The organism is Comamonas squillarum, from assembly GCF_025309455.1.
Lineage (GTDB): Bacteria > Pseudomonadota > Gammaproteobacteria > Burkholderiales > Burkholderiaceae_C > Comamonas > Comamonas squillarum.
In genome coordinates this window covers 4,017,828-4,940,573 of sequence record NZ_CP104377.1, presented here as the reverse complement: position 1 = coordinate 4,940,573, position 922,746 = coordinate 4,017,828, and the positions used below count along the sequence as shown (strand labels likewise).

Below are 922,746 nucleotides of genomic sequence, written 5' to 3'. Positions count from 1 at the left end.
GCAGCGCTTCTTCTTCGCTCAGGTGGCGCAGAAAATTCAGAATCAACTGCGCGCTGATGCCCCAGCGCTTTTCCGCATCCACGCAGGCCTTGTGCAGGCCCTGGATGACGCTCGCCATCGCCACGCCACGGGCGGTGTGCGTTTGCGGGTCAAAGAAGATCTCGGTGTGCACGACATTGTCGGCCACAGCCCGCTCCAGGTAGGCCATGGCCATGTCGTAGAAGTCCTGCTCGGTCAGCAAGACACTGGCGCCCGCGTAGTAGATATCGAGAAAGCTCTGCAGGTTGGTAAAGGCGTAAGCGGCGCGCAGGCTCTCGACATCGGCATAGGGCAAGGCCACGCCATTGCGCTGGGCCAGCGCAAAGATCAGCTCGGGCTCGAGCGAGCCTTCGATGTGCATATGCAGCTCGGCCTTGGGCATGGCACGCAGCAGGCCCGGCAGGCGGGCCGCTTCGATCTGGGGGACGGTGTACATCTCAACACACTCCAAAAGTGACGCCACTGGCCTTGAGGTAGCGGCGGTAGGCCACCGACATGCGGTCGGCCGGTGAGTTCAGCTCTGCCTTGGCATCGAGCGGCAGCGGCTTGGGCATCTGCGACTCCAGCACGGGCTGATCCTGGGTAAAGATCGTATGCTGAAACTGCTGCAGTTGCTCGTCCGAGCTGTCGAAATCCGCCACGGCCAGGCGGAACCAGACGCGGCTGCGCTCGGGCGTGACCGGGCAGACGAATAGGCCAATCGCCTCGCGCCAGCCCTGCTTGCTCGATCCGCTCTCGGGCACCTTGGTCAGCAAGGCGGTGTAGGGGGCGGTCACCTCGTAGCTGTAGTCCACTTCAGCCGGCTTGGTGGAGTGCAGGTTCGACTGGGGCTGGATCGCCTTGCAGCCGGTGGCCTTCACGCCCCGCTCGGTGGCTTCGACCTCGTAGTGGGACATCTCGGTTGCATCGCGGCTGCCCAGCCAGCCCTCGTGCACAAAGCCAAAGTGCGACATATCGAGAAAGTTCTCGATGATGCGCGGGGCGCTGGCCTCCACATCATAAGGGCCGCAGTTGAGCTTGCGCAGGCGCTCATCGGCTTCGGCCTCGAACACCGGCAGAGGCACGGGCGCCTGGCCTTCTGCCGCCGGCGCCAGCTGCACCCACACCAGGCCATGGGCCTCCTGCACGCCATAGGAGGCCACGCAGTGCTTGGCGGGCGGCACAAAGGCGGGCACGGCCGGCACCTTCACACACTGGCCGCCGCTGGCAAACTGCCAGCCGTGGTAGGGGCACTCCAGCTGGCCATCCTGCACGCGGCCCAGCGACAGGCGGGCGCCACGGTGCGGGCAGCGGTCGACAAAGGCCTGCACCTGGCCTAGCGCATCGCGCCACAGCACCAGCTCCTGGTCCAGCAGGCGCACCGGCAGCGGGGCATCCACCACCACATCAGACAAGGCAACCGGGTGCCATTGTTGGGCTTCGATCATCGGGGGAAATCTCTTGGTATAAATGACAAGGCTGCCCTGGGGCAGCCTTTGGTCGCAATGTTAGCACCGGAGCCAAAAGCACCGCTGCCACTCGCGTTTAGAACGGACATCGAACGCCGGGCGTCGAGCACCGGCGCAGCGCCCGCGCATCACTTGCCAGGAACCTGGCCTTCCACGCCCTTGATGTAGAAGCTGATGCCCTTGAGGAAGTCGTCGTCGGCGACCTTGTCGGCCGCCAGGATTTCCTTGCCATCCTGGCCCAGGATGGGGCCCTTCCAGATGCTGAACGTACCGTCCTTGAGGCCCTTCTTGACTTCTTCGACCTTGGCCTTGGTCTCGGCCGGCACATCGTCAGCCATGGACACCAGGTCGATCGTGCCTTCCTTCACGCCCCACCAGGTCTGGCGGCTGGTCCACTTGCCGTCCAGCGCGCTGCGGGTGGTGTCGATGTAGTACGGCGCCCAGTTGATGATGGCCGAGCCCAGGTGGGCCTTGGGGCCGTAGGCGGTCATGTCCGAATCCCAGCCAAAGGCGCGCTTGCCCTTTTCTTCAGCGGTCTTGAGCACGGCCGGCGAGTCGGTGTTCTGGAACAGAATGTCCGCGCCGCCATTGATCAGGCTGGTGGCCGCTTCGGTTTCCTTCGGAGGGCTGAACCATTCATTGACCCAGACCACCTTGGTGCTGATCTTGGGGTTGACGCTTTGCGCGCCCAGGGTGAAGCTGTTGATGTTGCGGATCACCTCGGGGATCGGCACCGAGCCCACCACGCCCAAGGTGTTGGACTTGGTCATCGAGCCGGCGATGATACCGGCGAGGTACGCGCCTTCGTAGGTGCGGCTGTCATAGGTGCTGACATTGCCGGCCACCTTGTAGCCGGTGGCGTGTTCCCATTTCACATCGGCAAACTCGGGCGCCAGCTTCTGGATCACGTCCATATAGCCAAAGGTGGTGCCAAACACCAGCTTGTTGCCCTGGGTGGCCATGTCACGCAGCACGCGCTCGGCGTCCGCGCCTTCGGGCACGCTTTCGACAAAGCTGGTCTGGATCTTGTCGCCAAATTCCTTCTCCAGCGCCTTGCGCGCCTGGTCATGTGCAAAGGTCCAGCCGCCGTCGCCCACCGGGCCCACGTAGGCAAAGGCGATCTTCAGCGGATCGGCCGCAGGGGCTGCGGCTGCCGGGGCAGCAGCGGGTGCAGGCGCTGGCGCCTCTTCCTTCTTGCTGCAACCCACGACGGCGGCAGCAGCCAGCGCGGAGAGCGCGGCCACCTTGATCAGCGAACGCTTACGGAAATCAGTCATCTGTGTGTCCTCGAATGTTGTTGGAATGCCGAGCTCTACAAGCCACCATGCCGGCCTGCAGCGGGTAGAACATCGCCCGGCCAATATATGCATAAATCGGGCCAGGTTCCAAGTGCCGCCCGGCCCGCCGCGCGGCACTGTTGTTTGTTTGCCAGCAGGCCCGGCCGGGCGCCCAAGTCCCGACCTGGCGCTGCAGCCGGCTTACTTGGCGCCGGGCACTGCGCCTTCGATGCCCTTGACATAGAAGTTGATGCCGCGCAGGAAGGCATCATCGCCCACCGTGCCGCTGGCCAGCACTTCCTGGCCCTTGTTGTCCACGATCGGGCCGGTCCAGACGGCGAAGCTGCCGTCCTTCATGCCTTGCTTGGCCTTTTCGACCTTGTCCTTGGCGTCCTGGGGCACCTGGTCGGCAATCTTGACCAGGTCCATCGCGCCTTCCTTCACACCCCACCAGAAGTTGCCCGACTGCCATTGGCCGGCCAAGGTGTCTTCGACCACCTTGCTGTAGTAAGGCGTCCAGTCGATCACGGCCGAGCCCAGGTGGGCCTTGGGTGCAAAAGCGCTCATGTCGCCGTCCTTGCCAAAGGCGTAGACGCCGCGCTCTTCGGCGGTCTTGAGGACGGCGGGCGAGTTGGTGTTCTGGTACATCACATCCACGCCGCCGTTGATCAGGCTGGTGGCCGCTTCCGACTCCTTGGGCGGTGCAAACCATTCGTTCACCCAGACCACCTTGGCCTGGATGCTGGGGTCGACACTTTGCGCGCCCAGCACAAAGCTGTTGATGTTGCGCACCACTTCCGGAATCGGCACCGAGGCGACCACACCGACGGTCTTGGTCTTGGTCATCGAGCCGGCCACGATACCGGCGAGGTAGGCGCCTTCAAAGGTCTTGGTGTCGTAGACCGCCACGTTGTCGGCCTGCTTGTAGCCGGTGGCGTGCTCGAACTTCACATCCTTGAGGTCGGCAGCGGCCTTCTGCACAAATTCCTGGTAGCCAAAGCTGGTCGCAAAAATGAGCTTGTTGCCCTGGCCTGCCATGTCGCGCAGCACGCGCTCGGCATCGGCCGACTCGGGCACGCTCTCGACCATCGAGGTCTCGATCTTGTCGCCAAACTTCTGTGCAATCGCTTTGCGTGCCAGCTCGTGCTGGAAGGTCCAGCCGCCGTCACCAATCGGGCTCACATACATGAAGCTGACCTTGAGCTTGTCGGCAGCAGGGGCGGCGGCAGCCGGCGCAGGAGCTGCCGGGGCGGCGGGCTCTTCCTTCTTGCCGCAGGCGGCCAGGGTCGCCAACGACAGGGCCGACAGGCCGATCAACTTGATCACGGAGCGCTTGCGCATGGTTTGCATGGATGAATCCTTGGTTTTTATAAAGAACGGACAAAAAGCGGGCCGCTGTTATTGTGATGGGCGCGTGCTGACACGCGCTTATGACCCGGGATAGAAAGGCTTGCCCAACGAGGCCGGCATATTGGCGCGAATCCAGGTTGGATTGCGCGAGATCAGCACCAGCACCACGATGGTGGCCAGGTAAGGCAGCATCGACAGCAGCTGGCTGGCCAGCTGCACGCCGCTGGCCTGCAGGTGGAACTGCAGCATGGTCACACCGCCAAACAGGTAGGCGCCCAGCAGCACCCGCGCGGGGCGCCAGGTGGCAAAGGTGGTCAGCGCCAGCGCAATCCAGCCCCGGCCCGAGACCATGCCCTCCACCCACAGCGGCGTATAGACGGTCGAGATATAGGCACCGGCCAGGCCACACATCGCGCCACCGAACACCACCGCCATCAGGCGGATGCGGCGCACCGGGTAGCCCAGCGCATGGGCAGATGTGGGCGATTCACCGACGGCGCGCAGCACGAGGCCTGCGCGCGTGCGGTAGAGGAACCACATCATCACCAGCACCAGCGCCATGGCGCCATATACCAGCGGGTGCAAGCTAAAGAGCGCCGGGCCCAAGAGCGGGATATCGGCCAGGCCCGGAATCGCGTACTTGGGCAGGCTGGGCAGCTTGGCCTGCACGTAGGACAGGCCGACAAAAGCCGAGAAACCGGCGCCAAACAGCGACAGTGCCAGGCCCGTGGCGTACTGGTTGGTGTTGAGCCAGATCACCAGCACGCCAAAGATGGCGGCCAACACGGCGCCAGCGAGCATGCCCGCGCCAAAGCCCAGCCAGGTGCTGCCGGTGTGGACGACGGTGGCAAAACCGGCAATCGCTGCGCACAGCATCATGCCCTCGGCGCCCAGGTTGACGATGCCGGCCTTCTCGTTGATCAGCAGGCCCAGTGCGGCGAGCGCCAACACGGTGCCAGCGCTCAGCGTGGCGCCCAACAGCAGTGCATAGGATTCCATCACAGGCCTCCTTTCACTGCGGCGCGCGATGCCACCCAACGCAGGCGGTAGACCACCAAGGTGTCGCAAGCCAGCAAGGTGAACAGCAGCAGCCCCTGGAAGACGCCGGTCAGGGCCTTGGGCAGGCCCAGGCGCGACTGCGCCAGCTCTCCGCCGATATAGAACATGCTCATAAGAATCGCGGAGAAAACCATGCCCACCGGGTGCAGGCGACCGACAAAGGCGACGATGATGGCCGCAAAGCCATAGCCGGCGGGCACATAGGGGGTGAGCTGGCCCAGGGGGCCGGCCACTTCCAGTGCGCCGGCCAGGCCGGCAGTGGCGCCCGAGATCATCAGCGCCGTCCACAAGGCCTTGCGCGACGAAAAGCCGGCATAGCGGGCCGCCGAGGGCGCCAGGCCCCCCACCTGCTGGGCCAGCCCGGCGCGGGTGCGGAACAGGTAGACCCACAGCAGCGCAGCACCGGCCAGCGCAATTAGCACGCCGATGTTCATGCGCATGCCTTGCACCAGTTTGGGGATTTGCGTGATTTTCTCGAAGCTCTTGGTCTGCGGAAAGTTGTAGCCCATCGGGTCTTTCCAGGGCCCGTAGACCAGGTAGCCCAGCACCAGCGTGGCGACATAGACCAGCATCAGGCTGACGAGGATCTCGTTGGCATTGAAGCGGTCGCGCAGCCAGGCCACGATGCCGGCCCAGACCATGCCGCCGAGCATGCCAGCCAGCAGGATGACGGGCACGATCCAGGGCCCGGTGTTCTTGTCAGCCAGCAAGGCCATACCGCCCGCGGCCACGGCGCCAATGACAAACTGGCCCTCGGCACCAATGTTCCAGACATTGGAGCGAAAGCAGACGGCCAGGCCCAGTGCAATCAGCAGCAGCGGCGTGGCCTTCATCGTCAGCTCGCCCAGCGCGTAGCCAGACTTGATCGGCTCCCAGAAAAAGGCCTGCAGGCCCTTGACCGGGTCCTTGCCCAGCAGCACAAACAGGCCCACGCCGATCAGCACGGTGATCAGCAAGGCCAGCACCGGCGAGCCAAAAGTCCAAAAGCGCGAGGCCTGGGGGCGTTGCTCTAGCTTAAGCATGGCGGCCCTCCTCGGCGAGAGCGGCAGCAGCGGCAGCCGGGGCGGCATTGCGGCCTTCCCAGAGGCCACTCATCCATTCGCCGATCAACTGCACCGAGGCATCGGCCCGCCCCACCGATGGCGACAGGCGGCCCTTGGCAATCACATGCAGGCGATCACTGATTTCAAACAATTCTTCCAACTCCTCACTGAGCACCAGCACGGCGCAGCCCGCATCGCGCAGCGCCAGGATCTCGCCGCGGATCTGCGCTGCCGCGCCCACATCCACCCCCCAGGTGGGCTGCGAGACGATCAGCAGGCGGGGCTGGGCATCGATTTCCCGGCCCACGATGAACTTTTGCAGGTTGCCGCCCGAGAGCGACTGCGCACTGGCCTGCGGGCCACCAGCCTTGACACCAAAGCGCGCGATGATGCCCCGCGCCATCTGGTCGAGCTGGCCCATGCGCAGCCAGCCGCCGGCGCCCAGCATCTCGTTGCGCGTCAACACCAGGTTGTGCGCCAGGCTCATGCTGGGCACGGCGCCCCGCCCCAGGCGTTCTTCGGGCACAAAATGCAGGCCCAGCGCGCGGCGCTGGCCCGGACCCATGCGCCCCATCGGCGTGGCATCCATCAGCACGGCCTGCGGCTCGGCGCGCATGTCTTCGCCCGAGAGCGCATAGAGCAGCTCCTTTTGGCCATTGCCCGAGACACCGGCAATCCCCACCACCTCGCCGGCCCGCACCTGCAGCGAAATGCCATCCAGGTCCACACCAAACGGGTCCTGCTTGGCCAGGCGCAGCTGCTGCACGCTCAGCACCGTGGCCCCTGCCTGGCTGGGGCGCAGCTTGAGCATCGGCGGCTCGGCGCCAATCATCATGCGCGACAGCGAGGCATTGCTTTGCTCACGCGGGTCGCACTCGCCGGTCACCTCGCCACCACGCAGCACCGTGCAGGCGGTGCACAGCGCGCGGATTTCATGGAGCTTGTGGCTGATATAGAGAATGCTGCAGCCCTCGGCGGCCAGCTTGCGCAGCACGACAAACAGCTTTTCCACCGCCTGGGGCGTGAGCACCGAGGTCGGCTCATCGAGGATCAGCACGCGGGGGCGGGTGAGCAGGCCGCGGATGATCTCCACCCGCTGCATCTCGCCCACCGACAGGCTGTGCACCGGCCGCTGCGGATCGATGTCCAGGCCATACTCGCTGGCCACCTCGGTGATGCGGGCGGTCACTTCCGCGAGCGACATCCGCTTGTTCTGACCCAGCCAGACGTTCTCGGCCACCGTCAAGGTGTCAAACAGGCTGAAATGCTGGAACACCATGCTGATGCCCAGCTGGCGTGCCTCCTGGGGGTTGCGGATCTGCACTGGCTGGCCGTCGACCAGGATCTGGCCCTCATCGGGTTTGACCGAGCCGTAGATGATCTTCATCAACGTGGACTTGCCCGCGCCGTTCTCGCCCAGCACGGCGTGGATTTCCCCGGCGCGTACAGTCAACGCTACTTTGTTATTGGCTACAACCGCTGGGTAGCGCTTGGTGATGCCGATCAGCTGTAACCGGGGCGCGGCCGCGCCATCGGTCGTCGGTGTCGGGGTCTGTTCTTTCATGGGCGGCAATTGTCCCTCAAATTGTTACCCGAGCGCGGGATAAAACGCGAAGATGCGCTCACTCACGGCGAATAGCCCGCCGGGCTTCGCAGCGAGAGCGCGGTTTTTTTCAGGCAGCTGCGCAGCCAGATGGCCGCATCAGAGGCATGGGTCCGGGCGTGCCACAGCAGGTAGTAATCGAGCGGCGGCAGCGCCAGCGGGCAGTCCAAAATGGCCAGCGCATGCGTGTCGACAAAGCGCTCACAGAACTGGCGCCCCGTGGTCAGCACAAGCAAGCTCGATGCCACCATGGCAGGAATGGCACTGAAGTGGGCGCAGCGCGCCATGATGCGCCGCTCCACCCCCAGTGCATCAAGCCGGGCGTCGATGATGCCGCGCGCGCCCGGGTGCGTGGCAGTGGGCGCAATATGCTCGGCCTGCAGCCAGGCCTCGACATCCCAGCCCCGCCGCACGGCCGGGTGGCGGCGGCTGACCAGGCTCACCACCTCATCGCTCATCAGGCTGGTCATGTGCAGGTCACCGGTGGGCTGCAGCCAGTTGCCCACCACCACATCGATATCGCCCTGGGCGAGCTGGGCGTGGTAGTGGGTTTCGGACGACAGCGGGTAGATCTCCACCACGCACAGCGGCGCCTCGGACTTGATGCGCGCGACCAGCGCGGGCAGGAACAGCGGATCGAAGTAATCACTCGCTGCAATGCGGAAAGTGCGGGTCGCCGTCTGCGGGTCAAAATCGCGGGCATCGCTGAACAGGCCTTCGGCAGCGCGCAGGATGGCAGCGGCCGGCTCGACCATGCGCTGGCCCTTGTCGGTGGGCATCATCGCCGCGCCCGAGCGCACCAGCAAAGGGTCGCCCACCAGGTCGCGCAGGCGCTTGAGTGCGGCCGACACCGCCGGCTGGTACATGCCCAGGCGCAAGGCCGCCCGCGAGACGCTGCGCTCGGTCAGCACCGTGTGCAGCACCCGGATCAGGTGCAGGTCAATCTTGTCAAACAGGGCTTGGTCGCGCATGCGGGTGTTTTGAATGAGGACATTCAAGCTTATCAGCCGGGGGCTGCAGCCTATCCCGGTTGTTACCCCAAGCTGTGGCGGATGTCCCTCAGCCCCTGGCCTTCAGGCCACCTTGGCCTCACGCCAGCAGGCCCGGTTGCCGCCCTGGCGCTTAGCGCTGTAGCTGGCCATGTCGGCGGCACGCACCACCTGCAGCGCATCGGAAAACGAGGCATCCATCTGAAGCAGACCGATGCTGACGGTGACCACAAAATGCTTGCTGCGCAGCTGGGGCTGCCAATTCTGCAGGGTGTCGCAGAGCTGGGCAGCCAGCTCATGGGCCTTTTCCGGGCTGCACTGGCGCAGCACCAGCGCAAACTTGTCGCCCGCCACCCGCGCCGCATAGCCCTGGAAAGGCTGCAGCAGCTGCAGCTGGCGCGCCACATGCTGCAGCACCAGATCGCCCTGTGCATGGCCGGCCAGTGCATTGATGGCCGACATATTGTCGACATTCACATAGAACAGCACCGGCGCGCTGGGCGAGGACTGGTCCAGCCCCTCGCGCCTAGCCTGCAGCAGGGCGGTCAGGTGCAGCAGCAAGGCCTCGTAGTTGGGCAGCAGGGTGAGCTTGTCCATGCGGCTGGGCGACTGCGCGGCCACGCGGGCCTGGCCGGCGCGCACAAAGCACCAGCGCAGATCCGGCCCCGCCTGCGCAATGTTCACCAGGTGCAGGCTGACCATGACCGGCGCGCCCGACTGGTGGCGCAGCACCACACTGGTCTCAGCGCTGCCCAGGCGCTCCAGATCCGGGGCCAGTTGCTCCCAGGCCTGGTCGAAGTCCTGGTCGGCCATCGCCAGCATGCGCACCGGCTGGCCTTGCAGGTCCTGGCGGCTGTAGCCCAGCAAATGGGCCAGCGCCTGGGAGACCTGTTGAATCTGATCGCGCTGCAGCAGCAAAAAGGAAAAACGCGCATGCGCGAGCACACTCTCGGCCAGTTGCTGCTGTTGGCGCAACTGCTCGGCCAGCGATTCGCGCTGCTGGCCCAGCTCTTGCAGGTGCATGCCCATGCGGTCAATCTCGTCGGGCGGCGGGCCGCTGGCAGGGTCGGCCACCTGGACCGGCCCCGAGGCCAGTGCCAGCACCGGGGTGGGTGCAGCGGGCAGCGGTGTCTGCGCCACCAATTGCTTGAAGCGCCGGCTGTGCGCCCACAGCCACAGGCAGGTCAGCGCTGCCAGGGCCACAGGCATGAGCAGCAGCCACCACCAGCTGCGCCACTGGCGCCCCCAGCTTTGCAGGCTCTGGTCATGGGGCATGACGCGCACCACCAGCCAGCGGGCCGCAGGCATCTGCGCGACGCTCACCAGGTTGGGCGCCAGCCACCAGGACTGCGCGGTCTGGGCGCCGCCACGGGCAGCGCGCTCCTGCCAGCGTTGCAGCACCGGGGCCAACAAGGCGTCATCTTCGGTCGTGCCCAGAATGCGCGTCGGGTCGGGGTGGGAGACCAGCACGCCCGCTGCCGTCATCAGCACCAGTTGTCCGCTGTCCGGCGGGGTGGCTGCCAGCGATACCGGCAACAGGCTCTGGGACTGCAGCCGCAGCACCCCGGCCATGGCGCCTTGCACTGCACCTTGCTTGTCGCGTAGCGCAATGCCCAGCGCAATGCTGGGCCCGCCGGACGCACTTTTGAAAGGTTCGGACACCAGGGGCTTGCCATCGACCATCACGCGGCGCAGCACATCGCGCTCGGCTGGCTCGACGGCCTCGTCGCCCTCGCCCGCATCGCGCACATGGCGCCTGAAGACCTGGGTGCCGCGCGCAAACACCAGGCTGTCAAAGTAGCGCGTGGCCGCCAGACCCTGCTCCAGCAGCGGGGGCGGCTGGGACGCGGGGCCTTGCACCCAGGGCGCAGCCGCTTCGGCAAGGGCCCCCAGCACCTTCTGGCTTTGCTCGAACTTGCTGCCCATCAGCCTGGCCAGCATCTCGGTCTCGTCGGCCTGCTGGGCCGACAGCTGGGTGATCACCGTCTGCTGGCTGGCATGGATCGCCAGCCACTGCACCAGCGCCGTGCCCAGCAGCACCATCAAGGGCACCACCACCCACAGGCGCCACAGCCAGGGACCGGCCGTATCGCGCAGGCCGTCGACCGGGGGTGGGGGATCTGGCTGCCAATGCACCTTCCTGTCATCCATGCCGCGCTACCTGACCTGCATGGCCCATGGCCTGCGGCAGCGAACGCCCGAGTCGGCCCGGCAATAGCAAATAACAGACTCTGGCATGCGGCGCCTCCTTTCAGCTGCGCACATGTTCGCTGTTTAGGTCCGGCGCCGGTATCGGGAAAAGACCGGACGGAGAAAACCCGGGTCACCGATGGGCTGGCCCATGCTGGGCAGGGCCCGATAGGGTTGGCTAGGACTTGGCGAGCTGGCGCAGCGACTCGGGCTGCGGCAGCCAGAGGTTCTTTCCCAGGCCGTCAAGCAGGCCCTGGTCGCGCAATTGGCGCAGCACGCGCGAGAGCGTCTCGGGCGCAATGCCCAGGTGCGCGGCAATCTGGCGTTTCGATTGTGCCAGTTGCACCCGCAGCCCCTGGTCGCCGGGCTCGGCATGCTGCAGCAGCCACTCGGCGCAGCGCGCCACAGCGTCCTGCGCCACCCGGCTGACTGCCAGCGCAGCCTGCTGGCAGTAGCCCTGGGCCATGCTGGCCACCAGGCCTTGGGCCTCGGCCGGCCACTGCAGCAGGTAACTGCGCAGCTGCACTACGGGCACCGCCCGCCATTGCACGGCGGTGCGCGCCACCATGTCCACCGCACAGGGCTGCTCGGCCAGTGCCGGCGCGGCATCGAGCCAGCAGGGCCCCTCCATGACCCCGAGGAGGTGGCGCATGCGGCCCTCTTCCTGCACCCCGAAGGCGACCGAGCCCCGCTCCAGGTACAGCACATCCAGCAAGTGCTGGTGGCGCTGGCGCAGCAAGGCACCGGCGCCGGCGCTGTGGGGGGCGAATTCATCCAGGCAGAGTAAGTCAGGCATGGGCCGCACTTTGCCCCGATTGACGCCTGCGCACATTGAGCTACATCAATCCTTGCCAGCGATCAGCCCCGCCACCACGGCAGCTTTCAGCCCTGATCCACCGTGCTCATCTGGCAACAGCGGCTAAGTCCATGCAAAAACCATATACCCCCAATATGCGGCGTACACGCCACACCTCGGGTCTTTACCAGCGGTTTTTTTAGCTTTTGGCACACATATTGCTCAGAGCGGTCGGCACTGACTTCACAATTCACCGCTATCACAAATTCACACGCTTGTAACAAAGGAATGCCATGAACAACAAACTGCTCGCCCTGGCCGTGATGGCCGTCTGCGCCTCCGCGGCGCAGGCCCAATCGTCGGTGACCGCCACCGGCTTGGTCGATATGTATATCGGCTCGATGAAAGCTCCTGGCGATGATGGCCGCACCTCCACGCTGGGCAGCGGTGGCATGACCACCTCCTGGTTCGGCTTCAAGGGCACGGAAGACCTGGGCGGCGGCCTCAAGGCCAGCTTTGTGCTGACCAGCTTCATGCGCGCAGACACCGGCACACCCGGCCGCTTCAACGGCGATATCTTCTGGTCGCGCGATGCGCTGGTGTCGCTGTCAGGCGATTTCGGCGCCGTCACCCTGGGCCGCACCGTGGCGCCCAACTTTGTGCCCACGATCTCGATGAACCCCTTTGGGGATTCCTTCACCTTCTCGCCGCTGGTGCTGCACCAAAACGTGTCGCTGTTCAACAAGAGCGGCTGGCAGAGCAGCAACCCCTCCGACACCGGCTGGGGCAACCAGGTGATCTACAGCACGCCCAAGGTCGGCGGCTTCAGCGGCAACCTGCACTACCAGTTTGGTGAACAGGCTGGCCAAGGCGGCAAGAACAACATCGGCCTGAACGCCACCTACGCGAGCGGCCCCTTTGCCATCACCGGCTTCTACGAAGACGTGGACCTGAGCAACCCCGTGTCCGTGGTGCTGCCCGAGAACCACCGCAACTGGATGCTGGGCACCAGCTATGACGCCGGTTTTGCCAAGGCCTACGCGACCTACGGCCAGACCACTGGCAAGGACACCGACTTCAAGATCAAGACCGCCAGCCTGGGCGCGACCGTGCCACTGGGCGCCACCAGCCGCATCCTCGCCGCCTGGGCCCACAGCAAGCTGCAAGACAGCGATTCCAAGCGTGATACCGTCTCGGTCGGCTACAACTACGACTTCTCCAAGCGCACCGATGGCTACGCGATCGTGATGTACGACAAGGTCAAGAACTTCGGCAACGGCACCAGCTTTGGTGTGGGCGTGCGCCACCGCTTCTAAACGGTTTCTGTAGCGATCTGTGCGGCCTTCGGGCCCACCACGCAAAACGCCAAGCATGTGTGCATGCTTGGCGTTTTTTCCTGCCGGTTCGGCAGACCCAGCACGTTGGCGCCGGATCGAAAGAAGTATTTACTTCTTCAGGCACTCGCTCATGAAGGCCTTGCGCTCGTCGCCCTTCTTGCCAGTGGCATCGACGTTGCAGGTCTTCATGCGTTCTTGCTGGCGCTTGCGGCCATCAGACAAGCAGCTGGACATGAACGCCTTGCGCTGATCGCCCTTGAGCTCCTTGGTCTTGGCCTCGGTGTTGCACGTACCCATCAGCTGCTGCTGGGCCGTGGGGGTCTTGTCGGCTGCCAGCGCAAACTGGGATGCCAGCGCGATGCTGGCAAGGACGATGAGTTTTTTCATGGTATGGGCTCTTATCTAAACTGCGCCGACGACCAGCGCAAGCGAATTTCTGCATATCTGGCCCGCCCTGTCAATGGGCAGATGATGAAGAAGCGCAAACTGCCTACGACGGCCTCACAAGCGCCCATGAAAAAACGGCCTGCGCGGCCGTTCTCAAGAGGGTTGGCAGGGACTGCGATTAGTCCACCAGACCCACATAGATGTTCTGCACGTCGTCATCGTTTTCCAGGCCGGCCAGGAAGGCTTGCACTTCCTCCTGCGCCTCGGCGGGCAGGCTGCCCATGCTGACGGGGTTCTTGGCCTTGTAGCCCAGCTTGGCCGACAGCACCTTGATGCCCTGGTCGGGCAAGGCCTTGCTGACGGTATCCAAATCCGAGGGCTCGGTGATGAACAGGGTCACGCCCTCTTCTTCGGCGGGCTCGAAATCCTGCGCGCCCGCTTCGATCGCGGCCAGCTCCACATCAGCGCCGTTCTCCGCTTCGCCTTCGACCATGCCCACATGGTCAAAATCCCAGGCCACGGCCGTGAGCTGGCCCTTGCGGAAGCACACGCGCATATTGGGCGCCGTGCGGTTGGGGTTGTCGGTCAGGCACTCGACCATCACCGGCACGCGGTGGGGTGCATAGCCTTCGAACAACACGGTCGAGTAGTTGACGGCATCGGCGCCAGCGCCCGAGCCCTTCTTGATCGCGCGCTCCAAGGTGTCCTTGGGCATCGAGGCCTTGCGGGCCGCTTCCACAGCCATGCGCAGGCGCGAATTGCTGGCCGGGTCACCCCCGCCTAAACGCGCCGCGACCGTGATTTCCTTGACCAGTTTGCCAAAGAGTTTTCCCTTGGCATCAGCGACCAGCGCCTTGCCCTTTGCTTTCCATTGCGCGCCCATGGCTGCGTTTTCCTAGTTGTTGGTTGGGCAGCAGCGGTCGCTGCTGGCAACAATGCCGGGCAAAGCCCAGATTGACAGGGCAAATTTATACACTGCCGCCCAAGGCTGTGCTGGCTATAAGGGGAAATTCTTGCCAAAAAACCTGGGGCATCGCAGCGGCCAGGCGACGCTGGGGCGACGGCGCAGCACGGGCTGCGCCTGCCGTTCAAAGGCACAATACCGCCATGCATGTTCTGCAGCGACTTTGGCGTTGGACCCAGGCCCAGCGCACCCCCCTGCTCTGGAGCCTGGGCGGCCTCGTGCTGTCCTTGGTACTGCTGGGCCTACCCGGCTTTGCCAGCTACGCGCCGGCCGAGCAGCTCTTTGTCTGGGCGGGCGATGGCGTGCTGCTCCAGGCCATCCATGGCGACAGCCTCTGGCCCATCCTGATCTCGGCGAGCTTTTTGCAGGCTTTGCTGATCACGCCGCTGCACTGCCTGCTGCGGCGCTGCTGGCCGGGCCTGTCGCGCTGGCCCCATGTGCTGGGCGTCGTGCTCGGGGTTTGGCTCCTCAGCATTGTCTGTACCAGCCTGATGCTGCTCGCAGCGGTCGATGCATAAAAGCTGCAGCCTGCCTACAATCACGGCGCCCGCGCCTTTTTCTCAGCCTTGACCTTGCTCGCCCCCATGCCCCACCCTCTCTCCCCCATTGGTGTTTTTGACAGCGGTATCGGCGGCCTGAGTGTGCTGCGCGCGCTGCGCGATGTGCTGCCCCATGAGCAGTTCGTCTATGTGGCCGACAGCGGCAATGCCCCTTATGGCGAGCGTGGCGACGCCTTTGTGCAGCAGCGCTGCGCCCACATCACGCAGCAGATGCGCGAGCGCCACGACATCAAGGCGCTGGTGATTGCCTGCAACACCGCCACCGCAGCGGCGATTGAGGGCCTGCGCGAGCAGCACCCGGGCCTGCCCATCATCGGGGTGGAGCCTGCCCTCAAGCCCGCCGCCCAGCACAGCCAGACCCATGTGGTGGGCGTGATCGCCACCCAGGGCACCGTCAGCAGCAGCCGCTTTGCCGCCCTGCAGACGGCGCATGCGGCCCAGACCCGCTTTGTGGTGCAGGCCTGCAATGGGCTGGCACGGGCGATTGAAGACAGCACCCGCCCCGGGCGTGATGCAGCCGCCGATGCCGCGCAAATCCAGGACCTGTGCCAGACCTACCTGGCCGCCATGGGCCGCTTTGGCGCGCAGCCCGGCCAGATCGACACCTTGGTGCTGGGCTGCACCCATTACATTTTTGCCACCGACACCTTGCGCGCGCTGGTGGGCGAGCAGGTGCAACTGCTCGACACGGCCAGGCCCGTGGCCCGCCGCACCTTCAGCCTGCTGCACGCCACCGGCATGCTGCGCAAGCCGGCGCAGGCGCCCAGCCTTGACGAGGCCTGCAGCCTGGTGACCACCGGCGAGCTGGCGGCGCTGCAATACGCCGCCGCGCAGTGGCTGGGGCTGCCGCCGCAGCGCTGCCAGGCCGCTGGCTGATCAGCGGGCGCCGTCCGCCGATTCAGCACCCAGCTGCCACAGCCGGTGGCCGCCCTGGTCCAGCCAGGTCAGGTACAGGCGCACCTCCAGCTCCAGTTGGTGGTAGGACGGCTCCATGTATTCGCACAGCTGGTAGAAGGCCTTGTTGTGGTCGGACTCGCGCAGGTGCGCGAGCTCATGCACGGCAATCATGCGCAAAAAGGCCTCGGGCGCATGCTTGAAGAGGCTGCCAATGCGGATCTCGTGGCGCGACTGGGTCTTGCCGCCATGGTTTTTGCCGCTGCGCACATGGATGCCCAGCGCCTGGTAGACCAGCTGCAGCTTGCTGTCATATACCACCTTGGCCAAGCCCGCGCTGTTGCGCATGTGCTCGCCCTTGAGGCCCATCACATAGGCATGCAAGGCCTTGTCCGAGCGCATCTGGTGCGGCTGCGGATGGCGCTGCAGCAGCCACTGGCCCAGCTGGCCCGATTGCACCAGGCTTGCGGCCTGCTGCTGTAAGCTGGCGGGGTAGGACTGCAAATAGGGAAGCGGGACAGGGCTGGACATGGCGCGAGCAAACAACAAAGGCAGCACAGCGGCTGCCTTGGGATAAACAACATGCGCTGCGCTTGGGGCGCGCGCAGCCTTATTTTCAGTGCAGGTGGCGCGGGCGGCGACCGCCGCCGCCGTGGCCACCACCAGGGCCGCCGGTGCCACCCGTGCCGCGAGGCGGCTTGCCGATCTCCAGTGAATCGACCAGCGCATCAAAGCGCTGGCTGAACAGCTTGTCGATCTCACCGACGACACCGACGAGTTCACCGGCATCGAAGTGGCGCTCCATCGTGCTCACGACGTCCTGCACCAGCATGTCGCGCTGCACCTGCATGATGGCCGCAGGCGTCGGGCCCACAAACAGCATCATGAAGTCATCGCGCGACTCGGCGCTGCGGTCCTGCTCCTCGTCGTCAAACTCGGCGTCATAGAAAGTGACCTCGATCGCCGCGCCCTGGTCGGCCAGCTCATTGAGGTTCATGCACATGTCGTCGAGCGACTGGCGAAAATCATCATCGCCGCGCACCGTCCAGCACATCTGCAGCATATGGTCCTTGGGCTCGAACAGAATGCCGGGCTCTTCCTCGTAAGCGCTCTCCGCGCCATCGACCAGGGACTTGGCGCCCGCATAGCCCCACAGCGGTTTCAAGGCCTCTTGCAGCTGGTCAAATCCGACATCGGCGCGCAGCAGCACTTGTCCGTGGACATGGATCTCAAAGGGTGGGTTGTAACTGGGCATGTTCTGTACCTTCCTAAATGGGGGCTGCCCGCTTGCGCTCGCCAACCCCACGCCTGATGACACGGCACACCGCATCGCTCTGCACAAGGCGCCAGCACAGCCACCGATGCGGGGCCAGGTTGGCGACTCTCCATGCGCCACCCACCCGAGCGGCGCAATATCTTCAATATCGGACATTGTGCCCGGTTTGTCGACCACAGACGAAGAAAAAGCCAGCAGGATGCCTGCTGGCTCGCGCACCGCATCCCGCACAGCACAGGCCGGGGATGCGAAACGGTCGTCGTCGCTGCCAGCATGTCTTCGCAATGCCCGGCCAGCGCCTGGGGCGCAGGCAATAAAAAACAACGGTTTGCAGGCGTTTTCTGCGAAACCGTTGCTCAGTAGTGCTTGGCGCCCAGGTATTTTAACAGGTCTGGCCCCGGACCTGTCCCGCAGGGTCAGTAGCCACCGCTGTGCCCGGCCTGGTGAGGCCAGGTCCGGCCCGGCCGGCTAAGGCCGGGCCAGCGATGTGTCCCCTCCTCAGTCGCCCGCCTGCACCATCTCGCCGTTCGGGTCGGTCACCCGCACCACGGTGATGGCCGGCGCATCCTCGGCGTCTCCCACAATGCCGGTGCTGGCGCCATAGAAGCCGGCCACAAAGCGGAAGGCTGGGGAGCCTGACGGGCCGGTGCAGCGGAAGTTGAACTGGCGCAGCACTTCAGCGACACAGACATAGCCCGAGGCCGCATCGATCACCGAGTTGGCATCGCGTGTCTGGAAGCGGAAGCTGCGGCTGGCTATCGCATCCGTTTGCGACAGCAGCACCCAGGATCCGCGCAGCGACTGGGCCGAGGCCTTGTTCACACCGTAGTAGAAGCGCTCGATCTGTACCGCTTGCTCACCGGGGAAGGCCAGCGTTCCCACCGATGGCGCGGTGAAGTGGATCGACCGGGTCAGACCAGCATCGGCCTTGAAGCTGGCAATCGCAGCCGGGCCACCAAAGTAGCGCCCACCCTGGTACTGCACCGTGGGCAGATCGGGGGTGTTGGGCTCTGGCGTGGTGGAGGCATCGTGCGCGCCCAGCAGGCTGTGGAAGGTCGCCTGTCCGTTGCTCTCATAGTCGTACACCGACATGAACAGCATATGGTCCTCGCTGGTCACAGGCTTTTGCAGCTCGATCGAAATCCCCCGACCCGGCAGACCCCGCAGCTCGCTGCTGACCACCCAGGTGCCCGACTCAAGGGCATAGCCCGGTGCGTAGTAGCTGGTGCGCACATTCTGGTTGTTCTGGCGGGTGTAGGCGGCACGAGCGATGCGGAAACCGACCAGGCGCCGGGCCTCGCCACCGCCCTCTTGCACGCTGCCACTGATCTGGTCCACGCCGCGCTGCAAGGACAGTGACACCACGGCACCGCCGCCTGCGCCGCCCGCCCGGTTGCCCGCGCAGTTGAACACCACACCGCTGCCGCTGTAGCTGCACTGCGCCACCACACGGCCGGACAAGGTGCCGCCAAAGCCATGCACGGTTGTTGCCGCTGTAGCGGGATAAGGCCAGGCCATCGCCGCAGCCGCCCATTCGCCACTCATGGGCACCTGTTCGCTCGTGCCAATATCGGCCCACCAGCTGCGCACCGGTTGGTTGCTGCTGTTGAACTCGACCATCGCCCAGCGATCGACAAAGGCCGGGTCGGAAAAGACGCCAGCTGGCGTGCCTTCATAGTCGTAGCGCTGCATCGCCTTGGTGGGCTCGCCTGGGAACTGGATCGTGCCGGTGTTGCGGCTGGTGAAGGTGATCACCACATTGCCGGGGCTGCCCGCCTCATGGCCGTCGCGTTGTTCGCTGCCAAAGAAGCGCCCGCCTTCGTAGAAATACAGCGGCGCGGTCACCGTGTTGTCGTGCAGGGTGCCCAGTGCTGTGTGGAAGGTCGGCGCACCCGAAGCACGGTAGTTGTAGACCTGCATGAACAGCACCCCATCCTGGATGTCGATGCCCATGCCGCGACCCGGCTCCCCATTGAGTTCGTCCTTGATGATCCAGGTGCCGCTCTGGGCTGCGATCAGACCGGCAGGCAGCTCGCCATTGGGGTCCGAGGTCTTGGCCACTTCGCGGCTGCTGCTGCCGGTATTGCTCGCTTCATCGGTCTGCGATGCCGTCACCGTGACCGGTCCCTTGGGCAAGGCGCCCACCTGCATGCCAGGCGCCGTCCAGGTGCCGTTGACGCAGGCCACCGTCACCTTGATGGATCCCACACTCACCGTGACTGCGCCGTCGCCGCTGGTGCAGGTACCCGCTGGGCTGTAGGCGTTCTGGTTCGAGGTATCAATGGTCGGCGCGGTGCTGATCGAGACCGCAGGCGCCGTCGTGTCCTTGACGGTGTTGAGCGTGCCGGAGATGACGGTGCCAGCCACTGTCTGCGAGGCCTTCACCACCACCGTGCCCTCAGGCAGGCTGCGCACATCGACAGCGCTCAAGCTCCAGTTGCCACCCGTGCAGGCCGCCGTGTTGCTGATGCTGCCAATGGCCACCGTCACCATGCCGCCAGCCGCACTGCAGGCGCCGGAGACGCCGCCATAGCTGGCCTGGTTGCTGCTGTTGATACGCGGCGCCACCACCACCGTGACGGCAGCTGCGCTGCTGTCCTTGCTGGTCGTGCGGCTGGCACTGCCGATGTTGCCGGCCGCATCGGTCTGCATCGCGGTTACCGTAACCGCGCCTGCAGGCAGACCACTGACATCCAGGCCCGAGGTGGACCAGATACCGCTGTTGCACACAGGCTGCGGCACAGCAGCCACGGTCCCCACGCGCACCGTGACCGCCGCCCCGTTTTCAGAACAGCTGCCCGCCACGCCATACGACGACTGGTTGGCCGCATTGATCACCGGTGCCGAGGTAATCGCCACCGCGGGGGCGGTCGCGTCCTTGCCGGTCACCAGGCTACCCGAGCCGGTCTGACCGCCCACCGTCTGCGAGGCCGTCACCGTGACCGATCCATCAGGCAAACCGCTCACATTGATGCCCGAGGCCGACCAGACACCGCCGCCGCACAGCGCCGATGCCGGGACCGATCCAACCATGACGGCCACCGCCTCACCATTGGCCGAACAGGTGCCCGACACCGTGTACGAGGCCTGGTTCGCTGCCGTGATCTGGGGCGCCGCAACGACGGCCACCACCGGCAACTGGGGTACCGAGCCCGTGCTCTTGGTGGTCGACTGGCTCGCCGAGCCAGGGGGCTGTCCGGACACCGTCTGTGTCGCGGTGATCGTCACCGTGCCATCGGGCAGGCCTTGTGCATTGACCGAGCCCGAATAGGTGCCGTCTGCTGCACAGAGCAGCGACTGGCTCACGCCTGCTGGGTTGGAGCTGATGGCCACATTGCCGCTGCCGGCACTGCAACTGCCGCTGATGGGCACCGACGCCTGGTTGCCCGCGTTGATCGGCGGCAGAGGATTCAGGGTCACCGTGGGCTTGCAATCGGGCATGGATGCGGTGGAGTTGCCCACGATCACCGAGGCGTTGAGCAAAGGCAGGGTCAAGGCCTTGGCCACCAACTCAATGCGCAGCGCGGTCACGCTCATGGAGGTGCCGCTTTGGCTTTGCTCATTGGTGTAGAGCTTGACACCCACCTCCGTGCCAATGGTTGGCACCCCGATCGTCAGGTTTACAAGACCATTGAGGCTTGCGCTGACTCCGCTGAGCGCGCCGGTTCCGCCGAGTATCTGGGCATCGCCCGAGCCTTGCGGCACGCCGTTGACGCAGGCCATACGGGCTTGAGAGCTGATGGTATTGGCACCCAGAGACAACCCCGCCAGCGTCAGGTTCAAACCGTCCACGGAGCTGTTGGATACCACGTTGTTCTGCGCCAGATTGCTTTGGGTGGAGGAGTTGATGACACCCGTGCCCACGCTCAGCAGATTGGCTCCGGCGGTCACGCCCACACTCGCTACAGAAACAGGCGTGTTGAAATCCGGTGGTGCACTTTTTTGGCCGGTATCCGCAAATGGGACTCCCAGCCCTGCCCCGAGCACATCGGCAGTGACCTGCAGGCCATAGGCCCGCCCGGATCCTGAGGATGCCGCCAGGGCGGAAGTGCTGCAGACGAAGGCCAGCCCTGCAAGCCCCCCGTACAGCAGACGGCGGATAGTTCTCTGTGCACCAATCGGGTTCATAGCGTCTCCTTCTGCACCGCCATAACGCCCGTTGGGGGTGATCCACTCAGACCCCACCAACCGGCCGAGGACAGGTGCTGCTGATTGCTCATACAAACACAACTACTCACAAGCGCAAAGGTACTGCGAATCTTTGGTAAACGGTAAATTATTTTATTGAGTACACTTATAAGCACAACCATCTCCCCCCAATAGCTGGTTACAACAGCCCCGGCTCTTACGGGCCGCACAGCACAGGGGGAGCAGACCTGTCCAATCCGCCCATGTCGGACCCCCCCTTGCTACTGCACTGCGGATTTACAGAGGAGAAATCGCGCATAAATGCATTTTTTTGCAAAGGTCGCTCGCAGCCCTCGCAGTCACCAAAGAGCCCCCCAATCACGGTGGGCCAGGTGCGGTGGAGAGGTACATAGCCCCCGGGAGCCGTCTCAACTCTGCTCCGTCTGACATATCTGACAGCGCCTTCTACCGTCAAATCAAGGCCTCGGCTTACAGCGGCGGTTACATCCTGGCATAGATTCGATGCCGATTTGGCAACAGCGCCATAGCCTTCAAACCTCAAGTAGATGCTTTATCTGGACCGCAACCCGGCTCAGTTGCCACCGCTGCGCCTTGGCCGGCCCGCGGTGGCTCATTGGCCTCAGTCGCCTGCCTGCACCATCTCGCCGTTCGGATCCGTCACCCGCATCACGGTGATGGCTGGGGCATCTTCGGCGTCTCCCACAATGCCGGAGCTGGCGCCATAGAAGCCTGCGACAAAACGGAAGGCCGGTGTGCCCGCAGGGCCAGTGCAGCGGAAGTTGTACTGGCGCAGCACTTCGGCGACACAGACATAGCCCGAGTCGGTATCGATGACCGAGTTCTCGTCGCGCTTTTGGAAGCGGAAGATCCGGCTTGGCATCGCATCCGTGGCAGACAGCACCGACCAGGATCCGCGCAGCGACTGGGCCGAGCCCTTGTTGACGCCATAGTAGAAACGCTCTATCTGCAACGGCTGCTCGCCGGGGAAGGCCAGCGTTCCCACCGAAGGCGCACTGAAGTGGATCGACTGGGTCGGTCCCGCTTCCGCCTTGAAGCGAGCACTCGCAGCCGGGCCACCAAAGTAACGCCCGCCCTGGTACTGCACTGTGGGCAGATCGGGGGTGTTGGGCTCTGGTGTGGTCGATGCGTCATGCGCGCCAAGCACACTGTGGAACGTCGCCTTGCCGTCGCTCTGGTAGTCGTACACCGACATGAACAACAGATGCTCCTCCTGGTTCAGCGGCTTTTGCAGCTCGATGGAAATACCGCGACCTGGCAGGCCCCGCAACTCGCTACTGACGACCCAGGTACCCGACTCAGGCAGGTAGCCTGGCGCGTAGTAGCTGGTGCGCACGCTCTGGTTGTCCTGCCAGGAGTAGGCAGCACGGGCCACGCGGAAGCCCACCAGGCGCCGGGTGTCTCCACCGCCCTCCTTCACCGTGCCGCTGAGCTGGTCAACACCACGCTGCATCGTCATCGCGATCACCGGCGCACCGTTAGCCCCCGCACGGTTGCCCGAGCAGTTGAACACCAGACCCCGGCCGCCGTAGCTGCATTGCGCCACCACATGGCCCGACAAGGTGCCGCCAAAGCCATGGACCGCCGTTGCCACGGTAGGTGGGTATGGCCAGCCCATCGCTGCTGCCGCCCAATCCTCGCTCATCGAGACCTGCTCGCTCGTGCCGATATCGGCCCACCAGCTGCGCACCGGTTGGTTGCTGCTGTTGAGCTCGACCATGGCCCAGCGGTCGACAAAGGCCGGATCGGAGAAGACACCAGCGGGCGTGCCCTCATAGTCAAAGCGGTGCATGGCCTTTACCGGCTCGCCCGGGAACTGGATCGTACCGGTGCTGCGGCTGGTGAAGGTGATGACCACATTGCCAGGGCTGCCGGCCGCATGGCCATCGCGTTGCTCGCTGCCAAAGTAGCGCCCGCCTTCGTAGAAGTACAGCGGAGCGGTCACTTTGTTGTCGCGCAAGGTGCCCAGTGCCGTGTGAAAGGTCGCCTCCCCCGACTGGCGGTAGTTGTAGACCTGCATGAACAGCACGCCGTCCTGGATGTCGATACCCATGCCGCGGCCTGGCTCGCCATTGAGCTCATCGCTGATGATCCAGGTACCGTTCTGGGGCGCAATCCGGGCAACGGGAGGCTCGGGCGGCTCGCCGCCAGAGCCCGTCGACTTCGAGACTTCGCGGGTGATGCTGCCCGTGTTGCCGGCTTGGTCCGTCTGCGATGCCGTCACGGCAACTGCTCCATCGGGCAGACCACGGACATCCATGCCAGGCGCCGTCCAACTGCCGTTGATGCAGGCTGCCGCAGCCTGGACAGTACCCACCTTCACCGTCATGGTGCCGTCACCCGAGGTGCAGCTGCCCGCAGGGCTGTATGCGCCCTGGTTGGACGTATCGATGCTCGGCGCCATGCCGATCGAGACGACGGGTGCCACGGTGTCCTTGACCGCATTCTGGGAACTGGAGACCACTGCACCATCCACCGTCTGCGAAGCCGTCACCATGACCGCACCATCAGGCAAGCCACGGACATCCAGCCCTGCCGTGGACCAGGTTCCGCCATTGCAAGGCACCGAGGCAGACAGGGAGCCGACCACGACGGTCACATTGCTGCCGCTGGCCGCGCAAGTGCCCGAGACGGTGTAGGACGCCTGGTTGGACAAGGAGATGGCTGGCGCCGAAGTGATGGCAAACACTGGCGTGCCGCCACCCGCACTCTTGCTGGTCACAAAACCACCGGTTCCCGTCTGGCCACCCGCTGTCTGTGCGACAGTCACCGTGACCGCGCCATCTGGCAAGCCGCTGACATCCAGTCCAGGTGTCGACCAAGTTCCACCACTGCACAGTGCTGTGGCAGAGATGGAACCGACCAGCACAATGACGTTGGTGCCATCGACCGAGCAGGTGCCCGATACGGTATAGGCAGTCTGGTTGGCCGCCGTGATCGCCGGCGCCGAGGTCACGGCCACGGCAGGCACTACTCCAGCCGCGTCCTTGCTGGTCACAAAACCGCCGGAGCCCGTCTGGCCTCCCGCCGTCTGCGCCACCGTCACCGTCACCGGTCCATTGGGCAAGCCGCTGACATCCAGACCCATAACGGACCAGCTGCCACCGCTGCACACGGCCGTCGCAGAGATGCTGCCAACCAGAACCGTCACATTGGTACCACCGACCGAGCAGGTGCCCGATACGGTATAGGACGACTGGTTGGCCGCTGTGATCGCAGGTGCCGAAGTAATCGCCACAGCAGGAATAGCCCCCGCCGCATCCTTGCTGGTCACAAAGCCGCCGGTGCCCGTCTGGCCACCCGCCGTCAGCGACACCGACACGGAGACCGGTCCATCAGCCAAGCCACTGACATCCATGGCCGGACTGGCCCAGATGCCGCCGGTGCAGACAGCGGACGCCGAGACGGAGCCCACCAGCACAGCCACATTGCCACCATCGGCCGAGCAGGTGCCCGAGACGGTATAGGCCGACTGGTTGGCCGCCGTGATGGCTGGCGCCGAGGTAATGGCCACCGCAGGTGAAGCGCCCGCCGAGTCCTTGGTGGTCACCAGGCTACCCGATCCCGTTTGGGCACCAGCGGTTTGCGAGGCCATGATGGTGACCGCGCCATCGGGCAAGCCGCTGACATCCACACCCGAGCTGGCCCAGATGCCCGCGTTGCACTGTGCCAATGCCGGGATCGATCCAATCAGCACCGTGACAGCAGCGCCATCTGCCGAGCAGGTGCCCGATACGCTATAGGCCGACTGGTTCGCCGCCGTGATCGCAGGTGCCGAGGTAATGGCCACCGCAGGTACCAGGCCAGCCGCATCCTTGCTGGTCGTCCAACCGCTGGAGCCGATCTGGCCACCCACCGTCTGAGACGCCGACACGGAGACCGGTCCATCGGCCAAGCCGCTGACATCGATGGCCGCAGTCGCCCAGATGCCGTTGTTGCAAGCCCCCGATGCGGTGAGGCCGCCTATCAGCACATCCACATCGGCGCCCTCCGCCGAGCAGGTACCCGAGACGGTATAGGCCGACTGGTTGGCTGCCGTGATCACAGGCGCCGAGGTGATTGCCACCACCGGTGCCACGCCTGCGGTGTCCTTGCTGGTGGCAAAGCTGCCCGTGCCCGTCTGGCCACCTGCCACTTGGGTCGCCGTCACCGCAACCGGCCCATCCGCCAGCCCACTGACGTCCATGCCCTCGGTCGCCCAGAGGCCACCCATGCACGGCGCCGTTGCAGACACCGAGCCGACCTGCACATCCACATTGCTGCCGCCCACCGAGCAAGTGCCCGAGACGGAGTACGCCGATGCATTGGCTGCCGTGATGGCAGGTGCCGACGTAATGGTCACCACGGGTGTAGCTACGCCAGTGCCCTTGTTGACCTGCACATTGGCCGACCCCACCAGGGTCCCCACCGTTTGCTGAGCCGTCACAGTGACCGTGCCGTCCTGCAAGCCACTGACATTCAACGCTGAGGTCATCCAACTGCCGCTGGTGCAGGGCACCGATGCGGACACCGAGCCGACCAGCACATCCACATTGGTACCGTTGACCGAGCAGGTTCCCGAGACGCTATAGGCCGACTGGTTGGCTGCCGTGATATCCGCAGCCGAGGTAATCGTCACCACGGGTTGGACACTACCTGTGCTCTTGTTGGTCACCAGGCTACCCGAGCCCAGCACACTGCCGACGGTCTGCGCCGCAGTTACGGTGACCGGTCCATCGGCCAGGCCAGTGACATCCAGACCAGCGGCGGACCAGTTGCCAGCCGCGCATGGCGCGCTTGCAGCCACCGAACCGACCTGAACCGCGACAGGGATGCCGTCGGCCGAGCAGCTGCCCGAGACGGTATACGAAGCCTGGTTGGCTGCGGTAATGGCGGGTGCCGAGCTGACGGTCACCACTGGGGCGGCGCCTGCCGTCTCCTTGCTGGTCACCAAGCTGCCCGATCCCGTTTGACCACTGGCAGTTTGCGAGGCCATGACGGTGACTGCTCCATCAGGCAAGGCAGTGACATCAACAGCTGCTGTGGACCAGATGCCCGCATTGCACACTGCCGACGCCGATACCGAGCCGACCAGGACCGCCACGTTGCTGCCGCCCACCGAGCAAGAGCCCGAGACGGTATAGGCTGCCTGGTTGGCCAACGTGATCGCAGGTGCCGACGTCACGCTCACCACGGGTACGATTCCGGCCGCATCCTTGGTGGTCACCAGGCTGCCCGTGCCGGTTTGTGTGCCCAGCGTTTGCGAAACTGTCACGGTGACCGGGCCATCGGGCAAGGCACTGACGTCCACGGCCGTGCTCGACCAGATACCGGCATTGCACTGCGCCGATGCAGGAACCGAGCCGATTTGAACAGCCACCGCTGCGCCATTGACTGAGCAGGTACCCGAGACGGTGTAAGCCGATTGGTTCGCTGCCGTGATCGGCGGTGCCGAGATCACACCCACGGCGGGCGCAGCTCCGGCAGAGTCCTTGCTGATCACCAGGCTGACTGTTCCCGTCTGGCCACCGGCGTCTTGCGAGGCCTGCACCGTAATCTGTCCATCAGCCAGCCCACTGACATTGATGGGCTCGGTGGCCCAGATGCCATCGCTGCAGGTTGCCGATGCGGGTATCGAGCCGACGAGTACCGTCACCACTTCACCATTGACCGAGCAGGTGCCCGAGACGGTATAGGCGGCCTCATTCAAGGCGGTGATTGCAGGTGCGGAGGTGATGACCACCACAGGAACAATCGCTGCAGTGGCCTTGGTGGTCTCCACGCTGTCCGACCCGGACAAGCCGCCAACGATTTGCTCCGCGGTCACGACGACCACCCCGTCAGGCAAGGCACTGACATTCAGACCCGACGCAGTCCAGGCTCCCGCGTCACAGGTCGCAGACGCTGGGACACTGCCGACCTGGACGGCGACACTGATGCCGCTCGCCGAGCAAGTGCCCGAGACCGTGTAGGACGCCTGGTTGGCCAGCGTAATGGCGGGAGCAGAGCCAATGGTCACCACAGGCGCAGTAGCGGCCGCAGTCTTGTTGACCACCACACTGGCCGATCCCGAGCCGCCACTCACGGTCTGCGAGGCGGTCACCGTCACCAATCCATCCGGCAAGCCACTGACATCCAGCGGAGCCGTGGTCCAACTGCTGCCGTCGCATGCCACCGATGCGGCGATGGATCCAACCTGAACCGCCACGTTGGTACCGGCCACCGAGCAGGTGCCCGAGACGGTGTAGGCCGCCTGGTTAGATACGGTAATGTCAGGTGGCAGGGTGATGGCCACCACGGGCACGATCCCCACCGGCTCCTTGTTGATCACCAGGCTCACCGATCCCGTTTGGCTACCCGCCGTTTGCGATGCCATGACCGTGACCGCGCCAGCGGGCAAGCCGCTCACGTCCATGCCAGCGGTAACCCAGGTACCGCTGCTGCAAGGCGCCGCTGCAGCGACCTGGCCCACCAGAACGGAGACATCCGTGCCGTTGACCGAGCAAGTGCCCGATACGACATAGGCCGACTGGTTGGCCGCCGTGATCGCCGCTGCCGAAGTGATGGACACCGACGGGGCAACGCCTGCCGTGTCCTTGGCGGTCACCAAACTGCCCGATCCCGTCAAACCACCGGCCGTTTGCGAGGCCGTCACCGTGACTGATCCATCGGGCAAACCACTGACATCCAGCCCTGCGCTGGTCCAGCTGCCGCCGCTGCATGGGGCCGAAGCCGCAACCGAGCCGACCAGTACCGCCACGTTGCTGCCATCCACCGTGCAGGTACCCGAGACGGTATAGGCAGACTGGTTGGCAGCCGTGATGGCCGGTGCCGAGCTGATGGCCACCACCGGCGCGATGCCGGCCGTGTCCTTGGCGGTCACCAGGCTGCCCGATCCGGTTTGGCCGTTCAGCGTCTGCGAAGCCGTCACCAGCACCATCTCATCGGGCAAGGCGCTGACATCCATCGCTGCGGTCGACCAGATGCCGCCGTTGCACACAGGCTGCGGCACCGCTGCAACGTCACCGACATGCACCGTTACCACCACGCCGTTTTCCGAGCAGGTGCCCGATACGGTATAGGCCGACTGGTTGGCCGCGGTGATCGCGGGCGCCGAGGTAATGGTGACCACCGGGGCGATTCCCTCGGAGTCCTTTCCAATCACCAAACTCCCCGAGCCCGTCAGGCCGCCCACCGTCTGCGCGGCAACGACCGAGACGGGTCCATTGGGCAAGCCACTGACATTGAGGCCTGCGGTGGACCAGATGCCGCCACTGCAGGGCGCCGAGCCAGCGACGGTGCCGACCAGCACATCAACACCCGTGCCGTTGACCGAGCAGGTGCCCGAGACGGTATAGGACAACTCGTTCGCTGCCGTGATCGCAGGCGCCGAGGTGATGCTCACCACAGGAGCGATGCCGGCCGAACTCTTGCTCGTCACCAGGCTGCCCGATCCCGTTTGGCCACCGACGGTTTGCGTGGCCGTGACCGTGACCGCGCCATCGGGCAAGCCACTGACATCCAGGCCTGCCGTGGCCCACACACCGCCGTCGCACAGTGCCGTGGCAGCGATGGAGCCGACCAGAACGGCCACGTTGCTGCCGTTGGCCGAGCAGGTGCCCGAAGCGACATAGGACGCCTGGTTGGAACCCGTGATGGCGGGAGCCGAGGTGACGGCCACGGAAGGAGCGACTCCCGCCGTGTCCTTGGCGATCACCAGCGTGCCCGATCCGATTTGGCCATTGGCGGTTTGCGAAGCGGTCACGGTGACCGCGCCATCCGGCAAAGCAGCGACATTCAGCGCCGGGGTGGTCCAGAGGCCGGCATCGCAGGTCGCCGATGCAGAGATGGAGCCGATCAGGACGTTGACGTTGGACCCGTTGACCGAGCAAGTGCCCGAGACGGTATAGGCTGCCTCGTTCAGCGCCGTGATGGCGGGTGCAGCGCTGATGGTCACCACCGGTGCGACACCCGCCGTGTCTTTGGCTGTCACCAGCGTGCCCGACCCCGTTTGCGCGCCTACCGTTTGCGAGGCGGAGACCAGCACCGGCCCATCTGCCAAGCCGCTGACATCGAGACCTGAGCTGGACCAGATGTTGCCCGTACAGGGCGCCGCAGCCGCCACGGAGCCGACCAGCACAGCGACATTCGTGCCATTGGCCGAGCAGGTGCCCGAGACGGTATAGGCGCCCTCATTGAGCGCCGTGATGGCGGGTGCCGAGCTAATGGTCACCACGGGGGCGTCCACCACCGTGTTCTTGCTGGTCTGCAGGCTGCCCGATCCCGTCTGGCCGCCCACCGTCTGCGACGCCGTCACCGTGACCGCGCCATCGAGCAGGCTACCGACATCCACCGCTGCGGTGGACCAGATGCCGCCGTTACAAGGCGCCGCAGCCGAGATGGAGCCGATCAGCACGGCCACGTTGGTGCCGCTGGCCGAACAGGTACCAGATACCGTGTAAGAGCTCTGGTTCACTGCCGTGATCGCGGGGGCCGAGGTCACCGCTACCACGGGCACGGCGCCCGTCACGTCCTTGCTGGTCACCAGGCTGGCCGATCCGGTTTGGCCGCCCAACGTTTGCGACGCCATGACCGTGACGGCCCCATTGGGCAAGCCACTGACATCCAGGCCGGCCGTGGACCAGCTGCCATTCGCACACAGCGCAGAGGCAGCGACCGAGCCCACCAGCACGGCCACGTTGCTGCCGTTGACCGAGCAGTTGCCCGAAACCGTATAGGCCGCCTGGTTGGCCAGCGTGATGGCGGGAGCCAGGCTGATGGTCACGACGGGGATAGCACCGGCCGAGTCCTTCGTGGTCCCCAGATTGCCCGATCCCGTTTGGTTACCAACGGTTTGCGACGCAGTGACCGTGACAGCCCCATTGGGCAAGGCCGTGACATCCAGGCCTGCGGCGGCCCAGATATTGCCAGTACAGGGCACCGTGGCATTGACAGTGTCGATGACGACGGAAACGTTGGTGCCGTTCACCGAACATGTGCCCGAGACGCTATAGGAGGCCTGGTTCGCTGCGGTGATCGCCGGTGCCGACGTAACGACCACCACGGGCAGAACCCCTGCGGCGTCCTTGCTGGTCGTCAAGCTGCCCGAGCCGAGCAGACCACTGACAGTTTGCGAGGCCATGACCGTGACCGCCCCATTGGGCACGGCTGTGACATTCAGGCCGGCGGCGGACCAGAGGCCGCCGCTGCACTGTGCCGATGCGGGCACTACCCCGACCAGGATGGAGACCGATGCACCATTGGCCGAGCAGGTGCCCGAGACGCTGTAGGACGCCTGGTTCGCTGCGGTGATAGGCGGCGCAGAGACGACCGTCACGACTGGCGGTTGCAAGACCGGGGCCGTGTTCTTGGTGGTGGACTGGCTCGACGAGCTGGTCGGCCCTGCGGGGCTCTGTGATGCCGTGAGCGTCACGGGACCATCGGCCAGCGCTGTGGTGTCCACCGAACCGGAATAGCTGCCAGTGGCAGAGCAAGGCAGCGACTGGCTCACGCCGGTGGGCGTAGAGCTGATGGCCACATTGCCACTGCCGGCGCTGCAGGTTCCGCTAACGGATATAGCCGCCTGGTTGCTGGTGGTAATCAACGGCAAGGGCGCCAGCGTGACCGTGGGCGCGCAATCGGACAGGGTTGCAGAGGAGTTGCCTACCACGACGGATGCACCGAGCAACCGCGCGCCCAGCGCAGAGGCGACCAGCTCCACACGCAGCGCATTGACGCTCAGTGTCTTGCCCTGGTTGCTCAGTATTTGCTCATTGGTGTGGAGGACGACCCCCACCATGGTTCCGAGCGTGGGCACGCCAATCGTCAGATTGGTTTGGGTATTTGCCGCCACACTCACCCCCACGAGCGATCCCGTCGCCCCGAGGATTTGTGCGCTGCCCTCTGGTTTGGGCACCCCGTTGTCGCACGACATCTTGGCTTGCGAACTGATGGTGTCAGCCCCCAGCGCCAGCCCCGCGAGCTTGAGGGCCAAGCCGTTGACGGAGGACGAAGACACCACACTGTTTTGCGCCAGCTTGCTTTGCGTGGCGGCGTTGAGCACGCCCGTACGCACGGTCAGCAAATTGCCTACGCCTGCAGCGACAGACGCACTGACGACCGAGGTGGGGGTATTGAAATCCGGTGGTGCCGTTTTCTGGCCGGTATCGGCAATCGGGACACCGAGTCCCACACCCACCACATCGGCGGTGACCTGCAGGCCATAGGCCCGGCCGGATCCGGCCGAGGCCGCCTGGACGGCGGAACTGCAGATGAGGGCCAGGCTCGCGAGCCCCCCGTAGAGCAGATGGCGGAGGGTCCTCTGCGCACCAATCGGGTTCATAGCGTCTCCTTGGGCACCAAGCCAGGACGCCAGGATGGGTGGGATAAACCCAGGCCATACCCCCCGGCGGTCGAGGACAGGTGCCGCTGATTACTCATGCAAACACAACGATTCACAAGGGCAACCGTACTGCGAACCTTTGGTAAATCTAAAATTAATTTATTGAAAGAATCTATAAGCGCAGCTAGTTCTGGTCTATAACCAAAGCGGGCTGCGCCAGCGGGTCAAACCGCCTGTGCGGGTTACCGCCCTCGCCCTCTTGAGCGACAGAATATGCCGTGCACTTCGGGTCTTTCTCCGCCAGAACTCAGAGGAGAAATATAGGATAAGTGCTCGTTTTTGTATGATTTTTTGTCGCGCAGACGTCAGACAAAAAAGCCCGCCAAAATGGCGGGCTGGGCAGAACCCCATCGCAAAATCACCAAGCGACTATTCATGCATTTTGACAACCTTGCCGGTGTCGTCCTGCATTTATTCAAGCATTTGACCTACAGCGATAGTTACATTCAGAAATATCGCTACTGACCGCCACGCACCATCGACAGGATCTTGGCGGTGTTCAGGCCGCTCGCAGTCTCCTGCATCTGCGCCTGGTAGCGCGACTGCAGCTGGCGGCCATCCTGCATCACATGCTGGTAGGCGTTCTTCAGCATGTCAGTCGACAGCTGGCGCCCGCCGGCGTAGTACTGGTTGGCGACATGGCCCAGCGCATAGGTGGAGGCAAAGCTCATGCCGCTGCTGACGGCCTGCCGGCCCAGGCCGCCGAGCAGGCCTTTGCCGGCCTTGCCCAGCAGGCCACCCAGCAGCTTGCGCCCCGCCTGCTCCAGGTACTGCGAGGTCAAGCCGACACCCAGCGCGCCCAGCAGGTCCTTGATGTGGCCCTTGTCCAGCTCGTAGCCATAGTTCTGCCCGATCTGGTAGACCAGGCGCATCTGCAGCGGAATGATCGCCAGCGTCGAGAGGTTCTCGGGCAGCAGCTCGATCGCACCGTTGAGAACCGAGGCCTTGAGGATCTTCTGGTCCATCGCCTCCACCGACAAGCTCGAAGGCCGGCGCTCGGCCTGCGCCGGCACCAGCGGGTCGGCCGCTGCCGGATGGGGCGCGGGCTCCGTCAGCGCCAGCGGGGTGTCGGGCAAGGCGGCGTTCAATGGCGCATCGACCAGGTTGCCGGCCAGCGCCTGCGCAGGCGGCGTGGCCAACGCTGCCGCTGCAGCCATCCCCGTCGCGGCAGCCACTGCAGGCGCTGCGGTAGGACCGGGCGCGGTGGGCGCCTGCCCTGCCGTACCAAAAGCCTCGCGCAGTTGCGCCAAAAAGGCCGCTTCCTTGGGGCTGGTGCTGCCATCGGCTTCGCAGACGCACAGCGCCATCTCATAGGCGAGCTGGCGCGCCTCGGTGGTCTGCAGTTGGGCCAGCACATCGCCCAATTGCACACGGCGCAGCAGCACATCCTGGTAGAGGTGGGGCAGGTTGATCTGCTGGTCGGCCGCCAGGCCCTCGGCCACCTGGCGGATCTGCTCGCGCTCGCGCTCGTGCTTCTCGCCATCGGCGAACGAGGCGAGCAGGCACAGGGTCAAAGTGGCACGAATTTCTTCAGTCGTCATGTATCAGGGCTCCGCGTTAAAAGTGCACAAAAGAACGCACTTGGAGCCCAGGGCGCGGCCCAGGTTCCGCTCCCTGGCTTGCCAGCGGCCACTCTGCGCTACCGTCCTACGCGATCGCCGCCGCCCACCTGCGCAATACCCGCCTGGGCCAACTCCTCGCGCAGCACCTGCAGCGCCTGCGCCTGGTGCAGCGCATCCATCTGCGCGTCGTGGTTGGCCACGCTGATGGCGGCCATGTGCGCGCTATGGGCGGTCTGGAACTCGATCGCCAGCCCCACGCCGGTGGCGCCCGAGGTGAGCAGGTTGACGCTGAGCGCATGGCCGCGTTTGCGCGTCTGGCGCACCATGTCCATCAGCCGCTCCTGGCTGATGCCGGCGGCCTCGTAGTCCAGCCGGCGGCGCTGGTAGATCTGCTCCAGCTCGGCATCGCGCAGGCTGGCGGCCAGCGCCAGGCTGGCCGTGCCCTGGCCCAGCAGGCGGATCTGCCCGGTCATCAGGCTGTGGGCATGCAGCACCGTGCTGCCCGGCTGCACATGCAGGCAGTGGGCAAAGTCGCCCACGCGGATGATCAGAAACACCGTGTCGCCGCTGCGCCGGGCCACGCTGACCATCACCGGGTGACAGACCTCGAAGATGGGCGGCTTGGCCATCGCCGCCAGCCCCGTCAGCATGGCTTCGACCCCCAAGCGGTAGCGGCCTGTGACCGCATCCTTGGCCGCATAGCCAGACTGGGCCAGCACCATCAGCAAGCGCCGTGCGGTCGAGCGGTCCAGCCCCGACTGCGCGGTCAATTCCGCAATCGACAGGCCTTGCACATGGTGGCGCGTGAGCAGCCGCAGCACCTTGACCAAGCGCGCAGGGCTTTGCGCCCCGGGAAAACCTGAGTTCATATCGTGAACATCCGTGCTGCCAGCTTTTGCCATCCCGGCACATCCCGTCTCATAGTTGCTCGGTACCTCTTGAGGTGCGCACAAGCTACGGCAGATCGCCGCTGCGCGCTGTCTCCCCCGTTATCTGGAAAACCCTATGAACGCCTACCGCCCTGTACATGCCCCGCACCTTGCCCCAGTTGTCGGCAGCGCCGGCTCGCCGCGCTGGACCCAGCGCCCCGCGCAATCGAACTGGGGCGACTTTGGCCCCGATGACCAGCTCGGCCGCCTGAACTACCTGACGGCGGACAAGGTCAAAGAAGCGGCGCAGGAGATACAGACCGGCGAGCGCTTTTGCCTGAGCCTGCCGCTGGACAAGCCCGGCGGCAATGCGCTCAACCCGCGCCGCCACCCGCCGATCATCAAGCCCTCGCGCCGCCCGCTGGGCCCAGGCCTGAACTTTGCGCTCTCGCGTGAGAACCCGAACTACACCGATGTGGTCAGCGACGACTATGCCGAGATTTACCTGCAGTACTCGACGCAGTGGGATGCGCTCTCGCACGTGGGCAGCCATTTCGACATCAATGGCGATGGCGTCGACGAGCTGGTCTACTACAACGGCTTCCAGGCCGGTATCGACATTCTGGCGCCCGATGACCTGCCGGACATGGGCGGCCAGTCCCGCGCCAAGGCGCTGGGTGTGGAGCGCCTGGCCGAGCAGGCCATCCAGGGCCGGGGCGTGCTGGTCAACCTGCGCCGCCACTTTGGCGACGGCCACACGCTCGTCTCGGGCAAGATGCTCAAGGAGGTGCTCAAGGCCGATGGCATCGAGGTGACCCGTGGCGACATCGTCGCGCTCTACACCGGCTTTAGCGAGCTGCTGCTCGCCTGCGATGGCCCGCCGAAGTCCGATATGCCCGAGACCGTCGGCGCGGTGCTCGACGGGCGTGATCCCGAGCTGCAGCAGTGGATCATCGACAGCCACATCACCACCTTGGTGGCCGACAACTACGGCATCGAATCGGTGCCCGGCCGGCCCGTCGATGGCAACTGCGCCTTTTTGCCACTGCATGAGCTGTGCCTGTTCAAGCTCGGCATGCCGTTTGGCGAGCTGTGGTACCTGCACCCGCTGGCGCAGTGGCTGCAGGCCCATGGCCGCTACCGCTTCATGCTCACGGCCCCTGCGTTGCGCCTGCCCGGCGCCGTGGGCTCGCCCGTCACCCCCGTGGCCACCGTCTAAAGGCCGACCTATGACCTCCCAAACTATGGCCAGCGCGCCCCCCAGCGCGCGGGCCAACGATGTGCGCAGCCTGCTGGCGCTGGGCGCGGACGATGCGCCCGCGCTGCAGTTTGGCGCCAGCACCCACAGCTATGCCCAGCTGCGCAGCCAGGTGCAGCAATGCGCCCACGGCCTGCGCCAGCAAGGCCTGGTGGCCGGCGATGTGCTGGGCCTGTGGCTGCCCAACACGCCCCACTGGCTGCTGCTGCACCTGGCCTGCGCCCAGTTGGGCATCACCAGCTTGAGCCTCAACCTCAAGCTGGGCGTCAAGGAGATCAGCCGCTTTATCGACCGCTCCGGCTGCAAGGCGCTGGCCTTTGACCGAGCCACCGCCAATGCGCTGGCCGTGATGAATGGCGCAGCCGCGAGTGCTGCCAGCCTGCTGCCCGGCAATAGCCTGGAGCAAATTCTGGCGCAGCAAGGCGGCAGCCTGCAGTGCCTGATCGATGCCAGCCTGAGCCCGGCTACCGCTGCCTCTGCCCCGCTGCAGGCCGGTGGCGGCGTGCTGCAGATCCAGCCCTGGCAGGCGCTGATGGCCGCAGCCGCAACAACGCCGCACAGCAGCAACTGCCAGGGCGCGCAGACCTGCATCATCCTGTCGTCCTCGGGCACCACCAGCCAGCCCAAGCTCATCGTGCACCGCCAGGCCAGCGTGGCCCAGCATGCACAGGATGTGGCACCCGGCTTTGGCATCGACAGCGGCTGCCGCAGCCTGCTGGCGCTGCCGCTGTGCGGGGCCTTTGGCTACACGGCGGCGATGGCCACCTTGGCAGCTGGCGCGTGCCTGGTGCTGCACGAGGTATTCGATACCGCACGTGCAGCGGCCTGCCTGCAGCGCGAGCCCATCACCCATATGTTTGGCACCAACGACATGGTCGACAAACTCATCGCCGAGCTGCCCTCGGGCTGGCAGCCGCAGGCGCTGCGCTTTTTTGGCCATGCCAATTTTGTGCCCGGGCTCGATGCGCTGCCCGCCCGTGCCTTGCAGTACGGCATACCGATGGTCGGCTGCTTTGGCATGAGCGAGACCTTTGCGCTGTTTGCCCACCAGGACCCGGCGGCGCCTCTGCCCCGGCGCGCCCAGTCCGGCGGTTTTCCGGTCTGCCCGCAGGCACGGGTGCGCGTGCGCAATCTGGAGACCGGCGCCATCGCCGAGGCGCAAGAGCCCGGTGAGCTGGAGTTCTACAGCCCCACCTTGATGCAGCAGTACCTGCACGACGCGCAGGCGACGCAGCAGGCCTTTACCGATGACGGCTTCCTGCGCTCGGGTGATCTGGGCTACCTCAATGGCGATGGCGGCTTCACGCATATCTCGCGCCTGGGCGATGTGCTGCGCATCGGCGGCTTTTTGGTCAACCCGGCCGAGATTGAGGAGTCGGTGATGGCGCTTTGCGGCGCCAGCGCATGCCAGGTGGTCGCGGTCAATGCCTCGGGCAGCTCGCGCCCGGTGGCCTTTGTGCTGGATCCCCGGGACAACGCCGACCAACGCTGGGACGAGGAGGCGATCAAGGCCCAGCTGCAGCAGCAGATTGCGCGCTACAAGGTGCCCATCCGTATCTTCCGGGTCGAGACCTTTCCCTACACCATGGGGCCCAATGGCAAGAAGGTCAAACGCAACGAGCTGCGCGACCTGGCCCACAGCCTGCTCGCCCAGGAGGCCAGCGCATGAAACACAGCTGGACCCTGGCCGAGACGCCATTTTTTGACGAGCGGCATGCCGAGGTCATCGCCCGGCTCAACGACTGGATCAGCCACAACCGTGCGCGCCTGGCCGATGAAACCCCGCACGACCTGCAGGCCGAATGCGCCCACTGGCTGCACAGCCTCGCCCAGCATGGCCTGCTGGAATATGCGGCGCCGGCAATGGCCGATGGTCTGCCGCCTGCGGTGGACCTGCGCGCCATCTGCCTGGTGCGCGAATGCCTGGGCTACTACGCGCCGCTGGCCGATTTTGTCTTCAGCATGCAGGGCATCGGCAGTGCTGCGCTATGGCAAAAGGGTGATGCGCAGCTGGTGGCGCCCTATGTGCAGGCCTGCAGCCAGGGCCGCAAGGTGGCAGCGTTTGCGCTGACCGAGCCCGATGGCGGCTCGGACGTGGCCGCTACCAAGACACGGGCGGTGCTGCAGGGCGACCACTACCTGCTCGATGGCGCCAAGTCCTATATCTCCAACGGCGGCATCGCCGACTTCTATGTGGTCATCGCCCGCACCGAAGAGGCCAGGGGTGCAAGCGGCCTGTCGGCCTTGCTGGTCGATGCCGACACCCCGGGCCTCCACATCCACCGCGCCATCGACATCATCGCGCCCCACCCGCTCGCCGAGATCCATTTTGACGCGTGCAAAGTGCCTGCGGGCCGCCTGCTGGGCCAGCCGGGCGAAGGCTTCAAGGTGGCGATGGGCGTGCTCGATATCTTCCGCAGCTCGGTGGGGGCCGCCGCGCTGGGCATGGGCCAGCGCGCGCTCGATGAGACCCTGGCGCGGGTCAGCCAGCGCCAGCTCTATGGCCAGGCGATGGCCGAGATGCAGACAGTGCAGCACAAGCTGGCCGATATGGCGACGCAGCTGGAAGCCGCACGCCTGCTGGTGCACAAGGCCGCCTGGCTGCGCGATGTGCGTCAGCGCCGCATCAGCACCGAGGCGGCGATGGCCAAGATGCAGGGCACCGAGGCCGCCTTCCAGGTGGTCGATGCCGCCGTGCAGCTTTGGGGCGGCATGGGCATCACCTGCGGCAGCGTGGTCGAGCGCCTCTACCGCGAAGTGCGCCCTATGCGCATCTACGAAGGCGCGACCGAAGTGCAAAAGACCATCATCGGTCGACAACTATTGAAAGGCCAGGCATGACAGACAGCTCCCGCCAACCCCGGGTATTGGTGACCGGCGCCAGCCGGGGCATTGGCCGCGCCACGATGCGCTACCTCGCCGACAAGGGCTACCAGACGATTGGCCTGGCCCGCAGCATCCCCGCCGACGCGCGGCCCGATGAGCAGTTCATCGCCTGTGACCTGATGGACCTGGAAGGCACGCGGGCGCTGGTCAGCGACCTGGCCGCGCAGGCGCCCTTCTATGGCCTGGTCAACAACGCGGCGCTCGCCCACACCACCGACCTGGCCCACACCAGCGTAGCCGACATGAACGAGGCCATGGCGCTGAACGTGAACGCCTGCCTGGTCTGCATGCAGGCGCTGCTGCCGGGCATGCGCCAGGCGCGCGCGGGCCGGGTCGTCAATATCTCCTCGCGCGCAGCGCTGGGCAAGCCCAACCGCACCGCCTACAGCGCCACCAAGGCCGCCGTCATCGGCATGAGCCGCACCTGGGCGCTGGAGCTGGCCCCGGACCAGATAACGGTCAATGTGATTGCCCCCGGGCCCGTCGCCACCGAGCTGTTCAAGACCGCCAGTCCGCCCGGCGCGCCGCAGACCGAGGCGTTGCTCGCCGCCGTGCCGCTACAGCGGGTGTCCGAGCCGGTGGAGATCGCCCATGCCATCGACTTCTTGCTGCACCCGCTGGCCGGCTACATCACCGGCCAGACCTTACACATCGACGGAGGGCTCACGATCAGCGCAACCCGGCTATAGCTTTCTCAAAAGGGGCCTCTGGGCACGGCAACACCACAAAAAGGACACGGAGACAATGCCATGAACGACCAACTTTCCCCAACCCAAACACCCGCCAACCGGGACCGGCGACGCTGGCTGCTGCGCAATGCAGCCTGGGGCGCAGCCAGCCTGCTGGCCGGCCAGCACGCCTGGGCGCAGAGCCCCTACCCGTCGCGCCCGGTGCGGTTGGTCGTGCCCTTTGCCGCCGGCGGCGCCACCGATGTGCTCGGCCGCCTGCTGGCCAAGGCGCTGGAGCCGGGCCTGGGCCAGCCGGTGGTGGTCGACAACAAGGTGGGCGCAGCCGGCGCCATCGGCGCGACCCAGGTGGCCCATGCCGAACCCGATGGCTACAACGTGCTGATGGGCGGCGTGGGCACCAATATCGTGCTCGAGCACACGATGCCCGACCTGGGCTACCGGCCGCAGCGCGACTTTGCGGCGGTGGCCTCGATCTGCAATGTGGACTATGTGCTCGTGGTGGCGCAAGACAGCCCCTACCAGACCCTGGGCGAGCTGCTGGCCGATGCGAAGAAGACACCGGGCAAGCTGCGCTATATGTCCACCGGGCCGCTGGGCCCGCTGCATGTGGCGATGGAGTACCTGGGCAAGCTCAGTGGCGCGCAAATGATCCATGCGCCCTACAAGGGCGAGGCCCCGGCCCTGCCGGACCTGCTGCAGCAGCGCGTGGACATGGGCATGATGACGGCGCTCTTTACCCGCCCCCAGGTGCAGTCGGGCAAGCTGCGCGTGCTGGCCACCTTGAGCGCGCAGCGCATGGCTTCCTGGCCCGAGATCCCCACCGTCGCCGAGCTGGGCTACCCCGGCTATGCCGCGCCGATCTGGAACGGCTTTTTTGTGCCGCGCAAGACCAGTGCCCAGGTTGTAGAGCGCCTGGGCCGCACCACCGTGGCCCAGCTGCAGGCGCCTGAGCTCAAGAACCTGCTGGAAAAGCAAGGCGTCTCGGTCACCGCCCAGGGCCCTGAGGCCTATGAAAAATTCTTGCAGGCCGAGCGCCTGCGCTGGCAGCACATGATCCGCGAATCCCAGGTACTGACAACAAGCTGAACAGGAGACACCACCATGATGCGTATTTCTCACCTCCCCGCGCTGCGCGCACCCGTCAAACCGCTGGGCCTGGCCGCAGCGCTGCTGTGCCTATCATTGAGCGCCATCGCGCAATCGGGCCCGCCGGTGCGCATCGGCCTGATCGTTGACCAGTCGGGCGTCTACTCGGCCATCACCGGCAAGGGCAGCATCACCGCTGCCCAGATGGCGCTCGATGAGGCCGGCGGCCAGGTGCTGGGCCGCAAGGTCGAGCTGCTGACCTTTGACCACCAGAGCAAGGCCGACTCGGCAGCGGCCAAGGCGCGCGAATGGTATGACAACGGCGTCGACGCGATCCAGGACGTGGGCGGCTCCGCGGCCGCGCTCGCGGTGCTCAACATCGCCAAGGAAAAAGGCAAGGTGCTGGTGATGAGCGGCCCGGCCAGCGACCGCATCACCGGTGACATGTGTGGCCCCACCGTCGCGCACTGGGCCTACAACTCGTACGCGCTGGCCAATACCGTGGGCAAGGCGGCGGCCGAGAAGATCGGCAAGCAGTGGTACTTTCTGACAGCCGACTACTCGGGCGGCTATGACATCGTCAAGGCCACCACCCAGGCCATTGCCACCGTGGGCGGCAAGGTGATCGGCGAGACCCGGCACCCGCTCAATGGCTCGGACTTTTCATCGGCCGTGGTGCAGGCCCAGGCCAGCAAGGCCGATGTGATCGGCCTGGCCAACTTCGGCAATGACCTGGTCAACTCGATCAAGGCTGCGCGCGAATTCGGCATCACCCCCGAGAGCAAGCAAAAGCTCGCCTCGCTGCTGATGTACATCAACGATGTGCATTCGGTGGGCCTGCGCACTGCGCAGGGCATGCTGCTGTCCGAGGCCTTCTACTGGGACATGAATGACGAGACGCGCGCGTTCTCGAAGAAGTACTTCGCCAAGGTCAACGCCATGCCCAATATGAGCCAGATGGGCGCCTACTCTTCGGTCAAGCACTACCTGAAGGCCGTCGAGGCGGCCGGCAGCACGGACGCCAAGGCGGTGATGGCCAAGATGCGCGAGATGCCCATCAACGATGTCTTCACCAAGAACGGCCGTCTGCGCGAGGACGGCATGATGGTGCACGACATGTACTTGTTCCAGGTCAAGTCGCCGCAGGAGTCCAAGGCACCTTGGGACTACTACAAGGTCATCAGCACGGTGCCGGCCGACAAGGCCTTCCTGCCGCTGTCCGAATCGGCCTGCCCGCTGGTCAAGAAGTAGGCGGCAGCATCATGGCCCACAGCGAAACCCAGAACCAGCTTTTCAGCCCACTGCAGCTGCGCGATGTGGTGATCAAGAACCGCATCGTGGCCGCCCCCATGTGGCAGTACCAGGGCCGCCACGGGCAGGTGCAGGACTGGCATCTGATGCACCTGGGGCGCCTGGCCGCCGGCGGCAGCGGCCTGGTGTTCCAGGAAGGCACCGGTGTGGAGCGGCGCGGCTGCGGCACCTTGGGCGATATAGGGCTGTGGCAGGACGACATGGTCGCGCCCTTGCAGCGCATCGTGCAGCTGATGCGCGACTGCGGCACCACGCCGGGCATCCAGCTGATGCATGCCGGCCGAAAGGCCCGGCAGCTGACACCCGCGCAGGGCCGGGGGCCCCTGCCCTACCAGCCGGACATCGCCGACTGGGATGCCTGGATGCCGATGGGCCCAAGCGCCATCCCCGCAGGCAAGGGCCTCGAAACGCCGCTGCCCATGTCGCTGCAGCAGATCCAGCAGGTGGTGGAGGCCTTTGCCGCTGCGGCCCGCCGCGCCGCGCAGGCGGGCTACCAGGTGCTGGAGCTGCATGCCGGCCATGGCTACCTGCTGCACAGCTTTTTGTCACCACTGGCCAACCAGCGCGGCGATGCCTGGGGCGGCAGCCTGGACAACCGCTGCCGGCTGCTGCTGACCGTCGTCGATGCGGTGCGCGCCGTGTGGCCAGCAGCCCTGCCCCTCTTTGTGCGCCTGTCCTGCACCGACGGCGCGCCCGGGGGCTGGACGCTGGAGGACAGCATCGCGCTGGTCAAACGCCTGCTGCCGTTGGGTGTCGATGTGATCGACTGCTCCTCGGGCGGCATTGCCGGCTCGCCGCTGCGCAGCGGCCAATCTGCCAGCTATGGTTACCAGGTCGAACTGGCCTCAGCCATCCAGGCTGCCACCGGCGCGCGCACGATGGCCGTGGGCCTGATCGTGCATGCGCAGCAGGCCGAGGCCATTTTGCGCAACGGCGACGCGGACCTGGTGGCGCTGGCACGTGAGCTGATTTACAACCCGAACTGGCCGATGGATGCGGCGCAAAAGCTGCAGGATGCGCAGGACTTCCAGATGCTGACAAAGAACGAGGCATTCTGGCTGGAGCGGCGCAAGGCGACCACACCAGATCTGCAGCCCTCCACCTTTGTGCGCTGAGGGCGTTGGCGGCGCCGGCTTGCGCAATGCCACAATGCGGCGATGCGCCTGTCCTCCACCGCCCTCTCCTTGGCATTGCTTGCGCTACTGGCCAGCGCCGGTTGCAAGCAAATCCCCTATGCGCCGCTGCCCGCCCCGCCGACCGGCATCCGCTATGAGCCCGGTGCCAACAGCGCCGGCATTGCCCGCATGTCGGAATCTGAGCTGCTGCGCCAAAAGCGCCTGGCGCAGGCGGGCGACAAACGCGCCGCCCTCAATGTCTACCAGCACCTGCGTTCCGTAGACAACGATGACGCCCAGGCGCGGGACTGGCTGGTTCTGGCTGCGGACCTGGGCGATGGCGCCGCCGCCTACAACCTGGCGCAAATCGCCATCTACACCCATGACGCGGCCGGCGCACGGTTCTGGGCCCAACGGTCCAAGGCCGCGGGCTATGCGAACGCGGACGCGCTGCTGCAATCGCTGGAGGAGCAAGACTAATGCGCTCAGCGGCTTGCCACCGGCGGCAGCCGGGCCAGCTCGGCCGTGAGGGCCCGCACATCGGCCAGCGCACGGCTCTTGTCTGCCGGTGCCGCACTGCCGGCTGAACCGCCCAGCGCCTGCGAGAAGCCCTGCAGCACCTGCTGGGCCTTTTTCAGCTCGGTCTCCAGGATCAGGCGGCGCTCGTCCTGGCCAAAATCTGCGCCTTCACGCGGGCGCGGGCCTTGCGACGGGGTGAGCGCTGGGGCGGGTGCGGATGCGGCCGTGCGCAAGGTGCGGCGTGCTGGCGGTGCAGCGGCGGCTGCGGCCTTGCAGCCGGGTCCGGCGGCAGCGGCACCGCCCAGAATGTATTCAACGCCCTTGCTCTTGCACACCGTCTGCGCCCAGGCCGGGGCGCCGCCCAGTGCTACCAGCAGCAGCGCGGCCGCAGCAGCCAGTGACCTATCAAGGCGCCGCATCGAATGGATTGGGAACATTCTCCACCCCCATCGGATTGGCCCAGATCGCGGGGCAGAAAGCATTGCGCAGGCCCACCACATCCTTGAGGCCATCCATGGCTGCATTGCCCACATGGGCGGTCACCCACTGCGCTCCGTTGCGGATATTACCGACCAGATCCGGCACCAGGGTGGCGTAGTCGCCCAGCCCACTGTTGCCGTCGGCCACGTCCCATTTGAAGCTGGCATTGAGGTCCGAGGTATCGCGCGCCGGCCCAAAGGCATAGAACGGATGCCAGTACAGCGAGGACTGCATGCCCACCGAGGCTTCCTGCGTGAGCGGAAAGCGGTCGCTCGCCAGAAAGAAGGCATCGATGGCCGAGAGGTCAGTGGCTTCGGCACCGAGCACATCGTCGCCGGTGGTCAGCACCGAGCCGATGTGCTTGGAGACATAGCGGTAGCCCTGCATGGCCTTGATGATGATGGGCCCGGCAATCGGCACGCTGAGCTTGTAGCCATAGTGCACGCGCAGGTGCAGGATATTGGTCTCGCCCAAGGTCTTGTTGGAGACCGCGCCGCGCAGCCGCGTGTCTTCCAGGTTCGGGGTGTCGCCGTTGTAGGTGTCGGTGGCACCCGTGCGGGCATCGCGCTCATAAGGCAGCGGCTTGCGGTAGCGCAGGCTGTCGTTGGGGATGCGCACGATGCCGCGCGACTCGCCATAGTTCTCCACCATGGCCCAATCCAAAAAGGTGTTCTGCGTGGGGTTGACGTACTCGATACAGCTGCCCTGGATCAGGTCGGTGTTGGTATTGACCCAGCCCTTGAGCAGGCCAGAGACGCTGGACTCTGCCACATAGAGCGGCATCATGCCACGCACAAAGCCCTGCCAGACGCTGCCCTTGGTGAGCGCCGATTTGACATTGCCCAGGCTCACATCGGCCAGCATGCCCTTCTTGGCCAGCGGAATGCGCAGGTCATAGGGCAGCGGCAGCGCATTGTTGAGCGAGCCCACGCGCGCGGCCTCGTTGGCGGCGTACTGTAAGGTGAGCCTGGCGCGGTAGATCAGCGCAAACTGGATCAGCGACAGCGTGAACACCAGTACCACCGGCAGCGCGATCAAGGTCTCGGTCATCGACACCCCGCGTTGCCGCGCTGGCTTGGCTTTCTTCAAGAACATGGCAAAGCTCCTTCAACACAGTTGCAGCCGCTGGCCCGGCGCCAGGCCCAGGCGCGCGGCCTCGCCGCTGCGCAGCTCCAGCACGCGCTTGGCACCCCGGCACCAGGCCATGCGCCAAGGCGCCAGGCCCGCGCTGATGCGCAGCACCTGCTGCTGCGCATCGACAAACACCACATCGATCGCATAGCGCATGAAGCAGGTGTGCACGGCCGCGCAGCGATCAAACGCCAGCGCCTCGCCGCTGGCCGGCGGCGGGCGAAAAATCAGGCCAAAGGCGCGCTCGGAAAAGCGCCGGGCCAGCTGTACTTTGACTGCGGGCATGCCCGGCCCTTTCATTTCAAGGTCTGGTACATCTGCACCGCGAGTGGAAAAAAGATCACCATGAAGGTGACCGGAAAGATAAAGATCACCAGCGGGCCGAGCATCTTTACGGGCGCTTCCATCGCCAGCTTCTCGGCGTGCTGAAAGCGCTCGGTACGGCGCTGCTCGGAGATGGCGACCAGGGTATCGGTGACGCTGGCACCCAGCGATTCGGCCTGCGTCAGGTTGGAGACCAGGCCGCGCACATGCTTGTTGTCCATGCGCTCGGCCATGGCGTTGAACGCATCCATCCGGCTCATGCCGGTGCGCATCTCGCGCAGCAGGCGCTCAAGCTCCTCATGCATCGCACCGCTGGGGCCTTTTTGCACCGCCTGCGAGATCGCGGCCGTCAAACCCAGCCCCGCCTGGCAGCACAGGGTGATCAGGTCGAGGTAGCCGGGCAAGGTGCGCAGCACTTCCTTGTCGCGGCGCTTCTTGCGGTCATTGACCCAGATCGCCGGCAGCATCCAGCCCAGCAGCAGGCCTGCCAGGCAGGCCAGGCGCACCCACTGGCCATCGATCTTCAGCGCCATCGCAGCGCCGGTGAAGGCCAGCCCCACCAATGCCATCGAGATCACACGCACGGCGATGATCTCCTCGGCCTTGAGTACATACTCCAGGCCAGCCAGCTGCAGCTTGCGCTTCCAGCGCAGCAGGCTGGAGGTGGGCGCAATCTCCGAGACATGGAACTGCAGCACGTTGACCGCTGGCCAGATGAGGCGAATGCCCCAGGGCAGCGGGTCCATGTGCTCGCGCACCGATGGCCGGGCCTTGCGCACGATGGCGACGAAGTACAGCAAGATGATGCCGGCCATCACAGCGGATAGAAAAATGGCGGCAAGCAGAATGGCGTTTTTCATGGCTCAGATGTCGATGGCGACAATTTTCTTGATGGACATATAGCCCAAGGTGAGCATCACGACCATCACGGCCAGCACCCCCCAGCCGATGGGCGTGACAAACAGCAGGTGCATGGTCGGCTGCATCAGGTACAGAATGCCGCCCAGCACCACCGGGAACATGGTCATCACCAGGCCCTGGATGCGGCCCTGGGCCGTGAGCGCCTTGATGCGTCCCTCCAGCATCGCTTTCTTGCGCAGGGTCTCGGCCAGCAGCTGCAGGGGCTCCGACAGGTTGCCGCCCACTTCCTTGGCCACGCGCAAGGCCACCACCACCAGCAGAAAATCCGGAATCTGGATGCGCCGCGACATGTTCTGCACCGCGTCGTCAAACGACAGGCCAATGCGCTGCTCCTTGAGCACGATCGCGAACTCATCGCCCAGCGGGCCTTTTTGGTCACGCACCAGAATCTGCAGCGCCACCGACAGCGCACTGCCCGCGCGCAATGCGCTGGCAATGAAGAGCAAGGCGTCGGGCAGCTCGGCCTCGATGCGCTCGCGCCGCTTCTTGCGCTGCCAGGCAAACCAGCGCGCTGGCAGAAAGTACACGGCGCCGCAGACCACCACCACCAGCAACCAGTTGCGCGCAATCAGGTAGGTGATGATGCCGGCCACGACCACCATGGCCACATGGCCGGTCGCCAGGGTCAGCGCCTTTTGCGCATGGAACTCCGAGATGCCCAGAATCCGGAGGCCACGGCCGCGCAGGTAGACATTGGACTTGTCGCGCCACTCCCCCATGCGGCTGTAGACCAGCCAGCCCGAGAGCACCACAAAGCCGGCGGCGGCCAGCAAAAAGCCGAGGAACTGCCAGTTCTTCATGCCGGCTCTCCCTGGAAGAACAATTCCTCCATGTTCACCGGCACGCCGTGCTCAACCAGCTTGGCAACAAAGTCCGGGATCACCCCGGTCGCCTCAAAGCGGCCCTGGGTGCGGAACTCGGCATCCAGCCCGGTCTTGCGGAAGACAAAAATATCCTGCATCTGGATCACGCCATCGGTGCAGTTGAGCACCTCGGTGATCTGGGTGATCTTGCGGCTGCCGCAGGGAAAGCGGGTGAGCTGCACCATCAGGTGGATGGCCGAGGCGATCTGCTCGCGGATCGCGGTAACAGGGATGTTCATGCCCGCCATGGTCACCAGCACCTCCATACGGGCTGCCGCATCGCGCGGCGAGTTCGCGTGCAAGGTGGTGAGCGAGCCATCGTGGCCGGTGTTCATCGCCTGCAGCATGTCCAGCGCCTCGCCGCTTCGGCACTCACCGACGACGATGCGGTCCGGGCGCATCCGCAGCGAGTTCTTGACCAGGTCGCGGATCGACACCGCGCCCTTGCCTTCGACGTTGGCCGGGCGTGCTTCGAGCGATACCAGGTTGGGCTGGTTCAGCGAGAGTTCGGCGGCATCCTCCACCGTCAGGATGCGCTCGTCGTTGGGGATGAAGTTGGACATCATGTTCAGCAAGGTGGTCTTGCCGGTGCCGGTACCGCCCGAGACCACGATGTTGAGCTTGTTCTCGACCGCCAGCTGCAGGAAATCGACCATGGCCTGCGAGATCGACTGGTACTGCACCATGCCCTCGGCGCCCATGCGCTTCTTCGGAAACTTACGGATGGTGATGCTGGGGCCGCGAATCGCCAGCGGCGGGATGATGGCGTTCACCCGCGAGCCGTCTTTGAGGCGTGCATCGACCATTGGCGAGCTCTCGTCAATACGCCGGCCCAGCGGCGTCACGATGCGCTCGATGGCGCCATTGACCGCCAGATCGCTGGTGAAGGACACATCGGTGCGCTCCAGCCGGCCGCGCCGCTCGATCCAGATCTCGTCAAAACGGTTGACCATCACTTCGGTCACCGAATCGTCCTGCAGCAGCACTTCCAGTGGGCCCAGGCCAATGGCTTCGTCGAGCAGCTGCTGGCTCAGCTCGGCGCGGTCAATGGTCTCGGGCAGGTTGGGCGTGTCGCGGATGATCTCGGCAATCAGCGCGCGCACGTTGGAGCGCAGCTCATCGTCCTTCATCTTGATGGTGTCGATGCGGCGCGCTTCCAATTGCTCGAGCAACTGGCGGTGCAGCAGGCGGCGCCACTGCAGCATCGGGTCCTCGGGGCGCGGCTCGTTGCGCGTGGGGCGTTGGTGCTCCAGCGCGGGCTGCGCTGTCTGGCCCGGGCTGTGCGCTTCTTCGCGCTGCCCGCCCAGTTTGTCATCGAGCACAACGATGATCGAATGCCCGCCGACCACCACTTCCTCGCCCCCTCGGCAGGGGCCATAGCGGGTCACGCGCTCGTTGTTGACCCAGGTGCCAAACAGGCTCCCCCGGTCTTCGATGAAGACGTCGCCGTCATGCAGCATCACCACCGCATGGTCGCGCGCCACGTTCCAGCCGGTCAGGTGCAAGGAGCGGTCGCTGGATTTGCCGATGGTGAAGGTCTCGGCGCCGAGCTCGAACTCCTGCGCCTTCTGCCGGGGCGAATTGACTAGTAACTTATGCACGGTCTTCTCCGGGATCAGCGGCCGCAGCCATCAGTTGTGCGAATAGCTCTCGGGGTCCAGACCCCGCTCGGGCAGGGGCGGCTCGGCCTTTTTGGAGTTGCGGTAGAGGTCTTCGGTCAGGTCGGTAAAGCCGTTGGAGATCTGCTCTTCCATCTGCTGCGTGCGCTCCAGGCGGGGGCGCGAATCGCGCGCGGTCACCACACGCGGGGTGATGAACACCACGGTCTCGATCTGGGTGTCGCTGTCGTTGTTGTTCTTGAAGGCCCAGCCCAGTACCGGCACATTGCGCAGGCCCGGCAGGCCATCAGTGGCGCGCGAGGACTGGCGGCTGAGCAGGCCCGAGAGGATGATGGTGTCGCCGTCATCGACATTGAACTCGCTCTCGGTGCGGCGCGTCAGCAGCCCCGGGATGCCATCGACCGAGACCGACTGGTCGATGTTGCTGACCTCGGCCAGGATCGAGCCGGAGATATTGCCCGCGCCATCGGCCATCGGCTTGACATGCAGGCGCAGGCCATAGGGCTTGTAGTTGACCGATCCGGTGCCCAGCGCGCTCATCGCGGGCAAGGGGATTTCACCGCCCGAGAGGAAGCGCGCTTCGCCCCCGCTGCGGGTGGTGAGCTTGGGCGATGCCAACAGCATCGCATTGCCGCGCTGCACCTGCAAGTTGATGGCCGAGGTCAGCGCCGTGCTCAGGCCAAAGTAGTAGCGCGCCTTGCGCCGGCGCTGGTCCAAAAAGCCCTGGCCGTAGCCGCTGTCCATGTTCAGAAAGGGCGAGTTCTCCGGCAGGATGCGGTAGCCGCCGTTGGAGGCGATATCGGAGAACAGGCCAAAGTTGAAGCCACCACCCGTGGTGTCCCACTTCATGCCCAGGTCGTCCAGCGCCGAGCGCGAGAACTCGACAATGCGCACATCCATCTCGATCATGCGGTCCACACGCAGGCGCTCGGAGGTGGCGAAGGACACCACGGCCGGGCCGTACATGCGCGCAATCTCCCGCAGCCGCGAGACCGCCGCCGGGTCAAGGTTGGCGCCATCAAGGATGATCTTCTCGCCCACGCGGGAGACGCTCACACCGGTGATACCGGCGGTCAGCATCGATATCTCACTTTCGATGCGGTCCAGATCGACCACATTGACGCGCGCCTTGAGGCTGCTGACCTGGCCGTCCTTGCGCCAGATATGGACCGTGCTTTCGCCGGCGTCCAGCGCCGTCAGCAGCAGGCTCTTCTGGTCCACCACCCGCGCCTCCATCACCTTGCCGTTGCCGACGGCCACCCGCACGACGTCGCGCAGCTCGATCAAGGTCATCTGCCCCACATAGAGCGACAGCGACGTGGGCAGGTGCTTGATGACCAAGGGCTGCACACCGCCGATGCCCGATATATCGGAGGCGGGCTGGGTGTTGACGCTGACAGTGGGCAAGGTGCGAAAGCCCGGCGATGCGGAAGGCGCCGCGCCCCCCTCGGTATCGCGGGCGAAATCACTGCCATCGCCGTCACGCTGCTCGGCCTCGGCCTGCAGCGACGCGCGCTGCGCGGCGCGAAGCATATCGCCCAGTGCGCCGCCCGCAGTGGGCGAGCTGGTGCCCGTGGAGGCCTGCGCGGCCAGCAACGGGGCCATGGGCAAGGCCAGGGCGAGCGCAACGCAGGCCCTTGCCCCCAAGGTCGGGACGGCTGGGCGGGGACGAGGCATACAGATCATCGAGGAATTCATGGTCTACCAACTCTATGGAGCGAATGGCGCAGCGTGGCCGGGGAAGAATGCAGGACGGGGTGGGAATCAGTAGGAGCCGGTGACGGCAGGCGCCTGGGGCGCGGGCACCGTAGCGCCAGGCACGGCCGCGGCGCCCAGCAAGGCCGCCAGCGGGGTTTGCATCTGGGTCTTGACCCCGCCACCGCCCACGATGTACTCGACCATCGCCGGTGCGCGGGTGGGCGCTGCGCGCACGACGGGCTGCTGGGGACGGAAGCTGTCGATATAGCTGGCCAGCTGCTGGGCGTTGGTGCCGGTGTCGAGCTTCTGGCGGTCATCGGCATTGCGCAGGGCCGCAACGATCTTGCCGAGCTTTTGCGCCAGGATGAGGCGCTGGGCATCGACGGGCGGCAGCCCCACGGTCACCGTGGTGTAGCTGCGCTGTCGGTAGGGATCGACGGTGTTGGCAATGTCGGGGCGCTTGCGCAGCTCGGAGAACTGCTCGGAGGTGATCTGGCCGGTGGCACGCACGACCACGTCCTGCAACAGCGGCACGACGATGGCGTCTTCGGCCTGGGTGCCGCCATCCTTGTCGGCGATGAACAGAAAGTCGATATGGTCGCCCGCGCGCAGCATGCCCGAGATGGTGCTGACCTCATCGACCGGAATGGTCACGGCGCGCACGCCCGCTTCGAGCTCTTCGGAGAACAGCTTGCGTGGCGTGACAAAAAAGTTGGCCAGCAACGGCTTGCCGGCACTGATGTCCACCGACAGCTGGCGGCCCAGAAAGCCGTCGATCATGTCCGGCGTCAGCACATCGGCATGCACATAGGCCGAGGGCACGCTGCGCTTGGCCACCATCTCGGGCAAGAGCGCGGTGCCGGCGGGAATGTTCTGGATCGGCACCACCACATCGGTGCGCAGTCGCTCGGCTTCGGACTCCAGGTTGGCCTGAATCTCGGCCTCGGAGGTCTTAAGGTAGTACCAGCCCAGGCCCGCGGCCACCACACCCAGGGTGATGGCGGCGATCAGCGGGGCGGCACGGCGCGAGCCATTGGCCAGCCGTGAGAAACGATTCGGTTTGGGAGAGTTTGGGGTCACCATGGCAAAGAGATCGTGTAGGAATAGGAAGCCCAGGCTGCGCGAAAGGCATCAATCAGCAGCTGAAACAAAGACTTGTCGGCACCCGGCATCGGTGCAAAAAAAACGGCGGCCAGCACGCCGGCGACGATCACGTACTCGGTCATGAGCTGCCCGGATTGCCGGCTGGCGCGAGGAACAGGGGTGAGGTGCTTGGGTATCGGCATAGAGGGACGCGGCTAGGCCTGCGGCAAGGTGTTGCTGATGACGATGGAGCAACCCACGCCGTTGTGAGCGATGGCGATCACCGCCTCCTGCCCGCCACGCCGCAGCACCACCTGGGCGCGCGTACCGCCCTTGATGGTCTTGCGGCTCAGCACCGTCCAGCCCGCCACCAGCGCCTGCTCGCGGATGTAGAGCTCATTGGCCTCGACGCTCAAGGTATTGCCCCAGACACTGGTGCGGTTGACCCGGTCTGCATCGAACGAAAAGGTGTCGGAGAACTCATCGCTGCCGATCGGCACGGCCAGGTGGCTGCGGCGCTGCAGCTGGTCGCTGACCAGTTGCGGCACCGCGCCGTGCAGCCAGGCCGAGGAGATGCGCACCTGCTGCTTGCCGCTGGGCAGGGGCCGGAACTCCACCGTGATGCGGAAATTACCGTCACGCGCGCCGAGGATCGGAATGCCGTCGAGCGTGGTCTCTGAAAAATCGGCCTTGCCGCCCAGCCATTCCTCGTAGAAGCGCTGGGCCTTACGGGTGTCGCCATCGACATCGAAGGCCTGGATCTGCATCGGAATCTTGTTCTGCACGATCAGCTCGGCCACCCAGTAGGGCGACAGGTTCTTCTCGGGAAACAGGATGGCCGGCCAGGCAATGGCGCTGGCGGGTGCAGCGCGCGCTGCCAGCGGCATCGCGGCAGCCAGCGCGGTCAACAGCAACCAGGCCAATGGGCCCCACAGCCCTGCTGGCCGGCGGGCTGCCAGCGCTCCCCGTGTGCGCCGGTGCAACAGCATCATCGTCATGGCAAGGTGTTGACGACCGGCGGCGGCGGGAACGCGCGGTAGAAGCGGAAGCAGTCCTTGCCGTCGGGCTTCTCCAACGGCCCGCACTCATGCGCGCCCGGGTTGTCGTTGTAGGTGTCGTCGGCCGGCACCTTCTGCAGCCACTCGTAGCGATCCAGCGGTACCGACTTCTCCTGCGCATCGCCTGGCGCCAGGCCCATGGTGAGCAGGTTGTGGTCGAAGGTGGGCCAGAGCCACTTGAGCGTGCTGCCCAGCTGCCCCAGTGGCGCGCGGAAATCCTGGTACTCGGGCCGGTCCAGCAGCTTCATCGGCACCAGGCCCTGGATCTTGGATTCCTCGCGGTTGGTGCCGCCGGCGCTCCAGGGCTCGGACAGCATGGTCACATGGTCCTTGATCTGCAGCTTGAGCGGCAGCGGCGTGTCGTTCTTGTGCAAGGCCGACTCCACCTTGCCAAATTCGGTTGGGAAGCGCTCGGCAGAAAAACCGGCACCTCGCTCCAGCGCCACCTCGGTGCGCATATAGCCTTGGGTGACAAAGCGGAACTTGGCGATCGACTCGCCCTTGGCCAGGTTCTGCACCTCTCCGACCTTGGAGAAGATGGTGTCCATGAAGGCGGCGACCGAAGGCAGCGGCGCGGCCGTGGTCTTGGCCGTGAGCGACTCGTTGAAGTCGGGCATACGCGCCTGGCCCGACGTGAACTCGGACACGGTCTCGCCATGCACGCCGGTGTCGGTGTCCTGCGCCGGATCACGGAACACATGGCGGCGCAAGTCATTGCTCAGCTCGGCATCGGACTTGCGGATGGACCCGCTCGCGCCCTTGTACTGGTCGGCCGACATGACCTCGGTCTCCGTCGCTGCAGGAAACCAGACCGAGCGCTGCCAGGCATTGAGCTTGGCCGCTGCGGTAACCTGCATGCGTGCCTGGCCGTAGTCGGCGATCAAGGGGATAGCCGCCATCAGCAATGCCGCAAAACCGCTGATCAAGGTCACCTCGACCAGCGCACTGCCCTGCTGCGCGCGGCGCCGGGCACGGCGGCGCAGGGTCTTCATCGGGGGAGTCTGGGACATCATTGCGCCGCATCCTGGTTGTCGGGCTCACCGCCCCCGAAAAGGCCGTCCGACCCGCCCAGGGCCGAGCCAGCCACGGCCACGCCACGCGCCCAGATGGAGGGCTCGACATGGTGGACCTGCCAGTAAGGGGAGAAAAGGTTCTTGTGCTCGATATAGCCGCCGGTAAAGCCGACCTTGATCGTGCGCCCGGCAATCTGCAGCGACTTGTACTGGTCCTTGGTCATGTCGCGGCGCTGCCAGCGGTCCTGTGGCCGCTTGAAATACAGCTGGGCCGACGACAGCGCACTCATGTCGCCACCAAACATGCGGTCGCGAAGACCGATGCTGTAGTCATCCTTGGCATAGCCAAAGCCCGCCTGCTCGCCGGTGCGCACATCACTGCCCCGGCGTGCCACCATCACCGAGATGGTGGGTCCCTTGTCGGTCAGGCTGCCCCACTTGCGTGGGTTGATGCTGGTCATCGACAGGTCGCCATACCACTTGTCCTGGTCCCGGCCCTTGAGCGTGCGCAGCTGGCGCACATCCCAGTAGCGGGGCAAGGAGAAATTCTTGGTGACCAGGCCAATGTCGGTGCGCGGCTTGTACTTGTAGGCCGAGTTGAACTGCAGCACGGCATAAGGCACCAGCAAATTGTTGCCATCGCGGTCACGGCCTGCGGCGTAGATGGCACTGTCGGACAGGCCGTCTGAGGTCAGCTTGCCGTAGTTGCGCTTTTCATCGCTTTGGTATTCGGGGTCGACATTGCGCGGCTTGAAGTTCTTGTCATAGGAGCGCAAGGCCAGGCGGTTGCCGGACCAGCCCTTGTCCGCATAGCCGGAGCCGCCCGTGGCAGCGGCCGCGCCCAGCCCGAAGTCGCCGACAAAGCGCTCGCCCAGCAGCACCCCGGCGCCGAAAATGTTTACCGAATCAGCAGATTGCCAGCGGATGCGGCCACGCTCAGCGGCCAGGTCCGAGCCCTGGGTGGCGACCAGCTCGGTGCCGCCCTTCCAGGACACCGTGCCCTTGAGCAGCTCCTGCATGGCGGTTGCAATCGGACCGCTGGAGAGGTCAAAGCTCGAGCCATCGTTCTGCATACCGCTGATGCCCTGACCGATCAGGCCCGGGAAAATGCGCCGGTCCTTGGTGAAATCATCGCGCGTCGCCTGGGCTGCATGGGCAAAGCGCATCGCATCAAAAAAATCGTCGTCGTCGTTGCGGCGGTCCGACGTGGTGCTGTAGAGCTTGATGAAGTTGAGAAACTCCAGCGACGAGCTGGCAATCAGCGGTGCATTGGCCGCCACCGGCAAATAGGCCTTGTCGTCGTTGTCGTTGAGCACATCCTTGGCGACAACGATGGCCTCGGGAATGCTGACGCCCGTGGTGGCCGCCTGGGCCAGCGAAATGGCGGTGTTGAGCACCCGCAGTGCATCGACCATGATCTGGAACGGCCGGGCCGAAGGCTCGATCGCCTTGGCGATGTTGTTGGCCTGGCGCTGGTACTTGGCCGCGGCCTGCACATTGCGGCCCCACTTGACCAGGTAATTGATGGCGCTGATGAAGTCATAACGCGCAGCCGCTGCCGATGCCTGGGCCAGGTTCCACACGCCCTTCTGGCCTTCGATCTCCACCCGCGCCACTTGTATATTGGCCGCCGTGCTGACCACCATGCCAATCGATGTCTGAAAGCTGGCCAGCATCGCCACGCCTGCTTCATTCGCGGCCATGGCCCGATTGGTATAGGCCAGAAAATTCAATTGCCGCGCAAATACCGTGGATGCGCTATAGGTCATCGCATCGGCATTGTTTTGCAGCTTCATTTTGTCTCGCGCAACAATGGCCGTGTTATAGACCAAGAATATGCTGAGACAAACCACCGGAATCATGGCCAACAAATAGACAATCACCTGCCCTTTTTGTACGCGATCTCCAGACCGATACGAAGATGGTTTATGCATGATGGCCACTGTTATGTAATTCGTTGAATTCCGGAGGCCCTCCCTCCCATGGATAAGCTCAAGCCATTATCTCAACCCCGCACACCCCAGGGTATGCACTGCATATGCGGCACACCGTCACAGACCCTGGCAGCGCAAGGAAATACCAGGTGCCTGCGACTTGGCAGCAAGGTTTCGGGGTTGCGATAGCGGCTCTTACTTGGCGCCGTCGTTACCGCCTTCGGTATAGGTCGACATATTCATATTCTTCTGGGCATTGGTCAGCGCCTTACCCGAAGCAGCCTGTGCAGCAGTAATACCTTCCTTGCCCGACTCACCGCCCACTTCCTTGGCCATACCTGCGACCTGGCTGCGAACGGTTTGGCCAAAAAAGCTGAAAGCGGCAATCGCGGCAATCGCAATCAGGCCCAAGATAATGATGTATTCCGTCATACCCTGGCCGCGCGATTTGCGCTGGGCGACAGGCTTGGCAATAGTTGCACTATGGGAATTGGTGTGATTTGTCATAGTCAAGGCTAGCTCCTCATTCATGGATCATTCAGATGAAAATTCAGTGATTTCAGAAACCATGCCATGCGACCGCGCAGCGCAATTACTGAACGGCGCAATGGTATCTATCTGTTTTGCCCATGTACATGCCATTTTCATTAAAATGTTAACAAAGTGTTTCTGATCCTAAATAGACTGAATAAGCTTATTTGTCAAAATTTATTTGTTGCTAGATGAAATTTTTCAACTGTCATATTGATGACATCCATGGGTTATTGAACAATCCTAGGCAGAGATGCACAGATTTCACAATAATTTCATATAAATCATGACCCAAAGCAGCCAACCCACCACCCGTCCCATAACTACACAACATAAATATGCAATCGATATTCGATACCGTCCCAGAATAACTTGCCATAAGTAGCGAGTAATCATTTCATCTGTCCAATAAATATGCAGCATTAATTGCTGCCCCAATACATAGCGGGCGACGGAGAAAACACAATGGAAAAAGGAAGACCGAAATCAGGGATTACGCTGAGTGCGCGGGAACGCGAGCAACTCGAAGACCTGGCCAGCAACCCCGACCAGCACGGCCACATCGCCACCCGCGCCAAAATCATCTTGCGCAGCGTGGAAGGCGACAGCAACGTCACCATCGCCAACAGCATGGCGCTGAGCCAGGCAACCGTCGGCAAGTGGCGCCGACGCTTTGCGAGCCACCGCGTGGTGGGCCTGTATGACAGCATGCGCCCGGGCAAACCCCGCACCATTGATGAGCGCCAGCTGCAAGCCATCGCCGCCAGCGCCAAAGCAGCGCTGGTGTCCGCAGACACGCCCCAGGGCAGCGTGCGCGCGCTGGCCGCACGCACGGGCATGTCCAAAAGCAGCGTGGCCCGCTATCTGCAGCTGCTGGGAAAAACCAAGTCCCGCCCCCACTTTGCGCTGTTCAGCGACCCGCTCCTCATGGAGCAGTTGCAGGCACCTGCAGCGCTCTACCTGAGCGGCAGCGACAAGGCCCTGGTCATTTGCCTGGACACCAAGAGCCCGCTGAGCCTGCCCGCTGCGCCCGCAGAAGCCAGCGAGCCCCAGCGCATCTCCGGCAACGAGGGCTGCCAGCACCCGCTATCGGCCGCACTCTGCCAGGCACTCAGCACCGCCTGCAAAAGCCCGGCCCTGCAGTGCAAGCCGCGCCTGCGGCACCAGGAGTTTCTGGTTTTTCTGCGCGAGGTCGACGCCATGCTGCCGCCCCATATGGATGTGCACTGCATCCTGGACACCAGCGCGCTGAGCCAGCACCCCAGCATCAAAGCCTGGCTGGGCATGCGCCCGCACTGGTGCACCCATGGCTGCGGTGACTATGCCGCCTGGCACCAGGAACTGGGCCGCTTTCTGCGCCGGCTGGGCGACCAGCGCAGCGCCACCATGCCCGCCCAGGAACTCGCCCAGTGGCTGCAATCGGTCGACGCGCTGGCCCGCCAGCAAAGCCCGCACCGCAGGCCCTTTCGGTGGATGGGGCCGCTGCATATGCTCGAAGGGACAGACTTGACAGAGCACCAGGAGAGACAGACTGGCGCAGTGAAACAAAGCCCGCAAGACCGCTGAACAACAAGCGCAGGCCAGGCCTCTACCTGTTGTGCAGCGGCGGCAGGGCACTGGCATCTGCTGTCTACCAACGCCTACAGAATCTGCCCTGGGTTGGCCGTCATGGCCCCGCGATACCAGCCACTACGATCTGGCCGGATGTCGAATGAATACAACAAATCTATCCCGTCTCACACGCCTCTGGACGGTCTGCTGTCCGAGCGCACCATCCGCATACTGGCCAAAAATGGCGTGGATTCGGTCGAAGCCGTCAGACAAGCCTATCCGCTGGGCTTGCTCAGAATGCATGGCATAGGCATGCTGCGGTTGCGCAGGATCGAGATGGCGCTCTTCCCCGGCCAGCGCTATGAGCCCGGTTTTGCCGCGCCGGCGATCCGGTATGCCTACGACTCATCATTGAATGGCAAGCTGCCGCTGGTAACGGTGCGCGCACTCGCCCGCGCAGGCATCAAGACGCCCGAGCAGCTGCGCGAGGCCTATCCCCGCCAATTGTTGAAGATTCGCACGATTGGCACTGGAACGCTGCGAGAGATTGAGCGGGTGTTCTTTCCAGAGCAGCGGTCCACGCCGAAGGAAGACCGTTAGCGCGTCGGTGAATGCAGACCATGGTCGGTCGGTTGAATTCATGGTGCTGCCATGTCAGCACTGCGCCAGGCTTGCAGAGGGTCTGTCCGCGCAGGGCGCCAACGACCAAGAAGCCATCAGAACGGTGGTGCCCCGAGCCGGGATCGAACCGGCACGCCACTTTCGCGGCACGGGATTTTAAGTCCCGGGTGTCTACCAATTTCACCATCGGGGCACGCAGCCTGCCATTCTAGCTGCTCCCGCTGCGCTGTTGGAGCAAGACAGGCATGGATCGTGGCTCTGGGCAACGCTGCAGTTCAATGAAGGCTATGGGGGGGTGGCGCTTTGCGACGCGCCAGGCAGATCCGCCCTACTCCCATGCGGACATGCGGGCACTACCGAGGGCGTAAAACGTGAAAGAGACGGGATGACGATGCAGAGGCTGCGCGACCCGTTGGCAGAGGCAGCAGCACGCCCCGCAACGCAAAAACCGGCGCCGAAAAAGCAAAAAGAGCCCTGAGGCTCTTTTCGCAATGTGTTGGAGCGGGAAAACGGGTTCGAACCGTCGACCTATACCTTGGCAAGGTATCGCTCTACCAACTGAGCTATTCCCGCAAAAACCAGCATGAACGGATCCACACCAGCTTTGAAAACTGGAGCGGGAAAACGGGTTCGAACCGTCGACCTATACCTTGGCAAGGTATCGCTCTACCAACTGAGCTATTCCCGCAAAAACTAGCATGAACGGATCCACACCAGCTTTGAAAACTGGAGCGGGAAAACGGGTTCGAACCGTCGACCTATACCTTGGCAAGGTATCGCTCTACCAACTGAGCTATTCCCGCATACATTGTTCGTTTCACCACGAACCCAAAACGTACTGACAAGCATGTCCTGGAGGCGCGAACCAGAGTCGAACTGGTCTAACCGGATTTGCAATCCGGGGCATAACCGCTTTGCTATCGCGCCATGGATTGTTGCCATGCTGAAACCATCAACACAGCCAATTTGGAGCGGGAAAACGGGTTCGAACCGTCGACCTATACCTTGGCAAGGTATCGCTCTACCAACTGAGCTATTCCCGCGTATCCGCTTTACCGGAAGTCCGCTATTATATACCGGGCTCCGCGATGGTATGCATTGTAACGCATATTTTTTGGTCTTTTTGGCAAACCGGCCCGTTTTTGATGACGGGCCGGTTTTCCGTGCAGACCAGTAGCCGATCTAGTGCTTGACGGCACGCGAGCGGCGCGCAGGTGCCGCCTTGGCGGCCGTTGCCGCAACGGCCACAGCAGGCACCACGGGCACCGGCTCGGCGGCAGGCACATCGCTGTCACTCAACGGTGTGGGAGTGACTTCCAGCGCCACTTCCAGCACCTTGTCGATCCAGCGCACCGGCACGATCTCCAGACCGCTCTTGACGTTGTCGGGGATCTCGGCCAAGTCCTTGACATTCTCTTCCGGGATCATCACGGTCTTGATACCGCCACGCAGCGCGGCCAGCAGCTTTTCCTTCAGGCCACCAATGGCGGTGACTTCACCGCGCAAGGTAATCTCGCCGGTCATCGCCACATCGGCACGCACGGGGATACCGGTCAGCACCGACACCAGCGCCGTCGTCATCGCCGCACCAGCGCTGGGGCCATCCTTGGGGGTGGCGCCATCGGGCACGTGGATGTGGATGTCGCGCTTTTCGAACACGTCATCGCGGATACCCAGCGAACGGGCCCGGCTGCGCACCACGGTGCGGGCCGCTTCGACCGATTCCTTCATCACATCGCCCAGCGAGCCTGTGCGGTTGATGACGCCCTTGCCGGGCATGGCAGCCGCTTCAATGGTCAGCAGATCGCCGCCCACCTCGGTCCATGCCAGGCCCACGACCTGACCGACCTGGTTCTTCTGCTCGGCATGGCCGTAGCTGAACTTGCGCACACCCAGGTAGTCGGGCAGGTTGTCGGCCGTCACCTGCACCGGTGCCTGCGCCTTGCCCAGCTGGATGTTCTTGACCACCTTGCGGCAGATCTTGGACAGCTCACGCTCGAGCGAACGCACACCGGCTTCGCGGGTGTAGTAGCGCACGATGTCGCGCACGGCGTCCTCGCGCAGCTCCAGTTCACCGGCCTTGACGCCGTTGTTCTCGATCTGCTTGGGCAGCAGGTAGCGCATCGCGATATTGGTCTTCTCGTCCTCGGTGTAACCGGCCAGGCGGATCACTTCCATCCGGTCCAGCAAGGCTGGCGGTATGTTCATCGAGTTCGAGGTAGCGACAAACATCACATCGCTGAGGTCGAAATCGACCTCTACATAGTGGTCGCCAAACTTGCTGTTCTGCTCGGGGTCGAGCACTTCCAGCAAGGCGCTCGAAGGATCGCCCCGGAAGTCCATGCCCAGCTTGTCGATTTCGTCGAGCAGGAACAGTGGATTGCGCGTGCCGACCTTGGACAGGTTCTGCAGCACCTTGCCGGGCATCGCGCCGATGTAGGTGCGGCGGTGACCGCGGATCTCGGCCTCGTCGCGCATGCCGCCCAGCGCCATGCGCACATACTTGCGCCCGGTCGCCTTGGCAATCGACTGGCCCAGCGAGGTCTTGCCCACGCCAGGCGGGCCGACCAGGCACAGAATCGGTGCCTTGACCTTGTCCACGCGCTGCTGCACCGCGAGGTACTCAAGAATGCGGTCCTTGACCTTGTCGAGGCCATAGTGGTCTTCGTTAAGCACATCCTCGGCGATGACCAGGTCCTTCTTGACCTTGGTCTTCTTGCCCCAGGGCAGATTCACCAGCGTCTCAATGTAGTTGCGCACCACCGAGGCCTCGGCCGACATCGGCGACATCAGCTTGAGCTTCTTGAGCTCGCCCTCGGCCTTCTTGCGCGCATCCTGCGTCATCTTGGCGAGCTTGATCTTCTTTTCCAGGTCTTCCAGGTCGGCGCCGTCTTCGCCCTCGCCCAGTTCCTTCTGGATCGCCTTGACCTGCTCGTTGAGGTAGAAGTCGCGCTGGCTCTTTTCCATCTGCTTTTTGACGCGGCCACGGATCTTCTTGTCGACATTGAGGATGTCGACCTCGCGCTCAAGCTGGTCGTACAGGTTTTCCAGGCGGTCCTGCACCTTTTGCAGCTCCAGCACGGCCTGCTTGTTCTCGAGCTTGAGCGGCAGGTGGGCGGCGATGGTGTCAGCCAGGCGGCCTGCGTCATCGATGCCGGAGATGGAGGTCAGGATCTCGGATGGGATCTTCTTGTTGAGCTTGACGTACTGGTCAAACTGCTGCATCACGGCGCGGCGCAAGGCCTCGATCTCGCTGGCCTTGTCGGCGCTGTCGCCGGGCTCCACGGGCTCGATCTGCGCGGTGAAGTAGTCCTCGCCTTCGGCGATTTCCTGCACCTGGGCACGCTGCACGCCTTCGACCAGCACCTTGACGGTGCCATCGGGCAGCTTGAGCATCTGCAAAATCGTCGAGACGCAGCCAACGCTGAACATGTCGTTGACGGTGGGATCGTCCTTGGCCGCCGTCTTCTGGGCCACCAGCATGATCTTGCGGTCGCCTTCCATCGCCGTCTCCAGCGCCTTGATGCTCTTGGGGCGGCCTACGAACAGCGGAATCACCATGTGCGGAAACACGACCACGTCCCGCAGCGGGAGCATGGGCAATTCCAGGGGGTGGGAGGATTGGGTTTGGTTGTCGGACATGAAAATCCTTTTGAAACTTCTACGAAGATGATCCGTAAAAGCGATATTTCAACCCTTGGCCATCAAAAACCAGGGGCCAGGGCGGGTGCAGGCCAGAAAGACACCCTCAAACCCTTTGGATACAGCCCGGCAGCGCCGGGCGATCCTGGTAAACACAGAGGGCAGAGTCCAAGCGGCCTCTGCCATCGGGCCCATCAGGCCTTCTTGGCCGCTTCCCGGTACACCAGGAGGGGCGGCTTGCCTTCGTTGATCGTCGCTTCTTCGACCACGACCTTGGCCACGTTGTCGGTGGTGGGCAGGTCAAACATGGTGGTCATCAGCGATTGCTCCAGAATCGAGCGCAGCCCCCGGGCACCGGTCTTGCGGGCCAGCGCCTTCTTCGCAATCGCGGTCAGTGCGTCCGGGCGTACTTCCAGCTCCACGCCTTCCATGCCCAGCAGCTTGTTGTACTGCTTGACCAGCGCATTCTTGGGCTGGGTCAGGATCTGCACCAGCGCGTCTTCCGACAGCTCGGCCAGCGCCGTGACCACGGGCAGACGCCCCACCAGCTCGGGGATGATGCCGAACTTGATCAGGTCTTCGGGCTCGATATCGCGGAAGGCCTCGGAGATGGAGCGCTGCTGCTTGCTCTTGACGGTGGCACCAAAACCGATGCCCGAGGCCTCGGAGCGGTTCTCGATGACCTTCTCCAGACCAGCAAAGGCGCCGCCGCAGATGAACAGGATATTGGTTGTGTCGACCTGCAGGAAATCCTGGTTCGGGTGCTTGCGCCCGCCCTGAGGCGGGATCGAGGCCATCGTGCCTTCGATCAGCTTGAGCAGCGCCTGCTGCACGCCTTCGCCCGATACGTCGCGGGTGATCGAGGGGTTGTCCGCCTTGCGGGTGATCTTGTCGATTTCGTCGATGTAGACGATACCGCGCTGGGCACGCTCGACATCGTAGTTGCAGCTTTGCAGCAGCTTTTGCACGATGTTCTCGACGTCCTCGCCGACATAGCCCGCTTCCGTCAACGTGGTGGCGTCCGCCATCACAAAGGGCACGTTCAGCTGGCGAGCGAGGGTCTGGGCGAGCAAGGTTTTGCCCGAGCCGGTGGGGCCGATCAGCAAGATATTGCTCTTGGCCAGCTCCACATCGTCCTTGCCGGCCTTGTCCTTGTGCGCCAGGCGCTTGTAGTGGTTGTACACCGCCACGGCCAGGGTGCGTTTGGCGGGATCCTGACCGATGACATAGTTGTCCAGGGTGGCCTTGATCTCGGCCGGTGTCGGCAGATCATTGCCCTTGGCCTTCTCGCCCGCCTTGCCTTCTGCCGCCACTTCGTCGCGCACGATGTCATTGCACAGGTTGATGCACTCATCGCAGATGAACACGGACGGTCCGGCAATGAGTTTCTTCACCTCGTGCTGACTCTTGCCGCAGAAGGAGCAGTACAGGGTTTTTTCGCTGGATGAGCCTTTTTTCTCGGCCATGGGGGCAATGCCTTCAATCGAATCTATGTGGAAACAATGATAACCAACTACAAAGCGGCCTCAACCGGTAGGGTTGGGGCCGCTTATCCGGAAAAGCCTACTTATGGGCGCTTTTCTACCACAGTATCGACCAAACCGTATTCCTGGGCTTCTGGCGCCGTCATGAAGTAATCGCGCTCGGTATCGGCCTTGACCTTGTCATAAGGCTGACCGGTGCGGTCTGCCAGGATGCGGTTCATCTGCTCCTTGGTGCGAATGATGTCGCGGGCATGGATTTCGATGTCCGTGGCCTGGCCGCGGGCACCGCCCAGCACCTGGTGGATCATGATCTTGGAGTTGGGCAGCGAGTAGCGCTTGCCCTTCTCGCCAGCGGCCAGCAGGAAAGCGCCCATGCTGGCAGCAAAGCCCAGGCACATGGTCGAGACCTGCGGCTTGATGAACTGCATGGTGTCATAGATGGCCATGCCAGCGGTCACGCTGCCGCCTGGCGAGTTGATGTAGAGCGAAATCTCCTTGTCGGGGTTTTCGCTTTCCAGGAACAGCAGCTGGGCCACCACGAGGTTGGCGGTCTGGTCGTTGACTTCACCGACCAGAAAAATCACGCGGTCCTTGAGCAGACGCGAGTAAATGTCAAACGAGCGCTCACCACGGCCCGATTGCTCGATCACCATCGGGATCAAACCCAAGTTCTGAATATCTTGTGCGCTCATTACATCTCCGTTCAGGATTGGTGGAAGCTAGCGTCAATGCACTGTGACTGCGCTAACTGTACCCCAATAAAATGGGGCCTGCGCCCAAAAGCACAAGCCCCTGTTTTGTAGCTGGCGGCAGCGCTGGCGGCCATGGCCGCCCGGCGCGCGTCCTATCAGCCTTGCTGGCCCATCAGTTCGTCGAAGGACACGGTCTTGTCGCTGACCTTGGCCTTGCCCAGCACGAATTCGGTCACGTTGTTTTCGATCACAACGGCTTCGACTTCGGCCAGACGCTGGCGGTCGCCAAAGTACCAACGCACGACGTCTTCTGGCTTCTCGTAGCTCGATGCCAGCTCGTCGATGTGGGCCTTGATCTGCTCAGGCGTGGCTTCCAGCTTGTTGGCCTTGACCAGCTCGGCCACCACCAGGCCCAGACGCACGCGGCGCTCGGCTTGGGGCAGGAACACGTCAGCAGGGATTTCCGCCTTTTCAGCGTCCTTGATGCCGCGTTGCTTGAGCTCTTCACGGGCGCCTTCGAGCAGACGGCCGACTTCGGCGTCGATGCTGGCCTTGGGCAGGTCCAGCTCAGCCTTGGACACCAGGGCTTCCATCACGGCTTGCTTGTTGCGCGACTGAACGCGGAACTTGACTTCACGCTCCAGGTTCTTCTTGATGTCAGCGCGCAGGCCTTCGACGGAGCCGTCAGCAATGCCCAGGGACTTGGCCAGTGCTTCGTTCACTTCGGGCAGGTTGGCCGCTTCCACCTTCTTGACGGTCACCAGGAAGTCGGCGGTCTTGCCAGCCACTTCCTTGCCGTGGTAGTCCTCAGGGAATGCCAGGGGGAAAGTCTTGGATTCGCCGGTCTTCATGCCGCGCACGGCGTCTTCGAATTCCTTGAGCATCTGGCCTTCGCCGATCAGGAACTGGAAGGCTTCAGCCTTGCCGCCAGCGAAGGGTTCGCCGTCGATCTTGCCTTCGAAGTCCACGGTCACGCGGTCGCCGTCCACGGCAGCCGTATCGGCTGGGCGCTGGGCGAAGGTGCGACGCTGCTTGCGCAGGATGTCGATGGTCTTTTCGATAGCAGCGTCATCCACGTCGGCAGCCAGCTTCTCGACTTCGGCGGAAGCCAGGTCACCGATCTTGACTTCGGGGAACACTTCGAACACGGCGTCAAATGCCAGCTCACCCTCAGGTGCGCCTTCTTTTTCAGTGATCTTGGGCTGACCGGCCACGCGCAGCTCGGCTTCGTTGGCGGCCTTGGCAAAAGCCTCGCCGACCTTCTCGTTGAGCACTTCGTACTGCACGGAATAGCCATAGCGCTGTGCCACCACGTTCATCGGCACCTTGCCTGGACGGAAGCCGTCCATCTTCACGGTGCGGGCCAGGCGCTTGAGGCGGCTGTCCACTTCGGTTTGCACGGATGCGAGAGGCAAGCTCAGCGAAATTTTGCGCTCGAGCTTTTCAAGGGTTTCAACATTCACTGCCATGGTTAATCCTAGTTAGGCACGAACCCTTCCGGCCACGGTGTGCAAACGCCATTGAAGCCAGCCTGCAAGCGGCAAAGCTTGCGTCCGATGCGAGGACTGTCCGTGTCACATCGGGGATGGCATCAACGGGGATTGGCACCGTTTTACAACCTGGGGTCCCAGTAGATAGGCGACTGGCCCTAAGCCCAGCACACCCAAAAATCAAACGATGACAGCGCATTCAGTAGCAAGCAACACCAGGCGTGACGTGGCAAAAACCAGCGTTGTCACGAAAGCGGTGCAGCGCAAGGCGCCATCGACCGAAACCGAACATTATATATAAAGCCAGCTCTTTTCCTGGCTGCCAATACCGTCTTGCTGCAGGGTCAGAACCCGGATGCCGGCAGCCGCTGGCGCCAAACACCAACAAAAAAGCCGAATCTCCAGCAGGAAATTCGGCTCATATTCAGCAAAAAATCAGACGGTGCTTATACCTTCTGCTATCAAATTTTGGTGCGCGGGGGGGGACTCGAACCCCCACACCATTGCTGGCGTCAGGACCTAAACCTGGTGCGTCTACCAATTTCGCCACCCGCGCGGTTGCGGCTGCAGCCAGCTTGTGAGCCAACCCGCCTGTTTTTAGGTCAATCCAAGATTCTAATGCAAGGCATGGGCATTTTCAGCAAGACCGGCCGAAAACCGTCCATGTTGCAAGGGCCCGGCCGCCTCTGGCCGGCCTCTGCCACACCGGGTTCAAACCGCTGCCGACAGTGGCACCTCGCTGTGCTCCTTTTTCACGCGGAACCAGGCCGCATACATCGCCGGCAGCGCCAGCAAGGTCAGCACCGTCGCAACGACCAGGCCGCCCATGATGGCTACGGCCATCGGCCCCCAGAAAATGCTGCGCGACAGCGGAATCATCGCCAGCACGGCAGCCGCAGCGGTCAGCGCAATCGGGCGCAGCCGGTGGGTGGCGGCCTCGACAATCGCATCCCAGGTCGACAGGCCCGCCGCATGGTTGGCCTCAATCTGGTCGATCAGGATCACCGAGTTGCGCTGGATCATGCCCATCAGTGCGATCACGCCCAGCAAGGCGACAAAGCCAAAGGGCCGGTTGAGCAGCAGCAATGCCGCCGTCACGCCCGCAATGCCCAGGAAACCGGTGATATAGACCAGCACCGAGCGGCTAAAGCTGTGCAGCTGCAGCATCAGCAGGGTGAAGACGATGAACACCATGATCGGCATGCCCGCCATGATGGAGTCCGAGCCCTTGGCGCTTTCTTCCACCGCACCGGCAATCTCGATGCGGTATTGGTTGAGGCCCTTGTCGGCCCAGCCCTGCTGCAGCTTTTGCAGATCGGGCCAGAGCTTTTGCGTCACCGTCGGGCCTTGCAGGCCGGCGGCCACATCGCCTTGCACGGTGATCGCATACTCCCGGCCCTGGCGCCAGAGAATACCCGGCTCCCAGACAAAGCTGGGCTTGGCAATCTGCGACAGCAAGATGGCCTGGCCGCTGCTCGAGGCCACATAGGCATTGCCCACGTCGGTGACGGCCTGGCGCTCGTCCACCGGCTGGCGCAGCACCATGTCGATCAGCTTGTCGCCTTCGCGGAACTGCCCGATGGTATTGCCCGACAGCTGGGTGCGCGTGGCCTGGGCAATGCTCTGGTTGCTCACACCCAGCGCACGCGCCTTGCTCTGGTCCACCTCCAGGCGCAGCACCTTGATGGACTCGTTCCAGTTGTCGTTGACGCCGCGCATATCGGGCGATGCCTCCAGCTTGGCGCGCACCTCGCTGGCGAGCGTGCGCAGCAGCTTGGGGTCCTGGCCCATCACGCGGAACTGCACCGGGTAGGGCACCGGCGGGCCGCTGGGCAGCAGCTTGACGCGGGCCCGCACCTCCGGGAACTCCTGGGCCAGCAAGGTCGGCAGCCGCTTCATCAGGCGGTCGCGGTCGGCCAGGTTGTGGGGCAGCAGGATCAGCTGCGACACATTGGACTGCGGGAAGATCTGGTCCAGCGGCAGGTAAAAGCGCGGCACGCCCGAGCCGATCCAGGAGGTGACCGACTCGATGCCGTCCTGCCCCTGCATGCGCTGCTCGATGCGCCGTGTCACCTCTTCGTTGGCGGCCATGCTCGAGCCCTCGGGCAGCCAGACATCCATCAGGATCTCGGTGCGGTTGGAGTCGGGGAAGAACTGCTGCTGGACCCGGCTCATGCCAAACAGACCCAGCGCAAACACCAGCACGGTGGCGCCAATCGTCAGCCAGCGGTGCTCCACGCACCAGGAGACGGTGCGGCGGAAGCGGTTGTAGAAGGGAGTGTCGAACATCGCATGCTCGCCGCCCTCACCACCCTCACTCTCTTGCGGCGCATGCCTGGGCTTCTTCAGGAACACCGTGCCCAGGTAGGGCACAAAGTAGACCGAGGCCACCCAGCTGATGACCAGCGCAATCACCGTCACCGCAAAGATCGCAAAGGTGTACTCGCCGGTGGTGGACTTGGCGATGCCAATGGGCATAAAGCCCGCCGCCGTGATCAAGGTGCCTGTCAGCATCGGCTTGGCGGTGATGTCATAGGCGGCGGTGGCCGCGCTCAGCTTGTCATAGCCCTCTTCCATCTTGCGCACCATCATCTCGACGGCAATGATGGCGTCGTCCACCAACAGGCCCAGCGCAATGATCAGCGAGCCCAGCGAGACCTTGTGCAGGCCAATGCCCCAGTACCACATCGCCAGGAAGGTGGCGCAGAGCACCAGCGGAATGGTGATACCCACCACCAGCCCGGGGCGCGGGTCCAGCGTGATGCGGCGCCACAGCGGGTCCTTGCCCTTGCGTATATGCATGCCCAGGCTCACAAAGCTCACGGCCAGCACAATCACCACCGCCTCGATCAGCACGCGCACAAACTCGTTGACCGAGGTGGACACGGCCTTGGGCTGGTCCTGCACGTTCTCCAGACTCAGGCCGGCCGGCAGGGTGGGCGCAATCTTGTCCACCGCCTCATGCAGGTGCTTGCCCAGTGCAATCACATCGCCACCCTTGCGCATCGAGATGCCCAGGGCCACCGTGGGCTGGCCCTGGAAATGCACCTTGGTCTTGGCCGGGTCCAGGTAGCTGCGGTAGATGTCGGCGATATCGCCCAGCTTGAGCTGGTTGCCGTTGGGCCCCCGGATCGGCATGGCCTTGACGTCGTCCAACTGGCGGAACTCGCCCGTCACCTCGACCTGCACCCGGTCGGCGCCGGCCTGCACCTCGCCACCGCTTTGCACCGCGTTTTGCTGGCCGAGCTGGGCGATGACCTGGTTCATGTCCAGCCCCAGCTGGGCCAGCTTGCTGCGCGAGATCTCGATATAGAGCTTCTCATCCTGCACGCCAAAGAGTTCGACCTTGGCCACGTCCTTGACCCGCAGCAGGCTCTGGCGCACGCTGTCGGCATATTCCTTGAGCTCGGCGTAGCTGTAGCCCTCGCCCTGCAGCGCATAGATCACGCCATAGACATCGCCAAAGTCATCGTTGTAGAAGGGGCCGAGCACACCCTGGGGCAAGCTGGCGCGCATATCGCCCACCTTTTTGCGCACCGCCAGCCAGGTTTGCGGCACATCCTGTGGGCGCGTGTCTTCGCGCAGGTTCAGGATGACCAGCATCTCGCCGGGCTTGGAGTAGCTGACGATCTTGTCGGCATTGGGCACGTCCTGCAAGGTGCGTTCGACCTTGTCGGTCACCTGCTCGGCCATCTGCTGGGCCGTGGCGCCCGGCCATGCGGCCGAGACCACCATCGCGCGGAAGGTGAACGGCGGGTCTTCATCCTGACCCAGCTGAAAATACGCACCGATGCCCAGCACCAGCAGCATGATGAGCAGGTAGCGCGTCAGCGGCACATGCTGCAGCGCCCAGCGCGAGAGGTTGAAGCCCTTGCTGCTGCTGTGCTTCTCGCCATCGGGCTCGGGGGCCGAAGCGGACGTTGCAGCGCCTTGCGGCGTGTTCGGAGGTGTTTGCATGGCCACCTCTTACTGCTTGGCGGCAGGAGCCGCAGCATCCGCAGCGGCGGGCGCATTGACCACTGGTGCATCGGCCTGGGTTTGCGCAGGCGCAGCAGCCGCATACTTGGACTGGAACACCGTCACCTTCTGCCCGGCATTGAGCACATGCACGCCGGCAATCACCACCTGCTGCCCCGCGTGCAGACCGCTTTGGATCACGGCGTCATTGCCGTCCATGCGCGCCACCGCCACTGCCTGGGGCTGCACGGTGGAGCTGGCCGGGTCAAACACCCAGACCTGGCTGCTGCCGGCCTTGTCCCACAGCGCCGACAACGGCAGCTTGATCACATCGCTCGCCTTGTCCGCGCCGGCAGCGCGCTCGGGCGGCAGCACGGTCACGGTGGCGCCCAGCTTGGGCAGCACATCATTGGGCGCCGCATCCAGCGAGGCCTTGACCTGGTAGGTGCGCGTGGCAGCATCGGCGCTGGCGGCCACTTCGCGGATATGGGCGCCCAGCGACTGCTCCTCAGGCCAGACCTTGACCTGCACCGGCTGGCCGGGCTTGAGATGGGCAATGCGGTCTTCGGGCACGGCAAACACGGCATCGCGCGCACCATCCTTGGCCACACGCAGCACCGGGGTGCCGGCAGACACGACCTGGCCGGGCTCCACATTCACGGCGGTCACGACGCCCGCCACATCGGACACCAGGCGGGTATAGGCCGTCTGGTTGCTTTGGCTGGCCGCATTGGCCTTGGCCTGGTCGAGCTGGGCCTGGGCCGATTTCAGCGCTGCCGCATGGCGCTCCATCTCCGCGGCGCTGATGAAGTTCTTGTCACGCAGTTCCTTGAAGCGGCGGTAGTTGGCCGCCTCCAGGTCCCGCTGCGTGGTCGCCGCCTGCACCTGGGCCTGCGCGCCTTGCGCGGCCAGCGCGTAATCGGCGCCATCGAGCTGCGCCAGCAACTGCCCGGGCTTGATGGCCTGACCCAGCTCCACGTTGCGGCTGAGCACCTTGCCCGCCACCCGAAAGCCCAGCTGCGCCTCGGTGCGGGCGCGGATATCGCCGGCAAACGCCGTCTGCGCCTGCAAGGGCGCCGCCCCCACCGTTTGCAGCTTGACCGCCCGGATCGGCTCGGGCGGGGATTCCTGGCGTGAACAGGCCGTCAATGTGGCCACGGTAGCAATAGACAGCAGCAGCACTGCGGCACGTGCGCTGGGCGCTCGAAGAGGTAGGGACATGGTGTGCAATCGGGCGTTAAGCGGCCAAGAAGACCCTGGCCCGGCAGATAAAAAGGGGAGAGACGCAGCAAGGACCCTCTGCAAAACACCCCGGAGGAGCGCTATGCAGAGGATCCTTAATGACCAAACGGTCACTAATTTAGACAGTTCGATGTCGGCTGTCAATGCTTGCCTGTGGTCAGCGCGGTATGCGCTAGCATCGGCGCTGTGAAAGATTCCACGCCCTCCCCTTCTGCGACCGCCGCCACGCCCGCTGTGACCACGCCCGTCACCCACTACGAGAATTTTCCGGTGGCCTCCTGGCTGTGCCCACCGGCGCTGCGCCCGCCCATTGCGGCCATCTACCACTTTGCGCGCACGGCCGATGACATTGCCGACGAGGGCGATGCCGATGCCCCCGCCCGCCTGGCCGAGCTGCAGGCCTACCGCGATGCGCTCGCCCATATCGCCCAGGGCCAACCGCCGCTCGCGCGCTGGCAGGCCGTGTTCGCGCCGCTGCAGGCGGCCATCGTGCAGTGGCAGCTGCCGGTGGCGCTGCTCGATGACCTGATCAGCGCCTTCATGCAGGACATCGACAAAACCGCCCAAGGCGCGCGCTATGCCGACCGCAGCGAGCTGCTCGACTACTGCCGCCGCTCGGCCAACCCAGTGGGCCGCTTGCTGCTGCATCTGTATGGCGTGAACGATGCCCCGTCCCTCGCTCAGAGCGATGCCATCTGCAGCGCGCTGCAGCTGATCAACTTCTGGCAGGACCTGGGGGTCGATATTCCGCGCGGCCGCTACTACCTCAATGATGCCGACTGCCAGGCCGCCGGCATCAGCGCCGCCGCGATGCAGCAGCGCCAGGACAGCCCGGCGCTGCGCCAGTTGGTGATGGACCAGGCCGCCTGGGCGCGCCGCCTGATGGAAGAAGGCGCGCCGCTGGTGCACCGCGTGCCCGGCCGCGCCGGCTGGGAGCTGCGCCTGGTGGTGCAAGGGGGCTTGCGCATTCTGGACAAGGTGGAAGCCCTGCAAGGCCAGAGCCTGTGGCAGCGCCGCACCATTGGCAAGGGCGATGTGCCGCTGATGCTGTGGCGCGCCTGGCGCATGTGAGCCGCTGTTCGCCCGCTATTCGCCCCCTTGCCGCCCCCACAAAAAAAGGCCGAATCCTGCGATCCGGCCTAAAGGGGTTATGGGAACCCCCGAGGAGAGTGTTTACGGGCCTTGCGGCCAGGCGGCCAGGCGGCTCAGGGCTCAGCCATCCTTGGCCCACGTGGGCAATACGTTGGTCATGGTCTAGCCTTTCTCAACTTTCTTAACCCAGCTGCACCGGCACAAAAATCTTCTGGCCATTGCGCTCGATCAGCAACGCCACCGACTTGTCGGACTGGGCGACCTGCTTGCGCAGATCCTCAATCCCTTTCACCGCCGCGCCATTGACGGACAGCACCACGTCACCGGGCTGCACACCGGCGAGCGCCGCAGGCCCGGCCGCTTGCTCGACGATCAAGCCCTGCTGGCTGCCGCTGGCCTGCTTTTCCTGGGGCGTCAGCTCGCGCAGCGCCAGGCCCAGCTTGCCCTTGCCGACCTTCTCGTTGCCGGCCACCTGCTCGCCCTTGCTGACATTGCCGCCCAGGGTGGCTTGCAAGGTCGTGGCCTTGCCGCCGCGCCAGACCTGCAGCTCGGCCTGGGTGCCGGGGCGCGCTGTGGCAATGGCTGCAGGCAGGTCGTTGGACGAGACAATCGCCTGGCCGTTGTAGCCGGTGATCACATCGCCGGGCTGCAGGCCGGCCTTGTCGGCGGGGCCGCCCTTTTCCACACTGGCAACCAAGGCGCCTTCGGGCTTGGGCAGCTTGAAGGAATCGGCAAAGGCCTGGTTGACCTCCTGGATCACGACACCCAGGCGCGCATGGTCGACCTTGCCGTGCGAGACGATCTGGTCCTTGATGTTGACCGCCAGGTCGATCGGGATCGCAAAGGACAGGCCCTGGTAGCCACCACTCTTGCTGTAGATCTGCGAGTTGATGCCCACCACCTCGCCCCGCGCATTGATCAGCGGCCCGCCGGAGTTGCCGGGGTTGATCGCCACATCGGTCTGGATAAAGGGCACCGAGCTGTCATCGGGCAGCGCACGGCCCTTGGCACTGACAACACCGGCGGTCACCGAGTTCTCAAAGCCAAAGGGCGAGCCAATGGCCAGCACCCATTCGCCTTGCTGGATGGCCTTGGAGTCACCGATCTTGGCGACTGGCAGATCCTTGGCATCGATCTTGATCACCGCGATATCGGTCTTGGGGTCCGAGCCCAGCACCTTGGCCTTGAACTCGCGCCGGTCGGTGAGCTTGACCGTTACCGTCTTGGCCCCCTTGACCACGTGGGCATTGGTCAGGATGGTGCCATCGGGGCTGATGATAAAGCCCGACCCCTCGCCGGCCATCGGCACCTCTTGCGGCACCTGGCGGCCAAAGCCGCGCGGCATGCCTTGCTGGGGCACGCCAAAGCCGAACTGGCGGAAGAACTGCAGCATCGGGTCATTGGGGTCGATCTGCTGGCCCCGGTTGGCCGAGGGTGCGGCATCGGCATCATCGCCGTCGTCCTCATCGTCCGAGACCTTGCGCGTGCCGCGCACACTGATATTGACCACCGCAGGCCCGGCCTGCTGGGTGATGGCGCTGAAATTGGGCAGGCTCACCATGGGCGCGGCCGCCGGGGCGGACTGGGCGATGACCGCAGGCGCGCCTTGGGCATGGGCGCTCCACTGCACATGCTGCAGCGCAGAGGCACCCACGCCGCCCAACACCCCTGCCGTCAGCAAGGCAGCCACCAGTTTGCGCGAACCGAGTTGAAAAGAAGGAACAGACATTTTGTACTCCTGAATACCACTTGCATGAGGTCGATGGAGCTAATGTGCCTGCCCAGACTTAGAAGAAACTTAGACGCGCCTCACTTTCGGCCTCAGGACTTTTGGTAGGGGAAATACGGCGGTGCCTCGCCAATGGCCAGCATATCGACCTCCAGCAATGCCAGCCCGGGTTGCCTCGCCAGCTGCGCCACGGCCTCTGCCAAGCCATGGGCCTCACTGAGCTTGCGGTAGGCGATGCCCGCCGACTGGGCCAGCAACGCAAAGTCCGGCGGCGCCAGATCGCCATAGACGCGCCGGCCGCCAAAGTTCGCATCCTGCATGTGCTTGATGACGCCGTAACCGGCGTCGTTCATGACGATGAACAGCATGTCCAGCGCTTCCTGCATGGCGGTCCACAGCTCGCAGACATTCATCATGAAGCCGGCATCACCGCTCAGCACCACGGTCTTGGCGCCACGAGCGGCAAAGGCCGCGCCGATGCCCAGCGGCAGGCCCTGGCCAATGCCTGCGCCCACCGGGTGCATCGCATCGCGCGGGCCATAGACCTCGAACAAACGGTTGCCCCAGGTGGAGTTGGCGACGGTGATATCGCGCGCCCAGACGGCGTTGCGCGGCAGCTGGCTTCGGAGCTGCTCGGCAAAGCCGGCATAGGGGCCCAGGGTGCGGGCAAAGGCCTGGCGGGCACGCTGCTTCATCTCGGCAAATTGCGCGCGGTAGCCGGGCTCGGCCTGGTAATTGCCCAGCGCCGCGACCAGGCGCTCCAAGACATCGCGGGCATCACCACAGACAAACTGCGCGCAGTCATAGCTGCGCCCTTCGGCCGCGGGGTCCAGGTCGATCTGCACCCGTTGGCCGGGCAAGGCCAGGCTTTGGTCCACGGTCTCCTGGCCGCGCAGCCGCGAGCCCACCACGAGCATCAGGTCCACGGTCTTGTAGAAGTCAATCACCTCCGGCGCGCCGGTGCCGTTGAGGCCGCCCAGATTGCAAGGGTGGTCCTCGGGCACGATGCCGCGCCCGGCCCAGCTCGATGCCATGCCAAAGCCCCTGTCCAGCAGCTGCTGCAGCGCTGCGCCGCCATCGATGGCGCCGCGCCCCACCCAGAGCATGGGCCGCCGCGCAGCCCGCACGCGCTCGGCCAGCTGCGCGATATCGGCATCGCTGGCCCGGGGGCGCGCAGGCAGGGTCGGCAGCGCCAGGCTGGTGTCCGCATCGGCCTGCGGGATGGGCTGCTTTTGCACATCGATCGGAATCTCGATGCTGACCGGCCCCATCGGCGCCGTCAGCGCCTCGCTGGCCGCCTGCTGCAAGATGCGCAGCGCGTCTTCAGCCCGCTCAATGCGGTAGCTGGCCTTGCAGACCGATTGCAGCATGCCCAGCTGGTCGCGCACATTGTGGGTGGCGCCGGTATCGCGCCCCAAGAACTTGCGCGGCACCTGGCCGGTGATATGCAAAAGCGGGCTGGAGGCAAACGAGGCCTCCAGCAAGCCCGACACGGTATTGGCCGCGCCCGGCCCGGTGCTGGAGACCAGCACGCCCAGCTTGCCGCTGCGGCGGGCATAGCCATCGGCCATATGCGCCGCGCCCATCTCGCCGCGCGTCATCACCACACGGATGCCGCCCTGGCGCGCGATGCCGTCCATGATCGGTATGTTGTGCACGGAGATGATGCCAAAGACCAGCTCGGTACCGATGGCGTGCAGGAACTGGGCGACCAGGTCGCCGATATTGAAGGTGTGGGGCATAGTGGTTTTATTGGCTGGCCTGAACGTCCGGGGCCAATGGCTTGAAGAAGGCGTAGTCGCTGGCAATGCGTTTTTTCAGATCAGCGGTACTGACCGGGTCGATGGCATAGCCCGAGCGCTCCATGTCGGCGACAAAGCGGGCATCGGCCAGGATTTTCTGGTTGGCCTGGGCCAGCGCCTCGACCACCTCGGGCGCGGTCTTGGCCGGTGCCAAGAGGCCGATCCAGCCCTCGAAATTGAAGTCGGGATAGCCGCACTCGGCCATCGTCGGCGTCTGGGGCAACTGCGGGTTGCGCTGCGGCGATGTCAGTGCCAGCGCGCGCACGCTGCCGCCCTGCACCTGCGTGACAGCCGTCGTGTTCAGATCGAACAGGATGGAGACGCGGTTGGCCATCAGCTCGGCCATGGCCGGCGCATTGCCCTTGAAAGGCACATGCGTCATCGTGATGCCCGCGTACTTGGCCAGCAGCACGCCCGAGAGGTGGTTGGACGAGCCATTGCCCGCCGAGGCATAGCTCAGCTGGCCCGGCTGGTCCTTGCCAAAGGCCACCAGCTCCTGCAGCGACTTGAACGGCGACTGCGCGCCCACCAGCAGCACATTCGTGTACTTGACGACCGAGCCGATGGGCAAGAAATCGGCCACCGGGTCAAAGCTGGTGCTGGTCACCGCCGGCGTGATGCTGATCGTGGGGCTGGCCACAAAGTACAGGGTGTAGCCATTGGGCGCTGCGTTTTTGACCGCATGGGCGGCCAGGGTGCCGCTCGCGCCCGCCTTGTTCTCGACAATCACGCTCTGGCCCAGAAGCTCGGAGAGCTTTTGCCCGTACTGGCGCGCCACGATATCGACCGAGCCACCCGGTGAATAGCCCACCACCAGCTTGATGGGCTGCTCCGGATAGGCCTTGGGCTGGGCCTGCGCTGCAGCGCCCCACACCCCCAACAGCGCTGCACTGAGCGCGATGTTCCATGGGTTCATGCCGGTCTCCTAAGTTTACGCTCCTTTATCCCTTAGGTACCGACAGCCCCCTCCCCCTGCTAACCCTAGAAGTTCGCAGATTGAATAAGCTGATATTTACAACGAATCAGTTGCGCCGTGTGGGCTTAGAAAATCACCCGCACCCGCAGGCCACCCAAGCTGGGAGATGCATCCAGCAGCAACTGCGCACCATGTTGGCGCGCCACCGCGCTGACAATGGCCAGCCCCAGCCCGCTGCCATGCGCGGTGGTGCCGGGCACGCGGTAGAAGCGGTCCAGAACCCGCTCGCGCTCTTCGGGAGCGATACCGGGCCCGCTGTCTTCAACGCTGAGCACGCGCTGGCACTCGGCATCGGCGTACCAGCGGCACAGCACTTGGCCACCAGCGGGGGTGTAGCGCAGCGCGTTTTCCAGCAGATTGCGCAGCAGCAGGCCCAGCGCATCGGCCTGGCCCTGCACGGGCTCCAGGGTGTCGTCCAGCTGGTGCTGCAAGGTCAAGCCGGCTTGCTGGGCCAGCGGTTGCAGTTCATCGACCGCCATCTCGCATAGCGCAGCGACCGCAACCGGCTGCGCAGGCGCCGCCTGCATCTGCCCGGCCTCCTGGCGGGCCAGGTGCAGCAACTGCTCGACCATGCGCGTGGCCCGGTCGATGCCGGCCATCACCCGCTCGCTGGCCACGCGCCGCGCGGCATCATCGGGCGCGCGGGCGAGGCCTTGCACCTGCAGCCGCAAGGCCGCCAGCGGTGTGCGCAGCTCATGGGCAGCATCGCCTACAAAGCGCTGCAGCGCATCAAAGGCCGCCTGCAAGCGCGCCAGCAGCAGGTTCATCTCCTGCACCAGGGGCTGCACTTCCAGCGGCAGGTCGGCATCGGCCAGCGGCGAGAGGTCATCAGCCTGGCGCGCCGCCAGTTGCGCGCGGGTGCGCGCCAACGGCGCCAAGGTATGGGCCACCACCCACCACACCACCAGCATGATCAGCGGGGCCAACAGCAGCACCGGCACGATGGAGCGCAAGGCCACATTGCCCGCCATCTGGCCGCGCGATGCCGCTTCTTGCGCCACCTGGATCACCTGGGTCGGCGTCTGCAGCGCATAGATGCGAAAGGCCACGCCGTGCGCCCGCGCATCGCTGAAACCCAGCACGGCGACCTGCGGCAGCAGGCGCGAGTTGCTGGAGCGGTAGAGCATGATGCCGTCGGCGCGCCAGATCTGCACAATCATGTCCTGCGCCTTGGCCTGCGGATCGGCCAGCGCGTCCGACGCGACCTCGGACGCGAGCCCGGCCGACAGCGCCAGCGCAATGCGCTGCATCTGCACATCGAACAGCGCCTCGGTCTCCGCCCGCGCCGTGCGGTAGATGCTGACAGCCTGCAGGCCCGCGGCCACCACCACAACGGCCAGCAGCGCCCAGATCAGCCGCGCGCGCAGCGAAAAAGGCCGCCCGGCCCGCAGCGCATGGCTCAAGGCGCCACCCCGCTTGGCAGCGACTCGACCGGCACCAGGTAGCCCAGGCCGCGCACATTCTGGATCAGATCGGCGCCGAGCTTTTTGCGCACGCCGTGGATATAGACCTCGACGGCATTGCTGCTGATGTCATCGCGCCAGGAATAAAGCTTTTCTTCCAGCTGTGCGCGCGAGAGCACGCGGCCGGGCCGGGCGATCAAGGGCTCGAGCACCGCCCACTCACGGGCCGACAGCTGCACCGGCTGGCCGGCCACAAAGGCCTCGCGCGAGGCGGGCACCAGGCGCACTTGGCCCCAGCAGTACTCGGGCTCGGCCCGGCCGCTGGCGCGGCGCAGCAGCGCGCGGATGCGCGCCAGCAGCTCATCGAGGTCATAGGGTTTGATGATGTAGTCGTCGGCACCGGCATCGAGCCCCGCGACGCGCTCTGCAATGGCATCGCGCGCGGTGGCCACCAGCACGGGGATGCGGACCTGGCGCGCGCGCATCTCGCGCAGCACCTGTAGTCCATCCACCCTGGGCAGGCCCAGGTCCAGCAGCACCAAGTCGTAGCCGGCAGTCGCCAGCGCCGTCTGCGCCATCGCCCCGTCCTTGACCCAATCGACCGCCCAGGATTCGGCACGCAGTGCATCGAGCACCACTTCGCCAATCATCTGATCATCTTCTACCAGGAGTATGCGCATGGCAGCATTATGCAAGCGGCCCATCACGCGATGGCTGACAGACCCAGAAGGAAAACGGGCTGAACCCCTCAATGGTGCTCAGCCCGTACCCGCTAGATCCAATACAGAAAGATCCGCCACAGGCACCCCGTCAATCGTGGTGCCTGCAGCGTCCCTCCACACATGCCGCCGTCAGTGTGGGATCCCGGACTTGTTGTTGGCTTTGGTCCTGGTGCCCGGGCGGCATGCATCTCCCCTTGTGCTCAATGGCGACAGCGATTATATGGAGAGCGACATGTCAATACCCAACAACTATTGCAACAAAAGACTTCGATCCGCCGTCCCGCCGCACCCTGCCTTTCCGCCATATGGAAAAAGATCTTTGAATTTATTTATAATTTTTCCCTTTTATTCGCACCCCAGCCACTCCGGCAGGCATTGTCAACAAAGCTGTGCAAGCACTCACCCCCGCCATCGTGGCAGTGCAGCACGCCTTGTCCAGGCATGTAGAGGAGCCCGGCAAGGCGCCGTGATGACTTGCATCTCTGTCGCTGGGGTACTCTTCCCGGGCATCCGGCCCATGGGACAATACGGCGCTTATGACCACGCCCCAGCAGTATGTTCAAAACAAGGCCGCAGCCTCCGGCAGCAGCTTTTACTATGCCTTCCTCTTCCTGCCCAAAGACCGGCGTGCAGCGATCACCGCCTTCTACGCCTTTTGCAGAGAGGTCGACGATGTGGTCGACGAGGTAAGCGACCCGGGCGTGGCAGCGACCAAGCTGGCCTGGTGGCAGAGCGAAGTGCGCAAGAGCTTTGCCGGCCAGCCCAGCCACCCGGTCATGCAGGCACTGATGCCCCATGCCAGCGCCTTCTCCATCCAGGCCGAGCACCTGCTGGCGGTGATCGAAGGCTGCCAGATGGACCTGGAGCAAACCCGCTATCTGGATTTTCCCGGCCTGCAGCGCTACTGCCACCTGGTGGCAGGCGTGGTGGGCGAGGTGGCAGCCCGCATCTTTGGCCAGACCAGCCCGCAAACCACGCAGTACGCCCACAAGTTGGGCCTGGCGTTCCAGCTCACCAACATCATTCGCGATGTGGGCGAGGACGCGATGCGCGGCCGCATCTACCTGCCCGTCAATGAGCTCCAGCAGTTCGATGTCAAGGCGCATGAGGTGCTCAACCGCAAGTACTCGGACCGGTTCGAAGCGCTGATGCGCTTTCAGGCCCAGCGCGCCCACCAGCTCTATGACGAGGCGCTGGCCCTGCTGCCGCAGGCCGATTACCGCGCGCAAAAGCCCGGGCTGATGATGGCCAGCATCTACCGCACCTTGCTGCGCGAGATCGAGCAGGACAAGTTCCAGGTGCTGCACCAGCGCGTGAGCCTGACTCCCCTGCGCAAGCTCTGGCTGGCCTGGCGCATGCAAGCGCTGGGCCGCATGTAAGTGGACCGCAGCCAACGTATCGCCGTGATCGGCGGCGGCTGGGCCGGCATGGCCGCTGCCGTCGAGCTCGCTGCGGTCAGCGCCCACCAGGTGACGGTCTGGGAATCCTCCGCCCACTGGGGCGGCCGCGCGCGCGGTCTGGCCTTGGCCTTGCCCGGCGGCGACGAGATCACCGTCGACAACGGCCAGCACATTCTGATTGGTGCCTACACCGCCTGCCGCGCGCTGATGGAGCGGGTGGGTGTCAGCACCGATGCGTCCTTTATCAAGCGACCACTGGCCATGCGCTACCCCGACGGCCGGGGCATTCAGTTTCCCGATACCACCCCGCCCTGGGATGCGCTGATCGGCATTGCCACGGCCAGGGGCTGGTCGCTGATCGAACGCCTGCAACTGCTGCGCCGCGCCGCCGCCTGGCAACGCCAGGGTTTTCGCTGCGCACCGCAGGCCAGCGTGGCCGATCTCTGCGCCGGTCTGCCCCAGCGCCTGCTCGCAGAGTTCTTTGACCCGCTGTGCATCTCGGCGCTGAACACGCCCCTGCACGAAGCCAGCGGCCAGGTCTTTCTGCGCGTGCTGCAAGACAGCCTGTTTGCCACCCACAAAGGCTCGCATTTCTGGCTACCGCTGGTGGACCTTGGCAGGCTCTTCCCCGATGCTGCCGCCAGCTGGCTGCAAGCCCGGGGCCATGACTGCCACCTGAGCGGTCGGGTGCAACAGCTGGCCAGGTCCGAGTCCGGCTGGCGGGTCAACGGCCAGCGTTATGACCAGATTCTGCTGGCCTGCCCGGCCTGGGAGGCCGCGCGCCTGGTGCAAGCGGCCTTTGCCGATCCGTCAGCGCCCGAGCAGGCAGAGGCTCAGGCCTGGGCCGACGACGCCCAGCGCCTGGCACACACCGCCATTGCCACCGTCTACGCCTGGAACCCGGCCCCCAACGCCCAGGGCCACAGCCTGACTGCGCCCTGGCTGGCGCTAAAGAGCAGCCCTTTGCAGCCCGCGCAGTTTGTGTTCGACCGCGCCCAGCTGGGTGACCCGGCGGGCCTGCTGGCCTTTGTCATCAGTACTAGCGAGGGCGACCGCGCCGAGATCGAGCAGCAGGTCATCGCCCAGGCACAGGCCCAGTTGGGCCTGGCCTTGCAGCCCCTCAAAACCATTGTGGAAAAGCGCGCCACCTTTGCCTGCACGCCTGGGCTGCAGCGCCCTGGCATGGCCATTGCACCCGGTCTGCTGGCCTGCGGCGACTATATCGACGGGCCCTACCCCGCGACCTTGGAAGGCGCCGTGCGCAGCGGCATTGCCGCCGCCCACGCGCTGGCCTGACCCTTCCTCAAGCAGCGCCTTCTGGCTGGCGCCAGGGCGCGCCCTGCGCAAAATGCGCCATCACCCAGTCGCGCAAGGCGCTGGATGCGGCACTGCGCCACTGGCTGGAAGGCCGCACCAGGTAAATGCCGGCATCGGCCTGCAGCTGCCACTGCGGCAGCACCTCCTGCAGATGGCCCGCTGCCACCTCGGGGCCCAGCAACCAGTCGCCGCCCGCAATGATGCCCAGCCCTTGGCGCGCGGCGACCAGCAAGGCCTCGTTGTCATTGCTCACCATGCTGGCGCGGATGCTGACCGTGCAGGATTCCCCCGCGCGCGAGAACTGCCACTGCGGGTAGCTGCGCAGCCCGGTAAAACCCAGGCAGCGGTGGCTGGCCAGGTCCTGCGGCGTTTGCGGCCAGCCTTGCGCTGCCAGATAGCTGGGCGCGGCGCAGACCAGGCGCCGGTGGTCACACAGCCGGGTCGCCACCAGGCTGCTGTCGGCCAGCGAGCCGATGCGGATCGCCGCATCAAAACGCTCCCCGATGATGTCGACAAAGCGCTCGGCATACTCCACATCCAGCACCACCTGCGGGTGGGCCTTGGCAAACCCCGCCACCATGGGGCTGAGCCAGCGCCGCCCCATGCTGGCCGGCAGCGACAGCCGCAGCGATCCGCGCACCACCGCCGCGGCCTCGCTGGCCTGGCGCTGGGCCTGTTCCAGCAAGGCCATGGCCTCGCGCACCTGGGCCACAAAATGCTGGCCCTCACTGGTAAACCGCAGTTGGCGCGTGGACCGCTCCAGCAGCCGAATCCCCAGCCGCGCCTCCAGCGCACTCAGCCGGCGCGACAGCACCGTCGGGTGGCGCTGCAGCTGCGCGGCCGCTGCGACAAACGAGCCGGCATCGAACACCGCCAGCAAGGCGCTGAGTTCATCGGCATGTTGGCTGTCGAGCAAGGGCATGGTGGCTGGCGGAGTGGTTGGTGTCCGCACTATAGGCGAAGACGCGGTGGCGGCCCTTGCCTGGGCGGCCATGCCGCCATCCAAGCCGCCTGGCGTCAAGGCAGCAGCACCACCGCCCCCTGTGTCTGCCCCGCGTCCAGATCGGCATGGGCGGCAGCCACGTCGGCGAGCGCATAGCGGCGCCCAATGGCCGGTTGGAGGATGCCTTGCGCCACTGCCTGCAGCACGGCAGCGGCGCGCTGCTGGTACTCGGCCGCCGAGGCAGTGTGCGCGGCCAGTGAGGGGCGGGTGATGTAGAGCGAGCCCTTGGCGTTGAGCGTGGCCATCTCGACGGCGGGCGGCGCGCCGGTGGTGGCGCCAAAGGACACCATCAGGCCCCGGGGGCGCAGGCAGTCCAGCGATGCGGCAAACGACAGCTTGCCCAGGCCGTCATAGACCACATCGGCCATGCGCCCGGCAGTGGTCTCGCGCAGCTGGGCGGCCAGGGTCTGGGGATCGAACACCAGCGCCTGGTCGCAACCGGCAGCCAGCGCCCGCGCCTGGCTTTGCGCTTTGGAGACCACGCCGATGACGGTGGCGCCCAGGTGCTTGGCCCAGGAGGCCATCAACTGGCCTACACCGCCCGATGCGCCATAGAGCAGCACAACGGTGCCCGGGCCGACCGCATAGGTGCTCGTCAGCAGGTACTGCGCGGTAATGCCTTTGAACAGCACGGCGGCGGCCTGCTCAGCGCTGATGCCGCCAGGCAGCTTGACCAGGCGCTCGGCCGGGTAGAGGCGCTCGCTGGCATAGGCGCCCAAGGGGCCGGTGGCATAGGCCACCCGGTCGCCCACCGCCAACTGGCTCACCCCGGCGCCCAGCGCCAGCACGGTGCCCGCGCCCTCCAGCCCCAGGCCCGATGGCAGCGAGATGGGCGCCACGCCCTTGCGCTGCAGCGCATCGAGCGGGTTCACGCCCACCGCCTCCTGCGCGAGCAGGACCTCCCCCGGGCCGGGCGCGGCCACATCCAGCTGCTGTATTTGCATGCATTCCGGGCCACCGGCTGCGGTCAAACGAATCACTTGCGCCATCTATCACTCCTTGCGGTTTAGTCGATGGCGCAAGCTTAGAGCCTGCATGGCAATATATAAATAGCGCAGCATGCAGTTGATAGCTGCAGTGGGTGCAGCAATCACCGCCGTGGCGCTACCGAGCTGTCAGGCAGCGCGCCGCCCCAGCAGATCACACAGCTCGGTCAGATTGCGCACCAGCGCCTGGGGCGGGGGGCTGCTCAAGGGCCAGCGCAAGGCCAGGCCTGCTTCGCTGCGCTGGTGGTGGTCCAGCTCCTGGCGCTGCACCCAGGCGGCCTGCATGCCGCAGGCCAGCGCGCCTTGCACATCCAGCTCGGCGTCGTCGCCCACATGCAAAAAGGCCGGCAGATCGATACCTGCGCGCTCGGCAGCAGCGGCAAAAATGCGCGGATCGGGCTTGGCCACCCCCACCTCGCGCGCGCTGGTGCTGGCCACAAACCAGGGCGACAGGCCCACCAGGTCCAGCTGCGCATTGCCGTTGGAGACGGCGACCAGCGGGTAGCGCGAGGAGAGCCAAACCAGCGCATCCTCGACTTCGGCAAACCAGGTCACGCGGTTGCGGGCCGCAAAGAACTGGGCAAAAACGGCCTCGACCAGCGCTTCATCGCCACCGCTTTGCTGCAGCGCGCGGCGGATGAACTGCTGGCGGAAATGCGTCATGTCATGCGCCAGGTGTACAAAGTCATCGCGCACCGACTGGCGGATGCGCTGGGCCTCGGCCGGGTCCTGCAGCAGCGCCGCAGTGGCAGGGGCATGGTCCAGCAAAAATGCGTGCTGTGCCGCCTCGGCCGCCTTCAAGGTGGGCAGCACGGGCCAGAGGGTGTCATCCAGGTCAAGGCTGATGGCACGGATTCGGGAGAGATCGAGCATGGCCCCCAGCATAGCGGATCGCGGCCGCCTGGCGCGCCGCAGCCGTCCGCAGCCCGACAAGCGCGCGCGGGCCCGCTGCGCCCAGGGGTATGCACCGGGGCCGGCCGCCAAGCTGCGACAATCCTAGCCATGGTTTCACGCTTTCGACCCGAGCCCCTTGGCCAACCCCTCCCTGACCGAACCGGCATCCTGCTGTGCAACCTGGGCACACCCGATGCGCCCACCACAGCGGCCACGCGCCGCTACCTGGCCGAGTTTCTGAGCGACCAGCGCGTCGTCGAGATCCCGCCGCTGGTCTGGAAGCCGATACTGCATGGCGTCATTTTGCGCACCCGGCCGGCCAAGTCGGCCGCCAAGTACCGCAGCATCTGGATGCCCGAGGGCTCGCCGCTGGCCGTCTGGACCGACAAGCAGGCCAAACTGCTGCGCGGCAGCCTGGGCGAAGCGGGCCACCAGGTGCTGGTGCGGCCGGCGATGCGCTATGGCAACCCCTCGATTGCCCGCCAGCTCGATGCCTTCAAGGCCGAGGGCGTGCGCCGTGTGCTGGTGCTGCCGCTGTACCCGCAGTACTCGGCCACCACCACGGCCAGCGTGGTCGATGCGGTCAACGCCTGGTGCGCCAGCGCGCGCGACATCCCCGAGATCCGCTTTGTGCGCAGCTACCAGCGCGACCCGGGCTATATCCAGGCGCTCGCGCAGAGCGTGCGCAAGCAGTGGCAGATGGATGGCCGCGCGCCCAAGCTGGTGATGAGCTTCCACGGCATTCCTGAGCGCAATGTGCGCCTGGGCGACCCCTACCAGCAGCAATCGCAGGAGACGGCCCGCCTGCTGGCCGCCGAGCTAGGCCTGGCCGAGAGCGAGTACCTGCTGACCTTCCAGTCGCGCTTTGGCAAGGCCAAATGGCTGGAGCCCTATACCGAGCCCAGCCTGATCGCGCTGGCCCAGCAAGGCCTGCGCCATGTGCAGGTGATGTGCCCGGGCTTTCCCGCCGATTGCCTGGAGACGCTCGAGGAGATCAACCAGGAGGTGCGCGAAGCCTTTGTCCATGCAGGCGGCCAGCAGTTCGACTACATTGCCTGCTTGAACGACCAGCCCCGCTGGATCCAGGCGCTGCGCGAGCTGGCCCTGCAGCACCTGCAAGGCTGGGACACCAGCGCCCCGCCGCCCCATCCGCGCTGAGCGGCCCACCCGCACAACACCCGCCCACGCTGCCCGAGACCGTAGCCTATGACCCTCCTCACCCCTTACCGGCCCGAGCAGCGCGAGCGCGTGCTGGCCCTGTCCCTGCACGAGGCGCAGCAGCCCTATGTCGCGCCAATGGCCCAGACGCTGGCCGAGCTCCACCCACGGCTCAGCGCCCACCTGATCGGCCATGGCGAGCAGATCGCCGGCTTTTTCCTGATCGACCAGGACTACGCGCAGCGCTACCCCTTTGCCTCGGCGGACAGCGTGGGCCTGCGCAGCTTCTTTGTCGACCAGCGCTTTCAGGGCATGGGCCTGGCCAAGCGCAGCCTGCAGGCGCTGCCCGCCTACCTGCAGGCGCAAGGCATGGCCGCCACAGCCGTGTTCCTGACGGTGAACTGCAAGAACGCCGCCGCCATCCCGCTGTACCGCCAGTGCGGTTTTGCAGACACCGGCGAGCTGTACCTGGGCGGCGGCTACGGCCCACAGCACATCATGCGGCTGGCGCTGTAACGCAGCGCTTTCGCCTTGCCCAGACAGCCACATTGACCCACCACAAGGCCCCTGCCGCCCCGCGCGCCTGTGGCCCTCCAAAAAAAGATTCCCTTGTCCGACACGCCATTGACCCCTTCCCCACCTGCCGCCTCCTTGCTCTGCGCCGAGCTGCTGCAGGCCCACGAGCTGCGCCTGCGCATTGACCCGGCCCAACTCGGCTTTGCCAGCACGGCCGAACTGGTGCAGGAGCCCTTCTCCTGGATCGGCCAGCAGCGCGCGCAGGCGGCGGCCGAGTTTGGCCTGGCGATGGACCCGCCCGACTACCACCTGTTTGTGCTGGGCGAAGAAGGCAGCGGCCGCACATCGCTGCTGCGCCAGGCCATGCAGGCCGAGGCACAGCGCCGCCCCGCCGCGCAGGACATCGCCTTTGTGCACAACTTTGCCGTGCCCGAGCGTCCCCAGGCGCTGCGCCTGCCCGCCGGCCAGGGCCGCAGCCTGCGCCGCCGCATCGAGGCCATGGTGGACAAGCTGCCCGAGCAGCTCGACAAGGCCGTGCAGCAAGCGCAGCACCGCAGCCAGATCGAGCAGCTCTACAACCAGGCCCGCCAGGCCGAAGAGGCCGCTTTTGGCACGCTGCACGACTGGGCCCAGGGCTCCGGGCTGCGCATCCGCCGTGAAGAGGGCCAGCTGGTGGTGGAGAGCCAGGACAGCGGCCCTGCCGGCCCAGGGGATGCCGGATGCCCGGACGCCGGACAGCCCGCTGCCGATGCGCCTGCCGCGTTGACTGCCGCAGAGCGGCTGCAGCAGCCGTCCGCCGCTGACGCCGATCAGCTGCCGCCAGCGCTGCAAAGCGACTCTCAGCGCCCAGCCGACACCGAGGCCGACCCGGCCCTGCTGCTGTCGCCTGGCGACGGCGCAGAGCAAGAAGGCGAGGATGGCGCAGAGGCCCCCAGTGCCACGGCACCTGCCGATGACCTGGAATACCAGCTGCGTGTGCAGCTGGCGCAGTTCCGCGGCCTGGTGCGGCAGGCACAGATGGCGCGCGATGCGGCGCTCAACCTGTTCTACCAATCGCTGGCCACGCCGCTGTGGCAGGCTGCATCCGCGCAGGTGCTCGATGGCCTGACGCCCAGCGCCGAGCATGGGGCCACCTTGCAGCGCTGGCTGTCGCAGATGCAGGCCGAGTGGCTCAAGAACATGGCGCTGTGGGTGCCGGGCAGCATTGCGCAAGACGCCGATGCGCTGCTCGACCAGACCGACAGCATCGAGGGCGAAGGCGAAAGCCAGGACGCACGCGACGATGCCCGCGCCCTGCTGGAGGCCAAGCGCAAGGCGCTGCGCGCGCTCAGCCAGCTCAACCTGATCGTGGACCACCATGGCGAGGCCCATGCCCCTGTGGTGCTGGAGGACCAGCCCAGCCTGCGCAACCTGTTTGGCACCATCGACCCGCCGGAAGACGACGAGCGCCGCAGCGATTTCTCCTGCATCCGCGCGGGCAGCGTGCTGCGCGCCGACGGCGGCTTCTTGATGCTGCACCTGCGCGATCTGCTGGGCGACGAAGACAGCTGGCAGGCCTTGCGCCGGGTGCTGCGCACGCGCCAGCTGCGCATTGAGGATGCGCATGCCGCGCAAGGCCCCAGCAGCAGCGGCGCGATGCTGCCCGAGCTCTTGGCGCTGAACTTCAAGCTGGTGCTGGTCGGCTCCGAAGAGGCCTACTACCAGCTGCAGGAGAGCGACCCGGACATGGCCCGGCGCTTTCGCGTCAAGGTCGATTTTGCCGACCAGTTCCAGGCCTCGCTCGCCACCTACCGCGCCACTGCGGCGCTGATGGCGCAGCGCTGCAAGCTCTACCAGATGCCGCACTGCGACGCCGGCGCAGTCGCCCGGCTGCTGGAGCAATCCCACCGGGAGGCCGATGACCAGCAGCGCCAAAGCGGCCGCTTGAACCAGCTCGAAGCCCTGCTGCTGGAGAGCGCCCAGCGCGCCCGGCAATCCGGCCAGCCATCGGGCCAGCACCGCCTGGTGCAGGCCGCCGATGTGGAGGCCGCCTTGGCCGCCCAGCGCCTGCGCCACAACGCGATGGAGCAGGACCTGCATGCCGCCATCACCGACGGCGAGCACCTGATCTCGTTTGCCGGCAGCCAGGTCGGCCAGATCAATGGGCTCTCGCAGATCGACACCGGTGACCACCGTTTTGGCCTGCCGGTGCGCATCAGCGCGCTCACCCATGCCGGCCAGGAAGGGGTGATGAACATCGAGCGCGAGGTGGCCATGTCCGGCCCCATCCACGACAAGGGCGTGCTGATTTTGCAGGGCTATCTGACGGCCTTGTTTGGCCACCTGGCCCCGCTGGCGCTCAATGCCTCGGTGGTGTTCGAGCAGGAATACAGCGGTGTCGAGGGCGACTCTGCCAGCTGCGCCGAGCTCTACGCGCTGCTGTCATCGCTGTCGGGCATGCCGCTGCGCCAGAGCATCGGGGTGACCGGCGCGCTCAACCAGCATGGCGAGGTGCTGCCGGTGGGCGGCCTCAATGAAAAGATCGAAGGCTGGTTTGACCTTTGCGCCGCGCAGGGCCTGGACGGCAGCCATGGGGTGCTGATCCCGGCGCGCAACCAGCGCCACCTGATGCTGGCCGAGCGCGTGGTGCAGGCCGTCGAGGCCGGGCAGTTCCATGTCTACACGGCCGAGCATGTGGGCCAGGGCCTGGCCTTGCTGACGGGCCAGTGCGAGCTGCCCGCCAACGCCGCGCACGCGGTGGAAGAAGCACAGCGCCTGCCGATCGCCGTGCTACAGGCGGCCGAGGCGACCTTGCTGCAGTACCGCCTGGCCTGCCAGCGTGCCGATGCGGCGCGGCCCCGTGCCCAACGGGCGCGCCAACGGCAAATGCCCAAGCCCGTCAAGCGCCCGCCGCTGGATTGAGCGCTGGGTCGTTCAGGCTTCGTCCGGGACGGGCAGGTCCTGTGACGACGCTGCCGCCAGCTGCAGGCGCAGCTGGGCGTTTTCCAGCTCCAGCGCCTGCACGCGGGCGCGCAAGTCGCTGATCTGCTGCTGGGCCTTGTCCAGCGCAGCATCTACCGCCTCGGCGCCATGCGCGGCCGAGGGGGCGCTGGCCGGCTCGGCGGACTCGGGCGCCTCTTCCTTGGGCTTGCGCTTGGCTTCGCGCACATGTTTGACCACCTGCTTCAAGCCATCCTTGCCGCCTTGGGCAGCGGCCTGCTGCTCTTCGTGCGGCAGGGTCGCGACCACGGCCGCGGCGTTGATGGAGATATCGCCGGCCTTCAAAGCCTCGACCAGCGCAGGCGCGGCGCTTTTCTGGATCTTCTCGATTTGCGCAACCTGGCTGCTCGACAAGCGCGCCGCCTTGGCAATCGCCTCGCGCGTGGCTACTTTTTCCAGCTCGGCCGCATCGACCGGCGAGAACGCATCATCGGCATTGCTGACGGCTGGCGCCTCGCCTTCGGCCTGTTGCGCGGGCACCGGGTGGGCCTTCTCCAGCTTGCGGTGCTCCAGAATCTCGCGCTTGCGCAGTGCCAGCACGCCACGCTGAAAATCGGAGACGCTGCGGCGCCCCAGGTGCTGGTCAATCATCCACAGGTAGACATCCTGCATCGACTGGAACTGGGTGTTCTGCACCGTGTTGAAAGGCAGGCCATGCTTTTGGCAGATGCCGTAGCGGTTGTGGCCATCGACCAGTACATTGCCCCAGAGCACCAGCGCATCGCGGCAGCCTTCGGCCAGAATGCTGCGCTCCAGCGAGGCATGCTCGTCCGGGGTCAGTGGGTCGATGTAGGCCTTGAGTTCTTCGTTGACAACAATATCCATAATGCAGAGCGGCGGCAGGGTGCCGCCGCTGGTAATCCTTAAAAAAGCTTGCGCCGATTGTAGAAGTGCGCAAAAGTGGCAGCCGCTTGACAAGGATTTGACAGCCATGAACAAGACCGAACTGCAGGCATTGATCGCCGTACTCCAAGCCCGCTTTGAGGCCCACTCCGCCCGCCACCCGTCGCTGGACTGGGCCCTGGTGCTACAGCGCCTGGACAAGAACACGGCCGCCCACCAGGCGCTGGCCCAGATGGAGGCGACCGGCGGCGAGCCCGACGTGATCTTGCAGGACAGCGCCAGCGGCCAGCTGCTGTTTGCCGATTGCGCCGCCGAAAGCCCCACGGGGCGGCGCAGCCTGTGCTTTGACGAAGAGGCGCTGGCCGCGCGCAAGGAAAACAAACCCGCAGGCAGTGCGCAGGGCATGGCCGATGCAATGGGTGTGCAGCTGCTGGACGAGGCGCAGTACCGCCATCTGCAGACCCTGGGCGCGTTTGACGGCAAGACCTCCAGCTGGCTGGCCACGCCTGACGAGATGCGGCGCCTGGGTGGCGCGCTGTTTGGCGACCGGCGCTATGAGCGCGTGTTCACCTACCACAATGGCGTGCAGTCCTATTACGCGGCGCGCGGCTTTCGCGCCGGCCTGTGGGTCTAACACAGGCAGGGGTTGGTGCAGCACCATCCATATTCCCTGGGAGCATATAACCTTACCGCCATATATTCAATCCGCGCATAGCATGCTTGCAGACCGCAATCGCGGGACAATAGGCCCATTGATTTGCCCCCACACGCTATTGCCATGACAACCTTTCGCCAGCTGGCTGTGGCCAGCGCCCTGTTTGCCAGCAGTTGGCTCACGGCAGCCCATGCCGCCCAGCCCCTTTTGAGCCCGGCCGAGTTGGCCAGCGCCCAGCAACGCGCAGCCGCGCCTGTCGTCATCGATATCCGCGAGCCCAAGCTCTATACCGAAGGCCATATTCCCGGCGCACTCAACGCGCCCTATGGCAAGTGGCGCGGCCCGGCCACCAACCCCGGTGAGCTGCCCGATCTGCCCAAGCTCACGGCCTTGGTGCAGTCGCTGGGCCTGACCCCTGCCACGCATGCCGTCGTGGTATCGACCGGCGCCGATGCCACCGATTTTGGTGCGATGGCGCGTGTCTACTGGAGCCTGAAGGTGCTGGGCTTGAAGGACCTGTCCATCGTCAACGGTGGCATGAAGACCTGGGTGGCCGAGGGCCAACCCGTCAGCACCGAGACGCCCCAGGTGCAGGCCAGCAGCTACCAGCCCGTGCTGGACGAGAGCCTGATCGCCACGCGCGACCAGGTGCGCTCACATGTCGACCTGAGCAATGCCGCGCTGGTCGATTCCCGCCCCGATGCGTTCTACCAGGGCAAGACCCGCGCGCCAGCGGCCAAGCTCTCGGGCACCCTGCCCGGCGCGCAACAGCTCGATTTCAACCAGTGGTTTGTCAAGGGCACGGCCCAGTTTGTGGACCCGGCCACCGCCCGGCAGATTGCGCAGAAGGTCAGCCGCAAGGACGGCCAGGACACCGTCGCCTTCTGCAATACCGGCCACTGGGCCGCTACCGACTGGTTTGGCCTGAGCGAGATGGCTGGCCTGCCCAATGTCAAGCTGTATGCCGGCTCGATGGTGGACTGGACCCAGCAGCCCGACGCCCCGGCGATGGAGAACCAGCCCGGCCGCGCCGAATCGCTGGCCTATGACGCCAAGCAATGGTGGCAGCGCAAGTTCAAATAAGCCGGACCCGGTTCTTTGGCTGCCAGCACTTCTGCAGAAGCGCTGGCAGCTTTTTGTTGTATTGACTCTCAACGGTGATCGTGATGAAACGACTTCCCCTGTCGATCCTGATGGCGGCCTTTTTTGGCTGGCTGCTGTGGTCGGTATCGCTGCGCCAGGCGGCGCTGTTCCTGGTCGGCATCGGCCTGGGTGCCATCCTGGCTGGCCAGCGCTTTGGCTTTACCACCGGCTGGCGCATGCTGGTCGAGGACAAGGACCCGCGCGGCGTGTTTGGCCAGCTGCTGCTGCTGGCACTGGCGGCTGCCATGGCCATGCCGCTGCTGGGCCACTACCCGGAGCTGACGGCCGCGCTGGGCCCGCCCAGCATCAGCCTGCTGGTGGGTGCCTTTGTATTTGGCCTGTGCATGCAGATTGCTGACGGCTGCGGCAGCGGCACCTTGTACAAGGCCGGTATGGGCATCCCGATGAACACGGCCATCCTGCCGATGTTTGCGATTGGCAGCTTCTTAGGGTCGCTGCACCTGGGCTGGTGGCTGGACCTGGGCCGCATGCCGGCAGTCGGCCTGGTCAGCACCTGGGGCTGGCTGCCGGCCCTGCTCGCCACCTTGGCGGCGCTGGCCGTCATCGGCTTTGCGGTCAAGGCCTATTGCGCCAAGGCCCATGCCGCGCAGCAGCGCAGCATGCCCGGCCTGTGGCAGCGCAAGTGGGTGATGGGCGCCATTGGCCTGGCCATCTTCGCCACCTTGAACCTGGTGATTGCCGGCCAGCCCTGGGGCGTGGTCTATGGCTTTGGCCTCTGGGCCGCCAAGGTGGCCAATGGCGCTGGCATCGTGGACCTGGCGGGCAACTGGTTCTGGAGCCAGCCGGGCAATGCCCAGCGCCTGCACGAGACCGTGCTGCTGGACATCACCAGCATCACCAACATCGGCATTCTGGCCGGTGCGCTGTGGATTGCTGCGGGCAAGCCGGCTGCTGCCAAGGCGCTGACCGGCACGCAGTGGCTGGTGGCCCTGGTCGCCGGCCTGGTGCTGGGCTACAGCTCGCGCCTGGCCTTTGGCTGCAATGTGGGCGCGATGCTGTCTGGCATCAGCACCGGCAGCATCCATGGCTGGATCTGGGTGCCGCTCGCCTTTGCCGGCACGATCTTCGGGCTGCGCATTCGCCGCCATTTTGGTTTTTAAGCGCGAGGAGCCGCACATGAACACCACCCTTTTGCGCAGCAGCTTCTGGCTGCTGCTGGTCGCCTTCATCGCCTGGGATTACGTCCACAGCCAGCCCGTGGACCTGCGCTACGAGGCGCCGCTGATCGCCGCGGGCTCGGGCCAGCATGCCAGCGGCGGCCACTGCTCGATGCCCGACTGAGCACGCCCGCGCGCGTCATGGCTTTGTCATGAAACAGTCACGGTAGCTGCCAAAAATACGGGGTTTGGCGCGGGGCATCCGCCCGTCCCCGGAGTGCTATCTTGACTGAACCCCTGCCGCGCACGCCTGATACGGCCCCGCTGGTCTCCCCCCATGACAACAGCGGCCTGATCTGGGGCTATGCCTTTGACGGCCAGGGCCCCGCCACGGCGCTGACCGCCGAGCAAGCGCAGGCCTGGCTGGCCGCACCGCCCAGCAGCACCGGCTTTGTCTGGCTGCATTTCAACCTCTCGCATGCCCACTGCCTGCGCTGGCTGCAGCAGTATGCGGCGCTCGATGAGCAGTACTTTGAGGCGCTGCGCGATGGCCTGGCCTCAACCCGTATCGAGCGCATGGATGACGCGCTGCTGGCCGTCATCAACGACATCGATTTCGACTTCCAGTTCGAATCCAGCGATATCCACACGATGTGGATCCAGGCCTCGCCCCAGTGGGTGATATCGGCCCGGGCCCACCCGCTGCGCTCGGTCGATGCGCTGCGCCAGCAGATTCGCCAGGGCGACACGCCCGGCTCCAGCCCCCAGCTGCTCGAACGCCTGCTGCGCGCCCAGGCCGATGTGCTGGTGCGCATCGTGCGCGATGTGACCCAGCGCGTCGACCAGATCGAGGACACCATGCTGGGCGGGCGCACGCGCATGCAGCCGCGCCAGCTGGGTGCGCTGCGCCGCCTGCTGGTGCGCTTGAAGCGCCTGCTCGCGCCCGAGCCCTCGGCGATGTTCCGCCTGCTGCAGATGCCCCCGCAGTGGATGCTGGACGAAGACCTGCATGCGCTGCGCGCGGCCAGCGAAGAGTTCTCCGTTTTTCTGCGCGACATGCAGTCGCTCGAAGAGCGCATCAAGCTGCTGCAAGAAGAGATTGCCGCCGGCATCAACGAAGACACCAACCGCTCGCTCTACACGCTGACGATGATCACCGTGCTGGCCCTGCCGGTGAACATGATGGCCGGCCTGTTCGGCATGAATGTGGGCGGCATCCCGCTCAGCCAGGACCCGCTGGGCTTTTGGCTGCTGGTGGGGGTGATCGTGCTGTTCTCGCTGATCGCGGCCTGGTGGCTGCGCAGCAAGCGCCGCAACCCGCCGGCCTGAGAAGCTGTTCAGCGTCTGCAAAAAGACATTGAAAACCCATCACTGATTATTTTTTTGTAAAATAGAAGGCTTGGGTGTCGTCACATAGGGTGTAGCGGCAGGTTGTTAGCGAAGGTCGGGCCGCCTCGCTGGAACCCTGTTGCCTGCACCGTTTGGCCTGCGGGGCGCTGACACCCCCCGTGCGCGCCCAATGGCCTGCAAACGGCTGCATGCTTCGCATCGGAGCACACCATGTTTGCCATCGAGCATCTGGCAGCTGGCATTTTTGCCATCGCGCTGGCCCACACCTTTCTTGCCAAGCAGTTCGAGCGCCTGTCGCACCGCTACCCGCGCCATGCGGGCGTCTTCCATCTGCTGGGCGAGGTCGAGATCGTCTTCGGTTTCTGGGCCATGGTGCTGATCGGCGTCATGGCGTTTGCCAGCGGGCCGGCCCAGGCGGTGGATTACGCCGAATCGCGCAACTACACCGAGCCCCTGTTTGTCTTTGTCGTCATGGTCATGGCCGCCTCCCGCCCCATCGTGATGACGGTGCAGCGCACCCTGGCGGCGCTGGCCCGCGCCACGCCGCTGCCCACGGCCCTGAGCCTGGCCTGGCTGGGCCTGGCCGCCGTGCCGCTGATGGGCTCGCTGATCACCGAGCCGGCCGCGATGACCATTGCCGCACTGACCCTGGCGCCGCTGGTGTTCACCCCTCTGATGCCCACCCGCCTCAAGTACCTGGCGCTGGGTGTGCTCTTCGTCAATATCTCCATTGGCGGCACGCTCACCTCCTACGCAGCGCCGCCGGTGCTGATGGTCGCTGCGACCTGGGGCTGGGACAGCGCCTTCATGCTGAGCCACTTTGGCTGGAAAGCGGTGATTGCCGTCTTGATCAACGCCAGCATTGCGACCTGGTGCATGCGCGGCCATCTGACGGCAGCACCGCAAAGCGGCGATGCGCAAGCGTCCATGCCGCTGGGCGTGGTGGCCGTGCATGCGGCCTTGCTGGCGGCCGTGGTGGTGCTGGCCCACCATCCGGTGCTGTTCCTGGGCGTATTTCTGCTGTTTCTGGGCTACACCCATGCCTATGCCAGGTACCAAAGCCCGCTGATCCTCAAGGAGGCGCTGCTGGTGGGCTTTTTCCTGGCGGGCCTGGTGGTGCTGGGCGGCCTGCAAAGCTGGTGGCTGCAGCCACTGGTGGCCAGCATGGTGCCGCTCGCGCTGTTCTTTGGTGCGCTGGGGCTGACCGCCATCACCGACAACGCCGCCCTCACCTACCTGGGCTCGCAGATCGAAGGCATGAGCGATGCGGCCAAGTACATGCTGATGGCCGGTGCCGTCGCCGGCGGGGGCCTGACGGTGATCGCCAATGCGCCCAACCCTGCCGGTGTGGCGCTGCTCAAGCACGGCTTCAGCAACGCAACCATCAGCATTGGCGGCCTGCTGCTGGGCGCCTTGCTGCCGACGGCCATTGCGGCGCTGGCCTTCCTCTGCTTATAAAGCTCGGCTTATAAGGCCGGGGCAGCGCTCTTGCCATGCACCTGGTAGCCCGCATCGATCCAGGCATCGATGCCGCCCAGCAGCGGCCGCACCCGCTGGATGCCCGCGCGGCGCAGCAGCTGGGCAATACGGGCTGCCGAGACCTCATTGGGGCAGGCGCAGTACACGATCACCGCAGCGTCGGGATCGATGGCCGGCAGCCGCGCCCCCCTGGCATGCGGGTCATAGGAATGCGCCCCGGGAATATGCGATGCCTCGAACGCGGTGCCGGCACGCACATCAAGGATGACAGGCAGATCGCCGCCGCCCAGCATGTCATTGAGTTCGTCGACCGTGAGCCGCTCCATGCGCAGCGAACGGATCACCTGGCGCCGGCTCCACCAGCGGCGCGCGATAAAAATGGCAAACGCCAGCCCCAGCAGCAGCAAGCCCCACTGGCCCAGTTGCGCGAGCACCGCCAACAGGTCCTCGACCGTGGAACTGAACAGCCCCCCCAGCAGCACGGCCGAGCCCACCCACAGCAGCGCGCCTATTCCATCGAACAGCACAAAACGGGCGGGCGTCGTGCCCACGGCCCCGGCCAGCGCACTGGCAATCGATGCAAAGCCGGGCACAAACTTGGCAATCAGCAGCGACTTGGCACCCCAGCGGCCATAGAGCGATTCGGTGTTCTGCACGCAGGAATCGGGCGAGAGCGAGACCTTGCACACCCTGGCAAGCACACGCCGGCCATAGCGCCGCCCCATGGCATACCAGACGCTATCGGCGATCAGCGCCGCCAGCACGGCCACTGCAATCAGCAGCAACTGCTGCGCCAGCGAATGGCCATGGATGGCGCCGGTCACCATCAGCACCGGATAGGCAGGAATGGGCGCGCCCAATTGCTCGATCAGCACATTGAGAAAGACGATGCCAATGCCGTATTCGCGCACCAGGGCGACAATCAGATCCATGGAGACAAGCCGTTCATATGCTGCAGGCGCAGCGACAGTTTTTGATGCATGGATGGTAGGCCATGCAATAGCTGCTGCCTAGCCCGCAAATGGGCAATACAGTGTTGCAGCTTTAGAACGCTCGCGCAGCGAACGCCATAAAAAAGGCACCCCGCAGGGTGCCAAGAGAAGGATGCATTGCCAGCGCCGGGCATCAGGCCGCTGCAGCCTGCAGCGCCTTTTTGTGGCCCATCCACTTCAGAACCCGGGGAACGATCAGCACCGCCAGCACGATGATGATCAGAGTCAGTGACATGGGGCGCTGCAGGAAGATGGTCCAGCTGCCCTCGCCAATGGCGACCGCGTTGCGCATCTGAGCCTCGGCCAACGGCCCCAGGATCATGCCGACGACCACCGGCGCGGTAGGGAAGTCAAACCGCCGCATCACCACGCCCAGCACGCCAATGCCCAGCAGCAGGAACAGATCGAAGGTGCTCTGGCGCATGCCGTAGGCCCCAACGGTGGCGAAGATCAGAATGCCGGCGTACAGCTGCGGCTTGGGGATCTTGAGCAGCTTGACCCACATGCCCACCATCGGCAGGTTCAGCACCAGCAGCATCACATTACCGATGTAGAGCGAGGCAATCAGCGCCCACACCAGCGTGGCCGAGCTGGTAAAGAGCTGCGGGCCGGGGTTGATGCCGTAGTTCTGGAATGCGCCCAGCAGCACGGCCGTGGTGTTGCTGGTGGGAATGCCCAGGGTCAGCAGCGGAATCAGCGCCGCCGTCACCGTCGCATTGTTGGCGGCCTCGGGGCCGGCCACGCCTTCGATGGCGCCGCTCGTGCCGAACTCGGCCTTGTCGTCGCCCTTGGCCAGCTTCTTCTCGGCCGCATAGCTCAGAAAGGTCGGGATCTCGGTGCCACCTGCAGGGATGCAGCCAAAGGGCGTGCCGATGACCGTGCCACGGATCCAGGCGGGCACCGAGCGCTTCCAGTCGCGGCGTGTCATGTGCACGCGGCCCATGGTGTTTTGCGTATCGCGGGTCTTGGCCTCATAGAGCGCAAAGTACAGCACCTCGGCCACGGCGAACAGGCCGACGGCCACCAGCACGATGTCGATGCCGTCGAGCAGCTCGGGCTTGCCCATTGTGTAGCGCGCCGCACCGGTGATCTGGTCCATGCCGATGCAACCCACGGCCAGGCCCAGGAACAGGGCGGTCAGACCGCGCAGGCTGCTCTTGCCCAACACCGCGCTCACTGTGGTGAAGGCCAGCACCATCAGCATGAAATACTCGGGCGGGCCCAGGCGCACGGCAAACTCGGCCACGGTGGGCGCAAACAGGGTCACGACCACGGTCGCAATCGTGCCGGCCACAAAGGAGCCGATGGCCGAGGTCGCGAGCGCCGCACCGGCGCGCCCGCTCTTGGCCATCTTGTTGCCCTCCATCGCGGTCACCATGCTCGCTGTCTCTCCCGGGGTGTTGAGCAGGATCGAGGTGGTCGAGCCGCCATACATGGCGCCGTAGTAGATGCCGGCAAAGAAGATCATCGAGGCGGTCACCTCGACCTTGGCAGTGATGGGCAGCAGCATGGCCACCGCCACCGCAGGGCCAATGCCCGGCAGCACGCCAACCGCCGTGCCCAGGGCGCAGCCCACCAGCGCCCAGAGCAGGTTCACCGGCGTGGCCGCCGTCATGAAGCCTTGAATCAGTGCATTGAAAATTTCCATCACAGCCACCCTGTCTCGGTCAGTCCAGGCAAGTTGATTGCCAGGAATTGGGTAAAGGCCCAGAACACGGGCGCAGAAATCAGCAGGCCGGTGACCAGGTCCTTGCCCATGGTCTTGAACGAGCCCGCCTGCGTTTGGCCGGTGGCGCGGCGCAGTCCTTGCGTGGCCAGCACATAGCACAAGGTGCAGCTGAGAATGAAGCCCAAGGTGGTGATCAGCGCCGCGCTGCTCAGCAGCCCCGCGCACACCCAGGTGAGCGCGCCCCAGTCACCATGCTGGGCGCCATCGGGGGCATCGAGGTGGTGAAAACCGCCGGTCAGGGCCTCCCAGCACAGCCAGATGCCGCACAGGCCCAGCACGCTGGCCGACAGCCAGGGCAGAAAATCCGGCCCCACGCCGCTGTAGCCCGCCTGCGAGGGGATGTGCAAAGCACCCCAGGACAACAGGCCGGCGATGACCAAGACCGCTATGCCGACCAGCAGCTGCGAGGTGGTACGCGGCGTGTGCGCATGCTCGAAAGCCTCTGGCGCAGGCGCGGCTGCGCCGTTGGCGGCCGGCTCCGAAGAATCTGCGGTGTTGCTCATATCGAAACTCCTGAAAAAGATGACCGTGGCGCCCCTCCGCCCTGCGGGCGGCAACAGCCCAGCCGGGCACCGGGCCAGGCCGGTTCCTCGGGCGGGTTGCTATAGAGAGCGCAACGCGCGCGGCATGGCCGCCAGGGGCCATGCCTGCTGCGCTTAGACCATGCCTGCGCGGGTCATGGTGTCCTTGAGATTGGCGAACTCTGCCGTGACGAACTGGCTGAAGGCGTCGCCGGCAAGCCAGGCCGAGGTCCAGTCGTTCTTCTTCATCGACTCGGCCCAGCTGGCGCTCTTGGTGGCTTTTTCCAGCATCGCAATCAGCTGCGCGCGCTGGTCGGCCGAGATGCCGGGCGCGCCATAGACGCCGCGCCAGTTGCCGATTTCCACATCGATGCCCTGCTCCTTGAGCGTGGGCACGGTCGAGCCTTCAAGGCGCTGGGCCGAGGTGACCGCGATCGGGCGCATCTTGCCGGTGGCGATGTACTCGGCAAACTCGCTAAAGCCGCTGCCCCCGACGGTGACATTGCCACCCAGCACCGCAGCAATCGCCTCGCCGCCGCCCCGGAAGGCGACATAGTTGATCTTGGCTGGATCGACACCCACGGCGCGGGCAATCATTGCCGCAGCAATGTGCTCGGTGGAGCCGCGCGAGCCGCCGCCCCATTTGATCGAGCCGGGGTCCTTCTTGAGCTGGGCGACCACTTCGCCCATGGTCTTGTAGGGCGAGTTGGCAGGCAGCACAAAGACGTTGTATTCGCTGGTCAGGCGCGCCAGCGGGGTGGCCTGGTTCAGGTCCACCGGCGGCTTGCCGGTGATGATGCCGCCCAGCATGACCGCGCCCATCACCATCATCGCGTTGGGATCGCCCTTGCTGCCATTGACGAACTGCGCCAGGCCGATGGCGCCTGCCGCGCCGCCCTTGTTGTCATAGGTGACGGAGCCAGCCACGCCGGCATCCTGCAGCGCCTTGCCCAGCGCGCGGCCAGTCGTATCCCAGCCGCCGCCAGGGTTGGCGGGCAGCAGCATCTTGACATTGGTGGCGGCCAAGGCGTGCAGGGGCAAGCTGCCGGCAGCAGCCAGAGCGAGCATGGATTTGAGGAACGCATCACGGCGCATGGTTGTCTCCTGATCGTGTTGTTAGTGCTTGCATCATCGCTGCGCTAGCTGTCAAATGGCTGTCAGCCAGGCCGTCCGAAGCTAGGGAAAACACCGAGCCCGGAGGCGCTGGCGAATTGGTGCACACTCCCGCCATGCACCTCTTGCTGATCGAAGACGACTCCACCATGCAGACCACCTTGCAGCGCACCTTGCGCCGGCGGGGCATGGAGGTCACGCCCATCACCGATGGCGGTGCAGCGCTGCCGGCCTGGCGCAAGCTCGAGCCCGATGTGGTGGTGCTGGACCTGAGCCTGCCGACAATGGACGGGCTGGAGATCATCGCCCAGGCGCGCAGCGAAGGCCTGGCCGCCCCCACCTTGATCCTGACGGCACGCGGCACCGTCGGCGACCGCATTCTGGGCCTGAACTCAGGCGCCGATGACTACCTGGCCAAGCCCTTTGACCTGGACGAGCTCGAAGCCCGTATCCGCGCGCTGGTGCGGCGCGCGCAGCCACTGGTGGCCGAACCCGCCGCGCCGGCCGCGCCCCCCTCCGGCATGGCGCTGCGCTATGACAAGGCCTCCGAATCGTTTTACTGGCGCGGCACGCTGTTTGAGCTGACGCCACGCGAAGTGGCATTTCTGCGCGTGCTGAGCCAACCTATGGGCCAGGCCGTGACCAAGGAGCGTTTGTTCAGCGCCGTCTTTGCCGGCGAGAGCGATGTGCAGCTCGAAGCGGTGGAAGTGGTGGCCTACCGCCTGCGCAAAAAGCTGGCGCCCACGCATATGCAACTGATGACCTTGCGCGGCCTGGGCTACCTGCTCAAGCCCGGTGCCGCCGATGGCGCCTGACACCGGCAAGGCCAGCGGCCGATCCCAGGCGCCGCGCATACGCTCGCTGCGCCGCAATCTGCTGCTGGGCATCCTGCTGCCGGTGGTGGTCTTCATCATCTACAACACCAGCAGCCTCTACCGCCAGTCGCTGCAGGCCATCAATACCGCTTACGACCGCAGCCTGCTCGCTTCAGCCAAGGTAATTGGTGAGCAGCTGACCGTGGCCGGTTATGACGACCTGGCGATTGTCGACTCGGCCGTGCCCTATTCGGCGCTGGAGGCCTTCGAGGCCGATAACCAGTCGCGGCTGTTCTACCGCGTCTCCAACATGAGCGGCGAGCTCATCGGCGGCTTTGCCGAGCTGCCCATCTGGCGCGGGCGCATCGCCCAGCAGCCGCCCTATGCCGCACTGGTCGATTTCTACAATGCCGAGTTCCGGGGCATGCCGGTGCGCATGGCCGCCCTGCTGCAGCCGGTGGCCAGCGCCACCGGCAGGGGCATGGCCCTGATCCAGGTGGCAGAGACGCTGGAGATCCGCGAATCGCTGGCGCGCGACATTCTCTGGGGCACGCTGGTGCAGCAGGCCTTGCTGTTTGGCTGCATTGCCGCCGTGGTGGTAGTCGTGGTGCGGCGCGCGACCTTGCCCATCCTGCAGCTGAGCGACCAGCTCAATGCGCGCAGCGACCATGCCTTGCAGCCCCTCAAAACCCCGGCGGCCACGCCCTCGGAAGTGCTGCCGCTGGTCGATGCGACCAATCGCGTGATGGCGCGGCTCTCGCACCTGGTGCAGCACCAAAAGCGCTTTGTGCGCGACGCCTCGCACCAGCTGCGCACGCCGCTGGCGGTGCTCAAGGTACAGGTGCAGTCGGCCCAGCGTGGTGATGTGGAGCCCGAGCAGGCGCTGCGCGAGATTGCCGCCACCGTGGACCGCGCCACCTTGCTGGCCAACCAGATGCTGTCGCTCGCCAAGGTCGAGCAGCTGCACCAGTCCGAGCACCCCCAGACCGCCCACCTGACGGCCATCGTGCGCGACATGGTGATTGAGCTGTCGCCGCTGCTGGCCGACAAGAACCTGCAGTTCGAGCTGCAAAGCGACGAGGTGCTGCTGGCAGCCCATCCCTGGATGCTGCGCGAGCTGGTGCGCAACCTTTTGCACAATGCGATCCAGCATTCGCCGCCCGACGCACCACTGCTGCTGCAGCTGGTGCAGCAAGGCCCGGCAGCCACCTTGCGCATCAGCGACTGGGGCCCAGGCGTCAGCGCCGAGATGCAGGCGCGCCTGACCGAGCCATTTGTCAGCGGCAACCTGCGCGACGGCTCGGGCCTGGGCCTGGCGATCTGCCACTCCATCGTCACCGCGCTGGGCGCGCGCCTGTCCTTGCACAACCGCCTGCACCAGGGGCTTGTCCAAGGTTTCGATGCTGTAGTAGAGTTCAAACCGAATGTCCAACCACCCGCCGAAGATGGCCCACACTGAGACCGAACAGACTCCCACGATGCGCATCGACAAATGGCTGTGGTGCGCCCGCTTTTACAAAACCCGCGCGATTGCCGTCGAGGCCATCCACAAGGGCCATGTGAAGGTCAATGGCACGGTGGCCAAACCCTCCAAGGAAGTGCGCGCGCAGGACACCGTCGAGCTGCTGCAGGCGCAGACACCGCGCACCGTAGCCGTGCTGGGCATGGCGGCGACACGCGGCCCGGCCCCGGTGGCCCAGCAGATGTACGAGGAAACAGCCGACAGCATCCGCCAGCGCGAAGTGCTCAGCGAGCAGCGCCGCCTGGCGCCCGAGCCCGCCAACAGCCTGCAAGCCGGCCGCCCCACCAAGAAAGACCGCCGCGACATGCAGGAGCTGCGCAGCTGGAACGACCGCTGGAGCGCGCAATAAGCGTCTGCATGCGCAGCATGCGGTGACCTGCGCTGCAGATCAGCGCCAGCAATCGGCCGTGCTGCTGCCCTGCGCCAGCTGCAGATTGCCTTGCCGGCCGTCCTGGGTCAGCGTGTAGTTGCCGCAGCGGTCCTGCTGCTGCGCCCCGGGCCGGCGCGTGGCCACCAGGGTATAGCGCGCAGCACTGTTGCCTTGGGCAAAGCCGATGGTGTAGCGCTTGTCGGGCAGGTCCTGCCAGCTAAGCTGGGTGGGCAGCTCCAGCGGATAGACGCCGTTGGCCGTCGCGGCACGCTCCAGCCATTGCGCGGCCTGAAAAAGCCCCGTGCGGGCCTCAGTGCGGTGGCCCCGGCGCAAATATTCGCTGTAGCTGGGCCAGGCCACCGCACTCAGGATGCCGATGATGGCCAGCACCACCATCAGCTCCACCAAGGTCCAACCTGCGCGCGCCGTAAAAAGGTGTTTTCGCATGGTTCCCCCTTTCATCGCGCTTGGCGCCAGGTGGGCCGTATTGGCACTTCGGGCAGGTCGCGCAGCGATTCGCCATCGATGCGGATGCGCTGCTGGCCCACGTCATCGCGCACGCGGAGCATCGAATGCGCGCCCGCGCCCAGTGACATGCGCGAGGCCTGGCCATCGGCCTGCGGATCAAAGAGCCCATCGCCATCGGTATCGAGCAGCTGCAGGCGCGGCCGCAGGCCATCGATGCTATTGAGCAGGCTGAAAAACTGACGTTGCGCTGTGCCTGGCCCGGGCTCGCAACGCTCATCGCCGGGTTCGCCCTGGGCGCCATGGCTGGCATGCGCCGGCACTTCGCTGATCACCGCCAGCAGGTTGCTGCCGCTGTAAAAGCGCAGCGGCTGCAGCAGGCGCTCGCCTGCCTCGGGCAAATCCATAAACCAGCCCCGGTGGCGGTTCCAATCCAGCGCATCGGCGCCTTCGCTTTCGTCGGTGCGCCAGAACATGCGGCGGTCGCTGCTGCGGGCCTGAACAGGATTGGGGTGGATACGGCGCTGCAGCAGCTGGCTGTGCGCCACTGGCCCGGGCAGATCGGCATCGCTGCCCAGCGCCGACTGGCAATCCGCATCGGCCGCCGACGCGCAGACCGCCACCCGCTCGCCGCGCTCGCCCACGCGCTTGTAGCGGGTGGTATCGAGCACCGCATAGAGGCTCTGCACGCGGTCGTCTTGCGGATCCTGGCGGCTGGCATTGCGGCCGGTGCCAAAGGCGACCACCAAGCCACCGACAGGCACCTGGCGCTGGCCGCCCGCCTGCTGCAGCGTGCGCAGACGGTCATTGCTGCGCACCAAGGGCGCCGTGCTGATGGGTTGGCGCCATGTGCGCTGGCCAGGCGCGCTGCGCGCGCCGCCCCGGGCTTGGTAGAGTGGCACGCCGGCAGTGCCATGGTTGCTGGTCGTTGCCGCCAGTGCACCCCACTGCGCCACACCCCATTGCGTGTCATCGTCCGAGCTGATCAGAAACTTCCAGAGATTGCCCTGGTTGTCACCGGCATAGACCACATCGGGGCGGCCGTCGCCATTGATGTCGACCAGGCGCGGGGCAGACAAGCCGTTGTCCTCCAGCTGGCTGCAATGCGCCTGGGGCGGCGTTTGCTGCCTGCAGGCCTGCGCCGATGCATTGCCCGTCGCCACCAAGCGCAGCAGCTCACGCCCGCCATCGAGGTACTGGATCAACAGCACCGGGCGGCCATTGGCGCTGTTGTAGCCATTGCCCAGCACCAGCGCCCAGCGGCCATTGTTCAGTTGTGCGATCTGCGTTGTGCGCTGCGGGTCGATGTCATCGCGGGACGGGCTGGCGGTGATATGGCCGATATCGGCAAAGGCCTCGGCCAGCTGTGTGCAAGCCTGCAGCGCGGCGCCCGTCTCCGCATCGCAGCGCGGCGCAGATTCCGTCGCATTCCAGCTGCGGTCCATCAGCACCAACTCTGCCGCCTGCCCCTCGGCAAAGGCCGTCTCCGGTTCAGTGACATCAAGCACAAAATAGCCCTTGCCCCCGGCGCCCAGGGTGCCGGCCAGCAAGCTGCGCCAGCGCGGGCTGCTGGCGCTGCCCAGGTTGGCGTCACCCGCCAGCGGCGAGCCATCGACAAAATAGCGGTGCTGGCCATCGTAGGCCGGGCTGGTCAAGCCCTGCAGGCTGGGGATCACGCCCCGGGGCACATAGGCTATTTTTTCCTCGCCCGTATGGGCCGAGAAGCCGTGCAGCATGCCGTCATTGCCGCCGACATAGAGCATGGGCAGGCGGTTTTGGTGGCGCAGCACAAAGTCCAGATAGCTCGCCTCGTGGTAGCGGGCCGAAGGCTTGCCCAGGTACCAGATCTGCGAATGCACGATATCGCCTTGGCGCGAATGCCGGTTGCGCAGGTTACCGCCATGCTGCACTTCATGGCGGCGCTCTCCACGCAGGTAGTGGAGGCGCTGCTCGCCGCTGGCCTGGCCTTGCGCGCTATCGGCAGGGCCTTGCAGGGCCTGCTTGTGCGCCGCACTCAAGTAGATGTCATCTGCCGCCCAGCGAAAAGGCACGCCGCGCTGCTGCACATCGCCCCAAGTCAGCACCAGGCGCTGCTGCCAGGCGATGGCATCGAGCTTGTCAGCCGTTGTCTGCCCACGCCAGCCGAGCGCCGGCTGCAAGCGGCCATTGCTGCCCATGGCCTGGGCCTGGATGGCGCCGGACCAGGCCCGGCCCGGGTCATAGCTGGCGCTGAACAGCAAGGCATCCTGGGCAATCGCCTGGCTGGCGCTGGCGGCACCAGTGCTGGCCGTGACTGCGCCTGGGCCGGCCGCACCTTTGCCGGCCGCACCGCCTGCCTGCTGGGCCTGTATCTCGCTGAAAATACTGCGCAACGCATGGGCCACATCCTGCCCATGCGTTGCGGCATAAAAGCGGCCCCGCCCATTGAGCGCCGCATGCCACAAATCCAGCGCACGCACGCCCTCGCCCTGCGCCTGCATATCGGGCCAGCGGACGTCGCCGCTGGCCAGCGCGGCAAAGCTGCCGTCATAGCCCAATGGCAGTTGCTGCGTGGGCGCCAGAATCTGCTGCGCACCCGGCCAGGTGCTGGCATCCAGGCCAATGCCGACCGTGTAGGTCTGCAGATGGGGCCAGCTGGCGGGGTTGTAGCGCGGGTTCCAGTAGCGCTCCAGCACGGCATTCCGGCCGCTTCCATCCCCAAAACGCTCCCGGGGCGGTGCCTGGCGGTAACCGGCGTCAGGCGCCAGACTGCCGCTCAGGCCTGCCCGCTGCAAAGGGTCGGCCCAGCTGCGAAACGCCCAGTCCGCCAAGGTGCTTGGAACCGCATCGCTGTAGAGCTGGGTGGCAGCCCTTTGCGCGGCGCTGCCACTGCCGTAGACCTGGCCGTCGGGCAAGGTTCTGGCGCGGGTGTGGTCGTCTTGCGCACCGCCGCTGGCCGGGCCAGCCCAGCGGCTGCCCGCCAGCACAATGTGGTAGTTGCGGCGGCAGCCCAGGTAGGTGCTGCTGGCCGCAGTGACAGCGCCCGGTTGGCTGGCCCAGGGCCCTTGCGGGCCGAGCGGCCGGCGCAGGTAGGCATCGGCCTGGCCGAGCAGGTGGTGCAGGTCACTGCGGTGGCCGGTGCGGAGCGAATCGGCAAAGGCCAGAAAATGCTGACGATGGCGGCCCTGCAGCGCCTGCATGCCATTGGTGGCCAAACGCGGGCTGTTGACCGTGCTGGCCCCGGGCCTGCGCCGCTGGCCCTGCACCATGCCACCGGGCCCGCCACCAGGCGCAGCGCCATGGTTCCACATCGCCTGCCAGGCCAGGCGGATGGTGCCATCGGGCAGTTGCTGTCCATCGCCCAGCACCTCCTTGAGGGCATGGCGCAGCACGGCGATGCGCTGCGCCCGCGCATCCCAGCGGCCGTCGCCACCCGGCGCCGTGATGCTGGCGACTCCAGGCTCGGCGCTGCCCATGCGGCGCTGCATCGCAGCCGAGTCATCGATGGAGACAATGATATTGGGCGCAACAAAGACGCTGGCACCACCGGCAGGCGCGGTAGCCAGCTCCAAGGGCCAGGCAGCAGCGGGCAGCAGCGCCAGGCTGACCAGTGCGGCCTGCCGCTGGCTTGGGGGTTTGCGGTGTGCAACGATGCTTGCTCTGGTGCCATCCATATCTGCCTCTCAATCTTTGCGCCTGGGACGTGCGTAGCTTTGCTCCAGCACCACCAAGGTGTCCGGCTTTCTGCCAAAGGCCGCCGCGGTGATGCGGTAGACCACATGCGGCGTCAGCCCGGCAAGTTCCAGCTGGTGGGCCGGCGCATTGCTGATGAGCCCGGGCTTGCTGTCGGTATAGGGGATGACTTCGATCCAGTACCAGCCGCCGGTGTCGGGCGCGCTCCTGTCCGCCAGGATGGGATGGGCCGGGTGGTCTGCATCGCCCAGCTGCGCGCCGGTGTACTGGCCATAGCGCGCGCCGGTGCCGGCCCGCATCAGCGCAAACAGGTCCTGCTCGCCCGCGCGACGGACTGCTGTGCCCGCTGCCGGCGCATTCCAGATATCCTGGCGGCCGACCCGCTTGGCACAGAGCGCGTCGATGCAGCGCTGCGGCTGGGCGCTGAGCTGGGCCAAAAACACCGGCACGTCGGCGTTCTCCAACGGCACACGGGTGGTGCCGCCGCTGCGGCACACCTGGGCCGAGGCACCCTGGGGCAGGCCGCCATAGGCACAGGGCCGGCCATCGGCCCGTTCGCCACGGATATCCAGTTCGGCATCAAGCAGCAAGGCCTCTGCCGCCTCGAACGCCCGCTGGTAATCGGCATCGTTGCCGGCCACCAACTCGCCATACCAGGCCGTGCGCGCCGACCACAGGACCAGCAGCATCGACAACATGCCAAAGACCAGCACCGTCAGCAAGGCTGCGCCCCGGGCGCGGTGACGGCCATGGCAATAGCGAGCGTGGCGGGGCCTTGTCATAGGCTGCCCTGGCTGCGCAGCTGGAACAGGTTGCGAAAGCTGCGGTGCATGCGCCCTTGGCGCGCGCCGGGCAGGTCGGCCAGCTCCACCCATTCACCGTCGCAACCGGTGTAGCCGCTGCCGGCAGGCAGTGGGCCAGCTTGGCGGCCAAATAGCACCAGGCAGACCTCGACCGCAACAACCTGCGACCAATCGCCGCTTGCCTGCTGCGCATTGACGTACTGCAGCTGCGGCTGCGCCGCGCCCGCCGCCTGCATGCGCAAATAACGCAGGCGAAAGGCCGCGACGTTGTCCACCAAGGGCTGCGGCGATGCAGCGGTATCGTTGCCACCACAGCGCAGCACCTGACCACGCAGGCTAAAGCGCGATTCCAGCCGCAGATCGGGGCTGGCGTCCACAGGCCCGCCCAGGCAGTTGCGCGCTTGCGCAGCCAGGCCGGCCTGGGCAAAGACAGGCTGCTTGTAGCGCCGCAAGCCGGCCGCCAGGCTGCTATCGCTGCCCCGCAAGGCATCGGCGCGCGGCGCATAGCCGCGGGCGCTGCCAACCGCCGGGGCTGCCGTCTCAAAAGCTGCTGGCGTCAACGCGGCGCTGAGCGTGGGGTCCGCACCTGCGGGCAGCTGCAGGTTCAGGTACAGGCTGCCCGATGGGCGCAATTGCTGGCCGATGACGCGCAAGGCATAACTGGCCTGCTGCTGCAGATGGCTGGCTTCGCTCACGGTGCCTGCCAGGCTGCGCGAAGTCAGCAAGGCGACGCTGGCCGCGGCCACCACCAGCAGGCCCAGCGCCAGGCCCACCATCAGCTCGACCAGGCTAAAGCCATGCTGTCCGCGATCCATGGCGCGGCGCCGCGTGCCGATCAGATCGAAGGCCCATGCGGAATGACGCTGGTCCAGCATATCAAGTCCCTCCGCAGTGGTAGTGCACGGCGCTGCCCATGCGCTCTGCCGTGCAGCGTGCGTTCAAGGCCAGGTACTGCAGGTGGCAGCTGTAGCGCAGACCGCCATCGCCATCCTGGCAGACTACCTCGCCGCCGCGTTCCTCCACTGCATCTGCGCCCCCTCCCTCGCCCACTCGGCGGGTGGCATCGACCAAGTCCCAGTACAGCGCCGGATCGGAGGCACCCAAGGGGGCATGCGTACTGTCACGCCAGCGGACCATCACGCCCAGCTGGCGCCGGTTGGCGCCCACCGCTTCGCCGGGCGCCAGAAAAATCCGGGACTGCCCCAGTGGCAAACTGCGCGCCACCTGCAGGCGCCATTGCGCCAACTCATGCTGGGCCAGCTCGGCGGCGCTGCAAGCCTGCGCACTGCAGGACCTGGGCGGCGCTGCCGCTGCATGCTGCCAATCGCTCAGATAGTGCTCCAACTGGTCCCAGGCATGGGGGTTGGCGCGTATGCGCTCGCCCAGATCTTCGATCAAACGAATGGCCTGCACACGCCGGGTGCTGGTCTGCACATCGGCGAGCGTGCGCAGCTGCATGGCCAGCATCGCCAACACGCCCAACACCAGCACCACCATGGCCACCAGTGACTCCAGCAAGCTGATGCCACGTGAGAATGAGGCCTGCGGGTGGGTGGGCACGAAGATGGGCATCGCCTAGATCCTGGGGCTGCAAGTGGGGCCGTCCACAACTCGCACACGCCCACCCCGGCTGGTGCACAGGCCCTTGGTGGCTGGGTGCTCCAGCGTTTTTCCCTCGGGGAGCAGCGCAAAGGCAAAACCGGCCACCGGCATGCCCCAGCGGTCAAAGCGGATACCTTCACCCAGGCTGTTGCGCTGCACCTGCAGGCCCGGCGGCGTTTCAAAGCGCTGCACTATTGGTGCATCGTCGGCGCACTGCTGCTGGCCCAGCGCATGCACACAGACCTGCCATCCGCAGCTCCAGTCACTGCTGGTGGCTTGTGCCCGGCAATGCCCGCTGCCGGCAATCCTCTGCAAGGCCACAAGGCCACTGCGCTTGATGGCTTCGGAGCGCGCCAGAAATACCGCAGAATGCATGGCCTCGAGCGACTGCCGCACGCGCCAGCGCTGCAGCAGCCCGCTCGCACTGGGCACGGCCAGGCTCGCGATAATGGCCAGCACGCTGACCACTACCATCAGCTCGACCGCGGTCAACCCGCTGTGCCGGCGCCCGCGTTGATGCTTCAATAAATTAATTAAAACTATTGAATTCATGTGATTGATTATTTACGCTTTACACGGCGGCGTAAAGTCTTTTTTCGATTTAAAAATTAAATGCGCTGGGGCTGACAGCAGTGCCAATGCAGAGCCGGCGCGGTGTTGCGCCGATAATCATCGAGCAGGGCTGACCCTCCATGCCCTGCCCCTCCGTACCAGCCCTATTGCGACCAAGCTCCATGACTGATCCACACCTGCAAACCGCGCTGGAACTGGCTGCCAGCGCCCTGTTCATTACCTCCCCCAATCCCCGCGTAGGGTGCGTGCTGGTCGCCGCAGACGGCCAGGTGATCGGCCAGGGCCACACCCAGCGCGCGGGTGGGCCGCACGCAGAAATAATGGCCTTGCGCGATGCGGCCGCCCGCGGCCACAGCACCGCAGGCGCGACCGCCTATGTCACCCTGGAGCCCTGTGCACACCAGGGCCGCACGGGGCCTTGCTGCGATGCGCTGGCCGCCGCCGGCATTGCCAAAGTGGTGGGCGCCATCACCGATCCGAACCCGCTGGTCGCGGGCATGGGTTTTGCGCGTCTGCGCGCAGCGGGGGTGGAGGTCGTGGTCTGCGCGCCCGAGGACGGCGGCGAGGCTTCGCGCGAACTCAACATCGGCTTTTTCAGCCGCATGGTGCGCAAGCAACCCTGGGTGCGGCTCAAGGCCGCCATGTCGCTCGATGGCGCCACCGCCTTGCCCGATGGCAGCAGCCAGTGGATCACCGGCGAAGCAGCCCGGGCCGATGGCCACCACTGGCGCGCCAGGGCCTGCGCCATCCTGACGGGCGTGGGCACCGTGCTGGCCGATGATCCGGCGCTGGATGTGCGCTATGTGCAGACGCCTCGGCAACCGCGCCTGGTGGTGCTGGACAGCCAGCTGCGCACCCCCCCGCAGGCCCGCATTTTTGCCGCAGAGCGCGAAGTGCTGGTCTACACCCACAGCGAAGACAGCGCGCGCCAGGCGGCGCTGCAAGCCGTGGGCGCCACCATCGTGCGCCTACCGCCTCCACACGCCGCAGGCCCTGCCCACCGCATCGACCTGGCCGCCCTGATGCAAGACCTGGGCCAACGGGAAGTCAACGAGCTGCATGTCGAAGCGGGCGGCATCTTGAATGGCGCGCTGCTGCAGGCAGGCCTCGTCGACGAGTGCCTGCTCTACCTGGCGCCCAAGCTGCTCGGCCAGGGCCTGCCCGCGTTTGCCGGCATGGCGCTGCAAAAGCTAGATCAGGCGCCCGCCTTGGATATTCGCTCGATCGAGCCCTTGGGCGCCGACCTGCGCGTGCTCGCCCGGATCCAGGGCCATGGGGCTTTCTGATTCAAGCGCATTAGAGCCTCTCACACGACCCAGCAAACCGAAGGTTTGCGGTTGAGACGAGGCGCCAAGCCGCAGGCAGTGCAGGCGTACGACAAGGCTTGGTGCGGCCGGCCAGGTAACGACGTATCAAGGGTGGTGTTAGGGGCTCTTGGCGTAGCCCAGGCAGGCGCCCGCATTGGGCAGCCCCTTGCATTCGCGCAGCAGCCGGCGGTCGCGCTCGGCCAGGGTTTCGGCACTGCTGCGCTGGCGTTTGACCTTGACTCTGGCCGGCTTCTTGGCCGCCTGCGTGGCCTCGGTCTTTTTCTTGCGCGCGGCCCAGGCGTTCTCGGGCGGCATGGCCATGGCCGCCAGCAGCAGCACCAGTGTGGAAAAGCGCAGTGATCGCAGCATAAGCAGGCCTCCTATTGGCTATCGATGCAATATCTTCGAATGTTTTCAGCAATCCTAGCGGCAGGCCTGCAGCAACGGCCCAGGCACAAACCCTGTTGAGCAGCCACCCCGCTTGCTGCAGCGTTGCTGCGCCACGACGCAGGAGCAGCATCTGGCTGTACGACAGCACCGCCAAAGCAGCCACGCGGCCACCGCAAGGGCTTGCGCTCACGCACAATAGCGCCAGCCCACTGATTGAACCTGCCGCCATGCCGACTGCTTTGCCAACCTCTGCCCTGTCTCCATTACGCCCCCCTGAGACAACATCCTGGCCCAAGCTGCGGCGCGGGCTGGTGATGGTGTGTGCGGCCGTGCTGCTCGCCGGCTGCGCCAGCAAGCTGCCCACCCAGGTCGACAGGCCGGTCTCATCGGCCCAGCCGCCAGCGGCCAGCAGCCCGCTGGTGCAGATCAGCCAGCAGCGCCAAAAGGCCGAGAGCAAGGCGGGCCCCGGGGTGTCGGGCTTCGAGATACTGGCCGGTGCGCAAGCCGCTTACGGCGCACGCCTGGCGCTGGTGCAAGGCGCCAAGCACACGCTGGATGTGCAGTACTACGCCATCCATGCCGATGCCAGCACCGCGCGCCTGCTCGAAAGCGTCGTGAATGCCGCGCGCCGGGGCGTGCGCGTGCGCGTGCTGCTCGACGACTTCCATGGCACCGGGCGCAACGCCCAGGTGATGCGCCTGGCCTTTGAGCCCAATATCGAGATGCGCATGTTCAACCCGCTGCCCGGTGACCGCGACTCGCCGATCAGCCGCATGTGGAACGCGGCCACCGATTTCCAGCGCGCGCAGCAGCGCATGCACAACAAGCTGTTTTTGGCCGACAATGTGATGGGCATCATGGGCGGGCGCAACCTGGGTGATGCCTATTTCGACAACGACGAGAGCTCCAACTTCCTGGACACCGATGTGCTCGTCATGGGACCCGCGGTGCAGGACTTGTCGAGCAGCTTTGACAGCTACTGGAACAACGAGCGCGCCTATCCGGTGCAGTCGCTGATCAGCAAAAAGACCTTGGAAGATATGCAGCAGGCCTACCAGGCCCGCCCCGGCAAAGGGGGCGATGACGATACGACGAATGCGGCATCCGAGCCCGCTGCCCGCAGCGCCAGCAGCGGCGGCGCGCTGCCCTCGCCGCCCGATGGCGAGCCCCGCCCGGGCGGCGCCATCTCCGACGAGCAGCGCGAGCGCGCCTGGGACATGCAGCCAGTGGACCTCCAGACCGTCCCGCTGGTCTGGGCCCATTCGGTGGTGATGGCCGATGCGCCCAGCAAGATACCGGCGGTCGATTCCGACGGCCAGACCAACGCGCTGAGCGCCGCGCCCGGCGTGCTGGACAACAAGCGCCTGGCGCAGCTGCGAGCGCTGGCTGAAACCCGCAACCCTGGCCACAGCCCCAGTGCCGATTCGGTGGTGGACGGCCTTGTGCAGCTGCTAGGTTATGCCAAAAAGGATTTGCTGATCGTCTCGCCTTACTTTGTCCCCGGCGAATCGATGCGCCAGGCGTTCAAGGATGCCGTGCAGCGCGGGGTGCGCGTGCGCATTCTGACCAACTCGCTGTCGTCCAACGACGCGCCCATTGCCCATATCGGCTACGCCCGCCACCGCGAGAACCTGTTGCGCGATGGCGTGGAGCTGTATGAGCTGGTCAGCGACGAGAGCGATCTGCGCGCCGCCTTTGGCCTGGGCAGCGGCCAGAACAGTTTTCGCGAAGGGCGGCGTGTGATGCTGCACAGCAAGGTGCTGGTGCTCGATGGCCAGTTGCTGGTGGTGGGGTCGATGAACCTGGACCAGCGCTCCAAGCTGCAAAATACCGAAATCGCCGTGCTGGTGCGCAGCCGCAAGCTCTCGGGGCAGGCTGCCGGCATGATCGAGAAGGGGCTGGAGAGCGCCGCCTGGCATGTGGTGCTCAAAGACGGCAAGCTGCTGTGGCAGGCGCCGCAGAACACGCGGCTCAAGGACCAGACCACCGAGCCCGATGCCAGCTTGCCGCTGCGGCTGATGCTCAAGATCATCAGCCCCTTTACGCCCGACTCTCTGCTTTAAGCGCGGTTTTAAGCGGTCACGCCCACCAGCGTTTGCTGCTGGAGCTCGTCCAGCCACAGGGTGATCGCTGCCTGGTCGGTCATCACCCGCACATGCTGGTAGGCGTCCTCGGCCTCGGGGAAGGCCCGGCGCATGAGGTTCAGCCACTGCTTCAAGCGGCCAGCGCGCTGGCGCGGCTCCAGGTCCTCGCAGACCAGCTGCCAAAAGCGCAGCAAGGCGGGCACCAGATCCGGCCATTGCACATCGCGCATGCCGGCGGGCAGCGGCAGGCCATCACGCTCGGCCACCGCTTTGCGGATGCGCCAGGCCAGGCCCGGATCGGCCACAATGCCGCGGCCGAGCATCAGATCCTGGCATCCGGATTCGGCCTGGCAGCGCAAGGCATCCTCCACGGTCCAGATCTCGCCATTGGCCACGACGGGGATGCTGACTGCCTCGCGAATCCGCGCAATCTGGTCCCAGTAGGCAGGCGGGCGGTAGCCATCGAGCTTGGTGCGGCCATGCACGACCAGCTCGCAGGCGCCTGCCTCCTGCATCGCCAACGCGCAGTCCAGCATCAATGCCCGGTCGTTGAAGCCCAGGCGCATCTTGGCCGACACCGGCATGGCGGCGGGCACGGCACCGCGCACCGCGCTGACCACCGCATGGATGGCGACCGGGTCCTGCAGCAAGGCGGCGCCGCCGCCATGGCGGTTGACCACCTTGGCCGGGCAGCCAAAGTTCAAATCGATCCCCTCGGGCGACAGCGCCGCCAGCTGCACCGCATTGGCCGCCATGCTGGCGGCATCACTGCCCAGCAGCTGGGCGCGCACCGGGGTGCCAGCTGCCGTGCAGCTACCGTTGCGCAACTCCGGCATGGTGCGCAGGTAGACCTTGTCGGGCAGCAAGCTGCCGGTGATGCGGATGAACTCCGAGACGCAGCGGTCGGCGCCGCCAATGCTGGTGAGCACATCGCGCAGCACAAAATCGAGCAGGCCCTCCATGGGCGCGAGCAACAAGCGCATGTGGGCCCCGTTCAGACCATCGGGCCGATCACCAGGCCACCTGCAGGCGCCACAGCGTGGTCATCTCGGCCGCGCGGGCCTGGTGCAGCGGGTTGGCCGCATCCTGGGCCTTGGCGTGGCGCGGGCGGATCTGGTTCTTGCCCACCACCTGCAAGCCGGCCTCGGCGATCCAGCTGAGCAGCTCCTCGCGGCTGCGCAGTCCCAGGTGCTCGGCAAAGTCGGACAGGATCAGCCAGGCCTCGCCACCGGGCACCAGGTGGGCGGGCACCCCGGCCAGAAAGCCGCGCAGCATGCGGCTGCCTTCGTCATACACGGCGCGCTCCACGGGCGCGCTGGGCTTGGCCGGCACCCAGGGCGGGTTGCAGACCACCAGCGCGGCCTTGCCCTCCGGGAACAGATCGGTCTGCGCCAGCTCCACGCGCTGGTCCACGCCCAGGCGCTGCAGGTTCTCCTTGGCACAGGCCAGGGCACGCGGGTCGGTATCGGTGGCCAGCACCTTCTGGATGCCGCGGCGCGCCAGCACCGCTGCGATCACGCCGGTACCGGTGCCGATGTCATAGGCCAACGACTGCTTGGCCAGCGCGGTGGGCAACGGTGCCTGGGCAATCAGGTCGACATACTCGCCGCGCACTGGCGAGAACACGCCGTAGTGCGGGTGGATGCGGTCATAGGCCTTGGGCGCAAGCTTGGCCAGCGCGGGAATTTCCACGCCTTTTTTGCGCCACTCATGCGCGCCCACCAGGGCCTGCAGCTCGCGCAGGGACACCACCTGGGGCAGGTCGCCTGCGGGCTCGCCCCAGGCATCCACACAAGCGGCCTGCACCTGCGGCGCGCGACGCAGGCTGATTGCATACTGCGGGTCCAGCTCGATCAGCACCATCGATAGCACACGGGCGCGCTGCGCCTGCAGGTGGCGCTGCTGGTGGAAGGGCAAAGCCACTTGGGGGGTGGGCATGCCGGTGGCACTGGCTGCGGCAGGCTTTTTCTTGGCCTTGCGCTCGCCGGTCTTGTCCAGACGGCGGGCCAGCGACTGCAGCAGCATGCGGGCATTTTGAAAGTCACCGCGCCACAAGAGCGCCGAGCCCTCGCAGGCCAGGCGGTAGGCCACATCGGCGGGCATGGTGTCATCGGCCAGCACCACACGGGCAGTAGGCCCAGTGCCGCGCTCGCAGCGCCAGCGGGCGCTGCGGGGCTCGCCGCCTTCCTCCCAGTGGATGGTGGGAAAACTCTCTGGCTGGGCAGTGGTCATACAAATGCTTTCTGGGGCAGAGCGGCAAGGCGCCAGCTGCCAAGGGGGAAAAACAAAGAGGCCGTCCAAGACGGCCTCTTGAGAGCAAGGCTGCCCCGCCCTGCCAACGCAGGGCCGGTGCATGCCCGGCCAGCAAGGATCAGCGGTTCATCAAGGAGCGCTGCATGCGCACTTCTTCGATCTTGATGGCACCCACCGTCGCCGTCTTGGCGGTCGACATCTCGCGCTTGAAACCGGCAGACTCGTGGAAACGCAGTGCGCGCTCATTGCGCAGCGGCACCCAGGCGGTCACCGAGGTGCAGCCTTCTTCGGACAGGCCATCACGCGCGGCATCCCACAGCGCCACGCCTACGCCCTGGTCCCAGTGGGTAGGCGCAGCATAGATCGCCCAGATCTCACCGGTCGTGGGGCGGGTCTTGGCATCGCGCGAGCGGTCAAAACCGATGAAACCGACGATCTTGTCGTTTTCAACGGCCACTTGCACCTGCGGCTCACAGTATTCGATGGCTTCGCGCCAGTAAGCCTGGCGCTTTTCGACGGAAGAGATGGACTTCAGTTGGTCATCGGGCAAAACACCGCGATAGCTCTCCACCGAAGCGGCGGCATGGATTTGGGCAATGGCTTTGGCATCACGGAGAGTTGCGGGACGAACCTGGATAGTTTCAGACATGGATAACCGAAAACAAAAATCAATGAATTAACCAAAAAGCACGTATATCTCGTCGTACACTGCGACCATCACGCCCGGCCGGGTGTCAAGTGGGGATGGAGCACCCTGAGGCTCAACATCCACCCACCTGCAACACACCATGGCTCACGCAGCATCAGCAGGCAACAAGGCACTGTTGAAGGCTTTTTTAAGGGCATATGGAAGAGTCAGCGCGTGAACAGCGCGCTAGAGAGTATGGTGCGCGAAAGCCCGCCATTGTCTCACTCCTGACATCATTTGGGTAGCCCCACAATAGGCTTGTAGGTCAATTTGTGCAGGGGTTTGCAAATGACTGCATTTGCGCTAGGCGTTTACCCGAAGTACACCCCTGCTTATAAATCAAGGTCTTAGCGCATGAAGCTGCGAGCCAACCACCGCATCAGCCCATCAAAGCGCCGGCCATAAGGCGGATAGAGCCAGGCCGCACCCGACCAGCTGCCTTGACGCAGCACAGGCTTGGCATGAGAAAAGCGCATGAATCCATGGTAGCCATGCAGTGCGCCCCATCCGCTCTTGCCCCAGCCACCAAACGGCAGGGCCCCATGGGCAAACTGCAGCAGGCAGTCATTCATGCACATGCCAGCAGCCCGCACGCGCTGCGCCACATCGCGGCCCTGGCGGCGGTCCTGGCCAAACCAGTACAGCGCCAGCGGTATCTCGCCGTGGTTGATGGCCGCAATCGCCTCCTCGCGGTCGTCGTACTGCAGCACCGGCAGCACCGGGCCAAAGATTTCCTCTTGCATCAGCTGCATCTGCGCGCCCACGCCCAGCACCAGCGCCGGCACCAGCTGGCGGCTGATGCCATCACCGATACGGCTTTGGGAGACCTCCGCGCCGCCGCCTTGCAGCCGAATCACCTGGGCGCCGGCCTGCTCGGCCTGGGCCAGCATGCCCAGCAGCCGGCTGGCATGGGCGGCATGGATGACCGAGGTGTAATCGGGGTTGCCCTGCAGCTGTGGGTACATGCGTTGCACGGCCTGGGTATAGGCCTCGACAAAGGCGGCAGCGCTGCTGCGTGGCAGCAGCACATAGTCGGGCGCAATGCAGGTCTGGCCCGCATTGAGCAGCTTGGCATGGGCAATCTTGCTGGCCGCGTCCTGGATATCGCAGCTTTGCTCCAGCAGGCAGGGCGATTTGCCGCCCAGCTCCAAGGTGGTGGGCACCAGCTGGTTGGCAGCGGCCAGCGCCACCTTGCGGCCAGTGGCGGCCGAGCCGGTGAACAGCAGGTGGTCCAGCGGCAAAGCCGCCAGCTCGGCCGAAGCGCCGGCGTCTCCCGCCAGCAGCGCCACCTCGTCATCTGCGAAATAGCTGGGCAGCAGCTGGGCGAGCAGCGCCATAGTCTGCGGGGTGTACTCGCTGGGTTTGATGATCACACGGTTGCCCGCAGCCAGCGCGCTGACCAGCGGCCCCAAGGACAGCAACAGGGGATAGTTCCAGGGAGCGATCACCCCGATGACGCCCAACGGCATCGCCTGCACCCAGGCGCGCGCAGGCCACAAATGCCAGGGCGTGGCCTCAGGCCGGGGCGCTGCCCAGCGCCGCAGAGCGCCCAGCGCCTGGCGCAGCTGGCTGTGCAGCGGCAGCAATTCCGTCAAGGTCGTCACCCGCGCCGAGCGCTGGCCAAAATCGGCCTGCACGCTGGCGCACAGCCGCGCCTCGTTGTCCTGCAGCAGCTTTTGCAGCCGCAGCAAGCGCTCGCGCCGCAGCAGCAGCGGCGTATCGGCCTGCGCGCGGCTGGCCGCGCGCATGGCCTCAAAACGGCTGTGCAACTCGCTCACATCCATAGCATGGCCCCATAAAAAAACCCGGTCTGCATCAGGCACAACCGGGCTTTGTACACAAGGCAGGCCGCAGCCTGCATCAGGTCAGTCAGTGTTGTGAACGGATTTCACGAGGCTCCACATCCGTCACATCAATCACGGAAGCACGCATGCCCGAGGGGCTGGCGGCCGATTCAGCAGCGCGTGCGCCCTTGTTGGCAGACCAGCGCGCCGTGCTGCGGTAGACCGTGGTCCAGCCCGACGCGGGGTTCATCTTGAACGCAAAAGGCGCCACAGGTTTGCCGGTGACTTTGGCCCAGAGCAGGCGCACAGCCCAGAGCATGGCAGCGATTGCGGCCACCACCATCAGGCTGACAAAAAACACCAGACCAGCCAGCACCATCGCAATTCGCAAAGTCCAGCTCACCACAGTTGCCAACAACTCGTTCAACGCACTTCCTTTCATCGCTGTATGACAGCGCTTGTTACCCATGTTATGCCGATGGCAGGCTTTTTCAAGCCCCTTGCACTGTCAACAAGCATATCGCAGCGTAAAGATGGTGGGCCATGCATGGTTATGCACCACCCACCGCTGCGTGCATTACTGCACCTCGGCCTTGCCAAAATGGAACTCGCCCGGTGCCTGCACCGGATCCACTGTCACCGGGATACGGCTCTTGGGCGGGTAGACGCCTTCGAGCAGCAGACGCGACAGCGGGTTCTCGATGCGCTGCTGGATCGCCCGCTTGAGCGGCCGCGCACCAAACACGGGATCAAAGCCCACCTTGGCCAGCTCGGCCATGGCCGCATCGGACACCTGCAGGTGCAGGTCCATCTTCGCCAAGCGGTTTTCGAGCTGGTGCAGCTGAATGCGTGCAATCGACTCGATGTGCTGGGCATCCAGAGCGTGGAACACCACGGTTTCATCGATGCGGTTGAGGAATTCGGGCCGGAAATGGTTTTTCAGTTCCCCCCAGACCGCGTCTTTTACATCCTCATACGATTCGCCGACCATCGCCTGGATCAGTTGCGAGCCGATATTGCTGGTCATCACGATCACAGTGTTCTTGAAGTCCACCGTGCGCCCCTGGCCATCGGTCAGGCGACCGTCGTCGAGCACCTGCAGCAGGATGTTGAACACATCGGGGTGGGCTTTTTCCACCTCGTCGAGCAAGATCACGCTGTAGGGCTTGCGGCGCACGGCCTCGGTCAGGTAACCGCCCTCGTCATAGCCCACGTAGCCTGGAGGCGCACCAATGAGGCGCGAGACCGAGTGCTTCTCCATGAACTCGCTCATGTCGATGCGGATCAGGTGGTCTTCGCTGTCAAACAAAAAGCCCGCCAGCGCCTTGCACAGCTCGGTCTTGCCCACGCCCGTGGGGCCCAGGAACAGGAAGGAGCCGGTGGGCCGGTTCGGATCGGACAGGCCCGAGCGCGAGCGGCGGATGGCGTTGGACACCGCAGAGATCGCCTCATCCTGGCCGACCACACGCTCGTGGAGCTTGTCTTCCATGCGCAAGAGCTTGTCACGCTCGCCCTGCATCATCTTGGAGACCGGAATGCCCGTGGCGCGGCTGACCACCTCGGCAATCTCTTCGGCGCCCACTTGCGTGCGCAGCAGTTTGTGGCCCTTGTCCTTGGCCCCTTCGCTTTTCTCGTCGGCCTGCACTTCGGCCAGCTGCTTCTCCAGGGCGGGCAGCTTGCCGTACTGCAACTCGGCGACCTTGTTGAAGTCACCGCTGCGCGTGGCTTCCTGGATCTGGAAGCGCACCTGGTCGAGCTCCTTGCGCAGCTGCTCCGAGCCCATCGCGTCGGCCTTCTCGGCCTTCCAGATCTCTTCCATGTCGGCGTATTCACGCTCGATCTTGGACAGGTCCTCTTCGATCAGCGACAGGCGCTTTTGCGAGGCCTCGTCCTTTTCCTTCTTCATCGCCTCGCGCTCGATCTTGAGCTGGATCATGCGGCGCTCAAGCTTGTCCATCACCTCGGGCTTAGAGTCGATCTCAATCTTGATCTTGGCAGCCGCCTCGTCGATCAGGTCGATGGCCTTGTCAGGCAGGAAGCGGTCGGTGATATAGCGCGCCGACAGCTCGGCCGCAGCCACAATCGCCGGGTCGGTGATGTCCACGCCATGGTGGGCTTCGTACTTTTCCTGCAGGCCGCGCAGGATCGCAATGGTGTCTTCCACCGAGGGCTCGTTGACCAGCACCTTCTGGAAGCGCCGCTCCAGCGCCGCATCCTTTTCGATGTACTTGCGGTACTCGTCCAAGGTGGTCGCGCCAATGCAGTGCAGCTCGCCGCGCGACAGCGCGGGCTTGAGCATATTGCCCGCATCCATCGCGCCATCGGCCTTGCCAGCGCCGACCATGGTGTGGATTTCGTCAATGAAGAGGATCACCCGGCCCTCTTCCTGCGCCACTTCCTTGAGCACGGATTTGAGGCGCTCTTCAAAGTCTCCCCGGTACTTGGCACCAGCGAGCAGGCCGGCCATATCCAGCACCAGCACTTTCTTGTCGCGCAAGGTGTCGGGCACTTCGCCTGCGACGATACGCTGGGCCAGGCCTTCGACGATGGCTGTCTTGCCCACGCCAGGCTCACCGATCAGCACAGGGTTGTTCTTGCTGCGGCGCTGCAGCACCTGGATGGTGCGGCGGATCTCGTCATCGCGGCCAATGACCGGGTCGAGCTTGCCCAGCTTGGCGCGCTCGGTCAGGTCCAGCGTGTATTTCTTCAAGGCTTCGCGCTGGCTTTCGCCGTCAGCGCTGTCCATGGATTGGCCGCCGCGCACGGCGTCAATCGCCGCCTCCAGCGCCTTGCGGCTGAGGCCACCCTCTTTGACGATACGGCCGGCCTCACCTTTGTCATCGGTGAGGGCGAGCAAGAACAGCTCGCTGGCATAGAACTGGTCGCCGCGCTTGATGGCTTCCTTCTCGGTGGCCTGCAGCATGCGCTGCAGATCGGGCCCCACCGTCACCTGGTCCTGGCCTTGCACCTGCGGCAGGCGCTTGATCGCGTGTTCTGCCGCCGTGCTCATCGCCGTGGCATTGGCGCCTGCGCGCGCCAGCAGCGATTTGGGGCCATCGGGCTGGCGCAGCATGGCTGCCAGCACATGGACCGGGTCGATATAGGCGTTGTCATTGCCCAGGGCCAACGATTGGGCGTCGGCCAGCGCTTCTTGAAATTTGGTTGTCAGTTTGTCGATTCGCATGAATGTTCCCCACTCAACAATTGTTACTGGGGAATATTTTGCGCTGGACGCCGTATTTTCAAGAACCTCGCCGCACATATAGCTTCTGTCGGCCCACGTCGCCAAGTGCTGTGCGCCGCCTCCTACGCCCTGCGGACATCGCAGCGAGGCGGCCACGCTCCCCGCACCCATTGCAGCAGCTATAGGGCTGAGAAAGCTTGCGCCCGGTCAATGCCGCTGCAATGGGGCCCGTTTTTTAGCTCTGGTGCTGGGGCAGGCCCCAGCGCGCCATCGCCGCTTCGTCGCTGACGCGGGCATCGACCCAGCGCGCGCCTTGGGGCGTGTCTTCTTTCTTCCAGAATGGCGCTTCGGTCTTGAGGTAGTCCATCAAGAACTCGCAGGCCTGGAAGCTCTCGCCCCGGTGCGCCGAGGAGACGGCGACCAGCACAATCTGGTCGCCAGGCGCGAGCAGCCCCACGCGGTGGATGATGCGGGCGCCAAAAATGTCAAAACGCTGGCTGGCGGCCTCAACCATCTGGGCGATCGATTTTTCCGTCATGCCCGGGTAGTGCTCCAGCTCCATCGTCGCCACCTCGCTGCCCGCATTGCGGTCGCGCACCGTGCCGACAAAGCTGCAGACCGCGCCGATGCGGCCATCGGCGGCGCGCAGCAGGCGCAGCTCCTCGCTCACATCAAAGTCAGCGGTCTGGACGGCGATATGGGTGTGCAGCATGGCGGTATCTCGGCGAAAAAAGCATCAAGGCCGAAGCCTAGCATGCCCACCGGGCCCTGCCACAAACCATGGCAGGCCACCCCAGCTTCGCGATTGCGGCACACTGGTGGCCCTCTGCAAGCTTTGGGCTGCTGGAATGCCCACGCTCCACCGGCTGCCCGCACGCTTGCAGGACCTGTTTTCTCTTTGGATGCTTTCCATGCCCAGTCAGACCCTGAATGCCCACGGCTTCCTGCTCTACCCCAATCCGCGCAACCAGCACCGCATTGTGTTTGAGCACCACGTGTTCGTGCCCTACCCTTACGCGATCATCGACATCCCGGCGATGGACCTGGTCGGCAAGACCAGCGTTTATGCCGCCTGCCGCGAGAGCGACCGGAAAATGGGCCAGGTCGTGACCTTTGAGTTGGAAGAAGATGTGGCCCGCTTTGAAAAGCGCTTTGCGCCCTGAACGCGCACCTCACCTGATGGATACCCATGCAAGACGGCAGCCAAATCTTTGTCCCTGATTCCTTCATCGCCCTGTTCCAGGGCCGCAACCAGCGCCTGCGCCAGCCGCTCGCTGACATCGCCCAGCGCTATGAGCTGTGCGAAGACCTGGCGCAGATGCTGGTCGAGCAGGCGCAGATCCTCTACCACCAAAGTGCGCCCTCCGAGAGCGCCATCCTGCAGACCATCTACAGCGGCCTGCAGGCGCCAGACGCGGGCGTCAGCGCGGAGGAAGCGCGCTGGGTGGTGCTGCGCCTGGCCGAACTGCTGGAATGGAAAGCGCCCGAGCTACTGCTGCCCAACCCCGCAGAAGATGGCGCTGCTTAAGGATTCCTAACCGCCAGTCACCGGCGGAAAAAACGCCACCTCGGCCCCCGCCTCCAGCACCGCGCTGTCGTCGCTGAGCACCTGGTTGACGGCGGTGCGCACCGCGCGCCCCCGCGCCAGGCAGCTGGCATAGGGCTCGCCGCGCGCGAGCAGGGCCTCGCGCAGCTCTGCGACGGTGCCGGCCTCGGTGGCAAAGGCCTCGCTGCCGCTACCAATGGCCTCGCGGATACTTGCAAAATAGCGCAGTTGCAAAGTCTTCATCGTCATCTCCTCGCCCTCCTCAGCCCAGCAGCTGGGCAAAGGGCACAAAGCGCACGGTATCGCCCTGCGCAATGGTCTGGCCGGGCGGGTTGTCGACCAGGCCATCGGCCCAGACGGCCGAGGTCAGCACGCCCGAGCCCTGATTGGCAAAACGGTCCAGCCCGCCTTGCGCATTGACGCGCACGCGCAAGAATTCGCGGCGCTTGTCGGCTCGCGGCCAGTCAAAATCGGCACGCATATCGATCGCCTGCGGCGCCAGCGCCTGCACGCCTTGCAGCCGCAGCAGAAAAGGCCGCACCAAAAGCGCAAAGGTCACAAAGCTGGACACCGGATTGCCTGGCAGGCCGATGAAATGGGCCTGGCCCACGCGCCCATAGGCAAAGGGCTTGCCCGGCTTGACGGCAATCGCCCACAGGTCAAGCCTGCCCAAGGCCTGCACGGCCGCCTTGACGTGGTCTTCCTCACCCACCGACACACCACCACTCGTCAGTACCAGGTCGCTGTGCTGCGCGGCGGTCTGCAGCGCAGCGACGGTGGCCTCGTAGCTGTCGGGCACGATGCCCAGGTCGCGTACCTCGCAGCCCAGGCGCTGGAGCATGGCGCGCAAAAAGAAGCGGTTGCTGTTGTAGATGCTGCCCAAGGGCAGGTCCTGGGGCGCCACGTCGCCGGGCATGACCAGCTCGTCACCGGTGGAGAACAAGGCCACGCGCGGGCGCCGGGCCAGTGGCAGGCGGGCGCAGCCCATGCTGGCAGCCAGGCCCAGCTCGGCCGGGCCCAGGCGCGTGCCGGCCGTCAACACCGTGCTGCCCAACTGCATGTCTTCGCCGCTTTTGCGGATGTTCTGCCCGGCTTGGACGGCCGTGTTGATCTGCACCCGGCCATCGTCCAGCACGGTGCATTCTTCCTGCATCACCACCGCATCGGCGCCCGCAGGCACCGCTGCCCCGGTAAAGATGCGGGCGGCGGTGCCGGCAGCTAGCGGCTCGCCGATGCTGCCCGCTGGAATGCGCTGGCTAACCGGCAGGGCCAGTGCGGGCCCGCTCAGGTCGGCCGCGCGCAGCGCATAACCGTCCATCGCGCTGTTGTCGAAAGGCGGCACCTGCAAGGCAGCGACCAGGTCCTGCGCCAGCACGCGGCCGTCAGCATCAAAGGTGTCCAGCAGCTCATGGCCCGCCAGCGGCTGGGCATGGGCCAGCAGCTCGGCCAGGGCGGCATCGAGGGATTTCAGGGGGGGACGGGGCTGGCTGTTCATCTCAATCATTCCTTTGGTTATCGGCCGCCTGCAATCGGGCCGACCATCGCAACGGCCCGCTCACCCGGCGGTATCGGTTGCAAATACACAAGGCGGGGTATAGGCAAAGCGGGCGCTGTGCACCAGCAGCCACTGCGCCACGGCAGCGGGTGCATCGCGGGGCAGCTGCGGCAGGGCGGTGGCGGGCAGCAGCTGGCGGGCGGGTGACAGCACCACGGCCTGCACGGCCGCATCCTGCGGATAAAGCGGTGCCTTGCCGTTGGCCTCTGGCGCATTGGCCAGCACCTCCAGCTTGGGCAGGTCGCAGTCCTTGAAGCCCTCCACCAGCACCCAGTCCACCCGGCTGTCGAGCTGGGCGATCAGCGCATGCACATCGGGCTCCTGCGTCTTTGGCAGCTCGCGCATCAGCACCACGCGCTGGTCGGAGGCAGCCAGCACCTCAAAGGCGCCGGCCTGGCGGTGGCGCCAGGTGTCCTTGCCAGGGGTGTCGATGTCAAAGCGGTGATGGGTATGCTTGATGACCGACACCTGCTGGCCGCGCGCGATCAGCACGGGGATGACCTGCTCGATCAAGGTCGTCTTGCCACTGCCCGAATAGCCTGCAAAACACACGACCTGCATACCCGCCTCCTTGATGATTCCACGGCCCGCCAAGGCACCCAGACACGCGGCGGTAGCGGCAGCTTAGCCGGCTCAGCGGCAGTGGTCCTTGATATAGGTCTTGACCTGGTCCACATCGGCGGGCATCACCACCACACGCTTGGGCAGGTCTTCGATGCCGTCAAACTTGGCCGGGCGCTCGGGTGTGCGGCCCAGCGCCTCTTCAATGGTGGCGGCAAACTTGATCGGCAAGGCCGTCTCCAGCACGATCATCGGCTCGGCACCCAGGTGCTCGCGTGCCACCTTCACGCCATCGGCGGTATGGGTGTCGATCATCTGGCCCAGGCGCAGGAAGGTGTCCTGGATCGTGGCCAGGCGGTCGGCATGCGTGCTCTTGCCGCTGACAAAGCCGTAGCGGCCGGCCGCATCCTGGAAGGCCGGATCAGCCTGCAGGTCAAAGCGGCCCTCTTGGGCCACGCCTTGCGCAAACAGCTGTTGCAGGCGGGCGCCATCGCGGCCGACCAGGTCGAACACAAAGCGCTCGAAGTTGCTGGCCTTGGAGATGTCCATCGAGGGGCTCGAGGTCTCGAAGGTGTGGGCAGCGCCGCGCACCTGATAGACACCGGTGCGGAAGAATTCGTCCAGCACATCGTTTTCGTTGGTTGCCACCACCAGCTTGGCAATCGGCAGGCCCATCTGGCGCGCCACATGGCCGGCGCAGACATTGCCGAAGTTGCCGCTGGGCACCGTGAAGCTCACCTTCTCGCTGTTCTGGCTGGTGGCCTGCAGGTAGCCGGCAAAGTAGTAGACCACCTGGGCCAGCAGACGAGCCCAGTTGATGGAGTTGACGGTGCCGATCTTGTACTGCGCCTTGAAGGCGTGGTCATTGCTGACCGCCTTGACGATGTCCTGGCAGTCGTCAAACACGCCTTCGATGGCGATGTTGTGGATGTTCTCGTCTTGCAGGCTGAACATCTGCGCCTGCTGGAAGGGGCTCATACGGCCGTGCGGGCTGGTCATGAACACACGCACACCCTTTTTGCCGCGCATCGCGTATTCGGCCGCGCTGCCGGTGTCGCCGCTGGTGGCACCCAGAATATTGAGCTCTTCGCCGCGGCGCGCCAGTTCGTACTCGAACAGGTTGCCCAGCAGCTGCATCGCCATGTCCTTGAAGGCCAAGGTGGGACCATTGGAGAGCGCCTCGATCATCAGCGGGCCTTCGAGCTGGCGCACTGGAACAATCGCCGCCGTGCCGAACACCGCCTCGGTGTAGGTCTTGTTGCACAGCGCGCGCAGGTCCTCGGCGGGGATGTCGTCGATGTACAGCGACAGGATCTCGAACGCCAGCGCGGCATAGCCCTTGCTCTTGAGCGTCTCGCGCAGCGCCGTCAGCTTGGCATCGTCAATCTGCGGGTACTGCACCGGCATGTACAGACCGCCATCGGGCGCCAGGCCCTCGAGCAAAATGTCGCAAAAACGTTTTTGTTCGGCATGGCCGCGCGTGGAGAGATACAGCATGGAGGGTGCGAAATAAGTGGACACAGCCCGCGCACGGGCAAGGAGCAACTGCTTATTATCCTGCAGTCGCCAGTACTGGCACAGCTTGCGCAGGAATGTGGGGCGCAGCAGCCAGCAGCAGCGGCCAGGCTGCGACACCGATGGCAGCCGCTGGCATAAAAAAGCCCCGGACTGGGTCCGAGGCCTGGCTGGGTTGTGGAGCAGCCGTTAGACCTGCTCTCCCATGCGCGCCAGTTCCTGGCGGGCGTAGTAGGCGCGCCACTGGTTCAGCACCAGCTCGGCAAAGGCCTGGTTCTTCATCTTCTTGACACCCTTGAGCATCACGACCACACGCTGCTTTTTCTTCTGGAACTGGGCGCGGCGCTTGCCCACGCCCATTGCGGGCGGCTGCACACCGGGCTCCAGGGCCATGATGACGGTGAGCATGTGGTTGGCCTGGTTGAACTCGAAATCATCGATCGCCGACCAGGGCAGCAGCTCCTGCGCATTGAAGAGGCGCAGGCCCGCGGGCTGCAGCACCATCGCCGGGCTTTGGCTGTCGCGCCAGAACAGCCACGCCACCCATACGCAGACAAGACCACCGGCCAGCACACCTGCACCGACCGCCATGTGCAGACCCGCCATGAACAAGGCCACCGCGCCGCCAAAGCAGGCCAGGGCCAGAAAGCCGAACAAGCCCACCATGAAGGCCGAGCGCTCATGGATCACCGTCTCGGGCGCAGCCAGCGCCGCGATCTCGCGCAGCTCGGCCAGCTTGGCACTGCGGTTGGCCGCGGCTGCGCTGCTGAGCTCGTTTTGCAAGGCGGCATTCAGATCGGCGACCGGGGCCGGTGCGACCGCCCCGGCCAGGGTGCGGCTGCCGGCAGCGGGCGCGCCCTGCTCCAGGCCAAACTCCTGCAGCAGCTGGCTGCCCTGGGCATCCATCGCCCGGGCCAGCAGCTCGGGGCTGACGGGTACACCCAGCGCAGCGAGGCGCTCGGCCAGCTCGGGGTGGGTGTCGGTCGGGTGGGCCTGGCGCTGGTCCAGGTGCTCGCTCGGGTCGGCCATGCCCTTGGCAGCGACCAGCTGGCGCACATGGCCCAGCACGCCGCCTGCGACCGTCTCGCCCCGGTCCCAGTTGGCCTGCAGCGCCTCATCCACCAGCGGGGCCAGCGCGCTGATGCGCAGCAAGGACGACGCAACGGCCTGTGGGCTCACGACCTGCGCGCCCACCGCATCGGCGGCCAGCTCGCGCTTGCGGCTCCAGTAGCGCACCGCTTCGTGGAAGCTGTCCAAGAACATCTCGCCAAACAAGGTGGCTGGCCGGCGCAGGATGTCCATCCAGGAGCCCTCATGGCGCTCACCGCCGCTGATGGCCACCAGGTGGTGGAGGGTGGCGCTGTAGATCGGTGAGAAGCGCTGGCTGTAGAGCGTGTCCTCGCCGATGAAGTGGCCCAGCTCGTGGCCGATCACCGCAGCGACCTCGCCTGCATTGAGAAAGGCCATATAGGGCAAGGGCAGGTACAGCACCCGCCCCTGGGGCAGCAAGGCGCCACTGGCCAGCTGCACCGGGTGCTCGGTCACAAAAAAGCCTTCGTTCAGGCCCACGACCAGCGCATCGGGCATACCGGCGCCCGTCTTGGCGGCCACGCGGTCCACAAAGGCCCAGAGTTCGGGCGCCTGCGGGCGGCTGACGGTCTGCCCCATCACCTCAATGGGCGCGTTCTCCAGCGGCTTGCGCGATGCCTTCCAGACATCGATCAGCACCTTGCAGCCCGAGTACAGCAGGAACAGCGCCAGGCCGCCGAGGATGAACATCAGCTTCATGTCGCCCTTGCTGTAGTTGCGGTGGCGCAGGATGGGCATCATCTCGTAGACCAGCAGCGGGATGGCCGCACCGAACAGCAGCAGCACCATGACCACCATATAGGTCGGCAACAGCTTGCGGCCCTTCTGAAAGGTCGCGAGCAGCTGCTCGCGCGATTGCAGGGCCTTGGCGCCCATGCCGCGCTGGTACACCACCCCCAGCGCCGACCACAGCAGTGCCAGCACGCTGAAGGCGATGGTGCAGCCCGCCAGCACCGGCTGCAAGTTACGGGTGGTGACATTCAGACCCTGGTTTTGCAGGTCCTGGATGGCCATCAGGTACTCGTTTTTGACCTTCCAGACCGGGTATTCCTTGCCCTCGCTGTCCCGCACCGTCGCACGGCGGCCGGGCTTTTCGGCCTCGATCGCCTCGAGCTGGCGCACCACCTGCTGGTACTGGGCGATCTGCGCGCCCACATCCGAGACCGGCGTATCTGCCCGCGACCATTGCCAGATGCCAATGGCCAGCATCAGCAGCGGAATCCCAAACAACACCCCCCAGCGCTTGGCCAGCGCCAGCCATTTCTTGTCGGTGTCCGACATAGTGCAACTCCCCGTCTTTGTTATCGATCTGCAGCCCCCGGGGGCGCTGCATTTGTGAGCGGCCATTATTTAGAAAAATAATGACGTGAACAAATACCCACAAGTAACAGAATGATGCGGATGTGTTCGCAGCCGTTGGGCCCAAAAAGGCAAAACCGCCTGGGCCGAATCGGCCACAGGCGGTTGGGTAGGCGGCAGGCGCCGGGCGGTGCGACCTGCGGCCGCAGCGGCTCTAGCGCTCGGCTTAGTTCAGCTCTTCCTTGCGGATACGGGTGATCGGCGCCAGCACGGTGGGCAGGCCCTGGATTTCGGCGAGCGCCTTGTCCATATCGCCTTCGCGCGTGTCGTGCGTGAGGATGATCAGGTCGGTCTGGGTCGAGCCTTCGCCACCGACTTCGTCGGCTTCGCGCTGCAGCACCGCATCGATGCTGATGCCGGCGCCCGCCAGCAGACCGGTGACCTTGGCCAGCACGCCAGCCTCATCGGCCACGCGCATGCGCAGGTAGTAGCTGGTGGTGATATCGGCCATCGGCAGCACGGGCAGCTCCTGCCCCGCTTCGCGCAAGGTGCTGCTCTGGAAGGCCAGTGGCGGCACGCGGTGGGCCACATCGGCGCCTTCGAGGCGGGCAATGTCGACCAGGTCGGCGATCACGGCCGAGGCGGTGGGCTCGGAGCCTGCACCCTTGCCGTAGTACAGGGTCGTGCCCACGGCATCGCCATGCACCACCACGGCATTCATCGCGCCTTCCACATTGGCGATCAGGCGCTTGGTGGGCACCAACGAGGGGTGCACCCGCAGCTCGATGCCCTTGTCGGTGCGCTTGGTGATGCCCAGGAGCTTGATGCGGTAGCCCAGCTGCTCGGCATAGCGGATATCGACCGACGACAGCTTGGTGATGCCCTCGACATAGGCCTTGTCGAACTGCACCGGCACGCCAAAGGCGATGGCGCTCATCAAGGTGACCTTGTGGGCGGCGTCCACGCCTTCGATGTCAAAGGTCGGGTCGGCTTCGGCGTAGCCCAGGCGCTGCGCCTCTTTGAGCACCACGTCAAAGTCCAGGCCCTTGTCGCGCATCTCGGAGAGGATGAAGTTGGTGGTGCCGTTGATGATGCCGGCAATCCACTGGATCTGGTTGGCGGTCAGGCCTTCGCGCAGCGCCTTGATGATCGGGATGCCACCGGCCACGGCCGCTTCGTAGGCCACCATCACGCCCTTGTCGGCCGCTGCCTTGAAAATCTCCGAGCCATGCACGGCCAGCAAGGCCTTGTTGGCCGTCACCACATGCTTGCCCGCGGCAATGGCCTCCAGCACCAGGGCCTTGGCAATGCCGTAACCACCGATCAACTCGATGACCACATCGATGTCGGGATTGGCGATCACCTCGCGCGCGTCCTTGACAACGACGGCCTGGTCACCCACCACCGAACGGGCACGGGCTTCGTCCAGATCGGCCACCATGGTCACGGCAATATCACGGCCAGCGCGGCGGCGAATCTCGTCATGGTTACGTTGCAACACGTTGAAGACACCACTACCGACGGTGCCGATGCCCAACAAGCCTACTTGGATCGGTTTCATAAATTCTCTTGGATACGTTGAATAACCAACCAGGCGCCCAGCCGGACGCCTGTTGTTGTCAGATAGGAAAAGCGGCGACTCAGGCAGCGGATTTTTCTGCCTTGGTCTTGACCAGCTTGATATCGGCCTTATGGGCTTGCGCAAGCTGCTCGGTTCCGTGGCGAAGGCGGTACTTGGCCAGGAAGGCGGCCAGGCGGTTGATCGCTTCGCGCAGGTCCGCCTCATGGGGCAGGAACACAATGCGGAAATGGTCAGGCCGTGGCCAGTTGAAGCCGGTGCCCTGGACCAGCATCACGCGGGTCTCCTTGAGCACCTGCAGGAAGAATTCCTGGTCGTCCTCGATCGGGTAGACCGCAGGGTCGAGCTTGGGGAACATGTAGAGCGCGCCCTGGGGCTTGACGCAGCTGACACCGGGGATGGCATTGATCAGCTCCCAGGCCAGGTCACGCTGTTTGCGCAGGCGCCCGCCCTCTTGCACCAGCTCGTCAATGCTCTGGTGGCCGCCCAGCGCGGTCTGCACGGCCCACTGGCCGGGCACATTGGCGCACAGGCGCATGTTCGAGAGCATGTTCAAGCCCTCGATATAGTCGGCAGCGCCACTCTTGTCGCCAGAGATCACCATCCAGCCTGCGCGGTAGCCGCAGCTGCGGTAGGCCTTGGAGAGCGAATTGAAGGTGATGGTCAGCACATCCTGCGACAGCGAAGCCATCGGCGTGTGCTTGGCGTCGTCATACAGCACCTTGTCATAGACCTCATCGGCAAAGATGACCAAGCCATGCTCACGCGCGATCTGCACGATGTCACGCAGCAGTGCGTCGGAATACAGCGCACCGGTGGGGTTGTTGGGGTTGATGACCACGATGCCCTTGGTGCGGGGCGTGATCTTGGCGCGGATGTCCGCCAGGTTGGGCATCCAGCCGTTTTCCTCGTCGCATAGGTAGTGCACCGGGGTGCCGCCCGACAGACTGGTGGCGGCCGTCCACAGCGGGTAGTCGGGGGCCGGCAGCAGCATTTCGTCGCCGGTATCGAGCAGCGCATTGGTGGCCAGGCTGATCAGCTCGGAGGCGCCATTGCCCAGGTAGATGTCGTCCAGACCCACGCCCTTGATGCCCAGGCGCTGGGTTTCGTGCATCACCGCCTTGCGCGCGGCAAAGATGCCCTTGCTGTCGGAGTAGCCTGCCGAGTTGGGCAGGTTGCGGATCATGTCCTGCTGCACCTCTTCAGGGGCATCGAAGCCGAACACCGCCAGGTTGCCGATGTTGAGCTTGGTGATCTTCTGTCCTTCGTCCTCCATCCGCTTCGCCGCGTCCATGATCGGCCCTCGAATGTCGTAACACACATTGGCCAGCTTGGCGGATTTTTGAATCGTCTTCATGACAGAAACCACTACCTCTGAAAACACGGGATTGCAGCCGGCTGGCAACCATGCCAATACCTCGAACCCACAACCCAACTAGGTGAAAACTATAATTTGACCACAGATCCTTGCGTTGATCGCCCTGTAGTGGCTCCCAGTGCCTGCGGCACCGGGCCCTGCCCTGTCCTTGCCCCGTTTGCCGAAAGCCCGCGCCATGAAGTTCCAGCCAGATAAATCCGACACCTTGACCATCACAGGCTATGGCCCGGGCTGGCTGGCCGTGGACCAGCAGTCCTACGCATACAGCCTGGTGGTCGGCTCCAACGGTACCTTGCAGCGCTGGGATTGCGCGCGCTTCGAAGACCTGGGGCCCGCCCATTTCGCCCAGCTGGCGGAGGCCGATGTTGAAACGGTCATTTTCGGCAGTGGCAATCGGTTACGTTTTCCTTCGCCGGCCTGGCTCGCTCCGCTGATTGCAAAACGTATCGGCTTCGAGACCATGGATACGCCCGCTGCATGCCGTACCTACAACGTATTGGCTGGTGAAGGACGCAAGGTCTTGCTGGCTGTGCTGCTGGAGGCTCCTGCGCTATAACCACAATCGATAGCCTGTGTTTATCAGTGGGGCTCGATAAATATTTCGATTCGGGTTAAAATACTCGCTTGCGGCCGCGGGCCTGAATAACAACTAGATGAATACTTTGATTCCTGCGGCCTTTTTGCGATTACTCCGGAGAAAATAGAGAGCTATGGCTGTTGTTGTCAACAAACCCTTGCCAGAATTTGAAGCACAAGCGACGGGAGGCCTGAAGGTCTCCAATGCGTCGCATCAGGGGCAAATTCTGGTGCTGTACTTCTACCCCAAGGATAACACCCCCGGTTGTACCACCGAAGCCATGCAGTTCCGCGACAAGTACGCGGATTTTGTCAAGGCTGGTGCAGCCGTCTTCGGCGTGTCGCGCGACAACATGAAGTCGCACGACGACTTCAAGGAAAAGCTCGAACTGCCCTTCGAGCTGATCGCTGATACCGAAGAGAAGCTGTGCCACATGTTCGGCGTCGTCAAGAACAAGATCATGTACGGCAAGAAGGTCAAGGGCATCGAGCGCTCGACCTTCCTGGTCGGCCCTGATGGCATCTTGGTGCAAGAATGGCGCGGCCTGAAGGTGCTGGGCCATGTCGAAGAAGTGCTCAAGGCCGTCAAGTCGATGAAGGCTGCGCAAAAGAAGGCTGCCTAAGCCGCTGCGCCAGGCGGCGACCGTGCGGCGGCGCGCGATCTGCGGATGCGCGCCGTTGCTGTTTCCGTCTTTCTGGGCCGACACCGCGATCCATGACTGCGATTGCTGGTTTCGGGACGCCCAGAATGTGCATAATGGGCTCCATATGTATGTGAGTCCGGATTGTTCTGTCATTCCCCATGAAAAAGGCTGTCTTGCTTGCGAGATGGCCTTTTTTGCATCCGGGGTGGCAGGCGTTCGGAGTGAGTTCGCCCATTTGGCGAGTGTTTAGATAAAGGCCCCGAGCTCCATGCCCTTGCCTCCCGCACCTACCCGCCGTGGCAGCCAGCTATCCGCTGGTGACTTTTCCGCCAAGACCAACACCCCATCCCGTGCATCCGCGGCCGCTGCGCGCGATGAACAAGACAACGATCTTCTAGACCTGGACACGGCGCCCGCCACCGTGGCCGCAAGCCCTGCGCCGCGCCGTGGCACGCAAGCCGCTGCCGCGCCCAGGACCAGCAGCCGCAGCAAGAAAGCGGCGGCCGCCCCTGCTCCCGTGCAAGCCCCAGCGCCCGTGGCCGCAAGCGCCAAGGCGCCAGCAGCAGCCAAGCCTGCGCAACCGGCCCGCAGCCCTGCCGTGGCCGAAGCCAGCCCGGTGCTGGCTAGCAAACCTGCCAAGGCCACCAAGCCGCGCAGCGACAAGGCCAAGCTCTTTGTGCTCGACACCAATGTGCTGCTGCATGACCCCAGCAGCCTGTTCCGCTTTGAAGAGCACGACATCTACCTGCCGATGATCGTGCTCGAAGAGCTCGACGGCCACAAGAAGGGCATGACCGAAGTGGCCCGCAACGGCCGGCAGGCCAGCCGCACGCTCGACGCGCTGGTGGCCAGCCAGGAAGCGCACCTGGCCCAGGGCATTCGCCTCGATGCCACCGGCCAGAAGGGCGCCAGCGGCTGCCTGTTCTTCCAGACCGAGCCGCTGAACTACCAGCTGCCCCAGAGCCTGCCCCAGGGCAAGGCCGACAACCAGATCCTGGGCGTGGTCGAGGCCCTGCGCCAGCGCCACCCTGACCGGCCCGTCGTGCTGGTGTCCAAGGACATCAACATGCGCGTCAAGGCGCGCGCACTGGGCCTGGAGGCCGAGGACTACCAGAACGACAAGACGCTGGAAGACGGCGACCTGCTCTACACCGGCATGCTGCAGCTGCCGCTGGATTTCTGGGCCAAGGTCGGCAAGAAGGTCGAGAGCTGGCAGTCGGGTGCGTCCACCTGCTACCGCATCAGCGGCGCCATCACCCAGCAGCTGCACATCAATCAGTTCGTCTTCTACGAGGCACCGGGCGAGAACAGCCTGTTTGCCCGCGTGATCGAGATCCGCGACAAGACCGCCGTGCTCGAGACGCTGAAGGACTACGGCCACCAGAAGAACAATGTGTGGGGCGTGACCACGCGCAACCGTGAGCAGAACTTCGCGATGAACCTGCTGATGGACCCGGATGTGGACTTTGTCACCCTGGCTGGTACGGCAGGCACCGGCAAGACCTTGATGGCCTTGGCCGCCGGTCTGAACCAGGTGCTCGACGAGCGCCGCTACACCGAGATCATCATGACCCGCGCCACCGTGAGCGTAGGCGAGGACATCGGTTTTCTGCCCGGCACCGAAGAAGAGAAGATGGGCCCCTGGATGGGCGCGCTGGATGACAACCTGGAGTTCCTGGCCAAGGGCGACGGCGGCAACCCCGGTGAATGGGGGCGCTCTGCCACCAATGACCTGATCCGCAGCCGCATCAAGATCAAGAGCATGAACTTCATGCGCGGCCGCACCTTCCTGAACAAGTACGTGATCATCGACGAGGCGCAGAACCTGACCCCCAAGCAGATGAAGACCCTGATCACCCGTGCCGGCCCCGGCACCAAGATCATCTGCATGGGCAACCTGGCCCAGATCGACACGCCCTACCTGACCGAAGGCTCTTCGGGCCTGACCTATGTGGTGGACCGCTTCAAGGGCTGGCCACACAGCGGCCACATCACGCTGGCACGCGGTGAGCGCTCGCGCCTGGCCGACTTTGCCAGCGATGTGCTGTAAACCACTTTAGGTTGCAGCGGGGGCTTTGTAGCCGCTGCCAACGCGCCTAAGCACAAAAGGCACCGAGTCTCCACTCGGTGCCTTTTTTTCGTGCCTTCAGCCTGCGTTTAAACGCCGGTGCCGCGGATCTGGTCCAGGCTGCGCGCCGGCGTGATCGCCTGCGGATCGAGCTTGCAGTGCAGGATCACCGGCAGCTGGTGCTGTTCCGCCCAGCTGCGCATGGCAGCGAGCGCGGGCGCAAAGTCTTCGGTCTTCTCGACCAGGGCGGCATTGCCGCCGAAGGCCTTGGCATAGGCGACAAAGTCGGGGTTGCGCAGCTCGGTGGCGCTGACCCGATGGGGGTAGTCGCGCTCCTGGTGCATGCGGATGGTGCCGTACATGCCGTTGTCGATCAGCAGCACGATGACCGGCAACTGGTACTGCACGGCGGTCGCAAACTCTTGGCCATGCATCAGAAAGTCGCCATCGCCGGCAATGCAGACGACGCTGCGCCGCTTGTCCAGGCGCTTGGCGCCCACGGCGGCCGGCAAGCCATAGCCCATGCTGCCGCTGGTGGGAGCGAGCTGGCTGCCGTAGTGCGTAAACGGCCAGAAGCGGTGCACCCAGGTGGCAAAGTTGCCCGCGCCATTGCACCAGACCGTGTCGGCCGGCAGCACCTCGCGCAGATGGGCCATCAGCTGGCCCATCTGCAGCGCGCCAGGCACCTGGATGGGCGCAGGATTGCTCCATGCCAGGTAGTCGGCATGGGCCTGCTGCACCAGCGCCTGGCGCTCGGCGCGCGGCGCGGCGGCAGGCTGGCGTGCCAGGGCTGCGCAAAAGGAGTCGGGCGCCGCCACCACCGCCTGGTCAGCCTGGTAGACCCGGCCCAGTTCATCGGGATCCGGATGCACATGGATGAGCCGCTGGCCGCTGCTGGCCGGAATGCCCAAGAGGCTGTAGCCCTGCGATGGCACCTCGGACATGCGACCGCCCAGCAGCACGACCAGATCCGCCTGCTTGATGCGCTCGATCAGCTTGGGGTTCACGCCCAGGCCCACATCGCCGGCATAGTTGCCGTGGTGGGCGGGGAACACCATCTGGCGGCGGAAGGAGCAAGCCACCGGCACGGCATGGGCGGCGGCAAAGGCGGCGATATCCGCATGGGCCTGCGCAGTCCAGCGCGAGCCACCGGCAATGATGATGGGGTTTTGCGCGGCGGCCAGCTGGGCCACGACGGCAGCCACATCGGCATCGGCCGCATGGGCGGGCGCAGGCTGGTAGCGGCGCGCATCGGGCACGCTGACGGTGTCGCGCAGCATGTCTTCGGGCAGCGCAATCACCACCGGGCCGGGGCGGCCGCTGGTGGCCACGGCAAAGGCACGGGCAATGGTCTCGGGGATGCGCGCCGCATCATCGATCTCGGTCGCCCACTTGACCATGCTGCCAAACACCGCGCGGTAGTCCAGCTCCTGGAAGGCCTCGCGGCCGCGCGCCGAGCGCTCGATCTGGCCGACGAAGAGGATCATCGGCGTGGAGTCCTGCATCGCAATGTGCAAGCCGGCCGAGGCATTGGTAGCACCTGGCCCGCGCGTGACCATGCAGATCCCCGGCTGGCCCGTGAGCTTGCCCTGGGCTTCGGCCATCATCGCGGCGCCGCCCTCCTGGCGGCAGATCGTCGTCTCGATGGGCGCGTCATAGAGCGCATCGAGCACCGCCAGAAAGCTCTCGCCCGGCACCGTGAAAATCTGCTGCACGCCGTGCACCAGCAGCTGGTCCACCACCAGCTGGCCACCGGTGCGTGTTGCTTGCTTGTCTGCCATGTCTTGTCTCCTTGGTCTTGTCATCGATGCGCCAGAAGCGGGGCATTGGACCCGATCTGGCCTGGCTACACATTGCGCCAGCGCAGCAAATGGCTGCGCAGCGCCACAAATAACGGCAGCATCGGATGCAACAAGGGCTGGCCTGCAACGGTGGCAGGCCAGCCCTTGGCAGATGCTGGTGGGGTTGGAGACAGGAGCGCCAAGCCCCTGTCTGGGTGGGAAGCCGCATGGGGCACCCGCATATCAGTGGCCTGCGCTGGCAGCACACACCGGGCGGCGCAGTGGCCGCCCCGGTGGCGAAACCTGCAGGCCCGGGCAGCGGGCAGCATGCCCACGGCGCCAGCCTGCGGCTGCCCACTCATCACACGTCAAAGCGCACGCCTTGCGCCAGTGGCAGCGCGCCACTGTAGTTGATGGTGTTGGTGGCGCGGCGCATATAGCCTTTCCAGGCGTCCGAGCCCGATTCACGGCCGCCTCCCGTTTCCTTCTCGCCACCAAAGGCGCCACCGATTTCCGCGCCCGAGGTGCCGATATTGACGTTGGCAATACCGCAGTCGCTGCCGGCGGGCGACATGAAGCGCTCTGCATCGCGCAGGTCACTGGTGAAGATGGCGGACGACAGGCCCTGGGGCACCGCATTCTGCACCGCGATCGCGTCGTCGGCGCTGCCTTCGTAGGTGACGATGTAGAGGATGGGCGCAAAGGTTTCGTGCTCCATCACCTTGGTCTGCGCAGGCATCTTCACCAGAGCCGGGCGCACATAGTAGGCGTCCTGGCCCAGGTCTTCGCGCTCGCGCTGGCCGCCGATGACGGTGCCGCCCTCGTCCTTGGCCTGGGCCAGTGCGGCCTGCATGCCGTCGAACGAGGCCTTGTCGATCAGCGGACCCACCAAAGTGCCGTCGGTCAGCGGGTCACCCACGGTAACGCTGCCGTAGATCTTTTCCAGGCGTGTCACCAGCTGGTCGGCCACCGACTTGTGCACGATCAGGCGGCGCAAGGTGGTGCAACGCTGGCCGGCAGTACCGACGGCTGCAAAGGTGATGGCGCGGGCGGCCAGCTCCAGGTCGGCCGACGGCGTGACGATCATCGCGTTGTTGCCACCCAGCTCCAGGATGGAGCGGCCAAAGCGCTCGGCCACCTTGACGCCGACCTGGCGGCCCATGCGGGTCGAACCGGTGGCGCTGACCACGGGCACCAGCGGGCTGTCCACCAGCACTTCGCCCACTTCACGGGCGCCAATCAGCAGCTGGGCCAGGCCCGCTGGCACGGCGCCGGGTTGCTCCTGGTTGAAGGCAGCCATCGTCTGCTCCAGCAGGTGCTGGCAGGCCACGGCCGTCAGCGGGGTCTTCTCGGAAGGCTTCCACACCACCGCGTCGCCGCAGACCAGCGCCAAAGCGCTGTTCCAGCACCAGACGGCCACGGGGAAGTTGAAGGCCGAGATGATGCCCACGACGCCCATCGGGTGCCAGGTTTCCATCATGCGGTGGCCGGGGCGCTCGCTGGCAATCGTCAGGCCATGGAGCTGGCGCGACAGGCCAACGGCAAAGTCGCAGATATCGATCATTTCCTGGACTTCGCCCAGGCCTTCGGAGGTGATCTTGCCCGCTTCAATCGACACCAAGGCGCCGAGTGCTGCCTTGTGCTGGCGCAGGGTCTGGCCAAAGCGGCGCACCAACTCGCCACGCACGGGGGCGGGCACGGTGCGCCACTGCAGGTAGGCCTGGTGGGCAGCGGCAATCGCCTCTTGCGCCTGCTGCGCGCTGTGGGCCTTCAACACGGCCAGGGTGGCGCCGTCGGCGGGCGAGCGGCTGGTGATGTCCTGGCCTGCCAGGGGCTGGAGGTCGAGCGCAAGCGCCTTGAGAATTTCGTTCAAACGTTGGGTGGATTGCGTCATCGCTCGTCTTTCCTATTCACTATCACAACAGAAACTGTCCGGCCCTCTGTGCGGGCCCGGACCATGATGGGGGGGTGCTGCCATCGCAGCTTAAAGCGCTGCGCGCCCGGACACGGGCACAGCACTTTGTACACCCTGCCCGTGACAGGGCTGCACAGGGCCCGCCTGCGGCAGTGCGGGGCGGGGGCAGAAGCACCAAACTTAAAAATACTATGTGAACTATCAGGAACAACAAAATGAGAAAATGGTGAGACATAGTGCGTTTTTTGAACAAAGTCCCCACCCATGCGCAACGCGATTCCCAATATCGGCCTGTTGATGGCTTTTGAAGCCTCGGCCCGGCACGGCAATTTCTCCCGCGCTGCCAATGAGTTAGCGTTGACCGCCAGTGCCGTCAGCCGCCATGTCGCGGCGCTGGAGGACCGGCTGGGGGTGCCGCTTTTTGTACGCCACAAACGCCGCGTCATGCTGACCGATGCGGGTAAACGATATGCGCAGCGTGTGCGTGTGCACCTCAACGGCCTGGAGCGCGATACGCAAGAGATCGCCAACAGCCGCGCCCAGGGCTATGCCATCCACCTGGCCGTCGTCTCCAGCTTTGCCACGCAGTGGCTGGTGCCCCGGCTGCCGGCCTTTGCGCAGCTGCACCCGGACATCCATGTGCACCTGTCGGTGCGCTCCGAGCCTTTTGCGTTCGAGGAAAGCGGTTTTGACGGTGCCATCTATTCGGGCGACGGCCTCTGGTCCAAGACCCAGGGGCAGCGCATTGCCCGCGATGGCGCCTGCATCCCCGTTTGCAGCTCGGCCTTTGCAGCGCAGCATGCGCTGGCCACGCAGGAGGACTGGCAGCCGCTGGTGCACATCGGGCTGGAGAGCCGGCCCGCTGCCTGGCGCGACTGGTACAACGGCCTGGGCTGGGACTACTCGGTGCAGGCCTCGCGCGGGCCGCGCTATGAGCTGTTCTCGATGGTCATCATGGCCGCCGCCGCCGGCCTGGGCGTGGGCCTGGTGCCCGAGGTGCTGGTGCAACCGGCGCTTGATGCGGGCCAGCTGATCCCCGCCCATACCCAGACCTTGCCGGGCACGCAGAGCTACTGGTTCAGCTACCCCACCTACCGCGAGCCCTCGGCCGCACTGCAGGCTTTTGAGCAATGGGTGCTCCAGCAAAGCCAGGGGCAGCAGGACTGAGCCCCACCCCAGCCTGCCCGGCGCTGGCGTGCATCAATAGTCGTCGCCGCCCACCGCCAGATTTTCAAAGCGGGTCTGGTTCTTCTGGAAGAACAGCTTGACCGTGCCGGTCGGGCCGTTACGCTGCTTGCCGATGATGACCTCGGCCACGTTGGGTTCATTGCTCTCCTTGTTGTAGTAGTCATCGCGGTAGATGAACATGATGATGTCCGCATCCTGCTCGATGGCGCCCGATTCGCGCAGGTCGGACATCATCGGGCGCTTGTCGGTACGCTGCTCGACCGAGCGGTTGAGCTGCGACAGCGCAATCACCGGGCATTGCAGCTCCTTGGCCAGCATCTTCAATCCGCGCGAGATTTCACCGAGCTCCGTCGCCCGGTTGTCCGAGCTGGCGGCCGAGCCCGAGCCGCTCATCAGCTGCAGGTAGTCGACCACGATCAGGCCAAGCTTGCCGCACTGGCGGGCCAGGCGGCGCGAGTTGGCGCGCAGCTCCGACGGCGTCAGGCCCGGGGTCTCATCGATGTGCAGCGAGACCGTGCGCAGCCGCTCGATCGCCTCGGACAGGCGCGGCCACTCCTCATCGGTCAGCTTGCCGGTACGCAGATTGCCCTGGTTGACCCGGCCGATCGAGCCGACGATACGCACCGCCAATTGGGCGGCACCCATTTCCATTGAGAAGATGGCTACCGGCAGGCCTTCATTGAGCGCCACATGCTCGGCAATGTTCACCGCGAACGAGGTCTTGCCCATCGAGGGGCGCGCGGCCAGCACCACCAGGTCACCGGCCTGCAGGCCGCTGGTCATGCGGTCCAGGTCGGCAAAGCCGGTGGGCACACCGGTCACATCGACCGGGTTGTCCGCCATCTCCTGCACCCGGTCGAGCAGATCCACGACCAGGTTGTCCAGCGACTGGAAGCCCTGCTTCATGCGCGAGCCCTCTTCGCCAATGGCAAAGATCTTCTGCTCGGCTTCGTCCAGAATGCGGTCCACCGTCTTGCCCTGCTGGTTGAAGGCATTGGTAGCGATCTCGTCGCTGGCGGTGACCAGCTTGCGCAGGATCGAGCGCTCGCGCACGATTTCGCCATAGCGGCGGATATTGGTGGCGCTGGGCACATACTGGGCCAGCTGGTTCAGGTAGGCCAGTCCGCCCACCTCTTCGGCCTTGCCGATGCTTTGCAGGTGCTCATAGACCGTGATCACATCGGCGGGCTTGCCGGCATTGATCATGCTGGCCATGGCCGCGAAGATCAGCTTGTGCTCATGGCGGTAGAAGTTGTCTTCGGCCAGCACATCGCCCACCCGGTCCCAGGCGTTGTTGTCCAGCAGCAGCCCCCCCAGCACGCTGGACTCCGACTCGATCGAATGCGGCGGAATGCGCAGCTGCGCCACCTGCTTGTCGGGGGTGATGAAGGCAGTGTCATCCAGGGGGGGAAAGGTCTCTGACATGGGAAATCCAAATGAGCAAACGCTGGCCCGGCAGCCAGCAATCCGCAAGAATAGCGCAGATGCCGCGCAAGGCTGGCAGCGACAAACAAAACCCGCATCCCGGAAACGCTGCGGCCGGGAACGAAAAAGCCGCCCGAGGGCGGCTTGTCAACGCAGAGCGTAGGAATTAAACGTGTTCGCCGTAGACGGACACATTCACTTCCACCACCACGTCGGTGTGCAGAGCCACTTCCACAGCGGTCTCGCTCACGGTCTTGATAGGACCGTTGGGCAGACGCACTTGCGACTTGACCACTTGGAAGCCCATCTTGCCCAGTTCATCAGCGATGTCGTGGTTGGTGACGGAGCCGAACAGACGGCCATCCACACCTGCCTTTTGGGTCAGCTTCACGGTCTGGCCGGACAGCTTCTCGCCTTGTGCTTGGGCAGCAGCCAGCTTTTCAGCAGCAGCCTTTTCCAGCTCAGCGCGCTTGGCTTCGAATTCAGCCTTGGCAGCTTCGGTAGCGCGGCGTGCGCGGCCCGAAGGGATCAGGAAGTTACGTGCGTAGCCGTCCTTGACCTTCACGATTTCACCCAGGTTGCCCAGGTTCACGACCTTGTCGAGCAGAATGATTTGCATGTTCGTGCTCCTTAGATCTTGTGTTGGTCAGAGTAAGGAACCATGGCCAGGAAGCGAGCGCGCTTGATGGCAGTGTTCAGCTGACGTTGGTAGATGGCGCGGGTGCCGGTCAGACGAGCGGGAATGATCTTGCCGTTTTCAGCAACGAAGTCACGCAGGGTGTCGACATCCTTGTAGTCGATTTCTTCGACGCCAGCCACGGTGAAGCGGCAGAAACGCTTGCGCTTGAACAGCAGCGACTGGGTGTTGCGCTTTGGGCGCTTGTCTTTGTTGAATTTCTTGAACGTGGCCATTTTCGGACCTCTCAATAAGTATCTTGTTGAATATCCTGGATGTGCAGAACCAGCGATTTGCTGTTGCGCGGTGTGGCCAAAAAGCCCTGGAATGTCCAGGTGCTCCCTACAGCCTGCCGAGCGATTCGCTCTGCCAGTGCACCAAAGGCAATCGCCTTGAGCACGGCATTGACTTGTCGGGGTTGGTCTGCTTCGGTCTGGGTGGAGCGGTGCTCCAGCACAACATCTACAGCAGGTAGCCCAGCCGGCGTGTATCGCAAAATCTTGATTTCAGCGATGACGGCGGTGACAAGTACGCGGTTCTCCACCTCCTGTGTGATTAACGCTCTGCAGCGGCGTGCTCAGCCTGGTTGGCCTTGCGCGCTTCTTCGCGTTCCACGGTCTTCATCATGGCCGAAGGAGCGGTGTCAGCCTTCTTCTTCTGCACAGTCAGTTGGCGCAGCACAGCGTCGTTGAACTTGAACGCGTGTTCCAGTTCAGCCATCACAGCCTGGTCGGCTTCGATATTCAGGCACAGATAGTGGGCCTTGGCCAGCTTGTTGATCATGTAGGCCAGTTGACGGCGGCCCCAGTCTTCAACGCGGTGGATCTTACCGCCGCCGGCGGTAATCATGCCTTTGTAACGCTCCAGCATAGCTGGAACTTGTTCGCTCTGATCGGGGTGGATCAGCAGCACGATCTCATAGTGACGCATGCAAACTCCTTGTGGATTGCGCCACCCGCTAGTGCACTTGATTGCAAATACAGCGCGGTGTGGCAAGGGAAACCAACGATTATACAAACCAATTCAAAAACCGTCAAACATGGTTTATAAACACGGGCCGCTGCAGACGCCTCGGCGTGCATCTTCCCAAGCGGAAATGCCAAATAAGCCCCTTGAAAAGCAAGGAAATGCCCCCAGGTGCGGCGACAAGAGTCCTTTTTGTTAACGAAATACGAACAGCACCATGTCAGACAACCTCCACCCCGAAGGCCAAAACCCCATGTCCGCCGAAGAGCTGGAAGCCGCTGCCGCTGCCAACCAGTCGCAACTGGAAGCAGAGCTGGCGGAGTTGAAGGCCAAGAATGCCGAGCTCGCCGACCAGTACCTGCGCGCCAAGGCAGAAGTTGAAAACGCGCGCCGCCGCGCCGATGACGAAGTGGCCAAGGCCCGCAAGTTCGGCGTCGAGAGCTTTGCCGAGAGCCTGCTGCCGGTGATCGACAGCCTCGATGCCGCGCTGGCGATCCAGAACGCCAGCCCCGAGCAACTGCGCGAAGGCTCGGACGCCACCTTGCGCCAGCTCGTCTCCGCACTGGAGCGCAACAAGGTGGTCGCGATCAACCCGGCTGCCGGCGACAAGTTCGACCCCCACCACCACCAGGCGATCTCGGCCGTGCCTGCGGCGCAGGACCCCAATACCGTGGTCGCCGTGCTGCAAAAGGGCTATGCCATTGCCGAGCGCGTGCTGCGCCCGGCGCTGGTGACCGTTGCGGCACCACAATAAAACGCAGCTCCCGGCTTTTTTGCGCTGCGCACTTGAACAACGGCCAAAAAGCCACAGATAACAGTCAATCAGGGCGGCTGAGCCGCCCCAACAAATACAGGAGTAGAGAAATGGGAAAGATTATCGGTATTGATTTGGGCACGACCAACAGCTGCGTGGCCGTGATGGAAGGCAACACCACCCGCGTGATCGAAAACAGCGAAGGTGCACGCACCACGCCTTCGATCGTTGCATACCAGGAAGACGGCGAAATCCTGGTGGGCGCTTCTGCCAAGCGCCAGGCCGTCACCAACCCCAAGAACACGATCTACGCTGCCAAGCGCCTGATCGGCCGCAAGTTTGACGAGAAGGAAGTGCAAAAGGACATCGACCTGATGCCTTTCCAGATCGTCAAGGCTGACAACGGCGACGCCTGGGTGCAAGTGCGTGACCAGAAGCTGGCCCCGCCACAGATCTCCGCAGAAGTGCTGCGCAAGATGAAGAAGACCGCCGAGGACTTCCTGGGCGAGCCCGTGACCGAAGCGGTGATCACCGTGCCTGCGTACTTCAACGACGCACAGCGCCAGGCCACCAAGGACGCTGGCCGTATCGCCGGTCTGGAAGTCAAGCGCATCATCAACGAACCGACCGCTGCAGCCCTGGCCTTCGGCCTGGACAAGGGCGGCAAGGGTGACCGAAAGATCGCCGTGTATGACCTGGGCGGCGGCACCTTTGACGTGTCCATCATCGAAATTGCCGATGTGGACGGCGAAAAGCAGTTCGAAGTGCTGTCGACCAATGGCGACACCTTCCTGGGCGGCGAAGACTTCGACCAACGCGTGATCGAATACATCATTGCCGAGTTCAAGAAAGAGCAAGGCGTGGACCTGTCCAAGGATGTGCTGGCGCTGCAACGCCTCAAGGAAGCGGCTGAAAAGGCCAAGATCGAGCTGTCGAGCTCGGCAGCGACCGACATCAACCTGCCCTACATCACCGCTGACGCTTCGGGCCCCAAACACCTGAACATCAAGCTCACCCGCGCCAAGCTCGAGAGCCTGGTCGACGAGCTGATCGAGCGCACCATCGCCCCTTGCCGCACCGCGATCAAGGACGCAGGCATCGCTGTGTCCGACATCGACGACGTGATTCTGGTGGGCGGCATGAGCCGTATGCCCAAGGTGCAAGAGAAGGTCAAGGAATTCTTCGGCAAGGACCCACGCAAGGACGTGAACCCTGACGAAGCCGTGGCCGTGGGCGCTGCCGTGCAAGGCCAGGTGCTGGGCGGTGACCGCTCCGACGTGCTGCTGCTGGATGTGACGCCTCTGTCCCTGGGTATCGAAACCCTGGGCGGCGTGATGACCAAGATGATCACGAAGAACACCACGATCCCGACCAAGTTCGCGCAGACCTACTCGACCGCCGAGGACAACCAGCCTGCCGTGACCATCAAGGTGTTCCAGGGTGAGCGTGAAATCGCCAGCGCCAACAAGCTGCTGGGCGAGTTCAACCTCGAAGGCATTCCAGCCGCACCCCGTGGCACGCCACAGATCGAGGTGACCTTCGACATCGATGCCAACGGTATCTTGAACGTCTCTGCCAAGGACAAGGGCACCGGCAAGGAAAACAAGATCACCATCAAGGCCAGCTCCGGTCTGTCCGAGGACGAGATCCAGAAGATGGTCAAGGACGCCGAGCTGAACGCTGCCGACGACAAGAAGAAGCTCGAGCTGGTGCAGGCCCGCAACCAAGGCGAAGCCGCTGTCCACAGCGTCAAGAAGAGCCTGGGCGAGCATGGCGACAAGCTCGATGCTGCTGAGAAGTCGGCCATCGACACTGCGGTCCAAGCGCTGGAAGAAGCACTGAAGACCGAGGACAAGGACGCGATCGAAGCCAAGACCACGGCCTTGATGACCGCCAGCCAGAAGCTGGGCGAGAAGGTGTATGCCGACGCCCAGGCTGCACAGGCCGGAGCCGCCGGTGCAGCAGCTGGCGCGGCCGGCGCCGCGGCAGCCGATGACAATGTCGTCGACGCCGAAGTCAAGGAAGTCAAGAAGGACTAATCGCCTTCCGACTGGCCCACGCACCCATGCCGGAGTTCGCATTGCCGCACTCCGGCATGGCTTTTCTACAGAGTCGCTCTTTCTTCTGTAGCACGTAGCTCCGGTCAGTGGGCTGCAGGCCCAGTCTCCCTTTCACGCAAGCATCCAAAGGCACACGATGACATCTACTACAGCACCTGCGAGCGACGCACTGCATGTTGCAGAGCTCAGCCGTGTCAACCAGAAGATCACCGATGGCGCAGCAGACCTGCCCGCCGTCACGCTCAAGGACGGCAGCCGGGTGCAGACCGGCACCGTGGCCACCATGCTCTACAACATCGCGCTCTACAATGCCGGCGAGCGCGGCGCTGTTGAACAAGAGCTGAAGATGGCGATTCCCACCTTGTTCAAGGTGGGCTTGTTTGAGTTATTTCCACCGCAGCAATGGATTGACGGCGACAATCCCGGCCGCAGCTTTGTGGGCACCCATGCCTGGGCGTACCTGAACGCCGCTGGTTGAACCCCCACAGAATTCAAGAACACCATGTCCAAACGTGATTACTACGAAGTCCTTGGCCTGAGCAAATCCGCCACGGAAGTCGAAATCAAGACGGCCTACCGCAAGATGGCCATGAAGTACCACCCCGACCGCAACCAGGGCGACAAGGCCAAGGAAGCGGAAGAGAAGTTCAAGGAGTGCAAAGAAGCCTACGAAATGCTCTCCGACAGCCAAAAGCGTGGCGCCTACGACCAGTACGGCCACGCCGGGGTCGATCCCAATATGCGCTCGGGCATGGGCGGCGAGGGCTTTGGTGGTTTTGCCGAATCGTTTGGCGACATCTTTGGCGAGATGTTTGGCGGTGGGCGCCGTGGCGGCGGTGGCCCCCAGGTCTACCGGGGCAACGACCTGTCCTACGCGATGGACATCAGCCTTGAAGAGGCAGCCGCAGGCAAGAACGCGCAGATCAAGATTCCTTCGTGGGACGAGTGCGATACCTGCCATGGCAACGGCGCCAAGCCCGGCACCCAGGTCAAGACCTGCAGCACCTGCCACGGCAGCGGCCAGGTGCAGATGCGCCAGGGCTTTTTCGCAGTGCAGCAGACCTGCCCGCACTGCCGGGGCACCGGCAAGATCATCCCCGAGCCCTGCACCAGCTGCCACGGCCAGGGCCGCACCAAGTCGCAAAAGACCTTGGAAGTGAGCATCCCTGCCGGCATCGACGACGGCATGCGCATCCGCTCCACCGGTGACGGCGAGCCTGGCCAAAATGGCGGCCCGCCCGGCGATCTGTATATCGAGATCCGCGTGCGCAAGCATGAGGTGTTCGAGCGCGATGGCGATGACCTGCACTGCGAAGTGCCGGTCAGCATGGTCACCGCTGCCTTGGGCGGCGAGATCGAAGTGCCTACGCTCAGTGGCAAGGCTGCGATTGACATCCCCGAAGGCACCCAGACCGGCAAGCAGTTCCGCCTGCGCGGCAAGGGCATCAAGGGCGTGCGCGCCAGCTACCCTGGTGACTTGTATGTGCACATCGTCGTCGAGACCCCCGTCAAGCTCACCGAGCACCAGCGCAAGCTGCTCAAGGAACTCGATGAATCGCTGAAAAAGGGCGGCGCCAAGCACACACCCAACAACCAGTCCTGGGCCGACCGTCTGAAGAACCTGTTCACCTGATAGAAAGAAACGCCGCATCCATCCGATGCGGCGCCTCCTTCCTTCGCCAAGCCTAGCCAAGCACCAGCCTCGCTGGTGCTTTTTTCATGGCCGCTGCGCTTGTCAGTCTTGCTTTTCTGCCTGGTTTGCACGCTGCGCCCGCGCGGCGCTGCGGCGCATCCAGCGCCGGATGGCGAAGCGCAGCGGCAGCAGCACCACCAGCGCGAGCGCCAGCAGCCAGGGCAGCGACTGCGCCGCAGTCAGAATCAGCGACTGCACGCTGCGGGTCAGGCCATCCCAGCTGCGCTGCCAGGTTTGCTGCCAGGGGCTGTAGGTGCCGCTGACAATGGCGCGCGTGGGCTGGAAGCGCATCTGCACGAACTGCTTGGCGGTATCGCGATGCAGCAGCGCGCGGTGCGTGTTGGACGCATCGATCTCGGCCTGCACTTGGGAGAGCGTGTCGCGGATGGCCATCAGGTCCTGCAGGCTGCGTTTGACATTCTTCTCCAGCATCAGCGCGCGCAGGCTGTCGCGGTATTCCGTGCGGTTCTTGATTTGTGCCTCCACATCGACCACCTCATAGGTCTTGTCCTCGGTCGTGGTCTGGTGGTTGAGCACGCGGGCCCCAGCGCCCAGCGACGCGGTCAGCGCAGCAAAGTCCTGAGGGCTGACCCGCATCGCCAGCATAGCCTCGGCCGCCGACTGCGGGGTTTCGCGGCGCAGCTGCGAGCCCTCGACATAGCAGTCCAGCCGCTCGCAACGCGCCTTGACCTCCTCCCACAGCTCGGCCAGATCGGCCGCCGGCGTCTCCACCTGGATGCGGTGGCTGATCGCCAAGAAGCGCTCGCTGGGCGCGGCCGCCCCGCCCTGGCCCATGGCCATATCGGCAGCGGGCGCTGCCTCCATCGTCGCCATCTTGGCCATGGAGCGGGCCGCCATAGGCGCTACCGGCGCGGGCGCAGCCGGGGTGGCCATGTGGGCCTCGGCCGTCGATGCGCCCTGCCCGGCATCTGGCGAGCAGCCGGCCAGCAGGGCCGCCACCGCGATGGCAACGGCCGCCAGGCCACCAGGACGCGCATTGAACAGGCCAACAGAAGGGGAGCGAGAAAACATGGGTGATTCCGTTTCTAGAGCATCGCTGCTTGCGATGTCTGCTCAATCGCGGTGAGACTGCCCAATGGGGTGATGCCTTTACAAAAACGAACACATTCAGCGCAGATTTGTGAAGGCCGTTGTTGGCGCAAGCGGCTACGTTTTCATGCAAATGACACATCAGCCATCGCCATCCGCGATACCAAACGCGATATTTGGCGATAAAATGGCTGCTGATTTCTAAAAACACGATACCTCCCCCGCCATGAAAAGCTCAGAGCGCAGTTTTGCGCGCCGCATTGACCTGACCTCGCTCCAGCTGTTTGTGGCGGTGTGCGAGCTGGGCAGCATTGGCCGGGCGGCGGAGCGGGAGTTCATCGCGGCCTCGGCCGTCAGCAAGCGCCTGTCCGACCTGGAAACGGCCGTCGACACCCAGCTGCTGTACCGCCACAGCCGGGGTGTGACGTTAACGCCAGCGGGAGAGAGCCTGCTGCACCATGCCCGCAATGTGCTGTTCGGGCTGGAGCGCATGCAAGGCGAATTGAGCGAATACGCCGATGGCGTGCGCGGCCATGTGCGCATCCATGCCAATATTTCGGCGATCGTGCAGTTTCTGCCCGAGGACCTGGGCAGCTTTGCCCGTTCGCACAGCCAGATCAAGATCGACCTGCAGGAGCACCTCAGTGCGCAGGTGATCCAGGCGGTGCACGAAGGCACGGCCGACCTGGGCATCTGCAACCCCGATGCCGTTGCCAACACCGCCGAGCTCGATCTGCAGTCGCGCCCCTACCGCAGCGACCACCTGATGCTGGTGGTGCCGCTGGACCATGCACTGGCCCAGCGCAACAGCATCAGTTTTGAAGAAGCGCTGGAATGGGACATTGTCGGCCTGCAATCGGGTAGCAGCATCAGCCAGGCCATGCGCACCGCATCGGCCCAGCTGCGCCGGCCGCTGCGCCAGCGCATCCAGGTCACGAGCCTGGACGCCATGTGCCGCATGATCGACAACGGCCTGGGCATCGGCCTGCTGCCCGACCGCGCCTTTGCGCTGATGCATGGCGTGGGCAACCTGCGCGGCATCCGCTTGGCCGACGCCTGGGCGCAGCGCGAGCTGCGGCTGATGGCGCGTGATTTTGAGGCGCTGCCGGTCACCGCCCGCCTGCTGGTCGAGCACCTGAGCCCCCGGTCTGCCAATGAGGACCAGGCCACCGACCAGCAGGACGCGGACCTGGCCGTGCACCTGCAGACCTTTGCGCATCTTTGATATCCAGCATTTAGCCCCTTGATGAGACCCTTGACCCAAAGAGAACCACGATGACCGGACGCACCCTCTACGACAAGATTTTTGACGAGCACACCATCCACACCGAAGAGGATGGCACCGCCGTGCTGTATATCGACCGCCATCTGGTGCACGAAGTCACCAGCCCTCAGGCGTTTGAAGGTCTGCGCATGGCGGGCCGCAAGCTCTGGCGCGTGAGCTCCGTGGTCGCCACCGCCGACCACAACACCCCCACCACCGGTTGGGAACGCGGCTATGACGGCATCGAGGACCCGATCAGCAAGGAGCAGATCGTCACCTTGAATGACAACATCGGCGAATTCGGCGCCGCCGCCTTCTTCCCCTTCATGGACAAGGGCCAGGGCATCGTCCACGTGATGGGCCCCGAGCAAGGCGCCACCCTGCCCGGCATGACCGTGGTCTGCGGCGACAGCCACACCAGCACCCATGGCGCCTTTGGCGCGCTGGCCCACGGCATCGGCACCTCCGAGGTCGAGCACGTGATGGCCACGCAGACGCTGCTGGCCAAGAAGGCCAAGAACATGCTGATCAAGGTGGATGGCAAGGTGGCCCCGGGCGTGACCGCCAAGGACATCGTGCTGGCCATCATCGGCCGCATCGGCACCGCAGGCGGCACCGGCTACACCATCGAGTTTGCCGGCTCGGCCATCCGCGACCTGTCCATCGAAGGCCGCATGACGGTCTGCAATATGGCCATTGAAGCCGGCGCCCGCGCAGGGCTCGTCGCGGTGGACAGCAAGACCATCGACTACGTCAAGGGCCGCCCGCTGGCGCCTACCGGCGTCGAATGGGACCAGGCCGTCAGCTACTGGAAGACCTTGCACTCCGACGTCGATGCCAAGTTCGACACCGTGGTCACCCTGCGCGCCGAAGACATCGTTCCCCAGGTCACCTGGGGCACCAGCCCCGAGATGGTGCTGGGTGTCGATGCCACCGTGCCCGATCCGGACAAGGAAAAGGACCCGAACAAGCGCGGCGCCATCGAACGCGCGCTGACCTATATGAACCTGGAGCCAGGCAAGCCGATCAACGACATCTTCGTCGACAAGGTGTTCATCGGCAGCTGCACCAACAGCCGCATCGAAGACATGCGTGAAGCCGCTGCCGTGGTCAAGAAACTGGGCCAGAAAGTGGCCAAGAATGTGAAGCTGGCGATGGTGGTTCCGGGCTCGGGTCTGGTCAAGGCCCAGGCCGAGGCCGAGGGCCTGGACCAGATCTTCACCGCCGCCGGCTTTGAGTGGCGCGAGCCCGGATGCTCGATGTGCCTGGCGATGAACGCCGACCGCCTCGAGCCCGGTGAGCGCTGCGCATCGACCAGCAACCGCAACTTCGAAGGCCGCCAGGGCGCCGGGGGCCGCACCCATCTGGTCAGCCCCGCGATGGCTGCAGCCGCTGCCGTGCACGGCCACTTTGTGGACATCCGCCGTTTTGCATGACCCCAGGAGCTATGCGATGAAAAACCGTTTTGCCTTCTTCACCATCGCGCTCGCCGCGCTGCTGTCGGGCTGCAACACTGTCCACGGCATTGGCCAGGACGTGCAGGGGGCGGGCAACGCCATCTCGCGCGCAGCACGCTAACCCCATCCCATACACCGCTGGCCACGCTCAGCCCATGAACGTGGCCAGCCCAAAGGCTTGAACATGCAAAAATTCACCATCCACACCGGCCTCGTGGCACCCATGGACCGCGAGAACGTCGACACCGACGCCATCATCCCCAAGCAGTTCCTCAAGTCGATCAAGAAGACCGGCTTTGGCGTCAACGCCTTTGACGAATGGCGCTACCTGGACCAGCCCGGCCAGCCAGGCGTGCCCGAGTCCGCCCGCAAGCCCAACCCGGACTTTGTGCTCAACCAGCAGCGCTACCAGGGCGCCAGCATCCTGATTGCCCGCAAGAACTTTGGCTGCGGCTCCAGCCGCGAGCACGCGCCCTGGGCGCTGGACCAGTTTGGCTTCCGCGCCATTCTCGCCCCCAGCTTTGCCGATATCTTCTTCAACAACTGCTTCAAGAACGGCCTGCTGCCCATCGTGCTGCCCGAGGCCACGATCGACATGCTGTTCAACGAAGTCGCGGTGCATCCCGGCTACAGCCTGACCATCGACCTGGACCAGCAGGTCATCCTGCGCCCCGGTGGCGAAACCATCCCTTTCGATGTGATCGCCTTTCGCAAGTACTGCCTGCTCAACGGCTTTGATGACATTGGCTTGACGCTGCGCCACAAGGACAAGATCCAGGCCTATGAAGCCAACCGCCTGGCCACCAAGCCCTGGCTGGCACACAGCCTGGTGCAAGCCTAGGCCTGAGCGCCGCGCGCATCCCTTTCACGCCATCCCCGCTGCGCCCCCCCGGGCGCAGCCCTGCCATCCTGACTGAGAAAAAACCATGAAAATCGCTGTATTGCCCGGAGACGGCATTGGTCCAGAAATCGTTGCAGAAGCCGTGAAGGTGCTCGACGCCCTGAAGCTCGACCTGCACCTGCAAAGCGCACCTGTCGGTGGCGCCGCCTATGAGGCCTCCGGCCACCCGCTGCCACCCGCCACGCTGGAGCTTGCCAAGGCATCGGACGCGATCCTGTTTGGCGCCGTGGGCGACTGGAAGTACGACACGCTCGAGCGCGCGCTGCGCCCCGAGCAGGCGATCCTGGGCCTGCGCAAGGCGCTGGGCCTGTTTGCCAACTTCCGCCCCGCGATCTGCTACAAGGAGCTGACCCACGCCTCCAGCTTGAAGCCCGAGCTGGTGTCCGGCCTCGACATCCTGATCATCCGCGAGCTGACCGGCGATATCTATTTCGGCCAGCCGCGCGGCCGCCGCAGCGCACCGGACGGTCACTTCCCCGGCGCCGAAGAAGCCTTCGACACGATGCGCTACACCCGCCCCGAGATCGAGCGCATCGGCCATGTCGCCTTTCAGGCCGCGCAAAAGCGCAGCAAGCGCGTGACCAGCGTGGACAAGGCCAATGTGCTGGAAACCTTCCAGCTGTGGAAGGACGTGATGACCGACGTGGGCAAGCAGTACCCTGATGTGCAGTTGGACCACATGTATGTGGACAACGCCGCGATGCAGCTGGTCAAGGAACCCAAGCGTTTTGACGTGGTCGTCACCGGCAATATGTTTGGCGACATCCTGAGCGACGAAGCCTCGATGCTGACCGGCTCGATCGGCATGCTGCCCTCGGCCAGCCTCAACGACAAGAAGCAAGGCCTGTACGAACCCAGCCACGGCTCGGCACCGGACATCGCCGGCAAGGGTGTTGCCAACCCGCTGGCCACCATCCTGTCGGCGGCGATGATGCTGCGCTTTAGCCTGGGCCAGGAAGCCGCTGCCCAGAAGATCGAAGCGGCTGTGCAAAAGGTGCTGGCCCAGGGCCTGCGCACGCCAGACATCTACAGCGAAGGCACGACCAAGGTCGGCACGCAGCAAATGGGTGATGCCGTGGTGGCGGCACTGTAATCAAGCGACCTCACAAGTCTCCAAGAGCGACCTGCGGGTCGCTTTTTTGCGCCTGCAGATCGATAAATCGCTGGTACTGCGCAAGCAAGCACCCCGTTTCAACAACAAAACGACGACAGAAGCACGGCGCTCTTTCTACTTTAGTCATTTCGACGAAATAAAAAACCATAAATGGTCGAAAAATAGTTTTTAATATCGTATATGCATGCGCTTCGATGCGCCAGCACTCGAAATTTATAAAAATTTCTGCACAGGTTTTAAAATTTGGCGCTAGAATAGCTTCCTATGTCTGCGCACTGCCCTATTTCTTGGCTGAACCCCATCACCCCCATTGAGGCGGGTATGGCTGCGCGCGCATACACATTCACAACCACCACGAAGATTACCGGCTGATCCAGCCTGGTTCGTCGTGCGCCTCCCCCTGGCCGACGAGCCAGGCCCTCAGCCCCACGTGGTATTTCCTTTAGGTACACAAGGGCGTTTTATGAGCAAGCAATTGGTAGGTTTGGTGGGCTGGCGCGGCATGGTCGGCTCGGTGTTGATGGACCGCATGCAGGCAGAAGGTGACTTCGCGCTGATCGAGCCGGTGTTTTTCTCGACCTCCAACGCAGGCGGCAAGGCCCCGGCGATGGCGACCGTGCACACCCAGCTCAAGGATGCCAATGACATTGCCGAGCTGTCCAAGTGCGACATCATCATCACCTGCCAAGGCGGCGACTACACCAAGGAAGTCTTCCCCCAGATCCGTGCTGCCGGCTGGAATGGCCACTGGATCGATGCCGCCTCTTCGCTGCGCATGCAGGACGACGCCGTCATCGTGCTCGACCCCGTCAATGACGCGCTGATCCAGCGCAAGCTGGCCGCTGGCGGCAAGAACTGGATTGGCGGCAACTGCACCAACTCCATCTTGCTGATGGGCCTGTCGGGCCTGTTCAACGCCGGTCTGGTCGAATGGGTCTCGTCGATGACCTACCAGGCCGCGTCCGGCGGCGGCGCCAACCACATGCGCGAACTGCTCAAGGGCATGGGCGTGGTGCACGCTGCCGTGGCCGATGAGCTGGCTACGCCCGCATCGGCCATTTTGGAGATCGACCGCAAGGTCGCCCAAACCATCCGCAGCGATGTGCCCACCGAATTCTTTGGCGCCCCCTTGGCCGGCGGCCTGATCCCCTGGATCGATGCCCAGCTGGACAACGGCCAGTCCAAGGAAGAGTGGAAGGGCCAGGCCGAGGTCAACAAGATCCTGGGCACCGATGCCACCATCCCCGTCGACGGCCTGTGCGTGCGCATTGGCGCGATGCGCTGCCACAGCCTGGCGCTGACGCTGAAGCTCAACAAGGACCTGCCGCTGGCCGAGATCGAAGCACTGATCAAGGGCGGCAACGACTGGGTCAAGTGGGTGCCCAACGAGCGCGCCGTGACCGTCCAGGAACTGACCCCGGCTGCCGTGACCGGTGGCCTGGAAGTGGCCGTCGGCCGGGTGCGCAAGCTGAACATGGGCCCCGAGTACGTCTCGGCCTTCGTGATCGGTGACCAGCTGCTGTGGGGCGCTGCCGAGCCGCTGCGCCGCATGCTGCGCATCCTGCTGGCCGCTTGATGCCCGCCTGATTCGTCAGCAGCCCAACCATCCCACCTTCCGGATCTGCTCCCAGCAGCTGGAAGGTGTTTTTCATAGTGCGTTGGCGCAGGCCTCAGGCACGGCGCTGCTCGGCACCCGCCTTCTGGAGAGTTGCTCCGGAACAACAATCGAACAGGCCGGAGCGAGCCCAAGCACCCTATCAAATGAGATGCCCATTCCTTAACTTGTCACCCCAACACATTACTGTTAAGGTTCTTTTTACTGATAATTACCGATTTCGCGTCTTAGGGGGAGGGCTTTCTCATGGGTACAAAAACAACCCCGCGCGCTTCTACTATTCAATCAAATAGCACTATGCATCGCTGGAAAATCACTGCGCTTGCCGCCGCCATGGCAGCCTTTGGCCTGTACACAGGGGAAGCATCAGCGCTCGCGCTGGGCAAGATCAATGTGAAATCCGCGCTGGGCGAGCCCCTGCGCGCGGAAATCGAAGTTCCGCAGATCACCGACGCCGAAGCCGATACCTTGCAGGTCAAGACGGCCTCGTCGGCCGTCTTCCGCACCCAGGGCATGGACTACTCGGGCACGGCCAGCGCCGTGCGCGCCCAGCTGCAGCGCCGCGCCAATGGCACAGCCGTGATCGTGCTGACCACGCAGCGGCCGGTCAACGACCCCTTTGTCGACTATGTGATCGACGCCAACTGGAATTCCGGCCAAGTCGTGCGCAGCTACACCATGCTGTTCGACCCGCCCAACCTGCGCAAGCCCGAACCCGCCGTCACGGTGGCCCCACAGCTGAGCGCAGCCGCCGCCCCAGCAGCGCGCCCACCGGCGCCACCTGTGCGCGTGATCGAAGAACCCCTGGCATCGGCCACGCCAGCGCCTGCCCCGGCCACCCGCAGTGCTGCAGCACCACGCCCTGCACCAGCACCACGCGCCAACATTCCGCCCAGCGCCAGCAACAACAGCGGTGGCGACACCGTGCGCACCCAACGGGGTGACACGCTGGGCCGCATCGCCGCGCAGAACAAGCCCGCTGATATCTCGCTCGACCAGATGCTCATCGCCGTGATGCAGAGCAACCCGCACGCCTTTGTCGGTGGCAACGTCAACCGCATGAAGGCAGGTGTCACGCTGACCATGCCGACGGCCGAGCAGGCCCGCGCGGTATCGCCCCGCCAGGCGCGCCAGATGGTGGCCGCACAAAGCCGCGACTTCAACAGCTACCGCAGCCAGCTCGCGGCCAAGGCCGCGCCCGCCCAGGTCGCCACCGATACGCGCGCTGCCAGCGGCAAGGTCGAGGCCTCGGTGGACGACAAGAAGCCCCAGAGCGTGGCACCGGACCAGCTCAAGCTGAGCAAGGAAGCGGCCAAGGGCACGAAGTCGGCCGAAGCCAGCGTCGCCAGCGCCCAGCAGGCCAATGCGGTCCAGGAGCGCAGCTCCGAGCTGAACAAGAACATCGAAGAGCTCAACAAGCTCAAGCAAGCCGCTGCGGGCACCGCAGCCTCGGCGGCATCCGCGGGCGTCCCGGCAGACGCCAAGCCTGCCGCTACGGCCACCGTTGCTGCCACGGGCAATGGGCCTGCAGCCGCTGCACCTGGTGCTACGCCGGCGCCTGCTGCAGGCACGACTGCACCTGCTGCACCCGCAACGCCTGCGGCAACGGCCCCAGCACCGGCAGCAGCCCCCGCTACCGCGCCCGCCGCAGCGCCTGCTGCTGGCACCGGTGACAGCGCTGCGCCTGCAGCAGCGCCCGCTCCTGCCCCGGCACCCAAACCCAAGCCCACTCCAGCTCCCGCGCCGGTCGAAGAGCCCAGCTTTGTCGATGAGCTGCTGGGCAACCCTCTGATGCCCGTGGCTGGCGGCCTGGTCATCCTCGCGCTGCTCGGCGGCCTGTGGTACCGCAACAAAAAACGCAACGAAGGCGTTAACGCCGCGACCGACTCGGTGCTCGAGAGCAGCCTGGCCCAGGACTCGTTCTTTGGCGCCAGCGGTGGCCAGCACATCGACACCTCGGTGAGCGCGATGACCACCGGCAACTCCTCGCTGGCCTACACCCCCAGCCAGCTCGATGCCGGAGATGTCGATCCGGTGGCCGAAGCCGATGTCTACCTGGCCTACGGCCGTGACCTGCAGGCCGAGGAAATCCTCAAGGAAGCGCTGCGCACCAGCCCAACCCGCAGCGCGCTGCATGCCAAGCTGGCCGAGATCTACGCCAAGCGCAAGGACCGCCTGGCGCTGGAGAGCATCGCCAAGGATGCCCGCCAGCTGACCGGTGGCACCGGCCCCGACTGGTTGCGCATCGCCGCGCTGGGCCAGGAGCTGGACGCGGCCAACCCGATCTACCAGAACAGCACCGCTGCGGTGCCTTCTGCGGCCGAGATCGCCACGCCTGCCGCGCTGGCCGCCGCCGCCGCTGCTGCGCGCGCCGAGCCGATTCCATTCGAGAACACGCTACCGCCCACGACGATGGCGGCCTCCAGCCCTGCCAGCGCATTCAGCCCCTCCACCGGTCTGGATTTCGCGATGAGCAGCCAGCTGACCGAGACCCCGGATGCCGCCTCGCAGTTCCAGGCACCGGCAGCGCCCGCCACCCCGGTGGCCGCGCCACCTGCGCCGGCCGCTGATGCGGGCCTGGCTTTCGAAGCGCTGGCGCCTGCCGCAGGCAAGCCCGCACTGTCGATGGAAGACTTTGACCGCCAGCTGGCCGAAGCGCTGAGCATTCCGTCCGAGCTCTCGCCCAGTGCCAACCACAGCGCCGCGCAGAGCCTGGAGACCCAGCCTGGCTCGCTAGACTTCCAGCTGAGCGACTTCGACAGCCAAAGCACGGCGCAGATGCCTATCGGCGACAAGACCATGCCGACGATGGACTTTGACATGACCTCGCTGTCGCTGGACCTGCCCAGCAGTGGCGAGCCCGACCACACCCATCCGGTCACCCTGGCCGATGACATGGCCGGTCTGGAGATCGATGACAGCGATCCGCTGGCCACCAAGCTGACCCTGGCCCAGGAATTCCTGGCCATCGGCGACAAGGAAGGCGCGCGCTCGCTGGCCGAAGAAGTCATGGCCGAGTCGTCCAGCGCCACGGTCAAGGCCCAGGCCCAGCGCCTGCTGGACCAAAGCCGCTAACCCGCAGCCGCTCCTTGGCACCAGCCCCGCTCTGCGGGGCTTTTTCATGGCCGGGTGGGCCGGCAGCCTTATGATGGCGCCATGCGAATCGCCCTGGGCATCACCTACAACGGACAGGCCTACCAGGGCTGGCAAAGCCAGCCCAGCGGCAACACTGTCCAAGACCATCTTGAAGCGGCGCTGAGCCGCTTTGCCGCCTCCCCCCTCTCCACCATTTGCGCTGGCCGCACCGATGCCGGTGTGCACGGCCTCATGCAGGTGGTGCATTTCGACGCCCCTGTCGAGCGTACTGAAGCCTCCTGGGTGCGGGGCACCAACACCTTCTTGCCCAAGGACATAGCCGTGCAATGGGCGCGCAGCGTGCCCGATGCCTTCCACAGCCGCGCCTGCGCCACATCACGCCGCTATGGCTATGCCTTGCTGCAGTCGCCGGTGCGCCCCAGCGTGGAGCATGGCAGGGTCGGCTGGGTGTTCCAGCCGCTGGATCTGCAGGCCATGGAGCGCGCGGTGCAGTATCTGCTGGGCGAGCATGATTTCTCCTCGTTCCGCGCCGCCGGCTGCCAGGCCAAGTCGCCCGTCAAGACCTTGTATGCGATCAATATTGGCCGCAGCGCCCAGCGCGCCAGTGCCTCGCGCGATGGCGTGCCGTCCTGCTACTGGCGCTTTGATTTCCAGGGCAGCGCCTTCCTGCACCACATGATCCGCAACATCATGGGCTGCCTGGTCGTGATTGGCCAGGGCACCAAGCCGCCAGAGTGGATGCAAGAGGTGCTCGACGCGCGCAGCCGCGAGACCGCCGCCCCCACCTTCTCGCCCGATGGCCTGTACTTTCTGGGCCCGCAGTACGATGCGCACTGGGGCCTGCCCAGCGAGGCCATATCGTTTGACTGGTTTGCCTGAACAAGGAGCTCCATTGACCGCCATGCAAGCAACTGCGGGCCGCACCCGCATCAAGATCTGTGGCCTGACCCGCGAACAGGATGTGGACGCGGCCGTGGCCGCCGGCGCCGATGCCATCGGCTTTGTGCTCTACCCCGCCAGCCCCCGGGCCGTGACCGCCGAGCGCGCCGCTGAGCTGGCTCGCCGCCTGCCCGCCTTCGTCACCCCCGTGCTGCTGTTTGTCAACGAGACCCCGGCCCAGGTAATGGCTGCCTGCGCCCGCGTGCCCGGCGCCATCGCCCAGTTCCATGGCGACGAGAGCCCGGAGCAATGCCTGGCGTCGACGGGCGGCGGCGAGCGCAGCTTTTTGCGCGCCGCACGCATACCCCTTGGCGACGCTGCGGTGCAGTTCGACCTCGTAGAATATGCCCATCGATATTCACACGCCAAGGCCATCCTGCTCGACGCCCATGTCGAGGGGTTCGGCGGCGGCGGCAAAGCATTCAATTGGTCACTGCTTCCAACAAACGTAGCCTCTCATCTCGTTTTGTCTGGTGGACTCACGCCTGCAAACGTGACCGATGGCATTGTGCAAGTCAGACCGCGCTGCATCTCGCTCGCGGTGGATGTGAGCTCCGGCGTTGAGATGACTGGTGCCGATGGCAAACCCATCAAGGGCACCAAGGACGCCGAAAAAATCCAACAGTTTGTCGCTGCCGTGCGTGCCGCTGACACACTACTTGCCAAGAATCCCTTCCATGTTTGAATACCAGCAACCCGATACCGCGGGCCATTTCGGCCCCTATGGCGGCAGCTTTGCCAGCGAAACCCTGACCCACGCCCTGGTCGAGCTGCGCGAGGCCTATGACAAGTACCAGAATGATCCGGAGTTCCTGCGTGAATTCCAGTACGAGCTGGCCCACTATGTCGGCCGCCCCTCGCCCGTCTACCACGCAGCGCGCATGTCGCGCGAGATGGGTGGCGCGCAGATCTACCTCAAGCGCGAGGACCTCAACCACACCGGCGCCCACAAGATCAACAATGTGATCGGCCAGGCCATGCTCGCCAAGCGCATGGGCAAGCCGCGCATCATTGCCGAGACCGGCGCCGGCCAGCACGGCGTGGCGACGGCCACCATCTGCGCCCGCTATGGCCTCGAATGCGTGGTCTACATGGGCAGCGAAGACGTGCGCCGCCAAAGCCCGAACGTCTACCGCATGAAGCTCTTGGGCGCCACCGTGGTGCCGGTCGAGTCGGGCAGCAAGACCTTGAAGGACGCTCTCAACGAAGCGATGCGCGACTGGGTGGCCAATGTGGACAACACCTTCTACATCATCGGCACCGTCGCTGGCCCCCACCCCTACCCGATGATGGTGCGCGATTTCCAGAGCGTGATCGGCAACGAGTGCCTGACCCAGATGCCGGCGCTGTTCAAGGAACAGAACATGGCTGCCGAGCAGCCCGATGCCGTGATCGCCTGCGTGGGTGGCGGCAGCAACGCGATGGGCATCTTCTACCCCTATATCCCCTATGAGAACACGCGCCTGATCGGCGTGGAAGCGGCCGGTGAAGGCCTGGACAGCGGCAAGCACTCGGCGTCGCTGCAGCGCGGCTCGTCTGGCGTGCTGCATGGCAACCGCACCTTCATCCTGCAGGACGACAACGGCCAGATCACCGAAACCCATTCGATCAGTGCAGGTCTCGACTATCCCGGCGTGGGCCCCGAGCACGCCTGGTTGCAGGAAATCGGCCGCGCCCAGTATGTCGGCATCACCGACCAGGAGGCGCTTGACGCCTTCCACTACCTGTGCCATACCGAGGGCATCATCCCGGCGCTGGAGTCGAGCCATGCGGTGGCCTATGCGATGAAGCTGGCCAAGACCATGCGCGCCGACCAGTCCATCCTCGTGAGCCTGTCAGGCCGGGGCGACAAGGACATTGGCACGGTGGCCGACCTCTCGGGCGTCGACTTTTATGCCCAACCCTCCAGCCGCGGCGTGGCCGTCAAGGGAAGCTACACCAAATGAGCCGTATCGCCGCAACTTTTGACCAGCTGAAACTGGCCGGCCGCAAGGCCTTGATCCCCTATGTCACTGCCGGCTTTCCGTTTGCCGACATCACGCCTGCGCTGATGCATGGCATGGTCGATGCCGGCGCCAATGTGATCGAGCTGGGCGTGCCCTTCTCGGACCCGATGGCCGATGGCATCGTCATCCAGAAGGCCGGAGAAAAAGCCCTGTCGCTGGGCATCGGCATGAAGCAGGTGCTGGCCATGGTGGCCGAGTTCCGCGTCAAGGACAACACCACCCCTGTGGTGCTGATGGGCTACGCCAACCCGGTCGAGCGCTATGACCAGCTGCATGGCAAGGGCGCCTTTGTGCGCGATGCCGCTGCCGCCGGAGTCGATGGCCTGCTGGTGGTAGACTACCCGCCCGAAGAATGCGAAGCCTTTGCGGCCGATCTGCGTGCGCATGGCATGGACCTCATCTTCCTGCTGGCGCCCACCTCCACGCAAGAGCGCATGCAGCAGGTGGCGCGCGTGGCCAGTGGCTATGTGTACTACGTCTCGCTCAAGGGCGTCACCGGTGCGGGCACGCTCGATACCGGCGCCGTCGAGGCGATGCTGCCGCTGATCCGCCAGCATGTGCACATCCCTGTGGGCGTGGGCTTTGGCATTCGCGATGCGCAGACGGCCCAGGCCATCGGCAAGGTGGCCGATGCCGTGGTGATCGGCACCCGCATCATCCAGCTGATCGAAAACCAGCCGCACGAGAAAGTCGTGGCGCTGGTCTCCGATTTTTTGCGTGGCATCCGCAAGGCGCTTGACGCATAATGCGCCTCCTGGGCTGCGCCGTGCGCAGCCCCTTGAGTGCGAGAGCAAAGGAAAACAACCATGTCCTGGCTAGAGAAACTGTTACCCGCCAAGATCCAGCACACCGACCCGGCCGAGCGTCGCCAGATGCCCGAAGGTCTGTGGATCAAGTGCCCTGCATGCGAAGCCGTGCTGTACAAGGCCGACCTGGAGCACAACTTCAATGTCTGCCCCAAGTGCAGCCACCACCACCGCATGTCGGCGCGCGCGCGCCTGAACCAGTTCCTCGACGCCGAAGGCCGCTACGAGATTGGCCAGGAAGTGCTGCCCGTCGATGCGCTGAAGTTCAAGGACAGCCGCAAGTACCCCGAGCGCCTCAAGGAAGCGCTGGAAAACACCGGCGAGACCGATGCACTGGTCGTCATGGGTGGCTCGGTCAAGAGCATCAACCTGGTGGTCGCCTGCTTCGAGTTTGAATTCATGGGCGGCTCGATGGGCTCGGTCGTTGGCGAGCGCTTTGTGCGCGGCGTTGAAACCGCCATCGAGCAAAAGGTGCCGTTTGTGTGCTTTACCGCCACCGGCGGCGCGCGCATGCAGGAGGGCCTGCTCAGCCTGATGCAGATGGCCAAGACCAATGCCGCGCTGACCCGATTTGCCAAGAAGGGCCTGCCCTACATCAGCGTGCTGACCGACCCGACGATGGGCGGCGTGTCTGCCGGTTTTGCCTTCATGGGCGATATCGTCATGGCCGAGCCCAAGGCGCTGATCGGCTTTGCCGGCCCGCGCGTGATCGAGAACACCGTGCGCGTCAAGCTGCCAGAGGGCTTCCAGCGCGCCGAGTTCCTGCAGCAAAAGGGTGGCGTGGACATGATTGTCGACCGCCGCGAGCTGCGCGACCGCATTGCCAGCAGCCTGGCCATGCTGCAGCGCCTGCCCGCTGACGCGGTGGCCTGATCGGCCCGGCGCGGCCCAGTGGCCCCGCTTGGGGCGCTAAACACCCACAAAAAAACCGCCTCTGGCGGTTTTTCTGCGTCTGGGCTCCGGCCCCACTACCGTATCACACCGCCATCAACAGGCGCGACTGCAGGTGGGCCAGCATGATGGAGATGATCTGCAAGCCCACGAGCAGCACGATGGGCGACAGATCGACCCCGCCAATGAGCGGAATGACCTTGCGCAAGGGGCGCAGCAGCGGCGCGGTGAGCTGGTGGAACACGGCATTCATCACTGCATTGCCCGAGGACAGCCAGGACAGCACGGCGTGCACCAGGGTCACCACCACCATCGTGGAGATGGCGATATTGGCCACGCCAATGGTGGCGACCACCAGCACCGACAGCAGTGATGCCAGGCCGCCCGAGACCAGCCACAGCAGCACAAACTGGACCACCTGCACCAGCCAGGCACCCAGGATGCTGGCCCAGTCGCCACCGGGCAGCCCCTTGGTGATCCTGCGCAAGGGCAGCACCATCCAGCTGGTCAGCGCCAGCACCAGCTGCCCCAGCGGGTTGTTGAAGGAGATGCGCTGGTACTGCATGTACCAACGCAGCAGGCATGCGCCGGTCAGCAGACCGCCTGCAATATTGAGCAGCAGGGACAGGATTTGAAAAAGCATCGGTGTTTCCAGTCGGGATCGGTCCCGATTGCGCAAAATTTGCTATTGAATTTGCTATTAAAAATGAAGCTGACAGGCCCATTGCAAAGGGCTTGAAGCAGTTATTCTAGGCTCGCAGTGTGCGCCAGTGGCCGCAAATCCCCCTGGCGGCCAGGGACGAAAAGCGGTGCAGCAGTCGGACACTACGGCAATTGCCGGCAAGGGGTGCGCTAAAAATCTTAAAATGACAGGTTTTGGCCGTTTACCAGCGCAATGCTGGCCTCTTCATGTCTGAAAACCACACCACTCCCGAGACCGCGCCGGTTGCGCACGACGAAAACCAACTGATTGCCGAGCGCCGTGAAAAACTCAAAGCCCTGCGCGAAGCACAGCGCCAAGGCAAAGGTGTGGCTTTCCCCAATGACTTCAAGCCCGCCGACCGCGCTGCCGACCTGATTGCGGCCCATGCCGAAAAAGACGCCGCTGACCTGGACGCGGCTGCGCTGACCGTCAGCGTCGGCGGCCGCATGATGCTCAAGCGCGTGATGGGCAAGGCCAGCTTTGCCACCGTGCAGGATGCCACCGGCCGCATCCAGCTCTACGTCACCCGCGATGCGGTGGGCGAAGAGCTGTACGCAGATTTCAAGAAGTGGGATCTGGGCGACATCATCGGTGCCGAAGGCCAGCTGATGAAGACCAAGACCGGCGAGCTGTCGATCAAGGTGACCCAGATCCGCATGCTCACCAAGAGCCTGCGCCCCATGCCCGACAAGTTCCACGGCATGGCCGATCTGGAGCAGAAGGTGCGCCAGCGCTATGTCGACCTGATGACCGACGAAGAGGCCCGCAAGCGCTTTGTGGCCCGCTCCAAGGCGGTCTCCGGCATCCGCGAGTTCATGGTCGAGCACGGCTTCCTCGAAGTGGAAACCCCCATGCTGCACCCCATCCCCGGTGGTGCCAATGCCAAGCCCTTCATCACCCACCACAATGCGCTGGACCAGGAGATGTACCTGCGCATTGCGCCTGAGCTCTACCTCAAGCGCCTGATCGTGGGCGGCTTCGAGCGCGTGTTCGAGATCAACCGCAACTTCCGCAACGAAGGGGTGTCGGTGCGCCACAACCCCGAGTTCACGATGATGGAGTTCTACGCGGCCTACTGGAACTACCGCGATCTGATGGACTACACCGAAGCGCTGATCCGCGACGCGGCGATGAAGGCCGTGGGCACCCTGGAGCTGACCTATGGCGGCAAGCCGGTGGACCTGAGCAAGCCTTTCGAGCGCCTGACGATTACCGAAGCCATCGTCAAGTACACCGATGCCGGCGAGAACGTGGGCAACCGCGAATGGCTCACCAATGCCTTGAAGAAGCTGGGCATGAAGGAGGAGAAAGACAAGCTGGCTGGCCGCACGCTGGCCAGCCTGCAGGTGCTGTACTTCGAGGAAGTGGTCGAGGACAAGCTCTGGAACCCCACCTTCATCATGGAGCACCCGACCGAGATCAGCCCGCTGGCCCGCGCCAACGATGACCGCCCCGAAGTGACGGAGCGCTTTGAGCTCTACATCACCGGACGCGAGTTCGGCAACGGCTTCTCGGAGCTCAACGACGCCGAAGACCAGGCCGCGCGATTCAACGCGCAGGTCGCTGCCAAGGATGGCGGCGATGACGAAGCCATGTATTACGACCACGACTTTGTGCGTGCGCTCGAGTACGGCATGCCGCCCACCGGCGGCTGCGGCATCGGTATCGACCGCTTCATGATGCTGCTGACCGACAGCGCCAGCATCCGCGACATCATCCTGTTCCCCGCGCTGCGCCGGGAGCAATAAGGCGCCCCGCAGGCCCCCGGCCTGCCAGCAGCGCCCAGCGGCACAGGTTCTGCCCAGAGCCTGTGCCGCTTTTTCATGGCCAGCCGCCGCCGATATACTGGCCTGCATGCAGATACCTCGCTACTGGGCGCAAGCGCGCCTGCGCCATGAAACCAGCGCCCGCCATGGCGCCACCGTCCAGCGCTGGGGCTGGTCCGACCAGAGCCCCGATGCCGCGCAAGCCCACGCGCAGCAGCGCGCCCAGGCCGCGCTCGACCAGGTGCTCAGCGCCCCGCAGGCGCGCAACCTCGATGCCCGCTTTCAGCGCATGGAGCGGCTCGGCGAATACGGACTGAACGACCAGACCCCCATCCGCGAAGAGATTCTGGGCCAGCGCGGCCGGGCGGTGATGACGCGCAACAGCTACGGCGCGCACTGCCTCAACACCCCCGATGTCGCCATTGCCGACATGGACTTCCCGCCGCAGCCAAAGCCCCCCAGCGCGGCACCACTGCTGATCGCGGCTTTCTTTGCGCTGGCGGCCTGCTTTGTCATCTTTGCGCAGGGCGGCGCGCTGCCCGCAATGGTGGTGCTGGCAGGCACGGTGGTGGTGATGGCGCTGTGGCTCCGGCGCTTGCTGAATGCGCGGCAGAAGCAGGCCGGCAGCGCCGATCCCCGGCAGCTGGCGCTGGAGCGGGTCACCGCCTTCAGCCAGCAGCACCCCGACTGGGGTCTGCGCGTCTACAGCACACCCAAGGGCCTGCGCATCATCGTCACCCATGAGGCCATGGCGCCCAGCGACAGCGCAGTGCAGGACCTGTTCTCTGCGTTGCAGGTCGATCCGATCTACCAGCGCCTGTGCCTGCAGCAGCAGTGCTTTCGTGCCCGCGTCACCGGCAAGCCCTGGCGCATGGGCATGTCCGGCCCCAGCCCGCAGGTGCGGCGCTGGCCGGTCGCGGCCAACCAGCTGGCAGCGCGCGCAGACTGGACGCATGTCTACGACAAGCAAGCGGCGCAGTACAGCGCCTGCCGCTTCGTTGCGCAGCTGGGCCAGGCCCGCATTGCGATGGATATCCAGGCGCTGGTCGATTGGCATGACGAGGCCTGCCGGGCCGAAGAAAGCCAGCTGCCGCTGGCCTGAACGCGGCCCCAACGCGGCCCCTCGTCGCCGATAATCGGCGCATCCACCACCACGGGCTGCTTTGCACCCGCTGCGCTCCCGACGCCTGCCATGAACCGACTCAAACTCCTGATCCCTGACTGGGCCACCGAATGGGTGGACATCATCGTGCCGGCGATGCAGATCACCTTGATCCTGCTGCTGGCCATCACGCTCAACTATGTCACCCGCAAGCTCATCACCCGCGTGGCCCAGCACTACCACTGGCCGCTGGAACTGGCCGTGCCGATCAAGGGCCTGGTGCGCTGGCTCATCATTGGCGGCACCTGCCTGTTGATTCTGGAGCGCCTGGGAGTGAGCGCCACCGTGCTGTGGACGGCGTTCTCGGGCTTTGCCGCCGTTGGCGCTGTGGCCTTCTTCGCCGCCTGGAGCGTGCTGTCCAACTTCTTCTGTGCGGTGCTGATCTTCACCGTGCGGCCCTACCGGCTGGGCGACTACATCGAGGTGCTCGATGGCCTGGACAAGCCCGGGGCCAAGGGCCGCGTGGTCGATATCAACATGCTCTACACCACCATCGAAGACTTCGCAGCCGACCGCAGCCAGAGCGTGGTGCTGCAGATTCCTAACACCCATATCTTCCAAAAGGTGGTGCGCCGCTGGACCGATGATCCGCCACCGCAGCAGCCCCCTGAAGCCAGCCCCGCTGTGCCAGCCGATAGGCCGGCCGCTCCCTGATACAGCCCCCGTGAGGCGCCCACCAAGCGCTGTCAGCGCCAGCCTACCGCTACTTACATCTTCGGCCCACGGCAGCTACCGGGCCCCCTGCTTAAGATGAACCATCACATGACAACAGGAGGTTTTCGATGCTTAAGTGGGCCATTATTTTTGCGGTGATCTCGTTGCTGGCCGGCGTTTTCGGCTTTACCGGTGTTGCCTCGGGCGCGGCGGGTATTGCGAAGATCCTGTTCTTCATCTTCATTGCCATCACGGTGATCTTCCTGGTGATTGCCCTGTTGGGTGTGGGCGCCGTCGCCTGACCTGTGCATTAACCACATGACACTGACAAATGCCTGCCTTGTGCAGGCATTTTTTTGGCCCATCGCAGCTGGAGAGCTGAAGGCGATCCAGGCTAGCGCGTGACGGAACCTGGCACTACCGCACGCTGCGCCGGATCGAGCTGCCAGCGCCCGCGATGGAAGGCCTGCACACTGTCGCGGTGGGCGACCGACACCAGCGATCCACCACGCTCACGTACCAGCTGCACCAGCTGCGCATAGACCTCGGCTTCGGTCGCCTGGTCCAGCGCGCTGGTGGCCTCATCAGCAAACACCCAGGCCGGGCGTTTGAGCAGCACCCGTGCAATCGCCAGGCGCTGCTGCTCGCCCCCGGAGAGCACGGCGTTCCAGGCGGCAACCTCATCGAGCCGCTCCATGAGCGGCGCCAACTGCGCTGCACGCAAGGCTGCCTGCAGCTGGCCATCGCCATAGTCGCTAGCAGGCTGCGGGTAGGCCAAGGCTTGGCGCAGGCTGCCATCGGGAAAATAAGGGCGCTGCGCGATGAACATGCTGTCCAGCGGCCGCTGCACCCGGCCGCGCGCAAACGGCCAGATGCCGGCCAGGCTGCGCAGCAGGGTCGACTTGCCGCTGCCCGAGCGGCCGCTGATCAGCACATCCTGGCCGGCGGCCAGTTGCAAGGCCGCATCCTCGATCACCACCCGGCCCCCCGGCAGCGCCACCTGCAGGCCCTGGGTTTGCAGATGGTCGGCCGCTTCCAGCGACGGGCCCTGGGCTTGGGCCTGGGCGCGCAGACCGGCCTCAAAGCTGGCCAGACGCCGCGTGGTAGCGCGCCAGGCGGCTATATCGCTGTAGTTGTTGACGATCCAGCTGAGCGAGTCCTGCACCTGGTTGAAGGCTGAGGCAATCTGCATCAGCTGGCCCAGCTGGATGGCGCCGCTGAAAAAGCGCGGCGCCGCAATGATGAAGGGAAACACCACGGCGGCCTGGCCAAAGAAATTGGTGAACCAGGCAAGCTTTTTTTGCTGCCGGATCAGCTGCAGGTAGTTGCCCAGCACATCGCCAAAGCGCAGGCGCAACTGCGCGCCCTCCACCCGCTCGCCCCCGTCCATCGCAATGGCCTCGGCATGCTCACGCACCCGGACCATGTGGTGGCGGTAGTCGGCCTCCAGGCGCTGCTGCGCGATATTGAGGCCCACCTGGGGCTTGCCCAGCCAAAGCGATAGGGCGCTGCCCACGAGGCAATACACGACGGCCATCCAGACCATAAAGCCGGGAATATGCAGGCTGCCGCCACCCAGCACAGCAGGCAGGCTGAGATCCATCGCCGCGCTCAGCCCCCAGAGGATGCCGACAAAGCTGACAAAGGTGACCAGGGCGTTCAACAGCCCCATGCTGAGCGCCACGGTATAACTGCTAAACAGGTTGATGTCTTCCTGGATGCGCTGGTCGGGGTTGTCCGGCATCTGCTCGCTGCTGCTGTAGCGGCCCAGCTCCATGCGGTAGAAGGCCTTGTGGGCCAGCCAGCGGCCTTGCAGGTGCTCGGTGAGCCAGCGCCGCCAGTGCCACTGCAGCAGCTGGGTGAGGTAGAACTTGTAGACCGCAATGACGATGTAGACCAGCGCCAACCACAAAAAGCGCCAGAGCTGGTGCCAGAACACATCGGCCTGCTTGTTTTGCAGCGCGTCGTAGAACACCCGGTTCCAGCTGTTGATCTGCACCAGCATGAACACCGCTGCCAGGTTGAGCGCGACGATGGCGGCCAGCAGGCCCCAGGCGCGGAGCTTTTCCTCGGAGACAAAATAGGGCCGCGTCAGCGTCAGGGCCTCGCGGCCGGCCAGCGCCACGCGGCGCAAGGGGTTGTGAAGGGGCATATGCTCTCAGCCATCTAGGGGATAAGAGCAATCTAGAGGACGGGGCTGAGGCGAGGCTTAAACCGCTGCCGCAGCCAGCAATGCGGGCGGCCCTCCCCGGGTGACCCTACCCGGGCAGCCCTCCCCGGGTGGCCCTACCCGGGCAGCCCAGCAGGTCCAGCGCGTCCTGGTAGGCGGGTTGGCGCATCAGCTCATCCCAGGGCTGGGGGACGGTCTCGGGCAGCAGCGCCAGGCGGCGCGATTCCGAATCCTCGTCGGGCTGCCAGCGGCCGCTGCGCAACGCGTCGTCCATGCCATCGAGCAGCTCATCGACATGGGCGCCCAGGCCCAGGCTCTGGTTGCACAGCAGCACCATGTCGCAGCCGGCGGACAAGGCGGCCAGCGCGGCCTCGGTGTAGCTGATCAAGCTCCCATTGATGCGGCGCGCGCCTTCCATGCTCAGGTCGTCGCTGAAGATCGCGCCGTCATAGCGCAGGCGCGTACGCAGCACATCCTTGAGCCATTTCTCGCTAAAGCCGGCCGGGCGCTTGTCCACCTTGGGGTAGATGACATGGGCGGGCATCACGGCCGTCAGCACGCTGCTCAGCCACGGGTAAGGCGCGGCATCCTCGGCCAGGATGGCAGTCAGGCTGCGCCCATCGACGGGAATATCCACATGCGAATCGGCTTTCACAAAGCCGTGGCCGGGGAAATGCTTGCCGCAGTTGCCCATGCCCGCCTGCAGCAGGCCATGCATGAGGCTCTTGGCCAGCATCGCCACCACGCGCGGGTCGCGGTGAAAGCTGCGGTCACCGATCACCGAGCTTTCGCCATAGTCCAGATCCAGCACCGGGGTAAAGCTGAAATCCACCGCGCAGGCGCGCAGCTCGGCACCCAGCACATAGCCCGCTGCAGTGGCGGCATTCATCGCGCGCATCGCGCCGCTGCCCATGCGGTGTTGGCGGCCCTGGCCGTCGTCCATCCACATCTGGCCAAAATGGCGCATCGATGGCAGGTGCGTGAAGCCATCGGTACGGAAGCGCTGCACGCGCCCGCCCTCATGGTCCACACAAATGAGCAAATCGGGCTTGATGGCCTTGATTTGCGCGCACAGCTGCACCAGCGCCGAGCGGCTCTCCCAGTTGCGGGCAAACAGGATGACGCCCCCCACCAGCGGGTGGGCCAGGCGGGCGCGGTCGGCATCGGTCAGGGCCTTGCCGGCGATATCAATGATCAGAGGAGCGTGCATGGGAGGGATGCGGACAATTCAAAAACGGGCCCTGGCAGGGCCCGGGGAGCGGGAATCAGAGCTTTTCGACGACGCAAAAGCTCGCGGCATAGTCGACCTCGTCGGTCACGGTGATATGGGCCGTCAGCCCTTGCGCCTCGAACCAGGCGGCCAGCTCGCCATGCAGCCGGATGCCCGGCTTGCCGCTGGGCAGGTTGATGACCTCGCAGTTGCGCCAGGTCATCGGCATGCGCATACCCAGGCCCACGGCCTTGCTGAAGGCCTCCTTGGCCGAAAAGCGGGTGGCCATGTAGCGCACGCCCCGGTCAGGCCAGCGCTCGCTGCGGCGGCGCCAGACGGCCAGCTCGCCCTCGGCCAGCACCTTGTGGGCAAAGCGCTCGCCCTGGCGCTCCAACGTAGCGCGGATGCGGCGGATATCGCAGATGTCGGTGCCAATACCGTAGATCATGCTGTCACAGACCTGGGCGTGCGGTTACAGCAGCACGCCATCGGCGCGGGCATCGAGCGAGCGGCGGTAGGCACGCACGGCTTCGGCGTAGCCCATCTCCAGCGCATCGGTGACAAAGGCGTGGCCAATCGACACTTCCAGCACCTGGGGCACATGGGTCACAAAGGGGGTGAGGTTGCGCAGGCTCAGGTCATGGCCGGCATTGACGCCCAGGCCCACAGCCTGCGCCGCCTTGGCCGCGGCCACGTAGCGCGCCAATTGCACACTTTGCTCCGGCGTGCCAAAGGCGGCCGCATAGGGCTCGGTGTAGAGCTCGACCCGGTCGGCGCCCACCGCCTTGGCAGCGGCCATCTGCTCGGGGATCGGGTCCATGAACAGGCTCACGCGCACACCCAGTGCCTTGCACTCGTCCACCAGCGGCTTGAGGCGCTCGGCGTCTTGCGGAAAGTTCCAGCCATGGTCGCTGGTGAACTGGTCCTCGCCATCGGGCACAAAGGTGGCCTGGTGCGGGCGGTACTGGCGCACGTAGGTCATCAGATTTTGGAAAGGATTGCCTTCGATGTTGTACTCGCGCTTGACCGGCCAGGTGGCGATCACATCGGCCAGCCGCTCCACATCGCCCGGGCGGATATGGCGCTCGTCCGGCCGCGGGTGCACGGTGATCCCCTGCGCGCCCGCTTCCAGGCACAGACGTGCCGCACGCGTCACGCTGGGGATGTCCAGGTGGCGGGTGTTACGCACCAGTGCCACCTTGTTGAGGTTGATAGACAGGGCAGTTTTCACGGGGGTAGTCATAGTGATTGGATATCCATCATCAACTGGCGCGTACGCAATACCGGCTGACCACAATGGTGTTGCAGCAGCGTACGCAACTGAACTTTTAACTCTGCGGCGCACAACACGCAAGCCCTGAGCACTGCGGGATAGGGGTTTGCAGCGGACAGCGCTTGCTCCAAGCCCTCCCATTGTGCACCGCTGAGCCCCGCCCTGTCCTGCCCATGGGCCTCGCGCAGGCCGGCGTCGGGCACCAGCACATAGCGGGTGGCGGGCTGGAGCGGCTGCAGCGACAGGGTTTGCGCCGCCAGCGATGGCAGTAGCCCCAGCTCGCGCAGCAGCAGCAGCTCAAAGGCGCGCAGCACGGGCTCGAGCACCTCGCCATGGTCGGTGGCCAGCACCCGCACCACACCGGCATAGATGTCGAACAGGTTGGCAAACGGGTCTTCGCGCGCCAGCAGCCGCATCAGCAGCTCATTGAGGTACAGGCCCGAGAGCAGGCCCGCGCCCACCGGCATCGTGTGGCCGCCTACCCACTCGGCGCTTTTGAGCGTATGGATGTCCGAGGCCCCCTCGCCCGCGATGCCCCAGGACAGGCGCAGCGGCTGCAAGGCCAGCAGCACCGGCCTAAAGTTGGACGTGGGTTTTTTAACGCCCTTGGCGACCAGGGCTACGCGTCCCCGGTGCCGGGTAAAGCATTCCAGCACCAGGCTGGATTCACTCCAGTCATACCGGTGCAGGATGTAGGCCGGTTCTTCATTGACGCGCTTGACAGCCATGGCTCAGGGGGTGCAGTACGTGACCCCGTTGGGGCCAGAGAAGAGATCGGGTATCACGCACTGGGCGCCGACCGGGCACAGCAGGCGGTGCGCCGGTATGCGCCAGGCTTGCGCTTATTCGTAGCCGAAGGACTTGACCCGGGCCTCGTCATCGGCCCAGCCGGACTTGACCTTGACCCAGACTTCCAGGAACACCTTGGCGCCCAGCAGCTTTTCGAGCTCCTGGCGTGCCTCGGTGCTGATGCGCTTGAGCTTCTCGCCCTTCTCGCCAATCACCATGGCCTTGTGGCCATCACGTTCGACAACGATGGTCGCTGCAATGCGCATGAAGCGGCCATGCGTCTTGCTGGGCTCCTCGTCGAACTTGTCGATGACAACGGTCGAGGTGTAGGGCAGCTCATCACCGGTGAAGCGAAAGAGCTTCTCGCGCACGGTCTCGGACGCCAGGAACTTCTCGCTGCGGTCGGTCAGCTCTTCAGGACCGTAGAACCAGGCCTGCTCGGGCAGGTACTTTTCGCAGATGCCGAACAGGCGCTCGATATCGCCCTTGTTCTTGGCCGACATCGGCACGAATTCGGCAAAGGGGTGGCGCTCCTGCATGTCGCGCAGCCAGGGCGCAATCTCGTGGCGGCGGTGCACGGTGTCGAGCTTGTTGGCGATCAGCAAGGTGGGAATGCCGGGCTTGAACAGCGACAGCACCTTGGCGTCGGCCAAGGTGAAGCTGCCCGCCTCCACGACAAACAGGATCAGGTCCACATCGCCGATGGCGCCCATCACCGTCTTGTTGAGCGACTTGTTCAAGGCGCGCGAGTGGCGGGTCTGAAAGCCCGGCGTATCGACAAACACGAACTGGGTGTTGTCCTTTGTGCGGATACCGGTGATGCGGTGGCGTGTGGTCTGCGCCTTGCGCGAGGTGATCGAGATCTTCTGGCCGACCAGGGCATTCATCAACGTGGACTTGCCCACATTGGGCTTGCCGACGATGGCAATCAGACCGCAGCGCTGCGGGCCGGTGGGCGCGGCAGGCGCCTCGGCCTGGTCGGCATCGGGGGCGCTGACGCGTGCCACAGTCGCGCCGGGCTTGGCGGCCGCGAGCATCGCATCCAGGTCAGAGAGGGTCTGGCCCGAAGGCAACAGCTCTGCAGGGTCTTGGCCAGCAGCGCTTGGAGATAGGGGTTTTTTCGAGGTCATAAAAAGCTTAGCGATGCTGGGTCTGCAGTTGTTGCAACATGATGGCGGCTGCCGCCTGCTCGGCCGCACGGCGCGATGCGCCAGCGCCTTCGCTGCGGGCCTGAAAGGCCGGCACCACACAGTCGACATGGAAGGTCTGCGCATGCGCAGCCCCGGTTGTGCCGGTCACCACATACTCCGGCACCGATTTCTTGCGTGCCTGCAGCCACTCCTGCAGCGCCGTCTTGGCATCCTTGGATGCGGCGGGCATGTGCTGCGAGATTTCGACACGCTCATAGAGATGATGCACGATCGCCTCGGCCCGCGTGTAGCCGGCATCCAAGTAAACCGCTCCAATAATCGCCTCGACCGCATCGGCGAGTATCGAGGGGCGCTCACGCCCCCCCGATTTAGACTCCCCTTCGCCCAGGCGCAGCACCTTGGCCAGCTGCAGACGCAGCGCAATCTGGTGCAAGGTGTCTTGCTTGACCAGGTTGGCGCGCATGCGCGAGAGCTCGCCCTCCGGGGTGCCCTTGAGCTTCTGGAACAGCATCGTCGATACCGCCAGGCCCAGCACCGAGTCGCCCAGAAACTCCAGGCGCTCATTGTGATCCGCACAAAAACTACGGTGCGTTACCGCTCGCTGCAGCAACGCACCGTTCGCAAAAGAATACTGCAGGCGTTCCTGCAATCGACTGAGTTCTGATTCCACCTACTTCACACTATCGTTAAAACGGAAGACCAGAAAGGCTGGCCCGTACAAGGGGATGTCCCGCTCGTAGCTGTAGGACACCACAATCTTGCCGTCCGTGTCTTTGGTCACTTCCAAATCCTTGGCATTGACCGAGGTCATGTCATCAATCGCCTGCGAGCGCTCATAGATGGCGCGCACTTCCTGCACCGTCGTGCCCTGGCGGGCAGCCTTGACGGCGGCCTTCTTGATGTTCATGTTCTCGATCACGATCGGGACTGCCTTGCTGCCCACAATGGCCAGGGCCACGATGATGAAACCCCAGAGCACCACACCGATGAACGACATGCCGCGCTGGCGCTGCCGGGGTGCTTGTTTCATAGCCTGCATAGTCAATCCCTCTTAGAAAACTTTTTTAGTTAAACGGTCCGATACGCTTGATGTTACCGAAATTCATCCAGACAAAGAAGGCCCGGCCGACAATATTGGCATCCGGCACAAAGCCCCAGTAACGGGAATCCAACGAGTTGTCGCGGTTGTCACCCATCATGAAGTAATGGCCTTCGGGCACCTTGCAGGTCACGCCCTCGACGCTGTAGCGGCAGTTGTCCTTGTACTTGAAATCCGTCACGCCCTGCACGAAGTTGGGCACGTCCGGGTTGATGATGGAGCGGTGCGGCTTGTCGCCCAGCTGCTCTTCAATCTGCTTGAAGTAGCGCATCGCATCCTGCTCGAAGTAATCGGGCTGGTTGGTCGTCGGCACCGCCTTGCCATTGATGGTCAGGCGCTTGTTGATGTAGGACACCTCGTCACCGGGCACACCCACCACACGCTTGATGTAGTCCATGCTCGGCTGCGGGGGGTAGCGGAACACCATCACATCGCCGCGCTTGGGCGCCGTGCCTTCGGTGATCTTCTTGTTGATCACCGGCAGGCGCACCCCATAGGTGAACTTGTTGACCAGGATGAGGTCGCCCACCTGCAAGGTGGGAATCATCGAGCCCGACGGAATCTTGAAGGGCTCAAACAGGAAAGAGCGCAGGATGAAGACCACCGCGATCACCGGAAAGAGGCCCGCGGTCCAATCCAGCCACCAGGGCTGCATCAACAGGCGCGCCTTGCCTTCTTGCACATCGTCGCCGTCAACCTTGTCGATGCCCTGGGCATCGAGCTGGCGGCGCCGCTCGGCCGCCGAGACCTCGAGCTGGGCAGCGGCCGCCTGGCGCCGGGGGAAGAAGTAAAAGCGCTCTGCCAGCCAGTAGGCGCCGGTGATCACCGTGGCCAAAAACAGCAGCAGTGCAAAATTGCCTTCAATGGCGCCGCTGTACCAGGCGCCCATATAGGCCACAAAAGCGGCCAGAATCAGTGTTGTCAGGAGTTGCATAGCGTTGTTCTTGGCTTCTTCTCTTCTTAATCGTCCACTTGCAAAATCGCCAGGAACGCCTCTTGGGGCACTTCCACCGAGCCGATCTGCTTCATGCGCTTCTTGCCGGCCTTCTGCTTTTCCAGCAGCTTGCGCTTACGCGTGATGTCGCCACCATAGCACTTGGCCAGCACGTTCTTGCGCATGGCCTTGACCGTTTCGCGGGCGATGATGTTGGCACCAATCGCCGCCTGGATCGCCACGTCGAACATCTGGCGGCTGATGATTTCGCGCATCTTGGCCACCACGGCGCGGCCACGGTAGACCGACTGCGAGCGGTGCACGATGATGGACAGCGCGTCCACCTTCTCGCCGTTGAGCAGAATGTCGACCTTGACCACGTCGGAGGCCCGGTATTCCTTGAACTCGTAGTCCATCGAGGCATAGCCACGCGAGACCGATTTGAGCTTGTCAAAGAAGTCCAGCACGATCTCGCCCAGTGGCATCTCATAGGTCAGCATCACCTGGCGGCCGTGGTAGGCCATGTCCATCTGCACACCACGCTTCTGGTTGGCCAGGGTCATCACCGGGCCGACATAGTCCTGGGGCATGTAGAGATGCACGGTCACGATGGGTTCGCGCACCTCTTCGAGACGGCCGGCATCTGGCATCTTCGAGGGGTTTTCCACATCGACGAGTTCGCCATCGGCCTTGAGCACCTGGTAGACCACGCTGGGCGCGGTGGTGATCAGGTCCTGGTCGAACTCGCGCTCGAGACGCTCCTGCACGATTTCCATGTGCAGCAGGCCCAGGAAGCCGCAGCGAAAGCCAAAGCCCAGCGCCTGCGAGACTTCGGGCTCGTAGTGCAGCGCCGCATCATTGAGCTGGAGTTTTTCCAGCGCATCACGCAGCTGGTCGTACTCGGACGCTTCGGTCGGGTACAGGCCGGCAAACACCTGGGACTTGACTTCCTTGAAGCCCGGCAGCGGCGCGCTGGCCGGGCCCAGGTTGTTGGGCAGCTTCTTTTCCAGGGTGATGGTGTCGCCCACCTTGGCGGCCTTCAACTCCTTGATGCCGGCAATGATGTAACCCACCTCGCCGGCCCTGAGCACATCGCGCGACTCGTTGGCGGGCGTGAACACGCCCAGGCTGTTGGCCTCATAGGCCGCGCCGGTGGCCATCATCTTGAAACGCTCATTCTTCTTGAGCTGGCCGTCGACCACGCGCACCAGCATCACGACGCCCACATAGGGGTCAAACCAGCTGTCCACGATCATCGCGCGCAGGGGTGCCTCGGGCTCGCCCTTGGGTGGCGGCACCTTGGCCACCACGGCTTCCAGAATTTCTTCAATGCCCATGCCGGTCTTGGCCGAGCAGGGAATCGCATCGCTCGCATCAATGCCGATCACATCCTCGATCTCGGCCTTGGCATTGTCCGGGTCTGCATTGGGCAGATCCATCTTGTTGAGCACGGCAAACACTTCCACGCCCAGGTCCAGCGCGGTGTAGCAGTTGGCCACTGTCTGCGCTTCGACGCCTTGGGAGGCATCGACCACCAGCAGCGCGCCTTCGCAGGCCGACAACGAGCGCGAGACTTCATAGGAGAAGTCCACGTGGCCGGGGGTATCGATCAGGTTGAGGTTATAGACTTTGCCGTCCTTGGCCTTGTACTGCAAGGCCGCCGTCTGCGCCTTGATCGTGATGCCGCGCTCTTTCTCGATGTCCATCGAGTCCAGCACCTGTGCCTCCATGTCGCGCTCAGCCAGGCCTCCGCAATACTGGATCAGGCGGTCCGCCAAGGTCGACTTGCCATGGTCAATATGGGCAATGATGGAAAAATTACGAATGTGCTGCATTAACAAACAACGGAAAAAGGCCTGGAATCTGGCGCGCACGCCAAAGGGGCTGGAGATTCCAGCCAAAACACGCATTGTAGGCAAAAAGCAATGCACCCCGGCGGGGATGGCTCGATCCCGCCAGGGTGCCACTCGATGCGACCTATTCCGCCTTCATCAGTGCCACTGCATCTCGCCCTTGGCCACCTTGGCGCTCAGCGCCAGGCTTTCGAGGCCGCCCAGGTTGGGGAAGCGCTGCTTCATCGCCGCTTCCAGCGCCGCGCCATCCTTGGCCTTGGCCGTTTCTTCGTCAAAGGCGCGGATGTAGTCAGCGGTGAAGTCCAGCGCCGCCGTGCCAGCGGGCATCACGCCGGCAAAGTGGCCGGGGATCACGACCTCCGGGTTCAATGCCTTGATGCGCGCCAGCATCGCCAGCCAGTCGCTGTGCGACTGCGGCGTCTGGGTATCGGCCATCCAGACATGCTCACCGGCCAGCACCGGGATGCCACCGGCCACGGTCTTGATCGACGGAATCCACACCACGGTGCGGTCCGGTGTCGGGCCATCGAGGCCGATCAGCTGCAAGGCCTGGCCATCCACCTGCAGGCTGTCGCCTTGCAGCGGCTGGGGCACCACCAGCTGCTTGGGCGCGTTCTCACCCAGCTGCGGCCCCCAGACCTTGAGCTTGGCGTCCTTGGTGGCCTCGATATGGGCAATGGTCTGCGGTGTGGCCACAATCCTGGCCTCGGGGAACGCGGCCTGCAGGGTGTCCAGACCAAAGTAGAAGTCCGGGTCGCCATGGCTGATATAGATGGTTGTCAGGCGCTTGCCGGTGGCCTTGATCTTGTCGGCCAGCTTGCGCGCCTGCTCGGCCGAGAACTGCGCATCGATCAGCAGCACCTCGCTCTTGCCCTGCACCAGCACCGAGGACACGGCAAAGATCGCCTGCTCGCCCGGGTTGAAGACCTCGGTGGTCAGCGCAACTTGCTGGGTGTCGGCCGGCGCGGGGGCTGCCGGCGCACTGGCGGCTGGCGCAGCAGGCGCCGATGCCGTGCTGCTGCGCTCACAGCCGGCCAACAGGGCAGCGGCCAGTGCGCAGGCCGACAGCGTGTAGTAGCGTTGTTTCATGGTCGTGTTTGCTTTCAAAAGAGAAGTGAAAAAAGGTGGGCGCAGGCGAGGCTGCACCCCAGGGATTCAGACATCGGCAGCGATGCGCTCTGCAATAGCTTGCGCAATCGCCGCCTGCAGTTTTTCCAGCTCCCGGGCCAGACTCTCGCGCTGGCGAAAGCGCTTTCCCGCGCGCTCATACCAGTTCTCGGCGTCTTCCAGATCGCCTTCTTGCAAATGCACGATGCCATGCAGCCAGGCGGCCATGAGGCCGGAGTAGCGCTGCACACCATCGTGGGCGGCATGCCAGTCGCCCGCTTGCAACCGGGCCGCCAGCACTTGCAGCTGGCGCAGTTCGTCGGCGCTGTACATGGCCGTCATGGCTGCATGGCTTGCAGCATGGGGGCGCTGTCCACCACCTGCTCCATGCGGATGATCTGGCCATCGCGCAGCTGGTACAGGTGCGAAAAGCTCGCCACCATGGCCTTGCCGCTGGCGCGGTGCGTGCCGGTGTAGCGGCCAAAAGCGGCGACCCGGTCGCCATCGGCCAGGTAGGTATGCACCTGAGCGCTGAACACCGCCCAGTCGCTGCCAATCCGCGCAAATACGCCCTCCACGATCTGCGCCGCGCCAACATACTGGCCCGCATAGGGCGAGCCTGCAGCCTCGATCCACAGCACCTCGGGCGCGAGCGCGGCCATCAAATGGCGGGCGTTGTCCTCGGGGCTGCCTTCATAGGTGGCAGCAATGGTGTCCAGGTTGCTGGTGGTCATACAGTCTCCGTACAGGTTCAGGCGGCCAGCCATTGCGCCACAAAGGCTTCGGGGTTGGAAAAAGCGGTGCTTGCGTTGAGCAGCTGGCGCTGGCCATCGCGCTCCAGCACAAAGCTGGGCACGCCTTGGGCGCCCAGCTCGCGCATCAGCTGCCGGGCCTGCGCCACGCGTGCGCTGTTGGCTTGCAGCAAAGCGGCATCGGGCTGCGCCAGCCGGGCGGCCGCGTCATCCAGGCCCAGGCCGCGCAGCAACTCCAGCAACACGGCGATGGCGGTGTTGTCCAGCCCATCGACATAGCGCGCATGCTGGATCGCCTTGAGCGCCTCGGCCTCGCGCTGCGGCGCGGTCAGGTGCACGGCAGTGAGCGCCACCGTGGCCGGGCCACTGTCAAACATCTGCTGGGGCTTGTCCAGCACCTCGCTGCGGTAGCGCTGGCTAAAGGGCTGGCCGGTCAGGCGCTCGATACGCTGGTCATTGCTCCAGGCGTAGGCCGCAAAGGCCTCATCCATGGGGCGGGCACCTTCGCCCGAGAAAAGGCCGCTGGGCAGCAGCTGCAGCTGCTCGCCACTGCGCTGCACCAGGGTTTCCAGCAGCGGGCCCGCGCCATAGCACCAGCCGCACAGGGGGTCAAAAAGGTAGTACAGACGTTTCATATCTATTCCATATCGGATGCAATGCCGCCATAGTAGGTGGTTTGGATTGACAAATAAATAGATATCAAATAGATAATTCGTATGCAAAAAGCAAACAATGTGAACGATACCAGCCTTGGCCACTTCTCCAACCTCAAGCGCCTGGCCTATTTCAGTGCGGTGGTCGAGACCGGCAGCTTCACGGCCGCCGCCGAGCGCCTGGGCATCACCAAGGCCGTGGTCAGCCAGCAGGTGGCCCGGCTGGAGGCGGACTTCCGCACCAGTCTGCTCACCCGCAGCACGCGCAAGGTGGCCCCCACCGATGCGGGCCAGGCCTTCTACCAGCGCTGCGCACTGATCCTCAAGGAAGCCGCAGACGCCTTTGATGAACTGTCACAGTCGGCCCAGGCACCCTCGGGCACCTTGCGGCTGACAGCACCGCTCGACTACGGCATCGCGGCCATCGTGCCGGCGATCACCGCGTTCTGCCGCCGCTACTCGCAGTGCAAGGTCGATGCGTCGCTCAGCGACCAGTCGCTGGACCTGATGGACGGCCAGGTGGAGCTGGCCATCCGCGTGGGCTGGCTCACCGAGCTGCATCTGCAGGCGCGCCAGATCGGCAGCTTTCGCCAGCTGCTGGTGGCCGCACCTGCCTGGCGCAGCCAGCTGTCCGGCATCCAGGAGCCCCAGCAGTTGCGCGCCCTGCCCTTTGTTGCCAACACGGCGCTGCGCGAACCGCTGCACTGGAGCTTTTCGCGCAGCGCGCTGGAGCGCCAGAATGTCAATATGCCCTCGGTGCTGTCGCTCAACGCCACGATGGCCGTGCGCGAGGCAGTGCGCCACGGCGCGGGCCTGTCGGTGCTGCCCGACTATGCGGTGGCGGACGACCTGCACAGCGGCCGGCTGCTGCAGGTGCTGCCCGACTGGAAGCTGCCCTCGGGCGGCATCCATGCGGTGTTCCCTGCCGCGCGCTTTCGCCCAGTCAAGGTGCGTGCCTTTGTCGAACTGCTGCAAGAGCAGCTGGCGCAGCAAGAGACCCATGACGAAGGCCCCCACACTCCGAAAAATGGGCCGTCCGCTGCACCCCATTGAGGAGCTGGGTACGATCGATCGATCACGCCTGCGGCACCGGGCCGCAGTGCAACCCCGCTTGACAGGAGACCCCAGCATGGCAGCAGCAGTAGAACGTGGCGAGATCGGCCAGTACCGTGGCGTAAAGATAGAACTTGTCACGGTGGACGCCACCGGGGCGCAGGTCGACCTCTCCTGCGCCTGCATGTTCACGCATGAAGTGGACCACCAGCCCCTGGCAGGCGGCCTGGCCAACCTCGATGCCGCCCTGGGCGGCCAGCTGGCCCAGGCCCGGCGCGATGGCGCCTTCCGCGCCCAGCCGCTCGAGACGCTGCTCATCACCCCGCCTGCGGGCGCCGCGCAAGCCGCTGCCATCTTGGTCATCGGCATGGGCCACCCCGAAGACTGGAGCCCGGCGACCAGCGCAGCGGCCGTGGCCTGCGCACTGCGCGTCGGCCAGTTGCGCAATGCCCGCAGCATTGCGATCGCGCCCAGCATTCTGGACACCGGCATCCACTCCGATGAAGACGTCAACGGCCCCATGCTGCATGGCTTCAAGACCCAGCTCGATGCGCTGCACCAGCTGCACAGCCTGGGGCTGGCGCCCGCGCCTGCGATCGGGCACTGGGTGTTTGACACCGGTGCCGCCCACTACCCGCACAAGCTGCAGCAGTACCAGCAAGCGTTTGCATCCATGATGGGCTGAGGGTCTGCCAAACCGCAGCCTTGACCGCTGCGGCATGCGGCCTACAATGGGCCGCTTCTTTACCTGTGCGAGGTCTTCTACCCATGCGCCATTGATGCTGCCGTCTTGTTGACGGCCCCACGTCCCGCCCCTTGATGGCAGCGGCTGCCCTGTCCAACGGGTGCCAAGGCTGCAAGGCTCACCAGCCATGGCTCGGGGATGTTCGGCATCGATGACATCGCACGGGTATGACAGACACACATTTGGCGCTGCATGGCGTCTCCTATTCGCTGCCGCAAGGCCGGCCGCTTTTCTCCGATCTCCACGCCCGTTTTGACCGCCAGCACACCGCGCTGGTCGGCCGCAATGGCGTGGGCAAAACGGTGCTGGCACGGCTGCTGGCCGGCGAGCTCGAGGCGACGCGTGGCCGCATCAGCCGCGCAGGCCGCATCCACTACCTGGCGCAGAACCTGCTGGTGCAGCACCCCGGCCAGAGCATTGCCGCGCTGGCTGGGCTGGCGCCTGCACTGGCGGCCTTGCAGCGCATCGAGCAAGGCAGCAGCGACCCGCAGGACTTTGCCCTGGTGGCCGAGCGCTGGGATCTGCGCCAGCAGTTCCAGACCCTGCTGCAAGACAGCGGCTTGCCCGCGCTGCCCGCAGAGACCCCGGCCAGCGCATTGAGCGGCGGCCAGGCGATGCGCTTGGCGCTCTTGGGCGCGCAACGGGCCCAGGCCGATTTTCTGATTCTGGACGAGCCCAGCAACCACCTCGATGCCGCGGGCCGCGCCGCACTGGCGCAGCGCCTGCGGCATTGGCCCGGCGGCCTGCTGCTGATCAGCCATGACCGGCGCCTGCTCGCGCAGATGGAGACGATTGCCGAGCTGAGCAGCCAGGGACTGCAGCTGTACAGCGGCTCCTTTGGCGGCTACCAGCAGGCCCAGCAGCAGCGCACGCAACTGGCGGCGGATGCGCTGGCCCGCAGCAAGCAGGAGCGCAAACGCGGCGAGCAGGCGCTGCGCGCGCAGCAAGAGCGGCAGGAGCGAAGGCAGGCCAGAGGCGCAAAAGAGGGCAAGCAAGCCAACCAGGCCAAGATCCTGCTGGGCGGCGCCAAGCAGCGCGCCCAGGCATCGTCAGGCAAACTGCTGACCCAGCATGCCACTGCCCGCGAGGCGCTGAACGCCCGCGTCAGCGAAGCGGCCCAGGCCATCGACTGGCAGGCCGGCCCCATCCACTGGCAGCTGCCGCCCGAGGCCTTTGATCGGTGCCGCAGCAGCGATGCCATCGTTGCCGAGCTGCAGGCGCTGCAGTCACCGCGCCTGCCCGGCGCGCAGCCCCTGAACCTGCAGCTGCGCGCGGGCCAGCGCCTGGCCATCACAGGGCCCAATGGCAGCGGCAAAAGCAGCCTGCTGCAGATCCTCGCCGGCCAGTTGGCCCCCAGCGCCGGACAGCGGCAAGTGCATGTGCCCTGGGCCATGCTGGACCAGCAGCAAAGCGGGCTGGACCCGGCGCAAAGCCTGCTCGCCCAGCTGCAGCAAAGCAACTGCCAGACACCGGAAGGCGTGCTGCGCATGCGCCTGGCGCAGCTGGGGCTCGATGCGCGCTGCATTCTGCAGCCCAGCGGCCAGCTGAGCGGTGGCGAACGGCTCAAAGCTGCGATGGCCTGCGCGCTGTACCGCGATGCGCCCGCGCAGCTCCTGCTGCTGGACGAACCGGACAACCACCTGGACCTGTCCGCACTGCAAGCGCTGGAGGACATGCTGCGCAGCTACCCGGGCTGCCTGGTTGTTGTCTCGCACGATGAGGCGCTGCTTGATGCGCTGGCGCTGACGCACCGGTTGGCGCTCGATAGCGACCGCTGGCAGATGGCGCCATGGAGAAACGATGCACCCATTTAGCCACCACCTGGTGGTACCCGGAAGTTCTCGCTGATGCGCTGCTCGGCGCGCTGGCACAGATCCAGCCAGCGGCGCCAGCGCCTGGCCAGCCAGCCGAGCGGCAGCTGGGCAGCTATAGGTGGCGGCTGCTGGAGCGTGGAATCGGGGAGTGGTCGAGGGTTTTGCATGGACACCGATGCTCGGCGCCGGCCAGACTTCTGTAAAGTTGAATTTCCTATGCATTCACTTCAGAAAAACTGATGCGAAACCTCAACCTCGACCAGGTGCAAACCCTGGTCGCCATCGCCGACCTGGGCACCTTTGCCGCAGCCGCGCAAGCGCTGCACCTGTCGCCACCGGCGATCAGCCTGCATATCAAGGAGCTGGAGGCGCGCATGGACACGGCCCTGCTGCTGCGCGGCCGGCGCCAGGCGGTGCTCACGGCAGCGGGCGAAGTGCTGGTGGCCCAGGGCCGCCAACTGCTCGACGCCAGCGATGAGCTGATCGACCTGGTGCAGCGCCGCGCCAGTGGCCGCGAAGGCCTGGTCAAGGTGGGCGTCTCGGCAGGGGTAAGCACACGCCTCTTGCCGATGATGCTCGAGCAACTCAGCCAGCGCAGCCCGGGCGTCGAGGTCAAGCTCGAAGCGGTGGGCTCGGCCGATGCGATGCAGCGCCTGCGCGCGGGATCGCTCGATGTGGCGATTGTGGCCAGCCCCCAGCCCAGCAGCGCCGAGATTGTGCTCACGCCCTGGCGCAATGACCCGATGGTGGTGCTGCTGCCCGCGGCCTGGAAGGCGCCCAAGCGAGTGACGCCGGACTGGTTGGCGGACAAGCGCTGGGCCTCGTTTGCGCCGGCCACGCAAATGCATGGGCTGATTGCCGGCTGGTTCGGCCAGGCAGGCCACCACCCCCGGCCATTTCTCACGCTCAGCTACCCCGGCGCCCTCAAAAGCCTGGCAGCGGCCAGCCAAAGTGCGGTGATCCTGCCGCTCGAAGAGGTGGAAGACCAGCTGCACCTGCCTGGCGTGCAGGTGCGCCAGCTCTGGCCCCGGCTGATGCGCCCCATGGCCGTGGCCCACCGCCGCGATGGCAGCCACAACCCGGCAGCCGCTGCAGTGCTGGAGGTGCTGGCCGCTTTTGCACTACCCCGCTGATGTCCTGTGTTTGACAGGGGGCAGCACCTCACGCCTGCCATCATGGCTGCATACCAACAAGGAGACATGCATGGCAGACAAGATCGGTTTTATCGGCCTGGGCCGCATGGGCAAGCCCATGGCCGCCAACCTCGTCAAAAAGGGTTTTGCACTGGTTGTGCATGACCTGAACCCGACAGCGGTCAAGGACCTGGTCGCGATGGGCGCGCAAAGCGCCGGCGTGGCCGAGCTGGCCCGCGACTGCAGCATCATCGTCACCATGCTGCCCTCGTCGGTGGAGGTGGAACAGACGGCGCTGGGCGATGGCGGCATCTTTGCGCATGCCCAGCCCGGCAGCATTCTGATGGACATGAGCACCATCGACCCGCTGGCCACCGACCGGCTGGCCCAGCAGGCCGCTGCCAAGGGCCTGACGATGGTGGATGCGCCCGTGGGCCGCCTGGCCGAGCATGCCGACCGGGGCGAGTCGCTCTTCATGGTGGGCGCGAGCGACGCCGATCTGGCCCGCGTGCAGCCCTTGCTCGACGCCATGGGCACCACCACGCACCACTGCGGCCCGGTGGGCACGGGCGGGCGCACCAAGCTGGTCAACAACTACCTGGCTGTCACCCTGACTCAGGTGAATGCCGAGGCGTTGGCGCTGTCGCAGCGCTTTGGCCTCGATATCACCAAGACCTTGCAGGTGCTGCTGGGCACCTCGGCCACCAATGGCCAGCTGCGCATGAACTTTGCCAACAAGGTGCTGCAGGGTGACACCACGCCGGGCTTCACGATCGACCTGGCCCACAAGGACATGTCGCTGGTCGTCGCTGCCGCCCATGCCAGCAAGGTGCCCATGCCGGTGGCCGCGGCCGTGCACGAGTCCTACAGCCTGGCCCGCGCCAGCCAGCATGGCGGTCTCGATTTTTCAGGCATGGCCGATGTGCTCTGCGGCCTGGCCGGCATTGACAAGCCGCGCGTACCCAAGGGATGGACACCGGGCTAAGGCGCCCACCCAGGAGGCGGTAATGTCAGCCTCCGTCCTATGGCCGCAGCCGCGCAAACGGGGTACAAAGGCTGCTGCTCCACCATCCGCAGCCTTGCCCATGTCCGCTCCCATCCCTGCCCATATCGCGTCGCTTTGGCGCAATAACGACAAGATTGCCGCCATCAAGCGCCTGCGCGAAGAAACCGGCATGGGCCTGGCAGAAGCCAAGCATGTGCTGGAATCACAGCTGGATGGCGGCGACGGCCATGAGCCGCCACGCGAGGGTGCCGCGCTGCGAACTGCCATCGAGACGGCATTGGCCCGGGGCGACAAGATCGTCGCCATCAAGCTGCTGCGGGATGCGACCGGCATCGGCTTGAAGGACGCCAAGGACCGCATTGAATCGGGCGACCCGCAGCAATGGCTGGTCGAGGCCCATTTGCCCCACACCCCCAGCCACCCAGCGCCCGCGCCCGCAGGTACCGCAGCCTGGATGGCCCCCGGCCATGAACCCGGCCGGGTGCAAAGCTCGGGCGCCTGGACGGCCGTATTCGTGGTGGTGCTGGCCCTGGTGCTGGCGGGCTGGTACTTCTGGCGCGCCTGATCGGCCCAGCACGCCAGCTTCTGAATCAGCGCAGAAAGTCCGCTGCGCTGTGCCGCTCGGGCATCGGCGAGCTACCGCGCACCTTGTTGACCCGCTGGCCGCGTTGCACCGCAGGGCGCTGCGCGATCTCATCGGTCCAGCGGCGCACATGCTGGTAGGACTCGACATCCAGGAACTCGGCCGCGTTGTAGACCTCGTTGTTCAGCAGCGCGCCATACCAGGGCCAGGCGGCCATGTCGGCAATGCTGTAATCCTGCCCAGCAATAAAGCGCTGCTCGGCCAGTTGGCGGTTGAGCACATCGAGCTGGCGCTTGACCTCCATCGCATAGCGGTTGATCGGGTAGGCCATCTTCTCTGGCGCATAGGCATAGAAGTGGCCAAAGCCGCCGCCCAGAAAGGCCGCACTGCCCACCTGCCAGAACAGCCAGTTCAGCACCTCGGTGCGGGCTGCGCCCTCCTTGGGCAGGAACTGGCCAAACTTCTCGGCCAGGTGCAGCAGGATGGAGCCCGACTCGAACACGCGTACAGGCGTGCTGCCGCTGCGGTCGAGCAGCGCGGGGATCTTGGAGTTGGGGTTGACCTCGACAAAGCCGCTGCCAAATTGGTCGCCTTCGCCGATATTGATCAGCCAGGCGTCGTACTCGGCCTCGGCAATGCCCAGCTCCAGCAGCTCTTCGAGCATGATCGTCACCTTGACGCCATTGGGCGTGCCCAGCGAATACAGCTGCAAGGGGTGCTTGCCCACCGGCAGCAGCTTGTCATGCGTGGCGCCCGCTTCGGGGCGGTTGATATGGGCGAATGCGCCCCCATTGCCTTTGTCCCAAGTCCAGACCTTGGGCGGTTGGTAGGCTTGATCCGACATGCTTTACCTCAGCTTTCTGTGTAGGGCTGGGGCCCACCGCTGCGGCCCGGCGGGGTGCGGGCGCAAGTGCGGTAAGGCCACCTGCTGCCGATCATAGAGAGGAGCCCAGCGCGCTGCAGCAGTGCCGAAAAAGACCACAACGCAGGTTGCGGCCCCTTGACGCCATCTTGATGCCAGCCCACGCAGTCTAGATATGCGCTCAATGCCAGGCTTTCTACAGTGGAGGCCTCTCCACCCAGGGCTTGACCTGCAAGCCAGCCTCCATGAAACCTGTCGCCATCCTCCAGCATGAAACCTCGCAGGGCCCAGGCGTGCTGCTCGCGCATTTGCAGCAGCACGGCATCCCCTATGCATTGATCAGGCCCTGCAACGAGGGCATCGCAGCCATGCGCGCGCGTGATTACCGCGGCATCATTGTGCTGGGCAGCAACCATTGCGCCAATGAGCAGCTGCGCTGGATCGAGCAGGAGCGCTGCCTGTTGCAAAGCGCCCTGGCGGCGGACGTGCCCGTGCTCGGCCACTGCTTTGGCGCGCAGATGCTGGCCCGTGCGATGGGCGCGCGCGTCTGGCGCAACCCCTGCGCCAACATCGGCTGGGGTCGCGTCTGGGTCACGCCCCAAGCCCAAGAACAGATGGACTTGCCCGCCGAGGCCACCATCTTCAACTGGCACTACGACAGCTTTGAGATTCCGCCAGGCGCAAGCCGCAGCATGTACGGCCGCCACTGCCTGAACAAGGGCTTTGTGCATGGACGCCATTGGGCCTTCCAAGGCCATCTGGAGGTCACCGCGCAAAGCGTGCGCGACTGGTGCGATGAAGGTGCGCCCGAGTTGCGCAGCGCAGCTGGCCCCGCCGTGCAAAGCCGGGCGCAGATCCTGGCGCAATTGCCCCAGCACATCCGCCAGTTGCACCAGATTGCCGCGCGCAGCTACAGCGCCTGGACGGCACAACTGCCGCGCCCGCGCCTGTTTTATATGCCGGTGTGGGGAGAGGCGCGCCTGGCGCTGGCATAAGCCGGCACCCACAAAAAAGCCGGGGCATTGCTGCACCGGCTTTGGACGAGGGAAAGCCTAAAATGCTTAGACCTTCAGCACGGCCACGCCGCCCAGGTAAGGTTGCAGCGCTTCTGGCACCGTCACCGAGCCGTCAGCATTCTGGTAGTTCTCCAGCACGGCCACCAGGGTGCGGCCCACGGCCAGGCCCGAGCCGTTCAAGGTGTGGACCAGCTCATTCTTGCCTTGCGCGTTCTTGAAGCGGGCCTGCATGCGACGGGCCTGGAAGGCTTCGCAGTTGCTCACCGAGCTGATTTCGCGGTAGGTGTTCTGCGCGGGCAGCCAGACTTCCAGGTCATAGGTCTTGGCAGCGCCAAAACCCATGTCGCCGGTCGACAGCGCCAGCACGCGGTACGGCAGGCCCAGGCGCTGCAGCACGTCTTCGGCATGGCGCGTCATCTCTTCGAGCGCCTCGTAGCTCTTGTCCGGATGCACCACCTGCACCATCTCGACCTTGTCGAACTGGTGCTGGCGGATCAGACCACGCGTGTCGCGGCCGGCCGAGCCCGCTTCCGAGCGGAAGCAAGGGCTGTGCGCCGTCAGCTTGATGGGCAGCTGGTCTTCGCTCAGCACTTCGTCCCGCACCAGATTGGTGAGCGGCACTTCCGAGGTCGGGATCAGGTAGAGCGCCGCAGTATCGGGCACCGGCTCGGCATCCTGGCCGCCCTTGTTGGCGGCAAACAGGTCCTGCTCGAACTTGGGCAGCTGGCCCGTGCCCTTGAGCGAGTCGCTGTTGACGATGTAGGGCACATAGCACTCGGTGTAGCCGTGCTGCTCGGTCTGCAGGTCAATCATGAACTGCGCCAGCGCACGGTGCAGGCGGGCGATCGGACCCTTCATCACCGTAAAGCGCGAGCCGGTCAGCTTGACGCCAGCCTCAAAGTCCAGGCCCAGCGGCATGCCGACATCGACATGGTCCTTGATCTCGAAATCAAAGCTGCGCGGCGTGCCCCAGCGGCGCACTTCGACGTTGGCCGACTCGTCCTCGCCCACCGGCACGCTCTCGTGCGGCAGGTTGGGCACGGCCACCAGCATGGCCTGCAGCTCGGCCTGCAGTTCATCCAGGCGCGTGGCCGACTGTTCCAGCTCGGTCTTCATCGCGGCCACATCGGCCTTGGCCGCTTCGGCCGCGTCCTTCTCGCCCTTGCCCATCAGCATGCCAATTTGCTTGGACAGCTGGTTGCGCTTGGCCTGCAGCTCTTCGGTGCGGGTCTGGATGGTCTTGCGCTCGGCCTCCAAGGCCTTGAAGGCTTCGACATTCAAAAACGCCTGGGGGCTCTTGCGGGTCTGCAAACGGGCGATGACCGAGTCCAGGTCTTTGCGTAGCAACAAAATATCAAGCATGAATTACCTCTTGGGGTGGGGCAGCGCCTAGGCCTGCCCAATGAAAGGGGGTGGGGGTGGGCACTGCCCACCGCGATCAACGGGAGTGGACGAGCCGCCAGGCCACCAGGCCTCGTTCAGCGACCCGTCTCCGGAGATCGTGCAGAAATCTCCAGCCCGCCGACATCGATTTTCAGGCCCTTGGGCAGCGGGAACTTCACGGTCTCTTCGATGCCATCCATCTTGCGCACCGAGGTCGCGCCCAGCACCTTGATGCGCTCGATCACCTGCTTGACCAGCACCTCGGGGGCCGAGGCGCCTGCCGTCAGGCCCACGCGGGCGATGCCGTCAAACCATTCGGGTTGGAGCTCGTCAGCGTTGTCCACCATATAGCCCGGCGTGCCCAACTTGACGGCCAGCTCGCGCAGGCGGTTGCTGTTGGAGCTGGTGGGGCTGCCCACGACGATCACCAGGTCCACCTGGCTGCTCATCACCTTGACGGCATCCTGGCGGTTCTGCGTCGCATAGCAAATGTCCTGCTGCTTGGGCTCGCGGATCTGCGGAAAGCGCAGCTTGACGGCAGCCGTGATCTCGGCGGCATCGTCCACGCTCAACGTGGTCTGGGTCACCACCGCCAGTTTGTCGGTCTGGCTGGGGTGGACATGGGCCACATCACCCACCTCTTCGACCAGGTGGATGCCTTCGGACAGCTGGCCCATCGTGCCTTCGACCTCGGGGTGGCCCTTGTGGCCGATCATGATGAACTCATAGCCCTCTTTGGCCAGCTTGGCCACTTCCACATGGACTTTGGTCACCAGCGGGCAGGTGGCGTCGAAAATGCTAAAGCCTCGGCGCTCGGCCTCCAGCTGCACGGCCTTGCTCACGCCATGGGCCGAGAAGATCAAGGTGGCGCCGGGCGGCACGTCATCGAGCTCTTCGATGAAGATCGCGCCCTTGGCCTTGAGGTCGTTGACCACATAGGTGTTGTGCACAATCTCGTGGCGCACATAGATGGGCGCGCCAAATTTCTCGATCGCACGCTCGACGATCTCGATCGCCCGATCCACGCCCGCACAAAAGCCGCGCGGCTCGGCCAATACGATTTCCTGGGGCCGCAACATGCTCAGAGCACCCCGATCAGCTGGACTTCAAAGGTCACCGGCTGGCTGGCCAGCGGGTGGTTGAAGTCAAATTGCACTGCGCCATCGTCGCGCACCTGCATCGCCACACCGGCATAGGTGCTGGCACCATCGGGGGTGGGGAACTGCACCACATCGCCCAGGGTGTACTGCTCCATCGGATCGCCCAGCTCATTGAGCAGGCGGCGCGCCACCCACTGCACCATGTCCGGGTTGCGCTCGCCAAAGGCTTCGCCGGCGGGAACGTGGAAGGTCGCATGCGTGCCCTCGGGCAGACCCAGCAGCAGGTTCTCGACCGACGGCGACAGCTCACCCATGCCCAGCGACAGGGTCGCGGGTTTGCCTTCAAAGGTGTTGATCACATCGCCCGCCGGGCCAGCCAGGCGGTAGTGCAAGGTCAGAAACGATCCGGGTTGTACCACTGGCGCATCGGCAGGCAGCGGCGTCACGGGGGCCATCGGAGTAGTCATGCAAATCCCTATAAACTGGGGTGTATTGTAGGTTGTAGGGTGAAACCCCTGCATGCAACCTGCATCAAAAGATCCCAGGCAGAGCCCGCGCCCCAGGCAGTGGTTTTGCCCGGTCCCCAGGCCACCGGCCGACAGCGAACCTCCAGGAGTGCCTATGAACACCCATCTTTGCTGCCTTGCCCCTGCCGCTGCCCGCGCTTGCGCAAGGCATGCACGGCCCCTGCCCTGCCCGTCTCGCGCCCAGCCGCTGCCGGGCCAGCTGCACTGAGAGGACGCCATGCCCCTCAAAGACATCCCTACCGACTGCCAGCCGCGCGAGAAACTGCTCGCCAAGGGCGCCGGCGCGCTGACCGATGCCGAGCTGCTGGCCATCTTGCTGCGCACCGGCATGGCCGGCAAGAGCGTGCTGCAATGGGCCGCTGAACTGCTGGCCCCGCGCCAGCCCGATGCCCCAGGCAGCTTTGGCGGCATCAACGGCCTGCTGCAGGCCAGCAGCGCCGAGCTCGCACAGGTCAAGGGCCTGGGCCCGGCCAAGCGCGCCGAGCTGATCGCGGTGCTGGAGCTGGCCCGCCGCGCGATGGCCCAGCAATTGCAGCAGCGCAGCCTGCTTGGCAGTGCCTCCACTGTCAAAGCCTATGTGCAGTTGCACCTGGCGCACAAGCACCATGAGGTGTTTGCCGTGCTGTTTCTCGACAGCCAGCACCAGCTGATTGCGCTGGAGGAATTGTTTCGCGGCACCCTGGGCCAGGCCAGCGTCTATCCGCGCGAAGTGGTCGTGCGGGCCCTGCACCACCACGCTGCAGCGGTGATCTTGGCGCACAATCACCCCAGCGGCCAGGTCACGCCCAGCCAGGCGGACCAGCAACTCACGCAGAGCTTGCAGGCCGCCTTGTCCCTGGTCGATGTGCGTGTGCTGGACCATATTATTGTTGGGCCCGGAGCAGCACTGTCGATGGCCGAGGAAGGTGAGATGTGAGTAAGCAGGACAAAACCGGCAGCGTGGCATCGCTGCGGGAGCTCAAGCAGCTGCGCAAGGCGCTGACGGCCTTGCAGGCCGAGCAGGCAGCCCAGCGCCAGCTGCAAGAAGCCGCCCGCCAGCAGGCGCTGCGCCAGAGCGAGCGCGACCGCCAGCTGTTTCGCCAGACCGTAGGCGCCGTGCGCCCGCTGCCCAGCAGCGGCCAGATCAGCGCCGAAACGCCCCCGCCCGACCCGCTACCGCTGCAGCACTGGGCCGACGAGCAGCGTGTGCTGCTCGAAGCGATGAGCGATGAGTTCGACGCCAGCACCCTGCTCGACACCGACGACCAGCTGAGCTTTCGGCGCAAGGGCATTGGCCGCGATGTGGTCCACAAGCTGCGCGCCGGGCACTGGACCATCCAGCGCCAGATCGACCTGCATGGCCTGCGCACCGACGAGGCGCGTCAGGCGCTGGGCAGCTTTATCCGTCAATCGCAGCGCCAGGGGCTGCGCTGCGTGCGCGTGGTGCATGGCAAGGGCCTGGGCTCACCCGGGCGCATGCCGGTGCTCAAAGGCCGGGTGCACAGCTGGCTGGTGCAGAAAAACGAGGTGCTGGCCTTTGTACAGGCGCGCCCGGCCGATGGTGGCGCCGGCGCCCTGGTGGTGCTGCTGCGTGCCGCATCGATGGCGGCCAGCGCCGTCAATGTGGCCGATGCGCTGCTGCAGATGCAGGCACTGGCCCAGCAGGCAGCGGCCGTGCCGGCACCCGACCCGGTGGCCCAGCAGGTCGCATCCTGGGCGGCGCAGTACCGCAGTGACAAGCCCAAGCGCTGATTGACAGGCCTTAAGAAGCCCCGGGCTTGCCCTGCGGCAAGGGAGCGCTGAAAGGGTTTACCCAGCGCTGGTCCGGGTCCTGCAGCGGCAGCGCCTCGCGCGCTTCGTCTTCGCCATAGATGCGGGCGATCCGCGCTTCCAGGCTGGGGTGGCTGGCCAGCCAGCGCGCGCCGCCCAGGTGCCAGAAGTCATGCATCTCTTCGATGCTGTGCACCTCCAGCAGCAGCATGTGCTCCACAAGCGGCGAATAGGCCCCGGCTGCGCCGCCACGGGGCTGCAGGGCATCGGCCTGCAACGGGTAGTCCTGCTGCCACAGCGCCTTGCGCAGCACGCGGCCCAGCCCATCGGGATTGCGGGTCCACTGCACGGCGCGGGCATCGGCCAGGTATTCGCGCTGGCGCGATACGGCAGCCTTGAGCGCCTGCGCCGCCAACCAGCCCAGCCAGCCCACGGCCATCAGCGGCCGGCCAAACAGCGACACGCCGCGCTCGACCCAGTCGCGCCCATAGTTGAACAGCATCTCCAGCCCGAACACATAGCCGGCCAACTCCATGTTGAGCCGCGTATCGCCCTCGTGCAGATGGGACAGCTCATGCGCTACCACGCCCTTGAGCTCATCGCGGCTGAGGTATTCCAGCGCGCCCATGGACACCACGATCACCGCATCCTCGGCCTCCCAGGCAGCGGCAAAGGCATTGAGCGAGCGGTCGCGTGGCAGCACCATGGCCTGGGGCCGCTGGGCACCGGCGGCAATGCACAGCTCATCGACAATGTTCTGGTACTGCTGCTCGGCATGAGACACCGATGGGCGCAGTTCGCGCGCGCCCAGCTGCCTAGCCAGGTGCAGGCCGCCCTGGCGCAGATTGCTGCGCTTGATCCAGGCGCCGCCCAGCACCATCAGGCTGACGATGCCGATATTGGTGGCCAGAAAGCCGGCCGGGTAATGCACTGCGACCTGTTCCAGCCGCAGTTGGCTGAAGAGCACTGCGACCAGCGCCGGCGTCCAGAACACCAGCGCCAGCACCAGGTGCACGCCCACCGCAATGCCCAGCACCAGCAGCGCAAAAGCGGCCACCAGGCCCCAGGTGCGGCGCCGTGCGCTGGCTTGGAAATCCCAGAAGTTCATGGCTGCGCCGCTGCAGGCTCACCGCGCAGCGCGTGGCCATGGTCGCGGGCTGCGGCCTTCATCGGCTCAGAACTGCACGCGGACGGTGTCGCGCTCCTGGGCATTTTGCGTGGACTGCAGCATCGGCATCGCATGAAAGCCCAGCATCGAGGCCACCACAATCGCCGGGAAGGCGCGCGAAGCGTTGTTGAACGCCAGCACCTGGTCGTTATAGGCCTGGCGCGCATAGCCAATGCGGTTTTCGGTGCTGCCCAGCTCTTCGCTGAGCGAGCGCATCGTGTCATCGGCCTTGAGGTCCGGGTAGCTCTCGGTCAGCACCATCAAGCGGCCCAGGGCACCGCCCAGCGCCCCTTCCGCGGCCACCATGGCGTCCGCCACCTCGGGTTTACCAGGGGCTGCGCGCAGCGCACTGGCTGCAGCCTGCGCCTGGCCGCGCGCGCGGATCACGGCCTCCAAGGTCTGGGACTCGTGCTCCAGGTATTTCTTGGCCACCGCCACCAGGTTGGGCACCAGGTCGTAGCGGCGCTTGAGCTGCACATCGATTTGCGCCAAGGCATTGCTGGTGCGGTTGCGCAAGGCCATCAAGCGGTTGTAGACCAGCACGCCCCAGACCAGCAAGGCAGCAACCACCGCCGAGACCACCATCAAATTGGTATTCATAACCCTCATCCACCCTCATCGTTTTTAGTGGCTTGATTATGGGCCAAAGCGCTGCGGCGCCCCCATAGGGAATGCAAACCAGCGTGGACGTTGCATTTTGCGAACCTGGTGCATGACAGAAGTCAAGAAATCAGGTAATGGGCGGCAAGCCTCCCGCCGCAGACGGGGCGCTGCACAGAATGCCTGCGCAACCCACCAGCGGCTCGGGCTGGAGTCAGCGGTTGCGCATCCAGTCCGCAGTCTGGAAAAAGCTCTGGCCCAGGCGGCTGCGCAGTTTCTCATCGACGCCGACATCGCCCATCGCCTGGTCCATGCAGGCCAGCCACTGGTCGCGCTCCAGAATGCCGATCGAAAACGGCATATGGCGCATGCGCAGGCGCGGGTGGCCAAAGCGCTGCTGGTAATGGTCAGGGCCGCCCAGCCAGCCGCAGAGAAACCAGAACAGCTTGTCGCGCGCATCCTGCAAAGTGCTGCCATGGGCGTCACGCAACTCCTTGTAGCCGGGCTCCAGGTCCATCAGGTCATAGAAGCGGTCCACCAGCGCCCGCACCTGGCCCTCGCCGCCTATCCAGTCAAAAGGGGTGTCAAACGGGGGCTTTTCTTCGATGTGCATAGAGGGCTCTCAGGGTACGCAGGGGCAGAGGATCAGGCAGCGGGCGCTGCGCCTGCACAGCGCCCACGGTCCTGCCACCCGCGATATTACCGCTCTATGGCGCGGCATTCACACCGCTTCGCGCAAGGTCACGACGACCGGGCGGCGCAGCACCTCGCGCAGGCCCCACCAGCCGGTCACCAGCGCCAGCAAGGCGCCACAGGCGCCGCCAGCGAGCGGCACCCACCAGCGCGGCACCCAGGCAAAGTCAAACACAAACTGGGCCAGCGCCCAGCCAATGGCCATGGCCACCACGCTGGCCAGCACACCGGCGAGCAGGCCCACACCGGCCAGCTCGGCGCGCTGCACCTGCTGGAGCAACTGGCTGCGCGCGCCCACGGCCCGCATGATCGCGTACTCGCGGGCGCGCTCCTCGCGCGTGGCGGTGATCGCGGCAAACAGCACCACCAGGCCCGCGGCCAAGGTAAAGCCAAACAGGAACTCCACCGCGCGGATCACCTGGTTGAGCACCTGCTGGAGCTGGGCGACCGTGGCGCGCAGGTCCACATTGGTGATGTTGGGAAACTCGCGCACCAGGCCATTGTCAAAGCCCGCCGTATCGGGCGCGCGGTAGGCGGCCAGGTAGGTGACGGCCACATCGTTCATCTGCGCGACCGGGTACATGACAAAGAAATTCGCGCGCATCGAGCCCCAGTCCACCTTGCGCAGGCTGGTGATCGTGCTCTCGTGCTGCACGCCGCCCATGTCAAACAGCAGGCGGTCGCCCATCTTCAGGCCCAGCGTCTGGGCAATGCCCTCTTCGACACTGACGCCCCCCGCCTCGCCTGGGGTCCACTGGCCCTGCACGATCTGGTTGTGCTCCTGCAGCACATCGCTGTGGGAGATATTGAACTCGCGGTCGACCAGGCGCTTGGCGCGGTCTTCGCTGTAGTCGCCCGGCCCCACATCCTTGCCATTGATCTGGATGAGGCGGCCGCGAACCATCGGGTACCAGTCCCATTTGTCGATGCCGGCCTGGCGCAGGCGCTGCTGGAAGGCATCGGCCTGGTCGGGCAGGATGTTGATGACAAAGCGGTTCATCGCATCGGGCGGCGTGGTCTGGCGCCAGGTCTGGATCAGGTCGGTGCGCAGCAGCACCAGCAGCACCAGCGCCATCAGGCCCACCGCCAGGCTGCTGACCTGCACCACGGCAAACCAGGGCCGGGCGGCGACCTGGCGCGTGGCCAGCAGCAACCAGCGCGGCGCCGTGCGCTCATTGACCATGCGCCGCAGCAGCGTGATGGCCGCAGCACTCAAGAGGCCAAACACCACGATCGCCATCGCAAAACCGCCCACCGCAATACCACCAAGCTTGGCATCCCCGCTGACCAGCAGCAGCATCGCCGCAAAGCCCAGTACCCCCAGCAGCAGCACCGAGGCCGAGGCCGGGCGCAGCGCACCCAGATCACGGCGCAGCACGCGCAGCGGCGGCACCTGGGCCAGCTGCAGCACAGGGGGCAGGCCAAAGGCCAGCAGCAAGGTCATGCCCATGCCCACGCCCAGCACCAGGGGCCAGCCGCTGGCAGCGGGCAAGGTGACGGCCAGCAGGCCGGCCATCAGCCAGACAAACAAATAGTGCATCGCATAGCCCAGCGCCACGCCCAGCAGGCTGGCGGCCAGACCGATGATGACAAACTCGACCACATAGGCGCCGGAAATGGCGCGCTGGGCCAGGCCCAGCACGCGCAGCAATGCCGCGCCATTGAGGTGGGCGCTGGCAAAGGTGCGGGCGGCCAAGGCCACGGCCACCGCCGACAGCAGCGCGGCCAGCAAGGCCACCAGGTTCAGGAACTTCTGCGCGCGCTCGAGGGTTTGCTCCATCTCGGGCCGGCCGCTTTGCAGCGACTCGATGCGCACGCCATGGCTGTGGGGCTGGGCCACTTCGGTCTCGGACCATTGCAAAAACTGCGCCGCTGCAGCGGGCTCACCGGCGACGGCAAAGCGGTAGAGCAAGCGGCTGGCCGGCTGCACCAGGCCGGTCGCGGCCAGGTCGCTCCAGTCCAGCATCACGCGCGGAGAAAAGCCCAGAAAGCCGGCGCCCCGGTCCGGCTCGATCGTCAGCACGCGGCCAATGGTGAAGCGCTTGTCGCCCAGCCACAGCACCGAGCCGGTCTTGAGGCCCAGCGCCTCGATCAGGCTCGGGTCCACCCAGACTTCGCCGCGCGCTGGAATGTCGCGGGTCGGCGCATCGGGCTGGCCGGCAGCGGCGGCCGTGCGCAGACTGCCGCGCAGCGGATAACCGGCCTGCACCGCCTTGAGGCCCACCAGGCGCGATTCACCGCCATCGGCATCGTCCGAGCGCGCCATCGTCGGGAAGGTGACTGTCGTCACGCCCTGCAAACCCAGCGACCGGGCCTTGTCGGCAAAGGCCGCTGGCGTGCTGTTGTCGCTCACCACCACGACGTCGCCGCCCAGCAGCTGGCTGGCATCGCGCTGCAGCCCCGCTTGGAGGCGGTCCGAGAAAAAGCTCACCGAGGTCAGCGCGGCCACCGCCAGCGCCACCGCAACCAACAAAAGCCGCAGCTCACCGGCACGCCAGTCGCGCAGCAATTGGCGCCAGCCCAACGCAAAAAAGTTGTGTTTCATGCAGCAAACATAACTGATGCGCGTTTACCCCCAGCCCTTGCCGGATTTCCCCGCAGCCCGGCGGCCGCCACCGCCACCGCCACCAAGGGGCATGCTGCAAGCAGAGTCAAAGTGGCAAAAGCGCTTCCCCGAAGCACCACTGCCTACGCTGGCACAACACCTACCCTGCCCCCTGCAGACCCGTGCCAGCAGATTTTGTAGACGCACCCTACCGGCCCCATTGAAAGAGATCATCCCCAAGCAGTCGATTGCGAGTTACGATATGAAACAACAATCTCCCAACGAGCCATCCTATGAATGCCTTGATTTCACAATTGGGCCAGACGTTTGCTAAAGCTCGCAGTCTGGAGGAGCTGACGCGCCCCCTGCTGGAGATGCTGCAAAAAGTCACCAGTCTGGAATCCACCTACCTCACACGCATTGACCTGGGCCAGCGTGTCCAGCAGGTGCTGTTCGCGCGCAATACCCAAAGCCTGCAGATTCCCGAGAACCTGAGCGTGCCTTGGGAAGACACCTTGTGCAAACGCGCCATCGATGAGAACTGCCTCTACACCGACGATGTCAGCCACCTCTGGGGCGACTCGCAGGCCGCGCAGGCGCTGGGCATCCAGACCTATGCCAGCACGCCGGTGCACCTGTCCGATGGCATGCTCTACGGCACCCTGTGCGGCGCCAGTGCATCGCGCAAACCGCTGCTGCCCGAGACACGGGATGTGATGCGCCTGTTTGCCCAGTTCCTGGGCCAGCAGGTCGAGCGCGAGCAGCTGCTCGTGCAGATCCAGGTGCAAAACGAAGAGCTGCAGCGCCTGGCGCGCACCGATGCGCTGACCGGCCTGCCCAACCGCCGCGCACTGATCGAGCAGCTCGACCAGCTGCAGGCCATTGCCCGCCGCCAGGAGCGCTATGTGCTCGTGGGCATGATCGACATGGATGGCTTCAAGGCCATCAACGACGGCTATGGCCATGAAGCGGGCGACCGCTTCTTGCAGCTGCTGTCCGAGCAGATGCGCCAGGCGATGCGCGGCTCGGACCTGATCGCCCGCCAGGGCGGCGATGAGTTCGTTTTTGCCGGGCTGGGCCCCCACCTGCATGAGCCAATTGCGCCGGCTTTGAGCGAGACACAGGCGCGCCTGTTTGCCAGCACCCGGGCCGAGTCGCTGTGCCTGGGCCAGGGCGTGAGCCTGAACTACACCGGCGCCAGTGTGGGCCTGGTGGCCGTCACGCCGGGCACCCATGCCGATACCGCGTTGCAGCAGGCCGATCTGGCCATGTACCAGACCAAGCAGGCGCGTAAAGCCCGCCATCCGGTCGCCGCTTGATCCAACGCCTCAGCAAACCCTGAGGCGGCGATCAAGCCTCGCCGATCTGCGCCGCAGCCGCTGCGCCGGCCGCCGTCAGCGCCAGCATCCAGCGCCCATCCACCGCCTGGGCAAGCACCCAGGCAGGCTGCTGGGCCTGCTCCAACAGCAGGTTGAGCATCGCCAGCTCGCGCAGCAGGCTGCTGGCAGGGGCATCCAGGCGCTTGGCGATGCGCACCAGCGGTACCGCCTGCCCGGTGCGGGCCTGCTCTTGCGCCAAAGCCGTCAGCAGATGCTGCGCCAGCGGCGAGAGGGCCGGGGCGGTGCTCAACGTCCCCATCACTGCGGTGCTTGTCCGGGCTCGAGCACCACGGGGATCGATTTGGAGGTGGGCGTGCCGGCATGGGCCGCCACGGCCGACAGCGGCACCAGCGGATTGGTCTCCGGGTAGTAGGCAGCCAGGTTACCGCGCGGAATGTCATAGGCCACCAGCTTGAAGCCCTCGACACAGCGCTGCTGGCCATCGTCCCAAACGGTGCGGATATTCACCCAGTCCCCATCGGCCAGGCCCAGCGCGCGGATGTCATCGGCATGGATGAACACCACCCGGCGCTGGCCAAACACGCCCCGGTAGCGGTCATCCATGCCATAGATCGTCGTGTTGTACTGGTCGTGCGAGCGGGTGGTCAGCAAGGTAAACACCTGCTGGTCACGCAGCCGCACACGCGCCCGGTGCGTGGGGGTATCGACCGGCACCGCATGGGCGTGGAAGCTGGCCTTGCCGCTGGCCGTGGCCCAGATGCGCTCGCTGGCGGTGTTGCGCAGCCGAAAGCCACCGGGCACGGCCACCCGCTGATTGAAGTCGGCAAAATCGGGGAAGACCTTGGCGATCTCGTCGCGGATCAGCGCGTAGTCGGCGGCCAGCGCCAGCCAGTCCACCCGGCTGCGCGCGCCCAAGGTGGCATGGGCCAGGCGCGCCACAATCGCCGGCTCGGACAGCAGATGGGCCGAGGCGGGCGGGTTCATGCCCATCGACAGGTGCACCATGCTCATCGAATCCTCGACCGTCACGCCCTGGGGCTGGCCGTTTTGCAGATCGATCTCGGTGCGGCCCAGGCAGGGCAGCAGCAAGGCCTCGCGGCCATGGACCACATGGCTGCGGTTGAGCTTGGTGGTGACCTGCACGGTCAGCGCGCAGCGCTGCAGGCCTTTCCAGGTTTCATAGGTATCGGGCGTGGCGGCGGCAAAATTGCCCCCAAGCGCAAAAAACACCTGGGCCTGGCCATCGCGCATGCTGGCAATGGCGTCCACCGTGTCCATGCCGTGGGCGCGGGGCGGCGCAAAGCCATAGACCTCCTGCAGCCGGTCGAGCAAGGCCGCCGGCGGCTTTTCCCAAATGCCCATGCTGCGGTCGCCCTGCACATTGCTGTGGCCGCGCACCGGGCACGGCCCCGCTCCTGGCCGGCCGATATGGCCGCGCAGCAGCAGCAGGTTCAAAATCATCTGGATGGTGGCCACCGAATGCGCATGCTGGGTAATGCCCATGCCCCAGCAGGCAATCACCTTGTCCGCGCCCAGGTAGACATCAGCCGCCGCCCGCATCTGCGCTTCGCTCAGGCCCGATTCCTGCACCAGCAGCGCCCAGTCTTCAGCCTGCAGGCTTTGCGCCATCGTCTCAAAACCGGTGGTGTGCACGGCGATAAACGCATGGTCGAGCACGCCGCCCCGCGCCGCCTCCTGCTCCAGCACATGCTTGAGCATGCCACGCAGCGCTGCCAGATCGCCGCCCACACGCAGCTGAAAATAGTGCGTGCTGATGGGGCTGGAGCCCAGGGTCGCCATCTCCAGCTTGTCCTGCGGATCGGCAAAGCGCTCCAGCCCACGCTCGCGCAAGGGGTTGAAGCTGACAATGCGCGCGCCGCGCTTGTGCGCCTCGCGCAATTCGCCCAGCATGCGCGGGTGGTTGGTGCCCGGGTTCTGGCCAAAGATGAAGATCGCATCGGCCTGTTCAAAATCGTCCAGGGTCACCGTGCCCTTGCCCACGCCGATCTGCTCGCGCATCGCCGAGCCACTGGGCTCGTGGCACATGTTCGAGCAATCGGGGAAATTGTTGGTGCCGTATTCGCGCACAAACAGCTGGTAGAGAAAAGCCGCCTCGTTGCTCGCCCTACCGGAGGTGTAGAACACCGCCTGGTCCGGGCTGGGCAGCGCATTCAGGTGCTGGGCAATCAGCGCAAAGGCATCGTCCCAGGCAATGGGCAGGTAGTGGTCGCTGGCCGCGTCATAGACCATCGGATGCGTCAGCCGGCCCTGGTCCTCCAACCAAAAGTCGCTGTGCTGGGCCAGCTCGCGCACGCTGTAGCGGGCAAACAGCTCGGGGCCCGCACGCCGGGCCGTGGCCTCGGCGGCGACGGCCTTGACGCCGTTCTCACAGAACTCGAAGGTCGAGGCATGGTTGCGGTCGGGCCAGGCGCAGCCCGGGCAGTCAAAGCCATCGGGCTGGTTGGCCGACAGCAGCGTCTTGGCACCCTTGAGCGCAATGTCGTGGTGCAGCAGCGTGTTCTTGACACTGTTCAAAGCGCCCCAGCCACCGGCTGGGCCTTTGTAGAAGGCGATTTTCTGTTCTTGCATGGCAGGGACTGGTTAGAACGCGGCTGCGTAGAGATCGTGAACACGTTCTCAGCCCTGCATTTCAACCCGCTGCCCGCTGGCCGTCAAATTCAATGCGGCAATGCCGGCATTCGACAAACTATGGCTGGGGTGGCGGCGCAGTTGCCAAGGCCTGCAAAGCCCCGGCATGCTGCAGGCATTGCTGCTGCCATTCATCCAACGCCATCAGTGCGCGCGCCGCCTCCATAGCGGGCATCGCCTGCTGGGATTGCTGGTAGAGAAAGGCCACCTCGCTCACGACCACCGGCTCGGCCAGCGGCCAGGCGCGCAGACCTGGTGTATGGCGCACGGTCGCCAGCACGGCGCCGGGCACGATGCTGGCCATCTGGCCCTCGCCCACCGCCTGCAGCAAGGCCTGGACCGAGTTGGTCTCCATCGCCGCCTGCACCAGCACGCCGACGGCCAAAAAGCTGCGCTCCACAATCTGGCGGTTGTGCATATCGGGGGTCAGCAGGCACAGCGGCTGCTGCGCAGCCTGCACCCAGGTGAGGGGCTCGGCCGCATGCAGGGTATCGGCCACGCAGGCGCGTGCTGGCGCGGACTGCAGCAGGTAGTAGTGCTCCTGGTACTGGGGCGCGCAGTGGGTGCGCGGGCGGCGGATGCGGTCGCTGTAGCCCAGCGCCAGGTCCAGGCTCAGCTCTTCGAGGCCGCGCTCGATGTCGGGCGAGCTCATCGCATGCAGCGCCGGCACCAGGCCCGGGTGCTGCTGGCGCAGCAGACTGGCAAAGCGCAGCAGCATTGGCATGGCCGTGGGCACGGCCGCCATGCGCAGCTGCCCTTGCAACTGCCCCGCCTGGGCCGAGAGGCGCTGGCGCAGGCGCGCCTCGCTTTGCAGCATCTCCAGCCCGGTTTGCAGTACCTGCTCGCCCTCGGGCGTAAAGCCGGCAAACACCCGGCCCCGGCGCACGATGGCCACGCCAAACTCGGCCTCCAGCGCGCGCAGCGCATTGGACAGCGCCGGCTGGGTGATGTGGCAGGCTTGGGCTGCCCGCGCGAAATGGCCATGCGCATGGAGCGCGGCCAGGTAGCGCATGGCAGCGAGCAGGTTCATCAGGTGTTGCTGCTCACGGAGATCGTCGGGAACTTCGACGAGAAATCCTTGGCCTGCTGCGCAATCTTGACCGCAATGCTGCGCGCCACCTGCCGGTAGATGGCGGCCACTTCGCTGTCGGGCGCGGCCACCACGGTGGGAGTGCCGCTGTCGGCCTGCTCGCGGATCTGCATCGACAGCGGCAGCGCGCCCAGGTAGTCCAGCTTGTAATCGGCTGCCATGTGCTTGCCGCCATCGGCGCCAAAGATATGCTCCACATGGCCGCAGTTCGTGCAGACATGCATGGCCATGTTCTCGATCACGCCAAGGATGGGCACGCCCACCTTCTCGAACATCTTGATGCCCTTGCGCGCGTCGAGCAAGGCAATGTCCTGCGGCGTTGTGACGATCACCGCACCGGTCAACGGCACGCGCTGGCTCAAGGTCAGCTGGATGTCACCGGTGCCCGGTGGCATGTCGATCAGCAGGTAGTCGAGCCCCGCCCAGTTGGTCTGGCGCAGCATTTGCTCGAGCGCCTGCACGGCCATCGGCCCGCGCCAGATCATCGCCTGGTCCTGGTCGACCAAGAGGCCGATCGACATCACCTGCACGCCATGGTTGAGCTTGGGCTCCATGGTCTTGCCATCGCTGCTCTCGGGCTTGCCGTCCACGCCCATCATCATGGTCTGGCTGGGGCCGTAGATATCGGCGTCCAGCACGCCCACGCTGGCGCCCTCGGCCGCCAGGGCCAGCGCCAGGTTGGCGGTGGTAGTGCTCTTGCCCACGCCGCCCTTGCCCGATGCCACCGCAATGATGTTCTTGACGCCCGGTATCAGCGGCACACCGCGCTGCACCGCATGCGAGATCACCTTGTTGCTGATGCTCACCGAGACGTTGTCCACGCCCGGCACCGTCTTGGCAGCGGCCACGAACTGGCTGCGCAGCTGCGGCACCAGGCTTTTGGCTGGATAGCCCATCTCCACCTCAAAGGCGACGTCGCCACCGTTGATCTGGAGGTTGCGCACGGCACGCGTGCTGACAAAATCTTTGCCCGTATGCGGGTCTTGAACACTGGCCAGCGCGGCCAGTATCGTTGGTTCGGTCACTGTCATCGTGTTTTCTATTCCTGAGACAGCAATAAGTCTAGCGAACCGCGCTTGCCCTTGCGAACCAGCGACAATCTGGGCTTTTGCCCCTGCACCTCTTGAAAGACCTGCACCCGTGAAACTGAAAATGGCCGAGAACTCCGTGTTTGCAATCTTGCTGCGCTCGTCGTGGTGGATCAGTGTGGTGGTCGGAGCCATCATCGTGGTGCTGTGCCTGGCGCTGCTGCCCAAGGACATCCGCTTTGTCGGCGCTGCCGGCAGCCTGCCTTTCCTCGTGATCGGCGCCATGGCCGCCAAGCGCCAGTGGAGCCAGCCCAGCGCTGCGGCCACCGAGGCGCTGCTCGCGCAAGCTGGCGCCATGTCCAGCCGCGATCTGCAGGCCTGGCTCAGCCGCGCCTGGCAGGCCGAGGGCTACGCTGTCACCCCCGTGCAGCAAGGCGCGGCCGATCTGCAGCTGGCGCGCAACGGCCAGACGACCCTGGTGCAGACCAAGCGCAGCAAGGCCGGCGTGCACGGCATCGAGCCGCTGCGCGCGCTGCATGACGCGGCCAGCCAGGCCGGCGCCGCCAGCGTCTATGTGCTGCTGCAAGGCGAGCTAAGCGACAATGCCCGCCTGTTTGCCCGTGACCAAAAAATCGTGCTGCTGCAGAACCTGGAGCTGGCGACCTTGCTGAAAAAGGGCGCGGCGCGCTGATGCTGCACCGCCTGCGCCCGCAGTAGCGATTGAGCGACAGGGCCGCTTGGCGACGGCCTGCAGTTTCGGCTATGGTGCAGGCCATGTCGCCCGCTCTGCACTACAGCCCCCATTCCGCCGCCACCGCCATCGTGCTCTCCGGCGGCGGCGCGCGTGCCGCCTACCAGGTGGGAGTGCTGCAGGCGCTCTCGCGCCTGCGCCAGAACGCCGGGGCCGACCATGAACCAACGCCCTTTCCCATCGCGGTTGGCACCTCGGCCGGCGCGATCAATGCCGCAGGTCTTGCCTGCGGCGCTGACCATTTCGACCTGGCCGTGCAGCGCCTCTCGCGGGTGTGGCGCAATTTCTCCACCAGCCAGGTCTACCGTGCCGATGCCTTTGGCGTGATGCGCAGCGGCGCGCGCTGGCTGAGCCTGTTGACGCTGGGCTGGGCGCTGACGCGCTGGCACCATAGCAAACCGCGCTCGCTGCTGGACAACGCGCCGCTCCTGGAGCTGCTCAAGGCCGAGCTGCCGCTGGAGAAAATCCCGCACCTGCTGCACAGCGGCAAGCTGTCGGCGCTGGCGATCACCGCATCGAGCTACACCACAGGCGAGCACATCACCTTCTATGAAGCCGGCCCGCATGTGCCCGCCTGGTCGCGCACGCAGCGCCGCGCCATCCAGGACCGCATCAGCCACCAGCACCTGATGGCCTCCTCGTCCATCCCCTTCATCTTTGCGCCCGCCGAGCTGATGCTGCGCGGCCAGTACAACTACCTGGGCGATGGTGCGATGCGCCAGACCGCGCCGCTCGCCCCAGCCGTGCACCTGGGCGCCCAGCGCATCGTTGTCGTCGGCGTCGGCCGCTCACACGAGGTGCTGAACCTGCCCCAGGGCGAACACCCGCCGTACCCCTCGCTCGCGCAGGTGGCCGGCCACGCGCTGTCCACCATCTTTCTCGATGCGCTGTCGGTCGATGTGGAGCGGGCCCAGCGCATCAACCACACCTTGAGCCTGATCCCCGAGGCCGAGCGCGCCCGCAGTGCCTTGCGTCCGCTGGACCTGCTGGTAATCACGCCGTCGCAGTCGCTGGACGCTTTGGCGCTGGCCCACCTGCAAGAGCTCCCTACGCCGGTGCGCACGCTGCTGGGCGCGATGGGCGTGTCCATGCACAGCCAGAACGTGGGCAGCGCAGCACTGGCCAGCTATTTGCTGTTCGAGCCGGGCTACACCCGGGCACTGATGGCGCTGGGCCGAGCCGACACCATGGCCCAGCGCGACGAGGTCTGTGCCTTTTTTGGCTGGGGCAGCCGCCCCACCGGCCCCGCCAAACCCCTGGTCGCGCCAGCTGGCCCCGTAAGCGCCTAGAATTGCTCGGTTCTGGAGCGCCCGCGGGCGCGAGGGCTGGCCGCGCGCCGCCCTGCCTGTGACCAGAATCCGCAACGGCCGCTGGCCTGCGTCCTCTCTGTGATTAGAAAGTTCCGCAACCCTATGTCTCAACGAAAGATTTTCGTCACCACCGCCCTGCCGTATGCGAACGGCAACTTCCACATCGGCCACATCATGGAGTACATCCAGGCCGATACCTGGGTGCGTGCGCAGCGAATGCAGGGCAATGCGGTCAACTTTGTCGGTGCTGATGACGCCCATGGCGCGCCCATCATGATTGCCGCCGAAAAAGCCGGCAAGACGCCCCAGCAGTTTGTGGCCGACATCGCCGCCGGCCGCAAGCAGTACCTCGACGGCTTCCACATCGGTTTTGACAACTGGAGCAATACCGACAGCCCCGAGAACCACGAGCTGTCCAAGCAGATCTATCTGGACCTGAAAAAAGCCGGCTTTATCGAGACGCGCACCATCGAGCAGTTCTTCGACCCCGAGAAGAACATGTTCCTGCCTGACCGCTTCATCAAGGGCGAATGCCCGCGCTGCCACGCCAAGGACCAGTACGGCGACAACTGCGAGGTCTGCAGCTCGGTGTATGCGCCCACCGATCTGATCAACCCCTACTCGGCGCTGTCTGGTGCCAAGCCGGTGATGAAGAGCTCGGAGCATTTCTTCTTCAAGCTGTCCGACCCGCGCGCGGTCGAGTTCCTGACCAGCTGGACCCAGGACGGCCAGCATGTGCAGCCCGAGGTGGCCGCCAAGATCAAGGAATGGTTTGGCGTGCGCACCAACCCCGATGGCTCGACCAGCGAAGGCCTGGACGACTGGGACATCTCGCGCGATGCGCCCTACTTCGGCATCGAGATCCCCGATGCACCGGGCAAGTACTTCTACGTCTGGCTCGATGCGCCCGTGGGCTACCTGGCGTCGCTCAAGAACCTGCTGGCCCAGCGCGGCGAAGACTACGACGCCTACATGGCCGACCCGGCGCTCGAGCAGTACCACTTCATCGGCAAGGACATCATCACCTTCCACACCCTGTTCTGGCCGGCGATGCTGAAGTTCAGCGGCCGCAAGACCCCGACCAAGATCTGCGTGCATGGCTTCCTGACGGTGAACAACGGCGAGAAGATGAGCAAGAGCCGGGGCACGGGCCTGGACCCACTCAAGTACCTGGCCCTCAAGATGAACCCCGAGTGGCTGCGCTACTACCTGGGCGCCAAGCTCAATGGCAAGAACGAGGACATCGACTTCACTGCCGAAGACTTCATGCTGCGCGTCAACTCCGACCTGATCGGCAAGTACGTGAACATCGCCTCGCGCGCCGCTGGCTTTATCAGCAAACGCTTTGAAGGCCGCCTGGGCGAAGTGAGCGCTGATGGCCAGGAGCTGCTGGCCGTGCTGCGCGCGCAAAAGGAGGCGATTGTGGCCGCCTACGAGGTGCGCGACACCGCCCGCGCCGCGCGCGAGATCATGCTGCTGTGCGACAAGGTCAACAGCTATGTCGATGCCAACAAGCCCTGGGAGCTGGCCAAGAAGGACGACATGCAGGCGCGCCTGCACGACGTGTGCACGGTCTGCATCGAGGCCTTTCGCATCCTGACCATCTACCTCAAGCCGATGCTGCCGGGCGTCGCCGCCGAAGTGGCGAACTTCCTGATCGTGCCGCCCGAGCAATTTGGCGACGTAGACAAGGCGCTGGGCGCCGGCCACCAGATTGGCATCTACCAGCATTTGATGCAACGCGTGGACCCCTTGCAGCTCGAGGCGCTGTTCGAGACCCCTGCCAGCCAGGAAAAGGCCGCCGCCGCTGCAGCGCCTGCCAAGGCCAAGAAGGCAGACAAAAAAGCCGAGGCCGTGGTGGACCCGAACGCCCCCGGCGGCGAGCCATTGGCCGAGACCATCGGCATTGACGACTTTGCCCGCATCGACCTGCGCATCGCCAAGATTGTCGAATGCAAGGCCGTCGAAGGCTCGACCAAGCTGCTGCAGCTGACCCTGGATGTCGGCGAAAAGGGCGATGACGGCCAGCCGAAGATGCGCAATGTGTTCAGCGGCATCAGCAGCATGTACACGCCAGAGCAGCTGCAAGGCAAGCTCACCGTGCTGGTGGCCAACCTGGCGCCGCGCAAGATGAAGTTCGGCATCTCCGAAGGCATGGTGCTGGCCGCCAGCCACGCCGATGAGAAGGCCCACCCCGGCATCTATGTGCTCGAGCCCTTCCCCGGCGCGCTGCCCGGCATGCGCATCCATTGATCTGCATGGCTGCTGACCGCCCCCGCTGCAAGCCCCTGCGCTCCCTAGCCGCAGGGGCTTTTTACTGCATCTGCGCATCGCTGCTGGGCGGCTGCAGCGTGGTGACCGTGGGCGCCGCTGCCGTCAGCGTGACCGCCACTGCCGTGGGGCTGGCGGCCGATGCAGCTGTGGGCACGGCCAAGGTGGTGGGCAAAGGCGTCGGCAAGGCCTATGACATGGCCACCGGCGAGGAGCAGGACAACAGCGGCATCACCGTGCGCTACCGGGAGCCCAAGCCGGGCGAGACCTTCCCGCCGCAGCAGCAGGCCCAGCCGCTGCCAGCACCCACACAGCCAGCGCCACCGGCCATGCCCCCAGAAAGAGCCATCCCCAGCGGGCCCTGAATGGCGCGGGCTCAGGCCGGGTCAGTTACCGGCATAGCGCCCGGGCCGGTGGCTGATCCACAGGAACACGCTCATCACGATGGCGGCCAGCACCGAGTACGCCACGCGCTCGAGGGGCACGACCCACAGCGCCAGCAGCACGACCGTGCAGTCGATGACCATCTGCACCTTGCCGGCGCGGATGCCATAGCGGTCCTGCAGGTAGAGCGACACGATGGTGGCGCCGCCCAGGCTGGAGCGGTGGCGCGCCAGGAAGAGGCAACCGGTGCCCATCAACAGGCCTCCGGCAATCGCGGCATACAGCGGGTTGAGGTAATCGATATGGATAAAGCGCGGCCCGATATCGACCAGCAGCGCCAGCAGCGCCACCGAGACAAAGGTCTTGATCGTGAACTCCGGCCCCATGCGCGTCCAGGCGAACCAGTAAAAGGGCAGATTGATCGCAAAGAAAATCGCGCCAAACGGCAGGCCTGTGGCGTAGTGCAGCAAGAACGCCAAGCCTGCCGTGCTGCCCGTCAGCAGCCCGGCCTGCGCAAACAGCCCCAGGGTGATCGAGACAAACAGCGAGCCGGTGAACAGCGCCTGTGCATCTTCAAAGCGGCCATGGCGCAGCGCAGGGCCAAGCGACGCGGGCGCAGCGGCGACAGGGCCAGGCAGGGCCGTGGGGCCATCAGGGCGGGATAGCGGTGAGGACATGTCGGGTTGACAGCAAGTTTCATGCCCGCACAAGGGTGGTGCGCGGGGCTGCCTGGCATGGGTAATGCTAGGTATAAACCCGAATTTTAAAGAGTTTCAGCCCGTTACGGTTAGGCATATCCGCAACAGTTCAGGGCCCTTCAGTGCAAATGAAGGCAGCGCTCAGCGGCTATTCACCACCTGGGTGCTGTTGCTGCGCAGCACCTTGCCCTGGGCGTCAAACACCACGGTGAACAGCATCTTGGTGCTGGGCGGGTCGATCCAGCCCCAGTCCCATTCGGCCTCGTTCTTCAGCGGATAGCTGGTGCGCTTGGCCGGCTGGCCCAGCAGGCGGCGGATCTGCTGCTGATCCATGCCCGGCTGCACCTTGGCAAAGTAGGCAGGGGCCAGCACCTGGCGCAGCGCGCTCATCTTGCCGTCGGTGCCAATGGTGATCATGTAGTTCTGCGCACCGGCGGGCTGGCGCGTGTACTCCAGCGTGTGCGAGCCATCGGCCTCGTCCCAGATCTGGTTGGGCTCACCAAAGCGGTCGCGCACGTCCTGCTCGGTGGAGACGTGCTCTTCCAGTTCCTTGATGCGCTGCTGGTCGCAGCCCGCCAAAAACACGGAAACGGCCAGCGCAGAGGTGGCGATTGCAAGCTTGGTGAAGAAGGACATGGTCAGGTTCGGTAGAATCCAGGCACAAGAGGTAAATATACGCTATGTCTTTCTTCCGCCGCCCCGACTACCAATCCGACACCACCCAGTTCCTGCTCAAGCTCAAGGCCGACAAGCCCGAGCTGGAACAAGGCCAGCGCGAAGGCCGTGCCCTGCTCTGGGACAAGGATCTGGACCGCCAGCAGCAAGCCGAGTACCAAACCGCACGTGTGGCGCAAAAGCCCTACGTGTACCAAACCAACCACGATTGATCGCCCTGCCCGCTGCCGGCCGCCTGGCCCGCAGCGGCTTTCGATCCCGCATAGCCCCCGCGCATGGCAACACCCGGCAACCTGACCCAGGCTGAGGACGACGTGCGCCCCGCCGCTGGGGCTGCCGCCATGCCCGAGGTGGTGGATCAGGTCGCGCTCGCGCGGCTCTACGGCGAGCCGCTGTTTGCCATGCCCACCGACCTGTACATCCCGCCCGATGCGCTGGAGGTGTTCCTGGAGGCGTTTGAAGGCCCGCTGGACTTGCTGCTCTACCTGATCCGCAAGCAGAACTTCAACATCCTCGACATCCCGATGCTGAGCGTCACCCGCCAGTACCTGAGCTATGTCGACGAGATCCGCAGCCGCAACCTGGAGCTGGCCGCCGAGTACCTGCTGATGGCCGCGATGCTGATCGAGATCAAGTCGCGCATGCTGCTGCCGCCCAAAAAGCAGGCCGAGGGCGAAGAGGCCGAAGACCCGCGTGCCGAGTTGGTGCGCCGCCTGCTGGAGTACGAGCAGATGAAGCTCGCCGCCCAGGGCCTGGGTGCCGTGCCGCAGTATGGGCGCGACTTCATCAAGGCCCAGGTCTTTATCGAGCAGGCGCTGCAGCCGCGCTTTCCCGATGTGGAGATGTCCGAGCTGCAAGAGGCCTGGCGCGACATCCTCAAACGCGCCAAGCTGGTGCAGACCCACAAGATCACCCGCGAGGAGCTCTCGGTGCGCGAGTACATGAGCGCGATCCTCAAGCGACTGCAAGGGCGGCGCTTTGTTGAGTTCGAGGACATCTTCGAGCCGGAAAAAGGCAGCACCGTGCTGGTGGTGACCTTCATCGCGCTGCTGGAGCTGGCCAAGGAAACGCTGATCGAGATCACCCAGGCAGAAGCCTTTGCGCCCATCTATGTGCGGCTGTCCTATACGCCCGTCTAGCACGGCGGGATCGGACCGAGCCGCTGCCCAAGCCCCTTTTCACTGCCCTTTATTCCATCGGAGACACACCATGCCGCATCTCGTCATCGAATACACCAGCAACCTGGAGAACTTCCCCGAGGCCCATCTGCTCGATGCCCTCAACGCCGCCGTCATCGCCAGCGGCCAGGTGCAAAACGAGCAGGACCTCAAGAGCCGCACCGTGCGCACCGAGCAGTTCGTCATTGGCGCCGACCCCACCGCCCTGCGCGGCTTTGTGCATGCCGAGCTGCGCCTGCTGGCCGGCCGCACGCCCGAGGCCAAGCGTGACCTGTCCGACCGCATCGGCGCGGTGCTGCGCGAGTTCACGCCCCACCCCGAAGGCATGCTGGTGCAGCTGAGCGTGGACATTGTCGACATGGACCGGGGCGCGTACTACAAGGGCACGCTGTAAGCAGCCTTCAGGGGCCGCGAGCTTCGCGGCACCGCCAATACAAAGGCCTGCCGTCTCTCTGAAGACGGCAGGCCTTATTCATGCAGAGGCGGTGCCAGGCAGCCGCCTACGCAGGGGTCAGTGCTCCAGAGGCATCTGGCCCTTGTTTTCCTTCTCTATGCGGATCTTGCGCATCACACCATCGGTGGCCTCGGTGACGGAAAACTGCCAGCCATCGATCACCACCACATCGCCTTGCTGGGGCAGCGCGCCGTTGAACTCGGTGAGCAACCCGCCCAAGGTGGTGAAGGCATCGGCCGACGACACCAACTCACTGGAGCCCAGCAGCTGCTGCACCATGTGCACATCGGCCGCGCCGCTGGCAATCCACGTGTCGGGCTCCCCGTCCACCGCCTGGATCGTGAAGCTCTCGTCCTCGTCGGGAAACTCGCCGGCAATCGCCTCGAGCACATCGACGGGCGTCACCACGCCGCTCATCACATGGAACTCGTTGATCACGATGACCATATGGCCCTTGGACTGGCGCAGGTCGTTGATCAGCGCGATGACGCCAGCCCCCTCGGGCACCATCAGCGGCTTGCGGATGGTGGCCGGCTGGATGGCGCCATGCCGCATCAGGTCCATCAGCATGTCCTTGGCGCGCGCCACCCCCTGGAGCTGGTCCACATGGCCCAGGCACACCGGCAAATGGCTGTGCGGATTGTCAGCGAGCGAGCGCTGGATGGCCTCGGCATCGTCATCCAAATCAACCCAGTCCACGTCCGAGACTGGCGTCATGATCGAGCGCACCTTGCGGTCTGCCAGCGCCAGCACGCCGCTCACCATGATGCGCTCTTCGGGCGCAAAGGTCAGCTCGGCCTCGGCGGCGGCCGGGTCGTCCTGCGCATGCTCGGCCTGGGCATTGCCACTGCGCCCGGCCATCAGCGACAACACCTTGAGGGCCGTGCGCTCGCGCAGCGGCACGCGCTGCTCATGGCGGATCGCGTTGCGCGAGGACACCTGGTTGAAGGTCTCGATCAGGATCGAGAAACCAATGGCGGCGTACAGATAGCCCTTGGGCACATGGAAGCCCAGGCCTTCGGCCACCAGGCTGAAGCCGATCATCAGCAGGAAGCTCAGGCAGAGAATGACGATGGTCGGGTGCGCATTGACAAAGCGGGTCAGCGGCTTGGAGGCAAACAGCATCACACCGATCGAGATGATGACCGCTGCCATCATCACGCCCAGGTTGTTGACCATGCCCACGGCCGTGATTACCGCGTCGAGCGAGAAGACCGCATCGAGCACCACGATCTGCGCGACCACGGCCGAGAAGCTGGCGTAGACCGTGCTGCTGGACTTGCTCATGCTCACGCCTTCCATGCGCTCATGCAGCTCCGTCGTGGCCTTGAACAGCAGGAACAAACCGCCCAGCAGCAAGATCAGGTCGCGCCCCGAAAAACTGAGCGGCCCGACGGAAAACAGCGGTTGCGTGAGCGTGACCAGCCAGGAGATGGCGGTGAGCAGCCCCAGGCGCATCACCAGGGCCAGCGACAGGCCGATGACACGCGCCTTGTCCCGCTGGTGGGGCGGCAGCTTGTCGGCCAGGATCGCGATAAAGATGAGATTGTCGATGCCCAGAACGATCTCCAGCACCACCAAGGTGAGAAGACCAATCCATATCTGCGGGTCGGAGAGCAGCTCGATCATGCGGCGCTCCCTTCAACGGGCAGAGACACCGTCAGCGGTGTACTGGGGCTAGAACGAAAGAACAGCGACAGCGTGGTCGCACACGGGAGAGGCTCAGGGTCCGGGTTGTCGGGCATAAAATCCGAAGGGTTGCTAAACAGCCTCCATGGTAGCGTGCGGCAAAAAAACCTTGGGCCTCTGGCCCATTCGTCACGGTGGCGACATGCTGTGATTCTGCAGGCACCGGCCTTTTTGCCGGGCTCAGCCAGCCATTCCGGCCTGCGGCCACACCGGCGCCTCACCCAACACCCGAGCCGGAATCCAGCCGCGCAGGCTGTTGAGAAAAGCCCAGGCTTGCACACGCGGCGCATCGCTCAGTGTCACCACCGCTTCCACCACCTGACCCGCCTCCAGCGCCAGGCGGCGCCCTACACCGGGCAACAAGCCGCAATGCAGCGCGGGGGTGACCCAGCGGCCATCGAGTTGCATGGCGATATTGCCCCGGGTGGTCTCGGTGATCTCGTCAGCCTCGTTCCACAGCAGGGTGTCGAACACGCTGCTGTCCTGCGGCGCCCAGCGCTCATAGTGCGCGCGGCGGCTGGTCTTGAAGCGCACAAACTCGCCATGCGCCTCGGCCAGTGGCACAGGCGCCCATTGCAGCACCACCTGCGCGGGCGATGGCGGGCATGCAAAGGCTTCGGCCTGGAAAGTGCCCTGGGCATCAAGCAGCAAGCGCAGGCGCCACAGGCCTTGCGGGTGGGATGCAGCCAGCGCGTCCAAAGCCGCTTGCGCGGCCACCGCATCCCAGCGGTAGCCAAAATGCGCGGCCGCAGCGGCCATGCGCTCCAGGTGCAGCGCGGCATGGCGCAGCTGGCCACCGTCCAGCGCCAAGGTCTCGATCAGGCTAAAGGGCATGCTGGCCCGCTCCAGAAAAGCGCGCTTGTGCATCCATTCGCGCCACTCACCGTCGGCCGTCGCATCGGCAGTGATGCCGCTGCCAATACCGCATTGCAGTTGCGTGCCGCGCAAGGCCACGGTGCGGATCGGTACATTGAAAGTAGCGCGTATGCCCTCTGCGCCATCGGAGCGCACCACGCCCAGCGCGCCACAGTACCAGCCGCGTGGCTCCGTCTCCAACACAGCAATCGCCTGCATCGCCGCCCGCTTGGGCGCGCCGGTGACCGAGCCACAGGGAAACAAGGCCTGCAGCACATCGACCAGGCCGGTGCCCTGGGGCAGGCGGGCACGCACGTCCGAGGTCATCTGCCAGACGGTGGGAAGGGCCTGCAGCGCAAACAGCTGGGGTACCTGCACACTGCCCAGCTCGGCGATGCGCGCCAGATCATTGCGCAGCAGGTCGACCACCATCACGTTCTCGGCGCGCTCCTTGGCCGATGCGCGCAAGGCCTGGGCCTGGGCCTCGTCCTGCGCGGGGCTGGCGCCCCGTGCGGCGGTACCCTTCATCGGGCGGGTGAGGATGTCGCCTGCGCCCGCCTCCGGCTGATGCCAGTCGAAAAACAGCTCGGGCGACACCGACAGCAGTTGCTCCTCACCCCGGTCGATATGCAGCGCATAGCCACCGGGCTGGGCCTGCTGCAGCGCGGCAAACAGCGCGGCGCCGTCCACATCGCCGCCGCCAGGCAAGGCGCTATCGCCTTGCAGCTGCTGGGTGTAGTTGATCTGGTAATAAGCGCCGTCGCGGATATCGGCATGGATGCGTGCCATCTGCATATCGAACTGCGGGCGGGCGAGCGTGCTGCGCCATTGCACCTGCACGGCAGGCGTCTGTGCCTCAGGCAGCTGCGCGATGTCAGCAGCTGGCGCATCCCACACCGCAAACCAGGCCAGGGGCTCGCCGCTGAGCGCTGCCTGTGTGGGCAAATAGGGGTTCAGCGCGGTGGCGGCCTCATAGCGCAGACCACCGACGCAGCAGGCCCCGGCGCGCGCGGCCTGCTCCACAGCATCCAGCAAGGCGCGCAACGATGGCGCATCCTGCGCCTCCAGCACGCGGTCGGGACCCGTCAGGCTCAGGCGCAGGCGCTCCCGTTCGCCAGACAAAGGCTGGCCCATGTCGATGCGGGCAGAAAAGGGCTTGTGCGCTGTCATAGGGGCGCCAGCATAGCTGCCTGGCCTTGTCCTTGCAGCACAATAGCCATCTTGTCCGCTTCTCACGCCACACCTGTGCCCTCCGCCCCGCGCCGCGCCCAATGCCCCAACTGCCTGCGTCCGCTAAGCGCCTGCATCTGCGCGCTGGCGCAGCCGGTGCAGGCTGCCACCCAGGTGCTGATCCTGCAACACCCGCTGGAGCTGCAAGAGGCCAAGGGCACCGCGCGCCTGCTGCACCTGTGCCTGCCGGGCAGCCAGCTGGTAGTGGGCGAGGCCTTTGACCCAGTGCAGCTGCAGCAATGGCTGCATGGCCCCTGGCCGGGCGCGCAGGCACCGCAGCAAACGCTGCTGCTCTACCCCCAGACGCCCGACCAGCCCGCCGCCTTGAGCACGGCGGCGGGCAGCGATGCGCCAGCAGGCATTCGGCGCCTGGTACTGATCGATGGCACCTGGCGCAAAAGCCGCAAGATGCTTTACGCCAACCCGCTGCTGGCCCAGTTGCCCCGCCTGGCGCTGACGGACACCGGGCCGGCCGGCTACCGCATCCGCAAGGCGCCGCGCGCGGGCCAATTGTCGACCCTGGAGGCCGCCGCGCTGGCGCTGCAGCAGCTGGAGGCCTGGCCCGGTGGCGCGCCGCCGCTGCAGGCGCTGCAGCAGTCCTTTGACGGGCTGATCGCACAATACGAACGCCTGCGCACGGCACACTGAGCGATTGGCGCCCTGGCGACAATGCGCCCGCCTGCGCCCCCGTGGGTGAACGCGCACTCGGACATACTCCAGACCAAGCTGTTTTTTTATCTCTGACGGAGCCCTTGCATGAAGTTCTCGACCCTCACCCTGCTCAGCGCTGCGCTGTGCGCCGCCGGCCTGGCACAGGCCGCTGCCCCCTCGGATGCCAGCGTGCAAAAGGCCAGCAGCGCCAGCCTGCGCGAATGGATCGAGGTGCTGGCGCTGCCCAATGACTCGAATGTGGCGGCCGACATCGAGAAGAATGCGCAGTGGTTCAAGGCGGCGCTGGACAAGCGCGGCTTCCAGACCCAGCTGCTCCCCAACCAGGGCAAGCCCATGGTGCTGGCCACCCTGCCGCCCGTGCCCGGCGCCACCAAGACGGTGCTGTTCTACGCCCATATGGATGGCCAGGCGGTGACGCCGGCCGAATGGCAGCAGGAGAGCCCCTGGAAGCCGGTGCTCAAGGAACGCCAGGCCGATGGATCCTGGAAAGAGATTGCGCTCGACCAGCTCTACGGCGCCGAGCCCAACCCCGAGTGGCGTGTGTTTGGCCGCTCCTCGTCCGATGACAAGGCCCCCATCATCATGCTGATGGCCGCCCTCGATGCGCTGAAGCAGCAGGGCCTGGCGCCCAGCACCAATATCAAGATCCTGCTCGACTCCGAAGAGGAAAAGGGCTCGCCATCGCTGGGCGGTGTCATCAATGCGAACCTGGATGCCTTGAAGGCCGATGCACTGCTGGTGCTCGATGGCCCCATGCATGCCAGCAACCGCCCGACCCTGGTATTTGGCAACCGGGGCGTGGCCCAGGCCACCTTGACCATCTATGGCCCGAGCCAGGATCTGCACAGCGGCCACTATGGCAACTATGCCGCCAACCCCGCGTTCACGATGGCGCAGCTGCTCGCCTCGATGAAGGCGCCCGATGGCCGCGTGCTCGTCAAGGGCTACTACGACGGCATCCGCTTTGATGCCCCCACCCAGGCCGTGATGCAGGCCGTGCCCGATGACGAAGTCGCGCTGCGCAAGCGCCTGGGCATTGCCCAGGCCGAGAAGGTGGGCAACAACTACCAGGAGTCGATGCAGTACCCCTCGCTCAATGTACGCGGCCTGCAAAGCGCCGATGTAGGCGCCAAGGCCCGCACCGTGGTGCCCGCCCAGGCGATTGCCGAGCTGGACCTGCGCACGGTCCCCGAGACCCCACCCGAGCGCCTGCTGCAGCTGCTCAAGACCCATATCGAAGGCCAGGGCTTTACCTTGATCGAGGGCGAGCCCAGCGCCGAGCAGCGCGCCCAACACCCCAAGCTCGCCAGCCTGAAGATGGGCGGCGTGTCGGCCTCGTCCAGCGCCGTGCGCACCGATCTGAACGCTCCCATTGGCGACTGGCTGCGCCAAGGCATGCAGCAGGCATGGGGCCAGGCCCCTGTGCAGATCCGCATGATGGGCGGCACGGTCCCCACCGGCGCAGCGGTGCAGGCGCTCAAGGTGCCCTTTGTGATCGTGCCCATGGTCAATGCCGACAACAACCAGCACAGCAAGAACGAGAACATGCGCCTGGGCAACTACTTCGATGGCGTCAAGAGCCTGGCGTCCATCCTGAGCCAGCCCTGGAAATAAGCACAAAAAAAGGCCCCCCAAGTGCATGGGGGGCCTGCGGTACCGGGCCGGGCCGGGGCGCTCAGCCCAGCTCAATCCAGCTCAACCCCGCTCTGATCAGCGCTGGGCCGGCACGCCATCCTTCCATTGCGGCCAGTCCTTGACGACGGTGTCGACAAAGACGCCGCCGACGGCCGCCACATTGGCCACCGTCTCGGCAAAGCCGCCCGCGGTTTCGCCGGGCTTGGGGTCCAGGTGGGCCTGGGTGGTTTCCTGCGGGTTGCCCTGGTCAAAATTGACCGAGCCGCGCAGGCTCAGAACGCGGTCCGTGCCATGGCTGCGCTTCAAGACCAGCGCAATGGCGGCGGCCTCCATCTCGGTGGCGACATAGTCGTCCGCACCGTAGAGCTTGGCAATGTACTGCGCCTCTTGGGACAGGCCAGGGCCGTGGAAGAAGGTGTCGCCCGTCATGTGCGTGCCCACATGCACGCTGGGCGCCTTGCGCGCGGCCGCATCGGGGTAGCGCAAGCGGTAGCGCTGGGCTGCGTCGCTGTCCTGCAACGGCACGGCGCGGCTCATCGCATAGGCGGCCTGGGTCAGGGCCGGGTTCAGCGCAAAGCGGCGGTAGTCTTCATAGCCCTTGCGTGGCATGAACACTGGCGCACCGGCCTGGCCCTCTTCGGGCGCCCAGCGGTGGCCCAAGTCGTAGTCAACCAGCCAGCTGCCCCAGGTCACATCGCCAATGGTGCCGCGCGAAGGCGGGGTGCCGGCCACGCCGCTGATCACATAGTAGGCTCGGTCAAAATTGAACTGCGGGTTCAGCACGATGGCCTGCATCGATGCCGAGGCATTGACCTTGCCCATGCCCAGCACACTGCCGCAAACCCCATCGGCATTGCAGAACACCGGCCCCAGCGCGCCGGGCACCTGGATAGGCCGGGCATCGCGGAAATAGCGCTCATACCAGTGCTGGAACTCACCGGCCCGGTCACCGGTGTTGGCACCGATCTCGAACATGGCCGCGACAAACACCTTGACCTGGACCGGCGGCGCGGCCTGCGCGGTCTGGGCCGCGCTGCGGCCGGTGCTGGCGCAGCCGGACAGCAGCGCCAGCAGCAAGGCGCTGGCGCACAGCGGACGGGCGAGAGAGCGAAGCGGGGCACGGGACATGGGGCATTTCTCCTGGGTCAGATCACCGGCCTATCACTGCGGCCCGGCATGCTGCGCATTGTAGGCCGGCAGGCTGGCTGCAGCCTGGGCCAGCGCGGTCAGCAAGGCATCGACTTCGGGGACCGCTGCCCGGTGCAGCGGCAGCAGCACCTGGGTGCGGAACGGAATCGAAAAAGCCAGCGGCCGCTGCACCAGGCCCTGGCCCATGCAGGCCTGCGCGGTGAAGGGGTTCACGATCGCCAGGCCCAGACCGTTTTGCACCATCGCGCATACCGCCACTGCGCTGTGCGTCTCCAGCAGCATCTGCCGGCCCACGCCGGCATCGGCAAACACCTGGTCGATCTGGATGCGGTAAGGATCGCCCTCGGCCAGGCTGATAAAGGCCTGGCCCGCGAAGTCGGCGGGCTGCAGCCGCTTCTTGCGCGCCAGCGGGTGGCCTGCGGGCAGCACGGCCACCTCATCGACCGCCGGCAGCGCCACCGCGCGCGTGCCCGCTGGCGCCTCGCCCTGCTCGGTCAGCCCCAGGTCATAGCGCTGGGCAGCCATCCACTGCTGCAACAGCGGCGCCTCCTGGGTGGCAACACTGACCGCCACCGGCCCTTGCGCCTGCTGCATGCGCGCCAGCGCCGCCGGCAGCAGCGCATGGCTGAGCGCAGGCATGCTCAGCACACTGATACGCGCCGCCTGTGGGCGCGACAGGGCCACTGCCCGGTCAATCACCCGGTCGAGCCCCTGCCAGCTGCGCTGCACCTCTTCCCATAGCGCCAAGGCGCGTGCATTGGGCCGCAGCCTGCCTTGCACCCGCTCAAACAGCGGGTAGCCCAGCAGCTGCTCCATGCGGGCCAGATCGCGGCTCACCGTCGGCTGGGAGCTGAACAGCAGTCCCGCCGCGCCGGTCACGCCCCCGGCCAGCATGACGGCGCGGAACACCTCGATATGGCGGTGCTGCAGCCGCGGCGCTGAGGGGCTGGGCTCCGGATGGAGATCGGAAGCGGATGGGACCGGGGCTGGCGGACGGGGCATGGCGGCTGGGCAACTCGAGAAAGACATATCCATTATGAATGACATCCCGATAAATAAGCATTAGACCAAATACCCTGCCCCAGGCACACTGGCAAGCTGTTTTTCCGATTCCACGCCTTCCGGCACACCGACTATGAGCAACCCCTTCTCCCCCGATCTGCTGTGGCAGCTGGCCGATGACTTCAACACCCCGCTGTGGGTCTATGACGCGGCCACCATCAGCCAACGCATCGCCGAGCTCCAGGCATTCGACACGGTGCGCTTTGCGCAAAAGGCCTGCTCCAACATCCATGTGCTGCAGCTGATGCGGGCGCAAGGCGTCAAGGTCGATGCGGTCTCGCGCGGCGAAGTGCTGCGCGCGCTGGAAGCCGGCTACCAGGGCGGTTTTGGCGAGCCCTCCGACATCGTGTTCACCGCCGATGTGATGGACGAGGCCACGTTGGCCACCGTGGTCGAGCACCAGATCCCCGTCAATGCCGGCTCCATCGACATGCTGCACCAGCTGGGCCAGGCCTCGCCCGGCCATGCGGTCTGGCTGCGCATCAACCCCGGCTTTGGCCATGGCCACAGCAACAAGACCAATACCGGCGGCGAGCACAGCAAGCACGGCATCTGGCACAGCGACCTGACGATGGCGCTGGCGGTGATCGCCGAGCGCGGCCTGCAGCTGGTGGGCCTGCACATGCACATCGGCTCGGGCGTGGACTACGGCCACCTGCAAGAGGTCTGCGGCGCGATGGTGCAGCTGGTCGAGCGCACCCACGCCGCCGGCCACCGCCTGCAGGCCATCTCGGCCGGCGGCGGTCTGTCCATCCCCTACAAGGACGGTGACGCCACCATCGACACCCAGCACTACTTTGGCCTCTGGGATGCGGCGCGCAAGCAGGCCGAGGCGCTGGTGGGCCACCACCTGGGCCTGGAGCTTGAACCCGGCCGCTACCTGGTGGCTGAATCGGGCGTGCTGCTGGGCACGGTGCGCGCGACCAAGGATGCCGGCAGCAACCACTTTGTGCTGGTCGATACCGGCTTCAACGAGCTGATGCGCCCGGCGATGTACGGCAGCTACCACGCGATGCATGTGCAGCGCCGTGGCGCCGGCGTGCTGCCTGTGCAGCGCGAGGCCGTTGTCGCCGGTCCGCTGTGCGAATCCGGTGATGTCTTCACCCAGGGCGAGGCCGGCGTGGTGCTGCCCCGTCCGCTGGGTGATGCGCAGGTGGGCGATCTGCTGGTGATCCACGACACCGGCGCCTACGGCGCCTCGATGTCCAGCAACTACAACAGCCGCCCACTGGCCGCCGAGGTGCTGGTCGACAACGGCCAGGCGCGCCTTATCCGCCGCCGCCAGACGGTCGAAGAGCTGCTGGCGCTGGAGCTGGGCCTCTGATCAGCGCGGGGCCGCGTGCCATGGCGCCATTGCCGCGTCCAGGCGCGGGGACTGCATGGCCCCGACATTGCAGCGCGACCAGCGCGAGGTCGCGCTGCTGTCCAGGCTGAACACCCGGCCCGGCGCCATCGTCACCTGCCGGGCCCGCAGTTGCTCGGCCAGTTGCGCGGAATCCTCGCAGCCGGGAAAGGCCGCCCACAGATACAGAGACTGCTCGCTGCGCGCAAACACCTCGCAGCCCTGGCGGTCCATCCAGGCCAGCGCCTGCGCCGTGGCCTGGCCCAGGCGCCCGCGCAGCCGCACCAGGTGCCGCTCGTACTGGCCTTCGCGCAGCATCACATCGACCATGCGCTCGCAGTACTCCGAACCACTCACGTGGATGAGGCTGCGCAGATCGGCCAGGTCACTGGTCAGATCGGGGTGGCAGGCGATAAAGCCCACCCGCAGCGCAGCCGAGAACGACTTGGAAAAACTGCCGATGTAGATCGTGCGCGCCAGCTGGTCCAGCACCGACAGGCGTGTGGCCGAAGTTGGTTTGAAATCAGCCAGCGGGTCGTTTTCGACGATCAGCATCTGCTGCTGGCCGGCCAGCTGCAAGATGCGCCAGGCCTTGGCGGCGCTCAGGTCCGAGCCCGTGGGGTTGTGCGCCAGCGACTGGGTAAAGAAGAGGCGCGGGCGCTCGTTCTGCAGCAGCCGCTCCAGCGCCAGCACATCCGGGCCATCGGCCTGGCGCGGCACACCCAGCACGCGCGCGCCGGCCAGCTTGAGCTTGCCAAACAGCAGGTAGTAGCCCGGGTCGTCCACCAGCACCGTCGTGCCCGGCGTCACCCAGTGGCGGATGACCAGGTCCAGCGCGTCATTGGCCCCCTGCGTCAGCAGCAGCTGCTGGGGCGTCACCGCCAGGCCGAACATGCCCAGCTTGCGCACCAGGCTGTCCCGCAACGGCGCATAGCCCAGGCGGCTGCCGTAGCGGAACAGCGCGCCCAGCCCCGTACGCACCACTTGGTGGTGGTAACGGTCCAGGCGCATATCGGCCAGCCAGTCCACCGGCGGGAAACCATCACCCAACGCCAGCGCATCGGGCTGGGTCTTGAGCTGCTCGCGCATCAGCCAGACCACATCCATCGCGCGCTGCAGCGGGGCGCTGTCTTCGGCCGCAGGCACGGCTGCCACCGGGCGCTGGGCCAGCACATAAAAGCCCGATCCCCGCCGCGCCTCGACCAGGCCGCGCGAGACCAGCAGCTCAAAGGCCGCCACCACGGTGTTCTTGGCATAGCCATGCAGCTGCGCCAACGCGCGCAGTGACGGCAGCTTGTCACCCGCGCGCAGCACGCCATCGGCCATCTGCCGGCCCAGCATCGCGGCCAGCTTTTCTGCAATCGAGGCCTTGCGGCCAGAGGCTGGGGGCATGGGCGCTCCTTGGGGAAGACCAGGCGCCGATGCTGCAATGCAGCAGCACTGTCCCGGCAAACTGTACCTGTCTAGAAGGGTACAGTTTAGGTAGATTGGTGGCTCTGCGTTTCGCATTCCTCAAAAAATCACCAGGAGACACCGATGGCCACCGATTCCCGTCTGCCGCAGTTCCGCGCCCTCAGCCCCGCCCAGCGCTGGGATGTCATCGCCAAGGCCTGCCAGCTGAGCGCCGAAGACCACGCGCTGCTGGCCCAGCCAGGGGCCCTCCCCACGAACGTGGCCGACGGCATGATCGAAAACGTGATCGGCACCTTTGAGCTGCCGATGGGCGTGGCCAGCAATTTCCAGATCAATGGCCGCGATGTGCTGGTGCCGCTGGCGGTCGAAGAACCCTCGATCATCGCGGCGGCCTCGTACATGGCCAAGCTGGCACGCGAGGACGGAGGGTTTCAGACCTCCAGCACCCAGCCGCTGATGCGCGCCCAGGTGCAGATAGTCGGCATCCAGGACCCCTATGGCGTGCGGCTGGCGCTGTACCAGGCGCGCGAGCAGATCCTGGCGCTGGCCAACAGCCGCGACAAGGTGCTGATCGGCCTGGGCGGCGGCTGCAAGGACATCGAGGTGCATGTCTTCCCCGACTCACCCCGGGGCCCCATGGTGGTCATGCATCTGATCGTCGATGTGCGCGATGCGATGGGCGCCAACACCGTCAACACCATGGCCGAATCGGTCTCGCCGCTGGTCGAGCAGATCACCGGCGGCGCGGTGCGGCTGCGCATTCTGTCCAACCTGGCCGATCTGCGCCTGGCCCGCGCCCGCGTGCGCCTGACGCCCAAGACGCTGGCGACTGCCGAGCGCAGCGGCGAAGAAATCATCGAGGGCGTGCTCGATGCCTACACCTTTGCCGCCATCGACCCCTACCGCGCCGCCACCCACAACAAGGGCATCATGAACGGCATCGACCCGGTCATCGTCGCCACCGGCAACGACTGGCGTGCGGTGGAGGCCGGCGCCCATGCCTATGCCAGCCGCAACGGGCGCTACACCTCGCTGACCACCTGGGAGAAAGACGGCAGCGGCGCGCTGGTGGGCACCATCGAGCTGCCCATGCCCGTGGGCCTGGTGGGCGGCGCGACCAAGACGCATCCGCTGGCGCGCCTGGCGCTGAAGATCATGGATGTGACATCGGCCCAGGAGCTGGGCGAGATTGCCGCGGCCGTCGGCCTGGCGCAAAACCTGGGCGCGCTGCGGGCGCTGGCCACCGAAGGCATCCAGCGCGGCCACATGGCCTTGCATGCCCGCAATATCGCGCTGGTGGCCGGGGCCGTGGGTGCCGAGGTCGACCAGGTCGCCAAGCGCCTGGCCGCCGAGCACGATGTGCGCACCGACCGCGCGCTGGAGGTGCTGGCCGAACTGCGCGCGCGCTGAATCGGGCTGCGGTCCCGCCGGTCACCAAGTTGACTGCGGCCGCGCCCGCAGCCCCCCTGGCGCACAGGGCTTGCGGTACGCTGGGAGCCTTTGCGCATTGCTGCGCACCGCCAGGAGATTTCCATGTCATCGCAAACAGCCCAGCCCGTCGTCGGCCTGATCGGGGTCGGCCTGATGGGCCACGGCATCGCCCGCAATGTCGCCGCCAAAGGCTTTCAACTCTATGTGCTGGAGCATCCTGGGAACCAGCCGCTGACCGAGCTGCTCAGCCTGGGCACACGCACCTGCCAAAGCCCGGCCGAACTGGCCAGCCACTGCGATGTGGTGATCCTCTGCGTGACTGGCTCGCCCCAGGTCGAAGCCGTGCTGACTGGCGAGCAAGGCCTGCTGTCGGCACTGCGCCCCGGCACCGTGGTGATCGATTGCTCGACAGCCGTGCCCGCATCGACGGTGCGCATGGCCCAGGCCGTGCAGGCTGCGGGCGGCAAGTTCATCGATGCACCGATGACCAAGACCTCCAAGCAGGCGCATGACGGCCAGCTCAATCTGCTCGTCGGTGGCGATGCGGCCGTGCTGGCCCAGGTGCAACCGGTGCTGGCCACCTTCACCAGCCAGGTCACCCATGTCGGTGCACTGGGCGACGGACACCGCATGAAGCTGCTGCACAACTTTGTCTCGGTGGGCCAGATGAGCCTGCTGGCCGAGGCCACCGCCTGCGCGCGCAAGCAGGGCATGGACATGCAGGCCTTCCACAGCGTACTGGCTGCGGGCGGCGGCGCGGGCGTGGCGCTGGACCGGCTGCAGTCCTATATCCTGGCCGATGACCCCTCGGGCATTGCGTTCTCGATCTCCAACGCCGCCAAGGATTTGAGCTACTACGCCACGATGGCCCACGATGCGCAGGCGCCCAGCCTGATTGCCGATGCGGCTGCGACCACCTTGCAGGACCAGGTCCAGGCCCGGCATGGCGATGCCATGCTGCCGGCCTTGATCGGTCTGCTGGCCAAGGCCTGAAGCGCGTTGTTCAGGGCCCCGCTTATTCAGCGCGGGGCTCGCGCCCCATCAACGCCTGCACCACATCGGGGGCTGACAGGCTGCCGTCGAGCAAGGCCACGACGGCGGCCGTGATCGGCATCTCCACGCCCAGCTTCTGGGCGCGCTGCAGCACCGTGCGGGCGCTGTAGACGCCTTCGGCCACATGGCCGAGCGACTGCACCGCCTGCTCCAGGCTCTGGCCCTGCGCCAGCAACAGGCCGATCTTGCGGTTGCGCGACAGGTCGCCCGTCGCCGTCAGCACCAGATCGCCCAGGCCCGACAACCCCATGAAGGTATCGGTCTGCGCGCCCAGCGCCACACCCAGACGTGTCATCTCGGCCAGGCCGCGCGTCACCAGCGCGGCGCGGGCATTCAGCCCCAGGTGCAGGCCATCACACAAGCCTGTGGCAATGGCCAGCACGTTCTTGACGGCGCCGCCCACTTCGACCCCGCTGATGTCCTCATTGGCATAGACGCGCAGGTTGTCGCCATGGAAGGCCGCGACCAGCGCATCGCGCACATCGCCATGGCGGCTGGCCGCCACCAGGGCCGTGGGCTGGTGCTGGGCCACTTCCTGCGCAAAGCTTGGGCCGCTCAGCACGCCGGCGTGCAGCGCGGGCGCCACCTGGGCGCAGACCTCGTTGCCCAGCAGCCCATGGCTGCCGGCAGGGGCATCGGCGGGCACGGCTTCAAAACCCTTGCTGAGCCAGGCCACCGGCACCTGGCAGTCGCGCAGCATCGTGAGGCCGCCGCGCAGTGCCGCCATCGGCGTGCCCAGCACGATCAATTCAGCCTGGGCCACCAGGGGCTGCAGATCGCCGCTCGTCACCTCCAAGGCATCGGGCAAGCGGATGCCTGGCAAATAGCGCTGGTTCTCACGGCTGGTTTGCAACTGGCCCGCCTGCTGCGCATCGCGCGCCCACAGCTGCACGCGGTGGCGTGCGGCAGCATGCATGGCCAAAGCCGTTCCCCAGGCACCGGCGCCAATCACCAAGATCTTCATAGCCACAACCCCTTCTTACATCAACTCAAACGGTGGCGCTGCCTGCAGCTGCTTACCCAGCAGATACAACAAAGGCCTTGCAACCGAGACTGCAAGGCCCTTGCGTTGGCAGCAAGCGATTACTGGGCCAGTGCGGCACCTGCGCCAGCGCCATTGGCCTGGGCTTGTTGCTGTTCGTACATGGCCTGGAAGTTGATTTCCGCCAGGTGCACAGGCGGGAAGCCGGCGCGGGTCACGATGTCTGCCACGTTGCCGCGCAGGTAAGGGTAGACGATCTGTGGGCAAGCCACGCCGATCACGGCCCCCATCTGGTCGTCAGGGATGCCACGGATCTCGAAAATACCGGCTTGCTTGGCTTCCACCAGGAACACGGTCTTGTCTTCGATCTTGGTCTGCACGGTGGCGGTGACCGCCACTTCGAAAATGCCATCGGCCACCGGGGTGGCTTCCACGCCCAGCTGGATGTCCACGCTCGGCTGGGTTTGCTCCAGCAAGATAGCTGGCGAGTTGGGCTGTTCCAGCGACGCGTCCTTCAGGTACACGCGTTGAATTTGGAACACGGGATTTTCTTGATCCGCCATGGTTGTCTGTCTTTCGCTAGAAAAAGGAATGGAGTGCAGCTGCGATGCCGCCCGGTGTGTGCGCCCCTCGCATGCAGCCTGCCATTATGCAATGGCAAAGTGTCAGCATGGAAAAGCCCGGGCGCCCGCCGGCCAGTGAAGGGATGCGCGGGCTCAGGCTTGGAGCAAGGGGGTCAGCTCGCCGCGCTGGTCCAGCGCAATCAGGTCATCGCAGCCGCCGACATGGGTCTCGCCAATGAAGATCTGCGGCACGGTGCGGCGGCCGGTCGTCTCCATCATTACCGCACGCTGGGCCGGATCGGTGTCGATGCGGATTTCTTCAATCTGCTCCACGCCTTTGGCTTTGAGCACTTGCTTGGCGCGAATGCAGTAGGGGCAGACGGCGGTGGTATACATCTTTACAGCTTGCATCGGAGTGTCCTGCGGCGGCGGCCTGCACAAGGCCGCCAGCTCTGTAGTGGGTGTCTAAAGCCAGTATCTGGGGCCATGAACCCCAAAAATCAAGCCTTCTTGAGCGGCATGCTGGCAGCGCGCCAGCCCTTCATGCCACCGGCCAGGGCCTGCACATTGGTGTAGCCCAGCTTCTTGGCCACGGCCACGGCACGCTGCGAGCGCTGGCCCTGTGCGCAAACGAGAATCAGCGGCAAGGCCTTGTTCTTGACGACCGAGGGCAGTTGCGCTTCGAGCTGGTCCAGCGGCACATTCTTGGCATTGGCGATATGGCCGGCGCCGAATTCCTGCGCGTCCGACACATCCACCACCACGGCTTTTTCGCGGTTGATCAGTGCCACGGCGTTGGCGGGGCTGAGCGTGCCGCCTCCCATGTTCTTCATGGCGGGCATCATCAGCATCGCGCCCGAGCCCAGTACCAGCACGATCAGATACCAGTTGTCGATCAGAAAGTTCACACAAGTCCCTTGTCAAAAAATGCTCAAACAGCCGCACATTCTAAAAGGGCCACCATGCCGCTGCGCGGCAAAAGCCTTTAGCACCACCCCCAACGCGCACCAGGCGCTGCCTGGCAAGCTCTGCAAGCGCCCTGGGATTTAAGCCTGCCTCTACAATCGGCGCCATTGTGAATGCGGCGGGCTGCCCAGGCCCCTCTAGCGCCACCCGCCAGCGACACGCACCGATTTTTGACTATCGCACGAGGATTGCATGTACAAGCTTGTCCTGATTCGCCATGGTGAATCGACCTGGAACCTGGAAAACCGCTTCACCGGCTGGACCGATGTGGACCTGACCGACACCGGCGTGGCGCAAGCCAAGCAGGCTGGCCAGTTGCTCAAGGCCGAGGGCTATGACTTCGATGTGGCCTACACCAGCGTGCTCAAGCGCGCCATCCGTACGCTGTGGCACACCCTGGACGAGATGGACCGCACCTGGCTGCCGGTGCAAAAGTGCTGGCAGCTCAACGAGCGCCACTATGGCGCGCTGCAAGGCCTGAACAAGGCCGAAACCGCCAAGAAGTTTGGCGATGAGCAGGTGCTGGTCTGGCGCCGCAGCTATGACACCCCGCCGCCCGCGCTGGAGTCTACCGATCCACGCAGCGAGAAAACCGACCGCCGCTACGCCGGTGCTGCCAACCAGGTGCCGCTGACCGAATGCCTCAAGGACACGGTCGAGCGCGTCGTGCCGTTCTGGAACGAAGCCATTGCGCCAGCCATCCAGCGCGGCGAGCGGGTGGTGATCGCCGCCCACGGCAACTCCATCCGCGCGCTGATCAAGTACCTCGATGGCGTCTCCGACAGCGACATCGTGAACCTGAACATCCCCAACGGCATCCCGCTGGTCTATGAGCTGGACGCCAGCTTGAAGCCGCTGCGCCACTACTACCTGGGTGACGCCGAAGCTGCCGCCAAGGCCGCTGCTGCAGTCGCCTCCCAGGGCAAGGCCTGATCCGACGGGCAGCCCACCCAAGGGCGGCCCCGTAGGCCCCGCCGGGAACTACTGGCCATGCCTGGAGTCCGAGCCAGGCAGCGTCGGTGCGGTAGACAGGCGGGGCACGCAGCCCCCATCGCGGCAAAAAATGCCAGCGCCGCCGAACCAGATCGGGCCCCCGCCCTGATCGGCAGGCGCGCAGAAGTTCTTGGTGTCAGCCGATGCCGCTTGCCCGCGCCAGCGGGCGGCCGGCGAAAGTAAATACTTGTCTTAGCACCCGAAAACCGCTGCTGCGCCGCACCAGCGCAGGCGCTTGGGTGTATATTGGCACGCTATAGAAAGTTGCGAGCATATGGGCCAAAAATTGAAGATTGCCGGTTGGGTTTCACTGGGCGTGGTCGCCGGCGCGCTCACCACTGTGTCTTTGCAGACGGTCGCAAGGGGCGTGATGTCGCCCATGCCACTGGAAGAAATCCAGCAGCTGTCGGCGGTGTTCGGCCTGATCAAGACCGACTATGTCGAGCCGGCCGATGACAAAAAGCTGATCACCGATGCCATCTCGGGCATGGTCTCCGGGCTCGATCCCCACTCGCAGTACTTCGACAAGAAGTCTTTCCGCGAGTTTCAGGAAGGCACCAGCGGCAAGTTCGTCGGCGTCGGCATCGAGATTACCCAGGAAGACGGGCTGATCCGCATCGTCTCGCCCATCGAAGGCTCACCGGCGGACCTGGCCGGCCTCAAGACCAACGACCTGATCACCAAGATCGATGACACGGCGGTCAAGGGCCTGTCGCTCAACGATGCGGTCAAGCGCATGCGCGGCGAGCCCAACACCAAGGTGGTGCTGACGATTCTGCGCAAGGACGAGAGCCGCAGCTTCCCCGTCACGATCACCCGCACCGAGATCAAGACCCAGTCGGTCAAGGCCAAGATGATCGAGCCGGGCTACGGCTGGGTGCGCGTCTCGCAGTTCCAGGAACGCACGGTCGACGACTTCGTGCGCAAGGTCGATGACCTGTACAAACAGGACCCGAACTTGAAGGGCCTGGTGCTGGACCTGCGCAATGACCCCGGTGGCCTTCTGGATGCGGCCGTGGCCATCTCGGCGGCCTTCCTGCAGCCCAATGTGACCGTGGTGACCACCGATGGCCAATTGGCCGAGAGCAAGGCGATCTTCCGCGCATCGCCCGAGTTCTACGCGCGCCGCGGCAGTGACCCGATCAAGTCGCTGCCCGCTGCCATCAAGAACATTCCGCTGGTGGTGCTGGTCAACGAAGGTTCGGCATCGGCCTCCGAGATCGTCTCGGGCGCGCTGCAGGACCACAAGCGTGCCACCATCATGGGCGCCCAGACCTTTGGCAAGGGCTCGGTGCAGACCGTGCGCCCCCTCGGTCCGGACACCGGCATCAAGCTGACCACGGCGCGCTACTACACGCCAAGCGGCAAGTCGATCCAGGCCAAGGGCATCGTGCCCGACATCATGGTCGACGAGTCGGCCGAAGGCGATTTGTTTGCCGCGCTGCGCACCCGCGAAGCGGATCTGGAAAAGCACCTCTCCAGCGGCCAAGGCCCCGAAGTCAAGGACGAAGCCCGCGAGAAGGCCCGTGAAGCGGCGCTCAAGCGCCTGGACGAAGAGAGCAAGAAGCCCGCCTCCGAGCGCCGTCCGCCCGAGTTCGGCTCGGACAAGGACTTCCAGCTGCAGCAGGCCTTGCACCAGCTCAAGGGTGAGCCCGTGCAGGTGAGCCAGACCAAGACCGAGCGCCCGGCCGAGAAAAAGGACGAGGAAAAGACCAGCACGAGCGACAAGCCCGCAGAGTCCACCACGGACGACACCAAGCTGCCGCCCGCTAGCGAGCCCAAGAAGTAAAGCCGTCAAGCTGTAGCGCCCAACCTTCGTTGCGCTGCGTCAAAAGGCCGCAAGCAGAGTTCCTGCTGCGGCCTTTGTTTTTTCCGACAATAAGCCCATGAACGACGAGCAACTTTTGCGCTACTCCCGCCATATCTTTCTGGATGAGGTCGGCATCGAAGGCCAGGAGGCCATCCTCGCCGCCCATGCGGTGGTGATTGGCGCGGGCGGCCTGGGCAGCCCGGCAGCGATGTACCTGGCCTCGGCCGGCGTGGGCCGCATCACCTTGGTCGATGACGACACGGTGGACCTGACCAATTTGCAGCGCCAGATTGCCCATACGACCGAGCGCGTGGGCCAGGCCAAGGTCAGCTCCTGCGCAGCCAGCCTGCAGGCCATCAATCCGCATGTCCAGATCCATACGGTGCAGCAGCGGGTCGATGCCAAGCGGCTGCAGACCTTGGTGGGCGATGCCAGCGTGGTGCTGGACTGCACCGACAACTACCGCACGCGCCAGGCCATCAATGCCGCCTGCGTGGCGCTGGCCAAGCCTTTGGTCAGCGGCGCGGCCATCCGCTTTGATGGCCAGATCAGCGTGTTTGACAGGCGCCACAAAGGCGCTGCCTGCTATGCCTGCCTGTTCTCGCCCGAAGAGCAGTTCGAGGAAGCCAGCTGCTCGACAATGGGGGTATTTGCACCCTTGGTGGGCATTATCGGTACGATGCAGGCTGCAGAAGCGCTCAAACTCATTGCCGGCATTGGCCGCAGCCTCGATGGGCGTCTGATGATGCTCGAGCTCAAGGACATGGAATGGAGCACGATGCGGGTCAGCCGCAACCCGCAATGCCCCGTCTGCGGTGAGCAACACCTTTGATATCTCAGCTTATTATTTGTTTTATGTATACAATAATAGACAAACAATAAACCTACGAGGCCTTGTCCTACTTAGGCCATCCTTTCAGACCGATGGCGTGCCTACGGCTTGTTGCTATCATTGTTACGGTAAGACACACCCGTGTAGCCGTATATGCATCGCCGTTTGAAAACTTATTTGGTTGAAGACAACAAGACCATCCGCGACAACCTGATAGCCACGTTGGAAGACCTGGCCCAGGTGGAGACCGTGGGGCATGCCAGCACCGAATCTGACGCCACCAGCTGGCTCAGCAACCCTTCGACCGACTGGGATCTGGCGGTGGTCGATATCTTCTTGCTCGAAGGCAGTGGCCTGGGTGTTCTGGAAAAGCTCCAGGAACGCGCGCCACACCAGCATCTGGTCATCCTCAGCAACTACGCCACACCCAGTATGCGCGAGCGCTGCGCCCAGCTTGGCGCCAACCGGGTTTTCGACAAATCCGAAGACATCGATGCGCTGATCGACTACTGCGTGGAGCGTACATCCCAGCTGCAGTGAGGCCACCATGAGGCCCACCATTTGGCCCTGCAGACAACCACAAAAAAGCGGCCCAAATGGGCCGCTGGTTTTGCACGGCGCTGCGCGCTCAGTCGATCAGCCCGTTTTTCAGCGCGTAGTAGGTCAGGTCGCTGTTCGATGCCAGGCCCATCTTCTCCATCAAACGCGTGCGGTAGGTGCTCACGGTCTTGACGCTGAGCGAGAGCTGGTCGGCAATATTGCCGGCCGTCTCACCCTTGGCCAGCTTCAAGAACACCTGAAATTCGCGCTCCGAGAGCTGCTCGTGCGGGGGCGCATCCTCTTTGCGATGCAGCTGCTGGGCCAGCAGATCGGCCACTGCCGGCGTCAGGTAGCGCTTGCCCAGCGAAATCGTGCGCAGCGCCTCCACAATCTCGGATGGGTCGCACTCCTTGTTGAGGTAGCCGCTGGCGCCTTGGCGGATCAGGTTGATCGCATAATGGGCCTCGGGGTAGCCGCTCAGGATCAGAATGCCCATGTCGGGCGCCTTGGCGCGCAGCATGGCCAGCGCATCAATACCGCTTTGGCCGGGCATGGACAGGTCCATGATCAACACGTCGATCTCTTCCTTGCGCACCAGGTCAATGGCTTCACGGCCGTTGGCCGCCTCTCCTACGACGCGCAGATCGACATGCTCGGCCAAAAATTGCTTGAGGCCCGAGCGCACAATCGCGTGGTCATCGACGATACCAACTTTAATCATATATCCCCTCATGCAGCGCAGACTGCAGCACCGGCCCCATGCTGGCGCTGCCCGAAGTTTGCTCTATTATCACTCGCATAAACCAAAAACCATCAAAAAAGGAAGCTCCATGCGTTGGTCTCGCTTGCGCAAATGGGCCATCAGTTTGCCAGCCGCCTTTTTGGCCGCTGCCGTGCTGATCGGCATCAACGAAGCTGGTTACTACCGCTCGCACGATTCGCTGCAGAACCTCACGGTCACCTACCAGACGCGCACCACGCTGGACAAGCTGATGCAGCAGGTCGTGGATGCAGAAACCCATGCGCGCGGCTATCTGCTCAGTGGCGAAGACAGCAATCTGACGGCCTACCAGCAGGCCTGCACCAACGTCAACAACGCGGTCGATGAGCTGCGCGCCATCTACAGCGTCTTCCCCGAGGACCTGCAGACCTCGTCGATGCTTGGCCGTGAAGTGGCCAAACGCCTGACCCAGATGGATACGGGCATTGCACTGCGGCGCGAGGGCCTGGAAGAGGCCTGGCGTTTCCTGGTCAAAAGCCCGGAAGCCAAGGCCACGATGGACAGCATGCGCAGGCTCAGCAACGAGCTGGTGATCCACAGCAACGAGCGGCGCATGCACAACGAGGCCGAGATTCTCAAGTCCCTGACCCTCGCACGCCTGGGCATTGCCATCGTCAGTATCGTGGGCCTGCTCGCGTTCTACCTGTACCTGCGCCAATCCAACCGCCTTACCGGCCTGATGCTGCGCGAGCAGCGCATGCTCGAGGACGAGCGCGATCAGCTCGAAAAGCAGGTGCGCCAGCGCACCGCCACCTTGGGCGAATTGGCCACCCACTTGCAGCAGGTGCGCGAAGACGAACGCGCCCATCTGGCGCGCGAGCTGCACGACGAGCTGGGCGCCTTGCTGACCACGGCCAAGCTCGATGTGGCGCGCCTCAAATCCAAGATCGACATGGCAGCGCCCGATGTGCAAGAGCGCATCAAGCACCTGATCGAGACCCTCAACAGCGGCATCGCGCTCAAGCGCCGCATCATCGAAAACCTGCGCCCCTCATCGCTGTCCAACCTGGGCCTGACCGCCTCGCTGGAGATCCTGGCCAAGGAGTTTTCCGAAAGCAGCAATGTGGCCGTCGAGCTGAGTCTGGAGCAGATCAATGTGCCCGAAGCCATGCAGCTGAGCATCTACCGCCTGATCCAGGAGTCGCTCACCAATATCGGCAAGTACGCGCAGGCGCGCAATGTGCTCATCAGCCTGCAAAGCCACCCCAAGCATGTGTTCGTGCAGGTGCGCGATGACGGCGTCGGCTTCAACCCCAGCCAGGCCCACCCCAACTCGCACGGCCTGGCGGGCATGCGCCACCGTATCGAGGCCAGTGGCGGCCGGCTGCACATCGCCTCTGCCCCGCAGCAAGGCACCACCATCTCGGCCAATCTGCCGCAGAACTAAGGGCCCGGGCTGCGGCCAGCAGCCTGGCGTCCTCTCCCCTCCCTCCCCATCCGCACAGCAGTCCACCAAACACCGCGCGAAAGCCACGCGCGGTGCCCTTGCTGCACCCCTGCAAACCGCGTCTTCGCCGCCGCGCATCCACACATCGCGGGAGCTGTCCTACACCTGTTCTTCGCACCTACTGGCAAGGCTGCATGCGGGCAGCGGCCAGAATGCAGTCATTGCTCGCACCTTCTTGCACAGCAAACAACATGAGGAAAAAAATATGCTGCATTACGCTGTTGTCTTCCTGGTCATCGCACTGATTGCGGCCGTCTTCGGCTTCGGTGGTATTGCGGCCAGTGCGGTCGGCATTGCCAAGATCTTGTTTGTGATTTTCATCGTGCTCGCTGTCGCATCGTTCCTGATGGGATTGTTGAAGAAGTAGCGCTTTGACAACCCTTGAACCTGTGCTCACCACACGATACATTTATCCGGTACGCGCAGGTCAACGTACACTGCAAGATCTTCATTGAACATCATAGAAAGAGGCTATTTCATGGATACCGAAAAAATTGCCAAGGACGCTGTGGACAAGGTAGAAGACACCGCCAACGACGTGCTCGATGGCGCTGAAAAGGCGGTGGGCCACACGCGCCGTGCCGTGAAGTCCGCGGCCAACAAGGCCGAGCGTGCGATCGATGAATACGGCCATGAAAAGAACCATTCCATCGATCACATTGCCTCCCGTGCACAGGACTGGGCAGAGCGCGGCATTGGCCTCGCCGCTGACTCCTCGCACCGTGCCCGTGAGCAGTTCTACCGTGCCCAAGAGCGTGCCAACGAGTACGTCTCTGACCAGCCGGGCAAGTCGATGGCGATTGCCATGGCAGCAGGTGCCGCATTGGCAACCCTGGTCATCATGGCGACCCGCCGTCGCGACTGATTTTCAAGCATCTATCGGCATATAACGGATAAGTGCGGTGCAGATGCCGATCGATTTTCAAGCACCCTAACAACACTTTGCGAGGAAACAAAAAATGAAACTCTCCCGTACTATCGCTATCGCTGCTTTTGCTGGTGCAACCCTGGTGATAGCCACTGGCTGCTCCGTGGCTCGCAAGCAAGAAACCGTGGGTGAATACATCGATGGCTCCGCTGTGACCACCGCTGTCAAGGCCAAGCTGGCTGAAGACAAGGAAACCTCGGCCAGCTCCATCAATGTCAAGACCATGGACGGCGGCATTGTTCAGCTGTCCGGCTTTGCCAAGTCGCAAATGGAAAAGGACCGTGCCGGTCAGATCGCTCGTGGCGTCAAGGGCGTGACCGAAGTGCGCAACAGCCTGATCGTCAAGCAATAAGCGGCGCGAGCCTGGCTCGCCAAAAAACCAGCTGGTGCATGCCGGCTGGTTTTTTTTCGCATATACACCCGTCCGTGTCCGACTTGAAGGCCATGGTCAATTGACCGGCGATGCGTTAAGCTTGGCCGATGCGCCTTTTCCACTGCGACCAATGCGGTCACCTGGTATTTTTTGAAAGCGTGCACTGCGTCAACTGCGGCGCAACGCTGGCCTACCTGCCGGACTGCGACGATGTCGGGGCCATGGCAGCCGTGAACACCGATGGCACGGCATCTGCAGACGGCGGGCCAGCCGCTTTGTGGCAACGCATTCCCTCCAAGGCGACGCACAGCAGCCAGCGCTACCGCATGTGTGCCAACCGCGACCAATACCAAGCCTGCAATTTTGCGATCCCTGCTGACGAGCCCAACAGGCTGTGCAGCTCTTGCCGCCAGACGCTGGTGCTGCCCGATCTCTCTGTCAGCGGCAACACCTTGCGCTGGCAAAAGCTGGAGAACGCCAAGCGGCGGCTGTACGTTACGTTGGCGCGCCTGGGGCTGCACCCCGATCAGCCGAACTGGACGCCCCACTACCAGTTTCTCGCCGATGTGCCCGACCAGCCGGTGATCACCGGCCATTCCAACGGGCTCATCACCATCAACATCGCAGAGGCCGACGATGACGAGCGCGTGCGCCGCCGCGTGGCCCTGCACGAGCCCTATCGCACCTTGCTGGGCCATCTGCGCCATGAGTCGGGTCATTTCTTCTGGGACAAGCTGGTGCGCGATGGCGGCGAGCTCGACAGCTTTCGCCAGCTCTTTGGCGATGAGCGCCAAAGCTATCCGCAAGCGCTGCAAGACTACTATGCCAACCCGCCGGGTTACTCGCAGTGGAGTGCGCAATTCGTCAGCGCCTATGCGAGCGCACACCCGTGGGAAGACTGGGCCGAATCCTGGGCCCACTACCTGCACATGGTCGACATGCTGGAGACCGCAGCCAGCTACCAAACCGATTTGACGATGGCCGAAGGCCGCCCCTCGGTCACCATCAGCGACCCCTTTGTCCAGCCGCCCCCCCGCTTTGAAGACATGGTGGCGCAGTGGGTGCCGGTGACCTTGCTGCTCAACAGCCTCAACCGCAGCTTGGGCCAGCAGGACGCCTATCCTTTTGCGCTATCGGCCGGGGCGCTGCAAAAGCTGCGCTATGTGCATGACATTGTGCGGCGGCCCCACCCGCTCGAGAGTGGTCGCCCCCCTGTCATGCACCAGCACTGAGCGGGTTGCGCGCGGCCATCAGGCCTCTTCGGCCCGGCGCTGCGCCACCTTGCGCTGCAGCTCCTGCGCGACATAGGGCGAGACAAACTTGTCGACCTCACCGCTGAGCATCGCAATCTCGCGCACAAAAGTGCTGCTGATGAACTGGTAGCGGGTGCTGGGCGTCAGGAACACGGCTTCCACATCGGGCATCAGCGAGCGGTTCATGCCAGCGAGCTGGAACTCGTAGTCAAAGTCGGTGACTGCGCGCAGGCCGCGCACAATCGCATTGCCGCCTTGCGCGACGACAAAATCACGCAGCAGGCCCGAGTAGCTCTCCACCCGCACGCTGGGGTAGTGCTTGACCGCTTCGCGCGCCATGTCCATGCGCTCCTTGAGCGAGAACATGGTCTTCTTGTGGTGGCCTTCGGCCACGGCCACAATCACATTGCCAAACAGCTGGTAAGCCCTGCGCACCACGTCTTCGTGGCCCAGGGTCATGGGGTCAAAGGTGCCTGGGTAGATGGCCAGTGTCATGTCTGTCTCCTGCAAAGCATCATCGTTGTGCCAGTCTCCTGGCACATTGCAGCGCAGCATAAACCATTTCTGCCACCACCCTGCCAGCGGGCAGGCATTCCCGTTCAGCCGGCTGCGTCCTCAGCCCTCTTGAGCAAGTGCGCATGCACGGCGCCCGCCTTCAGGTAGCGGTGGCGCACCAGGCCCAGCTCGGCCAGGGCCTCGTCGCTCCAGGCTTGGGGCGCTTCGAGGTAGATAAAGCCCTGCGCCGTCACCGCCGCCTGCGCCGCCTTGAGCGCTGGCACAAACAGCTGGCCGGAGAATGGTGGATCGAGGAATATCAGATCCCAGTGCGCGGTGTAGGCCTGCAGCGCAGCCAGCGCATCGCCCCGGCTCACCTCCACCTGCGTGGCACCCAGCTTCTGCGCCAGCTGCTTGATCTGCGCGGCCAGCTGCACATCGGACTCGACCATGCGCACCTGGGTCGCGTTGCGCGATGCAGCCTCCAGCCCCAGCGCGCCGGTGCCCGCAAAGGCATCGAGGCAGCGCCAGCCAGCCAGGTCCTGGCCCAGCCAGTTGAACAAGGTCTCGCGCACGCGGTCGGGCGTGGGCCGCAGATCGGGGCGGGTCAGCACCGCCAGCTTGGTGCGGCGCCATTGGCCGCCAATGATGCGGATCTCTCCGGCAGCGGACGCTGCCACGCGGGCGGCATTGCCCGAGTTTCCGGTAGTGCCGCGCTTGCGGGCGGGCGCCGCGTCAGGCGCGGCGTCGGCCGCAGCGGCTGCCTTTTGCACCAGGGCGCGCAGCGCGCCCTCGCTTTTGATGGCACTGCGTCCCATTATGGTTTTGCTCCCAAGACCACGGTAACTTGCTTGTCGGGCTGCACCATGCGCGCCATGGCCTTGCGCACATCGTCGGCGCTGAGGGCTTCGACCCGGTCCGTCCAGTGGTCCAGGTAGTCCAGAGGCAGTCCATTCCAGGCGATATTGGTCACATTGCCCAAGAGCTTGGCATTGCTGTCCACGCGCAGCGCAAAGCCCCCAATCAGGTTGTCCTTGGCATCGCGCAGTTCCTCGGCGGTGGGGCCCTTGGCGATGAAATCGCTCAGCACCTCGCGCGTCACCTTGAGCGCCTCGGCTGCCTGGTCAGGCCGGGTCTGCAAACCGATCTGGAAGGCACCGGCATCCAGCCCCGGGTTGAACGACGAGTACACGCCATACACCAGGCCGCGCTTTTCGCGCACCTCTTCCATCAGGCGCGACGCGAATCCGCCGCCGCCCAGAATATGGTTGCCCACCAGCACGGCCAGAAAATCCGGGTCGGCGCGGCGGATGCCGGGCTGGCCCAGCAGCACCTGGGCCTGGGCCGAGTCAAACGCGATCTGGATGTCATCGGCCTTGGCCAGCGGCTGCACGGCCGGCACCTCAGCGGGGGCCGCGCACTGCGCCTTGGGCGTGGCCGGCACCTGGGCCAGCAGGCGCTTGACCAGCGCATCGGCCTGGGCCTTGTCCAGCGCGCCCACCAGCGTCACCTTGGCGCGGCAGGCGTCGACCGAGCGCGCCAGGTACTGCTGCATCACCGCCGGGCTGATCCGGGCCAGGGTCTCTTCAGTGGCACGCTGCCCGTAAGGGTGGCTGCCAAACACGGCCTGGTTGAAGGCGCGGCCCGCCACCACCGCAGGGCGGGTATTGCCCTCCTTGATCGCGGCATTCCAGCGCTCGCGCTCGCGCTGCCAGACGGCATCGTCATAGCTGGGCTGGGCCATCTGGCGGGCCGCCAGGTCAGCGGCGCGGCCCAGCAGGCTGCCATCGGTCAGCGAGCGCAAGGAGAAGGTCAGCGCATCGCTGCTGGCGCCGGCGCCAAAGCTGGCACCCAGATCGGCCCAGGCTTCGCCGACCGCGTTCTCGTCAAGCGCAGGCGCACTGCCCTGCGCCTTGACGCCCTTGGAGGCCATCATGGCCGCGGCGCTCGCCAGGCCTGCCTGGTCCGCCGGGTCGCGCCGGCTGCCGGCATCAAAGTTCAGCTGCACATCCACCATCGGGATCGTGGGGCTGTTGACCAGCCAGACCTGGGCGCCGCTGTCCTGGGTCCAGTGCTCAATGGGCAGCAAGGCCCAGGCCGAATGGCAGGCCAGCAAGGCGGCTGCGCCGCCGACCAGTGTTTTGCAAAAAGAGGTTCGCATGGGTATCTCTGCTAGCCAGGGCCCGCTGCCATCTGCGGCAGGTCCTGGTAAAAACAATCGTTGGCGGGTGCGTCAAACAGTGCATCCGCCACGGGGTTTGGTCAGTGCACCGCCCCGTCCTTGGTCGCGGCACCGCTACGCTTTTGCGCGGCGCGGTCGGCATCGGTCAGCGGCTGGGGTACCAGGGTCGCCACTGTCATCTGGTCATCGCCAAAATAGCGCGCAGCCACCGACTGCACCTGCGCGGCTGTCACCGTTTTCATCAGCGCCAGCAGCTTGTCATTGGCATCGAGCGGCAAGCCCAGCACCCAGTTGGAGCCCAGGTCATTGGCCTGGCCAAAGACCGAGTCGCGCTCATACACGGTAGAGGCCTGCCACTGGGTGCGCACCCGCTCCAGCTCGGCCTCGCCCACGCCTTCCTTGGCAACGCGGGCCACCTCGGCACGCAAAGCCGCCTCCACGTCCTTGGCGGTCTTGCCTTGCGATGGCACGCCGCCCAGCAAGAAGGTGGAAGGCCCCCGGTTGACCACGCTGGCACCGCTGAAGGTGGCGTCAGCCACGCGGCCGGGGCCCTGGGTCAGCTGGCGGTCCAGGCGCGCGCCGTCATAGCCACTGAGCACAGAGCCCAGCATCAACAGCGCCATCGCATCCTTGTCGCTGTCCTTGGGCTCGACCAGGTTGCGCAGGTCGGGCACCTTGAAGCTCATCACCACATAGGCCTGCTCGGCAGGCGCCTTGTAGTCGAGCCGGCGCTCGCCCTTTTGCAGTGGCTCGGGCCGGGGCTTGCGCTCCGGCAAGGCACGCGCTGGAATGCTGCCGTAGTATTTCTCGGCCAGCGCAAGCACCTTGTCCACATCCACATCGCCAGCGACCACCACCACCGCGTTCTCCGGCACATACCAGGCCTTGTGGAAGGCGCGGGCATCATCGGGGTGCATGGAGTCGAGGTCGCCCATCCAGCCAATCACCGGGCGGTGGTAGGGCGAGGCCTGCCAGGTCGCAGCGTTGAGCTGCTCCATCAGGCTGGCGCGCGGGTTGTCGTCGGTGCGCATGCGCCGCTCTTCCTTGATGACCTCGATCTCTTTCTTGAACTCGCTGTCGGGCCACTGGTTGTTGGCAAAGCGGTCTGACTCCAGGCGCATCACCTCTTCGAGCTTGCCCGACGGAATCTGCTGGTAGTAGCCGGTGTAGTCGCGGTTGGTAAAGGCATTGTCCTGCCCGCCGAGCGCTGCGACCTTGCGCGAAAAATCGCCGGGCGCTACGGTGGCCGTGCCCTTGAACATCATGTGCTCGAGCGCATGGGCCAGGCCCGAGCGGCCGTCGACCTCGTCCATCGAGCCCACGCGCACCCAGACCATGTGCACCGCCGTGGGCGCGCGCTTGTCAGGCTGTACGATCAGGTCCATGCCATTGGACAGTTTGAACTGCTGGGCCCCAGCAGAATTGGAGGCGATGGCAGTGGTGGGCATAGGCGATGCGGCCCAGGCTGGAGAAGCCCCAGCGCCCAGGGAGGCCATCAAGGCCAGCAAAATGGTGGAACGTTTCATAAAATAGGCTGATTCTACGTAGCGCACAATGTTCAGTTTTTTCAAGAAAAAATCTCCCGCTGCCGACGCAGCCCCCAGCCCTTCCGCCGCCGAGCCAGCGCCTGCGCCCGCTCCAGCGGCCGATGTCCCGCCGCCCGCACCCCAGGTGCCCAGCGCGCCGCTGACCCCGATCCGCCCTGTGGCTGCCGAGCCCACCAAGACGGGCTGGCTGCGTGGCCTGGGCATGGGCGGCAAGGCCGCAGCCCCGGCACCCACGGCTGCAGAAACGGTCACGAAAAACCCAGTTACACAAGCTCCGCAGGCTCCGGTAGCTCCTATCACTATAGCATCCGAGCCCGCCAGCAGCCGCGACAGCTGGATGAACCGCTTGAAGAGCGGTTTGCGCAAAACCGGCTCGAGCATTGCCACGGTCTTCACCGGCACCAAGATCGACGAGCAGCTCTACGAAGAGCTCGAAGAGGCGCTGCTGATGGCCGATACCGGCGTCAAGGCAACCCAGCATCTGCTCAAAGACCTCAAGCAGCGCGTCAAGGACAGCAAGACCACCGACCCCGCCGCTGTCAAGGACCTGCTGGCCAGCGCGCTGGCAGATCTGCTCGCGCCACTGGAAAAGCCACTGGTCATTGGCGAGCACAGCCCCACGGTCATCATGGTGGCTGGCGTCAACGGCGCTGGCAAGACCACCTCGATCGGCAAGCTGACCAAGCACCTGGCCGATGCCGGCCAGAGCGTGCTGCTGGCAGCGGCCGACACCTTCCGCGCTGCGGCGCGTGAGCAGCTGGGCGTCTGGGCCACCCGCAACACCGTCGAGATCATCAGCCAGGAAGGCGGCGACCCCGCGGCCGTCAGCTTTGATGCGGTGACCGCCGGCAAGGCCCGGGGCAAGGATGTCGTGCTGGTGGATACCGCCGGGCGCCTGCCCACGCAGCTGCACCTGATGGAAGAGCTCAAGAAGATCAAACGCGTCGTCACCAAGGCCGATGGCAGCGCGCCGCACGAGGTGCTGCTGGTCATTGATGGCAACACCGGCCAGAACGCGCTCAACCAGGTGCGCGCCTTTGACGATGCACTGCAGCTGACCGGCCTGATCGTCACCAAGCTCGACGGCACGGCCAAGGGCGGCGTGCTGGCCGCCATCGCGCAGGAGCGCCCCATCCCTGTGTACTTCATCGGTGTGGGTGAAAAGGTCGAAGACCTCGAGACCTTCAGCGCCAAGGAATTTGCCCAGGCGCTGCTCGCCTGATCGCCCAGCAGCCCCATCGCAGTTCCAAGCCCTGCCCTCTGGCGCAGGGCTTTTTTGCGCCCGCGTCATTGTAGTTTCATGCAATCTTGTTATTTTTTGCACTTCCTGGTGACGACATGCATTCACCACATCGGCCTTGACGGCAGGAGGTTTCATGAAAATAGCAAGCTTGCGGCAGCTGTGTGCCGCCGGGCTCTGGGCAGTCAGCGGACTGGCCCTGGCCCAAACGGTGGTCTTTAGCGAGAATTTCAATGCGGCGGGCGCCGATGCACCCAGCGGCCTGGGCACGACCGGGCCAGCTGGCTGGACAATGCGCCTAGAGAATGCCGAGACAGTGGCCACCAGTGGCCGCTCCACCGCCGCCAAACTGCCCTGGCTGGGCTGGAAGTTTGTCACGCCCGCCTACTGGACCGCCCAGGTCTCGGGCGGCGATCGCGCCAAGCTGACAAAGGCCAGCGGCAAGATCGCGGTGGCCGAATCCGATGGCCTGCGGCCCAACAGCGGTCTGTTCTTCAACACCGTGATGGAAAGCCCCAGCATTGCGGTGCTGGGCGGCGGCAGCTACGCGTTGGGCTTTCTCAACCATTTCCAGATGGGCTCGACCAAGAAGGAGAGCATCAAGGTCGAGGCCGTGTTTGATGACAGCTCCGTGCAGACCCTGCTGCATGAGACCAGTGCCTCGCGCCTGAACCAGACCGAGAGCCTGGCCTTCAGTACCCCGGCCGGCGCCAAAAAAGTCAGCCTGCGCTTTAGCTACCTGAACACCGACAACAACTGGTACTGGGGCCTCGATGATGTGGTGCTGACGCAAACCAGCAGCGAACCACCCAAGCCCTTTGACCCCGCCAAGCTGCCCAGCACTGCCAACGCGCCCGCGCTGACCGTGGGCCCCACCTTGCAGAACCCCGGCCCCGACCACATGGCGGTGATGCTGGAGACCAGCGAACCGGCCCCCACCATCTGGTGGCGCCTGGCCGGCAGCAGCGGGCCTTACACCTTGGCGCCCGCCATCAACCCGGTGGGTGACTTTGCTGACAGCAGCATATTTTTTGCCGATATTGCCGGCCTGCAATCGAACACGCTCTATGAGTACGCGGTGGTCACCGGCACCAGTGCAGCGCCCAAGCTGGCCGGCCCCTTCCAGTTCAAGACCTGGCCGCGCGAGGGCGATGGCGTTGCCAGCGCCAAGTTCGCCGTGGTCTCGGACACCCAGGATGGCCTGGCCAACCGCCTCAAGAACATCACCCTGGGCGTGATCAACAACGACTGCGCGGGCTCTGCTGCCCAGTGCGCGCAGAGCCTGGCCGGCTTCATGGTGCCCGGCGACCTGGTCGGATCGGGCGGTACGCGCAGCAACTGGAAAGACCAGTTCTTCGGCCCGCTCGCCGCCATCACGGCCTATGTGCCGCTGATCCCCTCGCCCGGCAACCACGAGTACTTTGGCGGCGAGCAGGCCAGCGCCGGCAGCGAGAAAAGCTGGGCCAAGACCTACCGCAAGTACTTCAACCGCATGCCCGCCAATGGCTCTCAAAAGCACCCGCTGCACTGGTACCAGCTGGACTACCTGGGCATGCGCATTGTCGGCAGCGATTTCAACCCCGCCTCGGCCATGCACAACACCGGCGGCTGGACCGGCTACGACAACGGCCGCGGGCTCTTTCGCGCCGACTACATGCAAGAGCACCTGAACTGGTTTACCGGCCTGATGGCCCAGACCCGTGTGGACAAGAAGCCCTATATGGTGCTGCTCAACCACCACCCTTGCCTGAGCGAAAAATGGCGCCAAGGCGAGGTGATGGCCACCTGCGATTTCATCGCCCAGATGGAAGACTATGGCCGCACGACCGGCGCCATCACCGCCAACTTGAACGGCCATGTGCACTTCTACGAGCGCGGCAATTCGATGAACAGCCGCCACCTCTGGCTGAATGTGGCTTCGGGCAGCGGCGCGCTCGAAGGCGCCAAGCAAAGCGATGACAGCGACCTGGACGTCATCGCCAACACCAAGCTCAGCTTTGGCTACGGCACCTTGGAAGCCAGCTTTGGCAGCGCCACCCCGGCTTTGACCTGGAAGCGCTACGACCTGGGTGCGTCCACCACCAGCAGCACGCCCGACGACAGCATCGCGATCACCAGCCAGGCCTGGTCCTTCCAGCCGGAGCTGGTCCAGGCCAAGCTCGGCCAGGTCGACCCGGCCAGCCTGAAGCTCGCCTACCGCACAGGCGCAGGCCCGGCGCTCTATGAGGCGCAATGGCAGGTCTCCAAGGACCCGCAGTTTGCCGCCGGCCAACCGGTCTACGACGTCTGGGGCAACGACACCCGCAGCGAGAACTGGACCTACCTGAATGGTGTGCGCGTCAACACGCAAAAGGATGCCGATATTGCGACCTTGCCGCTGGGCTACCTGCTGGCCAACCCCCAGCGCGTCTACCCGAATGTGGATGCGGGCACGGAGCGCGGCAAGCTCACCAGCGCCATCATTGCCGGCGGCAACAGCCTGCGTGACCGCTGGAGCTGCGGCTACAAGTGGGATGAAGACGGTGACAGCGGCGCTGAGCGCCAGGGCGGCCGCCAGTGCTATGCGCAGCTGGCCAAGGCCGATGGCAGCAAGGGCTCGGCCTGGGACCCCTTCCAGGGCCAGGCCCCGCAGGTGCTGCAGCTGGGCCAGGATGAGCGCTGGTACTGGCGGGTGCGCGTGCGCGATACGCACCTCAACTGGTCCGACTGGAGCGCCACCGGCTCCTTCGAGCTGGGCCACCCTGCGCCTGAGCCCGAGCCACCGGTGCAGGACCTCATCGACACCCAGCTGCCCACGCCCGGCGGCAACCTGCCCGCGATGGCCCTGAACATCCAGGCCGCCACCCGCTGCGACCAGTCCAACGCCAGCGTCAGCGCAGTGCCTGCCGACCTGCTGCCCGCCGGCCTGAAAGCCGCCACCGGTCTGCTGTCCTTCACGCTGTCGGGCTGCGCCCATGAAGGCTTCAGCGCCCAGGTCCGCTTGGAGGTGCCCGCCGACCTGCCCGCCAACAGCCGCGTGATGAAGGTGCATACCGCAGCAGACGGCAAGCGCCAGGTCAGCGAGATCGCCGGCGCCAGCATGGCCGGCGGCGTGGTCCGCTATACCGTGACCGACGGCGGCCCGCTCGACGAAGACGGCCTGGTCAACGGCGCCATCGTCGATCCGGTGCTGGTCGCCGTGCCTGCCGATGTGGTGGTGCCGCCATCGCAAGCGGCAACGCCCGTGCCCACCAACCAGCCGCTGGCCCTGCTGCTGGTGTCGATGCTGCTGATGGCAGGCGCTGCGCTCGCACGTCGTCAACGCTGATTGGCAGCCTCCGGGCCCTCTGCACCACCTTCTGCCCTTGGGCATGGGTCATGCAGGGGGCCTTTTTGATTACACACGGCCGTCCAGGCCGCTACTGCAAAATAGCGCAGGCCGCGCTGCCGGACTGCCCTTGAAGGAAACGCATCCATGCTGCAAGAAGACCGCTTTGTCCGCATCCAGTCGCTGCTCGCCTCGATCGACCGGCTCAGCACCGAAAGACTCATCCAGGACATGCAGGTCTCCCGCGAAACGGTGCGCCAGGATTTGCTGGCGCTCGAATCCATGGGCCTGGTGCGGCGCGTGCATGGCGGCGTCGCCCGCGTCACGCAAGACGAGCCCCCTTTTGTGCAACGCCAGGCGCTGCGCGTGGCCGAGAAGCGCGCGATCGCCAAGGCGGCGGTCAAGCGTCTGCAACCGGGCCAGATGGTGTTTATCGATGCCGGCACCACCACGGCCATCCTGGCCGAAGAGCTCAGCCTGATCAGCCGCCTGGTCGTGGTCACCAACTCCATCACCGTGGCCCTCAAGCTCGCTGGCACCCAGGCGCCCGCTGGCACGGCGAACCGCATGCGCGTGGTGCTGCTGGGCGGCGATACCAACCCCGAGATCCCCTGCACCTATGGCGAGGTCACCCTCAATGAGATCCGCCGCTACCGCGCCGATGTCACGCTGCTCTCGCCGGTGGGCATCAGCGCGCAGGATGGCGTGACCTTTGGCAACGAGCATGAAGCGAGCCTGGCCAGCGCCATGGCCGAGCAGTCTTCGTCCATGCTGGTGCTGGCCGACTACAGCAAGATAGGACTGCGCAGCCGCTACGCCGTCGCCTGCCCACCCACCCAGCAGACGCTGATCACCAATGCCCACCCCGCCAACACCGAGGCCTTGGCAGCGCTCGGCGCCCAGGGCGTGGCTGTGCTGCCCGTCTGATAAGGCTGACCAGACGCCGTAGCCCTTCACACCTGCAGCGCAGAGCCCACTTCCGCCGCGACCCAGGCCGCATAGGCGGGGCTGGCCGCGCTCTCACCCCAGAGCCACTGCGGCAGCGCATAGGGGTGCAGCGGCAGCAGCAAACGCTGCAAGGCCAGCAGGCTGGGGGGCGTGGTCTTCCAGGTAATGCGCCATTCATCGGTCTGCTGCAACTGACCGTCCCACCAGTAGTGCGAATGGATTTTCTCGACCTGGGCGCAGGCCGCCAGGCGGGCCTTCACGCCCGCCTGGGCCAGCGCCTGGGCCGCCGTTTCACTGTCCACCGTCGTGCTGGCCCATGCCACCAGGTAGTGGCCGGCCGGGCCGGGGTTCATGGCCAAGGGATGCATTATTCAACTCCATGATTTTTATCAAACACGCTGCATTTGAAAGGCTGCTTGACAGCACCCCAACCACTGAGAATATATCCAGATTTTTAGTCGCCAGTATGGAACTTATCCACAGACTGCCCACTCCAACTGCCCTGAAAGCGGAAACGGGTGTCAGACAGCGCCCCGCCAGCCGCTATGGTCGCGATAAAGAAATGTGAATAGCATCAAAATCAGGAGCAAGCTATTCTTTATCTACGCCAATCCTCGCCGTTCTTAGTCAGAACTTAAACCCGAGATTACCGCACTGCAGCATGGGAACTCCCACAGCATCAAGGGACTCCTACCGGTGTTACTATGTATCGCATAGACGAAAGGACTTCTAGCGTGACAACTCATTCTGGAGCCGCCACCATTTCTACCGCATTGGCTCCTGCAAACCCATGGTCGTTGGTGCCACCCCTGGGCAATCTGGACGCGTACATCACTGCGGTCAACCGCATCCCCATGCTCACCCCCGAGGAAGAGCTGGGCTATGCAAAGAAACTCAAGGAAAACGGTGATGTAGAGGCCGCCGGCCGCCTGGTGCTCTCGCACCTGCGCCTGGTGGTATCCATTGCCCGCCAGTACATGGGCTACGGCTTGCCGCACGGCGATCTGATCCAGGAAGGCAACGTCGGTCTGATGAAGGCCGTCAAGCGCTTTGACCCGGACCAGGGCGTACGTCTGGTCAGCTACGCCATGCACTGGATCAAGGCCGAGATCCACGAATACATTCTGAAGAACTGGCGCATGGTCAAGGTGGCCACCACCAAGAGCCAGCGCAAGCTGTTCTTCAACCTGCGCTCGATGAAGCAGGGCTTCAAGGCCGAAGCGGGCATGGAAGACGGCGCGATGCAGCGCGAGACGCTCTCCGAGAGCGAAATCGACGCGATGGCCGCGCACCTGAATGTCAAGCGCGAAGACGTGATCGAGATGGAAACCCGCTTGTCGGGCGGCGATGTGCTGCTCGATCCGAGCCCCTCCGATGACGGCGAGCAGGCCTATGGCCCGATCGCTTATCTGGCAGACGCCTCGCATGAGCCCACCGCGATGATCGAGTCGCGCCAGCGCGACTACCTGGCCACCGATGGCATTCAGGAAGCCTTGGCCACCCTGGACGAGCGCAGCCGCCACATTGTGGAAGAGCGCTGGCTCAAGGTGAACGACGATGGCTCGGGCGGCATGACCTTGCACGACCTGGCCGCTGTCTACGGCGTCAGCGCCGAGCGGATTCGCCAGATCGAATCGGCAGCGATGAAGAAGATGCGCAAGGCCTTGGCCGAATACGCTTAAGCCGTATTGCAACGATCTGCTATCGCAGCACACATCCATATCGCAATTGGCGATAATCAAAGCGCACATGCCTCCGGCCTGTGCGCTTTTTTTATGGCCCGTATGAGCCCGGCGGACGTACAGACGGATAAACCTCCACCCATGCGGGCAGCCATGCGAATCTGGAGCTTTTATGCATTTTTCCCTGTCCCGCCGCTGCCTGGTGGCAGCCACTTTGGCCACCCTCGCCAGCACCGGCGCCCTGGCTGCGGACAACTGGCCGAGTAAACCCCTGCACCTGATCGTGGGCTTCCCGGCAGGATCCTCGCCTGACCTGACCGCCCGCGCGCTGGCCGAGCCGCTGGAAAAGGCCCTGGGCCAACCGATCATCGTCGAGAACAAGGTCGGGGCTGGCGGCAACATCGCCGCCGAATACGTGGCGCGCGCCACCGACGGCTACACCTTCAGCGTGATGATCAACGGCAATATGACGATTGCCAAGCTGCTCAACCCCGCGATCCGCTACGACCCGCTGACCGATCTGCAGCCTGTCGGCCTGATTGGCGTGGCCCCGCTGGTGCTGGTCGCCCCGGCCAAGGCCCCGGAGGGCAAGGCCTTTTTCGAGGCCGCCAGCCAGGCGGGCAGCAGCTGGAGCTATGGCTCACCTGGCGTGGGCACCATCGGCCACCTGGGCATGGAGCTGCTCAAGAGCCGTGCCAAGATCAAGCCCGAGCACATCCCCTACCCCGGCTACCCGCAGGTATTTAACGGCATCCAGGGCGGCGATCTGCAGCTCTCGATGCTGCCACCAGCACTGGCGATGAACCAGATCCAGGCCGGCAAGCTGCGCGGCATTGGCGTGAGCTCGGCCGCCCGCAGCCCGCTGGCTCCCGGCCTGCCCAGCCTCAAGGAGCTGGGTATTGCCAACTACGACATGGAAATCTGGAACGCCGTGGCCGCCCCCAAGGCCATGCCCAAGGCCCATGTCGACAAGCTCGCTGCGGCCGTCGGCGAGATCGTGCGCAGCCCCGAGATGCGCCAAAAGCTCGCCCTGCAGGGCTGGCAGGCGGTGGGCAGCTCGCCCGAAGGCCTGAAAAACCGCATTGATGCCGATGTGAAGGCGCTGGGCGCCATCATCAAAGAGCAGAACATCCGCGCGCAATGACGGCCGCCCAAGTCTTCTCCGACCTCAGCGCCTGGCAGGTGATGGCTTGGGGCCTGGCATTTTTCAGTGTCCTGTATGTGGCGGGTGGCCTGGGCATGACGGCGCTCACCGGCTTTCTACAACGACGCGGCATCGGCCAGGTGCTCGATACCCGGCCGCTCAAGCCCGACCAGTTGCGGCGCGAGTGGCGCCAGTCTTTCCATTCGATCCTGGTGTTTGGCCTGGGCATGGTCGTGCCCTGGGGCTTCGTGCAGTTGGGCTGGGCGCATTTTGCAGTGGCGCCCAGCGGCTGGCAAATCGCCATCGAGATCTGGGTGCTGCTGATCTGGAACGATGTGCATTTCTGGATCAACCACCGCCTGCTGCACACGCGCTGGTTCAAGCGCTTCCATGGCGACCACCACCGCTCGGTCGTCGTCACGCCTTGGTCGACCTACAGCTTTCACCCCATCGAGGCGATGATGTTGGGCAATGTGATCCTGCTGCCGATGGTGCTGCATGACTTTGCCTTCTGGTCGCTGGCCTCGGTGCCGGTGTTCAGCATCTTCCTGAACGCCGTAGGCCATGCCAATTACGACTTCTTCCCGCGCGTAGGGCCCCGCCACCCGCTGGCTGCCAGCCGCCGCCACCACCTGCACCATGCCCGGCCCGCCGGCAACTATGGCTTTGCACTGGCCTTTATGGACCGCCTGATGCGCAGCGAAGCAGACCCGCTGCCCCCGCGCCCTCCACGCCCGGCCCCAGGCCGCCCCGCTGCTTGACCCGGTTGGCATGACCCGCGACGACAGCCCGCCCCTGCCCGCCACCGCCTCCCGCACACTGCCCCGGCTGCGCCACTGGCGTGACTGGCAATCGCTGCTCTACATGCTGGCCCTGCCGCTGATCGCCACCTGGCAGTGGCAGCATGGCCTGGTCTGGTGGCTCTATCTGGTCCAGCTATTTTTGACCTTGGGCATCGGCGTCATCCACCACAACCACACGCACCTGCGCATGTGGACGGGGCCCCGCAGCCGCTGGGCCAACCGCGCCACCGACTATGCGCTGACGTTGCTGCAGGGCCACCCTACCTTTGTGTTCTGGCCCGCCCATGTGGCCAACCACCACCGCTACAAGCATGGCGAGCAGGACATCGCCCGCACCTACCGCTTTGGCGGTGACAGCAACCACCTATGGGGCTACCTGCTCCACCCGCTGCAGGCGGCCTGGGTGCTGTACCCGCTGTTCATCCGCTGGCTGGCGGGGCTGCGCCGGCGCCAGCCCGGCGCCTTTCGCTACTGCATGGGCCAGTACGCACTGTGGCTGGGCAACTGGGCGGGGCTGCTGGCGCTGGATTGGAAAAAGGCGCTGGTCTTTGTCATCCTGCCCCAGCTCCATGGCCTGCACTGGCTGCTGGCCACCAACTACCTGCAGCATGCACATGCCGATGGCCGCAAGTCCCCAAAGTCCAAAAACGATACCGACGGTGGCATGCTGAACTACGCGCGCAATTTTGAAGGCTGGGTCAACCCGCTGCTCTTTAATATTGGCCTGCACACCGCCCACCATGAATGCCCGCATGCCCACTGGTCCGCGTTGACCCGTTTGCATGCTGAAGAATACCGACACCGGGTCCACCCGGCGCTCAATGAGGCAGGCCTGTTGCCCTATATGGCACGGGTCTTTGTTGGAGGGATGGTTTGCCGATCGGCCCGCAGCCGGTCGCTGATGCCGCCTATGGAGAAAAAGTAGTCATCTATGCCAGTCGCTTATTCGCAGGTCTATATCGAATCCGCCGGTCACTTCATGCCCGGCGCCCCCATTGCCAACGACGGCATGGATGCCTATGTCGCACCACTCAACCGCCTGTCCGAACGCATCAAGCGCCGCATCCTGGCGGAAAACGGCATCCAGCAGCGCCACTACGCGATTGCGCCCGATGGCAGCACCCGCTACAGCAATGCGCAAATGGCCAAGGGCGCCATCGAAGCGGCCCTGGCGCAGGCCGCGCGGCCGCTGGCCGACATTGGCTTTCTGGCCAGCGGGTCCTCTGGCGGCGACGCGCTGATGCCCGGCTTTGCCAGCATGATCCAGGGCGAGATGGCCGCCCCGCCGATGGAGCTGCTCAGCGTGCAGGGCGTCTGCGCGGCCAGCGTGGGTGCGCTGCAAAGCGCGGCGCTGGCGGTGGAGCACGGCACGCATGCCCATGCGCTGGCGGTGGCCAGCGAGATGCCCTCGCGCCTTTTCAAGCGCTCGCGCTACGCGGGCCAGGACTACAACACCGATTTCGATGCGCACTTTTTGCGCTGGATGCTGAGCGATGGCGCCGGCGCCGTGCTGCTGGGCCAGGGCGCCGCGTTGCCCCAGCGCCCCGACCTGCGCCTCAAACTGCGCTGGACCCACCAGCGCAGCTTTGCCGGCGACTACCCGGTGTGCATGCAGCTGGGCCTCACGCATGACCGCCAGCGCAGCCACCTCGATTTCCCCTCCTGGGCCGAGGCCGAGGCCGCAGGCGCGCTGTCCCTGCGCCAGGACATCCGCCTGCTGCCCCACCTCTTCGATGTCTGCATCCACGAGTACGCCCGCATCGCCCACCAGGGCTGGCTGCCCGAGCGCGGCATTGACCATTTTCTGTGCCACTACTCGTCCGAGAAATTCATTCCCGTCGTCGATGAGCTGCTGAACAAGGCGCAGCTGTCGATCCCGCGGGAGCGCTGGTGGAGCAACCTGGCCTGGCGCGGCAATACCGGCGCGGCCTCGATTTTTGTGATGATCGCCGAATACCTGCAGACCCAGCATGAGCGCTTGAAACCCGGCGACACCATGCTGTGCTTTGTGCCCGAGTCCGGCCGCTTTACCGCTGGCTATATGCTGCTGGAGGTGGAGCGCAGCACGCCTGCTGGCACGTCTGCCACCAGCGCCAGCACCCCGGCCCAACGCGCGCCCCAGGCCGCAGCCGCTGCAGAAAGCGCGCTGATCGCCCCGCCCCATGATCCGGCCGCAGCCCCAGCGGGCCTGGCGCCCTTGCTGACCGAGCTGGCCAGCATCTGGCATGACTACCGCTCCCAGGTCTGGCGCACGCCGCTGGTGCACCGCATCCACAGCGGCCAGATCCAGCAGGCCGACTATGTGCGCTGGATGAGCCAATGGGTGCCGCAGGTGCGCGAAGGCAGCCTGTGGATGCGCGAAGGTGCCACCTCGCTCACAGGGGCCTATGCCGAGCTGGCTGCGCTGATGGGCGTGCATGCCAGCGAGGAGCAGAACGACTTCAAGATCCTGCACCAGGACTACTTGAATGCCGGGGGCACCGAAACCGACATCCAGCAGCTGCGCCGCAACCCCGGCGGCGAGGCGCTCAACAGCTACCTGCACAGCCTGGCAGCCACTCCCAACCCGATTGGCCTCCTGGGCGCCATCTACATCATTGAAGGTACGGGCCAGCGCATCGTTCCCAGCCTGCTGCCGCTGTTGCGCCAGCACCTGGCGCTGGGCCCAGAGTGCTTCCGCTTTCTGGAGTACCACGGCGCCAATGACGAAGACCACCTGGAGCGCTGGCTGCTGGCGGTGCAGATGGTGATGGCGCTGGACGAGACCGGCACCGCCGCAGCAGCGATTGCCGCGACCGCACGCCATACCTCTGCGCTCTACCTGATGCAGTTCCGGCACATTCTGGAAGCCACGGCCTCGGAGCGCGCACGATGACCGATTTTCGGGACATCCCCCACGACGAGCGCGACCCCAACCCCTGGCTCGCGCTCTACCTGGACGACAGCACGCCGCTGCCCGACCATGTCAAGGCCGCCTGGCTCAAGGATTCGAGCAGCCGCTCGCGCCAGTTTCTGTTGCCCTTCATCCGGCCGCTTGCGCGCATCAGCATCATTCTGATCCAGGTGCTCAAGGTGCTGCTGCCCAAGCGCTGGGCGCATTCCAAGCTGCTGCACCGCACCCTGGCCTTCAGCATGAACCGCTTTGTCTCGCCCGAGGCGAACTGGCTCATCATGCGCCACTTCCACCTGGGCTCGCAGATCCTGAGCTTTATCGGCGCCAATGCGCCCACGCCCGTGCCCACCAAGCCGCTGGCCCCGATGGAGATCGATGACATCAAGGACGAGCTGTTCCTGAAGCACGACCTGAACCTGTTCAACTTTGTCATCCGGCTCAACACCACGCTGCGCAGCCACGGCCAGCACATGGGCCCGGTGGCCGAGCCCGACTTTGGCATGCTCTGTGACCCGCCGCTGCAGCTGGCCGCGATGCCCCATGGCCGGCTGAACATTCTCGATCTGCAAAGCGCCATCGAGGTCTACACGCCGGTCTACCAGCTACTGCTGACCGACAACGACTTCTGGCGCGCCAGCAACTCGCTGCAGCTCGATGAAACCGTTGCCATCTATGCGGCCAAGATCCTGTCCTCGCCCGAGCACCTGGTGATGCTCAACAACAAGCACCCGCTGGTACCCCTGTCCACCCTGCGCGCCGGCCACCGCCTGGTGCTTCATGGCCTGTCCACCGAGATGCTGCACTGCCTGCTGATGCGCATGGCGACCGGCGAGACCCCACTGCCCAGCCGCGAAATCGCCAAGACCCGGCAGGCAGCCGGCCGGCCTGCGCAGGCCGGCTGATCCATACCGACCACAGCATTCGATGCAGACTCCGCCCCCAGAACACCCCATCCGCAACCCGCCCTGGCACCCCTGCGGCGCGGGCCATGTCGCCGTCTATGGCACCTTGCGTGCCGGGGGCGTCAACGACATTGCCCGGCTGCAGCCTGGCATCAGCTGCCTGGGCCGCAGCTTGCTGACCGGCACCTTGTTTGACCTGGGCTGGTACCCGGGCCTGCAGTTGCAGGGCAGCGGCCTGGTGCTCGCCGAGGTCTACCCCTTGAACGATGCGCTGGAGCAGGCGATGGACCGCATCGAAGGCATCTGGCCCCAGGATGTGGGCGAGTACACCAAGCGCGTGCTGACCCTGGATGTGAAACTAGCCGATGGCGAACAGCAGCCGCTGGAGGCACTCGTGTACGAGGCCCTGCCCCCGGCCTTGCAAGGCCGCACACAGATCAGCGCGCAGGACTGGCTGGCCTGGATTGCAGAGCAGGGACGCGATCACCCCCATACGGCTTTTAGCCTCAATACGCCCCAGAGCTGATGCCCTCGGTACGGCAACTCAGCCCAGCAGCAATCCCTGCTTTTCGATAAAGGCCACCACCTCATCGAGGCCATCGAGCGTCTTCAGGTTGGTCATCACAAAGGGTTTGGTGCCCTTGGGGCCGCTGCGCATGCGTTCGGTGTCGCTGCGCATCACCTCCAGGTTGGCGCCGACATAGGGGGCGAGATCGGTCTTGTTGATCACAAACAGATCGCTCTTGGTGATGCCGGGGCCGCCCTTGCGCGGAATCTTCTCGCCGGCCGCCACATCGATCACATAGATCGTCAGGTCCGACAGCTCGGGGCTGAAGGTGGCAGCCAGGTTGTCGCCGCCCGATTCGATAAACACGATATCGGCATCGGGAAACTGGCCCAGCATGCGGTCGATGGCTTCGAGGTTGATGGAGGCATCTTCGCGGATCGCCGTGTGCGGGCAGCCGCCCGTCTCCACCCCCATGATGCGCTCGGCTGGCAGCGCGCCGCTGACGGTCAGCAGGCGCTGGTCTTCCTTGGTGTAGATGTCGTTGGTGATGGCGATCAGGTCCCATTTGTCGCGCATGGCCTTGCACAGCATCTCCAAGATGGTGGTCTTGCCCGAGCCCACGGGCCCGCCGATACCAACGCGCAGCGGAGGCAGCTTTTTGCTGCGGTGGGGGATGTGGTGCAGTGCAGTGCTCATGATCGAAAAAGCCGTGAGTATTGGTGTTCATGCCGGGCCGAAAGAATGGCCAGCATCGGGGAAAAAGCCTGGCGCTGGTCATCGCCCAGCACCAGCGCATGCTCGGCCGCCGCCGGTATCGCCTCTGCCAGCCGCGCCAGAATGCGCTGGCCGGCACTCTGGCCCAGCGGCACGGATTTGATCGCTGCCTGCACCATGTTCTCGGCCCAGCCAAAGGCATAGGCGAGCAGCGCATCGCGCGCGCCTGCGCCTGCCAGGTGCGCGGCCAGCGCAAAGGCCAGCGGGTAGCTTGCATCCTGGCCAGCCAGCCAGGCCACCCGGGCCAGCGCTTCGCCATCATCGGCATAGCGGTTCTGCAACCAGGCCACCAGCGAGCGCCCCATCTGCTCGGTCTGCAGGCGCAGCTCGCTGCTCTCGCGCGTCTGCAGAACCCAGGCGTTGAGGGCCACCAGGCACGCACGCTCATCGCTGTGCCAGGCCTGCATGGCCTGGGCCAGCACCGCCATATCGCACCGGGCCTGGCTGAGCTGCAGCTGCTCGGCAATCCAGTCGGCCGCCTGCGCCTCGTTGCCCACCAGCGCGGCATTCACGCCCGCCTCCAGCCCCTCCGAATAGGAGAAGCCGCCGATCGGCAAAGCCGGCGAAGCCAGCCACATCAGCTGCAAAAAGCTGGCGGGTGAGAGGGTGAGGAGCGGCGTGCTCATCCGAGGTGGTGCGGATGCGGATGCGGATGGGCATGGCCATGCCCATGGTCATGGCTGTGCCCATGGCCATGCCCATGGTGGCTGTGGCCATCGTTGGTGACATGCCCGCCATAGGCGCCGCCTTCCGGCTCAAAAGGCAGTTCCGCCTCGACCACGGTCATATGCATGCTGCGCAGCATGTCGGCCAGCACATGGTCGGGTTCGATCTTGAGGTGGTCGGGCTGCAGCTCGATGGGCACATGGCGGTTGCCCAGGTGGTAGGCGGCGCGCATCAGGTCAAAAGCCGAGTCATGCTGCGCGCAAGCGCTGATATGCAGCACTTTCTGCGGCGCGGCCACCACCTGGATCACCGAGCCGTCCTCGGCCACCAGCACATCGCCTCCGCGCACGGCCTGACCGCGTGGCAGAAAAATCGCCAGCGCACGGCCGCTGCTGTCGGTGGCCGAAAAGCGCGATTTCTGGCGCACATCCCAGTCCAGCTCGACAAAGCTCGCGCGCTTGCGCAGGGCCGGTGCCAGGCCCTGGCCAGCGGGCAGGCATTTGGAGACTTGCAGCATCGCCCCGTCCGTCATGGCAGCTCCAGGCGCATAAAGCAGCTGTTCGGATCGGGCTGGTAGCTGCCAAACGGTGCGCAGGGGACAAAGCCATTGCGCGCGTAAAAACGGCGCGCCGGCGCAAAAAAGGCCTCGGTACCCGTCTCCAGGCTGATGCGCGTGGCCCCCTGCGCCCGGGCCTGGGCCAGCACATGGTCCAGCACCTGCTGGGCAGCACCTGAGCCGCGTTGCGCCGCCTCCACCCGCATCGATTTGAGCTCCAGGTGGCCGGCATCCAGGGTCTTGAGCGCGCAGGTGGCGACCAAGGCCTTGGGCTCCTGCGCAGCGGTCCAGCCGGTCCACAGCTGCAGCCCGGGCGCGCGCAGCTGCGCGGGGTCGAGCGCATGCACGCTCTCGGGCGGCGAGATACGGCGCATATCGCTCAGGTGCGCTTCCAAAAAGGCCAGCACGCGCGCGTCGGTCACGGGGTCCAGCTTGAAAATCAATGGGCTTGCCATGGGTCCTTACCGGTTCAAAACAGAAAATAACGCTGGGCCATCGGCAGGCTGCTCGCTGGCTCGCAGGTCAGCAGCTGGCCATCGGCGCGCACCGCATAGGTCTGGGCATCGACCTCCATGTGCGGCGCCAGGTCGTTGTGCACCATGTGCTGCTTTTGCAAGCCGCGTATGCCTTTGACAGCCGACAAGGTCTTGGCTAGGCCAAAGCGCTGGCCAATGCCGGCAGCCAAGCCCGCTTGCGAGACAAAGGTCAGTGAGGTCCTGGCAATCGCCCCGCCAAAGGCGCCAAACATCGGGCGGTAGTGCACCGGCTGGGGTGTCGGGATCGAGGCATTGGGGTCACCCATGGCCGCCATCGCGATAAAGCCGCCCTTGAGAATGCAGCTGGGTTTGACGCCAAAGAAGGCCGGCTTCCAGATGACGATATCGGCCCACTTGCCCACTTCGAGGCTGCCCACCTCATGGCTGATGCCATGGGCAATGGCCGGGTTGATCGTGTACTTGGCGATGTAGCGCTTGATGCGGAAGTTGTCATGCCGCTCGCTGTCGCCGGGCAAGGCGCCGCGCTGGAGCTTCATCTTGTGCGCCGTCTGCCAGGTGCGCAGGATCACCTCACCCACCCGGCCCATGGCCTGGCTGTCGGAGCTGAACATGCTGATGGCGCCAATGTCGTGCAGGATATCCTCGGCCGCAATGGTTTCCTTGCGGATGCGGCTTTCAGCAAAGGCCAGGTCCTCGGCAATCCCGGCATCAAGGTGGTGGCAGACCATCAGCATGTCCACATGCTCATCCAAGGTGTTGATCGTGTAGGGCCGCGTCGGGTTGGTCGAGCTGGGCAGCACATTGGCCTCGCCCACCACTTTCAAGATATCGGGCGCATGGCCGCCGCCCGCCCCTTCGGTGTGGAAGGTGTGGATGGTGCGGCCCTTGAACGCGGCCACCGTGTCTTCGACAAAGCCGCTTTCGTTGAGCGTATCGGTATGGATCGCCACCTGGGTGTCGGTGAGCTCGGCCACATCCAGGCAGTTGTCGATGGCCGCCGGCGTGCTGCCCCAGTCCTCGTGCAGCTTGAGGCCAATCGCGCCGGCATCGATCTGCTCATGCAGGGCCAGCGGCAGGCTGGCATTGCCCTTGCCCAGAAAGCCCAGGTTCATCGGGAAGGCATCGGCCGCCTGCAGCATGCGCTCCATGTTCCAGGCGCCGGGCGTGCAGGTGGTCGCAAAGGTGCCGGTGGCCGGGCCGGTGCCGCCACCAATCATCGTCGTCACGCCGCTGGTCAGCGCCTCTTCGATCTGCTGGGGCGCGATGAAGTGGATGTGCGTGTCGATGCCGCCAGCGGTCACGACCATGCCTTCGCAGCTGATGATCTCGGTGCCCGGGCCAATGATGATGTCCACACCCGGCTGCGTGTCCGGGTTACCGGCCTTGCCAATCGCGGCAATGCGGCCGGCCTTCAGGCCAATGTCCGCCTTGACGATGCCCCAGTGGTCGATGATCAGCGCATTGGTCAGCACCGTGTCCATCGCGCCCTGCGCACTGCTGCGCTGGCTTTGCGCCATGCCATCACGGATGGTCTTGCCACCGCCAAACTTCACCTCTTCGCCGTAGCCGCCCGCACGCAGGGTGAAGTCCTGCTCCACCTGCACGACCAGTTCGGTATCGGCCAGGCGCAGGCGGTCACCCACCGTGGGCCCATAGGTCTCTGCGTATGCGCGTCTGTCCATTGTTGCCATCAGAACCATCCTGTCTTAGAACGCTGGCACAGCATGCCGGGCTTCATTCCAGCGCCCCTTGCACCAGGCCGCGAAAACCGTAGATCTGCCGCTCGCCGCCAACATCCACCAGCTCCACCGTGCGCTGCTGGCCGGGCTCAAAGCGCACCGCCATGCCGCTGGCAATATGCAGTCGCATGCCGTGCGCCGCCTGGCGGTCGAAGCTCAGGCCGGCATTGGTCTCGGCAAAGTGGTAGTGCGACCCTACCTGGATGGGCCGGTCGCTCGCGTTGTGTACCACCAGCGTGGTGGTACGGCGCCCGGGGTTCAGCGTGTGTTCGCCCTCGTCCAGCAGCAGTTCACCTGGGATCATGGTGCCGCTCCTCGTCAGGCCAGGCGCGTCAGCATGGCCGCGCCCAAGACCGCGGTGGCCCCGCCCGCCAGCTTGGCCAGCCAGCGGTGGCGCTGCATGAGGGCCTTGCCCAGCACCATGCCGCCCACATGCAACAAGGCCGAGCCCAGCGCCATGCCCGCCAGCGCGCCCGCCGATGCCAGCGCAGAATCGGCCGCCAGCTCAAAGCCGTGGGCCGCGCCATGGAAAAACGCAAACACCCCGGCCAGCGCAGCGGCCAGCACCCAGGGCATCTGCTTTTGCACCGCCACCAGCAGGCCCAGCACCAGCACCGATGCGGCAATCATCGGCTCCACGCCGGGCACCCACAGACCGGCAAAACCTGCCAGCGCCCCCGCCACCAGCAGGGCCACAAAGGCGGCCGGTGCGCGCCAGGCGGGCGTCACCGTCAGCGCACTCCAGGCGCCCACGGCCAACATCGCGGCCATATGGTCGGCGCCAGTAAACGGATGGGCAAAGGCATGGCCAAAGCTGCTCAAAAAGCCATGGTGGCCGCCACCATCGGCGCCCACATGGGCCATGGCTGACAGCGGCAAAGCCGCAGCGGCGGTGGCCAGCGCGGCAGAGAATTTCTTGAAGTTCATAGTGGTCGAGTGCGCGAGAAAAATGGGAGGTTCAGACAATGGGCTCATGCACGGTGACGAGCTTGGTGCCATCGGGAAAGGTCGCCTCGATCTGGATATCGGCAATCATCTCGGGAATGCCCTCCATCACGTCGGCGCGCGTGAGCACCGTGCGGCCGGCGCTCATCAGTTGGGCAACGGTCTTGCCATCGCGCGCGCCCTCCATCACAAAGGCGCTGATCAGCGCCACCGCCTCGGGGTAGTTCAGCTTGAGCCCCCGGGCCAGGCGCCGCTCGGCCAGCAAGGCGGCGGTAAAGATCAGCAGCTTGTCTTTTTCGCGAGGTGTCAGTTCCATACCTAGTGCAAAGCAAGGCACATGCCAAGGGGCTACAACGGCTGGGCATGCACGCTTTCCGTGCCGCCACCCGCCCGCCTTGCACCACATGCATGCACAGCAGCCGCGCATGCACCAATTCGGCACAGACCACACCCCAGAGCAGTGCAGTTCCTGGCACGTGGCTTGCAAAAGCCCACGCATGTCTTTCGTCCCCCTGCTCCCGCTCCCGATCCCGGCCCTTGCGCCCTGCTGCCCGCCAGGCACCCACCGCCCGCCGCAGCCATGAGCTGGCATGCCCAACTAGACCTGCGCTACGGCCAGCAAGCCGGCAAGACGTCGGTGCAGTTCAGCCACGATGGCCCGCTGCGCATTCTCAAAAGCCTCTACCCCGAAGGCCCGGGCATTTGCCACAACGTGCTGGTGCACCCGCCCGGCGGCCTGGTGGGTGGCGATATGCTGGATATCTCGGTCGAGGTGGCGGCAGGCGCCCATGCGCTCGTCACCACGCCGGGCGCAACGCGCTTTTACAAGAGCAATGGCCAGCCGGCCTTGCAGCGCACCCGCCTCAAACTGCAGGCCGGCGCCCGGCTGGAATGGTTGCCGCTGGAAGCCGTTGCCTACAACGCCTGCGATGCGGCCAATGAGCTGCAGATGGAACTGGCACCGGATGCAGAGCTGCTGACCTGGGACATCACCGCGCTGGGCCTGCCGCTGGCGGGTCAGCCCTTTACCCAGGGCGTGTTTTCGCAGCACATCGCATGGCCGGGGCATTTTCTGGAACGCGGCCGTATCCGGGCCGATGATGGGCTGCTGCTCAACGCACAGCTGGGCCTGGCGGGCCAGCGCTGCCTGGGGAGTTTGATCTACGCCAGCGGCTCGCCCATCAACCGCGCGCAACGCGAAGCGCTGCTGGAGAGCACCCAGCAGCTGCTGGACGCAGGCCCAGCGGGGTTGATGGCCGGGGTGACCGCGCCGAACGAGCATATGCTGGTGCTGCGTGGCCTGGCGCCCGTGGTGGAGCCGGCGATGCAGCTGTGGAAGACGGTCTGGGGCCACTGGCGCAGCAGCCTCTGGGGCCTGCCGGCGCAGCGGCCGCGTATCTGGTCGATGTGAGTGCAGCGCTTGCCCAGCGCTGTTAAGCGTGTAAGCGCTTAAGCGCCGTCGATCAGCTGCTCGATATCTTTGGCCAGCGTTTCAACGGGGGTGCCATAGCGGCTGTACAAGCGCAGGCGCCCTTGCGGGTCAAAGATGTAGTCGCCAGCGGTATGGTCCATCGTGTAGCTGCCCGGGGTCTGGCCCTCGACCCGCTTGTAGTAGACCTTGAAGTCCTTGGCCATCTTGGCCGTTTCCTCGTCGCTGCCGCGCAGCGCCAGAAAGCTGGGGTCAAAGTTGGCGAGGTAGGCCTGCAAGATTTCGGGCGTGTCGCGCGATGGATCGACCGAGGCGAAGATCACCTGCAGCTTGTCACCCTTTGCGCCGAGCTTTTGCTTGACGGCGGCCAGGTCGCCCAAAGTGGTCGGGCAGACATCGGGGCACTGGGTAAAGCCAAAGAACACCAGCACGACCTTGCCCTTGAAGTCGGCCATGCTGCGGCGCTGGCCATGCTGGTCGGGCATGGAGAAATCCTGCCCATACTCCTTGCTGCCCGTCAGGTCGATGGCGTTGAAATCGGCCTTGGATTTGCAGGCGGTGAGGACACCGGCGGCCGAGGCCAGCATGGCCGAGCCCGCCAGCCAGCGAAGGGCATTGCGCTTGTTCATTGCAGATTTACCAGCTCACATAGTGGTCCACCAGCAGCGCCACAAACAGCAGGCTGAGGTAGACCAGCGAAAAACGGAAAGTCTTGCGCGCCAGCGCGTCGGAGTAATTGCGCCACAGCGCAAAGGCATAGCCAAAGAACCCGGCACCCAGCACGACTGCGGCCACCAGGTAGATCCAGGAGCTCATCTGGATGATGAAGGGCAGCAGGCCGGCGGCAAACAAGACCACGGTGTAGAGCAAGACCTGCACGCGGGTGTAATAGTTCCCATGCGTGACCGGCAGCATCGGCAGGCCGGACTTGCGGTAGTCCTCGACCCGGTACAGCGCCAGTGCCCAGAAGTGCGGCGGCGTCCACAGGAAGATGATCAAAAACAGCAGCAGCGCCTGGGGCGAGACATCGCCGGTCATCGCGGACCAGCCCAGCACGGGGGGCATCGCGCCCGATGCGCCACCGATCACGATGTTCTGCGGTGTCAGCGGCTTGAGGATCACCGTGTAGATGACGGCATAACCGACAAAGGTCGCAAAGGTCAGCCACATCGTGATGGCGTTGATCCAGACGATCAGAATGGCCGAGCCGGCGATGCACAGCCCGGCAGAAAACATCAGGGTCTGCAGGTTGGACAGCTCACCGCGCGCTGTGGGGCGCCAGGCGGTGCGCTTCATGCGCGCATCGATGCTTTGCTCGACCAGGCAATTGAAGGCGGCAGCGGCCCCCGCCACCAGCCAGATGCCCACACACGCGACGGCCATGCGCAGCAGCTCGGCGCCGGTGGGCACACCGGGCACGGCCAGCACCATGCCGATCAGTGCGCAAAACACAATCAGCTGCACCACCTTGGGTTTGGTCAATGCATAGAACTGCGCAAAGCGGTTCGGCATTGGCGTTGCGGCAAGTTCGGTCATCGGGGCACTCAGTCTTTGTTCCATACAGCGTCATCAACTCGCAGCACTGCGGGCAGGTTCAGGGCCCGCAGTACACCAGATCCAGGTCAGCACCACCATGATGGCGGCAGCGCCCCCGGTGTGCAAAACGGCCGCCAGCATCGGCCAGTCCAGCACCACATTCGACAGTCCCGTGGCAAATTGCAGCAGCGTCAGGCCCACCAGCCAGCGGCGCTGCTGCCGCAGCAGCGGCACCGTGCGCAGGGCCCAGCCCAGCCACAGCAAGGCGGCAATCACCAGGTAGGCAAACAGCCGGTGCATGTAGTGGATGGCCACCAGCGCTTCATAGCTGATATGCGCACCGTCGGCCAGAAAGCCCAGCGGGCGCCAGATCTGGAACCCGTCAAAGTTCATCGCCGGCCACCAGGCGCCATTGCACATGGGAAAGCTGGTGCAGGCCAGCACCGCATAGTTGGTACTGACCCAGCCACCCAGGGTCACCTGTGCAAACACCAGCAGCGCCGTGACCGCCACCAGGCCGCGCAACAGGCTCGGCACTGGGACTAACCCTAGATTATCGGCAAATTGCGTGTGGCGCGTTGCCTGCACGGTTAATAGCATCAAGAGCACGGTGCCGCCCAGCAGGTGCAAGGTGACAATCGCCGGGAACAGCTTCATCGTCACCGTCAGCGCGCCAAAGGCCCCCTGGATCAGCACCCAGACCAGGGTGACCGTCGGCCACCAGGGGCTGATCGGCTGCGGCCCGCCGCGTTTGCGCTGCAACCAGGCACTGGCCGTCAGCACAATGATGAGGCCGCCCACCGCAGTGGCCAGGTAGCGGTGGATCATCTCCACCCAGGCCTTGCCATGGGTCACCGGGCCGGTCGGCATCGCCTCCTGCGCGGCAGAGATCTCGGCATGCGCGCCAATCGGGCTGGCATTGCCGTAGCAACCGGGCCAATCCGGGCAGCCCAGGCCCGAATCAGTCAGGCGCGTGAACGCGCCAAACATCACCAGGTCAAAGGACAGGAACAGGGTCAGAACCGCGAGCACCTGCAGGCGCTTGAGCGGCGTGGCACCGCGGTGGCGCCACCAAATCCAGACGATGGGGCCCAGCGCAATGATGGCCCCGGTCAGCAACACACGCGCCAGCGGCGCGAAATCATATAAATCCTGCGATGTCATGCTAGCTATCCACTACCGCCCTTCCTTGTCCCAACTCGACGACGCACGCAGCAGCCGCTCCAGATCCTTGCGCGCCTTGGCCGCATCGGAGCGGCTGAGCTGGGCGGGAAAACGCATCATCCAGTGGCCCAGCGGGTCCACCACGTACAAATGTTCGCCCAACTGCTGGCCGGCCGCCGGCTGCAGCCACTGGGCCACCAGCGCCTGGGGCACCCGCAGCACGGTGGCCTGGTCCAGTGCCGTGCGCAAGGCTGGCGGCGGCTCGCCGTCATCGGTCACCAGCCAGACCCAGTCCAGCCGGTCCTTCTCACGGCCCAGGCTCTCGCGCAGCTGGCGCTGCAGGTAGAGGTTGTTCTGGCAGACCTCGTCGCAGGCCGCGCCCGAGGCACTCAGCAGCAACCACTGGCCCTTGAGGCTTTGCAGCTCAAAGGGCTGGCCGTCCAGGGTCTTGACCTGCGCGGCCGGAATCGTCGGCTGCTGGCCCACCAGCTCGCCAAAATTGCGCCGCCCTTCGGGACGGATCACGTAGTAGGTGAAGTAGGACGCGATCACCGGCGCCGCACAGACCAGCAGCACCAGCAGCATCTTGAGGCGGCCACTGCGCGAGCGCTCGGCCTCCTCCAGTGCGGCTTCCGCCTGCTCGGCAGGCGGCAGGCCATGCACGGTCAGGCCCAGCAGCGCCTCGTCAGCGGGCGGCGGCGCCTGGGTGGCTGCGGCGTCGAAGGACACGTCGGACAATTTGGAACCAGACATAGAGGATCGCAATCAGGCTACACAGACCAAACCATTGAAATGCATAACCATAATGCTTTTCCACGCCGCTGCCTACTACGGGCCAGTCGCGCAGCAGGCCCTCACTGGCCGGCCCGGTCTGCACCACGGTCAGTGCTGCCAAGGGCAGTCCGGTCTCCTGCGCGTAAGCATCGGTGTCGAGATTCTGCCGGATTCGGGAAACCCCTGGCTGCGCGGCGGACGTCTGCAGCTCCAAAAGGCGCGCCGGCTGGCCCGCCACCCGGCCCTGCAATTGCACGGTACCGCCAGGCGTTTGCACCTGCGGCAGCGCCAGGCGGTCTTCAAAATTGCGGGGCGCCCAGCCCCGCTGCACCAGCACGGTCTGCGGCTGGCCTGGCGCTACCGAGCCGGCCAGGCGCAGCGGTGTCAGCACATAAAAACCGGGGCGCGCCTGCATCTGGCGGTTGTCCAGGTAGACCGAGTACTGTGGCAGCCATTCGCCTCGCAGCACCACCTGGCGGTGCTGCAGGCTGGAACGCTCGGCCTCATTCATGGGTTGCAACAGGCTGGCCCCGTCCAGCGCCGGCAGGGCTGCACGCGCATCGAGCTGGGCCTGGTAGGCCAGCTTCTCATCGGCGCGGCGCAGCTGCCAGAACCCCAGCGAGGCGGTCAGCAGCATCGAGGCTGCTGCCGCAACGGTCATCAGCACAAAACGCAGCTGGGCGCGGCGCTCCGTAGGGGTCTTGGGGATGGAGGAGGAAGCAGAAGGCGCGGGCATACGCTGCTTATACCCGGTGCAGAGCGCGGCAGCCAGCAGCACGCTGGCCACAATGCTGCGAGGAGAGGCTATTGGGGTGCAGGCCGATAGCGCCCCGTCTGGCGCTGCCGCACAATGGGTTTGTTGCGCCGGGCGCCAGAGGGCCGTTCGAAGCGACTCGCAGCGCACTCCAAGAACACCGAGACCACCCTGAGGACAGCACCATGCATCTGCTCATCGCACTCGCCTTTGTCGTGATACTGGCCTGCCTGGCAGCGGCCGGGATTTTCATGCTGCGCGGCAACCAGTCCGGCGCCGGCAGCAAGCGCATGGCCTGGGCGCTGACCTTGCGCATTGCGCTGTCGGTGCTGGTGTTTGCCGGCATCTTGCTGGCCTGGAAGCTGGGCTACCTGCAGCCCCATGGCATACCGCTGGGGGCTTGAGGCCCTCGGCAGCACCCCCACCCCAACTACATCCAGTACACGAGGATATAGAGGCCCAGCCAGACCACATCGACAAAGTGCCAGTACCAGGCAGCACCCTCAAAGCCAAAGTGCTTCTTGGCGGTGAAATGGCCTTTTTGCAGCCGCAAGGTGATGACCAGCAGCATCAGCATGCCGATGAACACATGCAAGCCGTGGAAGCCCGTCAGCATGTAGAAGGTGGAACCGTAGGTGCCGGAGTTGAGCTTGAGGTTGAGCTCGGTGTAGAGGTGGAAGTACTCATAGCCCTGCACACAGAGGAAGACGATGCCCAGCACCACGGTCATCCACATGAAGCGGATGCATTTGCTGCGCTGGTCGGCCTGCAAGGCATGGTGGGCAATGGTCAAGGTAACGCCCGAGGTCAGCAGCAGCGCGGTATTGATGGTGGGAAGCCAGAAGGGCCCCACGGTCTGGAACGGCTCGACGATGCCCGCTGGCGAGGCGGTCGCGCCCATTTCCACGCTGGGCCACACGGCCTTGAAGTCGGGCCAGAGAATGGCATTGTCCAGGCTGCCCAGCGCCGGCAGCGAATGGGCACGCGCCCACCACAGCGCGGTGAAGAAGGCGCCAAAGAACATCACCTCCGAGAAGATGAACCAGCTCATGCTCCAGCGGTAGGACAGGTCGATGCGGTGGCTGTAGAGGCCCTGCTCGCTTTCGCGGATCGCATCGCCAAACCACTGGTACAGCACACACAGCCACCAGGCAATGCCGACAAAGAGCAGGTACATGCCCCAGGTGTGGCCATTGACCCAGTTGCCGGCGCCGGCAATGACAAAGCCCAGGCCAATGGCCGCCATCACCGGGTGGCGGGACTCGGCCGGAACATAGTAGTACGGTGTGGTGCCATGGGAAGTCGCACTCATCGCTGCTCCTGGTATTTCGTTTATTGATTCATTCTTCCGCTATGCCAATACTGGCATCAAACCAACCATTGCACCAGGGCCATCAACCCCAGCACAAACAGGAAGATCGCCACCAAACCCACGGCGATCACCTGCAGTGGCGTGATCTGCACGCCATCCTCTTGCCATTCCGAACCCTTGCGCACGCCCAAAAACGACCAGGCCACGGCCTTGACCGTGCGCCAGAGATTGCCCTTGCGCGGCGGTTGCGGGCCGGGCGCGCTGGCCATCAGGATGCCCCTGCCGGTGCGCCAGCACCCTGCACCGCAGGCGCCAGCACCGCCGTCGATGCAGGTGCCGCCGGGATGCGGCCACCGACCTCAAAGAAGGTGTAGGACAAGGTGATCGTCGTCACATCCTTGGACAGCTTGGGGTCGATCACAAAGGCCACCGGCCATTCCTTGCGCTCGCCCGGCTCCAAGGTGTACTGGTTGAAGCAAAAGCACTCGAGCTTGTTGAAATACGGTGCGGCCTGCTTGGGCGCATAGCTGGGAATCGCCTGGGCCGACATGCGGTGGTCCTGCTCGTTGCGGAACTCGTACATCACCGTGCTCAGCGCGCCGGGGTGCACCTGCATCGTGCGCACCGCCGGCTTGAAGCTCCAGGGCCCGCGCGCATTCGCGTCGAACTCGACGGTGATAGTGCGGCTCTCGTCGACCTGGCTGTTGAGCTTGACGTTTTTGCCGGCCGTGCCGTTGCCGGGCACATCGCGCTCAGTCAGCGCCAGGATGTTGATGCCGGTGACCTCGCAGATGCGCTTGTACAGCGGGATCAGCGCGTAGCCGAAGGCAAACATGCCAAAGGCGACCACGGCCAGCTTGCCCACCATCTTCGCGTTGTCTGCGTGTCTGCTCACCTGCTGCTCCCTGTGCTGCTAGAGCACCGTCATTTTTACGAGAAATCCGATGAAGAACGCCAGCGCGATCGACGCCAGAATCCATGCCAGTCGCCGGTTGGCCTTGCGCTGCGCCGGCGTGATCATCCAATCACCTTGGTCGCAGTGGCGTCCAGCTTGGGCGGGGTCTCAAAGGTGTGGAATGGCGCGGGCGATGGCACCTCCCACTCCAGACCCTCGGCACCTTCCCAGGGCTTTTGCGGAGCCTTCTCGCCGCGGTGGCGCATGCCGGGCCAGACCACAAAGGCGAAGAAATACACCTGCATCAGACCAAAGCCGAAGGCGCCGATCGAGGCGATCATGTTGAAGTCGGCAAACTGCATCGGGTAGTCGGCATAGCGGCGTGGCATGCCGGCCAGACCCAGAAAGTGCATCGGGAAAAAGGTGATGTTGAAGAAGATCAGCGAGCCCCAGAAGTGGATGCGGCCGCGCGACTCCGAATACATCACGCCTGTCCACTTGGGCGCCCAGTAGTAGTAGCCAGCGAACATCGAGAACAGCGAACCGGCCACCAGCACATAGTGGAAGTGCGCCACCACGTAGTAGGTGTCCTGCAGCTGGATGTCGATGGGCGCCATCGACAGGATCAGGCCGGTGAAGCCCCCCATCGTGAACACAAAGATAAAGCCCACCGAGAACAGCATCGGCGTCTCGAAGGTCATCGAGCCGCGCCACATCGTCGCCACCCAGTTGAAGATCTTCACCGCTGTGGGCACCGAGATCAGCATGGTTGCGTACATGAAGAACAGCTGGCCGGTCACCGGCATGCCGGTGGTGAACATATGGTGCGCCCAGACGATAAAGGACAGGATCGCAATCGCTGCCACCGCATAGACCATCGAGGCATAGCCAAACAGCTTCTTGCGGCTGAAGGCCGGCACGATCTGGCTGATGATGCCAAAGGCCGGCAAGATCATGATGTAGACCTCGGGGTGGCCGAAGAACCAGAAGATATGCTGGTACATCACTGGATCACCACCGCCTGCGGGGTTGAAGAAGCTGGTGCCGAAGTGGCGGTCGGTCAGGGTCATTGTGATTGCGCCAGCGAGCACCGGCATCACGGCAATCAGCAAGTAGGCGGTGATCAGCCAGGTCCAGGCGAACATCGGCATCTTCATCAAGGTCATGCCTGGCGCGCGCATGTTCAAAATAGTGACGATGATGTTGATCGAGCCCATGATGGACGAGGCGCCCATGATGTGCATCGCAAAAATGCTGGTGTCCATCGACGGACCCATTTGCAGGGTCAATGGCGCGTACAAGGTCCAGCCCGCAGCGGGCGCGCCGCCGGGCATGAAGAACGAGCCCACCAGCATCAGGCCGGCCGGGATCATCAGCCAGAAGCTGAAGTTGTTCATGCGCGCAAAGGCCATGTCGCTCGCGCCAATCTGCAGCGGCAGCATCCAGTTCGCAAAGCCGACAAAGGCCGGCATGATCGCGCCAAACACCATGATCAGCCCGTGCATCGTCGTCAGCTGGTTGAACAGCTCGGGGTTGACCAGCTGCAGCCCGGGCTGGAACAGCTCGGCACGGATCAGCAGCGCCAGCACGCCACCCACCATCAGCATGGTGAACGAGAACAGCAGGTAGAGCGTACCGATGTCCTTGTGGTTGGTGGCAAACACCCAGCGCCGCCAGCCCGTGGGCGCACCATGGTGGTGGTCGTCATGGGCATGGTCGGCGTGGCCGTGGTCGCTATGGCTGGGGTCTGTGGGGAGAACAGCGCTCATAAATCTTGACTCCGATGGCTCTTCTAGGGCTTGCACGCCTTAGGGTGCAGCAACAATATCGACACGGCGCGCCTGGCTGTCAGCGCCCTCACCTGCGGTTATGGTCTGCGGCTTGCGCATCTCGATACGCGCCTCTGCCACGCCTTGGGCCACCAGCAGCTCGGCCACGGCCTGGGCGCGCTTCTTGGCCAGCTCGGCATTCTGGTCGGCATTGCCGGTGCCATCGACAAAACCGGACAACGCCACCTTGCCGCTTTGGCCGGCCAGCGCGGCGGCGGCTTTCTTCACGGCATCCTGGGCCTGGCTGTCGAGCTCGCTCTTGCCGCTGGCAAACAGCACCTGGGAGATCGGCGCCTCTGCGGTGGCCGATGCCGATGCCGATGCCGATGCCGATGCCGCAGCAGGCGCGGCAGGCGCAGCGGTTGCAGCAGCGGTTGCAGCAGCGGTTGCAGCAGTGGCGGCAGCAGCGCCGGCATCAGACGCCGCAGCGGGGGCTGCAGCCGGCACAGCACCTGCTGAGCCTCCGCCTTCCGGGAATTTGCCGGTACGTGCCGCGACAAACTGGGCCGGTTGCACCATGGTGCCGGTCTTGTTGCTCCAGTGGTTCTTGGTAAAGGTGACGACCGCTGCCAGGTCGGTATCGCTCAGCTGCTTCCAGGACGGCATGGCGCCATTGGCGCGGCCTTCGAGCACCGTGTGCATCATGTCGGCCGTGGCGCCCAGCACCACCGGGCTGCCATCCAAGGCCTTGATGGGGCCGGCCCCCTTGCCATTGGCCTGGTGGCAGGCGGCGCAGTTGGCGGCATAGACCTTCTCGCCCCGGGCCACCAGCGCGGCCAGCTCCCAGACCTTGTTGGGGTCATCGGCCTGCGCGGCCAGCAGTTTCTTTTGCTCGGCGACCCATGCGGAGTAATCGCTGGCCGACAGCACCTTCACATGGATGGGCATGTAGGCATGCTCCTTGCCGCACAGCTCGGCGCACTGGCCATAGTAGTCGCCGGTTTTCTCGGCGCGGAACCAGGTGTCGCGCACAAAGCCGGGGATCGCATCCTGCTTGATGCCAAAGGCCGGCACCATGAAGGAGTGGATCACATCGGCAGCGGTGGTGATGATGCGCACCTTCTTGTCGACGGGCACGACCAAAGGTTTGTCGACGCGCAGCAGGTAGTCATTGGGCGCCTTGGAGACATCGCCGCTGTTGGACATCGCGCGCTGGCCGCTGTCCAGCGTAGAGATAAAGCTCAGGCCCTCGCCTTCGCCGGTCAGGTAGTCGTAGCCCCATTTCCACTGGTAGCCAGTCACCTTCACCGTCAGGTCGGCATTGGTGGTGTCCTTTTGTGCGACCAGCACCTTGGTCGCCGGCAAGGCCATCAGGATCACTATGATGAAGGGCAGCACCGTCCAGGTGACCTCGACCGTGACCGATTCATGGAAGGTGGCGGGCACCGCCCCCTTGGATTTGCGGTGCTTCCAGATGGAATAGAACATCACCGCGAACACACCGACAAAGATGATGGTGCAGATCCAGAGCATCATCCAGTGCAGCGTGTGCTGCTCCTGGGCAATTCGGGTGACGGGAGGCGCCAGGTTCATCTGCCCAACGGCCGGGCCGCCGGGAAGACTTTGCACCGCATGTGCTGCCGAGGTGAGGCCAGATGCCACCAGCAGCAGCCAAGAAGCCAGCTTATGAGAATCACTTTTCATAGTTGTCACTTACTTCTCATCTTCTCATCGTTATGTAGGGCAGGCTGGGGTGTCCTGTGGGGGGAAGACATCCAGCCGCGTGGTGCAGACACCGCCGGGTGCATCTCCGCTTGCACCCATGCCACTTGGTCATTACAGCGAGCATGGCCGCAACCGCGCAAGATTGCAACCCATGCAATCCCGGGATCATAGGAGATTGACAACAGCAGCTGTCCACCACTGGACAGCGCGCCCATATGTTAGGTGGTTTGCTGAATCACCCAATCGCTTGCGCACAACACATCAGCAGAGCCGGCAGCGGCCCCAGCCATCAGGCGCCACCTGGGCGCCCCTGGCGCAGCATCTGCTGCATGTCCTGTACGCTGATGCTGCTCTCGCCCTGCACTTTCATGCGCGGCGTGGGCTTGAAGGCATGGCCGTAGATGATCTCGAACGAGACCACCAGGCGCCCCTGCTCCTGGGCATCGGCCAGCTTGGCCGTCAGCAGGGCATCGAGCTGGTTGCGCCACTGGCGGCCACGCAGGCCGCCAAAGCGGGCCGGGTGCAGGTTGCGGCCCAGCTCGCGCAGCTCGGCGCGCAACTGGGCGGCGCCTGAGTACGACAGGGTGATGCGCTCCATGTCCATCACCGGCTCGGCAAAGCCGGCCTGCACCAGCATATCGCCCCAGTCGTGCATATCGGTAAACTCATGGCTGGCAGCGGGCCAGCCCTGGCTGGCATAGGCCGCACGCAGCTCCTTGAGCGTATCGGGCCCGAAGCAGGAAAACATCACAAAACCGTTGACCGCCAGGCTCTGGTGCCAGGTCTGCAGCAGCTGCTGGGGGTTGGGATGCTGGTGCAGCGCCATATTGGCCCAGAGCATCTGCACACTTCCGGGCGCCGGCAGGCCCCAGTGCAGCTTGGCCTGGCGCCAGCGGCTCAGCGCCCACCAGGGCTTGTCCAGCTGGCTGCGCAGCAGCGCGGCATGGGCCGGGCGGCTTTCCACGATATGGATATCGGCCGCCGGGTAGCGCTCTGCCACCTGCTGGTGCGCCTCCAGCCCGCCGTATACGGGCTCCCAGCTGCACCAGGCCTCGGGCTTTTGCACGATCCACTGCAGCCGGTCCTGCATGCGACGGCCCACCTCTTCGTGCAGCCAGGGGCTGTGCGCAGGCGCGCGCCGCTGCCAGGCATGGGCGGCGTTGGGGTCGATCGACGGAGGTGCGGTAAATTCAGCCATGGGGGAACACCTGCGCTTTGGCGCGCAGATTATTGATTGGTATTAAAGCGATGACAGCAGCCACACCCGAGAAACACCGGCCCAGCCTGTGGCAGCGTGCGGCCCAGGTGCTGGGCCACTGGCCCAGCCAGTGCCTGGTCTGCCGCAGCTGGCCCAGTGACTGGATCTGCACGGCCTGCGCCAGCGTCTGCTGGCAGCCGGGTCTGCGCCGCTGCAGCCGCTGCGCACTGCCGCTGCCGGCCAGCACCGAGGTCTGCGCCGGCTGCCTGCGCGATGCGCCGCTGTTGCAGCGCTGCCATGCCGCCGTGGACTATAGCCCGCCTTGGGATGCCCTGGTGCTGCGGCTCAAATTTCACCAGCAGCTGGCATGGGCAAACCGCATGGCGCAGTTGCTGCTGCACACGCCGGGGGTGCTGGCCAGTCTGCAGCAGGCCAGCGTCATCCTGCCCGTGCCGCTGTTTGCTGCCCGCATGCGCGAGCGCGGCTACAACCAGGCACTGCTGCTGGCCAAGGCACTGCGCCGCCAGGCCCCTGTCTCGCTGCGACTGGCAACCGTGCAGCCGCGCTACCTGCAGCGGCTGGTGGACACGCCCGCCCAGGCCGGCCTGGGGCGCGCTGCCCGGCTGCGCAACCTGCGCCATGCCTTTGCGCTGCGCCCGGGCCTGCAAGCGCAGGATCTGGGTGCGTGCCCATTGCTGATCGATGATGTGATGACCACCGGCGCCACCTTGGGCGCGGTGGCGCAGCTGCTGCAGGCGCAAGGCGCGCCAGCGGTGCAGGCGCTGGTGTTTGCCAGAACGCCGGCGCCCGGCCAATAGCGCAGCGGTCCACCCTTGTTTGGCGGGGCCGCTACACTGGCGCCCTTGTTTTTGCGCATTTGCCATGTTCAACGTCGTCCTGGTCGAACCCGAAATCCCTCCCAACACCGGTAATGTGATCCGCCTGTGTGCCAATACCGGCAGCCGCTTGCACCTGATCGAGCCGCTGGGCTTTTCGATGGAAGACCGCTTGATGCGCCGCGCCGGCCTGGACTACCACGAGTACGCCGCCACCCAGCGCCATGCCCATTGGGACGCCTTTATCGAACGCATGCAGCCTGCCGCCGACCGCATGTTTGCGATGACCACCCATGGCAGCAGCCCGGCGTTTGATGTGCGCTTTCAGCCCGGCGACTGGCTGGTGTTTGGCTGTGAAACCCGGGGCTTGCCGGTGGCGCTGCGCGAGGGTTTTCCCACCAGCCAGCGCGTGCGCCTGCCGATGGTGGCGGGCCAGCGCAGCCTGAACTTGTCCAATGCGGTGGCGGTGACGGTGTTCGAGGCCTGGCGCCAGAATGGCTTTGCGATGCCGGACGGCACGCCAGCGCAGTAACTACCCACCTGCCCCACAACCTCAGCGGGGCATGTCTGAGAACCTGTTCAAAGTCTCTACGCAGCCGCGTTGGAGTGCAATCGGGATGAGTTCGAAGGGATGGAACGCAGCTTGCACCGGGGTGCAAGCAAGGGCCAGCGCGAAGAAATCGCCCGATTTCACTCCAACCCGTAGGGACAGTGGCTTTGCGAGCGGTCTGCTTCGTTGCAGCGCTTGCCAATAGCTGGCTATTGGCTGCGCGCTGTGCCTCGCATCCCATCTCGCAAAGACACTGTCGCGGCGCGAGGAGACTTTAAACAGGTTCTTAGGCTCAAGCCGCGCTTTGCGAGCGCTTGACGAAAAACAGGCCCATGCCCACCAGCATCAGCAGTCCGCCAAACACCTTGTTCTGGATACGCATGGCGCGGCTGTCGCGCAGCAGGCGGCGCAGCACGCTGGCGCTGCCCGCGTAGCCATGCATCACCACGGTGTCGACGGCCAAGGTGGTGGCCGCCAGAATCAGCAACTGCAGCCACAGCGGCCGCTCGGAGGTCATGAACTGGGGCAGCACCGCCACCATGAAGATGATGCCCTTGGGGTTGGTGGCATTGGTCAAAAAGCCGCTCAGCGCCCGCTTTTGCCAGCTGCCGCTGGCGGGCTGCTCGGCCTGGGTGTCCATGATGCCGCCCTTGGCGCGCCACTGGGAAAAGCCGATATAGATCAGGTAGCAGGCCCCGACGATCTTGACGACATTGAAAGCCGTCTCCGAAGCGATCAACAGCGAGCCGACACCGGCCCCGGCAATCAGCAGGATCAGGAGCAGGCCCAATTGCAGGCCCAGGATGGTGGCGCTGGTCTTGCGCACGCCGTACGAGAGCCCGTGGCTCATTGACAACACGGCGCCCGATCCGGGAGATACGGCAATGATGCAAGCCGCAACGAGATACGCCATCCAAGTATGCAAATCCATGGTCCATCCTGAGGCAGCAGAGCCGTCTGCCACCAACGCAGCCCCTGCGGGGCAAAGCGGCGATTATCGCGCGGCCCGGCCAGGCCCGTGGGCGCCGCTGCCATTGCCGAGCATCCACACATCCCTTTTTGATAGCTAAGGCGGCAATACCCACCTGCGCCAACCGCAAAACATTGCAATAAATTACCGTGACCCGGCAAATAAAAGTAATCTGTGCACCGCAACGACAAAACACCGATAACAAAACGCAAGCATGGAACACGCTCCCGCCTGGCTTACCTATACCTTTCTCTACCTGGCCGCAGCCGTCATCGCGGTGCCGATCTCCCGCGCGCTGGGCCTGGGCACCATCATCGGCTACCTGGTCGCGGGCATCATCATCGGCCCCAGCGGCCTGCAGCTGGTCAGCAATGTGCAGGACATCCTGCATTTCTCCGAATTCGGCGTCGTGCTGATGCTGTTCCTGATCGGGCTGGAGCTGCAGCCCAGCCGCTTGTGGAGCATGCGCCGGCCCATCTTCGGCGTGGGCACCGCCCAGGTGCTGCTGTGCACCGCCGGGCTCTTTGCAGCGGGCCTGGCTTTTGGCTATGACTGGCATCTGGCGCTGATTGCCGCGCTGGGCCTGGCGCTGTCATCGACCGCGATCGCACTGCAAAGCATTGCCGAGCGCAACCTGATGTCCACCACCAGCGGCAAGACCAGCTTTGCGATTTTGCTGTTTCAGGACGTGGCCGCCATCCCGATCCTGGCCATGATTCCGCTGCTGGCCGTGGGCCACCAGGCGGCGCAGAACGACGGCAACATCCTGCTGGAGATCGGCAAGACCCTGGCCATCATCGTGGCCGTGATTCTGGTGGGCCGCTACCTGCTGCGCCCGGTGCTGCGCTGGATTGCGCAAAGCGAGTCGCGCGAGATATCGACCGCCACCGCCTTGCTGCTGGTCGTGGGCATTGCCTTTTTGATGCTGCAGATTGGCCTGTCGATGGCGCTGGGCGCCTTTCTCGCCGGTGTGCTGCTGGCCGACAGCGAGTTCCGCGCCGAGCTCGAGACCGATATCGAGCCCTTCAAGGGCCTGCTGCTGGGCCTGTTCTTTATCGCGGTGGGCATGAGCATCGATTTCGCGGTCATCGTGCAGGCGCCGCTCACCATGCTGGTGCTGGTGCTGATGTTCCTGCTGATCAAGTCCGTGGTCATCTATGGGCTGGCCAAGCTGCTGCGCATGCCGGTGCAGGAGCGCCCGCTGTTTACCCTGCTGCTGGCCCAAGGCGGCGAGTTCGCCTTTGTGGTGTTCAGCGCGGCTCAAGCGCAGCGCATCTTGACGCCCCAGCAGTCGTCCCTGCTGATCGGCTCAGTCGCCATCTCGATGGTGGCCACGCCGCTCATCGTGGCGGCGATGGACCGCTGGCTGATGCCCCGCTTTGCCAACCTGGCCAAGGGCGACGATGTGCCGCCTGAGCTGAGTGAGCAGCAGGAGGCCACCGTGCTGATCGCCGGCTTTGGCCGCTACGGCCAGATCGTCACCCGCGTGCTGCTGAGCCAGGGCATCAAGGCGGTGATCCTCGACCACAGCGTGGAGATGCTGGAAGTGGCGCAGAACTTTGGCTACCGGGTGTTCTACGGCGATGCCACGCGCCAGGACCTGCTGCGTATTGCCGGCGCCGAGAAGGCCGAAGTCATGGTGATTGCGGTCGACGACGAGCTGCAGACCAACCAGATCGTGCGCCTGGTGCAGCAGCATTTTCCGCACCTCAAGATCGTCGCCCGGGCCAAGGACGTGGCGCACTGGTATGCGCTGCGCGACATGGGCGTGCACCATGTCGACCGCGAGGTGTTTGACTCCAGCCTGCAGACGGCCGAGAAGGCGCTGGAGCTGATGGGCTACAGCGCCGAAGACGCCCAGTACGTGGTGACGGTGTTCCGCGCGCACAACATCGAGCTGTCGGACAAGATGTACGAACACCACCATGACCGCGAAACCATGCTGGCTGTTGCCAAGCAGGGACGTGAGCAACTGGTCGAGCAAATGGCGCGCGAGCGGCAGGAAAGGCAAGAGCAGGTGCAGGAAGCCAAGGACGCGCCAAGCAGCCCCTACCCGCCGCCGCCTGAAGACCCGCACAGCCAGATCTGAGCGCCGGCCATCCCTCCACCGCCTTAACCACAGCCCAGCGTCGCTGCCAAGCGCATGCTACGCTATGCGCCCTATGTTCAACCCCTCCCAAGCCGATGTCCGGCGATTTTTCTGCGCCGCCTATGCCAAGCACCAGGCGGGCCAGCCCATGGAGGCCATCGAAACCCTGGCCAGCCTGTGGATCGATGAGCACCCGAAATACCGCGAAGACCTGAGCGATGTAGACGCGGCCATTGCCCGCAACTACGACCTCACGCCGGAAAAGACCAATCCCTTCCTGCACCTGTCGATGCACCTGTCGATCAGCGAGCAGTGCAGCATTGACCAGCCGCGCGGCATTCGCCAGGCGGTGGAGCTGCTGGCCAAGCGCCTCGGCTCCTTGCACGACGCCCACCATGTGGCCATGGAATGCCTGGGCACGATGCTGTGGGAGAGCCAGCGCTCGGGCCGCCCACCGGACGGCAATGCCTATGTGGCGGCCGTGCAGCGCCAGGCCACCAAAGACTGAGCGGCCAACGACTGGCCAGACTCAGGTATCAGTTGGACGCCTGTTTGCTGCGAAAACGCGACTCGGGCACGATTTGCAGCGGGCCATCCAGGCTGCCAATGTAGTTGGCCAGCGCCTTCATCTCGGCGTGGGTCAGCTGCTTGGCCATGCCCACCATGATCGGGTGGTTGCGGCCGATGCGGGCGTTTTTCTCGATGGTGTAGGACTTGAGTGCCGCGTAAAGGTAGTCAGGGTGCTGACCGCCGAGCTTGGCGTACGAGGGATCGAGCGGCTTGGAGAAGTTGTCGCCATGGCAGCTCACGCAGGTGCCCTTTTTCAGCAGTTCGGCCACCTCGGCGCTGGGCACCTTGGACGGTTTATCCGCCAGCTGGGTCGCGCCCACCGTGTGCTGCGCGTAGTAGGCGGCCAGATCGGCAATATCTTGCTCGCTCAGCGAATCGGCAATGGCGCGCATCGTCGGATGTTTGCGGTCGCCCTTCTTGTAGGCATGCAAGGCAGCGTCGATGTATTTTTCGCTCTGGCCCGAAATCTTGGGCACCTGGTAGACCTCGGGGAAGCTGGCCTTGTAGCCCACAATGCCGTGGCAGCCGATGCACATCGCCACCTTGCCCTCAGCCGCCTTGGCATTGCCCTTGATCTCCTGCGCGCAGACTGCGCCGGTCGCTGAGGCGACAAGCAAGGCAAATATCGTGGTCCATCTTTTATTCATTGTGCGCACAATCGTGTGGTTCAGGCCGCCGCAGTGATGCGGAGATCTGGGTTTATAGTCAACGCTGTACTGGCCCCGTCATCACGATTCTGCATCCACTTCCATGAAATTCCAAGGCACACAGAACTACGTCGCGACCAATGACCTCATGCTGGCGGTCAATGCGGCAATTACCCTTCAAAGACCGCTTCTCGTCAAGGGGGAACCAGGGACAGGGAAAACCATGCTGGCGGAGGAGGTTGCACAGGCGCTAGGCATGCCGCTGCTGCAGTGGCATATCAAGTCCACCACCAAGGCCCAGCAGGGTTTGTATGAGTACGATGCGGTCAGTCGTCTGCGTGACAGCCAGCTCGCCGACCCCGAGAGCGCAGCCCGCGTCAAGGACATCAACAACTACATCCTCAAAGGCGTGCTGTGGCAGGCCTTCACGGCCGACGCGCCGGTGGCGCTGCTGATCGACGAGATCGACAAGGCGGATATCGAATTCCCCAATGACCTCTTGCGCGAAATCGATCGCATGGAGTTCTACTGCTACGAGACGCGCCAGATGATCCGCGCCAAGCACCGCCCGCTGGTGGTCATCACCTCGAACAACGAAAAGGAGCTGCCGGACGCTTTCCTGCGCCGCTGCTTTTTCCACTACATCAAGTTCCCTGATGCCGAGACCATGCAGCAGATCGTGGCCGTGCACTTTCCTGCGCTCAAGCAGGAGCTGCTGTCGGCGGCGATGAAGGTGTTCTTTGACATCCGCAACCTGCCTGGCCTGAAGAAAAAGCCCTCCACCAGCGAGCTGATCGACTGGCTCAAACTGCTGGTGGCCGAGGACATTCCGCCCGAAGTGCTGCAGACGGCCGACCAGAAAATCGCCATCCCGCCGCTGGTGGGCGCGTTGCTGAAAAACGAGCAGGATGTGAGCCTGTTTGAAAAGCTGGTGTTCATGAACCAGCGCAACCGCTAAAACCGCCATGGCAACGCCACAGCAACTGCTGATCGAAGGGCTGAGCGACGCAGCCGGTTTTCTCGCCGGCGCGCTGCTGGGCTGGGGCATTGGCGCACTGCTGGGCTGGCAGCTGTTCTCCGAAGGCTATGGCGCCAGCAGCATCGCCGCCATTGCGCTGGTGGGCCTGGGCGGCGGCGCCGGCCTGCAACTGGCCCGGCGCTGGCGCATCCGCCGCAACAACCACACTGAATAGGACGAGGCAATGGCCTTTGTAGAACCCACCGAACTGCGCGCCCTTGGCGTGCTGCTGACCCCGCTGACCTTGGCGCATGAGGCGGGCCTGCGCGCCGCCGCGCAAGACGGTGAGCTGTGGAACATCCGCGTCACCTCGGTGCCCGAGCCCGAGAACACCCGCGCCTACATCGAGCAGGCACTGGCGATGCGCGAAGCGGGCAGCCGCATGCCCTTTGCGGTGGTGGACGAGGCCAGCGGCCAGCTGCTGGGCACCAGCAGCTACCACGACATCGTGCCGGCGCTCAAACGCGTGGAGATTGGCTACACCTGGTACGCCCGCAGCGTGCAGCGCAGCCATGTCAACACCACCTGCAAGCTGCTGCTGCTGACCCATGCCTTTGAGACGCTGGGCGCCGCCGTCGTGGGCTGGCGCACCGACAACTACAACTTTGCCAGCCAGCGGGCGATTGAGCGCCTGGGCGCCAAGAAGGACGGCGTCATCCGCCACCATGCACCGCGCCGCGATGGCACCGTGCGCGACACCGTGCTCTACAGCATGCTCGCCGGTGAATGGCCCGAGGCCAAGGCGCAGCTGCTTTACCTGCTGAACCAGCCGCGCTGAGATTAAAGAAACGGCTGATTTAAGCCGTCTGCAGGTTCAGCACGCCCAGGTACTGCTCCGGCAGAATCTGGCGCAGATGGGTTTTGACATTGTCGGCATAGCCGGTGTTGGTCATCTGCTCGAGGAAGGTGACCATGTCCACCAGGCCCAGGAGCAGCTCTGTCTCGTCGCTGGCCTGCTGCACCCGCACGGCAAGCGCCATTGCATCGGCACTGCGCTGCATCTGCAAAATCCCCACCGCATACATCTTGCAGCCCGCCAGCGAGCGTTTGCTGCCCTGGCTGGCTCGCGTTTGCTCGACATACACGGGCGCGGCAGCCGGGCTGGGTGCCACCTGCACTGGCGCAGGCACGGGCGCAGGTGCTGCGACGGGAGGCGGTGGCAGTGGCGGTGCGGGAGGCGGAGGTGGTGGAGCGGGTGGCTGCTGCATCGCCAGATAACCTGCCGTGACCAAGGCATCGAGCACGCTGCCAGCGCTGTCCCCGACCCAACGCGCGATCTCTTGACGCGAGCGGTTGCCATCGCACAAGATCAGAATCTGGCGCTCCTGCACGGACAGGCTGCCGCGGTCACGCAACGCCTGGCGTGCCTTGTCCGTTTTGATCATCACCATGACAGCTTGCCTTTTGAGTACCCGTTAGACTGGAGAGGCTAGCGCCAAACTGTTACGGATTGTTTACAAGACCATGTTGATAGACTTTTTCTACACCTTGCGCGCGGCCAAGTTGCCAGTGTCGGTCAAGGAGCTGCTCACCTTGCTCGAAGCCCTGGACAAGGGCCTGGCCGGGCCCCGCTCCGAGGACGCCTGGAGCCTGGACGATTTTTATTTTCTGGCCCGGCTATGCCTGGTCAAGGATGAAAAGCTGTTCGACAAGTTCGACCAGGCCTTTGGCGCCTACTTCAAGGGCATGGAGATGCTCACCGACTGGAAGAAGGAGCTGCCCGAGGACTGGCTCAAGCAGGTGCTGGAAAAAGAGCTCAGCGCCGAGCAAAAGGCTGCCATCGAGGCGATGGGCTGGGACGAGCTGATGGAGACGCTCAAAAAACGCCTGGAAGAGCAAAAAGGCCGGCACGAAGGCGGCAACAAATGGATTGGCACCAACGGCACCAGCCCCTTTGGCCATGGTGGCTATAACCCGGCAGGCGTGCGCATTGGCGGCCCGGGCAAGAGCCGCAGCGCCGTCAAGGTCTGGGAGCAGCGCGCCTACCGCGATTACGACGACACCAAGGAGCTGGGCACCCGCAATATCAAGGTGGCACTGCGCCGCCTGCGCCGCTTTGCCCGTGAAGGTAATGAACTGGAGCTGGACCTGCCAGACACCATCCGCGCGACCGCCGCCAATGCCGGCTACCTCGATATCAAGATGGTGCCCGAGCGCCATAACCATGTGAAGGTACTGCTGCTGATGGATGTGGGCGGCACCATGGACGACCATATTCAACGCGTCGAGGAATTATTCAGCGCCGTCAAAAGCGAGTTCAAGCACCTCGAGTTTTATTATTTTCACAATTGCGTCTACGACTATATGTGGAAGAACAATAAACGCCGCTACGCTGAGAAATTCCCCACCTGGGACATCATCAGAAAATATAACAAAGATTACAAACTCATCTTTGTGGGCGATGCCACAATGAGTCCATACGAAGTCCTACAAGCCGGGGGCTCTGTTGAGTACAACAATGAGGAACCTGGGGCCGAGTGGCTGAAGCGATTGACCCATGCCTTTCCGAAACACGCCTGGATCAATCCGGAGCCGCAAGGCGTGTGGCAATATCGCCAAAGCATCAGCCTGATACAACAACTCGTAGGCGATCGTATGTTCCCTCTGTCACTCAAAGGGCTGGAGGACACCATGCGCTTGCTGTCAAAGTGACCATGCGACACCGTCTGACAACGCCGGTTCTGCCGGCGTTTTTTATTCTTACTGCTGCCCTGCTCGCAGGCTGCAGCAGCACTCCCAAGGCCGATGACGCGGACGACTCTGCGACGCATGCCAGCAGTGAGCCCGCGTTTGATATCACCGTCAAGGCCCCCAAGAAGGTGCGCGAATACCTGGAGCAGTATGTGGAGCTCAAGCGCTACCGCAACTTTCCCGGCCTGCAAATGACGGAGATGACGCGCCTGCTGGGCGGCGCCGATGAAGATGTGCGTGAGCTGATGGGCACCTTGGGCTACTTCAGCCCCGAGATCAAGATCGATGCCTATGACACCGGAGCGGCTCCCGCCGACAGCGGCATATCGGCAGAAAACAGCCAGGCGCGCCCGCAGCTGGTCATCGAGGTCGAACCCGGCCCGCAGACCAAGGTGACCGAGGTGGAACTGGACTACAGCGGCGAAGTGACCCAGGAGAAGAACTTTCCCGCACGCCGCGCGCGCTTTGAGCGCAACTGGGATCTGCAGCCCGGCGAGGGCTTTACCCAGAAAGAATGGAGCAGCGCCAAGTCCGAGGGCCTGCGCAGCCTGCAGCGCAACCGCTACCCCACGGCCAAGATCAGCAACAGCCAGGCCAATATCGATGGTGATACCAACGAGGCCAAGCTCTCGGTGGGCTACGACAGCGGCCCGCTCTACAAGTTTGGTCCGCTGCGCATCGAAGGCGCCGAGCGCTACGACGCCCAAGGCATAGCCCGCATTGCGCGCCTGCCCAGCGGCCAGAACTACAGTGAGGCCGACATGCTCGACGCCCAGACCCGGCTGGCGGGCAGCGGCTACTACGACTCGGTGTTTCTGACGCTGGACACCGACACCGCCAACCCCAAGGAAGCACCGGTGATCGCCCAGGTGCGCGAGGCCAAGATGCAAAAGGTGGTGTTCGGTATCGGTATGTCCACCGACACCGGGCCGCGCCTGAGCCTGGACCACACGCACAACAAGATGCCCTGGCTGGGCTGGCGGGCGGTGAGCAAGTTCTCTTTCGAGCGTGACAAGAAGCTGCTGTCCACCGAATGGACCGATCTGCCCAAGGAAAGTGGCTGGGCCTACTTTGGCGCGGGCGAGGTCAAGCGCGAGCTCAATGGCGACTTCACCGTCAACTCCATGCAGCTGCGCGGCGGCCACAAAAAAAGCAGCGACCATATCGACCGCAGCGCGTTCTTGCAGTACGACTTTTCGTCGGTGCAGGGCCAGGAAAAGATTCCGTCCAGTAGCGCCCTGAGCGTCAACTACGGCTGGACGGGCCGCTATTTCAACAACAACACCGACCCCACGCGCGGCTACGGCATTGCCGCCGAGCTGGGCGCGGGCTACACCATCACGCCGGACCGCGACCCCTTTGTGCGCAGCCTGCTGCGCTGGCAAGGCTTTGTGCCGGCAGGCAAGGTCACCGCACCCAACGGCAGCTCGCGCAGCGCCCGCATTGCGCTGCGGGCCGAAGGCGGCGCCATCCTGGCCAAGGACTCTGCGGTGATCCCGGCCACCCAGCTGTTCATCACCGGTGGTGACACCACCGTGCGCGGCTACGGCTACAAGAAGATCGGCACCCGCGTGGCCGATGACCAGGTCTATGGCGGCCGCTACATGTATGTGGGCAGTGTCGAGTACCAGCGCCCCCTGGTGCGCAATGGCGAGATCAGCGCCTGGGAATCGGCCGTGTTTGCCGATGTGGGCTCGGTCGCCGACAAGGCCGGTGATCTGTCGCCCTACTGGGGCATTGGCACGGGCCTGCGCTGGCGCAGCCCCGTGGGCGCGCTGCAGGCCGATGTGGCCTATGGCTTGAAAGACGAACGCTTCCGCTTGCATTTGCGTCTGGGATACAGCTTCTAAAACATGGCAGATACACACGCAACCGCACCCACCGCCAGCGCAGCGCAGCCGGCGGCGTCGCCGCCCAGCGGCCCTTCCTCCCCAAAAAAGCGCAGCGGCCTGTGGCGCGCCGCGCGCGCACTGCTGTGGTTGTTCATTGCCCTCATCGTGCTGCTGGCCGCCCTCGTGGGCGGCGCCTGGTGGTGGAGCGGGCAGAACGACTCGCTCGCCCGCACTATCACCCTGGCCCAGCGCTTTTTGCCGGCCGACATGCAGCTGCAAGCCCAGGATGTACAAGGTAGCCTGCGCGGCGGCGGCAGCATTGGCCAGCTGCAGTGGAGCAATCCGTCGATCAGCGTACAGGTGGACCAAGCCACCATTGGCTGGAGCCTGGACAAGATTTGGGACCGCGAGCTACGCCTGGCGCCCATCCATATCGCCAAGGTCACCCTCACCCCTTCGGGCATCGACAAGCCCAAGGAACCCAGCCAGCCACTGGAGCAGTTGCCCCTGCCTCTGCGCGTGCTGGAGGTGCCCTTCTCGGTGGACGAGATCGTCTGGGCTGCGCCCAAGCCCATCACCGTCACGCAACTGCAGGGCCACTACCGCTATGCCGCTGACAAGCACCAACTGCAGATCGACAAGGTCGAGGCCTTCAACAGCCGCCTGCAGCTCAAAGCCGATGTGGATGCACTGGCGCCCATGCAGATCGCTGCCGATCTGAAAGCCCAGCTGGACCAGCCAGCCACCGACACCCTGCCCGCCATCCTGGCCGATGCCGGTGTGCAGGTGACCGGCACCTTGTCCGGCCTGGATGCCGCCTTGCGCGTGCAGGCCCAGGTCAAGCCGCAGTTTGAAGCAGTGGCCGCCAAGCCTGCCGCTGCCGATGCACCGGCACCCACCGCCGCCCGCAAAAAGACGGCCGCCAAGGCGCCATCGGCGCAAGAGAAAGCCGCCAAGGCCCAGGCCGCCCGCTCCGCCCAGGCGCTGGCGGGCGCCGCGCCGATGCAGGCCGATGTCGATGCCACCGTCTACCCCTGGCGCCCCTGGCCGCTGGGCCCCGCGCAAGCCCAGCTGCAAAGCGTCAACCTGGCTGCCTTTTTGCCCAGCCTGCCCACCACCTTGCTCAATGGCCAGTTGGCAGTGACGGAGGCGGCCGCTGATCTGCTCAGCAGCACCCATACCGCCCATCCAGCGCCGGCGCTGGTGGATGCGCCGGTGGACCCCATGGCCTCCAGCAGCGCAGCACCAGCAGATTCCGACACCTCAGATACCAAGCCCGCCGCGCCCCCTGCGCTGCTGCCGGTGCCGCTCGATATCCAGATCGACCTCAGCAACGCCCTGCCCGGCCCTATCAACCACCAGCACCTGCCCGTTAGCGCCGTGCAGACCCATGCGCTGTTTGATGGCCAGCGTGTTGATGTGCTAGGCGGCAGCCAGGTGCAACTGGGCAGCGGCAGCCTGAGTGCCCAAGGCCACTACCGCCTGGCGGACCACCATGCCGGTATCCAGGCGGCATTGCGGGCGATCAACCCCGCACTGGTCGACACCCGCATCGACAGTGCACCGCTGTCCGGCAGCCTGTCGGCCCGGTCGCAAAACGACGCCATTGTGTTTGACGCCAACATCACGTCCGAACGCCGCACGCCGGCCAAGGCCACCGCAGCGAGCACCAGCTTGCCGATCGACCGCGTGATCGCCAAGGGCCAGTGGAAGGCGCCCGAGCTGCAGCTGCAAAGCGCGCAGATCGATGCGCTGGGCGCGCATATCAGCGCCAAGCAGGTGACGGCCAACATCGACCAGCGCGGCGGCGCCGGTGAATTGTCGGTGCAGGCGCCCGGCGCCAACCTGGATGCCAAGGCCCAGGCCGCGCCCCAGCAAGGCCAGGGCACTATCGCATTGCGCCTGAGCAGCGCCGAGCAACTGCTGCAATGGCTGCGCAAGCTGCCCGGCATGGCCCAGGCGTTGCCCGAGGGCATGCTGGCCCAGGGCAGCCTCGACGCCAAGCTACGCTTTAGCGGCGGCTATGGCGATGCGCTGCGCCAGCTGCAGCAAGCGGGGCTGCTGGCCCAGCTGCCTGCGGACATTCCCACAGGCGGCCAGCCCTTTGCGCTCGATGCCAACATCAGCACCCCGCAGCTGAGCGTGCGCACCAGCGCCGATGCCGCTGACCTGTGGCAGCTGCGCGATACCGAGCTGGCGCTGGTCGGCAACCTCAAAAAAGTGCAGCTTGATCTGCGCGCCCAAGCCCAGCACGGCGAGCAGCAGATGGCCGCCCAGCTCAGCCTGGCCGCCAACAGCACGGCGGCCAAACAGTGGAGCGGCGCCTTGAGCAAGCTGCAAGCGCGCGCCACGCTGCCGCCCAACAAGGCGCCCTGGCAGCTGCAGCTGCAGCAGCCGCTGGACTTCAAACTGCAGCTGCCTGCCGGCAACCAACCGCTGCGCGCCAGCACCGGCGCCAGCCAGTTGCAGCTGACCGGGCCCGAGCCCGGCACGGTCACCCTGCAATGGAACCCCTTGCAGTTCAGCCAGGGCGCCGACCAGGCCGTGCAGCTGCAAAGCACCGGCAGCCTGCAAGGCCTGCCCCTGCGCTGGATCCGTGCTTTCCAAAAGCCCGACCCCAGCCAGGCGCAAAAGCACAGCCCTTTTGACTCTGACCTGGTGGTCCAGGGCCGCTGGGATGTCAACACACAAAACGGCCTCAACGCCAAGGTCGAGATCGAGCGCGCCAGCGGCGATCTGCAGCTGCACACCCAGGGCAGCGCGCCCACAAACGTCACCTTCCACTCGAGCGGCAAGGAAGGCGCGGTCTCCAAGGCCTTCTCGGCCGAAGGCCAGACGATCATCGCCCGCATCCGCACCGCCAAGGTCGAGCTAACCGTGCAGGACCGCCAAGTGCGCAGCCGCGTGCAATGGGATTCGGTCAACGCCGGCCAGCTCACGGCCGATGTGCAAACCGCGCTGCAGTACGATGGCAAGAACTACCTGGGCGCCACCGTGGCCCCCGATGCACCGCTGTCCGGCAACGTGCAGGCCCAAATGCCTGACCTGGGCATCTGGGCCAGCTTTGCCCCACCGGGCTGGCGCGTGGCCGGCAGCCTGGCGGCCAATGTGCAGCTGGCGGGCAACCTGCAAGACCCACGCTGGAGCGGCACCATCACCGCAGACAAGATGCATATCCAGTCGCAACTGGATGGCGTGGACCTGCGCAACGGCAGCCTGCGCGCCCAGCTTAACGGCAATACGCTGGAGCTGCAAAGCCTGCACTTTGACGGCGGCGAAGGCAGCCGCGCGCGCATTGCCGGCTACAGCGGCAACCTGACGGCCGCGCCCACCAGCGGCGGCACGCTCGATGCCACCGGCACCATCAGCTGGACCATGCCGCAAAACGGCGCCGCGCCCGATATCCGCATGGACATCCGCACCCAGGCCAAGGCGCTGCAGGTGCTGGTGCGCGCCGACCGCCAGGTCAGCGTCTCGGGCCAGGTGCGCAGCCAGCTGCAGCAGGGCCAGCTCAGCATCACTGGCGACCTGAAGGTGGACCGCGCCAGCATCATGCTGGCCGATGAATCCTCGCCCAAGCTGGGCAGCGATGTGGTGGTCAGCACCAAGGCCAGCCGCGCAGCCGCCGCAGAAAAAGCCAAGCAAGAAGCGGCCAAGGCCGCGCAGGCCAAGCTCGATGCCCCCGCCGGTCGGGTCGAGCCCGCCAAGCCGCTGATCCTGAATATCAAGCTGGACATGGGCCGTGACTTTGCGCTGCAAGGCTATGGAATCACCACGCGCCTCACTGGCACACTCAATGTGCAAAGCAGCGGCAGCGCCGGCATCGGCATGCCGCGCATCACCGGCGTCATCAGCACCGAAGAAGGCCGCTACCGCGCCTGGGGCCAGGTGCTGAATGTGGAAACCGGCCTGATCCGCTTCAACGGCCTCTACAACAACCCCTCACTCGATATTCTGGCGCTGCGCCCCAATATCGCCGTCAAGGCCGGCGTGCAGGTCAGCGGCTCGGCGCAGGCGCCGCGCGTGAGCCTGTATTCCAACCCGGAGATGCCCGATGCGGAAAAGATCTCTTGGGTGGTCATGGGCCGTGATCCTGGCCAAGGTGGCGCCAGCAGTGCGCTGATACAGCAGGCCGCACTGGCTTTGCTGAGCGGAGGCTCGGGCGAGAGCGTGACCGGCAATATCGCCAAGAGCCTGGGCTTTGACGAGATCGGCATTGGCGGCACCGACCGCGATTCCGCCAGCCTGTCCGTCGGCAAGCGCCTGTCGCAAGACCTGTACGTGACCTACGAAGCGGGCCTGGCCGGCACCTTGGGTGCGCTGTACATCTTCTACGACTTCACACGCAACCTGCAGCTGCGCGGCTCAGCCGGTACGACCAGCGCGCTGGACCTGATCTATACCTTGCGCTATGACTGATGGAGCCCATGAGCGCGTGCCATGCGCGATGTGACCTATGACAGGCCCCTGCAGTTGCCAAACGGCGGGGGCCTGTTTGCCAGGGGTTCCGCAGACGTTAGGCTCAGCGTTGCGCTGGCAGCGTAGGCATCAATCCATGCCCATATCGAAGAATCCAGCACCGGACCACGGCGCAACGCCCGGCGCATCGCGCTGGCTCCTCACTCTGGCGGCCATGCGCTCTGGGAGCTGGGACAGTACCTTGGGGAAAGCTCTGCAGTAGGCCGTTTGCACGCCTGCCATCTCAGCGAGCTGCCGATAGCTGATCCAGGAACCCTCCGGCACCGCGCAGGCCACGTGTTGAACCCTCTCCTGCCACTGGTCGCTAAAGGCTGGCCCCTTGGCTCGGCACAGCGATACCCCGGCACCACGGCGAATGGTTCCGCCTCTCAACACGCGAGCGAGCATGCCTCTGTCTCGGCCGATCGAAGCCAGCGTCCCCGAGCACCTGCGCTCCAGCAACCGGCAAGGTTCACAGAGGAAGGTGATCGCGATGACGACCTCGCTGCCCATGCGCAACAGATCACCGGAGGCCAGCTCGCTGGTGGAGAAATCCACCCGTATATTCTCTCGGAGCGAGCCTTCCGCCAAGCCCCAGCGCTGGTAGGCATCGGTGCCGGCGACGAGCAACTGCCGGGGGGATAACGAGGAAGCATGCCGGTCGCCAGCCAGCCCATAGCCGTCCAGCGCCCGGACTTCGGCCACGGAACGGGGTTCAGGCTCGTCACCCATCCTGACGTAAAGCGCCTGCAGCGTACCCATGGGCTGCCAGCTGTCTTGGAGATCGGCCAAGGAGGGAAGTGGGAGGGGATGAACGGGGAACATGTGCTGCCATTTTGCACTTCCCATGCTGGGAATGGCCAGCGGTGCAGAGACGCTCTCGCGGCAGGCGGCGCTGAGCCCCTGCGCCCCAACCATGTCGAAACGGAAGGCACCAGCGTCGTGAGGTCGCAGATTGGCTTGGGAGCTTTGCAAGTCCTCTACAATACACCGCTGTCCCTCTCCGTAGTTCAATGGATAGAACGAGTGCCTCCTAAGCGCTAGATACAGGTTCGATTCCTGTCGGGGAGGCCACTTTTTCTTAATAAAATCAAGTGGCTCTCTTTTTCAAAAGTCCTTCGGGGACATTGCGGGGACATGAACCGCCGATTTCCGTCTAATTTTGCTGGCTCCTTTTGGAGCCTTTTTTCGTTCTGACGGGCACTATTTGCGCCGCTTTCCCCCGGCCCCAGCGCCAGGCTATCGCCGCTCTGGTGCGGCTCCAGAGCGAGGCGCCTGCCGCCCCAACCCGGCGAGCCCCCCACCCTTCGCCGGGATGACCCCGCTGGCAGCGCGATTCGTGCATCGCCCCCTGGCCTTTGCAGAGTTAGAGCTTCATGTGGCTGGGAGACAACGGGGGTCTCGGCGGGAATGGCCGGCATGGAGCATGCAGGCGGCGCAACTCTATGGCCGAGGTGTACTGTTTTGAGGCTATCGGACGCCGGCTATCGACCCACTGCAGTCCTTGCCGATACTCAATAGCAGTCGTTAAAACATTACGGGCTGCGCTGCTCGTTCAAGGCGCTCTCCGTGGAGGACGAGCAACCCGCGAAGCTGGGCGCGGTGAGTTGACTGGCCAAGAGGAGGGATGTGATCTGGGCCTTGGAGCACCTATGTGCGGGCTGCCTGCTGTTGCGCATACATGAAGTCGAGCACCGCAGGAATGAAAATCTCATCAGGTACGCGCTCACTTGCCGGCTCGCAGCTTCTAAACATCTTGTAAATTGCCTTGATGAAGAGTCCCGTGAAGCCGTGATGGTACGTGCTCATGTAACTCACTGCCTCAGCCCCCGCACGCTCTTGAAATTCAAGTGACGAATCAGTTTGCTGCTGAACTGACGCGAAGAAGGCGTTCGCATGGTCGCGGGCTTCTTTAGGGGCTACTCCCTGAAGGTACAGAGCAGTCATAGCAGCAAGCCTGGCATACGCATACGCCATCTGAACTTGCTTCGAAGAAGCCATGATGTGATGAGCGTTCTTGCCCAGGTCGTCGTTGATGTCCCAAAAACAGAAGCCGGTCTGCGTACTTTTCTGAACCACGTCGGTAAGTGTCGGTCCGCTCTTAATCGCCTTTTTCTCCCGGAAAAGCTTCTTGGACTCTGTTGCAGCATACGCGGCCCTAGCCTCGTTCAATATTTGACTGAATGGTGCAGAGGGCTTGATTGAGAACGACCACGGCCCTTGGGGGCTCAAGCCATTTCCGAAGAAATGGTTTTCGTCCTCGAAAGGATTCTTGCCCACTGGCCATGGTGCGAGCGGGCCTTGTTGGCCCGTGTGGCTCATACGGATAACGCCGTGGAACATTCCATCCCTAATTACCGCAACAAGTTCGTCGCCGCTATCGGAGTCCTGCACTGTGAAGCCGTTCGGCTCTATCGTGTAGTTCTTTCGCCCGGCCGACGCATGAACTTCCTCCCGTCCAAATAAATGCGAGAATCGGCCAAATTCGAAGTGCTTCATGACCTCAACATCGATTGCTACTCTGAAGCGTGCTGTCAATGCTTGTTCGGGCATGAGTTGCATCGCGTAGTTTGTGATATGGTTATGAGCCTCATTCACCTCTGGAGCGTCACGCTCCAGCGCGCCTCTGTAGTGTTCCTCAGGGATGCCACTTTCGCTTGCCATTCGCTGCGACTGTTCATTCCCTCTGCTTGCACCGTCAAGTTCTTGGAGCAGGAATTGGTACGCCGATGCTCTACTTGGCAGCTTCGCAATTACGTCCTGTGCTACGACGTTCACGGCTTCATCAAACCCGTGGTCTGCAATGAGTTGCTGCACCTTCGTGCGCTTGCTGCGAAAAATATTGAACATGGCGTGCGTATTACGTGAGTGAAGAGAATTGCAGCGCACCGTACGCCGCGTCGGCAGTATAAATGTGGAGTACTTCAAAATCTCATCCGCACCAGCGCTGGTGCGACTGCCCGAAAAGCGGCACCTTTAACGCCTGCTCCAGGCACCACTAATGAAAGCCACTGCGAAGTGGGTGCGGGAACGTAGAACGATAAGACCCACATGTCCACGGACAGGATCATGGACGTGGGGTTGGCGATCGGGAGAAACTGAAGCATGCGGTACGCGCGCTAGCAGAGCGAGTAGCTGAGGGAGCCGCCTATGCTGCTGAGTCACAGCAAAACCGTGAGCGCTTGGCGCTTCTTCGTCCGCCACCTCGCGACTTCTGCTACTGGCCGTTAGCCGCCTGATGTTGATTTCCGTGACCTCCAGTGTAGGCGGGAAAAAGCAACATGGGGGTGTCGGGTCAGGCTCGACAGTGCCGGTTTGCGATTGTGCGCACACTGCCGGTTTCAGCCAACCCAGCAAAACCTCAGTGCGTCAACCCAGAACAGGGCTTTGTCAATTTAAAACTGGTGTTTGTCAACCTTCACCCCCAGAACTGCCCGTGCAACAGCTTCAGCCGGGACGCCAGCGTTTCGGGATCGTGCTGCATGTGCAGGACAGGGGTTGTGCCAATGCTCACATGCTCATACCAAATGTGGAATGCGCGGGCTTTGGGCAGCATCTGAGCGGTGTCCCTGATCGCTCCAGCGATTGAGCTGGCGGTGAAACTCAAGGCCTCTGAATACTCATTCATGACCCTGGCCAGATACTGACCGGGCGCGCTTTTTTCGATGTGCAGGCTCTGGATCATTTGTTACTCCGGATTGGATCAACGGAGCTTATTTTCTCCACCGCCACGGTGCTGGCTGTAGGCCAAATCCAATGGATCCACAGCCCCTTCATCCAGGCCAGCGCATAGAGCACACTGACTGCGAAAATTCCCTATTGCTCGGACTTCCAAGAGCCGTAGAACCAGAACGGCTGGCCCGGCATGCGAAGATGCACGCCCAGCGCGGGAAGCTCTCAGCGCGGGCTTGCGACAGCCAAGCGGCACTTGTACCTAGCACCGCGATGGCAACCTGATCGATCTGCATAGGGTCATCCTTATCACTGGATAAAATACAGTTTAGCCAAGGTGCAATGGCCCCCAAACAAAAAATAGCCTCGCCAGTGCCGTAGTGGCGCCGGGGAGGCTATTTCTATTTTTGGCTGCAGGCCTGGTTGCCGCAGCCACCGTTCAACCACGCTATAAGCAGATCACGGGTGCTATTGCAACTGGCTGACTTTGCTCAAAACCTGGTTAGTAGGAGGCTACATAAGTAGGTTGGAAGGTGTAACCTCTAATGCAATTGCAGGCGAATGAATAATACAAATTGGAACACTCAGTTGAGGGAACACAATCCTCCAAATTTACGTAAAAGATCAGTTGTTTAAGATTGATGATTTCGTGTTGATTGTGCGTAAACGCGTAAGAACAAAGTTAGTGATTTATGCCCTCAAGATTTCTTCGGCCAATGCGCCAGCTGCTGTGTGTTATGTTTTTTGCAGCAATCGGTTCCATCCAGCCAGTCAAAGCGCAAACGCTCGCCTTCTTAGATCAGCTGCAATTCTGCACTGTGGGATTGAACCGCGCATCTCCCATGGCAACTGGTTTCCGCCCCGCGAACATGTTCTACCCTCGTGCTGAGCCAGCGGCAGAGTATGGACAGCCGACATGCGGAGGCACCTGGGCGTTCGATGGCGCTTCCTACCTTGTCACACCACATGGAGCCACTGTGTTTCCAGGTGGCGCATTAAAGCGGCTTGGCTAAACGAAGCCTCTTTTGACAGTGTTACGGCTACGTCTCGCGCCAGAGGTGAGATGCGCCGCAACATGTCTGGGTTGACTGTGGGCCAAATATATCGGGTGACAGCAGATGATTGGCAGGACGACTCTCCTGGCGACACGGCACCAGGTCTAGATTTTGGACCTTCCACGGCCACGCTTGCTATCCTGACGACAACGTTGCTCGCTCCATTTCGGCGATGGTTTTTGCCAAGAGTGCCTCGCTCTTGATGCGCTTGTACGAGGCAGGAACTGCACCTGGTCGCACAGCGCGGCTACTTCGGCGTCTCGTCGCTTAAGGTCGCCTCCGAGGCTTGCGACCACACCGAGGCCTTCTGCAAGCTGTCGGTCGAGGGCTGCGGCTTTATCTGCAAGATCGCCGCGGGCAGCGGCGTCGGCTTGGGCTTGCGCGCGATAAGTGGCGGCTCGACTGTCGGTGTTGCGGTGCAGGCGCTCAGCACGCGCAAGCCCAGCACGCTCATCAAAATCAACGCCTGTCTTGAGGTTCGCCAGGAGCCATGACTGTCCTCGTCAAAGACATGCTGGAGAATTTCGATTTTTCCGGCATACATGCGCTGGCATCGCGGGGTGTCGAGAATGCAACGCATCCATAGACAGCGATAGAACACCTGCTTCGGTCTACCCAGCCAAGTCATGGCTCAAATGGCGTCAGACTTCATCGAAATAAGCCGGTTAGGTGTGAAGGTTCAATAGGTTGTATCCGGTGTTCATCCGGGTTGGATTTGAGAGACTGGAAGTCGCCAAACACCCAACCCACTCAGGACAGCCAACCGGATGAACACTCATAAGCATGCCCGACTTACCTTTGCCCGGAGACTGGAGATGGTCAAACAGATGACCTTGCAAGGCCTGGATGCCTCTCAGGCCGGAGCCCTTCAAGGCGTCACCGCACAGACCGCTCGCAAGTGGCTGGGCCGCTACCTCTGGGGCGGCGAAGCAGCCCTGGCCGATGCTTCCTCCAGGCCCATTTGCTCTCCCAAAGCCATCTGCGAGTCCAAGGCCTTACTCATTGTTGAGCTACGCAAACGCCGCATGCTGCAGTCGCGCATTGCCAGCTACGCAGGCGTCTCGGCGTCCACCGTGAGCCGGGTATTGGCCCGTGCGGGCCTGTCTCGACTCAGCGATCTGCAGCCGTCCGAGCCCGTGGTTCGCTATGAGCACGATGCGCCTGGAGACATGCTGCACATCGATACCAAGAAGCTCGGGCGCATCGTTCGGCCCAGCCACCGCGTCACAGGCAATCGGCGCGATTCGGTCGATGGTGCGGGATGGGAGACACTGTTCGTGGCCATTGACGACCACGCACGCATTGCCTTTACCGCTATGCATCCGGACGAGAAAACGCCGCAAGCCGTCGCCTTTCTGCGCAACGCCGTGGCGTACTACGCGGGGCTTGGAGTGAGCATCAAACGCCTGCTGACGGACAACGGTGCGGCATTTCGCTCAAGGGAGTTCGCTGCGGCCTGCAACGCCTTGGGCGTGCAGCACAAGTTCACCAGGCCGTACCGGCCACAGACCAACGGCAAGGCCGAGCGATTCATCCAATCGGCGCTGCGCGAGTGGGCCTATGGTTGGACATACCAGAATTCAGCTGAGCGAGCACAAGCCTTACATCGCTGGCAGCATTACTACAACTGGCACAGGCCTCACAGCGGCATTGGTCGAATTACCCCGATGGCCAGGCTCAAATCTGCAAACAACCTCTTGACAGTTCACAGTTAGGGCCCGCAAAAGCAACCCTCAAGTGCTGCGCTGCACATCGTCCATTTGAACTGCCATTGGGGTTGGTGAATCGGTCTGGACAGCGTTCATCCAGCGACTGCTCCTGGCCAACCGGCGACTGTCGCAGACAGACCCATTGCCATGGCTCTAGACCCATCATCAGGGCCCGAACCGCGAGCGCATAGCACGGAGGCAGCCTCGCGCACTGCCCTGCCGCGCTCATCGCATGCGGCCGCCTGCCACAAGCCGTGGTCGGCGCCACACCACAAGCCCCATCAAGGCCGCCAGCACCGCCAGCGCAAAGCCTCCGAGACCAGGCACGGGGGTGGGGTTGCTGGGATTCGTAGGGTTGGTCGGCGTCGTGACCTGCGGGGCAACCGCCGCGCTCGATGCATTGTTGCCCGCCGCTGCATCGCCCCCGCCATTGCTGTCATTGTCAGCACCAGCCCCGCCCACGACCGTGATGCTGGCGTTGCCGGCCATTGTAAAGCTCAGGGTGCAGCTGAGCGTGCCATTGGGCGGCAGATCAGCGGGCGCACTGCAGACAGGCGTGGGGCTGCCGGGCAAGCTGGCGGCGTTGGGGATGGCGCAAAAAGCCTGCAGTGCAGCGGCGCTGCCGGCATTGGTACAGGTGGTTGTGCAGCTGACAGCCGCACCGGCCGCTGCCGTGCCCGGGGTGCATACCGTGGTGCTGAGCATATCGGTCACAGCGCGCAGCGCAAACAGATTGCCACTCGATCCATCGGGCGGCACGCTGATCGCAATGCTTTGCACACCCGTGCTACCCGCCACGCTGGTGTTGAGCGCGCCTGGCGCGCCACTCTCTCCGGTCGTGCCCTGTTGGGTATAGGCCATCTGGTAACCAGCGGGCGGCGTCGTCGTGATGGCGCAGTCTGCACCGGTCGGTACATTCTCAAAACTGAAGCTGCCATCGGCTGCCGCATCCACCGGGCCTGCGCTGTAATCCGGCCCGGTGCACAGCAAAGACACGGCCACGGCCATACCGGCATCCAGGCCGTTGCCATCGTCTTGCGTGTTGGCGGGGTCGCTACCCTCTGCATATACCCGGCCCGAGACATTGGCCACCTGGGTCAGGTTCATCATGAAGGGGATCGCGTTGACCATGTTCTCCTGCGTGGTAAAGCCGATGCAGCCGTCCTCCGCGCCTGCCGCCTCGCAAATCTCCGGATCCAGCGGAATGGCTGCAGGCTCAGGGAAAAAGCTGAAAGTAAACTCCTGGCCGTTCATCACCACGGTGCGGTTGACCGAACCGTCGAGCACCCAGATGTCGCTGCAGGGCACGCCGCCTGGCACCACACAGAGGGTCGGGTCGCTGCCGTTAGGAGTTTCAGAGAACTTGATGGTGTAGATGAAGTTCTCATAGGTGTAGGGATCACTGCTGCCTTTGGCTCTCAGACCGAGCGTGGTACTGATCGTGGCACTGGCCAAGGTGGCATAGCTTGAAGCCACGATATTGTTGGTATGGGTGTAGACATTGGCATATTGCGCGGCGCCATTGGCCACCAAGGTACCCGTCTGCTCACTGGCTGAGACACCGATACCACTGCGCCCGGTCCCAGCAGGCCCGCTGGGACATGCTCCCCAGGTGATATCAGTGGGTAAGACCAGTTCGCAGCCATTGGCGGAACCTGGGCCCGCGCCATTGAATGTGGTGGCACCCGTAGTCGTCACAAACCGGGCCGAGACGGTGTAGTCCCATTCCACCGGCGCGGCAGTGGCGCTGCCCATGAACAAGGCGCCAAGCAAACCCAGGACGGTGACGCTTATGCTTCGATGCAACATATTGAACCCCTCAACGAACTTTTGATATTCATTTTTCAACAACGAAAAATGAATCAAGAAAATCTACATGCAATGTAGCGGGTTCGCCATCAAGATATGTTAATTTTTAAAAATTACATTCAGAAACACAACGCATCAAACGAAATAATGGAGGATTGAAAGAAATCTCAATAAATCCAAAAAATATTTAAATTAAGCAAAGATGCAGTTTGAAACCATCTGCTAGATTTCTCCCTGTTTTGCGGTTCGCATATACACGATAGATGTAAGTTATGCTAGATAATATTCAATTGATTTAGTTTATCTTACAGGTGCATATGGGATATTTTTCAATGGGGATGGAGTTTTCAAGATGAGATTAATTCACAGACAGGCTGCTCTTTTTGCAGTGTCGCTTGCAGGGCTGACGGCTGCTGCTGGCGTACAGGCTGCGACATTGGCTTGTGGTGCGCCCTTACGCATTCACACCGCTAAGGCGACCTGGTCAACGGATGCCCAATACGTACCTCCTCCAAGCGGCACCGCCACAGGTGCAGCAGCCATTGTGGACGACTACAAATGGCGCGGCTGGTTTGATAAAACGACAGCGGTGCATACCAGCGGAGCAGGCGATCTTGCCGGCACTCCGCTCCAAGGGGATTGGATTTCTTTTGGCGATGCCGAGTATCCGGCGGGTGCAGGGGCTACTACGGGTAACGGACCTTATCCGGCAGTGAATGCGCGCGGTGTGGTGGCAAATGGTGCCTGGGTTGAAAACAGAATTACTTTCTACTACAACGAGCCTATCACCATTCCCAGCAATATCAAGCTTTCCAGTATCAAGATCATCGGTAGTGGCGGAGTAGATGACAGCTCGGAATTTGTTGTTCGCCCCGCTAGCCCGCCTTCTGGCAGCACGACCTGGTTGCAGATGCAGAATCTGGGAATGAGTTATGGTTCTCCAGGAACTATTAATCTGGACGGTAATGACAACGGTCTGGGTTTCTATTATGGAGACAACACCATCGGTTTTGTGGTGTATAACACTGCATCGACCACCGCCAGTTCTGGAAATCCAACTGGCCTCATTGCAGATTTTGAAATCACGGCCGATTGCCAGGATGAGCCTCCCGCCCAGCCCGCCACCATTCTGGCTTGCCCCGCCGGCAGCCAAGCTGGTGATGAAGTCCGTGTTGGCCCATTCACCACCAACGCCAGAGACTGGAAATGGACGCAGCGCATGAATGCGGCAGGAACCGCCCTGGAGAACGTCGAGCAGCCTTTGTTTGACAGCTACCGGTATCGCAGCTATTTCGATCCAGCATCGCTGGCAACGGCTACCGACGCCCGCTGGATCAGCCCGGGAACGACAAACCCTGCGAGCAGCGACATTCCTGGTGTGCCTTACCCAGTGGCTACCGGCCAGTCACGCGGCATCCAGGACGGCTCCACGTTCGTGATGAACCAGCCTGTCAATATTGGCAGCAATGTCGATTTGGCCAGCATCAAGCTCACCGGGCGGTTTGCCTTTGATGACTATGGAAGCTCCGTCTATGTGAAGCCTGCAGCTGGTGCGGAATCTGCTGCGGGACCCGTGTATCTGCCCAATGGCTACGGTGCATTCTCGACCTATACAACGTCCGCAGCGCTTGGTTTTGCACGCGGCAATAACACCGTGGGCTTCCGCCTGGATGGCGGTCAAAAAACCAACGATTGCGCCGGCGGCACTTGTGCGTTGGGTGCCATTGCTGACTTCTATGTCACCGCAGCCTGCACGGGTGAGCCTCCAAGTGCCGACCTGTCCATCACCAACGCCAGTGCCGCGACCAGCGTAGCACCTGGTGCAACGGTGACCTACACTGTCACCGCCAGCAATGCCGGCCCGGTGGAAGCCACGGGCGCCACGGTCACCAACACCCTGCCTGCCGCATTGACAGATGCCGCCTGGACCTGTGTGGGCGCAGGCGGCGGCACCTGCAGTGCATCGGGCAGCGGCAATATCAGCGACACGGTCAACCTGCCCGTCGGCGCCAGCGTGACCTACACCGTCACCGCCAAGGTCGCTGCAAATGCCACCGGTTCGCTGGCCAGTACGGCAAGCATCGCGGCTCCAGCGGGCATGGATGACCCCACTCCGGCCAACAACAGTGCAACCGCCAACAGCGTTATCGCCACCCCTGGCTCTGCCACCCCAGTCCCCGCATTGGACCTGGCTGGCTTGGCACTGCTGGGCGGATTGAGTGCCGGTATCGGTGCCTTGGCACTGCGCCGCCGCCAACGCAGCCAGTGAGGGCTAGAAGTCTCAGGGCCTGAAGACTTAGCGAGTTACTACTGATCGCCTCCAGCTGGAGGCGATTTTTTTTATTCCAAGACCTTTCGACAATGCAATACCAACAGCCGACTCGGCCATTGCTGACAGGCCGCCCCCACAAACCGGTATGACGAGCGGCATTTGCCAAGACATTGACCAAGCGCTTTAGCCAGACAAGACACCGCCCTCTTTGGGCTGCCTCTGCACAAGCCTCACCAAGCGCGACGGACACCGATCGGGTTAAAACGCTCAACGCGCCCCTTAAAGGCGAACCGGAGGTATTGCCGAGAAAGACATGGGATTGGATCGTCCGAGAGCACGTTCAGACCATGGCGGGGAGTTGTGCAGAAGTTCCCTAGGCTCACAGCCTATATCACATCCCTGCCGTGAACCGGTATTCGGCACGCATCACGCAGCGGACCATCCATCTGCCTCAAAAAATAGCTGGATAACCCCATTCCCGCTGCACTGTTAAACCGTACCGCCCCATCATTCGCACCCGCTTGGTTGAAAAGGGGTATTGACAATGGCCAATCCCAAGTTATCTACAAAAATTAAAAAAATCAAAGGGAATTAAATAAAAACAAAGAAAATGGATAAAAAGCAAAGGTTTTGAATTTGCACACCATCCGATTTGAAACAGCTCACAAAAAAAAATGCTACCCATGTCCACCTGCGCCTTGACCATGATTTAGGTGTGTGGCATTGTAAACAGCGTGACCGAGTGAATAGAAGGGCATAGAATTCCGCTATCGTGATCCTTCCATCATTCAAAGCCAAGAGAACTTGCATTTTTGTTTTATTACTGCATTTGCTTCAATTCAGTAAAGGGTGAATATGACCGATTCTAAAAAAATGCCGCCTGGCTCAGCCTTTCCAGCATTTTCGTCGCCACTGACGAATTCTCCCGACCTTAAAAAGACATTCAAGCAGCTGCTTATCTCGGCCGCTTTGCTATTACCAGCCGTATCGATGGCACAAGTCGCCTGCGATAGCCGGCTTTTTCTGTCGCAAAACGCACCGACCTCGTTAAACAGCGTGTCTACGGATACCAATCCGATGGTGTTTACCGGCATTGGGGGGGCTTCTGCGGTTTCCTACAATGCCTTGGGCTATTCCCCCACCGATGGCCAAATCTATGCCATGCGCACCGATGCCAATGGCAATAATCTGCTGAGCGTCAACCAGAGCACTGGCGCTGTCACCGTTGTGGGCGCTGTGACGGGGCTGCCAGCGAGTCCCGCTTACAACTCGGGCACGGTGGGCAGCGATGGCACCTACTATGTCAAACCCTTTGGCAACACCTCGGTGATTTATGCCATTGATACGAGCGCACTGACGGCTACCACCATCACCTTGGATACGGCATTCACGGCCTCGGACATCGCCTGGGTCGGTGGCGCTTCCGGGGGCTTGTATTCAGTGTCTGACGCAGGCCAGCTCTATGCCATCGATGTGGGTACTGGAGCCGTCTCGGCCATGGGTACGCCAGACGGCACCGGTGGTGTGCTTGGCGCGCAATTCGGTGCCACCAACGGCATGTTTGGCTCGGCCAACAATGGCAGCGGTTTTTACCAGATCAACCTGCTCACCGGCGTCAAAACGCTCATTGCCGGCTCGCCCGGATCGGGCACCAACGATGGCGCCAACTGCCCGAATGCGCCCATCCGGTTTCCTGCGGATTTGAGCATCACCAAAACCAACGGCCAAACCACCTATGTGCCGGGCACCAATGTCGTCTACACCATTACCGTGCGCAACAACGGTCCGTTCACCGCCGTCGGCGCCAAGGTGACGGATGTATTGCCCAGCGGCATCAGCACCGCCAACTGGTCCTGCAGCGCTTCGGCCGGTGGAAGCTGCACCGCCAGTGGCGCAGGCGGCATTGATGACACCATCAATCTGGCGGTGAATGCGACCGCGACCTATACGCTGACGATGGCCATCCCAGCCAGTTTCACGGGCAATCTGGTGAACACCGCCACAGTCGAAGCCGATGGCTCCAGCGCCAGCGCAGTCAATACCAATCCCGACCCGGACCCCTCCAACGACACGGCAACGGACACCGATACCCCTGCCACCGTTCCCCCCGTTGCGGCACCTACCCCGGTACCCACGATGACCGCGCTGGGCCTGCTCGTGCTGTCTCCATTGATGGGTTTGGCGGGCTTGATGGCCATGTCTCGTCGCCGCAAGGTCTGACCTCCGCATACGGACGTACACGCTGAGCCCAGCTGCGACAAAAGAGCTTCGTAAGTGCCTTATTGGCCCCAGCGAGGCTCTTTTTTTTGGAGCTCGTGCAGCGGAAAGCTTCAAGGCCTTCGATCACGCAGCAACACCCCTGAGGGATTCTCTGCATCACCCTCGCTCAATGGGCCGGCCTTCTCCCATGCTTTCACTGGAAAAACATGAAGAATCCAATACTCGCAAAGTTAGCAACCGTGGCCTGCTTCGGGGTTGCGGGCCATGCCATGGCCGCAGATTGCGTCAATGGCGTCAATGCGGCGGGCACCTGCACGGTGCCTGCAGGGGTAACCCACATCAGCTTTGAGGCCTGGGGTGGCGGCGGTGGTGGGGGCTCGAATGACCAGGGCTGGAACGGCATCGCAGGGGGCGGCAGCGGTGGCGGCGGCGGGGCTTATTGCAAAGCCCGTCTTGCAGTGACTGCAGGCAACGAGCTGCTGGTCATCGTCGCTGCCGGCGGCACGCCTGGCTTGGTCAACAGCGCAGATTGGACAGCCACCGGAACGCACAGCACGGGAGGCGGGTTCTCTGCAGTGACGGGGCCCGGTGTGGTCGGTGTGACTGCCAATGGCGGCGGCGGTGGCGGCGGCAGCACCGTGGACCTCAACTATTACGATGGCGCACGCGGCTTACCGGGGGAAGGTGCGACCGCAATCCGTGGCGGCACCGGTGGTGCTGGAGGTGCCAATTTCCTGGGGCGCCCTGGCGGCCTGGGCGGAGGCGGAGGCGCTGGCTCCATCGGAGGCTCGGGTGGCGCAGGTGGCAATGGCGCCAATGGAGTGGACGGAAGTAGCGCACCTGATTGGGATGGCAGCTGGGAAGGGCCCGGCATACCCGGAGGAAATGGGACGGACGGCGGCAATGGCGGGGATGGCGGTAACGGCGGCGACGGTGCCATAGCTGGGATAGGCGGCGCTGGCGGACAGGCGGGCTACGAAGGCCATGGTGGAAACGGTGGCTCGGGCTCTCCCGGCTATGGGTACGGAAACATAGGTACCAATGGCGTACCTGGAGTGCCCGGCATGCCGGGAGCAGACGGCCTGATCCTGACAGGCCCATTGGCCGTGGCAGCATGCGAAGGAGAAAGCATCGCAGGCGCCAATGGATCGGGGGCAAGCGGCGGCGCTGCCGGAGGACTCAACGTCGGGGCCGGCGCTGGCGGCGACGGTGGGCAACCGGGGCAGGCCGGTATGGTCCGCATGACTTTTGTCGTGGAGCCGGATCCACCGACAACGCCCGTGGAGCCCACCCCCGTGCCCACGATGACAGCCTGGGGCCTGCTCGCGCTCTCGCCCATCATGGGTCTGGCTGGCTTCTTGGGATTCTCGAGGCGCCGCAAGGTCTAGGAACCCTTTGCAACACAGTCTGCTGTGGTCTAAACGCAGGCGCGGGTGAGGCAAAGGATCCCAAGGTATGAAGAGCTTTCCCGCTGGCTTTTTACGCTGGTTTGCGCAGCTCCATGGCTGAGCAACCCCTCCCCCGGCGCCCATCATCCAGCGGCCGTCAATGCACCACCATGGCCAAGAGCACCGCACACAGCAAGGCGATATAGACCTTGGCATGGATACGGTCCGGGATCTTGCCAATCCAGCGCGACGCCAGCCGGATGCCCAACCAGGAGCCCGCCACCAGCACCAGGCAGGCGCGCACATCGATGTAGCCCAGATGCCATGCGCCCAACGGCGCCGTGTTGGACGCCAGCAGCGCGTAGGTGGCGGTGCCCACAATGGCCATCGGCAATGACAGCGGATTGGCTGCAGCGGTAGCGGCCGTCATGCTGGCGCCGCGCCGGCGCATCAGCGGGACGGTCATGACACTGCCGCCGACTCCCAGGCAGGCGGCGATTGCGCCGATAAAAAGCCCCAGCGCAGCGGCCGCTGGCTTGGCCAGAGGGCGCATCCGGCTGCTGCGCTCTTGGGTAAAACCGGGCCGCAGCAGGCTGTCGAGAATCGTCAACGCGAGATAGCCGACAAACGCCCAGCGGATCCAGCCGCCGCTCAGCACCAGCGCAGCCATCGCCCCAGGGATGGCCCCGAGCGCCACATAGCCCAGCAGCGGCCGCACCTGGCCCCAGGGCACCGTGCCGGCCCGGTGGTGCCGCCAGCTGGCCAGCCCGGCGCCAAAGACCATCACACAGGTGGATGTGGCCACCGCGATGTGCATGGCGGCAAGCCCCAGCGCACTGTCTGCGCCATACACCCCCACCAGCACCGCATACAGCACCGGAACGACGACAAAGCCGCCACCAAAACCAAACAGCACGGTGGTCACACCAGCCAGAACCCCAAAACACAGCAGCAGCAAATACATGGACAAGGACCATCAACGGTTGCAAAGCGCCACGATAGAGCGCCAGGCTGCGGCTGACTTTCGATTAAAAGCCAAGCATCCTTGCATTTAGGCCAAAATCGGGCGATGCACAACATCCCTCTCGCATCGGTAGATGCCGTGGCCCGGCCGCTCCTGGCCATCAGCACCGACTATGCACCCGGCACCCTGCTGGACACCCACAGCCACCGGCGCGCGCAGGTGCTGTACGGCATGAGCGGCCTGATGGAGGTGGAAACGGACGATGGTGCCTGGGTGATCCCGCCGTTTAGCGGTGTCTGGATTCCCGCTGGCAAGCCCCACCGGGTGCGCATGCAGGGCGTGAGCACACGCAGCCTGTATATCGAGCCCGCTGCTGCGCCCCGCCAAGGCCTGCATTGCGAAGCGCTGGTGGTCAGCGCGCTGCTGCACCAGCTGCTGCTGGCCTCGATCACGATGGAGGCGCTGTATGACGAACAAGGGCGGGACGGCGCCTTGGCCCAGTTGCTGATGCACGAAGTGCGCCAGGCACCCACTATGCCCTTGTTCGCGCCGATCCCGCAGGACCTGCTGCTGGCTGCGCGGTGCAAGGCCTTCTTGAAGGCGCCACAGATCCGGGCCGCGCCTGAGGCATGGGCTGCTCAGTTGCACAAAAGCCTGCGCAGCTTTAACCGGCATTTTCGGCAGCAGACCGGCATGAGTTTTGGCGCCTGGCGGCAGCAAGCCTGCTTGCTCGCGGCCCTGCCCCGCCTGGCGGGCGGTCAGTCGGTCACCCAGGTCGCTCTTGATCTGGGCTATGACAGCCCCAGCGCCTTCTCGACCATGTTTCGCAAGCGCTTGGGCAGGGCGCCCAGTGGCTTTATGCGGGCCGCGTCATCTGGCAACGAAAATCCGCCGGGCACCGCCCAGTGACAGCAGAACGCCTGCGGCCTGCGACACAATATCGCGGGCTACAAATTCGATAACACCCCATGAATAAAACCGTCCTCGCCTCGCTCGGCCTTCTGCTGCTGGCACACGCCACCTGCTCACAGGCAGACAACAGCAATGGCAAAAATATCTTTGTGCAGCGCTGCGCCATGTGCCATGGCGCTGACCTCCAAGGCAGCGGGCCGCTGGCGCGCAAAAGCAACCCGCCCACACCCGATCTCACCACGGCAGCTTTCAAAAAGCGCCTGCACGATTACCCCGGTGTCATCGTCTCACCGGTGGTGCTCCGGCCCAACGGCGATCTGATTCCGAAAACCTTGCGCGAGAACGGCGTCAAGCTGCCAGCCTTTGCCTGGCGGGTGAAGGATTTGCGGGACTTGAACGAGTACATGGGCGCCGAGATCGCGAAAAGGCGCTAACGCAGACACGACCTGAAGTTCATAGCTTTCCGCTCGGTGGACGCGGTTTGTGCCCCGGTACGGGCCATATCTTGCTGCATGGGCGCCTGCAGCGAGCCATGTTGTAGGCCCGCGCAATGCAGAATGCGAAAAGAGCCGCCACTCGGTCTTGCGGACCTTGGAAGCTCCCAGCTTGCCGTTAACCTACGCGGTGCGCTTGCTGCTTCGGCCCCTGCCCACCACCCCTAAGAGCAACGACAGGCACACCAAGCCCCATGCGCCCAGTGTTGGCACTGGAGCAGGGGCAGCCTGCGCGGAAATGGTGATCGTATAGCTCTGCGTCACGCTGTTGACGGCAGCCTTGGTCGCGCTAGCCAAGCTGATGGCCGTGCTATCCGACACCGTGACACTAAAGGTACTGATCTGGGTCTTTGTGGGTGTGCCTGTGATCGCTCCCGTTGTCAGATCCAGGCTCAAGCCCTCTGGCAGTTCACCATCGAGCACCAGGTGGTAGGGCGCCACGCCCCCTGAAACCCCAATACTGGCGGTGTACGTCTTGCCGACTTGACCATTGGGCAAGCTGGGGTTGACGGTCAGATCCAGTGGATCAATGACGAGCGTGATATTTGTGCTCTTGTCCCGGTTCGCACTGTCAACCACCGAAATGGTGACCTGCGCAGTGGTCGCCTCCGACGGCACACCACTGATAACTCCCGTCTCGGCGCCGATGCTCAACCCTGCCGGCAACCCGCTGGCCGACCAGGTATAAGGAGCAGTCCCCCCACCTGCAGTCATCGTGCTGCTATAGGCCACGCCGATCTTGCCGGCGGGCAAACTCGCCGGTGAAATCGCCAACACCACCAGGGGATAGCCACGCCAGGCCGCACCGGCTTGGTCTACGACCCAAAAGCGACCATTGGCAAAACTGAAGCTGAAATGGGAATCAAAAGAGGTGCCCGCACCCGCCAGGGAAGTCTGGCCAACCCGCTGCCCCGAAGCATCCCAAGCCGATACAACGCCCTGGGAATAGGTAAACCAGTAACTCCCCGATGCACTGATGCCTCGGTTTTGGGGATACTCGTTCTCGCCCGGTTGGGTGCCAAAGCCAACCAAGGCAACGCTGCCCAACGGACTACCCGCGAGGCTCCAACGATAGACGTTTCCTTCTACCAGTGCAATGTATTCGTTGCCGGCGCCGTTCAGCACCACCCCCACCTGCTGCTCCGTCAGATCCGTCAGAGTGACAAGTGGTGCAAATGTGCCGGCAGCCGCCTGCTGGTAAATAGTCGCGTCGTTGAATTGCCTCGCGTACAGGTTTGCGCCTTGCGTGAACACCGACCGAAAGTCCAGTCCGGAGGCAAACTTGGCGACCAGTGCACCGGCACTGCTGTACTGCGCCAGCCGTTCGCCACTTGCGCTGCCGCCTGAAGAAGACCAGTAATGGCTACCGTCATACGCCAGCGTCATCGAGGTGCTGGCCAGTTCGTCTTTGAATGACAGGTCAGAGCTCAGCGTGCCATTGGTAAAAATGCCTGTTTGGGCGAAGCTGCTGGTGGCGGCTACTGCCGCAATGACCAAAGGAAACAGAAGGCGTTTTATGTACATAAATGTTTCTCTGTAATGAGCACCCGCAATGTAACAAAAAACAAGCTATGTGGAAATACTTTTAATAGTTGCTGTTAAACAGCCACTGAGCGACAGGCACCTTTGCTGCAGTTCAGCGCGCGGGCTGCCGCTGCCGCCTCCCAAAAGGTTTGTTCGCTGCACGCTCAGCGCGGTGGCGTACATTGCGCCCCACTTCATACCTGGATCGCGGCGCGTTGTGCCGACCAGCGCATCCGAAGCGCGATGGGAGTCAGGGACTGAATGACGCATGTCAGGCTTCCTTTACATACACATCCGTTTTCGCCCCAAAAACCTGAGCGTTATGGTCACGGGTTGGAAGGCGGCCTGACTGGCCACAGTCGAATTGACTAGACTGGCACCCTCACTCCATGAGGGCGCAATGCAGCAAGAACCCGATTTCGTACAGAACCTGAGGCAAGAATTCGGGGATGGATGGCGCTGGGTGGAGCGTTGCATTGTGCTGGCCTACGCTGCGGCAGCGGGCCTGTGCGTGGTCGGTTTCACGATGGTGGCCGAGAAGGCCTTTGACTGGTTCATGCACATCTACCACTCGCAAGGTGGCTGGGCGGTGCTGGTCTGGACTCCGTGCCTGACAGCAGCCATTGTGTGGGCCACACGCCGCTGGGCGCCTGGCGCTGCGGGCTCGGGCATTCCACAGGTCATGGCCGCGCAAGAGACGGCGCTCAACGACCTGCAGCGCAGCCGCTTTGTCTCGCTGTGGTTGTCTGCCTGCAAGATTGCGCTGGCTGGCCTGGGGTTTCTGGCGGGGCTGTCGATTGGCCGCGAGGGGCCGTCCGTGCAGGTGGCCGCCGGCGTCATGCACCATGCCAAGCGCTGGTTTGGTCCGCGCTCAGGCATTACCAGCCATGCGCTGCTGGTGGCAGGCGGTGCAGCGGGCATTGCAGCCGCCTTCAATGCGCCGCTGGCAGGGATCGTTTTCGCCATTGAGGAGCTGTCCCGCAAGCTGGAATCTCGCGCCAGCGGCCTGATCATTGCCGCCATCGTGCTGGCCGGTCTGATGGGCGTTTCCGCATTTGGCAACCTGAACTATTTTGGGCGCATCCAGGTGCCCAGCCTCAACTGGCACGCACTGCTGCCCGGCATCTGTGTGGCCTTGAGCTGCGGCGTATTGGGGGGCCTGTTTGCCAAGCTCATGGCCGCGTCCCTGACCGGCGCGCCAGAGCGCCTCAACCGCCTGCGCGCGCAGTATCCCATCCGCTTTGCAGCTGCTGGCGGCTTGCTGATTGCCGTCATCGGCCTGTCCACCAGCGGCGCCACCTTTGGCGCCGGTTCGGAAGAAGTCAAGCACATGCTGGCGGGAGAGGCCGAGTTGCCTGCGCTGTATGTGACGCTCAAATTCATCGCCACCTGGCTGTCTGCCTGGGTGGGCGTGCCTGGCGGGATCTTCGCGCCCTCGCTGTCGATTGGCGCAGGTGTGGGCCACAACGTCTCGCTGATGCTGGGCAGCGACATCGCCCCCGCGTTGATTGCGATGGGCATGGCCGCTTTCCTGGCCGCCGTCACACAAGCCCCGCTCACGGCCTTCATCATCGTGATGGAGATGGTCGATGGGCACTCGATGGTGCTGAGTCTGATGGCCGCCGCGATGCTGGCCAGCCTGGTCTCACGCATGATCGCCAGGCCGCTGTATGAGACGCTGGCCAACTACATGCTCAGCCAGGTGCAGAGCGCAGCGCCCACGCCAGCGGAGCAGGCCGTGCAAAAGCCAGCCGCTTCATCCTGATCATCCAGATCGCCCTGGCCCAGGTCCGTAGGTAGCGCTGTCCATCCCGGTGGCGCCATTGCCACTGCCGCGCTCCAGCGTCACTGTGACCCGCGCCAGGTCATGCACAGGTGCCAGCTGCGCTTTGTATTGCGCGAGCGCCTGGGGTTATGGGCTGCGCACAGCCACGATGGCCGCACATCGCTTTGGCCCGATCAGCGGCTGACACCGCTAGAGCGGGCTGGCGGCCTGCCAAACAATGGGACGGACGGCGCAGCCCCAAGGTCACACCTACGGCCATCTTCGTGATGGCCACCTGCTCAAGCAGCATCCTCAGTGAGCACGCGCGGGCTCTATCGATGAGCAACCGGTTCAGGGCCTTATTCATACCCACGGTCAGACAATTATTAAACAACCATTATTAATTGTTTTGGTTTATCTTGCCATTGAATAAAAGCTGCGTTGATTGTGAACAATATGAATTTCCATCGCTATTTACACCTTCGCCCGCCAAAAAATACAAATAACAAACTTCTTTAAATAAAACCAAAGATGCCTGTATGGTATTGCGTTGTACAGTTCCAACTGTAAGTTTTGTTTTGCCGCCAAGCCCTTAAGAGACATGAACCCATAACTTTCTGCACATTCATGTCAAATATATGGGTCTTGACCTATTAGCCAGCAGTTATCAGGCAATTATCTCCACCGGGTTATCTGCTTGTGCAGCCATAAAGGCAGCCCCATACCCTGCCGCATTGAATGAATGGTGGGTATTTTTCTCAACCGAGGCAGATTTTCGCCTCCCCTAGAGAATGGAATTGAATCATGCGACAACAAATGCTGACCCTTGCTGCAGCGCTTGCGATGGCGGTGCCTGGCTTGTCCAGCGCCGCGTTCGTTTCTGGCCCGGTGAATTACAACTTCAGTTCGATCTATTCCGGGACCTCGGAGAACCTCACATACGATGCCGACGGGGCGCTGTATAGCGATGAGCCAGTACTGCTGATTTGCATTGACCATTCCACACAACCGCCTTTTGCCAACGCCGCCACACCCGTCCCTCAAGCCCAATTTGACACGGAAGCGGGCGCCAGCGCCATCAAGGGCGCCTCAGGAGCGGCGGGCGAGGCGGCGATCTACTGGCTGCTCGACCAGTACTACCTCAGCTATTACAAGAATGGGAGCGTGGAGCAGCGGCGAGCCCTCCAGTATGCACTGTGGGAGCTTGGCAACGACTACGACGGAAGCGCCGCCAGCATCAACATCAGTGCAGGCGCATCCCGTCCTGCTTCAGAGAACGTCATTGAGTATGGCGGCTCGGACCAAGCCGCATTTGTAAGCGCGTACAACTCCTTGTACGACGCCATGAAGGCCAGTCTGCCGACGCTGCGTACCTCCTACCGGTCCGGCACCTACACGATGGACCTGTTTCGCAATCGCGATCCTGCCTACCAGCACATGGTGGCCTTGATCGAACGCGCACCACCGAACACCGTACCGATTGCCGAGCCGACGATCACCGGCACCTCGCAGGTCGGCTCCACCGTGACCGGCAGCTACACCTATGCGGACAACAACAACGACGTTGAAAACCCCAGCGGTACCACCTACCAGTTTGTGACCAGCGCCAGTCCCAGCATCAGCAGCTCCAGCGACGGCACGGTAGTGGCGAGCGGAACCACCGGAGGTGCAAGCCAGACGCCCACCTACACCTTGCAGCCAGCGGACCAGGATAAAAATATCTTTTTCTGCGTCAGGCCAGATGCACAAACCGGCGCAACCCCCGGGCTGGAGGTCTGCACTACCGCGCTGGGCCCGGTGACCGAGCTGCCACCCAATGTGGTGCCCACGGCCGTCCCGTCGATCACCGGCACACCCCAGGTCGGCTCCACCGTGACCGGCAGCTACACCTATGCGGACAACAACAGCGACGTTGAAAACCCCAGCGGCACCACCTACCAGTTTGTGACCAGCCCCAACCCCAGCATCAGCAGCTCCAGCGACGGCACAGTAGTAGCGAGCGGCACCACCGGGGGGGCAGGCCAGACGCCTACCTATACCCTGCAAGCCGCAGACCTGAACCAATATGTCTTCTTCTGCGTCAAGCCTGCCGCGCAAACCGGTGCAAGCCCTGGGCTGGAGGTGTGCACCAGCCCTGTAGGGCCGGTCACCACCCGCGTGGTGCAGCAGGCGCCTACACCGGTGCCAGGCTTGGGCCCCTGGGCGCTCATGGGCTTGACACCGCTGATCGCCCTGCTGGGGATCCGGCGCCAGCGCAAGCACATCGGCTAAATACCATCGCCGATCACGGATAGCCACCGCAAGGTGGCTTTTTCATGTCCACGCATGCTGGGCAGATGTGCCGGCGGCTGGCTCAGCCCGCATGTTCCTTTGCGGGTAGTTTCTGGTCGGGCGCAGGCACCTTGACCCAAAGACCACCAAGGCAAAAGCGCCGGAGCTGTGTTGCACAGCACACGGCGCTCTGCGCGACATGATCGACCTTAAGCAGTGGCCTTCGGATACACAAACTGGGGCAGGCCCTGCAAGGTCTCCTTGCTCGCATCGGGGAGCAGCAAGCCGTACTTGCCCACTTTGAAACGCGAGAACTCAATGGCGACATCGTAGGTGCCCAGGCCCATAAAGCCGCCAATGCCGACAATGGCAAAAATAAGATTGTCTTCCTTGCCGACGATCACATCATCCACGGTACCAATTTCCTGGCCGTTGGTATCGTGCACCGGCTCGCCGATGAACTCTTTCCTGACGCTCCAACCCGTTGCCAGAACCTCAGCCCCCCGGGGCGAGATCGCAAAAGGTGTATGGATGGTGACTGTTTCTTGGTTATCCATAGATCCACCACAAAAATTGATGCAGGCTCAAACTGTAGCAATCTTTACGTGCACTGGTGCCCTCGCCAGGCCAACTCTCAGCAAAAAGGCGTGGCGTCTGACAATAGCGTCTAACACAGCTTCAACGCCCATGAAATCCCCAGAATACGGGATAGTAAATACTTGCAAATGCGATACATTTGTTTGCATTCCACACACATGGAGATTGCGATGAAAACATTGCTGTGCGCCGGCGCCCTGGCCCTGGCCATCGGGGGCTTTGCCTCGGCCGCGAATGCAGCGTTGGTGCAGTGGACCCTGACAGACGTGAAGTTTGTCGATGGCGGCACCGCCTCTGGCTCCTATGTGTTTGATGCCACCACCCAGACCTTTAGCGCCATCAATGTGACCGCCACGGGCACGGAGGGCATACCGGCTGCCAGCTTCAGCAATACCTGCGATGGCTCCAACTGCGACGCCTACCTGCCCGACCCGGCACAAAACATGATCTTTGTGCCTGCTGACACCAGCGATCTGACGGGCAAGCAAGTCATTTTGCTGGACCTGCAAAGCCCGATGACGGATGCCGGTGGCACGATTGCGATCAAGCCGCCTGAAGCAGAAGCGGCAGTCACGGTGGCACTACGGAACAAGGCCTTTTCCACCTTCTGCCCCGATGCCACCTGTTCAGGCCCAGGCGCCATGCGATTTATCGCCTCGGGTGAGGTGGTCGGTCGTGCGGTGGTAGTGCCTGCCGTGGCTCCCACACCGGTGCCCACCCTGCCCCCATGGAGCCTGGCCTTGCTGTCGCTGGTGCTGGCACCCATCGCCTGGATGCAGCAACGCCGCCAACGCGCAGTGGCAAAGCCAGCGCGGCGCTGAGCCAGGCACGGTCCCCGGCTACTGCAACGGGGATAGCCTGGGGCGCTTAGCCGGCGTTGCGGCTGGATTCAAACAGGAACCAGGTGCGGCGCTCGGTCTCGTCAATCCAGTTTTCCAGCAGGCTGGACGAGGCAATATCGCGGTGCTCGTCGGTCACGTTGTGGGCTTCGCGCAGGCGGGCGGCGAGCTGCTGGTTGTCCTCACGCAGCTCGGCCAGCATATCGAGCGGATCGACATAGTCGGCATCGTTGTCGCTGATGCGCTGCAGGCGCGCGATGTGGCCAATGGAGCGCAAGGTCGTGCCGCCCACTTTGCGGATGCGCTCGGCAATCGCGTCGGTCATCGCATAGAGCTGGTCGGCCTGTTCATCGAGCAGCAGGTGGTAGTCACGGAAGTGCGGGCCGCTCATGTGCCAGTGGAAATTCTTGGTCTTCAGGTAGAGCGCAAACACATCGGCCAGGATGCCGTTGAGGGCCGCGCTGATGTCCTTGGTGGCCCCGGCATCCAGATCGCTGGGCGTTGCCAGCGGGGCCTTGCGGCGGGCTTTGATATCCGTTTTCGTGCTGCGTTCAGATTTGGCCATGGTGTACCTTTCAAACAAGCATTGAAGACAAACGAAGCGAGAGCGAGTGGCGCCAGCGGCCAGTATCTGGCCCGATGATGGCAGCCAGATGGCGGCGCGCATGTTGTTCAGCTCTCTTATTCAGAGAGCCACTAGCTTCATACCAAAGCAGAGAAAACCCTGTCAGCCAATGCCGACGATAGGGGGCTAGGCACGCCCATGCTTGACACAGATCAGCGATCGAAGCCCGGCGCGCTGCGGTAAGGGTTCTGAAAGATCGCCTCGACCGGCAGCTCAAACACCACGCTGATGCGGTAGGCCAGGTCCAGCGACGGGTCGTGCTTGCCCGTCTCCAGCGCGTTGACGGCCTGGCGCGATACCCCCAGGCGCTGCGCCAGATCGGCCTGGGTCCATTGGGCCTGGGCGCGCAGCGTACGCAGATGGTTGTCCATCTCAGCTGCGCAGCCGCATTACGCCAGTGACGAGCCCCCAGACCAGCCAGAACAGCGGCACCACCAGCCAGGCCGGTGCATGGGGCGCTGCGGCATAGCTCTCGCCAAAGCCCCAGACGCTGCACAGTATCAGCACCAGGCCGCAGGCGATCACCACGCTGCGGACGGCCTGCGCGCGCTGGTACTCGTCCGCTGCCTGTATCCACTGCAAGGACGCACGCAGCTGCGCGGCAATCGGCAGCGCAACGGCCAGCGCCAGCAGCCAGGCCGCGGGCGTGCCAAGGATGGCATCAAAAACGCCCACGATGACCAGCGCATGGAGGGCGCAGTACAGGCCCATCCACAGCGCTGTGCGGAGGAAGTAGGCGCGCATGCTGGGGCTGGGGTAAGGGGGAGGAGGAGCGTTATGCATGGTCAGGATAAAGCGAGATGTAAAGTAAACCTGACTTTAGCAAATGTCAGGTTTACTTGTCAATGGCTGCCTGCATCGCAGACCACACCTTCGGTGCAGCCGCAAGCCACGCCCACCCCACCCTCCACCGTTGACAAGGCCACTGCAGGCAGCCTGCCCGCACCGGAGCAGCAGCAAAATGCCACAACTCTGTGGACAATTATCAAAAGGCATCCCTGGGCAGCGTTGGTAACAGACGCGGACAATTCGATTTGGAATAATAAAAAATCAATTGAATTCTTGGATGCCATTTACGATGTTTTTCCGGTCCACACCACAGCCCCAAGCCTGGCTTGCCAGCTCGCTGCTGGCGACAGCCATGGCCGTCTGTGCCCTGCCGGCGCAAGCCCAGAGCCCCGTCACCATCGACTGCAGCCCCAACTCGCTGGCGCAGCTCAACACCGGCCAGCCCAGTGCATCCAACCCAGCCATCGACGGACGTTGGCGCTTCCAGTACCTGGCGGCCTACGCGGGCAGCTCGCCTGCCAACTGGGGCAGTTTTGGTGATGCAGCCATCGTCACCAGCCGCAACGCGAGCTGGACCAGCACGCCAGCCAACAGCAGCACCGCGCAGTGGATTGGCCTCAATGCCTGGGGCGGCCAGCCCTACATCGATGGCGCCAACTTTGGCAATATCGATGGGCTGTTCCAGGTGCAGTTCAACCTCGACCCCAGCGTGTCTCTGGGTAGCTTTCAGCCCTCGATGACCTACAGCGCCGACAACTCGGTGGTGGATATCTTCATCAACGGCCAATCGCAGCTGGCACGCGGTGCGGGAACCTGGGGTCTGCCCCAAGCGGGCAGCGCCAACCAGTTTGGCTACAACGGCTTTGGCAGCTCTCGCTGGCTCACCATTGCGATGGCCTCGCCCGATTGGCAGGCAGGGGCCAACACCATCACGGTCTATGTCAAAAGCGGCAACCCCGCCATGGGCTTTGCCGCCGCCATCGCAGGGGCCAATGCCTGTACCGCCAATGAGGCGCCCAGCGCCATCCCTGCCGTCAATGGCCAGCCCGAGGTCGGCCAGACGCTGACCGGCAGCTACAGCTATGCCGACACCGAAACCGACCCTGAAGATGGCAGCACGGCAGGTACGCGCTACCAATGGGTGCGCAGTGCCAATGCCGACCTGACCCAGGCGGCCCAGGGTACGGTGCTGCAGTCAGGCAACACGATGGGCGCATCGGGCACGGTGACCTACACCACGCAAGCGGCCGACGACAAGGCCTATCTGTACTACTGCGTCACCCCCGTGGCCCAGCGTGGCACCCTGGTGGGTGCCGAGGTCTGCAGTGCCGCCTTTGGGCCGATCAAGACCACGACGCCGCCGCAACCGGCCACGCCCAAGGCAGTTCCGCTGCTCGATATCTGGGCCTTGCTCGGTCTGTCGGGCCTGGTTGCCGGATGGGGCCTGGCGCGTGCACGCAAACGACCGCAGGCCTGATGCCAGCCACCTGCGGGTGGCTTTGTGGTGGCGCTGGCGCTGCGTTGCGCCTCAGAGCTGAAAGGCGACTGCGCGCACCAGCCCCTCCCCTACATCGCGCCACCAGCCAGGGGCGCGGTAGGCGTAGGGGGAGCTTTGCGCCATCTGCTGCTCAGACCACTGCTGCAGCCAGGCGATGTCGGGGGCGCTGTAGAAGGCGGTCATCGCCTCGTAGTTCAAGAACAGGCTGCGCCCGTCGAGGTTGGCCGATCCGCACAGCCCCATGCGGTCGTCCACCACCACCACCTTGGCATGCACCATGTGGGGGGAGCAAAATACCTCTGCCCCCGCCAGCACCAAGGCGCGCAACGCGCGCTCGCGCGCCCAGTCGGCCAGGCGGTGGTTGGAGCGCTGGGGCACCACCACGCGCAGGTGCACGCCGCGCCGGCAGGCCAGGCACCAGGCTTCGATCAGCGCGTCATCGGGCACAAAATACGGGCTCACCAAGGTGATGGAGGTCTGCGCATGGAAGGCGCTGGCCAGGTAGAGCGCATGCAAGGTGTCGTCGGCATGGTCGGGCCCGCTGGGCAGCCACTGCGCCCAGGCCTGGTCCCCGCCACCCAGCGCCATCGCCGGCGACAGCCACACCGGGCGGCGCCGCCCTCGGGCTGCACGCCAGTCCGCCTCGAACTGCGCCGTCACCACACCGGCCAAGGCCCCTTGCACGTTGAAGCTCAGGTCCACCCAGGCCGGGTGCCCGGCGCTGCTGGGCAAAAAATACTCATCGGCCAGATTGCGCCCACCGCTCCAGACATGCACGCCATCGGCCACGGCCAGCTTGCGGTGGTTGCGCAGGTTGCTGCCGCCGCGAATGGGCTGGAGCATCGGCACCATGAAACGGCGCACCAGCACGCCCGAGCGCCGCAACTGGCGCAGCCGCGACGGCAGCAGGCGCCAGCAGCCCACGCCATCGAGCAGCAAGCGCACCCTGACGCCGCGCGCCGCTGCCTGCTGCAGCGCCGTGCCAATCTGGCGCCCCACCACATCGTCGGCAAACACATAGGTGCACAGGTCCAGATTGCGCTGGGCCTGCTCGATCAGACGCAGCAACTGCTGCAGGGCCTGCAAACCATCCTGGTGAAACACCACCTTGGCATTGGGCTGGGCGGCATCGAGCTCCATGCTCGCCAGCAGCTGGCCGGCCCAGGCCGGCACCAGCTTGGGCACGCTGCTGCGGCGCTGCCCGCTGTTGGGGATGACCGCATGCGCCGGGGGCCGCACCGCCTTGCGCGGCCCGAACACCAGAAACAGCGGCAAAAAGAGATAGGGAAAGGTGACCATGCCCAGCACCCAGCCAATGGCCGATGCCGGGTGGCGGCGCTGGTGGCCGGCGCGTGTGACCAGCGTGTAGACCAAAAGCGCCACCATCACCGCAATCGTGTGGCCCAGGCCGGACAGGACGGTCACGCGCAGCATCTGCTAGCCCCCGTCTGCTGGTGCAGGGCTGCGGCTTGGCAGGCAGGTGGCCGGGCCCATCAGAGCAGATCGAGCACCCGCTCGGGCGGGCGGCACAAACGGGCGCCCTTGGCGCTCACCACAATCGGCCGGTTGAGGAGCTCGGGGTGGGCGGCAATCTGCGCGATCAGCTCGGCATCGCTCAGGCCTTCGAGGCCCAGGTCCAGTTCCTGGTAAATGGCTTCCTTGCTACGCATCACCTCGCGCACTGGCAAACCCAGTTGGGCGATCAGCGCCGCCAGATGGGCGGCATCGAGCTGGGCATGGAGGTAGTCAACAACCCGGGGCTGGATGCCGCGCGCCTCAATCAGCGCCAGCGCGCCGCGCGAATTGCTGCAGCGCGGGTTGTGGTAGATGGTGATCGTGTCTTCTGGGGCCATGGCCCCGATCTTATTACAGAGAGGCTTCGAGCTCGGGCATGATGATGCGCGCCTTGGTCAGCGCCATGCCCAGATTGGCAGTGCGTCGGCAGACCAGCACGGCCACATACTCGGGGTTGGTCTTGCCGCGCATGAAGATGTGGATCAGGTTGTCGCTGTTGACGATGATCTCCTGGAAGTAGTGGTGGCCGTCGTCCTGCAGGCCACGCGACTTCTTGAACATGCGCTCGATCATCGAGACATTGGGGCCGTTGAAAAGGTCGGCCGTTGCAGCGGCCACCAGGTCGATCACCTCGCGCGGGTGCGAATCCACCGTGCGAATGGCCAGCAGCATGCCGGTGGCCACGTCGACATAGCCGGCAGCCAGGCATTCAGGCACAAAGGTGGCGACTTTCTGTAAAACGGTATCCATGGACATGAGTTGTGTTCCTTCAAAGTGGGTAGGTCAAGGGCCGACGCCAAACGGCGATCAGCCCATTTTTTCCAGCAGCATTTCCTCGTACGCCAGCAGCGCTCTCTCCTGCTGCTCGGACTGCACGTACTGCGGCTCGATCTCGCGCACACGGCGCAGCGCTTCTTCGGCGGTGACGCCTTCAAATACCAGCCAGGCGGCCAGCACGGTGCCGGTGCGGCCCAGGCCTGCCAGGCAGTGCACGGCCAGCACGTCACCGGCCAGCAGCAGGCGTTTCATCTTGAGCATCAGCATCTGCAGCTGCGACACCGAGGGCGGCTCGCGGTCATGCACGGGCAGATGCACATTGCGCAGGCCGTTGCGCGCCAGCGCCGCCTGGTCGATGTCGTTTTCGGTGAGCGACACCAGCACGGTGATGCCGCAGCGCTTCAAGGCCTGCATGTCCACATCGGTGTCGTTGACCACCCCTGGCAGCGGCGTGCCCGCCAGCTTGCCGGGCACCAGCCAGGCAAAGCCGCGCGGCCCGCGTGCGCCAGGCACAAAATGTTCGGCCGCCAGCACCGGATTGGCCAGCACCAGATCGGGCAATACCGCGCGCTGGCTTTGGCGTGCGGCCTGCGCAGCGGTGGGCGCCGGCGCGGCAACAGTGACAGGGGCTGGCTCGGCCTGCATGGCCTCTTGCACCGTTCGCTGCGGGGCCACCACCGCGCAGCTGCCGCTGCGCACAAACTGCTGGCCGGCGGGTGAATAAGGCGCAGAGAAAAAGCGCTCGGCGCGGCTCGTCTCCTGCACCGCGCCGCCGGCCAGCAGCAGCACATGGTCGGCCACGCGCTGGGCGTGGCGCTGGTTGTGGGTCACCAGCAGCACGGCGCGCTCCTGGGAAATGCGCTTGAGCAGCTCCAGCAGCAGGTAGCTGTCGTAGTCCTGCAGGTCGGCGGTGGGCTCGTCACACATCAGCAGCGCAGGCTCGGCCGCGGCCTCGCGCAAGATGGCAATGGCGCGCTGGTGCATTGCCGACAGCTCGATCGTCGTGCGCGCCAGCAGCGGCTGGATATCGGCAAAGCCCATGCGCTCCAGATAGGCCTCGCACCAGGCACGCCGGTCCAGGCCGGAGCGCGGATGGCTGTGTTGCAGCAGTTCGGTCAGCGAATCGAGCACGCTCGATTGCATCAGGCGCACATGCTGGCGCACCAGCTGGGGCCGGTGCGTGCCTGCCAGCGGCTGGCCGGCATAGCGCAGCTGCCCCCATTGCACAAAGCGCGGGTTCTCGTCATTGAGACCGGCCAGGCTGCGCAGCGCGGTGGACTTGCCCCCGCCCACCGGCCCCATAAGGGCTGTCACGGCGCAGGGCGCAATCTGCAGTTGCAAGCCGGAGAGGATGACCTTGTCGCCATAGGCCACGCCCCAGTTGTCTGTTTCCAGAACGGGTGTTGGTGTTTGCACGCGATGGGAGCCGCTGGGCGGCAGTGGGAGGTGGACAGGGAGCCAAGCCGGGCACGACCTCAGCGCGCCTGCCATCCGACCGAGCGGATGGTGACCATCCCGGTGATTCAAAAAACGAAACACCAATAGTCAATTAATGTTTCAAAAATGAAGTTTAGGGGGAAACCCGAAGTGATTGTTTGATCCAGATCAAATGCGATATAGGTCCGCTATGGATCCGGCGAGAACACCACAGAATTGCCAATTATTGCGGCCACAGCGCGCTGTGGGTCGACAGCACATGGCAAGCGTATAGCCGGACCTGCCCGCTGCGTCAACAGACAGGCAAAGACCCAGGAGCCGAGGACTCTCAGCGCGCAGCCGAGCTGCGCATGGTGCGGATCAGCAAGATGACCGGCACCAGCCCCACCAGCACCAGTGCCAGCGATGGCAGCGCCGCCTCTCCCAGGCGCTCATCGCGTGCCAGCTGGTAGGCGACGACGGCCAAGGTGTCGCTGTTGAAGGGCCGCAGCACCATCGTCGCGGGCAGCTCCTTCATCACATCGACAAACACCAGCAAGGCAGCGGTCAAGGCCGAGCGGCGCAGCAGCGGACCATGCACGCGGGCCAGCAGGCCGGCGCTGCCCACGCCCAGCATGCGCGCCGATTCATCGAGGCTCTTGGGAATGCGGGTGTAGCCGCTTTGCAAGGCCTGCAGCGCAATGGCGGTAAAGCGCACCAGGTAGGCCCAGATGATGCCGGTCGAGGTGGCGGTGATCAGCGCCGGAAAGCCCCATTGCGGAAACGCCTGCTGCACCCAGCCAACGGGCAGCAGCAAGCCCACCACAATCACCGCGCCAGGCACCGCATAGCCCAGGCTGATAAGGCCCACGGTGCTGCGTGTGACCCAGTCCTGGCTGCGGCGTGCAGCGTAGGCGGCCAGCATCGCAATGGCCACCGCCAGCACGGCGGTGATGGCGCCAAAGCGGATGCTGTTGCCCGCCCACTGCACAAAGCGGTCCAGCGGAATCACCGACCAATCGGCCGCCAGAGGCCGCAGCATGAACAGGACCGGCAGCACAAAGCCCAGCAGCACCGGCAGACCACAGACCAGCCAGGCAGCCAGGCAGCGCGCGCCTTGCAGGCGGTAGGGCTGGGCCTCGGCCGATGAGGCGCGCCCCACCCCGCTGGTGACAAAGCGCATGCGCCGCTGCGCGCGCAGCTCCAGCTGCAGCACCACCAGCACCAGGACCAGCAGCATCGTGGCCAGCTGGGCGGCAGCACTGCGGTTTTCCATCGCCAACCAGGCCTTGTAGATGCCGGTGGTAAAGGTCTGGATGCCAAAGTAGCTCACCACGCCAAAATCGGCCAGGGTCTCCATCATCACCAGCGCCACCCCGGCCACCACGGCAGGTCGCGCCATCGGCAAGGCCACCGTCCAGATGCGGCGCGGCATCGACGCGCCCAGCAGGCGCGCGGCCTCCATCAGGTGCGCGGCGCGCTCGCTCAGCGCCGTGCGCGCCAGCAGGTAGACATAGGGGTAGAGCGAGACCACAAACACCAGCACGGCGCCGCCCAGCGACCGCACCTCCGGCAGCAAGCGCCCTTCCCAGCCAAAGCTGGCACGCATCCACACCTGCAGCGGCCCGCTGAACTGCAGAAAGTCGGTATAGGCATAGGCCGTCACGTAGGCCGGCATCGCCAGCGGCAGCAGCAGCAGCCACTCCAGGGTCTTGCGGCCGCGAAAATCGAACAAGGTCACAGCCGCCGCGCACAAGCTGCCCAGCACCGCCGCGCCCAGCGCCACCATCAGGCCCAGCGCCACCGTTGTGCGGATATAGCCGGGCAGCACCGTGGCAAACATCTCCCGCACCACGGCAAAGGCATCGGCGTCATTGCCCGCCCCGGGCAGCCAGGCGCTAAAGACCGTGAGCACTGGCAACACCAACACCAGGGCAATGGCTACGAGCAGCAGCTGACGACGGAAGCGGGCAAGGTTTTGCAAATGCGAATCACTGACGGGCCAAAAGCTGGCGATTCTACCTGCGCCCTTGCGAAGGATCCTCTGCATAAATCCCTGCCATGGCCTGAACGCGGTCTCGGGCGATCCGCTGCGTTGTCTCCCTTGTCAATAGCTTCGGCTATTCACTGCGAAAGACGCCTTGCGGCTCATCCCGATCCGCGTCCATTCCATCGGGCGAGGGTTATGCAAAGCATCCTTATGCCCTTGCCATTGGGCGGCCCTCTACAATGCCGCCATGTTTCTTGAGGTCTCCCAACTGAATGTGCGCTACGCCGGGCGCCCCCAGCCTGCCGTGGCGCAGGTGTCCTTGCAGCTGCAAGCTGGCGATATCGGGGTGCTGATTGGTCCCTCGGGCTGCGGCAAGACCACCTTGCTGCGCGCCGTGGCCGGGCTGGAGCCCATCAGCGGCGGCGAGATCCGGCTGCAAGGCCAGGTGGTCAGCAGCACCAGCACCAGCCTGCCGCCTGAGAAGCGCCGCATCGGCATGGTGTTCCAGGACTACGCCCTCTTCCCGCATTTGAGCGTCGGCAAGAATGTGGCCTTTGGCATCCACCAGCGGCCCAAGGCCGAGCAACAAGCGCGCGTGCAAGAGGTGCTGCGCCTGGTGGGGCTGGAGAACAGCGCTGCGCGCTACCCGCATGAGCTCTCGGGCGGCCAGCAGCAACGCGTGGCGCTGGCCCGGGCGCTGGCACCCGAGCCGCAGCTGATGCTGCTCGATGAACCCTTCTCCAACCTCGATGTGGATCTGCGCGAGCGCCTGGCCCATGAGCTGCGCGACATCCTCAAGGCCGCACGGGCGACCGCCCTCTTCGTCACCCATGACCAGCTCGAAGCCTTTGCCATTGGCGACCAGATCGGCGTGATGGAAAGCGGCCATCTGCACCAATGGGCCGATGCCACGACCCTGTTCCAAAAGCCGGCGAGCCGCTTTGTGGCCAACTTTATTGGCCATGGCAGCCTGCTGCCGGCCAGCCCGCTGCCTTCTGCACAGGGCTGGCAGCTGGACACCCCCCTCGGTTCCATTGCCACGCCTGAGGCCCCAGAGGCCTGCGATGTGCTGCTGCGCGCCAGCGAGGTGGTGTTTGACCCGGCATCGCCCTACCGGGCAACCCTGCTGCGCAAGTCGTTTCGGGGATCGCAGTTTTTGTACACCTTGCAGCTGCCCAGCCAGCAGCTGGTCTACGCCCAGGTCTCCAGCCAGCTGCAGCATGCGCTGGGCGAGAGCATTGGCCTGCGCGCCCAGCCCGAGCACCTGGTCTGCTTTGCGCCCGAGCACTGAGAACCTGTTCAATGACTCAAGCCCCGTTACGCGCGGGTCTCAAGCCCAACAAATCTCGTCCGTATCAGCGCTGCACCTGGCGCAACTGGTCCACTGCCGCCTGCAGCTCGGCCGACCAGTCGCGCCGGTTGCGGCCTGCGCTGCTTTGCGGCTCGCCATAGTTGAGCTGGGCCACCAGCGGCGGGGCCGTCACCGTGCGCCAGATGGAGCCCAGCAGGCTCTCATCGCCGACATAGCTGGGGGCGCTGCTCATGCGGCCGCTGTGCTTGTCGTAAAAGCACAGGCCCAGCGGCAGCACCGGGGCCTCAGCGGCAATCGCCGATTGCAGCAGGTTCGCATGGAAGGGTAGCAGCTGCTGGCCATCACCGGTGGTGCCTTCGGGAAACACGGCGACCATATCGCCGTTGCGCATGGCCTCTTCCATGCGGCTGACGGTGCGCATCGCATCGCGCCGGGAGTTGCGCTCGATGAACAAGGTGCCCGCAGCGCTGGCGAGCCCGCCAATCACCGGCCAGGCCTTGACGTCGGACTTGGAGACAAAGCGGCAGTGCCGGGCCGCATGGATGGCCGGAATATCGAGCCAGGACAGGTGGTTGGCAACAATCAGCAAGGGGCCCTGCTGGGGCACGGCGCCCAGCACGCGCAGCTCGATGCCGCAAAGCTGCATGAGCTTGCCGGCCCAGCGCTCCACCGCGCGGTTGCGCTCCTCATGGCCCATGCGGCCAAATTTCAGCCAGATCGTGATGACCCCGGTGGTGATATGCCCGCCCATGCGCGCAAGACGCCACAGGCCGATGAGGGAGCGAGTCAGTACGGGCATGGAGGGTCTATAGCGGCTCAGTTCGGGTGGCCCACGTCAGGCACATCCAGACTGCGCATGAACTGTTCAAGAATGATGCAGGCCGAGGCCGCATCGGCGTCGCGCGCGCCGTTGGCCAGCGCTTCGGTGGTGCTGTAGCGCTCGTCCACCTCGAACACCAGCAGGCCAAAGCGCCCCCGCAGCTGGCGCGCAAAACGCAGCGCCAGCGCCGTGTTCTCATGGGCGGCGCCATCGGGGTGAAAGGGAATGCCGACCACCAGCGCATCGGGCTGCCACTGCGCAATCAGGCTCTCCATCGGGGTAAAGCGGGCTTTTCCTTCGGCATGGATCGTCGGCAGCGGCCGGGCCGTGCCCAGCATGCGGGTGCCAAAGGCAGCGCCGGTGCGCTTCATGCCAAAGTCAAAGGCGATAAAGCTTTGCATGCGCGCAGCCTCGGCCAGCAAAGGCTTGGTGGCCGCGTCCGTCATGCGCGGCCTGCGGCGGCAGACAGGGCCCAGGGCTGCACACCCAGCAGCGCCAGCGCGGTGTCATAGCGCTCGGCCACAGGGGTGTCAAAAATCACGCCGGCATCGGCATGCACCGTGAGCCAGGCGTTTTCGGTGATCTCCGACTCCAGCTGGCCTTCGCCCCAGGTCGAATAACCCAGCGAGACCAGCACCCGGTGCGGGCCGGCGCCGGTGGACAGCGCTTCGAGCACATCGCGCGAGGTGGTCATCTCCAGCCCGCCGGGAATGGTCAGGGTCGCCGAGTACGCCGACTCATCGACGGCGCCCGACTCGATCACGATCCGATCGTGCAGCACAAAGCCGCGCTCGGTGTGCACCGGGCCGCCCTGGAACACGGGCTCGAGCTCCAGGTCCTCACGGCGCAGCGGCAGGTCGACCTTGTCAAACAGCTTGCCCATCGTGATGTCCGAGGGCTTGTTGATGATGATGCCCAGCGCGCCTTTTTCGCTGTGCTCACACACATAGACCACGCTGCGGCCAAACATCTCGTCTTGCATGCCAGGCATCGCAATCAGAAAGTGGTGGGTGAGGTTCATGGTCCCGGAAGTGTCAGTCTCAGCGCTCATGGGAACCATTGTACGGGCAGGCTGCCGCCCTTTTGTCTGCACAGCCCTCTGCATGCGCTGCCTGGCGCGCATAAAAAAAGGGCTGCCCGCAGGCAGCCCTTCTGGCAGGAGCCCTCCACCCGATCAGTGCAGCGTGCCGGCGTCGGCCGCCTTGATCTCGTGGTCCAGCACGCACTGGCGTACCAGCGACAGCAGCACCTCGTCGGCATAGGGCTTGCCCAGGTAGTGGTCCACGCCCAGGCTGGCGGCGTGCTCGCGGTGCTTGTCGGCAATGCGCGAGGTGATCATCACCACCGGCAGGTCGTTCATCGCCGCATCGGCACGGATCTCGCGCACCAGCTCGAAGCCGTCCATGCGCGGCATCTCGATGTCCGACAGCACCATGACCGGGCGCTCTTCGCGCAGACGGTCCAGTGCCTGCAGGCCATCGGCAGCCAGTGCCACCCGGTAGCCTTCGCGCTGCAGCAGGCGCTGCGTCACGCGGCGCACGGTGATGGAGTCGTCGACCACCAGCACCAACGGCGTCTGCACCACTTGCTCGGCCAGCTCGCGCACCGGTGCCTTGGCCACCTCGGGGTGCACGGCCGCCTGGGCAATGCGCTCGGCGATCTGATCGCCATAGACGGTGTACAAAGCCACCGGGTTGTAGATCAGCACAATCGCGCCCGATGCCAGCACCGACATGCCTGCCAGGCCTGGCAAACGCGCCAGCTGCGGGCCCAGGTTCTTGACCACGACTTCCTGGTTGCCCAGCACTTCATCGACGTGGACCGCCACCCGCTTGGTCGCTGAGCGCAGGATCACCACCGCACTGGTCTTCTCCGGCTCCTCGTTGCTGCGCAGGTTGCCCTGCAGCAGCGCGCCGGCAAAGTAGAACGGCAGCGCCTGCTCGTTGTCGGTGTAGATACTGTTGGCATGGGCCTGCTCGATCAGGGCCTTGGGCACGCGTCGCACATACTCCACCAGGTTGGCCGGCACGCCGAACTTGATGTCGCCCGCTCGCATCATCACCACCTGGGTGACGGCGGTGGTCAGCGGCATCACCATCTGGAAGCGCGTGCCCTTGCCCGTCTCCGAGGTGGTCACGATGTGGCCACCCAGCGACTGGATCTCGGTGCGCACCACGTCCATGCCGATACCCCGGCCCGACAGCTCGGACACCTCGGAGGCGGTGGAGAAGCCGGGCGCAAAAATCAGCTGCGCGGCCTGGTCCACATCGAGCGGCTCGTCGGCCGTGATCAGGCCCGACTGCACCGCCTTGCGGCGAATGGCATCGAGCTGCAGGCCGGCGCCGTCGTCGTGGATGGACACGGCGATATCGTTGCCTTCCTGGCGCACATCGATGGCGATGGTGCCCACCGGCTGCTTGCCCTGGGCCTTGCGCTCCTCGGGTGATTCAATACCGTGGGCCACGCTGTTGCGCAGCAAGTGCTCGAACGCCGGGGTCACCCGGTCCAGAACGCCGCGGTCGATCTCGATCGAGGCGCCGGTGATGTCGAGCTTGACCTGCTTGCCCAGCTCCTTGGAGATCTGGCGCACGATCGCATACAGGCGCTCGGAGATGGAGTCGAACTCCACCATGCGCGTGCGCAGCAGGTCGCGCTGCAGCTCACGGGCTTGGCGGCCCTGGGCAATCAGATCGTCTTCGGCGCCTTCGGCCGTACGCTGCAGATTGCGCTGCACGGTGCCCACGTCGTTGACCGACTCGGCCATCATGCGGGTGAGTTCCTGCACGCGGGTGAAGCGGTCGAACTCCAGCGGGTCAAAGCCCGAGTCCGAATCCTTTGCCAGCGCCATGCGCGACTGCATCTGCGACTCGGCCTGCATCTCCACATCGCGCAGCAAGGTGCGCAAGCGCTCCAGGTTGCTCGACATGTCCTTGATGGACGAGCGGATGTTGCTCAGGCGCATATCGAGGCGCGAGCGTGCAATCAGCACCTCGCCTGCCTCGTTGACCAGGCGGTCGAGCAGCTGCGAGCGCACACGCACCGACTGGCCGGCCGCGGCGCGCACCGGCGCCATGCGCAGCATCAGCGGCTTGTGCTGGACACCAGCGCCTGCGTCGGCCGTATCTGCCGCATGCGCAGCCTGCTCGGCACCAGCGCTTTCCTGGGCAGCTGGCGTGCTGGCGGCCACTTCAGCCACCACTTCACCCATCTCGGTCGCGGGTGGTACCTGCTGGGGCAAGGCGCCTTCTGCCAGCACCTGGTTGCCACGCTCTTGCAGGCCGACAAACTCGTGCTGCAGGCCGTCATAGCGCGCCAGCAGAATCTCGATGTCCTGGCTGGTCAGGTTTTCCGTGCCAATGTCCTCGACCTCGGACTCCATGCGGTGCGACATCTCGCCCAGGCGCATCGCGCCCGCCAGCCGTGCACTGCCCTTGAGGGTGTGCAGATGACGCAGCACTTCGCCGCGCGGGGGCAGGTACTGCGCGTCGGCCGACCATTCCCGCAAGGCCGCGCCTAGCTTGGGCAGCAACTCCTGCGCTTCTTCCTCGAAGATCAGGAACAGGTCCGGGTCGATGACGTCGACCACTTCGATCGCATCGTCGTTGCGCAGCTCCAGCATATCGGGCAAGGCGGCTGAGGATACCGCTGCAGGCGCAAACGTGCGCACCGGCTCGGCCGCCGCAGGTGCGTGCTCGCGCAGCTCGGCCAGGCCCGAGGGCTCGGCGTCGAACTCGGCCATGCCGTAAGGAGGATGCAGCTGCGAGTTGACTTCCTGGTTGGCGATATCGACCAGGTCCTGCACAACGATCTCGCTGGCAGGTTTGACAAAACCGGCTGCCAGTTGGTGCAGCAGCTTGCGAATCTCCGAGCCCGCCGCCTGACAGGTATTGAGCCAGGAGACCTCCGGGTTGGAGAAGTTGTGGATATGGGAGAGCGCATGCTCGAGCGCGCGTGCCAGCTCAGACAGCGAGCCAAAGCCCACCGTGGACGAGCTGCCCGCCAGCGAATGGGCATAGGCAATCGCATCTTCGGGGAAGTTGCGGTTGGGCGCCTGGGCCCAGGCGTACAGCACCTTCTCCAGGTTGTGCGACCAGTTCTCCGCCTCTGCCAGGTAGACATTGAAGAGCGCGGTACTGACACCCAGCACATTGGCCACCTCGGCAGGCTCCTCGTTGTCCGCCACGGCCGGGGCTGTCGGGGCGGCATCCGGCGCCAGCGCTTCTACCAAAGCCTCTGGCTGCACAGGCACTTCGGGTGCTTCCTGCGCTGCAGCCACTTCGGCAGGGGCTTTCGGTTCGGCGGGTGCTTCCAGCTCGGCGACGGCTTCGGGCTGCAGCACCGCCTCAGGCTCCGGCACAGCGGCAGGGGCCAGCGCTTCGCCCAGGCTTTCTGCCGCGGTGTCCACGTGCTGCGCTTGCTCGGGCTGTGCAACGAGCGGGGTTTCCACCGCGCCCGTGGCCACTGCAGGCAGCACCAGGTCGGCGGGCACTTCCAGCAAGGTCTGGGGCTCGGCCACAGGTTCTTCGGGCAGCGCTTCCAGCTCGGGCAGCATGGTGTCTGCAAACTCTATGGAGTCGAAAGCGGTGGAGACAGGCTGCGCGGGGGGCGCAGATGACTCAGGGGCAAGGGGCAGCTCCGTCAAATCCAGCGAAGGCAGCTCCAGCGGCAAGCGGGTCGGTGCGGGATCGAGCTTGGCTGCCTCGTCCTCGGCCACAAACTCCAGGCCGGCGTCCATCGAGACAAAGTCCAGCGCGCTGTCATGGGGCTGCAGCGACTCGGGCGCTTGCACAGGGGCAGTCTTGGCCTCGGCACTGGCCATGGCCTGCGCGAACTCGGAGAAGTCCACTTCCTCGGCGCTTTCGGGCGCCATGGCCAGCGGCACCAGACCCGAAGGCGTGATGAGTTCCGGCGCGGGCGCCAGTGCAGCGGGTGGATTGAGCTCCAGGTCGATGCCGTCAAGCGGCCATACCAGCGCGGGCGTTGCCTCGGCCTGGGCCACAAGCGCGGGGGCATCGTCCTCCACCGGCAGCTCCAGCTCGGCCAGGGCCTGGGCAGTCTCTACCGCGTCAGGGGCATCAGGGGCATCGGCCTCCAGCGCCATTTGCTGCGTATCGTGGGGCCATTCCTCGGCCTCGGGGGCCTGGCCTGGCTCGGCGGGCACCACCAGTGGCAGGTGCAGGCCATCGATGCGCATGGCATCGGCCGAGATGCGGAAGATCTCGGGGTTCCAGGTGGACTGGCGCTGCGCGCCAATGTCCTCGGCCCAGCGGCCAAAGCCGGTCAGTGCCTCGGCGCTCAGCGCCAGCAGCGGCGCATTGGCCGGCTTGTGCTCGGCCAGCCAGCTGTTGAGCACCTGCTCCATCGACCAGGCGGCATCGCCATACTGGACCAGCCCGACCATGCGCGAGCTGCCCTTGAGCGTGTGGAAGGCGCGGCGCAGGGTCGTCAGCGCCTCGGCATCGGCCGCGTTACGGCGCAAGGACTGCAGCGCCTGGCCGCCGGTCTGCACGACCGACTGGGCCTCTTCCAAAAAGATCTCCAGCAGCTCTTCGTCCAGCGATTCATCCGATGCCTCTGGCTGTGCTGCAGCGACCACCACCGGCGCGGGCGCCGGCGCTGGTGCATGCACCGGCGTGGGCGCAAAAAACTGCAGATCGGGCGCGAGCACCGCAGGCGCCTTGGGCGCCGGAGCAGGGCTGGCATCGAACAGCGGCGCCGGAATGGTGGGCGCAAAGTAGACGGAATCGTCTTCCGGCTCTTCAGGCACCGCAGGCGCTGCGACCGGCGCTGCTGCCACAGGCACAGGGGCAGGTGCGACATCGCCGGCCTTTTGCGTGCCCATCACAATGCGCAGCTCGCCGCTGGTCGCATCAAACACAAAGAGCTTGCGCGCCAAGGTGCGCTGGTAGCCCAGCATGTCGAGCAGGAAGCCCAGCGCGCCCAGGCTGTTGCCCAGCTTTTCGAACACGACTGGCTTGTCATCGTCGGCCACCTGGCCGGCCGCGAGCTGGTCCACCACGGTGCGCAGGTGCTGCGTGGCAGCAACGGCCTGGTCCAGGCCCAGCACCGACAGCACGCCGCGCATCTGCGACAGCGAACCGGTGACGGTGCCCAGCATCGAGACATCGTCGGGGTTGCGGAAATACTGGTCCAGGTGCTTTTCGGCCTCGGCCAAGGTGGAGTGCAGTTCATCGACCACGCTGCCCATGGTCTGGTGGTCGCTGACGCGGCGGTACAGCTCCTCGACCCAGGTCTCCAGCGGCTCGGGTGGCTGGTCGGCCAGCACATGGTCCAGGCGCTGCGCCAGGCGGTCGGCGCGCTCGCGCATCAGCGCGGGCTTGACATCGAGCGACTCCAGATTGGCCTGCAGGTACAGCACGGCCGTGGCCACTTCCATGGCCATCGGCGTCGACGGTGGCGTGCTGGTACTCACCAGCCGCTCGGTGACGCGGCCCAGCGCTGCACCCAGCTCGTCGGCACCGATATGCAGCTTGTGCAGCGATTCGCGGATCAGGTGGAACTGGTCGGCCACCGGCTTGATCTTGTAGCGGTCGCCATCGGCAAGCGACGACCACAGCTCGGCAGCGGACTCCAGGCGCTTGCGCGCCTGCGCCAGCACGGCCGGGTCATACTGGCCAAAGCGCTCCTGGCCGTAGTTGACGCCTTGCAGTGCTTCCGTCTGCAGGCTGACGCGCACCGCTTGGAGCACCGCCGCCTTGGCCTCATCGGGGCCCTGGGCCACGGCACAGAAGAAATTCAGCTCATGCTGCAGGCCCTGGTCCACATCGCTGCCACCCTTGGCGTGCGCTGCGAACTGCATGATGACCCGCGACGCCGAGCGCTTCACATAGAGGTCGGGGTCGAGCAACTTGTACGCGAGCGCGTCAAAGAAGCCTGCGGCCACCTTCCAAAACAGCTTCAGGGGTTTTTGCGTCTGGCCCTGGGCCAGGCCCAGGCAGACGGCTGTCAAATCCTGCGCGGCGCGGCTGTCGGCAGACTTGATGATCTGCAGCATGTCCGAGTCCAGGCGCTCACGCGCGCTGCGGTCCAGCGGCAGCGCGGCCACGGCCGGGGTCAGCGGCTCCTGCTGCGCTTGGTCGCCATGCCACAGGTCTGCCGGGTGGACGCGCTCCACGCCGGCAAAGGCCTGCATCTCTTTGTACTGCGGAAACAAGGCCACAAAGGAGACGTTGCGGCCCTTGAGCACATGGCTCAGGTACTCCAGCAGCGCAAACGAGGTCTTCTCCATCAGCGCCACCGATTTCTCGGTGCACAGATGGGGCTTGGCCGCAAAGCGCTGCGCGGCCACCTCCATCAAACCCACCAGCTCGGCGGCCTGGTCGACACCCACCATTTGCAAGGCACCCTTGACCTGGTGCAGGTACTGCTTGGCCACGCGGATACCGGTGGTGTCGATAGCCTCCAGATCCGATACCTTGGCCGCTTCCACATCCCGGCTGTAGCGAAGCAATGCCTTGACCGTGGATTCCAATGACCGGCGTACCTCGTCATTGATCCACGCCAATGGCCCGAGATCCCTCTCTTCTGTTGGCTGTGCGTTTTCCGCTTTATTTTCAATAGCTATAGACATGCAACAGTCCCCGATTGCGGGTCAAAATTAAACAGCAGGCATGGGGTCAGGCAATCTTGAACCGAGACACCGACTGGCGCAGCTCCTCGGCCATTTGCGACAGCTCACGCACCTGCTGCGCCGTGGTACGGGTGCCATCACTGGTCTGCTCCGTCACCGCAAAAATATGCTGGATATTCTCCGCCACATCATTGGCCTGAACGGCTTCATCGGACGCGGAACGCGAAATCTGTTGAATCAGATCTGCCAGCTCACGCGACACACGGTCAATCTCCGCCAGTGCCGTACCGGCGCTGTCTGACAGACGGGCCCCTTCCACCACACCCTGGGTCGAGCGTTCCATAGCGGCCACCGCGTCCTGGGTGTCGGTCTGAATCGCCTTCACCAGCACCGAGATCTGGCGCGTTGCATCCGCAGAGCGTTCAGCCAGGCGCTGCACTTCTTCGGCCACCACCGAGAAGCCGCGACCGGCTTCACCTGCGGACGCAGCCTGAATGGCCGCGTTCAACGCCAGCACGTTGGTCTGTTCGGTAATGTCCGAGATCAGGTCGGTAATTTCACCAATCTCTTGCGAGGACTCGCCCAGGCGCTTGATACGCTTGGAGGTGTCCTGGATCTGGTCACGGATAGAGTTCATACCACCGATCGCGTTTTCCACGGCCTGCAGACCGGACTCGGCAGCCATCAGCGATTTGCGCGCCACCGAGGCCGATTCCTGCGCCTGCGAGGACACGAGGTTAATACGGGTTGCCATGTCCAAAATGGACTTGCCGGTTTCGCGAATCTCGCGCAGCTGCTCGGTCGAGGCGGCCAGCAGTTCGGTCGAGGTGGCATCCACCGTCGACGTGGTTTGCGCCACGCGGGTCGCCGTGTTCTGCACGCTGCCCACCAGCATGCGCAGCTCTTCCACCGTGTAGTTCACCGAGTCGGCAATCGCGCCGGTGATGTCCTCGGTCACGGTCGCTTCCTGGGTCAGATCCCCTTCAGCGACGGACTGCAACTCGTTCATCAGGCGCAAAATAGCCGCCTGGTTGGCGTCGTTGAGGCGCTTGGCCTCCTGCTCCTGGCGGGTTGCTTCTTGCTGCAGCGATTCGGCAGAGCGGCGGCGGTTCAAGCTGTCTGCCAGCTGCAGACGCACCAGGCCCCAGACACCCAGGCCCACCAGCAAGGCGGCCAGCACAATGCCCACCAGGTACAGCCAGACGCGGTCGGACCAGCTGTTTAGATCTGCCTGCAACACTTCCAGGCCCTTGCGCAGCGGATCGCTGGCCGACTGGATCGAGACTTCGGCCTCACGGGCCTCCGAGATGCCCTTGAGGTTGCTCAGCACCGAGGAGCCGTCCTTCAAGGTGATGTCGTACTGGGTCGACAGCTCCAGCAGCTTGTCGCGCACGGCGCCGTCACGGGCGGGGCTCAGGCGCAGCTCGGCACTGCCGTTGAGCAGGCCGGCGACGATTTCCTTGAAGGTGTTCAAGTCCTTGCCCAGCAGGAACACCGCTTCGGCATTGGCACCGGAGGCGCTTTGGAAGTCGTTGGCCGACTTGCCGATACGCTGGGTCAGCATGGCCAGCTGGCTGGCGGCGGCAATTTCAGCGGTCGGTGCTGCTTGCTGCAGCTTCAGGCTCACCACCGCCTCGCTCAGCTCCAGCAGGGTCTGGGTGTTCTTGTGAATCGCCTGCAAGTCCTTGTTCATCGCGACCAGCGAGGCCTTTTGCTTGACCACGGCATCGCTCTTGCTTGCGGTACGGTCAGAGGCTTCCACCAGCGGCGCCAGCACATCGGCGTAGGAGCTGCCCAGCGCCTTGATGGCCGGGTCGTCCGAGCCCATGTTCAGGCCGTCGATGTTCTTTTTCAGAATCGACGAGGCTTCTGCCACTTCGGCAAACGCCTGCTCGTTACCGTTGACGGCCTGGCCCACCGATTTGGCCAGACGCTGCGACTGGGTCAGAGCCTGGCCGGTCGCGGCCAGCTGGCCACCAGTGGTGCGCGACTGCAAAATCGCCCACACCGCCAGGCCAAAGAACACCACCAGACCGACGACCACGATGGTCAGCAAGGTCTTCTGGTGCTTGGCAGCCGGCGCGGCGCCCAGAATGGGCAAGGTCACCAGGTCTTCGCTGGCGGTATCGCCTTCGACCAGCTGGGCCATGTAGTCATCCTGCACCGCAGCGCCCGAGGCGCTTGCCGCCGTCTTGGCGGGCGGCACGCCGTCACCGGTCGAGCCTTCGGAGAGCATTACCTGGTCACCATCTGGGAAGATGCTGACACCTGGGTCTGCCACGTCTTCTTTGCGTTTGAATAATTTGTTGAACATACAAATACCGAAAAGGATGAAGCCGCGGAAGCCCCGCACTAAACCGTGATATCGAGAAAATCGGGCGCATTGGCCAGCAGCTGCAGGTTGAGTTCCTGCCACTGCTCGCCATTGGCGGATAGGTACAACGCACCAAAAAATTCCGGCGCATCGGCCGGTTTGTCTTTGGATTGCGAAAAATCATTGCTGCCGCGCAAGCCTTCGAGCTGCTCGACAAACAGTGCGGCATTGACGCCCATCATGGGATTGAGCGCGACCACCGAGGCCCCGGCAAACACCTGCTCACTGCGCGCGACGGGCAGGCCCAGCATGCGGGCCAAATCCACCACCGTCAACAAAATACCCCGAATGCTGGTCACGCCGAGCATCCAGGGTTTGGTGTAGGGTACAGGCTCCACCCCGCTCCAGCCCAGCACTTCGCCAGACTGGCTCAAAGGCAGCAGAAAGTTCTTGCCACTGATCTTGACGGCCAACCACGAGGCACCTACTGCGGTCTGGTTGCGTGCCTGGCTCAGACGATCGGCCAGCCGGGTTTGCAGCTCTCGCAAGTCTTCGCGCTGTGCCATGCCTTATCCCAGTGCCTCGATCTTGGCCTTGAGTTCGGCCGGATCCACCGGTTTGGTCACATAGCCACGCGCGCCCTGGCGCATGCCCCAGACCCGGTCGGTTTCCTGGTTCTTGCTGGTGCACATGATGATCGGGATATCCGCATACTCGGGGCTGCGGGTGATCAGACGGGTCAGCTGAAAACCGTTCTGTCCGGGCATCACCACGTCCATCAGAATCAGGTCAGGGCGGTCTTCCGACAGGCGCAGCATCGCCTCGTCCGAGTTTTGCGCAGTGCGCACCACCATACCCTGGCGTACAAGCAGATCGCTCAAAAACATCAATTCAGTTTTTGAGTCATCAACGATAAGAACTTTTTGAATAGGCACGACCCCTCCTTAACGCTCGGCAACGAAACGTCCGACGGTTTCCAGTAATTGATCTTTGGTAAATGGCTTGGTGAGGTAGTCTTCACACCCCACCATTCGTCCCCGGGCCTTGTCAAAGACGCCGTCCTTGGACGACAGCATGACCACGGGTGTCGATGCAAAAGCATCATTGCGCTTGACGATGGCGCAGGTTTGGTAGCCGTCCAGTTTTGGCATCAGGATGTCGCAAAACACCATGTCCGGCTTGAAATCGTTGATTTTGGAGAGGGCGTCGAAGCCGTCTTCGGCAAGCAGCACCTCATAGCCGCCCTGCTTGAGAAAAATCTCAGCACTTCTGCGAATGGTATTGCTATCGTCGACCACCAATACCTTGAAGTTGTCTGCGGAAACTGTCACCGGCCACCCTCCTCATTGCATGTCATGAAATGTGAATGCACGCGGCAGCCAAGGCTGACAAAGCCCCTCCCACCCGTTTGCATTGAACACATACGCCCTATGGCAATTTTTCTTTCGACGAATCCGCATGTGCTGGAGATGCATTTTGCACCACAGCGCGTACACTGCATCCGTCGTCCCTGCTCCTAATTTTGAAAAGCTTACAGAGGCTTTACATAGAATGCAACGATTGTAGCTTTTCAACACAGATTTAACGGTGATTCCCGTACCAATGTGCCTTATCTCGTTGACCTATGACATCCTCCTTGACAAACCAGCCAGAATCCAGCCCGAGTGAGAGCACGTTGGCCGCCACGATCGATACCGCCAGTATCCTGTGCATCAACGCCAATGACCCCAGTGGCGCAGGCGGCACCAATGCCGATGCGCTGGCCGTGGCCTCCATGGGCGGCCACCCCTGCACCGTGGTCACCGGTGCCTTGATCCGTGACACCCTCGACACCATCGACTTTTATCCGCTCTCTGATGATGCGGTACAACAACAGGCGCAGACCATATTGCAGGATATTCCCATCCGCGCGATCAAATTGGGCTTCCTGGGCTCGATCGAAAACATCAGGGTGTGTGCAGAAGTAACGAACGACTACCCGGATGTTCCGGTGGTGGCCTATGTGGCCGGCATGGCCTGGTGGGACAGCGAACTGATCGACGACTACCTGGACGCCTACCAAGAGCTGCTGCTGCCCCAGGTGACCGTACTGGTGGGTGCCTATGGCCTGCTGTGGCGCTGGCTTTTGCCCGATCGCACTTCCGAGCACCGCCCCAGCCCCCGTGACATTGCCAAAGCCGCCGCCGACCACGGCGTGCCCTTTGTGCTGGTCACCGGCATCCCCGCCCACGACCAGCATGTGGAAAACGTCCTCGCCTCGGCCGACACCATCTACGGCAGCGGCGAGTTCGAACTGTTCGAGACCGAATACATCGGTGCGGGCGACACCTTGAGCGCCGCCCTCACCGCCTTGCTGGCCACCGAGGTGCCCCTGAGCGACGCCACCGCCGAAGCGATGACCTACCTGGACAAGTGCCTCGAAGGCGGCCTGCGCCCCGGCATGGGCAAGACTGTGCCCGACCGCCTCTTCTGGGTGCATGCCGATGACGAAGACGAAGAAGAAGACGAGAGCGAAGCGGCCGATGAGGGTGGCGGTATCGATACCCGCCCGCTCTAAAACCTGTTCAAAAGCCTGCGCATTCCAGTGCAGTGAATACCGGTTTGACAGCCCCAAGCGCCCGCTTGGCCGACAATCCAAGGCCAGTGTAGATGTGAGCCCCTTATGACGATCGATAAAAACGCCCAGTTGTTTGAACGTGCCCGCCAGGTGATCCCCGGTGGCGTGAACTCGCCCGTGCGGGCCTTCAATGCGGTGGGCGGCACGCCGGCCTTCATTGCCCGCGCCCAGGGCGCGCACCTGTTCGATGCCAATGACAAGCAGTATGTGGACTACATCGGCTCCTGGGGGCCGATGATTTTGGGCCATGGCCACCCGCAGGTGCTGAGCGCCGTGCAGGCCGCGCTGCTCGAAGGCTTCTCCTTCGGCGCGCCAACCGAGCGCGAGATCGCGCTGTCCGAAGCCATCTTGAAGCTGATGCCCTCGATGGACATGGTGCGCCTGGTCAGCTCCGGCACCGAAGCGGGCATGAGCGCGATCCGCCTGGCGCGCGGCTTTACCGGCCGCAACAAAATCATCAAGTTCAACGGCTGCTACCACGGCCACGCCGATGCGCTGCTGGTCAAGGCCGGCTCGGGCCTGGCGACCTTTGGCGCCTCGTCCTCGGCCGGTGTGCCCAGCCATGTGGTGCAGGACACCATAGTGCTGGAGTACAACGACATCGGCCAGTTGGAAGAGGCCTTTGCCAAGTACGACGACCAGATCGCCTGCGTGATCATGGAGCCCATTGCCGGCAACATGAACTTTGTGCGCGCCAGCACCGCGTTTACCCGCCGCATCAGCGAGCTGACCAAGGAACATGGCGCGCTGCTGATCTACGACGAGGTGATGACCGGTTTCCGCGTGGCCCTGGGCAGCGCGCAGAGCCTGTATGCGCAGCAGATCACCGGCTTCCAACCCGACATTACGGTCCTGGGCAAGGTGATTGGCGGCGGCATGCCGATGGCCGCCTTTGGCGCGCGCCGCGAGATCATGGAAAAGCTCTCGCCGCTGGGCCCGGTCTACCAGGCCGGCACCTTGTCGGGCAACCCCATTGCCACCGCCTGCGGTCTGCAGACCCTGGCGCTGATCAGCCAGCCGGGCTTCCATGAAGCGCTGCATGCCAAGACCGGCCAGCTGATGGCCGGCCTCAAGGCCGAGGCCGATGCCGCCGGCATCCCCTTCAGCGTGGACCACCAGGGCGGCCTGTTCGGCTTCTTCCTGCTGCCCGAGCTGCCCAGCCACTACGAGGCAGTGATGAAGAGCGACAAGCCGCTGTTCAACAAGTTCTTCCACGGCATGCTCGCGCGCGGCCACTACTTTGCGCCGGCACTGTACGAGGCCGGCTTTGTCAGCAGCGCGCACACCGATGCCGACATCGAAGCCACCATCGACGCGGCCCGCGAAGTCTTCAAGACCTTGTAAGCCACGTCCCCCTCCTCTGCCAGCGCTTCTGGCGGGCATAAAAAAAACCTCGGCATGCCGAGGTTTTTTTGTGGTCTGTCGCAGGCGATCAGTCGTCGCTGCCACCCAGTTGCATGATCAGACGCAGCACATACCAGAACAGCAGCGCCACCGATGCGAACAGGTGCAGGGCCGCGCCAGCGGGGCGGTCTGCGGGGTAGTGGCGCATGATCTGCGAGGTGTCATACAGCACGCAAGCGCCGGCAAACAGCACCATCGCGCCGGAGAACCAGATGCCCAGCTTGAAGCCGAACACGACACCGGCCAGGATGATGCCGATCGCCACCAGGCCGCCGATCTTCAAGAAGCCGCCCAGGAAGGAGAAGTCCTTCTTGCTGGTAAAAGCGGTGAAGGTCAGGCCCGCGACCAGTGCCAGGGTGGCGATCGATGCCGCCTGGATGGAGCCCGGCGCAATGATGCTGGCCATCGCCAGCATCGGCGCGAAAATGAGCGACTCGGCGAACACAAAGCCACCCAGCGCCAGGTACTGCACGCCGGTGCTTTCCGAATTGTCCGCCGCGTTAGTGGCGAGCCAGCCCACCACCATGAACGCGCCCATCACCGCAAGCCAGCCCCATTTGCTGACACCCAGCATCTTGAGCATCGCAAACGATGCGCCGCTGGCGTAGAGGCCAAACGACAGCACGGCAAAAGCCAAGATGGCTACGGCCAGATGGCTGTAGGCCGCCTTGATGAATTGGCCACGGCTGTTTGCCTCGGCCAGGCCTCCGCCGTGTCCGGCGTATTCGGGAAAGTTCATGCGTCCTCCTTCAGGTCTATGTCGGAGCAGTATCGCAGATTTGCTTTACAAAGCTGGGCCTTTCCAGGCCCTGCCTACGGGCATTGCCGCCGGGCATAAAAAAGCCCGCAGTCACAGCGGGCTCAAGAGCGTGGGTGCAGCAGGCCATCAAGGCGGGCTGGCAGCGGGCGTCTTGGCGGGGCTGAGCGCCATCAGCCAGCCGGCCATCAGCTCGGCCTGCTCCTGCGTGATCTGCGGGTGGCGCGGCATCACGATGCGGCCCCACTCACCCACACTGCCTTCGCGGATCTTGCCGGCCAGGTAGGGCACGGCGTCGTCACGGCCCGCATAGCGCTTGGCGATATTGCGAAAGCCGGGGCCCACCACATCAAGCTCCATCGTGTGGCAGCGCATGCAGTCGCTGCTGCGGGTGACCAGCTCACGCCCCTTTTGCAGCTGCGGGCTGGCCTCGATCAGGCGGTCAGCGGCCGTCACCTCGGGCTTGGGCCGGATGATCAGCCGCCCGATATTGAACATGCCCAGGCCCACCACCAGCGCAAATGCCACGATCAGCACGCCCAGCCAGCGCGAGCGGCGCGGGGCTTCGGTCTCTGAATCGGGATGGAGGTGCGGGTCTGGTTGCTGCGAATCGCTCATGCTGGAATCGGCCCGGGGGCCAGCGCTGGAAACGGGCGGGCGAACGCGCAGGTTCGCGGCCCTGGGTGAAAAGCGGCAGCGCCCTCACAGGCGCCGCCCGTGCCATCAATGGCGGAAGTGGCGCACGCCGGTGAACACCATGGCCACGCCGCGCTCGTTGGCGGCGTCGATCACTTCCTGGTCGCGCATTGAGCCACCAGGCTGGGCCACGCAGCTGGCGCCGGCATCGACCACCACATCCAGGCCATCACGGAAGGGGAAGAAGGCATCTGACGCCACAACGGTGTTCTGCAGCGACAACTTGGCCGCTTCCGCCTTGATCGACGCGATACGGGCCGAATCCAGGCGCGACATCTGGCCCGCGCCCACGCCCATGGTCATGCCGTTCTTGCAGAACACGATGGCATTGGACTTGACGAACTTGGCCACCTTCCAGGCAAACAGCAGGTCCTGCAGTTCTTGCGGGGTTGGCTGCTTGACGGTCACGACCTTCAGATCCGCCAGTTGCAGCTCGTGGTTGTCGGCCGATTGCAGCAGGATGCCCGAGCCCACGCGCTTGGATTCAATGGCGTTGCGGCCCTGCTCCCAGTCGGTGTTGCCGCCAGCGGGCAGTGCGATCTTCATCAGGCGCACATTGACCTTGGACTTGAAGATCTCCAGCGCCTCGGCGCTGAAGTCCGGGGCCATCAGCACTTCGACGAACTGCTTGGACACGGCTTCGGCTGCAGCCTTGTCGACGGCGCGGTTGAAGGCGATGATGCCGCCAAAAGCGCTGGTCGGGTCGGTCTGGAAGGCCTTGGAGTACGCTTCGAACGCATCGGCACCCACGGCCACGCCGCAGGGGTTGGCGTGCTTGACGATCACACAAGCGGGCACTTCGAAGCTCTTGACACATTCCCAGGCGGCATCGGCATCGGCGATGTTGTTGTAGCTCAGCTCCTTGCCTTGCAGTTGCACGCCCGTGGCCAGCGAGCCGGGTGCGGGGTACAGATCGCGGTACCAGGCCGCTTGCTGGTGGCTGTTTTCGCCATAGCGCAGGTCCTGGATCTTGATGAACTGGCTGTTGCTCTGGCCGGGGAAGGCGGAGCGCTCGGGCACGTATTCTTCCGACAGCTTTTCGTCTTCGAAGGTAACCGACGACAGGTAGTTGCTGATCGCGCCATCGTACTGGCTGATGCGGTTGAAAGCGGCAACCGACAGTGCAAAGCGAAGTTGGTTGCTCAGCTTGCCGCCGGCCTTCAGCTCGGCGAGCACCGCGTCGTACTGGTCGGCGGCGGTGATCACGCCCACATCCTTCCAGTTCTTGGCAGCGGAGCGCACCATCGCCGGGCCACCAATGTCGATGTTCTCGATGGCATCGGCCAAGGTGCAGCCGGCCTTGGCAACGGTCGCTTCAAAGGGGTAGAGGTTCACCACCAGCAGGTCGATGGTCTCGATGCCGTGTTCCTTGAGCGCAGCCATGTGCTCGGGCAGGTCGCGGCGGGCCAGCAGGCCGCCGTGCACCATGGGGTGCAGGGTCTTGACGCGGCCGTCGAGCATTTCGGGGAAGCGGGTGACCTCGGCCACTTCGGTCACGGGCAGGCCCTTGTCGGCCAGCAGCTTGGCGGTGCCGCCGGTGGACAGCAGTTGCACACCCAGCGCATGCAGGGCCTGGGCAAACTCGACAATACCGGTTTTGTCGGAAACGGAAATCAGGGCTTTCATGTCAATCACTTCAAAGATAGAAACAGGCTTGTGCCGCATGCGCAGCGGGCGCAAGCAGCACTGAAATCAGGGCGCGAGTCAGAGCATCTTGTGCTCGACCAGCTTCTTGCGCAGCGTGTTGCGGTTCAGGCCCAGCCATTCGGCGGCCCGCGACTGGTTGTTGTCGGCGTGGTTCATCACCACCTCCAGCATCGGGCGCTCCACCATGCGCACCACCATCTCGTACACGCGGTCCGGCACCTCGCCTTCCAGATCCTGAAAATAGGTCTGCAGGCTGTCCCGCACGGACTGCTCAATCGTCGTCTTACTCATACAAAGTCATCACTCATTGTTGTTGCTTGGGCCATCGCACTCCCGCTGGCCTCTGGTGCTGGTGCCATGCCAGGCAGCCGGTCCATCTGTTGCCCCAGGGCTAACAGGTAATCGGCTACGGCCTGCCATTGCGCCGCACTGTTGTCAATCACATTCATCTCGCGCCGAAACGCATCGCCCCCCGGCAGATCGCGCACATACCAGGCGATGTGCTTGCGCGCCGAGCGCACGCCCGTGCTCTCGCCGTACAGCGCATAGTGGTCCTGCAGGTGCTCGAGCAGATGGCGGCGCAGCTCGGCCACCAAGGGGGGCGCGAGCAGCTCGCCGGTCTGCAGAAAATGCACGATCTCGCGAAAAATCCAGGGGCGGCCCTGGGCCGCCCGTCCCACCATCACCGCGTCCGCACCAGTGAAGGCCAGCACATCACGTGCCTTGGCCGGGCTGGTGATATCGCCATTGGCAACCACCGGCACCGACACCGCATGCTTGACGGCACGGATCGTGTCGTACTCGGCCAGGCCCCGGTAGCCCTGCTCGCGCGTGCGGCCATGCACGGTAAGCATTTGGATGCCCGCCTGCTCGAACTGGCGCGCCAGCTGCACGGCATTCTTGTGGTCATCGCTCCAGCCGGTGCGCATCTTCAAGGTCACCGGCACGCCATGGGGGGCGGCAGCCGCCACCACGGCTGCAGCAATCTCGACGGCCAGCGGCTCGTTTTGCATCAGCGCCGAGCCGGCCCATTTGTTGCAGACCTTCTTGGCCGGGCAACCCATGTTGATGTCGATGATCTGCGCGCCGCGCTCAATGTTGTAGACCGCCGCCTCCGCCATCATCGGCGCGTCGGTTCCTGCGATCTGCACGGAGATCGGGCCGGGCTCGCCGGCATGGTTGGCGCGGCGGCTGGTCTTGAGGCTGTCCCACAAGTCCTTGCGGCTGGTCACCATCTCGCTGACCGCATACCCCGCCCCCAGCGCCTTGCACAGCTGGCGAAAAGGCCGGTCCGTCACGCCCGCCATGGGCGCCACAAACACGTTGTTGGCCAGAGTATAGGGACCGATGCGAACGGACATGGAATGCAAAAAGCGAGCACTTCGCCACCGAAGTGCTGGTTGTTGTGGTGAGGGGAAGGGGCAGATTGTACTGCTTAAAAAAGTAGCAAACATCCAATCTACCCGCTTGACATTTGGGAATGCCCAAAAAATGGGCGACGGGACGCCCGCTGGCCAGGTCCCAACAACGCACTTGGCGGCCGCAGTGGGCGCTCCAGCGCCGCTGCCGCAAGCGCTTGTCCAGATGGGATTTTTCGGCCTCTTGGCTGACACGGCAGCGGCCCGCAGCGCCGCTGACGGGCGCCCCCCAGCCGCTACACTGGCAGCCATGGAAGCTTGGATTCAACAGTTGCTGACATGGCTGGCCCTGCCGCAGTTCGGGCTCAGCACGGTCTTTATCGTGGCCCTGATCTCGGCCACCTTGCTGCCGCTGGGCTCCGAGCCCGCTGTGGCCGGCCTGCTACACCTGAACCCCGATCTGTTCTGGCAGGCCATCTTGGTGGCTACCGCCGGCAATACCCTGGGCGGCGCCATCAGCTGGTGGACCGGCGCGCTGGCCCGCACCGCCTGGTACAAGGCCCGCAGCCTGCGTAAGGTTGGGCTTGACCTCGCCGACCCCAGCCAGCCCCCTGCGCCACCCAACAAGCAAAGCCGCCACCAGCGCATGGCCCGCATCTGGCTGCGCAAGTTTGGCGCCAAGGCCTGCCTGCTCAGCTGGCTGCCCATCGTCGGTGATCCGCTCTGCGCTGTGGCCGGCTGGCTGCGCCTGCCGTTCTGGCCCTGCGTGTTCTATATGGCGGTGGGCAAGTTTTTGCGCTATCTGGTGATGACGGCCACCATTTTGCATTTCTGGCCCTCGTGAAGTCGCGCTGAGGCTGGTGCCCACCTCTGCCGCACTAATCCACCCGCAGGCCCAGCTGCTGCGCCACGGCCGCATAGCGGTCGATGTCGCTGGCGATCACCCGCCCAAACTCGGCCGCACTTTGTTGCATCGGCGTGTAGCCTTGCTCGCGCAGCCACTGCTGCATCGCAGGCTCGGCCAGAATCTGCGCCAGCTCCGCATGCATGTGCTGCACGACGGCATCACTGGTGGCGGCAGGCGCCAACAGACCATGCCACTGCTCCACGCTGAAGCCGGCACTGCCCTGCTCGGCCACAGTGGCAACCTGGGGCCACTGCGCCAGGCGCTGGGGCGCGGTGATGGCAATGGCGCGCACGCGGCCCGCCTCGATCAGTGGCGCAGCGCTGCTGGCGGTGACCATGCCCATGGCGACCTGGCCGGCGGCCACGGCGGTGATGGCCGGCCCGCAGCCCTTGTAGGGCACATGCTGCAAATGCAGCTGCGCGGCCTGGGCCAGCATTTCGCCGGCCAGGTGCTGTGGCGTGCCATTGCCGCAAGAGGCAAACGGCAGTTGCAGCTGCTGCGCCGAAGCGCGTACATCGGTCAGGTTGTGCAGCTCACTGGCCTGCGGCACCACCAGCACCGACGCGATCGTGCCCACATTGAACACGGCCTTGAAATCCTGGCGCGGGTCAAAATCGAGCTGGCGGTAGACGGCGGGGTTGATCGCGAACGAGCTGTTCACCATCAGCCAGCTGCTGCCATCGCCCGGGGCCTGTGCCACATGGCGCGCGCCAATATTGCCGCTGGCCCCGGGGCGGTTTTCCACCACCACGGTCTGGCCGATACGCTGCTGCAAGGCGGCGCCCAGTTTGCGCGCGAGCAGGTCGGTGCCGCCGCCGGGCGGAAAGGTCACGACGATGGTGATGAGCTTGTCAAAGCGGGCCGCCGCCATGCTGCTGCCGCCCAGCCACAGGCCAGCTGCAATGCAGGCCACAGTGGCGCTTGCGACCCACCACCAGGAAAAGCGTTGGAAAACTCGGGGCATCACAGGCCTCCTTCCAGGTTATGCCAGGTGTTCGGGTAATAGAGGGCCAGCTCAGGCATCCAGGCCAATATCGAGCACCTTGGCGCTGTGCGTGAGCCATCCCACTGCGATCTGGTCCACCCCGGTGGCGGCCACCTGGGGCGCCGTCTCGGGCGTGATGCGGCCCGAGGCCTCGGTCACCGCCTTGCCCCGGCACATGGCCACCGCCGTGCGCAGGGTCTCCAGGTCCATGTTGTCCAGCAGCACCACGTCCACCCCGAGCTGCAATGCGGCATCGAGCTGCGCGAGCGTGTCCACCTCGAGCTCGATCTTGACCATATGGCCGACGCCCGCCCGGGCGCGGCCCACGGCGGTGGCCACATCGCCAGCCAGCGCAATGTGGTTGTCCTTGATCAGCACGGCGTCATCCAGGCCAAAGCGGTGGTTGCTGCCGCCACCCACGCGCACGGCATACTTTTGCAGCGCGCGCAGGCCCGGCATGGTCTTGCGCGTGCAGGTCACCCGCGTGCCATAGGGCTGGATGGCCTGGGCAATCGCATAGGTGGCGCTGGCCACGCCGCTCAGGTGGCAGAGGTAGTTCAGCGCCGTGCGCTCGGCCGTCAGGATCGCCCGGCTCTTGCCATGGATGCGGGCGATCTCCATGCCCGGCGCCAGCACCGTGCCGTCGCCGCACAGCGGCTCAAACACGACGCCGCTGTCGAGCAGATGGAACGCCAGCCGCGCCAGATCCAGCCCCGCCAGCACCCCCGCTTGCCGCGCCACCAGGCGCAGGCTGTCCCTGGCGTCAGCTGGCACTATCGTGTCAGTCGTCAGGTCACCGGCGCGGCCCAGGTCTTCGAGCAGCGCCATGCGCACCAGCGGCTCCAGCATCACATCGGGCAGAGGAGGAACGGGCAGCGCAGCCGTTTGATTAATGCTCATTTTGAGTATTTATGGAGTAAAAAAAGGGGCGCACCAGCCTTGTACCAGTCGCACGGGTATTTATGCTAAACCTGAGCATAAATACTGTCAAGCGCTGAAGCCCTGGGACCTGTCACCTGCGCTCAGGCCTTCAAAAAGGGGTTGGGGTACTCAGCCGCGTGCCAGCGGCAGCTTGTTGCCTGCCACTGCCCGCTCCACCAGCACATTGCGGCGGAAGCGAAACAGCTTGGCGGGGCGGCCTGCGCCCTGGCTGCTGATCTCGCCGGTGTCTTCGACCAGTGCCTGCTGCTCGATCAGGCGGCGAAAATTCTGCTTGTGCAGGCTGCGCCCGGCCAGCGCTTCCACCGCCTGCTGCAGCTGCAGCAGCGAGAAACTGTCGGCCATCAGCTCGAACACCACCGGGCGGTACTTGATCTTGGCCCGCAGCCGCGCCATGCCAGTAGCCAGAATGCGGCGGTGGTCATTGCGCATCGCCGTGCCCAGCAAAGTCTGGCCTTGGGGGGCCGCCATGCCATCGCGCCAGGCCTCAGCCACGAGGCCCGCTTCAAACAGCAGCTCGTAGCGCTGCAGCACCAGCTCTTCGTTCCAATCGCTGCCTTCGAGGCCAAAGCTCACACAGGCCCGCTCCCAGCGCGCGCTGGCTGCCGCCTTGTCCGCCGCCTGCTCACTCCAAGCCTGCAAGGCAGGCGCAATGCGCTGGCCCAGCATCGCCGGCGCGCCGCTGCGCCAGTCCTCCCAAGGGAAATAGCGGTACCAGTCCTGCCAGCCCCGCTGGGCCTGGCCGGCATCGTCCAACTCGCGCGTCAATGCTAGGTAGCTGATGGAGATCGCCCGCATGCCCAGCTCCTGCGAGCGGTCGCGGTCGGCAAAGGTGTAGAGCTGCTCTACAAAGCCCAGCGGGTGGTGGGTCTGCGTCTCCACCCAGGCGCGCAGGCTGGCCTGCAGCGAGCGGTGGTTGGCGGTAAAAGGCCCGGCCGGCAGCGTCTCGCCCGCTTGCGTGGTCAATATGCGCGGCTGCCCGCCCGTCACCGCCACCAGCACCGCCACCAGATCGGCCTGCACCGAATGCTGCTCGCGCTCGGCGGCGTTTTGCGCAAGGGGCGCATCCGCAGCAGTGGTTTTTGTGATCGCGGCAGGTGGGGTCACCGAAGGGGGGCTTTCAAGAATCGATGGACGGGGCGGCGCTTGCAGTGACCGCCAACATGGCGCTACGTCGCAAGCAGCGGCTATCTTATAACGGCTTGCAGCGTTGCTCTGCCATCGCGCTGCCCCATGCGCATGAGCGCAGTGCAGCACGAAAAAGCCCGCTGACCTGCAGCGGGCTTGGGGGTTCTGACGGCCAGCACGCAGCGAATGCCTGCGGGCAGTGTTGTTGCCGAAACGGTCAGACGTTGAAGAGGAAGTTCAGCACATCGCCATCCTTGACGATGTATTCCTTGCCTTCGGCGCGCATCTTGCCCGCTTCCTTGGCGCCTTGCTCACCCTTGTACTGGATGTAGTCATCAAAGGCGATGGTCTGGGCACGGATAAAGCCGCGCTCGAAGTCGCCGTGGATGACGCCAGCGGCCTGGGGTGCGGTGGCGCCCACGGGCACCGTCCAGGCGCGCACTTCCTTCACACCGGCGGTGAAGTAGGTTTGCAGACCCAGCAGCGAGAAGCCGGCGCGGATCAGGCGGTTGAGGCCAGGCTCTTCCAGGCCCATTTCCTGCAGGAACATGTCGCGGTCTTCGTCGCCCATCTCGGACATTTCTGCCTCGATCTTGGCGCAGATGGCGACCACGGGCGCGCCTTGCGCTTGGGCATAGGCCTTGAGGCTGTCGAGCAGCGGGTTGTTCTCGAAGCCGTCTTCGCTGACGTTGCCGACAAACATCGCGGGCTTGGCGGTGATCAGGCAGAACTGCTTGAGCAGCGGCGCGTCTTCCTTGGACACGGGCACGATGCGGGCGGGCTTGCCCTCGTCGAGCACGGCCTGGATGGGGGTCAGCAGCGAGACCAGCTTGGCCGCTTCCTTGTCGTTGCCCGACTTGGCCGCCTTGCTGTAGCGGTTCAGCGCTTTTTCGACGGTGGCCAGGTCGGCCAGGCACAGCTCGGTCTGGATGACTTCGATATCGGCAATCGGGTCGACCTTGTTGGCCACGTGGATCACGTTCGGGTCTTCGAAGCAGCGCACGACGTTGACGATGGCGTCGGTCTCGCGGATGTGGGCCAGGAACTGGTTGCCCAGGCCTTCGCCCTTGGAGGCGCCTGCCACCAGGCCGGCGATGTCGACAAACTCCACGATGGCCGGAACAACGCGCTCGGGCTCGACGATCTTGGACAGCTGGTCCAGGCGCGGATCGGGCACTTCCACCACGCCGGTATTGGGTTCGATCGTGCAGAAAGGATAGTTTTCGGCGGCAATCCCTGCCTTGGTCAACGCATTAAAAAGGGTGGACTTGCCAACATTGGGCAAACCGACGATGCCGCATTTGAGGCTCATGGCAGTGCTTTCTCTATTCTTTCGGACAAACCCGGCATTTTAAGCCGACTGCATGGCAATCGCGAATCCAGGCGTATTTCAACGGAAAGCCTCAATCAAACTGTAAGGCACCGCCGACCGCATCACCCACCCGCAATATCCCGCCCGTGCCTGCCGGCACATAGGCATTCATACCAAAGGTGACGGCGCCGTCCAGGCGCTCATCGTGGCGGTAGGTCTGCAAGGTGTCGGTCACGCTGGTGCCGCTCGCAGCGGTGGCCGGGTCGATATCGGGGATCGGGCAGCGTGCGCAGGGCTTGACCAGCGGCAGATCGGCCCATTGCTGGCTGCCCGGGCCGCCCTGCTGCACCGACAGGCTCTCGATGCGGTCTTCGTCATGCGACTGAAAGCCTTCGACAATGATATTGGCGCGAAAGCGCTCAGCCACCACCGGCGCGTCGCCCGCCTGGCGCAGGCGCTCATTGAGCTCATTGACGGAGGCCTGGCTGACCACCAGCACCGGAAAGCCATCGGCAAACTGCGTGGGCGCATCGGCCCCGCCTGTCCACTTCTTGCTCGCCAGCCGCAGCGCCTGCGGCGCCATGCGCACCAAAGTGCATTCGGTCTGCAGGAACGCGCTGAACCAGGCATTGACCGCATCGGGCGCCTGCAGGCCCGTCACCTGGTCGTCCCAGACGCGCACCGCCCGCTCGGGGCCGCTAAAGGCCATGTCCACCTGGAGCGGGTCCATGCCCGGCGCGGTGACCGTCATCACGCCATCGGCAATGGCCGGCTGCACCAGCACCATGCGGGCGATTTCGCGCTGCGAGATGAATTCGCCCCGACCATCGACGAGCATGAAGGCCCGGTCATGCTCCAGGCCTGTGGCCAACAGGCGTGCGCTTTGCACGGCGATACCGGCACAGGATTTGATGGGAAAAACCCACAATTGGCCAATATGGCCGGTGACATCAAAAAAATCGCTATTTGCCATGCTGCTCTGCGCCTGGGTTGATACGGGGCAAAGCACACTGTAACTATAAAAAGGCCGCCCTGCATCCAGGGACCGCCTGCTGAGCGCCAAACGGCGACCAGACCCCTGCGCCAAGTCGTACAGGCGCGCTGCACTGCCACGGTGCCCCACTACAATAGATCGCTTATGGCTTCAGAATTCGACGTTTGTATCCGTGGCGCGGGCATTGTGGGCCGCAGCTTGGCATTGTTGCTGGCGCGCGAGCGCATGCGCGTGGCGCTGGTGGACACGGCGCCTGCACCCAGCAACAGCGGCCACGGCGATGTGCGCGCCTATGCGCTCAACCAGCTCTCGCGCGAGGTGCTGCAGTCGGTGCGCAGCTGGCCCGAGGCCCAGCACGCCACGCCGGTAACCCGCATGGATGTCTATGGCGACCAGGGCGGCGAGGTGCATTTTGATGCGGCTCAGCAGCATACCCAGGCGCTGAACTGGATCGTCGATGTGCCGGCGCTGGAAGCGCAACTGGCCGCTGCCGTGCGCTACCAGCCGATGGTCGAGACGGTAGGCAGCCCGGTCGATGCCGCCCTGACAGTGGTCTGCGAGGGCAAGCACAGCCGCACCCGCGAAGAATTTGGCGTGGAGTTTGCCACGATCCCCTACCACCAGACAGCCGTCGCCACCCGCCTGCGCTGCGAGCGCCCGCATGGCCAGGCCGCGCGCCAGTGGTTTTCTGCAGCCGGCGACATTCTGGCCTTTTTGCCGCTGGGCGGCCCGGACGGCCATGAGGTGGCCGTCGTCTGGTCGCTGCCGGTCAGCCAGGTCGAAGGCGTCAAGGCGCTCGACGATGCCGGCCTGGCGATGGCGTTGGAATCGGCCAGCCAGGGCATGCTGGGCCAGCTCACTGTTTGCGCCGAGCGCGCCGCCTGGCCGCTGCAGCAGTCGGTGGCGCGCCAGTGGTGCGGCGCCATGCCGGGTAGCGCCCTGCAAGACAGCGCCCGCGCCCAAAGCTGGGTGCTGGCCGGCGACAGTGCCCATGCCGTGCACCCCCTGGCCGGCCAGGGCCTGAACCTGGGCATGGCCGACATCGCCGCGCTGGCCCGCCTGCTGACCAGCGAAGATGCGCGCTGGCGCCGCCTGTCGGACCTGCGCCTGCTGCGCCGCTATGAGCGCGAGCGCAAGGCACGCCTGGCCCCCATCGGCTTGGCGATGGACAGCATTCAACAATTGTTTACCAGGCCCGAGACGCCTTTGCAAAGCCTGAGAAACTGGGGCATGCGCGGCTTTGAGAGCAGCGGCCCGCTGAAATCCTGGGTCACCCGCCAGGCCATGGGAGTGAACTTTTAGCGCCCATCTGGTACAAAGCTGTGCTCGGCCTGAAGCCGCTTGCAGGTAGCAAAATGTTAATAGTTGCGAGGGCTTAGCGCTGGCCCGGGCCTGAGGGGTCCCGGGGCACATGCTTGCTTCGAAGACAGACGTCGGAGTGCGGTCAAGCGGCTTGTAGGCACTGGTATCTGCCAGTGCCTGGGCTTTTCACCATCAAGATTCAAAAAAAGGTTTCTCATGCGAATTCTCTCTACCGTATTGGCCAGTGCTGCCATCGCGGCCAGTTTCTCCGCCAGTGCACAAGAAGACGCGATCCGCAAGGCGCTGGCAGAGCGTATCCCCCAGCTGCAAAAGATTGACGAAGTCAGCGCCACGCCGATGCAGGGCCTCTATGAAGTGCGCGTGGGCACCGACCTGTTCTACAGCGATGCCAAGGGCAACTACCTGATCCAGGGCGAGCTGATCGACACCCAGGCACACCGCAACCTGACCGAAGACCGCATGAACAAGCTGACGGCAGTGGACTTCAACAGCCTGAACCTGAAGGACGCGATCAAGACCGTCAAGGGCAATGGCTCGCGCAAGATTGCCGTCTTTGAAGACCCCAACTGCGGCTACTGCAAGCGCTTCGAGAAGGACCTGCAAAACGTCAAGGACGTGACGGTCTACACCTTCCTCTACCCGATCCTGAGCCCCGACTCGGTCGAGAAGTCGCGCAACATCTGGTGCGCCAAGGACCCGGCCAAGGAATGGGCCAGCCACATGCTCAAGGGCACCGATGCCCCCGCCGCCGCATCGAGCTGCGACGTGACGGCGCTGCAGCGCAATATGGAATTTGGCCGCAAGTACAAGATCACCGGCACGCCGACGATCTTCTTTGCCGATGGCTCGCGCGTTCCCGGCGCAATCGGCTCGGACGACCTGGAAAAGCGCCTCAAGGCCGTCAAGTAAGCCAGGCAGCTTGCTGCCCGCATTCCATCAGGCCCTTCGGGGCCTTTTTTGTGCCCGCTGAATTCCTGGGTCGGCACGCGCCCATGCAATTGGGGCTACGCTTGCGGGCTATGACCCAAAGCGCAGCCGCCACGGCACCCCATGCCATCCAGTACACCATCACGCCCATCGATCTGCACGCCCACCTCTACCAGGTCGTGCTCAATATCCCCCGGCCCAAGGCGATGCAGACCGTGTCGCTGCCGGTCTGGATCCCGGGCAGCTACCTGGTGCGTGAGTTCTCCAAATCGCTGCAGGGCCTGAGCGCCAGCCAAAGCGCGCAGCTGGTCGATATCCAGCAGCAGAACAAGAACACCTGGGTGGTGGACTGCAGCGCAGCGGAACCGCTGACCCTGAGCTACCAGATCTGCGCCTATGACAGCTCGGTGCGCACTGCCTGGCTCGACAGCCAGCGCGGCTTTTTCAACGGCACCAGTGTATTTTTGCGTGTGCATGGCAGCGAGGCCCTGCTGCAGGTGCTGCACATCGAGCCGCCGGCCCAGCAGCCCCATTGGCAGGTGGCCACCGGCCTCCTGGCCGCGCAGACCAACCCCCAAGGCTTTGGCCGCTACCATGCCAGCAGCTATGACGAGCTGGTGGACTGCCCGGTGGAGATGGGGCCATTCTGGAGCGCCGAGTTCAGCGCGCACGGCGTGGCGCACCGCTTTGTGGTGGCCGGCGCACCGCCCAGTTTTGATGGCGCACGCCTCATTGCCGATACGCAAAAGATCTGCGAGACCGAAATCCGCCTCTGGCACCCCCGGGGCAGGCCGCCTTTCGAGCGCTATGTGTTCATGCTCAACGCCATGGACGACAACTACGGCGGCCTCGAGCACAAGAACTCCACCGCCCTGATCTGCAGCCGGCGCGACCTCCCCCGCAAGGGCGAGGCCCAGGCCAGCAGCGGTTACATCACCTTGCTGGGTCTCATCAGCCACGAGTATTTCCACACCTGGAACGTCAAGCGCCTGCGCCCGATGGAGCTGGCCAGCTACGACTACGAACGCGAGAACTACACCGAGCTGCTGTGGTTCTTCGAGGGCTTTACCAGCTACTACGACGACCTGGTCCTGCGCCGCGCCGGCCTGCTGGACAACAGCCAGTACCTCAAGCTGCTCAACAAGACCTTGAACCAGGTGCTGCAGACGCCGGGCCGCCATCTGCAAAGCGTGGCCGAGGCGAGCTATGACGCCTGGGTCAAGTACTACCGCCAGGACGAGAACACGCCCAACGCCACCGTCAGCTACTACACCAAGGGCTCGCTGGTGGCCCTGTGCCTGGACCTGAGCCTGCGCCGCGCAGGCCACAGCGGGCTTGATGGGGTGATGCGGGCACTGTACCGGCGCTGCAAGGCCGGCCCGATGCGCGAGCAGGACCTGCTCGATGTGCTGCACGAGCTGACGGACCGCAGCTGGGCCGCCGACATCAGCGCCTGGGTGCATGGCAAGCTCGATCTGCCCGTGGCCGCCCTGCTCCAGGCCCATGGCGTCGATTGCCAGCCCGACAAGCCCCAGATCGCCCAGCAGCTGGGCCTGCGCGTGGCCGAGGGCGCTGCGGGCATCAGCATCAAGGTGGTGCTGCGCGGCGGCGCGGCCGAGGCCGCCGGCATGATGGCGGGCGACGAATGGATCGGCATCGAGCCGCTGCAGGCCAGTGCCCAGAGCGGCGGTTGGCGCCTGCACAAGCTCGACGACCTGCTGCTCTACGCCGGGGATGCCCAGCAGGTGCTGGCCCTGGTAGCCCGGGACAAGCGCCTGCTGCGCCTGCCGCTGGCCTTGCCAGCCCGCGCAGACGCCGCCCCTGCAAAAGGCCGCAAGAAAGCCCCAAAAACTGCCAGCCAGAGCGACACCGTCACCTTGGCTGTCACCGATGCGAATCTGGTCAATCTCTGGCTGGACGGGCGTTGATCGCGGGCAGTGACCCGCCCACCTGCACCCAAAAAGCGCCATCTTGCGCAGCTCGCTACGCCGCAACAGCCCGCTTGGTGTAGGATGCCTGTCGACCATGCGGGCGCCAGCAGGCCGCTGCTGCCCCACAACCCAAGGAGATAGACCGTGGCCTATGAAATGATCGAAGTGCGCGTCGAAGCCGAGAAAGTGGGCATCATCACGCTCAACCGCCCCAAGGCGCTGAACGCGCTCAACGACCAGCTGATGAACGAGCTGGGTGAGGCGCTCAAGGCCTTTGACGCCGACAAGAACATTGGCTGCATGATCATCACCGGCAGCGAAAAGGCCTTTGCCGCGGGCGCCGACATTGGCGCCATGGCCAAGTACAGCTTTGCCGATGCCTATGGCGGCGACTACATCACCCGCAACTGGGAAGCGATCCGCAGCATCCGCAAGCCCGTCATTGCCGCCGTCAGCGGCTACGCACTGGGTGGCGGCTGCGAGCTGGCCATGATGTGCGACTTCATCATCGCCGCCGACAACGCCCGCTTTGGCCAGCCCGAGATCAAGCTGGGCGTCATCCCCGGCGCCGGCGGCACGCAGCGCCTGCCCCGCGCCGTGGGCAAGGCCAAGGCCATGGACCTGGCCCTCACCGGCCGCATGATGAACGCCGACGAGGCCGAGCGTGCCAGCCTGGTCAGCCGCGTGGTGCCCGTGGACAAGCTGATGGAAGAGGCGCTGGGCGCGGCCATCATCATCAGCGGCTTCTCGCAGCTGGCCGTGATGGCCGCCAAGGAATCGGTGAACCGCGCGTTCGAGGGCAGCCTCAACGACGGCGTGATGTTCGAGCGGCGCCTGTTCCACGCGCTGTTCGCGACCAATGACCAGAAAGAAGGCATGGACGCCTTCGTCAACAAGCGCCCGGCCCAGTTCAGCAACAGCTGATCAGGCGCTACGGTGCCATTGGTGCAGGGGCCATGGTCCTTGCCAGCACCCGCCACGCAAAATGACTGTTTTTGACAAAACCTGGCGACATTGATCGCCGAGCCAAATTTTCGGTATATAATTTCGTTCTGCCGGTCGTATAGCTCAGTTGGTTAGAGCGCAGCATTCATAATGCTGATGTCGTAGGTTCAAGTCCCACTACGACCACCAGGTTTCAAGCCGCAGTGATTGCATGATCACTGCGGCTTTTCTCTTTGGCGCATCCGTTTTGATGGCTGCAAGTCGCGCCGAAAAAGTCGCAGCCAGCAGCCGGTACGCCGCCCATCCGCCCCTACAATGGAGTCTGCCGGTCGTATAGCTCAGTTGGTTAGAGCGCAGCATTCATAATGCTGATGTCGTAGGTTCAAGTCCCACTACGACCACCACATCCCACCGCAGTGCCTGCCACAGGCCCTGCGGTTTTTTTATGCCCACAGGGGCACAATAGCCCCATGCAAGACCTGTTCAGCCCCGCCGCCAACGATGACCAGACGCACTGGGAGCGCATTGCCATTGGCCGCCAGGCCTGTGTGCTGCGCGGCTTTGCGCTGCGCTGGGAGGATGACTTGCTGCGCCAGGTGCAGGCCATCGTGCAGCAGGCGCCGTTTCGCCATTTGCGCACCCCCGGCGGGCGCCCTATGCAGGTGGCGATGAGCAACTGCGGCGCATTTGGCTGGTACAGCGACCAGCACGGCTACCGCTACAGCGCCACCGACCCCTTGAGCGGCCAGCCCTGGCCCGCCATGCCACCCGCCTTCGCAGCGCTGGCCGCCCAGGCGGCGCAGGCAGCCGAGCTGCCGCCTTTTGCCCCCAATGCCTGCCTGATCAACCGCTACAGCGTCGGCACCCGCCTGACCCTGCACCAGGACGAAGGTGATGCCCGCCACCCGATCGTGTCGGTATCGCTGGGCCTGCCCGCCATCTTTTTGTGGGGTGGTGATGCCCGCGCCGATGCCACGCAAAAGCTGCCGCTGCAGCATGGCGATGTGGTGGTCTGGGGTGGCGTGGACCGCATGCGCTACCACGGGGTGATGCCGGTCAAGGATGGGGTGAGCGCTGTGGCGCATCCGCTGCTCGATGGCCAAAGAATCAACCTGACCTTCCGCCGCGCAAGCTAGACCGCTGGCTCAGGGGCCGCGCCACCCAGCTCCTGCGACAGGCAATCGATAAAGCTGCGCACCTTGGGCGCCAGGTAGCGCCGGCTGGTGTAGATCGCATACAGGGTCACCGTCAGCGCCTCCCACTGGGGCAGCACCCGCTGCAGCTGGCCGCTGCGCAGGTCGTCCTCCACCAACCAGGATGGCAAAAAGCCCAGGCCCATGCCGGCGCGCACCGCATGCAGGCTGAGGTTGGAATCATCGGACAGCAGGGCCGGCTGCAGGTGCAGCGGCGCGCTGCGTGCGCCGGGCTGGCTCAGCTGCAAGGGGCTGAGCGATACATAGCTGGGCAACACGGCAGGGTGCTGGGCGAGGTCGGCAGGCTGCTGGGGCGGGCCAGCCTGCCCCAGGTAAGCGGGGCTGGCCACCAGGTAGAACGGCACCTGGCACAGCGGGCGGGCAATCAGATGCGGGGCGGGGTCGGACGAGGCGCGCATGGCCATGTCATAGCCGGCGGTGGCCAGGTCGATCTTGTGGTTGTCCAGGTGGATATCGACCAGCACCTGCGGATAACGGGCGCGGTAGCGCGCCAGGATGCGCGCCATCTGCGGGGTAGCGCACCAGACCGGCGCGCTGATCTTGAGCTGACCGCTGGGGGCCTGGTGGTGCTGGCCGATCTCCTGGGCGGCAGCGTCCAGCATCTCCAACGCCAGGCTGCTTTGCGCATACCAGCGCTGGCCCGCCTCGGTCAGGCTGACATGGCGGCTGCTGCGGTTGAGCAGGCGCGCACCCAGGCGCTGCTCGAGCTGGGCCACATGCTTGCTGACCATCGGGGCCGAGATGCCCAGGCGCTCGCCAGCCTGCGCAAAGCTGCCGTTATCCACCACCGCCTGGAATACCTGCATGCTGGTGAGCTGGTCCATAGTTTCTTAGTAGGAAATCAATTGCTGCATTTTAGCTACTTGGTTTCCTTTTAGGCAGCTACTACATTGGAGACAAGGAGTTTTCCATATGACCACGACGACGACCACCACCCCCGTCAGCACCAGCAGCAGCCGCCTGCCCGTCTATTTCATCTCGCACGGCGGCGGCCCCTGGCCATGGATGCCCGAGATGCACGACCACTATGCGCAGCTGGCCGCGTCGCTGGCCGATATGCCGCGCCAGATCGGCCGCACACCGCGCGCGATCCTGATGGTGTCGGCCCACTGGGAGGCCGATACGTTTACGGTGCAGTCCACGCCCCAGCCCGGCATAATTTATGACTACGGCGGTTTTCCGGCCCATACCTACCAGATCCACTACCGCTCGCCCGGATCGCCTGCGCTGGCCGAGCGGGTCGCTGGCCTGTTGGCCCAGGCCGGCATTGCGGTGCAGCAGGACGCCGAGCGCGGCTATGACCACGGCATGTTCTCACCGATGGCCGCGATCTACCCCGAGGCCCATGTGCCGGTGGTGCAGCTGTCGCTGCGCCGGGGCCTGGACCCGGCCGAGCACCTGGCGCTGGGCCGGGCGCTGGCCGCCTTGCGCGATGAGGACGTGCTGATCATCGGCAGCGGCTTGTCGTACCACAACCTGCGTGCCTTTGGGCCCCAGGCGCGCGTGCCCTCCAAAGCCTTTGACGACTGGCTGGCCGAGACCATGCTGCAGGCGGACAGCGCCCGCCGCAGCCAGCGCCTGCTGGACTGGGAAGACGCCCCCGCCGCACGCATTGCGCACCCGCGCGAAGAGCATCTGCTGCCGCTGATGGTGGCGGTCGGCGCCGCCGAGGCTGACCGCGCCGTGCGTGTGTACCATGAAGACAACTTCATGGGCGGGCTCGCCGTGTCGAGCTACCGGCTGGATGCCGCCTAAGCGCTGCTGAGGGCGGGATGCTGGCTCCCTGTCCAAAAAAGTTGCACCATACAACCAAAAAGTTGTATATTGCAACCAAATACTGGAGAGACGCATGGCAGCCGCTACCGACACCCCCTTGGTCAACGACATCCGCAGCGCTTCCCGCGCCATGGTGCGGGAGCTGGGCTTTATGGCGAGCACCTTGGCGGGTACGCCCTATTCGGCCTCAGCCGTCCATGCGCTGCTGGAAATCGATACGCATGGCCAGGTCACCGCCGCCCAGTTGGCAGAGTATCTGGGGCTGGACAAATCCAGCGTCAGCCGCATGCTCGCCAAGCTTATCGCCAACGGCGAGCTGCAAGAAGAGCCCTGCGCAGACGATGCCCGCGCCAAGCAGTTGCTGCTAACGGCCCAAGGCCAACGCACCGTCGCAGGCATCCACGCCTACGGCCAGACCCAGGTGCGCAGTGCGCTGGCGCAGCTCAACCCCTCGCTGCAGCAGTCCGTGGCGCAGGGCTTGATGGCCTATGCCCAGGCCTTGCAGGCGCACCGGCTGGGCAGCGCGGCGGGCCAGGACAGCGCTGCCACCTTGGCCACGAGCAGTATCCAGATCCACAGCGGCTACCGGCCCGGCGTCATCGGCCGCGTGACCGAGATGCATGCCGTGTTCTATGCCCGGCACTGGGGCTTTGGCGCCTTCTTTGAAAGCAAGGTGGCCTCGGGCCTTGCCGAATTCAGCGGCCGCCTGGGCGAGCCCTGCAACCAGATCTGGACGGCGGTGCACAACGAGCGCATCGTCGGCTCCGTCGCGATTGACGGTCAGGACCTGGGCAACAACCAGGCGCATCTGCGCTGGTTCATTCTGGATGATGGCTGCCGCGGTGGCGGCGTGGGCCGCCAGCTGCTGACGCAGGCCCTCGCCTTTTGCGACCAGCGCGGCTTTGCCAGCACCGAGCTCTGGACCTTCCAGGGGCTGGATGCGGCACGCAAGCTCTATGAATCGCTGGGCTTTGCCTTGGTGCATGAAGAGACCGGCCAGCAATGGGGCTCGGCCGTGGTCGAGCAGCAGTTCAGCCGCCGCCGGCACGGCGCCTAGGTGCGCGATGCAGGCGCACCAGCCAGCGCTGTGGGCGGCCGCTACCACCGGCATGCTGGTGGGCGCGGCCATGGTCTCCACCAGTGCGCTGTCATCGGCTGCCTCGCCAGCCAGCCTGGCGTTTTTGCGCTATGCCATCGGGCTGGCGATCCTCGCGGGCCCTGCGCTGCTTGCCACCTGGCCGCGCTACCGCGCCCGCGATGCGCTGGCCATTGCCTTGCTTGGCGTGGCGCAGTTTGCGCTGCTGATCCTGCTGCTCAACCATGCACTGGCGCGCCTGCCCGCCTCCACCTGCGCACTGGTGTTCGCCACCATGCCGCTCTTTACCTGGTGCCTGGCGGCGCTGTCGGGGCGCGAGCCTTTGGGCCGCCGCCGGCTGGCGGGCCTGGCACTGGCCGTCGGCGGCGTCGCCGTGCTGCTGCTCGGCAGTGCGCGCGCTGCCAGCGGCGGGGGTGGCGCAGGCAGCCTGGGCCTGCTGGGCGGCAGCGGCATGGCGGCCTTGCTCGCCGCAACGCTGGTGGGTGCGGCCACCAGCATTCTCTACGGTCCCTATATGCGGCGCTACCCGGCGCTGCCCACCTGCGGCCTGGCCATGGCGGCATCGGTGCTGTTTTTGGCGCTCTACTGCAGCTGGCAGGGTCAGCCGCTGTGGCCGGTGTTTTCTGCCACGCAGTGGGGCCATATGGTCTTTGTCGGGCTGTCGAGCGGCCTGGGCTACTTTTGCCTGCTGTGGGCGCTGGGCCGGCTGCAGGCATCGCTGGTGATTGCCTTCCAGGCGCTGGGCCCTGTCACTGCGGCCCTGCTGGAGCTGGCCTTGCACCAGCGCCTGCCATCGCCTGCGCTGCTGGCCGCCCTGGTCCTGGTGCTGGCGGGCCTGGTCGTGAGCACCCAGGCAGCCGCGCGCTAAGCCCGGCCTTGGCGCCCTCAAGCTGCAGCCTTGCCCCAGTGCTGGACTGTGGCACCGCCAGTGTTTGTAGAATGCGGCCTCCAGCCCCTGGATATACACCATGAACCGCTGCACCAAACCCCACACATCCCACCACCATCGCCTGCGACGCACGGCCCGCGCCAGCCTTGCGGCCCTTGCGCTGGCACTGGGCGGCATCAGTGCCCTGCCCAGCCTGGCCCAGACCGCCACCTTTGCCCCGTTCCAAGGCCCCGTCCGCGCCTTTCCTCCACAGGCCCTGCGTGGCAACCTGGTGGTCACCAGCACCAGCCAGGCCACGATCGATGGCCAGACCGTGGGCCTCGCTCCCGCCTTCAAGCTCTACAACCCGCGCAACACCACGATACGCCCCGGCACCGTGCTCAACGAGCGGCTGACGGTGAACTATGTGATCGAGAAAACCAGCGGGCGTGTGCATGCCGCCTGGATCTTGAACAGCGAAGAAGCCGCCCTCAAGCGCGACCGCGCCGACAACGGCTTTTGGAGCGGACTCTTTAAATAACGCGCCCCAGCGCCGCCGCATGGCCTGACCGCACCGGTCAAGCCCGGCTCGGCGCCCGCGCATCGACACCCATCAGCAGCAGTGCGCCCGCCGGGCGCCTGGCTTGTTGCCGTATTGCTGTATTCACCCAGGCCTGCGATGGCAGCCCCGGGCCCCCACGAGATTTGCACCATGTCCAAAAAAGTATTTATCAAAACCTTCGGCTGCCAGATGAACGAGTACGACTCGGACAAGATGGCCGATGTGCTGGGCGCCGCCCAGGGCTATGAACCCACGCAGGACATGGACGAGGCCGACCTGATCCTGTTCAATACCTGTTCGGTGCGCGAGAAGGCGCAAGAAAAAGTGTTCTCCGACCTGGGCCGCATCAAGCACCTGAAGGAAAAAGGCGTGCTGATCGGCGTGGGCGGTTGCGTGGCCAGCCAGGAAGGCGCCGAGATCATCAAGCGCGCGCCCTATGTGGATGTGGTGTTTGGCCCCCAGACTCTGCACCGCCTGCCCGAGCTGCTCAATGCCCGCGCGGCCAAGGCCAAACCGCAGGTCGATATCTCCTTCCCCGAGATCGAGAAGTTCGACCACCTGCCCCCTGCCCGCGTCGAAGGTGCATCGGCCTTTGTGTCGATCATGGAAGGCTGCTCCAAGTACTGCAGCTACTGCGTCGTGCCCTACACCCGGGGGGAAGAAGTGAGCCGCCCGTTTGAGGACGTGCTGGTCGAGGTCGCAGGCCTGGCCGCGCAAGGCGTGAAGGAAATCACCTTGCTGGGCCAGAACGTGAATGCCTACCTGGGCAAGATGGGCGCCACGGCCGAGATTGCCGACTTTGCGCTGCTGCTCGAATACGTGGCCGAGATCCCCGGCATCGAGCGCATCCGCTACACCACCAGCCACCCCAATGAGTTCACGCCGCGCCTGATCGAGGCCTATGCCAAGATCCCCAAGCTGGTCTCGCACCTGCACCTGCCGGTGCAGCACGGCAGCGACAAGATCCTGATGGCGATGAAGCGCGGCTACACCGCCATGGAGTACAAGAGCACGGTGCGCAAGCTGCGCGCCATTCGCCCCGATCTGGCGATGAGCAGCGACTTCATCGTCGGCTTCCCCGGTGAGACCGAAGAAGACTTCCAGAAGATGATGAAGCTCATCGATGACGTGCGCTTTGACAACTCGTTCAGCTTTATCTTCAGCCCGCGCCCCGGCACCCCCGCTGCCAACCTGCCCGATGACACGCCTTACGAGGTCAAGCTGCGCCGCCTGCAGGATCTGCAAGCTGTCATCAACCACAACATCAAGACCATCAGCGAAGAGCGCCTGGGCACCGTCCAGCGCCTGCTGGTGGAGGGCAAGTCCAAGCGCGACAACGGCGAGCTGATGGGCCGCACCGAGTGCAACCGCGTGGTCAACTTCCCCGGCCAGGAGCGGCTGATTGGCCAGATGGTCGATGTGCGCATTACCGAGACGATGACCTATACGCTGCGCGGCGAAGTGCTGATCACCCATTGAGGCATAGAGCCGGTCTGCTGATGCCGCGCTGGTCAGCCGCAGCAAACACGGTGAAAATAGCCCTCTGCCCTGCTTTTGTGGCCCGCAAAGGCCATATCTGCCTTGGGGCCCGTTAGCATGCAGGGGGCGCATGAGGGATGCGCCATCACCAGAAAGGCATCATCACCATGGCATCCGTGTCCGACCCGTCCACCGCACTGCGCAGCGAGGCGCTTGACGCCTTTCTGGACCATGTTGATGCCCTCTTCAACACCGAGGACGAGACGCAGGAGTGGCCTGACCGCCAGGCCGCTGCCGCCCAGCAGCTCGCATCGCGCGCGCTGGAGCCCGAAGACCTGGACCAGCTGCGCCGCCTCTACCGGCTGTGGAGCATGGCCGGCCAGCCCGCCCAGGCCCTGGCCGCCGTGCAGCAGCACCAGGCCCGCCTGCTGCAGGAGCTGACCGCCGACGCCCAGCGCGACGCCGCCGTCACGATGGCGATGCTGCAAGCCGATGCCGCCGAGGATGTGCCCGACCTCCCCCCCGAACAGTACCGCGCGGTAATCGCGCAGGCCATGGCTGCCGTGGACCAGGCCGGTGACCTGGGCGATCCGGACCGCGCCTGGCGCCATCTGGCCCACCATGCCCACCAGGCCCAGGCGCTGGACCTGCAAGAGCAGATCACCCGCAAGCAGCACCACTACAAAAGCCAGCAGGCCGACCGCGCCCATCTGCGCGCCTGGGACGATGCGATGCTGGCCACGCGCCTGGGCCGCATCGAAGCGGCCAGGGGCAACAGCGCTGCAGCCCGCGACCTGGGCCACTACGCACTGCAAAAACTCCAGCGCGCCGAAGCGGGCCAGGACATCGACACCGATGACTGGCTGCTGCTGGGCGAGGACATCATTGCGCTGGCCCCGGATGCGCTGGCCCAGCACAGCGAGCTGACGCTGGCGAGCCTGCCCAGCACCGCCTCGCCCGCCGCCTGGCGCGATACCCGCGCCCAGCTCGCGCGCCTGGCTGCTGGCAGCCTGCACCAGCAAGGCGCGCTCGATGCCGCGATCAGCAAAGGCCAGGAAGGCCGCTTTGCGCTGGTGCGCGACAGCGACGACCGCAGCAGTGCCTTGCTGATCGACTGGCTGGTGCAGGCAGCGCGCCTGCCCGAGGCGGCCCACATGTGCTTTGAGAGTACCCTGCACAGCCGCCCCGGATCGCGCGAAGCTGCCTGCCGCCAGGCATTGGCCCACCTGGGTGAGCCGGGCGGTGCGCCGTACTGGGCGCTGACCCTGATGGCCGCAGCCCAGGACGAGGACCTGGCCGAATTCCTGCCTGCCGACATGGACGCCGAGCAGGCCTTTGCCCACTACAGCGCGCTGGTGCAGCAGCAGTCGCTGAACCACCCGATGTGGCGACTGCTGCAGGGCAACCATCTGTTTGAACAGCAGGACTATGCGCAGGCCTTGCCGCTCTTGGAAACCCTGGCCGAGCGCCCCCAGTACGCCAATGGCGAACTCGCCTACCGCCTGTTTGTCTGCCGCGCCCGCGTGGCGGGCCTCGCCAGCGCGCTGCAGTCGCCCTATATCCGCTGCGACAGCGGCAGCTGGTGCTATGCGATGGGCGTGCAGCTGGATGACGACGAAGAGCTGATGAAGGCCATTGGCGGTGAAGGTGACGAGCTGCCCGCCGACTGGCCCTACGACGAGCTGCTGCGCTGGATCAAGCACTACTACGAGACTGGCCAGGCCCGCTTCGAGCACTGGTTTGCCACTGGCCAGGGCAGCTACAAGGATGGCAACCTGCACGACTACTCAATGCTGTGCAACAACCTGGCCATCAAGTACCGCTACAACGACGAGAACTACGACGGCGCGCTGGCCCTGCATGCCAAAGGCATTGCGACCAGCCCCTTTGCCGAGCACTACAACGGCATCGTCTCGACCCATATCGACAGCGACAACTACGCGCAGCTTATCGGCGCCGCCGAGCAGCTGTGGCACTACAGCCAGGACAATGGCTACAGCCGACACAGCCCCTGCGACTACTTCCCCAAGGTGGCCTACGCGCTCTACCAGCAAGACCGCAATGTGGAAAACAGCATCTGGCTGGAGCGCCTGGACGAGTGGTGGAGCCAGCTGGACGAAGACGAGCAGCGCAGCGAGCGCTATGACTACCTGCGCAGCCTGCTCAACCAGCTCGACTACTACTCGGCTACGCATGGCGCCGAGGTGCTGCCGCGCCTCCAAGCGCTGCTGCCCGAGCTGGAGCAGCGCCAGAACCCCTACCTGCTGCGCCGCGCGGGCGACGCGATGCAGACTTCGGGCACAGACCAGCAGGCCTTGCAGATCTACCAGCAGGCGCTGGCCTGCGCGCCTGCCGATGACGCGGCCGAGCGCGAGAAGCTGCAGACCACGATCGACAAGCTCCATGCCCAGCTGATCACCGCTGCGCCTGGCGCGGGCGACAGGCCCTGGTGGAAGTTCTGGTAAGCCCGTTCATGCGCTCAAGCACGGTGTACCTGGCGCGCAATGTGGTCAACGCGCCCGAGCTCAAGGCCCGCATCATCGCGCGCAGCCGCGAGCGCGGCGACACGCCCGAGATCGCCGCCTGGCTGCAGAACCATTTCTACCGCTACCTGGTGGGCAATCTTCAGTCGCCGCCCGAGGCCGTTCAGGCCATCCCCACGACCGAGGCACTGCAGCAGCGCTATGCCGCCGGTGCGCCGGCCTGGGCGCTCGCGTTGCTGGCGCGCAAACCCGGGCCTGAGGCTGCGCCGGCAGACACGGCGCTGTGGTGGATCAGCCCTGCCCATCAGAGTGTCCTGGCACTGGAGCGCCAGCTGCTGGAGTTCTTGCAGTCGCGCCAGGGCACCTCGCTGGAGGGCAAGCTCGCCCGCATCAACTGCCCGCAGGCGCTGGAGCGCTGGGCGCAGGAGCACCAGGCTTTCGAGGCCCAGCAACTGGCCGGTTGGCGCCAGCACCAGCCCCATGCGGTGCAGACGGTTTGGCAAGGTAGCCAGGGCGCATTTGTCGAGCTGCTGCCCGGCAGCGGCGTGCTGCGCGAAGAGATGGCCTACGAGAGCCAGATGATGCGCCACTGCCTGGGCCAGTTTGCCAACCGCCGCCAGCTCAGCGGCGGCTATGGCGAGCACTATGCCGAGGGTTGCGAGCAAGGCCGCATGCGCATCTTCAGCTACCGCACCGGCCAGGGCCAGCCGCGCATCACCATCAATGCCTGGCTGCAGCCCGATGGGCGCCTGCGCATCGACCAGATCAAGGGCAAGCAAAACCGCCCGCCGGTGGACCGCTACCGCGCTGACGTCATTGCCTTTTTGAACCAGCTGAACACCAGCGAGGACACGCCAGACGATGCACTGGGCATGCGCCTGCTGCGCACCACCGGTGCCCAGGCGGGCTGGCATGCGGTGGAGAGCTTGCTCAGCGAGGCCGAGCAGTTGCAGCTGTGGCAGCGCCAGCCCAGGCTGCTGGCCCATGTGCCCCAGACCTCACCACTGGTGCAATGGCTGGCAGCCGCGCACGACAGCAGCCTGCTGGCCGGCCAGCAGCTGCCCCCTGCGCTGGCCTACAGCCTGGCGCAAGCGGGCAGGGCGCCCGCCAACATGCCGCCGGGCATGCAGCCGGAGGCACAGCGATGATCCAGATCGTGGTGGCAGCGATCGGGCTGTGGCTGGTGTGGCAATGCGTGCAGGCCTTTCGCCGCCAATGGGGCAGCCAGGCGCCTGCGCCCTCGGGCCCCCTGGGGCACTACCGGCTCACGCCCGAGCAGAACTGGGCACTGGCGCTCGCCCACCCGATGGCCTTCCATGCCCTCAAGGATGGTTTTGCCGACAGCGCCATGCCCGCGCCCACCAGCAGCCTGGCGGCATCCTTGCGGCCCATGGCCTTGCATGCCTTTGGCCTGCGCACCGACCTGGACGATGCCAAGGTGCGCGAGCAGTTGCCCGAGCGCATGCGCACGCGCTGGTGGTGCCTGGATGTGGAGCGGCTGCAGGCGGGGGATGACGCCCGCGCCGCGATGGCCTTTGCCTGCGTCCGGACTGCCTTTTTTGTGCGTACCGCCGCCATGCTGGGCTGGCTCAGCGCCGAGCATCAGTGGCAGCTGCTGCAGCTCAATGCCGCGCGCGCCCGCGATTGCTTTGGCAGCTGGCAGGAGCTGGGCACCGCCTATGTCCAGGGCCGGGCGCAATGGGTAGCCAAGGGCCGCTCGGACGCGCTGGGCCGCAGCCTGGACCCGGAGGAGTTGCAGCAATGGCTGCAGGATGCCTCGCATCCCTGGAGTGCCTATGCCTGGCGCTGACCCCGCCTTTGCCGCCGTTTTGGGCGCGCTGCCTCTTGTTTTATTCAGCCGATGAATATTCTCATGCGTCAAAAATCGTGCGTGCCTCGGTGAAGCGGCGTGAGAAATAGGGATTGTCCAGGCTCACCGTCTTGACCACGCCGCCGCTCGACGGCGCATGGACAAACTGGTTGTTGCCGGCATAAATGCCCATGTGCGAGTAGCGCCCGCCCATGGTGTTGAAGAACACAAAATCGCCGCGCTGCAGGTCGCGCCGGTCGATCTCGGCGCTCACGCCCGCCCACTGCGCCGTGGTGCGGGGCAAGCGGCGCGTGGTGATGCCCTGGATCGCGTACTGGATCAGACCGCTGCAGTCAAAGCCGCCTTCGGGCGTATTGCCGCCATAGGTGTAGGGCGTGTTGACCACCAGCATGACCCGTGCATAGAGCGCCTCGCGCAGCTCGCCGCTCAAGCCCAGGTTGACGGGTACCACGCCGGTGTCCACCCGGGGCGAGGACCCCGCGCCACCTGCCGTGCGCTGGCCACTCTCTCGCCGGGCGCTGCGCGGCGGCGACGAGCCGCAGCCCGCCAGCAATGCCGATGCCGATGCCGACAGCGCCCAGAGCAAAAAGGGACGGCGCGCAGCCGCGTCTTCGTGGTCCATGGTCTCCCCCTTAGATTCAGGCCGCAAAAAATTCATAAAGCATATTATTCACAATTTCATGCAAGTTTGTGAAATGTATTGGTATTTCTCGCTGACAGATGGTCCCACTCGTATTTTTACCAATTTGTCAAACGTGATGAATACCCGGAATGCCCAACTATTCTGCTTTCAGAGGGAGAAGACTACAATTTGTGTCGTAAGCATAGAAAACAAGCATCCTTCATTGAAAGGACACCCCATGGTGCAATTCTCCAGACGCCAGTTCATGAAAGTGACTGGTTCGACTCTGGCGGGTTCCAGCCTGGCAGTGATGGGCTTCTCGCCCGCCACTGCGCTTGCCGGAGTCCGTCAGTACAAGCTGGTCGGCAGCACAGTGACACGGCAAACCTGCACGTATTGCTCTGTTGGCTGCGGCATTTTGATGTACTCGCTGGGCGATGGCGGCAAGAACGCCAAACTCTCGGTGATCCACGTCGAAGGCGATCCCGACCACCCCGTCAACCGCGGCACCCTGTGCCCCAAGGGCGCATCGCTGCTGGACATCGTCCACAGCCCCAACCGCCTGCTCTACCCCGAATACCGCGCGCCCGGCTCCAATGAGTGGAAGCGCCTGTCCTGGGATGAGGCCCTGACCCGCATTACCAAGCTGCTCAAGGACGATCGCGACGCGAACTTCCTCGAGAAGACCGATGATGGCCTGACGGTGAACCGTTGGACCTCGACCGGCATGCTGGCCGCCTCGGCCTCCAGCAACGAAGCCGGTTACATCACCTACAAAGTGGCCCGCTCTTGGGGCATGTTGGCGTTCGATAACCAAGCCCGTGTCTGACACGGCCCGACGGTGGCAGGTCTTGCCCCGACGTTTGGCCGTGGAGCGATGACGAACCATTGGGTCGACATCAAGAACGCGGACGTTATTTTGATCATGGGCGGCAATGCCGCTGAAGCCCACCCTTGCGGCTTCAAATGGGTGACCGAGGCGAAGGAGCACAACAAGGCTCACTTCATGGTGGTCGACCCGCGCTTCAACCGCTCGGCATCGGTGGCAGATTTCTACGCCCCTATCCGCTCCGGCTCGGACATTGTTTTCCTCGGCGGTGTGATCAACTACCTGCTGACGAACGACAAGATCCACCACGAGTACGTGCGCAACTACACCGACTTCACGTTCATCGTGCGGGAAGACTTTGCGTTCGACGAAGGCATCTTCTCGGGCTACAACCCGGAAAAGCGCACCTACGACAAGGCCAGCTGGGACTACGAGCTGGGCGAGGACGGTTACGTCAAGACCGACCCGAGCCTGCAGCACCCGCGCTGCGTCTACCAATGGCTCAAGCGCCACTACGCCAGCTACACGCCTGAGAAGGTGGAGAGCGTCTGCGGCACGCCCCAGGCCAAGTTCCTGCATGTCTGCGAAAAGCTCGCATCGACGGCACAAGCGGGCCGCGCGGCAACCATCCTGTATGCCCTCGGCTGGACCCAGCACTCGATCGGCGCGCAGATCCTGCGCACCGGCGCCATGGTGCAGCTGCTCTTGGGCAATATCGGTGTCGCCGGTGGTGGCATGAACGCCTTGCGCGGTCACTCCAACATCCAGGGGCTGACCGACCTGGGCCTGCTGTCCAACGCACTGCCCGGCTACCTGACGCTGGCCAACCAAGGGGAGCAGGACTACCAGAAGTACATCGACGCGCGCACGCAAAAACCTTTGCGTGCCAACCAGATGAGCTACTGGCAGAACTACCCCAAGTTCCACGTCAGCCTGATGAAGGCTTTCTGGGGACCGGCTGCAACCAAGGACAACAACTGGGCCTATGACTACCTGCCCAAGCTCGACAAGCAGTACGACATGCTGCAGATTTTCGAGCTGATGAACGAAGGCAAGGTCAACGGCTACATCGCCCAGGGCTTCAACCCGCTGGCGGCGCTGTCCAACAAGAGCCGTGTGCGCAACGGGCTGGCCAAGCTCAAGTTCCTGGTCGTGATGGACCCGCTGGCCACCGAGACCTCGGAGTTCTGGAAGAACTACGGCGAGTACAACGACATCGATACCGCATCGGTGCAGACCGAGGTGTTCCGCCTGCCCACCACCTGCTTCGCAGAAGAAGATGGCGCCGTCGTGAGCTCCTCGCGTGTGCTGCAGTGGCACTGGAAGGCCTCCGAGCCCCCAGGCGAGGCCAAGACCGACATCGCGATCATGTCGGCGCTGCACCTGCGCATGAAGGCGGCCTACCAAAAGGACGGCGGCAAGTTCCCCGATCCGATCCAGAACCTGTGGTGGCCATATGCACAGCCCGCGCACCCTTCGTCCGAAGAGATTGCCAAGGAGTACAACGGCCGCGCACTGACCGACCTGACGGCGCCCGATGGCAAGGTGCTGCGCCCTGCCGGCCAGCAGCTGTCCGGCTTTGGCGAGCTGCGTGACGACGGCTCCACGATGAGTGGCTGCTGGATCTGGACGGGCAGCTGGACCGAGGCGGGCAACCAGATGGGCCGCCGCGACAACAGCGACCCGACCGGCATCGGCAACACGCTGAACTGGGCCTGGGCCTGGCCGGCCAACCGCCGCGTGCTGTACAACCGCGCATCGGCGGATCTGGAAGGCAAGCCTTTCAACCCCAACCGCACCTTGGTCAAGTGGAATGGCTCGACCTGGGGCGGCGCGGACGTGCCCGACTACGGCCCGACCATCAAGCCCGAGACCGGCACCGGCCCGTTCATCATGAACCCCGAAGGGGTGGCACGCTTCTTTGCCCGCAAGGGCATGAACGAAGGCCCGTTCCCGACGCACTACGAGGCATTCGACAACCCGCTGGGCTACAACCCGATGTACCCGAAGAACGACAAGGCGGTCAGCAACCCGGCCGCCCGCGTCTTCCCGGCCATCTGGGAGACCTTCGGCAAGGCAGACGAATTCCCGCATGTGGGCACGACCTACCGCCTGACGGAGCACTTCCACTATTGGACCAAGCACGCGCTGCTCAACTCCATCATCCAGCCCGAGCAGTTCGTCGAGATCGGCGAGGCGCTGGCCAAGGAGATCGGCATCGCGACGGGCGCGATGGTCAAGGTCAGCTCCAAGCGTGGCTACATCAAGGCCGCTGCGGTGGTGACCAAGCGCATCAAGCCCATGCAGATCGAAGGCAAGACGGTGCACCACGTGGGTATCCCTATCCACTGGGGCTTCAAGGGCCTGACCAAGCCTGGCTTCCTCGCCAACACCCTCACCCCGTTTGTGGGTGATGGCAACAGCAACACGCCAGAGTTCAAGACCTTCCTCGTGAAGGTTGAGAAGATCTAAGGAGCAGCGATGTCATCTCTTCAATCATTGGATATCAAGCGCCGCTCCGCCACCACCACCCCATCGCCCAGCGTGCGCAGCCCGCATGGCGGTGAGGTGGCCAAGCTGATCGATGTCTCCAAGTGCATCGGCTGCAAGGCCTGCCAGACCGCCTGCATGGAGTGGAACGATCTGCGTGACGATGTGGGCACGGCAGCGGCCGGGGTGTACGACAACCCGACCGACCTGACGGCCAACTCCTGGACGGTGATGCGGTTTTCCGAGTACGAAAACGAAGCCACCGGCAACCTCGAATGGCTGATCCGCAAGGACGGCTGCATGCACTGCGAAGACCCGGGCTGCCTCAAGGCCTGTCCCTCTCCCGGTGCGATCTTGCAGTACACCAACGGCATCGTGGATTTCCAGGAGGAAAACTGCGTGGGCTGCGGCTACTGCGTGACCGGCTGCCCGTTCAACATTCCGCGCATCTCCAAAAAGGACCACAAGGCCTACAAGTGCACGCTGTGTTCGGACCGCGTGGCCGTGGGCCAGGAGCCCGCCTGCGTCAAGACCTGCCCGACCGGCGCGATCATGTTTGGCACCAAGACCGCCATGCAAGAGCGTGCCGAGGAGCGCATTGTCGACCTGAAGGAGCGCGGCTTTGACAAGGCTGGCCTCTACGATCCGCAAGGCGTGGGCGGCACCCACGTGATGTATGTGCTGCACCATGGCGACAAGCCCTCGCTCTACCACGGCCTGCCCGATGATCCATCGATCAGCCCCATGGTGAGCCTGTGGAAGGGTGTGGCCAAGCCGCTGGCGCTGGCAGCGCTGGGCGTGGCCGCTGTCGGCAGCTTCTTCCACTACATCACCAAGGGCCCGATCGAAGTGCCCGAGGAGCTGGAAGAGGAAGAGGCCGCCAAGGCGCGCGCGGACAAGGGCGCCGACCACCACGAGGAGTCTGGACGATGAAAAGCAAGACCCGTGATCTCCAACGCTACACCGCTGGCGAACGCGTCAACCACTGGGTGGTCGCGATCAGCTTTGTGCTGCTGGCCTTGTCGGGCCTAGCGTTCTTCCACCCCTCGTTCTTCTTCATGACGAACCTGTTCGGTGGCGGCCCCTGGACCCGCATTCTGCATCCCTACATCGGTCTGGTGATGACCGTCGGCTTCGTGCTGATGTTCTTCCGCTTCTGGCAGCTCAACATCATCCGCAAGAACGATGTCGAGTGGCTCAGGAATGTGCCCGCGCTGGTCAACGGCGAGCACGAGAAGATGCCACCGGTGGACAAGTACAACGGCGGCCAGAAAGTGCTGTTCTGGATGCTGGTGGTGTGCATGGCGGGCCTGTTGGTGACCGGCGTGCTGATGTGGCGCGCCTGGTGGAACCTGCCGGTGAACGTGGTGCGCGCTGCGGCGCTGCTGCATGCGCTGTCGGCCTTCGGCCTGATCGGTCTGATCATCGCCCACATCTACGCGGCCATCTGGACCCAGGGCACGATCCGCGCGATGACGCGCGGCACGGTGACCCGCGCCTGGGCGCGCTTTCACCACCCGCTGTGGTACCGCCGCATGACGGGTGACACGGCGGACCTGGACAAGCCCGCCAGCCACAAGCACGGCGCCTGATGCGCCCCCTGGGCATGCCCCGGCGAGCAGCCCAGCGCTGCGCCGGGCCAGGCCCTCCCTGCTCCCCAACGCCGATAGCCCCGCCAGGTCTATCGGCGTTGATTTTTGAGAAAATCCCCGTATGCAACGCATTCTTCAACCCGGTGAGATCGAGTCGCTCGACCACACCAGTTTTCCACGCGTGCTGCTGCCCAATACCAGCAGTCTTTTCCTCGACCGTGCGCAGCGTATTCGCCAACTGGCCGACGGCAACCCGATTGCAGACTACCTGCTGTTCATCGCCAAGCTGGTGGATGCCCAGCACAAAGCAGCCCAGGGCCTGCAGGTGGCTGCCCCCGATGCAGCGGCCATCGCCCAGGCTCAGCAGTACTCGTCGCCGCTCTTGCCGGCCGCTGACCACCTGGACCCCATCTGGCACCAGGTGCTGGACGGCATGCTCGCCCAGTTGGCCAGTGCCGATGGCCTGCCCGAGGCCTTGCAGCCGCTGATTGGCGAGCTGCAGCGCTGCAACACCGACGACCGCAATGCGCTGGCCAAGCGCCTGCTGACCAAGGAGCTGGCCGCGCGCGATGTGGGCCTGGCACCTTTTGTCATGGCGGCCTTGCAAGTGGTGTTTGCCACCCGCGCCAGCCAGCTGCGCCTGGCCGACATCCCCTTCACCGACCCGGCCACCATCTGCCCGGTCTGCGCCAGCGAGCCGGTCGCCGGCGTGGTACGCATTGGCGGCAAGATGGCCGGCCACCGCTACCTGCACTGCGGCTGCTGCGCCACCGAATGGCATATGGTGCGCGTCAAATGCAGCCACTGCGAATCGACCAAGGGCGTGCGCTACCAGGGCCTGGAAGGTGGCAAGGATGTGGTGCTGGCCGAAACCTGCACCGAATGCGGCAGCTACCGCAAGCTGGTCAACCAGGAAAAAGACCCGCTGGCCGAGCCGCTGGCCGATGACCTGGCCAGCCTGATGCTGGACCTCTTGATGAGCGAGCAGACCGCGTTCTCGCGCGCCAGCGGCAACCCGCTGCTGTTTGTCGCCGTGGCCGAGCCGCAAGCGGCCGATGCCGATGGCAGCGTGCCCGATCTGCACTGAGCGCGTGCCGAGCACCTGAACGTTTTGGCACCATGCCATACTGGACGATGGCGCTGCCCGCTGCAGCCCATCGTTTTTTTGTTTCAGCCCTTGTTTGAGCTTGTTTGCCCATGAACGCACCGTCCCACCTGCCCTCTGTTGACAAGCTGCTGCAGCACCCGCGCACCGCTGCGCTGGTGGACAGCTATGGCAAGACCCAGTGCACGCAGGCCATCCGCGCAGCGCTGGGCGAGGCGCGCAGCCGCTGGCTGGCAGAGGCGGGCAGCAACGCAGAGGGTGCCGATGCCTTGCTGGACGCTGCCGAGCAAAAGCTCCAGCAGCTGTTTGCGCCGCGCCTCAAGGCGGTCTACAACCTGACCGGCACGGTGCTGCACACCAACCTGGGCCGCGCGCTGCTGCCGCAAGAGGCTATTGACGCGGTGGTGCAGGCGCTGGCGACCCCCAGCAATCTCGAATACGACCTGGCCGACGGCGGCCGGGGCGACCGCGATGACCTTGTCGAAGACCTGGTCTGCCGCCTCACTGGCGCCGAAGCCGCCACCATCGTCAACAACAATGCGGCAGCCGTGCTGCTGGTGCTGTCCACCTTGGCACGCGACAAGGAAGTGGTGGTCTCCCGCGGCGAGCTGGTCGAGATTGGCGGCGCCTTCCGCATCCCCGATGTGATGACGCGCGCCGGCGCCCGCCTGGTGGAGGTAGGCACCACCAACCGCACCCATGAGAGAGACTACGAGGCCGCGCTGGGCGAGCACAGCGCTGCGCTGATGAAGGTGCACTGCAGCAACTACGCGATCAGCGGCTTTACCAAGTCGGTGGCCGAAGCCGATGTGGCGCGCATCGCCCATGCGCGCCAGCTGCCGCTGATCGTGGACCTGGGCAGCGGCACCTTGGTCGACATGCGCGACTGGGGCCTGCCCTATGAGGTGACGGTGCGCGAGACCATCGAGGCTGGCGCCGATGTCGTGACCTTCAGCGGCGACAAGCTGCTGGGCGGCCCGCAGGCGGGCATCATCGTCGGTAGCAAGGCCTTGATCGCCCAGATCAAGAAGAACCCGCTCAAGCGCGCACTGCGCGTGGGCAAGCTCACCCTGGCTGCGCTCGAGCCGACCTTGCGCCTCTATCTGCACCCGGAAAAACTGGCCGAGCGCCTGACCACCTTGCGCCTGTTCACCCGCCCGGCCGCTGCCATGGAGCAGCAAGCGATCGCGCTGCAGGCGCCACTGCAAAGCTTGCTGGGGCCGGACTATCGGGTGGAGCACGCCGCGATGACCAGCCAGATCGGCAGCGGCGCATTGCCCGTCGAGAGCCTGCCCAGCCACGGCCTGGTCGTGCGCCCCCAAGAGCGCAAACGCGCCGGGCGCCTGCTGCTGCAGCTCGAAGCCGCGCTGCGCCAGCTGCCGCGCCCGGTGATCGGCCGGCTGCGCGACGATGCGCTCTGGCTGGATCTGCGCTGCCTCGAAGCCGCTGACCAGGCCGACTTTGCCGCCAATCTGCAGCAGCTGGCCCTGGGCAGCACCCCAGCGGACGGTCAGGCATGATCATCGGCACCGCAGGCCATATCGACCATGGCAAGACCACCCTGGTGCGCGCGCTCACCGGCGTGGAGACCGACCGCCTGAAGGAAGAAAAGGCGCGCGGCATCTCGATCGAGCTGGGCTACGCCTACACCCCGCTGGCCAATGGCGATGTGCTGGGCATCATCGATGTGCCCGGCCATGAGAAATTTGTGCACACGATGGCCGCCGGCGCCGTCGGCATCGACCATGCCTTGCTGGTGGTGGCTGCCGATGACGGCGTGATGCCCCAGACCCTGGAGCATCTGGAAATTTTGCAGCTGCTGGGCATCCGCCAGGGCACGGTGGCGCTCACCAAGGTCGACCGCGTACCCCGCGACCGCATCGATGAGGTGCGGGACGAGATCACCGCCATCCTGGCCCGCAGCAATCTGGCCGATGCGCCCGTCTTTGAAACCGCAGCCGCGCTGCCCGATGACCCGGGCGTGCGGGCGCTGCGCCAGCACCTGCACCAGCAGGCCCAGGCCATGCCCCAGCGCGCCAACAGCGGGCTGTTCCGCCTGGCAGTGGACCGGGTCTTCAGCCTGCCCGGCCAGGGCACGGTGGTGACCGGCACCGTCTTCAATGGCCAGGTGGCCGTGGGCGACAGCCTCGTGCATTCGGCCAGCGGCGCGCCCGTACGCGTGCGCAGCATCCATGTGCAGAACCAGGCGAGCGAGCACGGCCTGGCCGGCCAGCGCTGCGCGCTGAACCTGGCAGGCATTGCCAAGGAGGCCATCACGCGCGGCGACTGGATCATGGACGCGCGCCTGCGCCAACCCACCCAGCGTATCGATGTGCGCCTGCATCTGCTCGCCGATGCAGCGCCGCTGGCGCAGTGGTCGGCTGTGCACCTGCACCTGGGCACCATGCGCTGCACCGGCCATATCGCCTTGCTGCAAGATGGCGACCTGGCCCCGGGCACCGAAGCGCTGGCCCAGCTGGTGCTGGATGCCCCCGCCCTGGTGCTGCCGGGTGACCGCGTCATCGTGCGCAATGCCCAGGCCAGCCGTACCATTGCCGGCGCCATGGTGCTCGATCCCTATGCGCCCGCCCGCAAGCGCCGCAGCGACAGCCGCATGGCCTACCTGGCCGCCTTGGCGCACTGGATTGATACCGCCGACACCGGTCCGCTGCTGGCCGAAGCCCCGCTGGGCCTGGCCCGCTCACTACTGGTACGGCTGACTGGCACGGCGACACCGGTCGTGGCCGAGCACTGCACCCACCTGCCGCTGCCCGATGGCGATGCGCTGCTGGTAGACAGCCAGGCCTGGCAGACGTTGCAAGACCAGCTGCTGCAGGCGCTGCACCGCTTTCATGAAGTCGCCCCCGATGAGCACGGCATCAACGCAGCCCGGCTGCGCCGCATGGCCCTGCCCGCGCTGCAGCATGGCCCGCACGATGCGCTCTACCACGGCCTGCTCGATGCGCTGATCGCCGCCGGCCAGATCGCCAGCAGCGGCGCCTGGCTGCACCTGCCCGGCCACCAGGTGCAGCTGAGCGAGGCCGAGCAGGCCCTCGCCCAGCGCTTGATGCCAGCGATCACCGAAGGCCGCTTTGACCCGCCCTGGGTGCGCGACCTGGCCCGCGACCATGGCGCCGGGGAGGAGCTGGTGCGCCAGCTGCTCAAAAAGCTCTCGCGCCAGGGCCTCGTGTTCCAGGTGGTCAAGGACCTCTTCTATGCCGCCCCCTCCATGGATGCGCTGGCGGCACTCACCGCAGAGCTTGCCCAGCAGGCCGAGCGCGGCGAAGTGCAGGCCCATGCCTTCCGCGATGCCACGGCCCTGGGCCGCAAGCGCGCCATCCAGATCCTGGAGTTCTTCGACCGCGTGGGCTATACCCGCCGCGTGCGCGATACGCATGTGCTGCGCCCGGGTGTGCGCTGGCAGGCGGGCGCAACCTCGTAAGCCACCCAAGGGTCTGCGGCAGCGCCAGCCGCAGGCGCCACGCAGAGCCGCTACAATCGGCCATCTTGCCCAACACGCACGTGTTGCAGGGAAGGCAATCGTGCCCGGTGGCGCGGCCGGGCTTCAAACCCGGTGAGGGGTGTCAGCCACTCCTGGGTTGGTTCGACTCCAGCTGTCTTCCGCCATCTCGGTCTCCGTACAGGTGGTATGCGCTCAGTCAGGTAGCGCTCTTCTGATCCCCCGCTTATGAGCACTGCAGCGCATGGCTCCTAGTCCTGATGCTTGCGCCGGGAATTTCTCAAATCCAAGGCAAGTTTTCTGGCTTCATGCACCTTAGGGACGCATTCCTCCGCAATAGCTACCCACGGCTCCACCGTCAAAAGACGCCTTGCGTCTTATCTCCATCCGCATCCAACCCGCATGGCGAGGGCTATGCAAAGGACCCTCTGCAAATGCGTTATCGCAACTGTTGATTTTTGTAGAGTGGTTGAAGAACAGGCTGGGCAGGGACAGTGGGGTGCAACCAGTGGTTGATTTTTTGGCGGCAAAACATGTAGACCGGCCGCTCCACCCAGTGGTAGTAAGCGGCTGACACCAGTAGCAATGCAACGAGGACACCAACGACAATCAAAAGCTGCACCTGGCTATGCCAGCTGTGCCAAGGCAATAGCGTCAACATCATGCTGAATACCAGGATATGCAGCAAATAGATGGCGTAAGAATAGTCACCAAATTTTGCCAGCGCCAGTGCGATCTGGCTGCGCGGAGAGGGCAGCTTCAACGCCATGCCTACGATCGCCATTGCTGCGCCGCCCATCAATACTGCGCGCTCAGGCCAATAGTGAAAATTGGCCAAACCATAGGGATAATCTTCAAAATGGGGCATGAAATAGACAATCAAGGCAATCCATGCTGCAGCCAGCAAGGCCCAAAACTTCCATGATGCGCGCGAAGGGCGTTGCAGGTACTGGTAGAGGAAGTAGCCCATGAAAAATTCTGCCACAAGGGGAGCCACATAAAAGAGCCGAATCCAGTTTTGCTCGATGCCTCCATCTGCGGCAGAGCGATGCGCCAACAAGTAGAGGTTGAGCACAACGAGTGCCGCAAACAGAGTTTTAATAAAGCGCTGGCGATGCCATTTCGGAAACAACAAGACCAGTGACAAGACCACGTAAAAATACAGCTCAAACATCAGTGACCAGATGGCAATACTGACAAGGCCTGCAAGATCGGAAAAGTAGAGAAAAAAGATGCTTGCAGCTGAATGTGGGGATCGAGTTGCTGCGTTAGTTTTAAGTAAATGACATAGAGCAGCATGGCCGGCCACCAGCCTGTATAGATTCTTGAAAATCTAGCCAGCAAAAATGCAGTGGCAGTGCGTGGCCCATGGCCCATATTTTTGGTGGAATGCGCCATGATCACGCCACTGATGACGAAGAAAACATCCACCCCGGCATAGCCAAAGTTGATGACAGCAGCCACCAAAGGTGTCGCATCCGAAAAAATACCGAGTATTGCACCATGAAAAACTACTACCCAGAGGGCTGCCATCAGCCGGAGTATTTGTATCTGTTTAATCATTTCACGGTTTTACATGGGGATGTGAGGACCGACGCGTAGGCGGCACCAGAGGCCGGGACCAGGCGATGGCCGGGTGCTCGATAAAGACCCAGGAAGCCAGCGCCAGCATCAACACGATGACCAGCGCCACGACGATATATATATCGGTTTGGAAATCCCATGCCTTTGACTGATCTCGGTGATGGCCTGCTGCACCAGGAATGCATAAATGTGGATGCCGTAGGACAGATCTTGGTCCAGCCGAATGCGGGTCAAAGGCTTCCAATAGGCAAGCAGAAAAACGGCACAGGGCAAGCAAAGGAAGACACTGCCCTGAACGATCGCCAGGGTGGTGCTGGTACAAGCAATGACAAAGCCCACCAGCATTGGCGGTACCAGCCATAGCCTGCGGTCCACCGGGATGTAGTTAAAAGCGGCTCCTGCGAAGAACATCGTGGCGAATTGCCAGAAATCTCGCCAGCTGATCGCGCCCTCATCCAGCGCGGGGATTTTCACCAACAGAAAAGCAGCGGCCGACACGGCCACTACTAGCACAAGAATCCGGCGAGAGAGCCCTAGCGTCATGCCGAATAAAACCAGCAGCACATACATCAAGACCTCGTACTTGATCGTCCACAACGAGCCGTTTACCGCGTTCTGAATTGGATTGTGCGCAAACACCCCGGGGAGGTCATTGAGTGTCGCAAGGCCTGTTCCATAGTTGACAAACAGCCCCCAGGTCTGCCCCGAAGACAGAAAGCTTTTCAGGTCCAGCGTCGTCATGAGCCCACCAATGACAAACACGGATACGAAGGCTGCCGCCAGCAGCCCAGGGAAAATTCTCAGCGCCCGTTTGATGCCAAACGCAGTCCATTGCGCCGTTCGGCTCCAGCTTTGGACATTGAGATAGCCGCTGATGAAGAAAAAGACATAGACCGACAGCGAGCCCATGCTGTAGGTATTGTTGAAAAATGGGGTGATCTGCAGGTCGTAGAAGAGCGAGCCATGGGCCCAGAAAACGCCCAGGGCCGCCATCAGTCGCAGCAGGTCAAAGTTATTCTCTCGCATACCCCTGCCTCAATAGGATCCCGCAGAAAAATCCGAGAGCATACCCGATGCGACACGGGTCAGCGCTTCCCTGACGACTATCGATGCTCGGCTTTTAAGCTGTCTGGTTGCCACAGCCAAGGTGGCACTGAATTCATCGGAGCCACTTTTGGCCCCATCGGCGAGTGCTGCCGCTTTGCCCCTCACGCGCAATGCAGCATGGCGCACGCCTGCCCGCCAAATGCCGATAATGGTGGGCCGCCATGGGCGGCACCGCTTTTCTCGCCAGTCTGTTAGCCCTGAGGATGCCCGTATGAATGCCCCTACCGCCACCCTGCCCACCTCGCCACGCCTGACCTCGCTGTCGCATGGCGGCGGCTGCGGCTGCAAGATTGCCCCTGGGGTGCTGGCCGATCTGATGAGCCGCAGTGCGGTGCCCAAGCAGTTCTATGCACAGCTGCTGGTGGGCACCGAGACAGCGGATGACGCGGCGGTCTACCAGATCAATGACACGCAGGCGATTGTTGCGACCACCGATTTCTTCATGCCTATCGTCGATGATCCCTATGACTTTGGCCGCATTGCTGCGACCAATGCGCTGTCGGACATTTACGCGATGGGCGGCACGCCGCTGATGGCGCTTGCCATTGTCGGCATGCCGATCAATGTGCTGCCCCACGACGTCATTGCCAAGATTCTGGAAGGCGGCGAGGCCGTCTGCCGCGATGCCGGCATTCCGCTGGCCGGCGGCCACTCGATCGACTCGGTCGAGCCCATTTATGGCCTGGTCGGCATCGGTATCGTCAACCCAGCGCAGCTCAAGCGCAACCGCGATGCCCAGGCGGGCGATGTGCTGATCCTGGGCAAGGCCATCGGCGTGGGCATCCAGTCCGCGGCCTTGAAAAAAGGCCTGCTCAGCGACAGTGACTACGCCAGCATGGTGCGCACCACCACCCAGCTCAACCGGCCTGGCGCTGCTCTGGCGCAACTGGCCGATGTGCATGCGCTGACCGATGTCACTGGCTTTGGCCTGCTGGGCCATACCCTGGAACTGGCACGCGGCGCGCAGCTCACAGCCGTGATCGACAGCCAGGCGCTGCCGCTACTGCCTGGCGTCCTCGATCTTGCCAAGCAAGGCGTGGTGACCGGCGCATCGGGCCGCAACTGGGCGTCCTACGGCCATGATGTGGCAATGGGCGCGCAAGTGCCCGATGCGATGCGCAGCCTGCTGACCGACCCGCAGACCTCCGGCGGCCTGCTGGTCTCCTGCGCGCCGGAGGCTGCCGGTCAGGTGCTCGAACTCTTCAAAGCACAGGGCTTTGCCGATGCCTGCGTAGTCGGCCATATGCAGGCCGGCGAGGCGCAGGTCGTGGTGTCGTAACACCGCAGCGCCTGGATGCAAAAACGCCTGCTGGATGCAGGCGTTGTGGTTGGGGCCGCGATAAAGCCGGTATGGGCTTAGAACCTGTTCAATGTCTCCTCGCGCCGCGACAGTGTCTTTGCGAGATGGGATGCGAGGGCGCCCAGCCGCGCAATACCGCAGCAATAGCCATGCTATTGCGAGGATTTGCAACGACGCAGACCGCCCCTGCCCGGGCGGCCCTCGCCGGGCGCCCCTTCCCGGGTAGCGCAAAGCCACTGTCACTATGGGTTGGCGTGAAATCGGGCGATTTCTTCGCGCTGGCCCTTGCTTGCACCCCGGTGCAAGCTGCGCTCCACCCCTTCGAACTCATCCCGATTGCACTCCAACGCGGCTGCGTAGAGACTTTGAACAGGTTCTTAGAACGGCAGCTTGGGCATGCCGCCGCCCATCATGCCCTTCATGCCGCCCATCTTCTTCATCATCTTCATCAGGCCGCCGCCCTTCATCTTCTTCATCATCTGCTGCATCTGGCCAAACTCGTTGAGCAGGCGGTTGACCTCTTGCACCTGCACGCCAGCGCCAGCGGCAATGCGCTTCTTGCGCGTGGCCTTGATGAATTCGGGCTTGGCGCGCTCATAGGGGGTCATCGAGCAGATGATGCCTTCCTTGCGGCGCACTTCGCGCTCGGCCTTGTCCATGTCGACCTTGCCAGCCTTGCCCGCCAGCTCCGAGGGCAGTTTGTCCATCAGGGTCGACAGGCCCCCCATCTGCTTCATCTGCTGGAGCTGGCCCAGGAAGTCGTTCAGATCAAAGCCGTCGCCGGACTTGATCTTCTCGGCCATCTTCTGGGCCGCCTCCATGTCCACGCCCTTGGAGACCTGCTCGACCAGGGCCACGATATCGCCCATGCCCAGCACGCGCTGCGCATGGCGCTCGGCGTCGAACACTTCCAGGCCGTCGAGTTTTTCGGACACACCGGCAAACTTGATGGGCGCGCCGGTGATCTGGCGCACCGACAGCGCCGCACCGCCGCGCGAGTCGCCGTCTAGCTTGGTCAGCACGATACCGGTGAGCGGCAGTGCCTCCTTGAAGGCCTTGGCAGTGTTGATCGCGTCTTGGCCCTGCATCGCATCGACGACAAACAAGGTCTCGACCGGTTTCAAGGCCGCATGCAATTGCTGGATTTCGGTCATCAGCACTTCGTCGATGGCCAGGCGCCCGGCGGTATCGACCAGGAGCACATCAAAGTAGTGCTTCTTGGCGTAATCGAGCGCCGCGTTGGCAATATCCAACGGCTTTTGGTCGGGTGTGCTGGGGAACCATTCCGCGCCCGCCTGCTGGGTCACAGTCTTGAGCTGCTCGATAGCGGCGGGGCGGTAGACGTCACCCGAGACGGTCAGCACCTTTTTCTTGCGCCGCTCGATCAGGTGCTTGGCCAGCTTGGCCGTGGTGGTCGTCTTACCGGCACCTTGCAGGCCGGCCATCAGGATCACCGCAGGCGGCTGGGCCTGCAAGTTGATGTCGGCCACGCCCTCGCCCATCGTGGCGGCCAGCTCCTTGTTGACGATCGACACCAGGGTCTGGCCCGGCTTGAGGCTGCCCAGAACCTCCTGGCCCAGCGCTTTTTCCTTGACGCGGGCAATGAAGTCACGCACCACGGGCAAGGCCACATCCGCCTCCAAGAGGGCCATGCGCACTTCACGCAGCATGTCCTGGACGTTGGATTCGGTGATACGGGCCTGGCCACGCATTTCCTTGACGAGGCGCGAGAGTTTATCGGTCAGTGCGGAAGCCATAGGGTGGAGTCTTGAGTAATCGTGGCAAAGGAGGCGCCCAGGTGTAGCCGCTAGCCGGAGCCCGGGCTAAAAACGGCTGGCGCCAGGGGCTGTAAGCCACAGCCCTGCAAACCTTTGATTCTACCCGCTCGCCCCAAAACTGACGCGGGACCAGGGCTGGCAGCTCTCCCGCCAGCGCAAGAAACTATGGCCCGCTTCCTACAATAGGTAAATGTTTGCCCGTAAAGCGCCAAACGAATTTAGCCTTTGAGGCTGCGCAAATGCCTGCCCGAAGCCGCGACAATGCACCCGCGGCCTGGGCGTGCCCGCGCTTGCATGGCCTCCCGCAATGCCAAAGCCCTGCCCGCCACCCTGAGGTGGCGCTTTCTTTGACCAGGATCACCGATGCCAGATACGCCGTATCGCCACTTGCTAGACCATTTCTCGGACGCCTTCTTTGTGACCGATACGCAAGGCCGGATCCTGGATGTCAATAGCCAGGCCTACCGGGAGATGGGCTACAGCCTGGCAGAGCTGATGGCCCTGAACGTGGCCGATTTTGCGCTGGACTACACCCGCGATGAATTGCTGGCCCTGTGGCAGAAAATGGAGCCCGGTGAACACACCGTGGCCACCAATACGCACCAGCGCAAGGATGGCTCCTGCTTCCCCGTGGAGGTGCACATCACCTGCCAGCTGGTCGAGGGCGAGAAGCGCTTTTTCACCATCTCCCACGACATCACCGAGCGCGTGCGCCGCGACCAGGAAATTCAGCTGCTCAACGCCGCGCTCGAGCAGCAGGTCGAGAAAAGCACCCAGCAGTGGCGCCATTCCACCCATCTGCTCGATGCAGTGATGCGCGGCACCTCGGACATCGTCTTTGTCAAGGACAGGCAGGGCCGCTATGTGTTTGCCAACCCTGCGGCCGAGGCCATCACAAAGATGCCGCCCGGGGGACTGATTGGCAAGACCGACGCCGAAATCCTTGGCGGACACAACAATTTTGCCGAGGACGATGCCGCCGTTTATCGGAGCAGCACGCCCGTGGTGTCGGAGTCGCACGCACTGATCGATGGGCGCCGGCTCAGCTTCCAGTCCATCAAGAGCCAGTACCGCAACGAGAACGGTGAGGTCATCGGCCTTCTGGGTATTTCGCGTGACATGACGCAGATGCGCGAGTCGGAAAACCAGCTGCGCCAAAGTTATGACTCGCTGCGCCGCGCCGAGCGGCTCTCGCGCATCGGCAGCTGGACGCTGGACCTGGCCAGCGGTGAGATCGAGGCCTCGGAGATGATGTACGAGATGAATGGCCTGGACCCGCAGGGGCCGAAGCTGACCCAGGACAACATAGCCCACATGATGCCGCCGCAGGACTATGCCAAGGTGACTGCGGCCATTGCGCAATGCGCCCAGACCGGCCAGCCCTACCGGCTTGATGTGACCCACTACACGCCCGATGGCGGCCAGTTCCCGGCCAGCATCCTGGGCCAGGCGGACTATGACAGCAGTGGCCGCATCGTCAGCCTCAGCGGCACGCTGCAGGATCTGTCCGAGCGTGAACAGGCGCGCCAGCGGCTGGAAGCTCTGGCCGACAACCTCCCCAGTGGCGCGATCTACCGCGTTGAAGGCTCAGCCACGACCTTGCGCATGAGTTACATCAGCGCCGGTATTGAAAAGCTCATCGGTGTGAGCGCGCAGGCCATCATGGCCAACAACGATGCCTATATCAAAACCATCCATCCGGCAGATCTGGCGATGTACCGGCAGCACCAGCGCGAAGCGCTGGAGCGCCTGAGCCTGTTTGACTGCAGCTTCCGCATCATCCGCCCTGATGGCGGACTGCGCTGGCTGCGCTGTCGCTCGGCACCCAGCCGCCAGGAAGCGGGCACGATCTGGGACGGCATCATGCTTGACATCACCCGCGAGCGCGAGGCAGAGCTGGCGCTGCAAAAAGCCAAGGAGATGGCCGAAGCGGCCGAGCGCGCCAAGTCCGAGTTCCTGGCCACGATGAGCCACGAGATCCGCACGCCGATGAACACCGTCATCGGCATGACGCGCCTGATCCAGCAGACCCCGCTGCTGCCCAAGCAGCGCAACTACTTAGAGAAGGTGGAGCTGTCGGCCAACGCACTGCTGTCGGTGATCAATGACATCCTGGATTTCTCCAAGATCGAGGCGGGCATGCTGACCCTGGAGAACGTGGAGTTCGCGCTGGACGATGTGCTCGAGACCGTCTCGGCCGTCACCACCTTGCGCGCCGAGGAAAAGGGCATCGAGGTGGTCTACTCGGTCGCGCCCGATGTGCCCCGGCAGCTGAGCGGCGACCCGCTGCGCCTGAGCCAGGTGCTCAACAACCTGGTGAGCAATGCCATCAAGTTCACCCACCTGGGCGAGGTGGTCATCAGCATCCAGACCACCGAGACCGCCGGCAACCGCCCCGTGGCCCCTGGCAAGATCGGGCTGGAGGTCACCGTCAAGGACACGGGCATCGGCATGAGCCCGGCGCAGATGAGCCAGCTGTTTCGCCCCTTCTCGCAGGCCGACAGCCAGACCACGCGGCGCTATGGCGGCTCGGGTCTGGGCCTGGCCATCTGCCAGCGCCTGGTGGGCCAGATGGGCGGTGAGCTCAAGGTCGAGAGCAGCCCGGGACTGGGCAGCACCTTCTACTTCTCGGTGCAGTTGCACCCCGCGCAACTCAAGCAGGCGCCCAAGCCGGCCCGCTACCACGGCACGCCGGTCGACCGCGTGCTGATCGTCGACGACAACGCCAGCGCACGCGACATCCTCGCCGAGATGGTGCGCGGCTTTGGCATGCGCGCCGACACGGTGGATTCCGGCGAGCAAGCCCTCTTCGATCTGCAGCTCGCCTCACGCGTAGGCACGCCCTATGGCCTGGTGCTGATGGACTGGCGCATGCCCGGCATGGACGGGCTGGAGGTGGCGCGCCGCATCCGCGAGGAAGAGCATCTCTCGGCCACCCCGGCAGTGCTGATGGTGACTGCCTACGGCCGTGACGAGGTCATGCGCAGGTCCGAGGAGCTGCGTCTGCAAGGCCTGCTGATCAAGCCGGTGACACAGTCCGTGCTGTTCAATGCCATTTTGGAAGCGCTGCAGTCGCAAGGCAGCAGCATCTCGCGGCGCGCACTGCCCGGTGCCTCGGGCCCACCGCAGGTGGTTCACAGCAACCCGATCCAGCTCTATCCCCAGCTGCATGGCAAAAATGTGCTCGTCGTCGATGACAATGCCCTCAACCGCGAGGTGGCCGCCGACTTCCTCAGCCTCGTGGGCGTGCAGGTGAGCCTGGCCACCAATGGCGCCGAAGCGCTCAGCATGCTCGAGCACCACCATTTCGACGCCGTGCTGATGGACGTGCACATGCCGCAGATGGATGGGTTGGACGCCACCCGCGCGCTGCGCCAGCTGCCCCATCTGCAGCAACTGCCGGTGATTGCGCTGACCGCACAGGCCCGCGTCGAAGACCGCAGCGCCATTGAAGAGGCGGGCATGAATGCCCACCTGACCAAGCCCATTGATGAGCGCAAGCTGTACGAAACGCTGAGCGAATGGATCGCAGGCCCTGGCAACAGTGCCGAAGCACTGGATGCACCCGAGTCCGAATTTTTGCGCGACGAGGCCCGCGTGGCAGCCACGCCCGGCATCAACCACGCCAAGATGCTGCAGCGCTTCCACGGCAATGCCGAGCGGGTCGACCGGGTGCTGGCCGGCTTTTACCGCGACTTTGCCGATGCCCCCCAGACCCTGGTGCTGCATGTGCAGCAGTCGGCCTGGGAGCCGCTGTCCATGCTCGCCCATTCGCTCAAGGGGGCACTGGGCTACCTCGATGCCACCTCCCTGGTACAGGCGGCCGAAACCATCGAGAACCAGGCCCGGGAGTGGATGCAGGCCCCACCGCCCGCCCCCCAGCCCCAGCGCCTGCTGCATACCGAGACGGCCGAGTTTGCCGCCCAGTTGCAGACGCTGCTGCAAGGCCTGGCCACGCGCCAGCCTGCACCAGCCCCGCCGAGCGCAGCGCTGGACGCGCCGCCTGCGGCCAACCCGCCTGCCGCTGCCACCAGCCTGCGCCAGGACCTCAAGCACCTCAAGCGCCTGGTGGCTGACGGCGACTATGCGGCTGTCAGCGAGCTCGAGCGGATGCTCTTGGCCAGCCCGGCGGCGCGCTGGACGCCGCTGCTCCAGCAGATCCTGCAGCATGTGGAAGACCTGGACGGCGACGCCGCGCTGGCGGCGATCGAGCGGCTCGAACACATACTGCCCTGACCATCTGGCTGCCAGCCCCCTTGAGACCCCTTACCATCGCACCATGCAAGCTGAGCCCGATAACGACCAACCCACCATCCTGATTGTGGATGACGAGCGCGTCAACCGCTCCATGCTCGCCGAGTTGCTCGGCCAGCAGTACCGCGTGCTGCTGGCCAAGGACGGCCCCAGTGCGCTCACGATCGCCGCGCGCGAATCGCACCGCCTGCTGCTGGTGCTGCTCGATGTCAGCATGCCCGGCATGAATGGCTACGAGGTGCTGACCCAGCTGAGAAAACAGGAGGCGACGGCCGGCATTGCGATCATCTTCATCACCGGCCAGAGCGATGCCGCGGCCGAAGAGTATGGCCTGCGCCTGGGCGCGGCCGACTATGTCTCCAAGCCCATCCGCCCGGCAGTGGTGAGTGTGCGGGTACGCAACCAGATCGACCTGGCGCTGCAGCGCCAAGCCTTGCAGCGCCTCGCGCAGGTCGACGGCCTGACCAACCTGGCCAACCGCCGGCATTTTGATGACATGCTGCAGCGCAGCCAGCGCCTGTGCCTGCGCAGGCACGACCCGCTGGGCCTGGCGCTGATCGATATCGACCACTTCAAGCTGTACAACGACCACTACGGCCATGTGCAAGGTGATGAGGCGCTCAAGCAAGTAGCAGGTACGCTGGCGCGCCATGCCCGCCGCCCTTATGACCTGGCCGCCCGCTTTGGCGGTGAGGAGTTTGCACTGATCCTGCCCGGCCACGCCGATGCCGTGGCCGTGGTGGAGCGCTTTCGCCAGGAAGTGCAGAAGATGGCGATTGCCCATGCGGCCTCCACCACGGCGCCTGAGCTGACGGTGAGCTGCGGGGTGCTGACCATCCACTGCGGCCAGACCGACGGCCTGGAGGACTGCCTGCGCCGGGCCGATGAACTGCTGTACGAGGCCAAGACCAGCGGCCGCAACCGGGTCTGCGCGACCAGCATCGGCCTGTAGCGCACCCCAGGAAGCCTCTGCGGCCTATTGCCGGCAATAGCCAGCAGATGGCGAGGCGCTAGCGCCCGCGCAGACCACACAGGCCTTTCGCCGCCGCTATGATAGCGGGCATGCTCTCTCCCGCCTTTGCCGCAGCCAGCACCAGCCCCATCGGCTGGGCACTGGCCATTGCTGCAGCTATTGCCTACGCCATTCCCGCACTTGCGGCCCGACGCCTGCAGGAGCCCAGCGCGCGGCTGGGCTTGCGCGCGGCCTGGGCCTTGCACCTGGCGGCCATCGCCTGGAGCCTGATCGGTGACATGCCCCACTTCGGCTTTGCGCCGGCGCTGTCCGTCACCGCCTGGCTGGTGCTGACGGTGTATGTGGTCGAGCAGCAGCTCTACCCGCAGCTGCGCTCACGCTGGCCACTGTCGGCCATGGGTTGCATCGCGGTCCTGCTGGCCGGCGTCTACCCCGGCAGCCCTTTGCATGTGAATGCCTCGCCCTGGCTGCCGCTGCACCTGGCGCTGGGCATTGCCTCCTATGGCCTGTTTGCCGCAGCCGTCGTGCATGCCGCACTGATGACCCGGGCCGAGCGCCAGATGCGCCAGGATGGCAGCCACGACGGCGGCCTGCCGCTGCTGGCGCTGGAGCGCCTGACCTTCCGCTTTGTCACGGCCGGCTTCATCCTGCTGTCCGCAACCTTGCTGGCCGGCTGGTGGTTTGGCGAGGCGCTGTACGGCAAGGCCTGGGTCTGGAACCACAAGTCGGTGTTCTCGCTGCTCGCCTGGTTGACCTTTGCCGTGCTGCTGGTGGGCCGCAAGCGCTTTGGCTGGCGCGGGCAGCGCGCCGTCAACATGCTCTATGTGGGCGCCACCTTGCTGCTGCTGGCCTACGTGGGCTCGCGCTTTGTCCTTGAAGTCATCTTGAAACACTGAGCTGCCATGAAGTATTTGCTGGTATTGCTGGTGCTGGCCGTGGGCTGGCACATGTGGCGCAGCCAACGGGTCAAGAACGCGCCGCCGCCACCGCCCAAAAAAGGCCTGGGCAAGCCTGAGCCCATGGTGCACTGCGCGCACTGCGGCGTGCACCTGCCGCAGTCCGATGCCATCGGCTACCAGGGCGCGCATTACTGCTCGCAAGCCCATCTCGCCCAGGCGCTGCCGCCTGGCCAGCGCTAGGCTTTGGGCATCGCCACGATGGCCGCGCTGGCGTTGATGGAAACCCCCTTCAAGCGCCTGTGGCGCGGCTACCTGGTGGCCCGCGTCTTCGTGGCCCTGCTGCTGGCTCTGGGGGCCATGGCCATCACGCCGGCGCAATCGGGCCCCTTGCTGTCGCAGCTGGCGCTGCTGGGCGCCTATGGCATCTCGGCCATGCTGTATGCCGCGCTCAGCCACCAGCCGCCACCGCAGCGCCGCGTCTACGCCTGGCTGCCCACGATCGGCATGGATCTGCTGCTGATCTCGCTGCTGGAAGTGACCAAAACCGGCACCTACACCTTGACGCCGATGTTCGGCCTGGCGGTGCTGTTTGCCGGGACCCTGGGTGGCTGGCTGGTGACCTTGGGCAGCTGCGCCTATATCACGATTTTCCTGATTGTCGAGTCGCTGAGTTTTCGCCTGTCGGTGTTTGACCCCGATGGCACGCAGAACACCGTGCAGGCCGGGCTCGCCGGAGCGGCCTATTTTCTGGTGGGCATTCTCGTGCGGCTGCTCGCCTCGCGGGTGGAGCGCGAGACCTTGCAGGGCCTGCGCAATGCCGCTGCGGCCAACCAGCAAGAGCAAATCAATGCGCTCATCTTGCAGAACCTGCCCGATGGCGTGCTGGTGGCCGATCAGGCCTTGCAGGTGCGTATTGCCAACCCGGCCGCCATGACCTTGCTGGGTCACCCTCACCTGCCACTGGCGCTGGCGCAGCTGCCCGCCTGGCGCGGTGTGGTCGAGCAGGTCACCCAGACCTTTGCAGAGCAAAAGCCCTTCTCGCAAGACCTGGCGCTGACCGCGCCGCAGATGGCCCCCATTGGCCTGCATGTGCGCACCTGGCTGACCCACCCGCTGCCCACCTTCGGCAACATTGGCAGCCATGACAATGACCCGCTGTGCCTGGTGTTCTTGCATGACCTGCGTGAGATAGAGGCGCGGCTGCGCACCGAGAAAATGGCGGCAATGGGGCGTATGTCCGCGGCCGTGGCCCATGAAATCCGCAACCCGCTGACGGCCATCACCCAGGCCAATGCGCTGCTCGATGAGGAGCTGACCGACCCGGGCCAGAAGCGCCTGACCTACATGGTCGAGCAAAATGCCCAGCGCCTGGGCCGCATTGCCGAAGATATTCTGGACATTGCCCGCGTACATAACCAGATCCAGCCCGGCGATGGCGACTCCATTGCCCTCAATGAGACCGTGCTGCACATCTGCCATGACTGGATGGCGCTGGCCCCCGCCGCCCACACCGTGGCGCTGTCGCTCAGTGCCGAGGACAGCCTGGTGGCCTTTGATACCGGACACCTGCGCCAGCTGCTCTACAACCTGCTCAACAACGGCCAGCGCTACCGCCGGGACTGTGCAGACTCCTTGCGTGTCAGCACGCACAGCAGCCTGACGGGCACCACCACCTTGGTCGTGTGGAGCGATGGCGCGCCCATCGAGCCGACCATCGAAAAGCATCTGTTCGAGCCCTTCTTCTCCTCCGAGAGCCGATCGAGCGGCCTGGGCCTGTACATCTGCCGCGAGCTGTGCACCCGCCATGGCGCTATGATCCGCTATGAAAGGCAGAGCGCAGCGCTGCCCGAGCTGGCACAGGGCAATGCCTTCATAGTGCAGTTTCGCCGGGCCGCCAGCCCCGCGCATCCCCAGCAGACTGATTTGATCCACCAGGCATGAGTTTTGAAAACACCACTGTTCTGGTCGTGGACGATGAGCCCGACCTCAGAACCCTTTATGAGCTGACCTTGCTGCGCGAAGGCTACCGGGTCTACACGGCCGGCTCGGTGCAGGAAGCGCGCGCCCAGCTGCAGCAGCGCCGCTTCGAGATTCTGATCACCGACATGCGCCTGCCCGATGGCCTGGGCATGGAGCTGCTGCAGGACCTGCGCAGCCAGGGCCGCAGCGAGCGCGCCATCGTCATGACCGCCTATGGCTCGGCCGACAATGCCGTCGCGGCCCTGCGCGAAGGCGCGTTTGACTACCTGACCAAGCCGGTGGACCTCAAGCAGTTTCGCCAGGTGGTGGCGTCCGCCTGCCAGGGGCTGCAGGATGCCGCTGCGCTGGCCCCGGCGCAGTCCGCTTTTCAAGCGGCGCCGCAGCCCGGCACGCCCACCCGGCCTGCCCCCCCGGCCCAGCGCGAATTGATCGGCCCGTCGCTGGTGATGCAGCAGGTGCGCGAGCGCATTGCCAAGGTGGCCGGCAGCATGGCGCCCATTTTGGTGCGCGGCGAATCGGGCACCGGCAAGGAGCTGGTGGCCCAGTCCTTGCACCGCAACAGCCAGCGGGCCAGCGGGCCGATGGTGGCCGTCAACTGCGGCGCCATCCCCGAGAACCTGCTCGAAGCGGAGTTCTTTGGTGCCCGCAAAGGCGCCTACACCGGCGCGAACCAGGACCGCGAAGGCTTTTTCCAGGCAGCCCATGGTGGCACCCTCTTCCTCGATGAAATCGGCGAGCTGCCGCTGTCGATGCAGGCCAAGCTCTTGCGTGCGATCCAGGAGCGCAAGGTGCGGCCCCTGGGCTCGCAACAGGAAGAAGCGGTCGATGTGCGCATCGTCAGTGCCACCCACCGCGACCTGGCGGCCGACGTGCAGACCGGGCGCTTTCGCCAGGACTTGTACTACCGGCTCAACGTCATTGACATCTTCATCCCGCCGCTGCGCGAGCGCCGCGAAGATGTGCCTGCGCTGTGCCAGGCGCTGCTCGAGCGCATCGCCAGCGAGAGCGGCCAGCCGGTGCCCCAGCTCAGCGCCCAGGCGCTGCACACCTTGGCAGGCCATGCACTGCCGGGCAATGTGCGCGAGCTGGAAAACCTGTTGCTGCGCTCGGTCGCCTTGAGCGATGGCGCGTTTCTGGATGTGGAGCCGGCCCGGGCCGATGCCGCGCATCCGGCGCCCGTGCACAGCCAGGCTGCAGAGCCGGCCCCTGCCTATGAGCAGCCCACGCCCGCGCCAAAGGCCGCAGCCGTCGCGCCTCAGCGCCTCCACGGCTTTGCGCCGCCACAGGATCTGCCCGCCGATCTGCAGGCCTGGCTCGATGGCATCGAGCGCGACATCCTCGTGCGCGCGCTGCAGGAGTTTGGCTTTAACCGCACCGCAGCGGCCAACCGCCTGGGCATCAGCCTGCGCCAGATCCGCTACCGCATGGAGCGGCTGCAGATCCATGACCCCAGCGATGGGGTGCAGCCCTAGGGGCCCAACGCCATGCCCCAAGATCTGCCCGAGACGCCGCCCGGCGCCCCCGCTCCCCACGCTGCCACCGCGCCGCAAGCTGCGCTCTGGCAAAAAGGCTGGCTGCGCACGGCCATGCACTGCCCCTCGCCCAATTACAGTCCCCGGCCCGAGGGGGCATGCATCGATCTGGTGGTCGTCCACTCGATCAGCCTGCCGCCGGGCATCTACGGCACGGGGGATGTGCAGCGGCTCTTTACCAACCAGCTCGACTGGGATGCGCACCCCTACTTCCAGAGCATCCGGGGCCTGCAGGTGTCCTCGCATTTCTTCATCACGCGCCAAGGCGTGGTGTGGCAGTTTGTCAGCGCCGACCAGCGCGCCTGGCATGCCGGCCAGTCGTTCTGGCGCGGCCGGCCGCGCTGCAATGACGACTCCATCGGCATCGAGCTCGAAGGCCTGGAGGGCGAGACTTTCGAGCCCGCCCAGTACCACAGTCTGGTGCAGCTGTGCCAGCAGATCCGCGCCCAGTATGCGATCGCCTATATCGCCGGCCACGAACACATTGCGCCAGGCCGCAAGAACGACCCGGGCCCAGGATTTTTGTGGCCCCAGCTGCAGCAGGATCTGGCCTGGCCGGCATCCATGTTTCCTGCCTCACTGCATCTCTGAGAGCCAGCAACACCCCCCTTGATCGTCGTTGCCCCACCTTGCCCTACGCTTGTACGGCCTGCGGCGGTGTGCCTCGTTCCAACCGCAAACCGTTGGTTTGCTGGCCCGTATTGGCAGCTCTAAATCAGGCTATAGGCCAACCCTCTAAACAGCCTGCATTTTTCACGCATCCGCATGCAGCTGATGGCATGCGCACTTCAAAAACACAGCAATTTCCCCACATCTGAAAAATTTTTTTTCAGATGCAATGCCTAAGTTTTACGCAGGCTCTGCAACGCAGATGGCGCAGAAACACACGCACAGTGGTGGTTTGCAGGCGCAAACCACGACGCCATGCGCAGTAGCCGCCGTTTTGCTGCGCAGCATGGTCATCGGCACTACACACAAACCATGCATTGCGCCATACACTACAGGTAGTGTCCAGCGCTTAATAAAACACTATATGTAGTGTGAGGTGGTATCCAGCGGCTCAGTGATACCGGCATGCACAGCGCTGTTTCTCCGGCTTTTCACGCACCACAGAGAGGACATCATGAGCGCTGCTTCGCTTTCCGAGCAACGAGCCGCACCGGCCGCCAGCTCGCGCACCCTGGATGGATTTACCGTACTGCCGGACTACCAGATCATGCGGCGCAACGGAGCAGTCGTCCCTTTCGAGCCCCCCAAGATCACCACCGCCATCATGAAAGCGTTCCTGGCCGTGCATGGCAGCCAGGGCTCGGCATCGGCCAGTGTGCGCGAAGTGGTCGAGAACCTGACCCACACGGTGGTGCGCGCGCTGATGCGCTCGCGCCCGGGCGGCGGCACTTTCCATATCGAAGATGTGCAGGACCAGGTCGAGCTGGGCCTGATGCGCGGCGGCAACCATGAGGTGGCACGCGCCTATGTGCTGTACCGCGAGCGCCGCAACCAGGAGCGTGCCCAGCTCCAGGCCCAGCACACGCCGGCCCATGCCAGCTTGCATGTGCAGGACCGGGGCCAGCAGGTGGTGCTTGATGTCAAAAAACTCCATGACCGCATTGCCGCAGCCTGCCAGGGCCTGGGCCAGGACGTCGACCCCGCGCCCATCCTCAGCGAGACCCTGCGCAACCTCTATGACGGCGTCCACATGGACGAGGTGTTCAAGGCCTCCATTCTGGCTGCCCGCACCTTGATCGAAAAGGACCCGGACTACAGCTTTGTCACCGCGCGCCTGCTGCTGCACACCATCACGCGCGAAGTGATCGGCCAGGACGTCAGCAGTGCCGATATGGGCGCGGCCTACCGCAGCTACTTCCCCGGCTTTGTCGCGCAAGGGGTTGAGCACGAACTGCTCGCCCCCGAGATGCTGGACTTTGACCTGCACCGGCTGGCCGCCGCTCTCCAGCCCGAGCGTGATCTGCAGTTTGACTACCTGGGTCTGCAGACCCTGTACGACCGCTATTTTTTGCATGTACGCCAGCAGCGCATCGAGTTGCCCCAGGCCTTCTTCATGCGCGTGGCCATGGGCCTGGCGCTGAAGGAGGACGACCGCAATGCACGCGCCATCGCGTTCTATGACCTGCTCTCGTCCTTTGACTTCATGTCATCCACGCCCACCCTGTTCAACAGCGGCACCCTGCGCTCGCAGCTGTCGTCGTGTTACCTGACCACGGTGGCCGATGACCTGGGCGGCATCTACGATGCGATCCGCGAAAACGCCTTGCTGTCCAAGTTTGCCGGCGGTCTGGGCAATGACTGGACGCCGGTGCGTGCAATGGGCGCCCGCATCAAGGGCACCAATGGCGAGTCGCAAGGCGTGGTGCCCTTTCTCAAGGTGGTCAACGACACGGCCGTGGCCGTCAACCAGGGCGGCAAACGCAAGGGCGCCGTCTGCGCCTACCTGGAGACCTGGCATCTGGACATCGAGGAGTTTCTGGAGCTGCGCAAGAACACCGGCGATGACCGCCGCCGCACCCACGACATGAACACCGCCCACTGGATCCCCGATCTGTTCATGCAACGGGTCATGGAAAAAGGCATGTGGACCTTGTTCTCCCCCTCCGATGTGCCCGATCTGCATGACCGCTTTGGCCAGGATTTCGAGCGTGCCTATACCGCCTACGAAGCCCAGGCGGCCAGCGGCGCGCTGGCGCTGAGCAAGACCGTGCCCGCGGTCGATCTGTGGCGCAAGATGCTGTCGATGCTGTTCGAGACCGGCCACCCCTGGATCACCTTCAAGGATGCCTGCAACCTGCGCTCCCCACAGCAGCATGCCGGCGTCGTGCACTCGTCCAACCTCTGCACCGAGATCACGCTCAACACCAGCGACACGGAAACCGCCGTCTGCAACCTGGGCTCGGTCAACCTGGCACGCCACCTGAAGGACGACGGCCAAGGCGGCCTGGCGCTTGACCATGACAAGCTCAAGCGCACGATCGCCACGGCCATGCGCATGCTCGACAACGTCATCGACATCAACTACTACGCGGTGGGCAAGGCACGCGACTCCAACCTGCGCCACCGCCCGGTGGGCCTGGGCATCATGGCCTTTCAGGACAGCCTCTACCAATTGCACATCCCCTACGCCAGCGATGCGGCCGTGCAGTTTGCCGACACCTCGATGGAAGCCGTCTGCTACTACGCCTACTGGGCATCGACCGAGCTGGCGCGCGAGCGCGGCGTCTACAGCAGCTACCCCGGCTCGCTCTGGAGCCAAGGCATCTTGCCGCTGGACACACTGGACCTGCTCGCCCAGGCGCGCGGCCAGGCCGGCTATGTGCAGGTCGACCGCAGCATGCGCCTGGACTGGGAGGCGCTGCGCCGCAAGATCGCGCAGGACGGCATGCGCAACTCCAACTGCGTGGCCATTGCGCCCACCGCCACCATCTCCAACATCGTCGGTGTCGATGCCTCGATCGAGCCCTCGTTTGGCAACCTCTCGGTCAAGTCCAACCTCTCGGGCGAGTTCACCGTCATCAACCAGTACCTGGTGCGCGACCTCAAAGCGCTGGGCCTGTGGGACGATGTGATGGTCATGGACCTCAAGCATTTCGATGGCTCGCTGCGCCCCATCGACCGCGTGCCCCACGCACTCAAGGCCCTGTATGCGACAGCCTTTGAGGTCGACCCCGTCTGGTTGGTGGAAGCGGCCTCCCGGCGCCAGAAATGGATAGACCAGGCGCAAAGCCTCAATATCTATATGGCAGGGGCCTCGGGCAAGAAGCTCGACGATGCCTACAAGCTCGCCTGGGTGCGTGGCCTCAAGACCACCTACTACCTGCGCACCACCAGCGCCACGCAGGCCGAGAAATCCACCATCCAAAGCCGCGTGCTCAATGCCGTGCCCAGCAGCTATGCGTCGCCCGTCGCCCAGGCTGTCGCCCACGCCGCCGCTGCTGCATCGCAGTCCGCCGCGCCCGGCACCGACATCCGCTTTTGCGCCATCGATGACCCCGGCTGCGAAGCCTGCCAGTAAGAGCTGCTAACCGTCTGAACCTGGCCGCAGCCGCGGCCCCCACCAGGAGCATTCATTCATGTTGAGCTTTGAAGAAGATTCGATGGACGCGCTGGCCACACCAGCCGCGCCGGCCACCTCTGCGGCCTCGCCCTCTGCATCGCCTGCCGCATCCCCAGCCGCCACATTCAAGCGCGTCCATGCCGCCGACAAGCGAATCATCAACGCCAAGACCGATGTCAACCAGCTGGTGCCCTTCAAATACAAATGGGCCTGGGAGAAATACCTGGCCACCTGCGCCAACCACTGGATGCCTCAAGAAGTAAACATGACGCGCGACATCGCGCTGTGGAAATCGCCCCATGGCCTGACCGAGGACGAGCGCCGCATCGTCAAGCGCAACCTGGGCTTTTTCGTCACCGCCGATTCGCTGGCCGCCAACAACATTGTGCTGGGCACCTACCGCCACATCACTGCGCCGGAGTGCCGCCAGTTTCTGCTGCGCCAGGCCTTTGAAGAAGCCATCCACACGCATGCCTACCAGTACATCGTGGAGTCGCTGGGCTTGGATGAGGCCGAGATCTTCAACGCCTACAACGAGGTTCCCTCGATCCGCAACAAGGATGCGTTTCTGATCCCCTTCATCGAGGCGATCATGGACCCCCACTTCCAGACCGGCACGCCGCAGACCGACCAGACCTTGCTCAAAAGCCTGATCGTTTTTGCCTGCCTGATGGAGGGCCTGTTCTTCTATGTCGGCTTCACGCAGATCCTGGCGCTGGGCCGCCAGAACAAGATGACGGGCGCAGCCGAGCAGTACCAGTACATCCTGCGCGACGAGTCCATGCACTGCAACTTCGGCATCGACCTGATCAACCAGCTCAAGCTGGAGAACCCGCAGCTGTGGACCAGCGCGTTCAAGGACGAGATCAAGGCCTTGTTTATTCAGGCAGTCGAACTTGAATACCAATACGCCGAAGACACGATGCCAAGAGGTGTGCTGGGCATGAACGCATCGATGTTCAAAGGCTACCTGCGCTACATCGCCAACCGCCGCGCAACGCAGATCGGCCTGGATGCTTTGTACCCCAACGAGGACAACCCTTTCCCGTGGATGAGCGAGATGATCGACCTGAAAAAGGAGCGAAATTTCTTCGAGACACGGGTCATCGAATACCAGTCCGGTGGCGCGCTTTCCTGGGATTGACGCCGACCTTGATGTGCAAACCTCGTCAGAATGTGGTTTTCCTGAGAGAAAACTGTGAAATTTGGCGTCTTTATTGAGGTTTGCACTATGCCAGTTGCTAGCAGCTGATGCACAATTCAGTTTGCTATCAAAACTTCGTGTCGAATTCAATCAGGCATGAAGTCTGCTTTCTAAATTGACCGAAGGAGAAGAGCATGGCAACGTCCAAAGCAAGCAAGAAAACTGCTGACACCAAGGCAACTGCCAAGAAGGCAGTTGCAACCAAGGCAGCCGCCCCCAAGGCAGCTGCAAAGCCCAAGGCCGCTGCCAAGCCAGCCGCCACAAAGGCAGCGGCAAAGCCTGCTGCCAAGGCCGTCGCCAAAAAGGCCGCTGCTAAGCCAGCCGCCAAGAAAGCCGCCGCCAAGCCCGCAACCAAATCCACAGCAGCTGCCAAGACTGCCGTGAAGAAGGCCGCTGCTCCAGCTAAGAAGGCTGCAGCTCCTGCGAAGAAGGCTGCCGCTCCTGCGAAGAAGGCTACCGCTCCTGCCAAGAAGGCTGCCGCTCCTGCGAAGAAGGCCGCAGCTCCCGCCAAGAAGGCCGCAGCTCCTGCCAAGAAGGCCGCTGCTCCTGCCAAGAAGGCCGCTGCTCCTGCCAAGAAGGCCGCTGCTCCTGCCAAGAAGGCCGCTGCTCCTGCCAAGAGGGCTGCTGCTCCAGCCAAGAAGGCTGCAGCTCCAGCCAAGAAGGCCGCTGCTCCTGCCAAGAAGGCTGCTGCTCCTGCGAAGAAGGCTGCTGCTCCTGCGAAGAAGGCCGCTGCTCCCGCGAAGAAGGCCGCAGCTCCAGCCAAGAAGGCCGCAGCTCCCGCCAAGAAGGCCGCTGCTCCTGCGAAGAAGGCTGCTGCTCCTGCCAAGGCTCCAGCACCCGCCAAGACGGCCGCTGCTCCTGCCAAGGTTCCAGCACCCGCGAAGAAGGCTGCTCCCGCCAAGAAGGCTGCTGCTCCTGCCAAGGCCCCAGCAGCTGCGCCTGCTGCTGCAGAGCCTGTCAAGACCGTGCTCAGCACCAATGCGGCATGGCCTTTCCCAACCAACAGCCGCCCACAATAATTACCCCAAGCCGGGCAGCATGCCCGGGTGCCGCAAGGCACCACTTGGTATCCAAGGCAACGCACAATGCGTTGCCTTTTTTTATGCCTGGTGTCCGCTGCTTGGTGCGCACAAAAAAGCCAATGACGCCGCAACAACCGCTCCCAGTTGCCACGGTCCAGAGCGCGCATCGTTGCCCACGCCTTCGATGGATGCGTCATCCAAGCCGGCTCGGTGAGCAAGGCAGCAGACGGGTCTGCCAGACAGTCCACCAGGACAGCGTCACAGCGCGAGGAGATCGCCCGCGACCAGCAGGTTCTTCATGCAGCCGCGCCATCGGCGATCGCAAATGCCAGACAATACAGGCTCATGAATGATGCCCTTCCCACACCGCCAGCGCTCTCGCAGGCAGCCACTGCAGAGATGGCACGCAAACCCAGTGCGGCCCGTCTGCGCAAGATTGACCTGATCCTGGGCTCGGCAGAGCGGCATTTCGCATTGCTGGGTTTTGAAGGTGCTCCGCTGGAGCAGATCGCGCAGGATGCCGGCTTTAGCCGCCACAACCTGCTGTACTACTACCCCAGCAAGGAGGCGCTGTACCAGGCCGTGCTGGCATCGGTGATCGACGACTGGCTGGGCCATATGACAGGCCTGTCCAAGGACGGCGACCCGGCCCAGCAGATCCGCCAGTACATCCGCGAGAAGTTCGAATTTGCACGCACCCGCCCTTATGGCAGCCAGCTGTTCACCAAGGAGATGATTGCTGGCGCGCCCTTTGCCGCCTCGGCCGTGCGCGAGCGCATCGCCCCGTTGCTGGCAGCCAATGTGGCAGCGTTTGCGCATTGGGCCGAACAAGGCCTGATTGCGCCCGTCAATTTCCAGCACCTGATGTTCAGCATCTGGGCCATCACCCAAGGCTATGTCGACCAGCAAACCCAGTTTGCGCTGCTGCAAAACAAGGCCGCGCTGGACGCGGGTGACTTCGCCCAGGCCGAGGCCTTGCTGGTGCAGATGCTGTCGGCCACGCTCAAGATCGAGCTGCCGGACTGACCCGGGGCATGCCGCCTCCAGGCCGATGAATGGAAGTTCCAGCTGCGGTGATCTGGCCCGGGCCCCCGTGCGGGCTTCGCAGCATGGGTGCGCTGCGCGGGATCGGCTGCCGCCATGAGATGCACCTCTTTCAATAGCAGCATCTTCAGTCCCCACCAGCGCTTTCGTGATTCTTGCGCAGAGGTATCGTGATCGGGCAGTGCCCCTGGATCGATTTTTTAGCCCCCGCAGTCTTGAACTGTCATCAAATGACCTTATTATTAGCACTCGAAGGGGTAGAGTGCTAAAACCACCACTTCTCAGACATTTTTGCGTATTTGGCGCGGCATCTGCCGGGCCATCTTTCATCAAAACCTGGTATTGATATTGAAGGAGTTGTTATGAACCTGCGTCCTCTGCACGATCGCGTGATCGTTAAGCGTCTGGAAAACGAAACCAAGACCGCTTCGGGCATCTACATCCCCGACAACGCTGCTGAAAAGCCCGACCAAGGCGAAGTGCTGGCCGTCGGCCCAGGCAAGAAGAACGACAAGGGCGAGTCCATCACCCTGGGTGTGAAGGTCGGCGACCGCGTGCTGTTCGGCAAGTACTCTGGCCAATCGGTCAAGGTGGACGGCAATGAACTGCTGGTGATGAAGGAAGAAGACCTCTTCGCCGTCGTCGAGAAATAAAGCTACTGCGCAGGCGCCAGGCGTCGTTGCGCGGTGCTCGCAATCCTCACGTACCCAAGTACGTTCCGGTTGCTGCGATCCGTGCGCCTAGCCTGACACCTGCTCGCTACGCTTTCTCTCCCGAGCATTCATTCTCATTTCAAGTTTTCAAGTATTTAGGAGCCAAAAATGGCAGCAAAAGACGTAGTATTCGGCGGTGAAGCACGTGCACGCATGGTTGAAGGCGTGAACATTCTGGCTAACGCCGTCAAAGTGACCCTGGGCCCCAAGGGCCGCAACGTGGTGCTCGAGCGTTCGTTCGGCGCCCCTACCGTGACCAAGGACGGTGTGTCCGTGGCCAAGGAAGTGGAACTCAAGGACAAGCTGCAGAACATGGGCGCTCAGCTCGTGAAGGAAGTGGCCTCCAAGACCAATGACATCGCTGGTGACGGCACCACGACCGCTACCGTGCTGGCCCAAGCCATCGTGCGCGAAGGCTCCAAGTACGTGGCCGCTGGTCTGAACCCGATGGATCTGAAGCGCGGCATCGACAAGGCTGTCGCCGCCCTGGTGGAAGAGCTCAAGAAGCAATCCAAGGCCACCACCACCTCCAAGGAAATCGCCCAAGTCGGCTCGATCTCCGCCAACTCCGACGAATCCGTGGGCAAGATCATTGCTGACGCGATGGACAAGGTCGGCAAGGAAGGCGTGATTACCGTGGAAGAAGGCAAGTCGCTGGACAACGAACTCGACGTCGTTGAAGGCATGCAGTTCGACCGCGGCTACCTGTCGCCCTACTTCATCAACAACCCAGAAAAGCAAGCCGCTATTTTGGACAACCCCTTCGTGCTGCTGTTCGACAAGAAGATCAGCAACATCCGTGACCTGCTGCCTACGCTCGAAGCTGTGGCCAAGGCCGGCCGTCCTCTGCTGATCATTGCAGAAGACGTCGAAGGCGAAGCACTGGCAACGCTGGTGGTCAACACCATCCGTGGCATCCTGAAGGTCGTGGCTGTGAAGGCTCCAGGCTTTGGCGATCGTCGCAAGGCCATGCTGGAAGACATCGCCATCCTGACCGGCGGCAAGGTGATCGCTGAAGAAGTGGGCCTGTCGCTGGAAAAGGTGACCCTGGAAGACCTGGGCCAAGCCCAACGCGTCGAAATCGGCAAGGAAAACACCACCATCATCGACGGTGCTGGCCAAGCTGCTGAAATCGAAGCCCGCGTCAAGCAAATCCGCGCTCAGATCGAAGAAGCCACGTCCGACTACGACCGTGAAAAGCTGCAAGAGCGCGTGGCCAAGCTGGCCGGCGGTGTTGCCGTGATCAAGGTGGGCGCTGCCACCGAAGTCGAAATGAAGGAAAAGAAGGCCCGCGTGGAAGACGCCCTGCACGCGACCCGCGCTGCAGTGGAAGAAGGCATCGTGGCCGGTGGTGGCGTGGCGCTGCTGCGCGCCAAGCAATCCGTGGGCGCGCTGGCTACCGGCAATGCCGAGCAAGACGCTGGTATCAAGCTGGTGATGAAGGCCATCGAAGCGCCTCTGCGCGAAATCGTGTCCAACGCTGGTGGCGAGCCATCGGTGGTGGTCGATGCCGTGCTCAAGGGCACGGGCAACTTCGGCTTCAACGCTGCCAACGACACCTACGGCGACATGCTGGAAATGGGTATCCTGGACCCAACGAAGGTGACCCGCACCGCACTGCAAAACGCTGCGTCCGTGGCTTCGCTGCTGCTGACCACCGAGTGCATGATCGCTGAAGCCCCCAAGGCTGAATCCGCTCCTGCCATGCCCGACATGGGCGGCATGGGTGGTATGGGCGGCATGGGCATGTAATTGCCCCGGCTGTCATAGCGCACCATCAAGCCTGCAAGACCCCTTGCGGGCTTGGTGCCAGACACCAAAAAACCCGGCACCGTCAAGGTGGCCGGGTTTTTTTATGGCTTGTGCCTCAGGCTCACAGCGCCTTGCGGTTGGACTGCTGCAGCGCGGTGGAGACCCGCCGCGCAGCCTCTCACCGGCTCAACGGCCTGCGCGCTCCAGCATCGCATGCAGCAGCACATTGCAGCCGGCCGTGATGTGCTCGGGCTTGGCGTCTTCGATCTCGTTGTGCGATATGCCATCCTTGCAGGGGATGAAGATCATGCCCGCTGGCGCCAGGCGCGCCATGTAGACGGCATCATGGCCCGCGCCCGAGACGGCATCCATGTGGGAGTAACCCAGCATCTGCGCGCCGCGCCGCACCGCATCGATGCAATCGGGGTTGAAAGGTTGCGCGGTGTAGCTGGACACCAGATCGATCTTGATCGTCAGCCCCGTCTCCTGGCTGATGCGCGCGGCCACCGCGCGAATATCCTGGTCCATGGCCTCGCAGTCGGCGTCGGTGGCATTGCGCAGGTCGATGCTGAATTTCACCTCGCCCGGAATCACATTGCGGCTGTTGGGATGCACATGCACCATGCCGACCGTGCCGCGCCCGTGCGGCGGGTGGCGGTGCGCGCAGGCCACCACCTCCTGCATCACCCGGGTGGCAACTTGCAGCGCATCCTTGCGCAGCGCCATCGGCGTGGGGCCGGCATGCGCTTCCATGCCGGTGACGGTGCAGTCATACCAGCGGATGCCCAGCACCCCGGTCACCACGCCAATCGTCTTGTCATGGTCCTCCAGCACCGGGCCCTGCTCGATATGGGTTTCAAAGTAGTAGCCGATAGGGTGGTCGCCGGGCTCCTGCGGGCCGATGTAGCCGATGCGCGCAAGCTCGTCCTTGACGCTTTTGCCGTCGGTGTCTTTGGCCGCATAGGCATGCTCCAGGCTGAAGGCCTTGGCAAACACGCCTGAGCCCATCATCACCGGCACAAAGCGCGAGCCCTCCTCGTTGGTCCAGAACGCCACCTCAATGGGCGCCTCGGTCTCAATGCCATGGTCATTGAGCGTGCGCACCACCTCGATGCCGGCGAGCACGCCATAGTTGCCGTCGAACTTGCCGCCCGTGGGCTGGGTGTCGATATGGCTGCCGGTCATGATCGGCGGCAGGCTGTTGTTGCGCCCTGGGCGGCGCATAAAGCCATTGCCGATCTTGTCGATGGTGACCGTCATACCCGCCTCCTGGGCCCAGCGTGTCACCAGGTCGCGCCCCTGGCGGTCCAGGTCGGTCAGGGCCAGGCGGCACACGCCGCCTTTGGCGGTGGCACCAATCTGGGCCAGCTCCATCAGCGATGCCCAGAGCCGGTCGCCATTGATGCGCAGCTGGCTGGTATCGGTCTTCACTTTCGTGTCCATGCTTGGTCTCCTTGTTTCATTGCGCGCGGGCCACGGCCGTGGGCGCCGTCTCTTGCGCCCGCTTTTGCACTGCCTGGAAGTTGGGGCCGAAGGCCGGCCGCTTGAAATACTGGCCTGCGCCCTTCTCGGCGCGCAGGTCGCCGTTCGCATACACCACGCGGCCCCGGCTGATGGTGTGGCTGGGCAGGCCTGTCACCTGCCGGCCTTCAAAGATGTTGAAATCACCCTTGGAGTGCTGGGTCTTGGCCGACAAGGTCTTGGTCGCCTTCGGATCCCAGAGCACCACATCGGCATCGGCGCCCACGCCGACAAAGCCCTTGCGCGGGTACACATTGAAGAGCTTGGCCGTATTGGCCGAGGTGATCGCAACAAACTCGCTGGGCGTCAGGCGCCCGGTGTTCACCCCGGCATCCCAGACCACGGCCATGCGCTCTTCGACGCCTCCGGTGCCATTGGGCGTCTTGGCAAAATTGTCCTTGCCCACGGCCTTTTGCTCGGCGCAGAAGGTGCAGTGGTCCGTCGCCGTGGTGTGCAGATGCCCGGCCTGCAGGCCGCGCCACAGCGCCTCCTGGTGTTCCTTGGGGCGGAACGGCGGGCTCATCACATAGGCAGCGGCCGTCGCGTAATCAGGATGGCGGTAGACGCTGTCGTCAATCGTCAAATGGCCGGCCAGCACCTCGCCGTAGACGCGCTGGCCGCGCGCCCGGGCACGGGCAATGGCGTCGGCCGCCTCGATGCAGCTCACATGCACCACATAGATGGGTACGCCCAGCACATCGGCAATCGCAATCGCCCGGTTGGCGGCCTCGGCCTCCACCATCGGCGGGCGCGACAGCGGATGGCCTTCCGGTCCGGTGATGCCCATGCGCGCCACCTCCTGCTGCAGCAGGTAGACCAGCTCGCCGTTTTCGGCATGCACGGTGGGCATGGCACCCAGCTCCAGCGCGCGCCGGAAGCTGTTGACCAGGGTTTCGTCATCGCACATGATGGCGTTCTTGTAGGCCATGAAGTGCTTGAAGCTGTTGATGCCCTCGTCGCGCACCAGCACGCCCATGTCCTCGCGCACCTGCTCACTCCACCAGGTCACCGCCACATGGAAGGAGTAGTCGGCCGCCGACTTCTCAGCCCAGCCGCGCCACTTGCGGTAGGCGTCCATCAGCGGCTCCTGCGGCGCGGGAATCACAAAGTCGATGATGCTGGTGGTGCCACCGGCCAGGCCCGCGGCAGTGCCGGTGAAGAAGTCATCAGCGGTGACCGTGCCCATGAAGGGCAGCTGCATATGGGTGTGCGGATCGATACCACCGGGCATCACATACTGGCCGCTGGCATCCAGCGTTTCGGTGCCGGCCGGTGCTTGGGCCGCAGCCCCTTCACCGACGGCCACAATCCTGCCGTCCACCAGCAGCACATCGGCGCGCTCTTCACGGTCCGCATTCACGACGGTACCACCACGGATCAGAAGGGGGTGGCTGGCTGTGCTCATCATGTCTCTCCTTGGTTCAAATCACAAAAACGGCGGCTGCTGCGCTCAAGCGCGCCGCAGCATGGCCTGCGACGCCACCACATGGCTGGCCATGCCGATGCGGTACACCACACCGGCAATGAACAGACCGATGAACCAGGCATAAGCGTACAGGTCCTTGAAGATCGCTGCCACATCGGGGAAGCTGGCAGGAAACGCGGCATTGAGAAAGCCCGGAATATTGGGCGCCACGCCGCAGGCAAATGCGGCAACAGCCACCCAGTTCCAGCCGCCGGAATAGCTGTATTTGCCGCCCTCGCGGTAGAGCTCGTCCACATCGAGTTGGGTGCGGCGGATCAGGAAGTAATCGACCATCAAGATCCCGGCAATCGGGCCGAGCAGTGCCGAGTAGCCGATCAGCCAGGTGAAGATATAGCCCTGGGTGGACTCCAGAATCTTCCAGGGCATCATCAGGATGGCAATCGCCACGGTGATGTAGCCGCCGGTGCGGTAGCTGATGCGTTGGGGGTTCAGCGCAGAAAAGTCGTAGGCGGGGCCCACCAGGTTGGCCGCCAGATTGACGCTCACCGTATCGACCAGCAGCACGATGAGGGCGATGAGCACTGCAGCGCCGGTCATGCGCGCGGCCACATCCACGGGGTCCCACAGCGCCTTGCCATAGATGACCACGGTGGCCGAGGTGACGATCACCGCCAGGGCCGCCAGCAGGCCCATGGGCACCGGCAGGCCAATGGCCTGGCCCACGATCTGGTCCCGCTGCGAGCGGGCAAAGCGGGTGAAGTCGGGGATGTTCAGCGCCAAGGTGGCCCAAAAACCAATCATGGCCGTGAGCGACGGCCAGAAGGTGCCCCAGAACTGGCCGGCCTTGGCTTCGCCAGCCGCAAAGGCCGACGGCTTGCTCAAGATCGGACCAAAGCCGCCCGCCTTGTCATACACCCACCACAGCAGCACAAAGCAGATCACGATCTTGGCCGGCGCCGTATAGGTCTCGAGCTTGCGGATGGACTCGATGCCATGCACCACAAAGTAGAACTGGATGGCCCAGAAGACCAGGAAGCAGACCAACTGCGCCACATTGATGCCCAGCCAGGAGATCTTCTCGCTCTCGAGCGGATGGCCCAGGATCACCCCGAGCAAGGTATAGATCATCAGGCCGCCAAACCAGGTCTGGATGCCATACCAGCCGCAGGCCACCAGCGCGCGCAGCACTGCAGGCAGCTTGGCGCCCCGGGTGCCGAAGGAGGCGCGGGCCAGCACCGCATAGGGGATGCCGTATTTGGCGCCCGCATGCCCGATCAGCAGCATCGGCACCAGCACAATCAGGTTGGCCAGAAACACCGTCATGACCGCCTGGAACGCCGACATGCCGCCTTCGACCAGACTGGCGGCCAAGGTGTAGGCCGGAATGCACATCACCATGCCTATCCACAACGCCGTGAAGTGGTACCAGGTCCACGTTCGCTGCGAGGCTTGCGTGGGTGCGAGGTCGTCGTTCCAAAGGCCACCGGCTTCGCTGCCGGCGGCACCCCTTGCTTGCGCGTCATGGGACATTGCTCACTCCTTGAGAGGTGTTATCGATAGGTTCTAAGCGTCCAAATCCAAAGTCTTGGTTTCCATCCTGTAGCACATCGGGTCATGCAAAAAGCGCGCCACCACAACGGATGGCGCGCTCGCCGCTCAAGGGGAGATCTGCGCGTCCACCCGTGACGGGTTGTTGGGGTGGGTGGTCCAGTTCGCATACTCGCCGGTGACGGTCTTGCCGGTACGCGCATCCACCTCGCCGGGCTGCAGACTGCGCATCGAAATCGTGTCGGGCACCGGGCAGATCGACACGCAGAGGTTGCAGCCCACGCACTCGGCCTCGTTCACCTCAAAACGGCGCTCACCGGCCGCACCCTTTTGGTAGAAGATGGCCTGGTGCGAGGTGTCTTCGCAGACCACATGGCAGCGCCCGCACTGGATGCAGCTGTCCTGGTCGATCACGGCCTTGTCGATGTGGTTGAGGTTCAGGTCCTTCCAGTCCCTGACGGTGGGCACGGCGCGGCCCTGGAAGTCTTCGATGGTCTTGAAGCCATGCGCGTCCATGTAATGCGACAGGCCATCGCACATGTCCTGCACGATCTTGAAGCCATAGACCATCGCAGCGGTGCAGACCTGCACCGTGCCGCAGCCCAGCGCAATGTATTCGGCCGCATCCTTCCAGGTGGTGATGCCGCCAATGCCGGAGATCGGCAGGCCAGCGGTTTGCGGATCTCGGGCGATCTCGGCCACCATATTCTGCGCAATCGGCTTGACTGCCGGGCCGCAGTAGCCGCCGTGCGAGCCCTTGCCATCGGTGCTGGGGTGCATCACCAAGGTGTCCAGGTTCACGCCCATCACCGAGTTGATGGTGTTGATCAGCGACACCGCATCCGCCCCGCCCGCCTTGGCCGCGCGCGCCGGAAAGCGCACATCGGTGATGTTGGGCGTGAGCTTCACAATCACCGGCAGCCGGCTGTAGTGCTTGCACCATTCGGTGACCATCTGGATGTACTCGGGCACCTGACCCACCGCAGCGCCCATGCCGCGCTCGCTCATGCCGTGCGGGCAGCCAAAGTTCAGCTCAATGCCATCGGCACCCGTGTCCTCCACCATCGGCAGGATGCGCTTCCAGCTCTCTTCGACGCAGGGCACCATCAGCGACGCAATCAGCGCGCGATCGGGCCAGGCCCGCTTCACCCGGGTCATCTCCTCCAGGTTGATCTGCAAGGGGCGGTCGGTGATCAGCTCGATATTGTTCAGGCCCATGACCCGCCGGTCCTGCGACATCAAGGTGGAGTAACGCGGCCCGTTGACGTTGACCACATGCGGGTCCTCGCCCAGCGTCTTCCAGACCACACCGCCCCAGCCCGCCTCGTAGGCGCGGGTGACGTTGATCTCCTTGTCGGTCGGCGGCGCAGAGGCCAGCCAGAAAGGGTTGGGGCTGCGGATGCCCAGAAAATTGCTGCGAATATCGGCCATGGCGACTCCTAGGTTCGGTGGAAAGAGGGCTGGGCGTGCGCTTAGGCGCTGACACCCACTTCGCGCATCAACATGCGGTGCATGGCCGCTGCGGCGCGTTTGCCGTGCTCCACGGCTTCCACCGTCAGGTCTCGGCCGCCCCAGCGGCAGTCGCCTCCCGCCCAGACCCGCTCCAGGCTGGTCTGGCCATCTTCGTCCGTCTCGATTCGCCCGGCCTTGAGGGCGATACGTGCGCCGGCGGGCTCGGCGATATAGCTCTGGCCGATGGCCTTGAGCACCATGTCGGCCGCCAGCACCTCGGTCTCGCCGGTGGTTTGCAGCTTGCCATCGACCTGCTGCGTGGCCGCCAGGCGGATGCCGCTGACGGCACCGTTGTCCACCAGCACTTCCTGCGGCGCCGCCCACAGCCGGATCGTCACGCCATGGGTCTGCGCCCATTGCTGCTCCACCGCGGAGGCCGACATCGCATCCTGACCACGCCGGTAGACGATGGTGACTTCCTGGGCACCCAGCAGGCGCGCTTGGACGGCCGCGTCCACGGCCGTCATGCCCCCGCCAATCACCACCACACGCCGGCCTACCGGCACCGTGGATTTGTCGGGCGCCTGGCGGATATCGGCAATGAAATCGACCGCATTGCGCAGGCCCTGGGCGGCGGGCTCGGCAATACCCAGGTCATTGACCCCTGCCAGGCCCAGGCCCAGAAACACCGCATCATGGCTGGCCAGCAGGCTGTCCACGCTAAAGTCTCGGCCCAGCCGCTGGTTGTTGCGCGGGGCAATGCCACCCACCGACAGCAGCCAGTCAATTTCCCGCTGCGCAAAATCATCGGTGGTCTTGTAGCTGGCCAGGCCGTACTCATTCAGGCCGCCGAGCTTGGGTTTGGCATCAAGCAGGCTGACATCATGGCCCTGCAAGGCCAGCAGGTGCGCACAGGCGAGCCCGGCCGGACCAGCGCCCACAACGGCCACCTTCTTGCCGGTGGGCTCGGCGCGTTGGAACAGCGGCGCGCCGCCCGCTGCCATGAAGCGGTCGGTGGCATAGCGCTGCAGCGCGCCAATTTCCACCGGCTTGTCCTCATGGGTGTTGCGCACGCAGGCCTGCTCGCACAGCACCTCGGTCGGGCACACCCGGGCGCACATGCCGCCCAGCGGGTTCGATTCGAGAATGGTCTTGGCCGCGCCCCGGATGTTGTCCTGCGCAATGCGGGCAATGAAACTGGGCACATCGATGCTGGTCGGGCAGGCGGTGGCGCAGGGCGCGTCGTAGCAGTAGTAACAGCGCTCGGCTTCGATCGATGCCTGCGCCCATGTCAGCGGCGGGTGCGCATCCGAGAAATTTTCAGCGTATTGGTCCGCGCCAAGCCGTCCTGCGCGCACACCGCATCCTGTGGGTCCGTTCATGACTCATCCTCCTCGACTGGGTTACCAGCGCGAGTGCGAACGGCTCCATCACCATGCCGCCTGCGACCGCGCCACTGCCTCTACAACAAGTCCGGCCAATGGCATGGCTGCGCCATCCATTCACCGCCAAAGCTGCACCAACCAGGGAGGGTTCATCAGGCCCTCATCGTGGGTGTTTGATCTGTCCTGTGCTGCTGTTGCCGCAGCACTTAGGGAACCATTAAATGCCCGATTAAAGTTTTACGCACTGGTAAAAACACTAGGCATACGCTACGACTGACGCTTCAGTCCGGCCACGAGGCGGGGCTGGCCTGGCGCGAACCTGGCGTTCTGGGCTTTTGCGAAAGTGCGCAAAGCTGGCCTGCCATGAAGGGGCGATCCATCGGCGCATGCGCCGATCTGCCAGGCGCCATCACCCGCGCAGCAAGCAGTGCCAGCGGAAGATCTGCATGCAGCTGGCGGTGCAAATCCAGTCCCTTGGGATAAGCGTGCGCCATCCCCCTCCAAGCCCAGCGGCATTGGTGGAGCGGGGCCAGCAATCAGCGATAATGATAACAATTCCCATTTGCGTATATGGCAGGACTGCGTTCCTGGCCACGGCGACGGCGTCCACCGGTTGCGAAGTCCCCTCTTTCCCTTTTTGCAACGGCCGCCTGGTGTTTGAGCGCTACTACCGCGAACTGCTGAACTTTCTGTCCCGATCGGTACAGGACCGCGACACGGCGGCCGATCTGGCCCAGGAGAGCTATGCCCGCGTGCTGGCGGCCCAGCAGACCGGCCAGGCCGTGCATGACCCGCGCGCGCTGCTCTACCGCACCGCCCGCAACCTGGTCATCGACCAGCACCGGCGCAGCAGCATTCGCGCCGAGCTGGAGACCGCAGCGCCCGCAGCCGGCGATGAGCCGGCGCTGGAGCACCTGCCGGGCCCGCGCACCCTGGAGCCCGAGACCATCCTGGCCTCGCGCGAAGGTCTGGCGGCCCTGGTCGCCACCATCGACCAATTGCCCCCTCGCTGCCGCGAAGCCTTTATGCTCTACAAGTTCGACGGCCTGAGCTATGCCCAGATCGCCGAGCACATGGGCATCTCCACCCGCACGGTCGAGATGCAGCTGCAAATCGCGATGGAGGCCTGCTGGCGTTGCCAGGACCGGCTCGACGGTGCTGCACATGCCCGCCATGGACGCGCCCGCACCAGACGCGCCAAGCCATGAGCCGCCCATGCCCGCCTCCGACTCCAGAATTGACCACGAGATGAACGCATCGCCCCTGCCACCAGAGAACACCGCCGGCCTGCGCCAGCAGGTGCTGGACTGGTTTGTCCGGCGCCAGCGCGAGAGCTGGAGCACGGCGGAAGAGCAGGCCTTGCAGCAGTGGCTGGCGGCCGATGCCGCGCACCGCGCCGCCTATGTGCAGTGGGAGCAGCACTGGCGCGCGATCGATGCCATGCCCGCCGATGCCATCGCCCAGTTGCGCCGCAACCTGGCGCATGACAAGGCGCTGCCAAGCGCCACGGCCGCTGCTGCCCCCACGCCGCGCCCGGCCGCAGCAGCGTCTGCGCCTGCGCCTGCCGCAGCCCTGCCAGCCTTGCGCCGCCGCTGGCTGTTGCCATCGCTGGGCATGGCCGCTGCGATCGTGATGACCAGCGGCACGGGCCTGCTGGCCTGGCAGCACTGGCAGGCGCAACCCGTGTTCAAGCAGGCCTATGCCTCGCAGCGCGGCCAGCAACTGCAGGTACAGCTGCCCGATGGCAGCGAGCTGCGCCTCGATACCGCCACCCGGCTGGAGGTGGCCTACTACCGCGACCGCCGCGAAGTGCTGCTGCACGAAGGCCAGGCCCTGTTCAGCGTGCAGGCCGCTCCGCAGCGCCCTTTCCATGTGCTGAGCGGCCCGGTCGGCATCACCGTGGTGGGCACCCGGTTTTCGGTGCGCTTTACACCGGGTCTGGCTGGCAGCGATGGCGTGCGCGTGGCCGTCGAAGAAGGCAAGGTGCGCGTGGTACGCCGCGATGGCGCGCCCGGCCCCGCGCTAGCGCAGCTCCCTGAAGCCCAGACCTTGGTGGCCGGCCAGCAGATCAGCGCCAACCCCGAAGGTGGCCTGAGCCCCATCCAAGCGGTCGCCGCCGAAGGCATTGCCGCCTGGCGCGAGCATCGCATCAGCTTTGTCAACACGCCGCTTGCGCAGGCGCTGGCCGAGTTTGAGCGCTACGGCAGCACGGGCCTGACGATCAGCGATCCGGCCGTGGCCGCGCTGCGCCTGAGCGGCACCTTTGACCCCAGCGATATCCAGACCTTGCGCAAGGTGCTGCCCCATGCGCTACCGGTGCGGTTGCAGCAGGTGGCGGGCGGACTGGAAATACGCGCGCTGCGTTGACGTCGCCAAGCCCCAGAAAATTTTTAATATTTTTCGCGCTGACTACCGTATTTCTCGCAACTCGTGCGTCTACCTCAGTAGGAATGATTTGCATTGACTACTTTGAGGACCTCCATGTCGTACCCCCTTCTGCGTCCCGCTCCGCTGGCTTTGGCCATGGCCCTGGCCTTGGGCTCCGTAGCAGCCCATGCGCAAAGCGCCGCGCTGCCGACCACCCCACTGGCCTTCAGCATCCAGGCCCAGCCGCTGGCCGAGGCGCTCAATGACTGGGCGCGGCAAACGCGCATCCAGCTGATTGCCCAGCAAGGCCTGGTCGCCGGTAAGCGGGCACCGGCCATCGTCGGCACCTTGACGCCCAACCAGGCGCTGGACCGCCTGCTGGCCGGCACCGGCCTGGTGGCCACGGTGGAAGGCCAGGCGGTGGTGATCAAGGCCGCCTCAATGGGGGAGGAAGGCGCGACCCTGGCGACCGTCACCGTGACGGCCGATGCCCAGCGCGATGGCGCCACCGAAGGCACGGGCAGCTATACCCAGCGCGGCCCCAGCGCCACCGCCACGGGCTTGAGCCTGAGCCTGCGCGAAACCCCGCAGTCGGTCAGCGTGATGACGCGGCAGCGCATGGACGACTTCAAGCTCGACACCCTGACCGATGTGATGGAGCAGACCCCGGGCATCGGCACCTACCGCCAGGGCAATGCCACTGATTTCCAGGCGCGCGGCACTTCGGTCAACCTGCAGACCGATGGCATGGCCCAAGTGCGCAGTGGCTGGTACTACCTGACCAGCACCCTGTTCTCGCTCGACGACATGGCCGAGATCGACCACATCGATGTGCTCAAGGGCTCGTCGGGCCTGGTGGTTGGCAAGGGCGAATACGGCGCCACCGTCAACATGGTGCGCAAGCGCCCCACACGGACCTTCCAGGCCAGCGTGCAGGCGAGCGCCGGCAGCTGGGACAGCTACCGCGCGCAGGCCGATATCGGCGGCCCGCTCAACGAAGCGGGCACCCTGCGTGGCCGCCTGGTCGCCTCAGCCACCGATGCGGGCAGCTTTCGCGACCATGAAGACAGCAGAAGCAAGATGCTGTTCGGCACCTTGGAAGCGGACCTCAGCCCGGACACCTTGTTGAATGTCGGCTTTACCTACCGCCAGCGTGCGGCCAACGGCATCGGCACCACCCAACCCATCCAGGGCTACACCCGCGCCGGTGTCAAAACGCCCGACCGTCCGCGTTCGTTCAACACCGGCGCGCCCTGGGGCGGTTATGACCAGAACGCGCTCAACCTCTTCGGCAGCCTGGAGCAGCGCCTGGGCAATGGCTGGTCCACCAGCCTCAAGTTCTCGCACCAGCAGGTGCGCATGGATGACATGTTTGCCGGCTACCTCTACGACCAGGACCGGCTGAACTATGGCCGCTGGCTGGACATGCGCAACGACAACTGGACCGTGAACCTGGACATCAAGGGCCCGTTCAGTCTGCTGGGCCGCCAGCATGAGCTGCTCGCCGGCATCGGTATCTCGCGCTTCCAAAGCAGCGTCAAGCTGCCGTTGAACGCGCTGACCCTGCTGCCGCTCGATGGCCTGGGCACCAGCTACGACCAGGGCGGCGCCTACCTGCCCGAGCCCGACACCAGCAGCTGGACCTATGGCAACAACCGCTTCAGCCAAAAACAGCGCTACGCCTATGCAGCTGGCCGCTTTCAGCTCAGCGATCCGCTGCAGCTGATTGCCGGCTTGCGCGTGACCAAGTTCGAGGAGCGCGACATCACCCCCTACTGGTGGAACTACGACATGAACGAGAGCGCGGTCTACACGCCCTACGCCGGTCTGGTCTACGACTTCCACCCCAACATGTCGGCCTACGCCAGCTACGCCAGCATCTTCCAGCCCCAGACCTCGCAGGACGAGCAGGGCCGCACCCTCAAGCCCGAAGAAGGCAACACCTATGAGGTCGGCATCAAGGGCGAGTTCTTTGACAAGCGCCTCAACGCCAGCATCAGCCACTACTGGATCAAGACCAAGAATACCGCCGAGGAAACCGGTGGCCTCACCCCTGGTGGCGACACCGCCTACCGCTCCGTCGCCTCTGCCACCCGCCACGGCTGGGAGCTGGAGCTGTCGGGCGAGCTGGCGCGCGGCTGGCAGGCCCAGGGCAGCCTGGTGCGGCAAAACAGCTCGCTGAGCAACACCAGCCAGTACCCCGAGTACCAGTTCAAGCTGGGCAGCACCTACCGCTTTGACGAAGGCGCGCTGCGTGGCCTGACCGTCGGTGCCTCCACCCGCTGGCAGGACAAGACCTCCGTCAGCAACAGCGCTGCTACCCTGGAACAAAGCAGCTACGCGGTGCTGGACCTGATGGCCCGCTACCAGGTCGACAAGCAACTGTCCTTCAGCCTGAACGTCAACAACGCGCTGGACAAGCACTACAAAGCGGGTGTGAACAACTTCAGCGCCATTGGCCTGTACTACACCTGGGGAGCGCCGCGCAGCGTGAATGTGGGCATGCGTTACGACTTCTAAGCGGTCACCATAGCGGTACCTGGGCCGGGTGGCCAACCATTGCGCCCATCTTGGTGACAAATGCCACAGCCCACATTCTGTGGGCTCTGGCGCGATGGTGTGCCATGGTTTTCGAAGGCGATGTCAGCGACCGAGGTACGGCTTACAGGCGGCTCCCTGGCTCAGCCAGTATCTGCAAGCCTGGGCTTGTCTTGGCAGGCAACGTGCGCCGCAACACGGTGCCCGTCCGACTTCCTTGGTAAGCACCCTGCTCGTAGGCGATGGCGCCATTGACAATGACACAGTCGATGCCGACAGCGGGCTGTTTCGGATCGTCATAGGTAGCGGTATCACGCACGGCCTGGGGATCAAACACGCACAGGTCTGCGTAATGGCCTTCGACCAACACACCTCGCTTTTCGATACCAAAGACCTGGGCAGTGAGGCCCGTCATTTTCCAGACGGCGGTCTCCAGCGGGAACAGGCCCAGATCACGGCTGTAGTGCCCCAGCACGCGGGGGAAGGTACCCCACAGGCGCGGGTGCGGTCGCTCGTTGGAGGGCACGCCATCTGAGCCAATCATGGTGGGAGCAAACTGCAAAATGCGCTGCACATCACCCTCATCCATGTTGAAATAAATGGCGCTGGCCGGTTGCAGGCGGTTGGAGGCTTCGGCGCGAGACACCTGCCAGTCCCTGGCGATGTCGCCCAGCTCCTTGCCTTGCAGTTCGGGATGAGGTCCGCTGTCGGCTATCACGATCTTGCCGGACAAGCGCTCTTCCTGCAGGTGCAGCATGGTGGAGCTGGCGTGGTAGGGATAGCAATCAAGTGCCACGCACTGGCAGTGCATGGCCGCTTCGATCTGCGGCAATGTCTGCGCCGAATTCCCCCAGTTGGCCTGACCCTGCAGCTTGTGGTGCGAAATGACGACGGCGGCCTGCGCGTGCTGTCCAATCTGCAAGGTCTCATCAATCGACTGCTGGCTGTGCACAGCCTCGTCACGCATATGACTCACATACAGCGCGCCAAATTCGGCCAAGGGTTGGGCTACATCGCACACCTCTTGCATGGTCGCAGCTGCAGCGGGCGGGTAATAGGTGCCCGATGACAGCCCCACTGCTCCAGCCACCAGCGCCTCACGCAGCAATGCCCGCATTTGAACAATTTCTTCCGCAGTGGCCGCCCGGTTCAGGTCTGCCATTGCCAACACCCGCAGGTTGGTATGGCCCACCAGCGGAATCACATGCACCGCAGGCGGTGATGTGCGCAGCGTCTGCACATAGGCTTGAAAGGTCGTGAACCGCATGGCAGCATCGCTGAGCAGGTTCAGCGGCGCGGGCATCGGCGAATCCGGGTAGAGCGGCGCAGCGCTAATACCGCAGTTGCCGGTCACCACTGCCGTCACCCCTTGTGAGAGCTTGCACTCCATCTGCGGCTGCAGCAGCAGCGCCTGGTCGTCATGCGAGTGCGCATCAATAAAGCCGGGTGCCACTATCTTGCCGTTGGCGTCGATAACCCGATGGGCGGTGGCTGAGGACAGGTCACCCATGGCGGCAATCATCGTGCCTCGAATGCCTACATCGGCTCTGTAGCGGGGGCAGTTACTGCCGTCGATGACCACACCGCCTCGGATTACCACATCAAATGCCTGCGTCATATCTTGCTTGCTCGCCCAAAGATGCTTGCTCGCCCAAAGAGGATGGATGGATTCCCTGCACCAACGGAATGCAGTAGACAGGCGCGACCTCATTCCACCTTGGCACCACTTGCTTTCACCACGGCCCCCCATTGCGCACGCTCTGAGTCGGCCAGCGCCCCGAAATCCTCAGGAGCCCCCGCCAGCGGGATGTAGGCCATCTTTTCCAGCTGCGCCCTGATCTCGGGCATCTGGAGCACTTGGTTCAATGCCGTGTTCAGCCGCGTCAGCACCTTCTGCGGTGTGCCCGGTGGTACCAGCAACCCTCCCCATGCGTTCATTACAAATCCCTGGACACCCGCTTCCTGCATAGTCGGTATGTCTGGATACTGGGGGGAGCGCTCGGCGCTTGTCACGGCTAACGCGCGTACTTTGCCCGCTTGCAGCTGCGGCGCAGCGGTAACGATGTTTTCAAAGTAAAACTGCAAAGTGCCACCGACCAAATCGTTCAGTGCCTGAGGTGAGCCCTTGTACGGGACGTGCACTGCCGATTGCAGCCCCCTCTTGGTTTTGAACCACTCCGCGCCCAGATGGCTGGTGGTACCAATGCCGCCGGACCCATAATGCACCGGCGCATCCGAGCTGTTGATATAGGTCACCAGTTCCGTCACCGATGTGGCGGGCACCAGGTTGTTGACCAGCAAGAAACTGCTGGTCGTGGCAATGCCCCCAACCGGCACCAGGCTGCGCGGGTCATAGGGCAGCCTGCTGAACAGAAACTCATTGGTTGTCAACGTCGCATTGTTGCCGTAGCCAAGCGTGTAACCATCGGGCGCCGCGTTGGCGAGCGCCTGCATGCCGATATTGCCCCCCGCCCCACCCTTGTTCTCGATCACCACCGGCTTGCCCAACTGCAGCGACAGCGCATTGCCGACCAAGCGAACCAATACATCGGGGCTGCTGCCAGCCACGCTGGGCACAATGATCTTGATGGGTTTATCAGGGTAGGCCGCGTGCGCGCTATAAGCCAGCAAGCCCGCAGCGACCATCAGCGAACGACGTGAAAACAGTGCAGCAGCCATGGCGTTTCTCCAGAAGATCGGAGTACAGGCGAAAGAACAGGCTGGTATGCCGACCGATCCCTCACACGCCCCCGGTTGAGCCTTGAGTCCTGCACGGCATAGCGTCCAAGACAGTGCCATTCTGCTCGGCATTCTTGCCAAAATCTCCTGAATTAACAGCAACATACCAAAGCAACATCTGCGGAATGCAGAAACGCATGGCTGACAGCCTCAGCGCCAAGCACAAAACGTCAATAAGAAAGCCCGTCAGCTTCGATGCCAACGGGCTCGGGTGCTATGGCTTGCCTAGCGATTAGCCGGCTTTATCAAATGCTTCTGCCAGCCTATCGACCGCCTGCTCAATCTGCGCCACATCGGGCGCGGCAAATGACAGGCGCATCGAATGCAGATGGGCGTTGTCGGCATAAAAGGCTTTGCCCGGCACAAAGATCACGTTGGCGGCGACGGCGGCATCAAACAGCTTTTGCGGATCGATGCGGGCATCAAACGTCAACCAGACAAACATGCCGCCAGCGGGCTGCACAAACTGCACCAGGTCACCCAGGCGCGCCTTCAGGCCCTGGGTCAAGGCCAGCATGCGGCGCTGGTATTCAGCGCAGGCCTTGGCGACGGCCTGGCCATAGCGGCCCGACTGCAGGTAGCTGGCGGCCACGGCTTGCGCCAGCGGCGAGGTGCAGAGGTCATTGGTCTGCTTGGCCACCGTGCAGCGGCGCAGCACGGCCGGGTCGGCCACCATCCAGCCCACGCGCAGGCCGGGGGCCACGGTCTTGGACAGGCTCGACAGGTAGACCACCGGGTTCTCAGCCTCGCCCACTTGCTGCTGGGCTGCGGCATAGACGGGGGCTGGGCGGGCGTCGGTGAAGGCCAGCTCGCCGTAAGGATCGTCCTCGACCACGACAAAGCCATACTGCAGCGCCAGCTGCACCAGGCGCTCGCGGCGCTGTTGTGTCAGCAAGGTGCCGCAGGGGTTGGAGAAGTTGGGCACGGTGTAGAGCAGCTTGGGGCGCTCGGCCACCGGCAGCGCAGCCAGCATGGCGGCCAGCGCTTCGACATCCAGGCCATCGCCGTCGACCGGCGTGCTCAGCATCCTGGCGCCCGCCTGGCGCAGCGCCGCAAGGGTGGCGGGGTAAGCCGGGGTCTCCACGCAGACGGCATCGCCGGGCTGAATCAGCACGCGCAGCAGCAGGTCAAAGCCCTGTTGCGAGCCGGTGGTCACCAGCATGTCGGCCGCTGTGCAGCGGATGCCCCGGGCCTGGCACTGGGCTGCCAGCTGCTCGCGCAGCGCGGGCGAGCCTTCGGTGGCGCCGTACTGCAGCGCGGTGGCGCCGGTGGTCATCGCCTGCGCGGCCGCCGCTGCCAGGCCTTCCTGGTCAAACAGGCTGGGCGAGGGATAGCCACCCGCCAGCGAGATCATGCCCGGGCGGCTCAGGTAGGGAAACAGCTCGCGGATGGGCGAGCCCTGGGGGTTGGCGAATGCGGGAGTGAATTGAAAAAAGGACATGGCCTTGTCTCGCTGGGTTGTCTCTGGTTGTTGTTGGCCATGTCTGCCAACGCAGGCATGGCCAGGGTCTTAGTTTTTGGCCGTGCCCAAATCCACGGTGCCGCAAAGGTGCTGGGGGTCTAGCCGGTCGCGCCAGCCATCGGCCCATTGCTGTAGCAGCGGCGGCGTAAAGCGTTGGTAATAGGCCAGGTTGTGGGGGCCCACGCCATGCTCGGCGCTGTAGCTGCCCGCAAAGTCCTGCACCACCATGCCATAGATGGCATCACGCAGGCGCTGCACCACGGCCGGGTCGTACTGTTCGGGGGCATCCTTGCGCCAGATGACGTTGAAGTGCACACCGCCATCGGCGATATGGCCAAAGTCCACCACCGTGAGGAAGGGGTAGTCGCGCGCCACCAGTTCGCGGCCTTTGCGGCAGAACTCCATGATGCGCGAGCGCGGCACCGACACATCAAACGCAATGGGCTTGCCCAGCGCCCGCGCGCCTTCGCTGATGCTATGGCGCAGGTGCCACAGCTCGGTGGCATTGCCCAAGGCTGCGTTGACGATGGTCGACTCGAACTGGTCTTCCAAGAAGCTGTTGAGCGCCTCTTGCAGATCCAGCTGGCTGTATTTGGCAGCGGCATTGGCCTCCAGCTCGACCAGGATGGCGAACTCGGGCGCATCGTCGGGCGCAAAGGGGTTGCGCAGGTTGGGCACATGGTCAATGGCCGCCTGCATCGCGTTGCCCGAGATGCCTTCAAACGCGGCAAGCCAATCGCCCAGGTCGCGCTCAAAGGCCTGCAGCAGCTCCATCACCGCCTCGTCCGAGGCCGGAACCACCAGCGCCGTGGCGCGCTGCGCCGGGCGGGCATGCACCTGGAGGGTGGCCTGCGTCACGATGGCGCCGGCCCCAGAGCCGCCGACAAACAGCTGCTTCCAGTCCACGCCGGTATTGTTCTTGCGCAGCGCGCGGCCCAGCTCCACCACCTCGCCGGGCGGGTCCATCAGCACCACTTGCAGCGCCATCAGGTTGGAGCGCACATCGCCGTAGCGGATCAGGCGCGTACCGCCGGTGTTGGTGGCCACCATGCCGCCGATCGAGGGGTTGGCCCCCAGGTCGATCGGGAACCAGAGGCCATGGGCTTCGAGCTGCTCGTTGAGCTCTTGCAGGGTGACGCCGGCATCGACCACAACGCTGCGGTTGGCCACATCGACCGCGCAGTGGCTGCGCAGGCGCGAGAGGCTCAGCACCAGCTGGCTGCCGCTCATGTCCGGCGTGCTGGCGCCCACCATGCCGGTGTTGGCGCCTTGGGGCAGCAGCGCAATGCCGCGCTCGGCGCACAGCCGCACGACGGCCTGCACCTGTGCCACATCGGCGGGGCGCACCACCAGGCGCGCACGGCCCTGGCCGTAGCGCGCGCCTTCTTCATAGGCGGCCATATCGGCGCCTTGCAGCACCCCGACTTCGCCCACAATCGCGTGCAGCGCGCTCAGCAGTTCGCTGTTGTCGCGGATGTCCAGGTCAGAGGCGGCCATCGCTCAGGCCACGCTTTCTGCCACGTCGGCTTGTGCCAGGGCCTGGCGCACCGCTTGCAAGGATGCATCCTGCATCGCCTGGTACAGCGCGATCTCGTCATGCACCTGGGCGCCCAGGTCGGCCTCGAAGGCCTGCTGGGCCTGGTTGGCCTCGTAGTGCTTTTGCTCTTCGCCGCCCAGGTTGGACTGGAAGATACCGGCCGCGCTCACCGGCAGAAAGTCTTCGTACACGATGGGCTCGGCACGCACCACGCCATCGGCAATCAGGGTCTCGATATCGGCCGAGGCATCGCCCACCGGCTGCTGCAGCACATAGCGGTAAAAGGCCAGGCCTTGCTGGCGCATGGCGTCATGGCTGTCGGGGAAGGCGGCGAACGATGACTCCAGGCGGTCCTGGTAGTTGGCGCTGGCGCTGCCGGCATTGCCCATGCTGCGCACATTGGCCAACAGGCTGTCATACAGCGCGCGGCCCTTGCGGGTCAGGGCCACGCCGCGCTGCTCGATCTCGCCAAAGCGGGCGGTGTGCGTGCCCTGGTCGCCGCTGCCGGGGAAGTTCACGCGCTCCTGCAGCGCCTTGAAGCTGGTCTGGCGCAGCAGGATCGGGCAGGCGCGGCGGGGTGGGCCTTCGACCACCTCCTTGGCATCCATGCCATGGGCGGGCATGCCCAGCTGGGCGGCGTCGATATCCAGGGTGCGCGGCGTCAGGTGGTTGATGTGCGGGCCCTTGAAGCAGACCACATCGGCCACCAGGCGGTGCGCCTTGTGCAGCTTGTCGTAGGTGGCGGCATCCACGGTCGCCTCGCTGTGCCAGCGGAAGGTCTCCAGCGCTTCGCGCACGAACTCGTCGGCCTCTGCATCGCTCAGGCCACCAGCGGCTTCGCACTGGGCGATCAGCGCCAGCGCGCGTTCGGTAAAGATCTGGCGGCGGGCCAGAATCTCCGCGGCTTGCGCGCGCAGCGCTTCATCGGCGAGCAGGTCCAGGCGCAGCAGCGAGGTGAACACGCGAAAAGGGTTGCGGTTGAGCGAGCTGCCCAAGACCGGCCGGAAGGCGGTGGAGTGCACCGGCACGCCCGCCACCGACAGGTCGTAGTAGCCCACGGCCTCCATGCCCATCACGGCAAACAGGCGGCGCAGGGTGGACAGCTCTTCCTTGGTGCCCACGCGGATGGCGCCATGGCGCTCCACATCCAGGCGGTCCAGCTCGTCGGCCTGCGCCATTGCATTGGCCAGTGCGGGCTGGGCCTTGAGCACTTCAGCATTGACCTGGGCCACCAGCGCCATCAAGTTGCCGTATTGCGGCACTTCGTCGCGGTACATATCGGACATGGCGCGGGAGAAGCGCGAACGAACCTCATCGGGGTGCACAAAGTGGGTCATCGTGGGTACCAGATCAATAGCTACTAAAACGGGAAAACCGGGCCTTGGCGGCCGGCCAAAAAGCGGCTGGGCACCAAGACAACACTGCGCGTCATGCTAGGCAGAGCCTTGTGCCAGGTCAAACGACAATAGCGCGGCAAATTATTCCAATTACGCACAACATGGCGGGGGCCGGTGCCTGCGATGAAAAATGCGATGTTTGGCGCAGCCATCGCTGCCTGATAGGCGCGGCCTGCGGGCATAAAAAACCCAGCCGGGGCTGGGTGGGGTGCAGGGTGCAAGCGCGCGGCTTACTGGTCCGCGTAGGCTTCCAGTGGCTTGTCGTTGGGCTCTTGCAGCAGCTTCTTCAGGGTATCGCTCATCGGCAGGTTCAGCGCCTGGCCCTTGGGCGGGATGGGTTGCATGAACCACTTGTCATAGACCTTGGCCAGCTCGCCGGACTTCATCATCTTGGTCAGGCTGTCGTCCACGGCCTTCTTGAAGGCCGGATCGTCCTTGCGGAACAGCAGCGCAATGGGCTCCGACCCCAGCGCCTCGCCGACGATCTTGTAGCCAGCCGGGTTGGCCGAGTTCGCGATCACACCAGCGAGCAGGTTGTCGTCGAGCACAAAGGCGTCAGCGCGGCCTGATTCGAGCAGCATGAAGCTCTCGAAATGGTCCTTGCCCAAGGTGGTGGGCAGGTTGATGCTGTTGTCCTTGGCGAACTTGCGCAGCAGCTGCACGGCGGTGGTACCGGCCGAGGCCGCCACCGTCTTGCCATCGAGCTGCTTGACGCTGGTGATGTTCGAATCGGCACGGACGGCTGCGCGCACCTGGCTCACATAGGTGGTCACGGCAAAAGCCACTTGCTTTTGGCGGCTCAGGTTGTTGGTGGTGGGGCCGCAGCCAATGTCCACGGTGCCGTTTTGCACCAGCGGCATCGTGTTCTGCGCCGTCAGCGCCATGTATTCGATCTTGGCCTTGGGCGCGATTTCCTTGAGCACGCGCTCGCACAGCTCAACGTGGTAGCCGCCAAAGGTCTGGTTGGAGCCAATCGCATAGGCCATCGGGGCCGAGCTCTCGCGCACGCCCACCACCACCTTGCCAGTGCTGTTGATCTTGTCAAAGGTGCTTTGCGCAAACGCCGCGCCGCCTGCGGCAAAAGCCACCGCCGCAGCCACCATCTTGATGCTGAATGTCATTGTGTACTCCTTGGAATGAACGAACGGGTATCCCGGCACCGGGCCAAGATGCCTCACCAGCTTTGCGATTGCGCTGGTCTTGGTGCGCTGCACATGCGCTTTAAAACAAAAAGGATGCGCCGGTTTTGCGCCAGCGCATCCAGCCTCCGAGTATTCCAGAGAGTCGCGCCAATCCCTAGCGCGTATTTAGAAGCATGTGTTGCTGTTTTGGAAACACCGTGCTGCACTGCCGTATCTCCACACGGCAGTGCCTGGCGAGCAGCGTCAGGGCGCCAGCCGGCTCACCAGCGCCACGGTCGAGGGATCCACGCCCTGCCAGTCACCCTGGTCGCGGCGCGCAAACAGGTCCTTGGCCAGTTGCTTGCCCAGCTCCACGCCCCACTGGTCAAAGCTGTTGATGCCCCAAAGGGCACCGCTGACAAACACGCGGTGCTCGTACAAAGCAATCAGCGCGCCCAGCGAGGTGGGGGTGAGCTTGTCCATCAGCAAGAAGCTGCTGGGGCGGTTGCCCGGGCAGTACTTGGGGCCTTGCTCTTCGGTGCGCCCCACCAGCAGCGCCTGCGCCTGCGCAATCGCATTGATCACCAGGTTGTTCTGGTGGCTGGCCAGGTTCTTGCCGCCCTCGCGCGCGGCGATGAACTCCACCGGGATCACATCGCGGCCCTGGTGGATCATCTGGAAAAAGGCGTGCTGGCCATTGGTGCCGGGCTCGCCCCAGACCACCGGCGACGTTGCATAGGGCAGCGGCTGGTTGTCTACATCCCGGCCCTTGCCGTTGCTCTCCATCTCCAGCTGCTGCAAATAGGCCGACAGCCGGCGCAGACCATGGCTGTAGGGCGCTACACAGCGTGTGGCAAAGCCGTGGAAGTTGCGGTACCAGACATCGAGCAGGCCCAGGCGCACCGGCAGGTTCTGCGCCAGCGGCGCGGTCTTGAAGTGCACATCCATGTCATGCGCGCCCTGCAGCAGCGCACGGAAGGACTCGGCCCCCACCGCAATCGCAATCGGCAGGCCGATCACCGACCACAGCGAATAGCGCCCGCCGACCCAGTCCCAGAAACCCAGCGTGGTGTCGATGCCAAAGGCAGCGGCCGCCTCGGTGTTGGTGGTCAGCGCCCAGAAGTGCTTGGAGATCGACAGCGCGGCGCTGCGGTCCTCGCTGCCGCCTTGCGCAATGAACCAGTCGCGCGCCGAATGCGCGTTGACCATGGTCTCCAGGGTCGTGAAAGACTTGGATGCGACCAGGAACAAGGTGCTCTCGGGCCGGGTCTGCGCCAGCACATGGCCCAGCTCATGCCCGTCCACATTCGAGACAAAGTGGAAGCGCTTGCCGGCAATGCGCCAGTCCTCCAGCGCATTGACCACCATGGCCGGGCCCAGGTCCGAGCCACCAATGCCGATGTTGACGATGTCGGTGATCTGCGGGTTGGCACGCACCTGCTCGGCCAACGCCAGCATCTGGGTCAGGCTGCTGTGCACATCGGCCAGCGCCGCATGCACCTCGGCGGAGCTGCCCGGTAGCCAGTTCTCCAGGCCCTGGGCGGGCTGGCGCAGCAGCCAGTGCATGGCGGCGCGGCCTTCGGAGGCATTGACCTCTGCCCCAGCAAACATCGCATCGCGCGCCTTCTCCAGGTCACAGTCGCGCGCCAGCTGCAGCAAAAGCTGCTGGCTGTGGCGGTCGATCAGGTTCTTGGACAGGTCGGCAAACAGATGGGGCGCTTGCTGGCTGAACTGGTCCAGTCGGGACGCATCGTCGGCAAAGGCCGCGCGCAGGTCCTGGCCTCGGCCCTCAGCGTCGTAGTATTTTTGCAGTTCTTGCCACGCGGGGGTTTCATCGCAGCGCTTGCGCTGTGTCGCACATTCTCGGTTCATAGGGCAGTGTAAATGGCTGCACGGGGCTGCCAGGCGGGCTGGCAGCCACCCGATCAGGCCGATTGCAACAACTTGTCGAGCTTGATGGCATCGGCGACAAAAGCGCGGATGCCTTCGGCCAGCTTTTCGGTGGCCATCGCGTCTTCGTTCAGTGCAAAGCGAAAGCCCGCCTCGTCATACTGCACATGCTCCAGCGACAGCGCCTTGGCCGCTTCGGCGTTCAGCGCGGGCTGCAGCGGTGCGTCAGCGGCGGCCAACTGGGCCAGCAGCTCGGGCGAGATGGTCAGCAGATCGCAGCCCGCCAGCGCGGTGACCTGGCCGATATTGCGGAAGCTCGCGCCCATCACTTCGGTCGTGATGCCGAAATGCTTGTAGTAATCGAATATGGCCTTGACCGATTTCACACCCGGGTCGTTGGCACCGGCCATCGCAGCTTCGTCCCAGTTGCTGCCAGCCTGCTTTTTGTACCAGTCGTAGATACGGCCGACAAACGGCGAGATCAGCTGCACCTGGGCCTGGCCGCAGGCGATGGCCTGGCACTGGGCGAACAGCAAGGTCAGGTTGGTGTGGATGCCCTGCGCTTCCAGCGCCTTGGCCGCCTGGATGCCTTCCCAGGTGGAGGCGATCTTGATCAGCACGCGGTCGATGTGCACGCCCTCGGCCTCGTACAGCGCGATGATGCGCTGGGCACGGGCCACTGTCGCGTCTGTGTCGAATGACAGGCGGGCATCGACCTCGGTCGACACACGGCCCGGGATGATGGACAGGATCTCGGCGCCAAAGCGCACCAGCAGGCGGTCCATCACCTCATCGAGCGGCTTGCCGCGGAACTTTTGCACGGTCTCCGTCAGCAGCGGCGCGTATTCGGCCTTCTGCACAGCCTTGAGGATCAGGGACGGGTTGGTCGTCGCGTCTTGCGGCTGGAACTGCGCCAGCTGGTGAAAGTCACCGGTATCTGCCACCACCGTGGTCAGCGCTTTGAGTGCATCGAGTTGGTTCATGGTCTGCTCTTGGTCCATATCCGGTTAGCCGTGCTTGTCTGCCCCTACGCGTTGCAGCCAACACGGGGGGCGCTCAAGCTTAACCGAACTTATGTGCGGTTGAGGGGTGGATGCATTCTACGTCTTCTCCCCGAACATGAAACTGAGTTACATTAATCCCTGCCTTGATGTTCAGGAAGTTTCATGCGTTTTGATCTGGTTTTATTTGGCGGCACCGGCGATCTGGCCTGGCGCAAATTGCTGCCCGCGCTGTTTCAATCTTTCCGCCACGGCAGCCTGCCTGCGGGCGGGCGCATCATCGGCGTGGGCCGAGGGGCAATGAGTGACGACGAGTACCGCGCGCTGATCGCCCAGCGGCTGGCCGAGGTCGAGGCCGACAAGCGGCCCAGCGACGCGGAATTTGCCCGCTTTGCCCAGCACCTGCACTACCTGCGCATGGACCTGTCGCAACCGGCCGACTATGCCGCGCTGCGCGAGCTGCTGCAGGCGCGCGATGCCGACACCGTCGTGATGTACCTGGCTACCGCTCCCTCGCTGTTCACCACCGTTTGCGAGCAGCTGGGCGCAGCGGGCCTGGCCACCGAGCGCACCCGCGTGGTGCTGGAAAAGCCGCTGGGCCATGACCTGCCCTCGAACCGCGCGATCAATGCAGCGGTGCGCGAGGTGTTTTCCGAGGCGCAGATCTTCCGCATCGACCACTACCTGGGCAAGCCCTCGGTCCAGAACCTGCTGGCGCTGCGCTTTGGCAATGCCATCTTCGAGCCCCTGTGGCGGCGCGAGAACATTGCCAGCATCGAGATTACGATGGCCGAGCAGCTGGGCGTGGAAAAGCGCGGCGAGTTCTACGAAAGTACCGGCGCGCTGCGCGACATGGTGCAAAACCATGCGCTGCAGCTGCTGTGCGCGATTGGCATGGAGCCACCCATCAGCGCTGACGCCGATGCGATCCGCAATGAAAAGCTCAAGGTGCTGCAGTCACTCAAGCGCTGGACACCGGAGACGGTGAGCCGCGACGTGGTGCGCGGCCAGTACGCGGCAGGCCAGATTGCCGGCAAGCCGGTGCCGGGCTACCGCCAGGAAGAAGGCGTCTCGCCCACCAGCCAGACCGAGACCTTTGTCGCGCTGCGCACCGAGATCAGCAACTGGCGCTGGGCCGGTGTGCCCTTTTTCATCCGCACCGGCAAGCGCCTGGCCGGGCGCGAGGCCTCGATCGTCGTTCATTTCCGCCAGGTGCCCCATGCCATCTACCGCACGCCGCTGGGCGCGGCCAATCGCCTCACCATCCACCTGCAGCCCAAGGATGGCCTGACCCTGCAGCTGATGGCTGCTGCGCAAAGCCAGGCCGATACCGGCGGTGTGCAGACCTTGTCGCCCGCCGCGCTGGATCTGGACTTTGACCAGCGCTTTGGCACCGAGCGCGTGGGCGCCTACGAGCGCCTGCTGCTCGACGTGATCGCTGGGCGCCTGAACCTGTTTGTGCGTGCCGACGAGCAGGAGGCCGCTTGGCAGTGGGTGGAGCCGATTCTGGAGACCTGGCAGCAGGCCAATGCCCGCGGCGAAAGCCCGCGCCCCTATGTGGCCGGACATTGGGGCCCGGGCGCTGCCAGCGCACTGGTCGCGCGCGACGGCCACAGCTGGATGGAAGAGTTTTGAGCACCGCTACCACCCACAAGGGATCCCCATGCTAGACCGCATCACCGCTTCTCTCCCCTCGCTGGCACCGGCCGAGCAGCGCGTGGCCCGCCTGGTGCTGGCCGACCCGCGCGCCTTTGCCTCGCGCCCGGTGCGCGAGCTGGCCGAGCTCGCCCATGTCAGCAAGCCCACCGTGGTGCGCTTTTGCCGCAGCATGGGCTATGACGGCCTGGCCGATTTCAAGCTCAAGCTCGCTGGCAGCGTCAGCGAAGGCGTGCCTTTTATCCACCGCAGTGTCGATGCCGATGACAAGACCAGCGATGTGCTGGTCAAGGTGGTGGACAACTCGGTCGCGGCCTTTCTGGCCTACCGCAATGCTGCCAGCACCACGGCGCTGGAGGCCGCGTCCAGCGCCATCGTGGCGACCTGGCAGGCGGGCAAGCGCATCGAGTTCTATGGCGTGGGCAATTCCGGCATCGTCGCGCAGGATGGGCAGCACAAGTTTTTCCGCCTGGGCGTTACCAGTTTGGCGACCAGCGACGGCCATATGCAGGTGATGAGCGCCACCATGCTGGGTGCGGGCGACTGCGCTATCGTTATCTCCAACTCCGGCCGCACGCGCGACCTGATGGATGCCACCGACATTGCCAAGCGCAATGGCGCCACGACGATTGTCATCACCGCCAGCGGCTCGCCGCTGGCACGCGCGGCCAATATCCACCTGGCCGCCGACCACCCCGAAGGCTATGACCGCTACAGCCCCATGGTTTCGCGCCTGCTGCACCTCTTGATTCTCGATGTGCTGGCCACCAGCGTGGCGCTGCGCATCGGCGAGCCGCTGCAGCCGGTGCTGCAGCAGATGAAGGACAACCTGCACGCCAAGCGCTATACCTGACGGCGTTTTTGCCTGGCCGGAACGAAAAATGGGGCAGCCTAGGCTGCCCCTTCGTCATGCGGCGTCAGTGTTTAACGCACATCCACAAAGCTCTTGGTGCTGTACAGGTCGGTGGACAGGCGCTTGAGCGCTGGCAGACCGGTGGTGGCATCCTTGGGCTGCGATTCGATGTAGTTGAAGAACACATCGGCATCGAGCACGCCGATATCGAGGCGGCGCGCTGCTGGCACCGAGGCCAAGGTCTTGTAGCCGTCACCGCCGTTGGCGTTGAAGCTCAGCACAAAGAGGCGATAGGTCTTGCCCTGGTCCAGCGCAGTCCATTGGCCGCTGGTGGTGTCGCGCACTTCGATGCCGGTGACACGGCTGCCAAAGGCGGCCTTGGCATTTACATCAAAGCGCATGCCGCCGGTGTAGGGGTAAGGGCCCGTCGAGCCGCCTGCGCCGTAGACAGCTTCCAGGCCGTCTTCAAGCATGCCCTTGACTTCCGCGCCGGTCACATCCAGGCGGAACAGCATGTTGCCAAACGGCAGCACCTGGATCGCATTGGCCGCGGTCACTTCACCATTGAGCGGAATGCGCACGCCACCGCCGCTTTGCAGCGAGATGTCGGCACCGCCGTAGTGCGCGTTGGCCACTTCCAGGTAGGACTGGGCCACCAGCTGCTGGATATCGCCACCGCGCAGGCTGACGCTGCCTTCGGCATTGCAGGCCGCGCTGGAGCGGCTGTAGTCGGTGCTGCCTTCGCCGCCCGGCACCCGGCGCGAGCACAGCTCTTGCGGGGCATAGGCCACCTTGGTCACGTTGAAGCTGGCGACCTTTTCGGTGAAAGGCTTGAGCACGGCGGCCGCCTGGGCGGACGGCGCCGTGATGCGCAGGAAGCCGGCGGCGTTCACGCTGCTGATGATGGACGTGCGCTGCGCTTCGGTCGCGGCAGTGCCGGCGATCTTGAAGTCATCGCCGATCAGCACATGGGGCGTGCCTTCGCACTGGCTGACCACGCCGTCCTTGTCGAACTTGACCTTGAGCTCACCGACGACCTGCGAGTATTCCCAGGCCTGCACGATACAGACGGGCTTGCCGTCGAGGTCGGTGGTGTTGGTGGGGTAGGCGCCGCCTGGCGTGCCCACGCCGATGGTCTTCATCGCGTCAGGGCCCAGCAGGGTGTGCGAGTCGCCGCCGACGATCACGTCCACACCGCGCAGCTTTTTGGCGAGGGCACGGTCGTTGTCGTAGCCGATGTGGCTGAGCAGCACAATGCGCTTGACGCCTTGGGCCTGCAGCTTGTCGATTTCGCGCTGGGCCACCACGGCTTCGTCTTCGAACAAGGTGTCCTTGTCCGGGCTGGACGAGGCCTTGGTCTTTTGCGCAATGGTCAGGCCGACGATACCGATCTTCTGGCCGCCACGCTCGACCACGGTGGAGGGCGAGACCATGTTCGGTGCGCGGCTGGGGTTCAGCGCCGAGCTGGCACCGAACTGCACGTTCGCGCTCAGCACCGGGGTCGTGCATTTGCCGCTCTTGAGGCGATCGAGGATGCCCTTGAGGCCCGTGTCGCCCTTGTCGAACTCGTGGTTGCCCAAGGTGTAGGCATCAAAGCACACGGTGTTGAGCATGGCCATGTCGGCCTCGCCATCGGCACCTGCGCGGTTGAAGTACAAGGTACCGGTCACCGCATCACCGGCGTGCAGCTTGAGCACATGGGTCGACTGCGCAGCGATCGCTTCGATGGCGGCCGTCACGCGGGGGAAACCTGCGGCGTCCACGGTGACGGCCGTGGTCTTGCCGTCCACCGGCAACTGCAGCGTCGCCGTCTTGCTGGCCAAGGTGGAATGGTGGTCGTTGATGTGCAGGATCGTCAGCACATCGTCTTTTTCGCTGTCGTTGTCGCTGGAGCCGCCTCCACCGCAAGCCACCAACACGGCGGCTGCCACGCCGCACACGGTCCAAACCATCACCTGACGTGCACCCTCTCGCACTGACAATGCAACCATTTCTGCTCTCTCCGTTTTGACAAAGAGCTCTATGGTTTGTCCGCCAGATGACGCAGGTGTGACTTTCTGTAATAGCCAAGGGGCTTGTCAAGGCATCCGCTCCAAGAAAAAACCGGCGTCCAGGACGCCGGTTGGGAGGGCTGCCCGCGCACAGCGCAGGCGGTCGCCAGTGCATCACACAACGGGGATGCGCCCCTCTTGCACCGCATGGCAGGCCACCTTCACGCCGCCATCGTCGAGCAGCTGTGGACGCTCGCTGCGGCAGCGTTCATTGGCCAGCGGGCAGCGCGGGTTGAAAGCGCAGCCGGTCGGAGGGTTCAGTGGATTGGGCACCTCGCCCTGCACGGGGGTGCGCGCCTTGCCGGTGTCGTGCATCTTCGGGATGGCATCGAGCAGCATGCGCGTGTAGGGGTGGCGCGGCTTGGCAAACAGGGTTTGCTTATCGGCCAGCTCTACCAGCCTACCCAGATACATGACCCCCACCTGGTCGCTGACATGGCGCACGACGGCCAGGTTGTGCGAGATGAACAGGTAGGTCAGACCGCGCTTTTTCTGCAGGTCCTTCATGATGTTGAGCACCTGGGCCTGCACCGACACATCGAGCGCCGAGGTGGGCTCGTCGCAGACCAGGAACTCCGGCTCGGTCGCCAGTGCGCGGGCGATGGAGATGCGCTGGCGCTGCCCGCCCGAGAACTGGTGCGGGTACTTGATCATGTCCATCGGCGCCAGGCCCACCTGCACCAGCAGCTCGGCCACGCGCGCCTTGAGCTGCTCGGTGTTGGTGATCAGGCCATGCTCCTTGAGCGGCTCGCCAATGATCTGCTCGACCGACCAGCGCGGGTTCAGGCTGGCATAGGGATCCTGGAAGATCATCTGCACGCGGCGGCGCATCGCACGCGCATTCGGGTCGCGGAATGCGGCATGCGCGTCCTGGCCATCGAAGGTGAAGGTGCCGCGCGTGGGGCCGTACAGGCCCACCAACAGGCGCGCCACCGTGCTCTTGCCGCAGCCGGACTCGCCCACCAAGGCCAGGGTCTTGCCCTTTTCTATGTCAAAGCTCACGCCATCGACGGCGCGCAGCAGGCTGCGCGGCTTGCGCTCCAGCACCCGGTTGAGCCAGGGCGCCGACACATCAAAGGTCTTGGCCAGGTCACGCGCCTGCACCAGGGGCTGCTTGTCGCCCGCGCCTTGCAGCGCTGCTGTGTCCTTGTTCGTCATGGTTGCCATCTCGCTCATACCGTGTCCTCGGTGGCAGCCACTTGGGGCTGGTAATCGGCTGCATGCAGCCAGCAGGCGGCCTGGGTGGCGCCCGCGGCCATCAGCTCGGGGCGCTGCTCCATGCAGCGGTCAAACACCTGGGGGCAGCGCGGGTTGAAGGCGCAGCCCTTGGGGATGGCATTGAGCCGAGGCATCGCGCCGTCGATCTGGTTCAGGCGCTCACGGTCGGCTTCCATATCGGGGATGGACGCCATCAGGCCCCGGGTATAGGGGTGCGCGGGGTGGTTGATCACCTCATGCACCGGGCCGATTTCCGCAACACGGCCGGCGTACATCACCGCGACCCGGTCACAGGTCTCGGCAATCACGCCCATGTCATGGGTGATCAGCATCACCGCCGCACCCCGGGTGCGGCAGATGTTCTTGAGCAGGCTGATGATCTGCGCCTGGATCGATACGTCGAGCGCCGTCGTGGGCTCGTCGGCCACGATCAGCTTGGGCTCGGCCGCCAGGGCCAGCGCAATCACCACGCGCTGGCGCATGCCGCCGGAGAACTGGTGCGGAAAGTGGTCAATCCGCTCTTCGGCTGCCGGAATGCCGGTGTCCTTGAGCAGTTCGATCGCGCGCTGGCGCGCCTCCGAGGCCGAGAGCTTGAGGTGGGTCTGGATGGTCTCGATCAGCTGGCGCCCCACGGTGTAGAGCGGGTTCAGCGACGTGAGCGGGTCCTGGAAGATCGCGCCAATGCGGCGGCCCCGGATATGGCGCATCTTGTCGGCGGACAGGTTGTCGATGCGTTCGCCTTCGAGCACGATCTCGCCCGAGGCCACATGGCCTGGCGGCTCGAGCAGGCCGATGATGGACGCGCCCGTCAGCGACTTGCCCGCGCCCGATTCACCGACCACGCCCAGGATCTCGCCGGGGGCGATGGAAAAGGAGATGTTGTCCAGCGCCCGCAGCACACCATGGCGATTGGGAAACTCGACCACCAGATTTTTAACTTCCAACAATGACATCGTGGTTGTTCCTTGTTCGTCTTGTGTCCGCACCATCAACGCAGGCGCGGGTTGAGCGCATCGCGCAGCCAGTCGCCCAGCAGGTTGACCGACAGCGCGATCAGCACCAGCATCAGGCCCGGGAAGATCGTGATCCACCATTCGCCGGAGAACAGGTAGTCATTGCCCACGCGGATCAGGGTGCCCAGCGAGGGCGACGTGGGCGGCGCGCCCACGCCGAGGAAAGACAGGGTCGCCTCGGTGATGATGGCTGTGGCCACCTGGATGGTGGCCAGCACCATGACCGGGCCCAGCACATTGGGCAGCACATGCTTGACCATGATGCGCAGCGGCGCCACGCCGGTGACGCGGGCGGCCTGCACATATTCCTTGTTGCGCTCGACCATCGTCGAGCCGCGCACCGTGCGTGCGTACTGCACCCAGCCGGTGAGCGAGATCGAGATGATCAGCACGCCAAAGGCCAGCGATTCATTGGCATTGGGAAACACCGCGCGGCCCACACCGGCGATCAGCAAGGCGACCAGGATGGCCGGGAAGGACAGCATCACATCGCACAGGCGCATCAGCACCGAATCGATCCAGCCACCCTTGAAGCCAGCCAGCAGGCCCAGACCCACCCCGACGACCACGGACAGGGCCACTGAGGCCAGTCCCACGATCAGCGAAATGCGCGCGCCATACATCAGCGCCGACAGAATGTCGCGGCCCTGGTCATCGGTGCCCAGGATGTACTTCCAGCCGCCCTCTTCGCTCCACACCGGCGGGATGCGCGCATCGCTCAGCTCCAGCGTGGTCAGGTCAAAGGGGTTGTGCGGCGCCACCCAGCCGGCAAACAGCGCGCAAAACACGCAGACCGCCGCAATGAGGGCGGCCACGATGGCTGTGGGCGAATTGCGAAAGCTGTAGCCCACATCGCTGTCCATCCAGCGCCTGATTCGGTTTTTCATCGTCATCTTCTCTCTCTAGTCGCCAGCCGCTGCAGCGCAGCGGCCCGGGGCATTTACTTCTTCACGGTCATCCACTTGAAGGGCATGAAGCCATCGGCCATCTGCACCAGCTCGACGTTCTTGCTGACACCCCAGTTCATGAACTGCTGGTGCAGCGGCAGGTAGCCCACATCGTCGGCCACGGTCTGCAGCGCCTCATGGATCGCCTGGTTGCGCTTGGTGGTGTCGGTCTCCGACTGCACCTGGCGGGTCAAGGCATCGACCTTGGGATTGCAGTAGTTGCCGTAGTTGAACGCGCCAGCACCCTTGCCGTCATTGCAGTTCATCAAGGCCAGCAGCGGGTTGTGGGCGTCGTAGGTCGACGGCGTCCAGCCCAGGATGTAGAAGGCCGTTTCATGGCGCATGATGCGCGGGAAATAGGTGCCCTTGGTCTCGGCATTGAGCTGCACCTTGACGCCGATCTTGGCCAGGTTGGCCGATACCGCCTGGCAGATGCGGCTGTCGTTGATATAGCGGTCGTTAGAGCAGTTCAAGGTCAGCGAGAAACCATCGGGGTAGCCCGCTTCGCTCAGCAGTTTCTTGGCCGCAGCCGGGTCGTAGGGCAGGCGCTTGATGTCGTCGGTGTAGCCGTTGACGCCCTTGCCGATCAAGGTGGCCAGATTGCCCGAGGCCCCGCGCATCACCTGTTTGTGCAGGCCCTCGATATCGATGGCCTGGTAGAAGGCCTGGCGCACGCGCTTGTCCTTGAACGGGTTCTTGCCCTTGACGCTGGAGTTCAGCAGCTCATCGCGCTTTTGGTCCATGCCCATGAAGATGGCGCGCAGCTCAGGCCCGGACACCACACGGGTGCCGCCGGTATTGGCGACACGGTCCAGATCCTGCACCGGCACCGGGTCGATCACATCGACCTGGCCCGACAGCAGCGCGGCCACACGGGTCGCATCATTGGCCACTGGCGTGTAGACCACTTCCTGCACATTGCCTTCGACCTTGTCCCAGTAGTTGGCGCTGCGGTTGAAGACGGTGCGCACATTGGGCTGGCGCTCGCGCACGCGGTAGGGGCCGGTGCCATTGGCCTTGAACGAGGCGGTGTTCTCGATGCCCTTGCGGCGGTCCACCGGGTTGACGGCATTGTTGGCCTCGGACCAGGCCTTGCTCATGATGTAGACCTGCGAGATCATGCTCGGCAGGATCGGGGCCGGGTCCTTGGTCTCGATGTCCACCGTGTAGTCATCGACCTTGCGCGTCTCCTTGATGGGGTTGGTGTAGGACTTCATGTCCGAGCCTTCGAGCTGCGTGCGCATCATCGAGAACACCACATCATCGGCGGTGAACGGCGTGCCATCATGGAACTGCACGCCCTTGCGCAAGGTAAAGCGCCAGACGGTCGGTGAGGTCTGCTCCCACTTGGTGGCCAGCACCGGGCGCAGGCTCAGGTCCTTGTTGCGGCCGGCCAGCGGCTCGTAGACATTGCCGGTCACACTCAGCTGCACCGTCTCATTGAAGGAATGCGGATCCATGGACAGGGCGTCGCCCTGGGAACCGATGCGCACCGTCTGCGCGCCGGCGCAAACATAGGCGGCCGCCAACATCGATACCAACAAGGTCTTGCTCATCGTGTGTTTCATCGTTTTCCCCTTTTCTGAAGTCCGGCCCGCAAGGGCCGGGTGCGGAGGCTTTAGCCCAAAGCAAGTGGCATGCCACGCTCGACAATGCCGGCGTGCAGCGCCGCACCCAGCGGCAGCACATCGTCATTGAAGTCGTAGCGGTTGTTGTGCAGCGGAATGATGTCGTCACCGACGGCCTGGCCCAGGCGCAGATAGGCCCCGGGCTTTTGCTGCAGCATGAAGGAGAAATCCTCAGCGCCCATGCTCGGGTCCATGTTGCGCACCACCAGGGCTTCGCCCACCAGGTCAGAGGCCACATCGCCGGCAAACACCGCTTCTTCGGCCGTGTTGATCGTCGCCGGGTAGGAGCGCTCGTACTGCAGCTGCGCGTTCACGCCAAAGGCCAGGCCCAGCGCCTGGCACAGCTCGCCCAGGCGGCGCTCGACCATGTTCTGCACATCGGGGTTGAAGGTGCGCACCGTGCCCACCAAGGTCGACGAGCCCGGCGTGACGCTGAACGCAGCCAGGTCCCCCGACTGCAGCGCGCAGATGCTGATGACGGCCGAGTCGATGGCACGCACATTGCGCGAGACGATGGACTGGATCGCCGTAATCAGGTGTGCCGACGCCAGCACCACATCATTGGTCTGGTAAGGATGGGCGCCGTGGCCGCCCTTGCCCGTGATATTGATCTGGATGCGGTCGGCCGCGGCCATCATCGCGCCGGGGTTGATGCCGATCATGCCCTGGCGCATCGCAGGCCAGTTGTGCATCGCATAGACCGAATCGACCGGGAAGCGCTCGAACAGGCCATCCTGGATCATCTCGCGCGCGCCGGCATAGCCCTCCTCGCCGGGCTGGAAGATCAGCACGGCGGTGCCGTCAAAATTGCGCGTCTCGGCCAGATAGCGCGCCGCGCCCACCAGCATCGCAGTGTGGCCATCATGGCCGCAGGCATGCATCAGCCCCTGCTTGCCCGAGCGCCAGCTGCAGTTGCCCTGCTCGGTGATCGGCAGTGCATCCATATCGGCGCGCAGGCCGATCATGCGGCCGCTGCCGTGCTTGTGGCCACGGATCACACCGACCACGCCGGTCTTGCCGATGCCCTGGTGGATCTCATCAACACCACACAGGCGCAAGGCCTCGCTCACGCGAGCAGCGGTGTATTTTTCTTCGAAACCCAGCTCCGGATTGGCATGCAGGTCACGGCGGAAGGCCGTCAGCTCCGGATGGATCTGGGCCAGGTGAGAAAAGGCGCGCGAGCTCGCGCTATAAGGCAGACGTGGCATCTCAGTGCCCTCCCGATTTTTCGACGCGCAGGCGCGGGTCGACAGCGAAATACAACAGATCGACCACCAGGTTGATCACCACAAAAATCAGCGCAATCAGGCACAGGTAGGCGGCCATGACCGGGATATCGGCAAAGGTCACCGCCTGGATGAACAGCAGGCCCATGCCCGGCCACTGGAACACCGTCTCGGTGATGATGGCAAAGGCAATCAGGCCTCCCAGCTGCAGACCGGTGATGGTCATCACCGGCACCAGCGTGTTCTTGAGGGCATGGCCAAAGTAGATCGTGCGGTTGCTCAGGCCCCGAGCCTTGGCAAACTTGATGTAGTCGGTGCGCAGCACCTCCAGCATCTCGGCGCGCACCAGGCGCATGATCAACGTGAGCTGGAACACGGCCAAGGTGATGGCCGGCAAGATGATGTGGTGCCAGCCCTTGGCGCTCAGCAAGCCGGTGCTCCAAAAGCCCAGCTGCATCGTCGTGCCACGGCCAAAGCTCGGGAACCAGCCCAGGTGCACCGAGAAGATCAAAATCAGCAAGATACCGATCAGGAAGGTAGGCAGGGACACACCCAGCAGCGACAAGGTCATGAACACCTGGCTCATGAAGCTGCCGCGCCGCAGCGCGGCATACACGCCCATCGGCACACCGATGACCAAGGCCAGCAACGCAGCCACCATAGCCAGCTCAAAGGTCGCCGGGAAGCGCTCGGCAATCAGGGACGAGACCTTGGCACCCTGGCGCAGGCTGATGCCGAATTCGCCCTGGGCAGCATTGAGCAAAAAGTGCCAGAACTGCACGAAAAACGGTTTGTCCAGCCCCAGCGCACTGCGCAACTCGGCAATCTGCTGTGGGGTGGCATCCTGGCCCAGCAAGAAGGTGACCGGGTCACCCACATACTGGAACAACATGAAGGAAATGAACGCCACGGCGATCATCACGATCACCGCCTGTATCAATCGGCGCAATATGAATGCAAACATGGCTGACTCTCATCGTGACAAACAGAGGGAAGGTGCCCTAGGAACTCTCTGCAAAACCCAGTTGGTGAGGGTTCTGCAGAGCGTTCCTGGCACCCGTGTTGTCTGCCTATTCTTCTTTCGCTTTTTATGAAATGGCCGGCTGCCGCATCGGGCAGCCGGCCTGCGCACCGCTCGCCGTTGGTTAACGGACCGTCACCAGTTTGATGTCCACCCGGTTGTCTGCGCGGTGCACCAGGTCGATGTTCTTCTTCATCGCCCAGGGGATCACCTGGTCATACAGCGGCAGGTGCGAGACCGTGTCGTTGGACAGCTGCAAACCCTCGGTCAGCATGCGGGTGCGCACGGGCTGGTCGGTTTCCGTTTTCACGCGGTCCACCAGATAATCCATGCGCTCGTTGCTGTAGCGGCCGACATTGTAGTTTCCGTCGCCGCCCTTGCCGACGGTGCGCACCAGTGACTGCAGGCTGTAGAGCGAATCGAAAGTCGGCACACCCCAGCCGAGCATGTAGATGCTCGCTTCGTTGCGCTGGATCATCGGGAAGTAGGTGACCATTGGCAAGGTGCGCAGCTTGGCCTTGACCCCGATCTTGGCCCACATCGCGGTGACCGCCTGGCAGATCGCCTCGTCGCTGATATAGCGGTTGTTGGGGCAGGCAAAGTCGACCTCGAAGCCATCGGGGTAGCCCGCTTGCGTGAGCAGCTTCTTGGCGGCGTCCTGGTCATAGGGCAGGCGCTGGCCCACGGTCTCGGTCCAGCCATTGACCTGGGGCGCCACCAGGGTGCCAGTGGGCTTGCCCAGGCCGCGCAGGATGGTCTTGGTGATCGCCTGGATGTCGATGGACTGGTAGAGCGCCTGGCGCACCTTCTGGTCCTTGAGCGGGTTCTTGCCCTTGACGCTGGAGCCGGGCAGCTCGTCACGGAACTGGTCCATGCCAAAGAAAATTGTGCGGTTCTCCAAGCCTTCAAGGATCTTCAGGTCCGGGCTGGCGCGCAGGCGGTTCAAGTCTTGCGGCGTTGGATCGAGCACCATGTCCACTTCACCGGACAGCAGCGCCGCCATGCGGGTCGGCGCCGATTTGATCGGGGTGTAGGTGATCGAAGTCACATTGCCCGGCATCTGGCCCCACCAGTTGGGGTTCTTCTTGAGCACCATGCGCACATCGGGCTGCCAGGACTCCAGAATGAACGGGCCGGTGCCCATCGCATTGCGGTGGGCAAAATTCTCGTCGGACTTCTTGATGTCCATCGGCTCGGTGGACTTGTTCTTCTCCGACCAGGCCTTGCTCATCATGCGCAGCTCGGTCATCTGGCGCAGCAGCACGGGATTGGGGTCCACCATGAAGATATCGATGGTGCCATCATCGACCTTGACGACCTTCTCGATGCCCTGGACAAAGGGGCCGTAGTTCGAGGTCTTGGCCATCGCACGGGTGATCGAGAACACCGCATCATCGGCGGTGAAGTTCGAGCCATCCTGGAACTTCACACCCTGGCGCAATGAAAAGCGCATCTGTTTGGGGGTGACTTCCTTCCACGAGGTAGCCAGCAGCGGCTCGACCGCAAAGGTCTTGCTGTTGTAGGTGACCAGGGTCTCGTAGACATAGGGATGAATGGCGTTGTGCAGGCCATTGTTTTGCGCATGGATATCCCAGCTGGCAACGTCGGCCTGGCTGGCCCACTTGAAGGGCTTGGCCTGGGCCACGCCAGCTGACAAAACGGTGGCTACCGCTATCGCAACCAGAGCAAGAGAAGGCTGTTTCATAAGTCCTCGCAGAATAGTAGTGCTTCACTATGCCGCAAGGAATCGATCTTCCGCATGGTGCTTCCCCCAGGGCGGGGATATTCCCGAGTCGCGTTTATTTCTGTTAGGTGACCGGCAAAAGCAGGTGTTTTGTCGGGCAAAACACGGCTTCATCTGCTAATTATGAAAACGCGCTGCCTGCCAGACCACGCCTGCCCTTCCATTCCCACATGTCAAAAAAGCGATACAGGCGCATCTTGGCGGCTACCAGCGCCGATACAGCATGCGGTATGTATCAAGCCTGCCACAAGCCAGCGCCGCAGCGCTCCTGCCGCATCGGCAGGAAAGCACAACGGGTCTCGCGCTTCCCACGGCGTGGGGCTTCAAGATGGGACCTTTGACAGGCTGATAACACGAGCGGGCGCAGCCGCTGTCGCCGCTGCAGTGACCCCATCTACCCAGAACAAGGCCGAGCGCCTGGACAGGGCAGCGGCGAGCAGGCATAAAAAAAGCCCGTCTTTCGACGGGCTTTTTGCTTTTCAGATTGAGTAGCTAGGAAACCCTAGCCATTCATTAGAAAGCGTGACGCACACCAACGGTGATAGCGTTTTGGTTCTTGCCGGCGCGGGCTGGGTCGATGCCCAGGCCGTTAGCCGACAGGCTCATGGTTTCGCTCTTCTGGTTCTTCAGGAAAGCGTAGGTGCCGTACAGAGCGGTGCGCTTCGACAGGTTGTGGACATAGCCCAGCGACAGCTGGTGAGCCTTGCCTTCGATTTCCTTGTTGTCGTAGTAGTTGTAAGCCAGACGGGCTTCGCCAGCAGCGCCGACAGCAGCGGTTGCGCCCAGACCAGCGGACTGGAACTTAGCCTTGCTGCCACCACCCACTGGGGTGCTTTGCACTTGACGGATCAGACCCGACAGCTTGAAAGCGCCGAAGTTGTAAGCAGCGCCCAGACCCAGACCTTGAGCCTTTTCGAAGCTGGCGGTAGGATCGTTTTGCTGGTCGTAAGCAATACCGGCGCTCAGAGGGCCGTTGTTGTAACCAGCGGACACGCCGATGTAACGCTTAGCGGAGCTGTCGCCAGCGGTTTCGCCGAAGCCGTAGTTCACGCCAGCGGTGAAGCCGGACATGTTAGGGGTGTAGTACGAAACCATGTTGCCCACGCGAACTGGGTCGCCGAAGCCGTAGGTGCCGTTGCCGAAGCTGAAGTTTTGGCCGATACCGACTTGGCCGAACACGTCGTAGCCAGACACGGTGTTGTAAGCTGCGGTCAGTTCGCGACCCAGACGCACTTCACCGAAGTTGCCCATCAGGGACACGGTGGAACGACGCTTGAACTCGAAGCCAGGACCTGCAGCGCCGCCGCCGGAAGCGGTACCGCTGTCGTTCTGGATTGCGCCTTCCAGCCAGAAACCAGCCTTCAGACCGCCACCCAGATCTTCCACGCCGCGGAAGCCCAGACGGCTGGTGGCGTTACCGGAGTTGGTCAGACCGTAGTTGCTTTCGCCACCGCTGGTCTTAGCGTAGGTCACGCCAGCATCAACGATACCGAACAGGGTCACGGAAGATTGAGCCATTGCGGCGCCGGAAGCGGCCAGCACTGCCAAGGCAACAAGAGATTTTTTCATTGCGAGTTACTCCAAGGTTTAACAGACGGCGCTGGTACGGGGGGGTTGATGTCAGCCTCACGGTTCTGCACAACTTCTACCTGCTCCCGCGCCAACCTCCTAGTGTGGAAGTTCTCTCTATTTCAACAGACCGCAGGCGGTTGCGCAAACAAATTCCCCCACTTGAGGACCTATTCGCTGTAAATCGTTGCTTGAGTGCAACGTTTAACGAATGTCAGCCGCCGTCCAATTTTTCGACAAAAATTTGCTGCAAAACAAGCCCCTCCAGAGGAGATTCGCCATGTTTGCAGCGGGGTGTATTCTACTGGTTAGCATGGCACCCTATGCAAGATCGACTCCTTTGCGCAGCAGATACTGCGCTGCGCACCCTGTTTGCCACGCCCCGTGCGGCCAACCCCTCGCCCGCTGCGGGCATCGATGAGGCGGACCTCAGCCCTGAGGAGAAGAAGCTCTCCGCTTCTTATATGCGGGTCAACCACGTGGGCGAAGTCTGCGCGCAGGCGCTCTACACCGCCCAGGCCATGGTCACGCGCGACGAGCATCTGCGCGAGCACCTGTTGGAAGCGGCCCAGGAGGAGATGGACCACCTGGCCTGGACCCACCAGCGCCTGCAGGATTTGGGCGAACGCCCCAGCCTGCTTAACCCACTGTGGTTTGCCGGCGCTTTTGTGATTGGCACTGTGGCCGCCAAGGTCAGCGACCGCGCCAGCCTGGGCTTTGTCGAGGAGACGGAAAACCAGGTGTCCTTGCACCTGCAGTCCCACCTGGACCTGTTGCCAGCACACGACGCACCATCGCGGGCTGTCGTCAGCCAGATGAAAGCCGACGAGGAGCGCCACGCGGCCGCTGCGGTGGACGCCGGCGCCTTGCCCGTGCCCCTGCCCGCCCGGATGCTGATGAAGATCGCCTCCAAAGTGATGACCGTGACGGCGCACCATATATAGAGATAGAGAGATAGATAGGGCCCGGACGGGGACCCCATGCAAAGGCTGTCTCAGAGGTGGCCTGCAAAAGCACTCAATCGAGCCAGTGAGGCCGCTGCGCCAGCAGCCAGGCATGCACATGGGCGAGCAAGGCCATCGCATTGCTCCGGCAGCTGCCTACCGCCGCCTGGGAGACCAAGTCTCCCGAATAGTCCGTCAAATTGCGCTGTTTGCGCAAGGCATCCAGCGGCCATATCTTCTCGCTGGGCCACTGCACGGTGAGCGCAAGCGTCTGGATGGCGGTCTGGTGGTGGCCGGGCTTGCTCTTCAGTGTGCGGTAGCCATTGGCCATCAGGCCCAGCATGGCCAACTGCATGATGGCCTTGTAGGCGGCATCAAACTGGTTTTCTTCACTTAAGCCGGCAATGTGCGCATCGGCAATATTGCGGTCAGGCGCAGCCAGCAAAGACTGCACTTGCTGCGTTGGGCTCCACGGTCTCAAGACTGATGCCGACTAAGTTTTGCAAGCTCATCGTCACCCCCCATCACAAAGATCTTGGGCTTGGACAGCACATCGCGCATGAACGCCGCCTGGGCGCGCGCCGCGAACTCTTGCTGGCCCAGTACCTGCGGATTGATCTCCCGGCCCAGCTCCGCTTGCAGCGGCCACAGCACATGCACCGCCTCGTCAAAGCCTAGTGTACCGACCAGCATCAGGTCAATGTCGCTGCCCGCAGTCTCTTGCCCGCGCGCCACAGAGCCATAGATAAAGGCCACATCGATCTTGTCGGCGACAGGTGCCAGGGCGGTCGCGAAGACATCTGCCACGCCTGATGTCTTGCGCAAAATACGGGCCAGCTCTGTATAAACGGGGCAGCTCCAGTCTGCGCGGTACAGCTGTTGGTTGCCCCGTTTTTCTCATTGCAACAGGCCCGCCGATGTCAGCTTGCCAAGCTCTCTGGTGATGGTGCCTGCCGGCAGCCCCGTGCGCCTGGCAATTTCTCGCCCGTGCAGCTGTGCATCAGGGTGCAGCAGCAGCAACCCCAGGACACGTCGCCGGTACTCCGGCAGCAACAAGGCAATCAGAGATTGATTCATATAAGGCGTCAATTGTCGCCTTTTTTGCATCGAACTTCCAGTCAGGTTGACATCCCGCACAATGGCCACCTGGGCATTGCGGGAGGTCTACGCCCGTGCTTAGGCTTCCACCAGGTCAAACCCCGTGGTGATCTCGGCCGTCTTGCTCAGCATGATGCTGGCCGAGCAGTATTTCTCATGGCTCATCGCGATCGCGCGCTCCACCGCCGCTGCGGGGATGCCCTTGCCGGTGACGGTGAACTGCATATGGATCTTGGTGAAGACCTTGGGTTCGGTGTCGGCGCGCTCAGCCTTCAGCGCCACAGTGCAGTTTTTCACATCGTGGCGGCCGCGCTTGAGGATCAGCACCACATCATAGGCGGTGCAGCCGCCGGTGCCGGCCAGCAGCAGCTCCATCGGGCGGGCGGCGAGATTCTGGCCGCCGTTGGCAGGATTGGCCGCATCAGGCGCGCCATCCATGGCCACCACGTGGCCGCTGCCCGTTTCTGCGACAAAGCCCATTCCCGAGCGGGCGCCGCTCGCGCCCGTCCACGTTACCGTGCATTCCATTGCAAGACTCCAAAAATCAAACGCCACCAGTGTGGCAGATCTGCCCTCTCCCCTGCCACTTGTTGCTGTCTATCAACAGCATTGGGAAAAAAAATGGTTGCGGGCATTATTTTGCTGCAACGCAGCAGAAACATCGCTATACTTGGACTCATCTGCTGCTCCACAGCCAGGCGAAAGCCCCCACTGCGGGATGCAGCTTGCAAGTTGTCTCCTCCACCTCTCAAATGGTGGTTTCAAGCCCCTGATTCACATCAGGGGCTTTTTTTCTGCCCGGCGCCGGCGCAATTCCACCGCCGGTCCGCTCCAGTGAATGCCAGCGGTTATAGTGCATCGGTCTCTCGATCACCTGATGTTCGCCACCCCGCCCATGCCGCCACCCGCGCATGCCCTGCTGGCTGGCACATCAACCAGGCGCGCCATCCGCATGCGCTACCTTCTCGTTGCCTCCTTTCTCTAGCGTGCATCCCTATGCCCTCCAAGACTGCAGCCGCGCTGACGCCGGCCGATTACCTGAAGAAAATCCTCACTGCGCGTGTCTATGACGTGGCCATTGAATCCAGCCTGGACTCGGCCAAGAACCTCAGCCGCCGCCTGCACAACAAGGTGCTGCTCAAGCGCGAAGACCAGCAGCCGGTGTTCAGCTTCAAGCTGCGCGGCGCCTACAACAAGATGGCCCACCTGACGGCCGAGCAGCTCAAGGCCGGCGTGATCTGTGCATCGGCTGGCAACCATGCCCAGGGTGTCGCGCTGTCGGCCAGCCGCATGGGCACCCGCGCCGTGATCGTGATGCCCACCACCACGCCGCAGCTCAAGATCGATGCCGTCAAGGGCCTGGGGGGCGAGGTGGTGCTGGCCGGCGAGAGCTTCAGCGATGCCTATGAGCACTCGCTCAAGCTGCAAAAGGAACAGAACCTCACCTTTGTCCACCCCTTTGATGACCCGGACGTGATCGCCGGCCAGGGCACGATTGCGATGGAGATCATGCGCCAGGTGCAGAAAATCGGCTCATCGCCGCTGAACGCGGTCTTTGTCGCGATTGGTGGCGGCGGCCTGATTGCAGGTGTTGCCAACTACATCAAGGCAGTGCGGCCCGAGATCAAGGTCATCGGCGTGCAGATGAACGACTCGGACGCGATGATCCAGTCGGCCCGCGAAGGCAAGCGCGTGGCACTGAACGATGTGGGCCTGTTTGCCGATGGCACGGCCGTCAAGCTGGTGGGCGAGGAGACCTTCCGCGTCGCCCATGGCCTGGTCGATGAATACATCACCGTCGACACCGATGCCGTCTGCGCCGCGATCAAGGATATCTTTGTCGACACCCGCTCCATCGTCGAGCCCTCGGGCGCGCTGGCCGTGGCCGGTATCAAGCAATACGTTGCCAAGAACAAGACCAAGGGCGAGACCTATGCCGCCATCCTGAGCGGCGCCAACATGAACTTCGACCGCCTGCGCTTTGTCGCCGAGCGGGCTGATGTGGGCGAGGAAAAGGAAGCGCTGTTTGCCGTGACCATCCCCGAAGAGCGCGGCAGCTTCAAGCGTTTTTGCGAAGTCATCGGCAACCTGCCCGGTGGCGCACGCAGCGTGACCGAGTTCAACTACCGCATCAGCGATGACCGGCGCGCCCATGTCTTTGTCGGCATCTCGACCAACAGCAAGGGTGAGTCGGAAAAAATCTGCCGCAACTTCCAGAAGAACGGCTTTGAAGCGCTGGATTTGACCTTTGACGAGCTGGCCAAGGAGCATGTGCGCCACATGGTGGGCGGGCGCTCGCAGCTCGCGCAGGACGAGCGCCTGCTGCGCTTTATCTTCCCCGAGCGGCCCGGCGCGCTTTTCAAGTTCCTGAGCCTGATGGCGCCGAACTGGAACATCTCGCTGTTCCACTACCGCAACCAGGGCGCGGACTACGGCCGCATCCTCGTGGGCATGCAGGTGCCCCAGGAAGACTCTCACAGCTTTGAGCAGTTCTTGAACAACCTGGGCTACCCCTGGATCGAAGAGACCCAGAACCCGGCCTACAAGCTGTTCCTGCAGGCTTAACGCCAAACGGGCCCAGCCGCAGCATGCAAGCCTTGCGCCATTTTCTGCTCGCGGTGCAGTTTTTCACCCGCATCCCGGTCACTGGCAAGCTGGGCGACTGGGTGGGTTACAGCCCCGAGATGCTGCGCGCCAGCGCCGGCCACTTCCCGGGCGTGGGCTGGATCGTGGGCCTGGTGGCCGCCGGGGTGCTCGCCGCTGGCAGCCTGCTGCTGCCAGCTGGCAACGCCTACAGCCCGCTGGTCGCCGCCGTGCTCAGCACCTTGGCCACCGTGCTGCTCACCGGCTGCTTCCATGAGGATGGCTTGAGCGATGTGGTCGATGGCCTGGGCGGCAGCCACGAGCGCCAGCGCGCGCTGGAGATCATGAAGGACTCGCGCATCGGCGCCTATGGCGCGATGGCGATGGTGCTGGCCGTTCTCAGCAAGACGGCTCTTGTCGCGCTGCTGGCCAGTCACAGCCTGGCGCTGGCGATGGCGACCTTGGTCACAGCCCATGTCATCGCCCGGCTCTGGCCGATGTTTGTTGTGCGCAGCCTGCCCCATGTGGGCGACAACGCCTCATCGAAAAGCAAGCCTTTGGCTGCCTTTATCAGCCGCCAAGGCCTGGCCTGCTGCGTAGCCTGGTCCTTGCCCGCTGCCCTGCTGCTGGGCCTCGCCCAAGGCTGGGTGGTTCTGCTGCTGGCTCTGGTGCTCAGCGCCGCCGCTGCGCTGTGGATGCGCCAGTGGCTGCAGCGCCGCCTGCAAGGCTTTACCGGTGATGGCCTGGGCGCTGCCGAGCAGGTCAGCGAGATGGCGTTCTACCTGGGCGCGGCGCTGTCGCTGGGCCCCGCAGGCCTGTGGTTAGCCAAGGCTGTGGCATGAGCGCACTGTGGCTGCAGCGCCATGCCCAGCCCCTGGTGGCGCCGGGCATCTGCTACGGCCGCACCAACATGGCCGCCGATGACAAGGCCACCGCTGCCGCCGCACTGGCCCTGCAAAGTGCCTGGGCGGCTGAGGCACTGCCGGCCGGCACCGTCTGGCATTCGCCACTGCAGCGCTGCAGCCAGCTGGCCACCGCCTTGCAGGCGCAGGCACCAGCATTCGCGCTGCGCGCCTGCGACGATCTGGCAGAAATGGACTTTGGCGCCTGGGAAGGCCAGCGCTGGGACGACATCGCCCGCGAAGAGATGCAGGCCTGGACGGCCGACTTTATGGCCTATGCACCAGGCGGTGGTGAGGCGCTGGCCACGATGATGGCGCGCGTGGCGCGTGCGCTGGATGCCGCGCGCCAACAGGCGCTGGACACCGGCCAGCCCGTGCTGTGGATCAGCCACGCAGGTGTTGCGCAATGCGCGCATTGGCTGCTGACCCGGGGCCAAAGGCTACCGCTGGCCAAGGACTGGCCCTCGGTCAAGCTCACGTATGGGGAATGGCTCCGATTGCCGCTGTTCGGCGAACTGTGAGCGCTATTTCAGGCCCTCAACAAACTTTTACGTAAAGCCTAGGCAATCAGTCGCGCAGGGAACCCGTGCTGCGGTCCACATTGGCCGCAGCCGCGGGCACTGGCGCGGGTGCAGCAGCTTGCGGGGCTGCAAGCACAGCATTTGGAGCATTGGCCGGGATCGGCGCAGCCACCGCATCCACTGGGCGCAAGGCCGGCAGGTTGATCGTGACGGCTGCCGGGCCATCGACACCGGCGCCCAGGCTCACGGCACGGGGCGCATCGCTGCGCAAGGCCTGCAGCACCAGGCCATCGGCCACGACCGTGCCCACGCGGAACACCTTGGCAGGCTGGTCATCCACGGCGATGACGGCCGCGCCGCCACCGCTGTCCTTGCCCACCATCACGCCCAGCAGGCGCCAGCGGGTGGGGGCAGCCGGGGCTGCAACGGGCGCGCCATCCTGCACACCAAAGAGCCGCGCCATCGCAGCGCCATCGACCTGTACCTGGGCGGGGCCACCGGCCTGCGGTGCCGACAGCACCTGGCGTGGCGCCGACAGCTTGAGCCCCCAGAACACCGCCAACGCCGCAGCGCCAGCCCACAAAAGGCCGGCCGCCAGCCGAGGAGACCAGGGGTTGCGTGATAGTGTCACCATTCGCAGATTATGATGCAGCCAGATGTCAGTTTCACCACTTTGACCCCCTTTGACCTGAGAGCATGATGTTTTCCTTCCGCCCGCAGTCGGCTGCACGCCGCATCCAAGCCAATATCCAGCGCGGCTTTACCCTGATCGAGCTGATGGTGGTGCTGGTCATCATCGGCGTGCTGGCCGCGCTGATCGTGCCCAATGTGATTGGCGCTGCCGACGAAGCGCGCGTGACCGCAGCGCGCACCGACATCACCAACATCAGTGGTGCGCTCAAGCGCTACCGCCTGGACAACCAGCGCTACCCCACCGCCGAGCAGGGCCTGGCCGCGCTGATCAACCGCCCCAGCAGCGGCCCCGCGCCGATGAACTGGAAGCCCTATCTGGAAAAGCTGCCCAATGACCCCTGGGGCCACCCCTACCAGTACCTGAACCCCGGCGTCAAAGGCGAAGTCGATGTGATGAGCTTTGGCGCCGATGGCCAGGCCGGTGGTGAAGGCAACAATGCCGACATCGGCAGCTGGCAATAAGCGGCAATAAGCCCGCCTGATCGCTGCTTTCTGCCTTTTCCCGCTGCCCCGCTCTCCGGCCCCATGCCCTGCGCCCTTGCCCACCCCTTCCAGCCGCGCCGCCAGCGCGGCTTTACCTTGATGGAGCTGCTGGTCGTCATCACCTTGATGGCGCTGGCCAGCGCCGGCGTGGTGTTTGCGATAGGTGACAACAGCCAGGACCAGCTCCAGCGCGAAGGCCAGCGCCTGGCCGCCCAGCTCGAAGCCGCGCGTGCCCAGTCCCGCGCCAGTGGCCAGCCGGTGCGCTGGCGGGCCGACAGCCAGGGCTTTGTCATCGAAGGCCTGCAAGGCGGCACCCGCCAGGGCGCCTGGCTGCACCCGCCGGTGGCGGTGCGCAGCAGTGGCGATATCATCCTGGGGCCCGAGGCACTGATCGGCCCGCAGACGGTGGTGCTGGCCTACCCCAGTCGCAACGCGGGCAGCATTGCAGTGGCCACCGATGGTGTGCGCCCGTTTGAACTACAGGCCCCCTGAACCCTTTCCCGACCAGCCCCGCGTGTCCAGCAAGCCCTCTCCCCATTCCGGCTTCACCCTGATAGAGGTGCTGGTCGCGCTCGCCATTGTCGCCATCGCCTTGCTCGCCGGCGGCAAGGCGATGAACGCGCTGACCCAGACGGCAGGGCGGCAAAGCGATGTGATGCTCGCGCAGATCTGCGCCGAAAACCAGCTGATCGCCGCGCGCCTGTCGCAACAGCTGCCGGGCCTGGGCACGACCAGCGTGGCCTGCGATCAGGCCGGCCGCATGTTCGATGTGCGCGTGGGTGTGTTTGCCACGCCCAACCCGGATTTCCGCCGCATCGATGCCCATGTGTTCTCCGGCGGCGCGCCCTTGCTGCGCCTGAGCACCATCGTGGGGAGGTACTGATGCAGCGCTTCCCCCGTTGTAGCCAGCCACGCAGCCAGGGCTTTACCTTGATCGAGCTGCTGATCGCGATTTCCATTCTGGCGGTGATGACCATCGCCAGCTGGCGCGGCATCGATGGCATGGTGCGCGCCCAGCAGCAGGCCCGTGATTACAGCGAAGAGGTGATGGTGGTGCAGGCGGCGCTGTCGCAGTGGAACACCGACCTCAATGGCATCGAGCGCGTCGCAGCCACCACCCCGATCGACTGGGATGGCCGCGTGCTGCGCCTGACGCGCCGCAGCAGCGATATCAATGAACAAGGCCTGCGCGTGGTCAGTTGGGCCCAGCGCCGCCTGGGCAACCGCGACTACTGGGTGCGCTGGCAGTCGGCCCCCGTGCGTGATCTGCAGCAGTGGCAGCAGGCCTGGGACATGGCCGCGCATGCGGTCACCAACAGCGCGCTGACCAACAACGCCGATGGCGGCCCGCAGCAAACGGTGCTGATGCCCATCAGCGGCTGGCAGCTGCTGTATTTCCGGGGCAACAGCTGGAGCAATCCGCTGTCCAGCCAGGGCGCCAATCCCCAGGCCGATGCCAATAACCCCACGACGGTGGCGCTGCCCGACGGCATCCGCCTGCGTCTGGAGCTGCCCGCGCCCGGTGCGCTCTCCGGGGTCATCACCAACGACTGGGTCAACCCCATCGTGTCGGGCAACAAATCATGAAGCGGCTCCGCATTCCCCGCCGTGGCCAGCGCGGCGCAGCGCTGCTGGCGGCCATGCTCACCGTCACCCTGGTGGCCACGATTGCCGCCAGCGCCGTCTGGCAGCAGTGGCGCAATCTGGAGGTCGAAGGCGCCGAGCGCACCCGCGTGCAGGCCGCCTGGCTGCTGCTGGGCGGGCTGGATTTCTCGCGCCAGGTGCTGCGCCAGGATGCGCGTGTGGGCGGCCCCGATTCGCTCTCCGAGCCCTGGTCGGTGCCGCTGGCCGAAGCGCGCCTGTCCACCTTCTTGCAGGCCTCCAACAACCAGAGCAATGCCGACGACAGCAGCATCGATGCGGCCCAGGCGTTTTTGTCGGGTGCGATTGTCGATGCCCAGGCGCGGCTCAATATCCGCAACCTGGTCTCCAACAACCAGATCAACAGCGTCGCGCTGCGCCAGTTCCAGCGCCTGTTCGAGCGCCTGGGCCTGCCCGGCGCCGAACTGACCGTCCTCAGCCAGCAGGCACTGGCCGCGCTGCGCACCGAGGGGAAGGCGGCCAATGCGCCGCTGCTGCCGCGCACCTACAAGGAGCTGGCCTGGTGGGGCCTGTCGCCGTCCACCCTGACCCAGCTGGAGCCCTATGTGGTGCTGCTGCCCCAGGAGAGCAAGGTCAACGTCAACACCGCCTCGGCCACCGTGATCTGGGCCGCTGTCGAGGGCATGGATTTTGCAACTGCCCAGCAGATCGCCCAGCTGCGCCTTAACAAGGCTTTCGAGAGCAGCGCCGAGCTGCAGCAGCGCTTTAGCAGCAACACCGCGCTCAACAATGCCAACGCAGTGCTCGATGTCAAATCGGTGTATTTCGAGGTCTGGGCGCGGCTGCGCTTTGACGACCTGGTGGTGCAGGAGAAATCCCTGGTCTACCGCCAGGGGCTGAATGTAACAACCGTGGTGCGTGAGCGTGGTGCCGCACTGGCCACCAGCCTGATGGGCGATGGCAGCGCCAACCCGGTGGCGGCGCGCTAACAGGAACATGATGACAAACGTATTGCAGTTTGGTGAAGCCGGGCCCTCTACAATGCAGCGCACAACACGCTCATGAGTACATTACTGATTTCACTGCCGCTGGCCTCGGGGCCAGATACAGGGCCCAGCTCGGCCTGGAGCTACAGCTATGCCCTGTCGCCCGATGGCGTGACCATCGGCCAGCAAGGCAGCACCACCGCCGGCCTGCTGCCCCAGCCCGGCCGCGCCGGTGAAGTGGTGGCCGTGGTGCCCGCGGCCATGCTGTCGTGGCAACGGGTCAGCCTGCCCCAGGGCGTCGGCCCGGGCTCGCCCCGGCTGCGAGCGGTGCTCGAAGGTCTCTTGGAAGAGCGCCTGCTCGACGACCCCGCCCAACTGCACTTTGCCTTGCAACCCGACACCCGTGCCGCCGGCCAGGGCGAGCCGATCTGGATCGCCTGCTGCCCGCGCCAGTGGCTGCGCGAGCACCTGCAGGCGCTCGAAGCCGCAGGCCGCGCCGTGGCCCGCGTGGTGCCCAGCCATGCCCCGGGCGAGCCCGCACCTGATGGCGCGCAGATCCTGGTCACCGGCAGCCCCGAGCTGGCGCAGGCCGTGGTCTATGGCACGGACAGCGCCGACGCGGTGCTGGTGCTGCCAGTCTCGCGCGAAAGCGCAGCGCTGCTGCCCCCGCTCGGGCCCGACAGCATCGTCCATGCCGAGCCGGCCGTGGTCAGCACCGCCGAGCACTGGCTTCAACGCCCGGTACAGCTCTACAGCCCGGCGCAAACCATGCGCGATGCCGCGCGCAGCGACTGGGACCTGGCGCAGCTCGAATTTGCCAACAGTGGACGCAACCGCCTGCAGCGGCGCCTGGGCAGCGGCCTCAATGATGTGCTCCATACCCCCGCCTGGCGCCCGGCGCGCTGGGCCCTGCTGGCCCTGGTCGTGCTCAGCTTGGTGGGCGCCAATATCTGGGCGTGGCAAGAGCGCCAGCAGCTGCAGGCCAAGGCCGCACTGGTGCGCAGCAGCTTGACGCAGGCCTTCCCCAAGGTGCAGGTGGTCGTCGATGCGCCCGTGCAGATGGCGCGCGAAGTCGCCAACCTGCGCCAGGCCTCGGGTGGCTTGTCGCCATCGGACGCCGAGCCGCTGCTGGCCGCCGCCGGCCAGGCGCTGGCCAGCCTGCCCGCAGGCACGGTGCCCAGCACGGTCGAATACAGTGGCGGCGAGCTGCGCCTGCGCGGCCTGCCCACCGATGGCTTTGATGCCTTCAGCCAGAAACTGCAAGCCCAGGGCCTGCAGGCCCAGATGCAAAACGACCAGTGGATCATCCGCGCGCAGGCCCAGCCATGAAGAAAAATTCCTCCCGACCGTCGGCATCTGCAGCGGCTTCGTCCCCCGCAGCCCAATTGCTGCGCCAACGCTGGCGCGCGCTGGATGCGCGTGAGCGCCGGGGCGTCAGCCTGGCCGCTGCCCTGGTGCTGATGGCGCTCTTGTGGTGGCTGGCGATTGCGCCGGTACTGCAGACCTGGCGCAGCGCGCCCGCCGCGCATGCCCAGCTCGACCAGCAACTCGCCCGCATGCAAGCCTTGCAGGCCGAAGCGCGCCAGCTGCAATCGGCCACCACGGTGACCACCACGCAAGCGCGCCAGCAGCTCGAAGCCTCGCTCACGCAGCAGCTGGGCACCAGCGCCAAACTGGCCGTGCTCGGCGAGCGCGTGACCGTCACCTTGAGCCGCGCCTCGGCCGCATCCACCCAGCGCTGGCTGGGCCAGGTGCGTGCCAATGCGCATGCGATTGCCACCGAGCTGCGCCTGACCCGCGATGAGCCGGCCAAGGGCGCAGGCCCGGCTGCCGCGCCCACCTGGTCGGGCAATATCGTCTTGCAGTTGCCGGCCCAATAAGCGGCACACAGCGCATGGCCCGGCAACACTCGAACCCCACCCTGCCCCACGGCAGCGCCCGTGCGCCCTGGCGCTGGGCCGCCGTGGGCGCCTGCACCGGCGGCCTGGCCGCCCTGCTGCTGTTTGCGCCCGCACACTGGTTGGCGCAGGGCCTGGCCTGGGCCAGCCAGGGTCAGCTGCAGCTGCGCGAGCCGCGTGGCACCGTCTGGAACGGTTCAGCCCAATGGGTATTTACTGGTGGCCAGGCCAGCCGTGACCAGATGGCCCTGCCCGGCCGGGTGGACTGGGCACTGCGCCCCAGCCTGCGCGGCCTCAACATGCGCTGGAATGCCAGCTGCTGCATGGCCGCGCCGATGCCCATCCGCATCCAGCCCCACTGGGGTGGCGCCAAGGTGCAGCTGGGCGCCCATGAAAGCCGCTGGCCGGCATCGCTGCTGGTGGGCCTGGGCACGCCCTGGAACACCATCCAGCCCCAGGGCCAGCTGCTGCTCAAGACCCGTGAGCTGTCGCTGGCACTCAACGCCGGGCGCCTGCAGGTCGAGGGCGGCGCCGATCTCGATGTGATGGCGGTGACCTCACGCCTGTCCACGATACAGCCGCTGGGCAGCTACCGCCTGCAACTGCAAGGCGGTGACAGCACCAGCTTGCAGCTGTCCACCTTGGACGGCGCGCTCCAGCTCAAAGGCCAGGGCCAATGGGTGGGCCAGCGCCTGCGTTTTCAGGGAGAAGCCTGGGCTGCCGAAGGGCGCGAGGCGGCTCTTGCGAATCTATTGACTATGATTGGGCAGCGCAGCGGAAGCCGCGTGCTGCTCTCGGTTGGCTGAACATATGATGCAATACCACTCTCCCATTTATCGATTTGCGCTGCACTCCATCGCAGCGAGCGTCCTTCTAATGGGCGGCAACGGCGCGGCGCTGGCGCAGACAGCCATCAACACCGGCACGGCCAGCATTCGCGCCGGCGAGCCGGTGACGCTGAACTTCGCCAACGCCGACATCGAGTCCATCGCGCGCACCATGGCCACCATCACCGGCAAGAGCGTGGTGGTCGATCCGCGCATCAAGGGCACGATGAACCTGGTGACCGACCGGCCCGTCTCGCCCCAGGCCGCGTTCGAGCAGTTCCTGGCAGCGCTGCGCCTGCAGAACTACACCGTGGTCGAGGCCGCAGGCCTGTACAAGGTGGTGCCCGAGGCCGATGCCAAGCTGCAAGGCGGCACGGTGCGCATCACCCAGGGCGGCGCGGGCGGCCAGGTGCCCGGTGGCGGCCAGATCGTCACCCAGATCTTCAAGCTCAACTTCGAGAGCGCCAACAACCTGGTGCCGGTGCTGCGCCCGCTGATCAGCCCCAACAACACCATCAATGTGAACCCGGGCAACAACTCCCTGGTCATCACCGACTACGCCGACAACCTGCAGCGCCTCTCGCGCATCATCGCGTCGATGGATGTGGCCAACGCCAGCGATGTCGAAGTGGTGCAGCTCGAACACGCGGTCGCTACCGACATCGTGCCCATGCTGCAGCGCCTGCTGGAAGGCGGCCAGACCGTGTCTGCCAGCGGCAGCGCCACCGCCGGTGCAGCCCCCGGCGCCGCGCAGACCGACAATGCCTACCGCACCTCGGTGCTGGCCGACCCGCGCACCAACAGCATCTTGCTGCGCGCAGCCAACCCGGCGCGCCTGTCGCAGGCCAAGATGCTGATCGGCAAGCTCGACAGCCCCAGCCGTGGCGGCAATGCCTCGGGCAACATCCATGTGGTCTACCTGCGCAATGCCGATGCCACCGCGCTGGCCACCACCTTGCGCGCGGCCCTCGCCGGCCAGGACGGCAACAGCGCCAGCCCCGCCACCAACCTGTCGAGCAGCGGCAGCAGCGGGGGCCTGAGCAGCAACACGCGCAGCGGCGCCACGTCGCTGGGCGGCAGCACCAGCGGCACGCTGGGCAACAGCGCCAGCAGCAGCAGTGCGGGCGGCCTGGGCTCGGGCGCACGCCTGGGCACCGGCACCTCGCTGGGCACCTCGGGGGAGAGCGGCAGCGCCACCGGCGGCATCATCCAGGCCGACACGGCCACCAATTCACTGATCATCACCGCGCCCGAGCCGCTGTACCGCCAGATCCGCTCGGTCATCGACCAGCTCGACAGCCGCCGCGCCCAGGTGCTGGTCGAGAGCCTGATCGTCGAAGTCAGCGCCGAGAAGGCCGCGCAGTTTGGCGTGCAGTGGCAAAGCCTGCTGGGCCAGGGCAACAATGTTGTCGGCGTCATCGGCAACAACTTCACCGTGGGCGGGGCCAACCTGTTCAACCTGGCCGCCGGCATTGCCAACAACACCTACAGCACCCTGCCCAGCGCCGGCATGAACGCCGGTATCGCCTTCAAGCACAACGGCGAGTATGTGCTGGGCGCGCTGGCCAACCTGCTGCAGTCCAATGCCGATGGCAATGTGCTGGCCACCCCCAACCTGCTCACCCTGGACAACCAGGAAGCGCAGATCCTGGTCGGCCAGAATGTGCCCTTTGTCACCGGCTCCTACGCCAACAGCACCGGCAGCAGCACCGTCAACCCCTTCACCACGGTGGAGCGCAAGGATGTGGGCCTGACCCTGCGCGTGCGCCCGCAGATCAATGCCAATGGCACCGTCAAGCTGACGATCTACCAGGAGACGTCTGACGTGCTCGCCGGCACGACCACCAATGCCAACGGCCCCACCACCAACAAGCGCTCGATCGAATCGACCGTGCTGGTGGACGATGGCTCGGTCATCGTCATTGGCGGCCTGCTGCAGGACCAGTACTCCGGCTCGGTGCAGAAGGTGCCTTACCTGGGCGATATCCCCGGCATTGGCGCGCTATTCCGCAGCGACACCCGCTCGCGCAAGAAGACCAACCTGATGGTCTTCCTGCGCCCCGTGGTGATGCGCGATGCCGCCGCCACCCAGCAGGTCAGCATGGACCGCTACGAGCTGATGCGCGGCGCCCAGATCGCCGCCCAGCCCGAGCAAAGCACCCGCGTGCCGATCAATGAGTCGTCGATCATCACGCCGCTGGCCCAGCAGACCTCCGGCCTGCCGCTGGGTGCGTCCGAGACGCCGGTGATCGAATCGCGCCCCCTGACCGTGACGCCGCAAGGCATGCGCTTCGAGCCCTGATAGCGCCCACAGAGACCCGAAGCCATGCGCCACCCCCTGCCCTATGCCTTTGCGCGCAGCAGCCAGCTGCTGCTCGAAGAAGATGCCGGCCAGCACCTGCTGTGGCACGGCGCCCAGCCCCAGGGCTCGGCGCTGTCCGAGGTGCTGCGCAAGTACCCCGTGCAGCACCTGGCCCAGCTGGGCGATGCCGAGCTGGCCCAGCGCATCAGCGCTGCCTACTCGCACAGCGAATCGAATGCCGCCACCGTGATCAGCGAGGTCGAAGAAGGCACCGACCTCTCGCGCATGATGCAGGACATCCCTGCCGTCGAGGACTTGCTCGAATCGGCGGGCGACGCGCCCATCATCCGCATGCTCAACGCCCTGCTCACCCAGGCCGCACGCGACGGCGCCTCGGACATCCACATCGAGCCCTATGAGCGCCACTCCAGCGTGCGCTTTCGCATCGATGGCTCGCTGCGCGAAGTGGTGCAACCCCACCGCGCCTTGCATGCGGCGCTGATCTCGCGCCTCAAGATCATGGCCGATCTGGACATCTCGGAAAAACGCCTGCCCCAGGACGGCCGCATCAGCCTGCGCCTGGGCACCCGCGCCATTGATGTGCGCGTCTCCACCCTGCCCAGCGCCCATGGCGAGCGCGCCGTGCTGCGTTTGCTCGACAAGAGCGAATCCAAGCTCAGCCTGGGCTCGGTCGGCATGCAGGGCGAAACCCTGCGGCGCTTTGAAAAACTGGTGGCCCAGCCGCACGGCATCGTGCTGGTGACCGGCCCCACCGGCTCGGGCAAGACCACCACCTTGTATGCGGCGCTGAGCGGCCTCGACGCCAGCCAGGGCAACATCATGACGGTGGAAGACCCGATCGAGTACGAGCTCTCGGGCATCGGCCAGACCCAGGTCAACCCCAAGATCGACCTGACCTTTGCCAAAGCGCTACGGGCCATCCTGCGCCAGGACCCGGACATCATCATGATTGGCGAAATCCGCGACTTCGAGACCGCGCAGATCGCCATCCAGGCCTCGCTCACCGGTCACCTGGTGCTCGCCACCCTGCACACCAACGATGCGACCAGCGCCATCACGCGCCTGACCGACATGGGCGTCGAGCCCTTTCTGCTGTCCTCGTCGCTGCTGGGCGTGCTGGCCCAGCGCCTGGTGCGCCGCATCGACGACAGCGACCCCAGCGGCTACCGGGGCCGCACCGGCATCTTCGAGCTGCTGGTGGTGGACGAGGCCATCCGCGCCCAGATCCACGCCCAGGCGCCGGAAACCGAAATCCGCAACCAGGCGATGGCCGCCGGCATGCACCTGATGCGCGAGGATGGCGAGCGCTTGGTGCGCGAAGGCATCACCAGTGCAGAAGAGGTCGTGCGCGTCACCCGCGATTAACCAAAATTCGCCGAATACCCCGTAGGCGCCGCCCACGCCAACGGGTATTGGCGATTTGACACAATCGCCCCATGTTGGAATCGCTCAATACCCTCGTCGCGCCCTACGGCGGCATGTTGTTTCTCTGGCTCACCGTGCTGGCCATCGCCAGCCTGGCAGCGCTGCGCCATTTTCAGCCGCGCATGTCCACCGCACAGCTGCGCCGGCTGATGCGCATCGCCGGCCTGATGGCGCTGGTGATCTCCTGGTTTGCGATGCAGCAAGGCGAGCGCTACCTGGCGACCGCGCTGCTGGTGCTGCTCTGGGGGATTCTGGTGGGCATCAGCTGCGCGCGGGCGATTCGGCAGCGTTGAATTCAGGCTCCTTGTACAAGGGGCCGGTCGGGCAAGAACAAGGCTCCGACCTTCGCATTTCCCCCATACCCACAGTCAGCAAAGGATATTTGCCTAGGCAAGAATGTCCGCATGACTGAGACAAAAACACCCCCCGCGCTTTCGATGTTGGACCTGGTGGCTGTGCGCGAAGGCGGCACCGTTGCCCAGGCTTTGCAACTGGCCGTGCGCACGGCGCAGCATGTCGAGTCGCTCGGCTTTACGCGCTACTGGATGGCCGAACACCACAATATGCCGGGCATTGCCAGCTCGTCCACGGCCGTGCTGATCGGCCATGTGGCGGGCGCCACCCGGCACATCCGTGTGGGTTCGGGCGGCATCATGCTGCCCAACCATGCCCCCTTGGTGGTGGCCGAGGCCTTTGGCACCTTGGCCGAGCTCTACCCGGGCCGTATCGACCTGGGCCTGGGCCGCGCGCCCGGCACCGATGGCATGACGATGCGGGCACTGCGCCGTGACCGGGTCGAGACCGAAGAAGACTTTCCCCGCGATGTGATGGAGCTGCAGCGCCTGCTGGGCCCCACCCAACCCGGGCAAAAGTTGGTAGCCACGCCGGGTGCTGGCACCAACGTGCCGCTGTGGCTGCTGGGCTCGAGCCTGTTCTCGGCCCAGCTGGCCGCGCACCTGGGCCTGCCCTATGCCTTTGCCTCGCACTTTGCGCCGCGCATGCTGCAGCAGGCGGTGCAGCTGTACCGCGACCTGTTCAAGCCCTCGGCCACGCTGGACAAGCCCTATGTGATCGTCGGCGCGCCGGTGATTGCAGCGCCTACCGACAGCGAGGCCGAGTTCCTTGCCAGCAGCACCTACCAGCGCGTGCTGGGCATTGTGACGGGCAAGCGCGGCCTGCTGCCGCCACCGGTCGAAGGCTTTATGGAGGGCCTGAACATGGCCGAGCGCCAGGCGATCGAAGGCTTTTTGGCGGTGGCCTCCATCGGCGGGCCCGAGCGTGTGCAGCAGCGCCTCAAGGTGCTGGCCCAGCACACCGGGGCCGACGAGCTGATGCTGGTCTGCGATATCTATGATGGCGATTTGCGTCTGCGCTCGCTCGATATTGCGGCGCAAGCCCTGCGGGCCGGCTACGCAGCCTAACCACGGCCATTACTGCGGGATCAGCACCCTTTTTTCAGCAAAAGCGACGCCGATCCCGTCCCACCCAGGCTATGCTTGCGCCATGTCTGTCTCCTATAGAACCACCCTGCCAGCAGCGCTGACGGCCTGCAGCTTGCTGGCCGGCTGCATGCAGCAGCCCCCCGACGATCCCCCAGCTCCCACGCCCCAGGCCCAGGAGGCCGCACCGGCCGTGGCCCCGCCTGCCGTAGCCGCGCAGCCCCAGACCAGCGCCCGCAGCGAAGACCCGGCCTTGGCCGCGCATATGCAAACGCCCGAGTTCCGCCGCGAATACCGCAGCAAGCAGGAGCAATTGCAGACCGAGGCCGAGGTGCAGGAAAGCGCTCCCTGGCTGGGCAGCACCGGCTTGTCGGACGCCCAGGAGCGCTCCGTGCCCCGCTATGTGCGCATGGAGCTGGGCCAGTCGCTCGCCAGCGCCGACCCGGTGCGTGCCGAGGATCTGCAGTACGTCGGCCAGTTTGCCGAGTTGGATGGCACCGTCTACTACTGGCGCATTCCCGACAAGGCCCATGCCCATGGCGACACCCATGCCGGCCCGGCCTATGTCTATATCCGCAAGGATGCGGCGGGCGTGTTCTACACCGACTGGGGCAACCGCACGCCGCCGGGCTAGATCGCGCAGCTGTACAGCCGTGGCCGGGAATAACGTCTATTCCACCTGCGCGCGCTGCCTGCTTTCATAATGGCCAGCGGAGACCTACCGCATGAGCCACATTCCACCACCAGCGCTGGCCGATCCCCGGCGCGATCCCCAGCAGTTTCTTCTGGACCTGTACCAGCGCGCGGTACAGCGCGCCCAGCCGCTGCACAGCATGGCGCAGTACCTGCCGCCACCGCCCAAAGGCCGCACCGTGGTGCTGGGCGCCGGCAAGGCCGGCGGCTCGATGGCGCAGGCGCTCGAAGCCCTCTGGCCGCAGGACGCACCACTGTCCGGCCTGGTCGTCACCCGCTACGGCCATATTCCGCCCCGCCCCCCTGGGCTGGCCCAGCGCCTGGAGGTGGTCGAAGCCGCCCACCCCGTGCCCGATGCCGCCGGCCTGGCGGCGGCCGAACGCATACTGGCGCTGACCCAGGGCCTGACCGCCGATGACCTGGTGCTCTGCCTGATCTCAGGCGGCGGCTCGGCCCTGCTGACCCTGCCAGCCGACGGCATGGACCTGCAGGACAAGCAGCGCATCAACCAGGCCTTGCTGGAGAGCGGCGCCGCCATTGGCGAGATGAACTGTGTGCGCAAGCACCTCTCGCGCATCAAGGGCGGGCGCCTAGCTGCTGCCTGCTACCCCGCCAAGCTGGTGACCTTGACTATCAGCGATGTGCCCGGCGACGATCCCTCGGTCATCGCCAGCGGCCCCACGGTGCCCGATGCCTCGACCTGCGCCGAGGCGCTGGCGATTCTGAACCGCTACCAGATCGCGTTGCCCGAGCGCCTGCGCGCCGCGCTGGAGGATGGCTCGCTGGAAACCCCCAAGCCCGGCGATCCGCGCTTTGCCGGCCATGAAGTGCACCTGATCGCCACGCCCCAGCAATCGCTGGATGCCGCAGCCGCCGCCGCACGCACGGCCGGTATCGCCGCCCATGTGCTGTCGGACGAGATCGAGGGCGAGTCGCGCGAGATTGGCAAGATGCATGCGGCGCTGGCACGTGCCGTGGCCCGCCACGGCAGCCCCTTTGCCAAGCCCTGCGTCATCCTCTCCGGGGGCGAGACCACGGTCACCATCCGCCCGCGCCAGCCCGGTGCTGCCAAGGGGCGCGGTGGGCGCGCTGGCGAGTTCTGCATGGGCCTGGCGCAGGCCCTGCAAGGCCAGGGCGGTGTCTGGGCGCTGGCGGCCGATACCGATGGCATCGATGGCGTCGAAGACAATGCCGGCGCGCGCCTGGCGCCCGATACGCTGCAGCGCGCGGCGGCGCTGCAGCTGCGCCTGAGCGACCATCTGGACCGCAACGATGCCTATGGCTTTTTCGAGGCGCTGGGCGACCTGGTGGTGACCGGCCCCACGCACACCAACGTCAACGATTTTCGCGCCATTTTGATCCTGTAATGCGGGCGGCCAAGCTTGGCAGGCCCTCTGCGCCTAGCCGCCCTGGGGCAAGTTCTCCCACCAAGCGGCATCAAAGCTGCCCTGCAAGAACGCGATAAAGGACTGCACCTTTTGCGGCACCAGGCGCGGCGAGGGGTAGACGGCGTGGATCTCCTGCTCGGGCAGGCGGCAGGTCTTGAGCACCTCGACCACGCGGCCCGCCTTGAGCGACTCATGCGCCACATAGCGCGGCAGTGCGGCCACGCCCATGTGCGAGCGCGCAGCGGCCAGCAGGGCCGAGAGGTTGTTGGAGCGCAGCCGGCCCGTGACCGGCACGGAGACGGACTCGCCGCTGGCATTGCGCAGCCGCCAGACATCATTGCCCTGCACGCTGCTGTAGATCAGCGCCGAGTGCTCTTTCAAATCCGATGGCCGGCGCGGCGTGCTGTGCTTGCGCAGGTAAGCGGGCGAGGCCACCAGCACCCAGGGATTGACGCCCAGCATGCGCGCACCCAGCGATGAATCGGCCAGCTTGCCCAGGCGCAGCGCCACATCAATGCCCTGGGCCACCAGGTCGGTGTAGCGGTCTTCAAAGCTCAGGTCCACCTGCACCTGCGGGTTGTGTTGCATGAATTCCATCGCCAGCGGAATCAGCACGCGGCGCCCAAACGCGACCGAGCTGCCAATGCGCAGCTGGCCCTGCACCTGCGTTTGCCGCACCTGCACCACATTATCGGCATCGGCCACATCGCTCACGATGCGCTTGCATTTCTCGTAGTACAGCGCGCCCGCTTCGGTCAGGCTCACGCCCCGCGTATTGCGGTTGAGCAAGCGCACTTTGAGCCGCGCCTCCATCGCTGCCACCTGCTTGGTCACCGTGGGCTGGGTCGATGAAAACTCCTGCGCCACCTTGGTGAAACTGCCCGTTTCCACCACGCGCACAAACATGTGCATGGCATCGAGTCGGTCCATGGTTGTGTCTCCTGGGATTGCTGCGGCCTGGCATGCCGCTCGTCACACGCTGGGCGCTTTTTGAACAGGTTTGCAGCGCCTCTGCGCCCGATGATGCGGCATGCTGCGCCGTGCCGTCCATTCCTGGGTGGAATAAATTTTATGGCCCGCCTGCGCCTTCCGGCAAACGCCTGCCTTCCCTACAGTCGATCCCAGCTGTAAAGGAGACCCCATGGCCAAAATGAAAGCGATCGAAGCCGCAGTCCGCGTGCTGGAAAAAGAAGGTGTGAGCGTCGCATTCGGCGTTCCTGGCGCTGCCATCAACCCGCTGTACGCGGCGATGAAGGCGCATGGCGGCATCGGCCATATCCTGGCCCGCCATGTCGAAGGCGCCAGCCACATGGCCGAGGGTTATACCCGCGCCGTGGCGGGCAATATAGGGGTCTGCATCGGCACCAGCGGGCCGGCCGGCACCGACATGATCACGGGCCTGTACTCGGCCAGCGCCGACTCGATCCCGATCCTGTGCATCACCGGCCAGGCGCCGCGCGCGCGCCTGCACAAGGAAGACTTCCAGGCCGTGGACATTGCCTCCATCGCCAAGACTGTGACCAAATGGGCCACCACCGTGCTGGAGCCCGCCCAGGTGCCCGGTGCCTTCCAGCAGGCCTTCCATTTGATGCGCTCGGGCCGCCCCGGCCCGGTGCTGATTGACCTGCCCATCGATGTGCAGCTGGCCGAGATCGAGTTCGACATCGACACCTACGAGCCCTTGCCCGTCTACAAACCTGCCGCCACGCGCAAGCAGGCCGAAAAGGCTATCGCCATGCTCAATGCGGCCGAGCGCCCGCTGATCGTCAGCGGCGGCGGCGTCATCAACGCCGATGCGGCGGACTTGCTGGTGGAGCTGGCCGAGATCCTCAATCTGCCGGTGATCCCCACCTTGATGGGCTGGGGCAGCATCCCCGATGACCACCGCTTGATGGCTGGCATGTGCGGCCTGCAGACCAGCCACCGCTATGGCAACGCCAGCATGCTGGCCTCGGATTTTGTGCTGGGCATTGGCAACCGCTGGGCCAACCGCCATACCGGCTCGGTCGATGTCTACACCCGGGGCCGCCAATTCATCCATGTCGATATCGAGCCCACGCAGATTGGCCGCGTGTTTGCGCCCGATTACGGCATCGTCTCGGATGCCAAGGCCGCGCTGGAGCAGTTCATCGCTGTCGCCAAGGACTGGAAGGCCGCTGGCAAGCTGCGCGATCGCAGCGCCTGGGTCGCCGACTGCCAGGGCCGCAAGAACAGCATCGACTACCTGCGCAAGACCCACTTCGACAACGTGCCGATGAAGCCCCAGCGCGTCTACCAGTGCATGAACCAGAGCTTGGACCGCGACACCACCTATGTCTCCACCATCGGCCTGTCGCAGATCGCCGGGGCGCAGTTTCTGCATGTCTACAAACCGCGCAACTGGATCAACTGCGGCCAGGCCGGCCCCTTGGGCTGGACCACCCCGGCCGCGCTGGGCGTGCGCGTGGCCGATCCGCAGCGCAAGATCGTCGCGTTGTCGGGCGACTACGACTTCCAGTTCATGATCGAGGAGCTGGCCGTGGGCGCGCAGTTCAAGCTGCCCTATATCCATGTGCTGGTCAACAACAGCTACCTGGGCCTGATCCGCCAGGCGCAGCGCGCCTTCAGCATCGACTACTGCGTGCAGCTGGCCTTTGACAACATCAACATGGAGCCCGACGAGGCCGCACGCGGCTATGGCGTGGACCATGTGAAGGTTGTCGAAGGCCTGGGCTGCAAGGCCATCCGCGTACACCGCCCCGAAGACTTTGCCCCCGCGATGCAGCAGGCCGAGGCCTGGATGGCCGAGCACCGCACGCCGGTCGTCATCGAATGCATCTTGGAGCGGGTGACCAATATCGCGATGGGCACCGAGATCGACAACGTCATTGAGTTCGAGGACCTGGCCAGCGGCAAGGCCGATGCGCCCAGCGCCCTTGCGCTGCTGGATTGATGCACCCCTCGTTTTTTCACCGGAGTTTTGCCATGCCCCGTTTTGCTGCCAACCTCAGCATGCTGTTTACCGAAGTGCCGTTTCTCGACCGCTTTGAGCGCGCCGCCCAGGCCGGTTTTGAGGCCGTGGAGTTTCTGTTTCCCTATGCCCATACGGTTGAAGAGATCCAGCAGCGGCTCGATGCCACGGGCCTGCAGATTGTGTTGCACAACCTGCCTGCGGGCGACTGGGAGGCGGGCGAGCGCGGTATCGCCTGCGATCCCCGGCGGGTGGACGAGTTCCGCGCCGGCGTCGCCCAGGCCGTCACCTATGCGCATGCACTGGGCGTGCCCCAGCTCAATTGCCTGGCCGGCAAAGCGCCCGCCGATGTGGATGCTGCCACCCTGCGCCGCACCCTGGTCGACAACCTGCGCTTTGCCGCAGCGGCGCTGAAGCTGGCCAAGCTGCGCCTGCTGGTTGAGCCCATCAATACCTTTGATATTCCCGGCTTTTACCTGAACCGCACCGACCAGGCGCTGGCCATTCTGAATGAGGTGGGCGCCGCCAATGCCTTTGTGCAGTACGACATCTACCATGCCCAGCGCACGGAAGGCGAGCTGGCCGCCACCTTGCACAAGCACCTGGCGCGCATCGGCCATGTGCAGCTGGCCGACAACCCGGGCCGCCACGAGCCGGGCACGGGCGAGATCCACTACCCCTTCCTGTTCGCGCACCTGGACCGCATCGGCTACAGCGGCTGGGTGGGCTGCGAATACAAGCCCGCGCAGGGCACCGAGGCGGGCCTGCACTGGCTGCAGACCGTGGCGGGCCAGAAGCGCGCGACGGCTACCGCGTGATCGCGGCCCGAAACCCACACCTCTTTCCATAAAAACCAAGGAGATTTCTGCATGCATGCAACGCCACTCAAACTGGGCTTTATCGGCCTGGGCATCATGGGCGCGCCCATGTGCAGCCACCTGATTGCCGCCGGACACCAGCTGTTCATCAACACGCGTGGCAAGGTGCCGGCCCCCATCGCAGAGAGCAGCGCCACCCAATGCACATCGGTGCGCGGCGTGGCCGAGCGGGCCGATATCGTCTTTGTGATGGTGCCCGACACCCCCGACGTCGAGCAGGTGCTGTTTGCCCCCGATGGCCTGGCCGCCGGCCTCAAGGGCAGCAGCGGCAAGATCGTGGTCGATATGTCGTCGATCTCGCCGGTCGCTACGAAGGACTTTGCCAAACGCATCAGCGCGCTGGGCGCGCAGTACCTGGATGCGCCGGTATCGGGCGGCGAAGTGGGGGCCAAGAATGCGACGCTGTCCATCATGGTCGGCGGGCCGGAGGCGGCGTTTGAACGGGTGAAACCGCTGTTCGAGACGCTGGGCAAGAACATCACCCTGGTCGGCGGCCATGGCGACGGCCAGACCGCCAAGGTGGCCAACCAGATCATCGTCGCGCTGAACATCGAGGCAGTGGCTGAGGCGCTGCTGTTTGCATCGCGTGCCGGTGCCGACCCAGCGCGGGTGCGCCAGGCGCTATTGGGCGGTTTTGCCTCGTCCAAGATTCTCGAAGTGCATGCCGAGCGCATGATCAATCGCACGTTTGATCCCGGTTTTCGCATCGCGCTGCACCAAAAGGACCTGAACCTGGCGCTGGCCAGCGCGCGCCAGCTGGGGGTGGCGCTGCCCAACACCGCCCAGGCGCAGCAGCTGTTCAACAGCTGCGTGGCCCATGGCGGCGCGGGCTGGGACCATTCCGGCCTGGTGCGCGCGCTGGAGATCCAGGCCAATTTCGAGATCGGGCAAAAAGCGCCAGCCTGAGTCTATGGCAGGCCTGGCAGACCGGCTATGCTTGCGCGATGTCCCGCCCTGCCCGTCTGCTCCGCCTGCTCGATCTGTTGCGCCGCGCCCGCCAGCCCCAAACTGGCCCGGCGCTGGCCCTGACTTTGGAAGTGAGCCTGCGCACCCTCTACCGCGATATCGCCAGCCTGCGCGAGCAAGGCGCGGCCATCGAGGGTGATCCAGGCATTGGCTTTGAGATGCGGCCTGGCTTTTTGCTGCCGCCCTTGATGTTCAACGCCGATGAGCTCGAAGCCCTGCTGCTGGGCGCGCGCTGGGCCAGCCTGCAGGCCGACCCGCAGCTGGCCAGTGCGGCGAGCGCCGCGATGGACCGCATCCGCAGCGCCCTGCCGCTGGAGCTGCGCATCGCAGTCGACACCAGCGGCCTGATGGTCCCCAACATGCAGCCCAGCCCCCCGCCCGAGCACTGGCAGACCGGGCTGCGCCGCGCGATCCGTGCCGAGCACAAGGTGGTGCTGCACTATGAGGACCAGCACGGCCGCCTGACCGAGCGCCTGGTCTGGCCCTTTGCGATGGCCTATTTCGACCGCAGCCGGGTGGTCTCTGCCTGGTGCGAGCTGCGCCAGGGCTTTCGCCACTTTCGCGCCGACCGGGTGCATGCGATGCAGGAGCTGCAGGAGCGCTACCCGCAAAGCCGGCATAGCCTGATCCAGCAGTGGTTGGCAGAGACCGGCTATACGCTGGACGGCTGGTCCTAAGCGCTGATCTGCGGCTTGATGCCAGCTGCTGACAGTTTCTGTCAGCCTCCCTGCCTAACCTACGGGCATGGCGATTTTGCCAGTCACCCGAAGGACCAAGACATGACCCCCCACAACGCCCCGCTGCGCTTTTTCTACCACCCCCAGTCCCGCGCCCGCATGGTGCGCTGGATGCTCGAGGAGTGCGATGCCGTCTACGAGCCGGTGCGGCTGGAGTTTGGCGGCACGATGAAGTCGCCCGACTACCTGGCGCTCAACCCCATGGGCAAGGTACCGGCACTGCAGCATGGCAACACCATGGTGACCGAGACGGGCGCCATCCTCGCCTACCTGGCCGATCTTTATCCCGAGAAAAAGCTGGCACCGGCGCTGGGCAGCGCCGAGCGCGGCAGCTACTACCGCTGGCTGTTCTTGGTGGCGGGCCCGGTCGAGGCGGTGTCCACCGCCAAGGCCGAAGGCTGGCTGCAGAACCAGACCGAGCGCCAGGCACTGTCGGCCGGCTATGGCCGTTTTGACGATGTGCTGCGCAGCCTGCAGCTGGCGGTGTCCGGCAAGCGCTATGCCTGTGGCGACCACTTCACCGCCGCCGACCTGTACCTGGCCAGCTATATCGGCTGGAGCATGCACGAAGGCACCCTGCCCAGCCTGCCCGAGTTCCAGGACTACGCGCTGCCGCTGCTGCAGCGCCCCTCTGCCCAGCGCGCCGATGCGCTCGATGGCCCCGCAGAGATGCCCGCCGCAGCCGCTGCCTGATCGGGCCACTGCCATCTGCATGCCATGGGGATCAGGCACAATAGCCCGGGGTGGCCATGGAGCCACCTTGTTTTATCCACCTGCCCCATGCCCGCTTTTTCGTACGAAGTTCTAGACGCCCAGGGCCAGACCCGCAAGGGCATGATCGAAGCCGACAGCGCCAAGGCCGCGCGCAGCCTGCTGCGTGCCCAGGCCATGGTGCCCTTGGCGGTCGAGCCGCTGGGCGATGTCGACGACAGCGGTGCCAGCATGGTGCGCAGCCGGCGTGCGGTCTTCAATGCCACGGGCCTGGCGGTCTGGACGCGCCAACTCGCCGGCCTCATCAGCTCGGGCCTGCCGCTCGAGCGCGCGCTGACCGCGCTGATGGAAGAGATCGACAGCGAGCCCCAGCGCCAGCTGGTGGCCAGCCTGCGCGCCGAAGTCAATGGCGGCTCCACCTTTGCCAAGTCGCTGGCCCTCTACCCCCGTGATTTTTCGCAGATATACCGCGCCGTGATCGATGCGGGCGAGCACAGCGGCCACCTCGACCAGGTGCTGTCGCGGCTGGCCGATGATTTGGAAGAGCGCGACCAGCTCAAGAACAGCCTCATCGGTGCCTCGCTCTACCCGGCCATCGTCACCTGCTTTGCCTTTGTCGTGGTGATGGTGCTGATGAGCTATGTGGTGCCCCAGGTGGCCGAGGTGTTCTCGGGCACCAAGCATGCGCTGCCGCTGCTCACCCGCATCATGCTGGGCTTTAGCGATCTGATCCGCCACTGGTGGTGGTTGGGCGCGGGCCTGGCGGTTGTCGGCACCGTGCTGCTGCGCCTGTCGCTGCGCCAGCCCGCCTTTCGCCAGCGCTTTGATGCCGGCTGGCTGCAGCTGCCGTTCGTCGGCAAGCTCTCGCGCAACTACAACGCCGCCCGCTTTGCCTCGACCCTGGCCATGCTCAGCAATGCCGGCGTGCCCATCTTGAAGGCGCTGCAGGCCGCTGCGCAGACCGTCTCCAACCAGGCGATGCGCCAGGATGCCATCGATGCGCTGGACCAGGTGCGCGAGGGCGCGCCGCTCGCCTCGGCCCTGGCGCAGAAAAAGCGCTTCCCCGCGCTGCTGTCGATGTTTGCCCGCCTGGGCGAGCAGACCGGCGAGTTGCCGCAGATGCTGCAGCGCGTGGCCAACCAGCTGGCTGGCGATGTCAAGCGCCGCGCGATGCGCCTGGCCACCATCCTGGAGCCGCTGCTGATCGTCGGCATGGGCATCATTGTCGGCATCATCGTGATGGCGGTGCTGATGCCGATCATCCAGCTCAACCAGTTTGTGCGTTAAGCCACCGGTCTGACCCCGCTTGGCTCTGCCAAGGCCAGCGGGGCCCCCTTTAGAGTCGCTAACACGACCCAGCAAACCGCAGGTTTGCGGTTGAGACTAGGCGTCCTGCCGCAGGCAGTACAGTAGTACGACAAGGCAGGGCAACGACGTATCAAGGGTTGTGTTAGCGACTCTTACTCGGCGTGGATCTTGTTGGCCTTGACCACATCGCCCCAGAGCTTGTACTGCGCGCGCGTCATCGCGTCGAGCTGCTCGGGCGTGCCGCCGCCAGGCTGGTCACCGCGCTCCTGAAAGCTGCGGATCACCGCAGGTTCCTTCAGCACCGTGTTGATGGCAGCGTTGAGCTTTTGCACCACCTCAGGGCGGGTGCCGGGCGGGCCGTACATGCCGATGAAGGAGATGATCTCGAAATCCTTCAGGCCCACTTCGGCGGGGGTCGGCACATCGGGGAGCGAGGCCACGCGGCTGCTGCTGGTGACCAGGATGGGGCGCACCTTGCCGGACTTGATATACGGATCAAACACCGAGGTCGCATCAAACATGGCCTCGATGCGGCCGGCCATCAGGTCGATCACGGCAGGGCCACTGCCCTTGTAGGGCACATGGTTCATCGCCGGGCTGCCCAGGCGCTCGCGCATCAGCTCGGTAGTCACATGCACCAGCGAGCCGGCACCGGGCGTGCCATAGTCCACGCCCTTGCCAGCCTTGGCGCGCTCCTTGACCAGGGCCGCAAACTGCGCAAAGTCCTTGACAGGCGACGAGGTGGGCACCACCAGCACCAGTGGCGACTGCAGCAAGATGCCCACGGGCACAAACTTGGTCGGGTCCACAATGCCCAAGGTCGGGAAGACGTGCGGGGTCACCGTCATCGAGCCATTGCCCACCAGCATGCGGTAGCCATCGGGGGCTGAGCGCATGATGTCGGCCGAGCCCAGGTTGCCGTTGACGCCGGCCTTGTTCTCGATGACCACGCCCTGGCCCAGATTGGCCGCCAGGCTGTTGCTGAGCACACGGGCGGCAAAATCGGTCTGCCCCCCTGGCGGAAAGCCCACCATCAGGGTGACCGGCTTGGTCGGGTAGGCGGTCTGCGCCAGCGCCGGGGCGCCCGCGCCGATCAAGCTGGCGCCCAGCGCCAGACCCAGGGTCAGTTTGCGACGCAGCATGGCGTGCGATAGTTGAACGGTCGTCATTGTTATGTCTCCTTGGTGTGAAATCAGACTGCAGCAGGCACTGCGCTGTCTTGCTGCTCGGGCGAGAACTTGTCCACCGCCTCCCACAGGCCATTGATATAGACGGCGCCCAGCGCCCGGTCGTAAAGGCCATAGCCGGGCTTGCCGGTTTCGCCCCAGATCATGCGGCCGTGGTCCGGGCGCACATAGCCTGCAAAGCCCACATCGTGGTAGGCCTTGACGATGGCCGCGATATCGAGCGAGCCACAGGTCGAGAGGTGCGCGGTTTCTTCAAAGTCGCCCTCGGGCGATACCTTGACATTGCGGATATGCGCAAAGTGGATGCGGCCGCGCCCGCCAAACTCGCGCACCAGCGCCTCGACATTGTTCTGCGGGCCAGCGCCCAGCGAGCCCGAGCACAAGGTCAGGCCATTGGCGGGGCTGTCGATCAGGTCGACGATGCGGGCGAGGTCATCGCGGTTCTTGACGATGCGCGGCAGGCCAAAGATCGGGCGCGGTGGGTCATCGGGGTGGATGGCCATCTTGATGCCGCATTCCTCGGCCACCGGGATGACGGCCTGCAGAAAATAAGCCAGGTTCTGCCAGAGCTGCTCGGCATCGACCTGGCGGTAGGCCTGCAGCAGGCCTTGCAGCTCATCGCTGCGGTAGCTGCTGTCCCAGCCGGGTAGCGAGATGCCTTTTTCCGCATCGATGCTGTCGGCCTGGCGGCTGTCAAAGGCCAGGCAGGTGGAGCCATCGGGCAGCTGCTTGGCCAGCTCGGTGCGCGTCCAGTCAAACACTGGCATGAAGTTGTAGCAAACCACCTGCACACCGGCGGCGGCCAGATGGCGCAGGGTTTGCTGGTAATTGGCGATCAGCTGGTCGCGGCTGTCGCGGCCGAGCTTGATGTCCTCGTGCACCGGCACCGATTCCACCAGCTCAAAAGCCAGGCCAGCGTCTTCAATCTGCTGCTTGAGCGCCTCGATCTTGGCCAGCGGCCAGACGGCGCCCACCGGCTCGTCGTAGATCGCCGAGACGATATGCGTGACCCCGGGGATCTGGCGGATATAGGCCAGGGACACGGGGTCTGCGCTGCCAAACCAACGAAACGACATCTTCATGAAAAACCTTTTGCTGCAATCAAAAATCTGGTTAGACCAATTCTACAAACTGGCTAGACCATTTAGATTGATGGTTTACCACTATGTCCGGTATTTGCCGCGTTGGGGCCGGACGGCGGCTTACACTGCTGCTGGCCCTTCCGGTTTTGTCGGACCGGCCGATGAACGGAATACGGAATACGCGCAAGATGCCCAACAAGCTGGTCCCGACGGTTGACGACGACAGCCGCACCACCGGTGTCAGGTCCTACCAGGACCTCGCCAGAAAAATCCTGGAAGAAACTGCCACAGACAGCGCGGCGGCCGACCAGCGCCTGCCCTCGGAGCGCACCCTGGCCGATATGTTTGGCGTCAGCCGCACTGCCGTGCGCGAGGCCATCATTGCGCTGGAGGTGCAAGGCCTCGTCGAGGTGCGCCTGGGCTCGGGCATCTACCTGCAGCCCACGGGTGCCAGCGGCCCCAGCCGCCTGCCCGCCTTTGATGTGCCCACGGGCCCCGGCCCGCTGGAAACCCTGCGCGCCCGCGTGCTGGTCGAGGCCGAGATTGCCGCAGCCGCTGCCAGCGAGCGCCGCGATGCCGACCTGGACCGCATGCTCGACGCCCTTGCCACCATGCGCCTGCAGCTGGCCGACAAGGACGCCTACGACGCGGCCGACCGGCGTTTTCACCTTGCCATTGCCGAGGCCACCGGCAACCGCGTGCTGCAGCACATGGTGGAGGCCATGTGGGACAACGCCCGCCAGGACCCGCGCTGGGACAAGATCGAGCAGCATTTCCACTCCGAGCAGCTGCGCGAGGCCAGCCTCAAGGACCACCAGGCCATCTTTGCCGCGATTGCCGAGCGCCAGCCCGCGCAGGCGCGCCAGGCGATGCAGCAGCATCTGGGGCGGGTGATCTCGCAGTTCTCCCAGGCCTGGTATTGAGAGGGACTAATACAGCCCTTGATACGTCGTTGCCTGGCCGGCCGCGCCAAGCCTTGTCGTACTTTCAGTACTGCCTGCGGCTTCACGCGTCGTTGGGAGCGCCTAGCTTCAACCGCCAACCTTGGGTTGGCTGGGCCGTATTAGCCCCTGGAGAAAGTACCTCTGTTGATTGGGAAGACTGCGCTATATTGGCCCTCAGTTCAGCAACAAGGACGGCCATGGCTGCCACTCTCGAAAACAAGCTGGTGGTCGCGATCTCGTCGCGGGCGCTGTTCAACTTTGAAGAAGAAAACCGGGTTTTCGAGCAGGACAAGGACCAGGCCTATGCCCGGCTGCAGCTGCAGCGGCTGGAGACCCCCGCGCCACCCGGGGTGGCGTTCTCGCTGGTGCGCAAGCTGCTGGCTTTCAACAGCGGCACGGCACAGAAGGTCGAGGTGGTGCTGCTCTCGCGCAATGACCCGGTCAGCGGCATGCGGGTGTTCCGCAGCTGCAAGGCCCATGGGCTCCATTCCATCCAGCGGGGCGTGTTCACCCAGGGGCGCGATCCTTTTCGCTACCTCAAGCCGCTGGGCGCGCATTTGTTCCTCTCGGCCAATGCCACCGATGTGCAGCAGGCGCTGCAGCTGGGCTTTCCGGCCGCACGTGTGCTGACCGAATCGGCCCAGGCGCAGGACGGCAACCCCGATGAAGTGCGCATTGCCTTTGACGGCGATGCCGTGCTGTTCTCGGACGAGGCCGAGCGTGTCTTCCAGGCCCAGGGGCTGGATGCGTTCCAGCGCCATGAGATCGAGCATGCCACCCGTCCGCTGCCCGATGGCCCCTTCAAGCCGCTGCTGGCGGCGCTCCACCGGCTGCAGCAAGATACGCAAAGCCAGATGCGCATCCGCACCGCGCTGGTCACCGCCCGCAGCGCCCCCGCGCATGAGCGCGCCATCCGCACCCTGATGGACTGGAACATCGGCGTTGATGAAACCATGTTCTTGGGCGGCCTGGCCAAGGGCGAATTTCTGCGCGAGTTCGAGCCCGATTTCTTCTTTGACGACCAGACGGGCCATGCCACCAGCGCGGCGGCCCATGTGCCGGCCGGCCATGTCAGCAGCGGCATCTCCAACCTCTGATCCGCTCTAGCCACCGCAGACGCAAAAAAGCCGCTGGCTCCTGATCGAGACAGCGGCTTTGGCGTTCAGGCCTGGGTTTTCAGAGGCTTAGAACTGCTTGATAAAGCCCAGAGAAATTGCACGGCCCTGCAGCGGCGCCGCGTTCTTGATGAACGAGGTGTGGACGTACGCCAGCTTGTTGGTCAGGTTGTCCAGCTTCAGGTAAATCTGCCATGGCGTGCCATCGCTGGAGGTCTGGTGGTAGCTCACGCGCCAGTTCAGCATGCCGTAGCCTGGGGTCTCGGTCTCGTAATCGGCCACCTTGTTCTGGCGCTTGACCAGCTGCCACTGCGCTTCGCTCCTCCAGTTGGCCCATTTGCCGGCCACGCGCAAGCCTACGCGGGCGGGAGCCAGGCGCGGGATCTTGCTGCCGTCTTCGAGCTTGGCATGCACCAGGTCACCGGTGGCGCCCACCGTCCAGTTCGCATTGATGCGGTGCTGGATCTGGCCCTCTAGACCGGTGAAGGTGGCGGTCTGCTGCGCATACTGCAGCAGCTGCAGGCCTTCATGCTCATCGACGGTGCGGCCATAGATGTAATTGTTCACGCGGTTGCGGTAGACATTGACCGAGTAGGTCGTGTCGCCCGCAGTGCGCGCAATGCCGATGTCGATATTGCCCGAGCGCTCCTTGCGCAGGTCGGGGTTGCCCAGCTCATAGGTCGAGGTGGCCATGTGCAGGCCGCGTGCATACAGCTCTTCGGCCGTGGGCAGGCGGCTGGCCGAGGTGACATGGGCGCTCAGGCGGTAACCCGGCATAAAGCGCCAGCTGCCGCCCAGCGACACCGAATTGCCCTTGTGCTTGCGCACCAGGCCGTCGTCGTTGGCGTAGACGCTTTGCCAGTCGTGGCGCAGTGCGGCCTCGACACCAAAGTCACCAAAGCGGCGCTCTTCGAGCAGGTAGACGCCCTGGCTTTGCGTGCGGGTCGGCTGCACATAGGCTTCCTCACCGGTGGCGCTGAAGCGGCGCTGCGCGGCCTCAAAGCCGACCAGACCGGTCCAGCCGGCAATCGGTTCATGCAGCACATCGACACGCATGTCATGCGCGCGGTTCTTGAAGCTGGTGGAGATCTCGCCACCCTCGATCTCGTCGTGGTGGTAGCGCGTCACGCCGCCGCGCACACGGATGGCCGACACGCCGGCAAACGGCTGGCGCCACTCGGAGCGCAGGTCATAGCGCTCGCTGTGCATGTCCACCACCGGCACGCCTTCTTCCTCATGGTCATGGTCGTGGTCATGGTCGTCATCCCCATGGTCATGGCCATCATGGCCGCCGCAGTGCAGGTGCAGGCCGTGGGTGTGGCAGCCTTCAAAGCTGTGGTTGTGGCCGGGCAGGCCGTAGCGTGCCTGGGTGCGGGTGTAGGCCAGGCCCACATAGCCGCTGTCGCCTATCCAGGACAGGCCAATGCTGCCGCCGGCATTGCGCGCGCGGCTGCCATCCACCTTGTTGCCCAGGCCCCAGCCGCTGCCCACGCGGTAGTCATCGGCATTGCGGGCCATGCCCTCCACATGCAGGGCAAAGGGGCCCGAACCAGCCGTCAGCGACAAAGCCGTCGCCGCGTCGTTGGCGCCCGTGCCGGCACGTACTTCGACCTGGCCTTCATAGCCCTTCTCGGGCACCTTGGTGGGGATCTTGTTGTCCAGCACATTGACCACGCCGCCAATCGCACCGGCGCCATAGATCAGTGCCGAGGGGCCGCGCAGCACCTCAATCTGCGTGGCCAGCATGGGCTCACTCACCACGGCATGGTCGGGGCTGATCGTCGAGGCATCCTGGATCACCGCGCCATCGTTCAGCACCTTGACCCGCGCACCATCCATGCCGCGAATCACCGGGCGGCTGGCACCGGCACCAAAGTGCGTGGCCTGGATGCCGGGCTCATTGGCCAGGGTCTCGCCCAGGCTGGCACCGCGTTTTTGCACCAGCTCATCGCCTTGCAGCACCGTCACCGGCGTGGTCATGTCGTCGACCGTCCGGTTGGTGCCGCTGGCCGATACCGTCACCTCGGGCAAGGTGGTGGTGTTTGTGGCCGTTGCCGGCGTGCTGCCCTCGGCGTTTTGCGCCAGCGCGGCGCTGCCCAGCAGCAGGCCGATCACGGCGGCTGCGACCGGGCGCAGATCCCGCGCCTGTGGCTTCAAAATTGCTGTGCGCGCCACCAGCGGCTGCGCCTGTTGTGCATGGAAACCCATGGTCTACCCCTCGAAAAGCACATGCATCCAGCGCATGTGCGCGCGCAGCCCAGCACTGCTGGCTGAACCGGCCCGGCGCAGTGGCGCCGGGCAGCTGCGCGAAAAAACAAGACAGACCGGCCTGCGCTGCCCTGCACCATCAAAGGTCAAGGGCTAAGGGGCCGTGTCACTGGAACGAAGAGGGGGAGAGAGAGGGAGGGCCGCGCGCAAAGAACAGCGCCGGGCTTTGGCGCAGCAAGATGGCCAGCACGGTGGGTGCCGCTTCCTGCGCCGCCGCGAGCAACGGAGCCTGCAGCGCATCGCAGAGCAGGCCAGCTCCCAGCGCCATGTGCGAGAAGCCCTGGCAGTCGGCCTCGGAATGCTTGCCAAACAGGTCATGCGCACCATGGCCGGGGCTGACCACGGTATCGCTGCCGTCACGCTCGCCAGCCGATGCCGTGGCCGCAGCCGTCTGCAGCGCGCGGGCATGGAGGTGGCTGATGTCATGGACCTTGCCCAAGAGCGGCAGGCACAGCTGCGCAAAACACAGCCAGCACAGCAGCGCCATCGCCCAGCCACGCAGCGGCCTCGGCGCATGCGCCGAGACAGACAGGGGGTGGAGAGCGCGCAGGGAAGACACAGGCCGGGCAGACAATCAAACCAGTGGCCGCGCAGACGACGGCCACTATTGCAAATGAATTGCATTATGCCTGTAAATGCCAGGCAAAGCAGCACCGAAAGGGACAAGGCCCGCAAAAAGGCAAGGGCCCGCAATTCCAGGCCCCGCACTGCAGCTTGCGGTAGAGGCTGCTTACAAAAAGCGCTCCAGCAGCTTGCGCGACGCCTTGTCGAGGCGGTTGGTATCGGGCAGGCGGTAGTGCACGCCATCGGCCGAGGTGATCAGCAGGTTCTGGCGGCCATGCAGCTTGCGGATGTCTTCTTCGGCCTTCAAGGTCATGTGGACAGGGCCCCGGTCGGTCTCCAGGGTCCAGATGCTGGGGACTGAGAAGGTCGAGACGCTGACGATGCGCTCGATCAGCGGCTGGAACTCGCGCGCGGCCAGGTCTTCGTTGAGCAGTGCGCGGGCCGCCGGGTCCACCGCGTCCATGTCAGCGATCCACAGCACCTCCTTGCCGTCTTCGCCGACCAGGGAGATGCCCAGCGATGGGGCCGACAGCGGAAAGGCGCGCACCGGGTTGACCTGGTGGGGCCTGCCGTCCTTGTCCAGAACCAGGCGGCCAAAGGGATTGCGGCTGAGCGCCAGCGGAGAGGAAATGGTTGTCATGAAAGGGCTTTCCTGGGCTGCTGATCAGCGGTTGTCATCGGACCCGTCCACATGGGACTTGGGCAGGGGCTGCATGTCATAGGTCACGCCCGCAGCGCGCGCGGTGACCACGCCAGCGGCTTCGGCATCTTCCTCGGCGCGGCGCGCCTGCGCCATGTACAGGCGCCAGTAGGCGCCCTCTTGGGCCATCAGCGTGTCATGCGATCCGACTTCGACAATCTCGCCACGGTCCATCACCACCAGGCGGTCGGCCTTGCGCAGGGTCGACAGGCGGTGGGCAATCGCAATCGTCGTGCGGCCTTGCACCAGGTTGTCCAGCGCACGCTGGATTTCCTTTTCGGTCTCGGTATCCACCGCCGAGGTCGCCTCGTCCAGGATCAGGATGCGCGGGTCGATCAGCAGTGCACGTGCAATCGAGATACGCTGGCGCTCACCGCCGGACAGGCCCTGGCCACGCTCGCCAACCAGCGAGTCATAGCCATGGGGCAGGCGCAGGATGAACTCATGCGCATGGGCGGCGCGCGCTGCGGCGACGATCTCTTCGCGCGTCGCATCGGGCTTGCCGTAGGCAATGTTCTCGGCAATGGTGCCAAAGAACAGGAAGGGCTCCTGCAGCACCAGGCCGATATTGCTGCGGTAGTCAGACACGGCGATGCGGCGCACATCGACGCCATCGAGCTGGATCGAGCCGTCGGTCACGTCGTAGAAGCGGCTGATCAGGTTGACCAGGGTGCTTTTGCCCGAGCCGCTGTGGCCCACCAGGCCAATCATCTCGCCGGGGCGGATCTGCAGGTTCAGGTCCTTGATGACGGTGCGGCTGCCATAGCGGAAACCGACGTTCTCCATCGTGATGGCGCCCTGCACCTTGCCCAGCTTGACCGGGTTGACCGGGTCGGGCACGTTGCTGACATGGTCGAGGATGTCGAAGATGCGCTTGGCGCCGGCAGCGGCCTTTTGCGTGACCGACACAATGCGGCTCATCGAATCGAGACGCGTGTAGAAGCGGCCGATGTAGGCGATAAAGGCGGTCAGCACACCGACAGTGATCGAGCCACCGGCCACCAGGTAGATACCAAAGGCCCAGACGATCAAGAGGCCGATTTCGGTCAGCAAGGTGACCGTGGGGGTGAACAGCGACCAGGTCTTGTTGACGCGGTCATTGGCTTCGAGGTTGACCTGGTTGGCAGCGGCAAAGCGGTCGGCCTCGCGCTGCTCCTGCGCAAAGGCCTTGACGACGCGGATACCGGGAATCGTGTCAGCCAGCACATTGGTCACTTCGGACCAGACGCGGTCGATCTTCTCGAAACCGGTGCGCAGCTTGTCGCGCACCGTGTGGATCATCCAGGCGATAAAGGGCAGCGGCACCAGGGTCACCAGGGCCAGCCAGGGGTTGATCGAGAACAGGATCGCCGAGGTCATCACGATCATCAGCACATCGGTCGCGAAATCCAGCGCGTTGAGCGAGAGAAACAGGTTGATGCGGTCGGTTTCGGCGCCGATACGGGCCATCAGGTCACCGGTGCGTTTGCTGCCGTAAAAATCGAGCGAGAGCTTGAGCAGGTGGTTGTAGGTGGTGGTGCGCAGGTTGGCGCCAATGCGCTCGGAGACGCGTGCCAGCACAAAGGTACGCGCCCAGCCCAGCAGCCAGGCGATCAGTGCCGAGACCAGCAGCGCGCCCAGGTAGAAACGCACGAGGCCGGCATCGATCTTCTCGCCGTTCTGGAACGGGATCAGGATCTTGTCCATCAGCGGAATCGTCAGGTACGGCGCCACCAGCTGGGCAGCCGTGGTGCAGAGCGTCAGGACGAAACCCAACAACAATTGCATTTTGTAGGGTTTGGCAAAGCGCCACAGGCGCAGCAGCACCCAGCTCGAGGTCGGTGCATTCTGCTGGCGGGCGCAGGCCGGGCATTCTTCGCTGTCGGGGGGCAGCACGCTGCCGCAGACCGGGCACAGCGAGCGCTCGTCCTCGGCCACTTGGTAGGCCTCGTTGCGCAGCAAGCGCTCACGTTGGCGCTCGAACTGCTGCATCAGGCCCAGCACCGCCGTCTGGTGGCTCAAGGTGATGCGCCACAGGCCCAGGCGCTGCGCGCTGTCATGGAGCTCCAGGCTGCCTACGCCGCCATGGTCAAAAAAACGCAGACTCAAATCGGGCGATAGCGCCCACTCACTCCACTGTTGGGCATCGGGATCAAAGGCCAGAAGGCGTTCAGAAGTCAGTACCACCTGGCCGCTGCCGAAGCGCAAATCCGAGGTCAGGTCAACGGGAGTGACGGCAAGCACGTTTTCCAGGGTGTTGAGCTTGGCTCGCAATTGGGTTCCTAGCGGACCCGCAAAGAATGCTGACGCGTCCGCGGAATGAAGATGTTGCATATGGCGTTTTTTCTCTCCGCACGGGGCGGTGGCAGTGGTCCGGTGAACAACCGCATATTATTGTGGCGAACGGCGGCATGGGTCGCCCCGCCCTCATCTGTCTTTAACGTCTGACAGCCCCAATAGGCTGACAGCGATTAATCTGCCTCATTTGGGCGCACAATGCTTTCCCATCTACGGCGATTCCCCCCGGAATTGTTACTTATGTTTATCCGTTGATCGATATGGCGAAATTCAATACCATCCAACTCTTGCGCACCACGTTTTTGCGCGGCCCCAGCGTCTGGACTTACCGCCCCGTACTGGAGGTCTGGCTGGACCTTGGAGAGTTGGAGGACTATCCCTCGAACAAGATCCCCGGGCTGAACGAGCGTCTCACCACCTGGCTGCCCGACCTGATCGAGCACACCTGCGGCGTCGGTGAACGCGGCGGTTTCATCCAGCGCCTCGAAGGCGGCACCTGGATGGGCCATGTGATGGAGCACGTGATCATCGAGCTGCTCAACCTGGCGGGCATGCCGGCCGAATTTGGCCAGACGCGCGAGATCTCCAAGCGCGGCGTCTACCGCATGGTGTTCCGCTGCCCCGAAGAGGCCGTGGCCCGCGTCGCGCTGGAGCATGGCCACCAGCTGCTGATGGCCGCGATCAACGACGAGCCCTACGACATCAAGCCGGCGGTCCATGCGATCAAGACGGCGATCAATGACCGCTACCTCGGCCCCTCGACCGGCTGCATCGTCGATGCCGCCAGCGAGCGCCGCATTCCCCATATCCGCCTCAACGATGGCAACCTGGTGCAGCTGGGCTATGGCGCTGCGCAGCGCCGTATCTGGACGGCCGAGTCAGACCAGACCAGCGCGATTGCCGAAGGCATTGCCCAGGACAAGGATTTCACCAAGCGCCTGCTGACCGCCTGCGGCGTGCCGGTGCCCGAAGGCCAGATCGTGGCCACCGCCGAAGAAGCCTGGGAAGTGGCCCAGGAAATCGGCTTCCCCGTCACCGTCAAGCCGTCTGACGGCAATCATGCCCGGGGCGTGACCCTGGAGCTGTCGCAAGAGGCCGATATCAAGGCCGCGTTTGCGCTGGCCCAGCCCGAAGGCTCGGATGTCATCGTCGAGAAGTTCATCGACGGCGTCGAGCACCGACTGCTGGTGGTGGGCGACAAGGTGGTCGCGGCCACCAAGGGTGAGACCGTCAGCGTCTACGGCAATGGCAAGGCCACCTTGCGCGAGCTGGTGGCTGTGCTCAACGAAGACCCCCGCCGAGGCCCCGAGCAGGAGTACCCGCTCGACTGGATCAAGCTCGAAGCCGGCGCCGTCAAGCTCGAACTCAACCGCCAGCATGTCACGCCCGATTCGGTCATTCCGCAAGGCCAGGGCGTGCTGCTGCAACGCAATGGCAACATGGCCATCGACTGCCTTGATGACGTGCACCCGGATGTGGCCTACTACGCGGTGCTGGCGGCCAAGATCGTCGGCCTGGACATCGCCGGCATGGACATGATCCTGAAGGACGTCTCCCAGCCGATGCAAGGCCAGGGCGCGATTCTCGAAGTCAACGCTGGCCCGGGCCTGTTGATGCACCTCAAGCCCACCAGCGGCGCGCCGCGCCCGGTCGGCATGGCCATTGCCGACCACCTCTTCCCGCGCGAAGAAGGTGCCGGCGCGGGCCGTATCCCGATCGTCGGCATTGTCGGCACGCAGAACAATGCGTTCATCGCGCGCCTCGTAGGCTGGCTGCTGCAGCTGTCGGGCAAGCTCACCGGCGTGGCCAGCGACGAGGGCATGTTCCTGTCCAACCGCCAGACCCAGAAGACCAATACCGCCAACTGGGCCGGCGCCCATCGCCTGCTGACCAACCGCCTGGCGCAGGCTGCGGTGATCCAGACGACGGCCCGTTCCATCCTGGAAGAAGGCCTGGCCTACGACCGCTGCCTGGTCGGTGTGGTGACCGATATGCAAGGCTTTGAGAGCCTGGCGGACCACGATGTGCTCGAAGCCGGCCAGATGCGCCGCGTGATGCGCACCCAGATCGATGTGGTGCTGAGCGATGGCGCCGGCGTGCTCAATGCCGACCTGCCCGAAGTGGCTGACCTGGCCGAGCTGTGCGACGGCGAAGTGGTGCTGTACACCACCGATGCGAACAACGAAGCCGTGGCCACCCACCGCGCCAACACCGAAGCCCAGCACGAAGGCGGCCGCGCCGTTCTCATCAAGGGCAACAATGTGGTGCTGGCCACCGGCGCGCAAGAGCGCGTGCTGGGAACCCTCGATGCGCTGAGCCTGCCGGGTGGCAAGAAGCCCGACACCTCGGCCCTGCTTGCCGCCATCGCCACGGCCTGGGCGCTGGATATCACCCCCGATCTGATCGGCGCCGGTATCAAGACCTTCGAGTACAACGCCTGATACGCCGGACACGGCTCTCCACGACGACAAGCATGCACGGCCCGCTGATTCAGCGGGCCCTCCATCTGAAAGAAACACTATGCAGCTCTCCCGCACCCGTGCCTTGCGTGGCCCCAACCTCTGGACCCGCAGCACCGCCATCGAGACCATCGTGCGCTGTGAAGACAGCGAACAGCGCTACAGCACCATCCCTGGTTTTGAAGAAAAACTGCGTGCGCGCTTCCCCAATATCGCCCCGCTTCAGCCCCATGGCGCCGACCAGGCGCTGTCGCTCGCGCATGTGCTCGAAATCGCCGCGCTGTCGCTGCAGGCGCAGGCCGGCTGCCCGGTCACCTTCAGCCGCACCCATGTAACCACTGAGCCCGGCACCTACCAGGTTGTCGTCGAATACACCGAAGAAGCGGTGGGCAAGCTGGCGATGGAAAAGGCCGAAGCGCTGATCCAGGCCACCTTGAACGACAGCCCCTTCGATGCCGACGCCGCCATTGCGGCGCTGCGCGAGTTGGATGAAGACGAGCGCATCGGTCCCTCGACCGGCGCCATCGTCGATGCCGCTGTCGCTCGGGGCATCCCGTTTCGCCGTTTGACCAGCGGCTCGCTGGTGCAGCTGGGCTGGGGCTCCAAGGCGCGCCGCTTCCAGGCGGCCGAGATCGACTCGACCAGCGCCGTGGCCGAATCCATTGCGCAGGACAAGGACCTGACCAAGCGCCTGCTGCATGCCGCCGGCGTGCCCGTGCCCATGGGCCGCCCCGTGGCCGATGTGGAAGAGGCCTGGCGAGTGGCGCTGGAAGTGGGCCTGCCCGTCGTGGTCAAGCCCCAGGACGGCAACCAGGGCAAGGGCGTGGTGGTCAACATCACCACCCGCGAAGGCCTGGAAGCGGCCTACAAGACGGCCAGCGAATTTGGCGACGAGATCATGGTCGAGCGCTTTTTGCCCGGCCACGACTTCCGCCTGCTGGTGGTGGGCGGCCAACTGGTCGCCGCGGCCCGCCGCGAGCCGCCCCAGGTGCTGGGCGACGGCCAGCACACCATCCGCGAGCTGGTGAACCTGGTCAACCAGGACCCGCGCCGGGGCACCGGCCACGGCACGGCGCTCACCAAGATCCGCCTCGATGACATCGCCATCGCCCGCATTGCCAGCGAAGGCATGACCCCCGACAGCGTGCCCGGCCAGGGCCAGCGCGTGGTGCTGCGCAACAATGCCAACCTGTCCACTGGCGGCAGCGCCACCGATGTGACCGATGACGTGCACCCCGAAATTGCCGCCCGCGCGATCGAAGCGGCCCAGACCATTGGCCTGCACATCTGCGGCGTGGACGTGGTTTGCGAGACCATGCTCAAGCCGCTCGAAGAGCAAAGTGGCGGCATTGTCGAAGTCAACGCCGCCCCTGGCCTGCGCATGCACCTGGCGCCTTCGTTCGGCAAGCCGCGCCATGTCGGCGTGCCGATGGTTGACGAGATGTTCAGCGCCGGCAACGACGGCCGCATCCCGCTCGTCGCCGTGACCGGCACCAATGGCAAGACCACGACCACCCGCGTCATCGCCCATCTGTTCACCTCGCACGGCTGGCGCACCGCGATGACCAACACCGATGGCGTCTACGTCAACGGCCGCCAGATCGACAGCGGCGACTGCTCGGGCCCGCGCAGCGCGCGCAACGCCCTGGCCCACCCCGAGACCGATGCGGCCGTGCTCGAATGCGCACGCGGCGGCATTCTGCGCGAAGGCCTGGGTTTTGACCGCTGCCAGGTGGCCGTGGTCACCAACGTCGGCGAAGGCGACCACCTGGGTCTGAACTTCATCACCACCAAGGAAGATGTGGGGGTCTTGAAGCGCGTGATCGTGCAGAACGTCGCCCCCACTGGCTACGCCGTGCTCAACGCCGCCGACCCGCTGGTCGCCGCGATGGCCCATGTCTGCCCCGGCAAGGTGATCTTCTTTGCCGCTGACCGTCACCACCCCGTGATGGCCACGCACCGCGCCCAAGGCAGCCGCGTGGTGTATGTCGATGGCGACAGCATCGTGGCCGCCGAAGGCTCCTGGCGCGAGTCGATCCCGCTGCGCGAGATCCCGATCACCCGCAATGGCGCGATCACCTTCCAGGTCGAGAACGTCATGGCCTCGATTGGCGCCGCCTGGGCCGCCGGCCTGCCCTGGCAGACCATCCGCCGAGGCCTCGCCGGCTTTGTCAATGACAGCGACAACGCCCCGGGCCGCTTCAATGTGATGGACTACCGCGGTGCGACGATCATTGCCGACTATGGCCACAACCCGGATGCCATCCGCGCGCTGATCCAGGCCGTGGAAGCCATGCCCGCCAACAAGCGCAGCGTGGTCATCAGCGGCGCCGGCGACCGCCGCGACGAAGACATCCGCGTGCAGACCGAGATGCTGGGCGAGGCCTTTGACGATGTGATCCTCTACCAGGATGCCGCCCAGCGCGGCCGCGCCGACGGCGAAGTCATCGCGCTGCTGCGCCAGGGCCTGCAAGGCGCCAGCCGCACCAGCTACGTGACCGATATCCACGGCGAGTTCATCGCCATCGACCACGCGCTCGCACGCCTGCAACCGGGCGACCTCTGCCTGGTGCTGGTCGACCAGGTCGAAGAAGCGCTCGAGCACCTGCAGCGCCACGTGGCCCAAGCCGCCGCTCAGGCCTGATCCGGACCCCGCATGCACCGGCCAGCGCGCCGGTGCAGCCCTCTCTTCTTTTTCGGACGCCCTCCATGCTGATCACCTCTTCCTGGCGCCGCACCCTCGCCGCCGCAGGCTGCCTGGCCGCCACCGCCGCCTGGGCCCAACCGGACACCATCGGCTCGGTGGACACGGTGTTCAAGTTCATCGGCCCCGACCACAAGATCGTTGTCGAGGCCTATGACGACCCTTTGGTCAAGGGCGTGACCTGCTATGTCTCCCGCGCCCGCACGGGCGGCGTCAAGGGCGCACTGGGCCTGGCAGAAGACCGCTCCGAAGCCTCGATTGCCTGTGTGCAGGCCGGGCCGATCAGTATCGACAAGCCTTTGAAGCAGCAAGAGGAGGTGTTCAGCGAGCGCACTTCGCTGCTGTTCAAGCGGTTGCGGGTGGTGCGCATGGTGGATGCGGCGCGCAATACCTTGGTGTACATGACGTATTCGGACAAGGTCATTGAGGGCTCGCCGCAGAACAGTGTGACGGCGGTGGCGGTGCCTGCTTCTACGGTTATTCCGGTCAAGTGACCGGTACCTGAACTGCGCTTCTTGATTTGCGCTTTTCTGCTGGCTGTTAACAGTGCCTATTAATGGGCGCTGTTTACTACTGATGTAGGGCTGCTGGCCGGGTCTCGCCCCGGCGGGCGAGGTACTTTTCTTGCCCAGCCAAGAAAAGTACCCAAAAGAAGGCTGCCCCACTCCCAGCGACCCCGAACACTTCGCCAAGCGAAGTGCCCGGGGCAACCTGCGGGGACCAGAGCATGGGCTGTGCGGCCGAACTCACTACGCGCCAAGGCGCTCCGTTCAAACAGCGGCCGCAAGTCAGTTCACGAAGTTTGGCTGCTCTTCGGCAGCCAAACCACCCCATGCTCTGATCTCCTCGGCGCTGCGAGAGGGGACAAGCAGGCGCCCAATACCCAACAGCCTGCAAGAGCCGCGCCCCAAAAAAGTCCAAAGAAGCTGTCCCGCCCCACCCCTTTTGCATGCGCCTGGGGCGTGGTGTTTGCGGGGTGGCACTGGCACCGCAGAGTGCCAGTGCATCGTCAACTAGCTTGCCGCGTCTGTTCGAACGGAGCGCTTTCAGCGCGTAGTGAGTTTCGCGGCACACCCCGCAAACGCCACGGCACAGGTTGCCCTTCGCAAAGCGAAGGGTCGCAAGCAGCAGGGGCGCCTTTGCTTTGGTTACTTTCATTTGGCGCCAAATGAAAGTGACTGCGCCGCCGGGCGCACATCCCGGCCAGCAGCCCTACGCAGTAGTAAACAAAACCAATAAACCAGCACAACGGCCAGCCAACCAGACAAAGACAGCATCCCCTCCACCACCCAAAGACGCTATCCCAAATACCCCTTTTGCATGCGCCTGGGGCGTGGTGTTTGTGGGGTGGCGCTGGCACCGCAGAGTGCCAGCGCTTCGTCAACTAGCTTGCCGCGTCTGTTCGAACGGAGCGCCTTGGCGCGTAGAGAGTTTCGCGGCACACCCCACAAATGCCACGACACAGGTTGCCCTTCGCAACGCGAAGGGTCGCAAGCAGCAGGGGCGCCTTTGCTTTGGTTACTTTCATTTGGCGCCAAATGAAAGTGACTGCGCCGCCGGGCGCATATCCCGGCCAACTGCCCTACGCAGTAGTAAATAACACCAATAAACAATCACCACCCAAAAACAACGGTGAGACCAACCAAGACAGAGCCTAAAGCTCACGCAATTCCCGCCGCAACACTGGACTCGCCAAGTCATCCAACCGCCGAAAGGCTGCCCTCACATACGCCAAGTCACGATCGGATGCGCCAAATTGCTCAAACTTCTCCAGCGAAGCGCGTGTAGCCACCCACACATGGTGCATCGCCTCAACGGCTTCAGCACGCGAGTTATGGAAGGCCGACCATTGCGACAAGGCGTTGTCCAGGGTGGCTACCCGGCCTTCGTCCCCCACCGACAGATGCAGATAGCGCGTATGGGCCACCGTATTCATCGGCAGCACATCGTACAAAGGGCTCAGCCGCCAGCCCTTGGCTGCCACGTCGTAGATGAAGGCATGATTGCGCAGATGGTCATCGTTGTTATTGGCGATGATGTTGAACACCATGCGCTGGAAAATTTCCTTCACATCGCGGTCGATGAATGGCATGGCCACCTGCCTGCGGATGGCCTGGCAGATGTCCGCATACGAGCTGTTGGGCGCATCGTGCTCGTGCAACCCCATCAGCGTCAACGCAGAACAATAGGCAATCCGGCCTTCTTCGCGCTTGCCTCCGGCCGTCGGGGTTTGGGGGTCATAGGCCCAGCTTTCCTCCCCTTCGGCCAACACCTGTCCCGGCTCTGCCCAGTAGCGGTCAAAGCGGCGGATCAACAAGATACGTTGGCTGCCGATATCAAGCAGCTTGACCGGAGGGACGCGCAGGCCAGCGGCCCGCGCCAGCTCCAAGGCTCCGGCTTCCAGCACGGCATTGCAGGCCTTGTCGCCCTTGGAGGGGAACTTGGCCAACCAGAGAACACCCTGTTCATCGCGGATCGTCGCTTTCGGGCGCGCACCACCGGCAGACCCAAGCCCGTTGAAATAATGAAAGAATGCCTCGGGCACGGGCTCGTCGTTTTCTATGCGATCGGCGACATCCAACAGACGCTCCAGGTCCACCACCCCATAAGCCTCATCGCTCTCCGGGGAGTTGACCGCCAGCCGTACATCCAGCGCGCCAACACGGTTGCTGCCAGCCTCCAGCAGATAAGCCACTTCCGGGAGCGTACCGCTGCGAAGCTTGTTCTCAATTACGCGTCGGCCCCAGGCATCGGGTGCGGCATCGCGTATGCCACCGAACTCCGCCAGCCCAGGCAACACATGGCGCTGCTGGCCGCCTTGCTCGCCAGCCAACGGCAACGCAACAGGGTCCACTTCGATCGCGTTGTGGCGTTTCACATATTTCTTGCCGTAGGCAAAGGTGGGGCTGCGGTCCTCCGCAAGGTTCTCCAGCATGCCGGCGGGCACGAACGCATTCTGTTGGCGAACGCCCGCGCCTGCGACATGCGCGAACACTGCGACTTGTTCAGGCGGGTGCGCGTATTTGCTGCGCTTAGAAATCGTAGGCATCGGTCTTCTCCGTTTTTCCACGACGGGCGCTTGGGGCTCCTTTGCCTCTGGGCGTTGCTGGTGTCGGTGACGGCGGTGGTTGCCCTTCATGGACTTGGTTGCGTCTGGGCATGCGTACGCGCTTGCCGAGCAAGTCCGCCTGCATGTTCTTCATGGCGGCGATGTCGTCGGTGAGCAGCGCCAACAAGGAAGTGCGCGGTGAAATTGCATCCAAGTACCGCAGCAACTGGCTCAAGGTGCGACTCTCGTCCCCGGCTTCAATCAGCACCGCCGTGGAGCGCGACAGACCTGCCCGTGCTGCTGCCTCCGCCTGGGTGATGCGCATGGCCATACGCAGTGCGTGCAGCTTTTTGCCGAGCATGGATGCTTCGCTGAGCCTGTCTTTGGAGGTCCGGGTGGTTTCGTCGTATTTCATGGCATCGCCTCTGAGTGCCGCAATGGGCCGCTTGCATGAAGTCGCTCATTTAATGTTTTTAATAACAGTCGCTATTTTAAGTTAGGACTGAATTTAACAACAATAAATCGGGTGCTTGCCCCTTTAAGAAGAGGTAGTTTATGTACGTAATTTCAGTCTTACATTTATTTAAGGACTGTTATTGAATACATTTCAACCATTGACCGAAAGTGCACCTGGTGCTGGTGGTCGTTTTGAATAGCGCTTATTTATTGGCGCTTTTACTACTGCGTAGGGCTGCTGGCCGGATTTCGCCCGGCGGGCGAGACCCGGCCAGCTGCCCTACGCCAGTAGTAACCAGAGCCAATAAACAAGCGCTGCCGAAAAACAAAAAATCAAGCCTGCCGCTCAAGAGGCTCAACCAACCCTTGCCACAACAGACTGGCATCCGCCAACCCAGCCACCCGACCAATCACCATCATGCAAGGACTCCCCAACCCACTCCCCTGCAAACAACTCACCAAACAAGACAAGGACGTCAACACCGCCCGCTGACTCGGCAAACTGGCGTTCTGCACCAAGGCCACCGCCGTATCCGGCGCCAGGCCACCGGCCAGCAAGCCCGCTTCGATCAAAGGAGCTGCCGCCACCCCCATGTACACCACCAAGCTAAGAGACATCGCCTCTGCCGTCGCCCCCAGCTGCCGCCAATCCAGAGGCGCGCCACCGGGCTTGGCATGGCCGGTCACAAAGACCACGCCGTGGGCATAGTCGCGGTGGGTCAGCGGCACACCCAGGCTGGTGGCGGCAGCCAGGCCCGAGGTGATGCCGTTGATGACTTCCACCTGCACGCCCTGGGCCTGCAGGTGCGCGACCTCCTCACCGCCCCGGCCAAAGATAAAGGGGTCGCCCCCTTTGAGGCGCACCACCGTCTCGCCCTGGCGGGCGGCCATCACCATCAGCTTTTCGATAAAAGCCTGCGAGGTGCTGGCCCGGCCGCCGCGCTTGCCCACATAGATGGTGCGGGTGGCAGCCGGTGCCAGCGCCACGATGTCGGCGGAGACCAGGTCATCCACCAGCAGCAAGGTGGCCGCCTGGATCGCGCGCCAGGCGCGCAGCGTCAGCAGCTCGGGGTCGCCGGGGCCGGCTCCTACCAGGTAGCAGCGGCCGGCGACAAAGGGAGTGGTGGCAATGGCATGCATGGCAAGACCTTTCAAGAGCATCAAACAGAAGGCGCCAATGCGGCTGGGGCCACGCGCTGCACCAGCTGCTTGAGTTGGGGAATGCAGGAGCCGCAGCGTGTGCCGCAGCCCAGCGTGTTTTTGAGCTGCAGCAGGCGCTGCTCCGGCGCGCCATCCATCGTGGCCAGGGCCTCGCCAATGGCGGCCTCGTCCACATTCATGCAGGCGCAGACCTGGCGCGCACGGGTCGGCAAAGCAGCTGGCGCCTGGCTGCCCGAGGCCAACAGCAGGCGGCCAAAGCTGCGCGTGGGTTGCTCATCGCGCAGCACTGGCGCCAGCCACTGGCCGGCACTGGCATCGCCGCAGAGCAAAAAGGCCTGCAGCACCGGCTCGCCCGCCTGCTCGCCCATGGCGATGGCGCGGCTGCACTGGCGCTGCGCATCAGCATAGCGCAGGGTCTGCGGGCCATCGAGCTGCAGCAGCTGCTGCAAACGCGCCAGCAAGGCCGCCGGCGGCGCCTGGCGCGCAGCAGCGCGGAACTGCACGCCATTGCGCCCCTGACCGGCAGCGCCATCGAGCGGCACGGCCCGGCCAAACAGCACGCTGCTGGCAAAGTCAAACTCGCCCATCAAGGCCGCCAGCGCCTGGCGCGTGGCCAGCACCTGGCGGTCATCGAGCCAGGCCATGCCCAGGCACTGCCAGGGCAGCTCGGCTTTTTCCAGTTGCACCGCCACATGCTTCAACTCGGGCTGCTTGGAGCGCGGGCAGCGCTCGGGTGTGGTCAGTGCATTCACCCCTGCCAGGCGCTGGCCGTCCACCGTGCTGCCGCTCAGGTGCATGCTGCCCCAGTGCATCGGCAGATTCAGCTGCGCGGGCTGCAGGCCGGCATCGGCTTGCACCGGCACCACCAGGCTGCCGTAGCGGCTGTGCAGCTGCACCAGGTCGCCGTCTTGCAGCTGCAGCCGGCGCATGTCCTGCGGGTGGGCCTGCACGCTGGGCTCGCTGGCCTGAGCAAACAGGCGGCCGAGCTGACCGGTGCGGCTCATGCCATGCCACTGGTCACGCAGCCGGCTCGTGTTGAGGCTGAAGGGAAACTGCGCATCGCGCGGCACCGCCACCGGCTTCCAGGGCTGGGCATCAAAGCGCGCGCGGCCATCGCCGGTGGCAAACCGGCCATCGCTGTAGAGGCGCTGGCGCCCTTGGGCCGCGCCGCTGGGCAGCGGCCACTGCTGCGGGCCTTGCGCTTCCAGCAGCGCCCAGCTCAGGCCCGTGATGTCCAGGTCGCGCCCGCGCGTGCTGTCGCGGTGCTCCATCCAGATGGCTTCGCAGCCGCGCTCGGCCTGCTCGGTGTCATAGGCAAACAGGCTGGGGCGGCCAGGGCGCAGATGGCGCTCGAGCCGCTGGGCCAGCTGCACGCCAATCTGCCAGTCATGCCGCGCCTGGCCGGGCGCGGCCACCGCAGCGCGCACCCGCGATATGCGGCGATCGCTGTTGGTGACCGTGCCCAGTTTCTCGCCCCAGGTGGTGGCGGGCAGCAGCCAGTCGGCGTAGGCCGTCGTCTCGGTCTGGGCAAAGGCCTCCTGCACCACCACCAGCTCGGCCCGCTCCAGCGCACGGCGCACCATGGCCTGCTCGGGCAGGCTTTGCGCCGGGTTGGTGCAGGCAATCCACAAGGCCTTGATCTGGCCATCGGCTGCGGCCTCGAACATTTCCAGCGCCGATTTGCCTGGCAGCGCCGGCACCGCATCCACGCCCCAGTGCTGGGCCACCTCGGCCCGGTGCTGCGGGTTGGCCATGTCGCGGTGGGCGCTGAGCAGGTTGGACAGGCCGCCCACCTCGCGCCCGCCCATCGCATTGGGCTGGCCGGTCAAGGACAAGGGGCCGGCGCCGGGCTTGCCGATCTGGCCGGTGGCCAGGTGCAGGTTGATCAGCGCCGCATTGTTGGCCGTGCCGCTGCTGCTTTGGTTGAGCCCCTGGCAGTACAGGCTGAGCGTGGGCTGGCGCTCGCTATTGCTGCCCGGCGCATCGGCCCCGCCCCAGGCCAACCATTGGGCGGCCAGGTAGAGATCTGCCAGCGCCAGGCCGCAGACCTGGGCCACGCATTCCGGCGTCGCTTCGCGCACGATCGCATGCAGCTGCGCAAAGCCGCTGGTGTGCGCATCGACAAAGGCCGCATCAGTCCAGCCCTCGGCCAGCATGATGTGCAACAGGCCGTGGCAGAGCATCACATCGCTGCCCGGCTGCAAGGCCAGGTGCAGATCGGCCAGCTCGGCGGTCTCGGTGCGGCGCGGGTCAACAACGATGATCTTGCGCTCGGGATGGCGCGCCTTGGCCTCTTCCACGCGCCGGAACAGGATCGGGTGCGCCCAGGCCATATTGCTGCCGCTGATGAACAGGCAGCCGGCCAGGTCGATGTCTTCGTAGCAGGCCGGTGGCGCATCCGCGCCCAGGGTGGCCTTGTAGCCGGCCACCGCACTGCTCATGCACAGGCGCGAGTTGGTGTCCAGGTTGTTGGTGCCCAGCAAGCCTTTGACCAGCTTGTTGAACACATAGTAGTCCTCGGTCAGCAACTGGCCGCTCAGGTAAAAGCCCAGCGCATCGGGGCCATGGTCGGCGCGGATCTGCAGCAGCTGGGCGGCCAGGCTGTCCAGCGCCGTGTCCCAGCTGCGGGCCTCGGGTGCGGCGCGGCGCTGCAGGCGCTGCATCGGCTGCAGCAAGCGGCTTTGCCGCGCCAGCGCGGGCGCTGCCGTCAGGTGCAGGCTGCTGCCCTTGGTGCAGAGCTTGCCCAGGTTGGCAGGGTGCGCCGGGTCGCCGCGCACGGCGGTGATCTGCTGGCCGTCGGACGTGATGATCACGCCGCAGCCCACGCCGCAATAGGGACAGGTCGATCGGGTCTCTTGCATGGGCGGCTCCGTCCGGTGGGGCAGCCTTAAGCGGCCACGGTGGATGGCGACGGGCTGCAACTGGAGGCGGCAGAACCGCAGCGCCCCAGGCCCACCGGCCCTGCCAGCGGCCGGGTCTGCGCTAGCGCATGCCCGGCCAGCTCATCGGCGCGCAGCTGTACCGCGCTGCCCTCCAGCCGTACCGCAAAGCGTGGGGTGCAGCCCTCATCGGGGGCAGCGGCCTCGCCGGTGGCCAGTGCAATCGTCCAGTTGTGCAAGGGGCAGGCCACGCTGCTGCCAAACACCAGGCCTTGCGACAAGGGCCCGCCCTTGTGCGGGCAGCGGTCGAGCAGCGCAAACACCTCGCCGCTGGCGGTGCGGAATACCGCCACATCCAGGCCCTGGGCGCGGGCGACGCGGCGGGCGCCCAGCACCGGAATCTCATCGATGGCGCAGATGGTGATCCATTCATTCATGTCGGTCTCCTGGCGGCGCGGCATCATGCGCCGGCGGTGGTGAGGGGTGAGGAAAGGGCTGGCAGCGCAGGCGTAGCCTGTAGTGCGGGCAGCACCGGCAGCGGCTGGAACTGGCGCAGATCCACGGCCGCCTTGTCGGTCTCGAACCAGGGGTCGGGCTCGCCGTCGAGCGCCTGCTGCAGCTGGGCCCACAGTGCCTGGCGGCTAGCGGCATCATCCAGAATGCGGCGCTTGACATGGTCGAGCCCCACGCGGCTCACGTAGTGAACCGTGCGCTCCAGGTACCAGCCCTCCAGCCGGTACAGCTGCATAAAGGCGCCGGTGTACTCCAGCACTTCCTCGGCGGTCTTGAGCTTGGTGAGAAAGTGCGCCACCTCGGTCTTGATGCCGCCGTTCCCCGCGATGTACATCTCCCAGCCCGAATCCACGCCGATGATGCCGACATCCTTGATGCCCGATTCGGCGCAGTTGCGCGGGCAGCCGCTGACGGCAAACTTCACCTTGTGGGGCGCATACATGCGCCACATCGCGCGTTCGAGGTCCTTGCCCATCTGCGTGCTGTCCTGCGTGCCCATGCGGCACCATTCGCTGCCCACACAGGTCTTGACGGTGCGCAGCGCCTTGGCATAGGCATGGCCGCAGGGCATGCCTATGTCGTTCCACACCCCTTGCAGGTCTTCCTTTTTCACGCCCAGCAGGTCAATGCGCTGGCCGCCGGTCACCTTCACGGTGGGGATCTGGTACTTGTCCACCACATCGGCAATGCGGCGCAGCTCGGCAGCAGTGGTCTCTCCGCCCCACATGCGCGGGATCACGCTGTAGGTGCCGTCCTTTTGGATATTGGCGTGGCTGCGCTCGTTGATAAAGCGGCTTTGCGGGTCGTCGCGCGCCTCCTTGGGCCAGGTGCTGATCAGGTAGTAGTTGATGGCCGGGCGGCAGCTGGCGCAGCCATTGGGTGTCTTCCATTCCATAACGCGGAAGACGCTGTCGGTCGTCAGCAGCCGTTGCTCGCGGATCGCATCGCGCACCGCCTGGTGGCCGTGCTCGCTACAGCCGCACATGGGCTTGGTCTTGGGCGATGCCGAATAGTCGCCACCGACGGTGAACATGATGATCTGCTCGACCAGGCCGGTGCAGGAGCCGCAGCTGGCGCTGGCCTTGGTGTGCTTGCGCACCTCGTCCAGGGTGAACAGGCCCTTGTCCTTGATGGCCTTGCAGATGGCGCCCTTGCTCACGCCATTGCAGCCGCAGACCTCGTCGCCATCGGCCAGTGCGGCGGCCTTGTTCTGGCCCTGGTGGCCGGCATCGCCCAGGTTGGATTCGCCAAACATCAGCTTGTCGCGGATATCGGCCACGCTGCGCCCTTCGCGCAGCAGCTTGAAGTACCAGCTGCCATCGACCGTATCGCCATACAGGCACGCGCCCACCAGCCGGTCTTCCTTGATCACCAGCTTTTTGTAGACGCCCGAGTAGGGGTCGCTCAGCACGATCTGCTCGGTGCCCTCCCCACCCTGGAAATCCCCGGCCGAGAACAGGTCAATGCCGGTAACCTTGAGCTTGGTGGAGGTGAGCGATCCTTGGTAGCGGCCGATGCCCATCTCGGCCAGGTGGTTGGCCAGCACCTTGCCCTGCTCAAACAGCGGTGCCACCAGGCCATAGGCAATGCCCCGGTGCGCGGCGCACTCGCCCACCGCATAGATGCGCGGGTCGGTGATGGTCTGCATGGTGTCGCTGACGACAATGCCCCGGTTCACATGCAGGTGCATGGCTTCGGCCAACGCCGTGTTGGGGCGGATGCCGACGGCCATCACCACCAGGTCCGCCTCGATCTCGCGGCCATCGGCAAAGCGCAGCGCACGCACCCGGCCTTCGGCATTGCCCAGCAGCTCCTGCGTCTGCGCCTGCATGAAGAACTGCATACCCCGCTCGATCAGCGATTTCTTCAGCAGCTGCCCGGCCTGGTCATCCAACTGCCGCTCCATCAGCCACTCGCCGGCATGCACCACTGCCACCTGCATGCCGCGCTTCATCAGGCCATTGGCCGCCTCCAGCCCCAGCAGGCCGCCGCCAATGACCACCGCATGGCGCCAGTGCTGGGCCGCATCGATCATCGCCTGGGTATCGGCAATATCGCGGTAGGCCAGCACGCCCTGCAGATCCTTGCCGGCAATGGGCAGCATGAAGGGGTTGGAGCCTGTTGCCAGAATCAGCCGGTCGTAGTCGGCCGTCACCGCCTCACCAACGGCATTGCGGGCATGCACCACGCGGCGGGCGCGGTCCACCGCATGCACCGTGCAGCCGGCATGCAGGCGCACGCCATGCGTCTCGTACCAGCGCCAGTCGTTGAGCACGATGTCGTCCAAGGTCTGCTCGCCCGCCAGCACCGGCGACAGCAGGATGCGGTTGTAGTTGGGGTGGGGCTCTGCGCCAAATACCGTTATCTCGTACAGATCCGGCGCCAGCGCCAGCAGCTCTTCGAGCGCACGCACACCCGCCATACCGTTGCCAACCATGACCAACTTGATTTTTTTCATAGCGTTTCCCGTGGGCAGCACAAAAAAAAGACGTCTAGGCGCCGCATGCCAGGCATGCGCGCATAGACGTCTTTGTCTTTGGACGGCAGCGCCACTGTGCACCGCCACCCGGTGGCCGCCATGGCCACGCCAAGGACTATGCAAGTTCCATACCAAGTTGACATGCGGGGAGCGCCCAGCAGCCGAACTCAGCGCTGCACATTTTTTGTGCGGCTCGGGCGCCGCCTCGCCTCATTTGCGTGCACAAAAAAGGCGCTCCATATGGAGCGCCTGTTGCTAGCGAAGTAGGCTTTATCAGGCCACCTTCACCACATGGGCCTGGCGGGTGTAGAGAAAGTCGATCACCGCCTTGCGGCAGGCCTGGTACTGCGCATCCTCGGCCAAGGCGACCCGGTTGCGCGGGCGGGCCAAGGGCACCGGCAGCACCTCGCCAATCGTCGCAGCAGGACCATTGGTCATCATCACGATCTTGTCGGACAGCAGCACGGCTTCGTCCACATCATGGGTCACCATCACCACGGTGCTGCGCGTGCGCGCAACGATCTCCAGCAGCTCGTCCTGCAGCTTGGCGCGGGTCAAGGCATCGAGGGCGCCAAAGGGCTCGTCCATCAAGAGCACCTGCGGCTCCATCGACAGCGCCCGGGCAATGCCCACGCGCTGCTTCATGCCGCCCGATATCTCGCCGGGGCGCTTGTGCGCTGCATGGGTGAGGCCCACCAGTGCCAGCGCGGCATCGGTACGCGCAGCCAACTGGGCCTTGCGCTCACGCCCGCCAAACACCCGCTCCACCGCCAGGTGCACATTGGCCCAGCAGGTGAGCCAGGGCAGCAGCGAATGGTTCTGGAACACCACGGCACGTTGCGGCCCCGGCCCCTTGATCTCGCGGTTGGCGCAGAGCAAGGTGCCTTCGCTGGGGCTGGTGAGGCCGGCAATCAGGTTCAGCAAGGTCGATTTGCCGCAGCCCGAGTGGCCGATCAGGCTGACAAACTCGCCCTGGGCAATCTCCAGGTTGATGCCCTGCAGCGCCTGGAACAGGCCCTTGGCGGTCTTGAAGCTTTGCGCCACCTGCTGGATCTCGATGTACTTGCCCTGGGGCGTCGCGGGAATGTTGGGCGTATTGGGCGTCATGCCTTGACCTCCTCAAAAGTGAATGCCGAGGCCAGGCGGATCAGCGCCCATTCCAGCAGCAGGCCGACCAGGCCGATGACAAAGATCGCAATGATGATGTTCTTGACATTGAGGTTGTTCCACTCGTCCCAGACCCAGAAGCCAATGCCCACGCCACCGGTCAGCATCTCGGCAGCGACGATCACCAGCCAGGCGGTGCCGACTGCCAGGCGCACGCCCGTCAGCATATAGGGCAGCACGGCGGGGAAGAGGATGGTCGTGGCAATCTTCCATTCGCTCAGGTTCAGCACCCGCGCCACATTCATATAGTCCTGCGGCACGCGCTGCACGCCCACCGCCGTGTTGATCACCATCGGCCAGATCGAGCAGATAAAGATGGTCCAGATTGCCGCCGGGTTCGCGCCCTTGAACACCAGCAGGCCAATGGGCAGCCAGGCCAGCGGCGACACCGGGCGCAGCAGGCTGATCACCGGGTTGAACATGCGCGAGAGAAAGTCAAAGCGGCCAATGACAAAGCCCAGCGGAATGCCGACCAGTGCCGCCAGCCCAAAGCCGATGCTCACCCGCTGCAGCGAGGCCAGCACATTCCAGCCCACGCCCTGGTCATTGGGGCCGTTGCGGTAGAAGGGATCGCGGAAGATCTCCTGCGCCTGGGCCCAGGTCTCCTGCGGGCCCGGAATGCCGGGGTTGCCCTGGGCGACGATGGACCACAGCACCAGCAGCAGGCCAAAGCCCATTACCGGCGGCAGCAGGCTTTGCACCAGCGCGCCAAAGCGCTGCTGCCAAAGGGCAGCCATATCGCGCTTGGCGGCGGCAGGCACGGCAGGCGTGGCAGCAGCAGGCTGGCTGCCCGCTACCACCGGCAAACTCCGCGCCATGTGCTCATGGATGGACAACACCTTGCGCTCGGCCGGGGCCGGCGTGGGCAGGGGCGAAACACTCTCTCGCAATGCAGCGGGCATGGGGCTCTCCTTGTCAGGCTTTGATCGCAAAGCTGTCGGCGTATTTGGCGGGGTCCGAACCATCCCAGACCTTGCCGTCGATCAGCGGGCTGCTGCGCATGTCCGACTTGGGCACGGCGATCTTCAGCTGCGCAGCCGCTTCCTTGTACAGGGCGGTCTGGTTGATCTTCTTGGCCACAGCCAGGTAGTCGGGGTGGCTCTTGAGCAAACCCCAGCGCTTGTGCTGGGTCAGGAACCACATGCCATCGGACAGGTAGGGGTAGCTGGCCTCGCCCTCGGCAAAAAACTTCATGTGGTTGGGGTCGTCCCAGGTCTTGCCCAGGCCATTTTGGTAGCGGCCCAGAATGCGCTGGTTGATGGCATCGACGCTGGTGTTCACATAGGCCTTTCCGGCAATGGTCTCGGCCATCTTCTGCTTGTTCTGCAGGCTGGCATCGATCCAGCGGCCCGCCTCCAGAATTGCCATGGTCACCGCGCGCGCGGTGTTGGGGTGGCGGCTGACAAAGTCCTGTGTGCAACCCAGCACCTTTTCCGGGTGGTCGCGCCAGATGTCCTGGGTAGTGACGGCCGTGATGCCGATGCCATCCATGATCGCGCGGTGGCCCCAGGGCTCGCCCACGCAAAAGCCGTCCATATTGCCCACACGCATATTGGCCACCATCTGCGGCGGCGGCACGGTGATCACTTTCGCATCCTTGAGCGGGTGGATGCCCGCGCTCGCCAGCCAGTAGTACAGCCACATCGCATGGGTGCCGGTCGGAAAGGTCTGCGCAAAGGTGTATTCGCGCTTTTCCGCGCCCATCAGCTTGGCCAGTGACGCCGCATCGACGGCGCCCTTGTCGGCCAGCTTCTTGGACAGGGTGATCGCCTGGCCATTGCGGTTGAGCGTCATCAGCACCGCCATGTCCTTTTGCGGGCTGCCCACGCCCAGCTGCACGCCATAGACCAGGCCATAGAGCACATGGGCAAAGTCCAGGTCGCCATTGACCAGCTTGTCGCGCACGCCGGCCCAGCTCGCTTCCTTGGTCGGCGTGATCTTGACGCCGTACTTCTGGTCCAGGCCCAGCACCGAGGCCATCACCACGCTGGCGCAGTCGGTCAGCGGGATAAAGCCGATATTGACCTCTTTTTTCTCCGGCGCATCCGAGCCGGCGGCCCAGACGCCCTGGTGGCCCAGCGCGCTGTAGACAAAGGTGGCTGCCGCTGCCTGGGCGCCATGGCGCAAGAACTGACGGCGGCCGGCCAGCGGCGAAGAAGCGGGCGAAGCCTCTGCCGCCGGGGCGGTGTCAGGGGTGGGGCGTATCGTCATTCTTGTCAAACTCCATCGAAGGCGTTGCAGATTCCAAAAACAAAAAACGGCGTCCTTTCGCTGAGGGCTTGCACCATCAGGAAAGGGACGCCGTTGTCCCGAAATAACTCGCGATTACCGGAAACAGGCCGCCTTTGGCCTGGTTGGGAAGATCAATGCATATTCCATGCCAATTCAAAAATTGCAGTGCTTCCCTCTGAAGAGCCAACCTGGGCCGGCGCTGCACACCGGCCCGGATCCCTGCAATGGTGCATTGCAGCAGCCTGCGGGCCAACGGCTGCCATGCTTTGGTGCGCGGGCGGAAAGCTGCTAGCGCTCAGCTGCAGCAGGGCCTGCGGGCGCTGCAGGGGCTTGGGGCACCAAGGCCGCCATCGCCAGCACGGCCTCGGCCACCTCCAGCATGCGCTTGTTCTGGTTCATCGCCGTCTGGCGCAGCAGCTGGTAGGCATCGCTCTCGCTGAGCTGGTGCTGGGCCATCAGCAGACCCTTGGCGCGCTCCAGGGTCTTGCGCTCGTGCAGCGCAGTGCGCGCCTCCTGGATCTGGCTCTGCATGGTCTGCAGCCGCTGCGATTGCTGCTGCACCAGCGACAGGATATCGCGCCCCAGCGCCGGCGCGCCCACGGCATCGAGCGACCAGGTATCGGGCGGTGCCGAGGCCTCAAAAAAGGCCATGCCGGCTTCGCTGCCCTCAGCGCCCTCTGCGCCCTCTTGGGCAGGTTCAGCGCCCGGTGGCAACGCCTGCAAGGCCGCCAGCGCTTGTTCCTGCGCCTGCAGCTTGTGCAGGCACAGCACCTGCAGCTCCTGCGCGACCAAGGTCTCCACCCCATGCAAGGCATCGAGCCGGTGGCTGCAGGCGGCAAACCAGTCGGCGCTCCAGCTGCGGCTCAGGCTCGATCCGCTCGCGGTATGGGCCACGCGGCGCATGCGCTCCACCGCCGCCATGTCGGTGTCGCCCGCCATATGGGCCTGCCACAGCACCAGCACGCGCGGCGTGGCCAGGCTGGCAAACACCTCAAAACAGCGCTCCTGCGACTCGATCAAATGCAGCCACTGCGCCCGGGCACTGGGCTGCAGCTGGCCTGAGGCAAAGGCGCTGGTGCCGCAGGCGCGCTCCTGCCCGGCCAGCTCCTTGCCCTGCATCAGGTGAAACAGGGCCACCAGCATGCGCGATATCTCGGGCTCATTGGCGCTGTCGGCCGCCTCAAACACGACGGACAGACAGCCGGCAATCAGGCGCGCAAAGGCGTCGGTACAGGCGGAGGGCGTGAGCCGCCCGGCCTGCACCTGGGCGCGCAGCGCAGGCAGCGCCGCCACGCCTTGCAAGGTATAGGCAATCGCATTGCACAGCCGCGCGCCGCTGCCGCCGGAGGGGTGTGGGCCCAGGCGATCGAGCTCATCGCGCACGTGGGCGATCTGCGCATCCGCCAGCAGGCGCTGGGGCGCCAGCAGCTCGGCGCCCTGCGCGCCGCCGCTGGCCAGCACCATGTTCGACAGCCCGCGCTCCTTTTGCAGCGCATGCACCAGCGAGGACATCGCTACCACCAGCGAGCAGGCCTTACCCAGCTGCTCCAGCGCGGCCATCTCATGCTGGCGAGCAGCGACCAGAAAATGCAGGGAAGACTTCATAAACGCGCACCACCGATGTTGAGCGCTCTACCCAGCAGGTTTCATGCCATGCCAGCCGGAGGCCTGCCCCAGCGCCGCTCAGCGCAGCATGCTGGACATGGCCGAGAGGCAATTGGTCATGCGCACCGCCGATTCGATGTCCGGCGCGCTAAAACGTACCGTGCGGCCATCGACCCGCTCCAGCGTCGGCCACTGGCAGAACAGATCGGCCATGCCGGGCGAGGTGGCGACAATCTGCACCTGCACCGGGCTGGCGGTGTGCAGTGGCTGGCAGCGCCCGCGCCCGGCCAGGCCCTGCTCCACCCCGGCGCGGATGGCTTTTTGCGCCTGCTCAGGCGAGAGGCTGATGCCGCTGCCCTGGCCGGTGGCGCGCTTGGTTTGTACAAACACCGCCTGCGGGAAGATCGCCTGGTTCTCCTCGCGCAGCACATCATCGCCAGCCAGCATCACCACCGGCGCGCCATAGGCGCCTGCCAAGGCGCCGTAAAGGCTGGCCTCGCTGGCCTCCTGCCCATTGATATGGATGCTGGCAAACGCAAAGCTGTTGATCGTGTGGGCCAGAATGCCCCGGCCCTGCGCGCGTGAGTGGTAGCCGACCATGCAGACCGCTTCCACCCCCAGCTCCACGCCAGCGACCATGCTCAGGTAGCGCGGTTTGCCCTGGATGACCTGGGCGCGCGCATCGAGCAGATCGGGCGGCATATTGCGAAAGCCGCCATGCGAGTCATTGACATAGACCTCGAGCGCGCCAGCGGCAAAAGCGCCTTCGACGGCGGCATTGGCCTCCTGGGCCATCAGGCGGCGCGCGCGCTCATACTCGGGGTTGCCCGCTCGCACCTGCTCGGGGTGGTAGACACCGGCCACGCCTTCGATATCGACAGAAATCAGTACTTTCATCGCCTCAGTCCTTGCACAGTTCTTGCAGACCCCAACGCTGGTGGCCGTCACGCCCTTGCACGCTCTGCGCATGCCACAGCGCATTCAAAATCGATTGCTCCACCGCATCCGCCGCCGCGCGGAACAGCGGGTCGAGCTGCGCCTCATGCAGCATCGCCAGCGCCGGCATCGGCGCGGCCGCATCGGCCGGCACGGTGTAGGCGGTCGAGAACGCCAGCGCAATATCGCCGCTGCCGTGGCCGTAGCAGGATCCCGTATTGGCCAGGCCGGCAGCGGCACGCCGCGCCACGCGGCTGAGCTGGCGGCTGTCCAGCGGCGCATCGGTGGCCAGCAGCATGATGATGCTGCCTTTGTCGACGCCATCGCCCGCTGCGCTGCCAGCTGGTATGCCCGCCGCCAGCTTGGCCTGCAGACGCCGCTCCAGCGCCGCGCCCACCGCCTGGCCGCCCCAGCGCAGATCGGCCAGCTTGCCCATATTGGCCAGCACCAGCGCGCCCACGGTATAGCGCTGCTCGCCCAGTGTGACCAGGCGCGATGCGCTGCCGATGCCGCCCTTGAGCTGAAAGCTCGACATGCCCCGGCCCGCGCCCACCGCGCCCTGCACTACTTCGGGTGAGGCTCTGTCCAGCGCCGCCTGGTAGTGTTCCGGCCCCACTGCCATGCGCTGGATATCGCTCAGGTAACCGTCATTGCATTCCAGCACCAGCGCATTCACCGTCGGCAGGCTGCGGCCGCATTCGGGGTTGGCGGCAATGCACTGCGCAATCTGCGCCTGCACCACGGCCGAGACGCCAAAGGTGTTGGTCAGCGCAATCGGCGTTTCAATCTGGCCCAGCTCGGCCAGTTGCACCAGGCCGGCGCTTTTGCCAAAGCCATTGATAACGGCCAGGCCCGCTGGCAATTTGTGCATAAAGGGGTTGTCCAGCGGCGGTATCAGCACGGTTACCCCTGTCTGCAGATCGCCATCGGCCACCGTGCAGTGCCCCAGGCGCAGGCCCGCCACATCGGTGATCGCATTGCGCGGGCCCGCAGGCAGCAGGCCGACCACGGGCAGTTGCTGGCAGGCGGCCAGCGGCGCCGAGTCTTGGGGTTCAGTCAATGTGCGCTCCCGAGTCCTGCACCACCTGCTTCCAGTAGGCCAGCTCGGCCGGCAGGCTGGCCTTGAAGCTCTGCGGCGTGGACACCACCGATTCGGCGCCCAAGGTCTTCAGGCGCTCGGTCATCACCGGCGTGGCCAGCACCTTGGTGATGGCGGCATGCAGGCGCACGACGACGGTCTCGGGCGTGCCGGCCGGCGCAAACAGCCCATACCAGCTGGTAACAGCCAGGCCCTTGCCCAGTGGCACGATCTCGGGCGCGAGCTGCGTGGGCTTGTCCGAGGCCACGCCCAGCACCCGCAGCTTGCCGCTGCTGACAAAGGGCATCACGCCGGGAAAGCTGCCAAAGGTCATCGGCAGCTGGCCGGCCACCACATCGGTGGCAGCGGCCGAGGCGCCCTTGTAGGGCACATGCAGCAGGTCCACACCCTTTTGCTTTTTCAGCATCTCGCCCAGCAAATGGTTCAAGGTGCCATTGCCGGCCGATGCGTACTCGACCTTGCCGGGGTGCTGCTTGGCATAGGCCACCAGTTCGTCCAGGTTCTTGGCCGGAAAATTCGGGTTCACCACCAGCAAATACGGGGCGACTGCCAGCTGCATCACCGGCGTGAAATCCTTGATCGGGTCAAACGGCACCGAGCTGTAGAGCGCCGGGTTGATCGTGTAGGCGCTTTGCGCGGTCACCAAAAAGGTGTAGCCATCGGCCGCGCTGCGCGCCACCTGGCTGGTGCCCACATTGCCATTGGCCCCTGCCCGGTTCTCCACAATCACCGGCTGCCCCAGCGACTGGCCCAGGCCCTGCGCAATCGCGCGGGCAATCACATCATTGGCACCGCCGGGCGCCTGGGGCACCACAAAGGTGATGGGCTTGCTCGGCCAGTTGGCGGTGCTGGCCTGTGCCCAGGCCTGGGGAGCGCCCACCGCTGCCCATGCCAGCGCAGCCGTTGCCGCCAGCAGCACACGCCGTTTGCCTGCGGTGCCGGCACGCCATGCGCCCTGCGCTTTGTGGTGATGGGGGTTTTGTTGTTGCATGGCCGGGGCACTCCTTGGATTGGCTTTGTCGGTAAATGGCGACATTGTTGCATTGCGCAGCCGGCCCGCTGCGCACTGGGCCCTGGCTATCGCCAACCAAGAGCCCATCCTGCTCGGATGGCGAAGGCCAGCCGCGCCCGCCCTACTGCGGCGGCCTGGCGACAAAGGCCTGCTTGCTGCTGCCGTCAAAACCGGCATTGGCATAAAAGCGCAGGGTCGCCTCTTCCTTGCTGCCGGTCATCAGCATCACCTTGTAGCAGTGCTGGGCCCAGGCCCGGTCCAGCACCGCATGCAGCAAGGCCTTGCCGTAGCCGCGTTGGCGATGGCCGCCATCGGTGACCACATTCTCGATCAGCCCATAAGGGCGGCAGCCGCGCGTGAGGTTGGGAATCACGACGAGCAGGCAGCTGCTGACCAGCTGTGCATCGACAAAACCACCCAAATAGTGGTTGCGTGGGTCTTCCAGCAAGCCTTGCCAAATGGCCTGCACTTGGTCCTGCGCTGGCAGCGCCTCATCCTGCGGATGAAGATGGGTGTAGAGCTGCAGCAGCGCCGTCAGGTCAGACAGGGCCAGCGGACGAATGACCAAGGGGGAAGAAGGATGGGACATCACAAAGGCTCAGAAATGGGAGGCGATGCTGCATCCTAAGCGCTTTCCCGGCTAGGCCTACAGCAGCACCAACCCCGGCGGCAGGCTGTCGCCCAGGCTGCGCTGCTGGTCTTCGGCATCCATCTCCACCACCTGGCTCACCATCGTGATCCAGCGCTCGGGCGCGCCGCTACTGCGCATCTTGTCCAGCACGTCCGAGCGCAGCGCATCGGGCAGATCGCGGGCGCGGTCGCCGGTCATGCGCGCCATCTGCAGCGCAGCAAACATGGCGGTCTCGTTGCGGCGCCAGTCCTGGGCCAGCGTGGCCTGCACAAATTCCTGGGCTGCGGCAGGCGGCATCACCAAGTGCGCATTGGCGGCCATTGGCTGGCGGGCGGCCAGGCGGCCAATGGCCCACCAGGTCTGCACGGTTTCGCCCTCGCGCTTCAAGCGCTGCAGCATCCACTGGCCCATCTCCTGGCGGTACTGCCAGGGGACAGCCTCCATCGCGGCAAACAGGCGCAGCATGTCGTCATAGCTGCCATGGCTACTCTTGCCGCCACTGCCATCGGCGCGCTTGCGGGCGGTTTGCTGCACGGCCTTTTGCATGTGGCCGGCCACATCTTCGAGCAGCTCCATCTGCTGCGCTTCATTCAGCCCGGCAGCAACGCGGCGCCAGAACACCCACCATTCCGTCCAGTTGCCCGGCTCCTTGCCATGGCCCAGGCCTTGCGGGTACAGCGCCCAGACCTGCTCCACGCGCCAGGCATCGAGCTGCGCGCCCAGGCCCGGGCGCAGGCACCAGCCGGCCAGGTTCAGCCAGGCGCGCTCATGCTCGGGTGTGCGGCGGCGGCGCTTGGCACGCGCCAGCAGCGCATCAAACATGGCCCGCAGCAGGGCCAGGTCCCAGCTCGTGCGCGGGCCCAAGAGCCGCTCCAGCACCAGGCGCAGCTGGCGTACTTCCTTGGCGTCCACCGCCTGCGCCTGGTTGCCAAAAATGCGGTCGATCTGCGCAATCGCCTGCTCCCGGCGCGCGCTGGCCCGTGCATCGTCGGCACTGTCATTGGTGGCTGCGCTGTCATCCGCTGCCTGCACGGCGCCGCGCAGGCTGAGTGGCAGCAGCCAGGATTGGCGGGGGTCATCGACGGCCAGGCAGCGCACCTCCAAGGTGCCGACTTCGGTCATGCTGGCTTGCAGCTGCACCTCGATCTGGCTCTTGTTCTGGCCTTCGGGCGCGGGCAGCACGGTGGCGAGCGGTGGCAGCTCTACCCAACCCTCCCCCTGCAACGCTGCCAGCTGCCCGGCCTGGGCCGGCAGGCTGGGCAGGCTGTTGGCCAGCAGGTCAAAGCGCACCGCCTGGCCCAGCTTGAGCGCAAAGCGCCGGCCCGACAGAACGATTCGCACGCCTTCCTGCGTGCCGCGTGGCAGCAGGCACAGACCCTGGGGCGCTGCGCCTTGGGCACCGGGCAGCAGCAGCCAGTAGCTGCGGGCCGATCCGCCACCAATCTGCGGCAAACGGCTGCGCAGGCTGGCCGCAGGCGGCGCTGCTGCATCGTCAGTTGCGGGCATTGCTACAGCTGGCTCAGGCTCGGGCGCAAAACGGGTCAGGCCATAGGCGGCCGCGCCCCGGGCCACGGCCCAATCCGGGTGCGGGTTGTGCAGCACGCGCACCGGCGCGCCGCGCCAGGCTGACAACTGCTGCGTCAGCCGCTCCACCACCGCATGCGCATGGAACACGCCGCCATTGAGCAGCACGGTATCGGGCAGCGCCTGCGCCGCGCCACTGCTCGCATGCTGCGCCAAGAACTGCGCGAGGTGCCGGGTGATGGCCGCATCGGCCGGATAGGGCAGGCCAAAGCCGCGCAAGGCGCCCTGGCGTTTGCCGGGCACCGCGCTGCGCTCGGCCAGCGGCAAAAATCCTTCAACCACCCATTGCTGCACCTGGGCGCGGCTCAGGTGGGCGGTCTTGCTTTGCGCCAGCAGCCGGCTGCCGCCGCCCAGCAGGGTCACCGCCACCTGCTCGGGCGCATCGGCGGCCAGCAACTGCTCCTTGGCGATGCGGCAGCGATGCACCAGCTGCGCAAAACGGGCAGCGGGCAGGCGCTGGCCCTCGGGTGCAAACTGGGGTTCGAGCTGATGCGCCAGGGCCAGGTCCATGTTGTCGCCGCCCAGCATCAGGTGCTCGCCCACGGCAGTGCGCGTCAGGCTGGGCAGGCCGCCATCGGCAGCGGACTCGACCTGGATCAAGGTCAGGTCGGTCGTGCCTCCACCCACATCGACCACCAGCACCAACCGGCTGTCCGCCAGCCGTGCGGCCAGCTGCTCCCCCTGCAGCACCAGCCAGTCGTGGAAAGCGGCCTTGGGCTCTTCGAGCAAATGCACCTGGGGCAGGCCCGCCAGCTGGGCGGCCTCCAGGGTCAGCGCACGCGCGCCCTCGTCAAACGAGGCCGGCACCGTCAGCACCACGATCTGCGCGTCCAGCGGCGCCTCTGGATGCGCCTGCTCCCAGGCCGCCTTGACATGGGCCAGGTAGGAGGCCGATGCCGCTAGCGGCGATATCTTGGCGACCTCGTCACCCGCGCCCCAGGGCAGGATGGCCGCGCTGCGGTCCACCCCCGTGTGCGACAGCCAGCTTTTGGCGCTCGCCACCAGGCGGTTGGGCACTGCTGTGCCCAAATCCCGGGCCCAGCGCCCCACCACTGCGGGCGCTGCATCGCTCGCGCCTTGTGGCGGCCAGGGCTGCTGCCAGGCATCACCCAGCTCGCCGGCTGCCGCCTGGTAGCGCACCGAGGGCAATAGCGTTTGGGCCTGTATCTCCCCCGCGCTGCTGCGCTGGGGAATGGTCAGCAGCGCAATCTCGTCCCCCGTCCCCGTCAGTGGTGCATAGGCCACCACCGTGTGGCTGGTGCCCAGATCAATACCAATGACATAAGAGGGAGACGAAGAATTCATAAACGGCCAAGCGAGACGGCAACACCCGGCAAAGGCCTGCCGGGTAGGCGAATCGTAACAATTCTTGCAAAGACCTGGGGGGCCTCTGCAGAACCCTGACTTATGGGATGGGCGCGGATCGGGATGTGCCGCCACGGGGGCCGCGCAGGGAGAGGCGGAGATCAGTGCGGTGAAGGCTGATGGCGTGGGGGCTCAATCCCCGTAGCCCTATGGGTTGCTTCTGACGGTCTCTGAACGATCCGATGCTGCCGCTCAGCCTATTCCGTAGCTGGAATTCGACTTATCCCGAAATAGGATTGTGGAAATGGCATTGATTTAAGGACGCTTGAAAAGAATAGTCATTTCAGCCAGCGGAACTTTGTAGCCACAAGCTTTAAAAAAGTGCTTCGCCTCACCCAGGGCTTTGATATAAATTGGCACGCCCGGCCATTGCTTTTCGACTACCTCAAGCATCGCCCGCCCAACTCCATGACCCTGAAACTGGTTGTGTACGATCAATACACCGAGCATGGTGCTAAAAGCTCCGTCGCTGAAAGCAGACAAATATCCGATGAGCAGTCCTGAAGTTTCACGAGCATGAACAACCAAGGGGTATGCAGCATTGGAGACAACGAACAATTTGCTGTCCTCTTCGCTTCCCCAACCAACAGAGCGAGCGATTTGCGCATACTCTTCAGCAGTGACGTCTTTATTTGTTGAGACACGAAAATCAAAAGAATCATTCATATCTTGAATGCAAGCTGAGTGGCTAGGCCAAATATCAACGCACGCAGATGAGCATGATCTCCAGCGGAAAACGCTTGCGTTTGATCACTGGCTTGAGGGTTTCTGGCGTGGGCTGTGCGCAGGATTTCATCACATCATCCGACCAGTCGTGGCTTACTGCGACATAACCATGACGCCTTCCTAGTAGGAGCTCGTTACTGTGGAAGTAAACAAATGATTGAACGGCAGCAACTGGCCGGATGCACCCGTGCCCGCAACGCTTGGCCTCATTCCCCTTTTGGCACAATTAACGCCTCTTGGAGCTGCTCCATCCGCATATGGCTGGGTCCATAGGCTCAAGCTCGGTAGCGAGTGCGGCATAAGCAGTGGCGCGATGCATGTGTGGTGGAAGTGTCCGTTTGTGGCCCAGATGCAGCCTGGGGCAGGTTTCTAGTCGTGCTACTTCTTCATGAGGAACGCTGCAACCAGGGCGTTCGCGTGCCCATGACCGATCTGGTGCTGGGTCTTGAGGCAATTGACCAGCTCCATGTGCTTCAACGGACCCGCATTCTGAAGAATCTCCATCCAATGCGTTATTGGCTTGGCGTAGGTCTTTTCGATGGAAGGAAAGTAAGAGGCAGGTCCTTTTACCTTGGATGTCTCGGCCATGGAGTGCTCCTTTGAAGGGTGAGGATAGTGTCCCCGTGCAATGCCTAGTTCGGCATTCTGACTGAGTTGCGGGCCCCTGCCTAGATAACGAAGTTTGGCCAGTTTCTGCCGCAGGGGCGAAGAGCCGCTCCTGGCTGGCCGTAGACACGCTGAGCGTCTATTCGGCCACCCTTTCCGCTTAAATTTTCACCATGTGCACAGTCCGTGGGGAATGCGCTGAAAACGGTTGCGCGAGGGTCCGCGCATCATCGGGTGTTTTATCCTTGTGATGTGCACCAGGAACCATGCAGCAGGAGTTCGACCCGGCACCGACAGCAAGGCACCGTTCCCAATCCATAGCCAGCCATTGGCAAGCCAGACGGGCAACGCAGCCGCCCGCCCATCCCGCATCATCCCCCTCAAGCGGCCACCGCCAGTGCGCTCAGCGCCTCCGCCAAAAAGCGCTCCGTCGTCCACGCCTCGCGCACCAGCACCTGGCGCGCCGTGGCCGTCACCGCAGCCGCATACCCCGCGCGCAACTGCGCAAACTCGCCATGCAGCTGGGCGATAAAGGGGTCGGGCGCCGCTGCAGCCCTGAACCTGCGCGGCAGCGGTGATCGGCCGGCCCTGCAGACGCGATGTGATCTCGGCCACACGCAGCGCGCTGGGCTGGTGAGAGAGCAGTAACAGCCGACCGATGCCAACGAGGGCCTGCCTATCGCAAGTCAAGCAAGACAAGCAAGGCAAAAAATGCGCTGCCTATTCAGCGCTTGCGTTGTGACCGCATCCACCACATTTGCCATGCGGCTCCCACCACAAAAATCGCCAGCCAAGCGAGCACCGTGCCGCGCACCAAAAGCGATTCAGGGCCTGAGGCCAGGGGATGGCTGACCGGCAGACGCGTCAAGGTTTCGCCGATGGCAGGCACCAGCAGCAGAAAGAAGCTGAACGAAAACCCGAACTGCGACAGGTAAGGAGCCAGGCGAGGGAACAGCGGCAGCTGCCGGATGAGCAATGACCCGCCGATCACCAACAGCGCCAGAATGCCCAAGGCATGGCCGGCGTTGAATCCTCCGGTGCTGGACAGACCGAACGCCGTCAGCACCGACAGCAGCAAGCCGACCAGGTACAGCTGACCCGAGCGCTTGGCCGGCTCAATGGCGCGGTAGCGGATAAAACTGTACAAGCCGACAGCGAGCGGCAGCACACTGATGGCGGTATGGAAGGCGCCAAGCGTGGAGATGGGATGAGGCATGGGGTGGTCTTTCTAAAAACAACCGACTAGTTGATTGGTTATATGGGTAAAAAATAGAGGGCCCGACACCCTGGGTGATCGGGCCATTCTTCAAACGGCCAGCCGATGTATCGCCGCGCGCACGATCGTCTGGAAAGCATCGGGATCACCCAAGGCGCGGGCCGTCAGCATGGCGCCGTGCACGGTGGACATCAAGGCGAGCGCTTCTACCGGCGCATTCGCTTCTGGCTTGAACTGCGCTTTGGCCTGGCCTCGCGAGATCACCGCTGCCAGCCACTCGGTCAGATCCTGGAAATAGCCGCGCACTTCCGCCGCTATGTCTGACGGGATCATCGGCGCTTCCGCGGCCAGCATCGCGCAGATGCACATCGTCGATGAACCGTCGCGTATGCAGCGCGCCCAGTAATCGACATAAGCGCTCAATTGGGCTTGTGGGTCATCGCCCAAATGCTGCTGCATCGCTGCCAAGCCCTCCACAGATTGCTGCCGATGCCGTTGAACCACCGTCAACACAAGATCCGCCTTGCTGGGGAAGTGGTGGTGGATGCTGGCCTTTCCTATCCCTACCTTTTCAGAGAGATCCGCATAGCTGAAGCCGTTATAGCCGCCAGCGGCCAGCAATTGGCGGGCATGTTCTGCCAATTCAGTGGCGCGGGGGGAGAGTTCAACAGTCATCGGGTGGGCAGCTAGCGCTTTCAAAGATGAGCCATTCTACTAGTTGATCGGTTAGCGTCAAGCCTCTTTGGCTGTTGGCCGAGCCACGCTGTCGCAGCAGCCCTAGCTCACACAGAAGCGCGTAAAAGCCGTTCGGACAAGGCAGAAAAGCGCACGCTGGGCAGCAGAAAGCAGAGCGCCTCCGGGTCCGCATCCAGCCTCTGCAGCACAGGGCAGTCCAGGGTTTGCGTGTCCAGCAGCAAGGGCTGCACCGAGGCGACATCCACCGACAAGTCAATTGTGGCCAAGGCCGACCTGCCAGGGGCGCCCTCCACTGTTGGCACCTCCACCACCGCAGCGTCCTGGGAGGCCAAGCGAACGATCGCATCCGACCAGCCACTGAACATCCCGGACCAGGGAGGCGACAAAACGGCCTCCCCTGCCCTCACCGCCCTCGCCGCCAATCTTGGCGCGCTGCCATCGCCGGGCGCGATGTCGACAATGGCCTCATCAGCGTTCACGCGCAAATCAAAGCTTGCTGGCCAATGGGATGGCAAGGCATCACTGAACAGGCGCGTCCCGGCCACGTGAGCGAGGCTGTCCATCACGTTGTAGACAAAGGCGACGGTGGGAATGGGCGGCGCATCAGCCAGCGGCTCCGCCAAGTACAGGCGCCAGTTGCTCTGCAACGGCGAAGGCATAACGCGCCTCAGGGGCCCCATCCACCGAGGACCAAAATGGCCATGCCGATAGGTCAGCACCGTAAGAGGCGTGCGGCCTTGGTAAGACCAGAGGCGCGCGCCCGGTGGGGCAAACGGTGCGGCCAGGGCTTCGTCCACCAGCCATGTCATGTAGACCACATCCACCACATCGCTGTCCAAGGTCATGAAGGGCAGACGAGACATAAGGGCTCGCCGATAGCTGGCAAAGCGACGCGAATTGAGCAACTTGGCCAGGCCATTGCCAAACCTGCCGTTGTACGGGTGTGTGTAGAGGTGATGCATGGAAGCGGTAGTCAGCAGCGCTGGCTGGCACCGTTGCGCGGTGATGGCTAAAGGCCGGTTCTGGCCGAAAGCGCCATATTAGCGCCAGCAGCCCGTCACCATGCGACTCCCGCCACGATGGAGCAACCTAGGGACCGGCTGCTAAGCAAGTCTGTCGCCGCGACACAACCGGCCACGGCTGCTATCACTTGAGAGGTCATTGCACCCGTTTCGGATCCCCGCGTACAAAGTCCAGCACCGTCGGCAGTACCGGGGCTAGCCAGTCCAGCGGCCGGGCCAGGGCGGCGACGGTCGTCACGTGGCTGAGGTGGTCAAAGATCCGTATATCCACGTCGGTACCGGCAGCCCGTAAGCGGTTTGCCAGGCCGACGGTGTTGCGCTGCGTGTCCACCACCTTGTCGTTGCGTGCGGCCAGCAGCAGGGTGCGGGGGGCCTTGGCGTCGGCGTAGAAGATGGGCTGGGAATCGGCCGGGGTGTGCGGCCAGTTAAAAGCCACCTGCACCTTGGGGTCCACAATCGGCAAAAAGTCGTAGGGCCCGGCCAGCCCAATCCAGCCCGCAAGCCGATCGGGAGTCAGGCCCAGAGGCGTCAGCCAACGCGGGTCCAGCGCCAGCATCGCTGCGTTGTAGGCCCCAGCCGAATGGCCCATCACCATCACCCGCGAAGGGTCGCCACCCAGGCTGGCGGCGTGCGCGAAAGTCCACTGCAGCGCCAAGGCGCAATCGCCCAGAAAGCCCTCGTACTGCACCTGGGGGCTCAGCCGGTAGTCAGCTACTACAGCGATGATGCCGTTGGCAGCCAGCGCTTCGCCGACAAACCGGTACTCGGCCCGCTCGCCACTCGTCCAGTTGCCGCCGTAAAAAAACAGCACCACCGGTGCATGGCCGGGCGACGTGCCTGTCGCTGGCTGGTACACATCCAGCAGATGCCTCGGATCGGGCCCATAGCGCACGCCTGTGGGGCCGTGGTAGGTGTCATGTGCCACCAAGTGGTCCAGTACTTGGGCACCAGAACACCCGGACAGCAGCGCTGCGATGGCGGAACCGATGCCGAGGAGGCTCAGACGGCGACTCATGGGGGTGGAAAGTTTAGAAGAAATGGGCATGTGCGCTATACGCCGCTATACGTCTTTTGGATTCATTCCCTAAAGTGTGCGGAACGCCCTGCCAGGGGCAGATGTTTCAAGCAGTCATTTCCCGTAGTCTGCGTTGAAGCTAGGTTCTACGCCTTTCAGCCGTCATCGGAAACCTATGTAGGCCGAATGACTGCTTTGGAAGGGGTTGAAGTGGTGCTGTCGACCCAATACGCACGCTCGTCGATTTAGGCTCCCAATGACAGGAAACTGAGACGAGCGGACAGAGAGCCCAACTTTTGTCACCAAGTCTGAAGTGAGCTGGCGACCGTACCGGGTTAAGTGCCTGTCGCGGCTAAAAGTCGACGCTTGACACCTAGTCGTCTTCGGCAAAAGTCGAATACTTTTACTAAAAATTACGCTCGCATAGAATGGAAACATTTGACCACTAACCCGCGCTTGACCGCATAACCGATAAAAACCTCTCGGAGAATGAGTATGTCCAAGTCTCTAGTCGAATTGAAACGTTTCTTGACTAAATCGGCTCCGGCTATGTCTGAAAACGAGAAAAGGCTGGCCAACCTGATTTTGGAGGGATTTGACGAAATCGCTGCGGTTGGAACGGCTGGAGGACGACGCGGAAAAGTGTTGGCGAAATTGATCGTCGAAAAGGGGAACGCAGCTCTTCCCGCACTAGAAATTGTGGCCGACGAAGCAACTGCAAAGGAGGGAGAGGTCGTTCGGCTTATCAAAGTAGAAGTCGAGCATTTTCGTGGTTTTTCCGAGAAGCACACTTTTGAATTCAAAAACCCGTACACGTTCATCTACGGGCCAAACGGGACGGGGAAGTCAAGCCTATGCGAGGCGCTTGAATACGGACTGCTTGGCTCGATCCACGAAGCAGACTCCAAGCGGATCCCCGTCGCGGACTACATCAGGAACGCAGCATCGAGGAAGTCTTCGCAACCTGTTCTGTTCGGAGACACAGCGAAGGAGAAGGGGGTCGTAGTGAGAGCAGATCCCCGAAGTTTCGAATTCTGCTTCATCGAGAAGAACCGAATCGACGGATTCGCGCGGGTGGCAGCCAATACTCCGGCCGCCCAGCAGGCACGGTTGGCGGCGCTGTTTGGTTTAGAAGAGTTCAACGGCTTCGCAACGCAGTTCAACGAGAGTCTTGACCCTTACCTGGACTGCGTCGGAAAAAAGGGGAAGGATATCGCGGACCTAGCGAAGGGCATTGCCGGACACAAGTCGATCCTCGAAGGCCTACCAGTGAAAACCCAAGCCGCCGAAACGCGAGTAGCCGCACTTCTCGCAAAATATTCGGATTGCAAGGATATTGAGGAAATCAAGGTAACTCTAACCGGCTCTGAAGGTAACGGGGGCAAGCAAAAGGCGAATAACACCGAAATCGGCCGCCTACAAAACCTTAAAACGGCCGCTGATCCTGGGACGGACGGCATCCTAACTGACGCAGAAGGACTGCTACGGCTTATCAAAGAGAAGGTGGAATCAGAAGAGTTCCTCGGTCAATACAAGGACCAACTCTCCCTTCGGGACCTTTATGGTGCGATTCTGGGGAACCGTGAAAGGTTCGAGAACGAGTGTCCCGCGTGCGCCTCTGAGCTCTACCGCGACGGTCGACTCGCAGTTCCCGTCGATCCGTACGATAACGCGGCGGAAAAGCTGAAGCAATTCGATGCAGCCCTTAGGGCCGAAAGTCGGATCAAGGAAATCCGAGGGACCCTCAACCTTGGATGGCGGGACTTGCTTTCGAAAATCGTCAAGCTTCCAGCTTCCGCCGCGGCTGTCGGGTTTGTCGGAGCGCTTGAGGTTGGCTCGTTCAGCGCCGACGCGTCCAACTCCAAGGAGGCGGCAGGCATCGAAGCCTTCCTCCGAGCCGTGCCGGCAAAGCGCGAGCTCCTTCAGGCCCTGAAAGACGCGACCACGACCCATAACGAAAAGATCGAACAATCCAAGGCCGCGATCATTAAGCTCGAGGACGAAAACCTTGCGATCTCCAGGGACCTCGCGGAGATCGTGACCATCTCGACTCTTGTCGCTGCAAATGCGAAGAGCGAAGCGGACGCGACTCAGGCTATTGAGAAGTTCAACCGGGAGAACGAGGAGCTAATCAAGGAGGCGGAAGCCGAGAAACCGGGAGTCGCAAGAAACCTGAGATACAGCATCGCTTACGACTCTTTCCGCGCGAAGCTCCTCGCCTACAACGCCGAATTGCCCTTGGCTTTGGCCGCAGATCTTAATGAGAAAACTCTTAAGTTCTACAACGAGATCAACAAGAATGACCACCCTTCCGACAGGCTCAAGTCCCTGAGGCTACCGACGGCCGCTGGGGAGAAAATAGCGATTGAGTTCGAGAACGGGGATAGGTGCGACGCGCTTCAGGTTCTTAGCGAAGGTCACATTAGGTGCCTCGGGCTCGCGATCCTGCTGGCTAAGATTACTAGGGACTCCCTCCCGTTCCTGATATTTGACGATGTCGTGAACTCTATCGACGACGAGCATCGAGGCGCGATCATCGACCTTATCTTGAATCCAGAGGAGCTCGGCAATAGGCAACTCATCGTCACGACCCACGGTGAGGATTTCGTAAAGCGCCTCGAGAACGCCGTGCCGATGAAGAAGTACAAGGAAACGGTGACCCGAATCGACTTCCTTCAGCCGCTCGCAGCAAAGAAGATCACCGTAAAGCTCGATTCTCCTCGCCACTACCTTGTTGTGGCGAACGGAAGCTACGAAGAAGGACGCGTGCGCGACTCACTGAGTTACGTCCGAAAGGCCTTTGAAGAAGAACTCAACCGTCTCTGGAAAAAGATCTCAAATAAAGGGCTGTCTGCGCAGATAAGTGTTGGCATGAGGGGGCCTGGAGACCCGGACCTCATGAGCCTGGCGATTGGGCTCCACAAGTTTCTCGGCAGGAAGGACGTCGCTGTGTTCCAAGAAACCATGCCCCACCTGGGTGAGATGATTGGACTCGGCCAGAAGTACCCAATCGAGTGGAACTGCATGAACAAGGGCACCCATGAAGAGGAACGAAAGGAAGAGTTCGACGCCGTGGTTGTTCGGCGCATGCTCGAAACCGTCGTCAAGCTTGATGAGGCGATCGAGGCTCCGGAGGCCTGAGGCGGCCTCCGGACCAAGGACATGCTTGCCAAGCACCCCTAAATCCAAAGTAGAAGCCTAGCGCAGACGCATGCCGAACTGGATATAGGGAAATGAACGCGTCACTCCTACAGCTTCAGCTGCACACAAGCCGTACAACAAGGTTTTGCAACAGGAGACTGTGATGACCACCACCGCCAACCCTTATCAGGCCTGTATTGATGCATGCAACGCCTGCGTGATTGCGTGCAACGAATGCTTTGCAGGCTGCCTCAAAGAGGACGATCCTAAAATGATGGCACGCTGCATGGCGCTGGATGTCGATTGCGCAGCCATCTGCTCGCTCGCCGTGGGTGCCATGGCACGCAATAGCGAAATGGCGAAACACTTCTGCAGGCTATGCAGCGAGATCTGCCTCGCCTGCGCGAACGAGTGCGCCCATCACCAGCATGACCATTGCGTGCGATGTGCAGAAGCCTGCAGGGCCTGTTCCAAGGCCTGCTTGGCAATGGTCAACTGACAAGGCGGCGCCAGATGCCAAGCAGGTCTGCACCTGCCCGCTGATTGAACAGCATCCCCACAAGTTGGATATCCGTCCAACCGATGGGGTGACGTTAATGCACACCGGGCACTGCCGGCTCACTGCGCTCCCCCTCAAGCCGTCACAGCCAAAGCCCCCAGTTCCTCCCCCAAAAAACCCTCCACCGTCCGCGCCTCCCGCCCCAGCACCTGCCCCACCGTCGCAGTCACCGCAGCCGCATGCCCCGCGCGCATCAGCGCAAAAAACTCGCCATGCACCTGCGCAATAAACGGGTCGACAGCCGCTGCTGATACGGGAGCGGCAGCGGTAATGGACCGGCCCAACAGGCGCGATGCGATCTCGGCCAGTTTTTGTGGGCGCAGCGCCTGGCTGCCGGTCAATACCCAGGGGCCGGGCGCGCCCAGGCGCTGCTGGGCGGCTTCGGGGTTCAGCAGCCCCTCCACGGCCACATCGGCAATATCGCGGGCATCGATATAGGAGACACCTGCGCCCAGGTGCTGGGAGCGGAGCACATCGCCGCTGCGCAGGTCAGCCGCAATGCGCGACAGGCCCACCTGCATCCAGGCGTTGGGGCGCAGCACAACATGGGAGATGCCGCTGGCCTGTAGGCCCTGTTCGATGCGGCCGTGGGCATCGCCGGACAGCGAATGGCCAGGCGGCTCAATGGTCCAGTCCGAGCCGGAGAGCTTGACGATGTGCTGCACATCGGCAGCGCGCGCGGCTTCGACCACACGTAGTTGCTGCTCGGCCAGTGCCGGGCTGATCGGGGAGAGCAGGAAGAGACGCTCAATGCCGACGAGGGCCTGGCCCAAGGCGGCCGCATCCTCAAAACTGCCCTGCGCTATCTCGACGGTATCGCCCCACAGCGCCTGCGCAGTAGCGGCATGGCGCACGAACACCCGGGGCCGTGCTTGCCGGGCCAGCAGGCGCGGCACCAGCAGCTGGCCCAGGCGGCCGCTCGCGCCGCAGACCAGCACGCGGGGGTGCGGGTGCGCAGTCATGCCCGCAGCGCCTCTGGCTGCGCCGCGCTTTGCGCAGGCGCATTCTCGGCCAGCAAACGGTTCAGCGGCCGGGCATCGACCCAGTCGGTGACCGAGAAATCGGCCGGCAAAAAGCCCCATTCCAGCAAGAAGTCCTTGAAGTAGCCGATCGCATCGACCAGCTCGGGCTCCAGGCTGATGCCCAGGTGCTGGTGCAGATCAGCGCCATTGGAGGCCAGGATGGCCTCTTCGCTGGTGGCGATCTCGCGGGCCACAAAGCGCAGGGTCTCGTCGGGATGGGCCTGGGCCCAGCGGCCGGCGCGCTGCACCACGCGCAGCAGCGCCAGCACCAGGTCCGGACGCTGGTCGGCCAGTGCGGCGTCCACCGTCAAGGTGCGCGGTGTGCCATTGTTGATGCGCACGCGCGGGTCGGGGTGGCGGCCAAATTCGCTCACCAGCTGCGCGCCAATCAGGTTGGCCACCAAGAGTCCCTCGGCGCCTTTGACAAAGATCGCATCGACCTCGCCGCGCACCAGGGCATCGGCCTCGCGGAAATACGGGTGGCGGCGGCGCAGCCCAAACATGCTGGGCGTGCCATGCTGCTGGATCACCGACTCCTCGATCACCAGATCGACCAGCTGCACATCGCTGTGCTGCAGGCCCACCAGCGACAGGCCCGAGACCAGGCCCTTGAGGGCGGTGGCGCGGTGGAAGTCGATCAGGTCATTGACGCGCTGGGGCACGCCAAAGCGCTTGCCCGCCAGGTCCTCGGGCTTGTCGATGCCCCGGCCCGGCAAGGTCACCAGCGCCTGGAACTCGTCCGTCCAGGTAATGGCGACCAGGCGTGTATCGCTGCCCTTGGCGCGCGCCCAGATCGGCGGAATATTGCCGCCCTGGCGGAAGGACCAGGGCAGGCGGTGGTCGAAATGGCTCTCGCGCACACTGCGGTCCTTGGAGTCAAAGATGGACTCGACCCCAATGCCCAGCGCCGCAAAGGCCTGTTGCAGCCAGCCGTGTTGCGCGGCAATGCCCAGTGGCGACGGCACCGGGCAGCGGGTGTACCAAAGGGAGCTGGGTTGTTGACCTTGTACGTTCGATGTTTCGGAAAGGCTTGTCATCGGTTTCTCCTTGGGGGAACGGGATCAGGACGCGGCCAGCCAGACGCCGGCCAGGTTGCCGGCCACGCCGTCTGCGCCCACGGTGTGGTTGCGCACGCGTTTGTCGGCAATGGTGTAGATGTCGGGGGCGACCAGGGTGATGTCGGGCAGGTCGGTAGCGATGTGTTTCTGGAACTCGGCCACCTCGCGGATGCGCTGGGCCTCGTTCATCTCGACGGCGGCGGACTCCAGCAGGCGGTCCACCTCAGGGCTGGCGTAGTGCGAGCCGTTGGAGAATGGCAGCCCGCGCTGAAAGCTCTTGGACCAGTACAGGCGCTGGATTCCCACCGTCGGGTCAAAGGTGTTGCTCATCGCGCTCACATGCAGGTCAAAGGCGCGGTCGGTGTAGATGCGCTTGATGTAGGTGGCAAAGTCCTGGCTGTTGATCTGCACATCGATGCCGATGCGCCCCAAGGCCTGCTTGAGGAAGTCACCCGTGCGCTGGCCGCCCTCGTTGGGGATGGGGGTCAGGTTCAAGCGCGCGCGCCACTGGCCGCCGGCCTTGCCGCGCGTGAGGCCCGCGTCGTCCAGCAGCTTCTCGGCACGCTTGAGGTCATAGGGCAGCACCGGCAGATCGGGCACATAGAACTTTTTCAGCGCCGGGTGCACCGGCCCGGTGGTCAGCTTGCCCTGGCCGTACCAGGCCACCTTGAGCAGGTTCTCGCGCTGCAGCGCGTGGGCAATGGCCTGGCGCACGCGCAGGTCCTTGAGCAGCTCGCTCTCCAGGTTGAACTCCAGCCGGTAGACGCTGTTGATGTACTCGTAGCCCCGCGTCTCGAACTGCAGGCCCGGCTTGGCGCGCAGGCGCTCCACCTCGGCAAAAGGCACCGGCGAGCTGGGCGCAATCTGCACCTGGCCGCTTTCGATGGCCGCCGTGCGCGCGGCGGCATCGGGGATAAAGCGCACCACCAGGCGGTCGATATAGGGCTTGTCGCCATCCCAGTAATGGGGGTTGCGCTCGTAGATCACATGGCTGCCGCGTACCCATTCCTTGAACACAAAGGGGCCCGTGCCCACCGGCGCATTGTTGGACGGGTTGGTATCGGCCCGGCCGCTGGAATAGAGGTGCTTGGGCACGATGGGCGACTCTGAGGCCGCCAGTGCCGTGATCAGGTAGGGGATGGGGCGGCTCAGCTGCAGCACCACGGTGTGCGCGTCGGGCGCCTGCACCTCCGCCACGCCCGCAAAGGTGGCGCGGCCCCGGGGGTGGAACTCCTTGAGCAAGGCAATCGAGTGCACCACATCGGCCGAGGTAAAAGGCTTGCCGTCATGCCATTTGACGCCCTGGCGCAGCTGAAAGCGGTAGACCAGGCCATCGGGGCTGATCGACCAGGCAACAGCCAGCTGCGGCTGCGGGTTGAGGTTGAAGTCATAGGTCAGCAGCCCCTCGGTGACCTTGCCCGAGATCGTCACCGACGAGCCGGCGGTGTGCGCAATCGTCGTCAGGGTTGGCGGCTCGGGAAAGAGCAGCAGGTTCAGGGTGCCGCCTTTTTGCGGCTTGTCCTGCGCCCAGGCCAGGCTGGGAACTGCCGTGCCGATGCCGGAGGCAGCAGCGGCCAGCATAAAGTGGCGGCGCGTGGCGAGCGAGAAATCGGAATCAATAGACATGCGAGGTACCAAGGGTAAAAACAGGGCGGCGCTCAGGCAGCGGCCTGGTGCCGTTGCAAGGCCGCGCGGCCGGTGTTGCTGCGGATCAGGCTGTTGGCCGGTGAATGGATCTGGCTGCACAGCACATTGCGCAGATGGCGCTCCAGCGGATTGCGCCGCGCCAGGCCGTGGTTACCGGCCAGCTCCAGCGCCAGCTGCACCACGCGCAGCGCGTTGTCCACCGCCACATGCTTGGCCACGGCAACCAGGCCATCGGGGGCCGTGCCGCTGTCGTAGGCGCGGGCATGGCTGTCCAGCAGCCAGTCGCTGGTCTGCAGCAATACCTCGATCTCGCCAAACTTTTCCTGCACAGTGGCGAGCGACGCCAGGTTGGCACCGCCCAGCGCGCTGGGGCGGCGCTGGTTCAAAAAAGCGCCCAGCCAGTCGCGGGCTGAGCGCGCCGCGCCGTCATAGACCGTTGCCACCAGGCTGAAGTACCAGGCAATGCCATGGGCCTCGCGCTGCAGGCCCAGGCTGGCTGGGCGCAGGCCGACCGCATGGTGGTCGGGCACCCAGGCGCCGTCGAGCACCAGGTCCTGGCTTGCGGTAGCGCGCATGCCCAGCGGGTTCCAGGTATCGACCAGGCGCGCACCGGCCGTGCCTCGGGGCAGCACAAAACTGCCCAGGCGCGGCTCGGGCTCATCAGTCACCGCCAGCACGCTGATCCAGGCCAGCAGCGGGCCGCCGGTCACATAGACCTTGTGGCCGCTCAGCTGCCAGCCACCGGCCACGCGCCTGGCCCGCGCCGCTGGCAGGCCGCCGTGCGAGGGGGAGCCCAGCTCCGGCTCCACCTGGGCGGCGTTGAGCAAGGCGGGGCCTTGCAGGCTGGCTGCGATCAGCTCGTCCGCCAGCGCTGGCGGCCACTCGCCCTGCCCCGCGCGCTGCGAGCGGGCAATCGCCGCATGGTTGCTGTAGTGCATCGCCAAAATCAAAGCGACTGCCGGGTCGCCCTGGGCAATGGCTCCCACCACTGCACGCGCGCTGGCCAGGCCGGCGCCATGGCCACCGGCCTCGCGGGCAATGGTCAGCCGCAGCAAGTCGGCCTGGTGCAGCAGCGCAAACTGCGGCGCCGGTGCAGCGCCGCTGGCATCATGCGCCTCCGCCAGTGCGGCCAGCTCGCCGATCAGCGCCTGGGCGCGGGCCAGCAAGCTGGCCTCGTCCAGCGCCGGGCCTGGGGCGGTGGTGGCCGTGTCCAATGGCGGCTGCAGCACTTGCAGCACGGCGCTCATGCATCCCCCTGCGCATAGCGGGGCGGCACCACAAAGCCGCCCTGGGCCTGCTCCCAGGCATGGGCAAAGGCAATCGTGGTGCGGTCTTCCAGATAGGGGCCGACCACCTGGGCGCTGATCGGCAGGCCGTCATCGTCCAGCCCGACCGGAAAGCTGGTCGCAGGCAGGCCTGGCAGCACCGGCAAACCGGCCCAGTAAAACAGCTCGCGAAAGCCGATCTCGCGCACCCCATCGGCATAGGCCACGGGAAAGCGGCGCTCCTCCTTGTGGCCCTGCTGCTGGTGCGCAAAAGTGGGCGTCGGTGCCACGGGGGTCAGCACCACGTCATAGTCCTGGAACAGCTGCTCCCACTGGTGGCTCAGCGCATGGCGGTGCTCGTTGTCCTGCAGCCAGGTGGCATGGGGCAGGCTGGGCGCGCGCAGCAAGGCGGCCTCGGCGCTGCGGTCGTCGGGCTCCAGCTCGGCCAGGCGCTGCTGCTGCGCCTCGGTCAACGGGGCCGCGTTAGCCACCGACGAGCCCAGCAGGCTGCGGTAGGTGCGGTGCTGCTCGCTCAGATCAGGGCGCTGCGCAGGCGGCAGATCGCGCCACTGCGTGGTCTGCACGCCCTGGGCCTGCAAGGCGCTGACGACGCGCGCGATCACCAGCTGCTCGGACAGGCTCGCCTCCTGGCCCGGCCAGGCATCCAGCACCAGCACCCGAAAATCCTGCAGCCGCTGGTGGCGCGGTGGCGGCAGACTCGCCTGCCAGCCCTTGGCCTGCAGCGGATCAAGGTTAAGCAGCTGCTCCAGCGCCAGCTCCAGGTCGAGCGCAGTGCGCGCCAGCGGCCCGGCCACCGACAGATCACGCGCGCTAAAGCGCCCTTGCGGCGCGCCGGTGCCGCGCATCGAGATCAGCCCATAGCTGGTCTTGTGGCCAAACACGCCGTTGAAGTGCGCGGGGATGCGCACCGACCCACCAATATCCGTGCCCAGCTCCAGCGCGACAAAGCCGGCCGCCACGGCCGCCGCGCTGCCGCCCGATGAGCCGCCCGGTGTGCGCTGCAGATCCCAGGGGTTGCTGCTGCTGCCGTACACGGCGTTGTAGCTTTGCAGATCGCTCAGCGCCAGCGGCACATTGCTCTTGCCGATCAGCACCGCCCCCGCCGCGCGCAAGGCCGCGACTGCCGGCGCATCCTGCCGGGCGATATTGCTGCGGTAGTCCGGGTTGCCCACGGTGGTGGGCAGGCCGGCGACATCAAAGTTCTCCTTCACCGTGATCGGCAGGCCCAGCAATGGCTTGCGCTCGCCCCGCTGCAAGGCGGCGTCTGCCGCCTGGGCATCGCGCCGGGCTTGCTCTATCGCCCGCACCGGGATCGCATTGAGCTCGCCATCATGGCGTTCGATGCGGGCCAGCGCCTGCTCCAGCAGCTCGACCGCGCTGACGCGGCCATCGGCCAGCGCTTGCAACTGCGCACGGGCGCTGGCAAAGGCCAGGCTGGCGGCAATGCCGGGCGACGCTACTGCGCTCTCGCTCAGGGTGGTTTCGTTGGGAAAGTCGATGGTCGTCGTCATTTGCTAGCCTCCAGCCACAGGTCAGAAAAATCTCCAGACGTCAGGTCAATGCTGTTGTTGAGCCCATGCACCCGCGTGCTGTGTACCCGCAGCGCAGAGGGCACGGTGGCGATCGGGTAGACGGGGAGATCACGGCCAACGATCTGCTGAATCTCGCGGAACTGCGCGGCACGCTTGGCCTCGTCGACCTCGACAGCGGCCTGGCGGAACAGGTTGTCGACCTGTGGGTTGTTGTAATGCGAGGCGTTGATCCAGATCAGCGGGTTCTTGATGCCGTCGGACCAGTAGATGCGCTGCACGCCGACCGATGGATCAAACAAGCGGCCCAGGCCATTGAGGTTCAGGTCAAACTCACGCGCGGTGTAGGCGCGCTTCAAAAAGGTGGGCAGGTCGCCGTCCAGAATGTCCACCTTGATGCCCACGCGGTTGAGCGCCGAGCGCAGGTACTCGGCAGTCTGTTTGAACTGCGCGCCCGGGATGTAGGTGAGCTTGAGCGCAAAGCGTTGGCCATTGGCCTGGCGCGGGTAGCCGGCGCTGTCGAGCAGCTGGTTGGCGCGGGCCACATCAAAGCCGTAGTTGAACTCGCTGTCGTCGTAGTAGGCGCCCAGCACCTTGGGGATGGGCGAGTTCACCAGCTCGGCCTGCTTGTAGTAGACGTTGTTGACGATGAAATTGCGGTCCACCGCATGGGCAATCGCATGGCGCACCTGGGGCTTGGACAGCACCGGGTTCTCGACGTTGAACTCCAGGAAGGAGGCATTGTTCAGGAACGCGTCATAGCTGGCGTCAAGCTTGAGCGTGGGCTTTTGCAGCAAGCGGCCCAGGTCGGCCAAGGCCAGGTTCTGCGCCACATCGGCCTCGCCGGTTTCGATGGCGGCCGAGATGGCAGCAGGGTCACGTACAAAGCGGATCACCACCCGGTCCACATGGGGCACACCCGGGCGCCAGTAGTGGGGGTTGCGCTTGAGGATCACATGGCTGCCACGCACCCACTGCTCAAAGATGAAGGGGCCCGTGCCCACTGGCGCATTGGCGTTGGGGCTGCCCAGCGGGTCGCCATCGCCATAGCGGTGCGCCGGCACGATGGGCAGCTCGGCCGATGACAGCGACTTGAGCAAAAACGGCGCGGGCTTGGACAGCACCAGCACCGCCGTGTGCGCATCGGGCGTATCGACCCGCTCCAGGTTCTGCAAGGTGATACGGCCGCGCGGGCCGAGCTTCTTCTGGGTCAGGAAGGAATAGCGCACATCGGCCGAGCTGAAGTCGCGCCCATCATGGAACTTGACGCCCTCGCGCAGCTTGAAGCGGTACTGCAGGCCATCGGGGCTGACCGTCCAGGATGTTGCCAGCAAGGGCTGGGGCTGGAACTTGGCGTCATAACGCAGCAGGCCTTCGGTGATCTTGGCGCTGACATCGCGGTTGTCGGTCTTGGTGTCGAGAAAGGACACCAGCGAGGTCGGCTCTTGCGCGACCACGGACGTGACGGTGCCGCCCTTGACGGGCGTGGCCGGCGCCTGGGCGTTGGCAGCCCCAAAGCTGCTGGCAGCCAGCAGGCCCCAGGCCAGGTTTTTGTAGAGAGTTCGCATGGGCAATGGTCCAGGAGAAAAGGCGCAGACAAGGCGCGGGTAGCACGCAAAAGCGCAAAGTAAAAACGGGAGGGACGGAGAAAGTCTGTGGATAAGTGCGGTGCACAGTGCAGTGCAGCGCAGGTGCTGCGGCTAGAAGCGCAGACCCGCCTGCTTCATCAGCGGCAAAATGCGGTCGCCAAAAAACTCCAGATCCGGCTTGAAGTCGAAGAAGCTCAGCTGCAGCCCATCGATGCCGGCGCGCTTGAGCTGCACAAACTGCTCGACCACCTGCTCGGGCGTGCCGATCACTTCGATATTGCCGCCGATGGCGCGGCGCTTGGGGGCATCAAGGGCGGTGCGGCCGCGCCAGGCATGGGCATCGCTCTTCAAGCTGCTAAAGCCCTCGGGCGTGCGCTGGTCCTGGTGGGCGACGATGGCATCGTGGTAGGCCCAGGTCTCAGCCTCGGTATCGCGGCTGATGACCATGGGGTTGAGCAAGGTGCGCACCGTGCGGCCGGCATTGCGCGCCTCTTGCTTGACGCGGGCGGCATGGGCGGGCAGCACCTCGATGGCTCGGGCAAAGTCCGATGCGCCGGGACTGGTGATAAAGACCAGGTCCGAATGCCTGGCTGCAAAGGCAATGCCGGCGTCCGAGCCGGTGGCATTGACCAGCGCGGGCCGGCCAAAGCGCGGCTTGGGGCTGACAAAACCGCCGCCCAGCTTCCAGGGCGAGATGCCTTCAAACGAGTAGTTCTCGTCGTAAGACCACAGGCGCTGCACCACCTCGATGAACTCCGAGGCCAGGTCATAGCGACGGTCATGCTCGATCTGGTCCCAGCCAAACATCCTGTGCTCCACCTCGCGGTGGCCGGTGACGATATTGATGCCCCAGCGCCCGCCCGAGATATGGTCCAGCGTAGCCCCCCACTTGGCCAGGTGCAGCGGGTGCAACGGGCCGTAGAGCACATGGATGGTCGAGATCAGCATGATGCGCCTCGTGACCGAGGTCAGCGCCGCCGTGGTGGCAAAGGAGTCCAGCGCATCGCCATTGAACACCCCGCCATAGCCGCCCTTGGGCAGCCACTGCGACAGCGCAAACACCAGATCGAAGCCGAGGTTCTCGGCCTTCAGCACCAGGTCCTTGTTGTAGTCAAAGCGCCAGTCGGTGCTGCGCGGCAAGGTGGAGGCACTCCAGCCTCCTGCCTGGATCGGCAGAAACAGGCCCAGCAGAATCGGCTGCGCAAAAGCCTGCGACAGGGGGCTGTCCGGAAAATCCAGCGGTGAGGCGAATGTCTCTCTATCAGCGAGTTTTTCCAGCGGTATTGCAGAGTTCATGGGGCGGCCAAGGTTGTCAATACAAAGGAAGCCGAACCAGCCTTGAGATAACCAGCTATTCAGCATCCGCATTGGCTTGAATAATCCCATGAATCACCACCCCGCTCTTGCGCCGATTTTGCATTTGCATATTTAAAAATCAGCCATTGGCGCAGGCATACAAACAGAGCCGCAGGCGCAATGCCAGCGCTCTGCACAGCCTCCATCCGCGCTTATAGCTTGCGAAAATATGCAGCAAGCCAAACAAAATATGCCGTCTCAGGTGCGAATCACCACAAAAAACTTTGGCGAGCAGCCACCAACCGATAAAAATCAGATACCGATATTTGTTATTTAATTTACGCCTTTTGATATATGAAATGGCATGCTGCAAATACCGTTGATAACGCAGGAACGCTCCTATCATGCACAGGTCACCTCCCGATGAATAATGCGCATGAATACCACCCCACGTTTATTGCGATCGCTCTGGTTCAATGCCAAATATGCAGTGCCAACGGTGCTGGGCGTCGCGATTTTGAACTTTTTGCTGCTGCAGCTCACGCCCGGTGATGCGGCCGATGTGATGGCCGGCGAATCGGGGGCCGCGACGGCCGAGACCCTGGCGGCGCTGCGCTCGCGCTTTGGGCTGGACCTGAGCGTGCTCGAACAATTGCAGGCCTACCTGGGCAACCTGGCGCATTTCAGCCTGGGCTTCTCCCCGCGCTACAACATGCCGGTGATGGAGCTGATCGGCCAGCGCCTGCCCAGCACCTTGCTGCTGATGGGGCTGGCGCTGGCGATTGCGCTGAGCCTGGGCATTGCGCTGGGCACGGCCATGGCCTACTTTGCCGGCCGCCTGCCCGACCGCCTGCTGTCCGTGCTGTCGCTGCTGTTCTATTCGGTGCCGGGCTTTTGGACCGGGCTGATGCTGATCGTGCTGTTCTCGGTCAAGCTTGGCTGGCTGCCCAGTGGTGGCTCGGCCAGCATTGGCTCCGAGCTGAGCGGCCTGGCCGCTGTGCTCGACCAGCTGCGCTACATGGTGCTGCCGGCCACGTCGCTCGCACTCTTTTATGTGGCGATCTATGCCCGCCTCACCCGCGCGGCGATGCTGGAGGTGCAGTCGCAGGACTTTGTGCGCACCGCGGCGGCCAAAGGCCTCTCGCCCTGGCGCATCACCGTGCGCCATGTGCTGCGCAATGCGCTGCTGCCGGTCACCACGATGGCCGGCATGCACCTGGGCGGCATGCTCGGCGGCGCGGTCGTCGTCGAGACCGTCTACAGCTGGCCCGGCCTCGGGCGCCTGGCCTTTGAGGCCGTGCTCAGCCGCGATTTCAGCGTGCTGATGGGTGTGCTGTTTCTCTCTTCGCTGCTCGTGATCGCCGCCAATGTGCTGGTCGATCTGCTGCATGCCTGGCTGGATCCCCGAATCGAGGTGCGTTGATGTCTTTGTCTTCCTCTACCCAGGCGCTGCCGATCCCCCCGGCCGCCGCCCACCCGCTGGCGGCCGCACAAGCGGCGCACAGTACCACCAGCAACGCCGAGCCCGATGCCGCGCCCTGGCCGAATCTGCATGCGCCCGATGCGGTGCGCACCAGCACCAGTGCCGCCAACGCCGGCAGTGGCAGCCAGGGCTACCGCGCGCTGCGCGTTTTCCTGCGCAACCCCACGGCCATGCTGGGCTGTGGCTTTTTGCTGGCCGTGCTGCTGCTGGCGCTGACAGCGCCCTGGCTCTTCCCCGGTGACCCGCTGGACATGGTGGCCCAGCCCTTTCTCTGGCCCGGCCAGGATGGGACCTATTTGCTCGGCACCGATTCGATGGGCCGTGATGTGGCCGCCGGCATTGCCCATGGCGCGCGGGTGTCGCTGTTGGTGGGCGTGTCGGCTACCTTGATCGGGCTGAGCCTGGGCATTGGCATTGGCGCCGTCAGCGGCTACTTTGGCGGCTGGGTCGATGACTTGCTGCAGCGCGTGGTGGTACTGTTCCAGACGATTCCCAGCTTTATCTTGCTGGTGGTGCTGGTGGCGATTGCCCAGCCTGCGATCAGCACCATCGTCGTCGCGATTGGCCTGGTGACCTGGCCCACGGTGGCACGCCTGGTGCGGGCCGAGTTCCGCGCGCTGCGCCACAAGGAGTTTGTGCTGGCCGCCCGCGCGCTGGGCTACTCGCACAGCCGCATCATCCTGCGTGAGATGCTGCCCAATGCGCTGCCGCCCATCATCGTCACCTCATCGGTGATGGTGGCCTCGGCCATCTTGCTGGAATCAGCCCTGTCCTTCATGGGCATGGGCGACCCGAACGTCGTCAGCTGGGGCAGCATGATCGGCATGGGGCGCGACCTGCTGCGCACGGCCTGGTACCTGACTGCGGCTCCGGGCCTGGCCATCGTGTTTGCCGTGCTCGCCTTCAACCTGATTGGCGATGGCTTGAACGACGCCCTCAACCCCCGTCTGTCGCAGGAGCGCTGAATGTCCGAAACCTCTTTGTTGGATGTGCGCGGGCTGAGCATCCGCTTTCCGCAGCTCGATCCGGTGCGTGGGCTGAGCTTTTCGGTACAGGCTGGCGAAACCCTGGCCATCGTCGGCGAGTCCGGCTCGGGCAAATCGCTCACCGCCCTCGCGCTGATGCGCCTGCTGCCACGCGCGGCCCGCATTGCGCAGGGCGAGATCCGCTTCAACGGCCAGAACCTGCTGGACCTGAGCGAGCCGGCGATGCGCCAGCTGCGCGGGCGCGAGATCGGCATGATCTTCCAGGAGCCAATGACGTCGCTCAACCCGGTCTACACCATTGGCTGGCAGATTGCCGAGGTGCTGCGCCAGCACGAGGGCCTGAGCGCCAAGGCCGCGCGGCTGCGCGCCATCGAGCTGCTCGATACCGTGCGCATCCCCGATCCGCAGCGCAGGGTCGATGATTTTCCGCACCAGCTCTCGGGCGGCATGCGCCAGCGCGTGATGATTGCGATGGCCATTGCCTGCCGCCCGCGCCTGCTGATCGCCGACGAGCCCACCACCGCACTCGATGTGACCATCCAGGCCCAGGTGCTGGACCTGCTCGACCGGCTGCGCAAGGACTTGTCGATGGGCCTGATCCTGATCACCCACGACCTGGGTGTGGTCTCGCAATGGGCCGACCGCGTGGTGGTGATGTATGCCGGCCGCGAGGTCGAGCAGGCCCGCCCTGGCCCACTGTTTGACGAGCCCCTGCACCCCTACACCCAGGGCCTGCTGGCGGCATCGCCCCGGCTGCAGCCCGGCGCGCATTACCTCGATGGCCCGCTCACCGAGATTCGCGGCAGCATCACCTCGGCCATTGGCCAGACCGGCTGCGCCTTTGCGCCGCGCTGCCCGCGCGCCCAGGCCTATTGCCACAGCGTTGTGCCGCCCTTGCAAGTAGCAGGCCCCCAGCGCCTGAGCGCCTGCCCCATCACCCTGCCTGCGTCTGCGCGCAGCGCCCACCTTGCCTAGGACCGCCATGAGCCTGCTGACTGTCAGCGATCTTCAGACCCATTTCAAACTGCCCAAGGGCGTGCTGCGCGCCGTCGATGGCGTGTCGTTCCACATTGCCAAGGGCGAGACCGTCGGCCTGGTCGGCGAGTCGGGCTGCGGCAAATCCACCCTGGGCCGCAGCCTGCTGCGGCTGGAGACGCCCACCGCCGGCCAGGTGGCGCTCGACGGCGAAGATATTCTGCCCTTGCAAGGCGCGCGGCTGCGCAGCCTGCGCAAGCGCATGCAGATGATCTTCCAGGACCCGTTCGCCTCGCTCAACCCGCGCCACAGCATCGGCACGATCTTGGAGACCCCTTTGCAGGTGCATGGCCTGGGCGACCGCGCCCAGCGCCGCCGCCAGGTCGAGCGCCTGCTCGACCGCGTGGGCCTGCCGCGCAACGCGCTGGGCCGCTACCCGCATGAGTTCTCCGGCGGGCAGCGCCAGCGCCTGGGCATTGCCCGCGCGCTGATGCTGCAGCCCGATCTGGTGGTCTGCGACGAGCCGGTCTCGGCGCTGGACCTGTCGATCCAGGCGCAGATCCTGAACCTGCTCGTTGAGATGAAGCGCGAGTTCGGCCTGTCCTACCTGTTCATCTCGCATGACCTGTCGGTCGTGCAGTACTTTGCCGACCGGGTGCTGGTGATGTACCTGGGCCGCATCGTCGAGAGCGCCGACCGCCGCAGCCTCTGGAGCAGCCCGCGCCACCCCTACACCCAGGCGCTGCTCGATGCCGTGCCTGACCCCACCCGCCACCGCCAGGCCGCCCCGTTGGGCGGCGACCTGCCCAGCCCGCAGAACCTGCCCACGGGCTGCCGCTTTCATCCGCGCTGCCCGCGCGCCACGGCGCTGTGCACTGCGCAGGAACCGCTGCTCAGCGACGGCGGCAATGGCCACCTGGTGGCCTGCCACCATCCGCAGCTGCCACCGGCCTCTGGCACGCAGACCTCCGTGATTTCCTTTCACTAACCCTTCGTTTTTTCTTTTGCCATGACCTACCGTTATCTCGGCCGCAGCGGCCTCAAAGTCTCCCGCCTGGCACTGGGCACCATGATGTTTGGCGGCCCGACCGACGAGCAGACCGCGCACGCCATCATCGCCAAGGGCAAGTCCCAGGGCATCAACTTCATCGACACGGCCGACGTCTACCAAAAGGGCCTGACCGAGCAGGTGGTGGGCCGTGCGCTGGCCAAGGACCGCCATGACTGGGTGCTGGCCACCAAGTTTGGCAACCCGCTGGGTGAGGGCCCGAACCGGCGCGGCACCTCGCGCAAATGGATCATCGAGTCGGTCGACAACAGCCTGCGCCGCCTGGGCACCGACTACATCGACCTGCTCTACTTTCACCGCGCCGATTTTGATGCGCCGCTGGGCGAGGCGGTGCGCGCGATTGGCGACCTGGTGCGCGCGGGCAAGCTGCGCTACTTTGGGCTGTCCAACTTTCGCGGCTGGCGCATTGCCGAGGTGGCGCACCTCGCGGACGCCGAAGGCATTGACCGGCCCATTGCCAGCCAGCCGCTCTACAACATCGTCAACCGCACGGCCGAGGCCGAGCAGCTGCCCGCTGCCGCCGCCTATGGCCTGGGCGTGGTCTCGTACAGCCCGCTGGCCCGGGGCGTGCTGACGGCCAAGTACCCGAATGTGGAAGCGGCCGAGCCCGGCTCGCGCGCCGCGCGGCTGGACAAGCGCATGCTCGAGACCGAGTGGCGCCCCGAGTCCATCGACATTGCCGCCGAGATCAAAACGCACACCGACGCGCGTGGCATCAGCCCGGTGGACTTTGCGCTGGCCTGGGTGCTGAACAACCGCCTGGTGACCGCCGCCATCGCCGGCCCGCGCACGCCCGAGCAATGGGATGGCTATATCCGCGCGCTGGACTACCAGTTCACCGCCGATGACGAGGCCCTGGTCAACCGCCTGGTGGCTGCCGGCCACCCCTCGACCCTGGGCTTTACCGACCCCGGCCACCCGGTCGAAGGCCGGGTGCCTTATGTGGCAGCTACGCAGGCCCCCGCGCCAGCGGCCGCCTAACCCAACAGGTCCACCGCCATGAATGCCTCGGTTCCCCCCCTGCGCTCCCGCCACCCCAGCCGCGATGACCTGCTGGCCCGCCTGCCCCAGCTGGCCGCCGATATTGGCCAAGGCGCCGCGCAGCGCGAGCTGCTGCGCGAGCCGCCCTGGGCGGCCTTTGACCTGCTGCGCGCATCGGGCCTGGGCGGCCTGCGCATTGGCCGCGAACAGGGCGGGCCGGGCGGGTCAGTGGCCGATGTGGTCGAGGTGGTCAGCACCCTGGCCGCAGCGGATTCCAACGTGGCCCATGCGCTGCGCACCCACTTCAACACCACCGAGCTGCTGCGGCTGGAGACCAAGCCCTCGGCGCTGGCCCAGCGCCAGAACGCCTGGGCCCTGCAGGGCAAGCTGTTTGGCGGTGCCTTTACCGAGCTGGGCACGGCACGCGCCGGCATCAGCACCTCCACCCTGCTGCGCGAGGGCCTGCACCACCGCTTGAATGGCAAGAAGTACTACGCCACCGGCACGGCCTATGCGGATTACTTCAACGTCTTTGCCACCAATGACGAGGGCCAGGGCGTCAATGCCGTGATCCCCGTGCAGCGCGAAGGCGTGCGGGTGCTCGACGACTGGGATGGCATGGGCCAGCGGCTGACCGCCAGCGGCAGCCTGGAGCTGAACAACGTGCTGGTCTATGACGACGAAATCAGCCCCGGCGCCCGCAACCACCTGGCCGGCCGCCATGCCTCTGCGCTGCGCCAGCTGATCCTCGTGGCGACTGCCGCCGGCATTGTGCGCAATATCCTAGCCGATGCACGCTACTATGTGCTGCAGCTGGGCAGGCCCGCGATGCACAGCCCCGCCGAGCGCTCACGCGACGACCATTTTGTGCAGGCCGTCATCGGCGAGCTGGCGGCCGCCAGCTATGCGATCGATGCCTTGATCGCCGCCAACGCCCGCCAACTGGACCAGGGCGCCTATGCCATCGTGCACGCGCCGCAAAGCGCGGACGATGTCGTGCTGCAAGGGGCTCTGGCCACCGCCCAGACCCAGCTGGTCGTCAGCCGCCTGGCGCTGAATGCCGGCGAGCGCCTGTTTGAAGTGGGCGGCGCCTCCGCCACCTCGCGCCAGCTGAACCTAGACCGGCATTGGCGCAACCTGCGCACCATCTTTAGCCACAACCCGCTGCTGCACAAGACCCGGGTGGTGGGGGACTATGTGCTCAATGGCACGCGGACGCATTTGGAGGAAGGGCGGGTGTTTTGAGGGCGGCCACCGGCGAGCAAGACCGCAGGCATGCCCCAGCCGACGCACAAATCAAACACTCCATAAACAAACCGAATGACTTTATTAAAGTTCACATTTTTTAGAGTCGTTTGGGGAGCAACGCTCTAGCGTAATTAAATTGTTGCGGTTATCTTGTAGAAATTACTTATTCAGTATATTTATTACAAATACGCCATGCACCTCGCTTCCGAATCCGCGACTTCGCATCTGAACTTGTCCCGCTCCGTTACGCCTTTGGGCAAGGCTGCCCTCCATGGCAGCTTGCTCGCAGGGTTGTTTGCAGCACCTCAGATAGCGCTGGCCTGCCCAGCCAACCTCAGCGCATCGACTTACACCACGCAGGCTTCGGACAATGGTCTGACCTGCGTCTACACCGCAGACCCCATGGCCGTTACCGTCAATGGATGGCTGGCCACCGGTTTGGTGCAAATCACTGGCAACACCACCGTCAATGGCGTGCTGACCGTCACCGACACCAACGGCGACAACAGCCGGGGCATCCTGTTGTCTGGTGCTGGGAATGGCGCTTTTTTGAAGGACGTCACGATCAACAAACCCAGCGGTGCCAACAATGCCGCTGGGATTGAGAAAGCCGGCTCCGGCGTGGTCACCTTCCAGGGCAATGTCACGGTCAGTTCCAACACCGGAGCGCCTTCGGCCAGAATCAACACCCGCGATGGAGTGCGCAACAACGCAGGCACGGCCAACTACCAAAAAGACCTCAGCATCACCAGCCAAGGCGGCACCCGCTCGGGCCTGTATGTGGGCGCGGGCACGGTCACGGTGGGCGGTAATCTCACGCTCGATTTCCAATCCACCTACTACGCCGGCTACAGCTACGCACCGCTATGGAGCCAGGGCGGCACCACCACCGTAACAGGTACCACCACGGTCAACACGGCAGCCGCCTCGGGCCTCACGCCAGGCGTCGTGGTGACGAATTCCCAAGTCACCCTGAATGGCGCTACCAGCGTGACGGTGGCAGGCACAGGTGCTGCAGCCGTGGATATCCGCATCGGCGGCGTTGCCGGGTGGCCGCTGGCGGGCAACACCATCACCGCATCGGGTGCCGCAGGCATTGGCCTGCAACTGCGCAGCAATGGCAGCTTTAGCGCAGGCTCGGGCCTTGTCGTCAACGCGCAGGGCAGCTCTTTCAACTACCTCTCGGCCAGCGGAAGTACCAGCCTGGATGCAGTCACCGCCACGACGGCCCCGGTGGTCTGGAACGCCGATGCCACCAGCACGGCCACCTACACCGGCAACGAAGGCCACTACAAGGGCAGCAGCCAGTTGGCGAGCGGCGGTCAGCTGACCTTGAACCTGAACCGCGCCGCCTTGTGGGAGGCCACCGCCGCCTCGTCCTTTACGGTGCTGAACCTGCAAAGCGATGCGCTGCTCGATGCCTCCTTGCTGCCCAGCCTGGCAGCCACGGGCAACCTGAGCAATGCCGGGGGCATCGTGTCGCTCGCTCGCAGCGATGCCAGCCCCAACAACACCCTGGCCTTGGCGGGTACCTACACCGCCAATGGCGGCAGCCTGGTGCTCAACACCGTGCTCAACGATGGCTCCACCTCGGTGAGTGATGTGCTGCAGGTGAATGCGACAGCGGCAGGTGGCAGCCCCACCCTGCTCTCGGTGCTGCCCGATGCGGCCAGCGCGCCGGCCTTCACCACCGGCAAAGGCATTTTGGTGGTGCGCGTGACCGGCGGCGCAGCCAGCTCGGCGGCCAGTGTCTTTGCGCTGCCAGACGGTTTCCTGGACGCCGGCGGCATCCGCTATGAACTGGTGCGTGACGCAGACGATGGCAACTGGTACCTGCGCTCTGTCGCCGCTGCGCAGCTGACCGTGAACAAGGTGGTCACCGGGCCTGCAGGCGCGGCGCCCTTTGCCGGTGAGATTCCGTTTACCGTGAGCTGCACCGGCCCGGCAACGTCCTTCAGCGGCAGCCTGGTCGTGGCGGCCAACCAGGGCAGCGCTGCCCCCATCACCATCCAGCAAGGCAGCGCCTGCACGGTGGCCGAAGGCGCGCTGCCCACTGCCCCTGCGGGCTACCGTTGGGCCGAACCCAGCTACACGCAGCCTGCGGCCATTGCCGCTGGTGCCAACACTGCGACCATTACCAACACCTTGGTCTCTAACGCCACCCCCACCGATGCCGGGACGCTCAAGCAAGTGCCGACCCTGGGCACCTGGGCCGTCAGCGCGCTGTCGCTCACCATGGCACTGCTGGGCCTGGGCCGCATGCGCCGACGCACGACCTGATCGCGCTGCCTTGCTGCGGCCAGACGCAAAAATGCCACCTCCTGGTGGCATTTTTTTTGGGCGGTGCTGCGTTGGCCAGCCTAGTTCAATTTACTGCTCCGCCGCCGCCTGCGCCCGCACATCAAACTCCACCTTCCAGCGCTCGCTGCCGCCCACGGGCACGGCGTTGAGTTCCAGCGTGCCGATATCGGTCACGCGGGCATGCAGGGTGACGGGCACGACCTCGCCATTGGCGCGGCCTTCGGCGGGCAAGTTCAGCTCGATCTCCTGCAGCTCCAGCAGCTCCTCGGGGCCCCAGAAGTCGAGCATGGTGCCAACGGTGTCGCTGCGGCGCACGCTGGAGCCAAAGAAGCGCATGCGCACCGGCTCGCCCACGACGAGGCCAAACTCCTGCGTATCGAGGGCTGCCTCGCTGCCCTCTTCCATGCCAAACGGTGCCAGGCACAGCGCAGACATCGGTGGTTCCATGCCGGGGATCGCCGGCATGTTGGACTCGACGCCGACATAGTAGGACTGTGCGGTGCCGCCGCGGATGCGCACACCCCGGCCTTCGCGCACATGGCCGTAGTAGGCAGCGCCACGGGCGACAGCCAGGTCCAGGTTGGCGCCATCCAGCAGACGTGCGGGGGCGGCGCCTTCGGCGGCCAGCCAGCTGTTCAGCACCTGGGTGATGCGCTGCTCGATCTGCGGGGCCTTGAGCACGCCGCCGTTGAACAGGATCGCGGTGGGGTGCAAAAAGCTCGCGCCTTCGGGCTGGGTGCCCTGCAGGCCATCGATCTGCTCGGTCACACCGGCCTGGCGCGACAGGAAGGCGGCCAGGTGGCGGGTGACGGCGGCGTCTTGCGCATAGGGCAGGCCCAGCTGCGTCAGCGCGCCACGCGCGCGGCTGATGGGCTTGTCGCTGACAGCCACTTGCGGGAAGAAGCCTTCGACCAGGGTGGCCAGCACTTCGCTGCGGGTCACCTCGGTGCGGATGCTGCCGCCGATCAGCTTGCTGCCCCGGCTGGGCACCACCACGGGCACTGACTCAAGGGCTGCATCGGACAGCAGCTGCTCCTTGGCGGCGCGGCAGCCATGGGCCAACGCGCGGGTTTGCCAGGCGTCGAGCTGCTTGCCTTCTTGCGCCAGCTTTCGCGCTACGGCATAGGCCAGGGCCAGGTCCATGTTGTCGCCGCCCAGCAAGATGTGCTCGCCCACGGCCACGCGCTGCAAGGCCAGGTTGCCATCGCGCTCGAGTACCGCAATCAAGGACAGGTCGGTGGTGCCACCGCCCACGTCGACGACGAGGATCACATCGCCGCTTTGCACCTGCTTGCGCCAGTCGCCGCCGCTCGCCTGGATCCAGCTGTAGAGCGCGGCTTGCGGCTCTTCGAGCAAGCTGAGCTTCTGGAAGCCGGCCGCCTTGCAGGCCTCGGCCGTCAGCTCGCGCGCGGCCGGGTCAAAGGATGCGGGGATGGTGACGGTGATGTCCTGCGCATCAAAAGGTGCCTCAGGGTGGGCCTGCTCCCAGGCCCAGCGCAGGTGCGACAGGTAGCGGATCGAGGCCGTCAGTGGCGAGACGCGGTGCACCTCGGCCGGGGCATCGGCCGGCAGCAGCGGGCTGCGGCGGTCCACACCGGGGTGGCACAGCCAGCTCTTGGCGCTGGAGACCAGGCGGATCGGAGTGGCCGCGCCGCGTGCGCGGGCAAACTCGCCGACGACAAAATCCTGCTGCGCGCCCCAGGGCAGCGCCATATCGGCGGCGCTCAGCTCGCTCTCATGGGGCAGGTACAAGAACGACGGCAGCAAAGGCCGCGCCTCGATGCTGGCGGGCGCCGTGAGCTGGGGAATGGCCAGCACATGCTGGACCAGGTTCTCGCCATCGCTGGCGCTTTTGTCCACATAGGACAGCGCGCAGTGCGTGGTCCCCAGGTCGATACCGATGCTGAATTGGGCAGGTGTTTGCATGGTTTAGAGCTCCACCTCGGCCTGGGCCAGCACCTTGGCTGCTGCCGTGTCGGTCAGCTGCGGCAGCTTGACCTCGGTCACCTGCCAACCCCGGTGGCCCAGGGTGCCGCTGAACGGGGCCTGGCCCACCACATGGCCGGTCAGGCGCACGGCAGCGGCATCAAAGCCGGCCTGCAAGGTGATGCGGCTGCCTTCGGCCTCAGCACGCACAGGGGCCAGCGCGAAATGCTCGCGCAGCACCTTGCGGCAGCCTTCATGCACCACGCGGGCGGCGGCGCCAATCTCGGCATCGGTGTAGGGCGCCACGTCTTCCTGGATAAAGTCCACAAAGCGGGCCTCGCGCTGGAGCAGACCCAGCAACTGCAGTGCCGCAGTCTCAGTGGGCAGCTGGACGGTTTTTTCGACGACCTTCTCGACCAGCTTTTCCACCGGTACTTCGACCCGCTTCTCTACCGTCTTCTCGACAATTTTCTCGACCGGCACTTCGATGCGGACTTCAACGATCTTCTCGACCGGCACTTCAACGCGCACTTCCTGCGGAGGCACATCGGCCGCCAGGCGCTCACCGCCACGCACGCGCTGCACATCGGCGGCCAGGCGGCCATTGCCCAGAATGGCGAAGAAGCTGCCGATCGCAATGGCGATGCGGCTGAAAAAAGATGGGGGGGTGTTGTTCATGGAGGCACCAACAGACACCCGCCAAGGCGCGGGGGCTGCGGGGCCAGGGCCGGGGCAGCTGCAGAGCGCAGGCGGGTGGTTTTAAAAAATGGGGGTTTGCGGCAGGCGCTGGGGACAGCCGCTATAGCTGGCGGCCAGCCCGCAAAATCGGGGATTTTACCGGCTGGCCCTATGCCCCCGCGCTATGCACCAGCAAGCCGGGAGCGCCGGCGGGGCGGGGTGAGTACTCAGAACTGGTAGCTGACGTTGACGCCGCTTGCCCAGTTACGTCCCATCGCGCTTTCAAAATAGCGCTGGTTGCCGTCATTGACGATGACCGAGCCGATGTAGTTCTTGTCGAACACATTGTTGACGCGTGCAAAGGCGGCCAAGGTCCAGCGCGGGGCGATCTGCGCGCGGTAGCCCAGGCTGAGCGCGGTGGTGGCGTAACCCGGGGCGGCCTGGGTGTTGGCATCGTTGGCCTGCACATTGGAGCTGGCCTGCACACCCATGCCGACGGTCCAGGCAGGGGCAAAGCGCCAGTCGGCACCCAGGAAGGCGTTGTGGCGTGCCAGGCCGGGCAGGCGCTGGCCGGCGGTGCCGCTGCCCGACTCCTCGCGAAAGCGCGCATCCAGCCAGGTGTAGGCGGCGCGCAGCTGCCAGTCACGCATCAGATCCAGCTGGGCCGACAGCTCCAGCCCCTGGCGCCGGGTCTTGCCGGTATTGCGGTAGGTGGTGCGGCCACCAGCGCTCTGGTCGGTCACGATCTCGTCACTGCTGTGCGACTGGAACAGCGCCGCACTCCAGAGCCCGCGCAGCGCATCGCCACGCAGCTGCTGGCGGTAGCCCAGCTCCCACTGCGTGCTGCTGGTGGGCCGCAGATCGGTGTTCAGGCCCGAGCCGCTGTTGCGGTAAGACATCTCGGTGATGCTCGGCGTCTCAAAGCCCCGGCCCACGCTGGCGTAGATGGTCTGCTGCGGGCTGAGCTGGTAGGAGAGCGAGGCAACAGGCAGCAGCTTGCTGTGGCGGCTGCTGCCACTGTCGTCGCCATTGCCGGGGGTGATGTAGTAGTCGTCCGAGCTGAAGCGCACGCGGCTATAGCGCAGGCCGGTGTCCAGGCTCCAGCGCGGGGCCAGCTGCCAGCGCGCCTGCACAAAGGGATCAGTGCTGCTGACCTTGTTTTTCTCATCGCGGCGCAGCTGGCCGCGCAGGCCATAGGTGTCGCCGATAAAGTTCTCGTAGCCCTGGCGGTTTTCGGTCATCTGCTGCAGATCCAGCCCCGCGCTCAGCTGCAGCGGCACGATGGTGTCGAACTCGCCCACCCAGACCAGGCGGGCGCCCGCATAGTCGCGCGCCATGTCGATCACGCCGCCGGCGTGGCCCGGCGCCAGCTGCGGCGCCTTGGGGATGGACTGGTACTGCAGCATGCTACGGTGGCCGTAGTAGGCCGACAGGCTCAGGCTTTGGCGGGCGTTGATGCGCAGGTCATAGGTGGCGCCCAGCTGCTGCTGCTCCAGCGATTTGCGCGTGTTGTACTGCTCGGCCACGCTGCTGGCTTGGCGCGGATTGGCCTGCCACTGCGCCATGGTCAGGCCCTGCGGGTCCTGCGCATCGCCCCGGGTGTGGTTGGCCACCAGGGTCAGCTTGTCGTCATGCGCCAGCGGAATCACCAGCTTGGCATTGAGCAGGTTGCGGTCGGCCGCGCTGTGCTCGCGGTAGCCATCGGTCATGAAGCGGCTGGTGCTCAGCACATAGCCCATGCCGCCTTCCGTCTGGCCGCTGGCCTTCAGGCTGTAGCGCTGCTGGCCATCGCTGCCCACGCTCACGCCGGTCTCCAGCTTCAGCTGGCCTTGCGGGTCTTCGGTGTAAAAGCTCAGCACGCCCCCCGAGGCATTGCCGTACAGCGCCGAATACGGGCCGCGCAGCACCTCCACCCGCTCCAGGCTGGAGATATCGACATTCGAGGTCTGGCCCTGGCCATCAGGCATGGTCGCGGGGATGCCGTCGACATACAGGCGCACGCCGCGCACGCCAAAGGTGGAGCGCGCGCCATAACCGCGCACGCTCAGCTGCAAGTCCTGGGCGTAGTTGTTGCGGTTGTTCAGGGTCAGGCCCGGCACGCTGCCCAGCGCTTCGGACAGGTTCACCTGCATCTGCCGATCCTGCAGCTCGCGGCCTTCCACCACATTGGCCGATGCCGGCAGTTGCAGCAGATCGGCGGTGCCGACCGCCGAGCGCACCGACACGGTCGGCAAGGTGGCTTCGGCAGCGGGGGTTTCAGCGGTGGAAGGTGTTGCTGGTGCGGTCTGCGCAGCGGCGGACAGGGCGCACAGCAGCGCAGCGGCCCCGGCCACAGGGCGCAGGGGCGAGAGAGAAAAGGCTTGGATCGGCATAGAGGCCGCTATTTTCTTACAGCGTCTCAAGCTATGGGAAATTTGGTACATAAACCCCTGCTCTCCTCTGAGAAACCCCACACTACCACCGCTGCGGCTGCCACCAGCTGGGCAGCAGCGCGCGCACCTGGGCGCGGTGAAAGCGGTCATCGATCAGCACCACCACGCCCCGGTCGTCCTCACTGCGAATCACCCGCCCGGCCGCCTGCACCACCTTGCGCAGCCCCGGGTAGAGGTAGGTGTAGTCATAGGCCTTGGCGGCGCCAAATCGCTGGGCCATGGCCTGCTGCATATGCGTGTTGACGGGGTTGACCTGGGGCAGGCCCAGGGTGGCAATAAAGGCGCCAATCAGCCGGTTGCCCGGCAGGTCCACCCCTTCCGAAAACGCCCCGCCCAGCACGGCCAGACCAATGCCCTGCCCGGCCTCGTCAAAGCGCGCCAAAAAGGCGGCGCGCCCGGCATCGTCCATGGCCGAGGTCTGGCAGAACAGCGGCAGCTGCGGCTGCAGGCGCTGCATGCATTCGGCCGCGCGCTGCAAATAATCAAAGCTGCTGAAAAAGCACAGGTAGTTGCCCGGCTGGCGGGCAAACTGCGCCGCCACCACTTCGGCAATCGGCACGAGCGACTGCGCCCGGTCCTGGTAGCGGGTGGAGATATGGCCCGCAATCTGCACCTGCAACTGTGCGGCCAGGAAGGGCGAGGGCACATCGACCCACTGCGTGGCAGGTGGCAGGCCCAGAAGATCCTGGTAGAAGGCCTGCGGCCCCAGGGTGCCGGAGAACAGCACCGTGGCGCAGGCGGCGCTATGGCGCGCGGCCAGGTGCGGCGCGGGCACGACATTGCGGATGCAGAGCGTGGACATCGGCCCCCGCCGGCCGGCAGATGCACTGCCCCATAGGCTGATATCAAACAGCGCATGCGGCCCCAGCTGCTCGGCCAGGTTCAGCCAGGACAGCGCCTCCAGGTAAAAGCCCAGCACCGCGTCGCCCGGCAGCATGGGGCTGTCGCCTTGGGCCTGGGCAATGGCCGCCACGGCGCGCTGCACGGCACCCAGAAGGCCGGGCGGCAGCTCGGCGTAGACCTGGTAGTCCTGCCCGCCCTCGTGCTGGGCCTTGTTCAGCGCGTTCCATTGCCGGTTCAAGGCATCCAGCGATTTCTTGACCGGGCCGGCCGCCGCCTTGCGCGCCGCCGCCAAGGTGTGCTGCGGCAGCTCGGCCGTGTACATGCGGCGCGCGCGTTCGAGCAGGTTGTGGGCCTCGTCCACCAGCACGCCCACCTTCCACTGGTGGGCCTGGGTCAGCGCATACAGCATCGCGGCGCTGTCGTAAAAGTAGTGGTAGTCGCCCACAACCACATCGCTCCAGCGCGCCAGCTCCTGGGTCAGGTAATAGGGGCAGACCTGGTGCTGCAGCGCCAGCGTACGTACCTTGTCGGGCGTCAGCATCGGCTCTTGCGCCAGGGCCTGGGCGCGGGCGGCGGGCAGGCGGTCGTAAAAGCCCTGGGCCAGCGGGCAGGATTCGCCATGGCAGGCCTTGTCCGGGTGCTCGCAGCTTTTGTCGCGCGCCTGCAGGTCGACCACGCGCAGCGGCACCGCGCCCGTCTGGCCCTGCAGCGCCGTCTGCAACAGGCCCAGCGCATGCAAGGCCAGCCGGTGGCCTGTGGTCTTGGCGGTCAGAAAAAACAGCTTGTCCAACCCCTCTTGCGCACTGGCCTTGAGCATGGGGAAGATGGTGGCCACGGTCTTGCCAATGCCGGTGGGCGCCTGCGCCATCAAACAGCTGCCGCCGCCCGCCTGCAAGCCCGCCTGGGCCGTGCGGTACACCGCCACCGACAGCGCCCGCTGCCCGGTGCGGAACTGCGCAAACGGAAAGCGCAGCGCCGCCAGCGCCGCATCCCGCGCGCTGCGGTGCGCGGCCTCGCTGCGCGCCCAGTCCAAAAACAAGCGGCACTGCTGCTCAAAAAATGCCTGCAGCTCGGCGGCGCTGTACGGCTCGGCCAGCACCGTCTCCTGCTGCGTGCCCACGTTGAAATAGACCAGCGCCACCTTCAAGCGGGGCAGGCCCCGCTCCAGGCACAGCAGATGGCCGTAGACCTTGGCCTGCGCCCAGTGCAAGGCGCGGTGGTTGTCGCGCACGCTGTCGATCTGGCCCCGGTAGGTCTTGATTTCTTCGAGCTGACCCAGAGCCGGGTCAAAGCCATCGGCGCGGCCGCGTACCTGCAGGTCTTCAAAGCTGCCTGCCAGGCGCAGTTCTGCCTCATAGCCGGCGCCCCGGCGGGCACGCACCAGGCCATGGCCTTCGATGCCTTCGAGCGCCGATGGCGCAGGCGTAAAGCGCAAATCCAGGTCGCCCGCGCGGGCGGTGAACTCGCACAAGGCGCGCACCGCCACGGTGTAGCTCATGCGCCCGCCTCGCGCCACTGCACATGGCAGACGCCCACGGGTATGCCATGGGCGGCGCAGTACTCCAGCCAGCGGATCTGGTTGTCCTGCAGCTTGTCGCCCGGGCCTTTGACCTCCACCAGCTGGTAGCGCCGCTCTTGCGGCCAAAAGCGCACCAGGTCCGGAAAGCCCGTGCGGTTGGCCTGCAGATTGCCGAGCAGGCGCTGGAACAGAAGTTGGAGGTGGGCCGCCGGTATGCAGGCCAGTGCATGGTCCAGCAGCGCCTGCGTCAACGTGCCCCAATACACAAAGGGCGATTGCAGGCCAGCCTTGTCGGCAAAGCGCTGGCGGATTACCTCGGCATAGCTGCCGTCGTCCAAGGTCGCCAGACAAGCCTCAAACAGCGCCGCACGCCGCGCAACAAAATCGGGCGCATAGACATCGGCCGGCCCCGCCTGGAACGGATGAAAAAACGCCCCTGGCAAAGGCGCAAAAATCGCCGGCCAGCACAGCAGGCCAAACAGCGAGTTGACCAGCGCGTTCTCGACATAAAACACCGGCGCATCGTCGCGGTGCCAGTGGTCGCGCAAGGCGTATTCCACAGGCATCAGGCGCAGGCCTTCGGTGACCTCGGCGGTGTTCATGGCCTCGCCAGCGCGCAAGGCGGCCTCCAACGCTGCGGCATCGCTCAGCGCATCCATCGCCGCCAGATCGTGTTGCATGCGTGGCATGCGCAGCACCCGGTCCAGCGCCACATCCTCACGCAGCTGCGCCACCTCGGGTTTGAGCGCGCGGCGGCTGGCGCTGCGCTGGCCCAGGTGGCGGCGCAAGCGCGGCAGCATGCGGGCCAGGCGCTGGCTTTCCTCATCGCTCTCGGGCTGCTGCGCAGCGGCGCTGGCCAAGGCCAGGGCCTCGTCAAAGCGCTCCATGCGTTCGAGCACGCGCATGCGGCGGTGGCGTGCGCCCGGGTAGGGGCTGGCAGCATAGGCCTGCTCGGCCAGCGCCCAGCTTTGGCTGCGCTCACAGGCCTGGCCCAGGCGCAGCAGCACCTTGGCATGGCGCTGCTGCAGCCAGGGGTTGGCACTGCGCCAGGTGGTCAACGCGTCCATCAGCGCCTGGCGGTCTTCGTCCTCATCCACCGCCTGGCGCCACTGCTGCAGCTGGCGGTAGCCCTGCACATCGGCGCGGGTCTGGAAGGCGCGCGACTGCGCATCAAAGGCCACCGTCTCGTATTTGAAGATGCCCAGGTCGGCCAGCACAAACTCTGACCAGTCCTGGTGCAGATTGCCAAAGAACATCAGGCGCAGGCCCTCGGCCAGCTCGCCGACGGTGACGCGCCAGGCGGCATGTTCGGCCTGCGGATGCCAGCGGTGGTAGGGCTGCAGCTGCCCTTGGGCTTCTTGCTCGGTACCTGGATCAGACTGCTGAGCCCATTGCGCAAGTTGGGCCAGCATGTCCGCCTTGCGCAGCGAGCGCGCCAAGCCGGCATTGGCAAAGATCTGCAGCAGCTCGGGCTTGGTGTGCAGCGCAAACAGCTCGGCCAACGCCATATCGGCATCGGCATCGATCCAGCCCAGTGCCAGCAAGGGCTGCGCGGCGGCATGTACATCGGGAATCTCGTCGTAGACCAGCTTGTCCGCGCGGAACCAGGGCCCGCGCCGCATCAGCATGCGCACCATCAGCGCCTGCGACGGCATGGGGGCCTGGGCAAAGTCCGCCAGAAACTGCTGCTCCTGCGCGTCCAGCACATCGCCATAGCGCTGCCCCAGCCACTGCAGCGCGCGCTCGAAGTTGTGCAGGTAGTAGTAGCGGTGGGGGGCCAGCATGGGGGTCGGATGCGGTGTGGGTGAGTGATAGCCGATCTGTATTTTTATACAGCTATTTTAACTTTGCCGCCATGTCCCCTTCTGGCCGTCAGGCTCGCGCAGCCGATTGCACTATTCCACTGCTTGCAGGCAGGCCATATACAAATGAGTTTGCGAATAGAAACGATTCTCATTTATTATGTTTTTATTTGACGCTGCCTTGATGCCGAGCAAAGTGTTTTCCGTTTATCCCGTGGAGGCGAGCCAACCGTGCCAAACCCAGACAGTGACATCCATCCGTTGGTGCAGGAGCACGGTGTGATGCTGCGCCACTATGCTGCACTGCAAGCGCGCTGCACGGCCCAGGTCGATGCACTGCGCGCGGAAGTCGAGGCGCTGCGCGCCCAGGTCACCCAGCTGCGGGCTCAGGTCATCATGCGCGACAGCGCCCTCATCTGGGAGCGCGAAGACCGCCTGGTGCACCTGTCGGCCATCGCCAACCGGGCGGCCGTCACGGCCGTGCGCCGCTGTGTGGACCCGGCCGCGACGATGGAAGTGGCCGCCGTGCCCCCGCCACCACCCGATGCCTATCTGCAAGAGCTGGGCCAGCATGCCACCAACCTGGTGATCTGCCAGACCGGCTGCATCAGCCACGGCGGCTACTGGCGCGAGCATGACCAGTGCAAGCGCCTGGGCAGCACCTGCCTGCTGGAAGACCCCCAGGGCTTTGTCCCCACCGAAACCGCCAAGGCCTCGCACGCCTGGGTGATGACGGCGGCCAGCGTGCCCGCCAAGGAGCTGCCATGAGCTCGCGTTTTCCGTCCTCCGTATCGGGCCCGCTGCTGCTGCGCGAATGGGAGCGCCTGACCCAGACCGGCGTGGAAGCCAGCCGCGACAACCGCCCTGAGCAAGCGCTGGCCTGGCATGAGCATGCGCTGCGCGTGGCGCACCAGCTGTTCCACGATGCACCGGCCGGCGTCTGCGCCGATGATCGCCTGGCTGCCTTTGTGGTCGCGCACCTGAACCTGGCCGACTGCTTCAACACCTTGAGCCAGCCGATATCGGCCGGCGAGTGCATCAACTGCGCCCACCACCAGCTGCTGGCCTTGACGCGTGACGACCATGCCAGCGCCGATCTGCGATCGGCCGCCTGCAAGCACCTGCACCACACCTTTGCCGCATTGACCGAGCACCACAACCGCTGCGCCGCCCGCGAGCGCGAGGATGCGATGGAGCGGCAGGCCCACAGCGTTCCCATGCCTTCGGGCAACCCGCCGCCGGGCACGCTGCTGCACTGACAGCCGCCGCACCGGCATTGACCTCCCTGTTCTCCACTCAACAACTGACACACGATATGTCCTACACCCTGCCCAAGCTGGCCTATGCCTACGATGCCCTGGAGCCCAATATTGACGCCCAGACGATGGAGATCCACTACAGCAAGCACCACCAGACCTATGTGAACAACCTCAATGCGGCGGTTGAAGGCACGGAGTTTGCCAACCTGCCCGTCGAAGCGCTGGTGGCCCAGGTGGAATCGCTGCCCGAGAAGCTGCGCCTGCCCGTGCGCAACAACGGCGGCGGCCACGCCAACCACAGCCTGTTCTGGGAAGTGATGTCGCCCAGCGGCGGGGGCCTGCCCCAAGGCGATGTGGCCCGGGCCATCGATGCCGACCTGGGTGGCTTTGACGCGTTCAAGGACGCGTTCACCAAGGCGGCACTGAGCCGTTTTGGCAGCGGCTGGGCCTGGCTGACAGTGACGCCTGCAGGCAAGCTGGCGGTGGAGAGCAGCGCCAACCAGGACTCGCCACTGATGAAGGGCATTGGCTCGGGCAACACCCCCATCCTGGGCCTGGATGTGTGGGAGCACGCTTACTACCTGAAGTACCAAAACCGCCGCCCTGAATACATTGCCGCTTTCTACAATGTGGTGGACTGGGGCGTCGTTGCCCGCAAGTACGCCGCTGCACTGGGCAAGTAAGTCACTCCCTTCTTCGAGCACGCGAGCACGCACATGACCCCAGGCAACCAACCGATGGAAATGGACAACCAGCCCGACCCGCGCGATGACGCATCGCGCAGCACCGCCAGCCCTGCGCCCAAACCGGCGCTCAAGCTGCAAACCCGCATCGGTCTGCTGATCTGTGCCCTGGGGGTATTTGCGCTGGCCGCACTGATCTGGGATGGCTTGAAAAACCAGCCCTCGGTGCGCAACGCGTTGCTGGGCGGCTGCATGGCCGCCCTCGCCACTGCCTTGGGCACCTTGCCCGTGCTGCTGGCCCAACGCCCATCTGAACGCACACGGGACACTCTTTTTGGATTTGGCGCCGGCGTGATGCTGGCTGCCTGCGCGTTCTCGCTGGTCATCCCCGCATTGGATGCCGCACGCGCCTCCAACCTGATGGGCGGCAGCGCCTGGGCTGCCGGCGGCGTGGTTGGCACCTCCATCCTGCTGGGCGGCCTGGCCCTGCTGGCCATGGACCGCCTGCTGCCCCACGAACATTTCATCAAAGGCCGCGAAGGCGCCAGCGCCCAGCAGCTGCGCCGCACCTGGCTCTTTGTGTTTGCAATCATCCTGCACAACCTGCCAGAAGGCCTGGCCATTGGCGTGGGCTACGCCGGCAATGAAGGCATGCGCGCCAATGCGCTGGCCATCGGCATCTCTATCCAGGATGTGCCCGAAGGCTTTGTCGTTGCCGCCGCGCTGCTGGCCGTCGGCTACAGCCGAGGCTTCTCCGTCCTGCTGGGCATTGCCTCCGGCCTGGTCGAACCCCTGGGCGCCGTCGCCGGCGCCGCCATCATCGGCAGCTCCGCCCTGCTCCTGCCCTGGGGCCTGGGCTTCGCCGCCGGCGCCATGCTCTTCGTCATCAGCCACGAAATCATCCCGGAATCGCACCGCAAGGGGCATGAGTTTTTTGCGACTACGGGGTTGATGGTGGGGTTTGTTTTGATGATGGTGTTGGATACGGCGCTGGGGTGAGGGGGTAGCGGGCGCGTTAGAGATACGCGTCAATACTGCACGCGGCGAGCTAAATGGCCCAGCGGATTTAGGGAAGATTGCTAACTCGCTGCGGTTGCAGCTAAGCCCGTCTGATATTTGAAGAGGCGCAACTCATGCTTGGCCCTAGATCGCTTATGCAGCAGTTCCTCAATGTCCAACACCCCAATATCAACACCATAGATGTCGTTCAGGTTGGTTGAAAGATCCTCAGCGACGAACACTTCGTCGAGATCGAAGATACCAATCGCTTCGAAATGTGTTCGATCGCCGGGCCCTTCGTGGTTCGCATCGCTCAAGCCAGGGAGCATGTCCAAAGCGCGGCTGTATGCCGCCTCTGGGTCGCCGGCTGCGAACATATGCAATGCGAGAAAGTGATGTTCTTCACTGCGAAGAACCTCGTACGGTGGTTGATTGTTCAACCAAAGGTTTTCCTCCTTTATGAGGAAGTGAGCCACATACAAAGGCATAAGTGAGGTGCTTTCAAGGGAGAAGGTTTACGGCGAATTTACGCTCCAATCGAGGAGAGCCTCTATCTCTGCTCCTTAACAGGAAAGAACAGGCAAAGGCACCAGATACACCGGGCTATCTGACTTTCTCCACGCTCGCTCGCACACGCAGTTTTCCGCAACCCAACGCTGCGTAGTCTGCCCCCTTTTAGCTTCGGCTTCTCGTCTTCTTGCTAGCTGCGAATAGGTTGCTATCCCGTCTTTCGAGGTATTCCGCAAGGACCTCCAACGGTGGCACACCAAGCGCCTCCGCGAACTCCACCAATTCCACAGCATCAATGCGCCGCTCGCCACGCTCGCACTTGGACACAAAAGTCTGCGTGTTACCAAGACGCTGTGCCAGCTCCACTTGCGACACGCCCATACGCTTGCGCGTGGCAGTGAGAACGGACAGTAAGAGCTGGTAGTTGGGATTGTGGGTGGAGCGGTACATGGTGGATGGACATGAAACTGCTCACAAGTTAAAGTCCGTTCTGGAATAGTCTGAAATGGACTATTTCTGCAACCAAACCGCCCTCTGAATGCTTGCAAGCACGCCACCCGAGCGTCCGCATTTATGCATCAACCTGAAAGGATTTATTGCTATGGAGCACGAGCACAAGCTCCTTGTCGTGACCGATGAAGTCGTCAGTCAAACTTCCTTGGGTGAAGGCCTTATCGAAGCTGAAGTGCTTGATCCCTCTGGTTCCGGAGTGGATGAGCAGGATGATGCTCGCATGCACCAACAAGCGCTGCGACGGTTCAGGCCTACACAGCTATGGATCTGTCTGCTGTTTTTCTTTGAAGGGGTCTTGGGAGTGTTTGTTGTTGGCTGGCCGGCGCTGATTCTTTGCATTCTGGGAATCTTGTATATGGCATGGGTGGCCAAGCGGTCTAATGCGCCAGCAAGTGAGGACATGAATCGAGGGCGCATGTATGGCGGAGATGCAAGACTGCCGACCACCCGATGGCGACCATAACGCCTAGTCAAATTGATAGACCGCATCCAGCCTAAAACAGCGATCAATGGCTGAGCACTGCCATCAGAAGCTCGATACCAACTTCGATGCAACGTCTACCCCTTTGAAGATCTCCCGGCCTCCGCCAACCCGAACTCCAAGAATTGCCGTTTACGATTCATCGGCTCTCTGCACCCCACCCCAATCCCCCCACAACCCCAAAGCTTATTTGCGAATGATTCTCAATTGATCATATACTGCACCCATGGCGTAGCAATTGCGGCTACTCCAAGGTTCATCGTGGGGCGACTTACCGGAACTGTCCGGAAGTCGTTTTTGCCAGCCAATGGTTCACACTAGCCACGCATTTTTTTGCGATGAACACCGGCTTCGATAGCGCCATTGCAGCGCAGCGATCCAGTCTCTGAAAACGCCTTTGCTCTGCCCTGCCAATGTTTGGCAAGCCAGCACCACCAGACCTTCTGTCTACCCTCCCCTGATCTCTCTCTATCTACACACATGCTGAGGGCATGTTTTTTTACGTCTGCACAGTGCCTCGCGTTGACGGCATCTGCGCGCTTCAAACCGGGCCAACCCAACAAAAAGCCCAGACGCCCCCTGCCAACGGCAGCAGCAATCTGGGCTCACTCACATCACCCACCGCAGCGGCAAGCGCTGCAGCGGGCTAGCTACTAACTTAATTAAAAATCCACCGACGCCGACAGCGCAAACGTACGCGGCGCGCCCAGCGCCAGGCTGGACAGCTGGGGCATGCCCCAGTACGACTTGTTGGTCGCGTTCAGAACAGATGCCCGCAAGGTGACTGGTTTGTCGGCCACCTTGGTGATGTAGCGGGCGCCCAGGTCATAGGTGGTGCGGCCGGCGGCCCAGAGGCTGTTGTCGGCGCTGATGTACTGGCGGGACACGGCGGTGGCGTTGGCGCTGAGGGCCAGGCCTTGCACGCCAGGAACATCCCACTCCGCACCCAGCTTGCCTTGCCACTTGGGGATGCCGGTGGCGAGCTTGCCTTGGTTGACGCCACCAGCGGTTTGCGTCAGCTTCGGGGCAGTGTAGGCCACGCCGCCCATCAGGCGCAGGCCGTGCATGGCGCTGCCGAAGAAGCTCCACTCAATGCCTCGGTTGCGCTGCTCACCGCCGAACGAGAAGACGTTGGTCACAGGGTCGGTATAGCTGCTGGGCCGGGTGATTTCGAACAGGCTGACGGTGTGGGCGAAGTCGCCCAGGCCGAGCTTCAGGCCCATCTCCTTTTGCTTGCTCTTGCAGGGCGCAAACACTTCGCCGGCGTTGGCGGCGGTCATCGGTGCGGTGGCGCCCTGGCTCAGTCCTTCGATGTAGTTGGCGTAGAGCGAGAGGTTGTCGCTGGCCTTGACCAGCAGCGCAGCGGCGGGCGAGGTGGCGCTTTCGTCATAGCGCGAGGTACGCGCGCCCGAGGTGATGTTGTAGCTGTCGCTGACCACCTGCTGGCGGCGCACGCCCAAGGTGAGCTGCACGCGGTCTTGCGCCATCGATGTGGGGCGCGACAAAGTCGGCAGCCGGGCCCCATACCGGGTTGTAGAGGTTGGTGGTCCAGTCGGCGCCGGGCACACGATAGACAGCCCGCCCCAACGCGAAACGCAATAGGAACAATAGTTAGTTTAATAATACTAAACTAATAAATTACCGTACATCTTTTACAGCTATCGCAGCAGCGGTTTGGCTGACAATGGCCTGGCACCTGGAGAGAACATGGACCCTGAGAAAAAAGCAGCCCCGCGCGGGCGCCCGCGCCTGATCACGCAAGAGCGCATCGCCGATGCAGGTATCGAGATGGGCTTGCCCAACATCACCTTTGTGGGCGTGGCCAGCGCGCTGGGCGTGACGCATATGGCGCTGTACAAGCATGTGCCCAGCCTGGCCGAGCTCAAGCACATGGTGGCCGAGGAGATTTTTCGGCGCTGGGAGTTTTCTCTGCCCAAGGTGGGCGAACAAGAGGGCCTGCAGAACTACCTGGTCCGCTTCAGCGATTCGGTGCGCCAGTTCGCCAAGACCTACCCGGGCGTGACGCCCTATGTGATCCGCAGGCTGGTCGCCACCCCGGCGATGCTCGAGAAGATCGATACCCACCAGGAAGAAGTGGCGCAGGCCTACCGCATTGGCAAAGAGCAGTCGCGCTGGCTGCTGGCGACCATCGCCTTCCACGGCCTGGCCGCTGCCGATTCGGTGTACTCGGCCGCGCGCCAGGAGAGCGTGGTGCCCACCAGCTACGAGGCTGAGACCGCCGAGATGGAAGGTGATCTGGCCCAGGGCATGCATGCGCTGATCGCCGGCGCGCTGCTGCAGCTGCAGCTCGATCCGCAGCTGCAGCCCTGACGCTCTCGGGTCTGCCCCAGGCGCCCTCTGCCATGCGCCCCGCTACAGTCTGAACGCCGGCCCTGCTGACCCGCTGCATGGTCAGCCTTGGCCATGACTACGGCTCGCCTTCCAAAAAACGCCTTGTGCCTCATCGCTATCCGCTTCCATGCCATGGGCGCGAGCTCTGCAGCCACTAGCTAGTTGCTAGCCCGCAGCACCAGCAGCACTCACTCTCCCTGAAAACATCCACACCCTGGCCACTTTGGCAGGGCGGGCGCAGCCTTGCGCCTGCTTTTTTTGGCGGTCTCGATAAATATTTTCAAAAATATGTCAGGAATCGATCAGGTCGAACGACTTCATCAACGTGGCAGCGCTGTGCTGTGCACTTTCAACCTTTCATCACAGGAACGACACCATGAACATCAAGACCCTCACCACCTTGGCCGCCGCTGTCCTCGCCACCTCCGCCTGGGCCGCTGGCAGCCAGGACAGCAAATGCGGCGCAGGCAGCTGCGGCAAGAAGGAATCGAGCACCAAGGACGCCAACTGCTCCAAGAAGGATGGCGGCTGCTCGAAGAAGGACGGCGGTTGCTCCAAGAAGGACGGCGGCTGCTCCAAGAAGGATGGCGCGGGTACCCACTGACCCACTCCGTAACACACCACACAACACCAGGGTGAGCCTCCACGCTCACCCGCCCCCACCACAGAAAGGGTTCCAACCATGTCGACCACTACCAAGATCACTACCCGTCTTCTTCTGGCCGCCAGCCTGGCCTTTGCCGGCAGCGCCCAGGCCATGAGCACCGCCCCCGTGGGCAACGGCTCGGACTACCCGGCTTATGCCCCCTCCAACAGCAGCCTCAGCCGCGACCAGGTCCGGATGCAGTTCACCCAGGCCCGCATGGACGGCACGTTGCGTTTCGACGGCAATTTTGATGCGCCGCAGTTCAAAACCCAGCAACCCGGCATGGGCTTGAGCCGTGCCCAGGTCATCGAGGCCGCTTCCCAGGCCCGCATGGCCGGCACCTTGCCACAGGGTGACAGCTTTGGAGAGTAACGTTGGATGCGGGTTGGCCAAGCGCCAACTCGTGCCTCCACAGAAATGAGGACACCACATGATTGGCCTTGGCTTTCGACGTGAAATGCTCGACTGGGACATGTCCGCCGTGCATGCCGACTTCTTTGAGGTCGCACCCGAGAACTGGGTGCGCCGGGATCTGGCGCCGCTGCAGGCGCTGATCGACTCGGGACGCCCGGTCAACCTGCATGGCGTGGCCCTCAATCTGGGCGGCGCCGCACCACTGGACAGGTCCTTTCTGCGCGATCTGCGCCAGCTGATTGATGACCTGGGCACCCCGCTGTACTCCGACCACCTGGCCGCCAGCGGCGACAGCTTCCAGCTCTATGACCTGTTTGCCGTGCCTTTTACCGAGTCACATGCGCGCCGGGTGGCCGACCGCATCCGCGTCGTGCAAGATGCATTGGGCATGCGCATCGCGGTCGAGAACACGACCTGGTACACCAATGTGGGCGCGATGCCCGAAGCGGATTTTCTCGGCATGGTCCTCGACCAGGCGGACTGCCATCTGCTGCTGGACCTGAACAACCTGTCGGTCAACCACAAGAACCATGGCGGCCCCAGCCCGAGCGAATTCGTGCAAGGCCTGGACATGGGCCGCGTGAGCTACATGCATGTGGCGGGCCATGAGTTCGATGCGCGCTTTGACCTGTTCATGGACACGCACAGCCAGCCGGTGGAAGCACACACCCAGCAGCTCGCACGCAGCCTTGCCGAGCGCCATGGCACCCCCGTGCTGCTGGAATGGGACAACGATGTCCCCGGTATGGAGGTCATCAACCAGGAGCTGGCATGTCTGCGCACTTCTACGACTATGTAAGAGGTCTGTCCGACCAGGTGCCTGCGGGTTACAGCGACAACGGCATGCGTGCCTACCGCCACCTGGTCCACCTGGGCGCCAGCCAGATGGTGGAGGCGCATTTTCCGGAACTGCGCGAGCAACTGGGCGACGAGGCCTGGCGGGAATTGATCACCGCCTTTGTGCGCGACTCGCGCTGGAGCTCGCCCTACTATGGAGATATGAAAGATGCATTCCTTGAATTCATTGCACGTGAAAGCACGCGAGAAGATTGATGGCCTGGGTCTGCTGCTGCTGCGCCTGTGGGTGGGGCAGGAGTTTGTGCTGGCGGGTTTTCGTAAACTGTCATCGGGCTGGGAGGCACCGGCCTGGTTTGCAGGCCTGGACTTTCCCATTCCGGTGAGCTGGCTGCCTGCCAGCCTCAACTGGGGCATTGCAGGGCTTGCCGAGCTGGTGCTGGGCGTGGCGCTGATCATCGGGCTGGCATCGCGCATTGCCGCGCTGGGGCTGATCTTCATCACCTATGTGGCGGTGTACAGCGTGCATTTCGACCTGGGCTGGGCCGGTTGGAACCAGATCGACAGCGATGACGGCCTGGGCTTCAAGGTGCCCTTGATGCTGGGCATCATGCTGGTCGCCATTGTCAGCCAGGGGGCGGGCCGCTGGTCCCTGGACCGTTGTTGCCATCGATAAGCCAAGGAGTGTATGCACACCATCGCAGCAGAGATCACCGTCCAATGGCGCAGCGCCATGCTGCGCTTTGCAATGCTGCACCTGCCCTCGCGTGAAGAGGCTGAGGATGCCGTGCAAGATACCTTGGCGGCGCTGCTGCAGCTGGACCGCAGCAGCTTTGACGCCGCCCAGGCCAAGAGCTACCTGTTTGGCATTTTGCGCAACAAGATCAGCGACCGGTTGCGACAGAAATACCGCGCGCCCGTGAGCTATGACGAGGCTTTCCAGGACGACCTCGACCAAGTCCTGTTTGACAAGCGGGGCCATTGGGTTGAGGGCGTTGCGCCCACTACCTGGGTCAACCCCCAGCAGCAGCTGCAAAACGACCAGTTCTTCATCGTCGTCGACCTGTGTGTGCACAAGCTGCCGGCCAAGCCAGCGCGGGTGTTTTCCATGAAGGAGTTTCTGGAATGCGAGGCCGAGGAGATTTGCAGCACCTTGGGCATCACCAAGGCCGATTACTGGCAGTGCATGAGCCGCGCGCGCAAGCAGCTGCAGCTGTGCCTGCACCAAAACTGGTTTGACAAAGAGACTGCTTCATGAAATGCCGTGAATACATTTTTCAACTTACCTCCGGGCAAATGGAAGAGGCCGGCACGGCCGGCAAAATCGCCGCCTGGCAGCACCGCATGATCTGCTTTCGCTGCCGCGCCTTTACGCGCAATGACCAGGCGCTGCAAGACATGCTCAAGGGCTACAGCGAGCATCTGCAAACGCCACCGAACCCGCCCGCCAAGCCCTCCTCGGAGAATTAAGGCCCGGACAGGATCGCCGGGGCACCGTCCCAACGACGGGTTGCCCCGAAGCGCACAGCCTCATCACCCTGGAGATCACGATCACGACCCATGACTGTACATAAATACAGTGATAGATGAAAATGCCATTTTTGCCAGGACACTGCCATGGACCACATCGCCACCGGACGCTTTGACATCAAGCTGCAACCCGAAGGCCTCAGCTCTGTTGCCGAGGCCACCGGCCTGGGCCGGCTCTCACTCGACAAGCAATTCAGCGGCGACCTGCAGGCGACCAGCCAGGGCGAGATGCTGTCGTTCCGCAGCACGACCGCCGGCTCGGCCGGTTATGTGGCGATGGAGCACGTGCAAGGCAGCCTGCATGGCCGCAGCGGCAGCTTTGTGCTGCAGCACAGCGCCAGCATGGCGCAGGGCGAGTCCACGCAAAGCATCAGCGTCGTACCCGATTCGGCCACCGATGCACTGCAGGGCCTGCGCGGCAGCATGCAGATCACGATCGACAACGGCCAGCATTCCTACCGCTTTGTGTACCAGCTGCCTGAGGCTTGACGAGCCCCCAGCACCTTCGGCGACTGAAAAGTCCCAGGCCTGCAATCGCATGCAGGCCCGGGACTTTTTGCATGGGGCATCGTGGCCATGTTCCGAATACGTAGCCGCCCCGTAGAATCCAGATCCAATCTGTGCAGCTCCCTGGCGACCCCGCTGGTGGGTTCTCCACTTCAGCGCCCCATCCGCGCCCCGCGCAAAAGGCATGACATGACCCATGGATTCCGCGACAGCGCCGATGGCCTCCGTTACGAGGAGCACATCAGCTGGCCGATGCGGCTGTTTGTCGCGGTGATGGGCCTGGCGATGTTTCTGATCCCGGTACCCTTTGTCCAGCATGGCCACTGGGGCCTGCCCTGGTGGCAACTGCTGCTGCTGGCCGCCTGCATCACGGCGCCGGTGGTGCTGGGGGTGTTCTTTCTTTGCCTGGCATGCGGGCGCTGCTTGCGGCTGCATTTTGACCAGCGCCAGCACTGCCTGGTGCGACATGGGCGCCTGCCGCTGCGCCCGCGTGCCATTCCCTATGCTGATATCGAGCCGCCCAGCGTGCTGGAGCGCAGTGCCGAAGATGGGCCCTACTATGTCGTGCGCCTGCGTGTACGGGGCGAGCGCGCCATGCACCTGAGCAGCTTTGGCCTGCAGGCAGAGGCCCAGGCCTGGTGCCAGCGCATCGCGGACGAGCTCCAGCAGCGATAGCGCAGACGGCCACAAAAAAGGACTCTGCAGCGCCAGCACAGGCTGGCACTGCAAAGTCCAGGGCTGCAGAGTGGGCTGCAGCATGGCAGATCTTGGCGGATCTGCCTTAGGAACGCGGTCCTTGGTTTAGAAGGTGGCCTTCAGGTTCAGACGCACGGTCCGGGGCTCGCCATAGATGGCGCCCGAGTAGAAGCCGTACTGGCGGTAGTAGGTCTTGTCGAACAGGTGGGAGATGTTCAGGGTGGCGACCAGGTCCTTGTTGATCTCATAGCGCGCCATCGCATGGAACAAGGTGTAGGCCTTCAGGTCGATATTGACATTGGCGCCTTCGGTCGGGTGGCTGGTGCCGGTGGCGACCTGGTGCATCTTGCTCTGTGCCGTGAGGCCCGTGCCCAGGGTCAGCTTGTTCCAGCTGCCGGGCAGGCGGTAGCTGGTGTTCAGGCGCAGCAGGTGCTTGGGATCATCCTCTGCGCCGGTGGCGTTGGGGTTGTTCACCGACAGATAGGTGTAGCCGCCATAGACGTTCCAGCTTGGCGTGATGCGGCCGGAGAAGTCCAGCTCAAAGCCCTTGGTGGTCAAGCCCGATGCGCCGTTGAGATAGGTGGTCACGCCCTCGTCGCCGGTCACTTAGAGCGGGTCGCCGTTAGCATCACGCGCAATCGTTGCCACATCCTTTTGCTGGTTGCGGAACACCGCCAGCGAGCCATCGAACTGGCCATCGAGCCATTCGCCCTTGACGCCCACTTCCATCGCGGTGCCGGACTTGGGATCGAGATACGTGCCATCGACGCGGCGCTGCGACTGGGCTTCGAACACATCGGTGTAGCTGGCGTAGAGCGAGTAGTTGCGATTCAGGTCATAGACGGCGCCCAGATAGGGCGTGACCTGGTGGCTGAAGTCCGAGGTGACGACGCCGTTGGAGAAGTTGCGCTGCCAGCTCAGGCGCGCGCCGACGATGACCGACAGCGGATCGGTGATGCTCAGGCGCGTGGCCGCATAGCTGCCATAGGTCTTGATGCGCGTGACGGTGTCCTTGCCGTTGCGGGCGGTGGTCACTTCGCCAATGCCTTGGCCCGTGCGGATAAATTCGCGCCAGTCACCGATCGCAAAGCCGTTGCTGATGCCGTTCATGCAGGCCACCGACTGGCCGGCGCTGTTGAAGCAGTCCAGGCCATAGGCGGTCGATGTGTTGTCGTTGTAGTTCGCGCCCATCATGAACTGGTGGCGCCGGCCCAGCGCCTCAAAGGGGCCGTTGAGCGTCCACTGCAGGTACTTGGTGGTGGTGTTGCTGGTGCTGCTGGCGGTGCGCTGGGTGGTGACCCCACTGCTGCGCATGGGCCAGGCCGCGCAGGCGCTGGAGCGCGATGTGGTCGCCGCGCCGCGCATGGACGAGGACGGCCCACGCGAAGTACGCCAGGCCGCGCATGCCTTGAACCGCATGCAGCAGCGCATTGCCGCCAACCTGACCGAGCGCACGCATTTTCTGGCCGCCGTATCGCATGATCTGCGCACGCCCATCACGCGCATGCGGCTGCGCCTGGAGCTGCTGGACAGCGCCGACCTGGACAATGGCAAGCAAAAGCTGCGCGGCGACTTGAGCTGCATGCAAGGCCTGATCGACAGCACCTTGGGCTTTATCCAGGCGCGGGAGCACCAGGGCCCGCTGCAGCAGATTCACCTGGATGCACTGGCCCGCAGCATCTGCCAGGACCGGCAGGAGCTGGGCCAGCCCGTCGATATCCGCGGCCACATCCGCGCGCCGGTGATGGGCCAGCCTCTGAGCCTGCGACGCGCGCTGGACAACCTGATCGACAACGCGCTGCGCTATGCCGGCAGCGCCAGCTTGGTGCTCGATGAAGATGAGGACCTTGCCCAGGTCTGCGTGGAGGACCGGGGCCCGGGCATGCGCCCGCGCAGCTCGAGCGCATGCGCCAGCCTTTTGAGCGCGGGGACGCATCACGCAACCAGAATACGGGTGGCCACGGCCTGGGCCTGAGCATTGTCGATGCCATTGCGCAGGCGCATGGCGGCGTGCTGTTGCTGCACAGCCGCGAACCGCAGGGCCTGTCGGCCTGCATGCGCATCCGCAAAAACAGGGTCAGCGCACGGTGATGGGCCTGGGGCATCTTGCTGGCCAAGGGTCCGCCACCACCATCGAGCGCGCTCGCCATCAGCGAGGGCGGCTAGGCCTTCCGGTCAGAGAATATCCAAGGTCTTGACCGCTTGGGCAAAGCGCTCCAGCGCCTCATAGGTATCTGCCTGGGCCAGCGCCGAGATGTTCAAACCGGTGCTGTCGATATCGCCATCCGCATAACCCATCACCCAGTTGGGAAAGCGCCGCTCGGGGCCGGACAGCCCCGAATCGATGACCCGGAAATCGGAATGCCGGGGGTCTGCCTGCAGATGGGATTCCAGCACCAGCATGGCCTCGGGCGCGCCCTCCACATACTGTGCAAACCAGTCGCCATCAAACACCAGCACGCCGGTGATGCCATGGATGGCATTCATCTCACGTGCCTGCTTGACGATGCGCCCCACCTCGGTGGGTCCATAGCCGGCAGCCAGCCTGCTGGTGTAGAGAAGGGATCGGAGAAAAGAAGGCATGGCTGCACTTTCGCTGTCAATATGTATGCAATGTACTGCTTGCCTCGGCGGGTGAGTGCCGGCTGAGGTCTTTTTTCTGCTCCAGAGCCTGGCAGCGATAGCAGGCACTTGCTATCACCGCACAAAACCAGCCCCTGATGGCCATCGCAGATGGTGCATCAGGGGCTGGTGACAACGCCTTCGCAGGCGCAGCATCAACGTGAATTATTGGCCAAATTTGCGCTTGGCATCGGTCACGCAGGCATCCTTGGCATCACCGGCCATGGCATCGCAGCGTTCCTTGGCAGCCTTGTAGTCGGCTTCACGCGACTTGTCGGCAGCGTCCTTGCGCGCATCGGCCACATCCGATGGATTGGACGATGGCTTGGCGCTCACCTCAGCGACCTTGGCGGCTTCCAAAGCCTTCACATGGGCTGCCTTGGCTTCCTTCTGGCAGACGTCCTTGGTGTTGCCCGTGGCGTCGTCGCACTTTTCCTTGGCCACATCGTACTCGGCATCTGCCTTGGCCTTGGCCAGGTCGTGACGGTGGCTTTCGGTAGGTTCTGCACGGTGCTTCAGGTCAGCCATGGCAACCTTCTTTTGGCCATCAGCCTGCTTCTTGCAGACATCCTTGGCATTGCCCTTCATGGGCTTGCACTGGTCGCTGGCCGCCTTGTGCTCGGCTTCAATGCGGTCCTTCTCGACCTTTTGCTCGGCAGAGGTCATGGCGAAAACGCCACCGGAGAAGAAAGCGGCTGCACACAGGGCGGCGATGGTAGGTTGGAGCTTCATGGTTTTTTCCTTGGATCGTTATGGTGAAAGAGCTGACTATTTTTTGGGCCTATCAATGAAGCGCAAAAAATAGTCTCCTGGCATGTCATTCATGCAATACCGCCACAATGGCTGCGTTGCTGGCCTCAATGGCGTGAATGAATTATCAGCAGCCCCAACCGCGCAGGCTGTGGGTGGCAGGACGGACACATGGTCAGATTTCACCTACCGCCCAAACGAGCGGCTCCAAGCCGTTGGCAGCGATAGGGCGGGCGAGAAAACCCTGGCAAAATCTGCCGCTGCCCACGGCACCTCGGCACAAGGGCGTCAGGCGCTGAGAGGGTCTGCAACAGAGATGCTCCGCCTATGGAAAACACCGCAATGACTACCGAGCACCCCCTCCCCTGGGTGGCAGAACACCTGCTTGCCGCGCTGCAAGGCGAATGGCGTTTTTCCCGCAGCCTGCAAGATCTGGTGACCCGCAACCCCATTGGCACCGTGCAGGGCCAGGCGCGCTTCACGCCCGAAGGGGCGAGCGCGGCCCACTACACCGAGAGCGGCCAGATGGTGCTGCAAAGCGGCGGCTCGTTTCGCGCCAGCGGCAGCTATTTCTTCAGCCAGCAAGGGGCCCATTTGTGCATCTATTTCGATGCCCAGCAGCAGCGCCTTTTTCACCGGCTGCATCCTGCCGTCGACCAGGACGGGCAGCTGAGCGCCAGCAGCTCGCACCTGTGTATTGCGGACCGCTATGACAGCAGTTACGAGTTCCTGCGCAGCGGCGGCTTTGTCATCGAGCACCAGGTGCGTGGGCCGCACAAGTCCTACCGCAGCTATACCTTGTATGAGCGGCTGGCGGGCGCCCCGACCACCAGCAGCACAGCGATCTGAGACGTCTGGGAGGCAGCCTAGACCAGCGGATTAAAAGTCCGTTGATCCAAGAACCTGTTCAATGTCTCCTCGCGCCGCGACAGTGTCTTTGCGGGATGGGATGCGAGGGGGCGCTTAGCCGCGCAGTGCTTGCCAATAGCCCGCTATTGGCAAGCACTGCAACGCCGCAGACCGCCCCTGCCCGGGCGGCCCTAGTCGGGCACCCCTTGCCGGGCGCCCACAAAGCCACTGTCCCTACGGGTTGGAGTGAAATCGGGCGATTTCTGCGCGCTGGCTCTTGCTTGCACCCCGGTGCAAGCTGCGTTCCATCCCTTCGAACTCATCCCGATTGCACTCCAACACGGCTGCGTAGAGACTGTGAACAGGTTCTAAACACTGCCCCCTCAACAACGCATCAACTGCCCTGCTCATCCTCTGAGCTGCCTGCGCCGCCTTCCAGCACCGCCAGCAACGCCGACAGATGCGTATTGAGCGCCGCCAGGCTTGCTGCGGGCAAGGGCTGCAGCAGCGCACGTTCCTTGTCCACATGGGCGGTAACGGCGGCATCAATGAGCTTGAGGCCGGGCTTGGTCAGCTGCACCAGCATGCTGCGCGCATCTTGCGCATGGGGCACCCGCTCGATCCAGCCATTGGCTTCCAGGCGCTTGAGCCGGTGGGTCATGGTGCCCGAGGTCACCATCAAGGTGGAAAACAGCTCGGTGGGGCTGAGCCGGTAAGGCGCGCCCGAGCGCCGCAGCGCGGCCAGCATATCGAACTCCCAAAAGCTCAGGCCGAACTGCGCAAAGTTCACATCCAGACTTTGCTCGATCAGTGCGGAACAGCGCTTGATGCGGCCAATCGGACCCATCGGGCTGGCATCCAGATCGGGCCGCTCGCGCGCCCATTGCGCCAGGATCGCGTCCACGGCATCACCCGCAGAGGACAAAGGTTTTTTTAGCATTTGTCTTGATATCAAGATATTTAAAGGTTAGCATTCATTTTATCTTGATTTGAAGATAAAACCTATGCAAACCCTCCCACGCCCTTCCCGCTGGCAAGACATCGCCCTCACCGCGCTGGCCCCTATGGTCTGGGGCTCCACCTATATCGTGACCTCGGAGCTGCTGCCACCCCACCGCCCTTTCACCGCCGCGCTGATCCGGGTGCTGCCCGCTGGCCTGCTGCTGGTACTGGCCATGCGCCGGCTGCCCGCGCAGCAGCACTGGCTGCGCCTGCTGATCCTGAGTGCGCTCAATATCGGCGCCTTCCAGGCGCTGCTGTTTGTGGCGGCCTACCGTCTGCCCGGTGGCCTGGCCGCCGTGCTGGGCGCCATCCAGCCGCTGATGGTGATGGCGCTGGCCTGGTGGGCCGACGGAAAATCCCCCGCCCGCAGCACCTTGGCGGCGGCCGTGGCCGGGGTGCTGGGCATGGCGCTGCTGCTGGTATCGCCGCAAACGGTGTTCGAGCCCATCGGCATTGCCGCGGCCTTCTTGGGCGCCGCCTGCATGGCCAGCGGGGTCTGGCTCACGCGCCGTTGGCAGCTGGACTTGCCGGTGATGGCGCTCACCGGCTGGCAGCTGCTGCTGGGTGGCCTGATGCTTGCACCGCTGGCCTGGTGGCTGGATGCACCGCTGCCGTCGCTCAGCGCTGCACAAGGGCTGGCCTATGCCTATCTGTGCCTGGCAGGCGCGCTGCTGGCCTATGCGCTGTGGTTTCGCGGCATTGCACGCTTGCCCACCGTGGCCGTCGCATCGCTGGGCCTGCTCAGCCCCCTCACCGCCGTCGTGCTGGGCTGGGCGCTGCTGGGCCAATCGATGACCGGCATGGCGCTGGCCGGCCTGGTGGTGGTGCTGGTCAGCGTGCTGGCCGTGCAGTGGACGGCGGCGCCTTCTCGCTGATGCCGACCTGCCCGTTTTTTCACCCCTTAGCCACTCAACCTGACCATGACCAATCCCGTACAACAAGCCATTGAAAGCCGCGTCTCCGTCCACCGTTATGTCGATGGCCCGCCGCTCGGTGAGGCCCGCATCCAGGCCTTGATCGCACAGGCAACGCGTGCCCCGTCGCCCTATAACATGCAGAACTGGCGCTTTATCGCCGTGCGCTCTGACCGGCTTCTCAACAGACGTGAGCAGCCAAGGTGACTGGGCAAACCCCTGGAAGGTCGGAGAATCGTTGTAATAAATAACGACATCTTTTCTATGCCAGGCATGACCCTAAAAGCGCTGCGTTTGCAGCCAGCCGCCCCACAGCAACAGCGCGGTGATGCATAGCTACCTGCTTTGGGCGACGCCTACCTTGGTGGTGGCGCTGGCCATTGCCTTTCTGAAGTGGAACGCGAGCCGGGCGGCGCTGCTGGGTCTGGCGCTGACGGTGCCCATTGCGTTTTTCAGCGGACCCATTCCGTTTTCCATCGACAAGCTCGGTGAGTCGCTCATGCGGGGGGCCTGGATTGGCGGGACCATCGCGCCCTATATTCTGGGCGGCCTGCTTTTTTGGCGCGTTGCGCCCAGCAAACATGCGCTCGGCGGCGCTGAAGCTCCCTCTGCGGGTCTCGACCCCCATGCGCGCCGCAGAAGGCTTTTCTTTGCCTGCTTTTTGGTCGGCCCTTTTGCCGAGTCTGCGACTGGGTTTGGCGTCGGAATGGTGGGCACGGTGATGATGCTGCGCCACCTGGCCCTGGCGCCTCGCCACCTGATGGTGTTTGCCTTGCTCAGCCAGACCTTCATTCCCTGGGGTGCAATGAGCAGCGGCACGCTGCTGGGTGCAGCCTACCTGCGGGTGTCGCCCACGGACCTGGCCCTGTATTCAGCCGTTCCTGTCGCGACCTTGATGCTGCTGTGGCTCACCCTGTTCTGGGTCACTTTGCACCAAGGCAAAGAGCACATGTCGCTCCGCGAGTGCGCGCGGGAGTTGCTCTGGGTGGCGGCAAGCCTGGTGAGCCTCGTTGCCTGCACCTACTTGCTGGGTCCGGAGACCGCACTACTTGCCGCCTTCAGCCTGCTCATCATTCTTCGCTACCTGGTGGATGAGCGCCCCAATGGGCAGCAAGTTCGCCAACGTGCCATCGCCTGCCTGCCCTATGGTCTGATCATTGGATGGCTGGCCGCGACCAGGCTCCTACCCAGCCTCAGAGAATGCCTGTCGACGCTGCTATGGTTCCGGCCCTTTCCCGACCTGCCCACCTTGCTGCCGCTGATGCATTCCGGCCTGTGGTTCCTGGTGGCCGCGCTGTTGACGGCGGCTTCGCGCAAGCGCACGCATACGCTCAAGGCCGAGGTCGCAGCCTCCTGGTCCACCGGCAAGCAGGCTGTGCGGACAGTACTTCTCTTTGCGATGATGGCGGAAATGCTCAATAAATCGGGCATCGCCCAAGGTCTGGCCAATGGCCTCTTTGCCGCGTGGGGGCGGGATGCGGTGATGCTCACCCCTGCACTGGCTGGCGCGCTGGGCATCATTGCCAACACCGGAAACGCTGGCAACAGCCTGCTGCTGCCACCGCTGTCCACGCTCGCGTCGCAGGCCGGCATCAGCCTGCTGGCCACGGGCGCGGTGGTGCATGTGTCCGGGCTCGCGTTGGGCTTTTTCTCACCGGTGCGCATGTCGATTGCGGCCAGGCTCAGTCATGGGGCTTCAGAGGAGCGGTCGGTCTACCTGTTCCTGCTGCCGTTTGCGCTGACGGCATTCGCGGTGATGACCTGTTTTGCCTGGCTCAGTACCTGGCACAGCTAGCACCGGCCCACCGCAGCCGCTTCAGTAGCCAGGGAGATGGGTACCGAGGCCGGCTAGCCTGGCCCCTGCCACTCGACAAATTCCACCCTTTGGGATTCACACAAGCGGTTCAGCGCAGCGACGCCCAGCAAAAAGTGCGCCTCCTTCTCATGCGCAGCCAAAGCCTGGCGGTCGGTCCATGCCTCAAAGAGATAGACCAGCTCCTTGCCCACCGCCACGTCGTAGCGCAGGCAGCCAGCTTCTTGCCGGCTGGCCTGCGCCAGCGTCGTGAGCGTCGAGACGACATCCGGCAAACAGCCCGCGCGCGGCTGCAGCGTGACGATCAGGTTCACCGGTTCCGTCAAACCAGGCCTCCTTGGGTGCGCTGAGCAAACCATGCAGGCATGTCTTAGAACCTGTTCAAAGGCTCTACGCAGCCGCGTTGGAGTGCAATCGGGATGAGTTCGAAGGGATGGTCCGCAGCTTGCACCGGGGTGCAAGCAAGGGCCAGCGCGCAGAAATCGCCCGATTTCACTCCAACCCGCAGGGACAGTGGCTTTGCGCTGCCCGGGAAGGGGCGCCCGGCGAGGGCCACCCGGGCAGGGGCGGTCTGCGTCGTTGCAAATCCTCGCAATAGCTGGGCTATTGCTGCGGTATTGCGCGGCTGGGCGCCCCCCCTAGCATCCCATCTCGCAAAGACACTGTCGCGGCGCGAGGAGACTTTGAACAGGTTCTTACTCCACCGTGACCGACTTGGCCAGATTGCGCGGCTTGTCCACATCGGTGCCGCGTGCCACGGCCGTGTGGTAGGACAGCAGCTGCAGCGGCACCACATGCAGGATGGGGCTGAGCACGCCGTAGTGCTCTGGCATGCGGATCACGTGCATGCCTTCGGCATTCTCGATATTGGTGTGGGCATCGGCCAGCACATAGAGCACGCCGCCGCGCGCGCGCACTTCCTGCATATTGCTTTTCAGCTTTTCCAGCAGCTCGTCGTTGGGGGCGACAGTGACGACGGGCATCTCGCTGTCCACCAGCGCCAGCGGGCCGTGCTTGAGCTCGCCGGCCGGGTAGGCCTCGGCGTGGATGTAGCTGATTTCCTTGAGCTTGAGCGCGCCTTCCAGCGCGATCGGGTAGTGGATGCCACGGCCCAGGAAGAGCGCGTTTTCCTTGCGCGCAAAGTCCTCGGCCCAGCTCACCACCTGGGGTTCGAGCGCCAGCACGGCTTGCAGGGCAAGCGGCAGGTGGCGCATTTTTTCCAGGTAGGCGTCGGACTGGGCTTCGGTGATGTGGCCCTTGCTCTGGCCCAGGGCCAGGGTCAGCAGGAACAGGCCCGCCAGCTGGGTGGTAAAGGCTTTGGTTGAGGCCACGCCGATCTCCATGCCCGCACGGGTGATGTAGCTCAGCTTGCACTCGCGCACCATGGCGCTGGTGGCCACATTGCAGATGGTCAGAGTGTTGGTCATGCCCAGGCCCTGGGCATGGCGCAGTGCTGCCAGCGTATCGGCCGTCTCGCCCGATTGGCTGATGGTGACGACCAGCGCCCGGGGGTTGGGCACGCTCTTGCGGTAGCGGTATTCGCTGGCCACTTCCACATTGCAGCGGATGCCCGCCAGGCCTTCGATCCAGTACTTGGCGGTGCAGCCGCTGTAGTAGCTGGTGCCGCAGGCCAGGATCAGCACCTCGTCGATCTCCTTGAACACGCGCCAGGCGGCATCGCCCTCCACGCCATCAAACAGCTCGGGCACCACGCTTTGCACGCCTTCGAGCGTATCGGCAATCGCGCGCGGCTGCTCGAAGATCTCTTTTTGCATGTAGTGGCGGTAGGGGCCCAGCTCCACCGCGCCGCTGTGCGCATGCACGGTCTTGACGGGGCGGTCGGCCGCCTCCAGCGTCTTGCCGTTGTGGTCCACCACCCAGTAGCGGCCAATCTGCAGGTCGACCATGTCGCCTTCAGCCAGGTAGACGATCTGGTCGGTCACACCAGCCAGCGCCATTGCATCGCTGGCCAGGAAGTTCTCGTTGTTGCCCACGCCCAGGATCAGCGGCGAGCCAGCCCGGGCGCCGACCACGCGGTGGGGCTCGTCCTTGTGCATGACAGCAATCGCATAGGCGCCGCGCAGGGACTTGATGGCCTGCTGCAAGGCCGTGAACAGGTCACCGTCGTAGTGGCTGTCCACCAGGTGGGCGATCACTTCGGTATCGGTCTGGCTCAGGAACTGGTAGCCCTTGGCCTGCAGCTCGGCGCGCAGCGCTTCGTGGTTCTCGATGATGCCGTTGTGCACCAGGGCCACGCGGCCGACGGCCTGCACATCGGCCACGCCCGGGCCTGCGCTGAAATGCGGGTGGGCGTTGTGCACGGCGGGCGCACCATGCGTGGCCCAGCGCGTATGGGCGATGCCTGTGGCGCCCTGCACCTGCTCGCTGGCCACCTGCTCCATCAGTTCAGCCACGCGGGCCGTGCTGCGGGCGCGGCGCAGGCCTGCCGGCTGGCGGCCATCAAGGCTCGCCTCATGCACGGCCACGCCGCAGGAGTCATAACCGCGGTACTCCAGCCGCTGCAGACCTTGCACCAGCACCGGGACGATATTGCGCGTAGAGACTGCACCAACAATGCCGCACATAGTGTTCACTCCTTGATCAACAATGGCTGCAGTGTAGACAGGTCAGCATTTAATTTTCTTTTCATTTTTGCGAGATTTTGAAATAATATTTCTTATTAAATATCTATTGAAATAAAATTTCAAAATGAATGAGAATTTGAATGATTTCACACTGGATATCATCGACCTGCAGCTGCTCGATGCCTTGCAAAAGGATGCCTCGGTGAGCAACCACGCGCTGGCCGACAAGGTGCATGTCTCGCCCCCCACCTGCCTGCGGCGCATCAAGCGCCTGCGCGAGATGGGCCTGATCGCCGCCGAGGTGGCCCTGCTCTCGCACGATGTGCTGGCCAAGGTGCAGGGCTTTGGCCTGTTCGCGCTGGTCGAGGTCAGCCTGGATCGCCAGGGCTCCGAAGAGCTCGATGCCTTTGAGGCCGCCGTGGTGCAGAACGACCAGGTGCAGCAATGCTGGCGGGTCAGCCCGGGGCCGGACTTTGTGCTGGTGGTCTACGCCCATGACATGCCCGGCTACCTGGCGCTGACGCAAAAGCTCTTCACCTCGCAGAGCAATGTGCGCAATGTAAAAACCTACTTCGCCACCAAGCGCAGCAAGTTCATCACCCGCATCCCCTTGCCCAAGGGGCCGCACCTGTCGCACCACGGCTAACGCCCTTACCGCGGGGTTGCGGCTCCGGCTCCTGCTCCTGCTCCGGCGCCCTCTGGAGCCCTGCGATTACCCGCTTGGTAAAAACGGGCATTGCGCCACAGCCTTGCCACCCGGCCCGCTGCAGCCACGATGCATGGCCGCGATGTGCATGACCACTCTCAGGCAGTCGTTGTGGACGAAAACATTCAACAAATGTAATAAGCCCGGACTGGCTTGTCTTGGCGATAGTCCGGCCTCATACTTGCACCGTGAGTATCAAACAGTAACATTGCGAGGCCATCCTGCGCAGACTGTGACTCACTGGGTAAGAGAGGCAATACATGGTGCATATCAAAATGGACAGCACCCAGCAGCGCAGTGACTGGGGCCGCATTGTTTTCCTGGCGTCCTGTGCGCTCGCTGCCGCAGGCGCGCTGTGGCAGCGCAATGCCTCCTGGCCCGTCGGGCTGGCCGTGGCGCTGCCGCTGCTGGCCTGGCCCCTGCTGGCCCGCTGGCGCACCCGGCGCACCGGTGGGTCGGACGTCAACGATGTCATCCTCAGCTTTGTCGACGGCCTGGTCATTGGCGTCTGGGTGGCGCTGGTGCATTTCCACCTGCTGACCAGTGCCATCATGCTGATGGTGCTGGTGCACTGCACCTACGCCATGCAAAGCGTTCGCCATGCCATGCTGGCCGTGGTCGGCGCCATTGCAGGCCTGGCCGTCACCGGTCTGCTCACCTCGTTCGAGGTCCAGCACCACACCAGCACCTACACCATTGTCGGCAGCCTGCTGGCCGTCGCCCTGTATTTGGCCATGCAAGGCATTGCCACCGGCCACTTGCTGCGCAGCCTGGCCCACAAAGAACAGATGCTGATGGTGATGCGCCGCGTCGATGCGATGACCGGCTTTTTTGGCCGCATGTACTGGCAGGATCTGGCGACCCGTTTGTTCGCCTATGCCAAGCAAAAAGACATTCCGGCGTTCCTGATCGTCGTGGATGTAGATAACTTCCGCGAGCTCAACAGCCGCCATGGCGAGACCGCTGGCGACGAGGTCATCATTGCCGTGGCCAACACCTTGCGCACCTGCGTGCGCCCGGGCGATGCCACCTGCCGCTTTGGCGGCGACTCGTTTGCCGTGCTGCTGTCGGGTGTGAACCTGGACATCGCCAACCAGATTGCCGACCGCATCCACAGCCAGGCGCTCAACCGCCGTCTGCGCGACTGGCCCGATGTGCAGATCAGCGTCAGCATCGGCATTGCCAGCCTGGCCAAGTACCACCAGTCGGTGGACGACTGGATTGTGCAGGCCGAAGCGGCATTGGAACAGGCCCGGGGCGCCCCGCGCATGTACGGCAGCTATGCCGAGCTGGAACCGATCTCGGCGGCGCACCTGGCCGAGCTGGCCAGCATGCCCGGCCCTGGAGCAGCCGCAGGCGCTTGACCGCAGCCCTCATCCCATAGCGCCGGGCATAGTGGATCCCGGGTCCACGCCAGACGCCTGTGCGGACATGCTCAGGCGCACTGGGGCTCAAGACTTCTTCTGTGGCCGCGCCCAATTGGCAATGCTGACCTGCTTGCCGCGCGCCACGCTCAAGGCGCCCGGCGGCGTGCTCTTGGTAATGGTGGAGCCGCCGCCCACGGTGCCACCGGCGCCAATAGTGACCGGGGCCACCAGCACACAGTTGCTGCCCACATGCACATCGGCCTCGATCACGGTGCGGTGCTTGTTGGCGCCGTCATAGTTGGCGGTGATGCTGCCCGCGCCGTAGTTGACCCGCTCGCCCACCTCGGCATCACCCAGGTAGGCCAGGTGGTTGGCCTTGGCACCATCGGCCAGGCGCGAGTTCTTGACCTCGACAAAATTGCCGATGTGCACCTGCTTGCCCAGTTGGGCACCCGGGCGCAGGCGGGCAAAGGGCCCGACCAGCGCGCCCTCGCCCACCTGGGCGCCCGTAGCCTCGCCGTCGATATGCGTAAACGGGTGGATCACCGCATCGGCCGCGATCTCGGCATTGCTGATATGGCAGTAGGCGCCAATGCGCGCGCCATCGCCAATGCGCACCTGGCCGCCAAAGATGCAGCCCACATCGATCTCGACATCCTGGCCGCAGATGAGCTGCGCCTTGCCGCCGCGCGCATCGTCGCGCAGGTCAAAACGGGCCGGGTCGGCCATGCGCACACCCTGGGCCATCAGCGCCTGGGCCTGGCGCATCTGGTGGGCACGCTCCAGCTCGGCCAGCTGCTGGGGGCTGTTGATGCCGGCCACCTGCAGCACATCGGCAATGCAATGGCCTTCCACCGCCACGCCGTCGGCAACGGCCATCGCCACAACGTCGGTCAGGTAGTACTCGCCCTGGGCGTTGTGGTTGTTCAGCTGGGCCAGCCAGGGCTTGAGCCAGCGCAGCGGCACGGCCATGATGCCGCTGTAAACCTCTGTGATCGCACGCTCGTCCGCATTCGCATCCTTTTGCTCGACGATGCGCTGCACCGTGCCCTCGGCATTGCGCACAATGCGGCCATAGCCTGTGGGGTCGGGCATGTTGACGGTGAGCAGGGCCATGCGGTCGCTGCCCGCGGCATTGAGCAGGCCTTGCAAGGTGTCCGCCTGCGTCAGCGGCACATCGCCGGACAGCACAATCGCCATGCCCTCATCGGCCAGCAACGGCACCGCCTGCTGCACCGCGTGGCCCGTGCCCAGTTGCGGCTCCTGGCGCGCAAAGGCCAGCTGGCTGATGCCGGCGCTGCTCTGGCCGATGGCCGCCTCCACCTGGTCAGCACCATGGCCGGTGATCACCACCGCCGAGCGGGCCTGCAGCTGGGCAGCGGTATCGAGCACATGCTGCAGCAGCGCGCGCCCGGCCAGCTTCTGCAACACCTTGGGGTGGCGGCTTTTCATGCGCGTGCCCTTGCCAGCGGCCATGATGATGATGTCGAGTGGAGCGGTCATGGTGAATCAGCGAGGCGGCGCCGGGCACCGCCTCTAATAGACAAAACCCTGTGATTATCGCGCGCTCTACAGGCTTTCAGCTTCCGCAGCAGCCACTGTCTTTGGGCAAAAAAACAGCCTGCGCAAGGCAGACTGTTGTGGGCAAGTGTTCGAATGAGGGACTTAGACAGCCCAGCAAACCGAAGGTTTGCAGTTGAGACGAGGCGTTCAGCCGCAGGCAGTACAAACGTACGACAAGGCTGGACAACGACGTATCAAGGGCTGTGTCAGTCACTCTATATGTTGTAGAGCATGCTGCCGTCGGTCTTACCCCATTGGAAGCGCGTGAACCAGCGTGCGGGCTGCTCATCCAGGTTGGGCTGGCCGCCCTGGTTCTTGGGGAAGTGGTAGACCAGCGCGTCCTGGCGCTTGCTCTCGATAACGACCGATTGGCCGGCTTTGAGCACGACCGTGTGACCGGCGTGCAGCACCAGGTCACCGGCTTGCAGGCTGGCTTCATTGCTCAGCCCCAGACCCAGGGTGACCCAGGCGGTGCCTTCGGAGATGCGCAGCACGACGTCGCGCTGGGGCACAAAGCTGACGGCCTTGCCGGTGGGCAGAATGCGCATCTCGGCAGCGGCCGAGGCAGCGCGGCTGGCACGCGCAGGGCGCGCAGCGATGGAGCCAGCAGACAGAACATGAGATGCAGACATTGCCATGGTGATTTCCTTTGCAGGGCCCTGGTGTCGTTGCGATCCTAGGGTTTACCCGATATGCGTATCTTGCGCCTTGGCGGCGCCTGCGTCCAATGAATAAAAGAGGGCCGATCGATGCAGCCACAGCATTAATGGTTTACCCTAGGTTTTTGGCTTTCCGCAGCTCCAAGGCCACACCAAGCCAGCGGCAGCTATCGAAGCAGGAGCATGATGGTTGGCCTGCCTCGGGGATACACCCTGGCGCAGTGTGTACTTCTTGCTACAGTGCCTCCACCATGCCAGACCTGCCTCTGCCGCCTTCCCTGCTCCGCACCCGGCCCATCGCCGTGGGCCATCTGCGTGCTTTTCTGGCGGTAGCTCGCTACCTGAACTTTCGCGCCGCCGCCGAGGAGTTGGCATTGACCCAGTCGGCCGTCAGCCGCCAGATCCAGGCGCTGGAAGACGAGGTCGGCATTGCGCTGTTTTTGCGCCATACCCGCGCGGTGGAGCTAACCAGCGCCGGCGCCCAGCTGCAGCGCGCCGTGTCGCCGGCCATCGAGCGCATCGACTCTGCCGTGCGCCTGATCCGCCAGACCAGCGGCCGCAAGAGTGTGGCCATCACCACCTGGGCCAGCTTTGCCTCGATGTGGCTGATCCCGCGCATGGAGGCCTTCCAGCGCGACAACCCCGAGATCGACATCCGCATCGATGCCACCGACAACGTGCTTGACCTCGAAACCTCGGATGTGGACCTGGCGCTGCGCTACAGCCTGCCCCAGCATGCCAGCAACGGCGCCCAGCGTTTGTTTGGCGAGCAACTGGCCGTCGTTGCCAGCCCCTGGTTGCTGCAAAGCCACCCGCGCATCCACCAGCCCGCCGATGTGGCCCGCCACACCTTGATCGAGGCAGGCGACGCCCACCGCCTGCAGCACCTGGACTGGCTGACCTGGGAGCGCTGGCTGGAGCTGCATGGCTGCGGCAATCTGCAACCCAAACGCTGGCTGTATCTGAACTACGCGCACCAGATCGCGCAGGCCGCCCTGACCGGCCAGGGCCTGGCGCTGGCACGCATGCCGCTGGTGGCTGATGCACTGGCCAATGGCGACCTGGTCGAGGTGCTGCCCGAATACCGCATGGATTCACCACTGGCCTACTGGCTGATCATTGGCCCGCGCAGCCAGCAACGCCCCGAGGTGACGGCCTTTTGCGCCTGGCTGCAGCTGCAGGCCGCCGCTACCCGCACCGCCATCGGGGATACCACCGGCAGCTGATTGCCGCTTGAATCACACGCACGCTGATACGCCTGTCCTCTCAGCCCCGGCCAATTCACTATTAGACAAGCCTGAGCCCCCTCCCTACAGTCAAAGCGGCGGCCTGCGCGCTCCACACCCGCAGGCCGCCATCGATAACGACACAAGGAGACAGCCATGTTCAACCCTCGCTTTGGCCGCCGGCAGGCGCTGGCGCTGTGTGCGGCGCTGCTCGCGGGCGCCGCCAGCCCGGCGCTGCAGGCCCAGGACTTTCCCAGCAAGCCCATCAAATTCATCGTGCCCTTTGGGCCGGGCAGCGGCACCGATACGTCGGCGCGCTACTACGCCAAAAAGCTGCAGCAGCTCAGCGGCCAGCCGGTGGTGGTGGAGAACCGGCCCGGCGGCAATGGCTTTATTGCGGTCAAGCAGGCCTTGTCTGCTCCGGCCGATGGCTACACCGTCTTTATTGGCAGCAACTCCACCTTGGCGGTGAACACGGCGCTGTTCAAGGAGCTGCCCTATGACCCGCAAAAGGACTTTGCGCCGCTGACGATGATGATGCGCGCGCCGGCCATTGTCGTGGCGCCGGGGGATGCCGATACCAAGCAGCTCAAGGATTTGGTGGCCAAGGCCCAGGCCAGCCCGGGCAAGATCAACTTTGGCGCGGGCTCGGCCGGCTACCAGCTGATGGGTGAGCTGTTCAACGATGTGGCCAAGGTGCAGACCGTGCATGTGCCCTTCAAGGGCGCGGGCGAAGTGGCCACCGCCGTGGCCGGCCACACGGTGGACTACGCCTTTGCCGAGGCCACCTCGGTGCAGGAGCTGATCAAGGCCGGGCGGCTGACGGGCCTGGCCGTCGCCTCCGACAGCCGCGTGGCCGCCCTGCCCAACGTGCCCACCGCCCGCGAAGCGGGCCTGCCGGGCATCGAGGCCTACACCTGGGTGGGCGCGATGGTCAACAGCAAGACGCCGGCGGACACCAGCGCCAAGCTGGCGGGCTGGTTCATGCAGATTGCGACCGAGCCCGAAACCCAGCAGTTCTATGCCAACCTGGGCGCCACGGCGATGAGCGGCGGCCCGGCGCAGATGCGCCAGTTCCAGGCCGATGAGATTGCGCTGTGGAAGCGCATTGCGACCCAGGCCAAGATTGAGCTGCAGTAAGGCTGCAGGCCCGCCTGGTTCAAAGCGATCCAGCGCGCGGCCCGCGCACCCGTACACCCGGCTGCTCAGCGGCTGGTGCTGGTCGTCAGCCTCCCAGGGTCCAGGTCTTCCTTGCGGGCTGGCGCGTGGCAGCAGCTGTCAAAAAGAGGCGTTCAGAAAAAAGAGCCGCTCCCCAACGAAGGGGAGCGGCTCTTTGATCGATCAGCCAGCTTGGCCAGACCAGCCCGGTAAAGCCAGCTTTAGGCGGGAACGGCGGTAGCTTTAGGCCAAGGTCACGCGGGCAAACTTGCGCTTGCCCACTTGCACGACAAAGGTGCCGGCAGGCAGCTTCAGGCCCTTGTCTTCGATCACCACGCCATCCACACGCACACCGCCGCCGTCGATCAGGCGGTTGGCTTCGCTGGTCGATGGTGCCAGGTTGGCCTGCTTGAGCAGCGCGCCAATGCCCAGCGGCGCGCCGCTGAGCGCCACTTCGGGGATGTCGTCCGGAATTCCGCCCTTGCTGCGGTTGATGAAATCCTGCTCGGCCGCATCGGCTGCAGCCGCGCTGTGGAAGCGCGCAGTGATTTCCTTGGCCAGCAGCACCTTGGCGTCCTTGGGGTTGCGGCCGCCTTCGATCTCCAACTTGAGCGCGGCGATTTCGGGCAGGCCCATGAAGGACAGCAACGTGAACCAGTCCCACATCAGGTCGTCCGAGATCGACAGCACCTTGGCAAACATGGTGTTGGCGTCTTCGGTGATGCCGATGTAGTTGTTCTTGGACTTGGACATCTTGTGCACGCCGTCCAGGCCCACCAAAAGCGGCATGGTGAGCACGCACTGCGATTCCTGGCCATATTCGGCCTGCAGGTGGCGGCCCATCATCAGGTTGAACTTCTGGTCGGTGCCGCCCAGCTCCAGGTCGCTCTTGAGCGCCACCGAGTCATAGCCCTGCAGCAGCGGGTAGAGGAACTCGTGCAGGCTGATGGAGCTGCCTTCGTTGAAACGGGTGTGGAAGTCGTTGCGCTCCATCATGCGCGCCACGGTGTACTTGGCCGACAGCTCGATCATGCCGCGCGCGCCCAGCTTGTCGCACCACTCGCTGTTGTAGCGCAGCTCGGTCTTGCTCGGGTCGAGCACCTTGTAGGCCTGCTCGCGGTAGGTCTCGGCGTTCACCTGGATCTGCGCAGCCGTCAGCGGCGGCCGGGTGCTGTTGCGGCCCGAGGGGTCGCCAATCAGGGTGGTGAAATCGCCGATCAGGAAGATCACGGTATGGCCCAGGTCCTGCAACTGGCGCATCTTGTTGAGCACCACGGTGTGGCCAATGTGGATGTCCGGGGCCGTGGGATCCAGGCCCAGCTTGATGCGCAGGGGCACGCCCGTCGCCTCGGATTTGGCCAGTTTTTTGACCCATTCCTCCTGTGGCAGCAGCTCATCCACCCCACGCAGACTTACCTGCAAAGCCTCTTGCACACGGTCGGTAACAGGGTAAGTTGTAACAGTCGATTGATTCATATGGGGTTTCTCAGGTTGCCAGCAAAGCCGAGGGCGTTATACTGCGTCCCTTGCGTTGCAGCGTTTTATTCTAGCCGCGTCTGTCAGACGATGTCCCAAGGGGACTTCATCCAGACCCGCGAACGCTGTTCATGAATTTTTTTGTGCCATCTTGTTAAAAAACACCCTACCGCGCCTGCAGACGCGGTTTGTTTTGGCTCCGACTACGCAGCCGGCAAGACGGCCATCCATAACCGGGATGGAACATTGAACAACGGATTCATCACCGCTGGCAGCCTCGTCATTCGCCAGCTGGTCAATACCGCCCAAGCACACCCCAAGCGTCTCGCTGCTGCCCTCGCCGTCATGTTGATGACCGGTGGCGGCGCCGCTTTTGCCGTGGCTGAGCTGGGCCCCAATCCGTCCGACATGCCTGTGCAGACCGTGGAATACCCCGTCGAGTCGCTGGCTTCGGACATTTCGATCGCAGACCTGGTCGACGGACCAGGTTTTTCTTTGTACCGCACCGACGAGGTGCGCAGCAACGACACGCCCGAATCCCTGCTGCGCCGCCTGGGCGTGGCGGACCCGGCTGCAGCGGCCTTCATCCGCAGCAATGCCAAGGCGCGCAGCGCCATCATCGGCAAAGCTGGCCGCCAGATCACCGCCGAGACCACCCAAAGCCATGAGCTGACCACCCTCACGGTGCGCTGGGCCGGTGACAGCAGCGATGTGTTCCAGCGCTTTAGCATCCGCAAGGCCGATGGCAAGTTCGACACCCTGACCGAATTCCTGCCGCTGACCCATGGCACGCGCCTGTCGGGCGGCATCATCCGCAGCTCGCTGTACGCGGCCACCGATGCGGCCAGCCTGCCCGACAACGTCTCGAACCAGATGGTCGAGGTGTTTGCCGACAAGATCGATTTTCGCCGTGCGCTGCGCGCCGGTGACCGCTTCTCGCTGGTCTACGAAACGCTGGAAGCCGATGGCGAGGTGCTGGGCACCGGGCGCCTGCTGAGCGCCGAGTTCCGCAACAATGGCAAGACCCATGAGGCGCTGTGGTTCCAGGACTCGCCCAAGGACAAGGGCGCCTATTACAACTTCGCCGGTGAAAGCGGTGAGCGCAGCTACATCAGCTCGCCGGTCAAGTACACCCGCGTCTCCAGCGCCTTTGCCATGCGCGTGCACCCCATCCACAAGACCTGGTCGGCCCACAAGGGCACCGACCTGGCGGCCCCGCAAGGCACGCCCGTGCGCACCGTGGGCGATGGCCTGGTCACCTTTGCCGGCGTGCAAAACGGCTACGGCAATGTGATCTACATCGACCACGGCAACAAGCACGAAACCGTCTACGCCCATTTGAGCCGCATCGCCGTCAAGCAAGGCGCGCGCGTGGGTAAGGGCGACGAGATCGGTGCCGTCGGCCAGACCGGCTGGGCCACCGGACCGCACCTGCATTTTGAGTTCCGCGTCGCTGGGGAGCAGCGTGACCCGCTGGCCATGGTCGCCGAGAGCGAAACCAGCAAACCGATCAGCCGCCAGGCCCGCGCCAAGTTTGACAACCTGGCCAACAGCATGCGCCTGGCGCTGAACGACCAGATGCTGATGCTCGAGACCAGCGCCAACCAGTAAGCTGCTACGCCCGTCCGCCGGTAAGCAGCACGTAACAACTGCTGCCACCGCCCCCAGGCCCTCACAATCTTGGTATTGTTGGGGCCTTTGCTTTTGCAACCTTGAAGACAATGACTGAACGCTTTATGGGCCTGATGTCCGGCACCTCGCTGGACGGGGTGGATGGGGTGATTGCCCAGTGGCAGGACGGCCGCATGGAGGTACTGCAGTACGCCAGCACCGGCTTTGCCCCCGAGCTGCGGGCCGAGCTGCTGGCGCTCAACAGCGCTGGCGAGCAGGAGCTGCACCGCGCAGCACTCGCGGGCAACGCGCTGGCACGCAGCTATGCGCAGGTGGTCGATCGGCTGCTGGCGCGCAGTGGCTTGCAGCCGAGCGACATCACGGCCATTGGCGCCCACGGCCAGACCGTGCGCCACCAGCCCGGCCTCTGGGATGGCACTGGCTATACCTTGCAGCTCAACAACCCTGCGCTGCTGGCCGAGCTGAGCGGCATTGCCGTGGTGGCCGATTTCCGCAGCCGCGATGTGGCCGCTGGCGGCCAGGGCGCACCGCTGGTGCCCGCCTTTCACCACAGTGTGTTTGGCGGTGGCGAAGCGGGAGGCAGTCTGCGCTGGGTGCTCAATATCGGCGGCATCTCCAACATCAGCCGCCTCGACGGCGATGACATCCGCGGCTGGGACTGCGGCCCGGGCAATGCGCTGATGGACCACTGGTGCCAGCTGAACACCGGCAACCCCTATGACGACGGCGGCCACTGGGCGGCCAGCGGCCAGGTGATTCCAGATTTGCTGGCAGCCTTCATGGAAGAGCCTTTTTTCCAGCTGCCACCGCCCAAGAGCACCGGGCGCGACCTGTTCAACCCCGCCTGGCTGGCCCCGTTGCTCGAGCGCCATGCGCCCGGTGCGGCCCCTGCCGATGTGCAGGCCAGCCTGACCGCCTTCACCGCGCTGGCGATTGCGCAGGACATGCAGCGCCATGGCGCAGCCGAGGGCCAGACCTTGATCGTCTGCGGCGGCGGCGCGCTGAACCAGCACCTGCTGCAACGCCTGGCCGATCTGCTGCCCGGCATCGCGGTGGACAGTTCGGCCGCACATGGCCTGCCCCCGCAGCAGGTCGAGGCCAGCGCCTTTGCCTGGCTGGCCCGCCAATGCTGGCAGCGCCTGCCGGGCAATCTGCCGGCGGTGACCGGTGCACGCGGGCCCCGGGTGCTGGGCGCAATCTACCCGCGTTGAGCGGCTAAGGATTGACGCTCAAGCATCCCCGCCATCGGGCGCCGGCTTGACCGGCTCATCCTTGTCGAGCTGGCTGAACACCAAGGTAGCGGCCAAGGTCATCAAAGCCACGGTCAAAAAGGTGGCGTGGATGGCGCGCAGCGACTTGTCCGGGTCGGTGATCCAGCGATCGGCATAGCCCGACAGCAGCGCGCCAGCCAGCGCCACACCAATGCCCATGGCCAGCATCTGCACCATCGACAAGAGGCTGTTGCCACTGCTGGCAAATTCGCCGTCCAGGTCTTTCAAGGTGACCGAGTTCATCGCCGAGAACTGCATGGAGTTGAAGCCGCCAAATACAAACAGCTGCAGCAGCAGCAACCAGGGCGGCTGCTGGGCGCTGGTCAATGCAAAGCTCGCCAGCATGAAGGCGACCATCACCGAGTTGACCTGCAGCACGCGGCGGTAGCCAAAGTGCTGCACCGTCTGCACCGCAAAGCGCTTGACCAGCATGCTGCCCATGACGGTGGCCAGCATCATCATGCCGGCGTTCATCGGTGCCATGCCCAGGCCCACCTGCAGCAGCAGTGGAATCAGAAACGGCGCAGCCCCCGTGCCAAAGCGGGCAAACAGATTGCCCAGCAGGCCCACGCGCAGCGAGCGCACGCGGAACAGCATCGGCGGAAACAGCGGCTCGGGCACGCGCAGCGCATGCATCCAGTAGCTCGCCAGGCTGGCCAGGCCAAAGACCATCAGCACCACCACCATCGCCATGCCCAGGCCCATGCCGGACATGCCATCCAGGGCCACCGAAATGGCGACCATGCCAAACGACAGCAGCGCATAGCCCAGGCCATCGAACTTGCGCGGCACCGACCAGGTGGTCTCGGGCATCCAGCGGCGCGCGGCCCAGACGCCAAAGAGGCCCACGGGCACATTGATCCAGAAGATCCAGTTCCAGGTCGCCACCTCCACCAGCCAGCCACCCAGGGTCGGGCCCAGCAAGGGGCCGATCTGGCCGGGAATGGCGATAAAGCTCATCGCGCGGATGAAATCGCCCTTGGGGTGGCTGCGCAGCACCGCCAGGCGCCCCACGGGCAGCATCATCGCCCCACCCACGCCTTGCACCACGCGCGCGGCAATCAAAAAGCCCAGGCTGGGCGAGAGCGCGCACAGCACCGAGCCCAGTACAAACAGCGCAATCGCCCACATGAAGACGCGGCGCGTGCCAAAGCGGTCGGCGATCCAGCCCGATGCAGGAATCAGCATCGCCGTGGTCAGCGAGTAGGCGACGATCACCGACTGCATCTTCAGCGGGCTTTGGCCCAGCGAATGGGCCATGGCCGGCAGCGCAATGTTCAGGATCGTGGCGTCGAGCGACTGCAGAAAAAAGGCAATCGCCACCAGCCAGAGCAGGCGCTCCTTGTGGGGCGCAACGGGGCGGGGGGTCAGTTCAGCGGACATGGACAAAACAAAAGCCGCTGGTCAACAGCGGCTTGTGGCAAGGTGGTGGACCAGAAGGCAAGCACAGGAGCAATGCCTTCCATCACAGACTGCGCGGCTTATACCGAGAAGCTCGATCCGCAACCGCAGGTGGTCGTGGCGTTCGGGTTCTTGATCACGAACTGCGCGCCCTGCAGGTCTTCCTTGTAATCGATCTCGGCGCCCAGCAGGTACTGGTAGCTCATCGCATCGATCAGCAGCGACACGCCATTCTTGGTCATGGTCGTGTCGTCGTCGTTGGCAATCTCGTCAAAGGTAAAGCCATACTGGAAGCCCGAGCAGCCGCCGCCTTGCACGAACACGCGCAGCTTCAGATCCGGATTGCCTTCTTCGGCAATCAGATCGGCCACCTTCGCCGCTGCACTGTCGGTAAAGACAATCGGGGTGGGCATTTCCGTCATGGTGTTTTCAGCAACTTCGCTCATGGGAGACGACTCCTGTCTTATTTGATGTACTGCAAAGGATGGTACTCCAATCGCATGTTTCTCGCAGCCTGCGAGCGGGGTGACGCCAATTGCAGTGTGGGAATAGCCAAGCCGTAGCGAGCAGCCATAAAAAAACCGCCCCGAGGGGCGGTTCTTGGCAAGTAGCCAGCAATTAACGCTTGGAGAACTGCTTTGCGCGGCGTGCAGAGTGCAGACCGACCTTCTTACGCTCGACTTCACGTGCGTCACGGGTCACGAAGCCAGCTTGGCTCAGTTGCGACTTCAGTGCTGCATCGTAATCGATCAGAGCGCGGGTGATGCCGTGGCGGGTGGCACCGGCTTGGCCGGATTCACCGCCGCCGTGCACGTTGACCTGGATGTCGAAGGTTTCGACATTGCCGGTCAGCACCAGAGGCTGCTTTGCAATCATGATCGAGGTTTCGCGGCCGAAGTATTGTTGAATGTCCTTGCCATTCACAACAATCTTGCCGGAGCCCTTCTTCAGAAACACACGGGCGACGCTGGATTTGCGACGGCCGGTGCCATTGTTCCAATCACCAATCATCTCGGGACTCCTTAGATTTCCAGCACTTTAGGCTGTTGGGCGGTGTGAGGATGCTCATCACCACCGTAGACCTTCAGCTTCTTGATCATGGCGTAGCCCAGAGGACCCTTGGGCAGCATGCCCTTGACAGCCTTTTCGAGAGCACGGCCAGGGAACTTCACTTGCATGTCGCGGAAGTTGGTGGCAGTGATGCCGCCTGGGAAGCCCGAATGACGGTAGTACACCTTGTCCGTGTTCTTGGTACCAGTGACCTTGATCTTGGAGGCGTTGATGATGACGATGTAGTCACCGGTGTCAACGTGAGGTGTGTAAATGGCTTTGTGTTTGCCGCGCAGACGGAGTGCCACTTCGCTGGCGACACGTCCGAGCACCTTATCGGTGGCGTCAATCACAAACCACTCGTGTTGCACCTCAGCGGGTTTTGCGCTGAATGTAGACATGAGTTTTCTCTTTCAATAGAGGGTTTGGCGAATCCTTTTCCGCGGTCGGTGCTTCTTCTAGACGCAACTCTCGTCACGCAGGAAGCCTCTTAGGCGGTACTCCCTCACATGCGGCGCGTAAGCACTGCACACAAAGTCCTCGCCGCGGGATTCATAAAAATCGCTGCGAAGCTCTCCATTATAAAAGTTTTTCGGCAAGACGTAAAGTGCCTCCTTACTTCCCACCAATGGACTCGGTTCAGGCATATTTTCGGTGTTTTTGGGGCTTGTAGCAGCTGCTGCATGCCCCTTTGGCGCCGTAGCACAGCGCTTGTCGCTACCATTGGCGCCCTATGTTCAGTTACCGCCACGCCTTCCATGCCGGCAATCACGCCGATGTGCTCAAGCACACCATCCTGATTGCCTCCCTGCAATACATGACGCAAAAAGAGGCGGCATTGGTTGCACTGGACACCCATGCCGGGGCGGGTCTGTACCGCCTGGACGGCGACTACGCCACCACCAGCGCCGAGGCCGACGAGGGCATTCGCCGCCTCGAAGGTGCCAAGGACCTGTGCCCCATGCTGCAGGACTATGTGGACATGGTCAAAGCCTTCAACACCAGCAACACCTACAAGGTCTACCCGGGCTCGCCCTTTATCGCGCAGCGCCTGCTGGGCGACCGCGACAAGCTCAAGCTGTTTGAGCTGCACCCCACCGACTGCCGCTCGCTGAGTGGCAATATCGCGCAGCTGAAGGCCGGCCGCCAGGTCCAGGTGCTGCTGGAAGACGGCTTTGAGGGCGTGAAGAAATTTCTGCCCCCGCCATCGCGCCGCGCCTTTTTGTTGTGCGACCCCAGCTACGAGATGAAGACCGACTACGGCCGTGTGCTCGACATGGTGGCCGACAGCATGCAGCGCTTTCCCACCGGCACCTATGCGGTCTGGTACCCGATCATTCCGCGCCAGGAAGCCCATGACCTGCCGCGCCGCCTCAAGACCCTGGCCAACAAGTTTGGCAAGAGCTGGCTCAATGCCGAGCTGACGGTCAAGAACAGCAAGATCACCACCGCCATGCGCCAGGGCGAAGAAAAGCGCCCCGGTCTGCCCGCCAGCGGCATGTTCCTGATCAACCCGCCGTTCACCCTGAAGGACCAGCTCAAGGTGGCCCTGCCCCAGATGGCCGAGCTGCTGCAGCAGGACAGCAATGCCGGCTATGTGCTGGAGAGCGGCGGCAAGTAAGCAGCGCAGGCGGGAAAGACAACGCCGCCCGGGTCAACCCCGGACAGAAAAACGCAGGCCATCGACAAAGATGGGCCTGCGTTTTTGCTTTTGTGTGCTGCGGTTTTACTTTTTGCGCCGTGCTGCGGGTGCGGCCTTGGCAGGCTTGGCCCGGGCCTTGGCGGCGGGTACCACGGCCCGCACGCGGCCAGGGTGCGCCGCGGCCTTGGCCGCCTGGTGACTGCGGGGCGCGGCATCACCGGCCAGTGCCCCGCTGCCGCGCCGCCCGGCCAGCACAAATGAGGGGCAGTCGTCGTCATCGTCATCCAGGGTCCACAGCTCCACCGGCTTGATGCCCAGGCCCAGCATGCCCAGCTCCTGGGCCGCGCCCTGGCTCAGGTCGATGATGCGGTCGCCGGCATAAGGGCCCCGGTCATTGATGCGCACCACCACGGCCTTGCCGGTGACCATGCTGCGCACGCAGACCTGGGTGCCAAAAGGCAGGGTCTTGTGGGCTGCCGTCAGGCCTTCCTTGTCAAAGCGCTCGCCATTGGCCGTCTTGCGGCCATGGAACTGGCCGCCATACCAGGAGGCCATGCCTTGCTGGTCGGCCGAGCGGTAAGGGTCTTGCTTGAGGGCGGGAGGAATATCGGGCACATCCCAAGGGCGCGAGAGCCCATCGATGCTGCTGAGCGGCGCCGACGGCGGCAGCACCAGGCCCAGGCCACGGCGCTCACCGGACAGCGCGGCCAGCTCTTCAGGCGCGGTGGAGGTGATGGCCGACTCGGCGGCCGAGCGCTCGGGGGCTGTGAATGCGGCTTCGGGATGCACAGGGCCTTGCGCTGTGCTCTGCGTCACGCCATCGGGCGCCGTGCCATCGGGCGCAGCGCCGTCGCTGTCGCTGGGCACATGCACGCAGCCACCGGCGAGCGCGGCCAGGCTGACAGCGGCCAGCCAGCCTCGGCATCGCGATCGTGTGGATGAGGGCAACAGCAACTCCTGGTCTTTCCGCGTTCGGCACATTCGGGGCCACCGCGCTGCAAGACCACAGCGCTGTTGGCTACAGCCCCAGCCGGTCGCAGATCGCCAGTGTGGCTGCGCTTTGGTTCATGGTGTAGAAGTGCAGGCCGACGGCACCACGGCGGCGCAGGTCCTCGCACATCTGGGTCACCACATCCAGGCCAAAGGCGCGGATGCTGGCAACATCATCTCCATAGCCTTGCAGTCGCAGACGAATCCAGCGCGGGATCTCGGCACCGCAGGCATCCGAAAAGCGCATCAGCTGCGTCGATCCGGTGATCGGCATAATACCCGGGATGACCGGCAGGTCTACCCCGCGTTTTTGTAAATCTTCTTGAAATCTGCAAAAGGCATCGGCGTTGAAGAAGTACTGCGTGATGGCCGAATCGGCACCGGCTTTCACCTTGGCCAGAAAGGCCTGCAGGTCCGCTTCAGGGTTGCGCGCCTGCGGGTGCATCTCCGGGTAGGCGGCCACTTCGATGTGGAAATCCTGGCCGAATTCGTCGCGGATAAACGTCACCAGATCGCTGGCGTAGTGAAACTCGCCACCCAGGCCATAGCCACTGGGCAAGTCGCCGCGCAAGGCCACCAGGCGCTTGACGCCCATGTCCTTGAGCTGCTGCAGCTGCGCACGTACCGTCTGCTTGGTCGCGCCCACGCAGGAGAAGTGCGATGCCGCATCCACGCCCTCATCAAGGATGGCCTTGACCACGCCAAAGGTGCCCTCTTGCGTGGAGCCGCCGGCCCCATAGGTCACCGAGCAGAACTGGGGCTTGCGCGCATACAGCGCCTGGCGCACCACACGCAGCTTGTCAGCGCCTTCGGGCGTCTTGGGCGGGAAAAATTCAAAACTGATGGGAAAGGTCATGGCCGTCTTCCAGGTCGTCAATACTCAGCGCTCGTTGCGTTTTTTCTGCTTGCTGCGTGCCGGGCCGGGCTGGCCAAAGCTGGCCGCTTCTGGGTCCACATACAGCTCCTGCAGATCGCGCTTGGCACGCATATCGGCCCGCGATGGGCGCTTGGCTGCGGCCTTCTTCGCTGGCGCGGCAGGCGCGGCAGGGGCCTCATCGCTGGCATCGGCTGCCGCAGGCGCAGGCAGCTTCACCACGGCGCCTTGCTGGGCATGCACAAAGAACTCATGGTTGCCGTCACCGCCATCGATGACCGAATCCAGCCATTGCTTGACCTCCAGGCCCAGCTCGGCGAGGCAGGCGCGGATGCGCTGTTCCACCTCGGCGTACAAGGCCTTGTCGCGCACAATGCCGCCCTTGCCTATCTGGCCGGGCTGCAGCTCGAACTGGGGCTTGACCAGCATCAGCAGCTGGCCGCCGGGCTTGAGCACGCTCACCACCGCTGGCAGCACGAGGGTCAGCGAGATAAAGGACAGATCGCCGGTGACAAAGTCAAACTCGGGGCGGATATCGACGTTCTCGGTGCCGGCGCGGCGGCGGCGCTCGACCGGAGCCGTGCCTTCTGCCTTGGCGCGCTGCTTGGCATTGCGCTCTGCCTTGAAGTCCTCGATCTCCTGCTCTTTGGCGTCCTGGCTGTCGTCGTATTCCTCATCGATCTGGCCGCCATTGCGCATCCAGGCATAAGGGGCCACCGGCTGGGTGTCGTTGTCCTCTTCTTCCAAGACGATCTCGGTCAAAGCCAGATCGCAGGCCGCCTGCAAGGACTCGGGCGTCAGCGCGCGGGCATTGAAGCCCTCGACACAGACCACGCGCGCATCGGCGCGCAGGCGCTCGTGCAGCTGGCCCGTGCCGACATCGACACCGATCACCTGCTGGGCACCGGCCTGCAGCAGGCAGTCGGTAAAGCCACCGGTGCTCTGGCCCACGTCCAGGCAGCGCAGGTCCCGGACCACCAGGCCGGTCGCCACCAGCGCGCCTTCGAGCTTCAAGCCGCCGCGCGAGATGTACTTGGCTTCCGAGTCATCGAGCAGCTCCACCTGGGCGCCTCCTGGAATCTCGTCCCCGTTCTTGGCCACCTTGATCCAGGGGGCCAGCGAGGTGGTGCGCCATTGCACACCCGCAGCAATCAGGCGCTGCGCCTGCGAGCGGGTCGACGCCAGGCCCGTTTCCACCAAAAACACATCTGCGCGCATGCGCGTTCCTTCAATCAAAACGACCGGCTGGCCCGCCCAAGCGGAGCAGCCCGTCTTCACAACAAATGCCCAACAGGGCTGCAGCGCCTAGCGGCACACAACGGTGTCACCAGGCGCTGGGATTACCGCTCAATTTAATAACGGTAGGTTTCAGGCTTGTAAGGGCCTTCCTTCTTCACGCCGATGTAGTCCGCTTGCGCCTGGGTCAGCTCGGTCAGCTGGGCGCCGACCTTCTTCAGGTGCAGGCGTGCGACCTTCTCGTCCAGCACTTTGGGCAGCACATAGACCTTGCCCACTTCGTAGGCGTCGGGGCGGGTGAACAGCTCGATCTGCGCCAGCGTCTGGTTGGCAAAGGAGTTGGACATCACAAAGCTGGGGTGGCCGGTGGCGCAACCCAGGTTCACCAGGCGGCCCTTGGCCAGCAGGATGATCTTCTTGCCATCGGGGAAGGTGATGTGGTCGACTTGCGGCTTGATCTCTTCCCACTCGTACTTTTCGATCGATGCGACATCGATTTCGTTGTCGAAGTGGCCGATGTTGCAGACGATGGCCTCGTCCTTCATCGCGACCATGTGCTCGTGGCGGATGATGTCCTTGTTGCCAGTGGTGGTCACGAAGATATCGCACTTGTCAGCGGCGTACTCCATGGTCACGACCTTGTAGCCTTCCATCGCCGCTTGCAGGGCATTGATCGGGTCGATCTCGGTCACCCAGACTTGCGCGCGCAGCGCAGTCAGCGCCTGGGCGCAGCCCTTGCCCACGTCACCGTAGCCAGCGACCACGGCCACTTTGCCGGCGATCATCACATCGGTGGCGCGCTTGATGCCGTCCACCAGCGATTCGCGGCAGCCGTAGAGGTTGTCGAACTTGGACTTGGTCACCGAGTCGTTGACGTTGATCGCGCGGAACAGCAGCGAGCCGTTGGCCGACATTTCGTTCAGGCGGTGCACGCCAGTAGTGGTCTCTTCGGTCACGCCCAGGATCTGGGCCGACTTGCGGCTGTACCAAGTCGGATCGACGGCCAGCTTGGCCTTGATCGCGGCAAACACAATCTTCTCTTCTTCGCTGCCGGGGTTGGCCAGCACGGAGATGTCCTTCTCGGCCTTCTTGCCCAGGTGCATCAGCATGGTGGCATCGCCGCCGTCGTCCAGGATCATGTTCGGGCCTTCGCCTTCGGTGCCCTTGGCGCCGAATTCAAAGATCGCGTGGGTGTAGTCCCAGTAGTCCTTGAGCGACTCGCCCTTGATCGCGTACACGGGCACGCCGGTCTCGGCGATGGCCGCTGCTGCGTGGTCCTGGGTCGAGAAGATGTTGCACGAGGCCCAGCGCACTTGGGCGCCCAGCGCCGTCAGCGTCTCGATCAGCACGGCGGTCTGGATGGTCATGTGCAGCGAGCCGGTGATGCGCGCGCCCTTCAAGGGCTGGGCAGCGGCGAACTCTTCACGCACGGCCATCAGGCCAGGCATTTCGGTTTCGGCGATCTTGATTTCCTTGCGGCCCCAAGCGGCCAGGGAAATATCGGTAATCGCGGAGTCAGCGGGATTGAAGCGAACAGCAGCGTTCATGGTTTTCTCCAAAAATTGAATGAAAAACCACGTTCCGCGGAAGAAGGGAAGAACCATCTCACCGCACAGAAAGCGTGGGTGAGCGTCGTTGCGAGATGAAATCCGAGCCTCACGCCCCATGGTGGTCTGGCGCCTGGCCAGACTGGGAAACGCTGCAACGCTCCTCGGATGGAACGCGATTATAAGGGCATCAGCCCTGTAACCCCACCAGACGGTAGCCCACTTGCAGCTCGGTAAGCAGGTGCCGGGGCTGGGCCGGCTCGGCCTCGATCTTCTGGCGCAGGTTGGCCATGTGCACGCGCAGGTAGTGCGGCCGGTCCAGGTACTCCGGCCCCCAGACCTGCAGCAACAGCTGGCGGTGCGTCAGCACCCGGCCCTGGCCGGCGATCAGCGCCGCCAGCAGCCGGAACTCGATCGGCGTCAGGTGTACGGCAGCGCCCGCCTGGCGCACCTCGTGCGTTGCCAGGTCCACCTCCACATCGCCAAAGTGCACCGTACTGCCAGGCTGCTCGCCGCCACTGCGCTGGCTGCGGCGCAGCATCACGCGCAGGCGCGCCAGCAGCTCGGGCACGCCAAAGGGTTTGCTCAGGTAGTCGTCAGCGCCCGCATCGAGCGCCGCCACTTTCTCGTCCTCCTGGTCGCGGGCCGAGAGCACCAGCACCGGCAGGCCGCTCCAGCCGCGCAGCTCGGTGATCAGCGTCTTGCCATCGGCATCGGGCAGGCCCAGGTCCAGCACCAGCGCATCGGGCTGGCGGCTGGCCGCCTCAATCAGGCCACGCCTTGCGCTGTCGGCCTCAAAGACCTGCCAGCCTTCGTCCTCCATGGCCAGACGCACAAAGCGGCGGATATGCGGATCATCGTCCACCAAGAGGATGCGGGGGGCAGCAAGCGTCATGCGCCCGATTGTGACAAAAAACCGGGGTGGTTTGTGCCTGCTGGCCGGCAGCAAGCGGGCACTTCGCTACACTTCAGCACCCCGGCATTGCGACTGCGCTGCCGCCTGCTCCATGTTTGCCACCCCACCCTCCCCCCTTCCACAGACCCAAGGCTGGTGTCCTGGCGCCTGGCAGCCCATGGCCTCTGGCGATGGGCTGGTGGTGCGGGTGCGCCCACCGCTGGGCAGGCTGTCGGCCGGGCAGGCGCTGCGCTTGGCCGAGCTGGCCAGCGAGCATGGCGCCGGCCTGCTGGAGCTGACCAGCCGCGCCAATATCCAGCTGCGCGGCGTCGCCCCTGCGGGGCATGGCGCGCTGCTGGCGGCCCTGGCCGCGCAGGGCCTGCTCGATGGCGATGCCCGCCAGGAGCAGCTGCGCAACCTGGTCATCGACCCGCTGTGCCAGCCCGGTGACGGCGTACTCGCACTGGCCGAGGCCTTGCAGCAGGCGCTGCTGGCCGATACCGCGCTGGAAGGCCTGCCTGCCAAATTTGGCGTCTCGCTGGCCAGCGGCCGCCATGGCGGCCTCGCCGAGGTCGCGGCGGATGTGCAATTGGTTCGCGATGGCGCCCAAGGCTGGCTGCTGCAGGTGCCCGGCTACCCCATCGCCTGGCGGGCAGACAACGCCATCCTCAGCGTGCAAGCCGCCCTGACACTGGCCCGCTGGTGTGCGGCGCAGGCATGCGCGCGGCGTGCAGCCGGCGAACACCCCGGCCGCCTGCCCCAGCTGCTGCGCCAGGCCCAAGCCCATACAGGCGCGCTGCCACCGCTGGCCTTGCCCGCTGGCCTGCACGAAGCGCCCCCATACCTGGCCGCAGCGAGCCAGCCAAAACCGGGCTGGCAGTGCGGTCTTGGCCTGTTGGTGGCCGCGCCGCTGGGCCGGGTTGCTGCCAGTGCGCTGGCGCGCCTGGCGCGCAGCGGCATCACGGGCCTGCGGCTCACACCCTGGCGCATGCTGCTGGTCGAAGGCCTTGCGCCCCAGGGCATGCCAGGGGCGGGCTTGACCGACCACGACCACTGGATCTGCGACGCGCAAGATGCGCGGCTGCGCGTCTCGGCCTGCAGCGGCGCGCCCGGTTGCCGCCAAGCCCTGGCGCCCACGCAGGATCTAGCGCTCGCCCTGGCCCCCCATGTGCCCGAGGGCGCGCACCTGCATGTCTCGGGCTGCAGCAAAGGCTGCGCACGCCAGCTGCCCGCCACTGTCACCTTGGTGGCCCAAGCGGGCGGCGATGGGCCCGTCTATGGGCGCGGCCGCCATGCCACGGCCCAGGCCGTCCCCGATTCCCGCTGGAGCGCGCGCAGTCTGCGCGACAATCCCGGGCTGTTGTTTGAAGAAATGTAATGGTTCATACCTACGAAACCAATGGCGCCGAGATCTACCGGCAGTCCTTCGCCACGATCCGCCGCGAGGCCGATCTGCAGCGCTTCACCCCCGGTGAGGAGCGCGTGGCGGTGCGCATGATCCATGCCGCCGGCATGGTCGAGCTGGCCGCGCATGTGCAGTTTTCCGCCGGCGCAGTCGCGGCAGGCCAGCGCGCGCTGGAGGCCGGCGCGCCCGTGCTCTGCGATGTGCGCATGGTCAGCGAAGGCATTACCCGCTCGCGCCTGCCCGCCGGCAACCCGGTGATCTGCACCTTGCACGAGCCCGCTGTGGCCGAGCTGGCGCAGCAAATGAACAATACCCGCAGCGCTGCGGCGCTGGAGCTGTGGCGCCCGCACCTGGCCGGTGCCGTGGTGGCCATCGGCAATGCGCCGACCGCCCTCTTTCACTTGCTCAACATGCTGCAGGACCCGAGCTGCCCCCGCCCTGCGGCCATCATCGGCTTCCCGGTCGGCTTTATCGGCGCGGCCGAGTCCAAAGAGGCGCTGATGCAGGACCTGCCGGTGCCGGCGATGATCGTGCGCGGGCGCCTGGGCGGCTCGGCGATGACCGTGGCCGCCGTCAATGCCATGGCCAGCCATGTTGAATAAGACCAGCGTCGCCACAACGGGCATCATCTGCGTGGGCCTGGGCCCGGGCGATCCCGAACTGATGAGCATCAAGGCCGACCGCCTGGTGCGCGGCGCCCGCCATGTGGCCTTTTTCCGCAAAAAAGGCCGGCCCGGCAAGGCGCGCCAGCTGGTCGAAGGCATGCTCAGCGGCCAGGCCGCCGAGTACCCGATGGAGTACCCGGTGACCACCGAAATCCCGGTGGACAGCCCCGCCTATGTGCAGCAGCTGGCGCAGTTTTACGACGACTGGTGCCTGCGCCTGGCCGAACTGGCCCGGCAGGAACAGGTCATCGTGCTCTGCGAGGGCGATCCCTTTCTCTACGGCTCCTTCATGCACCTCTACACCCGGCTGCGTGCGCGCGGCGATGTGGACCTGCAGGTGGTGCCCGGCATCCCCGGCATGGTGGGCTGCTGGCATGCCACCGGTGAGCCCATCACCTGGGGCGACGATGTGCTGAGCGTGATGACCGGCACCTTGTCCGAAGACGAGCTGGTGCGACGCATGGACACGGCCGACGCGCTGGTGGTGATGAAGGTGGGCCGCAACCTGCCGCGCATCCGCCGCGCGCTCGCCCGCGCGGGCCGCGCCGATGCCGCCTGGCTGGTGCAAAACGGCACCACCGACCAGCAGCTGGTCGCCCGCCTCAGTGACGTGGGCGACGAAGTCTGCCCCTATTTCGCGATCGTGCTGGTGCACGGCCAGGGCCGCCGCCCGGAGGCCGCATGGTAAGCAGCGGCCAACTGACCATTGCCGGCCTGGGCCCGGGCGACCTGGACCAGATCACGCCTGCGGTACTGCAGGCCTTGCTGGCCGCCGACGATGTCGTGGGCTACTTCCCCTATGTGGCGCGGGCGCAGGCCTTGGTGGCGCAGAGCGCAGCCGCTGGCAGCCGCGAGCCGCAATGGCTCGCCTCGGACAACCGGGTGGAGCTCGACCGCGCCCGGCAGGCGCTGGAGTTGGCCGCCCAAGGCCGGCAGGTCGTGGTAGTGTCGTCTGGTGACCCGGGCGTGTTCGCAATGGCATCGGCGGTGTTTGAAGCCATCGAAAGCGCTGAGGGACCACAAGCGCAGGACTGGCTGGCACTGGACGTGCAGGTCTTGCCTGGCGTTACCGCGATGCTCGCCGCTGCCGCCCGCGCAGGCGCGCCGCTGGGCCATGATTTTTGCTGCATCAATCTGTCGGACAACCTCAAGCCCTGGCCGGTGATTGCCCGCCGGGTGGAACTGGCGGCCGAAGCCGATTTTGCGATGGCCTTCTACAACCCGCGCTCGCACAGCCGGCCCGAAGGCTTCAACCGCCTGTTGGCCTTGCTGCGCCAGCATTGCGAGCCCGAGCGTCTGCTGATTTTTGCCCGCGCCGTCTCCACGCCCGAGGAATCGCTGCAGGTCTGCAGCCTCGCCGATGCCCAGCCCGAGATGGCCGACATGCGCACCGTCGTGCTGGTGGGCAACCGCCTCACCCGCCGCGTGGGCCGCTACACCTACACGCCGCGCTACTACGGCGCAGTGGATGGCAACGCGCCATGACGCAGCCAATGCAGCACATCCGCAACGCTTTCCGTGCGCGGCCGCAAGGGCAGCACCGGGCGCTGCACCATTACGACCGGCAAGCCCAGCGCACGGGCGGCATCGATCTTGCCGCGCGTGGCGGCGCCACCGGCATTCTTGGCCACCAGCCAGGCGATGCGCTGCTGCTGCAGCAAGGCCAGGTCGTCCTGCATGCCAAAAGGGCCCCGGCCCAGCACCACGGTGTGCCGGGGCAGCGGCAAGCTGCCGGGCACAGGTGCATCAACCAGGCGCAGCAGGTAGTGGTGCTTCGGGTTGGGGGCAAAGGCATCGAGCTGTTTGCGCCCCACGGCCAGAAACACCCGGCTGGGCGCCTGGGGCAGTGCGCTGGCGGCATCGGCCATGCTGGCCACTTCCGTCCAGCGGTCGCCGGGCTGCGCCTGCCAGGGCGCGCGCTCCAGCGCCAGCAAGGGCGTGCCGGTGGCGGCGCAGGCCGCGCAGGCATGGCGGCTCATCTGCGCGGCAAAGGGGTGGGTGGCATCCACCACATGGCTGATGCCCTGGGCGCGGATAAAGGCGGCGAGGCCTTCGGGCCCGCCAAAGCCGCCGCTGCGCGTGGGCAGGGGCTGGGCCAGGGGTTGCTGGGTGACGCCGGCATACGAGAAGCAGGCGCGCACACCCGCCTGGTGCAGGGCCTGGGCCAACTCGCTGGCGCCGCTGGTGCCGCCCAGCAGGAGAACATGCGTCATGGCTGATCCGTGGTTGACATTGATAGGGTTGAACGAGGATGGATTGTCAGGCCTGAGCGCTGCGGCCAAAGACGCATTGGACCAGGCCGAGCTGGTATTTGGCGGCCCCCGCCATCTGCAGCTGGCCGCCATCGATGCACGCGGCCGCCCCTGGCCCCAGCCTTTTGATCTGGCCCCGGTGCTGGCCGCGCGCGGCCGGCCGGTGGTGGTGCTCGCCTCGGGCGACCCCTTCTGGTATGGCGTGGGCGGCAGCCTGGCGGCGCACTTGTCGCCTGAGGAATGGCGCTGCCATGCCCAAACCTCGACATTTTCACTGGTCGCCGCCCGCCTGGGCTGGCGGCTGGAAGCCTGCGACTGCGTGGGTCTGCATGCCAGCCCGATTGCGCAGCTGCTGCCCCGCCTGGCCCCTGGCCGCCAGCTGATCACCTTGCTGCGCGATGGCGCGGCCGTCGTGCAGTTGGCCGATTGGCTCAGCCACGAAGGCTGGGGCCAAAGCCCCTTGTGGGTGATGGAAGCGGTGGGCGGCCCGCGCGAGCGCTGCCGCATGCTGCGCGCCGATGCGGCCGCCGCTGCGCTGCAGGCTGAGCCTGCGCAGGCACCCGTGACCGTGGCCTTTATCGCCCAGGGCGGCCCCGCCTTGCCGACCGTGCCCGGCAGGCCCGACGACTGGTATGCCCACGACGGCCAGATCACCAAGGCGCCTGCGCGTGCGCTGACCCTGGCCACGCTGGCCCCCCGGCGCGGGGAGCGGCTCTGGGACATTGGCGGCGGCTCCGGCTCGGTCGCCGTCGAATGGTGCCTGGCCGGTGGCCTGGCCACCAGCATTGAGCAGCATGCCACGCGCGTGGCCAATATCCGCAGCAATGCCGAGCGCTTTGGCCTGCAGGCCCGCATGCAGGTGGTGCACGGCCTGGCGCCAGAAGCTTTGCAAGACCTGCCGGCGCCGCAAGCGGTGTTTGTCGGCGGCGGTTTTGATGCGGCGCTGTTTGCGGCATTGCGCGCCCACATGCCGCCAGGCTGCCGCCTGGTGGTGAATGCCGTGACCCTGGAAACCCAGGCGCTGTTGGTGCAGCTGCATGGCGAGCTGGGCGGCCAGCTGCTGCAGCTGGAGCTGTCCAGCGCGGCAGCACTGGGCCGCATGCGCAGCTGGAAGGCGGCGCGCCCGCTGGTGCAGTGGAGCTGGCAGGCATGACGCAAGCAGCGCCCCACCGCTGTGTGGTGCTGGGGCTGGGTTTGCGTGCGCAGGCCCAGGCCGCCGACCTGCAGGCGCTGTGGCTGCAGGCCCAGCAGCAGCAGCCTGCGCTGGCCGAATTTTGCGCAGTGGCGGTGCTGCAAGGCAAGGAGCAGCGGCCCGCGCTGCAGCAGTGGGCCGCGCAGCTGCCTTTTGCGGTGGCGATGGTGGCGGTGGCGCAAGAGGCCCTGCCCGCGCAGCCGGTGGTCACGCAGTCGCCGCGCCTCTTGGCGCGTTACGGCACCGGCAGCGTGGCCGAGGCCGTGGCCCTGTCTGCGGCCGCACCCGCGCCCCGCTTGCTGCTGGCCCGCCTGGTCGCCGGCGATGGCAGTGCCACCCTGGCCGCCGCGCTGCGCGAGCGTGGCACCACCCCCTATTGTTGTCTGGCAGCGGGCCTGCCCCCGGCTGATCCACAAACCCAAGGAGTTACGGCATGACCGTGCATTTCATCGGCGCCGGCCCCGGCGCTGCCGACCTGATCACCGTGCGCGGCCGCGATCGGATGGCCAGTTGCCCCGTCTGCCTGTATGCGGGCTCGCTGATCCCGCGCGAGCTGCTGGCCCATTGCCCGCCGGGCGCGCGCATCGTCAACACCGCATCGATGAGCCTGGACGAGATCGTCGAAGAGATCCGCGCCGCCGATGCGCAGGGCCAGGATGTGGCACGCCTGCATTCGGGCGACCTGTCGGTCTGGTCGGCCATGGGCGAGCAGCTGCGCCGCCTGCGCGCGCTGGGCATTGCCTACAGCGTGACGCCGGGCGTGCCCTCGTTTGCGGCGGCTGCCGCCACCCTGGGCGCCGAATTGACCTTGCCAGGCCTGTGCCAGTCGGTAGTGCTGACGCGTACCTCCGGCCGCGCCACTGCGATGCCCGAGGGCGAGCAGTTGGCCGCCTTTGCCGCCACGGGCGCGGTGCTGGCGATCCATTTGTCCATCCATGTGGCCGAGAAAGTGCAAAGCGAGCTGCTGCCGCACTATGGCGCCGACTGCCCGGCTGCCATCGTCTGGCGCGCCAGCTGGCCCGATGAAACCGTTGTGCGTACCACCGTGGGCCAACTGGCCCAGGCGGTGGCCACCAGCATGGAGCGCACCGCCATCATCCTGGTGGGCCGCAGCATCAGCGCCGAGGACTTTGGCGAAAGCCGCCTCTACGCCACCGACTACGACCGCCGCTACCGGCCCCAGGGCACGGAGCCGCGCTTTCCGGCGCCCGCCGCTGCGGTGGATACCGCCACCGACCGGCCGCTCACCTCAAACCCAATCAGCGCTGAAGGCCAGGCATGAGCAGCAGCTTGCCGCCGGTCGCGCTGAGCCTGATCGGCATTGGCACCGGCAACCCCGACCACCTGACGCGCCAGGCCATCGCCGCGATGAATGCTGCCGACCTGCTGCTGCTGCCCCACAAGGGCGAGGACAAGGCCGAGCTGGCGGCCCTGCGCCAGTCGCTGTGCGATGCCGTGCTGCAGCAGCCCGCGCCGCAGACCGATGGCTTTGACATGCCCGAGCGCCGCAGCCAGGGCGATGACTACCTGAACCAGGTCGACGAATGGCATGCGGCCATCACCCTGCGCTGGCAGGCCGCGATTGCGCAGGCGCTGGAGAGCGGCTTGAAGCCGCGTGCGGGTAACGGCGTGCTGCAGGTGGCCCTGCTGGTCTGGGGCGATCCATCGCTCTACGACAGCACCTTGCGCATTGCCGCGCGCATGCAGCCGGCACCGCTGCAAGTCACGGTCATCGCCGGCATCACCTCGATGCAGGCGCTCACCGCCGCGCACGCGATCGCCGTTAATGACATTGGCCAGCCCTTTACCGTCACCACCGGCCGCCAGCTGCGCGAGCAAGGCTGGCCGGCCGGCGTGGACACGCTGGTGGTGATGCTGGACGGCCAGTGCAGCTTTCGCAGCCTGCCGGCGGCGCAGGCCCGCGATGTCTACATTTGGTGGGGCGCCTACCTGGGCATGGCCCAGCAGTGCCTGGCGCATGGCCCGCTGGCCGAGGCGGCCGAGCGCATTGTGGCCGCCCGCGCCGCAGCACGCGCCCAGCATGGCTGGATCATGGATATCTACTTGCTGCGCCGCATACCCATCAATCCAGCGCCGGCTGAGGCAACACCGGCAGCGCCACGCTGAACACGGCCCCCGGCCCAGGCTCGGCCGCAGCGGCATCCAGATGGCCACCATGGGCTTGCACAATGCGCTGGGCCAGTGCCAGGCCCAGGCCAATGCCGGAGATGCTGGACTCGGCATGGCCCCGGCTGAAAGGAGCAAACAGCTGCTCGGGCGCCAGGTGCGCGGGCAGTCCCGGCCCGCTGTCCTGCACGCGCAAGAGCAGCTGGTCGCGCTCGACCTGCGCCGTCACCCGCACGGCGGTGCCCACGGGGGTGTATTTGCTGGCGTTGTCCAGCAGGTTGACGAGCACCCGCTCCATCATCGCCGCATCGATCCACAGCAGCGGTAAGTCGGCCGGCAGCTGCAGCTGCACCGGGTGATCGGCCAGGCGGCCGCCGAGCTGGCGCAAGGCACTGCCCACCAGTTCATCGACAGGGATCCAGGCGCGCTGCAGGTGCACACCGTCCTGCTGCAGCCGGGCCATGGCCAGCAGGTTGTCCACCAGCTGCTGCAAGGCCTGGGCCTGGTTGCGAATCTGCAGCAGCATGTCTTGCGCCGGGCCCGGCGGCGCATGCGGCAGGCCGGCCTGGGCGGCACCCAGGATGCTGGTGAGCGGCGTGCGCAAATCATGCGATACCGACGACAGCAAGGTGTTGCGCATGCGCTCGCCCTCCATCGCCACCTGGGTCTGCTGGGCCACCTCGACAAAATGCACGCGCTCTAGCGCCAGCGCAATCTGGCTGGCGCAGGCATCCAGCAGGCGCCGCTCCTCGGGCACGCGCAAGCGCTCGGGTGTGCGCAGCTGCAGCACCAGCACGCCGCGCGCCCGCACCGGCGCCATCAGCGGCACATACAGCGCGTCCGACGCGGCCAGGGTGTCCGTACCCCGGCCCGCCATCTGGCTGTGCTCCATGCTCCAGCGGCCCACGCTGGCATCAATCGCCGCCTCGCTACCGGGCGCCACATGCAGCTGCTCTTGTGCATCGGGCAGCAGCAGGCCGGTGCGCGCATCGAACACGCCCGAGACCGTCGTCAGCGCCGTCTGCACCACCTGCGCCTGTGTGAGCGCCCCCGACAGATCACGGGCCAGGCGCGCCAGCGCGCCCGCGCGCCGCTCGCGCTCGGCCGCCACCCGCGCCTCATGGCGCAGCCTGGCCATCAGCTGGCCGCAGACCAGGGCCACGCCCAGCATCAGGCAGAAGGTGAAGATGTACTGCGTGTCGTTCACGCCGAAGGAGTTGCGCGGCGGCACAAAGCAAAAATCAAACAGCAGCACCGACAAGAGCGCCGCCCAGGCGCCCGGCCCCCGGCCCCAGCGCAAGGCCGACAGCACGACCACCAGCAAAAACAGCATCACCACATTGGCCGGGTCAAACACCTGCAGCAAAGCTTGCGCCAGCAGCGCCGCCGCGCCGCAGGCCAGGCTGGCGCCCAGGTAGCCGCGCCAGGGCCAGGGCGCCTCGCGCGCCGGCGCGGGTTCTGGCCGGTTGCGCGGCCGGGGCACGGACAGCAGCAGCACGTCCAGGCCCGGGTCCAGCCGCGCAATCTGCTCGGGCAGGCCCGACGGCGCCCAGGGCCACCAGCGCATCGCCGTTGGCGGCACGCGGGCGAGCACCAGGTGGCTGGCATTGCGCTCGCGCGCAAAATCGACCAGCGCCGCGGCGACCTGGGCGCCGGGTATCGTTGCGGTATCGGCCCCCAGGCGCGCGGCCAGCGCCAAGGTTTTGAGCACGGCCTGCTGCGACTGCGCCGAGCGGTGCTGGCGCGCGGGCGCATCCACATAGACCACCATCCAGTCGGCCTCCAGCCGCCGGGCCAGGCGCGCTACCTGGCGCACGAGCGCGTCGTCCCCCGCCTGGCCGCCTACTGCAACCAGCAGGCGCTCGCGCGTGGGCCAGACATCACCGATGGAGCGCTCGCGCCGGTAGTCGCGCATGTCCTCATCGACCCGGTCGGCCGTACGGCGCAGCGCCAGCTCGCGCAGGGCCAGCAAATTGCCCAGGCGGAAGAAATGGTGCGAGGCCCGCTCGGCCTGCTCCAGCGGGTAGATCTTGCCGGCCTTGAGGCGCTTGAGCAGTTCCTCGGGCGGCAGGTCAACGACGATGACCTCGCTGGCATCGTCAAAGATGTGGTCGGGCACGGTCTCATGCACCTGGATGCCGACAATGCCGCCCACCACATCGTTGAGGCTCTCCAGATGCTGCACATTGAGCGTGGTCCAGACATCGATGCCGGCATCGAGCAGCTCCTGCACATCCTGCCAGCGCTTGGGGTGGCGCGAGCCGGGCGCATTGCTGTGGGCCAGCTCGTCGAGCAGCAGCACCTGCGGGTGGCGCGCCAGCGCGGCATCCAGGTCAAAGGCCTCGCGCTGGCGGCCCTGGTGGGGCAACAGGCGGCGCGGCAGCAGCTCCAGGCCATGGAGCTGTTGCACGGTCTCGGCCCGGCCATGGGTCTCCACCAGGCCCACCAGCACCTGGCGGCCGGCCTGGCGCTCGCGCTGCGCCGCTGCCAGCATCGCATAGGTCTTGCCCACCCCGGCATTGGAGCCAAAGTAGATGCGCAGCTTGCCGCGGGCCGCTTGCTGCTGGTCGGCCTTGAGCTGGGCGACCAGTGCGTCCGGGTCGGGCCTGGCTGCAGGTACGCTGGGGGTGTTGCTGGGGTTGGGCATGGTGGCGCTATTGTGGGCCAAGCCCTTAGACCAAGCCAGTGGCGGTCAGCAGCATGTCGATCAGCTTGATGCCGGCAAACGGCACCAGCAAACCGCCCAGACCGTAGACCAGCAGATTGCGGCGCAGCAACGCAGCCGCGCCCACCGCCCGGTAGCGCACGCCACGCAAGGCCAGCGGCACCAGCGCGATGATGATCAGCGCGTTGAAGATGACAGCGCTCAGAATCGCTGAATCGGCGCTGTGCAAGCCCATGATGTTGAGCGAGGCCAGCTGCGGGTAGGTGGCGACAAAGGCAGCCGGGATGATCGCAAAGTACTTGGCCACATCGTTGGCAATGCTGAAGGTGGTGAGCGCGCCGCGCGTCATCAGCATCTGCTTGCCGGTCTCCACCACCTCGATGAGCTTGGTGGGGTTGCTGTCCAGGTCGACCATGTTGGCAGCTTCCTTGGCCGCTTGCGTGCCACTGTTCATCGCGACCGCCACATCGGCCTGGGCCAGCGCGGGCGCATCGTTGGTGCCGTCTCCCGTCATGGCCACCAGGCGGCCAGCGGCCTGGTGGCTGCGGATCAGCTGCAGTTTGTCCTCGGGCCGGGCCTCGGCCAGGTAGTCGTCCACCCCCGCCTCGGCGGCAATGGCAGCAGCGGTCAGCGGGTTGTCGCCGGTCACCATCACGGTCTGGATGCCCATGCGGCGCAGCTGTGCAAAACGCTCGCGCATGCCGGGTTTGACAACGTCCTTGAGCTCGATCACGCCCAGCACCCGCGCGCCATCGGCGACGACCAGCGGCGTGCTGCCCTTGCGCGAGACGCTCTCCACCGCCAGCTGCACCGCCTGCGGAAACTGCCCGCCCAGCGCCTCGACATGGCGGCGCAGCGCATCGGCCGCGCCCTTGCGCAGGCTGCGCTGGCCTTGGGCTGTGGCGATGTCCAGGCCGCTCATGCGGGTCTGGGCGGTAAACGGCACCGGCTGGGCCTGGGCGGGATCGAGAGCCGCGGGGCTCAGCCCATGGCGCTCCTGGGCCAGCGCCACCACACTGCGGCCTTCCGGGGTGTCGTCGGCCAGTGACGAGAGCTGGGCGGCCTCGGCTAGCTGCGTGGCGCTCACGCCAGGCGCTGGTAAAAATTCGCTCGCCTGGCGGTTGCCCAAGGTGATGGTGCCAGTTTTGTCCAGCAGCAGCACATCCACGTCACCGGCGGCCTCCACCGCGCGGCCCGAGGTGGCAATCACATTGGCCTGCATCATGCGCCCCATGCCGGCCACGCCAATCGCAGACAGCAGGCCGCCGATGGTGGTGGGGATGAGGCAGACCAGCAGCGCCACCAACACGGCCACGCTGACGGCGCTGCCACTGCCCGATTGCGCCACGGCAAACACCGAGAACGGCCAGAGCGTGACGATGACCATCAGGAACACCAGGGTGAGCCCCACCAGCAGGATGCCCAGTGCCAGCTCGTTGGGCGTCTTCTGGCGCTTGGCCGATTCGACCATCGAGATCATGCGGTCCAGAAACGACTCGCCCGGGTTCACCGTGACCTCGACCACCAGCCAGTCGGACAGCACACGCGTGCCACCGGTCACCGACGAGAAATCGCCACCGGCCTCGCGCACCACCGGGGCCGATTCGCCGGTGATGGCACTCTCATCGACCGAGGCCACGCCTTCGACCACGGTGCCATCGAGCGCAATCACATCGCCCGCTTCCACCAGCAAGAACGTGCCCTTGGTCAGGCTGCTGGCGGGCTGGGCCGTCCAGGCGGCACCATGCTGCGCTTGCTGCAGCACCTTGGCGACGGTGTCGCGCTTCATGCCGCGCAGGCTGGCCGCTTGCGCGCGGCTGCGCCCTTCGGCCAGCGCCTCGGCAAAGTTGGCAAACAGCACGGTGAACCAGAGCCAACCGGCAATGGCCAACGTAAACCCGCTGTTGCCCTGTGCCGTCAGCAGATTCTGCAGCCACAGCAGACTGGTGAGCCAGGCGCCCAGGTAGACCACAAACATCACCGGATTGGTCCATTGCAGGCGGGGCGAGAGCTTGCGCAGCGCATCCCAGGCGGCGGCCTGCAGCAGCGCCAGATCACCCAGTCCGGCCGAGGCCGTCAGTTTTTTCGTGTTCATGGTTGGCTCCGGGTAGGCAGCGCATCGAGCGCCATATTGAGCGCCAGGACGTTCACGCGCGGCTCACCGAGCAAGTAGCCGGTGCGCTGCTGCGTGGCCTGGTCCAGCAACTGCTGCACCTGGGCGGGGGGCAACTGCCGCTCGCGCGCCACACGGGCCAGTTGCAAGTTGGCATTGGCCACCGAGATATGCGGATCCAGGCCCGATGCCGAGGCGGTTACCGCATCGACCGGCACGGCGGCATCGGCAGCCAGGCCATTGGTCGTGCGGTACTGCGCCACACGTTCGGCCACGCTATCGGCCAGCCCCTGGCTGCTGGCGCCCTGGTTGCTGGCGCCAGACAGGCCCGCGTTATAGGGCGCAGCGATGCTGGCACCCTCCTGATTGGGGTCAGGCGCCGTCGTGGCGCTGGGCCGGCCATGGAAGTAGCGGGCGCTGTCAAAGTACTGGCCGATCAGGGCCGAGCCCACGATCTGCCCATCGCGCAGCACCAGCGAGCCATTGGCGGCATGGGGCAGCAGCGCCTGGGCGACGCCGGTCGTGGCCAGCGGGTAGGCCACGCCGCACAGCAGCAGCACCAGCACGGCGGCGCGGGCACTGCTGCCCAAAGTGCGGCCAAAAGTGCGGCCCCAGCCTGCGTCGGCGGGGGCGGCGGCCTGCTGCGCGCTGGGCGTAGGCAGGCGTTTATCGGAATCAAGGCTTGTCATGTTTTTCTCCTGCGGGCACGGCCTGGCCGTGCCCCGGTTCGCGTCAAATCAGTTGGGATGTCAGGTCAAAGAGAGGGGGCTCAGGGGTAGAGCTGCCCAGCCAGCATCTGCAGGTGTTCGACCACCGGCCCCAGCGCCAGCGCTGGCAAAAAGGTGAGCCCGCCGACCACCAGCACCACAAACACCAGCAATCCGGTGAACAGCGGCGTGGCGGTGGGGAAGGTGCCGGCTCCGGCGGGCACACTGGCCTTGCTGGCCATGCTGCCGGCGACAGCCAGCAGCGGCAGCAGGGTCAGGTAGCGCCCCATCAGCATTGCCAGGCCCAAGGTGGTGTTGAAGAAGGGCGTGTTGGCATTGAGGCCGGCAAAGGCCGAGCCGTTGTTGGCGGTGGCCGAGGCATAGGCGTAGAGAATTTCCGAAAAGCCATGCGGGCCCCGGTTGTTCAGGCTGTCGGCCGCGCCCGGCCAGAGCATGGCCAGCGCCGTCCAGCCCAAAAGGCAGGCCGGGTGCGCCAGCACCGACAGCATCACCAGCTTCATCTCGCGCACCTCGATCTTCTTGCCCAGGAACTCTGGCGTGCGCCCGATCATCATGCCGGCCAGGAACACCGTCAGGATGGCGTACTGCAGCAGGTTGATGAGGCCAACGCCATCGCCGCCAAACACGCAGTTGAGCATCATCAGCGCCAGCGGTGTGATGCTGCCCAGCGGCGTGAGCGAGTCATGCATGGCATTGACCGAGCCGGTGGTGGCAGCCGTGGTGGTGGTGACAAACAAGGCGGTATCGGTAATGCCAAAGCGCAGCTCCTTGCCCTCCATATTGCCGCCCGCTTGCGTGGTGCTCCACTGCTGGTCGGCACCGGCGCGGGCCAGCAGGGCGCTGCCGTTTTGCTCGCCTGTCCAGACCAGCGCCAGAAAGCCCAGGAAGATGATCAGGCTGGCGCCAAAGAACACCCAGCCCTGGCGGCGCTTGAGCAGCATCGATCCCAGCGCATAGGTCATGCCCGCCGGGATCAGCAGCATCGCCAGGATGTGCAGCATATTGGTGAGCGGCGTGGGGTTCTCAAAAGGATGGGCCGCATTCATGCTGAAAAATCCGCCCCCGTTCGTCCCCAGGTGCTTGATGCTCTCCAGACTCGCGACCGGCCCCATCAGCAGCTGCTGCGTGCGGCCGCCATCGATGGTATGGGCCAACACCTCGGTGCCCAGGGTCTGCGGCACGCCCTGCCAGACATAGACCAGCGCCAGCAGCAGTGACAGCGGCAGCAGCACACGCCAGAGCATGCGCACAAAATCTACCCAGTAGTTGCCAATGTCCTGGCTGCCCGCGCGGGCCAGCCCACGCACAAAGCCGGCAGCCGCAGCCAGGCCGGCGGCGGAGCCTGCAAACATCAGTCCGGTGATCACGACCATCTGCGTGGCATTGCTCAGGCTGCTCTCGCCCGCATAGGCCTGCCAGTTGGTGTTGGTGATGAAGGAGGCTGCGGTATTGAACGCCAGATCCGGCGTCTGCGCAGCGTTCTGCAGCGGATTGAGCGGCAGGCTGCCCTGCAGCCGCAACAGCAGGTAGCCCAGCAGCATCAGCAGGCCATTGCTCATCACCAGCACCGCGCCGTAGCGCTGCCAGCCCATGCGCTCTTGCGGATCCACGCCCATGGCGGCGTAGGTCCAGCGCTCCAACCGGCTGTCGTGCGCGCTGGTAAAGCAGCGTGCCAGCCACCATCCCATAGGGATGGTGAGCAGCACCAGCACCGCCACAAAGGCGGCATATTCGATCCAGACTAAACCCATGTCAGCCCCCGCTCAGATGCGCACCAAGGCGCGAACAAAGCCCAGCAGGCCGACAAAGCAGGCCAGCGTGAGCCCGACAAATACGAGGTCTTGCAGCATGTACATGGCCCTCTCCCCTTTTTTCAGAATTTTTCGGGCCGCAACAGCGCGTAACCCAGATAGACAAACAGCGCAGCACTGACCAGCGCGGCCAGCACCTCCACTCCATGGAACAACATCGCTCTCTCCTCTTGCGCCGCCGGGCCGCCCAATGCGGAGCGGCGGCGCGGTGGTGTTGCGCAGGCAAAACGCCTGCCGTAGAGCCAATGTAGGTTTGCGCGCATCAAGCAGGCGCTGAGAATGCGCGGGGGGATATCAAGATGGCATCAAGATGGTGTTGCGCAAAGGCAATGGCGACCCGACAGGGCCATGTATAGTGGTGCCGCGCTCTCATCCGCCCCCCACCTATGCAGCCTTCCATGCCCCATCGCAGCAACTCTTTTGACATTCTTCGAATCTGCGCGGCGCTGGCGGTGATCTTTTGCCACCACTACTACATCAGCGGCCGTGAGGGCCCTGCCTGGATGAATGTGGGCATGATCGGCGGCGTGGCCGTGATGACGTTCTTCACAATCAGCGGCTACCTGGTCACCACCAGCTGGCTGCGTGAGCCGCATGTCGTCAAGTTCTGCGCCAAGCGCCTGCTGCGCCTGTGGCCGGGCATGATGGCTGCCGTCGTGCTGAATATCTATGTCTTTGGCGTGGCATTTACCGATCTGCCCGCACGCAGCTTCTTGACCCATGGGCAGACCTTGGAGTACTTCAAGAACCTGCTGCTCTACCGCGCCTACGTCAACCTGCCCGAGGTGTTTTCCAGCAATCCGCTGAGCAACTTGATGAACGGGCCGCTGTGGACCATTCCGATCGAGACCATGTGCTATGCCGCTTTGGCGGTTGCAGGGTTGGTAGGCGTTTTCCGCTACCGCTGGCTGGCCAGCCTGGTGCTGGTGGCCTACATCCTGCTGTTCATTGCGCGCTACAACGCCGACTTCACTGGCACGATGATGCATTGGTGGGAGTACCCGGCCTACTTTGCCTGCGGCGCGCTGATCGCGCTGCACCGGGATCGCTTTTTGGCCCATGGCGCTGCCATCACGTTCGGGCTGATTCCGGTGGCCCTGTTTTTCTGGCTGACGGGCTTACAGCATACGTCGGGCCTGGTGGTGCTGCCGGCTTTGCTGATCTTTCTGGGCAGCTGCAGTTCCAGCTTTTCAGGTGGAGTCAGCCGCCTGGGTGATCCCTCCTACGGGGTCTACCTCTCAGGCTGCCCGATCGCGCAGGCAGTGTTTGCCGTCTCGCCGGGCATGGACTTCTATGCCAGCATGGGGCTGTCGATGCTGCTGTCCATGCTGCTGGGCTATGCGCTGTGGCATTTGATCGAGTCGCCCGCGTTGCGCCTGAAGCGCTATCTGTAGCCCGCCCCCCCCAAGCCCGGGTAAAACGCTTTCCGTTAAAATGCCCGCAGTCCCAGCCAGCACCTGCTGGCTTTGTTTTTTGGCAGCCCAGTCCCGGGTCTGCGCCCTTTGCTCTTCCGTACTGTGTCCTACGCTCCCGAAACCCAACGCCGCCGCACCTTTGCGATCATCTCCCACCCGGACGCGGGTAAGACCACCCTGACCGAAAAGCTGCTGCTGTTCTCCGGTGCGATCCAGATCGCAGGAGCGGTGAAGGGCCGCAAGGCCTCGCGCCACGCCACCTCGGACTGGATGGAGATTGAAAAGCAGCGTGGTATTTCGGTGGCCTCGTCGGTAATGCAGATGAGCTACCGCGACCATGTCATCAACCTGCTCGACACCCCCGGCCACAAGGACTTCTCGGAAGACACCTACCGGGTGCTCACCGCCGTGGACTCGGCATTGATGGTGATTGATGCGGCCAACGGTGTGGAATCGCAGACCCGCCGCCTGATCGAGGTCTGCCGCCAGCGCGATACGCCCATCATCACCTTCGTCAACAAGATGGACCGCGAAGTGCGCGATCCGCTGGACATCATGGACGAGGTCGAGCGCGAGCTGGGCATGCCCTGCTGCCCCATCACCTGGCCCGTCGGCCAAGGCAAGAGCTTTGGCGGCATCATCAACCTGCTGACCCAAAGCATGACCGTGTTCGCGCCAGGCAGCGACCGCGGCCCCAAGGACTTTGAAGTCATCCCGCTGAGCGAGGCCGACAAGCTGCGCAGCCGCTTTGGCCAGGCCTTTGACGATGCGCTCGACTCGATGGAACTCGCCCAGGGCGCCTCTGCCGAATGGAACCATGCGGATTTCCTGGCCGGCAAGCTGACCCCCGTGTTCTTCGGCTCCGGTGTGAACAACTTCGGTGTGATGGAAGTCCTGGACGCGGTGGTGGACATGTCGCCACCGCCCGGCCCGCGCATCGCCTACACCGAGGTCAACCGCAATCGCGAAGAAAAAACCATCCATCCGGAAGACAGCAGCTTCTCGGGCGTGGTGTTCAAGGTGCAGGCCAATATGGACAGCAACCACCGCGACCGCATCGCCTTTGTGCGCGTGGCCTCGGGCAAGTACACCCCCGGCATGAAGATGAAGGTGCAGCGCACCGCCAAGGAACTGCGCCCCACCAGCGTGGTGACCTTCATGAGCCAGCGCCGCGAAGCCGTGGACGAGGCCTATGCCGGCGACATCATCGGCTTTACCACGCACGGCGGCGTGCAGCTGGGCGACACCATCACCGATGGGCCCAACCTGCAGTTCACCGGCCTGCCATTCTTCGCGCCAGAAATGTTCATGACCGTGGTGCTGAAGAACCCGCTGCGCACCAAGCAGCTGCAGCAAGGCCTGATGCAGCTGGGCGAAGAAGGCGCCATCCAGGTCTTCAAGCCCGATGCCGGCGGCAATATGCTGCTGGGCGCCGTGGGCCAGCTGCAGTTTGAAGTGGTGCAGCACCGCCTGAAGACCGAGTACGACTGCGAAGTCCGCCTGGAAGGCTGCCAGTACACCGGCGCCCGCTGGATCACCGCCGACACCCCCGCCGAGCTGCGGGAGTTTGAACACGCCTACCCGCTGCGCCTGGCGCATGATGCCGCCAATACCCTGGCCTATCTGTGCACCAGCCCGTATGACGTGCGCCTGGCGCAAGAGCGTTTTCCGAAGATCCACTTCCATCCGCTGCGCGAGCATGCGGGGTTGGAATTGCAGACCTCCTGATCGCGCCGGTACCAGATACCGATGGCCTACCGCCACGCCAGCCCCCAACTGCCTTTGCAAGCCTATGTCACCCGGCATAGCGACTTGCAGGCCTTGGAGGGTGGCCGACGGGTGACGAGAAGCCTGCCCCGATCAGGATGGCGCTGATCGGCTTTGTCCTTGGCCAGTACGCGCAGCTGCTGGTTTTCATAACTGCCTGCTGGGGGATTGGCACCCTGCTCTGGCCCGCCTCCGATCTGCCCACACGGCAGCCTTTGCGCATCGCGCTGGGTATGGGTTTGGTCATTTGTGCGCTGCAGGGGCTGGCCATTGCAGGCTTGCTCAACACCGCATCGGTGCTGCTCGTCATCGGCTGCGGGCTGGTGGCTGCTGCGCTGCAAATCCGTCAGATGGCCTGGCCCCGGCTTGCACCGGGATGGCCGCTGCTGCTCTTGCTGCTGGCCACGTTGCCAACCTTGTTCGCCCCGCTGCGCCCGCCCCTGGCCTGGGATGCGCTGATGTACCACCTGCCCCATGCGCGGGAGTGGGCGTTGACCGGACATCTGGGTGTGCACGAATGGCTGCGCTACCCCTGGTTCCCCTACAACTTTGACCTGCTGTTTGCCGCCGCGCTGGTGTTGGGCAACGATGTGCTGCCCCAGCTGATCCATGCGAGCACTGGCTGGGTAACAGGCTGGTTGCTCTACCGGCTGGCTATGCAATACCTGCCTGCGCCTGCTGGCGCCGCAGCTGCTCTTGCCACCGTGACCTGGCTGGTCACCAGCCGCAGCCACTACAGCGCCGCCTATGTGGACATGGCCGTGGCCATGTTTTTGACCGCTGCTTTCACCGCCATGCAGGTCAGCATCCGGCCCGCTGGCCGACGAGCAGTATGGCTGGCGGCATTTCTGCTAGGCGTAGCCGCTGGCAGCAAATACCAGGTGCTGGGGCTGCTGCCGCTGTTTGGTGCTGCGCTGCTGTGGCGCCACCGCATGCAAGGCCCTGGCTGGCGCATCCGCAGCGAATGGGACACCTGGCTGGTTACAGCCCTGTGCTTTGCGCTGCCATGTCTGTACTGGTATGCCCGCAACGCCTTGCTCACAGGCGATCCCTTCAACCCGCTCGGCGGGCGCCTGCTTGGCTTTACGGATTGGAATCTGGGCGACTACCTTTGGCAGCTGCAGGACCTGCGCAACCATGCGGCTTGGCCGCATTGGGCACTGTGGCCAGCCTTGGCCGCACCGCTGCTGCCGTCTCTGCGACGCGTTCCGGCGCTGCGCGCTGCCTGGCTGGTGGCGGCCTATATGGCGTTGGTCTGGCTGCTGAGCTCGCGCTACCCGCGCTACTTGTTGCCCGCCTATCCCCTGCTCAGTTTGCTGTCGGCTGCGGTATGCATTCAGCTACTGCGGCAACTGCCTGCCAAGCTGTATCGGGCACTGGCGACCATGTTGGTAGGACTGCTTGTACTGGCGTTGGGGTTCATGGGCGCACGCAGCATCGCCAAATCCTGGCCTTTGATCGCTTCGACTCCGGGCGCACGCGATACCGTCCTGCAGCAGCAAGTTGCCGGCTACCAGATCTGGCGCTACCTGAAAGAACACCCTGAGGCCAAGCTGTACCAGATGAACCTGGAAGACAGCCTCTACTATGCACCGCGCCCCACCTGGGGCGATGTGTTTGGACCGTGGCGCTACCGCGACTACCAACACCTCGGTGCCCAGCTGCTGCATCATAAACTCAAGTCTGAGGGCTTCACTGCCTTGGTAATACACACAGGTCGGGCGCCGACTGTGGCGCAGCAATCTGCATTTCTGCAATATTTTGAATTAATGCTGGTCGATGACGAGGTCAGCCTGTATCGTTTGAGGCCTTAGCTAAGGGAGGGCAGTACTGCATCTCTTTGGCGTTTGTGAGGCTTGGAGCCAAACACGCATTGGCATATCGAAAGATGATATTGATTAAATGCATTGATCCAGCAATAACATGCACGACGCCTTTGCCCCATGGCCGTTTTCCCTCCTTACTCCCTGCCATTTTCTGGAGCAGGCTTTGCAGGTTAACTTTCTGGCTCAGGCACAATGCGGCAGCCGTGTGAATGATTAAAAATAATTTCTGACATGACCGAATTTCCATCCCGCCTTTACCGCAACCAGCGTATCGCCGTCATCCTCCCTTGCCACAACGAAGAGCTGACGGTGCGCCCGGTGGTGGAAGGCTTTCGGCAAGCGTTGCCGGAGGCGGAGATCTACATCTTCAACAACCTCTCGACGGACCGCACCGCAGAGATCGCTGTTGAAGTGGGCGCACATCTGCGCAATGTCCATCTCAAGGGCAAAGGCAATGTCGTGCGCCGCATGTTTGCCGATGTGGATGCCGATATCTATGTGATGGCCGATGGCGATGCCACCTACCACGCACCATCGGCCCGCAAGCTCATCGACATGCTGATTGACCAGCAGCTGGACATGGTGGTGGGTGCGCGCGTCGAGGCTGAGCCCGAGCCCGGCGACACAGGTATCACCTACCGTCCCGGCCATCGCTGGGGCAACAAGCTGTTGACGGGTACGGTGCAGCAGATCTTTGGTGGCAGCTTTCGCGACATGCTCTCGGGCTACCGGGTGTTTTCGCGCCGTTATGTCAAATCCTTCCCCGCGCATTCACACGGCTTTGAGATCGAGACCGAGCTCAACGTTCATGCGCTGGAGCTGCGCATGCCTTGCACCGAGGTCGATACGCCGTATGGCGCCCGGCCCGAAGGTTCGGCCAGCAAGCTGTCCACCTACCGCGACGGCTGGCGCATCCTCAAGACCATCGGCCGCCTGGTGGTCAGCGAAAAACCTTTGCAGTTTTTTGGTTGGCTAGGCGCCGTCCTCGCGGTGGTAGCCATTGCATTGGCCATCCCCATCGTGATGGAGTACAGCCACACGGGCATGGTGCGGCGCTTCCCGACCTTGGGCCTGGTGTCCGCCATGGTAGTGTGCGGTGGTGTGTCCTTTGTCACCGGACTGATCCTGCAAGCCATTACCTTGACGCGGCGCGAGATCAAGCAGATTGCATATCTGGCTTCTGTGGCCAACACGCCGAGCAAGTGATGCGGTTCAAGATCAAGCGCTCGGTGCTGTGGTTCCTGATTGCCGGCTCGCTCGCCTTTGTCGTTGATGTCGTGGTGTTGACCTTGCTGCGAGATGTACTGGGGGTGTACGCAGCACGGGCCGTATCGTTCTGGCTCGCGGCCACCACCACCTGGCTGATCAACCGCAATATCTCCTTTGCGGGACGCAGCGCCTCCGGGAGCGTGCTGACCGAGTACCTGCGCTATCTGGGCCTGATGCTGGGCGGGGGCGCAGTCAACTTGGCGGTGTACTCGTTGCTGGCCTGGATCTTTCCCCAAGGCCCGCTGTGGCTGATGCTGTATGTGGCTGCGGGAACCTTGGTCGCAATGACGGTGAATTACCTGAGCATGACCCGGTTGTTGTACCGCCAGCGTACGGAAAACTGAGCCGTATCGGCACTGCAATTTTTCATGCCCACTGCGGCATGAATATATACCGCACTTGGCTGCATCCATTGTCAAGGTGCAGATAGTCCTCGATATGGAATACGGGGTGACCTAGGGCTCATGCCCCTAGACCACATCTATCGATCTAGCAGAAAACTGGAGCATAAAATGAAAACCATACGATTTAGATATCTACTAGTATTAATTTTCCTGCTGGCTGGCATTGTGTACGTTGGCAAAACTTGGTCTCCTTCCGCCTATGGCTATTTTTTGAAATACCATCTTGGCTATGAAGAGATTAAACCTGATTTTGGACAATCTAGACAAGTACGCAGTGATGAATGGGCCGTGGTCACCCCTTTGACCCAGGCAACAGTCAATAATAATTTCGAACGCTACAACAAAACATCGTTGTACGAGGAAGACCTGCGCATCAACTACGGTTTACCCATTGCAGATTGGGGCATCATTTTCAAACCCACCATGTGGCTGTATGGGTTTGTCAATCCGGCCTATGCTTACTCACTCCATTGGTTTGCTATCTTCGCGCTATTCATTGCTGGGTATGCATTTCTCTTCAAAAAATTCGGCGCCAGTGACAAGGTGGCTGTACTGCTTTCATTTGGCCTCTACTTCACGGGATTCAGCCAATTCTGGTGGAATGAAAAAGGTCCTCTGGTCGCACTTTTCCCCTGGGTCATCATCCCCTTTTTCTTGAAGATAAAGCCAATCTGGCAACTTTCTCTTTTTTATTACGCTGCTGTCTCCTGGCTGTTGACGAATCTCTACCCTCCAGTACAGATATCTCTGGCCTTTGTTGGCTTCATCATATTGATTTTACTGCTCCCCAAGCTCTTCAAGTTTCCAAACCTGGTCTATCTTCTGATATTTGCAGCACTTGCAGCCGCTACCGCAGCGCTCTACCAGTATGACTATCTCAAAGAGACGAGTGCGACTCTGTATCCTGGTGGACGACATATAACGGGTGGAGGTGTGCCAACCCGTTTTTGGCTATCCTGGTTCTTTCCTGCGATCAATTTCTCCTGGAGCTATAAAGACCTTGTAGGCATGAACATGTCCGAAATCGGAACGGTAGGCATGTATTACTACATTTCCGTTTTATGCTTATTGAACTACAAAAACTTCCATAGCCTTTGGAATGATGGAACCCATCGCAAAATTTTTATAGGCCTGAGCATTGCGCTCTTTATGCAGTGCGCCTGGATGTTTCTACCCATTCCGGCCAATATCGGAATAATCTTGCTATGGGACAATGTCCAGCCCCTCAGAATGCAATTTGCAAGCGGCGTCATACTCACACTCCTAGTATTTTATACCGCAAACATTGTAGGCATTGTCTTTTCTTGGCAACGCCTTTTGGCAATCCTTATTATTGCTGCTTGTGGCTGGTTCTTCTTCAAATACTCCGTCGCTCCAAAACGCTGGGAGGATTTGGCCTTTTTACCCATGATTGCAGTAGCATACCTAGTAGTTAAAAATAAAACACAGCATGCCAACACAGCCATTCTCATGACATCGGTGATATTTGGAGCACTGTTCTTCGGCAGATTCAATCCATTACAGTCGGCATGGCCTATATTCAATCTCAAAGACAATAAAATTATTGAGTACCTGCGCGAGCAGGAAAAATCCAACAACAACCTTTTGGTCGCCATGGATTTACCCGGCGCTACCGCCAATGGTTTGGGCTTTCGCTCTTTGAGCCACGTTACGCCTGTACCGCACCTTGATTTTTGGAAAAAGCACTTTCCTGAGCTTCCTGAAAAGGAATTCAACTATATTTTCAATAGGTATTCACATATCAATCCCTATCCGGCGTTGGAACCATCGCTTCGGCAGGCTGATTCGCTGGAAGTCCCCTACCGTCGTTTTGCCAAAGTGAACAACGCGTTGGCTATTGAAAACTACGCCTCGGACCTCAAAAAGCAGGGGCTCTATAATTTGGAGAAAACATATTCTAATGCCGTTGTTTTCAATGGATGGGGAGGGTGGCAGGGTGAATTGGCATCACGCAGTATGGAAATCATGGTGAAACCTACTCCTGCACAGCCGATTGAATGGGTGACCATGACTCGAGCCGACTTGCCTATCAACACTGGTAATTTAATCTCAGTATTTAACGGCTTTAGACTAACCATTCCGGGAAATTCAGGGAATATGCCCCGCTGCATGACCCTGATTACGGTTGATCAAAAGACAGGCGATCGGCTGCTCATGGAAAATCCTGCTTCTCTGCCTTATTGCAAGCCAGCCGCTAAGTGATCGCCGAAGCTCAGCCTCACTGTCGCATCCCGGATGATTGCGTAGATAAAAATCGCTATCCGCTGTTCATGGCGCGCTATGTTTTGCGACCGATCTGCTTGAGCCTGTAAGCCATCACCTTTACGCGGCGCGAGATCAAGCAGTTTGCTATTGGGCTTCTGTGACCAACACACCGAGCAAGTGATGCGAAGATCAAACGCTCGGTGCTCTGGTTCCTGATTGCCGGCTCGCTCGCCTTTGTGGTTGATGTCGTGCGAGATGTGCTGGGGGTGTATGCAGCACGGGCCGTATCGTTCTGGCTCGCGGCCACTACCACCTGGCTGATCAACCGCAATATCTCCTTTGCGGGACGCAACACCAGCGGCAGCCTGCTGACCGAGTACCTGCGCTATCTGGGGCTGATGCTGGGCGGCGGTGCTGTCAACATTGCGGTCTATTCGTTGCTGGCCTGGACCTTTCCCCAAGGCCCGTTGTGGCTGATTCTGTAGGTGGCTACGGGCATCTTGTTCGCGATGACAGTGAATTACCTGAGCATGACCCGGCTGTTGTACCGCCAGAGCCAAGAGCACTGATGCAGGCTGGGCAGCCATAACGCCAATGCGTGCGGCATGCAGGCTGTGAAACAATTAGAAAACTCTAGAGAATATGGAACGCATAGAACCGCAGCGCCTGCACAAGGCCAACAATTTTGACGCATTGCGCCTAGTGGCCGCTTTCGCCGTGTTGTTCAGCCACCATTACCCGGTGACCGCTACCGTGCCGCCCAGCTGGATGAATGTGGCAATGATTGGCGGCGTAGCTGTCATGGCTTTCTTTGTCATCAGCGGCTACCTGGTGACGATCAGCTGGTTTTCCCAACCGCGCCTGTGGGCGTTTTGCGCCAAGCGAGCGCTGCGTATCTGGCCTGCCTTAGCCACCGTGGTGCTGTTGGCGATGCTGGTGCTGGGCCCCAGCATTACCACCCTGCCGCTACGCGAGTACTTCTGCCATCCCATGACCTGGAACTACCTGCACAACCTACTGCTTGATATTCGCTTTAACCTGCCTGATGTTTTTGCAGCCAATACTTATCCCAACACCGTCAACGGTTCCCTGTGGACCATTCCCATGGAGGTGAGTTGCTATGCCGCACTGGCGGCAGCCGGAACTTTGGGCTTGTTGCGCTGGCGTTGGGTATGGGCTTGCTGCTGCCTGGCCTACCTGCTGTGGTTCCTGACCCAGATGACCATGGACCTGCGGGGCGTCATGACCCACTGGTGGGAGTTTCCTGCCTATTTTGTCTTTGGGTCGCTGATCGCCACGGTCAACGGCTGGTTTCTGCGCCATCGCTTCGCTTGCTGCACTGCTGCCTGTGCTGCCGGCGGGCTATTGTGGGCTTTCGGCTTTGCCTATTCGGCGTTGCTGCTGTTTCTGCCCGCTGTTCTTGTGGGGGTGGGCACCCTGTCCTGGCCAGTGCTTCGCCACGCAGGAGGCTGGGGTGATGTATCGTACGGGGTTTATCTGTACGCCTTTCCCATCCAGCAAACGGTTCGCCATCTCTGGCCCGAACTCGGTTTTTCCAGCAGTCTGGTGCTGGTGGCCACACTGACCTTGCTGGCCGGCTGGCTGTCCTGGCAGCTGGTAGAAGCGCCCACCCTTCGCCTCAAACGTTTTTTACGCTGACCTCTCGCTGTTCCCCTCTCTATGCTAGCTCTGACCCAATGGCAGCCGACTGCCCCCATCCTCGGCCTGCTGACCGATATCGACGACACCCTGACAACAGAGGGCGCCGTCCCTGACAACGTGGTGCAGGCCATCGCTGCCCTCAAGGCCCAGGGACTGGCGGTGATTCCCATCACCGGCCGCCCAGTGGGCTGGAGCGAGCCTTTTGCTGCCGCCTGGCCGGTCGACGCGATCGTGGCGGAGAACGGTGCCGTGGCGCTGCGCCGCAATGCCAGCGGCGGGCTGGACAAGCTCTACCAGCAGGACGAGGCCACGCGCATGGCCAACTTTGCCAAGATGCAGGCAGTGCTCACGCAGATCGAGCAAACGGTGCCGGGGGCGCAGCGCGCCACCGATTCGGCCGGGCGCGAATGCGATATCGCCGTGGACCACAGCGAGTTCACGCAAATGCCGCAGACCGATATCGACCGCTGCGTGGCGCTCATGCAGGCGGCCGGCATGAACGCCACCGTCAGCTCCATCCACATCAATGGCTGGTTTGGCGGGCACAACAAGCTCGAAGGCGCGCGCTGGATCGTCAAGACCTTGTTTGGGCGCAATCTCGACGCGGAAATCGGCCAGTGGTGCTATATCGGCGACTCCACCAACGACCAGCTGATGTTCCAGCACTTCGACAACAGCTTTGGCGTGGCCAATATCGCGCGCTTTGTGCCCCAGCTGCAGCACCTGCCGCGCTATGTGACGCGCGGCGAGCGCGGCGCTGGCTTTATCGAGCTGGCCGAGCGCATCTGCGCGCTGAAGTAAGCGCCTCGCCTACAAACTGATCGCTCCTCCACTGCAAAAACGCCCACGGCACTTCAGGTGCAGCGGGCGTTTTGCCGTGCAGAACGCGCGAAAGCGTGGTCTGTCTCAGGGCTTGAAGTCGAATTGCTGCTGCAGGATGACCTTCATCGGCTGGTTGTTCTTCATCGCGGGGCGGTACTTCCACTGGCGTACCGCGCGCTCCACCTCGGTGGCCATATCGCGGGAGGTGGTGGTCAAGGTCTTCACATCGCTGACGGCGCCATCGGTGTTGACGACGAACTGCACGCGCACGCTGGCCGGTTGTGGCTGGGCGCCTGCGGGGTAGGGGAAGCGGGGCGATGCACCGGTCAACAGCTGGGGCGCCGAGTCGCAGGCATTGCCTGCGCAGCCGGCCGCTGCAGGGGCCGCGTTGGCGGCAGGGGCCGTGGTCGCAGCAGCGCCAGCATCAGGCGTGGGAGCCGGCGCATTGGTAGCGCACCCTGCCAGCAGTGCGGCAAGAACGGTGACAACGGCAGAACTGGTACGGATCAATGGCATGGTCTGAAGCTTCCAAAAGTCTCATGGTGGTGCGGCCCAGGCCGCCCTGGCGTGCACAGGGCGTGGCGCAACAACGCTGCCCGCGCGGCAAACCCCATGTTTTACCACGGGCCTGCGGCTCTATTGTGGAGAAATCCGGTACATGCCCGCCCCAGCATGTCGAAATTGCCGTGCGCGACTACGCACACCGGCATGAACGGTTAGGATTTACAGCTGTTCGCCCGCAGCCATCCATCGGCTGCCCGCGACGGCCCGACCACTGGATACCTCCAAGACACGCAAGGAAAAATGGCAATGACCACTGCATATCCGGATACCCGACTGCTGATCAACAACGAATGGTGCGATGCCTCCGACGGCAAGACCATCGATGTGGTGAACCCCGCCACGGGCAAGCCCATCGGCAAGGTGGCCCACGCTACCAAGAAAGACATGGACCGTGCACTGGAAGCCGCCCAGGCGGGTTTCCTGGTCTGGCGTGCCACCCCCGCGATCGAGCGCGCCAACATCATGCGCCGTGCCGCTGGCCTGCTGCGTGAGCGCGCCGAGCAGATCGGCCGCCTGCTGACCCAGGAGCAAGGCAAGCCCTTTGCCGAAGCCAAGGGTGAAGTGCTGGCTGGCGCCGGCATCATCGAGTGGTTTGCCGATGAAGGTCTGCGCGTCTATGGCCGCATCGTGCCCGCCCGCGTGCCCAATGTGCAGCAGCTGGTGATCAAGGAGCCGGTCGGCCCCATCGCCGCATTCACGCCCTGGAACTTCCCTGTCAACCAGGTGGTGCGCAAGTTGGGCGCGGCACTGGGCACCGGTTGCTCCTTCCTGGTGAAGGCCCCAGAAGAAACCCCCGCCTCGCCTGCTGCGCTGCTGCAGTGCTTTGTCGATGCCGGCCTACCCAAGGGCGTGCTGGGTCTGCTGTTTGGCTCGCCTTCGGAGATCTCCGAGTACCTGATCCCGCACCCGATCATCCGCAAGGTGACCTTCACCGGCTCGACCGTGGTGGGCAAGCAGCTGGCCGCGCTGGCCGGCGCCCACATGAAGCGCGTGACCATGGAGCTGGGCGGCCATGCCCCGGTGATCGTCGCCGACGACGCCGATGTGGAACTGGCCGTCAAGGCCACGGCAGCTGCCAAGTTCCGCAATGCCGGCCAGGTCTGCATCTCGCCCACCCGTTTCCTGGTGCACCGCGATGTGAAGGACGCCTTTGTCAGCGCCTTCGTCAAGCATGCCGAAAGCCTGAAGCTGGGTGATGGCCTGACGGACGGCACCACCCTGGGCCCGCTGGCCAATGCCCGCCGCCTGACCGCCATGGCCCAGGTCGTCGAAGACGCCGCTGCCAAGGGCGCCAAGGTTGCCACCGGTGGCGCACGTGTAGGCAGCGAAGGCAACTTCTTCGCGCCCACCATCCTGGCCGATGTGCCGATGAACGCCTCGGTGTTCAACGACGAGCCCTTTGGCCCGATCGCCGCGATCCGCACCTTCGACAAGCTTGAAGACGCGATCACCGAAGCCAACCGCCTGCCCTTTGGCCTGGCAGCTTACGCCTACACCCGTTCGTACAAGAACGTGCAGCTGCTGTCCAACCAGATCGAAGCGGGCATGGTCTGGATCAACCAGGCGGCCACGCCAACGGCCGAGTTCCCCTTTGGCGGTGTGAAGGACTCCGGCTACGGCAGCGAAGGCGGCCCCGAAGCCATGGAGGCTTACCTGAACTCCAAGGCCGTGTCGATCACTGCAGTCTAAAGATCGTCCCAAGGCCTGTGCGCAGGCCTTGGGTACAAAAAAAGCAAGTCTGCGGACTTGCTTTTTTCTTGGGCTCAAACATCAGGCCGCAGCCGATTCAGGATGCTGCATCCGCCTCGCGCTCGCGCCGGCTGGGCAGGCCAAAGGCGATGGCGCCCAGCGCGCCCTGCACCAGCGCATACACGCCATAGATCAGCCCCACGCCGACTGCCAAGGCCGCTGGCACGCCAAAGGGCGCCAAGGCCGCGGCACTGGCCGCTTCACGCGTGCCCCAGCCGCCCACGCTGACCGGCAAGGCCGCCATCAGAAAAATGGGCGCCATCGCAAAGGCCCAGGCGGCCAGGTCGAGATGAATGCCCAGCGCCAGCCCGCCCAGCGCCAGGGCAGCGGCAGACAGCAGTTGCACCAGCGCAGAAGAGCCCGCCTGTACCAGCATCTGGCGGTTGAAGTCCGGCCGCGCAGCGGCCTGCAGCAAGGGCTGCAACCAGCCCGGCAGGCTGGCCGCCTGGCGCCGGCCCAGCCACCACAGCAGCAGCCAGGGCAGAGCGATCCAGACGATGGTGCCCAGCAGCATCAAAGCCTGCAGCGCCGCTGGAGAAATATGCAGTACGGGCGCCAAGGCGTTGGCGGAGAGCGCCGCGCCGATGGCACCGATGGCGCAGAGCATCCACAGGCCGCTGAAACGGTCCAGTAGGACCGACAGCGAAGCGGCGGCCTTGCCCTGGCCACTGCGCTGCAGCACCACGGCGCGGTAGACATCGCCACCCACCACAGCGCCGGGCAGCAGCGCATTGAGGCCAATGGCCTGGAAATACCAGCGCAGCGCATCGGGCCAGTGCATCGGCGCGCCCAGCCACTGCGCCAGCGCGCGCCAGCGCCAGGCAGAGACCACGTTCGATGCGATGGCCGCCGCCAGCCCCGCCAGCAGCCAGCGCCCATCGGCCGCACGCAGCCGGGCCCAGAGAGCAGCAGGGTCGGCAAAGTAGGCCACGGCGCCGAGCAACGCGGCGCCACACAAGGCCTTGATGCAGGCTTTTTGTGTACGGTTCACACCAGGGGCGCTTAAAGACTCGGAGCGGCAGCGGGCTGCACGCTTGGCATACGGCCGGCATGGGCGTCCAGGCGCACCATGCGGGGGGCGTCGCCCGTCTCGTCGATCACATAGTCGTCCGCATAGTACTGGCGGCCACCGCCCGACTCGTAGTAGATGCGCGTCAGCAGCTCCCCGATCAGGCCGGCAGCAACAAAGGTCATGCCCATCAGCACCAGCATCACGCCAATGATCAGCAAGGGCCGCCCGCCAATGCTCTCACCCATCAGCTTGACGATGAACAAATAGGCCAGGATCAGAAAACCTGGCGTGGCCAGCCACAGGCCCAGGCCGCCAAAGGCGTGCAGCGGACGCTGGCGGTAGCGCATCAGGAACACCATCAGGATCAAATCCAGAATCACGCGGAAGGTGCGGTCAATGCCGTACTTGGAAACCCCCGCCGTGCGGGCATGGTGGCGCACCGGCACCTCGGTGATGCGGGCACCGGCATCGCGCGCCAGCGACGGGATGAAGCGGTGCAGCTCGCCGTAGAGGTGCACGCGGTCAATGATGTGGCGGCGGTAGGCCTTGAGCGCGCAGCCATAGTCGTGCAGCTGCACGCCGGTGGCGTTGGAGATCAAACGGTTGGCAATCTTGGAGGGCAGCTTGCGCGAGATGGCCGCATCCTGGCGGTCCTTGCGCCAGCCCGAGACCATGTCCACGCTCGGGTCGGTCTCCAGGCGGTTGAGCAGCAGGGGGATGTCATCGGGCTCGTTTTGCAGGTCGGCGTCCAGGGTCACCACATAGCGGCCCTGCACGCGGTCAAAACCGGCCTGCAGCGCGCTGGACTGACCGTAGTTGCGCGCCAGGATCACCGGGCGCAGCCAGGGGCGCGTGGCAGCCAGCTCCAGCAGGCGCTTGGCGCTGTCGTCCTTGGAGCCATCGTCCACGGCAATCAGCTCATAGCTCAGCGGCTGCGAGCGCATGGCCGCGTCAATCCGGTCGACCAGGGCGATCAGATTGTCGAACTCGTTGTAGATGGGGACGACGATGGAAACAGCAGGAGACATAGAGGGCACATTGCAAAAAGCCGCTCAAACAGGCGGCTGGACCGAGACCGGAACCGGCATGCGGCGCAGCCCAACCGGGGTTGGCGACTCTTGTGGCATTGGTAAAACAGTGGTCGCCTATACTACCTGATCCGCTCTTTCCTCTGCTGCTGATGCGACAGGCTGGTGCCGCGCCTCAGGGCTGCGGGCCCTGTATGCACCCGCATTTCGTGTTTCTGCCATGACGTCTGCGTCCCCCTCCTCCGCCAAAGATTGGCAGTCCCAGCTCTACCGCCACCCCTTGGCCTGGGTGCTGGTGCTGGCCTGTGCACATGTCCTCTCGCGCGTGGCCATCTCGGACGGCATGAAATGGGACGAATCCGAACAAATCCTCTGGTCCCAGCAGTTCCTGCTGGGCTATGGCGCCCAGCCTCCTGCTTACAGCTGGCTGCAATGGCTGGTGGGCCAGGTGCTCGGGCCCACGGTGCTGTCGCTGTCGCTGGTCAAGCACAGCCTGATCGTGCTGACCTATGTGCTGGCCTGGCAAACCGGCCGCGCGCTGCTGCCGGCCAAGGGCGCCTTCTGGGTCGCCGGCGGCCTGCTGCTGATGCTGCCCTTTGGCTGGGACAGCGTGCGCGACCAGACCCACACCATCCTGGTCACCGCGATGGCCTTTGGCGCCTGGTGGATGGCCTTGCGCCAGGTGCGCGCGCCAGATTTGGTCAATTTTGTCGGCCTGGGCATTTTTTGCGGCGTGGGCATGCTGGCCAAGTACAGCTTTGCCATGTTGATTGGCGTGTTTGCCGTAGCCGCGTTCAGCGTGCCCCAGGTGCGCCGCGCGCTGCTGGGCCGGGGCTGGTGGCTCGCGCCGCTGATTGGCCTGCTGATCTTTGCGCCGCACGGCTACTGGCTGCTGCAGCACTGGCGCGAGGCCACGACCGAAACCATCCACAAGATGGATATCTCCACCCAGGTCTCCCACCTCAAGGGCCTGGGCGCGCTGGCGACGGCCGTGTTCTCCACGCTGGGGCTGTGGCTGCTGGTCAGCCTGGCCAGCTACCGCAGCCGCTTGTGGAAGGATGCCTCCACCCCATTGCCCGCCGCAGATGTCGCTACACCTGAATGGCGCATCTGGGCCTGGCCGCTGCTGTGGCGCTACCTGGCGCTGGTGTTTGCGATCCTCGTGGGCATGGTGCTGGTGGGCGATGTCAGCAGCTTCAAGCAGCGCTGGGTGCTGCCGCTGACGGCCGTGGCACCTCTGGCCCTGTATGTCTGGCGCCCGCGCCTGCTGGCCGATGGCGTGGGCCGGGGCTACACCACCACGGTGCTGGTGTTTGCGTTGGTCTTTCTGACCTTGGCAACGGTGCGCCCCTGGCAGTCCAACCTGCGCAAGGATCCCGACGAGCTCAACCACCCCGTTGCGCAGCTGAGCGCTGCGCTGGCGGCCGCCGGCTATGACGGCCAAGGCGTCATCGTCGGCTCGGACAACATGGTTGCCGCCATGCTGCGCTCGCGCAACCCGGGGGCCTATGCCACGGCCTGCACGGCCGAGGTTGGCCGCATGGCCGACTGCCTGGCTCAAGCCCGCGCCAGGGCCGTTCACACCGGCACCGGCCTGCTGTACATTGCCCGCATGGACAAGGCCACGCCCGCCTGGTGGGAGCCGGTGCTGGCTGCGGCGCCCGGCGCGTCCGTGCAAGATCTGACCCTTCCGTTTTCCCATATGCGTGCCAGCACGCCGCCCATGCACTACCAGTATCTGTGGCTGCCCGCACCCATCACACCATGAAACCTGTTCTCGTCACCGGCGCTGCCGGTTTTATCGGCATGCACTGCGCGCTGCGCCTGCTCGAGCGCGGCCTGCCCGTGGTTGGCATCGACAACCTCAACAGCTACTACGATGTTGCGCTCAAAGAGGCGCGGCTCGCGCAGCTGCAAAGCCACCCCAACTTCCGCTTCATCCAGCTCGATCTGGCCGACCGCGCCGGCATGGCCGCGCTGTTTGATGAGGTCCAGCCCCAGCGCGTTCTGCACCTGGCCGCCCAGGCAGGGGTGCGCTACTCGATCGACCAGCCCGACGACTACACGGATGCCAACCTGCTGGGCTTTGGCCATGTGCTGCAGGGCTGCCGCAAGCACCAGGTGGCGCACCTGGTCTATGCCAGCAGCTCCAGCGTCTACGGCGGCAATGCCAAGATGCCTTATGCCGAGAGCGATGCCGTCGACCACCCGATCAGCTACTACGCGGCCACCAAGAAGGCCAACGAGCTGATGGCCCATACCTACTCGCACCTCTACCAGATGCCCACTACCGGGCTGCGGTTTTTCACGGTCTATGGGCCCTGGGGCCGTCCGGACATGGCCTTGTTCAAATTCACCAAGGCCATCCTGGCGGGCGAGACCATTGACGTCTATGGCAATGGCCAGCTGGTGCGCGATTTCACCTTCATCGACGACATCGTCGAAGGCATTTTGCGCGTGCTGGACAAACCGGCCACGCCAGATAGCCACTATGACGCGCTGCAGCCCAACCCGGGCACCAGCACCGCGCCCTACCGCATCTTCAACATCGGCAACAGCCAGCCCACCGTGCTGATGGACTACATCGCCGCGCTGGAGTCTGCCCTGGGCATGCAGGCCAACAAGCGCATGCTGCCCATCCAGCCGGGCGACATGCACAGCACCTCGGCCGACACCCGGGCCTTGCAGGCCTGGGTGCAGTTCGCCCCCTCTTTCACTGTCACAGACGGAATCCAGCGCTTTGTCGACTGGTACCGCTCGTTCTACCGCGTATGAAAGTCACTGTTTTTGGAACCGGCTATGTCGGTCTTGTTCAAGGCGCCGTGCTGGCCGATGTCGGCCACCAGGTGCTCTGTGTCGATGTCGATGCAGCCAAGGTCGCCGCGCTGCAGGCCGGCCAGATACCCATCCATGAGCCGGGCCTGGACAAGCTCGTCACCAGCAACCATGCCAACGGCCGCTTGCGCTTTACCACCGATGCAGCCCAGGGCGTGGCGCACAGCGAGGTCATCTTTTTAGCAGTGGGCACGCCCCCTGACGAAGACGGCAGCGCAGACTTGCAGTACGTGCTGGCCGTGGCCCGCACCATTGCCCAGCACATGGATGGCCCGCGCATCGTCATCAACAAATCCACCGTGCCGGTGGGCACAGCCGACAAGGTTCGCGCGGTGATCGCCGAGGGCCTGGCAGCTCGCGGCGCCAGCCACGGCTTCGACGTGGTCTCCAACCCGGAATTCCTCAAGGAAGGCGCCGCGGTGGCCGACTGCCAGCGGCCGGACCGCATCATCATTGGCACCAGCAACCCCGCATCCGAGGCGCGGCTGCGCGAGCTGTATGCGCCCTTCAACCGCAACCACGACAAGATCGTGGTGATGGATGTGAAGAGTGCCGAGCTGACCAAGTACGCCGCCAACGCCATGCTGGCCACCAAGATCAGCTTCATGAACGAGATCGCCAATCTGGCCGAGCGCCTGGGCGCCAATGTGGAGGCGGTGCGCCGCGGCATTGGCAGCGATCCGCGCATTGGCTACCACTTCATCTACCCTGGCGTGGGTTATGGAGGCAGCTGCTTCCCCAAGGATGTGAAGGCCCTGGTGCGCACGGCCGAGGAGATCGGCTTCGATCCCCTGCTGCTCAACGCCGTCGAAGCCCGCAATGAGGCCCAGCGCAATGTGCTGTTCGAGCGCATCAGCGCCTTTTATGACGGCCAGCTGCAGGGCAAGACGATTGCGCTGTGGGGCCTGGCCTTCAAGCCCAATACCGATGACATGCGCGAGGCGCCCAGCCGTAACCTGCTTGAATCGCTGTGGGCCGCTGGCGCCCGCGTGCAGGCCTATGACCCTGTCGCCATGCAGGAGGCCCAGCGCATCTATGGCCAACGCAACGACCTGGTGCTCGCTGCCGACCCCGAGGCCTGCTTGCAAGGCGCCGACTGCCTGGCCATCGTCACCGAGTGGCAGATCTTCCGCGCGCCCGATTTTGGCCAGCTGGCCCAGAGCCTGCGCGACCGCATGGTCTTTGACGGCCGCAACCTCTATGATCCTGCTTTGGTGGCCGGCTATGGCCTGGGCTATGTGTCGATTGGCCGCCAACCGGTGCCACGCAGCGAATAAGGCCGCTGGCGATCAACCACAAAAAAAGCGAGTCCTCCGACTCGCTTTTTGCTGCATGGGGGCCACTGCTGCAGCCCGCGCCCCGCTTATTTGTCGCCCACCACCTGGCCATCAAAGCGCATATCGGCATAGGCCACGGTGCGGCTGCCTTTGGCCCAGCGGTAGCCCCACCAGATCAGCAGGAACACCGGCAGGCCGATATAGGTGGCCACCACGCCGCCCCAGTCGATATGGTCTTTCAAGAAGGCCTCGTAGTTCTGACCCAGCGTGATGACCAGGCAGAGCACAAACGCAAAGATGGGGCCAAACGGGAACCAGGGCGAGACATAGGGCAGCTGCGACACATCATGGCCCTGCGCCAAAAAGCCCTTGCGGAAGCGGTAGTGGCTGATCGCAATGCCCAGCCAGGCGATAAAGCCGGTCATGCCCGAGAGGTTGAGCAGCCACAGGTAGACGGTCTGCGGGCTGAACAGAAAGCTGAAAAAGCACAGACCGGCCATCACCGTTGTCGCCAGCAAGGCCATCACCGGCACGCCATGGCGCGAGAGGCGGCCAAAAATGCGCGGCGCCATGCCCTGGCAGGCCAGCGTGTAGAGCATGCGGGTGGAGGCATACATGCCCGAGTTGCCGGCCGACAGCACCGAGGTCAGCACCACGGCATTCATGATGACGGCCGCCGACAGCAGGCCCGCCTTCTGGAACACCAGCGTGAAGGGGCTGACGCTGATATCGCCGATGTCATTGCGCAGCAGATGCGGGTCGGTGTAGCTCACCAGCGAGCCGATCACCGCAATGGCCAGGACATAGAACAGCAGGATGCGCCAGAACACCTGGCGCACCGCGCGCGGGATGTTCTTGGCGGGGTTCTCGGATTCAGCTGCTGCAATGCCAATGAGCTCGGTGCCCTGGAAGGAAAAGCCCACGATCATCGCCACACCGATCAAGGCCGCAAAGCCTCCGGCAAAGGGCGCATCGGCCACCTGCCAGTTGGCGATGGCGCCCCAGACGCCGTCGGTAGGCCCGCCTTTCAGAATGCCAAAAATCATCGCCACGCCCAGCGCGATGAAAACCAGCACCGTCGTCACCTTGATCGCGGCAAACCAGTACTCGGCCTCGCCAAAACCGCGCACCGAGATGGCATTGAGGGCCACCATCAGCAGCAGGAACAGCGCGCTCCACCAGTAGCCCGGCACATCGGGGAACCAGTAGGCCATCACCAGCTGCGAGGCCACCAGATCGACCGCAATCGTGATGGCCCAGTTGTACCAGTAGTTCCAGCCCAGCGCGAAGCCAAAGCCCTCGTCCACATAGCGCGCGCCATAGGTGGCAAACGAGCCCGACACCGGCATGAAGGCCGCCAGCTCGCCCAGGCTGGTCATCAAAAAATAGACCATCAGGCCGATGACGCCATAGGCCAGCAGCGCGCCACCGGGCCCCGCCTGCGCAATGGTGGCGCCCGAGGCCACAAACAGCCCCGTGCCGATGGAGCCGCCAATGGCAATCATCGACAGATGGCGCGCCTTGAGATCACGGCGCAGTTCATTGACTGGCGCGGAAGAAGATGAAGACCCAGAACCCGGCATACACAAAAAAGCATGGCCACAAGCGCCATGCCGACAATGACAAGGCCGCCATTATCGGGTTTTCCCCTGCTCTGCGGTAGTGTCCGCCCACAATTCCGCCACAGGGCGCGTGTTTCCTTGAGGGCGCGTTGGCGTCAGCCCAAGGTCAAGGTCTGGCTGATCGACCATGGCTGGCCCGGAGCCAGCTGCACCGGCGTGTCGATGCTGGCCGCCTCCACACACAGCATCTGGCGCCAGCCATCATCGGGCATATCGGCCAGGCTGTGGCTCAGCAGCAAGCCCGGGTTCCAGACCACCACCTCGCTGGCCGTGCTGCTGTGGACAATCTCCAGCCTGCGGCCGGACGGCACCTCGGGCTGGCGCAGCTGCAGCGCCGTGCCCGCTGCGTCCGGTGTGGAAAACACCCGGTCAAAGCCCTGCTCGGTGGTCGTGGCAAAACCCACATCGCCCGGCGGCTGCACAAAGCGGGTATCGGCCAGTGCATCCCAGCAGGCCAGGCCCTGCAGGCCGGACAACCGCGTTTGCGCCACATCGTCCACCTGCAGGTAGCTGTGCAGCGCGCAGGTCATGGACCAGGCGACCTGGTCGGTGTTCTGCACATCCAGGCGAATGGAGAGGCTGCCCGCCTGCACGCCAATGCGCAGCCGCGCATCAAAGGCATGGGGCCAGTAAGCGCGCGTGGCCTCGCTGTCCGTCAATTGCATCACGATGCCGGCTTCATCGCCCTCCCGCATCTGCCAGGGCAGGTTGCGTGCAAAGCCATGCTTGGGCAGCGGCCCGCGCGTGTTGAACTGTGGAAAGCAGACCGGCACACCGCCGCGAATCGCCGCCTGGCCATCGCGCAGGCTGGCCGGGCTCAGATACAGGTGCTCACGGCCATCGGCCGTTTTCCAGGACAGCAGCTGCGCGCCCTGCTCGGCCACCACGGCCGATGACCCGTCGGGCCACTGGGCACACCAGGCGGCAAAGCCTTCGTAGCTGATTCGGGTCCACGCATGCGCCATCTTCTTTGCTCCTGTGAATGCAGCGATTGTGACATTGGCAGCGGCCCCCGCTGCCGCTGGCGAGCAACGCAGCGGACAGAAAAAAGGACAGCGCTTGCTGTCCTTTGGTATGCGCGATGGGGTTGCGCATTGTCGAAGCAGGTGCCCAGCCTCAGCCGGGCACGCTGGCGATCAATATTCCCAGAAAATGCGCTGGATTTCCTTGGGGTCGTTGGTCTTGGTCAGCGCCAGCGCTGCCAGCAGGCGGGCTTTTTCCGGGCGCAGGTCATGCGCGACCACCCAGTCGTACTTGTCATCGGGCTGCTCGGCATTGCGCAGCACAAAGCCATAAGGCACGCGTGCCGAGCGGATCACCTGCACGCCCTTGCTGCGCGCTTCCTGCAGCGCGGGGACGATGCGGTCCGCCACCGAGCCATTGCCGGTGCCGGCATGCACGATCGCCTTGGCGCCGGTGCCGACAAATGCATCAATCGCAGTGCGCGGCACATTGCCGTAGCTGTAGACCACTTCGACGGCAGGCAGGCTGGATATGGTGTCGATGTTGAACTCGGACTGCATCGTGTGGCGCTTGATTGGCGCACGGAACCAGTAGTTCTTGCCTTCCACCACCATGCCCAACGGGCCCCACTGGCTTTGGAACGCGCTGGTCTTGATGTTCACATCCTTGTTCACATCACGCGCGGTCTGGATCTCGTCGTTCATCGTCACAACCACGCCCTTGCCTTCGGCATCCTTGGACGCTGCCACGCTCACGGCGTTGACCAGGTTCAGAGCGCCATCGGCCGACAGCGCGGTGCCTGGGCGCATCGAGCCCACGACCACGATGGGCTTGTTGGTGTGCACCGTCAGGCTCAGGAAATAGGCCGTCTCGGCCAGCGTGTCGGTGCCGTGGGTGATGACCACGCCATCCACATCGGGCTGCTTGACCAGCGCAGAGACGCGCTTGGCCAGCACCAGCAGGTTGTCGTTGGTAAAGCTCTCGGAGGCAATCTGGAAGACCTGCTCACCGCGCACCTGGGCGACCTTGGACAGCTCAGGCAGGCCGGCGAGCAGCTTGTCCACCGGCACCTTGGCGGCGCTGTAGGTGGCGCTGTTCATTGCCGATGCACCGGCGCCGGCAATCGTGCCGCCGGTGGCCAGCACGACCACATTGCGCTGGCCTTGCTGGGCCACCTGAGGCGCAGCCGCTGGCGCTGCAGCAGGTGCGGCGGCAACGGCAGGGGCCGCCGCAGCGGCTTGGGTGTTTTGGGGGCCGCTGGCGCAAGCGCCCAGGCTCAGCGTGACCGCCAGGGTCACAGCACTCAGTGCGGGAAACCGCCAGCGGGCCGCTTGGGACACCTGCAGCATTGTTGTCGATTTGTGTGGCATCAGTAGCACCTCGTGTCAAAAGCCGCTATCTTAGAAACAGTGTGCGGGCTGCGCATTGGTGAACACACCTATGGTTTTTTGCAAGCCCATAGGTTGAAAGATTGACGCCCAGGCGACGGTTCGCCGACACAAAGACACCCGCCCCTCTAGGGCTATGTTGGCCGCCCGCCAAGGGGGTCGCGGGCGCCGCTAGACTTGCCGGATCGGGGTTGTTACCACTGTTAATATCAACAGCTGCTTACCATGCAGCGCCAGGGCTGGCACAGACCCAGCGCCCCAGCCCTATTGCAGGAGATCAGTGCATGTTTTCGTTTTTCGAGCGGCGGGTGCCGCCCTATCCCAGTGCCGAACCCCAGGTTCCACCCAAGGGGTTTTTTGCTTTCATGTGGGCCTGTACGCAAGGCATGCGGGGCTGGATCGGCTTGCTCACGGCCACCTCGGCCCTGCTGGCCGTCTATGAGGCCTTGCTGTTTGCCGTCATGGGCCATGTGGTCGATTGGCTGGCGACCCTGTCGCCCAACAACTTCTGGGCCGAGCAGGGCGGCACTGCGCTGGGCATCGCCGGCGTGCTGCTGGGCAGTGTGCTGCTGCTGGGCCTGCACACGCAGGTGATGCACCAGGTGCTGGCCATCAACTTCCCGATGCGGCTGCGCTGGGTGTTCCACCGCCTGATGCTGGGCCAGAGCATGTCCTTCTACGCCGACGAGTTTGCCGGCCGCATCACCACCAAGATCATGCAGACGGCACTGTCCGTGCGCGAAGTGGTGTTCATGATTGTTGATGTGCTGGTAGGCGTGAGCGTCTACATGATCGGCATCCTGATCCTGGCGGCCAGCTTCGAGTGGCGGCTGATGCTTCCTTTCCTGCTGTGGCTGCTCGCCTATATCGGCGCCTGCTTCTACTTTGTGCCGCGCCTGGGCAAGATCGGCAAGGCCCAGGCCGATGCGCGCTCGATGATGACCGGCCGCGTGACCGACGCCTATACCAATATCGCCACCGTCAAGCTGTTCGCCCACACCAGGCGTGAGGCCGACTACGCCCGCAGCGCGATGGAAGCCTTCAAGCAGACCGGCCATGCACAGATGCGCCTGGTCAGCCTGTTCGAGATCACCAACCACCTGATGATCACGCTGCTGCTGCTGGGCGCATCGGGCACGGCGCTGTACCTGTGGATGAATGGCCAGGCCAGCGCCGGTGTGGTCGCCGCCGTGATCGCGATGGCCCTGCGCCTGATGGGCTACTCGCACTGGGTGATGTGGCAGATGACGGGCCTGTTCGAGAACGTCGGCACCATCCAGGACGGTATCAACACCTTGACCAAGCCGCGCAGCATCGTCGATGCCAGCGGCGCCAAGCCCCTGGTGGTGCAGCAAGGCCGCATCGAGTTCGACAACGTCAGCTTTGCCTACAAGGATGCGGGCCGCCCGGTCATCGACCAGCTCAACCTGACCATCCACCCCGGCGAGCGCATTGGCCTCATTGGCCGCTCGGGCGCCGGCAAGTCGACCCTGGTCAACCTGCTGCTGCGCTTCCACGACCTGGCCGGCGGCCAGATCCGCATCGATGGCCAGGACATTGCCAAGGTCACGCAAGACAGCCTGCGCAGCAATATCGGCATGGTGACGCAAGACACCTCGCTGCTGCACCGCTCGATGCGCGACAACATCCTCTATGGCCGCCCCGACGCCAGCGAAGAAGACATGCGCCGCGCCACCGAGCGTGCCGAGGCATCCGACTTTATCGCCACACTGAGTGACCGTTTTGGCCGCACCGGCTACGACGCCCAGGTGGGTGAGCGCGGCGTCAAGCTCTCGGGCGGCCAGCGCCAGCGCGTAGCCATTGCCCGCGTGATGCTCAAAGACGCCCCTATCCTGCTGCTGGACGAAGCTACCAGCGCGCTCGACAGCGAGGTCGAGGCTGCCATCCAGGAGAGCCTGGACAGCCTCATGCATGGCAAGACCGTCATCGCCATTGCGCACCGCCTGTCCACCATCGCCGCGATGGACCGCCTGATCGTCATGGACAAGGGCCAGATCATCGAGCAAGGCAGCCACCAGCAGCTGCTGGCCCAAGGCGGCATCTATGCCAAGCTCTGGGCCCACCAGAGCGGCGGCTTCCTGGCCGAGCCGGTCGATGGACCTCTGTAAATCTGCATATGGCTATTGAACTCAAAAAGGACGTGCACGACCGTGCCGTCCAATCCATCGAACGCTACTTCGAGCAGACCCAGGGCGAGCGCATCGGCAATATGACCGCCGCCGCGCTGCTTGGCTTCTTCCTGAAGGAAATCGGCCCCAGCCTCTACAACCAGGGTGTGGCCGACGCCCAGGCCCGCATGCACGAGCGCCTGCAGGAGCTCGACTATGAGGTGCATGAGGACGAGTTTGGCTACTGGAACAAGGCCAGCGGCAAGCGAGAATCACGGGACTAGCCGCTGCGCGCAGCGGCCTGCCGCACGCCGCTCAGATCGTCCCCCATAGGAGCACAACGATGTCCGCCATGACTTCCGATTCCGATCTCACCGCAGCCGGGGTGCAGCGGCTGGTGGCGTTCTACGAGTCCCTCGCGCCTGAGAGCCTCCAGCAGCTGGGCAGCTACTACGCAGCGGATGCTTTTTTCAAGGACCCGTTCAACGAGGTACGCGGTGTGCCGGCCATTGCCGCCATTTTTGCGCATATGTTTGAGACGCTGCATGAGCCGCGCTTTATCGTCACCCAGCAGCTGGTGCAGGGCGAGCGGGCGTCCCTGGAGTGGGAGTTCCGCTTTCGCTTTCGGCGCTGGAACGCGCAAGCGTCCCAGTGCATCTACGGCGCTTCACTGTTGCGCTTCGATGCGCAAGGGCGCGTGTCCCACCACCGCGACTACTGGGACGCCGCAGAAGAGCTGTACGAGAAATTACCGGCGATTGGCGCCCTGATGCGCTGGCTGCGGCGCAACGCCTCGGTCAAGCGCTAGGAGCCGCACCGGGCGCCGCCGCCGGCCCGGCCAGGCCGTGAAAGGTGGTGCCCGTCACCCAGTCGATGATCTGGTCATCGCTGTACTGGCCCGAGTCCTTGAGCAGACCCAGCACCGGATCGCAGGCCCGGGCAAACAAGGTGTAGAGCACCAGCTCAGCCGGCAACGCCGCTGGCAGCTGGCCGCGGGTCTGGGCCTCGGTGATCCAGATGCTCAGCCGGTTGCTCAGCGCAATCAGCCGGTCCATATAGGCATCGTTGGACTGCAGCGAGGCGCTGAGGTTGGAGTTTTGCGCGGGCAGCGACGGCATCTGCCCTTCCAGCTGGGTGCGCATGGCCCAGCGCACCACCGCCTTCAACTGCTCCAGCGCCGCGATGGGCTGGCCTGCCTCTGCCGCCGCCTGGGCCGCATTGCGCAAGTCATCAACAAAACCCAAGGCGCGATCCAGCACCCCCACCATGGCGGCGCCAGCCAATTCTTCCTTCGACGTGAACAGCTTGTAAAGGCTGGCCTTGGCCATGCCCGCCTCCGCCGCCACCTCATCGACCGTCATCGCGTCGTAGCCCTTGGTCGCGAGAAGGCGGTTCACCGCCGTCACGATGGCCTCTTCACGCACACGTTGTATTTGTTCCTTGATGGCGGACCGAGCATTCATGCCGCTATTTTATGACGTAGCAGGTCATGAAGAAGACTAAATGGTGCATTTTTGACATTTGTGGTTTATAGTGTGAACTCATCAGTTCAACAATTGATCTACAAGGTTCAAACGTTTGACTGTGGCATCTACAGGGGGCCTTTCATGCAACGCATCGCTGTCATCGGATCGGGGATTTCTGGGCTGGCTGCTGCCACCCACTTGGCCCGTTCGCAGGCATCGCACCGGGTCAGTCTGCTGGAAGCTGGCAGCCATTTCGGCGGCCATGCCAACACAGTGGACCTGAGCCTGAACGGCATCACGCACGGCGTCGATACCGGTTTTCTGGTGTTCAACCACCGCACCTACCCCTTGCTGACCCAGCTCTTCCAAGACCTCCAGGTCGATACGGTGGCCGCTGAGATGTCGTTCTCCGTCCAGGTGCCCGGTGCCAACGGGGCATCTGCGCTGGAATGGAGCGGCCGGTCCCTGGCCAGCGTGTTTGCCCAAAAACGCAATCTGCTGCGCCCGCGCTTTTGGGGCATGCTGCGGGACATCGCCCGCTTCAACCGCCTGACCACCGAGATCGCCGAGCGCCAGGCTGAGGCCGAGATGACGGCCTCGATCGCTGCATTCCTGGACCAGCACCATTTCTCTGCCGCATTCCGCAGCGACTATCTGCTGCCGATGCTGGGCTGCATCTGGTCCTGCCCCACGGACCAAATGCTGCACTTCCCCGTCGCCACGATGATTCGCTTCTGCCACAACCACGGCCTGATCCAGGTGCGCGACCGGCCGCAGTGGTACAGCGTGCGCGGAGGCTCACGCCAGTACGTGCGCCGCCTGCTGGCCCGTTTGACGCAGGATGGCCGCCACGAGGCGCGCCTGAACACGCCGGTGCTCGGCCTGCAGCGCCACCCGCAAGGCGTGATGGTGCAGATGGCGCAGGGCGCCGAATGGTTTGATGCCGTGGTTCTGGCCTGCCACAGCGACCAGGCCTTGCAGCTGTTGGGCAATGGCGCCACGGCCGCTGAACGCGCGGTGCTAGGCAGCATCCGCTACCAGCCCAATGAGGCGGTATTGCATACCGACAGCAGCGTGCTGCCCCAGCGCCAGGCGGCCTGGGCCGCGTGGAACTACGAGCGCGCAGCGGCATCCAGCGCCGAGCAAGCGGGCGTCTGCCTGCACTACCTGATCAACCGGCTCCAGCCCTTGCCTTGGCAGCAGCCGGTGGTGGTATCGCTCAACCCAGCGCGCCCGATTGCGGCAGACCAGGTACATGCCCGCATCCAGTACAGCCACCCCGTTTTTGACCAGGCAGCCATCGACGCCCAGCGCCTGCTGCCCCAGCTGCAGGGCCAGCTGCGCACCTGGTTTTGCGGCGCCTGGTGCGGCTATGGCTTCCACGAGGACGGGCTGCGGTCCGGCCTGGCCGCTGCCGCTAGCCTGTGCCAGTCGCTGGAGGGCGCCGCGCCGCTCGCGCAGGCGCCGGCACTGGAGGAGGCCGCATGACCAGCCCCTCACTGATCGGCTTTGGCCACATCTGGCACCAGCGCTTGCGCCCGGTGGTGCATGCCTTCCGCTACCCCGGGTATTTCTTGCTGCTGCCCCTGCGCAGCTTGCGTGACCAGCCCGATGCGGTGCTGCGCCGCAACCGGCGCGGCCTGATCAGCTTTTATGACCGCGACCATGGCGAGGGCAGCGCCGACTGCCTGGCCTGGTTTGACCAGCTGCTGCAGCAAGAAGGTATCGACGACGCGGTCGGCGAGGTCTGGCTGCACACTTTCCCACGTGTGCTGGGCTATGCCTTCAAGCCGGTCAGCTTCTGGTATGCGCACCGCGCAGATGGCTCGCTGGCCGCCGTGCTGGCCGAGGTCAATAACACCTTTGGCGAACGCCATGCCTACCTGCTGGCCGGGCCCGATCTGGCCTGGGGCACGGAACAGGTGGCGGCCAAATGCTTCCATGTGTCGCCGTTTTGCAATGTGCAGGGCGAATACCGCTTCCGCTTTGTGCGCAGCGACAGCCGCAACCAGGTGCAGGTCGACCTGCATGACGAGGCCGGCGCGCTGCTGCGCACCGGCGTCGCAGGCACGCTGCAGCCCTTGACCCGTGCCACTGTGCGGCGCGCATTCTGGGGCATGCCGCTGATGACGCTGGGTGTCGTGTTCCGCATCCACTGGCAGGCGCTGCGCCTGTGGTTCAAGCGCCTGCCCTTCCATCGCAAACCCACCGCGCCCAAGCGCTTCGTCACACGATGAACTCCACCACCGCCTCCCTGCCGAGCCCGTCCGCCAAAGCCGGGCAATCCATCCCCCGCGGCGCGCGCCAGGTGCTGCAGCTGCTGGAGCACCTGCCCTGCGGTCAGCTCGATATGCAGCTGCCCGATGGGCAACTGCGGCATTTCAGCCAACAGCCCGCAGCGCAGGCCGATGCGCGCTGTGCCATCCAGGATTGGGAGGCGCTGGAACGCGTGCAGCGCTCGGGCGATATCGGCCTGGCCGAAGGCTATATCGAGGGCCAGTGGGACAGCCCCGATCTGAGCGCACTGCTGCGCCTGTGCATCAGCAACCGCGACCACATGGAGCAGCTGGTATATGGCAGCTGGTGGGGGCGGCTGGGTTTTCGCTTGCGCCACCTGCTCAACCGCAACACCCGCTCGGGCAGCGCGCGCAACATCCATGCCCACTACGACCTGGGCAATGACTTTTACCGCCTCTTTCTCGACCCGAGCATGAACTACAGCGCGGCCTGGTTTGAGGGGCGCAGCGGCGATGCGCTGGCCCAGGCCGATCTGCAGCAGGCCCAGCAGGCCAAGATGCGCAGAGCCTTGCAAGAAACCGGGCTGCAAGCCGGCGAACGTCTGCTGGAAATTGGTTGCGGCTGGGGTGCACTGGCGCAGACGGCCGCCACCGAGTTTGGCGCCCAGGTGACCGGGGTGACCTTGTCGCGCGAGCAGCGCCAATGGGGTCTGGAGCGCATCGCCCAAGCGGGCCTGCAAGCCCAGGTCGATCTGCGCTACCAGGACTACCGGGACCTGGCCGCCCAGCACCAGTCGCAGCCCTTCGATGCCATCGTGTCCATTGAGATGTTTGAAGCGGTGGGGCATGAATACTGGCGTAGCTATTTCCAGACGCTGCGCCAGTGCCTCAAGCCCGGTGGCTATGCCTGTGTGCAATCGATCACCTTGCGCGACGACTTGTTTGCGCGCTACCTGCGCTCGACCGATTTCATCCAGCAGTACATCTTCCCGGGCGGCTTGCTGCCGAGCGTCCAGGCCTTTGAGCACGAAGCACGCCAGGCGGGTTTGACCGTGGATAAGAAGCTGCATTTTGGCAGCGACTACGCCGAGACGCTGCGGCGCTGGCGCCAGGCCTTCGAGCAGCAGATCGATGCTGTCCGCGAACAGGGCTTTGATGAACGCTTTGTGCGCATCTGGCGCTTCTACCTCGCCTACTGCGAGGCCTCGTTCGACATGGGCAATACCGATGTGGTCCAGTTCACACTGCGCAGGCCCGACCATGCCTGAAATTCGCCGTCGCCAAGCCCTGGGCTGGGGCGCCAGCCTTCTTGCTCTCTCCATGACTGCCATGACCCACAACCTCCTCGCTGCCACGCCTGCCTCCCCTGCCCCTCCCGCTGAGCTGGGCACGGCCTTGCCAGGCGCCCGCCTGGTGGGCACCGGAGTGCTGCGGTTTTTTGGGCTGCGGGTGTATGAGGCGCGCCTGTGGGCGGCTGCCGGCTTCAACCCGCTGGACTATGCGCGCCAGCCCTTTGCGCTGGAGCTGGTCTATGACCGCAAGCTCGAGGGCGAGGCCATCGCTGAGCGCTCCATCGCCGAGATGCGCCGGGTGGCGCCCTTCTCCGAAGACCAGGGCCGCCAGTGGCTGCGCATGATGAAGCAGGCCTTTCCCGATGTGGTGGCGCAGGACCGCCTGCTGGGTTTGAACGACGGTGCGGGCAAGGTCGTTTTCTTGCACAACGGGCGCGAGACTGCAGCCATTGACGACGCGCTGTACGCGCGCCTGTTCTTTGGCATCTGGCTGTCGGAGCAAACCTCCGCACCGGCGCTGCGCGCTGCACTGCTGGGCCAGGGCTGAGGACTGCCTGCCATGCGTGCCCCCCTTGTGCAGCAAACGCTTTCCTGGCGCACCGGGCTCGCCTATGGCGCGCTGGCTGCACCGCTGGCCTTTGTCTCGCTGCCCTTGTACGTCACCCTGCCCCATTACTATGCGGCTGTGGCCGGCGCGCCGCTGGCCGGCCTTGGGGTCGTGTTGCTCGCCACCCGGGCCTTCGATGCGCTGCTGGACCCGGCGCTGGGCCGCCTGGCGGATCGCTTGCTGCAGCGCGGGCGGCGTGCCGCCTGGCTCGCTGCGGCGCTGGGCAGCCTGGCCATGGCCCTGGGGTTTTATGCGCTCTGGCACCCGCCCACCGGCAACCCGCTCCAAATGCTGGGCTGGCTCGCCGGCTGCCTGCTGCTGAGCACCTTGGCCTACAGCGCGGTCGCGATCCTGCACCAGACCTGGGGCACCCGCTGGGGTGGCCAGGCAGCCTGGCGCACGCAGGTAACGGCCTGGCGCGAGGGCGCGACCTTGGTTGGCGTGCTCACGGCCAGCGTCTTGCCCAGCCTGCTGGGCATGGATGCGACCAGTGCGGTGCTGCTGGCCGCGCTGGGTCTGGGTTTGCTGGGCTTATACCGGCTGCGCGATCCGCGCGCGGAAGCTTTGCATGCAGGCACAGGGGCTGCGCAGCGCGATGCACTGCCCCAGGCCTCACCCTGGCGTGATGCCGCCTTTCGCCGGCTGCTGGCGGTCTTCATGCTCAACGGCATTGCGGCGGCGATACCGGCGACGCTCTTGCCCTTCTTTGTCGTCGACCGGCTCCAGGCGCCCGAGCTGCTGCCGCTGTTTTTGCTGTGCTACTTTGCCGCTGCCGCGCTGGGCCTGCCGCTGTGGGTGAGGGCCGTGGCCCGCTGGGGCCTGGCGCCCAGTTGGCGCGCCGGCATGCTCGCCAGCGTTATCGCCTTTTTTTCCGCATCTTTGCTGGGTGCGGGGGATGCCTGGGCCTTCGCGGCCATCTGCATCGCCAGCGGCCTGGCGCTGGGCGCCGACCTGGCGGTGCCCGGCGCGCTGCTGACCGGCGTGATCCACGAATCGGGCCATGGGGGATCCGGCGACGGGCGCTACCTGGGCTGGTGGGCCTGTGCCACCAAGCTCAACCTGGCCCTTGCCGCCGGGCTCTGCCTGCCGCTGCTCGCCGTTGCGGGCTACCACAGCGGCAGCACCGCCCCTGCCGGTCTGCAGGCGCTGGCCTGGGCCTATGGCGGCCTGCCCTGCCTGCTCAAGTTGTTGGCCCTGGCCTCTCTCTGGCGCGCCGAGCGTCTGCAACCCTCCTGGAGGTAGATATGAAACCACTGCACCTTCCCCGTCCTTCCCTGACCCTGCGGCGCGCGGGGATCGGTCTGGCCTTGGTCGGCACGCTGGCCTTGCTCAGCGCTTGCGCCGGCCCCTCGGTCGAAGAATATGCGCAGGAACGCCCGCAGCTGGACCTGCGCCAGTATTTCAACGGCCCGCTCACGGCGCAGGGCATGTTCACCGACCGCCAGGGCAAGGTGGTCAAGCGCTTTACCGTGCACATGACCGGCACGTGGACGGGCAATGACGGCGTGCTGGAAGAGCACTTTGTCTACAGCGACGGCACGACGCAGGAACGCACCTGGCACATCCAGTACCTGGGTGATGGCCGCTACAGCGGCCAGGCAGGGGATGTGGTCGGCCCCGCCACCGGCCAGGCCGCCGGCAACGCCCTGCACTGGAACTATGTGCTGGCCTTGCCGGTGAACGGCCGGGTCTGGAATGTGCGGATGGACGACTGGATGTACCTGATGGACGGGCGCACCATGCTCAACCGCACGGCGATGAGCAAGTTCGGCATCCACCTGGGCGATCTGACCATCTCCTTCACCAAAGGGTCGGAGTGATGCCGCTGCTGCAAGCCAAGCTCAATCAGCCGATGCGCGACTGGCAGGGCCGATCCGTCTGGATCATTGGCGCCTCCACCGGCATTGGCCGGGCCACGGCTGAAGCGCTGCGGGCCAAGGGCGCGCGCGTCATCGTATCGGCCCGGGACAGCGCTGCACTGCAGGACTTTGCCAACAGCCCCCCTGGCTGCCTGGCACTACCGCTGGATGTGAGCGAGCCCGGCACAGTGGCGGCTGCCGCACAAGCGGTGCATACCGCCCTGGGTGCTGCGCCCGACCTGGTGCTGTATTGTGCCGGCTACTACCGGCCGCTGCGCGCCACCGCCTTCGACCTGCCAGAGATGCAAAAACATCTGGCGGTCAACTATGTCGGCGTGCTCCTTGTGCTCGATGCCGTGCTCCCGATGCTGCTGCAGGCAGGCCGGGGCCATATCGCGCTGGTCGGCAGTGTTGCGGGCTACCGGGGGCTGCCCATGTCGCTCGCCTACGGCCCCACCAAGGCCGCGCTCAACAACCTGGCTGAAAACCTCTACCTGGATCTGCACCCCCAAGGGCTGGGCGTATCCATCATCAACCCAGGCTTTGTCGAGACACCCCTGACCGCCCAGAACCATTTCAAGATGCCCGCGCTGATCAGCCCCGCCGAAGCGGCGCAGCACATCTTGCAGGGCTGGGCGCGCGGACAGTTCGAGATGAACTTCCCCCGCCGCTTTACCCGCTGGATGCGCCTGCTGCGCTGCCTGCCCGACCGCTGGTACTTTGCCAGCGTACGGCGTATCACCAAGGCCTGATGCCTGCGCCCGGACGACGGCGGTACGGCATCTGCGCCTATGACGATGGGTCCAAAAACAGTCAATCCTGAACACCAGTCCGTTCATTCACCGACCGCCCAAGACCAAAAAGGAAATCTACGATGCCTTTCTCTGCAAACGCTCTCATCCGCGCCACCGCTATGGCGGTAGCAATCACCGGTGCCGCAGTCGCCTTGCCCGGCTGCGCCGTGTCTGTCCCGCAAGGGGTGCAACCGGTCAGCGGCTTTGACGCCAGCAAGTACATGGGCACCTGGTATGAGCTGGCGCGCATCGACCACCGTTTTGAAAAAGGCCTGACCCAGGTGACGGCCAGCTACAGCTTGAATGCCGATGGCAGCGTGACCGTAGTGAACCGCGGCTATGACCCCGCCAAGCAACAGTGGCGTGAAGCGCAAGGCAAGGCACGCTTCCTGCGCCAAGCCAATGAGGCTGCGTTGAAGGTCTCGTTCTTTGGCCCGTTTTACGGTGGCTACAACGTGGTCAGCCTCGATGAGCAGTACCAGACCGCCCTGGTGATTGGCAGCAGCACGGACTACATGTGGATCCTGTCCCGCAGCAAGACCATTCCGGAGCCCCAGCGGCAAGCCCTGCTGGAGAAAGCACAGTCTTTGGGTGTCGATTTGGCTCAGGTGATTCGGGTGGAGCAATAGCCTTGTGTGGACGGATGGGGATGAATTGCAACGGGAGAAAACAGCAAGGCCCAGCAAGCCCTCACCCGAAGTTTGAAGCCCGACGCTTGGGGGCCCATCCAAGGCGCCCATAAAAAAACGCAGCCACCCAGGCTGCGTTCTCACATTCAAAAGCCCCAGGCCACCACCCAAGCAGCGGCGCGCGAGCTTCTCTATCAGCAGTCGCCCACGCGCTTGCTGCTCACCGTGGTGGTCATGCCCTGGCCGGCCATGTCCATGGTGCTGGTGACGGTGTTCTCGGTGGGCGAGACATAGACCGCTTCGAGGACCATGCTCATCTTGCCTTCACCGCAGCTGAAGCGCATCGATTCCTTGTTGCCATCGGTCTTGACGTCAGCCGGGCTGCAGCCTGGCATGTTCTTGAGCTGCGAATCGGCCAGCGATTGCAAGGTCTTGCCGGCCATCTCGGGCGTGATGCACATCTCTTGCACCAGCTTGCCGCCTTCGATCTTGGCGTTATCCAGGTTGGCGGCCTTCTTCTGCTCGGGCGTCATGGTCTTGAAGGCCTGCTCCATACCGGCCAGTGCCTGCTGGCCCATGGGGCCGCTCATCTCGGTGACCGCCTGCCACTTGCCGGGCTGCACTTTTTGTGCGGCAGCGGCGGGTGCTGGCGCCGGTGCTGCTGCGGGCGCAGGGGCCGGCGCGGCGGCGGCCGGTGGGCTGCTGGGCGTCTCTTCCTTCTTGCTGCAACCCATCAGACCGGCACATGCGACCACGGCGGCTACGGCGAATCCTGTTAGTTTTTCCATTTTTTCTCCTCGTTGCGGCACGGCACAGGGCTTGCGGCGTGCAACGCCTTGCCCTCCCTATGAGCACAAGCGCGTGGCCGCAGTGTAGCGATCTGGCATGCAGAAATGGTTACCAATTGCGTTTCCAACGCCGCCCCATTTCGGTCGCAAAATGGGCTCAATGACGTGATTTAGCACTTCTTTCACACTGGTCGACTGGGCCAGTACAGAATGTAAACAAGCTTAAAATGGCGCGAATAATTCTTATTCATAACATTCCATGCGCTCCACACTCAGCTGGACACTGGCCCTTGTGGCCGGTTTGGCCGGTTTGCTCAGCGGCCCTGCCCTGGCCCAAACGCCCGCTACGGCGCCCTCCACCACCGCTTCCAACTCTGCTTCCGCCACGCAAGCCACGGACGCGCGCCAGCTCTGGCAGCTGCTGGACTATGTCGCCGTGGACTACGGCGGCGCCGTCGAGAACGGCCAGGTCGCGAGCGAAGGCGAATATGCCGAGATGCTGGACTTCAGCGCCAATGCGCTGCAGCAGGCCCAGGCCCTGCCCGCCCATGCCGACAAGGCCAAGGTGGTGAGCTTGGTAACCCAGTTGCGCGCAGCGGTGCAGGCCAAGGCCACGGCCGATGCAGTCGCCCAGCTGGCCCACCAGGCGGCCCAGTTGCTGGTGGCGGCCTACCCGATGCCGGTCGCGCCTGCCAAGGCCCCCGATATAACCAAAGGCTCTCAACTCTTTCAACAAATCTGTGCCAGTTGCCATGGCGCTACCGGCGGCGGCGATGGCCCGGCCGCGCAAGGCCTGGATCCCCAGCCGATTGCCTTCAGCGATGCGCAGCGTGCGAATGCGCGCAGCCTGATGGCCCTCTACCAGGTGACCTCGCAAGGCGTGGAGGGCACCTCGATGGTGTCCTTTGGCGCGCTGCCCGAAGACGACCGCTGGGCGCTGGCCTATTTTGTTGGCGGCCTGTCGTACAACGATGAGCTGCGCGCCACCGGCAAGGCGCTGTGGCAGAGCGATGCCGGCTTGCGTGCACGCTTTGGTGACCTGGCCGCGCTCAGCACCACCACCGCGCAAAGCCTGACCCCCGCCATGCCGATCGAGCAGGCCCGCGCGGTGCTCGCTTACCTGCGCGCCAACCCCGAGGTCATCAGCGAAGGCAAGGCCAGCGGCGTGGCCCTGTCGCGCCAGCGCCTGGCGCAAAGCCTGGCTGCGCTCCAGGCGGGCGACCGCAACCAGGCGATGAAGCTGGCCCTGTCGGCCTACCTCGATGGCTTTGAGCCGCTGGAGCCCACCATCGCTGCGCGCAACAAGGCCTTGATGACGCAGGTCGAATCGGCCATGGTGCAGTACCGCGCCACAGTAGCCAGCGGCACGCTGCAAGAGGCCGAGGCCGCCGCCCAGCAGCTGCAGGCGATGTTTGGCCAGGTCGAGGCCGAGCTGAACGCGGGCGCCTCCGACGCCACCGCCACCTTTGTCGGCGCGCTCACCATCTTGCTGCGCGAAGGGCTGGAGGCCTTGCTGATCGTCATCGGCATGGTCGCGCTGCTGCGCAAGGCCGGCCGCCAGGATGCACTGCGCTATGTGCATGCAGGCTGGAGCTCGGCCCTGGTCGCCGGCGGCATGACCTGGGCGATTGCGACCTATCTGGTCGAGATCAGCGGCGCCAGCCGCGAGGTGACCGAGGGCCTGGGCTCGGTGGTCGCCGCGCTGGTGCTGCTGAGCGTGGGCCTGTGGATGCACAGCAAGAGCAGCGCCGGCCGCTGGCAAAGCTATTTGAGCGAAAAGCTCTCGGCCAGCATGGGCCAGGGCTCGATGTGGGGCCTGTTCGCACTGGCCTTTGTCTCTGTCTACCGCGAGGTGTTCGAGACCGTGCTGTTCTTCTCGGCGCTGGCCTCGGACGGCCACCATGGCGCGCTGCTCGGCGGCGGCCTGGCGGCCGTAGCCATCCTGGGGGTCATTGCCTGGGTGCTGCTGCGCACCAGCGCCCGCATGCCCGTGGGCCGCTTCTTCTCGGCCACCTCGATCCTGGTGGCCGTGCTGGCGGTCGTGCTGGTGGGCAAGGGCGTGTCCTCGCTGCAAGAGGCCGGCTGGGTCAGCGCCACGCCGCTAGCGGCGCCGCGCATCGAGCTGCTGGGCATGTTCCCCACGATGGAGACCTTGCTGGCCCAGGCCCTGGTGCTGGCGCTGGTGGTGTTTGGCTTTGCTTACAACCGCGCGGCAGCGCGCAGGGCAGTGAGCGCCCCGCAGTAAGCACCGCCTTGTCGGCTGCCAGACCTCGCCCGGGTGCTGACCCTGGCGAGGTCTTTTTCTTTGACCGGCGCTGCGCCCAGCGACTACCATCGACAGGGTTCCCGCGATCTCTCCATCCCCCTCCCCCGACCATGCGCATCATTCACACCTCGGACTGGCACCTGGGCCAGCATTTCATGGGCCAAAGCCGCCAGGCAGAGCACAGCGCGCTGATCGACTGGCTGCTGGAACAGGTGGCGGCGCAAGCCGCCGATGCGGTGCTGATCGCTGGCGATATTTTTGACACCGGCGCGCCCCCCAGCTACGCGCGCGAGCTCTACAACCGCCTCATCGCCCGCCTGCACCAGGCCGGTGTGGCGCTGTTGGTGCTGGGCGGCAACCATGATTCGGTTGCGGTGCTGGAAGAAAGCCAGGGCCTGCTGCAGCACCTGGGCACCCAGGTGATTGCCGCGACCGGCACGCCCGCGCAGCATGTGCGCATCTTGCCGCTGCGCGATGGCACGCCCGGCTGCATCGTCTGCGCGCTGCCCTTTATCCGCCCCCGCGATGTGCTGCAAAGCCAGGCCGAGCAAAGCGCGCAAGACAAGCAGCTGGCGCTGCAGCAGGCCATCCAGGCGACCTACCAGCAGGTGTATGCAGCAGCACTGCAGCAGCAGGCTGCCCTGCAGGCCAGCCTGGGGCGGCAGTTGCCCATCATCGCCACCGGCCACCTCACCACCGTCGGCGCCAGCAGCAGCGAATCGGTGCGCGAGATCTATGTCGGCGCGCTGGAGGCTTTCCCCACCCAGGCCTTTCCCCCTGTGGACTACATCGCGCTGGGCCATATCCACCAGCCGCAAAAGGTGGGCGGGCTGGCGCACATCCGCTACAGCGGCTCGCCGATCGCGCTGGGCTTTGACGAGACGCGCCAGCCCAAGCAGATGCTGTTGGTCGAGTTGGGAGAGCCCGGCTTGCAGGCCGTCACCGCCCTGCCGGTGCCGGTCTTCCAGCCCATGGCGGCGCTGCGCAGCAGCCTGGCCGCGTTGCCGGCCGCACTGCAGCAGGCCAGTGCGCTGGCCCAGGACGACAAAAAGGTCTGGCTGGACATCATGATCGAAGAAGACGACTACCTGGCCGACCTGCCGCTGCGCGTGCAGGCACTTGCCGAAGGTTTGCCATTGCAGCTGCTGCGGGTCAAACGGCTGCGCGGTCGGGCGGCCGCGCAGTGGAGCGGGCCTGCCATCGAAGCACTGGATGCGCTGACACCGGCCCAGGTGTTTGAGCGCCGCCTGGCGCTGGAGACGATGGACGCCGAGCTGCAGCAGGCACTGACCGCGCGCTACCAGGCCGTGCTGCAGTCGCTCTCCAACCCCAGCGGGGAGGCGCCATGAAGATACGCAGCCTGCGGCTTAAAAACCTGAACTCGCTCAAAGGCGAATGGCGCATTGACTTCACAGCTGCGCCCTTTGCCGATAACAGCCTGTTTGCGATCACCGGCCCCACGGGCGCGGGCAAATCAACCTTGCTCGATGCGATTTGCCTGGCGCTCTACCACCAGACACCCCGGCTGGCGACCCTCAGCGCCAGCAGCAATGACCTGATGACGCGCCACACGGCAGATTGCATGGCCGAGGTGGTGTTCGAGGTCAAGGGCATCCTCTACCGCGCCTTCTGGAGCCAGCGCCGCGCCCGCGACAGGGCCAGCGGCGCGCTGCAGGCGCCCCGGGTGGAGCTGGCGCGCGTGGCCGATGGCGTAATCCTGAGCACGCATAGCAACGACAAGCTGCGCCAGATGGCCGAGATCACCGGGCTGGATTTTCCGCGCTTTACCAAATCGATGCTGCTGGCCCAGGGCGGGTTTGCCGCGTTTTTGGAGGCCAAGGCGAATGAACGCGCCGAGCTGCTCGAAGAGCTGACCGGCACCGACATCTACAGCCAGATATCGCAAGCCGTGTTTGAGCGCGCCCGCGATGCCCGCCAGGCGCTGGAGCGCGACCAGGCGCAGGCCGGCGGCATGCAGCTGCTGCCCGAGGCCGAGCGCGCGCAGCTGCAGGCCGAGGCCCAGCAACTGCAAGACACCTTGGCCACTTTGCAGACGCGCCATGCCGCGCTGCAAGGCCTGCAGCACTGGCAGCAGCACACCGCGCAAGCGGCGCAGGCGCAGCACCAGGCCCAGGAACGCCTGCAGCAGGCCCAGCAAGCGCTGCAGGCTGCCGCCCCCGATCTGCAACGCCTGCAGGCCCATGGCCCGGCACAGGCGATTGCCCCGCTGCATACTGGCTGGCAGCAGGCGCAAGCGGCCGCTGCAGCAAGCCAGGCACAGCAGACCCAATTGCAGGGCCGCCTGGCCGATGCCCAGCGCCAGCAGTGGCAGCTGCAGCAGCATGCCAGCGCGCTGGCGCAGCAGGCCCAGCAGCAAGCCGAGCAGGCTGTGCACCAGTTGCACACCCAGCAGAGCGATCTGCAGCACTGGCTGCAGCAGCACCCAGCCCATGCCAGGTTGGGCGACCAGCTGAGCGGCTGGCGCGAGCAGCTGGCACAGCGCCAGCAGCAGCAGCGGCAGTGGGCGCAAGAACAAGCCGCGTTGCAGCAAGCCCAGCAGCAGGGCCAGTCGCTGCAGCAGCAGATAGCGCGACAGGCCACCGAGTTGCAGCAGGCCCAGGCCGCGCAGCAGCAGGCCGATGCTGCGGCGCGCGAGCTGCAGCACGCGCAGCACACCCGCCTGGCCCCGCATGGCGGCAGCCTGGGCCAGTTGCGCGCCCACTGGCAGACGGCCCAGCAGCACGAGCAAGCCTGGCAGCAATTGCTGCAGCATGCCGAGCAACGCCAGCCGCTGGCGCGCGATGCGCAGCAACTGGGCGATGCCTTGCAGGCCTGCTCGGCACCGCTGGCCCAGCAGCAGGCCACGCTGGCCGCGCTGCGCAGCCAGTACAAGGCGCAGAAAGAGCGCGTGGCCGACAAACAGCGCCTGCTGGCGCAGGAAGAGCGCATCCAAAGCCTGGAAGCCCACCGCCATGCGCTGCAGCCCGGCGAGGCCTGCCCCCTTTGTGGTTCGCAGGAGCACCCTGCGATTGCCGCCTATGCCGCGCTGGATGTGTCGGCCACCGCCGCCGCGCTGCAAGCGGCCCAGGCCGAGCTCGACGCGCTGCAGCAGCAGGGCGAGCAGTTGGGCGCTGCGCATGCGGCGGCCCTGAGCCAGCAGACCAGCCTGCAAGCCCAATTGACAGCGGCCGAGCAGCGGCTGGACGCCTGGCAACAGCGATGGCAGACACTCTGCACAGCCATGGCCCAGCCCATCGCCGCATCGGCCTGGCAGCAGCCGCACACACTGGCCGAGGCGCAGCAAGCCAGCGCCGCGCAAGCGGCGCAGTTGCAACAGGCCCTGGCGGCAGCCGAGGCCGCTGAGCAAGCGCTGCAAGCCGCCAAGGATGCCGCGCATGCAGCAGACCAGACCCTGCAGGACGCCCAGCATGCGCAAGCGCGCCTGCAGCAGGCCCAGCAAGACAACAGCAGCCTGCAGCAACGCCTGTCGCAGACCGTGCAAGCGCTGCAGGCCCAGGCAGACGCGGCCGAGGCCGCCTTGCAATCCAGCCTGGCCCCGCTGGGCCTGGTGATTCCGCCCGCCGATGGCCACGATGCCTGGCTGCAGACCCGCCAGCAGGAATGGCAGCAGTGGCAGCAGCACAGCGCGCAGCTGCAAACCACCGCCCAGCAACTGGCACTGCAGCAGCAGCAGGCCCAGCAGTGCGCGCAAGAGGCCCAGCAATGGCAGCAGCGCCTGGCGCAACTGCCGGCACCGTCACCAGCACAAACCGGTGCTGCGACCATCGCACTGCCCGCCACCCTGGCGGATTGCGCGGCATTGCTGGAACAGACCCGCCAAGAACTCGCCAGCCTGCAAGGCCAAGCCCAGCAAGCGGGCCAGCAACTGGCCGAGCGGCAGTGGGCCCTGGAGCAGGCCCAGGCCGCCTGGAACCAGGGCTTGGAGGCCAGCCCCTTTGCCGATGCACAGGCTTTTGCGCATGCGCTGTTGCCAGCGGACGCGCTGGAGCGGCTCAGCCAGCAGCGCGATGGCCTGCAGTTGGCATTGCAGCGCGCCAGCACGGTGGCCGAGGAAACGGCGCAGCAGCACCAACACCTGCAGGCCCAGGCCTTGACGGAGGAGGCACCCGAGGCGCTCGCGGCGCAATTGCGGGCGCTGGAGGACGAGCGCAACCAGACGGCAGAGCGCATGGGCGCCCAGCGCGCGCGCCTGGCCGATGACGACCAGCGCCGCGCGGGGCAGCAGGATTTGCTCGCGCAGATTGCGGCGCAGGAGCGCGACAGCGCGCTGTGGCAGCGGCTCGATGGCCTGATCGGATCGGCCAAGGGCGACAAGTTCCGCAAGTTTGCCCAGGGCCTGACCCTGGACCATTTGCTGGCCTTGGCCAACGGCCATCTGGCCAGGCTGCATGGCCGCTACCTGCTGCAGCGCAAGACCACTGGCGAGCTCGAGCTCGATATCGTCGACAGCTGGCAAGGCGATGTCGCGCGCGACACCCGCACCTTGTCGGGGGGCGAGGCCTTTTTGGTCAGTCTGGCGCTGGCGCTCGCGCTGTCGGACCTGGTCAGCAGCAAGACCTCGATCGATTCGCTGTTCCTGGACGAAGGCTTTGGCACCTTGGACGGCGACACCCTGGAGATCGCGTTGACAGCGCTCGATACGCTGAATGCCAGCGGCAAGATGATCGGCATCATCAGCCATGTAGAGGCGCTCAAGGAGCGCATCCCGGCGCAGATCCGGGTGGAGAAGGGGGCGGGAATCGGATATTCGCGTTTAGAGCTGCAAGGCTGAAGCGCAGAACCCTTGCTATGCTATTTACCTTAGGGCGCCATGGGGATGCGCCCTGCCCGGCCGCGCTGCAGCGGCCATATCGGCTACCATCCATGCCCTTGCTTGATAGGTACAAGCCATGATCCGGATCGCAGAACTCAAACTCCCCCTCTCGGCGGTGCCTTACCACCCCGACAACCACACCGAATACGCGCCCCAAGAGGCGCTCACCCAGCTCGCAGCGCAGCGCCTGGGCCTGCAGCCCGCAGCCATTGCCCAGCTGCAGGTGCACAAGCGCAGCTTCGATGCGCGCAAGTCCGAACTGCTGGCCGTCTACATCGTCGATGTGGCCTTGGCAGATCCCGCGCAGGAAGCGGCCTTGCTCGCGCACTTCGCGGCAGACTCGCATGTGAACCCAACGCCCGACATGTCCTGGCACCCGGTGGGCCAGGCGCCTGCCGATATGCAGGATCGCCCGGTGGTGGTGGGCTTTGGGCCCTGCGGCATTTTTGCAGCGCTGGTGCTGGCGCAGATGGGCTTCAAGCCCATCGTGCTGGAGCGCGGCAAGACCGTGCGCCAGCGCACCAAGGACACCTGGGGCCTGTGGCGCAAGCGCCGCTTGACGCCCGAATCGAATGTGCAGTTTGGTGAAGGGGGCGCCGGCACCTTCTCGGACGGCAAGCTCTACAGCCAGATCAAGGACCCGCGCCACCTGGGCCGCAAGGTAATGCAGGAGTTCGTCACCTACGGCGCGCCGCCGGAGATCCTGTTCACCGCCCACCCGCACATCGGCACCTTCAAGCTGGTCAAGGTGGTCGAGGGCATCCGCGAGGAGATCGTGCGCCTGGGCGGTGAGATCCGCTTTGAGCAAAAGGTCACTGATGTGCTGGTCGAAGGCGATGACCGCCAGCTGGTAGGCCTGCAGGTGCTGGATCAGGTTAGTGGCGATAGCTACACCCTGCCCACGCGCCACGCGGTAATGGCACTGGGCCACAGCTCGCGCGACACCTTTGCGATGTTCTACGAGCGCGGTGTGGCGATGGAGGCCAAGCCCTTCTCGGTGGGCTTTCGCATCGAGCACCCGCAAAGCGTCATCGACCGCGCGCGTTGGGGCAAGGATGCTGGCCACCCGCTCTTGGGCGCGGCCGACTACAAGCTGGTGCACCACGCCAAGAATGGCCGCGCCGTCTACAGCTTTTGCATGTGCCCGGGTGGCACCGTGGTGGCCGCCACCAGCGAGCCCGAGCGCGTCGTGACCAATGGCATGAGCCAGTACTCGCGCGCCGAGCGCAATGCCAATGCTGGCATGGTCTGCGCGATCAGCCCCGAAGACTACCCGCAGGACGCCGAGAGCTTTGCCTGGGCCTTTGGCGGCAAGACCTATGGCGTGGAGACGCAGGCGCCGGGCGCCTTCCATCCGCTCTCGGGCATCGTGCTGCAGCGCCAGCTGGAGTCCAAAGCCTATCTGCTGGGCGGCCAGAACTACAGCGCGCCCGGCCAGCTGGTGGGCGATTTTGTCGCAGGCACGCCGTCCACTACCTTTGGCACCGTAGAGCCCTCGTACAAACCCGGCATCACGCTGGGCGACCTGCACCAGGCCCTGCCGGCCTACGCAATTGAGGCGATGCGCGAGGCCCTGCCCGCCTTTGGCAAGAAGATCCGCGGCTATGACATGCGCGATGCCATCCTGACGGGGGTCGAGACCCGCACCTCCTCGCCCGTGAAGATCGGCCGGGGTGCCGATTTTCAGAGCGACAACACACGCGGCCTGTACCCGGCCGGGGAAGGCGCCAGCTACGCGGGCGGCATTCTGTCAGCCGGCGTCGATGGCATCAAGGTGGGTGAGGCGGTGGCCTGCGCCATTTTGGGGCTGGCCGTGCCGTCGTCGGGCTCGCGCGGCTCGGGCGGCGCACTGTAGTGTTCAAGGCGTTGGTAGCGATTCGAGCATGGCTACGGCGCCGTGTCGGCGTGGCGGTCTTCGACCTCGGCGGCCAGCGCAGGTTCCGCCAAAATCCGGCAAAAACACTTAAGAACAACTTAACAAACCGCATCTTGGTTCGTTGAGGCCTATACGCTACAAACGCAGCTATCCTTTCTCAGCGCATCCTAGAATTCTGGATTGTTCTGCCGATATTGCTGAAGGAGGGAGCCCCATGTCCGTACCGATCCACCCCGCGCTGAGCGCCTGCCTGGGCGCGGCCTTGTGCTTGAGCTGCGCGATGGCCGGGGCCTCCAGCCATGACAGCCAGACCCCCAGCAACCCATCTGCACTGTCGGGCTGGAGCGTTGGCTATTCACCCTATACCTACCACTACTCCAACGCCAAGAAGCAACGTGATTTCGAGCCCGATGACGAGCGGCACAAATATGTGTGGCTGATCAATGCCGAGAAAAAGCTCGACGACCACCAGCTGGCCGGCTTCGCCTATTTCAGCAATTCCTTTGGCCAGCCCAGCCAGTACGCCTATTACGGCTGGCAGTTCCAGCCGCTGTCCAGCTCGCCGCAGCTGTTTGTCAAGCTGACCGGCGGAGTGATCCACGGCTACCGCTTCCCCTACCACCGCAAGATCCCGCTCAACAACAAGAACGGCTGGGGCGTCACCGCCATCCCTGCGGTGGGCTGGAACTACAACGAACACTGGGGCGGCCAGCTCAATGTGCTGGGCAAGTCCGCACTGATGTTTCAGCTGAACTACACGATGCGCTGACCGGCGCAGCGGCCCAGGCCCCAAGCGGGACTCAGGCAGGCAAGGGATAGAGGGGGCAGGAGACCGGGGGCCAGCCACGCGGCACCAGCGCCTCAGCGGCGTTCCCAGTGCCCGCCCCGCGCTTGCCAGCCGTGGGGGCCGCGCACCCATTCGCGGGGCACCCAGCGGTCTCCATGGTGAGGCGGCGCAGCCCAGCGGCCTTCACGCCAGACATAGCGGCCACCGCTCCAGTCCCAGAAGCCGCCAATCCAGACCTGGGTCGCGATCGGCGCCACCGCAACCGGGGCGGGCTCATAGCGCAGGGGCGGTGGCGCTTCGCTGGACACGACCACGGCCCCGCTATTGCCATAGGCATAGGGCTCGGCCGGTGCGACAACGCAGCCGGTCACCAAGGTGGCGACCGCCAGGGCGCCAGCACACAAAGCGGCCGAACGCTTAGGGATGCGCTGCAAAACCCTCGCCAAGCGGGATGGACGCGGATCGGGATGAGACGCAAGGCGTCTTTTGCAGTCAATAGCCGTAGCTATTGACAAGGAAGACAACGCAGCGGATCGCCCGAGACCGCGTTCAGACCACGGCAGGGAGTTTTGCAGAGGGTCTCTAGAGCTGGGAGTGTGCGACATGGTGTATCTCCAGTCATTGCAAGAACTCCATTGAAGGCGCGCCAGCTTAACGCCCGGTGAGCGGCGCGTAAATCAGCGGTAAAAGCGGGTTCAACCATGCCAGTGAAACGCCGGCCAGCCGCCCATCGCCCACAAAAAAAGCACTGCCGAGGCAGTGCTTTGGTGAGGCGGCCAACCGGGCCTTATTGCACCGGGTTGTTTTGCAGCGCGGCCACACGCTCTTCGATCGGTGGGTGCGAGCTGAACAGCTTGCCCAGGCCGCCGGTGATGCCCATGGCCTGCATGCTTTGCGGCAAGGTGCCAGGGTGCATGCCACCGAGGCGGTGCAGCGCATTGATCATCGGCTGCTTACGGCCCATCAGGCGGGCGGCACCGGCATCGGCGCGGAACTCGCGCTGGCGCGAGAACCAGGCCACGATGATGGCGGCCAGGAAGCCAAAGACGATATCGAGCACGATGGTGGTGATCATGTAGCCAATGCCAGGGCCCGAGCTTTGCTCGTCATTGCGGCGCAGAAAGGAATCGACCGCATAGCCGATGACGCGCGAGAGGAAGACCACAAAGGTGTTCATCACGCCCTGGATCAGCGCCATGGTGACCATGTCACCATTGGCCACGTGGGCCACCTCGTGGCCGATGACAGCCTCGACCTCTTCACGGGTCATGCCTTGCAGCAGCCCGGTCGAGACGGCCACCAGGGCCGAGTTCTTGAAAGCGCCGGTCGCAAACGCGTTGGCCTCGCCCTCATAGATACCGACCTCGGGCATCTGGATGCCGGCCTGGTCGGAGAAGCGACGCACGGTCTCGACAATCCAGGCCTCGTCAGCGCTTTGGGGCTGGTTGATGATCTTGACGCCCATGCTCATCTTGGCGATGGGCTTGCTCATGAGCAAGGAGATGATGGCGCCGCCAAAACCCATGATGAAGGCAAAGCCGAGCAGCGCCCCGAGGTTCAGGCCATTGGCAGTCAGGTAGCGGTTGACACCGAGCAGGCTGGCAACAATGCCCAGCACCACAACCACGGCGATGTTGGTCGCCAGAAAAAGGAACATTCGTTTCATGGGGTCGATTCTCCAAGGAGGGGAACACAGTGCTCGATAGCTGGGGGCAATGTCTTGCGAATTCAAGACCTTACCTCCACTTTATAGCGACGGCGGGTGCTTATGATATTTGTGGCCGTCGGGCCGAGCGAAATACGTCTGGGTCATCGTAGAAGGAAACATGCTGGTTTTCCTGGCACCATCCCGGAACGCCCAGCACCGGCAAGGGCGCGAAGGGCTTGCCCGCCAGGTGCGCAGCGTCCAGAGAATCGGCGATGACCGCGTCGATATTGTCCACCATCGGCCAAGACTGCGGGGGGCAAAAAACATGCGCGGTGATTGGTTTTCTGGGGCTGATGAGCTTTTCCAGCAGCGCATGGCCGATGACGAGGAGCTGCGCCTGCTGCCACAGTGGCCGCAGCTCGACAAAGAGCCGCTGCCATTGGCGCTGCTGCAGCGCCTGCCACAGCGCTGCGGGCGCCAGCAGCACGGCGCCGTTTTCATCGAACAAGGTCAAGGCATCACGCAAGGGTCCCCGGCTGGCCCCGACGCCGCCCGCTTGCGCAATGGCCTGGGCCTGCAAGGCATTGAGCCGTGCCTTGGTGCGCGCAAAGCGCTGCCAGACCAGGCCGTTGAGCCCGTCATGCATGTGTTCGCGGGTGGGCACGCAGCCGCTGCGGGCGATAAAGCTTTCATAGGCCTCGCTCGCAGGCAGCGCCGACTGCGGCACAAAGCGCCGGCCGCAATCGCCCAGGCGGTTGAGCAGATCGGGCATGGCCAGGCCCTGACCATCCAGCGCGCGGATCTGCAGGCCCAGCGCCCGGTAGGGCTGCAGCCAGGGCGCCTGCCAGTCCAGCGAGGACCAGCCCGGCGCGGGCCGATCCCGTGCAGTGGCCTCGCGGTTATCCACGCATTAAATGATCAAAACGCTCAGTCGGCCAGCTTCCAGGGCAGCGCTTCACCCGAGCGCAGCGGCTTCAAATCCGCCTGGCCAAAGGGGTAGGACTCGGGCGGGGTCCAGGACTCGCGCACCAGCGTGATGCGGTCGGTATTGCGCGGCAGGTTGTAGAAATCCGCGCCATGCAGGCTGGCAAAGCCTTCGAGCTTGTCCAGCGCCCCGACCTTGTCAAAGGCCTCGGCATACATCTCGATAGCGGCATGGGCGCTGTAGCAGCCGGCGCAGCCGGTGGCGTGTTCCTTGAGCTGGGCGGCATGCGGCGCGCTGTCGGTGCCCAGGAAGAACTTGGGGTTGCCGCTGGTGGCCGCCTGCACCAGCGCCAGGCGGTGCTCCTCGCGCTTGAGCACGGGCAGGCAGTAGTAGTGCGGTCGAATGCCACCCGTAAAGATCGCGTTGCGGTTGAACAGCAGATGCTGGGGCGTGATGGTGGCGCCGACAAAGCGGTCGCTCTCGGTCACATACTGGGCTGCCTCCCGCGTGGTGATGTGCTCGAACACGATTTTCAGTTCGGGGAAATCGCGGCGCAGCGGCACCATGTGCTGGTCGATAAAGGCCGCCTCGCGGTCGAACAGGTCCACATCGCTGCCGGTCACCTCACCGTGCACCAAGAGCAGCATGCCTTCGCGCTGCATCGCCTCCAGGGTCGGGTAGATCTTGCGGATATCGGTCACGCCATGGTCGCTGTTGGTGGTGGCACCAGCGGGATAGAGCTTGCAGGCCACGACACCGGCCGCCTTGGCGCGCACGATCTCCTCGGGGGCGAGTTTGTCCGTCAGGTACAGGGTCATCAGCGGCTCGAACTTCAGGCCCTGGGGGATGGCCGCCACAATGCGCGCCTTGTAGGCCTGGGCCAGCTCGGCGGTCGTGACCGGGGGCTTGAGGTTGGGCATGACGATGGCACGGGCAAATTGCCGCGCGGCATGGGCCACGGTGGTGGCTAAGGCGGCGTCATCGCGCAGATGGATGTGCCAGTCGTCGGGTCGGATGATGCTGATGGAAGAGGGTGCGGTGCTCATCCCGCCATTGTCGCACCGGTCATGCCGGCGTCATCACAGTCCCCGAGCATTGGATAAAGGTAACTCAATGTTAAGGGTAGGTGCCCATAGAGTACACAGTCTCTATGCGTATCATAGACAGCTGTAGGAATTCTTAATCAAGGACTGTGCAACATGTGGCTAAACCATATTTTTCGCGGCGCTGTGCTGCTGTGCCTTGCCAGCAGCAGCCTGGCTCAGACCCCTTTGCCCGACAGCTGGGACAAGATCCGGGAGGCACAGCGCATCACCGTGGGCTACCGCCCCGACGGCCTGCCTTTTGCCTACGAGATGGGCGAGACCAAGAAACCAGTGGGCTACGCCATCGACATCTGCCAGGCGCTGATTGCCAAGCTCCAGCAGAGCATGGGCCTGGCCAAGCTCGATATCCATTACCGCGCCATCAATGGCCAGACCCGCTTTACCGACCTGTCCAGCGGCGCCATTGATGTCGATTGCAGCAACACCACCAACACCAAGGACCGGCGCGAGAGCAAGCATGTGTCCTTCAGCCTGCCCTATTACATCGCTGGCGTGCGCATGCTGGTCAAGTCTGACAGCGGCATCAACGAAGTCGATGACCTCTCGGGCAAGCGCGTGATCACCACCAAGGGCACCACGTCGCTGCAGGTGCTCGAGCGCCGCGTGGCCATCAATGGCCTCAAGATCCAGCACAGCGAGTGCCTCACCCATGACGCCTGCTTCAAGGCCGTGCAAGCGGGCACGGCCGATGTCTGGCTGATGGACGACATCCTGCTGGCGGCCCACCGCGCGCAGTCAGACAAGCCCGAGCAGGTCAAGCTGATTGGCAAGCTGATGTCGATCGAGCCGCTGTCGCTGATGATGCGCGACACCGACGTGCGCATGAAGAAGGTGTTCGACGCCGAGATGCGCGTGCTGTCGCAGAACTACGAAATCACGCGCCTGTACAAGAAGTGGTTCGAGTCGCCGCTGCCGGGCAAGAGCTTTGCACTGAACGTGCCGATGTCCTACCTGCTCACCGACATGCTGCGCTTCCCCAGCGACAAGTTCGACAACTGACCGTTCGGGGGCCGCGTTCTGCGGCCCCTGCCCTCCCACCAGCTGCTGAGCCACGGCGCTCACCGCCAAGCCTCCCAGCATGCGTCTGTCCACGGGAGGCCAGCCCCCTCCCCCCATTAACTTTGCCGATAAAAAATGGCCGCATAAGCGGCCATGGTTGGGTGCGAGCTGCGCTGCAATCAGTGCTGCAGGATCTTGCCCAGGAAGTCCTTGGTGCGGGGCTGGCGCGCATCGGGGTTGCCGAAGAAGTCTTCCTTGGAGCAGTCCTCCAGGATCTTTCCGCCCACGTCCATGAAGATCACGCGGCTGGCCACCTTCTTGGCAAAGCCCATTTCGTGCGTCACGCACATCATGGTCATGCCTTCGTGGGCCAGGCCGATCATCACGTCCAGCACTTCGCCAACCATTTCAGGGTCCAGTGCCGAGGTGGGCTCGTCAAACAGCATCACCGAAGGGTCCATCGACAGCGCACGGGCAATGGCCACGCGCTGCTGCTGGCCGCCCGAGAGCTGGCCGGGGAACTTGTCCTTGTGCGCCATCAGGCCCACGCGGTCGAGCATCTTCAGGCCCCGGGCCTTGGCATCGTCGGCGCTGCGGCCCAGCACCTTGATCTGCGCGATCGTCAGGTTCTCGGTCACCGACAGGTGGGGGAACAGCTCGAAATGCTGGAACACCATGCCCACGGTGCTGCGCAGCTTGGGCAGGTCGGTCTTGGGATCGTGGATGGCCGTGCCGTTGACCCAGATCTCGCCCTTCTGGATGGGTTCGAGCGCATTGATCGTCTTGATCAAGGTCGACTTGCCCGAGCCCGAAGGACCGCAGACCACCACCACTTCGCCTTTGGAGATGCTGGTGGAGCAGTCGTTGAGCACCTGGAAGCTGCCATACCACTTGGAGACATTCTTCATTTCAATCATTTGGATATCCTTTGTATTGCCGCATCAGCGAATGATGGCGATCTTCTTGTGCAAACGCTTGACGAACCACGACAGCGTAAAGCAGATGATGAAGTACAGCACAGCAGCGGCCAGATAGGCCTCGACCGGACGGCCGAAATTCTTGCCTGCCACCTCAAAGCCCTTGAGCATGTCGTAGGCGCCAATGGCATAGACCAGCGACGTATCCTGGAACAAGATGATGGTCTGCGTCAGCAGCACCGGCAGCATGTTGCGGAAAGCCTGGGGCAGCACCACCAGACGCATGTTCTGGCCATAGGTCATGCCCACGGCCTGACCGGCATACACCTGGCCACGCGGAATGGACTGGATACCGGCGCGCATGATCTCGGAGAAGTACGCGGCCTCGAACGCCACGAAGGTGATAACCGCTGACATCTCCGCCCCGATGGGCTTGCCGATCAGCAAAGGCACCAGCAGGAAGAACCACAGAATCACCATCACCAGCGGCACCGAACGCATGCCGTTGACATAGATGGTGGCCGGCACCACGAGGATCTTCTTGCCCGACAGGCGCATCAGCGCCAGCAAGGTGCCAAAGAAGATACCACCCAGGGTAGCCACGATGGTCAGCATCACGCTGAACATCAGACCCTTGATGATGAAGTTCTGGATCAGGTCCCAGTTGTAGAACGAAAAATCAAGATTCAAATTCATCTCAGTGACCTCCGGAGCCGCCAGCGGCAATGAAGCCCGGGATACGGCTCTTCTTTTCAATGAAGGCCATGATGCGGTTGATCACGAATGCCGAGATCATGTACAGCGCGGTCACCGCCAGGTAGACCTCGATGCCGCGAGAGGTTTCCTCTTGCGCCTGCATCGCGAACAAGGTCAGCTCGGCCACCGACACGGCAAAGGCCACGGACGAGTTCTTGAAGATGTTCATCGACTCGCTGGTGAGCGGCGGAATGATGATGCGGTAGGCCATGGGCAGCAGCACATAGCGGTAGTACTGGAAGGTCGTGAAACCCAGCGCCATACCCGCATAACGCTGGCCACGGGGCAGCGCCAGGATACCGGCACGCAGCTGCTCGGCAATACGCGCCGAGGTGAAAAAGCCCAGCGCCAGCACCACCAGCAGGAACCCAGGCACTTGCTTGAGTGCGGGGAAGATGGCGGGCACGACGTGGTACCACAGGAAAATTTGCACCAGCAGGGGGATGTTTCGGAACAACTCCACCCAGGCATTGCCCAGACGCACCGTCCAGGGCCGGTCAGGCAGGGTACGCAAGGTACCGATGATGGAGCCCACCACCAGCGCGATCACCAGCGCACACAAGGAAACGGAGATAGTCCATCCCCACGCAGACAACAACCAGTCCAGATACGTGACATCGCCGTTTTTACCGAAACAGCCCTGCACGACCTGGCGCTCAATCGTGTCTTCACAAAATACTTGCCAATCCCAATTCATAGGACTACCTCTTTTTTTGTCTTTGTAGCAATGTTTGGTGCCTGGTCGCAACTGACAGAAACCAGTACCAACAAAAACGCCCCCCCAAACCCCAGGCTGGAAGGGCGGTACCTAAATGGTGTGCTTACTTGACTTCGTAGGCTTCCATGGGCTTGTCGTTCGGGTTGGCCCAAGCATCCTTGGTTGCAGCCGACAGCGGCAGGCCCACCTTCACGTTGTTAGGAGGGATAGGTTGCATGAACCACTTGTCGTACAGCTTCTCGAGCGAGCCGTCCTTGATCTGCCGCACGATGGAGTCGTCCACAGCCTTCTTGAAGGCGGTGTCGTCCTTGCGCAGCATGCAGGCGATCGGCTCGACCGACAGCACTTCGCCGACGACCTTGTAGTCAGCAGGTGCCTTGGACTTGGAGATGTTGGCGGCCAGGATGGAGCCGTCCATGATGAAGGCATCGGCGCGGCCAGACTCCAGCATCAGGAAGCTGTCCGCGTGGTCCTTGCCCATGACTTCCTTGAAGGTCAGGCCATCAGCGCGCTTGTTCTTGCGCAGGGTCTGCACCGACGTGGTACCGGTCGTGGTCACGATGGTCTTGCCGTTGAGGTCCTTGATGCCGGTGATGCCGGAGTTGGCCTTCACAGCGATGCGCACTTCTTCCACGTAGGTGGTGAAGGCGAACGCAGCATCCTTTTGGCGCGACTGGTTATTGGTGGTGGAGCCGCACTCCAGATCCACGGTACCGTTTTGCACCAGCGGCACGCGGTTTTGCGAGGTCACGGGCTGGTACTTGATGTCCAGCTTGGCCAGGCCCAGCTGCTTTTGCAGGTCGCTTACGATGTGCTCAGCCATCTCGGTGTGGAAGCCAACATACTTGCCGTTACCCAGCGTGTAGCCCAGGCCCGAAGACTCGCGCACACCCAGGGTGATGCTGCCAGACGACTTGATCTTGGCCAGCGTATCGCCCGCTTGCGCAAACGCGCTACCTGCAGCAACCGCTGCGACCGCAAAAGCCAGCAAATGTTTCTTCATCATCAGACCTCCAGATAAATCAATTAAGTGGTCGACTATGGGCCTCAACAGACGCCAAAGCGACAACTGACACGCTACGTATTGTGCAGTCCGTCCAGATAATGCCAGCAAACTGAGCAGTGCAATTATCCGGAAAATTACCAATGAATTGCTAACAATTCATAGCCTTTTTCGAACAAATCGCGTACATCTAACCAACTGCAACACGAGCAATCCGCAAGCATTGCACAGAAAATTTAAGCCGCATATTAGAAATTACCCTGCAAATCCAATTTATCTATATTCTTATAGACATCATGGATTATGTGCGGCGTTGCGGGAGACGAGGTAGTCCCACAGGGCCTGCGCGCCAGTCTTGACCGCATCGCTGGACTGGGGCTTTTCCCGGTAGGCGCGCACATCCATTGCCACTTCCCACTGCGCTGAGCTGGGGTAGTCGGCACGCACGAGCTTCTTGGCCTTGAGCTCCTTCTTGGCCGCGCTCTGCGGCAAAAAGGCCAGACCATGCCCTTCCATCGCCATGGCCTTGAGCCCTTCGGCCATGTCGGTCTCGTAGACGCGGTCCAGATACGCGGGCTCAGGCGCCTGCTTGAGGGCCAGGTCCGTGACGCGGCTGAGGTAGGCCCCCGGCGCGTAGCCCAAAAACGGCAGCGGCACGTCCGCCGCTCCGGGCAGCAGGAAAAGCGGCAGGCCATCGAGCCCGGGCTTGCAATAAGGCGCCATCACCTCGCGGCCCAGGCTCACCATTTCATAGCGTTGCGGGTCCAGCTGGATGGGCTGGGATTCATGGTGGTAGGCAATGAGCAGGTCGCAGCCGCCCTCGACCAGGCGCATCACCGCATCGTGCACATTGAGCGCGATCAAGCGGCTCTTGAACAGGCCAAAGTCATTGCGCAGGCCCGACACCCAGGTGGGGAAGAAGGTAAAAGCCAGCGTATGCGGAACGGCAAAATCGATGATGTCCTTGCCCGAGGACGAGTGCACACGCAGCATCGCGCGCGTGCTCTGCACCGCCTGCAGGATCTCGATGGCCTGGTTGTACAGCGTCTTGCCCGCGGGCGTCAGCCGCGTCGGGTAGGAGCTGCGGTCCACCAGATCGGCCCCCGCCCAGGACTCCAGCGCCTGAATCCGCCGAGAGAATGCCGGCTGGGTGACATGGCGCAACTGCGCCGACCGGCTGAAACTACGCGTCTCCGCCAGACTCACAAAATCTTCAAGCCACTTGGTTTCCATCCGCGCATTATCCACACGCCAATGGCAGTCCGCTGCAAGTGGGCAGGCCCGATGCCAGGCCGGCGCCCGCAACGCAGGCGACTGCAGCGCGCCATCCCCGGGAAATGGATGGCTTGCAAGCCGTTCTTTCAAGGCCATAATCGGGCCCCACTGGCCCACCCGCCAGGCGCGGCGCTGCCGCAGATACCGATCTATCCGATACCAATGGTCCGCTCACAAGGCGGTTTGTGTTTTCCGCATTCACCCTTGGCTCTGCCGAGCCCTCTCGCGACCGGTTGTTATGGCATCACCCTCCCCTCATGCTTCGGGCGGCAGCAGCGCTGCCCCTTCCACCACGCTCCCCAGCGAGCCCGCACCCGCCAAAGGGCTGTGGCTGGAGGACTGGCTCACGGTCGTGATCATGGCGCTGTTGGCGCTCATCACCTTTGCCAACGTCATCGTGCGCTATTTCACCGACGGCTCCTTTGCCTGGACCGAAGAGATCTCGGTGTTCCTGATGATCTTGCTGGCCATGGTGGCTGGCTCGGCCGCGGTGGCGCGCAACCTGCATATCCGCATCGAGTACTTTGCCGAGCGTGGCGACGCGCGCCGGCGCAAGGCCTTTGCCCGCTTTGGCGCGTTGACGGTGGCGCTGCTGTTTGCACTCATTTGCGTGCTCAGCATCCGCGTGGTGGTTGATGACTACCGCTACGAAGAGACCTCGCCGGGCATTGGCGTGCCGCAGTGGTGGTACTCCATCTGGCTGCCGGTGTTCTCGGCGCTGATCACCGTGCGCGCACTGGGCCTGTTCCTGCGCCAGGGCCGGGCCAGCTTCGCCCATGTGTTCTCCGAAGACAGCGACGCTGCCTCCAAGGAGCACGCATGATTGCCACCCTGCTCTTTATCGGCTTTATCGCGCTGATGCTGCTGGGCGTGCCCATTGGCGCTGCGCTGGGCCTGGCCGGCGCCGTCGCCATTGCGCTGGCCAATGCCGACGCGCAATGGTTTGGCCTGCTGGCCATTCCGCAGAACTTCTACGCCGGCCTGGGCAAGTACCCGCTTCTGGCCATTCCGATGTTCGTTCTGGTGGGCTCGATCTTCGACCGCTCCGGCGTGGCGCTGCGGCTGGTCAACTTTGCGATTGCCATCGTTGGACGCGGCCCGGGCATGCTGCCGCTGGTGGCCATTGCCGTGGCCATGTTCCTGGGCGGCATCTCGGGCTCGGGCCCCGCCAATGCGGCAGCAGTAGGCGGCGTGATGATTGCCGCAATGAGCCGCGCCGGCTACCCGGGCAGCTTTTCGGCCAGCGTGGTCGGGGCCGCAGCTGCCACCGATATCCTGATCCCGCCGTCGGTGGCCTTCATCATCTACTCGGTGCTGGTGCCCGGTGCCTCGGTGCCGGCGCTGTTTGCCGCGGGCATGATACCGGGCATTCTGGCGGGCCTGGCGCTGATCGTGCCGGCGGTCTGGATGTCGCGCAAGCACAAGATGGGCGCGCTGGAAGCGAGCCTGCCCCGCCCCGAATTCTGGAAGAGCCTGCGCGAAGCGGCCTGGGGCCTGGCCGCGCCGGTGCTGATCCTGGGCGGCATGCGCATGGGCTGGTTCACGCCGACCGAAGCGGCCGTGGTCGCGGTGTTCTACGGCCTGTTTGTCGGCATGGTCGTGCACCGCACCATCGGTGTGCGCGATCTGTTTCCGATCCTGCGCGAAGCTGGTGAGCTCTCGGCCGTGATCCTGATCGTCGTGTCGCTCGCGGGTATCTTCGCGTTCTCGCTGTCGACCCTGGGCGTGATCGACCCGATCACCAACGCCATCGTCAACTCGGGCCTGGGCGAATGGGGTGTGATGGCCCTGCTGATCCTGATGCTGATCACCGTGGGCATGTTCCTCGACGGCATCTCCATCTTCCTGATCTTTGTGCCGCTGTTGATGCCCATCATGCAGCACTACCACTGGGACCCGGTCTGGTTTGGCGTGATCCTGACCCTGAAGGTGGCGCTGGGCCAGTTCACTCCGCCGCTGGCGGTCAACCTGATGGTCAGCTGCCGCATTGCCGGCGTGCGCATGGAATCGACCGTGCGCTGGGTCGGCTGGATGCTGTTTGCGATGTTCTGCGTGATGGTGCTGGTCATCGCCTTCCCGCAACTCGCACTGTGGCTACCTGCCAAGCTGGGCTACTGATTGGAGCCCGGGCCGGGTACAGGCGCACAGCCCTGCACCCGGCTCCTGGATTTGCAAAGATTTCCCCTTGAACCACCCGGAGACAACACCATGAAAACCCGTCAATTCCTTGCCACTGCCTTGGCTGCTGCTGCGGCGCTGAGCTTTGCCGCGCCCGCCGTGCAAGCCCAGAGCAACTACAAAAGCGAGTACCGCATGTCGCTGGTACTGGGCACGGCCTTCCCCTGGGGCAAGGGCGGCGAGATCTGGGCCAACAAGGTGCGCGAGCGCACGCAGGGCCGAATCAACATCAAGCTCTACCCCGGGGTGTCGCTGGTGCAGGGCGACCAGACGCGCGAGTTCTCGGCACTGCGCCAGGGCGTGATCGACATGGCCGTTGGCTCCACCCTGAACTGGTCGCCTCAGATCAAGGAGCTGAACCTGTTTGCGCTGCCGTTTCTGATGCCCGACTATGCAGCGGCCGACGCGCTGACCCAGGGCGAACCCGGCAAGCGCCTGTTTGCCCGCCTGGAAAAAGCTGGCGTGGTGCCACTGGCCTGGGGCGAGAACGGCTACCGCGAAATCTCCAACTCCAAGCATGCGATCAAGACCCCTGCCGACATGAAGGGCCTCAAGATCCGCGTGGTCGGCTCGCCGCTGTTTGTCGACACCTTCAGCGCGCTAGGCGCCAACCCCACGCAGATGAGCTGGGCCGATGCGCAGCCGGCGATGGCCAGCGGCGCCGTCGACGGCCAGGAAAACCCGGTGGCTGTCTACCAGGCGGCCAAGCTCAACACTGTGGGCCAGAAGTACCTGACCCTGTGGGGCTACATCAACGACCCGCTGATCTTTGTCGTGAACAAAGACATCTGGGCGAGCTGGAGCAAGGCCGACCAGGACATCGTACGCCAGGCCGCCATCGAAGCCGGCCAGGAAGAGATCGCCATTGCCCGCAAAGGCATGATCGAGGCGGGCAAGCCGCTGGTCAAGGAGCTGAGCGCCAATGGCGTCACCGTCACTGAGCTCAGCGCTGCCGAGCGCGAAGCCTTTGTGAAAGCCACCCGCCCGGTGTATGACAAATGGAAGCAGCAAGTGGGCGCCGACCTGGTGACCGCCGCCGAGAAAGCGATTGCGGCCCGCAAGCAGTAAGAGCAGCACCCTCCAAAAGCAAAACCACCGGGGTTGCGCCGGTGGTTTTTTTGTGGGCGCTGCTACAGAGCACCCCTGCGCACTGGCGCTAACGCCACTGTGTTTATTCGATCTTGAAGCCGGTCGTCTTGACCACCTGCTTCCAGCGGTCGGTCTCGGCCTGGATCTCCTGCGCAAAGCTCTCGGGGCTGGTCTTTACCGGGATGTAGTCGTACTGCTTGAGCTTGGCCAGCACATCGGGCATCTGCATGACCTTGTCGATGTTCTGCGACAGGGCCGCGACGATCTCCTTGGGGGTACCCTTGGGCGCGAGCAAGCCGGCCCAGGAGCTGAACTCCATGTCCTTGATGCCCAGCTCGACCAAGGTCGGCACATCGGGGAAGGACGCGGCGCGCTGGGGCAGCACCACGGCCAAGGCCTTGACCTTGCCGGCCTTGATCATCTCCACGGCAGCAAAGGAGTCGAACGAGAAATCCACCTCGCCGGAGACGACGGCCTGCATCTGCGGACTGGTGCCCTTGTACTGCGCATTGATGATCTGCGGCGCCTTGATCACCTGCTTGAACTGCTCGGTGATCAGGTTAATGATGGCGCTGCCCGACGAGGCCGTCAGCGGCTTGTCCTTGTTTTGCGCCAGCGCGATCAGCTCTTGCAGCGTGTTGGCGGGCAAATCCTTGCGGGCAATGATGATGAAGCCCACCGAGCAGACCTTGGCCACCGGCGCAAAGCTGGCGGCCGCCTCATAGGGCGCCTTGTAGATCACCGGGCTCAGCGTCTGGGCACCCGCGGTATTGAACAGCAAGGTGTATCCATCGGCCTGGGCGCGGGCCACTTCGCCGGTGCCGATCATGCCGTTGGCGCCGCCCCGGTTGTCGATGACAAAGGAGGCCTTCATCAGCTCGCCCATCTTCTGCATCACCAGCCGGGCCACCACATCGGTGGTGCCGCCTGCGGCAAACGGCACAATCACGCGCACGGGCTTGTTGGGATAGGCCGCTTGCGCCTGGGCCCACTGGGGCACGCTGGCGGCGCCCGCAGCGGCGGCGAGGGTGGTGAGGAAATGGCGGCGCGCAATCATGTCCATGCAATGTCTCCTGTGGCTGTCCTATTGTTGTCGGCCCATTGTGGGCAGCACCGCGCGGGCTGTCTAATACTTGCCAGCAATGCCACCATTCGCAGGCGCTATCGCGGCATGGTTGCACAGCGTGGACGGGCTGCTGCCCAGCAGGGGCTCCCGCCTGTCTCCCAGGCGTCTTGGCCAGGGCCCGCGCGGGCCTTGCCACGGCGCCAGCAACTGACGGCCTAACGAGCCGGCCATTAGTGCCGATATCAGCACTGCAACGGAGTCAAGGCATCCGCACGGCAGGGCATCACCGCCCCCCTGGGTGGCGCCCACCTGGCCGCTCATGCCCAAGGCGCTCTTGATAGATTTTTATAATAGTTTTTCTCTACTTTATCTCAAAAAAACATAGCCAATTTATACCCCTGGTAAATACCCTAATCTAGGGTTAACACCAGGGTTAGCTGTCACATATTTGTAAAAGTTCCAAGCTAATTCACATTGATTTCGGAACAATCAGTTTGATTTTTGGCTATTTATCGAAGATAGATACCAATATAAACTTCATTCCATCGTTAAACAAAAGCGGTATGGCCAGCAAACAAGTTGGCCGATACCGCAAAAGACGACGCGAGTCGACCACCAGGCCGAACGCAATCCCAAAGGAAAGAAAAATGAACGCACGTATTTTCGCTATCGCCGCTACTCTCGCCCTGGGTGCTTCCGTTGCCCAAGCCAATCCTTTTGAAGGCGACCAAGCCATCACCCCCCAAGCGGCTGCGACCAGCGCCGTGAGCCGCGCCGATGTGCAAGCCCAGCTGGCTGAAGCCCGCAAGACCAACACGATGATTGCCCAAGGCAACCAGTCGACCGTGAACGCCTACGAACTGGGCAAGGGCCAACTGAGCCGCGCCGAAGTGACCCAGGCTGCCCGCCAAGCGCTGGCCAACGGCTCGATCCTGGAAGGCGAATAAGCTTTTCCCCCTTGCCGGCAGCCACTGAGCCGGTAGGGCATCCACGGGACGGCGCACACACTCACCGCCCCTTGGGAACAGGCCACTGCGATGCAGTGGCCTTTTTTGCGTCTGTGCGTTGGGGCTGCGGTGCTGGCACCCAGCGGCTTCCAGGCCGCTACCAGCGAGCAAGCCGCTCAGGTTCTATGATGCGGGAACCTCTCCACGTATCTGTCCTCTCACCGCCAGACAAACAGGTACCACGCGATATGCCCCATGCTTTCCTGCGCCGCTCGATAGGAGCGCTTTTTTTTACACTGCTGGCCCTCGTGCTGAGCGGCACGGCGCTGCATGCCCAGGCCCAGATCAAGCTCCAGATCGGCAGCGGCGCCAGCGCTCCCGCGATGGACACGGCCTCCGGCCCCGCGTCGAGCAGCGTGGTGACCACGCCGCGTGTGCGCGCAGAGCTGGTGGCACTGGCGCCGCAGGGCATCGAGCCGGGCAAAAGCATTGAACTGGGCCTGCTGCTGGACCACCAGCCCGACTGGCATACCTACTGGACCAATCCCGGCGACTCGGGCCTGCCCACGCAGTTGCAATGGCAGCTGCCGCCGGGCTGGGATGCCGGCGAAATCGCCTGGCCCACGCCCCACCCGATTCGGGTCGGTACCCTCGTCAACTACGGCTATGAAGGCCAGGTGCTGCTGCCCGTTACCGTGCAGATCCCCAGCCATTTCTCGGCCGATGCGCGCGATGTGACGGTGCGCCTGCACGCGAACTGGCTGATCTGCCGCGTCGAGTGCATTCCTGAAGAAGGCCAGTTCAGCCTGACCATCCCGACCAAGAGCAGCACCGCGCTGCTGGCGGATAGCTTTGCAAAAGCCCATGCCCAGGCGCCGGTCGCACTGCAAGGCAGCAGCCAGGCCACGGTCGATGGCGAGACGCTGCAGCTGCGCGTCTCCGGCCTGCCCGCTGCTCTGCAGGGCCAGAGCCTGCAGGTACTCAGCGAGAGCCCCGACACCTTGCACCATGCGATGCAGGCCGGCAAGGATTTCCACCAGCAATGGCAAGGCGCGGACTGGACGGCCGTGGTGCCGCTGTCGGCCAACCGGGGCCAGACGCCGCAAGACATTCCGCTGGTGCTGACCACCGACCAGCACCGCGCCGTCGATGGCGCCATCGGCTGGCGTACCGTGGCGCCCCTCAGCGGCCAATGGCAGGCCGCTGCCGTGGCCCAGGTCTCACCAGAGCTGGCCGCTGCGCTGGCCAAGAATGCCCAGGCATCCGCCCCCGCCGCGCCGGCCTCTTCGGGCAGCCTGTGGCTGGCGCTGCTGGGCGCGCTCATCGGCGGCCTGATCCTGAACCTGATGCCCTGCGTGTTCCCGATCCTCGCGTTTAAGGTGCTGGGCTTTACCGCGCACGGCAGCCAGCTGCGCGAGCAGCGCCATGCCGGCCTGGCCTATACCGCGGGCGTGGTGCTGTCGTTCCTGGCCCTGGGCGCGCTGCTGCTGGCGCTGCGCTCGGCCGGCCAGCAGCTGGGCTGGGGTTTCCAGCTGCAGTCGCCGCTGGTCATTGCGGCGCTGGCGGCGCTCTTCACCGTGATCGGCCTCAACCTGGCGGGCATGTTCGAGTTTGGCAGCTTTGTACCCAGCAGCTTGGCGGGCAAGCAGGCCAAGAGCCCGATCAGCAATGCCTTTTTGAGCGGCGTGCTGGCCGTGGCCATTGCCTCGCCCTGCACCGCCCCGTTCATGGGCGCGTCGATGGGCCTGGCCGTGAGCCTGCCGGCCGCCGAGGCCCTGCTGGTGTTTGCCGCGCTGGGCCTGGGCATGGCCACCCCCTATCTGCTGGCCAGCTGGATCCCTGCGGTGGTGCGCTGGCTGCCGCGCCCGGGCGCCTGGATGGACACCTTCCGCCGTGCGATGGCCTTTCCGATGTTTGCCACCGTGGTCTGGCTGGTCTGGGTGCTGGGCCAGCAAAGCGGTATCGATGGCGCAGCCACCTTGCTGGCGATGCTGGTGCTGCTGGCCGCGCTCGTCTGGGCGCTGGGCCTGCAAGGGCGCGCGCGCTGGGGCTTTGCGGTGCTGTCGCTGGCCGGTGGCCTCTACCTGGCCACCGCCATGGGCCACAACCTGACCACGCCTGCCCCTGCGCCCGGCCAACAGGCCAGCGGCGCGCTGTGGCAGCCCTGGTCGGCGCAGAAGGTGGGCGAGATCAGTGCCACCGGCAAGCCGGTGTTTGTCGATTTCACCGCCGCCTGGTGCGTCACCTGCCAGTACAACAAGCGCACTACCCTGAGCGACAGCCAGGTGCTCGCCGCCTTCGAAGGCAAACAGGTGAGCTTGCTGCGCGCCGACTGGACCCGCCAGGACCCTGCCATCACGCAGGCGCTCAATCAGCTGGGCCGCAGCGGCGTGCCGGTCTATGTGCTGTATGCACCGGGCAAGGCGCCGCAGATCCTGTCCGAGGTGCTGAGCGTCAAGGAAGTGGTGGACGCGATCACACAGCTTTAAGACCTCTCCCAATGAGAAAAGCGCCGGTTGTGCCCGGCGCTTTTCGTTTCTGCAACGCAGAACAAGCTGCCGATCAGCGCCGCTGCGCCGCCAGCTTGCGCACCTCGCGCACCAGCTGGTCGACCTCGTCAAAGGTGTTGTAGAAGGCCAGCGAGGGCCGCACGGCGGTCTCGACCCCAAAGCGGCGCAGGATGGGCTGCGCGCAATGGTGGCCGGTGCGCACGGCAATGCCTTCGGCGTTGAGCGCCTGGCCCACCTCGTCGGTGCTGTAGCCCTCCAGCGTAAATGCCAGCACGCTGGCCTTGCCCGGCACGGTGCCGATCAGGCGCAGCCCCGGGACGCGGGCCAGCTGCGCCATGCCATAGTCCACCAGCGCATGCTCGTAGCGGCTGATCTGCGCGATGCCGATGCGCTCCACATATTCGAGCGCCGCGCCCAGGCCCACCGCATCGGCGATGTTGCCGGTGCCCGCTTCAAAGGTATTGGGCAGCGGCTGGTAGACGGTTTTCTCAAAGGTCACATCGGCAATCATGTTGCCGCCGCCCTGCCAGGGCGGCATGGCCTCCAGCACCTCGCGCCGGCCCCAGAGCACACCAATGCCGGTGGGTGCAAAGATCTTGTGGCCTGAGAAGACAAAGAAATCCGCGCCCAGCTCCTGCACATCGACAGGGGTGTGCGCAATCGACTGCGCGCCATCAATCAAGGTCGTGATGCCCCGGCGCTTGGCGATCTCCACCACCTGCTTGACGGGCACCACTGTGCCCAGCACGTTGGAGACATGGCCGATGGCGACGATCTTGGTGCGGTCGTTGATCAGCTTCTGGTACTCATCGAGCCGGATCTGGCCCTGGTCGTCGACCGGTATCACCCGCAGCCGGGCGCCCTTGGCTGCGGCCAGCTGCTGCCAGGGGACGATGTTCGCATGGTGCTCCAGGTGGCTGATGATGATCTCATCGCCTTCGCCCACATTCGCCCCGCCCCAGGCCTTGGCCACCAGGTTGATGGCCTCGGTGGTGCCGCGCACAAAGACCACCTCGCGCGCCTCGGGGGCGTTGATGAAGCGCCGCACTACCTCACGGGCATGCTCATAGGCATCGGTCGCCCGCGCGGCCAGCGTGTGGGCCGCGCGATGGATGTTCGAGTTCTCATGCGCATAGAAATGGCTGATGCGCTCGATCACCTGGCGCGGCTTGTGCGTGGTGGCCGCATTGTCCAGCCAGACCAGCGGCTTGCCGTTGACGCGCTCGGCCAGGATCGGGAAGTCGCACCGCACCGCCTGGATGTCAAAACCGGGATGGCGGTCCTGCTGCGCAGCCACAGGCGCCGCATCGGCATGCGGATGCGGCTTGGCTGGCGTGACAAAGCCACTGGGCAGCGGCACGGCATGCACAAAGTAGTACTGCGGCGCAGCGCCCGGCACCGGAGCGGGGTGGGCCTGGTGGCCCAGAGGCGCCACGTCGGCACCACGTGGCCCACGCAAATCGATGCCGTTCAGATGGCTATCGGGCGCAGTACGGCGGGCCTGGTCGGCCAGCGCCTGCAACGATGCACCACTGCTGTCCGCAGGTGCAGCTGCAGCTGACGGTGGCTCCAGAAAATAATAACCAGCGCCAGGGGTAGAAGCAGAAACGGGTGCTGCCACCGCCTGGGATGCACTGGCTTGCGGTGCAGCCGCATGGGGCACCCCTTGCACCAACCCGCCCAGGCGCGGCTCATAGGCGGGCAGCGTGGCCAGCACGCTATCGGGCACCCCATTGCCGGCTGCGGCATGGGGCAGCAAGGCCGGGGCGCGGTGGGCCAGCGACAGCACCGGTGTGGGCGATGCGGGCAAAAGGTTGCTGCCCGGCAGCACGCCCGCAGGGATAGGGGTGCCCGGCACGCTGGGCCCCAGGCCCGCCGGGCTGGCCAGCGGCGAGCCCGGCGGAGCAATGTTCACCGGCGCCTGCACACCCGGCGGCAAGCCGGGCGCGCTGGGCCGCTCGGCAAACAGCGCGGTGGCCAGCTGCGCGAGCAGCTCGGTGGAGATGGGCGCGCCCGATGGCTCGGGCAGGCCGGATACGGCGGAAACCATGGCGGCTCCTTTGCTCACTTGTAGGTATCGGGGTAGTCGTGGTACTTGTTGATCTCCACGTCATCGAGCACAGCCAATGCATCGGGCGTGTGCACCGCCAGCGAGCAGTACAGCGAGATCAGGTACGAGGCAATCGCATGGTTGTTGATGCCCATGAAGCGCACCGACAGGCCCGGGCCCTGCTCGCCGGGCAGGCCGGGCTGGAACAGGCCAACAACGCCCTGGCGCTTGTCACCCACGCGCAGCAGCAGGATCTTGGATTTGCCGTCCGCCACCGGCACCTTGTCCGAGGGGATCAGCGGCACACCACGCCAGGTGATGAACTGCGAGCCAAACAGGCTGACCGTGGGCGGTGGCGTGCCGCGGCGCGTGGCCTCGCGGCCAAAGGCGGCAATGGTGAGCGGGTGGGCCAGGAAAAATGCCGGCTCTTTCCAGACCTTGGTCAGCAGCTCATCGAGGTCATCGGGCGTGGGCGCGCCGGTCAGCGGGAAGATGCGCTGGTCTTCCGCCACCTGGGCCAGCAGGCCGTAGTCGGGGTTGTTGATCAGCTCGCTTTCCTGGTTCTCCTTGATGGTCTCGATGGTCAGGCGCAGCTGCTCCTTGATCTGGTCATGCGGGCTGCTGTAGAGGTCGGAGACCCGGGTGTGCACATCCAGCACGGTGCTGACGGCGTTGAGGAAGAACTCGCGCGGCTGCGCGTCGTACTCGACAAAGGTGCGCGGCAGCTGGTTCTCATGCGTCTTGGCGGTGCAGGCCACCCGGATGTCCTCGGGGTTTTTGACTTGGTTGAGGCGGTAAATACCCGCCTCGACCGGCACCCATTGCAGCAGATGCGTCAGCCAGCGCGGGCTGATCGTGGAAAGCTGGGGAACGGTCTTGGTGGCGTTGGCTAACTGCCGTGCAGCACTGTCGCCCAATGCGGTCGTGCCGCCTACATTCGCTGTCATATTTCTCTCCGGTTGCGCGTGTGAATGAACAGGAAAATCATCGCTGGCGGGCGCTGGCGCCTCAACCGGCTATCGCCGCCAAGCGCCGCATGTGCTGCGCGCGCACCAGGTAGTGCTGGTGCAGCTCCTCGCCGCGCAGTACCAAGGTGGACTGGGGCACCTGCAGCGCCTGGGCCAGCTTGCCGATGGTGGCCAGCGACACTGCCACCTGGCCGCGCTCGACCTCACCGACATAGGAGCGGTTCAGATCGGCCTGCGCAGCCAGCTGCTCCTGCGACCAGCCCATGGCCTCGCGCGAGCGGCGCACGGCCAGACCGAAATGGTGGGAGAAATCATTCATAGCGCAGCCTCCTCGGCGGGCAAGGCGGGCTCGCTCCGGGTGTGCTGTGCGAGGGTCTGCGCAGCGGCCTGCAGCGACGCTTGGGTCACATGGGCACCGGCGGCCACGCTCTGGGTCAGCCAAACATTGCCGCCAATGACGGCGCCAGCGCCCAGCGTGACCCTTCCCAGAATGGTCGCACCCGCGTAGATCACCACGCCGTCCTCGACGATCGGGTGGCGCGGCTGGCCCTTTTGCAGATGGCCCTGCTCGGTCTGCACAAAGCGCTTGGCGCCCAGGGTGACGGCCTGGTAGATGCGCACCTTGCGGCCGATCACCGCCGTCTCGCCCACCACCACGCCGGTGCCGTGGTCGATGAAAAAGCCCTCGCCAACCTGCGCGCCGGGGTGGATGTCGATGCCCGTCTCGCTGTGCGCGAGCTCGGCCACGATGCGGGCGAGCAGCGGCAGCTGCAGTGCATAGAGCTGGTGCGCAATGCGGTGGTGGATCAGCGCCAGCACGCCGGGGTAGCACAGCAGCACCTCGTCGACGGTGCGGGCAGCCGGGTCGCCCTCATAGGCGGCCTGCACATCGCTGTCGAGCAGGCGGCGAATGCCGGGCAAGGCGAGGGCAAACTGGCGCGTCAAGGCCAGGGCCTGCTCCTCGGTGCCCGCCGGGCTGCGCTGGGTGTAGCGCAGCTCCAGCGCAATCTGGGTCTGCAGCCGGTGCAAGGCGGCATCGAGCGCATGGGCGACATAAAAGTCCTCGCTCTCCTGCAGCAAATCGTGCGGGCCCAGCCGCATCGGGAACAGCACGCCTTTGAGAAGACCCAGGGTCTGGGCCAGCGCATCGCGCGAGGGAAACTCGCGCCCGCCGGGCTCCTGGCTGCGCTGGTGGGACTCGCGCCACTGGCGTCGCTGCTCGGCCAACTGTGCGGCCACTTCTTGGATGGGAAAAGGGGTGGTCATGGGGTGCCTTCTTAGGGGTTCAACGCGCGCTCATGGAGAGGGTCAGGGTCTCAGTCCTGCACCCAGGGCAGCTGGTGGTAGCGCCAGCCATCGCCATGGCCGCGCTGCTGCAGCGCATCCAGCTCGCCTTCAAAACCCTCTTGCACATTGAAGACATGGCGAAAGCCCGCCGCTTCGGCCGCCTGGGCAGCCAGCACCGAGCGTTTGCCGCTGCGGCACAGCAGCAGCGCCACGGCGTCCTTGCCGCCGTGCGCGGCCAGGCGCGCTTCGAGCTCGCGCACAAAGCGCGGGTTGCGGGTCAGCGCCGTACCCGTCGCCCAGGGGACATGGATGCTGCCGGGCACATGGCCGACAAAATGGCGCTCCTCGGCCGAGCGCACATCGACCAGCACCGCCAGCTGCTGCTGCACCAGTTGCCAGGCCGCCACCGGCGGCACGCTGCCGGCATAGCCCAACGCCTGCTCCTGCGCCGCTCTCCAGGCTGCCTCCAGTACATCGGGCAGGCTGATATCGGTTGTTGTCATAAAACGCCTCTAAGGTCAAATGGATGGGGATAGCCACCAATTTAGGCCGCTGGACGCCGTTGGAACAGGAATATAAATGCGCTTGTACATGCGTTTTTCACATATACGAGGCCCACCGCCTGCGGCCTGCGCCTATAGATCTATGTGCTGAATAAGGCTATATTGAAACCAGGGTTAAGCAGTGGACTGCTGCCATTCAGCCAAGGTCTGCTGTGCACCTCTGCTGCCGCAGTGCAACAGGCCAAGTGCTGCGGTCCTTCCTCAAAACAGGGCTGCAATGCCCGCTGTTGGCACCCTGCACGGTGCTGGCAACCGGCAATGACAGCCTCCTATAGGAGACAAAGATGGCTGTCATTACCCATTCCCATGATCTGCATTCGTCCACCCAGGCCGGGAGCCCCCACCAGCGCCATGTCAGCGCCAAACGCGTGTGTCTGGGGATCGTGCTGCTGTGCGTGGCCATCGCCGCGCTGGCCCTGCCGCTGGTGCGCGACGGACTGCAGCTGATCCAGACCCAGCTGCACTGGCCCGCGCTGTCTGGCTGGCTCGCCCAGGCGCCCATGGCCAGCTGGCTGATGATGTTTGTCTGGGGTGCGCTGGTGCCGCTGTCCTTGATCGCGATGCTGCGCCACCACCGCAATGCGCTGGGTGTCGTCGTCGCGCTGGCCTTTGCCGCCGTGGCCGTCGTCTGGTATGTGCACATGCCCGCCCAATCGGGGTGCGCCGCGCAGTACAAGGACAGCATCTGGTGCTCGGTCATCGCCTGGGGCTACAGCCTGAGCCTGGGTATCAGCAACGCCGTCTACCTGTTTGCCCTGGTGATGGCCTTGCTCGGCGGCATCAGTGTGGCCGCGATTCCTGAGGACGATGAAGAAGACACGGGGCCCCAAGCGGGCCGCCCATGACAAGTTGAAGTGAGGGGCTCTCAAGGTCCAGCAAACCGCAGGTTTGCGGAGGAGACCAGGCGCCGCGCCGCAGGCAGTACAAAAGTACGACCAGGCGCCGCAACGGCCTCTCAAGGGCTTTGTGAATCCCTCAGCGCTGGGGCATGTCGGCGTCGGTGTAGCACAGGCTCACCGTCGCATCGCCCGGTATCGGCGGCATGCTGGCGTTCCAGGCTTCCCAGGCGGCCACCATCGCTTGCAGGCGCTCGGGCAGCACGCTGGCCAGGTTGGCGCGCTCGCGCTCATCGGCGTGCAGGTTGAACAAATAGTCCACGCCATCGACCCGCAGGTATTTCCAGTCGCCATCGCGCATCGCGCGCTGGCCCCGGTGGTTCATGCGCCAGAACAGGGGCTGATCCTGGTGCCAGGCCGGGTCCTGCAGCAGCGGCAGCAGCGACTGCCCATCCCAGGGGTAGCCGGCAGCGGGCTGGGCCCCGCCAATGTCCAGCATCGTGGCGCTCCAATCCATCGTCATGCAGGTCTGGCGGCTCTCGCCCGCAGGGGCGATGACGCGTGGCCAATGGGCCACCCAGGGCACGCGGATGCCGCCCTCGGTCAGGTCCATCTTGCCGCCCACCAGCGGCCAGTTGTCCGAGAAGCGCTCGCCGCCGTTGTCGCTGGTGAACACGATCAGCGTGTCGTCTGCCAGCCCATGCGCTTGCAGGCGCTCCACCAGGCGGCCAATGCCTTCGTCCATGTGGTGAATCATGCGCTGGTAGCTCTCGATATTGCCGCCATGCAGGTGGTAGATGGCCTGCTTGTTCTCCACCAGCTCGCGCGACAATGCCTCGTCGTCCCGGGTCTCCCAGGGCCAGTGCGGGGCGGTGTAGTGCACGCTCAAAAAGAAGGGTGTGTCCTGCTGCGCACCGGCTGCCATGCGGTCGATATAGTCCACCGCATAGTCGCTGATCAGGTCGGTCAGGTAGCCCGGCTGCGCGCGCTCGGCCTCGCCAAACCAGAGGTCATGCTGGCCATTGGCACCGCAGTGGCTGAAGTAATCCACGCCGCCCGACATGGGCCCAAAGAACTCCTCATAGCCCGATTGGAGCGGGCTGAAATGCGGCGGGTAGCCCAGGTGCCACTTGCCCATCAAGGCGGTGCGGTAGCCTGCTTCTCGCAGCAGCGATGGCAAGGTCGGGTGGCTGGGCGGCAGGCCCAGGTCAGGGTTGCCGCGCGTGGCGGTGCGGATCGGCTCCTCGGCCGCGCCGCGCAGGCGGTACTGGTAGCGCGCCGTCATCAGCGCAAAGCGCGTGGGCGAGCAGACCGGCGAGTTGGAATAGCCTTGCGTGAGCTTGAGGCCCCCGGCAGCGAGCGCATCGATATGCGGCGACACGGCGCCAAATCGGGCGTTGCGGCCGCCATAGCAGCCCAGATCGGCGTAGCCCAGGTCATCGGCCACGATAAAGATGATGTTCGGTCGTTTCAACACGGGGTCTCACTCACAGTCATGGCGGGCCGGCACCCGGTGGGCGCGCGGCCTGCGTCTGGCATGTCAAGGGGCAACAGATCAGGGCTTGTAGCCCGAGGCCTGGATCACTGGGACCCACTGCTTTTTGTAGGCCTGCAGCGCCTTGGCGGTCTGCTCGGCGGTGCTGGCCACCGGGTCCAGGTAGTTGGTCGCAAACTGTTTGTGCACATCCGGGTCCTGCATCAGCTTGTGGATGGCGGCAGCGTAGCGCTGCACCTGCGCGGCGGGCATGGACTTGGGCGCAAAGAAGGTGTTCCAGCCAGCGGCAGACAGGTTCACGCCGGCCTCCTTCAAGGTCGGCACATCGGGCACGGCGGCGTTGCGGGCATCGCCACTGACGGCCAGCAGGCGCAGCTTGCCCGCCTGGTGCTGCTGCACCAGCGTGTCGAGCGTATCAACGGCGACCGGCACCTGGCCGCCCATCAGATCGGTGAGCAGCGGGGCCGAGCCCTTGTAGCCCACCGCCTCGGCTTCGACGCCGGCTTGCTGGCCAAGCATCAGCGCAAAGAAGTGCGGCAGGCTGCCAGTGGCAGGCACGCCGATATTGGCCTTGGCCGGGTTGGCCTTGAGCCAGGCGAGCAGGTGCTGCATTTCCCTGACCGGCACGGCGCTGGACACCGCCACGCCAAACACATAGCGGTTAACCTCGCTGACCGGCACAAAATCCTGCTCGGCGTCATAGCCCAGATTGCTCACCACCAGCGGCGCCACCACCATGACGGCGGGGTTGGCCAGCATCAGCACCGGCTGGTTGGCCGGCGCATTCTTCACAAACTGCGCAGCCACGCGGCCGCCGGCGCCCACCTTGTTGTCCACAATCACGGTGCTGCCCAGGCTGGCCTGCAGCTTGTCGGCCACGATGCGCGCAACGCGGTCCGTCGCGCCACCGGGCGGGTAGCCCACGATGATGCGCAGCACCCCGTCCTGGGCCTGCGCGGGCAAGGCCCACAGCGACGAGGAGGTGGCCAGCACCGAGGCAGCCATGGCTGCGGACTGGCCGAGAAAATGACGACGTTGAACCATGGGGAGAGTCTCCGATGCTTATGAACAAGGCCGCATGGACGGCCGATGCCCTCTATGTTGCCGCGTTTGATCTAGCCCAAAGGCATAAGCTTTTTCAGCCTCCGCACATGCGCCCGCGCAGCATGCCTGCACTGTAGAAAACCAGGGCACAATTGTTCTAATCAACCATCGCCCGGATTTACCCGCAGTGCCGCCCAACCCCCTTGCCGATCCGCAGCAGCCCAGCGACCTGCTGCTCTACCGCCTGGCCAAGCTCACTGCGTCGGCGGGCCGGCTGGTGACGCGGTTGTGCGAGCGCCACTACGGCATCACCCGGCGCGAATGGGGCGTGCTGATGTGGCTTGCGCGCCAGCCCGGTCTGCAGCCTTCGCAACTGGCCGATCTGCTCGAGCTTGACCGGGCCCGCATCTCGCGCGCGATCGCCTCGATGCAGGCCAAGGGCCTGCTGCACAAATCCACTGAGACAGGCAACCGGCGCCGCGCAGCGCTGCAACTGAGCCCTGCCGGCCAGCGCCTGCATGATGCGCTGCTGCCCCAGGTGCGGCGCATCAACACCGACCTGGTGGCCGCGCTCGATGCCGATGCGCTGGCGCAATTGGACCAGAGCCTGCACCAGCTGCAACAGCAGGCCAACCGGTCCGCGCAGGACGAGGCCAGCGATGCGGCCTTTCCGCCGCGCCAGTCCGGCCACCGCCAAAACCACCTGGGCTGAGCCACCGCCGGGGGGCGATCTGCGCGGACTTTGCTCCATACCCTACCCGGGCAAACCGGCATCGCTGCCCAGGCATCGGCAACTGCGCGACAATCCCTGCCCATGAGCACGACATTTGCACCGCTGAGCAACGACACCTTCTTGCGCGCCTGCCGCCGCCAGGCCACCGACTACACCCCGCTGTGGCTGATGCGCCAAGCCGGGCGCTACCTGCCCGAGTACAAGGCCACGCGCGCGCGCGCCGGCAGCTTCATGGGGCTGGCAACGAATGTGGACTACGCCACCGAGGTGACCTTGCAGCCGCTCGAGCGCTTTGCGCTCGATGCTGCGATCCTCTTTAGCGACATCCTGACGGTGCCCGATGCGATGGGCCTGGGCCTGTCGTTTGCCGAAGGCGAAGGCCCGCGCTTTGCCCAGGTGGTGCGCGACGAGGCCGCCGTGAAGGCGCTGGCCGTGCCCGACATGGACAAGCTGCGCTATGTGTTCGATGCGGTGACCAGCATCCGCCGTGCGCTGGGTGGCCGTGTGCCGCTGATCGGTTTTTCCGGCAGCCCCTGGACCCTCGCCTGCTACATGGTCGAAGGCAAGGGCAGCGATGACTACCGCCAGGTCAAGTCGCTGATGTACAGCCGCCCCGATCTGATGCACCGCATCCTGGAGGTGAATGCCGACAGCGTGGCCGCCTACCTCAACGCCCAGATCGATGCCGGCGCGCAGGCCGTGATGATTTTTGACAGCTGGGGCGGTGTGCTGGCCGATGGCGCCTTCCAGCAGTTCAGCCTGGCCTACACCAGGCGCGTGCTCAGCCAGCTCAAGCGCACCGGCGTGGACGGTACCGATGTGCCCCGCATCGTGTTCACCAAGGGTGGCGGCATCTGGCTGCCCGAGATGCGCGATCTCGACTGCGAGGTGCTGGGCCTCGATTGGACCGCCAACCTCGGCAAGGCCCGTGCCATCATCGGCGGCGAAGTCGGCGGCCCGGGCAAGGCGCTGCAAGGCAATATCGACCCCAATGTGCTGTTTGCCCCGCCCGAGCGCATTGCCGAGCAGGTGCGCCATGTGCTCGAGAGCTTTGGCACGCCCCATACCGACACCAGCCGCCCCGGCCCCACGCATATCTTCAACCTGGGCCATGGCATCAGCCAGTTCACACCGCCCGAGCATGTGGCCGCGCTGGTCGAAGCGGTGCACAGCCAGTCGCGTGCGATGCGTGCTTGATGGAGGCGGCTGAGCGCTGCGATATCGCCCAAGCAAAAGCCCTGCCGTTTTAAATGGCAGGGCTTTTCATGGGGCAGAGCACGTCGCTTCTCAGCCCTGCGGCGGCCGATTCGCGATGGTCTGCAGCAAGTGCTCGATGCACTGGACCATGCTGGCGTGTTGCTGCGCCTCTTCGGAGGGGCACAGCGCCGTCTCGGCATCCGGCCCACCGGGCACGGAGACCCAGTGCAGGCGTGCGCCCAGGCTGGCGGCGGCCTGCAGCAAGCTGGCGCTGCGGGCGATCACCGCGACCTTGCCCGCTTCCATGTTGAAGCGGTCCAGGATCTGGCGCAGCAGCGTGGCCTGGGCATCCAGGCAGTCGCAGTGGTCATCGGGCGGATGGGGACAGAAGAACACCGCATCGACCTTGGCGCCGACGGTGGCCAGCTCCTTGTACATCTGGCGGTGGTAGTCATTGAGTGCGGCGCAGTCGTAGAGACCCCGGCCCAGACCGGGCTGGTTGGCCACCAGCACCACATGCCAGCCAGACAGGTTGAGCCGGGCGATGCTGATCGCCGCATCGGGCATGCTCTGCCAGTCCTGGTGGCCGCTCAGCTGGCCCAGCACCGGCTGGCCAACAATACCGTCACGCTCGAGAATCGCAAGTTTCATCACAGGCTCCCTCCGAAGACAGGCTGGGGCACGCGGCCCTGGCGGGCGGCAGCCATGCACGATGGCTGCGCGCCCATCCAGCTTATCAGGCAGCGACCAGGCGCGACAGATCGGCGATGCGGTTCATCGCCTCATGCAGGGTCGCCAGCAGGCCCAGGCGGTTGGCCTTGAGCGCCGGGTGTTCGGCATTGACCATCACATGCTCAAAGAAGGCATCGACCGGCGTGCGCAACGCCGCCAGGGTCTGCAGGCTGGCGGTGTAATCGCCTTCGGCAAACTGGGCATCAGCCTTGGGTGCGACGGTCTGCAGCGCGGCAAACAGGTCCTTCTCGGCCTGTTCTTGCAGCAGGGCTTCGTCCACGCGGGCGCGTACCGGGCCATCGGCCTTCTTCAGGATATTGCCCACGCGCTTGTTGGCAGCGGCCAGCGCCGGTGCCTCGGGCAGCGCGGCAAAGGCACGCACCGCTTCCAGGCGCTTTTGCACATCGGCCAGGCGCTGGGGGCGGTAGGCCAGCACGGCCTCCACTTCCTGGGCGCCAAAGCCTTGCTCACGCAGGCTGCCGGCCAGGCGGTCATAGATGAAGTCGGACAGCGCTGCGCTCGCGTCTTCGATCTTGTCGCCAAAGGCGGGCAAGGTGCTGACCAGCAAGGTGTCCAGGTCCAGCGGCAGGTCCTTTTCGACCAGCATGCGGATGACGCCCAGCGCATGGCGGCGCAGCGCAAACGGGTCGCGGTCGCCGGTGGGCAGGTTGCCGATGCCGAACATGCCCACCAGGGTTTCGAGCTTGTCGGCCAGCGCGACGATCACGCCCACCTCGCCGCGTGGCAGCACATCGCCGGCAAAGCGCGGCTTATAGTGGTCTTCGATCGCATCGGCCACTGCGGCATCGAGCTGGTCGTTGAGCGCGTAGTAGCGGCCCATCGTGCCCTGCAGTTCTGGGAACTCACCCACCATGTCGGTGATCAGGTCGGTCTTGGCCAGCTGGGCGGCCTGGTCCACCTGCTTGCCCAGTTGGGTGGCGCCCAACTGCTGCGCAATGCTCTTGGCAATGGCACGCACGCGCTGCACGCGCTCACCCTGGGTGCCCAGCTTGTTGTGGTAGACCACCTTGTCCAGCGCCTCGACGCGCGAGGCCAGGGTCTTCTTGCGGTCCTGGTCAAAGAAGAACTTGGCATCGGCCAGGCGCGGGCGCACCACGCGCTCATTGCCACCAGTCACGGCCGATGCGTCAGCGGGGCTGATGTTGCTCACCACCAGGAACTGGTTGGTCAGCGCGCCATCGGCAGCGAGCAGCGGGAAGTACTTCTGGTTGGCCTTCATCGTCAGGATCAGGCACTCCTGCGGCACACCCAGGAATTCCTTCTCGAACGCGCAGACCAGCACATGGGGGCGCTCGACCAGCGCAGTCACTTCATCGAGCAGTGCTTCGTCGTCGATCGGCTTGACGCCGCCGCCCACGCGCTCGGCCGCTGCCTGCAGCTGGCGCACGATCTCGGCCTTGCGCTCGTCAAAGCTGGCAATCACCGCGCCCTGCTCGGCCAGGGTCTTGGCGTAGCTGTCGGCATCAGTGATCACCAGCGGATCGACCAGCGCTTCAAAGCGGTGGCCGTGCGTGGTGTTGCCGGCCTTCAGACCCAGCGCTTCGATCGACAGCAGCACCTCGGTGCCGTGCAGGGCCACCAGGCCATGCGCCGGGCGCACAAACTGCACGCTGCTCCAGCCGGGCAATTCGCAGTTGCCTTCGAGCTGGTAGGTCATGACCTTGGGGATGGGCAGCTTGGCGATGCTCTCGGTCAGCGCCTTTTGCAGGCCTTCGGCCAGGCTGACGCCAGCGGCCGTGCTGTCGTAGAACAGCGCTTCGGCCTTGCCGTCCTGGGCCCGCTTGAGCTGCGGCACCACCGAGGCATCGGCGCCCAGCGCGGCCAGCTTCTTGAGCAGGGCCGGCGTTGGCTGGCCATCGGCCGACAGGCCGACTGCCACGGGCATCAGCTTTTGCGACACCTGCTTGTCAGCGGCGCGCGGCAGCACGTCGGTGATCAGCGCGGCCAGGCGGCGCGGCGAGGCATAGGCCGTCAGCTGCGAGCCGTCACCGGCCAGGCCCTGCGCGCGCAGTTGCTGCAGCAGCACCTGGGCAAAGGCATCGCCCAGCTTTTTGAGCGCCTTGGGAGGCAGCTCTTCAACAAACAGTTCAACCAGAAGATTGGGAGAGGAAGTCATCAGGATTTCCGGGTATGGCGCAGCGCGAAGATGGACAGGCCCAGGGTCAGCAGCGGGAACCATACGTTGTAGAGTTCACTGACCAGGACCTGCACACCGCGCTGCGAGAAAAAGCGGTCTGCAGCAATGGGCGAGACGGCAATCGGTCGCCAAGGGCTGAAAAAACGTTCGGAGCTCAAAGGCCACAGCAGGGCAATGCCGCTGCCGCCGCTGGTCATCATGTCCAGCAAGGGGTGCGACAAGGTGCAGAAAAACACCCAGGCAAAGCCGGCCAGGCGCGGCACCTTCCACCAGCGCGCCAGCCATAGGCCCAGCAGGCCCATCAGCAGTGCAAACAAGGCCGTGTGGGTGATGCCACGGTGGGCCCAGATGCCGCTGCCGGCGCTGCCGAACTGGTAGGGAATGCCGTCGAAATCAGGCGCAATCGCGGCCAGCGCGCCCACCAGCAGCATGCTGGGCGGCACACGGCGGCTGCCCAGCGCCAGCGCTGCGGCGACCGGTACGGCGACATGCGTGAAGATCGTGGGCATGGGCAGCGCGGCGGGGGTGTTTAGGCGGCAGCCTTCGGGGGGATCTGCGCGACCCACTCGCGCGGAGCCATCGGAAAGCCCAGGCGCTCGCGGCTGTCGTAGTAGCTCTGCGCCACGGCGCGCGCGAGGTTGCGGATGCGGCCGATGTAGGCCGCCCGCTCGGTCACGCTGATCGCGCCACGCGCATCGAGCAGGTTGAAGGTGTGGCCGGCCTTGAGCACTTGCTCATAGGCGGGCAAGGCCAGCTGCTGCTCCATCAGGAGCTTGGCCTGCTTTTCATGGGCGCCAAAGGCCTGGAACAGGAACTCCGCATCGGAATGCTCGAAGTTGTAGGTGGACTGCTCGACCTCGTTTTGGTGGTAGACATCGCCATAGGTCAGGCCATCGGTCCACTGCAGGTTGTAGACGTTGTCCACGCCTTGCAGGTACATCGCCAGGCGCTCCAGGCCGTAGGTGATCTCGCCGGTCGCGGGCTTGCAGTCGATGCCGCCCACTTGCTGGAAATAGGTGAACTGTGTCACTTCCATGCCGTTGAGCCAGACTTCCCAGCCCAGGCCCCAGGCGCCCAGGGTCGGGTTTTCCCAGTCGTCTTCGACAAAGCGGATGTCGTTTTTCTTCAGGTCAAAACCCAGCGCTTCGAGCGAGCCCAGGTACAGATCGAGAATGTTGGCAGGCGCGGGCTTGAGCACCACCTGGAACTGGTAGTAGTGCTGCAGGCGGTTGGGGTTCTCGCCATAGCGGCCATCCTTGGGGCGGCGGCTGGGCTGCACATAGGCCGCTTTCCAGGGCTCGGGGCCGATGGCGCGCAGGAAGGTGGCGGTGTGCGAGGTACCTGCACCCACCTCCATGTCATAAGGTTGCAATAGCGCGCAGCCCTGGTCGGCCCAGTACTGCTGCAGCTTCAAAATGATTTGTTGGAAATTCAACATGGAGAGTCTGGTGGTGGACGCAGCCTGCTGCTGGCGGCCCGCGAAGTGGGCGCGCAGCGACAAGATCGGACTGCATGCATGCCTTGCTGCCTGTCTGCACCAGCAAAGCGGTCAAAAACATTTGATTTTAGTGCTTTCAGCCGCCCCATGGGTGGCGATAGCCGAGCGCGCCAGCGGCAAGGGCAGGCACGCATGGCTGCCAGCCCGCAACAGCGCGCGTTGGCGCCGCGCCTGCACTGCAACAGCGGTCTCATTTTGATAGCACTCCTGCTGCGGTTACGAGAGCAAAAGAAAAGCGCCCGAAGGCGCTTTGTCAGTGGGAGTGGAGGGTGGTGGCGATCAAGCCGCTTCCCAGCGCTTGAGCACCAGGCAGGCATTGGTGCCGCCAAAGCCAAAGCTGTTGGACAGCACCTGCTTCAACTCCGCCACGCGCGCCTTGGTGACCAGCGGCATATCGCCCACCGCAGGATCGGGATGGTCCACATTGGCCGAGCCGGCGATGAAGCCCTTCATCAGCATGATGAGGCTGTAGATCGCTTCCTGCACGCCGGTCGCGCCTTGCGAGTGGCCGGTCAGCGACTTGGTCGACGAGAACGGCGGAATGCGGTCGCCAAACACCTTGCGGATCGCATGCAGCTCGGGCACATCGCCCACCGGGGTGGAGGTGCCATGGGTGTTGATGTAGTCGATCGGTGCGTCCAGGCCTTCGATAGCCTGGGACATCGCGGCCACCGCGCCTTCGCCCGAAGGCGCGACCATGTCTTCACCGTCCGACGAGATGCCAAAACCGACGATCTCGCCCAGGATGGTGGCGCCGCGCGCCTGGGCATGCTCCAGGCTCTCGAGCACCAGCGCGCCGCCGCCGCCGGCAATGACAAAACCATCGCGGTCCGTGTCATAGGGGCGCGAGGCCTTGGTCGGGTCGTCGTTGTATTTGCTGGACATCGCGCCCATGCCATCGAACAAGATGGCCAGACCCCAGGACAGTTCTTCGCCGCCGCCGGCAAACATCACATCCTGCATGCCCCAGGAGATCTGCTGGGCGGCCGCGCCCACGCAGTGCGCCGAGGTCGAGCAGGCCGAGGTGATCGAGTAGTTGATGCCCTTGATCTTGAAGTTGGTCGCCAGGTTGGCCGACACGGTCGAGCCCATGCAGCGCGTGACCTGGTAGGGTCCCACGCGGCGAATGCCTTTTTCACGCAGGGTGTCGGCCGCCTCGATCTGGTTGGCCGGCGAGCCGCCGCCCGAGCCCATGATCAATCCGGTACGCGGGTGGCTGATTTGTTCGGGTGACAGGCCTGCCTGGGCAATCGCTTGCTGCAGCGAGATCTGCGCGTAAGCGGCAGCATCTCCCATGAAGCGCAGTTGCTTGCGATCAATGAACTCTTCGACATTGATGCGCGGAATGCCAGCGACCTGGCTGCGCAGGCCCATTTCCTTGAACACCGGCATATGGGCGATGCCGGAGCGGCCTTCGCGCAGCGAAGTCTCCACGGCTTCCAGCCCCACACCGATACAGGAGACGATACCGGCCCCTGTAATAACCACCCGACGCTTCATGCTGCGTTTTCCTTGCCATCGCCCTCGCGCAGGAACAACCCCACACGCAGGTCATTGGCGACATAGATTTCCTTGCCGTCAGCGAGCAGTCGCGCATCGCCAATGGCCATGTTCAGTTTGCGCTTGATCACGCGCTTGATGTCGATTTCGTAGGTTACCAGCTTCACGTCGGGGCCGACTTCGCCGGTGAACTTGACCTCACCGGCACCCAGGGCGCGCCCGCGTCCTGGCAGGCGCAGCCAGGTCAGGTAAAAACCGATCAGTTGCCACATGGCGTCCAGCCCCAGGCAGCCGGGCATCACGGGATCACCCTGGAAGTGGCACTTGAAGAACCACAGATCGGGGTTGACATCGAGCTCAGCGACAATTTTTCCCAGCCCGTGCGAGCCGCCGTTTTCGTCGATTTCGGTGATGCGGTCAAACATCAGCATCGGCGGCAGTGGCAAACGGCCACTTTCAGGGGTAAACAACTTGCCCTCACCGGAGGCGATCAGTTGTTCATAGGAAAAAGATTCAGCCATTGTCAGTCCAACTTCTGGTGGCGGTCACTCCGCCGCATTTCTCTGATGGTGCCCAGGCACCATTACCTGCAGGTACACATTATCCCGCTTCTGGGCCCGAACGTGCGAGACAAAGCCGTGGAGTGCGCTGTGCTTTGTGCGCCGAACCCAGGCTATCTGCGTTTTTTAACAGCAGTTACATTTGCCGATGGTGGACGCTCGCCAAGCAGCCGCATGGGGTGAGCACGGTGCTGCGGCCGTCATCTGCCGGCAATTTGTCCGTTTAAGACGGCATCTGCACCGGCAGCTGCGCTGGGTGGTCAGCGCCGCCGGCCCAGCCAGGCCCCGACCAGTACCAGTGCTCCCAGGCCCCACAGCGGCCAAAGCCCCCAGCGACCAGCCCACTGGGCAAACCAGGTCGGGCCCGCATCCACGCCCTGCACCTGCGCCTGCAGCACCGCGCGGGCTTGGTGCGGCAGGATCTGCTGCACCACGCCGTCCCGGTCGATCACCGCGGTGGCGCCGGTATTGGTGGCGCGCAGCATGGGCCGCGCCAGCTCCAGGGTCCGCATGCGGCTGATCTGCAAATGCTGGTCGATCGCAATCGAATCGCCAAACCAGGCGATATTGCTGGCATTGACCATGATCGTCGGCGATTGCGCACTGTCCACAAAGCGGCTGGCCAGTTCTTCGCCAAACAGATCCTCGTAACAGATATTGGGCGCCCAGCGCTCCCCCGCCCAGGCCAGCGAGGGCTGGTTCATGCCGCCGCGGTTGAAATCGCCCAGCGGAATCTGCATCAAATCGGTGAACCAGCGGAACATTGGCGGGATGAACTCGCCAAAGGGCACGAGGTGGTGCTTGTCATAGCGGTAGGCCTCGGCACTGCCGGGCACCAGGCCCACCATCGAGTTGGTATAGCCCTGCTCAAAATCGCCCAGCGGCACGCCGACCAGCGCCGCCTGCTGGCCGCTGGCAAAGCGCTGCTGCAGCTCTTGCCAGTAGCCATGCGGGGTTTGCTGCAGCAGCACGGGGATGGCAGTCTCGGGCGCAATCACCATGTCCGCCTGGCTTTGCTGCAGCTGCTGGGCATACCAGGCCAGCGCCATCGGGATGCCCGAGCTGGCCTGGAACTTCTCGCCCTGCGAGATATTGCCTTGCAGCAAGGCGACGGATACCGGCTTGTTGGGCGCCGCGGCCACCGAGGCCTGGGGCAGGTGCTGGGCCAGCCAGAGCACGGCAGCCACCGCCAGCAGCGCGACATAGCCCGGCCAACGCGCCACATGCGCGCCGCGCAGCCCCGCCAGCCACATCGCAGCGGCCGATGCGACGGCGCCAATGCCGTAGACACCGATCCAGGGTGCCAGGCTTGCGAGCGGCCCATCGACATGGGCGTAGCCGCCTGCGCCCCAGGGGAAACCGGTCCACCACTGGCCACGCGCCAGCTCGGCGAGCAGCCACAGCGCGGCAAACAGCAGCACGGCGCCGCTCAGGCGCTCGCCTCGCCAGGCCACAAACAGGCCGCAGACGACGGCGTAGTACAGCCCCAGAAATGCCGCCAGCCCCAGCACCGCCAAAACCGCCAGCGGCGCGGGCAGTCCGCCATAGGTGTGCATGGAGATAAACAGCCACCAGAAGGTGGCGCAGAGCCAGGCGCAGGCAAAGGCCCAGCCGATCAGCACCCCGTGCCAGGGCCGCTGCACGCGCATGAGTGCCGCGGGCAGCACCGCCAGCGACAGCAGCTGCAGCCACCACAGCGGCTGGCCATAGCTGGCCGGAAAACCATCGCTATGCCAGGGCCAAGCCAGCGACCAGGCTTGCAGAACCCCGGCGACCAGTGCCAGGCAGGCCCACAGCCAGGGAAAGCGGCGGGGTGACTCAAACAGGGAATAAGAAGAATAGGACGCGGGCACAGGTCAATCAGGGTTTGGCAGGGGAAACCACCGCGCGCTCTTTGGGCACGGCCGCTGGGCGCACTATACGCGATCCCCCTCTGGGGCGCTGAGCGGCGCGGGCGGCCCAGCGCAACTGGCAGCTACGTCGGGCAATGGTCGATAGAAAATAACAAATGCAGCAAATTCGCTACAAAAGAGAATGCATTTGAGAACAATTATCGATTGCAATATAAAATTACAAACTAGTTATCCATTCCATTCGTCCCACTTCTCCCCCACCCTCACACCATGCAATACGCACGCTACACCCCGGTGGTCCAGGCCGTTGTGCTGGCCATCGGCGCGATCGGCTTTGCTGCCCCTGCGCTGGCACAAACCGCTGACACCAACGCGACCGCCAACGCCACTGACAAGACCGAAGCCGCCAGCACGACGCTGGAAACCGTGACGGTAATCGGCTCGGTCAACGATCTGCAGAGCCTGGACTTCTACGCGCCCAACTCCAGCGCCGTGCTGCAAAAGGACCAGATCGACGCGCTGGGCGCGCGCAAGCTGGACCAGGCCCTGCAGTACCAGGCCGGCGTAGTCAGCGAGCCCTTTGGCGCGGACAACAAGGTCGAGTGGTTCAAGATCCGCGGCTTTGATGCCTCCGTGTCGCTGGACGGCACCCCCACCTCGCCCAATGGTTACTTTGTCTGGAAGCCTGAAATCTTTGGCGTGGAAACGGTGGAAGTGGTCAAGGGCGCCAACTCGCTGATCTTTGGCGCCTCGGAATCCGGCGGCGTCGTCAACCTGGTCACCAAGCGCCCCAAGAAGGAGCACGCACTGCAGCTGAACACCGAGGTCGGCAACCAAAAGCGCCTGGGCGCTGGCATCGACTACAACGACATCGCCAATGCCGATGGCACCGTGTACTACCGCCTGGTGGCGCAGGCACGCCGCGAAGACGGCATGCAGCGCGAAACCAATATGAAGAGCTACTACCTGGCGCCCAGCGTCACGATGGAGTTCACGCCCCAAACCTCGCTGACCCTGCTGGGCAGCGTGCAGCGCGAAGATGGCCGCCCCACCAACGGCTTCCTGCCCGCCTACGGCACGATCACCGATACGCCTTATGGCCGCATCGACCGCCGCTTGAACGCGGGCGAGCCCGGTGTGGACCACCTCAAGCGCACCCAGTCCAGCCTGGGCTGGCTGCTGAGCCACCAGATCAACAGCGACTGGAAGTTCACGCAGAACTACAAGTACACCCACCTCGATCTGGACCAGGTCAACACCTTTGCCTATGGCTCGGACGGTGACCGGACGCTCTCGCGCGGCTACACCTACACCGATGGCACCTCCAAGAGCCATTACCTGGACAACCGCATCACCGGCAAGCTCAAGCTGTCCGACAGCATCCAGCTGCTGCCCACCTTCGGTATCGACTACCTCAAGTCCGACACCGATGGCCTGAACAACGGCTTCGGCTTTGTGCCGGGTCTGGACATGTTCAATCCCGTCTACGGCGCGCCTTTCGACATCACCGGCACGCCTTATGGCCTGCACTCCAAGCAGTGGGGCGCCTATGCCTCCACCCAGCTGCGCGTGGGCAGCCACTGGAACTTCAACGCCGGCATCCGCCATGACAGCGCCAAGAACACGGGCTCGGTCAGCGGCTCCGACGCTGCCTACGATGTGAGCAAGAACAGCGTCAACCTGAGCGCGATGTACATCACCGACTTCGGTGTCTCGCCCTACATCAGCTATTCGGAATCGTTCAAGCCCATCGCCGGCGTGGACAGCACAGGCATGGCCTACAAGCCCTACGAAGGCAAGCAAAGCGAAATCGGTCTGAAGATGGAGCCCACCTGGCTCAACGGCACGCTGACCCTCGCCTACTTTGACATCAAGGAAAAGAACGCGCTGATCTCGGACGCCTCCAACATCCAGACGCAATCGGGCAAGCGCACCAACAAGGGCATCGAGCTGCAGGGCGACTTCAAGCTGGGCGCGGCGACTGCCATCAAGGCAGCCTACACGCACAACAACTCCAAGCAGGACATCTCGACCACGCAGACCGTGCGCACGCCGCTGATCCCGGACAACCAGGTCAGCCTGTGGCTGAGCCACAGCCTGAGCCTGGCCAACAGCCAGAAGCTGACGGTGGCTGCCGGTGCCCGCTACAACGGCCAGACCGAAGACCAGCGCTACAGCCCCGGCAAGCGCATCTCCGGCTACACCTTGCTGGACCTGATGGTGCGCTACGACCTGAGCCGCGAATGGGCGCTGCAACTCAATGCCCGCAACCTGACCGACAAGACCTATGTCAGCGGCTGTGACTTCTACTGCTACTACGGCGGTGGCCGCACGGTGGATGTGCAGCTGCAGTACCAGTGGAAGTAAGCCACTAAGATCGAAAGCCTAGCGCCCATGCTGCGGCAGTGTCCGCAGCAGGGGATATGGCTTTTTCTCGGACTGCAATTCCATGACGACTTCTTCCGGCAGTGCCGCCCCCTCTGCCGCAGACACCGGACCGGCGCAGTGGTCCGTGCGCGCTTTGCTGACGGTTGTTTTTCTGGGTCTCACCGCCGGGGTGCAGATGAGCGACTACGGTCTGCAGGCCATCTCGCTGTCGGCCATCCAGAAAAGCTTTGCGATCAGCGATGCCGCCATTGGCGCCTTGCAGGGCCTGGCCGGCGTGCTGGTGGGCAGCGCGCTGGCCATTCCGCTGGCGCGGTTTGCCGATCGCTTCTCGCGTAAGCGCGTGCTGCTGTGCCTGATTGCGGCCTCCACCGCGATGATGGTGCTGAGCGCGCTGGCGCCCAACTTTCCCCTCTTCTTTCTGGGCCGCTCGGCCGCCGGCATCAGCGAGTTTGCAATGGTCCCGCTGGTGTATTCGATGATTCCCGACCTGGCTCCGCAGCGCCACCGCGTGCTGGCCAACCTGGGCTTTGCGGCCCTGGTCTCGAGCGGCGCCAGTGCTGGCTTTTATTTTGCAGGCGATATTCAGAGCACAGCCGTCGCACTGATCCCGGGCGACATGGATGCCTGGCGCAAGGCCTTCTTGCTGCTGTCGGTCGCCGGCCTGCCCTTGCTGCTGGCGGGCCTGTTCACCGCCGATCCACCGCGCTACATCGCCAGCAGCGATGGCGCGAGCGGCGCCTCGCTGCGCCAGTTTCTGCGCGCGCGCTGGCAGCCCATTGCGCTGTTTGTCGGCATCGCCGGCAGCCTGATGGTTGCCGTGCAAGGCTTGAACCAGCTGATCGCCTTGGCGCTGGAGCGCCGCTTTGAGGCCACGCCCGCCCATATTGGCGAGGTGATGGGCCCGATCCTGCTGGTCAGCACGCTGGGCTGCCTGCCGGTGGTGGCCTGGCTCGACCGCTGGCTCGCCCAGCGCCTGGGCCAGGCGGTGCGCCCGCTCATCATGGGCGTCTGCGCACTGCTGGCCATCCCTGCCATCCTGATGCTGTTCTCCACCGCATCGCTGCCGCAGGCCTTTGTCGTGGTGGGGCTCTTTCTCTTCATCACCTGCACCGCCAATGCGCTGGTGCCAACGATGCTGCAGGACCTCACCCCCGCCGCGTTGCGCGCCCGCATCTTTGCGCTGTGGAGCTTTGTCGTATCGGTGTTCAGCGCACTGGGCCCGCTGCTGGCGGGTTTTATCTCCACCTGGGTGGTGCAGGGCCATTTGCTCAGCGCCATCACCGTGACGGCGGTGCCAGCCCTGCTGGTGTCGGCCTGGTGCGCCTGGGGGCTGTTCCAGCGCAGCCGGCCCCAGGCAGCGCTGCCACGCTAAACCGCTGGCGGCTTGCCGGCCGTGGCGCAGTGCTGGGCAAAGGCCCACAGGCGCGCGGCCTGGCCCAAAACGCTCTCCTGCTGGTCACTTTCCTGGTGACCGCTGTCCGGGTTGAGCAGCAACAAGGCGGGCGCGGCACTGGTGGAGCGGCGGCGCACATTGGCCATCAGTTTGGCCGGCTCCCAGTACGGCACGCGGTCATCCTTCAAGCCGGCCGTGCACAGCAGCGGCGGGTAGGCCGCCTCACGCACATTCTCGTAGGGCGACAGCGCCGCGATGTAGTCATAGGCGACCGGGTCGGCCAGCGGATCGCCCCAGTCCGGGCGCAGCAGCGGCACCAGCGGGTGGTCGGCATCGCTCATGGTGTTGAGCATGTCGACAAAGGGCACCTGCGCGATCACCCCCGCCCAGTGCTGGGGCTGCATGTTCATCGCGCCGCAGACCAGCAGGCCGCCGGCCGATATGCCGTGGGCCACCGTCTGCTGCGGCGTGCTGTAGCCCAGCTGCTGCAGATGCTGGGCGCAGGCGATGAAGTCGGTCATCGAGTTGCGCTTGTGCTCGCGGCAGCCGCCCTGGTACCAGTCATGGCCCTTTTCCGAGCCCCCGCGCACATGGGCAATCGCATAGCGGTAGCCGGCATCGACCCAGGCGAGGGCCGGCAGCGAGAACGAGGCCTCGTGCGCAATGCCATAGGCGCCATAGCCGGTCAGCAGCAGCGGCTGGGGCTGGCTGCTATCGATGTCCTTGCGCGAGAGCACCGTCAGCGGCACCCACTGGCCATCATCGGCACGGGCCTGAAGGCGCTCGATGCGGTAGTTCGCCGGGTCCAACCCACTCCAGGTCTCGCGCCCCACCTCGGTCATCTGGCCGTCGGCCAGGCGGATGTCCAGCCAGCGCGGCGGCTGGGCGGGCGTCTGGTGCTTGATACGCACATGGCTGGCATCCCAGTGCTGGCCGGGCAGCAGGTCCAAGGTGTAGGCGGGCTCGTCAAAGCGGATGGTGGTTTGCGCCCCGTCGCGCTGCAGCAGCACCAGCTGGTGCAGGCCATCGGCGCGCTCGAGCCGCACCAGCGTGCTGGCAAAGGGCTGCATCTTGATGATGGGCACACCGTGGCGGTGGGCGGCCAGCGTTTGCTGGGGCTGCAGGTCGGGGCCCAGCCGCAGGATCTGGCGGTCGGTGGCGCCCCCGGCATTGGTCAGAGCCACCAGGCTGCCATTCCATTCGTTGACTTCGTAGCGGATGCCGCGCTCGCGCGGGCGCAGCAGCCGGGGCGCGGCATGCTCCTGGCCGGCGGCGATCAGGTGCAGCTCGCTGGTGTCGGGCCCGAACAGGCTCAGCACCACAAAGCCATTGGCCGCCGTGCGCGCCACGCGCATGAAGAGCGCCGGGTCGCTCTCCTCATGCACCAGCACCGGCTGCCCGCCCTGCAGCGCACTGCGGTACAGGCGCGAGGGCCGGCTGTGCGCATCGCGCCAGATCCAAAACAGATCCTGCGACGACGGCGAAAAGGTCAGCCCACCATAGCCAAAGGCGTCGCCCTCCACCAGCACTTGGGTCTGGCCGGTTTCGGTATCAAGCACGCAGATGCGGTGGCGGTCATTGCCGATCAGGTCTTCGGCCCAGGCATAGTAGCGGTCATCGGGGCTGGCCTGGTGGTCGGTGGCGCGGTAGTACCGATGGCCCTGCGATTGCACGGCCTCGTCGACCAGGGTCTGCACCCGGCCATCCGAATGGCTGCGCACAAACACCCGCTGGCCGCCCGCCCCTGGCTGGCTGCTGTAAGCCCAGCCTTGCAGTGCGGCAGGCGGTGCCAGCTCGGTGCTGCAGACATGGGCGGCCATCGCATCGTAGAAGCGCTGCGCCGATGCGGCCTGCGGCGCCAGCATCTGCTGCGCATAGTCGCGCTCAGCCTGCAGCAGGCTGCCCAGGGGCTCGGGCAGGTTGTCCATGCTGCGCGTGCCGGTCTCGGGGATGTATTTGAGCCAGGCAAAGTCATCATTGCGCCGGCGGCCCAGCTGCTCAATCCAGTGGTCCTGGGGGGCCGCATGCGGGGCGGTGATGGCCGGCCAGGCTGGCTGCTGAGCCGTGGTTGCGCTATCAGCGGCAGGTGCCGGGGTCGGGGCTTGTGGAATCGTGGGCATGGAGCAGCATTTTAGGGAGGCTGCGCTACCGCCCTGCCGACAAGGCCAAACGCCAGGCAGGCGCAGCGCGTGCCCATAAAAAAGGCAGCGAACCGCGTGATTCGCTGCCATGGCTTGCCGCTCAGAGGCAGGCGGTATGGGCGCCTATCGGGCGCTGCCTCAAGCGTCTGCTGCCGGGTCCGACACCGGCGCGGCCCGCTGCACGCGGAACCAGCGCACCGCGCCGCCCTTGGTCAGCAGCACCTCAAAGTGCAGGCCGCCCAGCATGATGTGGGCGCCGCGCTTGGGCACATGGCCCAGCTCATGGGCAATAAGGCCACCGATGGTTTCGAACGACTCATCGGGGTCACTGCTCTCGAGCACCACGTTGAACTCGTCGGCCACCCGCTCGACGGGCGTGTCGCCAGAGATGCGGAAGGTGTCATCGGCCAGCGCAAAGATATCGCCCTCGTCTTCGGGCAGATCGAACTCGTCCTCGATCTCGCCGACGATCTGTTCGAGCACATCCTCAATCGTGACCAGGCCCGCCACGCGGCCAAACTCATCGATGACGATGGCCAAGTGGTTGCGGTTGCCCCGGAACTCACGCAGCAGGTCGTTGAGGCCCTTGCTCTCGGGCACAAACACGGCCGGGCGCAGGAGGGCGCGCAGATTGAGTTGGGGGGAGCGTTGCAGCTTGAGCAGGTCCTTGGCCATCAAGATGCCAATGATGTTTTCCTGCTCACCCTGGAACACCGGGAATCGCGAATGGGCGGTGTTGATGACGGTGTGCAGCACCGACTCGTAGTCGGCTTCGATGTCCACCAGGTCCATGCGGGGCGCGGCGACCATCACATCGCCAGCGGTCATGTCTTCCATACGGATGACCCGCTCCAGCATCACGCGGGAGTCCGCGTTGATGACATCGTTGCTTTCGGCTTCCGCCAGGGTTTCGATCAACTCGTCCGCAGAGTCCGGGGCCGGGTGAATCAGTTCAGCGACCTTCTGGAAAAAGGTGCGTTTGTCTTCCTTGTCAGGGAAGCGCGAGGGATGGGGGTCTGACACTGTCTTGGAATGCAGGACGTGCGGTAGTGAAACAAGCGATCAGGATATCAAATTGCGGATTTCCTCCGAAATCGCTGCCCAATCCTTGAGCACTCCCCTGTGACAAACCCGGCTGTTTAGAGCCGATAACACGGCCCAGCAAACCGAAGGTTTGCGGTTGAGACTAGGCGTCCTGCCGCAGGCAGTACAGTAGTACGACAAGGCAGGGCAACGACGTATCAAGGGTTGTGTTAGCGGCTCCTACTGGCCCGACTTGTGCCGGCCTTCCTGCACATCACGCCGCACTTCCTGCACGGTGGACAGGAAATCCCAGAACTGGCGCGCCTGCTTCTTGAACTGGTAGTCCATCTCGCCCATCTGGTCCTCGACCAGGTCGGCCATGCGGGTGTCAAAACCTGCGGGCGGCAACTTCAGGTAGGCCTCGGATTCGGAGCCATCGCGCTCGACCGTGGCTCCCGCCTTGCGCGCGATCTTGAGCATCGCGGTGTTCTCGGACAGTGCATGGATGAACAGCATCTGCACGCCTTTGGTGCGCGCGTCCATCGCGGCGCGCTCGAACAGACGGCTGCCCAGGCCCTTGCCCCGGCCGGACTTGAGCACGGACACGCCAAACTCGGCGCAGCTGGCCATGTTCGACGACGGCGGCGCATAGGCCACATGGGCCATCGCAATCAGCTTGAGGCTGCGGTTATAGATACCAAAGATCTCGTCACGCTCGAAATTCAGGCCCTCGACATAGCGCGCGATCTGCGCGTCGCTCGCCTGGTAGCCAAAGCGCAAATAGCGGTCCTGCGCATCGAGCGCCAGCAGATGGGCGAGGATGCGCGGGCGGTGACGCTCACTGAGGGCGCGGATAGGAACCATAGAGGCGGAAGGTCGTGGCTTCTTGCCGTCGGGCTGCTGCGGGCTCTCGCCCAACCGGCCAAAGAAGGGGAAAAACGCCATCATGCCGTTGGCAACGGATGAAGGGAACCATTCTTTCGTCGTGATCATGGGGTAAATATACGGGTTAACCCGCGTATTATCAATCATGCTGCGATGCAGCATATTTCGTGCCTATGGCTTACCCCGCGCTTACAAAGGGTATTCAAAGCCCCCGGCCATGCGGCTTTGCGCCGCAAGTGGGCACTCGGGCATGCGGTTTGAAGGGCCTGTGAGCGGCCCAGCAATCGCAGCGCCGTTTGCGCTGGCGCAACATCGGCTGTGGTTCAGACCCCGGGCAATACCGGCAGCGCTGTGGTGAGCTTGACACGGTCCAGCACAAAGCTGGTCTTGCAGTCCTGCACCGCAGGGTGGCGCAGCAAGGTATCCATCACAAAGCGGCTGTAGTGGGCCATGTCGGCGACGACGACGCGCAGCAGATAATCCATGTCCCCGGTCAGCGCCACGCATTCGACCACCTCGGGCCAGCTTTGCACGCTGGCGCGGAAGAGATCGAGCGGGTTGCGCTTGCTCGCCTCGGTGAACTTCTCCAGCCGCACATTGAGGTAGGCCGTCATCGACAGGCCCACGGCCTCGGGCTTGACCAGGGCCACATAGCGCTCGATCACGCCCACCTCTTCGAGACGCTTGACCCGGCGCAGCACCGCACTGGACGACAGGCCGACCTGCTCGCCCACGACGTCATAGGTTTCGCGGCCGTTGTGCTGCAGGCGCTGCAAGATGGCACGGTCGAGCTTGTCCAGGGGGTAGGCAGAGGTGGTCATGGCAGAGGTCCAGAATGTTTTTGCTGCACCGCAGCAGCGCGACACAACAGGATCACGCAATTTTAATGCTTGATTTTTAGCAAGAACACATGAATCAGGCTTTGCCAGCGATTGGACTGGGATAAATCGCCAAAATGCTGCGCGCCAAGATCGGTACAGTGGAGGCACAGCAGCCAGCCGACGCTGGCGCCACCCGAGACGATCCACAGGAGACCTGCGATGACAGCCGCCATTCCCCACCAGACCACCGAATTCACGACCTGGGACAACCCCATGGGCACCGACGGCTTCGAGTTCATCGAATATGCCGCGCCCGATCCGGTCGCCATGGGCAAGGTCTTCACGTCCATGGGCTTCAAGCCCGTCGCGCGCCACCGCCACAAGAACGTCACCCTGTACCGCCAGGGCGAGATCAACTTCATCATCAATGCCGAGCCCGACAGCTTTGCCCAGCGTTTTGCCCGCCTGCACGGCCCCAGCGTCTGCGCCATCGCCTTCCGCGTGCAGGACGCCAAGGCCGCCTATGAGCGCGCCCTGGGCCTGGGCGCCTGGGGCTATGCCGGCCAGGCCGGCCCAGGCGAGTTGAATATCCCCGCGATCAAGGGCATTGGCGACAGCCTGATCTACCTGGTGGACCGCTGGCGCGGCAAGAACGGTGCCCAAGCTGGCGACATCGGCAACATCGGCTTCTTCGATGTGGACTTCGAGCCGCTGCCCGGCGTCAGTGCCGAAGAGGCGCTGAACCCGCACGGCCACGGCCTGACCTATATCGACCACCTGACCCACAACGTGCACCGGGGCCGCATGGACGAATGGGCGGGCTTCTACGAGCGCCTGTTCAACTTCCGCGAGATCAAGTACTTCGACATCGAAGGCCAGGTCACCGGCGTCAAGAGCAAGGCCATGACCAGCCCCTGCGGCAAGATCCGCATCCCCATCAATGAAGAGGGCAAGGAAAAGGCCGGCCAGATCCAGGAGTACCTGGACATGTACAACGGCGAAGGCATCCAGCACATCGCGATGGGCTCGGACAACCTCTACGAAACAGTGGACCAGTTGCGCGCCGGCGGCGTCAAGCTGCTCGACACCATCGACACCTACTACGAGCTGGTGGACAAGCGCCTGCCCGACCATGGCGAGGATGTGGCCGAGCTGAAAAAGCGCAAGATCCTGATCGATGGCACCGGCCAGAAACTGCTGCTGCAGATCTTCAGCGAGAACCAGCTGGGCCCCATCTTCTTCGAGTTCATCCAGCGCAAGGGCGATGATGGTTTTGGCAATGGCAACTTCAAGGCGCTGTTCGAGAGCATTGAACTCGATCAGATGCGCCGTGGGGTGCTATAGGAAAAATTGAACGGCTGCGGCTTTGATATTCCTCAATTTGCCATGCGGCCTCTCTATACTGCGGAGCGATTTATCAATCTGGAAACAATTGTGAAACGCTCCGTCACCCTCGCCGCCGTTCTGTCTGGTTTCATGTTGGCTGCCAGCGCGCAGAACGCCAGCCAACCGCTGACCTTTGTGGTCCCCTACCCCGCCGGTGGCCCGCTGGACACCTCGGCCCACCTGCTGGCCCAGGGCGCCGAAAAGCAACTGGGCACCATCACGGTGGCCAACAAGCCGGGGGCCGGCGGTGCCACAGGCGCGACCTTGGTGGCCCAGGCCAAGCCCCAGGAGAACATGGTGCTGATGGGCGCGGTGGCCACACACGCGGTGCTGCCCTACCTGGGCACACCACCGCAGTACGATGCACAAAAGGACTTCAAGCCCTTGATCCTGGTGGCGCGCGTGCCCAACGTGCTGGTGATGAAAAAGAGCCGCGCGGACCAATTGGGTATCAAGTCCACCTCGGAGATGGTCAGCTATATCAAGGGCCACCCCGGCAGCTTGAAGATGGGCTCGGGCGGCAACGGCAGTATCGGCCATATCTCGGGCGAGATGCTCAAGTCGCTGGCCAATCTGCAGATGCCCAGCGTGCCCTACGCCGGTGCGGCCCCGGCCCAGAAGGCGCTGCTGAGCGGCGATATCGATGTGGTGTTCGACAACCTGGCCTCGGCCCTGCCGCTGATCAAGTCCGGCGAGCTGCTGGCGCTGGCCGTGACCACATCGGACCGCAATGTGGCCCTGCCACAGGTGCCGCCGGTGAACGAGTCCGTGCCCGGTTTTGATGTCTCTACCTGGTTTGGCGTGTTTGCGCCCGCCAGCCTGCCCGACCAGGAAGCGCAGAAGTACGCCTACGCCTTCCAGGGCGCGCTGACCGACCCGCGCTTCAAGGCCGAGTACCTGAAGATGGGCATCGCCCCCGAAGACATGCGCCTCAAGGAGCTGTCGCACTTTGTATCGCAGGAAGCACGCAAGTTTCAGTTTCTGATCAACACGATCAAGATCAAGACCAACTGAGCGCCTGCAGCCTAACAACTGCGGGTGCCCGGCTGGTCTTTATAAGAGCCGGTAACACGACCCAGCAAACCGAAGGTTTGCGGTTGAGACTAGGCGTCAAGCCGCAGGCAGTACAGACGTACGACCAGGCTTGGCAACGACGTATCAAGGGTTGTGTTGGCGGCTCCACAATGTAAGGAGCACAGCATGGGACAAGCACCCGTGGTTTATGGACAATCGGACCGGCCGCCCCGCGGCGACTACAGCCGCGCGCAGGACGACTACACCTGCGCGCAGGACTACGCCGCCTACACCGAGGCCGACCACGACACCTACCGGCGCCTGTATGCGCGCCAAAAGGCCTTGCTGCCGGGGCTGGCGAGCCAGGCCTTCATCGATGCGCTGCCATCGCTGGGCGTCGAAGACCGCATCCCCCGCTTTGAAGACATCAACCAGCGCCTGCGCCAGGCCACCGGCTGGGAGATCGTCGCGGTGCCGGGCCTGATCCCGGAGGTGCCTTTTTTCAGCCTGCTGGCCAACCGAAAATTCCCGGTCACCGACTGGATCCGCAAGCCCGAGGAGTTCGACTATGTGGTCGAGCCCGATATCTTCCACGACCTGTTCGGCCATGTGCCGCTGCTGTTCAACCCGGTGATTGCCGACTATGTGCAGCGCTATGGCCAGGGCGGCCTCAAGGCCGAGCGCCTGGGCGCCTGCGAAATGCTCAGCCGCCTGTACTGGTACACGATCGAGTTCGGCCTCATCCGCGAGAAAGGTGAAATCCGTGCCTATGGCGCCGGCATCCTGAGCTCATCGGGCGAGCTGCAGCACGCCGTCACCAGCCCGCTGCCCCAGCGCCTGCCGCTGTCCCTGGAGCGCACGATGCGCACCCGCTACAAGATCGACAGCTACCAGCAGACCTATTTCGTCATCGACGATTTCCAGCAGCTGTTTGACATGACCGAGGGCGACTTCACCCCCGTGTATGCCGCATTGCGCGGCCTGCCGGAGCTGGCGGCAGACGCCCAGGATTAAAAGTTGCGCGCGCCGCTCAGCGGTAGCGCTTGCAGGTATGGGAGGGCAGCTCGGCAAACAGCGCCTTGTACTCCTGCGCAAAGCGGCCAAAGTGCCAAAAGCCCCAGGCCAGCGCGGCGTCCGAGACGCTGCTGCCCTGCTTGATCGCGCGGCGTGCACCATTGAGGCGCACGGCGCGCAGATAGCTTTGCGGCAAGATGCCCAGCACTTCCTGGAACGAGTACTGCAAGGCGCGGCGGCTCACCGCCAGCGCCTGGCACAGGTCTTCGACCGTCAATGAGCCATCGGCGCCCGTCGCTACCACCCGCTCCCGCGCCATGCTGACGATATGCGCGCGCCGCTGGTAGGACAGCTGCTCATCGGCCTCGCTCCCCACGCCATCGCGCAGCACCGCAGCAATGGCGGCAAGCACATCGCCGGCCATCTCGTCGAGCTGCTGGGGCGGCAGGGCGTCTGGCGTGGTATCGGCCAGGCACTGCTGCATGTCGGACAGCAGAATCGGCAGGCGCCAGCGCTCATGGGCCGAGACCGGCCGCAGATGCGGCTGCGCCAGCTGGGCCTGCAGCTGCTCGCGTTCGCTGGCCGTCAGATAGGGGTCCAGGCTGCCCCGGTCCACGACAAAATCGATGATCTCCAGGCCGCCGGGCGAGACAAACTCGAACGGGCCATCGCCCGAGAACACAATCGCATGCCCCTCGCTGCAGGAGCGGTTGCAGAACATGGTGTTGCCCGGAATGCTGCTGGGCAGGCCGATGGCCAATTGCCCGGCGCGCAAGGCACCGGTCTGGTGCAGCGCCTGGCTGGAGAACTCGCGCCAGGCCTGGATGGGCCCCAGGTGCAGGCTGGTCACCCGGCCCTCAAAGCTGCCGGCCGACAGCTGCTCATAGCGCTGGTTCCAGCCCTGCAGCAAGGCCGCCTGCTCATCGACATCACAGGTCTGCGCCACCTGCGCAGCCGGGCCGCGCACCGCTGGGCCGCGCGCCGCTGCGCCGCGCTCAGCACGGGAGCTGCTCAGCGCGGGCGATGGACAAGGGGCGCTCAGGGACATGGCGGCGCAATGGCGTGGCTAGGCATACAGGCATGGTCATGCAAAAAGCGCACCAAGGTCAACCCAGCCTTCCCCTTAGCCAGATTTGCCGAAATCGGATAGAGCGTGCGCGCCATTCTTGCCACCATCGGGGACACCACAGACAACAAGGCAGGCCGTGGCCCATCACCCCAATCCCGCAGGCGCCAGCGCCGCGCACCCAAGCAACTATTTCGAACAGCGCCAGCTCAAGCGCGGTGCCGCCGGCTGGCTGCTGCTGGTCGGCCTGGGCGTGGCCTATGTCATCTCGGGCGACTATGCCGGCTGGAACTTCGGCCTCAAGACTGGTGGCTGGGGCGGTCTGCTGGTCGCCTCGGCGCTGATGGCGACGATGTACACCTGCATGTGCTTTGCGCTCGCTGAACTCGCCACCATCGCGCCCACGGCCGGCGGCGGCTATGGCTTTGCCCGGCGCGCCTTTGGGCCCTGGGGCGGTTTTCTGTGTGGCGTGGCGATCCTGATGGAATACGCGATTGCACCGGCGGCGATTGCCACCTTTATCGGCGCCTACTGCCAGTCGCTGTTCGGCATCGATGGCTGGATGGTCTACCTGGGCTTTTATGCCGTGTTTCTGGGCATCCACATCTATGGCGCGGGTGAAGCCCTGCGCCTCATCTTTGCCGTCACCGCGCTGGCAGTTGTTGCGCTCGTGGTCTTCATCGTCGCGATGGTGCCGCATTTCCAGGTCAGCAACCTGTTCGACATTGCGCCTACCGACGCCTGGGGCGCCAGCAGCTTTCTGCCCTTTGGCTACATCGGTATCTGGGCCTGCATCCCCTATGGCATCTGGTTCTTTCTCGCGGTAGAAGGCGTGCCCTTGGCCGCCGAAGAAGCGCAGGACCCACGCCGCGATCTGCCGCGCGGCCTGATCGGCGCCATCGCCGTGCTGGTGCTGATCTGCGGCCTGATCCTGGTGCTGGCGCCAGGCGGTGCGGGGGCTGCGGCCTTGATGAACTCGGGCAACCCGCTGGTCGAGGCGCTCGAATCCAGCAAGGTGCTGGGTGGCCCCACCTGGATCAGCCGCTTTGTGAACTTTGTCGGCCTGGCCGGCCTCATTGCCAGCTTCTTCTCGATCATCTATGGCTACTCGCGCCTGGTGTTTGCGATGTCGCGCGCCGGCTACCTGCCCCGGGGTTTGTCGTTGACCACGCAGCGCAAGACCCCGTACCTCGCGCTGCTGGTGCCAGGCGCCATCGGCTTTGCGCTGTCGCTGACCGGCCAGGGCGATCTGCTGATCCTGGTCGCCGTGTTTGGCGCCACGATCTCCTACGTGATGATGATGGCCTCGCATATCTGGCTGCGCATCAAGGAGCCGAACCTGCCGCGCGCCTACCGCACGCCCGGCGGCGTCTTCACCTCGGGCATCGCGCTGGTACTGGCCTGCATCGCCGTCGTGGCCGGCTTTCTGGTGGACCCCCGGGTTCTCATCGGCGCGGTCATCGTTTACGCTGTCTTCGTGGCCTACTTTGCGCTGTACAGCCGCCACCACCTGGTGGCCGACGCCCCCGGCGAGACAACCCCTTGAGGAGGCGCTGCGACCATGCCCTATTCCCATACCGTTGGCGCCGAGCGCCATCTGTTTGCCTCCTTGCGCGAGCTGATGGCCAAGGCCACACCGGCCCGCTCGGGCGACCAACTGGCCGGCGTTGCGGCCCGCCATGACACCGAGCGCGTTGCCGCACAGATGGCGCTGGCCGATCTGCCGCTCGCCCACTTTCTGCAAGAGGCGCTGGTGCCCTATGAGAGCGACGAGGTCACCCGCCTGATCATCGACAGCCATGACCGTGCCGCCTTTGCGCCGGTGGCGCACCTGACGGTGGGCGGCTTTCGCGACTGGCTGCTGTCCGATGCCGCCAACGAGGCGAGCTTGCGCGCGCTGGCGCCCGGCCTGACCCCGGAAATGGTGGCCGCCACCTCCAAGCTCTGCCGCAACCAGGACCTGATTTTGATCGCGCAGAAATGCCGCGTGGTCACCCGCTTTCGCAACACCATCGGCCTGCCCGGCCGCATGTCCACCCGGCTGCAGCCCAACCACCCCACCGACGACCCTTCGGGCATTGCTGCCAGCCTGCTCGACGGCCTGATGTACGGCAATGGCGACGCGGTCATCGGCATTAACCCGGCCAGCGACAGCATCGCCGCCGTCAGCACCTTGCTCTTCATGCTCGACGAGGTGATCCAGCAGTACCAGATCCCCACCCAGTCCTGCGTGCTCACCCATGTGACCACCAGCATCGAGGCCATTGGCCGGGGCGTGCCGGTGGACCTGGTGTTCCAGTCCATCGCCGGCACCGAGGCTGCCAACCGCAGTTTTGGCCTGGACCTGGCCCTGCTGCAAGAGGGCTATGACGCGGCGCAGAGCCTCTCTCGCGGCAGCATCGGCAACAACGCCATGTACTTTGAGACCGGCCAGGGCAGCGCGCTGTCGGCCGGCGCCCACCATGGATTGGACCAGCAGACCTGCGAGGCGCGCGCCTATGCGGTGGCGCGCAAGTTCGAGCCACTGCTGGTCAACACCGTGGTCGGCTTTATCGGCCCCGAGTACCTCTACGACGGCAAGCAGATCATCCGCGCCGGGCTCGAAGACCATTTCTGCGGCAAGCTGCTGGGCCTGCCGATGGGCTGCGACATCTGCTACACCAACCATGCGCAGGCCGACCAGAACGACATGGATGTGCTGCTGACCTTGTTTGGCGTGGCTGGCATCAATTTCATCATGGGCATTCCGGGCTCGGACGACATCATGCTGAACTACCAGACCACGTCCTTCCACGATGCGCTCTACCTGCGCAAGACCCTGGGCCTGCGGCCCACGCCGGAGTTCGAGGCCTGGCTGCAGACCATGGGCATTGCCCAGGCCGCAGGCTCGGGCCCGGGCCCGGGCCCGGGCCTGCGCCTGGCCACTGACCTGCCCGCGCCTTTCTCGCAAGCGCTGGCCCAGCTCAACTGAAGCTCCCCATGTCCCCACGCCCTTCTGCTCCAGCCGCCCTGCCCGACCCAGCCGAGCCCGCGAGCGCCGCCGTCACCCCCAACCCCTGGGAGCGCCTGCGCCAGTTCACCAGCGCCCGCATTGCGTTGGGCCGCGCCGGCACCAGCCTGCCCACGCGCGCGCACCTGGACTTTGCCCTCGCCCATGCCCAGGCACGCATGGCCGTGCATACCGAGCTTGACATGGACCCGCTCGCGGGCGAACTACAAGCGCTGCACACCCAGCCGGTGCTGCGCCTGCACAGCGCCGCCCAAGACCGCCCCACCTACCTGCAGCGCCCGGATCTGGGCCGGCGCCTGAGCGCCGAGTCGCGGGCTCTGCTCCAGGGCCTGCCCCCTGCCCAGGCCGATGTGGTGTTTGTCGTCGCCGATGGGCTTTCCTCGCTGGCCATCGAGCGCAATGCCTTGCCTTTTCTGCGCCAGATGCTGCCGGCGCTGGCCGAGCAGTGGCGCGTCGGCCCGATCACGGTGGTGCGCCATGCCCGGGTGGCGCTGGGCGACGAGATTGGTGCGGCACTGGGCGCCTCGCTGGTGGTGGTGCTGATTGGTGAGCGCCCGGGCCTGAGCTCCCCGGACAGCATGGGCCTGTACATGACCTGGCAGCCCCGCCCGGGCATGACCGATGAGGCGCGCAACTGCATCTCGAATGTGCGCGAGCAGGGGCTGAGCTATGCGCAGGCCGTCCACAAGCTGCACTACCTGATGCAGCAGGCGCGCCAGCGCAAGCTCTCGGGCGTGCAGCTCAAGGACGAATCCGACACGCTGGCCGCGCCCCAAGAGGCCCGCCAGGCCTTCATGCTGGGCAGCAGCGGCCCGCAAACGCCCCGCTGACACCTGGGTGCCAGCGCCAGACATGCCGCGTCTGCTAGGCTGGCGGTCTTGCCCCTTCGCCTGCGCCACCATGTCCGCCTCCACCGCTTCGCTGCCCGCCGATCTCCAGTTCATCGAGCGCGGCTGGCTGTCGGCCAACAACACGGTGTTTGTGCGCGGCACCACGGCGGTGGTCGATACCGGCTACTGCAGCCATGCCGCGCAGACCGTGGGCCTCATCGAGGCCAGCCTGCAAGGCGCGCCGCTGCAGCGCATCGTCAACACCCATTTGCACAGCGACCACTGCGGCGGCAATGCCGCTTTGCAGCGGCGCTGGCCCCAGGCCCGCACCAGCATTGCGCCCGGCCATGCGCAGGCGGTCACCGATTGGGACGAGAACCAGCTGAGCTACCGCCCCACCGGCCAGGACTGCCCGCGCTTTCAGATGGACGAGCTGCTGCAGCCGGGCACAGAGATCACGCTCGGTGAGCAGCGTTGGCAGATCCATGCCGCGCCCGGCCATGACCCGCATTCGGTGATTCTGTTTGAGCCCGCCTCCGGCATCCTGATCTCGGCCGACGCGCTCTGGGAAAGCGGCTTTGGCGTGGTCTTTCCGGAGATCGAAGGCACGGCGGCCTTTGACGAGGTGGCCGTCACCCTGGATGTGATCGAGCGCCTGCAGCCGCGCCTGGTGCTGCCCGGCCACGGCAGTGCGTTCAGCGATGTGGGAAGTGCCTTGCACACCGCCCGCCAGCGGCTGGAGCGCTTTGTGCAAAGCCCCGAGCGCCATGCGCTCTATGCCGCCAAGGTACTGCTCAAGTACAAGCTGCTGGAATGGCAGCAGCTGCCCTTGGTGCAAGTGCAGGCCTGGCTGGCCGCCACGCCCTACTACGGCTTGCTGCACCAGCGCTACTTTGCAGGCCAGGACCTGGCGCAGTGGCATGCATCGTTGGTGGCCGACCTGGAGCGCTCAGGCGCCGCGCGGCGTGAGGGCGCGCTGCTGGTTAACCAGTAAGCGCGCTTACGTCACCATCCGCCCGATCAGGGCAGCTCTTTGGAAAGATCCGGCTCGCCCTCGGGCTTGGGCCCCACCGAGCCCAGGCGTGCGCGCAGCGATTGGGGCTGGCCCGTCAGAATCGCCGCATAGCTGGTGGTGTTGGAAAGCACCTTTTTGACATAGTCGCGCGTCTCGGCAAAGGGCACGTTCTCGGCCCAGATGGCGCCGTCCAGCACCGGGCCATTGCGCCAGTTGCGCGGCCGGCCGGGGCCTGCGTTGTAGCCGGCAGCCGCCAGCGCCATCGAGCCGTCAAAATCATCCAGCGCGAGTTTGAGGTAGGCGGTGCCCAGGGTGATGTTGGTGTCGCGGTCATTGATGCTGGCCGGTGTGAAATCGGTCATGCCGATCTTGCGGGCGGTCCAGCGGGCGGTGGCCGGCATAATCTGCATCAGACCCGAGGCACCGACGCCCGAGCGCGCATCCATGATGAAACGGCTTTCCTGGCGGATCAGACCATAGACATACGCAGGGTCCAGGCCAATCTCGCGCGAGCGGTTCACCACGGCCTCCTTGAACGGCATAGGGTAGCGCTGGCCCACATCGACCACGGTCTTGGTGCGCTCGCTGGTGTTGATGCAGCGGTCCCAGATCTGGCGCTGGCAGGCCAGCTCGGCCGCGGCCAGCAGCTGGGCATCGTCCATGCCGCCGCGCTGGTGCAGGTTGGTCATGTAGTTCCACTCGCGCACCCCTTCGCTGCGCAGCCCCAGCTGGATCGCATAGAGCGCACGTGCCAGGCCCGCACTGCTGCGCACCGCCTGGCGCGCCTGCTCGTCGATGGCCACCGGCTGCGACGGGATGACGATGGGCTGGCCCAGCTCCTCCTGCGCCAGCTGCTCATAAAAGCCCTGTGTGCCGGCAATCTTTTGCAGCAGCTGGCGCGACTGCTGGGTCTGCGCCTCGCTGATGCGGCCCGCCTGCAAGGCCTTGGCCTGCCAGTACATCCAGGTCGGGTCTTCGCGCTCCTCGGCGCTCATCGCCTCGATGCTCTTGCGCACCTGCTGCCACTGGCCGGCGCGCAGTGCCGCGCGCGTCTTCCAGGCCAGCAGGTCGTCGCTCAGGTGGGAGTCCTTGCTCACCTTGGCAAAGCTGGCCATCGCATCGGGTGACAGGCGCGTGGCCTGCGTCTTGCCGATGACGCCCCAGACCCAGTCGCGGCGCGGCTGGGTCAGCAGCTCGTTCCAGCGGCCTTCCATCAAGGTGGCGGCGCCATCGGGGTTGTCTGCGGCGATCTTGATCAGCGCCAAGGTGGCCAGCTCCTGCTGCTCCTTGGAGGACGTCTTGGCCTGGGCCGTCAAAAACTTGCTGGGCGACTGCAGCATGGTCGCAAAGGCGGGCAGCTGCATCGGGGCCACTACCTCCACCGCAGCGCGGGCGGCACGCGGGCGCCCCGCTTCCATGGTCTGGCGCGCTCTGCGCCAGATATCGTCGGCCTGCAGGCCACCGGCCGAGAACAGCTCCGAGGCCGCCAGGTTGCAGCCGTCTTCCGAGTCGCGCTGCGCATACCAGTTGCTCTTGACCGTGCTGGCCAGCGGTTCGCGCTCGCCACCCTTGGCCAGATCGATCACCGCCGCGTAGCAGCGCAGCTCGCGGTCGTCGCCCATGCGGAATGCCGGGTACATCGCATCGAAATTGCTCCAGTCGCGGCGCTGGCCCAGGAGGCGCAGCCAGTCGTTGCGCAGCCGGTCTTCCTGGTAGGTACCGGCCCAGCGGGTCAAAAAGGCCTGCACTTCGTCCTGCGTGGCCTCGCTCAGGCGCGCGCGCAGCTCCCAGTACGCCGCCCAGGGCTCGAGCACATGGCCGCGCGCGCCGGGCAGCAGCTGGGTGAGTTTGCTTTTCTCGCGCTTGCGAAAGGCCTGCTGCATGTCGACGATCACATCGTCGTTGACCATGCCGCTGCTGACCGAGGGGCTGGACTGCAGCTGCACGGGCGTCTGCACCGAGGCGGGCGCGGCCGTTGCGCCCTGCAAAATCGTCTGGGCGGCCAGCGGCAGCGCGCTACAGGCCAACAAGGCCGCCATCAAGGGGGTGAAAACATTCCGAGGCATAGCCGATCCAGGTTGTGAGACAGCGGCGCTATAGAGCGGCGCCCAGCTGATCCCTAAAATCATACACATCGCCCAGCGTGCCCGCGGTCCCAAAGGCTGCAATACCAGGCTTCCTCTTACATGCCCTTACCGAAACAGCCCCAATATGTAAAAAAGGTACCTGGTTTTCACCGTACCCAATTTGCTGGGAGCGTCACTTTTGGCTGTCAGAATGGTTGACCCAGCGTGTTTCTGTAGGGATATTTGCAATGGATAAAAAAGCCGTGCGCCAAGCGCTCATTGAACAGCGTCTGCATATGCCCGATCGTCTGGAGCGCGCCGAACAGCTCCAGCAAGTCCTGCGTTTTTGGCTGATGGAGCGCCAGGATGCGGTGATCGGCGCCTACTGGCCGATCAAGGGCGAGTTCGACCCGCTGCCAGCGCTGCACCGCTGGAAGGAAGACGGTGCGCTGATGGACGAGCCCAAGCTGCGCCGCATTGCGCTGCCGGTGGTGAACAAGCAGCACAAGACCTTGAGCTTCCACGCCTGGTACCCCGGCTGCCCGATGGAGATGGATGCCTACGACATCCCCAAGCCGCAAAATACCGAGCTGGTCGTGCCCACCTTGCTGTTTGTGCCCTGCGTGGGCTATGGTCCGGGCGGCTACCGCCTGGGTTACGGCGGCGGTTTTTATGACCGCACCCTGGCCGCGCTGGAGCCGCGCCCCTTCACCGTCGGCCTGGGCTTTACGAATGGCTTTGTCGAGGATTTCGAGCCCGAAGCGCATGACCTGCCGCTCGATGCCATCCTCAATGACAATGGCGTGGTCTGGCCACTGGGCGATTCGTAGCCGCTGGCGAGCCCATTTTGGGGCGCGTGCAGACGGTATTAATGGCCCGATACCTTCATTCATCAATCGGTTGAGATCATGCTGCAGCTTTATATCGGCAACAAAAATTATTCCTCCTGGTCCATGCGCGCCTGGGTGCTGCTGCGCCAGGCGGGCATTCCTTTTGAAGAGAAGTTTGTCCGCTTCGACGGTTTCGACAGCCAGTCCGAGTTCAAGCGCACGATGACCGCCATCAGCCCCACCGGCACGGTGCCGCTGCTGCGCGATGGCGACATCAGCGTTTGGGACAGCCTGGCGATTGCCGAATATGCAGCGGAGCAATTCCCTGACAAGCAGCTGTGGCCCAAGGACAAGGCAGCCCGCGCCAGCGCCCGCAGCATCTGCGCCGAGATGCATGGCGGCTTCACCGCCCTGCGCAGTGCCTGCCCGATGAACATCGAGGCCGACCTGGCCGAGGTGGGCCGCATCGTCTGGCGCGACAACGCCGCTGTGCGCAAGAATGTCGAGCGCCTGTGCAGCATGTGGAGCCACCTGCTGGCCCAGCATGGCGGGCCCATGCTGTTTGACCAGTTCAGCATTGCCGATGCCTACTACGCGCCGGTGTGCTCGCGCCTCAAGACCTACCAGCTGCCCATCCCTGGCGAGATCGCCGCCTATATCGAGCGCGTGCACCAGTTGCCCGGCGTCAAAGCCTGGATCGATGCGGCGCTGGCCGAGCAGGACTTTGTCGCAGTGGACGAGCCCTACCGCGCAGAGCGTTAAGCGCTAAGCTTCGTCGACCTGTCCGCAGCTTCGGGCACCTTGGTGTGCCAGAGCACGGGCATCTGCCGCCTCGCAATCAGAGCGCTTGCGGCCGGTACACCCGCGCATCCAGCGGCGCATCGATGCTGATCAGGTAGACAAAGCGCTCGTCCTCGGGCAGCAGGCCCTGGATCGCTTCAAACAGCTCGGCATGCGCCAGGTTCTGGCGCAGCAGCGCTTCGACCTGGGGCGCATCCGCCGTCCAGGCGCTGCGCCGCAGTGCGCGCTCTGCGACCTCTTCTGCGCCGAGGAGCGCATGCACATAGACCAGCTCATGCGCCATCGCCTGCCACTGCGCGGCAGACACCTGCCCGCTGCGCAGCACATGGTCCTGCAGGGCGTCTTCGGTGGCCGTCTGCTGGCTCTGCCTTTGCGCATCGTAGGCGGCCTGCCATTGCGGCTCGGTCAAGGTCGGCAGGGCACTTCCCAAGGCGGCGGCATCCTGCAAAGCCATGCGCTTCCAGGCCTCCAGGCTGGGCATGGGCTGCGACAGCTGAAAGTCCATCATCTCCGCGTACATGCGCGCATTGAGCTGGCGCAGATTCCTGGGCGTGGCCGCCACCACCGCAGACTGCAAGGGCCGCGCCTCCAGCCACTGGGCCAGGTCCTGCATGGCCGTATCGCGTGGAAATTGGCGGTACTGCACATGGCTGGGGTAGTGCTCGGCATGGAACACCGGGTTGGTGCCCGCGCCCAGCGCTGCACCATTGTCATAAAAACGGACCACATCTGCGGAGAAGTAGCGGTCCGCCAGCTCCAGCACCAGGGCCAGACTGCCGTTTTGCGAATGCGTGCCCGCCCAGATCTTGACACCGGGCATTTCGTCAATCGTGTAGCGCCCGGCCGATGCATAGCCCAGCGCCTTGAACTCCTGCATCACCCGGCGCACCTGCGGGTCGCTGAACTGCAGCTTGTCCAACTGCATCGTGATGCGAGCCGCCACGCCTTGCTGCGCACTACCCAGCGCCTGCACATGCCCAAGCATGCGCGAAAAATACCAGCGAATGCCGAACTTGAGCAGCACAAACAGACCGACAAACGTCAATGCGATGGTCACCAATACCACGCCCATGGTTGTCCACATAAATCCCTCCCTCTTTGTATTATTTCGAATCAGCCCATCGGGCCAACCGAGCAGCATAGCGAGGAAGTGCGGCTGGTGCAAAGCGCTGGGAAGCTGTGGGCGGCCGCTACGCAGCCTTCGCCCGACGTCAGGCCAAGCCTGGAATTGGCTGGCGGGCCCGGTCCAGGCTGGCCTGCAGAGCCTGGCTCAGCTGCTGGGCCACCAGCTTGACCACCGGGCCTGGCGGGCGCGTGGCATCGACGGCCACGCTGATGCTCTGGGGCTCGGCGCCCTGGTCGCGGATGGGGATGAACACCAGCGTACCGGCCGCCAGCTCAGGGGCCACATCGAGCTGCGAGGTAAAGATCAGGCGCTGCCCGCCCAGCGCCAGCTGTTTGACCAGCTGCAGCGAATTGCTCTCGACAAAGCCGCGCGCATCCTTAAACAGCCAGCTGAACTGCGCCTCCAGCAGGCGGCGGATGGTGATGGCGCGGCTTTGCAGTGCGATCGGATAGGCGGTCGCCTCCTGGAAACTGACGCTCTTGCGACCGGCCAGCGCATGGCCCGGCGCCACAACGCAGCCCAGCGGCAGCTGGGCTTGCCACAGCACCAGCAGCTCACGGCGCGGCGCCAGGTTGAAGATGGCGGCCAGGTCGGCCTTGCCGGTCATCAGCGCCGTCTCGGCATCGTCGGGGGTGCTCAGCTCTACCGACAGGCTGACCAGGGGGTGCTGGGCATTGAGTGCCTCGATCAGCGCGGGCAACACGCCGGTGGCATGGCTGTCCATCGCGACCAGCGACACATGGCCCTGGTGGATGCCCTGGATGCGCCGCACCTCGGCCACCATGCGGGTCTCATCCTGGCGCCAACGCCGGGCCATCGTGATCAGCGCATCGCCCGAGGCCGTCAGCCGCATGCCCCTGGGCATGCGCTCGAACAGCGGCACGCCCAGCTCTTCTTCCAGCGCCAGAATCTGGCGGTTGATCGCCGATGCGGCCACATGCAGCTCGCGCGCGGCTTTCTGGATCGAGCCCGAGCGGGCCACCTGGTCGGCATAGCGCAAAGCGGTAGGGACAAGCGAATGGCGCATCGGGTGGGACCTCCGGAATGCGGCGATTGTACTAATTTTTCGTATGCAGCATTGCCAAACCTATGATGGACGGCAATGGTCTGCAGGCCTAGCATGGCCTGCATGACGCCTGCCCAACGCCTCGACCACCTCAACCATTGCAGCCCTGACGACTTCTGCGCGGCCCTGGCCGACATCTGGGAGCATGCGCCCTGGGTGGCGGCGCAGACCGTGGCGCTGCGCCCCTTTGCCAGCGCCGATGCCCTGCACAGCGCCATGCTGGCCGTAGTCGCCGGGCTTGATGAACCGGCGCGCATCCGTTTTTACGCCGGCCACCCGGAGCTGGGTGGCGCGCTGGCCCGGCAGGGGGCGATGAATGCCGCATCCACCGACGAGCAGGCCAGCCTGGGCCTGGGCCAGCTGCAGGCGGCCGAGGCCCAGCGCTGGGATGACCTCAACCGCGCCTACCGCGAACGCTTTGGCTTTCCCTTCATTCTCTGCATCCGCCAGCACAGCCTGGCATCGGCCTTGCTTGTGTTCGAGCAGCGCCTGGGCCACACGCGGCCGATGGAGCTGCGACTGGCGCTGAACGAGATTGCCGCCATCAGCCGCCTGCGGCTGGCGCGCTACCTGCAGGCCAGCGATCCCGCCCCGGCCCCCAGCCATTGATTTTTCAGGAGTGTTCATCATGCATCGTCGTCACTGCTTTTTCAGCCTGGCCGCCGCGCTGGGTCTCCTGGCCTTCAGTGCCCAGGCGCAGACCGCCAGCTACCCCAACCACCCGGTCAAAGTGATGGTGGCCCTGCCCGCGGGGGGCGGTGTGGACATGATTGCGCGCCTGGTGGGCCAGCAGCTGCAGGCCAGCACCGGCCAGCCGTTCATCGTCGACAACCGCGCCGGCGCCTCCGGCCGCATTGGCCTGCCGGTGGTCGCCAAGGCCAGCCCCGATGGCTACACCTTGATGGCCTCGCCCGCGTCCTTTTTGACCACCAACAAAAGCATCTTCAAGGACCTGCCCTATGACCCGCAGGCCGACTTTGCGCCCATCACCAAGCTCGCCAACCAGGCCATGGTGCTAGTGGTCAAGGACCGCAAGAAATTCCCCAACGCCGCGGCCGTGCTGGCCGCCGCCAAGGCCCAGCCGACCCTCGTGACCTATGCCAGCTCGGGCGAAGGCAGTCCCCAGCACCTGGCAGCGTTGATGTTCGAGACCCGGGGCCATCTGCAGATGACGCATGTGCCCTACAAAGGCGGTGCCCTCGCCATCAACGACATGCTGGGCGGCAATGTGGACCTGCTGTTTGCGCCGCTGCCCGAGGCCCTGCCCCACCTCAAGTCCGGCAAGCTCAGCGCGCTGGCGCTGATGAGCGACAAGCGCTCACCCTTGATTGCCGAGGTGCCGACCATGGCCGAGGCCGGTATCCCCGACATGGTGATGCAGACCTGGATCGGCCTGCTGGCCCCGGCGCGCACACCGCGCCCCATCGTCGATGCGCTCAACCGCCAGGTGCAGGCCATCTTGCTGCGCGACGACATCCGGCAGCAGCTGCAGGACGTGGGCATGGAAGTGGCGCCCACCACGCCGGAGCAGTTCCAGCAAACCATTGCGCAGGAGATCAGCCTGCATGCGCAGCTGGTCAAGGCCGCCGGCCTGGTGCCGCAATAAAGCAAAGACCAGGGGCTGGCCCCTGGTCCTGGTCACTTTGCGGCGTGGCTGCCTGGCTGCCGGTGTTCAGCGGGCTGTGCGCAATCGGCGCTCAGATCCCTTTGGACGAGGGGTTGGCAAAGGCATCGCGCGTTTCGGCGTTCAGCGGGTAGTTGATATTGATGCCCTTGGGCGCAATCGGTGACATGAACCAGCGCTGGTAGAGCTTTTCCATCTCGCCCGATTGCATCAGGCCCGAGACGGTCTCGTCCACCAGCTGCTTGAAGGCCGGGTCGTCATTGCGCAGCATCAGCGCCTGGTTCTCGGTGCGCAGGCTCTCGCCAACGATCTCGTAGTTCTGCGGGTCACGCGCGTTGGCGATCTGGCCGGCCAGCAGGATGTCGTCCAGTACAAAGGCGGCGGCCTTGTCGCCCTGCACCAGCAGGAAGGACTCGGTGTGGTCCTTGCCCGGCACATTGGTGATGTCGAGCTTGCTGGCCCGGTCGGCCTGGCGCAGCAGGCGGAACGAGGTGGTGCCGGTGGTGGTGGCGACCGACTTGCCCTGCAGATCGGCAATGCCCTTGATGCCCGAGCTCTTCTTGACCAGCATGCGCACGTTGTAGCGGAAGATGTCCGGCGAGAAGGCCACCTGCTTTTGGCGCTCCACCAGGTTGGTGGTCGAGCCGCATTCCAGATCGACGGTGCCGTTTTGCACCAGCGGAATGCGGTTGGCCGAGGTGACCGCCTGGTAGTTCACCTTCAGCTCCGGCAACTGCAGCTTGGCTTTGATCGCGTCCAGAATATGCGCGCAGATATCGATGCTGTAGCCGATCGGCTTGAGGTTGGCGTCCAGGTAGGAGAAGCCGAACGAGGCCTCGCGGTAACCCAGCGTGATGGCGCCCGAGCTCTTGATCTTGTCCAGCGTGCTGCTGCTTTGCGCCATCGCGCCCGCAGAGGCACACACCAGGGCAGCCAGAGCCACCGCACGCTTCACATCCATTTTTCCTTGCATATCCATGATCCTCTGGCACCCCGTCGGTACCGGCCAATGCCTTGCGGCGTTTTAGAACTTTTGCTCCTTTTTTATTTTTTTCGGATCATATGATCCATGCCGCACAATGGCTACCCGTGATTTCCCTCAATCTGAAGAAAGACCCGCCGCCATGGGCGTAATCGACCAATTGCGAGACCGCTTTGCCTCCCTGAGCCCGTCGCTGCAGCAAGTGGCGCGCTATGTGCTCGACCACCCCAATGAGGTGGTGACGCAATCGATGCGCAGCGTGGGCCAGCATGCCCAGGTGCCCCCCACCACCTTGGTGCGCTTTGCCCAGACCTGTGGTTTTGAGGGCTGGAACCCGTTCAAGCAGGCGCTGACCGCCGACATGGGCCTGACCGGAGAAGTGGCCAACGCATACGGCGAGCGCGCCCGCAGCCTGCTGGGCCGCGCGCAGGACCAGCAGCTCACCGCCGAGATGTTTGCGATGCAGCGCAGCAACCTGGACCTGACCGAGCAGCACAGCGCAGCGCGCCTGACCGCCGCCGCCCAGCTGCTGGAGACGGCCGACCAGGTGCATGTGATGGGCATGCGCGCCTGCTTTCCGGTGGCCTTCTCGCTGGTCTATGTCTATCGTTTGTTCCGCCGCTCGGTGCACCTGCTCGAAGGCATGGGCGGCGTGCGCGAGATGCAGCTGCGCGCCATCGATGCGGGCGATGCACTGGTCGCCATCAGCTTTGCCCCCTACTCGCAGGAAACCGTGCATGCGGTGGAGCTGGCCCGCGCGCGCGGCTGCAAGGTGCTGGCCTTGACCGACAGCCTGGCCTCGCCCCTGTCGCTGGCGGCCGATGAAACCCTGCTGTTTGCCGTCAACAGCCCGTCCTTCTTCCCCTCGGTCACCGCCGCCCAGGCACTGTCCGAGTCGCTGCTGGAAGTGCTGGTCAGCCGCGCTGGCCCGCAGGCGGTGGCCCGCATCGAGTCGGCCGAAGGCGAACTGCACGACAGCGGCATCTATGTGCAGCCGGTACGCAAGTAAACTCGCACGATGAAAACTTACATGGTCGGCGGCGCAGTGCGGGACCGCCTCTTGGGTTTGCCGGTGAATGACCACGACTGGGTGGTGGTGGGTGCCACGCCCGAGGCCATGCTGGCCCAGGGCTTTGTGCCGGTCGGCAAGGATTTCCCGGTGTTTCTGCACCCGCGCACGCATGAGGAATATGCGCTGGCCCGCACCGAGCGCAAGTCCGGCCGGGGCTACCGGGGTTTCAGCATCGCCACCTCGCCCGATGTGACGCTGGAGCAGGACTTGGCCCGGCGTGACCTGACCATCAATGCCATGGCCGCGCCAGTGAACTGGAATGGCAGCGACCCGGTGACCGACCCCTATGGCGGCCAGGCCGATCTGCAGGCCCGGGTGCTGCGCCATGTGACCGACGCCTTCCGCGAAGACCCGGTGCGCATCCTGCGCCTGGCGCGCTTTGCGGCGCGCTTCCAGGATTTTTCCGTCGCGCCGGAAACGGTTGCGCTGATGCGCCAGATGGTCGCCGATGGCGAGGTCGATGCGCTGGTGCCCGAGCGCGTCTGGCAGGAACTGGCACGCGGCCTGATGGAGGCCCGGCCCTCACGCATGTTCGAGGTGCTGCGCGACTGCGGCGCCCTCGCCCGCCTGCTGCCCGAGCTGGACCGCCTCTGGGGCGTGCCCCAGCGCGCCGACTACCACCCCGAGGTGGATACCGGCATCCACGTGATGATGGTGCTGGACCGCGCCGCCGAGCTGGACGCCGCGCTGCCCGTGCGCTGGGCCTGCCTGGCGCATGACCTGGGCAAGGGCACGACCCCGGCCGATGTGCTGCCCCGCCATATCGGCCATGAGGAGCGCAGTGTGGAGCTGGCCCGCAAGCTGCAGCAGCGCCTGCGCGTGCCCAGCGACTGCGCCGAGCTGGCGTTGGTGGTGGCCGCCGAACACGGCAATATCCACCGCAGCCCGGGCATTGCGCCCGCTGCCGTCGTGCGCCTGCTCGAGCGCTGCGACGCCTTTCGCAAACCCGAACGCTTTGGCCAGGCGCTGCTGGCCTGCCAGTGCGATGCGCAGGGGCGGCTGGGCCTGCAAGACAAGCCCTACCCGCAACGCGCGCAGCTGCTGCGCCTACTGGCCGCCGCGCAGGCCGTCAGCACCAAGGAGGTGGCAGAACGCGCCGCCCGCAGCGGCCGCCAAGGTGCCGAGATTGGCGCGATGGTGCATGAGGCGCGCTGCCAGGCGGTGGCACAGATGGTGGCAGCCGACGCCGCCGCAGGCCCTGCTACCGGGCAGCCTTGAGCAGCTGCGGCGCCGGGTCAGGCACCGCCAAGTCAAGCTGGCGGCGCCGCCACCGAATGCAGCAACACCGGCACCGTGCCATCGCCGTTCACACTTTCGAGCTGCACGCCAAAGCCCCAGAGGCGCGCGGCGTGCTTGAGCACCTCCTGCACATCGTCGGACAGCGGGCGGCCCTGGTACTGGGTGTGGCGCAAGGTCAGGCAGCGGTCGCCGCGCAGGTTCACGTTCCAGACCTGGATATTGGGCTCGCGCGCGCCCAGGTCGTACTGCTGTGACAGGGTCTGGCGCAGGTTGCGGTAACCGTCTTCGTTGTGGATGGCGCTGACCAGCAGCTCGCGCTCGCTGGCGTCGTCATGGATGGAGAACAGGCGCATGTCGCGCATCAGCTTGGGGCTCAGGTACTGGCCGATAAAGCTCTCGTCCTTGTAGTTCTGCATCGCATGGTGCAGCGCCGGCAGCCAGGGCGTGCCGGCCAGGTCGGGAAACCAGCGCCGGTCTTCGTCCGTGGGGTGCTCGCAGATGCGCTGGATGTCGCGGTACATCGCAAACCCCAGCGCATAGGGGTTGATGCCGCTGTAGGCGCGGTGGCCAGCGGGCGGCTGGTAGATGACATTGGTATGCGATGACAGCCATTCAATCATTACCCCGTCGGTGAGCCAGCCCTCGTCGTACAAGGTGTTGAGCAGGGTGTAGTGCCAGAAGGTGGCCCAGCCCTCGTTCATCACCTGGGTCTGGCGCTGCGGGTAGAAGTACTGGGCAATCTTGCGCACAATGCGCACCACCTCGCGCTGCCAGGGCTCCAGCAGCGGCGCGTTCTTCTCGATGAAGTACAGCAGGTTCTCTTCGGGCTCCTTGGGAAAGCGCTCATGGTGCTGGGCCGGGCTGTTCTTGTCGGGGCGCGCCGGCAGGGTGCGCCACAGCTCGTTGACCTGCTGCTGGGCATAGGCCTCGCGCTGCTCGCGCTCGGCGCGCTCGCGCGCCAGCGTCTTCTTGGACGGGCGGCGGTAGCGGTCCACCCCCAGGTTGGCCAGCGCGTGGCAGGAATCGAGCCACTGCTCCACGGTATCGATACCGTGCTTCTCTTCGCACTGGGAGATGAAGTCGCGGGCATAGACCAGGTAATCGATGATGCTGCCCGCATCGGTCCACATGCCAAACAGGTAATTGCCTTTGAAAAAGCTGTTGTGCCCGTAGGCCGCATGGGCAATCACCAGCGCCTGCATCGCGGTGGTGTTCTCCTCCATCAGGTAGCTGATGCAGGGGTTGGAGTTGATGACGATCTCGTAGGCCAGGCCCATGTGGCCGCGGCGGTAGCGGCGCTCGGTGGCCAGAAACTCCTTGCCATAGCTCCAGTGCCGGTAGCCCACGGGCATGCCGACGCTGGCATAGGCGTCCATCATCTGCTCGGCCGATATCACCTCGAGCTGGTTGGGGTAGGTGTCCAGTCCGTAGCGCTCGGCCGTCGCGGCAATGGCGGCGTGGTAGCGCTCGATCAGCTCGAAGGTCCAGTCGCTGGGGTCGGGCAAGGGCTGGTTCGGGCGCTGGCCAGCAGGCCGGGGCGTGGCGGGCACGTCGCGCTGGGAACGGTCACCGGAGAAGGGCACTTTCCAATGCGGAGAGCCTTTGCGCCGTGCCAGCACGGGGTATTGCGACGGGTTCATACCGGTACCCCCTCCTTCTTGAACAGGTCACGGAACACCGGGTAGATATCCCCGGGCTCGGCCACCTTGCGCATCGCGAAATGCGAGAACAGCGGCAACAGCTGGCTGTATTCCTGCCAGAGGCTTTGCTCGTCCGGTGCCACCTGCACATAGGCAAAGTAGCGCGCCAGCGGCAGGATCTTGTCAGCGAGCAGGCTGCGGCAGTTGCCGCCGTCGTCGCCAAAGTTGTCGCCATCGCTCGCCTGGGCCACGTAGATGTTCCAGTCGGCTGCCGGGTAGCGTGCGCGGATGACCTGGTCGAGCAGCACCAGCGCGCTGCTCACCACGGTGCCACCGCTTTCGGTGGAATGGAAGAACTCATCCTCGCCCACCTCGGCCGCCTGGGTGTGGTGGCGGATGAAGACGATCTCGATCTTCTCGTAGTGGCGCGTGAGAAACAGGTACAGCAGGATGAAAAAGCGCTTGGCCAGGTCCTTGCGCGACTGGTCCATCGAGCCCGAGACATCCATCACGCAGAACATCACCGCCTGGCTGCTGGGCTCGGGCACCTTGGTGCGGCTGCGAAAGCGCAGGTCCAGCGGATCGAGAAAGGCCACCTTGCCCATGCGCGCCTGCAGCACGGCGATGCGCTGCTGCAGCTCGGCCACTGCTTCGCTGGTGCCGTCATCCTGCGCCATGAGCTCTGCCAGCGCGTCTTCCAGCGCCTTGAGCTCACGGTGCGGCGCCTTGGTCAGCGCAATGCGCCGGCCCAGCGCGCCGCGCATGGTGCGCAGCACGGCCAGATTGTGTGGCGTGCCGTCGTGGCTGTAACCGGCGCGGCGCGTCTTGTACTGCAAGGTGCTGGCGATGTGGGTGCGCAACAGGCGCGGCAGCGCCAGGTCTTCAAAGAACAGCTCCATGAACTCTTCCTTGGTCAACGTGAAGGTGAAGTCGTCCTCACCCTCGCCGCTGTCACTGGCCTGCGAGCCTCCGCCCCCGCCCGAACCACCCTGGGGCCGCGCAATGCGGTCGCCCCGCACATGCTCGGTATTGCCCGGGTGTACGGTGTCGCGCACGCCCCCTTGCCCATGGTGGAAGACGGGCTCCTGGATGTCCTTGCGCGGAATGGTGATGTTCTCGGCCTGCTCGATGTGGCGGATATCGCGCTTGGCCACCGCGCGGCGCACCGCCTCGGCAATCTGCGTCTTGTAGCGGCGCACAAAGCGCTCGCGGTTGCCCACCGACTTGTTCTTGCCGGCGAGCCTGCGGTCGATGATTTGCAATGCCATCTATGCCCCCATCCATGACCCGGCGCGTTCGGTGCCGGCGCGCCGTTATCTTTGCTTCAGCTGCTCTTGCGCACACGCAGGTACCACTCGCACAGCAGGCGCACCTGCTTGGGCGTGTAGCCCTTGGCCTCCATGCGGGTGACAAAGTCCTCGTGCTTGCGTGCATCCTCGGCACTGGCCTTGGCGTTGAAGCTGATGACGGGCAGCAGCTCTTCGGTGTTGGAGAACATCTTCTTCTCGATCACCAGGCGCAGCTTCTCGTAGCTGGTCCAGCTGGGGTTCTTGCCCTGGTTGTTGGCACGCGCACGCAGCACGAAGTTGACGATCTCGTTGCGGAAGTCTTTCGCATTGGCAATGCCGGCGGGCTTTTCTACCTTCTCCAGCTCGGCATTGAGCGCATTGCGGTCGAACACCTCGCCGGTGTCGGTGTCGCGGTACTCGCTGTCCTGGATCCAGTAGTCGGCGTAGGTCACGTAGCGGTCAAAGATGTTCTGGCCGTACTCGCTGTAGCTCTCCAGATACGCGGTCTGGATTTCCTTGCCGATGAACTCGGCGTAGTGCGGCGACAGGTATTCCTTGATGTAGCCGGTGTACTTGGTCTCCAGCTCGGCGGGGAACTGCTCGCGCTCGATCTGCTGCTCCAGCACATACATCAGGTGCACTGGGTTGGCCGCCACCTCGGTGCTGTCGTAGTTGAACACCTTGGACAGGATCTTGAAGGCAAAGCGGGTGGAGATGCCCGACATGCCCTCGTCCACGCCGGCATAGTCGCGGTACTCCTGGTAGCTTTTGGCGCGCGGGTCGGTGTCTTTCAAGCTCTCGCCGTCGTAGACCTGCATCTTGCTGAAGATGCTGGAGTTCTCGGGCTCCTTGAGCCGTGTGAGCACGGCAAACTGCGCCATCATCTTGAGCGTGCCGGGCGCGCAGACCGCGCTGGCGAGCGACGATTCCCGGATCAGCTTTTCGTAGATGCGTACCTCCTCCGAGACCCGCAGGCAGTATGGCACCTTGACGATGTAGACCCGGTCCAAAAATGCCTCGTTGTTGCGGTTGTTGCGGAAGGCCTTCCACTCGCTCTCGTTGCTGTGGGCCAGCACGATGCCATCAAAGGGGATGGCGCCAAAGCCTTCGGTGCCCTTGTAATTGCCCTCCTGCGTTGCGGTCAGCAACGGGTGCAGCACCTTGATGGGCGCCTTGAACATTTCGACAAACTCCAGCAGGCCCTGGTTGGCCAGGCACAGGCCGCCCGAGTAGCTGTAGGCGTCGGTATCGTCCTGGGCGTAGTTCTCCAGCTTGCGGATGTCGACCTTGCCCACCAGGCTGGAAATGTCTTGGTTGTTCTCATCGCCCGGCTCGGTCTTGGCCACGCCCACCTGGCGCGAGATGCTGGGGTAGCGCTTGACAACGCGGAACTGGCGGATATCGCCCCCGTATTCATCGAGGCGCTTGACAGCCCAGGGCGAGAGCACATGGTTGAGGCAGCGACGCGGAATACCGAACTGCTCCTCGAGCACCGGGCCGTCTTCGATGGGGTCGAACAGCGCCAGCGGTGACTCGTTCACCGGCGAGCCCTTGAGCGCGTAGAACGGCACCTTCTGCATCAGGTACTTCAGGCGCTCGGCGATGGAGCTCTTGCCGCCCCCGACGGGGCCAAGCAGGTAGAGGATCTGCTTGCGCTCTTCCAGGCCCTGGGCGGCATGGCGGAAGAAGCTCACCACCTGCTCGATGGAGTCTTCCATGCCATAGAACTCGGCAAACGCCGGGTAGCGGCGGATCATCTTGTTGGCAAACAGACGCGAGAGGTGCGGATCGTTGCGCGTGTCGATCATCTCGGGCTCGCCAATCGCGGCCAGCATGCGGTGTGCCGCTCCCTCGTAGACCATCGGGTCGCGCTGGCACAAAGCAAGAAACTCGTCGAGCGACATTTCCTCTTCGCGCAGGCGCACGTAGCGGGCGGCAGAGTTGCTGATCACATCCATACGACCTCCGTGGCGGCACCCAAGGGGCAGACCGTGCCGCAAACTTGTTAGGACCCCTCTGCAAAACTCCCTGCCATGGCGCAAATGCGGCCATACCATTTGGCGAGGGTTTTGCAGAGCCTCCCTAGGCAACCGTTATCGTGACTTGGTTTTAGCACCTTAGCGGCGCTTTGACCAGATCACATGTCCTACACACGGATGACCACAATGCAGGCAATATTTCTGTTTACCGCGCTAGCCGCCGCGCTGGCCTCGGAAACACGCCCCTCCCCCTCGAAGGGCGGTGCGCCAACGCGTGCCGCACACCGGCGCAGCACCTGACTTGGGTGGCGCAAGACGGCAACACGCCTTGACTTCATCGTCATAAAAACGACACAGCAGCGTCACGCCTCTGCCACGGTCGCCGCCGATACTCCGTGCGCACCACAGAGTATGTTGGCCTGGATCTCTCATGGGCCTCTGTGGTGCATCCAAACACTACATAACACCCCACGGAGTTACCGATATGAGCGCAGTGCTGACCTCGCGTCGCCGTCTTTTGCAATTTCTGGGCAGCGCACCATTGCTGCCCTTGTCCGGCTCCCTGTCTGCAGCAGGCCTGCTGACCGCCTGCGGCGGCGGTGGTGATGACGATGGCCCGACGGCGGCCTTCAAGTCGGTGAGCTTCTCCAACATGGCAGCGCCCAACCTGACCAACCCCGCAGCGATGGCGACCACCTCGACCACCGCGGTGATGACCATCCTCTACGCCGACGACAGCAAGCGCGAAGTGGCGCTAGCCTACCAATCCTTCTTTGTCACCGGCGACATGGTGGCGGACGGCAAGGGCGGCAAGATCCTGGCGGGTGGCTACTACGACATCAACAACCAGCCCATCATGGACAAGTCCGTGGCCGGCAGCGAGCGGCAGTTTTTCTCTGACTGCCCCGATGGCTCCTCGATCATCCAGGTCGCCGATGCCAAGGTCGACGGCGTCAAGGGCAAGCCCGTGTTTGCCGTGGTGCAGTTCGAGTACACCTCCAAGGACCAGTCGGGCGCCGATGCCTATGGCACCCTGCCCTCGCCCATCGCCGTGCTGACCCTGGACCAGGACCAGGACACCGGCAAGCTGAGCCTGGTCAAGTACCACAACGTCGACATGTCCAAGGCCCATGGCCTGTGGATCACCTGCGGCGCCAGCCTCTCGCCGTGGAACACCCATTTGTCCAGCGAAGAGTACGAGCCCGATGCCTTCACCGCTGCCAGCTCGGCCCAGTTCAAGACCTTCAGCAAGCACGTGTACGGCAACGAGACCACGGCCAACCCTTACCACTACGGCCACCTGCCCGAGATCACCGTCAACAAGGACGGCACCGGCACGGTCAAGAAGCACTACTGCCTGGGTCGCATCTCGCACGAGCTGATCCATGTGATGCCCGACAACCGCACCGCGCTGATGGGCGATGACTACACCAACGGCGGCCTGTTCATGTTCGTGGCCGACAAGGAAAAAGACCTGTCCGCTGGCAACCTGTACGTCGCGCATTACACCGAAGTGCTGACCGACACCTCGACCGCCAAGATGGAGTGGATCCACCTGGGCCACGCCACCAGCGCCGAGATCGAAGCGCTGGCGAACAGCCTCAAGCCGGCCGACATCATGGAGTCGCTGACCACCGACCCGCAGGATGCCAGCTACACCGCGGTGTTCCTGGACGGCAAGGCCGCCTGGCTCAAGCTCAAGCCCGGCATGGAAAAGGCAGCCGCTTTCCTCGAAACCCACCGCTATGCCAACCTGGTGGGCGGCTCGATGGCGTTCACCAAGATGGAAGGCACCACCGTCAACATCAAGGACAAGGTGGCCTACTCGGCACTGGCCAACATCCAGACCTCGATGATCAACGGTGACAAGGCCTGGAATGCCAAGCACAACGTGACCTTCCCCAACACCGTGAAGGCCGGCGGCGTGCTGGCCCACAACCTGGGCGGCGGCATCAAGGACCGCCAGGGCGCCCCCATCAACAGCGAATGGGTGCCACAGCAATCGCATATGCTGATGATGGGCGAGGACATTGCCGCCGACGCACTGGGCAACACCTCCAACCCCGACAAGATCGCCAGCCCGGACAACCTCAAGTTCTCCGAAAAGATGCGCACCCTGTTCATCGGCGAAGACAGCGGCAACCATGTGAACAACTTCCTGTGGGCCTACAACGCCGACACCAAGCAGCTCTCGCGCATCCTGTCGACCCCTGCCGGCGCGGAATCGACCGGCCTGCACGCGGTGGACGAGGCCAACGGCTGGACCTACATCATGAGCAACTTCCAGCACCCTGGTGACTGGAGCGCGCTGCACGCCAAGATCAAGGACCAGCTCGATCCGCTGATCAATGCGAACTACAAGAACAAGTTTGGCGCCTCGGTGGGTTACCTGACCGGTACGCCGCAAGCTGTGAAGCTGTAAAACGGTTCAGAGAGCGTGTGGCCACTCACGCGCTCGCTTCAAAAAGAAAATGCCATCCCGACGGATGGCATTTTTTCGTGGCGCAGTGCGTTTACAAGACCGACTGCAGCCAGCGCACGATCTCAGCGGGCGGCAACGCGCCGGAGATGCGGGCCGCCTCCTGGCCGCCCTTGAACACCACCATGGTCGGAATGCTGCGGATATTGAAGGGCTGGGCCACATGCGGGTAAGCCTCGGTATCGAGCTTGGCAAAGCGCAGCCGGGGTTCGAGCTGCTTGGCAGCCAGCGCATACCCCGGCGCCATCTGCAGACAGGGGCCGCACCAGGGCGCCCAGAAGTCCACGACCACGGGAATGTGGTTGCGCCCCAGCTGCTTGGCAAAGCTGTCGGCATCCAGCGCGACAGGCTCGCCCGTGAACAAGGGCTGGTGGCAGCTGCCGCAATCGGGCTGCTGGGCCAGCTGCGCGCGCTGCACGCGGTTGGTGGTATGGCAATGGGGGCACACAATGTGCAGGCTGTCTTCGGTCATGGGGCACTCTCCTGCTGCCCATCATAGGCAGCGATGCAAACGCCAGTTGCAGGCCGGTGCCGCATATTTCAAGTCAGCGTGATCAGCACCGGCTGGTGGTCGGACAGCTGCGTGGTGCTGTCGCTGTGCCAGGCCCGCACATGGCTGCGCAGGCTGTCGCTGACCAGCGCAAAATCGCAGGCCACCGGCGTGGGGCCCCAGCTGCGGTCAAACACACAGAAGGTGGCCGGCTGCGGCGCGCTGCCATGCAGCAGCGGCCAGCTGTCATGCCACAGCGGCGTGCCATCGTCCTGCAAGGCCACGAGCGCGGCATAGGCCGCCTCACCGGCGTGCAGGTTGAAATCGCCACACAACACCGCGTGCGGCGTGTGCACCGGCGTGGTGTAGGGCGTGGCAGCCGATGCCGCAGCGGGCAGCGCCTGCAGCTGCGCCAGAGCCTGGGCATGGATCGCCCGCAAGGCCTGCACCTGCGCCAGGCGCTGGCTGGCGCTGTGGTATTCCAGATGCGTGCACATCACGCGCACCAGCCCCAGCGCCGGGTCACGCACCGTCACCACCAAGCAGCCCCGGGGCATGCTCACCACACCCACCTCGGCCAGCCAGGGCAGCCGGTGCTGCGCCACCTCGGCCACCGGCAGGCGGCTGGCCACCAGATTGCCAAAGCTGCGGCGCTGGCCGCTGGCATCAAAGCCATCGGTGGTGGCGGCAAAAAACAGCTGCCACCCCGGCAGCAACGCCTGCAGCTGCGCCACCTGGTCACCCGGCGCGCCCGCCAACGCGCCGTGGCCCACCGCGACCTCCTGCAGGCACAGCACATCGATGCCGCCCGCGCCCGCGCCCTCGCCCATCGCCAACGCATGGCGCACGATGCGCGCCGGATCGGCCAGGCCATCGAGGCCGCAGCACCATTGCACATTCCAGCTCAGTATTTGCATGTGGGAAACTCTGTGGATAGCCGCGCCCGCTGGCGCAGTTGCCGGTGATTGTGCAGCAGCGGCGATGCGTTTGCCATGCCTGCAGCCAAAGCCAGCCCCTGCGCGCTTATAGTCGGGCGATGCGCAACCCCCAGCCAGATTCCTTTCAAATCCGCCCTGCCACCGTGGGCGACGTCGACGCCATGTTCCAGGTGCGCCTGGCGGTCACGGAAAACAGCATGACCAGCGCAGAGCTGGCCGCCGCCGGCATCACACCCGCCTCCATTGCCGAGGCTATTCGCAGCGCCCCTTGCGCCTGGGTCGCCACCATCGATGGCGAGGTCGCCGGCTTTGCGATGGTGGACCTGCGCAGTGCCTGCCTGTTTGCACTGTTTGTGCGCAGCGACTGCGAAGGCCGGGGTCTGGGCACCGCGCTGTGCCGGGCCGGCGAGCAGGCCTTGTTGGCGCAGCATGAAGCAGCCTGGCTGGAGACAGCCAAAGCCAGCCGCGCAGCGCGCCTCTACCGCCACCTGGGCTGGGGCGATGAGCGCGATGTGGGCGATGGCGATATCCGCCTGACCAAGCGGCGCGCCTGACGCTACGCAGCGCTGCACGCTGTCCGGCCTTCTGTTCTTACTTCTGCTACATTGCGCAGATGGCCCTGTGCACCACCCCCCGAATTATTCGCATCGTCATACCGACGGTGGGATAGCGCGCGGCCAGGTCACCATGCAACCCACCCTGGAGGTGGGTTTTCCGTCTCTGGGGTTTCCTCGAAGGAGACGGAATGAACACTAGCCAAGCGCCTGATACATTTGCCGATAGAGACCCAGATGCCGGCACCCTGCACCTGCTCTGCGGAAAGATCGCCTCCGGCAAGTCCACCCTGGCCCGGCAGCTCGCGGCGCAGCCCCGCACGGTACTGGTCAGCGAAGACGCCTGGCTCGCCCAGCTCTACCCCGACGCGCTGGTCTCGGTCCAGGACTATGTGCTGCTGTCCGCCAGGCTGCGCGGCGCAATGCAGCCCCATATCGTGGCGCTGCTCCAGGCCGGCACCTCGGTGGTGCTGGATTTTCCATCGAACACCCCCGCCACCCGCGCCTGGGCGCGCCGCATTTTTGAGGCAGCCGGTGCCCCGCATGCGCTGCACTGGCTCCAGGTGCCCGAGGAGGAATGCAAGCGCCGCCTGCGGGTGCGCAATGCGTCTGGCGAGCATCCATTTGAAACCAGCGATGCGCAGTTTGAGCTGATCAGCCAGCACTTTGCAGCGCCTTCAGCGTCAGAAGGCTTTCAGCTGGTGCTGCACCGCTGATAGGCGCTGCCGGTGGCCAGAGCTTAAGAACGCTGCGGCAGATAGCTCGGCCGATCCGCCGTCATCCCGCGCTTGACTTGCTGCGTCAGGTCATCGGCCAGCACCTCGTCCAGCCCCGCTTCGAGCGCATCGAGCGTGCGGCTGACAATGTCGGCCGGGCTGGACTTGGGGGCATCCAGCCCCCGTGTCAGGTCGGTATCGACATAGGCCATGTGCAGGCCCAGCACCTGCGTCTTCTGGGCGGCCAGTTCGTAGCGCAGCGAATTGGTCAGCGACCAGGCGGCCGATTTGCTCGCCGAATAGGCGGCCAGTTCGCTGCCATTCACCCAGGAGGCAATCGACAAGACATTGAGCAAGCCACCACCGCCATTGGCCGCCAGCACCGGCGCAAAGGCCTTGCTCATGCGCAGCACGGCGAAGAAATTGGTCTCGAAGATGCGGCGAGCCACCGCTTCGCTGTCTTCGGCGAGAAAGCCTCCCGGCTGGGCGATGCCGGCGTTGTTGATCACCAGGGTCACATCGGGCGCCTGCGCCACGGCCGCCGCCACATCCTCGGGGTTATTGACATCCAGCCGCAGCGGATGCACCCCCGCTTGGGGGCTGATATTGGCGGGATCGCGTGAACCGGCGTAGACCTTGCGGGCACCGCGGGCGAGCAACTCGCGCACAAAGGCCTGGCCGATGCCACGGTTGGCACCTGAGACAAGAACGACAGCGTTAGCAATTTTCATGGGAATCTCCACGTTTACCGAGGTTGAAAGAGCGCTCACGGGCGCTTAATAACGACTTTGCCTTTGGCATGACCGGCCTCGACATAGGCCAGCGCTTCAGGGGTGCATTCGAAGGGAAAAACGCGATCCACCACCGGACGGACCGCGCCCGACTCGATCAGCGCGGCGATCTCGCGCAACTGCTCGCTACTGGCTTGCATGAAGAGGAACGAATAGCCCACACCCCGCTCCTTGGCTTTTGCGCGGATGCCTGCGCTCAGCCACCGCATCACCCACGTCAAAAGACGGGGTGCAGCGATCGCCTTGCCAAAGTCGGGATCGGGGGGGCCTGAGAGGGAGATGAGCTGTCCACCGCTGCGCAGCACGCGCAGCGATGCACCGAGCGCCTGCCGGGGCTGGCTGTGCAGCACCACGTCGTAGCCGTGCAGGACGTCTTCGAACTTCTGGGCTCTGTAGTCGATGACGGTATCCGCACCCAGGCCTTTGACGAACGCTGCATTGGCGGCACTGGCGGTGGTTGCCACTGTGGCGCCCAGGTGCTTGGCCAGCTGGATGGCGAAGCTGCCCACCCCGCCTGCGCCTGCCTGGATGAACACCTTCTGCCCAGGACGCAACGCCGCTTTGTCAACCAAGGCCTGCCATGCCGTCAAACCCACCAAGGGGATGGAAGCCGCTTCCTCCATCGTGATGCCTTGGGGCTTATGGGCCAACGATGCCTCTTTGACGGCAACCCACTGCGCAAAACCGCCGATGTGCAAATCATCGAGCCGCGCATAGACCGCATCGCCGCGCTTGAACTTCTGCACCCGGGATCCCACCTCGACCACCTCCCCAGCGATGTCGTGGCCCAGGATGAGTGGCAGGGGATAAGGCAGGATGCGCTTGAACTCACCGCTTCGGATCTTGGCGTCCAGCGGGTTGACGCCAGCGGCATGCACCTCCACCAGCACCTCATCCTCGCGCGGCTGCGGCTTGTCGACATGCGCCAACCGCAACCGGCTCTTTTTGCCATAGCGATCCAGCACAAACGCTTGCATGGTCTTATCTCGCATGATGTTCATCATATTAAAAATCAAAAAAAAGCAGCGCGCTGCTAGGCGCTGCTGCCGGGTGCGAGGTCTGCCGCCCGATCGGCGGGCAGCAGATGCTGAAGCGCCGCTTCGCGCAAGCTGTCCGACAGCGCCGCGTCGTCCACCGCGCGGGCCAGCAGCAGGCTGCCCACCATCGTGGACAAGGCCACCATAGCGCGCTCATGCGCTTGCGCCTGCCCCCAATCGGGCGATTGGCGGGCGATGAGATCCACCATGCCCTTGATGTGCTGGGTGGTCACGCGGCGCACTTCCGGCGCCTGGCGTGCGGTCTCGGACCCCAAGGCCACCAGCGGGCAGCCTTGCTCGGCATGCTGCACATGGGCTTTCGAGAGGTAAGCGCGCAGCACGGCATCCCAGGCCTGGTCAGGGGTTGCCTGGGTCGCAACCTCGGCCACCGCGGCAGCAGACTCTGCACACGCCAGCTGCGCAGCTTCTGCCAGCATTGCCTCGCGCGAGGCGAAATGCGCGTAGAAGGCCCCATGCGTCAGGCCCGCCTCTTTCATGATGTCGGCCACCCCCGTGCCGCCATAGCCGCTGCGGCGGATGGCGCGGGCAGCAACGGACACAATGCGCTCATGCGTCGCTTGCTTGGCGGCAGCCCGGGTGTTGGAAGTTTCATTTCGCATGATGCTCATCATACATAATTTTCAGACCCTGCGCATCGCAGGGTAAATGCCTCGCACCATTGGCGCAGCACCGGGCACACGGTCACCGTGGTTGGCCTTGCGCGCCCAGCCACTGGAAGACCTGCGCAACCATGTCCGAACGGGCGGGCCCAGACACGCCCGAAAGCCACCAGGTGGTGCCCGGCAAGCGCGGGTAGCCTGGCACCAGCTGCAACCGCCCGCTTGCCACGCTCCCTTCCACCAACAGGCTGGGCAAGCAAGCGATGCCCTGCGCGGCTAGCACGGCATCGAGCACCAGCCGCGCATCGTCATACATGGCGCGCTTGCGGAACTGCGCCAGCGGCCCCAGGAAAAGCGGCGCCGTGGCTTCGGAAGTAAGGCTTTCTTCCAGGCACACCAGATCGGCATGCAGGTGTTGCTGCTCCTGCGGGATGCGGCCCAGCTTCTGGGCGATACCCGCATCGGCCACCAGCAGCCATTCGTCCTGCAGCAGAGGCCGCTCATCCAAGCCCGGCTGCAACAGCGGCCTGCGGCTGATGGCAATGTCCACATCGATCTCATCGACAAAGCGGGCGCTCTCGTCGGCCGACAGCACCAGGCTCAGCCCGGGCAGCAGCGCATGCAACGCGGGCAGCCGGGGCTGCAGCCAGCCGCGCAACAGCGGCGCGGGGCAGACCAAGGACACCAGGCCCGGATCGAGGTAGGTGCCAATGCGCTCCATGCCGCTGCGCAGCACGGTGAGCGAGCGCTGAACGCTGCGCAGCAGCACCTCGCCTGCGATGGTCAACTCCACACCGCGCCCCGCACGCCGAAACAGCGGCTGCATCAGCTGCGCTTCGAGCTGCTGCACCTGGTGGCTGATCGCAGACTGGGTCACATGCAGCTCATCGGCTGCGCGTGAAAAGCTGCCATGCCGGGCGGCGGCCTCAAACCCCATCAACAGCTTCAACGAAGGGATACGCGGCTCTGACATATGAGAGATATTAATGAATTAGCACAAATCTTATCATTTGATCTCATACCTACCGCCATCCACAATGCGACCTGGTCCGAAGGTTCGGCAACGCAACCGCTCCCGATAGGAGCAATTGGAAAAGTGATGAAGACAGGTCCAACTGTGATGCGCGATGGCGCGAACGACCCCATGGGAGCCCACACCATGCAACGACGACAATTTCTCTCGGCCGGCACCACGCTGGCCGCTGGCACAACGGCAGGCATGCCAGCGCAGTCGGCGCCCGCGGCAGACCGCCAAGGGCGCATGCCCGATGAAGGCGAGCGCCATGCTGCGACCTGGATGGCCTTTGGTGCCAGTGACGCAATCTGGGGCCGGCGGCTGAAGGCGGGCGCCCAGGCCAACCTGGCGCTGATTGCCCAGACCATTGCCCAGATGGAGCCGGTGCAGATGCTGGTCAACGCCCAGGACTACGACCTGGCCGCGCGCCTGTGCGGCAGCAAGGTCAAGCTGCTGGTGCAAGACATCGATGACCTGTGGATGCGGGACACCGGCCCGGTATTTGTGAAGACGGCAGGCGGCGGTCTCGCCGGGGTGGATTTCAACTTCAATGGCTGGGGCCGCAAGCAATCCCACCGCCATGACGCCCTGGTCGCGGCCTTTGTGGCCGGTACGGCAGGGGTGCCCTTGCTGAAAAGCAGCCTGGTCCTGGAAGGCGGCGGCATTGAAGTGGATGGCCAGGGCACCGCCATCATCACCGAGAGCTGCGTGCTCAACGCCAACCGCAATCCCGGCGTCAGCAAGGCGCAGTGCGAGCAGGAATTACACCGGGTGCTGGGGATAGACAAGGTGATCTGGCTGCCCGGCATTGCCGGCCACGACATCACCGATGGCCACACCGACTTTTATGCCCGCTTCTGCGCGCCCGGGGTCGTGGTTGCCGGTGTTGACAACGACCGGTCCTCGCCAGAATATGCGGTCACCCAGCGCCACCTGGCCATCTTGCGCAAGGCGGCGGACGCGCGTGGCCGCCCCTTGCAGGTGCTGCGCATGCCGGGGCCTGACGAAGTCCGGCCGCAGTATGAGAGCAAGGATTTTGCGGCAGGCTATATCAACTTCTACGTCTGCAACGGCGCGGTGATCAGCGCGGAGTTTGGCGATACCCGCGCTGACCGCAACAGCCGCGCCCTCTTGCGCGAGCAGTTCCCGGGGCGCGAGATTGTGCAGCTCAATATCGACGCCATCGCGGCGGGCGGCGGCGGCATCCACTGCACCACGCAGCAGCAACCGGCCTGAGCGGAAACTGCGGCTCAGCAGGCCGCGGGGACAGGGTGACCCGTTACTGGGCAGCAGCGCACCGCCCAGGCTTTCTGTCACAGCGCCCGCATCGGCCAGTGAAGGGACAGCCGCAAAGAACTTCAGCGCCACATTCTCGCGGCGCTGTGGTGGCGTGCTGATGCCTTCCGCTATTTGATCCCTGCCCGCATAAAGCTCTGCACAAACTGGCGCTGGAACAGGATAAAGCCGACGAGCAGCGGCGCCGAGGTCATCAAGGTGGCGGCAGTGATGGTGGACCAGTCCACGCCCTGCTCCACGCTGGAGAACACCTGCAGCCCGACGGTGAGCGGGCGCGATTCCACGCTGTTGGTGATGATCAGCGGCCAGAGAAAGTTGTTCCAGTGAAAGCTCACGGAGACCAGCGCAAAGGCGGTGTAGACGGGCCGGGCCAGCGGCACATAGACACGCCAGAGAATCTGCAAGGTGCTGGCCCCTTCGACACGCGCGGCGTCGTCCAGCTCCTTGGGGATGCCCATGAAGGTCTGGCGCAGCAAAAAGATCGCAAAGGCCGAGGCAAAGTACGGCAGGCCAATCGCAAACAAGGTATCGACCAGGCCCAGCCGGGCCATGGTCTGGTAGTTCTCCACCAGCAGGATGTCGGGCATGATCATCAGCTGCACCAGCACCAGCGCGAAGGCGATGTTCATGCCCCGGAACTGGTAGCGCGCAAAGGCAAAGGCCGCCAGGGTGGACAGCACCAGCTGCGCCGCCAAAATCATGGCCACCAGCAGGCTGGTGTTCAAAAAGTAGCGCGCAAAAGGCGCCGCGTCCCAGGCCTTGCGGAAGTTCTGCAAGGTCCAGGGCGCAGCCAGGTCAAAGCGGATCGCGTAGTCGCTGGGGTGGAAGGCCGTCCAGAACGCATAGGCCAGCGGCAGAATCCACAGCAGCGCCAGCAGCCAGGCGGCAACGGTGTCCAGCCAGGTGTGGCGGTAGATGACGGCAGGGGCTTGGCTGCGGCTCATTGGTAGTGCACCTTCTTGTCCAGCACAAAGAACTGGAACAGCGCCACGCTGGAGAGCACCACCACCAGCACCACGGTGATGGCCGCTGCATAGGCCGTATCCCAGAACTTGAAGCCCACCTCATACAGATGGTAGAGCAGCAAGGTGGTGGCATTGTCCGGCCCGCCCCGGGTTAGGATAAACACATGGTCGACCAGGCGGAAGGCATTGATCACCGCATTGACCAGCACAAACACCGTGGTCGGCATCAGCAGCGGCCACTGCACCCGGCGGAAAAAGTACCAGCGCGATGCGCCCTCAATGGCGGCGGCCTCCTTCAGGCTGGGGTTGAGCGTTTGCAGCGCAGCCAGGTAGAAGATCATGAAAAAGCCCGCTTCCTTCCACACTGCCACCAAGGTGATGGCCCCCAGCGCGGTCGAGGGGCTGCCCAGCCAGTTGTGCGAGGGCAGGCCCAGCGCGCCGGTGACCTGCTCCAGCAGGCCGTACTGCGGCGTATAGAAGAACAACCAGATATTGGCCACCGCAATCATCGGCAGCACCGTGGGCGTGAAATACGCCATGCGCACAAAGGTGCGGCCTGCGATGCGCTCGTTCACCCAGACCGCCATCAAGAGCGCCAGGCCGATGGACGCGGGAATCGTGGCCGCCGCAAACCACAGATTGTTGCGCACCGCCTGCCAGAACACCGGGTCATCGGCCATCGCCTGGTAATTCTCGACACCCACCCACACCGCCGCACGCGCGCCCTTGGGGGTGGAATAAAAACTGTCGATGAAGGTGGCTACGGCCGGCCAATGGGTGAATGCCACCAGCAGCACCAGCGCAGGCAGCAGCAGCAACCAGGCGTGGATGCTGCGCTGGCCGCTGCCGGCAATGGACGAGGAAGAGGCGCTCATGCGTTGGGTTCTCTCAACCGGGCTGGGGCCTTGCCCCAGCCCTGGCCCGGCATGGTCTGCAAGCAGGCCACGCCGGGTACGGCTTTACTGGTAGCTGCGCAGGATGCGGTCCGCTTCCTTCTGCGCATCCTTCATCGCCTGCGCCGAGGTCTTGGTGCCGTTCAGCGCGGCCTGCACGGCATCGTTCAGCACCTTGGTCACGCGCTGGTTGTCATGCGTGGAGAACTCGGCCACCGAGACGGGCAGCTGGTCGCGGGCCACCAGCGCCTGCGGGAAATCCTGGCCGTACTGCTTCAGGATCGGCGTGTCATAGGCGGCAGGCGATACGGCCACATAGCCGCTGTCCATGCTCCACTGCGCAGCGCGCTCGGGCTGGGTCACCCACTTGGCAAATTCGAAGGCGGCCTGCTGCTGCTCCTTGGGTGCCTTCTTGAAGATGTAGAAATTGCCGCCACCGGTGGGCGAGCCCCCCTTGCGCACATGGCCGGCAATCTGGCCGACCCCGAAATCAAACTTGGCGTTGGCCTTGATATTGGTCAGGTTGCCGGTGGTGGTGACGATGATCGCGGCCTTCTTTTCCATGAAGTCCTTGGGCGTCGTGCCCCACTCGACCACGCCCTTGGGGTGCAGGCCTTCCTTGGCCAGGTTGACCCAGAAGTCCAGCGCCTCAATCACCTTGGGGTTGTCGAAATTCACCTTGGTGCCTGCCTCGTTGGCCAGCAGCACATCGTTGGGGGTGGTCAGGGTCTGCAGCATCCAGTAGGCAAAGCCGGTCGACGGGATCTGAATGCCGTACTGGGTCACATTGCCGCTGGCGTCTTTCTTGGTGAGCTTCTTGGCCGCCTCGCTCAGCTCCTTCCAGGTGGCGGGCGCCTTGTTCGGGTCCAGGCCGGCTTCCTTGAAGGCGTCCTTGTTGTAGTACATCACCACGGTGGAGCGCTGGAAAGGCACGCCCCAGGTCTTGCCACCCGTCTGGCTGTTGGCCATGAAGGCGGGGTAGAAGCCCTTGAGCCAGGCCTTGTCGGCATCGGTCTTGGCAAAGTCGTCGATCGGCACGATCGCGTCTTCGTCGATCAGCGTGAACATGTCGGTCGACAGCAGCACCGAAGTGGCCGGCGCCTTGCCCGCCTTGTTGGCGGTGAGCGCCTTGACGATGGTCTCCTGGTAGGTGCCCGCATAGATCGGCGTGATCTTGTACTGCGGATGCGCCTTGTTGAAGTCATTCGCATAGCCGTCGATCACCTTGGTGATCGGGCCGCCCACAGCCACAGGGTAGTAGAACGGCACTTCCAGCGGATCGGCGGCATGCGCGAGGCCCGCACCCAGGCCCAGCATGGCGACGGCCGATACGGCCAGGGTCTTCAAAAAGATATTGCGTTGCACGGAATCACTCCTCGGGTTATGCGCCTGCCTGCAGGCGCTGCACAAACAGTTCAGTCAAAGAAAAAGGGCTTGCTTCAGGCCATGCGCCGACCATCGGCATCGAAGAAATGCATGTCTTCCGCGCGCCAGGCCAGGCGCAGCGCCTGGCCCACGGCCACTGCCTGCTGGCCGGGTGCGCGCACGGTGATCTGCTCGCTGCCAATCGCGCAGCGCAGCACCATATCGGCGCCCAGGTATTCCGTGCCGATGACTTGCGCATCCACGCCCTCAGCCCCCAGGCAATGCAGCGCCTCGGGTCGCAGACCCAGCAATGCCGCGCCAGCTGGCACCGGTAGCTGCACCTGGCTGCCGGCAATGGCGCCTTCGCTGAGCCGCAGCAAGTTCATCGCCGGTGTGCCAATAAAGCGCGCCGCAAAGGTGCTGGCCGGACGCGCATACATCTCGCGCGGGGTCGCACATTGCTCGACCCGGCCCTGGTGCAGCAGCACCACCTGGTCGGCCATGCTCATCGCTTCGGTCTGGTCATGGGTGACATAGACCACCGTGAGCCCCAGGCGCTGCTGCAGCTCGCGCAGCTCGGCTCGCATCTCCTGGCGCAGCTGCGCGTCCAGGTTCGACAGCGGCTCATCCATCAGGCAGACATGGGCCTGGGCTACCAGCGCCCGGCCCAGCGCCACGCGCTGCTGCTGGCCGCCCGAGAGCTGGCCTGGCTTGCGCTCCAGCAGCTGCGACAGGCCCAGCAGCTCGGCTGCATCCTTCAAACGTTTGTCGGCCTCGGCCTTGGGCACCTTGCGCACTGCCAGGCCAAAGCTGATGTTCTCGGCCACCGACAGATGCGGAAACAGCGCATAGTTCTGGAACACCATCGCAATGCCGCGCTGTGCTGGCGGCAGCTGCGTCACATCGCGCCCCCCAATCAGCACCTGGCCGGCGCTGGCGGTCTCCAGCCCTGCAATGATGCGCAGGGTCGTCGATTTGCCGCAGCCCGAGGGGCCCAGCAGCACGCAAAAGCTGCCCGGCGCGATCTGCAGATCGACCGCATGCAGCGCCGTGGTGCTGCCCCAGGATTTGGCAACCTGCCGTAACTCAATGCTTGACATCGCGCCAGTGTATGAAAGCACGGTGACAATTTGTTTACAAGCTTTCCCTTAGCTGACAAGGCGCTCCAGGGGCGGCGGGTCTATCCACCCCCGAGATTTGCTTACAACCATGACAGATGCTGCGGTGCAGCAGTGGTCGGCGCTCCCTGGGCTTACAGCCAGCGCGCAATCCCGGCCGCCAGCAGGCTCAGCACCACGGTCGTCGCAATCGGCAGCCACAGGGTTCTGCCAAACAGCCGAATCTCGAAATCCCCCGGCAGCCGCCCCAGCCCCAGTTTGCGCAGCAGCGCGGCAAAGCCGTTGAGCAGCAGCAGCGCGAGGAAAATGACAATCAGCCAGCGGATCATCGCAGCGCCTCCGGCAGGTGAATGGGTCGCGAAGCCATCATGCGGCGCAGTAGACCTGCTCGCCGGCAATCCAGGTGGCTTGCACGCGCAGGCTGCCAATATCGGCAACCGGCACGGTGAAGATATCGCGGTCCAGCACCGCAAAGCTGGCCTCAAAGCCGGGGGCGATCTGGCCCAGTTGGCCCTCAAACGGCGACAGGCTGGCCGCGCGTGCGGTGTAGAGCAGCAGGGCCTGGGGCACCGTCAGCGCCTGGCTGTCCACAATCGGGGCGCCGTTGTAGGCGCGGCGCTGCACGGCAGCCTGGATGGAGACAAAGACATTGTCCGGATCGGCCCAGGTGGTGGCCGGCGCGTCGGACGACAGCGCCACATGGTCGATCTCGTCATAAAAGGTCTTGAGCGCGTAGGACTGGTCAAACTCGGAATCGACCAGGTTCTCGGTATACGCCTCGTACTCGGCAAACATGAAGATGATCTGCGTGGCCACGCCCCACTGCATCGGCATCGCATTCATCTGCGCAATCTGCGCGGGCTTGAGCAAGGTGGCGTGCTCCAGCCGCACCGATGGAATACCGCCAGGCAGCCAGGGCTGCTTGTCAGCAAAAAAATCGATCACCAGCTGCAGGGCCGCATCGCCCATCGCATGCACCGCCATTTGCGCGCCATTGGCCACTGACCATGCATAGGCCTGCGCCAGCGCCGCGCTGCTGAGCAAGGACATGCCAAACAGGCTGCCCGTGTGCTTGTAGGCGCAGCTGCACCAGGCCGTCTTGCCAGAGATGGAGCCATCGGCAAACAACTTGATGCCGGCAATCTTGATGCGGCCCTCCTTTTGCGCGGCCTGCAGCCCCGCCAACAAGTCGCCCTTGCAGGGCTCCCAGGAAAAATACAGCGCTGCCTGCTGCTTGAAGCCGGCCTGGGCGGCATCGCGGTAGACATCGAGGTGGTGGAAGGGCTGGGTGAAGGCCATCATGTCGGTCACCGCGACAATGCCGCGCTCGCTAAAGCGCTGCGAGGTGCGCGCGAGGCTCCCCACCGCCTGCGCGTAGTCCAGCACCGCCTTGGCGCGCTGCACCACGCTGTTGGCCGCCAGCTCGGTCAAGACGCCATTGGGCGAGCCATCGGCATCGCGGCCAAAGTGGCCGCCGATGGGGTCGGGCGTCTCTTTGCCAATGCCCGCCAGCGCCAGCGCGCGGCTGTTGCAAATGCCCGAATGGCAGTCGGAGCGGCCCACATAGACCGGCTGCGTGGTCGATACCAGATCCAGGTCATGGCGCGTGGGCGTGCGCCCTTCCTTCAGCTTGGACTCGTCATAGCCCCAGCCCTCAATCCAGTCGTTGGGCCCCAGCCCCGCCTTGGGGTGGCTCTTCAACGCCGCAATCAGCCCCGGAATGTCTTCAACCAGCGGCACCGTGCAAGGCACTGCATCGACGATCTGCGACAAAAAGGTGGGATGCGTATGCACATCAATAAAGCCCGGCACCACTGTGCGCCCCTGCAAATCCACCTGCTGGTCGGCCGCCGGCTGCGACGCATCACCCACATGCCCCACCCAGCGCACCATGCCATCCTCCACCACAAAAGCCGAGGCGAAATCGCTCTCGCTGCGACCGGTAAAAACATGGGCGTTGGTGAACAGACAAGAAGGCATGACAGAGGCTGCAAAAAGCAAAGGCGGCAAAGAAGCCGCCATTGTCGGCGATTGCAGGAACCACCCAAAGAACCTAACGCGCTGGCTGTTCAAAACAGCCACCCATGCAGCGAGCGCAGCGTCCGAACCACCACCACCAATGGCGAGATGGGCGCGTAGGCGCGACGTCGGGGGCGCAGACAATACGCCTGTATGGCAAGCCCCCGCAACAAAGCCTACGCGCCCATATCGCCACCCCAGTACGAAGACTGCCAACGCTACCAACCAAGTCAAAGACGCCAGGGCGAGGAATGAACCCACCGCGTCGCAGTTCATAACAAGCAATCAGGCAGCAAGCGCAGCGCCTGAACCGCCAACATCCATGGCGAGATGGGCGCGTAGGCGCGACGTCTGGGGCGCAGACAATACGCCTGTATGGCAAGCCCCCGCAACAAAGCCTACGCGCCCATATCGCCACCCCAATACGAAGACTGCCAGCGCCCCAGCCAAAGTCAGCACCGCCAGAGCATTCACCCCCCAGCGCATAACCAGACAAGCCAAAAAAAGAAAAAGCCACCCGAAGGTGGCCACAAAAAACTTACACCGGATCCGTATGCCCTGGTGCCCGGTTCAAGAGTTGCGTTCGCTTGTCTGCGCTGAGGGACAGATAGCGCTCGTACTGGCGCAGGATGTCGGCGATGAGCTCCTCGCTGCGCAAGTACTGCACGTCATAGCCCGAGCGCCCATCTTCGAAGAAAGTCACCGGCTCATACATATAGCGGCGCGCGTTGCTGCCGGCGCTCTCGCGCACGGTGAACGTGGGCATGGTGCGGCGCACGGCGCGCACGCCGTAGACAAAGTCGCGCAGCTGCTCGACCGGCACGACCAGGCGTGCTTCGCTGTCGGCATCGCTCTCCAGGCTGTCTTGCACATGCGCCTGCAAGCCCCGCTTTTGCATTTCTGCAGCCACCTCGTTCATCGCAGGCAGCACGGTGGTGCTGAGGAAGCGCTGTACATCGTCCTTGTGCGGCTGGTGCACGATCTGCTCGAGGCGCTTGCGCCAGTGCTGGCCGCTCCAGAAGTTGGTGGCGGGCGCCAGGTCGGGCGAGTAATGGGCCAGGTCGGCCACCATGCCGCGCCACAGCCCCACGCACAGCACCAGCATGATGAAGGCCACCGGCAAGGCGGTCACCAGGGTCACCGCCTGCAGGGCGCCCAGGCCGCCGGCGAGCAGCAGCACGATGGAGGTCAGGCCCAGCAGCACGCACCAGAACAGGCGCTGCCAGACGGGCGACTCGTGGTTGCCGCGCGAAGCGATGGAGTTGACCACCAGCGCGCCCGAGTCCGCCGAGGTGATGAAGAACACGCCAATCAGCAGCACCGCCAGCCACGAGACGGGCTTGACCCAGGGCAGGTACTCGAAGAAGCGGAACAGCAAGGCGTCCACATTGGTGGCAGTCTGCGCCAGTGCACCAGCGGCCACATGGCTGTCGGTCCAGATCGCGCTGTTGCCAAAGGCCGTCATCCACAGCAGGTTGAACGCGGTGGGCACCAGCAGCACGCCGATGACGAACTCGCGCACCGTGCGGCCGCGCGAGATGCGCGCGATGAACAGGCCGACAAAGGGCGACCAGCTCACCCACCAGGCCCAGTACAGAATCGTCCAGCCACCAAACCAGCCCTCCTCGCGCGACGGCGCATAGGCGAAGGTGCGCAGCGACATTCCCACCAGACCCTGCAGGTAGTTGCCGATGTTCTCGCTCAAGGCCTTGAAGATATGCGCGGTGGGGCCGGCGATGATGACAAAGCTCAGCAGCAGCACCGACAGGAGCATGTTGAATTCGCTCAGTCGCCGCACGCCCTTGTCCACGCCCAGCAGCGCAGACAGGCTGGCCAGGGTCACCACCACGACGATGACGGCCACCAGGAACCCGGAGGTCTCGGTTTCCCAGCCGGTCAAGGTGTGGATGCCGGCGGCGATCTGGCGCGCGCCATAGCCCAAGGTGGTGGCAATACCGGCAATGGTGCCCACCAGCGCAAACGCATCGACGCCGTGGCCAATGGGCCCGTTGATGCGCTCGCGCAGCAGCGGATACAGGCCCGAGCGCATCGTCAGCGGCAGGTTGTAGCGAAAGCCGAAATAGGCCAGCACCAGGCCCATGGTGCCGTAGACCGCCCAGGCATGAAAGCCCCAGTGGAAGAACGTGGCCTCCATCGCCTCGCGCGCGGCGGCGGGCGTGGCCGGCTCCTGTGTGGCCGGGTTGAGGAAATGCTGCAGCGGCTCGCCCACGCCAAAGTACATCAGGCCAATGCCCATGCCGGCGGCAAACAGCATCGATGACCAGGAGACAAAGCTGAACTCGGGCTTGGCGTCATCGGGCCCCAGGCGGATATCGCCATAGCGGCTGGCCGCCAGCACCACCAAAAACAGCAAGAAGGCGCTCAGCGCCATCACATAGAACCAGTCAAAACTGGCCACCACCCAGCGCTGCGCGCCCGAGAACAGGCGGTCTGCGGCATCGGGCGCCAGCACGCACACGAGCAGCAGGACGCCGAGCACCAGCAGTGCAGGCACCACCACCGGCAGCGACATGGTCGAGCGCTGGCTGGCCTGCGGCGCCTGCGCAGCCGGCTCCGGGGCCGCGGCGTCGGCCTCGGGCGACACCGCAGTATCTGAAGAAGAATTGGTCATAGGTACACCCCTGTTGGGAGCACGCCCCGTCTGTCACAGGCGCGCCGCAGCAGCCCGCCGGCCCCCAATGGGCACGATCAGGCACCGCAAAACCTATCAGTATGCAATAAATGATTGCAAAAATACTATGCCCAACATCCAGCAATCTTTAACAATCGCCAATGTCCTACATTTCCAGCGCTGCCGGCGCGCGGCCGTTTGTTGGAGGGCGGCCACAGCAGCCGCATCCCACAAGCCGCGTCAGCGCTGCACACCCCAGCGCTTGACGGTGACCCTCTCCAACGGGTGAAAGCCCAGGTTCTCGACTAAGAGGCCAATGATGATCACCAGGGCCAGCCCGGCAAACACCTGGTCGGTATAGAGCTCGTTGCGGCTTTGGAAGATGTACCAGCCCAGGCCCCCCTTGCCCGACGAGGCGCCAAACACCAGCTCGGCGGCAATCAGGGTGCGCCAGGCAAAGGCCCAGCCAATCTTCAGGCCCGACAGGATGGACGGCAGCGCCGCAGGAACCAGGATTTGCAGCACATAGCGCGCGCCGCGCAGGCCGTAGTTGCGGCCGGCCATGCGCAAGGTCTCGGGCACGCCCTGAAAACCGGCATAGGTGGCCAGCGCCAGCGGCCAGAGCACCGAATGCACCAGCACCGCCAGCAAACTGGCCTGCCCCAGGCCCAGCCACAGCAAGGCCAGGGGCAACAGCGCAATTGCAGGCAGAGGGTTGAACATGCTGGTCAAGGTGGTCAGCACATCGCGCCCCCACTGGCTCGATACCGCCAGCAGCGTCAGCAGCAAGGCTCCGGCCACGCCCAGCAGATAGCCTTGCAGCAAGATGCCCAACGATATCGCCGCCTTGCCCAGCAGCGCGCCATTGCCCAGCTCGCGCAGCAAGGTCGCAGCCGTCTGGCTGAAGGTGGGCAGGAGCAGGTCGTTGTTCTGCCAGCGCGCTGCCAGCTCCCACAGGGTGGCCAGCACCACCAGAATGATGGCCTTGCGCAAGGCCGGATGCTGGAGCAAGCGTTTGGCCAGCGGCAAGCGGCGCACCGCCAGGTGTGCCGGGGCATCGGGCAGCGAGTATTCGGCCTCGGGCCGCAGCGGTGGCAGGGCCTTGGCAGCGCCAGGCCAGGCCGTCAGGGGGGTGGATGCCATAGCGGGTCTCGTTTCTCGTATCAGGCCACGCGGCGCAAGCCAGTGGTTGCGCTGCTGTCCGGGCTAGCGGCGGTGGGCGCGCCAGCACGGTCTTCGTCAAACAGTAGCCGGTGGATGCGCTGGTGCGCGGCCTCGAACTCGGCGCTGCCGCCGCTCGCCAGGCCAAAGGCATGGGCGTTGATCTCGGCCCGCAAGCGCCCGGGGTGGGGCGAGAGAATGGCCACGCGGCTGCCCACGACCAGCGCCTCCTCGATCGAATGGGTGACAAAGACCAGCGTGAAGCGCAGCTCGTCCCACAGCGCCAGCAGCTCTTCCTGCATGCGCCGGCGCGTCAGCGCATCCAGGGCCGCAAAGGGCTCGTCCATCAGCAGCACCTGCGGGTGCATGGCCAGCGCACGGGCAATGGCCACGCGCTGCTTCATGCCGCCTGATAGCTGGTGCGGGTGCACATCGGCAAAGCGGCTCAGCCCCACCTTGTCCAGGTAGAGGTCGGCGCGCTCGCGCGCCTCGGCCTTGCTGCAGCGGCGCGAGGCCAGCAGCGGGAACATCACGTTCTCACGCACCGTCTTCCAAGGCGGCAGCTGGTCAAACTCCTGGAACACCATCACCCGGTCTGGCCCGGGGCCCTCGACCGGTTGGCCAGCCAGGCGGATCGCCCCTTCGCTGACCGGCACAAAACCGGCCATGGCCTTGAGCAGGGTTGATTTGCCGCAGCCAGACGCCCCCAGCAGCACAAAGCGCTCGGCCGCATGCACCTGCAGGCTGACCTGGTGGGTGGCACGCAGCACGCGCTCGTCGGTCACATAGTCGATGCTGACCTGGTCGACTTCCAGCAAGGCGCCGCCCGCCTGCGCAGCCTGGCTGTGCAAGGTCTGGCTGGGTGCCGCTGATGGGATGGGGTGGGCACGGCTGACCAGGCGGTCGGCCAGCTCGGCCTCGGCCAGGCTGGCATAGGGCTCGGCAGCGCTGCGCAGCCAACTGCCGCGCGACAGCGCAACATCACCCTCCTGCGCAAAAACGTGGGGCCAGCGCATCTCAGCTCCCCCCGGAGATGCGCGGGTCGTCAAAGAAATAGTCGCGCACCGATTCGGGCTTGGTCTTGATCACCCCCACCCGCTGCAGGAACTGGCCCAGGCCCACGGTGTTCTGCGGCTGGATCGTGAACTGCACCTGCGGGTTCTTGATGATCTGCAGGATCAGGTTGCGATCGACCTTGCCGCCGCCACCGCTCTTCAAAAAAATATCGGCCGCCTGCTCGGGGTTGGCCTGCACAAAGCGGGCCGATTCATCGAGCGCATCGAGGAAGGCCCGGTAGGTCTTGGGGCTTTCCTGGCGGAACTTCTCGGTGGCGTAGAGCACGGTGGACGAGGCCGGCCCACCCAGCACCTCATAGCTGTTGAGCACAATGCGCGCATTGGGGTTGCCAGCCAGCTCCACCTCCTGGAACGGCGGGTTGCCAAAGTGCGCGGTAATCTCGGTGCCGCCCTTGATGATGGCCGCTGCCGCATCGGGGTGCGGCAAGGCCACCTGCAGCTTGTCAAGCCGCTGGTAGTGCTGCTCGCCCCAGAGCTTGGCCGAGGCATACTGCAGCACGCGCGACTGCACCGAGACGCCGACGGCCGGCGTGGCAATGCGGTCCTTGTCGCTGAAGTCGGCAATCGTCTTGACCTGCGGGTTGTTGCTGACCAGGTAGTAGGGAAAGTTGCCCAGCGACGCCACGCCCTTGACGTTCTGCTTGCCCTTGGTGCGGTCCCAGAGCGTAAAGAGCGGCGCAACGCCGGCGCCGCCAATATCGACATTGCCCGAGAGCAGCGCATCGTTGACCGCCGGGCCGCCCGAAAACTGCAGGTAGCTGACCTTGATGTCCACCCCCTGGGCCTTGCCCTGCTTTTCGATGAACTGCTGGTCCTGCGCCACATTGAGCAGCAGATAGACGATGCCGTACTGCTGCGCAATGCGCAGCTGGCCTTCGGCCGCCTGCGCGCCGCCTAAAGCCACGCCCCAGAGCGCAGCGGTGGCGGCCAGCACGGCTGCCGCATGCTTGCTGGCAGAGCCGAGGGTGGCGCCATGGGCGGCGGCAGCGGGATGACTGGAAGATGTGGTGGACTGTTTGCCGGGCGGCTGGCTGCGCAGCGCCCAAGGATTGCGGATGTTCATAGTGCGTCAAGAGGTATGGCTGGAATCGTTGGGCCGCAGCGCAGCACCACCGCGCTGTGGGAGCGGGTGGGCAGGCACTGGGGATGGGCGTCAATCGCCGTTGTCAGGAGCGGGCAGCGCCGCCGCAATGGCGGGCGCTGGCGATCAACAACAGGCGGCGGCCAGGCGCAGCGACAGCAGAAACAGCGGTTGGTGGCGTTGCGGGCCGGGCAGCCCGGTCGCGCGCAAGGTTTGGGAGGGGGCGTTCATACCGGAACATCCCCTTCGATCGTGGTGCGGTAGAGCTTGCGGCGCTGGCCGGCCGGCACGCCGGTGGCCAGGTGCAGCACCGCGCGGTTGTCCCAGAACACCATATCCCGGTCACGCCAGTGGTGGCGGTAGACAAACTGCGGCTGGGTGCTGTGGGCAAACAGCTCGGCCAGCAGCGCGGCCGAGCGGCCCTCGGGCAGGCCCAGGATGCGGGTAGTGAAATGCTCGCTGACAAACAAGGACTTGCGGCCCGTCTGCGGATCGGTGCGCACCACCGGGTGTACGGCGGGCTTGACCTCGGCCACCTGCGCAGCAGTGAGCGCAGGGCGGAAGGCATTGCGCTCGCGCAGTGCCTCATATTTGAGCAAATAGCTGTGTTCGGCCAGCAAGCCCACCAGCTGCTGCTTGAGGGTATAGGGCAGCGCCTCGTAGGCCGCGACCTGGTCGGCAAACAAGGTGTCACCACCGACCTCGGGCAGCTCTTGCGCATGCAACAGCGACCCCATCGCAGGCTGGGGCTTGTAGGACAGGTCGGAGTGCCAGTAGGCCCCGGCGTCGCCCAAGCCCACGGGCTGGCCGTTTTCGACGATGTTGGAGACGATCAGGATCTCGTCATGGCCCGGCAACTGGTAGTTGCGCAGCACATGGCGCTGCAGCGGCCCAAAGCGGCGGCTGAAGGCAATCTGCTCGGCCGGGCTGATGCGCTGGTTGCGGTAGACCACGACGCTGTGGTCCTGGTGCGCCTGCTGCAGCCGGGCAAAGTCGTCCGGGCCCAGCGGGCGGGACAGGTCCAGGCCTACCACCTCCACTCCCAGGCGGGTCTGGGCGCCAGCGGGCTGCTGGATGGGGCGCAGGCTGAAGGCCTGCGCGGTGCCCGCGCCGCTGCCCACCGAGCTGGCGCTGTCGGGCACCGGGCGGCGGAAGAAGAACGGGTGGGCAGTCAGAACATCGAACAGCGCGGACATGGCAGCTTTCCTTGGCGGACCAGTGATAGGCCCACTGTAGAAGGCGCGCTGCAATCAGAAAACGAATGAAAACGCGTATCTTTATGCGCAAACCGATGAAGGGCGCTACGGCGCTGCTGTGTTGTTGCGCTGTCATCAGGCCGTCATGCAGCGCAGCCATGATGGCAGTCTGTCGGTGCAGCACAAGCCAGCCTGCATGCCCCGTGCCGGGCGCGACCAGATCGGACGCACCGGGCGGCGGGCATGTGTCAGGGCTTGGCACCGGCAGCCATCTTTTGTCGGCCCAGCCGGGCCGGTTCAGCCCACGCCACACTGCGCACCCCTTGCGCCCGCCTTGTGCCCACTGCGCATCTGTCGCCCGCGACGGAGCCTACAGCCGGTGCATGCGGTCGCCCTGCACAAAGCCCGCTGGCTCCCAGACGGCCACGCCCTTGCTCAGCAGGATGGCCTTGAAAAACTCGCCCATCTCGTGCTCCATCATCAGCTTGGCCGCCTTGCTGCGGGCAATCACTTCGAGCTGATCGAGCTTGGCACCCAGGCCGCAGTTGATCAGGAAATGGGCCTGGCTGGTGTAGCCCAGCACATCCATGCCGGCTTCCTGCGCGGCCACGGCAATGCCAGTGAAGTTCACATGCGCGGTGATGTCTTTCAGCCCCACCAGCACCAGTGGGTCGCTGTCGACCTGGTGCAGATGGTGGCAGACCAGGGTGCCCATGTGGCGCTGCGGGTGGTAGTACTCGGATTCGCCAAAGCCATAGTCGATCAGCAGCACCGCGCCGCGCGTGATGCGGTCGGCCAGCGTCGCGACAAAGGCTTCGCCCTGCGGGTGGATCTCGGTCAGGTACTCGGCCTCGAGCGGTAGGTCCGGCTCCACCGGCGGGCGCAATGGGGTCGGGCGCTCGGCCCAGCCAAAGCGGATGTCGCCGCCATCGGCCCTGGCCACCACCACGCCGCGCTCCTGCCACACACCCTGCTGGCGCAGCACAAGCTTGACCGGCATGGCGTCAAGCACCTCGTTGCCGACGACCACCCCCTGCATCTGCGCGGGCAGGCTGTCGGCCCACTGCACCTGGTCGCCAAAGCGGGCCAGGCGCTCTTGCTGGCGCAGGCGCAGGCTGCCCGAGACATCGACAATCGTGTAGCGCGTGCAGGCGGGGCCCAGGGTGGACAGCAGCTGCTCGGCCAGGGCGCCGGTGCCGGCGCCAAACTCCCAGACCTCGCTGGTCTGGGTGTGGGCAAAGGCATCCTGCACCTGGGCGGCGACCAGCTCGCCAAACACCGGCGAGAGCTCGGGCGCGGTGACAAAGTCGCTGCCCTCTTCGGGCATGACGCCAAACTTGCTGCGGTCATTGGCGTAGTAGCCCAGGCCGGGCTCATACAGCGCCATGCGCATGAAGTCATCAAACGGGATCCAACCGCCGGCCTGGGCAATAGCCTCAGCCATGCGCTTGGCCAGCACAGTCGTTAAACTAGAGGGTTCTGTATTCACCCCCCTATTGTCGCCGCTTGCTGAGCGCTTGCCATGCCCATGCCTTCTTCGACCCCACGCACCGTACTGGTCACCGGCGCTGCCAAGCGCCTGGGCCGGGTGATTGCGCTTGGGCTGGCCCGCCATGGCTGGCAGGTGGCGGTGCACTACCGGGGCTCGGCCGCCGAGGCCGCGCAGACCGCCGCCGAGTGCGCCGGGCTGTCGGGCCTGAGCGGCCATTTTGACGCCGATTTCGACGACGAGGCCGCGGTGCGCGGTTTGCTGCCTCGGGTGGTGGCCCATTTCGGCCAGGTCGATGCGGTGGTCAACAGCGCCTCGCTGTTCGAGCACGACGGCGCCGCCGACTTTGGCTATGCCGCGCTGGAGCGCCACCTGCGCAGCAACACGGCCGCGCCCATTGTGCTGGCCCAGCTGCTGCACCAGCATATCTGCCAGCGGGGCGACCCGGCCCAGGGCGTGGTGGTGAACCTGCTCGACCAGAAGCTGTGGAACATGAACCCCGACTTTGTCAGCTACACCTTGAGCAAGGCGGCGCTGGAAGCGGCCAATACCTTGCTGGCCCAGGCGCTGGCGCCGCGCCTGCGGGTGGTCGGTGTGGCGCCTGGTTTGACCCTGACCAGCGACTACCTGAGCGATGAGAAGTTCGAGGCCCTGCACCGCATGAGCCCGCTGGGGCGCTCGTCCACCGCAGAAGACGTGGCCGCCACCGTGCGCTTTGCGCTGGACAACAGCTCCATCACCGGCACCAGCCTGCTGGTGGACGGCGGCCAGCACCTGATGCGGTTTGACCGCGATTTTTCGATGATGTAGCGATTCTTCGCTGCCTTGCTGTTTTTATGACGACATTTGACACCGGGTTGCAAACCCTGAGCTTGACGGGCCTGCGTTTTGATGCCAATTTAGGCATCCTCGCCCACGAGAAGACTGCGCCGCAACCCATCTTGGTGGATGCGGAAATCAACATGGGCCAGCAGCCCCTGGCGCCCAGTGATGACGACATCATGCATGTGCTGGATTACCGCAAGGTGCGCCAGATCATCATCGATGAATGCACGGCAGAGCACGTCAACCTGCTCGAGACCCTGATCGGCAAGGTCGCCCAGCGGCTGATGCAGTTGCCCAATGTGCGTGGCGTTCGCGTGAAGATCGCCAAGCTAGAGATTTTTGACGATTGCGAAGTTGCAATCCGCACCGAAACCGGACAATGGTGAACCTATGAACGCCCCCACCGATACCGCACTCCTCCAGCCCCAGCCCGCCGCCGCGAACGGATGGGACTTTGACGACGCCAGCGACGATGCGCAGGCATCGGCCTCCAACGAAAAGCGCCTGAAGATCCAGCGCGAGAACCACAAGCTGGAAAAGCGCCTGTGCCGTGAGGTGGCGCGCGCCATTGGCGACTACAACATGATCGAGGACGGCGACAAGGTGATGGTCTGCATGTCCGGCGGCAAGGACAGCTATACCCTGCTCGACATCCTGATGAAGCTGCGCGCCCGCGCGCCCATCAAGTTCGACCTGGTGGCCGTGAACCTGGACCAGAAGCAGCCCGGCTTTCCCGAGCATGTGCTGCCCGAGTACCTGCAAAGCGTGGGGGTCGACTTCCACATCGAGAACCAGGACACCTACAGCGTCGTCAAGCGTGTGGTGCCCGAGGGCAAGACCACCTGCGGTCTGTGCTCGCGCCTGCGCCGCGCCATTTTGTACAAGGTGGCCGACCAGCTGGGCTGCAACAAGGTGGCGCTGGGCCACCACCGCGATGACATCGTGCAGACCTTGATGCTCAACATGTTCCACGGCGGCATCATGAAGGCCATGCCCCCGAAGCTGGTCAGTGACGACGGCAAGCATGTGGTAATCCGCCCGCTGGCCTATGTGCCCGAGAAGGACACCGAGCGCTGGGCCCAGTACCGCGACTTCCCCATCATCCCCTGCAACCTCTGCGGCAGCCAGGAAAACCTGCAGCGCCAGATGATTGGTGACATGCTGCGCGAGTGGGACCGCAAGCACCCCGGCCGCGTGAACAACATGTTCCGCGCGCTGCAGCATGTGGTGCCCACCCACCTGGCTGACCCCAAGCTGTTCGACTTCCAGAACGCCAAGCCCACCGGCATTGCCGACGAAAACGGTGACAAGGCCTTTGACCACGATGACCTGCCCAGCAACCCCTCGCTGCCCGCGGGCATGCAGGTGGTGCAATTGGGCTGATCCACGTTTGCTTGAGCCATGCAGCCCTGCTTGTCGCCCCTGACTGACAGCCGCTGCCGCTCCAAGCGTTTATCGTTGAGCGCATGCGCTGTGTCCTTATGGCGCAGCGCTTTTTTTTCGGGAGACGGCACCATGTATCGTTCTTTTGACCGGGCAGCCCTGCCTGGCATGCCCCAGTGGCGTCGCATCGCCGGCATGGCCGCGCTGGCCTGCGCCAGCCTCTGGCTGGCCGGTTGCGCCGGCGTGCGCACCATCGACAGCGATGTGCAAAGCTACTCCACCTTGCAGCAAATACCTGCGCCACCCACCTACCGGCTGCAGTTGCTCCCCTCCCAGGTCGCAATGGGTCCACAATTTGATACCGTCGTGCAACAGGCCCAGGCATCCTTGGCCGGTGTGGGTCTGCGCCGCGACGATAGCCAGGGCAGCGTGATCGCGCAGATCGACGTACAAGCTCGTTACATTCCCGACAGCTGGCTGCTGCCCGACAGCCCCTATAACCCCTATGGCGGTTTGGGCTGGGGACCCGGCTGGGGTTGGGGCTGGCGCGGTGGCATCGCCTGGCGCGACACCGGCCCCTCGCTGCACTACCGCGCCGTGCAGTTGACCTTGCGCGATGTCCAGACCCAGCAGGTGGTCTATGAGACCTCGGCCCGCTACGAGGATGTCTGGGTCGATGACCAGGTGATCTACCGCATCTTGTTCGACTCGGCACTCAACGGCTTTCCCAAGCCGCCGCAAGGCCCGCGCCGCGTCAGCACCACGGTCGGTGCGCCCGCCGCTGCCCAGCCCGCATCCACTCCAGCTGCAACCGCTGCACCTGCCACTGTCAGTCCCGCTACGCCCGCCGCCAAACCCCAATAACAAGGAACGCATGCACAGCACCCAGATCATTGCCATTCGACACGGGGAGACCGATTGGAATCTTGCCGCACGCATCCAGGGACATACCGATATACCGCTGAACGCCACCGGCGAGCGTCAGGCCCGGCAACTGGCCCAGGCGCTGGCCGAGACCCCGCTGGCCCATATCTACAGCAGTGATCTGCAGCGCGCGCTGCGCACCGCCCAGGCGCTGGCGCTGGCCAATGGCGCGCCGCTCGCCACCCACAGTGCCTTGCGCGAGCGCAGCTTTGGCGACTATGAAGGCTCCCGCTTTGCCGACATCGAGGTGTCAGACCCGCCCTCGGCCCTGCGCTGGCGCAAGCGTGACCCGGTCTTTGCCCCGCCCCAGGGCGAGTCACTGCAGACGCTGCAGGCGCGCGTATCCCAAGTGGTGGCCGAACTGGCCGCCAACCACCTGGGCCAGCAGATCGCGCTGGTAGCCCATGGCGGCGTGCTTGACTGCCTCTACCGCCTGGCCACGCGCCAAGACATCCAGGCCCCCCGCACCTGGGAGTTGGCCAATACCAGCGTCAACCGCCTGCTGTGGACGCCGGACAGCGGCCTGACCCTGGTGGGCTGGGGCGACACCAGCCACCTGCAGACCATCGGGCTGGACGAAACCATCTAACAGCGGCGGTCAGCGGCCCTCCTTCCAGTAGTCAGCCTCGTTCAGCCTGTTCTCTCCACTTTTTGTGACTTTTTTGCATCAGCCCCGTGGCGCCGCCTGGGCCGTGCAGGGCGCCGTCTGCCCGCCCCACCAATGTCGCCCTGGGCCCGCTGCGATGACACAAACAAATGAAATGCAATGCCTCATAGAGCCGATAAAATACCAAGGTATGTCAGCGTTCACTCCGACCCCTCGCGATCAAGTGACATTTAATTACTTTTAGAATTCACTAATTGCTTGATCATTATTGATAGTAGTGAGACCATCTATAGACGAGTTCAATGACTCCTCTGTTTGATTACTAAAAAGGTATTGACCGTTATATGCCAGACGCCGAGCTGACCCGAAAACCCCTGCCGACGCCGTCGCTGCGCCAGCTCAGCTGCTTCAAGGAAGTGGCCACGCACCGCAGCTTCAGCCGTGCCGCGCAGGCGCTGTCCATGAGCCAGCCCGCACTGTCTTCGGCCATCCGTGAGCTGGAGACGCTGCTGGGCACCGCCTTGTTTGACCGCAGCACGCACCATGTCCGCCTGACATCGGCCGGCGAAGCCGTGCGTCCGCAGGTGGAATGGATGATCAACAACTTTGTGCAAGGCGTGCAGGATCTGCAGCAGTTGCTCAAATACCAGGCCGACACCGTGCGCATCAGCTGCATCCCCTCCACCACCCACCTGCTGGCGCCGTGGCTCGCCCTCTGGCAGCAGTCCCACCCGATGGTGGACCTGCAGCTGCACGACATGCGCAATGACGACCTGCTGGCCTCGGTGGCCAACGGCAGCTCGGACATCGGCCTGGGCCTGGAGTTCACCGTGCCCCCGTCGGTGGAGACGCAGTTCGTGACCGAGGACGAGGTCATGGCCGTCATCCCCGCCAAGCACCGCCTGGCACAAAAGACCGATCTGCGATGGTCGGACCTCAGCGATGAACCGCTGGTCGTGCTCTCGCGCGGCAGCACCTACGAGATGATTGTCTCGGTGCTGGAGCAGCAAGGCGTGGGCACCAGCCACACCGAGACGCTGAGCTATACCGAATCGCTCTACGCGCTGGTGCAAAGCGGCCTGCGCATCGGTCTGCTCTCGCGCCTGTACACACAGGGCCACCACAGCGATGACTGGGTGACCGTGCCGCTCAAAGGCCCGTTGCTGTCGCGCCGCATCTGCCTGATGACGCGCGCGGCCAATGGCAGCCGCCGCGCCATCGTGCAGGAATGCTGGGACTACCTGTGCGAGAACATGGGCAACGAATCGCCGCCCACCAAGCGCGCCGCCAAGGCCGCTTGAATGGGAGCCAAGCGGGGGGCCACGCGCACCTGTCTGGCACCAAACTCTCAAGCCCCAGCGATGGGGCTTTACGTTTTACACCAATGCCGCCTGCCCAGGCCCGCCGCCCACCAGGCCCAAGTGGCGGTAGGCCGCCTGGGTGGCCATCCGGCCGCGCGGCGTGCGCTGCAAAAATCCCTGTTGGATCAGGTACGGCTCGATCACATCCTCGATCGTGCCGGGCTCCTCGCCAATGCTGGCGGCAATATTGTCCAGCCCCACCGGCCCGCCATCAAAGCGGTGCACCACCGCCTCGAGCAGCTTGCGGTCCATGATGTCAAAGCCGAGGGGATCGACATCCAGCATCGCCAGCGCGCGGCTGGCCATCTCCTGCGTGATGCGGCCATTGCCTTTGACATCGGCGTAATCGCGCACCCGGCGCAGCAAGCGGTTGGCAATACGGGGCGTGCCGCGTGAGCGGCGTGCAATCTCCAGCCCGCCTTCATCATCGATGGGCGTGTTCAACAGACCTGCACTGCGCATCACGATCTTGGTCAGCTCTTCGGTCGTGTAGAACTCCAGGCGCGCGACGATGCCAAAGCGGTCGCGCAGCGGGTTGGTGAGCATGCCCGCGCGCGTGGTGGCCCCCACCAGCGTGAAGGGCTGCAAATCCAGCTTGATGGACCTTGCCGCCGGGCCCTCGCCGATCATGATGTCGATTTGGTAGTCCTCCAGCGCCGGGTAGAGGATTTCCTCGACCACCGGCGAGAGGCGGTGGATCTCGTCGATGAAGAGCACATCGTTGCGCTCCAGATTGGTCAGCAGTGCCGCCAGGTCCTTGGGCTTTTCCAGCACCGGACCGCTGGTCTGGCGCAGATTCACGCCCAACTCCGAGGCGATGATGTGCGAGAGCGTCGTTTTGCCCAGCCCGGGGGGACCAAACAGCAGCACATGGTCCAGAGCCTCGCTGCGCTTTTTGGCCGCGCCAATGAAGATCTCCAGCTGCTCGCGCGCCTTGACCTGGCCCACATACTCCTGGAGCTGCTTGGGGCGCAGCGCGCGCTCGAGCACCTCCTCCTGTGGCGAGGACTGGCTGGCGGAAATCACGCGGTTGTCAGGACGGGGGACTGGCGCAGCGGCGAAGGAATCGGTATGGATAGTCATGGATCAGTGCAGGCATGGCCAGGGAGGTGTGCAGCGCATCCCGGGGATCTCTAAGGCGCATCCCACACATAATAAGCCAGTCCGTCATACAAAAGCCCCGCATTGGCCAGCCAGGCATCGCGCGCCTGGACTTGCAGGCTGTAGTGGTGCACCCCCGGCACATACTGGTAGGCTCGGTAGACGGCGCCCACCCCGTCACCGGGCTGCGCGGGCGACCACCAGGCAATGCCGTCGTAGTTCCAGCTGGGGTGGTAGGTCTGCACAAACTGCCGCTCGGCATCGCTGGCCGTGTAGAAATGGGCGACGACCTCGGGGTTGAAATAGCGGTGGACGGGCACCAGGCGGGCATGTGCGCGGCCTGCGGCATAGAATGCAATGCCGTCAAAGACCAGGTCGTTGGGGAAGCTCGCGATCACATGGTCACGCTCAGGGGCTGATAGGGTATAGAACTCCCCGCCCGAGCGCAGCACCAGGAAGCGGTAGACGGGCATGTGCATATCGCTGTTCATCGCCTTGTCGGCCCCCAGCCAAGCCGCAAAGCTGGCGATGGCCTGGTCCAGCCGGCCATAGACGACGCGGCCATCCTTGGCGGCACACCACTGGTCTCCCCCGGTCAAGGTCCCGGCGACACGCCCCCTGAAAAACAATGCCGATCCGCTGGAGCCTCCTTCGATCCCTCCTAGGCTCCAGATGACCCGGTAAAAACCACCATCAGATTGCGTTTGCGACGCACAATCCAAGGCGCGGCTGCTGGCATCGACCGAGCAGGCTGTGCGATCTTCCAACACGCCAGAGGCGAGCATCATCAGGTCCCCGTGCGGATGGTGCAGACCGGCCACCGCCCCGCCCGGAGGCAGTGCGCCCGCATCCCAGCCTGCAAACAAGGCTCCCGGCGGAGGCGCCTCATCCAGCAGCAGCAGCGTCATATCAGTCGCCATGCTCGTTGCCAGCCAGCGCGCCGCACTGAAGCGCTCCGCATGGCCGGCATACAGTTGCGCGCTGTCGCAATACTGCGAGTAGTAAAACCAGGACGTTTGCAACGTCGATGCCGTCGCTTGGTCTTTCACACAATGCGCAGCCGTCAACACATAGGGGGTGAGATCCTGGCTAGGGTTATTGAGGAGGGTTCCGGTGCACTGGAAAGTGCGGCCCTGGCTCACATAGAACATGCGAATGACGGCATCACGCTGGTCCAGCAAGGTCTGCTGACAATTCACATCCAGCTGGCAAGCGTTATAACGGCGCTTTTCAGACAATGCAGCCATGTCCGCCGCCTTCATGGGCTCCGCCACACTGGGCGGCACGACGATCTGCGAGAGCTGGGGCATGGACCATTGCAGACTGCTGGTCGCCAGCGCTGCGGGCAGCAGGATCTCCAGCACGGGCGTGGGCCCCACATCGGGCGTCCACCAGGTGCGCTGGCCCGTCTGCGCATCGGCAGCCAGGCGCTCAAGCAGTGCAGCACCGGTCACTTCGTAGCTGGCAGCGGCTTGAGGCGATGCATAGAGCCGGAACACCGCCATCGGCGGCAAGGCAGCAAACTCCAGGCCCAGGCGCAGTCCATAGGCATCGTCCGCCCGCCATTGCAAGGCGGCCACCTGCTGGCCCGAGGGCAGGGTCTGCCATTGCAACAGAGGGGCCACTTTGTCGACAGTGTCCATGGCCTCCAAAGCGCGCGCTACGCCAATCTGGCGGACGCCGCCCTCATCGGGGGCCAGTGCCTTGCTGTCCTGCCAGGGCGGCAGCACGATGGGCACAACAGCCATCGCCGAGAGCGCCACCGCGTCCTTGGCCTCCACAGTGCTGGGGCTGGCCGGCATCCTGCGTGCATCGACCTGCCAACTGGCCTGGGCCCAACCACAGCTGCCAGCCACGATGAGCGTGGTGACCCAACGCAGCCCATCACCACCAAGCGCCGAACTCCAGCTGGACACAGTGCGACAAGACATGATGGACTCCTCGCGGTTGCAACAAGAAAAGCGCCGCCGATCAACACAAACTACTGACCGGATACAGGCAATCTAGAGCAAGCACTCACATCAAGCAAGCTTATCGACTAGTACAAATACAAAACATTGGTTAACTGGGCAAAGAAAAGGGCCTGCGAACAGGCCCTGCGAGGGCGGCGGCTGTGCGGCTGCCGATCCGGCTGTGAGCGATCAGTTGCCCAGCCAGTGCGAGGCACCGTCTGCAAAAAACTTGTCAAAGCGGCCGTAGTAGCTCAGGCCCCGTGGCGCCTGGCAGCGGCTGGAGCCGCCATACAAGGTGCCAATGACCCGGCCATCATTGAACAGCGCCGATCCGCTGCTGCCGCCCTCGGTCCTCCCCTGGCTCCAGCTGACGCTGTAGAAGCCACCGTTCGCATCTCCCCCGCTGCAGCTGAAGGTGGAGCTGCCGGTGGACTGGCAGCGGGCATGGTTCGCTACGGCGCCCACGCTGTACTTGAGCAGGTCGCCACCGGGATGGTGCAGGCCGTAGATGGCGTGGCCCTTCGGGGCCAGGTTGCTGGCATCCCAGCCTGCATAGCTCACCCCCGCCGGAGGCATGTCATTGAGCCGGAGCAATGCGGAGTCCGTGGTGGCCGTGGCGTGCAGCAAGGTGGCACCTGCACTGCGCCGGGCGCTTTGGGCACTCGGCACGCCGGAATTGCAACTGCTGGCGTGGTAGAACCAGCGGGTCTGCAGCGTCGAGGCTACCGATTGGGTAGAGATACAGTGGTTGGCCGTCAGAAAGTAAGGCACAAAATCCGCCTTGGGGTTGTTCAGCAAGGTGCCGGTGCACAGGTAGGACTGGCCGTTCTCCCGGGTGTAGACCATTTGGGCCACGGCATTGCGCTCGCTCTGGTAGTTGCTGGTGCAGGACACATTCATGCGGCAACTCTCCAGCGGATTGGCTTGGGTAGTTCCTGCCAGGTCCATGTCAGCCGCTCCCACGGCGGCCGCTTCCACGGTGGCCGCTTCCACATCGGTGGGCAGGGACAGGTTGTAGAAGATGTGCGAAACCAGGGGGATCGAGATGCGCAATGCCTCCGCAGGCATCCCTGCGGGCAGCACGACTTCAACGGTGGTGTCACCCGCACCCACATCGGGCGTCCACCAGGTGCTGGCAGGCGCGCCGCTCTCTCCTGCGCCCTGGTTCTGCGCCAGCACTGCATTGATCTGCGCGCCGCTGCGCTCGACGATCGCATCGGGATGCTCCTGGCTGTAGATACGCAGCAGCGCATCATCGGGCAGGCGCTCCACCAGCACACCGGCACGCAGGCCATAGGCACCCGTCGCCTGGATATTGATGGCGGCCACCTGCTGCCCACTGGGCAGCGCCGTCCACTGCATGGCCAACTGGGTTTGCGCCACCGATGCGGTGGCATCCACGGCGCGTGCGGCGCCAATCTGCAGCGCCGGGCCACTCGTCTCCTCGGCAGCCAAAGACTGTTGCATTTCCAGCTCGGGCAGCACCACAAAATGTGTTTGCACCCGAGTGCCTAAAGGCACGGGCACCAGAGGGGAAGATTTGGTGGCTGACTCCGGCAATACCACCGGGTCCAGGATATAGGTCGTAGGCTGGGCCACTACCATGCCGGTGGTCCATAACAGACCGAACACTGCATATTTTAGGTATCTCATGATGGATTCACTCCAAGTCAAAATGCTATTTAAAAGCCTGCAAATCACCAAATTGCGGTTTGCATTTTTATTTTGAAGATAATCAAGTGAGCAGCCACCTGCAAAAGTAAAGCACATATCGACCGGTAACATCGAGAATGCGATGAATCTCTCCCACACCCTCTACGCCAGATGCCCACAAAAAGAAACTCATCCACTAGTTTTATTTATTATTTCTTTCATTAGATATTAATAAAATCCAGACCCCATTCATTTTGCACAGCAAGCCAAAGAATGCCTATATTTACTCGCTTTCTGACAAAGTGAGTGGTGTTATTAAAATCCTTTTATAAAAGCCGGCAATTTACAAATCCGCTATCGTGCAGCAGCTCAGGTTTCCTAAGCAGAACATCGCATACCGGGAATACAAAGTGAACCTGCGTTGGTATTTATGAATTCCAGACATCGGGACACTTTCCGGTATCGGAGCGATGACCCAGCACTGCAGCAGGGCGGTGGCCGGAACCCACTCCCCCAGACGTAAAAAAACCTGCCGTTTGACGGGCAGGTTTGTCAGCGCTGGAAGGACTGCGGCACAAAAGCCGCAATCAGCGGTGCACCGGTCAGCTGGCCAGCCAGCTCCAGATGCGGTCGCTGAACACCTTGTCAAAACGGCCGTAGTAGTCGGACGCATTGGGCGCCAGGCAGCTAGCGCCGCCGCCGTAGAGGTTGCCGACCACGCGGCCATTGCGGAACAGCGACGAGCCGCTGCTGCCGCCTTCGGTCGTGCCCTGGCTCCAACGCACGCTGTAGAAGCCGCTGTTCGAGTCACCGGTGCTGCAGGTGATGGAAGTGCCACTGCCTGCGGTGCAGTTCATATAGCCCACGACCGCGCCCACGCTGTACTTGAGCAGGTTGCCGCCAGGGTGGTGCAGGCCATAGACCGCATCGCCCACTTGGCCGGCGGTGCGCGCATCCCAGCCTGCCAAGGTCACGCCCACAGGAGGCATTTCGTTGAGCTTGAGCAGCGCCGAATCGGTGTTGCTGGTGGCGTAGAGCAAGGTCGCGCCGGCACTGCGCAGTGCAGCATTGGCGCCAGGTACGCCGGAGTTGCAGCTGCTCGAGCGGTAGAACCAGGACGTCTGCATCGACGAGGCCGAGGACTGGGTCGAGATGCAGTGGTTGCCCGTCAGGAAGTACGGTGCAAAGTCACCCTTGGTGTTGTTCAGCAAGGTGCCGGTACACAGGTAGGACTTGCCGTCCGAGCGGGTGAACACCATGCGCGCCACCGCATTGCGCTCGGTTTGGTAGTTGGTAGTACAAGAGGCATCCAGGTTGCAGGAAGCCGAAGTGTCGGCCTTGGCCGCGTCTGCCAGCTCGGCCTCGGTGGGCAGCGACAGGTTCTGGTAGATGTGCGAGACCACAGGGATCGAGATGCGCAGGGCATCGGCGCCGGTACCGGCTGGCAGCACCACTTCGAGCGTGGTGTCGCCAGCGCCTACATCGGGCGTCCACCAGGTGTTGGCGGCCGCACCGGTCTCACCCGCCTTGCGGTTTTGCGCCAGCAACGCATTCACCTCAGCACCGCTGCGCTCGACGATCGCATTGGGGTGCTCCTGGCTGTAGACGCGTAGCTGCGCGCCATCGGGCAGGCTGTCCACCAGCACGCCAGCACGCAAGCCATAGGCGCCGGTCGATTGGATGTTGATGGCCGCGACCTGCTGGCCATTGGCCAGCGTGCTCCACTGCAGCGCCGCCTGCGTCTGCCCCACCGTGCTGGTGGCCGCCACCGCGCGCTGCGTGCCAATCTGCTGGGCCGGGCCGTTGTCGCTGTCCACGGTCTTTTCCGCCTCCAGCTCGGGCAGCACGACAAAGCGGGTCTGCACCGCAGCGCCCAAGGACACAGGCGCCACTGCGGCCGATTTGATGGCCGATGCGGGCAGCACGACCGAGTCCAGCACATAGGCCGTGGGCTGGGTCACATTGCCGTTGTCGTCGTCGGAACCTGAGCCGCCGCCGCAGCCCGCCAAAGCCAGGGCCGCAGCCACGCCGGTGGTCCACAACAGACCGGGCACTGCATACTTGGGATATTTCATGGATTCGTCCACTCCGTGTTGGTTGGTATAGATGGTGATACCCGGTCGGGCTGCTGCCCGGCCGCCTCTGCGCGGGCTATTTTGCCAGCGCTTTCAGCGCCTGCTTGATACCGTCGGTTACGCTGATGTCGGCAGGTAACAGTTTCAGAGCGGCAGCTGCGTCCTTGTCGCTGTAACCCAGGGCCACCAGCGCTTGCAAAATGTCGACCTGGGCATCGCTGGTGGCAGCGGTTCTGGCACCCATGTCTGCGCCCAGCTTGCCTTTGAGCTCCAGCAGCAGGCGCTCGGCGGTCTTCTTGCCGATGCCCGGCACCTTCACCAGGCGCCCTGCCTCCTGCAAGGACACGGCCTGCGCCAGATCGCTCACGCCCATGCCGCTCAGGATGGACAGCGCCGTACGCGGGCCCACGCCGGTGATCTTGATCAGCTCGCGGAAAGTCTGGCGCTCTTCGGCCGTGCCAAACCCGTACAGCAGCTGCGCATCCTCCCGCACGATAAACTGCGTCAGCAGCGTGATGGTGTCGCCCACGGCAGGCAGGTTGTAGAAGGTGCTCATGGGCACCTGCACCTCATAGCCCACACCATGGCAATCCACCAGTACTTCGGGTGGGTTCTTTTCCACCAGGGTTCCGCTCAATCGGCCTATCATTTGTATCTTTCCTTGTAGCTTGTGTGCGGCCGCCCTGTGTGCGTCGCTTGCCGCCTGCAAGCATACTGAATTTTTCACTGGAATTTACCGCGTGATCCTGCGCCACACCTTTACGCCCCACAACAACAACCGCATTGCCAATTTGTGCGGACCGGCCGACGCGCATCTGCGCCAGATCGAGAACCATCTGGGCGTCAAGATTGCCCACCGCCACGAACAGTTCAAGATCGACGGCCCCAAGGCCGTGGCCAACGACGCGCTGGAGCTGCTCGAGGCGCTGTACGAGATGGCCGATACGCCCATCAGCGAAGACCAGATCCAGCTGATGATGGCCGGCGACAGCGAGCTGATGGCCGCGCCCGAGGACGCCATCGTGCTGAACACGCGCCGCGCCGACCTGCGCGCGCGCACGCCCAACCAGGCCGGCTACCTGGAGAACATCGCCGCGCACGACATCACCTTTGGCATTGGCCCGGCCGGCACCGGCAAGACCTACCTGGCCGTGGCCTGCGCCGTCGATGCGCTCGAGCGCAGCCAGGTGCAGCGCATTGTGCTGACCCGCCCGGCGGTCGAAGCCGGCGAACGCCTGGGCTTTCTGCCCGGCGATCTGTCGCAAAAGGTCGACCCCTATCTGCGCCCGCTCTACGACGCACTCTACGACCTGATGGGCTACGACAAGGTGCAAAAGGCCTTTGAGCGCAATGCCATCGAGATCGCGCCACTGGCCTTCATGCGCGGCCGCACGCTCAACAACGCCTTCATCATCCTCGACGAAGCCCAGAACACCACGCCTGAGCAGATGAAGATGTTCCTCACCCGCATCGGTTTTGGCGCCAAGGCCGTGGTAACCGGCGACGTGAGCCAGATCGACCTGCCCAAGGGCCAGCTGAGCGGCCTGATCGACGCCGAGCGCGTGCTCAAGCGCGTCAAGGGCATTGCGGTCAACCGCTTTACCAGCGCCGATGTGGTGCGCCACCCGCTGGTGGCGCGCATTGTTGACGCTTACGACAAGCAGCGCCGCCCCGCGCGCGAAGACTGAGCCCCGCCCGCACACCCCCACCTGTGCCACCCCGCCGATAAAAACCATATGGCATTGAACCAACTCACGCTCTCGCTGCAATTTGCCCGTTTTGACGGCGTGGCCGAGCACCGTGCCGCCCTGCCCCGCAGCCAGGTGACGCGCTGGATTCGCCACGCGCTGGCCGATGACGCCGAAATCACCGTGCGCATTGTCGATACCGAAGAAGGCCAGGCACTCAACCGCGAGTACCGGCACAAGGACTACGCCACCAATGTGCTGACCTTTGACTACCAGCAGGAGCCCACCGTGCTGGCCGACCTGGTGCTGTGCGCGCCCGTGGTGGCGCGTGAAGCCCAGGAGCAGAACAAGTCGCTGCAGGAGCACTATGCCCACCTGCTGGTGCATGGCACTTTGCACGCCCAGGGCTGGGACCATGAAACCAGCGAGCAGGATGCCCAGGAGATGGAAGCCTACGAGACGGCCATCCTGCAAGAGCTGGGCTTTGCCGACCCATACCAGAAGTAAGGCACGGGGCCCGCAGCCCGCCCATTGGGCGCGCCCGCCTCAAGGCAATGATGACTTTTGAGCGACTAATCGAGCCGCTTCTTTGCGCCATTACTACCTAGAATCCTTCTCATAAAGGCCGTGCTGGCTGCGGCACCCCGCAACCGCCGGCGCATAACAGGAGGAGACATGCTCGACACCGCCATCTTGCTGGCCGCTGCCCTGGTGGCCGGCGCGCTCAATGCCGTCGCCGGAGGCGGCAGCTTTCTGACCCTGCCTGCGCTGGTGTTTACCGGTGTGCCGCCGGTCGTTGCCAATGCCACCGGCACGGTCGCGCTGCTGCCGGGCTATGCGGCTGGCGCCTGGGGTTTCAAGGACGATATGCAGGCCCCGCCCGGCCTGTCGATGAAGGCGGTGATGCTGCTCGCGCTCGTCGGCGGCGCAGCGGGGGCTGCCCTGCTGCTGGTCACGCCCGAGGCGGCCTTCCGCAAGATCGTGCCCTGGCTGCTGCTGGCAGCGACTGCCATGTTTGCCTTTGGCCCGCAGCTGCGCCAGTGGGCCATGGGCGCGCAGCACGGCGCCACGCCCTCACGCGGCAAGGCCGCGCTGGGCATGCTGGCGGTTTCTGTTTATGGCGGCTACTTCAATGGCGGCCTGGGCATCTTGCTGCTCGCACTGCTGGGCTTGCTGGGCCAGACCAACCTGCATGCGATGAATGGCACCAAGAACCTGGTCTCCGCACTGCTGACCGCCATTGCCGTCGCCATCTATGCCGCTGGCGGCGTCGTGCAGTGGCAGCCCGCCTTGCTGATGATGGTCGCTGCCACCTTGGGCGGCTACCTGGGCGCCCGGGTGGCGCGCAAGATTGCGCCGCAGTGGTTGCGTGCCGGCATTGTGCTGACGGGTTTGGTGATGGCGGTGCTGTTTTTCTTGAAAGCCTAGTTGGGGGCGCCCAGCTGGCCGTGCCTAGCCGGGGGCGCCTAGCCGGGGGCGCCTAGCTGGCCGTACCTAGCCGGCTGCACCTAGCCGGCCGCACCTGTCCTCGGCGCCTTGATCACCTCGATCAGCGCATCCAGCGCCGCCGAGCGGCTTTGCGGGTGCCAGACAAAGGCACCGGCGGTCAGCGCCGTCTGGCCATGGTTGCTGTGCAGCGGCACATAGCGCACACCGGCCATGCCGGCCCGCTGCATGCACGAGGGCACCAGCGCCACGCCCTGGCCAATGGCAACCAGCGAAATAACGGCCAGCCACTGGCGCACCGCGTGGCTGGTGCGCGGGTGGATGCCAGCGTTGTGCAGGCAGGCGATCACATTGTCGTAATTGGCCGGGCTGACATCGCGCACAAACATCACAAAGCGCTCATGGGCCAGGCTGCGCAAATCCAGGCTGGCTTGCTGCGCCTGGGGGTGGTTTTCCGGCAGGCAGCAAACGAGGGTATCGGGCGCCAGCGGCCAGAGCGCCAGCCCCGGCGCGGGCGTGATGATGTTGACAAAACCGCCTTGGAGCTGGCCGCGCAGAATGGCCGCCTGCTGCTCGGTGGTGGACATCTCATGCAAGGTGATGTCGATATCGGGCCGCTGCTGGGCAAAGGCCTGCATCACATGGGGCAGGTCGCGGTAGATCATCGAGCCGGTCACGCCAATGTCCAGCTGGCCCTGGCGCCCCTGGGCCACATTGCGCGCCACGTCCGCTGCGCGCTGTATCTGGCTGAGCACCTGGCGCGCCTCGATCAAAAAGGCGGCGCCGGCATCGGTCAGCCGCACCTGCTTGGCATCGCGCTCGAGCAGCCGCACACCCAAATCTTCTTCGAGCGATTTGATGGCCACCGACAGCGGAGGCTGGGTAATGGCCAGGCGCTGGGCGGCGCGGCCAAAATGCAGCTCCTCGGCCAGCACCACAAAATAACGCAGCAAATGGGTCTTCATCTGCGTATCATGCCCCAGCCAGTGCGGGCTGGCCGCACGGCGAGGGGCATGGCCCGGCAGCGCACTGCGCATGGCGCCGCCTAGTAGGACTTGGGCAGGCCCAGCACCTTCTCTGCGATAAAGCACAGAATCAGTTGCGGGCTCACCGGCGCCAGGCGCGGAATCCAGCTCTCGCGCATCAGCCGCTCGACATGGAACTCCTTGGCGTAACCCATGCCGCCATGGGTGAAGATGGCCGTCTCGCAGGCCTTGAAGCCCGCCTCCGCCCCCAGGAACTTGGCCGCATTGGCCTCGGCCGCGCAAGGCTGGTGGCGGTCATACAGCCAGGCCGCCTTCATCGCCAGCAAAAAGGCCGCTTCCAGCTCCATCCAGCGCTCGGCCAGCGGGTGCTGGATGCCCTGGTTCTGCCCAATCGGGCGGTTGAACACCTCGCGCTCGCGGGCGTACTGCGTGGCGCGGCCCAGCGCCGCACGGCCCAGGCCAATCGCTTCGCAGGCAATCAGAATGCGCTCGGGGTTCATGCCATGCAGGATGTATTCAAAGCCCCGGTTCTCCTCGCCAATGCGGTCCTCTACCGGGATGCGCAGCCCATCGATGAACAGCTGGTTGGTGTCCACGCATTTGCGGCCCATCTTGGCGATCTCATGCACCTCGATCTTGCTGCGGTCAAAGTCAGTGTAGAACAGCGACAGGCCTTCGGTGCCCTTGCATTCCTCCACCGGCTTGGTGCGCGCCAGCAGCAAGATCTTGCTGGCCTGCTGCGCAGTCGAGATGAAGACCTTCTGCCCATGCACCACATAGTGGTCGCCATCGCGCACCGCGCGGGTCTTGAGCTTGAGCGTGTTCAGCCCCGTGTTGGGCTCGGTCACGCCAAAGCAGGCCTTGTCCTTGCCGGCAATCAGTGGCGGCAGCATGCGTGCCTTTTGTTCTTCGGTGCCATAGACCACCACCGGGTGCAGGCCAAAGATGTTCATGTGCACCGCAGACGCGCCCGACAGGCCCGCGCCGGTGGCCGAGATCGTGTGCATCATCAAGGCCGCCTCGGTGATGCCCAGGCCGGCCCCGCCATAGGCCTCGGGCATCGCAATGCCCAGCCAGCCGGCATCGGCCAGCGCGCGGTAAAAATCTTCAGGAAAAGCGCCATCGTTGTCACGGGCATGCCAGTAGTCGGCATCAAACGGCGCGCAGACTTTCTCGATGGCATCGATGATCTGTTGCTGCTCTTCGGTCAGGGCGAAATCCATGGTGTTGCGGTCCTCAATACTCAATCAGTGGCGCGGTGCCGTGCACGGCGCAGGGTCACATCGCCGCTCAGGCCGGCCGGCGCACCCGCTCTGGGTTCTCGCCATAAGGCGGGCTGTAGATCACCAGCAGCTTGGCCGGCGTATCGCTGGTGGTCTGGAAGATATGCATCTTGTCGGCCGGAAAAAAGCAGGTATCGCCCGGCAGCATCTCAAAGCTTTCGCCCTCCACCTCCACATGGGCCGTGCCCTCCAGCAGGTAGCAGGCCTGCTCCATGCCGGGGTGGGCATGGGGCAGCGCGCCCCCGCCCTTGGCAATCTCGCCGAGCACCACTTCCATGTGCTGGGCGCCCACATTGGCCTGGCTCACCAGGCGGCGGTTGATGGTTCCGGTATGGTTGGCCGGGCTGTAAGCCTCTACCTCGGAGGCTCGGATCAGGTAGCGCGAAGTCATCGTGGAGCAGTCATTCTGTAAGGGTTAACAAAGACGTCGGGGGCAGAGCCCAGACCTATTGCGCCGGGATATCGGCCTGTTTGACCAGGCGCCCCCAGTACGCCAGCTGCTCGCTCACATACTGCGCAAACTCCTGCGGCGTCTTCGTGGGCCAGACTTCAAAACCGATCTGCTCGAGCTGCTTTTGCACCGCCTCATCGGCCAGCACGGCCTGCAAGGCGCCATTGATCTTGTTGACCACCTCCGGGGGCGTGCCCGCTGGCGCAAAAATGCCGTTCCAGGAGGTGATGTCAAAGCCGGGCAAGGTCTTGCCGATGGGCGGCACATTGGGCAGGATCTTGCTGCCCTTGGCGGCGGTCACAGCCAGGGTGCGCACCCGGTCGGTCTTGAGCATGCTCCAGCCCGAGCCCAGGTCCACCACATACATCTGCACCTGGTTGCCCATCAGGTCGGTCAGCGCCTGCGGGCTGGATTTGTAGGGAACGCCGACGATATCGGTCTTGGACAGAAAACGCAGCGTCTCGGACGCCACCAGCGACGTGCTGTTCGGTGTCGCGTACGAAAGTTTGCCTGGGTTGGCCTTGGCGTAGTCGATCAGCGCCTGCACAGAATCGGCCGGCACGGAAGGGTGCACCGCCAGCGCAAACGGCAGCTCGCCCACGCGGGCGATCGGCGTGAAATCCTTGATCGGGTCGTACTTCAGGCTTTTGACCAGCCAGGGGTTGGCCGAATGCGAGGTGTTGGTGGTCATGAACAAGGTGTAGCCATCGGGCTTGGCCTTCGCCACCAGGCCGGCCGCAATCTGCGCATTGGCGCCTGCGCGGTTGTCCACAATCACCGGCTGCTGCAGGCGCTCGCCCAGCTTCTGGCCCACCGCCCGGGCCACCGCATCGGTGCCGCTGCCTGCGGCAAAGGGCACGATCATCGTGATCGGTGCATTCGGGTAGTTGCCCTGCGCTGTGCTGGCATAAGCAGTGCTTGTTACGGTGGCTATCGCGGTCAGGGCCAGCGTGGCCCACCATTGGCGTCGTTGCATGCTTTTGTCTCCTTTTTTAGTGAAACCTCTATGGGTCCGTAGCTGGCATGGTGCAGCTGTCAACGATTCGCGTCCAATGTTTTATGTGGATGGTTTGATATACAAATCGAATTCTTAAACGCAGGCAATGAGCACTGTGAAAAAAACAGGTATTTAACCCACCAGACCTTCGCCCTCTACTTAGAATTCAAGGCTTGGCCCATGATTTTCACCAGGACATCCCCATGCAATGCAGCAGCTTTATCGCCACCAGCCTGGACGGTTTTATCGCCAAAACCGATGGCAGCCTGGACTGGCTCAATGCCGCCAATGCCACCGTGCCTGAAGGGGAAGACTGCGGCTATGCGCAGTACATGGCCGGTGTCGATGTGATCCTGATGGGGCGCAAAACCTTTGAGACGGTGCTGTCGTTTGGCGCCTGGCCGTATGACAAGCCGGTCTATGTGCTCTCCCGCCAGTGGAACGCCCTGCCCGCTGGCGCGCCCGCCACCGCCCAGCTGTGGAAGGGCAGCCTGCCCGCCCTCAGCGCCCATCTGGCCGCCAGCGGCGTGCGCGCCGCCTATGTCGATGGCGGACAGCTGATCCAGTCCTTTATCAATGCGCAGCTGCTCGACGCGATCACGATCACCCGCATCCCCGTGCTGCTGGGCAGCGGGCTGCCGCTGTTCGGCCCGCTGGCGGATGGCTGCAGCACCGTGGCTGCCCAGCATCTGCAGACGCGCAGCTATGACTTTGGCTTTGTGCAGAGCGATTACCGGCTGCACTATGCGGCAGCCGGTCAGTCACAGGACGAGACGCAAGCGGAAATCTAAGCCGGCACCGCCCGCCGCACAAACCGCCCAGCCCGCGCAGGCAAAGCACCCGCCTCTTCCGTGTAGCTGAGCACGCCATTGACCCAGACGGCTTCCACGCCCACACTGCGCTGCTTGGGGTTTTCAAAGGTGGCCTGGTCCTGGATGCGCGCAGGGTCAAACACGACCACATCGGCGGCCTTGCCGGCGGCCAGCAGGCCGCGGTCGGCCATGCGAAAGCGCTGGGCCGACATGCCCGTCATCTTGTGCACCGCCTGGGAGAGGCTCAGCACACCCTTGTCGCGCCAGTACATGGCCAGCACGCGGGGGAAGGCGCCCCAAAGCCGGGGGTGGGGGCGCTCGTCGTTGGGCAGGCCGTCCGAGCCGATCATGGCCAGCGGGTGGCGGATGACCCGCTCCACATCGTCTTCGCGCATCTGGAAATAGCAGGCATTGCCGGGCTTGAGGCGCACGCAGGCCTCGTACTCGCCGATGCCCCAATCGGCCGCAATATCGCGCAGGTAGCGACCGCCCACCTCGGGGTGGGGCTCGCTGCGGGTGATCAGGATATCGATGACGCCATCGACCAGGTCCTCGCGCAGCACCGTCGACCCTGCGGTGTACGGATAGACGTCCATAGCCAGCTCTTGCTGCTGGGCCAGTTTGTCGACCAGCGGCAAGGTTTGCAGGGTGCGGCCCCAGTTGGCCGAGCCCGCGCATTTGTGGTGCGACAGCACCAGCGGCAGGCCCGATTGCTGGGCGGTGCCAGCCGCTTCCAGCATGGCCTCCAGAATGCCTTCGAGCTCGTCGCGGATATGCGTGGCATAGACGCCGCCATGCCGGGCTGCCACGGTGGCCACGGCCACCAGCTCCTGCATGTCGGCGGCGTAGGCCTCGCGGTAGAAGATGCCGCTGGACAGGCCCAGCGCGCCGGCCTGCATGGCCTCGTGCATGTCCTGGGCCATCGCTTCGCGCTCGGTGGCATTGGCCGGGCGGCTCAGATCGGCCATGTGCTTGATGCGCAGCGAGGTGTGGCCCAGGAGCGCCGCAATATTGATCGAGGGCTGCGCCGCATCGACGGCGGCTGCGTAGTCCCGCATGCTGCCAAAGCGGAACTGCTGGTCGCCCAGCAGCGACAACGGCGCGGGCGGGTGCGCCGTGACCACCGGCGCCAGCGAGATGCCGCAGTTGCCGGCGATCACCGTGGTCACCCCTTGCGAGAGCTTGGGCAGCATGGCCGGGCTGTTCAGCGCAGCGGCATCGTCATGGGTGTGTACATCGATAAAGCCCGGGGCGATCACCTTGGCCGTGCAATCGATCTGCAGCGGGTCCTGCGCCTTCCAGCCATCCAACGCGGCCTGCTGGGCGGCATCCACCGCGCCATCGCGGGCAAACACGCCAACGATGCGCCCGCCCTGCAGCCAGACATCCCCGACAAACTCCGACAGGCCGGTGCCATCCACCACCGTGCCATTGCTCAACCACACTCTGCGTTCCATTGTTGTATCTCCAGGCGCTGCTGCCGGCTGCCATCAGCCGGCGGTTTTGCCTTGTTGCTGGCTGGGGGCTGCTGCATCCGGCACGGGGCCCCCTTTGCGCTGCTGCGCGGGCTGCTGAAAGCCCATGTATTCATAACTGTCAAAGCCATGGGTCTCCAGCAGCCGCTTGTACTGCTGCATGCCGGTGACCACGCGTGGCCCCAGAATCTGCGCCAGGCGCACCATCATGATTTCGATCACCACCAGGTGCGCCAGGTAGGCCTCGGTGCCCACGCGCATCACCGCGTCCTGGGGCACGGTCACCGCCAGCACATGGTCGGCCATCTCGGCCAGCGGCGTGTCCGGCTGGGTCAGCGCCACGACGGTGGCGCCCTGCTGCTTGGCAAACTGCGCCGCCTCCAAGGTGTAGGGCATGCGCCCCACATGCGAGATCACAAAGGCCACGCCGTTTTTGCCCAGGGTCGAGGCCGACACCAGCTGCTGGTGCGCATCAAAGATGGCGTTGGACGTGAGGCCCAGGCGGAACAAGCGGCTTTGCAGCTCCTGCGCCATAAAGGACGAAGCCGCCCCGACCGAATAGCAATCGATGCGCGAGGCCTTGGCCATCTTGCTGGCCACCTCGTCGATCAGCGCTGCATCCAGGCGCTGGCCCAGGTTGGCAATCGCGCCGGCTGCCGCATGCACGATCTTGCTGACCACCTCGGCGGTGGAGTCGTCCTGCTGCACGCTGCGGTGCAGGTGCGAGCCCGACACCGCCAAGGTCTGCGCCAGCGCCACCATGAACTCGCGCACCGAGGCATAGCCAAAGCGGCGGCACATGCGCACGATCGTCGGCATGGACACATTCGCCTGCAGCGCCAGCTGCTCGACGGTGGCCAGCACCGCAGCGCCGGGGTCGCGCAGGATCACATCGATCACCTGGCGCTGGGCCAGCGGCAGCGCGGCCTGCTGCTGCTGCAGCACCTGCAGGCTCAGCGCTGTTTTCAGGCTGGCCATTTCAGAACCTTGTCTCGATCGCATCGACCAGGTTCCAGGCATCGTCCACCACCGGGATCCAACGCCACTTGTCAAACGTGGTGCAAGGGTGGGAGATGCCCAGCGCAATGCGGTCACCGACGGCCGGCGCGCCCTGCGCCGGGTCAAAGCGCAGATAGGCATGCTGGTCGTTCAGGGCCGAGATGGTCCAGCCGGCAGGGGCGGTCTGCGCCTCTTGGCTGCCGCGCGGCGCATGGCGCTGCACGGAGGGCATCTCCAGGTCGTAGGAGATATCGCGGCGGCCGCAGGTGAGCAAGGCCAGGCCCGGCTCAGGCACAGACTGCACCATGGCCCAGACCTCGAGCGCGGCCTGCAGCGATGTATCCACGCCTTCGCGCTGTTCGACGAGCTTGAGCAGGCGCCGGTAGTTGCCATGGTCATGCGTGATGTAGCAGCCCGAGCGCAGCACGCCGGTAAAAGCACGCGACAAGCCCGCGCCCTGCAGCAGCGGCACCACCAGGTCAAAAATGGCCGAGCCGCCGGCACTCAGAATCGGCGCCTCCTCAGGCAGCAGGCCCTGGGCATCGCAAGCCTTGGCAATCTCGACCACGCGGCGCACCAGCTCGGCCACGGCGGGGATGTCATGCGCGCTGTCGCACTGGGTCAGGCCCCCTTCATAGCATTCGATGCCGCCCAGCTGGGCACTGCTGCTGGCATGGATGGCCTGGGCCAGCGCCAGCGCGTCTTCCTGGCTGCGCACACCGGTGCGCTGGCCAGGAATGCCGACCTCGATCAGCACATCAAAGCGGCGGGCGCTGTTGCGTGCGCGGCTCCAGTCCTCGATGCAGCGCAGCTGGCTGATCGAGTCGACCAGGAACCAGACGCGCAGATCGGCATGCAGGCTCAGCAACGCGTCCAGCCCATCCAGATCAGCAGGCGCCACCACCTGGTTGGCAATGATGGCGCGGCGTGCACCGGCTTCCACGCCGACCGCCAGCTGAAAGATGGTCGCAAAGGTCAGGCCCCAGGCGCCGCCCTTCAGCTGCAGATCAAACAGCTGGGGCGACATGGTGGTCTTGCCGTGCGGCGCAAACTGGATCTGGCGGCGCGCTGCATAGTCCTGCATCCAGCGGGCGTTGTGGGCCAGCGCCGACTGGCGGATGACGGCCAGCGGGTACGGCAGGTCATCGCGCAGCACATTCCAGCCGCGTGCGGCCAGGTTGGAGGCCTGGGTGGGGGCAGCGGCCAGCGGGTAGCTCTTGCTGCGCGCGTCAATCAAAAAATCGGGTTGCATGGTTCACTCTCTCAATCTTGGACTTTCCAGCAGGCCTGCAGATGGCCATCGGCCACGGGGCGCAGCTGCATGTCAGCCTGGGCGCAGCGCGCCTCGGCCTGCGGGCAACGGGTACGAAAGACGCAACCACTGGGCGGGCTCTTGGGGCTGGGCAGGTCTCCCGTCAAGAGCGGGATCGTGCGCCGCTGGGCCGGGTCCGGAATCGGCGCGGCTGCCAGCAAGGCCTGGGTGTAGGGGTGGCGCGGCCGGGCATACAAGGCCTCGGTCGGTGCCACCTCCACCACGCGGCCCAGATACAGGACCACCACGCGATCGCAGAGGTATTCCACCACATCCAAATCGTGCGAGATGAACAGCAAGGTCAAACCAAGGCGGTCTTTGAGGTCGCCCAGCAAATTGACCACCTGCGCCTGGATGGATACGTCGAGCGCCGACAGCGGCTCATCGGCCACGATAAAGCGCGGCTGCACTGCCAGCGCCCGGGCAATGCCGATGCGCTGGCGCTGCCCACCCGAGAACTCATGCGGAAAGCGCTCGGCATGCTCAGGGCGCAGACCCACCTGGTCCAGCAGCTCGGCAATGCGCGGCTGGCGGGCTGCGCCCGGTGCCAGCCCGTGGGTGGACAGCGCCTCGCCCAGCACGTCGCGGATGCGCATGCGCGGGTTCAGGCTCGCATACGGGTCCTGAAAGATGATCTGGATATCGGCGCGCAGCGGCCGCATCGCGCTCGCGCCCAGGTGCGCCAAGTCCACGGTCTCGCCGCCCTGCTTGCGAAAATGCAGCTGGCCGCCCGTCGGCTCGATCAAGCGCGTCAGCAGCCGGCCGATGGTGCTTTTGCCCGAGCCGGACTCGCCCACCAGGCCCAGGGTCTCGCCCGGGAAGATGTCAAAGGAAACATCCTGCACCGCGCGCACCGGGTGGGCGCCGCTGCCAAACTGCTTGCTCAAATGCTGGATGCGCACCAGCGGCTCGGCCGCTGCGGTGGCCGCTGCGGTGGCTGCTGCGGCGGCCAGCGCGGCCGGGCGGTCCAGGGTGTCGGACATGCTCATGCGGCTTCTCCTGCGCGAATGCAGCGCACCTGGCGCTCGCTGGGCTGGGCATCGTTGCCGGTGCGCCATGTCTCCAGGCCGGGCATGGCCTGCTCGCAGGCGTTCAGGCGCTTGCTGCAGCGCGGCGCAAAGGCGCAGCCGGGTGGCGGGCTCAAGGGGCTGGAGACCTGGCCGGGGATGGCATCCAGGCGGCGCCGGCCCACAAAGGCGGGTTTGCCACCGGCGCGCAGCGCGGCGGCCTCGGCCAGCTCGCGCTGGCGCGCCATGCCGGGCAGGCAGCCCAGCAGGCCCTGGGTGTAGGGGTGCTGGGGTGCGGCAAACAGCGCATGCACACTGGCGGTTTCCACAATGCGGCCGGCATACATCACGGCAATCGCATCGGCGTACTGCGCCACCACGCCCAGGTTGTGGGTCACAAACAGAATGCTCATGCCCGTCTCCTTTTGCAGCCGGCCCATCAAGGCCAGGATCTGCGCCTGGATGGTCACATCCAATGCGGTGGTGGGCTCATCGGCTATCAGCAGGCTCGGGTCGCAGGCCATGGCCAGCGCAATCATCACCCGCTGGCGCATGCCGCCAGACAGCTGGTGCGGGTACTCATGCACGCGCTGGGCGGCTGCTGGTATTTCCACCAGCTCCAGCATGCGCTGGGCATGGGCCAAGGCTGCGGCCTTGCCCAGGCCCTTGTGCAGGCGCACCGATTCGGCAATCTGCTCGCCCACGGTCAGCACCGGGTTCAGGCTGGTCATCGGCTCCTGGAACACCATCGCCAGCTCATTGCCGCGCAACGCACGCAAAGCCTTGGCGTCGAGCGAGAGCAGATCGACGGTGCGGCCATCGCGCTGCACAAACCGGGCCTGGCCCTGCACCTGGGCCTGCGAGGTCTTGGCATGCAGGCCCATCAGCGACAGGCTGGTGACCGACTTGCCCGAGCCCGACTCGCCCACCAGGGCCAGGGTCTGGCCCGGCAGAATCTGAAAGCTCACATCGGAGACGCTCTGGATGCGCCCGCCTTCGGTGGCGAACGAGGTGGACAGCGAGCGCACATCCAGGCGAGGCGCGGCCATGTCGGCAGCCGCTGCAGGGGTGGCGGTGTTCATCATGATTTGTTCTTCAGCTTGGGGTCGAGCAGATCGCGCACACCGTCGCCCAGCAGTTGCAGCGACAGCGCCGTCAGCACAATGGCCACGCCCGGGGTCAAGATGGTCCAGAACGCCTTGTCGGCATACTCCAGGCTGCCGGCAATCATCGTGCCCCAGGTGGGGATATCGGGCGGCACGCCCACACCAAGAAAGGACAGGCCCGCCTCGGCCAGGATGGCATAGGCAAAGATAAAGGTGACCTGCACCAGCACTGGCGAGAGCAGGTTGGGCAGGATATGGCGCCACAGAATCAGCGGCGTGCGCACGCCCAGCGCCTTGGCGGCATCGACAAACAGCAGCTCGCGCAGCACCAGGGTGGAGGCGCGCACCACACGGGCCACGCGCGGCGTGTAGACAATGGTCAGCGCCAGAATCACATTCCACAGCGAAGCCCCCAGGATCGACACCAGCGCAATGCCCAGCAGGATGTCGGGGAAGGCCATCATCGCGTCCACCAGGCGCATCAGCGGCGCATCGAGCCGGCGAAAGTAACCGGCCAGCATGCCCAGCAAGGTGCCCAGCACCACGGCGCCCAGCGCGGTGAAAAAGCCGATCATCAGCGAGTAGCGTGCGCCGTAGATGATGCGCGCCATCACGTCGCGCCCCAGCTCATCGTTGCCGGCCCAGTGCGCCCAGGAAGGCGCATGCAGACGCATGCTGATGTTCATGCCATTGGGGTCGGAGTCGGTCAGCAGCGGGTAGAGCAAGGCGGTCGCTGCAATCAACAGCAGCACCACGGCGCTCGCCAGAACCACCTTGCGCGCAAACAGCCGGCGCAGGGTTTTGAACCAGGGGGACTGGCCCCAGCCGCCGCGCGCGGGCAGCGGCAATGCTGTTGGGGCGGCGTTCATCATTGGCCCTCCAGACGAATGCGGGGATCGACCACCGTGTAGAGCAGGTCGATCGCGAGGTTGATGAAAACGTAGATGGCGGCAATGACGAGCAAGGTGCCCTGGATGACGGGATAGTCGCGCCGCAGCACGGCCCGCACCACCAGGTTGCCCACGCCGGGCAGGTTGAACACGGTCTCGGTCACGACGGTGCCGCCAATCATCAAGGCCAGGGTCAGGCCCAGCACGGTGACGACGGGCACCAGCGCATTGCGCAGCACATGCTTGACGAGCACCACCGACTCGCCCAGGCCCTTGGCCCGGGCCGTGCGCACATAGTCCTCGCCCAGAATGTCGAGCACCGAGGCGCGCGTGAAGCGGATGATCAGCGCCGAGTTGAGCACGCCCAGCACCAAGGCGGGCAGCAGCAGATGCTGCAGGCGGTCGCCAAAGCTCGCGTCCGGATCGCCATAGCCCGAAGCCGGAAACCAGCCCAGGTGCACGGCAAACACCTGGATCAGGATCAGACCAAACCAGAAGCTGGGAATGCTGGCGCCCAGCATCGCAATGGTGCTGAGCACCTGGTCGATCCAGCTGCCGCGCCACACGGCCGCTGCCATGCCGCAGGGCACGCCGATCAAGGCGGCAATCGACACGGCGAACAGCGCCAGAAACATGGTGGGCTCAGCGCGCTCCAGCAGCGCATGGGTGACCGGCATCTGCAAGAACAGCGACTGGCCCAGGTTGCCTTGCAGCACCTGGCCAATCCACAGCACAAACTGGGTGGCCAAGGGCTTGTCCAGCCCGTACTGCACGCGCGCGGCAGCAATATCGGCGGCAGTGGCCTGGTCACCCAGCAGCAGCGCCACCGGATCGCCCGAGGCCAGGCGCGTGAGCAGGAACACCAGCACGGCCACCAGGGCGAGCACCACCACTGCGCCGCCCAGGCGCTTGACTAAAAAATGCAGCATGGCTGAACTCGAGAAACGCTGGGGCTTACTGGCTCAGCGAGGTGTTCCAGAAGAAGGGCCAGGGCATGGGCTGGTAGCCCTGCAGCTTGGACGAACGCGCCGACAGGGCATTGAACTTGCCCACTTCGACAAAAGGCACCTCGTCATAGACGAGCGCCTGCACCTGGCCCCAGAGCGGGCCGCGCTTGGCCACATCGGGCTCGCCATTGAAGGCGGCAAGCGCGGCCTTCTTGGTCTCGGTCTCCCACCAGCCGGGGGCGCCGCTGCCCATCTGCGGTGGCGACAGCATCGGCTCAGGGAACAGGCCCGAGTGGGTCATATAGACATCCCAGAGCTTGGCATCGTTGCGGCGCTGCACCAGCGTGGCCCAGTCCACCACCTGCAGCTCGGTCTTGAAGCCGGCGCGCTTGAGGTGCTCGGCCATCACCAGCGCCATGTTGTAGTGGAACTCATACTGGCGGCTGGCCATGATGCGGATGGGCTCGGACTTGTAGCCGGCCTTGGCCGCCTGGTCCTTGGCCAGCTGCGGGTTCTTCTGGTTGTAGAGCTTGGCGCCGGCATCCGAGTAGTACGGCGTGCCCTTGGCAAAGAAGTTGGGCTCGGCAGCAAAAAAGCGCTTGTCGCCAAAGCCGGCCTGCAGCATCTCGGCCGGGCCCATGGCCGTCTGCACCGCCTGGCGCAGTTCCTTCTTGGCCAGCACGCCTTCCTTGGTGTTGAAGACGATATAGGGGAAGCCAAAGTTCTGCGTGACGATCGGCACGACATGGGGCGCGGCCTTTTCCAGGCGGCCTACCGATTCGACCTGCAGCAGATCGGCGTACTGGAACTGGCCCGAGAGCACGCCCTCGACCCGCGTCGTCGCATTGGGCACCGGCACAAAGCGCAGCTCATCGAGCTGGGCCTCGCGCTTGCCGGCATAGCCACTGGCGGGCTCGCTGCGCGCGGCATACTGGTCAAAACGTGCCAGCACGGTGAACTGGTCGGGCTTGCGCTCCTTGAGCTGGTAGGGGCCGGTGCCGATGAAATCCTTGAGCACCGGTGCCACCACCTCCTTGGGCATGATGCCGGCCATGCCGCTGGGCATCGCCAGGTGGGCCAGCAGCGGTGCATACACCGCCTTGAGCTTGATCTCCACCGTCTGCGGGTTCTTGGCGCTCATGCTGGCAATCTCCTGGCCCACGGCCTTGCCGCGTGCCGACACGTCCATCCAGCGCTGCAGCGAGGCGACCACGTCATCGGCCACCATCTCCTTGCCGTTGTGGAACTTGACGCCCTTGCGCAGGCTGATGGTGTAGGTCAGGCCATCGGCAGAGATGACCGGCATGGCCTGGGCCAGCATCGGCTGGATGCGCCACTGCGCATCAAAGGTGAAGAGCGGCTCGTAGACATGCTGCATGATGGTGCCCACCAGGTCGGTGGAGCTGACCATCGGGTCCAGGCTCTGGGGCTCACCAATCATGGCCAGGTTGGCCGCCCCGCCCTTATGAGCAGCCTGGGCCCAGGCACTGCCCGCTGGCAGGCCTACGCAACCGGCAGCCAACAGGGCTGCGGCAAGCAGTTGGCGACGGGAGGTGCGGACACGCAAGGCAAGGGCGTTCATGGGGCAGGCTTTCATCGAAGAGGTGAAGAAATTTTTTTACACCACAACCGCTAAAAACTGCCTTCAAATCGTCTTATTGACAGATTTATGGGTTGTTGATGTAATATCTTTACACACAGGAGCCCACCCCCATGACAGTAATTACCCTAGGCCAACCCCCTCTCGCATCGGACCGTCTGGCCCGTCCGCTCTCGCCCGCCGTGCGCGCTGGCGACTTTGTTTTTGTCTCGGGCACCGTGCCCACCGATGACCAGGGCCAGGTAGTGCCCGGCGGCATCGAGGCGCAGACGCGCGCCGTGTTCAAGCGCCTGGAAGAGGCCTTGGCCCTGGGCGGCTGCACCCTGGCCGATGTTGCCAAGGTCAATGTCTGGCTGGATGACCCACGTGATTTCGGCAGCTTCAACCGCGTCTACATGGAGTGCTTTGGTGAGCACCGCCCGGCCCGCTCGACCGTGGAATCGCGCCTGATGATCGACGCCAAGGTCGAGATCGATGTGACGGCCTACAAGCCGCTGTAAACCATAGTCGCTCGGCGCAACGGGCGCGTGCAACAGGCGCGCGCAGCAGGCGCGACAGTTGCCCGCTGCAGGCGCTTCTACAATGGCCCGCGCAGACTTGGTCTGCGCTTTTTTCGCCCTTCTCACCGCCATGCCCAAGCCTCCGATCTTTTCCGCCCGCGCGCCGTCAGACCCGCGCCCCCGCATGCTCGCCATCGACTGGGGCACCACCTCGCTCAGGGGCGTGCGCATCGATGCGCAGGGCCAGATCAGCGAGCGGCGCGCCCTGCCCCAAGGCATCTTGCAAGTGGCGCCCGGCGGCTTTGCCGATGCGTTTGCACAGCACTTTGGCGACTGGCTGGCCGAAGGGCCCCAGCTGTGCCTGCTGTCGGGCATGGTGGGCAGCCGCCAGGGCTGGCAGGAAGCGCCTTACTGCCCCTGCCCGGCCGATTTTTCTGCGCTCTGCCAGCAGCTGCTCTGGCTCGATCTTCCCCAGGGCGTGCCCACGGCCATCGTGCCGGGCATGAGCAGCCTGGCGCAGAGCCAGGTCGATGCCGTCCATGGCGTGCCCGATGTGATGCGTGGCGAAGAAATCCAGGTGATTGGCGCGCTGCGGCTGATGGACAGCCGCGACGGCCTGCTGGTGCTGCCGGGCACGCACAGCAAATGGGTGCAGGCGCAAAACAGCACCATCACCGGCTTCAAGACCTTCATGACCGGCGAGCTGTTTGCACTGCTGGCCCAGCACTCCATCCTGGGCAAGACCTTGGACAGCAGCGCCGCGCTGGACGAGGCTGCCTTCATACAAGGGCTGGAGCGGGCGCAGAGCCCCGACAGCCTGAGCCACCTGCTGTTTGGCACGCGTGCGCTGTCGCTGTTTGGCGCGCTCGACCCGGCCCAGTCGGCCAGCTACCTGTCTGGCCTGCTGATTGGCCAGGAGCTGCGCGCGATGCCGACGGCAGCGGGCAGCCGCGTCGCCGTCATCGGCTCCAGCACCCTGGTGCAGCGCTACAGCCTGGCACTGCGCCATGCAGGCGGCGAGCCCATTGCCTTTGGCGACGAAGCCACCTGGGCCGGCCACCAGGCCATTTACGAACACCTGACCCAAGGCTGAACACGCCATCCAATCCGCGCCACCCCCTGCCCTCTTCGTACCGCCCTCCATCCAGAACACCGCCATGAACCTGCTCCAACAATTCCAGGCCCTGCAGGCCAAGCTGCCGCTGATCGCCATCCTGCGTGGCCTCACCCCCAGCGAGGCCGTGCCCGTGGGTGCTGCCTTGCAATCGGCCGGTTTTGGCCTGTGGGAAGTACCGCTGAACTCGCCCGAGCCACTGGAGAGCATTGCCGCGATGCGCGAGGCCTACCCGCATGTGCTGGTGGGCGCGGGCACGGTGCTGATGCCCCAGCAGGTGCGCGATGTGCATGCCGCCGGCGGCCAGCTGATCATCTCGCCCAACTGCAACCCGGCCGTGATCGATGAGGCCGTCAAGCTCGGCCTCATCAGCCTGCCCGGCGTCTTCACCCCCACCGAGGCATTCATGGCGCTGGAGCATGGCGCCCATGGCCTCAAGATCTTCCCAGCGGAGCTGGCCTCGCCCGCCGTCATCAAGGCCCTGCTGGCCGTGCTGCCCAAGGGCAGCAACATCTACCCCGTGGGCGGCATTGCCCCCGACAACATGGCCCCCTGGCTGCAAGCGGGCGCAGCCGGCTTTGGCATTGGCTCGGCACTGTTCAAGCCCGGCAAGACGGCGGCGCAGGTGCGTGTGGATGCACTGGCGTTTGCGGAGAACTTTCAGGCGGCAAAAGCGGGCTGACCAAGACATCGCCACGCCGTAAAAAAAGGCCTGCCCCCGTCTTGGGAGCAGGCCTTTTGCTTGGGGCCAAAGCCTGGTGCTTATTGCATCTGCTGCAGGTTGCCGATGCGCACCAGCATCTCGGTAAACATCTGCATATCGGCCTGCAGGTCCGGCACTTCCTTGTACTCCAGCGCGTTGTGCGCGGTGTACTTCTTGCCCGGCATCGCGGGGCCAAAGTTGATGGCATTGGGCATCAGCTTGGCGGTGGTGCTGCCGGCAGTCGGCACGGGCTTGGCATCGAGGCCCGTGGTGTCGCCAAAGATGTTCAGCAAGGTCGAGAGCCAGGCGCCCTTGGGGTCGCGGGCCATCCAGTTGCCTTGGCTGTAGTCGATCTTGACGGGCACCTTGGCGGCAGCGCTCCAGTTGGCTATGCCCTTTTCCACCTCGGCCTTGAGCTGCTCGGGCGATTTGCCGCGCGGCATGCGGGCATTGGCGGTCACTTCCAGCTGGCCATTGCCGGGCTTGATCAGGTTGGGCGAGATGGTCAGCGGGCCCATGAAGTCATCGGCGTAGGCGACGTTCAGGCCCTTGCCAAAGTAGTCCATGCCAAACACGCCATTGATGTAGCGCACCGCTTCGCTGTACTGGTTCTGTTGCACCAGCGGCTGGCCCTGGGCGGGCATCAGCGCCGATTGCAGCAGCAGGGCCAGGCGCGGCACGGGGTTCACGCCTTCTTCAGGGCGCGAGCCGTGGGCAGAGGTGCCGGTTACCTTGATATCGATCTTGTTGGCGCTGGTCACCAGGTCCACGCTGAATTGGCCAAACTGCTGGTTGCTGGCCACAAAGCCATCCTTGGCGGCCTGCAGTTTTTCGGCCACGGCGGCCAGCGCAGCGGCATTGCCGGCCTCGATGGTGGCAGTGGCCGTCTGGGCAATGGCGTTGGCCGATGCGGCACCCGCCATCGCGGTGATCGCCGGTTGCTGCGGGTCGGTCTTCATATCAGCAAAGCTGGCCTTGATGGCGCCCGTGCCTTTTTCGGCCACCACGGCCGGGTACTTGCTGTCGAGCACGATGTTGTAGTCGGGCAGCTTGGTCTTGTCGCGGTAGTACTTCATCGCGTCGCCACCGGTCTCTTCGGTGGTCTCGATCATCAGGCGAATGCTGCGCTGCAGCGGCAGCTTGGATTGCTTGACGGCCTTCATCGCATACAGCACCGTGGCGATCGAGCCCTTGTCGTCGATGGTGCCGCGACCGTAGAGCTTGTCGCCCACGCGGGTGACCTTGAAGGGGTCGAGCTGCTGGCCATCCACCACCCATTCGGCGGGCACCACCGGCACCACATCCGCATGGGTCAGAATGCCGAACTCTTCTGCGCTCGTGCCCGGCAAGGTCACTTCAAAAATGCGGTTGTCCACATTGCGGTACTGCAGGCCAAAGTCCTGGGCCATCTTTTCCACCATGCGGCCAAAGTCGATGATGGCGGGGCTCTCATGCGGCGGCACCTTGGGGTCGCGCACCGTTGGCAGCGCCACCATCTGGCCGATGCTGCTGAGCACCTGGTGCTCTTGCGTCAGACGGGTATAGAGGCCCAGCAGGCGGGCCACATTGGCCAGGTCATCGCCTTGCAGCGCCTGGCCTTGCGTGTAGCGCTGCACGGCAGGCGCCAGGCGGGCATCCTGCTTGGCGGCGTTCTGCAAAAAATGCGCAAAGGTCGCAGGCGTCTTCACGGCCTCGGCGGCAATCGCATCGAGCGCCGGCTTTTGCAGCAGCTGGGCCTGGGCGCTGGCTGCCGCCAGGGCAATACCCAGGGCGATGGCGGTGTGGCGGAATACGGTCTTCATGGCAAACCTCGGTGTCATATTTTTGGAAAGACAAAAGAATAGCCGTTTTCCGCCTCGTCCAGCGCCAGATAACTTCGCCAGCGCCACACAGGACATGCCGAACCTGCCCGCTTGGTATCGGATGCAGACAGCGTGTGGGCATACCTGCTGTCAAACGCTGTGCTGCGCCTGGATCAGGCGTACTTCTTGGCCCCCGCCACGCAGACCACCGCCACCAGGGTCACCACCAGCATCGACCCGCTGACCTGCTCATGCAGCAACACTGCAGCCAGTGCCAAGCCCATAAAGGGCTGCAGCAACTGCAGCTGGCCGACGGCAGCAATGCCGCCTTGTGCCAACCCCCGGTACCAAAACACAAAACCGATGAGCTGGCTAAAAACCGCCACATAGACAAAGCTGAGCCAGGTGGCGTTGCTGACATGCGCCAAGGTCGCAGGGGCCAGCCACAGCGCCAACGGCAGCATCAGCGGCAGCGCCAGTACCAATGCCCAGCTGATGACCTGCCAGCCACCCAGCTTGCGCGACAGGCGCGCGCCCTCGGCGTAGCCCATGCCGCAGACCAGCACGGCGGCCAGCATCAGCACATCGCCGCTCAGCGAGCCTTGCCCGCCGCCCAGGGCGGCATAGCCCGCCACCACGGCAGCCCCCGCCAACGAGAAGACCCAGAACAGCCCCTGGGGCCGCTCACCTCCGCGCAACACCGCAAACAGGGCGGTGGACAGCGGCAGCAAGCCAATAAAGACAATGGAATAGGCCGAAGTCATGCGCTGCAGCGCCAAGGCCGTCAGCAGCGGAAAACCCACCACCACGCCCAAGGCCGCCACCGCGAGCGACGGCACATCGGCCGCGGCAGGCCGGCGCGCACGCTGGGCCAGCAAAAAGGCACCCCCCAGCAGCGCCGCCACTACAGCACGGGCACAGGTCAGAAAACTGGGGTTCAAATCTGCCACCGCCACCCGCGTGGCCGGCAGCGAACCGGCAAAAATCGCCACCCCCACCAGGCCATTGTGCCACCCGCCCGTACTTTTCTCCATGCCAGACTCCTTGATCGAGCCCGCAGTACAGCATGCCGCCTGCCCTCTGCACCAGACACAGTGCAGTACAGTTCAAAGAAACTGTTATCAATAAAAGACCATACAGTGGGCAGCCAAGCGGGCCGCAGATCCTGCAGTTAGCGGCCTTGTGTCCCGGCAGTAGCTTGCCTCAAGGCCCGGTCCAGCACCGCAAACACCCGCTCATCGGCGCACTGCGACACGTTGAAGCGCAAAAAGTCGCCCGCCGACTGCGACTGGCTGAATGAGTTGCCGGGCGCCAGCACCACCCCTTCTTGCAGACAAGCCCGCGCCACCGCTGCCGCATCGGCGCCTTGCGGCAGGCGGCACCACAAAAACATGCCGGCCTGCGGCACCAAGGCGGGCTCCACCCGCAGCTTGCGCAGCCGCTGGGCCACTTTGTCCATGTTCTTGGCCAGGCGCTGGCGCACCAGGTCCATGTGCTTGCGGTAGCCGCTGTCGGTCAGGGTTTTCAGGATGATGTCCTGCGCCAGCCGCCCGGCGCCAAAGGTGGTGGCCAGCTTCAGGTCGACCAGGCCCTCGATCCAGTCGGGGCGGGCCGCCAGGTAGCCGCAGCGCACGGAGGCCGAGACGGTCTTGGAAAAGCTGCCGATCTGGATCACACGCGCCAGCCCGTCAAACGCGGCCAGCCGGGGCGCATGCTGGTTCTCGAAGTCGGCAAAGATATCGTCCTCCACAATCACCAGGTCCGAGCCCTCCACCAGCTTGAGCAGCCGGTGCGCCACCAGCGGCGACAGCGCGGCACCCGTGGGGTTGTGGATGCCGGCATTGGTGATGTAGAGCCGGGGCTGGTGCGCTTGCAGGGCCTTCTCAAACTGCTGCACATCGGGGCCCTGCGGCGTGTAGCGCACGCCCACGGCCTGCACCTGGTGTGCCTTGAGCAGCGCATGGAAGTTGAAATAGCAGGGGTCATCGACCAGCACCGTGTCGCCGGGCTTGAGCAAGAAGCGGCACACCAGGTCAATGGCCTGGGTGCCCGACTCGGTCAGCATCACCTGCTCGGGCGATACCTCAATGCCAGTGGCCGCCATGCGCCTGGCCAGCAACTGGCGCAGTCCCGGGCTGCCCAGCGGCGTGGCGTATTCCGTCAACCCATCCAGCGGCCCGCGCGCCTGCGCGCGCAAAGCTCGACGAATGCCCTCTTCAAACATCCACTCTGGCGGCAGCCAGCCACAGCCCGGGCGCAGCGTGGCGTGGTCGCTCTCCAGCGACTGGCGCGACACCCAGAGCGGATCGACGACCCGGTCCAGCTTGGGCCCCAGCTTCAGCAGCGCCAGCGGTGCCACCGGCCCGTTGACATAAAAACCCGCCCCCGGCCGCGCCACCACCAGGCCCTCTGCGGCCAGCCTTTCATAGGCCTCCACCACCGTCGAGACCGACATACCCAGCAACCCCGCCTGCTGCCGCACCGATGGCAGCCGCGTGCCCGGTAAATAGCTGCGCGATGCCATGCCGGCACGCACATGGGCCATCACCTGCTGAATAAGGGTACCGTTGCGCGCCATCATCAGCTCCACTGTTCTGCTAAAAACTCCATAACGGTGGAGCTTAATTGTTATTGGATGCGGATGCCAGCCATGGGCTATCTGAAGCCCCTCCGCACCCGCACCGTGCGCGCCTGGCTGCCCCGCACAGCAGGCCTGTGCATAATTCCGCGATGACCACCATTCGCCCCTCCCGCCCCAAAGATGGCCCACGCGCCGTCGAGATCTGGCGCCAGGCCGTGGACGCCACCCACCACTTTCTGCTGCCAGAAGACCGCGCGGCCCTTGATGCGCTGGTCAGCAGCTTCCTGCCCCAGGCGCCGCTCTGGCTGGCCGTTGATGCGCAGGACCACCCACTCGCCTTCATGCTTATCGACAACGGCCACATGAAAGCCCTGTTTGTCGACCCCGCCGCCCGAGGCCAAGGCCTGGGCGCCGCACTGGTGCGCCATGGACTGTCACTGCATGCGCAGATGAGCACCGATGTCAACGAGCAGAATGCGCAGGCGGTCGGCTTTTACGAAAAGATGGGATTTCGGCGCACCGGGCGTTCGGAGGTGGATGGGCAGGGGCGACCTTATCCGCTGATCCATTTGACGTACGGCGGTGCTGGATAACACAGGCAAGCCCCAGCGTAGCGCGCATCGTTAGGGCGCTTCGCTGGACATAATCTGCGCCAACGCCGGATGCCCCGGCAGCACCTCCAGCAAATAGTCCACAAAGCTCCGCACCTTGGCAGGCACATACTGCCGGTCGCGGAAGCAGGCAAAAAAGTCCAGGGTCACATCCTGCAGTAACAGCGGGCCCGGTGCTGCTTTGCGGCCCTTGCGCGCGGGCTGCAGCACCAAGGGCACCAACCGTCCCTCCTGCACATGGCGCTGGGTGATAAAGCTGCCGGCCCAGACGATACCGCCACCAGCAACCGCCAGCTCCACCAGCGCATCGATATCGGTGCCAATGGCGGCAACACGCAGACCAGGGTCGACCCGCCGGCCATCGCGCACAAAGGGCCAGCGCATAAAGCGCCCGTCCCGCTCGCGGCGGTACAGCAAGCAGGCATGCTGCAGCAGATCCTCGGCCACCTGCGGGCGGCCATGCTTTTCCAGGTATGCAGGCGAGGCATACAAAAAGCGCGGCATGGCTGCGAGTGGCCGCACGGACATGCCGGGCTCCAGCACATCGCGGTAGCGGATGCTTACGTCCACATCCTCCTTGAGCACATCGACATCGCGGTCGGTTACGAGCAATTCCAGCTCCAGCTGCGGGTGGCGCGCCTGAAAAGCCGGCAGCAAGGGTGCCAGCACATGGCGGCCAAAGGCAGCCATGCAGGCCACCCGCAGCCGCCCCTGCACAACCCCATGCACCAGCGACACATCGGCCTGCGCCCGCGCCAGTGCATCCAGCACCGGCGCCACCCGGGCCAGGTAGCGCTCGCCCGCTTCGGTCAACGCCATCGAGCGCGTGGTGCGCGTGAGCAAGCGCGTGCCCAGCTCGCGCTCCAAGCGCGCAATGTTCTGGCTGGCCGCAGCCGGAGAAATACCCAGCTGGCGTGCAGCCGAGGCGATGGAGCCCCCTTCCAGGGCTTTGACAAAGATATCGATAGCGCGCAGATTCGTCATGAATGTGAATGTATCCCCAAACCCATTCGTAAATCTGGATTACGAGTTCTGCAAGCCGGCGCCCTCTACCGCAGCGGCTGCCGCATGCGTACAGTGCCCCCTAAGGCAGCGGGCCAAGGGGCCCGGCCACGATGGATTTGGAGCCAGCTATGCAAAATGTGATTGAGGCAGTGACGCCCAAGGGCGATGTGGTTTTTCGGGCAGCGGATGGAAGCTATATCGTCGCCCAGCAGATCGATGCCAAGCCTTTGAAGCAGGCGCAGATCCTGGAGGGCGCACTGGAGACCATCGGCATCGAGACTGCGACGGATGTGGCTACGGGGCTGCGCTACCAGTTCTTCATCGCCGGCTATGGGCTGTCGCGCGAAGGGGCGTTTGGGGCGCCGGAGTGAGCAGAGCATTCCAGGCATCCCGGGGAACGTACCCACGCTGCCCTTTTCCTCAGGCGTGTTGAAACCTCATGCCACCCTTTACGTCCTTGACGCCCAATGACCGATTGAAGGATGGAAAGGGTGGATTGATTCCCGTTGCGGTCCTAGGTCGAAGATGCCGTGGAGCTCGTCATTCGCCTACTGCTGCAGGCGGTTTACAGCGCCATCTTGAAAACTATCATTCGTCGCCTGCCGGCGCCAACTTCTCCCGCAATGTAGCCAAAATCTCCTCCGACAGCCCCGGATTGCCCGCCGCCGTAGCGCGGGCCAGCACCAGAGCCCCCACCATGCTGCTGAGCGCCCCGATGGTCTGGGCGCGCTTGGCAGGCCCATCGCCCGGCACGACTTCCATAAAGCGCTGGATATTGCGCTCCACCCCCAGCGCAAATACCTCGGACATCTCCGGCCCGGCGCGGGCCGCATCGGTGGCCAAGGCGGCGGCGGGACAGCCTTCGCCCGGATGGTCGCGGTGGTTGGCCGACAGATAGCCATGCACCAAGGCGCGCAGCCGGGCGGGCGGCGCATCATCGGCAGCAGCGGCATCCAGGCCTTCGAGCGGCGTGATGGTCCAGTCAAAGGCGCGCAGGCAGGCCTCTCTGGCGAGGGCATCCTTGGACGCAAAGTGGCGGTAGAGCCCGCCATGCGTCAGGCCCGCATCACGCGTGATCTCGGCCACGCCCACGCCCTCCAGGCCCTTTTCACGGTAGAGGCGCGCAGCGGCATCCACGATGCCTTCGCGGTTTTCGGCGGCTTGTGCTTTGCTGACTTTCATTCGTTAGATGATACCCATCATCAAAACTCATTTATGATGACGCCCATCATCAATAAAGCTGGGCGCTCGTTGTACCGCAATGGCGCCCATCCGCGAAAGCTGCCATATGGATCGTCGTGTCGTCATCACCGGGCTGGGCCTGGTGTCACCGCTGGGTTGCCATGTAGAGCTGGCCTGGCAGCGCTTGCTGGCGGGCCAGTCGGGCGTCCGTGCGCTGGCCGCCGAGGTCGGTGAAGGCACCGGCGTCACGGTCGCTGGCCGCGTCCCCAGCTTGCAAGAAGACCCACAAGCCGGCTGGAGCGCCGAGGCCATCATTGCCGCCAAAGAGCTGCGCCGCATGGACCGCTTTATCGCCTTTGCGCTGGGCGCCGCAGACCAGGCGCTGGCGCATGCGCAGTGGACCCAAGCCAGCGCCGAGCAGCAAGAGCGTGCAGCCACCATCATCGGCTCCGGCGTGGGCGGCTTTAGCACCATTACCGACGCGGTACGCACCACCGATGGCAAGGGGCCGCAGCGCCTCTCGCCCTTTACCGTACCGGCCTTTCTGGCCAACCTGGCCGCCGGGCAGGTCTCCATCCGCCACCAGCTCAAGGGCCCGCTGGGCGCGCCGGTCACCGCCTGCGCCGCCAGCATCCAGGCGATTGGCGATGCGGCACGCTTGATCCGCAACAATGAGGCCGACATGGCGCTGTGCGGTGGCAGCGAAGCCACGATTGACCGCGTGGCGCTGGGCAGCTTTGCAGCAGCCAAGGCCGTCGCCACCGGCGGCGAGGACCATCCCGGCCAGGTGTCCCGGCCTTTTGACATGGCGCGCGAGGGCTTTGTGATGGCCGAAGGCGCAGGCCTTCTGGTGCTTGAGGCTTTGGACCATGCGCTGGCGCGCGGCGCCACACCGCTGGCTGAAGTTGTGGGCTATGGCACCTCGGCCGATGCCTACCATGTCACCTCCGGCCCCGAGGACGGATCGGGCGCCGCCCGCTCCATGCGCGCCGCCTTGCGCCAGGCGCAACTCCAGCCCGGCGATATCCAGCACCTCAATGCCCATGCCACCTCTACCCCGGTCGGCGATCGCGGCGAGCTCGCTGCCATCCGCCAGGTGTTTGGCGCCGGCACGGGCCCCTCCATCACCGCCACCAAGTCAGCCCTGGGGCATATGCTGGGCGCCGCCGGCGGGGCTGCTGCGATCTTTACCGTCTTGGCTTTGCGCGACCAGATGGCGCCGCCTGTGCTCAATCTGGACAACCCGGACCCTTTAGCCGACGGTCTGGATCTGATTCGCGGCAGTGCGCGGGCGCATGCGATCGAGCATGCGATGCTCAACGGGTTTGGGTTTGGGGGGGTGAATGCTTCGTTGGTGTTGAAGCGGTATGGGGGCTGATCGGCACTTCAGCCATGTCAAGCAGCCACCCACCGGGTCGTTTGCTCAAATTTCATAGGCATAGCTACACCGAAGCTCAGCCGCTTTCAGCGCGGCTTGAAAGGGCTCCGGAGCCTCTTGGATTGTGGCCACAAAGCTGGCCTTGAGTTTGCCGCCCCCCATGCTGCCCTTGTACTTGATGCTCTTGGGTTGGGCCTGAAGCTGCAGCCGGTTGGCCCCCGACAGAGCCACATCCAACTTGAAGATGCCACGGCGAAAATCCGTGCGCTCAGTGGCCTCTGCCTGCGGCGACGCCAAGCCCAGGGTTTGCGCACCGTAGGAAAGCTGCAGATCGATATCCACGATGGAGGCGGGAATAGCGCCCACCAGGCTTACCGCCTGCCCGGCACGGCTGCCAGTGCAATTCAGTTGCGCAGTATTGGCACCGGCGATGGCCTGGCCGGTGAGAGCGAATGGCAACACCAGGGCGCAGAGCGGCAAGAATTTTTTCATCGGTTTTCCTTCAGCAGCAGGACAGGGGTTGCGCAGCATGGGCTGCATCAGATCGGCGGCATCGATAGGACCATCTGGGCCCGGTTCATGGCGGTGTCCCCCACCTGGTCATAGATTGTCGTCGGCCTATGTTCATGGATGCAACTGGCGTCCAGCCAGCCGATAACGGCACCATGCGCGCTGTTGGATTCGTTTGCTGGTAGCCTCCCATGCCAGGCAGAATCTCTGCCAGCCCCACCACGGCCATCTTGCCATTTCAAAAAAGTGAACCCTCTATGACCAGCCCGCTGTACACCGCCTCCATTCCCGTCATGCAGCAGATGTTGCATGCCCTGTCAGAGGTGCTCAAGAAGGCCGAAGACCATGCGGCGCAACGCAACATCGATCCCAACGCGCTGCTGCAGGCACGGCTGTTTCCCGACATGTTTCCGCTGGTTCGCCAGGTGCAGATCGCCTCGGACTTTTCCAAGGGCATCGCCTCCCGCCTGGCCGGTGCCGAAGTGCCATCCTGGCCCGACACAGAGACCAGCTTCGCTGACCTGCAAGCCTTGATCGCCAAGGCGCTGGCCCATCTCGAATCCTTCCCAGCCGCGCAGTTTGATCTGAGCGAAAGCCGCGACATCGTATTGCGCCCCGGCACGCCCAAGGAAAAGAAGCTGACCGCCAGTGCCTATCTGCTGCACTATGGTCTGCCGCAGTTCTTCTTCCATGTGACCACCGCCTATGCCATCCTGCGCCACAACGGTGTGGAGGTTGGCAAGCGCGACTATATGGGCACCTATTAACAGGGGGGGGGGGGCGCCATCCGCTCATGGCGATCAGCGCCTCAATGACTACCCATTTTTCACTTGGCGATTCGGAAGAACGCGTGCAGCGTGTGGAGCGTTGACCGCTCGGAACATCGTAATAGCTCAGTGGGGCCTCTGCGCCGCAAGCAGAAATACCTTGGTGGAGCTTGCCAATTGGTCACTTCAAGCGACAATCTACGAACTGTGTAGCTGACTATTCCCGCGCAAACGCAGCATACGAATGGCTCGCCGAACCTCATCAGGTACCTGGTGATAGATTCGCTGAGTCTTCCGGTCCGGGGCATATCTAGCAAACTCGGAATGAATACGCTCAAGCGCAGCCAGAAGCTGATCTCGAATTTCCCTGCTATCCCAACCTGTTTCCATGATTTCATGTGCGATGCGGGTCAAGCCCGAGGCCGCATCGGTATCACCTCGGGAGTCCTCCGAAGCCAGATACTGCAAATAGGCCGGCAAATAGAAAACACGTGCCTTGGGGCCCATATCGGCTAGCGCTTCAGCGCATTGGATGGAATGCGTCCGGAACATCGCTGAAACCTCGGCGATGCTCTTCCCCAAGAACATCTGGGCGGCGAAACGCTCATCCAGCGAATCATGGATGTTGATTTCTTCTAGGGTAGGAAGGCACATGGCTGCCAAGTCTATCAATCTTGCATCCTGACTGATTGGAGCCTCGCCCCGAGAGAACCGCAGTCCCATTCTTGGGAATCGATGCTCAGGAAGCGGCGGCCATCTCACGAAGAACCTGGATCGCCAGCGCCCCGTAGCCTGCACCAAAGCCGGGGTTTCTGATGCTGATGTTTTGTGCAGATGTGACGTCTTCCCACTTCAGCATTGTTTCCACCGAAGTGTGGTGCTCATTCGTTTCAATCTCGAAAGCAATGAACCGTGCTTCAACGGTGAGCAACATGCCGAAGAGGCCTGGCATTCCTGGCTCATCAATGCCCAGTTTCAGAACGATGGCGGTGCTCCAATCAATGCCTCGGGCTAAGGCGCAGTCCTTGAGCGCTTGTGGCCAAGGATGCTCTCTCCAGTAACGCGCGCTTCTGCGAATCATGTCTACAGACACATCGTTTTGCTGACGAACATCTCTTTGTTTCATGTGGTTCAAGAGTCTGCATCCAATCAATGTCGCAGGCTTGGGAGTCAGTCACCCCAAAAGCCACGGTTAAAGGGCTGAAAGTCGAGCGCGTCAGCCTTGCTAATGCCGATACAAGACATAACCTCAACATAGGTCATTTCAACGGTCTCAAGATTGGAGTCGTCAATAGGACCAAATGGTTGGCCTTGGAATGAGCCGAAGGCGTACACCGCGTCAATACCTCCCCAGGTTACATAGTCGATGTACAGCCATGAATCTGCAACAGCGATTCCCAACTGCTCGGCAAGTGCCAACAGCTCTTGCGCGGATGGATGTTTTCCACCCAAAGATGGCAAAGCTATTCCAGTGCCTGAGAACGGTACATGAATGGCCCGAACTATGGCATCGGCTGGCAGCTCCGCTGACTTCTCAAATGTGCTCAACAAAGGTACTAGAAAGCCGGTAAATCGATAGGCCATAAATCACGACGCCTGAATTGTTGAAGGCTTGAAAGAAACGGGCATTGTGCAGGGTAAAACCAGGGTCTGCAGACCCAGAGAATATGTTGTGATGCGGCTGAAACTCTGGATATGCCGACCCTGGCAGGCAAGCTTGCCAGCTAGCCAGCTGCCCAGAAGTGCCCTATTTCCCACCACGCAACAACCGCAGCCCATTGAACACCACCAACAAGCTCGCTCCCATATCGGCAAACACCGCCATCCACATGGAGGCATTGCCAAACACGGCCAGCGCGAAGAACACCACTTTGATGCCCAGCGCGAAGATGATGTTCTGCCACAGGATGGCGTAGGTGCGTTTGGAGAGTTGCACGGTTTCCGGCACGCGGCGCAGGTCGTCGTTCATGATGAGGATGTCGGCGGCTTCCTTGGCGATGTCGGTGCCGGCGCCGCCCATCGAGAAGCCGATGGAGGCGGCGGCAAGGCTGGGCGAGTCGTTGACGCCGTCGCCCACCATGCCGGTGGGCTGCTGGGCCACGAGGCCGTTGATGACCTGGAGCTTGTCCTCGGGCAGCAGGTTGGCCTTGACCTCGTCGATGCCCACCTGCGCGGCAATGGCGCGGGCGGTGGCTTCGTTGTCTCCCGTCAGCATCACGGTGCGGATGCCCAGGGCCTTCAATTCAGCAATCGCCTGCTTGCTCGATTCCTTGGTGGTGTCGGCCACCGCAAACAGCCCCAGCACGCCTTGTTCACTGGCCAGCACCGAGACGGTCTGCCCCTGCTCCTCCATCGCCAGCATCAGCGCCTCCACCTCGGCAGAGCACTGGCCGCGCTCATGGATCCAGCGGTGGTTGCCCAGCACATAGCTGTGGCCGCCGATATCGCCCTTGACGCCACGGCCCAGCTCGGCGGCAAAGTTGCCGACCTCCAGCACCTCACCATCGATACCGGCGGCCACCGCCTTCGATACCGGGTGGTCCGAGCGCGCGGCCAGGCTTTTAGCAATGCGCTCGATCTGCACGGCATCGGTACTGGTCGACAGCATGCGGGTCTGCACCAGCTGGGGGGTGCCAGCGGTGATGGTGCCGGTTTTGTCCAGGGCGACGACGCGCAGCTTGCGCGCCTCTTCCAGGTAGGCGCCGCCCTTGACCAGAATGCCCCGGCGGGCGGCGGCCGACAGGCCGCTGACAACGGTCACTGGCGTGGAGATCACCAGCGCGCAAGGGCAGGCAATGACCAGCAGCACCAAGGCCTTGTAGATCGCCGTCAACCAGGGCCAGTCCAGCATCAGCGGCGGCAGCACGGCGACTGCCACGGCCAGCACAAACACAGCGGGGGTGTAGATGCGGGCAAAGCGGTCGACAAAACGCTGCGTGGGCGCGCGCTGGCCCTGGGCCTGCTCCACCGCATGGATGATGCGGGCCAGCACGGTGTCGGTCGACAGCTTGCTGACCTCGAACTCCAGCGAGCCGCTTTGGTTGATGGTGCCGGCAAACACCGGGTCGCCCGGCGCCTTGTCCACCGGAATGCTCTCGCCGGTCACGGAGGACTGGTCCACTGCGCTTTGGCCGCTGGTCACCACACCATCCAAAGCAAAGCGCTCGCCGGGCTTGACCCGTGCCAGCGTGCCGACCGCTACCGTCTTGGCATCCTGGATCTGCCAGCTGCCATCGGCCTGCCTAGCTTCGATCTGCGGCGGTGACAGCGCCAGCAACTGGGCAATCGCATTGCGCGCGCGGTCCACCGAGCGCGCCTCAATCAGCTCGGCCAGCGAGTACAGCGCCATCACCATGGCCGCCTCAGGCCACTGGCCAATGACAAAGGCGCCGATCACCGCCACGCTCATCAGCGCATTGATACCCAGCTGGCCGCGCAGCAAGGCCGACAGGCCTTTCTTGAACACGCCCAGGCCCGACAAACCAATGGCCAATGCGGCCACCGCCATGCCTGCGATGCGCCAGAGAGAGGTTTCAGGCGACAAGAGATGCATCAGCTCGGCCGTCGCGGCCACCACCAGCGCGGCGATCAGGCGGTAGAGCTCCCGGCGTTGCGCCTTTTGCACATCGGCCGCAGCCGGCGGGGCGGACAGCGTCTCGGTGCGAAAGCCTGCAGCCTGGATTTTTTCCGTCACGGCCGTCCATTGCTGTGGGTCGGCTTCGACCCGCAAGGTGCGGGCAGGCAGGTCAAACTGCAGCAGCTTGACCCCTGCAGCCCCTTCCAGAATCTGGCGAATCTGCCCCTCCTCCACCGGGCAGTCCATCGCAGGAATGCGCAGCAGCAAGGCGCCGTCATCGGCCTTCAAGGCCGAGCTGGCCTGGGCGGCAGCGCCCAGGTCGGGGCTGCAGCAATCGTTATGCGCATGCGCGGCAGCCGTTGCGGCTGGGGCATGGGAATGTGAATGCGCATGGTCGTGGCCATGGCTGTGATCGTGACCCTTGTCGTGGCTATGGCCGTGGTCGTGCGTATGGTCGTGCGTTTGGCCGTGCCCCTTGGCGGCCACGGCAGCGGACTGGTGGTCTTTGCCGGCGCAGCAGGATGCCGCTGCATGGCCATGGGAATGGCGCTGCGCGGTGTCGGAATGGGCGGTGACTGGGTTGGAATTCGTTTGGGTCATAAAGCGTGCTCCCTGTTGCTTCGATTAAAAACCCTGTAGTAACTACAATGTCAAGCCTAAATCGCTAGACTCCGTATGGACATGGGGGCAATGACATGAAAATCGGTGAACTGGCCACGGCCTCGGCGACGCCCGTGGAAACCATCCGCTACTACGAGCGCGAAGGCCTGCTGCCGCAGCCCACGCGCACCGCCAGCAACTACCGCATCTATGAAGAGCAACACCTGGAGCGCCTGCAGTTCATCCGCAACTGCCGAGGGCTGCAGATGTCGCTGGACGAAGTGCGCGAGCTGCTGCGTTACAAGGACGAACCCGCCCAGGACTGCGCCGAAACGGTGGACAAGCTGCTTGAAGCGCATATCGGCCATGTCGCCCTGCGCATCCAGGAGCTGCGCGGGCTGGAGGCCCAGCTGATCGCGTTGCGTGACCGCTGCCGGGGCACCCAGGATGTGGAGCACTGCGGCATTCTGGCGGGCCTGGCCGAGACGCCTGTGGCGCCGGCCGTCAAACAGCATCTGCATGTGCGCTAGGCATAAGGCGCCGAGTGGTTGGAAAGTCAAACGGCGCAAAAAAGGTGGCGCACTGCGCCACCTTCTAGAGCCACGCCGCGTTTAGCCACGGAACATTTGCAAGCGCGCCTTTCTCTGCGCCGGCGTCTCGCTGGTGTAGGCATCGATCACCTGCTGGCGCGTCTTGCCTGGACCGGAAGCAACAGGCGCGGGCGGGTAGTTGCTGCTGCGCAAGGCGTTCGGCCCGCGCTTTTGCAGCGCCTCGATGGTCTCCGCCTGCACCTGGGCGCGGCTCTTGCCCGGCTGGGCATGTTCGGGGTAGAGCTCGTAGCCCTTTTCCGTCGGTGCCGAGTGCAAGGTGGCGCTGGCCGATGCGTTGCCCAGCATGCCCAGCGACAGGGCTGCGAACGCCAGGGACAACAAGGTGGAGGTGCGTGTCTTTTGCATGGTTGCAATGCCTTTCATAGGAGTGGAAATACTCTCGCTGCAGGTGCATTCGAGATGGCTCCATTGTTGAAAAAACACGCTGACCAAAGCCCCACAGCAAGATGACATTGCTGCAATGCGCGCTGCGCGCCTGGGGCAGAAGCCACAAAGCCATGGCAGCGGGCCATGGCTTTGTGTTCAGTGCCTGCCGGCCCCCTTAGGCCGGGTGCGGCACAGCGCCCTCGGAGGTCTTGCGCTCCTCCAGCTCGTCCTCGGAGAGATCACGCCGGTGCACCAGCCGGTATAACAGCGGCAGCACCAGCAAGGTGAGCACCGTCGACGACAGAATGCCGCCAATCACCACGGTGGCCAGCGGGCGCTGCACCTCGGCACCGGTGCCGGTGGCAATGGCCATTGGCACAAAGCCCAGCGATGCGACCAGCGCCGTCATCAGCACGGGCCGCAGGCGCGACAGCGCTCCGGTGTGCACGGCATCGGGCACAGCCAGCCCACCCTCGCGCAGCGCGCGGATCGACGAGATCATCACCAAGCCGTTCAGCACGGCCACGCCGGACAGCGCAATAAAGCCAATGGCCGCCGAGATGGACAGCGGGATACCGCGCAGCCACAGTGCCAGAATGCCGCCGGTCAGCGCAAACGGGATGCCGGTAAAGACGATCAGGCCATCGCGCACGCTGTTGAACATCGCAAACAGCAGGGTGAACACCAGCAGCAGCGCGACGGGCACGACAATCTGCAGCCGCTGCTGGGCCGATTGCAAGTTCTCGAAGGTGCCGCCCCAGCGCGTCCAGTAGCCGCTGGGCAGCGCCATCGCGCCCAGGTCCTGCTGCGCCTGCTCGACAAAGGAGCCGATATCGCGGCCCCGCACATTGGCGCTCACCACAATGCGGCGCTTGCCATCCTCACGGCTGACCTGGTTGGGCCCGGGCGACAGCGCAAAGCTGGCCACCGCTGACAAGGGCACAAAGCCCAGGCGGCTGCCCTCCTGCTGCGGCAGCGCAATGGGCAGGCGCTCCAGCGCGGCCAGGTCGCTGCGCACCGCCTCAGGCAAGCGCACCTGTATGTCAAAGCGCCGGTCGCCTTCAAACACCGTGCCTGCCTCCTGTCCGCCCACGGCCGTAGCAATGGTCTGCTGCACATCGCCCATGTTCAGGCCATAGCGCGATGCCTTTTCCCGGTCCACCTGCACCGTCAGCATCGGCAGGCCGGTAGTCTGCTCCACCTTCACTTCAGAGGCGCCGGGCACCTTCTGCAGCATCGCGGCAATCGACTGCGCGGTGCGTTCGAGCACCTGCATATCGTCGCCAAACACCTTGACCGCCACATCGCTGCGCACGCCCGAGATCAGCTCGTTAAAGCGCAGTTGGATCGGTTGCGAGAACTCGTAGTTGCTGCCCGGTATCGCCTCTACCACCTCCTGCACCTGGGCGAGCAGTTCCTCGCGACTGCGCTGCGGATCCGGCCATTGCGCACGCGGCTTGAGCATGATGTAGCCATCCGAGATATTGGGCGGCATAGGGTCCGAGGCAATCTCGGCCGTGCCGGTGCGGGCAAACACGCGCTCGATCTCGGGCACCTGGTCCTTGAGCGCGCGCTCGATCTGCATCTGCATCTCCAGCGATTGCGTCAGACTCGTGCCCGGCACACGCAACGCCTGGATCGCGAAGTCGCCTTCGTTCAGGTTGGGCGCAAACTCGCTGCCCAGGCGTGATGCGAGCAGCAGGCTCAGGGCCACCGAAACGACAGCCGCCGTCAGCACCACCACCGGCATGCGCATCACCCGCGCCAGCAAGGGCTCATAGGCCTGGCGCGCCCAGGTCATCAGGCGGTTTTCCTTCTCGCCCACCTTGCTGCCAATGAACAAGGCAATGGCCGCCGGGATAAAGGTGATGGACAGAACCATCGCGCCCACCAAGGCCAGCACCACGGTCAGCGCCATCGGGTGGAACATCTTGCCCTCCACCCCCGTCAGCGCAAAGATCGGCAGGTAGACCACCATGATGATCAGCTGGCCAAACAGCAGCGGACGGCGCGATTCCTTGGCGGCGGCAAACACCTCATGGAAGCGCTCGCTGCGCGACAGCGGGCTGCCCTTGCGCTCCTGCGCATGCGCCAGGCGCCGCACGCAGTTCTCCACAATCACCACCGCCCCGTCGATGATGATGCCAAAGTCCAGCGCGCCCAGGCTCATCAGGTTGGCGCTGATGCCCCACTTGACCATGCCGCTGAAGGTGAACAGCATCGACAGCGGAATGATCAGCGCCGTGATCAGCGCAGCGCGGATATTGCCGAGGAACAGAAACAGCACCACCACCACCAGCGCCGCGCCTTCGACCAGGTTTTTCTTCACTGTCGCAATGGCTTTTTCCACCAAGGTCGTGCGGTCGTAGACGGTCACGATCTTCACGCCCTGGGGCAAGGTCTTGCGGATCGACTCCATGCGCGCATCCACTGCCTTGGAGACGATGCGGCTGTTCTCGCCGATCAGCATGAACACGGTGCCCAGCACCACCTCGCGGCCGTTGTCGGTGGCTGCACCCGTGCGCAGCTCGCGGCCCAGGCTCACCTCAGCCAGGTCGCGCACGCGCACCGGCTGGCCTTGGGTGCTGCCCACAATCACTTCCTGGATGTCCGCAATGCCCTTGACCTGGCCGGGCGCGCGGATCAGGTATTGCTCGCCTTCGCGCTCGATATAGCCCGCCCCCACATTGGTGTTGTTGCTCTGCAGTGCTGCAACCAGCTTGTCCATCGAGATGCCATAGGACGCGAGCTTGTCCGGCCGGGGCGCCACCAGGTATTCCTTGGCAAAGCCGCCGATGGAGTTGATCTCGGTCACGCCGGGCACGTTGCGCAGCTGGGGTTTGATGACCCAGTCCTGGATCTCGCGCAGGTCCATGGGGGTGTAGGGCGTGCCATCAGGCTTTTTGGCGCTATCTTCCGCCTCCACCGTCCACAGGTAGATTTCGCCCAGGCCCGTGGAGATGGGGCCGATGCTCGGTGCAATACCGGGCGGCAGCTTCTCACGCGCTTCCTGGATACGCTCATTGACCAACTGGCGGGCAAAGTAGATGTCGGTGCCGTCCTTGAAGATCACCGTCACCTGCGACAGCCCGTAGCGTGACAGCGAACGGGTCTGCTCCAGGTGCGGCAGGCCGGCCATCACGGTCTCGATGGGGTAGGTGATGCGCTGCTCGGTCTCCAGCGGCGAGTAGCCCGGCGCCTGGGTGTTGATCTGTACCTGCACATTGGTGATGTCGGGCACGGCATCGATGGACAGGCGCTGGTAGCTGAATACGCCCAGCGCAGCCATGGCGAACACCGCCAGGATGACCAGCCAGCGCTGCTCGATGGAAAAACGGATGATGCGTTCAAACATGCGGGCTCCCGATCAATGCGCGTGCTCGGCAGAGGCCTTGCCCAGCTCGGCCCGCAGCATGAAGGAGCCCTGCTTGACATAGCGCTGCCCGGCCTGCAGGCCCGATGTGACTTCGGTGGTTTTGCCATCCGTCGCACCCAGCTCAACCACCTGGGCCCGGTAGCCGCCCTCGGCCGGCACAAACACCACGCTCTCTTTGCCATCGGGCCGCTGGATGGCCTTGGCGTCCACCGCAATGGGGACAGGCGATTCACCGGCCAGCACCGCCACATCGACAAACAGGCCCGGGCGCCACACCCCTTGCGGATTGGCCAGCGCCACGCGGGCCGGTGCCGTGCGGGTTTGCGCGCCAATCAACGCACCCACGTAGGCGATCCGGCCTTCGGCCTCGGAATCAAACGCCGTGGCGCGCACGACGACCGGCGCGCCCATGCGCACATCGGGCAGCTGCGGGGCGGCCACGCTGATCTCCGCCCAGACCGAGCGCAGATCGGAGACGGTGAACGAGGCCGTGCTGTCGGTCACCGATTCGCCCACGGTCAGGTGCTTCTCCACCACCATGCCAGCCAGCGGCGCACGCAGCTCATAGCGGCTGGCACCAGCCACGCCCGCCCCAATGGCGGACAGCTTTTGCGCGGCATTGGCCACGGCAATCTCGGCCTCCTGCAGCGCTTGGCGCGCTGCCTGGTAATCCTGCTCGGCAGAGATCCGCTCCTGCCACAGCTGCTTTTCGCGCTCGTAGCTGCTCTTGGCAAAGGCCAGCCGCCGCTGCGCCGTTTGCAGCTCGCTGCGCTGGTCCGACACCGCCGGGCTCTGGATGACAGCCAGCAGCTGCCCCTTGGCCACCTGCTCACCGAGCTGGGCGTGGACCGAGGCCACCACACCGGCCACCCTGGGCACCACGTGCGCCGTGCGGTCTTCGTCAAAACGGATCTCGCCGGGCAGCAGCACCTGCTTTTGGATGGACGCCGGCCCCGCCTGGTCCACCACCACACCGGCCGCCTTGGCCTGCGCTGCGCTCAGCTTGACGAGGCCCTCGCCCGCTTCTTCGCCTTCGGCATGGCCGCCGGCGGCATTGCCGTGCGCGTCCTTGCTGCTGGCATCGGTTTTGTTGTCATGGTGCTCACCATCGCCATGCTGGTCGGCTTCCTGGTGCGCATCGGCGCCCGCCTTGGCACCGGTTTTGGCAGCAGCTTCGCCATGGTGCTCGCCATCCTGGTGGGATGGCGCATCGCCATGGCCTGCTGCCGCTGCAGCGGGGGCTGCGGCCACCGTGCCTGGGCCGCGCAACAAATAGGCGCCGCCGGCCACACCGGCAGCGGCCATCACCGCCGCGGCGATCCACTGTTTGGATGAGCTCAGCGAAGTATCAAATGGGGTTTTCTCGGACATGGGATCAGGTTCCTGTAGCGGCCGCCAGCGCTGGCGTGCCAAAGATGCGTTCAATCTCCGCACGGGCGCGGTGCGAGGCCATCAGCTGGTCCAGCAGTTGGCGCTGGCTGTCAAACAGGCTGCGCTGGGCGTCGAGCACATCCAGAAAGCTGAACTTGCCCAGCGAGAAGCCGCGCACGGCCAGGTCATAGGCCGATTGCGCCGTGGGGATCACTTGGCTTTGCAGCAGCGCCACCTGCTGGTTGCTGCTGAGCCACTGCTGGCGGGCGGCAAACACCTGGGCCTGCAGTTGCAGCCGTTGGTCCTGCAGCTGCTGCTCGGCCTGGTCCACCTTGCGCAGTGCCTGCAGCTGGTTGCCGGCATTGCTGTCAAACAGAGGCAGGGGAATGCTCACCCCGACAAACACCTGGTTGCGCCCTACATCCCGGGCGCGCTTGACGCCCAGGCTCAACGTCGGGTCCTGCACGCGCTTGGCGCGCTCCACCGCAGAGACGGCGTGGCTTTGCTCCAGCGCGCGCCGTGCCAGCAGCATCGCAGGCGCATCGTCCAGGCGCTGGTCCAGCTGCTCGGCCGTGGGGGCCTGCACGGTGGCCGAGAAATCACCACTGGCCAGCCCCAGCTCTGCACCGCGCCCGCCCCAGAGCGAGGCCAGGTTCTGCTGCGCCACGCCGGTCAATGAGCGGGCCTGCGCCAGCTCCAGGGCCGCATTGGCCTGCGCCACTTGCGCACGGCTGGCCTCCAGCGGCGGCACCTTGCCTGCCTGCACGCGCTTGTTGGCGGCATCCAGCGCCTGCGTGGCCAGCGCATGGGTCTTGGTCGCAAAGTCCACCCGCTGCTGCGCCAGCAGCAACTCGTTGAAGTTGACCAGCACCTGGTAGCGCAATGCCGCCTGGGTGGCCACGACGCTCGCCTGCGCTGCCGCCTTCTCGCTGTCGGCCAGCTGCATGCGCGCCTCGCGCTTGCCGCCCAGCTCAATCAGCTGGCTGATCTGCACGGTGTTGGTACGCGTCTCGGGGCGGGTGTCTTCGACGTTGAGAGAGACCTCGGGATTGGGGCGTGCCTGGCTTTGCATGACCAGGCCGTCGGCCGCAGCCGCGCCGAAGCGGGCGGCCTGCAAACCGGGGTTGGCCGCCAGGGCCTTGTCCCAAGCGGCGGCCAGCGTGATAGAGGGAGTCACCCCTGCAGGCAGGGTGGCGGTCGCCGTAGCAGGGTCTTGCACAGGTATCGGCTCTGCATGAGCCAGCGGCCCCAAGGCGCTGGCCAAGGCAGCCCCCAGCAACCATGCGGGCCAGGCAGGCCCTAGCGGCCGTGGAGGATGGGTGCCTGCCCGCATGGGGCTCGGCAACGGGGTGGTCATAGCTGCTTCTCCTGTGGTGGCAGATAGCGCCCAGGACGGCCTTGGCAGTGCCGGGCCAAACAGGGGCGGCAGCACCGCAGCGGCCCCCATGCAGGCGGTATCCATATGCGATGCAACGGACTGTAGAAAGCAGCAACGAACACAATGCCGTCGGGAAAATGACAAATTTGTAATCGCCGCCAGCCGGCACCATCAGGGACAATGGCGGCCATGAGACTGCTGCTGATTGAAGACGAAGCCAAGCTCGGCGAGTACCTGCGCAAAGGTCTGGCCGAGGAGAGCTACACGGTCGATGTCGCCACCAACGGCATCGATGGCCTGCACCTGGCCATGGAGCTGGACTACGACCTGATCGTGCTCGATGGCATGCTCCCGGGCATCGATGGCTTTGCGGTGCTGGCCGCGCTGCGCCAGGCCAAGTCCACCCCGGTGCTGATGCTGACCGCCCGCAGCGATGTGCAGGACCGGGTGCGCGGCCTGCAAAGCGGCGCCGATGACTACCTGATCAAGCCCTTTGCGTTTTCCGAGCTGGTGGCCCGCATCCAGGTGCTGCTGCGCCGCGCGCAGGCCCACCCGGCGTCCCCCGAGCCCACAGTGCTGCGCCAGGCTGATCTGGAGCTTGACCTGATCCGGCGCAAGGCGGTGCGCGCTGGCGTGCGGCTCGATCTGACGGCCAAGGAGTTCAACCTGCTCGCCTTGCTGCTGCGCCGCCAGGGTGAGGTGCTCTCGCGCACCGAGCTGGCCTCGCAGGTCTGGGACATGAACTTTGACAGCGAGACCAATGTGGTCGAAGTGGCCGTGCGGCGCCTGCGCATGAAGGTGGACCAGCCTTTTGCCGCGCCCTTGATCCACACCGTGCGCGGCATGGGCTATGTGCTGGAGAGCCGGGCCCAGCCATGAACCCGACCACCGCCGTACCGCATCTGGGGCGCCGGCTCTCGCGCTGGATGGCGCTGCTGTCGATGCTGGGCCTGGGCGCCGTCAGCCTGGTGGTGTTTCTGGTTTTCGACAACACCTTGTCGGCCCGCCAAAAGGAGATGCTCGACCAAAAGCAGCAGTCGCTGATGCATGTGCTGCGCGATGACAGCACGGCCCACCGCGACAAGGCGCTGGACCACCTGCTGACCGATTTTCTGGCCGGCCACGGCGACTACGCGATCCGCGTGGTGGACGACCAGGGCCATGTGCTGTTCGACAGCATCCCGCCCGACTGGAGCGGCCACCACACCCTGCAGCGCAGTTTTGCTGTTGGCATCACCGCGCCCCAGTACCACCAGGCGCGCGCAGCCACCGCCACCTTGGTGATGGACCTGCGCCCCGACGAGGCCTTGCTGCGCGGCCTGGGCTGGACCTTGTTTGCAGCCATGGTGGCCGGCTCCTTGCTGCTGGCGCTGTTTGGCGGCCTGCTGGTGCAGCGCAGCCTGCAGCCCATCGCCTCACTGGTCTCGCAGATCAGCCTGCTGTCGGCCCGCGATTTTGAGCGCCGGCTCGACGGCAGCGGCCTGCCCCAGGAGCTGCAGCCCATCGTCACGCAGTTCAATGCGCTGCTCGACCGCCTGGCCGATGCCTACCGCCAGCTCGAAGCCTTCAACGCCGACGTGGCGCACGAGCTCAACACGCCGCTGGCCACCCTGATCTCCAGCACCGAAGTGGTCTTGCGCAAGCCCCGCTCGGTGGATGAGCTGCGCGATGTGCTGGAGTCCAACCTGGAGGACCTGCGCCGCATCGCCGCGATGGTGGGCGACATGCTCTTCCTCTCGCGTGCCGACCAGGGCGTGGGCGCGCGCGAGACCGGGGTCGTCAGCCTGGCCGCCGTTGCCCAGGATGTGGTCGAGTTCTATGAAGCGGTCGCGCTCGATGCCGACCTGCGCCTGGAAGTGCTGGGTGACGCGCAGGCCCAGGTCGATGCGCCGCTGATGCGGCGCGCGCTGTCCAACCTGCTGAGCAATGCCACCCGCTATGCGCTGGCGGGCTCTGCGATCCGCATCGACATACGCTCGCGCTGGCAGCACGAGCATGCCCATGCGGTCATCTCCGTGACCAACACCGGGCCCGACATTGCGCCCGAACACCTGCGCCACCTGTTTGACCGCTTCTACCGCGCCGATGCCTCGCGCCACAACGCCGAGCGCCACCATGGCCTGGGCCTGGCCATTGTCAAAGCCATCGCCAAGATGCATGGCGGCTCGGTGTTTGCCCAGTCGCAGGGCGGCGAGACGACGTTTGGGCTGATTCTGCCGGTGGCGCCCGTCCTGTGACGGAGCGCTGCTTCTAGCCACGCAGTGCGTTCGCCAACCGCCATCCCCATGGCATGCCACCAGGCAGCATGCTTTGTGCATATAATTAGCCACCTCACTATAAGCCGCCATCATGCAACTCGCCCAAAAATACAACGCCCTGCTGGACGAAGCCCAGCGGCGCGGCATGCCCGATGTGGCAGGGATTCGCCTTTGCTTCCAGACGCTCACGCTGGCAGCAGATATTGACCGCGACTGCGCCCGCTTGCTGGCCCCGAATGGCCTGTCGGAAGGGCGCTTTGTGCTGCTGTTCCTGCTGGACGCCGCGGCCGATGGCCTGGCGCCCAATACCTTGGCCGAGCGTGCGGGCGTGACCCGGGCCACCGTCACCGGTCTGCTCGATGGCCTGGAGCGCGAAGGCTTGGTCGCCCGCCATGCCGAGGCCAGCGACCGCCGCGCGCTGCGCATACGGCTCACCGGCAAAGGCCGGCAGCTGGCCCAACAGGTGTTTGCCCAGCACAGCCACTGGATCGCCGGGTTGTACGGCGGGCTGTCGGCCAGCGAGCGCCAGCAGCTGGCCCAACTGCTGGACAAGGTGGCCCGCAACCTGGGCGAAGCAGCGCTATGAACAGCCCACGCAAAGGCGCCAGCCGCGCGGCCGATATCCCTGCCGATGTGCTGCAAGCGCTGTCCAGAGGCGAGATCGCCACCGCCACGCTGGCTGAATGCACGGCGCTGGACCAGGCGCAGCTGCTGCGCACCGTCTTTCCCGGTCTCTCTGCCCAGACCTTGCAGCAAGCCGATGCCGCTTGCACGCTGGGTATTCTGGGGCGCATGGGCCGCATCGGCGAGCTGCTGCTGAATGCCCTGGGCGCCGAGGGCATCGCGCAGTGCCGCAACCACCCGGCAGACACCGTGCGCGGCTGGGCCTGCTTTATGGTTGGCGCCCAGCCCGGGCTGGCACTGCCGGTGCGTCTTTCCGCGATCCGCAGCCTGGCCGACGATGGGCATTTTGGCGTGCGCGAATGGGCCTGGATGGCCTTGCGCCCGCATCTGGCCAGCGCTCTGCACGAGGCCATCGCACAGCTGCTGCCCTGGACGGCATCGCCGTCCGACAAGCTGCGCCGCTTTGCCTGCGAGGCACTGCGCCCACGTGGCGTCTGGTGTGCGCACATCGCCGCGCTCAAAAAGACGCCCGCGCAGGCCCTGCCGCTGCTGCAAGCGCTGCGTGCTGACCCCTCCATCTATGTGCAGGATTCCGTCGCCAACTGGCTCAACGACGCCGCCAAGGACCAGCCCGACTGGGTGCGCGAGATCTGCAGCCAGTGGCTGGGCGATACACCATCGCCCAACACCGCACGTATCTGTCAACGCGCGCTGCGCAGTATTCGCTGAAAGAAGCCCCAGCCATGTTTTGCTACCTTGTCGAGCTCTATACCCCGAATGCCGCCTGGCAGGCGCTGCCCGCCGCGCAGCGCCTGTCGTTTCTGTCCGCCATCGGCCAGGGCCTGGGCCAGCTCTCCAGCCAGGGCATCGAGCTGCTCTCTCTGGCAGAGACCGATACCGCCATTGCACAAGCCAGCCAGCACCAGTTTCTAGGCATTTGGTGCTTTCCCAACCCGCAGGCACGCGATGCCTTGCTGGCCGCGATAGAGGCCAGTGGCTGGTACCAGTACTTTGCGCATGTGAATGCAGCCAGCGACGCGGGGACGGTGGACACCCACCTGGCAGCGCTGGCGGCGGTCTGAGCGCGACGCGACACCTCAGGCGTAGGCCTGCGCATCCTTGTCGGTGATGGCCCGCAGCACACGCGCCGGGTTGCCGGCACTCACCACGCCTTCGGGCACATCCTTGGTGACGATGGCACCGGCCGCAATCACGCTGCCGGCACCGATGTTGACGCCAGGCAGCACCTGCACGCCCGCCCCGATCCAGACGTTGTCGCCAATGGTGATGGGCAGGGCGAATTCCAGCCCCTGGTTGCGCCGCGCGGCATCGAGGGGGTGGCCGGAGGTGTAGAGGCCGACATTGGGCGCGATAAAGACGTTGTTGCCGATGCGGACCTTGGCGGCATCGAGGATGACCAGGTTCACATTGGTGTAGAAGTGGTCGCCAATCTCGATGTTGAAGCCGTAGTCACACAGGAAGGGGCCATCGAACACCGGGTTGCGGCCCAGCTTGCCCAGCAGGCCGCGCAGAATCACTTCGCGCTCGGCACGCAGGTGCGCGCCGATCTGCTGGAAGGCAAACAGCTTTTCCTTGGCGGCATCGCGCAGCTGCAGCACGCTGGGGTCATGGTTGGCGTCGTACAGCAGGCCGGCAGCGGCTTTTTCCATCTCGGTCATCGGTGTCTCTCGTCCTCTCGGTGGCAAAAGGACTGAGTCTAGCTGCTGCTTGTCGAGCTCCAGATGACGTGGCTGGGTGGATAGGCCTCAGGCCACCGTCGCAGCAACGGGCGCAATGCGCAGCGGAATCGTCACCGGCCCGTCATTCATCAGGTAGACCTTCATGTCGGCGCCAAAACGGCCGGTCGCCACCTCGGGGTGCAGCGCGCGCGCCTGCGCCACGACATAGTCGTACAGGCGCTCGCCATCGGCCGGGGGCGCGGCCTGGGTAAAGCTGGGGCGGTTGCCACCGCTGGTGTCTGCGGCCAGGGTGAACTGGCTCACGATCAGCAGGCCGCCGGCCACATCGACGACGCTCTTGTTCATCTTGCCGGCCTCGTCCTGGAAGATGCGCAGCTTGAGCATCTTGGCCAGCCACTTGTCGGCTTCTGCCTGGCTGTCGCCGCGCTCGGCGCAGACGAGGGCCAGCAGGCCATGGCCAATCTGGCCAATCACTTGGCCATCCACTTCAACTCGTGCTTCGCGCACCCGTTGCAATACGCTGATCATCGGAGATTCTTGCTTCCGGAAAGGCGGCAGGCCAGGGCGCTGCAGCCGGGGTTCATGGTTCAGGGGCTGGGTGCATCGCCGTGCAGCTGCACGGCCTCGGTCTGGGTTTGTACGCCCAGCGGCAGTACTTCCATGCTGATGCGCGCCTGCGGCAGCTCCTGCAGCAAAGCGGCCTCCAGCTGCATGCGCAGTTGGGTGGCATGGGCCAGGGTCCAGTCGCCGGGCATGTGCAGGTGCATGTCGATAAAGTGCAGCGAGCCGGCGCGCCGGGTGCTGAGCTTGTCGCAATGCACGGCGCCGCCGGTTTGCGCCTCAAAGCTGCGCACGCAGTGCTCGATCTTGGCAAGGGTCTGGGCATCGATGGACTCGTCCATCAGGCCCTGCGAAGAGCGCCAGACCAGCTGGCCACCTTCTTTGAAGATATGCAGCGCCACCGCAATGCCCAGCACCGCATCGAGCCAATGCCAGCCGGTCAGCATCGCCAGCAGCAAGCCGCCGACCACGCCGACCGAGGTCCAGACATCGGTCATCAGGTGGCGGCCATCGCCTTCCAGCGCCATCGAATGGTGCGCGCGTGCCGCCCGCAGCATGACAAACGCCAGCCCGCCGTTGAGCGCCGTGCTGAGCATGGACAGCGCAATGCCCCAGCCCAGCTGCTCGAGCGGCTGGGGGTGTAGGAGGCGGTCCACCGAGGCCCAGACAATGGCCATGGCCGCGCCAAAGATCAGCAGGCCCTCAAAGCCGGCAGAGAAGTACTCCGCCTTGGTGTGGCCATAGGGGTGGCCCTCGTCAGCCGGGCGCTTGGCAATGGTGACCATGCCCAGCGCAAACAGCGCGCCCACCAGGTTGACCAGCGATTCCAGCGCATCGGACAACAGGCCCACCGAGCCGCTGACGGCCCAGGCACTGGTCTTGAGGGCAATGGTGGCAATGGCCACCACCACCGAGATGCGCAGCAGGTTCTCGGGCGTGGTCCAGCGGCTGTGCGCTGCGGCGGGTAAGGCAGGTTTCATGGCGGGCGGGGTGCGGCGGGGCTTAGAGCAGGCGGGCCTTCACGGTTTTGCCCTTGACCCGGCCGCTGTTGAGCCGGTCCACCGCCTGGTGGGCGATATCGCGGCTGACGGCCACATAGGTCGAGAAGTCGTTCACATTGATCTTGCCGATCTGCTCCTTGCTGTAGCCAAAGTCGCGCGTCATTGCGCCCAGCACATCGCCAGCGCGGATCTTTTCCTTGCGCCCGCCAATGATCTGGATGGTGCGCATCGCCGGCACCATCGGCTGGTCGGATGCCGGGGTCAACTCGCTCAGCGGATGCCATTGCGACTCGCGCCCTTGCAGCAGCTCGATCTTGCCGACCGAGCCCATCTCGTCCATGCTGGCCAGGCTCAGCGCCAGGCCTTCGGCATCGCCCCGGCCGGTGCGGCCAATGCGGTGGATATGCACTTCGGCATCGGGCGTGGTGTCCACGTTGATGACGGCGGCCAGGTTGGCGATATCGAGGCCGCGCGCGGCCACATCGGTGGCCACCAGCACGCTGCAGCTGCGGTTGGCAAACTGCACCAGCACCTCGTCGCGCTCGCGCTGTTCCAGCTCGCCAAACAGCGCCAGCGCGCTCACGCCCTGGGCCTGCAGCACCTCGACCAGGTCGCGGCATTGCTGCTTGGTGTTGCAAAAGGCGATGGACGACTCGGGCCGGAAATGCGCCAGCAGCTGCGACACGGCATGCAGGCGCTCGGACTCCTTGACCTCGTACCAGCGCTGCGCGATCTTGTGCGCGCTGTGCTGCGAGGCAACCTTGACGGTTTGCGGATCGCGCATGAAGCGCTCGGCCAGCTGGGCAATGCCCTCGGGGTAGGTGGCCGAGAACAGCAGGGTCTGGCGCTCGGCCGGGCACTGGCTGGCGACGGTGACGATGTCGCCATAAAAGCCCATGTCCAGCATGCGGTCGGCCTCGTCCAGCACCAGGGTGTTGAGGGCGGCCAGGTCGATCACCCCGCGCTCCATCAGGTCCATCACCCGGCCCGGGGTGCCAACGATGATGTGGGCACCGTTTTCCAGGCTGGCGATCTGGTTGCGCGAGGGCACACCGCCATAGACGGTGACGACCTTGATGTTCTCCTCGGCGCGCGCGAGGCGGCGGATTTCGGTGGCGACCTGGTCGGCCAGCTCACGGGTGGGGCACAGCACCAGCGATTGCACGGCAAACCAGCGCGGGTTCAGGCGGGCGAGCAGGGCCAGGCCAAAGGCGGCGGTCTTGCCGCTGCCGGTGCTGGCCTGGGCAATGACATCCTTGCCTTGCAGCGCAAAGGGCAGGCTGGCCGCCTGGATCGCCGTCATCTGCGTGTAGCCCAGCTGCTGCAGATTGGCCTGCATGGTCTGGCCCAGAGGCAGTTGGCTGAAAGAGCTGGCGTCCGCTGCGTTGGCGGTGGTGGTGGTTGCGTTCATGGCGCAATTATCCCGCGCCCGGCCTGGCAGCCGCTGGCGGCCCTGCGGGTACCCCTGAATCCGGCCTTGGCGCCGCCGGCCACCGGTGCTGACAGCCAGCAACACCGGGCCCTGATTTGTCATGCCAGGGCCCAAAAGCAGATGCACAATGGTGCATGACCTTTACCAAACCTGCCTTTACCGCACCGACCAGCCACCGCACGGCTTCCTCCGCGCTGGCGCAGGTCCAGGCCATCTATGCCGAGCAAATCGGCTTTCTGCGCCAGGCCATGCAACGCTTTGTCGCGGGCGAAACCCCGGCCGCCCCCTACCGCGCCTGCTATCCCTTTGTGCGCCTGCACACGCGCACCGTGGCCCGGGCCGACAGCAAGCTCGCCTATGGCTTTGTCGAGGGCCCCGGCCACTACGAGACCACGCTGACCCGCCCCGACCTGTTTGCCAACTACTATGCCGAGCAGTTCCGGCTGCTGATCGAGAACCACGGCGTGGAGCTGGAAGTGGGCACCAGCAGCCAGCCCATCCCCATCCATTTCTCGTTTGCCGACAACGACCATATCGAAGGCCAGCTGAGCGCCGAGCGCCGCATGCTGATGCGCGATGTGTTTGACCTGCCCGACCTGCATGCGATGGACGATGGCATCGCCAACGGCACCTGGGAGCCCAAGCCGGGCGAGGCGCATCCGCTGTCGCTGTTCACCGCGCCGCGCATGGACTACTCGCTCCAGCGCCTGCGCCACTACACCGGCACCCTGCCCGAGTGGTTCCAGAACTTTGTGCTGTTCACCAACTACCAGTTCTATATCGACGAGTTCATCCGCCTGGGCCGCGCCGAGATGGCCAACCCGGACAGCGAGTACATCGCCTTTATCGAGCCGGGCAATGTCGTCACCCGCCGCCAGGGCTTGGCGCCCGAAGCGGTGGACGCGCTGGGCAACCCGCCCCCGCGCCTGCCGCAGATGCCCGCCTACCACCTGGTGCGCGCTGACCAGTCGGGCACGACCATGGTCAATATCGGCGTGGGCCCGGCCAATGCCAAGACCATCACCGACCATATCGCCGTGCTGCGGCCCCATGCCTGGATGATGCTGGGCCACTGCGCCGGCCTGCGCAACAGCCAGCAGCTGGGCGACTATGTGCTGGCCCATGCCTATGTGCGCGAGGACCATGTGCTCGACGAAGAGCTGCCGCTGTGGGTGCCCATCCCCGCGCTGGCCGAGATCCAGGTCGCGCTGCAGCAGGCGGTGGCCGATGTCACCCAGGTGCCCGAGGACGACCTCAAGCGCTTCATGCGCACGGGCACCGTGGCCAGCACCGACAACCGCAACTGGGAGCTGCTGCCCGACAACACACCCCAGCGCCGCTTCAGCCAGAGCCGGGCCGTGGCGCTCGATATGGAAAGCGCCACCATTGCCGCCAATGGCTTCCGCTTTCGCGTGCCCTACGGCACCTTGCTGTGCGTGAGCGACAAACCGCTGCACGGCGAGATCAAGCTGCCCGGCATGGCCAACCACTTCTACCGCGAGCGGGTGGACCAGCATCTGCGCATCGGCATGCGGGCGGTCAACATCCTGCGCGAAGGCGGTGTGGACCGCTTGCACAGCCGCAAGCTGCGCAGCTTTGCCGAGGTGGCTTTCCAGTAAGCAGCGCGCCAAGCGGGCCCTTGCCAGCGGGGGCCCTACTCCAATGCCAGCACGACCGTGCTGGCTTTTTTACTTATGGGGAACTACCTAACTGCAAACCCTGTGGATAACTGTGGGCGTCACTTCCACAATGGTCGGCGGGCCGTAAAGAAGCCTTTGCGCCCGCACCATAACAACCAGGAGACACCGTGACCACAACCATCCTCCCACCCCTGCGGCGCTTTATCCCTCTGACAGCCGTCGCCAGCGCAGTCCTTGCGCTGTCCGCTTGCGGCAGCGGCGGCTCCCACAGCTTCAACTTTGACGAGGCCAGCCTGGCGCTGGCCAAGCAGCAGGTGGCGGCCAGCCAGATCGGCCTGCCCACCAGCGGTGCCACGGTGACCTCGACCGAAACGCCAACGGCCGCCAGCGGCGCGCAGCCCCCGGCCTCGGTACGGGCCAATATCTCGATCGCCCCAGTCGACCCCGGCGCCCCGGCCATCAAGATGGGCCTGCTGCTGCCCAAGGAGTGGAACGGCAAGGTGGTGATGGTGGGCGGCGGCGGCTACAACGGCGTGATGCCCAGCCTCTACACCTACCCGGCCGCCCCCGCCAGCCAGGGTGCCTACCCGCTGCTGAACCAGGGCTATGCGGTGTTTGGCAGCGACTCGGGCCACCAGGCAGGGGCAGCCGGCAGCCGCGATGGCAGCTTTGGCACCAATGACGAAGCGGTCGCCAACTTCTCGGGCGCTGCACTGAAAAAGGTCAGCGACGTGGCCGATGTGCTGGTGACGCGCTTTTACGGCAAAAAGCCGGACAAGCGCTACTTCATGGGCGGCTCCACCGGCGGGCGCGAGGCGCTGGCCGTGGCGCAGAAATGGCCGTCCGACTGGGATGGCGTGGTGGCCTGGTACCCGGCCTGGAACGCCGCCAGCCTGGATCTGCAGTTTGGCCGCATCAGCCGCGCCTTTGCCCAGCCTGGCGCCTACCCGAGCCTGGGCCAGCGCAAGCTGCTGCGCCAGGCGGCGCTGGAGAAGTGCGATGCGCTCGACGGCGTGCAGGACGGCGTGGTCAGCAATGTGGCCGCCTGCAACAGCCAGTTTGACCCGGCTACCGCTACGCTCAATGGCCAGCCGCTGCGCTGCGCCGGCGGCGCGAGCCAGGAAGGCTGCCTGTCCGATGCAATGATCAGCGCGCTCAAGACCTACAACAGCGAAATCCGCTTCAGCGCGCCGCTGGGCAGCGGCGAGACGCAGTACCCCGGCTTCAACGTCTGGGGCTCGGAGCTGGGCGAGGAAGGCAGCAGCCCGCTGCAGCCCACGGTCAACCTGCTGGCGATGAACACCACCGCGCCGGCCAGCCCCGCGCCGCTCACCGCCCCGTACTGGGCCGTGTTCTGGGACCAGTGGGTGCGCTATTTTGTGACCCGCGATGCCAACTTTGATGCGCTGTCGCTGGACCCACAAAACCCCGGCGCCTGGACCGACCGCATCAACCAGCTCACCAAGTTGCAGGACATCAACAGCACCGACCTGTCGGCCTTCAACAAGCGCGGCGGCAAGCTGCTGATGGCCCATGGCACGGCCGACGTGCTCGTCAGCACCCGCGCTACCGCGCAGTACTGGCAGCGCCTGGAGCAGACCATGGGCGCCAGCGCCGTCAAGAGCTTTGCGCGCTATTACGAGGTACCCGGTTACGGCCATGCGGCCAGCACCGCCTTCAATGCCAACTGGGATTCGCTCAAAGCGTTGGACCAGTGGGTGACCGCTGGCACTGCCCCAGGCGCCCAGGTAGTCAGCGACACCGCTGGCGTGCCTGGGCGCACCCGGCCGCTGTGCGAGTACCCGACCTGGCCACGTTACAAGGGCAGTGGTGATGTAAACCTGGCCGACAGCTATAGCTGCCAAGCCAACTAAGAGCAACGTAACCAAGCCAGCAAAACAAAAGCATCTGGACGCCCTTCTCAAGGGCAGCCAGATGCTTTTTTATCGAATGAATCCAACGCGGTGCTGAGCGTTCGCTCAGCAGCCGCTTACTCCGCCACGCGGGGCTTGACCAGCGCTGCCGCCTTTTTGGCGTTGTCGCGTGCAGCATCGGTACCGGCAGCGCGGGCCAGCGCCACGCCCATGCGGCGGCGGCTAAAGCTCTCGGGCTTGCCAAACAGGCGCACCTCGGTGCCGGGGATCTGCAGGGCGGCATCGACGCCGTCAAACACAATGCCCTGGGCATCCACACCGCCGTAGATCACGGCGCTGGCGCCAGCGGTCTTCAGGCTGGTGTCCACCGGCAGGCCCAGGATGGCGCGGGCATGCAGCTCGAACTCGTTTTGCCACTGGGTGATCATCGTCACCATGCCGGTGTCATGCGGGCGCGGGCTCACTTCGCTGAACCAGACCTGGTCGCCCTTGACGAACAGCTCCACGCCAAACAGGCCCAGGCCGGCGGGCTCGCCGTTCAGGCCGGTGCCCAGGTCGCTGGTGATGGCGCGGGCAATGTCCTGCGCCAAGGTCAGCGCAGCGGGCGCCATGCGCGCGGGCTGCCAGCTTTCCACATAGTCGCCCTGCACCTGCACATGGCAGATGGGCTCGCAGAAATGGGTTTCGATCTGGCCAGCGGCATTCTTGGCGCGCACGGTCAGCAAGGTGATTTCGTAGTCAAAGTCGATAAAGCCTTCGACGATGATGCGGCCGCCCTGTACCCGGCCGCCTGCCATCGCATAGTTCCAGGCCTTTTCCACATCGCCCGGGCCATCGATCTTGCTCTGGCCCTTGCCCGAGCTGCTCATCACCGGCTTGACCACGCAGGGGTAGCCAATGCCGCCATCGATGGCCGCCTGCAGCTCGGCCAGGCTGTCGCAAAACTGGTAGGGGCTGGTGGGCAGGCCCAGGGTCTCAGCCGCCAGGCGGCGGATGCCTTCGCGGTCCATCGTCAAGCGGGTAGCGCGTGCGGTGGGCACCACGCGCACGGTGCCGGCCGCTTCCAGCGCCTGCAGTGCGGGCGTGGCAATGGCCTCGATCTCGGGCACCACCAGGTCGGGCTTTTCGGCCTCGATCAGCGCCGTCAGCTGGGCCGGGTCGCTCATCGTGATGGTGCGCGCGTGGTGCGCCACCTGATGGCCCGGGGCGTTGTCATAGCGGTCCACCGCCACCGTCTCCACGCCCAGGCGCTGCAAGGCGATCAGCACCTCCTTGCCCAGTTCGCCGCTGCCCAGCAGCATGACTTTGGTTGCGTTCTTGGTGAGCGGGGTGCCGAAGGTGGTCATATCAGGTCGTGTCAACAAAGGGGCTGCGGCGCAGCGATGGGGGGCATTTTAGAACCCCCGCCTATCCCCGCGCTCTGTCGCCCAGTTTGTGCCGCACTGCAACACCACCCGCTATGATCTTGGCACCGGGCTTGCCGCAGGCACTGCAGGGCGGGCCCCTCTCCCAGCAACAGGACCCAAGGAAGACAGATGACGATCCAGACCGTAGGCGTAATTGGTGCAGGCACCATGGGCAACGGCATTGCGCAGACCTGCGCGGTGGCCGGGCTGAATGTGGTGATGGTGGACATTTCAGACGCCGCCGTGCAAAAGGGCTTGGCAACGGTGGGCAGCAGCCTGGACCGCCTGATCAAGAAGGAAAAGATCAGCGAAGCCGACAAGGCCGCCGCCCTCGCGCGCATCCAGGGCAGCACCCGCTATGAAGACCTGCAAAAGGCCCAGTTGGTGATCGAGGCAGCCACCGAGAACTACGAGCTCAAGCTCAAGATCCTGCAACAGGTCGATGCGCTGCTGGACCCCTCGGTGCTGCTGGCCTCGAACACCTCATCGATCTCGATCACCCAGCTGGCCGCAGCCACCAAGCGCGCGGACAAGTTCATCGGCATGCACTTCTTCAATCCCGTGCCGATGATGGCACTGGTCGAAGTGATCCGGGGCCTGCAAACCAGCGATGCCACGCACGATGCGGTCAAGGCACTGGCCGAGAGCCTGGGCAAGTCGCCGATCAGCGTGAAGAACTCACCTGGCTTTGTCGTCAACCGCATTTTGGTGCCGATGATCAACGAGGCCTTCTATGTGCTGGCCGAAGGCATTGCGTCAGCCCAGGACATCGATGACGGCATGAAGCTCGGCTGCAGCCACCCGATTGGCCCGCTGGCTCTGGCCGACATGATCGGCCTGGATGTCTGCCTGGCCGTGATGGAGGTCTACCTGAAAGACTTTGGCGACAGCAAATACCGCCCCTGCCCGCTGCTCAAGGAAATGGTCGCCGCTGGCCAACTGGGCCGCAAAACCGGCAAGGGCGTCTACAGCTACGCCTGATCGCGCGCGCCCGCGCTGCCCAGCGATTCCTCCCCATGCCCGCGCCACGCAGCACCCCGATCTGGAAAAAGGCCCTGCCCGTGGCCGCGCTGGTGCTGGCCCTGGTGGCCTGCCTGGCCGGCTTTCGCCTCTGGAAGCAGCAGCTCGAAGAGGCGCCGGTCGATGCGCTCTACCGCGACTACCTGGCCTATGTGGCCGCCAGGGTGCCGGCCGCCGATCTGCACCTCAAGCGCTACTACCAGCGCTATGGGCGCGACACGGTGGCCGCCAAGCACTTCAAGCCCATCTGCCGCAGCGTGACAGCCATGGCAGACCAGCAGGCGCTGGACCTGGGCGCCAGCGAGTGGCACACGCTGGCCGGGAGCTGCCGCACGCGAATGAGCAGCGATGAGATCCACCTTCTGCCCTGAGCAAACACCTCATCACATACAACAGAGACAAGCATGCCCACCCCCAACCTCTTCAAAAAAGCCATGGCCGCCGGCCAGGCGCAGATCGGCCTGTGGTCGGCCTTTCCCTCGCCCTACATCACCGAGCTGCTCGCCGGCAGCGGCTACGACTGGATCATGCTCGACACCGAGCATTCGCCCAACGATGTGCCCCAGGTGCTGCAGCAGCTCCAGGCGGTGGAGGCGGCCCTTCAGCCCCGCCCGACCAGCGCCGTGGTGCGCCCGGCCTGGAACGATCCGGTGCTCATCAAGCGCTACCTGGACATTGGCGCCCAGACCATTCTGATCCCCTTTGTGCAAAACGCCGACGAGGCCCGTGCCGCCGTGCAAGCCATGCGCTATGCGCCCCAGGGCATTCGCGGCATGGGCGGCTCGATGCGCGCCAGCAACTTTGGCCGTGACCTGCAGTACGTCGACGATGCTGACAAGGAGCTGTGCCTGCTGGTGCAGGTAGAGACCGCGCAGGCGCTGGACCAGATCGAGGCCATCGCCGCCGTCGATGGCGTGGATGGCATCTTTATCGGCCCGGCCGATCTGTCGGCCAGCATGGGCTACCCTGGCCAGCCGCGCCACCCAGTGGTCAATGCCGCGATTGACAACGCCATCACCCGCATCCGCGCTGCCGGCAAGGCCCCCGGCATCCTGATGGTGGACGAGGCCCGCGCCCGCGAATGCCTGGCCCTGGGCGCGCAGTTTGTCGCGGTCTCGATGGACCTGATCCTGCTGCGCAGCGCTGCCGATGCGGTGGCGGCCAAGTTCAAGGACAGCAGCGGCCAGGTGGTGCAGACCGCGTATTAAACGCAAGGCGGCAACCCAGCTGCAATCTGCGGCGCGGCTTGCCTCCCTTTAAAACGAACCCTGGGGCCATGCACCGGCCTTTGCCAAATACCCTGCTTCTGGAATGTGTGTTCACAATTTAGTTGTACGCAATTTAATTGAGCACTATAATTCAACCCATGCCCAACGCCACCTCCGCCACTGCCCACAACGCGCTGCTGCTCGACCAGCAGCTGTGTTTTGCGCTGTACTCCAGCTCGCTGGCGATGACCAAGCTGTACAAGCCCTTGCTCGAACCATTGGGTTTGACCTACCCGCAGTACCTGGTGCTCTTGGTACTGTGGGAGGGCGATGGCTGCATGGTCTCCGAGCTGGGCGAGCGTCTGTACCTCGATTCGGGGACCTTGACGCCGCTGCTCAAGCGCATGCAGACGGCAGGCTGGCTGCAGCGCCAGCGCGACAGCAACGATGAGCGCCGTGTGCGCGTGTACCTGACGGAGGCCGGTCGCCAGCTGCGCGAGCAAGCCGCGGCCATCCCCGCCTGTGTGCTCGCGCACAGCCAATGCACGGTGCAGGAGCTGCAGGCATTGACCCACCAGATCCAACAGCTGCGCAGCCGACTGGCCGCGCCGCTGCCCGCCGCTTCTTGATGAAGCATGTTTTTTCGTTCCACCCTTGACCAGGAGTTCACCATGGCTACTCTCGAAAAAGTTCTGTACACCGCCCACGCACACACCACTGGCGGCCGCGACGGCGCATCGCGCACCAATGATGGCCGCCTGGACGTGCAGCTGTCCTCGCCCGGCACCAGCGGCCAGGGCACCAACCCCGAGCAGCTGTTTGCTGCCGGCTACTCCGCCTGCTTTATCGGCGCGATGAAGGCGGTGGCCGGCAAGCAAAAGCTCGCCCTGCCCGATGGCCTGTCGATCGACGCCGAAGTGGACCTGGGCCCCGTCCCCAACGCCTACGGCATCGCCGCCCGCCTGACGGTGAACCTGCCCGGCATGGACAAGGCCGTGGCCGAAAAGCTGGTGCATGACGCCGACCTAGTCTGCCCTTACTCCAACGCCACCCGCGGCAATATCGACAAGACCCTGACCGTGGTGGTCTAAGTCGCGCAGTTCAACGATTGACGCTCTCCAGTGCAGCCGGTGCATGCCTTGCATGCCCGGCTTTTTTTGCGTCCCTGTGGTCAGGATGGCCGTCACAAGAAGGGCGCACAATGGCGGTATGCACGATACCGATGACTACCCGCCCAGCAGCCCCGCGCAGGAGCATGCCTATGCCGCACTCACCCCCGATGTGGTGCTCGACGCGCTGGCGTCGGTGGGCCTGTGGGGCGATGGCCGCCTGAACCCGCTGTCTTCCTACGAAAACCGCGTCTACCAGGTCTGGCTGGAAGACGGCAGCAAGGTGGTCTGCAAGTTCTACCGCCCGGGCCGCTGGAGCGATGCGGCCATTGCCGAGGAGCACCAGTTCTCCCAGCAGCTGGCCGACGCCGAAGTGCCGGTGGTCGCGCCCCTGCAGCTGGGCGGCCACAGCCTGCTGCAGCATGGCGGTTTTCGCTTTTCCGTATCGCCCTGGCGGGGCGGGCGCCAGCCCGATCTGGACGACTGGGAGGTGCTCGAATGGGTGGGGCGCTTTCTGGCCCGCATCCACACCGTGGGTGAGGCCCGGCCCTTTGTACACCGCCCCAGCATCAATGCCCAGGACTTTGCCCGCGAGCCCCACGACTGGCTGATGGCCCAGGGCGCCATTCCGCCCGGCCAGCGCAGCGCCTGGAGCGATGCCTGCCGCCGCGCCACCGACAAGATCTGCGAGATCATCGATCCGGGCGATGCCAGCGGCCACTTTGCCGCAGGCAGCTACCGCAGCCTGCGCCTGCATGGCGACTGCCACCCGGGCAATGTGCTATGGGTGCCGCCCGAGCACCAGGGCGGCGGCCCGCATTTTGTCGACCTCGATGACACGCGCAGCGGCCCGGCCGTGCAGGACCTGTGGATGCTGCTGTCGGGCGACCGCCAGCAGCAAAGCGCGCAGCTGTCGACGCTGGTCGAAGGCTATGAACAGTTCCGCCCCTTTGACCGGCGCGAGCTGGCACTGATCGAGCCGCTGCGCACGCTGCGCCTGATCCACTACAGCGCCTGGCTGGCGCGGCGCTTTGACGACCCGATCTTTCCGATCCACTTCCCCTGGTTTGGCAGCGAGGCCTACTGGCAGGAGCAAACCCAGATGCTGCAGGCCCAGCTCATCGCGATGGATGAGCCGCCGCTGTACGTTTAAGGAACCGGTTAACAGCGGTTGTCCAAGCGGCAGTCGGGCAGCAGTTGCCCATCCGCACCGCGCCACTGCAGGTTGGGATCATGCTCGCCCGAGGGTGGGCTGACCACCCCAGGCACCACCACGCCGGGCTGCACCGGCTGGGCATAGTCCGGTGCAGCGGCGGGGCCAGACGCTGGCGCTGCCGGGTCATACAGCACCGTGCCGGTGCCCACCCCCACGCCCACCTGGGCACCCCCGACGGAGGTGCCGACCCCGACACCTGCATTGCCCGTCACCTGGCCGCGCTGGTTGACCCCCACGCCGACACCGACAGGGCCCAGGCCCGTGCCCACCCCGGCGCTGACCCCGCCACTGCCCACCCCCACGCCGACCGAGAACGGCCCCACCGGCACGCCCACGCCCACATAGGGCGAGCAGGCGGACAGCGCAGCCACGGACAAGGCGGCAGCGGCCGCACGGCAGGGGTGGGAGAGGAAAAAGCGCATGGCAGGCATTCGGATCATGGCTATTTTTAACAGCGATTGCTACACCAGCCTCTGCCGCAAGGGCATTGCATGCAGATGTCCTACGCCCAGCGATGGGCACCCCGACAGCGCGGGGACATGCCGGGCCCGACTCCCTACAATCCAGGCCACCGTCCTTCCCGGGCCAGCCGCTACCCGCCGCTGGCCTGCTGCTGCCACCGCAGCCCAGCCCCAAGTTCTGATCATGAAATACCAATGGCCGCCCTATTTCTGGGTGTGCTTCTCGATGTGTGTCGGCGTCATGGGCACGGCGCTGGCCAGCCCGCTCTACCCGCTCTACCAGGCCCAGTGGCAGCTGCCGCCAAGCGCGATCACCCAGGTGTTTGTGCTCTATATGGCCGCAGCGCTCACCAGCCTGATGCTACTGGGCGCGATCACGACCCGCTATGGTTTTTTCAAGGTGCTGCGCGCGGGGGTGGTGCTGATGAGCGCAGGCGTGCTGCTGTCGGCGCTGGCCTGGAATATGCAGGTGTTTGGCTTGAGCCGCATCATCATTGGCCTGGCCTCGGGGATGATCACCACCTCGGCCTCGCTGGGCCTGACCCAGCTCAACACCAGCGGCGACACGCAGCGGGCCGCTGCCACCACCAGCTTGACGATTGCCTTTGGCTTTGGCCTGGGGCCCATTGTCGGTGGCCTGGTCGCGCAATGGGCGCCTTTTCCGCTGCGCAGCGCCTATCTGCCCTCGCTGCTGCTGAGCGCCTTGGCGATTTATTCGCTGTTCCAGGTGCAGCTGCCGGCCCACCTGCAGCCGGCGCCTGCCAGCAGCAGTTTTGGCCTGCGCCAGCTGATGCCGCGCCTCACCTTCCCCGAACGCACGGCGCTGCGCCGCTACGGCCTGGCGTCGATGGGCGCCTTCTGTGCCTTTGGCATGTTCAGCCTGTTTGCCTCGCTCGCGCCCAGCTTTATGCAAAGCATGCTGCCCTAGCACGGGCCGGCCATCAGCGGGCCGTCGATCGGCCTCATTCTGCTGCTGTCGGCCGCCTCGCAGTATGCCGCCAAGGGCTTTGTCACCCGCAAGGTGCTGATCACCGGCTATGCCGCACTGGCGCTGTGCAATCTGCTGCTGATCGCCAATGTGTTTGCCAGCTCGGCGGCGGTGTTTCTGCTCTGCGTGCTGAGCGCTGCGCTCGGCCATGGCCTGTGCAACCTGGGCGGTATCTCGGTGGTCAACCGGGTGGCGCGGGCTGACAACCGCGCCGGCCTGCTGGCCACCTACCTGGTCATCGGCTATGTGGGCACCATCTTGCCGATTCTGGGGATTGGCTGGCTGTCCGACCAGGTGGGCCTGTCGCGCGCGCTGCTCGTGTTTTGCGCAGTGTTTGCGCTGCTGGCCACGGCGCTGGCGCTGGCCACCTGGCGCACCCCAGTGCCGGTGCCCGCTGCCAAGCACTAGCCTTATTTGCGCGGCGGCAAGGTGATGCTGATCTCGTGCGAGATCTCGGGGCCGCTCTCGGCCGGGCGGATCACCTGCTCAGGCGGCGGTGGGGGGGGCGGCCGCAGCACAGTGGGGCGCGGCGCCAGCTTGGGCTGGATGTTTTTCTTCCAGGCCTCGACCAGCACCTCGTTGACAAACTGGCGGTCCAGCCACAGCCACAGCAAAAACGGCACCAGGGTGGGCAGCACCAGGCTGCCCAGCTGGTAGCCATAGGCGAGCAAGTCCAGCTGGGTCTGCGAGATCTTGAGCAGGCGCAGGTCGAGATTGGTGGCCAGCACCATCTGCATCAGCAAGCTGGTGGAGATGCTGAACGCCTGGAACGGCAGCAAGATCACATAGCCCAGCACCGCGCGCCAGATGCGGCCCTTGCGCCAGGCCGCCAGCAGCAGCGCCAGGAAGATTGGAAAGCCGTAGGCATAGCGGCCCGGGTCGCCATCGACCGAGATCTCGGCCCAGCGGCCACCGGTGTTGGCATTGGCCACGCCCACCGAGGTATCCACCTCGATCTTGCCGGGCGCGATATGCACCTGCTTGACCCAGCCCGCGGCCAGGTCCAGCATGCCTTCCTTGGAGATCACCGCCACCGGGTAGCTCATCCACGGCGACAGCTGCACCCACAAGGTGGTCAGCACGATGATGCCGGCAAAGGCCAGCAGCGCAAATCGCTGTATCGGGTTCAAGCGCTTCATCCCTCTTCCTCTGTATCCGCCCTCCTGGGGGCTCTGTGCTTCTTCTCGTGCCTATGGAAAAAAGCCAGCAGTGCTTGCACTGCTGGCCGGTTCAGATCAGGCGGCTGCCAGCGTGGGCTCGGCCCCCGAGCCCGAGGGAGGCGGTTGGTCCGAGCCATCCTCGGCCCGCTTGGCGCGCTGGCCGGCACGCACCCAGACCAGCCAGACGACCAGCACGTCCAGCATGATCAGCGCCTGCCACAGGTACTCGTGGGCAAAGTTGAAGGCCGTCATGTTCCACTGGCCCAGGTAGAACAGGCTGATCACGCGCACGATATTGACCGCTTGCACCGCGATAAAGCCCAGCACCAGGCCGATGAGCTTGTGGCGCCAGCTCGAGGGGAAGGCCATGATGGCGGCAAACAACACAATGCAGGCCTCGATGCCATTGCAGCCGGCCTCGATCGACACGCCAAAATTGGTGGCATGGTTCCACAGCACCTTGCCTTCGGCGACAGCAGACTTGTCAAACCAGGTCACCAAAAAGGCGCAAATCTGCGCCAACATCGCCGTCCAGGGCTCGACCAGGTGCTTTTGCACCCAGCTGAGCATATTGAGACCAAACAAAGTGAGCTGCAGCCCCAGAAATACAAAAAAGAAGCGAACCATGGTACGTGCCTGCTGTCGTCGAAGTGGACGTAGGAGCAAATATAGCCGTTAAAGTTCTGGCCGGGGGAAATGCCTCTGTCAACAACTGCTGTTCCTGCGGCAAATCCCCCACGCAAAAAAAGCCGCGCATGGCTATGCGCGGCTGGGGTGCTGGAGGCAAATCCTATGGCATAGCCTTCTCAGCTGCGGCGTCCCAGTCGCAGTGCGGCCAGGCCAGCCATGGCCAGCGCCATCAGCAGCAGCGCCCCAGGGACCAAGGCAGGCACGGGCACTGCGGTCTGGTCACCGGGCCGGCCTTCGCCGCCGCCATTGTCCTTGCCAGCAATGGTTGTGGTCCCCGAGCTTTCGTTGTTGCTCGGGTCGCTATCGCCGGGCAGGTCCACCACGGCGGTATTGACCAGGCTGGCCGGGCCTTGCAGCGCGGCATCCACGGTGGTCTCCACCGTCAAGCTCACCGATGCACCCACGGCCAGCGGCTCCAGCACGCAGCCCAGCGTGCGGCTGCCTGCGTCAAAACGGCAGGCCGGCGAGGCTTGCACAAAGACCAGGCCTTCGGGCAAGACATCGGTCACGCTGGCTTCGCGGCTGTCGGCCGGACCGTTGTTCACAACAGTCAAGGTGTAGGTCAGCGCATCGCCTGCGGCGGCCTGGGCCTTGTCCACCGATTTGGTCAACGCCAGATCCACCAGCGCCAGCGGCGTCTCGGTGTGGCTGTCGTTGTTGGACTCGTCGGTATCGCCGGGGCTCGTCAGGCGGGCGCTGTTGACCACACGGGTCTGTCCTTCCGTACGCGACAGCAGCTTGGCGCTGAAGGGGAGAGCCACTTGCTCACCGGCGTTGAGCGTGGTGATCTCGCAGCGCAAGGCGCGCGTGGCCTCGTCATAGCTGCAGCCGGCAGGGGCCGCGCCTTCCAGCGCCAGGCCTTCGGGCAGCACATCGCTGACGACCGCCTGGCCGTTCACCAGGTCATTGCGCGGGCTGGCTGCCGGGTCTTCCTCGTTCTTCACCGTCAAGGTGTAGGCGATCAGATCGCCCACATCAACGGCACTGGTGGCCGAGGTGGTCTTGGTCAGCGACAGATCCACATAGCGCAGCTTGTCCAGCTCTTCGGGCGAGATTTGCGCCGGGTCATAGGTGGAGGTACGGTCCGTGGTCTGGTTGTTCTTGCTGACATCCATGCCGCCCAGCACTTCCACATCGGCCGCCACCGTCGCGCGGTGGTTGACGGTGCCTACGGCGCGGCCATCGAGCAGCGCAGCGGGCTCCATCGTGAACTTGATCGCCACCGATTCATTGGGCGCCAACCAGGGGAAATCACAGACCAGACTGCCCGCCAGCGCACCGGCGGCCGGCACGGTACAACTGCCCAGGCCAATGCGGCTATCCCCATTGGCCAGTTGCACGCTGTCGAGCGAGACAAAGCGGAAGTCGGCCGTCGATCCCGCTGCCGGGAACTGGTCCACCATCTGCACGCCCGTCGCATAGGACTGCGATGCACCGCTGTTGGTCACCGTGATCGTGTACTGGGTCTTGCCGGTGTCCAGCGGGATGCCGTCATGGGTATGGCGCATGTTCACCAGCACATCGACCTGGGGCTTGTCCAGCGGCACCGTTTCGTTGGCGCTGTTGTTGCCCAGGTCCGTCTCCGGCGTGACCGAGGCCACGAGGACGCTGTTGTCCAGCTGAGGCGGGTAGTCCTTGGCGCGTGAGCGCAGCTGGTAGCTGACCGTCTTTTGCGCGTTCTCGGCGACCGCATCGGTCCAGACGCAGGTCATCGTGCGGTTGGCTTCGGTGATCTCCAGGCCGGCGGCAAACGTGGCGCCGCCGCTCAAGCTGCAGCTGCCACCGCTGATGCTGGGCGCAGAGCCCACCAAGATGGTGTCGAGCGGCAGGCGATCAGTCACGCGAACCTGGCGCGCCTGCGAGGGGCCGCTGTTCTTGGCCGTCAAGGTGTAGGTGATCGCCTGGCCGGCGGCAGCGCTCTCGGGTGCGGCCTGCTTGGTCACGGTCAGATCGGTCAGTGCTTCGAGCACTACCGAGGCCTGCGCACGGTTGTTGGCGGTGTTGAACTCCGCCGTATCGGGCGAGCGCACATCGGCCACATTGACGATGGTGTTGGTCTGCGTGGCATCGTCCTGGGGGTCCACATACTGGCGCGCCTTGATGACGACCAGATACTCAACATCCGGGTCGGCAGGCAGGTTGCGCAGGGTGCAGCTGACGGTCGCAGACTTCTGGTGGTTGTCACCCGAAATGCTGCAGCCATCGGAGGCGGCAGTGCTGCCCGCCTTCAAACCCTGCGCCTGGCCCTGCGGCACCTCAGGCATTTGCACCTCGGCCGTCAGATAGCGGCTGTTGTCATAGGTTTTCACCCCCAGTACGCCGGCGCTGACGTCGGTCAGCAGGTTGCCGATGACATCGGTCACCGTGACGGTTTGCGCAGCCTGCAGGTCTAGATTGCGCCCATTCTCAGGCACATCGTTTTTCACACGCAGGGTGTAGACCACCTCGGCACCCGAGGCCTTCGCGCCACCGGTGATCGCGGCGGACTTGCTGATCGACAGGTCGGCCTGGCGCTCCGATATGTTGACTTTGTTGCTGCTCACGATCTGGCCCAGCGGCGCACCGTCACGCCCCTGCATACCCTCCAGTGCAGCGCCGTTGGCGATGGAGGCAAACTGGCCGTTTGCCGCATCGATGTGGGCCACCACATTGAGCAGGAGCTCCGAGGTGCTGCCAGCCGCAATGCCGCCGCTGAAGGTGCAGGTCAGCAATTTCCCCAGTTCGGTGGCCGTGCTGCTTGCGGGGCTGCAGACCCAGGGAGACCCAGCGGCAACGCCCAGAAACTGCAGTTGGCCGTCGAGCTGGTCGGTCACCGTCATGGTCTGACCGGACAGCACATCCAGCGGCCCATTGTTCTTGATCTTGATCGCGTACTGGTATTGCTGGCCGGAGGCAATCACCGACGCCGTCGTGCTTTTGCTCAGCGCCAGATTGACCTTGTTGCTGACCAGCACGCTCGCCTGCGCCTGGTTGTTGGCGCCCACATTGGCGGGCGGCTCATTGCTGGCCGAGACCTCGGCCGAGTTGTTGATGACGCTCTCTGCCGCCACCGAAGACACATCCACCAAGGCCTTGACCGTGATTTGCGGCAGGTTCGGGGTAAAAGCACCGCTGTACTGGCAGCGAACGATTTGCGCGTTGTTGCTGCACACCCAGTCGTTGCCAGTCGCACCGACGAACGTGACACCGGCAGGCAGGGTGTCGGTGACGACAATGTCCTGCGGCACCAGCTCTCCGGCGACCCGCTTGGCGCTGAGCGTATAGGTCACCGGCACAGGCGCGCTGGCCTGCTTGTCCAGCACCTTGGGATTGACGACCTTGGTGAGCGCCATGTCCAGGTTCACATTGGGCTGCACCTGGATCTGCACATCATCGGTGTTGTTGTCAGGGTCGGCATCCAGAAACAGCTGACCGGTGGCGGTCTCCCCCGACACCGACACCGCACTGGCCACCTGGCCGCCGCTGGTCTTGACCAGCAAAGGCACGCTCAGCAGCGGCAAATCCTGGCCACGGCCGACCGACTGGCCAGCGGGCACGGTGTAGCTGCAGCTCCATACCGGCACGGGCTGGTTGGCGCTGGTGTCATCGGCCAGCTTGCACACCCAGCCATTGCCGCCAGGGCTGCCCTGGAACTCGGTGCCCTCGGGCTGTGGAAAACGCAGTTGGGCCTTTTCACCCGCCTTGAGCGCAAAGGCATAGGGCGAGTCGGCATTGCGCACCTGCAGCTGGTAGTCGACCTTGTCGCCCTGGGTGTGGCTTGCGCCATTCACCGGCGCGAGGATCTGCACAGCCAGATCGGCGCGTTGGTAGGTGGTGATGGTGCGCTCGATGCGGCTGTGGTTCGGAGCCGCCTCGCCCGCATCCGGATCCGCGTTGTCGGGGCTGGAGGCAGACGCCTGCGCCGTCCAGTCCGTCCCCGCGCTGGGCAGCTTGACGCGGAAGTCCACCGCGACAAAATCGGTCGCCGTCACCAACGCAAGATTGCATGTCAGCGCAGCGCCTGCCTCGATGGTGTCGCCGGCCTGGGGCAGCGGCTGGGCACATTGCACGCCGGCGGGCGCGACGATTTCCTGAAAAATGGCGCCCGCAGGCAGCTGCTGAAGCAGCGACACATTGGCGACCTCGCCGCTGCCGCCATTGAGCTTGACCTTGGCGCGGTAGACAAAGTCGGCGCCCACCGGGCCATTGACCGAACCGCTCTCGGCAACGGCCCCGGTCTGGGCGACAAAGGCGTCATGGTTCACAAAGATGTCGTAGCGGGTCGACTGCGCAGCGGCCATCGCCGGCAGCAGACCAGAGACCAAGGCAAAGGCAACGCTGCACCGCAGGGGGCTGCGTAGCGGCGGCGATCGATACGGGAGTAACACTTTCAATGTCCTGTTTAAAAAGGCAAAGCTCCGCCCTCTCCTGAAAAACAGAGATAACGGCTTGCGTGTTCAGTGAAATAAAAGATTTCCGCTAAATACCAAAGATTTTCTGAGCGATCACAGCGATAACACCCAGTGGTAGTAACGGATTCTTAAGACCCTGCTGTACCTGACAACAAGGGCTGCGAATGTAGCACCGACCATTCACCTATATATGCAATAAACTTTTAATAAATTAATTGAATATATAAAAATGATGCACCAAAACGATGCAGACCGGGCCATAGCATTTCCGGTCCAGCGTTGGACCGCTGGTATGCGCTGCTGCCTCTGCGCTCCCGCAGGCATGCCGTGGGCGTTGAATGCATGCGCTGCCCAGTGATGCACACGCAGCGCCGCTGTGCATGCAGCCGCGCTGAAGAGATAAAACCGCAATAAATTGATTTATCTAGCAAATAACAGATCTAGAGCAGACGGTGGCGGCTCGAAGAGACAACCAGAGCCAAAGCGATGTGCGCGGTATCAAGGTCCGCGATGGGGCACAAGTTTTCTTGCGGTAGCGTTTTTTGAACCCTCTTGGCATGCAGGCACTCAGGATAAAAACAATTTGACACAAAATTAAAACACCCCGATGCGGCAGCTGCTGGTCCTCAAAATGCATCGCCGCCGATATGTCAACAATTCTTAACTTTGATTTTATCGGGCACTATGGAATTATTTATCACTAAAAGTAAGCACTTCCCTCGTGATAAAAAGCAAATAATCCATCGATATTCACAAAAAAGAATAAAAACCACACACCATTGCCAACAATGGCTGGCATGAAATTCCCACTCCGTTTCTGCAGGGGCCAACCCGCTGCCAGGCCTCAGATAAAAAAATCCCCGCCCGGCTTTTCAACCGGCGGGGATTTTCATTCGGTGGGTGCGGCTTTATGCCAGCAGTGCATTGACCCGTTTGACATAGGCGGCAGGGTCGTCGGGCAAACCGCCTTCGGCCAGTACCGCCTGGTCAAACAGGATCTGGGCCAGGTCGTGGAAGTGCACCGAGCCGTCCAGCTTCTTGACCAGCGGGTGCTCCGGATTAACCTCCAGCACCGGCTTGGACTCGGGCGCTGGCTGGCCCGCCTGCTTGAGCAGGCGCGCCAGTTGCAAGCTCATGCCGCTGTCCGAGACCACGAGGCAAGCGGGCGAGTCCACCAGGCGGCTGGTGGCACGCACGTCGTCTGCCCGGTCCTTCAAGGCTTCCTTGAGCTGGGCCAGCACCGGCTTGAAGGCTTCGGCGGCTTCTTCGGCCGCTTTCTTCTCTTCCTCGTTTTGCAGCTTGCCCAGATCGACAGCGCCCTTGGCCACCGATTGCAGCGGCGTGCCGTCAAAGTCCTGCAGGAAGTTCAGCGCCCACTCGTCGACCCGGTCGGTCATCAGCAGCACCTCGATGCCCTTTTTCTTGAACACTTCAAGCTGCGGGCTGCTCTTGGCGGCGGCCAAGGTGTCGGCGGTGATGTAGTAGATGGCGTCCTGCCCCTCTTTCATGCGCGCCTTGTAGTCGGCAAACGAGGTGTTCAGGCCGTCGTGGGTGGTCGATGCAAAGCGCAGCAGCTTGGCGATGCGCTCCTTGTTGCCCATGTCCTCGCCCAGGCCTTCCTTGAGCACCGCGCCAAACTCGCTATAGAAGCGGCTGTATTTGCCTTCCTTGGCCTTGTCGTCTTCGCTGACCACATCCACCACGCCATCGCTGCCTTCGGCATCGGCCTGGGGCTTGTCGTGGCGGGCCAGGTCTTCGAGCATAGCCAGCACGCGCTTGACCGAGCCATCGCGGATCAGGCGCACATCGCGGCTTTCCTGCAGCAGCTCGCGGCTCACGTTCAGCGGCAAGTCGGCCGAGTCGATCACGCCTTTGACAAAGCGCAGGTACTGCGGCATCAGCGCCTGGGCATCGTCCATGATGAAGACGCGCTTGACGTAGAGCTTGATGCCCGCGTGCTTGCCCTGCTGGTACAGGTCAAACGGCGCCTTGGCGGGGATGTAGAGCAGCTGCGTGTACTCGGTATTGCCTTCGACCCGGTTGTGGCTCCAGGTCAGCGGGTCTTCGTAGTCGTGGCTGATGGCCTTGTAGAAGTCCTGGTACTGCTCGGGCGTGATGTCCTTCTTGGCACGGGTCCACAAGGCGCTGGCCTTGTTCACGGTTTCCCACTCGCCGGTCTTAGCCATCTCGCCGGGCTGGTCGTTCTCACCCTCTTTCCATTCTTCCTTTTCCATCAGGATGGGCAGGCTGATGTGGTCGGAGTATTTGGCAATCACTTCCTTGAGCTTGTAGCCGTTCAAGAAGTCCTGCGCGTCCTCGCGCAGGTGCAAGATGATGCTGGTGCCGCGCTGGGCACGGTCGATCTGCTCGACCTCGAAGTCGCCCATGCCGCCGCTGGTCCAGCGCACGCCTTCCGAAGCCTGGGTCCCCGCGCGGCGCGACTCGACGGTGATCTTGTCGGCCACGATGAAGCCCGAGTAAAAGCCCACGCCGAACTGGCCGATCAGCTGCGAATCGGCCTTCTGGTCGCCACTGAGCTTGTCCATGAAGGCCTTGGTGCCGCTCTTGGCAATCGTGCCCAGGTTGTCGATGGCCTCTTGCGTGGTCATGCCGATGCCGGTGTCGGTGATGGTCAAGGTCTTGGCCTTGCTGTCATAGGACACGCGCACTTCTAGATCGGGCTGGTCGCCGTACAGACCGCTGTCATTGAGCGCTTCAAACCGCAGCTTGTCGCATGCATCCGACGCATTGGAGATCAGCTCGCGCAAAAAAATCTCCTGGTTCGAATACAGCGAATGCGTCACCAGGTGGAGCAATTGGGCCACTTCGGCCTGGAAGGAATGGGTTTTTTTGGTCATGGGAGGTCAATCTTCATCAACACAGATCAAGGGCCTATATGGGTGCGGGCCGCGCCGTTTCAAGCTATACCGTCATTTTAGGAATTGTTTATCCAAACAATCTATATCAAGCAAAGATTTATGACATAGATCGCTGATAAATGATCATGATCACCCGTAGAGCAGATATTCAATTTCCTTTATGCACACCATCACATCTCATTGTTATTTCCCCTGACACACTTAACGTTGTGTATCAAATTTTGACATTTGATTGGTGGCATCCACGCAAAATAAATCCAACGTTAGTTAACACCTAATTACAAATGAATGTTGTTGAGCGGCATCCCTTGTGCAGCGGCACTGGATTCTTCCAGGCGTTTACAGGGCTTGCCGCTTGGGGGATGTTGGTGCTGGTGCTTGGTGGGCATGTGCCCCTAGCCCAAGCACAGAGCGATCAGGCAGTCAGTGCCCAGGTGGAGTCACTGAGCGCTGCCCAGGCCGAACAAGCCCGGCTGCGCGCCCTCGTGGAGGCGGCGCCCGCCGCCTACGAGGACAACTTCATGAGCGCCGATGAACTGACGGCCCTGCGGGCCGGTGAAGCCGACGAGCTAGACCCCAGCACTTTGCCGCTGGGGCTGCGCAGCTGGGTGCTGGAGAGCCGCCTGGGCGTCGCCCAGTCCGACAATGGGGAGCTGGGCAGCAAGCGCGGCATCGAGCTGGGCCAGCGCATCCAGTACCGCCAGCAGACGCTGAACTATGGCGAGTGGCTGCTGCAGGCCGATGTGCGCAGCATGCATGGCGGCCAAGACGCCTTCAATGGCATTGGCGCCCTGGGCTATGCCCGCCAATCCAGCAGCCAGCGCATCACCGTGCAGAACCTGGCTATGCCCCTGACACCGGGCATCCGCATGGATACCACCATCGGTGACGGCTACAGCGAGCTGACCCGGGGCCTGGGCCAGAACTACCGCCTGATGCTGGGCACCAGCACCTTGCGCGGCCTCTCGACCCGAATCTATGGCGCGGACTTTGACATCAGCGCCGGCATGGGCCAGCGCGGCGACCTGCTTGGCGGCCCCTACCCCGGCTTCGAAAAAAGCCAGGGCACGCTCGCCTGGGTGGGCGCCACCCAGCGCCTGGGCGGCGCCTGGTATGCCGCAGGGCAGCTGAACCAGGCCAACCATATCCCCGCCGTGGACTACGGCCTGTGGAACGACCCAGGCAGCGGCAGCAAGCGGGTCAGCAGCTGGGCGGCGGCGCTGGGCTATGGCTCGCCCACGCAGCAGGACGGCGCATTGCGAGGCCGGCTCACCGCGCTGGGCAGCAGCACAAGCAGCGATTCGGCACAAACCCCATCTGGCAGCGCACAAGGCCTGTACCTGGAGGCAGACACCAAGCTGGGCCGCTACCGCCATACCTGGGGTGCCTATGTGACCCGCCCCAATCTGCATTTTGGTGACTACCTGCTGCCCTCGGGCACCCAGGGCGCCTACTGGCGCATGGACCATAGCACCAGCCGCATGAGCTGGGGCACGGGGGTGGATGTGGAGCGCATGCGCGCGAGCAACTGGCCGGCCCAGCAGGGCCAGACCCGCGTGGGGCTGAGCGGCAATCTGCACTACCAGCTGGACCGCCGAACCGCGCTGGGCGGCAACCTTAACGTCTACCAAACCCGCTATGCAGGAGACGGCCAGGGTGGCGGCCTCGATGGCAAGATGCGCAGCCTTTATGCCTATGCCTTCTACCAGACCCGCTTTGGCGAACTGCCACGCTCGCGCTTCAGCCTGAGCCTGCGCAGCAATGAGCAGATTGTGCTGGGTGACGGCACCGCCACCGGCCGCGAGCTGCAGTGGGAGCAGGACTGGATCAGCGCCCAGCGCGAGACCATGCGCCCCGAGCTGGTCACCACCTTGGGCTGGGCCGATGACCGCAGCAACGGCAGCCACCAGCGCTACCCCACGGCCGGGGTACAGGGCCGCTACTGGGCCAGCAACAGCCTGAGCTTTTTCGGCCATCTGCGCTACACCTCGCAAAGCGGCGGGCTTTTCACCAGCCGGGGCCTGTCGGGCAACTTTTCGGCCGAAAAGCAGTGGGGCAACGGCTGGAGCATGGGCCTGGGCGTGCTGCTCAACCAGGCGCGCCTGGCCACCACCCAGGTGCTCAGTTGGACCAGCCCGCAAATCTACCGCAGCAACGACAAGACCGCCTATGCCTATCTGCGCTGGGAAGGCGGCACCGGCCGGCCCTTTGCCGTCGCTGGCGGCATGCCCGGCAATGGCAGCGGCAGCGTCAGTGGACGCGTGTTTTATGACGCCAACAAGGATGGCCGTGTCCAGGCCGATGAATCCGGCGCGCAGGGTATCGAGGTCGTGCTCGATGGGCGCTACCGCACCACCACCGATGCCGAAGGGCGTTTCTTTTTCCCGATGGTTGGCGTAGGCCGCCATCAGCTCAGCCTCACGCTCGACAGCGTGCCCCTGCCCTGGGGCGCAGCCGACGGCACGGTACTGAGCGTTGATGTTCCGCTGCGTGGCGAAGCCAACGCCGAGATCCCCATCACCAAGGTGGAGGAATAACCATGCAGCAGAACCCAGGCCCCCGATTGCGCACCCCGTGCACGGTGTGGGCCAAACCCCGGCGCCCAGGCGCTTGCTCTCTTGAAAGACTCGAACCATGAAACACCCAAAATTGAAAGCATTGGCGCTGGGATCTGCCCTGGCGCTGGCCTACGCCGGCCATGCCTTGGCAGAAAGCCAATACGGCTTCTCCTCGGCCGGTACGGGCACCGTGACCGCCACCGCCAAGGTCAACCTGAGCGTGGTGATCCCCAAGCTGATCCTGCTCAAGGTGGGTTCCAGCAATGCCGTCCAGGACACCGTCACCTGGAACGCAACGCTGACCATTCCGCCCACCCCCGGCACCACGCCCACGGCCACCGCCAACAACGTCCAGGTGCCCTGGGATGGCACCGCGCCCACCGTGGCCGTCACCCCTACAGGCAACGTGCTGTCGGTGGCTGCCTGGACCAATGCCGGCACTGCCAACATCAATTGCGCCGTGGGTGCCTGGAGCCCGGCCGCTGGCGGCCCACCCAATGCCAACTTCACCGTGACAGCAGCAGGTGCAACGCCGGTGCCCCATCCCGGCGCCAACCTGGGCGCATGCGCATCCACCACGCTCACCCCCAACACCTTGTTGAGTGGCACCTGGACCTATGCGCTGACCGGCACGGCCACCGCCTGGAGCGCCGGCACCTACACCGGCTCCGTCACCTATACGGCGACAGGCGTCTGATGCGCAAGCGCGATGCAACCACCGCCGCGCGTGCCGCCCGGCGGGCAGCACGCGCACCGCTGAGTGCGGGGCTGGTACTGCTCGCCTGCGGCATCACGGTGCCCGCCAACGCCGTCATCATCACGGTCAGCGACAGCGCAAGCACCGCCAACTACGCGCTGTCGCTGCAGGTGGGATCTGCTGCCGGTACCGATACGGTGCAGTTCAATGTCTCAGGCAACAATGCGGGCCTTACACCCACCGCCGTCACCGGCTCACCCGCCATTGATATCTCGGTCACGCCGGTTCGCCCGATCATTGCTTCGGAAGTCGCCCGACCCGTCACCTTGCGGGTGGACTCCAGCGCCGGCCTGGTCTGCCAAAGCGGCGCCTGTGGCAGCACCGTCATCCCGTTCAGCAAGATCAGCTGGACGGTCAGCAACAGCAGTGGCTCGGCAGCCGGAGATATTCAGAGCGGTCAGTTCAACGGTGCGACCAACCAACAGATCGCCAGCTTCAACGCCAATGCCAACATCTGCTCGATTCCGATCATCATTCTTTGTCTGGGCACCTGGACGTATCAGACGCGCAACATGAATGCCACGCGCATGACATTCAGCTATGCCAACGACACGTTCTACCCGGCAGGGACCTACCGGGGCACGGTGTATTTCACCGCGTCGATGGAATAAGGAGACGGGTCCATGCCCAGCTTTCGCCTTCGCTGTTGTGCTGCTCTATTGGCCATGGCCGGCGCCTGCGGCCAAGGCGCCCATGCCCAGGCCACCCGGCTGGACGACTCCAGCTCCCCACGTCCCCAGATCAACTCGGATTTTCGCAATGCGCAGATGCTGGATCCGAACACCATCAGCCTGCCTTTCGGACATGTGGAATACCGCTTGGCCACCGCCGCCTATGTGGGCAAGCAGGCCCGCATTTACTACGTCATCCCGTTGGCGGTAGCTGGCCTGCGCTCGCCCATGGGCATGCAGGTGCAATGGCGCAGCAGCGGGCTGTTCCAGGGCGGCATGGGCCGGCCCGGCGACCGCGTGCTGGTCTGGAGCGGCGTGGTGCGTGCGCCCTGGATCACCGAGAGTTTTGACTTGCAGTTGCGCCTAGACCAACGCCAGTTGCAGATGGGCCTGGGCGGCAGCCTGCGCTTTGAATCCTATTTTGAAATCGAGACCCAGCCATGAGCTTTTCCTCCTTCGTGCGCCGTTCTCTGGCCCTGACCCTGCCGCTTGTCGCCTGCCTGGCGCAGGCAGCACCGTTCGAGATGGCGGTCTCCCCATCGCGCTTTGAGCTCACCGCCAAAAACGGCGAGCGCATTGGCCAGTCCATTGACCTGCACAACCTGGGCTCGGCCGCCACCGCCTTGTCGGTACGGACCCTGGACTGGAGCTACTCGGCCGAAGGTCAGATCAGCTACCACGACGAGCTGCTGCCCGGCAGCTGCCGCCCCTGGGTGGCACTGGAGCGCCGCACCGTCAAGGTACCGGCGCAGACCAAGCAGGCCTTTCGCTTCCAGATCACGCCGCCGGCCGATGCGCCGCGTGGTGAATGCCGCTTCATGATCGCCATCGAAGGGGTGGAGCCCGCCCAGCAGACCATCATCCAGAGCGGGGGCGCCAGCCTGAGTCTGCCGGTCACCGGCCGCATTGCCGTGGCCGTCTATGTGATGCTGGGCGGCGCCGAGCCCAAGCTCGAAGTCGAGCAGATCGGCATGCGCGACATTGCCGGCAAACGCAGCCCCTCCATCACCGTGCGCAACAGCGGTGATGCCCATGGCCGCCTCGAAGGCACGGTGGACGCCAAGGATGCCAAAGGCCGCGACTTTATGCTGGCCGTGGAAGGCACCCCCATCATGCCCGGCCAGACCCGCCACCTGGCCCTGGTACCCAAGGGCGAAGATGGACAGCCTGCCATTCAGCCCAGCTACCCGATCAAGGCCAGAGGCCTGCTGGACTGGGACAAGGGCAGCTTCAAGCTGAACGCGGATTTCCAATGAACACGCAGCGCTGCCCGCTGAAGCTGTTGCGCCATGCGCTGCTGCCATTGGTGCTGACTGCCCTGTGCCCAGCGGCGCAGGCAGGCAGTGCCACCTCCGGCACCGGCAACCTGCCACGCAACACCCCGGCTGTGGCGCTGAACTTTTCCATCCAGATCGACAAGTATGTGTTTTTCCGCATCGGCGATGGCGCCTGGCCCACGCCGGGCGGCACCACCTCGCAGGTCGGCTTCAGTTTGAGCCCGTCCATCCCTGCGGTGCCCACCACCCCGACCACGGGCAACAACACGGCCGTCAACTGGAATGGCACCGCGCCCACCTTTGCGGTCGCCGCCAGCGGCAATGTGTTGCCCGTGGAGGTGCGCAGCAATGGCGGACAGGTCAGCGTGTTCGCCACCGTCACCACCGCGCTGACCAGCGGCGCCAACACCATTCCGATGAATATGGTCAGTATCACCAGCAGCGACGCAGCCCTGCCGGCGCCCACCATTCCAGCCAGCGGCACCGGCACCAGCGTCAATGTCACAGGCGGCGGCACGGGCACGGTCAATAGCCTGGTCACCATCCGCAATGCGAACTGGACCTTTGCCTACAACAGCGCCATCAGCCGCACCGCCGGTAATTACAGCGGGCAGCTGAGCTTTACCGCGGCCGTGCCTTGAGGGATTCCCAGCGCCGCCATACGGATCGGCGCGCAGTTATTGGTTACGATGGCAATCCCATCAGATTTTTGAACGATTTCGCCATGCCTACCAGCGCCGAACGCCTTGCCCAAAGCCTGCAGACCCTGACCGCGCTGGGCGACGAGGCGCAGCGCATCTTCACCCAGCTCTACCCCGAGTCCGCCCAGGAAGCGGCGCAGGCCGCAGACCAGCGCGCCGCGCGCGGCCTGTCGCTGGGCCCGCTGGACGGCAAGCTCGTGTCCATCAAGGACCTGCTCGATGTCGCAGGCCAGGTGACCACCGCCGGCGCCGCCATGCGCCGCCGCAGCGCCCCGGCCGCGCAGGATGCGCCGGTGGTGCGGCGCCTGCGCGCCGCAGGTGCAGTGATCGTGGGCAAAACCAATATGACGGAGTTTGCGTTCTCGGGCGTGGGCATCAATCCCCATTTCGGCACGCCGGGCAATGCCGCCGACGCGCTGCACATCCCCGGCGGTTCGTCCTCCGGTGCCGGGGTCAGCGTGGGCCGGGGACTGGTCGATATCGCCATTGGCTCGGACACCGGCGGCTCGGTGCGCATTCCGGCCGCCTTCAATGGGGTCACCGGCTTCAAGCCCACGCAGGCGCGGGTCTCGCGTGACGGGGCATTTGCGCTGTCCTACACGCTCGATGCGCTGGGCCCGCTGGCCCGCACGGTGGCCGATTGCGCGGCCGCCGACGCCACCATGGCCGGCGCCACCCCCCAGCCGCTGCCCCAGCGCAGCCTGCGAGGCCTGCGCATTGGCCTGCCCCAGGGCCTGCCCTGGACCGACTGCAGCGACGAGGTGCTGGCCCAGACCGACAATGCCATCGCTGTGCTGCAGGCGCAGGGCGCCGCCTTCCGCAAGCTGCCCTGGCAAGATTTGATGGCCGCCCCTGCACAGCTGCAAAGCGAAGGCACCCTCATTGCGGCCGAGGCCGCCGCCATCCACCAGCAGGCGCTGGTGAGCGCGCGCGATGCCTTTGACCCGCGCGTGCTCTCACGCATGGACAAGGGCCGAGCCTTGAGCGCGCCCTACTACATCCAGCTGCTGCAACAGCGCCAGCAATGGATGGCGCAGATGGATGCCGCCATGCAGGAGGTGGACCTGCTGCTGCTGCCCACCATCGCCATCACCGCACCGCGCATTGCGCCGCTGCTGGACGACGACAGCGCCTTCTTCGCGGCCAATGCGCTGATTTTGCGCAACACCTCGATCTTCAATTTCTACGACCTGCCGGCCATCTCGCTGCCGCTGCCCCGCTCTGCGCGCAGCCTGCCGGTCGGCCTGATGCTGGTGGGCGCGCGCATGCAGGATGCCCACTTGCTGGCCCTGGCCGCCGCTGCCGAGCAGGCGCTGGCGCAGTAAGGCCGCAGCATGGGACGCGCAAGCCTGCAATGGACCGATGAGATGCTGGCCGCGCTAGGGACGGACAAGGATGCGGTACTGGCCGAGCGCTGGGGCACCAGCGCCAAAACCGTGAACCTCAAGCGCAACAGCCTGGGCATTGCCGCCTTTGGCCATGTGGCATGGACGCCGGAGATGCTGGCCGCGCTGGGCCAGGAAAGCGATGCCAGCCTGGCCACGCAATGGGGCATCAGCAAGGCCAGCGTCGTGGCCAAGCGTGGATCCCTAGGCATTGCCCCGCTGGACAGCAGCCGGGGCAAGCACAGCCAGCACAGCTGGCAGCCCAACGAAGTGATGCTGCTGGGCACCGCATCCGATGCCGATGTGGCCACGCAGCTGGGTCTGACGGTGGCGGCGGTACGCAATGCCCGCATGGCCCGAGGTATCGCACCGGCCCGCCCCCAAAAACCACCCATCGCAAAAAGCTAACCCCTCCAAGGCCCGTGAAGGCCACAGAGGGGTTCATGCAGCGCTGCAAACCCAAGGCTTGCGGCGGCGGATCAGTGCTTAAAACTCTTCGTTTTCGCCCAGGTAACGCCACTGCCCCACGGGCAGATTGCCCAGCACCACCTTGCCAATGCGGATGCGCTTCAAGCCCACGACAAACAGGCCCACGGCCTCGCACATGCGGCGGATCTGGCGCTTCTTGCCCTCGCGCAGCACAAAGCGCAGCTGCTCGGGGTTCTGCCATTCCACACCCGCGGGCAGCAAGGCCTCACCGTCCAGCGACAGGCCGTGGCGCAGCAGCGCGAGCTTGTCGTCGGGGAAATGCCGCTGCACATCCTGGTCCACCGCACCATAGGTCACGCGCACCAGGTATTCCTTCTCGACCTCGGAGTCCTCGCCAATCAGGTGCTTGGCAATGCGGCCGTCCTGGGTCAGCACCAAGAGGCCGACCGAATCGATATCCAGGCGGCCGCAAGGGGCCAGGCCCTTGAGCTGGCTGAAGTTGAAACGGGTCTTGCTGTGGTCCTCGCGCCAGTGGTTGGGCGGATTGAGCAGCACCATCGCCGGCTCATGGCCATCTTCGGCCTGGCCGCTGACATAGCCCATGGGCTTGTTGATCAGGATCGTCACCTGCTGGGCCTGCAAGTCCTGCGCCTCGCGCTGGATCTCGATCTTGTCGGTCAACTCGACCATCTGGCCCATCGTCGCGATGTCGCCATTGACCAGCACCCAGCCATTCTCGATCCAGGCATCGCCCTCGCGGCGCGAGCATAGACCCAGGTCGGACAGGCGCTTGTTCACGCGCACCTGGCCTTCGGCCTTCAACTGCTCATTCTGGGCCTGGGCCTTGGCGGTCTGCATCGTGCGCTGGGGCGCATCGGCACGCCAGACGTTGGACGGCATCTCGCGGCGCGGGGCATCCCGGCGTGGTGGGCCGTCCCGGTGTGGCGCTTCGTCGCGTGGGCGCTCCGAGCGGAAGCCATCCTGGCGTGGGCCGGCGCCAAAGGAACGGGGTCCGCCCATGCGGGGGCCGTCCGAGCGGGGGCCAAAGCCACGGGGGCCTTCGTTGCGGCGGTCGTCCTGGCGTGGGCCTGCGGGTCGGCGGCCATCCTGCCGCGGGTCGCGCGATCCAGCACCTACGGAGACAAAGTCACCGCGCCCGGCATAGGGGCGCCCGGCATAGGGGCGCCCGGCGTAGGGGCGCCCAGCATCCGGGCGACCTGCATAAGGGCGCGCATCGTCACGGCGGCCACCGTCAGCGCGGTCGCCAAAACGACGGTCCTGGCCATAGCCACCACCGCGTGCCTCACCACGGCCAAAACCGCCATCGCGGCCCGACCTATCGCGGTCCGGCCAGCTGTCTCTGCTGCCACGCTCACCCCGGTTGTCGCGCGCATCGCGGCTATCACGACCATCACGGCTGTCCCTGCCGCCTCGGTTGTCGCTGAATCGGCTGTCGCCGCCAGGACGGGGCCCTGTGGGGCGCGGGCCACCAGCTGAACGCGGACGGTCCGCACCCGGCCCTCCGTCACGGCCACGCGCAACAGGTGCAGGCGCGGGTTTGCGGGTCAGGGTAAGTTTTTTGCGGCCTTCGCCATCGTCGGCGGCAGGCGTATCAGCAGGAGAGCGGGGATTTGACATAGCCCGCCATTGTCGCGTGTCTTGCCATTCCAAGCTGCGCGCACGGCTATGAAGCCTGTGGACAAGTCTGTGCAGAACTGCCAGCGCGCGGCATTGGCCCCGGCCGGTGCGTTTACAACTTGCACCGGTTTTTACGGAAAACCCCGGCCAGGGGCTCGATCGCCTCCGCCCAGCCCTGCTGGTGTGAACGCCGTAGCCCCAGCCTGCGAGGGCGCAGCCGATATGCATCCGAATGCATACAGATGTGAGCACTGCAAACCAGCCAGAAAAACTTCAATTATTGGGGCGTAGCATGGGCTTATCTATTTTTAGGAGATTCCCATGGCACAAGCACCGTCCTCTCTTTCATCGCAAAAGGCGCTGCGCTGGCTGCCCGCGCTGGCCCTGGTGCTGGGCGCCGCGGCGCTGAGCGGCTGCGACAAGGGCGCCTCGACCGCGCCGATGCCGCGCGCCACCCCGGATAACACCACGCCCGGTGGCTCCATGCCCGCACCGCCACCAGCAGGGGCGACGCCCGAGACGCCAGCGGCCCCGGCCACCAAGCCATAACAGCACTACAAGTCAAAATCCGCCCGCTGCGGTTTGACCAGCCAGCCCTGTCCGCGCAGGGCCTGCAGGTCGAGCACACGCAGGCCACCGTATTCGATGCGGATAAAGCCCTGGTGCTGCAAGGCGGCAAGGGCTTCGTTCACCCGCTGGCGCGACAGGCCCACCAGGTAGGCGAGTTCTTGCTGGGTGATGCGCAGCACGTCGCTCACCCCCGGGCAGAGCACGGGATTGAACAGCGCAGCCAGTGTGCGCGCCACCCGCTCCTCGGGGCGGTTCAAGCGGTCGATCTCGCGGGCGCTGATGAACTGCGCCAGCCGCTCGTTGAGCTGGTGCATCACAAAGCGGTTAAATCCCAGCGAATGGTCCAGCAGCCAATGGAAGGCATCGACCGGAATGCCGCAGACGGAGCTTTTGCGCAGCGCCTGGATGTCATAGCGGTAGATCTCGCGCTTGAGCGCCGTGCCCTCGCCAAACCACCCGGTGCGGGGCAGCCCGGCAAAGGTCATCGTGCGGCCCTCGCTGTCTTCGGCGCTCATCTTCAAGAGGCCTTCGATCACGCCAAACCAGTAGGTCACCGGCTTGCCTACGCGGCAGACATACTCGCCCGGCTCGGCCTCGGTCACCATCAGCTGGCGCACCGCGTACTCACGCTCGGCGGGTTGCAGAACGGGAATCCAGGGGATGTCGGCCACTTCCGCAGCATGCGGGGCACGGCGGCGTTGGTAGAGAGAGGCATGCGGGCTCATGGCGGCCAAGAATGCACCAGCTTGATGCGGCTGCAAAGGGGGTGGCTACCAACGCCAGTCCTGCATTTGTCACCTGCGCAGCAAGCCAGCGCTGCGGGCGGTCGCAGCCGTAAGACATCAGAAAAATGCCAGCGCTTGCGCGCGCTGCTGCAAGCTACACTGGCAGCCCTGCTCCATCATCCCCACACCATGAGGTCCCCATGTCCGATCTGAATACCGCCTTTGAAGCCGCCAAGGAAGCCGCCCTGAACATGAGCGAGCGCCCCGACAACCAGACCCTGCTCAAGCTCTATGGCCTGTACAAGCAAGGCGCGCATGGCGACAACAACGAGCCCAAGCCCGGCTTTACCGACTTTGTTGCCTCGGCCAAGTGGAACGCCTGGAACCAGTGCAAGGGCATGGCGCAAGATGATGCGAAGCAGCAGTACATCGACATGATCCAAGAGCTGCTCTAAGAGGGACTAACACGACCCTTGATACTTCGTTGCCGAGCCTTGCCGTACTAAAGTACTGTCTGCGGCTTGGCGCCTTGTCGGGGGCGCCTAGTCTCAACCGCAAACCTTCGGATTGCTGGGCCGTCTTAGTCCCTACGGAAAATGCTCAGAGTTTTTGGCGAAAGAACGCCAGCACCTCGGCCGCCCAGCGCGGTTGAAAAGCGCGGCGGTCAAAGCCTGCCGGGTCGCTGCAGATCTGCGGCGCGGCAGCCGCCAGCTGCGCACTGCAGGGCGCCAAAAACGCAAAGTGCGCGGCACCTGCCACCACATGCAGGGGCGGCTTGTCAGCCTTGCCGGCAGGCAGCAGCGCGGCCAGCGCCTGCACCGAGCCCGCAGGCACCCCGTCCCCACCTTGTTCTGAAGCCCACAGCTGCAGCGGCAGCTTCAGCTTTTTCAAACCACTGCTGGCACCAAAGGCCGCCAGCGGATCGGCCAGCACCATGGCTTTGATGCGTGGCTCCGGCTGGGGCTTCAGCGCAGGGATCTGTCCTTGCGCGATCGCCTGGCACAGGGGCGATGGCGGCTCGGGGCAATGGCCCGCCAACTGCGCAAAATCCGGCCTAGCACCGGCGAGCACCAGGCCGGTATAGGCCCCGCGTGAAAAGCCCAAAAAGCCGATGCGCTGCGCATCCAGCACGGCGCGCCAGCGGCTGTCTGCCAGCACGCCATCGATCGCGCGGCGCACATCGGCGGGCCGGGCCTCCAGCGCCGCAAAACTGCCGCCTTGCGCCAGGTTCAGCGCAGAGTCCAGGCTGTGGTTCAGGCTCAGCACGGCGATGCCGCCATCGGCCAAAGCGGCGGCCATGTTCCAGTGGCTGAGCGCACTGCCGCCATAGCCATGCGAGATAACCACCCAGGGCAGCTTGCCGCTGGCAGCCACCGGGCAATCTTCGGTGGCCATCACCTCAAAAGGCCCGCGTTTCAACAACGCCGGCGGCTGGGCGCAAGGCGTCCAGAGCAAGGCCTGCAGCGGCGGCTCGCCCGCGACCGTGAACCGGTGCAGGCCCGCGCCTTGCGCCAGCATGGCGATGCTGGCCAACAGTGCCGCCAACAGCGCAGATCGACAACGCTTCATCCACTTCCTTCCTGTCTCCAGCCCAAGCGCTGGAATATTTGCCAGCCGCAGGAAAGTACTTACAGCGTTTTCCCGCAGATTGTCGTCATAAAGACAAAACAACGTCAAAGCTGAACCTACATTCGGTTTCAACAGGACGCAAGGCATGGCACTTGCGATCTACAAAAAACGGCATAGGAGACAACCATGTCAACGACATTTCCCAAGCTATTGCTGCAGCACGCGGCCCAGCGGCCCGAGGCCGCCGCATTGCGTGAAAAGGAATACGGCATTTGGCAAAGCTATAGCTGGTCCGAGCTGGCCGTGATGGTGGCCAAAATAGCAGCTGGTCTGTCGCAAGCGGGCCTGGCGCGCGGCGAGCACCTGGTGCTGATGGGCGCCAACCGCCCGCGCCTGTATGCTAGCATGCTGGCGGCCCAGTCGATTGGCGCCATTCCTGTGCCGCTGTACCAGGATGCGGTGGCGGCCGAATGCGTTTTCCCGCTCAACAATGCCGAGGTGCGCTTTTGCCTGGTCGAAGACCAGGAGCAGGTCGACAAGCTGCTGGAGCTGCGCGAGCAATGCCCGCAGATCAGCCATCTCTACTACGACGACCCGCGCGGCCTGCGCAACTACGAAGAGCCCGGCCTGGCCTCGCTCGACAGCCTGATCGCCAGCGGCGAGACCTTTGTGGCGGCCAACCCCGGCTGGTTCCAGCAGCAGGTCGAGGCCACCCACAACGGCGATGTGGCGGCGATGTTCTTCACCTCGGGCACCACCGGCAACCCCAAGGGCGTGGTGCACACCCACCGCTCGCTGCTGGAGAGCGCCTCGGCCGGCGCCGAGTTTGAAAAGCTCGGCCATGGCGAGGAAGTGCTGGCCTACCTGCCCCCGGCCTGGATCGGCCAGAACATCTTCAGCTACTCGCAATGGCTGGCCTGCGGCTATGTGGTGAACTGCCCCGAATCCAATGCCACCGTGCAGATCGACCTCAAGGAAGTCGGCCCCACCTACTACTTTGCGCCGCCGCGCGTGTTCGAAGGCATTCTGACCAGCGTGATGATCCGCATGGAAGACGCCGGCCTCATCAAGCGCAAGATGTTTCAGCACTTCATGGCGGTGGCCAAGCGCGTGGGCCCGGCGCTGCGCGACGGCCAACCGGTGAGCCTGCTCGACAAGATCAGCTACAAGTTGGGCGACCTGATGGTGTTTGGCCCGCTGCGCAACAACATGGGCTTTAGCCGCGTGCGCGTGGCCTATACGGCCGGTGAAGCGATTGGCCCCGACCTGTTCAGCTTTTTCCGCTCCATCGGCATCAACTTGAAGCAGCTCTACGGCTCGACCGAGACCGCCGTGTTCGTCTGCATCCAGCCGGACAACCAGGTGTTTGCCGATACCGTGGGCAACCCGATTCGCGGCGTCGAGATCAAGATGGCCGACAACGGCGAGATCCTGGTCAAGTCGCCGGGCTTGCTCAAAGAGTACTACAAGAACCCCAAGGCAACGGCCGAGGTGCTGAGCGAAGACGGCTGGTACCACACCAGCGATGCCGGCTTTCTGGACAAGAGCGGCCAGCTCAAGATCATCGACCGCGTCAAGGATGTCGGGCGCCTCAAAGGCGGCAGCAACGACGGCGCGATGTTTGCCCCCAAGTATGTCGAGAACAAGCTCAAGTTCTTCCCCTTCATCAAGGAGGCTGTGGCCCTGGGTGATGGGCGCGAGAAGGTCTGCGCGATGATCAATATCGACTTCGAGGCCGTGGGCAACTGGGCCGAACGCCAGAACCTGCCCTACGCCGGCTACACCGACCTGGCGCAGAAGCCGCAGGTCTACACGCTGATCCAGAACTGTGTCGAGAAGGTCAATGCCGACCTGGCCACTGATGCGATGCTGGCGGGCAGCCAGGTGACGCGCTTTTTGATTCTGCACAAGGAGCTCGATGCCGACGACGGCGAGCTGACCCGTACCAACAAGGTCCGCCGTGGCTTTATCGCCGACAAGTACGGCGTGCTCGTCGATGCGCTCTACGCGGGGCGCAGCGAGCAGTTCATCGAGACCCAGGTGAAGTTCGAGGACGGCCGCAGCGGCAGCGTCAGCGCCACCTTGAAGATCGCCGACAGCAAGACCTTCGCGCCGCTGAAGTCGGTTGCCTGAGCGCCCAGCCAAGAGAAAGCCACCCATGAGCAAAAAAATCGGTGACGTCATTCTTGACATCAAGAACATCAGCCTGCGCTTTGGCGGCGTCAAGGCGCTGACGGATATCTCCTTCAACGTCAAGGAGCATGAGATCCGCTCCATCATCGGCCCCAACGGCGCCGGCAAGAGCTCCATGCTCAACTGCATCAACGGCGTCTACACGCCTTCGGAAGGCGCGATCAGCTTTCGCGGCCAGACCTTTGCGCACATGAACAGCCGCCAGGTCGCCGAGATGGGCGTGGCCCGCACCTTCCAGAACCTGGCGCTGTTCAAGGGCATGAGCGTGATCGACAACATCATGACCGGCCGCAACCTGCAGATCAAAAGCAACCTGCTGCTGCAGGCGCTGCGCCTGGGCCCGGCCCAGCGCGAGGAGATCCAGCAGCGCGAGTTTGTCGAGCACATCATCGACTTTCTGGAGATCCAGGCCTTTCGCAAGACACCCGTGGGCCAGCTGCCCTACGGCCTGCAAAAGCGGGTCGACCTGGGCCGCGCGCTGGCGATGGAGCCCAAGGTGCTGCTGCTCGACGAGCCGATGGCCGGCATGAACGTCGAGGAAAAGCAGGACATGTGCCGCTTCATCCTCGATGTGAACGACGAGTTCGGCACCACCATCGTGCTGATCGAGCACGACATGGGCGTGGTGATGGATATCTCCGACCGGGTGGTGGTGCTGGATTACGGCAAGAAGATCGGCGACGGCACACCCGAAGAAGTCCGCAATAACGAAGATGTGATCCGCGCCTATCTGGGCGCAGGCCACTGAGAACACACCCCAGGGGACCGCAATGGCATTTTTTCTTGAAACTTTGTTTGGTGGCCTGATGGTGGGCATGCTCTACGCGCTCATCGCGCTGGGCTTTGTGCTGATCTTCAAGGCCTCAGGCGTCTTCAACTTCGCCATGGGGGCAATGGTGCTGTTTGCCGCGCTGGCGATGGCACGCTTTTCCGAATGGATTCCAAAATGGCTGGGCATGGAGCCCGGCGTGCTCAGCATCGCGCTGGCGCTTGTTGTGGCGATGGTCATCATGGTCGGCGTGGCCTGGGCGATCGAGCGCTTTGCGCTGCGCTACCTCGTCAACCAGGAGCCCATCGCGCTGCTGATGGCCACGCTGGGCATTGCCTACTTCCTCGACGGCCTGGGCCCGATGATCTTTGGCTCGGCCGTCTACAGCATCAATGTGGGCATGCCCAAGGACCCCATGTTCGTCCTGGAAAACATGTTCCAGGGCGGCGTGCTGATCAGCCAGGAAGACCTGTATGCCGCCGGCATTGCCGCCGTGCTGGTGCTGGTGCTGAGCGTCTTCTTCCAAAAGACCAAGACCGGCCGGGCGCTGCGCGCCGTGGCCGACGACCACCAGGCGGCCCAGTCCATCGGCATTCCACTCTCGCGCATCTGGGTCATCGTCTGGTCGGTGGCCGGCTGCGTGGCGCTGGTGGTGGGCATCATCTGGGGCTCCAAGCTGGGCGTGCAGTATTCGCTGTCGCTGGTGGCGCTCAAAGCCTTGCCAGTCGTGATTCTGGGCGGCCTCACCTCGGTGCCTGGCGCCATCGTCGGCGGCCTGATCATCGGCGTGGGCGAGAAGCTCTCCGAGGTCTACCTGGGCCCCTATGTGGGCGGCGGTATCGAGACCTGGTTTGCCTACGGCCTGGCGCTGTGCTTCCTGCTGTTTCGCCCTCAAGGTCTCTTCGGGGACAAAATTATTGATCGTGTATGAAATACATCTACAAGAATTTTGCGAAATCGGCACCGCATTCGCTGTGCGAATGCGGTGGCTGCAGCAAGCTGCTGCAGCAGGCAGCCGCAGGCTGCGCCCATGTGTACAAAATTATCGACCGCGTGTAATTGGAGAACTGACCTATGTTTTATCGTGAAAATGGCCAGTTCAAGACCAGCTACGCGGCCGACCAGCAGATCTTCCCGGTGCTGCAGGACAAGTGGGCCATGCTGGCCTTCCTGCTGGTGGCCTTTGTGCTGGTGCCCTTTGGCTTCAGCGACTACACCTTCAAGGCAGTGCTGATCCCCTTTCTGATCATGTCGCTGGGCGCCATCGGGCTCAACATCCTGGTGGGCTACTGCGGGCAGATCTCACTGGGTACTGGCGCCTTCATGGCAGCTGGCGCCTATGCGGCCTACAACTTTCATGTGCGCTTTGAAGGCATGCCGCTGATCCTGTCGCTGATCGGTGGCGGCCTGGTGTCCATGCTGGTTGGCGTGCTGTTTGGCCTGCCCAGCCTGCGCATTCGCGGTCTGTACCTCGCGGTGGCCACCCTGGCGGCCCAGTTCTTCATGGACTGGCTCACCAGCCGCGCCGCCTGGGTCAGCAACTACTCCTCGTCCGGCTCGGTCAGCGCCGGCAAGCTGTCAGTGTTCGGCATGCCGATCGAGACGCCGGTGCAGAAGTACCTGTTCTGCCTGGTCATCCTCTGCGTGCTGGGCCTGATGGCCAAGAACCTGGTGCGCAGCGCCGTGGGCCGCGAGTGGATGGCCATGCGCGACATGGATGTGGCCGCCAGCGTGATCGGCATCCGCCCCATGTATGCCAAGCTCTCGGCCTTCGCGGTCAGCAGCTTCATCGTCGGCATTGCCGGCGCGCTCTGGGGCTTTGTGCACCTGGGCGCATGGGAGCCTGCGGCCTTCAGCCTGGACCGGTCCTTCCAGCTGCTGTTCATGATCATCATCGGCGGCCTGGGCTCCATCGTGGGCAGCATCTTTGGCGCGGCCTTCTTTGTGCTGCTGCCGATCTTTCTGACCCAGGTGCCGCATTGGCTGGGGCTGCCGATCTCGACGGCGACCGCCACCTACCTGGAACATATGGTGTTTGGCGCGCTGATCGTGTTTTTCCTGATTGTCGAACCCCATGGATTGGCCAAGCTGTGGGCCACGGCCCGCCAGAAGCTGCGTCTGTGGCCGTTCCCGCATTGAGTGTTTTTTACCGAGAGCAACGCAGAGTGTTCGCAAGTGGGGGTCACCCGCCCCAACAACCCTAAGGAGATAGAACCATGTCTTTCAAGAAAGCTGTGATCGCCGCTGCTACGGCAGCCCTGGGTATGGGGGCCATGATGGCTGCCCCGGCCGCGCAAGCCCAGGAGCAATTCGTTCCGCTGCTGGTCTACCGCACCGGCCAGTTCGCGCCGCTGGGCATCCCATGGGGTGACGGCAAGCAGGACTACCTCAAGCTCGTCAATGCCAAGGGCGGCATCAACGGCGTGAAGATCAAGTTCGAAGAGTGCGAAACCGCCTACGACACCGCCAAGGGCGTGGAATGCTATGAGCGCCTCAAGGGCCGCGACGGCGGCGCTTCCGGCTTTGACACGCAATCGACCGGCATCACCTTTGCCGTGACCGACAAGGCCGCGGGCGACAAGATGCCCGTCATCACCCCCGGCTATGGCCTGTCGCAATCGGCCGATGGCAAGGTGTTCGAGTGGAACTTCCCGCTGCTGGGCAACTACTGGACCGCTGCCGATTCCATCGTGCAGGACATCCTGAAGAAGGAAAAGGGCAGCCTCAAGGGCAAGAAGATCGCGCTGGTCTACCACGACTCGCCTTATGGCAAGGAACCCATCCCGCTGCTGCAAAAGCGTGCGGCCAAGGAAGGCTTTGACCTGATGCTGCTGCCCGTCACTGCCCCCGGCGTGGAGCAGAAATCCACCTGGCTGCAGATCCGCCAGAACCGCCCCGACTATGTGCTGCTGTGGTCGGCCGGCGTGATGACGCCGACTGCCGTGCGCGAAGCCCAGGCCACCGGCTACCCACGCGAGAAGATGTACGCCATCTGGTGGGGCGGCTCCGACCATGATGTCAAGGACATCGGTGCCGGCGCCAAGGGCTACAACACCGTCACCATCCACAACACCGCCGAGCGCGACAAGGTGCATGACGACGTGAAGGCCTCGCTGTACGACAAGGGCCAGGGCACCGCGTCCGATCCCAAGGAGCTGGGCCAGCTGGCACACACGCGCGGCATGGTGATCGCGATGCTGCAGGTCGAAGCCATCCGCACTGCGCAAGAGAAGTACGGCAAGGGCAAGGTCATGACCTCCGAGCAGGTGCGCTGGGGCCTGGAGAACATGAACATGACCCAGGAGCGCCTGAACGAGCTGGGCTTTGGCAAGATCATCCGCCCCTTCAAGACCAGCTGTGACAACCACCTGGGCGCCGACTGGGCCCGTATCGCCACCTGGGACGGCAGCAAGTTCAACGTCACCTCGGACTGGTACCAATCGGACAAGACCTTGATCGACCCGCTGGTCAAGGAATACGCCGACAAGTACGCCAAGGAAAAGAACGTGACGCCGCGTTCCTGCAGCTAAGGCTGCGTGGTCCCTGGGCCTGGTGGCCCGGGGCCTCTCGTGGCTGGCCCCTGGCGCGCTTCCCTTGCGGAAGGCGCCCGCTCCCCCGGGGCCGCCCGCCATCCATTTTGTTGAGAGATCAGGTGACGGCATGACCGATTCCCCGCAAACAGCTTCCACCCCATCCGCAGCAGCGCCGCTTTTGGTCGTCAACGGCATCGAGGTGATCTACAACCATGTGATCCTGGTGCTCAAAGGCGTCTCGCTGTCGGTGCCGCGCGAATCGATCGTGGCCATCCTGGGCGGCAATGGCGCCGGCAAGACCACCACCTTGCGCGCCATCTCCAACCTGCTCAAGGGCGAGCGCGGCGAGGTCACCAAGGGCAGCATCGAGCTCGAAGGCGAACGCATCGAGGCGCTGACCCCGTCGGACCTGGTCAAGCGCGGCGTCGTGCAGGTGATGGAGGGGCGCCACTGCTTTGCCCACCTGACCATCGAAGAGAACCTGCTGACCGGCAGCTACACCCGCACCAGCAAGGGCGAGATTGCCGCCAACCTGGACAAGGTCTACAACTATTTCCCCCGCCTCAAGACGCGCCGAACCAGCCAGGCGGCCTACACCTCGGGCGGCGAGCAGCAGATGTGCGCCATTGGCCGCGCGCTGATGAGCAACCCGCGTCTGGTGCTGCTCGATGAGCCCTCGATGGGCCTGGCGCCGCAGATCGTTGAAGAAGTCTTCAACATCGTGCAGGACCTGAACCAGAAGGAAAAGGTCACCTTCGTGCTGGCCGAGCAGAACACCAACATGGCGCTGAAGTACGCCGACTACGGCTACATCATGGAGAGCGGCCGCATCATGATGGACGGCGCCGCCAAGGACCTCGCCAACAACGAGGACGTCAAGGAGTTCTACCTGGGCATGGGAGGCGGCGAGCGCAAGAGCTTCAAGGACGTCAAGAGCTACAAGCGCAGAAAACGCTGGCTGGCCTAAGCCCCTGCAACGATCCGATTACCGCGCCGGCCGATGCCCAGATGCCGGCGTCTGCGGCAGATTCGCCCCAAAAAAATACCGATTACCCGTCCCGGAGAAACCGCATGAGCCCGCACTACGACGATCTGGAGTCCCGCGCCCCCGCTGCCCGCGAAGCCGATCTGATGGCCCGCCTGCCCGCCCAGATTCGGCACGCCCAGCAACACTCCCCCGCCTTTGCCAGCATCCTGCAAGGCGTCGATGCCGCCAGCATCAACAGCCGCGCCGCGCTGGCGCAGCTGCCCGTCACCCGCAAGCATGAGCTGCTCGAGCGCCAGAAGGCCGAGCGCGCCCAGCACCCGGGCCGCGCCATCTTTGGCGGCTTCAACACCGCGCCGTTTGGCAGCGCCATGCCGCGCATGTTTGCCAGCCCCGGCCCCATCTATGAACCCGAAGGCCAGCGCAGTGACTACTGGCGCATGGCCCGCGCCATCTATGCGGCCGGCTTTCGTGCCGGCGAGCTGGTGCACAACAGCTTCAGCTACCACTTTGTGCCCGCCGGCTCGATGATGGAATCGGGCGCCCAGGCCTTGGGCGCCACCGTCTTCCCCGCCGGCACCGGCCAGACCGAGCAGCAGGTGCAGGCCATGGCCGATCTGCACCCCCATGGCTACATCGGCACGCCCAGCTTTTTGAAGATCATCCTGGAAAAAGCCGAGGCCCAGGGCCAGCGCATTGCCTCGCTGACCAAGGCCCTGGTCTCCGGCGAAGCCTGCCCACCCTCGCTGCGCGACTGGTTCAGCGCCCGTGGTGTGGCCGCCTACCAGTGCTATGCCACCGCCGACCTGGGCCTGATCGCCTACGAGACCGAGGCCCGTGAAGGCCTGGTACTGGACGAGAACGTGATTGTCGAGATCGTGCGCCCCGGCACCGGCGACCCGGTGGCCGAAGGCGAGGTCGGCGAGCTGGTCGTCACCACGCTCAACACCGACTACCCGCTGATCCGCTTTGGCACCGGCGACCTCTCGGCCATCCTCCCCGGCCAATGCCCCAGCGGCCGCACCAACACCCGCATCAAGGGCTGGATGGGCCGCGCCGACCAAACCACCAAGGTGCGCGGCATGTTTGTACACCCCGGCCAGATCGCCGAGGTCGTCAAGCGCTTCCCCCAGGTGCAAAAGGCCCGTCTGGTCGTCAGCGGCGCCATGGCCCAGGACCAGATGAGCCTGCAGGTGGAAACCACCGAGCTGGGCGCGGGCCTGGCCGAACAGATTGCCGACGCCGTGCGCGAAGTCACCAAGCTGCGCGCCGATATCGCGCTGCTGCGCCCGGGCGAGTTGCCCAATGATGGCAAGGTGATTGAGGATGCGCGGAGTTATGACTGAGTGGGCTGTCAGGCATTGGGTGGGGGAGCAGAAGCCATTGAGGTGACTGCCTCTCGCCCCATTCGATGCTTTGTTTGATTTATTAACCGCAATATATGCGGTGAATAGCACTTTTAATCGCCGCATGGACTGCCTGGGAGGCCGCTGCTGTCCTGATTCGCGCCTAGACATCACGCTACGCTAGGCATGCGCCAGACTCGCAACCCATGGCGCGACAATGCCCCAACCGATCAAAATGTCGTGTTCGTTGCAGCAGGGCAAATAGCGCGTTTCGTCATCGCACACCTAGAAGTCCAGTGCCACTGCCAAATTGCTGCCGCATTCGGCAGGAACATGATGCAGCGCGCGGGGCCAACATACTGAGAAATGAGCTCTCAGCCATCGGCTCGAGGACACCCCCTCAGGCGCGGAACGGCTATCCCAAGGTGGGGGATGCTCCGCATCAACACCAAGCCGCTCTCGCAATTGCGCAACGACGGTCGCCCGCTTGACCAAGCTCAAAGCCGCTATCTGGATGTCTGCGCTTCTGGCGGCCACAGAAACAGAGTCGGTGTTTAAGCAGTTCTCAGTCGTGCAGTGCGCTCCAAACGCTGCTTGCGCCTATGCGTCTTCCCTACGATCTGCTTGCAACCTGCCATGCCGAAGCAGACGTGATGTGATACCACCACGAGTTCGCTCATGTGCCTTTGCCAGCGCTGACACATCCGATCCCGCATCAAAAGCTGAAAGCAGTTGCTCATCCTCTTCCGGCGACCAGGACTGCCCAGCCTTGCTTGCGCCCTCCATCTTGGGCCGCAACGGCTTTTCAACGGTCTTGTCCAGCGCCATGACCGCCATATTCAGCGCCCGAATGACATCGGGGCTATGAACGGGGTTGTCCTCAGGCAGCAGATGCCCAGTTTTGGGGTCCAATCCTTGCGCCAACAACCCGAGCACATGTTTTGCATCAGCCAATGTCATTTTTCCTCCTCGCCGTCGGAGAGACCACACAGACGGCCAAACTCTATTTATGAAACTAACAAAATCGATGCCCAGAGCCGTATGTGCCAATACCGTTTTGCCCGCTATCTCAAACGACCGGATTCAAGCAGATAGCCCACAAAGCCATCGTGCAGACTTTCACCTAAGTTATTGCCGTCCTCATCCACTAGATGCACGCGGCCCTTCTCAGCCAAGGCAGTTCCTCCATCGATGGAAGTCAAAATGGAGACAGCAAAACCTCTCAGACACTCTGCAAATACCTTTTTGACATCGTCCCCATCGACTCCTGCTGCGGCAAGAGCTCGTTGCAGATTTTGGTAGGGCTCTTGCTCCTCCACCCATACCAAGTCAGTTTCAGGTTTCGTCAAGGCATCTCCCGCTGCCTTGACCCAAGAGTCCATTGATACCGCTATGTCCTCAAAAAAATCTGATTCGTGCATACTTCCATCAAACAAATGACAAGTGCCATGATTTTAAACATGAAGACTGAATTCAATACTTCTGCAATTCACTAACAAGCGCCATATTAAAATCATCTACACTTGGAGTCATCCCTTTACCCTCAGGCTTGAAAAAAACCCCAGGCAATACCCCATCTTTTTTTAGTTTAGGGAATAAATCATCCATCAACTCTGCAAGCGTAATAAGACGTGGCTCATAACCCTCCCATTCACAGACTGCACATAACTGCGCATAGTCTTTGGCTGGCCAAAGTGGAAATACCGTAACACCATCATTTGTAGCGGCAAGAGCCCATCCACCTTGATAAAGACCCCAGACTTCTTGCCTATCGGCAACAACTTTGACAAAGTGATCAAAACGCTTCTTATCAGGCAGCGCGAGAACAGACTCGAGCTGCTTGAATATTATTGTCATGGTCTTGGATATGCTTTAGCTATCCAAGACCATGTACCGGCTTGCAATTTGACCACAGACATAAAGCGCAATGTGTCCTGCATTTTTCACATTATCAAAGTCATCCAAAAATGCGGCCAATTCAATTGAAAAAAAATAGTTTACATCCCAACGCTTCTCGCCTTCCTCAGTCAGAGGCAGATTGTGGATCAAATTTAAAATCCTCCCAGCACTTATGTATTCCGAGCCTTTAATTTGATCTATCGCTTCCTTTACACAGTGCACCAAGATGTGCTTAGTACTTGAAACATTTATCAAATCAACTGCCGCAATCACATTTTCCAGACAAGGCAAAATATGCTCATTAGTACGTCCTGCCATCAAAATATTTCGACTTGAAATTATTTCTGCTTTAATCGAACCAACCGTAGTCATCAGTAACCTCCGGGTGTAAAATCCAAATCTGCTGGAGTTTTATATGCCCCATGCGGCAGTTCTACACGAGTAATCGGAACATCAATAATACCAGCTCGGGGGGCAGCTAAAGCACGATGATGTCCATCAAGGATATACAATCTACCTTCGTGAGAAGTAACTGTCAAAGGTTCGAGGATTCCCTCCGCTCTTATCCTCTTTGTCAACCTATCAAATTCTTTACCGCCCATAGTTTTACCATGAGTCGCAATCAAAGTCCCGACTTTTGCGGTTTCCTGCACCACGCTTTTTACTGCTGTAGCGCCTGCCAAAACGGCGCCCCCCGCCAAAGCCGCACCACCTAACGCATCCCCTGCCGCAATCTCACCAGCTACGATGCCAACCCTTGAGGCATTCACAGTTGCAGTGACGGCAAACCTCAAAGCTACTGTTCTAGCAGCATGCGCCGTTGCAGTCAGCGCAAAGGGGATTAGAAAGGCAATGCGCCCATCTGGATCTAGATATTTAGTGGGATTATTGTTCCCATACGCATAACGGTTGAAGCTGTGCAGATTCCCATCTTGGTAATCAACCGGGTCTATGCCAAGAAACCGCCCAATCCCAGGATCGTAGTAGCGCGCTCCAAAATACTGCATGGTGGTGTCGGCATCTTGCTCCTTGCCGTGAAACCACTGGGTCTGCGCTTCGCTCTCCGGCTGCCACTCCGTCTTTTGGCCGTAGGCGAAATATGATTCCTTCCAGAGCACATTGCCGGCAGCATCGGTTGCGGCAAGCGGGCTGCCGCTGATGTCACTATGGATGTAGGTGACGGTCTCCTTGGCGGTGGCCAATCCCCCTGTGGCTAAAAGCATGCTGCTAATGGCGACGGTTAACATCGCTCTCAACCACACACTAGGTTTGCGCCGTGTGGTCCTTGTCTGCCAGAAGGTGGAGATCAACCGGAGGAATAAACCGAACGGGGACGATTGCTTCAAGTGCTGTTCCATGGTTCTCCTCCATTCAGTTGTCTTGCGTGCAAAGCACTTGGTTGTCGTCTGTCAGCTGCCGCGCCTCTTCTTGGGTGACGGCTCTGGTGGTGCAGGTCTCAGGGGTACTTACCGTGCTACCGACCAGTTTTGGGATGCCCTGGAGCTTGCGGGCCTCATATTTCAGCTGCCCTGCGTTGACTGCGGTTTTGGCTGTCTCCATGCCACGCGGTGTTGCCCATACCGGCAAGGGAATCGATTCAGGAGTCGCCTTCAGATCGCTGGTTTGCAAAGGAGCAGAGGGCTTGTTGTCTGGTAGCTCGATCGTTATGCCGCTGCCAGCAGGAACTACCACGGCCTGGGCGTGGACAGCACCAGCAAACAGGCTCAAGGACAGCAACAAGACCAGGTTTCCAAAGCGTGTGTAGGTGGGAGAGCACATAGGCCGCGATGTATGCGAGTTATTCATGGCGTAGATCCTTGGTGGTTTAGTTCAACTCGATGCTGCGTTCCGCCACTTGGCGCCGCCCCAGATAGATAAGCTCTTTGCGCAGACTCGAATCCATGGTCTGCATGAGCAGGCCTTGCGAGTCATGCAAATACTGGGTGGTGCCCTGCGCAGCTACAGTCTGAGCCCGCATGTTGGAGCCGTCGTAGTCATGCAGCTTTTGCACTGCGGTCCCACAATCGGTGCAGCGCAGGTTGTTGGCACGATCGTGACCAAAGGTGTTGTATCCGTTGGCACTCACATTACCCGCCTGGTCGTATTCAAAGCTTCGAGAGAAACCACCTGCTACCCCTGTGAGCAGTCCTGTTGCAGTGTCGTAGGTGTAGGTGTTGAGACCCGTAGGTGTACGCAAATACGTTAGATTGCCGGTCCTGTCGTACCCGTACTGACGGTTAACTGTGGTCGTTGCCTCCGTGATAAGGCGGTCCAGCTTGTCGTATGCGAATGCCCTTGCGTACACGCCATCGGCCAGTTCGTTGATGTTGACCATGTTCCCTACGGGATCATAGACATAGGTGCTATTCACAAATCGGCTGGAGCCTTGGCCATATGTCAAATCTGAGGGCCACTGCCGGCTATTGATGCCCATAGTGGAGACCACGCCATTGGCATAGCTGATTTGGCTGGGCATTCCATTCGGGTGGTAGTCCACACTATGTATATAAGGCAGTACTGCACGTGCTCGCCCAAATGCATCAGGCTCGTAGCTGACCTGATTGCCTGATGGGTAGGTGATAGACGCCAGCGCTTCATTGCTGTCGTAGGCATAACCCAATGTTTGGGTGCTTGCACCGACGCTCAGGCTTTCTTTGGTGATCTTGTTGTTTTCGTCATAGCTGAAGCTGCGCGAAATATCGCCGCTTAGTGAGACAACCAGATTGCCGTTGGCATCATAGGTATTCTTCACTGCAGGGGCATTTGGCACCGCCGCATCTTCCGAGCTGGGATAGCTGATATCTGTCAGCCGATTGCGACTGTCGTAAGCGTATATGGTTGCTGGGCCTGCTCCGATCCTCTGGCTTATCAGGTTCCCAATAGCATCCCTCTCAAAAGTTGTTGTGCCTATTTCAGGATCAGTTTTTGAAGTCAGGAAATATCGAATGTCATAACCATAGCCGCGGGTTTTCCCATCCATGCTCACCGTCGTTAGCTGCCCAAGAATATTCCTGGTCTGGCGCACATCGGCAAGCGCGAACAAACTTCCATTTACCGTTTCACCTGACGCGAGCCTAACTCGTTCACGCTTATCAGGATCAGAGTAAGCCCTGTAATAGTCGATCGATGCACGCCCCGTGGAATCTTGGTTCACCACATATAGATTGCCATAGCTGGTGTAGTTGATATGTTGGGCATTTGTCGTGCCTACCGGATTACCATTGAGAGTAGCGACAACCCTGCTTAACCCATCGTAGACATAGCCCGTCCCCATCGTACTGTTGGGATAGGATTGATGGATGAGCTCACCCATCACGTTGTGACTGTAGTTAACCCAGACAGGTACCTGTCCTGGAGCACTTGCCTCCCGACGGAGGGTACGACCGAACCCATCGAAGGAGGTGGCCTCAGTCATATCACCTCTTTCCACAACACGGGTATTTGGAGTCCAAGCCACGGATATTACTGCCCCACTTGGCTTTGCAACCGAAGTGACACGATTCAGCAAATCGTGTGTGAACCTTGTGATATTTCCACGGGCATCTGTTTCAGCAATTACATTACCAGCATCATTGACAGATCTACCGACAGTGGAGCCATCAGCATATGTTTCTTTTCTGGGAATACCCCGGTGATAATCAGAAAAGCTTTCTACCTGCCCTAGCGCATTAACCTTAGTCGCGATATCGCCTGTTGGATGGTATGTTGCTGAGCTCACGACCCCAGCGATACTCTCCAACACCACATTCCCATTCGCATCAAACTGGCGTTTGGTTTCATGCTGCTCCCCCTCACTGACCACAACAGCACTTGCAACGCGATTTATTATCCACTTATCCGTATCAACATGGTGTTTCAGTGCGGTTTCTCGGATATAAGTCCGGTCTGCGACATTTGTCGCCATCTCTACCACCTTACGCGCATTTCCATAACCATCGAAATCAGAATTCGTTAGCGTAAAGCGCTCACCAATACGATTGTAGTTCTCAATCCGGGGAACGCGCGCAACCGGATTGAAGCTGTTGCTTGTATAGTTTTGGGCTACAACATCTATTTGACTAGAAATTATAAAGTCCTGATAGGCCAGTAATACGTTTTCATGGTCACTGGTACGCCCAAGGTAGATACCAACAGATGTGGGAGCCTGACGTACAGAGTGGTAGCCTGCATGATAATGTTCTACAACTTTTCCAGCTGGATCTGTAATCTGGGTAATATTAACCTGACTTCTGTCATCCGGAGGCATGCTGTACGAATGTGTTATTGAGTTGCCAACACGACTCACGGGCAGCTCGTTAGTAGCGACTCCATAAACGTAATTCCAATTTCCGGACTGACTCTCTTCTGGGCCAGCATTGGCAGTTTTCCCTACCACTACAGTGCTTTGGCGACTACGCGGTGTCCCAGCCAAGAAGTCAACATGACCGTAGCGATAGTCAATAGTCCCACCACTCGGATAACCCACCTTGCTGAGTGATCCCACACCAGGAGTGGCTTCATAGCTGTAATTCCAGGAATGACCATCTGGTCTTTTTACGGCTGTTAAGTAATTGCGAGACCCTGCGCCTGGAGTGACGGTGTATTCCCACTCACGCGAGTTGCCCGCATCAACCACCTTTGAAAGCTTGGAATCGACATAATTAAAATCCAAGCCACGCCCGTCACTTGTTGCGACCTTGGTCATTGCCATGACGCCATTGTCCAGAAATTGATAACTGATGTTGAACCAGTTGCCATTTCTATCGGTGATTCTTTCAGGATAGTAAGCCGTTTGCTTGCTGCTCACTGCCCCAAATGAATTCCCTTTTTTAGTCATCCGAAAGCTATGACCATCAGGAGACTGGACAATAAAAACGCCCTCAATACACTTGGCACGCCAAAAATCTTTGGTCATCCAAGTTAAATCGCCATCAAACGCTTGCTCGTAGAATATTTGCCGGCTTCCATCTGACTTTTCGAATACGGGATTGGCCGAAGCGACTGTCCATGAAGAAGAACACAAAGCTTTATTGGACCCTCGCAGCACGCGCCCCATATGCATGGTCCATCCCAGCCCAACAGGGCTGTATTCAAAGTCAGCCCATGTGGAAGTAGTGGCGAAGGGATCATCGATACTATTATAGCTACGTTGGATGGCAAGATCCATTCCACCATTTCCAGGAATTACCAAGTCGGTAACTGTATAACTTAATTTCCCGGTAAAAGTACTTATCATCTCATTGGGAGAGTGCGATACAGACCCACCTAATGATGCAGCTTTTTCTTCGAAAAAATCAGGAATACTAGGAAGGCTTGATTCGTCCGATTGGGCATAGGCGCCCTGAACAACCATTAATGCTGCAGCATAAATGACTGAGTGACCAACTTTTTTTTGGCGATACCCAGGTGTTTTTTTAATTATCCTTTGAGAGCCCCGATCAAATATCCCTGACATAGTTTCTCCTCTTGAGGCAGCCAAGACCATAACCACTCCCACTCGCTTGGGAGTGGGATATACGGTTGGCGCACTCGTGTTTGGTGTAAAGAAGCAGTTCGATTTTTGCCAAAAACTATCAGTCTCTAGCAATCGTTAACCACTATTTACTTAGGAGAAGTGTCAGATTGATGTCCGTCTACGAGACAGCTATGGACTTAAGTTGCAAGCGGGAGTGCGCTCCCACGCGACACGCATCGAAGTAAACGCAAACAAACATTTCTTGAATTTTCATTTATTTCACCGCACGAATGAATTAGAAAAACTGCAACTCAATGCAAATTTAGGTGCCACATCAATTAATCAAAATAATATAGAATTTTTTTATCCAACTTGATAACTTCATATTGACAATAAGTCATCTTGCTCACCACGCAATGCGCCCCGCAGCGCCCTGTGACAGCAACCATATTGCGCAATATTCAATATAGTTATTCAGATAAACTATCAGAATAAAGTTACAAATTGGTTTGCAGCTGTAAGTGCATTGCTAAGTGGCATTGGGCACCTCAGTAGCTCAGTTCTGCCTCCAGAAAAAATGGGTTACAAAAAACTTGATTCGTTGATGTATCGCTCCGCGTATATCGCCCCCTGTTTGCGATTAGCCCAGTAAAAGTGTTCAATGGCTGATCATCCAATGCCGGTTCCCCACCTGGCTTTTGAGCTCCGGCTGCGCCGCAGCCGCAGCGCTACTGCCTTTAGCGCCCCCCACTGCAACAACCACACCCACTGGGATGCCGCGGCCGCCCATAGTTGCCCGCAGCAGGGTCGTTGTCACGCGACATGCGCGGCGCATCGCGGCCGCGTTCGTTGACCTCGGCGGTGCGACGCTGCTGCGGCGATGTGCAGGCCAGGCGCGGGGCCTGGGTGATGACGCGCTCGGCGGCGGCGCCGCAGTGCGGGCAGGCGCAGGCTAGGTTGCGGTCAGACAGGCGACGCAGCTAGTCGAACTCACCGCATTGCTGGCAGGCATAGTCATAGGTGGGCATAGATGGGTCTCTCCTGCAGATAAAAGCGGGCTGGCGCTGCGGCGCGGGCAATCGCCAGCTGCTGCTGCCCGCCCGAGAGACTGCCGCCCTTGCGTCGGCGCATGTCCCACAGCACCGGGAGCAGCGTGATGGCGCTACACCGCGCTCAGCAAATAGCTTGTGCTACGCCCACCAGCCGCCTCTTTGTCCAATACCCCCAGCGCCAACAGCTCGTTGATATCCCGCAGTGCCGTGTCGCTGGAACACTTGGCAATGGCCGCCCATTTTCCGGTGGTGAGCTTTCCGTCAAAGCCATCGAGCAAGCGGTTCAGCACCTTGATATGGCGCTCATTCATCGGCGTCATCGCCCAATGGCGCCAAAACTGCGCCTTGTACAGGACGACCTCCAAGCCCTCGTTCGCTTGCAGGACCGCCTGGTGTAAGGTCTGCAAAAACCACAGCAGCCATGGCGTCACATCCATGCCGCCTTTTTGCGTGCGCTCCAACACCTCGTAATAGGCCTTGCGCTCCCGCTGTATCTGGGCAGACAGGCTGTAAAAGCGTTGCGCACTGCCATCCGCACGCGCCAACAGCAGATCACCAATGGCCCGCGCCATACGACCATTGCCGTCATCAAATGGGTGGATGGTCACAAACCACAGATGGCCCAAACCGGATTTGAGCAATGCCGGAAGGGTGGAAGGCGCCGGGTCATTGATCCAGGCCAGCAGCTTGGCCATCTCCGCTGGTACTTGGGGCGCCGGAGGCGCTTCGTAATGCACTTTCTGGCGGCCGATCGGGCCGGATACTACCTGCATAGGGCCCGCTGCGTCATCGCGCCACGTGCCCACCGCTATCTTGCTCATGCCCGAATAGCCGGTCGGGAACAAGGCGGCATGCCAGCCATAGATGCGCTGCTCGGTGACGGCTTGCTGGTGGTTTGCCGTCGCGTCGAGCACCATCTCCACCACCCCTTCCACATGGCGGTCTACCGGTGCAAGCGCCCCAATATCCAGCCCCAACCGCCGGGCGATGGAAGAGCGCACGGATGCCACATTGAGCGACTCCCCTTCGATCTCGGAGGTCTTGAGCACATCCTGCGTCAGCGCAGCCAGGCTCGCCTGGTCCCGCAGGCCCATGCCGACATCCGCCAAGCGGCCCAGCAGCATGCCTTGTGCCTGGCTGACCTGCGCCAGCGGAGCAGCCAGGGCATCGCTATCGAACTGCCACTGAGGCCAGTGCGGGGATTTCCAGATATATTCACCGCTAAACATGCGGTGAATAATAGGCCTAAACGCCGCAAATGTCTATGGCGTCTCCAAAACTGGCCTGGCTGTGCGCTGACGCATCTCTGATCCCAGCCCCTCAGTGGCTGATCATCCAAGGCCGGTTCCCCACTTGGCTTTTCAGCGCCGGCTGCGCCGAGGCCGCAGCGCTACCGGCTTTGGCGCCCCCACTGCAACACCCACACCCACTGGGATGCCGCAGCCGCCCATAGTTGCCCGCAGCAGGGTCATTATCACGCGACATGCGCGGCGCATGGCGGGCGCGTTCGTTGACCTCGGCGGCGCGGCGCTGCTGGGGGGAGGTGCAGGCCAGGCGCGGGGCCTGGGTGATGACGCGCTCGGAGGCCGCGCCACATTGCGGGCAGACGCAGGCCAGGTTGCGGTCGGACAGGCGGCGCAGCGCGTCGAATTGGCCGCAGCGCTGGCAGACGTAGTCATAAGTTGGCATCGAAGTCTCCTGCACTCAAAGATAAAAGCGGGCCGGCACAGCGGCCCGCGCAAGCCAGCGTCTTACTTGTCGTACGAGATCGGCATATCGATGCTGCCATCCAGGTACTTGACCGGGCCGGCGGCATTGGGGTTGATGTCGAACTCAAAGATCTGCGTGGGCAGCCACAGGGTGGCGCAGGCATTGGGCACGTCCACCACGCCGCTGATATGGCCCTGCACGGGGGCGGTGCCGAGGATGGAATAGGCCTGCGCGCCCGAGTAACCAAACTTCTTCAGGTACTCGATGGCGTTGAGACAGGCCTGCTTGTAGGCCACGTTCACATCCAGGTAGTACTGCTTGCCCGATTCGTCGACGCTGATGCCTTCAAAGATCACATAGTCGTTGTAGGTCGGCACGATGGGGCTGGGCTTGAAGATGGGATTCTTGATGCCGTACTTGGCCATGCCGCCCTTGATGATGGAGACCTTCATGTGCACCCAGCCGGCCATCTCGATCGCGCCGCAGAAGGTGATTTCGCCATCGCCCTGGCTGAAGTGCAGATCGCCCACCGACAGGCCGGCGCCATCGACATAGACCGGGAAGAAGATCTTGGAGCCGCGCGAGAGGTCCTTGATATCGCAGTTGCCGCCATGCTCGCGCGGGGGCACGGTGCGCGCACCGGTGGCAGCGGCCTTGTCGCGCGCCTCGCCCTTGAGCTGACCCATGTGCGCCGTCGCCATGAAGGGCGGGTTGGCCAGGTTGCCGTCCGGGTTGGTGTCGATCAGCGCCTGCTCGCGCGCATTCCAGGTCTCGAGCATCTTGGGGTCGGGCAAGGTGCCGATCAGGCCCGGGTGGATCAAACCGGCATAGCGCACGCCAGGGATATGGCGCGAGGTGGTGAACATGCCCTGGAAATCCCAGATCGACTTCTGCGCCGACGGGAAGTGGTCGGTCAGGAACCCGCCGCCGTTCTTCTGCGAGAAAAAGCCGTTGAAGCCCCACTGGCTCTCGTCCTTGGCACCGATGTCGAGCAGGTCCACGACCAAGAGGTCACCGGGCTCGGCTCCTTTGACACCGACCGGGCCCGAGAGGTAGTGCACCGTGGTCAGGTCCACATCGCGCACATCGTCGGCGCTGTCGTTGTTCTTAATGAAGCCCCCCGTCCAGTCGTAGGTCTCCAGCACAAAGTCATCGCCGGGGTTGACCCAGCAGGCCATCGGAATATCGGGGTGCCAGCGGTTGTGCACCTTCTCGTTGGAAGGGGCCGGTTGGGACAGATCAACCTTGATCAGGGTTTCGGGCATGTGCAACTCCTGTGATGCAGTCAATGGAACAAGAAACGCGCGGGCGGCCCGCGCAAGCGGTGTCAAACCGACAGGTACGACTTGATGTGGGCCTCGTTGGTGTTGGCGCGGTCGGTCTCGTGCACGATGCGGCCGCCCTCGATCACGAACAGACGGTCGGCCACATCCATCGCAAAATGCAGCACCTGCTCGGAGACCACGATGGTGATCTCGCGCATCTTGCGGATCTCATTGAGCGCCTTGGCGATGTCCTTGATGATGGACGGCTGGATGCCCTCGGTGGGCTCGTCGAGCAGCAGCACCTTGGGGTTGGTGACCAGCGCACGCGCAATGGCCAGCTGCTGCTGCTGCCCGCCCGAGAGGTTGCCGCCCTTGCGCCGGCGCATATCCCACAGCACCGGGAAGAGTGCATAGATCTCGTCGGGGATCTTGCGGTCGCGGGAATTTTCCAGACCGGTCTCGATGTTCTCCTCGACGCTCAGGGTCGGGAAAATCATGCGGCCCTGGGGCACATAGGCAATGCCCTTGGCCACGCGCAGATAGCTCTCGTCGCGCGACACATCCTGCCCCGCCACCTGCACCGCCCCGCTCTTGAGCGGCAGCACACCCATCAGCGCCTTGAACAAGGTGGTCTTGCCCATGCCGTTGCGGCCCATGATGGCCAGGGTTTCGTTGGGCCGGCCTTCGAAGGAGATGCCGTGCAGCGCCTCGCTCTGTCCGTAGGCCACGTGGATATCGTTGACTTTCAGCATATGCGGCTCCTCAGTGGCCCAGGTAGACATCGATGACTTTGGGGTCGGACTGCACGGCCTCCATCGAGCCCTCGGCCAGAATCTTGCCCTGGTGCATGACGGTGACCTTGTGCGCAATGCGGGCCACAAACTCCATGTCGTGCTCGATCACGATCACCGAGCGGCCCACGCAGATCCGCTTGAGCAGATCGGCCGTCAACTCGCGCTCGCGCGCGCTCATGCCGGCAATCGGTTCGTCCAGCATCAGCAGCTCGGGCTCCTGCATCAGCAGCATGCCAATCTCCAGCCACTGCTTTTGCCCGTGCGACAGCAGGCCCGATTCCATCTCCAGCACATGGTCCAGGCCAATCTCCTGGGCCACCGCCTGCACGCGCTGCTGCACAGCGGGCGTGCACTGAAAGCGCAGCGCGCCAAACACCGAGCGTCCCTCAGGGTAGGACACCTCCAGGTTCTTGAAGACCGAGAGGTTCTCGTAGATCGAGGGCGTCTGGAACTTGCGGCCTATGCCCTTGCGCACACGCAGGTACTCGTCCATGCCCGTCAGCTCCTGGTTCTGGAACTTGATGCTGCCGCTGCTGGCCTTGGTCTTGCCGCAGATCAGGTCGAGCAAGGTGGTCTTGCCCGCGCCGTTGGGGCCGATGATCACGCGCAGCTCGTTCTTGTCGACATAGAGGGTCAGGTCCTCGATGGCCTTGAAGCCGTCAAAGGAGACCGTCAAACCCTCCACCGCCAGTGCGAAATCGGTATTGCTCATTGCATGCTCCTGGTTCAGACGCCTTCGGCCGCAGGCTTGCCGGCGACGGGCTCCTGCGCTTTGCTGCTGGTGGTTGCGGGCTTGGTGCTGGCAGGGGCGGCGCCGTGGCTGGGTGTACTGGCGGGTTTGGCTGCGCGCCGGGCCAGCAGCGGCTTGACCTTGCTGGCATACAGGCCCGCCAGACCATTGGGGAAGAACATGGTCACGACGATGAACAGGCCCGCCATGCAGAACATCCACAGATCCGGGAAGGTCTCGGAGAAATAGGTCTTGCCAAAGTTGACCAGCAGCGCGCCGTAGACGGCCCCCACCAGGCTCATGCGGCCACCGACGGCGGCAAAGATCACCATCTCGATGGAGGGCACAATGCCGACGATCGATGGCGACATAAAGCCCACCTGCAGCGCAAACATCGCGCCGCCAATGCCCGATATCGCAGCGGCCAGGCAGAACACAAAGACCTTGAACATCGACACGTCGTAGCCCGAGAAGCGCACGCGGTCTTCCTTGTCGCGCATCGCCAGCAGCAAGGTGCCCAGCTTGCTTTTCTGGATCCAGAGGCAGGCCACCACCGACAGCAGCAGCAGGCCGCAGCAGACGTAGTAGAGGATGTACTTGGCGCTGTCGGTGCGGATGTCCCAGCCCAGCATGGTGCGCAGATCGGTCATGCCGTTGACCCCGCCGGTGTAGCCCTGCTGGCCGATGATCAGCACCGTCAGGATCAGCGCCACCGCCTGGGTGATGATGGCAAAGTAGACATCGCCCACGCGGCGGCGGAACATCGCAAAGCCGATGATGAAGGCCAGCAGTGCGGGCACTGCCACCACCGCAAACAACGCAAACGGCAGGTACTCGAACGGCGTCCACCACAGCGGCAGCGCGGTGAGCTGGTTCCAGTCCATGAAGTCGGGGATGCCCGGCGTGGACTGGATCGCGGTGCTGACCTTGTCCGAGGCTTCGAGCTTGAGGAACATGGCCATCGCGTAGCCGCCCAAGCCAAAGAACACGCCCTGCCCCAGGCTCAGCACACCGCCCCAGCCCCAGAGCATCACCAGGCCCACGGCCACAAAGGCGTAGCACAGGTACTTGCCCACCAGGTTCAGGCGGAAGATGTCCAGCCCCAGCGGCAGCAGCGCCAGCAGCACGACGGCCAGGATGGCCACATGGCCCAGGCCGGTTCGCTCCAGCCACACACGCATATCTTTCATGGTTGTCATCCTTTGCACCGGCTTTAGCGGCGCACCTTGCTGGCAAACAGACCTTGGGGCCGCAGCATCAAGACCACGACGATGAAGGACAAGGTCAGCACCTTGGCCATGGAGCCACTCAGGAAGAACTCCGTGATCGACTGCACCTGGGCAATGCCAAAGGCCGATGCCACAGTGCCCAGCAGACTGGCAGCGCCGCCAAAGGTGACGACCAGGAACGAATCCACGATGTAGAGCGAGCCGGAGGTGGGCCCGGTCGAGCCGATGGTGGTGAAGGCCGCCCCGGCAATGCCCGCCACCCCGCAGCCAATGGCAAAGGTGAGGCGGTCGGTCTTCTTGGTATTGATGCCGATGGCGTTGGCCATCACGCGGTTGCTGACCGTGGCGCGCACCCGCAGGCCCCAGCGGCTGCGGTAGAGCGCGATCAGCACGCCGGCTGTGACCAGCAGCGCCAGCGCCAGCACAAACATGCCGTTGATCGGAATGTCCAGCCCCTCACTGGGCGACCAGGAACCCATCAGCCAGTCAGGCAGGGTGGGGCTCACCTCTTTGGGGCCGATCACCGTGCGGAACACCTGCTGCAGCCCCAGGCTCAGGCCCCAGGTGGCCAGCAGGGTATCGAGCGGGCGCTTGTACAGGTGCCGTATCAACGCCCACTCGGCCAGCCAGCCCAGCACAAACGCAAACACAAAGGCCGCCACGATCGACAAGGGGAAGTAGTAGGGCGTCCAGGCCGGGGCATGGGCTTCCACCAAGGTGGAGGCCATGAACACGGTGTAGGCGCCAATGGTCATGAACTCGCCATGCGCCATGTTGATGACACCCATCTGGCCAAAAATAATCGCCAGGCCCAGGCCCATCAGCAGCAGTACCGCAAACAGGCTGAGGCCCGCAAAGCCCTGCATCAGCCCGATATTCATCATTTCAGAAAAAGTCATGGCGCTCTCTTGTCGGGTGGTGGTCGGCGGCAGCGCGGGCCAGAGGGTGTTTGCCTATGGCCCGCGCCGGAGGGGCCGCGTTATTGGTAGCCTTTAGGGAACGGATCAGGTTTGATCAACTCGGGCGACTCGGACACCACCTTGAAGGTCCCGTCCGGCAGGCCCTGCGCAATGCGCGACTTGCTCCAGAGGTGGTGGTTGGCGTCGATCTTCACGTAGCCTTCCGGGGCAGTGTTGAGCTCGATGCCCGGCGAGGCGGCCACGACCTTGTCGACATCGAAGCTGCCGGCCTTCTCGACAGCGGCCTTCCACAACCAGGGGCCCAGGTAACCGGCCTGGGTCACATCGCCGATGACCGACTTGGGGCCGTACTTGGCCTTGAAGGCCTCGACAAACTTCTTGTTGTTGGGGTTGTCCAGCGTCTGGAAGTACTTCATGCTCGAGTAGAAGCCGGCAAAGTTCTCGCCGCCAATGCCCAGCATTTCGTCCTCGGTCACCGACAGGGTCACCAGGAACTGCTTGTCACCGGTGATGCCTGCGGCCTTGAGCTGCTTGTAGAAGGCCACGTTGGAGCCACCCACGACAGCGGCAAAGATCAGATCGGGCTTGGCCACCTTGATCTTGTTGATCAGCGAGTTGAAGTTGGTGTTGCTGAGCGGGTAGTACTCTTCGCCCACCACTTTGCCCTTCTGGAAGGTCTCGATGTGCTTGCGCGCAATCTTCATCGAGGTACGTGGCCAGATGTAGTCCGAGCCCACCAGGAACACCTTGGAGGCGTTCTTTTCCTTCTTGGCCCAGTCGAGGCTGTACAGAATCTGCTGGGTCGCTTCCTGGCCGGTGTAGATGACGTTCTTGCTCTGCTCCAGGCCTTCGTAGAACGTGGGGTAGTAGAGCAGGCCGTTTTCCTTCTCGAAGACCGGCAGCACGGCCTTGCGCGAGGCCGAGGTCCAGCAGCCAAACACGGTGGCCACATGGTCGCTGATCAGCAGCTTCTTGGCCTTTTCAGCAAAGGTGGGCCAGTCGGAGGCGCCGTCTTCCTTGATCACGCGGATCTTGCGGCCCAGCACACCGCCCATCGCGTTGATCTGGTCAATGGCCAGTTGTTCGGCCTGGATGGAGCCGGTCTCGGAGATCGCCATCGTGCCAGTCGACGAGTGCAGCTGCCCGACCACCACCTCGGTATCGGTCACCGCCAGCTTGGTGGTGTTGACCTGGGCGGTCGGCGGGGTCTGGGCGCGGGCCAGCATGGGCAGACCCGCCACGCTGATGGCACCCAGGCCTTGCAAGAGACGGCGGCGGCGAAGCGACTGATGGAAATCCTGAGACATGCTTTTCTCCTCAAGTGGTTCAGCGGGCTGAACTGGTAACGGGTTGAAACCTGTAGCCACTCTAAAAGTGCGGCCGCCAAACACCCATACGTCATTTGACGTAGCACCTGCGTAGCCACCGCAGGCTAAGCTTGCTCGCCCAACGCACCTTGGGGTGCACCTCACCGGCCGCACCTCACCGGCCACGTCTCGGCGACCACACCTGGCCGGCTGCACTTGGCCGGCCACACCTCGCCGGCCACACCTCGCCGGCCGCACCAGCCTTGCCGTGGCCTGAATATTGCTTGGTCTGCGGATCCCTTGCCCCCAGCGCCTGTGCGCTGCCTGTGATGACCAAACCGTCCCAAAAGATCTTCCCGATCCGCCGCGAATACAACGCCTGGGTGGCCGACGAGACCATGGAGGACTACGCACTGCGCTATACGCCGCAAAAGGCCCGGCGCTGGAGCGAGTGGCAGCTGCTGAACACGGCGATGGGCGGGCTGTCCTTTCTGGCGCTGGAGGCGATTGGCGCGACCATCACCTTGGCCTATGGCTTTAGCAGCGCCGCCTGGGCCATTGCGGTGATGGGCATCGTCATTTTTCTGACAGCCTGGCCCATCTCGGTCTGCGCGGCGCGCTATGGGCTGGACATGGACCTGCTCACCCGGGGCGCGGGCTTTGGCTACCTGGGCTCGACCATCACCTCGCTGGTCTACGCCACCTTCACCTTTATCTTCTTTGCGCTGGAGGCGGCCATCATGGCGCTGGCGGTGCAGATGGCGCTGGGCTGGCCGCTGGTGGTCTGCTATGTGCTGTGCGCGCTGGTGGTGATCCCGATGGTGCTCTATGGCGTCACCTTCATCTCCAAGCTGCAGGCCTGGACCCAGCCGCTGTGGGCCGTGATGCTGCTGACCCCCTACCTGTGGCTGGCCTTCCAGCAGCCGCAGTTTGTGCAGGAGCTGCCGGGCCTGTCGGGCCTGACCTCGGGCAGCGCCGATTTCAACTGGCTGTATTTCGGCTCGGCCAGCACGGTGATCTTCGCGCTGATCGTGCAGGTGGGCGAGCAGGTCGATTACCTGCGCTTCATGCCGCGCAAGACGGCCTCCAACCGGGGCCGCTGGTGGTTTTGTGTGCTGATGGGCGGGCCCGGCTGGATTCTGCTGGGTGCGGCGCGCATGTTGGGCGGCGCCTACCTGGCCTATGTGGCGCTGCAGTTTGGCTCGACCGTGGCCGAGGCCTCGGACCCCACCCACCTCTACCTCACCGCCTTTGGCAAGATCGTGCAGGACCCGGGCGTCGCCCTCTGGATTACGCTGGTCTTCGTCATCATGGCGCAGATCAAGATCAATGTGACCAATGCCTATGCCGGGTCGCTCGCCTGGTCGAATGTGTTCTCGCGCCTCACCCGCAGCCACCCCGGCCGCGTCGTGTGGCTGGTCTTCAACGTGATGATTGCGATGCTGATCATGACCCTGGGCGTGTTCAGTGCGCTGGAGAAGGTGCTGGGCATCTACAGCAATATCGCAGTCGCCTGGGTTGGCGCGCTGGTGGCCGATCTGGTCATCAACAAGCCGCTGGGCCTGAGCCCGACGGGCACCGAGTTCCGCCGCGCCTACCTGCACGACCTCAACCCGGTCGGCCTGGGCGCCATGGGCATTGCCGCGCTGGCCGCCGGCATTGCCTATAGTGGCCTGCTGGGCGAGCTGGCCAGCGCCTTTGCGCCCTATATTGCGCTGGCCATTGCGCTTTTGGTATCGCCGCTGCTGGCCTGGGCCACCGGCGGGCGCTGGTATATCGCCCGCCAGCCCGAGCAATTCGAGGCTGCGCAGCTGCAGTGCGCTGTCTGCCAGAACCAGTTCGAGCGCGCCGACATGGCCGGCTGCCCCGCCTATGGCGCGCCGATCTGCTCGCTGTGCTGCTCGCTCGATTCGCGCTGCCACGACCGCTGCAAGCCCAGCACGGCGCGGGCCCAGGTGCAGTGGCGCAGCCTCTACGAGAGCCTGCTGCCCCAGCGCATCCAGCGCAGCATCAACTTTCGGCTCGCGTCCTATGCGGGCACGGTGCTGCTGCTGACCAGCCCCATGGCGCTGGCCTTGTTCGTGGTCTATATGCAGCAAAGCCTCTCGCCCGGGCAGACGGATTTGCGCTGGGCCTTTGTGCGCGCGTTCTCGCTGCTGGCGCTGCTGTGCGCGCTCTACGCCTGGTGGCTGGTGCTGGCCAAGGACAGCCGGCGCATGGCGCGCGAGGAGTCCGAGCGCCAGACGCAGATGCTGATGCAGGAGATCGAGGCCCACCAGCGCACCGATGCCCAGCTGCAGGCCGCCAAGGAGCATGCCGAGGCGGCCAACCAGGCCAAGTCACGCTATGTGGCCGGCATGGCCCATGAGCTGCGCACGCCGCTGACCAGCATCCTGGGCTATGCCCAGCTGCTGCTGCGGCGCAGCGACCTGCCCGGCCCCGCGCACGAAAACATCAGCACCATGCTGCACAGCGGCCAGCACATGCATTCGCTGATCGACGAGTTGCTGGACCTGGCACGCATCGAGGCCGGGCGCCTGCGGCTGGACCCGGCGCCGCTGCAGTTCCCCGAGTTTCTCGAAGCGGTCAACCGCATGGTGCGGCCGCAGGCCCAGGCCAAGGGCCTGCAGTTCGAGCTGCAGACGCAAGGCCGCATTCCCGCCTGGGTGCGGGCGGATGCCAAGCGCCTGCGCCAGATTCTGATCAACCTGCTGGGCAATGCCATCCGCTTTACCGACAGTGGCAGCATCCGCCTGCAGGTGGACTGCCACAGCGATGTGGTGCGCTTTGACATCCGCGACACGGGCATCGGCATCGCGCCGCAGGACCATGAGCGCATCTTCATGCCCTTTGAGCGGGGCAGTGCCGGGCGCCGCGCCGCCAGCACCGGCACCGGCCTGGGCCTGACCATCACCCGCATGCTGACCTTGCTGATGGGCGGGGAGCTGAGCCTGCAAAGCACGCCCGGCCAGGGCAGCACGTTCTCGGTGCGCCTGTACCTGAGCGAGGTGCACAACCCGCCGCGCGCACTGGCCGGCCAGCCCCAGGCCCGCCCCTTTATCGGCGGCTACCTGGGCCCGCGCAGAACCCTGCTGCTGGTCGATGACCAGCCCATCCACCGCCAGCTGATCGCCGGCGTGCTGATCCCGCTGGGCTTTACCGTGCTGGAGGCGGCCAGCGGCCAGGAATGCCTGGAGGTCATCCGCGACACGCCACCCGACGCCCTGTTGCTGGACCTGAGCATGGACGACCTGAGCGGCTGGCAGACCGCTGCGCTGGTGCGCCAGCAGTACAGCGCCATGCACCTGCCCATCGTCATTGTCTCGGCCGACCTGTTCGAGAACCAGCCCGAGCAGCTCGAGCGCGCCGGCTGCCAGGCCTTTGTCGGCAAACCGGTGTTGGAGTCCGAGCTGATGGACACGCTGGCCTGGCTGCTGAAGCTCGAATGGATAGAAGACATGGCCGCTGGCTCGGCTGGCTCGGCTGGCTCTGCGACCACGGCCCCCGCAGCGCCGCCACCGGCGCCGCAGGAGCCGCCCCTGCCGCCGGATCTGCAGTCGGACATCACGCGCCTGGCGCGCTTTGGCGATGGCGCCGGCCTGCGCAAACTGCTGGCGGACGCCCAGGCCAGCCACCCCCAATCGCGCGGCACGCTGCAGGCCCTCGATGCCGCTGCCCAGCGTTTTGACTTTCCCCTCATTCTGGAGAGCCTCGGGCCTGCAGGGCCTGCGGACCACTGACCATGCCCACTTTCACGCCCCATGCCGGTGTTGTTCTCGTCGTGGACGATGCCGTCGAGACCCTGGGATTTCTCTGCGACGCGCTCAGTCAGCAGGACTACACCGTGCTGGTCGCCCGCAATGCAGCCGAGGCGCTGGAGCGCCTGGAGATCGCCACGCCGGACGCCGTACTGCTCGACTGCGTGATGCCCGGCGAGAGCGGCTTTTCGCTGTGCCGCAAGATCAAGGCCCACCCGGCCTGGGCCCATGTGCCGGTCATTTTCATGACCGGGCTGTCGGAGACCGACCATATCGTCGAAGGCTTTGCCTGCGGCGGCGTGGACTATGTCGTCAAACCGCTAAAGCTGCCCGAGGTGCTCGCGCGCCTGGCCCGCCATATGCACAACGCCCATGTGGGCCGCATGGCCCAGGCCGCGGTCGATGTGGCCGGCATGGGCGTGGTGGTGCTCGACCGCCAGGGGCGCCTGGCCTGGCGCTCGCCGCAAGCAGCGCTGTGGCTGGAACAGGCCTTTGGCGCCAGCGCGGCAGCGGCAACGGCCTGGTTGCAGTCAGCCTGGGAAACCGCCGCCCAGCACCCGCTGGGCAGCGGCAGCCTGCTGGCCCAGTCGGTGGGCGAGGTGGGCATTGGCGAGCGCATGCTGGTGCTGCGCCTGGGCCATGAGGGCCTGCGCGCCAGCACCCAGCGCCTGCAGGATGCAGCGCTGACGCCGCGCGAGACGGAGGTACTGGGCTGGCTGGCCAAGGGCAAGACCAACCGCGACATTGCGCAGATCCTGGGCATGAGCCCGCGCACCGTCAACAAGCACCTGGAGCATGTGTTTGAAAAGCTGGGCGTGGAGACCCGCGCGGCGGCGGCAGCCATCGTCAGCGGGTCGCTGAGCGCGTAAGCGGGGTGAAAGCCATAGGAAGGCTACGGATATTGCTTGGCTTGGAAGCCCCTGGTTGCGGGCCAAACGGCTTGCGCCAGCGCAAATAAATGTCCATCACTGCCTCTGGTCGCACGACATTTCGCCCAAGGCTTACGACATTTCAACTATCAATATTGATAGCATCTATCACAAACCGTGGTTGAGCCGGGCGGCCATTTGGCTTTAAGTTCGCAAAAAAAACCTTTGTCAAAAACTCGAAACACTCAGGAAAAACAAGGGTTTACCTTAGAAAAAACCCCAGTCTGTTCTCGTTAGGATGGCAGTCTTTTTCCCCTCAAGAGAGACAAGCCGTTATGAACAAGATGATGCAATGGACTGCACTGGCCCTGGCGGCCGCTACCGCCACCGGCGCCTATGCTGACGCCTCCTACCCCAACAAGCCCATCACCATCGTCGTGCCGTTCACCGCTGGCGGCCCGACCGACCGCGTGGCACGCGACCTGGCCGAGGCGCTGCGCAAGCCCCTCAATGGCGTGACCGTGGTCATCGACAATGCCGACGGCGCAGGCAGCACCATCGGCATGGCCAAGGCCGCACGTGCCAAACCAGACGGCTACACCCTGCTGCTCAACCACATCGGCGTGGCCACGGCCCCCATCCTCTACCGCAAGCTGTCCTTCGATGTGACCAAGGACTTCGAATACCTGGGCATCATCAACGACGTGCCGATGACGCTGATCGGCAAGCCCACCCTGGCGCCGAACAACTACAAGGAACTGGCCGCCTACCTGAACAAGGAAAAGGACAAGGTCAACCTGGCCAATGCCGGTATCGGTTCTGCCTCGCACCTGTGCGGCCTGCTGCTGCAAAGCACCTTGAAGATCCCGCTGACCGCCGTGCCGTACAAGGGCGCCGCACCGGCCATTGCCGACCTGATGGGAAACCAGGTCGATGTGCTGTGCGACCAGACCACCAACACCACCGGCCAGATCGAGGGCAAGAAGGTCAAGGCCTATGCGGTGACGACTTCCAAGCGCCTGACCACGCCATCGCTCAAGGACCTGCCGACCTTGCAGGAAGAAGGCCTCAAGGGCTTTGAAGTGACGATCTGGCACGGCCTGTACGCGCCCAAGGGCACGCCGGCCGACATCCTGAAGAAGGTCAACGACGCGCTGAAGGTGGCCCTGAAGGACCCCGAGTTCATCAAGAAGTCCGAGAACCTGAGCGCCGTGGTCGCTACCGACCAGCGCATCACACCCGAAGGCCACAAGGCCTTTGTGCAGGCCGAGATCGCCAAGTGGACGCCTATCATCAAGGCTGCTGGCACCTTCGCCGACTGATCTTCAGCCTCCATGCAAAAAGACTGCCTCGGCAGTCTTTTTTTCGTTGGACGCGGCGCGTTGCTACTGTGCGTATCAACCGCCCCAGACCACATCGGCCTGCTCAGCCGCGCTGCGGCGCAGCATCTCGATAAAGGGCACCGCCCGCTGCTTGAGGCCGACGCTTGCCTTCACATCCTGGCCATCGGCGTCTTCGGGGTCCTGGTCCAGATCCTGGGTTTTGGCCGCCTGCGCGCGCTCGTCTTCAGCCGCCACGGCGGCCTGCAGCGCCGCAATGGCCTGCGGAATCTGGTCGGTGGTGATGATGCCGCGTGGCGAGGCGTCCTTGCCGATGATCTGCAGCACCTTGCGGGCATCGGGCTCGAGCATGATCATGTCTGCAGTGGCCTGCGATTTGAATTTGAATAGCACGGTGCGCTCCTTATCGATACATATAGTCCCGGGTGAACGGGTATTGTGATTGTGCACCAGGCATGGTCCCTGTCGTCATCGATCTATCGGGCATGACAGCCAGCATCTGGTGCAGCGCCACCCAGCTGTGCTCAAAACCGGTGGCGCAACCGGCCAGGTAGAGGCGGTAGGCGCGCAAGGTCTTGGCCGCCTGCGCGGGGTTGCCCTTGTGCGAGAGGATGGCCAGCGCCTCATCGAGCTGCGCCTCCAGCGCATCGGACCAGGCCCACAAGGTCTTGGCGTAATGGGGGCGCAGGTTGTCGGTGTCCACCATCTCCCAGCCGGCATGGGCCATCTCTTCGAGCACGGCGCTGACATGGATCAGCTCGCCGCCAGGGAAGATGTATTTCTCGATGAAATCGCCCATGCCCGCGCCCAGCTGTTCGTTGTCGGTGCCGCCAGCGGTGATGCCGTGGTTCATCAGCAAACCGCCGGGCTTGATCAGGCGCTTGAGCACGCTGAAGTACTCCTGCATATGCGCGCGGCCCACATGCTCGAACATGCCCACCGAAGCGATCTTGTCAAAGGGCTGGTCCACCTGCAGTTGGCGGTAGTCGGTCAGCAGCATCCGGACCCGGCCCTGCAGGCCTTTTTGTTCGATCAGCCGGTTGACATAGGCATGCTGGTTCTTCGACAAGGTGATGCCCGTGCCCTCGATGCCGTAGTGCTCGGCTGCCCACAAGAGCAGACCGCCCCAGCCGGCGCCCACATCCAGAAAACGTTCGCCGGGCTGCAGCCGCAGCTTGCGGCAGATCAGATCGAGCTTGGCCTCCTGCGCCTGCGCCAGGCTGTAGCCGGGCTCGGCATAGTAGGCGCAGGAGTAGACGCGGCGCGGGTCCAGCCACAGGCCGTAGAAGTCGTCCGAGACGTCGTAGTGGAACTGGATCTGCTCGGAATCCTTGGTCAAGGTATGGAGCGCTGCCGAGCGGGAGCGCGCCAGCAGCCGGCTCCACCAGGTCGAGCGCGCGGCCACCGGGTCGGCGGGCATCAAGGCCACCGCTGCGGCCATGGCATCGCGCATCGTGCCTTCGATCTCGACATGGCCCTCGACGATGGCCGCGCCGACCACCCCCACATCGCCCGCCGCCAGCGAGGCCAGCGCCGCCGCATTGTGGCAGCGGATACGCACTTGCGCCTGGTCCGGTGGACCGATCCATCCGCCCTGGGGCATGGAGATGGCAACCGACACTGGCAAACCCGCCAGCTTCTCTTCGAGCTTGGACTGCAGGATATTCATGGCACTTATTGTGTGGCGCCGCTTCGCGCCGTCAATGGCATTTGTCTGACACACCTACTGACAGCATATGTATAAAAGATACAGCGAGCAGCGCCGATCAAGCGCGCTTAGCATTGCCCAGCGACCATGTCCACATCCCTGCCCTCCGACCCGACCATCCCTTCAAACCCCGCGATTTTGCAGGGTTTGGCCGCGCTGCAAGCGCGCTTTCCAGACCAGGAATGGGTGGTGCTGCAAGCCGACCCGGATGCCTGCCATGTCTGGCGCCTGGCGCCGCAAAACGCGTCACCTATCCGACACGATCTGCCACTGGGCTATGGCCAATTGGCAACACAGTACCTGAGCCGCCCACCCGTGGGCGCCGGCCAGGTGGAGCAGGTGATTGAGCTGGTCGAGGACCAGATCATGCCGCTGACCCGCAGCTGGCCAGCGCCGGGGCCCCAGCTGGCTTTGCTGTGCCGCGCGCCGGACATGGCAGCCCTCGCGGCGCAGCTGCCCGATCCGCAAGCTGCCCTGCAGACGACCGACGCCATCGAGCAGCTGTTCAACCGCTATGCCCACCAGATGATGGGCGGCAGCCGCAGCGGCCTGCAGCTGGCGCCGGCGCAGGCGGCGCTGTTGGTCTTGCTGCGCGAATGCCTGCACCACTGGGGCTGCCAGCAGGTCGCGGTGCAGGACGCTCAGCTGGAGATCAGCGCGCCTCGCGGCTGAGCCCATCGACGGTCTGGAACAGCGCCTGCCGCGCCTGGCTGATGATCTGCCCCTTCCAGGCCACGCTCTCGTCGTAGAACGCTTCGCGCATCTGCTGGTGGATAGCGGCTTGCTGGTCTGCCGGCGCCTCGGGGTGCTGGTGCAGCCAGTGGTCGGCACGCAAGGCATCCAAGGTGGCATGCACCGGCAGCACGCCGTACTCCAGGGCCATGCCGGTAAAGGCCGCCTGCGGGCATTCCTGCGCCACGCTGTTCCACAGCAAGCCGGTCAGCGGCGGCGACGAGGAGCTGCCGTCATCGATCGAGGTAACTGGCGTGGCGCCGGCGCCATCCCACCAGCGGCGCGCCCGCGCCAGCATGACCGCATCGCCGGGCGGGCCGGTAAAGATACGCTCGCCATAGCCATTAGGGCCCAGGCCGGTGTGCACATCGATCCAGGCAATCTGGCGTGCCGCTTGGCCGTGCTGGCGCAGCACCTGGCGCAGGGTCTGGTTGCTCCAGGTGGGGGCCTGGCCGCCAAAGAACACGCCCTGCGGATGGCGGTACTGGCCCTGGGCCACAGCGGCCTGCCAGGCCTTGAGGCCATGTGCGTCGATAAAGTCCTGCATCGCCTGCTGCACCTGGGCCGTGGGCGGCCACTGGGCCGGCACGATCACGTCGTGCAGCTGGTCATAGGCCGGGTTGCCCGGCAGCGGCTGGGAGAAATCGACAAAGTTGCGGTTCAGGTCGACGTTCTCCTGCGTCACACGCCGGCCGTAGGAAAAGCCATGGGGATTGAGCGCATGCACATAGAGCACGGCCACGCCGGCACTGCGCGCCTTGTCCAGCCACTCGGCATCGCGCAGCGCATAGACCTGCACGCCGCTGCCGCAATAGCCTTCGATGCCATGGCAGGCACTGCTGAGGATCAGCAGCTGGTCGGCATCGGCCGGGCCATCGCGGGCCACATCCATGGCCAGCGCTTCGCCCTCTACCCCGGTCAACGGATGGGACTGAGACTGCAGCGCCATTCCGGCCGAGGCGGCAGCCTCGAGAAACTGCTGGCGTGCTGCAGCATAGCTGGCTGAAAAGGCTTGTTCTACGGCGCTCATGCGGCGATTCCTTCATGGCTGATGTCGGCATTGACCATGCGCTCGACCTGCACCGCACAGTCATAAAAGGACGGTGCGCGTCCGATATCGGTCAGTTGCTGGTGGGTCAGCTCATTGACGTTGGTGCCATTGGGCCCATCCTTGCGCCACCAGATGCCCAGCCCCACCACGACGCCGGGCCGGGCGCGGCCGTTGATGCTGGCATGGCAGACATGCTCGCCCCGGTCGTTGAACACGCGCACCAGATCGCCATCGGCAATCTCTCGGCTTTGCGCATCGCTGGGGTGCATCTCCAGCATCGGGCGCACTTCGGCACTGCGCAGCTGGCGCACGTTGACGAAGGTGGAGTTGAGAAAATTGCGCGCCGGCGGCGAGATCATCGCCAGCGGGTGGCTGGCCGTGGGCAGCTCATGGTTGGGCAGGTAGTCGGGCAAGGGGTTGATGCCCATGGCCTCCAGCGCCGCGCTGTGGAACTCGCACTTGCCCGAGGGCGTCGCAAAGCCGCCCTCGGCAAAAGGGGCGTCGGGCAGGTCCTGCGCGACAAAGCCCTGGTCCAGCAGCTGCTCGAACGGGATGCGCGTGGGATCGACCGCCTGGCGGCACAGCTCCTCGTCGCTGTCGGCAAAATGCGGCGCGGCAAAGGCGCTGTCGTAGCGCGCCATTTGGGCTGCCAGGTCGCGGAAGATCTGGGCATTGCTGCGCGCCTGGCCCAGCGGCGCAATGGCCGGGCGGTTGAGCAGCACATCGGTGTGGCCGTAGCTGGTGTGGATGTCCCAGTGCTCGAGCTGGCTGGTGGCGGGCAGCACATAGTCGGCATAGTCGGCCGTGTCGGTCATGAAGTGCTCCAGCACCACGGTGAACAGGTCCTCACGCGCAAAGCCCTGGACCACCTTGGCCGAATCGGGGGCGACGGCTACCGGGTTGCTGTTGTAGCAGAGGAGCGCTGCAATCTGCGGGCCGAACTCAGCACTGGCGGGCTTGAGCAACGCATCGCCAATCGTGCTCATGTTGATGGTGCGGGGCTGGCGCGCGCCCAAGAGCGCCGGCATCTGCAGCGCCCCCCGGCGTGCCGGGGCTGACGAGGAGCTCGACAGCAGCAGGCCGCCTGCGCGGTGGCGCCAGGCGCCCACGAGCGCTGGCAGGCAGGCGACCGCGCGCACGGCATTGCCGCCGCCGCGCGTGCGCTGCATGCCGTAGTTGAGGCGAATGGCCGCCAGCTCGGTCGTGCCGTAGTCGCGCGCCAGGCTGCGGATCTGCGCGGCATCAATGCCGCAGACCTGGGCGGCACGCTCGGGTGGCCACTGCAAGGCACGCTCCTTCAGCGCATCCCAGCCCAGCGTGTGCTGGGCGATGTAGTCGTGGTCCAGCCAGTCGTGGGTGATCAGCTCATGCATCAGTGCCAGCGCCAGCGCCGCGTCGGTGCCGGGCAGCAGCTGCAGGTGCTCATGGCATTTGTCGGCGGTCTCGCTCTTGCGCGGATCGATGCAGACCAGCTTGGCGCCATGGCGCTTGGCCTCCATCGCATAGCGCCAGAAATGCAGGTTGCTGCCAATGCTGTTGCTGCCCCAAATCAGGATCAGCCGGCTCTCGGCAAAGAACTGCACCCGCATGCCCAGCTTGCCGCCATAGGTGTGCAGCAAGGCCTCGGACCCCGCGCTGGCGCAGATGGTGCGGTCCAGCAGCGAGGCGCCCAGCTGGTGGAAAAAGCGCCGGTCCATGCTCTCGCCCTGCACCAGGCCCATGGTGCCGGCATAGCTGTAGGGCAGGATGGCCTGCGGATCGGTTTGCGCAATGCGGTGCAGCCGTTCGCTGATATCGGCCAGCGCCTCGTCCCAGCCCACCGGCTGGAACTGGCCGCTGCCCTTGGGCCCCACCCGCTTCATCGGCTGCAGCACCCGGTCGGCATGGTAGCTGCGCTCGGTGTATTTGCTCACCTTGGCGCAGAGCACGCCGCCGGTATGCCCATGCGCGGGGTTGCCGCTGACCTTGGTGGCCACGCCATCGACCACCGTGGTGACCAGCGAGCAGGTGTCGGGGCAGTCATGGGGGCAGGCCCCCAAAACGGTAGTGGTGGCAGCGGAAGTGGTCATGGCAGTGGCGGCGCCCAGAAGGGCGCAAAATCGGGGGGAGAGTTGTGCTGCACATGGTAGCGCCAGATGGCAGGGGCTGGGGTCGCGTGCAGCACGTTTTTGAGCGGGGCCCAGGCCCAGGCCCAGGGTTATTCCCAAGACATTTCAGCGCAGGGGCGCCCGGCTTTGCTGCACCATAGAGGGCTTGGCACGCCGCCCGCCAACACCTTGGCCCCCCAGGCGCCGCCAGACAGATACACCCCCATGTAGCCAACAGGATTTTCCATGAAGCTGATTGATTCCATCGTGGCCGAAGCGGCCAGCATCGCCCAGATCCGCAAAGACATCCACGCCCACCCGGAGCTGTGCTTTGAAGAGGTGCGCACGGCCGATCTGGTGGCAGCCAAGCTGACGGAATGGGGCATTCCGATCCACCGCGGCCTGGGAACCACCGGCGTGGTCGGCATCGTGCACGGCAAGGACGGCGGCGCCAGCGGCCAGGCCGTGGGCCTGCGCGCCGATATCGATGCGCTGCCGATGCAGGAGTCCAACACCTTTGACCACGCCAGCCGCCATGCCGGCAAGATGCACGCCTGCGGCCATGACGGCCACACCGCCATGCTGCTGGCCGCTGCCAAGCATTTCTCCAAGTTCCGCGATTTTGACGGCACGGTCTACCTGATCTTCCAGCCCGCCGAAGAAGGCGGTGGCGGCGCGCGCGAGATGATCAAGGACGGCCTGTTCGAGAAATTCCCGATGCAGGCGGTGTTTGGCATGCACAACTGGCCCGGCATGGCTGCCGGCAATATGGCCGTGAGCCCCGGCCCGGTGATGGCCTCCAGCAACGACTTCAAGATCACCATCACCGGCAAGGGCGGCCACGGCGCGATGCCGCACATGGGCAACGACCCCGTGCCCATCGCCTGCCAGATTGTGACCGCCTTCCAGACCATCATCACCCGCAACAAGAAGCCGCTCGATACCGGCGTGATCTCCGTGACCATGATCCACGGCGGTGAAGCCAACAACGTCATCCCCGACCGCGTGGAGCTGCAAGGCACGGTGCGCACCTTCCGCACCGAAGTGCTGGACCTGATCGAGTCACGCATGCGCCAGGTGGCCGAAGGCTGCTGCGCGATGAACAACGCCCAGTGCGAGTTCCACTTCAACCGCAACTACCCCGCCACCGTCAACAGCGCTCCCGAAGCCGAGTTCGCCCGCCAGGTGATGGTCGACATCATCGGCGCCGATAAGGTGAAAGCGCAAGAGCCCACGATGGGCGCCGAAGACTTCTCCTTCATGCTGCAAGCCAAGCCCGGCGCCTACTGCTTTATCGCCAACGGCGAAGGCGACCACCGCGCCATCGGCCACGGCGGCGGCCCCTGCACCCTGCACAACCCCAGCTACGACTTCAACGACGACCTGATCCCCCTGGGCGCCACCTACTGGGTAGAGCTGGCCACCAAGTGGCTGGCCCAAGCGAAGAAATAAGCGAAGCAAAGCAAGCAAAAAGCGCCCGAGGACACCCCGGGCGCTTTTTGCATTCGACACCCCATGTGCAACAGCCAACTCCAAAATCTGCACACCCGCCCCGGTATGCCGGAGCGGGCCCAAGAAGCAAGCGCAGCGCCCACGCCACCACCCCAACGCCGAGATAGGGCTTGAGACGAGGCGTCGCAGGCGCAGACAGTACGCCTGTACGGCAAGCCTGCGCAACGAAGGATCAGGCCCTATATCGGCGCCTCCGCAGGACTAACAGCCCAAAACTCAAAAACTCAGAACAGCGCCAGCCCAAGCATCAGATGAAATGAAACAGTCCGCCGGAGCGGGCTCAAGAAGCAAGCGCAACGCCCAACCCCACCACCCCAACGCCGAGATAGGGCTTGAGACGAGGCGTCGCAGGCGCAGACAGTACGCCTGTACGGCAAGCTTGCGCAACGAAGGATCAGGCCCTATATCGGCGCCCCCGCAGGACTAACAGCCCAAAACTCAAAAACTCAGAACAGCGCCAGCCCAAGCATCAGATGAAATGAAACAGTCCGCCGGAGCGGGCCCAAGAAGCAAGCGCAGCGCCCAACCCACCACCCCAACGCCGAGATAGGGCTTGAGACGAGGCGTCGCAGGCGCAGACAGTACGCCTGTACGGCAAGGCTGCGCAACGAAGGATCAGGCCCTATATCGGCGCCCCCGCACGACTAACAGCCCAAAACTCAAAAACTCAGAACAGCGCCAGCCCAGGCATCAGATGAAATGAAACAGTCCGCCGGAGCGGGCTCAAGAAGCAAGCGCAACGCCCAACCCCACCATCCCAACGCCGAGAAAGGGTTTGAGACGAGGCGCGCAGGCGCAGACAGTACGCCTGTACGGCAAGGCTGCGCAACGAAGGATCAGGCCCCATATCGGCGCCACAGCACGATTAACGGTCAGAACACACGCCAGGGAAAAAGCCTCAACACCCCAACTGATCCGCCAGATCCAACAAATCACGACAGTGGTAGGTGTTGTCGGGTTGGGGGGTCACATCTTTGGGCTGGTTGGCTCCATACTCCAGCGGCCGTTCAACATAAGCCGTCTGCAACCCACACTGACGCGCCGCCGCCAAATCACTGTGATGCGCAGCGACCAGCATCACGGAAGCAGCCTCCACCCCAAAAACATCCGCCACACCCAGATAAGCCCGGGGATCGGGCTTGTAAGCCTGAAACACTTCGGCCGACAACACGCAATCCCAAGGCAGCCCGGCGTTCTTGGCCATGTGGGTGAGCAAGGCAATATTGCCGTTGGACAGCGGCGTAATGACAAAGCGGCTTTTGAGCCGCTGCAGGCCGGCAACGGCATCCGGCCAGGGCGCCAGCCGGTGCCAGACCCGGTTCAGGTCGGCACGCTCGGCCTCGGGCATGTCGCCCAGCCCAAACTGCGGCAGGATGCCGTCCAGAATGCGGCGGTGCAGCGCATCCATGCGCGTCCAGCCCAGCTGGCCCTGGCGCACCAGGTCCATCGCGGGCTGGTAGCCCTTGCGCCAGGCCAGTGCAAAGGCATCGCCATCCACCTGGGGGTAGCGGGCGGCCATTTCGCGCGCGATGCTGCCGTGCCAGTCCACCACGGTGCCAAATACGTCAAACGCCAGAATCTGGGGGTGCGCTACAGCCATGGGTGGGTTTCCAACAAAGAAAAAACACGGCCGAGCATGCGCCAGCACGGGCAGGCGCCCTATCGCGAAGGTGTCAGCCGAGGGTTCTTTGAGAGCGCAGGCACAAAAAAAGCGCGATGTCTAGGACATCGCGCTTGGTGACTTAACTTTTTTAACCCGAATGGTTAACCAACTGGCGCTTCGATTTTAACGCAATTCGACAATTTTTAACTAATCTAATTGAATATTGTTGGTTTTTATCACGGGGCCGAGTTTGTTACGCTCGGACACGAGGAATTTGTCCATCTCGCTGCGGCTCGTCGGCGTCACTTCCAGTCCCATGTCTTCGAGGCGCTTGACGACGGCCGGGTCCTTCAACGTGGCCTGCAGCTGCTCGCTCAAGCGGTTCACCCGGTCCTCAGGCGTAGCCTTGGGGACGACCAGGCCCTGCCAGGCATAGGCCTCAAAGCCCTTGACACCCTGCTCGTCGAGGGTAGGCACGTCCGGAAACACCTTGGAGCGCTGCGGCGTCGCAATGCCGATGGCGCGCAGCTTGCCCGCCTGGATGTTCTGGAAGCCGGCGACCGAGTCGACAAACATGAAGGGCACCTGGCCGCCCAGGACATCCTGCACCGCAGGCGCCGCGCCCTTGTAAGGCACATGCACCAGGCTCAGCTTGACCTGCTCCTTGAAAATCTCGGTCGCCAGGTGGTGGGGCGAGCCGGCGCCGGGCGTTGCATAGCTGACGCCACCCTGCTGCGCCTTGGCCCAGGCAGTGAATTCGGCCAGGTTCTTGATCGGCAGCTTGGGGTTGACGACGAGGATCAGCGGAAAGCGCACCAGCATGCCCACCGCCGCAAAGTCCTTCTCAGCGCTGTAACTGAGCTTTTGGTACAGGTAGGCATTGGCCGCCAAGGTGCCGGTGTCGCCCGTCAGCAAGGTGTAACCATCGGGCTTGGCACGGGCGGCGTAATCGGCACCAATGTTGGTGGCCGCGCCAGGCTTATTGAGGATGATGATCGACTGGCCCAGGGCCTTGGCCATTGGCTCGGCCACCACGCGGGCGACCACATCGGAGCCGCCGCCTGCCGCATAGGGCACGACCCATTCAATGGGACGCTCGGGGTAGGCGGCATGGCCAAGAGCGGGCAAGGCCAGCGCGGCGGCAGCCAGTAGCTGGCGCAGGGAAAAAGGGGTGGGCATGGTGTTGTCTCCTGTCAGTAATCTTTGTTGTCTCAGCTGCGCGGGGCTACGGGCGCCGCCGGGGCCTGATGGCATTGTCCACCTGCCCCCAGCCCCTCACCTGTCGCTTACAGCGTACGCGCCGGCAGCATCTGGCCTTCGCAAGGGCCAAATCCGATGCGGGCAGCACCGGGCCGTTCGCACCAGCCGCGCAGCACCACGGCGTCGCCGTCTTCCAGCCAGGTGCGGGTCTCGCCATTGGGGAGGGTCAGCGGCTGCTTGCCGCCCACGGTCAGCTCGATCAGCGCGGCGGCCTGGTCCAGGCTCGGGCCGGACAAGGTGCCGGTGCCCAGCAGGTCACCGGGCTGCAGGTTGCAGCCGTTGACGGTGTGGTGGGCGACCAGCTGCGCCACGGTCCAGTAGGCATGGCGGTAGTTGGACTGGGTGATCTGCACCGCTGGCTGGCCGGCGGCGCGCATCTTGGACGTCTGCAGGTCCACGGCCAGCGCGATGTCGAAAGCGCCGGCATCGCGGTTGTGGGCGCTGTCCATATAGGGCAGCGGCTGCGGATCGCCTTCGGGGCGCGCAAAGGCGACGCGGTAGGGGGCCAGCGCCTCCAGGGTCACCACCCAGGGCGAGAGGGTCGAGGCAAAGTTCTTCGACAGAAACGGGCCCAGCGGTTGGTATTCCCAGGGCTGGATGTCGCGCGCCGACCAGTCATTGAGCAGGCACAGGCCAAACACATGGTCCTCGGCCTCGCCGATGCTGACGGGCTCGCCCAGCGCATTGGCTTGGCCCATGAAGATGCCCATTTCCAGCTCGATGTCCATGCGCGCGCTGGCCTTGACCGTCGGCACCGCGGCATCGGGCGCCTTGGTCTGGCCCACCGGGCGCTTGAACGGCGTGCCCGAGACCACGATGCTCGACGAGCGGCCATGGTAGCCAATGGGCACCCACTGGTAGTTGGGCAGCAAGGGGTTGTCCGGGCGGAACTGCTTGCCGATATTGGTCGCGTGGTGGATGGAGGTGTAGAAGTCGGTGTAGTCGCCAATCCGCGCGGGCAGGTTGTACTCGGCCTGCGCTTGCGGCACCAGGAAGCCCTGCCACTGCGCCTGCTCGGCCGCGCCCACGCGCAGGCCGCGCGACAGCGCCAGGCGCAGTGCGCTCCAGGCCTGGGGGCCCAGCGCCATCAAGGCGTTGAGCGAAGCCTGCGCACCCGCCTCGGCGGCGCGCTGCGCATCACCCGTCAGACTGCCGCTGGCGGCCAGCGCCTGCAGGTCGACAATCTGGTCGCCAATGGCGACGCCGCCGCGCCAGGCCTCTTGGCTGCCTTGGCGGCGAAAGCTGGCAAAGGGCAGGTTCTGCAGCGGAAAATCGCTGCCAGCGGCCTGGGCGCTAGGAACCCAGCTTTGCAGCGCGGGGTCATGGGTTTCGTTGAGCAGGGTCATGCTTGATGTCTCCAAGTGGGGGAATCGCCTCAGGCTTTGCGCTGGGGCTTGAAATGCTTTTGCAGCCCTTGCCAGCAGCGGTAGTACTCATGCTGCAGCTGCACCGTCTCCAGCGCGTAGGCGGTGGGCTGGATAACGGCCGGGGTCTCGAACATAAAGGCCATCGTGTTGTCGATGTAGTGCGGCTTGTGCGTGTCGGCCTGGCTGGCTTTGTCGAAGGTATCGGCATCGGGCCCGTGGCCGCTCATGCAGTTGTGCAAGGAGGCGCCGCCGGGCACAAAGCCCTCGGCCTTGGCGTCGTAGGCGCCCTCGATCAGGCCCATGAACTCGCTGGCGAAATTGCGGTGGAACCAGGGCGGACGGAAGGTGTCCTGCGCCACCAGCACGCGCGGCGGGAAGATGACAAAGTCCAGCGCATCCACGCCGGGCAGCGCGGTGGGCGATTGCAGCACCAGAAAGATCGACGGATCGGGGTGGTCGTAGCTGATCGAGCCGATCGTGTTGAAGCGGCGCAAATCGTATTTGTAGGGCGCGTAGTTGCCATGCCAGGCCACCACATCGAGGGGCGAGTGGCCGATGTGCGCCGACCAGAAGTGGCCGCGCAGCTTGGCCACCAGCTCGAAGTCGCCCTCCTTGTCCTCGTAGGCGGCGACCGGCGTCTGGAAATCACGCGGGTTGGCCAGGCCGTTGGAGCCGATCACGCCCAGGTCGGGCAGCTTGAGCAGCTCGCCGTAGTTCTCGCAGATATAGCCGCGCGCCGTGCCGTCGAGCAGGGTGACGGCAAAACGCACCCCCCGGGGCACCACGCAGATCTCTTGCGGCTCCACCTCCAAGGTTCCCAGCTCGGTGGCAATCTGCAGCCGCCCCTGCTGGGGCACGATCAGCAGCTCGCCATCGGCGTTGTAGAAGTAGCGCCCCTCCATGCTGCGGTTGGCCGCATACAGGTGGATACCGCAGGCGGCATTGCCGGCCATGCTGACGATGCCCTGCAGAAAATCGCAGGGCGCATCGGGCAGTGGCAGCGGATCCCAACGCAGCTGGTTGGGCGGCGTGGGCACCTCGTCAAAGCCGCCAGTGACATGGCTTTGCCAGCGCGGCAGGGCCAGCGGCGCAAAGGGCTCATGCATGGCGCCGGGGCGGATGCGGTAGAGCCAGCTGCGGCGGTTGCTGTGGCGTGGCGCAGTAAAGGCCGTGCCCGACAGCTGCTCGGCATACAGGCCCAGCGGCGCGACCTGCGGCGAATTGCGCCCCACGGGCAGCGCACCCGGCTCGGCCTCGGTCGCCCATTCATTGGCAAAACCTGTCATATAGTGCCGGGGCTCGGCGTTCAAACTGCGCATGCATGTCTCCTTTCAGTCGTTGTTGGGGCGGGTGTGCCGGCCGTGCAGACCTGGCGGTGAAGCGATCACTAGGAATCCCTAGGGAAAATACTGGACGTGGGCGTGCCCTGGGCGCTTCCGCAAAGCGGGGCTCCGTGACATAGTCGCGGTAGCTGTTTTCCCAGCCAGCATTGATACAAAACCAAGGAGACGCGTTGAACACGCCGCTGGACCGTACCTATACCCACCGCCTGCATGCACTGGCCAAAGTCACCGACCGCACCACCCAGATGGTGTACGAGGAAGAGGTGGGCATTCCTATCAGCGAGGCCCGCTGCCTGGCAGCCATTGGCGCGTTCCATCCCCTGTCGGTCAATGACCTGGCGATGCGCGCCAACCTGAACAAGGCCCAGGCCAGCCGCTCCACCCAGGCCCTGGTCGAGCAGGGCCTGGTGCTCAAGCAAGCCAGCGAAGTCGATGGACGCGGCGTGGTGCTCAGCCTCACGCCCAAGGGCTGCGAATGCTGGGAAAAAGTGATGGTGGTCATCGCCCGCCGCAATGAAGAGATTCTCTCGGCGCTGACGATCGACGAGCGCGAGCAGCTCAGTGTGCTGCTCGACCGCCTGCTGCAGCACGCGCGCCAGACCAGCCTGCCCGAGTAGCGCCGCCCTGCGGCCCGCAGGGCTGCATGCACGGCGCCGCAGCGGCTGCGTCCGCCGCAGGCATGCATGCAGCCTGGCCGTCATGCAGCGGCCTCCGGCTCGGCCACGGCATCGGCCTGCGTCTGGTAGAGCGAGGCCACGTTCTGGTCAATCGCGCCAAACAGGCTGTGGCCGTCCTTGCCCTTCATCTCGATGCGCACCGTGTCGCCAAACTGCATGAAGCCGGTGGTGCTCTTGCTTTTTTGCAGCACTTCCATGCTGCGCTTTTCGGCAATGCAGCCGTAGCCCTTGGGCCAGTCCATGCGGCCGTGCTTTTCGGCGCCGCTGTTGCTGACGGTGCCGCTGCCCAGCACGGTGCCGGCGCGCAGGTGGCGCGTCTTGGCGGCATGGGCGATCAGCTGGCCAAAGTGAAAATCCATCTCCGGGCCCGCATCGCACATGCCGACCTTGCGGCCGTTCCAGCTGGTCTGCAAGGCCAGGTGCACCTTGCCGCCGCGCCAGGCGTCGCCCAGTTCATCGGGGGTGATGGCCACCGGGCTGAAGGCCGTCACTGGCTTGCTCTGCACCAGGCCCGCGCCCTTGTCCTGCTCGGCCGCCTGCAGCTGGCGCAGGCTCACCGGGTTGGCCAGCATCAGCAGGCGCACGCTGTCGAGCGCATCTTCGGGGCTGCTGTCTTGCTTCACATCGCCGGTGATGACGGCCAGCTCGGCCGAGAAATCAATGCCCATGGCCTCGCTGGCCACGACGATGTCGTCGCAGGGGCCGATGAAGGCGTCGCCCGCGCCTTGGTGGACCAAGGGATCGGTCTTCAGCGCAGCGGGCAAATCCTCGCCCGGAGCCTGGCGCAGCAAGGCCACATGGCTCAGGTAGGCGGCGCCACAGAGCCACTGGTAGGCGCGCGGCAGCGGTGCCATGCACTGGGCGGGGTTGAAGTCAAAACTGTGGCGCGCGCGGTCAGCATTGAGCGCGTCGTACAGATCCTGCAGCTGGGGGGCGTAGAAATACCAGTCGTCGAGCACCTGCTGGAGGCGGTGCGCAATTCCGGAGGCGTAATGGGCCGTGCGCAGGTCGCGCGAGACGACGACCAGCTGGCCGTCGCGCGATCCGTCTTTATAGCTTGCAAGCTTCATACCGGTGTCTCACAGTCAAACATGCCTCTATCGTGCCAGATTGCCCCCGGGCTGGGTGCTTGGCGCAGCCCTTGCACATGCCGATGGCCATGCTTTATGCCGCCAAATTACGATTAGTAAAACGCATTCCTTTTTTTTAGAATACCTTAAACTACCGCCATGGACAAGGATCGTGCAGGCATTCAGTCAGTCGAGGTGGGATTTGCGCTGTTGCAGGCGCTGGTGGAGGCCCGTGGGCCGCTGGCACTCAAAGACCTGGCGCAGGCCGCTGCGATGCCGGCAGCCAAGGCCCACCGTTATCTGGTGAGCTACCAGCGCAGCGGCCTGGTCAAGCAGGAGGCGGCCACCTCGCGCTACGACCTGGGCCCGATGGCCTTGCAGCTGGGGCTGGCGGCACTGCGCCGCAGCGATGCGGTGCGGCTGGCGCGCGAGCGCATGCCCGATTGGCTCGACCGCCTGGGCCACACGGTGGCGCTGGCCGTCTGGGGCAACCATGGCGCCACCATCGTGCACTGGGAGGAGCCGCCCCACGGCACCACCGGCCACCTGCGCCTGGGCGATGTGATGCCGCTGCTCTCATCGGCTACCGGGCGCTGCTTTGGCGCCTGGCTGCCCGCCGCACGGACCGAAGCCGCCCTGGAGCGCGAGCTGGCCCAGGCGCGCCTGGCCGGGCGCAGCGACCTGCCCCAGACCGCCGCCGCCGCGCACCAGCTGTTCGCCCAGGTGCGCAGCCAGGGCACCGCCTGCGTGGTCGACACCCTGCTGCCCAGCGTGGTCGCACTGTGTGCGCCTGTCTTCGATGCGCGCGGCCAGTTGGTGCTGGGCATCACCAGCCTGGGCACGCAGGCCACATTCGACCCCGCCCCCCAAGGCGCGATCGCCCAGGGCCTGCAGACCATCGCCGCCCAGCTCTCGCACGCGCTGGGTTACAGCGGCACTGAACCAGGCGGTCAGGCCCTGCAGCCAACCTAATCCAGCTGCCCTGTGGGCCTGCGCAGCAGGCACTACACTGGGCGTCTCATGCGCCAACGCCCCCTCATCCTGCTGACTTTTGCCGTGCTGGCCGCCCATGGGCTGCTGCTGGCCTGGCCCGGGGTGCAGGAGGCGCTGAGAAAGGCGCGCATCACCGGCAGCACCCCCAAGGAGCTGCGCTTTGAGGTGCGCCAAATAGCCCCACCGCCCCCGGCTGCCGTGCCGCCTGCACCCACGCCGGCCTCCAGGCCCAGCGTGGCGCAAGCGGCGCCTGCCGCCCCCCGGCCCCAGGTCCAAAAAGCGCCGCCAGAACAGGCGCCCGCCAGCCGCGCGAGTGTGGGCCCCAAGTTCCGGGAAGCGTCCACCGAAAAACCAGCCACCTCGGAGGCAGCGCCCACCACAGAAGCCGACGCGGCACCCGCTGCCCCTTCGGCTCTGGACCAACTGCTCGCATCCGGCGAAGCGAGCCCCGCGCCCATGCCGGAGCCCATCCCCGGCTCTGCGGCCGATCTGCAGCCGCTCCATGCCGTTGCAGACCAGGGCGATGCCAATCCCAGCGCCAGTCCATCCACCTCGGAGGCCAAGGCCGAGACGGAGGCGCCCAGTGCTAGCGCCAGCGAACCCGCGCCCGCGATAGGCATTGGCAGCCCCGGCTATGCCGGCCCGCTGCCAGCGATCAAGCTGCCGCCCTCGGCGCGGCTGCAGTTCCAGGCCAAGGGCTCGGCCAAGGGCTTCCAGTATTCGGCCAAGGCGCAGCTGACGTTCAAGTCCGATGGCCAGCGCTACCAGGCCGAGCAGGAGGTGTCGGCCTTTTTGATGGGCAGCCGCAGCCAGACCAGCAGCGGGCTGATTACGCCCCACGGCCTGGCGCCCCAGCGTTTTGTCGACAAGGCGCGCAAAGAGCGCAGCGCCGAGCTCGATGCCCCGGCAGCCCGTATCCGCTACAGCGACGGCGACGAGCCCCAGGCCGTGAGCGCTGGCGTACAAGACCGGCTGTCGATCTTTTTGCAGCTCTCGAGCATGGTGGCGGCCAACCCCGAGCGCTATGCGCCGGGCAGCACGGTGGCGATCAACGTGACCAGCGCGCGCAGCGCCGAGGTCTGGACCTTTGTCGTCGACGGCCCCGAAACGCTGGATCTGCCCGCCGGGCCCACCCCCAGCTTGCGCCTGACGCGCCAGCCGCGCAAGGGCCAGGACCAAACGGCCCATCTCTGGCTGGCCCCGTCGCTGCAGTACCTGCCGGTGCGCATCCGCCTGTCCCAGTCCAATGGCGATTTTGCCGATCTGCAACTGCAGGCGGCAACGGTGGACAGCCCGCCTTGAACCGCCGCGCTGCGCGGCTTTGTACGACAAAGCCTGCGCGATACGTCCCTGATTTGCGACGTTTGGCCGTAAAAAGGGCGCCAATTGCCAGGAATGCCATCAAAACCTGCTACAACGGACATGTGGACGCAGACTTGCAAATCCGCAAACTGCCACCACCTGCACTTCACAAGGAGGAACATCATGCAAATGATTTACGACTCGGACTCTTTTGTGGTGTTGCACCTGACGCCAGAGCTGCCCCTGTCCAACGATGGTGCTTCCGTCACCAACCCCACCGTTACCGAGCCGCTGCGCCATCTGCAGCGCCAGGGTTTTGAGATTGTGGACAAGCGCAGCGGCAAGGAGCTGTACCTCGATGGTGCCTGGGCAGAAATGTTCCACCAGCAAATCCAGGCCTGGCAAGCCAATGCGCCGACGGAAGAAGAAGTCGAGGCCACACTGGACCGCTATACCGGCCTGGCCCAGCAACCGGTGATCGTGCACTAAACGCCGCACCTCTCGCCCCCCATCCCCGCTGTTTGCGTACCCTCCAGGCGCAAACAGTTTTTTTTGCCCAAAAGCGGCGGCGACGCTTGACTTAGAGTGCGCTCTAACTTCGACAATGCCTGCATGGAACCACCCCTCAGCATTGAAGAAGCATCGCAACGCACCGGGCTGAGCGCCCACACCTTGCGCTATTACGAACGCATTGGCCTGATTGCCGCCGTAGCGCGTGCGGCCGGCGGCCAACGCCGCTATGCCGCAGCAGACCTGGCCTGGCTCGCCTTTCTGACCCGCCTGCGCACCACCCGCATGCCCATCCAGAAGATGCGCCTGTTCGCCCAGTTGCGCAGCACCGGCGATGCCACCGTGCCAGCGCGGCGCGCCATGCTGCAAACGCACCTGGCCGAGGTGCAGGCCGAAATCACCGCGATGCAGCAAGCCGCCCAGGCGCTGCAAGACAAGATTGCCCACTACCTGGCGCTGGAAAGCGCGGACTCTGCGCCGCCCCGCAAAAACGCCGCTCCAAAGAAGGACCCGAACCATGGCTGAAACCTCCCGCTACCAACGTGGCCTGGACAAGCTGCGCGAGATAGATGGCCATGCCGGCGAACAGGTGGTGGCCAGCCTGGCCGGTATCGCGCCTGACTTTGCGGATTACCTGATCGAATTCCCCTTTGGCGACATCTACAGCCGCCCGGGGCTGGACCTCAAAAGCCGCGAGATAGCCACGGTGGCCGCCCTCACCGCGATGGGCCATGCGGCACCGCAGCTGAAGGTGCATATCCAGGCGGCACTGAATGTGGGTTGCAGCCAGCAGGAGGTGGTGGAGATCATCATGCAGATGGCCGTCTATGCCGGGTTTCCGGCCGCGCTCAATGGCCTGTTTGTGGCCAAGGAGGTGTTTGCGCAGCATCCTGCACCTGGCGCCTGATCAGCGGAAGAACCCCGACGGCGTCTGGCCGAACTGGCGCTTGAACATGGTGGCAAAGGCGCCCGGGCTGTCATAGCCCAGCGCCAGCGCCACATCGATCACCTTCTGGCCCTGTGCCAGCCGCTCCAGCGCCTGCAGCAGCCGCGCCTGCTGGCGCCAGCGGGCAAAGCCCATGCCGGTGTCGCGCAGAAAGAGGCGCTGCAAGGTCTTGGGGTCCACCTCGAAAAAACGCGCCCAATCAGCCAAGGTGGCCTGATCGTCGGGCTTGCGCTGGATATGCCCGCAGCTGCGCTGCAGCCGCGGGTCGGCCGGGCTGGGCAGGTGCATCGGCAGCACCGGCAGCGCCTGCAGTTCGTCGAGCAGCAGCCGCATCAAGCGGCCATCGCGTGAATCGGGCGCGTAAGGGATGTCGATCTGCATCGCCGCGCGAATCAGCTCGCGCAGCAGCGGCGAGATGCCCACGACCTGCGCCTGTTCGGCCAGACCGGGCGCGGCATGGGGGCGCACAAACAGGCTGCGCATGCGCACCTCGCCGATATGGCGCACCTGGTGCTCGGTACCCGCCGGCATCCAGATGCCACGCGTGGGCGGCACGATCCACTGGCCGCCGTCGGAGGCGACCAGCATCACGCCATGCACCGCATGGATGAGCTGGTGGTGGAAAGGGTGGCGGTGCGTGCCGGTGCTGCTGCCCGGCGCGTAATCGGTGGCATGGCAGGCGATGGGCACAGGGCTGCGCTCCATCTCCTCCAGCGTCTGGAAGTAGTAAGGCATCAAATGTCCGTTTTGCGAAGACTTTAGCCCAAAATGCGCAAGACAGGCAAATGGCCCGGCCCTAGCATGGCGGCTTTGTCTTGAACCGCACAGGCCCATGCCGCCATGAACTCCTCCCTCGCCGCCCATCCCGCCCAGCGCCAAGCTGCCCCGCCCCGCACCGCCTTTGGCGTGCTAGGTGCCATCAGCACCGCCCACATGGTCAACGACATGATGCAGTCGCTGATCCTGGCGCTCTACCCCATCTTGCAGGGCAACTTCCAGCTCAGCTTCAGCCAGATCGGCTTTATCACCCTGGTCTACCAGGTCACCGCCTCGCTGCTGCAGCCGCTGGTGGGCCTCTACACCGACAAGCGCAGCACGCCCTATTCGCTGCCGCTGGGCATGTGCTTTACCTTGGGCGGTCTGCTGCTGCTGGCCTTTGCGCCCAACTACAGCACGGTGCTGGTAGCCGCCGCCCTGGTAGGCACGGGCTCGTCGATCTTCCACCCCGAATCCTCGCGCGTGGCCCGCATGGCTTCGGGCGGCAAGCATGGCATGGCGCAGTCGCTGTTCCAGGTGGGTGGCAACACCGGCACGGCGCTGGGCCCGCTGCTGGCCGCAGCGGTGATCGTGCCTTTTGGCCAGCGCAGCATTGCCTGGTTTGGCCTGGCGGCGCTCGGCGGCATTGCGCTGCTGGCCTGGGTGAGCCGCTGGTACGCCGTGCAGCACCGCGCGGCCAAAGGCGTGCGCACCCCGGTGGCCAATGGCCTGCCGCGCTCGCAGGTGCTGGGCGCCGTGGGCGTACTGCTGGTACTGATCTTCTCCAAATACTTCTACATCGCCAGCCTCTCGAGCTACTACACCTTCTACCTGATGGCGCACTTTGGCGTGGGCGTGCAAAACGCGCAGCTGCTGCTGTTTGTCTTTTTGCTGGCCTCGGCCGTGGGCACGGTGGTGGGGGGTCCAATTGGCGACCGCATCGGCCGCAAGCCCGTGATCTGGGCCTCGATCCTGGGTGTGGCGCCGTTCGCGCTGATCCTGCCTCACGCCAGCCTGGCCTGGACGGTGGTGCTCACCATCATCATCGGCCTGGTGCTGTCTTCCGCGTTCTCGGCCATCCTGGTCTACGCGCAGGAGCTGATTCCCGGCAAGATCGGCATGGTCTCGGGCCTGTTCTTTGGCCTGGCCTTTGGCATGGGCGGCCTGGGCGCCGCCGTGCTGGGCGTTATCGCCGACCGCAGCGGTATCGAACAGGTCTACGCGATGGCCGCCTACCTGCCGCTCTTGGGCATGGTCGCCATCTTCCTGCCCAAGGTGCCGCAGCGCTGATGCCCGTCTGAGAACCTGTTCAAAGCAGCCTGAAAACACCAACGCCCGGTCTTGCGACACGGGCGTTCTTCGTCAGGGGCAAGGCGCCAGTTCAGCCCCTGCTTCAGGCTTAGCCGCAGGCACCCACTGCACCACAGGAGGTGCAGTACTCGCAGCCATCTTTGCGGATCACCGCATGGGCGCCGCATTCGTTGCACTTTTTCCCAGCCATGGTCTGCATCGCCTGGCTCACCACGGGGGCGGGCACGGCCGGGGTCAGGGTGGAGTGGCTGATACCTGGCAGGTTCTGCTGGCGGCGGCGCTCCAGGATTTGCTGCACCGCGTAGGCGATGGCGGACACTTCCGAGTCATGCCACATCGGCACATGGGTGCCATCGGCACGCTGGTAGGTACCCAGGCGCACGGGGCCCCGGTCCCAGGCGACCTTGCGCATGTCGGCCAGCGCACGCTCGAGGAAACCACCGCGCGCGGCCAGCGACAGCAGGCGCATGCTGGAGGTAATCCACTGCTGCGACTCGCCGCTCTGGCCCACCGGCATGAAGAACTCCACCGCGCGGTCCACCATGCTCTTGCCGTCGGCGCTGGGCACCGGCAGGAAGGAGACGATGATGTAGAGGCGCTGCTGGCCTTCCTGCGTCCAGTACTCGACCTTGTCGGCCACGGCGCTGAGCTCGCCCTCGGGGCGGCGCTCGATCACCAGCTTCATCGGGTCCACGACCGCCGCTGCCGGGGCCTTCTCGGCGGCTGGGGCCTCGGGCTTGGCGGCCGGCGTGGTCTCCAGCACCGCACCCAGAATGCTGTTGGGGCGGTAGGTGGCCAGGCCCTTCAGATTGGCGCGCCAGGCCTGCAGGTACAGGTTCTTGAAGTCCTCGTAGGGATAGTCGGCAGGGATGTTCACCGTCTTGGAGATGGCGGTATCCACATAGGGCTGCACGGTTTCCATCATCGCCAGGTGCTCGGTGGCCGACATCTCCAGCGCCGAGACAAAGTAGGCAGGCAGCTGCTCCACATCACCGCCCAGCTCGCGGTACAGGCGCCAGCTGTGGTCCTCGACCTGGTACTGGCTCTTGCTTCCATCGGCCTCGCGCTTGTTGCGCGTGTAGGTCCAGGAGAAGGCTGGCTCGATGCCATTGGAGGCATTGTCGGCAAAGGCCAGCGAGACGGTGCCGGTGGGCGCAATCGACAGCAGGTGGCTGTTGCGGATGCCGTGTTTTTGGATGTCGTCCTGGATGTCCTGGGGCAGGCGGCTGGCAAAGGTGCCCTTGGCCAGATAGCCCTTGGCATCGAACTTGGGGAAGGCGCCCTTTTCTTTGGCCAGGCCGACCGAGGCGCGGTAGGAGGCATCGCGCATGCATTCGGCAATGCGTTTGGCCATGTCACGGCCTTCCTGGTCGGAGTAGCGCAGGGTCAGCATCGTCAAGGTATTGCCCATACCGGTAAAGCCCACACCAATGCGGCGCTTGGCGGCCGACTCCTCGCGCTGCTGCTCGAGCGGCCAGAAGGTGGCATCCAGCACATTGTCCAGCGCACGCACCTGGGTGGCCACGACCTGCTCGAAGCTGTCGAAATCAAAGCTCGGCAGGCCGCCAAAGCCAAAGGGGTTGCGCACAAAGCGGGTCAGGATGATGGGGCCCAGGTCGCAGCAGCCGTAGGACGGCAGCGGCTGCTCGCCGCAGGGGTTGGTGGCGGCAATGCGCTCGCAGTAGCGCAGGTTGTTGTCGTCGTTGATGTGGTCGAGGAACAAAATGCCCGGCTCGGCAAAATCATAGGTCGAGGTCATGATCGTGTCCCACATCGCCCGGGCACGCACCGTCTTGTAGACCCACTGGCCGTCGTCCCGCAGCACCGCGCCTTCGGCGCGCAGCTTGGCATTGGGCTTGCCGCTGTGCACCAGCTGCCAGTCGGCATCGTCCACCACCGCCTGCATGAAGGCATCAGGCACACCCACCGACACATTGAAGTTGTTCCAGCGGCCCGGCGTGCGCTTGGCGGTGATGAACTCCATCACATCGGGGTGGTCGATGCGCAGCACGCCCATTTGCGCGCCCCGGCGTGCGCCGGCCGACTCCACCGTCGAGCAGCTCTGGTCAAACACATTGATATAGCTGCAAGGGCCCGAGGCCATCGAGGCCGTGCCCTTGACCTCCGCCCCCCGGGGGCGGATGCGCGAGAAGTCATAGCCCACGCCGCCGCCGCGCCGCATGGTCTCCGCCGCTTCGCGCAGCGCCTCGTAAATGCCGGGGTAGCCTTCGTCGTCAAAGCCCTGGATACAGTCGCCCACCGGCTGCACAAAGCAGTTGATCAAGGTGGCCTGGATGTCGGTACCGGCGGCCGACATGATGCGGCCCGCGCCAATGGCACCAGCATGCAGGTTGGCGTAGAACCTGGCTTCCCATTCGGCCTGCAGCTCGGGCTTTTCCACCGCCGCGAGCGCGCGCGCGACGCGGCTGTACAGGTCCTCGATGCTGGACTCATCACCCTTGAAGTACTTCTCCTTGAGCACATCCAGGCTGATGGCCTGGGGTGCCTGGGCAGCCAGGGCCTGGGGAGACGGGGTGATGGTGTCGCGTTTCATCTGTTAAATCCTCAAAAAATCGGTCGTGTGCCAGCAGATCACGGCGATGGCCGCCCCTGGGGCAGCACTGGCGCCAGACGACCCACAGCCCGGCCCCATGCAGCGGGACATGGCTCTCGGGCATGCCCACGGTCAGGGCGGCAGTTTGGTGAAATCGATAGGCCAATCCAAACTCACTTGGGGTTGGAGACCAACTGCCAATCTACCCCCAATTGCCGAACATGAAAACCACGAAACCACCCTTGTGGTGTGGCTGCATACCCGCTTGGACCGATTGCGGAAATGCCGTGCTGCCAACGCCTGGAAAGCGAGGAAGCGCTTATCCACCATCCTCTTCAAAGCCGCACGGGTTCTGGTCAATGTCTTTGATTTTCTGCAGTTTTCCGGGTCAGCTGCTTGCCCAGATGACCACAGGATGACAGAACAATAAATTTATAATCTTGACGTTTATTTACAAAGTCGGAACCTCGTTTTACCAGGGTATAAAACCAAACCCCGACTGGGGAACTCCCCAAGGGATCCTCGGCAAAAATCCCTGCCATGGTCTGAATGCGGGCTCGGGCGATCCGCTGCGTTGCCTTCCTTGTCAATAGCTCGCTATTGACTGCGAAAGACGCCTTGCGCCTCATCCCGATCCGCATCCATCCCATTGGGCGAGGGTTTTACCGAGGATCCCGGGCCAACACTGCGACAATGGCAGGTTATGACCAACGCTTACATCCTCACTCTCTCGTGCCCTGATCGCCGGGGGCTGGTCCACGCGGTATCCGGATTCCTGCTGGAGCACGGCAGCAATATTGAAGAAGCCGCCCAGTTCAACGACCCGGCCACTGGCCTGTTTTTCATGCGCGTGCGCTTTGCCAGCACCGGCGCTGCCAGCCAGCTGCGCGAAGACCTGGATGCCTTTGCAAAGCCTTTTGAGATGCACTGGCGCCTGCATGCGGCCGATGAAAAAATCAAGACCGTCATCATGGTCAGCCGCCAGGGCCATTGCTTGAACGACCTGCTGTTCCGCTGGAAGGAAGGCCTGCTGCCGATCGACATCCGCGCCATCGTCAGCAACCACCGCGATTTCTACCAGCTGGCGGCCAGCTACAACATCCCCTTCCACCACATCCCGGTGACGGCGGCGACCAAGGCCCAGGCCGAGGCCAAGCAGTTCGAGATCATCGAGGCCGAAGGCGCCGAGCTGGTCGTGCTGGCGCGCTACATGCAGGTGCTCTCCAACGACCTGTGCAGCAAGCTGTCGGGCCGTGCGATCAATATCCACCACAGCTTCCTGCCCAGCTTCAAGGGTGCCAAGCCCTACTACCAGGCCCATGACCGGGGCGTGAAGCTGATTGGCGCCACCGCCCACTATGTGACGGCCGACCTCGACGAAGGCCCGATCATCGAGCAGGATGTGGCCCGCGCCTACCACACCGACACCGTCGAAGACCTGACCGCCCGCGGCCAGGACACCGAGAGCCAGGTGCTGGCCCGCGCAGTGAAGTGGCACAGCGAGTACCGCGTGCTGATGAACGGCCACAAGACGGTCATCTTTCGCTGATGCCCCCCCGGGGCGCTGCCGGCAGGCGGTTGCCCCGGTGACCGGCACGCTGCCCGCAACTTGCTACAGTGTGGGCATGAGCCAGGTTGACCTCTCCACCCCCCCAGCGGCCTTGACCGAGCGCGCAGAACTCCAGCGCGAAGTCGTGGCCGCCCTGCGCAAGCTGCTGCCCGACGACTGCCTGCTGTGGCACGACGAGGACACCACACCCTATGAATGCGATGGCCTGACGGCCTACCGCCAGCGCCCGCTGGTAGTAGCGCTGCCCGAGACCTATGCCCAGGTGCAGGCGGTGCTGCAGGCCTGCCATGCGCTGCAGGTGCCCGTGGTGGCGCGCGGCGCAGGCACCGGCCTGTCCGGCAGTGCACTGCCGATTGCGCTGGGCGTGACCCTGTCGATGGCGCGCTTCAACCAGATCCTGCACATCGACCCGGCCGCCTGCACGGCGGTGGTGCAATGCGGCGTGCGCAACCTGGCCATCAGCGATGCTGCGGCACCCTACGGCCTCTATTACGCGCCTGATCCATCGAGCCAGATTGCCTGCACCATTGGCGGCAATATTGCCGAGAACTCCGGCGGTGTGCACTGCCTCAAATACGGGCTCACGGTGCACAACGTGCTGCAGATCAAGGGCTTCACCGTCGAGGGCGAGCCCATCGAGTTTGGCAGCCAGGCGCTGGATGTGCCGGGTTACGACCTGCTGGCCGCGGTGATCGGCAGCGAGGGCATGCTGGCCGTGGCCACCGAGGTGACGGTCAAGCTCATTCCCAAGCCGCAGCTGGCGCGCTGCATCATGGCCAGCTTTGACGATGTGCGCAAGGCGGGCGATGCGGTGGCCGCCGTGATTGCCGCCGGCATCATCCCGGCCGGGCTGGAGATGATGGACAAGCCAATGACTGCTGCCGTCGAGGACTTTGTGCATGCCGGCTATGACCTCAGCGCCGAAGCCATCTTGCTGTGCGAGAGCGACGGCACGCCCGAAGAGGTGGCCGAAGAGGTCGCCCATATGAGCCAGGTGCTGCGCGCCGCAGGCGCCACCGCCATCAGCATCAGCCAGGACGAAGAAGAGCGGCTGCGCTTTTGGAGCGGCCGCAAGAACGCCTTCCCCGCCAGCGGCCGCATGAGCCCGGACTATATGTGCATGGACTCGACCATTCCGCGCAAGCGCCTGGCCGATATCCTGCTCGCCATCCAGCAGATGGAGAAAAAGTACCAGCTGCGCTGCGCCAATGTCTTCCATGCCGGCGACGGCAACCTGCACCCGCTCATCCTGTTCGATGCCAACGACCCCGACCAGCTGCACCGCTGCGAGCTGTTTGGCGCCGACATTCTGGAGACCAGCGTTGCCATGGGCGGCACCGTCACCGGCGAGCATGGCGTGGGCGTGGAAAAGCTCAACAGCATGTGCGTGCAGTTCTCGGCCGAGGAGAACGCGCAGATGCTGGCCTTGAAAGCCGCATTTGACCCGCAGGGCTCGCTGAATCCCGGCAAGGTGATCCCGACCCTGAACCGCTGCGCCGAGTACGGCAAGATGCTGGTGCGCGCGGGTAAGCTGTCCCATCCAGATTTGCCACGCTTTTAAGCCGCTGCAGGCGTACCGCCATGTCCGCCCTTCGCTGACAGGCGGTACAGCCACGCCCAGGCACAGTCAAGGCAGATCCATGACTGCAAAGGACTGCCTTGAAGAACCACACCCCCACCCTGAGTGCCGCCGTGCTCTGCGCCGCGCTGCTGTCGGCTACTGCGGCCCATGCGCAGCACCCCGCGCTGCAAAAAGCAGGTGATGTGCAGTATGTCTGCGGCGGCATTGGCATTGATGAATCGACCGCGATGCGTGCGGCGATGAAGGACTACCCGCTGTCGCTGCTGTTTGCGACCAAGTCGGGCGACTACCTCGCAAAGATCCAGGTGGTGATTGCCGATGGCAAGGGGCAGGAAGTGGCGCAGTTCCAGGCCCAGGGGCCCGTCTGCCTGCTGCGCCTGGACAGCGGTCGCTACACAGTCAAGGCCAGCGCCGATGGCGGCAAGACGATCGACCAGGGTGTCGAGGTGGGGGCAGCCGGTACGCCCGGCAAGACACTGGACTACCGCTTCTGATCGATCAGACGGCAGGGCCCAGGCTGCCGGAGATCGCACTGATACGGCCCTGGCCGTCCAGATCGGCAACGATGCGGTGTGGGCCATGCTGGCCGGTGATGCGCGAGCCCGTCTCCTGCACGCTGAAGCCCTTGGCCGGCAGGTAGTGCTGCAGCAGCACACGGTGGTCCAGCTCGAAATCGCTGATCAGTTGCGACACGACGGTCGGCACACGTTCGGGCTGGGGCGCGGTCGTGGGCAGGCCATGGTCGGGATCGATCAGCGCCAGCAAGATGCCCTCGCCATAGTTGCCCAGGTAGTAGCCAGCGCTGTTGTCGGCGCCAGCGGCAATCAGGCCGATCACATGCAGGTCTTCCTGGCGCAGCGCGGTGCGCGGCTCGGTGAACAGCGCCAGGTTCTTGGCCGCGCCAAAGCCTTGCAGCTGGCGTGCCACTTCGGTAAAGGCGGGCGCCACCTCGGCCTGGGTATGGGCCCAGATCCACAGCCAGGTGCCTGATTGGAAGGAGTAGGAGCCCAGCACCTGCATGCGAAAACGCAGGTCATCGCCAAAGGCGATCAGGCCCTGGGCCGTATCGGCCGACCAGGGGCGGTCACCCACCCTCTCGGCAAAATCGAGTTGGCGGTCCCAGGCCATGCCGGCATAGGCGGACAGCGCCTCGCGCAGTGCGGGATCGGCAATGGACGGAGGGACTTCGGCTTCACGGGCCGCTGCGGCCTCGAACAGATCGGCCTGCGGGCTGGGCGCTGCCTCGGCTGCTAGATGGGCAGCGGGTGCTGCGGGCACATCGCCAGCGCTGGGCATGCCGACCAAGGGCGCAGCCAGCTCGGCCGCCGGGTCAAAGGCCGGCTCACGCGTGCCGCGCGCAGGCTCCTGCGGCGTACCGCCTGCCGCTGCGGCGGGGTGCGGGGTCGGGGTTTCAGCGGGGGCAGCCGTTGGCGCAGAGGGGCTCAGCCAGCCAAACAGTTTTTGCCACAATCCCATGGTGTTGATTCTCCTGCGGTAGCGGCACGCCCCATGCGCCCCAAGCGTCAAAGACCACAGCTTTGGGCCTATTGACGCTCAAAATGGGCACCTGCGCGCACCCATCGCCGCTTTGCTGCTATCAGTATAGGTGCAAACCACCATACCCCTGTTTTGCAGTTGCAACGGGGTGTAGGTCAACTACTGTACAGGAAGGGCTGGGCCCCTGCCCAAAAAACCGGCCCTCGCCTACCAGCACCCGCCGCGCCAGTGGGGCTCAGTTCAGCGCCATGCTCAGACGGCGGCGGTAGCTGCTGAGCAATGCACCCACCTCGTCCTCCTGCTTGCTGGCCTTGCCCGTCAGCGCAATGCCGCCGGCCGTAGTGCCGGGCACCGTGTCTGCGGCCTTGGGCTTGGGCGGGGTCAGCAGCTCCAGGATGGCGACAAACAGCTTGCGTGCAGCCTGGTCGTTCCAGGTTTTGTCACGCATGATGATCTCCAGCAGCTCGTCCATGCTGGCGGTCCACTGGCCTTCGGCCATCAGCGCCTGCGCCTTCGCAAAGCGCGTGTCGAAGTCGCGCTTGTTGGCGGCAATGGCCGCGTCGAACTGCTCGAGTGGCCAATCGCCCCGGTCGTCCTCGTGCACAAAGCGGATCGCCTGGGCCCAGGCCTTCAAGGCCACAAAGCGCAGCGGCTGCTGGATGCGCTTGAGCGGCTCCTCGATCTGGGCTTCGGCCTCGGTCACCGCGCCCGTCTGGATCAGCAGGCGGGCATAGTCAAAACGGGCATCGTCATTGCTGGGGTCGGCCGCCAGCGACTCTTGCAGCATCTGCAGCGCGGCCTGCACATCGCCGCTGTCCAGCAGTTGCTGGGCCTCATCGGCGCCCGCTTCGGCGGCCATGGCTGCTTCCGACGGCAGATGCTTGTCCAGAAACTCGCGCAGCTTGCCTTCCGGTTGGGCGCCCATGAAACCATCGACGGGCTTGCCGCCGATCATCAGCACGCAGGTCGGAATGGAGCGGATGCCGAACATGCCTGCCAGCTGCTGCTCCTGGTCCGAATCGATCTTGACCAGCTTGAAGCGGCCGCCGTAGTCGACTTCGAGCTTATCCAGCAAGGGGCCCAGGGTTTTGCAAGGGCCGCACCAAGGTGCCCAAAAGTCCACCAGCACGGGCACCTGCATGGATGCCTGGATGACTTCGGCTTCAAAATTCTCAATGGTGACGTCGATCATGTCGCTAAAAATCCGTGTTGATCAGGCAGCTTCACTGCAAAAAGTAAAATGGCGGGTTCCACCCTGGCGCGGGGCCGGCATTCTTGCCTTAGACACCCGCCAACCCACACTATGACACCCATCCAAGTTGGCGTGGTCATGGGCTCCAGCAGCGACTGGGAGACCATGCAGCACGCAGTAGCCATTCTCCAGCAATTCGGTATTGCCTTTGAGGCCCAGGTGGTCTCGGCCCACCGCATGCCCGATGACATGTTCCGTTTTGCCGAGAGCGCCGTAGAACGGGGCCTCAAGGCCATCATCGCCGGCGCTGGGGGCGCAGCCCACCTGCCTGGGATGATAGCCGCTAAAACCCCGGTGCCCGTGCTGGGCGTGCCCGTGGCCAGCCGCCACCTGCAAGGCGTTGATTCGCTGCATTCCATCGTGCAGATGCCCAAGGGCGTGCCCGTCGCCACCTTCGCGATCGGCCAGGCCGGTGCGGCCAATGCCGCCCTGTTTGCCGTGGCCATGCTGGCCAATGAAGACCCTGCGCTGCGCGCCAAGCTCGATGCCTTCCGCGCCGAGCAGACCGAAGCGGCCCGCAACATGACCTTGCCGGTGAACGCATGAGCACCACCAGCCACAGCGCCCCGGCGCAAGACCAGGCCCAAGCCATTTTGCCCGGCGCCACCCTGGGCGTGCTGGGCGGCGGCCAGCTGGGCCGCATGTTTGCCCATGCCGCCCAGTCGATGGGCTACTTCACCGCCGTGCTGGATGCGGATGCGACCAGCCCGGCCGGCCTGGTCAGCCACCACCATGTGCGCAGCGGCTATGAAGACCCGCAAGGCCTGGCCGAGCTGGCGCGTCTGTGCGCTGCGGTGACCACCGAGTTCGAGAATGTGCCCGCCGCCGCGCTGAACCAGCTCGCGCAAAGCCTGCCGGTGTCGCCCGCCGGCGCATCCGTGGCCATCGCCCAGGACCGCGCTGCGGAAAAAGCCCACTTTGTGAAATGCGGCGTGCCCTGCGCACCCTATGCGGTCATCGAGACGGCCGAGCAGCTGGCCGCCGTCAACGACGCGCTGCTGCCCGGCATTTTGAAGACCTCCCGCATGGGCTATGACGGCAAGGGCCAGATCCGCGTCAAGACCCGCGAGGAGCTGACTGCAGCCTGGGCCGAGCTCAAGCAGGTGGCCTGCGTGCTCGAGAAGATGCTGCCGCTCGCCCATGAGTGCTCGGTCATCGTCGCGCGCAGCCGCCAGGGCGATATCGTGCACCTGCCGGTGCAGCGCAACCTGCACCGCGAAGGCATTCTGGCGGTGACCGAGGTCTATGCCGGCAACCTGCCTGCCGCGCAGGCCGAGCAGGCCATTGCGGCGGCCCAGTCGGTGGCCCAGGGCCTGGACTATGTCGGCGTGCTCTGTGTGGAGTTCTTTGTGCTCGATGGCGGCCAGCTGGTCGTCAACGAGATCGCCCCGCGCCCGCACAACAGCGGCCACTACAGCCAGAACGCGCTGGATGTGTCGCAGTTCGAGCTGCAGGTGCGCTGCATGGCCAACCTGCCCTTGGTGCAACCGCGCCAGCACAGCGCTGCCATCATGCTCAACCTGCTGGGCGACCTGTGGTTCAAGGACAGCGCCAGCGCGCAGACCCCCGCCTGGGACCAGGTGCTGGCCCTGCCCGGCTGCCACCTGCACCTGTACGGCAAGGTCGATGCCAAGCGTGGCCGCAAGATGGGCCACCTGAACATCACGGCTGCCACGCCCGAGCAGGTGCGCGAGACGGCACTCAAAGCCGCTGCCATCCTGGGCATTGCCGCGTTCTAAGAGGACTACACGTGATTCTGGATGGAAAGCTCGACGCCTCGGTGCGCGCCGCCGCGCTGGCGCTGCAGGCGGGGCAACTGGTTGGCTTGCCGACCGAGACGGTCTACGGCCTGGCCGCCGACAGCGACAACGACGCCGCCGTGGCGCAGATCTTCAGCGCCAAGGGCCGGCCTGCCGACCACCCGCTGATCGTGCATGTGGCCGATGCCGCAGGCGTGCAGCGCTACGCCAAGGCCGTGCCGGTTTTTGCCCAGCAGCTCATCGATGCGTTCTGGCCCGGGCCCCTCACCCTGATCCTGCCGCGCCTGCCCGGTGCGGCGATGGCATCGACGGCCGGACAGGACAGCGTGGGCCTGCGCTGCCCCTCGCACCCGGTGGCGCAAGCGGTGCTGCAGGCCTGCCAGCAGCTCAGCCCGCCAGTCTGGGGCGTCTCGGCGCCCAGCGCCAACCGCTTTGGCCGCGTCAGCCCGACCACGGCCGCCCATGTGGCGGCCGAACTGGGTGACGCACTGCTGGTGCTCGACGGCGGCGCCTGCGATATCGGCATTGAGTCGACCATTGTCGATTGCACGCGTGGCGTGCCCGTGCTGCTGCGCCCCGGCGCCATCACGCGCGACGATATCGAGCGCGCCTGCGGCACCCGCCCGCTGTCGATGCAGGAGTTGACGGCCGATACCCCGCGCGCCTCGGGCACCTTGCTCGCGCACTATGCGCCCAGCGCCAAGGTCAGGCTGATGGATGCCAAGCAGCTGCAATCGGCGCTCGATGTGCTGGGGGCCGACGCGCGGCATATCGCCATCTACCACCGCGGCCCACTGCGCAGCGCCAGCCCCCATCTGCGCCTGCAGCTCATGCCCCATGCGCCGCTGGCTGCGGCCCGCGAGCTGTTTGGCCTGCTGCGCGACTTGGACGACTGGGGCGCCAAGCTCATCTGGATCGAAACCCCGCCGGAGACGGCAGATTGGGAAGGCGTCAGCGACCGTCTGCAGCGCGCGGCGGCGGCTGGCTGAGCCGCCTAGCCCCTGGCGTTTTACCTCTCTTTACCTCATCACCTTGGTGGCCTGGATCAGCCTCGCTACACTACGCTCTACTTACTGGAGAACTCACATGGCAGCAAATTGGATGCGCCGTACCGTGTTGACCGCCGTGGCTGGTGCCTCGGTGGCCATGCTGGCGGCCTGCGGATCGAGCTCAACCGCGAACTCGATTCGCCCCGACAGCATCATCACCTTTGGTGATGCAATGACCGACCTGGGCCAAAACCCCAATGGCCGTCCCTACTCGGTCAGCAACGGCAGCTACAACAACTGGACGCGTGAAATCGCCTACCGCTATGACCTGACGATCACCGCGGCCAAGGATGGTGGCACCGCCTATGCCTACGGCAATGCCCGCGTCTCCCAGCCCGATGCCACCGGCGTGACCAATGCCCCCTCCATCACCGCGCAGATCGACAGCTACCTGGCGGCCCACCCAACCTTCACCAGCAACCAGTTTGTGCTGATGAGCGGCGGCATGAGCGACGTGATCGCCGGCTACAACGAATACGCCGCCGGCACCAAGACCCGCGACCAGTACCTGGCCGACATGACCACCGCTGGCCAGCAGATGGCAGCGCAGGTGCGTCGCCTCAACAGCGCAGGCGCCCCCCGCGTGCTGACCGTGGGCACGCCCAACCTGGGCCGCACGCTGTGGGCCACCAGCCTGGACAACGCGCAACCCAGCGCCGACCCCAAGCCATCGAACACGCTGGAAGCGGCCACCACCGCCTTCAACAATGGCCTGCTGAACGCCTTGTATGGCCTGTCGGGCACCGAAGTGCTGTACGCTGACGTGCAGTACTACTTCAACTCGATGACCGGCAACCCCGGCAGCTACAGCTTCACCAACTCCACCGATCCGGCCTGCACGACCGCAGATGCCACCAATGGCCTGAACATTGGCGTCAACCAGATCAACTCCTCGCTGTGCACCGCCGACACCTTGGTGGAAGCCTCCAAGGTCGACCAGTACCTGTTCTCCGACCTGGTGAACTACACGCCCCAAGCGCACCGCCGCTTTGGCGACTGGGTCTATGACCGCATGAAGGCGAATTGGTAAGCTGCTGTCCTTGGCAAGCGCTTAACGAAAAAATGGACACAAAGGTGTCCATTTTTTTATGGCCGCCTCAACACGGCTGCGGCATCTCAGACCCGCCGATCAAGCCCGCATGCTGCCAAACTTGCCGCTGTTGAAGTCATTGACCGCCTGCACGATTTCCTGCTGGCTGTTCATCACAAAGGGGCCGTAGCCGACGATGGGCTCGTCAATCGGCTCGCCGCTCATCAGCAGCAAGGCCACATCGCCATTGGCCTCCAGTGTCAGCTTGCGGCCTTCCTGGGCCATCACCACCAGCTGCGCCTCACGCGCCACATCGTTGCCGTTGACCAGCACCGTGCCCTGCACGATGGCCAGCGCCGTGCTCCAGCCTTCGGGCAGCTCCAGCTCCAGCTTTTCACCGGCGACCAGGCGCAGATCCCAGACCTGCATCGGCGTGAAGGTCTTGGCAGGGCCCTGCTGGCCTTGGTAATCGCCGGCAATCACGCGCAGCTGGCCGCCGCCAGGCAAGGCCACCGCAGGGATCTGCGACTGGACAATCGCCTGGTAGCCCGCGGGCGCGCCCTTGTCCTTGGCAGGCAGGTTGACCCACAGCTGCAGCATGCGCAGCGTGCCACCATGGGCGGTAAACGCAGGCGAATGGAACTCCTCGTGCAGGATGCCAGCGCCGGCCGTCATCCATTGCACATCGCCAGGGCCTATCTCGCCGCCCTGGCCGGTCGAGTCGCGGTGCGCGACCTCGCCGTCATAGACGATGGTCACGGTCTCAAAGCCCCGGTGCGGGTGCTGGCCCACACCGCGCGGCGCGCTGGCAGGGGCAAACTCGGCCGGGCCGGCAAAATCGAGCAGCAAAAAGGGGCTCAGCAGCTTGCCGTGGCTTTGGTAGGAAAACAGTGAACGCACAGGAAAGCCGTCGCCAACCCAGTGCTGGCGGGGTGCGTCTTGGACATGCAGTACGTTTTTCATCGGGGATTCCTGTCTGGCCTCCAAGCTAGGTGTCGGAAGGCTGTACCGTTATTGTGGGGTTGAAACACTGCGAGCGGTAGACGGCATAATTCGCCTTGATAGTTCTATTTTTTGAACGATAAGACCATCCCGCAGAGCACCCCATGCAGCCATTCGACCTCAATGACCTGTTCTATTTCGTCCAAGTCGTCGACCATGGCGGCTTTGCGCCCGCCGGGCGCGCGCTGGGCATGCCCAAGTCCAAGCTCAGCCGCCGCATTGCGCTGCTCGAAGAGCGCCTGGGCGTGCGCCTTTTGCTGCGCTCCACACGCAAGTTCGCGGTGACCGAGCTGGGTCAGACCTACTACCAGCACTGCAAGGCCATGCTGGTCGAGGCCGAGGCCGCGCAGCTGAGCATCGAGGCGGTGCAGTCCCAGCCCCGGGGCGTCGTGCGCCTGAGTTGCCCCATCACCTTGCTCCATGAACTGGTCGAGCGCATGCTGACCGACTTCATGGTCATGTACCCCGAGGTGACGATCCAGCTGGAGGCCACCAACCGCCCGGTCGATGTGATTGGCGAGGGCTTTGACCTGGCGATCCGCGTGCGCACCATGCCGCTGGAGGACAGTGACCTGTCGGTGCGCATGCTTTCTGTCCATGCCCAGCACCTGGTGGCCAGCCCCATCCTGACCGCGCGCCAGGGCATTGTGCGCAGCCCTGCCGATCTGTCGCAGTGGCCCAGCCTCTGGCTGGGTTCGCCCGAGCAGCAGTTTGTGTGGAAGCTCGAACACGACAGCATGCCCAGCATCCAGGTCCCGCACACGCCTCGCCTGATCACGACCGACATGGTGGCACTGCGCAGTGCGGCGATGGCCGGCCTGGGTGTCGTGCAGTTGCCGATGATCATGGTGCACGAGCAGCTGGACAAAGGCACCTTGGTCAAAGTGCTGCCCGAATGGGGCCCGCGCAAGGAGGCAGTGCATGCGGTATTCGCCTCGCGCCGGGGCATGCTGCCGGCGGTGCGGGCATTGATCGACCATCTGGCGGCCGCATTCGCCAAAGTGCCCGGCTGCTGAGGCGGCCGGGCACGGGTTGGCTAGGTCGCAGCGCTCAAGCGCTGCGCGCTTACAGCATGCGCCTTCTGCGCACCATACCCAGGCCCGCGATCAGGCCCGTCAGCACCAGATAGGCCCAGGGACTGCCCACCGGCACCGCGCGCAGCTTGCCGTTGTTGCCGCCATCGATGGGGTCAACCACGCTGCCGTCACTGGTCAGCGGATTGCTGACGCTCAGCGCCACATCGCTGCCAGCAGGTATCACCACCGGGTTGGCGCTGTACACCGGCGCCCCCCACTGGTAGCCCGCAGGCGCTGCGGCCTTGCCCGTCTCAGTCACTGTGCAGCTGGCATTCGCAGGCAGATCGGCCAAGTGGACGCTGGCTTCTTGCCCATTGGCTACCGTAACGCTGGCGGTGTGCATGCCGTCCGGGCCGCAATCCAGGCTGAAGTCGAAGCTGCCATTGGCGGCTGCAACGCCTGCTGCCGGGCCGGTGATGCGCTTGGTCAGTTGCACACCGCCCGTCAGCCGCTGCAGGCGGTTGGTCACCGTAAAGCCCTGGGCCTGCTCGGCAATCTCTGGCGCACCGCTCCAGCCATAGCCCGCAGGGGCCGCCGGCGGCGTGTCTTCGGTGGCCGTGCAACTGTCGCCTTCAAACACCGTCAGTGCTGCGCTGGTGCCGCTGGTCGCGCCTGCGGCGACCGTGGCCGTCCAGGTTTGCGCAGGCTGCGTGCCGCAGCGCAGGCTGCCACTGAAGGTCATCGCCTGGGGCAAGCCCGTCGCCAGGCCTGCAATGCTCTTGGTCACCGTCTTGGTGGTCGTCGGTGCAAAGATCTGCAGGTTCACATAGCTCTCGTTGGACGCAAGGATGGGGTCAATCACGCCAGCAGGTACCGCCGCATAGGCGGTATTGGTGTAGGTGCCCGGTTGGCCACCCGCGGTGGTCTGGATGACAAAGCGCACCGCGCCGCCATTGCCCAGCGACGTCACCACACTGCTCACGGTGCGGGTGGCCGGGTCATAGTCGACCGTTGCGCCGCACTGTGCAGGCGCCACCAGCACGCTGCAGCTGGCATCGCTGAACACCACGCCAGCGGGCAGTGGATCGGAGAAGACCACATTGCTGGTGTCGGCCGGGCCGGCGTTGTGCATGTCCACCGCGTAGGTCACCTGCGCGCCGCTGGTGGCCGTGACCGGGTTGACCGATTTGTTGACCGACACGTTCGAGCAGCTAAAGCGCTGCATGGTCGTCGTGGCCACGTTGTCGGAAGGCACCGCCTCTTCGACGCCATCGCCAGGGTTGGCCGAGAACTCGTTGACCAGATAGCCCGATGGCCAGTCACAGCTGCTTTGGGAATAGCTGTAGGTCAGGCTGTAGCCGATGGTCAGACTGCCACCCACCGGCAGCTGTGGCACCTGCGCCTGGAAAGGCCAGGAAAACCCGCTGATGCTGCCCGTATAAGGCGCAGGAAACACTGAAGCGTCCGGGCACACGGCACCACCGGCTGCTGAGCAGCTGATCGCAGACGATTGCACATCCAGGCGGTTGGCCAACTCAAACGTGATCAGACGATCGGCGATGGACGCACCATCGGCAGCTGCAGGGCCCTTGTTGGTCACGGTCATCGTGTAATGGACGGGCACACCCGGCTGGTACAGGTCCGCGCTTTGCGTCTTGGTCACCGCCAGATCCGTTCTGGGGCATGCCGGCGTGGCCGGCACCAGGATACCCACCGACGCCACGTTGTTGCTGGTGTTGGAGTCGGTCATGTTGTCGGGCGGGTTCGCCGAGAACTCATTGTTCAGACCACCCAGGGTGCGCCCGCATGGAATGCTGCCATTGAAGCGGGTTTGCACCTGGTAGATGATGGTCAGCCGCCCGTTGACGGGCAAGACCGGCACCTGGGTATTGAACAAGCTCACATACGAGGCATTGCCGCTCGGCTCCAGGAACTCCGAGGACGGTGGGCAGACTGCGCCCCCTTCGGCGAAGCAGCTTTGAAACTGCGTGTCGACCGCGAAGTAATTGGCCGAGCCGCCATGGGTGCGGATGATGTCCGCGATGCTGGCGCCGTTGGCCGCGTTCGGGCCAGCATTGACCAAGGTCATCGTATAGGTCACCAGATCCCCCATGGCAGGCACCGGCGGGTCCTGGGTCTTGCTCACCTGCAGATCCGTCGTGGGACAGGCGGGCGTGCCGGGCACCTGCAAAATGGCAGTCTGCTGGTTGTCGGCCGGGGTGGTGTCCACCATGCCATCGAGCAGCTGGAGCGAAGCCTGGTTGAACAACTGGCCGGCGGGGCGACCGCAGGCGGCATTGGGCACCAGATAAGGCGTCATCGTATAGGTGACGACCACCGCGCCACCAGGCGGCAACACTGGCACCGTGGCGTTGAACACCGGGCTGTAGTCGTTGGCACCGCTGTGGTTGGGGAAGCTGGCATTGTCCGGGCATTGCGCGCCACCGCTGGCCGTGCACTGGTTGAACACCAGATCTGCCCCAATGTGGCTGATAAAGCTGTTGCTCAGCCGGTCGTACAGCGCCACGCCATCGGCAGCGCCCACGCCGTTGTTGCGCAAGCTGATGGTGTAGGTCAGCGGCACGCCGCTTTGGAAGCTGTCGCTGCTTTGCGTCTTGGTGACGGCCAGGTTCACCTCATAGCGCATGGCCGTGCTGATCGAGCTGCTGTTGGAGCCCGGCACCGGATCGGAGGTCCCTGCCGGGGCACTGATGGTCGCTGTATTGGTCAACGTGCTGGGGCCCGTCACGCCAAAACGGGCCTGGATCTCCAACCGCACCTTGCCCTGGTTGGGAAAGCTGGCCAACGTGCCAGACACCACGCCACCGGCCAAGGCCAGATCGGCCGGGCAGGTCGCACCACCCGTGGCCAGCGTACAGGCCAGCGTGACATTCGCCAGACCGGCGGGCAACACGTCCTCAAAACGCGCGCCATTCGCCGCGTTGGGACCGTTGTTATCCATCTCCAGCACATAGCTCACCGGCGTGCCACCCACGGCCGATGATGGGCCGGATTTGGTGATTTGCACGTCAGCCACCTGGGCCAGCGCGTACAGCGGCGAGGCAGCCAACAGCAGCACCGCAGCCTTGGCCTTAGCGCCGTGCAGCAAAAATGGCCACCATGATTGTTTGAGCATCATTGTTCTTTCCACATAAATAATAAAAAACAATTTGCGATTGAGAAAACGCATTAATTCAGGAAAAAAATTTCCTGGTTTCCGAATTCTTCAAAAAGCAGCAAGTACCCACATAAAAGCACTTCTCTCAGCAAAAAACCAAAGACGCAATTATCTGCAACCTGTTAAAAAATGTACCGACCGCTTGGTTAACAAAACATTAAGAAACATTTGTTGTGAATCTACTAACAGTTCATTGACAATTACCCTTGGGTAAACCCCAGGTGGCACCGGGCGAGGAGCGCAGGCGGTTTGGATCGCCATGGCGTGCAAGAGGTCGTTGGCCATGGGGGCGTTGCTCTGGATAACAGCGACCGTGCAGCCGATGGCGCACCACCGCGCTCCCGCCCGGCAGAGAGGTCTGCCGCGCGGCCCACGCCCCGCATACGCAAAAAGGGCTCCTGTCGGGAGCCCTTGGTGGGATGGGATGGGAGCGGCGCAGCATTCGCCGCTGGCCGATTACAGCCCCAAAATGCGTGCCGCATTGCCATGCAGCAGCCTGGGCAGTACGGCCTCGTCAAAGCCCAGTGCCAGAAAGTCCTCAATGCTCTGGCCGATGGGGCGGAAGGGGTAGGACGAGCCAAACAGCAGCTGGTCGCCCAGGAACTGGTTGGCCGCCTGCACATAGGCCTGGTGGCCGGGCTGGAACACATACATGTCCGGCACCAGGTAGACATTGGCGTAGCGGAAGGCCAGGCCAATGGCCTCCTGCACGCGCGGCCAGTAGCCGTGGTAGACGACCAGCGGCAGATCGGGGAAGGCCTGGGCCACCTTGGCCAGGCGCGCCGGGTCGTTGAAGCTCGGGTCCGGCGTGGTCGGGCCGCTCATCAGGAACACCGGCACACCCAACTCCCGCGCGCGCTCATAAACGGGCCAGTACACGGGGTCGTCGGGATGGCGGGCCGGGTCGCCAAAGCCGGGCTCCAGGTCGATGCCGCGCAGGCCCAGCACCTTGATCGCACGCTCGATCTCGTCGAGCGCCGCCTGCTCGCCCTGCAGCACCGGGTCGACCCCGGCAATGCCCAGCAACTCGCTGTGGCCCTGCACGATCTGGTGGATCGTATCGTTGGGCAGGTGCTGCGAAGGCGTGTGCCGCCCCACGACCACGGCCTGGCTCAGGCCGGCATCGCGCACCGCCTTTAAAAAGCCCTCCTGGGTCAGCGATTCCTCAAAGTGCTTGTCGCTGCCGCGCGTGCCCACGCGCCGGTTCAGCCAGCGGGCGGTGTCATGCTCGGGCGAGCCGGGCGTTGCGCCAAAAAAGTTGTGCAAGAACGCTGGCCGGCAGCGCATATCGATCACGGGCAGGCTCATGAAGCCGACTCCTTCCATTGTTGAACACCACGAACATCAAACGCGCCGCCGGTCTGCGAGCGTGCGGTGGTCACGCTCTTCTTGCCCAGCAGCGGAAACACCAATTCGGCAAAGCGGATCGACTCCTCCAGGTGCGGGTAGCCCGACAGCACAAAGGTATCGGCGCCAATGTCCATGTACTCGCGCAGGCGCTCGGCCACGGTGGCCGCATCGCCCACCAGCGCCGTGCCCGCGCCGCCGCGCACCAGGCCGACACCGGCCCAGAGGTTGGGTGCCACCTCCAGCTTCTGGCGGTTACCGCCATGCAAGGCCGCCATGCGCGCCTGGCCGACCGAGTCCATGCGCGCATAGTTCTGCTGCGCTTTCGCAATGTCCTCGTCGGTCAGCTTGCTGATCAGGCGCTCGGCATCGGCCCAGGCCTCCTCGTTGGTCTCGCGCACGATCACATGCAGGCGCACGCCCAGGCGCAGCTGGCGGCCGGCAGCGGCGGCACGTGCCCGGATATCGGCAAACTTGCGCGCCACGGCCTGGGGCGGCTCGCCCCAGGTCAGGTAGGCATCGACATGCTTGGCCGCCAGGTCATGGGCGGCGTCGGAGGAGCCGCCAAAGTACAAAGGCGGATACGGTTTTTGCACTGGCTCGAAAAAGTTCTTGCCCTGCTTGACCTTGAAGTACTTGCCCTCGTGGTCCACCGTCTCGCCGGACAGCAGGCGCCGCCAGATGCTCAGAAACTCATCGGCATAGGCATAGCGCTCGTCATGGGCCAGAAACACGCCATCGGCCTCCAGCTCGGTGGCATCGCCCCCGGGCACCACATTGAGCAGCAAACGCCCGGCGAGCGCCTGGTCCAAGGTAGCGGCTTGGCGCGCACTGGGCACCGGCATGCCCAGCGAGGTGCGCAGCGCCACCAGCAGCTTGATGCGCTGGGTGACCGCGACCAAGCTGGATGCCACCACCCAGGGGTCGAGGCACGAACTGCCGGTCGGAATCAGCAGCCCGTCATAGCCCAGGTTCTCGCTGGTCGTGGCAATGCTGCGCAGGTACTCGGGCGTGGGTTGGCGGCCAAAGTCCGAGGCGCCCAGGTAGCGGGTATCGCCGGAGGTAGGCAGGAACCAGAACAGCTCCGGTGGGGATGAGGTAGAGGCCATGGCAAAGGGTCAGGGTGGCTGCAAGGCAAGGGGCGTGCAGCAGACGCCGCAGGGCATGCTGCGCCAGCCCGACCGCAGCGTATGCAGGCGGGTGGCGTTTGAAAAGAAGCCTGAACGCGCTTAAGCGGCCTGGCGCTCCAGCGCATGCAAGGCAGGCTGGCTGCTGCGCTGGCTGTGCGCCAGCGCGCTGAGCACCGGCACCGCCAGGCTCACCGCCAGCGCGATATGCTTGTGCAGCGCCTCGCTCACCACCACACCGCCCTGGATGTCTTCGGGCGTTGCATAGACGCCGATCGGCAAGGTCAAGGCCCAGAAAAAGCCGAACAGCGGGCGCAGCTGGTGGTCCAGCACCAGCGAATGGCGTGGGCTGCCGCCGGTGGCAGCCAGCAGCACGGGCGTGCCCTGCAGCGCATGCTGGTCCACCAGGTCAAACAGGTGTTTGAGCAGGCCCGGCAGGCTGCCCCGGAACACGGGCGAGCCGACGATCAGGAAGTCCGCGGTCTCGATCGCTTCCAGCGCATCACGGGCGGCGGCGGACAGCGCATCCTTGTACAGCACCGGGCCGATGTCGGCCACCAGATCGACCAGGTCGATATGGCGCACATCCAGGCGCACCGCCTGGGCCGACTGGCCCAGGGCCTGGCCCAGTTGCAGATGCAAGCTGTCGAGCAGGCTGCGGGTGCGCGAAGGCTTGCCCAGGCTGCCATTGACGATGACGGTTTTCAAGATGCGGCTCATGTTCATTCCAGTCGTTCACACGCAAGGGGCCAGGGCCCGGCCTATCCGGGTCGCTGCCTCCAGCGTCAAGACAACCATTACAACCACTGCGCCGCCGCAGGCCAAGGAATGAAATCTCATGTTCTTATGCGTTTTTTGCTGCGAGCCCCACCTGCCAGAAGTAGACCGGCTCGGCGCCGTTGAGCAGCATGTCGCCCACCGACTTGGCCTTGTAGATGACCGGGTTGTGCGAGGCCAGCGTGCGGGCATTGCGCCAGTGGCGGTCCAGCCGCAGGTCCTCGGCCAGCGCGCTCGACCCGCCCACATCAAACATGCGCGTGGCCGCCTGCAGCACCGCATCGACCACCGCCACCTGGGCCTGAGCGGCACGCAGCTCCAGCGCATCGAGCTGGGCCTTGTCCGCGCGCTCATGGCCAGCCTCGGCGCTGCGCAAGATCGGGCCCAGCGCCTGGGCCACATCGCGCACCACCAGCTCGCTCATATAGGCGGTGCTGGCCAGCTGGCCCACAATCTGCTGCACCAGCGGATCGTCCTTGGGCAGGGCGGCCGCGCCATGGCTGAACACGCGGCGGCGCTGTTGCACATAGGCCAGCGTGTCGCGGCTCAGCGCGCGGGCAATGCCCGCCAGACTCGCCAGGTGGAAGAGCTGCGCAAAGGCCACGATGGGCGAAGGCTCGCCCGCGCGGAACTGCAGCACCGCATGCGCTGGCACCGGCACATCGCGCAGCACCGTGGTGCCCGATCCGGTCAGCCGCTGGCCAAAGCCGCGCCAGTCATCGAGCCGCTCCACGCCCGCCGCACCGCCCGCTACCAGCGCATGCACCGTCTGGTCCGGCTGGCCGGGCACCACCGCGCGCGCCAGCACACTGATCCAGTCGGCATACAAGCTGCCGGTGCTGTAGAACTTCTGGCCATGGAGCCGCCACTGGCCAGGCACCGCTGGGTCGGGCACCAAGGTGGTCTGCAGGCTGCCGACGGCCCCCTCGCCCACCTCGGTCGTCGCATTGCCAAAGGTGGCGCCCTGGGCCACCAGCGGCAGCCAATGGCGCTGTGCCTCGGGCGAGCCCTGGTAGAGCACGCGGTCGACAAACAGAAAATGCGGCCGCAGGATCTGGGTCAGGTTAGGGTCCGCCTCGGCCAGGTCCACCAGCAAGGCCACCAGCTGCTCCAGCGATGCGCCACTGCCGCCCAAAGCCTGGGGCAGGCGCAGGGCAGTAAAGCCGCTCTCGCGCAGCCATTGCAGCGGCGCATGGGCGAGAGTGCGGCTGTGCTCGCGCTCGGCAGCACCTTCGGCAATGCGCGCAAACACCGGCGCAAAGCGCTGCTGCAGATCGGCCAGGCGCGGGGCCTTGGCATCAGCAACCTCGGGCACGGGGCGTGTCAGTGTGGCCTCGGTCATGGCGCGGCCTTCGCGGCGTTCTTCCAGGGCAGCGAATAGAGCTTGGCGTCATCGGCAAACGAGGCGCTGATCTGCTTGGCCACCGCGGGCGACGCCTGGTAGAGCTGCACAAACTGCGCAATGCGCGGGTCCTGCTTGCGGTCGCTGCGGGCCACAAAGCGGATCGCGTAGTACAGGTCATCGACGGTCGAATACAGCAGCGCGCGGCTGGCCAGCTCGCGCTGGCCGGCGTTGACCAGGTGGGCCGGATAGCCCTGGGCGAGGGCCACATCGCCAAGCGCACGCACCAGCTGCGGGCCTTCGACCTCCAGCAGCTTGAGCTTGCGCGGGTTGCCGACGATGTCGTTCACGCTGGCCTTGGCGCCCACGCCGGGGCGCAGGCTGATAAGCCCGGCCGTTTGCAGCAGCAACAGGCCCCGGGCCTGGTTGACCGGGTCATTGGCCACACCGACCGAGGAGCCGGCGGGGATATCGGCCAGCGCCGCATGCTTTTTCGAATACAGACCGATATTGGGCAGCAGGCCCACGCCCACGCTCTCGATCTTGTAATCCCGGTCGCGGATCGCATTGTCCAAAAAGGCCTGGTGCTGGAAGTAGTTGATATCGATATCGCCGGCATCCAGCGCGGTGTTGGGCGTGGTCCAGTCGGTGAACTCGATCACCTGCACATCCAGCCCGGCCTGGCGCGCCTCCTTGGCAGCGACCTGGACCGAATCGGCGAGCGACCCGGGCGTGACACCGATTTTCAGCGGGGCTGCCACGGCGGTGGCCGCCATAGCGGTGGCCATAACGGCGCCGGCGCCCAGCGCCAGCAGGTATTTTTTCAGCGCAAATGTCTTCATCGTCTTTCCTTGGGTAGGTGGCTGGCTCACTTCAGCCAGGGCAGGCTGTAGAAGCGGCTTTCATTGGCGTACGAGGCATGGATCTGCTGGCGCACCGCCTGGGATTGCTGGTAGATATCAATGAACTGGCGCACCCGCGCGTCCTTCACGTTATCGGCCCGGGTGACAAAGTGGATGGCCCAGAAGGCATCCGTGCCGACGCTGTAGTACAGGCCCTGGCGGGCGGTCTCGAGCTGGCCCGCCTGCAGCAGGCCACCCAGGCTCACCACGGTGATGTCGGCATCATCGAGCGCCCGCGCCAGCTGGGGGCCGGCCACTTCGATGAACTTGAGCTTCTTGGGATTGCTGGCGATGTCGTCGATCTGGGCCAGCTGCGGCGCATTGGCGCGCAGGGTCACCAGGCCCGCATCGCGCAAGGTGGCAATGGCACGTGCCTGGTTCGAGGTGTCATTGGCCAGCGCCACGCTGGCGCCCATGGGCAGGCTGTCCAGGCTTTTGTAGCGCTTGGAGAAGATGCCGATATTGCCGCGCGAGCCCACGGCCACCGCGCGCAGGTCCTGGCGGTTTTCGCGGTTGAAGGTGTCGAGAAAGGCCTGGTGCTGGTAGTAGTTCAGGTCCAGATCGCGGTTGACCAGCGCGGTATTGGGCAGGGTCCAGTCGGTGAACTCGACGATCTGAACGTCGAGCCCCTGGGCCTTGGCCTCGCGCGCCGCGATCTGGGCGGAATCGGCGAGCGAGCCGGGCGTGACGCCAACGCGCAGTGGCTGGGCCTGGGCGGCGCCCAAGGTGGCGAGCGACAGCAGCAGGGCTGTCAAAGCGGGGAAAAACTTCATGGCTGCTTTCAAAAAATCTCGGTACTTATCGGCGCTGCTGCGCGCCGGGGTGGTTGGCGGGTAGTCCATCGCCACGGCCAAACAGCTTGTGGCGCAGGCTGCCCTCTTCGTAGCGCGTGCGGTAGCGGCCGCGGTTTTGCAGCTCGGGCACGGCCAGGCTGGCAAAGTCCTCCCAGGTCTCGGGCACGACGATGCGGGAGAGATTGAAGCCATCGATCTCGCCGACATCGATCCAACGCTCCAGCGCATCGGCCACCTGCTGTGGGTCGCCGACGATGGTGTTGTAGCGGCTGCCCAGGCTGAACTGTTCGAGCAGCTTGCGCCGCGTGGTCAGGCCCTGCTGCTGGGCGGCCTGCACGGCCGACTGGATGGCATTGCCCTGGCCGTAGACGATGGGCTCGTCGAGGTCGTACTGCGCAAAGTCCACGCCGGTGCTGGCGGCAAAATGCGCCAGGCCGCCTTCGGCACTGGCATAGGCCAGGTAGTCGGCGTATTTCTCCTCGGCCTCGGCCTGGGTGGGCGCCACCACCACGGCTGCGCCCACATAGATCTTGATGTCATCGGCCCTGCGCCCAGCGGCCACGGCAGCGGCACGCAGCTTGCGCGAGGCACCCCTGACCGCCTCCGGCGTGCGCGCACCGATAAAGATGCCCTCGCCATGCTGGCCGGCAAACTGCAGCCCGCGCTGCGAGGTGCCCGCCTGGAACAGCACCGGCGTGCGCTGGGGCGATGGCGCACTCATGTGGATCGCATTGGCGCGGTAGAACGGGCCGTCATGCACAACGGGGTGCACCTTGCCCGGCAGCGTGTGGATGCGGCGCGCCTTGTCGGCGATCACGGCGCCGTCCTCCCAGCTGCCTTCCCAGAACTTGTAGGCCAGCGCCAGAAAGTCGTCGGCGCGGTCATAGCGGCTGTCATGGTCGGCCAGCCCATCCTGACCCAGGCCGCGCGCGCCGCTGTCCACATAGCCGGTGACGATGTTCCAGCCAATGCGGCCATTGCTCAGCTGGTCCAGGGTGCTGACATCGCGGGCAAAGGTGTAGGGCTGGTGGGCGTTGACGGTAGCGGTCAGGCCAAAGCCCAGGTGCTCGGTCACCGCCGCCATCGCCGACACCAGCAGCCAGGGGTTGTTCACCGGCAGCTGGATCGCCTCGCGCAGGGTCAGGTCCACGCCGCGTTGGTAGACGTCGTAGTAGCCCACCACGTCGGCGATAAAGATGCCGTCGAACAGGCCGCGCTCCAGCAGCTTGGCGATATCGGTCCAGTAATTGAGCGTGTGGTACTGGGTGGACTGGTCGCGCGGATGCGTCCACAGGCCGTGGTGGATATGTCCGACGCAGTTCATGTTGAACGCGTTGACATGCATGATTTTTTTGTCAGTCATAACCAGTGCGGGTGAGCGCAATCAGTGAATGCCAGGTGTAGCGACGCCGATCACCACGAAGGGATGACCACGCCATTGAAGGCCTGCTGGATATAGCTGCGCACCTCGTCGGTGCGGTAGGCGGCCACCAGCTGCGGCACCCAGGGGGCGTTGCGGTTTTTCTCCTGCACTGCTATCAGGCAGACATAGGGGCTGTCCCCGCCCTCGACCAGCAGCGAGTCCTTCGTGGGGTTGAGCCCCGCCTTGTAGGCATAGTCGGCATTGATGGCAGCCAGCTCCACATCGTCCATCGCGCGCACCAGCATGGGCGACTCCAGCTCGACAAAGCGCAGCTTGCGCGGGTTGTCGGTGATGTCCTGGGTCGAGGCAAACACGCCCTTGATCGGGTCGATGCCGGGCTTGAGCTTGATGAGACCGCCCTTCTCCAACAGCAGCAGCACGCGCCCACCATTGGCCGGGTCATTGGGCAGCGCAATCTGCGCGCCCACCGGCACGTCTTCGAGCCGCTTGTAGCGCTTGGAGAAAAGCGCAATCGGGCCCACCCAGGTGCGGCCAAAGCCCACCAGCTTGTGGCCGCGTGCACGGATTGCCGCCTGCAGGAAGGGGCCGTGCTGGAAGCTGTTGGCATCCAGGTCACCCGCATCGAGCGCGGCATTGGGCATCACATAGTCGCTGAAGGACACGATCTCGATCTTGAGACCATAGTCACGCTCGGCGACCTTTTTGACGGCCTCGAACACCTGCTCATGCGGGCCCGAGGTCACCCCCACTTTCAGCACCTTGGTCGTTACCGGCACTGCGGCCTGCGCCGTGCTGCGCCAGGCGCCCGTGGCCAGCGCGGCGCCAGCGGCCAGCGACGAGGACAGAAAACGCCGGCGTTGGCCTGGCAGCGGAGAAGAAGGGTTCTGGGACATGGGGTTTCCTGGATGGCGCTCAGGCCAAGGCCTGGGCGCGGGGTGTGGAGAGGGATGGAGAAGCAGCAACGCTGGCGCCACCGACGGAGGGCTGCTGGCGAAACTGCTGCGCATGGTGGTGGGCCGGCAGGCGGTCGCCCTGGCCAAACAGCTTGTGGCGCATGCTGCCGGGCGCATAGGCGCTCTTGTGCAGGCCCCGCGACTGCAGCTCGGGGACGACCAGGTCGATAAAGTCGCCAAAGCATTCGGGCACCACAGTGCGGGCGAGGTTGAAGCCATCAACACCAGCCTCATCCACCCAGGACTGCATCTCGTCGGCAATCTGCTGGGCATCGCCCACGACGGTGGCGTAACGCCCGCCCAGCGACAGCTCATCGAGCAGGTCGCCCAGGCGGTAGTCCTCACGGCCATTGGCCAGGCGCTTGATCGAGTTCTCGATGCCATTGCTGCGGTGCTGCTGCAGCAGCGGCGTGTCGCGCTGGTAGGTCGAAAAATCAATGCCGGCCGTGGCCGACAGATGCGCCAGCGCGGCCTCGGGGCTGGCATAGCGGCAGTACTCCTGGTACTTTTCCTGGGCCTGGCGCGCGGTGGCGGCCACCACGGGCGTCATGCCCACCAGCACCTTGATGTCGCCGGGCTGGCGGCCGGCACGCACGGCTTCGGCGCGCAGCTGGCGCACCAGCGCGGCGGTGGCGGCCTTGTCCTGGATGGCCATGAACACGCATTCGGCATGGCGCGCGGCAAACTGCAGGCCCCGGCCCGAGCTGCCCGCCTGCAGCAGCACCGGCGTGCGCTGTGGCGAGGGCTCGCTCAGGTGGTAGCCATCGACCTGGAAATGCGGGCCGCTGTGCTGCACGCGGCGCACCTGCTGCGGGTCGGCATAGATGCGGCGCGTGCGGTCGCGCAGCACGGCGCTGTCGCTCCAGCTGCCCTCCCAGAGCTGGTAGAGCACGTCCATAAACTCATCGGCGCGGTCATAGCGCGCATCGTGCGCCAGCTGCTGGCGCTGGCCCATGGCGCGCGCGGCCGAGTCCAGATAACCAGTGACAATGTTCCAGCCAATGCGGCCTTGGGTCAGGTGGTCCAAGGTAGAAAAGCGCCGCGCCAGCAGATAGGGCTGCTCGTAGCTGAGGTTGACCGTTACGCCAAAGCCCAGGTGCTCGGTCACCGCCGCCATCGCGGGCACCACCAGGGTCGGGTCGTTGATTGGCAGCTGCACCGACTCGCGCAGGGTCACATCGACCGACTGCTGGTAGGTGTCATAGACGCCGATGATGTCGGCGATGAAGAGCCCATCGAACAGGCCGCGCTCGAGCTCCTTGGCCAGGCCGGTCCAGTAGTCCAGGCGGCGGTAGTGGCTCGATTGGTCGCGCGGATGCGTCCACAGCCCATGGTTGATATGGCCCACGCTGGCCATGTTGAAGGCATTGAGGATGATGGGCGCACGCCCGCTGGCAGCGGTGCTGGCCATCACAGTGCTCCGTGGCGCGGGGGCAGTACGCCGCTCAGCGCATAGTTGCCGATGGCATGGTATTTCCAGCGCACGGGGTCATGCAGGGTGTGGGTGCGCACATTGCGCCAGTAGCTGTCAAAGCCGTGCTCGGCAAAGGTGGCCGAGGTGCCACCCAGCTCCAGCAGCTTGTTGGCCGCCAGCAGGCCGGCCGTATGCGCCAGCGCACGTGCCTGCGCCACGGCTACCGAGGCGGCAGCCACCGTGTGCGCTGTGGGCTCCTGCTGCGCGGCATCCACCAGGCTGCACGCGCGCCGCAGCAGCGCCCGCGCCGCATGCAGGCGCAGCTCCACATTGCCCAGCGCCTGCAGGGTCAAGGGGTCGTCGCTCGCCTGCGCCACGCCGGCATCCACCCAGGCGCGCGACTGGTTGCGCACAAAGGGCAAGGTGGCACGCAGCGCGCCCTCGCCAATGCCCAGGTCGATGGCGGCATGGATGATCTGCGCAAACGGCCCGATGGTGCTGGGGCTGTCGAAGCTCGATTGGAAAGGCACGATCCAGGCCTCATCGATGGCGACGTTCTCCAGCAGCACCGAGCCGCTGCCGGTGACCCGCTGGCCCATGCCGTCCCAGTCGTCGATCACCGTCACGCCCGGCGCGCTGCGCGGAACAAACACCATCACGCTGACGGGGTCCTGGGCCGCATCGATGACCTGCATGGTCTGTACCGGAATCCAGTGCGCAAAGATGGCGCCGGTGCAGTAGAACTTGCGGCCATTGAGCACCCAGCCGGAGTCACCCCGCTCCAGGCGCGAACGGCGGCGGTAGTCGCGGTGGCCGATCTCGGACAGCGCATTGCCAAAGCGCTCGCCCGCCTGCACCCGTTCGTAGAAAAAGCGCTGCTGCGCCGCGCTGCCGCCCACGCGCAGCACCTCCAGCGCATAGAAATGGTTCTGCGGAATATGGCCCAGCGAGCCATCGGCCGCCGCCACGGTGGCGATCAGCTGCGCCACCGTCCAGGCGCTGGCCTGCAGGCCGCCGTAGGCGCGCGGCACGGTAATGGCCCAGAGGCCGCTGTCGCTGTAGGCCTCGATTTCTGCCCAGGGCAGGCGACGCTCGCGGTCGCGCAGTACCGCATCACCGGCCCAGGCATCGGCCAGCTGCTGGGCCTGTTGCAGTGCGGCCTGCTCGCTGGCAAACACGGGGGGGCGCTGGCGTGGTGCGGGGGCGGGGGCCACCGGGCTGGCAGCGGCGATCACAGGGGGAGAGGTAGTCATGGTGGTGGCTCATGGGCTTGGCAGCAGCATGGCGCTGGCCTGGCCCTTCAAAGTCGTTGTGCGTTGCGGCGGCTCAGTTCCACTGGTGGCGGCGCGGGGCGCGGCCATTGAGCAGGTAGTTGCCCAGCAGGTGGTATTTCCAGCGCACCGGGTCGTGCAAGGTGTGCACGCGGGCATTGCGCCAATAGCGGTCCAGGTTGTAGCCGGCGCGGGCCGATGAGGTACCGCCCAGCTCCAGCAGGCGTTCGCTGGCGTTCAGCGCCGCCTCGGTAGTCAGGATCTTGGCGCGCGCCACGGCCACCGAGGCCTCGGCGCTGCTCTCGTCGGTGACGGGCTGGGCAGCGAAGGCATCCAACTGCTGCGCGGCATCTAGCAGCACCTCGCGCGCGGCATCCAGCTCCACCTGCAGCTGGCCAAACTCCTGGATGATGTAGGGGTCCTGCCAGGCATGCTCGACACCCGAGTGCACCCAGGCACGGGTCTTGTCGCGCACAAACTGGCGCGCCTCGTCAAACGCGCCCTGGGCAATGCCCATGTCGATGGCGGCTTGCAGAATCTGCGACACCGGGCCGGAGAGAGTCGGCCGGTCCTTCAGGTCATGCAGCGCAATCACATCACGCGGCTCAACCTCCACATCGGTCAGCACCACACCACCGCTGGCGGTGGTCTTCTGGCCAAAGGCGTTCCAGTTGTCGATGATCTGCAGGCCCGGCACCGTGCGCCGCACCCAGACCTGCACGGGGCGCTGCGCCTCGTCCTCGGCGCGGAAAGGCACCCAGTGCGCAAACAACGATCCGGTGGAGTAGTAGCGCGTGCCGTTGACCAGCAGCCGGCCATCGGCCGCCCGGCGCAGGCTGGCGGTGGCATCGCTCAGCTGGGCGGCGCGGCCCTTGCGCTCAGGTCCAGTATTGCCCAGCCGGTAGCCGCCCAGCACATCGGCAAACCAGCGGCTTTGCTGCGCGGGGCTCGCGGTATCGCGCAGGTTCTGCACCAGCGCAAAGTGGTTTTGTGGAATTTGCCCTAGCGAGGCATCGGCCGCGCTGATGGTCGCAAACACCTGCACGACGGTGTGCCAGCTGGCCTGCAGGCCGCCATGGCTGCGCGGCACGGTGATGCCGCCCAGGCCGCTGGCGGTATAGCGCTCGATCTCGTCCCAGGGCAACAGGCGTTCGCTGTCGCGCCGGGCCGCGCCGCCGCGAAAGCTCTCGGCCAGCGCAGCGGCCACCTGCAAGGCCTCGGCCTCGCTGCGGATCTGCGCGGGCTGGCTGGGCGGCAAAGGCAGGCGGGGTGGGGAATCGGCGGGCAACGCTGCGCCCTGGGCAACCGCTGAAGTCATTCGGTGCTTTCTGAAAGGGGTTCGGAGAGAGACAGGCCAGAGACACGCCCTGGCCTGCAGACCACGGCACTGCGCCGTGGTGGGCCGCGATAACGCGGACGGTCAGCGGCTGCGCAACCAGTGCGCCACGCGGTCGCCGGCGGTCTGCACAATGGTGACCAGCGCAATCAGCACCGCGATCACGATCAGCATCACCTGGGTGTCAAAGCGCTGGTAGCCGTAGCGGATCGCCAGGTCGCCCAGGCCACCCGCCCCCACCGCACCGGCCATGGCCGACGAGCTGATCAGCGCCACCAGGGTGATGGTGAAGCCGCCGATGATGCCGGGCAGGGCCTCGGGCAGGTAGACATGGCGCACGATGTCCCACTTCTTGCAGCCAATCGCCTGCGCTGCCTCAATGAGGCCGGGATCGACCTCACGCAGACTGACCTCGGCAATGCGCGCAAAGAACGGCGTGGCACTGATGGCCAGCGGCACAATCGCCGCCCAGACGCCAATCGTCGTGCCGGTGACCAGACGGGTGAACGGAATCAACGCGACCAGCAGCACGATAAAGGGCGTGGCCCGGAAGCCGTTGACGACGCTGCCGACGGCGCGGTTGGTGCGGGGCGATTCGAGAAAGCCACCAGGCGCCGTCACGATCAGCAAGATGGCCAGCGGAATGCCCGCCAGCAGCGCGATACCGGCCGAGGTGGACACCATGATGAAGGTGTCGGCCAGCGCTTTCCAGTAGCGGTCGATGGAAATACTCAGTTCAAACAACATAACCCAGTACCCTGATTTCATGTGCGATGGTGGCAGGGCCTTGCGTCAGCGCGGCCCAGTCGTTGCGGGCGGCAGCACCATCGATGGCGATGATGAGCTGGCCCTGGGCATGGCCCTGGATGCGGTCCACACCGCCGTGCAGCAGGCGCACCTTGGCGCCCAGTGCCTCGGCAATGCGGGGAAAGTCCGGCTCCAGCCCGTCATGGCCGCTGTAGCCCAGCTGCAGTACTTGCTCAAAGCGGCCGGTGCCGGGCGCTTGCGGCTGCAGGCGCTGCTGCAGGTCATCGGGCACGCCGTGACGCAGCGGTGCCAGCAGGGCCTGGGTGGCGGCATGGCGCGGGTTGCCAAACACCTGCCAGACGTCGCCCAGCTCGGCAATCTCGCCCTTCTCCAGCACCAGCACCTGGTCGGCAATCTCGCGGATCACGCTCATCTCATGGGTGATCAGGATCACCGTGATGCCCAGGCGGCGGTTGATATCGCGCAGCAGCGCAAGAATGGCCTGCGTGGTTTCCGGGTCCAGCGCCGAGGTGGCCTCGTCGCACAGCAGAATCTCGGGCCGGGTGGCCAGCGCCCGGGCAATGCCCACGCGCTGCTTTTGCCCGCCGGAGAGACGGCTGGGGTAGGTCTTGTGCTTGTCCTGCAGGCCCACCAGGTCGAGCAACTCGGTCACGCGCTGCTGGATCTGCGCAGCCGGCACACCTGCGACCTTGAGCGGCAGCGCCACGTTCTCGAACACCGTCTTGGCCGACAGCAGGTTGAAGTGCTGAAAAATCATGCCGACGCGGCGGCGCAGTTGCACCAGGCCCGCTTCATCCAAGGTGCCAATATCGACACCATCGACCAGCACCTGGCCGCTGCTGGGCGCTTCCAAGCGGTTGATGGTGCGCAGCAGGCTGGACTTGCCCGCGCCACTGCGGCCGATGATGCCGAAGATGCTGCCCGCAGCAATGTCCAAGGTGATGTTCTGCAGCGCAGGCACCTCACCGGCCGATGAGCGGTAGACCTTGCCCAGATCGCGGAATACCACGGTGCCCAGCGGCGCAGCTGGGGCTTGGCCCTGGCTGCCTGCGGTGGCCGATGCGGACACGCTCAGCCGCGCACTGCGGCCTTCTGCCGCTGGCTCGGCCTCGGCGCGGAACTGCCTGCGCAATACGTTGGATACGGCGGAAAGGGCCATGTGCTTCTCCTGGTGTCCTGCCCTTACCAGGGCAAGGTGTAGAGCTTGGGATCGTTGTTGAACTGCTGGCTGATCGCCTGCTTGACTGCCGCAGAGTTCTGGAACACCTGGACAAATTTGCGCAGCTTGGGGTCGTCGGCACGGCTGGCTTGCGAAACAAAGCCCATCGCATAGAAACGGTCGGCAATGCCCGAATAGGCCAGGGCCTTGCTGGCCTGCTCCTTCTTGCCGGCGCTGACAAAGTAGCTCGGCCAGAGCACGGCCAGGTCCACATCGGGCAGCGAGCGGATCAGCTGCGGGCCTTCGACTTCATAAAAGCGCAGCTGCTTGGGGTTGTCGGTGATATCGGCCACCGTGGCGCCAGGTGCATCACCGGTGCGCAGGCGAATGAGGCCCGCCTTTTGCAGCAGTGCCAGGCCCCGGCCCTGGTTGACCGGGTCATTGGCAATCGCGACCTTGGCCTTGGCCGGCACATCGGCCAGCGACTGGTAGCGCTCGGAGTAGATGCCAATGTTCTGCAACAGGCCCAGGCCCACAAACTTGAGCTGGTAGCCGCGCTCCTTGATGACGTTGTTCAAGAAGGCCTGGTGCTGGAAGAAGTTCAGGTCCACATCGCCGTTGTTGACGGCCTCGTTGGGCACCGTCCAGTCGGTGAACTCGACCAGCTCCACATCCAGGCCCTGGCTCTTGGCGTCGGCCACCACCGCCTTGATGGCATCGGCCGTGGCCCCCGGCGTGGAGGCGATGCGGATCTTGTCCGCTGCCTGCGCCAGTTGCCACCCTCCCAGCATGGCCGCTGCTGCAATCGCAGCCACCACGCGTCTGTTGATCTTGTTCGTCATGTTTTTCTCGCTTGCTTGATGAAAGGTCTTGGTACGCGGCTTACTTCTTCAGCCAGGCCAGCGTGTAGAGCCGGTCGTCATTGCTGAAAGACTTTTTGCTGACCGTGCGCACGGTCTCGGAGTTCTGGTAGATGCGGATGAACTTCTGCACCACCGGGTCGTTGACCCGGTCCTTCTTGACCACGAACTGAATGGCGAACTGTTGGTCCTCGATGCCCGAGTACGCCAGGCCGCTTGATGGATCAAAGGCTTTGGCTGCCACAATGAAGTGCGGGTAGCCCTGGGCGATATCGACATCACCGGTGATGCGCACCAGCTGCGGCCCTTCGACCTCGACAAAGCGCAGCGACTTGGGGTTGCTGGCAATGTCGTTGATGGAGCCCAGATAACCGACACCCGGCTTGAGCGTGATCAGCCCCACCTTTTGCAGCAGCAACAGGCCCCGGCCCTGGTTGACCGGGTCACTGGCAATGCCCACCTTGCCGTTGTTGGGCACATCGGCCACGTTCTTGTGCTTGAGCGAATACAGGCCGACATTCGCCAGAATGCCGGTGCCGGCGCTGGCCAGCGCGTAGCCGTTCTTCTTCACCGCGTTGTCCAGAAACGGCTGGTGCTGGAAGTAGTTGATATCGATATCGCCGTTGTTGACCGCCACGTTCGGTGTGGTCCAGTCGGTGAACTCGATCACCTCCACATCGATCCCCTGGGCCTTGGCATCCTTGGCCGCCGCATTGATGGAATCGGCATAGGCACCGGGCACGACAGCGATCTTGAGCTTGTCTGCCGCCACAGCCGGCAGCACCGCCACAGCAATGGCAGCGGAGATCAGCACACGCTTGAAACTCTGAAACATGGGACGTCTTTCTGGAGGTAAAGACTGCGCCATCACATGGCGGCAGCAGCAACGAAGCCTCCATTGGAGCTTTCGGGCTGGCTTTGCACCACGAAGAATTTCAAATATGGATATGAGAAGTCTGTGCTGGGGGGCTCAGGCGCTCAGACGGGGATGCCGTCCCTCAGAAAACGATGGGCGACTGATGAAGTCGAGGACGGTCTTGTTCGGGCAGTGCTCTTTGGAACGCCCTGTGGTGGTTCTAACGCGGGCTCGCTGCGACTCAGTGTTGGATTTCTGCTTGGGTCTCTGTTGGAGGGGGAAGGGCGTGCTTCACCCACTTTGGTGAGGCGGCAATGGGACGCATGCTTGAGCTGTAGTTGGGTGAGCGCGGAATTTGGCTATCAAGCCCCATCTGGCCAATTTATCGCACTAAAAGCGCCTAACCAACTAGCAGCAGCCGAACTGCATCTGGGATGGTGAATTCCTTGTCCTTAGGCCTGTTGATGGTTTAGGGTTTGTAGTCAGCATCGCTGGCGTGTGCGAGAGCGTCCACACCCCATTACACCTTTATATCCAGCATAGCTATTATTTTGGGAGCAATAAACCAAAAAACAATGGTTATCACGACTCTTTCCCAGTTGGGTTTGATCCACCAAGTTATCAACTCAAACCCTAAAAGCCCCTCGAGTATGAAAATAATTAACAAAAAACATGCATGCAGTACGCCAACTACTTGAAGCCTTTTGAAAAATGTCAATTCGGAATCAACGCACATTCAACTCCTCCGCCATCTTGATTCTTACTTTTATATTTTCACACTACTGCGAGGTAATGTTGCATGAATTGGCTATAGGTGAAGACACCCACAATCCCAAATGGAATTACGCAGGAGCCACTGCACCATGCCCAGCTTTTGGCACAAAGGCTGGCTAAGCAGGCACCTGACGGTCAGGCAAAAACTGAATGACCGCATCTGAGAACGTCTGGCAACGACCACGCAAAATTCTGGGATATCGATCCCCTTCTGAAATGTTCGATGCGCGTGTTGCGTCGATCAATTGAATCCACACCCGTGACCGGGGCGCTACTGCATGTCCCTATCCAACCAGATAGTCAAGCTCGCGCCTCCAACGCTGCGTTGTACGTCTTCCCCCCCAAGCCTACGCTCGCTGAGCACGGTGATTGTGCAACAGCGCCAATGCTATTGGGTAAAAGACTTCATTCTGACGTCTGTTTGATGAGTTTTTCAAAAATAGAAAAATCACCTTTAAATGTTGCGCAGACATCCGAACCTACCCCTGGCTCCGCAAATCTGTAGCTCCAAGATACGTCAACAATTCCAGCGTCAGATCTTAAATCATGAAAACGCTTGAACAAAGATATTTCCTGCTGCATAGAAGCATTTGCTTTTAGCACAACAGTCTCCGGTCGATGCCCAACCGCATAGATAGGTTTAATCTCCGTTTTTGCACCTCTATACTTTGCAGAATAGTTAACTCCAAAACCAAATACTGACCAAGGAAGAAAGTCATAGAGAATATCAACATCACGCGATGAGATATTGTGAATCGAAACAACCACCAAACCATCCCCCATTGGCTTAACATTAATATTTACAGGACATGCTTGCGCAAATGCATTGGAATTTAAAAAAAATGCAATAATTAAATGCCTCAATTTAAAACACTTTTTCATTTTGGATATGTTCCTCGCATAACTTGGGGCAAATAAATATTTTTGATATTACTTATTTCCATTTCTATCCATTTTTTACAATATTCATCGCAATAACTTTCTTTCAATGACCTTTCGAGGCAGCGCAGTTGAGCGTTAAATGCCTTCTCCTCAGATCTCATCCAATCTTCATGACTTCCAGCGCCAACTCCAGACTTGCCTTTATTTCCTTTGCAAATCTCCGGATTAGAGCTGAATGCATCTCCCCAATGGATTGATTCGTGAACTGCGAGGCATCTTACAATTGCTGGACATTTATGAGACTGATCGATAGGTTGCAGCAATACAGTCAGCGCTTCATCATTACAATAGATGGTATTTATATGAGCAATCTCTTTAAACATCTGTCCATTTTTAATCCATTTTTCTCCACTGGAATCCATTCGCACAAGAGGATTAGCATCTACATATGCAAATACATTTAACCCTCCATCTACCCCGATAGGATCGCTCTGCATGTAAATGCCAGCAGAAGGCTGATAGTCTCTATTCAAGTTATGGTGCTTGTCGCTCTCTTTATCCCAATACTGCCCCGGAAATCTCAAATTCACTTGCACTGAATTCTCAACAACCTCAGTCGCTCCGAACGCCTCACTGACCCCTCTCCACGTAATATACCCTGCCTTATCCGTTGCTATATTTGGCGTACCCAGATGATCCGTATGCAGATAGTGATAGCCCGTTTGAGAAGTCGCTAGCCCACTATTTACCGCCTCCGCCTGCCAAACCGGATCCGTGCTCCACAGCCCTTTTTGACCCGCAACCGGATTGAACCCATAGGCTCGCTGCAGCTTGCCATCCTTGTCCAGCTCCCCCATCAGCGCCTGCTCGCTGTAGACAAAGTAGGTCACTTGCGTGGCCGCGTCTTTGGTCACGCTCTTGCTGACTCTGCGGCCGAACGGGTCATAGCGGTAATGGGCTAGGGTGCCATCACTGCTCTCGTAGGTGATCAGTCGCTCGGCCGCGTTATAGCGGTAGGTCTTGCTGTCCTGCCCACTCGTTTCCTGCTGGGTATGGCCCTGCGGGGTGTAGCTCACCTGGGTGTCTACCGCAGGGCTTGGGCTAAACGGTGTTTTGCTGGGGTAACGGACCATTTGGTTGTCGGCGTTGTAGCTCCAGGCGCCCGGCTGGTGCGCGCTGCTGGTGCGGTTGCCTACGGCGTCATAGCCATATTGTTCGCTGGGCAGGCCCAGGCCCTGCAGGCTTTGGTCTGGCGTCGCCTGGGTGAGGCGGTCTAAGCTGTCATAGCCATATTGGGTGGTGCCCAGGTCGCTGTCGATCTGGGTGATATTGCCAGCCCTGTCGTATTGGTAGGCCTTGCTGGCGAGAACCTGGTTGCTGCCGTTCTTGACCTGGATGCTGGTGGGGCGTTGCAGGGCATCCAGCGCCAAGGATTTGGTTGCTCCTGGGGTTTGAATGACCGTGGGCATATTCCACTGGTAGTTTTGGTAGCGGATCTCGCTGCTGTTGGGTAGCGTGATGTTGGCGAGCTGCCCCTTGGTGTAGCTATAGGTTTGCGTGCTGCCGTCGGGGTAGGTGTGGCTAGCCAGTTGGCCGTCGCTGTTAAAGCTTTGGCCTGTGGTGAAGCTGAAGCTTCCAGATTCATCTACTTTTCCATACGTCGTTTGGCTTTGTGCTGTGCGCCCTTGGGCATCTTGGCTGTAGCTGGCGCTGCTGATAAGTTGGCCGTTGCCATCTTGCTGTTCGTAGGCAGCAAGGCGCCCATCGTTGTCGTACCGGTAGCTGGTTTTCTCATCCAGGGTGGTGCCGCCAAGCTGGTGTTGCGCTTGCGTCATGCGGCCGGCCGCGTCGTAGCTGTAGCTGCGGGTATTGCCTCCTGCATCGGTGCGCAAGATCAGTTGATGGGCAGCGTCGTAGCGGTAGGCAATGGCTCCGCCCATGGGGCGAATTTCTTTGGTCTGCTGTCCTGATTTGTCGTACTCGAACCGGTGGGTGTTGCCATTGGCATCCCTGAGGCTGGTCAGCTGGTCAAAGGCATCCCAGCTTTGTTTAGTGGCTTGCCCTGCGGGGTCCGTGCCCTTGATCTTTCTGCCCAGTGCATCGTACTCAACCAGCGTGGTCTTGCCTGCAGGATCGGTGCTCGCTACACGCTGGCCCAGCACATCATAGGTTTGGCTTTGTGTGCGACTCTCTCCGCCACCCAGGTGCTGGGTGGTCGCCGTTAGCCTACCCTGTTGGTCATACCGGTAGGTCTCTTTGTAGGTGGGGTACTGGGTGGCTATCAGCAGCCCTGCCTGCTCGGTATCATCTGCCCCGTATTCGTAGCTGGTGGTGTTGCCTGCAGGGTCCTTGGTGGCCTGAATGCGGCCTCTCGCGTCATAGGTGGTTTCTGTGACCAGGCCGCTTGGGCTGATCGACTGGATAGGCCAGCCATTGCTGTCATAGGCGGTTCTGCGGCCCGCGCCTTCGGTCTCGCCTGGTGCCAGGATTTCAATCACTCGGCCCCGCTGGTCGTAGCGGGTGACCTGGGTGTTGCCCATGGGGCTGATGACATGGGTGCGCCTGCCTCTCGCGTCATAGCGGATTTGGGTAGCGTGGCCCAATGGATTGGAGGCCTTGGTCACATTGCCAGCGGCATCCACCTCCAGGCTGGTTGTGCGGTTCAGTGCATCGGTCTTGCTGGTGGGGGCCCCGCGCAAGTCATACGCCATCGTTCTCGTGTGCCCCTCCCCATCGGTTTGGGCGGTCACGTTGCCCGCACTGTCGTACTGCCAGCTTTGGGTAATCGCATCCGCCTTGGTCGCATCGCCCGCGCCCTTTGTGCTGCTGGTGAGCTGGCTGTAGGGGTCGTAGGTGTAGAGGGTGGTGCGCTGCTCAGGTAGGCCTTTGGCCTCCACCCATTCGATGACATTGCCTTTGCTGTCATAGCGCCAGGTACTCACAACCCCCAACTGGTTGGTGTAGCTGCTCTGCCGTCCAAACACGGGCTCATACGTGTACTTCTCCACGCTGCCATCGGGATGGGTGATTTGCAGCGGTTGGTAGTTGCTGTCGTAGGTCGTGGTGGTGCTGTAGCCCCGGGCATTGGTGTATTTCTGGCTGTAAGCGCCATCCCATTGGTTGGAGGCGGTCTTTTTACCGTTGAAGGTGCGACTGAGCTCATTGCCTTGCAGGTCGTACTGGGTGACGGTGGCGTTGCCCCGGCAGTCGGTGTAGGTGACTTCAAACACCCGGCGCTCGCGCAGGTAGTTGTTGGCGCCCGTTGATGCGCAGCCACTTTGCCCGTCAAACTGGCCTACGCGTCCGCCGCCCCAGAGGTTGGCGAGCTTTTGCGTGGTGCCGCTGGTACCTGTGGGGTCGATGGTGACGCCCTTCTTGCCCAGGCTCAGCATGGGCTCGGGTGCGGGGATGCTTTGGATGTACTGGGCGCTGATCTTGAGACCCAGCGGGTCGGTGCGGCTAGTGATCTGGCCGTTGGCGTCGTACCCGTACTTCCAGGCGTTGCCCATGACGTCGGTGACCTGGGCCAGGCGCTGGCCTGCCCATTGGTAGCTGACGCTGCGCCCAGCCAGGTCTTCTATTCTTGTGATCAGGCCCCCTGCCATGGTGACGGTGTAGATGGTTTTGCCCCCGTGGTCCAGGATGCGGGCGCTGGTGGCGCTGTCGTAGGCGAAGCTGACTTTGACGCCGCTGGCGTTGGCATAGCTTTGGATGACGCCGTCTGCGCTGTAGTGGATGGTGTTGCCAAAGCGGTCGTACCACTGCCAGCCGGTGTGCTGGCCAGCTGCATCCTTGAGCCTTTTGATATAGACGGGGGCGTTGCCTTTGCTCTTGGCCATGTACAGATCGCTTTGGCCGCTGCGTTCGTAGAGCACTCCCACCCGCTCTATCACTTTGGCGTCGCTGCCCAGCGGATCGAGCTCAAAGCTGAGCGGTGCCCAGGCGGGGTTGAGCCACCAGCGCCCCTGGCTCCAGGAGCGGGCAATGTCCAAGCTGCCGCCCAGCACTTTGACGCTCAGGTCGGTGTTGCTCTCCTGGTACTCGCCATTGATCCAGTTGATGCGCGGCTCGCCGGCTTTGGCGACGGGGGTGAAGCCCAGCTCGGTGTTGGGGACGAAGGCGCCTATGCCGGAGATCCCTTGGGCGGAGGCCACGCTGGCCAAGCCCAAAGCGGCGACCAGCAGGCTGGTGCGCAGTAGGTGCTTAGCAGGGGTGCCCCCATTTGCATTGGTGAGTGCTGCAGTCTTTGCCGCAGCAGTCGCTAATCCCACTGTGTTTTTCTTTGTCATTGTCATATCTCGTTCCCTCGTATTGCTTGGCCTGGCATGGGCTGTTGCCTGGCCTTGCTGCGGCTTTGTGCGGCAGCAAGGCTTGATGGCCAGTGTTTTTTGATTGGGTTGTTCAGGCGCTGAAGGCTTAGCTACTGCCAGGGCCAGCGGGGCCAGATCCACCACCGCCTCCTCCGCCCCCGCCACCACCGCCAGGGCCGGAACCCGCACCAGCGCAGCACTCACCCCGGCAATGGGGTGTGCACTGTGGCGCCAGAGGCAGTTGGGTGCCGCTTCCTCCACCAGAGCCACCGCCCCAGCCGCCTCCTCCGCCGCCGCCCCAGCCTCCGCCACCTCCACCTCCGCCGCTACACGACGTACCGGTGCCGACCAAGCGGCTGTATTGGGAGAACACCACCCGGTTCTCTCGCTCGCCGTTCACGCACTCAAACGAGCATTCGGCCGTGGCCCACACGCTGTAGGACGAGCAGCTCGATGCCTTGCTGCTGAAGGTGTTGGCCAACGCGCGTTGCACAGCGGTAAAGTCGCCCGCTTTGGTATTGGTAAAGCCAATGCGTTTGGGGTGCAGCTTGACGGCAGTCACCCGGTAGGGGATGACTACGCGCTGCTTGGCTGCCAGCACCTTGGGGATGTCCGCCAGAAACTCGTAGCGGTAGTACTCATCGGACTGGGGCGGCTTGAAGACGACGTCCTCGGCCTGGATCAGGCCGTAGTTGGTCAAGGTCAGCTCGCCGGTGTGCTCCTCGCCAATTTGCAGCTCGGGCAGGTTGATGGACAGCGGCTCCAGCAGCACCACAGGTGCGGGCACCTGGGTCTGGAACGTGGCTTCCAGGTTGATGTCGTAGACATCGGGAATGGTGGTTTCCGTGACGCTGAAATCAATGCTGATGGTTTGGTACTGCAGGTGCACCCGCTCTGTGGTGGTGATGCCCGGGCGCACAAAGAAGCGGCCGGTCTTGTCAGAATGGCGCGGGCCACTGGCACGGTAGGTGTAGGTGCCTGGTGGCAGGTCCGTCACGACAGCCTTGCCTTCCGCATCGGTGGTGAGCGTGCGCAGATAGGTGAGCACGGCATCGTTTTGCAGGCGGATACGGGCACCGGCCACCCCCTTGATGGGTTGGTTGTCTGCGCCCAGGGTTCCGGTAAACAGATCGGTGATCTGGAAGCTCACCCCGCCCTGCCCGCTTTGGGTCACGGCCACCGATACCGGAATGACGCCATCCCCGCTGTTGCCTGCGGTGACGATCAGCTTGTAGTTGTAGATGCCATCGGCCACATTCTTGCCTGGGCTGGCCGTCACCTGGATGGGCACTTCGCCGCCCACATCAATGGCCCCGATCTGGTTGCCGCTGGCCAGGAACACCCAGGCAGGCGGCGGGTTGCCGCTGTTGTCTACCAGCTTGACCTGCACATTCTGCGCAGCCACCAGGCCCCGGTTGCCGATGACTACGCTCTCGGTAACGGAGCTTTCTTGTTGCACGCCGGTCTCGATGAACGTGGGCTTGGCAAACAGATCTGGCCGGGCCTGCACCAGCTTGTAGTTGATGCTGAATGTGCCGCGCGGCGTATCGCCTGAATCGGCTGCAAAGGCGGTGAGGACGACCGTGCCCGATTCACCTGCCGTAGCGCTGCCGGTGAACTTGATGACCATGGGCACGGAGGCACCGGCGGCAATATTGACAGGCGGGCCTGCATCCACGCTGATGCCTGGCGGCAGGCTGCCGCTGGGCTGGTTGGCCGGCACAACGGCCCAGCGCACCCCCTCCACGCCTGTGCCGGCACTGGCACGCGCCTGGATGGTGATGTTGCTCGCAAAATCGCGCGCGGCTGTCAGGTTGTAGCTGGAGAGGTTAAAGCTCAGGCGGTTGATCGTGAAGCGCCCTTGCTCAGCGGTTGCGGTTTCATCGGGATGAACCACCGAGACGACATAGGTGCCGTTGTCATTGGCAGCGGGTACAAACTCATAGCGGTAATTGCCGCTCGCATCGGTTGCGATATTGATGCGGCGCTTGAAGCCCGCGATATCCAGCACGATGCGCAGCGCAGCATTGGGGATTGGCTGCGCGGTATCGCGGGTGACGGCAGCGCCGGTGATAACAATGCTTTGCGCTCCATAGGACAGTGCAGGGCTGATATTGGCCACCGTGCCGGTGTATGGCGTCTTGGGCACCTCCGGCACGACGGGGGCGTTTTGCACCGTCACCACACGGGTGGCCTGCGCGGTCTTGCCTGCGGCTGAGGTAGCCACCGCCTTCAAGGTATAGCTGCCATCGGCTGCCGCATTAGCCGCCCATTGCGCGCTGTATGGCGCTTGGGTGGGCGATGCCAGCAACACATCGTTGGCGTAGATATCTACCTTGGCAATGCCCGCTGGGGCAGAAGCCACGGCGGTGATCGTGGCCGCGCTGGACAACACCGCATTGGGCGCAGGCGCCACAAAGCTGATGCTGGGTGGTGCGCTGGCATAGGTCACCGTGACCGCTGCGCTCTTGGGGCTGGTGCCGCGCGTGTTGCTGGCCGTCGCCTCGATCAGGTGTGCGCCTTCGCCCGGCAAGCTGATGCTGGCCGCAAAGCTGCCATTGGCGCCCACTGCGACCGGCGCACCCGATGCCTGCCCATTCAAGAACAGCTGCAGCTGCGAGCCCGGCATCGCTGTGCCCGCCACATTCAACTGTGGAACGGCCACGGTCGTACCTGCCGCTGGCTGGGTGATGACCGGAGCGGCAGGCGCACTCAGATTGAGGGTGAAAGGAATATCCAGCACTGCCACAATGCCATCGGCATCGGTCGCGGTGATGCTGAAGCTGTGGTTGCCATTGGGCAGCTGGGCAAAGTCCACCATCTGGCTGTGGGTGACCGGGCTGGTCTTGCCATAGCTGCGCTCAAAAATCTGCACGCCGTTGACGGCAGCCTGGAGGCTGGTGACACCCACGGCACTTTCTGCGCTAACCGCCAACGTGCCCGGCTGGGTGATCGTGGCATTGGCTTGCAGTGCTTGGCCAGCAAAGCTGGCGGTGATGGCTGGGCCATTGCCGCCTTGCTTTTGTACTTGGACGGTGCGGGTGGCGGTGTTGCTCAAGCCAGCGGCATTGGTGGCCTTGGCTTTGAGGGTGTAATTGCCATTGGGCACACCCACCAGGGACCATTGGACTTGGTAGGGCGCGGCGCTCAGCAGCGCCAGGCGCTTGTCGTTCACCAAGATCTCCACATCCCGCAAGCCCTCAGCATCGCTGGCCGTTACCGCAATGGTGGTGTCTTGCTCCAGCACCGCGTTTGCTGCAGGTTGACTGAATTGCACTACGGGCCCCTCGGGCGCATAGGCAATGGGCTGGCTGAGCGAGAACTGGTTGGTCTTGTTCTGCGCCGTGCGGAACTGCACGTACAGCATCCTGGCGCCACCACCGCTAGACAAGGTGTAGGTCACTGTATTGGGGTGGCTGGCCATGGTCTGCCAAGCCAGCGCCTCGCCAAACTGGTCCGATTCCTGGATGCGGTACTGCGCTGCCTGCGGGCACTCCAGGACCAGTTCGACATTGCGCACCCGGGTGACATAGCCCTGGGTGGGCGCCATCGTGCAGTTCAGCACCGGCTCTGCACCCAGGTAACTGCCATAGTCCACCCCGGTGCTGACGGCATTGCCCTGGCCTGCCGGATTACCTACCGAATCTTTGGGGCCGCTGGCATGCCCCCACCAGTTGCCGCGCGCTTGCACCACGGCAGCGGGCTGGGTGTTACGCACCCCAAACTGGGTATTGGCCGAAATATCGGATTCAGCGATGGCAGGCGTTGCACCTTGCTCGGCCAACAGACCCACCTCGTTATGGGTGATGCGTGATGCGCTGATGCTGGGACTACCACTGCCTATCACCCGAATACCCACGGCATTGTGGCTGAGCTGCAAGCGGTTGAAGCTATAGCTACCACCATGCACAACCAGGCCGGCGCCGCCGTTCATATAGCTGGGCAAGCCCGCTGTACCACCGGCATAGCGAATCTGCAGGCCATCGAGTTGGAGGCCAGCCGCAGGCACACCCGCCTCGACCAGCGCACCCAACCAATCGCCTGCTTCTGCAGTGCCCGGCTGCGGGTTGGTGGCCGCAATGGCACTGTCATCGAACTGGCTGGTGAACAGCACATGGGCACCCGTTTGCAACTGGTCGCGCACATTGATACCAGCGCCTTCGCCAAATTTAACGACAACACCATCGGAAATACTGAGCTTGGCATTGCCCGCCGCCAGTGCGACTGCACCGCCTGCCAACGCGGTACCTGCCAGTGCTACCGCTGCCATGGTTTGGCTATGCCTTTTGCCCGCCATTACAGACCTGCGGCATAGTGATGCCCACGCTCGGCGGGTGAATAACGAAGTGATGTGGGAGAGTTGCATGGTCTTCTCCTTCTTATGGGTTGACGGTGATCACGCCGCTGGTCGCCGGTACAAATCCGGGGCTGCTGGCGGTTATTTGGGTGGTGCCTGGGGA

The 922,746-nt window shown here is 64.4% G+C and carries 795 protein-coding genes, 11 tRNA genes, 7 pseudogenes and 1 riboswitch (2 of these 814 running past the window's edge); of the genes and pseudogenes, 367 read left to right on the top strand and 446 right to left on the bottom strand.

Going from position 1 to position 922,746, the window contains the following annotated elements; genetic code table 11:
- The 10 genes from N4T19_RS22450 to N4T19_RS22405 form a co-directional block, all read right to left on the bottom strand.
- Positions 1–475 carry the 5' portion of an adenosine deaminase gene (locus N4T19_RS22450; protein WP_260719042.1) on the bottom strand. It extends 569 nt beyond the left edge of the window, so the window shows 475 of its 1,044 coding nt (coding positions 1–475); its start codon is at positions 473–475; its stop codon lies beyond the left edge, outside the window.
- Between the two features lies 1 nt (position 476).
- Positions 477–1,466, bottom strand: a complete 990-nt coding sequence (locus tag N4T19_RS22445; RefSeq protein WP_260719041.1) for an aromatic ring-hydroxylating dioxygenase subunit alpha — start codon at positions 1,464–1,466, stop codon at positions 477–479.
- A gap of 149 nt (positions 1,467–1,615) precedes the next feature.
- Complete coding sequence (locus N4T19_RS22440) at positions 1,616–2,764, bottom strand: BMP family ABC transporter substrate-binding protein (protein WP_260719040.1); 1,149 nt, start codon at positions 2,762–2,764, stop codon at positions 1,616–1,618.
- Positions 2,765–2,965: 201 nt separating this feature from the next.
- Positions 2,966–4,114: a BMP family ABC transporter substrate-binding protein gene (locus tag N4T19_RS22435; protein ID WP_116924858.1), complete on the bottom strand. Its 1,149-nt coding sequence runs from the start codon at positions 4,112–4,114 to the stop codon at positions 2,966–2,968.
- A 78-nt stretch (positions 4,115–4,192) separates the two neighbouring features.
- Positions 4,193–5,113 carry an ABC transporter permease gene (locus N4T19_RS22430; protein WP_116924857.1) on the bottom strand — a complete coding sequence of 307 codons (921 nt, stop codon included), beginning with the start codon at positions 5,111–5,113 and terminating at the stop codon, positions 4,193–4,195.
- Positions 5,113–6,195 carry an ABC transporter permease gene (locus N4T19_RS22425; protein WP_021027744.1) on the bottom strand — a complete coding sequence of 361 codons (1,083 nt, stop codon included), beginning with the start codon at positions 6,193–6,195 and terminating at the stop codon, positions 5,113–5,115. Before N4T19_RS22425 ends, N4T19_RS22430 begins: the two co-directional genes overlap by 1 nt.
- Positions 6,188–7,780, bottom strand: a complete 1,593-nt coding sequence (locus tag N4T19_RS22420; RefSeq protein ID WP_260719039.1) for an ABC transporter ATP-binding protein — start codon at positions 7,778–7,780, stop codon at positions 6,188–6,190. The genes N4T19_RS22425 and N4T19_RS22420 overlap by 8 nt, the downstream gene beginning before the upstream one ends.
- 62 nt (positions 7,781–7,842) lie before the next feature.
- Entirely contained in the window at positions 7,843–8,790 is a 948-nt protein-coding gene (locus N4T19_RS22415) for a LysR family transcriptional regulator (RefSeq protein ID WP_116924855.1), read from the bottom strand.
- Between the two features lie 102 nt (positions 8,791–8,892).
- Positions 8,893–10,959, bottom strand: coding sequence for a diguanylate cyclase domain-containing protein (locus N4T19_RS22410; protein ID WP_182345191.1), 2,067 nt, complete (start codon positions 10,957–10,959; stop codon positions 8,893–8,895).
- 217 nt (positions 10,960–11,176) lie between these two features.
- Positions 11,177–11,794 (bottom strand): Crp/Fnr family transcriptional regulator, encoded by a 618-nt coding sequence (locus N4T19_RS22405; protein ID WP_116924853.1) that lies wholly within the window; start codon positions 11,792–11,794, stop codon positions 11,177–11,179.
- 293 nt (positions 11,795–12,087) lie between these two features.
- Here N4T19_RS22405 and N4T19_RS22400 point away from each other — a divergent pair, with 293 nt between their 5' ends.
- Positions 12,088–13,110 carry a porin gene (locus N4T19_RS22400; protein ID WP_116924852.1) on the top strand — a complete coding sequence of 341 codons (1,023 nt, stop codon included), beginning with the start codon at positions 12,088–12,090 and terminating at the stop codon, positions 13,108–13,110.
- A 129-nt stretch (positions 13,111–13,239) separates the two neighbouring features.
- Here the strand turns inward: N4T19_RS22400 and N4T19_RS22395 are convergent, their stop codons facing one another.
- Positions 13,240–13,518 (bottom strand): PsiF family protein, encoded by a 279-nt coding sequence (locus N4T19_RS22395; protein WP_021027750.1) that lies wholly within the window; start codon positions 13,516–13,518, stop codon positions 13,240–13,242.
- 178 nt (positions 13,519–13,696) lie between these two features.
- Positions 13,697–14,401, bottom strand: a complete 705-nt coding sequence (locus tag N4T19_RS22390; RefSeq protein WP_116924851.1) for a YebC/PmpR family DNA-binding transcriptional regulator — start codon at positions 14,399–14,401, stop codon at positions 13,697–13,699.
- A 224-nt stretch (positions 14,402–14,625) separates the two neighbouring features.
- Between N4T19_RS22390 and N4T19_RS22385 the strand changes: the two genes are divergently transcribed.
- Both N4T19_RS22385 and murI read left to right on the top strand, forming a co-directional pair.
- Positions 14,626–15,000, top strand: a complete 375-nt coding sequence (locus N4T19_RS22385; protein WP_260719038.1) for a hypothetical protein — start codon at positions 14,626–14,628, stop codon at positions 14,998–15,000.
- Positions 15,001–15,066: 66 nt separating this feature from the next.
- Entirely contained in the window at positions 15,067–15,918 is an 852-nt protein-coding gene (gene murI, locus N4T19_RS22380) for a glutamate racemase (protein WP_260719037.1), read from the top strand.
- On the opposite strand, the gene N4T19_RS22375 is transcribed toward murI, so the two are convergent.
- Positions 15,919–16,467, bottom strand: coding sequence for a YgjP-like metallopeptidase domain-containing protein (locus N4T19_RS22375; protein WP_116924936.1), 549 nt, complete (start codon positions 16,465–16,467; stop codon positions 15,919–15,921).
- Between the two features lie 85 nt (positions 16,468–16,552).
- Positions 16,553–17,191, bottom strand: coding sequence for a DUF6806 family protein (locus tag N4T19_RS22370; RefSeq protein ID WP_116924848.1), 639 nt, complete (start codon positions 17,189–17,191; stop codon positions 16,553–16,555).
- Between the two features lie 132 nt (positions 17,192–17,323).
- On the opposite strand from N4T19_RS22370, the gene N4T19_RS22365 reads away from it, so the two are divergent.
- On the top strand, positions 17,324–17,575 hold the full coding sequence (locus N4T19_RS22365) for a hypothetical protein (protein ID WP_133248075.1): 252 nt from the start codon (positions 17,324–17,326) through the stop codon (positions 17,573–17,575).
- A gap of 135 nt (positions 17,576–17,710) precedes the next feature.
- Here N4T19_RS22365 and N4T19_RS22360 read toward each other — a convergent pair whose 3' ends face one another.
- From N4T19_RS22360 to N4T19_RS22345, 4 genes are all read right to left on the bottom strand, one after another.
- Complete coding sequence (locus tag N4T19_RS22360; protein WP_313900076.1) at positions 17,711–21,340, bottom strand: choice-of-anchor P family protein; 3,630 nt, start codon at positions 21,338–21,340, stop codon at positions 17,711–17,713.
- Between the two features lie 640 nt (positions 21,341–21,980).
- Positions 21,981–31,700, bottom strand: coding sequence for a hypothetical protein (locus tag N4T19_RS22355; protein ID WP_260719035.1), 9,720 nt, complete (start codon positions 31,698–31,700; stop codon positions 21,981–21,983).
- A gap of 518 nt (positions 31,701–32,218) precedes the next feature.
- Positions 32,219–33,301, bottom strand: a complete 1,083-nt coding sequence (locus tag N4T19_RS22350) for a TerB family tellurite resistance protein (protein WP_260719034.1) — start codon at positions 33,299–33,301, stop codon at positions 32,219–32,221.
- Between the two features lie 98 nt (positions 33,302–33,399).
- The gene (locus N4T19_RS22345) at positions 33,400–34,191 is read right to left on the bottom strand and encodes an IclR family transcriptional regulator (protein WP_182345186.1); all 792 of its coding nucleotides are present in this window, start codon (positions 34,189–34,191) and stop codon (positions 33,400–33,402) included.
- A 136-nt stretch (positions 34,192–34,327) separates the two neighbouring features.
- On the opposite strand from N4T19_RS22345, the gene N4T19_RS22340 reads away from it, so the two are divergent.
- The 8 genes from N4T19_RS22340 to N4T19_RS22305 are packed head-to-tail and all read left to right on the top strand — an operon-like array spanning position 34,328 to position 43,016.
- A complete protein-coding gene (locus tag N4T19_RS22340) occupies positions 34,328–35,410 on the top strand; it encodes a cyclase family protein (RefSeq protein ID WP_116924843.1) in 1,083 nt (360 codons plus the stop codon).
- Positions 35,411–35,420: 10 nt separating this feature from the next.
- Positions 35,421–37,118 carry an AMP-binding protein gene (locus tag N4T19_RS22335; protein WP_260719033.1) on the top strand — a complete coding sequence of 566 codons (1,698 nt, stop codon included), beginning with the start codon at positions 35,421–35,423 and terminating at the stop codon, positions 37,116–37,118.
- On the top strand, positions 37,115–38,290 hold the full coding sequence (locus N4T19_RS22330; protein WP_260719032.1) for an acyl-CoA dehydrogenase family protein: 1,176 nt from the start codon (positions 37,115–37,117) through the stop codon (positions 38,288–38,290). Before N4T19_RS22335 ends, N4T19_RS22330 begins: the two co-directional genes overlap by 4 nt.
- Positions 38,287–39,024 carry an SDR family oxidoreductase gene (locus N4T19_RS22325; protein WP_182345182.1) on the top strand — a complete coding sequence of 246 codons (738 nt, stop codon included), beginning with the start codon at positions 38,287–38,289 and terminating at the stop codon, positions 39,022–39,024. Before N4T19_RS22330 ends, N4T19_RS22325 begins: the two co-directional genes overlap by 4 nt.
- Positions 39,025–39,084: 60 nt before the next feature.
- Complete coding sequence (locus tag N4T19_RS22320) at positions 39,085–40,110, top strand: Bug family tripartite tricarboxylate transporter substrate binding protein (RefSeq protein WP_182345181.1); 1,026 nt, start codon at positions 39,085–39,087, stop codon at positions 40,108–40,110.
- A gap of 15 nt (positions 40,111–40,125) precedes the next feature.
- Positions 40,126–41,361, top strand: a complete 1,236-nt coding sequence (locus tag N4T19_RS22315; RefSeq protein WP_409935137.1) for an ABC transporter substrate-binding protein — start codon at positions 40,126–40,128, stop codon at positions 41,359–41,361.
- 11 nt (positions 41,362–41,372) lie between these two features.
- Entirely contained in the window at positions 41,373–42,536 is a 1,164-nt protein-coding gene (locus N4T19_RS22310; RefSeq protein ID WP_260719031.1) for an NADH:flavin oxidoreductase/NADH oxidase, read from the top strand.
- Between the two features lie 42 nt (positions 42,537–42,578).
- Positions 42,579–43,016 (top strand): hypothetical protein, encoded by a 438-nt coding sequence (locus tag N4T19_RS22305; protein WP_260719030.1) that lies wholly within the window; start codon positions 42,579–42,581, stop codon positions 43,014–43,016.
- A 5-nt stretch (positions 43,017–43,021) separates the two neighbouring features.
- On the opposite strand, the gene N4T19_RS22300 is transcribed toward N4T19_RS22305, so the two are convergent.
- The 13 genes from N4T19_RS22300 to N4T19_RS22240 all read right to left on the bottom strand — a co-directional run bounded on the left by N4T19_RS22300 (position 43,022) and on the right by N4T19_RS22240 (position 55,710).
- Complete coding sequence (locus N4T19_RS22300) at positions 43,022–43,492, bottom strand: hypothetical protein (RefSeq protein ID WP_260719029.1); 471 nt, start codon at positions 43,490–43,492, stop codon at positions 43,022–43,024.
- Positions 43,461–44,630 carry a TadE/TadG family type IV pilus assembly protein gene (locus tag N4T19_RS22295; protein WP_182345177.1) on the bottom strand — a complete coding sequence of 390 codons (1,170 nt, stop codon included), beginning with the start codon at positions 44,628–44,630 and terminating at the stop codon, positions 43,461–43,463. The genes N4T19_RS22300 and N4T19_RS22295 overlap by 32 nt, the downstream gene beginning before the upstream one ends.
- Before the next feature lie 12 nt (positions 44,631–44,642).
- Positions 44,643–44,951, bottom strand: coding sequence for a DUF192 domain-containing protein (locus N4T19_RS22290; protein ID WP_232539557.1), 309 nt, complete (start codon positions 44,949–44,951; stop codon positions 44,643–44,645).
- A gap of 11 nt (positions 44,952–44,962) precedes the next feature.
- Complete coding sequence (locus tag N4T19_RS22285) at positions 44,963–45,850, bottom strand: type II secretion system F family protein (protein WP_116924833.1); 888 nt, start codon at positions 45,848–45,850, stop codon at positions 44,963–44,965.
- A gap of 3 nt (positions 45,851–45,853) precedes the next feature.
- Complete coding sequence (locus N4T19_RS22280) at positions 45,854–46,711, bottom strand: type II secretion system F family protein (RefSeq protein WP_116924832.1); 858 nt, start codon at positions 46,709–46,711, stop codon at positions 45,854–45,856.
- On the bottom strand, positions 46,708–48,375 hold the full coding sequence (locus tag N4T19_RS22275; RefSeq protein WP_116924831.1) for an ATPase, T2SS/T4P/T4SS family: 1,668 nt from the start codon (positions 48,373–48,375) through the stop codon (positions 46,708–46,710). The genes N4T19_RS22280 and N4T19_RS22275 overlap by 4 nt, the downstream gene beginning before the upstream one ends.
- A 30-nt stretch (positions 48,376–48,405) precedes the next feature.
- Positions 48,406–50,070, bottom strand: a complete 1,665-nt coding sequence (locus N4T19_RS22270; RefSeq protein WP_260719028.1) for a type II and III secretion system protein family protein — start codon at positions 50,068–50,070, stop codon at positions 48,406–48,408.
- Between the two features lie 87 nt (positions 50,071–50,157).
- Positions 50,158–51,174, bottom strand: coding sequence for a Flp pilus assembly protein CpaB (gene cpaB / locus N4T19_RS22265; RefSeq protein ID WP_182345174.1), 1,017 nt, complete (start codon positions 51,172–51,174; stop codon positions 50,158–50,160).
- A complete protein-coding gene (locus N4T19_RS22260; protein ID WP_232539555.1) occupies positions 51,168–51,317 on the bottom strand; it encodes a hypothetical protein in 150 nt (49 codons plus the stop codon). The genes cpaB and N4T19_RS22260 overlap by 7 nt, the downstream gene beginning before the upstream one ends.
- A 72-nt stretch (positions 51,318–51,389) precedes the next feature.
- Positions 51,390–52,166 (bottom strand): hypothetical protein, encoded by a 777-nt coding sequence (locus N4T19_RS22255; RefSeq protein WP_260719027.1) that lies wholly within the window; start codon positions 52,164–52,166, stop codon positions 51,390–51,392.
- Between the two features lie 2 nt (positions 52,167–52,168).
- A complete protein-coding gene (locus tag N4T19_RS22250) occupies positions 52,169–53,242 on the bottom strand; it encodes a hypothetical protein (RefSeq protein WP_133248072.1) in 1,074 nt (357 codons plus the stop codon).
- Positions 53,242–55,041, bottom strand: a complete 1,800-nt coding sequence (locus N4T19_RS22245; RefSeq protein ID WP_116924826.1) for a hypothetical protein — start codon at positions 55,039–55,041, stop codon at positions 53,242–53,244. Before N4T19_RS22245 ends, N4T19_RS22250 begins: the two co-directional genes overlap by 1 nt.
- A gap of 333 nt (positions 55,042–55,374) precedes the next feature.
- Entirely contained in the window at positions 55,375–55,710 is a 336-nt protein-coding gene (locus tag N4T19_RS22240) for a pilus assembly protein (protein ID WP_409935136.1), read from the bottom strand.
- Between the two features lie 465 nt (positions 55,711–56,175).
- Between N4T19_RS22240 and N4T19_RS22235 the strand changes: the two genes are divergently transcribed.
- Together N4T19_RS22235 and N4T19_RS22230 are read left to right on the top strand one after the other, a co-directional pair.
- Positions 56,176–57,276, top strand: coding sequence for a helix-turn-helix domain-containing protein (locus N4T19_RS22235; RefSeq protein ID WP_260719026.1), 1,101 nt, complete (start codon positions 56,176–56,178; stop codon positions 57,274–57,276).
- Positions 57,277–57,414: 138 nt separating this feature from the next.
- On the top strand, positions 57,415–57,861 hold the full coding sequence (locus N4T19_RS22230; protein ID WP_260719025.1) for a hypothetical protein: 447 nt from the start codon (positions 57,415–57,417) through the stop codon (positions 57,859–57,861).
- Positions 57,862–57,986: 125 nt separating this feature from the next.
- Here the strand turns inward: N4T19_RS22230 and N4T19_RS22225 are convergent.
- The 13 genes from N4T19_RS22225 to N4T19_RS22165 all read right to left on the bottom strand — a co-directional run bounded on the left by N4T19_RS22225 (position 57,987) and on the right by N4T19_RS22165 (position 70,368).
- Positions 57,987–58,075: transfer RNA gene (locus N4T19_RS22225), tRNA-Leu, on the bottom strand.
- Positions 58,076–58,379: 304 nt separating this feature from the next.
- Positions 58,380–58,455: transfer RNA gene (locus tag N4T19_RS22220), tRNA-Gly, on the bottom strand.
- Between the two features lie 39 nt (positions 58,456–58,494).
- A tRNA-Gly gene (locus N4T19_RS22215) sits at positions 58,495–58,570 on the bottom strand.
- A gap of 39 nt (positions 58,571–58,609) precedes the next feature.
- A tRNA-Gly gene (locus tag N4T19_RS22210) sits at positions 58,610–58,685 on the bottom strand.
- Positions 58,686–58,735: 50 nt separating this feature from the next.
- Positions 58,736–58,809: transfer RNA gene (locus N4T19_RS22205), tRNA-Cys, on the bottom strand.
- A 40-nt stretch (positions 58,810–58,849) separates the two neighbouring features.
- Positions 58,850–58,925 (bottom strand) — tRNA-Gly (locus N4T19_RS22200).
- Positions 58,926–59,064: 139 nt separating this feature from the next.
- Positions 59,065–61,524: an endopeptidase La gene (lon, locus tag N4T19_RS22195; RefSeq protein ID WP_182345170.1), complete on the bottom strand. Its 2,460-nt coding sequence runs from the start codon at positions 61,522–61,524 to the stop codon at positions 59,065–59,067.
- A 194-nt stretch (positions 61,525–61,718) separates the two neighbouring features.
- The gene (gene clpX, locus N4T19_RS22190) at positions 61,719–62,990 is read right to left on the bottom strand and encodes an ATP-dependent Clp protease ATP-binding subunit ClpX (protein WP_260719024.1); all 1,272 of its coding nucleotides are present in this window, start codon (positions 62,988–62,990) and stop codon (positions 61,719–61,721) included.
- 101 nt (positions 62,991–63,091) lie between these two features.
- Positions 63,092–63,700, bottom strand: a complete 609-nt coding sequence (clpP, locus tag N4T19_RS22185) for an ATP-dependent Clp endopeptidase proteolytic subunit ClpP (protein WP_021027443.1) — start codon at positions 63,698–63,700, stop codon at positions 63,092–63,094.
- Positions 63,701–63,855: 155 nt separating this feature from the next.
- A complete protein-coding gene (gene tig / locus N4T19_RS22180; RefSeq protein ID WP_021027444.1) occupies positions 63,856–65,169 on the bottom strand; it encodes a trigger factor in 1,314 nt (437 codons plus the stop codon).
- Between the two features lie 490 nt (positions 65,170–65,659).
- Positions 65,660–65,746: transfer RNA gene (locus N4T19_RS22175), tRNA-Leu, on the bottom strand.
- Positions 65,747–65,901: 155 nt separating this feature from the next.
- Positions 65,902–69,147 carry an efflux RND transporter permease subunit gene (locus tag N4T19_RS22170; protein ID WP_260719023.1) on the bottom strand — a complete coding sequence of 1,082 codons (3,246 nt, stop codon included), beginning with the start codon at positions 69,145–69,147 and terminating at the stop codon, positions 65,902–65,904.
- A 9-nt stretch (positions 69,148–69,156) separates the two neighbouring features.
- Positions 69,157–70,368 (bottom strand): efflux RND transporter periplasmic adaptor subunit, encoded by a 1,212-nt coding sequence (locus N4T19_RS22165; RefSeq protein ID WP_260719022.1) that lies wholly within the window; start codon positions 70,366–70,368, stop codon positions 69,157–69,159.
- 207 nt (positions 70,369–70,575) lie between these two features.
- Between N4T19_RS22165 and hpnC the strand changes: the two genes are divergently transcribed.
- Positions 70,576–71,460, top strand: coding sequence for a squalene synthase HpnC (gene hpnC / locus N4T19_RS22160; RefSeq protein ID WP_243419249.1), 885 nt, complete (start codon positions 70,576–70,578; stop codon positions 71,458–71,460).
- 202 nt (positions 71,461–71,662) lie between these two features.
- Here hpnC and N4T19_RS22155 read toward each other — a convergent pair whose 3' ends face one another.
- The 5 genes from N4T19_RS22155 to N4T19_RS22135 form a co-directional block, all read right to left on the bottom strand.
- Positions 71,663–73,210 carry a DegQ family serine endoprotease gene (locus N4T19_RS22155; protein ID WP_116924819.1) on the bottom strand — a complete coding sequence of 516 codons (1,548 nt, stop codon included), beginning with the start codon at positions 73,208–73,210 and terminating at the stop codon, positions 71,663–71,665.
- Between the two features lie 92 nt (positions 73,211–73,302).
- The gene (locus N4T19_RS22150; RefSeq protein ID WP_260719021.1) at positions 73,303–74,952 is read right to left on the bottom strand and encodes a thiamine pyrophosphate-binding protein; all 1,650 of its coding nucleotides are present in this window, start codon (positions 74,950–74,952) and stop codon (positions 73,303–73,305) included.
- Positions 74,953–74,959: 7 nt separating this feature from the next.
- Positions 74,960–75,928: a Bug family tripartite tricarboxylate transporter substrate binding protein gene (locus N4T19_RS22145; RefSeq protein WP_260719020.1), complete on the bottom strand. Its 969-nt coding sequence runs from the start codon at positions 75,926–75,928 to the stop codon at positions 74,960–74,962.
- Between the two features lie 125 nt (positions 75,929–76,053).
- Positions 76,054–77,391, bottom strand: coding sequence for an ATP-binding protein (locus N4T19_RS22140; protein ID WP_243419248.1), 1,338 nt, complete (start codon positions 77,389–77,391; stop codon positions 76,054–76,056).
- Complete coding sequence (locus N4T19_RS22135; RefSeq protein WP_116924932.1) at positions 77,388–78,071, bottom strand: response regulator; 684 nt, start codon at positions 78,069–78,071, stop codon at positions 77,388–77,390. The genes N4T19_RS22140 and N4T19_RS22135 overlap by 4 nt, the downstream gene beginning before the upstream one ends.
- A 578-nt stretch (positions 78,072–78,649) precedes the next feature.
- Between N4T19_RS22135 and hpnD the strand changes: the two genes are divergently transcribed.
- A complete protein-coding gene (gene hpnD / locus N4T19_RS22130; protein ID WP_116924816.1) occupies positions 78,650–79,492 on the top strand; it encodes a presqualene diphosphate synthase HpnD in 843 nt (280 codons plus the stop codon).
- Positions 79,493–80,809, top strand: coding sequence for a hydroxysqualene dehydroxylase HpnE (gene hpnE, locus N4T19_RS22125; RefSeq protein WP_260719019.1), 1,317 nt, complete (start codon positions 79,493–79,495; stop codon positions 80,807–80,809).
- A 7-nt stretch (positions 80,810–80,816) separates the two neighbouring features.
- Here hpnE and N4T19_RS22120 read toward each other — a convergent pair whose 3' ends face one another.
- The 3 genes from N4T19_RS22120 to N4T19_RS22110 all read right to left on the bottom strand — a co-directional run bounded on the left by N4T19_RS22120 (position 80,817) and on the right by N4T19_RS22110 (position 83,692).
- The gene (locus N4T19_RS22120; protein WP_116924815.1) at positions 80,817–81,752 is read right to left on the bottom strand and encodes a LysR family transcriptional regulator; all 936 of its coding nucleotides are present in this window, start codon (positions 81,750–81,752) and stop codon (positions 80,817–80,819) included.
- A 95-nt stretch (positions 81,753–81,847) separates the two neighbouring features.
- Positions 81,848–82,822: a quinone oxidoreductase family protein gene (locus N4T19_RS22115; RefSeq protein WP_260719018.1), complete on the bottom strand. Its 975-nt coding sequence runs from the start codon at positions 82,820–82,822 to the stop codon at positions 81,848–81,850.
- A 126-nt stretch (positions 82,823–82,948) separates the two neighbouring features.
- Complete coding sequence (locus N4T19_RS22110) at positions 82,949–83,692, bottom strand: HAD-IA family hydrolase (protein ID WP_260719017.1); 744 nt, start codon at positions 83,690–83,692, stop codon at positions 82,949–82,951.
- 129 nt (positions 83,693–83,821) lie between these two features.
- Between N4T19_RS22110 and hemH the strand changes: the two genes are divergently transcribed.
- From hemH to N4T19_RS22095, 3 genes are all read left to right on the top strand, one after another.
- The gene (gene hemH, locus N4T19_RS22105; protein WP_116924813.1) at positions 83,822–84,871 is read left to right on the top strand and encodes a ferrochelatase; all 1,050 of its coding nucleotides are present in this window, start codon (positions 83,822–83,824) and stop codon (positions 84,869–84,871) included.
- Between the two features lie 48 nt (positions 84,872–84,919).
- On the top strand, positions 84,920–85,387 hold the full coding sequence (locus N4T19_RS22100; protein ID WP_260719016.1) for a GNAT family N-acetyltransferase: 468 nt from the start codon (positions 84,920–84,922) through the stop codon (positions 85,385–85,387).
- 93 nt (positions 85,388–85,480) lie between these two features.
- Positions 85,481–88,288 carry an ATP-binding protein gene (locus tag N4T19_RS22095; protein ID WP_260719015.1) on the top strand — a complete coding sequence of 936 codons (2,808 nt, stop codon included), beginning with the start codon at positions 85,481–85,483 and terminating at the stop codon, positions 88,286–88,288.
- Between the two features lie 12 nt (positions 88,289–88,300).
- Here N4T19_RS22095 and N4T19_RS22090 read toward each other — a convergent pair whose 3' ends face one another.
- Positions 88,301–89,191 (bottom strand): plasmid replication/partition related protein, encoded by an 891-nt coding sequence (locus N4T19_RS22090; RefSeq protein ID WP_260719014.1) that lies wholly within the window; start codon positions 89,189–89,191, stop codon positions 88,301–88,303.
- Positions 89,192–89,297: 106 nt separating this feature from the next.
- Here N4T19_RS22090 and N4T19_RS22085 point away from each other — a divergent pair, with 106 nt between their 5' ends.
- From N4T19_RS22085 to N4T19_RS22060, 6 genes are all read left to right on the top strand, one after another.
- Complete coding sequence (locus N4T19_RS22085; protein WP_182345159.1) at positions 89,298–89,843, top strand: DUF4256 domain-containing protein; 546 nt, start codon at positions 89,298–89,300, stop codon at positions 89,841–89,843.
- 144 nt (positions 89,844–89,987) lie between these two features.
- Positions 89,988–90,947: a sulfurtransferase gene (locus N4T19_RS22080; RefSeq protein WP_260719013.1), complete on the top strand. Its 960-nt coding sequence runs from the start codon at positions 89,988–89,990 to the stop codon at positions 90,945–90,947.
- Between the two features lie 83 nt (positions 90,948–91,030).
- Positions 91,031–92,128 (top strand): YeeE/YedE thiosulfate transporter family protein, encoded by a 1,098-nt coding sequence (locus tag N4T19_RS22075; protein WP_116924807.1) that lies wholly within the window; start codon positions 91,031–91,033, stop codon positions 92,126–92,128.
- 16 nt (positions 92,129–92,144) lie between these two features.
- On the top strand, positions 92,145–92,309 hold the full coding sequence (locus N4T19_RS22070; RefSeq protein ID WP_021026986.1) for a hypothetical protein: 165 nt from the start codon (positions 92,145–92,147) through the stop codon (positions 92,307–92,309).
- Between the two features lie 101 nt (positions 92,310–92,410).
- Entirely contained in the window at positions 92,411–93,454 is a 1,044-nt protein-coding gene (locus tag N4T19_RS22065; protein ID WP_260719012.1) for a transporter, read from the top strand.
- 231 nt (positions 93,455–93,685) lie between these two features.
- Entirely contained in the window at positions 93,686–94,933 is a 1,248-nt protein-coding gene (locus N4T19_RS22060; RefSeq protein ID WP_182345157.1) for a putative Na+/H+ antiporter, read from the top strand.
- 8 nt (positions 94,934–94,941) lie between these two features.
- Here the strand turns inward: N4T19_RS22060 and N4T19_RS22055 are convergent, their stop codons facing one another.
- From N4T19_RS22055 to N4T19_RS22040, 4 genes are all read right to left on the bottom strand, one after another.
- Complete coding sequence (locus tag N4T19_RS22055) at positions 94,942–95,886, bottom strand: DedA family protein/thiosulfate sulfurtransferase GlpE (RefSeq protein ID WP_116924805.1); 945 nt, start codon at positions 95,884–95,886, stop codon at positions 94,942–94,944.
- Between the two features lie 193 nt (positions 95,887–96,079).
- Entirely contained in the window at positions 96,080–97,594 is a 1,515-nt protein-coding gene (locus N4T19_RS22050) for a tripartite tricarboxylate transporter permease (protein ID WP_116924804.1), read from the bottom strand.
- Positions 97,594–98,178 (bottom strand): tripartite tricarboxylate transporter TctB family protein, encoded by a 585-nt coding sequence (locus N4T19_RS22045; RefSeq protein ID WP_182345156.1) that lies wholly within the window; start codon positions 98,176–98,178, stop codon positions 97,594–97,596. Before N4T19_RS22045 ends, N4T19_RS22050 begins: the two co-directional genes overlap by 1 nt.
- A 153-nt stretch (positions 98,179–98,331) precedes the next feature.
- Positions 98,332–99,291, bottom strand: a complete 960-nt coding sequence (locus tag N4T19_RS22040) for a Bug family tripartite tricarboxylate transporter substrate binding protein (RefSeq protein WP_182345155.1) — start codon at positions 99,289–99,291, stop codon at positions 98,332–98,334.
- A 134-nt stretch (positions 99,292–99,425) separates the two neighbouring features.
- Here N4T19_RS22040 and N4T19_RS22035 point away from each other — a divergent pair, with 134 nt between their 5' ends.
- The 3 genes from N4T19_RS22035 to N4T19_RS22025 are packed head-to-tail and all read left to right on the top strand — an operon-like array spanning position 99,426 to position 101,995.
- Positions 99,426–100,124, top strand: a complete 699-nt coding sequence (locus tag N4T19_RS22035) for a response regulator transcription factor (protein WP_260719011.1) — start codon at positions 99,426–99,428, stop codon at positions 100,122–100,124.
- On the top strand, positions 100,114–101,583 hold the full coding sequence (locus tag N4T19_RS22030) for a sensor histidine kinase (protein ID WP_182345154.1): 1,470 nt from the start codon (positions 100,114–100,116) through the stop codon (positions 101,581–101,583). The genes N4T19_RS22035 and N4T19_RS22030 overlap by 11 nt, the downstream gene beginning before the upstream one ends.
- Entirely contained in the window at positions 101,549–101,995 is a 447-nt protein-coding gene (locus N4T19_RS22025; RefSeq protein WP_116924799.1) for an RNA-binding S4 domain-containing protein, read from the top strand. The genes N4T19_RS22030 and N4T19_RS22025 overlap by 35 nt, the downstream gene beginning before the upstream one ends.
- A 39-nt stretch (positions 101,996–102,034) precedes the next feature.
- Here N4T19_RS22025 and N4T19_RS22020 read toward each other — a convergent pair whose 3' ends face one another.
- The 6 genes from N4T19_RS22020 to N4T19_RS21995 are packed head-to-tail and all read right to left on the bottom strand — an operon-like array spanning position 102,035 to position 109,110.
- Positions 102,035–102,463, bottom strand: a complete 429-nt coding sequence (locus tag N4T19_RS22020) for a type IV pilin protein (RefSeq protein ID WP_182345153.1) — start codon at positions 102,461–102,463, stop codon at positions 102,035–102,037.
- A gap of 11 nt (positions 102,464–102,474) precedes the next feature.
- Positions 102,475–106,134: a pilus assembly protein gene (locus N4T19_RS22015; protein WP_260719010.1), complete on the bottom strand. Its 3,660-nt coding sequence runs from the start codon at positions 106,132–106,134 to the stop codon at positions 102,475–102,477.
- A 9-nt stretch (positions 106,135–106,143) separates the two neighbouring features.
- Positions 106,144–106,935 carry a pilus assembly PilX family protein gene (locus N4T19_RS22010; RefSeq protein WP_260719009.1) on the bottom strand — a complete coding sequence of 264 codons (792 nt, stop codon included), beginning with the start codon at positions 106,933–106,935 and terminating at the stop codon, positions 106,144–106,146.
- Positions 106,932–107,831, bottom strand: coding sequence for a PilW family protein (locus tag N4T19_RS22005; protein WP_260719008.1), 900 nt, complete (start codon positions 107,829–107,831; stop codon positions 106,932–106,934). The genes N4T19_RS22010 and N4T19_RS22005 overlap by 4 nt, the downstream gene beginning before the upstream one ends.
- Before the next feature lies 1 nt (position 107,832).
- On the bottom strand, positions 107,833–108,528 hold the full coding sequence (gene pilV / locus N4T19_RS22000; protein ID WP_260719007.1) for a type IV pilus modification protein PilV: 696 nt from the start codon (positions 108,526–108,528) through the stop codon (positions 107,833–107,835).
- 3 nt (positions 108,529–108,531) lie between these two features.
- Positions 108,532–109,110: a GspH/FimT family pseudopilin gene (locus N4T19_RS21995; RefSeq protein WP_260719006.1), complete on the bottom strand. Its 579-nt coding sequence runs from the start codon at positions 109,108–109,110 to the stop codon at positions 108,532–108,534.
- Between the two features lie 182 nt (positions 109,111–109,292).
- Between N4T19_RS21995 and ribD the strand changes: the two genes are divergently transcribed.
- A complete protein-coding gene (ribD, locus tag N4T19_RS21990; protein ID WP_260719005.1) occupies positions 109,293–110,417 on the top strand; it encodes a bifunctional diaminohydroxyphosphoribosylaminopyrimidine deaminase/5-amino-6-(5-phosphoribosylamino)uracil reductase RibD in 1,125 nt (374 codons plus the stop codon).
- Positions 110,418–110,555: 138 nt separating this feature from the next.
- Here the strand turns inward: ribD and N4T19_RS21985 are convergent, their stop codons facing one another.
- Positions 110,556–110,807 (bottom strand): hypothetical protein, encoded by a 252-nt coding sequence (locus N4T19_RS21985; RefSeq protein WP_182345150.1) that lies wholly within the window; start codon positions 110,805–110,807, stop codon positions 110,556–110,558.
- Positions 110,808–111,055: 248 nt separating this feature from the next.
- Here N4T19_RS21985 and N4T19_RS21980 point away from each other — a divergent pair, with 248 nt between their 5' ends.
- A complete protein-coding gene (locus N4T19_RS21980) occupies positions 111,056–112,891 on the top strand; it encodes a phospholipase D-like domain-containing protein (RefSeq protein ID WP_260719004.1) in 1,836 nt (611 codons plus the stop codon).
- Between the two features lie 8 nt (positions 112,892–112,899).
- Here the strand turns inward: N4T19_RS21980 and N4T19_RS21975 are convergent, their stop codons facing one another.
- From N4T19_RS21975 to moaE, 7 genes are all read right to left on the bottom strand, one after another.
- Positions 112,900–113,895 carry a tRNA dihydrouridine synthase gene (locus N4T19_RS21975; RefSeq protein WP_260719003.1) on the bottom strand — a complete coding sequence of 332 codons (996 nt, stop codon included), beginning with the start codon at positions 113,893–113,895 and terminating at the stop codon, positions 112,900–112,902.
- Positions 113,896–113,923: 28 nt separating this feature from the next.
- A complete protein-coding gene (locus N4T19_RS21970; RefSeq protein WP_182345147.1) occupies positions 113,924–115,144 on the bottom strand; it encodes a methyltransferase in 1,221 nt (406 codons plus the stop codon).
- A 139-nt stretch (positions 115,145–115,283) separates the two neighbouring features.
- Positions 115,284–115,814, bottom strand: a complete 531-nt coding sequence (locus N4T19_RS21965) for a GNAT family N-acetyltransferase (RefSeq protein WP_021025922.1) — start codon at positions 115,812–115,814, stop codon at positions 115,284–115,286.
- 386 nt (positions 115,815–116,200) lie between these two features.
- Complete coding sequence (locus tag N4T19_RS21960) at positions 116,201–117,676, bottom strand: aldehyde dehydrogenase family protein (protein WP_260719002.1); 1,476 nt, start codon at positions 117,674–117,676, stop codon at positions 116,201–116,203.
- A gap of 46 nt (positions 117,677–117,722) precedes the next feature.
- Positions 117,723–118,064, bottom strand: coding sequence for a hypothetical protein (locus tag N4T19_RS21955; RefSeq protein ID WP_182345145.1), 342 nt, complete (start codon positions 118,062–118,064; stop codon positions 117,723–117,725).
- A 150-nt stretch (positions 118,065–118,214) separates the two neighbouring features.
- Positions 118,215–120,821 carry an ATP-dependent chaperone ClpB gene (gene clpB / locus N4T19_RS21950; RefSeq protein WP_116924789.1) on the bottom strand — a complete coding sequence of 869 codons (2,607 nt, stop codon included), beginning with the start codon at positions 120,819–120,821 and terminating at the stop codon, positions 118,215–118,217.
- Between the two features lie 235 nt (positions 120,822–121,056).
- Positions 121,057–121,533: a molybdopterin synthase catalytic subunit MoaE gene (gene moaE / locus N4T19_RS21945; RefSeq protein WP_116924788.1), complete on the bottom strand. Its 477-nt coding sequence runs from the start codon at positions 121,531–121,533 to the stop codon at positions 121,057–121,059.
- A 199-nt stretch (positions 121,534–121,732) separates the two neighbouring features.
- Between moaE and N4T19_RS21940 the strand changes: the two genes are divergently transcribed.
- Positions 121,733–121,984, top strand: a complete 252-nt coding sequence (locus N4T19_RS21940; RefSeq protein WP_182345144.1) for a hypothetical protein — start codon at positions 121,733–121,735, stop codon at positions 121,982–121,984.
- 26 nt (positions 121,985–122,010) lie between these two features.
- A complete protein-coding gene (locus tag N4T19_RS21935) occupies positions 122,011–122,349 on the top strand; it encodes a hypothetical protein (protein WP_116924786.1) in 339 nt (112 codons plus the stop codon).
- 6 nt (positions 122,350–122,355) lie between these two features.
- Here the strand turns inward: N4T19_RS21935 and N4T19_RS21930 are convergent, their stop codons facing one another.
- The 7 genes from N4T19_RS21930 to N4T19_RS21900 form a co-directional block, all read right to left on the bottom strand.
- Positions 122,356–122,616, bottom strand: coding sequence for a MoaD/ThiS family protein (locus N4T19_RS21930; RefSeq protein ID WP_409935135.1), 261 nt, complete (start codon positions 122,614–122,616; stop codon positions 122,356–122,358).
- A gap of 13 nt (positions 122,617–122,629) precedes the next feature.
- Positions 122,630–123,862: a molybdopterin molybdotransferase MoeA gene (locus tag N4T19_RS21925; RefSeq protein WP_260719001.1), complete on the bottom strand. Its 1,233-nt coding sequence runs from the start codon at positions 123,860–123,862 to the stop codon at positions 122,630–122,632.
- A gap of 60 nt (positions 123,863–123,922) precedes the next feature.
- Entirely contained in the window at positions 123,923–124,483 is a 561-nt protein-coding gene (gene mobB / locus N4T19_RS21920) for a molybdopterin-guanine dinucleotide biosynthesis protein B (RefSeq protein WP_116924923.1), read from the bottom strand.
- A 72-nt stretch (positions 124,484–124,555) separates the two neighbouring features.
- A complete protein-coding gene (gene thrC / locus N4T19_RS21915) occupies positions 124,556–125,980 on the bottom strand; it encodes a threonine synthase (protein WP_182345142.1) in 1,425 nt (474 codons plus the stop codon).
- Positions 125,981–126,187: 207 nt separating this feature from the next.
- On the bottom strand, positions 126,188–128,368 hold the full coding sequence (locus N4T19_RS21910; RefSeq protein ID WP_260719000.1) for a M48 family metallopeptidase: 2,181 nt from the start codon (positions 128,366–128,368) through the stop codon (positions 126,188–126,190).
- Between the two features lie 244 nt (positions 128,369–128,612).
- Entirely contained in the window at positions 128,613–129,947 is a 1,335-nt protein-coding gene (locus tag N4T19_RS21905; RefSeq protein ID WP_182345140.1) for a homoserine dehydrogenase, read from the bottom strand.
- 79 nt (positions 129,948–130,026) lie between these two features.
- Entirely contained in the window at positions 130,027–131,322 is a 1,296-nt protein-coding gene (locus N4T19_RS21900) for a pyridoxal phosphate-dependent aminotransferase (RefSeq protein ID WP_116924782.1), read from the bottom strand.
- Between the two features lie 196 nt (positions 131,323–131,518).
- On the opposite strand from N4T19_RS21900, the gene N4T19_RS21895 reads away from it, so the two are divergent.
- The 3 genes from N4T19_RS21895 to N4T19_RS21885 all read left to right on the top strand — a co-directional run bounded on the left by N4T19_RS21895 (position 131,519) and on the right by N4T19_RS21885 (position 134,613).
- Positions 131,519–131,899 carry an Mth938-like domain-containing protein gene (locus N4T19_RS21895; RefSeq protein WP_116924781.1) on the top strand — a complete coding sequence of 127 codons (381 nt, stop codon included), beginning with the start codon at positions 131,519–131,521 and terminating at the stop codon, positions 131,897–131,899.
- Positions 131,900–132,053: 154 nt separating this feature from the next.
- The gene (locus N4T19_RS21890) at positions 132,054–132,542 is read left to right on the top strand and encodes a peroxiredoxin (protein ID WP_021025569.1); all 489 of its coding nucleotides are present in this window, start codon (positions 132,054–132,056) and stop codon (positions 132,540–132,542) included.
- Positions 132,543–132,831: 289 nt separating this feature from the next.
- Complete coding sequence (locus N4T19_RS21885; RefSeq protein ID WP_182345139.1) at positions 132,832–134,613, top strand: PhoH family protein; 1,782 nt, start codon at positions 132,832–132,834, stop codon at positions 134,611–134,613.
- Positions 134,614–134,720: 107 nt separating this feature from the next.
- Here the strand turns inward: N4T19_RS21885 and N4T19_RS21880 are convergent, their stop codons facing one another.
- Together N4T19_RS21880 and amaB are read right to left on the bottom strand one after the other, a co-directional pair.
- Positions 134,721–136,412 (bottom strand): thiamine pyrophosphate-binding protein, encoded by a 1,692-nt coding sequence (locus N4T19_RS21880; protein WP_182345138.1) that lies wholly within the window; start codon positions 136,410–136,412, stop codon positions 134,721–134,723.
- A 361-nt stretch (positions 136,413–136,773) separates the two neighbouring features.
- Positions 136,774–138,306 (bottom strand): L-piperidine-6-carboxylate dehydrogenase, encoded by a 1,533-nt coding sequence (gene amaB, locus N4T19_RS21875; RefSeq protein ID WP_260718999.1) that lies wholly within the window; start codon positions 138,304–138,306, stop codon positions 136,774–136,776.
- 285 nt (positions 138,307–138,591) lie between these two features.
- Between amaB and N4T19_RS21870 the strand changes: the two genes are divergently transcribed.
- Positions 138,592–139,494: a LysR substrate-binding domain-containing protein gene (locus N4T19_RS21870; RefSeq protein WP_260718998.1), complete on the top strand. Its 903-nt coding sequence runs from the start codon at positions 138,592–138,594 to the stop codon at positions 139,492–139,494.
- 33 nt (positions 139,495–139,527) lie between these two features.
- On the opposite strand, the gene dnaB is transcribed toward N4T19_RS21870, so the two are convergent.
- From dnaB to rpsF, 5 genes are all read right to left on the bottom strand, one after another.
- Positions 139,528–140,940, bottom strand: a complete 1,413-nt coding sequence (gene dnaB / locus N4T19_RS21865; RefSeq protein ID WP_021028348.1) for a replicative DNA helicase — start codon at positions 140,938–140,940, stop codon at positions 139,528–139,530.
- Between the two features lie 166 nt (positions 140,941–141,106).
- Complete coding sequence (gene rplI, locus N4T19_RS21860) at positions 141,107–141,559, bottom strand: 50S ribosomal protein L9 (RefSeq protein WP_116924777.1); 453 nt, start codon at positions 141,557–141,559, stop codon at positions 141,107–141,109.
- An 11-nt stretch (positions 141,560–141,570) separates the two neighbouring features.
- Positions 141,571–141,852, bottom strand: coding sequence for a 30S ribosomal protein S18 (gene rpsR / locus N4T19_RS21855; protein WP_021028346.1), 282 nt, complete (start codon positions 141,850–141,852; stop codon positions 141,571–141,573).
- A gap of 11 nt (positions 141,853–141,863) precedes the next feature.
- Positions 141,864–142,160: a primosomal replication protein N gene (gene priB / locus N4T19_RS21850; RefSeq protein WP_116924776.1), complete on the bottom strand. Its 297-nt coding sequence runs from the start codon at positions 142,158–142,160 to the stop codon at positions 141,864–141,866.
- Positions 142,161–142,171: 11 nt separating this feature from the next.
- Positions 142,172–142,546 carry a 30S ribosomal protein S6 gene (rpsF, locus tag N4T19_RS21845; protein WP_021028344.1) on the bottom strand — a complete coding sequence of 125 codons (375 nt, stop codon included), beginning with the start codon at positions 142,544–142,546 and terminating at the stop codon, positions 142,172–142,174.
- 253 nt (positions 142,547–142,799) lie between these two features.
- On the opposite strand from rpsF, the gene grpE reads away from it, so the two are divergent.
- From grpE to dnaJ, 4 genes are all read left to right on the top strand, one after another.
- Positions 142,800–143,336 carry a nucleotide exchange factor GrpE gene (gene grpE, locus N4T19_RS21840; RefSeq protein ID WP_116924775.1) on the top strand — a complete coding sequence of 179 codons (537 nt, stop codon included), beginning with the start codon at positions 142,800–142,802 and terminating at the stop codon, positions 143,334–143,336.
- 110 nt (positions 143,337–143,446) lie between these two features.
- Positions 143,447–145,375, top strand: coding sequence for a molecular chaperone DnaK (dnaK, locus tag N4T19_RS21835; protein ID WP_116924774.1), 1,929 nt, complete (start codon positions 143,447–143,449; stop codon positions 145,373–145,375).
- 157 nt (positions 145,376–145,532) lie between these two features.
- The gene (locus tag N4T19_RS21830; protein WP_260718997.1) at positions 145,533–145,874 is read left to right on the top strand and encodes a DUF7709 family protein; all 342 of its coding nucleotides are present in this window, start codon (positions 145,533–145,535) and stop codon (positions 145,872–145,874) included.
- A gap of 24 nt (positions 145,875–145,898) precedes the next feature.
- The gene (gene dnaJ, locus N4T19_RS21825) at positions 145,899–147,029 is read left to right on the top strand and encodes a molecular chaperone DnaJ (protein WP_260718996.1); all 1,131 of its coding nucleotides are present in this window, start codon (positions 145,899–145,901) and stop codon (positions 147,027–147,029) included.
- A 102-nt stretch (positions 147,030–147,131) separates the two neighbouring features.
- On the opposite strand, the gene N4T19_RS21820 is transcribed toward dnaJ, so the two are convergent.
- Positions 147,132–148,121, bottom strand: a complete 990-nt coding sequence (locus N4T19_RS21820; RefSeq protein WP_260718995.1) for a DUF4349 domain-containing protein — start codon at positions 148,119–148,121, stop codon at positions 147,132–147,134.
- A 244-nt stretch (positions 148,122–148,365) separates the two neighbouring features.
- On the opposite strand from N4T19_RS21820, the gene N4T19_RS21815 reads away from it, so the two are divergent.
- From N4T19_RS21815 to accD, 12 genes are all read left to right on the top strand, one after another.
- A complete protein-coding gene (locus tag N4T19_RS21815; protein ID WP_260718994.1) occupies positions 148,366–149,364 on the top strand; it encodes a LysR family transcriptional regulator in 999 nt (332 codons plus the stop codon).
- Between the two features lie 50 nt (positions 149,365–149,414).
- On the top strand, positions 149,415–150,839 hold the full coding sequence (gene leuC / locus N4T19_RS21810) for a 3-isopropylmalate dehydratase large subunit (protein ID WP_116924770.1): 1,425 nt from the start codon (positions 149,415–149,417) through the stop codon (positions 150,837–150,839).
- Between the two features lie 16 nt (positions 150,840–150,855).
- Complete coding sequence (locus N4T19_RS21805; RefSeq protein ID WP_182345132.1) at positions 150,856–150,981, top strand: entericidin A/B family lipoprotein; 126 nt, start codon at positions 150,856–150,858, stop codon at positions 150,979–150,981.
- A 63-nt stretch (positions 150,982–151,044) separates the two neighbouring features.
- Positions 151,045–151,701, top strand: a complete 657-nt coding sequence (leuD, locus tag N4T19_RS21800; protein WP_260718993.1) for a 3-isopropylmalate dehydratase small subunit — start codon at positions 151,045–151,047, stop codon at positions 151,699–151,701.
- Between the two features lie 85 nt (positions 151,702–151,786).
- Positions 151,787–152,854, top strand: a complete 1,068-nt coding sequence (gene leuB / locus N4T19_RS21795) for a 3-isopropylmalate dehydrogenase (protein ID WP_116924767.1) — start codon at positions 151,787–151,789, stop codon at positions 152,852–152,854.
- A gap of 484 nt (positions 152,855–153,338) precedes the next feature.
- Positions 153,339–154,451, top strand: coding sequence for an aspartate-semialdehyde dehydrogenase (gene asd, locus N4T19_RS21790; protein ID WP_116924766.1), 1,113 nt, complete (start codon positions 153,339–153,341; stop codon positions 154,449–154,451).
- A gap of 336 nt (positions 154,452–154,787) precedes the next feature.
- Entirely contained in the window at positions 154,788–157,565 is a 2,778-nt protein-coding gene (locus N4T19_RS21785) for a FimV/HubP family polar landmark protein (protein ID WP_260718992.1), read from the top strand.
- A gap of 81 nt (positions 157,566–157,646) precedes the next feature.
- Positions 157,647–158,465, top strand: a complete 819-nt coding sequence (gene truA, locus N4T19_RS21780) for a tRNA pseudouridine(38-40) synthase TruA (protein ID WP_260718991.1) — start codon at positions 157,647–157,649, stop codon at positions 158,463–158,465.
- A gap of 22 nt (positions 158,466–158,487) precedes the next feature.
- The gene (locus N4T19_RS21775; protein WP_116924921.1) at positions 158,488–159,210 is read left to right on the top strand and encodes a phosphoribosylanthranilate isomerase; all 723 of its coding nucleotides are present in this window, start codon (positions 158,488–158,490) and stop codon (positions 159,208–159,210) included.
- The gene (gene trpB, locus N4T19_RS21770) at positions 159,203–160,471 is read left to right on the top strand and encodes a tryptophan synthase subunit beta (RefSeq protein ID WP_021026442.1); all 1,269 of its coding nucleotides are present in this window, start codon (positions 159,203–159,205) and stop codon (positions 160,469–160,471) included. Before N4T19_RS21775 ends, trpB begins: the two co-directional genes overlap by 8 nt.
- Complete coding sequence (gene trpA / locus N4T19_RS21765) at positions 160,468–161,277, top strand: tryptophan synthase subunit alpha (RefSeq protein WP_116924763.1); 810 nt, start codon at positions 160,468–160,470, stop codon at positions 161,275–161,277. The genes trpB and trpA overlap by 4 nt, the downstream gene beginning before the upstream one ends.
- A 60-nt stretch (positions 161,278–161,337) precedes the next feature.
- Positions 161,338–162,210, top strand: a complete 873-nt coding sequence (accD, locus tag N4T19_RS21760; RefSeq protein WP_021026440.1) for an acetyl-CoA carboxylase, carboxyltransferase subunit beta — start codon at positions 161,338–161,340, stop codon at positions 162,208–162,210.
- Positions 162,211–162,313: 103 nt separating this feature from the next.
- Here accD and N4T19_RS21755 read toward each other — a convergent pair whose 3' ends face one another.
- Positions 162,314–162,871: a YggT family protein gene (locus tag N4T19_RS21755; protein ID WP_116924762.1), complete on the bottom strand. Its 558-nt coding sequence runs from the start codon at positions 162,869–162,871 to the stop codon at positions 162,314–162,316.
- 266 nt (positions 162,872–163,137) lie between these two features.
- On the opposite strand from N4T19_RS21755, the gene lysS reads away from it, so the two are divergent.
- From lysS to N4T19_RS21735, 4 genes are all read left to right on the top strand, one after another.
- Positions 163,138–164,679 (top strand): lysine--tRNA ligase, encoded by a 1,542-nt coding sequence (gene lysS / locus N4T19_RS21750; protein ID WP_116924920.1) that lies wholly within the window; start codon positions 163,138–163,140, stop codon positions 164,677–164,679.
- 106 nt (positions 164,680–164,785) lie between these two features.
- The gene (locus N4T19_RS21745) at positions 164,786–165,799 is read left to right on the top strand and encodes a hypothetical protein (protein ID WP_260718990.1); all 1,014 of its coding nucleotides are present in this window, start codon (positions 164,786–164,788) and stop codon (positions 165,797–165,799) included.
- Positions 165,800–165,889: 90 nt separating this feature from the next.
- On the top strand, positions 165,890–166,513 hold the full coding sequence (locus tag N4T19_RS21740; protein ID WP_116924760.1) for a mechanosensitive ion channel domain-containing protein: 624 nt from the start codon (positions 165,890–165,892) through the stop codon (positions 166,511–166,513).
- Between the two features lie 128 nt (positions 166,514–166,641).
- Positions 166,642–166,815 (top strand): DUF1328 domain-containing protein, encoded by a 174-nt coding sequence (locus tag N4T19_RS21735; RefSeq protein ID WP_021026435.1) that lies wholly within the window; start codon positions 166,642–166,644, stop codon positions 166,813–166,815.
- A gap of 92 nt (positions 166,816–166,907) precedes the next feature.
- Here the strand turns inward: N4T19_RS21735 and N4T19_RS21730 are convergent, their stop codons facing one another.
- The 14 genes from N4T19_RS21730 to N4T19_RS21665 form a co-directional block, all read right to left on the bottom strand.
- A complete protein-coding gene (locus N4T19_RS21730) occupies positions 166,908–168,665 on the bottom strand; it encodes an ABC transporter ATP-binding protein/permease (RefSeq protein WP_260718989.1) in 1,758 nt (585 codons plus the stop codon).
- Between the two features lie 106 nt (positions 168,666–168,771).
- Positions 168,772–169,893 carry a beta-N-acetylhexosaminidase gene (nagZ, locus tag N4T19_RS21725; protein ID WP_260718988.1) on the bottom strand — a complete coding sequence of 374 codons (1,122 nt, stop codon included), beginning with the start codon at positions 169,891–169,893 and terminating at the stop codon, positions 168,772–168,774.
- 55 nt (positions 169,894–169,948) lie between these two features.
- Positions 169,949–170,341 (bottom strand): holo-ACP synthase, encoded by a 393-nt coding sequence (gene acpS, locus N4T19_RS21720; protein ID WP_116924757.1) that lies wholly within the window; start codon positions 170,339–170,341, stop codon positions 169,949–169,951.
- Between the two features lie 24 nt (positions 170,342–170,365).
- Positions 170,366–171,136 carry a pyridoxine 5'-phosphate synthase gene (locus N4T19_RS21715; RefSeq protein WP_027010795.1) on the bottom strand — a complete coding sequence of 257 codons (771 nt, stop codon included), beginning with the start codon at positions 171,134–171,136 and terminating at the stop codon, positions 170,366–170,368.
- Entirely contained in the window at positions 171,133–171,894 is a 762-nt protein-coding gene (recO, locus tag N4T19_RS21710; RefSeq protein WP_116924755.1) for a DNA repair protein RecO, read from the bottom strand. Before recO ends, N4T19_RS21715 begins: the two co-directional genes overlap by 4 nt.
- Before the next feature lie 114 nt (positions 171,895–172,008).
- Positions 172,009–172,992, bottom strand: coding sequence for a GTPase Era (gene era / locus N4T19_RS21705; RefSeq protein WP_116924754.1), 984 nt, complete (start codon positions 172,990–172,992; stop codon positions 172,009–172,011).
- 100 nt (positions 172,993–173,092) lie between these two features.
- Positions 173,093–173,776 (bottom strand): ribonuclease III, encoded by a 684-nt coding sequence (gene rnc, locus N4T19_RS21700; protein WP_116924753.1) that lies wholly within the window; start codon positions 173,774–173,776, stop codon positions 173,093–173,095.
- A complete protein-coding gene (locus N4T19_RS21695) occupies positions 173,777–174,145 on the bottom strand; it encodes a DUF4845 domain-containing protein (RefSeq protein WP_043339557.1) in 369 nt (122 codons plus the stop codon).
- A 25-nt stretch (positions 174,146–174,170) separates the two neighbouring features.
- On the bottom strand, positions 174,171–175,139 hold the full coding sequence (gene lepB, locus N4T19_RS21690) for a signal peptidase I (RefSeq protein ID WP_116924752.1): 969 nt from the start codon (positions 175,137–175,139) through the stop codon (positions 174,171–174,173).
- A gap of 26 nt (positions 175,140–175,165) precedes the next feature.
- Positions 175,166–176,974, bottom strand: a complete 1,809-nt coding sequence (gene lepA, locus N4T19_RS21685) for a translation elongation factor 4 (RefSeq protein ID WP_021026425.1) — start codon at positions 176,972–176,974, stop codon at positions 175,166–175,168.
- A 156-nt stretch (positions 176,975–177,130) separates the two neighbouring features.
- Complete coding sequence (locus N4T19_RS21680; RefSeq protein ID WP_260718987.1) at positions 177,131–178,081, bottom strand: MBL fold metallo-hydrolase; 951 nt, start codon at positions 178,079–178,081, stop codon at positions 177,131–177,133.
- A gap of 66 nt (positions 178,082–178,147) precedes the next feature.
- Positions 178,148–178,441 carry a hypothetical protein gene (locus tag N4T19_RS21675; protein ID WP_260718986.1) on the bottom strand — a complete coding sequence of 98 codons (294 nt, stop codon included), beginning with the start codon at positions 178,439–178,441 and terminating at the stop codon, positions 178,148–178,150.
- The gene (locus tag N4T19_RS21670; RefSeq protein WP_116924918.1) at positions 178,438–178,833 is read right to left on the bottom strand and encodes a nuclear transport factor 2 family protein; all 396 of its coding nucleotides are present in this window, start codon (positions 178,831–178,833) and stop codon (positions 178,438–178,440) included. The genes N4T19_RS21675 and N4T19_RS21670 overlap by 4 nt, the downstream gene beginning before the upstream one ends.
- Before the next feature lie 17 nt (positions 178,834–178,850).
- A complete protein-coding gene (locus N4T19_RS21665; RefSeq protein ID WP_116924750.1) occupies positions 178,851–179,486 on the bottom strand; it encodes a DsbA family protein in 636 nt (211 codons plus the stop codon).
- Between the two features lie 81 nt (positions 179,487–179,567).
- Here N4T19_RS21665 and N4T19_RS21660 point away from each other — a divergent pair, with 81 nt between their 5' ends.
- The 3 genes from N4T19_RS21660 (at position 179,568) to N4T19_RS21650 (ending at position 183,116) form a co-directional block, all read left to right on the top strand.
- Positions 179,568–180,557 (top strand): LysR family transcriptional regulator, encoded by a 990-nt coding sequence (locus N4T19_RS21660; RefSeq protein WP_260718985.1) that lies wholly within the window; start codon positions 179,568–179,570, stop codon positions 180,555–180,557.
- Positions 180,558–180,633: 76 nt separating this feature from the next.
- Positions 180,634–181,242, top strand: coding sequence for a M17 family peptidase N-terminal domain-containing protein (locus N4T19_RS21655; protein WP_165841121.1), 609 nt, complete (start codon positions 180,634–180,636; stop codon positions 181,240–181,242).
- Between the two features lie 227 nt (positions 181,243–181,469).
- Positions 181,470–183,116, top strand: a complete 1,647-nt coding sequence (locus N4T19_RS21650) for an ABC-F family ATP-binding cassette domain-containing protein (RefSeq protein WP_260718984.1) — start codon at positions 181,470–181,472, stop codon at positions 183,114–183,116.
- Here the strand turns inward: N4T19_RS21650 and N4T19_RS21645 are convergent.
- On the bottom strand, positions 183,113–183,283 hold the full coding sequence (locus N4T19_RS21645) for a hypothetical protein (RefSeq protein ID WP_260718983.1): 171 nt from the start codon (positions 183,281–183,283) through the stop codon (positions 183,113–183,115). The two genes, N4T19_RS21650 and N4T19_RS21645, sit on opposite strands and share 4 nt — an antisense overlap.
- 72 nt (positions 183,284–183,355) lie before the next feature.
- On the opposite strand from N4T19_RS21645, the gene N4T19_RS21640 reads away from it, so the two are divergent.
- From N4T19_RS21640 to N4T19_RS21630, 3 genes are all read left to right on the top strand, one after another.
- Positions 183,356–184,249 (top strand): LysR family transcriptional regulator, encoded by an 894-nt coding sequence (locus tag N4T19_RS21640; RefSeq protein ID WP_116924746.1) that lies wholly within the window; start codon positions 183,356–183,358, stop codon positions 184,247–184,249.
- Between the two features lie 70 nt (positions 184,250–184,319).
- A complete protein-coding gene (locus N4T19_RS21635) occupies positions 184,320–185,234 on the top strand; it encodes an NAD(P)-dependent oxidoreductase (protein WP_116924917.1) in 915 nt (304 codons plus the stop codon).
- A gap of 100 nt (positions 185,235–185,334) precedes the next feature.
- Positions 185,335–185,820: a ribosomal protein L7/L12 gene (locus N4T19_RS21630; RefSeq protein WP_260718982.1), complete on the top strand. Its 486-nt coding sequence runs from the start codon at positions 185,335–185,337 to the stop codon at positions 185,818–185,820.
- A gap of 25 nt (positions 185,821–185,845) precedes the next feature.
- Here the strand turns inward: N4T19_RS21630 and yghU are convergent, their stop codons facing one another.
- A complete protein-coding gene (yghU, locus tag N4T19_RS21625; protein ID WP_260718981.1) occupies positions 185,846–186,682 on the bottom strand; it encodes a glutathione-dependent disulfide-bond oxidoreductase in 837 nt (278 codons plus the stop codon).
- A gap of 263 nt (positions 186,683–186,945) precedes the next feature.
- Between yghU and N4T19_RS21620 the strand changes: the two genes are divergently transcribed.
- A complete protein-coding gene (locus tag N4T19_RS21620; protein ID WP_116924916.1) occupies positions 186,946–187,695 on the top strand; it encodes a type 1 glutamine amidotransferase in 750 nt (249 codons plus the stop codon).
- A gap of 66 nt (positions 187,696–187,761) precedes the next feature.
- On the opposite strand, the gene serS is transcribed toward N4T19_RS21620, so the two are convergent.
- From serS to N4T19_RS21605, 3 genes are all read right to left on the bottom strand, one after another.
- Positions 187,762–189,078: a serine--tRNA ligase gene (gene serS, locus N4T19_RS21615; protein WP_116924743.1), complete on the bottom strand. Its 1,317-nt coding sequence runs from the start codon at positions 189,076–189,078 to the stop codon at positions 187,762–187,764.
- Between the two features lie 116 nt (positions 189,079–189,194).
- A complete protein-coding gene (ispH, locus tag N4T19_RS21610) occupies positions 189,195–190,178 on the bottom strand; it encodes a 4-hydroxy-3-methylbut-2-enyl diphosphate reductase (RefSeq protein WP_021026409.1) in 984 nt (327 codons plus the stop codon).
- A 2-nt stretch (positions 190,179–190,180) separates the two neighbouring features.
- On the bottom strand, positions 190,181–190,666 hold the full coding sequence (locus N4T19_RS21605) for an FKBP-type peptidyl-prolyl cis-trans isomerase (RefSeq protein ID WP_232539547.1): 486 nt from the start codon (positions 190,664–190,666) through the stop codon (positions 190,181–190,183).
- Between the two features lie 277 nt (positions 190,667–190,943).
- Between N4T19_RS21605 and radC the strand changes: the two genes are divergently transcribed.
- Positions 190,944–191,642 carry a RadC family protein gene (radC, locus tag N4T19_RS21600; RefSeq protein WP_116924741.1) on the top strand — a complete coding sequence of 233 codons (699 nt, stop codon included), beginning with the start codon at positions 190,944–190,946 and terminating at the stop codon, positions 191,640–191,642.
- A pseudogene (locus N4T19_RS21595) lies at positions 191,639–192,298 on the top strand (Smr/MutS family protein); the annotation flags it as partial. The gene radC and the pseudogene N4T19_RS21595, both read left to right, overlap by 4 nt.
- Positions 192,299–192,467: 169 nt before the next feature.
- On the opposite strand, the gene N4T19_RS21590 reads toward N4T19_RS21595, so the two are convergent.
- The 4 genes from N4T19_RS21590 to N4T19_RS21575 all read right to left on the bottom strand — a co-directional run bounded on the left by N4T19_RS21590 (position 192,468) and on the right by N4T19_RS21575 (position 197,481).
- Positions 192,468–193,583, bottom strand: coding sequence for a M48 family metalloprotease (locus N4T19_RS21590; protein WP_116924740.1), 1,116 nt, complete (start codon positions 193,581–193,583; stop codon positions 192,468–192,470).
- Between the two features lie 66 nt (positions 193,584–193,649).
- Positions 193,650–194,243, bottom strand: a complete 594-nt coding sequence (locus N4T19_RS21585; protein ID WP_116924739.1) for a LemA family protein — start codon at positions 194,241–194,243, stop codon at positions 193,650–193,652.
- 214 nt (positions 194,244–194,457) lie between these two features.
- Positions 194,458–194,856, bottom strand: a complete 399-nt coding sequence (locus N4T19_RS21580) for a group II truncated hemoglobin (RefSeq protein WP_260718980.1) — start codon at positions 194,854–194,856, stop codon at positions 194,458–194,460.
- A gap of 108 nt (positions 194,857–194,964) precedes the next feature.
- Positions 194,965–197,481, bottom strand: a complete 2,517-nt coding sequence (locus tag N4T19_RS21575) for an ABC transporter permease (protein ID WP_260718979.1) — start codon at positions 197,479–197,481, stop codon at positions 194,965–194,967.
- A gap of 293 nt (positions 197,482–197,774) precedes the next feature.
- On the opposite strand from N4T19_RS21575, the gene N4T19_RS21570 reads away from it, so the two are divergent.
- A complete protein-coding gene (locus tag N4T19_RS21570; RefSeq protein ID WP_116924736.1) occupies positions 197,775–198,800 on the top strand; it encodes a sensor domain-containing diguanylate cyclase in 1,026 nt (341 codons plus the stop codon).
- A gap of 31 nt (positions 198,801–198,831) precedes the next feature.
- Here the strand turns inward: N4T19_RS21570 and N4T19_RS21565 are convergent, their stop codons facing one another.
- From N4T19_RS21565 to apbC, 4 genes are all read right to left on the bottom strand, one after another.
- On the bottom strand, positions 198,832–199,119 hold the full coding sequence (locus N4T19_RS21565) for a hypothetical protein (protein ID WP_133248069.1): 288 nt from the start codon (positions 199,117–199,119) through the stop codon (positions 198,832–198,834).
- Positions 199,119–201,410 carry an FdhF/YdeP family oxidoreductase gene (locus N4T19_RS21560; RefSeq protein ID WP_260718978.1) on the bottom strand — a complete coding sequence of 764 codons (2,292 nt, stop codon included), beginning with the start codon at positions 201,408–201,410 and terminating at the stop codon, positions 199,119–199,121. Before N4T19_RS21560 ends, N4T19_RS21565 begins: the two co-directional genes overlap by 1 nt.
- A gap of 118 nt (positions 201,411–201,528) precedes the next feature.
- The gene (locus N4T19_RS21555; protein WP_116924733.1) at positions 201,529–202,500 is read right to left on the bottom strand and encodes a LysR family transcriptional regulator; all 972 of its coding nucleotides are present in this window, start codon (positions 202,498–202,500) and stop codon (positions 201,529–201,531) included.
- Positions 202,500–203,591 carry an iron-sulfur cluster carrier protein ApbC gene (apbC, locus tag N4T19_RS21550; protein WP_116924732.1) on the bottom strand — a complete coding sequence of 364 codons (1,092 nt, stop codon included), beginning with the start codon at positions 203,589–203,591 and terminating at the stop codon, positions 202,500–202,502. Before apbC ends, N4T19_RS21555 begins: the two co-directional genes overlap by 1 nt.
- Before the next feature lie 109 nt (positions 203,592–203,700).
- Between apbC and N4T19_RS21545 the strand changes: the two genes are divergently transcribed.
- The 4 genes from N4T19_RS21545 to N4T19_RS21530 all read left to right on the top strand — a co-directional run bounded on the left by N4T19_RS21545 (position 203,701) and on the right by N4T19_RS21530 (position 208,285).
- Positions 203,701–204,279: a restriction endonuclease gene (locus N4T19_RS21545; protein WP_116924731.1), complete on the top strand. Its 579-nt coding sequence runs from the start codon at positions 203,701–203,703 to the stop codon at positions 204,277–204,279.
- Positions 204,280–204,362: 83 nt separating this feature from the next.
- The gene (locus N4T19_RS21540; protein ID WP_260718977.1) at positions 204,363–205,628 is read left to right on the top strand and encodes a patatin-like phospholipase family protein; all 1,266 of its coding nucleotides are present in this window, start codon (positions 204,363–204,365) and stop codon (positions 205,626–205,628) included.
- A 123-nt stretch (positions 205,629–205,751) separates the two neighbouring features.
- Complete coding sequence (metG, locus tag N4T19_RS21535) at positions 205,752–207,902, top strand: methionine--tRNA ligase (protein ID WP_182345115.1); 2,151 nt, start codon at positions 205,752–205,754, stop codon at positions 207,900–207,902.
- Between the two features lie 5 nt (positions 207,903–207,907).
- Entirely contained in the window at positions 207,908–208,285 is a 378-nt protein-coding gene (locus tag N4T19_RS21530; protein WP_116924913.1) for a hypothetical protein, read from the top strand.
- A gap of 21 nt (positions 208,286–208,306) precedes the next feature.
- Here N4T19_RS21530 and N4T19_RS21525 read toward each other — a convergent pair whose 3' ends face one another.
- A complete protein-coding gene (locus N4T19_RS21525) occupies positions 208,307–208,981 on the bottom strand; it encodes a YitT family protein (RefSeq protein WP_116924729.1) in 675 nt (224 codons plus the stop codon).
- Between the two features lie 162 nt (positions 208,982–209,143).
- Positions 209,144–209,638, bottom strand: coding sequence for an outer membrane protein assembly factor BamE (locus tag N4T19_RS21520; RefSeq protein WP_116924728.1), 495 nt, complete (start codon positions 209,636–209,638; stop codon positions 209,144–209,146).
- A 44-nt stretch (positions 209,639–209,682) separates the two neighbouring features.
- On the opposite strand from N4T19_RS21520, the gene N4T19_RS21515 reads away from it, so the two are divergent.
- The 3 genes from N4T19_RS21515 to N4T19_RS21505 all read left to right on the top strand — a co-directional run bounded on the left by N4T19_RS21515 (position 209,683) and on the right by N4T19_RS21505 (position 211,249).
- Complete coding sequence (locus N4T19_RS21515) at positions 209,683–209,889, top strand: DUF3460 family protein (protein WP_021026491.1); 207 nt, start codon at positions 209,683–209,685, stop codon at positions 209,887–209,889.
- Positions 209,890–209,952: 63 nt separating this feature from the next.
- The gene (locus N4T19_RS21510) at positions 209,953–210,816 is read left to right on the top strand and encodes a segregation and condensation protein A (RefSeq protein WP_116924727.1); all 864 of its coding nucleotides are present in this window, start codon (positions 209,953–209,955) and stop codon (positions 210,814–210,816) included.
- 70 nt (positions 210,817–210,886) lie between these two features.
- Positions 210,887–211,249: a 5-carboxymethyl-2-hydroxymuconate Delta-isomerase gene (locus tag N4T19_RS21505; RefSeq protein WP_116924726.1), complete on the top strand. Its 363-nt coding sequence runs from the start codon at positions 210,887–210,889 to the stop codon at positions 211,247–211,249.
- A 117-nt stretch (positions 211,250–211,366) separates the two neighbouring features.
- Here the strand turns inward: N4T19_RS21505 and N4T19_RS21500 are convergent, their stop codons facing one another.
- Both N4T19_RS21500 and N4T19_RS21495 read right to left on the bottom strand, forming a co-directional pair.
- On the bottom strand, positions 211,367–212,935 hold the full coding sequence (locus N4T19_RS21500) for a TerC family protein (protein WP_116924912.1): 1,569 nt from the start codon (positions 212,933–212,935) through the stop codon (positions 211,367–211,369).
- A 243-nt stretch (positions 212,936–213,178) separates the two neighbouring features.
- The gene (locus N4T19_RS21495) at positions 213,179–215,023 is read right to left on the bottom strand and encodes a chorismate-binding protein (RefSeq protein WP_260718976.1); all 1,845 of its coding nucleotides are present in this window, start codon (positions 215,021–215,023) and stop codon (positions 213,179–213,181) included.
- A gap of 51 nt (positions 215,024–215,074) precedes the next feature.
- Between N4T19_RS21495 and N4T19_RS21490 the strand changes: the two genes are divergently transcribed.
- Positions 215,075–215,731: a tRNA-uridine aminocarboxypropyltransferase gene (locus tag N4T19_RS21490; protein ID WP_260718975.1), complete on the top strand. Its 657-nt coding sequence runs from the start codon at positions 215,075–215,077 to the stop codon at positions 215,729–215,731.
- 108 nt (positions 215,732–215,839) lie between these two features.
- Positions 215,840–217,369 (top strand): M20/M25/M40 family metallo-hydrolase, encoded by a 1,530-nt coding sequence (locus N4T19_RS21485; protein ID WP_116924723.1) that lies wholly within the window; start codon positions 215,840–215,842, stop codon positions 217,367–217,369.
- A gap of 96 nt (positions 217,370–217,465) precedes the next feature.
- Here N4T19_RS21485 and N4T19_RS21480 read toward each other — a convergent pair whose 3' ends face one another.
- Complete coding sequence (locus N4T19_RS21480; RefSeq protein ID WP_182345111.1) at positions 217,466–218,518, bottom strand: purine-nucleoside phosphorylase; 1,053 nt, start codon at positions 218,516–218,518, stop codon at positions 217,466–217,468.
- 33 nt (positions 218,519–218,551) lie between these two features.
- The gene (locus N4T19_RS21475; RefSeq protein ID WP_116924721.1) at positions 218,552–219,541 is read right to left on the bottom strand and encodes a LysR family transcriptional regulator; all 990 of its coding nucleotides are present in this window, start codon (positions 219,539–219,541) and stop codon (positions 218,552–218,554) included.
- 133 nt (positions 219,542–219,674) lie between these two features.
- Here N4T19_RS21475 and lysA point away from each other — a divergent pair, with 133 nt between their 5' ends.
- On the top strand, positions 219,675–220,925 hold the full coding sequence (gene lysA / locus N4T19_RS21470) for a diaminopimelate decarboxylase (protein ID WP_260718974.1): 1,251 nt from the start codon (positions 219,675–219,677) through the stop codon (positions 220,923–220,925).
- Here lysA and N4T19_RS21465 read toward each other — a convergent pair whose 3' ends face one another.
- Positions 220,926–222,335, bottom strand: a complete 1,410-nt coding sequence (locus tag N4T19_RS21465; protein ID WP_260718973.1) for an aminotransferase-like domain-containing protein — start codon at positions 222,333–222,335, stop codon at positions 220,926–220,928.
- 144 nt (positions 222,336–222,479) lie between these two features.
- On the opposite strand from N4T19_RS21465, the gene N4T19_RS21460 reads away from it, so the two are divergent.
- Positions 222,480–223,766 (top strand): hydroxymethylglutaryl-CoA reductase, degradative, encoded by a 1,287-nt coding sequence (locus tag N4T19_RS21460; protein WP_260718972.1) that lies wholly within the window; start codon positions 222,480–222,482, stop codon positions 223,764–223,766.
- 117 nt (positions 223,767–223,883) lie between these two features.
- Positions 223,884–224,780 carry an NAD(P)-dependent oxidoreductase gene (locus tag N4T19_RS21455; RefSeq protein ID WP_409935214.1) on the top strand — a complete coding sequence of 299 codons (897 nt, stop codon included), beginning with the start codon at positions 223,884–223,886 and terminating at the stop codon, positions 224,778–224,780.
- A gap of 22 nt (positions 224,781–224,802) precedes the next feature.
- Here the strand turns inward: N4T19_RS21455 and N4T19_RS21450 are convergent, their stop codons facing one another.
- The 4 genes from N4T19_RS21450 to N4T19_RS21435 form a co-directional block, all read right to left on the bottom strand.
- Entirely contained in the window at positions 224,803–225,804 is a 1,002-nt protein-coding gene (locus N4T19_RS21450; protein ID WP_116924717.1) for an NAD(P)H-dependent glycerol-3-phosphate dehydrogenase, read from the bottom strand.
- Positions 225,805–225,923: 119 nt separating this feature from the next.
- Positions 225,924–226,385 (bottom strand): protein-export chaperone SecB, encoded by a 462-nt coding sequence (secB, locus tag N4T19_RS21445; RefSeq protein ID WP_116924716.1) that lies wholly within the window; start codon positions 226,383–226,385, stop codon positions 225,924–225,926.
- 153 nt (positions 226,386–226,538) lie between these two features.
- The gene (gene grxC, locus N4T19_RS21440; RefSeq protein WP_116924715.1) at positions 226,539–226,796 is read right to left on the bottom strand and encodes a glutaredoxin 3; all 258 of its coding nucleotides are present in this window, start codon (positions 226,794–226,796) and stop codon (positions 226,539–226,541) included.
- Between the two features lie 89 nt (positions 226,797–226,885).
- Positions 226,886–227,293 (bottom strand): rhodanese-like domain-containing protein, encoded by a 408-nt coding sequence (locus N4T19_RS21435; RefSeq protein WP_116924714.1) that lies wholly within the window; start codon positions 227,291–227,293, stop codon positions 226,886–226,888.
- Between the two features lie 250 nt (positions 227,294–227,543).
- Here N4T19_RS21435 and gpmA point away from each other — a divergent pair, with 250 nt between their 5' ends.
- The 4 genes from gpmA (at position 227,544) to N4T19_RS21415 (ending at position 231,526) form a co-directional block, all read left to right on the top strand.
- Entirely contained in the window at positions 227,544–228,284 is a 741-nt protein-coding gene (gene gpmA / locus N4T19_RS21430) for a 2,3-diphosphoglycerate-dependent phosphoglycerate mutase (protein ID WP_116924713.1), read from the top strand.
- Positions 228,285–228,618: 334 nt separating this feature from the next.
- On the top strand, positions 228,619–230,133 hold the full coding sequence (locus N4T19_RS21425; RefSeq protein ID WP_116924712.1) for a S41 family peptidase: 1,515 nt from the start codon (positions 228,619–228,621) through the stop codon (positions 230,131–230,133).
- Between the two features lie 97 nt (positions 230,134–230,230).
- Complete coding sequence (locus N4T19_RS21420) at positions 230,231–230,986, top strand: HesA/MoeB/ThiF family protein (RefSeq protein ID WP_116924711.1); 756 nt, start codon at positions 230,231–230,233, stop codon at positions 230,984–230,986.
- 153 nt (positions 230,987–231,139) lie between these two features.
- On the top strand, positions 231,140–231,526 hold the full coding sequence (locus N4T19_RS21415; protein WP_021026241.1) for a response regulator: 387 nt from the start codon (positions 231,140–231,142) through the stop codon (positions 231,524–231,526).
- Between the two features lie 88 nt (positions 231,527–231,614).
- On the opposite strand, the gene N4T19_RS21410 is transcribed toward N4T19_RS21415, so the two are convergent.
- Positions 231,615–232,247: a response regulator gene (locus N4T19_RS21410; RefSeq protein ID WP_021026242.1), complete on the bottom strand. Its 633-nt coding sequence runs from the start codon at positions 232,245–232,247 to the stop codon at positions 231,615–231,617.
- Between the two features lie 109 nt (positions 232,248–232,356).
- Between N4T19_RS21410 and N4T19_RS21405 the strand changes: the two genes are divergently transcribed.
- The 5 genes from N4T19_RS21405 to N4T19_RS21385 all read left to right on the top strand — a co-directional run bounded on the left by N4T19_RS21405 (position 232,357) and on the right by N4T19_RS21385 (position 236,287).
- On the top strand, positions 232,357–233,694 hold the full coding sequence (locus tag N4T19_RS21405; RefSeq protein ID WP_116924710.1) for a sensor histidine kinase: 1,338 nt from the start codon (positions 232,357–232,359) through the stop codon (positions 233,692–233,694).
- Between the two features lie 265 nt (positions 233,695–233,959).
- A complete protein-coding gene (locus N4T19_RS21400; protein ID WP_021026244.1) occupies positions 233,960–234,121 on the top strand; it encodes a DUF1328 domain-containing protein in 162 nt (53 codons plus the stop codon).
- A gap of 111 nt (positions 234,122–234,232) precedes the next feature.
- Entirely contained in the window at positions 234,233–234,619 is a 387-nt protein-coding gene (locus tag N4T19_RS21395) for a hypothetical protein (protein ID WP_021026245.1), read from the top strand.
- Positions 234,620–234,713: 94 nt separating this feature from the next.
- Positions 234,714–235,034 carry a BON domain-containing protein gene (locus tag N4T19_RS21390; protein ID WP_260718971.1) on the top strand — a complete coding sequence of 107 codons (321 nt, stop codon included), beginning with the start codon at positions 234,714–234,716 and terminating at the stop codon, positions 235,032–235,034.
- A gap of 128 nt (positions 235,035–235,162) precedes the next feature.
- On the top strand, positions 235,163–236,287 hold the full coding sequence (locus N4T19_RS21385; protein ID WP_116924708.1) for a zinc-binding metallopeptidase family protein: 1,125 nt from the start codon (positions 235,163–235,165) through the stop codon (positions 236,285–236,287).
- Positions 236,288–236,305: 18 nt separating this feature from the next.
- Here the strand turns inward: N4T19_RS21385 and coaD are convergent, their stop codons facing one another.
- From coaD to N4T19_RS21365, 4 genes are all read right to left on the bottom strand, one after another.
- On the bottom strand, positions 236,306–236,803 hold the full coding sequence (coaD, locus tag N4T19_RS21380) for a pantetheine-phosphate adenylyltransferase (RefSeq protein WP_043339436.1): 498 nt from the start codon (positions 236,801–236,803) through the stop codon (positions 236,306–236,308).
- 104 nt (positions 236,804–236,907) lie between these two features.
- Positions 236,908–237,621, bottom strand: a complete 714-nt coding sequence (gene rsmD, locus N4T19_RS21375) for a 16S rRNA (guanine(966)-N(2))-methyltransferase RsmD (RefSeq protein ID WP_182345109.1) — start codon at positions 237,619–237,621, stop codon at positions 236,908–236,910.
- A complete protein-coding gene (locus N4T19_RS21370; protein ID WP_260718970.1) occupies positions 237,621–238,964 on the bottom strand; it encodes a M16 family metallopeptidase in 1,344 nt (447 codons plus the stop codon). The genes rsmD and N4T19_RS21370 overlap by 1 nt, the downstream gene beginning before the upstream one ends.
- A gap of 101 nt (positions 238,965–239,065) precedes the next feature.
- Positions 239,066–240,511 (bottom strand): M16 family metallopeptidase, encoded by a 1,446-nt coding sequence (locus N4T19_RS21365; protein ID WP_260718969.1) that lies wholly within the window; start codon positions 240,509–240,511, stop codon positions 239,066–239,068.
- 28 nt (positions 240,512–240,539) lie between these two features.
- On the opposite strand from N4T19_RS21365, the gene ftsY reads away from it, so the two are divergent.
- The 3 genes from ftsY to N4T19_RS21350 all read left to right on the top strand — a co-directional run bounded on the left by ftsY (position 240,540) and on the right by N4T19_RS21350 (position 246,006).
- A complete protein-coding gene (gene ftsY, locus N4T19_RS21360; RefSeq protein ID WP_182345106.1) occupies positions 240,540–241,754 on the top strand; it encodes a signal recognition particle-docking protein FtsY in 1,215 nt (404 codons plus the stop codon).
- A gap of 154 nt (positions 241,755–241,908) precedes the next feature.
- Positions 241,909–245,079: a metallophosphoesterase family protein gene (locus N4T19_RS21355; RefSeq protein ID WP_260718968.1), complete on the top strand. Its 3,171-nt coding sequence runs from the start codon at positions 241,909–241,911 to the stop codon at positions 245,077–245,079.
- A 147-nt stretch (positions 245,080–245,226) separates the two neighbouring features.
- Positions 245,227–246,006, top strand: coding sequence for a DeoR/GlpR family DNA-binding transcription regulator (locus N4T19_RS21350; RefSeq protein WP_260718967.1), 780 nt, complete (start codon positions 245,227–245,229; stop codon positions 246,004–246,006).
- 26 nt (positions 246,007–246,032) lie between these two features.
- Here N4T19_RS21350 and cutA read toward each other — a convergent pair whose 3' ends face one another.
- Positions 246,033–246,395, bottom strand: coding sequence for a divalent-cation tolerance protein CutA (gene cutA / locus N4T19_RS21345; protein WP_232539545.1), 363 nt, complete (start codon positions 246,393–246,395; stop codon positions 246,033–246,035).
- A 336-nt stretch (positions 246,396–246,731) separates the two neighbouring features.
- Between cutA and rpoH the strand changes: the two genes are divergently transcribed.
- The 7 genes from rpoH (at position 246,732) to N4T19_RS21310 (ending at position 253,977) form a co-directional block, all read left to right on the top strand.
- A complete protein-coding gene (rpoH, locus tag N4T19_RS21340; protein WP_052329887.1) occupies positions 246,732–247,709 on the top strand; it encodes an RNA polymerase sigma factor RpoH in 978 nt (325 codons plus the stop codon).
- 172 nt (positions 247,710–247,881) lie between these two features.
- Positions 247,882–248,853 (top strand): Bug family tripartite tricarboxylate transporter substrate binding protein, encoded by a 972-nt coding sequence (locus N4T19_RS21335; protein WP_182345104.1) that lies wholly within the window; start codon positions 247,882–247,884, stop codon positions 248,851–248,853.
- Positions 248,850–249,614: a sterol desaturase family protein gene (locus tag N4T19_RS21330; RefSeq protein ID WP_182345103.1), complete on the top strand. Its 765-nt coding sequence runs from the start codon at positions 248,850–248,852 to the stop codon at positions 249,612–249,614. The genes N4T19_RS21335 and N4T19_RS21330 overlap by 4 nt, the downstream gene beginning before the upstream one ends.
- Positions 249,615–249,717: 103 nt before the next feature.
- Positions 249,718–250,581, top strand: a complete 864-nt coding sequence (locus N4T19_RS21325; protein WP_409935213.1) for a fatty acid desaturase — start codon at positions 249,718–249,720, stop codon at positions 250,579–250,581.
- A gap of 6 nt (positions 250,582–250,587) precedes the next feature.
- Complete coding sequence (locus tag N4T19_RS21320) at positions 250,588–252,531, top strand: iron-containing redox enzyme family protein (RefSeq protein WP_182345102.1); 1,944 nt, start codon at positions 250,588–250,590, stop codon at positions 252,529–252,531.
- Positions 252,528–253,451 carry a DUF6999 family protein gene (locus tag N4T19_RS21315; protein WP_260718965.1) on the top strand — a complete coding sequence of 308 codons (924 nt, stop codon included), beginning with the start codon at positions 252,528–252,530 and terminating at the stop codon, positions 253,449–253,451. The genes N4T19_RS21320 and N4T19_RS21315 overlap by 4 nt, the downstream gene beginning before the upstream one ends.
- A gap of 22 nt (positions 253,452–253,473) precedes the next feature.
- Positions 253,474–253,977: a gamma-glutamylcyclotransferase family protein gene (locus N4T19_RS21310; RefSeq protein ID WP_260718964.1), complete on the top strand. Its 504-nt coding sequence runs from the start codon at positions 253,474–253,476 to the stop codon at positions 253,975–253,977.
- Between the two features lie 18 nt (positions 253,978–253,995).
- Here the strand turns inward: N4T19_RS21310 and ureG are convergent, their stop codons facing one another.
- From ureG to N4T19_RS21270, 8 genes are read right to left on the bottom strand one after another with little or no spacing between them, the layout of a single operon-like run.
- A complete protein-coding gene (ureG, locus tag N4T19_RS21305) occupies positions 253,996–254,655 on the bottom strand; it encodes an urease accessory protein UreG (protein WP_260718963.1) in 660 nt (219 codons plus the stop codon).
- Positions 254,652–255,359, bottom strand: coding sequence for an urease accessory protein UreF (locus N4T19_RS21300; protein ID WP_260718962.1), 708 nt, complete (start codon positions 255,357–255,359; stop codon positions 254,652–254,654). Before N4T19_RS21300 ends, ureG begins: the two co-directional genes overlap by 4 nt.
- On the bottom strand, positions 255,356–255,931 hold the full coding sequence (gene ureE, locus N4T19_RS21295) for an urease accessory protein UreE (protein WP_260718961.1): 576 nt from the start codon (positions 255,929–255,931) through the stop codon (positions 255,356–255,358). The genes N4T19_RS21300 and ureE overlap by 4 nt, the downstream gene beginning before the upstream one ends.
- Positions 255,928–256,410 (bottom strand): GNAT family N-acetyltransferase, encoded by a 483-nt coding sequence (locus tag N4T19_RS21290; protein WP_260718960.1) that lies wholly within the window; start codon positions 256,408–256,410, stop codon positions 255,928–255,930. Before N4T19_RS21290 ends, ureE begins: the two co-directional genes overlap by 4 nt.
- A gap of 14 nt (positions 256,411–256,424) precedes the next feature.
- Positions 256,425–258,143 (bottom strand): urease subunit alpha, encoded by a 1,719-nt coding sequence (gene ureC, locus N4T19_RS21285; RefSeq protein ID WP_182345097.1) that lies wholly within the window; start codon positions 258,141–258,143, stop codon positions 256,425–256,427.
- Positions 258,144–258,186: 43 nt separating this feature from the next.
- The gene (locus tag N4T19_RS21280) at positions 258,187–258,495 is read right to left on the bottom strand and encodes an urease subunit beta (protein WP_116924693.1); all 309 of its coding nucleotides are present in this window, start codon (positions 258,493–258,495) and stop codon (positions 258,187–258,189) included.
- A gap of 14 nt (positions 258,496–258,509) precedes the next feature.
- The gene (locus tag N4T19_RS21275) at positions 258,510–259,118 is read right to left on the bottom strand and encodes a HupE/UreJ family protein (protein ID WP_116924692.1); all 609 of its coding nucleotides are present in this window, start codon (positions 259,116–259,118) and stop codon (positions 258,510–258,512) included.
- Positions 259,119–259,149: 31 nt separating this feature from the next.
- Positions 259,150–259,452 carry an urease subunit gamma gene (locus N4T19_RS21270; protein WP_116924691.1) on the bottom strand — a complete coding sequence of 101 codons (303 nt, stop codon included), beginning with the start codon at positions 259,450–259,452 and terminating at the stop codon, positions 259,150–259,152.
- A 264-nt stretch (positions 259,453–259,716) separates the two neighbouring features.
- Between N4T19_RS21270 and N4T19_RS21265 the strand changes: the two genes are divergently transcribed.
- Positions 259,717–260,547, top strand: coding sequence for an urease accessory protein UreD (locus N4T19_RS21265; protein ID WP_260718959.1), 831 nt, complete (start codon positions 259,717–259,719; stop codon positions 260,545–260,547).
- Between the two features lie 38 nt (positions 260,548–260,585).
- Here N4T19_RS21265 and N4T19_RS21260 read toward each other — a convergent pair whose 3' ends face one another.
- Genes N4T19_RS21260 through N4T19_RS21240 form a run of 5 tightly spaced genes read right to left on the bottom strand, consistent with a single transcriptional unit; the run spans position 260,586 to position 264,775 of the window.
- Positions 260,586–261,194 carry an SCO family protein gene (locus N4T19_RS21260; protein ID WP_116924689.1) on the bottom strand — a complete coding sequence of 203 codons (609 nt, stop codon included), beginning with the start codon at positions 261,192–261,194 and terminating at the stop codon, positions 260,586–260,588.
- 7 nt (positions 261,195–261,201) lie between these two features.
- Complete coding sequence (gene cyoE / locus N4T19_RS21255; RefSeq protein ID WP_409935134.1) at positions 261,202–262,101, bottom strand: heme o synthase; 900 nt, start codon at positions 262,099–262,101, stop codon at positions 261,202–261,204.
- Positions 262,102–262,134: 33 nt separating this feature from the next.
- A complete protein-coding gene (locus tag N4T19_RS21250; protein ID WP_260718957.1) occupies positions 262,135–263,265 on the bottom strand; it encodes a COX15/CtaA family protein in 1,131 nt (376 codons plus the stop codon).
- Between the two features lie 12 nt (positions 263,266–263,277).
- Positions 263,278–264,018 carry an SCO family protein gene (locus N4T19_RS21245; protein ID WP_116924686.1) on the bottom strand — a complete coding sequence of 247 codons (741 nt, stop codon included), beginning with the start codon at positions 264,016–264,018 and terminating at the stop codon, positions 263,278–263,280.
- Positions 263,951–264,775 (bottom strand): SURF1 family protein, encoded by an 825-nt coding sequence (locus N4T19_RS21240; RefSeq protein ID WP_260718956.1) that lies wholly within the window; start codon positions 264,773–264,775, stop codon positions 263,951–263,953. Before N4T19_RS21240 ends, N4T19_RS21245 begins: the two co-directional genes overlap by 68 nt.
- Before the next feature lie 203 nt (positions 264,776–264,978).
- On the opposite strand from N4T19_RS21240, the gene N4T19_RS21235 reads away from it, so the two are divergent.
- Entirely contained in the window at positions 264,979–265,197 is a 219-nt protein-coding gene (locus N4T19_RS21235; RefSeq protein ID WP_116924685.1) for a DUF2909 domain-containing protein, read from the top strand.
- A gap of 26 nt (positions 265,198–265,223) precedes the next feature.
- On the opposite strand, the gene N4T19_RS21230 is transcribed toward N4T19_RS21235, so the two are convergent.
- The 7 genes from N4T19_RS21230 to N4T19_RS21200 form a co-directional block, all read right to left on the bottom strand.
- On the bottom strand, positions 265,224–266,105 hold the full coding sequence (locus N4T19_RS21230; RefSeq protein ID WP_182345093.1) for a cytochrome c oxidase subunit 3: 882 nt from the start codon (positions 266,103–266,105) through the stop codon (positions 265,224–265,226).
- A 56-nt stretch (positions 266,106–266,161) separates the two neighbouring features.
- Positions 266,162–266,374: a DUF2970 domain-containing protein gene (locus tag N4T19_RS21225; protein WP_021026277.1), complete on the bottom strand. Its 213-nt coding sequence runs from the start codon at positions 266,372–266,374 to the stop codon at positions 266,162–266,164.
- Positions 266,374–267,000, bottom strand: a complete 627-nt coding sequence (locus tag N4T19_RS21220; protein ID WP_260718955.1) for a cytochrome c oxidase assembly protein — start codon at positions 266,998–267,000, stop codon at positions 266,374–266,376. The genes N4T19_RS21225 and N4T19_RS21220 overlap by 1 nt, the downstream gene beginning before the upstream one ends.
- Before the next feature lie 18 nt (positions 267,001–267,018).
- The gene (locus N4T19_RS21215; RefSeq protein ID WP_021026279.1) at positions 267,019–267,126 is read right to left on the bottom strand and encodes a cytochrome oxidase small assembly protein; all 108 of its coding nucleotides are present in this window, start codon (positions 267,124–267,126) and stop codon (positions 267,019–267,021) included.
- On the bottom strand, positions 267,123–268,769 hold the full coding sequence (gene ctaD, locus N4T19_RS21210) for a cytochrome c oxidase subunit I (RefSeq protein WP_116924682.1): 1,647 nt from the start codon (positions 268,767–268,769) through the stop codon (positions 267,123–267,125). The genes N4T19_RS21215 and ctaD overlap by 4 nt, the downstream gene beginning before the upstream one ends.
- Before the next feature lie 39 nt (positions 268,770–268,808).
- The gene (coxB, locus tag N4T19_RS21205) at positions 268,809–270,473 is read right to left on the bottom strand and encodes a cytochrome c oxidase subunit II (RefSeq protein WP_260718954.1); all 1,665 of its coding nucleotides are present in this window, start codon (positions 270,471–270,473) and stop codon (positions 268,809–268,811) included.
- A 310-nt stretch (positions 270,474–270,783) separates the two neighbouring features.
- On the bottom strand, positions 270,784–271,692 hold the full coding sequence (locus N4T19_RS21200) for a methyltransferase domain-containing protein (RefSeq protein ID WP_182345091.1): 909 nt from the start codon (positions 271,690–271,692) through the stop codon (positions 270,784–270,786).
- 50 nt (positions 271,693–271,742) lie between these two features.
- Here N4T19_RS21200 and N4T19_RS21195 point away from each other — a divergent pair, with 50 nt between their 5' ends.
- Both N4T19_RS21195 and trmL read left to right on the top strand, forming a co-directional pair.
- Positions 271,743–272,510, top strand: coding sequence for a ComF family protein (locus N4T19_RS21195; protein WP_260718953.1), 768 nt, complete (start codon positions 271,743–271,745; stop codon positions 272,508–272,510).
- Between the two features lie 64 nt (positions 272,511–272,574).
- Entirely contained in the window at positions 272,575–273,060 is a 486-nt protein-coding gene (gene trmL / locus N4T19_RS21190; protein WP_182345090.1) for a tRNA (uridine(34)/cytosine(34)/5-carboxymethylaminomethyluridine(34)-2'-O)-methyltransferase TrmL, read from the top strand.
- A 310-nt stretch (positions 273,061–273,370) separates the two neighbouring features.
- Here trmL and N4T19_RS21185 read toward each other — a convergent pair whose 3' ends face one another.
- Entirely contained in the window at positions 273,371–274,009 is a 639-nt protein-coding gene (locus tag N4T19_RS21185) for a LysE family transporter (RefSeq protein ID WP_116924678.1), read from the bottom strand.
- Positions 274,010–274,262: 253 nt separating this feature from the next.
- Between N4T19_RS21185 and kefC the strand changes: the two genes are divergently transcribed.
- Together kefC and N4T19_RS21175 are read left to right on the top strand one after the other, a co-directional pair.
- Entirely contained in the window at positions 274,263–276,137 is a 1,875-nt protein-coding gene (kefC, locus tag N4T19_RS21180) for a glutathione-regulated potassium-efflux system protein KefC (protein WP_260718952.1), read from the top strand.
- A gap of 73 nt (positions 276,138–276,210) precedes the next feature.
- Positions 276,211–276,645, top strand: coding sequence for a DUF1841 family protein (locus N4T19_RS21175; protein ID WP_260718951.1), 435 nt, complete (start codon positions 276,211–276,213; stop codon positions 276,643–276,645).
- A 28-nt stretch (positions 276,646–276,673) separates the two neighbouring features.
- Here the strand turns inward: N4T19_RS21175 and N4T19_RS21170 are convergent, their stop codons facing one another.
- Entirely contained in the window at positions 276,674–277,354 is a 681-nt protein-coding gene (locus tag N4T19_RS21170; protein WP_116924676.1) for a c-type cytochrome, read from the bottom strand.
- Between the two features lie 103 nt (positions 277,355–277,457).
- Here N4T19_RS21170 and N4T19_RS21165 point away from each other — a divergent pair, with 103 nt between their 5' ends.
- From N4T19_RS21165 to N4T19_RS21155, 3 genes are read left to right on the top strand one after another with little or no spacing between them, the layout of a single operon-like run.
- Entirely contained in the window at positions 277,458–278,312 is an 855-nt protein-coding gene (locus tag N4T19_RS21165; RefSeq protein WP_021025344.1) for an AAA family ATPase, read from the top strand.
- A 7-nt stretch (positions 278,313–278,319) separates the two neighbouring features.
- Entirely contained in the window at positions 278,320–278,547 is a 228-nt protein-coding gene (locus tag N4T19_RS21160) for a hypothetical protein (protein WP_021025345.1), read from the top strand.
- Between the two features lie 9 nt (positions 278,548–278,556).
- Positions 278,557–279,150, top strand: a complete 594-nt coding sequence (locus tag N4T19_RS21155; protein ID WP_260718950.1) for a GNAT family N-acetyltransferase — start codon at positions 278,557–278,559, stop codon at positions 279,148–279,150.
- A 19-nt stretch (positions 279,151–279,169) separates the two neighbouring features.
- On the opposite strand, the gene N4T19_RS21150 is transcribed toward N4T19_RS21155, so the two are convergent.
- Entirely contained in the window at positions 279,170–279,763 is a 594-nt protein-coding gene (locus N4T19_RS21150) for a hypothetical protein (RefSeq protein ID WP_260718949.1), read from the bottom strand.
- A 73-nt stretch (positions 279,764–279,836) separates the two neighbouring features.
- Between N4T19_RS21150 and N4T19_RS21145 the strand changes: the two genes are divergently transcribed.
- From N4T19_RS21145 to N4T19_RS21135, 3 genes are read left to right on the top strand one after another with little or no spacing between them, the layout of a single operon-like run.
- Positions 279,837–281,024, top strand: a complete 1,188-nt coding sequence (locus N4T19_RS21145; RefSeq protein WP_260718948.1) for a vWA domain-containing protein — start codon at positions 279,837–279,839, stop codon at positions 281,022–281,024.
- Positions 281,025–281,026: 2 nt separating this feature from the next.
- Positions 281,027–282,913, top strand: coding sequence for an autotransporter assembly complex protein TamA (locus N4T19_RS21140; protein ID WP_182345086.1), 1,887 nt, complete (start codon positions 281,027–281,029; stop codon positions 282,911–282,913).
- Between the two features lie 3 nt (positions 282,914–282,916).
- Positions 282,917–287,314, top strand: a complete 4,398-nt coding sequence (locus tag N4T19_RS21135) for a translocation/assembly module TamB domain-containing protein (RefSeq protein ID WP_260718947.1) — start codon at positions 282,917–282,919, stop codon at positions 287,312–287,314.
- A gap of 129 nt (positions 287,315–287,443) precedes the next feature.
- On the opposite strand, the gene N4T19_RS21130 is transcribed toward N4T19_RS21135, so the two are convergent.
- Positions 287,444–288,145: an MOSC domain-containing protein gene (locus N4T19_RS21130; protein WP_260718946.1), complete on the bottom strand. Its 702-nt coding sequence runs from the start codon at positions 288,143–288,145 to the stop codon at positions 287,444–287,446.
- Between the two features lie 207 nt (positions 288,146–288,352).
- Here N4T19_RS21130 and N4T19_RS21125 point away from each other — a divergent pair.
- Positions 288,353–288,427, top strand: a tRNA-Arg gene (locus tag N4T19_RS21125).
- 576 nt (positions 288,428–289,003) lie between these two features.
- On the opposite strand, the gene N4T19_RS21120 is transcribed toward N4T19_RS21125, so the two are convergent.
- From N4T19_RS21120 to N4T19_RS21105, 3 genes are all read right to left on the bottom strand, one after another.
- Positions 289,004–290,203, bottom strand: coding sequence for a hypothetical protein (locus N4T19_RS21120; RefSeq protein WP_260718945.1), 1,200 nt, complete (start codon positions 290,201–290,203; stop codon positions 289,004–289,006).
- Between the two features lie 568 nt (positions 290,204–290,771).
- Positions 290,772–291,038, bottom strand: coding sequence for a hypothetical protein (locus N4T19_RS21115; RefSeq protein ID WP_260718944.1), 267 nt, complete (start codon positions 291,036–291,038; stop codon positions 290,772–290,774).
- Positions 291,039–292,327: 1,289 nt separating this feature from the next.
- Complete coding sequence (locus N4T19_RS21105) at positions 292,328–292,708, bottom strand: hypothetical protein (RefSeq protein WP_182345081.1); 381 nt, start codon at positions 292,706–292,708, stop codon at positions 292,328–292,330.
- 139 nt (positions 292,709–292,847) lie between these two features.
- On the opposite strand from N4T19_RS21105, the gene N4T19_RS21100 reads away from it, so the two are divergent.
- Positions 292,848–293,795, top strand: a complete 948-nt coding sequence (locus N4T19_RS21100) for an IS481 family transposase (protein WP_182342999.1) — start codon at positions 292,848–292,850, stop codon at positions 293,793–293,795.
- Between the two features lie 219 nt (positions 293,796–294,014).
- Here N4T19_RS21100 and N4T19_RS21095 read toward each other — a convergent pair whose 3' ends face one another.
- Positions 294,015–295,598, bottom strand: a complete 1,584-nt coding sequence (locus N4T19_RS21095; RefSeq protein ID WP_260718943.1) for a THxN family PEP-CTERM protein — start codon at positions 295,596–295,598, stop codon at positions 294,015–294,017.
- A gap of 352 nt (positions 295,599–295,950) precedes the next feature.
- Here N4T19_RS21095 and N4T19_RS21090 point away from each other — a divergent pair, with 352 nt between their 5' ends.
- From N4T19_RS21090 to N4T19_RS23285, 3 genes are all read left to right on the top strand, one after another.
- Positions 295,951–297,867, top strand: coding sequence for a DUF11 domain-containing protein (locus tag N4T19_RS21090; protein WP_260718942.1), 1,917 nt, complete (start codon positions 295,951–295,953; stop codon positions 297,865–297,867).
- Between the two features lie 858 nt (positions 297,868–298,725).
- Positions 298,726–300,090: a DUF6923 family protein gene (locus N4T19_RS21085; protein WP_409935133.1), complete on the top strand. Its 1,365-nt coding sequence runs from the start codon at positions 298,726–298,728 to the stop codon at positions 300,088–300,090.
- A gap of 269 nt (positions 300,091–300,359) precedes the next feature.
- Complete coding sequence (locus N4T19_RS23285) at positions 300,360–301,478, top strand: hypothetical protein (protein WP_313900075.1); 1,119 nt, start codon at positions 300,360–300,362, stop codon at positions 301,476–301,478.
- 157 nt (positions 301,479–301,635) lie between these two features.
- Here N4T19_RS23285 and N4T19_RS21075 read toward each other — a convergent pair whose 3' ends face one another.
- Positions 301,636–302,442, bottom strand: coding sequence for a sulfite exporter TauE/SafE family protein (locus N4T19_RS21075; protein ID WP_260718939.1), 807 nt, complete (start codon positions 302,440–302,442; stop codon positions 301,636–301,638).
- 105 nt (positions 302,443–302,547) lie between these two features.
- Here N4T19_RS21075 and N4T19_RS21070 point away from each other — a divergent pair, with 105 nt between their 5' ends.
- Positions 302,548–303,351 (top strand): AraC family transcriptional regulator, encoded by an 804-nt coding sequence (locus N4T19_RS21070; protein ID WP_260718938.1) that lies wholly within the window; start codon positions 302,548–302,550, stop codon positions 303,349–303,351.
- A 59-nt stretch (positions 303,352–303,410) separates the two neighbouring features.
- The gene (locus N4T19_RS21065; RefSeq protein WP_116924657.1) at positions 303,411–303,788 is read left to right on the top strand and encodes a c-type cytochrome; all 378 of its coding nucleotides are present in this window, start codon (positions 303,411–303,413) and stop codon (positions 303,786–303,788) included.
- A 183-nt stretch (positions 303,789–303,971) separates the two neighbouring features.
- On the opposite strand, the gene N4T19_RS21060 is transcribed toward N4T19_RS21065, so the two are convergent.
- Complete coding sequence (locus N4T19_RS21060) at positions 303,972–305,372, bottom strand: IPTL-CTERM sorting domain-containing protein (protein ID WP_260718937.1); 1,401 nt, start codon at positions 305,370–305,372, stop codon at positions 303,972–303,974.
- Positions 305,373–305,772: 400 nt separating this feature from the next.
- Here N4T19_RS21060 and N4T19_RS21055 point away from each other — a divergent pair, with 400 nt between their 5' ends.
- Together N4T19_RS21055 and N4T19_RS21050 are read left to right on the top strand one after the other, a co-directional pair.
- Complete coding sequence (locus tag N4T19_RS21055) at positions 305,773–307,137, top strand: chloride channel protein (protein ID WP_260718936.1); 1,365 nt, start codon at positions 305,773–305,775, stop codon at positions 307,135–307,137.
- 804 nt (positions 307,138–307,941) lie between these two features.
- Positions 307,942–309,408: an IPTL-CTERM sorting domain-containing protein gene (locus N4T19_RS21050; RefSeq protein WP_260718935.1), complete on the top strand. Its 1,467-nt coding sequence runs from the start codon at positions 307,942–307,944 to the stop codon at positions 309,406–309,408.
- A 209-nt stretch (positions 309,409–309,617) separates the two neighbouring features.
- Here the strand turns inward: N4T19_RS21050 and N4T19_RS21045 are convergent, their stop codons facing one another.
- The gene (locus N4T19_RS21045) at positions 309,618–309,965 is read right to left on the bottom strand and encodes a PRC-barrel domain-containing protein (RefSeq protein WP_116924653.1); all 348 of its coding nucleotides are present in this window, start codon (positions 309,963–309,965) and stop codon (positions 309,618–309,620) included.
- 210 nt (positions 309,966–310,175) lie between these two features.
- Here N4T19_RS21045 and N4T19_RS21040 point away from each other — a divergent pair, with 210 nt between their 5' ends.
- On the top strand, positions 310,176–310,826 hold the full coding sequence (locus N4T19_RS21040) for an IPTL-CTERM sorting domain-containing protein (RefSeq protein ID WP_260718934.1): 651 nt from the start codon (positions 310,176–310,178) through the stop codon (positions 310,824–310,826).
- Between the two features lie 46 nt (positions 310,827–310,872).
- Here the strand turns inward: N4T19_RS21040 and N4T19_RS21035 are convergent, their stop codons facing one another.
- The 3 genes from N4T19_RS21035 to N4T19_RS21025 all read right to left on the bottom strand — a co-directional run bounded on the left by N4T19_RS21035 (position 310,873) and on the right by N4T19_RS21025 (position 312,252).
- Positions 310,873–311,409 (bottom strand): Dps family protein, encoded by a 537-nt coding sequence (locus tag N4T19_RS21035; protein ID WP_182345069.1) that lies wholly within the window; start codon positions 311,407–311,409, stop codon positions 310,873–310,875.
- 212 nt (positions 311,410–311,621) lie between these two features.
- Complete coding sequence (locus N4T19_RS21030; RefSeq protein WP_116924650.1) at positions 311,622–311,840, bottom strand: helix-turn-helix transcriptional regulator; 219 nt, start codon at positions 311,838–311,840, stop codon at positions 311,622–311,624.
- Position 311,841: 1 nt separating this feature from the next.
- The gene (locus N4T19_RS21025) at positions 311,842–312,252 is read right to left on the bottom strand and encodes a hypothetical protein (protein ID WP_260718933.1); all 411 of its coding nucleotides are present in this window, start codon (positions 312,250–312,252) and stop codon (positions 311,842–311,844) included.
- 358 nt (positions 312,253–312,610) lie between these two features.
- On the opposite strand from N4T19_RS21025, the gene N4T19_RS21020 reads away from it, so the two are divergent.
- Positions 312,611–313,735 carry an IPTL-CTERM sorting domain-containing protein gene (locus N4T19_RS21020; RefSeq protein ID WP_133248062.1) on the top strand — a complete coding sequence of 375 codons (1,125 nt, stop codon included), beginning with the start codon at positions 312,611–312,613 and terminating at the stop codon, positions 313,733–313,735.
- Positions 313,736–313,786: 51 nt separating this feature from the next.
- Here the strand turns inward: N4T19_RS21020 and N4T19_RS21015 are convergent, their stop codons facing one another.
- From N4T19_RS21015 to N4T19_RS20995, 5 genes are all read right to left on the bottom strand, one after another.
- Positions 313,787–315,190, bottom strand: a complete 1,404-nt coding sequence (locus N4T19_RS21015; protein ID WP_260718932.1) for a phospholipase D-like domain-containing protein — start codon at positions 315,188–315,190, stop codon at positions 313,787–313,789.
- A gap of 59 nt (positions 315,191–315,249) precedes the next feature.
- Positions 315,250–315,609, bottom strand: a complete 360-nt coding sequence (gene arsC / locus N4T19_RS21010; RefSeq protein ID WP_116924646.1) for an arsenate reductase (glutaredoxin) — start codon at positions 315,607–315,609, stop codon at positions 315,250–315,252.
- Between the two features lie 13 nt (positions 315,610–315,622).
- A complete protein-coding gene (locus N4T19_RS21005) occupies positions 315,623–316,027 on the bottom strand; it encodes a hypothetical protein (RefSeq protein ID WP_116924645.1) in 405 nt (134 codons plus the stop codon).
- 51 nt (positions 316,028–316,078) lie between these two features.
- On the bottom strand, positions 316,079–317,464 hold the full coding sequence (locus N4T19_RS21000; RefSeq protein ID WP_243419238.1) for a phosphatase domain-containing putative toxin: 1,386 nt from the start codon (positions 317,462–317,464) through the stop codon (positions 316,079–316,081).
- A 349-nt stretch (positions 317,465–317,813) separates the two neighbouring features.
- Positions 317,814–319,448, bottom strand: coding sequence for an ABC transporter permease (locus tag N4T19_RS20995; protein ID WP_116924643.1), 1,635 nt, complete (start codon positions 319,446–319,448; stop codon positions 317,814–317,816).
- Between the two features lie 253 nt (positions 319,449–319,701).
- Here N4T19_RS20995 and N4T19_RS20990 point away from each other — a divergent pair, with 253 nt between their 5' ends.
- On the top strand, positions 319,702–320,745 hold the full coding sequence (locus N4T19_RS20990) for an ABC transporter ATP-binding protein (protein ID WP_182345064.1): 1,044 nt from the start codon (positions 319,702–319,704) through the stop codon (positions 320,743–320,745).
- A gap of 64 nt (positions 320,746–320,809) precedes the next feature.
- On the opposite strand, the gene N4T19_RS20985 is transcribed toward N4T19_RS20990, so the two are convergent.
- From N4T19_RS20985 to N4T19_RS20950, 8 genes are all read right to left on the bottom strand, one after another.
- On the bottom strand, positions 320,810–321,565 hold the full coding sequence (locus N4T19_RS20985; RefSeq protein WP_182345063.1) for a lysophospholipid acyltransferase family protein: 756 nt from the start codon (positions 321,563–321,565) through the stop codon (positions 320,810–320,812).
- Positions 321,566–321,582: 17 nt separating this feature from the next.
- Positions 321,583–322,032, bottom strand: a complete 450-nt coding sequence (ruvX, locus tag N4T19_RS20980; RefSeq protein ID WP_116924640.1) for a Holliday junction resolvase RuvX — start codon at positions 322,030–322,032, stop codon at positions 321,583–321,585.
- On the bottom strand, positions 322,029–322,637 hold the full coding sequence (locus N4T19_RS20975; RefSeq protein WP_260718931.1) for a YqgE/AlgH family protein: 609 nt from the start codon (positions 322,635–322,637) through the stop codon (positions 322,029–322,031). Before N4T19_RS20975 ends, ruvX begins: the two co-directional genes overlap by 4 nt.
- Positions 322,638–322,760: 123 nt before the next feature.
- Positions 322,761–329,057, bottom strand: coding sequence for a hybrid sensor histidine kinase/response regulator (locus N4T19_RS20970; protein ID WP_313900074.1), 6,297 nt, complete (start codon positions 329,055–329,057; stop codon positions 322,761–322,763).
- Between the two features lie 166 nt (positions 329,058–329,223).
- Positions 329,224–331,491 carry a methyl-accepting chemotaxis protein gene (locus N4T19_RS20965; RefSeq protein ID WP_232539538.1) on the bottom strand — a complete coding sequence of 756 codons (2,268 nt, stop codon included), beginning with the start codon at positions 331,489–331,491 and terminating at the stop codon, positions 329,224–329,226.
- Between the two features lie 38 nt (positions 331,492–331,529).
- Positions 331,530–332,057, bottom strand: coding sequence for a chemotaxis protein CheW (locus N4T19_RS20960; RefSeq protein ID WP_021027284.1), 528 nt, complete (start codon positions 332,055–332,057; stop codon positions 331,530–331,532).
- 3 nt (positions 332,058–332,060) lie between these two features.
- A complete protein-coding gene (locus N4T19_RS20955; protein ID WP_021027285.1) occupies positions 332,061–332,426 on the bottom strand; it encodes a response regulator in 366 nt (121 codons plus the stop codon).
- 9 nt (positions 332,427–332,435) lie between these two features.
- Positions 332,436–332,822, bottom strand: a complete 387-nt coding sequence (locus N4T19_RS20950; protein ID WP_021027286.1) for a response regulator — start codon at positions 332,820–332,822, stop codon at positions 332,436–332,438.
- Positions 332,823–333,127: 305 nt separating this feature from the next.
- On the opposite strand from N4T19_RS20950, the gene thiD reads away from it, so the two are divergent.
- A complete protein-coding gene (thiD, locus tag N4T19_RS20945) occupies positions 333,128–334,048 on the top strand; it encodes a bifunctional hydroxymethylpyrimidine kinase/phosphomethylpyrimidine kinase (RefSeq protein WP_260718929.1) in 921 nt (306 codons plus the stop codon).
- A 105-nt stretch (positions 334,049–334,153) separates the two neighbouring features.
- On the top strand, positions 334,154–335,452 hold the full coding sequence (gene hemL / locus N4T19_RS20940) for a glutamate-1-semialdehyde 2,1-aminomutase (protein ID WP_260718928.1): 1,299 nt from the start codon (positions 334,154–334,156) through the stop codon (positions 335,450–335,452).
- A gap of 88 nt (positions 335,453–335,540) precedes the next feature.
- Here hemL and N4T19_RS20935 read toward each other — a convergent pair whose 3' ends face one another.
- The 5 genes from N4T19_RS20935 to dusB all read right to left on the bottom strand — a co-directional run bounded on the left by N4T19_RS20935 (position 335,541) and on the right by dusB (position 339,973).
- A complete protein-coding gene (locus N4T19_RS20935; RefSeq protein WP_116924635.1) occupies positions 335,541–336,251 on the bottom strand; it encodes a Bax inhibitor-1/YccA family protein in 711 nt (236 codons plus the stop codon).
- 147 nt (positions 336,252–336,398) lie between these two features.
- Entirely contained in the window at positions 336,399–336,887 is a 489-nt protein-coding gene (locus N4T19_RS20930) for a c-type cytochrome (protein WP_116924634.1), read from the bottom strand.
- 105 nt (positions 336,888–336,992) lie between these two features.
- Entirely contained in the window at positions 336,993–338,591 is a 1,599-nt protein-coding gene (purH, locus tag N4T19_RS20925) for a bifunctional phosphoribosylaminoimidazolecarboxamide formyltransferase/IMP cyclohydrolase (protein WP_260718927.1), read from the bottom strand.
- Between the two features lie 78 nt (positions 338,592–338,669).
- Positions 338,670–338,903, bottom strand: coding sequence for a Fis family transcriptional regulator (locus tag N4T19_RS20920; RefSeq protein ID WP_021027292.1), 234 nt, complete (start codon positions 338,901–338,903; stop codon positions 338,670–338,672).
- Positions 338,900–339,973: a tRNA dihydrouridine synthase DusB gene (gene dusB / locus N4T19_RS20915; protein WP_260718926.1), complete on the bottom strand. Its 1,074-nt coding sequence runs from the start codon at positions 339,971–339,973 to the stop codon at positions 338,900–338,902. The genes N4T19_RS20920 and dusB overlap by 4 nt, the downstream gene beginning before the upstream one ends.
- Before the next feature lie 307 nt (positions 339,974–340,280).
- On the opposite strand from dusB, the gene N4T19_RS20910 reads away from it, so the two are divergent.
- Positions 340,281–340,814: a YqaA family protein gene (locus N4T19_RS20910; protein WP_182345060.1), complete on the top strand. Its 534-nt coding sequence runs from the start codon at positions 340,281–340,283 to the stop codon at positions 340,812–340,814.
- Between the two features lie 34 nt (positions 340,815–340,848).
- On the opposite strand, the gene N4T19_RS20905 is transcribed toward N4T19_RS20910, so the two are convergent.
- The 5 genes from N4T19_RS20905 to N4T19_RS20885 all read right to left on the bottom strand — a co-directional run bounded on the left by N4T19_RS20905 (position 340,849) and on the right by N4T19_RS20885 (position 346,214).
- Positions 340,849–341,841 (bottom strand): tripartite tricarboxylate transporter substrate binding protein, encoded by a 993-nt coding sequence (locus N4T19_RS20905; protein WP_409935132.1) that lies wholly within the window; start codon positions 341,839–341,841, stop codon positions 340,849–340,851.
- 51 nt (positions 341,842–341,892) lie between these two features.
- Positions 341,893–342,762: a carboxylating nicotinate-nucleotide diphosphorylase gene (gene nadC / locus N4T19_RS20900; protein WP_116924631.1), complete on the bottom strand. Its 870-nt coding sequence runs from the start codon at positions 342,760–342,762 to the stop codon at positions 341,893–341,895.
- 150 nt (positions 342,763–342,912) lie between these two features.
- Complete coding sequence (locus N4T19_RS20895; protein WP_232539653.1) at positions 342,913–343,824, bottom strand: NUDIX hydrolase; 912 nt, start codon at positions 343,822–343,824, stop codon at positions 342,913–342,915.
- Positions 343,825–344,146: 322 nt separating this feature from the next.
- Positions 344,147–345,241, bottom strand: coding sequence for a redox-regulated ATPase YchF (gene ychF / locus N4T19_RS20890; protein WP_116924619.1), 1,095 nt, complete (start codon positions 345,239–345,241; stop codon positions 344,147–344,149).
- 91 nt (positions 345,242–345,332) lie between these two features.
- Entirely contained in the window at positions 345,333–346,214 is an 882-nt protein-coding gene (locus N4T19_RS20885; protein ID WP_260718925.1) for an MOSC domain-containing protein, read from the bottom strand.
- A 165-nt stretch (positions 346,215–346,379) separates the two neighbouring features.
- On the opposite strand from N4T19_RS20885, the gene N4T19_RS20880 reads away from it, so the two are divergent.
- The 7 genes from N4T19_RS20880 to alkB all read left to right on the top strand — a co-directional run bounded on the left by N4T19_RS20880 (position 346,380) and on the right by alkB (position 352,497).
- Complete coding sequence (locus N4T19_RS20880; RefSeq protein WP_260718924.1) at positions 346,380–347,537, top strand: FAD-dependent monooxygenase; 1,158 nt, start codon at positions 346,380–346,382, stop codon at positions 347,535–347,537.
- Between the two features lie 216 nt (positions 347,538–347,753).
- Positions 347,754–348,467 carry a DsbC family protein gene (locus tag N4T19_RS20875; RefSeq protein ID WP_021027301.1) on the top strand — a complete coding sequence of 238 codons (714 nt, stop codon included), beginning with the start codon at positions 347,754–347,756 and terminating at the stop codon, positions 348,465–348,467.
- 110 nt (positions 348,468–348,577) lie between these two features.
- Positions 348,578–350,413, top strand: a complete 1,836-nt coding sequence (locus N4T19_RS20870; protein WP_116924616.1) for a M61 family metallopeptidase — start codon at positions 348,578–348,580, stop codon at positions 350,411–350,413.
- A 147-nt stretch (positions 350,414–350,560) separates the two neighbouring features.
- Positions 350,561–351,340: an enoyl-CoA hydratase gene (locus N4T19_RS20865; protein ID WP_021025456.1), complete on the top strand. Its 780-nt coding sequence runs from the start codon at positions 350,561–350,563 to the stop codon at positions 351,338–351,340.
- 133 nt (positions 351,341–351,473) lie between these two features.
- Positions 351,474–351,550: transfer RNA gene (locus tag N4T19_RS20860), tRNA-Met, on the top strand.
- 138 nt (positions 351,551–351,688) lie between these two features.
- Positions 351,689–351,765: transfer RNA gene (locus N4T19_RS20855), tRNA-Met, on the top strand.
- Positions 351,766–351,831: 66 nt separating this feature from the next.
- Positions 351,832–352,497, top strand: coding sequence for a DNA oxidative demethylase AlkB (gene alkB, locus N4T19_RS20850; protein ID WP_116924615.1), 666 nt, complete (start codon positions 351,832–351,834; stop codon positions 352,495–352,497).
- Here the strand turns inward: alkB and N4T19_RS20845 are convergent.
- A complete protein-coding gene (locus N4T19_RS20845) occupies positions 352,494–353,399 on the bottom strand; it encodes a LysR family transcriptional regulator (protein ID WP_116924614.1) in 906 nt (301 codons plus the stop codon). The two genes, alkB and N4T19_RS20845, sit on opposite strands and share 4 nt — an antisense overlap.
- Before the next feature lie 88 nt (positions 353,400–353,487).
- Here N4T19_RS20845 and N4T19_RS20840 point away from each other — a divergent pair, with 88 nt between their 5' ends.
- The 8 genes from N4T19_RS20840 to N4T19_RS20805 all read left to right on the top strand — a co-directional run bounded on the left by N4T19_RS20840 (position 353,488) and on the right by N4T19_RS20805 (position 362,649).
- Positions 353,488–354,330, top strand: a complete 843-nt coding sequence (locus N4T19_RS20840; protein WP_260718923.1) for a DODA-type extradiol aromatic ring-opening family dioxygenase — start codon at positions 353,488–353,490, stop codon at positions 354,328–354,330.
- A gap of 94 nt (positions 354,331–354,424) precedes the next feature.
- Positions 354,425–355,408 carry a bifunctional helix-turn-helix transcriptional regulator/GNAT family N-acetyltransferase gene (locus N4T19_RS20835; protein ID WP_260718922.1) on the top strand — a complete coding sequence of 328 codons (984 nt, stop codon included), beginning with the start codon at positions 354,425–354,427 and terminating at the stop codon, positions 355,406–355,408.
- A 7-nt stretch (positions 355,409–355,415) separates the two neighbouring features.
- The gene (locus N4T19_RS20830; RefSeq protein WP_260718921.1) at positions 355,416–356,315 is read left to right on the top strand and encodes a DMT family transporter; all 900 of its coding nucleotides are present in this window, start codon (positions 355,416–355,418) and stop codon (positions 356,313–356,315) included.
- A 100-nt stretch (positions 356,316–356,415) separates the two neighbouring features.
- Positions 356,416–356,856 carry a hypothetical protein gene (locus N4T19_RS20825; RefSeq protein WP_260718920.1) on the top strand — a complete coding sequence of 147 codons (441 nt, stop codon included), beginning with the start codon at positions 356,416–356,418 and terminating at the stop codon, positions 356,854–356,856.
- 171 nt (positions 356,857–357,027) lie between these two features.
- Positions 357,028–358,356 (top strand): tRNA (N6-isopentenyl adenosine(37)-C2)-methylthiotransferase MiaB, encoded by a 1,329-nt coding sequence (gene miaB / locus N4T19_RS20820; protein ID WP_260718919.1) that lies wholly within the window; start codon positions 357,028–357,030, stop codon positions 358,354–358,356.
- A 167-nt stretch (positions 358,357–358,523) separates the two neighbouring features.
- A complete protein-coding gene (locus N4T19_RS20815; RefSeq protein ID WP_260718918.1) occupies positions 358,524–360,821 on the top strand; it encodes a hypothetical protein in 2,298 nt (765 codons plus the stop codon).
- A gap of 8 nt (positions 360,822–360,829) precedes the next feature.
- Entirely contained in the window at positions 360,830–361,987 is a 1,158-nt protein-coding gene (locus N4T19_RS20810) for a hypothetical protein (RefSeq protein WP_260718917.1), read from the top strand.
- Positions 361,984–362,649: a DUF1266 domain-containing protein gene (locus N4T19_RS20805; protein WP_260718916.1), complete on the top strand. Its 666-nt coding sequence runs from the start codon at positions 361,984–361,986 to the stop codon at positions 362,647–362,649. The genes N4T19_RS20810 and N4T19_RS20805 overlap by 4 nt, the downstream gene beginning before the upstream one ends.
- 61 nt (positions 362,650–362,710) lie before the next feature.
- Here the strand turns inward: N4T19_RS20805 and N4T19_RS20800 are convergent, their stop codons facing one another.
- Positions 362,711–363,292 carry a C40 family peptidase gene (locus N4T19_RS20800; RefSeq protein ID WP_116924896.1) on the bottom strand — a complete coding sequence of 194 codons (582 nt, stop codon included), beginning with the start codon at positions 363,290–363,292 and terminating at the stop codon, positions 362,711–362,713.
- Positions 363,293–363,530: 238 nt separating this feature from the next.
- Here N4T19_RS20800 and fdnG point away from each other — a divergent pair, with 238 nt between their 5' ends.
- The 7 genes from fdnG to N4T19_RS20765 all read left to right on the top strand — a co-directional run bounded on the left by fdnG (position 363,531) and on the right by N4T19_RS20765 (position 372,935).
- Positions 363,531–366,593: a formate dehydrogenase-N subunit alpha gene (fdnG, locus tag N4T19_RS20795; RefSeq protein WP_182345050.1), complete on the top strand. Its 3,063-nt coding sequence runs from the start codon at positions 363,531–363,533 to the stop codon at positions 366,591–366,593.
- A 9-nt stretch (positions 366,594–366,602) separates the two neighbouring features.
- On the top strand, positions 366,603–367,544 hold the full coding sequence (fdxH, locus tag N4T19_RS20790; protein ID WP_116924605.1) for a formate dehydrogenase subunit beta: 942 nt from the start codon (positions 366,603–366,605) through the stop codon (positions 367,542–367,544).
- Positions 367,541–368,203 carry a formate dehydrogenase subunit gamma gene (locus tag N4T19_RS20785; RefSeq protein WP_116924604.1) on the top strand — a complete coding sequence of 221 codons (663 nt, stop codon included), beginning with the start codon at positions 367,541–367,543 and terminating at the stop codon, positions 368,201–368,203. The genes fdxH and N4T19_RS20785 overlap by 4 nt, the downstream gene beginning before the upstream one ends.
- A 121-nt stretch (positions 368,204–368,324) precedes the next feature.
- Positions 368,325–369,290: a formate dehydrogenase accessory protein FdhE gene (fdhE, locus tag N4T19_RS20780; RefSeq protein WP_182345049.1), complete on the top strand. Its 966-nt coding sequence runs from the start codon at positions 368,325–368,327 to the stop codon at positions 369,288–369,290.
- A 110-nt stretch (positions 369,291–369,400) separates the two neighbouring features.
- Entirely contained in the window at positions 369,401–370,828 is a 1,428-nt protein-coding gene (gene selA, locus N4T19_RS20775; RefSeq protein ID WP_260718915.1) for an L-seryl-tRNA(Sec) selenium transferase, read from the top strand.
- Entirely contained in the window at positions 370,825–372,750 is a 1,926-nt protein-coding gene (gene selB / locus N4T19_RS20770) for a selenocysteine-specific translation elongation factor (RefSeq protein WP_260718914.1), read from the top strand. Before selA ends, selB begins: the two co-directional genes overlap by 4 nt.
- Positions 372,751–372,839: 89 nt before the next feature.
- A tRNA-Sec gene (locus N4T19_RS20765) sits at positions 372,840–372,935 on the top strand.
- Positions 372,936–373,207: 272 nt separating this feature from the next.
- On the opposite strand, the pseudogene N4T19_RS20760 reads toward N4T19_RS20765, so the two are convergent.
- Positions 373,208–374,301, bottom strand: a pseudogene (locus N4T19_RS20760) (acyltransferase family protein).
- Between the two features lie 138 nt (positions 374,302–374,439).
- Positions 374,440–375,378: an acyltransferase family protein gene (locus N4T19_RS20755; RefSeq protein ID WP_116924599.1), complete on the bottom strand. Its 939-nt coding sequence runs from the start codon at positions 375,376–375,378 to the stop codon at positions 374,440–374,442.
- 292 nt (positions 375,379–375,670) lie between these two features.
- Between N4T19_RS20755 and selD the strand changes: the two genes are divergently transcribed.
- Positions 375,671–376,738, top strand: coding sequence for a selenide, water dikinase SelD (gene selD / locus N4T19_RS20750; RefSeq protein WP_116924598.1), 1,068 nt, complete (start codon positions 375,671–375,673; stop codon positions 376,736–376,738).
- 398 nt (positions 376,739–377,136) lie between these two features.
- On the opposite strand, the gene ffh is transcribed toward selD, so the two are convergent.
- Complete coding sequence (ffh, locus tag N4T19_RS20745) at positions 377,137–378,516, bottom strand: signal recognition particle protein (RefSeq protein WP_021026457.1); 1,380 nt, start codon at positions 378,514–378,516, stop codon at positions 377,137–377,139.
- A 384-nt stretch (positions 378,517–378,900) separates the two neighbouring features.
- On the opposite strand from ffh, the gene N4T19_RS20740 reads away from it, so the two are divergent.
- The 13 genes from N4T19_RS20740 (at position 378,901) to groL (ending at position 397,979) form a co-directional block, all read left to right on the top strand.
- Entirely contained in the window at positions 378,901–382,773 is a 3,873-nt protein-coding gene (locus N4T19_RS20740; protein WP_260718913.1) for a response regulator, read from the top strand.
- A gap of 43 nt (positions 382,774–382,816) precedes the next feature.
- Entirely contained in the window at positions 382,817–383,743 is a 927-nt protein-coding gene (locus N4T19_RS20735; protein ID WP_116924596.1) for a diguanylate cyclase, read from the top strand.
- A 110-nt stretch (positions 383,744–383,853) separates the two neighbouring features.
- The gene (locus N4T19_RS20730) at positions 383,854–384,660 is read left to right on the top strand and encodes a cytochrome C assembly family protein (protein WP_116924595.1); all 807 of its coding nucleotides are present in this window, start codon (positions 383,854–383,856) and stop codon (positions 384,658–384,660) included.
- A gap of 6 nt (positions 384,661–384,666) precedes the next feature.
- Positions 384,667–384,903 (top strand): PP0621 family protein, encoded by a 237-nt coding sequence (locus N4T19_RS20725; protein WP_116924594.1) that lies wholly within the window; start codon positions 384,667–384,669, stop codon positions 384,901–384,903.
- 3 nt (positions 384,904–384,906) lie between these two features.
- On the top strand, positions 384,907–386,604 hold the full coding sequence (locus tag N4T19_RS20720; protein ID WP_260718912.1) for a PAS domain-containing sensor histidine kinase: 1,698 nt from the start codon (positions 384,907–384,909) through the stop codon (positions 386,602–386,604).
- Positions 386,601–388,115 (top strand): sigma-54-dependent transcriptional regulator, encoded by a 1,515-nt coding sequence (locus N4T19_RS20715; RefSeq protein WP_116924593.1) that lies wholly within the window; start codon positions 386,601–386,603, stop codon positions 388,113–388,115. Before N4T19_RS20720 ends, N4T19_RS20715 begins: the two co-directional genes overlap by 4 nt.
- A 12-nt stretch (positions 388,116–388,127) precedes the next feature.
- On the top strand, positions 388,128–388,766 hold the full coding sequence (gene ampD / locus N4T19_RS20710) for a 1,6-anhydro-N-acetylmuramyl-L-alanine amidase AmpD (protein WP_260718911.1): 639 nt from the start codon (positions 388,128–388,130) through the stop codon (positions 388,764–388,766).
- A 532-nt stretch (positions 388,767–389,298) separates the two neighbouring features.
- Positions 389,299–392,202, top strand: a complete 2,904-nt coding sequence (locus N4T19_RS20705) for a ribonucleoside-diphosphate reductase subunit alpha (RefSeq protein ID WP_182345045.1) — start codon at positions 389,299–389,301, stop codon at positions 392,200–392,202.
- 58 nt (positions 392,203–392,260) lie between these two features.
- Complete coding sequence (locus N4T19_RS20700; protein ID WP_182345044.1) at positions 392,261–393,388, top strand: ribonucleotide-diphosphate reductase subunit beta; 1,128 nt, start codon at positions 392,261–392,263, stop codon at positions 393,386–393,388.
- 194 nt (positions 393,389–393,582) lie between these two features.
- The gene (locus N4T19_RS20695; RefSeq protein ID WP_260718910.1) at positions 393,583–394,467 is read left to right on the top strand and encodes a hypothetical protein; all 885 of its coding nucleotides are present in this window, start codon (positions 393,583–393,585) and stop codon (positions 394,465–394,467) included.
- Between the two features lie 348 nt (positions 394,468–394,815).
- Positions 394,816–395,496 (top strand): TetR family transcriptional regulator C-terminal domain-containing protein, encoded by a 681-nt coding sequence (locus N4T19_RS20690; protein ID WP_232539535.1) that lies wholly within the window; start codon positions 394,816–394,818, stop codon positions 395,494–395,496.
- 380 nt (positions 395,497–395,876) lie between these two features.
- A complete protein-coding gene (locus N4T19_RS20685) occupies positions 395,877–396,167 on the top strand; it encodes a co-chaperone GroES (RefSeq protein WP_021025779.1) in 291 nt (96 codons plus the stop codon).
- 168 nt (positions 396,168–396,335) lie between these two features.
- Positions 396,336–397,979, top strand: a complete 1,644-nt coding sequence (gene groL / locus N4T19_RS20680; protein ID WP_116924589.1) for a chaperonin GroEL — start codon at positions 396,336–396,338, stop codon at positions 397,977–397,979.
- 186 nt (positions 397,980–398,165) lie between these two features.
- Here the strand turns inward: groL and N4T19_RS20675 are convergent, their stop codons facing one another.
- The 5 genes from N4T19_RS20675 to N4T19_RS20655 form a co-directional block, all read right to left on the bottom strand.
- Entirely contained in the window at positions 398,166–399,422 is a 1,257-nt protein-coding gene (locus N4T19_RS20675; RefSeq protein ID WP_116924588.1) for a Zn-dependent hydrolase, read from the bottom strand.
- Positions 399,423–399,438: 16 nt separating this feature from the next.
- Positions 399,439–400,905 carry a dihydropyrimidinase gene (gene hydA / locus N4T19_RS20670; RefSeq protein WP_260718909.1) on the bottom strand — a complete coding sequence of 489 codons (1,467 nt, stop codon included), beginning with the start codon at positions 400,903–400,905 and terminating at the stop codon, positions 399,439–399,441.
- Between the two features lie 45 nt (positions 400,906–400,950).
- Complete coding sequence (locus N4T19_RS20665; protein ID WP_116924587.1) at positions 400,951–402,456, bottom strand: NCS1 family nucleobase:cation symporter-1; 1,506 nt, start codon at positions 402,454–402,456, stop codon at positions 400,951–400,953.
- Between the two features lie 126 nt (positions 402,457–402,582).
- Positions 402,583–403,905, bottom strand: coding sequence for an NAD-dependent dihydropyrimidine dehydrogenase subunit PreA (gene preA, locus N4T19_RS20660; RefSeq protein WP_182345041.1), 1,323 nt, complete (start codon positions 403,903–403,905; stop codon positions 402,583–402,585).
- 41 nt (positions 403,906–403,946) lie between these two features.
- On the bottom strand, positions 403,947–405,308 hold the full coding sequence (locus tag N4T19_RS20655) for an NAD(P)-dependent oxidoreductase (protein ID WP_182345040.1): 1,362 nt from the start codon (positions 405,306–405,308) through the stop codon (positions 403,947–403,949).
- Positions 405,309–405,964: 656 nt separating this feature from the next.
- On the opposite strand from N4T19_RS20655, the gene N4T19_RS20650 reads away from it, so the two are divergent.
- The 3 genes from N4T19_RS20650 to N4T19_RS20640 all read left to right on the top strand — a co-directional run bounded on the left by N4T19_RS20650 (position 405,965) and on the right by N4T19_RS20640 (position 410,198).
- A complete protein-coding gene (locus N4T19_RS20650) occupies positions 405,965–406,519 on the top strand; it encodes a sigma-70 family RNA polymerase sigma factor (protein ID WP_116924585.1) in 555 nt (184 codons plus the stop codon).
- 7 nt (positions 406,520–406,526) lie between these two features.
- The gene (locus N4T19_RS20645; RefSeq protein ID WP_260718908.1) at positions 406,527–407,678 is read left to right on the top strand and encodes a FecR family protein; all 1,152 of its coding nucleotides are present in this window, start codon (positions 406,527–406,529) and stop codon (positions 407,676–407,678) included.
- A gap of 114 nt (positions 407,679–407,792) precedes the next feature.
- Positions 407,793–410,198 carry a TonB-dependent siderophore receptor gene (locus N4T19_RS20640; protein WP_260718907.1) on the top strand — a complete coding sequence of 802 codons (2,406 nt, stop codon included), beginning with the start codon at positions 407,793–407,795 and terminating at the stop codon, positions 410,196–410,198.
- Positions 410,199–410,340: 142 nt separating this feature from the next.
- On the opposite strand, the gene N4T19_RS20635 is transcribed toward N4T19_RS20640, so the two are convergent.
- The 8 genes from N4T19_RS20635 to tal all read right to left on the bottom strand — a co-directional run bounded on the left by N4T19_RS20635 (position 410,341) and on the right by tal (position 421,345).
- On the bottom strand, positions 410,341–411,834 hold the full coding sequence (locus N4T19_RS20635) for an N-acyl-D-amino-acid deacylase family protein (protein ID WP_260718906.1): 1,494 nt from the start codon (positions 411,832–411,834) through the stop codon (positions 410,341–410,343).
- Between the two features lie 89 nt (positions 411,835–411,923).
- On the bottom strand, positions 411,924–412,895 hold the full coding sequence (locus N4T19_RS20630) for a Bug family tripartite tricarboxylate transporter substrate binding protein (protein WP_260718905.1): 972 nt from the start codon (positions 412,893–412,895) through the stop codon (positions 411,924–411,926).
- 292 nt (positions 412,896–413,187) lie between these two features.
- On the bottom strand, positions 413,188–414,396 hold the full coding sequence (locus N4T19_RS20625; protein WP_116924580.1) for an aminotransferase-like domain-containing protein: 1,209 nt from the start codon (positions 414,394–414,396) through the stop codon (positions 413,188–413,190).
- 69 nt (positions 414,397–414,465) lie between these two features.
- Complete coding sequence (locus N4T19_RS20620; protein ID WP_260718904.1) at positions 414,466–415,914, bottom strand: FAD-binding oxidoreductase; 1,449 nt, start codon at positions 415,912–415,914, stop codon at positions 414,466–414,468.
- 3 nt (positions 415,915–415,917) lie between these two features.
- The gene (gene hglS, locus N4T19_RS20615; protein WP_260718903.1) at positions 415,918–417,291 is read right to left on the bottom strand and encodes a 2-oxoadipate dioxygenase/decarboxylase HglS; all 1,374 of its coding nucleotides are present in this window, start codon (positions 417,289–417,291) and stop codon (positions 415,918–415,920) included.
- Between the two features lie 290 nt (positions 417,292–417,581).
- Positions 417,582–418,472 (bottom strand): transporter substrate-binding domain-containing protein, encoded by an 891-nt coding sequence (locus N4T19_RS20610; RefSeq protein ID WP_116924577.1) that lies wholly within the window; start codon positions 418,470–418,472, stop codon positions 417,582–417,584.
- A 264-nt stretch (positions 418,473–418,736) separates the two neighbouring features.
- Positions 418,737–420,344 (bottom strand): glucose-6-phosphate isomerase, encoded by a 1,608-nt coding sequence (gene pgi, locus N4T19_RS20605; RefSeq protein ID WP_182345035.1) that lies wholly within the window; start codon positions 420,342–420,344, stop codon positions 418,737–418,739.
- A 53-nt stretch (positions 420,345–420,397) separates the two neighbouring features.
- Entirely contained in the window at positions 420,398–421,345 is a 948-nt protein-coding gene (gene tal, locus N4T19_RS20600) for a transaldolase (RefSeq protein WP_116924891.1), read from the bottom strand.
- A 183-nt stretch (positions 421,346–421,528) separates the two neighbouring features.
- Between tal and zwf the strand changes: the two genes are divergently transcribed.
- Entirely contained in the window at positions 421,529–422,998 is a 1,470-nt protein-coding gene (gene zwf, locus N4T19_RS20595) for a glucose-6-phosphate dehydrogenase (RefSeq protein WP_182345033.1), read from the top strand.
- Positions 422,999–423,026: 28 nt separating this feature from the next.
- Positions 423,027–423,872: a MurR/RpiR family transcriptional regulator gene (locus N4T19_RS20590; RefSeq protein ID WP_116924574.1), complete on the top strand. Its 846-nt coding sequence runs from the start codon at positions 423,027–423,029 to the stop codon at positions 423,870–423,872.
- 71 nt (positions 423,873–423,943) lie between these two features.
- On the opposite strand, the gene N4T19_RS20585 is transcribed toward N4T19_RS20590, so the two are convergent.
- From N4T19_RS20585 to N4T19_RS20545, 9 genes are all read right to left on the bottom strand, one after another.
- Entirely contained in the window at positions 423,944–425,824 is a 1,881-nt protein-coding gene (locus N4T19_RS20585) for a bifunctional metallophosphatase/5'-nucleotidase (protein ID WP_260720329.1), read from the bottom strand.
- Between the two features lie 213 nt (positions 425,825–426,037).
- Positions 426,038–427,090 (bottom strand): ABC transporter ATP-binding protein, encoded by a 1,053-nt coding sequence (locus tag N4T19_RS20580; RefSeq protein ID WP_232539649.1) that lies wholly within the window; start codon positions 427,088–427,090, stop codon positions 426,038–426,040.
- A 5-nt stretch (positions 427,091–427,095) separates the two neighbouring features.
- Positions 427,096–428,094 (bottom strand): ABC transporter ATP-binding protein, encoded by a 999-nt coding sequence (locus tag N4T19_RS20575; RefSeq protein ID WP_021025747.1) that lies wholly within the window; start codon positions 428,092–428,094, stop codon positions 427,096–427,098.
- Positions 428,095–428,129: 35 nt separating this feature from the next.
- Entirely contained in the window at positions 428,130–429,041 is a 912-nt protein-coding gene (locus tag N4T19_RS20570) for an ABC transporter permease (protein WP_116924572.1), read from the bottom strand.
- Between the two features lie 53 nt (positions 429,042–429,094).
- Positions 429,095–430,669, bottom strand: a complete 1,575-nt coding sequence (locus tag N4T19_RS20565; RefSeq protein ID WP_116924571.1) for an ABC transporter substrate-binding protein — start codon at positions 430,667–430,669, stop codon at positions 429,095–429,097.
- Between the two features lie 50 nt (positions 430,670–430,719).
- Positions 430,720–431,937, bottom strand: a complete 1,218-nt coding sequence (locus N4T19_RS20560; RefSeq protein WP_021025744.1) for a M20 aminoacylase family protein — start codon at positions 431,935–431,937, stop codon at positions 430,720–430,722.
- Between the two features lies 1 nt (position 431,938).
- On the bottom strand, positions 431,939–432,919 hold the full coding sequence (locus tag N4T19_RS20555) for an ABC transporter permease (protein WP_116924570.1): 981 nt from the start codon (positions 432,917–432,919) through the stop codon (positions 431,939–431,941).
- 181 nt (positions 432,920–433,100) lie between these two features.
- Positions 433,101–434,681: an ABC transporter substrate-binding protein gene (locus N4T19_RS20550; protein WP_182345029.1), complete on the bottom strand. Its 1,581-nt coding sequence runs from the start codon at positions 434,679–434,681 to the stop codon at positions 433,101–433,103.
- 552 nt (positions 434,682–435,233) lie between these two features.
- On the bottom strand, positions 435,234–436,289 hold the full coding sequence (locus N4T19_RS20545; RefSeq protein ID WP_182345028.1) for a porin: 1,056 nt from the start codon (positions 436,287–436,289) through the stop codon (positions 435,234–435,236).
- Between the two features lie 323 nt (positions 436,290–436,612).
- Here N4T19_RS20545 and coq7 point away from each other — a divergent pair, with 323 nt between their 5' ends.
- Positions 436,613–437,233 carry a 2-polyprenyl-3-methyl-6-methoxy-1,4-benzoquinone monooxygenase gene (gene coq7, locus N4T19_RS20540; RefSeq protein ID WP_116924568.1) on the top strand — a complete coding sequence of 207 codons (621 nt, stop codon included), beginning with the start codon at positions 436,613–436,615 and terminating at the stop codon, positions 437,231–437,233.
- Positions 437,234–437,306: 73 nt separating this feature from the next.
- Here coq7 and N4T19_RS20535 read toward each other — a convergent pair whose 3' ends face one another.
- From N4T19_RS20535 to N4T19_RS20515, 5 genes are all read right to left on the bottom strand, one after another.
- Positions 437,307–437,687: a DNA-binding protein gene (locus N4T19_RS20535; RefSeq protein ID WP_232539533.1), complete on the bottom strand. Its 381-nt coding sequence runs from the start codon at positions 437,685–437,687 to the stop codon at positions 437,307–437,309.
- Between the two features lie 23 nt (positions 437,688–437,710).
- Entirely contained in the window at positions 437,711–438,040 is a 330-nt protein-coding gene (locus N4T19_RS20530; protein ID WP_232539532.1) for a nucleotidyltransferase domain-containing protein, read from the bottom strand.
- Between the two features lie 90 nt (positions 438,041–438,130).
- Complete coding sequence (locus N4T19_RS20525; RefSeq protein WP_232539531.1) at positions 438,131–438,310, bottom strand: MarR family transcriptional regulator; 180 nt, start codon at positions 438,308–438,310, stop codon at positions 438,131–438,133.
- Between the two features lie 99 nt (positions 438,311–438,409).
- Complete coding sequence (locus N4T19_RS20520; RefSeq protein WP_116924567.1) at positions 438,410–438,859, bottom strand: OsmC family protein; 450 nt, start codon at positions 438,857–438,859, stop codon at positions 438,410–438,412.
- Positions 438,844–439,062, bottom strand: a complete 219-nt coding sequence (locus N4T19_RS20515) for a hypothetical protein (protein ID WP_133248057.1) — start codon at positions 439,060–439,062, stop codon at positions 438,844–438,846. Before N4T19_RS20515 ends, N4T19_RS20520 begins: the two co-directional genes overlap by 16 nt.
- A gap of 265 nt (positions 439,063–439,327) precedes the next feature.
- On the opposite strand from N4T19_RS20515, the gene ilvA reads away from it, so the two are divergent.
- From ilvA to N4T19_RS20500, 3 genes are read left to right on the top strand one after another with little or no spacing between them, the layout of a single operon-like run.
- Complete coding sequence (gene ilvA / locus N4T19_RS20510) at positions 439,328–440,896, top strand: threonine ammonia-lyase, biosynthetic (protein ID WP_182345027.1); 1,569 nt, start codon at positions 439,328–439,330, stop codon at positions 440,894–440,896.
- Positions 440,897–440,919: 23 nt separating this feature from the next.
- Positions 440,920–441,756 carry an adenosylcobinamide-GDP ribazoletransferase gene (gene cobS / locus N4T19_RS20505; RefSeq protein WP_260718902.1) on the top strand — a complete coding sequence of 279 codons (837 nt, stop codon included), beginning with the start codon at positions 440,920–440,922 and terminating at the stop codon, positions 441,754–441,756.
- Positions 441,753–442,337 (top strand): histidine phosphatase family protein, encoded by a 585-nt coding sequence (locus N4T19_RS20500; RefSeq protein ID WP_260718901.1) that lies wholly within the window; start codon positions 441,753–441,755, stop codon positions 442,335–442,337. Before cobS ends, N4T19_RS20500 begins: the two co-directional genes overlap by 4 nt.
- Positions 442,338–442,383: 46 nt before the next feature.
- On the opposite strand, the gene N4T19_RS20495 is transcribed toward N4T19_RS20500, so the two are convergent.
- On the bottom strand, positions 442,384–442,971 hold the full coding sequence (locus N4T19_RS20495) for a type II secretion system protein N (protein WP_260718900.1): 588 nt from the start codon (positions 442,969–442,971) through the stop codon (positions 442,384–442,386).
- Positions 442,972–443,033: 62 nt separating this feature from the next.
- Here N4T19_RS20495 and gspG point away from each other — a divergent pair, with 62 nt between their 5' ends.
- From gspG to N4T19_RS20425, 14 genes are all read left to right on the top strand, one after another.
- Entirely contained in the window at positions 443,034–443,492 is a 459-nt protein-coding gene (gene gspG, locus N4T19_RS20490) for a type II secretion system major pseudopilin GspG (protein WP_021025733.1), read from the top strand.
- Positions 443,493–443,555: 63 nt separating this feature from the next.
- Entirely contained in the window at positions 443,556–444,005 is a 450-nt protein-coding gene (locus tag N4T19_RS20485) for a pilus assembly FimT family protein (protein ID WP_260718899.1), read from the top strand.
- 22 nt (positions 444,006–444,027) lie between these two features.
- Positions 444,028–444,396, top strand: a complete 369-nt coding sequence (gene gspI / locus N4T19_RS20480; RefSeq protein ID WP_260718898.1) for a type II secretion system minor pseudopilin GspI — start codon at positions 444,028–444,030, stop codon at positions 444,394–444,396.
- Complete coding sequence (locus N4T19_RS20475) at positions 444,396–445,100, top strand: PulJ/GspJ family protein (protein ID WP_116924560.1); 705 nt, start codon at positions 444,396–444,398, stop codon at positions 445,098–445,100. The genes gspI and N4T19_RS20475 overlap by 1 nt, the downstream gene beginning before the upstream one ends.
- Positions 445,097–446,104 (top strand): type II secretion system minor pseudopilin GspK, encoded by a 1,008-nt coding sequence (gene gspK, locus N4T19_RS20470; RefSeq protein ID WP_165841113.1) that lies wholly within the window; start codon positions 445,097–445,099, stop codon positions 446,102–446,104. Before N4T19_RS20475 ends, gspK begins: the two co-directional genes overlap by 4 nt.
- 72 nt (positions 446,105–446,176) lie before the next feature.
- Positions 446,177–447,430, top strand: a complete 1,254-nt coding sequence (gene gspL, locus N4T19_RS20465; RefSeq protein ID WP_260718897.1) for a type II secretion system protein GspL — start codon at positions 446,177–446,179, stop codon at positions 447,428–447,430.
- Positions 447,427–447,981, top strand: a complete 555-nt coding sequence (gene gspM, locus N4T19_RS20460; protein ID WP_182345021.1) for a type II secretion system protein GspM — start codon at positions 447,427–447,429, stop codon at positions 447,979–447,981. Before gspL ends, gspM begins: the two co-directional genes overlap by 4 nt.
- Before the next feature lie 14 nt (positions 447,982–447,995).
- Positions 447,996–448,805 (top strand): type II secretion system protein N, encoded by an 810-nt coding sequence (gspN, locus tag N4T19_RS20455; RefSeq protein ID WP_260718896.1) that lies wholly within the window; start codon positions 447,996–447,998, stop codon positions 448,803–448,805.
- Positions 448,806–448,809: 4 nt separating this feature from the next.
- Positions 448,810–451,128, top strand: a complete 2,319-nt coding sequence (gene gspD, locus N4T19_RS20450; protein ID WP_182345019.1) for a type II secretion system secretin GspD — start codon at positions 448,810–448,812, stop codon at positions 451,126–451,128.
- Between the two features lie 24 nt (positions 451,129–451,152).
- Positions 451,153–452,514 carry a GspE/PulE family protein gene (locus N4T19_RS20445; protein ID WP_021025525.1) on the top strand — a complete coding sequence of 454 codons (1,362 nt, stop codon included), beginning with the start codon at positions 451,153–451,155 and terminating at the stop codon, positions 452,512–452,514.
- Positions 452,515–452,585: 71 nt separating this feature from the next.
- Positions 452,586–452,867 (top strand): hypothetical protein, encoded by a 282-nt coding sequence (locus N4T19_RS20440; RefSeq protein ID WP_021025524.1) that lies wholly within the window; start codon positions 452,586–452,588, stop codon positions 452,865–452,867.
- 111 nt (positions 452,868–452,978) lie between these two features.
- The gene (locus tag N4T19_RS20435; RefSeq protein WP_260718895.1) at positions 452,979–453,995 is read left to right on the top strand and encodes an LLM class flavin-dependent oxidoreductase; all 1,017 of its coding nucleotides are present in this window, start codon (positions 452,979–452,981) and stop codon (positions 453,993–453,995) included.
- A gap of 82 nt (positions 453,996–454,077) precedes the next feature.
- The gene (locus tag N4T19_RS20430) at positions 454,078–454,647 is read left to right on the top strand and encodes a hypothetical protein (protein WP_260718894.1); all 570 of its coding nucleotides are present in this window, start codon (positions 454,078–454,080) and stop codon (positions 454,645–454,647) included.
- A 91-nt stretch (positions 454,648–454,738) separates the two neighbouring features.
- Complete coding sequence (locus N4T19_RS20425) at positions 454,739–456,073, top strand: glycerate kinase type-2 family protein (protein WP_260718893.1); 1,335 nt, start codon at positions 454,739–454,741, stop codon at positions 456,071–456,073.
- A 33-nt stretch (positions 456,074–456,106) separates the two neighbouring features.
- Here N4T19_RS20425 and N4T19_RS20420 read toward each other — a convergent pair whose 3' ends face one another.
- The gene (locus N4T19_RS20420; protein ID WP_260718892.1) at positions 456,107–457,024 is read right to left on the bottom strand and encodes a LysR family transcriptional regulator; all 918 of its coding nucleotides are present in this window, start codon (positions 457,022–457,024) and stop codon (positions 456,107–456,109) included.
- Positions 457,025–457,235: 211 nt separating this feature from the next.
- On the opposite strand from N4T19_RS20420, the gene gcl reads away from it, so the two are divergent.
- The 6 genes from gcl to gspF all read left to right on the top strand — a co-directional run bounded on the left by gcl (position 457,236) and on the right by gspF (position 463,623).
- Complete coding sequence (gcl, locus tag N4T19_RS20415) at positions 457,236–459,026, top strand: glyoxylate carboligase (RefSeq protein WP_260718891.1); 1,791 nt, start codon at positions 457,236–457,238, stop codon at positions 459,024–459,026.
- Positions 459,027–459,058: 32 nt separating this feature from the next.
- The gene (hyi, locus tag N4T19_RS20410) at positions 459,059–459,862 is read left to right on the top strand and encodes a hydroxypyruvate isomerase (protein ID WP_260718890.1); all 804 of its coding nucleotides are present in this window, start codon (positions 459,059–459,061) and stop codon (positions 459,860–459,862) included.
- Between the two features lie 51 nt (positions 459,863–459,913).
- Positions 459,914–460,828, top strand: coding sequence for a 2-hydroxy-3-oxopropionate reductase (locus N4T19_RS20405; RefSeq protein ID WP_260718889.1), 915 nt, complete (start codon positions 459,914–459,916; stop codon positions 460,826–460,828).
- A gap of 38 nt (positions 460,829–460,866) precedes the next feature.
- Positions 460,867–461,565 carry a helix-turn-helix transcriptional regulator gene (locus N4T19_RS20400; RefSeq protein ID WP_260718888.1) on the top strand — a complete coding sequence of 233 codons (699 nt, stop codon included), beginning with the start codon at positions 460,867–460,869 and terminating at the stop codon, positions 461,563–461,565.
- Positions 461,566–461,667: 102 nt separating this feature from the next.
- A complete protein-coding gene (locus tag N4T19_RS20395) occupies positions 461,668–462,318 on the top strand; it encodes a glutathione S-transferase family protein (protein ID WP_260718887.1) in 651 nt (216 codons plus the stop codon).
- Positions 462,319–462,405: 87 nt separating this feature from the next.
- On the top strand, positions 462,406–463,623 hold the full coding sequence (gspF, locus tag N4T19_RS20390) for a type II secretion system inner membrane protein GspF (RefSeq protein ID WP_260718886.1): 1,218 nt from the start codon (positions 462,406–462,408) through the stop codon (positions 463,621–463,623).
- 173 nt (positions 463,624–463,796) lie between these two features.
- On the opposite strand, the gene N4T19_RS20385 is transcribed toward gspF, so the two are convergent.
- Both N4T19_RS20385 and uxuA read right to left on the bottom strand, forming a co-directional pair.
- Positions 463,797–464,813 (bottom strand): Bug family tripartite tricarboxylate transporter substrate binding protein, encoded by a 1,017-nt coding sequence (locus N4T19_RS20385; RefSeq protein ID WP_116924545.1) that lies wholly within the window; start codon positions 464,811–464,813, stop codon positions 463,797–463,799.
- 23 nt (positions 464,814–464,836) lie between these two features.
- Complete coding sequence (gene uxuA, locus N4T19_RS20380) at positions 464,837–465,913, bottom strand: mannonate dehydratase (RefSeq protein WP_207788041.1); 1,077 nt, start codon at positions 465,911–465,913, stop codon at positions 464,837–464,839.
- Between the two features lie 188 nt (positions 465,914–466,101).
- On the opposite strand from uxuA, the gene N4T19_RS20375 reads away from it, so the two are divergent.
- The gene (locus N4T19_RS20375) at positions 466,102–466,836 is read left to right on the top strand and encodes a FadR/GntR family transcriptional regulator (RefSeq protein WP_260718885.1); all 735 of its coding nucleotides are present in this window, start codon (positions 466,102–466,104) and stop codon (positions 466,834–466,836) included.
- Positions 466,837–467,054: 218 nt separating this feature from the next.
- On the top strand, positions 467,055–467,954 hold the full coding sequence (locus tag N4T19_RS20370; RefSeq protein ID WP_116924543.1) for a 5'-nucleotidase: 900 nt from the start codon (positions 467,055–467,057) through the stop codon (positions 467,952–467,954).
- Positions 467,955–468,041: 87 nt separating this feature from the next.
- Here the strand turns inward: N4T19_RS20370 and N4T19_RS20365 are convergent, their stop codons facing one another.
- From N4T19_RS20365 to N4T19_RS20350, 4 genes are all read right to left on the bottom strand, one after another.
- Positions 468,042–470,180 carry a TonB-dependent receptor domain-containing protein gene (locus N4T19_RS20365; protein ID WP_116924542.1) on the bottom strand — a complete coding sequence of 713 codons (2,139 nt, stop codon included), beginning with the start codon at positions 470,178–470,180 and terminating at the stop codon, positions 468,042–468,044.
- 166 nt (positions 470,181–470,346) lie between these two features.
- Positions 470,347–470,799, bottom strand: a complete 453-nt coding sequence (locus N4T19_RS20360) for a hypothetical protein (protein ID WP_133248055.1) — start codon at positions 470,797–470,799, stop codon at positions 470,347–470,349.
- 171 nt (positions 470,800–470,970) lie between these two features.
- Positions 470,971–471,444, bottom strand: a complete 474-nt coding sequence (locus N4T19_RS20355) for a cyanophycin metabolism-associated DUF1854 family protein (protein WP_182345009.1) — start codon at positions 471,442–471,444, stop codon at positions 470,971–470,973.
- 24 nt (positions 471,445–471,468) lie between these two features.
- Positions 471,469–473,817: a cyanophycin metabolism-associated ABC transporter gene (locus tag N4T19_RS20350; RefSeq protein WP_182345008.1), complete on the bottom strand. Its 2,349-nt coding sequence runs from the start codon at positions 473,815–473,817 to the stop codon at positions 471,469–471,471.
- Between the two features lie 224 nt (positions 473,818–474,041).
- Here N4T19_RS20350 and N4T19_RS20345 point away from each other — a divergent pair, with 224 nt between their 5' ends.
- The 3 genes from N4T19_RS20345 to N4T19_RS20335 all read left to right on the top strand — a co-directional run bounded on the left by N4T19_RS20345 (position 474,042) and on the right by N4T19_RS20335 (position 479,438).
- Positions 474,042–476,222 carry a cyanophycin synthetase gene (locus tag N4T19_RS20345; RefSeq protein ID WP_182345007.1) on the top strand — a complete coding sequence of 727 codons (2,181 nt, stop codon included), beginning with the start codon at positions 474,042–474,044 and terminating at the stop codon, positions 476,220–476,222.
- Between the two features lie 79 nt (positions 476,223–476,301).
- Complete coding sequence (cphA, locus tag N4T19_RS20340; protein WP_116924538.1) at positions 476,302–478,884, top strand: cyanophycin synthetase; 2,583 nt, start codon at positions 476,302–476,304, stop codon at positions 478,882–478,884.
- Positions 478,885–478,949: 65 nt separating this feature from the next.
- A complete protein-coding gene (locus tag N4T19_RS20335; RefSeq protein ID WP_021025503.1) occupies positions 478,950–479,438 on the top strand; it encodes a CreA family protein in 489 nt (162 codons plus the stop codon).
- Between the two features lie 1,160 nt (positions 479,439–480,598).
- On the opposite strand, the gene N4T19_RS20330 is transcribed toward N4T19_RS20335, so the two are convergent.
- From N4T19_RS20330 to N4T19_RS20225, 22 genes are all read right to left on the bottom strand, one after another.
- The gene (locus tag N4T19_RS20330) at positions 480,599–481,993 is read right to left on the bottom strand and encodes a type II toxin-antitoxin system HipA family toxin (RefSeq protein ID WP_260718884.1); all 1,395 of its coding nucleotides are present in this window, start codon (positions 481,991–481,993) and stop codon (positions 480,599–480,601) included.
- Entirely contained in the window at positions 481,977–482,408 is a 432-nt protein-coding gene (locus tag N4T19_RS20325) for a helix-turn-helix domain-containing protein (RefSeq protein ID WP_260718883.1), read from the bottom strand. The genes N4T19_RS20330 and N4T19_RS20325 overlap by 17 nt, the downstream gene beginning before the upstream one ends.
- A gap of 374 nt (positions 482,409–482,782) precedes the next feature.
- Positions 482,783–483,589, bottom strand: a complete 807-nt coding sequence (gene cobA, locus N4T19_RS20320) for a uroporphyrinogen-III C-methyltransferase (protein ID WP_260718882.1) — start codon at positions 483,587–483,589, stop codon at positions 482,783–482,785.
- Between the two features lie 20 nt (positions 483,590–483,609).
- Entirely contained in the window at positions 483,610–486,471 is a 2,862-nt protein-coding gene (locus N4T19_RS20315; RefSeq protein ID WP_260718881.1) for a nitrate reductase, read from the bottom strand.
- Positions 486,472–486,497: 26 nt separating this feature from the next.
- Positions 486,498–486,926, bottom strand: coding sequence for a nitrite reductase small subunit NirD (gene nirD / locus N4T19_RS20310; protein WP_260718880.1), 429 nt, complete (start codon positions 486,924–486,926; stop codon positions 486,498–486,500).
- Between the two features lie 23 nt (positions 486,927–486,949).
- Entirely contained in the window at positions 486,950–489,460 is a 2,511-nt protein-coding gene (gene nirB, locus N4T19_RS20305) for a nitrite reductase large subunit NirB (RefSeq protein WP_260718879.1), read from the bottom strand.
- 294 nt (positions 489,461–489,754) lie between these two features.
- Entirely contained in the window at positions 489,755–490,588 is an 834-nt protein-coding gene (locus N4T19_RS20300; RefSeq protein WP_260718878.1) for an ABC transporter ATP-binding protein, read from the bottom strand.
- Positions 490,585–491,466, bottom strand: coding sequence for a nitrate ABC transporter permease (gene ntrB / locus N4T19_RS20295; protein ID WP_260720328.1), 882 nt, complete (start codon positions 491,464–491,466; stop codon positions 490,585–490,587). Before ntrB ends, N4T19_RS20300 begins: the two co-directional genes overlap by 4 nt.
- Before the next feature lie 97 nt (positions 491,467–491,563).
- The gene (locus tag N4T19_RS20290) at positions 491,564–492,859 is read right to left on the bottom strand and encodes a CmpA/NrtA family ABC transporter substrate-binding protein (protein WP_260718877.1); all 1,296 of its coding nucleotides are present in this window, start codon (positions 492,857–492,859) and stop codon (positions 491,564–491,566) included.
- Between the two features lie 309 nt (positions 492,860–493,168).
- Positions 493,169–494,485 carry a nitrate regulatory protein gene (locus N4T19_RS20285; protein ID WP_182345003.1) on the bottom strand — a complete coding sequence of 439 codons (1,317 nt, stop codon included), beginning with the start codon at positions 494,483–494,485 and terminating at the stop codon, positions 493,169–493,171.
- Positions 494,486–494,563: 78 nt separating this feature from the next.
- Positions 494,564–495,382, bottom strand: a complete 819-nt coding sequence (locus N4T19_RS20280; protein WP_116924531.1) for a M55 family metallopeptidase — start codon at positions 495,380–495,382, stop codon at positions 494,564–494,566.
- A gap of 4 nt (positions 495,383–495,386) precedes the next feature.
- The gene (locus N4T19_RS20275; protein WP_260718876.1) at positions 495,387–496,481 is read right to left on the bottom strand and encodes a P1 family peptidase; all 1,095 of its coding nucleotides are present in this window, start codon (positions 496,479–496,481) and stop codon (positions 495,387–495,389) included.
- The gene (locus N4T19_RS20270) at positions 496,474–497,511 is read right to left on the bottom strand and encodes a tripartite tricarboxylate transporter substrate binding protein (protein ID WP_182345002.1); all 1,038 of its coding nucleotides are present in this window, start codon (positions 497,509–497,511) and stop codon (positions 496,474–496,476) included. Before N4T19_RS20270 ends, N4T19_RS20275 begins: the two co-directional genes overlap by 8 nt.
- Positions 497,512–497,653: 142 nt before the next feature.
- Entirely contained in the window at positions 497,654–498,121 is a 468-nt protein-coding gene (locus tag N4T19_RS20265; protein WP_260718875.1) for a GNAT family N-acetyltransferase, read from the bottom strand.
- 57 nt (positions 498,122–498,178) lie between these two features.
- Entirely contained in the window at positions 498,179–501,052 is a 2,874-nt protein-coding gene (locus tag N4T19_RS20260) for an Hsp70 family protein (protein WP_260718874.1), read from the bottom strand.
- A 315-nt stretch (positions 501,053–501,367) separates the two neighbouring features.
- Positions 501,368–501,778 carry a GNAT family N-acetyltransferase gene (locus tag N4T19_RS20255; RefSeq protein WP_260718873.1) on the bottom strand — a complete coding sequence of 137 codons (411 nt, stop codon included), beginning with the start codon at positions 501,776–501,778 and terminating at the stop codon, positions 501,368–501,370.
- Between the two features lie 438 nt (positions 501,779–502,216).
- Complete coding sequence (locus N4T19_RS20250; protein ID WP_116924526.1) at positions 502,217–502,426, bottom strand: DUF4287 domain-containing protein; 210 nt, start codon at positions 502,424–502,426, stop codon at positions 502,217–502,219.
- Positions 502,427–502,824: 398 nt separating this feature from the next.
- The gene (locus tag N4T19_RS20245; protein WP_260718872.1) at positions 502,825–503,061 is read right to left on the bottom strand and encodes a hypothetical protein; all 237 of its coding nucleotides are present in this window, start codon (positions 503,059–503,061) and stop codon (positions 502,825–502,827) included.
- A 107-nt stretch (positions 503,062–503,168) separates the two neighbouring features.
- Positions 503,169–503,660, bottom strand: coding sequence for a hypothetical protein (locus N4T19_RS20240; RefSeq protein ID WP_260718871.1), 492 nt, complete (start codon positions 503,658–503,660; stop codon positions 503,169–503,171).
- Between the two features lie 90 nt (positions 503,661–503,750).
- Positions 503,751–504,335: a TetR/AcrR family transcriptional regulator gene (locus N4T19_RS20235; RefSeq protein WP_260718870.1), complete on the bottom strand. Its 585-nt coding sequence runs from the start codon at positions 504,333–504,335 to the stop codon at positions 503,751–503,753.
- Positions 504,336–504,442: 107 nt separating this feature from the next.
- Entirely contained in the window at positions 504,443–505,318 is an 876-nt protein-coding gene (locus N4T19_RS20230; protein ID WP_260718869.1) for a DUF2071 domain-containing protein, read from the bottom strand.
- 196 nt (positions 505,319–505,514) lie between these two features.
- A complete protein-coding gene (locus N4T19_RS20225; protein WP_260718868.1) occupies positions 505,515–506,303 on the bottom strand; it encodes an alpha/beta hydrolase in 789 nt (262 codons plus the stop codon).
- Positions 506,304–506,942: 639 nt separating this feature from the next.
- Between N4T19_RS20225 and N4T19_RS20220 the strand changes: the two genes are divergently transcribed.
- Positions 506,943–509,534 (top strand): AAA family ATPase, encoded by a 2,592-nt coding sequence (locus N4T19_RS20220; protein WP_260718867.1) that lies wholly within the window; start codon positions 506,943–506,945, stop codon positions 509,532–509,534.
- Between the two features lie 163 nt (positions 509,535–509,697).
- Complete coding sequence (locus N4T19_RS20215; RefSeq protein ID WP_260718866.1) at positions 509,698–510,033, top strand: four-helix bundle copper-binding protein; 336 nt, start codon at positions 509,698–509,700, stop codon at positions 510,031–510,033.
- Positions 510,034–510,167: 134 nt separating this feature from the next.
- Here the strand turns inward: N4T19_RS20215 and N4T19_RS20210 are convergent, their stop codons facing one another.
- The 7 genes from N4T19_RS20210 to N4T19_RS20180 all read right to left on the bottom strand — a co-directional run bounded on the left by N4T19_RS20210 (position 510,168) and on the right by N4T19_RS20180 (position 519,520).
- On the bottom strand, positions 510,168–511,055 hold the full coding sequence (locus tag N4T19_RS20210) for an NAD(P)H-binding protein (protein WP_260718865.1): 888 nt from the start codon (positions 511,053–511,055) through the stop codon (positions 510,168–510,170).
- Positions 511,052–512,152, bottom strand: a complete 1,101-nt coding sequence (locus N4T19_RS20205; protein WP_260718864.1) for an ABC transporter substrate-binding protein — start codon at positions 512,150–512,152, stop codon at positions 511,052–511,054. Before N4T19_RS20205 ends, N4T19_RS20210 begins: the two co-directional genes overlap by 4 nt.
- A gap of 24 nt (positions 512,153–512,176) precedes the next feature.
- Positions 512,177–513,799, bottom strand: coding sequence for an ABC transporter substrate-binding protein (locus tag N4T19_RS20200; protein WP_260718863.1), 1,623 nt, complete (start codon positions 513,797–513,799; stop codon positions 512,177–512,179).
- 32 nt (positions 513,800–513,831) lie between these two features.
- The gene (locus N4T19_RS20195; RefSeq protein ID WP_260718862.1) at positions 513,832–515,067 is read right to left on the bottom strand and encodes an acyl-CoA dehydrogenase family protein; all 1,236 of its coding nucleotides are present in this window, start codon (positions 515,065–515,067) and stop codon (positions 513,832–513,834) included.
- Positions 515,064–516,617, bottom strand: coding sequence for an amidase (locus N4T19_RS20190; protein ID WP_260718861.1), 1,554 nt, complete (start codon positions 516,615–516,617; stop codon positions 515,064–515,066). Before N4T19_RS20190 ends, N4T19_RS20195 begins: the two co-directional genes overlap by 4 nt.
- Positions 516,614–518,203, bottom strand: coding sequence for an ABC transporter substrate-binding protein (locus tag N4T19_RS20185; RefSeq protein ID WP_182344991.1), 1,590 nt, complete (start codon positions 518,201–518,203; stop codon positions 516,614–516,616). Before N4T19_RS20185 ends, N4T19_RS20190 begins: the two co-directional genes overlap by 4 nt.
- A 132-nt stretch (positions 518,204–518,335) precedes the next feature.
- Positions 518,336–519,520: an LLM class flavin-dependent oxidoreductase gene (locus N4T19_RS20180; protein ID WP_260718860.1), complete on the bottom strand. Its 1,185-nt coding sequence runs from the start codon at positions 519,518–519,520 to the stop codon at positions 518,336–518,338.
- 436 nt (positions 519,521–519,956) lie between these two features.
- Here N4T19_RS20180 and N4T19_RS20175 point away from each other — a divergent pair, with 436 nt between their 5' ends.
- The 7 genes from N4T19_RS20175 to N4T19_RS20145 all read left to right on the top strand — a co-directional run bounded on the left by N4T19_RS20175 (position 519,957) and on the right by N4T19_RS20145 (position 528,542).
- Positions 519,957–520,943, top strand: a complete 987-nt coding sequence (locus N4T19_RS20175) for an ABC transporter permease (protein WP_182344989.1) — start codon at positions 519,957–519,959, stop codon at positions 520,941–520,943.
- Entirely contained in the window at positions 520,943–521,968 is a 1,026-nt protein-coding gene (locus tag N4T19_RS20170) for an ABC transporter permease (protein WP_182344988.1), read from the top strand. Before N4T19_RS20175 ends, N4T19_RS20170 begins: the two co-directional genes overlap by 1 nt.
- A complete protein-coding gene (locus N4T19_RS20165) occupies positions 521,969–522,964 on the top strand; it encodes an ABC transporter ATP-binding protein (protein WP_182344987.1) in 996 nt (331 codons plus the stop codon).
- Between the two features lie 7 nt (positions 522,965–522,971).
- Positions 522,972–523,952, top strand: coding sequence for an ABC transporter ATP-binding protein (locus N4T19_RS20160; protein WP_182344986.1), 981 nt, complete (start codon positions 522,972–522,974; stop codon positions 523,950–523,952).
- Positions 523,953–523,973: 21 nt separating this feature from the next.
- A complete protein-coding gene (locus N4T19_RS20155; protein ID WP_182344985.1) occupies positions 523,974–525,014 on the top strand; it encodes an aldo/keto reductase in 1,041 nt (346 codons plus the stop codon).
- Positions 525,015–525,032: 18 nt separating this feature from the next.
- The gene (locus tag N4T19_RS20150) at positions 525,033–526,259 is read left to right on the top strand and encodes an acyl-CoA dehydrogenase family protein (protein WP_260718859.1); all 1,227 of its coding nucleotides are present in this window, start codon (positions 525,033–525,035) and stop codon (positions 526,257–526,259) included.
- Positions 526,260–526,493: 234 nt separating this feature from the next.
- On the top strand, positions 526,494–528,542 hold the full coding sequence (locus tag N4T19_RS20145; RefSeq protein WP_182344983.1) for a DUF5979 domain-containing protein: 2,049 nt from the start codon (positions 526,494–526,496) through the stop codon (positions 528,540–528,542).
- A 90-nt stretch (positions 528,543–528,632) separates the two neighbouring features.
- Here N4T19_RS20145 and N4T19_RS20140 read toward each other — a convergent pair whose 3' ends face one another.
- The 5 genes from N4T19_RS20140 to N4T19_RS20120 form a co-directional block, all read right to left on the bottom strand.
- Positions 528,633–530,489 (bottom strand): Hsp70 family protein, encoded by a 1,857-nt coding sequence (locus N4T19_RS20140; protein WP_260718858.1) that lies wholly within the window; start codon positions 530,487–530,489, stop codon positions 528,633–528,635.
- Positions 530,490–530,492: 3 nt separating this feature from the next.
- The gene (locus N4T19_RS20135; RefSeq protein WP_260718857.1) at positions 530,493–531,167 is read right to left on the bottom strand and encodes a DUF2760 domain-containing protein; all 675 of its coding nucleotides are present in this window, start codon (positions 531,165–531,167) and stop codon (positions 530,493–530,495) included.
- A 227-nt stretch (positions 531,168–531,394) separates the two neighbouring features.
- Positions 531,395–533,539 carry a TonB-dependent receptor family protein gene (locus N4T19_RS20130; protein WP_260718856.1) on the bottom strand — a complete coding sequence of 715 codons (2,145 nt, stop codon included), beginning with the start codon at positions 533,537–533,539 and terminating at the stop codon, positions 531,395–531,397.
- An 82-nt stretch (positions 533,540–533,621) separates the two neighbouring features.
- On the bottom strand, positions 533,622–535,940 hold the full coding sequence (locus N4T19_RS20125; RefSeq protein ID WP_260718855.1) for an ATP-dependent DNA helicase: 2,319 nt from the start codon (positions 535,938–535,940) through the stop codon (positions 533,622–533,624).
- A complete protein-coding gene (locus N4T19_RS20120) occupies positions 535,937–537,745 on the bottom strand; it encodes a VRR-NUC domain-containing protein (protein ID WP_260718854.1) in 1,809 nt (602 codons plus the stop codon). The genes N4T19_RS20125 and N4T19_RS20120 overlap by 4 nt, the downstream gene beginning before the upstream one ends.
- A 300-nt stretch (positions 537,746–538,045) precedes the next feature.
- Here N4T19_RS20120 and N4T19_RS20115 point away from each other — a divergent pair, with 300 nt between their 5' ends.
- The 4 genes from N4T19_RS20115 to N4T19_RS20100 are packed head-to-tail and all read left to right on the top strand — an operon-like array spanning position 538,046 to position 540,704.
- A complete protein-coding gene (locus N4T19_RS20115) occupies positions 538,046–538,531 on the top strand; it encodes a hypothetical protein (RefSeq protein WP_409935212.1) in 486 nt (161 codons plus the stop codon).
- Entirely contained in the window at positions 538,528–539,022 is a 495-nt protein-coding gene (locus N4T19_RS20110; RefSeq protein ID WP_021028932.1) for a hypothetical protein, read from the top strand. The genes N4T19_RS20115 and N4T19_RS20110 overlap by 4 nt, the downstream gene beginning before the upstream one ends.
- A gap of 56 nt (positions 539,023–539,078) precedes the next feature.
- Positions 539,079–539,705 (top strand): superoxide dismutase, encoded by a 627-nt coding sequence (locus N4T19_RS20105; protein ID WP_260718853.1) that lies wholly within the window; start codon positions 539,079–539,081, stop codon positions 539,703–539,705.
- Positions 539,706–539,765: 60 nt separating this feature from the next.
- Positions 539,766–540,704, top strand: a complete 939-nt coding sequence (locus N4T19_RS20100; RefSeq protein WP_116924881.1) for a ZIP family metal transporter — start codon at positions 539,766–539,768, stop codon at positions 540,702–540,704.
- 80 nt (positions 540,705–540,784) lie between these two features.
- On the opposite strand, the gene N4T19_RS20095 is transcribed toward N4T19_RS20100, so the two are convergent.
- On the bottom strand, positions 540,785–541,192 hold the full coding sequence (locus N4T19_RS20095; RefSeq protein WP_260718852.1) for a hypothetical protein: 408 nt from the start codon (positions 541,190–541,192) through the stop codon (positions 540,785–540,787).
- 187 nt (positions 541,193–541,379) lie between these two features.
- Positions 541,380–541,664 (bottom strand): helix-turn-helix domain-containing protein, encoded by a 285-nt coding sequence (locus tag N4T19_RS20090; protein ID WP_182344975.1) that lies wholly within the window; start codon positions 541,662–541,664, stop codon positions 541,380–541,382.
- Positions 541,665–541,752: 88 nt separating this feature from the next.
- On the opposite strand from N4T19_RS20090, the gene N4T19_RS20085 reads away from it, so the two are divergent.
- A complete protein-coding gene (locus N4T19_RS20085; RefSeq protein ID WP_133248237.1) occupies positions 541,753–542,190 on the top strand; it encodes a hypothetical protein in 438 nt (145 codons plus the stop codon).
- A 680-nt stretch (positions 542,191–542,870) separates the two neighbouring features.
- On the opposite strand, the pseudogene N4T19_RS20080 reads toward N4T19_RS20085, so the two are convergent.
- Positions 542,871–543,768, bottom strand: a pseudogene (locus N4T19_RS20080) (TonB-dependent receptor); the annotation flags it as partial.
- Between the two features lie 147 nt (positions 543,769–543,915).
- Here N4T19_RS20080 and N4T19_RS20075 point away from each other — a divergent pair.
- The 10 genes from N4T19_RS20075 (at position 543,916) to N4T19_RS20030 (ending at position 549,127) form a co-directional block, all read left to right on the top strand.
- Positions 543,916–544,539, top strand: a complete 624-nt coding sequence (locus N4T19_RS20075; RefSeq protein ID WP_027011382.1) for a TetR/AcrR family transcriptional regulator — start codon at positions 543,916–543,918, stop codon at positions 544,537–544,539.
- A 397-nt stretch (positions 544,540–544,936) separates the two neighbouring features.
- Positions 544,937–545,164 (top strand): hypothetical protein, encoded by a 228-nt coding sequence (locus N4T19_RS20070; RefSeq protein ID WP_116927743.1) that lies wholly within the window; start codon positions 544,937–544,939, stop codon positions 545,162–545,164.
- Between the two features lie 78 nt (positions 545,165–545,242).
- On the top strand, positions 545,243–545,578 hold the full coding sequence (locus tag N4T19_RS20065) for a DUF4148 domain-containing protein (protein WP_116927742.1): 336 nt from the start codon (positions 545,243–545,245) through the stop codon (positions 545,576–545,578).
- A 58-nt stretch (positions 545,579–545,636) separates the two neighbouring features.
- Positions 545,637–546,419, top strand: coding sequence for a multinuclear nonheme iron-dependent oxidase (locus tag N4T19_RS20060; protein WP_182344973.1), 783 nt, complete (start codon positions 545,637–545,639; stop codon positions 546,417–546,419).
- Positions 546,392–546,673, top strand: coding sequence for an HvfC/BufC family peptide modification chaperone (locus N4T19_RS20055; RefSeq protein ID WP_182344972.1), 282 nt, complete (start codon positions 546,392–546,394; stop codon positions 546,671–546,673). The genes N4T19_RS20060 and N4T19_RS20055 overlap by 28 nt, the downstream gene beginning before the upstream one ends.
- Positions 546,636–547,091 carry a DoxX family protein gene (locus N4T19_RS20050; protein WP_243419454.1) on the top strand — a complete coding sequence of 152 codons (456 nt, stop codon included), beginning with the start codon at positions 546,636–546,638 and terminating at the stop codon, positions 547,089–547,091. The genes N4T19_RS20055 and N4T19_RS20050 overlap by 38 nt, the downstream gene beginning before the upstream one ends.
- A 12-nt stretch (positions 547,092–547,103) precedes the next feature.
- Positions 547,104–547,673, top strand: a complete 570-nt coding sequence (locus N4T19_RS20045) for a sigma-70 family RNA polymerase sigma factor (RefSeq protein WP_182344970.1) — start codon at positions 547,104–547,106, stop codon at positions 547,671–547,673.
- The gene (locus N4T19_RS20040; protein ID WP_133248232.1) at positions 547,670–547,885 is read left to right on the top strand and encodes a hypothetical protein; all 216 of its coding nucleotides are present in this window, start codon (positions 547,670–547,672) and stop codon (positions 547,883–547,885) included. Before N4T19_RS20045 ends, N4T19_RS20040 begins: the two co-directional genes overlap by 4 nt.
- 147 nt (positions 547,886–548,032) lie before the next feature.
- Positions 548,033–548,434 (top strand): DUF3224 domain-containing protein, encoded by a 402-nt coding sequence (locus N4T19_RS20035; RefSeq protein WP_116927737.1) that lies wholly within the window; start codon positions 548,033–548,035, stop codon positions 548,432–548,434.
- 207 nt (positions 548,435–548,641) lie between these two features.
- The gene (locus N4T19_RS20030; RefSeq protein ID WP_260718851.1) at positions 548,642–549,127 is read left to right on the top strand and encodes a hypothetical protein; all 486 of its coding nucleotides are present in this window, start codon (positions 548,642–548,644) and stop codon (positions 549,125–549,127) included.
- A gap of 126 nt (positions 549,128–549,253) precedes the next feature.
- Here N4T19_RS20030 and N4T19_RS20025 read toward each other — a convergent pair.
- A pseudogene (locus N4T19_RS20025) lies at positions 549,254–550,462 on the bottom strand (TonB-dependent siderophore receptor).
- On the opposite strand from N4T19_RS20025, the pseudogene N4T19_RS20020 reads away from it, so the two are divergent.
- Positions 550,461–551,239 (top strand): annotated as a pseudogene (locus N4T19_RS20020) (sensor histidine kinase). The pseudogenes N4T19_RS20025 and N4T19_RS20020 sit on opposite strands and share 2 nt — an antisense overlap.
- Before the next feature lie 84 nt (positions 551,240–551,323).
- Here N4T19_RS20020 and N4T19_RS20015 read toward each other — a convergent pair.
- Both N4T19_RS20015 and N4T19_RS20010 read right to left on the bottom strand, forming a co-directional pair.
- Positions 551,324–551,731 (bottom strand): BLUF domain-containing protein, encoded by a 408-nt coding sequence (locus tag N4T19_RS20015; protein WP_116927733.1) that lies wholly within the window; start codon positions 551,729–551,731, stop codon positions 551,324–551,326.
- A gap of 204 nt (positions 551,732–551,935) precedes the next feature.
- Positions 551,936–552,502 (bottom strand): hypothetical protein, encoded by a 567-nt coding sequence (locus N4T19_RS20010; protein ID WP_116927732.1) that lies wholly within the window; start codon positions 552,500–552,502, stop codon positions 551,936–551,938.
- Between the two features lie 360 nt (positions 552,503–552,862).
- Here N4T19_RS20010 and N4T19_RS20005 point away from each other — a divergent pair, with 360 nt between their 5' ends.
- Positions 552,863–553,369 carry a DUF6314 family protein gene (locus N4T19_RS20005; RefSeq protein ID WP_260718849.1) on the top strand — a complete coding sequence of 169 codons (507 nt, stop codon included), beginning with the start codon at positions 552,863–552,865 and terminating at the stop codon, positions 553,367–553,369.
- 394 nt (positions 553,370–553,763) lie between these two features.
- Here N4T19_RS20005 and N4T19_RS20000 read toward each other — a convergent pair whose 3' ends face one another.
- Positions 553,764–554,309 carry a MarR family winged helix-turn-helix transcriptional regulator gene (locus tag N4T19_RS20000; protein ID WP_260718848.1) on the bottom strand — a complete coding sequence of 182 codons (546 nt, stop codon included), beginning with the start codon at positions 554,307–554,309 and terminating at the stop codon, positions 553,764–553,766.
- Positions 554,310–554,373: 64 nt separating this feature from the next.
- On the opposite strand from N4T19_RS20000, the gene N4T19_RS19995 reads away from it, so the two are divergent.
- The 3 genes from N4T19_RS19995 (at position 554,374) to N4T19_RS19985 (ending at position 557,080) form a co-directional block, all read left to right on the top strand.
- Entirely contained in the window at positions 554,374–555,246 is an 873-nt protein-coding gene (locus N4T19_RS19995; RefSeq protein WP_260718847.1) for an EamA family transporter, read from the top strand.
- Between the two features lie 45 nt (positions 555,247–555,291).
- Entirely contained in the window at positions 555,292–555,492 is a 201-nt protein-coding gene (locus N4T19_RS19990; RefSeq protein WP_116927728.1) for a nitroreductase family protein, read from the top strand.
- Positions 555,493–555,613: 121 nt separating this feature from the next.
- Positions 555,614–557,080, top strand: coding sequence for an L-lactate permease (locus N4T19_RS19985; RefSeq protein ID WP_260718846.1), 1,467 nt, complete (start codon positions 555,614–555,616; stop codon positions 557,078–557,080).
- 53 nt (positions 557,081–557,133) lie between these two features.
- On the opposite strand, the gene N4T19_RS19980 is transcribed toward N4T19_RS19985, so the two are convergent.
- Both N4T19_RS19980 and glmS read right to left on the bottom strand, forming a co-directional pair.
- Complete coding sequence (locus tag N4T19_RS19980; RefSeq protein WP_260718845.1) at positions 557,134–557,424, bottom strand: putative quinol monooxygenase; 291 nt, start codon at positions 557,422–557,424, stop codon at positions 557,134–557,136.
- Between the two features lie 369 nt (positions 557,425–557,793).
- A complete protein-coding gene (gene glmS / locus N4T19_RS19975; RefSeq protein WP_116927725.1) occupies positions 557,794–559,683 on the bottom strand; it encodes a glutamine--fructose-6-phosphate transaminase (isomerizing) in 1,890 nt (629 codons plus the stop codon).
- 124 nt (positions 559,684–559,807) lie between these two features.
- On the opposite strand from glmS, the gene N4T19_RS19970 reads away from it, so the two are divergent.
- Both N4T19_RS19970 and N4T19_RS19965 read left to right on the top strand, forming a co-directional pair.
- Entirely contained in the window at positions 559,808–560,329 is a 522-nt protein-coding gene (locus N4T19_RS19970) for an Lrp/AsnC family transcriptional regulator (protein ID WP_116927724.1), read from the top strand.
- A 320-nt stretch (positions 560,330–560,649) separates the two neighbouring features.
- The gene (locus N4T19_RS19965) at positions 560,650–561,753 is read left to right on the top strand and encodes a GGDEF domain-containing protein (RefSeq protein WP_182344959.1); all 1,104 of its coding nucleotides are present in this window, start codon (positions 560,650–560,652) and stop codon (positions 561,751–561,753) included.
- An 87-nt stretch (positions 561,754–561,840) separates the two neighbouring features.
- Here N4T19_RS19965 and glmU read toward each other — a convergent pair whose 3' ends face one another.
- Both glmU and N4T19_RS19955 read right to left on the bottom strand, forming a co-directional pair.
- A complete protein-coding gene (gene glmU, locus N4T19_RS19960) occupies positions 561,841–563,259 on the bottom strand; it encodes a bifunctional UDP-N-acetylglucosamine diphosphorylase/glucosamine-1-phosphate N-acetyltransferase GlmU (RefSeq protein ID WP_260718844.1) in 1,419 nt (472 codons plus the stop codon).
- A gap of 275 nt (positions 563,260–563,534) precedes the next feature.
- Positions 563,535–563,957 (bottom strand): DUF2917 domain-containing protein, encoded by a 423-nt coding sequence (locus N4T19_RS19955; RefSeq protein ID WP_116927721.1) that lies wholly within the window; start codon positions 563,955–563,957, stop codon positions 563,535–563,537.
- A 272-nt stretch (positions 563,958–564,229) separates the two neighbouring features.
- On the opposite strand from N4T19_RS19955, the gene N4T19_RS19950 reads away from it, so the two are divergent.
- Positions 564,230–565,204 carry a LysR substrate-binding domain-containing protein gene (locus N4T19_RS19950; protein WP_260718843.1) on the top strand — a complete coding sequence of 325 codons (975 nt, stop codon included), beginning with the start codon at positions 564,230–564,232 and terminating at the stop codon, positions 565,202–565,204.
- A 156-nt stretch (positions 565,205–565,360) separates the two neighbouring features.
- Positions 565,361–566,344, top strand: a complete 984-nt coding sequence (locus N4T19_RS19945; RefSeq protein WP_260718842.1) for a Bug family tripartite tricarboxylate transporter substrate binding protein — start codon at positions 565,361–565,363, stop codon at positions 566,342–566,344.
- Between the two features lie 261 nt (positions 566,345–566,605).
- Here N4T19_RS19945 and tyrS read toward each other — a convergent pair whose 3' ends face one another.
- Positions 566,606–567,838, bottom strand: a complete 1,233-nt coding sequence (gene tyrS / locus N4T19_RS19940; RefSeq protein ID WP_116927718.1) for a tyrosine--tRNA ligase — start codon at positions 567,836–567,838, stop codon at positions 566,606–566,608.
- Between the two features lie 246 nt (positions 567,839–568,084).
- Between tyrS and N4T19_RS19935 the strand changes: the two genes are divergently transcribed.
- Positions 568,085–569,449: a M23 family metallopeptidase gene (locus N4T19_RS19935; protein ID WP_260718841.1), complete on the top strand. Its 1,365-nt coding sequence runs from the start codon at positions 568,085–568,087 to the stop codon at positions 569,447–569,449.
- 110 nt (positions 569,450–569,559) lie between these two features.
- A complete protein-coding gene (locus tag N4T19_RS19930) occupies positions 569,560–570,681 on the top strand; it encodes an anhydro-N-acetylmuramic acid kinase (protein WP_260718840.1) in 1,122 nt (373 codons plus the stop codon).
- Positions 570,682–570,699: 18 nt separating this feature from the next.
- On the opposite strand, the gene mdtD is transcribed toward N4T19_RS19930, so the two are convergent.
- From mdtD to rplM, 4 genes are all read right to left on the bottom strand, one after another.
- Positions 570,700–572,124: a multidrug transporter subunit MdtD gene (gene mdtD, locus N4T19_RS19925; RefSeq protein ID WP_021026898.1), complete on the bottom strand. Its 1,425-nt coding sequence runs from the start codon at positions 572,122–572,124 to the stop codon at positions 570,700–570,702.
- Between the two features lie 98 nt (positions 572,125–572,222).
- Positions 572,223–572,588: an iron-sulfur cluster insertion protein ErpA gene (gene erpA, locus N4T19_RS19920; protein ID WP_021026899.1), complete on the bottom strand. Its 366-nt coding sequence runs from the start codon at positions 572,586–572,588 to the stop codon at positions 572,223–572,225.
- Positions 572,589–572,760: 172 nt separating this feature from the next.
- Positions 572,761–573,153 (bottom strand): 30S ribosomal protein S9, encoded by a 393-nt coding sequence (gene rpsI, locus N4T19_RS19915; RefSeq protein WP_021026900.1) that lies wholly within the window; start codon positions 573,151–573,153, stop codon positions 572,761–572,763.
- A gap of 11 nt (positions 573,154–573,164) precedes the next feature.
- A complete protein-coding gene (gene rplM, locus N4T19_RS19910; protein ID WP_021026901.1) occupies positions 573,165–573,593 on the bottom strand; it encodes a 50S ribosomal protein L13 in 429 nt (142 codons plus the stop codon).
- Positions 573,594–573,925: 332 nt separating this feature from the next.
- On the opposite strand from rplM, the gene N4T19_RS19905 reads away from it, so the two are divergent.
- The gene (locus tag N4T19_RS19905) at positions 573,926–574,813 is read left to right on the top strand and encodes a 23S rRNA (adenine(2030)-N(6))-methyltransferase RlmJ (protein ID WP_021026902.1); all 888 of its coding nucleotides are present in this window, start codon (positions 573,926–573,928) and stop codon (positions 574,811–574,813) included.
- 105 nt (positions 574,814–574,918) lie between these two features.
- Here the strand turns inward: N4T19_RS19905 and N4T19_RS19900 are convergent, their stop codons facing one another.
- The 5 genes from N4T19_RS19900 to N4T19_RS19880 form a co-directional block, all read right to left on the bottom strand.
- On the bottom strand, positions 574,919–575,782 hold the full coding sequence (locus N4T19_RS19900; protein WP_260718839.1) for a septal ring lytic transglycosylase RlpA family protein: 864 nt from the start codon (positions 575,780–575,782) through the stop codon (positions 574,919–574,921).
- Positions 575,783–575,852: 70 nt separating this feature from the next.
- The gene (gene metF / locus N4T19_RS19895; protein WP_021026904.1) at positions 575,853–576,680 is read right to left on the bottom strand and encodes a methylenetetrahydrofolate reductase [NAD(P)H]; all 828 of its coding nucleotides are present in this window, start codon (positions 576,678–576,680) and stop codon (positions 575,853–575,855) included.
- A 24-nt stretch (positions 576,681–576,704) separates the two neighbouring features.
- Positions 576,705–577,916 (bottom strand): TlyA family RNA methyltransferase, encoded by a 1,212-nt coding sequence (locus tag N4T19_RS19890; RefSeq protein ID WP_260718838.1) that lies wholly within the window; start codon positions 577,914–577,916, stop codon positions 576,705–576,707.
- A gap of 134 nt (positions 577,917–578,050) precedes the next feature.
- Positions 578,051–579,481 (bottom strand): adenosylhomocysteinase, encoded by a 1,431-nt coding sequence (ahcY, locus tag N4T19_RS19885; RefSeq protein ID WP_116927713.1) that lies wholly within the window; start codon positions 579,479–579,481, stop codon positions 578,051–578,053.
- Positions 579,482–579,554: 73 nt separating this feature from the next.
- A riboswitch (S-adenosyl-L-homocysteine riboswitch) is annotated at positions 579,555–579,653 on the bottom strand.
- A gap of 18 nt (positions 579,654–579,671) precedes the next feature.
- Positions 579,672–580,376: a response regulator gene (locus tag N4T19_RS19880; RefSeq protein WP_182344951.1), complete on the bottom strand. Its 705-nt coding sequence runs from the start codon at positions 580,374–580,376 to the stop codon at positions 579,672–579,674.
- 178 nt (positions 580,377–580,554) lie between these two features.
- Here N4T19_RS19880 and N4T19_RS19875 point away from each other — a divergent pair, with 178 nt between their 5' ends.
- Genes N4T19_RS19875 through cobJ form a run of 4 tightly spaced genes read left to right on the top strand, consistent with a single transcriptional unit; the run spans position 580,555 to position 583,931 of the window.
- Positions 580,555–581,754: a precorrin-3B synthase gene (locus tag N4T19_RS19875; protein ID WP_260718837.1), complete on the top strand. Its 1,200-nt coding sequence runs from the start codon at positions 580,555–580,557 to the stop codon at positions 581,752–581,754.
- A complete protein-coding gene (locus N4T19_RS19870; protein ID WP_116927860.1) occupies positions 581,754–582,383 on the top strand; it encodes a precorrin-8X methylmutase in 630 nt (209 codons plus the stop codon). Before N4T19_RS19875 ends, N4T19_RS19870 begins: the two co-directional genes overlap by 1 nt.
- On the top strand, positions 582,373–583,134 hold the full coding sequence (gene cobI / locus N4T19_RS19865) for a precorrin-2 C(20)-methyltransferase (protein WP_260718836.1): 762 nt from the start codon (positions 582,373–582,375) through the stop codon (positions 583,132–583,134). Before N4T19_RS19870 ends, cobI begins: the two co-directional genes overlap by 11 nt.
- A complete protein-coding gene (gene cobJ / locus N4T19_RS19860) occupies positions 583,128–583,931 on the top strand; it encodes a precorrin-3B C(17)-methyltransferase (protein WP_260718835.1) in 804 nt (267 codons plus the stop codon). Before cobI ends, cobJ begins: the two co-directional genes overlap by 7 nt.
- On the opposite strand, the gene N4T19_RS19855 is transcribed toward cobJ, so the two are convergent.
- Positions 583,901–584,659: a cobalt-precorrin-6A reductase gene (locus N4T19_RS19855; protein WP_260718834.1), complete on the bottom strand. Its 759-nt coding sequence runs from the start codon at positions 584,657–584,659 to the stop codon at positions 583,901–583,903. The two genes, cobJ and N4T19_RS19855, sit on opposite strands and share 31 nt — an antisense overlap.
- Here N4T19_RS19855 and cbiE point away from each other — a divergent pair.
- Genes cbiE through cobF form a run of 4 tightly spaced genes read left to right on the top strand, consistent with a single transcriptional unit; the run spans position 584,658 to position 588,017 of the window.
- A complete protein-coding gene (gene cbiE / locus N4T19_RS19850) occupies positions 584,658–585,851 on the top strand; it encodes a precorrin-6y C5,15-methyltransferase (decarboxylating) subunit CbiE (RefSeq protein ID WP_260718833.1) in 1,194 nt (397 codons plus the stop codon). The two genes, N4T19_RS19855 and cbiE, sit on opposite strands and share 2 nt — an antisense overlap.
- Positions 585,848–586,327: a cobalamin biosynthesis protein gene (locus tag N4T19_RS19845; RefSeq protein ID WP_260718832.1), complete on the top strand. Its 480-nt coding sequence runs from the start codon at positions 585,848–585,850 to the stop codon at positions 586,325–586,327. Before cbiE ends, N4T19_RS19845 begins: the two co-directional genes overlap by 4 nt.
- Positions 586,324–587,172, top strand: a complete 849-nt coding sequence (gene cobM / locus N4T19_RS19840) for a precorrin-4 C(11)-methyltransferase (protein ID WP_182344945.1) — start codon at positions 586,324–586,326, stop codon at positions 587,170–587,172. The genes N4T19_RS19845 and cobM overlap by 4 nt, the downstream gene beginning before the upstream one ends.
- Complete coding sequence (cobF, locus tag N4T19_RS19835) at positions 587,169–588,017, top strand: precorrin-6A synthase (deacetylating) (protein ID WP_260718831.1); 849 nt, start codon at positions 587,169–587,171, stop codon at positions 588,015–588,017. Before cobM ends, cobF begins: the two co-directional genes overlap by 4 nt.
- On the opposite strand, the gene N4T19_RS19830 is transcribed toward cobF, so the two are convergent.
- The 5 genes from N4T19_RS19830 to kdpF form a co-directional block, all read right to left on the bottom strand.
- A complete protein-coding gene (locus N4T19_RS19830; protein ID WP_260718830.1) occupies positions 587,974–590,664 on the bottom strand; it encodes a sensor histidine kinase in 2,691 nt (896 codons plus the stop codon). The genes cobF and N4T19_RS19830 overlap by 44 nt on opposite strands.
- 25 nt (positions 590,665–590,689) lie before the next feature.
- Positions 590,690–592,777: a potassium-transporting ATPase subunit KdpB gene (gene kdpB / locus N4T19_RS19825; RefSeq protein WP_260718829.1), complete on the bottom strand. Its 2,088-nt coding sequence runs from the start codon at positions 592,775–592,777 to the stop codon at positions 590,690–590,692.
- The gene (gene kdpC / locus N4T19_RS19820; RefSeq protein ID WP_260718828.1) at positions 592,774–593,484 is read right to left on the bottom strand and encodes a potassium-transporting ATPase subunit KdpC; all 711 of its coding nucleotides are present in this window, start codon (positions 593,482–593,484) and stop codon (positions 592,774–592,776) included. Before kdpC ends, kdpB begins: the two co-directional genes overlap by 4 nt.
- An 80-nt stretch (positions 593,485–593,564) precedes the next feature.
- A complete protein-coding gene (gene kdpA / locus N4T19_RS19815) occupies positions 593,565–595,274 on the bottom strand; it encodes a potassium-transporting ATPase subunit KdpA (protein ID WP_182344941.1) in 1,710 nt (569 codons plus the stop codon).
- A gap of 122 nt (positions 595,275–595,396) precedes the next feature.
- Entirely contained in the window at positions 595,397–595,492 is a 96-nt protein-coding gene (gene kdpF, locus N4T19_RS19810; RefSeq protein WP_116926573.1) for a K(+)-transporting ATPase subunit F, read from the bottom strand.
- A gap of 240 nt (positions 595,493–595,732) precedes the next feature.
- On the opposite strand from kdpF, the gene N4T19_RS19805 reads away from it, so the two are divergent.
- From N4T19_RS19805 to N4T19_RS19765, 9 genes are all read left to right on the top strand, one after another.
- Positions 595,733–596,728 carry an acyltransferase family protein gene (locus tag N4T19_RS19805; protein ID WP_243419368.1) on the top strand — a complete coding sequence of 332 codons (996 nt, stop codon included), beginning with the start codon at positions 595,733–595,735 and terminating at the stop codon, positions 596,726–596,728.
- A gap of 123 nt (positions 596,729–596,851) precedes the next feature.
- Positions 596,852–598,477 carry a peptide chain release factor 3 gene (locus N4T19_RS19800; protein WP_116926707.1) on the top strand — a complete coding sequence of 542 codons (1,626 nt, stop codon included), beginning with the start codon at positions 596,852–596,854 and terminating at the stop codon, positions 598,475–598,477.
- A 137-nt stretch (positions 598,478–598,614) separates the two neighbouring features.
- The gene (locus N4T19_RS19795) at positions 598,615–600,330 is read left to right on the top strand and encodes a hypothetical protein (RefSeq protein WP_260718827.1); all 1,716 of its coding nucleotides are present in this window, start codon (positions 598,615–598,617) and stop codon (positions 600,328–600,330) included.
- A 243-nt stretch (positions 600,331–600,573) separates the two neighbouring features.
- Positions 600,574–601,548, top strand: coding sequence for a glycosyltransferase family 2 protein (locus tag N4T19_RS19790; RefSeq protein WP_260718826.1), 975 nt, complete (start codon positions 600,574–600,576; stop codon positions 601,546–601,548).
- Positions 601,548–601,955, top strand: coding sequence for a GtrA family protein (locus tag N4T19_RS19785; protein WP_260718825.1), 408 nt, complete (start codon positions 601,548–601,550; stop codon positions 601,953–601,955). The genes N4T19_RS19790 and N4T19_RS19785 overlap by 1 nt, the downstream gene beginning before the upstream one ends.
- A gap of 168 nt (positions 601,956–602,123) precedes the next feature.
- Positions 602,124–604,238, top strand: a complete 2,115-nt coding sequence (locus N4T19_RS19780) for a DUF7657 domain-containing protein (RefSeq protein WP_260718824.1) — start codon at positions 602,124–602,126, stop codon at positions 604,236–604,238.
- Positions 604,239–604,441: 203 nt separating this feature from the next.
- On the top strand, positions 604,442–604,726 hold the full coding sequence (locus N4T19_RS19775; protein ID WP_182344935.1) for a GtrA family protein: 285 nt from the start codon (positions 604,442–604,444) through the stop codon (positions 604,724–604,726).
- 157 nt (positions 604,727–604,883) lie between these two features.
- A complete protein-coding gene (locus N4T19_RS19770) occupies positions 604,884–605,900 on the top strand; it encodes an acyltransferase family protein (protein ID WP_182344934.1) in 1,017 nt (338 codons plus the stop codon).
- 21 nt (positions 605,901–605,921) lie between these two features.
- Complete coding sequence (locus tag N4T19_RS19765) at positions 605,922–606,704, top strand: HAD-IIB family hydrolase (RefSeq protein ID WP_182344933.1); 783 nt, start codon at positions 605,922–605,924, stop codon at positions 606,702–606,704.
- Between the two features lie 105 nt (positions 606,705–606,809).
- On the opposite strand, the gene N4T19_RS19760 is transcribed toward N4T19_RS19765, so the two are convergent.
- A complete protein-coding gene (locus N4T19_RS19760) occupies positions 606,810–607,241 on the bottom strand; it encodes a TonB family protein (protein ID WP_084635804.1) in 432 nt (143 codons plus the stop codon).
- Between the two features lie 294 nt (positions 607,242–607,535).
- Here N4T19_RS19760 and N4T19_RS19755 point away from each other — a divergent pair, with 294 nt between their 5' ends.
- Positions 607,536–608,978: an NAD-dependent succinate-semialdehyde dehydrogenase gene (locus N4T19_RS19755; RefSeq protein ID WP_116926580.1), complete on the top strand. Its 1,443-nt coding sequence runs from the start codon at positions 607,536–607,538 to the stop codon at positions 608,976–608,978.
- Positions 608,979–609,075: 97 nt separating this feature from the next.
- Here N4T19_RS19755 and N4T19_RS19750 read toward each other — a convergent pair whose 3' ends face one another.
- Positions 609,076–610,029, bottom strand: coding sequence for a lysylphosphatidylglycerol synthase transmembrane domain-containing protein (locus N4T19_RS19750; RefSeq protein WP_116926581.1), 954 nt, complete (start codon positions 610,027–610,029; stop codon positions 609,076–609,078).
- An 11-nt stretch (positions 610,030–610,040) separates the two neighbouring features.
- Positions 610,041–611,078 (bottom strand): glycosyltransferase family 2 protein, encoded by a 1,038-nt coding sequence (locus tag N4T19_RS19745; protein WP_116926582.1) that lies wholly within the window; start codon positions 611,076–611,078, stop codon positions 610,041–610,043.
- A gap of 220 nt (positions 611,079–611,298) precedes the next feature.
- Here N4T19_RS19745 and N4T19_RS19740 point away from each other — a divergent pair, with 220 nt between their 5' ends.
- The 3 genes from N4T19_RS19740 to N4T19_RS19730 are packed head-to-tail and all read left to right on the top strand — an operon-like array spanning position 611,299 to position 615,190.
- Entirely contained in the window at positions 611,299–612,846 is a 1,548-nt protein-coding gene (locus N4T19_RS19740) for an ArnT family glycosyltransferase (protein WP_260718823.1), read from the top strand.
- The gene (locus N4T19_RS19735) at positions 612,843–613,853 is read left to right on the top strand and encodes an NAD-dependent epimerase (RefSeq protein ID WP_260718822.1); all 1,011 of its coding nucleotides are present in this window, start codon (positions 612,843–612,845) and stop codon (positions 613,851–613,853) included. The genes N4T19_RS19740 and N4T19_RS19735 overlap by 4 nt, the downstream gene beginning before the upstream one ends.
- The gene (locus tag N4T19_RS19730; RefSeq protein ID WP_260718821.1) at positions 613,850–615,190 is read left to right on the top strand and encodes a UDP-glucose dehydrogenase family protein; all 1,341 of its coding nucleotides are present in this window, start codon (positions 613,850–613,852) and stop codon (positions 615,188–615,190) included. Before N4T19_RS19735 ends, N4T19_RS19730 begins: the two co-directional genes overlap by 4 nt.
- An 86-nt stretch (positions 615,191–615,276) precedes the next feature.
- Here the strand turns inward: N4T19_RS19730 and N4T19_RS19725 are convergent, their stop codons facing one another.
- The 3 genes from N4T19_RS19725 to N4T19_RS19715 all read right to left on the bottom strand — a co-directional run bounded on the left by N4T19_RS19725 (position 615,277) and on the right by N4T19_RS19715 (position 619,124).
- Positions 615,277–616,773, bottom strand: coding sequence for an amino acid permease (locus N4T19_RS19725; RefSeq protein ID WP_116926585.1), 1,497 nt, complete (start codon positions 616,771–616,773; stop codon positions 615,277–615,279).
- A 134-nt stretch (positions 616,774–616,907) separates the two neighbouring features.
- Positions 616,908–617,777, bottom strand: coding sequence for a D-hexose-6-phosphate mutarotase (locus N4T19_RS19720; RefSeq protein WP_182344925.1), 870 nt, complete (start codon positions 617,775–617,777; stop codon positions 616,908–616,910).
- 171 nt (positions 617,778–617,948) lie between these two features.
- A complete protein-coding gene (locus N4T19_RS19715) occupies positions 617,949–619,124 on the bottom strand; it encodes a type II asparaginase (protein ID WP_207788088.1) in 1,176 nt (391 codons plus the stop codon).
- Positions 619,125–619,447: 323 nt separating this feature from the next.
- Between N4T19_RS19715 and N4T19_RS19710 the strand changes: the two genes are divergently transcribed.
- The 3 genes from N4T19_RS19710 to N4T19_RS19700 are packed head-to-tail and all read left to right on the top strand — an operon-like array spanning position 619,448 to position 622,100.
- Positions 619,448–621,292 carry an ABC transporter ATP-binding protein gene (locus N4T19_RS19710; protein WP_116926587.1) on the top strand — a complete coding sequence of 615 codons (1,845 nt, stop codon included), beginning with the start codon at positions 619,448–619,450 and terminating at the stop codon, positions 621,290–621,292.
- Between the two features lie 8 nt (positions 621,293–621,300).
- The gene (locus N4T19_RS19705; protein ID WP_116926588.1) at positions 621,301–621,576 is read left to right on the top strand and encodes a DUF2164 domain-containing protein; all 276 of its coding nucleotides are present in this window, start codon (positions 621,301–621,303) and stop codon (positions 621,574–621,576) included.
- Positions 621,577–621,635: 59 nt separating this feature from the next.
- A complete protein-coding gene (locus N4T19_RS19700) occupies positions 621,636–622,100 on the top strand; it encodes a nuclear transport factor 2 family protein (protein ID WP_116926589.1) in 465 nt (154 codons plus the stop codon).
- Here N4T19_RS19700 and N4T19_RS19695 read toward each other — a convergent pair.
- Positions 622,090–622,755, bottom strand: a complete 666-nt coding sequence (locus N4T19_RS19695) for a TetR/AcrR family transcriptional regulator (RefSeq protein WP_182344923.1) — start codon at positions 622,753–622,755, stop codon at positions 622,090–622,092. The genes N4T19_RS19700 and N4T19_RS19695 overlap by 11 nt on opposite strands.
- 144 nt (positions 622,756–622,899) lie before the next feature.
- Between N4T19_RS19695 and N4T19_RS19690 the strand changes: the two genes are divergently transcribed.
- From N4T19_RS19690 to N4T19_RS19655, 8 genes are all read left to right on the top strand, one after another.
- Positions 622,900–624,246 carry an NAD(P)/FAD-dependent oxidoreductase gene (locus N4T19_RS19690; RefSeq protein WP_260718820.1) on the top strand — a complete coding sequence of 449 codons (1,347 nt, stop codon included), beginning with the start codon at positions 622,900–622,902 and terminating at the stop codon, positions 624,244–624,246.
- Positions 624,243–624,995: a DUF1365 domain-containing protein gene (locus tag N4T19_RS19685; RefSeq protein WP_260718819.1), complete on the top strand. Its 753-nt coding sequence runs from the start codon at positions 624,243–624,245 to the stop codon at positions 624,993–624,995. Before N4T19_RS19690 ends, N4T19_RS19685 begins: the two co-directional genes overlap by 4 nt.
- Positions 624,992–626,263: an SAM-dependent methyltransferase gene (locus tag N4T19_RS19680; RefSeq protein ID WP_116926593.1), complete on the top strand. Its 1,272-nt coding sequence runs from the start codon at positions 624,992–624,994 to the stop codon at positions 626,261–626,263. Before N4T19_RS19685 ends, N4T19_RS19680 begins: the two co-directional genes overlap by 4 nt.
- Entirely contained in the window at positions 626,256–626,834 is a 579-nt protein-coding gene (locus N4T19_RS19675) for a chalcone isomerase family protein (RefSeq protein ID WP_207788087.1), read from the top strand. The genes N4T19_RS19680 and N4T19_RS19675 overlap by 8 nt, the downstream gene beginning before the upstream one ends.
- A 12-nt stretch (positions 626,835–626,846) precedes the next feature.
- A complete protein-coding gene (locus N4T19_RS19670; RefSeq protein ID WP_116926594.1) occupies positions 626,847–628,136 on the top strand; it encodes an MFS transporter in 1,290 nt (429 codons plus the stop codon).
- 2 nt (positions 628,137–628,138) lie between these two features.
- The gene (locus tag N4T19_RS19665) at positions 628,139–628,714 is read left to right on the top strand and encodes a DUF3833 domain-containing protein (protein WP_116926595.1); all 576 of its coding nucleotides are present in this window, start codon (positions 628,139–628,141) and stop codon (positions 628,712–628,714) included.
- The gene (locus N4T19_RS19660; protein WP_116926596.1) at positions 628,714–629,505 is read left to right on the top strand and encodes an SDR family NAD(P)-dependent oxidoreductase; all 792 of its coding nucleotides are present in this window, start codon (positions 628,714–628,716) and stop codon (positions 629,503–629,505) included. The genes N4T19_RS19665 and N4T19_RS19660 overlap by 1 nt, the downstream gene beginning before the upstream one ends.
- Before the next feature lie 227 nt (positions 629,506–629,732).
- Positions 629,733–630,176 (top strand): lipocalin family protein, encoded by a 444-nt coding sequence (locus N4T19_RS19655; RefSeq protein WP_313900096.1) that lies wholly within the window; start codon positions 629,733–629,735, stop codon positions 630,174–630,176.
- A 194-nt stretch (positions 630,177–630,370) separates the two neighbouring features.
- Here the strand turns inward: N4T19_RS19655 and N4T19_RS19650 are convergent, their stop codons facing one another.
- Entirely contained in the window at positions 630,371–630,964 is a 594-nt protein-coding gene (locus N4T19_RS19650; protein ID WP_116926597.1) for a DUF3617 domain-containing protein, read from the bottom strand.
- A gap of 259 nt (positions 630,965–631,223) precedes the next feature.
- Between N4T19_RS19650 and N4T19_RS19645 the strand changes: the two genes are divergently transcribed.
- From N4T19_RS19645 to N4T19_RS19625, 5 genes are all read left to right on the top strand, one after another.
- Positions 631,224–633,209: a cytochrome c/FTR1 family iron permease gene (locus N4T19_RS19645; RefSeq protein WP_260718818.1), complete on the top strand. Its 1,986-nt coding sequence runs from the start codon at positions 631,224–631,226 to the stop codon at positions 633,207–633,209.
- Positions 633,210–633,340: 131 nt separating this feature from the next.
- Positions 633,341–634,579 carry an exonuclease subunit SbcD gene (gene sbcD / locus N4T19_RS19640; RefSeq protein WP_260718817.1) on the top strand — a complete coding sequence of 413 codons (1,239 nt, stop codon included), beginning with the start codon at positions 633,341–633,343 and terminating at the stop codon, positions 634,577–634,579.
- Complete coding sequence (locus N4T19_RS19635; protein ID WP_260718816.1) at positions 634,576–638,022, top strand: AAA family ATPase; 3,447 nt, start codon at positions 634,576–634,578, stop codon at positions 638,020–638,022. Before sbcD ends, N4T19_RS19635 begins: the two co-directional genes overlap by 4 nt.
- Positions 638,023–638,140: 118 nt before the next feature.
- The gene (locus tag N4T19_RS19630) at positions 638,141–639,919 is read left to right on the top strand and encodes an NAD(P)/FAD-dependent oxidoreductase (RefSeq protein WP_260718815.1); all 1,779 of its coding nucleotides are present in this window, start codon (positions 638,141–638,143) and stop codon (positions 639,917–639,919) included.
- 235 nt (positions 639,920–640,154) lie between these two features.
- The gene (locus tag N4T19_RS19625) at positions 640,155–640,709 is read left to right on the top strand and encodes a hypothetical protein (protein WP_116926602.1); all 555 of its coding nucleotides are present in this window, start codon (positions 640,155–640,157) and stop codon (positions 640,707–640,709) included.
- Between the two features lie 92 nt (positions 640,710–640,801).
- On the opposite strand, the gene N4T19_RS19620 is transcribed toward N4T19_RS19625, so the two are convergent.
- The 4 genes from N4T19_RS19620 to pyrC form a co-directional block, all read right to left on the bottom strand.
- A complete protein-coding gene (locus N4T19_RS19620) occupies positions 640,802–641,161 on the bottom strand; it encodes a hypothetical protein (RefSeq protein WP_409935131.1) in 360 nt (119 codons plus the stop codon).
- 353 nt (positions 641,162–641,514) lie between these two features.
- A complete protein-coding gene (gene htpX, locus N4T19_RS19615) occupies positions 641,515–642,393 on the bottom strand; it encodes a protease HtpX (protein ID WP_116926604.1) in 879 nt (292 codons plus the stop codon).
- Positions 642,394–642,493: 100 nt separating this feature from the next.
- Complete coding sequence (locus N4T19_RS19610) at positions 642,494–643,282, bottom strand: DUF3025 domain-containing protein (protein ID WP_260718814.1); 789 nt, start codon at positions 643,280–643,282, stop codon at positions 642,494–642,496.
- Between the two features lie 20 nt (positions 643,283–643,302).
- Positions 643,303–644,346, bottom strand: a complete 1,044-nt coding sequence (gene pyrC / locus N4T19_RS19605) for a dihydroorotase (protein WP_260718813.1) — start codon at positions 644,344–644,346, stop codon at positions 643,303–643,305.
- A gap of 153 nt (positions 644,347–644,499) precedes the next feature.
- Here pyrC and N4T19_RS19600 point away from each other — a divergent pair, with 153 nt between their 5' ends.
- Positions 644,500–645,405: an amino acid ABC transporter substrate-binding protein gene (locus tag N4T19_RS19600; RefSeq protein ID WP_260718812.1), complete on the top strand. Its 906-nt coding sequence runs from the start codon at positions 644,500–644,502 to the stop codon at positions 645,403–645,405.
- A 179-nt stretch (positions 645,406–645,584) separates the two neighbouring features.
- Here the strand turns inward: N4T19_RS19600 and N4T19_RS19595 are convergent, their stop codons facing one another.
- From N4T19_RS19595 to N4T19_RS19575, 5 genes are all read right to left on the bottom strand, one after another.
- Positions 645,585–646,322 (bottom strand): amino acid ABC transporter ATP-binding protein, encoded by a 738-nt coding sequence (locus tag N4T19_RS19595; protein ID WP_021026656.1) that lies wholly within the window; start codon positions 646,320–646,322, stop codon positions 645,585–645,587.
- 24 nt (positions 646,323–646,346) lie between these two features.
- Entirely contained in the window at positions 646,347–647,018 is a 672-nt protein-coding gene (locus N4T19_RS19590; protein WP_182344908.1) for an amino acid ABC transporter permease, read from the bottom strand.
- Position 647,019: 1 nt separating this feature from the next.
- Positions 647,020–647,775, bottom strand: a complete 756-nt coding sequence (locus tag N4T19_RS19585; RefSeq protein WP_021026658.1) for an amino acid ABC transporter permease — start codon at positions 647,773–647,775, stop codon at positions 647,020–647,022.
- Between the two features lie 124 nt (positions 647,776–647,899).
- The gene (locus tag N4T19_RS19580) at positions 647,900–648,799 is read right to left on the bottom strand and encodes an amino acid ABC transporter substrate-binding protein (RefSeq protein WP_116926607.1); all 900 of its coding nucleotides are present in this window, start codon (positions 648,797–648,799) and stop codon (positions 647,900–647,902) included.
- Between the two features lie 294 nt (positions 648,800–649,093).
- Positions 649,094–650,032: a LysR substrate-binding domain-containing protein gene (locus N4T19_RS19575; protein WP_116926608.1), complete on the bottom strand. Its 939-nt coding sequence runs from the start codon at positions 650,030–650,032 to the stop codon at positions 649,094–649,096.
- A gap of 280 nt (positions 650,033–650,312) precedes the next feature.
- Between N4T19_RS19575 and N4T19_RS19570 the strand changes: the two genes are divergently transcribed.
- The 3 genes from N4T19_RS19570 (at position 650,313) to N4T19_RS19560 (ending at position 653,320) form a co-directional block, all read left to right on the top strand.
- Positions 650,313–650,897 (top strand): TRAP transporter small permease, encoded by a 585-nt coding sequence (locus N4T19_RS19570; protein ID WP_116926609.1) that lies wholly within the window; start codon positions 650,313–650,315, stop codon positions 650,895–650,897.
- A complete protein-coding gene (locus N4T19_RS19565) occupies positions 650,894–652,192 on the top strand; it encodes a TRAP transporter large permease (RefSeq protein ID WP_021026662.1) in 1,299 nt (432 codons plus the stop codon). Before N4T19_RS19570 ends, N4T19_RS19565 begins: the two co-directional genes overlap by 4 nt.
- Positions 652,193–652,282: 90 nt before the next feature.
- Entirely contained in the window at positions 652,283–653,320 is a 1,038-nt protein-coding gene (locus tag N4T19_RS19560; protein ID WP_116926610.1) for a DctP family TRAP transporter solute-binding subunit, read from the top strand.
- Positions 653,321–653,423: 103 nt separating this feature from the next.
- Here the strand turns inward: N4T19_RS19560 and N4T19_RS19555 are convergent, their stop codons facing one another.
- Positions 653,424–654,404 (bottom strand): Bug family tripartite tricarboxylate transporter substrate binding protein, encoded by a 981-nt coding sequence (locus tag N4T19_RS19555; RefSeq protein ID WP_116926611.1) that lies wholly within the window; start codon positions 654,402–654,404, stop codon positions 653,424–653,426.
- A gap of 650 nt (positions 654,405–655,054) precedes the next feature.
- On the opposite strand from N4T19_RS19555, the gene N4T19_RS19550 reads away from it, so the two are divergent.
- Entirely contained in the window at positions 655,055–655,354 is a 300-nt protein-coding gene (locus N4T19_RS19550; protein WP_116926612.1) for a hypothetical protein, read from the top strand.
- A 248-nt stretch (positions 655,355–655,602) separates the two neighbouring features.
- Positions 655,603–657,843: a protein-disulfide reductase DsbD family protein gene (locus tag N4T19_RS19545; protein WP_260718811.1), complete on the top strand. Its 2,241-nt coding sequence runs from the start codon at positions 655,603–655,605 to the stop codon at positions 657,841–657,843.
- Positions 657,844–657,916: 73 nt separating this feature from the next.
- Here N4T19_RS19545 and N4T19_RS19540 read toward each other — a convergent pair whose 3' ends face one another.
- From N4T19_RS19540 to N4T19_RS19520, 5 genes are all read right to left on the bottom strand, one after another.
- Positions 657,917–659,914, bottom strand: coding sequence for a family 2A encapsulin nanocompartment cargo protein cysteine desulfurase (locus N4T19_RS19540; protein ID WP_260718810.1), 1,998 nt, complete (start codon positions 659,912–659,914; stop codon positions 657,917–657,919).
- A 14-nt stretch (positions 659,915–659,928) separates the two neighbouring features.
- A complete protein-coding gene (locus N4T19_RS19535) occupies positions 659,929–660,861 on the bottom strand; it encodes a family 2A encapsulin nanocompartment shell protein (protein ID WP_021028781.1) in 933 nt (310 codons plus the stop codon).
- Between the two features lie 61 nt (positions 660,862–660,922).
- Complete coding sequence (locus tag N4T19_RS19530) at positions 660,923–661,201, bottom strand: helix-turn-helix domain-containing protein (RefSeq protein ID WP_021028780.1); 279 nt, start codon at positions 661,199–661,201, stop codon at positions 660,923–660,925.
- The gene (epsC, locus tag N4T19_RS19525; RefSeq protein ID WP_260718809.1) at positions 661,198–662,148 is read right to left on the bottom strand and encodes a serine O-acetyltransferase EpsC; all 951 of its coding nucleotides are present in this window, start codon (positions 662,146–662,148) and stop codon (positions 661,198–661,200) included. The genes N4T19_RS19530 and epsC overlap by 4 nt, the downstream gene beginning before the upstream one ends.
- 50 nt (positions 662,149–662,198) lie before the next feature.
- Positions 662,199–662,672, bottom strand: a complete 474-nt coding sequence (locus tag N4T19_RS19520) for a rhodanese-like domain-containing protein (RefSeq protein ID WP_260718808.1) — start codon at positions 662,670–662,672, stop codon at positions 662,199–662,201.
- Between the two features lie 344 nt (positions 662,673–663,016).
- Between N4T19_RS19520 and N4T19_RS19515 the strand changes: the two genes are divergently transcribed.
- Complete coding sequence (locus tag N4T19_RS19515) at positions 663,017–663,577, top strand: hypothetical protein (RefSeq protein WP_260718807.1); 561 nt, start codon at positions 663,017–663,019, stop codon at positions 663,575–663,577.
- A 130-nt stretch (positions 663,578–663,707) separates the two neighbouring features.
- On the opposite strand, the gene N4T19_RS19510 is transcribed toward N4T19_RS19515, so the two are convergent.
- A complete protein-coding gene (locus N4T19_RS19510) occupies positions 663,708–665,045 on the bottom strand; it encodes a sulfatase family protein (RefSeq protein ID WP_260718806.1) in 1,338 nt (445 codons plus the stop codon).
- Between the two features lie 78 nt (positions 665,046–665,123).
- The gene (locus tag N4T19_RS19505; protein WP_409935130.1) at positions 665,124–666,107 is read right to left on the bottom strand and encodes a Bug family tripartite tricarboxylate transporter substrate binding protein; all 984 of its coding nucleotides are present in this window, start codon (positions 666,105–666,107) and stop codon (positions 665,124–665,126) included.
- 187 nt (positions 666,108–666,294) lie between these two features.
- Here N4T19_RS19505 and N4T19_RS19500 point away from each other — a divergent pair, with 187 nt between their 5' ends.
- Together N4T19_RS19500 and hemE are read left to right on the top strand one after the other, a co-directional pair.
- On the top strand, positions 666,295–666,819 hold the full coding sequence (locus tag N4T19_RS19500) for a MarR family winged helix-turn-helix transcriptional regulator (RefSeq protein ID WP_260718805.1): 525 nt from the start codon (positions 666,295–666,297) through the stop codon (positions 666,817–666,819).
- Between the two features lie 102 nt (positions 666,820–666,921).
- Positions 666,922–668,037: a uroporphyrinogen decarboxylase gene (hemE, locus tag N4T19_RS19495; protein WP_260718804.1), complete on the top strand. Its 1,116-nt coding sequence runs from the start codon at positions 666,922–666,924 to the stop codon at positions 668,035–668,037.
- Between the two features lie 90 nt (positions 668,038–668,127).
- Here the strand turns inward: hemE and N4T19_RS19490 are convergent, their stop codons facing one another.
- From N4T19_RS19490 to lnt, 7 genes are all read right to left on the bottom strand, one after another.
- Positions 668,128–668,688 carry a histidinol phosphate phosphatase gene (locus N4T19_RS19490; RefSeq protein WP_116926621.1) on the bottom strand — a complete coding sequence of 187 codons (561 nt, stop codon included), beginning with the start codon at positions 668,686–668,688 and terminating at the stop codon, positions 668,128–668,130.
- 85 nt (positions 668,689–668,773) lie between these two features.
- Positions 668,774–670,906: a glycine--tRNA ligase subunit beta gene (gene glyS / locus N4T19_RS19485; RefSeq protein ID WP_260718803.1), complete on the bottom strand. Its 2,133-nt coding sequence runs from the start codon at positions 670,904–670,906 to the stop codon at positions 668,774–668,776.
- Positions 670,906–671,436 (bottom strand): metal-dependent hydrolase, encoded by a 531-nt coding sequence (locus N4T19_RS19480; RefSeq protein ID WP_116926623.1) that lies wholly within the window; start codon positions 671,434–671,436, stop codon positions 670,906–670,908. Before N4T19_RS19480 ends, glyS begins: the two co-directional genes overlap by 1 nt.
- Before the next feature lie 20 nt (positions 671,437–671,456).
- Positions 671,457–672,365: a glycine--tRNA ligase subunit alpha gene (glyQ, locus tag N4T19_RS19475; protein ID WP_116926715.1), complete on the bottom strand. Its 909-nt coding sequence runs from the start codon at positions 672,363–672,365 to the stop codon at positions 671,457–671,459.
- A gap of 339 nt (positions 672,366–672,704) precedes the next feature.
- A complete protein-coding gene (fabB, locus tag N4T19_RS19470) occupies positions 672,705–673,925 on the bottom strand; it encodes a beta-ketoacyl-ACP synthase I (RefSeq protein WP_116926624.1) in 1,221 nt (406 codons plus the stop codon).
- Positions 673,922–674,446, bottom strand: coding sequence for a bifunctional 3-hydroxydecanoyl-ACP dehydratase/trans-2-decenoyl-ACP isomerase (fabA, locus tag N4T19_RS19465; protein ID WP_116926625.1), 525 nt, complete (start codon positions 674,444–674,446; stop codon positions 673,922–673,924). Before fabA ends, fabB begins: the two co-directional genes overlap by 4 nt.
- A gap of 299 nt (positions 674,447–674,745) precedes the next feature.
- Positions 674,746–676,338, bottom strand: coding sequence for an apolipoprotein N-acyltransferase (lnt, locus tag N4T19_RS19460; protein ID WP_409935129.1), 1,593 nt, complete (start codon positions 676,336–676,338; stop codon positions 674,746–674,748).
- A gap of 270 nt (positions 676,339–676,608) precedes the next feature.
- Here lnt and N4T19_RS19455 point away from each other — a divergent pair, with 270 nt between their 5' ends.
- Together N4T19_RS19455 and N4T19_RS19450 are read left to right on the top strand one after the other, a co-directional pair.
- Complete coding sequence (locus tag N4T19_RS19455; RefSeq protein ID WP_260718802.1) at positions 676,609–678,705, top strand: TonB-dependent siderophore receptor; 2,097 nt, start codon at positions 676,609–676,611, stop codon at positions 678,703–678,705.
- An 82-nt stretch (positions 678,706–678,787) separates the two neighbouring features.
- Positions 678,788–680,098, top strand: coding sequence for an MFS transporter (locus N4T19_RS19450; protein WP_182344893.1), 1,311 nt, complete (start codon positions 678,788–678,790; stop codon positions 680,096–680,098).
- Here the strand turns inward: N4T19_RS19450 and N4T19_RS19445 are convergent.
- The 5 genes from N4T19_RS19445 to N4T19_RS19425 form a co-directional block, all read right to left on the bottom strand.
- Positions 680,095–682,239, bottom strand: a complete 2,145-nt coding sequence (locus N4T19_RS19445) for a prolyl oligopeptidase family serine peptidase (RefSeq protein ID WP_260718801.1) — start codon at positions 682,237–682,239, stop codon at positions 680,095–680,097. The genes N4T19_RS19450 and N4T19_RS19445 overlap by 4 nt on opposite strands.
- Before the next feature lie 159 nt (positions 682,240–682,398).
- On the bottom strand, positions 682,399–683,283 hold the full coding sequence (locus N4T19_RS19440) for an HlyC/CorC family transporter (protein WP_116926628.1): 885 nt from the start codon (positions 683,281–683,283) through the stop codon (positions 682,399–682,401).
- 240 nt (positions 683,284–683,523) lie between these two features.
- Positions 683,524–684,276 carry a GNAT family N-acetyltransferase gene (locus tag N4T19_RS19435; RefSeq protein WP_182344891.1) on the bottom strand — a complete coding sequence of 251 codons (753 nt, stop codon included), beginning with the start codon at positions 684,274–684,276 and terminating at the stop codon, positions 683,524–683,526.
- Between the two features lie 215 nt (positions 684,277–684,491).
- Positions 684,492–684,989: an Lrp/AsnC family transcriptional regulator gene (locus N4T19_RS19430; RefSeq protein ID WP_021028762.1), complete on the bottom strand. Its 498-nt coding sequence runs from the start codon at positions 684,987–684,989 to the stop codon at positions 684,492–684,494.
- A 62-nt stretch (positions 684,990–685,051) separates the two neighbouring features.
- Positions 685,052–685,222, bottom strand: a complete 171-nt coding sequence (locus N4T19_RS19425; protein WP_182344890.1) for a hypothetical protein — start codon at positions 685,220–685,222, stop codon at positions 685,052–685,054.
- Between N4T19_RS19425 and hppD the strand changes: the two genes are divergently transcribed.
- From hppD to phhA, 3 genes are all read left to right on the top strand, one after another.
- Positions 685,209–686,333 (top strand): 4-hydroxyphenylpyruvate dioxygenase, encoded by a 1,125-nt coding sequence (gene hppD / locus N4T19_RS19420; protein WP_230780746.1) that lies wholly within the window; start codon positions 685,209–685,211, stop codon positions 686,331–686,333. The genes N4T19_RS19425 and hppD overlap by 14 nt on opposite strands.
- A 90-nt stretch (positions 686,334–686,423) precedes the next feature.
- Entirely contained in the window at positions 686,424–687,389 is a 966-nt protein-coding gene (locus N4T19_RS19415) for a Bug family tripartite tricarboxylate transporter substrate binding protein (RefSeq protein ID WP_313900072.1), read from the top strand.
- 186 nt (positions 687,390–687,575) lie between these two features.
- Positions 687,576–688,403: a phenylalanine 4-monooxygenase gene (gene phhA, locus N4T19_RS19410; protein ID WP_116926632.1), complete on the top strand. Its 828-nt coding sequence runs from the start codon at positions 687,576–687,578 to the stop codon at positions 688,401–688,403.
- A 16-nt stretch (positions 688,404–688,419) separates the two neighbouring features.
- Here phhA and N4T19_RS19405 read toward each other — a convergent pair whose 3' ends face one another.
- Positions 688,420–689,451 carry a helix-turn-helix domain-containing protein gene (locus N4T19_RS19405; RefSeq protein WP_260718800.1) on the bottom strand — a complete coding sequence of 344 codons (1,032 nt, stop codon included), beginning with the start codon at positions 689,449–689,451 and terminating at the stop codon, positions 688,420–688,422.
- A 157-nt stretch (positions 689,452–689,608) separates the two neighbouring features.
- On the opposite strand from N4T19_RS19405, the gene eat reads away from it, so the two are divergent.
- From eat to N4T19_RS19385, 4 genes are all read left to right on the top strand, one after another.
- Positions 689,609–691,015, top strand: a complete 1,407-nt coding sequence (eat, locus tag N4T19_RS19400) for an ethanolamine permease (protein WP_260718799.1) — start codon at positions 689,609–689,611, stop codon at positions 691,013–691,015.
- Between the two features lie 15 nt (positions 691,016–691,030).
- Complete coding sequence (locus tag N4T19_RS19395; RefSeq protein ID WP_260718798.1) at positions 691,031–692,440, top strand: ethanolamine ammonia-lyase subunit EutB; 1,410 nt, start codon at positions 691,031–691,033, stop codon at positions 692,438–692,440.
- Between the two features lie 8 nt (positions 692,441–692,448).
- The gene (gene eutC, locus N4T19_RS19390) at positions 692,449–693,309 is read left to right on the top strand and encodes an ethanolamine ammonia-lyase subunit EutC (RefSeq protein ID WP_182344886.1); all 861 of its coding nucleotides are present in this window, start codon (positions 692,449–692,451) and stop codon (positions 693,307–693,309) included.
- Between the two features lie 70 nt (positions 693,310–693,379).
- Positions 693,380–694,303, top strand: coding sequence for an MBL fold metallo-hydrolase (locus N4T19_RS19385; protein ID WP_182344885.1), 924 nt, complete (start codon positions 693,380–693,382; stop codon positions 694,301–694,303).
- Between the two features lie 26 nt (positions 694,304–694,329).
- Here N4T19_RS19385 and N4T19_RS19380 read toward each other — a convergent pair whose 3' ends face one another.
- The gene (locus N4T19_RS19380; protein WP_232539644.1) at positions 694,330–696,234 is read right to left on the bottom strand and encodes a lytic transglycosylase domain-containing protein; all 1,905 of its coding nucleotides are present in this window, start codon (positions 696,232–696,234) and stop codon (positions 694,330–694,332) included.
- Positions 696,235–696,638: 404 nt separating this feature from the next.
- On the opposite strand from N4T19_RS19380, the gene N4T19_RS19375 reads away from it, so the two are divergent.
- Complete coding sequence (locus tag N4T19_RS19375) at positions 696,639–697,220, top strand: 5-formyltetrahydrofolate cyclo-ligase (RefSeq protein ID WP_260718797.1); 582 nt, start codon at positions 696,639–696,641, stop codon at positions 697,218–697,220.
- A 78-nt stretch (positions 697,221–697,298) separates the two neighbouring features.
- Positions 697,299–697,982 carry a glutathione S-transferase family protein gene (locus tag N4T19_RS19370; protein ID WP_182344884.1) on the top strand — a complete coding sequence of 228 codons (684 nt, stop codon included), beginning with the start codon at positions 697,299–697,301 and terminating at the stop codon, positions 697,980–697,982.
- Between the two features lie 76 nt (positions 697,983–698,058).
- On the opposite strand, the gene N4T19_RS19365 is transcribed toward N4T19_RS19370, so the two are convergent.
- Positions 698,059–699,105, bottom strand: a complete 1,047-nt coding sequence (locus N4T19_RS19365; protein WP_260718796.1) for a hypothetical protein — start codon at positions 699,103–699,105, stop codon at positions 698,059–698,061.
- Between the two features lie 127 nt (positions 699,106–699,232).
- The gene (locus N4T19_RS19360) at positions 699,233–700,174 is read right to left on the bottom strand and encodes a LysR family transcriptional regulator (RefSeq protein WP_182344882.1); all 942 of its coding nucleotides are present in this window, start codon (positions 700,172–700,174) and stop codon (positions 699,233–699,235) included.
- Between the two features lie 102 nt (positions 700,175–700,276).
- Between N4T19_RS19360 and uraD the strand changes: the two genes are divergently transcribed.
- A complete protein-coding gene (uraD, locus tag N4T19_RS19355) occupies positions 700,277–700,822 on the top strand; it encodes a 2-oxo-4-hydroxy-4-carboxy-5-ureidoimidazoline decarboxylase (protein WP_260718795.1) in 546 nt (181 codons plus the stop codon).
- A 19-nt stretch (positions 700,823–700,841) separates the two neighbouring features.
- Entirely contained in the window at positions 700,842–701,819 is a 978-nt protein-coding gene (locus N4T19_RS19350; protein WP_182344881.1) for a Bug family tripartite tricarboxylate transporter substrate binding protein, read from the top strand.
- 91 nt (positions 701,820–701,910) lie between these two features.
- Here the strand turns inward: N4T19_RS19350 and N4T19_RS19345 are convergent, their stop codons facing one another.
- A complete protein-coding gene (locus tag N4T19_RS19345) occupies positions 701,911–702,798 on the bottom strand; it encodes an amino acid ABC transporter substrate-binding protein (RefSeq protein ID WP_165841213.1) in 888 nt (295 codons plus the stop codon).
- A 163-nt stretch (positions 702,799–702,961) separates the two neighbouring features.
- Here N4T19_RS19345 and N4T19_RS19340 point away from each other — a divergent pair, with 163 nt between their 5' ends.
- Together N4T19_RS19340 and N4T19_RS19335 are read left to right on the top strand one after the other, a co-directional pair.
- A complete protein-coding gene (locus tag N4T19_RS19340; RefSeq protein WP_116926644.1) occupies positions 702,962–703,828 on the top strand; it encodes a MurR/RpiR family transcriptional regulator in 867 nt (288 codons plus the stop codon).
- Positions 703,829–703,837: 9 nt separating this feature from the next.
- Complete coding sequence (locus tag N4T19_RS19335; RefSeq protein ID WP_116926645.1) at positions 703,838–705,109, top strand: multifunctional CCA addition/repair protein; 1,272 nt, start codon at positions 703,838–703,840, stop codon at positions 705,107–705,109.
- Between the two features lie 32 nt (positions 705,110–705,141).
- Here the strand turns inward: N4T19_RS19335 and N4T19_RS19330 are convergent, their stop codons facing one another.
- Genes N4T19_RS19330 through N4T19_RS19320 form a run of 3 tightly spaced genes read right to left on the bottom strand, consistent with a single transcriptional unit; the run spans position 705,142 to position 710,017 of the window.
- Entirely contained in the window at positions 705,142–706,770 is a 1,629-nt protein-coding gene (locus tag N4T19_RS19330; RefSeq protein WP_182344879.1) for a SpoVR family protein, read from the bottom strand.
- A complete protein-coding gene (locus N4T19_RS19325) occupies positions 706,767–708,038 on the bottom strand; it encodes a YeaH/YhbH family protein (RefSeq protein ID WP_260718794.1) in 1,272 nt (423 codons plus the stop codon). Before N4T19_RS19325 ends, N4T19_RS19330 begins: the two co-directional genes overlap by 4 nt.
- Before the next feature lie 56 nt (positions 708,039–708,094).
- Positions 708,095–710,017, bottom strand: coding sequence for a PrkA family serine protein kinase (locus N4T19_RS19320; protein ID WP_116926648.1), 1,923 nt, complete (start codon positions 710,015–710,017; stop codon positions 708,095–708,097).
- A gap of 505 nt (positions 710,018–710,522) precedes the next feature.
- Here N4T19_RS19320 and N4T19_RS19315 point away from each other — a divergent pair.
- Positions 710,523–712,460: a PhoX family protein gene (locus N4T19_RS19315; protein WP_260718793.1), complete on the top strand. Its 1,938-nt coding sequence runs from the start codon at positions 710,523–710,525 to the stop codon at positions 712,458–712,460.
- A 91-nt stretch (positions 712,461–712,551) separates the two neighbouring features.
- Here N4T19_RS19315 and trxC read toward each other — a convergent pair whose 3' ends face one another.
- Both trxC and N4T19_RS19305 read right to left on the bottom strand, forming a co-directional pair.
- Complete coding sequence (trxC, locus tag N4T19_RS19310) at positions 712,552–712,989, bottom strand: thioredoxin TrxC (RefSeq protein ID WP_116926650.1); 438 nt, start codon at positions 712,987–712,989, stop codon at positions 712,552–712,554.
- A 68-nt stretch (positions 712,990–713,057) separates the two neighbouring features.
- The gene (locus tag N4T19_RS19305) at positions 713,058–713,924 is read right to left on the bottom strand and encodes an endonuclease/exonuclease/phosphatase family protein (RefSeq protein WP_116926651.1); all 867 of its coding nucleotides are present in this window, start codon (positions 713,922–713,924) and stop codon (positions 713,058–713,060) included.
- A 164-nt stretch (positions 713,925–714,088) separates the two neighbouring features.
- Between N4T19_RS19305 and N4T19_RS19300 the strand changes: the two genes are divergently transcribed.
- Positions 714,089–714,499: a GNAT family N-acetyltransferase gene (locus tag N4T19_RS19300; RefSeq protein ID WP_260718792.1), complete on the top strand. Its 411-nt coding sequence runs from the start codon at positions 714,089–714,091 to the stop codon at positions 714,497–714,499.
- Between the two features lie 191 nt (positions 714,500–714,690).
- The gene (locus tag N4T19_RS19295; protein WP_116926653.1) at positions 714,691–715,215 is read left to right on the top strand and encodes an AAA family ATPase; all 525 of its coding nucleotides are present in this window, start codon (positions 714,691–714,693) and stop codon (positions 715,213–715,215) included.
- Positions 715,216–715,238: 23 nt separating this feature from the next.
- Here N4T19_RS19295 and N4T19_RS19290 read toward each other — a convergent pair whose 3' ends face one another.
- From N4T19_RS19290 to N4T19_RS19275, 4 genes are all read right to left on the bottom strand, one after another.
- Positions 715,239–715,946 carry an SDR family oxidoreductase gene (locus N4T19_RS19290; RefSeq protein ID WP_116926654.1) on the bottom strand — a complete coding sequence of 236 codons (708 nt, stop codon included), beginning with the start codon at positions 715,944–715,946 and terminating at the stop codon, positions 715,239–715,241.
- A gap of 35 nt (positions 715,947–715,981) precedes the next feature.
- Complete coding sequence (locus N4T19_RS19285; protein WP_260720325.1) at positions 715,982–716,983, bottom strand: NADP-dependent oxidoreductase; 1,002 nt, start codon at positions 716,981–716,983, stop codon at positions 715,982–715,984.
- Between the two features lie 56 nt (positions 716,984–717,039).
- Entirely contained in the window at positions 717,040–717,675 is a 636-nt protein-coding gene (locus N4T19_RS19280) for a TetR/AcrR family transcriptional regulator (RefSeq protein ID WP_116926655.1), read from the bottom strand.
- Between the two features lie 70 nt (positions 717,676–717,745).
- Entirely contained in the window at positions 717,746–718,636 is an 891-nt protein-coding gene (locus N4T19_RS19275; protein ID WP_260718791.1) for a LysR family transcriptional regulator, read from the bottom strand.
- 186 nt (positions 718,637–718,822) lie between these two features.
- Here N4T19_RS19275 and N4T19_RS19270 point away from each other — a divergent pair, with 186 nt between their 5' ends.
- Complete coding sequence (locus tag N4T19_RS19270; protein WP_260718790.1) at positions 718,823–719,914, top strand: agmatine deiminase family protein; 1,092 nt, start codon at positions 718,823–718,825, stop codon at positions 719,912–719,914.
- A 170-nt stretch (positions 719,915–720,084) separates the two neighbouring features.
- Here the strand turns inward: N4T19_RS19270 and N4T19_RS19265 are convergent, their stop codons facing one another.
- The 12 genes from N4T19_RS19265 to N4T19_RS19210 all read right to left on the bottom strand — a co-directional run bounded on the left by N4T19_RS19265 (position 720,085) and on the right by N4T19_RS19210 (position 734,924).
- Positions 720,085–720,918, bottom strand: coding sequence for a carbohydrate ABC transporter permease (locus tag N4T19_RS19265; protein WP_260718789.1), 834 nt, complete (start codon positions 720,916–720,918; stop codon positions 720,085–720,087).
- Positions 720,915–721,814 (bottom strand): carbohydrate ABC transporter permease, encoded by a 900-nt coding sequence (locus N4T19_RS19260; protein ID WP_116926658.1) that lies wholly within the window; start codon positions 721,812–721,814, stop codon positions 720,915–720,917. Before N4T19_RS19260 ends, N4T19_RS19265 begins: the two co-directional genes overlap by 4 nt.
- 84 nt (positions 721,815–721,898) lie before the next feature.
- Positions 721,899–723,197 (bottom strand): ABC transporter substrate-binding protein, encoded by a 1,299-nt coding sequence (locus tag N4T19_RS19255; RefSeq protein ID WP_116926659.1) that lies wholly within the window; start codon positions 723,195–723,197, stop codon positions 721,899–721,901.
- A 74-nt stretch (positions 723,198–723,271) separates the two neighbouring features.
- Positions 723,272–724,297, bottom strand: coding sequence for an ABC transporter ATP-binding protein (locus N4T19_RS19250; RefSeq protein ID WP_116926660.1), 1,026 nt, complete (start codon positions 724,295–724,297; stop codon positions 723,272–723,274).
- Positions 724,298–724,449: 152 nt separating this feature from the next.
- On the bottom strand, positions 724,450–724,644 hold the full coding sequence (locus tag N4T19_RS19245; protein WP_021028510.1) for a DUF2905 family protein: 195 nt from the start codon (positions 724,642–724,644) through the stop codon (positions 724,450–724,452).
- Positions 724,645–724,681: 37 nt separating this feature from the next.
- Positions 724,682–726,295, bottom strand: a complete 1,614-nt coding sequence (locus N4T19_RS19240; RefSeq protein ID WP_260718788.1) for an amidohydrolase — start codon at positions 726,293–726,295, stop codon at positions 724,682–724,684.
- A gap of 577 nt (positions 726,296–726,872) precedes the next feature.
- Complete coding sequence (locus tag N4T19_RS19235; RefSeq protein WP_409935128.1) at positions 726,873–728,966, bottom strand: BCCT family transporter; 2,094 nt, start codon at positions 728,964–728,966, stop codon at positions 726,873–726,875.
- A 240-nt stretch (positions 728,967–729,206) separates the two neighbouring features.
- Positions 729,207–730,109: an ABC transporter permease gene (locus N4T19_RS19230; RefSeq protein ID WP_182344868.1), complete on the bottom strand. Its 903-nt coding sequence runs from the start codon at positions 730,107–730,109 to the stop codon at positions 729,207–729,209.
- 20 nt (positions 730,110–730,129) lie between these two features.
- Complete coding sequence (locus N4T19_RS19225; RefSeq protein ID WP_260718787.1) at positions 730,130–731,143, bottom strand: ABC transporter ATP-binding protein; 1,014 nt, start codon at positions 731,141–731,143, stop codon at positions 730,130–730,132.
- A gap of 1 nt (position 731,144) precedes the next feature.
- Positions 731,145–732,266, bottom strand: a complete 1,122-nt coding sequence (locus N4T19_RS19220) for an ABC transporter substrate-binding protein (RefSeq protein ID WP_260718786.1) — start codon at positions 732,264–732,266, stop codon at positions 731,145–731,147.
- Positions 732,267–732,511: 245 nt separating this feature from the next.
- A complete protein-coding gene (locus N4T19_RS19215) occupies positions 732,512–733,480 on the bottom strand; it encodes a TauD/TfdA dioxygenase family protein (protein ID WP_260718785.1) in 969 nt (322 codons plus the stop codon).
- Between the two features lie 370 nt (positions 733,481–733,850).
- Positions 733,851–734,924, bottom strand: coding sequence for a class I SAM-dependent methyltransferase (locus tag N4T19_RS19210; protein WP_232539515.1), 1,074 nt, complete (start codon positions 734,922–734,924; stop codon positions 733,851–733,853).
- 78 nt (positions 734,925–735,002) lie between these two features.
- On the opposite strand from N4T19_RS19210, the gene N4T19_RS19205 reads away from it, so the two are divergent.
- The 6 genes from N4T19_RS19205 to N4T19_RS19180 all read left to right on the top strand — a co-directional run bounded on the left by N4T19_RS19205 (position 735,003) and on the right by N4T19_RS19180 (position 740,009).
- On the top strand, positions 735,003–735,779 hold the full coding sequence (locus N4T19_RS19205; RefSeq protein WP_260718784.1) for an SDR family oxidoreductase: 777 nt from the start codon (positions 735,003–735,005) through the stop codon (positions 735,777–735,779).
- A gap of 26 nt (positions 735,780–735,805) precedes the next feature.
- Positions 735,806–736,180: a dihydroneopterin aldolase gene (locus tag N4T19_RS19200; protein ID WP_116926667.1), complete on the top strand. Its 375-nt coding sequence runs from the start codon at positions 735,806–735,808 to the stop codon at positions 736,178–736,180.
- Between the two features lie 4 nt (positions 736,181–736,184).
- Positions 736,185–737,177: a tRNA 2-thiocytidine(32) synthetase TtcA gene (gene ttcA / locus N4T19_RS19195; RefSeq protein WP_116926668.1), complete on the top strand. Its 993-nt coding sequence runs from the start codon at positions 736,185–736,187 to the stop codon at positions 737,175–737,177.
- Between the two features lie 132 nt (positions 737,178–737,309).
- Positions 737,310–738,041 (top strand): hypothetical protein, encoded by a 732-nt coding sequence (locus tag N4T19_RS19190; RefSeq protein WP_409935127.1) that lies wholly within the window; start codon positions 737,310–737,312, stop codon positions 738,039–738,041.
- 10 nt (positions 738,042–738,051) lie between these two features.
- Positions 738,052–738,690 (top strand): histidine phosphatase family protein, encoded by a 639-nt coding sequence (locus N4T19_RS19185; RefSeq protein WP_116926670.1) that lies wholly within the window; start codon positions 738,052–738,054, stop codon positions 738,688–738,690.
- 362 nt (positions 738,691–739,052) lie between these two features.
- Positions 739,053–740,009 (top strand): LysR family transcriptional regulator, encoded by a 957-nt coding sequence (locus tag N4T19_RS19180; protein ID WP_116926671.1) that lies wholly within the window; start codon positions 739,053–739,055, stop codon positions 740,007–740,009.
- A gap of 75 nt (positions 740,010–740,084) precedes the next feature.
- Here N4T19_RS19180 and ruvB read toward each other — a convergent pair whose 3' ends face one another.
- From ruvB to ruvA, 5 genes are all read right to left on the bottom strand, one after another.
- Positions 740,085–741,152, bottom strand: coding sequence for a Holliday junction branch migration DNA helicase RuvB (gene ruvB, locus N4T19_RS19175; protein WP_116926672.1), 1,068 nt, complete (start codon positions 741,150–741,152; stop codon positions 740,085–740,087).
- 50 nt (positions 741,153–741,202) lie between these two features.
- Entirely contained in the window at positions 741,203–743,101 is a 1,899-nt protein-coding gene (locus tag N4T19_RS19170; RefSeq protein ID WP_260718783.1) for a trypsin-like peptidase domain-containing protein, read from the bottom strand.
- A gap of 210 nt (positions 743,102–743,311) precedes the next feature.
- Positions 743,312–744,775, bottom strand: a complete 1,464-nt coding sequence (locus tag N4T19_RS19165) for a trypsin-like serine peptidase (protein WP_260718782.1) — start codon at positions 744,773–744,775, stop codon at positions 743,312–743,314.
- A gap of 602 nt (positions 744,776–745,377) precedes the next feature.
- Positions 745,378–746,850 (bottom strand): trypsin-like serine peptidase, encoded by a 1,473-nt coding sequence (locus tag N4T19_RS19160; protein WP_260718781.1) that lies wholly within the window; start codon positions 746,848–746,850, stop codon positions 745,378–745,380.
- Between the two features lie 76 nt (positions 746,851–746,926).
- On the bottom strand, positions 746,927–747,499 hold the full coding sequence (gene ruvA / locus N4T19_RS19155; protein ID WP_116926676.1) for a Holliday junction branch migration protein RuvA: 573 nt from the start codon (positions 747,497–747,499) through the stop codon (positions 746,927–746,929).
- Positions 747,500–747,590: 91 nt separating this feature from the next.
- On the opposite strand from ruvA, the gene N4T19_RS19150 reads away from it, so the two are divergent.
- From N4T19_RS19150 to N4T19_RS19140, 3 genes are all read left to right on the top strand, one after another.
- Positions 747,591–748,538 (top strand): PhoH family protein, encoded by a 948-nt coding sequence (locus N4T19_RS19150; protein WP_116926677.1) that lies wholly within the window; start codon positions 747,591–747,593, stop codon positions 748,536–748,538.
- A gap of 48 nt (positions 748,539–748,586) precedes the next feature.
- On the top strand, positions 748,587–749,045 hold the full coding sequence (ybeY, locus tag N4T19_RS19145) for an rRNA maturation RNase YbeY (RefSeq protein WP_116926678.1): 459 nt from the start codon (positions 748,587–748,589) through the stop codon (positions 749,043–749,045).
- 168 nt (positions 749,046–749,213) lie between these two features.
- Positions 749,214–749,966: a sulfite exporter TauE/SafE family protein gene (locus N4T19_RS19140; RefSeq protein ID WP_116926679.1), complete on the top strand. Its 753-nt coding sequence runs from the start codon at positions 749,214–749,216 to the stop codon at positions 749,964–749,966.
- Between the two features lie 80 nt (positions 749,967–750,046).
- On the opposite strand, the gene N4T19_RS19135 is transcribed toward N4T19_RS19140, so the two are convergent.
- From N4T19_RS19135 to N4T19_RS19120, 4 genes are all read right to left on the bottom strand, one after another.
- Positions 750,047–750,949 (bottom strand): LysR family transcriptional regulator, encoded by a 903-nt coding sequence (locus N4T19_RS19135; protein WP_182344858.1) that lies wholly within the window; start codon positions 750,947–750,949, stop codon positions 750,047–750,049.
- Between the two features lie 80 nt (positions 750,950–751,029).
- Entirely contained in the window at positions 751,030–752,193 is a 1,164-nt protein-coding gene (locus N4T19_RS19130) for an acyl-CoA dehydrogenase family protein (RefSeq protein WP_027011285.1), read from the bottom strand.
- 67 nt (positions 752,194–752,260) lie between these two features.
- Positions 752,261–752,644: a cupin domain-containing protein gene (locus N4T19_RS19125; protein WP_116926680.1), complete on the bottom strand. Its 384-nt coding sequence runs from the start codon at positions 752,642–752,644 to the stop codon at positions 752,261–752,263.
- Positions 752,645–752,699: 55 nt separating this feature from the next.
- Entirely contained in the window at positions 752,700–753,680 is a 981-nt protein-coding gene (locus N4T19_RS19120) for a Bug family tripartite tricarboxylate transporter substrate binding protein (protein ID WP_182344857.1), read from the bottom strand.
- A 224-nt stretch (positions 753,681–753,904) separates the two neighbouring features.
- Here N4T19_RS19120 and N4T19_RS19115 point away from each other — a divergent pair, with 224 nt between their 5' ends.
- Positions 753,905–754,492: a dihydrofolate reductase family protein gene (locus N4T19_RS19115; RefSeq protein ID WP_243419376.1), complete on the top strand. Its 588-nt coding sequence runs from the start codon at positions 753,905–753,907 to the stop codon at positions 754,490–754,492.
- On the opposite strand, the gene N4T19_RS19110 is transcribed toward N4T19_RS19115, so the two are convergent.
- From N4T19_RS19110 to N4T19_RS19075, 8 genes are read right to left on the bottom strand one after another with little or no spacing between them, the layout of a single operon-like run.
- Positions 754,489–755,970 (bottom strand): N-acyl-D-amino-acid deacylase family protein, encoded by a 1,482-nt coding sequence (locus tag N4T19_RS19110; protein WP_116926682.1) that lies wholly within the window; start codon positions 755,968–755,970, stop codon positions 754,489–754,491. The genes N4T19_RS19115 and N4T19_RS19110 overlap by 4 nt on opposite strands.
- A gap of 33 nt (positions 755,971–756,003) precedes the next feature.
- A complete protein-coding gene (locus tag N4T19_RS19105; RefSeq protein WP_116926683.1) occupies positions 756,004–756,966 on the bottom strand; it encodes a MurR/RpiR family transcriptional regulator in 963 nt (320 codons plus the stop codon).
- Position 756,967: 1 nt separating this feature from the next.
- On the bottom strand, positions 756,968–758,239 hold the full coding sequence (locus N4T19_RS19100; RefSeq protein WP_116926684.1) for an amino acid deaminase: 1,272 nt from the start codon (positions 758,237–758,239) through the stop codon (positions 756,968–756,970).
- 11 nt (positions 758,240–758,250) lie between these two features.
- Entirely contained in the window at positions 758,251–759,282 is a 1,032-nt protein-coding gene (locus tag N4T19_RS19095) for an ABC transporter ATP-binding protein (protein WP_260720322.1), read from the bottom strand.
- Between the two features lie 2 nt (positions 759,283–759,284).
- Positions 759,285–760,388: an ABC transporter ATP-binding protein gene (locus N4T19_RS19090; RefSeq protein WP_260720321.1), complete on the bottom strand. Its 1,104-nt coding sequence runs from the start codon at positions 760,386–760,388 to the stop codon at positions 759,285–759,287.
- Positions 760,388–761,281, bottom strand: a complete 894-nt coding sequence (locus N4T19_RS19085; protein WP_116926687.1) for an ABC transporter permease — start codon at positions 761,279–761,281, stop codon at positions 760,388–760,390. The genes N4T19_RS19090 and N4T19_RS19085 overlap by 1 nt, the downstream gene beginning before the upstream one ends.
- Complete coding sequence (locus tag N4T19_RS19080) at positions 761,281–762,231, bottom strand: ABC transporter permease (RefSeq protein ID WP_116926688.1); 951 nt, start codon at positions 762,229–762,231, stop codon at positions 761,281–761,283. The genes N4T19_RS19085 and N4T19_RS19080 overlap by 1 nt, the downstream gene beginning before the upstream one ends.
- A gap of 25 nt (positions 762,232–762,256) precedes the next feature.
- Positions 762,257–763,831 carry an ABC transporter substrate-binding protein gene (locus N4T19_RS19075; protein WP_232539513.1) on the bottom strand — a complete coding sequence of 525 codons (1,575 nt, stop codon included), beginning with the start codon at positions 763,829–763,831 and terminating at the stop codon, positions 762,257–762,259.
- Between the two features lie 131 nt (positions 763,832–763,962).
- Between N4T19_RS19075 and N4T19_RS19070 the strand changes: the two genes are divergently transcribed.
- The 3 genes from N4T19_RS19070 to N4T19_RS19060 all read left to right on the top strand — a co-directional run bounded on the left by N4T19_RS19070 (position 763,963) and on the right by N4T19_RS19060 (position 766,145).
- Positions 763,963–764,349, top strand: a complete 387-nt coding sequence (locus N4T19_RS19070) for a RidA family protein (RefSeq protein WP_259170352.1) — start codon at positions 763,963–763,965, stop codon at positions 764,347–764,349.
- Positions 764,350–764,479: 130 nt separating this feature from the next.
- The gene (locus tag N4T19_RS19065; protein ID WP_260718780.1) at positions 764,480–765,442 is read left to right on the top strand and encodes a 2-dehydro-3-deoxygalactonokinase; all 963 of its coding nucleotides are present in this window, start codon (positions 764,480–764,482) and stop codon (positions 765,440–765,442) included.
- A 64-nt stretch (positions 765,443–765,506) separates the two neighbouring features.
- On the top strand, positions 765,507–766,145 hold the full coding sequence (locus tag N4T19_RS19060) for a 2-dehydro-3-deoxy-6-phosphogalactonate aldolase (protein ID WP_182344847.1): 639 nt from the start codon (positions 765,507–765,509) through the stop codon (positions 766,143–766,145).
- Positions 766,146–766,225: 80 nt separating this feature from the next.
- Here N4T19_RS19060 and N4T19_RS19055 read toward each other — a convergent pair whose 3' ends face one another.
- The 3 genes from N4T19_RS19055 to N4T19_RS19045 form a co-directional block, all read right to left on the bottom strand.
- Positions 766,226–767,968 (bottom strand): dipeptidase, encoded by a 1,743-nt coding sequence (locus N4T19_RS19055; RefSeq protein ID WP_182344846.1) that lies wholly within the window; start codon positions 767,966–767,968, stop codon positions 766,226–766,228.
- Positions 767,969–768,141: 173 nt separating this feature from the next.
- A complete protein-coding gene (locus N4T19_RS19050) occupies positions 768,142–769,002 on the bottom strand; it encodes a DMT family transporter (RefSeq protein WP_260718779.1) in 861 nt (286 codons plus the stop codon).
- Positions 769,003–769,139: 137 nt separating this feature from the next.
- Positions 769,140–770,546 carry an aminotransferase-like domain-containing protein gene (locus N4T19_RS19045; RefSeq protein WP_260718778.1) on the bottom strand — a complete coding sequence of 469 codons (1,407 nt, stop codon included), beginning with the start codon at positions 770,544–770,546 and terminating at the stop codon, positions 769,140–769,142.
- A gap of 152 nt (positions 770,547–770,698) precedes the next feature.
- Between N4T19_RS19045 and N4T19_RS19040 the strand changes: the two genes are divergently transcribed.
- Entirely contained in the window at positions 770,699–771,142 is a 444-nt protein-coding gene (locus tag N4T19_RS19040; RefSeq protein WP_182344843.1) for an acetyltransferase, read from the top strand.
- A gap of 30 nt (positions 771,143–771,172) precedes the next feature.
- Here the strand turns inward: N4T19_RS19040 and N4T19_RS19035 are convergent, their stop codons facing one another.
- On the bottom strand, positions 771,173–772,144 hold the full coding sequence (locus N4T19_RS19035; RefSeq protein ID WP_182344842.1) for a LysR family transcriptional regulator: 972 nt from the start codon (positions 772,142–772,144) through the stop codon (positions 771,173–771,175).
- A 149-nt stretch (positions 772,145–772,293) separates the two neighbouring features.
- On the opposite strand from N4T19_RS19035, the gene N4T19_RS19030 reads away from it, so the two are divergent.
- A complete protein-coding gene (locus N4T19_RS19030; RefSeq protein ID WP_182344841.1) occupies positions 772,294–772,536 on the top strand; it encodes a hypothetical protein in 243 nt (80 codons plus the stop codon).
- Positions 772,537–772,753: 217 nt separating this feature from the next.
- On the opposite strand, the gene N4T19_RS19025 is transcribed toward N4T19_RS19030, so the two are convergent.
- Positions 772,754–773,347 (bottom strand): TetR/AcrR family transcriptional regulator, encoded by a 594-nt coding sequence (locus tag N4T19_RS19025; RefSeq protein ID WP_182344840.1) that lies wholly within the window; start codon positions 773,345–773,347, stop codon positions 772,754–772,756.
- Between the two features lie 106 nt (positions 773,348–773,453).
- Between N4T19_RS19025 and N4T19_RS19020 the strand changes: the two genes are divergently transcribed.
- Positions 773,454–774,725, top strand: coding sequence for a beta-ketoacyl-[acyl-carrier-protein] synthase II (locus N4T19_RS19020; protein ID WP_260718777.1), 1,272 nt, complete (start codon positions 773,454–773,456; stop codon positions 774,723–774,725).
- A 45-nt stretch (positions 774,726–774,770) separates the two neighbouring features.
- Here the strand turns inward: N4T19_RS19020 and N4T19_RS19015 are convergent, their stop codons facing one another.
- Positions 774,771–775,256, bottom strand: a complete 486-nt coding sequence (locus N4T19_RS19015; protein WP_182344838.1) for a hypothetical protein — start codon at positions 775,254–775,256, stop codon at positions 774,771–774,773.
- A 236-nt stretch (positions 775,257–775,492) separates the two neighbouring features.
- Between N4T19_RS19015 and N4T19_RS19010 the strand changes: the two genes are divergently transcribed.
- Positions 775,493–776,002 (top strand): DUF1993 domain-containing protein, encoded by a 510-nt coding sequence (locus N4T19_RS19010; protein WP_116926701.1) that lies wholly within the window; start codon positions 775,493–775,495, stop codon positions 776,000–776,002.
- 198 nt (positions 776,003–776,200) lie between these two features.
- On the opposite strand, the gene N4T19_RS19005 is transcribed toward N4T19_RS19010, so the two are convergent.
- The 4 genes from N4T19_RS19005 to N4T19_RS18990 all read right to left on the bottom strand — a co-directional run bounded on the left by N4T19_RS19005 (position 776,201) and on the right by N4T19_RS18990 (position 780,179).
- Positions 776,201–776,656, bottom strand: a complete 456-nt coding sequence (locus N4T19_RS19005) for a hypothetical protein (RefSeq protein ID WP_133248171.1) — start codon at positions 776,654–776,656, stop codon at positions 776,201–776,203.
- Positions 776,657–776,741: 85 nt separating this feature from the next.
- The gene (locus N4T19_RS19000) at positions 776,742–777,137 is read right to left on the bottom strand and encodes a hypothetical protein (protein WP_260718776.1); all 396 of its coding nucleotides are present in this window, start codon (positions 777,135–777,137) and stop codon (positions 776,742–776,744) included.
- 35 nt (positions 777,138–777,172) lie between these two features.
- Positions 777,173–777,586: a hypothetical protein gene (locus N4T19_RS18995; RefSeq protein ID WP_133248173.1), complete on the bottom strand. Its 414-nt coding sequence runs from the start codon at positions 777,584–777,586 to the stop codon at positions 777,173–777,175.
- A gap of 163 nt (positions 777,587–777,749) precedes the next feature.
- Positions 777,750–780,179 carry a heavy metal translocating P-type ATPase gene (locus N4T19_RS18990; protein WP_409935126.1) on the bottom strand — a complete coding sequence of 810 codons (2,430 nt, stop codon included), beginning with the start codon at positions 780,177–780,179 and terminating at the stop codon, positions 777,750–777,752.
- 95 nt (positions 780,180–780,274) lie between these two features.
- Here N4T19_RS18990 and cadR point away from each other — a divergent pair, with 95 nt between their 5' ends.
- Positions 780,275–780,709 (top strand): Cd(II)/Pb(II)-responsive transcriptional regulator, encoded by a 435-nt coding sequence (gene cadR / locus N4T19_RS18985; RefSeq protein ID WP_116926706.1) that lies wholly within the window; start codon positions 780,275–780,277, stop codon positions 780,707–780,709.
- Positions 780,710–780,790: 81 nt separating this feature from the next.
- Here the strand turns inward: cadR and N4T19_RS18980 are convergent, their stop codons facing one another.
- The 4 genes from N4T19_RS18980 to N4T19_RS18965 form a co-directional block, all read right to left on the bottom strand.
- A complete protein-coding gene (locus tag N4T19_RS18980; RefSeq protein WP_165841252.1) occupies positions 780,791–781,135 on the bottom strand; it encodes a DUF4148 domain-containing protein in 345 nt (114 codons plus the stop codon).
- 196 nt (positions 781,136–781,331) lie between these two features.
- The gene (locus tag N4T19_RS18975; protein ID WP_260718775.1) at positions 781,332–784,511 is read right to left on the bottom strand and encodes an efflux RND transporter permease subunit; all 3,180 of its coding nucleotides are present in this window, start codon (positions 784,509–784,511) and stop codon (positions 781,332–781,334) included.
- Positions 784,512–784,523: 12 nt separating this feature from the next.
- Complete coding sequence (locus tag N4T19_RS18970) at positions 784,524–785,903, bottom strand: efflux RND transporter periplasmic adaptor subunit (RefSeq protein WP_260718774.1); 1,380 nt, start codon at positions 785,901–785,903, stop codon at positions 784,524–784,526.
- Positions 785,904–785,907: 4 nt separating this feature from the next.
- Positions 785,908–787,122, bottom strand: coding sequence for a TolC family protein (locus tag N4T19_RS18965; RefSeq protein ID WP_260718773.1), 1,215 nt, complete (start codon positions 787,120–787,122; stop codon positions 785,908–785,910).
- Positions 787,123–787,470: 348 nt separating this feature from the next.
- Here N4T19_RS18965 and N4T19_RS18960 point away from each other — a divergent pair, with 348 nt between their 5' ends.
- From N4T19_RS18960 to N4T19_RS18940, 5 genes are all read left to right on the top strand, one after another.
- Positions 787,471–788,160 carry a heavy metal response regulator transcription factor gene (locus tag N4T19_RS18960; RefSeq protein ID WP_133248233.1) on the top strand — a complete coding sequence of 230 codons (690 nt, stop codon included), beginning with the start codon at positions 787,471–787,473 and terminating at the stop codon, positions 788,158–788,160.
- Entirely contained in the window at positions 788,157–789,518 is a 1,362-nt protein-coding gene (locus N4T19_RS18955) for a heavy metal sensor histidine kinase (protein WP_116927765.1), read from the top strand. Before N4T19_RS18960 ends, N4T19_RS18955 begins: the two co-directional genes overlap by 4 nt.
- A gap of 112 nt (positions 789,519–789,630) precedes the next feature.
- Positions 789,631–790,125 (top strand): MarR family winged helix-turn-helix transcriptional regulator, encoded by a 495-nt coding sequence (locus tag N4T19_RS18950; protein ID WP_182344832.1) that lies wholly within the window; start codon positions 789,631–789,633, stop codon positions 790,123–790,125.
- Positions 790,122–790,892, top strand: coding sequence for a DNA alkylation repair protein (locus tag N4T19_RS18945; protein WP_116927763.1), 771 nt, complete (start codon positions 790,122–790,124; stop codon positions 790,890–790,892). Before N4T19_RS18950 ends, N4T19_RS18945 begins: the two co-directional genes overlap by 4 nt.
- Before the next feature lie 14 nt (positions 790,893–790,906).
- The gene (locus N4T19_RS18940) at positions 790,907–791,245 is read left to right on the top strand and encodes a DUF6616 family protein (protein ID WP_260718772.1); all 339 of its coding nucleotides are present in this window, start codon (positions 790,907–790,909) and stop codon (positions 791,243–791,245) included.
- A 15-nt stretch (positions 791,246–791,260) separates the two neighbouring features.
- On the opposite strand, the gene N4T19_RS23280 is transcribed toward N4T19_RS18940, so the two are convergent.
- The 4 genes from N4T19_RS23280 to dbpA all read right to left on the bottom strand — a co-directional run bounded on the left by N4T19_RS23280 (position 791,261) and on the right by dbpA (position 794,836).
- The gene (locus N4T19_RS23280; protein ID WP_116927761.1) at positions 791,261–791,842 is read right to left on the bottom strand and encodes a sugar O-acetyltransferase; all 582 of its coding nucleotides are present in this window, start codon (positions 791,840–791,842) and stop codon (positions 791,261–791,263) included.
- 87 nt (positions 791,843–791,929) lie between these two features.
- Positions 791,930–792,391 (bottom strand): D-aminoacyl-tRNA deacylase, encoded by a 462-nt coding sequence (gene dtd / locus N4T19_RS18925; protein WP_116927760.1) that lies wholly within the window; start codon positions 792,389–792,391, stop codon positions 791,930–791,932.
- Between the two features lie 59 nt (positions 792,392–792,450).
- On the bottom strand, positions 792,451–793,404 hold the full coding sequence (locus N4T19_RS18920) for a cation diffusion facilitator family transporter (protein WP_260718771.1): 954 nt from the start codon (positions 793,402–793,404) through the stop codon (positions 792,451–792,453).
- A gap of 22 nt (positions 793,405–793,426) precedes the next feature.
- Positions 793,427–794,836 (bottom strand): ATP-dependent RNA helicase DbpA, encoded by a 1,410-nt coding sequence (gene dbpA, locus N4T19_RS18915; protein WP_182344828.1) that lies wholly within the window; start codon positions 794,834–794,836, stop codon positions 793,427–793,429.
- Positions 794,837–794,991: 155 nt separating this feature from the next.
- On the opposite strand from dbpA, the gene N4T19_RS18910 reads away from it, so the two are divergent.
- Both N4T19_RS18910 and N4T19_RS18905 read left to right on the top strand, forming a co-directional pair.
- Positions 794,992–796,476 (top strand): AMP nucleosidase, encoded by a 1,485-nt coding sequence (locus N4T19_RS18910; protein WP_116927757.1) that lies wholly within the window; start codon positions 794,992–794,994, stop codon positions 796,474–796,476.
- A gap of 188 nt (positions 796,477–796,664) precedes the next feature.
- The gene (locus N4T19_RS18905) at positions 796,665–798,371 is read left to right on the top strand and encodes a tannase/feruloyl esterase family alpha/beta hydrolase (RefSeq protein ID WP_116927756.1); all 1,707 of its coding nucleotides are present in this window, start codon (positions 796,665–796,667) and stop codon (positions 798,369–798,371) included.
- Positions 798,372–798,487: 116 nt separating this feature from the next.
- Here N4T19_RS18905 and purT read toward each other — a convergent pair whose 3' ends face one another.
- Positions 798,488–799,717 carry a formate-dependent phosphoribosylglycinamide formyltransferase gene (gene purT / locus N4T19_RS18900; protein WP_260718770.1) on the bottom strand — a complete coding sequence of 410 codons (1,230 nt, stop codon included), beginning with the start codon at positions 799,715–799,717 and terminating at the stop codon, positions 798,488–798,490.
- A gap of 153 nt (positions 799,718–799,870) precedes the next feature.
- On the opposite strand from purT, the pseudogene N4T19_RS18895 reads away from it, so the two are divergent.
- From N4T19_RS18895 to N4T19_RS18870, 6 genes and pseudogenes are all read left to right on the top strand, one after another.
- Positions 799,871–800,758, top strand: a pseudogene (locus N4T19_RS18895) (3-hydroxybutyryl-CoA dehydrogenase); the annotation flags it as partial.
- Between the two features lie 35 nt (positions 800,759–800,793).
- The gene (locus tag N4T19_RS18890; protein WP_116927753.1) at positions 800,794–801,168 is read left to right on the top strand and encodes a hypothetical protein; all 375 of its coding nucleotides are present in this window, start codon (positions 800,794–800,796) and stop codon (positions 801,166–801,168) included.
- 33 nt (positions 801,169–801,201) lie between these two features.
- Entirely contained in the window at positions 801,202–802,005 is an 804-nt protein-coding gene (locus N4T19_RS18885; protein WP_182344822.1) for an HpcH/HpaI aldolase family protein, read from the top strand.
- 158 nt (positions 802,006–802,163) lie between these two features.
- Positions 802,164–802,634 (top strand): MarR family winged helix-turn-helix transcriptional regulator, encoded by a 471-nt coding sequence (locus N4T19_RS18880; RefSeq protein ID WP_260718769.1) that lies wholly within the window; start codon positions 802,164–802,166, stop codon positions 802,632–802,634.
- A gap of 42 nt (positions 802,635–802,676) precedes the next feature.
- Entirely contained in the window at positions 802,677–803,096 is a 420-nt protein-coding gene (locus N4T19_RS18875) for an organic hydroperoxide resistance protein (RefSeq protein WP_260718768.1), read from the top strand.
- 118 nt (positions 803,097–803,214) lie between these two features.
- On the top strand, positions 803,215–804,267 hold the full coding sequence (locus N4T19_RS18870) for a serine/threonine protein kinase (RefSeq protein WP_116927750.1): 1,053 nt from the start codon (positions 803,215–803,217) through the stop codon (positions 804,265–804,267).
- Between the two features lie 8 nt (positions 804,268–804,275).
- Here the strand turns inward: N4T19_RS18870 and N4T19_RS18865 are convergent, their stop codons facing one another.
- Positions 804,276–804,761 (bottom strand): hypothetical protein, encoded by a 486-nt coding sequence (locus tag N4T19_RS18865; protein ID WP_116927749.1) that lies wholly within the window; start codon positions 804,759–804,761, stop codon positions 804,276–804,278.
- Between N4T19_RS18865 and N4T19_RS18860 the strand changes: the two genes are divergently transcribed.
- Both N4T19_RS18860 and N4T19_RS23390 read left to right on the top strand, forming a co-directional pair.
- Positions 804,751–805,719, top strand: a complete 969-nt coding sequence (locus N4T19_RS18860) for an MFS transporter (protein WP_313900071.1) — start codon at positions 804,751–804,753, stop codon at positions 805,717–805,719. The two genes, N4T19_RS18865 and N4T19_RS18860, sit on opposite strands and share 11 nt — an antisense overlap.
- 12 nt (positions 805,720–805,731) lie before the next feature.
- Positions 805,732–806,187 (top strand): MFS transporter, encoded by a 456-nt coding sequence (locus tag N4T19_RS23390; RefSeq protein WP_313900095.1) that lies wholly within the window; start codon positions 805,732–805,734, stop codon positions 806,185–806,187.
- Positions 806,188–806,189: 2 nt separating this feature from the next.
- Here N4T19_RS23390 and N4T19_RS18850 read toward each other — a convergent pair whose 3' ends face one another.
- The 4 genes from N4T19_RS18850 to htpG all read right to left on the bottom strand — a co-directional run bounded on the left by N4T19_RS18850 (position 806,190) and on the right by htpG (position 814,878).
- Entirely contained in the window at positions 806,190–806,918 is a 729-nt protein-coding gene (locus tag N4T19_RS18850) for an exosortase H-associated membrane protein (protein ID WP_021024941.1), read from the bottom strand.
- 96 nt (positions 806,919–807,014) lie between these two features.
- Entirely contained in the window at positions 807,015–807,566 is a 552-nt protein-coding gene (gene xrtH / locus N4T19_RS18845; protein WP_116927747.1) for an exosortase H, read from the bottom strand.
- Positions 807,567–807,745: 179 nt separating this feature from the next.
- Positions 807,746–811,933 carry a DUF11 domain-containing protein gene (locus N4T19_RS18840; protein ID WP_260718766.1) on the bottom strand — a complete coding sequence of 1,396 codons (4,188 nt, stop codon included), beginning with the start codon at positions 811,931–811,933 and terminating at the stop codon, positions 807,746–807,748.
- A 995-nt stretch (positions 811,934–812,928) separates the two neighbouring features.
- Positions 812,929–814,878: a molecular chaperone HtpG gene (gene htpG, locus N4T19_RS18835; protein WP_116927745.1), complete on the bottom strand. Its 1,950-nt coding sequence runs from the start codon at positions 814,876–814,878 to the stop codon at positions 812,929–812,931.
- A 410-nt stretch (positions 814,879–815,288) separates the two neighbouring features.
- On the opposite strand from htpG, the gene N4T19_RS18830 reads away from it, so the two are divergent.
- The 8 genes from N4T19_RS18830 (at position 815,289) to N4T19_RS18795 (ending at position 822,656) form a co-directional block, all read left to right on the top strand.
- Positions 815,289–817,436, top strand: coding sequence for an MSCRAMM family adhesin SdrC (locus N4T19_RS18830; protein ID WP_260718765.1), 2,148 nt, complete (start codon positions 815,289–815,291; stop codon positions 817,434–817,436).
- 97 nt (positions 817,437–817,533) lie between these two features.
- Positions 817,534–818,154 (top strand): hypothetical protein, encoded by a 621-nt coding sequence (locus N4T19_RS18825; RefSeq protein ID WP_232539510.1) that lies wholly within the window; start codon positions 817,534–817,536, stop codon positions 818,152–818,154.
- Positions 818,154–818,825: a hypothetical protein gene (locus N4T19_RS18820; RefSeq protein WP_260718764.1), complete on the top strand. Its 672-nt coding sequence runs from the start codon at positions 818,154–818,156 to the stop codon at positions 818,823–818,825. Before N4T19_RS18825 ends, N4T19_RS18820 begins: the two co-directional genes overlap by 1 nt.
- 12 nt (positions 818,826–818,837) lie before the next feature.
- Positions 818,838–819,329: a hypothetical protein gene (locus N4T19_RS18815; protein ID WP_243419463.1), complete on the top strand. Its 492-nt coding sequence runs from the start codon at positions 818,838–818,840 to the stop codon at positions 819,327–819,329.
- Complete coding sequence (locus N4T19_RS18810) at positions 819,326–820,141, top strand: fimbrial biogenesis chaperone (RefSeq protein WP_260718763.1); 816 nt, start codon at positions 819,326–819,328, stop codon at positions 820,139–820,141. Before N4T19_RS18815 ends, N4T19_RS18810 begins: the two co-directional genes overlap by 4 nt.
- Entirely contained in the window at positions 820,138–820,803 is a 666-nt protein-coding gene (locus N4T19_RS18805) for a hypothetical protein (RefSeq protein WP_260718762.1), read from the top strand. Before N4T19_RS18810 ends, N4T19_RS18805 begins: the two co-directional genes overlap by 4 nt.
- 83 nt (positions 820,804–820,886) lie before the next feature.
- Positions 820,887–822,188 carry an amidase gene (locus N4T19_RS18800; protein ID WP_260718761.1) on the top strand — a complete coding sequence of 434 codons (1,302 nt, stop codon included), beginning with the start codon at positions 820,887–820,889 and terminating at the stop codon, positions 822,186–822,188.
- A 9-nt stretch (positions 822,189–822,197) separates the two neighbouring features.
- On the top strand, positions 822,198–822,656 hold the full coding sequence (locus N4T19_RS18795) for a hypothetical protein (RefSeq protein WP_116926189.1): 459 nt from the start codon (positions 822,198–822,200) through the stop codon (positions 822,654–822,656).
- Between the two features lie 78 nt (positions 822,657–822,734).
- Here the strand turns inward: N4T19_RS18795 and N4T19_RS18790 are convergent, their stop codons facing one another.
- Positions 822,735–824,315: a pseudouridine synthase gene (locus N4T19_RS18790; protein WP_260718760.1), complete on the bottom strand. Its 1,581-nt coding sequence runs from the start codon at positions 824,313–824,315 to the stop codon at positions 822,735–822,737.
- A 321-nt stretch (positions 824,316–824,636) separates the two neighbouring features.
- Between N4T19_RS18790 and N4T19_RS18785 the strand changes: the two genes are divergently transcribed.
- Entirely contained in the window at positions 824,637–824,864 is a 228-nt protein-coding gene (locus tag N4T19_RS18785) for a hypothetical protein (RefSeq protein WP_116926187.1), read from the top strand.
- Between the two features lie 5 nt (positions 824,865–824,869).
- Here N4T19_RS18785 and N4T19_RS18780 read toward each other — a convergent pair whose 3' ends face one another.
- The gene (locus N4T19_RS18780) at positions 824,870–825,610 is read right to left on the bottom strand and encodes a Crp/Fnr family transcriptional regulator (RefSeq protein ID WP_116926186.1); all 741 of its coding nucleotides are present in this window, start codon (positions 825,608–825,610) and stop codon (positions 824,870–824,872) included.
- Positions 825,611–825,810: 200 nt separating this feature from the next.
- Between N4T19_RS18780 and N4T19_RS18775 the strand changes: the two genes are divergently transcribed.
- Positions 825,811–826,065 carry an acyl-CoA-binding protein gene (locus tag N4T19_RS18775; RefSeq protein ID WP_021028674.1) on the top strand — a complete coding sequence of 85 codons (255 nt, stop codon included), beginning with the start codon at positions 825,811–825,813 and terminating at the stop codon, positions 826,063–826,065.
- Positions 826,066–826,210: 145 nt separating this feature from the next.
- On the opposite strand, the gene N4T19_RS18770 is transcribed toward N4T19_RS18775, so the two are convergent.
- Positions 826,211–827,179, bottom strand: a complete 969-nt coding sequence (locus N4T19_RS18770) for an alpha/beta hydrolase family protein (RefSeq protein WP_260718759.1) — start codon at positions 827,177–827,179, stop codon at positions 826,211–826,213.
- 186 nt (positions 827,180–827,365) lie between these two features.
- Between N4T19_RS18770 and N4T19_RS18765 the strand changes: the two genes are divergently transcribed.
- From N4T19_RS18765 to N4T19_RS18730, 8 genes are all read left to right on the top strand, one after another.
- On the top strand, positions 827,366–829,312 hold the full coding sequence (locus N4T19_RS18765) for an AMP-dependent synthetase/ligase (protein WP_116926184.1): 1,947 nt from the start codon (positions 827,366–827,368) through the stop codon (positions 829,310–829,312).
- Positions 829,313–829,337: 25 nt separating this feature from the next.
- Positions 829,338–830,120, top strand: coding sequence for an ABC transporter ATP-binding protein (locus N4T19_RS18760; RefSeq protein ID WP_021028671.1), 783 nt, complete (start codon positions 829,338–829,340; stop codon positions 830,118–830,120).
- 22 nt (positions 830,121–830,142) lie between these two features.
- Entirely contained in the window at positions 830,143–831,072 is a 930-nt protein-coding gene (locus tag N4T19_RS18755) for a branched-chain amino acid ABC transporter permease (protein ID WP_021028670.1), read from the top strand.
- Entirely contained in the window at positions 831,069–831,200 is a 132-nt protein-coding gene (locus tag N4T19_RS18750; protein WP_260718758.1) for a hypothetical protein, read from the top strand. Before N4T19_RS18755 ends, N4T19_RS18750 begins: the two co-directional genes overlap by 4 nt.
- Positions 831,201–831,215: 15 nt before the next feature.
- On the top strand, positions 831,216–832,280 hold the full coding sequence (locus tag N4T19_RS18745; protein WP_116926183.1) for a branched-chain amino acid ABC transporter permease: 1,065 nt from the start codon (positions 831,216–831,218) through the stop codon (positions 832,278–832,280).
- 77 nt (positions 832,281–832,357) lie between these two features.
- The gene (locus N4T19_RS18740; RefSeq protein WP_021028667.1) at positions 832,358–833,671 is read left to right on the top strand and encodes an ABC transporter substrate-binding protein; all 1,314 of its coding nucleotides are present in this window, start codon (positions 832,358–832,360) and stop codon (positions 833,669–833,671) included.
- A gap of 130 nt (positions 833,672–833,801) precedes the next feature.
- Positions 833,802–834,641, top strand: coding sequence for an ABC transporter ATP-binding protein (locus tag N4T19_RS18735; RefSeq protein ID WP_021028666.1), 840 nt, complete (start codon positions 833,802–833,804; stop codon positions 834,639–834,641).
- Between the two features lie 104 nt (positions 834,642–834,745).
- The gene (locus N4T19_RS18730) at positions 834,746–836,005 is read left to right on the top strand and encodes a phenylacetate--CoA ligase family protein (RefSeq protein WP_182344804.1); all 1,260 of its coding nucleotides are present in this window, start codon (positions 834,746–834,748) and stop codon (positions 836,003–836,005) included.
- A gap of 600 nt (positions 836,006–836,605) precedes the next feature.
- Here the strand turns inward: N4T19_RS18730 and N4T19_RS18725 are convergent.
- The 16 genes and pseudogenes from N4T19_RS18725 to urtA all read right to left on the bottom strand — a co-directional run bounded on the left by N4T19_RS18725 (position 836,606) and on the right by urtA (position 852,345).
- On the bottom strand, positions 836,606–836,965 hold the full coding sequence (locus N4T19_RS18725; protein ID WP_182344803.1) for a hypothetical protein: 360 nt from the start codon (positions 836,963–836,965) through the stop codon (positions 836,606–836,608).
- Positions 836,966–837,069: 104 nt separating this feature from the next.
- Complete coding sequence (locus tag N4T19_RS18720) at positions 837,070–837,426, bottom strand: hypothetical protein (protein WP_133248154.1); 357 nt, start codon at positions 837,424–837,426, stop codon at positions 837,070–837,072.
- A gap of 52 nt (positions 837,427–837,478) precedes the next feature.
- Positions 837,479–837,862, bottom strand: coding sequence for a DUF2750 domain-containing protein (locus tag N4T19_RS18715; RefSeq protein ID WP_260718757.1), 384 nt, complete (start codon positions 837,860–837,862; stop codon positions 837,479–837,481).
- A 15-nt stretch (positions 837,863–837,877) separates the two neighbouring features.
- On the bottom strand, positions 837,878–838,276 hold the full coding sequence (locus tag N4T19_RS18710; RefSeq protein WP_260718756.1) for a hypothetical protein: 399 nt from the start codon (positions 838,274–838,276) through the stop codon (positions 837,878–837,880).
- On the bottom strand, positions 838,276–839,262 hold the full coding sequence (locus tag N4T19_RS18705; protein ID WP_260718755.1) for an RHS repeat-associated core domain-containing protein: 987 nt from the start codon (positions 839,260–839,262) through the stop codon (positions 838,276–838,278). Before N4T19_RS18705 ends, N4T19_RS18710 begins: the two co-directional genes overlap by 1 nt.
- A 13-nt stretch (positions 839,263–839,275) precedes the next feature.
- Positions 839,276–839,710 carry a hypothetical protein gene (locus tag N4T19_RS18700; RefSeq protein WP_133248153.1) on the bottom strand — a complete coding sequence of 145 codons (435 nt, stop codon included), beginning with the start codon at positions 839,708–839,710 and terminating at the stop codon, positions 839,276–839,278.
- Positions 839,711–839,729: 19 nt separating this feature from the next.
- On the bottom strand, positions 839,730–843,368 hold the full coding sequence (locus tag N4T19_RS18695; RefSeq protein ID WP_260718754.1) for a DUF6531 domain-containing protein: 3,639 nt from the start codon (positions 843,366–843,368) through the stop codon (positions 839,730–839,732).
- 1,038 nt (positions 843,369–844,406) lie between these two features.
- Positions 844,407–844,490: pseudogene (locus N4T19_RS18690) on the bottom strand (ABC transporter ATP-binding protein); the annotation flags it as partial.
- Positions 844,491–844,500: 10 nt separating this feature from the next.
- Complete coding sequence (locus N4T19_RS18685; RefSeq protein ID WP_260718753.1) at positions 844,501–845,619, bottom strand: Fic family protein; 1,119 nt, start codon at positions 845,617–845,619, stop codon at positions 844,501–844,503.
- A 91-nt stretch (positions 845,620–845,710) separates the two neighbouring features.
- Positions 845,711–846,079 carry an FmdB family zinc ribbon protein gene (locus N4T19_RS18680; protein ID WP_260718752.1) on the bottom strand — a complete coding sequence of 123 codons (369 nt, stop codon included), beginning with the start codon at positions 846,077–846,079 and terminating at the stop codon, positions 845,711–845,713.
- 62 nt (positions 846,080–846,141) lie between these two features.
- Complete coding sequence (gene fmdA, locus N4T19_RS18675) at positions 846,142–847,365, bottom strand: formamidase (RefSeq protein WP_182344789.1); 1,224 nt, start codon at positions 847,363–847,365, stop codon at positions 846,142–846,144.
- Between the two features lie 62 nt (positions 847,366–847,427).
- Positions 847,428–848,117, bottom strand: a complete 690-nt coding sequence (urtE, locus tag N4T19_RS18670) for an urea ABC transporter ATP-binding subunit UrtE (RefSeq protein ID WP_116926172.1) — start codon at positions 848,115–848,117, stop codon at positions 847,428–847,430.
- 10 nt (positions 848,118–848,127) lie between these two features.
- On the bottom strand, positions 848,128–848,871 hold the full coding sequence (urtD, locus tag N4T19_RS18665) for an urea ABC transporter ATP-binding protein UrtD (RefSeq protein WP_021028661.1): 744 nt from the start codon (positions 848,869–848,871) through the stop codon (positions 848,128–848,130).
- A 14-nt stretch (positions 848,872–848,885) separates the two neighbouring features.
- Positions 848,886–850,079, bottom strand: a complete 1,194-nt coding sequence (gene urtC, locus N4T19_RS18660; RefSeq protein WP_116926213.1) for an urea ABC transporter permease subunit UrtC — start codon at positions 850,077–850,079, stop codon at positions 848,886–848,888.
- Between the two features lie 23 nt (positions 850,080–850,102).
- Positions 850,103–851,017, bottom strand: coding sequence for an urea ABC transporter permease subunit UrtB (gene urtB, locus N4T19_RS18655; protein ID WP_260718751.1), 915 nt, complete (start codon positions 851,015–851,017; stop codon positions 850,103–850,105).
- An 80-nt stretch (positions 851,018–851,097) separates the two neighbouring features.
- Positions 851,098–852,345 carry an urea ABC transporter substrate-binding protein gene (urtA, locus tag N4T19_RS18650; RefSeq protein ID WP_021028658.1) on the bottom strand — a complete coding sequence of 416 codons (1,248 nt, stop codon included), beginning with the start codon at positions 852,343–852,345 and terminating at the stop codon, positions 851,098–851,100.
- Between the two features lie 329 nt (positions 852,346–852,674).
- Between urtA and N4T19_RS18645 the strand changes: the two genes are divergently transcribed.
- From N4T19_RS18645 to N4T19_RS18635, 3 genes are all read left to right on the top strand, one after another.
- Complete coding sequence (locus N4T19_RS18645) at positions 852,675–856,085, top strand: hybrid sensor histidine kinase/response regulator (protein WP_182344787.1); 3,411 nt, start codon at positions 852,675–852,677, stop codon at positions 856,083–856,085.
- A gap of 2 nt (positions 856,086–856,087) precedes the next feature.
- A complete protein-coding gene (locus N4T19_RS18640) occupies positions 856,088–856,972 on the top strand; it encodes a response regulator transcription factor (RefSeq protein WP_116926169.1) in 885 nt (294 codons plus the stop codon).
- A gap of 344 nt (positions 856,973–857,316) precedes the next feature.
- Positions 857,317–858,294 carry a tripartite tricarboxylate transporter substrate-binding protein gene (locus tag N4T19_RS18635; protein WP_409935211.1) on the top strand — a complete coding sequence of 326 codons (978 nt, stop codon included), beginning with the start codon at positions 857,317–857,319 and terminating at the stop codon, positions 858,292–858,294.
- 75 nt (positions 858,295–858,369) lie between these two features.
- On the opposite strand, the gene N4T19_RS18630 is transcribed toward N4T19_RS18635, so the two are convergent.
- Positions 858,370–858,705 carry a DUF1840 domain-containing protein gene (locus tag N4T19_RS18630; protein WP_116926167.1) on the bottom strand — a complete coding sequence of 112 codons (336 nt, stop codon included), beginning with the start codon at positions 858,703–858,705 and terminating at the stop codon, positions 858,370–858,372.
- A gap of 10 nt (positions 858,706–858,715) precedes the next feature.
- Positions 858,716–859,981 carry a class I SAM-dependent methyltransferase gene (locus N4T19_RS18625; RefSeq protein WP_182344786.1) on the bottom strand — a complete coding sequence of 422 codons (1,266 nt, stop codon included), beginning with the start codon at positions 859,979–859,981 and terminating at the stop codon, positions 858,716–858,718.
- A 126-nt stretch (positions 859,982–860,107) separates the two neighbouring features.
- On the opposite strand from N4T19_RS18625, the gene N4T19_RS18620 reads away from it, so the two are divergent.
- A complete protein-coding gene (locus tag N4T19_RS18620) occupies positions 860,108–860,692 on the top strand; it encodes a hypothetical protein (RefSeq protein ID WP_260718750.1) in 585 nt (194 codons plus the stop codon).
- Here N4T19_RS18620 and N4T19_RS18615 read toward each other — a convergent pair.
- Positions 860,673–861,782, bottom strand: coding sequence for a M14 family metallopeptidase (locus N4T19_RS18615; RefSeq protein ID WP_182344784.1), 1,110 nt, complete (start codon positions 861,780–861,782; stop codon positions 860,673–860,675). The genes N4T19_RS18620 and N4T19_RS18615 overlap by 20 nt on opposite strands.
- A complete protein-coding gene (locus tag N4T19_RS18610) occupies positions 861,779–863,872 on the bottom strand; it encodes a molybdopterin-containing oxidoreductase family protein (RefSeq protein ID WP_260718749.1) in 2,094 nt (697 codons plus the stop codon). Before N4T19_RS18610 ends, N4T19_RS18615 begins: the two co-directional genes overlap by 4 nt.
- 264 nt (positions 863,873–864,136) lie before the next feature.
- Here N4T19_RS18610 and N4T19_RS18605 point away from each other — a divergent pair, with 264 nt between their 5' ends.
- Positions 864,137–865,342: a M20 aminoacylase family protein gene (locus N4T19_RS18605; RefSeq protein ID WP_021028679.1), complete on the top strand. Its 1,206-nt coding sequence runs from the start codon at positions 864,137–864,139 to the stop codon at positions 865,340–865,342.
- 958 nt (positions 865,343–866,300) lie between these two features.
- Here N4T19_RS18605 and N4T19_RS18600 read toward each other — a convergent pair.
- From N4T19_RS18600 to hmgA, 4 genes are all read right to left on the bottom strand, one after another.
- Entirely contained in the window at positions 866,301–867,002 is a 702-nt protein-coding gene (locus N4T19_RS18600; RefSeq protein ID WP_116926162.1) for a haloacid dehalogenase type II, read from the bottom strand.
- Between the two features lie 210 nt (positions 867,003–867,212).
- Positions 867,213–868,184, bottom strand: coding sequence for a Bug family tripartite tricarboxylate transporter substrate binding protein (locus N4T19_RS18595; protein WP_182344779.1), 972 nt, complete (start codon positions 868,182–868,184; stop codon positions 867,213–867,215).
- A gap of 107 nt (positions 868,185–868,291) precedes the next feature.
- Positions 868,292–869,611 (bottom strand): fumarylacetoacetase, encoded by a 1,320-nt coding sequence (gene fahA / locus N4T19_RS18590; RefSeq protein WP_116926160.1) that lies wholly within the window; start codon positions 869,609–869,611, stop codon positions 868,292–868,294.
- A gap of 29 nt (positions 869,612–869,640) precedes the next feature.
- The gene (hmgA, locus tag N4T19_RS18585) at positions 869,641–870,951 is read right to left on the bottom strand and encodes a homogentisate 1,2-dioxygenase (RefSeq protein WP_116926159.1); all 1,311 of its coding nucleotides are present in this window, start codon (positions 870,949–870,951) and stop codon (positions 869,641–869,643) included.
- A gap of 194 nt (positions 870,952–871,145) precedes the next feature.
- Between hmgA and N4T19_RS18580 the strand changes: the two genes are divergently transcribed.
- Positions 871,146–871,592, top strand: coding sequence for a MarR family winged helix-turn-helix transcriptional regulator (locus tag N4T19_RS18580; protein WP_021025643.1), 447 nt, complete (start codon positions 871,146–871,148; stop codon positions 871,590–871,592).
- Between the two features lie 80 nt (positions 871,593–871,672).
- Here N4T19_RS18580 and N4T19_RS18575 read toward each other — a convergent pair whose 3' ends face one another.
- Entirely contained in the window at positions 871,673–872,722 is a 1,050-nt protein-coding gene (locus N4T19_RS18575; protein ID WP_260718748.1) for a fumarylacetoacetate hydrolase family protein, read from the bottom strand.
- Positions 872,723–872,881: 159 nt separating this feature from the next.
- Here N4T19_RS18575 and N4T19_RS18570 point away from each other — a divergent pair, with 159 nt between their 5' ends.
- The 5 genes from N4T19_RS18570 to N4T19_RS18550 all read left to right on the top strand — a co-directional run bounded on the left by N4T19_RS18570 (position 872,882) and on the right by N4T19_RS18550 (position 876,434).
- Positions 872,882–873,694 carry an IclR family transcriptional regulator gene (locus N4T19_RS18570; protein WP_116926157.1) on the top strand — a complete coding sequence of 271 codons (813 nt, stop codon included), beginning with the start codon at positions 872,882–872,884 and terminating at the stop codon, positions 873,692–873,694.
- A gap of 48 nt (positions 873,695–873,742) precedes the next feature.
- Positions 873,743–875,017, top strand: a complete 1,275-nt coding sequence (locus N4T19_RS18565; RefSeq protein ID WP_260718747.1) for a DUF3108 domain-containing protein — start codon at positions 873,743–873,745, stop codon at positions 875,015–875,017.
- 183 nt (positions 875,018–875,200) lie between these two features.
- On the top strand, positions 875,201–875,506 hold the full coding sequence (locus tag N4T19_RS18560; protein ID WP_021027590.1) for a BTH_I0359 family protein: 306 nt from the start codon (positions 875,201–875,203) through the stop codon (positions 875,504–875,506).
- Positions 875,507–875,629: 123 nt separating this feature from the next.
- On the top strand, positions 875,630–876,052 hold the full coding sequence (locus N4T19_RS18555; RefSeq protein WP_116926155.1) for a MerR family transcriptional regulator: 423 nt from the start codon (positions 875,630–875,632) through the stop codon (positions 876,050–876,052).
- Positions 876,045–876,434 (top strand): carboxymuconolactone decarboxylase family protein, encoded by a 390-nt coding sequence (locus N4T19_RS18550; protein WP_116926154.1) that lies wholly within the window; start codon positions 876,045–876,047, stop codon positions 876,432–876,434. The genes N4T19_RS18555 and N4T19_RS18550 overlap by 8 nt, the downstream gene beginning before the upstream one ends.
- Here the strand turns inward: N4T19_RS18550 and N4T19_RS18545 are convergent, their stop codons facing one another.
- The gene (locus tag N4T19_RS18545) at positions 876,435–877,208 is read right to left on the bottom strand and encodes an AraC family transcriptional regulator (protein ID WP_260718746.1); all 774 of its coding nucleotides are present in this window, start codon (positions 877,206–877,208) and stop codon (positions 876,435–876,437) included.
- Between the two features lie 105 nt (positions 877,209–877,313).
- Here N4T19_RS18545 and N4T19_RS18540 point away from each other — a divergent pair, with 105 nt between their 5' ends.
- Complete coding sequence (locus N4T19_RS18540) at positions 877,314–878,519, top strand: MFS transporter (protein WP_260718745.1); 1,206 nt, start codon at positions 877,314–877,316, stop codon at positions 878,517–878,519.
- A gap of 109 nt (positions 878,520–878,628) precedes the next feature.
- On the opposite strand, the gene N4T19_RS18535 is transcribed toward N4T19_RS18540, so the two are convergent.
- Complete coding sequence (locus N4T19_RS18535) at positions 878,629–881,094, bottom strand: adenosylcobalamin-dependent ribonucleoside-diphosphate reductase (protein WP_116926152.1); 2,466 nt, start codon at positions 881,092–881,094, stop codon at positions 878,629–878,631.
- A 703-nt stretch (positions 881,095–881,797) separates the two neighbouring features.
- Between N4T19_RS18535 and purU the strand changes: the two genes are divergently transcribed.
- The 3 genes from purU to N4T19_RS18520 all read left to right on the top strand — a co-directional run bounded on the left by purU (position 881,798) and on the right by N4T19_RS18520 (position 884,740).
- Complete coding sequence (purU, locus tag N4T19_RS18530; protein ID WP_116926151.1) at positions 881,798–882,643, top strand: formyltetrahydrofolate deformylase; 846 nt, start codon at positions 881,798–881,800, stop codon at positions 882,641–882,643.
- 76 nt (positions 882,644–882,719) lie between these two features.
- Entirely contained in the window at positions 882,720–884,225 is a 1,506-nt protein-coding gene (locus N4T19_RS18525) for an FAD-linked oxidase C-terminal domain-containing protein (RefSeq protein WP_260718744.1), read from the top strand.
- A gap of 98 nt (positions 884,226–884,323) precedes the next feature.
- Entirely contained in the window at positions 884,324–884,740 is a 417-nt protein-coding gene (locus N4T19_RS18520; protein WP_260718743.1) for a carboxypeptidase regulatory-like domain-containing protein, read from the top strand.
- A 4-nt stretch (positions 884,741–884,744) separates the two neighbouring features.
- Here the strand turns inward: N4T19_RS18520 and N4T19_RS18515 are convergent, their stop codons facing one another.
- The gene (locus N4T19_RS18515; RefSeq protein ID WP_182344767.1) at positions 884,745–885,722 is read right to left on the bottom strand and encodes a DUF6882 domain-containing protein; all 978 of its coding nucleotides are present in this window, start codon (positions 885,720–885,722) and stop codon (positions 884,745–884,747) included.
- Between the two features lie 256 nt (positions 885,723–885,978).
- The gene (gene trxA / locus N4T19_RS18510) at positions 885,979–886,935 is read right to left on the bottom strand and encodes a thioredoxin (protein ID WP_116926147.1); all 957 of its coding nucleotides are present in this window, start codon (positions 886,933–886,935) and stop codon (positions 885,979–885,981) included.
- Positions 886,936–887,046: 111 nt separating this feature from the next.
- Here trxA and purE point away from each other — a divergent pair, with 111 nt between their 5' ends.
- From purE to N4T19_RS18490, 4 genes are all read left to right on the top strand, one after another.
- Positions 887,047–887,541, top strand: a complete 495-nt coding sequence (purE, locus tag N4T19_RS18505; protein WP_116926146.1) for a 5-(carboxyamino)imidazole ribonucleotide mutase — start codon at positions 887,047–887,049, stop codon at positions 887,539–887,541.
- Positions 887,538–888,734, top strand: coding sequence for a 5-(carboxyamino)imidazole ribonucleotide synthase (locus N4T19_RS18500; RefSeq protein ID WP_182344765.1), 1,197 nt, complete (start codon positions 887,538–887,540; stop codon positions 888,732–888,734). Before purE ends, N4T19_RS18500 begins: the two co-directional genes overlap by 4 nt.
- A gap of 11 nt (positions 888,735–888,745) precedes the next feature.
- Positions 888,746–889,744 (top strand): L-threonylcarbamoyladenylate synthase, encoded by a 999-nt coding sequence (locus N4T19_RS18495; protein ID WP_260718742.1) that lies wholly within the window; start codon positions 888,746–888,748, stop codon positions 889,742–889,744.
- A 97-nt stretch (positions 889,745–889,841) separates the two neighbouring features.
- Positions 889,842–890,834: an SGNH/GDSL hydrolase family protein gene (locus N4T19_RS18490; protein WP_116926143.1), complete on the top strand. Its 993-nt coding sequence runs from the start codon at positions 889,842–889,844 to the stop codon at positions 890,832–890,834.
- 99 nt (positions 890,835–890,933) lie between these two features.
- On the opposite strand, the gene N4T19_RS18485 is transcribed toward N4T19_RS18490, so the two are convergent.
- The gene (locus tag N4T19_RS18485) at positions 890,934–891,797 is read right to left on the bottom strand and encodes a pirin family protein (protein ID WP_260718741.1); all 864 of its coding nucleotides are present in this window, start codon (positions 891,795–891,797) and stop codon (positions 890,934–890,936) included.
- A 143-nt stretch (positions 891,798–891,940) separates the two neighbouring features.
- On the opposite strand from N4T19_RS18485, the gene N4T19_RS18480 reads away from it, so the two are divergent.
- Positions 891,941–892,852 (top strand): LysR family transcriptional regulator, encoded by a 912-nt coding sequence (locus N4T19_RS18480; RefSeq protein ID WP_116926141.1) that lies wholly within the window; start codon positions 891,941–891,943, stop codon positions 892,850–892,852.
- A 49-nt stretch (positions 892,853–892,901) separates the two neighbouring features.
- Here N4T19_RS18480 and N4T19_RS18475 read toward each other — a convergent pair whose 3' ends face one another.
- The 20 genes from N4T19_RS18475 to N4T19_RS18380 all read right to left on the bottom strand — a co-directional run.
- Complete coding sequence (locus N4T19_RS18475; protein WP_260718740.1) at positions 892,902–895,988, bottom strand: DUF5979 domain-containing protein; 3,087 nt, start codon at positions 895,986–895,988, stop codon at positions 892,902–892,904.
- A gap of 498 nt (positions 895,989–896,486) precedes the next feature.
- On the bottom strand, positions 896,487–897,338 hold the full coding sequence (locus N4T19_RS18470; protein ID WP_260718739.1) for an amidohydrolase family protein: 852 nt from the start codon (positions 897,336–897,338) through the stop codon (positions 896,487–896,489).
- The gene (ssuD, locus tag N4T19_RS18465) at positions 897,335–898,486 is read right to left on the bottom strand and encodes an FMNH2-dependent alkanesulfonate monooxygenase (RefSeq protein WP_260718738.1); all 1,152 of its coding nucleotides are present in this window, start codon (positions 898,484–898,486) and stop codon (positions 897,335–897,337) included. The genes N4T19_RS18470 and ssuD overlap by 4 nt, the downstream gene beginning before the upstream one ends.
- Before the next feature lie 120 nt (positions 898,487–898,606).
- On the bottom strand, positions 898,607–899,224 hold the full coding sequence (locus N4T19_RS18460) for an NAD(P)H-dependent oxidoreductase (protein ID WP_260718737.1): 618 nt from the start codon (positions 899,222–899,224) through the stop codon (positions 898,607–898,609).
- Between the two features lie 124 nt (positions 899,225–899,348).
- Positions 899,349–900,623 (bottom strand): acyl-CoA dehydrogenase family protein, encoded by a 1,275-nt coding sequence (locus N4T19_RS18455; RefSeq protein ID WP_260718736.1) that lies wholly within the window; start codon positions 900,621–900,623, stop codon positions 899,349–899,351.
- Positions 900,620–901,411, bottom strand: a complete 792-nt coding sequence (locus N4T19_RS18450) for a MetQ/NlpA family ABC transporter substrate-binding protein (RefSeq protein ID WP_260720318.1) — start codon at positions 901,409–901,411, stop codon at positions 900,620–900,622. The genes N4T19_RS18455 and N4T19_RS18450 overlap by 4 nt, the downstream gene beginning before the upstream one ends.
- An 80-nt stretch (positions 901,412–901,491) precedes the next feature.
- Positions 901,492–902,298 carry a MetQ/NlpA family ABC transporter substrate-binding protein gene (locus N4T19_RS18445; RefSeq protein WP_260718735.1) on the bottom strand — a complete coding sequence of 269 codons (807 nt, stop codon included), beginning with the start codon at positions 902,296–902,298 and terminating at the stop codon, positions 901,492–901,494.
- Positions 902,299–902,323: 25 nt separating this feature from the next.
- Positions 902,324–903,682 carry an LLM class flavin-dependent oxidoreductase gene (locus N4T19_RS18440; RefSeq protein ID WP_260718734.1) on the bottom strand — a complete coding sequence of 453 codons (1,359 nt, stop codon included), beginning with the start codon at positions 903,680–903,682 and terminating at the stop codon, positions 902,324–902,326.
- Positions 903,683–903,732: 50 nt separating this feature from the next.
- Positions 903,733–904,596, bottom strand: coding sequence for a MetQ/NlpA family ABC transporter substrate-binding protein (locus tag N4T19_RS18435; RefSeq protein ID WP_260718733.1), 864 nt, complete (start codon positions 904,594–904,596; stop codon positions 903,733–903,735).
- A 19-nt stretch (positions 904,597–904,615) separates the two neighbouring features.
- Positions 904,616–906,067, bottom strand: coding sequence for an LLM class flavin-dependent oxidoreductase (locus tag N4T19_RS18430; RefSeq protein WP_260718732.1), 1,452 nt, complete (start codon positions 906,065–906,067; stop codon positions 904,616–904,618).
- Positions 906,067–907,323 (bottom strand): SfnB family sulfur acquisition oxidoreductase, encoded by a 1,257-nt coding sequence (locus N4T19_RS18425; RefSeq protein WP_260718731.1) that lies wholly within the window; start codon positions 907,321–907,323, stop codon positions 906,067–906,069. Before N4T19_RS18425 ends, N4T19_RS18430 begins: the two co-directional genes overlap by 1 nt.
- 73 nt (positions 907,324–907,396) lie before the next feature.
- Positions 907,397–908,659, bottom strand: coding sequence for an SfnB family sulfur acquisition oxidoreductase (locus tag N4T19_RS18420; protein ID WP_260718730.1), 1,263 nt, complete (start codon positions 908,657–908,659; stop codon positions 907,397–907,399).
- Positions 908,660–908,761: 102 nt separating this feature from the next.
- Positions 908,762–909,424: a methionine ABC transporter permease gene (locus N4T19_RS18415; protein WP_021026291.1), complete on the bottom strand. Its 663-nt coding sequence runs from the start codon at positions 909,422–909,424 to the stop codon at positions 908,762–908,764.
- Complete coding sequence (locus N4T19_RS18410) at positions 909,414–910,604, bottom strand: methionine ABC transporter ATP-binding protein (RefSeq protein WP_260718729.1); 1,191 nt, start codon at positions 910,602–910,604, stop codon at positions 909,414–909,416. Before N4T19_RS18410 ends, N4T19_RS18415 begins: the two co-directional genes overlap by 11 nt.
- 23 nt (positions 910,605–910,627) lie before the next feature.
- Complete coding sequence (locus N4T19_RS18405; protein ID WP_260718728.1) at positions 910,628–911,446, bottom strand: MetQ/NlpA family ABC transporter substrate-binding protein; 819 nt, start codon at positions 911,444–911,446, stop codon at positions 910,628–910,630.
- A gap of 40 nt (positions 911,447–911,486) precedes the next feature.
- Entirely contained in the window at positions 911,487–912,299 is an 813-nt protein-coding gene (locus N4T19_RS18400) for a MetQ/NlpA family ABC transporter substrate-binding protein (RefSeq protein WP_021026289.1), read from the bottom strand.
- Between the two features lie 1,200 nt (positions 912,300–913,499).
- Positions 913,500–913,976 (bottom strand): hypothetical protein, encoded by a 477-nt coding sequence (locus N4T19_RS18395; protein WP_260718727.1) that lies wholly within the window; start codon positions 913,974–913,976, stop codon positions 913,500–913,502.
- Positions 913,973–918,490: an RHS repeat domain-containing protein gene (locus tag N4T19_RS18390; protein ID WP_260718726.1), complete on the bottom strand. Its 4,518-nt coding sequence runs from the start codon at positions 918,488–918,490 to the stop codon at positions 913,973–913,975. The genes N4T19_RS18395 and N4T19_RS18390 overlap by 4 nt, the downstream gene beginning before the upstream one ends.
- Complete coding sequence (locus N4T19_RS18385; RefSeq protein WP_260718725.1) at positions 918,393–922,556, bottom strand: Ig-like domain-containing protein; 4,164 nt, start codon at positions 922,554–922,556, stop codon at positions 918,393–918,395. Before N4T19_RS18385 ends, N4T19_RS18390 begins: the two co-directional genes overlap by 98 nt.
- Positions 922,557–922,665: 109 nt before the next feature.
- Positions 922,666–922,746: the 3' portion of a hypothetical protein gene (locus N4T19_RS18380; protein ID WP_260718724.1), read on the bottom strand. 4,311 nt of this gene lie beyond the right edge of the window; only the last 81 of its 4,392 coding nucleotides appear in the window; its start codon lies beyond the right edge, outside the window; its stop codon occupies positions 922,666–922,668.

Coding starts and splice junctions, on each gene's coding strand:
- N4T19_RS22420 (WP_260719039.1), bottom strand. CDS start 7,780: ATGAAAGAACAGACCCCGACACCGACGACCGATGGCGCGGCCGCGCCC.
- N4T19_RS19305 (WP_116926651.1), bottom strand. CDS start 713,924: ATGCAAATACTGAGCTGGAATGTGCAATGGTGCTGCGGCCTCGATGGC.
- N4T19_RS18550 (WP_116926154.1), top strand. CDS start 876,045: ATGGCTGAAACCTCCCGCTACCAACGTGGCCTGGACAAGCTGCGCGAG.
- N4T19_RS19680 (WP_116926593.1), top strand. CDS start 624,992: ATGAACTCCACCACCGCCTCCCTGCCGAGCCCGTCCGCCAAAGCCGGG.
- cyoE (WP_409935134.1), bottom strand. CDS start 262,101: ATGACCGAACTTGCCGCAACGCCAATGCCGAACCGCTTTGCGCAGTTC.
- N4T19_RS19930 (WP_260718840.1), top strand. CDS start 569,560: ATGACTGAACGCTTTATGGGCCTGATGTCCGGCACCTCGCTGGACGGG.
- N4T19_RS19130 (WP_027011285.1), bottom strand. CDS start 752,193: ATGGATTTCGCCCTGACCGAAGAGCAGCAACAGATCATCGATGCCATC.
- N4T19_RS19315 (WP_260718793.1), top strand. CDS start 710,523: ATGAGCGCAGTGCTGACCTCGCGTCGCCGTCTTTTGCAATTTCTGGGC.
- N4T19_RS19450 (WP_182344893.1), top strand. CDS start 678,788: ATGACGACTTCTTCCGGCAGTGCCGCCCCCTCTGCCGCAGACACCGGA.
- N4T19_RS19880 (WP_182344951.1), bottom strand. CDS start 580,376: ATGACGCTTGCTGCCCCCCGCATCCTCTTGGTGGACGATGATCCGCAT.
- N4T19_RS20575 (WP_021025747.1), bottom strand. CDS start 428,094: ATGTCATTGTTGGAAGTTAAAAATCTGGTGGTCGAGTTTCCCAATCGC.
- N4T19_RS19585 (WP_021026658.1), bottom strand. CDS start 647,775: ATGAATTGGGATTGGCAAGTATTTTGTGAAGACACGATTGAGCGCCAG.
- N4T19_RS20520 (WP_116924567.1), bottom strand. CDS start 438,859: ATGGAATGCACGGTAACGTGGACGGGCGCGAGCGGCGCCCGCTCGGGA.
- N4T19_RS22295 (WP_182345177.1), bottom strand. CDS start 44,630: ATGTTCTTGAAGAAAGCCAAGCCAGCGCGGCAACGCGGGGTGTCGATG.
- N4T19_RS18745 (WP_116926183.1), top strand. CDS start 831,216: ATGTTTTATCGTGAAAATGGCCAGTTCAAGACCAGCTACGCGGCCGAC.
- N4T19_RS20070 (WP_116927743.1), top strand. CDS start 544,937: ATGAACATCAAGACCCTCACCACCTTGGCCGCCGCTGTCCTCGCCACC.
- N4T19_RS21890 (WP_021025569.1), top strand. CDS start 132,054: ATGGCTGTTGTTGTCAACAAACCCTTGCCAGAATTTGAAGCACAAGCG.
- metG (WP_182345115.1), top strand. CDS start 205,752: ATGTCTCAACGAAAGATTTTCGTCACCACCGCCCTGCCGTATGCGAAC.
- N4T19_RS21015 (WP_260718932.1), bottom strand. CDS start 315,190: ATGCTGCGCGTGACCGTCCTGTCCGGCCTGGGCCACACGATTGCGGTG.
- N4T19_RS22055 (WP_116924805.1), bottom strand. CDS start 95,886: ATGGATCTGATTGTCGCCCTGGTGCGCGAATACGGCATTGGCATCGTC.
- N4T19_RS22440 (WP_260719040.1), bottom strand. CDS start 2,764: ATGACTGATTTCCGTAAGCGTTCGCTGATCAAGGTGGCCGCGCTCTCC.
- N4T19_RS20335 (WP_021025503.1), top strand. CDS start 478,950: ATGCTGATCACCTCTTCCTGGCGCCGCACCCTCGCCGCCGCAGGCTGC.
- N4T19_RS18575 (WP_260718748.1), bottom strand. CDS start 872,722: ATGAAGCTTGCAAGCTATAAAGACGGATCGCGCGACGGCCAGCTGGTC.
- N4T19_RS21105 (WP_182345081.1), bottom strand. CDS start 292,708: ATGACTTGGCTGGGTAGACCGAAGCAGGTGTTCTATCGCTGTCTATGG.
- leuB (WP_116924767.1), top strand. CDS start 151,787: ATGAAAATCGCTGTATTGCCCGGAGACGGCATTGGTCCAGAAATCGTT.
- N4T19_RS18920 (WP_260718771.1), bottom strand. CDS start 793,404: ATGAAACCTGCCTTACCCGCCGCAGCGCACAGCCGCTGGACCACGCCC.
- N4T19_RS21350 (WP_260718967.1), top strand. CDS start 245,227: ATGCTGCAAGAAGACCGCTTTGTCCGCATCCAGTCGCTGCTCGCCTCG.
- yghU (WP_260718981.1), bottom strand. CDS start 186,682: ATGTCGGATCAAGCCTACCAACCGCCCAAGGTCTGGACTTGGGACAAA.
- N4T19_RS18435 (WP_260718733.1), bottom strand. CDS start 904,596: ATGTCCCAGAACCCTTCTTCTCCGCTGCCAGGCCAACGCCGGCGTTTT.
- N4T19_RS19285 (WP_260720325.1), bottom strand. CDS start 716,983: ATGCAAGCGTTTGTGCTGGATCGCTATGGCAAAAAGAGCCGGTTGCGG.
- N4T19_RS20665 (WP_116924587.1), bottom strand. CDS start 402,456: ATGTCCCATGACGCGCAAGCAAGGGGTGCCGCCGGCAGCGAAGCCGGT.
- N4T19_RS20580 (WP_232539649.1), bottom strand. CDS start 427,090: ATGGCAACCATGACGAACAAGGACACAGCAGCGCTGCAAGGCGCGGGC.
- N4T19_RS20005 (WP_260718849.1), top strand. CDS start 552,863: ATGACTACCGAGCACCCCCTCCCCTGGGTGGCAGAACACCTGCTTGCC.
- N4T19_RS19080 (WP_116926688.1), bottom strand. CDS start 762,231: ATGCTGCATTTTTTAGTCAAGCGCCTGGGCGGCGCAGTGGTGGTGCTC.
- N4T19_RS21265 (WP_260718959.1), top strand. CDS start 259,717: ATGAGCTGGCATGCCCAACTAGACCTGCGCTACGGCCAGCAAGCCGGC.
- N4T19_RS19705 (WP_116926588.1), top strand. CDS start 621,301: ATGGCTATTGAACTCAAAAAGGACGTGCACGACCGTGCCGTCCAATCC.
- N4T19_RS21730 (WP_260718989.1), bottom strand. CDS start 168,665: ATGCCCCTTCACAACCCCTTGCGCCGCGTGGCGCTGGCCGGCCGCGAG.
- N4T19_RS21925 (WP_260719001.1), bottom strand. CDS start 123,862: ATGAACAGCCAGCCCCGTCCCCCCCTGAAATCCCTCGATGCCGCCCTG.
- N4T19_RS18560 (WP_021027590.1), top strand. CDS start 875,201: ATGCAAATGATTTACGACTCGGACTCTTTTGTGGTGTTGCACCTGACG.
- N4T19_RS19690 (WP_260718820.1), top strand. CDS start 622,900: ATGCAACGCATCGCTGTCATCGGATCGGGGATTTCTGGGCTGGCTGCT.
- N4T19_RS21555 (WP_116924733.1), bottom strand. CDS start 202,500: ATGAACCTGCTCGCTGCCATGCGCTACCTGGCCGCGCTCCATGCGCAT.
- purU (WP_116926151.1), top strand. CDS start 881,798: ATGACCAACGCTTACATCCTCACTCTCTCGTGCCCTGATCGCCGGGGG.
- N4T19_RS21870 (WP_260718998.1), top strand. CDS start 138,592: ATGCGCAACGCGATTCCCAATATCGGCCTGTTGATGGCTTTTGAAGCC.
- N4T19_RS18995 (WP_133248173.1), bottom strand. CDS start 777,586: ATGGCCTATCGATTTACCGGCTTTCTAGTACCTTTGTTGAGCACATTT.
- N4T19_RS21020 (WP_133248062.1), top strand. CDS start 312,611: ATGGCCGTCTGTGCCCTGCCGGCGCAAGCCCAGAGCCCCGTCACCATC.
- metF (WP_021026904.1), bottom strand. CDS start 576,680: ATGACCTTTCCCATCAGTTTTGAATTTTTCCCGCCCAAGACGCCCGAA.
- N4T19_RS18890 (WP_116927753.1), top strand. CDS start 800,794: ATGCCCGCGCCACGCAGCACCCCGATCTGGAAAAAGGCCCTGCCCGTG.
- N4T19_RS22350 (WP_260719034.1), bottom strand. CDS start 33,301: ATGACGACTGAAGAAATTCGTGCCACTTTGACCCTGTGCCTGCTCGCC.
- N4T19_RS21195 (WP_260718953.1), top strand. CDS start 271,743: ATGACAGCAGCCACACCCGAGAAACACCGGCCCAGCCTGTGGCAGCGT.
- N4T19_RS19050 (WP_260718779.1), bottom strand. CDS start 769,002: ATGGAGAAAAGTACGGGCGGGTGGCACAATGGCCTGGTGGGGGTGGCG.
- amaB (WP_260718999.1), bottom strand. CDS start 138,306: ATGACGCAATCCACCCAACGTTTGAACGAAATTCTCAAGGCGCTTGCG.
- tal (WP_116924891.1), bottom strand. CDS start 421,345: ATGAACCAACTCGATGCACTCAAAGCGCTGACCACGGTGGTGGCAGAT.
- N4T19_RS19715 (WP_207788088.1), bottom strand. CDS start 619,124: ATGCTGCAGGTGTCCCAAGCGGCCCGCTGGCGGTTTCCCGCACTGAGT.
- lepA (WP_021026425.1), bottom strand. CDS start 176,974: ATGCAGCACATTCGTAATTTTTCCATCATTGCCCATATTGACCATGGC.
- N4T19_RS21540 (WP_260718977.1), top strand. CDS start 204,363: ATGTCGCCCGCTCTGCACTACAGCCCCCATTCCGCCGCCACCGCCATC.
- N4T19_RS22120 (WP_116924815.1), bottom strand. CDS start 81,752: ATGCCCTTGCTCGACAGCCAACATGCCGATGAACTCAGCGCCTTGCTG.
- N4T19_RS18410 (WP_260718729.1), bottom strand. CDS start 910,604: ATGGCCCTTTCCGCCGTATCCAACGTATTGCGCAGGCAGTTCCGCGCC.
- N4T19_RS20355 (WP_182345009.1), bottom strand. CDS start 471,444: ATGACAACCATTTCCTCTCCGCTGGCGCTCAGCCGCAATCCCTTTGGC.
- N4T19_RS21145 (WP_260718948.1), top strand. CDS start 279,837: ATGTTGATAGACTTTTTCTACACCTTGCGCGCGGCCAAGTTGCCAGTG.
- N4T19_RS18610 (WP_260718749.1), bottom strand. CDS start 863,872: ATGACCACTTCCGCTGCCACCACTACCGTTTTGGGGGCCTGCCCCCAT.
- fahA (WP_116926160.1), bottom strand. CDS start 869,611: ATGACCCTGCTCAACGAAACCCATGACCCCGCGCTGCAAAGCTGGGTT.
- N4T19_RS21025 (WP_260718933.1), bottom strand. CDS start 312,252: ATGCATAACGCTCCTCCTCCCCCTTACCCCAGCCCCAGCATGCGCGCC.
- N4T19_RS19360 (WP_182344882.1), bottom strand. CDS start 700,174: ATGCGCCATTCGCTTGTCCCTACCGCTTTGCGCTATGCCGACCAGGTG.
- N4T19_RS19955 (WP_116927721.1), bottom strand. CDS start 563,957: ATGGCAATGTCTGCATCTCATGTTCTGTCTGCTGGCTCCATCGCTGCG.
- N4T19_RS18680 (WP_260718752.1), bottom strand. CDS start 846,079: ATGCCAACTTATGACTACGTCTGCCAGCGCTGCGGCCAATTCGACGCG.
- rsmD (WP_182345109.1), bottom strand. CDS start 237,621: ATGGGACGCAGTGCCATCAAAAGCGAGGGCGCGCTGCGCGCCCTGGTG.
- cpaB (WP_182345174.1), bottom strand. CDS start 51,174: ATGGTGACCCCAAACTCTCCCAAACCGAATCGTTTCTCACGGCTGGCC.
- N4T19_RS22145 (WP_260719020.1), bottom strand. CDS start 75,928: ATGAACCCATGGAACATCGCGCTCAGTGCAGCGCTGTTGGGGGTGTGG.
- N4T19_RS22245 (WP_116924826.1), bottom strand. CDS start 55,041: ATGAAGCTGCAAAACAATGCCGATGCGATGACCTATAGCGCATCCACG.
- N4T19_RS19090 (WP_260720321.1), bottom strand. CDS start 760,388: ATGAACACCGCCACCCCTGCAGCGGCTGCCGACATGGCCGCGCCTCGC.
- N4T19_RS18460 (WP_260718737.1), bottom strand. CDS start 899,224: ATGAGCCGCATCTTGAAAACCGTCATCGTCAATGGCAGCCTGGGCAAG.
- ychF (WP_116924619.1), bottom strand. CDS start 345,241: ATGAGCCTCAAATGCGGCATCGTCGGTTTGCCCAATGTTGGCAAGTCC.
- N4T19_RS19065 (WP_260718780.1), top strand. CDS start 764,480: ATGCCCAAGCCTCCGATCTTTTCCGCCCGCGCGCCGTCAGACCCGCGC.
- lysA (WP_260718974.1), top strand. CDS start 219,675: ATGAGCAACCCCTTCTCCCCCGATCTGCTGTGGCAGCTGGCCGATGAC.
- N4T19_RS22240 (WP_409935136.1), bottom strand. CDS start 55,710: ATGAATGAGGAGCTAGCCTTGACTATGACAAATCACACCAATTCCCAT.
- N4T19_RS19660 (WP_116926596.1), top strand. CDS start 628,714: ATGCCGCTGCTGCAAGCCAAGCTCAATCAGCCGATGCGCGACTGGCAG.
- trpA (WP_116924763.1), top strand. CDS start 160,468: ATGAGCCGTATCGCCGCAACTTTTGACCAGCTGAAACTGGCCGGCCGC.
- N4T19_RS18500 (WP_182344765.1), top strand. CDS start 887,538: ATGAGCACCACCAGCCACAGCGCCCCGGCGCAAGACCAGGCCCAAGCC.
- purE (WP_116926146.1), top strand. CDS start 887,047: ATGACACCCATCCAAGTTGGCGTGGTCATGGGCTCCAGCAGCGACTGG.
- N4T19_RS18865 (WP_116927749.1), bottom strand. CDS start 804,761: ATGCCTGCCATGCGCTTTTTCCTCTCCCACCCCTGCCGTGCGGCCGCT.
- N4T19_RS18695 (WP_260718754.1), bottom strand. CDS start 843,368: ATGGTCTTGGCTGCCTCAAGAGGAGAAACTATGTCAGGGATATTTGAT.
- N4T19_RS22290 (WP_232539557.1), bottom strand. CDS start 44,951: ATGCCCGCAGTCAAAGTACAGCTGGCCCGGCGCTTTTCCGAGCGCGCC.
- gspK (WP_165841113.1), top strand. CDS start 445,097: ATGAAGCGGCTCCGCATTCCCCGCCGTGGCCAGCGCGGCGCAGCGCTG.
- N4T19_RS21390 (WP_260718971.1), top strand. CDS start 234,714: ATGAAACTCTCCCGTACTATCGCTATCGCTGCTTTTGCTGGTGCAACC.
- N4T19_RS18455 (WP_260718736.1), bottom strand. CDS start 900,623: ATGACCGAGGCCACACTGACACGCCCCGTGCCCGAGGTTGCTGATGCC.
- N4T19_RS18395 (WP_260718727.1), bottom strand. CDS start 913,976: ATGAAAAAGTGTTTTAAATTGAGGCATTTAATTATTGCATTTTTTTTA.
- coq7 (WP_116924568.1), top strand. CDS start 436,613: ATGCAAGATCGACTCCTTTGCGCAGCAGATACTGCGCTGCGCACCCTG.
- N4T19_RS20585 (WP_260720329.1), bottom strand. CDS start 425,824: ATGGTTTGGACCGTGTGCGGCGTGGCAGCCGCCGTGTTGGTGGCTTGC.
- N4T19_RS19625 (WP_116926602.1), top strand. CDS start 640,155: ATGTCCGTACCGATCCACCCCGCGCTGAGCGCCTGCCTGGGCGCGGCC.
- N4T19_RS18755 (WP_021028670.1), top strand. CDS start 830,143: ATGGCATTTTTTCTTGAAACTTTGTTTGGTGGCCTGATGGTGGGCATG.
- N4T19_RS20090 (WP_182344975.1), bottom strand. CDS start 541,664: ATGTACCGCTCCACCCACAATCCCAACTACCAGCTCTTACTGTCCGTT.
- urtB (WP_260718751.1), bottom strand. CDS start 851,017: ATGACTTTTTCTGAAATGATGAATATCGGGCTGATGCAGGGCTTTGCG.
- N4T19_RS20960 (WP_021027284.1), bottom strand. CDS start 332,057: ATGGCACAGCGCGAAGACTTGCGAGAGCTGCAAACCCGGCTGGCCGAT.
- N4T19_RS19790 (WP_260718826.1), top strand. CDS start 600,574: ATGACCGAATTTCCATCCCGCCTTTACCGCAACCAGCGTATCGCCGTC.
- N4T19_RS21745 (WP_260718990.1), top strand. CDS start 164,786: ATGCAGATACCTCGCTACTGGGCGCAAGCGCGCCTGCGCCATGAAACC.
- N4T19_RS21225 (WP_021026277.1), bottom strand. CDS start 266,374: ATGGCCAGCGCGCCCGGCCCGCAACCGCCGCGCAAGGGCAATCTCTGG.
- N4T19_RS19535 (WP_021028781.1), bottom strand. CDS start 660,861: ATGACAGCGAATGTAGGCGGCACGACCGCATTGGGCGACAGTGCTGCA.
- fabA (WP_116926625.1), bottom strand. CDS start 674,446: ATGGCTGAATCTTTTTCCTATGAACAACTGATCGCCTCCGGTGAGGGC.
- N4T19_RS18870 (WP_116927750.1), top strand. CDS start 803,215: ATGCACGATACCGATGACTACCCGCCCAGCAGCCCCGCGCAGGAGCAT.
- N4T19_RS20230 (WP_260718869.1), bottom strand. CDS start 505,318: ATGCATCACCTCTACACACACCCGTACAACGGCAGGTTTGGCAATGGC.
- N4T19_RS19270 (WP_260718790.1), top strand. CDS start 718,823: ATGCAACGACGACAATTTCTCTCGGCCGGCACCACGCTGGCCGCTGGC.
- fdhE (WP_182345049.1), top strand. CDS start 368,325: ATGCAACGCATTCTTCAACCCGGTGAGATCGAGTCGCTCGACCACACC.
- N4T19_RS21605 (WP_232539547.1), bottom strand. CDS start 190,666: ATGACTACTCCGATGGCCCCCGTGACGCCGCTGCCTGCCGATGCGCCA.
- N4T19_RS21310 (WP_260718964.1), top strand. CDS start 253,474: ATGCAGACTCCGCCCCCAGAACACCCCATCCGCAACCCGCCCTGGCAC.
- N4T19_RS22030 (WP_182345154.1), top strand. CDS start 100,114: ATGGCGCCTGACACCGGCAAGGCCAGCGGCCGATCCCAGGCGCCGCGC.
- N4T19_RS22100 (WP_260719016.1), top strand. CDS start 84,920: ATGACCCTCCTCACCCCTTACCGGCCCGAGCAGCGCGAGCGCGTGCTG.
- N4T19_RS18595 (WP_182344779.1), bottom strand. CDS start 868,184: ATGCCCACCCCTTTTTCCCTGCGCCAGCTACTGGCTGCCGCCGCGCTG.
- groL (WP_116924589.1), top strand. CDS start 396,336: ATGGCAGCAAAAGACGTAGTATTCGGCGGTGAAGCACGTGCACGCATG.
- N4T19_RS22345 (WP_182345186.1), bottom strand. CDS start 34,191: ATGAACTCAGGTTTTCCCGGGGCGCAAAGCCCTGCGCGCTTGGTCAAG.
- N4T19_RS21785 (WP_260718992.1), top strand. CDS start 154,788: ATGCATCGCTGGAAAATCACTGCGCTTGCCGCCGCCATGGCAGCCTTT.
- N4T19_RS18775 (WP_021028674.1), top strand. CDS start 825,811: ATGTCCGATCTGAATACCGCCTTTGAAGCCGCCAAGGAAGCCGCCCTG.
- N4T19_RS21045 (WP_116924653.1), bottom strand. CDS start 309,965: ATGGATAACCAAGAAACAGTCACCATCCATACACCTTTTGCGATCTCG.
- N4T19_RS20975 (WP_260718931.1), bottom strand. CDS start 322,637: ATGAGCGCTGAGACTGACACTTCCGGGACCATGAACCTCACCCACCAC.
- N4T19_RS20875 (WP_021027301.1), top strand. CDS start 347,754: ATGCGAATTCTCTCTACCGTATTGGCCAGTGCTGCCATCGCGGCCAGT.
- N4T19_RS21590 (WP_116924740.1), bottom strand. CDS start 193,583: ATGAACTTCTGGGATTTCCAAGCCAGCGCACGGCGCCGCACCTGGGGC.
- N4T19_RS23280 (WP_116927761.1), bottom strand. CDS start 791,842: ATGACCGAGATGGAAAAAGCCGCTGCCGGCCTGCTGTACGACGCCAAC.
- N4T19_RS18710 (WP_260718756.1), bottom strand. CDS start 838,276: ATGACTACGGTTGGTTCGATTAAAGCAGAAATAATTTCAAGTCGAAAT.
- N4T19_RS21040 (WP_260718934.1), top strand. CDS start 310,176: ATGAAAACATTGCTGTGCGCCGGCGCCCTGGCCCTGGCCATCGGGGGC.
- thrC (WP_182345142.1), bottom strand. CDS start 125,980: ATGCTGTATCTCTCCACGCGCGGCCATGCCGAACAAAAACGTTTTTGC.
- ctaD (WP_116924682.1), bottom strand. CDS start 268,769: ATGAGCGCTGTTCTCCCCACAGACCCCAGCCATAGCGACCACGGCCAC.
- N4T19_RS22270 (WP_260719028.1), bottom strand. CDS start 50,070: ATGCCTCGTCCCCGCCCAGCCGTCCCGACCTTGGGGGCAAGGGCCTGC.
- N4T19_RS20240 (WP_260718871.1), bottom strand. CDS start 503,660: ATGCCTCATCCCATCTCCACGCTTGGCGCCTTCCATACCGCCATCAGT.
- N4T19_RS21410 (WP_021026242.1), bottom strand. CDS start 232,247: ATGATTAAAGTTGGTATCGTCGATGACCACGCGATTGTGCGCTCGGGC.
- N4T19_RS20965 (WP_232539538.1), bottom strand. CDS start 331,491: ATGTTCAACAAATTATTCAAACGCAAAGAAGACGTGGCAGACCCAGGT.
- N4T19_RS22015 (WP_260719010.1), bottom strand. CDS start 106,134: ATGGATGGCACCAGAGCAAGCATCGTTGCACACCGCAAACCCCCAAGC.
- N4T19_RS19570 (WP_116926609.1), top strand. CDS start 650,313: ATGGCATCACCCTCCCCTCATGCTTCGGGCGGCAGCAGCGCTGCCCCT.
- N4T19_RS18880 (WP_260718769.1), top strand. CDS start 802,164: ATGCCCAACGCCACCTCCGCCACTGCCCACAACGCGCTGCTGCTCGAC.
- N4T19_RS19740 (WP_260718823.1), top strand. CDS start 611,299: ATGACGTCTGCGTCCCCCTCCTCCGCCAAAGATTGGCAGTCCCAGCTC.
- N4T19_RS18385 (WP_260718725.1), bottom strand. CDS start 922,556: ATGGCAGCGGTAGCACTGGCAGGTACCGCGTTGGCAGGCGGTGCAGTC.
- gspD (WP_182345019.1), top strand. CDS start 448,810: ATGATGCAATACCACTCTCCCATTTATCGATTTGCGCTGCACTCCATC.
- N4T19_RS21260 (WP_116924689.1), bottom strand. CDS start 261,194: ATGAACAAGCGCAATGCCCTTCGCTGGCTGGCGGGCTCGGCCATGCTG.
- N4T19_RS20500 (WP_260718901.1), top strand. CDS start 441,753: ATGAGCGCACTGTGGCTGCAGCGCCATGCCCAGCCCCTGGTGGCGCCG.
- N4T19_RS19590 (WP_182344908.1), bottom strand. CDS start 647,018: ATGAATTTGAATCTTGATTTTTCGTTCTACAACTGGGACCTGATCCAG.
- N4T19_RS18720 (WP_133248154.1), bottom strand. CDS start 837,426: ATGCACGAATCAGATTTTTTTGAGGACATAGCGGTATCAATGGACTCT.
- N4T19_RS19600 (WP_260718812.1), top strand. CDS start 644,500: ATGTGGCTAAACCATATTTTTCGCGGCGCTGTGCTGCTGTGCCTTGCC.
- N4T19_RS19855 (WP_260718834.1), bottom strand. CDS start 584,659: ATGACGCATGTTCTCCTGCTGGGCGGCACCAGCGGCGCCAGCGAGTTG.
- N4T19_RS21680 (WP_260718987.1), bottom strand. CDS start 178,081: ATGAAACAACGCTACTACACGCTGTCGGCCTGCGCACTGGCCGCTGCC.
- N4T19_RS21290 (WP_260718960.1), bottom strand. CDS start 256,410: ATGGCAAGCCCATTGATTTTCAAGCTGGACCCCGTGACCGACGCGCGC.
- N4T19_RS18730 (WP_182344804.1), top strand. CDS start 834,746: ATGAGCCCGCACTACGACGATCTGGAGTCCCGCGCCCCCGCTGCCCGC.
- N4T19_RS20195 (WP_260718862.1), bottom strand. CDS start 515,067: ATGAGCGCCGTGCTGCAAGTGCTGCAGCCGCCATTGGACACGGCCACC.
- uxuA (WP_207788041.1), bottom strand. CDS start 465,913: ATGAAGATGTCGTTTCGTTGGTTTGGCAGCGCAGACCCCGTGTCCCTG.
- N4T19_RS20400 (WP_260718888.1), top strand. CDS start 460,867: ATGTCCCGCCCTGCCCGTCTGCTCCGCCTGCTCGATCTGTTGCGCCGC.
- N4T19_RS20810 (WP_260718917.1), top strand. CDS start 360,830: ATGCGCTCAAGCACGGTGTACCTGGCGCGCAATGTGGTCAACGCGCCC.
- N4T19_RS22150 (WP_260719021.1), bottom strand. CDS start 74,952: ATGCCCCACACCTTCAATATCGGCGACCTGGTCGCCCAGTTCCTGCAC.
- N4T19_RS20630 (WP_260718905.1), bottom strand. CDS start 412,895: ATGGCTGCTGCACTGTTTTCACGTCGTTCGCTGATGGTCGCTGCGGGC.
- N4T19_RS21135 (WP_260718947.1), top strand. CDS start 282,917: ATGGCAGATACACACGCAACCGCACCCACCGCCAGCGCAGCGCAGCCG.
- N4T19_RS19240 (WP_260718788.1), bottom strand. CDS start 726,295: ATGCCTTCTTGTCTGTTCACCAACGCCCATGTTTTTACCGGTCGCAGC.
- purH (WP_260718927.1), bottom strand. CDS start 338,591: ATGAAAGCCCTGATTTCCGTTTCCGACAAAACCGGTATTGTCGAGTTT.
- selB (WP_260718914.1), top strand. CDS start 370,825: ATGATCATCGGCACCGCAGGCCATATCGACCATGGCAAGACCACCCTG.
- N4T19_RS18800 (WP_260718761.1), top strand. CDS start 820,887: ATGCCTACCAGCGCCGAACGCCTTGCCCAAAGCCTGCAGACCCTGACC.
- N4T19_RS21640 (WP_116924746.1), top strand. CDS start 183,356: ATGCGAAACCTCAACCTCGACCAGGTGCAAACCCTGGTCGCCATCGCC.
- N4T19_RS19905 (WP_021026902.1), top strand. CDS start 573,926: ATGTTCAGTTACCGCCACGCCTTCCATGCCGGCAATCACGCCGATGTG.
- N4T19_RS18400 (WP_021026289.1), bottom strand. CDS start 912,299: ATGTTTCAGAGTTTCAAGCGTGTGCTGATCTCCGCTGCCATTGCTGTG.
- N4T19_RS19165 (WP_260718782.1), bottom strand. CDS start 744,775: ATGAGATACCTAAAATATGCAGTGTTCGGTCTGTTATGGACCACCGGC.
- N4T19_RS19760 (WP_084635804.1), bottom strand. CDS start 607,241: ATGCCATTGATCCGTACCAGTTCTGCCGTTGTCACCGTTCTTGCCGCA.
- N4T19_RS21270 (WP_116924691.1), bottom strand. CDS start 259,452: ATGGAACTGACACCTCGCGAAAAAGACAAGCTGCTGATCTTTACCGCC.
- hpnD (WP_116924816.1), top strand. CDS start 78,650: ATGACCACGCCCCAGCAGTATGTTCAAAACAAGGCCGCAGCCTCCGGC.
- N4T19_RS22370 (WP_116924848.1), bottom strand. CDS start 17,191: ATGCCCAGTTACAACCCACCCTTTGAGATCCATGTCCACGGACAAGTG.
- rpoH (WP_052329887.1), top strand. CDS start 246,732: ATGTATCGCATAGACGAAAGGACTTCTAGCGTGACAACTCATTCTGGA.
- N4T19_RS20385 (WP_116924545.1), bottom strand. CDS start 464,813: ATGACGACCGTTCAACTATCGCACGCCATGCTGCGTCGCAAACTGACC.
- ruvX (WP_116924640.1), bottom strand. CDS start 322,032: ATGACGGACGCGGCCACCAAGCCTTTGCTGGCCGAGGCTGCGCGCATG.
- N4T19_RS21515 (WP_021026491.1), top strand. CDS start 209,683: ATGTCTTTCTTCCGCCGCCCCGACTACCAATCCGACACCACCCAGTTC.
- N4T19_RS19365 (WP_260718796.1), bottom strand. CDS start 699,105: ATGTGGACAACCATGGGCGTGGTATTGGTGACCATCGCATTGACGTTT.
- N4T19_RS21675 (WP_260718986.1), bottom strand. CDS start 178,441: ATGACGGCCATGTACAGCGCCGACGAACTGCGCCAGCTGCAAGTGCTG.
- coaD (WP_043339436.1), bottom strand. CDS start 236,803: ATGACACTGGCCATCTACCCAGGCACCTTTGACCCCATGACCCTGGGC.
- N4T19_RS21985 (WP_182345150.1), bottom strand. CDS start 110,807: ATGCTGCGATCACTGCGCTTTTCCACACTGGTGCTGCTGCTGGCGGCC.
- N4T19_RS18780 (WP_116926186.1), bottom strand. CDS start 825,610: ATGAGCCCGCATGCCTCTCTCTACCAACGCCGCCGTGCCCCGCATGCT.
- N4T19_RS21400 (WP_021026244.1), top strand. CDS start 233,960: ATGCTGCATTACGCTGTTGTCTTCCTGGTCATCGCACTGATTGCGGCC.
- N4T19_RS18765 (WP_116926184.1), top strand. CDS start 827,366: ATGTCAACGACATTTCCCAAGCTATTGCTGCAGCACGCGGCCCAGCGG.
- nirB (WP_260718879.1), bottom strand. CDS start 489,460: ATGAAAAAAATCAAGTTGGTCATGGTTGGCAACGGTATGGCGGGTGTG.
- N4T19_RS20935 (WP_116924635.1), bottom strand. CDS start 336,251: ATGAACTTTCCCGAATACGCCGGACACGGCGGAGGCCTGGCCGAGGCA.
- kefC (WP_260718952.1), top strand. CDS start 274,263: ATGGAACACGCTCCCGCCTGGCTTACCTATACCTTTCTCTACCTGGCC.
- serS (WP_116924743.1), bottom strand. CDS start 189,078: ATGCTTGATATTTTGTTGCTACGCAAAGACCTGGACTCGGTCATCGCC.
- dtd (WP_116927760.1), bottom strand. CDS start 792,391: ATGATCAGCGTATTGCAACGGGTGCGCGAAGCACGAGTTGAAGTGGAT.
- N4T19_RS20695 (WP_260718910.1), top strand. CDS start 393,583: ATGGCAACGTCCAAAGCAAGCAAGAAAACTGCTGACACCAAGGCAACT.
- N4T19_RS20000 (WP_260718848.1), bottom strand. CDS start 554,309: ATGCTAAAAAAACCTTTGTCCTCTGCGGGTGATGCCGTGGACGCGATC.
- N4T19_RS19225 (WP_260718787.1), bottom strand. CDS start 731,143: ATGCGCTGGCCCCACGTTTTTGCGCAGGAGGGTGATGTTGCGCTGTCG.
- zwf (WP_182345033.1), top strand. CDS start 421,529: ATGCGTTTTGATCTGGTTTTATTTGGCGGCACCGGCGATCTGGCCTGG.
- N4T19_RS19720 (WP_182344925.1), bottom strand. CDS start 617,777: ATGGCGCATGCGTGGACCCGAATCAGCTACGAAGGCTTTGCCGCCTGG.
- N4T19_RS21755 (WP_116924762.1), bottom strand. CDS start 162,871: ATGCTTTTTCAAATCCTGTCCCTGCTGCTCAATATTGCAGGCGGTCTG.
- N4T19_RS21155 (WP_260718950.1), top strand. CDS start 278,557: ATGGCCTTTGTAGAACCCACCGAACTGCGCGCCCTTGGCGTGCTGCTG.
- N4T19_RS19630 (WP_260718815.1), top strand. CDS start 638,141: ATGATCCGGATCGCAGAACTCAAACTCCCCCTCTCGGCGGTGCCTTAC.
- N4T19_RS21570 (WP_116924736.1), top strand. CDS start 197,775: ATGAATGCCTTGATTTCACAATTGGGCCAGACGTTTGCTAAAGCTCGC.
- N4T19_RS21735 (WP_021026435.1), top strand. CDS start 166,642: ATGCTTAAGTGGGCCATTATTTTTGCGGTGATCTCGTTGCTGGCCGGC.
- N4T19_RS21395 (WP_021026245.1), top strand. CDS start 234,233: ATGGATACCGAAAAAATTGCCAAGGACGCTGTGGACAAGGTAGAAGAC.
- N4T19_RS18535 (WP_116926152.1), bottom strand. CDS start 881,094: ATGAAACGCGACACCATCACCCCGTCTCCCCAGGCCCTGGCTGCCCAG.
- N4T19_RS19405 (WP_260718800.1), bottom strand. CDS start 689,451: ATGTCCCTGAGCGCCCCTTGTCCATCGCCCGCGCTGAGCAGCTCCCGT.
- N4T19_RS18430 (WP_260718732.1), bottom strand. CDS start 906,067: ATGGCCAGCACCGCTGCCAGCGGGCGTGCGCCCATCATCCTCAATGCC.
- N4T19_RS21465 (WP_260718973.1), bottom strand. CDS start 222,335: ATGCCCCCAGCCTCTGGCCGCAAGGCCTCGATTGCAGAAAAGCTGGCC.
- N4T19_RS19430 (WP_021028762.1), bottom strand. CDS start 684,989: ATGACCACCTCTGCCTACCCCCTGGACAAGCTCGACCGTGCCATCTTG.
- N4T19_RS19220 (WP_260718786.1), bottom strand. CDS start 732,266: ATGAACATCCGCAATCCTTGGGCGCTGCGCAGCCAGCCGCCCGGCAAA.
- N4T19_RS19120 (WP_182344857.1), bottom strand. CDS start 753,680: ATGCAACGACGCCAATGGTGGGCCACGCTGGCCCTGACCGCGATAGCC.
- N4T19_RS20370 (WP_116924543.1), top strand. CDS start 467,055: ATGGCTGCCACTCTCGAAAACAAGCTGGTGGTCGCGATCTCGTCGCGG.
- alkB (WP_116924615.1), top strand. CDS start 351,832: ATGCAAGACCTGTTCAGCCCCGCCGCCAACGATGACCAGACGCACTGG.
- N4T19_RS19140 (WP_116926679.1), top strand. CDS start 749,214: ATGCTCGACACCGCCATCTTGCTGGCCGCTGCCCTGGTGGCCGGCGCG.
- N4T19_RS19185 (WP_116926670.1), top strand. CDS start 738,052: ATGCACAGCACCCAGATCATTGCCATTCGACACGGGGAGACCGATTGG.
- trxC (WP_116926650.1), bottom strand. CDS start 712,989: ATGACCGAAGACAGCCTGCACATTGTGTGCCCCCATTGCCATACCACC.
- N4T19_RS19290 (WP_116926654.1), bottom strand. CDS start 715,946: ATGAAAATTGCTAACGCTGTCGTTCTTGTCTCAGGTGCCAACCGTGGC.
- N4T19_RS19755 (WP_116926580.1), top strand. CDS start 607,536: ATGACCACTGCATATCCGGATACCCGACTGCTGATCAACAACGAATGG.
- N4T19_RS20115 (WP_409935212.1), top strand. CDS start 538,046: ATGCTGCGCCACTATGCTGCACTGCAAGCGCGCTGCACGGCCCAGGTC.
- N4T19_RS20565 (WP_116924571.1), bottom strand. CDS start 430,669: ATGAAACACACGATGAGCAAGACCTTGTTGGTATCGATGTTGGCGGCC.
- N4T19_RS22325 (WP_182345182.1), top strand. CDS start 38,287: ATGACAGACAGCTCCCGCCAACCCCGGGTATTGGTGACCGGCGCCAGC.
- N4T19_RS19235 (WP_409935128.1), bottom strand. CDS start 728,966: ATGACCAATTCTTCTTCAGATACTGCGGTGTCGCCCGAGGCCGACGCC.
- N4T19_RS21930 (WP_409935135.1), bottom strand. CDS start 122,616: ATGACGATGAAGACTTTGCAACTGCGCTATTTTGCAAGTATCCGCGAG.
- N4T19_RS22045 (WP_182345156.1), bottom strand. CDS start 98,178: ATGAGCAACACCGCAGATTCTTCGGAGCCGGCCGCCAACGGCGCAGCC.
- ybeY (WP_116926678.1), top strand. CDS start 748,587: ATGGCATTGAACCAACTCACGCTCTCGCTGCAATTTGCCCGTTTTGAC.
- rplM (WP_021026901.1), bottom strand. CDS start 573,593: ATGTCTACATTCAGCGCAAAACCCGCTGAGGTGCAACACGAGTGGTTT.
- dnaB (WP_021028348.1), bottom strand. CDS start 140,940: ATGTCAGAGACCTTTCCCCCCCTGGATGACACTGCCTTCATCACCCCC.
- N4T19_RS22305 (WP_260719030.1), top strand. CDS start 42,579: ATGCGCCTGTCCTCCACCGCCCTCTCCTTGGCATTGCTTGCGCTACTG.
- N4T19_RS19645 (WP_260718818.1), top strand. CDS start 631,224: ATGCGCTCCACACTCAGCTGGACACTGGCCCTTGTGGCCGGTTTGGCC.
- N4T19_RS20130 (WP_260718856.1), bottom strand. CDS start 533,539: ATGCCGATCCAAGCCTTTTCTCTCTCGCCCCTGCGCCCTGTGGCCGGG.
- phhA (WP_116926632.1), top strand. CDS start 687,576: ATGGGACAAGCACCCGTGGTTTATGGACAATCGGACCGGCCGCCCCGC.
- N4T19_RS22230 (WP_260719025.1), top strand. CDS start 57,415: ATGTCGAATGAATACAACAAATCTATCCCGTCTCACACGCCTCTGGAC.
- N4T19_RS18475 (WP_260718740.1), bottom strand. CDS start 895,988: ATGCTCAAACAATCATGGTGGCCATTTTTGCTGCACGGCGCTAAGGCC.
- N4T19_RS20655 (WP_182345040.1), bottom strand. CDS start 405,308: ATGAACGGACCCACAGGATGCGGTGTGCGCGCAGGACGGCTTGGCGCG.
- N4T19_RS20920 (WP_021027292.1), bottom strand. CDS start 338,903: ATGAGTAAGACGACGATTGAGCAGTCCGTGCGGGACAGCCTGCAGACC.
- N4T19_RS22340 (WP_116924843.1), top strand. CDS start 34,328: ATGAACGCCTACCGCCCTGTACATGCCCCGCACCTTGCCCCAGTTGTC.
- urtD (WP_021028661.1), bottom strand. CDS start 848,871: ATGAGCAATACCGATTTCGCACTGGCGGTGGAGGGTTTGACGGTCTCC.
- N4T19_RS21175 (WP_260718951.1), top strand. CDS start 276,211: ATGTTCAACCCCTCCCAAGCCGATGTCCGGCGATTTTTCTGCGCCGCC.
- N4T19_RS22010 (WP_260719009.1), bottom strand. CDS start 106,935: ATGACAAGGCCCCGCCACGCTCGCTATTGCCATGGCCGTCACCGCGCC.
- N4T19_RS22355 (WP_260719035.1), bottom strand. CDS start 31,700: ATGAACCCGATTGGTGCGCAGAGGACCCTCCGCCATCTGCTCTACGGG.
- N4T19_RS20125 (WP_260718855.1), bottom strand. CDS start 535,940: ATGAGCTACACCGTGGCGGTGCGCGCCTTGTGCGAGTTCACCGCCCGC.
- N4T19_RS20285 (WP_182345003.1), bottom strand. CDS start 494,485: ATGAAGTCTTCCCTGCATTTTCTGGTCGCTGCTCGCCAGCATGAGATG.
- ftsY (WP_182345106.1), top strand. CDS start 240,540: ATGTTCAGTTTTTTCAAGAAAAAATCTCCCGCTGCCGACGCAGCCCCC.
- N4T19_RS20220 (WP_260718867.1), top strand. CDS start 506,943: ATGTCTGAAAACGAGAAAAGGCTGGCCAACCTGATTTTGGAGGGATTT.
- eutC (WP_182344886.1), top strand. CDS start 692,449: ATGTCCCCACGCCCTTCTGCTCCAGCCGCCCTGCCCGACCCAGCCGAG.
- N4T19_RS19160 (WP_260718781.1), bottom strand. CDS start 746,850: ATGAAATATCCCAAGTATGCAGTGCCCGGTCTGTTGTGGACCACCGGC.
- ribD (WP_260719005.1), top strand. CDS start 109,293: ATGACTGATCCACACCTGCAAACCGCGCTGGAACTGGCTGCCAGCGCC.
- rpsF (WP_021028344.1), bottom strand. CDS start 142,546: ATGCGTCACTATGAGATCGTGCTGCTGATCCACCCCGATCAGAGCGAA.
- N4T19_RS22070 (WP_021026986.1), top strand. CDS start 92,145: ATGAACACCACCCTTTTGCGCAGCAGCTTCTGGCTGCTGCTGGTCGCC.
- N4T19_RS19330 (WP_182344879.1), bottom strand. CDS start 706,770: ATGAACCCGTCGCAATACCCCGTGCTGGCACGGCGCAAAGGCTCTCCG.
- N4T19_RS19515 (WP_260718807.1), top strand. CDS start 663,017: ATGGCTGTCATTACCCATTCCCATGATCTGCATTCGTCCACCCAGGCC.
- N4T19_RS20690 (WP_232539535.1), top strand. CDS start 394,816: ATGAATGATGCCCTTCCCACACCGCCAGCGCTCTCGCAGGCAGCCACT.
- N4T19_RS20255 (WP_260718873.1), bottom strand. CDS start 501,778: ATGAATGATTCTTTTGATTTTCGTGTCTCAACAAATAAAGACGTCACT.
- N4T19_RS21495 (WP_260718976.1), bottom strand. CDS start 215,023: ATGACAGCGCACAAGCCCTTTTCTGCCCGCATCGACATGGGCCAGCCT.
- N4T19_RS22410 (WP_182345191.1), bottom strand. CDS start 10,959: ATGGATGACAGGAAGGTGCATTGGCAGCCAGATCCCCCACCCCCGGTC.
- N4T19_RS20170 (WP_182344988.1), top strand. CDS start 520,943: ATGTCTTTGTCTTCCTCTACCCAGGCGCTGCCGATCCCCCCGGCCGCC.
- N4T19_RS18700 (WP_133248153.1), bottom strand. CDS start 839,710: ATGAATAACTCGCATACATCGCGGCCTATGTGCTCTCCCACCTACACA.
- N4T19_RS19675 (WP_207788087.1), top strand. CDS start 626,256: ATGCCTGAAATTCGCCGTCGCCAAGCCCTGGGCTGGGGCGCCAGCCTT.
- N4T19_RS20045 (WP_182344970.1), top strand. CDS start 547,104: ATGCACACCATCGCAGCAGAGATCACCGTCCAATGGCGCAGCGCCATG.
- N4T19_RS18960 (WP_133248233.1), top strand. CDS start 787,471: ATGAGACTGCTGCTGATTGAAGACGAAGCCAAGCTCGGCGAGTACCTG.
- N4T19_RS21005 (WP_116924645.1), bottom strand. CDS start 316,027: ATGTCCATGGATACCGTTTTACAGAAAGTCGCCACCTTTGTGCCTGAA.
- N4T19_RS19580 (WP_116926607.1), bottom strand. CDS start 648,799: ATGAAGAAACATTTGCTGGCTTTTGCGGTCGCAGCGGTTGCTGCAGGT.
- N4T19_RS21415 (WP_021026241.1), top strand. CDS start 231,140: ATGCATCGCCGTTTGAAAACTTATTTGGTTGAAGACAACAAGACCATC.
- arsC (WP_116924646.1), bottom strand. CDS start 315,609: ATGGCCCCAGAAGACACGATCACCATCTACCACAACCCGCGCTGCAGC.
- N4T19_RS18450 (WP_260720318.1), bottom strand. CDS start 901,411: ATGGCCACCGCTATGGCGGCCACCGCCGTGGCAGCCCCGCTGAAAATC.
- N4T19_RS20165 (WP_182344987.1), top strand. CDS start 521,969: ATGTCCGAAACCTCTTTGTTGGATGTGCGCGGGCTGAGCATCCGCTTT.
- N4T19_RS21460 (WP_260718972.1), top strand. CDS start 222,480: ATGGCCACCGATTCCCGTCTGCCGCAGTTCCGCGCCCTCAGCCCCGCC.
- N4T19_RS22310 (WP_260719031.1), top strand. CDS start 41,373: ATGGCCCACAGCGAAACCCAGAACCAGCTTTTCAGCCCACTGCAGCTG.
- N4T19_RS19265 (WP_260718789.1), bottom strand. CDS start 720,918: ATGAGCCGCAGCCAAGCCCCTGCCGTCATCTACCGCCACACCTGGCTG.
- N4T19_RS20800 (WP_116924896.1), bottom strand. CDS start 363,292: ATGGACCACGAAGACGCGGCTGCGCGCCGTCCCTTTTTGCTCTGGGCG.
- N4T19_RS19670 (WP_116926594.1), top strand. CDS start 626,847: ATGCGTGCCCCCCTTGTGCAGCAAACGCTTTCCTGGCGCACCGGGCTC.
- N4T19_RS18485 (WP_260718741.1), bottom strand. CDS start 891,797: ATGAAAAACGTACTGCATGTCCAAGACGCACCCCGCCAGCACTGGGTT.
- N4T19_RS22025 (WP_116924799.1), top strand. CDS start 101,549: ATGTCCAACCACCCGCCGAAGATGGCCCACACTGAGACCGAACAGACT.
- moaE (WP_116924788.1), bottom strand. CDS start 121,533: ATGCTGCACACCCATATCGCCGTCCAGACCGCTGACTTTGATGTGAGC.
- N4T19_RS20845 (WP_116924614.1), bottom strand. CDS start 353,399: ATGGACCAGCTCACCAGCATGCAGGTATTCCAGGCGGTGGTGGATAAC.
- gspL (WP_260718897.1), top strand. CDS start 446,177: ATGAGTACATTACTGATTTCACTGCCGCTGGCCTCGGGGCCAGATACA.
- N4T19_RS22365 (WP_133248075.1), top strand. CDS start 17,324: ATGCGCCACCCACCCGAGCGGCGCAATATCTTCAATATCGGACATTGT.
- N4T19_RS22060 (WP_182345157.1), top strand. CDS start 93,686: ATGTTTGCCATCGAGCATCTGGCAGCTGGCATTTTTGCCATCGCGCTG.
- glyS (WP_260718803.1), bottom strand. CDS start 670,906: ATGACTTCCTCTCCCAATCTTCTGGTTGAACTGTTTGTTGAAGAGCTG.
- N4T19_RS18910 (WP_116927757.1), top strand. CDS start 794,992: ATGACCTTTACCAAACCTGCCTTTACCGCACCGACCAGCCACCGCACG.
- N4T19_RS19295 (WP_116926653.1), top strand. CDS start 714,691: ATGAACACTAGCCAAGCGCCTGATACATTTGCCGATAGAGACCCAGAT.
- dusB (WP_260718926.1), bottom strand. CDS start 339,973: ATGTCCGTTCGCATCGGTCCCTATACTCTGGCCAACAACGTGTTTGTG.
- N4T19_RS20030 (WP_260718851.1), top strand. CDS start 548,642: ATGACCCATGGATTCCGCGACAGCGCCGATGGCCTCCGTTACGAGGAG.
- N4T19_RS19725 (WP_116926585.1), bottom strand. CDS start 616,773: ATGCCGGGTTCTGGGTCTTCATCTTCTTCCGCGCCAGTCAATGAACTG.
- N4T19_RS19110 (WP_116926682.1), bottom strand. CDS start 755,970: ATGGAACGCAGAGTGTGGTTGAGCAATGGCACGGTGGTGGATGGCACC.
- N4T19_RS20395 (WP_260718887.1), top strand. CDS start 461,668: ATGACCCCCCACAACGCCCCGCTGCGCTTTTTCTACCACCCCCAGTCC.
- N4T19_RS21655 (WP_165841121.1), top strand. CDS start 180,634: ATGGCAGCAGCAGTAGAACGTGGCGAGATCGGCCAGTACCGTGGCGTA.
- N4T19_RS21215 (WP_021026279.1), bottom strand. CDS start 267,126: ATGATCACGCCGGCGCAGCGCAAGGCCAACCGGCGACTGGCATGGATT.
- N4T19_RS20205 (WP_260718864.1), bottom strand. CDS start 512,152: ATGACAAGCCTTTCCGAAACATCGAACGTACAAGGTCAACAACCCAGC.
- N4T19_RS21115 (WP_260718944.1), bottom strand. CDS start 291,038: ATGATCCAGAGCCTGCACATCGAAAAAAGCGCGCCCGGTCAGTATCTG.
- N4T19_RS20210 (WP_260718865.1), bottom strand. CDS start 511,055: ATGACTGCGCACCCGCACCCCCGCGTGCTGGTCTGCGGCGCGAGCGGC.
- dnaK (WP_116924774.1), top strand. CDS start 143,447: ATGGGAAAGATTATCGGTATTGATTTGGGCACGACCAACAGCTGCGTG.
- N4T19_RS19135 (WP_182344858.1), bottom strand. CDS start 750,949: ATGAAGACCCATTTGCTGCGTTATTTTGTGGTGCTGGCCGAGGAGCTG.
- N4T19_RS21420 (WP_116924711.1), top strand. CDS start 230,231: ATGAACGACGAGCAACTTTTGCGCTACTCCCGCCATATCTTTCTGGAT.
- N4T19_RS22255 (WP_260719027.1), bottom strand. CDS start 52,166: ATGATGCTGTTGCACCGGCGCACACGGGGAGCGCTGGCAGCCCGCCGG.
- N4T19_RS20985 (WP_182345063.1), bottom strand. CDS start 321,565: ATGCCCGTACTGACTCGCTCCCTCATCGGCCTGTGGCGTCTTGCGCGC.
- N4T19_RS22425 (WP_021027744.1), bottom strand. CDS start 6,195: ATGCTTAAGCTAGAGCAACGCCCCCAGGCCTCGCGCTTTTGGACTTTT.
- hyi (WP_260718890.1), top strand. CDS start 459,059: ATGCCCCGTTTTGCTGCCAACCTCAGCATGCTGTTTACCGAAGTGCCG.
- sbcD (WP_260718817.1), top strand. CDS start 633,341: ATGCGCATCATTCACACCTCGGACTGGCACCTGGGCCAGCATTTCATG.
- N4T19_RS18425 (WP_260718731.1), bottom strand. CDS start 907,323: ATGACTACCTCTCCCCCTGTGATCGCCGCTGCCAGCCCGGTGGCCCCC.
- N4T19_RS20835 (WP_260718922.1), top strand. CDS start 354,425: ATGGCAGCCGCTACCGACACCCCCTTGGTCAACGACATCCGCAGCGCT.
- N4T19_RS21165 (WP_021025344.1), top strand. CDS start 277,458: ATGAAATTCCAAGGCACACAGAACTACGTCGCGACCAATGACCTCATG.
- N4T19_RS18565 (WP_260718747.1), top strand. CDS start 873,743: ATGCGCCAACGCCCCCTCATCCTGCTGACTTTTGCCGTGCTGGCCGCC.
- N4T19_RS22285 (WP_116924833.1), bottom strand. CDS start 45,850: ATGAAAAACGCCATTCTGCTTGCCGCCATTTTTCTATCCGCTGTGATG.
- lepB (WP_116924752.1), bottom strand. CDS start 175,139: ATGCAACTCCTGACAACACTGATTCTGGCCGCTTTTGTGGCCTATATG.
- ntrB (WP_260720328.1), bottom strand. CDS start 491,466: ATGGCGCGGAGTTTGCCGGTGGTAGCGGGCAGCCAGCCTGCTGCTGCC.
- N4T19_RS20785 (WP_116924604.1), top strand. CDS start 367,541: ATGAAAAGCAAGACCCGTGATCTCCAACGCTACACCGCTGGCGAACGC.
- cphA (WP_116924538.1), top strand. CDS start 476,302: ATGCAGCTCTCCCGCACCCGTGCCTTGCGTGGCCCCAACCTCTGGACC.
- N4T19_RS18945 (WP_116927763.1), top strand. CDS start 790,122: ATGAACAGCCCACGCAAAGGCGCCAGCCGCGCGGCCGATATCCCTGCC.
- ruvB (WP_116926672.1), bottom strand. CDS start 741,152: ATGACTATCCATACCGATTCCTTCGCCGCTGCGCCAGTCCCCCGTCCT.
- N4T19_RS18415 (WP_021026291.1), bottom strand. CDS start 909,424: ATGTTGTTTGAACTGAGTATTTCCATCGACCGCTACTGGAAAGCGCTG.
- N4T19_RS19275 (WP_260718791.1), bottom strand. CDS start 718,636: ATGTCAGAGCCGCGTATCCCTTCGTTGAAGCTGTTGATGGGGTTTGAG.
- htpG (WP_116927745.1), bottom strand. CDS start 814,878: ATGACCAAAAAAACCCATTCCTTCCAGGCCGAAGTGGCCCAATTGCTC.
- htpX (WP_116926604.1), bottom strand. CDS start 642,393: ATGAAACGAATGTTCCTTTTTCTGGCGACCAACATCGCCGTGGTTGTG.
- N4T19_RS20060 (WP_182344973.1), top strand. CDS start 545,637: ATGATTGGCCTTGGCTTTCGACGTGAAATGCTCGACTGGGACATGTCC.
- fdxH (WP_116924605.1), top strand. CDS start 366,603: ATGTCATCTCTTCAATCATTGGATATCAAGCGCCGCTCCGCCACCACC.
- N4T19_RS22170 (WP_260719023.1), bottom strand. CDS start 69,147: ATGCAAACACCTCCGAACACGCCGCAAGGCGCTGCAACGTCCGCTTCG.
- N4T19_RS18795 (WP_116926189.1), top strand. CDS start 822,198: ATGGGACGCGCAAGCCTGCAATGGACCGATGAGATGCTGGCCGCGCTA.
- gpmA (WP_116924713.1), top strand. CDS start 227,544: ATGTACAAGCTTGTCCTGATTCGCCATGGTGAATCGACCTGGAACCTG.
- xrtH (WP_116927747.1), bottom strand. CDS start 807,566: ATGGTTCGCTTCTTTTTTGTATTTCTGGGGCTGCAGCTCACTTTGTTT.
- N4T19_RS18405 (WP_260718728.1), bottom strand. CDS start 911,446: ATGACGAACAAGATCAACAGACGCGTGGTGGCTGCGATTGCAGCAGCG.
- N4T19_RS20055 (WP_182344972.1), top strand. CDS start 546,392: ATGTCTGCGCACTTCTACGACTATGTAAGAGGTCTGTCCGACCAGGTG.
- epsC (WP_260718809.1), bottom strand. CDS start 662,148: ATGACCACCCCTTTTCCCATCCAAGAAGTGGCCGCACAGTTGGCCGAG.
- N4T19_RS21090 (WP_260718942.1), top strand. CDS start 295,951: ATGAGATTAATTCACAGACAGGCTGCTCTTTTTGCAGTGTCGCTTGCA.
- gspN (WP_260718896.1), top strand. CDS start 447,996: ATGGCCCGGCAACACTCGAACCCCACCCTGCCCCACGGCAGCGCCCGT.
- N4T19_RS21095 (WP_260718943.1), bottom strand. CDS start 295,598: ATGTTGCATCGAAGCATAAGCGTCACCGTCCTGGGTTTGCTTGGCGCC.
- N4T19_RS19950 (WP_260718843.1), top strand. CDS start 564,230: ATGCCAGACCTGCCTCTGCCGCCTTCCCTGCTCCGCACCCGGCCCATC.
- N4T19_RS20140 (WP_260718858.1), bottom strand. CDS start 530,489: ATGCAAACACCTGCCCAATTCAGCATCGGTATCGACCTGGGGACCACG.
- N4T19_RS20990 (WP_182345064.1), top strand. CDS start 319,702: ATGTTTCTTGAGGTCTCCCAACTGAATGTGCGCTACGCCGGGCGCCCC.
- cbiE (WP_260718833.1), top strand. CDS start 584,658: ATGGCTGATCCGTGGTTGACATTGATAGGGTTGAACGAGGATGGATTG.
- N4T19_RS21370 (WP_260718970.1), bottom strand. CDS start 238,964: ATGCGAACCTCTTTTTGCAAAACACTGGTCGGCGGCGCAGCCGCCTTG.
- N4T19_RS19505 (WP_409935130.1), bottom strand. CDS start 666,107: ATGGTTCAACGTCGTCATTTTCTCGGCCAGTCCGCAGCCATGGCTGCC.
- grxC (WP_116924715.1), bottom strand. CDS start 226,796: ATGCAAGCTGTAAAGATGTATACCACCGCCGTCTGCCCCTACTGCATT.
- N4T19_RS20330 (WP_260718884.1), bottom strand. CDS start 481,993: ATGCCTACGATTTCTAAGCGCAGCAAATACGCGCACCCGCCTGAACAA.
- N4T19_RS19380 (WP_232539644.1), bottom strand. CDS start 696,234: ATGGTCAACGACGATGTGATCGTCGACATGCAGCAGGCCTTTCGCAAG.
- N4T19_RS21585 (WP_116924739.1), bottom strand. CDS start 194,243: ATGAATACCAATTTGATGGTGGTCTCGGCGGTGGTTGCTGCCTTGCTG.
- N4T19_RS22075 (WP_116924807.1), top strand. CDS start 91,031: ATGAAACGACTTCCCCTGTCGATCCTGATGGCGGCCTTTTTTGGCTGG.
- N4T19_RS20815 (WP_260718918.1), top strand. CDS start 358,524: ATGGCATCCGTGTCCGACCCGTCCACCGCACTGCGCAGCGAGGCGCTT.
- N4T19_RS19445 (WP_260718801.1), bottom strand. CDS start 682,239: ATGCCCACGATTCCACAAGCCCCGACCCCGGCACCTGCCGCTGATAGC.
- fmdA (WP_182344789.1), bottom strand. CDS start 847,365: ATGCCCGAAACCCTGATCAAGGTTGATCTGTCCCAACCGGCCCCTTCC.
- trmL (WP_182345090.1), top strand. CDS start 272,575: ATGTTCAACGTCGTCCTGGTCGAACCCGAAATCCCTCCCAACACCGGT.
- N4T19_RS20880 (WP_260718924.1), top strand. CDS start 346,380: ATGGCTTCAGAATTCGACGTTTGTATCCGTGGCGCGGGCATTGTGGGC.
- N4T19_RS19780 (WP_260718824.1), top strand. CDS start 602,124: ATGAAAACCATACGATTTAGATATCTACTAGTATTAATTTTCCTGCTG.
- N4T19_RS20485 (WP_260718899.1), top strand. CDS start 443,556: ATGCCCTGCGCCCTTGCCCACCCCTTCCAGCCGCGCCGCCAGCGCGGC.
- N4T19_RS21630 (WP_260718982.1), top strand. CDS start 185,335: ATGTCCGCTCCCATCCCTGCCCATATCGCGTCGCTTTGGCGCAATAAC.
- N4T19_RS19700 (WP_116926589.1), top strand. CDS start 621,636: ATGTCCGCCATGACTTCCGATTCCGATCTCACCGCAGCCGGGGTGCAG.
- nirD (WP_260718880.1), bottom strand. CDS start 486,926: ATGAATGAATGGATCACCATCTGCGCCATCGATGAGATTCCGGTGCTG.
- N4T19_RS18940 (WP_260718772.1), top strand. CDS start 790,907: ATGTTTTGCTACCTTGTCGAGCTCTATACCCCGAATGCCGCCTGGCAG.
- grpE (WP_116924775.1), top strand. CDS start 142,800: ATGTCAGACAACCTCCACCCCGAAGGCCAAAACCCCATGTCCGCCGAA.
- N4T19_RS20870 (WP_116924616.1), top strand. CDS start 348,578: ATGACCCAAAGCGCAGCCGCCACGGCACCCCATGCCATCCAGTACACC.
- N4T19_RS20735 (WP_116924596.1), top strand. CDS start 382,817: ATGCAAGCTGAGCCCGATAACGACCAACCCACCATCCTGATTGTGGAT.
- N4T19_RS21975 (WP_260719003.1), bottom strand. CDS start 113,895: ATGCGCTTGTTGCTCGCGCCCATGGAGGGCCTGCTCGATTTTGTGCTG.
- hemL (WP_260718928.1), top strand. CDS start 334,154: ATGACGATCGATAAAAACGCCCAGTTGTTTGAACGTGCCCGCCAGGTG.
- N4T19_RS20010 (WP_116927732.1), bottom strand. CDS start 552,502: ATGAAGCTCCAACCTACCATCGCCGCCCTGTGTGCAGCCGCTTTCTTC.
- N4T19_RS22115 (WP_260719018.1), bottom strand. CDS start 82,822: ATGGCGCAAGTGATTCGTTTGACCGCAGCCGGTGGCCCGGAATGCATG.
- pilV (WP_260719007.1), bottom strand. CDS start 108,528: ATGCCCATCTTCGTGCCCACCCACCCGCAGGCCTCATTCTCACGTGGC.
- ahcY (WP_116927713.1), bottom strand. CDS start 579,481: ATGAACGCTGCTGTTCGCTTCAATCCCGCTGACTCCGCGATTACCGAT.
- N4T19_RS21120 (WP_260718945.1), bottom strand. CDS start 290,203: ATGTTCAATATTTTTCGCAGCAAGCGCACGAAGGTGCAGCAACTCATT.
- N4T19_RS19385 (WP_182344885.1), top strand. CDS start 693,380: ATGTCCGCCTCCACCGCTTCGCTGCCCGCCGATCTCCAGTTCATCGAG.
- N4T19_RS20675 (WP_116924588.1), bottom strand. CDS start 399,422: ATGGACACGAAAGTGAAGACCGATACCAGCCAGCTGCGCATCAATGGC.
- trpB (WP_021026442.1), top strand. CDS start 159,203: ATGTTTGAATACCAGCAACCCGATACCGCGGGCCATTTCGGCCCCTAT.
- N4T19_RS19095 (WP_260720322.1), bottom strand. CDS start 759,282: ATGTCCGACACCCTGGACCGCCCGGCCGCGCTGGCCGCCGCAGCAGCC.
- N4T19_RS21560 (WP_260718978.1), bottom strand. CDS start 201,410: ATGCAAGAACAGAAAATCGCCTTCTACAAAGGCCCAGCCGGTGGCTGG.
- N4T19_RS21885 (WP_182345139.1), top strand. CDS start 132,832: ATGCCCTTGCCTCCCGCACCTACCCGCCGTGGCAGCCAGCTATCCGCT.
- leuC (WP_116924770.1), top strand. CDS start 149,415: ATGACCGGACGCACCCTCTACGACAAGATTTTTGACGAGCACACCATC.
- N4T19_RS18555 (WP_116926155.1), top strand. CDS start 875,630: ATGGAACCACCCCTCAGCATTGAAGAAGCATCGCAACGCACCGGGCTG.
- N4T19_RS18685 (WP_260718753.1), bottom strand. CDS start 845,619: ATGTTTAGCGGTGAATATATCTGGAAATCCCCGCACTGGCCTCAGTGG.
- N4T19_RS22375 (WP_116924936.1), bottom strand. CDS start 16,467: ATGTCCAGCCCTGTCCCGCTTCCCTATTTGCAGTCCTACCCCGCCAGC.
- N4T19_RS22385 (WP_260719038.1), top strand. CDS start 14,626: ATGCATGTTCTGCAGCGACTTTGGCGTTGGACCCAGGCCCAGCGCACC.
- N4T19_RS22110 (WP_260719017.1), bottom strand. CDS start 83,692: ATGCTCGATCTCTCCCGAATCCGTGCCATCAGCCTTGACCTGGATGAC.
- N4T19_RS19875 (WP_260718837.1), top strand. CDS start 580,555: ATGGCCTCTGGCGATGGGCTGGTGGTGCGGGTGCGCCCACCGCTGGGC.
- N4T19_RS22405 (WP_116924853.1), bottom strand. CDS start 11,794: ATGCCTGACTTACTCTGCCTGGATGAATTCGCCCCCCACAGCGCCGGC.
- N4T19_RS19340 (WP_116926644.1), top strand. CDS start 702,962: ATGGGCGTAATCGACCAATTGCGAGACCGCTTTGCCTCCCTGAGCCCG.
- mdtD (WP_021026898.1), bottom strand. CDS start 572,124: ATGTCCGCTGAACTGACCCCCCGCCCCGTTGCGCCCCACAAGGAGCGC.
- N4T19_RS20625 (WP_116924580.1), bottom strand. CDS start 414,396: ATGTCCTTTTTTCAATTCACTCCCGCATTCGCCAACCCCCAGGGCTCG.
- N4T19_RS21910 (WP_260719000.1), bottom strand. CDS start 128,368: ATGTCGGACACCGACAAGAAATGGCTGGCGCTGGCCAAGCGCTGGGGG.
- N4T19_RS19965 (WP_182344959.1), top strand. CDS start 560,650: ATGGTGCATATCAAAATGGACAGCACCCAGCAGCGCAGTGACTGGGGC.
- N4T19_RS20200 (WP_260718863.1), bottom strand. CDS start 513,799: ATGTCTATTGATTCCGATTTCTCGCTCGCCACGCGCCGCCACTTTATG.
- N4T19_RS21230 (WP_182345093.1), bottom strand. CDS start 266,105: ATGAGTGCGACTTCCCATGGCACCACACCGTACTACTATGTTCCGGCC.
- N4T19_RS20445 (WP_021025525.1), top strand. CDS start 451,153: ATGCGCCACCCCCTGCCCTATGCCTTTGCGCGCAGCAGCCAGCTGCTG.
- N4T19_RS19555 (WP_116926611.1), bottom strand. CDS start 654,404: ATGGACATGATTGCGCGCCGCCATTTCCTCACCACCCTCGCCGCCGCT.
- N4T19_RS20495 (WP_260718900.1), bottom strand. CDS start 442,971: ATGGTGACACTATCACGCAACCCCTGGTCTCCTCGGCTGGCGGCCGGC.
- N4T19_RS19635 (WP_260718816.1), top strand. CDS start 634,576: ATGAAGATACGCAGCCTGCGGCTTAAAAACCTGAACTCGCTCAAAGGC.
- N4T19_RS20545 (WP_182345028.1), bottom strand. CDS start 436,289: ATGAAAAAATCTCTTGTTGCCTTGGCAGTGCTGGCCGCTTCCGGCGCC.
- N4T19_RS21160 (WP_021025345.1), top strand. CDS start 278,320: ATGGCAACGCCACAGCAACTGCTGATCGAAGGGCTGAGCGACGCAGCC.
- N4T19_RS19215 (WP_260718785.1), bottom strand. CDS start 733,480: ATGTCCGCGCTGTTCGATGTTCTGACTGCCCACCCGTTCTTCTTCCGC.
- N4T19_RS19070 (WP_259170352.1), top strand. CDS start 763,963: ATGACAGTAATTACCCTAGGCCAACCCCCTCTCGCATCGGACCGTCTG.
- N4T19_RS22300 (WP_260719029.1), bottom strand. CDS start 43,492: ATGTTCCCAATCCATTCGATGCGGCGCCTTGATAGGTCACTGGCTGCT.
- N4T19_RS20250 (WP_116924526.1), bottom strand. CDS start 502,426: ATGGCCGAGACATCCAAGGTAAAAGGACCTGCCTCTTACTTTCCTTCC.
- N4T19_RS19015 (WP_182344838.1), bottom strand. CDS start 775,256: ATGCTGCGCAACCCCTGTCCTGCTGCTGAAGGAAAACCGATGAAAAAA.
- N4T19_RS19260 (WP_116926658.1), bottom strand. CDS start 721,814: ATGAGCGCCTCTTCCTCGTCCATTGCCGGCAGCGGCCAGCGCAGCATC.
- N4T19_RS18605 (WP_021028679.1), top strand. CDS start 864,137: ATGAAGCTGATTGATTCCATCGTGGCCGAAGCGGCCAGCATCGCCCAG.
- N4T19_RS21355 (WP_260718968.1), top strand. CDS start 241,909: ATGAAAATAGCAAGCTTGCGGCAGCTGTGTGCCGCCGGGCTCTGGGCA.
- N4T19_RS20265 (WP_260718875.1), bottom strand. CDS start 498,121: ATGTCCCATCCTTCTTCCCCCTTGGTCATTCGTCCGCTGGCCCTGTCT.
- N4T19_RS19685 (WP_260718819.1), top strand. CDS start 624,243: ATGACCAGCCCCTCACTGATCGGCTTTGGCCACATCTGGCACCAGCGC.
- N4T19_RS21475 (WP_116924721.1), bottom strand. CDS start 219,541: ATGCCCCGTCCGCCAGCCCCGGTCCCATCCGCTTCCGATCTCCATCCG.
- cutA (WP_232539545.1), bottom strand. CDS start 246,395: ATGCATCCCTTGGCCATGAACCCCGGCCCGGCCGGCCACTACCTGGTG.
- N4T19_RS19075 (WP_232539513.1), bottom strand. CDS start 763,831: ATGAACGCCCTTGCCTTGCGTGTCCGCACCTCCCGTCGCCAACTGCTT.
- N4T19_RS21575 (WP_260718979.1), bottom strand. CDS start 197,481: ATGAAACACAACTTTTTTGCGTTGGGCTGGCGCCAATTGCTGCGCGAC.
- N4T19_RS21065 (WP_116924657.1), top strand. CDS start 303,411: ATGAATAAAACCGTCCTCGCCTCGCTCGGCCTTCTGCTGCTGGCACAC.
- N4T19_RS19455 (WP_260718802.1), top strand. CDS start 676,609: ATGCAATACGCACGCTACACCCCGGTGGTCCAGGCCGTTGTGCTGGCC.
- secB (WP_116924716.1), bottom strand. CDS start 226,385: ATGGCGGATCAAGAAAATCCCGTGTTCCAAATTCAACGCGTGTACCTG.
- hmgA (WP_116926159.1), bottom strand. CDS start 870,951: ATGCGCAGTTTGAACGCCGAGCCCCGGCACTATATGACAGGTTTTGCC.
- N4T19_RS18760 (WP_021028671.1), top strand. CDS start 829,338: ATGAGCAAAAAAATCGGTGACGTCATTCTTGACATCAAGAACATCAGC.
- N4T19_RS20365 (WP_116924542.1), bottom strand. CDS start 470,180: ATGGGTTTCCATGCACAACAGGCGCAGCCGCTGGTGGCGCGCACAGCA.
- urtC (WP_116926213.1), bottom strand. CDS start 850,079: ATGAAAGATATGCGTGTGTGGCTGGAGCGAACCGGCCTGGGCCATGTG.
- N4T19_RS20840 (WP_260718923.1), top strand. CDS start 353,488: ATGACCACGACGACGACCACCACCCCCGTCAGCACCAGCAGCAGCCGC.
- N4T19_RS19945 (WP_260718842.1), top strand. CDS start 565,361: ATGTTCAACCCTCGCTTTGGCCGCCGGCAGGCGCTGGCGCTGTGTGCG.
- N4T19_RS20755 (WP_116924599.1), bottom strand. CDS start 375,378: ATGCGAGAGAATAACTTTGACCTGCTGCGACTGATGGCGGCCCTGGGC.
- gcl (WP_260718891.1), top strand. CDS start 457,236: ATGGCCAAAATGAAAGCGATCGAAGCCGCAGTCCGCGTGCTGGAAAAA.
- N4T19_RS20715 (WP_116924593.1), top strand. CDS start 386,601: ATGAGTTTTGAAAACACCACTGTTCTGGTCGTGGACGATGAGCCCGAC.
- leuD (WP_260718993.1), top strand. CDS start 151,045: ATGCAAAAATTCACCATCCACACCGGCCTCGTGGCACCCATGGACCGC.
- N4T19_RS18600 (WP_116926162.1), bottom strand. CDS start 867,002: ATGGCTGTAGCGCACCCCCAGATTCTGGCGTTTGACGTATTTGGCACC.
- N4T19_RS21970 (WP_182345147.1), bottom strand. CDS start 115,144: ATGACCACTGCCCAGCCAGAGAGTTTTCCCACCATCCACTGGGAGGAA.
- N4T19_RS18645 (WP_182344787.1), top strand. CDS start 852,675: ATGACCAAACCGTCCCAAAAGATCTTCCCGATCCGCCGCGAATACAAC.
- uraD (WP_260718795.1), top strand. CDS start 700,277: ATGACGCCTGCCCAACGCCTCGACCACCTCAACCATTGCAGCCCTGAC.
- N4T19_RS22395 (WP_021027750.1), bottom strand. CDS start 13,518: ATGAAAAAACTCATCGTCCTTGCCAGCATCGCGCTGGCATCCCAGTTT.
- hemH (WP_116924813.1), top strand. CDS start 83,822: ATGGTTTCACGCTTTCGACCCGAGCCCCTTGGCCAACCCCTCCCTGAC.
- N4T19_RS21775 (WP_116924921.1), top strand. CDS start 158,488: ATGCAAGCAACTGCGGGCCGCACCCGCATCAAGATCTGTGGCCTGACC.
- N4T19_RS20110 (WP_021028932.1), top strand. CDS start 538,528: ATGAGCTCGCGTTTTCCGTCCTCCGTATCGGGCCCGCTGCTGCTGCGC.
- N4T19_RS21055 (WP_260718936.1), top strand. CDS start 305,773: ATGCAGCAAGAACCCGATTTCGTACAGAACCTGAGGCAAGAATTCGGG.
- N4T19_RS19345 (WP_165841213.1), bottom strand. CDS start 702,798: ATGGATGTGAAGCGTGCGGTGGCTCTGGCTGCCCTGGTGTGTGCCTCT.
- N4T19_RS20300 (WP_260718878.1), bottom strand. CDS start 490,588: ATGACGCCCAATACGCCCAACATTCCCGCGACGCCCCAGGGCAAGTAC.
- N4T19_RS18490 (WP_116926143.1), top strand. CDS start 889,842: ATGGCAGCAAATTGGATGCGCCGTACCGTGTTGACCGCCGTGGCTGGT.
- N4T19_RS19210 (WP_232539515.1), bottom strand. CDS start 734,924: ATGGCTGAGGCTATTGCCCAGGCCGGCGGTTGGATCCCGTTTGATGAC.
- N4T19_RS20185 (WP_182344991.1), bottom strand. CDS start 518,203: ATGCGAACTCTCTACAAAAACCTGGCCTGGGGCCTGCTGGCTGCCAGC.
- ampD (WP_260718911.1), top strand. CDS start 388,128: ATGCCCCAAGATCTGCCCGAGACGCCGCCCGGCGCCCCCGCTCCCCAC.
- N4T19_RS21940 (WP_182345144.1), top strand. CDS start 121,733: ATGCCCAGTCAGACCCTGAATGCCCACGGCTTCCTGCTCTACCCCAAT.
- N4T19_RS21935 (WP_116924786.1), top strand. CDS start 122,011: ATGCAAGACGGCAGCCAAATCTTTGTCCCTGATTCCTTCATCGCCCTG.
- N4T19_RS19010 (WP_116926701.1), top strand. CDS start 775,493: ATGACCAGCCCGCTGTACACCGCCTCCATTCCCGTCATGCAGCAGATG.
- N4T19_RS20910 (WP_182345060.1), top strand. CDS start 340,281: ATGGAAGCTTGGATTCAACAGTTGCTGACATGGCTGGCCCTGCCGCAG.
- N4T19_RS21330 (WP_182345103.1), top strand. CDS start 248,850: ATGACGGCCGCCCAAGTCTTCTCCGACCTCAGCGCCTGGCAGGTGATG.
- N4T19_RS22360 (WP_313900076.1), bottom strand. CDS start 21,340: ATGAACCCGATTGGTGCACAGAGAACTATCCGCCGTCTGCTGTACGGG.
- N4T19_RS21480 (WP_182345111.1), bottom strand. CDS start 218,518: ATGTCCCGTGCCCCGCTTCGCTCTCTCGCCCGTCCGCTGTGCGCCAGC.
- fabB (WP_116926624.1), bottom strand. CDS start 673,925: ATGAAGCGTCGGGTGGTTATTACAGGGGCCGGTATCGTCTCCTGTATC.
- era (WP_116924754.1), bottom strand. CDS start 172,992: ATGCTCGCGGCCGCCAAGCCCGGCGCGACTGTGGCACGCGTCAGCGCC.
- N4T19_RS21645 (WP_260718983.1), bottom strand. CDS start 183,283: ATGCAAAACCCTCGACCACTCCCCGATTCCACGCTCCAGCAGCCGCCA.
- N4T19_RS19250 (WP_116926660.1), bottom strand. CDS start 724,297: ATGTCAAGCATTGAGTTACGGCAGGTTGCCAAATCCTGGGGCAGCACC.
- N4T19_RS18725 (WP_182344803.1), bottom strand. CDS start 836,965: ATGACATTGGCTGATGCAAAACATGTGCTCGGGTTGTTGGCGCAAGGA.
- N4T19_RS21665 (WP_116924750.1), bottom strand. CDS start 179,486: ATGAAACGTCTGTACTACCTTTTTGACCCCCTGTGCGGCTGGTGCTAT.
- urtA (WP_021028658.1), bottom strand. CDS start 852,345: ATGTCTCAGGATTTCCATCAGTCGCTTCGCCGCCGCCGTCTCTTGCAA.
- ttcA (WP_116926668.1), top strand. CDS start 736,185: ATGAACGCCCCCACCGATACCGCACTCCTCCAGCCCCAGCCCGCCGCC.
- N4T19_RS21060 (WP_260718937.1), bottom strand. CDS start 305,372: ATGTACATAAAACGCCTTCTGTTTCCTTTGGTCATTGCGGCAGTAGCC.
- ureC (WP_182345097.1), bottom strand. CDS start 258,143: ATGGCAACAATGGACAGACGCGCATACGCAGAGACCTATGGGCCCACG.
- N4T19_RS22320 (WP_182345181.1), top strand. CDS start 39,085: ATGAACGACCAACTTTCCCCAACCCAAACACCCGCCAACCGGGACCGG.
- N4T19_RS18825 (WP_232539510.1), top strand. CDS start 817,534: ATGAAACACCCAAAATTGAAAGCATTGGCGCTGGGATCTGCCCTGGCG.
- N4T19_RS20085 (WP_133248237.1), top strand. CDS start 541,753: ATGCTTGCAAGCACGCCACCCGAGCGTCCGCATTTATGCATCAACCTG.
- N4T19_RS19480 (WP_116926623.1), bottom strand. CDS start 671,436: ATGCCCACGATCTTCACGCATGTCGCCGTACCGGTCGCCGCAGCGCTG.
- N4T19_RS18770 (WP_260718759.1), bottom strand. CDS start 827,179: ATGAAGCGTTGTCGATCTGCGCTGTTGGCGGCACTGTTGGCCAGCATC.
- rpsR (WP_021028346.1), bottom strand. CDS start 141,852: ATGGCCACGTTCAAGAAATTCAACAAAGACAAGCGCCCAAAGCGCAAC.
- N4T19_RS21240 (WP_260718956.1), bottom strand. CDS start 264,775: ATGCCCGCGCCTTCTGCTTCCTCCTCCATCCCCAAGACCCCTACGGAG.
- N4T19_RS22330 (WP_260719032.1), top strand. CDS start 37,115: ATGAAACACAGCTGGACCCTGGCCGAGACGCCATTTTTTGACGAGCGG.
- N4T19_RS22390 (WP_116924851.1), bottom strand. CDS start 14,401: ATGGGCGCGCAATGGAAAGCAAAGGGCAAGGCGCTGGTCGCTGATGCC.
- N4T19_RS19335 (WP_116926645.1), top strand. CDS start 703,838: ATGAAAACTTACATGGTCGGCGGCGCAGTGCGGGACCGCCTCTTGGGT.
- N4T19_RS19020 (WP_260718777.1), top strand. CDS start 773,454: ATGGATCGTCGTGTCGTCATCACCGGGCTGGGCCTGGTGTCACCGCTG.
- N4T19_RS22035 (WP_260719011.1), top strand. CDS start 99,426: ATGCACCTCTTGCTGATCGAAGACGACTCCACCATGCAGACCACCTTG.
- N4T19_RS18980 (WP_165841252.1), bottom strand. CDS start 781,135: ATGCAAAAGACACGCACCTCCACCTTGTTGTCCCTGGCGTTCGCAGCC.
- kdpA (WP_182344941.1), bottom strand. CDS start 595,274: ATGGGTTTAGTCTGGATCGAATATGCCGCCTTTGTGGCGGTGCTGGTG.
- N4T19_RS21035 (WP_182345069.1), bottom strand. CDS start 311,409: ATGGCCAAATCTGAACGCAGCACGAAAACGGATATCAAAGCCCGCCGC.
- N4T19_RS20215 (WP_260718866.1), top strand. CDS start 509,698: ATGACCACCACCGCCAACCCTTATCAGGCCTGTATTGATGCATGCAAC.
- N4T19_RS19560 (WP_116926610.1), top strand. CDS start 652,283: ATGAAAACCCGTCAATTCCTTGCCACTGCCTTGGCTGCTGCTGCGGCG.
- N4T19_RS18445 (WP_260718735.1), bottom strand. CDS start 902,298: ATGAAGTTTTTCCCCGCTTTGACAGCCCTGCTGCTGTCGCTCGCCACC.
- N4T19_RS20280 (WP_116924531.1), bottom strand. CDS start 495,382: ATGAAAGTACTGATTTCTGTCGATATCGAAGGCGTGGCCGGTGTCTAC.
- N4T19_RS21740 (WP_116924760.1), top strand. CDS start 165,890: ATGAACCGACTCAAACTCCTGATCCCTGACTGGGCCACCGAATGGGTG.
- nadC (WP_116924631.1), bottom strand. CDS start 342,762: ATGAGCATTAATCAAACGGCTGCGCTGCCCGTTCCTCCTCTGCCCGAT.
- N4T19_RS20620 (WP_260718904.1), bottom strand. CDS start 415,914: ATGGCCGCCTCTGACCTGGACATCCGCGACAACAGCGAACTGCTGAGC.
- N4T19_RS18850 (WP_021024941.1), bottom strand. CDS start 806,918: ATGAAGCGCTTGAACCCGATACAGCGATTTGCGCTGCTGGCCTTTGCC.
- N4T19_RS21250 (WP_260718957.1), bottom strand. CDS start 263,265: ATGACATCGCAGGATTTATATGATTTCGCGCCGCTGGCGCGTGTGTTG.
- N4T19_RS21425 (WP_116924712.1), top strand. CDS start 228,619: ATGGGCCAAAAATTGAAGATTGCCGGTTGGGTTTCACTGGGCGTGGTC.
- N4T19_RS19695 (WP_182344923.1), bottom strand. CDS start 622,755: ATGAATGCTCGGTCCGCCATCAAGGAACAAATACAACGTGTGCGTGAA.
- N4T19_RS20435 (WP_260718895.1), top strand. CDS start 452,979: ATGACTGAGACAAAAACACCCCCCGCGCTTTCGATGTTGGACCTGGTG.
- N4T19_RS19375 (WP_260718797.1), top strand. CDS start 696,639: ATGGATAAAAAAGCCGTGCGCCAAGCGCTCATTGAACAGCGTCTGCAT.
- glmU (WP_260718844.1), bottom strand. CDS start 563,259: ATGACCGCTCCACTCGACATCATCATCATGGCCGCTGGCAAGGGCACG.
- N4T19_RS21580 (WP_260718980.1), bottom strand. CDS start 194,856: ATGCACATCGAAGAAAAGCCCCCGTTTGACACCCCTTTTGACTGGATA.
- N4T19_RS18885 (WP_182344822.1), top strand. CDS start 801,202: ATGCCCACCCCCAACCTCTTCAAAAAAGCCATGGCCGCCGGCCAGGCG.
- N4T19_RS20550 (WP_182345029.1), bottom strand. CDS start 434,681: ATGAAACAGCCTTCTCTTGCTCTGGTTGCGATAGCGGTAGCCACCGTT.
- lon (WP_182345170.1), bottom strand. CDS start 61,524: ATGTCCGACAACCAAACCCAATCCTCCCACCCCCTGGAATTGCCCATG.
- cadR (WP_116926706.1), top strand. CDS start 780,275: ATGAAAATCGGTGAACTGGCCACGGCCTCGGCGACGCCCGTGGAAACC.
- N4T19_RS21315 (WP_260718965.1), top strand. CDS start 252,528: ATGACCGATTTTCGGGACATCCCCCACGACGAGCGCGACCCCAACCCC.
- N4T19_RS21320 (WP_182345102.1), top strand. CDS start 250,588: ATGCCAGTCGCTTATTCGCAGGTCTATATCGAATCCGCCGGTCACTTC.
- N4T19_RS18950 (WP_182344832.1), top strand. CDS start 789,631: ATGCAACTCGCCCAAAAATACAACGCCCTGCTGGACGAAGCCCAGCGG.
- N4T19_RS21805 (WP_182345132.1), top strand. CDS start 150,856: ATGAAAAACCGTTTTGCCTTCTTCACCATCGCGCTCGCCGCGCTGCTG.
- N4T19_RS20405 (WP_260718889.1), top strand. CDS start 459,914: ATGCATGCAACGCCACTCAAACTGGGCTTTATCGGCCTGGGCATCATG.
- N4T19_RS22415 (WP_116924855.1), bottom strand. CDS start 8,790: ATGCGCGACCAAGCCCTGTTTGACAAGATTGACCTGCACCTGATCCGG.
- N4T19_RS18990 (WP_409935126.1), bottom strand. CDS start 780,179: ATGACCCAAACGAATTCCAACCCAGTCACCGCCCATTCCGACACCGCG.
- N4T19_RS20270 (WP_182345002.1), bottom strand. CDS start 497,511: ATGCAACAACAAAACCCCCATCACCACAAAGCGCAGGGCGCATGGCGT.
- N4T19_RS18515 (WP_182344767.1), bottom strand. CDS start 885,722: ATGGGATTGTGGCAAAAACTGTTTGGCTGGCTGAGCCCCTCTGCGCCA.
- N4T19_RS19520 (WP_260718808.1), bottom strand. CDS start 662,672: ATGACAACAACCGATATCAGCCTGCCCGATGTACTGGAGGCAGCCTGG.
- N4T19_RS19425 (WP_182344890.1), bottom strand. CDS start 685,222: ATGGCGGCTGTCATCGCAGGTCTCCTGTGGATCGTCTCGGGTGGCGCC.
- rpsI (WP_021026900.1), bottom strand. CDS start 573,153: ATGATTGGTGATTGGAACAATGGCACCGGCCGTCGCAAATCCAGCGTC.
- N4T19_RS20160 (WP_182344986.1), top strand. CDS start 522,972: ATGAGCCTGCTGACTGTCAGCGATCTTCAGACCCATTTCAAACTGCCC.
- N4T19_RS18540 (WP_260718745.1), top strand. CDS start 877,314: ATGAACTCCTCCCTCGCCGCCCATCCCGCCCAGCGCCAAGCTGCCCCG.
- dnaJ (WP_260718996.1), top strand. CDS start 145,899: ATGTCCAAACGTGATTACTACGAAGTCCTTGGCCTGAGCAAATCCGCC.
- N4T19_RS19795 (WP_260718827.1), top strand. CDS start 598,615: ATGGCGCTGATCGGCTTTGTCCTTGGCCAGTACGCGCAGCTGCTGGTT.
- N4T19_RS21075 (WP_260718939.1), bottom strand. CDS start 302,442: ATGTATTTGCTGCTGCTGTGTTTTGGGGTTCTGGCTGGTGTGACCACC.
- asd (WP_116924766.1), top strand. CDS start 153,339: ATGAGCAAGCAATTGGTAGGTTTGGTGGGCTGGCGCGGCATGGTCGGC.
- N4T19_RS21995 (WP_260719006.1), bottom strand. CDS start 109,110: ATGAATTCAATAGTTTTAATTAATTTATTGAAGCATCAACGCGGGCGC.
- trxA (WP_116926147.1), bottom strand. CDS start 886,935: ATGATCGACGTCACCATTGAGAATTTTGAAGCCGAAGTCATCCAGGCA.
- N4T19_RS22080 (WP_260719013.1), top strand. CDS start 89,988: ATGACAACCTTTCGCCAGCTGGCTGTGGCCAGCGCCCTGTTTGCCAGC.
- truA (WP_260718991.1), top strand. CDS start 157,647: ATGCGAATCGCCCTGGGCATCACCTACAACGGACAGGCCTACCAGGGC.
- N4T19_RS21170 (WP_116924676.1), bottom strand. CDS start 277,354: ATGAATAAAAGATGGACCACGATATTTGCCTTGCTTGTCGCCTCAGCG.
- N4T19_RS20635 (WP_260718906.1), bottom strand. CDS start 411,834: ATGACGCAGGCATTTGATGTGGTAATCCGAGGCGGTGTGGTCATCGAC.
- N4T19_RS20315 (WP_260718881.1), bottom strand. CDS start 486,471: ATGCAAGAGACCCGATCGACCTGTCCCTATTGCGGCGTGGGCTGCGGC.
- N4T19_RS19550 (WP_116926612.1), top strand. CDS start 655,055: ATGAACGCACGTATTTTCGCTATCGCCGCTACTCTCGCCCTGGGTGCT.
- N4T19_RS20685 (WP_021025779.1), top strand. CDS start 395,877: ATGAACCTGCGTCCTCTGCACGATCGCGTGATCGTTAAGCGTCTGGAA.
- N4T19_RS21635 (WP_116924917.1), top strand. CDS start 184,320: ATGGCAGACAAGATCGGTTTTATCGGCCTGGGCCGCATGGGCAAGCCC.
- N4T19_RS19530 (WP_021028780.1), bottom strand. CDS start 661,201: ATGAATGATTTCTCCCACCATTTCGGTCTGGCCGTGCGCCGCTCGCGC.
- selA (WP_260718915.1), top strand. CDS start 369,401: ATGAACGCACCGTCCCACCTGCCCTCTGTTGACAAGCTGCTGCAGCAC.
- N4T19_RS19040 (WP_182344843.1), top strand. CDS start 770,699: ATGACCACCATTCGCCCCTCCCGCCCCAAAGATGGCCCACGCGCCGTC.
- N4T19_RS20555 (WP_116924570.1), bottom strand. CDS start 432,919: ATGTTTGCATTCATATTGCGCCGATTGATACAGGCGGTGATCGTGATG.
- N4T19_RS20015 (WP_116927733.1), bottom strand. CDS start 551,731: ATGCCTTCTTTTCTCCGATCCCTTCTCTACACCAGCAGGCTGGCTGCC.
- pyrC (WP_260718813.1), bottom strand. CDS start 644,346: ATGAGCACCGCACCCTCTTCCATCAGCATCATCCGACCCGACGACTGG.
- N4T19_RS21670 (WP_116924918.1), bottom strand. CDS start 178,833: ATGACCACCAGCAACCTGGACACCATTGCTGCCACCTATGAAGGCAGC.
- N4T19_RS19280 (WP_116926655.1), bottom strand. CDS start 717,675: ATGATGAGCATCATGCGAAATGAAACTTCCAACACCCGGGCTGCCGCC.
- N4T19_RS19005 (WP_133248171.1), bottom strand. CDS start 776,656: ATGTGCCTTCCTACCCTAGAAGAAATCAACATCCATGATTCGCTGGAT.
- N4T19_RS22260 (WP_232539555.1), bottom strand. CDS start 51,317: ATGACCGAGTACGTGATCGTCGCCGGCGTGCTGGCCGCCGTTTTTTTT.
- ureG (WP_260718963.1), bottom strand. CDS start 254,655: ATGAGCACTGCACTGCACCACATCCCCCACCGCAGCAAAAAGCTGCCT.
- ureE (WP_260718961.1), bottom strand. CDS start 255,931: ATGACGGACGGGGCGATGCTGCAAGTCTCCAAATGCCTGCCCGCTGGC.
- selD (WP_116924598.1), top strand. CDS start 375,671: ATGAATGCCCCTACCGCCACCCTGCCCACCTCGCCACGCCTGACCTCG.
- N4T19_RS20930 (WP_116924634.1), bottom strand. CDS start 336,887: ATGAGCGATTCGCAGCAACCAGACCCGCACCTCCATCCCGATTCAGAG.
- N4T19_RS20345 (WP_182345007.1), top strand. CDS start 474,042: ATGGCGAAATTCAATACCATCCAACTCTTGCGCACCACGTTTTTGCGC.
- N4T19_RS19170 (WP_260718783.1), bottom strand. CDS start 743,101: ATGTCTTGTCGCACTGTGTCCAGCTGGAGTTCGGCGCTTGGTGGTGAT.
- N4T19_RS19805 (WP_243419368.1), top strand. CDS start 595,733: ATGCCCCATCGCAGCAACTCTTTTGACATTCTTCGAATCTGCGCGGCG.
- N4T19_RS19990 (WP_116927728.1), top strand. CDS start 555,292: ATGACCAATCCCGTACAACAAGCCATTGAAAGCCGCGTCTCCGTCCAC.
- N4T19_RS19125 (WP_116926680.1), bottom strand. CDS start 752,644: ATGACTTCGCGCTACCTGATCCGAGCCTCCGAGGTAGAGGCTTACAGC.
- N4T19_RS18440 (WP_260718734.1), bottom strand. CDS start 903,682: ATGACTGACAAAAAAATCATGCATGTCAACGCGTTCAACATGAACTGC.
- N4T19_RS19230 (WP_182344868.1), bottom strand. CDS start 730,109: ATGGCATCCACCCCCCTGACGGCCTGGCCTGGCGCTGCCAAGGCCCTG.
- tyrS (WP_116927718.1), bottom strand. CDS start 567,838: ATGAATCAATCGACTGTTACAACTTACCCTGTTACCGACCGTGTGCAA.
- N4T19_RS18625 (WP_182344786.1), bottom strand. CDS start 859,981: ATGAATATCCTGCAGTCCAAGCTCGAAGAGAAGCTGGCGGGTTTGCCA.
- N4T19_RS22155 (WP_116924819.1), bottom strand. CDS start 73,210: ATGTCTGTTCCTTCTTTTCAACTCGGTTCGCGCAAACTGGTGGCTGCC.
- clpB (WP_116924789.1), bottom strand. CDS start 120,821: ATGCGAATCGACAAACTGACAACCAAATTTCAAGAAGCGCTGGCCGAC.
- ssuD (WP_260718738.1), bottom strand. CDS start 898,486: ATGGCCTCTACCTCATCCCCACCGGAGCTGTTCTGGTTCCTGCCTACC.
- ispH (WP_021026409.1), bottom strand. CDS start 190,178: ATGTTGCGGCCCCAGGAAATCGTATTGGCCGAGCCGCGCGGCTTTTGT.
- N4T19_RS21880 (WP_182345138.1), bottom strand. CDS start 136,412: ATGGCAGACAAGCAAGCAACACGCACCGGTGGCCAGCTGGTGGTGGAC.
- coxB (WP_260718954.1), bottom strand. CDS start 270,473: ATGAAAAGTGATTCTCATAAGCTGGCTTCTTGGCTGCTGCTGGTGGCA.
- N4T19_RS20425 (WP_260718893.1), top strand. CDS start 454,739: ATGAGCCACATTCCACCACCAGCGCTGGCCGATCCCCGGCGCGATCCC.
- N4T19_RS19710 (WP_116926587.1), top strand. CDS start 619,448: ATGTTTTCGTTTTTCGAGCGGCGGGTGCCGCCCTATCCCAGTGCCGAA.
- N4T19_RS19665 (WP_116926595.1), top strand. CDS start 628,139: ATGAAACCACTGCACCTTCCCCGTCCTTCCCTGACCCTGCGGCGCGCG.
- N4T19_RS18750 (WP_260718758.1), top strand. CDS start 831,069: ATGAAATACATCTACAAGAATTTTGCGAAATCGGCACCGCATTCGCTG.
- N4T19_RS21965 (WP_021025922.1), bottom strand. CDS start 115,814: ATGTCTGAAACTATCCAGGTTCGTCCCGCAACTCTCCGTGATGCCAAA.
- N4T19_RS20440 (WP_021025524.1), top strand. CDS start 452,586: ATGTTGGAATCGCTCAATACCCTCGTCGCGCCCTACGGCGGCATGTTG.
- murI (WP_260719037.1), top strand. CDS start 15,067: ATGCCCCACCCTCTCTCCCCCATTGGTGTTTTTGACAGCGGTATCGGC.
- N4T19_RS21815 (WP_260718994.1), top strand. CDS start 148,366: ATGAAAAGCTCAGAGCGCAGTTTTGCGCGCCGCATTGACCTGACCTCG.
- N4T19_RS18860 (WP_313900071.1), top strand. CDS start 804,751: ATGGCAGGCATTCGGATCATGGCTATTTTTAACAGCGATTGCTACACC.
- cobS (WP_260718902.1), top strand. CDS start 440,920: ATGCAAGCCTTGCGCCATTTTCTGCTCGCGGTGCAGTTTTTCACCCGC.
- N4T19_RS18955 (WP_116927765.1), top strand. CDS start 788,157: ATGAACCCGACCACCGCCGTACCGCATCTGGGGCGCCGGCTCTCGCGC.
- N4T19_RS20885 (WP_260718925.1), bottom strand. CDS start 346,214: ATGGCAAATAGCGATTTTTTTGATGTCACCGGCCATATTGGCCAATTG.
- N4T19_RS18620 (WP_260718750.1), top strand. CDS start 860,108: ATGTCCACATCCCTGCCCTCCGACCCGACCATCCCTTCAAACCCCGCG.
- N4T19_RS20525 (WP_232539531.1), bottom strand. CDS start 438,310: ATGAATCAATCTCTGATTGCCTTGTTGCTGCCGGAGTACCGGCGACGT.
- N4T19_RS18640 (WP_116926169.1), top strand. CDS start 856,088: ATGCCCACTTTCACGCCCCATGCCGGTGTTGTTCTCGTCGTGGACGAT.
- N4T19_RS18570 (WP_116926157.1), top strand. CDS start 872,882: ATGGACAAGGATCGTGCAGGCATTCAGTCAGTCGAGGTGGGATTTGCG.
- N4T19_RS20095 (WP_260718852.1), bottom strand. CDS start 541,192: ATGCCTTTGTATGTGGCTCACTTCCTCATAAAGGAGGAAAACCTTTGG.
- N4T19_RS22280 (WP_116924832.1), bottom strand. CDS start 46,711: ATGAAGAACTGGCAGTTCCTCGGCTTTTTGCTGGCCGCCGCCGGCTTT.
- pgi (WP_182345035.1), bottom strand. CDS start 420,344: ATGAACCGAGAATGTGCGACACAGCGCAAGCGCTGCGATGAAACCCCC.
- gspM (WP_182345021.1), top strand. CDS start 447,427: ATGAAGAAAAATTCCTCCCGACCGTCGGCATCTGCAGCGGCTTCGTCC.
- N4T19_RS22435 (WP_116924858.1), bottom strand. CDS start 4,114: ATGCAAACCATGCGCAAGCGCTCCGTGATCAAGTTGATCGGCCTGTCG.
- N4T19_RS19490 (WP_116926621.1), bottom strand. CDS start 668,688: ATGAAACTTGCGATTCTCGAGCGTGACGGTATTGTTGGCCAGCCGGTG.
- N4T19_RS20740 (WP_260718913.1), top strand. CDS start 378,901: ATGCCAGATACGCCGTATCGCCACTTGCTAGACCATTTCTCGGACGCC.
- N4T19_RS20730 (WP_116924595.1), top strand. CDS start 383,854: ATGCTCTCTCCCGCCTTTGCCGCAGCCAGCACCAGCCCCATCGGCTGG.
- N4T19_RS18420 (WP_260718730.1), bottom strand. CDS start 908,659: ATGACTTCAGCGGTTGCCCAGGGCGCAGCGTTGCCCGCCGATTCCCCA.
- N4T19_RS21565 (WP_133248069.1), bottom strand. CDS start 199,119: ATGGGGACGTTGAGCACCGCCCCGGCCCTCTCGCCGCTGGCGCAGCAT.
- rplI (WP_116924777.1), bottom strand. CDS start 141,559: ATGCAAATCATTCTGCTCGACAAGGTCGTGAACCTGGGCAACCTGGGT.
- N4T19_RS20905 (WP_409935132.1), bottom strand. CDS start 341,841: ATGCCCCGAGTTTTCCAACGCTTTTCCTGGTGGTGGGTCGCAAGCGCC.
- N4T19_RS18875 (WP_260718768.1), top strand. CDS start 802,677: ATGGCTACTCTCGAAAAAGTTCTGTACACCGCCCACGCACACACCACT.
- cobM (WP_182344945.1), top strand. CDS start 586,324: ATGACCGTGCATTTCATCGGCGCCGGCCCCGGCGCTGCCGACCTGATC.
- N4T19_RS19870 (WP_116927860.1), top strand. CDS start 581,754: ATGGTTCATACCTACGAAACCAATGGCGCCGAGATCTACCGGCAGTCC.
- N4T19_RS19995 (WP_260718847.1), top strand. CDS start 554,374: ATGCAAACCCTCCCACGCCCTTCCCGCTGGCAAGACATCGCCCTCACC.
- N4T19_RS19395 (WP_260718798.1), top strand. CDS start 691,031: ATGCCCTATTCCCATACCGTTGGCGCCGAGCGCCATCTGTTTGCCTCC.
- N4T19_RS21200 (WP_182345091.1), bottom strand. CDS start 271,692: ATGGCTGAATTTACCGCACCTCCGTCGATCGACCCCAACGCCGCCCAT.
- N4T19_RS20825 (WP_260718920.1), top strand. CDS start 356,416: ATGAACCGCTGCACCAAACCCCACACATCCCACCACCATCGCCTGCGA.
- N4T19_RS20700 (WP_182345044.1), top strand. CDS start 392,261: ATGTTGAGCTTTGAAGAAGATTCGATGGACGCGCTGGCCACACCAGCC.
- N4T19_RS20135 (WP_260718857.1), bottom strand. CDS start 531,167: ATGAACAACACCCCCCCATCTTTTTTCAGCCGCATCGCCATTGCGATC.
- apbC (WP_116924732.1), bottom strand. CDS start 203,591: ATGACAGTGACCGAACCAACGATACTGGCCGCGCTGGCCAGTGTTCAA.
- N4T19_RS21050 (WP_260718935.1), top strand. CDS start 307,942: ATGCGACAACAAATGCTGACCCTTGCTGCAGCGCTTGCGATGGCGGTG.
- N4T19_RS18975 (WP_260718775.1), bottom strand. CDS start 784,511: ATGTTTGAACGCATCATCCGTTTTTCCATCGAGCAGCGCTGGCTGGTC.
- N4T19_RS18735 (WP_021028666.1), top strand. CDS start 833,802: ATGACCGATTCCCCGCAAACAGCTTCCACCCCATCCGCAGCAGCGCCG.
- N4T19_RS18805 (WP_260718762.1), top strand. CDS start 820,138: ATGAACACGCAGCGCTGCCCGCTGAAGCTGTTGCGCCATGCGCTGCTG.
- clpX (WP_260719024.1), bottom strand. CDS start 62,990: ATGGCCGAGAAAAAAGGCTCATCCAGCGAAAAAACCCTGTACTGCTCC.
- N4T19_RS21335 (WP_182345104.1), top strand. CDS start 247,882: ATGCATTTTTCCCTGTCCCGCCGCTGCCTGGTGGCAGCCACTTTGGCC.
- N4T19_RS22165 (WP_260719022.1), bottom strand. CDS start 70,368: ATGTCCCTACCTCTTCGAGCGCCCAGCGCACGTGCCGCAGTGCTGCTG.
- N4T19_RS18810 (WP_260718763.1), top strand. CDS start 819,326: ATGAGCTTTTCCTCCTTCGTGCGCCGTTCTCTGGCCCTGACCCTGCCG.
- N4T19_RS19025 (WP_182344840.1), bottom strand. CDS start 773,347: ATGAAAGTCAGCAAAGCACAAGCCGCCGAAAACCGCGAAGGCATCGTG.
- N4T19_RS21100 (WP_182342999.1), top strand. CDS start 292,848: ATGAACACTCATAAGCATGCCCGACTTACCTTTGCCCGGAGACTGGAG.
- N4T19_RS21895 (WP_116924781.1), top strand. CDS start 131,519: ATGAAGTTCCAGCCAGATAAATCCGACACCTTGACCATCACAGGCTAT.
- N4T19_RS20150 (WP_260718859.1), top strand. CDS start 525,033: ATGAATGCCTCGGTTCCCCCCCTGCGCTCCCGCCACCCCAGCCGCGAT.
- N4T19_RS21280 (WP_116924693.1), bottom strand. CDS start 258,495: ATGATCCCAGGTGAACTGCTGCTGGACGAGGGCGAACACACGCTGAAC.
- N4T19_RS20610 (WP_116924577.1), bottom strand. CDS start 418,472: ATGACATTCAGCATCAAGATGGTGGCTGCGGCGGTGGCTTTTGCCGCA.
- N4T19_RS21980 (WP_260719004.1), top strand. CDS start 111,056: ATGCCGACTGCTTTGCCAACCTCTGCCCTGTCTCCATTACGCCCCCCT.
- N4T19_RS21820 (WP_260718995.1), bottom strand. CDS start 148,121: ATGTTTTCTCGCTCCCCTTCTGTTGGCCTGTTCAATGCGCGTCCTGGT.
- N4T19_RS21085 (WP_409935133.1), top strand. CDS start 298,726: ATGACCGATTCTAAAAAAATGCCGCCTGGCTCAGCCTTTCCAGCATTT.
- gspF (WP_260718886.1), top strand. CDS start 462,406: ATGCCCGCTTTTTCGTACGAAGTTCTAGACGCCCAGGGCCAGACCCGC.
- N4T19_RS22050 (WP_116924804.1), bottom strand. CDS start 97,594: ATGGAAATTTTCAATGCACTGATTCAAGGCTTCATGACGGCGGCCACG.
- cobI (WP_260718836.1), top strand. CDS start 582,373: ATGTTGAATAAGACCAGCGTCGCCACAACGGGCATCATCTGCGTGGGC.
- N4T19_RS20120 (WP_260718854.1), bottom strand. CDS start 537,745: ATGCTGGCCCCCCACCGCTACTACTACCTGCACAACTTCGAGCGCGCG.
- ilvA (WP_182345027.1), top strand. CDS start 439,328: ATGCCCTCCAAGACTGCAGCCGCGCTGACGCCGGCCGATTACCTGAAG.
- clpP (WP_021027443.1), bottom strand. CDS start 63,700: ATGAGCGCACAAGATATTCAGAACTTGGGTTTGATCCCGATGGTGATC.
- N4T19_RS20375 (WP_260718885.1), top strand. CDS start 466,102: ATGCCCAACAAGCTGGTCCCGACGGTTGACGACGACAGCCGCACCACC.
- N4T19_RS18970 (WP_260718774.1), bottom strand. CDS start 785,903: ATGTCCGAGAAAACCCCATTTGATACTTCGCTGAGCTCATCCAAACAG.
- N4T19_RS21070 (WP_260718938.1), top strand. CDS start 302,548: ATGCACAACATCCCTCTCGCATCGGTAGATGCCGTGGCCCGGCCGCTC.
- hydA (WP_260718909.1), bottom strand. CDS start 400,905: ATGAGCACAGCCAGCCACCCCCTTCTGATCCGTGGTGGTACCGTCGTG.
- N4T19_RS20040 (WP_133248232.1), top strand. CDS start 547,670: ATGAAATGCCGTGAATACATTTTTCAACTTACCTCCGGGCAAATGGAA.
- N4T19_RS21300 (WP_260718962.1), bottom strand. CDS start 255,359: ATGAGCACGCCGCTCCTCACCCTCTCACCCGCCAGCTTTTTGCAGCTG.
- N4T19_RS19115 (WP_243419376.1), top strand. CDS start 753,905: ATGCAATGCAGCAGCTTTATCGCCACCAGCCTGGACGGTTTTATCGCC.
- N4T19_RS18740 (WP_021028667.1), top strand. CDS start 832,358: ATGTCTTTCAAGAAAGCTGTGATCGCCGCTGCTACGGCAGCCCTGGGT.
- N4T19_RS19540 (WP_260718810.1), bottom strand. CDS start 659,914: ATGGTTTCCGCCGTATCCGGCCTGCCCGAGCCATCGGGCGCGCCCATC.
- lysS (WP_116924920.1), top strand. CDS start 163,138: ATGTCTGAAAACCACACCACTCCCGAGACCGCGCCGGTTGCGCACGAC.
- N4T19_RS20100 (WP_116924881.1), top strand. CDS start 539,766: ATGGACAACCAGCCCGACCCGCGCGATGACGCATCGCGCAGCACCGCC.
- N4T19_RS20805 (WP_260718916.1), top strand. CDS start 361,984: ATGATCCAGATCGTGGTGGCAGCGATCGGGCTGTGGCTGGTGTGGCAA.
- N4T19_RS19565 (WP_021026662.1), top strand. CDS start 650,894: ATGATTGCCACCCTGCTCTTTATCGGCTTTATCGCGCTGATGCTGCTG.
- N4T19_RS20725 (WP_116924594.1), top strand. CDS start 384,667: ATGAAGTATTTGCTGGTATTGCTGGTGCTGGCCGTGGGCTGGCACATG.
- N4T19_RS18480 (WP_116926141.1), top strand. CDS start 891,941: ATGCAGCCATTCGACCTCAATGACCTGTTCTATTTCGTCCAAGTCGTC.
- N4T19_RS19320 (WP_116926648.1), bottom strand. CDS start 710,017: ATGGATGTGATCAGCAACTCTGCCGCCCGCTACGTGCGCCTGCGCGAA.
- N4T19_RS22040 (WP_182345155.1), bottom strand. CDS start 99,291: ATGCGCCGTGATGCGTTCCTCAAATCCATGCTCGCTCTGGCTGCTGCC.
- N4T19_RS20570 (WP_116924572.1), bottom strand. CDS start 429,041: ATGAAAAACCGAATCAGGCGCTGGATGGACAGCGATGTGGGCTACAGC.
- N4T19_RS22090 (WP_260719014.1), bottom strand. CDS start 89,191: ATGGATATTGTTGTCAACGAAGAACTCAAGGCCTACATCGACCCACTG.
- radC (WP_116924741.1), top strand. CDS start 190,944: ATGCCCCTCAAAGACATCCCTACCGACTGCCAGCCGCGCGAGAAACTG.
- N4T19_RS18715 (WP_260718757.1), bottom strand. CDS start 837,862: ATGACAATAATATTCAAGCAGCTCGAGTCTGTTCTCGCGCTGCCTGAT.
- N4T19_RS18545 (WP_260718746.1), bottom strand. CDS start 877,208: ATGCCTTACTACTTCCAGACGCTGGAGGAGATGGAGCGCAGCCCTGTG.
- N4T19_RS22445 (WP_260719041.1), bottom strand. CDS start 1,466: ATGATCGAAGCCCAACAATGGCACCCGGTTGCCTTGTCTGATGTGGTG.
- cobA (WP_260718882.1), bottom strand. CDS start 483,589: ATGCATGCCATTGCCACCACTCCCTTTGTCGCCGGCCGCTGCTACCTG.
- N4T19_RS18525 (WP_260718744.1), top strand. CDS start 882,720: ATGAGCCAGGTTGACCTCTCCACCCCCCCAGCGGCCTTGACCGAGCGC.
- glyQ (WP_116926715.1), bottom strand. CDS start 672,365: ATGTTGAATTTCCAACAAATCATTTTGAAGCTGCAGCAGTACTGGGCC.
- urtE (WP_116926172.1), bottom strand. CDS start 848,117: ATGCTGAAAGTCAACGATATCCACGTGGCCTACGGACAGAGCGAGGCG.
- N4T19_RS22020 (WP_182345153.1), bottom strand. CDS start 102,463: ATGCGAAAACACCTTTTTACGGCGCGCGCAGGTTGGACCTTGGTGGAG.
- N4T19_RS20235 (WP_260718870.1), bottom strand. CDS start 504,335: ATGACTGTTGAACTCTCCCCCCGCGCCACTGAATTGGCAGAACATGCC.
- N4T19_RS20260 (WP_260718874.1), bottom strand. CDS start 501,052: ATGAATTCTTCGTCTCCCTCTTATGTCATTGGTATTGATCTGGGCACC.
- hemE (WP_260718804.1), top strand. CDS start 666,922: ATGAGCACGACATTTGCACCGCTGAGCAACGACACCTTCTTGCGCGCC.
- N4T19_RS21650 (WP_260718984.1), top strand. CDS start 181,470: ATGACAGACACACATTTGGCGCTGCATGGCGTCTCCTATTCGCTGCCG.
- N4T19_RS19325 (WP_260718794.1), bottom strand. CDS start 708,038: ATGGCATTGCAAATCATCGACCGCAGGCTCGCCGGCAAGAACAAGTCG.
- N4T19_RS21405 (WP_116924710.1), top strand. CDS start 232,357: ATGCGTTGGTCTCGCTTGCGCAAATGGGCCATCAGTTTGCCAGCCGCC.
- N4T19_RS19105 (WP_116926683.1), bottom strand. CDS start 756,966: ATGGCCAGCCTGAAAACAGCGCTGAGCCTGCAGGTGCTGCAGCAGCAG.
- N4T19_RS19035 (WP_182344842.1), bottom strand. CDS start 772,144: ATGACGAATCTGCGCGCTATCGATATCTTTGTCAAAGCCCTGGAAGGG.
- hppD (WP_230780746.1), top strand. CDS start 685,209: ATGACAGCCGCCATTCCCCACCAGACCACCGAATTCACGACCTGGGAC.
- N4T19_RS20350 (WP_182345008.1), bottom strand. CDS start 473,817: ATGCAACATCTTCATTCCGCGGACGCGTCAGCATTCTTTGCGGGTCCG.
- N4T19_RS20035 (WP_116927737.1), top strand. CDS start 548,033: ATGGACCACATCGCCACCGGACGCTTTGACATCAAGCTGCAACCCGAA.
- N4T19_RS20830 (WP_260718921.1), top strand. CDS start 355,416: ATGCAGGCGCACCAGCCAGCGCTGTGGGCGGCCGCTACCACCGGCATG.
- N4T19_RS22315 (WP_409935137.1), top strand. CDS start 40,126: ATGATGCGTATTTCTCACCTCCCCGCGCTGCGCGCACCCGTCAAACCG.
- N4T19_RS22335 (WP_260719033.1), top strand. CDS start 35,421: ATGACCTCCCAAACTATGGCCAGCGCGCCCCCCAGCGCGCGGGCCAAC.
- N4T19_RS21620 (WP_116924916.1), top strand. CDS start 186,946: ATGAAACCTGTCGCCATCCTCCAGCATGAAACCTCGCAGGGCCCAGGC.
- N4T19_RS22135 (WP_116924932.1), bottom strand. CDS start 78,071: ATGCGCATACTCCTGGTAGAAGATGATCAGATGATTGGCGAAGTGGTG.
- N4T19_RS21325 (WP_409935213.1), top strand. CDS start 249,718: ATGCTGGCCCTGCCGCTGATCGCCACCTGGCAGTGGCAGCATGGCCTG.
- purT (WP_260718770.1), bottom strand. CDS start 799,717: ATGACCACCTTCGGCACCCCGCTCACCAAGAACGCAACCAAAGTCATG.
- N4T19_RS19575 (WP_116926608.1), bottom strand. CDS start 650,032: ATGGAAACCAAGTGGCTTGAAGATTTTGTGAGTCTGGCGGAGACGCGT.
- N4T19_RS18635 (WP_409935211.1), top strand. CDS start 857,317: ATGATGCAATGGACTGCACTGGCCCTGGCGGCCGCTACCGCCACCGGC.
- N4T19_RS21485 (WP_116924723.1), top strand. CDS start 215,840: ATGAAGTTCTCGACCCTCACCCTGCTCAGCGCTGCGCTGTGCGCCGCC.
- N4T19_RS21185 (WP_116924678.1), bottom strand. CDS start 274,009: ATGGATTTGCATACTTGGATGGCGTATCTCGTTGCGGCTTGCATCATT.
- N4T19_RS20065 (WP_116927742.1), top strand. CDS start 545,243: ATGTCGACCACTACCAAGATCACTACCCGTCTTCTTCTGGCCGCCAGC.
- N4T19_RS20560 (WP_021025744.1), bottom strand. CDS start 431,937: ATGCCACGTCTGCCTTATAGCGCGAGCTCGCGCGCCTTTTCTCACCTG.
- N4T19_RS21150 (WP_260718949.1), bottom strand. CDS start 279,763: ATGGTGATGATCAAAACGGACAAGGCACGCCAGGCGTTGCGTGACCGC.
- N4T19_RS21365 (WP_260718969.1), bottom strand. CDS start 240,511: ATGAAACGTTCCACCATTTTGCTGGCCTTGATGGCCTCCCTGGGCGCT.
- N4T19_RS18785 (WP_116926187.1), top strand. CDS start 824,637: ATGGCACAAGCACCGTCCTCTCTTTCATCGCAAAAGGCGCTGCGCTGG.
- N4T19_RS19730 (WP_260718821.1), top strand. CDS start 613,850: ATGAAAGTCACTGTTTTTGGAACCGGCTATGTCGGTCTTGTTCAAGGC.
- N4T19_RS21245 (WP_116924686.1), bottom strand. CDS start 264,018: ATGTCTGGTTCCAAATTGTCCGACGTGTCCTTCGACGCCGCAGCCACC.
- N4T19_RS19595 (WP_021026656.1), bottom strand. CDS start 646,322: ATGATTGAAATGAAGAATGTCTCCAAGTGGTATGGCAGCTTCCAGGTG.
- N4T19_RS22430 (WP_116924857.1), bottom strand. CDS start 5,113: ATGGAATCCTATGCACTGCTGTTGGGCGCCACGCTGAGCGCTGGCACC.
- glmS (WP_116927725.1), bottom strand. CDS start 559,683: ATGTGCGGCATTGTTGGTGCAGTCTCTACGCGCAATATCGTCCCGGTG.
- N4T19_RS20430 (WP_260718894.1), top strand. CDS start 454,078: ATGTCTGTCTCCTATAGAACCACCCTGCCAGCAGCGCTGACGGCCTGC.
- N4T19_RS21695 (WP_043339557.1), bottom strand. CDS start 174,145: ATGCAGGCTATGAAACAAGCACCCCGGCAGCGCCAGCGCGGCATGTCG.
- N4T19_RS21525 (WP_116924729.1), bottom strand. CDS start 208,981: ATGTCCTCACCGCTATCCCGCCCTGATGGCCCCACGGCCCTGCCTGGC.
- N4T19_RS19060 (WP_182344847.1), top strand. CDS start 765,507: ATGAACCTGCTCCAACAATTCCAGGCCCTGCAGGCCAAGCTGCCGCTG.
- N4T19_RS21275 (WP_116924692.1), bottom strand. CDS start 259,118: ATGAACTTCAAGAAATTCTCTGCCGCGCTGGCCACCGCCGCTGCGGCT.
- kdpC (WP_260718828.1), bottom strand. CDS start 593,484: ATGACAAGCCTTGATTCCGATAAACGCCTGCCTACGCCCAGCGCGCAG.
- N4T19_RS23285 (WP_313900075.1), top strand. CDS start 300,360: ATGGCCGCAGATTGCGTCAATGGCGTCAATGCGGCGGGCACCTGCACG.
- N4T19_RS18615 (WP_182344784.1), bottom strand. CDS start 861,782: ATGAGCGCCGTAGAACAAGCCTTTTCAGCCAGCTATGCTGCAGCACGC.
- N4T19_RS19245 (WP_021028510.1), bottom strand. CDS start 724,644: ATGATCCGCTGGCTGATTGTCATTTTCCTCGCGCTGCTGCTGCTCAAC.
- N4T19_RS21715 (WP_027010795.1), bottom strand. CDS start 171,136: ATGACTACCCCCGTGAAAACTGCCCTGTCTATCAACCTCAACAAGGTG.
- N4T19_RS20075 (WP_027011382.1), top strand. CDS start 543,916: ATGGACCCTGAGAAAAAAGCAGCCCCGCGCGGGCGCCCGCGCCTGATC.
- hglS (WP_260718903.1), bottom strand. CDS start 417,291: ATGACCCACTTTGTGCACCCCGATGAGGTTCGTTCGCGCTTCTCCCGC.
- N4T19_RS21830 (WP_260718997.1), top strand. CDS start 145,533: ATGACATCTACTACAGCACCTGCGAGCGACGCACTGCATGTTGCAGAG.
- N4T19_RS21530 (WP_116924913.1), top strand. CDS start 207,908: ATGGCTGCTGACCGCCCCCGCTGCAAGCCCCTGCGCTCCCTAGCCGCA.
- N4T19_RS19985 (WP_260718846.1), top strand. CDS start 555,614: ATGCATAGCTACCTGCTTTGGGCGACGCCTACCTTGGTGGTGGCGCTG.
- N4T19_RS20175 (WP_182344989.1), top strand. CDS start 519,957: ATGAATACCACCCCACGTTTATTGCGATCGCTCTGGTTCAATGCCAAA.
- N4T19_RS18815 (WP_243419463.1), top strand. CDS start 818,838: ATGCCCAGCTTTCGCCTTCGCTGTTGTGCTGCTCTATTGGCCATGGCC.
- N4T19_RS20190 (WP_260718861.1), bottom strand. CDS start 516,617: ATGACGACGACCATCGACTTTCCCAACGAAACCACCCTGAGCGAGAGC.
- N4T19_RS21450 (WP_116924717.1), bottom strand. CDS start 225,804: ATGAAGATCTTGGTGATTGGCGCCGGTGCCTGGGGAACGGCTTTGGCC.
- N4T19_RS19770 (WP_182344934.1), top strand. CDS start 604,884: ATGGAACGCATAGAACCGCAGCGCCTGCACAAGGCCAACAATTTTGAC.
- N4T19_RS19085 (WP_116926687.1), bottom strand. CDS start 761,281: ATGAACGCCGCCCCAACAGCATTGCCGCTGCCCGCGCGCGGCGGCTGG.
- N4T19_RS20640 (WP_260718907.1), top strand. CDS start 407,793: ATGTCGTACCCCCTTCTGCGTCCCGCTCCGCTGGCTTTGGCCATGGCC.
- N4T19_RS18470 (WP_260718739.1), bottom strand. CDS start 897,338: ATGAGCCTGCCCGTGATCGATATGCGCTGCCGGCCAGCGTTCTTGCAC.
- N4T19_RS19350 (WP_182344881.1), top strand. CDS start 700,842: ATGCATCGTCGTCACTGCTTTTTCAGCCTGGCCGCCGCGCTGGGTCTC.
- N4T19_RS22250 (WP_133248072.1), bottom strand. CDS start 53,242: ATGTCCCAGACTCCCCCGATGAAGACCCTGCGCCGCCGTGCCCGGCGC.
- N4T19_RS19785 (WP_260718825.1), top strand. CDS start 601,548: ATGCGGTTCAAGATCAAGCGCTCGGTGCTGTGGTTCCTGATTGCCGGC.
- N4T19_RS19745 (WP_116926582.1), bottom strand. CDS start 611,078: ATGTCTCCTGCTGTTTCCATCGTCGTCCCCATCTACAACGAGTTCGAC.
- N4T19_RS21385 (WP_116924708.1), top strand. CDS start 235,163: ATGCGCCTTTTCCACTGCGACCAATGCGGTCACCTGGTATTTTTTGAA.
- N4T19_RS19200 (WP_116926667.1), top strand. CDS start 735,806: ATGACGACATTTGACACCGGGTTGCAAACCCTGAGCTTGACGGGCCTG.
- N4T19_RS20475 (WP_116924560.1), top strand. CDS start 444,396: ATGCAGCGCTTCCCCCGTTGTAGCCAGCCACGCAGCCAGGGCTTTACC.
- recO (WP_116924755.1), bottom strand. CDS start 171,894: ATGGCTGTCAAGCGCGTCAATGAAGAACCGGCCTACATCCTGCACCGG.
- N4T19_RS20420 (WP_260718892.1), bottom strand. CDS start 457,024: ATGGACCGACTCGATGCCATGCACATGTTTGTGCGCGTGGTGGAAACG.
- N4T19_RS20645 (WP_260718908.1), top strand. CDS start 406,527: ATGCCCGCCTCCGACTCCAGAATTGACCACGAGATGAACGCATCGCCC.
- N4T19_RS22085 (WP_182345159.1), top strand. CDS start 89,298: ATGAACAAGACCGAACTGCAGGCATTGATCGCCGTACTCCAAGCCCGC.
- cobJ (WP_260718835.1), top strand. CDS start 583,128: ATGGTAAGCAGCGGCCAACTGACCATTGCCGGCCTGGGCCCGGGCGAC.
- preA (WP_182345041.1), bottom strand. CDS start 403,905: ATGGCCGATATTCGCAGCAATTTTCTGGGCATCCGCAGCCCCAACCCT.
- N4T19_RS19190 (WP_409935127.1), top strand. CDS start 737,310: ATGTATCGTTCTTTTGACCGGGCAGCCCTGCCTGGCATGCCCCAGTGG.
- gspG (WP_021025733.1), top strand. CDS start 443,034: ATGATGTTTTCCTTCCGCCCGCAGTCGGCTGCACGCCGCATCCAAGCC.
- N4T19_RS18820 (WP_260718764.1), top strand. CDS start 818,154: ATGCGCAAGCGCGATGCAACCACCGCCGCGCGTGCCGCCCGGCGGGCA.
- dbpA (WP_182344828.1), bottom strand. CDS start 794,836: ATGAACGCAACCACCACCACCGCCAACGCAGCGGACGCCAGCTCTTTC.
- N4T19_RS19030 (WP_182344841.1), top strand. CDS start 772,294: ATGCAAAATGTGATTGAGGCAGTGACGCCCAAGGGCGATGTGGTTTTT.
- nagZ (WP_260718988.1), bottom strand. CDS start 169,893: ATGCACGCTCCTCTGATCATTGATATCGCCGGCAAGGCCCTGACCGAT.
- N4T19_RS21660 (WP_260718985.1), top strand. CDS start 179,568: ATGCAAAAAGCAAACAATGTGAACGATACCAGCCTTGGCCACTTCTCC.
- N4T19_RS20290 (WP_260718877.1), bottom strand. CDS start 492,859: ATGACGATACGCCCCACCCCTGACACCGCCCCGGCGGCAGAGGCTTCG.
- miaB (WP_260718919.1), top strand. CDS start 357,028: ATGTCCAAAAAAGTATTTATCAAAACCTTCGGCTGCCAGATGAACGAG.
- N4T19_RS20325 (WP_260718883.1), bottom strand. CDS start 482,408: ATGAAATACGACGAAACCACCCGGACCTCCAAAGACAGGCTCAGCGAA.
- N4T19_RS21235 (WP_116924685.1), top strand. CDS start 264,979: ATGCATCTGCTCATCGCACTCGCCTTTGTCGTGATACTGGCCTGCCTG.
- tig (WP_021027444.1), bottom strand. CDS start 65,169: ATGGCAGTGAATGTTGAAACCCTTGAAAAGCTCGAGCGCAAAATTTCG.
- N4T19_RS19045 (WP_260718778.1), bottom strand. CDS start 770,546: ATGGCGCGCAACGGTACCCTTATTCAGCAGGTGATGGCCCATGTGCGT.
- N4T19_RS18790 (WP_260718760.1), bottom strand. CDS start 824,315: ATGTCAAATCCCCGCTCTCCTGCTGATACGCCTGCCGCCGACGATGGC.
- accD (WP_021026440.1), top strand. CDS start 161,338: ATGTCCTGGCTAGAGAAACTGTTACCCGCCAAGATCCAGCACACCGAC.
- N4T19_RS19435 (WP_182344891.1), bottom strand. CDS start 684,276: ATGATCACGACGAAAGAATGGTTCCCTTCATCCGTTGCCAACGGCATG.
- N4T19_RS19055 (WP_182344846.1), bottom strand. CDS start 767,968: ATGAAGACCGTATTCCGCCACACCGCCATCGCCCTGGGTATTGCCCTG.
- N4T19_RS20105 (WP_260718853.1), top strand. CDS start 539,079: ATGTCCTACACCCTGCCCAAGCTGGCCTATGCCTACGATGCCCTGGAG.
- N4T19_RS21030 (WP_116924650.1), bottom strand. CDS start 311,840: ATGGACAACCATCTGCGTACGCTGCGCGCCCAGGCCCAATGGACCCAG.
- N4T19_RS19735 (WP_260718822.1), top strand. CDS start 612,843: ATGAAACCTGTTCTCGTCACCGGCGCTGCCGGTTTTATCGGCATGCAC.
- kdpB (WP_260718829.1), bottom strand. CDS start 592,777: ATGAACACGAAAAAACTGACGGCCTCGGCCGGACTGGGTGATCTGGCG.
- N4T19_RS19545 (WP_260718811.1), top strand. CDS start 655,603: ATGCCCCATGCTTTCCTGCGCCGCTCGATAGGAGCGCTTTTTTTTACA.
- N4T19_RS19765 (WP_182344933.1), top strand. CDS start 605,922: ATGCTAGCTCTGACCCAATGGCAGCCGACTGCCCCCATCCTCGGCCTG.
- ruvA (WP_116926676.1), bottom strand. CDS start 747,499: ATGATAGGCCGATTGAGCGGAACCCTGGTGGAAAAGAACCCACCCGAA.
- N4T19_RS19845 (WP_260718832.1), top strand. CDS start 585,848: ATGACGCAAGCAGCGCCCCACCGCTGTGTGGTGCTGGGGCTGGGTTTG.
- N4T19_RS22005 (WP_260719008.1), bottom strand. CDS start 107,831: ATGCTGGACCAGCGTCATTCCGCATGGGCCTTCGATCTGATCGGCACG.
- kdpF (WP_116926573.1), bottom strand. CDS start 595,492: ATGTTGTTCCATGGAGTGGAGGTGCTGGCCGCGCTGGTCAGTGCTGCG.
- N4T19_RS21140 (WP_182345086.1), top strand. CDS start 281,027: ATGCGACACCGTCTGACAACGCCGGTTCTGCCGGCGTTTTTTATTCTT.
- N4T19_RS21520 (WP_116924728.1), bottom strand. CDS start 209,638: ATGTCCTTCTTCACCAAGCTTGCAATCGCCACCTCTGCGCTGGCCGTT.
- N4T19_RS19650 (WP_116926597.1), bottom strand. CDS start 630,964: ATGGAAAAACTAACAGGATTCGCCGTAGCCGCCGTGGTCGCATGTGCC.
- N4T19_RS19370 (WP_182344884.1), top strand. CDS start 697,299: ATGCTGCAGCTTTATATCGGCAACAAAAATTATTCCTCCTGGTCCATG.
- N4T19_RS19830 (WP_260718830.1), bottom strand. CDS start 590,664: ATGCCCAACCCCAGCAACACCCCCAGCGTACCTGCAGCCAGGCCCGAC.
- N4T19_RS22235 (WP_260719026.1), top strand. CDS start 56,176: ATGGAAAAAGGAAGACCGAAATCAGGGATTACGCTGAGTGCGCGGGAA.
- N4T19_RS21505 (WP_116924726.1), top strand. CDS start 210,887: ATGCCGCATCTCGTCATCGAATACACCAGCAACCTGGAGAACTTCCCC.
- acpS (WP_116924757.1), bottom strand. CDS start 170,341: ATGATCTACGGTATTGGCACCGACATCTGCGATATCCGCCGCATCCGC.
- N4T19_RS19890 (WP_260718838.1), bottom strand. CDS start 577,916: ATGCGCGCAGATGTGTTTTTGGTGGAAACGGGCCTGGCGTCGACCCGC.
- mobB (WP_116924923.1), bottom strand. CDS start 124,483: ATGCAGGTCGTGTGTTTTGCAGGCTATTCGGGCAGTGGCAAGACGACC.
- N4T19_RS20590 (WP_116924574.1), top strand. CDS start 423,027: ATGCTAGACCGCATCACCGCTTCTCTCCCCTCGCTGGCACCGGCCGAG.
- N4T19_RS19180 (WP_116926671.1), top strand. CDS start 739,053: ATGCCAGACGCCGAGCTGACCCGAAAACCCCTGCCGACGCCGTCGCTG.
- N4T19_RS18705 (WP_260718755.1), bottom strand. CDS start 839,262: ATGGAACAGCACTTGAAGCAATCGTCCCCGTTCGGTTTATTCCTCCGG.
- ffh (WP_021026457.1), bottom strand. CDS start 378,516: ATGGCTTCCGCACTGACCGATAAACTCTCGCGCCTCGTCAAGGAAATG.
- N4T19_RS21900 (WP_116924782.1), bottom strand. CDS start 131,322: ATGAAGACGATTCAAAAATCCGCCAAGCTGGCCAATGTGTGTTACGAC.
- N4T19_RS20705 (WP_182345045.1), top strand. CDS start 389,299: ATGAGCGCTGCTTCGCTTTCCGAGCAACGAGCCGCACCGGCCGCCAGC.
- N4T19_RS21905 (WP_182345140.1), bottom strand. CDS start 129,947: ATGAAACCGATCCAAGTAGGCTTGTTGGGCATCGGCACCGTCGGTAGT.
- cobF (WP_260718831.1), top strand. CDS start 587,169: ATGAGCAGCAGCTTGCCGCCGGTCGCGCTGAGCCTGATCGGCATTGGC.
- N4T19_RS20180 (WP_260718860.1), bottom strand. CDS start 519,520: ATGAACTCTGCAATACCGCTGGAAAAACTCGCTGATAGAGAGACATTC.
- N4T19_RS20155 (WP_182344985.1), top strand. CDS start 523,974: ATGACCTACCGTTATCTCGGCCGCAGCGGCCTCAAAGTCTCCCGCCTG.
- N4T19_RS19100 (WP_116926684.1), bottom strand. CDS start 758,239: ATGCAACCCGATTTTTTGATTGACGCGCGCAGCAAGAGCTACCCGCTG.
- N4T19_RS22400 (WP_116924852.1), top strand. CDS start 12,088: ATGAACAACAAACTGCTCGCCCTGGCCGTGATGGCCGTCTGCGCCTCC.
- N4T19_RS21510 (WP_116924727.1), top strand. CDS start 209,953: ATGGCAACACCCGGCAACCTGACCCAGGCTGAGGACGACGTGCGCCCC.
- N4T19_RS19205 (WP_260718784.1), top strand. CDS start 735,003: ATGCCCATGCCTTCTTCGACCCCACGCACCGTACTGGTCACCGGCGCT.
- erpA (WP_021026899.1), bottom strand. CDS start 572,588: ATGAGCGAAGTTGCTGAAAACACCATGACGGAAATGCCCACCCCGATT.
- N4T19_RS19970 (WP_116927724.1), top strand. CDS start 559,808: ATGAATGAGAATTTGAATGATTTCACACTGGATATCATCGACCTGCAG.